Source organism: Methylomonas sp. DH-1, assembly GCF_046097555.1.
Lineage (GTDB): Bacteria > Pseudomonadota > Gammaproteobacteria > Methylococcales > Methylomonadaceae > Methylomonas > Methylomonas koyamae.
The window spans coordinates 854248-1768032 of the sequence record NZ_CP143089.1; the positions used below are offsets into that span (position 1 = coordinate 854248).

847 protein-coding genes, 10 tRNA genes, 3 rRNA genes, 1 other RNA gene, 11 pseudogenes and 1 CRISPR repeat array (2 of these 873 cut by a window edge) are annotated in these 913785 nt (G+C 56.2%); of the genes and pseudogenes, 467 read left to right on the forward strand and 405 right to left on the reverse strand.

Features of this window, described 5'->3' with window-relative positions; all coding sequences use genetic code 11:
* The 8 genes from VXJ35_RS04020 to VXJ35_RS04055 all read right to left on the reverse strand — a co-directional run.
* Positions 1-2242, reverse strand: the 5' portion of a protein-coding gene (locus tag VXJ35_RS04020) for a DUF3570 domain-containing protein (RefSeq protein WP_231914842.1). It extends 416 nt beyond the left edge of the window; only the first 2242 of its 2658 coding nucleotides appear in the window; it begins with the start codon at positions 2240-2242; the stop codon falls past the left edge of the window.
* Positions 2229-2453 carry a DUF4266 domain-containing protein gene (locus tag VXJ35_RS04025; protein ID WP_064020583.1) on the reverse strand — a complete coding sequence of 75 codons (225 nt, stop codon included), beginning with the start codon at positions 2451-2453 and terminating at the stop codon, positions 2229-2231. Before VXJ35_RS04025 ends, VXJ35_RS04020 begins: the two co-directional genes overlap by 14 nt.
* A gap of 396 nt (positions 2454-2849) precedes the next feature.
* Complete coding sequence (locus VXJ35_RS04030; protein WP_157198057.1) at positions 2850-3365, reverse strand: hypothetical protein; 516 nt, start codon at positions 3363-3365, stop codon at positions 2850-2852.
* 27 nt (positions 3366-3392) lie between these two features.
* Positions 3393-4157: a HEAT repeat domain-containing protein gene (locus VXJ35_RS04035; RefSeq protein ID WP_064020585.1), complete on the reverse strand. Its 765-nt coding sequence runs from the start codon at positions 4155-4157 to the stop codon at positions 3393-3395.
* A gap of 37 nt (positions 4158-4194) precedes the next feature.
* Positions 4195-4908: a VPLPA-CTERM sorting domain-containing protein gene (locus VXJ35_RS04040; RefSeq protein WP_231879364.1), complete on the reverse strand. Its 714-nt coding sequence runs from the start codon at positions 4906-4908 to the stop codon at positions 4195-4197.
* A 104-nt stretch (positions 4909-5012) separates the two neighbouring features.
* On the reverse strand, positions 5013-5582 hold the full coding sequence (locus VXJ35_RS04045; protein ID WP_064020587.1) for a DVUA0089 family protein: 570 nt from the start codon (positions 5580-5582) through the stop codon (positions 5013-5015).
* Positions 5583-5686: 104 nt separating this feature from the next.
* Complete coding sequence (locus tag VXJ35_RS04050) at positions 5687-6550, reverse strand: hypothetical protein (RefSeq protein ID WP_064020588.1); 864 nt, start codon at positions 6548-6550, stop codon at positions 5687-5689.
* Positions 6551-7157: 607 nt separating this feature from the next.
* Positions 7158-7652, reverse strand: coding sequence for a TlpA disulfide reductase family protein (locus VXJ35_RS04055; protein ID WP_064020589.1), 495 nt, complete (start codon positions 7650-7652; stop codon positions 7158-7160).
* Positions 7653-8190: 538 nt separating this feature from the next.
* Here VXJ35_RS04055 and VXJ35_RS04060 point away from each other — a divergent pair.
* The 7 genes from VXJ35_RS04060 (at position 8191) to VXJ35_RS04090 (ending at position 12223) form a co-directional block, all read left to right on the forward strand.
* Positions 8191-8466, forward strand: a complete 276-nt coding sequence (locus VXJ35_RS04060; protein ID WP_064023360.1) for a hypothetical protein — start codon at positions 8191-8193, stop codon at positions 8464-8466.
* 128 nt (positions 8467-8594) lie between these two features.
* Positions 8595-9968: an ATP-binding protein gene (locus tag VXJ35_RS04065; protein ID WP_064020590.1), complete on the forward strand. Its 1374-nt coding sequence runs from the start codon at positions 8595-8597 to the stop codon at positions 9966-9968.
* Entirely contained in the window at positions 9946-10494 is a 549-nt protein-coding gene (locus VXJ35_RS04070; protein ID WP_064020591.1) for a response regulator transcription factor, read from the forward strand. The genes VXJ35_RS04065 and VXJ35_RS04070 overlap by 23 nt, the downstream gene beginning before the upstream one ends.
* A 627-nt stretch (positions 10495-11121) precedes the next feature.
* Entirely contained in the window at positions 11122-11373 is a 252-nt protein-coding gene (locus VXJ35_RS04075; protein ID WP_064023361.1) for a UPF0175 family protein, read from the forward strand.
* 80 nt (positions 11374-11453) lie between these two features.
* Positions 11454-11651: a hypothetical protein gene (locus VXJ35_RS04080; RefSeq protein ID WP_197495957.1), complete on the forward strand. Its 198-nt coding sequence runs from the start codon at positions 11454-11456 to the stop codon at positions 11649-11651.
* A 103-nt stretch (positions 11652-11754) separates the two neighbouring features.
* Positions 11755-11847, forward strand: coding sequence for a hypothetical protein (locus VXJ35_RS04085; protein ID WP_197495958.1), 93 nt, complete (start codon positions 11755-11757; stop codon positions 11845-11847).
* Positions 11848-11962: 115 nt separating this feature from the next.
* Positions 11963-12223, forward strand: coding sequence for a hypothetical protein (locus VXJ35_RS04090; RefSeq protein ID WP_082880792.1), 261 nt, complete (start codon positions 11963-11965; stop codon positions 12221-12223).
* 28 nt (positions 12224-12251) lie between these two features.
* On the opposite strand, the gene VXJ35_RS04095 is transcribed toward VXJ35_RS04090, so the two are convergent.
* The 15 genes from VXJ35_RS04095 to VXJ35_RS04165 form a co-directional block, all read right to left on the reverse strand.
* A complete protein-coding gene (locus tag VXJ35_RS04095) occupies positions 12252-12554 on the reverse strand; it encodes a type II toxin-antitoxin system RelE/ParE family toxin (RefSeq protein ID WP_064020592.1) in 303 nt (100 codons plus the stop codon).
* Positions 12541-12822, reverse strand: a complete 282-nt coding sequence (locus VXJ35_RS04100; protein WP_157770229.1) for a type II toxin-antitoxin system ParD family antitoxin — start codon at positions 12820-12822, stop codon at positions 12541-12543. Before VXJ35_RS04100 ends, VXJ35_RS04095 begins: the two co-directional genes overlap by 14 nt.
* A 295-nt stretch (positions 12823-13117) precedes the next feature.
* Positions 13118-14344, reverse strand: coding sequence for an IS256 family transposase (locus VXJ35_RS04105; RefSeq protein WP_064020593.1), 1227 nt, complete (start codon positions 14342-14344; stop codon positions 13118-13120).
* Positions 14345-14376: 32 nt separating this feature from the next.
* Entirely contained in the window at positions 14377-14817 is a 441-nt protein-coding gene (locus VXJ35_RS04110; protein ID WP_064020594.1) for a helix-turn-helix domain-containing protein, read from the reverse strand.
* 34 nt (positions 14818-14851) lie between these two features.
* Complete coding sequence (locus tag VXJ35_RS04115) at positions 14852-15433, reverse strand: helix-turn-helix domain-containing protein (RefSeq protein ID WP_064020595.1); 582 nt, start codon at positions 15431-15433, stop codon at positions 14852-14854.
* A 64-nt stretch (positions 15434-15497) separates the two neighbouring features.
* Positions 15498-15821: a hypothetical protein gene (locus VXJ35_RS04120; protein WP_064020596.1), complete on the reverse strand. Its 324-nt coding sequence runs from the start codon at positions 15819-15821 to the stop codon at positions 15498-15500.
* Between the two features lie 50 nt (positions 15822-15871).
* Complete coding sequence (locus VXJ35_RS04125; protein WP_064020597.1) at positions 15872-16885, reverse strand: hypothetical protein; 1014 nt, start codon at positions 16883-16885, stop codon at positions 15872-15874.
* Complete coding sequence (locus VXJ35_RS04130) at positions 16885-17646, reverse strand: hypothetical protein (protein ID WP_064020598.1); 762 nt, start codon at positions 17644-17646, stop codon at positions 16885-16887. Before VXJ35_RS04130 ends, VXJ35_RS04125 begins: the two co-directional genes overlap by 1 nt.
* Entirely contained in the window at positions 17647-19512 is a 1866-nt protein-coding gene (locus VXJ35_RS04135; protein ID WP_064020599.1) for a hypothetical protein, read from the reverse strand.
* Positions 19512-20060 (reverse strand): hypothetical protein, encoded by a 549-nt coding sequence (locus VXJ35_RS04140; RefSeq protein ID WP_064020600.1) that lies wholly within the window; start codon positions 20058-20060, stop codon positions 19512-19514. The genes VXJ35_RS04135 and VXJ35_RS04140 overlap by 1 nt, the downstream gene beginning before the upstream one ends.
* 9 nt (positions 20061-20069) lie before the next feature.
* Positions 20070-20621, reverse strand: a complete 552-nt coding sequence (locus tag VXJ35_RS04145) for a hypothetical protein (protein ID WP_064020601.1) — start codon at positions 20619-20621, stop codon at positions 20070-20072.
* Positions 20622-20722: 101 nt separating this feature from the next.
* On the reverse strand, positions 20723-21046 hold the full coding sequence (locus VXJ35_RS04150) for a hypothetical protein (protein ID WP_157198058.1): 324 nt from the start codon (positions 21044-21046) through the stop codon (positions 20723-20725).
* Positions 21047-21088: 42 nt separating this feature from the next.
* Positions 21089-22366, reverse strand: a complete 1278-nt coding sequence (locus tag VXJ35_RS04155) for a DnaB-like helicase C-terminal domain-containing protein (RefSeq protein ID WP_064020603.1) — start codon at positions 22364-22366, stop codon at positions 21089-21091.
* Entirely contained in the window at positions 22363-22557 is a 195-nt protein-coding gene (locus tag VXJ35_RS04160) for a hypothetical protein (protein ID WP_197495959.1), read from the reverse strand. Before VXJ35_RS04160 ends, VXJ35_RS04155 begins: the two co-directional genes overlap by 4 nt.
* A 13-nt stretch (positions 22558-22570) precedes the next feature.
* Entirely contained in the window at positions 22571-22972 is a 402-nt protein-coding gene (locus tag VXJ35_RS04165; RefSeq protein ID WP_157198059.1) for a hypothetical protein, read from the reverse strand.
* On the opposite strand from VXJ35_RS04165, the gene VXJ35_RS04170 reads away from it, so the two are divergent.
* Entirely contained in the window at positions 22966-23124 is a 159-nt protein-coding gene (locus tag VXJ35_RS04170; protein WP_157198060.1) for a hypothetical protein, read from the forward strand. The genes VXJ35_RS04165 and VXJ35_RS04170 overlap by 7 nt on opposite strands.
* A 325-nt stretch (positions 23125-23449) precedes the next feature.
* Here VXJ35_RS04170 and VXJ35_RS04175 read toward each other — a convergent pair whose 3' ends face one another.
* The 9 genes from VXJ35_RS04175 to VXJ35_RS04215 all read right to left on the reverse strand — a co-directional run bounded on the left by VXJ35_RS04175 (position 23450) and on the right by VXJ35_RS04215 (position 29526).
* Entirely contained in the window at positions 23450-23908 is a 459-nt protein-coding gene (locus VXJ35_RS04175; protein WP_064020606.1) for a helix-turn-helix domain-containing protein, read from the reverse strand.
* A 133-nt stretch (positions 23909-24041) separates the two neighbouring features.
* Positions 24042-24179: a hypothetical protein gene (locus VXJ35_RS04180; protein WP_157198062.1), complete on the reverse strand. Its 138-nt coding sequence runs from the start codon at positions 24177-24179 to the stop codon at positions 24042-24044.
* Between the two features lie 570 nt (positions 24180-24749).
* On the reverse strand, positions 24750-24974 hold the full coding sequence (locus tag VXJ35_RS04185) for a hypothetical protein (protein ID WP_064020607.1): 225 nt from the start codon (positions 24972-24974) through the stop codon (positions 24750-24752).
* 36 nt (positions 24975-25010) lie between these two features.
* Positions 25011-25535, reverse strand: coding sequence for a hypothetical protein (locus VXJ35_RS04190; protein WP_157198063.1), 525 nt, complete (start codon positions 25533-25535; stop codon positions 25011-25013).
* 90 nt (positions 25536-25625) lie between these two features.
* Entirely contained in the window at positions 25626-25922 is a 297-nt protein-coding gene (locus VXJ35_RS04195) for a HigA family addiction module antitoxin (RefSeq protein WP_064020609.1), read from the reverse strand.
* Positions 25923-25944: 22 nt separating this feature from the next.
* Positions 25945-26952 carry an STAS-like domain-containing protein gene (locus VXJ35_RS04200; RefSeq protein WP_064020610.1) on the reverse strand — a complete coding sequence of 336 codons (1008 nt, stop codon included), beginning with the start codon at positions 26950-26952 and terminating at the stop codon, positions 25945-25947.
* A 142-nt stretch (positions 26953-27094) separates the two neighbouring features.
* Entirely contained in the window at positions 27095-28297 is a 1203-nt protein-coding gene (locus VXJ35_RS04205) for a site-specific integrase (RefSeq protein WP_064020611.1), read from the reverse strand.
* Positions 28298-28482: 185 nt separating this feature from the next.
* Positions 28483-29274 carry a hypothetical protein gene (locus VXJ35_RS04210; protein WP_064020612.1) on the reverse strand — a complete coding sequence of 264 codons (792 nt, stop codon included), beginning with the start codon at positions 29272-29274 and terminating at the stop codon, positions 28483-28485.
* A gap of 121 nt (positions 29275-29395) precedes the next feature.
* A tRNA-Lys gene (locus VXJ35_RS04215) sits at positions 29396-29526 on the reverse strand.
* A 155-nt stretch (positions 29527-29681) separates the two neighbouring features.
* Here VXJ35_RS04215 and VXJ35_RS04220 point away from each other — a divergent pair.
* Both VXJ35_RS04220 and VXJ35_RS04225 read left to right on the forward strand, forming a co-directional pair.
* Positions 29682-29918, forward strand: a complete 237-nt coding sequence (locus VXJ35_RS04220) for a FitA-like ribbon-helix-helix domain-containing protein (RefSeq protein ID WP_082880795.1) — start codon at positions 29682-29684, stop codon at positions 29916-29918.
* Positions 29905-30324 carry a type II toxin-antitoxin system VapC family toxin gene (locus VXJ35_RS04225; RefSeq protein WP_064020613.1) on the forward strand — a complete coding sequence of 140 codons (420 nt, stop codon included), beginning with the start codon at positions 29905-29907 and terminating at the stop codon, positions 30322-30324. The genes VXJ35_RS04220 and VXJ35_RS04225 overlap by 14 nt, the downstream gene beginning before the upstream one ends.
* A gap of 93 nt (positions 30325-30417) precedes the next feature.
* Here VXJ35_RS04225 and VXJ35_RS04230 read toward each other — a convergent pair whose 3' ends face one another.
* Entirely contained in the window at positions 30418-31431 is a 1014-nt protein-coding gene (locus VXJ35_RS04230) for a Wadjet anti-phage system protein JetD domain-containing protein (RefSeq protein WP_064020614.1), read from the reverse strand.
* The gene (locus tag VXJ35_RS04235; protein ID WP_157198064.1) at positions 31428-32003 is read right to left on the reverse strand and encodes a hypothetical protein; all 576 of its coding nucleotides are present in this window, start codon (positions 32001-32003) and stop codon (positions 31428-31430) included. The genes VXJ35_RS04230 and VXJ35_RS04235 overlap by 4 nt, the downstream gene beginning before the upstream one ends.
* Before the next feature lie 94 nt (positions 32004-32097).
* Here VXJ35_RS04235 and VXJ35_RS04240 point away from each other — a divergent pair, with 94 nt between their 5' ends.
* Complete coding sequence (locus VXJ35_RS04240; protein WP_064020593.1) at positions 32098-33324, forward strand: IS256 family transposase; 1227 nt, start codon at positions 32098-32100, stop codon at positions 33322-33324.
* A 149-nt stretch (positions 33325-33473) separates the two neighbouring features.
* On the opposite strand, the gene VXJ35_RS04245 is transcribed toward VXJ35_RS04240, so the two are convergent.
* From VXJ35_RS04245 to VXJ35_RS04265, 5 genes are all read right to left on the reverse strand, one after another.
* Positions 33474-34721, reverse strand: a complete 1248-nt coding sequence (locus tag VXJ35_RS04245) for an IS256 family transposase (protein WP_064023362.1) — start codon at positions 34719-34721, stop codon at positions 33474-33476.
* A gap of 1390 nt (positions 34722-36111) precedes the next feature.
* Positions 36112-36393: a helix-turn-helix domain-containing protein gene (locus VXJ35_RS04250; protein WP_064020617.1), complete on the reverse strand. Its 282-nt coding sequence runs from the start codon at positions 36391-36393 to the stop codon at positions 36112-36114.
* Between the two features lie 50 nt (positions 36394-36443).
* Complete coding sequence (locus VXJ35_RS04255) at positions 36444-36824, reverse strand: hypothetical protein (protein WP_064020618.1); 381 nt, start codon at positions 36822-36824, stop codon at positions 36444-36446.
* Positions 36821-37180 carry a hypothetical protein gene (locus VXJ35_RS04260; protein WP_064020619.1) on the reverse strand — a complete coding sequence of 120 codons (360 nt, stop codon included), beginning with the start codon at positions 37178-37180 and terminating at the stop codon, positions 36821-36823. Before VXJ35_RS04260 ends, VXJ35_RS04255 begins: the two co-directional genes overlap by 4 nt.
* Entirely contained in the window at positions 37177-37593 is a 417-nt protein-coding gene (locus tag VXJ35_RS04265) for a hypothetical protein (protein WP_157198065.1), read from the reverse strand. Before VXJ35_RS04265 ends, VXJ35_RS04260 begins: the two co-directional genes overlap by 4 nt.
* Before the next feature lie 377 nt (positions 37594-37970).
* Here VXJ35_RS04265 and VXJ35_RS04270 point away from each other — a divergent pair, with 377 nt between their 5' ends.
* A complete protein-coding gene (locus VXJ35_RS04270; protein WP_064020621.1) occupies positions 37971-38429 on the forward strand; it encodes a hypothetical protein in 459 nt (152 codons plus the stop codon).
* Positions 38430-38496: 67 nt separating this feature from the next.
* A complete protein-coding gene (locus VXJ35_RS04275) occupies positions 38497-38835 on the forward strand; it encodes a hypothetical protein (RefSeq protein ID WP_064020622.1) in 339 nt (112 codons plus the stop codon).
* 98 nt (positions 38836-38933) lie between these two features.
* On the opposite strand, the gene VXJ35_RS04280 is transcribed toward VXJ35_RS04275, so the two are convergent.
* From VXJ35_RS04280 to VXJ35_RS04290, 3 genes are read right to left on the reverse strand one after another with little or no spacing between them, the layout of a single operon-like run.
* On the reverse strand, positions 38934-39134 hold the full coding sequence (locus VXJ35_RS04280; RefSeq protein ID WP_157198066.1) for a hypothetical protein: 201 nt from the start codon (positions 39132-39134) through the stop codon (positions 38934-38936).
* Between the two features lie 43 nt (positions 39135-39177).
* Positions 39178-39615, reverse strand: coding sequence for a DNA-binding transcriptional regulator (locus tag VXJ35_RS04285; RefSeq protein ID WP_064020624.1), 438 nt, complete (start codon positions 39613-39615; stop codon positions 39178-39180).
* A 17-nt stretch (positions 39616-39632) separates the two neighbouring features.
* Positions 39633-39944, reverse strand: a complete 312-nt coding sequence (locus tag VXJ35_RS04290) for a DUF4258 domain-containing protein (RefSeq protein ID WP_064023363.1) — start codon at positions 39942-39944, stop codon at positions 39633-39635.
* A 289-nt stretch (positions 39945-40233) separates the two neighbouring features.
* Between VXJ35_RS04290 and VXJ35_RS04295 the strand changes: the two genes are divergently transcribed.
* Positions 40234-40578, forward strand: a complete 345-nt coding sequence (locus VXJ35_RS04295; RefSeq protein ID WP_064023364.1) for an HNH endonuclease — start codon at positions 40234-40236, stop codon at positions 40576-40578.
* 14 nt (positions 40579-40592) lie between these two features.
* Here the strand turns inward: VXJ35_RS04295 and VXJ35_RS04300 are convergent, their stop codons facing one another.
* Complete coding sequence (locus VXJ35_RS04300) at positions 40593-41240, reverse strand: TIGR02281 family clan AA aspartic protease (protein ID WP_231914843.1); 648 nt, start codon at positions 41238-41240, stop codon at positions 40593-40595.
* A gap of 284 nt (positions 41241-41524) precedes the next feature.
* On the opposite strand from VXJ35_RS04300, the gene VXJ35_RS04305 reads away from it, so the two are divergent.
* Entirely contained in the window at positions 41525-41788 is a 264-nt protein-coding gene (locus tag VXJ35_RS04305) for a hypothetical protein (protein WP_064020626.1), read from the forward strand.
* Positions 41789-41790: 2 nt separating this feature from the next.
* On the opposite strand, the gene VXJ35_RS04310 is transcribed toward VXJ35_RS04305, so the two are convergent.
* From VXJ35_RS04310 to VXJ35_RS04375, 14 genes and pseudogenes are all read right to left on the reverse strand, one after another.
* Positions 41791-42696 carry a hypothetical protein gene (locus VXJ35_RS04310; protein ID WP_064020627.1) on the reverse strand — a complete coding sequence of 302 codons (906 nt, stop codon included), beginning with the start codon at positions 42694-42696 and terminating at the stop codon, positions 41791-41793.
* Between the two features lie 25 nt (positions 42697-42721).
* On the reverse strand, positions 42722-43474 hold the full coding sequence (locus VXJ35_RS04315; protein WP_064020628.1) for a hypothetical protein: 753 nt from the start codon (positions 43472-43474) through the stop codon (positions 42722-42724).
* Complete coding sequence (locus VXJ35_RS04320) at positions 43475-44089, reverse strand: hypothetical protein (protein WP_064020629.1); 615 nt, start codon at positions 44087-44089, stop codon at positions 43475-43477.
* Positions 44086-44568: a hypothetical protein gene (locus VXJ35_RS04325; protein ID WP_064020630.1), complete on the reverse strand. Its 483-nt coding sequence runs from the start codon at positions 44566-44568 to the stop codon at positions 44086-44088. Before VXJ35_RS04325 ends, VXJ35_RS04320 begins: the two co-directional genes overlap by 4 nt.
* A 22-nt stretch (positions 44569-44590) precedes the next feature.
* Positions 44591-45094 (reverse strand): hypothetical protein, encoded by a 504-nt coding sequence (locus tag VXJ35_RS04330; protein ID WP_157198067.1) that lies wholly within the window; start codon positions 45092-45094, stop codon positions 44591-44593.
* Positions 45095-45200: 106 nt separating this feature from the next.
* Positions 45201-45782, reverse strand: a complete 582-nt coding sequence (locus VXJ35_RS04335; protein ID WP_064020595.1) for a helix-turn-helix domain-containing protein — start codon at positions 45780-45782, stop codon at positions 45201-45203.
* A 64-nt stretch (positions 45783-45846) separates the two neighbouring features.
* A complete protein-coding gene (locus tag VXJ35_RS04340) occupies positions 45847-46170 on the reverse strand; it encodes a hypothetical protein (RefSeq protein WP_064020596.1) in 324 nt (107 codons plus the stop codon).
* Between the two features lie 50 nt (positions 46171-46220).
* Positions 46221-47234, reverse strand: coding sequence for a hypothetical protein (locus VXJ35_RS04345; protein WP_064020597.1), 1014 nt, complete (start codon positions 47232-47234; stop codon positions 46221-46223).
* Positions 47234-47995 carry a hypothetical protein gene (locus VXJ35_RS04350; protein ID WP_064020598.1) on the reverse strand — a complete coding sequence of 254 codons (762 nt, stop codon included), beginning with the start codon at positions 47993-47995 and terminating at the stop codon, positions 47234-47236. The genes VXJ35_RS04345 and VXJ35_RS04350 overlap by 1 nt, the downstream gene beginning before the upstream one ends.
* Positions 47996-48661, reverse strand: coding sequence for a hypothetical protein (locus tag VXJ35_RS04355; RefSeq protein WP_064020632.1), 666 nt, complete (start codon positions 48659-48661; stop codon positions 47996-47998).
* A gap of 87 nt (positions 48662-48748) precedes the next feature.
* A pseudogene (locus VXJ35_RS04360) lies at positions 48749-49728 on the reverse strand (IS5 family transposase).
* A 60-nt stretch (positions 49729-49788) separates the two neighbouring features.
* Positions 49789-51318 (reverse strand): hypothetical protein, encoded by a 1530-nt coding sequence (locus tag VXJ35_RS04365; protein WP_064020633.1) that lies wholly within the window; start codon positions 51316-51318, stop codon positions 49789-49791.
* Positions 51318-51866, reverse strand: a complete 549-nt coding sequence (locus VXJ35_RS04370; RefSeq protein WP_064020634.1) for a hypothetical protein — start codon at positions 51864-51866, stop codon at positions 51318-51320. The genes VXJ35_RS04365 and VXJ35_RS04370 overlap by 1 nt, the downstream gene beginning before the upstream one ends.
* A gap of 9 nt (positions 51867-51875) precedes the next feature.
* On the reverse strand, positions 51876-52043 hold the full coding sequence (locus VXJ35_RS04375) for a hypothetical protein (RefSeq protein ID WP_157198068.1): 168 nt from the start codon (positions 52041-52043) through the stop codon (positions 51876-51878).
* Between the two features lie 234 nt (positions 52044-52277).
* Here VXJ35_RS04375 and VXJ35_RS04380 point away from each other — a divergent pair, with 234 nt between their 5' ends.
* The 5 genes from VXJ35_RS04380 (at position 52278) to VXJ35_RS04400 (ending at position 55295) form a co-directional block, all read left to right on the forward strand.
* The gene (locus tag VXJ35_RS04380) at positions 52278-53375 is read left to right on the forward strand and encodes an IS5 family transposase (RefSeq protein WP_064020022.1); all 1098 of its coding nucleotides are present in this window, start codon (positions 52278-52280) and stop codon (positions 53373-53375) included.
* Between the two features lie 89 nt (positions 53376-53464).
* Positions 53465-54187, forward strand: coding sequence for a hypothetical protein (locus VXJ35_RS04385; RefSeq protein WP_157198069.1), 723 nt, complete (start codon positions 53465-53467; stop codon positions 54185-54187).
* Between the two features lie 105 nt (positions 54188-54292).
* Positions 54293-54511 (forward strand): hypothetical protein, encoded by a 219-nt coding sequence (locus tag VXJ35_RS04390; protein WP_157198070.1) that lies wholly within the window; start codon positions 54293-54295, stop codon positions 54509-54511.
* Between the two features lie 186 nt (positions 54512-54697).
* Complete coding sequence (locus tag VXJ35_RS04395) at positions 54698-54874, forward strand: hypothetical protein (RefSeq protein WP_157198071.1); 177 nt, start codon at positions 54698-54700, stop codon at positions 54872-54874.
* Between the two features lie 49 nt (positions 54875-54923).
* A complete protein-coding gene (locus tag VXJ35_RS04400) occupies positions 54924-55295 on the forward strand; it encodes a helix-turn-helix domain-containing protein (protein WP_269454924.1) in 372 nt (123 codons plus the stop codon).
* Positions 55296-55620: 325 nt separating this feature from the next.
* Here VXJ35_RS04400 and VXJ35_RS04405 read toward each other — a convergent pair whose 3' ends face one another.
* The gene (locus VXJ35_RS04405; protein ID WP_157198072.1) at positions 55621-55803 is read right to left on the reverse strand and encodes a hypothetical protein; all 183 of its coding nucleotides are present in this window, start codon (positions 55801-55803) and stop codon (positions 55621-55623) included.
* A gap of 123 nt (positions 55804-55926) precedes the next feature.
* Here VXJ35_RS04405 and VXJ35_RS04410 point away from each other — a divergent pair, with 123 nt between their 5' ends.
* Together VXJ35_RS04410 and VXJ35_RS04415 are read left to right on the forward strand one after the other, a co-directional pair.
* Positions 55927-56406 (forward strand): hypothetical protein, encoded by a 480-nt coding sequence (locus VXJ35_RS04410; RefSeq protein WP_408953926.1) that lies wholly within the window; start codon positions 55927-55929, stop codon positions 56404-56406.
* Positions 56407-56888: 482 nt separating this feature from the next.
* Positions 56889-57155, forward strand: a pseudogene (locus tag VXJ35_RS04415) (transposase); the annotation flags it as partial.
* 153 nt (positions 57156-57308) lie between these two features.
* Here the strand turns inward: VXJ35_RS04415 and VXJ35_RS04420 are convergent.
* The 6 genes from VXJ35_RS04420 to VXJ35_RS04445 all read right to left on the reverse strand — a co-directional run bounded on the left by VXJ35_RS04420 (position 57309) and on the right by VXJ35_RS04445 (position 62298).
* Entirely contained in the window at positions 57309-57635 is a 327-nt protein-coding gene (locus tag VXJ35_RS04420) for a hypothetical protein (RefSeq protein ID WP_157198073.1), read from the reverse strand.
* Positions 57636-57741: 106 nt separating this feature from the next.
* Complete coding sequence (locus tag VXJ35_RS04425; protein ID WP_064020639.1) at positions 57742-58749, reverse strand: STAS-like domain-containing protein; 1008 nt, start codon at positions 58747-58749, stop codon at positions 57742-57744.
* Positions 58750-58891: 142 nt separating this feature from the next.
* Positions 58892-59281, reverse strand: coding sequence for a tyrosine-type recombinase/integrase (locus tag VXJ35_RS04430; RefSeq protein WP_157198074.1), 390 nt, complete (start codon positions 59279-59281; stop codon positions 58892-58894).
* Between the two features lie 89 nt (positions 59282-59370).
* Positions 59371-60468, reverse strand: a complete 1098-nt coding sequence (locus VXJ35_RS04435) for an IS5 family transposase (RefSeq protein WP_064019980.1) — start codon at positions 60466-60468, stop codon at positions 59371-59373.
* Positions 60469-60550: 82 nt separating this feature from the next.
* Positions 60551-61624 carry an integrase gene (locus tag VXJ35_RS04440; RefSeq protein WP_197495965.1) on the reverse strand — a complete coding sequence of 358 codons (1074 nt, stop codon included), beginning with the start codon at positions 61622-61624 and terminating at the stop codon, positions 60551-60553.
* Positions 61507-62298 (reverse strand): hypothetical protein, encoded by a 792-nt coding sequence (locus VXJ35_RS04445; protein ID WP_064020612.1) that lies wholly within the window; start codon positions 62296-62298, stop codon positions 61507-61509. Before VXJ35_RS04445 ends, VXJ35_RS04440 begins: the two co-directional genes overlap by 118 nt.
* Positions 62299-62609: 311 nt before the next feature.
* Between VXJ35_RS04445 and VXJ35_RS04450 the strand changes: the two are divergent.
* Positions 62610-63589: pseudogene (locus VXJ35_RS04450) on the forward strand (IS5 family transposase).
* Positions 63590-63785: 196 nt separating this feature from the next.
* On the opposite strand, the gene VXJ35_RS04455 reads toward VXJ35_RS04450, so the two are convergent.
* The 3 genes from VXJ35_RS04455 to VXJ35_RS04465 all read right to left on the reverse strand — a co-directional run bounded on the left by VXJ35_RS04455 (position 63786) and on the right by VXJ35_RS04465 (position 64830).
* The gene (locus VXJ35_RS04455; RefSeq protein WP_064490116.1) at positions 63786-63959 is read right to left on the reverse strand and encodes a type II toxin-antitoxin system HicA family toxin; all 174 of its coding nucleotides are present in this window, start codon (positions 63957-63959) and stop codon (positions 63786-63788) included.
* Positions 63959-64150, reverse strand: coding sequence for a hypothetical protein (locus VXJ35_RS04460; RefSeq protein WP_064020642.1), 192 nt, complete (start codon positions 64148-64150; stop codon positions 63959-63961). The genes VXJ35_RS04455 and VXJ35_RS04460 overlap by 1 nt, the downstream gene beginning before the upstream one ends.
* Before the next feature lie 371 nt (positions 64151-64521).
* Positions 64522-64830 carry a helix-turn-helix domain-containing protein gene (locus VXJ35_RS04465; protein WP_064023365.1) on the reverse strand — a complete coding sequence of 103 codons (309 nt, stop codon included), beginning with the start codon at positions 64828-64830 and terminating at the stop codon, positions 64522-64524.
* 116 nt (positions 64831-64946) lie between these two features.
* Between VXJ35_RS04465 and VXJ35_RS04470 the strand changes: the two genes are divergently transcribed.
* From VXJ35_RS04470 to VXJ35_RS04515, 10 genes are all read left to right on the forward strand, one after another.
* Positions 64947-65156, forward strand: coding sequence for a hypothetical protein (locus tag VXJ35_RS04470; protein WP_064020643.1), 210 nt, complete (start codon positions 64947-64949; stop codon positions 65154-65156).
* Positions 65157-65167: 11 nt separating this feature from the next.
* Entirely contained in the window at positions 65168-65719 is a 552-nt protein-coding gene (locus VXJ35_RS04475; protein WP_157198075.1) for a hypothetical protein, read from the forward strand.
* A 74-nt stretch (positions 65720-65793) separates the two neighbouring features.
* A complete protein-coding gene (locus tag VXJ35_RS04480; RefSeq protein WP_157198076.1) occupies positions 65794-65970 on the forward strand; it encodes a hypothetical protein in 177 nt (58 codons plus the stop codon).
* A complete protein-coding gene (locus VXJ35_RS04485) occupies positions 65967-66236 on the forward strand; it encodes a hypothetical protein (protein WP_157198077.1) in 270 nt (89 codons plus the stop codon). The genes VXJ35_RS04480 and VXJ35_RS04485 overlap by 4 nt, the downstream gene beginning before the upstream one ends.
* Positions 66237-66700: 464 nt before the next feature.
* Entirely contained in the window at positions 66701-67045 is a 345-nt protein-coding gene (locus tag VXJ35_RS04490) for a hypothetical protein (RefSeq protein WP_157198078.1), read from the forward strand.
* 146 nt (positions 67046-67191) lie between these two features.
* A complete protein-coding gene (locus tag VXJ35_RS04495; protein ID WP_064020645.1) occupies positions 67192-67428 on the forward strand; it encodes a hypothetical protein in 237 nt (78 codons plus the stop codon).
* Positions 67425-67646 (forward strand): hypothetical protein, encoded by a 222-nt coding sequence (locus VXJ35_RS04500; protein WP_064020646.1) that lies wholly within the window; start codon positions 67425-67427, stop codon positions 67644-67646. Before VXJ35_RS04495 ends, VXJ35_RS04500 begins: the two co-directional genes overlap by 4 nt.
* Before the next feature lie 128 nt (positions 67647-67774).
* Entirely contained in the window at positions 67775-68218 is a 444-nt protein-coding gene (locus VXJ35_RS04505; RefSeq protein WP_064020647.1) for a hypothetical protein, read from the forward strand.
* Between the two features lie 36 nt (positions 68219-68254).
* Entirely contained in the window at positions 68255-69424 is a 1170-nt protein-coding gene (locus VXJ35_RS04510) for a hypothetical protein (protein ID WP_157198079.1), read from the forward strand.
* Positions 69425-69471: 47 nt separating this feature from the next.
* Entirely contained in the window at positions 69472-69834 is a 363-nt protein-coding gene (locus VXJ35_RS04515; RefSeq protein ID WP_157198080.1) for a hypothetical protein, read from the forward strand.
* Here the strand turns inward: VXJ35_RS04515 and VXJ35_RS04520 are convergent, their stop codons facing one another.
* A complete protein-coding gene (locus VXJ35_RS04520; RefSeq protein WP_064023366.1) occupies positions 69835-71082 on the reverse strand; it encodes an IS256 family transposase in 1248 nt (415 codons plus the stop codon). It abuts the gene before it with no gap.
* Positions 71083-71183: 101 nt separating this feature from the next.
* On the opposite strand from VXJ35_RS04520, the pseudogene VXJ35_RS04525 reads away from it, so the two are divergent.
* The 3 genes and pseudogenes from VXJ35_RS04525 to VXJ35_RS04535 form a co-directional block, all read left to right on the forward strand.
* Positions 71184-72065 (forward strand): annotated as a pseudogene (locus tag VXJ35_RS04525) (IS256 family transposase); the annotation flags it as partial.
* A gap of 82 nt (positions 72066-72147) precedes the next feature.
* The gene (locus tag VXJ35_RS04530; protein WP_064020650.1) at positions 72148-72450 is read left to right on the forward strand and encodes a hypothetical protein; all 303 of its coding nucleotides are present in this window, start codon (positions 72148-72150) and stop codon (positions 72448-72450) included.
* Positions 72451-72502: 52 nt separating this feature from the next.
* Positions 72503-73489, forward strand: coding sequence for a tyrosine-type recombinase/integrase (locus VXJ35_RS04535; protein ID WP_064020651.1), 987 nt, complete (start codon positions 72503-72505; stop codon positions 73487-73489).
* 73 nt (positions 73490-73562) lie between these two features.
* Here the strand turns inward: VXJ35_RS04535 and VXJ35_RS04540 are convergent.
* The 5 genes and pseudogenes from VXJ35_RS04540 to VXJ35_RS04560 form a co-directional block, all read right to left on the reverse strand.
* Positions 73563-73638: transfer RNA gene (locus tag VXJ35_RS04540), tRNA-Lys, on the reverse strand.
* 149 nt (positions 73639-73787) lie between these two features.
* Positions 73788-74918 (reverse strand): fatty acid desaturase, encoded by a 1131-nt coding sequence (locus VXJ35_RS04545; protein WP_064020652.1) that lies wholly within the window; start codon positions 74916-74918, stop codon positions 73788-73790.
* Positions 74919-75328: 410 nt separating this feature from the next.
* A pseudogene (locus VXJ35_RS04550) lies at positions 75329-76308 on the reverse strand (IS5 family transposase).
* A 234-nt stretch (positions 76309-76542) separates the two neighbouring features.
* Positions 76543-77907: a UDP-N-acetylglucosamine-peptide N-acetylglucosaminyltransferase gene (locus tag VXJ35_RS04555; protein ID WP_231914844.1), complete on the reverse strand. Its 1365-nt coding sequence runs from the start codon at positions 77905-77907 to the stop codon at positions 76543-76545.
* 607 nt (positions 77908-78514) lie between these two features.
* Positions 78515-79825: a hemolysin family protein gene (locus tag VXJ35_RS04560; RefSeq protein ID WP_064020654.1), complete on the reverse strand. Its 1311-nt coding sequence runs from the start codon at positions 79823-79825 to the stop codon at positions 78515-78517.
* 203 nt (positions 79826-80028) lie between these two features.
* Here VXJ35_RS04560 and VXJ35_RS04565 point away from each other — a divergent pair, with 203 nt between their 5' ends.
* Both VXJ35_RS04565 and VXJ35_RS04570 read left to right on the forward strand, forming a co-directional pair.
* Positions 80029-80682 (forward strand): type VI secretion system amidase effector protein Tae4, encoded by a 654-nt coding sequence (locus tag VXJ35_RS04565; protein ID WP_082881062.1) that lies wholly within the window; start codon positions 80029-80031, stop codon positions 80680-80682.
* Positions 80679-80954, forward strand: a complete 276-nt coding sequence (locus VXJ35_RS04570) for a hypothetical protein (RefSeq protein WP_064020656.1) — start codon at positions 80679-80681, stop codon at positions 80952-80954. Before VXJ35_RS04565 ends, VXJ35_RS04570 begins: the two co-directional genes overlap by 4 nt.
* 20 nt (positions 80955-80974) lie before the next feature.
* Here VXJ35_RS04570 and ubiH read toward each other — a convergent pair whose 3' ends face one another.
* From ubiH to VXJ35_RS04585, 3 genes are read right to left on the reverse strand one after another with little or no spacing between them, the layout of a single operon-like run.
* Complete coding sequence (gene ubiH, locus VXJ35_RS04575) at positions 80975-82189, reverse strand: 2-octaprenyl-6-methoxyphenyl hydroxylase (protein WP_064020657.1); 1215 nt, start codon at positions 82187-82189, stop codon at positions 80975-80977.
* A 3-nt stretch (positions 82190-82192) separates the two neighbouring features.
* On the reverse strand, positions 82193-83500 hold the full coding sequence (gene pepP / locus VXJ35_RS04580) for a Xaa-Pro aminopeptidase (protein WP_064020658.1): 1308 nt from the start codon (positions 83498-83500) through the stop codon (positions 82193-82195).
* A gap of 11 nt (positions 83501-83511) precedes the next feature.
* Positions 83512-84078, reverse strand: coding sequence for a UPF0149 family protein (locus tag VXJ35_RS04585; RefSeq protein WP_231879516.1), 567 nt, complete (start codon positions 84076-84078; stop codon positions 83512-83514).
* 66 nt (positions 84079-84144) lie between these two features.
* On the opposite strand from VXJ35_RS04585, the gene VXJ35_RS04590 reads away from it, so the two are divergent.
* From VXJ35_RS04590 to VXJ35_RS04605, 4 genes are all read left to right on the forward strand, one after another.
* Positions 84145-84372, forward strand: coding sequence for a TIGR02449 family protein (locus VXJ35_RS04590; RefSeq protein ID WP_054762145.1), 228 nt, complete (start codon positions 84145-84147; stop codon positions 84370-84372).
* Positions 84369-84665 (forward strand): cell division protein ZapA, encoded by a 297-nt coding sequence (locus tag VXJ35_RS04595; RefSeq protein WP_054762147.1) that lies wholly within the window; start codon positions 84369-84371, stop codon positions 84663-84665. Before VXJ35_RS04590 ends, VXJ35_RS04595 begins: the two co-directional genes overlap by 4 nt.
* 20 nt (positions 84666-84685) lie before the next feature.
* Positions 84686-84865, forward strand: a non-coding RNA gene (gene ssrS / locus VXJ35_RS04600) — 6S RNA.
* Between the two features lie 575 nt (positions 84866-85440).
* Positions 85441-85602: a hypothetical protein gene (locus tag VXJ35_RS04605; protein ID WP_172680302.1), complete on the forward strand. Its 162-nt coding sequence runs from the start codon at positions 85441-85443 to the stop codon at positions 85600-85602.
* Positions 85603-85764: 162 nt separating this feature from the next.
* On the opposite strand, the gene VXJ35_RS04610 is transcribed toward VXJ35_RS04605, so the two are convergent.
* Complete coding sequence (locus VXJ35_RS04610; RefSeq protein ID WP_064020660.1) at positions 85765-87072, reverse strand: replication-associated recombination protein A; 1308 nt, start codon at positions 87070-87072, stop codon at positions 85765-85767.
* A gap of 81 nt (positions 87073-87153) precedes the next feature.
* Here VXJ35_RS04610 and accA point away from each other — a divergent pair, with 81 nt between their 5' ends.
* The 19 genes from accA (at position 87154) to VXJ35_RS04705 (ending at position 105320) form a co-directional block, all read left to right on the forward strand.
* Positions 87154-88131 carry an acetyl-CoA carboxylase carboxyl transferase subunit alpha gene (gene accA / locus VXJ35_RS04615; RefSeq protein ID WP_064020661.1) on the forward strand — a complete coding sequence of 326 codons (978 nt, stop codon included), beginning with the start codon at positions 87154-87156 and terminating at the stop codon, positions 88129-88131.
* Between the two features lie 64 nt (positions 88132-88195).
* The gene (tilS, locus tag VXJ35_RS04620; protein ID WP_064023368.1) at positions 88196-89542 is read left to right on the forward strand and encodes a tRNA lysidine(34) synthetase TilS; all 1347 of its coding nucleotides are present in this window, start codon (positions 88196-88198) and stop codon (positions 89540-89542) included.
* A gap of 9 nt (positions 89543-89551) precedes the next feature.
* The gene (locus tag VXJ35_RS04625) at positions 89552-89740 is read left to right on the forward strand and encodes a hypothetical protein (RefSeq protein ID WP_054762151.1); all 189 of its coding nucleotides are present in this window, start codon (positions 89552-89554) and stop codon (positions 89738-89740) included.
* Positions 89741-89742: 2 nt separating this feature from the next.
* A complete protein-coding gene (locus VXJ35_RS04630) occupies positions 89743-89937 on the forward strand; it encodes a hypothetical protein (RefSeq protein ID WP_054762152.1) in 195 nt (64 codons plus the stop codon).
* A gap of 155 nt (positions 89938-90092) precedes the next feature.
* Positions 90093-91733 carry a CTP synthase gene (locus VXJ35_RS04635; protein WP_064020662.1) on the forward strand — a complete coding sequence of 547 codons (1641 nt, stop codon included), beginning with the start codon at positions 90093-90095 and terminating at the stop codon, positions 91731-91733.
* Positions 91734-91745: 12 nt separating this feature from the next.
* Positions 91746-92579: a 3-deoxy-8-phosphooctulonate synthase gene (gene kdsA, locus VXJ35_RS04640; RefSeq protein ID WP_064020663.1), complete on the forward strand. Its 834-nt coding sequence runs from the start codon at positions 91746-91748 to the stop codon at positions 92577-92579.
* A gap of 11 nt (positions 92580-92590) precedes the next feature.
* Positions 92591-93196 carry a Uma2 family endonuclease gene (locus VXJ35_RS04645; RefSeq protein ID WP_064020664.1) on the forward strand — a complete coding sequence of 202 codons (606 nt, stop codon included), beginning with the start codon at positions 92591-92593 and terminating at the stop codon, positions 93194-93196.
* Between the two features lie 41 nt (positions 93197-93237).
* Positions 93238-94521 carry a phosphopyruvate hydratase gene (eno, locus tag VXJ35_RS04650; RefSeq protein ID WP_157198281.1) on the forward strand — a complete coding sequence of 428 codons (1284 nt, stop codon included), beginning with the start codon at positions 93238-93240 and terminating at the stop codon, positions 94519-94521.
* A gap of 117 nt (positions 94522-94638) precedes the next feature.
* A complete protein-coding gene (ftsB, locus tag VXJ35_RS04655) occupies positions 94639-94908 on the forward strand; it encodes a cell division protein FtsB (protein WP_054762158.1) in 270 nt (89 codons plus the stop codon).
* A gap of 3 nt (positions 94909-94911) precedes the next feature.
* Positions 94912-95607 carry a 2-C-methyl-D-erythritol 4-phosphate cytidylyltransferase gene (gene ispD, locus VXJ35_RS04660; protein ID WP_064020666.1) on the forward strand — a complete coding sequence of 232 codons (696 nt, stop codon included), beginning with the start codon at positions 94912-94914 and terminating at the stop codon, positions 95605-95607.
* Positions 95604-96077, forward strand: a complete 474-nt coding sequence (gene ispF, locus VXJ35_RS04665) for a 2-C-methyl-D-erythritol 2,4-cyclodiphosphate synthase (protein ID WP_064020667.1) — start codon at positions 95604-95606, stop codon at positions 96075-96077. Before ispD ends, ispF begins: the two co-directional genes overlap by 4 nt.
* Positions 96074-97108 (forward strand): tRNA pseudouridine(13) synthase TruD, encoded by a 1035-nt coding sequence (gene truD, locus VXJ35_RS04670; RefSeq protein ID WP_064020668.1) that lies wholly within the window; start codon positions 96074-96076, stop codon positions 97106-97108. The genes ispF and truD overlap by 4 nt, the downstream gene beginning before the upstream one ends.
* Before the next feature lie 126 nt (positions 97109-97234).
* A complete protein-coding gene (locus tag VXJ35_RS04675) occupies positions 97235-99385 on the forward strand; it encodes a type I secretion system permease/ATPase (RefSeq protein WP_064020669.1) in 2151 nt (716 codons plus the stop codon).
* Positions 99386-99387: 2 nt separating this feature from the next.
* Entirely contained in the window at positions 99388-100746 is a 1359-nt protein-coding gene (locus tag VXJ35_RS04680; RefSeq protein WP_064020670.1) for an HlyD family type I secretion periplasmic adaptor subunit, read from the forward strand.
* 25 nt (positions 100747-100771) lie between these two features.
* Positions 100772-101422 (forward strand): response regulator transcription factor, encoded by a 651-nt coding sequence (locus tag VXJ35_RS04685; protein ID WP_064020671.1) that lies wholly within the window; start codon positions 100772-100774, stop codon positions 101420-101422.
* 8 nt (positions 101423-101430) lie between these two features.
* Positions 101431-102747, forward strand: coding sequence for a TolC family outer membrane protein (locus VXJ35_RS04690; protein ID WP_231914845.1), 1317 nt, complete (start codon positions 101431-101433; stop codon positions 102745-102747).
* 493 nt (positions 102748-103240) lie between these two features.
* On the forward strand, positions 103241-103675 hold the full coding sequence (locus VXJ35_RS04695) for a hypothetical protein (protein WP_082880800.1): 435 nt from the start codon (positions 103241-103243) through the stop codon (positions 103673-103675).
* A gap of 116 nt (positions 103676-103791) precedes the next feature.
* Positions 103792-104403: a class I SAM-dependent methyltransferase gene (locus tag VXJ35_RS04700; RefSeq protein ID WP_064020673.1), complete on the forward strand. Its 612-nt coding sequence runs from the start codon at positions 103792-103794 to the stop codon at positions 104401-104403.
* Between the two features lie 620 nt (positions 104404-105023).
* A complete protein-coding gene (locus VXJ35_RS04705; RefSeq protein WP_064020674.1) occupies positions 105024-105320 on the forward strand; it encodes a hypothetical protein in 297 nt (98 codons plus the stop codon).
* Positions 105321-106079: 759 nt separating this feature from the next.
* Here VXJ35_RS04705 and VXJ35_RS04710 read toward each other — a convergent pair.
* A complete protein-coding gene (locus VXJ35_RS04710; protein ID WP_064020675.1) occupies positions 106080-107231 on the reverse strand; it encodes a GGDEF domain-containing protein in 1152 nt (383 codons plus the stop codon).
* A gap of 338 nt (positions 107232-107569) precedes the next feature.
* Between VXJ35_RS04710 and nifV the strand changes: the two genes are divergently transcribed.
* From nifV to VXJ35_RS04815, 21 genes are all read left to right on the forward strand, one after another.
* Positions 107570-108694: a homocitrate synthase gene (gene nifV, locus VXJ35_RS04715; protein WP_064020676.1), complete on the forward strand. Its 1125-nt coding sequence runs from the start codon at positions 107570-107572 to the stop codon at positions 108692-108694.
* A gap of 11 nt (positions 108695-108705) precedes the next feature.
* Entirely contained in the window at positions 108706-108873 is a 168-nt protein-coding gene (locus tag VXJ35_RS04720) for a hypothetical protein (RefSeq protein WP_197495966.1), read from the forward strand.
* Positions 108870-109646, forward strand: a complete 777-nt coding sequence (gene cysE, locus VXJ35_RS04725; RefSeq protein WP_064020677.1) for a serine O-acetyltransferase — start codon at positions 108870-108872, stop codon at positions 109644-109646. The genes VXJ35_RS04720 and cysE overlap by 4 nt, the downstream gene beginning before the upstream one ends.
* Positions 109646-110170, forward strand: a complete 525-nt coding sequence (locus VXJ35_RS04730; protein ID WP_064020678.1) for a hypothetical protein — start codon at positions 109646-109648, stop codon at positions 110168-110170. Before cysE ends, VXJ35_RS04730 begins: the two co-directional genes overlap by 1 nt.
* Before the next feature lie 73 nt (positions 110171-110243).
* Positions 110244-110366 carry a hypothetical protein gene (locus tag VXJ35_RS04735; RefSeq protein WP_256361197.1) on the forward strand — a complete coding sequence of 41 codons (123 nt, stop codon included), beginning with the start codon at positions 110244-110246 and terminating at the stop codon, positions 110364-110366.
* A gap of 4 nt (positions 110367-110370) precedes the next feature.
* Positions 110371-110685, forward strand: a complete 315-nt coding sequence (gene nifW / locus VXJ35_RS04740) for a nitrogenase-stabilizing/protective protein NifW (RefSeq protein ID WP_054763043.1) — start codon at positions 110371-110373, stop codon at positions 110683-110685.
* Entirely contained in the window at positions 110682-111158 is a 477-nt protein-coding gene (locus tag VXJ35_RS04745) for a nitrogen fixation protein NifZ (protein WP_064020679.1), read from the forward strand. The genes nifW and VXJ35_RS04745 overlap by 4 nt, the downstream gene beginning before the upstream one ends.
* Before the next feature lies 1 nt (position 111159).
* Complete coding sequence (gene nifM, locus VXJ35_RS04750; RefSeq protein WP_064020680.1) at positions 111160-112020, forward strand: nitrogen fixation protein NifM; 861 nt, start codon at positions 111160-111162, stop codon at positions 112018-112020.
* A 1-nt stretch (position 112021) separates the two neighbouring features.
* Positions 112022-113323 (forward strand): ATP-dependent Clp protease ATP-binding subunit ClpX, encoded by a 1302-nt coding sequence (clpX, locus tag VXJ35_RS04755; RefSeq protein WP_064020681.1) that lies wholly within the window; start codon positions 112022-112024, stop codon positions 113321-113323.
* 399 nt (positions 113324-113722) lie between these two features.
* Entirely contained in the window at positions 113723-114058 is a 336-nt protein-coding gene (locus VXJ35_RS04760) for a hypothetical protein (protein ID WP_231914846.1), read from the forward strand.
* A gap of 16 nt (positions 114059-114074) precedes the next feature.
* On the forward strand, positions 114075-114692 hold the full coding sequence (grxD, locus tag VXJ35_RS04765; protein WP_064020682.1) for a Grx4 family monothiol glutaredoxin: 618 nt from the start codon (positions 114075-114077) through the stop codon (positions 114690-114692).
* A 24-nt stretch (positions 114693-114716) separates the two neighbouring features.
* Positions 114717-115247: a flavodoxin gene (locus VXJ35_RS04770; protein WP_064020683.1), complete on the forward strand. Its 531-nt coding sequence runs from the start codon at positions 114717-114719 to the stop codon at positions 115245-115247.
* Positions 115248-115259: 12 nt separating this feature from the next.
* A complete protein-coding gene (locus VXJ35_RS04775; protein WP_064020684.1) occupies positions 115260-115703 on the forward strand; it encodes a SoxR reducing system RseC family protein in 444 nt (147 codons plus the stop codon).
* 254 nt (positions 115704-115957) lie between these two features.
* Entirely contained in the window at positions 115958-116269 is a 312-nt protein-coding gene (locus VXJ35_RS04780) for a hypothetical protein (protein WP_064020685.1), read from the forward strand.
* A gap of 147 nt (positions 116270-116416) precedes the next feature.
* Positions 116417-117103 (forward strand): molybdate ABC transporter permease subunit, encoded by a 687-nt coding sequence (gene modB / locus VXJ35_RS04785; protein ID WP_064020686.1) that lies wholly within the window; start codon positions 116417-116419, stop codon positions 117101-117103.
* Positions 117100-118182 (forward strand): molybdenum ABC transporter ATP-binding protein, encoded by a 1083-nt coding sequence (gene modC, locus VXJ35_RS04790; protein WP_064020687.1) that lies wholly within the window; start codon positions 117100-117102, stop codon positions 118180-118182. Before modB ends, modC begins: the two co-directional genes overlap by 4 nt.
* A gap of 268 nt (positions 118183-118450) precedes the next feature.
* Entirely contained in the window at positions 118451-120193 is a 1743-nt protein-coding gene (locus tag VXJ35_RS04795) for a trypsin-like peptidase domain-containing protein (RefSeq protein WP_064020688.1), read from the forward strand.
* Positions 120190-121053: a Stp1/IreP family PP2C-type Ser/Thr phosphatase gene (locus VXJ35_RS04800; protein ID WP_197495967.1), complete on the forward strand. Its 864-nt coding sequence runs from the start codon at positions 120190-120192 to the stop codon at positions 121051-121053. Before VXJ35_RS04795 ends, VXJ35_RS04800 begins: the two co-directional genes overlap by 4 nt.
* Before the next feature lie 13 nt (positions 121054-121066).
* Entirely contained in the window at positions 121067-122380 is a 1314-nt protein-coding gene (locus tag VXJ35_RS04805; RefSeq protein ID WP_064020689.1) for a serine/threonine-protein kinase, read from the forward strand.
* A gap of 30 nt (positions 122381-122410) precedes the next feature.
* Positions 122411-123007: a hypothetical protein gene (locus VXJ35_RS04810; protein ID WP_064020690.1), complete on the forward strand. Its 597-nt coding sequence runs from the start codon at positions 122411-122413 to the stop codon at positions 123005-123007.
* A 137-nt stretch (positions 123008-123144) separates the two neighbouring features.
* A complete protein-coding gene (locus VXJ35_RS04815) occupies positions 123145-124824 on the forward strand; it encodes an FHA domain-containing protein (RefSeq protein WP_064020691.1) in 1680 nt (559 codons plus the stop codon).
* A gap of 46 nt (positions 124825-124870) precedes the next feature.
* Here VXJ35_RS04815 and VXJ35_RS04820 read toward each other — a convergent pair whose 3' ends face one another.
* On the reverse strand, positions 124871-125725 hold the full coding sequence (locus VXJ35_RS04820) for an SIR2 family protein (RefSeq protein WP_064020692.1): 855 nt from the start codon (positions 125723-125725) through the stop codon (positions 124871-124873).
* Between the two features lie 767 nt (positions 125726-126492).
* On the opposite strand from VXJ35_RS04820, the gene VXJ35_RS04825 reads away from it, so the two are divergent.
* Together VXJ35_RS04825 and VXJ35_RS04830 are read left to right on the forward strand one after the other, a co-directional pair.
* A complete protein-coding gene (locus tag VXJ35_RS04825) occupies positions 126493-127677 on the forward strand; it encodes a sialidase family protein (protein WP_064020694.1) in 1185 nt (394 codons plus the stop codon).
* A gap of 5 nt (positions 127678-127682) precedes the next feature.
* Positions 127683-127961 (forward strand): MoaD/ThiS family protein, encoded by a 279-nt coding sequence (locus VXJ35_RS04830; RefSeq protein WP_064020695.1) that lies wholly within the window; start codon positions 127683-127685, stop codon positions 127959-127961.
* Positions 127962-127963: 2 nt separating this feature from the next.
* Here VXJ35_RS04830 and VXJ35_RS04835 read toward each other — a convergent pair whose 3' ends face one another.
* Positions 127964-128497 carry a hypothetical protein gene (locus VXJ35_RS04835; protein WP_064020696.1) on the reverse strand — a complete coding sequence of 178 codons (534 nt, stop codon included), beginning with the start codon at positions 128495-128497 and terminating at the stop codon, positions 127964-127966.
* A gap of 137 nt (positions 128498-128634) precedes the next feature.
* On the opposite strand from VXJ35_RS04835, the gene VXJ35_RS04840 reads away from it, so the two are divergent.
* From VXJ35_RS04840 to VXJ35_RS04875, 8 genes are all read left to right on the forward strand, one after another.
* Positions 128635-129117 carry a YajQ family cyclic di-GMP-binding protein gene (locus tag VXJ35_RS04840; protein WP_054759361.1) on the forward strand — a complete coding sequence of 161 codons (483 nt, stop codon included), beginning with the start codon at positions 128635-128637 and terminating at the stop codon, positions 129115-129117.
* Positions 129118-129135: 18 nt separating this feature from the next.
* Positions 129136-129789 (forward strand): peroxiredoxin, encoded by a 654-nt coding sequence (locus VXJ35_RS04845; RefSeq protein ID WP_064020697.1) that lies wholly within the window; start codon positions 129136-129138, stop codon positions 129787-129789.
* Between the two features lie 49 nt (positions 129790-129838).
* The gene (locus VXJ35_RS04850; RefSeq protein ID WP_064020698.1) at positions 129839-131320 is read left to right on the forward strand and encodes a helicase HerA-like domain-containing protein; all 1482 of its coding nucleotides are present in this window, start codon (positions 129839-129841) and stop codon (positions 131318-131320) included.
* Positions 131321-131400: 80 nt separating this feature from the next.
* Positions 131401-131775 carry a VOC family protein gene (locus VXJ35_RS04855; protein WP_064020699.1) on the forward strand — a complete coding sequence of 125 codons (375 nt, stop codon included), beginning with the start codon at positions 131401-131403 and terminating at the stop codon, positions 131773-131775.
* A 17-nt stretch (positions 131776-131792) separates the two neighbouring features.
* Positions 131793-132479, forward strand: coding sequence for a YafY family protein (locus VXJ35_RS04860; protein WP_064020700.1), 687 nt, complete (start codon positions 131793-131795; stop codon positions 132477-132479).
* 117 nt (positions 132480-132596) lie between these two features.
* A complete protein-coding gene (locus tag VXJ35_RS04865; protein ID WP_064020701.1) occupies positions 132597-134015 on the forward strand; it encodes a phosphomannomutase in 1419 nt (472 codons plus the stop codon).
* 97 nt (positions 134016-134112) lie between these two features.
* Positions 134113-134559, forward strand: coding sequence for a hypothetical protein (locus VXJ35_RS04870; protein WP_064020702.1), 447 nt, complete (start codon positions 134113-134115; stop codon positions 134557-134559).
* Positions 134560-134799: 240 nt separating this feature from the next.
* Positions 134800-135150: a hypothetical protein gene (locus tag VXJ35_RS04875; RefSeq protein ID WP_231914847.1), complete on the forward strand. Its 351-nt coding sequence runs from the start codon at positions 134800-134802 to the stop codon at positions 135148-135150.
* 101 nt (positions 135151-135251) lie between these two features.
* Here the strand turns inward: VXJ35_RS04875 and kdpC are convergent, their stop codons facing one another.
* The 8 genes from kdpC to VXJ35_RS04915 all read right to left on the reverse strand — a co-directional run bounded on the left by kdpC (position 135252) and on the right by VXJ35_RS04915 (position 145167).
* Positions 135252-135842 (reverse strand): potassium-transporting ATPase subunit KdpC, encoded by a 591-nt coding sequence (gene kdpC, locus VXJ35_RS04880; protein WP_064020703.1) that lies wholly within the window; start codon positions 135840-135842, stop codon positions 135252-135254.
* Between the two features lie 9 nt (positions 135843-135851).
* Complete coding sequence (gene kdpB / locus VXJ35_RS04885) at positions 135852-138005, reverse strand: potassium-transporting ATPase subunit KdpB (protein ID WP_064020704.1); 2154 nt, start codon at positions 138003-138005, stop codon at positions 135852-135854.
* A gap of 146 nt (positions 138006-138151) precedes the next feature.
* A complete protein-coding gene (kdpA, locus tag VXJ35_RS04890; RefSeq protein ID WP_064020705.1) occupies positions 138152-139957 on the reverse strand; it encodes a potassium-transporting ATPase subunit KdpA in 1806 nt (601 codons plus the stop codon).
* On the reverse strand, positions 139957-140046 hold the full coding sequence (locus tag VXJ35_RS04895) for a potassium-transporting ATPase subunit F (RefSeq protein ID WP_064020706.1): 90 nt from the start codon (positions 140044-140046) through the stop codon (positions 139957-139959). The genes kdpA and VXJ35_RS04895 overlap by 1 nt, the downstream gene beginning before the upstream one ends.
* A 437-nt stretch (positions 140047-140483) precedes the next feature.
* Complete coding sequence (locus tag VXJ35_RS04900; protein WP_064020707.1) at positions 140484-140963, reverse strand: peroxiredoxin; 480 nt, start codon at positions 140961-140963, stop codon at positions 140484-140486.
* 232 nt (positions 140964-141195) lie between these two features.
* Positions 141196-141873, reverse strand: a complete 678-nt coding sequence (gene rpiA / locus VXJ35_RS04905; protein WP_064020708.1) for a ribose-5-phosphate isomerase RpiA — start codon at positions 141871-141873, stop codon at positions 141196-141198.
* Between the two features lie 28 nt (positions 141874-141901).
* Positions 141902-142930, reverse strand: coding sequence for a UDP-3-O-(3-hydroxymyristoyl)glucosamine N-acyltransferase (gene lpxD / locus VXJ35_RS04910; RefSeq protein ID WP_064020709.1), 1029 nt, complete (start codon positions 142928-142930; stop codon positions 141902-141904).
* Positions 142931-142938: 8 nt separating this feature from the next.
* Positions 142939-145167: a fused MFS/spermidine synthase gene (locus VXJ35_RS04915; protein WP_064020710.1), complete on the reverse strand. Its 2229-nt coding sequence runs from the start codon at positions 145165-145167 to the stop codon at positions 142939-142941.
* A 268-nt stretch (positions 145168-145435) separates the two neighbouring features.
* On the opposite strand from VXJ35_RS04915, the gene VXJ35_RS04920 reads away from it, so the two are divergent.
* Positions 145436-145594 (forward strand): hypothetical protein, encoded by a 159-nt coding sequence (locus tag VXJ35_RS04920; protein ID WP_157198081.1) that lies wholly within the window; start codon positions 145436-145438, stop codon positions 145592-145594.
* A gap of 100 nt (positions 145595-145694) precedes the next feature.
* Here VXJ35_RS04920 and VXJ35_RS04925 read toward each other — a convergent pair whose 3' ends face one another.
* Positions 145695-150098, reverse strand: a complete 4404-nt coding sequence (locus VXJ35_RS04925; RefSeq protein WP_157198082.1) for an S-layer family protein — start codon at positions 150096-150098, stop codon at positions 145695-145697.
* Positions 150099-150493: 395 nt separating this feature from the next.
* Here VXJ35_RS04925 and VXJ35_RS04930 point away from each other — a divergent pair, with 395 nt between their 5' ends.
* From VXJ35_RS04930 to VXJ35_RS04945, 4 genes are all read left to right on the forward strand, one after another.
* On the forward strand, positions 150494-150853 hold the full coding sequence (locus VXJ35_RS04930; protein ID WP_408953927.1) for a hypothetical protein: 360 nt from the start codon (positions 150494-150496) through the stop codon (positions 150851-150853).
* 370 nt (positions 150854-151223) lie between these two features.
* The gene (locus VXJ35_RS04935; RefSeq protein ID WP_054759389.1) at positions 151224-152066 is read left to right on the forward strand and encodes a flagellin; all 843 of its coding nucleotides are present in this window, start codon (positions 151224-151226) and stop codon (positions 152064-152066) included.
* 24 nt (positions 152067-152090) lie between these two features.
* Positions 152091-154598 (forward strand): 6-hydroxymethylpterin diphosphokinase MptE-like protein, encoded by a 2508-nt coding sequence (locus VXJ35_RS04940; RefSeq protein ID WP_064020713.1) that lies wholly within the window; start codon positions 152091-152093, stop codon positions 154596-154598.
* Positions 154599-154664: 66 nt separating this feature from the next.
* A complete protein-coding gene (locus VXJ35_RS04945; protein ID WP_064020714.1) occupies positions 154665-154859 on the forward strand; it encodes a hypothetical protein in 195 nt (64 codons plus the stop codon).
* Positions 154860-154875: 16 nt separating this feature from the next.
* Here the strand turns inward: VXJ35_RS04945 and VXJ35_RS04950 are convergent, their stop codons facing one another.
* The gene (locus tag VXJ35_RS04950; protein WP_064020715.1) at positions 154876-155676 is read right to left on the reverse strand and encodes an inner membrane protein YpjD; all 801 of its coding nucleotides are present in this window, start codon (positions 155674-155676) and stop codon (positions 154876-154878) included.
* Between the two features lie 125 nt (positions 155677-155801).
* On the opposite strand from VXJ35_RS04950, the gene ffh reads away from it, so the two are divergent.
* The 9 genes from ffh to VXJ35_RS04995 all read left to right on the forward strand — a co-directional run bounded on the left by ffh (position 155802) and on the right by VXJ35_RS04995 (position 161903).
* Complete coding sequence (ffh, locus tag VXJ35_RS04955; RefSeq protein ID WP_054759393.1) at positions 155802-157157, forward strand: signal recognition particle protein; 1356 nt, start codon at positions 155802-155804, stop codon at positions 157155-157157.
* Between the two features lie 88 nt (positions 157158-157245).
* Positions 157246-157497: a 30S ribosomal protein S16 gene (gene rpsP, locus VXJ35_RS04960; protein WP_054759395.1), complete on the forward strand. Its 252-nt coding sequence runs from the start codon at positions 157246-157248 to the stop codon at positions 157495-157497.
* A gap of 9 nt (positions 157498-157506) precedes the next feature.
* Positions 157507-158016 (forward strand): ribosome maturation factor RimM, encoded by a 510-nt coding sequence (gene rimM / locus VXJ35_RS04965; protein WP_064020716.1) that lies wholly within the window; start codon positions 157507-157509, stop codon positions 158014-158016.
* A gap of 6 nt (positions 158017-158022) precedes the next feature.
* On the forward strand, positions 158023-158763 hold the full coding sequence (trmD, locus tag VXJ35_RS04970) for a tRNA (guanosine(37)-N1)-methyltransferase TrmD (RefSeq protein ID WP_064020717.1): 741 nt from the start codon (positions 158023-158025) through the stop codon (positions 158761-158763).
* Between the two features lie 12 nt (positions 158764-158775).
* Positions 158776-159123, forward strand: a complete 348-nt coding sequence (rplS, locus tag VXJ35_RS04975) for a 50S ribosomal protein L19 (protein ID WP_054759399.1) — start codon at positions 158776-158778, stop codon at positions 159121-159123.
* Positions 159124-159212: 89 nt separating this feature from the next.
* On the forward strand, positions 159213-159722 hold the full coding sequence (locus VXJ35_RS04980) for a methylated-DNA--[protein]-cysteine S-methyltransferase (RefSeq protein ID WP_064020718.1): 510 nt from the start codon (positions 159213-159215) through the stop codon (positions 159720-159722).
* The gene (gene xerD / locus VXJ35_RS04985; RefSeq protein WP_064023372.1) at positions 159719-160603 is read left to right on the forward strand and encodes a site-specific tyrosine recombinase XerD; all 885 of its coding nucleotides are present in this window, start codon (positions 159719-159721) and stop codon (positions 160601-160603) included. The genes VXJ35_RS04980 and xerD overlap by 4 nt, the downstream gene beginning before the upstream one ends.
* A 2-nt stretch (positions 160604-160605) precedes the next feature.
* Positions 160606-161391: an acyl-ACP--UDP-N-acetylglucosamine O-acyltransferase gene (gene lpxA, locus VXJ35_RS04990; RefSeq protein ID WP_054759402.1), complete on the forward strand. Its 786-nt coding sequence runs from the start codon at positions 160606-160608 to the stop codon at positions 161389-161391.
* A gap of 89 nt (positions 161392-161480) precedes the next feature.
* Positions 161481-161903 (forward strand): response regulator transcription factor, encoded by a 423-nt coding sequence (locus VXJ35_RS04995; protein ID WP_064020719.1) that lies wholly within the window; start codon positions 161481-161483, stop codon positions 161901-161903.
* Between the two features lies 1 nt (position 161904).
* Here VXJ35_RS04995 and VXJ35_RS05000 read toward each other — a convergent pair whose 3' ends face one another.
* From VXJ35_RS05000 to msrB, 5 genes are all read right to left on the reverse strand, one after another.
* Positions 161905-164031 (reverse strand): TonB-dependent siderophore receptor, encoded by a 2127-nt coding sequence (locus VXJ35_RS05000; RefSeq protein ID WP_064020720.1) that lies wholly within the window; start codon positions 164029-164031, stop codon positions 161905-161907.
* 8 nt (positions 164032-164039) lie between these two features.
* A complete protein-coding gene (locus tag VXJ35_RS05005) occupies positions 164040-166400 on the reverse strand; it encodes an EAL domain-containing protein (protein WP_064020721.1) in 2361 nt (786 codons plus the stop codon).
* Positions 166393-166938, reverse strand: coding sequence for a YfiR family protein (locus VXJ35_RS05010; RefSeq protein WP_231914849.1), 546 nt, complete (start codon positions 166936-166938; stop codon positions 166393-166395). The genes VXJ35_RS05005 and VXJ35_RS05010 overlap by 8 nt, the downstream gene beginning before the upstream one ends.
* Before the next feature lie 82 nt (positions 166939-167020).
* Positions 167021-168322 (reverse strand): M18 family aminopeptidase, encoded by a 1302-nt coding sequence (locus tag VXJ35_RS05015; protein WP_064020723.1) that lies wholly within the window; start codon positions 168320-168322, stop codon positions 167021-167023.
* Positions 168319-168714, reverse strand: a complete 396-nt coding sequence (msrB, locus tag VXJ35_RS05020; protein ID WP_054759412.1) for a peptide-methionine (R)-S-oxide reductase MsrB — start codon at positions 168712-168714, stop codon at positions 168319-168321. Before msrB ends, VXJ35_RS05015 begins: the two co-directional genes overlap by 4 nt.
* Positions 168715-168914: 200 nt before the next feature.
* Between msrB and VXJ35_RS05025 the strand changes: the two genes are divergently transcribed.
* The 4 genes from VXJ35_RS05025 (at position 168915) to VXJ35_RS05040 (ending at position 171601) form a co-directional block, all read left to right on the forward strand.
* Positions 168915-170192 (forward strand): NAD(P)/FAD-dependent oxidoreductase, encoded by a 1278-nt coding sequence (locus VXJ35_RS05025; protein ID WP_064020724.1) that lies wholly within the window; start codon positions 168915-168917, stop codon positions 170190-170192.
* Between the two features lie 9 nt (positions 170193-170201).
* Entirely contained in the window at positions 170202-170402 is a 201-nt protein-coding gene (locus VXJ35_RS05030) for a DUF2892 domain-containing protein (protein ID WP_054759414.1), read from the forward strand.
* 190 nt (positions 170403-170592) lie between these two features.
* Positions 170593-171063 (forward strand): Hsp20 family protein, encoded by a 471-nt coding sequence (locus VXJ35_RS05035; protein WP_054759439.1) that lies wholly within the window; start codon positions 170593-170595, stop codon positions 171061-171063.
* A gap of 10 nt (positions 171064-171073) precedes the next feature.
* Complete coding sequence (locus VXJ35_RS05040) at positions 171074-171601, forward strand: phosphate-starvation-inducible PsiE family protein (RefSeq protein WP_082880802.1); 528 nt, start codon at positions 171074-171076, stop codon at positions 171599-171601.
* A gap of 3 nt (positions 171602-171604) precedes the next feature.
* On the opposite strand, the gene VXJ35_RS05045 is transcribed toward VXJ35_RS05040, so the two are convergent.
* Positions 171605-172459, reverse strand: a complete 855-nt coding sequence (locus VXJ35_RS05045) for an ion transporter (protein ID WP_064020725.1) — start codon at positions 172457-172459, stop codon at positions 171605-171607.
* A 192-nt stretch (positions 172460-172651) separates the two neighbouring features.
* On the opposite strand from VXJ35_RS05045, the gene nifE reads away from it, so the two are divergent.
* The 15 genes from nifE (at position 172652) to VXJ35_RS05120 (ending at position 185418) form a co-directional block, all read left to right on the forward strand.
* Entirely contained in the window at positions 172652-174124 is a 1473-nt protein-coding gene (nifE, locus tag VXJ35_RS05050) for a nitrogenase iron-molybdenum cofactor biosynthesis protein NifE (RefSeq protein WP_064020726.1), read from the forward strand.
* A gap of 14 nt (positions 174125-174138) precedes the next feature.
* A complete protein-coding gene (gene nifN, locus VXJ35_RS05055; protein WP_064020727.1) occupies positions 174139-175536 on the forward strand; it encodes a nitrogenase iron-molybdenum cofactor biosynthesis protein NifN in 1398 nt (465 codons plus the stop codon).
* A gap of 44 nt (positions 175537-175580) precedes the next feature.
* A complete protein-coding gene (gene nifX, locus VXJ35_RS05060) occupies positions 175581-176012 on the forward strand; it encodes a nitrogen fixation protein NifX (protein WP_082880803.1) in 432 nt (143 codons plus the stop codon).
* Positions 176013-176557: 545 nt separating this feature from the next.
* Positions 176558-177031 (forward strand): NifX-associated nitrogen fixation protein, encoded by a 474-nt coding sequence (locus tag VXJ35_RS05065; protein ID WP_064020729.1) that lies wholly within the window; start codon positions 176558-176560, stop codon positions 177029-177031.
* Between the two features lie 8 nt (positions 177032-177039).
* Positions 177040-177255 (forward strand): CCE_0567 family metalloprotein, encoded by a 216-nt coding sequence (locus tag VXJ35_RS05070; RefSeq protein ID WP_054759422.1) that lies wholly within the window; start codon positions 177040-177042, stop codon positions 177253-177255.
* An 8-nt stretch (positions 177256-177263) separates the two neighbouring features.
* Positions 177264-177575, forward strand: coding sequence for a ferredoxin III, nif-specific (gene fdxB / locus VXJ35_RS05075; protein ID WP_064020730.1), 312 nt, complete (start codon positions 177264-177266; stop codon positions 177573-177575).
* An 815-nt stretch (positions 177576-178390) separates the two neighbouring features.
* The gene (locus VXJ35_RS05080) at positions 178391-178714 is read left to right on the forward strand and encodes a ferredoxin (protein WP_064020731.1); all 324 of its coding nucleotides are present in this window, start codon (positions 178391-178393) and stop codon (positions 178712-178714) included.
* A gap of 3 nt (positions 178715-178717) precedes the next feature.
* Positions 178718-179224, forward strand: coding sequence for a hypothetical protein (locus VXJ35_RS05085; protein ID WP_064020732.1), 507 nt, complete (start codon positions 178718-178720; stop codon positions 179222-179224).
* On the forward strand, positions 179221-179598 hold the full coding sequence (locus VXJ35_RS05090; protein WP_064020733.1) for a hypothetical protein: 378 nt from the start codon (positions 179221-179223) through the stop codon (positions 179596-179598). The genes VXJ35_RS05085 and VXJ35_RS05090 overlap by 4 nt, the downstream gene beginning before the upstream one ends.
* A gap of 9 nt (positions 179599-179607) precedes the next feature.
* Positions 179608-180570 (forward strand): DUF364 domain-containing protein, encoded by a 963-nt coding sequence (locus VXJ35_RS05095; RefSeq protein WP_054759428.1) that lies wholly within the window; start codon positions 179608-179610, stop codon positions 180568-180570.
* A gap of 3 nt (positions 180571-180573) precedes the next feature.
* Positions 180574-181023, forward strand: coding sequence for a hypothetical protein (locus tag VXJ35_RS05100; RefSeq protein WP_064020734.1), 450 nt, complete (start codon positions 180574-180576; stop codon positions 181021-181023).
* A gap of 1 nt (position 181024) precedes the next feature.
* Positions 181025-182293, forward strand: coding sequence for a (Fe-S)-binding protein (locus VXJ35_RS05105; protein ID WP_082880805.1), 1269 nt, complete (start codon positions 181025-181027; stop codon positions 182291-182293).
* Positions 182294-182389: 96 nt separating this feature from the next.
* Positions 182390-183403 (forward strand): tryptophan--tRNA ligase, encoded by a 1014-nt coding sequence (locus tag VXJ35_RS05110; protein WP_064020735.1) that lies wholly within the window; start codon positions 182390-182392, stop codon positions 183401-183403.
* A gap of 43 nt (positions 183404-183446) precedes the next feature.
* A complete protein-coding gene (locus VXJ35_RS05115; protein WP_064020736.1) occupies positions 183447-184208 on the forward strand; it encodes a YdcF family protein in 762 nt (253 codons plus the stop codon).
* Positions 184209-185220: 1012 nt separating this feature from the next.
* Entirely contained in the window at positions 185221-185418 is a 198-nt protein-coding gene (locus VXJ35_RS05120; protein WP_064020737.1) for a hypothetical protein, read from the forward strand.
* 321 nt (positions 185419-185739) lie between these two features.
* Here the strand turns inward: VXJ35_RS05120 and VXJ35_RS05125 are convergent.
* The 7 genes and pseudogenes from VXJ35_RS05125 to VXJ35_RS05155 form a co-directional block, all read right to left on the reverse strand.
* A pseudogene (locus VXJ35_RS05125) lies at positions 185740-186719 on the reverse strand (IS5 family transposase).
* A gap of 192 nt (positions 186720-186911) precedes the next feature.
* Complete coding sequence (locus tag VXJ35_RS05130; protein WP_064020738.1) at positions 186912-188912, reverse strand: acyltransferase family protein; 2001 nt, start codon at positions 188910-188912, stop codon at positions 186912-186914.
* A gap of 385 nt (positions 188913-189297) precedes the next feature.
* Positions 189298-190524: an IS256 family transposase gene (locus VXJ35_RS05135; protein WP_064020593.1), complete on the reverse strand. Its 1227-nt coding sequence runs from the start codon at positions 190522-190524 to the stop codon at positions 189298-189300.
* Positions 190525-190743: 219 nt separating this feature from the next.
* A complete protein-coding gene (locus tag VXJ35_RS05140) occupies positions 190744-191013 on the reverse strand; it encodes a transposase (protein WP_197495968.1) in 270 nt (89 codons plus the stop codon).
* 572 nt (positions 191014-191585) lie between these two features.
* The gene (locus VXJ35_RS05145) at positions 191586-192173 is read right to left on the reverse strand and encodes a DUF2799 domain-containing protein (protein ID WP_064020740.1); all 588 of its coding nucleotides are present in this window, start codon (positions 192171-192173) and stop codon (positions 191586-191588) included.
* Complete coding sequence (locus tag VXJ35_RS05150) at positions 192163-193485, reverse strand: MFS transporter (RefSeq protein WP_197495969.1); 1323 nt, start codon at positions 193483-193485, stop codon at positions 192163-192165. The genes VXJ35_RS05145 and VXJ35_RS05150 overlap by 11 nt, the downstream gene beginning before the upstream one ends.
* A gap of 18 nt (positions 193486-193503) precedes the next feature.
* A complete protein-coding gene (locus VXJ35_RS05155; protein WP_064023376.1) occupies positions 193504-193977 on the reverse strand; it encodes a ProQ/FinO family protein in 474 nt (157 codons plus the stop codon).
* Positions 193978-194458: 481 nt separating this feature from the next.
* Here VXJ35_RS05155 and VXJ35_RS05160 point away from each other — a divergent pair, with 481 nt between their 5' ends.
* On the forward strand, positions 194459-195778 hold the full coding sequence (locus VXJ35_RS05160) for a hypothetical protein (protein WP_157198085.1): 1320 nt from the start codon (positions 194459-194461) through the stop codon (positions 195776-195778).
* 7 nt (positions 195779-195785) lie between these two features.
* Here the strand turns inward: VXJ35_RS05160 and VXJ35_RS05165 are convergent, their stop codons facing one another.
* A complete protein-coding gene (locus VXJ35_RS05165; RefSeq protein ID WP_064020742.1) occupies positions 195786-196406 on the reverse strand; it encodes an NUDIX domain-containing protein in 621 nt (206 codons plus the stop codon).
* Positions 196403-197512: a sorbosone dehydrogenase family protein gene (locus VXJ35_RS05170; RefSeq protein WP_064020743.1), complete on the reverse strand. Its 1110-nt coding sequence runs from the start codon at positions 197510-197512 to the stop codon at positions 196403-196405. Before VXJ35_RS05170 ends, VXJ35_RS05165 begins: the two co-directional genes overlap by 4 nt.
* A 114-nt stretch (positions 197513-197626) precedes the next feature.
* Between VXJ35_RS05170 and htpX the strand changes: the two genes are divergently transcribed.
* Together htpX and VXJ35_RS05180 are read left to right on the forward strand one after the other, a co-directional pair.
* Entirely contained in the window at positions 197627-198502 is an 876-nt protein-coding gene (gene htpX, locus VXJ35_RS05175; RefSeq protein WP_064020744.1) for a protease HtpX, read from the forward strand.
* A 43-nt stretch (positions 198503-198545) separates the two neighbouring features.
* On the forward strand, positions 198546-198773 hold the full coding sequence (locus VXJ35_RS05180) for a DUF2835 domain-containing protein (RefSeq protein ID WP_064020745.1): 228 nt from the start codon (positions 198546-198548) through the stop codon (positions 198771-198773).
* A gap of 24 nt (positions 198774-198797) precedes the next feature.
* On the opposite strand, the gene VXJ35_RS05185 is transcribed toward VXJ35_RS05180, so the two are convergent.
* Complete coding sequence (locus VXJ35_RS05185; protein ID WP_064020746.1) at positions 198798-199559, reverse strand: diguanylate cyclase domain-containing protein; 762 nt, start codon at positions 199557-199559, stop codon at positions 198798-198800.
* A 267-nt stretch (positions 199560-199826) separates the two neighbouring features.
* Entirely contained in the window at positions 199827-200939 is a 1113-nt protein-coding gene (locus VXJ35_RS05190) for an NADH:flavin oxidoreductase/NADH oxidase (protein WP_064020748.1), read from the reverse strand.
* On the opposite strand from VXJ35_RS05190, the gene VXJ35_RS05195 reads away from it, so the two are divergent.
* The 4 genes from VXJ35_RS05195 to VXJ35_RS05210 all read left to right on the forward strand — a co-directional run bounded on the left by VXJ35_RS05195 (position 200923) and on the right by VXJ35_RS05210 (position 202947).
* Positions 200923-201198: a hypothetical protein gene (locus VXJ35_RS05195; protein WP_157198086.1), complete on the forward strand. Its 276-nt coding sequence runs from the start codon at positions 200923-200925 to the stop codon at positions 201196-201198. The genes VXJ35_RS05190 and VXJ35_RS05195 overlap by 17 nt on opposite strands.
* The gene (locus tag VXJ35_RS05200; RefSeq protein WP_064020750.1) at positions 201195-201851 is read left to right on the forward strand and encodes a PEP-CTERM sorting domain-containing protein; all 657 of its coding nucleotides are present in this window, start codon (positions 201195-201197) and stop codon (positions 201849-201851) included. The genes VXJ35_RS05195 and VXJ35_RS05200 overlap by 4 nt, the downstream gene beginning before the upstream one ends.
* Before the next feature lie 41 nt (positions 201852-201892).
* Positions 201893-202561: a hypothetical protein gene (locus VXJ35_RS05205; RefSeq protein ID WP_064020751.1), complete on the forward strand. Its 669-nt coding sequence runs from the start codon at positions 201893-201895 to the stop codon at positions 202559-202561.
* A gap of 236 nt (positions 202562-202797) precedes the next feature.
* Entirely contained in the window at positions 202798-202947 is a 150-nt protein-coding gene (locus VXJ35_RS05210) for a hypothetical protein (RefSeq protein WP_172680396.1), read from the forward strand.
* Between the two features lie 69 nt (positions 202948-203016).
* Here the strand turns inward: VXJ35_RS05210 and VXJ35_RS05215 are convergent, their stop codons facing one another.
* On the reverse strand, positions 203017-203967 hold the full coding sequence (locus tag VXJ35_RS05215; RefSeq protein ID WP_231914850.1) for a hypothetical protein: 951 nt from the start codon (positions 203965-203967) through the stop codon (positions 203017-203019).
* 83 nt (positions 203968-204050) lie between these two features.
* Positions 204051-204680 (reverse strand): molybdenum cofactor guanylyltransferase MobA, encoded by a 630-nt coding sequence (mobA, locus tag VXJ35_RS05220; protein ID WP_064020752.1) that lies wholly within the window; start codon positions 204678-204680, stop codon positions 204051-204053.
* A 17-nt stretch (positions 204681-204697) separates the two neighbouring features.
* Between mobA and VXJ35_RS05225 the strand changes: the two genes are divergently transcribed.
* From VXJ35_RS05225 to VXJ35_RS05240, 4 genes are all read left to right on the forward strand, one after another.
* Positions 204698-205156: a DUF302 domain-containing protein gene (locus VXJ35_RS05225; RefSeq protein WP_064020753.1), complete on the forward strand. Its 459-nt coding sequence runs from the start codon at positions 204698-204700 to the stop codon at positions 205154-205156.
* A gap of 30 nt (positions 205157-205186) precedes the next feature.
* Positions 205187-205585, forward strand: a complete 399-nt coding sequence (locus VXJ35_RS05230) for a hypothetical protein (RefSeq protein WP_064020754.1) — start codon at positions 205187-205189, stop codon at positions 205583-205585.
* Between the two features lie 96 nt (positions 205586-205681).
* On the forward strand, positions 205682-206212 hold the full coding sequence (locus VXJ35_RS05235; protein WP_064023377.1) for a hypothetical protein: 531 nt from the start codon (positions 205682-205684) through the stop codon (positions 206210-206212).
* A gap of 6 nt (positions 206213-206218) precedes the next feature.
* On the forward strand, positions 206219-207970 hold the full coding sequence (locus tag VXJ35_RS05240; RefSeq protein ID WP_064020755.1) for an LTA synthase family protein: 1752 nt from the start codon (positions 206219-206221) through the stop codon (positions 207968-207970).
* Here VXJ35_RS05240 and VXJ35_RS05245 read toward each other — a convergent pair.
* Complete coding sequence (locus tag VXJ35_RS05245; protein ID WP_231914851.1) at positions 207909-208553, reverse strand: alpha-ketoglutarate-dependent dioxygenase AlkB; 645 nt, start codon at positions 208551-208553, stop codon at positions 207909-207911. The two genes, VXJ35_RS05240 and VXJ35_RS05245, sit on opposite strands and share 62 nt — an antisense overlap.
* 18 nt (positions 208554-208571) lie before the next feature.
* Positions 208572-210233, reverse strand: a complete 1662-nt coding sequence (locus VXJ35_RS05250) for a putative transporter (RefSeq protein WP_064020756.1) — start codon at positions 210231-210233, stop codon at positions 208572-208574.
* Between the two features lie 134 nt (positions 210234-210367).
* Between VXJ35_RS05250 and VXJ35_RS05255 the strand changes: the two genes are divergently transcribed.
* The gene (locus VXJ35_RS05255; protein ID WP_054763557.1) at positions 210368-210937 is read left to right on the forward strand and encodes a cytochrome c; all 570 of its coding nucleotides are present in this window, start codon (positions 210368-210370) and stop codon (positions 210935-210937) included.
* 30 nt (positions 210938-210967) lie between these two features.
* On the opposite strand, the gene VXJ35_RS05260 is transcribed toward VXJ35_RS05255, so the two are convergent.
* The 4 genes from VXJ35_RS05260 to VXJ35_RS05275 are packed head-to-tail and all read right to left on the reverse strand — an operon-like array spanning position 210968 to position 214075.
* Complete coding sequence (locus VXJ35_RS05260; protein ID WP_064020757.1) at positions 210968-211483, reverse strand: glycine zipper family protein; 516 nt, start codon at positions 211481-211483, stop codon at positions 210968-210970.
* 13 nt (positions 211484-211496) lie between these two features.
* Positions 211497-211892 (reverse strand): hypothetical protein, encoded by a 396-nt coding sequence (locus tag VXJ35_RS05265; protein ID WP_064020758.1) that lies wholly within the window; start codon positions 211890-211892, stop codon positions 211497-211499.
* Positions 211893-211899: 7 nt separating this feature from the next.
* Entirely contained in the window at positions 211900-213351 is a 1452-nt protein-coding gene (locus VXJ35_RS05270) for an ATP-binding protein (RefSeq protein WP_064020759.1), read from the reverse strand.
* A 1-nt stretch (position 213352) separates the two neighbouring features.
* Positions 213353-214075 (reverse strand): response regulator transcription factor, encoded by a 723-nt coding sequence (locus tag VXJ35_RS05275; RefSeq protein ID WP_269454920.1) that lies wholly within the window; start codon positions 214073-214075, stop codon positions 213353-213355.
* Positions 214076-214222: 147 nt separating this feature from the next.
* Between VXJ35_RS05275 and VXJ35_RS05280 the strand changes: the two genes are divergently transcribed.
* From VXJ35_RS05280 to greA, 4 genes are all read left to right on the forward strand, one after another.
* Complete coding sequence (locus VXJ35_RS05280; protein WP_064020760.1) at positions 214223-214666, forward strand: Spy/CpxP family protein refolding chaperone; 444 nt, start codon at positions 214223-214225, stop codon at positions 214664-214666.
* Between the two features lie 215 nt (positions 214667-214881).
* Complete coding sequence (gene carA / locus VXJ35_RS05285) at positions 214882-216009, forward strand: glutamine-hydrolyzing carbamoyl-phosphate synthase small subunit (protein WP_064020761.1); 1128 nt, start codon at positions 214882-214884, stop codon at positions 216007-216009.
* A 21-nt stretch (positions 216010-216030) separates the two neighbouring features.
* Entirely contained in the window at positions 216031-219252 is a 3222-nt protein-coding gene (gene carB / locus VXJ35_RS05290; RefSeq protein WP_064020762.1) for a carbamoyl-phosphate synthase large subunit, read from the forward strand.
* Between the two features lie 20 nt (positions 219253-219272).
* Positions 219273-219749, forward strand: coding sequence for a transcription elongation factor GreA (greA, locus tag VXJ35_RS05295; RefSeq protein ID WP_064020763.1), 477 nt, complete (start codon positions 219273-219275; stop codon positions 219747-219749).
* 36 nt (positions 219750-219785) lie between these two features.
* On the opposite strand, the gene yhbY is transcribed toward greA, so the two are convergent.
* Positions 219786-220052 (reverse strand): ribosome assembly RNA-binding protein YhbY, encoded by a 267-nt coding sequence (yhbY, locus tag VXJ35_RS05300; protein ID WP_054763109.1) that lies wholly within the window; start codon positions 220050-220052, stop codon positions 219786-219788.
* Between the two features lie 50 nt (positions 220053-220102).
* On the opposite strand from yhbY, the gene rlmE reads away from it, so the two are divergent.
* The 9 genes from rlmE to hepT (VXJ35_RS05345) all read left to right on the forward strand — a co-directional run bounded on the left by rlmE (position 220103) and on the right by hepT (VXJ35_RS05345) (position 231859).
* Entirely contained in the window at positions 220103-220720 is a 618-nt protein-coding gene (gene rlmE, locus VXJ35_RS05305) for a 23S rRNA (uridine(2552)-2'-O)-methyltransferase RlmE (protein ID WP_054763108.1), read from the forward strand.
* A gap of 120 nt (positions 220721-220840) precedes the next feature.
* A complete protein-coding gene (ftsH, locus tag VXJ35_RS05310; protein WP_197484960.1) occupies positions 220841-222757 on the forward strand; it encodes an ATP-dependent zinc metalloprotease FtsH in 1917 nt (638 codons plus the stop codon).
* 68 nt (positions 222758-222825) lie between these two features.
* Positions 222826-224166, forward strand: a complete 1341-nt coding sequence (glmM, locus tag VXJ35_RS05315; protein WP_064020765.1) for a phosphoglucosamine mutase — start codon at positions 222826-222828, stop codon at positions 224164-224166.
* A 54-nt stretch (positions 224167-224220) separates the two neighbouring features.
* The gene (gene tpiA, locus VXJ35_RS05320) at positions 224221-224967 is read left to right on the forward strand and encodes a triose-phosphate isomerase (protein WP_064020766.1); all 747 of its coding nucleotides are present in this window, start codon (positions 224221-224223) and stop codon (positions 224965-224967) included.
* A 21-nt stretch (positions 224968-224988) separates the two neighbouring features.
* The gene (secG, locus tag VXJ35_RS05325) at positions 224989-225396 is read left to right on the forward strand and encodes a preprotein translocase subunit SecG (RefSeq protein WP_054763107.1); all 408 of its coding nucleotides are present in this window, start codon (positions 224989-224991) and stop codon (positions 225394-225396) included.
* Between the two features lie 8 nt (positions 225397-225404).
* A tRNA-Leu gene (locus tag VXJ35_RS05330) sits at positions 225405-225489 on the forward strand.
* A gap of 529 nt (positions 225490-226018) precedes the next feature.
* Positions 226019-230980: a type ISP restriction/modification enzyme gene (locus VXJ35_RS05335; protein ID WP_064020767.1), complete on the forward strand. Its 4962-nt coding sequence runs from the start codon at positions 226019-226021 to the stop codon at positions 230978-230980.
* Positions 230981-231051: 71 nt separating this feature from the next.
* Positions 231052-231447, forward strand: a complete 396-nt coding sequence (mntA, locus tag VXJ35_RS05340) for a type VII toxin-antitoxin system MntA family adenylyltransferase antitoxin (RefSeq protein ID WP_064020768.1) — start codon at positions 231052-231054, stop codon at positions 231445-231447.
* The gene (hepT, locus tag VXJ35_RS05345) at positions 231437-231859 is read left to right on the forward strand and encodes a type VII toxin-antitoxin system HepT family RNase toxin (protein ID WP_064020769.1); all 423 of its coding nucleotides are present in this window, start codon (positions 231437-231439) and stop codon (positions 231857-231859) included. The genes mntA (VXJ35_RS05340) and hepT (VXJ35_RS05345) overlap by 11 nt, the downstream gene beginning before the upstream one ends.
* A 190-nt stretch (positions 231860-232049) precedes the next feature.
* On the opposite strand, the gene VXJ35_RS05350 is transcribed toward hepT (VXJ35_RS05345), so the two are convergent.
* Positions 232050-233015, reverse strand: coding sequence for a helix-turn-helix domain-containing protein (locus VXJ35_RS05350; protein ID WP_231914852.1), 966 nt, complete (start codon positions 233013-233015; stop codon positions 232050-232052).
* A 239-nt stretch (positions 233016-233254) separates the two neighbouring features.
* On the opposite strand from VXJ35_RS05350, the gene VXJ35_RS05355 reads away from it, so the two are divergent.
* Positions 233255-234601 carry an IS5 family transposase gene (locus tag VXJ35_RS05355; RefSeq protein ID WP_064020771.1) on the forward strand — a complete coding sequence of 449 codons (1347 nt, stop codon included), beginning with the start codon at positions 233255-233257 and terminating at the stop codon, positions 234599-234601.
* An 83-nt stretch (positions 234602-234684) separates the two neighbouring features.
* Positions 234685-235137 (forward strand): hypothetical protein, encoded by a 453-nt coding sequence (locus VXJ35_RS05360; protein ID WP_231914853.1) that lies wholly within the window; start codon positions 234685-234687, stop codon positions 235135-235137.
* On the opposite strand, the gene VXJ35_RS05365 is transcribed toward VXJ35_RS05360, so the two are convergent.
* From VXJ35_RS05365 to VXJ35_RS05375, 3 genes are all read right to left on the reverse strand, one after another.
* The gene (locus VXJ35_RS05365) at positions 235134-235838 is read right to left on the reverse strand and encodes an amidohydrolase family protein (RefSeq protein WP_269454925.1); all 705 of its coding nucleotides are present in this window, start codon (positions 235836-235838) and stop codon (positions 235134-235136) included. The genes VXJ35_RS05360 and VXJ35_RS05365 overlap by 4 nt on opposite strands.
* Positions 235839-235847: 9 nt before the next feature.
* A complete protein-coding gene (locus VXJ35_RS05370) occupies positions 235848-236381 on the reverse strand; it encodes a hypothetical protein (protein WP_197495971.1) in 534 nt (177 codons plus the stop codon).
* A 292-nt stretch (positions 236382-236673) separates the two neighbouring features.
* Complete coding sequence (locus VXJ35_RS05375; RefSeq protein ID WP_157198087.1) at positions 236674-236946, reverse strand: hypothetical protein; 273 nt, start codon at positions 236944-236946, stop codon at positions 236674-236676.
* A 417-nt stretch (positions 236947-237363) separates the two neighbouring features.
* On the opposite strand from VXJ35_RS05375, the gene VXJ35_RS05380 reads away from it, so the two are divergent.
* Entirely contained in the window at positions 237364-238611 is a 1248-nt protein-coding gene (locus VXJ35_RS05380; RefSeq protein WP_064023300.1) for an IS256 family transposase, read from the forward strand.
* Here VXJ35_RS05380 and VXJ35_RS05385 read toward each other — a convergent pair.
* The 6 genes from VXJ35_RS05385 to VXJ35_RS05410 form a co-directional block, all read right to left on the reverse strand.
* Positions 238596-239006, reverse strand: coding sequence for a restriction endonuclease (locus tag VXJ35_RS05385; protein WP_082880806.1), 411 nt, complete (start codon positions 239004-239006; stop codon positions 238596-238598). The two genes, VXJ35_RS05380 and VXJ35_RS05385, sit on opposite strands and share 16 nt — an antisense overlap.
* A gap of 191 nt (positions 239007-239197) precedes the next feature.
* Positions 239198-240604 (reverse strand): 3'-5' exonuclease family protein, encoded by a 1407-nt coding sequence (locus tag VXJ35_RS05390; RefSeq protein ID WP_064020772.1) that lies wholly within the window; start codon positions 240602-240604, stop codon positions 239198-239200.
* A complete protein-coding gene (gene gcvP / locus VXJ35_RS05395) occupies positions 240588-243506 on the reverse strand; it encodes an aminomethyl-transferring glycine dehydrogenase (RefSeq protein WP_064020773.1) in 2919 nt (972 codons plus the stop codon). Before gcvP ends, VXJ35_RS05390 begins: the two co-directional genes overlap by 17 nt.
* Positions 243507-243508: 2 nt before the next feature.
* Positions 243509-244606: a glycine cleavage system aminomethyltransferase GcvT gene (gene gcvT / locus VXJ35_RS05400; RefSeq protein WP_064020774.1), complete on the reverse strand. Its 1098-nt coding sequence runs from the start codon at positions 244604-244606 to the stop codon at positions 243509-243511.
* Between the two features lie 11 nt (positions 244607-244617).
* Complete coding sequence (locus VXJ35_RS05405; protein WP_064020775.1) at positions 244618-245316, reverse strand: zinc ribbon domain-containing protein; 699 nt, start codon at positions 245314-245316, stop codon at positions 244618-244620.
* Between the two features lie 171 nt (positions 245317-245487).
* Complete coding sequence (locus VXJ35_RS05410; RefSeq protein WP_064020776.1) at positions 245488-246231, reverse strand: YkgJ family cysteine cluster protein; 744 nt, start codon at positions 246229-246231, stop codon at positions 245488-245490.
* Between the two features lie 651 nt (positions 246232-246882).
* On the opposite strand from VXJ35_RS05410, the gene ltrA (VXJ35_RS05415) reads away from it, so the two are divergent.
* The 13 genes from ltrA (VXJ35_RS05415) to VXJ35_RS05475 all read left to right on the forward strand — a co-directional run bounded on the left by ltrA (VXJ35_RS05415) (position 246883) and on the right by VXJ35_RS05475 (position 257455).
* Complete coding sequence (gene ltrA / locus VXJ35_RS05415; protein WP_197495973.1) at positions 246883-248130, forward strand: group II intron reverse transcriptase/maturase; 1248 nt, start codon at positions 246883-246885, stop codon at positions 248128-248130.
* 375 nt (positions 248131-248505) lie between these two features.
* Entirely contained in the window at positions 248506-249228 is a 723-nt protein-coding gene (locus VXJ35_RS05420; RefSeq protein WP_064020780.1) for a class I SAM-dependent methyltransferase, read from the forward strand.
* Positions 249229-249271: 43 nt separating this feature from the next.
* Positions 249272-249799, forward strand: a complete 528-nt coding sequence (locus tag VXJ35_RS05425; RefSeq protein WP_231914854.1) for a DUF3261 domain-containing protein — start codon at positions 249272-249274, stop codon at positions 249797-249799.
* A complete protein-coding gene (locus VXJ35_RS05430) occupies positions 249780-250961 on the forward strand; it encodes a beta-ketoacyl-[acyl-carrier-protein] synthase family protein (protein WP_064020782.1) in 1182 nt (393 codons plus the stop codon). Before VXJ35_RS05425 ends, VXJ35_RS05430 begins: the two co-directional genes overlap by 20 nt.
* Positions 250958-251422 (forward strand): hypothetical protein, encoded by a 465-nt coding sequence (locus VXJ35_RS05435; RefSeq protein WP_064020783.1) that lies wholly within the window; start codon positions 250958-250960, stop codon positions 251420-251422. The genes VXJ35_RS05430 and VXJ35_RS05435 overlap by 4 nt, the downstream gene beginning before the upstream one ends.
* A complete protein-coding gene (fabG, locus tag VXJ35_RS05440; RefSeq protein ID WP_064020784.1) occupies positions 251415-252140 on the forward strand; it encodes a 3-oxoacyl-ACP reductase FabG in 726 nt (241 codons plus the stop codon). Before VXJ35_RS05435 ends, fabG (VXJ35_RS05440) begins: the two co-directional genes overlap by 8 nt.
* A complete protein-coding gene (locus tag VXJ35_RS05445; RefSeq protein ID WP_082409920.1) occupies positions 252137-253357 on the forward strand; it encodes a beta-ketoacyl-ACP synthase in 1221 nt (406 codons plus the stop codon). Before fabG (VXJ35_RS05440) ends, VXJ35_RS05445 begins: the two co-directional genes overlap by 4 nt.
* Before the next feature lie 18 nt (positions 253358-253375).
* Positions 253376-253795, forward strand: coding sequence for a hypothetical protein (locus VXJ35_RS05450; RefSeq protein ID WP_064020786.1), 420 nt, complete (start codon positions 253376-253378; stop codon positions 253793-253795).
* A 34-nt stretch (positions 253796-253829) separates the two neighbouring features.
* On the forward strand, positions 253830-254189 hold the full coding sequence (locus tag VXJ35_RS05455) for a hypothetical protein (RefSeq protein ID WP_064020787.1): 360 nt from the start codon (positions 253830-253832) through the stop codon (positions 254187-254189).
* A 284-nt stretch (positions 254190-254473) separates the two neighbouring features.
* Complete coding sequence (locus tag VXJ35_RS05460) at positions 254474-254848, forward strand: nuclear transport factor 2 family protein (protein ID WP_064020788.1); 375 nt, start codon at positions 254474-254476, stop codon at positions 254846-254848.
* An 87-nt stretch (positions 254849-254935) separates the two neighbouring features.
* On the forward strand, positions 254936-255583 hold the full coding sequence (locus tag VXJ35_RS05465) for a glutathione S-transferase family protein (protein WP_064020789.1): 648 nt from the start codon (positions 254936-254938) through the stop codon (positions 255581-255583).
* A 265-nt stretch (positions 255584-255848) separates the two neighbouring features.
* Positions 255849-256586, forward strand: coding sequence for a hypothetical protein (locus VXJ35_RS05470; RefSeq protein ID WP_157198088.1), 738 nt, complete (start codon positions 255849-255851; stop codon positions 256584-256586).
* Positions 256587-256921: 335 nt separating this feature from the next.
* Positions 256922-257455, forward strand: a complete 534-nt coding sequence (locus VXJ35_RS05475) for a hypothetical protein (RefSeq protein WP_064020791.1) — start codon at positions 256922-256924, stop codon at positions 257453-257455.
* A gap of 251 nt (positions 257456-257706) precedes the next feature.
* On the opposite strand, the gene VXJ35_RS05480 is transcribed toward VXJ35_RS05475, so the two are convergent.
* A complete protein-coding gene (locus tag VXJ35_RS05480) occupies positions 257707-258498 on the reverse strand; it encodes a nuclease-related domain-containing protein (RefSeq protein WP_064020792.1) in 792 nt (263 codons plus the stop codon).
* A gap of 510 nt (positions 258499-259008) precedes the next feature.
* Between VXJ35_RS05480 and VXJ35_RS05485 the strand changes: the two genes are divergently transcribed.
* From VXJ35_RS05485 to VXJ35_RS05530, 10 genes are all read left to right on the forward strand, one after another.
* The gene (locus VXJ35_RS05485; RefSeq protein WP_157198089.1) at positions 259009-259698 is read left to right on the forward strand and encodes a hypothetical protein; all 690 of its coding nucleotides are present in this window, start codon (positions 259009-259011) and stop codon (positions 259696-259698) included.
* A 106-nt stretch (positions 259699-259804) separates the two neighbouring features.
* The gene (locus VXJ35_RS05490) at positions 259805-260704 is read left to right on the forward strand and encodes an alkaline phosphatase PhoX (protein WP_269454926.1); all 900 of its coding nucleotides are present in this window, start codon (positions 259805-259807) and stop codon (positions 260702-260704) included.
* 464 nt (positions 260705-261168) lie between these two features.
* Positions 261169-261342 carry a hypothetical protein gene (locus VXJ35_RS05495; RefSeq protein ID WP_157198090.1) on the forward strand — a complete coding sequence of 58 codons (174 nt, stop codon included), beginning with the start codon at positions 261169-261171 and terminating at the stop codon, positions 261340-261342.
* A gap of 449 nt (positions 261343-261791) precedes the next feature.
* Positions 261792-264074 (forward strand): hypothetical protein, encoded by a 2283-nt coding sequence (locus VXJ35_RS05500; RefSeq protein ID WP_064020794.1) that lies wholly within the window; start codon positions 261792-261794, stop codon positions 264072-264074.
* Positions 264075-264245: 171 nt separating this feature from the next.
* On the forward strand, positions 264246-264857 hold the full coding sequence (locus VXJ35_RS05505) for a VPLPA-CTERM sorting domain-containing protein (protein ID WP_064020795.1): 612 nt from the start codon (positions 264246-264248) through the stop codon (positions 264855-264857).
* Positions 264858-264986: 129 nt separating this feature from the next.
* A complete protein-coding gene (locus VXJ35_RS05510; RefSeq protein WP_064023381.1) occupies positions 264987-265853 on the forward strand; it encodes a peptidyl-prolyl cis-trans isomerase in 867 nt (288 codons plus the stop codon).
* On the forward strand, positions 265850-266800 hold the full coding sequence (locus tag VXJ35_RS05515; protein ID WP_064020796.1) for a HupE/UreJ family protein: 951 nt from the start codon (positions 265850-265852) through the stop codon (positions 266798-266800). The genes VXJ35_RS05510 and VXJ35_RS05515 overlap by 4 nt, the downstream gene beginning before the upstream one ends.
* Positions 266801-266828: 28 nt before the next feature.
* Complete coding sequence (locus VXJ35_RS05520; RefSeq protein WP_064020797.1) at positions 266829-267452, forward strand: putative 2OG-Fe(II) oxygenase; 624 nt, start codon at positions 266829-266831, stop codon at positions 267450-267452.
* 90 nt (positions 267453-267542) lie between these two features.
* Positions 267543-270134: a fused MFS/spermidine synthase gene (locus VXJ35_RS05525; protein ID WP_197495975.1), complete on the forward strand. Its 2592-nt coding sequence runs from the start codon at positions 267543-267545 to the stop codon at positions 270132-270134.
* 311 nt (positions 270135-270445) lie between these two features.
* The gene (locus tag VXJ35_RS05530) at positions 270446-271306 is read left to right on the forward strand and encodes a DedA family protein (protein ID WP_082880809.1); all 861 of its coding nucleotides are present in this window, start codon (positions 270446-270448) and stop codon (positions 271304-271306) included.
* Between the two features lie 274 nt (positions 271307-271580).
* Here VXJ35_RS05530 and VXJ35_RS05535 read toward each other — a convergent pair whose 3' ends face one another.
* Positions 271581-271781, reverse strand: a complete 201-nt coding sequence (locus VXJ35_RS05535) for a KTSC domain-containing protein (RefSeq protein WP_064023383.1) — start codon at positions 271779-271781, stop codon at positions 271581-271583.
* A gap of 167 nt (positions 271782-271948) precedes the next feature.
* Here VXJ35_RS05535 and VXJ35_RS05540 point away from each other — a divergent pair, with 167 nt between their 5' ends.
* The 4 genes from VXJ35_RS05540 (at position 271949) to VXJ35_RS05555 (ending at position 277413) form a co-directional block, all read left to right on the forward strand.
* Positions 271949-272644, forward strand: coding sequence for an SDR family oxidoreductase (locus tag VXJ35_RS05540; RefSeq protein WP_064023384.1), 696 nt, complete (start codon positions 271949-271951; stop codon positions 272642-272644).
* Between the two features lie 178 nt (positions 272645-272822).
* Positions 272823-274865, forward strand: coding sequence for a TonB-dependent siderophore receptor (locus VXJ35_RS05545; RefSeq protein WP_064023385.1), 2043 nt, complete (start codon positions 272823-272825; stop codon positions 274863-274865).
* A 287-nt stretch (positions 274866-275152) separates the two neighbouring features.
* Complete coding sequence (locus tag VXJ35_RS05550; protein ID WP_054763247.1) at positions 275153-275785, forward strand: carbonic anhydrase; 633 nt, start codon at positions 275153-275155, stop codon at positions 275783-275785.
* A 29-nt stretch (positions 275786-275814) separates the two neighbouring features.
* Positions 275815-277413: a SulP family inorganic anion transporter gene (locus VXJ35_RS05555; protein ID WP_064020798.1), complete on the forward strand. Its 1599-nt coding sequence runs from the start codon at positions 275815-275817 to the stop codon at positions 277411-277413.
* Positions 277414-277456: 43 nt separating this feature from the next.
* Here the strand turns inward: VXJ35_RS05555 and VXJ35_RS05560 are convergent, their stop codons facing one another.
* Positions 277457-278356, reverse strand: a complete 900-nt coding sequence (locus VXJ35_RS05560; protein WP_064020799.1) for a LysR family transcriptional regulator — start codon at positions 278354-278356, stop codon at positions 277457-277459.
* A 102-nt stretch (positions 278357-278458) separates the two neighbouring features.
* Between VXJ35_RS05560 and VXJ35_RS05565 the strand changes: the two genes are divergently transcribed.
* The 6 genes from VXJ35_RS05565 to VXJ35_RS05590 all read left to right on the forward strand — a co-directional run bounded on the left by VXJ35_RS05565 (position 278459) and on the right by VXJ35_RS05590 (position 286824).
* On the forward strand, positions 278459-279058 hold the full coding sequence (locus VXJ35_RS05565) for an FMN-dependent NADH-azoreductase (protein WP_064020800.1): 600 nt from the start codon (positions 278459-278461) through the stop codon (positions 279056-279058).
* Positions 279059-279081: 23 nt separating this feature from the next.
* Positions 279082-279966, forward strand: coding sequence for a pirin family protein (locus VXJ35_RS05570; protein ID WP_064020801.1), 885 nt, complete (start codon positions 279082-279084; stop codon positions 279964-279966).
* Positions 279967-280602: 636 nt separating this feature from the next.
* Positions 280603-282594, forward strand: coding sequence for a TonB-dependent siderophore receptor (locus VXJ35_RS05575; RefSeq protein ID WP_064020802.1), 1992 nt, complete (start codon positions 280603-280605; stop codon positions 282592-282594).
* Positions 282584-283609: an ABC transporter substrate-binding protein gene (locus VXJ35_RS05580; RefSeq protein ID WP_064020803.1), complete on the forward strand. Its 1026-nt coding sequence runs from the start codon at positions 282584-282586 to the stop codon at positions 283607-283609. Before VXJ35_RS05575 ends, VXJ35_RS05580 begins: the two co-directional genes overlap by 11 nt.
* A complete protein-coding gene (locus VXJ35_RS05585) occupies positions 283606-285765 on the forward strand; it encodes an EAL domain-containing protein (RefSeq protein ID WP_157198091.1) in 2160 nt (719 codons plus the stop codon). The genes VXJ35_RS05580 and VXJ35_RS05585 overlap by 4 nt, the downstream gene beginning before the upstream one ends.
* A gap of 102 nt (positions 285766-285867) precedes the next feature.
* The gene (locus tag VXJ35_RS05590; RefSeq protein WP_064020805.1) at positions 285868-286824 is read left to right on the forward strand and encodes a glycoside hydrolase family 75 protein; all 957 of its coding nucleotides are present in this window, start codon (positions 285868-285870) and stop codon (positions 286822-286824) included.
* On the opposite strand, the gene VXJ35_RS05595 is transcribed toward VXJ35_RS05590, so the two are convergent.
* The gene (locus VXJ35_RS05595) at positions 286812-287441 is read right to left on the reverse strand and encodes a pyridoxamine 5'-phosphate oxidase family protein (RefSeq protein WP_064020806.1); all 630 of its coding nucleotides are present in this window, start codon (positions 287439-287441) and stop codon (positions 286812-286814) included. The genes VXJ35_RS05590 and VXJ35_RS05595 overlap by 13 nt on opposite strands.
* Positions 287442-288138: 697 nt before the next feature.
* Here VXJ35_RS05595 and VXJ35_RS05600 point away from each other — a divergent pair.
* Together VXJ35_RS05600 and VXJ35_RS05605 are read left to right on the forward strand one after the other, a co-directional pair.
* On the forward strand, positions 288139-288393 hold the full coding sequence (locus VXJ35_RS05600; protein WP_064020807.1) for a FitA-like ribbon-helix-helix domain-containing protein: 255 nt from the start codon (positions 288139-288141) through the stop codon (positions 288391-288393).
* A complete protein-coding gene (locus tag VXJ35_RS05605) occupies positions 288390-288806 on the forward strand; it encodes a type II toxin-antitoxin system VapC family toxin (protein ID WP_064020808.1) in 417 nt (138 codons plus the stop codon). Before VXJ35_RS05600 ends, VXJ35_RS05605 begins: the two co-directional genes overlap by 4 nt.
* 565 nt (positions 288807-289371) lie before the next feature.
* On the opposite strand, the gene VXJ35_RS05610 is transcribed toward VXJ35_RS05605, so the two are convergent.
* Positions 289372-290403: an IS5 family transposase gene (locus VXJ35_RS05610; RefSeq protein WP_064020809.1), complete on the reverse strand. Its 1032-nt coding sequence runs from the start codon at positions 290401-290403 to the stop codon at positions 289372-289374.
* A gap of 135 nt (positions 290404-290538) precedes the next feature.
* Between VXJ35_RS05610 and VXJ35_RS05615 the strand changes: the two genes are divergently transcribed.
* Positions 290539-291240, forward strand: a complete 702-nt coding sequence (locus tag VXJ35_RS05615) for a HeH/LEM domain-containing protein (protein ID WP_064020810.1) — start codon at positions 290539-290541, stop codon at positions 291238-291240.
* Positions 291241-291255: 15 nt separating this feature from the next.
* Positions 291256-292008, forward strand: a complete 753-nt coding sequence (locus VXJ35_RS05620; RefSeq protein ID WP_064020811.1) for a hypothetical protein — start codon at positions 291256-291258, stop codon at positions 292006-292008.
* A gap of 241 nt (positions 292009-292249) precedes the next feature.
* On the opposite strand, the gene VXJ35_RS05625 is transcribed toward VXJ35_RS05620, so the two are convergent.
* Together VXJ35_RS05625 and VXJ35_RS05630 are read right to left on the reverse strand one after the other, a co-directional pair.
* Positions 292250-292738, reverse strand: a complete 489-nt coding sequence (locus tag VXJ35_RS05625) for a DUF2442 domain-containing protein (protein ID WP_064020812.1) — start codon at positions 292736-292738, stop codon at positions 292250-292252.
* Complete coding sequence (locus VXJ35_RS05630; RefSeq protein WP_064020813.1) at positions 292735-292938, reverse strand: hypothetical protein; 204 nt, start codon at positions 292936-292938, stop codon at positions 292735-292737. The genes VXJ35_RS05625 and VXJ35_RS05630 overlap by 4 nt, the downstream gene beginning before the upstream one ends.
* Before the next feature lie 214 nt (positions 292939-293152).
* Between VXJ35_RS05630 and VXJ35_RS05635 the strand changes: the two genes are divergently transcribed.
* A complete protein-coding gene (locus tag VXJ35_RS05635) occupies positions 293153-293404 on the forward strand; it encodes a type II toxin-antitoxin system Phd/YefM family antitoxin (RefSeq protein ID WP_064020814.1) in 252 nt (83 codons plus the stop codon).
* Positions 293404-293832: a type II toxin-antitoxin system VapC family toxin gene (locus VXJ35_RS05640; RefSeq protein WP_197495977.1), complete on the forward strand. Its 429-nt coding sequence runs from the start codon at positions 293404-293406 to the stop codon at positions 293830-293832. Before VXJ35_RS05635 ends, VXJ35_RS05640 begins: the two co-directional genes overlap by 1 nt.
* 129 nt (positions 293833-293961) lie before the next feature.
* Here the strand turns inward: VXJ35_RS05640 and VXJ35_RS05645 are convergent, their stop codons facing one another.
* Together VXJ35_RS05645 and VXJ35_RS05650 are read right to left on the reverse strand one after the other, a co-directional pair.
* Positions 293962-294594, reverse strand: a complete 633-nt coding sequence (locus VXJ35_RS05645) for a DUF2442 domain-containing protein (protein WP_082880810.1) — start codon at positions 294592-294594, stop codon at positions 293962-293964.
* Between the two features lie 122 nt (positions 294595-294716).
* Entirely contained in the window at positions 294717-295145 is a 429-nt protein-coding gene (locus VXJ35_RS05650; protein ID WP_064020816.1) for a GreA/GreB family elongation factor, read from the reverse strand.
* A 501-nt stretch (positions 295146-295646) separates the two neighbouring features.
* Here VXJ35_RS05650 and VXJ35_RS05655 point away from each other — a divergent pair.
* Both VXJ35_RS05655 and VXJ35_RS05660 read left to right on the forward strand, forming a co-directional pair.
* Positions 295647-296474 carry a spondin domain-containing protein gene (locus tag VXJ35_RS05655; protein ID WP_064020817.1) on the forward strand — a complete coding sequence of 276 codons (828 nt, stop codon included), beginning with the start codon at positions 295647-295649 and terminating at the stop codon, positions 296472-296474.
* A gap of 49 nt (positions 296475-296523) precedes the next feature.
* Positions 296524-296802, forward strand: coding sequence for a hypothetical protein (locus tag VXJ35_RS05660; protein ID WP_157198092.1), 279 nt, complete (start codon positions 296524-296526; stop codon positions 296800-296802).
* Positions 296803-296921: 119 nt separating this feature from the next.
* Here the strand turns inward: VXJ35_RS05660 and VXJ35_RS05665 are convergent, their stop codons facing one another.
* The 5 genes from VXJ35_RS05665 to VXJ35_RS05685 form a co-directional block, all read right to left on the reverse strand.
* Complete coding sequence (locus VXJ35_RS05665) at positions 296922-297569, reverse strand: methylamine utilization protein (protein WP_157198093.1); 648 nt, start codon at positions 297567-297569, stop codon at positions 296922-296924.
* On the reverse strand, positions 297539-298762 hold the full coding sequence (locus tag VXJ35_RS05670) for a hypothetical protein (protein WP_157198094.1): 1224 nt from the start codon (positions 298760-298762) through the stop codon (positions 297539-297541). The genes VXJ35_RS05665 and VXJ35_RS05670 overlap by 31 nt, the downstream gene beginning before the upstream one ends.
* A gap of 95 nt (positions 298763-298857) precedes the next feature.
* The gene (locus tag VXJ35_RS05675) at positions 298858-300615 is read right to left on the reverse strand and encodes a cell wall metabolism sensor histidine kinase WalK (RefSeq protein WP_064020820.1); all 1758 of its coding nucleotides are present in this window, start codon (positions 300613-300615) and stop codon (positions 298858-298860) included.
* On the reverse strand, positions 300612-301334 hold the full coding sequence (locus VXJ35_RS05680) for a response regulator transcription factor (RefSeq protein WP_064020821.1): 723 nt from the start codon (positions 301332-301334) through the stop codon (positions 300612-300614). Before VXJ35_RS05680 ends, VXJ35_RS05675 begins: the two co-directional genes overlap by 4 nt.
* Before the next feature lie 122 nt (positions 301335-301456).
* Positions 301457-302368: a DMT family transporter gene (locus tag VXJ35_RS05685; protein WP_064020822.1), complete on the reverse strand. Its 912-nt coding sequence runs from the start codon at positions 302366-302368 to the stop codon at positions 301457-301459.
* A 190-nt stretch (positions 302369-302558) separates the two neighbouring features.
* Here VXJ35_RS05685 and VXJ35_RS05690 point away from each other — a divergent pair, with 190 nt between their 5' ends.
* Both VXJ35_RS05690 and VXJ35_RS05695 read left to right on the forward strand, forming a co-directional pair.
* Positions 302559-303968, forward strand: coding sequence for a PLP-dependent aminotransferase family protein (locus VXJ35_RS05690; protein ID WP_064020823.1), 1410 nt, complete (start codon positions 302559-302561; stop codon positions 303966-303968).
* A gap of 27 nt (positions 303969-303995) precedes the next feature.
* Positions 303996-304181 carry a hypothetical protein gene (locus VXJ35_RS05695; RefSeq protein WP_064020824.1) on the forward strand — a complete coding sequence of 62 codons (186 nt, stop codon included), beginning with the start codon at positions 303996-303998 and terminating at the stop codon, positions 304179-304181.
* 88 nt (positions 304182-304269) lie between these two features.
* On the opposite strand, the gene VXJ35_RS05700 is transcribed toward VXJ35_RS05695, so the two are convergent.
* A complete protein-coding gene (locus VXJ35_RS05700; protein WP_064023387.1) occupies positions 304270-306669 on the reverse strand; it encodes a Lon protease family protein in 2400 nt (799 codons plus the stop codon).
* Positions 306670-307456: 787 nt separating this feature from the next.
* Between VXJ35_RS05700 and VXJ35_RS05705 the strand changes: the two genes are divergently transcribed.
* The 3 genes from VXJ35_RS05705 to lpxB are packed head-to-tail and all read left to right on the forward strand — an operon-like array spanning position 307457 to position 310711.
* Entirely contained in the window at positions 307457-308395 is a 939-nt protein-coding gene (locus VXJ35_RS05705) for a Gfo/Idh/MocA family protein (protein WP_064020825.1), read from the forward strand.
* Between the two features lie 12 nt (positions 308396-308407).
* A complete protein-coding gene (locus tag VXJ35_RS05710) occupies positions 308408-309505 on the forward strand; it encodes a DegT/DnrJ/EryC1/StrS aminotransferase family protein (RefSeq protein WP_064020826.1) in 1098 nt (365 codons plus the stop codon).
* A gap of 51 nt (positions 309506-309556) precedes the next feature.
* Positions 309557-310711 (forward strand): lipid-A-disaccharide synthase, encoded by a 1155-nt coding sequence (gene lpxB, locus VXJ35_RS05715; RefSeq protein ID WP_064020827.1) that lies wholly within the window; start codon positions 309557-309559, stop codon positions 310709-310711.
* 9 nt (positions 310712-310720) lie between these two features.
* Here the strand turns inward: lpxB and tgt are convergent, their stop codons facing one another.
* Positions 310721-311833 (reverse strand): tRNA guanosine(34) transglycosylase Tgt, encoded by a 1113-nt coding sequence (tgt, locus tag VXJ35_RS05720; RefSeq protein WP_064020828.1) that lies wholly within the window; start codon positions 311831-311833, stop codon positions 310721-310723.
* Between the two features lie 282 nt (positions 311834-312115).
* On the opposite strand from tgt, the gene VXJ35_RS05725 reads away from it, so the two are divergent.
* From VXJ35_RS05725 to VXJ35_RS05735, 3 genes are all read left to right on the forward strand, one after another.
* Positions 312116-313216 (forward strand): HD-GYP domain-containing protein, encoded by a 1101-nt coding sequence (locus VXJ35_RS05725; protein ID WP_064020829.1) that lies wholly within the window; start codon positions 312116-312118, stop codon positions 313214-313216.
* A gap of 4 nt (positions 313217-313220) precedes the next feature.
* Positions 313221-314159: a response regulator gene (locus VXJ35_RS05730; protein WP_064020830.1), complete on the forward strand. Its 939-nt coding sequence runs from the start codon at positions 313221-313223 to the stop codon at positions 314157-314159.
* 173 nt (positions 314160-314332) lie between these two features.
* The gene (locus VXJ35_RS05735) at positions 314333-318547 is read left to right on the forward strand and encodes a PAS domain S-box protein (protein ID WP_082880813.1); all 4215 of its coding nucleotides are present in this window, start codon (positions 314333-314335) and stop codon (positions 318545-318547) included.
* Positions 318548-318677: 130 nt separating this feature from the next.
* Here the strand turns inward: VXJ35_RS05735 and bfr are convergent, their stop codons facing one another.
* Positions 318678-319145: a bacterioferritin gene (gene bfr / locus VXJ35_RS05740; RefSeq protein ID WP_054761208.1), complete on the reverse strand. Its 468-nt coding sequence runs from the start codon at positions 319143-319145 to the stop codon at positions 318678-318680.
* Positions 319146-319247: 102 nt separating this feature from the next.
* Positions 319248-320231 (reverse strand): GTP-binding protein, encoded by a 984-nt coding sequence (locus VXJ35_RS05745; protein ID WP_064020832.1) that lies wholly within the window; start codon positions 320229-320231, stop codon positions 319248-319250.
* 137 nt (positions 320232-320368) lie between these two features.
* Between VXJ35_RS05745 and VXJ35_RS05750 the strand changes: the two genes are divergently transcribed.
* A complete protein-coding gene (locus VXJ35_RS05750; protein ID WP_197495981.1) occupies positions 320369-320542 on the forward strand; it encodes a hypothetical protein in 174 nt (57 codons plus the stop codon).
* Here VXJ35_RS05750 and VXJ35_RS05755 read toward each other — a convergent pair.
* Positions 320539-321204: a Crp/Fnr family transcriptional regulator gene (locus VXJ35_RS05755; RefSeq protein ID WP_064020833.1), complete on the reverse strand. Its 666-nt coding sequence runs from the start codon at positions 321202-321204 to the stop codon at positions 320539-320541. The two genes, VXJ35_RS05750 and VXJ35_RS05755, sit on opposite strands and share 4 nt — an antisense overlap.
* 182 nt (positions 321205-321386) lie before the next feature.
* Here VXJ35_RS05755 and VXJ35_RS05760 point away from each other — a divergent pair, with 182 nt between their 5' ends.
* The 4 genes from VXJ35_RS05760 (at position 321387) to VXJ35_RS05775 (ending at position 327208) form a co-directional block, all read left to right on the forward strand.
* Positions 321387-322283 carry a DUF5677 domain-containing protein gene (locus VXJ35_RS05760; protein WP_064020834.1) on the forward strand — a complete coding sequence of 299 codons (897 nt, stop codon included), beginning with the start codon at positions 321387-321389 and terminating at the stop codon, positions 322281-322283.
* Positions 322284-322503: 220 nt separating this feature from the next.
* Positions 322504-323022 carry an REP-associated tyrosine transposase gene (locus VXJ35_RS05765; protein WP_064020835.1) on the forward strand — a complete coding sequence of 173 codons (519 nt, stop codon included), beginning with the start codon at positions 322504-322506 and terminating at the stop codon, positions 323020-323022.
* A 65-nt stretch (positions 323023-323087) separates the two neighbouring features.
* Positions 323088-323870, forward strand: a complete 783-nt coding sequence (gene blaOXA / locus VXJ35_RS05770; protein ID WP_064023388.1) for a class D beta-lactamase — start codon at positions 323088-323090, stop codon at positions 323868-323870.
* 272 nt (positions 323871-324142) lie between these two features.
* Complete coding sequence (locus VXJ35_RS05775; RefSeq protein ID WP_064020837.1) at positions 324143-327208, forward strand: DUF3857 domain-containing protein; 3066 nt, start codon at positions 324143-324145, stop codon at positions 327206-327208.
* A 302-nt stretch (positions 327209-327510) separates the two neighbouring features.
* Here the strand turns inward: VXJ35_RS05775 and VXJ35_RS05780 are convergent, their stop codons facing one another.
* Together VXJ35_RS05780 and VXJ35_RS05785 are read right to left on the reverse strand one after the other, a co-directional pair.
* Positions 327511-328125 carry a GGDEF domain-containing protein gene (locus tag VXJ35_RS05780; protein ID WP_197495982.1) on the reverse strand — a complete coding sequence of 205 codons (615 nt, stop codon included), beginning with the start codon at positions 328123-328125 and terminating at the stop codon, positions 327511-327513.
* On the reverse strand, positions 328122-328970 hold the full coding sequence (locus tag VXJ35_RS05785) for a bacteriohemerythrin (protein ID WP_064020839.1): 849 nt from the start codon (positions 328968-328970) through the stop codon (positions 328122-328124). The genes VXJ35_RS05780 and VXJ35_RS05785 overlap by 4 nt, the downstream gene beginning before the upstream one ends.
* A gap of 118 nt (positions 328971-329088) precedes the next feature.
* Between VXJ35_RS05785 and VXJ35_RS05790 the strand changes: the two genes are divergently transcribed.
* Together VXJ35_RS05790 and VXJ35_RS05795 are read left to right on the forward strand one after the other, a co-directional pair.
* Positions 329089-329763 (forward strand): hypothetical protein, encoded by a 675-nt coding sequence (locus VXJ35_RS05790; RefSeq protein ID WP_157198096.1) that lies wholly within the window; start codon positions 329089-329091, stop codon positions 329761-329763.
* Positions 329764-330056: 293 nt separating this feature from the next.
* Positions 330057-330368, forward strand: a complete 312-nt coding sequence (locus VXJ35_RS05795; protein ID WP_064020841.1) for a hypothetical protein — start codon at positions 330057-330059, stop codon at positions 330366-330368.
* Positions 330369-330408: 40 nt separating this feature from the next.
* On the opposite strand, the gene VXJ35_RS05800 is transcribed toward VXJ35_RS05795, so the two are convergent.
* From VXJ35_RS05800 to pta, 5 genes are all read right to left on the reverse strand, one after another.
* Positions 330409-330531 carry a hypothetical protein gene (locus VXJ35_RS05800; protein WP_269454921.1) on the reverse strand — a complete coding sequence of 41 codons (123 nt, stop codon included), beginning with the start codon at positions 330529-330531 and terminating at the stop codon, positions 330409-330411.
* A gap of 142 nt (positions 330532-330673) precedes the next feature.
* Positions 330674-332704: a TonB-dependent receptor gene (locus VXJ35_RS05805; protein ID WP_064020842.1), complete on the reverse strand. Its 2031-nt coding sequence runs from the start codon at positions 332702-332704 to the stop codon at positions 330674-330676.
* Positions 332705-332796: 92 nt separating this feature from the next.
* Positions 332797-333990: an acetate/propionate family kinase gene (locus tag VXJ35_RS05810; protein WP_064020843.1), complete on the reverse strand. Its 1194-nt coding sequence runs from the start codon at positions 333988-333990 to the stop codon at positions 332797-332799.
* Complete coding sequence (locus VXJ35_RS05815; protein ID WP_408953928.1) at positions 333987-334523, reverse strand: DUF2380 domain-containing protein; 537 nt, start codon at positions 334521-334523, stop codon at positions 333987-333989. Before VXJ35_RS05815 ends, VXJ35_RS05810 begins: the two co-directional genes overlap by 4 nt.
* The gene (pta, locus tag VXJ35_RS05820; RefSeq protein ID WP_064020844.1) at positions 334514-336649 is read right to left on the reverse strand and encodes a phosphate acetyltransferase; all 2136 of its coding nucleotides are present in this window, start codon (positions 336647-336649) and stop codon (positions 334514-334516) included. Before pta ends, VXJ35_RS05815 begins: the two co-directional genes overlap by 10 nt.
* 213 nt (positions 336650-336862) lie before the next feature.
* Here pta and VXJ35_RS05825 point away from each other — a divergent pair, with 213 nt between their 5' ends.
* Both VXJ35_RS05825 and VXJ35_RS05830 read left to right on the forward strand, forming a co-directional pair.
* Positions 336863-337507 (forward strand): FHA domain-containing protein, encoded by a 645-nt coding sequence (locus tag VXJ35_RS05825; RefSeq protein WP_064020845.1) that lies wholly within the window; start codon positions 336863-336865, stop codon positions 337505-337507.
* 4 nt (positions 337508-337511) lie between these two features.
* On the forward strand, positions 337512-337886 hold the full coding sequence (locus tag VXJ35_RS05830) for a PilZ domain-containing protein (RefSeq protein WP_064020846.1): 375 nt from the start codon (positions 337512-337514) through the stop codon (positions 337884-337886).
* 22 nt (positions 337887-337908) lie between these two features.
* Here VXJ35_RS05830 and VXJ35_RS05835 read toward each other — a convergent pair whose 3' ends face one another.
* From VXJ35_RS05835 to VXJ35_RS05855, 5 genes are read right to left on the reverse strand one after another with little or no spacing between them, the layout of a single operon-like run.
* Positions 337909-338391 carry a protein disulfide oxidoreductase gene (locus VXJ35_RS05835; RefSeq protein ID WP_064020847.1) on the reverse strand — a complete coding sequence of 161 codons (483 nt, stop codon included), beginning with the start codon at positions 338389-338391 and terminating at the stop codon, positions 337909-337911.
* Complete coding sequence (locus VXJ35_RS05840) at positions 338391-339110, reverse strand: M48 family metallopeptidase (RefSeq protein ID WP_064020848.1); 720 nt, start codon at positions 339108-339110, stop codon at positions 338391-338393. The genes VXJ35_RS05835 and VXJ35_RS05840 overlap by 1 nt, the downstream gene beginning before the upstream one ends.
* On the reverse strand, positions 339107-339778 hold the full coding sequence (locus VXJ35_RS05845) for a transglutaminase-like cysteine peptidase (protein WP_231879359.1): 672 nt from the start codon (positions 339776-339778) through the stop codon (positions 339107-339109). The genes VXJ35_RS05840 and VXJ35_RS05845 overlap by 4 nt, the downstream gene beginning before the upstream one ends.
* Positions 339765-341669 (reverse strand): LapD/MoxY N-terminal periplasmic domain-containing protein, encoded by a 1905-nt coding sequence (locus VXJ35_RS05850; RefSeq protein WP_064020849.1) that lies wholly within the window; start codon positions 341667-341669, stop codon positions 339765-339767. Before VXJ35_RS05850 ends, VXJ35_RS05845 begins: the two co-directional genes overlap by 14 nt.
* Positions 341670-341674: 5 nt before the next feature.
* Positions 341675-342067: a group II truncated hemoglobin gene (locus VXJ35_RS05855; RefSeq protein WP_064020850.1), complete on the reverse strand. Its 393-nt coding sequence runs from the start codon at positions 342065-342067 to the stop codon at positions 341675-341677.
* Positions 342068-342193: 126 nt separating this feature from the next.
* On the opposite strand from VXJ35_RS05855, the gene VXJ35_RS05860 reads away from it, so the two are divergent.
* Together VXJ35_RS05860 and VXJ35_RS05865 are read left to right on the forward strand one after the other, a co-directional pair.
* The gene (locus VXJ35_RS05860; protein WP_064020851.1) at positions 342194-342862 is read left to right on the forward strand and encodes a Bax inhibitor-1/YccA family protein; all 669 of its coding nucleotides are present in this window, start codon (positions 342194-342196) and stop codon (positions 342860-342862) included.
* Positions 342863-342966: 104 nt separating this feature from the next.
* Positions 342967-343566 carry a TIGR02281 family clan AA aspartic protease gene (locus VXJ35_RS05865; RefSeq protein ID WP_064020852.1) on the forward strand — a complete coding sequence of 200 codons (600 nt, stop codon included), beginning with the start codon at positions 342967-342969 and terminating at the stop codon, positions 343564-343566.
* A 533-nt stretch (positions 343567-344099) separates the two neighbouring features.
* Here the strand turns inward: VXJ35_RS05865 and VXJ35_RS05870 are convergent.
* From VXJ35_RS05870 to VXJ35_RS05895, 6 genes are all read right to left on the reverse strand, one after another.
* Positions 344100-344498 carry a hypothetical protein gene (locus VXJ35_RS05870; RefSeq protein ID WP_064020853.1) on the reverse strand — a complete coding sequence of 133 codons (399 nt, stop codon included), beginning with the start codon at positions 344496-344498 and terminating at the stop codon, positions 344100-344102.
* A gap of 523 nt (positions 344499-345021) precedes the next feature.
* Complete coding sequence (locus VXJ35_RS05875; RefSeq protein WP_064020854.1) at positions 345022-345666, reverse strand: YqiA/YcfP family alpha/beta fold hydrolase; 645 nt, start codon at positions 345664-345666, stop codon at positions 345022-345024.
* 3 nt (positions 345667-345669) lie between these two features.
* A complete protein-coding gene (locus tag VXJ35_RS05880; RefSeq protein ID WP_064020855.1) occupies positions 345670-346530 on the reverse strand; it encodes a sugar phosphate isomerase/epimerase family protein in 861 nt (286 codons plus the stop codon).
* A gap of 47 nt (positions 346531-346577) precedes the next feature.
* Positions 346578-347132: a ribosomal protein S18-alanine N-acetyltransferase gene (gene rimI / locus VXJ35_RS05885; protein ID WP_054762129.1), complete on the reverse strand. Its 555-nt coding sequence runs from the start codon at positions 347130-347132 to the stop codon at positions 346578-346580.
* A gap of 5 nt (positions 347133-347137) precedes the next feature.
* Positions 347138-348007 carry a uracil-DNA glycosylase gene (locus VXJ35_RS05890; RefSeq protein ID WP_064020856.1) on the reverse strand — a complete coding sequence of 290 codons (870 nt, stop codon included), beginning with the start codon at positions 348005-348007 and terminating at the stop codon, positions 347138-347140.
* A gap of 8 nt (positions 348008-348015) precedes the next feature.
* On the reverse strand, positions 348016-349560 hold the full coding sequence (locus VXJ35_RS05895; protein ID WP_064020857.1) for a 2-isopropylmalate synthase: 1545 nt from the start codon (positions 349558-349560) through the stop codon (positions 348016-348018).
* A gap of 626 nt (positions 349561-350186) precedes the next feature.
* Between VXJ35_RS05895 and VXJ35_RS05900 the strand changes: the two genes are divergently transcribed.
* Complete coding sequence (locus tag VXJ35_RS05900) at positions 350187-350396, forward strand: hypothetical protein (RefSeq protein ID WP_064020858.1); 210 nt, start codon at positions 350187-350189, stop codon at positions 350394-350396.
* A 15-nt stretch (positions 350397-350411) separates the two neighbouring features.
* On the opposite strand, the gene yeiP is transcribed toward VXJ35_RS05900, so the two are convergent.
* The 7 genes from yeiP to VXJ35_RS05935 form a co-directional block, all read right to left on the reverse strand.
* Positions 350412-350978, reverse strand: a complete 567-nt coding sequence (yeiP, locus tag VXJ35_RS05905) for an elongation factor P-like protein YeiP (RefSeq protein ID WP_054762133.1) — start codon at positions 350976-350978, stop codon at positions 350412-350414.
* Positions 350979-350981: 3 nt separating this feature from the next.
* Positions 350982-351701, reverse strand: a complete 720-nt coding sequence (locus VXJ35_RS05910) for an arginyltransferase (protein WP_064020859.1) — start codon at positions 351699-351701, stop codon at positions 350982-350984.
* Positions 351701-352390, reverse strand: coding sequence for a leucyl/phenylalanyl-tRNA--protein transferase (gene aat / locus VXJ35_RS05915; RefSeq protein ID WP_064020860.1), 690 nt, complete (start codon positions 352388-352390; stop codon positions 351701-351703). Before aat ends, VXJ35_RS05910 begins: the two co-directional genes overlap by 1 nt.
* An 84-nt stretch (positions 352391-352474) precedes the next feature.
* Positions 352475-353203 (reverse strand): response regulator transcription factor, encoded by a 729-nt coding sequence (locus tag VXJ35_RS05920; protein ID WP_231879360.1) that lies wholly within the window; start codon positions 353201-353203, stop codon positions 352475-352477.
* Positions 353204-353215: 12 nt separating this feature from the next.
* A complete protein-coding gene (locus tag VXJ35_RS05925; protein WP_064020861.1) occupies positions 353216-354796 on the reverse strand; it encodes an ATP-binding protein in 1581 nt (526 codons plus the stop codon).
* A gap of 5 nt (positions 354797-354801) precedes the next feature.
* Positions 354802-355377 carry a hypothetical protein gene (locus VXJ35_RS05930; RefSeq protein WP_064020862.1) on the reverse strand — a complete coding sequence of 192 codons (576 nt, stop codon included), beginning with the start codon at positions 355375-355377 and terminating at the stop codon, positions 354802-354804.
* A gap of 7 nt (positions 355378-355384) precedes the next feature.
* On the reverse strand, positions 355385-356845 hold the full coding sequence (locus tag VXJ35_RS05935) for an ATP-binding protein (RefSeq protein WP_064023391.1): 1461 nt from the start codon (positions 356843-356845) through the stop codon (positions 355385-355387).
* Positions 356846-357131: 286 nt separating this feature from the next.
* Here VXJ35_RS05935 and VXJ35_RS05940 point away from each other — a divergent pair, with 286 nt between their 5' ends.
* Entirely contained in the window at positions 357132-360908 is a 3777-nt protein-coding gene (locus tag VXJ35_RS05940; protein WP_408953929.1) for a hypothetical protein, read from the forward strand.
* Between the two features lie 68 nt (positions 360909-360976).
* On the opposite strand, the gene VXJ35_RS05945 is transcribed toward VXJ35_RS05940, so the two are convergent.
* The 9 genes from VXJ35_RS05945 to VXJ35_RS05985 form a co-directional block, all read right to left on the reverse strand.
* The gene (locus VXJ35_RS05945; RefSeq protein ID WP_064023393.1) at positions 360977-362662 is read right to left on the reverse strand and encodes an NUDIX hydrolase; all 1686 of its coding nucleotides are present in this window, start codon (positions 362660-362662) and stop codon (positions 360977-360979) included.
* 10 nt (positions 362663-362672) lie between these two features.
* Positions 362673-362849, reverse strand: coding sequence for a hypothetical protein (locus VXJ35_RS05950; RefSeq protein WP_157198098.1), 177 nt, complete (start codon positions 362847-362849; stop codon positions 362673-362675).
* Between the two features lie 5 nt (positions 362850-362854).
* Positions 362855-363256 (reverse strand): type II toxin-antitoxin system VapC family toxin, encoded by a 402-nt coding sequence (locus tag VXJ35_RS05955; RefSeq protein WP_064020863.1) that lies wholly within the window; start codon positions 363254-363256, stop codon positions 362855-362857.
* Positions 363253-363489, reverse strand: a complete 237-nt coding sequence (locus tag VXJ35_RS05960) for a hypothetical protein (protein WP_064020864.1) — start codon at positions 363487-363489, stop codon at positions 363253-363255. The genes VXJ35_RS05955 and VXJ35_RS05960 overlap by 4 nt, the downstream gene beginning before the upstream one ends.
* An 11-nt stretch (positions 363490-363500) precedes the next feature.
* Complete coding sequence (locus VXJ35_RS05965; protein WP_064020865.1) at positions 363501-363728, reverse strand: ribbon-helix-helix domain-containing protein; 228 nt, start codon at positions 363726-363728, stop codon at positions 363501-363503.
* On the reverse strand, positions 363725-365128 hold the full coding sequence (locus tag VXJ35_RS05970) for a hypothetical protein (protein ID WP_064020866.1): 1404 nt from the start codon (positions 365126-365128) through the stop codon (positions 363725-363727). Before VXJ35_RS05970 ends, VXJ35_RS05965 begins: the two co-directional genes overlap by 4 nt.
* An 11-nt stretch (positions 365129-365139) precedes the next feature.
* Positions 365140-366768, reverse strand: coding sequence for a tetratricopeptide repeat protein (locus VXJ35_RS05975; RefSeq protein ID WP_157198099.1), 1629 nt, complete (start codon positions 366766-366768; stop codon positions 365140-365142).
* 43 nt (positions 366769-366811) lie between these two features.
* Positions 366812-367375, reverse strand: a complete 564-nt coding sequence (locus VXJ35_RS05980) for a hypothetical protein (protein ID WP_064020868.1) — start codon at positions 367373-367375, stop codon at positions 366812-366814.
* Positions 367376-367648: 273 nt separating this feature from the next.
* Positions 367649-368398 carry a zinc ribbon domain-containing protein gene (locus tag VXJ35_RS05985; RefSeq protein ID WP_064020869.1) on the reverse strand — a complete coding sequence of 250 codons (750 nt, stop codon included), beginning with the start codon at positions 368396-368398 and terminating at the stop codon, positions 367649-367651.
* 374 nt (positions 368399-368772) lie between these two features.
* Between VXJ35_RS05985 and VXJ35_RS05990 the strand changes: the two genes are divergently transcribed.
* The 11 genes from VXJ35_RS05990 to VXJ35_RS06040 all read left to right on the forward strand — a co-directional run bounded on the left by VXJ35_RS05990 (position 368773) and on the right by VXJ35_RS06040 (position 382236).
* Positions 368773-370194 (forward strand): undecaprenyl-phosphate glucose phosphotransferase, encoded by a 1422-nt coding sequence (locus VXJ35_RS05990; RefSeq protein WP_064020870.1) that lies wholly within the window; start codon positions 368773-368775, stop codon positions 370192-370194.
* A gap of 12 nt (positions 370195-370206) precedes the next feature.
* A complete protein-coding gene (locus tag VXJ35_RS05995; RefSeq protein ID WP_064020871.1) occupies positions 370207-371310 on the forward strand; it encodes a polysaccharide biosynthesis/export family protein in 1104 nt (367 codons plus the stop codon).
* Positions 371311-371420: 110 nt separating this feature from the next.
* A complete protein-coding gene (locus VXJ35_RS06000) occupies positions 371421-373772 on the forward strand; it encodes a polysaccharide biosynthesis tyrosine autokinase (protein WP_064020872.1) in 2352 nt (783 codons plus the stop codon).
* Positions 373773-373779: 7 nt separating this feature from the next.
* Complete coding sequence (locus tag VXJ35_RS06005) at positions 373780-375021, forward strand: O-antigen ligase (protein WP_064020873.1); 1242 nt, start codon at positions 373780-373782, stop codon at positions 375019-375021.
* Positions 375014-376351, forward strand: coding sequence for a lipopolysaccharide biosynthesis protein (locus VXJ35_RS06010; protein WP_064020874.1), 1338 nt, complete (start codon positions 375014-375016; stop codon positions 376349-376351). Before VXJ35_RS06005 ends, VXJ35_RS06010 begins: the two co-directional genes overlap by 8 nt.
* A 56-nt stretch (positions 376352-376407) precedes the next feature.
* A complete protein-coding gene (locus VXJ35_RS06015; protein ID WP_064023394.1) occupies positions 376408-377361 on the forward strand; it encodes a class I SAM-dependent methyltransferase in 954 nt (317 codons plus the stop codon).
* A 7-nt stretch (positions 377362-377368) separates the two neighbouring features.
* Entirely contained in the window at positions 377369-378160 is a 792-nt protein-coding gene (locus VXJ35_RS06020) for a glycosyltransferase family 2 protein (RefSeq protein WP_064020875.1), read from the forward strand.
* Positions 378157-379023 (forward strand): glycosyltransferase family 2 protein, encoded by an 867-nt coding sequence (locus VXJ35_RS06025; protein ID WP_064020876.1) that lies wholly within the window; start codon positions 378157-378159, stop codon positions 379021-379023. The genes VXJ35_RS06020 and VXJ35_RS06025 overlap by 4 nt, the downstream gene beginning before the upstream one ends.
* Before the next feature lie 15 nt (positions 379024-379038).
* On the forward strand, positions 379039-380235 hold the full coding sequence (locus VXJ35_RS06030) for a glycosyltransferase family 4 protein (protein ID WP_064020877.1): 1197 nt from the start codon (positions 379039-379041) through the stop codon (positions 380233-380235).
* Positions 380232-381182: a glycosyltransferase family 2 protein gene (locus tag VXJ35_RS06035; protein WP_064020878.1), complete on the forward strand. Its 951-nt coding sequence runs from the start codon at positions 380232-380234 to the stop codon at positions 381180-381182. The genes VXJ35_RS06030 and VXJ35_RS06035 overlap by 4 nt, the downstream gene beginning before the upstream one ends.
* A 322-nt stretch (positions 381183-381504) precedes the next feature.
* Complete coding sequence (locus VXJ35_RS06040; protein WP_064023395.1) at positions 381505-382236, forward strand: PEP-CTERM/exosortase system-associated acyltransferase; 732 nt, start codon at positions 381505-381507, stop codon at positions 382234-382236.
* A gap of 280 nt (positions 382237-382516) precedes the next feature.
* On the opposite strand, the gene VXJ35_RS06045 is transcribed toward VXJ35_RS06040, so the two are convergent.
* Complete coding sequence (locus VXJ35_RS06045; RefSeq protein ID WP_231914856.1) at positions 382517-384658, reverse strand: bifunctional diguanylate cyclase/phosphodiesterase; 2142 nt, start codon at positions 384656-384658, stop codon at positions 382517-382519.
* A 348-nt stretch (positions 384659-385006) separates the two neighbouring features.
* On the opposite strand from VXJ35_RS06045, the gene VXJ35_RS06050 reads away from it, so the two are divergent.
* Positions 385007-387028, forward strand: a complete 2022-nt coding sequence (locus VXJ35_RS06050) for a cache domain-containing protein (protein WP_064020879.1) — start codon at positions 385007-385009, stop codon at positions 387026-387028.
* A 354-nt stretch (positions 387029-387382) separates the two neighbouring features.
* Here the strand turns inward: VXJ35_RS06050 and VXJ35_RS06055 are convergent, their stop codons facing one another.
* On the reverse strand, positions 387383-387601 hold the full coding sequence (locus VXJ35_RS06055) for a hypothetical protein (RefSeq protein WP_064020880.1): 219 nt from the start codon (positions 387599-387601) through the stop codon (positions 387383-387385).
* 49 nt (positions 387602-387650) lie between these two features.
* Positions 387651-387854, reverse strand: coding sequence for a hypothetical protein (locus VXJ35_RS06060; RefSeq protein ID WP_064020881.1), 204 nt, complete (start codon positions 387852-387854; stop codon positions 387651-387653).
* A 466-nt stretch (positions 387855-388320) separates the two neighbouring features.
* On the opposite strand from VXJ35_RS06060, the gene VXJ35_RS06065 reads away from it, so the two are divergent.
* The 5 genes from VXJ35_RS06065 to VXJ35_RS06085 all read left to right on the forward strand — a co-directional run bounded on the left by VXJ35_RS06065 (position 388321) and on the right by VXJ35_RS06085 (position 394938).
* Entirely contained in the window at positions 388321-389397 is a 1077-nt protein-coding gene (locus VXJ35_RS06065; RefSeq protein WP_157198100.1) for a hypothetical protein, read from the forward strand.
* Positions 389394-389852: a hypothetical protein gene (locus VXJ35_RS06070; protein WP_054762998.1), complete on the forward strand. Its 459-nt coding sequence runs from the start codon at positions 389394-389396 to the stop codon at positions 389850-389852. The genes VXJ35_RS06065 and VXJ35_RS06070 overlap by 4 nt, the downstream gene beginning before the upstream one ends.
* Positions 389849-392491 (forward strand): hybrid sensor histidine kinase/response regulator, encoded by a 2643-nt coding sequence (locus VXJ35_RS06075; RefSeq protein WP_064020883.1) that lies wholly within the window; start codon positions 389849-389851, stop codon positions 392489-392491. The genes VXJ35_RS06070 and VXJ35_RS06075 overlap by 4 nt, the downstream gene beginning before the upstream one ends.
* Positions 392488-394278, forward strand: a complete 1791-nt coding sequence (locus VXJ35_RS06080) for a sigma-54-dependent Fis family transcriptional regulator (RefSeq protein ID WP_064020884.1) — start codon at positions 392488-392490, stop codon at positions 394276-394278. The genes VXJ35_RS06075 and VXJ35_RS06080 overlap by 4 nt, the downstream gene beginning before the upstream one ends.
* 132 nt (positions 394279-394410) lie before the next feature.
* Positions 394411-394938 carry an SRPBCC family protein gene (locus VXJ35_RS06085; RefSeq protein ID WP_064020885.1) on the forward strand — a complete coding sequence of 176 codons (528 nt, stop codon included), beginning with the start codon at positions 394411-394413 and terminating at the stop codon, positions 394936-394938.
* A 459-nt stretch (positions 394939-395397) separates the two neighbouring features.
* Here the strand turns inward: VXJ35_RS06085 and VXJ35_RS06090 are convergent, their stop codons facing one another.
* The 7 genes from VXJ35_RS06090 to VXJ35_RS06120 all read right to left on the reverse strand — a co-directional run bounded on the left by VXJ35_RS06090 (position 395398) and on the right by VXJ35_RS06120 (position 400214).
* A complete protein-coding gene (locus VXJ35_RS06090; protein ID WP_096875806.1) occupies positions 395398-396333 on the reverse strand; it encodes a hypothetical protein in 936 nt (311 codons plus the stop codon).
* A gap of 234 nt (positions 396334-396567) precedes the next feature.
* A complete protein-coding gene (locus VXJ35_RS06095; RefSeq protein ID WP_157198101.1) occupies positions 396568-396771 on the reverse strand; it encodes a hypothetical protein in 204 nt (67 codons plus the stop codon).
* A 96-nt stretch (positions 396772-396867) separates the two neighbouring features.
* Complete coding sequence (locus VXJ35_RS06100; protein ID WP_157198102.1) at positions 396868-397230, reverse strand: hypothetical protein; 363 nt, start codon at positions 397228-397230, stop codon at positions 396868-396870.
* A 485-nt stretch (positions 397231-397715) separates the two neighbouring features.
* Positions 397716-398108, reverse strand: a complete 393-nt coding sequence (locus VXJ35_RS06105; protein ID WP_054762992.1) for a lipocalin family protein — start codon at positions 398106-398108, stop codon at positions 397716-397718.
* A gap of 185 nt (positions 398109-398293) precedes the next feature.
* Positions 398294-398755, reverse strand: coding sequence for a chemoreceptor glutamine deamidase CheD (locus tag VXJ35_RS06110; RefSeq protein WP_197495984.1), 462 nt, complete (start codon positions 398753-398755; stop codon positions 398294-398296).
* A gap of 299 nt (positions 398756-399054) precedes the next feature.
* Positions 399055-399339, reverse strand: a complete 285-nt coding sequence (locus VXJ35_RS06115) for a hypothetical protein (protein ID WP_064020887.1) — start codon at positions 399337-399339, stop codon at positions 399055-399057.
* Positions 399340-399434: 95 nt separating this feature from the next.
* Complete coding sequence (locus VXJ35_RS06120; protein ID WP_064020888.1) at positions 399435-400214, reverse strand: VacJ family lipoprotein; 780 nt, start codon at positions 400212-400214, stop codon at positions 399435-399437.
* A gap of 302 nt (positions 400215-400516) precedes the next feature.
* Between VXJ35_RS06120 and VXJ35_RS06125 the strand changes: the two genes are divergently transcribed.
* Entirely contained in the window at positions 400517-401287 is a 771-nt protein-coding gene (locus VXJ35_RS06125) for a DMT family transporter (protein ID WP_197495987.1), read from the forward strand.
* Here VXJ35_RS06125 and VXJ35_RS06130 read toward each other — a convergent pair.
* Positions 401265-401468, reverse strand: a complete 204-nt coding sequence (locus tag VXJ35_RS06130) for a hypothetical protein (RefSeq protein ID WP_064020889.1) — start codon at positions 401466-401468, stop codon at positions 401265-401267. The genes VXJ35_RS06125 and VXJ35_RS06130 overlap by 23 nt on opposite strands.
* A gap of 222 nt (positions 401469-401690) precedes the next feature.
* On the opposite strand from VXJ35_RS06130, the gene VXJ35_RS06135 reads away from it, so the two are divergent.
* Positions 401691-403046, forward strand: coding sequence for a hypothetical protein (locus tag VXJ35_RS06135; RefSeq protein WP_064020890.1), 1356 nt, complete (start codon positions 401691-401693; stop codon positions 403044-403046).
* Between the two features lie 56 nt (positions 403047-403102).
* Here the strand turns inward: VXJ35_RS06135 and VXJ35_RS06140 are convergent, their stop codons facing one another.
* Entirely contained in the window at positions 403103-405343 is a 2241-nt protein-coding gene (locus tag VXJ35_RS06140) for a caspase family protein (protein WP_231914857.1), read from the reverse strand.
* Positions 405344-405427: 84 nt separating this feature from the next.
* A complete protein-coding gene (locus VXJ35_RS06145) occupies positions 405428-406246 on the reverse strand; it encodes an alpha/beta fold hydrolase (protein WP_064020892.1) in 819 nt (272 codons plus the stop codon).
* Between the two features lie 105 nt (positions 406247-406351).
* Here VXJ35_RS06145 and VXJ35_RS06150 point away from each other — a divergent pair, with 105 nt between their 5' ends.
* The 3 genes from VXJ35_RS06150 (at position 406352) to VXJ35_RS06160 (ending at position 413543) form a co-directional block, all read left to right on the forward strand.
* The gene (locus tag VXJ35_RS06150) at positions 406352-408052 is read left to right on the forward strand and encodes a serine/threonine-protein kinase (RefSeq protein WP_064020893.1); all 1701 of its coding nucleotides are present in this window, start codon (positions 406352-406354) and stop codon (positions 408050-408052) included.
* Between the two features lie 145 nt (positions 408053-408197).
* A complete protein-coding gene (locus VXJ35_RS06155) occupies positions 408198-409433 on the forward strand; it encodes an autotransporter outer membrane beta-barrel domain-containing protein (RefSeq protein ID WP_157770251.1) in 1236 nt (411 codons plus the stop codon).
* A gap of 198 nt (positions 409434-409631) precedes the next feature.
* The gene (locus VXJ35_RS06160; protein ID WP_064020894.1) at positions 409632-413543 is read left to right on the forward strand and encodes a DUF3683 domain-containing protein; all 3912 of its coding nucleotides are present in this window, start codon (positions 409632-409634) and stop codon (positions 413541-413543) included.
* Positions 413544-413711: 168 nt separating this feature from the next.
* Here the strand turns inward: VXJ35_RS06160 and VXJ35_RS06165 are convergent.
* Positions 413712-413787, reverse strand: a tRNA-Gly gene (locus VXJ35_RS06165).
* Positions 413788-413938: 151 nt separating this feature from the next.
* Here VXJ35_RS06165 and VXJ35_RS06170 point away from each other — a divergent pair.
* Complete coding sequence (locus VXJ35_RS06170) at positions 413939-414076, forward strand: hypothetical protein (RefSeq protein WP_157198103.1); 138 nt, start codon at positions 413939-413941, stop codon at positions 414074-414076.
* Positions 414077-414408: 332 nt separating this feature from the next.
* Here the strand turns inward: VXJ35_RS06170 and VXJ35_RS06175 are convergent, their stop codons facing one another.
* From VXJ35_RS06175 to VXJ35_RS06250, 16 genes are all read right to left on the reverse strand, one after another.
* On the reverse strand, positions 414409-414879 hold the full coding sequence (locus VXJ35_RS06175) for a hypothetical protein (RefSeq protein ID WP_064020896.1): 471 nt from the start codon (positions 414877-414879) through the stop codon (positions 414409-414411).
* A gap of 69 nt (positions 414880-414948) precedes the next feature.
* Positions 414949-415578, reverse strand: coding sequence for a hypothetical protein (locus VXJ35_RS06180; RefSeq protein WP_064020897.1), 630 nt, complete (start codon positions 415576-415578; stop codon positions 414949-414951).
* 83 nt (positions 415579-415661) lie between these two features.
* Positions 415662-415862, reverse strand: coding sequence for a hypothetical protein (locus VXJ35_RS06185; protein WP_157198104.1), 201 nt, complete (start codon positions 415860-415862; stop codon positions 415662-415664).
* 64 nt (positions 415863-415926) lie between these two features.
* Positions 415927-416196, reverse strand: a complete 270-nt coding sequence (locus VXJ35_RS06190) for a hypothetical protein (RefSeq protein WP_064020898.1) — start codon at positions 416194-416196, stop codon at positions 415927-415929.
* A 78-nt stretch (positions 416197-416274) separates the two neighbouring features.
* The gene (locus VXJ35_RS06195) at positions 416275-416637 is read right to left on the reverse strand and encodes a hypothetical protein (protein WP_064020899.1); all 363 of its coding nucleotides are present in this window, start codon (positions 416635-416637) and stop codon (positions 416275-416277) included.
* An 80-nt stretch (positions 416638-416717) separates the two neighbouring features.
* Complete coding sequence (locus tag VXJ35_RS06200) at positions 416718-417296, reverse strand: tail assembly protein (RefSeq protein WP_064020900.1); 579 nt, start codon at positions 417294-417296, stop codon at positions 416718-416720.
* Positions 417297-417319: 23 nt separating this feature from the next.
* The gene (locus VXJ35_RS06205; protein WP_064020901.1) at positions 417320-417625 is read right to left on the reverse strand and encodes a hypothetical protein; all 306 of its coding nucleotides are present in this window, start codon (positions 417623-417625) and stop codon (positions 417320-417322) included.
* 69 nt (positions 417626-417694) lie between these two features.
* Positions 417695-418051 carry a hypothetical protein gene (locus tag VXJ35_RS06210; protein ID WP_157198105.1) on the reverse strand — a complete coding sequence of 119 codons (357 nt, stop codon included), beginning with the start codon at positions 418049-418051 and terminating at the stop codon, positions 417695-417697.
* Positions 418051-419514, reverse strand: a complete 1464-nt coding sequence (locus VXJ35_RS06215; protein WP_064020902.1) for a DUF5906 domain-containing protein — start codon at positions 419512-419514, stop codon at positions 418051-418053. The genes VXJ35_RS06210 and VXJ35_RS06215 overlap by 1 nt, the downstream gene beginning before the upstream one ends.
* A complete protein-coding gene (locus VXJ35_RS06220; RefSeq protein ID WP_064020903.1) occupies positions 419514-420380 on the reverse strand; it encodes a toprim domain-containing protein in 867 nt (288 codons plus the stop codon). The genes VXJ35_RS06215 and VXJ35_RS06220 overlap by 1 nt, the downstream gene beginning before the upstream one ends.
* A 96-nt stretch (positions 420381-420476) precedes the next feature.
* Complete coding sequence (locus tag VXJ35_RS06225) at positions 420477-420827, reverse strand: hypothetical protein (protein WP_157198106.1); 351 nt, start codon at positions 420825-420827, stop codon at positions 420477-420479.
* Positions 420824-421210, reverse strand: a complete 387-nt coding sequence (locus tag VXJ35_RS06230; protein ID WP_064020905.1) for a hypothetical protein — start codon at positions 421208-421210, stop codon at positions 420824-420826. The genes VXJ35_RS06225 and VXJ35_RS06230 overlap by 4 nt, the downstream gene beginning before the upstream one ends.
* Positions 421207-421512: a hypothetical protein gene (locus VXJ35_RS06235; protein WP_064020906.1), complete on the reverse strand. Its 306-nt coding sequence runs from the start codon at positions 421510-421512 to the stop codon at positions 421207-421209. Before VXJ35_RS06235 ends, VXJ35_RS06230 begins: the two co-directional genes overlap by 4 nt.
* The gene (locus VXJ35_RS06240) at positions 421509-423566 is read right to left on the reverse strand and encodes a tape measure protein (RefSeq protein WP_082880819.1); all 2058 of its coding nucleotides are present in this window, start codon (positions 423564-423566) and stop codon (positions 421509-421511) included. Before VXJ35_RS06240 ends, VXJ35_RS06235 begins: the two co-directional genes overlap by 4 nt.
* 58 nt (positions 423567-423624) lie before the next feature.
* The gene (locus VXJ35_RS06245; protein ID WP_231914858.1) at positions 423625-423831 is read right to left on the reverse strand and encodes an AlpA family transcriptional regulator; all 207 of its coding nucleotides are present in this window, start codon (positions 423829-423831) and stop codon (positions 423625-423627) included.
* A 139-nt stretch (positions 423832-423970) separates the two neighbouring features.
* Positions 423971-424594: a hypothetical protein gene (locus VXJ35_RS06250; protein WP_064020908.1), complete on the reverse strand. Its 624-nt coding sequence runs from the start codon at positions 424592-424594 to the stop codon at positions 423971-423973.
* 251 nt (positions 424595-424845) lie between these two features.
* Here VXJ35_RS06250 and VXJ35_RS06255 point away from each other — a divergent pair, with 251 nt between their 5' ends.
* Positions 424846-425106 carry an ogr/Delta-like zinc finger family protein gene (locus VXJ35_RS06255; RefSeq protein WP_064020909.1) on the forward strand — a complete coding sequence of 87 codons (261 nt, stop codon included), beginning with the start codon at positions 424846-424848 and terminating at the stop codon, positions 425104-425106.
* Positions 425107-425157: 51 nt separating this feature from the next.
* On the opposite strand, the gene VXJ35_RS06260 is transcribed toward VXJ35_RS06255, so the two are convergent.
* The 6 genes from VXJ35_RS06260 to VXJ35_RS06285 all read right to left on the reverse strand — a co-directional run bounded on the left by VXJ35_RS06260 (position 425158) and on the right by VXJ35_RS06285 (position 428311).
* A complete protein-coding gene (locus VXJ35_RS06260; protein WP_064020910.1) occupies positions 425158-425562 on the reverse strand; it encodes a DUF2335 domain-containing protein in 405 nt (134 codons plus the stop codon).
* Positions 425525-425737, reverse strand: a complete 213-nt coding sequence (locus VXJ35_RS06265; RefSeq protein ID WP_064029382.1) for a hypothetical protein — start codon at positions 425735-425737, stop codon at positions 425525-425527. Before VXJ35_RS06265 ends, VXJ35_RS06260 begins: the two co-directional genes overlap by 38 nt.
* A gap of 386 nt (positions 425738-426123) precedes the next feature.
* Positions 426124-427362, reverse strand: a complete 1239-nt coding sequence (locus VXJ35_RS06270; RefSeq protein ID WP_064020911.1) for a phage integrase central domain-containing protein — start codon at positions 427360-427362, stop codon at positions 426124-426126.
* Between the two features lie 171 nt (positions 427363-427533).
* Positions 427534-427607, reverse strand: a tRNA-Cys gene (locus VXJ35_RS06275).
* A 49-nt stretch (positions 427608-427656) separates the two neighbouring features.
* Positions 427657-427732 (reverse strand) — tRNA-Gly (locus tag VXJ35_RS06280).
* 51 nt (positions 427733-427783) lie between these two features.
* Complete coding sequence (locus tag VXJ35_RS06285) at positions 427784-428311, reverse strand: hypothetical protein (RefSeq protein WP_064020912.1); 528 nt, start codon at positions 428309-428311, stop codon at positions 427784-427786.
* 231 nt (positions 428312-428542) lie between these two features.
* Here VXJ35_RS06285 and VXJ35_RS06290 point away from each other — a divergent pair, with 231 nt between their 5' ends.
* Genes VXJ35_RS06290 through VXJ35_RS06300 form a run of 3 tightly spaced genes read left to right on the forward strand, consistent with a single transcriptional unit; the run spans position 428543 to position 434249 of the window.
* Positions 428543-429874: a TolC family protein gene (locus tag VXJ35_RS06290; protein WP_231914859.1), complete on the forward strand. Its 1332-nt coding sequence runs from the start codon at positions 428543-428545 to the stop codon at positions 429872-429874.
* A 20-nt stretch (positions 429875-429894) separates the two neighbouring features.
* Positions 429895-430992 carry an efflux RND transporter periplasmic adaptor subunit gene (locus VXJ35_RS06295; RefSeq protein WP_064020914.1) on the forward strand — a complete coding sequence of 366 codons (1098 nt, stop codon included), beginning with the start codon at positions 429895-429897 and terminating at the stop codon, positions 430990-430992.
* Positions 430989-434249: an efflux RND transporter permease subunit gene (locus VXJ35_RS06300; protein ID WP_064020915.1), complete on the forward strand. Its 3261-nt coding sequence runs from the start codon at positions 430989-430991 to the stop codon at positions 434247-434249. The genes VXJ35_RS06295 and VXJ35_RS06300 overlap by 4 nt, the downstream gene beginning before the upstream one ends.
* 1027 nt (positions 434250-435276) lie before the next feature.
* Here VXJ35_RS06300 and VXJ35_RS06305 read toward each other — a convergent pair.
* Positions 435277-436200 carry a DUF3616 domain-containing protein gene (locus tag VXJ35_RS06305; protein WP_064020916.1) on the reverse strand — a complete coding sequence of 308 codons (924 nt, stop codon included), beginning with the start codon at positions 436198-436200 and terminating at the stop codon, positions 435277-435279.
* Positions 436201-436275: 75 nt separating this feature from the next.
* Positions 436276-436965 (reverse strand): aquaporin Z, encoded by a 690-nt coding sequence (aqpZ, locus tag VXJ35_RS06310; RefSeq protein WP_064020917.1) that lies wholly within the window; start codon positions 436963-436965, stop codon positions 436276-436278.
* 308 nt (positions 436966-437273) lie between these two features.
* On the opposite strand from aqpZ, the gene VXJ35_RS06315 reads away from it, so the two are divergent.
* The 12 genes from VXJ35_RS06315 to VXJ35_RS06370 all read left to right on the forward strand — a co-directional run bounded on the left by VXJ35_RS06315 (position 437274) and on the right by VXJ35_RS06370 (position 447726).
* Positions 437274-438080, forward strand: a complete 807-nt coding sequence (locus VXJ35_RS06315) for an NAD(+)--dinitrogen-reductase ADP-D-ribosyltransferase (RefSeq protein ID WP_064020918.1) — start codon at positions 437274-437276, stop codon at positions 438078-438080.
* Positions 438080-438970 (forward strand): ADP-ribosyl-[dinitrogen reductase] hydrolase, encoded by an 891-nt coding sequence (gene draG, locus VXJ35_RS06320; RefSeq protein ID WP_064020919.1) that lies wholly within the window; start codon positions 438080-438082, stop codon positions 438968-438970. Before VXJ35_RS06315 ends, draG begins: the two co-directional genes overlap by 1 nt.
* Before the next feature lie 105 nt (positions 438971-439075).
* The gene (locus VXJ35_RS06325) at positions 439076-440011 is read left to right on the forward strand and encodes a hypothetical protein (RefSeq protein WP_064020920.1); all 936 of its coding nucleotides are present in this window, start codon (positions 439076-439078) and stop codon (positions 440009-440011) included.
* A 162-nt stretch (positions 440012-440173) separates the two neighbouring features.
* The gene (gene acpP / locus VXJ35_RS06330; protein WP_013820083.1) at positions 440174-440407 is read left to right on the forward strand and encodes an acyl carrier protein; all 234 of its coding nucleotides are present in this window, start codon (positions 440174-440176) and stop codon (positions 440405-440407) included.
* 94 nt (positions 440408-440501) lie between these two features.
* Positions 440502-441746, forward strand: coding sequence for a beta-ketoacyl-ACP synthase II (gene fabF, locus VXJ35_RS06335; protein ID WP_064020921.1), 1245 nt, complete (start codon positions 440502-440504; stop codon positions 441744-441746).
* A gap of 27 nt (positions 441747-441773) precedes the next feature.
* A complete protein-coding gene (pabC, locus tag VXJ35_RS06340) occupies positions 441774-442613 on the forward strand; it encodes an aminodeoxychorismate lyase (protein WP_064020922.1) in 840 nt (279 codons plus the stop codon).
* Positions 442598-443587 (forward strand): endolytic transglycosylase MltG, encoded by a 990-nt coding sequence (gene mltG, locus VXJ35_RS06345; protein WP_231914860.1) that lies wholly within the window; start codon positions 442598-442600, stop codon positions 443585-443587. The genes pabC and mltG overlap by 16 nt, the downstream gene beginning before the upstream one ends.
* A complete protein-coding gene (tmk, locus tag VXJ35_RS06350; RefSeq protein WP_064020923.1) occupies positions 443584-444210 on the forward strand; it encodes a dTMP kinase in 627 nt (208 codons plus the stop codon). The genes mltG and tmk overlap by 4 nt, the downstream gene beginning before the upstream one ends.
* The gene (locus VXJ35_RS06355; protein ID WP_064020924.1) at positions 444198-445193 is read left to right on the forward strand and encodes a DNA polymerase III subunit delta'; all 996 of its coding nucleotides are present in this window, start codon (positions 444198-444200) and stop codon (positions 445191-445193) included. Before tmk ends, VXJ35_RS06355 begins: the two co-directional genes overlap by 13 nt.
* 4 nt (positions 445194-445197) lie before the next feature.
* Positions 445198-445548 carry a PilZ domain-containing protein gene (locus tag VXJ35_RS06360; protein ID WP_054763059.1) on the forward strand — a complete coding sequence of 117 codons (351 nt, stop codon included), beginning with the start codon at positions 445198-445200 and terminating at the stop codon, positions 445546-445548.
* Between the two features lie 46 nt (positions 445549-445594).
* On the forward strand, positions 445595-446392 hold the full coding sequence (locus tag VXJ35_RS06365) for a TatD family hydrolase (RefSeq protein ID WP_064020925.1): 798 nt from the start codon (positions 445595-445597) through the stop codon (positions 446390-446392).
* A 200-nt stretch (positions 446393-446592) separates the two neighbouring features.
* On the forward strand, positions 446593-447726 hold the full coding sequence (locus VXJ35_RS06370; RefSeq protein WP_064020926.1) for a methyltransferase: 1134 nt from the start codon (positions 446593-446595) through the stop codon (positions 447724-447726).
* Positions 447727-447731: 5 nt separating this feature from the next.
* On the opposite strand, the gene VXJ35_RS06375 is transcribed toward VXJ35_RS06370, so the two are convergent.
* The 9 genes from VXJ35_RS06375 to VXJ35_RS06415 all read right to left on the reverse strand — a co-directional run bounded on the left by VXJ35_RS06375 (position 447732) and on the right by VXJ35_RS06415 (position 458637).
* On the reverse strand, positions 447732-448595 hold the full coding sequence (locus VXJ35_RS06375) for a glycosyltransferase family 2 protein (RefSeq protein WP_064020927.1): 864 nt from the start codon (positions 448593-448595) through the stop codon (positions 447732-447734).
* A gap of 71 nt (positions 448596-448666) precedes the next feature.
* The gene (gene gloB / locus VXJ35_RS06380) at positions 448667-449434 is read right to left on the reverse strand and encodes a hydroxyacylglutathione hydrolase (RefSeq protein ID WP_064020928.1); all 768 of its coding nucleotides are present in this window, start codon (positions 449432-449434) and stop codon (positions 448667-448669) included.
* A 98-nt stretch (positions 449435-449532) separates the two neighbouring features.
* Positions 449533-451395 carry a 1-deoxy-D-xylulose-5-phosphate synthase gene (gene dxs / locus VXJ35_RS06385; RefSeq protein WP_064020929.1) on the reverse strand — a complete coding sequence of 621 codons (1863 nt, stop codon included), beginning with the start codon at positions 451393-451395 and terminating at the stop codon, positions 449533-449535.
* A gap of 1 nt (position 451396) precedes the next feature.
* Complete coding sequence (locus tag VXJ35_RS06390; RefSeq protein WP_054763205.1) at positions 451397-453028, reverse strand: copper resistance D family protein; 1632 nt, start codon at positions 453026-453028, stop codon at positions 451397-451399.
* A 6-nt stretch (positions 453029-453034) separates the two neighbouring features.
* On the reverse strand, positions 453035-453394 hold the full coding sequence (locus VXJ35_RS06395; protein ID WP_064023398.1) for a copper resistance CopC family protein: 360 nt from the start codon (positions 453392-453394) through the stop codon (positions 453035-453037).
* 10 nt (positions 453395-453404) lie between these two features.
* On the reverse strand, positions 453405-454790 hold the full coding sequence (locus VXJ35_RS06400; protein WP_064020930.1) for an aspartate aminotransferase family protein: 1386 nt from the start codon (positions 454788-454790) through the stop codon (positions 453405-453407).
* Positions 454791-454871: 81 nt separating this feature from the next.
* The gene (locus tag VXJ35_RS06405; protein WP_064020931.1) at positions 454872-455576 is read right to left on the reverse strand and encodes a phosphorylase; all 705 of its coding nucleotides are present in this window, start codon (positions 455574-455576) and stop codon (positions 454872-454874) included.
* Between the two features lies 1 nt (position 455577).
* Positions 455578-457536 carry a squalene--hopene cyclase gene (shc, locus tag VXJ35_RS06410; RefSeq protein WP_064020932.1) on the reverse strand — a complete coding sequence of 653 codons (1959 nt, stop codon included), beginning with the start codon at positions 457534-457536 and terminating at the stop codon, positions 455578-455580.
* Positions 457537-457545: 9 nt separating this feature from the next.
* The gene (locus tag VXJ35_RS06415) at positions 457546-458637 is read right to left on the reverse strand and encodes a phytoene/squalene synthase family protein (protein ID WP_064020933.1); all 1092 of its coding nucleotides are present in this window, start codon (positions 458635-458637) and stop codon (positions 457546-457548) included.
* Positions 458638-459073: 436 nt separating this feature from the next.
* Here VXJ35_RS06415 and hpnH point away from each other — a divergent pair, with 436 nt between their 5' ends.
* The 3 genes from hpnH to VXJ35_RS06430 are packed head-to-tail and all read left to right on the forward strand — an operon-like array spanning position 459074 to position 461849.
* On the forward strand, positions 459074-460177 hold the full coding sequence (hpnH, locus tag VXJ35_RS06420; RefSeq protein ID WP_064023399.1) for an adenosyl-hopene transferase HpnH: 1104 nt from the start codon (positions 459074-459076) through the stop codon (positions 460175-460177).
* 35 nt (positions 460178-460212) lie between these two features.
* Positions 460213-460818 carry an ABC transporter substrate-binding protein gene (locus tag VXJ35_RS06425; RefSeq protein WP_082880820.1) on the forward strand — a complete coding sequence of 202 codons (606 nt, stop codon included), beginning with the start codon at positions 460213-460215 and terminating at the stop codon, positions 460816-460818.
* Between the two features lie 20 nt (positions 460819-460838).
* On the forward strand, positions 460839-461849 hold the full coding sequence (locus VXJ35_RS06430; protein WP_064020935.1) for a VacJ family lipoprotein: 1011 nt from the start codon (positions 460839-460841) through the stop codon (positions 461847-461849).
* A gap of 42 nt (positions 461850-461891) precedes the next feature.
* Here VXJ35_RS06430 and VXJ35_RS06435 read toward each other — a convergent pair whose 3' ends face one another.
* The 4 genes from VXJ35_RS06435 to VXJ35_RS06450 are packed head-to-tail and all read right to left on the reverse strand — an operon-like array spanning position 461892 to position 465451.
* Positions 461892-462407 carry an adenine phosphoribosyltransferase gene (locus VXJ35_RS06435; protein WP_064020936.1) on the reverse strand — a complete coding sequence of 172 codons (516 nt, stop codon included), beginning with the start codon at positions 462405-462407 and terminating at the stop codon, positions 461892-461894.
* Between the two features lie 14 nt (positions 462408-462421).
* Positions 462422-464284, reverse strand: a complete 1863-nt coding sequence (gene dxs, locus VXJ35_RS06440; protein ID WP_064020937.1) for a 1-deoxy-D-xylulose-5-phosphate synthase — start codon at positions 464282-464284, stop codon at positions 462422-462424.
* A gap of 47 nt (positions 464285-464331) precedes the next feature.
* Positions 464332-465225, reverse strand: coding sequence for a (2E,6E)-farnesyl diphosphate synthase (gene ispA / locus VXJ35_RS06445; protein ID WP_064020938.1), 894 nt, complete (start codon positions 465223-465225; stop codon positions 464332-464334).
* Positions 465218-465451 carry an exodeoxyribonuclease VII small subunit gene (locus VXJ35_RS06450; protein ID WP_054763113.1) on the reverse strand — a complete coding sequence of 78 codons (234 nt, stop codon included), beginning with the start codon at positions 465449-465451 and terminating at the stop codon, positions 465218-465220. The genes ispA and VXJ35_RS06450 overlap by 8 nt, the downstream gene beginning before the upstream one ends.
* Before the next feature lie 292 nt (positions 465452-465743).
* On the opposite strand from VXJ35_RS06450, the gene VXJ35_RS06455 reads away from it, so the two are divergent.
* The 5 genes from VXJ35_RS06455 to parE all read left to right on the forward strand — a co-directional run bounded on the left by VXJ35_RS06455 (position 465744) and on the right by parE (position 473493).
* A complete protein-coding gene (locus VXJ35_RS06455; protein WP_064020939.1) occupies positions 465744-468770 on the forward strand; it encodes a DEAD/DEAH box helicase in 3027 nt (1008 codons plus the stop codon).
* A gap of 217 nt (positions 468771-468987) precedes the next feature.
* The gene (locus VXJ35_RS06460; RefSeq protein ID WP_064019980.1) at positions 468988-470085 is read left to right on the forward strand and encodes an IS5 family transposase; all 1098 of its coding nucleotides are present in this window, start codon (positions 468988-468990) and stop codon (positions 470083-470085) included.
* A gap of 329 nt (positions 470086-470414) precedes the next feature.
* Complete coding sequence (locus VXJ35_RS06465) at positions 470415-470621, forward strand: hypothetical protein (RefSeq protein WP_157198107.1); 207 nt, start codon at positions 470415-470417, stop codon at positions 470619-470621.
* A gap of 76 nt (positions 470622-470697) precedes the next feature.
* Entirely contained in the window at positions 470698-471195 is a 498-nt protein-coding gene (locus VXJ35_RS06470) for a phage tail protein (protein WP_064020940.1), read from the forward strand.
* A 405-nt stretch (positions 471196-471600) separates the two neighbouring features.
* Positions 471601-473493, forward strand: a complete 1893-nt coding sequence (gene parE, locus VXJ35_RS06475) for a DNA topoisomerase IV subunit B (protein ID WP_064020941.1) — start codon at positions 471601-471603, stop codon at positions 473491-473493.
* A gap of 39 nt (positions 473494-473532) precedes the next feature.
* Here parE and VXJ35_RS06480 read toward each other — a convergent pair whose 3' ends face one another.
* Positions 473533-474045, reverse strand: coding sequence for a hypothetical protein (locus tag VXJ35_RS06480; protein ID WP_064020942.1), 513 nt, complete (start codon positions 474043-474045; stop codon positions 473533-473535).
* A 219-nt stretch (positions 474046-474264) separates the two neighbouring features.
* Here VXJ35_RS06480 and VXJ35_RS06485 point away from each other — a divergent pair, with 219 nt between their 5' ends.
* Positions 474265-475113, forward strand: coding sequence for a S1 RNA-binding domain-containing protein (locus VXJ35_RS06485; protein ID WP_064020943.1), 849 nt, complete (start codon positions 474265-474267; stop codon positions 475111-475113).
* 57 nt (positions 475114-475170) lie between these two features.
* Here the strand turns inward: VXJ35_RS06485 and VXJ35_RS06490 are convergent, their stop codons facing one another.
* Positions 475171-475653 (reverse strand): cytochrome P460 family protein, encoded by a 483-nt coding sequence (locus VXJ35_RS06490; protein ID WP_064020944.1) that lies wholly within the window; start codon positions 475651-475653, stop codon positions 475171-475173.
* Positions 475654-475770: 117 nt separating this feature from the next.
* Positions 475771-476319 carry a formaldehyde-activating enzyme gene (gene fae, locus VXJ35_RS06495; protein WP_054763122.1) on the reverse strand — a complete coding sequence of 183 codons (549 nt, stop codon included), beginning with the start codon at positions 476317-476319 and terminating at the stop codon, positions 475771-475773.
* A gap of 199 nt (positions 476320-476518) precedes the next feature.
* On the opposite strand from fae, the gene VXJ35_RS06500 reads away from it, so the two are divergent.
* The 4 genes and pseudogenes from VXJ35_RS06500 to VXJ35_RS06515 all read left to right on the forward strand — a co-directional run.
* Positions 476519-476815 carry an IS3 family transposase gene (locus VXJ35_RS06500; RefSeq protein ID WP_064020945.1) on the forward strand — a complete coding sequence of 99 codons (297 nt, stop codon included), beginning with the start codon at positions 476519-476521 and terminating at the stop codon, positions 476813-476815.
* Positions 476812-477237, forward strand: coding sequence for an IS3 family transposase (locus VXJ35_RS06505; RefSeq protein WP_197495989.1), 426 nt, complete (start codon positions 476812-476814; stop codon positions 477235-477237). The genes VXJ35_RS06500 and VXJ35_RS06505 overlap by 4 nt, the downstream gene beginning before the upstream one ends.
* Before the next feature lie 491 nt (positions 477238-477728).
* On the forward strand, positions 477729-478970 hold the full coding sequence (ltrA, locus tag VXJ35_RS06510; protein WP_064020946.1) for a group II intron reverse transcriptase/maturase: 1242 nt from the start codon (positions 477729-477731) through the stop codon (positions 478968-478970).
* A 79-nt stretch (positions 478971-479049) separates the two neighbouring features.
* A pseudogene (locus tag VXJ35_RS06515) lies at positions 479050-479535 on the forward strand (IS3 family transposase); the annotation flags it as partial.
* A gap of 42 nt (positions 479536-479577) precedes the next feature.
* Here VXJ35_RS06515 and VXJ35_RS06520 read toward each other — a convergent pair.
* Positions 479578-480234, reverse strand: a complete 657-nt coding sequence (locus VXJ35_RS06520) for a pyridoxamine 5'-phosphate oxidase family protein (RefSeq protein WP_064020947.1) — start codon at positions 480232-480234, stop codon at positions 479578-479580.
* 398 nt (positions 480235-480632) lie between these two features.
* Here VXJ35_RS06520 and VXJ35_RS06525 point away from each other — a divergent pair, with 398 nt between their 5' ends.
* From VXJ35_RS06525 to VXJ35_RS06545, 5 genes and pseudogenes are all read left to right on the forward strand, one after another.
* Positions 480633-481160: an RNA polymerase sigma factor gene (locus VXJ35_RS06525; RefSeq protein ID WP_064020948.1), complete on the forward strand. Its 528-nt coding sequence runs from the start codon at positions 480633-480635 to the stop codon at positions 481158-481160.
* A gap of 55 nt (positions 481161-481215) precedes the next feature.
* On the forward strand, positions 481216-482277 hold the full coding sequence (locus VXJ35_RS06530; protein WP_064020949.1) for a FecR domain-containing protein: 1062 nt from the start codon (positions 481216-481218) through the stop codon (positions 482275-482277).
* A gap of 207 nt (positions 482278-482484) precedes the next feature.
* Positions 482485-483464, forward strand: a pseudogene (locus tag VXJ35_RS06535) (IS5 family transposase).
* Positions 483465-483757: 293 nt separating this feature from the next.
* Entirely contained in the window at positions 483758-486151 is a 2394-nt protein-coding gene (locus tag VXJ35_RS06540) for a TonB-dependent receptor (RefSeq protein WP_082880822.1), read from the forward strand.
* 208 nt (positions 486152-486359) lie between these two features.
* Positions 486360-486875 carry an RNA polymerase sigma factor gene (locus VXJ35_RS06545; protein WP_064020951.1) on the forward strand — a complete coding sequence of 172 codons (516 nt, stop codon included), beginning with the start codon at positions 486360-486362 and terminating at the stop codon, positions 486873-486875.
* Positions 486876-486979: 104 nt separating this feature from the next.
* On the opposite strand, the gene VXJ35_RS06550 is transcribed toward VXJ35_RS06545, so the two are convergent.
* From VXJ35_RS06550 to VXJ35_RS06565, 4 genes are all read right to left on the reverse strand, one after another.
* Positions 486980-488989, reverse strand: coding sequence for a TonB-dependent siderophore receptor (locus VXJ35_RS06550; RefSeq protein ID WP_064020952.1), 2010 nt, complete (start codon positions 488987-488989; stop codon positions 486980-486982).
* A gap of 312 nt (positions 488990-489301) precedes the next feature.
* A complete protein-coding gene (locus VXJ35_RS06555) occupies positions 489302-490750 on the reverse strand; it encodes an efflux transporter outer membrane subunit (protein ID WP_064020953.1) in 1449 nt (482 codons plus the stop codon).
* Between the two features lie 5 nt (positions 490751-490755).
* Positions 490756-493929, reverse strand: coding sequence for an efflux RND transporter permease subunit (locus VXJ35_RS06560; protein WP_064020954.1), 3174 nt, complete (start codon positions 493927-493929; stop codon positions 490756-490758).
* 3 nt (positions 493930-493932) lie between these two features.
* Positions 493933-495150 (reverse strand): efflux RND transporter periplasmic adaptor subunit, encoded by a 1218-nt coding sequence (locus tag VXJ35_RS06565; RefSeq protein WP_082880823.1) that lies wholly within the window; start codon positions 495148-495150, stop codon positions 493933-493935.
* Between the two features lie 94 nt (positions 495151-495244).
* Here VXJ35_RS06565 and VXJ35_RS06570 point away from each other — a divergent pair, with 94 nt between their 5' ends.
* Positions 495245-495859 carry a TetR/AcrR family transcriptional regulator gene (locus VXJ35_RS06570; protein WP_064020955.1) on the forward strand — a complete coding sequence of 205 codons (615 nt, stop codon included), beginning with the start codon at positions 495245-495247 and terminating at the stop codon, positions 495857-495859.
* Between the two features lie 17 nt (positions 495860-495876).
* Here VXJ35_RS06570 and VXJ35_RS06575 read toward each other — a convergent pair whose 3' ends face one another.
* Together VXJ35_RS06575 and dctA are read right to left on the reverse strand one after the other, a co-directional pair.
* A complete protein-coding gene (locus VXJ35_RS06575) occupies positions 495877-499683 on the reverse strand; it encodes a response regulator (RefSeq protein ID WP_231914861.1) in 3807 nt (1268 codons plus the stop codon).
* A gap of 258 nt (positions 499684-499941) precedes the next feature.
* The gene (gene dctA, locus VXJ35_RS06580) at positions 499942-501231 is read right to left on the reverse strand and encodes a C4-dicarboxylate transporter DctA (protein ID WP_064020957.1); all 1290 of its coding nucleotides are present in this window, start codon (positions 501229-501231) and stop codon (positions 499942-499944) included.
* Positions 501232-501340: 109 nt separating this feature from the next.
* On the opposite strand from dctA, the gene VXJ35_RS06585 reads away from it, so the two are divergent.
* Positions 501341-501910 carry a hypothetical protein gene (locus tag VXJ35_RS06585; RefSeq protein WP_064020958.1) on the forward strand — a complete coding sequence of 190 codons (570 nt, stop codon included), beginning with the start codon at positions 501341-501343 and terminating at the stop codon, positions 501908-501910.
* A gap of 2 nt (positions 501911-501912) precedes the next feature.
* Here the strand turns inward: VXJ35_RS06585 and VXJ35_RS06590 are convergent, their stop codons facing one another.
* Entirely contained in the window at positions 501913-503253 is a 1341-nt protein-coding gene (locus VXJ35_RS06590; protein WP_064020959.1) for a peptide MFS transporter, read from the reverse strand.
* Positions 503254-503555: 302 nt separating this feature from the next.
* On the opposite strand from VXJ35_RS06590, the gene VXJ35_RS06595 reads away from it, so the two are divergent.
* The 9 genes from VXJ35_RS06595 (at position 503556) to VXJ35_RS06635 (ending at position 512320) form a co-directional block, all read left to right on the forward strand.
* Positions 503556-504038, forward strand: coding sequence for an MSMEG_0572/Sll0783 family nitrogen starvation response protein (locus tag VXJ35_RS06595; protein ID WP_064020960.1), 483 nt, complete (start codon positions 503556-503558; stop codon positions 504036-504038).
* Between the two features lie 115 nt (positions 504039-504153).
* On the forward strand, positions 504154-505161 hold the full coding sequence (locus VXJ35_RS06600) for a Nit6803 family nitrilase (RefSeq protein WP_064020961.1): 1008 nt from the start codon (positions 504154-504156) through the stop codon (positions 505159-505161).
* Entirely contained in the window at positions 505139-506251 is a 1113-nt protein-coding gene (locus VXJ35_RS06605; protein WP_197495991.1) for an MSMEG_0568 family radical SAM protein, read from the forward strand. The genes VXJ35_RS06600 and VXJ35_RS06605 overlap by 23 nt, the downstream gene beginning before the upstream one ends.
* A gap of 1 nt (position 506252) precedes the next feature.
* Positions 506253-506795 (forward strand): MSMEG_0567/Sll0786 family nitrogen starvation N-acetyltransferase, encoded by a 543-nt coding sequence (locus VXJ35_RS06610; protein ID WP_064020962.1) that lies wholly within the window; start codon positions 506253-506255, stop codon positions 506793-506795.
* A complete protein-coding gene (locus tag VXJ35_RS06615; protein ID WP_064020963.1) occupies positions 506792-507889 on the forward strand; it encodes a sll0787 family AIR synthase-like protein in 1098 nt (365 codons plus the stop codon). Before VXJ35_RS06610 ends, VXJ35_RS06615 begins: the two co-directional genes overlap by 4 nt.
* Positions 507886-509061, forward strand: a complete 1176-nt coding sequence (locus VXJ35_RS06620) for an MSMEG_0565 family glycosyltransferase (RefSeq protein WP_064020964.1) — start codon at positions 507886-507888, stop codon at positions 509059-509061. Before VXJ35_RS06615 ends, VXJ35_RS06620 begins: the two co-directional genes overlap by 4 nt.
* On the forward strand, positions 509054-509341 hold the full coding sequence (locus VXJ35_RS06625; protein WP_054763104.1) for an MSMEG_0570 family nitrogen starvation response protein: 288 nt from the start codon (positions 509054-509056) through the stop codon (positions 509339-509341). Before VXJ35_RS06620 ends, VXJ35_RS06625 begins: the two co-directional genes overlap by 8 nt.
* Positions 509342-509501: 160 nt before the next feature.
* Entirely contained in the window at positions 509502-510767 is a 1266-nt protein-coding gene (locus tag VXJ35_RS06630) for an MSMEG_0569 family flavin-dependent oxidoreductase (protein ID WP_064020965.1), read from the forward strand.
* Positions 510768-510889: 122 nt separating this feature from the next.
* On the forward strand, positions 510890-512320 hold the full coding sequence (locus tag VXJ35_RS06635; protein WP_064020966.1) for a PLP-dependent aminotransferase family protein: 1431 nt from the start codon (positions 510890-510892) through the stop codon (positions 512318-512320).
* Positions 512321-512576: 256 nt separating this feature from the next.
* On the opposite strand, the gene VXJ35_RS06640 is transcribed toward VXJ35_RS06635, so the two are convergent.
* On the reverse strand, positions 512577-513932 hold the full coding sequence (locus VXJ35_RS06640; RefSeq protein ID WP_064020967.1) for a hypothetical protein: 1356 nt from the start codon (positions 513930-513932) through the stop codon (positions 512577-512579).
* On the reverse strand, positions 513929-516442 hold the full coding sequence (locus VXJ35_RS06645) for a DUF2339 domain-containing protein (protein WP_064020968.1): 2514 nt from the start codon (positions 516440-516442) through the stop codon (positions 513929-513931). The genes VXJ35_RS06640 and VXJ35_RS06645 overlap by 4 nt, the downstream gene beginning before the upstream one ends.
* A gap of 227 nt (positions 516443-516669) precedes the next feature.
* Between VXJ35_RS06645 and VXJ35_RS06650 the strand changes: the two genes are divergently transcribed.
* On the forward strand, positions 516670-518277 hold the full coding sequence (locus VXJ35_RS06650) for a methyl-accepting chemotaxis protein (RefSeq protein WP_054763340.1): 1608 nt from the start codon (positions 516670-516672) through the stop codon (positions 518275-518277).
* Positions 518278-518513: 236 nt separating this feature from the next.
* Positions 518514-519932 carry an esterase-like activity of phytase family protein gene (locus VXJ35_RS06655; protein WP_064020969.1) on the forward strand — a complete coding sequence of 473 codons (1419 nt, stop codon included), beginning with the start codon at positions 518514-518516 and terminating at the stop codon, positions 519930-519932.
* Positions 519933-520130: 198 nt separating this feature from the next.
* Here VXJ35_RS06655 and VXJ35_RS06660 read toward each other — a convergent pair whose 3' ends face one another.
* Positions 520131-521003 carry a WYL domain-containing protein gene (locus tag VXJ35_RS06660; protein WP_064020970.1) on the reverse strand — a complete coding sequence of 291 codons (873 nt, stop codon included), beginning with the start codon at positions 521001-521003 and terminating at the stop codon, positions 520131-520133.
* A gap of 139 nt (positions 521004-521142) precedes the next feature.
* On the opposite strand from VXJ35_RS06660, the gene cas3 reads away from it, so the two are divergent.
* The 9 genes from cas3 to cas5e are packed head-to-tail and all read left to right on the forward strand — an operon-like array spanning position 521143 to position 528744.
* Positions 521143-523710: a CRISPR-associated helicase/endonuclease Cas3 gene (cas3, locus tag VXJ35_RS06665; protein ID WP_064020971.1), complete on the forward strand. Its 2568-nt coding sequence runs from the start codon at positions 521143-521145 to the stop codon at positions 523708-523710.
* 39 nt (positions 523711-523749) lie between these two features.
* A complete protein-coding gene (locus tag VXJ35_RS06670) occupies positions 523750-523989 on the forward strand; it encodes a type II toxin-antitoxin system Phd/YefM family antitoxin (RefSeq protein ID WP_064020972.1) in 240 nt (79 codons plus the stop codon).
* The gene (locus tag VXJ35_RS06675; protein WP_064020973.1) at positions 523989-524270 is read left to right on the forward strand and encodes a type II toxin-antitoxin system RelE/ParE family toxin; all 282 of its coding nucleotides are present in this window, start codon (positions 523989-523991) and stop codon (positions 524268-524270) included. The genes VXJ35_RS06670 and VXJ35_RS06675 overlap by 1 nt, the downstream gene beginning before the upstream one ends.
* Positions 524271-524280: 10 nt before the next feature.
* A complete protein-coding gene (gene casA / locus VXJ35_RS06680; RefSeq protein ID WP_064020974.1) occupies positions 524281-525831 on the forward strand; it encodes a type I-E CRISPR-associated protein Cse1/CasA in 1551 nt (516 codons plus the stop codon).
* Positions 525828-526370: a type I-E CRISPR-associated protein Cse2/CasB gene (casB, locus tag VXJ35_RS06685; protein WP_064020975.1), complete on the forward strand. Its 543-nt coding sequence runs from the start codon at positions 525828-525830 to the stop codon at positions 526368-526370. The genes casA and casB overlap by 4 nt, the downstream gene beginning before the upstream one ends.
* Positions 526357-526614, forward strand: coding sequence for a DUF4160 domain-containing protein (locus VXJ35_RS06690; RefSeq protein WP_064020976.1), 258 nt, complete (start codon positions 526357-526359; stop codon positions 526612-526614). The genes casB and VXJ35_RS06690 overlap by 14 nt, the downstream gene beginning before the upstream one ends.
* A gap of 3 nt (positions 526615-526617) precedes the next feature.
* Positions 526618-526860, forward strand: coding sequence for a DUF2442 domain-containing protein (locus tag VXJ35_RS06695; protein ID WP_064020977.1), 243 nt, complete (start codon positions 526618-526620; stop codon positions 526858-526860).
* 10 nt (positions 526861-526870) lie between these two features.
* Positions 526871-528031, forward strand: a complete 1161-nt coding sequence (gene cas7e / locus VXJ35_RS06700) for a type I-E CRISPR-associated protein Cas7/Cse4/CasC (RefSeq protein ID WP_064020978.1) — start codon at positions 526871-526873, stop codon at positions 528029-528031.
* Positions 528032-528033: 2 nt separating this feature from the next.
* Positions 528034-528744, forward strand: a complete 711-nt coding sequence (cas5e, locus tag VXJ35_RS06705) for a type I-E CRISPR-associated protein Cas5/CasD (RefSeq protein ID WP_064020979.1) — start codon at positions 528034-528036, stop codon at positions 528742-528744.
* 113 nt (positions 528745-528857) lie between these two features.
* On the opposite strand, the gene VXJ35_RS06710 is transcribed toward cas5e, so the two are convergent.
* On the reverse strand, positions 528858-529955 hold the full coding sequence (locus VXJ35_RS06710) for an IS5 family transposase (RefSeq protein WP_064020022.1): 1098 nt from the start codon (positions 529953-529955) through the stop codon (positions 528858-528860).
* Between the two features lie 112 nt (positions 529956-530067).
* Here VXJ35_RS06710 and cas6e point away from each other — a divergent pair, with 112 nt between their 5' ends.
* The 9 genes from cas6e (at position 530068) to VXJ35_RS06755 (ending at position 543304) form a co-directional block, all read left to right on the forward strand.
* Positions 530068-530787, forward strand: a complete 720-nt coding sequence (cas6e, locus tag VXJ35_RS06715) for a type I-E CRISPR-associated protein Cas6/Cse3/CasE (RefSeq protein WP_064020980.1) — start codon at positions 530068-530070, stop codon at positions 530785-530787.
* Positions 530788-530834: 47 nt separating this feature from the next.
* On the forward strand, positions 530835-531110 hold the full coding sequence (locus VXJ35_RS06720) for a type II toxin-antitoxin system Phd/YefM family antitoxin (RefSeq protein WP_064020981.1): 276 nt from the start codon (positions 530835-530837) through the stop codon (positions 531108-531110).
* Positions 531107-531436: a type II toxin-antitoxin system RelE/ParE family toxin gene (locus VXJ35_RS06725; protein ID WP_064020982.1), complete on the forward strand. Its 330-nt coding sequence runs from the start codon at positions 531107-531109 to the stop codon at positions 531434-531436. Before VXJ35_RS06720 ends, VXJ35_RS06725 begins: the two co-directional genes overlap by 4 nt.
* 34 nt (positions 531437-531470) lie before the next feature.
* Entirely contained in the window at positions 531471-532382 is a 912-nt protein-coding gene (cas1e, locus tag VXJ35_RS06730) for a type I-E CRISPR-associated endonuclease Cas1e (RefSeq protein ID WP_064023402.1), read from the forward strand.
* On the forward strand, positions 532363-532686 hold the full coding sequence (cas2e, locus tag VXJ35_RS06735) for a type I-E CRISPR-associated endoribonuclease Cas2e (RefSeq protein ID WP_064020983.1): 324 nt from the start codon (positions 532363-532365) through the stop codon (positions 532684-532686). The genes cas1e and cas2e overlap by 20 nt, the downstream gene beginning before the upstream one ends.
* A gap of 281 nt (positions 532687-532967) precedes the next feature.
* Positions 532968-537326: a CRISPR direct-repeat array (repeat unit 29 nt; unit sequence GCGTTCCCCGCACCCGCGGGGATGAACCG).
* A gap of 231 nt (positions 537327-537557) precedes the next feature.
* A complete protein-coding gene (locus VXJ35_RS06740) occupies positions 537558-538988 on the forward strand; it encodes a hypothetical protein (RefSeq protein ID WP_064020984.1) in 1431 nt (476 codons plus the stop codon).
* A gap of 89 nt (positions 538989-539077) precedes the next feature.
* Complete coding sequence (locus tag VXJ35_RS06745; RefSeq protein ID WP_064020985.1) at positions 539078-540112, forward strand: M14 family metallopeptidase; 1035 nt, start codon at positions 539078-539080, stop codon at positions 540110-540112.
* A 345-nt stretch (positions 540113-540457) separates the two neighbouring features.
* Entirely contained in the window at positions 540458-541816 is a 1359-nt protein-coding gene (locus tag VXJ35_RS06750) for a hypothetical protein (protein ID WP_064020986.1), read from the forward strand.
* A gap of 9 nt (positions 541817-541825) precedes the next feature.
* Positions 541826-543304: an N-acetylmuramoyl-L-alanine amidase gene (locus tag VXJ35_RS06755; protein WP_064020987.1), complete on the forward strand. Its 1479-nt coding sequence runs from the start codon at positions 541826-541828 to the stop codon at positions 543302-543304.
* A gap of 225 nt (positions 543305-543529) precedes the next feature.
* Here VXJ35_RS06755 and ureG read toward each other — a convergent pair whose 3' ends face one another.
* The 9 genes from ureG to ureA form a co-directional block, all read right to left on the reverse strand.
* The gene (gene ureG, locus VXJ35_RS06760; RefSeq protein WP_064020988.1) at positions 543530-544147 is read right to left on the reverse strand and encodes an urease accessory protein UreG; all 618 of its coding nucleotides are present in this window, start codon (positions 544145-544147) and stop codon (positions 543530-543532) included.
* 260 nt (positions 544148-544407) lie between these two features.
* The gene (locus VXJ35_RS06765) at positions 544408-545082 is read right to left on the reverse strand and encodes an urease accessory protein UreF (RefSeq protein ID WP_064020989.1); all 675 of its coding nucleotides are present in this window, start codon (positions 545080-545082) and stop codon (positions 544408-544410) included.
* A complete protein-coding gene (gene ureE, locus VXJ35_RS06770) occupies positions 545072-545503 on the reverse strand; it encodes an urease accessory protein UreE (protein ID WP_064020990.1) in 432 nt (143 codons plus the stop codon). The genes VXJ35_RS06765 and ureE overlap by 11 nt, the downstream gene beginning before the upstream one ends.
* 821 nt (positions 545504-546324) lie before the next feature.
* Complete coding sequence (locus tag VXJ35_RS06775) at positions 546325-546777, reverse strand: hypothetical protein (RefSeq protein WP_157198108.1); 453 nt, start codon at positions 546775-546777, stop codon at positions 546325-546327.
* A gap of 754 nt (positions 546778-547531) precedes the next feature.
* The gene (locus VXJ35_RS06780; protein ID WP_064020991.1) at positions 547532-548563 is read right to left on the reverse strand and encodes an IS5 family transposase; all 1032 of its coding nucleotides are present in this window, start codon (positions 548561-548563) and stop codon (positions 547532-547534) included.
* A gap of 119 nt (positions 548564-548682) precedes the next feature.
* Positions 548683-550386 carry an urease subunit alpha gene (ureC, locus tag VXJ35_RS06785; RefSeq protein WP_064020992.1) on the reverse strand — a complete coding sequence of 568 codons (1704 nt, stop codon included), beginning with the start codon at positions 550384-550386 and terminating at the stop codon, positions 548683-548685.
* Positions 550383-550700, reverse strand: a complete 318-nt coding sequence (locus tag VXJ35_RS06790) for an urease subunit beta (protein ID WP_064020993.1) — start codon at positions 550698-550700, stop codon at positions 550383-550385. The genes ureC and VXJ35_RS06790 overlap by 4 nt, the downstream gene beginning before the upstream one ends.
* Before the next feature lie 62 nt (positions 550701-550762).
* Positions 550763-551260, reverse strand: coding sequence for a hypothetical protein (locus VXJ35_RS06795; RefSeq protein ID WP_064020994.1), 498 nt, complete (start codon positions 551258-551260; stop codon positions 550763-550765).
* A gap of 59 nt (positions 551261-551319) precedes the next feature.
* On the reverse strand, positions 551320-551622 hold the full coding sequence (ureA, locus tag VXJ35_RS06800; protein WP_064020995.1) for an urease subunit gamma: 303 nt from the start codon (positions 551620-551622) through the stop codon (positions 551320-551322).
* Positions 551623-551755: 133 nt separating this feature from the next.
* On the opposite strand from ureA, the gene VXJ35_RS06805 reads away from it, so the two are divergent.
* The gene (locus VXJ35_RS06805) at positions 551756-552007 is read left to right on the forward strand and encodes a type II toxin-antitoxin system Phd/YefM family antitoxin (protein ID WP_054761862.1); all 252 of its coding nucleotides are present in this window, start codon (positions 551756-551758) and stop codon (positions 552005-552007) included.
* Positions 552004-552264, forward strand: coding sequence for a Txe/YoeB family addiction module toxin (locus VXJ35_RS06810; protein ID WP_064020996.1), 261 nt, complete (start codon positions 552004-552006; stop codon positions 552262-552264). Before VXJ35_RS06805 ends, VXJ35_RS06810 begins: the two co-directional genes overlap by 4 nt.
* Before the next feature lie 284 nt (positions 552265-552548).
* Here VXJ35_RS06810 and VXJ35_RS06815 read toward each other — a convergent pair whose 3' ends face one another.
* The 11 genes from VXJ35_RS06815 to VXJ35_RS06865 form a co-directional block, all read right to left on the reverse strand.
* Positions 552549-553199, reverse strand: a complete 651-nt coding sequence (locus VXJ35_RS06815) for a hypothetical protein (RefSeq protein WP_157198109.1) — start codon at positions 553197-553199, stop codon at positions 552549-552551.
* Positions 553200-553666: 467 nt separating this feature from the next.
* A complete protein-coding gene (locus VXJ35_RS06820) occupies positions 553667-553933 on the reverse strand; it encodes a type II toxin-antitoxin system RelE/ParE family toxin (protein ID WP_082880827.1) in 267 nt (88 codons plus the stop codon).
* Positions 553933-554127 carry a hypothetical protein gene (locus tag VXJ35_RS06825; RefSeq protein WP_197485129.1) on the reverse strand — a complete coding sequence of 65 codons (195 nt, stop codon included), beginning with the start codon at positions 554125-554127 and terminating at the stop codon, positions 553933-553935. The genes VXJ35_RS06820 and VXJ35_RS06825 overlap by 1 nt, the downstream gene beginning before the upstream one ends.
* Positions 554128-554190: 63 nt before the next feature.
* Entirely contained in the window at positions 554191-555042 is an 852-nt protein-coding gene (locus VXJ35_RS06830; protein WP_064020999.1) for an urease accessory protein UreD, read from the reverse strand.
* A gap of 12 nt (positions 555043-555054) precedes the next feature.
* Positions 555055-555360, reverse strand: a complete 306-nt coding sequence (locus VXJ35_RS06835; RefSeq protein ID WP_064021000.1) for a hypothetical protein — start codon at positions 555358-555360, stop codon at positions 555055-555057.
* Positions 555361-555454: 94 nt separating this feature from the next.
* Positions 555455-556228, reverse strand: coding sequence for an ABC transporter ATP-binding protein (locus tag VXJ35_RS06840; RefSeq protein WP_064021001.1), 774 nt, complete (start codon positions 556226-556228; stop codon positions 555455-555457).
* A complete protein-coding gene (urtD, locus tag VXJ35_RS06845; protein ID WP_064021002.1) occupies positions 556228-557037 on the reverse strand; it encodes an urea ABC transporter ATP-binding protein UrtD in 810 nt (269 codons plus the stop codon). Before urtD ends, VXJ35_RS06840 begins: the two co-directional genes overlap by 1 nt.
* Positions 557034-558158, reverse strand: a complete 1125-nt coding sequence (urtC, locus tag VXJ35_RS06850; protein ID WP_064021003.1) for an urea ABC transporter permease subunit UrtC — start codon at positions 558156-558158, stop codon at positions 557034-557036. Before urtC ends, urtD begins: the two co-directional genes overlap by 4 nt.
* Positions 558159-558727: 569 nt before the next feature.
* Complete coding sequence (urtB, locus tag VXJ35_RS06855; protein WP_408953942.1) at positions 558728-560314, reverse strand: urea ABC transporter permease subunit UrtB; 1587 nt, start codon at positions 560312-560314, stop codon at positions 558728-558730.
* A gap of 365 nt (positions 560315-560679) precedes the next feature.
* Positions 560680-561981 carry an urea ABC transporter substrate-binding protein gene (gene urtA, locus VXJ35_RS06860; RefSeq protein ID WP_064021004.1) on the reverse strand — a complete coding sequence of 434 codons (1302 nt, stop codon included), beginning with the start codon at positions 561979-561981 and terminating at the stop codon, positions 560680-560682.
* A gap of 122 nt (positions 561982-562103) precedes the next feature.
* The gene (locus VXJ35_RS06865; RefSeq protein ID WP_082877699.1) at positions 562104-563357 is read right to left on the reverse strand and encodes a hypothetical protein; all 1254 of its coding nucleotides are present in this window, start codon (positions 563355-563357) and stop codon (positions 562104-562106) included.
* Positions 563358-563536: 179 nt separating this feature from the next.
* Here VXJ35_RS06865 and VXJ35_RS06870 point away from each other — a divergent pair, with 179 nt between their 5' ends.
* The 5 genes from VXJ35_RS06870 (at position 563537) to VXJ35_RS06890 (ending at position 572228) form a co-directional block, all read left to right on the forward strand.
* Positions 563537-564259: a hypothetical protein gene (locus tag VXJ35_RS06870; RefSeq protein WP_064021005.1), complete on the forward strand. Its 723-nt coding sequence runs from the start codon at positions 563537-563539 to the stop codon at positions 564257-564259.
* Between the two features lie 661 nt (positions 564260-564920).
* Positions 564921-566879 carry a DUF262 domain-containing protein gene (locus VXJ35_RS06875; protein WP_064023405.1) on the forward strand — a complete coding sequence of 653 codons (1959 nt, stop codon included), beginning with the start codon at positions 564921-564923 and terminating at the stop codon, positions 566877-566879.
* A gap of 195 nt (positions 566880-567074) precedes the next feature.
* On the forward strand, positions 567075-567614 hold the full coding sequence (locus VXJ35_RS06880) for an REP-associated tyrosine transposase (protein WP_082880829.1): 540 nt from the start codon (positions 567075-567077) through the stop codon (positions 567612-567614).
* 316 nt (positions 567615-567930) lie between these two features.
* Positions 567931-571302: a response regulator gene (locus tag VXJ35_RS06885; protein ID WP_064021006.1), complete on the forward strand. Its 3372-nt coding sequence runs from the start codon at positions 567931-567933 to the stop codon at positions 571300-571302.
* Complete coding sequence (locus VXJ35_RS06890; protein WP_054761878.1) at positions 571299-572228, forward strand: response regulator; 930 nt, start codon at positions 571299-571301, stop codon at positions 572226-572228. The genes VXJ35_RS06885 and VXJ35_RS06890 overlap by 4 nt, the downstream gene beginning before the upstream one ends.
* An 80-nt stretch (positions 572229-572308) precedes the next feature.
* Here the strand turns inward: VXJ35_RS06890 and fabG (VXJ35_RS06895) are convergent, their stop codons facing one another.
* From fabG (VXJ35_RS06895) to VXJ35_RS06920, 6 genes are all read right to left on the reverse strand, one after another.
* Positions 572309-573052 (reverse strand): 3-oxoacyl-ACP reductase FabG, encoded by a 744-nt coding sequence (gene fabG / locus VXJ35_RS06895; RefSeq protein WP_408953930.1) that lies wholly within the window; start codon positions 573050-573052, stop codon positions 572309-572311.
* Positions 573030-573980, reverse strand: a complete 951-nt coding sequence (gene fabD / locus VXJ35_RS06900; RefSeq protein WP_408953943.1) for an ACP S-malonyltransferase — start codon at positions 573978-573980, stop codon at positions 573030-573032. The genes fabG (VXJ35_RS06895) and fabD overlap by 23 nt, the downstream gene beginning before the upstream one ends.
* A gap of 7 nt (positions 573981-573987) precedes the next feature.
* Positions 573988-574956, reverse strand: coding sequence for a beta-ketoacyl-ACP synthase III (locus VXJ35_RS06905; protein ID WP_054763471.1), 969 nt, complete (start codon positions 574954-574956; stop codon positions 573988-573990).
* Positions 574953-575981, reverse strand: a complete 1029-nt coding sequence (gene plsX, locus VXJ35_RS06910; protein ID WP_197495993.1) for a phosphate acyltransferase PlsX — start codon at positions 575979-575981, stop codon at positions 574953-574955. Before plsX ends, VXJ35_RS06905 begins: the two co-directional genes overlap by 4 nt.
* Before the next feature lie 199 nt (positions 575982-576180).
* Positions 576181-576363 carry a 50S ribosomal protein L32 gene (gene rpmF / locus VXJ35_RS06915; protein ID WP_054763470.1) on the reverse strand — a complete coding sequence of 61 codons (183 nt, stop codon included), beginning with the start codon at positions 576361-576363 and terminating at the stop codon, positions 576181-576183.
* A gap of 1 nt (position 576364) precedes the next feature.
* The gene (locus VXJ35_RS06920; RefSeq protein ID WP_064021010.1) at positions 576365-576883 is read right to left on the reverse strand and encodes a DUF177 domain-containing protein; all 519 of its coding nucleotides are present in this window, start codon (positions 576881-576883) and stop codon (positions 576365-576367) included.
* Positions 576884-576940: 57 nt separating this feature from the next.
* Here VXJ35_RS06920 and VXJ35_RS06925 point away from each other — a divergent pair, with 57 nt between their 5' ends.
* Entirely contained in the window at positions 576941-577543 is a 603-nt protein-coding gene (locus VXJ35_RS06925; protein WP_064021011.1) for a nucleoside triphosphate pyrophosphatase, read from the forward strand.
* Here the strand turns inward: VXJ35_RS06925 and VXJ35_RS06930 are convergent.
* From VXJ35_RS06930 to dusA, 7 genes are read right to left on the reverse strand one after another with little or no spacing between them, the layout of a single operon-like run.
* Positions 577540-578388, reverse strand: a complete 849-nt coding sequence (locus tag VXJ35_RS06930) for an HDOD domain-containing protein (protein ID WP_064021012.1) — start codon at positions 578386-578388, stop codon at positions 577540-577542. The two genes, VXJ35_RS06925 and VXJ35_RS06930, sit on opposite strands and share 4 nt — an antisense overlap.
* Positions 578389-578964: a lytic transglycosylase domain-containing protein gene (locus VXJ35_RS06935; RefSeq protein ID WP_064021013.1), complete on the reverse strand. Its 576-nt coding sequence runs from the start codon at positions 578962-578964 to the stop codon at positions 578389-578391. It lies immediately after the preceding gene.
* 25 nt (positions 578965-578989) lie between these two features.
* Entirely contained in the window at positions 578990-580186 is a 1197-nt protein-coding gene (purT, locus tag VXJ35_RS06940; protein WP_064021014.1) for a formate-dependent phosphoribosylglycinamide formyltransferase, read from the reverse strand.
* The gene (locus VXJ35_RS06945; protein WP_064021015.1) at positions 580183-581775 is read right to left on the reverse strand and encodes a MutS-related protein; all 1593 of its coding nucleotides are present in this window, start codon (positions 581773-581775) and stop codon (positions 580183-580185) included. The genes purT and VXJ35_RS06945 overlap by 4 nt, the downstream gene beginning before the upstream one ends.
* 31 nt (positions 581776-581806) lie before the next feature.
* Positions 581807-582784, reverse strand: a complete 978-nt coding sequence (gene hemH / locus VXJ35_RS06950; protein WP_064021016.1) for a ferrochelatase — start codon at positions 582782-582784, stop codon at positions 581807-581809.
* 4 nt (positions 582785-582788) lie between these two features.
* Positions 582789-583334, reverse strand: coding sequence for a GTP cyclohydrolase I FolE (folE, locus tag VXJ35_RS06955; RefSeq protein ID WP_054763474.1), 546 nt, complete (start codon positions 583332-583334; stop codon positions 582789-582791).
* A gap of 39 nt (positions 583335-583373) precedes the next feature.
* Positions 583374-584366: a tRNA dihydrouridine(20/20a) synthase DusA gene (gene dusA, locus VXJ35_RS06960; RefSeq protein ID WP_082877547.1), complete on the reverse strand. Its 993-nt coding sequence runs from the start codon at positions 584364-584366 to the stop codon at positions 583374-583376.
* Between the two features lie 467 nt (positions 584367-584833).
* Here dusA and VXJ35_RS06965 point away from each other — a divergent pair, with 467 nt between their 5' ends.
* On the forward strand, positions 584834-588673 hold the full coding sequence (locus VXJ35_RS06965) for a DUF1631 family protein (protein WP_064021017.1): 3840 nt from the start codon (positions 584834-584836) through the stop codon (positions 588671-588673).
* A 61-nt stretch (positions 588674-588734) separates the two neighbouring features.
* Here the strand turns inward: VXJ35_RS06965 and VXJ35_RS06970 are convergent, their stop codons facing one another.
* The 3 genes from VXJ35_RS06970 to ylqF all read right to left on the reverse strand — a co-directional run bounded on the left by VXJ35_RS06970 (position 588735) and on the right by ylqF (position 592665).
* The gene (locus VXJ35_RS06970; RefSeq protein WP_064021018.1) at positions 588735-590726 is read right to left on the reverse strand and encodes a methyl-accepting chemotaxis protein; all 1992 of its coding nucleotides are present in this window, start codon (positions 590724-590726) and stop codon (positions 588735-588737) included.
* Positions 590727-590957: 231 nt separating this feature from the next.
* Entirely contained in the window at positions 590958-591608 is a 651-nt protein-coding gene (locus tag VXJ35_RS06975; RefSeq protein WP_064023408.1) for a DUF2076 domain-containing protein, read from the reverse strand.
* Positions 591609-591756: 148 nt separating this feature from the next.
* On the reverse strand, positions 591757-592665 hold the full coding sequence (ylqF, locus tag VXJ35_RS06980) for a ribosome biogenesis GTPase YlqF (protein WP_064021019.1): 909 nt from the start codon (positions 592663-592665) through the stop codon (positions 591757-591759).
* A gap of 190 nt (positions 592666-592855) precedes the next feature.
* Between ylqF and gap the strand changes: the two genes are divergently transcribed.
* From gap to VXJ35_RS07005, 5 genes are all read left to right on the forward strand, one after another.
* Positions 592856-593869, forward strand: coding sequence for a type I glyceraldehyde-3-phosphate dehydrogenase (gene gap, locus VXJ35_RS06985; protein WP_054763294.1), 1014 nt, complete (start codon positions 592856-592858; stop codon positions 593867-593869).
* A 9-nt stretch (positions 593870-593878) separates the two neighbouring features.
* Positions 593879-595312, forward strand: coding sequence for a pyruvate kinase (gene pyk / locus VXJ35_RS06990; RefSeq protein ID WP_064021020.1), 1434 nt, complete (start codon positions 593879-593881; stop codon positions 595310-595312).
* A 371-nt stretch (positions 595313-595683) separates the two neighbouring features.
* Positions 595684-596595, forward strand: coding sequence for a phosphate/phosphite/phosphonate ABC transporter substrate-binding protein (locus VXJ35_RS06995; protein ID WP_064021021.1), 912 nt, complete (start codon positions 595684-595686; stop codon positions 596593-596595).
* Entirely contained in the window at positions 596595-598988 is a 2394-nt protein-coding gene (locus tag VXJ35_RS07000; RefSeq protein WP_082880831.1) for an EAL domain-containing protein, read from the forward strand. Before VXJ35_RS06995 ends, VXJ35_RS07000 begins: the two co-directional genes overlap by 1 nt.
* A 1076-nt stretch (positions 598989-600064) precedes the next feature.
* Positions 600065-604705: an AAA domain-containing protein gene (locus VXJ35_RS07005; RefSeq protein ID WP_064021023.1), complete on the forward strand. Its 4641-nt coding sequence runs from the start codon at positions 600065-600067 to the stop codon at positions 604703-604705.
* Between the two features lie 389 nt (positions 604706-605094).
* On the opposite strand, the gene uvrD is transcribed toward VXJ35_RS07005, so the two are convergent.
* Positions 605095-607257 carry a DNA helicase II gene (uvrD, locus tag VXJ35_RS07010; protein WP_064021024.1) on the reverse strand — a complete coding sequence of 721 codons (2163 nt, stop codon included), beginning with the start codon at positions 607255-607257 and terminating at the stop codon, positions 605095-605097.
* A gap of 103 nt (positions 607258-607360) precedes the next feature.
* Here uvrD and VXJ35_RS07015 point away from each other — a divergent pair, with 103 nt between their 5' ends.
* A complete protein-coding gene (locus VXJ35_RS07015; protein ID WP_064021025.1) occupies positions 607361-607618 on the forward strand; it encodes a DUF2892 domain-containing protein in 258 nt (85 codons plus the stop codon).
* Between the two features lie 52 nt (positions 607619-607670).
* On the opposite strand, the gene VXJ35_RS07020 is transcribed toward VXJ35_RS07015, so the two are convergent.
* Complete coding sequence (locus tag VXJ35_RS07020; protein WP_064021026.1) at positions 607671-608111, reverse strand: FxsA family protein; 441 nt, start codon at positions 608109-608111, stop codon at positions 607671-607673.
* Positions 608112-608180: 69 nt separating this feature from the next.
* Between VXJ35_RS07020 and cutA the strand changes: the two genes are divergently transcribed.
* The 19 genes and pseudogenes from cutA to VXJ35_RS07115 all read left to right on the forward strand — a co-directional run bounded on the left by cutA (position 608181) and on the right by VXJ35_RS07115 (position 628308).
* A complete protein-coding gene (cutA, locus tag VXJ35_RS07025; RefSeq protein WP_064021027.1) occupies positions 608181-608498 on the forward strand; it encodes a divalent-cation tolerance protein CutA in 318 nt (105 codons plus the stop codon).
* Positions 608480-610705 (forward strand): protein-disulfide reductase DsbD, encoded by a 2226-nt coding sequence (locus VXJ35_RS07030; RefSeq protein ID WP_064023410.1) that lies wholly within the window; start codon positions 608480-608482, stop codon positions 610703-610705. Before cutA ends, VXJ35_RS07030 begins: the two co-directional genes overlap by 19 nt.
* Positions 610702-611229 (forward strand): TlpA disulfide reductase family protein, encoded by a 528-nt coding sequence (locus tag VXJ35_RS07035; RefSeq protein WP_064021028.1) that lies wholly within the window; start codon positions 610702-610704, stop codon positions 611227-611229. The genes VXJ35_RS07030 and VXJ35_RS07035 overlap by 4 nt, the downstream gene beginning before the upstream one ends.
* 103 nt (positions 611230-611332) lie before the next feature.
* On the forward strand, positions 611333-611794 hold the full coding sequence (gene aroQ / locus VXJ35_RS07040) for a type II 3-dehydroquinate dehydratase (protein ID WP_064021029.1): 462 nt from the start codon (positions 611333-611335) through the stop codon (positions 611792-611794).
* Complete coding sequence (gene accB / locus VXJ35_RS07045; protein ID WP_064021030.1) at positions 611784-612227, forward strand: acetyl-CoA carboxylase biotin carboxyl carrier protein; 444 nt, start codon at positions 611784-611786, stop codon at positions 612225-612227. Before aroQ ends, accB begins: the two co-directional genes overlap by 11 nt.
* Positions 612228-612247: 20 nt before the next feature.
* Positions 612248-613591: an acetyl-CoA carboxylase biotin carboxylase subunit gene (gene accC / locus VXJ35_RS07050; RefSeq protein ID WP_064021031.1), complete on the forward strand. Its 1344-nt coding sequence runs from the start codon at positions 612248-612250 to the stop codon at positions 613589-613591.
* Positions 613592-613645: 54 nt separating this feature from the next.
* A complete protein-coding gene (prmA, locus tag VXJ35_RS07055; RefSeq protein WP_064021032.1) occupies positions 613646-614530 on the forward strand; it encodes a 50S ribosomal protein L11 methyltransferase in 885 nt (294 codons plus the stop codon).
* A 3-nt stretch (positions 614531-614533) separates the two neighbouring features.
* Positions 614534-615172, forward strand: coding sequence for a zinc-ribbon and DUF3426 domain-containing protein (locus VXJ35_RS07060; protein WP_064021033.1), 639 nt, complete (start codon positions 614534-614536; stop codon positions 615170-615172).
* 6 nt (positions 615173-615178) lie between these two features.
* Positions 615179-616375, forward strand: coding sequence for a class I SAM-dependent rRNA methyltransferase (locus tag VXJ35_RS07065; protein ID WP_064021034.1), 1197 nt, complete (start codon positions 615179-615181; stop codon positions 616373-616375).
* Between the two features lie 177 nt (positions 616376-616552).
* Entirely contained in the window at positions 616553-617098 is a 546-nt protein-coding gene (locus tag VXJ35_RS07070; RefSeq protein ID WP_054762864.1) for a hypothetical protein, read from the forward strand.
* Positions 617099-617279: 181 nt separating this feature from the next.
* Positions 617280-618887 carry a VPLPA-CTERM-specific exosortase XrtD gene (xrtD, locus tag VXJ35_RS07075; RefSeq protein WP_064021035.1) on the forward strand — a complete coding sequence of 536 codons (1608 nt, stop codon included), beginning with the start codon at positions 617280-617282 and terminating at the stop codon, positions 618885-618887.
* An 85-nt stretch (positions 618888-618972) separates the two neighbouring features.
* Positions 618973-620094 carry a GDP-mannose 4,6-dehydratase gene (gmd, locus tag VXJ35_RS07080; RefSeq protein WP_064021036.1) on the forward strand — a complete coding sequence of 374 codons (1122 nt, stop codon included), beginning with the start codon at positions 618973-618975 and terminating at the stop codon, positions 620092-620094.
* 3 nt (positions 620095-620097) lie between these two features.
* Positions 620098-621072, forward strand: coding sequence for a GDP-L-fucose synthase family protein (locus VXJ35_RS07085; RefSeq protein ID WP_375142676.1), 975 nt, complete (start codon positions 620098-620100; stop codon positions 621070-621072).
* A gap of 465 nt (positions 621073-621537) precedes the next feature.
* Positions 621538-623073: ribosomal RNA gene (locus VXJ35_RS07090) — 16S ribosomal RNA — on the forward strand.
* 60 nt (positions 623074-623133) lie between these two features.
* Positions 623134-623210: transfer RNA gene (locus VXJ35_RS07095), tRNA-Ile, on the forward strand.
* A 110-nt stretch (positions 623211-623320) separates the two neighbouring features.
* Positions 623321-623396 (forward strand) — tRNA-Ala (locus VXJ35_RS07100).
* A gap of 341 nt (positions 623397-623737) precedes the next feature.
* A 23S ribosomal RNA gene (locus VXJ35_RS07105) occupies positions 623738-626631 on the forward strand.
* A 194-nt stretch (positions 626632-626825) separates the two neighbouring features.
* Positions 626826-626941, forward strand: a 5S ribosomal RNA gene (rrf, locus tag VXJ35_RS07110).
* Together the 16S, 23S and 5S rRNA genes with 2 tRNA genes alongside form the textbook arrangement of a ribosomal RNA operon.
* 123 nt (positions 626942-627064) lie before the next feature.
* Positions 627065-628308: pseudogene (locus tag VXJ35_RS07115) on the forward strand (IS256 family transposase).
* Positions 628309-628484: 176 nt separating this feature from the next.
* On the opposite strand, the gene VXJ35_RS07120 reads toward VXJ35_RS07115, so the two are convergent.
* Complete coding sequence (locus tag VXJ35_RS07120) at positions 628485-629051, reverse strand: DUF1415 domain-containing protein (protein ID WP_064021037.1); 567 nt, start codon at positions 629049-629051, stop codon at positions 628485-628487.
* A gap of 23 nt (positions 629052-629074) precedes the next feature.
* Here VXJ35_RS07120 and VXJ35_RS07125 point away from each other — a divergent pair, with 23 nt between their 5' ends.
* Positions 629075-629893, forward strand: coding sequence for a thermonuclease family protein (locus tag VXJ35_RS07125; RefSeq protein ID WP_064021038.1), 819 nt, complete (start codon positions 629075-629077; stop codon positions 629891-629893).
* 4 nt (positions 629894-629897) lie between these two features.
* Here VXJ35_RS07125 and VXJ35_RS07130 read toward each other — a convergent pair whose 3' ends face one another.
* The 14 genes from VXJ35_RS07130 to queF all read right to left on the reverse strand — a co-directional run bounded on the left by VXJ35_RS07130 (position 629898) and on the right by queF (position 642007).
* Complete coding sequence (locus tag VXJ35_RS07130; protein ID WP_157198110.1) at positions 629898-630215, reverse strand: hypothetical protein; 318 nt, start codon at positions 630213-630215, stop codon at positions 629898-629900.
* 304 nt (positions 630216-630519) lie between these two features.
* The gene (tpx, locus tag VXJ35_RS07135; protein WP_054759747.1) at positions 630520-631017 is read right to left on the reverse strand and encodes a thiol peroxidase; all 498 of its coding nucleotides are present in this window, start codon (positions 631015-631017) and stop codon (positions 630520-630522) included.
* Positions 631018-631057: 40 nt separating this feature from the next.
* The gene (der, locus tag VXJ35_RS07140) at positions 631058-632449 is read right to left on the reverse strand and encodes a ribosome biogenesis GTPase Der (protein WP_064021039.1); all 1392 of its coding nucleotides are present in this window, start codon (positions 632447-632449) and stop codon (positions 631058-631060) included.
* Positions 632450-632453: 4 nt separating this feature from the next.
* The gene (gene bamB, locus VXJ35_RS07145; RefSeq protein ID WP_064021040.1) at positions 632454-633665 is read right to left on the reverse strand and encodes an outer membrane protein assembly factor BamB; all 1212 of its coding nucleotides are present in this window, start codon (positions 633663-633665) and stop codon (positions 632454-632456) included.
* Between the two features lie 28 nt (positions 633666-633693).
* Positions 633694-634347: a tetratricopeptide repeat protein gene (locus VXJ35_RS07150; RefSeq protein WP_064021041.1), complete on the reverse strand. Its 654-nt coding sequence runs from the start codon at positions 634345-634347 to the stop codon at positions 633694-633696.
* Positions 634348-634370: 23 nt separating this feature from the next.
* Entirely contained in the window at positions 634371-635666 is a 1296-nt protein-coding gene (hisS, locus tag VXJ35_RS07155; protein WP_064021042.1) for a histidine--tRNA ligase, read from the reverse strand.
* Between the two features lie 15 nt (positions 635667-635681).
* Positions 635682-636440, reverse strand: a complete 759-nt coding sequence (gene pilW / locus VXJ35_RS07160) for a type IV pilus biogenesis/stability protein PilW (protein ID WP_064021043.1) — start codon at positions 636438-636440, stop codon at positions 635682-635684.
* Positions 636430-637542, reverse strand: a complete 1113-nt coding sequence (gene rlmN / locus VXJ35_RS07165; RefSeq protein WP_064021044.1) for a 23S rRNA (adenine(2503)-C(2))-methyltransferase RlmN — start codon at positions 637540-637542, stop codon at positions 636430-636432. Before rlmN ends, pilW begins: the two co-directional genes overlap by 11 nt.
* A complete protein-coding gene (gene ndk, locus VXJ35_RS07170) occupies positions 637517-637948 on the reverse strand; it encodes a nucleoside-diphosphate kinase (protein WP_064021045.1) in 432 nt (143 codons plus the stop codon). Before ndk ends, rlmN begins: the two co-directional genes overlap by 26 nt.
* Positions 637949-638086: 138 nt before the next feature.
* A complete protein-coding gene (secD, locus tag VXJ35_RS07175; protein WP_054759751.1) occupies positions 638087-639934 on the reverse strand; it encodes a protein translocase subunit SecD in 1848 nt (615 codons plus the stop codon).
* A gap of 76 nt (positions 639935-640010) precedes the next feature.
* A complete protein-coding gene (yajC, locus tag VXJ35_RS07180) occupies positions 640011-640355 on the reverse strand; it encodes a preprotein translocase subunit YajC (protein WP_082409689.1) in 345 nt (114 codons plus the stop codon).
* A 115-nt stretch (positions 640356-640470) separates the two neighbouring features.
* Positions 640471-641331: an archaetidylserine decarboxylase gene (gene asd / locus VXJ35_RS07185; RefSeq protein WP_064021046.1), complete on the reverse strand. Its 861-nt coding sequence runs from the start codon at positions 641329-641331 to the stop codon at positions 640471-640473.
* Positions 641328-641612 carry an EscU/YscU/HrcU family type III secretion system export apparatus switch protein gene (locus tag VXJ35_RS07190; protein WP_064021047.1) on the reverse strand — a complete coding sequence of 95 codons (285 nt, stop codon included), beginning with the start codon at positions 641610-641612 and terminating at the stop codon, positions 641328-641330. The genes asd and VXJ35_RS07190 overlap by 4 nt, the downstream gene beginning before the upstream one ends.
* A 5-nt stretch (positions 641613-641617) precedes the next feature.
* Complete coding sequence (gene queF / locus VXJ35_RS07195; RefSeq protein WP_054759762.1) at positions 641618-642007, reverse strand: preQ(1) synthase; 390 nt, start codon at positions 642005-642007, stop codon at positions 641618-641620.
* A gap of 279 nt (positions 642008-642286) precedes the next feature.
* Between queF and VXJ35_RS07200 the strand changes: the two genes are divergently transcribed.
* Positions 642287-642640, forward strand: a complete 354-nt coding sequence (locus tag VXJ35_RS07200) for a hypothetical protein (RefSeq protein WP_157198111.1) — start codon at positions 642287-642289, stop codon at positions 642638-642640.
* Positions 642641-642727: 87 nt separating this feature from the next.
* On the opposite strand, the gene VXJ35_RS07205 is transcribed toward VXJ35_RS07200, so the two are convergent.
* Positions 642728-643912, reverse strand: coding sequence for a GGDEF domain-containing protein (locus tag VXJ35_RS07205; protein WP_064021049.1), 1185 nt, complete (start codon positions 643910-643912; stop codon positions 642728-642730).
* Positions 643913-644134: 222 nt separating this feature from the next.
* Between VXJ35_RS07205 and smc the strand changes: the two genes are divergently transcribed.
* The 10 genes from smc (at position 644135) to VXJ35_RS07255 (ending at position 655276) form a co-directional block, all read left to right on the forward strand.
* A complete protein-coding gene (gene smc / locus VXJ35_RS07210; protein ID WP_064021050.1) occupies positions 644135-647632 on the forward strand; it encodes a chromosome segregation protein SMC in 3498 nt (1165 codons plus the stop codon).
* Positions 647632-648363: a cell division protein ZipA C-terminal FtsZ-binding domain-containing protein gene (locus tag VXJ35_RS07215; RefSeq protein WP_064021051.1), complete on the forward strand. Its 732-nt coding sequence runs from the start codon at positions 647632-647634 to the stop codon at positions 648361-648363. The genes smc and VXJ35_RS07215 overlap by 1 nt, the downstream gene beginning before the upstream one ends.
* Before the next feature lie 68 nt (positions 648364-648431).
* Positions 648432-650231: a translation elongation factor 4 gene (lepA, locus tag VXJ35_RS07220; protein ID WP_064021052.1), complete on the forward strand. Its 1800-nt coding sequence runs from the start codon at positions 648432-648434 to the stop codon at positions 650229-650231.
* Positions 650232-650243: 12 nt separating this feature from the next.
* The gene (gene lepB, locus VXJ35_RS07225; protein ID WP_064021053.1) at positions 650244-651020 is read left to right on the forward strand and encodes a signal peptidase I; all 777 of its coding nucleotides are present in this window, start codon (positions 650244-650246) and stop codon (positions 651018-651020) included.
* Positions 651021-651100: 80 nt separating this feature from the next.
* A complete protein-coding gene (locus VXJ35_RS07230) occupies positions 651101-651478 on the forward strand; it encodes a DUF4845 domain-containing protein (protein ID WP_064021054.1) in 378 nt (125 codons plus the stop codon).
* Entirely contained in the window at positions 651475-652158 is a 684-nt protein-coding gene (gene rnc, locus VXJ35_RS07235) for a ribonuclease III (RefSeq protein ID WP_064021055.1), read from the forward strand. Before VXJ35_RS07230 ends, rnc begins: the two co-directional genes overlap by 4 nt.
* Entirely contained in the window at positions 652155-653045 is an 891-nt protein-coding gene (gene era / locus VXJ35_RS07240; protein WP_054759775.1) for a GTPase Era, read from the forward strand. The genes rnc and era overlap by 4 nt, the downstream gene beginning before the upstream one ends.
* Complete coding sequence (gene recO / locus VXJ35_RS07245; RefSeq protein WP_064021056.1) at positions 653045-653746, forward strand: DNA repair protein RecO; 702 nt, start codon at positions 653045-653047, stop codon at positions 653744-653746. Before era ends, recO begins: the two co-directional genes overlap by 1 nt.
* Positions 653747-653787: 41 nt before the next feature.
* Positions 653788-654531: a pyridoxine 5'-phosphate synthase gene (gene pdxJ, locus VXJ35_RS07250; protein ID WP_064021057.1), complete on the forward strand. Its 744-nt coding sequence runs from the start codon at positions 653788-653790 to the stop codon at positions 654529-654531.
* A gap of 4 nt (positions 654532-654535) precedes the next feature.
* Positions 654536-655276, forward strand: a complete 741-nt coding sequence (locus VXJ35_RS07255) for a PP2C family serine/threonine-protein phosphatase (protein WP_064021058.1) — start codon at positions 654536-654538, stop codon at positions 655274-655276.
* A gap of 81 nt (positions 655277-655357) precedes the next feature.
* On the opposite strand, the gene VXJ35_RS07260 is transcribed toward VXJ35_RS07255, so the two are convergent.
* From VXJ35_RS07260 to epmB, 5 genes are all read right to left on the reverse strand, one after another.
* Complete coding sequence (locus VXJ35_RS07260) at positions 655358-656311, reverse strand: sigma-54-dependent Fis family transcriptional regulator (protein ID WP_064021059.1); 954 nt, start codon at positions 656309-656311, stop codon at positions 655358-655360.
* A 12-nt stretch (positions 656312-656323) separates the two neighbouring features.
* Entirely contained in the window at positions 656324-657049 is a 726-nt protein-coding gene (locus VXJ35_RS07265) for a sulfite exporter TauE/SafE family protein (RefSeq protein WP_064021060.1), read from the reverse strand.
* Between the two features lie 94 nt (positions 657050-657143).
* Positions 657144-658067: a diguanylate cyclase domain-containing protein gene (locus VXJ35_RS07270; protein WP_064021061.1), complete on the reverse strand. Its 924-nt coding sequence runs from the start codon at positions 658065-658067 to the stop codon at positions 657144-657146.
* Positions 658068-658071: 4 nt separating this feature from the next.
* Positions 658072-662061, reverse strand: coding sequence for a PAS domain-containing protein (locus VXJ35_RS07275; RefSeq protein ID WP_064021062.1), 3990 nt, complete (start codon positions 662059-662061; stop codon positions 658072-658074).
* 98 nt (positions 662062-662159) lie between these two features.
* On the reverse strand, positions 662160-663146 hold the full coding sequence (gene epmB, locus VXJ35_RS07280) for an EF-P beta-lysylation protein EpmB (protein WP_064021063.1): 987 nt from the start codon (positions 663144-663146) through the stop codon (positions 662160-662162).
* A gap of 73 nt (positions 663147-663219) precedes the next feature.
* Between epmB and efp the strand changes: the two genes are divergently transcribed.
* Together efp and epmA are read left to right on the forward strand one after the other, a co-directional pair.
* The gene (efp, locus tag VXJ35_RS07285) at positions 663220-663789 is read left to right on the forward strand and encodes an elongation factor P (protein WP_054759815.1); all 570 of its coding nucleotides are present in this window, start codon (positions 663220-663222) and stop codon (positions 663787-663789) included.
* A complete protein-coding gene (gene epmA, locus VXJ35_RS07290) occupies positions 663789-664769 on the forward strand; it encodes an EF-P lysine aminoacylase EpmA (protein ID WP_064021064.1) in 981 nt (326 codons plus the stop codon). The genes efp and epmA overlap by 1 nt, the downstream gene beginning before the upstream one ends.
* Before the next feature lie 100 nt (positions 664770-664869).
* On the opposite strand, the gene VXJ35_RS07295 is transcribed toward epmA, so the two are convergent.
* The 3 genes from VXJ35_RS07295 to VXJ35_RS07305 all read right to left on the reverse strand — a co-directional run bounded on the left by VXJ35_RS07295 (position 664870) and on the right by VXJ35_RS07305 (position 667507).
* The gene (locus tag VXJ35_RS07295) at positions 664870-665136 is read right to left on the reverse strand and encodes a hypothetical protein (protein ID WP_054759789.1); all 267 of its coding nucleotides are present in this window, start codon (positions 665134-665136) and stop codon (positions 664870-664872) included.
* Positions 665137-665380: 244 nt separating this feature from the next.
* Positions 665381-667171, reverse strand: coding sequence for an aspartate--tRNA ligase (gene aspS, locus VXJ35_RS07300; protein ID WP_064021065.1), 1791 nt, complete (start codon positions 667169-667171; stop codon positions 665381-665383).
* A gap of 63 nt (positions 667172-667234) precedes the next feature.
* Positions 667235-667507: an FmdB family zinc ribbon protein gene (locus tag VXJ35_RS07305; protein WP_064021066.1), complete on the reverse strand. Its 273-nt coding sequence runs from the start codon at positions 667505-667507 to the stop codon at positions 667235-667237.
* Positions 667508-667620: 113 nt separating this feature from the next.
* Between VXJ35_RS07305 and pyrC the strand changes: the two genes are divergently transcribed.
* From pyrC to hemJ, 6 genes are all read left to right on the forward strand, one after another.
* Positions 667621-668661, forward strand: coding sequence for a dihydroorotase (gene pyrC, locus VXJ35_RS07310; protein WP_064021067.1), 1041 nt, complete (start codon positions 667621-667623; stop codon positions 668659-668661).
* 191 nt (positions 668662-668852) lie between these two features.
* Positions 668853-670436, forward strand: a complete 1584-nt coding sequence (locus tag VXJ35_RS07315; protein ID WP_064021068.1) for a glycosyltransferase family 39 protein — start codon at positions 668853-668855, stop codon at positions 670434-670436.
* A gap of 72 nt (positions 670437-670508) precedes the next feature.
* The gene (locus tag VXJ35_RS07320; protein ID WP_064021069.1) at positions 670509-671234 is read left to right on the forward strand and encodes a glycosyltransferase family 2 protein; all 726 of its coding nucleotides are present in this window, start codon (positions 670509-670511) and stop codon (positions 671232-671234) included.
* A gap of 42 nt (positions 671235-671276) precedes the next feature.
* Positions 671277-671648, forward strand: coding sequence for a lipid-A-disaccharide synthase N-terminal domain-containing protein (locus VXJ35_RS07325; protein WP_064021070.1), 372 nt, complete (start codon positions 671277-671279; stop codon positions 671646-671648).
* A gap of 110 nt (positions 671649-671758) precedes the next feature.
* The gene (locus tag VXJ35_RS07330; protein ID WP_064021071.1) at positions 671759-672250 is read left to right on the forward strand and encodes a DUF4124 domain-containing protein; all 492 of its coding nucleotides are present in this window, start codon (positions 671759-671761) and stop codon (positions 672248-672250) included.
* Positions 672251-672265: 15 nt separating this feature from the next.
* Positions 672266-672691, forward strand: coding sequence for a protoporphyrinogen oxidase HemJ (gene hemJ, locus VXJ35_RS07335; protein WP_064023412.1), 426 nt, complete (start codon positions 672266-672268; stop codon positions 672689-672691).
* Here hemJ and murU read toward each other — a convergent pair.
* Together murU and VXJ35_RS07345 are read right to left on the reverse strand one after the other, a co-directional pair.
* Positions 672678-673391, reverse strand: a complete 714-nt coding sequence (gene murU, locus VXJ35_RS07340) for an N-acetylmuramate alpha-1-phosphate uridylyltransferase MurU (RefSeq protein ID WP_064021072.1) — start codon at positions 673389-673391, stop codon at positions 672678-672680. The genes hemJ and murU overlap by 14 nt on opposite strands.
* On the reverse strand, positions 673388-674392 hold the full coding sequence (locus tag VXJ35_RS07345) for an aminoglycoside phosphotransferase family protein (protein ID WP_064021073.1): 1005 nt from the start codon (positions 674390-674392) through the stop codon (positions 673388-673390). The genes murU and VXJ35_RS07345 overlap by 4 nt, the downstream gene beginning before the upstream one ends.
* Before the next feature lie 302 nt (positions 674393-674694).
* Between VXJ35_RS07345 and VXJ35_RS07350 the strand changes: the two genes are divergently transcribed.
* Genes VXJ35_RS07350 through VXJ35_RS07360 form a run of 3 tightly spaced genes read left to right on the forward strand, consistent with a single transcriptional unit; the run spans position 674695 to position 679189 of the window.
* Positions 674695-677361, forward strand: a complete 2667-nt coding sequence (locus VXJ35_RS07350; RefSeq protein WP_231914866.1) for an LPS-assembly protein LptD — start codon at positions 674695-674697, stop codon at positions 677359-677361.
* A gap of 7 nt (positions 677362-677368) precedes the next feature.
* On the forward strand, positions 677369-678655 hold the full coding sequence (locus VXJ35_RS07355) for a peptidylprolyl isomerase (RefSeq protein WP_064021075.1): 1287 nt from the start codon (positions 677369-677371) through the stop codon (positions 678653-678655).
* 6 nt (positions 678656-678661) lie between these two features.
* Positions 678662-679189 carry a DbpA RNA binding domain-containing protein gene (locus VXJ35_RS07360; RefSeq protein WP_064021076.1) on the forward strand — a complete coding sequence of 176 codons (528 nt, stop codon included), beginning with the start codon at positions 678662-678664 and terminating at the stop codon, positions 679187-679189.
* A gap of 25 nt (positions 679190-679214) precedes the next feature.
* Here the strand turns inward: VXJ35_RS07360 and VXJ35_RS07365 are convergent, their stop codons facing one another.
* Positions 679215-681512, reverse strand: a complete 2298-nt coding sequence (locus VXJ35_RS07365) for a TonB-dependent receptor (protein WP_064021077.1) — start codon at positions 681510-681512, stop codon at positions 679215-679217.
* Positions 681513-681708: 196 nt separating this feature from the next.
* Here VXJ35_RS07365 and rnd point away from each other — a divergent pair, with 196 nt between their 5' ends.
* Complete coding sequence (gene rnd / locus VXJ35_RS07370; protein ID WP_054759811.1) at positions 681709-682857, forward strand: ribonuclease D; 1149 nt, start codon at positions 681709-681711, stop codon at positions 682855-682857.
* Positions 682858-682887: 30 nt separating this feature from the next.
* On the opposite strand, the gene VXJ35_RS07375 is transcribed toward rnd, so the two are convergent.
* Genes VXJ35_RS07375 through VXJ35_RS07385 form a run of 3 tightly spaced genes read right to left on the reverse strand, consistent with a single transcriptional unit; the run spans position 682888 to position 689063 of the window.
* A complete protein-coding gene (locus VXJ35_RS07375; protein ID WP_082880832.1) occupies positions 682888-687387 on the reverse strand; it encodes a PAS domain S-box protein in 4500 nt (1499 codons plus the stop codon).
* Between the two features lie 35 nt (positions 687388-687422).
* A complete protein-coding gene (locus VXJ35_RS07380; RefSeq protein WP_064021078.1) occupies positions 687423-688082 on the reverse strand; it encodes a TMEM165/GDT1 family protein in 660 nt (219 codons plus the stop codon).
* A gap of 51 nt (positions 688083-688133) precedes the next feature.
* Positions 688134-689063 (reverse strand): ZIP family metal transporter, encoded by a 930-nt coding sequence (locus VXJ35_RS07385; protein WP_064021079.1) that lies wholly within the window; start codon positions 689061-689063, stop codon positions 688134-688136.
* A 260-nt stretch (positions 689064-689323) separates the two neighbouring features.
* On the opposite strand from VXJ35_RS07385, the gene VXJ35_RS07390 reads away from it, so the two are divergent.
* From VXJ35_RS07390 to VXJ35_RS07480, 19 genes are all read left to right on the forward strand, one after another.
* Positions 689324-689896: a DUF2780 domain-containing protein gene (locus tag VXJ35_RS07390; protein ID WP_064021081.1), complete on the forward strand. Its 573-nt coding sequence runs from the start codon at positions 689324-689326 to the stop codon at positions 689894-689896.
* Positions 689897-689939: 43 nt separating this feature from the next.
* A complete protein-coding gene (locus tag VXJ35_RS07395) occupies positions 689940-690338 on the forward strand; it encodes a hypothetical protein (protein ID WP_064021082.1) in 399 nt (132 codons plus the stop codon).
* A gap of 63 nt (positions 690339-690401) precedes the next feature.
* The gene (nadA, locus tag VXJ35_RS07400) at positions 690402-691499 is read left to right on the forward strand and encodes a quinolinate synthase NadA (protein ID WP_064021083.1); all 1098 of its coding nucleotides are present in this window, start codon (positions 690402-690404) and stop codon (positions 691497-691499) included.
* 61 nt (positions 691500-691560) lie between these two features.
* On the forward strand, positions 691561-692874 hold the full coding sequence (locus VXJ35_RS07405; RefSeq protein WP_064021084.1) for a cobyrinate a,c-diamide synthase: 1314 nt from the start codon (positions 691561-691563) through the stop codon (positions 692872-692874).
* Between the two features lie 70 nt (positions 692875-692944).
* Positions 692945-693994, forward strand: coding sequence for a recombinase RecA (gene recA, locus VXJ35_RS07410; RefSeq protein ID WP_064021085.1), 1050 nt, complete (start codon positions 692945-692947; stop codon positions 693992-693994).
* Positions 693957-694454 carry a regulatory protein RecX gene (locus VXJ35_RS07415; protein WP_082880833.1) on the forward strand — a complete coding sequence of 166 codons (498 nt, stop codon included), beginning with the start codon at positions 693957-693959 and terminating at the stop codon, positions 694452-694454. The genes recA and VXJ35_RS07415 overlap by 38 nt, the downstream gene beginning before the upstream one ends.
* 16 nt (positions 694455-694470) lie before the next feature.
* On the forward strand, positions 694471-695160 hold the full coding sequence (locus tag VXJ35_RS07420) for a hypothetical protein (protein ID WP_157198112.1): 690 nt from the start codon (positions 694471-694473) through the stop codon (positions 695158-695160).
* Between the two features lie 458 nt (positions 695161-695618).
* Complete coding sequence (locus tag VXJ35_RS07425) at positions 695619-695867, forward strand: hypothetical protein (RefSeq protein ID WP_197495995.1); 249 nt, start codon at positions 695619-695621, stop codon at positions 695865-695867.
* Between the two features lie 458 nt (positions 695868-696325).
* Positions 696326-698926, forward strand: coding sequence for an alanine--tRNA ligase (gene alaS / locus VXJ35_RS07430; protein WP_064023415.1), 2601 nt, complete (start codon positions 696326-696328; stop codon positions 698924-698926).
* A gap of 67 nt (positions 698927-698993) precedes the next feature.
* Positions 698994-700214 (forward strand): aspartate kinase, encoded by a 1221-nt coding sequence (locus tag VXJ35_RS07435; protein WP_064021088.1) that lies wholly within the window; start codon positions 698994-698996, stop codon positions 700212-700214.
* A gap of 162 nt (positions 700215-700376) precedes the next feature.
* Entirely contained in the window at positions 700377-700658 is a 282-nt protein-coding gene (locus VXJ35_RS07440) for a hypothetical protein (RefSeq protein ID WP_157198113.1), read from the forward strand.
* Positions 700659-700848: 190 nt separating this feature from the next.
* The gene (locus tag VXJ35_RS07445; protein WP_064041388.1) at positions 700849-701034 is read left to right on the forward strand and encodes a heavy metal translocating P-type ATPase metal-binding domain-containing protein; all 186 of its coding nucleotides are present in this window, start codon (positions 700849-700851) and stop codon (positions 701032-701034) included.
* Between the two features lie 17 nt (positions 701035-701051).
* Positions 701052-701348, forward strand: coding sequence for a hypothetical protein (locus VXJ35_RS07450; protein WP_054762250.1), 297 nt, complete (start codon positions 701052-701054; stop codon positions 701346-701348).
* A gap of 96 nt (positions 701349-701444) precedes the next feature.
* Positions 701445-702056, forward strand: a complete 612-nt coding sequence (locus VXJ35_RS07455) for a hypothetical protein (protein ID WP_064021090.1) — start codon at positions 701445-701447, stop codon at positions 702054-702056.
* 71 nt (positions 702057-702127) lie between these two features.
* Positions 702128-704578, forward strand: a complete 2451-nt coding sequence (locus VXJ35_RS07460) for a cation-translocating P-type ATPase (protein WP_064021091.1) — start codon at positions 702128-702130, stop codon at positions 704576-704578.
* Positions 704579-705424 (forward strand): sulfite exporter TauE/SafE family protein, encoded by an 846-nt coding sequence (locus VXJ35_RS07465; RefSeq protein WP_064021092.1) that lies wholly within the window; start codon positions 704579-704581, stop codon positions 705422-705424. It begins immediately after the preceding gene.
* 61 nt (positions 705425-705485) lie between these two features.
* A tRNA-Thr gene (locus tag VXJ35_RS07470) sits at positions 705486-705561 on the forward strand.
* A gap of 303 nt (positions 705562-705864) precedes the next feature.
* Positions 705865-706425, forward strand: a complete 561-nt coding sequence (gene xrtM, locus VXJ35_RS07475) for an exosortase family protein XrtM (protein ID WP_064021093.1) — start codon at positions 705865-705867, stop codon at positions 706423-706425.
* Positions 706403-707020, forward strand: coding sequence for a hypothetical protein (locus VXJ35_RS07480; protein WP_064021094.1), 618 nt, complete (start codon positions 706403-706405; stop codon positions 707018-707020). The genes xrtM and VXJ35_RS07480 overlap by 23 nt, the downstream gene beginning before the upstream one ends.
* A gap of 23 nt (positions 707021-707043) precedes the next feature.
* On the opposite strand, the gene VXJ35_RS07485 is transcribed toward VXJ35_RS07480, so the two are convergent.
* Positions 707044-708000 (reverse strand): matrixin family metalloprotease, encoded by a 957-nt coding sequence (locus VXJ35_RS07485; RefSeq protein ID WP_064021095.1) that lies wholly within the window; start codon positions 707998-708000, stop codon positions 707044-707046.
* Positions 708001-708288: 288 nt separating this feature from the next.
* On the opposite strand from VXJ35_RS07485, the gene VXJ35_RS07490 reads away from it, so the two are divergent.
* Positions 708289-708969: a hypothetical protein gene (locus VXJ35_RS07490; protein ID WP_157198114.1), complete on the forward strand. Its 681-nt coding sequence runs from the start codon at positions 708289-708291 to the stop codon at positions 708967-708969.
* A gap of 65 nt (positions 708970-709034) precedes the next feature.
* Here the strand turns inward: VXJ35_RS07490 and VXJ35_RS07495 are convergent, their stop codons facing one another.
* Entirely contained in the window at positions 709035-709364 is a 330-nt protein-coding gene (locus VXJ35_RS07495) for a hypothetical protein (RefSeq protein WP_064021097.1), read from the reverse strand.
* Between the two features lie 303 nt (positions 709365-709667).
* Here VXJ35_RS07495 and VXJ35_RS07500 point away from each other — a divergent pair, with 303 nt between their 5' ends.
* The gene (locus tag VXJ35_RS07500) at positions 709668-710897 is read left to right on the forward strand and encodes a dicarboxylate/amino acid:cation symporter (protein WP_064023416.1); all 1230 of its coding nucleotides are present in this window, start codon (positions 709668-709670) and stop codon (positions 710895-710897) included.
* Positions 710898-710918: 21 nt separating this feature from the next.
* On the opposite strand, the gene VXJ35_RS07505 is transcribed toward VXJ35_RS07500, so the two are convergent.
* Together VXJ35_RS07505 and VXJ35_RS07510 are read right to left on the reverse strand one after the other, a co-directional pair.
* On the reverse strand, positions 710919-711659 hold the full coding sequence (locus VXJ35_RS07505; RefSeq protein WP_231914908.1) for a GGDEF domain-containing protein: 741 nt from the start codon (positions 711657-711659) through the stop codon (positions 710919-710921).
* Positions 711656-711955: a hypothetical protein gene (locus VXJ35_RS07510; protein WP_231914867.1), complete on the reverse strand. Its 300-nt coding sequence runs from the start codon at positions 711953-711955 to the stop codon at positions 711656-711658. Before VXJ35_RS07510 ends, VXJ35_RS07505 begins: the two co-directional genes overlap by 4 nt.
* Positions 711956-712191: 236 nt before the next feature.
* Here VXJ35_RS07510 and VXJ35_RS07515 point away from each other — a divergent pair.
* Positions 712192-712267: transfer RNA gene (locus VXJ35_RS07515), tRNA-Val, on the forward strand.
* A 161-nt stretch (positions 712268-712428) separates the two neighbouring features.
* On the opposite strand, the gene VXJ35_RS07520 is transcribed toward VXJ35_RS07515, so the two are convergent.
* The 3 genes from VXJ35_RS07520 to VXJ35_RS07530 all read right to left on the reverse strand — a co-directional run bounded on the left by VXJ35_RS07520 (position 712429) and on the right by VXJ35_RS07530 (position 715194).
* The gene (locus VXJ35_RS07520) at positions 712429-713238 is read right to left on the reverse strand and encodes an arylamine N-acetyltransferase (RefSeq protein ID WP_064021098.1); all 810 of its coding nucleotides are present in this window, start codon (positions 713236-713238) and stop codon (positions 712429-712431) included.
* A 110-nt stretch (positions 713239-713348) separates the two neighbouring features.
* A complete protein-coding gene (locus tag VXJ35_RS07525; RefSeq protein WP_064021099.1) occupies positions 713349-713813 on the reverse strand; it encodes a metallophosphoesterase family protein in 465 nt (154 codons plus the stop codon).
* Positions 713814-714021: 208 nt separating this feature from the next.
* A complete protein-coding gene (locus VXJ35_RS07530) occupies positions 714022-715194 on the reverse strand; it encodes a GNAT family N-acetyltransferase (protein WP_064021100.1) in 1173 nt (390 codons plus the stop codon).
* A gap of 15 nt (positions 715195-715209) precedes the next feature.
* On the opposite strand from VXJ35_RS07530, the gene VXJ35_RS07535 reads away from it, so the two are divergent.
* A complete protein-coding gene (locus tag VXJ35_RS07535; RefSeq protein ID WP_064021101.1) occupies positions 715210-715824 on the forward strand; it encodes a DUF938 domain-containing protein in 615 nt (204 codons plus the stop codon).
* Complete coding sequence (locus tag VXJ35_RS07540) at positions 715821-716288, forward strand: M48 family metallopeptidase (protein WP_064021102.1); 468 nt, start codon at positions 715821-715823, stop codon at positions 716286-716288. Before VXJ35_RS07535 ends, VXJ35_RS07540 begins: the two co-directional genes overlap by 4 nt.
* 209 nt (positions 716289-716497) lie before the next feature.
* On the opposite strand, the gene VXJ35_RS07545 is transcribed toward VXJ35_RS07540, so the two are convergent.
* From VXJ35_RS07545 to uvrA, 11 genes are all read right to left on the reverse strand, one after another.
* Positions 716498-718042, reverse strand: a complete 1545-nt coding sequence (locus VXJ35_RS07545; protein WP_064021103.1) for a non-canonical purine NTP pyrophosphatase — start codon at positions 718040-718042, stop codon at positions 716498-716500.
* Complete coding sequence (locus VXJ35_RS07550; RefSeq protein ID WP_231914868.1) at positions 718035-719045, reverse strand: beta-ribofuranosylaminobenzene 5'-phosphate synthase family protein; 1011 nt, start codon at positions 719043-719045, stop codon at positions 718035-718037. Before VXJ35_RS07550 ends, VXJ35_RS07545 begins: the two co-directional genes overlap by 8 nt.
* Positions 719000-719701 (reverse strand): hypothetical protein, encoded by a 702-nt coding sequence (locus VXJ35_RS07555; protein ID WP_064021104.1) that lies wholly within the window; start codon positions 719699-719701, stop codon positions 719000-719002. The genes VXJ35_RS07550 and VXJ35_RS07555 overlap by 46 nt, the downstream gene beginning before the upstream one ends.
* A gap of 147 nt (positions 719702-719848) precedes the next feature.
* Positions 719849-720994 (reverse strand): DNA adenine methylase, encoded by a 1146-nt coding sequence (locus VXJ35_RS07560; RefSeq protein ID WP_064021105.1) that lies wholly within the window; start codon positions 720992-720994, stop codon positions 719849-719851.
* A gap of 86 nt (positions 720995-721080) precedes the next feature.
* Complete coding sequence (locus tag VXJ35_RS07565) at positions 721081-721353, reverse strand: type II toxin-antitoxin system RelE/ParE family toxin (protein ID WP_064021106.1); 273 nt, start codon at positions 721351-721353, stop codon at positions 721081-721083.
* Positions 721337-721561 carry a DUF6290 family protein gene (locus VXJ35_RS07570; protein ID WP_231914869.1) on the reverse strand — a complete coding sequence of 75 codons (225 nt, stop codon included), beginning with the start codon at positions 721559-721561 and terminating at the stop codon, positions 721337-721339. Before VXJ35_RS07570 ends, VXJ35_RS07565 begins: the two co-directional genes overlap by 17 nt.
* A 332-nt stretch (positions 721562-721893) precedes the next feature.
* Positions 721894-722124: an antitoxin gene (locus VXJ35_RS07575; RefSeq protein ID WP_082880835.1), complete on the reverse strand. Its 231-nt coding sequence runs from the start codon at positions 722122-722124 to the stop codon at positions 721894-721896.
* 2 nt (positions 722125-722126) lie between these two features.
* Positions 722127-722717 carry a Uma2 family endonuclease gene (locus VXJ35_RS07580; RefSeq protein WP_064021109.1) on the reverse strand — a complete coding sequence of 197 codons (591 nt, stop codon included), beginning with the start codon at positions 722715-722717 and terminating at the stop codon, positions 722127-722129.
* Between the two features lie 301 nt (positions 722718-723018).
* Positions 723019-723465 (reverse strand): type VII toxin-antitoxin system HepT family RNase toxin, encoded by a 447-nt coding sequence (gene hepT, locus VXJ35_RS07585; protein ID WP_064021110.1) that lies wholly within the window; start codon positions 723463-723465, stop codon positions 723019-723021.
* A complete protein-coding gene (mntA, locus tag VXJ35_RS07590; protein WP_064021111.1) occupies positions 723446-723826 on the reverse strand; it encodes a type VII toxin-antitoxin system MntA family adenylyltransferase antitoxin in 381 nt (126 codons plus the stop codon). Before mntA (VXJ35_RS07590) ends, hepT (VXJ35_RS07585) begins: the two co-directional genes overlap by 20 nt.
* Positions 723827-723841: 15 nt before the next feature.
* Positions 723842-726658, reverse strand: a complete 2817-nt coding sequence (gene uvrA / locus VXJ35_RS07595) for an excinuclease ABC subunit UvrA (protein WP_064021112.1) — start codon at positions 726656-726658, stop codon at positions 723842-723844.
* Positions 726659-726733: 75 nt separating this feature from the next.
* Here uvrA and VXJ35_RS07600 point away from each other — a divergent pair, with 75 nt between their 5' ends.
* The 3 genes from VXJ35_RS07600 to VXJ35_RS07610 are packed head-to-tail and all read left to right on the forward strand — an operon-like array spanning position 726734 to position 731000.
* The gene (locus VXJ35_RS07600) at positions 726734-729370 is read left to right on the forward strand and encodes an AMP-binding protein (protein ID WP_082880836.1); all 2637 of its coding nucleotides are present in this window, start codon (positions 726734-726736) and stop codon (positions 729368-729370) included.
* Complete coding sequence (locus VXJ35_RS07605; RefSeq protein ID WP_064021114.1) at positions 729367-730041, forward strand: CDP-alcohol phosphatidyltransferase family protein; 675 nt, start codon at positions 729367-729369, stop codon at positions 730039-730041. The genes VXJ35_RS07600 and VXJ35_RS07605 overlap by 4 nt, the downstream gene beginning before the upstream one ends.
* 38 nt (positions 730042-730079) lie before the next feature.
* Entirely contained in the window at positions 730080-731000 is a 921-nt protein-coding gene (locus tag VXJ35_RS07610; protein WP_157770262.1) for a phosphatidate cytidylyltransferase, read from the forward strand.
* On the opposite strand, the gene VXJ35_RS07615 is transcribed toward VXJ35_RS07610, so the two are convergent.
* The 5 genes from VXJ35_RS07615 to VXJ35_RS07635 are packed head-to-tail and all read right to left on the reverse strand — an operon-like array spanning position 731001 to position 735122.
* On the reverse strand, positions 731001-731348 hold the full coding sequence (locus VXJ35_RS07615; RefSeq protein WP_054763535.1) for a hypothetical protein: 348 nt from the start codon (positions 731346-731348) through the stop codon (positions 731001-731003).
* 5 nt (positions 731349-731353) lie between these two features.
* Complete coding sequence (locus VXJ35_RS07620; RefSeq protein WP_157198115.1) at positions 731354-732190, reverse strand: amidohydrolase family protein; 837 nt, start codon at positions 732188-732190, stop codon at positions 731354-731356.
* 14 nt (positions 732191-732204) lie between these two features.
* On the reverse strand, positions 732205-732795 hold the full coding sequence (locus VXJ35_RS07625) for a hypothetical protein (RefSeq protein ID WP_064021117.1): 591 nt from the start codon (positions 732793-732795) through the stop codon (positions 732205-732207).
* Complete coding sequence (locus tag VXJ35_RS07630; RefSeq protein ID WP_064021118.1) at positions 732796-734670, reverse strand: hypothetical protein; 1875 nt, start codon at positions 734668-734670, stop codon at positions 732796-732798.
* An 11-nt stretch (positions 734671-734681) separates the two neighbouring features.
* On the reverse strand, positions 734682-735122 hold the full coding sequence (locus tag VXJ35_RS07635; protein ID WP_064021119.1) for a putative lipoprotein: 441 nt from the start codon (positions 735120-735122) through the stop codon (positions 734682-734684).
* 224 nt (positions 735123-735346) lie between these two features.
* On the opposite strand from VXJ35_RS07635, the gene VXJ35_RS07640 reads away from it, so the two are divergent.
* From VXJ35_RS07640 to VXJ35_RS07650, 3 genes are all read left to right on the forward strand, one after another.
* Complete coding sequence (locus VXJ35_RS07640; RefSeq protein WP_408953931.1) at positions 735347-736732, forward strand: MFS transporter; 1386 nt, start codon at positions 735347-735349, stop codon at positions 736730-736732.
* Between the two features lie 30 nt (positions 736733-736762).
* Complete coding sequence (ssb, locus tag VXJ35_RS07645; protein ID WP_064021121.1) at positions 736763-737230, forward strand: single-stranded DNA-binding protein; 468 nt, start codon at positions 736763-736765, stop codon at positions 737228-737230.
* Between the two features lie 272 nt (positions 737231-737502).
* The gene (locus VXJ35_RS07650; RefSeq protein ID WP_064021122.1) at positions 737503-742650 is read left to right on the forward strand and encodes a RecQ family ATP-dependent DNA helicase; all 5148 of its coding nucleotides are present in this window, start codon (positions 737503-737505) and stop codon (positions 742648-742650) included.
* Between the two features lie 253 nt (positions 742651-742903).
* Here VXJ35_RS07650 and VXJ35_RS07655 read toward each other — a convergent pair whose 3' ends face one another.
* Positions 742904-743788, reverse strand: coding sequence for an EamA family transporter (locus tag VXJ35_RS07655; RefSeq protein WP_064021123.1), 885 nt, complete (start codon positions 743786-743788; stop codon positions 742904-742906).
* A 4-nt stretch (positions 743789-743792) separates the two neighbouring features.
* Positions 743793-744221 (reverse strand): VOC family protein, encoded by a 429-nt coding sequence (locus VXJ35_RS07660; protein ID WP_064021124.1) that lies wholly within the window; start codon positions 744219-744221, stop codon positions 743793-743795.
* A gap of 95 nt (positions 744222-744316) precedes the next feature.
* Between VXJ35_RS07660 and VXJ35_RS07665 the strand changes: the two genes are divergently transcribed.
* Positions 744317-745225, forward strand: coding sequence for a LysR family transcriptional regulator (locus tag VXJ35_RS07665; protein ID WP_064021125.1), 909 nt, complete (start codon positions 744317-744319; stop codon positions 745223-745225).
* A 203-nt stretch (positions 745226-745428) separates the two neighbouring features.
* Positions 745429-746082, forward strand: a complete 654-nt coding sequence (locus VXJ35_RS07670; RefSeq protein WP_082880838.1) for a type I restriction enzyme HsdR N-terminal domain-containing protein — start codon at positions 745429-745431, stop codon at positions 746080-746082.
* Here VXJ35_RS07670 and VXJ35_RS07675 read toward each other — a convergent pair.
* Positions 746048-747145: an IS5 family transposase gene (locus tag VXJ35_RS07675; protein ID WP_064021126.1), complete on the reverse strand. Its 1098-nt coding sequence runs from the start codon at positions 747143-747145 to the stop codon at positions 746048-746050. The genes VXJ35_RS07670 and VXJ35_RS07675 overlap by 35 nt on opposite strands.
* 885 nt (positions 747146-748030) lie before the next feature.
* The gene (locus VXJ35_RS07680; protein WP_064021127.1) at positions 748031-749104 is read right to left on the reverse strand and encodes a class I SAM-dependent methyltransferase; all 1074 of its coding nucleotides are present in this window, start codon (positions 749102-749104) and stop codon (positions 748031-748033) included.
* A 343-nt stretch (positions 749105-749447) separates the two neighbouring features.
* Between VXJ35_RS07680 and VXJ35_RS07685 the strand changes: the two genes are divergently transcribed.
* Complete coding sequence (locus VXJ35_RS07685) at positions 749448-749978, forward strand: YgjV family protein (RefSeq protein ID WP_231914870.1); 531 nt, start codon at positions 749448-749450, stop codon at positions 749976-749978.
* On the opposite strand, the gene VXJ35_RS07690 is transcribed toward VXJ35_RS07685, so the two are convergent.
* Positions 749975-750934, reverse strand: a complete 960-nt coding sequence (locus VXJ35_RS07690) for an alcohol dehydrogenase catalytic domain-containing protein (protein ID WP_064021128.1) — start codon at positions 750932-750934, stop codon at positions 749975-749977. The genes VXJ35_RS07685 and VXJ35_RS07690 overlap by 4 nt on opposite strands.
* 177 nt (positions 750935-751111) lie before the next feature.
* Between VXJ35_RS07690 and VXJ35_RS07695 the strand changes: the two genes are divergently transcribed.
* From VXJ35_RS07695 to VXJ35_RS07705, 3 genes are all read left to right on the forward strand, one after another.
* Complete coding sequence (locus tag VXJ35_RS07695; protein ID WP_064021129.1) at positions 751112-752617, forward strand: phenylacetate--CoA ligase family protein; 1506 nt, start codon at positions 751112-751114, stop codon at positions 752615-752617.
* 149 nt (positions 752618-752766) lie between these two features.
* A complete protein-coding gene (locus VXJ35_RS07700) occupies positions 752767-754314 on the forward strand; it encodes an alpha-isopropylmalate synthase regulatory domain-containing protein (protein ID WP_064021130.1) in 1548 nt (515 codons plus the stop codon).
* Between the two features lie 127 nt (positions 754315-754441).
* Entirely contained in the window at positions 754442-755164 is a 723-nt protein-coding gene (locus VXJ35_RS07705; protein WP_064021131.1) for a pseudouridine synthase, read from the forward strand.
* Positions 755165-755173: 9 nt separating this feature from the next.
* On the opposite strand, the gene VXJ35_RS07710 is transcribed toward VXJ35_RS07705, so the two are convergent.
* Positions 755174-755569 (reverse strand): type II toxin-antitoxin system VapC family toxin, encoded by a 396-nt coding sequence (locus VXJ35_RS07710; RefSeq protein WP_064021132.1) that lies wholly within the window; start codon positions 755567-755569, stop codon positions 755174-755176.
* Entirely contained in the window at positions 755566-755832 is a 267-nt protein-coding gene (locus VXJ35_RS07715; RefSeq protein WP_064021133.1) for an AbrB/MazE/SpoVT family DNA-binding domain-containing protein, read from the reverse strand. Before VXJ35_RS07715 ends, VXJ35_RS07710 begins: the two co-directional genes overlap by 4 nt.
* 27 nt (positions 755833-755859) lie before the next feature.
* On the opposite strand from VXJ35_RS07715, the gene VXJ35_RS07720 reads away from it, so the two are divergent.
* Positions 755860-756003, forward strand: a complete 144-nt coding sequence (locus tag VXJ35_RS07720; protein WP_172680328.1) for a hypothetical protein — start codon at positions 755860-755862, stop codon at positions 756001-756003.
* Positions 756004-756028: 25 nt separating this feature from the next.
* Here VXJ35_RS07720 and VXJ35_RS07725 read toward each other — a convergent pair whose 3' ends face one another.
* Entirely contained in the window at positions 756029-756625 is a 597-nt protein-coding gene (locus VXJ35_RS07725; RefSeq protein ID WP_064021134.1) for a Uma2 family endonuclease, read from the reverse strand.
* A gap of 469 nt (positions 756626-757094) precedes the next feature.
* Here VXJ35_RS07725 and VXJ35_RS07730 point away from each other — a divergent pair.
* The 3 genes and pseudogenes from VXJ35_RS07730 to VXJ35_RS07740 all read left to right on the forward strand — a co-directional run bounded on the left by VXJ35_RS07730 (position 757095) and on the right by VXJ35_RS07740 (position 758393).
* Positions 757095-757625 (forward strand): annotated as a pseudogene (locus tag VXJ35_RS07730) (REP-associated tyrosine transposase).
* Between the two features lie 178 nt (positions 757626-757803).
* Positions 757804-758013 carry a type II toxin-antitoxin system VapB family antitoxin gene (locus tag VXJ35_RS07735; RefSeq protein ID WP_064021136.1) on the forward strand — a complete coding sequence of 70 codons (210 nt, stop codon included), beginning with the start codon at positions 757804-757806 and terminating at the stop codon, positions 758011-758013.
* Positions 758010-758393 (forward strand): type II toxin-antitoxin system VapC family toxin, encoded by a 384-nt coding sequence (locus tag VXJ35_RS07740; RefSeq protein WP_064021137.1) that lies wholly within the window; start codon positions 758010-758012, stop codon positions 758391-758393. Before VXJ35_RS07735 ends, VXJ35_RS07740 begins: the two co-directional genes overlap by 4 nt.
* Positions 758394-758417: 24 nt before the next feature.
* Here VXJ35_RS07740 and VXJ35_RS07745 read toward each other — a convergent pair whose 3' ends face one another.
* Positions 758418-758636, reverse strand: a complete 219-nt coding sequence (locus VXJ35_RS07745; RefSeq protein ID WP_231914871.1) for a hypothetical protein — start codon at positions 758634-758636, stop codon at positions 758418-758420.
* 18 nt (positions 758637-758654) lie between these two features.
* Between VXJ35_RS07745 and VXJ35_RS07750 the strand changes: the two genes are divergently transcribed.
* Positions 758655-758810 carry a hypothetical protein gene (locus tag VXJ35_RS07750; protein WP_231914872.1) on the forward strand — a complete coding sequence of 52 codons (156 nt, stop codon included), beginning with the start codon at positions 758655-758657 and terminating at the stop codon, positions 758808-758810.
* Between the two features lie 119 nt (positions 758811-758929).
* On the opposite strand, the gene VXJ35_RS07755 is transcribed toward VXJ35_RS07750, so the two are convergent.
* A complete protein-coding gene (locus VXJ35_RS07755) occupies positions 758930-760084 on the reverse strand; it encodes a TIR domain-containing protein (RefSeq protein ID WP_064021138.1) in 1155 nt (384 codons plus the stop codon).
* 983 nt (positions 760085-761067) lie between these two features.
* Between VXJ35_RS07755 and leuB the strand changes: the two genes are divergently transcribed.
* Entirely contained in the window at positions 761068-762174 is a 1107-nt protein-coding gene (gene leuB, locus VXJ35_RS07760; RefSeq protein ID WP_064021139.1) for a 3-isopropylmalate dehydrogenase, read from the forward strand.
* Positions 762175-762267: 93 nt separating this feature from the next.
* Here the strand turns inward: leuB and VXJ35_RS07765 are convergent, their stop codons facing one another.
* Complete coding sequence (locus tag VXJ35_RS07765) at positions 762268-763521, reverse strand: hypothetical protein (protein ID WP_064021140.1); 1254 nt, start codon at positions 763519-763521, stop codon at positions 762268-762270.
* A gap of 55 nt (positions 763522-763576) precedes the next feature.
* Positions 763577-763861, reverse strand: a complete 285-nt coding sequence (locus VXJ35_RS07770) for a type II toxin-antitoxin system HicA family toxin (RefSeq protein ID WP_064021141.1) — start codon at positions 763859-763861, stop codon at positions 763577-763579.
* 208 nt (positions 763862-764069) lie between these two features.
* Between VXJ35_RS07770 and VXJ35_RS07775 the strand changes: the two genes are divergently transcribed.
* Entirely contained in the window at positions 764070-764225 is a 156-nt protein-coding gene (locus tag VXJ35_RS07775; RefSeq protein ID WP_186289564.1) for a hypothetical protein, read from the forward strand.
* 97 nt (positions 764226-764322) lie between these two features.
* Here the strand turns inward: VXJ35_RS07775 and VXJ35_RS07780 are convergent, their stop codons facing one another.
* Both VXJ35_RS07780 and VXJ35_RS07785 read right to left on the reverse strand, forming a co-directional pair.
* A complete protein-coding gene (locus VXJ35_RS07780) occupies positions 764323-764634 on the reverse strand; it encodes a hypothetical protein (protein WP_064021142.1) in 312 nt (103 codons plus the stop codon).
* Positions 764628-765302 (reverse strand): glutathione S-transferase, encoded by a 675-nt coding sequence (locus VXJ35_RS07785; protein WP_064023420.1) that lies wholly within the window; start codon positions 765300-765302, stop codon positions 764628-764630. The genes VXJ35_RS07780 and VXJ35_RS07785 overlap by 7 nt, the downstream gene beginning before the upstream one ends.
* Positions 765303-765676: 374 nt before the next feature.
* Between VXJ35_RS07785 and VXJ35_RS07790 the strand changes: the two genes are divergently transcribed.
* A complete protein-coding gene (locus VXJ35_RS07790; RefSeq protein WP_064021143.1) occupies positions 765677-767269 on the forward strand; it encodes an ABC-F family ATPase in 1593 nt (530 codons plus the stop codon).
* A 7-nt stretch (positions 767270-767276) separates the two neighbouring features.
* Here the strand turns inward: VXJ35_RS07790 and VXJ35_RS07795 are convergent, their stop codons facing one another.
* Both VXJ35_RS07795 and VXJ35_RS07800 read right to left on the reverse strand, forming a co-directional pair.
* The gene (locus tag VXJ35_RS07795) at positions 767277-768116 is read right to left on the reverse strand and encodes a cupin domain-containing protein (protein ID WP_064023421.1); all 840 of its coding nucleotides are present in this window, start codon (positions 768114-768116) and stop codon (positions 767277-767279) included.
* Positions 768109-768753 carry a sigma-70 family RNA polymerase sigma factor gene (locus tag VXJ35_RS07800; RefSeq protein ID WP_064021144.1) on the reverse strand — a complete coding sequence of 215 codons (645 nt, stop codon included), beginning with the start codon at positions 768751-768753 and terminating at the stop codon, positions 768109-768111. Before VXJ35_RS07800 ends, VXJ35_RS07795 begins: the two co-directional genes overlap by 8 nt.
* 425 nt (positions 768754-769178) lie before the next feature.
* Here VXJ35_RS07800 and VXJ35_RS07805 point away from each other — a divergent pair, with 425 nt between their 5' ends.
* Genes VXJ35_RS07805 through VXJ35_RS07820 form a run of 4 tightly spaced genes read left to right on the forward strand, consistent with a single transcriptional unit; the run spans position 769179 to position 773928 of the window.
* Positions 769179-769913, forward strand: a complete 735-nt coding sequence (locus VXJ35_RS07805) for a DVUA0089 family protein (RefSeq protein ID WP_064021146.1) — start codon at positions 769179-769181, stop codon at positions 769911-769913.
* 43 nt (positions 769914-769956) lie between these two features.
* Positions 769957-771576 carry a DUF4331 domain-containing protein gene (locus VXJ35_RS07810; protein ID WP_064021147.1) on the forward strand — a complete coding sequence of 540 codons (1620 nt, stop codon included), beginning with the start codon at positions 769957-769959 and terminating at the stop codon, positions 771574-771576.
* A 58-nt stretch (positions 771577-771634) separates the two neighbouring features.
* Positions 771635-772813, forward strand: a complete 1179-nt coding sequence (locus VXJ35_RS07815) for a hypothetical protein (RefSeq protein WP_157198116.1) — start codon at positions 771635-771637, stop codon at positions 772811-772813.
* Complete coding sequence (locus tag VXJ35_RS07820) at positions 772810-773928, forward strand: HupE/UreJ family protein (protein ID WP_064021149.1); 1119 nt, start codon at positions 772810-772812, stop codon at positions 773926-773928. The genes VXJ35_RS07815 and VXJ35_RS07820 overlap by 4 nt, the downstream gene beginning before the upstream one ends.
* 145 nt (positions 773929-774073) lie before the next feature.
* Here the strand turns inward: VXJ35_RS07820 and smbP are convergent, their stop codons facing one another.
* From smbP to VXJ35_RS07865, 9 genes and pseudogenes are all read right to left on the reverse strand, one after another.
* The gene (gene smbP, locus VXJ35_RS07825) at positions 774074-774403 is read right to left on the reverse strand and encodes a small metal-binding protein SmbP (protein ID WP_064021150.1); all 330 of its coding nucleotides are present in this window, start codon (positions 774401-774403) and stop codon (positions 774074-774076) included.
* An 800-nt stretch (positions 774404-775203) separates the two neighbouring features.
* On the reverse strand, positions 775204-779730 hold the full coding sequence (locus VXJ35_RS07830; protein ID WP_082880842.1) for a PAS domain S-box protein: 4527 nt from the start codon (positions 779728-779730) through the stop codon (positions 775204-775206).
* A complete protein-coding gene (locus tag VXJ35_RS07835; RefSeq protein ID WP_082880843.1) occupies positions 779717-781831 on the reverse strand; it encodes a PAS domain S-box protein in 2115 nt (704 codons plus the stop codon). The genes VXJ35_RS07830 and VXJ35_RS07835 overlap by 14 nt, the downstream gene beginning before the upstream one ends.
* Before the next feature lie 908 nt (positions 781832-782739).
* Positions 782740-784209: an MBL fold metallo-hydrolase gene (locus VXJ35_RS07840; protein ID WP_064021153.1), complete on the reverse strand. Its 1470-nt coding sequence runs from the start codon at positions 784207-784209 to the stop codon at positions 782740-782742.
* Between the two features lie 372 nt (positions 784210-784581).
* Complete coding sequence (locus tag VXJ35_RS07845) at positions 784582-785010, reverse strand: desulfoferrodoxin family protein (RefSeq protein ID WP_054762750.1); 429 nt, start codon at positions 785008-785010, stop codon at positions 784582-784584.
* Between the two features lie 396 nt (positions 785011-785406).
* A complete protein-coding gene (locus VXJ35_RS07850) occupies positions 785407-786624 on the reverse strand; it encodes an efflux RND transporter periplasmic adaptor subunit (protein WP_064021154.1) in 1218 nt (405 codons plus the stop codon).
* 8 nt (positions 786625-786632) lie between these two features.
* Positions 786633-789806, reverse strand: a complete 3174-nt coding sequence (locus VXJ35_RS07855; protein ID WP_064021155.1) for an efflux RND transporter permease subunit — start codon at positions 789804-789806, stop codon at positions 786633-786635.
* Positions 789807-790406: 600 nt separating this feature from the next.
* Positions 790407-791458: pseudogene (locus tag VXJ35_RS07860) on the reverse strand (IS30 family transposase).
* Positions 791459-791649: 191 nt separating this feature from the next.
* The gene (locus tag VXJ35_RS07865; protein WP_064021156.1) at positions 791650-792996 is read right to left on the reverse strand and encodes an IS5 family transposase; all 1347 of its coding nucleotides are present in this window, start codon (positions 792994-792996) and stop codon (positions 791650-791652) included.
* Positions 792997-793227: 231 nt separating this feature from the next.
* On the opposite strand from VXJ35_RS07865, the gene VXJ35_RS07870 reads away from it, so the two are divergent.
* Positions 793228-795357 (forward strand): DUF4357 domain-containing protein, encoded by a 2130-nt coding sequence (locus VXJ35_RS07870; protein WP_082880844.1) that lies wholly within the window; start codon positions 793228-793230, stop codon positions 795355-795357.
* A 658-nt stretch (positions 795358-796015) separates the two neighbouring features.
* On the opposite strand, the gene VXJ35_RS07875 is transcribed toward VXJ35_RS07870, so the two are convergent.
* Genes VXJ35_RS07875 through VXJ35_RS07890 form a run of 4 tightly spaced genes read right to left on the reverse strand, consistent with a single transcriptional unit; the run spans position 796016 to position 799079 of the window.
* Positions 796016-796771 (reverse strand): superoxide dismutase, encoded by a 756-nt coding sequence (locus VXJ35_RS07875; protein WP_064021158.1) that lies wholly within the window; start codon positions 796769-796771, stop codon positions 796016-796018.
* A 12-nt stretch (positions 796772-796783) separates the two neighbouring features.
* On the reverse strand, positions 796784-798136 hold the full coding sequence (gene chrA, locus VXJ35_RS07880; RefSeq protein WP_064021159.1) for a chromate efflux transporter: 1353 nt from the start codon (positions 798134-798136) through the stop codon (positions 796784-796786).
* On the reverse strand, positions 798129-798659 hold the full coding sequence (locus VXJ35_RS07885; protein WP_231914873.1) for a chromate resistance protein ChrB domain-containing protein: 531 nt from the start codon (positions 798657-798659) through the stop codon (positions 798129-798131). The genes chrA and VXJ35_RS07885 overlap by 8 nt, the downstream gene beginning before the upstream one ends.
* A 15-nt stretch (positions 798660-798674) precedes the next feature.
* Entirely contained in the window at positions 798675-799079 is a 405-nt protein-coding gene (locus tag VXJ35_RS07890) for a Chromate resistance protein ChrB (protein WP_231914874.1), read from the reverse strand.
* 255 nt (positions 799080-799334) lie between these two features.
* Here VXJ35_RS07890 and VXJ35_RS07895 point away from each other — a divergent pair, with 255 nt between their 5' ends.
* The 6 genes from VXJ35_RS07895 (at position 799335) to VXJ35_RS07920 (ending at position 809633) form a co-directional block, all read left to right on the forward strand.
* On the forward strand, positions 799335-799808 hold the full coding sequence (locus tag VXJ35_RS07895; protein ID WP_064021160.1) for a (2Fe-2S)-binding protein: 474 nt from the start codon (positions 799335-799337) through the stop codon (positions 799806-799808).
* Positions 799805-802057 (forward strand): xanthine dehydrogenase family protein molybdopterin-binding subunit, encoded by a 2253-nt coding sequence (locus VXJ35_RS07900; RefSeq protein ID WP_064021161.1) that lies wholly within the window; start codon positions 799805-799807, stop codon positions 802055-802057. The genes VXJ35_RS07895 and VXJ35_RS07900 overlap by 4 nt, the downstream gene beginning before the upstream one ends.
* Position 802058: 1 nt before the next feature.
* Positions 802059-803147: an XdhC family protein gene (locus tag VXJ35_RS07905; RefSeq protein ID WP_064021162.1), complete on the forward strand. Its 1089-nt coding sequence runs from the start codon at positions 802059-802061 to the stop codon at positions 803145-803147.
* Positions 803148-803561: 414 nt separating this feature from the next.
* On the forward strand, positions 803562-805196 hold the full coding sequence (locus VXJ35_RS07910; protein WP_064021163.1) for a SulP family inorganic anion transporter: 1635 nt from the start codon (positions 803562-803564) through the stop codon (positions 805194-805196).
* A gap of 300 nt (positions 805197-805496) precedes the next feature.
* Entirely contained in the window at positions 805497-806177 is a 681-nt protein-coding gene (locus VXJ35_RS07915; protein ID WP_064021164.1) for a hypothetical protein, read from the forward strand.
* Positions 806178-806213: 36 nt separating this feature from the next.
* Positions 806214-809633, forward strand: coding sequence for an NACHT domain-containing NTPase (locus VXJ35_RS07920; protein WP_064021165.1), 3420 nt, complete (start codon positions 806214-806216; stop codon positions 809631-809633).
* Positions 809634-810147: 514 nt separating this feature from the next.
* Here the strand turns inward: VXJ35_RS07920 and VXJ35_RS07925 are convergent.
* Genes VXJ35_RS07925 through VXJ35_RS07955 form a run of 7 tightly spaced genes read right to left on the reverse strand, consistent with a single transcriptional unit; the run spans position 810148 to position 814962 of the window.
* Positions 810148-810696 (reverse strand): cytochrome c, encoded by a 549-nt coding sequence (locus VXJ35_RS07925; RefSeq protein WP_054761897.1) that lies wholly within the window; start codon positions 810694-810696, stop codon positions 810148-810150.
* 21 nt (positions 810697-810717) lie between these two features.
* Positions 810718-811191 (reverse strand): DUF6644 family protein, encoded by a 474-nt coding sequence (locus VXJ35_RS07930; RefSeq protein ID WP_064021166.1) that lies wholly within the window; start codon positions 811189-811191, stop codon positions 810718-810720.
* 16 nt (positions 811192-811207) lie between these two features.
* Positions 811208-811705 carry a DUF6644 family protein gene (locus tag VXJ35_RS07935; protein WP_064021167.1) on the reverse strand — a complete coding sequence of 166 codons (498 nt, stop codon included), beginning with the start codon at positions 811703-811705 and terminating at the stop codon, positions 811208-811210.
* A gap of 46 nt (positions 811706-811751) precedes the next feature.
* Positions 811752-812564 (reverse strand): hypothetical protein, encoded by an 813-nt coding sequence (locus VXJ35_RS07940; RefSeq protein WP_157198117.1) that lies wholly within the window; start codon positions 812562-812564, stop codon positions 811752-811754.
* A gap of 54 nt (positions 812565-812618) precedes the next feature.
* The gene (locus VXJ35_RS07945) at positions 812619-813677 is read right to left on the reverse strand and encodes a hypothetical protein (RefSeq protein ID WP_064021169.1); all 1059 of its coding nucleotides are present in this window, start codon (positions 813675-813677) and stop codon (positions 812619-812621) included.
* Positions 813678-813701: 24 nt separating this feature from the next.
* Positions 813702-814502 (reverse strand): hypothetical protein, encoded by an 801-nt coding sequence (locus VXJ35_RS07950; RefSeq protein WP_231914875.1) that lies wholly within the window; start codon positions 814500-814502, stop codon positions 813702-813704.
* 34 nt (positions 814503-814536) lie between these two features.
* Positions 814537-814962 (reverse strand): DUF6152 family protein, encoded by a 426-nt coding sequence (locus VXJ35_RS07955; RefSeq protein WP_197495999.1) that lies wholly within the window; start codon positions 814960-814962, stop codon positions 814537-814539.
* A gap of 698 nt (positions 814963-815660) precedes the next feature.
* Here VXJ35_RS07955 and VXJ35_RS07960 point away from each other — a divergent pair.
* The 11 genes from VXJ35_RS07960 (at position 815661) to VXJ35_RS08010 (ending at position 830870) form a co-directional block, all read left to right on the forward strand.
* Positions 815661-817796, forward strand: a complete 2136-nt coding sequence (locus VXJ35_RS07960) for a protein-disulfide reductase DsbD (protein WP_064021170.1) — start codon at positions 815661-815663, stop codon at positions 817794-817796.
* A 19-nt stretch (positions 817797-817815) separates the two neighbouring features.
* A complete protein-coding gene (locus VXJ35_RS07965; protein WP_064021171.1) occupies positions 817816-818433 on the forward strand; it encodes a redoxin domain-containing protein in 618 nt (205 codons plus the stop codon).
* A 224-nt stretch (positions 818434-818657) separates the two neighbouring features.
* Positions 818658-819896: a hypothetical protein gene (locus VXJ35_RS07970; protein WP_064021172.1), complete on the forward strand. Its 1239-nt coding sequence runs from the start codon at positions 818658-818660 to the stop codon at positions 819894-819896.
* 425 nt (positions 819897-820321) lie between these two features.
* On the forward strand, positions 820322-823228 hold the full coding sequence (locus tag VXJ35_RS07975) for an SNF2-related protein (RefSeq protein WP_082880845.1): 2907 nt from the start codon (positions 820322-820324) through the stop codon (positions 823226-823228).
* Positions 823228-824979 (forward strand): AIPR family protein, encoded by a 1752-nt coding sequence (locus tag VXJ35_RS07980; protein WP_064021173.1) that lies wholly within the window; start codon positions 823228-823230, stop codon positions 824977-824979. The genes VXJ35_RS07975 and VXJ35_RS07980 overlap by 1 nt, the downstream gene beginning before the upstream one ends.
* Before the next feature lie 11 nt (positions 824980-824990).
* On the forward strand, positions 824991-826766 hold the full coding sequence (locus VXJ35_RS07985) for a site-specific DNA-methyltransferase (RefSeq protein ID WP_064021174.1): 1776 nt from the start codon (positions 824991-824993) through the stop codon (positions 826764-826766).
* Positions 826763-827278, forward strand: a complete 516-nt coding sequence (locus VXJ35_RS07990) for a zeta toxin family protein (RefSeq protein ID WP_064021175.1) — start codon at positions 826763-826765, stop codon at positions 827276-827278. Before VXJ35_RS07985 ends, VXJ35_RS07990 begins: the two co-directional genes overlap by 4 nt.
* A complete protein-coding gene (locus tag VXJ35_RS07995; protein ID WP_064021176.1) occupies positions 827278-827463 on the forward strand; it encodes a hypothetical protein in 186 nt (61 codons plus the stop codon). The genes VXJ35_RS07990 and VXJ35_RS07995 overlap by 1 nt, the downstream gene beginning before the upstream one ends.
* Positions 827460-827750 (forward strand): nucleotidyltransferase family protein, encoded by a 291-nt coding sequence (locus VXJ35_RS08000; RefSeq protein WP_064021177.1) that lies wholly within the window; start codon positions 827460-827462, stop codon positions 827748-827750. The genes VXJ35_RS07995 and VXJ35_RS08000 overlap by 4 nt, the downstream gene beginning before the upstream one ends.
* Positions 827743-828093, forward strand: a complete 351-nt coding sequence (locus VXJ35_RS08005; protein WP_064021178.1) for a DUF86 domain-containing protein — start codon at positions 827743-827745, stop codon at positions 828091-828093. Before VXJ35_RS08000 ends, VXJ35_RS08005 begins: the two co-directional genes overlap by 8 nt.
* Positions 828090-830870 carry a DEAD/DEAH box helicase gene (locus VXJ35_RS08010; protein ID WP_064021179.1) on the forward strand — a complete coding sequence of 927 codons (2781 nt, stop codon included), beginning with the start codon at positions 828090-828092 and terminating at the stop codon, positions 830868-830870. The genes VXJ35_RS08005 and VXJ35_RS08010 overlap by 4 nt, the downstream gene beginning before the upstream one ends.
* A gap of 258 nt (positions 830871-831128) precedes the next feature.
* Here the strand turns inward: VXJ35_RS08010 and VXJ35_RS08015 are convergent, their stop codons facing one another.
* Entirely contained in the window at positions 831129-832673 is a 1545-nt protein-coding gene (locus tag VXJ35_RS08015; RefSeq protein ID WP_231914876.1) for a sulfatase-like hydrolase/transferase, read from the reverse strand.
* Between the two features lie 205 nt (positions 832674-832878).
* Here VXJ35_RS08015 and VXJ35_RS08020 point away from each other — a divergent pair, with 205 nt between their 5' ends.
* The 7 genes from VXJ35_RS08020 to VXJ35_RS08050 all read left to right on the forward strand — a co-directional run bounded on the left by VXJ35_RS08020 (position 832879) and on the right by VXJ35_RS08050 (position 838933).
* The gene (locus tag VXJ35_RS08020) at positions 832879-833997 is read left to right on the forward strand and encodes a CDP-alcohol phosphatidyltransferase family protein (protein ID WP_064021181.1); all 1119 of its coding nucleotides are present in this window, start codon (positions 832879-832881) and stop codon (positions 833995-833997) included.
* Positions 833997-834995 carry a lysylphosphatidylglycerol synthase transmembrane domain-containing protein gene (locus VXJ35_RS08025; protein WP_064021182.1) on the forward strand — a complete coding sequence of 333 codons (999 nt, stop codon included), beginning with the start codon at positions 833997-833999 and terminating at the stop codon, positions 834993-834995. The genes VXJ35_RS08020 and VXJ35_RS08025 overlap by 1 nt, the downstream gene beginning before the upstream one ends.
* Positions 834996-835260: 265 nt before the next feature.
* A complete protein-coding gene (locus tag VXJ35_RS08030) occupies positions 835261-835458 on the forward strand; it encodes a DUF6316 family protein (protein ID WP_408953932.1) in 198 nt (65 codons plus the stop codon).
* Positions 835459-835487: 29 nt separating this feature from the next.
* Complete coding sequence (locus VXJ35_RS08035) at positions 835488-835706, forward strand: hypothetical protein (protein ID WP_064021183.1); 219 nt, start codon at positions 835488-835490, stop codon at positions 835704-835706.
* An 80-nt stretch (positions 835707-835786) separates the two neighbouring features.
* Positions 835787-836464 carry a class II glutamine amidotransferase gene (locus VXJ35_RS08040; protein ID WP_064021184.1) on the forward strand — a complete coding sequence of 226 codons (678 nt, stop codon included), beginning with the start codon at positions 835787-835789 and terminating at the stop codon, positions 836462-836464.
* 133 nt (positions 836465-836597) lie between these two features.
* Positions 836598-837896, forward strand: coding sequence for an OmpP1/FadL family transporter (locus tag VXJ35_RS08045; RefSeq protein WP_064021185.1), 1299 nt, complete (start codon positions 836598-836600; stop codon positions 837894-837896).
* Positions 837897-838240: 344 nt separating this feature from the next.
* Positions 838241-838933 (forward strand): hypothetical protein, encoded by a 693-nt coding sequence (locus VXJ35_RS08050; RefSeq protein WP_064021186.1) that lies wholly within the window; start codon positions 838241-838243, stop codon positions 838931-838933.
* A gap of 31 nt (positions 838934-838964) precedes the next feature.
* Here the strand turns inward: VXJ35_RS08050 and VXJ35_RS08055 are convergent, their stop codons facing one another.
* From VXJ35_RS08055 to VXJ35_RS08090, 8 genes are all read right to left on the reverse strand, one after another.
* Positions 838965-840056 carry a glycosyltransferase family 4 protein gene (locus VXJ35_RS08055; RefSeq protein WP_157198119.1) on the reverse strand — a complete coding sequence of 364 codons (1092 nt, stop codon included), beginning with the start codon at positions 840054-840056 and terminating at the stop codon, positions 838965-838967.
* A 4-nt stretch (positions 840057-840060) separates the two neighbouring features.
* Positions 840061-840438, reverse strand: a complete 378-nt coding sequence (locus VXJ35_RS08060; RefSeq protein WP_064021188.1) for a 6-carboxytetrahydropterin synthase — start codon at positions 840436-840438, stop codon at positions 840061-840063.
* A gap of 43 nt (positions 840439-840481) precedes the next feature.
* Positions 840482-841504, reverse strand: coding sequence for a zinc-binding alcohol dehydrogenase (locus tag VXJ35_RS08065; protein WP_064021189.1), 1023 nt, complete (start codon positions 841502-841504; stop codon positions 840482-840484).
* The gene (locus tag VXJ35_RS08070) at positions 841498-842220 is read right to left on the reverse strand and encodes a RibD family protein (RefSeq protein WP_064021190.1); all 723 of its coding nucleotides are present in this window, start codon (positions 842218-842220) and stop codon (positions 841498-841500) included. The genes VXJ35_RS08065 and VXJ35_RS08070 overlap by 7 nt, the downstream gene beginning before the upstream one ends.
* The gene (ribA, locus tag VXJ35_RS08075; protein ID WP_064021191.1) at positions 842198-842854 is read right to left on the reverse strand and encodes a GTP cyclohydrolase II; all 657 of its coding nucleotides are present in this window, start codon (positions 842852-842854) and stop codon (positions 842198-842200) included. Before ribA ends, VXJ35_RS08070 begins: the two co-directional genes overlap by 23 nt.
* A gap of 366 nt (positions 842855-843220) precedes the next feature.
* Complete coding sequence (locus VXJ35_RS08080; RefSeq protein WP_064021193.1) at positions 843221-844381, reverse strand: pyridoxal phosphate-dependent aminotransferase; 1161 nt, start codon at positions 844379-844381, stop codon at positions 843221-843223.
* Positions 844382-844495: 114 nt separating this feature from the next.
* Complete coding sequence (locus VXJ35_RS08085) at positions 844496-844951, reverse strand: cupin domain-containing protein (protein ID WP_064021194.1); 456 nt, start codon at positions 844949-844951, stop codon at positions 844496-844498.
* Between the two features lie 138 nt (positions 844952-845089).
* Positions 845090-846499, reverse strand: a complete 1410-nt coding sequence (locus VXJ35_RS08090; protein ID WP_082880846.1) for an arylsulfotransferase family protein — start codon at positions 846497-846499, stop codon at positions 845090-845092.
* Positions 846500-846957: 458 nt separating this feature from the next.
* Between VXJ35_RS08090 and VXJ35_RS08095 the strand changes: the two genes are divergently transcribed.
* The 12 genes from VXJ35_RS08095 to VXJ35_RS08150 all read left to right on the forward strand — a co-directional run bounded on the left by VXJ35_RS08095 (position 846958) and on the right by VXJ35_RS08150 (position 861933).
* Positions 846958-849861, forward strand: a complete 2904-nt coding sequence (locus tag VXJ35_RS08095; protein ID WP_064021195.1) for a TonB-dependent receptor — start codon at positions 846958-846960, stop codon at positions 849859-849861.
* A 362-nt stretch (positions 849862-850223) separates the two neighbouring features.
* The gene (locus VXJ35_RS08100) at positions 850224-850670 is read left to right on the forward strand and encodes a hypothetical protein (RefSeq protein WP_064021196.1); all 447 of its coding nucleotides are present in this window, start codon (positions 850224-850226) and stop codon (positions 850668-850670) included.
* 112 nt (positions 850671-850782) lie between these two features.
* Positions 850783-853101, forward strand: coding sequence for a DUF1549 and DUF1553 domain-containing protein (locus tag VXJ35_RS08105; protein ID WP_082880848.1), 2319 nt, complete (start codon positions 850783-850785; stop codon positions 853099-853101).
* 32 nt (positions 853102-853133) lie between these two features.
* Positions 853134-854597 (forward strand): DUF1501 domain-containing protein, encoded by a 1464-nt coding sequence (locus tag VXJ35_RS08110; protein ID WP_064021197.1) that lies wholly within the window; start codon positions 853134-853136, stop codon positions 854595-854597.
* Positions 854598-854702: 105 nt separating this feature from the next.
* Entirely contained in the window at positions 854703-855662 is a 960-nt protein-coding gene (locus VXJ35_RS08115) for an SMP-30/gluconolactonase/LRE family protein (RefSeq protein ID WP_064021198.1), read from the forward strand.
* A gap of 527 nt (positions 855663-856189) precedes the next feature.
* Positions 856190-856576, forward strand: coding sequence for a hypothetical protein (locus tag VXJ35_RS08120; RefSeq protein ID WP_064021199.1), 387 nt, complete (start codon positions 856190-856192; stop codon positions 856574-856576).
* Between the two features lie 14 nt (positions 856577-856590).
* Positions 856591-857172 carry a peroxiredoxin gene (locus VXJ35_RS08125; RefSeq protein WP_064021200.1) on the forward strand — a complete coding sequence of 194 codons (582 nt, stop codon included), beginning with the start codon at positions 856591-856593 and terminating at the stop codon, positions 857170-857172.
* 3 nt (positions 857173-857175) lie between these two features.
* Entirely contained in the window at positions 857176-857916 is a 741-nt protein-coding gene (locus tag VXJ35_RS08130; protein WP_231914877.1) for a c-type cytochrome, read from the forward strand.
* A gap of 48 nt (positions 857917-857964) precedes the next feature.
* On the forward strand, positions 857965-858549 hold the full coding sequence (locus VXJ35_RS08135) for a peroxiredoxin (protein WP_054763189.1): 585 nt from the start codon (positions 857965-857967) through the stop codon (positions 858547-858549).
* A gap of 163 nt (positions 858550-858712) precedes the next feature.
* A complete protein-coding gene (locus VXJ35_RS08140) occupies positions 858713-860371 on the forward strand; it encodes a PepSY domain-containing protein (RefSeq protein WP_064023428.1) in 1659 nt (552 codons plus the stop codon).
* 92 nt (positions 860372-860463) lie between these two features.
* A complete protein-coding gene (gene tatA / locus VXJ35_RS08145) occupies positions 860464-860670 on the forward strand; it encodes a twin-arginine translocase TatA/TatE family subunit (protein ID WP_064021201.1) in 207 nt (68 codons plus the stop codon).
* Between the two features lie 501 nt (positions 860671-861171).
* Positions 861172-861933, forward strand: a complete 762-nt coding sequence (locus VXJ35_RS08150) for a Swt1 family HEPN domain-containing protein (RefSeq protein ID WP_064021202.1) — start codon at positions 861172-861174, stop codon at positions 861931-861933.
* A 101-nt stretch (positions 861934-862034) separates the two neighbouring features.
* Here the strand turns inward: VXJ35_RS08150 and VXJ35_RS08155 are convergent, their stop codons facing one another.
* Complete coding sequence (locus VXJ35_RS08155; RefSeq protein WP_064023311.1) at positions 862035-863282, reverse strand: IS256 family transposase; 1248 nt, start codon at positions 863280-863282, stop codon at positions 862035-862037.
* 150 nt (positions 863283-863432) lie between these two features.
* Here VXJ35_RS08155 and VXJ35_RS08160 point away from each other — a divergent pair, with 150 nt between their 5' ends.
* Positions 863433-866102, forward strand: coding sequence for a TrlF family AAA-like ATPase (locus VXJ35_RS08160; RefSeq protein ID WP_064021203.1), 2670 nt, complete (start codon positions 863433-863435; stop codon positions 866100-866102).
* Between the two features lie 27 nt (positions 866103-866129).
* Positions 866130-867362 carry an RNA-binding domain-containing protein gene (locus VXJ35_RS08165; protein ID WP_064021204.1) on the forward strand — a complete coding sequence of 411 codons (1233 nt, stop codon included), beginning with the start codon at positions 866130-866132 and terminating at the stop codon, positions 867360-867362.
* Between the two features lie 57 nt (positions 867363-867419).
* Here the strand turns inward: VXJ35_RS08165 and VXJ35_RS08170 are convergent, their stop codons facing one another.
* The 8 genes from VXJ35_RS08170 to VXJ35_RS08205 form a co-directional block, all read right to left on the reverse strand.
* Positions 867420-868640: an AMP-binding protein gene (locus VXJ35_RS08170; protein ID WP_064021205.1), complete on the reverse strand. Its 1221-nt coding sequence runs from the start codon at positions 868638-868640 to the stop codon at positions 867420-867422.
* 5 nt (positions 868641-868645) lie between these two features.
* A complete protein-coding gene (gene pyp / locus VXJ35_RS08175) occupies positions 868646-870184 on the reverse strand; it encodes a photoactive yellow protein (RefSeq protein ID WP_064021206.1) in 1539 nt (512 codons plus the stop codon).
* A gap of 415 nt (positions 870185-870599) precedes the next feature.
* On the reverse strand, positions 870600-871061 hold the full coding sequence (locus tag VXJ35_RS08180) for a cytochrome c (RefSeq protein WP_064021207.1): 462 nt from the start codon (positions 871059-871061) through the stop codon (positions 870600-870602).
* A 92-nt stretch (positions 871062-871153) separates the two neighbouring features.
* Complete coding sequence (locus tag VXJ35_RS08185; protein WP_064021208.1) at positions 871154-871864, reverse strand: cytochrome b/b6 domain-containing protein; 711 nt, start codon at positions 871862-871864, stop codon at positions 871154-871156.
* A gap of 16 nt (positions 871865-871880) precedes the next feature.
* Positions 871881-872774, reverse strand: coding sequence for a dienelactone hydrolase family protein (locus tag VXJ35_RS08190; protein ID WP_064021209.1), 894 nt, complete (start codon positions 872772-872774; stop codon positions 871881-871883).
* 202 nt (positions 872775-872976) lie between these two features.
* Positions 872977-873390, reverse strand: a complete 414-nt coding sequence (locus VXJ35_RS08195; RefSeq protein ID WP_054763817.1) for a biopolymer transporter ExbD — start codon at positions 873388-873390, stop codon at positions 872977-872979.
* On the reverse strand, positions 873390-874160 hold the full coding sequence (locus tag VXJ35_RS08200; protein ID WP_064021210.1) for a MotA/TolQ/ExbB proton channel family protein: 771 nt from the start codon (positions 874158-874160) through the stop codon (positions 873390-873392). The genes VXJ35_RS08195 and VXJ35_RS08200 overlap by 1 nt, the downstream gene beginning before the upstream one ends.
* A 9-nt stretch (positions 874161-874169) precedes the next feature.
* Positions 874170-874967: an energy transducer TonB gene (locus tag VXJ35_RS08205; protein WP_064021211.1), complete on the reverse strand. Its 798-nt coding sequence runs from the start codon at positions 874965-874967 to the stop codon at positions 874170-874172.
* A gap of 1016 nt (positions 874968-875983) precedes the next feature.
* On the opposite strand from VXJ35_RS08205, the gene VXJ35_RS08210 reads away from it, so the two are divergent.
* Complete coding sequence (locus VXJ35_RS08210) at positions 875984-877051, forward strand: sigma-54-dependent Fis family transcriptional regulator (protein ID WP_064021212.1); 1068 nt, start codon at positions 875984-875986, stop codon at positions 877049-877051.
* Positions 877052-877340: 289 nt separating this feature from the next.
* Here the strand turns inward: VXJ35_RS08210 and VXJ35_RS08215 are convergent, their stop codons facing one another.
* The 4 genes from VXJ35_RS08215 to VXJ35_RS08230 form a co-directional block, all read right to left on the reverse strand.
* On the reverse strand, positions 877341-878342 hold the full coding sequence (locus tag VXJ35_RS08215; RefSeq protein WP_197496001.1) for an IS110 family transposase: 1002 nt from the start codon (positions 878340-878342) through the stop codon (positions 877341-877343).
* Between the two features lie 365 nt (positions 878343-878707).
* Positions 878708-879955 (reverse strand): IS256 family transposase, encoded by a 1248-nt coding sequence (locus tag VXJ35_RS08220; RefSeq protein ID WP_064023430.1) that lies wholly within the window; start codon positions 879953-879955, stop codon positions 878708-878710.
* A 183-nt stretch (positions 879956-880138) separates the two neighbouring features.
* Positions 880139-880417 carry a hypothetical protein gene (locus VXJ35_RS08225; RefSeq protein WP_157198120.1) on the reverse strand — a complete coding sequence of 93 codons (279 nt, stop codon included), beginning with the start codon at positions 880415-880417 and terminating at the stop codon, positions 880139-880141.
* 102 nt (positions 880418-880519) lie between these two features.
* Positions 880520-881137, reverse strand: a complete 618-nt coding sequence (locus VXJ35_RS08230) for a hypothetical protein (protein WP_064021213.1) — start codon at positions 881135-881137, stop codon at positions 880520-880522.
* A gap of 392 nt (positions 881138-881529) precedes the next feature.
* On the opposite strand from VXJ35_RS08230, the gene VXJ35_RS08235 reads away from it, so the two are divergent.
* From VXJ35_RS08235 to VXJ35_RS08285, 11 genes are all read left to right on the forward strand, one after another.
* A complete protein-coding gene (locus VXJ35_RS08235; protein ID WP_082880850.1) occupies positions 881530-882690 on the forward strand; it encodes an ABC transporter permease in 1161 nt (386 codons plus the stop codon).
* 2 nt (positions 882691-882692) lie between these two features.
* A complete protein-coding gene (locus VXJ35_RS08240; RefSeq protein ID WP_064021214.1) occupies positions 882693-883484 on the forward strand; it encodes an ABC transporter ATP-binding protein in 792 nt (263 codons plus the stop codon).
* Entirely contained in the window at positions 883485-884477 is a 993-nt protein-coding gene (locus VXJ35_RS08245; RefSeq protein ID WP_064021215.1) for an MlaD family protein, read from the forward strand. It begins immediately after the preceding gene.
* Positions 884478-884493: 16 nt separating this feature from the next.
* Complete coding sequence (locus VXJ35_RS08250) at positions 884494-885093, forward strand: membrane integrity-associated transporter subunit PqiC (RefSeq protein WP_064021216.1); 600 nt, start codon at positions 884494-884496, stop codon at positions 885091-885093.
* A 680-nt stretch (positions 885094-885773) separates the two neighbouring features.
* Positions 885774-886586, forward strand: coding sequence for a formate/nitrite transporter family protein (locus VXJ35_RS08255; RefSeq protein WP_054763668.1), 813 nt, complete (start codon positions 885774-885776; stop codon positions 886584-886586).
* Between the two features lie 65 nt (positions 886587-886651).
* Positions 886652-887095 carry a cyanase gene (cynS, locus tag VXJ35_RS08260; RefSeq protein WP_064021217.1) on the forward strand — a complete coding sequence of 148 codons (444 nt, stop codon included), beginning with the start codon at positions 886652-886654 and terminating at the stop codon, positions 887093-887095.
* An 18-nt stretch (positions 887096-887113) separates the two neighbouring features.
* Complete coding sequence (locus tag VXJ35_RS08265) at positions 887114-888907, forward strand: bifunctional protein-serine/threonine kinase/phosphatase (RefSeq protein WP_082880851.1); 1794 nt, start codon at positions 887114-887116, stop codon at positions 888905-888907.
* A 28-nt stretch (positions 888908-888935) separates the two neighbouring features.
* Positions 888936-890411 carry a NarK family nitrate/nitrite MFS transporter gene (locus tag VXJ35_RS08270; RefSeq protein WP_064021218.1) on the forward strand — a complete coding sequence of 492 codons (1476 nt, stop codon included), beginning with the start codon at positions 888936-888938 and terminating at the stop codon, positions 890409-890411.
* Positions 890412-890461: 50 nt separating this feature from the next.
* On the forward strand, positions 890462-890761 hold the full coding sequence (locus tag VXJ35_RS08275) for a hypothetical protein (protein WP_064021219.1): 300 nt from the start codon (positions 890462-890464) through the stop codon (positions 890759-890761).
* A gap of 31 nt (positions 890762-890792) precedes the next feature.
* Positions 890793-892523: a bifunctional protein-serine/threonine kinase/phosphatase gene (locus VXJ35_RS08280; protein WP_064021220.1), complete on the forward strand. Its 1731-nt coding sequence runs from the start codon at positions 890793-890795 to the stop codon at positions 892521-892523.
* An 87-nt stretch (positions 892524-892610) separates the two neighbouring features.
* Positions 892611-894404, forward strand: a complete 1794-nt coding sequence (locus VXJ35_RS08285) for an ABC transporter transmembrane domain-containing protein (protein WP_064021221.1) — start codon at positions 892611-892613, stop codon at positions 894402-894404.
* A 37-nt stretch (positions 894405-894441) separates the two neighbouring features.
* Here VXJ35_RS08285 and VXJ35_RS08290 read toward each other — a convergent pair whose 3' ends face one another.
* A complete protein-coding gene (locus VXJ35_RS08290; protein ID WP_064023432.1) occupies positions 894442-894750 on the reverse strand; it encodes a DUF6156 family protein in 309 nt (102 codons plus the stop codon).
* 310 nt (positions 894751-895060) lie between these two features.
* Here VXJ35_RS08290 and VXJ35_RS08295 point away from each other — a divergent pair, with 310 nt between their 5' ends.
* Together VXJ35_RS08295 and VXJ35_RS08300 are read left to right on the forward strand one after the other, a co-directional pair.
* Positions 895061-896419, forward strand: a complete 1359-nt coding sequence (locus VXJ35_RS08295) for a (Fe-S)-binding protein (protein WP_064021222.1) — start codon at positions 895061-895063, stop codon at positions 896417-896419.
* A 213-nt stretch (positions 896420-896632) separates the two neighbouring features.
* Positions 896633-898339, forward strand: a complete 1707-nt coding sequence (locus VXJ35_RS08300) for an ATP-binding protein (RefSeq protein ID WP_064021223.1) — start codon at positions 896633-896635, stop codon at positions 898337-898339.
* A gap of 163 nt (positions 898340-898502) precedes the next feature.
* On the opposite strand, the gene VXJ35_RS08305 is transcribed toward VXJ35_RS08300, so the two are convergent.
* Together VXJ35_RS08305 and VXJ35_RS08310 are read right to left on the reverse strand one after the other, a co-directional pair.
* Positions 898503-899051, reverse strand: coding sequence for a flavodoxin (locus tag VXJ35_RS08305; RefSeq protein ID WP_064021224.1), 549 nt, complete (start codon positions 899049-899051; stop codon positions 898503-898505).
* 394 nt (positions 899052-899445) lie between these two features.
* A complete protein-coding gene (locus VXJ35_RS08310; RefSeq protein ID WP_064021225.1) occupies positions 899446-899979 on the reverse strand; it encodes an REP-associated tyrosine transposase in 534 nt (177 codons plus the stop codon).
* 226 nt (positions 899980-900205) lie between these two features.
* On the opposite strand from VXJ35_RS08310, the gene VXJ35_RS08315 reads away from it, so the two are divergent.
* Complete coding sequence (locus tag VXJ35_RS08315; protein WP_064021226.1) at positions 900206-900988, forward strand: hypothetical protein; 783 nt, start codon at positions 900206-900208, stop codon at positions 900986-900988.
* A gap of 73 nt (positions 900989-901061) precedes the next feature.
* A complete protein-coding gene (locus tag VXJ35_RS08320; protein ID WP_157198121.1) occupies positions 901062-901517 on the forward strand; it encodes a hypothetical protein in 456 nt (151 codons plus the stop codon).
* Positions 901518-901703: 186 nt separating this feature from the next.
* On the opposite strand, the gene VXJ35_RS08325 is transcribed toward VXJ35_RS08320, so the two are convergent.
* The 4 genes from VXJ35_RS08325 to VXJ35_RS08340 form a co-directional block, all read right to left on the reverse strand.
* Positions 901704-902093, reverse strand: coding sequence for a type II toxin-antitoxin system PemK/MazF family toxin (locus VXJ35_RS08325; RefSeq protein WP_064021228.1), 390 nt, complete (start codon positions 902091-902093; stop codon positions 901704-901706).
* A complete protein-coding gene (locus VXJ35_RS08330) occupies positions 902087-902341 on the reverse strand; it encodes an AbrB/MazE/SpoVT family DNA-binding domain-containing protein (RefSeq protein WP_064021229.1) in 255 nt (84 codons plus the stop codon). The genes VXJ35_RS08325 and VXJ35_RS08330 overlap by 7 nt, the downstream gene beginning before the upstream one ends.
* Positions 902342-902461: 120 nt before the next feature.
* Positions 902462-903745: a DUF2130 domain-containing protein gene (locus VXJ35_RS08335; RefSeq protein WP_064021230.1), complete on the reverse strand. Its 1284-nt coding sequence runs from the start codon at positions 903743-903745 to the stop codon at positions 902462-902464.
* Between the two features lie 363 nt (positions 903746-904108).
* Complete coding sequence (locus tag VXJ35_RS08340; protein WP_064021231.1) at positions 904109-904390, reverse strand: hypothetical protein; 282 nt, start codon at positions 904388-904390, stop codon at positions 904109-904111.
* Positions 904391-904410: 20 nt separating this feature from the next.
* Between VXJ35_RS08340 and VXJ35_RS08345 the strand changes: the two genes are divergently transcribed.
* The 3 genes from VXJ35_RS08345 (at position 904411) to VXJ35_RS08355 (ending at position 906337) form a co-directional block, all read left to right on the forward strand.
* Complete coding sequence (locus VXJ35_RS08345; RefSeq protein ID WP_054762497.1) at positions 904411-905046, forward strand: hypothetical protein; 636 nt, start codon at positions 904411-904413, stop codon at positions 905044-905046.
* 295 nt (positions 905047-905341) lie between these two features.
* Positions 905342-905677: a DUF1508 domain-containing protein gene (locus tag VXJ35_RS08350; protein WP_064021232.1), complete on the forward strand. Its 336-nt coding sequence runs from the start codon at positions 905342-905344 to the stop codon at positions 905675-905677.
* Positions 905678-905737: 60 nt separating this feature from the next.
* Positions 905738-906337 (forward strand): hypothetical protein, encoded by a 600-nt coding sequence (locus tag VXJ35_RS08355; RefSeq protein ID WP_064021233.1) that lies wholly within the window; start codon positions 905738-905740, stop codon positions 906335-906337.
* Positions 906338-906392: 55 nt separating this feature from the next.
* On the opposite strand, the gene VXJ35_RS08360 is transcribed toward VXJ35_RS08355, so the two are convergent.
* The 4 genes from VXJ35_RS08360 to VXJ35_RS08375 form a co-directional block, all read right to left on the reverse strand.
* A complete protein-coding gene (locus tag VXJ35_RS08360) occupies positions 906393-908810 on the reverse strand; it encodes a heparinase II/III family protein (protein ID WP_197496010.1) in 2418 nt (805 codons plus the stop codon).
* 8 nt (positions 908811-908818) lie between these two features.
* Positions 908819-910003, reverse strand: coding sequence for a hypothetical protein (locus tag VXJ35_RS08365; RefSeq protein WP_064021235.1), 1185 nt, complete (start codon positions 910001-910003; stop codon positions 908819-908821).
* Positions 910004-910427: 424 nt separating this feature from the next.
* Entirely contained in the window at positions 910428-912965 is a 2538-nt protein-coding gene (locus VXJ35_RS08370) for a winged helix-turn-helix domain-containing protein (protein ID WP_064021236.1), read from the reverse strand.
* Positions 912966-912974: 9 nt separating this feature from the next.
* Positions 912975-913785 carry the 3' portion of an ATP-binding protein gene (locus tag VXJ35_RS08375; RefSeq protein ID WP_064023433.1) on the reverse strand. 374 nt of this gene lie beyond the right edge of the window, so the window shows 811 of its 1185 coding nt (coding positions 375-1185); the start codon falls outside the window, past its right edge; it ends in the stop codon at positions 912975-912977.

Below are 913785 nucleotides of genomic sequence, written 5' to 3' on the forward strand. Positions count from 1 at the left end.
AACTCAGCGCGGGTTTGAAATCCCAGGTGCCGCTGCCCAATTGCATGCCGTAGTCGTTAAAACCGCCGTCCACCGCGTGGTTGCGGCGCAGCCGGTTGGAAACGTCGCCGGTCGGCGCGGTGACACCCAAGGTCAGATTGACGTGGTGGTCGGGCGTGCCGAACAATTTGAACAAGGCGTACATGCCGGTGTCGCCGACGCCGCCGGTACTATGGCCGGCGCTGATGTGGTGCGTAATATGGTTCAATTTGTTAGGGGGCGGCGGTAATCCGGCATAGGCTGCGGGATCGGCTATTTGCCGCATGTCCATGTCCATGTCGACGAATTGCGGCATCAGCATTAAATTCAACCAATCGGTCGGTGCGTACATCAGATCCAGCATGTGCATGTGCATGCTCATGCGCTCCGGCGCGATGAAGCATTTGTCGATGTTGGCGCTGCCGCAGCCGAAATTGACGATGGCCGGGTCGCTGGCGACCGACGAGCCGCGTAACATGTCTCCGGCCTGGGCGCTGTACATGTACCGGTAACCGACCATCACGGCGTCGGCCTGATCCATCATGTGGGCGAACATGACGCCGGCCGGTATTTCGGCGCCATGGTGGTGGTGCGCGTGATGGTGGTGTTCGCCGCCGGCTTTACCGGCACCGACGGCCGAGAAATTGACTTTCAAGCCGGCATTGGCGACGAAATAGTTAAAGTTGGAATAGTTGCCTTCGCCGTTGCCGCCGATCTTGAGCGAGCCGGAGTGGGTGTAGTATTCGAACCCGGTTTCCAGGGTAATGCCTTTGGCGAATTGTTTGCTGACCGAGATGCCGCCGCTCAGCGTGCCGTAGCCGGATAAGCGCTGGTCGCTGGAGTAATAGTCGGGCAGTTTTCGGTAGTCGTTGCTAGTCGTAAAATTTGAAGAAACTGCCTGGTTGACTAGCAGATAGGGTTTATAGAAATCGGCCGCGTCCTGCGAGTAATAACGGACTCGCGGAGTTACGGTCCAGCCCGAACCCAACGGTTGCACCCAGTCCGCTTCGAAGGTGTGGGAGTTGATGCCCCAGTCGTCGTGCGAGAAGCGGTAGTCGAAATGCAGGGCCGCATCGAAGGTGTGAAAGTATTGGACGTAACGGCCACCCAGGTTCCATTGGTTGCGCAGGGTGGGCCGCTTTTCCAGAAATGCCCTTAGATCGCCTTTCAGAACATCGGCCGGTCGGCCGTCGCTAAAATAATCCTTGCCGTCGCCGAATGGGTCTATTAAGTCAGGAATCTGATTCGGATCGACGAACAATGCTTCCATGACCTTATACGGGTTGGCCATGTAGCCGCTGCTATGGGTAAAACTCAAGTCGGCCTGAATCAGTGCATCTTTGCTCAAAATTTGAGTCAGGCCCAGGCTGGCGGCGATGTCTTCCTTGGTGCCGGTCAGGCGGGTTCCGGTGGTCGTGCTGCGAATTTGTCCTGATTCCCTGTAAGCTCGAACATTGATGTAAGGTGTTGCATCATGGTCGAGCAAGGCGTTGGTGTCGCTGTTGGTATAGCTCAAGCCCAGATTCAGGCTGGTCAGTTTTTGGTTGAAATCGATGCGCCCGCCCAGATTGACGAAGCGCGATTCGTAATCCCGCTCGGACGATACGCCGCCGCCCAGATTGGCTTCGGCTTCGTCCCATTCGTAGCCCAATCTGAAATCGCCCTGTCTGCGGGTTTCCGGCGAGGCCGTCGACAGGGTATGGACTAACTGCCGGTTTTGGCTAAACAAACCTATCCCTGTGTTCGGGTCGTCCCCGTGATATTGCATCGGGTTGAAATTCCGGTCGACATACATCGTGTTTGGCGGGGATATAAACGGCGAGGCACCGGTCGCCGTGCCGCTGGTATAACGGTGATTGCCGCCGAAAACCAACGGGGCGGTGGCAATGGGCGTGGCGCCGGACCAGGTGTCCTGAACATAGTTGAAGCCGAGTTTGATCCGGTCGGTCAGCATGGCGTTGGCGCGGCCGTGTATGCTGTCGACTTCGATCGGGTTACGGCTGTCGGGTCGGCTGCCGTACAAATTGCGCTTGCCTTCCTGATAATGGCTGTACTGAAAATCCGCGCTGTCGTCTTCGGCGGCAACCCCGGTATTCGGTACCTGCACGCCAAGCAGTATCTGCGCCGCTACCGTAAACGCTTGCAGGGTCTGTGTAGCGAACGCCGGCGATTTAGCCGGCGCATGGTTTGTTGGCTGATCGGTGTGCTCGTCAGTAACAGCCACAGCCGCCGCCTCCTTTCGCCGTGTTGCTGCCGGCGCCGGCTTCGCGGCTGCCGTAGATATGGCCGCGCATTTCGTCGGACATCGGATTTGCCGAGATCGCCATTTGCGGTTTGGCGAGAATGCCGCGCTCCCAGGGTTGTACTGGCGCACAGCCGGACGCGCCGCTGCAAACTGCCAGGCCTATCAAGGCGATAAACCCGGCCCGATTCAATGCCGTTATACCTTTAGGACGGAGCCCTTCGACGGGGGCAGGGCAAACGGCATTCGACGGCCGGGCTAATAATTCAAAAGACTTTCTATGCATCGGAGAGACTTGTCGCCGGTATTTTAACGTGCGGAGGTTTGTCCGCAGGCAAGGGTTGGCGCGAGATTTTAGTCGACTTTCACCGGCTCTCATCAGAACCCATTTTTTTTAATAGATGGAAAAACTCTGCCGCATTATCGCCGTGGCTTCGAAGATAGGGCGGATGCCTTGGCATTCGGAAAAAGCGAGAATTCGGGAATATCTCATTTGCGAATCAGGGTACGGCCCAGCCGGGCGCGGGTTCGTTAAACCGGACATTGGCCACCTGCCGCGCGACCAATGTCCGGATGCAATTAAGTTTGCTTACTGGTTTTGTAATTGCAGCGAGTCGGTGCCGGTGTGGTTGTTGCCTGCATCCTCGCAGTGGGCGGTCAGCACATAATTGTCTGTCGCTGCGGCGGTATGGTGTACCACAACCGTAAAGGTCACGTCCTGGGCGGGCACCGGCGTTTTTAATGTCTTAACCGCACTAGCCGAGTTATCTCCACCCACCAAATCGGTCGCTGTCACGGCCGTGCGCAGATTGTTCGTGACTTGGTTGGCGATGATCGCGTTGTTTATTGCCGTCGCACTGATTTGCCCGCCGGCCGAGCTGGCGTCGCGAACTTGAAAATATAGATGGTCGGTCGGATTCGATGACAATGTCGGGTCGTTGTAACAGCTGACTGTGTAAACGTCGGTAGCGCCGGCACCGGTTTGGCTTAGAACACCGTTGCTCAACGAACCGATGATTTCGTGGGCGGAAGCGGTGGTTGCCAGTCCGGCAGACGCTAGCAGCAAGCCGGCGATCGGAAGGTGTTTGGATGATGAATTTCGCATAGTGTTACTTGTGTAATTTTTGTTTAGTTAATTGGATTGGTTCAGTGCGGCCAATTTGGCGGCGGCATATTCGCGGATAGCACGGTCGCTGTCCGTGAGGGCCTGCTGTAATAGCAAGGCGTTGTCGCCTACGCTTTCCGTCGCCAATAGGCGGACATCGGCATTGCTGTCGTGCATGGCTTGGGCGATTTGGTTAACCGCGTCCCCGTCCTGGGTTTGGCGCAATGCCAACACCGCTTGCGCCCGCACTCCCGGATCTTTGTCTTTCAACGCGTCTTTGATTGCCGCCTTGACTTGCATATCGTCGAACCGCCCGGCCATGGTCAAATTGGCGATGGCCTGCATCCGTTGTTGCGGATCTTTGGCTTGCTCCAGAAAGGTTGGCGTATTGTCGGTTACGGTTGGTGCCGGCTCTGTGGCCAAGGCCCGGCCGGTTTCGCTGTCGCTTTCGGCAGGCTGCGGCAGTATCCAGGCTTCCGTTAGTTGCCTGTTCCCGCTCGGAGCCAACGAATAGCGAAATGCCAGGTTCGCTTGCGGGCCGAGCAGGCACGGCAATAAACTCTCCAGTTTGCCGGCACAATCCGCGCTGGCCGATTCCTTCGGTAACGCGGAATAGTGCAGCCTGATTGCCGATTTTTCGGCAACCTGCGCCAGCACTTGCTCCAGGCCGGCTTCGCCTGGAGCCACTCTAAATTCGCCCGGCCCGGTGCGCTCGAGAATTAGCTGCCGTTCCGCTACGGCCGGCAAAGGCAGCAGCAGTAAGCTGTAGGCGAGCAGGCGAATCGAGCGCATCCGGCGGCTAAGGCGGCGACGGGTTCAGGCGTCCTGGTTAAGCGGACTTTCTGCGGCCGAACAGGCCAAATCCACCCAGAACCGAGCCGAACAACCAGACGGCGGCTGGCACCGGCACTGCGGCTGGCGGTGCGGATACTTGGCTGACGTCGCCGGTAATGGTCAAAGTGTAGTTATTCAATTGCACGCCCTCAGTAGGTGCGCCCCAGGCATCGTAGGTTCCCCATAATGCGGCTTGAAATGGAGAACCCACGGCAATGGTTTGGCCTAAGCTGCCGACCAAATTCTGTTCATTCGATAGAGACGTTGGGCCGTTGTTGGTGTCGGATTGCAAAATCAAATAGGTTGAGCCGGCGGTCAAGTTTAAGGTTAGACCGGGGTCGGAGATGCCGCCGAAAGGATCGGCTGCGGCCCACTGATGAACGTTAACGCCATAAATGTTCTTTGAGTTGGAAGCGTCTCTGGGGGCTTCATCGTTGGCGCCAACCAAAACCCAGTTGCTGCCCGACAGTTGCCAGACGCTGAGCAGGCCGTTCATTGCCAGCGCAAGCGGCTCGCCTCCGACGTCGACGTTCGTATCGATGGAGCTCAGAAAAATGTTGGAGCTGCCGGAAGTATTGGCTTGGATGTAATAAGCTTCGATCTTATTCGGGGTGGCGGTATCGTGCACGCTGTTAATGGTTAACGAAGCTTGCGCGGCACCGGTCGACAGTGCGAGGGCTAGGGATGAGGCCAGAATTGTCTTGTTCATCGGGTTACCTATTTCCATTTGGGATTAAAAAACTATTAATGCCAAACGAGGCGTTCACGAGTTTGGTGAATGCGGCGCTTGGCGTTAACGGGGCAAGCTGCTGATTATCGGCTTTTGCGCTTGGAGATACCCAATACGCCCATCAAACCGGATATCAGCATCCAGGCCGTTGCCGGTAGCGGAACTGCTGCGGGCGGATTGGCGCTTTCCAAGGCCGACACGACCGAGCTGTCGATGTTCAGCGAATAAAGGAACGTACTGGAAAAGCTGCCGCCGCCGGAGAATCCGCTAGACAAGGTGTTGCCCAGGGTATTGTTGCCGAATCCGGTGATGGTTGCCAAATAGTTTCCGATCCCCAGGTTCAGAACCAGTTGCGAGTCCTTGCTGTTGGTGGTCTCGAAGAAATTAGCGGTGGCGCGGTCGTCGTTAAAAGCCAGTTTGGTCCAGTCGGCGGCGGTCGGATTGGCCGCGGTTGTGGTCCACAGCGTCAACAATGGGTTGAACGGGGCATTGGAGGCGGTGTAAATATTGACTTCGCCGGCCGCATCGACCTGAAAGCTGAAATAGTCGACTTGGTTGGCGTCGTGTTGGGTGGCGTCGATCCAAGTGAGGTCGGCTTGAGCGGTGGTCGAAAGTAAGGTTAATACAGCCAACAAGGCATGGATTTTTTTCATTTAGATTCTCCGAAAAAAGGGGCTGAGTGGAATCCGGAAAGGCGCAGCGCCGGATTGGCCGGGCAAATTGGACCGCGCTGCGCCTGGTATCGGCTTAACTAACCTTATTGGAAGGTGTTGCCGCTAGCCGGAGTACCCCAGCCTGGGAATGCCAGTTGGTCGATATCGTCAGCCGATGGTTTGACCGTGATTTCGATGGTCGGATCGCTACCGCCGGCCGCCGCGCAGTTGGCTGGGTAAGGGTTGATGGCGGTATCGCGGTTGATGGTCAAGTTGGTGGTGCCGGCACCGTTTTCAATCGCGCTGGCCGGGAATTGCGTGGTGTCCAGATCTGCTATGGTCTTGTCGATCCACAGGTTGACGCCGTTATTGCCGCTACCGATCGCCGGCAAACTGCCCGGTTTTTGGTTGATGTTGCAAATGTCGGCCACGGCGAATTGCACGGTCAGTTTGCTGACGCAGGAATTGGCATTACCTGCGGCAAATCTGAAATGCGGCGCCGCAAAGCGGAATGGTACTTCGCCGTGCAGATTCACAGCCAAGCTGCCTTTGGTGGAAACCCAACCGATGACGCTGTTGCTCGCGTTGCGTTGTTCGATTTGATTGGAAAACACGTCTTTGCTTTGGATCAACTGCCCCAGGTTTTGCAGTGAGTTCAAAGGGGTGGTGCCGGCCAAGTTGGTTGAGAAGTAAGGACTTAAGCCGCCGCCGCTAACATCGGTCGTGGCGCCGGAAACGGTTTCTTTTTTCAGAATGGTCGGGTTAATGGTCGGGATGACTACGCTTTGGGCCACAATCGGAGTCGGCGGGGTGGTGCCGTTGCAAGCATGGTTCAAACCGACGCGAGGAAAGCCGGTCGCGCCGCTGGTAATCGCGCCAACGATAGAGGCGTGAGCAAATGCCGCATCGCCTGCAGCCATCATCGCCATGCCGCCAAAACCCATTGCAATGAATTTCAATTTCTTCATGTGGTTCTCCTTAAAAGATAGTTTCTCTGCTGTTATTAGTGTTGTTCCCAATTTTTGCCCCGCGTTGCTGTCCAGGCGAAACTAAGTAACGTGAACAGGTACGCATAATTGATGCCATAAATGGGTGCTTGCTCGCATTGTATTTATCTGATTGATTTGTAAAGGCCTGGCCGGGTTTTGCCGGACGCGGAGCGGATGAGGATTTGTTTCGGAGAAATTAAACTATGTTATATAACTTGGTTATAGGTGAAATGACACAGTTAAACGCTTGGTTTATCCGTATAGAATTGGCATAGGCCGGCATTGCGCCGTATTCGAGGCATGTTCTGGCGGGCCGGCGCAGCTGCGGCGGGCGGAATTCGCAAAAAAAGGCCGGGCTGCGCTCGCTGTTGCGGTGCGATCTTTGTGCGTATGCGGGCTTTGGGCTTCAGCCCATCCATAGCGGAATGTGGAGAAGGGCTGCGGTCTGGCGAGCGCCGCTTAGCTGTCGCCCTTGGACGTGGGCACTATCTGTCCTGGAAGGCGTTGCATTTTGCCGAGTCTTTGGCGGTGCCGCCGGCTTTACCGGTCCAATACAACCGATGCTCGGCTAATGGCGGGCTCGAGATTATTCGGCGAGCAATTTGGCGACTTGATCGCGGATCTCGGACTGGTCGGTTTCGCGGAATCCCAGGTGGATTTTGCGGACTTTTCCGGTTTTATCGACGAAGAACGACGAGGGCATGGCTTGTACTCCAAACGCGCTGGGGCATTTGCCTTGCGGGTCGAACAGTATCGGATAGTCGACTGAGCGGGTTTGCAGAAAACGGCGGGCTTCGTCGCTATTTTCATCGACATTGATGGCAATGATTTCAAATCCGTCCGCTTGCAGCTCGTTACGCAATTGGTTCAGAAACGGCATTGACTTTTGGCAGGGGCCGCACCAGGTCGCCCAGAAATCGACCAGTAAGACTTTGCCCTTGTAGCGGCTAAAATCCAGAGTAGTTTGAGATTCGGCTAATTGGGCGGGGCATTGCGGTACGGGTTCGCCCAGTTCGGCTGCTTGGCTGGCGATTGTCGCCGCGAATGAGAGTCCTAGAAAAAAAATATGCTTTAGCGTCATGGCAGGTAAGGCTGTTGATTGAGGAAGGAAAACACTCGCCGGATAGGCAAGCCTCCGAGCGTATTGGCTGCTGAAGCCGGCATCGCTAACCGGTTTATGGTAGCAGCACCTTAATAGCAAGCAAAGCTTCGGCCAGCTAAGCCGGCATCCGCTGGAGTTTGCCGCGGATGTGTTGGGACTCGGAGTCGGCATCGGGTTTCGTACATTTCAGGGGTGGATGAGGCCCGGTTTTCCACGTTGCTTTTAGGCTGGTTCTGATGCTGCAGGCGGATGCGATAAATTAAACTGTGTTATACCACGCGCTTATTGCGGTATTTGCCGGTTCTTGGGGCGGGTTTGGAAATATTCCCGGACCGGAAATATGCCGGAACGGATGCTTTTGTCTCTTCCTGCGGTTGTTTTATGTTCTAATCACCCTGTGTTGCTGGGGTTTTTGCATCCCGCAGGCGTTATCGAAAGAAATGGCCTTTATTTTGCAATACTTTGCTGCTATTTTGAGGCGCCTTGATTCCGGGCCGACTGCCAGTTGGAGATATTTATGCAAAAAACACCAAATACCCCGTTGTGGGTATTTCTTGCGCTATCCAGTATAGAGACGCGCCGGGGGGCGCTATGGCTGGTGTGGAGCAGCCTGTTGTTCACACTGTATTGCGTGCCGTGGGGGCATTATTTTCAGGGTAGCGCCTGGGTTGCCACGATGTTTCTGATAGAAGATTGGGAATGGTTTGCCATGATGATGCCCATGACGCTTTGGTATTGGATGAGTATGCGCTGGGTTGACAAAAACGGCGGCTGGAACACGGTGAGCGTTTAAATTCAACCCGGTTTCCAGGTTGTGGTGCGGATGGATTTTGAGCCTATTTTCAAAGCTTCTTTACCAAATTTAAATTAGCTGTTTAGATGGCCTTTTTATCCGGCCCATTCAAGTCTGGCAGGTTTTCCATGCTTTCCCACATCCTACCCAAAGCCGAAATCTCGATCCGGGAAAATCTCAGGTGGTTGTACATTCTGAGAAATCTGATGCTGTTCGCGGTGACCTTTGCCGTGTTCATTGCCGTCAACGGGCTGGGCATCGAGCTGCCGCAAAACCAGTTGTGGTTAGCGATTTTTGCGATCTCGATACTCAATTTATACACCTGGCTGCGGCTGCGCACGCCGGAAGAAGTCACCGAGCACGAGATTTTTTCGCAAATCTGCATGGACGTGCTGGCGTTGGCTTATCTGCTATACCTGACCGGAGGCGCTTCTAATCCGATCATTTGGGTGTTTCTATTGCCGTTGATCGTAACGGCGATCATGTTGCCCCAGGCTTACGCGTGGAACATGGTGATCATAACTTCGTGTGTCTACACCGTGTTGATCGCCTATAACGTGCCGCTTCCGGCCATCGAGCCGCATTTGGCGCATCCGGCCATGGCCGAGTTGACGCCGGAAATGAGTCTGCAGATGCATCTGATGAACGATAGGCGCTATTTCAATCTGCATGTGTTCGGCATGTGGTTCGGTTTTGTGTTCAGTGCCGGCTTGGTCGCGTTTTTTGTCGTGGAATTGTCGAAAACGTTAAAAGAGCGCGAGCGCAATCTGGCCGATGCCCGCGAGAGTGCCTTGCGGGATGAGCGCGTGGTTTCGCTGGGTACGTTGGCGGCCAGCGCGGCTCACGATATGGGCACGCCGCTGGGTACGATCGCGATCCTCACGCACGAAATGGTCGAGGATTTCCCCGAGCACCGGTATCCTGAGCTCTACCACAAGCTGATGATCGTGCAGCAGCAAATCGACCGCTGCAAGCAGGCGTTGTCGGTGATGTCGGCGTCGGCCGGCGAGATGCGGGCCGAATCGGGCAAGGTCATGCTGGTCAGCGAGTATATCGACGAAGTTTTGAATCAATGGCGGGCGCACAAATCTGCTACCCGGCTGAAATTATTCGTATCCCCGAACGTAGACATGGCGGCGAAAATAATCGCCGAGCGCACGGTGACCCATTCCATTATCAATATCCTGAACAACGCGGCCGAGGCTTCTCCGGACGACGCCGGTATCGAGTTTCATGCCGAGTGGAGCGATGACAATTTGTTTTTGCGGATCCGGGATTTCGGTCCGGGGCTGCCGGCCGAGTTTATCGATTTCGCCGGGCATCAGCCGGTGAAAAGCAACAAGCAGGGCATGGGGGTGGGTTTGTTTTTGACCTATACCACGATAAAACGCTTGGGCGGTACAATACAGTTCAGTAATCTCGACAGCGGCGGAGCTTGCGTGGAGATCAGTTTGCCGTTGTTAGCTAAGGAGAGTATCCATGACCAATTTGCCTACGGATAAGCCGAATTTATTGTTGGTTGACGATGACGTGACCTATTGTTCGGTGTTGAAGCCGGCGTTGGAAAAACGCAATTTTCAGGTAACGGTAGCCAACGATGTGGCGACGGCGATGAAATTGGCCGAGCAGACCGAGCCGGAGTACGCGGTAATCGATTTGCGGATCGGTTTCGATTCCGGGCTGGAGATGGTCAAGAAGCTTATTTCGCTGGACGACAATACCCAAATCGTCATGTTGACCGGTTTCGCCAGCATCGCGACCGCGGTGGAGGCGATCAAGTTAGGTGCAATCCACTATCTGACCAAGCCGGCGAATGCCGACGAAATTGTCAGCGCGCTATACAAAAACGAGGGCGACGCCTCGGTGGCTATCAGCGATAGCCCGTTATCGGTAAAGCGTCTGGAATGGGAACATTTGCAAAAAGTACTGATGCAACACGACGGCAACATTTCCGCCGCCGCGCGCGCCCTGAATATGCATCGAAGGACTTTGCAACGGAAGCTGGAGAAAAAACCGGTCAAGGAATGACGGGTAATCAGAGGGGGAGCTTGAAAAACGGGTTTCAGTTCGACTTTATGACTGGCGCAAGCAGTCCGCACGCGCAGGGCCTCAGTATTCGGCATGCGGTTACGCGCTGCCGGTGTAAGTCTTGAAGACCGTCAAGACTTGTTAGGGCGTCATGCAGGGCATATCACTACGCATACCGTAAGGCGGAAATCGCTCGGCTGATTGAGTGTGTGGAATTGCTTTGCGACGATAAGCAACAACCCGAGCTTACATTGATTCGGGCAGCTTAATCGTCAAAAAGTCGGAAATGAAAAATGGCAGACACAAAAAACCAGCTCTGATTTCTCAGTAACTGGTTGATTTGTATATCGAATTGATGGTGGGTCGTGTGCGATTCGAACGCACGACCATCGCATTAAAAGTGCAATTACAATTCTGTAAGCCATTGTTTTTATTTAATTATTAATTTTGTCTGGTCTGTCTACGCGACACGACGCATCACAACTGAGCATAACTAAGTCGCGTAAATCTCGCGTACGATTTTTGCGAATTTGATAACGCTAGATTACGGAAAGGTATTGACTGCATTACAATCTGTTCTTGTTTCAGATCAATTTTAGCGCCGAATCAAAGCGTAAGGAAAACACTATGCAAATAGCTATCGACCTCCCCAACGATTTTGTCAGTTTTCAATCGGCTGCCGACATCGAGAAAGACATGCGGTTGAGCTATTCCTTGTGGCTATTTAAAAATGCCAAGGTCACCATTACCAAGGCTGCTGAACTGGCTCATCTGGATATATACGACTTCATGGCAGCTTGTAAACAAAATCAAGTATCTGTCATCGACATTAGTCCACAGGAATTGTTGGATGAGGTTGCGGGGATGCGATCAGTATGATTCTGGTTGCGGATTGTTCCGCATTGGTAGCGTTGTCGATCTGCGATAGTTTATATTTATTGTAAGCATTGTTTACCCGGGTGGCGGTACCTGAATCGGTCTATTTAGAGGCAACCAAATCCGATAAGCCTCAAGCGCAAGCCCTGAAACACTTTTTGCAAGACAAAGTTCATCAAGTCGATTTGAGCAATTATGTGTTTTTGGATGCCTTTGCTGACGCTGGAGAAACCGCTGCGATGGTGCTTTACAAAAACAGTTATCAGCGGACAAATTATTGATCGATGATCGACGGGGCCGCAAAGTGGCAAAGATCAATCAAATTGACACAATCGATTCGTTGGACATATTGCTTGCGCCAAAGCTAAAGGTTTAGTAAAGGAAGTGAAGCCTTTACTCAGACAAATTGAGCGATCAGATATTTATTTGAGCCCTAACCTAATTGCCACCGTTCTGGAATTGGCGGGTGAAAGCTGACCCGTAGCTTGGCTGTGAAAGCGTTTTTGTTGAGAAACGATGCACGGCTGCTGAGATATGTCATTCAAAGAATAGTTGACAGAATATTTATTATTAAATGCTTTTTTAATTCTTTATGCGCTTTACAGCCTCCCAGTTACAATCAAAACATAAAGCTCTCATTGACGCTTTAAAGCGAGGTAAGACTGTTGAAATCAGTTATCATGCTCAAACGCTTGACATCGTTCATCCTTCTTTATCTACTGTAAATAGTGAAGAACAAGAAGCCGCCATGAACGAGTTTTTTAGTATGCATCGCGATTTAAGCGGCGCCAATGTCGAATCTGAATTTCGAGATATTCGTAAAGGCCGTCGGAGATCATTGAGTGATCTTTGATAACGATCTTAAGATGATCTCAAGGCACTTAGAAGGCGGTTTTAATATCCTTGCGTTCATGCAGTATGCGTGAAACATAAATTGCATGCTGGTCAGCTCGATAAAAAATAACATGCTGTCCGGCTGGAAACGACCGATGGTTTTTTGAAATCTCTGGTCGCCTATGTCCGATTTCAGGATTCTGTTGAATTGTAATCAGGGCCTTATCGATGACAGAGCGATAAACATGCATCTGCTTTTCGCTCCATGTTTGAAACGTGTATTGGAGAATGTCAGCAAAATCATCTACCGCTTGAGGCGATAGGATGATTGAAAGCTCATCCTGTGACATTGGCACCTATTTTCTTGCCATTGCGGGCGTTGTCTAATGCTTTTTCAGTAATTTTATCTAACTGGCTTGCTGAGTAAGCAATACCTTCCCCTCTCTCAATCTGCTCGTCCCCTTGTCTGATTGCATCGCGAAGCTTTTCAAGCTTGTCATCTTCTTCCCACATGCGCCGTATAGCATCACGAACCACTTCGGATGCATTGCTATAAAAGCCTGTACCTACTTTAGTTTGCAAGTAGCGTTCAATTTCTGGTGATAGATTAATGTGCATGCGCCACCTCATAAGATATACATGATGAATACATATCATATACATTTTGCAGAAATCTAGTTTTGATTTCTAACGAACACTGTAGGAATTGTCCTCAATGGAAAATTTCAGCACTGATTGCCAACGGTAAAAACAATGAATGTTGGTGCCGGGCGAAAATTGACCAACCGTACCGGTTGAAATTTGACTAGGGGGCGGAGCCGGTTTTTGGAGTCACCGGCTGTGGATAAGTGTAAATGAAACGGATAGCAATCGGGTAGGAGGGTGTCCTGAATTTTGTGTAAACGGGATTTAATTATCGATTAGGCATCCTGTCTTCAAACTGAATGCTAAACCGATTCAAAGCAGCTTTCCAGTCATGCAACGGCATGGTCCATTTTTTACTGATATTCATCAGGGCTAAATAGAACAATTTCGACAAGGCTTCATCACTGGGAAATGAGCCGCGATTTTTGGTGATTTTCCGCAGACTCATATTCACGGACTCGATGGCATTGGTCGTGTAAATGATGCGACGTATTTCAGTTGGATAGTCGAAAAAAGGGATAATCCTATCCCAATTCCGTCTCCAAATCTGGCCAATCGGTGGGTAGGCCTCGTTCCACTGCGTCTCGAACTCAGCCAGTCGTTGCTCTGCTTCAACGACGCTGGCTGATTGGTATATTCGCTTGAGATCGCCGGCGATCTGTTTGCGCATTTTCCAACTGACATAGTTCAGGCTGTTGCGGACTAGGTGGACGATACACAGTTGGACGGCAGCCTGTGGATAGACGGTTTCAATCGCTTCGGGAAAGCCTTTCAAGCCATCGACACAGGCAATGAAGATGTCTTGCACGCCGCGATTCTTCAGGTCTGTCACGACCTGTAACCAAAACTTGGCCCCTTCGGTTTGGGCGATCCATAAGCCCAGCACTTCCTTCTCTCCTTGCAGGTTAATCCCAATGGCCAGATAAACGGCCTTGACGCGCACGGCACCGGTATCGCGCACTTTGACATGGATACAATCGAGATAAACGATGGGGTAAACCGGATCAAGCGGCCGCAATTGCCAGGCTTTGACTTCTTCTATCACGGCATCCGTCACCGAGGAGATCAAGGTGGGTGAAACTTCAGTGCCATACAGTTCTTCCAGATGGCTCTGGATTTCCCTGACCGTCAGACCTCGGGCATAGAGCGAAATGATCTTGTCGTCAAAGCCCGTCCAACGGGATTGGTGTTTGCCAATGATTTGCGGCTCAAAGTGGCCATGACGATCCCGAGGAATCTCAATCGGCAACTCGCCAAAGTCGCCTTTCAGGGTTTTCCGGCTCTTGCCATTGCGGGTGTTGCCGGTAGGATTGCCGACAGCTTCATGCTTGCCATGACCGAGATGTTCGGTCATTTCAGCTTCTAAAGCCCGCTCCACCAGGGCCTTGGTCAGTTGTTTCAGAAGACCGTTTTCACCCAACAGGTCTTCGGGTTTTTGATAGCCTGACAGCAAGCTGTCGATCAGTTCGGTTGGGATGGATTTTGGTAAGGTCATAGTTACTCCTCAAAGTAAGGGCAGTTTCCTGCCTAATGGCCGTTTACACAAAAATTCTTACACCCTCCAAAGCGTTGGGTCAGTTCGGCGAGCTTATTGACAGCATCAACCAGGCGGCGGATATCGGCGATTTCGTCGGCGATCAGGTCGGACAGCAGGTCCTTAACCTGGTTTTCGCGAGCTTGCTTGATGTCACGTTGGGGGTAGTTAGAGAAGCCAAATAAGAAATCTGAGCTAACGCCGTAGTGCAGAACAGCCGTGGCGAGGACTTTGGGGTTGATGTAGGAAAGGTGGCCGTATTCGGCGGACTCGAGTTTACTGAGCCGCGACGAATTGGTAAAGCCGAACAGCGGTGCGGCTTCAATTTGGCTAAGCCCACACAGTTCGCGGGCTTCGGCCATCCGCGCGCCGAAATTCAACGACATCGCGGATTTGATTTCGTCAGGTTTTAAATTGGTGTAGGAAATAAGCATTTATTCCTCAAATCGGTGGTTTTGAGGCATTTCATCACGAATTTCTTGCGGATTTCGGGGCGATTTCCGTGTTAGTTGGCTTGTTTTTGAGGGTTAAGTAATCAAACCGATAATCCAACTTTTGAACGGCGGAAACGGCTCGCAGAAGCCGAGCCCCGGCGGGCATGTCGTCGAAATCCGGGTTGGACTTTCGGAATAGCTCGAAAGCGGTGACGATTTCGGCAAGCGCCGCTTGCGCGCGGGTTTTGATTTCATCGGCTTCGGCTTGGCGTGCCACAAGTTTGGAGTAATGTTTAAGGTGAATCCGCTGCAATCCGGTCAGAAAGTCGCGCTGCAAGTCGATTTTAAGGGAGCATTCCCAGTCGTCAGCCAAGCCGAGTAGCCAATCGGCCGATACGTCGTAAGTTTCGGCTGCCGCTTTTAAAAGCTTGATAGGCAATGGATTCAATCTGCCGGCTTCGGCGTCGGCGAGCGCTTGTTTGGAAGTATTTAACAGTTCCGCGGCATCTGTCTGAGTAATGTCGAGAAGCTCACGTGCGACATACAGCCTGGATCCGGTTAATTTTAAGGCCGCTATTTCTTGTTTGTTCGTGTAAAGGACCTTTGGTTTACTCATTTTTCCCCGCGTTGATTGGGTTTAAGAGGGGCGTCGGATAGCCGCCCCGGTCTGTTAAGCCTATTTACTCGGTCAAATCGTCTGATTCGCTGGTCGCTGCCGATTCGTTGCTCCCGTTGTCGGGGACGATTTCGAAATTGTCGACGACCCATTCCGCCATGGAATCAAGGTCACAGAGGTGCTGGTCAATTTGCTTTAAAAGATTGAGATTTACTTCGTCGCCTATGACTACATCGCCGCCGGGTTCGAACTGGGTTCGCATGATGTCGGTCAGCGCACGAATGTCCTCGATTTTCCCGGCGACTGTTGAATAAAAGTCGAGGTTATTGAATTCGGCCAGTTCGCCGCCGGCCGGCATTACGCGATGATTGAAATTGGGTTGTTGCATGATTACTCCAGTGGGTTGGTTGAAAAATTGGGTGTCGGGGGCGATTATGCCTACCCCCTCTGAGCGGCAATCATCGCCACGATTTGTTCCATGGTCATTCCGGTTGCCGCCAAGATGGTCGCCGCATCGTTCGCCTGCTTCATGGATGCGCGCTTGGGGCGAGACGGGGGAGGTGCCATTCTGGCTGCTGTCCTTACCGCATTGGCGATGTTGGAGGCCTTTGAAGCTTTGTTGATGGCTTCGATTTTGCGCGGGCTAAGTTTTTGTTTAGCCGCCATCTCCGAGGCCTCGCGCTGGGTCATTCCGACAATCTTTTGTTGCCCTGATCGCAATTTGTTGGCGTTTTTGGATCGATCGGCTTCGATCAGTGCGGCTATCCTTCGCCAGATGAAAATGGAGCTATTCAGTTCGGTCATGACACGGAGAACATGTTTGCACGCGATGCCTTCCAACTGAGGGTTGCGTATCTTAGGGAACCCGGTTTCGGCGCGGCCGGCGTTGGCACCCATTAGCGTGGTGATGTAGCGGAAGACAAACGTGTGGTGGTCGCAATCACAGTCGAATCTCAGATTTCCTTTGGCAATCTCCTTTGCGGCTTGCAGCGGGGTGCCCTTGGCCAGACCAACGTCATAGTCCATGAGTACGATATGGACACTGTGACGAACCTTGTCGGAGTCTGGCCCGGCGTTGGTCAAGAAATGGATGTCGCCATTTTTCACGCGAATCGGGATAGCGGCGTGGATTTGTTCCTTGCTCCGCCGCTTATCCTCAGGAGTTGAAAGATTGATCACCTCGTTCGCGGTCACTCCCTTGATGACGCGTGATTGCAACTTGGTGATGTTGCGGTGGAACGCGATCAAGTCCTGTTTGGTGATCGGCCGCATTTCGCCGTTGGCCAGGCCTAGGGTCGTCATCAGCACCTTGGCTGAGCGCCAGTCCTTTCCCTGGATTTGCTCAGGCCGTAAGATGGTTGTTGCGTTATCGCGGCGGAAGGCGTCGAATTCGCGACGCGCATTGAGTTCCTTTTTCGCGCCAGAAATGTCGAATTTGGGTGGTTTTGCCATTATCGTTTTTGAATGGATTGCCAATATTTGCGGTCAATGGCGGCCAACGTTGCCAGGGTTACCGGTACCGACAACTCGACGAACTTGCCATCTTTGCTGGTCGGTGCCGTCAATGGCTGGCTGATCGACTCAATGACCATGGGCGCGAATGTCCTGCCCTTGTAATGGAAGGCCAATAACGTAGGCGCCTGAGAGGGCAAAACGGCCTCGATCCAATCCTTTGACCCTTTCAAGGCCTCAAATGCATTGGTCAATAGCGTACTGTCCTTAGCCAGTTCGATCGGCAACGCCCATTCCATGAGCTGGTTGAACGGTGTCTCGACTTCCGAAACTGGATCGCGCCAAGCCCTAAACAGCAACGTCATCTGGATTTTTGCCGGCGGCATGCCGTTGAATACCTGAACGGAATTCAACTGGGTAATTCCGGTTCTACCTTCGAACTGTTGCAATAAGCGCGTGGCTTTTGAATTGGAATCGGCTTGCTTGTCAAAGCCGAGTTTGTCAAAAATGTCTGAAGCCAATCCCGACTGCAGCATGGCGAACAGCGTTGGTGCTTTTGTTTCAGGTCCGGCCTGTTCGAAAGGAGATTGCCAGTTCAGCGTGACTTCCAGGCTGGCGTCGTCCGTTACCGCCGCCTGGACGACGGTATTGGAGCCCTGTTTCTTGTTGCCTTCCCGGTCAACCTCCCAGAATGAGGCAATCAGATGGGGCGACAGCGCGCCCCAGTCCGACGTCAGCGTTTGAGTTTCATTGATTTTCATTTACCCCCCAATGCCGCCACTCGCGATGTGAGCTATCCGGCGATCTGATAAGCTTTGCCCGACGTCCTGCGACGGTATGTTGACGGTGAAGGCCTTCGCCTCTGGCGATCCAAGTGGCTCAATGACCTTGGGCGCCTCGGCGATTTGCGGGATTGTTAGCGCTTTGGGCATTAGTCCGACCGGTGGCGCGCTGACGCTGGCAACGGCCAAGGCGCCCTGTTTCGCGTATAGCGAGGCCAAGGTTCCGTTGGCGTCCGCGCGGTCTCGGCCGCGGGTGAAGTAATCATTCGCGCCGCCAGCGCCAACCAAATGCGCGGCTTTGATATAGGCGGCGATTTGTTCCGGTGTCGAGCCGGCCGACAACGCGCCAGACCGCAAGCCGGCTTTTTGGAGTTGTCCCGCGTATTTCGAATAGGTCTGGTCTTGCAACGCCTGGTCGGCCAGGAAGGCGTCTTTGCCGCCGGATAGAAGCCAGTTTGCAGGATTGGCGAGGAATGTTTTTTGATCGAATCGCCCGTCTTTTCTGGCGGCTTTGAGCTTGGCCGGATCGATAAGACCGGCATCGGCAAGCGCAGCGGCGCCGAATTGGTAGGAACCTAGGTAGCCGTACTTATTTTCGGCGGTGGTTTTTCCGCTTGATTCCGTCCGCCGGGTGTCGGCGGCCAAGGCGGCAAACTGCGCCGTGGTCAAACCGCTAGGCGTATCGCCTTGGAAGGCATTTGCGGCCTTGCTAATGGCGTCAGCGCCAAAGCCTTTTACTTTCTCGATGGCCGCCATCGTTTTCGGCGAGCTTTTTACCAGGTAATTACCTACGTCTTTTGCCTGCTCGGTGACAAATGAAGTCGCCTTACCGGCCGCTCCCTTGACACTGTCGATGGCGGCCCCAGCCTTATCGCCGGCTTTTTTAAGGAACTCCATCGTTTTGGGCGAGCTTTCGACTAAGAAGTCGGTGAACTTACTCCAGCCTTCGGCCATCTTTCCGCCCAGGTCTGCAAAGAATTTTCGTCCATCGTCGGTAAAGATTCCCCACGCCGCCACGCCAGCCGCGGCAACGGCAACGCCTATCGGGCTGAATACTGCGGCGATAGTAGCAGTTAATGCCCCGCCTATCATGGACACAAGTCCGCTACCGGCGGCCGCCAATCCTCCAAGCGCCCAAGGAATTGCCCGGCCCAGGATAGAGCCCGTTGCGCCGCCTGAAAAACTGCCATCCTCGCCCTGGATTCCGGTTTTACCTTCGATGTTTTTCAACGTCTTGGTCGATACCTTGTTGTAAACCGATTCCTCTTTCTGGAAGATCGACAGCTTGGAAAATATTTTCTTAAGCCACGACGTTTGCTTATCGCCTTGGAAAAATTCGAAACCGCGGCGCAAAGGTTCGGCCACTTCGCGCGCCGCCTTTACAGCGGGGTCGGCATCGTCGATCCCCGAAGTGACCGCTGTCAATCGCGATAGGCGGTCGCCGATAGACGCGATGACCGATGCCGACTTGTTGCTTGCCGATGATCCTCCTGCCGTAAACCTTCCCGCAGAATCGCGACCAGGAAGTTCGGCGCCTCCGCCCGATGATACCCGCCGAATCCGTTCGGCAACTACCGCATTCCCGGCCGCCGCCGTGGTGCCGCCGCTGGATTTTGAGCTATTGGGGACGGCGACTTTCACGGTAGATGCGCTGGTAAATTTGCCTGAAGCATCCCGCGCCGGGCTGGCCGATGGCGAGGGCCTTGTGTAGCCGTGCCACCGTTCGCTGATTGTGCGGCGAATGGCCGACACGTCTTCGCTAATATGACTAATGTCGCTCGACTTGCGGCCGAGTTCGATCGGGTCGCCGATTAAAAAACCACGGGCGTCGGATTGAATGGCCATCAGGGGTAGCTTACGGCGGTGCCGGCCAACAAGTCTACGTCGTACAGTCCTGGAGATGGGTAAGGACCTGATTTTAAGAAGGAATCTAGCTTGTTGGCTTCGGTTTGAGCAGCGGAAATTGTGGATAGGTCTGTGGCATGCGTTGGCGCAGGGTAGAGCGTCGAAAATTGAGCGGCGGTCATTGTCCGCTCGGGTTTGCTTAGCTCCCTGGCGTAGGTTTCTGTCTTCATATTCTTCATGACATTAAGCATGAAGATGTCTTGCTCGAGCAGTGCTTTTGGGAAGGTATTTGTTCCCGTGATGGCGGCTATTTGCGCTTGCTTCGACGCGATCTCGGCGTTTTCGGCCGCTAATGTTGGTGGACTGGGGAATAACGAAACGAATTCGCTAGGGCGCATTAGCTCGCGTTGCGCCGCTTGTTTGCGGCGGTCGTATTCGTCATTTCTCTGACCGATTGCCAGATTTGCGTCCTTGAAGGTCTGGCCCAGGGCTATGATCCGGTTTTTTGCGGCCAGCAGTGTGGCGGCGGTAATTTGCTGCATGTTCATGCTATCCCCTTACCCTACTTCGGACATGTTTATCTGCGGAGACAAGGAGGTTCCAGCCAAAAGACCGGGATCGAACATCGGAGCGTCGCCTAGAAATTTTTCGATTTTTGATTTTTCGTTGACCAAGGCGTCGATTTTTTTCTGCAGCGCTTCGATTTCTGGGGTTGGATCGTCCAAGATCGCGTTGATCTCATTTTGGCTAAACCGTTGTTTTTTTAGCTCTTCGGTTCTGTCGGCGAATGACTTTCGCACCCAATATTGGTTCGATTTGTGTTCTTCTAGCAAGCGATCGATATAAAAAAATCGACTAGAGGCTAGATTAATCAAGTTTTCGTCGCGGCCATGAAATTGCTTATTCGCCTGGTCGATTACGGCGGTGGCCTCTGCATTGATCTTGCAGAGGATCTTGGCCGCTTGCGCAACCGTTTTGGTATCGGAGGCGCTGAGGCCAATAGACTCGAGGTCGATTTTTTCCAAGGCAAGGGCGGCCGCGACCACTGTTTGTTTTACTGAGACCGCTTGGCACATTTCAGTTTTTGTTATTTTCAAATTTTTATGCATTTTTAACCCCATTTAGTGCGTAAGTTGGATGTTGTCGATAGCTTAAGCGCGGATTTCTTGAGAAATTGCCCCGTTATCCTGTTTTTGATTTGTTAGCGAGTTCAGGCTTCGCCGCTGCTGGTATTTTGAAGTGGCTGTGATGGAAACAAATCTTCCATCTTGCCGGATGCCGCGTAGTCAACGAGCAACTGCAGCATCCACAAGAATTCGCCCCTCTCGTATTCGTCGTGGAATTTAAAGCCGCCCTGATCAAGGGTGGTGATGTAGCGCTCCGCAATCACCGCAAAGGCTCCGCGCAAATAATCCGGATTGGTAGCGGTTTCAAGCTTGTCGCTTTGTTTTTTTCTCTCCAGCAATTCCAGCATGGTAGGTGACTGTTGATCCGCTAGGCTTTGAAGCTTGGGTAAAAATAAGTTGGTAAGCATTTGGTTCTCCAATGGTGGTAAAAAAATTATTGGTCGGTTGGGTTAAGCGGCGTCGGCGTATCGATCCGCGAGGTTTGTCCATTGCATCGTTTGTGGTAGATAAGTGCATCGCACCGTCGCCACTTCCCCGTGTCGGTTTTTGTCTACGATGATCTCTGCCGGTGCGAGGTCGTCGTCGTCGCGGTGCAAAAGCAGGATTTGATCGGCCTCTTGTTCAATGACCCCCGAGTCCCTCAAGTCAGCCATGATCGGTCTCTTGTCGTCTCGCTTGGTGCTAGAGCGGTTTAGTTGCGCGAGGGCCATAACTGGTATGTTGATTTGACGGGCAATATTTTTCAGGCCGATGGCGACCTCTCCAACGTCGATAGTTCTATTGCCGCTAGTTTTGATTGGCTTAACGCGGGTCAGGTAGTCAACAACGACGAAGTCCAGGCCGCCGTCAATCGCCCAAGCCTTGGCTTGGAGAGCTACGTCGGCGATTGTGACATCCGGCTTGTCGAAAATTCTCACATCGAGGTGTGCGATGCGATTAATCGCTGCCGTGATGTGAGGCCAATCATGGTCTTGCAAATTGGCATCCCTAAGCGCCGTGCCAGCGATCTCGCTATTCGCTGATGTTGCCCTAAGCATCAACTGGCACACCGCCATTTCGGTGGAGATAATGCCGACTCGCTTTCCTGTTTTTGCTAATTCCAGCAAGACAGACATTCCGAAAGCGGTTTTTCCGACGGCAGGCCTCGCGCCGACGACGACCAGATCGGTCGGATGCATGCCACCAAGCACGCGATCGAGCGCAGCAATACCCGTTTTGAGCCCTAGGCCGCCCGTCTCGCGCGATTCGAATGCGGCCTCAAGTTCGTCAACGAATTGGCCTAGGGCCTGCTTGATTGTGTGGTTGTAGTTGCGCGATTCCGTCGCGACTGCCGCTAAGGTTGATTGCATCATTTGGCCAAGCACCTCCTCCAGGTCTGCGCCAGCCTGGAGCTCGGCGAGTGAATTGGACAGGACTTGCTGTACGTGGGCTGCTTGGTACATTGACCGCAGCCCAGCCAAGTATTTGGGCAGGTTCTCGGCGGCCGCGTAAGAGTTGCTGCGGACTTGGTTTAGTTCTCCGAGAATCGTCGGATGCTTAATGCGCTCGGCGAGCGTGATCATATCCGACTCGTTGCCGGCGGCAACAATGGCTTTAGCGGCGGCGATTACCGGTCGCCATTTTGAGAACCATTGCTCGTCAATTTCATGGCCGGCCAGCGCCGCGGGATGGTTAAGCAGGATGTGAACAACCGCTTCCTCGTACTTGATTTGTTTTGCTTGGCTCATTGGTAAATTTTCCGGCGTGATTTGGGTAGCGGTTCGGGGGCGGTGGTGGCGTAACGGACGAACTCGGGCAGATTTGGCGGAAACTTGTTTCCGGAGTCGATACAGGCCTGAATTGCCGCCTCGATCTGGATCGGCGAAAGTCGGTTTAGCTGCTTGGCCCATTCGATTTTCACGGCGTTCAGTTCTTCCACGCTTTGAAATCCATCAATCCATAGATTTCGATAAATCGCTCCCAGCCTCGAAAAGAGGATGGTGGCTTGCTCCAACGCCTGGGTTGTGGGAGCTATTGCCGACAACGGGTGTTGGGAATAGCTGGGATCGAACGTCGGCGGATTTTGGTTTTTGGGCATGTTTGTTTCCTCCGGTTTGGGCGGGGTTGGTTGGAATGGTCCAGGGTTCTTGAAAGTGCAAATCGGGGCCGAAGAACGTTGCGGCCTGTTTGACGAATTCGGTGCCTGTTTTGCCGAAAGCGTCGGCCCAGGCGGCATAGCGGATGACGCCGTCGATTAACTCTTGTGCGCTGCGTCCCTCTTTGATCCTTGCGTTCCAGGCTTTGAGGGCTCTTTTTGTCGGGTTACCGCCTGATCGCTTTGGATAGTGTGACAAGGCAAGCTCGAACTGCTTTTCTGTATCAGATTTTGATTTCTTCGCCGGCTGAGGTTTTTCGGATAACCCGTCGGGAAAAAGATTATCTGTATCTGTATCTGTATCTGTATCTGTATCTGTATCTGTATCTGTATCTGGTGGCGTTACTGTAACGTTACAGGCCTGTTTCTTTCTTTCTTTCTTTCTCTATGCCTCGCAACCCGCGCCGCGCTTGAGTCTGACAAATATTGGCGCTTATCCCAGTTCGTAGGTAAGTTATCACTACCAATAAGGTTTTTGGAAAGTAAAGTGGCTTTCGTTTTTTGCCATTCGGCAACAGTTATGCGGAGTTGAAACGATACCTCGTCGTCTTGTAACGTTACATTCCCGTTACAGCAGCGGAGGCACAAAATCATAATGAATCGCCGCTGATCCACCTCCGTAAGCATCTGGGTTTTTGGGTCAGTGGCGAATTCGTGGTACAGCCGGAACCAGGTATTAGACATTTTCCATCCTATTTTTTTTGCTGATCTGAAGGTCGCCAATCTGGCTGCGGTGCACCGAAGGCCAGCATTCACCGGCGTCGTTTGCTCGATCAGCAAGCGCAAGTAACACCAGTTTTGCGGCGGGCTTTAGGGCCTGGCGCCAGGCCCACTGGGTGGCGGCGACGCTCATTTTTTGGCCGCTGGGCGGCCAACCGACCGAAACAATGAACCCGGATTCGCACAAGGCTTTAAGCGATTTGATGGCGGTCTTGCGATTCAACTCGGTTTCTTCGCACAGCGATGCAATGCTTTGGTAGTATTCGGCCGATTCGTTGCCTGTTCGTTTTGCCATAGCAACCAAAATAAATTTCTCGGCAGAGCTCATGCCATGTTGGGCAAACGCCCATTCGCGGCGCTGGTAATAATCCATTTTTTTATTTTGGCCAGCGCAAATACCCGAGGTGATTACCATATTTGTTTTTGGCTAACAGGTTGGTGAAAAACCATATTCTGGCCACTAATTTAGCTATAAGAAGCCTTTATTTAGTGCTGAATCAATCTTGTAGTACTAAATATAGGTCTGATTGGTTGCAAAAAAGAGTTTTTCACCAACCTGCTAAGGCAGTTCCATTGCCTTGCGGTATCACCTTTGCAATAATCCTCGCAGAAACAAACTGACCATCAATCATTTCAATCAATCCATTTTTCTTCAAAATGGATTTAATACTTTTTATATCACTCATTTTTATCACCATAATTCGCCAAAAAGGCTGACTGAATTAATGGCGCACGTTGGGCGCATTTCCCGATTCGGTTGCCGTCGAGTCGAAGTCTTTTTTGTTAAAAACTGGGGAATTTGCGCCTTTTTCTGCGCCTAATTAAATGCAAGCCTTAAAACGCAAGGCTTTGCAACGCATTTATTATGCGGTTAGGTATCTATTTGAGAATCGATGCACTCAGCCAGAACTTTCGTGTTCACGAAAAGATTTTTGCCGATTTTGCGGAATGCTTTGGATAAGCCGTTATTTTTGCGCTGGACAACAGCCCACCGCCAGGATTTCTCGGAATATAGGTGTGGATATTTTTTTGGGACATCGCTGGACGGGGTAATATCGTCGAGCGTTATAGTGATTTGCGCTGTCGATGTATGGTCTGACGTTTTATTTGCTGCGATTACCATGTCTTCATTCTCCGTTTAGCTGGTTTGGATGTGTGAAGCTATGGTATTGATTGAAATGAATTAATTCATCTAACAAATTGCAATTTTACCGGTAAAATTGCAGCTCTACCGGTAAACCTGCAATTTGTTAGGTTTATTCCTCTGGGTACTTTAGGTGATCTCGCAAAGTTTTATCTGTTGGCATTTTTCTAAATCCGCTGTTTTTTATAGTAAGCCTAGCCTTTACTGCGAGGCGGCGTGACTCTTCAATAGGGGCATCAGGGTTTTCTTTCATGTAATTATAAAAAAACTCTTTAACGGGAACATACTTATCTTTTGTTTTCTTTTTTATAGCCTTAGCAGGTTGGTGAAAAACCATATTCCAGCCACTAATTTAGCTAGAAGAAGCCTTTATTTAGTGCTGAATCAATCTTGTAGTACTAAATATAGGTCTGATTGGTTGCAAAAAAGAGTTTTTCACCAACCTGTTAGGGCCATTTCCCATTTTCTCAAGACGTTCTGTTATCTGTTTTATTATTTCATCTCTTTTGCGTAGACCACCAGCATCAATTTCGTCCTTTAATTTATTAACCTCATAAAACTCTTCATTTTTTACAAGTTGAATTAAAGAGAAAATAACATTAGGGTTTATATAAAAATATTGAGCAAGACTCTCATTTTTTATGTAATCTATATATTTAATATGATTGGAAAAATTTATATTGCTGTAATATAAGGCTAAGGCCGTTATATCAGTTTTATAGGCATATCCATTGCGATAGTGCCCTGAATCAAAGCTATCAATAAACTCATCTTTATTATCTTCTGTTAAATCCACGGCTTCTAAAATATCTTTTGGTGCAAAACGAAGCAGCAAATCTGAAATATCTTCGCCTGTTGGTTCTCGGTAAGGTCTCATGGCCTGAATCACTCCATTCAAGTGCATTGTTATTAAGGTGGATAGCCAGCCAAGCGGTTAATGACTCCGCCTGTCCCCCGTCGGGTAAGGCTGGCTAATTCGGATAATCGTTTATGCCGCGTGTGGCCGATCAATCGGCGTGACGTTGGGCTTGGGCTTCTGCCGAGCCTGCCATAAATCGTATTCGGCTTGCATACGCACCCAGGTATCGGCGGTCGGTCCGTTCAGCCAGGCTGCGAGCCGGATTGCCATATCGGCGCTGATCGCCGCCCGGCCATTGACGACGCGGGACAAGGCGACACGGGAAACGCCAAGCTGCACGGCGGCTTCGGTGACGCCGATACCCAGCTCGGGTAACACATCCTCTTTCAAAATGCTGCCGGGGTGTGGGGGATTGAACATAGTCATATTCGTTTCCTGTTAAATGGGCTCATTTCGCCGACAGCGCCCGCTTGACCATGTTTTCCACGGCTGGGGTTAAGTTGATCGGCAGTAATTGGGTATTGGGGTGGGCGTTGCCGAACACCCGGAACACTTCGTCGGCAAACGCCTGACCGATTTCCTCGACGCCGGTAAAATCCAAGACCACAACCTGGAAGCGCTCGAAGCGCATGGTCAAGCGCTTGGCTTGCGAGCGGGAAACCAGCTTTTCGCCTTCATGCTGAGCCAGCCTTACCGGCACAATGGTCTTGGCAAAGGTATATTCCTCCGGCGCGGCAAACTGGTCGAAGACGTCTTGCAAGATGCGCGGGCTATCGTTGGCCAGGCGCATCAATACCAAGGTGCCCGGCGCATTGGCGGGACGTTCGAGCAGAATATCGGCACCCCATTCGTCATGCATAAAGTGCAATAGGCCGGAACGGATGTCGAAGGCGTCCATCACCTTGGACGAAAAGAAAATGCCTTCGCCGGTATGGTTGGCGGGATCGGTGGTCAGCTTGCCCTTAGCCAGTTCCAGGATCGCCTCGCGCGGATCGTATAAATTCATTGCCCGCTGAATTTTCAGAAAGATACCTTCCCCTTCGTCGGCGATGTAAATGGTGGTGTTAAGGGCATCTCGCACCAATTCCATGGCGACGTTTTCGGAGCCGGAATGGTCGATGGCATTGTTCACCATCTCGGTGACGGCGTAATGCCAGATGTCGCGAACGTTGCCGGGCAAGTCGTTTAGCAACGGCGAAATGGATTCGGCCCAGACAATATCTTCGCGTAATCCGGCTCGGGGGTAGACGCGATGAACTTGCGCCACCGTTGCCAATTGGTAGCGCACGCCACGGCCCACACCGGATGAGGTAATGAGGCCTTCTTTTTTCAGTTTTGTCAGCCAAGCACTGGTGGCCTGTCGGGAAACGCCATGTTGATTCGCTAGGCGGGCGGCGACATTGCTGCCATCTTCCGCGATGGCGAGTAGGATCGAGTGACGAAGATCGGTGCTCATAACGGTTAAACAAACGTAAAGTGATTTTAAATTAATTGTAAATTTAAGGCGTGCTAAACGTAAAGAACCAATTTACTCGGCTATTTGATTTATGAAAGGGAAGGCCAGCCAACCCAATCAAGGATTGGCTGGCGAATAGCCGCTACAAGTTAAAGGCCTGCGCTAACTCGTTGACGATTTGCCGCTTCTGATCGCGGCCTTGGTGAATGTAACGCATGGTGGTTTGAATGCTCTTGTGGCCGGCCAACTTGGCTATTTGGTTAATTTCTTTGCCGGCGTCGGACAGGGCAGAGCAGAAGCCGTGCCGTAGGCAATGAAAGGTGAATCGCTCAAGTTTGACTGTGCCATCCGCATTCAAAACATCCTTGTCGGAGATATTGGCCGCCTTCAATGCGTTGCGCCAAGCCTTGCGGAAGTCCATCGGTTGATCCGGTAACTCGGCCGACGGAAAGATTAAGCCGGTACCGATTTCTTGATGCCGTTTTAGTTCGGCTATGACGACAGGTGCAAGATATAACTCTCGGCTGGTGCCGTTTTTGGTATCGCCCAGAAAAGCGGTGCCTTCTTTGAAATTGATGTCGCTCCAACGTAGATTCATCAACTCGCCTTTACGGGCGCCCGTGGTCATCGCCATGACCACCAGCAGATACAATTTGTCCCAATGGGAAGCATGGCAGGCTTTAATCAAACGTTGGCGTTCCTGATCCGATAACACGCGATCCCGGCGTTTGGTGTCGTCATCGACCACGACACTTCGCACCAGGTTTTCATCGACATAACCGCGGCTCAAGGCGAATTTATAGACGCTGGAAAGTACGGCCTTTTTGCGGTTTATCGTGGTCGTCCGATCGCCGGCATCGATCATGTCGTCAACGTGTTCGCGCAAGTCGAAGATGTCGATGTCGGTCATGATGCGGTCGCCGAAAACCCTGCACCAATAATCAATCCGCTGCATCTGGCCTTTGTAGTCCTTTTTATTCCACCGAGACAGGTATTCGTCGCAGACTTCGCGAAAGGTCTTGTATCGAATGCGTTTGCCGGCCTTGATGAATAGTTCGGCGCCGCCCATGCGCTCGATTTCTTGCACGGAAAGCTGTAACAATTCTTTTTTGGATAGTAAATTTATGGCTTCCAGTTTGGCGGCATGGCGAATGGAAAATAGGTCGATACCCAAACGCTTGAAAACATCTTCTCCACCCAAGGCGCAAATTTCAGCCTCTGCGAGTGCAATTAATTGCGCCTGATCCATTTTCAGAATGGTGTTGATACTGAGTTCAATGCTATCGGCCCATGTTTGTGCCTGTTTTTCAGTAGGGAAGGTCTTGTTTTTGGTAACCCCTTTCATGCGGACATCCGCACGGAAGTTGCCGTTGGCTAACAGGTTGGTGAAAAACTCTTTTTTGCAACCAATCAGACCTATATTTAGTACTACAAGATTGATTCAGCACTAAATAAAGGCTTCTTCTAGCTAAATTAGTGGCTGGAATATGGTTTTTCACCAACCTGCTAAAGGTCGGATATACGCCATGGCTAAACCTCCGCCAAACTGTCGGTGTTTTCGGCTTTTAAGTGTCCAAAGAGGCGTTCCAGTAATTCCTGGCGCTGATATACATGCTCGAAATGAAAGTTCTGCGGGGAAATTTGACAAGTCGGGTACTCCGACAAGATTTCAGCCTGATAGCAGCGGGCCTGCGCTTCGGTTGTAAAATACTGGTCGCCAATAGGCAAGCATCGACGCTCCCCATCTCCGCTACACACAACAGCAAATGCTGTAACGTGGCTGACGGCGAGACGATTGCACTCGAGCTGAAAATCGGGGCAAGTGCCATCAAGCAGTGCGGATTTGTAACAAACAATTTGGCACTCAGGGTAGAACGGCAGACTGAGATGGCGCCAAGCCGTCGCCTGCTCTTGGGATTGAAACACCGGGCCGATCAGCCTGTTTTTGACGATGCAATCATCGCCGCCGTGGATTACGAAATAATAGCCGCGCGTTGCTCCAATAACATATGTCAGTAATCCCTGCCTATCCCTCGCAAATTCCGAAGGATAGAAATAAACCATAGGATAAAGAAATAATTCATGGCGGTTATCCGGGTCAAATTCTTTCGCCCATTGTTCGGCATGCTCCCGTACGGAGTAGCTTTCGCTTAGAATTTTATGCTCGGCAGTACAAACAGCGAATGTTTCGACATCATAAGTCCTGCGTACGCTGCTAGGCGCGATCAGGATATGGTTGTCGGTGCGGTTTTGGTTTAGTTGATTTTGCTCAGAAAAACTATCGTTTTTTGAGACTTGAAGGGATTGGTTTGACTGGTTCATTACGCCACCTCGTTGAGCAAATAATGCAGAGTGCGCCTAAATTTGCGCCTTGCTGCTGTTATGTTGCTTCAACTCGACGGCAATCCAGTTGATAAGCTCTTGATAAACAAGATTTATTCATTGGTGGGTCGTGTGCGATTCGAACGCACGACCATCGCATTAAAAGTGCTCAAAACGCTGCTTAAATCATTATAATTCAATGGCTTATGCTGGTGGTTTTGCGTGAGTTTGCATAACAAAGCATAACGAATCACAACTCAAATACGCAAAATTCACGCATATCATCTTGATAGATTTACCGATTGGTATCGGCATTCGTTGCCATTCAATCCTGTAAATTCAGTATTGGGTTGTTGCTATCAGGCATAGATGATAGCATTGATAGCAACTAATCTTCGGAGATTACCATGCCTAGTCTAGTTGTCAGAAACCTTGATGAATCCATCATTAACGCGCTTAAAGCGAGAGCAGTTGCACATCACCGCTCTACCGAAGCGGAGCACCGCGCGATTTTAGCGGAGTTTTTGTTAAGTCCCCAACGTAAAACCTTTGCAGAGGCATTAACCAATATGCCTTCTGTCGGTATAGATACCGATTTTCAACGCGTGAATGACGACACTCCGGCAACCAATGTATTTGATTGATACTAACGTCATCAGTGAGATCAGAAAAGGCGACAAAGCCAATCCAGGGGTTCGCCGTTTTTTTGATGCTGCAATCCAAAATAATCAAAAACTTTATATTTCTGTGGTCACGATTGGGGAGCTACGCAGAGGTGTCGATTTGATTTTTCATCGCGGTGACATCTCGCAAAGCAAGCTTTTAGAAACGTGGCTAAATTCGATTCTTGAACAATATCAAGAGAACATTCTCGGTATTGACTGCGATATAGCTTTAATCTGGGGGAAAATGCGCGTTCCTAATCCACAGCATCCCATCGACAAGCTGATTGCGGCAACTGCATTGATTTATGATTTGACGGTTGTGACTCGTAATACAGAGGATTTCCAAAACACCGGCATCGCTCTACTGAATCCATTTTCTGAATAATTCTGTTGCAACATGGCGTCGCCAGTTCGGTGCCTGCCAATCAGGTCTGTCTGACATCTTAAAAGTATCGATTTTAATCAGATGGGATATTTACTAGACAGGATTGCTAAGGGGTTCACTCTCCCAATTCATAAAAAGCTGCTCGGTCCCAAGACTCTCCTGCGGTATCCAGTAATCCAAAGCCCAGAGCTCCAAAATACGATCGCTCAACTCAGGCAGCCAACGCTGAGCGGCTTGTTTGTCACCAGATATTCTATTGACAGGAGACCTCCGTTTTCCATTTTCAAGCACAAATTGGTATAAGCCAATATCAGGCAAGACAACTGCCCCCTTAGCATCATTGAAGCTAAGAGGTATCACAATGCCTGCCGGATCCAAATCGCCAAAGTAGAGCGCTCCGTTAGCATCACATTCTCTGAGAACCTCTTGAAGTGCTTGGCCGGTGGAACAAAAAGCCTTTCCAGATCCATATACCACCGCAGCATATTGACAAGACTGGACATTCCACTCGGCCAGGCTCCAATAGGTGTGATGATTTTCTACTATAAGAACCGGCTGGCCGGGTGCATTAGCCGCTCGGTAGGGCAAAGGATGCGGAACCTGAAAAGCGCCAATTAATGACAGTGCCAATCGACCTGAAAAAAGCGCATTGTTTTTGGCCCTTGAGTCCAAGTATTTTTCGTCGCCAAATATTTCCAATGATCGCTCTCGAAGAGGAACCTTCATAAATTTTCCTCGTCGACGATGCAACCAGTCGTTAATTTCTTTAGCGGTCAGAAGCTCGCTTTCGGTCAGTTCAGTCCAAAAACCAAGCTCCGGAAGCCAGGAAATATTCGACCAGTTGTTGCGCGGTTTAACTTCATCTTGGTTTACTAAAGTTACAAACTTAGGCATTGGCGGATTGCCAACTTTCTCGAAGCTACCGGAAGCGGGTAATGCAATGTACCCGTGGTCTGCCATTTGTTTCAGCGAAGCCATCATGAGGGCATCGCGTTCAGGGTGCTGTAATTGTTCAGGGTTAACCTGTAACCAGTAACGCCGAAGATCTGATAAATCGATGCGTTTACGACGCACTGTCCGCAAGGCCAAAAGAAATTCGGCATTCACGCTACGACTTCCTTGGTTTCTGTCAGATCTTCAAACGTGGCAGATACCATTTCGATGTGGGATCTATTGGTTTTACTATTAGCGCCGGATTTTCTTAGACGGATAACTCGTCGGAATCCTGACAAAATGTTGTAATCAGCATTCGCCGTGAAGAAAATCAGCTGCACACCAATTTCTTTGGCTAATAATCGCTGCACATCAATGAGGGCACGGGTCTGAACTTTGGCAAATGGGTTGTCAAGAATAAGTGGCCCGCCTCCACCACGTTTGGTTCGGACTTGAGTATCGGCACGCAATTGGCTAATCAGCAAATAGAGAAACATGGCAATCACTGTACCCTGTCCCTTTGATCCTTTGAGCTCACCAGCAAGCTGATACTGATATACCTCGTTCTGCTCCATTTTTAACACTTGCAACCCCAGTTCCTGACGCCCGCAAACGGCAGTGAGGCATTGCGCAACTAAGTCAGCACCCTTGGCGGGAATCACGCTGCTTTTTATTAACCCATTTAGATAATGCCGGATTGCGTCTTTACGATTGTCGACAGAAACCCCTGAAAATGATGCTTTCATTTTGAGTATGTGCTTACCCCCAACATAGAGGGTGTAAGAATTTTTGTGTAAACGGCCATTAGGCAGGAAACTGCCCTTACTTTGAGGAGTAACTATGACCTTACCAAAATCCATCCCAACCGAACTGATCGACAGCTTGCTGTCAGGCTATCAAAAACCCGAAGACCTGTTGGGTGAAAACGGTCTTCTGAAACAACTGACCAAGGCCCTGGTGGAGCGGGCTTTAGAAGCTGAAATGACCGAACATCTCGGTCATGGCAAGCATGAAGCTGTCGGCAATCCTACCGGCAACACCCGCAATGGCAAGAGCCGGAAAACCCTGAAAGGCGACTTTGGCGAGTTGCCGATTGAGATTCCTCGGGATCGTCATGGCCACTTTGAGCCGCAAATCATTGGCAAACACCAATCCCGTTGGACGGGCTTTGACGACAAGATCATTTCGCTCTATGCCCGAGGTCTGACGGTCAGGGAAATCCAGAGCCATCTGGAAGAACTGTATGGCACTGAAGTTTCACCCACCTTGATCTCCTCGGTGACGGATGCCGTGATAGAAGAAGTCAAAGCCTGGCAATTGCGGCCGCTTGATCCGGTTTACCCCATCGTTTATCTCGATTGTATCCATGTCAAAGTGCGCGATACCGGTGCCGTGCGCGTCAAGGCCGTTTATCTGGCCATTGGGATTAACCTGCAAGGAGAGAAGGAAGTGCTGGGCTTATGGATCGCCCAAACCGAAGGGGCCAAGTTTTGGTTACAGGTCGTGACAGACCTGAAGAATCGCGGCGTGCAAGACATCTTCATTGCCTGTGTCGATGGCTTGAAAGGCTTTCCCGAAGCGATTGAAACCGTCTATCCACAGGCTGCCGTCCAACTGTGTATCGTCCACCTAGTCCGCAACAGCCTGAACTATGTCAGTTGGAAAATGCGCAAACAGATCGCCGGCGATCTCAAGCGAATATACCAATCAGCCAGCGTCGTTGAAGCAGAGCAACGACTGGCTGAGTTCGAGACGCAGTGGAACGAGGCCTACCCACCGATTGGCCAGATTTGGAGACGGAATTGGGATAGGATTATCCCTTTTTTCGACTATCCAACTGAAATACGTCGCATCATTTACACGACCAATGCCATCGAGTCCGTGAATATGAGTCTGCGGAAAATCACCAAAAATCGCGGCTCATTTCCCAGTGATGAAGCCTTGTCGAAATTGTTCTATTTAGCCCTGATGAATATCAGTAAAAAATGGACCATGCCGTTGCATGACTGGAAAGCTGCTTTGAATCGGTTTAGCATTCAGTTTGAAGACAGGATGCCTAATCGATAATTAAATCCCGTTTACACAAAATTCAGGACACCCTCAGCTTTGGGATCTTCGAAGAAGGGAAGCGAGTTGCAGTCGAGCATCGAACAATGGCAATAGCAAGCTGGGCTAAGCGATTGGAGCTATTGTCAAATCTGGTGTTCAGGCCTTGATCAAGCGGCGATCTGATTGCCGGTTTCTAGCTCAATGCCGTCCTTGAACGGAACCCCGGTAATCACTTTGGCGAGATAATCAAATCCTCGCTGGCGTCGCCAGGTTTTCTCAGCCGTTTGTCCCAGTTTGAATAGCATGTGCAACATGCCATCGCGGGCGAGACAGCCTTTGGCACGCTTGGTGCGATGGCGAATAGTGGCGAAGGCTGATTCGATGGGGTTGGTTGTTCGAATGCTTTGCCAGTGCTGAGCCGGAAAGTCATAGAAGGCCAGCAGTTCATGCCGGTCGCGATACAGACATTCAACCGCCTTGGGATATTTGGCATCATAGAGTGAGGCGAACTGGTCGAAGGCGCGTTCGGCGTTCTTTTGGGTGTCAGCCTGCCAAATGTCGTACAGCGACTGCTTCATCTTGGGTTGCACCGCTTTTGGAACGCGGTTCAGGACGTTGTTCATTTTATGCACCCAGCAGCGTTGTTGTCGGGTGTCGCTGTAAACCTCGTCCAGCGCGGCCCAGAGACCCGTTGCGCCGTCACCAATGGCCAGTTTGGGACTGTTCATACCGCGTGCTTTCAAGCCCAGCAATACTTCCCGCCAACTCTGCGTCGATTCGCGCACACCGTCTTCAATCGCCAGAAATCGTTTTTCCCCGCGCTCATTGACGCCGATGATGATCAAGGCACACAGCTTGACATCTTCCGCTCGCAGCCCGCTGTAGATGCCATCAGCCCAGATATAGACCCACTGATCTCGGTCCAGGCGACGGGTTCGCCAATCGTTATATTCCGCCGCCCACTCGCGTTTCAAACGGGCCACGGTGCTGGCTGATAACCCCGTGGCATCCGGGCCAACCAGGACTTCCAGTGCGGCTTCCATTTCACCGCTGGAGATACCTTTCAAGTATAACCAGGGCAATGCAGCCGATAAGGAACGTGTCTTGCGCACATACGGTGGCACCAACGCCGAACGAAAGGTAGCCCCTTGGCCGTCTTTTGCCCGAACCTTGGGAACCTTCACCGCTACGGGGCCAATGCCTGTCTGAATCTCACGCTCAGGTTGGAATCCGTTACGCACGACGGCGGCCCGACCATCGCCTAACTTCCGTTCGCTGAAGGCTTCCAGATAGGTCGCCAATTCGGCATCGATGGCTTGAGCTATTAACTTCCGCGCGCCTTGACGAATCAGATCGGTCAAAAGATCGGCGTTCTCTTCTCGACTCGACAGGTCGATTACATTACTCTTCTTCATGGTGGCGTATCCTTGGTTTTGATCGTTTTGTTTGGTCACAAATAATCAACCAGATACGCCGCTTCTCTTCAACTACCAAACACCAGATTCAGTTATAGCTCAAGCGATTGCCGCCTATGATTGTTATCATCGATGACTCAATGTTTGGTTTGATGAAAGCTGCGATTAACTGGTAAATCGATAGCATCGCGACGAAGTCGGCTTGGAGCCAGTGACAATCAAGTCACGCAAAAATCACGCAAGCCAAATTTCAGGCACAAAAAAACCAGCTCTGATTTCTCAGTAACTGGTTGATTTTTATATCGAATTGATGGTGGGTCGTGTGCGATTCGAACGCACGACCATCGCATTAAAAGTGCCTCACCAACGAATTGAAACAACGTGAAACTGTAGTCTATTCGTTATATGCATATAGTTTCAAGTTGTTTTGTGCTGCCATGATTCAGGTTCGGTTTGTTTGACCAGTGCGCCTAAATTTACGCCTAGATATTTCTTGCGATCGAGACCGATGGAATGACAGCGGGCTTATGCAAATTAGCCGAGTGGTTACGAAAAGCTAATTTGCGTTTACAGTCACAATCATCTCACCGACCAAGGCCATGCGTCTGGAATGCAACAGGGGACGCTGGTCTTGCTTCATCGGTTTTTGGGTTCTGTTTGTCGAAGACAACACCGCCTAACCCGGCGCTCAAGTCTTTCGCTTTACTGCGGCCGTCTGCTGCTGTCCACGAATTCTGGCCCGCTGCTCCGCAAAATAGGCCGAGTAGTTCCAACCGGGCCGAGCCGGCGGCGGTGTCTGTCTGGTGGTGGGCATGGGCGCTCCTGTGATTTTGGAGCTTTGAGTTTAGCGCAGGATTTCCGGTAACCGCTCGCGGTGTTCCATCTTTGGTTGATACCGATGCCAATGCCTTATTTTTACGCGCTCAATCGTGACAAATTCGGGAAACTGCGCCAAACGGGGTTTTTGCGAGAATAGCAATATTGCTTTGCCGATTTTTGAGTCGAAGCAATGTCCGAACAAAGAGGTGCTGGGTTACTCTCGGAACGGTTGCGCGAGAATTACGCATGTTCCAGATGAATGGAAGGGGGCGACATCCGTTGTCACCCCTCTGGAATCCAAGAAATGGCCGTGCTTATTGCCATGCAGGTCGCGGAAATCCTCAATTCCAGCGCGGACCAGTGCCTTTCGCCAGGCATGGCCCCCGGCTTTCTTGACTGGCTCTCCTTCGTAGATAAACACGCAATCCCGGGCTTGCCTTGCTGATTTCGCAAGATCGCCATAGCGTCGGAATTGAGTGGTACCGCAATGGCTTACCGGCCTTGGTCTGGTGATAATCGATCCAGGCACACTCTCGCGGTAAATCAACATGCTGCAATCTAAGCTATTGATTCATATTGGCGTCTCTTTTTGTCTCTTGTCGTTCTTAGTTATGATTTGATGCAACGGATGTATCATGGTTGCATCAGCTACCAATCGGCGGCGCCCTCGCTTTTTTTCAAAGTCTCCGTTGGCTAGGCGTTCCACGAATTCTTCGAGGTCGGCCGGCCGATACAGGCAGCGGGTGCCTTGTTTTATTTCGCGTATCTTTTTTTCGCGAACCAGCCGGCCTAGTGTTGATTCGCTGATCGATAGAGCGCTTGCGGCTTCTGATTTGTCTAGTAGCAGTTTCATTTCATGCTCTCTTGGTTTATGCGGCCGTATTCGGTCAAATGGCGGTGATATTAACCTTCCCGTGCTGCTAAGCCCTCTCGGTACCGCCTCAATTCAACGTCGATGCCCGCGGCCTCTTCGGCGATGGACTCGGCAAACTGGAGCAACTTGTCGAACAGACCGGCGCCGCTTGAGCGCACGCAGTCTCCAGCCGGCTCGGCTTTGGCGCCGGCTGCGGGCTTGGACTCGGGCGCTTGATCTTCCGGCCAGTTAAGGGCTTCGACGATCCCGAGAACCTCGTTGACCTCGTGCTGCACCGCGTATAGGGCCGTCTGAACGTTCTCGTTCGGGATGCTCTCGATAAATCCATCAAATATCAGCGCCAGAATGGCATTTGCGCGCTGCGCGGCGTTGTAGGCGTTGTCCAAGGTGTTTGCTGGGGCGGCGCTCATGCTGCACCGCCTTGCGCCCAGCGCTCGAAACGGTCGCCGCCATCGCCCAAATACTGGTGAATCTCCCTCGCGGTGGCTCGGGCGTCCAGTGTCAGCACGGCCATACAGTCGTCGAACAGGGTCGTGTCCAAGCCTCTGAGCCGGACCAGGTTGAACGGGAAGCGGTAGCCGTTATACAAACCAAGCAGAAAACAGCGCACGGTGTTGGCTTGGCCGCTGTCGCGCTCGGCCACGTCGGCCAGGCGCATCAACGCCGGAATACCGGCCTCGGTCACGACTTGGCGCTCGTTGTCTATTTCGAAAAGTTGCTGCAGCAGGGCGTCAACGGCAATAGGGGCGGATGTTGGCATGTTCATGCGGCACCTGCCTTTGCTGCATCGGTGGCTTGCTCGCTCGTTTTATCTGGCTTGACGCTGTAAAGGTCTGGATGTCGCAACCTGCAATCAGCGTCGGAGCTGATGATTGCCAGCTCCCGAATAACGCCTATCTGATTGGACAATGAAAACAACAGACTGGCTACGTTGCCTTTGTCTTCAAACGCGCCAGAAGAGTCGTCGCTGTTAATGGTTAAGCCCAGGGCGCTCATCGCACATTCAAGATTAAGCATCTCCGTAACTACCGCCTCATCCGACAAACGGCTAAACCATTCAAGTTCGCTCGTTGTCAGATTGCCTTCGACCTTGTTCCAAAGCGCCCGGATTGTGTTGGCGGCGCTGGTGGCTCCGAAATCTTGTTTGTCGGATTGCTCCGCGTGTGGTTGGGTTTGCATGTCGGTTCTCCTTAGCTGGATGAAAACCGCCGCCCATTGGTTCGAATCGTTGGGCGACGTGGTTAAGTGGGTTCGAACTACCGCGCTAAGGAGCGGCCGGCACAGGGCCGCCCAAATAACCACGCCATAACAAACAAGCGCAACTTGGCTGCGCGAAATGACGGGCATAAAAAACCGCGTGAAGCGGCTTTTCTCACGCCTTAGCAAAAAACGGGGTTCGAATCCCGCCCCCGGTGCGCCGGGGTCGAAAACATTCTGCTACTGGGGTGGAGGGGTGTCAAGGAAATTTTTGAAACAAGCAAAGGGAATGAAGGTATTGATTAGATATGCAATGTGACCGAAGATATTCGCCAAACACTTATCTTCAGAGGATTCGAATGGATTTAACTCAAGTTCCTGCTCTTTTGGGAAGCATCAAAACTGCTTTCGAAATTACAAAAATGTTGAGGGAAACTGACGCATCCCTCGAAAAAGCTGAATCAAAAATGCGTTTGGCAGAACTTATATCCACCCTTGCCGACGCGAAGATAGAAGTAACAGAAATTCAGCAAGTTTTGCTTAACAAGGATGCGGAAATACGAGAGCTTCAAGAAAAACTCAAAATCAAAGCCCAACTTCAGTGGGAAAGACCATATTACTGGCGAGTAGGCGGTAATGAGAAAGACGGCCCTTACTGCCAACATTGCTACGACAAAAACCAGGAGTTAATACGCCTGCAAGGCAATGGCGAAGGGTATTGGCACTGTACGGCGTGCAAAAACGAGTACAAAACTAGCTCGTATAGCGCCACCATTACCACGGTAGCCTTCAGCGATGATCGTTACCACGGGTATTAATTTGTAAGGGTAATTAGTCGATCCTATGCCAAGACGCCGCTACCGCCGAAATTACCGGAACCGATCAATGGCCGGAGGCCTGTTGTCCGACACCGCTTACATGGCCAACCGCTTTTCTTGGCAAGGCGCCTTGATTCTTGGACTGGTGCAATTCGTGGTGTTTTATTGGTTGTTGCCGGCATGGATCAACCACCAACTCGAATCGCTTCAAAGCAATATGTTTCGGCCAATTGTGGAAGTGATCTTTGCTAAGCGTGTTCATTGGCTCCAATGGCTCGCGATGGCCTTGGGGCTGATCTGCGGGTTCTTTGCTATTCGGAATTACTTTGCGGCCGGCCAACTTGACTGGTATGGCGAAAGACAGGTCGGTTTTATCAGTCGTCTTCTGGCCAGATGGTTCGACTAAACCTGATGGGTTATCCCCAATCTCTGTGGAAAACCCTGTGACAAAGGCGTGACAAAACTTGGAAATGGCCCGTCATATCTGAAGGGCAGTCGGATTGGCTAAAAGTTGGACAAGCGGTTCTCTGGATCGGCCGGAACAACGCCCAACTTCAACAAAGCCTCGGACTTGATTCTATTGGCTTCAGCCTTTTCAACCGTTGATGCAGTGTCGTTGGCGATGACTTGGTTTTGCACAATGACCAAGCGCTGGAGTTCGCGTTTTTCTTGAAATGTTAGAGTTACATTGAGTTGGTTGTTCAACCCTAGCCCCCTCAGAACGACCAAAAAGCCACTTTGGATAACATCAAGCCGCTTTTTTCCAGCCAGCGGCATCGTCTTTGAATAATTGGCGTTCTTGCTTACGCTCGTCAATGTCGCGAATACGGGCAATCAGCTCGCGAACGCCGGTTTTTTCGCCATAGAACTCAATAACGCAAACCCGCAACAATCGGTCGGCCCATTTTGGCACCTTGCCGGATTTTTCCCACCGAGCCACGGCTTGTTCATCGTTGCCAAGCAGGTCGGATAACGCTTTTTGCGACAAGTCCAATTCCTTGCGTAGGAATCTGAATTCCTTTCCGGTCAAAGTGGGCTTGTTGAATACGAGGTCATGCGCAATGGCTTTGTGCAATCCCCTGGTGTCGGTAATTGACACGCATTCGCCGAACTCTTCGTCGTCGATAGTCGAGTAACCATTCACGAGCCAGATATTATCCAGTCCGCAGTCTTTGTAGTGGTACATAAACGTTTGCCTCCGGCTTAAAACACAGTGACTATCACCGTGCGTTCGCCATTATTGTTATGCTTGATCGCAACAGCGACCGTCACGACGCTACCGGCCGTGTAATGTTCCAATGTGCATCGCCAATCGCCTTTGGGATCGCGGCAAGGCGATTCCGTGATTTTTCCCTTTTCCAGGCATGAAAGCACTTGTGGTCGGGTAATTTTTCGCTCCATCATTCGATCGATAGCGTGTCGGGAAAAGAACACGCGCCCATCGTCCGCCGCGCATTCTCGCAAAATCTTGAGCGCGTCAGAATCGGTCATGTTGAGGTATTTTATCACCGCCATACCTATCATTTTAATAGGTGCTGATTGGAATGCAAGGGTATTGATGGGGATTAGCAAGTACGAGAACAGACACCTCATCACGACCAAAAAGTGATGGCTGTATTCTGTTGGACGAATTTTAGGCGGATTCGCGCGTTCCAGTTTGAAAACCGCGACTCTAGGAACGTATAATCAGAACGTGGGCTTTGCTGTCAGCAAGCCTGTTGTGCCAGATCGACAACTCCGACTGGTACCCCGCTCAGCCAGACACGGCAACGGGGGTACTTTCAACCAGTTTGGAGACTTTGTTATGGCGCGCGCCCGAAAATCCCTCGTAAAACCCCGTTTAATCGCTTTCAACCGCCAAGCCGGCCGCTGTTTTTACTGCGAGCAGCCGATGTGGATGAACAACCTTGATGAATTCGCATCGTCGCATCGACTAAAGCCCAGTCAGGCCATGCACTTGAAATGCACCGGTGAGCACTTGCAGGCCCACTCTGAAGGCGGCAAAGCCGATCGAACGAATATCGTTGCGGTGTGTGCGTATTGCAATCGATTAAGGCATCAGCGTAAAGAGCCGCCGACCCCGGAAGACTATAAGGCCCTGGTCAATCGCCGGCTTAGCCAAGGGAAATGGTACGGTTTAAGGCTATGACGGGCCTTTGTGGCCTAATGGTCGCTGTAAATCGTTTTGCAGACCTTATTGGCGTCACAGATTACCGATTTTTTGATGACGCTTGGCTTTTTGATCGGCTGCTCGGTATCTGACGCGGCCAAGGCGACCGCAGCGCCTGGAAGCGTTGCCATCGGCTTTGCGGCCGGCGATTGGCTGGCCGGCATACCGATGGTGGTCAATGTAAGCCGATTACCTTCCTGGACCATTTTGAACAGCTTCAGCGTGTTCATGCCGATCAATACTTCATTCAAATACGGATTGGTGTGGGCGTTGAGATTCTGAATCAGCGCGTTGCCAAGTTGAAGCGTTTCGATTCGGGTTTCACGCTCCGCGACATTGCCACCTGCTGTATTGGCTTGAATCACGCGTCCAAGCGGTAGCTTGGCGGCGGGGGCCCATTTCTCAGGGATTACGGTTGTGGTAGCGCCGGTGTCAATCATAAACGGCATCAGCGTACCATTGATAACGACAGTACCTCGAAAGTGCCCATTCCGATCCGCGGTTAAGATGGCCCCGCCCGTTTGAGACTGTGCGGATCGCTGTTGGGTAGGTGCCGGGGCAATCGTCACCTGTGCAGGTGGGTTGGATTGAATAATTGTTTGAACCGGCGCCGGTTGCACACCGACTTGGCGATCCTTCAAAATCCGGTCCGCCCCATACCAAAGCACGACAAGTGCCAGGGTTGGGTAAATCAGAAACCGGACACCTCTGGGTTTGGACGAATTAGCCGGCCGACGCCGCGAGATTGGGCGGCCAACTAAATCATCAATCGGACCTCGGCTGGCATTCTGCGAGGCTTGGCGGTGCTTTTCCCAGTAATAGTCTCTATCCTGTATTCCCATTTGCCCACCCTTGGAATTTGGTAAGTTTGATGAGGGGGATTATCGCAGTAGACGGGACGTAAGACTGATGTCGGGATCACGCTTTGCGGCCGGATAACCTGACCGGCACTCCAGCCGACGTGGCCGCGAAAATTGACGCGGTTGTGACCAGTTCCGGAAAGGTTACAAAGGACAATTACCCGAAAACAGACCTACCACAAGGCGATCCTGACGCCGATTCCAGCCAGCCCCACATCGACACCCTGCAAGCCATCGCCGAAGGCCAGCACGACGGCGAAGACCTTAACGCCTTGCTGGATAAAATCGCCGACGCGGCGCTAGCGTTTTGCTTTGTCGGCGTGAACTAAATCTATTCGTCTTCGGAAATCAAGCCGCGCTCTATCAGCACCTGCCGTTGCCGAGCCCTGGCCTTCTCTAGCCTAACCACCATGTCCTCTTTCAGTCTTTGCAGCAGTGCCTGATCTACCTTGCCGCTGACTTCAACTTCTTGCTTGTCTCGCCAATCCTTCGGCCTGCGATTCCTGAGCCAGATAAAGGCCGCGCTTGTATCCGGCGGAACCTCTTTCTCGGTGGTCACCACTTCCACGACCAACAAGTCATCATCGCCGGCCGCCACAATGCCGCCTTCGCCGTCGTCGCCCGCCATCGGCCTCACCTGCTTGGTCTTGACCTCCTTGTATCTGAAACCGGTGGCGCGCCGGAAGAGACCGTCGGCGGCCTCGGCATCAGCCCACACCTTGCCGCTCTTGATGGACTCCGAAAAAGTGATGTAATTCAGCTTCCACAGGTTGATGGTTGACTCGGAAACCATGAAGAACTCGGCCAACTCGGCATCCGTTGCACCGAGCCGGCACAATAGCCGCGCTTGCCTATCGAACCCCGGAAGATATTTGGTGTTGCCGTGAAGATTGGTCTCATCGACTTCTTCCCATTCCGGCTCTGGGAGCGCCTCTGGCTTTAGCTTTGCGGTCGGCGTGGGAGTGACATTTTTGAGTGACATTTCGTCACGGAGAGTGACGTTTTGAGTGACATTTTCGCGTGACGTTTTGTCACTCTGAGTGACGTTTTTCGGCGTGACGTTTTCAGGCCCGCGCTTGGCCCATCCCTGCCGACTGGCGGCTTTGGCGATGGTGGCGCGGTTGACCTCGTAGCCTTGAGCAGTCAGCTCATCGGCCAGCCACTGGTGCCCATCGCGCTCGTCGGCTTCCCAGCGGCGGCGGATGTCGGCCCATTGTTCCTTACTCAGTTTTGCCATGGCTTAGGTTCGCATCACGTCCCGGTTATGGCGAGTCCGCGGTAACCGATTGCTGAATATCCAGCGCCTTATCGTCGAAATCCACCTCGATTACGACGGGATAGCCGGCCGGGTCGGCGGTACCGGGGACGCCTTTGCCGTCGTTTGGCTCACCGGCCTTCGGCGCATCGTAGAGTGGAATTTGAGCCTTCAAAGTGATGTCGGCTGCCAGCATGACGACGTTTTTCATGCCGGTACGGATGGCCGCAACGGGAATATCCGGCGACTCTATCGTTGCCACCCAGTCTTCACTGACCCCGGCAAAACTGGTCGAATAGCCAATCCGGCGATTGGGAACGGCGTCAATGTAATTCATGAATTGCGCCGCCAATGACCGCGCCGTCGGCTCGTCGGCGGCCGCGAACACCAGTTGCGTGCGGATGTCGCCGAACACGGTCCGCAAGCCGAATAAGCGCTGCTTGGCGTCGCCGGGCATGATGACCTTCGTGGAGTCGGCGATTTGCCGGGCAAACTCGCGCCCAGTCGGAGTGTAACTTTGATCCATGGCCACCAGGATCGCCGGCAGCTTGGCCGGCCGCGTGGTCGCGCTGTCGGTATCGTTACGCTGCCATGCCGCCAGCATGTCTTCGGCGGCGTCCACCATCCGCGACGGCGCCCAGGCGATGCTCTTGGCGACGCCGCGCGTCAGGTATTCGGTCATCGGCTGCGTCGTGGCGACCAGCGAGGCGTAGAACTGAGTCAGGTATTCGCCGAATCCGACTTTGAGGGGCTCGAACATTTAATACCCCAGGATTGTTGATCGGGTTTGCATATAATCGGCGGCGGTGCGCGCGGCCCTGACTTCGGCGGCGGCCGGCCCGTGGGCATCGGCCAGGTCGGCCGAGATCAACGCATTTCTGAGGTCGCCGTTCTTGAGCCACCAGCGCAGTTGTTGCGGTGAAACTTTGACCATGCTGTGAAGGCCGTTCCAGCCGTGCTCGTAGCTGTCCAAGTAGGAGCGGCGCGCGGTCTCAAGGTCAAGAAAGCAGAGCATGACCTTGTGCTCGTCGAAGCCGCCGCCGACATGCTGATTGATAACCCAGGCGGTTTCTGATTGCGGATAGGGGCCGATGAAGCAATCTACGGGATCGCCGTCGGCGCCCTTGGTACCAGAGAAGTAGCCGTAATGCGCCGCCAGCCTGGAAGTCCAGCGCTGCCCCGTTTTTGGATCGATACCAGTTCGATAGCTGTTGCGCGGCTGCTCGATCGCAACCGGCATGCCGTGAATCGATACTCGGCCGACCTTGTAATTCCCGTCCAGGCATTGGTTATCGGTCGGCGCCGGCCGGCTGTTATGCCCGAAGGCGCCGTCATGGGCGGCGTTTTCGATGACAGTGAAGGCGTCCGATTTCATGCGTCAGCGTCCTGGTTGGGTTCCGCGGTGCCGTCGTCTTGGGCTTCTGGCTTGGGCTGGTAGTAGTGGACAACTTCGGTTCGGTCGCGCCATTTTTCGGGCCGTCGATTAGTTAACCAAAAGATACACGCGTCTGTATCTGGTGGGATTTCGCGGGTAACGGTAACGGATTCGATTGAGAGAACCTCGCCGCTTGCACTTCGGGTTTCGCGCGTAGTTGTTTCGCTGTGCTGGTAACCGGTGGCGCGCCGAAACAGGTTGGCGGCCACTTCCGCATCGGCCAGGATTCGGCCTCGCTTGATGGCATCGGCAAACTCAGGGTGCCGTTTTATCCAAGCATCGACAGTGGAAGCCGAGACATTGAAGAATTCGCCGAGTTGCTCTTGGGGCGCGCCCAGCAGGGTGTAATTATGGGCGAGCTGGACGTATTCTGGCTTATAGCCCCGTGGGCGTCCGCGTTTTTTTGTGTCTTCGGTCATGGCGTAAGGGATGTGAAAAAGGTTATTGGAGGGACTGGCGCAGTTCGGCCAATTCAACCGTGCTGCGTTTGGCGTCTTGGCGCAGTTCGCAAATCAACCGATCCAGCTTGGCAGAGCCTGGCATGTCTTCGAAGCAGGGATTCAGTTCCCGGAACCGGTCAAGGGCTTGCTGAATTTCCTTGGTTTTATCCGCAAAGCGTTGGGTCAGTTCGGCGAGCTTATTGACAGCATCAACCAGGCGGCGGATATCGGCGATTTCGTCGGCGATCAGGTCGGACAGCAGGTCCTTAACCTGGTTTTCGCGAGCTTGCTTGATGTCACGTTGGGGGTAGTTAGAGAAGCCAAATAAGAAATCTGAGCTAACGCCGTAGTGCAGAACAGCCGTGGCGAGGACTTTGGGGTTGATGTAGGAAAGGTGGCCGTATTCGGCGGACTCGAGTTTACTGAGCCGCGACGAATTGGTAAAGCCGAACAGCGGTGCGGCTTCAATTTGGCTAAGCCCACACAGTTCGCGGGCTTCGGCCATCCGCGCGCCGAAATTCAACGACATCGCGGATTTGATTTCGTCAGGTTTTAAATTGGTGTAGGAAATAAGCATTTATTCCTCAAATCGGTGGTTTTGAGGCATTTCATCACGAATTTCTTGCGGATTTCGGGGCGATTTCCGTGTTAGTTGGCTTGTTTTTGAGGGTTAAGTAATCAAACCGATAATCCAACTTTTGAACGGCGGAAACGGCTCGCAGAAGCCGAGCCCCGGCGGGCATGTCGTCGAAATCCGGGTTGGACTTTCGGAATAGCTCGAAAGCGGTGACGATTTCGGCAAGCGCCGCTTGCGCGCGGGTTTTGATTTCATCGGCTTCGGCTTGGCGTGCCACAAGTTTGGAGTAATGTTTAAGGTGAATCCGCTGCAATCCGGTCAGAAAGTCGCGCTGCAAGTCGATTTTAAGGGAGCATTCCCAGTCGTCAGCCAAGCCGAGTAGCCAATCGGCCGATACGTCGTAAGTTTCGGCTGCCGCTTTTAAAAGCTTGATAGGCAATGGATTCAATCTGCCGGCTTCGGCGTCGGCGAGCGCTTGTTTGGAAGTATTTAACAGTTCCGCGGCATCTGTCTGAGTAATGTCGAGAAGCTCACGTGCGACATACAGCCTGGATCCGGTTAATTTTAAGGCCGCTATTTCTTGTTTGTTCGTGTAAAGGACCTTTGGTTTACTCATTTTTCCCCGCGTTGATTGGGTTTAAGAGGGGCGTCGGATAGCCGCCCCGGTCTGTTAAGCCTATTTACTCGGTCAAATCGTCTGATTCGCTGGTCGCTGCCGATTCGTTGCTCCCGTTGTCGGGGACGATTTCGAAATTGTCGACGACCCATTCCGCCATGGAATCAAGGTCACAGAGGTGCTGGTCAATTTGCTTTAAAAGATTGAGATTTACTTCGTCGCCTATGACTACATCGCCGCCGGGTTCGAACTGGGTTCGCATGATGTCGGTCAGCGCACGAATGTCCTCGATTTTCCCGGCGACTGTTGAATAAAAGTCGAGGTTATTGAATTCGGCCAGTTCGCCGCCGGCCGGCATTACGCGATGATTGAAATTGGGTTGTTGCATGATTACTCCAGTGGGTTGGTTGAAAAATTGGGTGTCGGGGGCGATTATGCCTACCCCCTCTGAGCGGCAATCATCGCCACGATTTGTTCCATGGTCATTCCGGTTGCCGCCAAGATGGTCGCCGCATCGTTCGCCTGCTTCATGGATGCGCGCTTGGGGCGAGACGGGGGAGGTGCCATTCTGGCTGCTGTCCTTACCGCATTGGCGATGTTGGAGGCCTTTGAAGCTTTGTTGATGGCTTCGATTTTGCGCGGGCTAAGTTTTTGTTTAGCCGCCATCTCCGAGGCCTCGCGCTGGGTCATTCCGACAATCTTTTGTTGCCCTGATCGCAATTTGTTGGCGTTTTTGGATCGATCGGCTTCGATCAGTGCGGCTATCCTTCGCCAGATGAAAATGGAGCTATTCAGTTCGGTCATGACACGGAGAACATGTTTGCACGCGATGCCTTCCAACTGAGGGTTGCGTATCTTAGGGAACCCGGTTTCGGCGCGGCCGGCGTTGGCACCCATTAGCGTGGTGATGTAGCGGAAGACAAACGTGTGGTGGTCGCAATCACAGTCGAATCTCAGATTTCCTTTGGCAATCTCCTTTGCGGCTTGCAGCGGGGTGCCCTTGGCCAGACCAACGTCATAGTCCATGAGTACGATATGGACACTGTGACGAACCTTGTCGGAGTCTGGCCCGGCGTTGGTCAAGAAATGGATGTCGCCATTTTTCACGCGAATCGGGATAGCGGCGTGGATTTGTTCCTTGCTCCGCCGCTTATCCTCAGGAGTTGAAAGATTGATCACCTCGTTCGCGGTCACTCCCTTGATGACGCGTGATTGCAACTTGGTGATGTTGCGGTGGAACGCGATCAAGTCCTGTTTGGTGATCGGCCGCATTTCGCCGTTGGCCAGGCCTAGGGTCGTCATCAGCACCTTGGCTGAGCGCCAGTCCTTTCCCTGGATTTGCTCAGGCCGTAAGATGGTTGTTGCGTTATCGCGGCGGAAGGCGTCGAATTCGCGACGCGCATTGAGTTCCTTTTTCGCGCCAGAAATGTCGAATTTGGGTGGTTTTGCCATTATCGTTTTTGAATGGATTGCCAATATTTGCGGTCAATGGCGGCCAACGTTGCCAGGGTTACCGGTACCGACAACTCGACGAACTTGCCATCTTTGCTGGTCGGTGCCGTCAATGGCTGGCTGATCGACTCAATGACCATGGGCGCGAATGTCCTGCCCTTGTAATGGAAGGCCAATAACGTAGGCGCCTGAGAGGGCAAAACGGCCTCGATCCAATCCTTTGACCCTTTCAAGGCCTCAAATGCATTGGTCAATAGCGTACTGTCCTTAGCCAGTTCGATCGGCAACGCCCATTCCATGAGCTGGTTGAACGGTGTCTCGACTTCCGAAACTGGATCGCGCCAAGCCCTAAACAGCAACGTCATCTGGATTTTTGCCGGCGGCATGCCGTTGAATACCTGAACGGAATTCAACTGGGTAATTCCGGTTCTACCTTCGAACTGTTGCAATAAGCGCGTGGCTTTTGAATTGGAATCGGCTTGCTTGTCAAAGCCGAGTTTGTCAAAAATGTCTGAAGCCAATCCCGACTGCAGCATGGCGAACAGCGTTGGTGCTTTTGTTTCAGGTCCGGCCTGTTCGAAAGGAGATTGCCAGTTCAGCGTGACTTCCAGGCTGGCGTCGTCCGTTACCGCCGCCTGGACGACGGTATTGGAGCCCTGTTTCTTGTTGCCTTCCCGGTCAACCTCCCAGAATGAGGCAATCAGATGGGGCGACAGCGCGCCCCAGTCCGACGTCAGCGTTTGAGTTTCATTGATTTTCATTTACCCCCCAATGCCGCCACTCGCGATGTGAGCTATCCGGCGATCTGATAAGCTTTGCCCGACGTCCTGCGACGGTATGTTGACGGTGAAGGCCTTCGCCTCTGGCGATCCAAGTGGCTCAATGACCTTGGGCGCCTCGGCGATTTGCGGGATTGTTAGCGCTTTGGGCATTAGTCCGACCGGTGGCGCGCTGACGCTGGCAACGGCCAAGGCGCCCTGTTTCGCGTATAGCGAGGCCAAGGTTCCGTTGGCGTCCGCGCGGTCTCGGCCGCGGGTGAAGTAATCATTCGCGCCGCCAGCGCCAACCAAATGCGCGGCTTTGATATAGGCGGCGATTTGTTCCGGTGTCGAGCCGGCCGACAACGCGCCAGACCGCAAGCCGGCTTTTTGGAGTTGTCCCGCGTATTTCGAATAGGTCTGGTCTTGCAACGCCTGGTCGGCCAGGAAGGCGTCTTTGCCGCCGGATAGAAGCCAGTTTGCAGGATTGGCGAGGAATGTTTTTTGATCGAATCGCCCGTCTTTTCTGGCGGCTTTGAGCTTGGCCGGATCGATAAGACCGGCATCGGCAAGCGCAGCGGCGCCGAATTGGTAGGAACCTAGGGAAGCGCTGAACAAATCAAACCGCAAGCCGCGCCTTGCGACCCAAGCGTAATTTTTTACAAACATGCGCTGACGGATCGTTCAAATAGCCCCAATTCCTGCGTTTTTTATTCCCGTCTACCGTGTTTGGGCGCACGGTAGACGGATTTCGGCCTAGGCCGCCATCAACTGGCGGCGCAGCAGATACAAATTGGCCAAAGCCACCAGCCAGTTCACCTGGGCTGTGTTCTTCTCCAAGCCTCGGTAGCGAGTCTTGCGAAAGCCGAACTGGCACTTGATGATCCTAAAAATGTGCTCGACACGGGCGCGGACCGACGAATATTTTCGGTTGCGCTTACGCTGGCGGCTCGACAGGTTTTTGCCGGGCTTGCGCTTGTCGTTGACGCACCAGCTCAGTCCCAGATGCCGCGAGCCTTTTTTGTAGTCGTCGCTGGTGTAGCCGGCATCGGCAAAGATGACTTGATCGTCTTCGCGGAGCAGCTTGGGTAATTCCACGATGTCAGCCGTGTTGGCCGAGGTCACCGTTACACTGTGTACGGCCCCTGAATTGACGTCGGCGCCGACGTGGATTTTCATCCCGAAATACCACTGATTGCCTTTCTTGGTTTGATGCATGGCCGGATCGCGTGCTTGATCCTGATTCTTGGTCGAGCTCGGCGCGTGAACAATCGTGGCGTCGACCATCGTACCCTTGGAGACCAACAGGCCTTGGTTTTTCAGGTGGTCGTTGACCGTCGATAGCAGCACCTCCGTCAACTTGTGCTTCTCCAGCCAGTGACGGAAGTTGAGAATCGTGGTTTCGTCCGGCAGCGCTTCGGTAACGCTACCAAAACCGGCAAAACGCCGAATGCTCTCGATTTCATACAGTGCATCTTCCACTTGTGCCCTGTGGGTATTTGTCGGTCCGAGTAGCTGAACCATTGTTGCATGCAGTAGATACGGAGCATGCGATTCAATGCCATCGGTTGCCGGCCGCGGCGACCGCTCTGCGGATAATGCGGTTCGAGTTGGGCCAACAGTAATGTCCAGGGCACCACTTGCTCCATTTCCGCCAGAAATTTTTCCCGCCGGGTTTGGCGTTTTTTGCTGGCATATTCAAGTTCGGCAAAACTGGTTTGGGTGGGGGCATTCATCGGCTTGTCTCGGTACGATCAGATGGGGGATATTATCCCATCTCCTGACGAGGGATTTAATCAGCGCCTCCCTAGGTAGCCGTACTTATTTTCGGCGGTGGTTTTTCCGCTTGATTCCGTCCGCCGGGTGTCGGCGGCCAAGGCGGCAAACTGCGCCGTGGTCAAACCGTTGATGCCGGTGCCTTGGAAGGCGTTGACGGCGTTCTTGATGGCATTGCCTGCGGTGGTATTTTTCGAGGCCCAATCAACGCCCTGCATGGTTTTATCAACCAACGACGCCGCCGCCTGCTTGGTGTAATCCACGGCTCCATTGAAGCTCGCTTTGGTGCGTTCCAACCACGCGGCACCTTGCTGTTTGATGTCGATGCCGGTCGCGCCCTTGATGTAGTCGGCCATGCCGCCGAGCTGCTCGCCGATAACGTCCATCACCAAGCCGCCGATGTCCTTGACCTTGGTCCATGATTCGGTGAATGTCGCCGACATGGATAAAACCGCTCCCTCCCAAGCGGATGAAATCTTGCCGGGGATGTCGGCCTCACGCATGTCGGCAACCCAGCCGCCGAACTTATAGCCTATGATCTGGCCGGCTTGGTCGCCCAGGAATCCGCCGACGATGCCTCCAACTATGGTACCGACCGGGCCAAGCATAGAACCCGCCAGCGCACCGGCTCCGACGCCGCCGAGAGTTCCCATCCAGCCGCCGATGGACTTCCCGGCCGCTTGGTCTTTGTCGCGCCTGGATAGGCTGCCGTCGCTTTCGCTTCCATAGATGTCGAACGCGGCGCCGGCCGCGCCGAGCAAGGCTCCAAGGACTGGAACCCGTTTGAGCAGTCCTAATGCACCGATACCGGCCTTTGCAATTCCGCCGCCGGCCATGCCGAGCATAGACGATGCCGCGGCAATACCCGGTATTTTATTTAACCAAGACGATCCACCGCCGACGGAAGAAACCGGCTTGCGCTCGATCTTTTCAAGCGTTTCTTTCGTGGTGCGGTTATAAACCGATTCCTCTTTCTGAAAAAACGACAGCTTGGAAAATATTTTCTTAAGCCACGACGTTTGCTTATCGCCTTGGAAAAATTCGAAACCGCGGCGCAAGGGTTCGGCCACTTCGCGCGCCGCCTTTACAGCGGGGTCGGCATCGTCGATCCCCGAAGTGACCGCCGTCAATCGCGATAGGCGGTCGCCGATAGACGCGATGACCGATGCCGCCTTGTTGCTTGCCGACGATCCGCCTGCCGTAAACCTTCCCGCGGAATCGCGACCAGGAAGTTCAGCGCCTCCGCCCGATGATACCCGCCTAATCCGTTCGGCAACTACCGCATTCCCGGCCGCCGCCGTGGTGCCGTCGCTGGATTTTGAGCTATTGGGGACGGCGACTTTCACGGTAGATGCGCTGGTAAATTTGCCTGAAGCATCCCGCGCCGGGCTGGCCGATGGTGAGGGCCTTGTGTAGCCGTGCCACCGTTCGCTGATTGTGCGGCGAATGGCCGACACGTCTTCGCTAATATGACTAATGTCGCTCGACTTGCGGCCGAGTTCGATCGGGTCGCCGATTAAAAAACCACGGGCGTCGGATTGAATGGCCATCAGGGGTAGCTTACGGCGGTGCCGGACAAAAGATCCACGTCATAGGCGCCTGGGTTGGGATAAGGCCCGGATTTTAGGAAGGCGTCGAGCTTGTTGGCTTCGGTTTGAGCAGCGGAAATTGTGGATAGGTCTGTGGCATGCGTTGGCGCAGGGTATAGCGTCGAAAATTGAGCGGCGGTCATTGTCCGCTCGGGTTTGCTTAGCTCCCTGGCGTAGGTTTCTGTCTTCATATTCTTCATGACATTAAGCATGAAGATGTCTTGCTCGAGCAGTGCTTTTGGGAAGGTATTTGTTCCCGTGATGGCGGCTATTTGCGCTTGCTTCGACGCGATCTCGGCGTTTTCGGCCGCGAATGTTGGTGGACTGGGGAATAACGAAACGAATTCGCTGGCCCGCATTAGCTCGCGTTGCGCCGCTTGTTTGCGGCGGTCGTATTCGTCATTTCTCTGACCGATTGCCAGATTTGCGTCCTTGAAGGTCTGGCACAGGGCTGTGATCCGGTTTTTGGCGGCCGTTAAGGTTGCGCCGGTAACTTGCTGCATGTTCATGCTATCCCCTTACCCTACTTCGGACATGTTTATCTGCGAAGACAAGGAGGTGCCAGCCAAAAGACCGGGATCGAACATCGGAGCGTCGCCGAGGAAGGCTTCTATTTTTGATTTTTCGTCGACCAAGGCGTCGATTTTTTTCTGCAGCGCCTCGATTTCTGGGGTTGGATCGTCCAAGATCGCGTTGATCTCATTTTGGCTAAACCGTTGTTTTTTTTAGCTCTTCGGTTCTATCGGCGAATGACTTTCGCACCCAATATTGGTTCGATTTGTGTTCTTCTAGCAAGCGATCGATATAAAAAAATCGACTAGAGGCTAGCAGGCTGGTGAAAAACTCGAAAAGCCAAGTAGGCTAAGGCATAGATGAGCCGCCAACTGTTAAAATAGGCTACCTAAATTTGGAGCCTTTCAATGCGCGGACACGATGCCATTCAAAATAGCTGGTTCAGCTACGTTAGCCTGGAAGAACGTATTCCCAAACAGCATCCGTTGCGTCGTTTACGTCTACTCGTCGATGGCGTATTGACCTCTATGAATGCCGTCTTTGCCGAGCGTTACTCGCACACTGGCCGCCCGTCGATTGCGCCCGAAAAACTGCTGCGCGCCTTGCTGTTGCAAGTGCTGTACACCGTTCGTAGCGAACGCCAGTTGATGGAACAGCTGGACTACAACCTGCTGTTTCGCTGGTTTGTCGGTCTGGGCATCGACGATGCTGTCTGGGAACGCAGCGTGTTCAGCGCCAACCGCGAACGGCTGCTGTCCGAAGCGCTGAGTCGCGAATTTTTTGAGCGGGTACTGGCCATAGCCGAATGGCAAAACCTGGTGTCCGACGAACACTTCAGTGTCGACGGCAGCCTCATTGAAGCCTGGGCCTCGCACAAAAGCTTCGTTAAGAAAGACGGCAGCGGCCCGGACAAACCCGCCGGCCGCAATCCCGAGGTCGACTTCAGCGGCGAAAAGCGCAGCAACGCCACCCACCAAAGCACGACAGACCCGGAAGCGCGGCTCTACAAGAAAGGCGAATACACCGAGGCCAAACTGCGTTACATCACCCATGCCTTGTCCGAGAATCGCAACGGCCTGATTGTCGATGTCGAAACCACCCAAGCCACCGGCACCGCCGAAATCGAAGCCGCGCAAACAATGATCAAACGCCGTGTGCCCAAAGGCGGTAGCGTCGGTGCCGACAAAGGCTATGACCAACCGGCTTTCGTCAACGGACTCAAGGCGCAAGACATCAAAGCCCATGTGGCCCGGAAAAAGACCGGCAGTGCCGTCGATGGCCGCACCGCGCGCGGCAAAGGTTACGCCCAAAGCCTCAAGCGCCGCAAAATCGTCGAAGAAGCCTTTGGCTGGGTCAAAACGGTCGGCGGCCTGCGCAAAACCCGTCACATCGGCTTAGCCAAAGTCGCTGGCCAAGCCTTGTTTTGCTTCGCCGCCTACAACCTGACGCGCTTGCTCAACCTATTGGTGTTCACGCCGAAACCGGCGTGGAGTGCGCCCACCTAGGGTGAAGTACGCCTGAAAACCGTCCACAGACGGCTTCAGGCGAATAAAAAGCCCTTGAAACAGGGGCAAAACGCTTGAAACTCGATGTCATGACCGATTTCAACACGAAAAAATCACGGCAACCGTGGGTAAGGGGAAATATCAGTGGGTTTTTCACCAGCCTGCTAAATACATTACTCGACAAATCTAAAACTCCGGATTTTAGTGGTGATACATTGCTTAATGAAGATGGAGGTTATTATGAATTCGACGATAAATCTTTAATTCTGCATGGAATATATGATTTACCAATGATCGATGGTGAAAGGATTGATATAAATCGCAGGTATCAAAAACTTGAAAATGGAGTTGACCTAACTCTGTCGCCTTGTGATGGTGTATTTGTCATGGATGATGAAGGTTTCTTATTTAAGCTTGTTGAGGCTGAATCCTTGGATAAAAAATATTCCATGCCTAATTCGTCTGTGTATAAGCTTGCTACAGAGCTACCAAAGGATAGTGTTTTGCTTGTTCGCACCCAATCATTAGTCGAATTTGAAGATCTTCTTGATGAAGGAACAACAAAAAATAAAACGGATATATCGGAAATTGAACGCAACAACCTGCTAAAACAGGTCGCAGGAATAGCCTTAGCATTAGCAGAAAAAAACAATCGTTATAAAAAAGGTGAATCAGTGAGTGCAAACGCCGTTGCCGAATCTGTCATTGAAATAATTGAATCTCTTCCGAATGCTAAAAAATATGGTTTGGGTAAAACAAATATTAGAGAAAGTATTGGCAAAGGAATCAGACTCATAACTGAATCTGAATAGTTTTTGCCGTTTGGCAAGTCAGATTGTCAATTGGCAAAATAAGTTATCAACATCATGTATCGTGGCCTCGAACTACTTCAAACACCTTGAATTTAGGGAGAGGCAATGCAAGAACAACAATCAACAGCGTCACTAGACGACATCCAACCTTATCAGGTTATTCCCGATATATATCCCCATCTATATTCAAAAAAAGGCTGGAGCTGGGCTGTAAAGCAACGCAAGCACAACGGCTTAGCGAAAGCCTTTCGCAAAGTCGGCAAACAGCTATTCGTTAATACTCGCGTATTAGCCGAATGCATCGATTCCAAATCTGATACCTGATCGCATAGTAAATGCGTTACAAAGCCTCGTATTTTGAGGCTTGCGAATAATTAGGCGCAGAAAAAGGCGTAAATTCCAGGTATCAAAGTCTTCAGCTCGACGGCAATCAACAGAAGAAACACCGGAAATAAGCCCAACGTGCGCCATTAATTCAGTCAGCCTTTTTGGCGAATTATGGTGATAAAAATGAGTGATATAAAAAGTATTAAATCCATTTTGAAGAAAAATGGATTGATTGAAATGATTGATGGTCAGTTTGTTTCTGCGAGGATTATTGCAAAGGTGATACCGCAAGGCAATGGAACTGCCTTAGCCAAAAACAAATATGGTAATCACCTCGGGTATTTGCGCTGGCCAAAATAAAAAAATGGATTATTACCAGCGCCGCGAATGGGCGTTTGCCCAACATGGCATGAGCTCTGCCGAGAAATTTATTTTGGTTGCTATGGCAAAACGAACAGGCAACGAATCAGCCGAATACTACCAAAGCATTGCATCGCTGTGCGAAGAAACCGAGTTGAATCGCAAGACCGCCATCAAATCGCTTAAAGCCTTGTGCGAATCCGGGTTCATTGTTTCGGTCGGTTGGCCGCCCAGCGGCCAAAAAATGAGCGTCGCCGCCACCCAGTGGGCCTGGCGCCAGGCCCTAAAGCCCGCCGCAAAACTGGTGTTACTTGCGCTTGCTGATCGAGCAAACGACGCCGGTGAATGCTGGCCTTCGGTGCACCGCAGCCAGATTGGCGACCTTCAGATCAGCAAAAAAAATAGGATGGAAAATGTCTAATACCTGGTTCCGGCTGTACCACGAATTCGCCACTGACCCAAAAACCCAGATGCTTACGGAGGTGGATCAGCGGCGATTCATTATGATTTTGTGCCTCCGCTGCTGTAACGGGAATGTAACGTTACAAGACGACGAGGTATCGTTTCAACTCCGCATAACTGTTGCCGAATGGCAAAAAACGAAAGCCACTTTACTTTCCAAAAACCTTATTGGTAGTGATAACTTACCTACGAACTGGGATAAGCGCCAATATTTGTCAGACTCAAGCGCGGCGCGGGTTGCGAGGCATAGAGAAAGAAAGAAAGAAAGAAACAGGCCTGTAACGTTACAGTAACGCCACCAGATACAGATACAGATACAGATACAGATACAGATACAGATACAGATACAGATACAGATACAGATACAGATACAGATAATCTTTTTCCCGACGGGTTATCCGAAAAACCTCAGCCGGCGAAGAAATCAAAATCTGATACAGAAAAGCAGTTCGAGCTTGCCTTGTCACACTATCCAAAGCGATCAGGCGGTAACCCGACAAAAAGAGCCCTCAAAGCCTGGAACGCAAGGATCAAAGAGGGACGCAGCGCACAAGAGTTAATCGACGGCGTGATCCGCTATGCCGCCTGGTGTGACGCCAACGCAAAAACCGGCACCGAATTCGTCAAGCAAGCCGCTACTTTTTTCGGTCCCGATCTTCATTTCGCAGAACCCTGGACTATCAAAACCAACCCCGCCCAAACCGGAGGAAACAAACATGCCCAAAAACCAAAATCCGCCGACGTTCGATCCCAGCTATTCCCAACACCCGTTGTCGGCAATAGCTCCCACAACCCAGGCGTTGGAGCAAGCCACCATCCTCTTTTCGAGGCTGGGAGCGATTTATCGAAATCTATGGATTGATGGATTTCAAAGCGTGGAAGAACTGAACGCCGTGAAAATCGAATGGGCCAAGCAGCTAGACCGACTTTCGCCGATCCAGATCGAGGCGGCAATTCAGGCCTGTATCGACTCCGGAAACAAGTTTCCGCCAAACCTGCCCGAATTCGTCCGTCACGCCACCACCGCCCCCGAACCGCTACCCAAATCACGCCGGAAAATTTACCAATGAACCAGACTAAACAAGCAAAATACGAAGAAGCAGTTGTCCACATTCTTCTCAGCCGTCCAACAGCGCTGGCCGGCCACGAAATTGACGAAAAGTGGTTTACCAAGTGGCGGCCGGTCATCGCTGCCGCCAAAGCCATCGCCGCCGCCGGCAACGAGCCGGATATGGTCACATTAGCCGACCACATCAAACGGCCGGGCCTGTTGCAAGAACTCAATCAAATCCTCAGAAACTCGCACGCGGCCGCCGAGAACCTGCCCAAATACTTGGCTGGGTTGCGGTCGATCTACCAAGCAGTGCATGTGCAGCAAACCCTGTCCAGTGCCCTCGCCGAACTACAAGGTGGCGCCGACCTGGACGAAGTCCTCGCCCGGATGATGCAGTCCACTCTTAGCGCAGTCGCGACGGAATCGCGCAACTACAACCATACAATCAAGCAGGCCCTAGGCCAATTCGTTGACGAACTCGAGGCGCAAGACATCAAAGCCCATGTGGCCCGGAAAAAGACCGGCAGTGCCGTCGATGGCCGCACCGCGCGCGGCAAAGGTTACGCCCAAAGCCTCAAGCGCCGCAAAATCGTCGAAGAAGCCTTTGGCTGGGTCAAAACGGTCGGCGGCCTGCGCAAAACCCGTCACATCGGCTTAGCCAAAGTCGCTGGCCAAGCCTTGTTTTGCTTCGCCGCCTACAACCTGACGCGCTTGCTCAACCTATTGGTGTTCACGCCGAAACCGGCGTGGAGTGCGCCCACCTAGGGTGAAGTACGCCTGAAAACCGTCCACAGACGGCTTCAGGCGAATAAAAAGCCCTTGAAACAGGGGCAAAACGCTTGAAACTCGATGTCATGACCGATTTCAACACGAAAAAATCACGGCAACCGTGGGTAAGGGGAAATATCAGTGGGTTTTTCACCAGCCTGTTAGGCGTTCTTGCGCTTCAATGGATTCTTTCTCCGAAAGAGTTGGTAATGGAGCTGCCTCCATCCCTAAAGATAGCATACTCCTTAGTAAATATCCCTGAAGCCTATTATGTTCATTCTTTATATGTCGCCCTTGAATTCCATAAGTGGTATTAACAAAGTTAACTGATAAAGTCAGATGACCATCTAACGCAAACTGTAGAATATCGGTTTCTTTAACCTCTTCACCTAATCCAACGCTAAGGCGTTGGGCGGCTTCCGGCAAGGTCAGAAATCTTTTTAGTTTAAAAATTTTTGATGGTTTTAATTTTTCCACTACAAACACTCCATTCAGTGCAATTCATTAAGTGGGGATAGCCAGCCAAGCGGTTAATGACTCCGCCTGTCCCCCGTCGGGTAAGGCTGGCTAATCCGGATAATCGTTATTTAGCCGATAATGCCCGCTTGACCATATTCTCGACGGCAGGGGTTAAGTTGATCGGCAGTAATTGGGTATTGGGATGGGCGTTGCCGAACACCCGGAAGACTTCGTCAGCAAACGCCTGGCCGATTTCCTCGACGCCGGCAAAATCCAATACTACGACCTGGAATCGCTCAAAGCGCATAGTCAAGCGCTTGGCTTGCGACCGGGAAACCAGCTTTTCGCCTTCATGCTGAGCCAGCCTTACCGGCACAATGGTTTTGGCAAAGGTATATTCTTCAGGTGCGGCGAACTGGTCGAAGACGTCTTGCAAGATGCGCGGGCTATCGTTGGCCAGGCGCATCAATACCAAGGTGCCCGGCGCATTGGCGGGACGTTCCAGCAGAATATCGGCGCCCCATTCGTCATGCATAAAGTGCAATAGGCCGGAACGGATGTCGAAGGCGTCCATCACCTTGGACGAAAAGAAAATGCCTTCGCCGGTATGGTTGGCGGGATCGGTGGTCAGCTTGCCCTTAGCCAGTTCCAGGATCGCCTCGCGCGGATCGTATAAATTCATTGCCCGCTGAATTTTCAGAAAGATACCTTCCCCTTCGTCGGCGATGTAAATGGTGGTGTTAAGGGCATCTCGCACCAATTCCACGGCGACGTTTTCGGAGCCGGAATGGTCGATGGCATTGTTCACCATCTCGGTGACGGCGTAATGCCAGATGTCGCGAACGTTGCCGGGCAAGTCGTTTAGCAACGGCGAAATGGATTCGGCCCAGACAATATCTTCGCGTAATCCGGCTCGGGGGTAGACGCGATGAACTTGCGCCACCGTTGCCAATTGGTAGCGCACGCCACGGCCCACACCGGATGAGGTAATGAGGCCTTCTTTTTTCAGTTTTGTCAGCCAAGCACTGGTGGCCTGTCGGGAAACGCCATGTTGATTCGCTAGGCGGGCGGCGACATTGCTGCCATCTTCCGCGATGGCGAGTAGGATCGAGTGACGAAGATCGGTGCTCATAACGGTTAAACAAACGTAAAGTGATTTTAAATTAATTGTAAATTTAAGGCGTGCTAAACGTAAAGAACCAATTTACTCGGCTATTTGATTTATGAAAGGGAAGGCCAGCCAACCCAATCAAGGATTGGCTGGCGAATAGCCGCTACAAGTTAAAGGCCTGCGCTAACTCGTTGACGATTTGCCGCTTCTGATCGCGGCCTTGGTGAATGTAACGCATGGTGGTTTGAATGCTCTTGTGGCCGGCCAACTTGGCTATTTGGTTAATTTCTTTGCCGGCGTCGGACAGGGCAGAGCAGAAGCCGTGCCGTAGGCAATGAAAGGTGAATCGCTCAAGTTTGACTGTGCCATCCGCATTCAAAACATCCTTGTCGGAGATATTGGCCGCCTTCAATGCGTTGCGCCAAGCCTTGCGGAAGTCCATCGGTTGATCCGGTAACTCGGCCGACGGAAAGATTAACAGGCTGGTGAAAAACCCACCGATATTTCCCCTTACCCACGGTTTCCGTGATTTTTTCGTGTTGAAATCGGTCATGACATCGAGTTTCAACCGTTTTGCCCCTGTTTCAAGGGCTTTTTATTCGCCTGAAGCCGTCTGTGGACGGTTTTCAGGCGTACTTCACCCTAGGTGGGCGCACTCCACGCCGGTTTCGGCGTGAACACCAATAGGTTGAGCAAGCGCGTCAGGTTGTAGGCGGCGAAGCAAAACAAGGCTTGGCCAGCGACTTTGGCTAAGCCGATGTGACGGGTTTTGCGCAGGCCGCCGACCGTTTTGACCCAGCCAAAGGCTTCTTCGACGATTTTGCGGCGCTTGAGGCTTTGGGCGTAACCTTTGCCGCGCGCGGTGCGGCCATCGACGGCACTGCCGGTCTTTTTCCGGGCCACATGGGCTTTGATGTCTTGCGCCTTGAGTCCGTTGACGAAAGCCGGTTGGTCATAGCCTTTGTCGGCACCGACGCTACCGCCTTTGGGCACACGGCGTTTGATCATTGTTTGCGCGGCTTCGATTTCAGCGGTGCCGGTGGCTTGGGTGGTTTCGACATCGACAATCAGGCCGTTACGATTCTCGGATAGGGCATGGGTGATGTAACGCAGTTTGGCCTCGGTGTATTCGCCTTTCTTGTAGAGCCGCGCTTCCGGGTCTGTCGTGCTTTGGTGGGTGGCGTTGCTGCGCTTTTCGCCGCTGAAGTCGACCTCGGGATTGCGGCCAGCGGGTTTGTCCGGGCCGCTGCCGTCTTTCTTAACGAAGCTTTTGTGCGAGGCCCAGGCTTCAATGAGGCTGCCGTCGACGCTGAAGTGTTCGTCGGACACCAGATTTTGCCATTCGGCTATGGCCAGTACCCGCTCAAAAAATTCGCGACTCAGCGCTTCGGACAGCAGCCGTTCGCGGTTGGCGCTGAACACGCTGCGTTCCCAGACAGCATCGTCGATGCCCAGACCGACAAACCAGCGAAACAGCAGGTTGTAGTCCAGCTGTTCCATCAACTGGCGTTCGCTACGAACGGTGTACAGCACTTGCAACAGCAAGGCGCGCAGCAGTTTTTCGGGCGCAATCGACGGGCGGCCAGTGTGCGAGTAACGCTCGGCAAAGACGGCATTCATAGAGGTCAATACGCCATCGACGAGTAGACGTAAACGACGCAACGGATGCTGTTTGGGAATACGTTCTTCCAGGCTAACGTAGCTGAACCAGCTACTTTGAATGGCATCGTGTCCGCGCATGGGGGGCTTCTCCAATTTAGATGCGCTATTTTACTTGTTTGCTGAGGCTATGCGCCTTGATGACTGCAGCTTTGGGAGTTTTTCACCAGCCTGTTAAGCCGGTACCGATTTCTTGATGCCGTTTTAGTTCGGCTATGACGACAGGTGCAAGATATAACTCTCGGCTGGTGCCGTTTTTGGTATCGCCCAGAAAAGCGGTGCCTTCTTTGAAATTGATGTCGCTCCAACGTAGATTCATCAACTCGCCTTTACGGGCGCCCGTGGTCATCGCCATGACCACCAGCAGATACAATTTGTCCCAATGGGAAGCATGGCAGGCTTTAATCAAACGTTGGCGTTCCTGATCCGATAACACGCGATCCCGGCGTTTGGTGTCGTCATCGACCACGACACTTCGCACCAGGTTTTCATCGACATAACCGCGGCTCAAGGCGAATTTATAGACGCTGGAAAGTACGGCCTTTTTGCGGTTTATCGTGGTCGTCCGATCGCCGGCATCGATCATGTCGTCAACGTGTTCGCGCAAGTCGAAGATGTCGATGTCGGTCATGATGCGGTCGCCGAAAACCCTGCACCAATAATCAATCCGCTGCATCTGGCCTTTGTAGTCCTTTTTATTCCACCGAGACAGGTATTCGTCGCAGACTTCGCGAAAGGTCTTGTATCGAATGCGTTTGCCGGCCTTGATGAATAGTTCGGCGCCGCCCATGCGCTCGATTTCTTGCACGGAAAGCTGTAACAATTCTTTTTTGGATAGTAAATTTATGGCTTCCAGTTTGGCGGCATGGCGAATGGAAAATAGGTCGATACCCAAACGCTTGAAAACATCTTCTCCACCCAAGGCGCAAATTTCAGCCTCTGCGAGTGCAATTAATTGCGCCTGATCCATTTTCAGAATGGTGTTGATACTGAGTTCAATGCTATCGGCCCATGTTTGTGCCTGTTTTTCAGTAGGGAAGGTCTTGTTTTTGGTAACCCCTTTCATGCGGACATCCGCACGGAAGTTGCCGTTGGCTAAAGGTCGGATATACGCCATGGCTAAACCTCCGCCAAACTGTCGGTGTTTTCGGCTTTTAAGTGTCCAAAGAGGCGTTCCAGTAATTCCTGGCGCTGATATACATGCTCGAAATGAAAGTTCTGCGGGGAAATTTGACAAGTCGGGTACTCCGACAAGATTTCAGCCTGATAGCAGCGGGCCTGCGCTTCGGTTGTAAAATACTGGTCGCCAATAGGCAAGCATCGACGCTCCCCATCTCCGCTACACACAACAGCAAATGCTGTAACGTGGCTGACGGCGAGACGATTGCACTCGAGCTGAAAATCGGGGCAAGTGCCATCAAGCAGTGCGGATTTGTAACAAACAATTTGGCACTCAGGGTAGAACGGCAGACTGAGATGGCGCCAAGCCGTCGCCTGCTCTTGGGATTGAAACACCGGGCCGATCAGCCTGTTTTTGACGATGCAATCATCGCCGCCGTGGATTACGAAATAATAGCCGCGCGTTGCTCCAATAACATATGTCAGTAATCCCTGCCTATCCCTCGCAAATTCCGAAGGATAGAAATAAACCATAGGATAAAGAAATAATTCATGGCGGTTATCCGGGTCAAATTCTTTCGCCCATTGTTCGGCATGCTCCCGTACGGAGTAGCTTTCGCTTAGAATTTTATGCTCGGCAGTACAAACAGCGAATGTTTCGACATCATAAGTCCTGCGTACGCTGCTAGGCGCGATCAGGATATGGTTGTCGGTGCGGTTTTGGTTTAGTTGATTTTGCTCAGAAAAACTATCGTTTTTTGAGACTTGAAGGGATTGGTTTGACTGGTTCATTACGCCACCTCGTTGAGCAAATAATGCAGAGTGCGCCTAAATTTGCGCCTTGCTGCTGTTATGTTGCTTCAACTCGACGGCAATCCAGTTGATAAGCTCTTGATAAACAAGATTTATTCATTGGTGGGTCGTGTGCGATTCGAACGCACGACCATCGCATTAAAAGTTACTTGAAACGGCACCCAACGAAACTAAAAAGTAACTTAAACAGTTGCTTACAATATTAAAGGGCTGCTTTAAGGAGGCGCTGATTAAATCCCTCGTCAGGAGATGGGATAATATCCCCCATCTGATCGTACCGAGACAAGCCGATGAATGCCCCCACCCAAACCAGTTTTGCCGAACTTGAATATGCCAGCAAAAAACGCCAAACCCGGCGGGAAAAATTTCTGGCGGAAATGGAGCAAGTGGTGCCCTGGACATTACTGTTGGCCCAACTCGAACCGCATTATCCGCAGAGCGGTCGCCGCGGCCGGCAACCGATGGCATTGAATCGCATGCTCCGTATCTACTGCATGCAACAATGGTTCAGCTACTCGGACCGACAAATACCCACAGGGCACAAGTGGAAGATGCACTGTATGAAATCGAGAGCATTCGGCGTTTTGCCGGTTTTGGTAGCGTTACCGAAGCGCTGCCGGACGAAACCACGATTCTCAACTTCCGTCACTGGCTGGAGAAGCACAAGTTGACGGAGGTGCTGCTATCGACGGTCAACGACCACCTGAAAAACCAAGGCCTGTTGGTCTCCAAGGGTACGATGGTCGACGCCACGATTGTTCACGCGCCGAGCTCGACCAAGAATCAGGATCAAGCACGCGATCCGGCCATGCATCAAACCAAGAAAGGCAATCAGTGGTATTTCGGGATGAAAATCCACGTCGGCGCCGACGTCAATTCAGGGGCCGTACACAGTGTAACGGTGACCTCGGCCAACACGGCTGACATCGTGGAATTACCCAAGCTGCTCCGCGAAGACGATCAAGTCATCTTTGCCGATGCCGGCTACACCAGCGACGACTACAAAAAAGGCTCGCGGCATCTGGGACTGAGCTGGTGCGTCAACGACAAGCGCAAGCCCGGCAAAAACCTGTCGAGCCGCCAGCGTAAGCGCAACCGAAAATATTCGTCGGTCCGCGCCCGTGTCGAGCACATTTTTAGGATCATCAAGTGCCAGTTCGGCTTTCGCAAGACTCGCTACCGAGGCTTGGAGAAGAACACAGCCCAGGTGAACTGGCTGGTGGCTTTGGCCAATTTGTATCTGCTGCGCCGCCAGTTGATGGCGGCCTAGGCCGAAATCCGTCTACCGTGCGCCCAAACACGGTAGACGGGAATAAAAAACGCAGGAATTGGGGCTATTTGAACGATCCGTCAGCGCATGTTTGTAAAAAATTACGCTTGGGTCGCAAGGCGCGGCTTGCGGTTTGATTTGTTCAGCGCTTCCTTAAGCGACTATAACCGGCAGTGCCGTTGACGATTTGTTGACACTAGCTCAGTTTCTTGATGATGGCTTTCGCAAGATGCTCGTCGATTTCCGTGTGCCTGGGGACGGCTTGAGAATGTTGTGTGGTTGGGTTGGTGTACCAGTCGTGCTTTCCGCCGTGCCTGGTCAATTGGCATCCAAGCTCTTCAAGCTTCCTGATTAAATCCCGTCGTTTCATCACGCGACCAATAGCTTTTCGGTATGACGGATGAACGGCACCGTATCGCTTTCAATATCTGCCAACAGGTCTTTTAGATGCTCGATTAGATCATCCTTGGTTTCGCCCTGGGTCATGTAATCCGGGTAGTCGTTTAGATAGCCAAGATAGAAATGTTCGGTTTTCCACCAGGTGTATTCGATTTCTTTCATCTGTAATTCTCCTGACCCATCTGCATCGCATTAGAATAATATTGCGAGGATCTACGCAATTTTACTAACCTTGTCTTGATCTATTTCTATTAGTGGTTTTCAGCTAACTCGGTAATCACATAAGCCAAAAAAGCGGTTGTTGGTGCCCATATGCAGAACCTCAGTAACCAAAGCCCGTAAGTGGCCTTACGTTTCTCATGTCTGTATAAGTGCTGCTCTGTCCATATCGGGCCAATGCCGCCGGTTTGTCTCTTGGGTGGTTGGCCTCTGTCTGCTGTCTTTTGTCCGCCGTTAGTATGCTGCTTGTCTTTTAGCGCGTCGTGATACCAGTCTCTATCTTGTAGGCCCACTGCATTACTCCTTCTTCCACTTTAATAGTGGTCTCTTTTGTTTTCTTTTAGGCGTCTTTCTACAAAGTCTTCCTCAAGTTCTGCTTTTGGCTCTATGTGTCCTTGGTCTGGAATCTGTAGGCCGGTTGCTAGCCAATAGACGTGTTCCGGCCATTTTCTATGGATTGCTTCCAGGTACCAAGCCGGCATTAGTTGTCTTTCGTTTTCTATTGCTGCTATTTGTCCGCTTTTTATTCCTAATTTTATAGCCAGTTCGTCTCTTGTTAGCTTATAAGCGAGCCTAAGCTTTTTAAGTCTTTGGTTTATAAGCATCTTTTCTTCATCTTCCATATATTCACCAAAATAATTCATTTTATATTGACATGTATTATTTACATGCAATATAATTCTTCAACATTAGAAACGTACCCCAACAACCCCTAATAGTAACCCAAAACGGAAAAACCATGGAACAGACACCGCCCTTCCTGCAATCGCCGCCGATCCCGTTCATGGCTCAAACAAAATTTGCTGATTTAACGGGTTTTTCGTTGGGGGTGATTGAAGGCTGGGTGGTTCGTGGATACGTGCCAAGCATGGTTGTTGGCAAACATCGCGTCATTAACCTGGTGGCATTGTTTCAACAATGCATCGACTTAGACCAATTGCCTAAATAGAGGTTGGAAAGATGAATACTTCGCTTATAGAGATTTCCCGGTTACTTGAAACCTACGTGGAAAATTATCAACGTACCTATTTGAACGTGGGTCAGCAGTATTACGCGTATGCAAGTGCATCGGCCTATGTTCATTCAATCGCTCTGCTTTTTTCTGATTCTAATGCTGTTCGAGCGTTAGTTCATGCAGCAAACAAGAAAATCGATAACATTTGGCTTAACGGCGTTTCTGATGACTATTCACGGCGTCAACAGGCGCCTGATTCGGAATTGCCGGAATCTTCACTGCTATCGCTTGTTCAGGTCGATTGGACTGAAGACCAGCTACCAGAACTAGAGCCAGATTCGTCGCCCGTGTCTTCCGATACGTCATTGCATCAAGCCGATTGCTCTGATGTTGGCCGCCTAGACGTTCCCGCTGTTATCAGCACTCCGCCGGTAAAGCCATCCCCCAAGACTCCAAGTGAAATATTCATTGCTCACCGTTGGAGCATGGCTTGTCGGTCTAAACGCTCTCGAATTTCACGTCTTCCTCAAGCTCCGCTTTCATCTGGCCTGGCTTGATTGGTAAGGATTAATGAATTAAATCCTTTGCCAGGTCGCACGGTTATTAACGCCGAATTTAGGCGGGTGTCCTAATGGACCAAACAGCCATCATGGACTGTGTCGAAGCCATCAACGCCCATGAAGAAATGGTGGGCACTCTCCTAATGATTATTTTTGTCTTCGGTATCTTTCTTGGTTGGCTGATGCCCTGGAACCCTTGGGCGTGGTTCTTCAATGAAAACCGTTACCCGAAAGGACCCATAAAATGACTTCTGAATCAGAAAATCTGTTAGATACATTGCCGCCAATTCAGCCAGGTGCAACCGTCAAATCCCAGTCCCGGCGTTTTAACGTGCAATTGCCCACTGAGACTTACTTAAAGCTGGAAATCGAATCGGCAAGACGTGCAGTAACCAGCTACAAACTGGCCTCTACCATCATCACCATGTTTTTAAACGGCAAACTGGTACTGAAACAACAACCTATCGAAGCGCCTGCTGAAAGTGACCTTTCCGGGGTGAACCATGGAAGTTAGTGTTTGGGTGGGGGCCTCTCGCCGTCGTTTCGGTCGCGGCGCTTTTTCGCAAGCCGGGCAGGCCTGTCAAGGGGTAAAGCTTGCGTACCTTGACAGGCCTGCCCGGCTTGCGAACTTTGCCGCATCTGACCGAAGCATGGCGGGAGGCCTCCGCCCAAACACGGGTGGGGGTCTTGAGCCTGAGCGAAGGGAGCGACTTTAATCGAAGGCCGCGCAAGGGATTGCAGCGGAAATTGACATTAGGTAACAGCTACGGACCGTTAGCAAAAAATCTATGAAGCGAAGCGCAATAGCATTTTTGGCTTACGGACCGTTCTTGTTACCTAAAGTCAATTGGAGCGGAAAGCCCGGACCGAAGGGTGCGCACAAATTGGCAAATATACAGCCCGGAAATATCCCGACCGGATAACTGAGCCAAGGGAACAAACAGCCAAAACTTCAAAAAATCAACAGGAAAACAAATCATGAAATCAACCATAGCCGCAAACGTAAGAATGATTCAGAAATACGACACCGATACTAGCAAAGGCATCAACGTATTTTGTGAAGATGAAAATGATGACCTCAACGAAAACTTAATTGGACCGATACAGCTCGTTATCGGCGGTGCCCTGGATCACTTCCAAACCTTCAAAACATACGAAAAGGAAGGCTTCCTTCCCGGCGTTTTCGAGCTGTCCGTTGATATTACCCGCGGTGCCGGCGGCAAAGCCAAGCTAACCCTGCTCAGCGTCAAAGACCCGCGCTTATCCGGTATCAAAAAAGTAACCGAAACACGGCCGGACAACACAGCCGGCAAGGCAGTATAGCCATGCAAACCAACCAAACTAACCGAAACATAGCCCGCCGCGCGCGGCGCTATGCCACACGAAACAAAATGCCAAAAGCCCGGTTCACCAAATTCGACGTGAACAACAAAGGCCATTGGCTGCGGAATTTAGGCCAGGTGGCTTAAATGGCCAGCGTCGTACCTGTCTGCAACGGTGTCTTAACTGTCGATCTCACTGGCGTCCTTCGCTGCTCTGTAGATTGGCAGACCATAGCCACCCCGGCTTTTTTTGACTTCAGTCAAATAGACCCGGCCATCATGGGTGAAGCGGTCGGCGCTGGTTTTATCATCGGCGGTTCCGCGATCTGGTTCGCGTGGGGCTGTCGCATTATCGTTAATATTCTTATGGGGAAAAAACCATGAAATACAGAAACCAAATCATCAAATATTCCGCCTTAGCCATGCTGTTTGCAGCGGGCAACGCCAGTGCTGAAAGCGTATTTGATGCGCTGACAACGGCGGTGACGTTCACCGACTTGATCGCGGCCATGTCAACCATCTACGCCGGAATCGTCGTAGTCGGCCTGTTCTTCATCGGTGGCGACATCATCACCCGGAAACTGGGCTGGAAAAAAGGCTAATCAAGCCAACCAATCGGCCGGCCTGGTCAGCCAGGCCGGCTGTATAGGGTGCTGAAATGGAACATTACTATTATCTCGCCATGTTTGCGCTGGGCCTATACCTGGCCTGCTTCGTGTTCAGGTGACATATGAACGAAAACAAACCGTTGGTTATTTTCTATGCTGTCGTCCTTTCCTTGGTATGGGTGTTTGATGCTCTATTTGGTGAGGCTCAAGCGGCGCCAAAAGTTACGGTTTATCCACCGTCTGAAACGTGGGTGATTGATGGTATACCGGTGAACGCTAATGCTGCCGCTGAGGTAACGAAATCGCTTATTAATAAGGCGGTCACTCCGAAGGGCTTGCCGGTCGATTTACCTGTCACGCTAAAAGCGACTGTGCCGCGTGCCGCGCTCATTGGTCGTGGCGCTGCTATTCTTTCTGGGGTTGCCGGTGTTGGTTTAACTGCGTACTATCTCTATCAATTATTGGCCGATAATGACACGACTATTACACCTAACAGGTTGGTGAAAAACTCTTTTTTGCAACCAATCAGACCTATATTTAGTACTACAAGATTGATTCAGCACTAAATAAAGGCTTCTTCTAGCTAAATTAGTGGCTGGAATATGGTTTTTCACCAACCTGCTAACGGAACGATTCCGGCAGGTGGTTGCGTGCTGTTGTCTACCCAAGCGCTGACAGATGTCTGCTCTGCCGCTGCAAATTCCTCTAATTGCAATCCTTCTGCTGCTGTCAATTCGATTTGTAATTTTGGGATGACGGGTAGCACGCTAATGAGTATTTACGTGTATCCGCCTAATTCACCTTATTACGGAAAAGAAAACCGCAGCTATAAGCTTTTTAAGGGGGCTGCACAGTATCCCGGATTTTCAGTGCTTGCGCCTGCTGGCACGTTGGGTACTGAAACAGACGCGACCGCCGAAGACTGGGCTAATGAAATAGATGATAGGATTTCGGACACTAGCCAGTTATTCAACGCGGTAAAGGCAGACGACTCTTGGGATAACTTCGCCGCCTATGTGCAGCCCATGTCCTTTGAGACTGTGCATGCAGAAGCGGTGGTGACTGAGCCGGAAGTGGTCGGCACGGTAGACTATACCGCGCCTGACGGCTCCAGCATGACAGACGAAATCTCGCAGGCCTATGCGTATTACCCAACGCTATTAGGTATTGATGCGACAACTGGCGAAGTTGTGTCTACGCCCATTGCTCAAGACCCGGTGACCGGTGAGATTTTTGAGGTCGATCCTGAGGCGATTGAGCTGGAAAACATCGTACCGGGTTCAGAAGAAATCAGTTATGAGGCGTACACCCAAGAAACCAAAAAGACCACAAACAACGACACCGGCGAAGTCACAGAAACTACAACACAAACCAACCACGGCCAAACTGTTGTAGAAAACAACACGACTAATACCCAACAAATTGAGTGGGGAACGTTTACTGGTGCGAGTCCAGACGACGGCTACGCCGACGGCCTAGCGTTCATCAATGACAAGCTGTGCAATGGCGATTGTGATGCAAGCCCAACTTGTTCTACCGGTACCTGTTCGGTATCTGAGCGGATAGACGATCTTCAGGAAACCTACGGTGTCAATCCGACGGCTTCCGGCGATTGTCCCGCCATCAGTTTCGATTTTGGCCAATTTATGGAATTAGGCCTGGTCGAGTCGACCTATCACTGCGATTTACTCGAATCCATGCGTACATCGCTCGCGGCTATCATGTCGCTAGTGATCGCTATTACGTGCATCTCTATCATATTGAGCGCGTAGCATGTGAAAGCTGTACAAAATGAGTCACATTCTAGGGGTGTATTAACGTGGGCGAGATAGTTAGCAGTTTCTTTTCAAAGCTTATCCAGTGGATAGAATACGGGTTGACCTACTGCGCCGGTATGCTCGTCGGCATACTTGATGCGTCTACGTACTATGTGAGCGTTGTGTTTCTCGGTCTCTTCAACCTGATATTTGACGTGCTTGAAACGCTGTTGGATTCGTCCGGCCTGGATGATTTCGTAGAAACCATTAATGATCCGTTGGAAGGCGGTCTGGGTTATTACCTGGATTTAATGTTAGTGCCTGAAGCGATCACGGCCACCGTAGGCGCTTACTTCGTCCGTTTCCTGATTCGGCGTTTGCCGGTGGTGGGAGAGCTATTGTCAAATCTGGTGTTCAGGCCTTGATCAAGCGGCGATCTGATTGCCGGTTTCTAGCTCAATGCCGTCCTTGAACGGAACCCCGGTAATCACTTTGGCGAGATAATCAAATCCTCGCTGGCGTCGCCAGGTTTTCTCAGCCGTTTGTCCCAGTTTGAATAGCATGTGCAACATGCCATCGCGGGCGAGACAGCCTTTGGCACGCTTGGTGCGATGGCGAATAGTGGCGAAGGTTGATTCGATGGGGTTGGTTGTTCGAATGCTTTGCCAGTGCTGAGCCGGAAAGTCATAGAAGGCCAGCAGTTCATGCCGGTCGCGATACAGACATTCAACCGCCTTGGGATATTTGGCGTCATAGAGTGAGGCGAACTGGTCGAAGGCGCGTTCGGCGTTCTTTTGGGTGTCAGCCTGCCAAATGTCGTACAGCGACTGCTTCATCTTGGGTTGCACCGCTTTTGGAACGCGGTTCAGGACGTTGTTCATTTTATGCACCCAGCAGCGTTGTTGTCGGGTGTCGCTGTAAACCTCGTCCAGCGCGGCCCAGAGACCCATTGCGCCGTCACCAATGGCTAGTTTGGGACTGTTCATACCGCGTGCTTTCAAGCCCAGCAATACTTCCCGCCAACTCTGCGTCGATTCGCGCACACCGTCTTCAATCGCCAGAAATCGTTTTTCCCCGCGCTCATTGACCCCGATGATGATCAAGGCACACAGCTTGACATCTTCCGCTCGCAGCCCGCTGTAGATGCCATCAGCCCAGATATAGACCCACTGATCTCGGTCCAGGCGACGGGTTCGCCAATCGTTATATTCCGCCGCCCACTCGCGTTTCAAACGGGCCACGGTGCTGGCTGATAACCCCGTGGCATCCGGGCCAACCAGGACTTCCAGTGCGGCTTCCATTTCACCGCTGGAGATACCTTTCAAGTATAACCAGGGCAATGCAGCCGATAAGGAACGTGTCTTGCGCACATACGGTGGCACCAACGCCGAACGAAAGGTAGCCCCTTGGCCGTCTTTTGCCCGAACCTTGGGAACCTTCACCGCTACGGGGCCAATGCCTGTCTGAATCTCACGCTCAGGTTGGAATCCGTTACGCACGACGGCGGCCCGACCATCGCCTAACTTCCGTTCGCTGAAGGCTTCCAGATAGGAAGCCAATTCGGCATCGATGGCTTGCGCTATTAACTTCCGCGCGCCTTGACGAATCAGATCGGTCAAAAGATCGGCGTTCTCTTCTCGACTCGACAGGTCGATTACATTACTCTTCTTCATGGTGGCGTATCCTTGGTTTTGATCGTTTTGTTTGGTCACAAATAATCAACCAGATACGCCGCTTCTCTTCAACTACCAAACACCAGATTCAGTTATAGCTCGGTGAAATGGAAGCCGCACTGGAAGTCCTGGTTGGCCCGGATGCCACGGGGTTATCAGCCAGCACCGTGGCCCGTTTGAAACGCGAGTGGGCGGCGGAATATAACGATTGGCGAACCCGTCGCCTGGACCGAGATCAGTGGGTCTATATCTGGGCTGATGGCATCTACAGCGGGCTGCGAGCGGAAGATGTCAAGCTGTGTGCCTTGATCATCATCGGGGTCAATGAGCGCGGGGAAAAACGATTTCTGGCGATTGAAGACGGTGTGCGCGAATCGACGCAGAGTTGGCGGGAAGTATTGCTGGGCTTGAAAGCACGCGGTATGAACAGTCCCAAACTAGCCATTGGTGACGGCGCAATGGGTCTCTGGGCCGCGCTGGACGAGGTTTACAGCGACACCCGACAACAACGCTGCTGGGTGCATAAAATGAACAACGTCCTGAACCGCGTTCCAAAAGCGGTGCAACCCAAGATGAAGCAGTCGCTGTACGACATTTGGCAGGCTGACACCCAAAAGAACGCCGAACGCGCCTTCGACCAGTTCGCCTCACTCTATGACGCCAAATATCCCAAGGCGGTTGAATGTCTGTATCGCGACCGGCATGAACTGCTGGCCTTCTATGACTTTCCGGCTCAGCACTGGCAAAGCATTCGAACAACCAACCCCATCGAATCAACCTTCGCCACTATTCGCCATCGCACCAAGCGTGCCAAAGGCTGTCTCGCCCGCGATGGCATGTTGCACATGCTATTCAAACTGGGACAAACGGCTGAGAAAACCTGGCGACGCCAGCGAGGATTTGATTATCTCGCCAAAGTGATTACCGGGGTTCCGTTCAAGGACGGCATTGAGCTAGAAACCGGCAATCAGATCGCCGCTTGATCAAGGCCTGAACACCAGATTTGACAATAGCTCCTTCCGGCTTGATGCAGATAAAAATTACATCGATCCATTTTGGCAATACATGCGCGATGATCTTATTTTCTACCATGATGCCAAGGCCATTGAATATAAACGGGTGTACAAAACAGCCGATATAACGCCTACCGTGTCAGACCGCGCCGTAATGGTCTGTTTCGGCCAACTCTGTTCGCTCTATGCAAAGAATCAATTTAGCCTGGCTAAAGCTAGTAATTGCCTCGTCAATTCCGGTCTATGGGCCAACCTATGTTCGATTTACGTTTCCCGGGGTCTTGAGGTTGACGATATTTATGTCGATCTCGAAAACAAGCTGAATAAATTTCCGTTCTATCGGGCGGCTGCTTAGTAAATCCTGGCTTTTGCCAATAATGCTTTGTTAGTTCACATTACCAGTCAGTATGATTAAGAAAGACGAAAAGTCCGGTAAATGGCTGGTTGATATCCAGCCTGGCGGACGTGGGCATAAGCGGATTCGAAAAACCTTCGATTCCAAAGTTGCTGCAAAGCGGTTTGAAGTCGTTATTCAGTCGCGTCTTGCTGTCGATCCCGGTTACACGATTCCTAAAAAGGATGTTCGTAAACTGTCCGATTTTGTCAGCCTCTGGTTTCAGTCAACTGGCCAATTCCTGAACTCCGGCAAGGATTCCTATCAGCGTATGATTCAAGCATCGGCAAAAATGGGCGACCCAGTCATGTCTGTATTCAAACCGGTGGTGTTTATCGAATATCGTTCATCCCGCGTCAACGATGGCGTCAAGCCCGCGACACTTAACCGGGAGTTGCAAACCTTTAAAGCGGTCTTTAATGATCTAATTCGCTCTGGCCAATACGACGGAAAAAATCATTTTTCCGGCATAAAGCAAATAAGATCGGCTGAGCCTAAAACCGTTTTCCTTTCAACTGAGCAAATTGACAGGCTATTTTCTTACCTTGCCAAGAGTGAATCTGACGCTTACCTGATTGCTTTGGTCTGCCTGGCTACGGGTGCCAGATGGGGCGAGGCTCAAAGCCTGGTATTGTCTGACCTCTCGAACAACATGGTTCACTATCATGAAACCAAAAGTAAGAAGTCTCGTTCTGTTCCTGTTGCCGACCAGCTTTATCAGCGTCTGTCGGATCGCTTGAAAAATGGGTCTTTCACTGATTCTTACAGCACCTTCACTCGCCGGCTATATGAGTCTGGAATAAACCTACCAGAGGGACAAAGAACCCACGTTCTCCGCCATACCTTCGCAAGTCATTACATGATGAACGGTGGCAATATTCTCGCCCTACAGAAGATTCTAGGCCATTCCACTTTGAACATGACCATGAAGTATGCCCACCTCGCGCCGGACTATCTGAGGGAAATTTTGCAAATTAATCCGGCGTTGACACTTTGTTGACAGTGCCGAATAACGGGCATAAAAAAAGCCGTTGGGCTTTTGGCCTAACAGCTTGATTTTACTAATCATTCATTGGTGGGTCGTGTGCGATTCGAACGCACGACCATCGCATTAAAAGTGCGGTGCTCTACCGGCTGAGCTAACGACCCCCTGAATGAATTTCCCATTATACCTACGTTTTATTATTTTGCAACAATAAAAACCAAAATTTTAGGGAAACCTATCTTTAGCTCCCTGTTTAATAGATCGCCTCGGCCATTTGCGCAGAAGGATCACGGTTCCCATTGATGGGCGAAGTTCAAGCTTGTGCCAGGGACGGTTTCAGCATTGAGGTCTTGCCGACCATGATGTCCACTGCCTTTAACAAGCGCTTAAATACCGAGTCTTGGCAATAGGGAATACCGTGGCGTGCACACAAGGCTTTTACCTGAGGTTGCAGCTTTTGGTATTGGCTTAACGGCAAATCCGGCCACAGGTGGTGCTCGATCTGGTAATTCAGCCAGCCGTATAAAAAGTCGTTGGCGTTGGAACCGGTCGGGTAGTTGACCGAACCCAGGATCTGGCGCAGATAGAACTCGCCCTTGCTGTGCGCTTTTTCGTCGAAGCCCATCACGTCGTCGCCGGCGTGGTTGGGGATCATCACTAGAAAGGTATGCATGTTGGTGAAAATTTCCGCCAGGATGGAATTCAGCAACACGTAGCTGGCGGCAAGGCTGCCTAGCGGTAGAAACAGCGCCGGCAGCAGCGCAAAGCGGAACGCTGCATAGGGCAGTATGCTTTGCAGCCAAAGGCCGCGGCCTTGCGGGGTGAAAGGACTCCAGGCACCGAGACGGGTCATTTTCGGTGTCGGTTGATGCAGGTGGCGAGCCTGTTCCAGGCGTAATTCCTTATGCGTGCGCGGCGTGTAGTAACTCAGTTTCCAAACCCCGGAAAACAAGGCGACGATCACATAGCGCAGCCACATCGGTAAACCCGATTGCCGCAACCATGCCATGTTGTGTTGCGCATTGTTGGGGTCGGCGGTCTCGCCCAAGCGGTAATGGTGCAGCACGTCGTGTTCGTGATGCCAGCCGGCCGGCGTCATCCAGTCCGGCCAATCCAGAAATCGGCGCCAACCCTTGGCAAAGCCTTTGCTTTTATAGCGCGGTTCGGCCTGTTTGATTTTGTCGTAACCGCGGTGCTGGATCGGATGCGCCACCTGGGTCCAGCGGGCAAAACTGCCCTGGCTGATCAGAAGCGCCGATAGCGGGTTCGGCGCGATCCAGGCCGTGGCGTAGCCGAGCAGCGAACAGGCCTGGCCCCAGCGTTCCATACGCTTCATGTGACGGAAATCTTCTGCGCCCAGATCTGCCTGGGCTTGCCGGTAAAGTTGTTTAATATCTTGCGCAAGCTGTTCGCGGTTGACGTTGCGGTAACTGGATAAACTCAAAAGAACCTCTTAGGTACGGTGGCAGCGGAAAAGCCCGGTAATCAGAATCGCCGTCGATACTGTCCCTGCGCCGGTGCCAAAACGTAATCGGGTTCGAACGCCCTGAACGCGCTGGAAGCGTTAATGCGGAGTGGTGGATAACTTACGAAACAAAACTGAGCCGAGCGCCTGGCCGGGTTTGGAAACGCATAACAACCGTGGTTCGTTATGTTTGGTTTTAATCGGATCGGCTTGACCCGATTCTCCGCCCTTGCTAGGGAAGCGCTGAACAAATCAAACCGCAAGCCGCGCCTTGCGACCCAAGCGTAATTTTTTACAAACATGCGCTGACGGATCGTTCAAATAGCCCCAATTCCTGCGTTTTTTATTCCCGTCTACCGTGTTTGGGCGCACGGTAGACGGATTTCGGCCTAGGCCGCCATCAACTGGCGGCGCAGCAGATACAAATTGGCCAAAGCCACCAGCCAGTTCACCTGGGCTGTGTTCTTCTCCAAGCCTCGGTAGCGAGTCTTGCGAAAGCCGAACTGGCACTTGATGATCCTAAAAATGTGCTCGACACGGGCGCGGACCGACGAATATTTTCGGTTGCGCTTACGCTGGCGGCTCGACAGGTTTTTGCCGGGCTTGCGCTTGTCGTTGACGCACCAGCTCAGTCCCAGATGCCGCGAGCCTTTTTTGTAGTCGTCGCTGGTGTAGCCGGCATCGGCAAAGATGACTTGATCGTCTTCGCGGAGCAGCTTGGGTAATTCCACGATGTCAGCCGTGTTGGCCGAGGTCACCGTTACACTGTGTACGGCCCCTGAATTGACGTCGGCGCCGACGTGGATTTTCATCCCGAAATACCACTGATTGCCTTTCTTGGTTTGATGCATGGCCGGATCGCGTGCTTGATCCTGATTCTTGGTCGAGCTCGGCGCGTGAACAATCGTGGCGTCGACCATCGTACCCTTGGAGACCAACAGGCCTTGGTTTTTCAGGTGGTCGTTGACCGTCGATAGCAGCACCTCCGTCAACTTGTGCTTCTCCAGCCAGTGACGGAAGTTGAGAATCGTGGTTTCGTCCGGCAGCGCTTCGGTAACGCTACCAAAACCGGCAAAACGCCGAATGCTCTCGATTTCATACAGTGCATCTTCCACTTGTGCCCTGTGGGTATTTGTCGGTCCGAGTAGCTGAACCATTGTTGCATGCAGTAGATACGGAGCATGCGATTCAATGCCATCGGTTGCCGGCCGCGGCGACCGCTCTGCGGATAATGCGGTTCGAGTTGGGCCAACAGTAATGTCCAGGGCACCACTTGCTCCATTTCCGCCAGAAATTTTTCCCGCCGGGTTTGGCGTTTTTTGCTGGCATATTCAAGTTCGGCAAAACTGGTTTGGGTGGGGGCATTCATCGGCTTGTCTCGGTACGATCAGATGGGGGATATTATCCCATCTCCTGACGAGGGATTTAATCAGCGCCTCCCTAGGTAACCGGTAATTTTACTTCAAACGTCCGGAAAATATTCGAATTTGCTATACCCGAGGGCCAATCCGGTTCTAATTCGGCTGGAGAAATAAATCGGCAAAGGGATTGATGGCACTTCAAGGTGGCGTGCCGGCTTGAAATGCGTTTGCGGTGTTTGCGCTCAACAGGTCTGGCCGATCGCCGCCGGTAATTCGCCGGCCAAGTGCCTATCCCACATGGTTTGATACAACCCTTCCAGATGTAGCGTGTAAGCCGCGCTGTCGAACAAGGCTAGCGATAAGCGGTTTTGCTGTAGCCGATGCCTGATTTCGGCCAAGCGTTGCGGGTGGTTGCTGAGTTCCAGGGCCAACGCATAGTAGGCTGCAGTGTCTTCGGCAATCAATTCTTCGAGATCCACCGCACGCAGCAAACTTCCCGCCACGCGCGAGGCGAAGGTGTCGCCGGTGCAGGTAATCAGCGGCACGCCTACCCATAACGCGTCGCTGGCCGTGGTATGTGCATTGTAAGGTGCGGTATCCAATACCAGATCGGCCAGGCTCAAGCGCGCCAAATGCCTGGATTGCGGCACTTCGCCGGCAAAAACCAAGCGCTCCGGCGATATGCCGCGCTGATAGGCTTCGTTGCGCAGCCGGCCTTTGGCCTTGGCGTTATCCAGTAACCAAAGCACGCTACCGGGCGTGTTATGCAGCAAGCGGCACCAGAGATCGAATGTCTCAGGCATGATTTTGTAAGCTTGGTTAAAGCAGCAAAACACGAAGCCCTCGGCGGGTAAGCCCTGTTCGGCCCGGTTACTCGATCGACCGATCGCCACGTCGCTGCCGTGCGGTTGGTAGCTGCCGGGCATGCAGGCGAACGCTTCGCTGTAATCGCCGGCGCTGGCCGGCGGAGTCACATAATTATCCGTAATGATGTAATCGCAGAAGTCGCCGCCGACGGTGCCCGGATACCCCAAATAATTCACCTGAACCGGCGCCGGACGGTAGGTCAGAATCTCGGTTCGGGTGCCGCGGGTGTAACCTTTTAGGTCGATCAAAATATCGATCCGGTCCGCGTAAATCGTTTTGGCGCAATCGGCGATCGACAATTCGCTGAGATCGATAAAGCGGTCGAAACAGCGTTCCAGGCGTTGGCGCATCGTCCCGCCGTCGTCGGCGCCGTAGGAATAGGCGTAAAGTTCGAAACGGTCGCGATCGTGCGCCTCCAGCGTTTCGGCCAACAGATACGCGGTGGCGTGTTCCTGGAAGTCGGCGGATAAATAACCCAGGCGGATTTTGGTTTGCGGCGGCCGGGCGAAATCGAAGTCGAGCTCCAAGCGTTCCGCGGCGCTGGCCGCCAAACGGCCGGCCATCCAGGCATCTGCGCACTGGCGTTGCTCGGCGGCGCTGAATCCGGCCAGCGACAACAAATGGAACGGCGAAATTCGGCTGGTTTCGCCGCCGGCCAGACTGGCGCGGATTTTATCCCGCCATTCGTCCAGCCGCTCCCATTCGCAGATACTCCGGCTGCGGTCGTAATACTTCATCATCGGGATCCACTCCGTTGTTGGCCTGTTAAGCCGGGAAGGGCCCGACATGCAGTGCGGGGCTGTCTGGCATCGTACTCCGATTCTTAGAAAACACCGAGAAATTCCGCGGCCGCGGCGCGTAAATCCGGCAAACCCAAGCGCAGCTATTAGCGGTTGCAGACTTTTGTCGCATCGGTTTTCGGCGCTTGCGGCCGCGGTAAGCCTTAGTAAGCGTTCGCCGGCTAGACCGCGCGGTTGGCGCGGCCAGTTTCGGCGAAAATGCGGGCGTGAAAATGGCGGCCTTGTATTGTCGCGGTTGCGGGCCGCTCGGTTCCAATACTCCGCGCAGCTTTACGCCGCCAACGTTCGAAACCGGCCGTTACGTCCGTGGCGATTGTGCCGGTCCAGCGGCGTTTCAGGTGGAGTTTGGATATGCTTCCAGATTGCAGTCACAGGGGTATCCACAACTCAATCCCGTAATAGCTCGGGCCGAGACAATCGATTCGACGTCGAGAAAACCGTACTGTAGCGGCCTTTATTCTAACGTGTTGTCAACGGGTGCTGGGGCTGGCAAAGGCTGTTCACACCCATTGAGCCGGGGCCGGCAAGCTCTGCCGGCAGTAGGGGATTACGGTTTCGGATACACTTCCACCCACTCGATGCGCGGGCCTTGCATTTCCTTAACGACGATTTCGAAATCGTTGAAAGCGATGCGTTCGCCGACGTCGGGGATGTCGCGCAATTGCGCCAGAATCATGCCTCCGACCGAATCGACGTCGTCCAAGTCCAATTCTTCGTTTTCGATGTCGACGCCGAGAATGCGCTCCAACGAAAAGATCGGCAGGCTGCCTTTACCTAACAGGCTGCCGTCGTCTTGCCGGGTCCAATCGCTTTCCGATTGGCGGAATTCGTCGCGGATTTCACCGACCATGGCCGACAACAGGTTATCCAGCGTAATAAAGCCCAGAGGCTTTTGGCCTCTCTGGCCGATCACGGCGAAATGCGGCGAGCCCTGGGTAAAGCGGCGGAATAATTCCAGCGCCGGCATGTGGGCGGAGATGTGTTGAATCGGCCGCAAGTAGGCTTCCAGGTCGGTTAACGGATCGCCTTTCTGCTGGGCCAGAAACAAATCCTTCAAATGGATGATGCCCAGTGCGTCCATGCCGTTGCTGTCGAAGTACGGAAAGCGGCTGTAGCAACTGTTGGAGACCGTTTCCAACATGTCCTGCGGCGACTGGCCGCGTTGTAGCGCAGTAATTTCGTGAATCGGCCGCATCAGATCGGAGACTTCCAGTTTGCCGAAATCCAGGGTTTTCGCTAACACCTTACATTCTTCGCCGGTGAAATTCTCGGCCGAGCGGGTGGAGCGCAAGATCAGTTTCAATTCGTCGGTAGAATAATGGCTGTCGTGGTGGTGGCCCTCGCATAGCCCGGACAGGCGTAATACCAGGGTGGCGCTGCCGTTCAGTAGCCAGATAGCCGGATACATCAACCAGTACAGCGCATACAGCGGCCCCGCGCTCCACAGGCCGATGCCTTCCGGGTTGCGAATCGCCAGCGATTTAGGCGCCTGCTCGCCGACCACGATATGCAAAAACGAGATGGTGCAGAAGGCGAAGGCGAACGAAATGTTGTGGATTAGTTCTGGCGAGGTGATTTGCAACTGGTCGAACAAAGGTATCAATAAGTCGGCGAAGGCTGGTTCGCCGATCCAGCCCAGGCCCAGAGAGGCCAGGGTGATGCCGAGCTGACAGGCCGATAAATAGGCGTCGAGTTGTTTGTGAACCTTGGCCAGAATCCGGCCGCGCCAACCTTCGTTTTGTTCGATGGCTTTGATTCGGGTCTGCCGCAACTTTACCAGACTGAATTCCACGGCCACGAAAAAGCCGTTCAACAATACCAGCAGCAAGGCGCAGGCGACCAGAATAACGTTACTCATATACAGCTAAAGGATTACCACGGATGCAGCATTATACCGGTAATTGTGGGGTTTGCTCGGCAGGCGTGGCAGTGGCCGCCAAATGCCGGCTGCGTTTAGCGGATGACGCGGCGGAGCAGACGTGCTGTAATCCGGGCGCAGGCCGGTGACCGATTCGCCGCCTAAGCCCAGGAAATACTTTTAGTCGTTTGGAGAAAGCCGCCATGCCGGGACAACGCCCAGGACCGATCTGTAACAGCAGAGGAAACGAAACCGTAGACCAAGGCACCAGTTGTCGGGCGGCATCGCCGCGGCCGGGACCGGTCGGCGCCTTTTCGGGAGCGGTCGGCATGGTACGCAAACCGGTCAGTTTCGCCCGGTTGTGGGCAGGCTATCCGGATGAAGCGCCTTACCGCGACGGCGAAGGCAACGTGCCCGCCGGTTACGAAAACCAATGCGCGATCAAGGTCAGCGCGGCACTCTACGCGGCCGGTGCCAAGCTGGACGGGTTCGGCGGAGCCACGGTCAGCGTCGGCGGCAACCGCTTGGCGATTCGGGCGCAGGAAATGGCGGAATGGCTGCAAACCGCTTCGGTCAAGGTGTTGCAAAGCCGGGTCACCGATGTCACCGGGCAGGATTGGCAGGCCAAGTTGAAGGGTAAGACCGGTATCGTCTATTTTCAGAATTACTGGTTGCGGCCGGGCGAAAAGACGCCTTCCGGCGACCATATCGATCTGTGGAACGGTAGCCGGTTGACGGCGTCCGGGTTTCAAGGGGCGGTGGTGACAGTTCTGCGCTTCGGTTTGGGTGTGGCGTCCGGACCGGGTTTTTCCGATCTGAGCAAGTCGCAAAAGATTCTGTTTTGGGAGGTGCCGTGAAGTCGCGCTTTCTGTTGTGCTTTGCTGGCGCCGGTTTGGCGATCGGTTTGGGCGTTGGTTTGTGGCGCTATTGGACCGGAATCTGCAATGAGGCCTGCGCTGCGGAACGGGCGCTGGCGATGATTTTGTTGAGTTTCCTATTGCCGGCTGCGGCCTATTGGACGCTGCTGGTGTGGACATCCGCCAGCCCACGGCCGCGCGCGCGGATCGTCGCCGCGCTGTTGACCGGAGTATGCTCGGTGGTTTCTATCTGGTTGAGCGTCACCGGCTGATGCCGGTGGTTGGTGGGCGCTTACTCGCGGTCGCCGATTTTCGGCAGCCGGTTGGCTAAACCCATCGCGTGGCGCGCCAGCATTTGCTTGGCGAACGGCAGGTGGTCCAGCAAGGTGAGCCCGGCGTTGCGCACCGCGGCCAGCGGCAGGTTGCCGTTGGAGAAGATTTTGACCAAGTTGTCGGTAAAACCGATGGTCCTGCCGTGGTCTTGCTCGCGCTGCCGGCTGTAGTTTTTCAGCATGCGGGCATCGCCGATATCGCCGTCATGCTGGCGTTGCTCGATCAGCATTTCCGCCAGTAACGCCACGTCGCGGATGCCCAGGTTAAAACCTTGCCCGGCCACCGGATGCAGTTGGTGCACGGCGTTGCCGATGATGACGGTACGGCCCGAAACCATGCTTTCGGCGCGGATCAGGCTGAGCGGAAACGCCCGGCGCGGCGCCGCCAGTTTCAGCTCGCCCAAGCGGTAACCGAAGCAATCCTGCAATTCGGCGAGAAATTCGCGGTCGTTGGCGTTGAGTAGGGTTTCGGCTTGTTCGTGGCTGCGGGTCCAGACCACGGCCGATTGCTTGCCAGCGACCGGCAGCAGCGCCAGCGGGCCGAATTCGGTGAAGCGTTCGAAGGCGGTGTTGCGGTGCGGTAGTGCCGAATGCACCGTGGTGACCAGTGCGGTCTGGCCGTACTCGGTAACTTGCTGCGGAATTTCCAACAATTTGCGTACCGTGGAATTGCCGCCGTCGGCGCCGACCAGCAATTGCGCGCTGACGTTCAACGAGCTGCCGTCGTGCTGTTTCAGACTGGCATTGACGGCGTCGCGGCCCGACATCAATCCCGCGACTCGGGTTTGGTACAGGCAGACGGCGTCGGTTTTCTCGGCCAAGTCGGCCATATGCTGTTCGATGTCGCGGGCGACGATCACATAACCCAGGGCGGCGACGCCCTCGGTTTCGGCCGATAGCCGGGTTTTGCCGAAATGGCCGCGGTCGGAAACGTGAATGTGTTTGATCGGAGTGGCTTTGTCGGCCACGCCGCGCCAGGCGCCCAGTGAGTTCAGCAATTCCACGGTGCCGGCCGCGAGCGCCAGCGCGCGGTCGCCGGCCGGGGAATTGCGCATTTGTTCGCGGCTGGCGGCTTCGACCAAGGCGATCTTCAATCCGCTGCGCTTCAGAGCCAAAGCCAGACAGTTGCCGGCCAGACCGGCGCCGACGATGATCAGGTCGAAGTCGTGTTGCATCGTTTAGCCCGTCATTAACGCTTCGATGGCGTCTATCGACTTTGGTACGCCGCCGGTCAGAATCTCGTGGCCGTCTTTGGTGACCAGTACGTCGTCCTCGATCCGGATGCCGATGCCGCGCCATTGTTTGTCGACGCTGTCGCAATCGGCCGGCACGTAAAGGCCAGGCTCCACTGTCAACACCATGCCCGGTTCCAGCAAGCGCCATTCGTCCTTGATTTTGTAATCGCCGACGTCGTGTACGTCCATGCCCAGCCAGTGGCCGATGCGGTGCATGTAGAACTGTTTATATTTCTCGTCCTTGATCAGTTTTTTCACCCGGCCTTTCAACAGGCCCAGCTCCACCAAGCCCCTGGTCAAGGTTTCCACCGAGGCGTCGTGGGCCTTGTTCCACGGGTTACCGGGTTTGATCTCGGCCAAAGCGGCAGCTTGGGCATCTAGCACCAATTGGTACAACAAACGTTGCGGCTCGCTGAATTTGCCGGATACCGGGAAGGTGCGGGTGATGTCGGCGGCGTAATGGTCGCATTCGACGCCGGCGTCGATCAGCAACAGGTCGCCTTTGTTCAGTTTGTCTTTGTTTTCGGTGTAATGCAGCACGCAGGCGTTTTTGCCGCCGGCGACGATGGACGGGTAGGCCACCGCGCGCAGGCCGTCTTGTACGAACTCGTGTACCAGTTCGGCTTCGACCTGGTATTCGTATAAGCCCGGTCTGCAGGCTTTCATGGCACGGACGTGGGCTTTGGCCGAGACTTCGGCGGCGCGGCGCATCAGTTTCAATTCCTCGGCGCTTTTGAACAGCCGCATCTCGTGCAGGATGTGCTCCAACGATACCAATTCGCCCGGTGCCGTAATGCCGGAACGCGATTGCTTACGGATGTTGTTGATCCACTCCATCAGCTTGTGGTCGAGATCGCTGTCCTTGCCCATCGGATAGAACACCTTGCTCTTGTTTTCCAGCATGCCGGGCAGGATGTCGTCCAGATCGTCGATCGGAAACGAATCGTCGGCCTCGTAATGTTTGGTAGCGCCTTCCAGGCCCGCGTGCGCGCCTTCCCATAAGGCTTTTTTTTCGTCGAATTCGCGGCAAAACAGGATGTATTCGCCTTGTTCGCGGCCGGGAATGAATACGGCCATCGATTCGGCTTCGTTGAAGCCGGTCAGATAGTAAAAGTCGCTGTCTTGGCGAAACGGGTAATGCACGTCGCGGTTGCGGGTACGGTGCGGGGCGCTGGCAATAATGGCGATATTGCCTTTGCCGATTTGCTTCATCAGGCTGGCGCGGCGTTTTTTGAATTCGCTTTGTTTCATCGGCTGGCGGCTTAATGGGGTTGTAGCGGATTTTGTTCGGCAAACTGGTCGCGCACGGTGAATACGGCGGCGCGTACATATTCGCGGATTTCGATCAGTGCGTTCTCGTCGTCCCCTTCGCCCAGTTCGCTGTCGATTTTGGTCAGTTCGATCATGTCTCGCATCACCTCGGCCGTGTCGCCGGGCCAGTCGGCGTCGGTATGAGCGTAGCCGACGCCGAACAGAAAGCCCTGGCACCAACAACGCAAGGCCTCCACTTGCTCGGCCAATGCGTCGTCCTCGTCCGGCAGCAATAAGTCGAATGCGAATTCGTCGTTCTGGTTTTCCAATAAAGTCCGGGTTTGTTCGAAGATGCCACACAGCAGATTTTTGTCGTCGTCGGCCAGGTGCTGGCCGTCGGCAAACAATTCCCGCAGCCAGTTCTCGACGTCGGCCTTGATTTCGACGCAGAGCATACCGGTAGCGACCCCGTGGGCCTCGGCGGCGCCGAAGTCCGCGTCGTGTTGTTCCAGAATTTCGCTGATCGCGCGGTAGGTCATCGGATACGGGTTTCCTATCAAGGAGCTGTTCAAATACATGGCTTATGCTAACATTCCTAGCCGAACGTGAGGATTATAACGTCATATCAGCCCATACTTCTGACTATGTCTCAACCAGAAAAAGATCCGTCAACCGAACTCGAAGCGCTGGAAAAAAAACTGGATTTGCTGATCGCTCAGTTCAATCAAGTCAAAAATGAGAACAAGTCGTTGAAAGTCAAACAGGATGCCTTGGTTAAGGAGAAAGCCAAATTGCTGGAAAAAACCACGCTGGCCAAAGCCCGAGTCGAAGCCATGATCGCCCGCCTGAAAGCGATGGAACACGACTCATGAGCAAAGCCGTTCACCCCGTCTCGTTGAATATTCTGGACAAGGAATACAAAATCGCCTGTGCGCCGGACGAAAGAGAGACTTTAATCAGTTCCGCCCGCGAGCTGGACAAACAAATGCGCAAAATCCGCGATACCGGTAAAGTCAGCGGTGCCGATCGGATTGCCGTGTTGGCGGCGTTGAATCTGGCCCACGATTGGGCCGCGGAAGCTCACAAGTCTGCTGGGGCCGGCGATATCGCTAGCCGCTTGGCAGATTTGCGCGTCAAAATAGAAAACGTTTTGGAAAACCCGTAAATCCGGTAAACTACAAGTCCAATCTCCTGCAGCGTTCGAGCAGTACTGGGTGTTTCCTGAACCTGCATTTGCCCCGGAAGCTTTTTACCCGTCATGGTGTGCATGCCTGTTCGATCAGGAAGCCTGATTGGCGGGAATCGGTTTCCACTTGAACCTCCGGTTCAAGGACGAAAGTATCAGACGGCGCAGGCGGGAGATCTCTTCAATTTTCTTTCCTTTAGTCAGATCGGCGTTCCTCACTAATAGTCCTACCTTATACGGGCAGTTTTAGTGCCGCGGCCAACAGGCCTTGGCCAACCTCAAAATCGTCCCACCTTTGCCGGTTCCGGCATACAGACGCAATTCGTCGAGTTTGCTTCCAAATTGTTTTTTGAATGAAGTTACGGTTGCAAACGGCGTCCGGCACTCCGGTTTTTCGGTCGACCTTTGCAGCGAGCGTTCGATCACAAGATGTGCTTGGTTCGCGAAAGGCAAAAAACTACCGCTTGAACCAGATATTGCGCGCTGCGATGTATATCGCATATACAAACGCCAACAAGAACAGAGGTTTTATGCGGGAGCGTGGAATCCGGAAAATCGCGGTTTTTGTCGGTAAGCCTGTGGTTTTATATCCGAAATATGCGACATGTATTAAATAACGGTAAATCCGGTCTGGCAATAAATGGCGTTTTGGATTTTACTTACTGCGCGCCGTTGCTTGAGGTGGCGGGAATGGATTTTTAAAACGCAGTGGGTTGGATGCGCTTTTGATTTAATTTACCGTAGGGTGGTCGCAATGAATGATTTTAAAAAAGACGTGTTTGTTGGCTTGGTTTCGTTTTCCGGCATACTGAGTTTTATTTTCGGGCAATTCATAATTTCAACGATGCTGTTCGGTATAGCGGCGCTATCCAGCACTATGTTGGCGGATAATCGCGCTAAGCTCGAAAGGTTTTAAAGGTTTCTCCATTTGGCGGAGATTCGCAGGTAGATATTTTCGATATTTGCTTGCTTTCGCTCCCGTATCGGCCCTCCGGTACGGGAGTTTTTTTATGCGCGCTATTACAGTAAATGCCGTCTTCAAACGCCTTAACTAAATAACGAAATCCGCGACCGATTTTTATTGTTTTCGCAAAAACTCCAGTTTCTCTTTTATTTTTATTTCCAGCCCGCGTTCGACCGGAAAATAATAGCGTTTTCCAATTAAAGGCTCCGGAAAATAGTTTTCGCCGGCGGCATAGGCGTTTTTCTCGTCGTGAGCGTAACGGTATTCTGCACCGTGTCCCAGCTCCTTCATCAATTTAGTCGGTGCATTGCGCAAATGCATCGGTACTTCAAGCGAACCGCTGGTTCGAGCATCGGTCATTGCCGCTTTGTAGGCCACGTAAACCGCATTGCTTTTCGGCGCGCAGGCCAGATAAACGATGGCTTGTGCCAGCGACAGTTCGCCTTCCGGGCTGCCCAGGCGTTCGTAGGCGTGGGCGGCGTTCAACGCCAGCTCCAGACCGCGCGGGTCGGCGTTACCGATGTCTTCCGACGCCATCCGTACCACGCGGCGGGCGATGTACAACGGGTCGCAACCGCCGTCTATCATCCGGCAGAACCAATACAGTGCCGCATCGGGGTCGGTACCGCGCACTGATTTGTGCAGCGCGGAAATCTGGTCGTAGAAAATATCGCCGCCCTTGTCGAAACGGGCGGCATGGCCTTGCAACACTTCGTCCAGCACCTCGCGATTGACCACGTCCTTGCCGTCGACGTTTTCCGCCAGATCGGCGGCAATCTGCAAAATGTTCAAACAGCGGCGGGCGTCGCCATCGGCGGCCTTGGCAATCATCAGCAACACCTCGTCGTCAATGACCAGATTACGGCTGCCCAGGCCGCGAACCGGATCGGTCAGCGCGTTATGCAGCAGATTCAGCAAGTCGTCGGCGTCGATACTACGCATCACGTAAACCCGCAGCCGCGACAGTAGCGCGTTGTTCAGCTCGAACGACGGGTTTTCGGTGGTAGCGCCGAATAAAATGATCGCGCCGCTTTCGATCGGCGCCAGCAGGGAATCCTGCTGGCTTTTCGAGAAGCGGTGAATCTCGTCGATAAATACCACGGTGTTGAGATTGCGGCTCAGCTTGACGTCCTCGGCCTCGGCGACGGCGGCGCGAATTTCCTTGACGCCGGCCATCACCGCCGACAATTCGATGAAATGACAATGGGCGCTGGCGGCGATAATTTTCGCCAGCGTGGTCTTGCCGACGCCGGGTGGCCCCCAAAACACCAGGGAGTGCGGCGCGCCCTGATCTATCGCTGCGCGCAACGACTTGCCCTTGGCCAGCAAATGCTGTTGGCCTATGTATTGGTCCAGATTGGTGGGTCGCATCCGGGCGGCCAGCGGGGCGTGCGGGTTGATGTCGAAGGCGTCTTTGTTCATGGTCAGGTAAAACTGATAGGCAATGGCGGCATTTTTCTTTAAAATCGCCGGCCATTTTATTGATTCTCTGGCCGGATTGACATGGATTTAAAATTCTTAGATTTCGAACAGCCCATCGCCGAATTGCAAGCCAAAATTGAAGAGCTGCGCAAGGTGGAGCTGGACAACAATTTCGACATTTCCGAGACGCTGAAGCAGCTCGAGCAAAAATGCGAAATGCTGACCGAGAGTATTTTCAGCAATCTGACCGACTGGCAGATTTCGCAATTGTCGCGCCATCCGGGCCGTCCCTATACGCTGGACTATGTCAATCTGATGTTTACTGATTTCCACGAGTTGCACGGCGACCGGGCTTACGCCGACGATCCGGCCATCGTCTGCGGCTTGGCGCGGCTGGAAGGCCAGCCGGTGGTGGTGATCGGTCATCAAAAAGGTCGCGACACCAGGGAAAAGATTTACCGCAACTTCGGTATGCCGCGTCCGGAGGGCTACCGCAAGGCCTTGCGGGTCATGAAGTTGGCCGAGCGTTTTAAACTACCGATTATTTGTCTGATCGATACTCCGGGCGCCTATCCCGGCATCGGCGCCGAAGAGCGCGGCCAGAGCGAGGCCATCGCCCGCAACCTGTTCGAAATGTCCAAACTCAGAACGCCGGTGATCTGCGTGGTGATCGGCGAAGGCGGTTCCGGCGGTGCGTTGGCCATCGGTGTCGGCGATCGTCTGTTGATGTTGGAATACAGCACCTATGCGGTAATTTCCCCGGAAGGTTGCGCGTCGATCTTGTGGAAAAGCGCGGACAAAGCCCAGTTGGCGGCCGAAGCGATGGGGATCACGTCCGACCGGGTGCGCGAGCAAGGCTTTTTGGACGAGGTAGTGCGCGAACCGGTCGGCGGCGGCCACCGTAATTTTCAAAAAATCGCCGAGAATTTGCAGGAAGCTTTGTTGCGGCATTTGGCGGAATTGAATCAAGAGGCGGCTGCCAACATGGATCAAATGTTGGAAAAACGCTACCAGCGGATCATGCGTTTCGGCTCTTACATCGAAGAGCCCGTCAAATAATTCGGCCCGATTCGTTCGTTAAGCAAAAGGCCGGCTGCGTTCGGCCTTTTTTATGAGCCGGAAAATGTCCAGTCTCGATCCGCGTCTGATCACGAAACTATTGCCGCCGGGGTGCCGAACGGTTTACTTGGCCTATAGCGGCGGCTTGGACTCGCATGCGCTATTACATCTAGCCACAGCCATCGGTGATTTGCGCGGCAGGCTGGTTGCCGTCTACGTTAACCATGGCTTGCAAGCCGCCGCCGCCGATTGGGGCGAGCATTGCCGCCGCCAATGCTTGGAATTGGGGGTGGCGTTCCGAATCGTCGAAGTCGATGCGGCGGCGCGAAGCGGCGAAGGTCCGGAAGCGGCCGCGCGCGAAGCCAGGTACCGGGCTCTGCGCCAATTGTTGCAGGTGGACGATGTGCTGTTGCTGGCCCAACACCGCGACGACCAAATGGAGACGTTGTTGCTGCAATTGTTCAGAGGCGCCGGTTTGGCCGGTTTGGCCGGCATGCCCGCCAGTGCGGCGTTTGGTTGCGGCCTAATGCTGCGGCCTTTTTTGGATATTTCCAGAAAAGATATCCTTGACTACGCGCTGGCGAACAACTTGCGATGGGTGGAAGATCCCAGCAACCAAAGTAACGATTTCGACCGTAACTTTCTGCGCAATCAAATTGTGCCGTTGTTGAAGCAGCGCTGGCCGGGATTGGATAAGACGGTGGCGCGTTCGGCCGCGCATTGCGGCGAAGCCTCGCGCCTGTTAGACGATTGGGCGGATCGAGTTCTGGGAGAGTTAGCCGATGCCGAACAAGCCGGCATTTGCCTGGCCGGCTTAAGCGAACTAACCGAGGAGCAGTGTAGCGTCGTACTGCGAAGGTGGTTGGTCGGTTTCGGCTTGAAGCCGCCTAGTGCGGCCATTATCAAGGCGTTGGCGGCACAGGTGTCGGCTGGTCCGGGTAAAGCTTCGCCGCCGCAAATCCACATTCAGGGATGCCGCATCCTTGGCTATCGGCAAAAGTTGTTTTGCATTCCGGCGGCGGCGTTGAGTAAATTCACGGGCGATTTATTATGGCCGAAACCGGATGCGCGGTTAGACTTGGCGAACGGCTATTGCTTGCGCAGGATTGAGGCGCTCTCCGGAATCGGCAAAGATTATTGGGAGAGGGCCGAGGTGTCGGTTAAGGCCCGCGCTGGCGGCGAAAAACTCAAGTTGCCGGGGCGGGCAGGGCATCATTGCCTGAAGAAGCTGTACCAGGAAGCCGGTATTCCGCCGTGGGAACGCGAGCAACGGCCGTTGGTCTATCTCGACGGACGCTTAGCGGCGATCGCAGGTTTATGGGTGGCCGAATGGGCTTGGGTGGCCGAGGCGGCTTGTTACCGAGTGGTTTGGCAGGCCGAGGCCGGGCTTGGCGATACTCACCACAAATGAGGAGGGGTTATGTTTCCGGATATTTTGCAGAGCGCGATTGTCGGCATGATGGTCGCTATACCGACCATCGTAGTTTATAAAAAAGCCGGCTTACATCCGGCGTGGGCGGCATTGGTGTTCCTGCCGGTGTTCGGCTTGCTGTTGGTATTCCTGCAGTTGGCTTTTCAAGGCTGGCCTAACTTGAGACAGGAGCGTTAACCATGGAATTATTTTTTATCATTCTGCCGGCCTACATCCTGTTTTGCCTCTGGCTGGCTTACCGTATTTTGCAAAAAGCCGGATTCGACGGCCGTTGGGCATTGGTGTTAATGGTGCCGGTGGTGAACATCATCATGATTTGGGTGTTCGCCTTCAGTTCGTGGCCGAATTTGCGGCCGGGGGTGAAGCTGGAATGACGGCATTCGCCGGCCGTTTCAATAAAGCCGGCGTTGCCGCGATGCTGCCTCTGGGTCGGTTGCTCCGTCTAATTTAGCGGCAAGCTACCGCCAAAGCTGCTAAAATCCGCGTTTGTTTTGATCCTGCTATTCGCTAAACAGGGCGCAAATCCTTAATGACAAAATTCATCTTTATCACCGGCGGCGTGGTGTCTTCCTTGGGGAAAGGTATTGCCGCTTCGTCGTTGGCGGCGATTCTTGAAGATCGCGGCCTTAAAGTCACCATCACCAAACTCGATCCTTACATCAACGTCGATCCCGGCACGATGAGCCCATTCCAGCACGGCGAAGTCTTCGTCACCGAGGATGGCGCGGAAACCGATTTGGACCTGGGCCATTACGAGCGGTTTTTGAAGGCCACGATGGCCAAGAAAAACAATTTCACTACCGGCCAGGTGTACGAGCAGGTGTTGCGCAACGAGCGCAAGGGCGAGTATCTGGGTGCCACGGTGCAGGTCATCCCGCACATCACCGACGAAATCAAACGCCGGGTGTTCGCCAGTGCCGAAGGCATGGACATCGGCATCATCGAAGTCGGCGGCACGGTCGGCGACATCGAGTCGCTACCCTTCCTGGAAACCATCCGCCAGATGGGTGTGGAACTGGGGCGCGACCGCGCCGTGTTCATCCACTTGACGCTGGTGCCTTACATCAAATCGGCCGGCGAACTGAAAACCAAGCCCACCCAGCATTCGGTCAAGGAGCTGCGTACCATCGGTATCCAGCCGGACATTCTGATTTGCCGTTCCGAGCAACCGATTCCCGCCAGCGAACGCCGCAAAATCGCGCTATTTACCAACGTCAGCGAAAAGGCCGTTATTTCGGCGATCGATGCCGATACGATTTATCGCATCCCATTATTGTTACGCGAACAAGGCCTGGACGATCTGGTGGTGCACCAGTTGCGTCTCGATGTGCCGCCCGCCGACTTGACTGCCTGGGAAAAAGTCGTCGACGGCTTGACCCATCCGACCGACGAAGTGCAAATCGCCATCGTCGGCAAATACGTCGATCACACCGATGCCTATAAATCGCTGAACGAAGCCTTGCTGCATGCCGGCATCCATACCCGGCACAAGGTCGAGATCAAATACATCGACTCCGAAACCATCGAGCAGGAAGGCACCGCGCAACTGAAAGACGTCGACGCGATTCTGGTGCCGGGCGGTTTCGGCGAGCGCGGCGTGGAAGGCAAAATTTCCACCGTGCGTTTTGCCCGCGAGAACAAGATTCCGTACTTGGGCATTTGTCTGGGTATGCAGTCCGCAGTGATTGAGTTTGCCCGCAACGTGGTAGGTTTGGAAGGCGCACATAGTACCGAATTCCTGCCGAAAAGCCCGCATCCGGTGATCGGCTTGATCACCGAATGGATGGACGAAGCCGGCGAACTGGTGACCCGCGACGAAGATTCCGACATCGGCGGCACCATGCGCCTGGGCGCGCAAAAATGCCGCTTGAAGTCCGATTCGCTGGCGTTCGCGGTGTATCAAAAAGATGTGATTACCGAGCGCCATCGCCACCGCTACGAGTTCAACAATCAATATTTGAAACAACTGGAAGCCGCCGGCATGCGTTTTTCCGGCAAATCGCTGGACGGCCGCCTGGTCGAGATCGTCGAATTTGCCGACCATCCCTGGTTCCTGGCCTGCCAGTTTCATCCGGAATTCACTTCGACGCCGCGCAACGGCCATCCGCTGTTTTCCGGCTTTGTCGAAGCGGCCGCCAAGCACAAAAAGCATTCACCCGAATCCAAGTAACCAAGGTCAAGCATGCAACTTTGCAATTTCGAAGCCGGACTCGACAAACCGTTATTTCTGATCGCCGGCACTTGCGTGATCGAAAGCGAACAAATGACGCTGGATACTGCCGGCAAATTGAAGGAAATCGCTAGCGAGCTGGGCATTCCCTTCATCTATAAATCTTCGTTCGACAAGGCCAACCGTTCGTCGATGAGCAGTTTCCGTGGTCTGGGGCTGGAAACCGGCTTGCAGATTCTGGAAAAGGTCAAACAACAACTCAATGTGCCGGTGTTAACCGACGTCCACGAAGACACGCCGTTGGCCGAGGTCGCCGCCGTAGTCGACGTGATGCAAACTCCGGCTTTCCTGTGCCGACAAACCAACTTCATCCAAAGCGTCGCCGCTCAAGGCAAGCCGGTTAATATCAAGAAAGGCCAGTTCATGGCGCCGTGGGATATGGGTAACGTCGTCGCCAAGGCCAAGGCCACCGGCAACGACAAAATCATGGTCTGCGAGCGCGGCGTGTCCTTCGGTTATAACAATCTAGTTTCCGACATGCGTTCGCTGGCGGTGATGCGCGACACGCAGTGTCCGGTGGTATTCGACGCTACCCATTCGGTGCAACTGCCGGGCGGGCAGGGTAGCTGCTCGGGCGGTCAGCGCGAGCATGTGCCGGTATTGGCGCGGGCGGCGGTGGCGGCTGGCGTTGCCGGTCTGTTCATGGAGACCCACCCAAAGCCGGAAGAAGCCTTGAGCGACGGTCCCAACTCCTGGCCGCTGCATCGGATGAAAGAATTGTTGGAAACCTTGATGACGATAGACCGCGCGGTCAAGTCCGGTCCGTTCATCGAAACCACCCTTTAGTTTCTATTGCCATGGCCAAAATCACCCAGTTATCGCAGCTCGATTTATCGGCCAGCTATAGCTATGCGGATTATTTGACCTGGCAATTGGACGAAACTATCGAGTTGATCAAGGGCAAAATTTCGTTGATGGCACCGGCACCGAACGTTAAGCACCAAAAAATTTCCTGGAGCTTAAACGGTACGCTATTCAGCTATTTCAAAAATAAAAAATGTGTCGCTTTTGCTGCTCCGTTTGACGTTCGCCTCTACGACCGCCGCAAATCCATCCTCGCCAGCCAGGACATCTTTACCGTCGTCCAGCCCGACATCTGCGTCATCTGCGACCCGGACAAACTCGACGAACAGGGTTGCAACGGCGCGCCGGACTGGATTATCGAAATCGTTTCCAAGGGCAGTTCCAAACAAGATGCCCAGATCAAACACGCGTTGTACGCCGAAAGCGGCGTCACCGAATACTGGCTGGTATTCCCGTACGAAACCGTCATCCAGCAATTCGTGTTGAACGATCAGGGCCAATACCATTTGCAGTGCAGTTTTGCCGGCGACGATATAGCGACCCCGAATTTATTCCCGGATTTGAGTATAGCCTTGAGCGAGCTCTTCCCCGACAATTAAAAACCACCATTAACCATATCCCTATTACGGAGCAACTGAAGATCATGAGAATCGTTGATGTAAAAGCTAGAGAAGTTCTGGACTCGCGCGGCAACCCTAGCGTCGAAGCCGAAGTGTATTTGGATTCCGGTGTGGTCGGCAGTGCCATGGTGCCGTCCGGCGCCTCGACCGGCGAGCGTGAAGCTATCGAATTGCGCGACGGCGACAAAAACCGTTACCTGGGCAAAGGCGTATTGAAAGCCGTCAACAACGTCAACACTGCATTGAAAGACGCGGTCGTTGGTATGCAAGCCGACGACCAAACGGCATTGGACCAAAAAATGATAGCCCTGGACGGCACCAACGCGAAAAGCAACCTGGGCGCCAACGCGATCCTGGGCGTATCGATGGCCGCTGCTCGCGCTGCCGCACAAGAAGCTGGCAAACCGCTGTATCAATTCATGAACAAATCCGGCGAATTTATCCTGCCGGTACCGATGATGAACATCATCAACGGCGGTTCGCACGCCGACAATAGCGTCGACTTGCAAGAATTCATGATCCTGCCGGTTGGCGCGCCAACCTTCCGCGAAGCGATCCGTTACGGCGCCGAAGTATTCCACAACCTGGCGAAAGTCTTGAAAGGCAAAGGCCTGGCCACTACCGTCGGCGACGAAGGCGGTTTCGCGCCTAACCTGCGCTCCAACGAAGAAGCTATCGAAGTGATCCTGGAAGCCATCGAAAAAGCCGGTTACAAAGCCGGTCAAGACATCTACCTGGGTATGGACGCGGCCGCTTCCGAGTATTTCGAAAACGACAAATACTTCCTGTCCGCCGAAAACCGTAGCTTTACTTCCACAGAAATGGTCGACTTCCTGGCGGCTTGGGTCGATAAATACCCCATCATCTCCATCGAAGACGGTCTGGACGAAAACGATTGGGACGGCTGGAAATATCAAACCGAAAAATTGGGCAACCGCATCCAATTGGTCGGCGACGACTTGTTCGTGACCAACCCAGCGATCCTGAAAGAAGGCATCGAAAAAGGCATCGCTAACTCCATCCTGATCAAGGTCAACCAAATCGGCACGCTGACCGAAACCCTGGAAGCGATCAGCATGGCGTCTGCCGCCGGTTACAGCGCCGTGGTTTCACACCGTTCCGGCGAAACCGAAGACACCACCATTGCCGACCTGGTCGTCGCTACCGGCACCGGCCAGATCAAAACCGGTTCCTTGAGCCGTTCCGACCGCGTTGCCAAATACAACCGTCTGATGAAAATCGAAGACGAGTTGGGCGCCAAAGCCCGCTATGCCGGCCGCAGCGCGTTCAAAATGTTGAAATAAAATAGCGTAGGTTGGGTTAGCTCGATAGAGCGTAACCCGACACGTCGGCTTTTAAGTTGGGTTACACCCTTCGCTACCGCTTAGGGCTAACCCAACCTACATTTTCGAGATACCGCCATCAAAACCCTGATCTTAGTCATCATCGCGTTGACGCTGCACTTCCAGTATCGGTTGTGGTTCGGCGATGCCAGCTTGTCGCAGATTCGCGAGTACCGCGCGCGGTTGGAAGAATTGACCAAGGAAGCCCAGGAAAAAAAGGAACGCAACGACGCCTTGTACGCCGAGGTAAAGGATTTGCGCAAGGGTCTGGAAACCATCGAAGAACGCGCCCGCTACGAGCTGGGCATGATCAAGGAAAACGAAACTTTCTTTCAAGTGCTTGAGTAAAGCATGAACCAAATTCCCAAATGTTGGGCCGTGGTGCCCGCAGCCGGCGTCGGCAAACGCATGCAGGCCGACCGCCCCAAACAATATCTGCCGCTGGCCGGCAAGACCGTCATTGAACACACCTTGGGCCGCTTGCTGGCATCCGGCGCCTTTCAAAAAGTTGCGGTAGCGATTTCGGTCGAAGACCCGTACTGGCCGGAGCTAGACATTTCCAAGCATCCCGATGTGATCACCGCGCCCGGCGGCAAGGAACGCGCCGATTCGGTACTGTCGGCGCTGAAATCCCTGCAAGGCTTGGCCAGCGAAGACGATTGGGTGCTCGTGCACGACGCCGCCCGCCCCTGTCTGACCGCCGCCGACATTCATTTGCAAATCGACAGTCTGAAGCATGACGCCGTCGGCGGCATTCTAGCCTTGAGTTCGCATGACACTCTGAAGCATGTCGATGGTGACACCATCACCGCGACCATAGACCGCAAACACGTCTGGCGCGCGCTGACTCCGCAAATGTTCAAATACGGCATGCTGCGCGACGCCCTGCAGCAAACCGAAGGCAATCCGGCCGTCACCGACGAAGCCAGCGCGCTGGAAATTCTCGGCTTCAAACCGAAGATCGTCGAAGGCCGCCCCGACAACATCAAAATCACCCGCCCGGAAGATCTGGCGTTGGCGCAATTTTATATGGAGCAACAAGCATGATTCGAGTCGGCATGGGCTACGACGTCCACCGCTTCAACGACGGCGACCACATCATTTTGGGCGGCGTCACCATCCCCTACGAAAAAGGCCTGGAAGCCCATTCCGACGGTGACGTGGTGTTGCACGCGCTGGCCGACGCAATACTCGGCGCGGCAGCGTTGGGCGACATCGGCAAACACTTCCCGGATACCGATCCCAACTTCAAGGGTGCCGACAGCCGGGTGCTGCTGCGCCACGTCTACAATATCGTCAAAGAAAAAGGCTATAAGCTGGTCAACGCCGACGTCACCATCATCGCCCAGGCCCCAAAAATGCTGCCGCACGTGCCGGCCATGCGCGCCAACATCGCCGCCGACCTGGAAGTGGATGTCGACTGCATCAACGTCAAAGCCACCACCACCGAGAAACTCGGCTTCGAAGGCCGCAAGGAAGGCATCGCGGTGCAGGCGGTGGTGTTGATCGAAAAGTGAGCCAATTTACCCTGCCGATCTGGCCTTTTGCTTACGGCGGCCCATCCGGCACTGGCAACATCAAAACCGTCCCCGACGACTTCATCGTCGAAGAAATCCTCGGCTTCGAGCCGGAAGGCAGCGGCGAGCACGTGTTTTTGTTCGTCGAAAAAATCGGCGAAAACACCGAATACGTCGCCCGCTTGCTGGCCCGCCACGCCGGCGTCAGGCAACGCGACATCGGCTACGCCGGCCTGAAAGACCGCCATGGCCGCACCCGGCAATGGTTCAGCGTTTGGCTGCCGGGAAAGGACGATCCCGATTGGTCTGCTGTTGAATCAGAAAGCCTGAAAGTCCTGCAAGTCGTCCGCCATCCGCGCAAACTCAAGCGCGGCGTGCTGGCCGGCAACCGTTTCGAAATTCTGCTTCGCAACTGGCAAGGCGACCGCGCGCAAGCCGAAAGCCAACTCCGGCAAATCCAAACTCGAGGCTTTCCCAATTACTTCGGCCCGCAACGCTTCGGCCACCAAGGCCGAAATATCGACAAAGCCTTGGCACTGTTCGGCGGCGCTAAACTCAAGCGCGAACAGGCATCGATTTACCTGTCCGCCGCCCGCTCCTATTTGTTCAATCTGATTTTGGCCGAGCGCGTCAGCCAAGGCAATTGGGATCAAGCTTTGGCCGGCGATATTTTCAAACTGGCGGCGAGCAACAGCCTGTTTGCCGGCGCAGCGGCCGATGCCGGCCTGGCAGTGCGGGTGGCAGCCGGCGAGATTCATCCGACCGGCGTGCTGTACGGTAAAGCCGGCCTGTTTGCCGAGGCCGACGCCGGACAGATCGAGCAAGCGGTGTTAAACGCGAATCCGTTATTGGTCGAGGGCTTGCGAGTCCATGCCGATGCCGCCGACCGCCGTGCGCTAAGGGCGATGCCGGGCGAACTGGGTTGGGAGTGGGAACACGCAGGCCTGTGCTTAGGTTTTTCGTTGCCGGCCGGCAGTTACGCGACAGCCTTGCTGAGGGAGTTGATCGGCGACGAATCGGCCGCTGCGTAGCGGTTTATTGTGTAAATTGGACTTGGGTACAACTGTTGGTAGGATTGTGATCTTAATCAATTTATAATCTAGGGCTGAAACCGGACCGGTTCCACAATAAAAATAATCACTAGCAACCCCAAACCGATGCCCGACAGCCTGCTGAGCCTAGGACCCGCCAATCCCAAGTTTGACGATCCGCTATTGCTGGCTTTGTTATCGGTCTGCAAAATCCTGCATATTCCGCAAACTGCGACGGCGCTGGTGGCCGGCCTGCCGTTGCCGGAGCATAAACTAACCCCCGATTTGTTTCCTCGCGCCGCCGAGCGCGCCGGTTTGCGCGCCAGCTTGTTGCGCCGGCCGTTGGAACGAATCTCTACGCTGGTGCTGCCGGTCGTGCTGTTACTGAAAGACGGCACCACCTGCGTGTTGGTCGGCCGGGACGGCGAGCGTTGTACCGTCATCCTCCCGGAAACCGAAAGCGGCGAAAAAACCGTCGCAGCCGCCGAGTTGAATGCGCTATACAGCGGCTTGGCGTTCTTCGTTCAGGTAAGCCACCATTTCGATGCCAGAAGCGGCGATGCGGGTCTGCCCAAAGCCAAGCATTGGTTTTGGGACGTCATCGCCAAATCCTGGCCGATTTATGCCGAAGTGCTGGCGGCGTCGCTGTTGATCAACATTTTTGCGCTGGCCGCGCCGCTGTTCTTTATGAACGTTTACGACCGGGTGGTGCCGAACCGCGCCCTGGAAACCCTTTGGGTGTTTGCGCTAGGCATCGTGATCGTATTCGGCTTCGAATTGGCGATGAAACTGTTGCGCAGCTATTTCATCGACGCCGCCGGCAAGCGCGCGGATATCGTGCTGTCGGCGACGATTTTCGAAAAACTGATGAATATCCGGATGGAGGCCAAGCCGGTTTCGGTCGGCGGTTTTGCCAACAACCTCAGCGAATTCGAATCGTTCCGCGAATTTCTGACTTCCGCCAGCTTGGCCACGTTGATCGACCTGCCGTTTCTGATCCTGTTCATCTTGATTATTTACAGTATCGGCGGCCATTTGGCCTGGATTCCGCTGGGTATATTGCCGCTGGCGGTATTGGTCGGCATCGCGTTGCAGGCGCCGCTCAGGGCCACAATCCAGGCCTTGTTCAAAGCCGGTGCCGAGAAAAACGCGACGCTGGTCGAGGCCCTGTCCAACCTGGAAACGCTGAAGGCCGCCGGCGCCGAGGGCCAACTGCAGGCGCGTTGGGAGAAAGGCATCGGCGAGATGGCCCGGCTTGGTTTGAAGTCGCGGTTTTATTCCGGCTTGACCGTCAATTTGACGGCTTTTTTCCAGCAATTGGCCTCGGTGTTTGTCGTCGTCGCCGGCGTTTACCGCATTGCCGACGGCGACTTGACCACCGGCGGCCTGGTGGCTTGCACCATGCTGACCTCGCGGGCGCTGGCGCCGGTCGGCCAGGTGGCGGCGTTGTTGACCCGTTACCACCATGCTCGGGCGGCTTTAGATTCCTTGAATCGGATGATGGCTTTGCCGGTTGAGCGCGAACCGGGCCGGGACTACTTGCACCGGCCGCGCTTCAACGGCGATATCGAATTCAAGCACGTCGCCTTCCACTATCCGCAGCAACCCGTCAAGGCGTTGGAAGGGATCTCGTTCAAAATCAAAGCCGGCGAACGGGTCGGCGTGATCGGCCGGATCGGGTCCGGCAAAAGCACGCTGGAGCGTTTGATCCTGGGTTTGTACCAGGCCCAGCAGGGCTCGATTTTGATCGACGGCGCCGATATCCGCCAAATCGATCCGGCCGACTTGCGCAGCCAGATCGGCTACGTGCCGCAAGACATTTCGCTGATGTACGGCAGCGTCAAGGACAATATCGCGCTCGGCTCCGGTTTCGTCGACGACAGCCAAGTGTTGCGGGCGGCGCGGATCGCCGGCGTCGACCAGTTTGTGAATAGGCATCCGGACGGATTCGAACTGCAGGTCGGCGAGGGCGGCGCCAATTTATCCGGCGGCCAACGCCAGAGCATCGCCCTGGCGCGGGCCTTGTTGCTGGCGCCGCCGATTTTGGTGCTGGATGAGCCGACCAACGCGATGGATAACAGCAGCGAAGAAGGTTTCAAGCAGCGGTTCGCCGCCGAACTGGACGGCCAGACCTTGATTCTGGTCACGCACCGCATGTCGTTGTTGAGTCTGGTCGAGCGTTTGATCGTCATGGACGGCGGCCATATCGTCGCCGACGGCCCGAAACAGCATGTGCTGGAAGCCTTGCGCCAAGGCCAGATCAAGGTTGCGGTGTGACGATGTTTAAAAAATTCGCCGAATGGCGCGCCGCGCAACGGTATCGGACCGAAGACCAGGCTTTTCTGAACGACGTCAACGCCGCCAATTTGTACGAAGTGCCGCTGCAAGGCCATTTGATCTTGTGGTCCAGCTTTGCCTTTGTCGTCGTCGCCCTGGTTTGGGCCGGATTCGCCAGCGTCGACGAAGTCACCCGCGGCCAGGGCAAGACCATTCCGTCCAGCCAGGTTCAGGTGGTGCAGAATCTGGAGGGCGGCATCGTTTCCGATATTCTGGTGCAAGAAGGGCAGTTGGTGGAAAAGGACCAGGTGCTGCTGCAATTGGACGAAGTCAGATTCGCCTCGTCGTTCAAGGAAACCAAGCTGAAATACTACGAATTGCTGGCAGCCACCGCCCGCTTGAATGCCGAAATCAACGGCACCCCGCTGCAAATACCGGAGGAGGTGGCGGCTAACGCGCCGCAAATCGCCGAGAACGCCAGACAATTGCTGTTGTCGCGGCAGAACGAAATCAAATCCAATAGCGATATCCTGACCGAACAAGTCCGGCAAAAAGAACAGGAGATCGTCGAATTGCAGTCGAAGAGCGAGCAATTGGCGCGCAGCTACCGCTTGCTGCAGGACGAGGTGAAAATGTCCGAGCCGCTGGTGGCGGACGGCGCGATGTCGCAGGTGGAGTTGCTCAGGCTGCAGCGCGCCGCCAACGATTTGAAAGGCGATTTGAATTCGGCCAATCTGGCGATTCCGCGGCTGCGTTCGTCGTTGGACGAGGCGCGCAATAAATTGGCGGAAATCAAGATCCGCTACCGCACCGAGGCCTTAAAGGAGTTGAACGAAGTCAAAGCCGAACTGGACCGCACCTCGGCGTCGGCGGTGGCGTTGGCAGACCGCGTCAGCCGCACCCGGGTGCTGTCGCCGGTCAAGGGCACCGTCAAACGCATCAAGGTGGCCACGGTCGGCGGCGTGATCCAGCCGGGCATGGATTTGCTGGAAATCGTGCCGGTGGAAGACCAGTTATTGATCGAGGCTAAAATCCGTCCGGCCGATATTGCTTTTCTTCACCCCGGACAACGAGCTGTGGTAAAACTTAGTGCGTACGATTTCTCGATATACGGCGGGCTGGATGCGACGCTGGAGCACATTAGCGCCGATAGCATTCCCGGCGAGAAAAAGGACGAGGACAGTTATTATTTGATCAGGCTGCGGACCGCGAAAAATTATCTGGAAAAAAACGGCCAACGTCTTGATATCATTGCCGGGATGACCGCCGAGGTCGATATTTTGACCGGAAAGAAAACCGTACTGGACTATCTGTTGAAACCGATATTGAAAGCCAGAGATCGGGCCTTCAGAGAACGTTAACCCAACACGACAAACAAACATCACAGTGGCTAACATACTGATTTATTCCAATAACCCTCAGTTGACCGCGCAATGGACGCATGCGTTGATCGCTGAGTACAGTGTCAGTATGCTGCACAGCATCCGCGGCGACTTTCAAGCCGACGCCGTGATCTTCGACGCCAAAAAGCTGGACGAAGATGCCGGTCTGTTGGCGGTTTTTGCCAACAAACGCACCCGGTTCTTAGTGATCGGCGCCGATTGGCCTGAAGAAAAACAAATTAATATCCTGATTAACGGCGCGGCCGGCTATTGCGAGCAGGCCGAGGCACCGGCTTTATTGGTGCGCGCGGTGGCTTGCATCCTGACCGGCGACATCTGGATTCGGCGGGCGCTGGTACCCAAAGTGATCGGCGCCTTGACCGGAGCCCGGCGCATGCAAGCCGTATCCGCCGCCCCGGTGGATTGCGATCGAAAATTACAAATGCTGGCCACGCTATCGGCCCGCGAAGTGGAAGTGGCGGATATGATACGCCAGGGCGAGAGCAACAAACGCATCGCCTTGGCGTTGAATATCTCGGAACGGACGGTGAAAGCCCATTTATCCTCGATTTTCCGCAAGCTGGAAGTCGACGATAGATTGCGCTTGGCCATATTCTTGAAAGAGATCGATCAATACCAAAGAGGAACGTCATGAGATTTGCTATGGGAATTGGCATCGGCGTAGCCATGCAGATGGGATTTGTGTCTGCCGGGCAGGCGCTGAATTTGCAGGAGTCGATACAAAAAGTTCTGGACGACAATCCGAAAATCCAGGCCGCGAAATCGGAACGGCGCGCGGTCGAGGAAGAAATCGACCAAGCCAGGGCCGGTTACTTTCCCACCGTCGATGTCACTGCCGGCATCGGCTGGGAGGAATCGAACAACCCGACTACCCGCGGCCGCGGCGACGGTTCGGTGTTTTACCACCGCGAAGAAGGCGCGATTCAAGTCCGGCAAATGCTGTTCGACGGCTTGGCCACGCCGAACGAAGTCGAGCGCCAGGAAAAGCGCACCGATTCCCGCGCCTACACCGTATTCGGCCAATCCGAAATCACTGCGTTGGACGGCGTCGAAGCCTACCTGAAAGTATTGCGCCGCCAGGAGCTGTTGAATCTGGCCAAGGACAACCTGCAATTGCATTTGCGCACCAACGAGCAAATCAAATTGCGTAGCGAGCGCGGCGTCGGCAAACGCGCCGATGTCGACCAATCCATGGGCCGGGTGGCGTTGGCCGAAAAGAACGTCTGGTCGGAAACCGGTAACCTGAAAGATGCCGAAACCGGCTTTCAACGGGTGATCGGCATCCTGCCGGATGCGGTCGAACCGGTGGCCGCGCCGACCGCGGCGCTGCCGGCGACGATGGAGCAAGCTATCGACGAAGCGCTGGCCGAACATCCGATTCTGAAATCGGCCAACTCCGACATCGAATCGGCCTTTGCCCAACACAATACCGCGATGGCGCCGTACTTTCCCCGGTTCGATATCGAGACCGGCGTCAGCCATAACTACAATCTGGACGGCATCCGCGGCACCAACTCCGACATGACGGCGATGCTGCGCATGCGCTACAACATCTTCAACGGCGGCAAGGACATCGCCCGCCGCGAACAGACCGCGCAACTGATCAACCAGGCCAAGGACATCCGCGACAACACCCACCGGCAAGTGGTGGAAAGCATGCGCTTATCCTGGGTCGCCTACCAGACCGTGAAAAGCCAGATGGAGTTTTTCAAGCAACACGCCGAGGCGGCGGAAAAGACCATCAACGCTTACCAGCAGCAATTCAACATCGGTCAACGCACCTTGTTGGACTTGCTGGATACCTTCAACGAAATGTACATCGCCAAAAGTTCGCTGATCAACGCCAAGTACGACGAGCTGTTCTCGCAATACCGGATTCTGGCCAGCAAGGGCCAATTGAATAAATATCTGGGTACTCAATTGCCGGCCGAGGTACAGCCGGTGAGTTTGGCGGATTAGTCGTAAGTCGATTGGTCGGAATTGCCTGCCGTTCCGGGGTGAATGGCGGGCTGTCCGATTGCAACGTGGCCGCCTAGTTTGGGCACTTGGGTGTTCGCGCCAATTCGAGTTTTATCGAGGATAGGGCGGGCAATTGGAGATATACGGAAATGAAAATTAGTTGTGGATTAATGATATACAGATGGGCGGGTGTTTATGCGTAGATATGCGGTTAACAGCTTAATAACTTGTTAGGCTCACCCAAGGGAAAATATGTTAAAAAGTTTTACTCGTAGTGTGTTATCAACAAAAACGCAACGTCAGAGATTTTTCTATTTTCGTAATATAACAGCGTTTCTCTGTGGTATAGCTGTATTTAATTTTGTAGGGGGTACAACAGGTGGAGTCCTTGCTGTTGTAGCTTTTATACTAGGCTACATAACAGTAGCTCCAATTGTGGCATTTATAATTTGTTTAGCAGAACAAATGCTGTCTTAAATCATGGAACTTTTGTATGGCAAAAAGAAAATCTGATAGTTCAGGCTTAATAATTTTATTTGTAATCATTGGCGCTATTTTTTCAGCAGCCATAGATTGGGTTAAAGCAAACCAAGAAATAGCAATTGGGGGTGTTGCTTTAGTTATAAGTTTATTAATTTTTAAATTTTTCTTAAACCATAGAAAATATAAAAAATGGGTGGAATATTTAAAATCAAAATATAACAATGATATGGATGTTGTTAATGGCATTCTTAATCAAGAGTTTTGGAAAGGGCAATCTTCAGAACAATTGGAAGACTCTCTTGGTAGTCCACGAGCTATTGATAAACAGGTTTTAAAAACAAAGACAAAAGAGGTATGGAAATACCATAAGGTTGGAAAAGGGCAATATGCATTAAAAATTACTCTGGAACAAGGGTTAGTTGTCGCCTGGGATATGAAACAATAATTTCGTTTCAGTGTTAGTAATGATCTGCTTTATAAGGCCTAACAATCAAATTCACCCGATCCAAAAACCGCTGCGCGTTTTTAGGTCGGGTGATTTCTCGCGTTAAGCGGCTCGAAATGCAGCATTTGACCATCGCTTCCGCTTACGACACTCTGGCGCCGAACTGGCTAGATGGTCAGTTCAACGGCAGTAACGGCGTCGATCAGCACATGCGAGCACTTCGATTCCTTGCCCGAGCGGCCGACGGTGGTTGGGCACTGAACATCGGGTGCGGGTGCAACACGCGCTTCAATTCGCTGTTCCGCGAACACGGCCTGAAGATCGAAGGCGTTGACATCTCGGAACGCATGATCGCGCTGGCGCGAGGGGCTGACCCAGACGTCCAACTGCACCACGCGGACATCTGCACTTGGCAAACTGAGCGGACTTACCGCTTCGTGTCGGCTTGGGACAGCATCTGGCACGTGCAGCTTGAGCAGCAGCGGCCCTTGATGCTCAAACTCCTGGCCATGCTAGATCGCGGCGGTGTACTGTTGTTTTCAGCGGGAGGACTTGACGGCCCAAGCGAACACACAGATTCCACGATGGGCCCCGCGGTTTACTACAGCACTCTTGGCATCCCAGGGCTTCTCGCCGTCATACAGGAGTCCGGTTGTACGCTTCGCCATCTTGAGTTCGATCAATGGCCTCAACAGCATCTGTCGGTCATTGCACAGCGAGCCGCCTAATCCCACGGTCGAGGCGAGGTCCAACGGCAGTGGCGTAGGGTGGGCACGGCATTTTGTGCCCACGCGGTTAATAGGCCTTCGTGTCTTGTGTCGCTAACGCGACGGCTGTTTTGAATGTCGGGTCTCGGCCCGACAGCCGAGATACTTTTCTTTGCTTGTCCAAAGAAAAGTATCCAAAAGAAACGACACCCCATGCCGCTTTGATCCTGCGCTCCGACGGGTTTGAGCGGGGTTTTCGGAAGGGCTGTCCTAGCCCTCCGAAAACGCGCGGCATCCCTGCCGCGCCCCTGCCGTGCCGATCCGCCCAAACCCGCTGGTGCTCGGCGCGGCACAAGGGGAGTGTAAAACCGTCTCGATTTCACGGTAGGCCGGAATAAGCGTAGCGTTTCCGGCAAGTTTTAAGTCCGTTGCATGTTTCGCTGGTAGGCGGTTTGGAATGTCACGGTAGGTTTGATGGCCGATGTCGTGGCTCAAACGGGGTCGTTGTGGAGGGCTGGAGCGAGCAGACTTACGAAATTTCCAATGGAGCAAGGCCATCACTTAGGTCACGCAGTCCTTGCTTGTTGAGCTGGACTGCACTTTGCGGCAACAAATTCAGAAATTGAGGAGGAGTGTCATTAATGCGAGATTATTTGTCGAAGGCGTTGTTTGGATCACGCGAAGGACTTATCTTTGTTATAGCCAGCGCTATTTATGTGGCAATTGGGGTGTCGGCAGAACTCTCACCTGTTATGGCTTCCGAGTTTGGCTTCATCGGCATGATGTCTCTCTTTATGCCAGGATTTCTGCTGATCTTTTTTCTTAAGATTGGCGGTCACCGCAGAAATTATCTATCTACTTGGTTTAACACGTCGATGATGTTGATCTTCGCGCTGGTACCTTTTCTCGTTGTTGCAAAATCGGCGATTATCGGTTGAACAATCCGCCCAATTTAGCCCGGTGGACATGTTGCATGCCCGCTCTGTAACGGCAGTTCAACAAATGATGTAAGCCGGAATAAGCCGAGTAGGCTGGGCACGGCATTTTGTGCCCACGCGGTTAATAGGCCTTCGTGTCTTGTGTCGCTAACGCGACGGCTGCTTTGAATGTCGGGTCTCGGCCCGACAGCCGAGATACTTTTCTTTGCTTGTCCAAAGAAAAGTATCCAAAAGAAAAGGCTATGTTCGCGTTAGTAGTTGGCGTCGCCCCAGCATACCCAAAGGGCACAAGTGGATTGCCGGGGCCCAGAAGCCACGGACGGCAAAGTTTCAACACATCCTTGTGCCATGGATCCCGGCAATCCATGCCGGGATGACGGCTTCGATCTCATTCAACTATTAACGCGAACATAGCCAAAGAAAAGACACCCGGATGCCGCTTTTTCCCTGCGCTCCGTTGCGTTTATCGAGGGTCGGCAGAAGGGGCTTCCTAGCCCTCCGAAAACGCGCGGCATCCCTGCCACGCCCCTGCCGTGCCGATCCGCCCAAACCCGCCGGTGCTCGGCGCGGCACAAGGGGAGTGTAAAACCGTCCCGATTCACGGTAGGCCGGAATAAGCGTAGCGTTTCCGGCAAGCTTTAAGTCCGTTGCATGTTTCGCTGGTAGGCGGTTTGGAATGTCGCGACAGGATTAATCCCGCTAAAACCCCTGAGCACGCGGTTGGCCGTGGCCGGTTTCGATGCCGGCCACCCCATGCCGCTACGCGTCGTCGCCGGCCGCGAATAGGCCGAATTTTCCCAGCGTCTCCTGGGTATCGCACAGCCAGAAACCGGGCTCCAGTTTGGCTTGGGCTTTTGCCAGATACATGCGCGCATCGGCGGCCATGACCAATTCGTCGCCCGACATCGGTTTGTCCGGGCCGGTTTGGCAAATGCCGATGCTGAACGAGAGCTTATGCCGGTCGTTGCGCGCGACGAAAGCGTTGATCAGGCGTTCGCAGACGTCCTTGGCGTGGCCGTTGGTGGCGCCGGGCATGATGATGCAAAACTCGTCGCCACCGTAGCGGCAGGCGATATCGGTTTCGCGGATACTGCTCAGGATGGTCGCGCCGAGCGCTTCCAGCATGTGGTCGCCGACGATGTGGCCGTAGTTGTCGTTCAGCTGCTTGAAGTCGTTCAGATCGAAATATACCAGCGTCAAGGGTTCCTTACGCCGGGCGCAACCAGCCAATTCGATGCGAATGCGTTCGTAAAAAGCGCGATGGTTTAACAAGCGGGTCAAGCCGTCCTGACTGGATAGCTCCTGCAATTCCTTGGTTTGCTTGGCGACGGTTTCCACCAAGTCGCGGGCGTAATCTTCCAATTCCTGCTTAGCTTTCTGGACCTCGGCTACCAGCGCGCCGGTGTAGGTCTCGAACACGAACTGCACATCGAACATCAGCAATTTGGTCAAACTGCGTTGGCGTTCATCGGCCTCGTTTCGGCTGCAAAGGCCTTCCTCGTATTGTTTTTCGAATTGGTCCGAAAGTATGTCCCACAGCAAGCGGACCGCGGACATGTAAAGCGCCGGCGACACGCCGATACGCTTGTGCACGATTCCGACCCGCAGCCGGTTGGTGACGTAATTCTGGTCGTAGGTGCCGGAAAACACTTCCTGAATATAACCGCGCATGCTGTTTTTTAATCGGCTCAACGTTTCTGAGTCGCCGATCACGATTTCCACTTCCGAGTGGGTCAACTGCTTGGCATAAAACTCTTCGACGATGGCATCCAGATTGCGGGTGATAAACGGCTCGGCCGCCAGCAGATTGTTTTCGTCTTCTTTGGTCAGATAGAACAACTTCTTGATTAGCTCGATTTTTCTATCCGTCAGCTTGAGCTGTTCCACCATGGTGTGGTTAGTTAGTAGCATCTAAATGCCTTTATATTTGGATGGATTACACGCACCTTAAACCTATCCCACGCCTTTGGCAAACCCCCGCGAGACCGCGCTTGCCGGGCGCAGCCGGTCCTAGCGGCGGTCGGGGCGGACGCGGCCGGAGTCCGTTTTGCCGGGAACTTAGTTACCGATTGTAGGGTTTCCGACAATGTGCTTTTCCGGTTCCCGGTTTTCTTGTCGGCATCCCGCCAAACTGCGGCGTCCGACCCGGCAAAACGCCGGCTTTCCGCAGTTGGCAAGTGTTTTGCATTATCTCTGACAAAGGCGTTGCCCCAGCAAAACCGCAAACGACATTCCGCCAGAGGTGAAGTATGCAAGCCAATACTCGACACATCATCATCGACGACACTACGCTGCGCGACGGCGAACAGTCGGCCGGCGTGGTGTTTGCGCTGGACGAAAAGCTGGCGATTGCCGAACGGCTGGCGGCATTGGGCGTACCGGAGCTGGAAATCGGCATCCCGGCGATGGGCGCGCAGGAGCGGGCCGAAATCGAAGCCATCGCCGCGCTGAATCTGCCTTGCAATTTGCTGGTGTGGTCGCGGATGCGCGACGACGATTTGCAGCATTGCCTGGGATTGGGCGTCGGCATGGTGGACTTGTCGATTTCCGCATCCGACCAGCATATCCAACACAAATTGAAACAAAGTCGGGCCTGGGTGTTAGCCACCATCGACCGCTGCGTCAAAGCCGCCATCGATGCCGGCCTGCAAGTTTGCGTCGGCGCCGAAGACGCATCGCGCGCCGATAGCGGCTTCCTGGCGCAGATGGCGGAAGCCGCACAACGCGCCGGAGCGGTCAGAATCCGCTTCGCCGACACGGTCGGCATCATGGAGCCGTTTGGCACCTTCGAAGCGATCCGCAAATTGCGCGGCGTGACCGACATGGATATCGAAATGCACGCCCACGACGATTTGGGGCTGGCCACTGCCAACAGTCTGGCCGCCGCCTTTGCCGGCGCCACCCATTTGAATACCACCGTCAACGGCCTGGGCGAACGCGCCGGCAATGCCGCGCTGGAAGAAGTCGTGGTCGGCTTGAAGCAGTTATACGGTTTCGAAACCGGTGTCGATTTACGCAATTTTCCGGAATTGTCGCACCAGGTGGCGACGGCTTCCGGCGATACCATCGGCAGCCGCAAAAGTCTGATCGGCCGCGACGTGTTCAGCCACGAAGCCGGCATCCACGTCGACGGCCTGTTGAAAGACCCCGCCAACTACCAAGGCGTCGATCCGGCTTTGGTCGGCCGCAGCCACCGACTGGTGCTGGGCAAACATTCCGGCAGCCAGGGCGTGATGCACGCCTACCGGCAACTCGGTATCCAGATTAACCGCTGGCAGGCCGGCCGCCTGCTGCCGCTGATTCGCGAATTCGTCAGTCTGCACAAACGCGAACCGCAATCCACCGATTTGAACCAGTTCTTACACAGCCTATAGCGAGGTGTGCGATGAGTAGTAACCGCCAACAATCAGTCGTGAAAACCAGCAGTAAAGTCGAAGCGCCGATCGCCAATCCGGCCCAACGCGAGCTGCCGGACGAGCGTTATCCGGGCACCTTCTTCCGGGTGCCGGGCGTGCCGATGCCGGGCAAAACCACCTGGAGCTTGGCAAAATGATGTTGTTCTCGCCGTCGCGGCTTGCGGCCAAGCCCAGCCTTTGGCAGGACTGGCGCGAAGACGTGGCGTGCGTTTTCGCCCGCGATCCGGCCGCCCGCAACGTATTCGAAGTATTGTTCGCCTATCCTGGCGTACACGCGGTGCTGATCTATCGGGTAACCCACCGGCTCTGGCTGGCGGAGTGGAAATTCGCGGCGCGCTTCCTGGCGGCCTTCGGCCGCTGGTTGACCAACGTCGATATCCATCCCGGCGCGACGATAGGCAAACGTTTCTTCATCGACCACGGCGCCTGCGTCGTGATCGGCGAGACCGCCGAAATCGGTAACGATGTGACCATGTACCACGGCGTCACGCTGGGCGGTACCACCTGGCACAAGACCAAGCGCCATCCGACTTTAGGCAACAACGTGTTGGTCGGCGCCGGCGCCAAGATTCTGGGCGCGATCACGTTGGGCGACAACGTCCGGGTCGGCGCCAACTCGGTAGTGGTCAAGGACGTGCCGCCGTGCTGCACCGTGATCGGCATTCCGGGCCGGATCATTCAGCAAAAAGGCGTCAAGATTCAGGACCCGCGCGGCATCGATCTGGACCACCACTTGGTGCCGGACCCGATCGGCAAGGCCATCAATTGTCTGGTCGAGCGCTTGGACGAGCTGGAACACAACCAGAAGCGTTTCGTCGTTGCGGAAGATACCTGCGGCAGTTGCGAAGCGGAAGGGGTGTGCCACGGCGACGAGGTGGTGCAATTGAAGCAGGCGGCAGGTGGCAATTAATGGATTTGCTGCAGTTCGAAGCCGAGGATTTGTATTACGAGCAGGAAGACAGCCCGGAAGTCCAGGCATTGATTAAGTACGCCTCCGAGCGTTACGCGACCGGCGAAGCCGAGTTGCCGCTGTTGCAAGCGTACTTGCGGGCACCGGAGTCGTTGAACGTGCTGGTGTCGTTGAACCGGTTTTACTACTACCAGCACCGCTTGCAGGAAGCGTTACTGATCTCGGAAAAAGCGTTGGAACTGATCCGGCCCGGCATCGGTTTCCCGGCAGACTGGCGCCAGGTCGATCTGGGCCTGATTAGCGATGCGCCGAAGGAGTCGTTGACCCGGATTCGCTTGTATTTATTTACGTTGAAATCGGTCGGTTTTTTGAACATGCGCCTGGAAAATCTGGAATTGGCCAAAGCCATCTTCGAAAAGCTGGTGGCGCTGGACGACATGGACCGGATCGGCGCCAAAGGCTTGCTGGAACTGGTGGTCCGCCGCCAGGAAGCCGACGAAGGAATTTTCCGTTTGTTCGGGTGAGCGACGCCCGGAACGAACGCCAAACCGCGCTGGGCGCCGCCCATGCCGCACAATTGAGCCGAAGGTGATAGCCATGAAAAAACAGCAGAAATCCGATCCATTCCTGGCCCAGACCGCGGTAATGCTGGTGGTTTTAATCGTGGTATACGCGCTGGGCGAACAACCCGCCAACCTGGATCACCTGATAATGAGGTAATGAGATGACTTTTTTGGAAGAAATGGAAGAAATGGAGTCGGCCGAGGACTTTCTGTTGTATTTCGGTTTGGAATACGACGCGACTGTGGTCCACGTCAACCGGCTACATATATTGCAGCGGTTCCACGACTATTTGAGCCAAGCCGGCGCCAGCATGCCGGAGGACGAGGACGCCCAGCGCGAAATCTACAAAAAGCTGCTGCAACGGGCTTACAGCGATTTCGTCCAGTCCGACGCCCAGACCGAAAAGGTGTTTAAGGTATTCAAGATGATGGAACCGCAAACCGTGTTCGTATCGCTGGGCGACATCAAAACATGATAGAAGAACGATACGACGAAGAACGCTTCGAGTTCGGCGAGGCGGTGCGGGTCACCCGCAACGTGCGCAACGACGGTACCTATCCGGGCCGGGAAATCGGCGATCTGCTGATTCGCCGCGGTAGCGTCGGCCACGTCATCGAAGTCGGCACTTTTTTGCAGGACCAGGTGATTTACACGGTACATTTTCTGGATCACGGCAAAATGATCGGCTGCCGGGCCGAAGAGCTGATTTCGGCCGATGCGCCGTGGAATCCGAGCCGCTTCGAATTCCGCGACAAAGTCAGATGCAACCGCGATCTGCCGACTGCAGACGGCGTGATCGCCAGCGGCACGGAAGGCGAAGTGCTGAAGATTTTGCGCGAGCGCGAGCCCTTGCTGTACCACGTGCGGTTTCCGGGCAAGACCATGCAGGTACCGGAAATCGTATTGGACCCGGCCGACCCGGCCAATTTTCGCGAACCGGAGGAGTAGCATGAATCAAGCCTCTGAAGCCGTAATCGAACCTTACACCTTGTTGCGGGCCTCGTTGAGCCTGTTCAAAAAGTCGCCGGCGGAACTCGAGCAATTGCAGTTGCGTCAGGTCGAGGTGCAGGCCAAGAACGAATTCGAAATCGAGAGCCGGGTGCTCAGTTCCGCAGAAGCGGCCGGCGTCGTGGTGTCCGATATCGAACTGGAGCGGGCTTACCAGGAGATCCGCGGCCGCTTCGACGACGAAGACGCGTTTTTAGCGGCACTGGCCGCCAACCGGCTGGATGTCGATCAGTTAAGGGCCGCGTTGAGCCGGCAATGCAAGGTCAATACCGTGCTGGAGCGGGTCGCGGCGCGGGCGCCTAAGGTCAACGAGGTGGAAATCGGCATCTTTTACCACTCGCATCCGGAAAAGTTTCACAAGCCCGAGCAGCGTTCCGCTCGGCATATTTTGATCAGCATCAACCCGGATTACCCGGAGAACACCCGCGATAACGCCCGGCGCCGGATCGAGGAAGTTCTGGAAACGCTGAAACGCAAGCCGCATAAATTCGCCGATTTGGCGTTGAAACATTCGGAGTGCCCGACCGCGATGCAGGGCGGCGAATTGGGTGTCGTGACCAAAGGCGTGTTATACCCGGAACTGGACCAAGCCTTGTTCGGCTTGAAAGAACAAGCCATCAGCGAGGTGCTGGAATCCGAAATCGGGTTTCATGTGATCCAATGCCTGAAGATTGTCCCCGCCGAGACGATGTCGCTGAAAAAAGCCACGCCGAAAATTCAGCAGATCATGCAAGACCGTTACCGCCGCAATTGCCAGCGTACTTGGCTGGCCAGTCTACCCGCCGCCACTAGGAGTGCCTAACATGACAAAAGAACCGAAACATTGCTCGTTTTGCGGTATTGAAGCGTCGGCCTCCGTGCCGATGATTGCCGGCACCGAAGGCTATATCTGCGAGGCTTGCGTGATGCTGGCCAGCCAGGTCGTCTCCAGTTGGGGCAAGAAAAAGGAGCTGGCCGACATGCAGGGGCCGCTGCCGAAGCCGGCCGAAATGAAGGCGATGCTGGACCAGTACGTGATCGGCCAGGATCTGGCCAAGGAAATCCTGTCGGTCGCGGTCTACAACCACTACAAACGCTTGAAACACGTCGGCAGTAAAACCGGCGGTTTGGGCGAGGCCGACCAAAGCGTCGAAATCGGCAAATCCAACATCCTGATGATAGGCCCGTCCGGCACCGGCAAAACCTTGCTGGCTTCGACCTTGGCCAAGATCGTCGGCGTGCCGTTTGCGGTGGCCGATGCGACCACGTTGACCCAGGCCGGCTACGTCGGCGACGACGTCGAAAACATCCTGGTGCGCTTGCTGGACGTGGCCGACGGTCAGATCAGCAGGGCGGAGTGGGGCATCGTTTATATCGACGAGGTGGATAAAATCGCCCGCAGCCCGGAACAAGCCTTCGGTACTCGCGACGTGTCGGGCGAAGGCGTGCAACAGGCCTTGCTGCGTCTGGTCGAAGGTTCGCAAGTCAAAGTACCGACCAAGGGCCGGCGCAAGGACCACAACGGCAGCGACTCGGTGATGGTCGATACCGGCAACATTTTGTTCATTGCCGGCGGCGCCTTTCCGGGTTTGGAAAAACATGTCGAGAAACGTTTGCAGCCGCCGAAAACGGCGATCGGTTTTCACGCCGAAGTCAACAATCCGAACGACAAGCCCAGCCTGGAACAGATGTTGAACGCGACCCAGCCGGACGATTTGAAACGCTTCGGCCTGATTCCGGAATTTATTGGCCGTTTCCCGGTGCTGGCGCCGCTGGAACCGCTCGATGTCGATGCCTTGATCCAAGTGTTGACCGAACCGAAAAACGCGCTGGTCAAACAATACCAACAGTTGTTCGCCTTCGACGAAGTCGAGCTGGAGTTCACCCAGGACGCCCTGGTCGAAATCGCCGAGAAAGCCATCGCCCGCAATACCGGCGCCCGCGGTCTGCGCGGCATCATGGAGCACGTGCTGCGCAAAACCATGTTCGAACTGCCGTCCCGCACTAACGTCAAGCGCTGTATCGTCAACGCCGAAGTGATCCGCGGCGAAGGCGAGATTCAGGTGGTGGAACGGGACGGCGTTGCTGACGGCGGGGATTTGAAGCGGTTGTCGGGTGGGGAGTGATTTCCTTTCTTTCGATGTTGTTGGGGGTAGTGTCGCTGTCGCGACGGATGGTTTGTAAGTCGGGTCTCGGCCCGACAGCCGAGTAACTTTTCTTTGTTTGGCCTCGGCAATTGCTCCTGCATTGCTCTACCTCCTGCATCCATGCAGTCGAAAGAAAAGTCACCAAAAGAAAGGCCACCCGGATGCCGCTTTTGATCCTGCGCTCCGCAGTGTTTATCGAGGGTCGGCCCGAAGGGGCTTCCCAGCCCCTCCGCCGACGCGCCGCATCCTTGCGACGCCCCTTCGGGCTGTTCTCGATAAACACTGCGGTGCTCGGCGCGGCATATGGAAATGAGTGGTGTTATTGGTGCGATGAGTTTGTTTTTTGCATGTTGGGTTTAGCTTTCGGCGGTAACTTTGGTGAAACCGCATTGGATCAAAATGTTAGGTTTCGATGGACTCGAATCGGTTTTGAAATGCTTGCTGGGGTTACTCCCGTTTGCCGCGCCGAGCACCGGAGCTTTTGGACGGATTAGCCCGTTAGGGGCGCCGCAAGGAAGCGGCGCGTTGCCGAAGGGGCAGGAGCCCCTTTCGGCAACCCCGTTCAAAAGCGAGGAGCGCAGGAAAAAAGCGGCATCCGGGCCGCCTTTTCTTTGGATACTTTCTTTTGGCGGAGCAAAAGAAAGTATCTCGCCTTCGGGTGCGAGAACCCGATTAAAACAGCTTCGCGATAGCGAAACCTTAATTGAAAATTGAAAAGTGAACCCCCCCTATGAGCGTCAAAGAAAAAATCCTGCAACAACTCGCCGATAACCCGGTGATTATTTACATGAAAGGCGTACCCAGCGCGCCGGAGTGCGGCTTTTCCGCCAAAACGGTCGCGATTCTGAACCAGACCAAGATTCCTTACGCCTATGTCAACGTGCTGCAAGCGCCGTTCATTCGGGAGAAATTGCCGTCGATTTCCAAATGGCCGACCTACCCGCAAGTGTTCATCAACGGCGAGTTGATCGGTGGCGCCGATATCGTCGAGGCGATGCATAACGACGGCAGCCTGTTGCCGAAGTTGCAGGCCGCCGTTAAGCCGGCCGCAGACGCCGCGGCCAGCCAAACCATTACTCATTCCGAAGTCGAGGCGCTGATTCTGGCCGAATATCCCGGCGCGAAAATCGCCATCGAGGGCCAAGGTTGCGATTTAAACATCACCGTGGTCAGCGATTTGTTCGCCGAGCAGCCGATGATCAAACAACACCAGGGCGTGATGGCGACGCTGAGCGAGCCGCTGGCTTCCGGCCGGCTGCATGCCGTCACGTTGAAAACCCATACCGCAGCCGCCTGGGCCGCGCTGCAACCGGCGGCGAATCCCGGCCTGCTGCAAATCCAAATTTAATTCGTTTAACAAGGAGCACATACCATGGCTAAAGTAGGCATCTTCTTTGGAACCGACACCGGCAACACCCGCAAATTCGCGAAAACCATTGCCAGCAAACTGGGCGATGTCGCCGACAAACCGGTCAACATCAACAAAGCCAGCGTCGACGATTTGCTGGCCTACGACGTGCTGATCCTGGGCTCGCCGACCTATGGCGAAGGCGAACTTCCGGGCCTGAGCGCCGGCCACGATAATGAGAGCTGGGAAGAGTTTTTGCCGACCGTGGCCGGTGCGGATTTTTCCGGTAAAACCGTGGCGTTGTACGGTTTGGGCGACCAGGAAGGCTATCCCGGCCATTTCGTCGATGCGTTGGGCTTTTTGTACGACGCCTTCGCCGATGCCGGCGCCACCATCGTCGGCATGACCAGCAAGGAAGGCTACGAATTCAAAAAATCCAAAGCCTTGCTGGGCGACCAGTTTGTCGGTTTAGCCTTGGACGAAGACAACCAAAAAGAGCTCAGCGAAGGCCGCTTGAACGCCTGGTTGGAGTCGATTTCCTCGGCCTGGGCCTAAGTCGAGCTTGCCATGATCGAAGAAGCGGCCGTCGTCACCCGCATCGGCGCCGACGGCCGGACCTGGATCAAAAGCCTGCAAACCAGTGCTTGCAGCGGCTGTATGCAACAGCAGTCCTGCGGCACTGCGACGCTGGCGAAAGTCCTGCCCAAACGCGAATTCGCGGTCGATTCCGATATTGCGCTGCAAGCCGGAGACCGCGTCGTCGTCGCTATCGACGACGGCCATTTGCTGCTGACCTCACTGATCCTGTACTTGCTGCCGTTGCTGATTATGCTCGGCGGGGTGGGTTTGGCTCAGGCTTGTCTGCCGCCGCCGCACAATACCGATTATCTGCCCGAAATTGCGTTAACCAGCCTGTTGGCCGGTTTCGCGCTGATCAACCGTTGCCAGAACCTGTTGCTGCTGCATCTTTGTTTCAAACCGCAAATCCTGAAAAAGCTGCCCGCCGCTTGAGGGCTAGGTTGTCGGATCGGCGACAATCCTCGGGCATTGTTGTCGGCTTGTCGTAAATCTCCACTGCCGTAATTCGCCGGCAATCCGCGCCCGGCCCGCAAACCCTGATTAGACCTTGCATTCGGTAAGGTAAATTTCTATGGCATTGATTTTGCAAATAATTGCTCGAAAACCACTGGGCTTTCAAGAGGGCGACAGGCGAGTGCCAGCGCCTGCCGCCATTGTGTTTATGGCGAAATCTTCGAGGTGATGAGATGAGCGAAGTTTTACTGGTTGGTTTGATCATGGTGATCGTCGCGGCATGCGCGTTTGCACCGTTGGGTTGCTTTTTGTCGGCATACGCCAAAGCGAAACAGGCCGAGGACGGCAATCCGTCAGCCCATGGCGGCATCGCCAAACCCGTGGTGCCTGAGGACTCCATCCTGAGACGGCATTTTCTAGCGCAATTGCAAAGCGAGATCGAGGCGGCATTGTTTCCGCGGCCGACCGATTCGATGCTACAACGCCACTACGACAGCCTGGTGGCGGCGAAAGTCGAGAGCCGGCTGCAGGCTTTGGGTAAATAAACTGCCATAATTCGGCGCCGGTACCGAGGCGCAGCGCGCTTCCGGTACCGGCGTCCTTGTCCGGGCCAATCTGCCCGCAGTATTTTCTGGCGTTTTGGCCCGAGCTTTGGCGAGAATAGGCCGCATCCCGATCCAATCTTTCGAAAAATGCCGAACTCTTCCGATTATGCCGCGCTGTGGCTGACGTTTCAGGTCGCCGGTCTGGCGACAGTATTGCTGTTATTGCTGGGTACGCCGTTGGCCTGGTGGCTGGCGCGGACAAGCTCGCGCTGGAAAGGTGCGATCAGCAGCATCGTGGCTTTACCGTTGGTATTGCCGCCCAGCGTGTTGGGATTTTATTTGTTGGTGTTGATGGGGCCGGCCGGCCCTATCGGTAAATTCACCCAATGGCTCGGCGTCGGCACCTTGCCGTTCAGCTTCGGCGGTTTGGTCACGGCGTCGGTGTTGTATTCGTTGCCGTTCGTGGTGCAGCCTTTGCAAAATACCTTCCTGGCCATCGGCAACGGACCGTTGGAAGCCGCCGCAACGGCCGGCGCCGGGCCGCTGGACCGGTTTTTCTCGGTAGCCTTGCCGTTGGCCAAGTCCGGGTTTTTGACGGCCGGCATCCTCGGTTTTACCCATACCGTCGGCGAATTCGGCGTGGTGTTGATGGTCGGCGGCAATATTCCCGACAAGACCCGGGTGGTATCGGTGCAGATTTATAACCACGTCGAGGCGCTGGAATACGGCCAGGCCCATTGGCTGGCCGGCGGCTTATTGATTTTTTCGTTTCTGGTGTTGTTGGCGTTGTACTCGACCCAATCCGTGCAGCCTTTGGGCCGGTCCGCCAAATGAACGCATCCGAGTTGAAAGCCCGCTTCAAGCTCAGTTACGGCGAGTTTGCGCTGGATTTGGATTTAAGTTTGCCGGCCGCCGGCGTTACGGTGTTCTTCGGCCATTCCGGTTCCGGCAAAACCACGTTGCTGCGCTGCATTGCCGGCCTGGAACGCGCGCCGCTCGGTTATTTACGCATCGGCGACACGCTGTGGCAGGACAGCGCACGCGGCGTGTTTCTACCGACCCACCGGCGCAATCTGGGCTACGTGTTCCAGGACGCCAATTTGTTCCCGCATCTGAGCGTGCGCTGCAATCTGGATTATGCGGTGCGGCGCATGCGTTGCCGGGAACGGAAGATTTCGTTGGAACAAGCCATCGAATTGTTAGCGATTGCGCCGTTGCTGGCGCGCATGCCGGATCGGCTGTCCGGCGGCGAGCGCCAGCGGGTGGCGATTGCCCGCGCCTTGGCGGCCAGCCCGGATATTCTGTTGATGGACGAACCTTTGGCGGCCTTGGACGATGAACGCAAACAGGAGTTTTTGCCGTATCTGACCGGCCTGCAGCAAAACCTGCGGATTCCGATTCTGTACGTCACCCATTCCCGGCACGAGGTCAATCGCCTGGCCGACCATTTGCTGGTGATGGCGGCCGGCAAAGCCGTGGCCTGCGGCCCGTTGGCCGAGACGCTGACCAGTCTGGACGGCCCGCTGGCCGCGGACCGGATGGCGGCCAGCGTCTGGCAGGGCCGGTTACTGGGCCACGAAGCCGAGTACCATTTGAGCCATGCCGAGTTTGCCGGCGGCAATTTGAGCCTACCTTACCTGGATGCGGCGCCGGGCAGCCCGGTACGGATCAGGATTTACGCGCGCGACGTCAGCATCGCGTTGCAACCGCCGCAGGCGTCCAGCATTCTCAACGTGCTGCCGGCCCAGGTGCGTGCGGTTGCCGATCTGGGCCAGGGCCAGACTGTGGTGCAATTAGCGCTGGGCGGCGAAATTCTGCTGTCGCACGTCACTCAAAAATCGGCGGCATTATTGAATCTGCAACCGGGGATGGCGGTGTTCGCCCAAATTAAGGGGACTTCTATAGTCGGCTAGGTCGGCGAATCGTTAGCCCATCGCCGGCGGTTTCGTTGCCGTAACCGGACTTGCCGTTCGGTTGCGGCCGCTAAACCGATCCGCTGCGCAGGATGAGCGTTGGATTTGCCGCAAGCTTCCGTCTAAATAATCTGCTATTTTTCGATTAAATAATTCGCGGAATAAATCGCCGCGTAACCGTCTATTTTAGGCTGGATAAAAATTTGAGTTGCTTAAATAAACTGGCTTAGAATCGATACCAAATAATAACAACTGAAGGGTTATTGGCATGCAAAAAATCATCATAAAACACTTGGCGGGATCTAAGGCAAACCAAACCGATGGTTACGAATTGCCGATACAGGAATTGATTTTTGGCAGAGAAACTAACTGCCAGGTCATGTTCGACCCGGAGAAAGACGATTTAGTCAGCCGAACCCATTGCAAAATTACCGTTCAAAACGAAAACCAGTTTTGGCTGACCGATTTGAACAGCCGTAACGGCACCTTGGTCAATAACGCGAAAATAACCGCGCCGCAGCAAATATATGCCGGCGACGTGGTCGAACTTGGTAAAGGCGGCCCTAAATTCGTGTTCGACCTCGATCCGCGGCCGCCCGCTGCCGCCAAGGCCACCCGTTTCGGCGATGCGCCGTCCCCCGTTGCCGCGACCCGGGAAGTCAGGGTCGAACCCAGTTTGGATGCGTTGGCCGGCATCCCCAAAACCAGCGCTACCAACGTCTCTGCGGAAAATGCCGAGCCGCCGCGTACTATCGGCCGTAATACCGTGGAGCGGCTGATTACTCAGGCCGAAACCAATAGCCGTAAAAAGATGATCAATATCGGCGCCGGTATTATCGGCGTGATTGTGGCGATATCCGGTTTTCTGGCCTTCCAAAACTACCAAAGCAAAGCGGAACTGCAGTCGGAATTGGATAGGAGCAAAGTGGAGCAAGGCAAGCAGATCGCCGAATTAAACGCCAATAAGGCGTTGAGTTCGTCGGATATTTTCAAAAGTTTCGGCAATGCCACCGTATTTATCGAGTCGAGCTGGAAATTGATTCATATTCCCACCGGCAAGCAAATCTTTCAAAAAGCCGGTTGCGTAACCAAAGCGGGGAAATGCATCACCGAATCCCGGCCTTGGTATATTTATATCGACGGCACCGTAGAACCGTTTTTGGATATCGACAGCGGTCTGCCTATCGGCGAATCGGGTTCCGGCTCCGGCTTCGTGGTCGAACCCGGCGGCTTTATTTTGACCAATCGCCATGTGGCGGCCAGTTGGCTTACCCAAAACCGCAATTTCAGTTTTCCGGGCTTTTTAGTGGTGTGCGGCGACGAGAATTGCAGCAAGCACGAGATCGCCGAATTGCGATACGAAAAGGACAACAAGTACATCGCGTCGCTGAACAGTTGGGTGCCGTCGAAATCGAAAATGCTCGGAAAAAAACCGTTACACGGCAAAATCGTCGAGGGCCGTAACGATTATCTAGATGTGACCTTTCCGAAGACCGGTTTGCGCATCCCGGCGCATCTGGTCCGGGTTTCCGACAGTGCGGACGTGGCGTTGATTAAAGTCGATGTACCGCAAAGCCTGCCGGTGGTGCAAATGAGTTCCGAGGATGCGGTTACGGCCGGCGATGCGATTACCGTGATGGGCTATCCGGGCGTTTCGCCGGACGTTGCCGTGAAGATGAGCTCGCAAGACCCGTTCAACCGCGAAGGCGAATGGCGGCAAATTCCCGATCCGACCGTAACCGGCGGCAATATCGGTAAAGTGATACAGGGGTCGGCGACGACCATGTCCGATTCGGTGAACGGCTATTTCAGCGAGATGGGCGACGTCTACCAGTTGACAGTAAACGCCACCGGCAGCGGCAATAGCGGCGGCCCGGTATTCAACGACAAAGGCCACGTTATCGGTATCTTTACTTCGAAGCGCACCGACAACTCGGGCACGGTGATTTCGTTCGCGGTCCCGATCCGGCACGGCCAGGAAATCATGGGCGTGCACAAACTGGTGCAATGACGCCGATGAAAAAGTTGTGGTCGGCATGGTTCGACAAGCCGAAAGCGTCCCGTTACCGGAACCTGGCCGAGCCGATAGCGGATTATTTTCCGGAAATCGGCCTGTTGTCGGACGCCGGCGTCGTGCGCTCCAGCAATCAGGACCACATCGGTTGCATTCGCTTCGCCAACGACCGCAACCTGGTGGCCGTGATTGCCGACGGCATGGGCGGCCACCAAAGCGGAGAGATTGCCAGCCGCATCGCCGTCGAAGTGTTTCAGAAAAATTTCTCCGGCTATTTGCGCAACGCCGATTGCAGACAAGCGTTGCTCAAGTGTTTTGCCGACGCCAATGCCGAAGTGTTCCGCTCCGGCCAAGCTTTGGCCGAAAACCACGGCATGGGTACCACGCTGGTGGCGTTGGCGGTGATCGACGGCTTGGCTTATTACGGCAACACCGGCGATAGCCGGCTCTACCTGTGCCGGTCCGGCCAGGTTCGCCAGTTATCTCAAGACCACACCGTGGTCGCCGAACTGCTGAGTGCCGGCTTGATCAGCGCCGAATCGGCCGCCAACCACCCCGACCGCAACGTAATTACCTGCGCGATCGGTACCCGCCAGACCACCAAAGCCGACATCGCGGACATAGCGCTACCGATCGAGATCGGCGATTGTTTCGTCTTGTGTTCGGACGGTTTGTACGATCTGGTCGGCGATGGCGAAATCGCCGAAATCAGCGCCGCCCGTCCGGCACAGGAAGCGTGCAAGGTATTGGTCGATTTGGCCAATCAGCGCGGCGGCTACGATAATATTTCGGTGGCTGTCGTCAAAATAACCGAACAAAAAACCCAAGCCGCCAATTCCCCTATCACCCGCGTATAAGCTCCGGAATACTATGGACCAAATCGACAATTACAAAATCGTCGAAAAGATCGGCGAAGGCGGTATGGGCGAAGTCTATAAAGGCGTCGACGTAATGCTGGAACGGGAAGTCGCGATCAAGTTGTTGCGGCCGGAGTTGAGTTCCCGGGAGGATATCGTCAACCGCTTCAGATCGGAGGCGGTGGCGCTGGGGCGGTTAAACCATTCGAACATCGCCGTGGTTTATAACTTCGGCAAGTTGCCGGCCGGGCAGTTTTATATGGCGCTGGAGTTTGTCCACGGCGACACTCTGGACGCGGTGATAAAACGTTCAGGCTCGTTGCCGTGGCAAAAAGCGGTCAAGTACGCGCTCGGCATTTTGGAAGGCCTGGACCACGCCCACGGCTTCAATATCGTCCACCGCGACATTAAGCCGGCGAATATCGTCGTCACCAACCACGATACGGTCAAAATACTGGATTTCGGCATTGCCAGAATCCTGGAAACCGCCAGGCTTACCCGGGTCGGCCATTTGGTCGGCACCTTGGAATACGTCTCGCCGGAGCAAATTCAAGGCAAGGATACCGACGCCAAATCCGATATCTATTCGGTCGGCGTGGTGCTATACGAAATGCTGACCGGGCATATCCCGTTCGAAAAGGAAACCGAATACGACCTGATCAAATCGCAAATCGAGGAAAAGCCGAAAGCTCCGCATACGCTATGCGGCAATATTCCGCCGAAATTGGAAAAGCTGGTGCTGAAAGCCTTGGAGAAAAACCCGGACAAACGCTTTGCCAGCGCCAGAGAATTTTGCGATGCGCTGATTGCCGTCTCCAACGAATGTGCAGATTCGACGCGGGCGGCGCCCGCTCGCCTGCCGTCAAACAAGTTATGGGGTTTTTGCCGGGAATATCCGGGCCCGGTATTTCTGCTTGCACTGTTGGCTTTCGGCTTGATCTATTTCTTATGGATGCAACTGGGCGCCGCCGATTTTGCGAAACCGCCCGACGTCGCCACAGTGTCGGCGTCGCAACCTCCTGCGGCGCTGGCGCCGCTTGCCGGCAACGATGGCGCGGCTGGCGGCACTCCGGACCAGGACCCGAATAAAAAGCCGGATACCGGCGAACGCTTGCCGCCACCGCCGATCGTGCCGATCCAGCCGGTTGCCGAAAGCCCGTTGGATGGTGCACGTTTACCGGCGCCGGCTAAAATCGGCGCGGTTTCCGCTGCGGAGGACAACAAAGCCAGAGTAAAACCTCCCGCGCCGGCCAAGCCCAAGAAAGAGCGGAGAATTGCCGACGACGATCCCGGTATCGGCCGGGCGGCCGACAATTTTTTCAACTAATCCACGTAAAGTCGTTTTAAGGAACTAGTCATGAAAAATACCTTGATTGTTTCGGCCACCATCGTTTCGTTGCTCAGCGGTTGCGCCGGTATGTCCAAAGGCCAACAAACCGCCCTGGGCGGTGTCGGCGGTTGTGCCGCAGGTGCCGCGTTGGGCATTTTGTTGGGCGGCGGCGCAAAAAACGCGGCGATAGGTTGCGGCGCCGGTGCGGCCTTGGGCGCGGCGACAGCTTACATGTTAGCGAACGATCCCTACACCCAGTCCGTCACGCAGCAGGCGAATGCCTGGCAACAGGAAACCGGCGCCAGTACCGAAGTCGTGAAAGCCTCGCAAGTCGTCGAGAACGGCCAGAACGTGCAACGCATCGACTCGCAAAAAGTCGTGGTTCCGAACGAAAAAATGGTTTCCGGTAAACATTTGGCGCCGAAAGCCAAACAGCAGTTGGTCAATGCGAAAAGCCAGTCGGCGAAAGTGGGAGGTAACGTGCACGTCATCTGCCCGGCCAGTGCGACCAAGACGGTGTTGAACGATATCAGCAATACCGGCGTGACCTACACCCAAGAGCCGACCATGCAGAACGGTTACGTCGTCGTAATGTCCCGCAACAACGAAGGCGTGCCGCTGTAACCGATAGCGCCGCCAGCGCCGCGTAATCGGCAGCGAAATTAGCCGGCCGGCAACCGGTCCGCAACCGAAGCTGCCGCCGGCGTGGAAATCGGCTACTCTTTGCCGGAATTTTCGCCGAAGGCGGTTACGAGGTAGCGATGGAAGACGACAAAACCGTACTGATGCGTTCGAAGCCGGCAGCCGCGCAGGCCGATCCGGATCGGACTTTGCTGGTCGGGGCGAATAGGTTGGCGGCCAGTTTAGTGGACGCTGCCGGCCGTAGCGTCGCCGGTTATACCTTTACCGGGGATTTTCGCGTCGGCCGCTCCGCCGACAACGATATCGTAATCCAGGACCCGGCGGTCAGCCGCCACCATTGCGCAATCAAATTTAATGGTGGCGGTTGGTGGTTGCACGATCTGAACAGCAGCCACGGCGTGTATCTGGAGGGGCTGCGGGTTCCGGGCAAAGTCAAATTGGCGCTACCGGCGACGATAGGTTTCGGCCCGGCACTGTTCGGGCTGAAGCTCAACGACCCCACCGCCCAACAGAAGCCGGTATTGCCGCAACCGGGCGCCGTCGCCGCAGTCATGCCGGCCGAGTCGCAACCGCCGCAGCATGGTCAATCCCGCCCGCAATTGACGCCCGAGCAAATCCGTAACCGGCTGTTGTCGGAGCAGGAGTCGGAAGACATGGGCGACTATACCCGCATGGTGCGCGGCTTTATCCGCGAGGACAGAACCGTCCGCACCAAAAGTTACAAGAAATGGATCTGGTCGCTGGCCGGTTTGCTGGTGTTGGTCGCCGGTTTGGCGGTGTACCAGCGGTTTGCGTTGGACAATGCCCGGACGCTGGCGATCAACATGTTCTACGACATCAAGACGTTGGAGGTCAGCCTGTCGCAAGCCGACATTCGTTTGGAGCAAAGCGCGGAAACCTTGGCCCAAACTCTGGCCGCGGTCAACGACGAAAAATTGCGGGTGTCGCAGGAACGGATCAAGGAAGAGCAATTGCGCATCCAGCAGGAAAAGAAACGTCTGGCCGAAGAGCGCGAGCGGTTGAAGGCGATGAAAGTCAAATACCAAGCCTATCTGCAGCAAGTCGATTTCCTGCGGCTGAGTTTTCCGACCGACGAGGAATACGAGCGGGAATTGGTGACGCGGGTGGCGCGCGGTTTCGGCGAAAGCGAACTGGAAGTGCCGGAAGAGTTCGTGGCCAAGGTCAAGCAATACATCGACAACTGGAAAAACAGTTCCCGCCTGCAACTGGCGGTTCGTAACCTGGAAACCAACCAATATGCGCCTATCGTATTGAGCGAGCTGGAAAAGGAAGGCTTGCCGGCATACTTTCTGTATCTGCCGTTGCAGGAAAGCAATTACGACAGCAAAGCGGTCGGTCCGGAAACCCGTTTCGGCATCGCCAAGGGCGCTTGGCAGTTTTTAGCGACGACCGGCCAGGATTACGGCTTAGTTCCGGGGCCGTTGGCTAATACCCGCGATTACGACGAGCAGGACGCCCGGTTCGACTTCAACCAGGCCACCCGCGCCGGCGCCAAATATTTGAAATACATTTACGGTACTCAGGCCCAAGCTTCGGGCTTATTGGTCATGGCCAGTTACAACTACGGCCACAACAAGGTACGCAGCATGGTGGAAAACATGCCGGACAATCCGCGCGACAAGAATTTCTGGAAATTCATCCAGCAATACGAAATTCCGGCCGAGACCTACGATTACGTGTTTTACATCGTCTCCGCCGCCGTGATCGGCGAAGACCCGAAGCATTTCGGCTTCGATTTCAAACCGCCGTTGCTGGCGGCGCTGCCGTTACCGGGCTAGCGGCGGCGCAATTGACTAATTTTGCACCGCCGCCGGCCTTGGTGGTTTAAGCCGCTACGGCTGCCGCTTGGACCGATTGCAGAAAGTCTTGGACATCGGCGTTGATCAATTCGAATCCCATCCGCTCGCTGAAGCGTTTTTCCTTGTCGGTCGGATTTTTGCGGAGGAACCAGCCTTTCGGTTCGCTGGCACCGTAAACGATGTCGCTCATCACCATCCGCTCCGAGTCGCGGTTCAGCGGCAAACCGAGCAACAGGTATTTTTTGCCGGTGCGGTATTCCTTCAGAAAATCCGGAATCGCAAAGCCGCCCATCAGCTCGGTAATGTAGTCGACGTAATCGGCATCCGAGGCAATATAGTTGGACTCCGGTTTCGGCGTGCCCATCGGCTTGAACAAGATGGGCAGGTTGCGGTCGACTTGCTCCTGGCTGACCTCGAAATAGCCGCTGCCGTCGTAGTGGTAGATTTTAAAGCGGAATGCGGTGCCGACGATGCGGGCGACGCCGACGATCAATGTGTGTTCCTCGTCGGCGTAACTGTCCTGCAATTGGGTGTCGCGGTTGATGTCGACCACGTACTTCGGCCGCCATTCCTGGAGCCAGTCGTGCAGCGCAGCACGGGTGTATTGCGTTTCGCCGTAGGTTTTGTCCAAAAACTGGCTCAGAAAGTTGCGGCCGCGTTTCAGTTCCTGGTTCATCGCCGCGCGCGGAAATTCGTACATCAGCTTGGGAGCCATCGGCTTGCCGCCGTTCATCGCCAGAATCAGGCTGTCGCTGTCGGCCGGCATCGGCTCGCGGGTCAGCTTGTTCTGGGCGTCGAATAACACGCCCGGCCCCAGATACGGAATGACTTGGTTGTCGTACAAGCCGCTTAAAATTTCGGAAAACACATTGCTAGCCATGAAACGCTCCGTCGAAAAGAAATTGATAATTGGCTAAAGCAAGTTTCAATCCAGTTTGCAAGTGGGCTTGAAAGTCGCGGGGCGCCTGGCTTGGGCGGTTTGGCCTCGGTGGAGTGCACGGCAACAACCGTATAAATTTCGGTGAAATTGTCGCAAGTACGACAACCATAATCCGCGCTTGCTGTCGATTGCCGAGCCGGTTCCAGAACGGATGGATGAAACCGAAGGCCGTAAAGCCGCCGTTGACTTCCAACTCGGCGCAGGTCACGAATGAAGCGGCGCCGACGGCCAAGGACAAAGTGGCCTTGGCGACTCGTCCGTCTCGCCGATGCGGCGGAGAAACTCCCCGGCGGGGTTGATCGGAACACCCCATGCCCATCGTCCTGCCTCAATATCGCTGACGATCACCCATTTGCCGGCTGCTGTCAGGACCTGAGCCGTTCCGGTCCCGATGCCTTGGCCGGCCCCGGTAACCAGAGCGATTTTGCCGTCTATACGGGGCGTATGTTTTTTTGAGTAGATGGGCCTGTTATGTCGATTTGATGGTCATCCGATCGACTAGTCGGTAACGAATCGTCTGATTGGCCCGCTAGGTTGCCAAGTGCGCCAGGATGTTCGTTATGAAACACATGTTTTAGTGTTTTTAAAACAGGGGGCACTCAGCGCCCACAACCAGGACGCTTAGAGGCCGAGATTACGTTTCGGTCCCGAGTTATTATTTGCACGGCGACCGTCTTAAGGTCGGCCGACCAGCATGAGGCAAACCCATGACAGACACAATTTTGCTGGGCACCCGCAAGGGCACCGTAATTATTGACCGCTCGTCCGCCGGTTGGCGGCCCCGGCCGATCGCCCATGCCGGGATTCCGGTTTGTTACGCGGCGCGGGATCCGCGCGATGGCACCTTGTGGGCTGCGCTGGATCACGGCCACTGGGGGCCGAAACTGTCGCGTTCGCGCGACGGCGGCGAGACTTGGCAGGACGTGTCGTCGCTGAAGTATCCGGATGGCGCGCGCTATATCGTCAAATATTTGCCGACGCCGGATTTCGATCCCGAAACGCCGGCCGGGCAGCCCGAATATAAAGACGCGACGGTGTTCAAGATCTGGTATCTCGCCTTTGGCAGCGTAGAGCAACCGGGCCGAATTTATGCCGGCACGATTCCCGGCGGCTTGTTCGTCAGCGACGACGGCGGCGACAGTTGGTCGCTGAACCGGCCGTTGTGGAACCACGACAGCCGGGGCGGCGATTTGTTCGCCGGCGAGGCGACCAGCGAAAACCGCTGGGGCGGCACGCCGGCCAGTATCGATTACGGTGTGTTCGAACCGGGTATTCATTCCATCGTCGTCGATCCGCGCGATCCGAACCGGCTTTACGTCGCGGTGTCGTCGGCAGGCGTATTGGAAAGCAGCGACGGCGGCCGAAGTTGGCAAGGCCGGAACCGCGGCTTATTGATGGATTACCTGCCGAATCCGGCAGCGGAATGGGGCCACGATCCGCATTTCATGACTCATTGTCCGGCGCAACCGGATCATCTCTGGCAACAAAACCATTGCGGCGTTTTTTATAGCGAAGACGGCGCGCGAAGTTGGCGCAAAGTTAGTCTGCCGGATGCCGGCGTCCATTTCGGCTTTCCGATAGCCGTTGATGGGCGCGACGGCCGGACCGCCTGGGTGGTGCCGGCGCGGGCGGATTCCGAACGGATGGCGATCGGCGGCGGCCTGTGCGTGGCGAGAACCAGCGACGGCGGCCGGAGCTGGCAAGCGTTTCGGGCCGGCCTGCCGCAGGATCACGCTTACGACATTGTTTACCGGCATGGGCTGGATGTGGCCGGTGATTGCTTGTGTTTCGGCAGCACGACCGGCAACGTCTATTTGTCGGAAGATCGGGGCGAAACCTGGCAATGTCTCGGCAATCACTTTCCGCCGGTTTACTCGGTCCGCTTCGGTTAGCCGCGATGGTCACCGTAAAAATGACCTCGCATCTTTACCGCTTCTTTCCGCTACTGGAGAACCGGGAAATCAGGGTTGCCGCCGGTTCGGTGGCCGATGTTCTGCGAGCGGTGGACCAACTGGCCCCCGGATTTAGCGATTATGTGCTGGACGAACGCGGAGCGCTGCGCCGGCACGTCTATCTCAGTGTCAACAATACCATCCTGGTCGATAGGAAGACTTTAACGGATCGGGTTCCCGAGGATGGCACAGTCTATATTTTTCAGGCGCTGAGCGGCGGTTGATTTTAATGCCAGCCGCCGTACTGCGTGGTCGGGTCGCCGCGGAAACCCGAGGTGGTCTTGTTGGCATCGGGCACGTGCGCGGTTTCTTCGGCCGCTCTGACCATGTTGCCGTGGCTGTAGCCGCCCATGGCCTTGGCCTGTTTGGCGATGGCGGTTGTGGTCGGGTTAATGTCGTATTTGCCGGAGTCGGGATGGATGATCACGCTGACCAGTTCGTCGGCGCCCGAGCCGTAACTCAAAATCAGCGGCAGCGGCGTATTGGCCGGCACCGCTATCTCGAATCGCGGGCTGTTGTTCAATTCGGTGCTGGCGATCAATTTGCCGGCTTCGGAGCGCAATTTAACCTCGCCGGATTTGATCGGGCCGGCGTTGTTGCTGACCGCGCCGGTCAGGCTGGTCGCCCGTAAATGTTGGGCTCCGGCCGGCTTGGCGACGATAGTCTTGGCTTGTTCCTGGCCGCAGCCGGCCAGCAAACCGCCGCTCAACAGCGCCAGCGCCGCGACCGGAAAAATCAGGTGTTTTGGGGGTGTTTTCATGGGGTTCTCCTCCGTTGCCGGCTAAAGATACCCGTTTCGCAGATGGCCGACAAGGCCGCACCGTCGCTCAGATTGCAGTTGAATAATGCCGGTAACGCCGTTATATTGCCTGGCTTTTATACTTGTAAATCAATGCTATGCCATCATTCGACATCGTTTCCGAACTCGATAGCCACGAAGTGACCAACGCCGTGGACCAAGCCAACAAGGAAGTCTCGACCCGTTTCGACTTCAAGGGCTCCAATGCCAATTTCGAACAGACCGACGACGGCATTTTGCTGAAAGCCGAATCCACCTTTCAGTTGCAGCAAATGCTGCCGATTTTGTACGCCAAGATGGGCAAACGCGGCATCGATATTTCGGCGCTGGAGAGCGGAAAAATCACCGATACCGGCAAGACCGCCAGCCAGACCATTGCCTTGAAGCAAGGCATCGGCAGCGATCTGGCGAAGAAAATCGTCAAGCTGATCAAGGACAAAAAAATGAAAGTGCAGGCGGCGATCAACGGCGACAAGGTGCGCGTGACCGGCAAGAAAAGGGACGATTTGCAGGAAGTGATCCAGATGCTGCGCAGCGAGGATCTGGAACAACCGCTGCAATTCAACAATTTCCGCGATTAATCCGGCCGGCACACCGTGGTGGAAGCGCGCATCGGCCATCCGGCACCGCCGTTGGCAATCGGCGAATGGCTGCAAGGCCAGCCAACGCAACTGGCCGACTTGGCCGGCCGCGTGGTGCTGGTGGCGGTATTCCAGGTCAATTGCCCCGGCTGCTTTTTGTATTGCCTGCCGCGGGCGGAGGATTTGCATTGGCGCTACCAGGACCATGGCCTGACGGTGTTGGGCCTGGCCACGGCGTTCGAGGATTTCGACAAAAATACGGTCGGCAATTTACGCTTGTTGCTGGAAAGCGGCCGTGTGATCGGCGAAACCGAAAAACTGCTGAAACAGCATGCGCTACTGCAAGGCGAGCGGCTGCCGTATTCCTTGAGCTTTCCGATGGCGATGGATCGGCTGGCGCCGCAAACGCTTGATAATATCGAGGCCGAGATCGACGCTTTTGTCGGTGAACAACTGCCCGATTTCGAAACTCGCCCGCCGGCGGCACGCCAAGCCATCCGCGCCCGCCTGCGCGCCTATTTCGCGCAGCGGCCGTTCCGTCCGGAAACCTTCGAGCGCTACCGGCTGCAAGGCACGCCGTCGTATCTGTTGATCGATAGGGCCGGCATCCTGCGCGCCAGCCGCTTTGGCGCCTATGACGAGCTGGAAGCCGATCTGACCGGCCTGCTTTAACACCTGCCGGCTGTGGCCGGTTTTTTCCAACCCAAGGATATTTTTTTCGATGACCGAACCGCTGCTGATCGCCAAATCCGCCACCGCCGAATTGCACCTGTTGCCGGCTATGGCCAATCGCCACGGCTTGATTGCCGGCGCCACCGGTACCGGCAAGACCATTACTTTGCAAACGCTGGCCGAGGCCTTTTCCGAGATTGGTGTGCCGGTATTCATGGCCGACGTCAAAGGCGATTTGTCCGGCTTGAGCCGGCCCGGCGGCGGCAACGCCAAGGTCGACGCGCGCCTGGCCGAATTGGGTCTGCCTGCACTGGAACCGGCGGCGGCACCGGTATTGTTTTGGGACGTGTTCGGCGCGAAAGGCCATCCGTTGCGTTCGACCGTGTCGGAGATGGGGCCGCTGTTGCTGGCGCGGATGCTGGATCTGAACGAGGTGCAGAGCGGCGTGTTGACCGCGGCCTTCAAAATCGCCGACGACCACGGCTGGCTGCTGTTGGATTTGAAGGACCTGAAAGCGATGCTGCAATACGCCGCCGAGCATGCATCGGAACTGGCCGACGAATACGGCAGCATTTCCGCCGCCAGCGTCGGCGCGATTCAGCGCGGTTTGCTGCAACTGGAGCACGAAGGCGGCGAAAAGCTGTTCGGCGAGCCGGCGCTGGACTTTAACGACCTGCTGCAAACCGAAGGCGGCCGCGGCGTAATCAATATTCTGGCCGCCGACACGCTATACAACTCGCCGCGGGTTTACGCCACGCTGTTGCTGTGGCTGCTGTCCGAGTTGTTCGAAAATCTGCCCGAAGCCGGCGATTTGGACAAACCGAAACTGGTGTTTTTCTTCGACGAAGCGCATTTGCTGTTCAACGACGCCCCGGCCGCGCTGTTGCAGAAAATCGAACAGGTGGTGCGGCTGATCCGTTCCAAAGGCGTCGGTGTCTATTTCGTCAGCCAGAACCCTTTGGATATTCCGGATGTCATTCTGGGCCAGCTCGGCAACCGGGTGCAGCACGCGTTGCGGGCCTTCACCCCGCGCGACCAAAAGGCGGTCAAGGCCGCCGCCGAGACCTTCCGCAGCAACCCCAAGTTGGATGTCGCTGCGGCCATCGGCGAACTGGGCGTCGGCGAGGCCTTGGTGTCGTTTCTGGAAATTAAAGGCACGCCGGCCGTGGTCGAGCGGGCATTGGTCAAGCCGCCGCGTTCGCGGATCGGTCCCGCCAGCGACGCCGAGCGGCAGCAAACCATCGCTGATTCGGTGATCGCCGGCCATTACGAAAAGCAGGTCGATAGAGAATCGGCTTACGAAATTCTGAAAGGCAAAGCCGTTAGAGAGGTTAAAACCGAGGCTGGCGGCGGTTTCGATTGGGGCGACGTGTTATTGGGCAGCGGCAAGCCTGCTAGCAAACGCAGCCGGCGCTCCGCGGAGACCGTGTTGGAAGCTGCGGCGAAAAGCGCGGCGCGCAGCATCGGCCAGGAAGTCGGCAAGCAAATCATCCGCGGCGTGCTGGGGTCGTTGCTGGGCGGCCGGCGCTAGCGGCAAACATTGCTGACACCACGCTGTCAGCAGGGCTGCTTTAGGATGGCGGCTCTTTTAAACCAATGGAGGAATCTGTCATGAATCAAAATATCGCAACCTGGTTCGAATTGCCCGCCACCGACCTCGGCCGCGCCCAGCAGTTTTACCGTAGCGTGCTGAACGCCAGTTTCAAGCTGGAGGACATGAGCGATATGCAGTTGGCGATTTTCGAGGCCGAAGACGGTGCGGTTAGCGGTATGCTGGTGCAAGGCGAGCACTACCAGCCGTCAACGACCGGAGCAGTGGTCTATTTCAGCGGCGGCGAAGATCTGAGCCAACCTTTGGCTGAAGTCGAGTCCGCCGGCGGCAAAGTGTTGATGCCGAAAACGCCGATACATGACGGCGAATGCGGTTATTTCGCGCTGCTGCTGGATAGCGAAGGCAACCGGGTCGGCTTGTACTCGCCGGCTTAATCCGGCCGGAAACCACTATGCGCAGAGCCGACCGCTTGTTTCAGATCGTTCAGATTCTGCGCAACCGCCGTTTGGTCACGGCCAAAGCGCTGGCCGAGCGCCTGGAAGTGTCGGAGCGCACCATCTACCGCGACATTCAGGTGTTGAGTTTGTCCGGCATTCCGGTCGAAGGCGAGGCCGGCGTCGGATACGCGCTCCGCCACAGCCTGGACGTTCCGCCGCTGATGTTCAGTGCTGCCGAACTGGAGGCGCTGGTGGTCGGCGCCCGTATGGTCAAGACCTGGGCCGGCACCGAGTTGGGCCGTTCGGCGCAATCGGTGTTGGACAAGGTCACGGCGGTGGTGCCGACCGAACTGCGCGACCGGTTGGAGCGTTCCAAATTGTTCGCGCTGCGATTTTCGCCGCGCGAAGATTTGGACGTTACTATGGACATTTGCCGCAACGCGCTGGACGCCAAACGCGTATTGCACCTGGACTACCGCCGCGGCGACGGCGAATTCAGCCAGCGCCGGATCCGGCCGCTGGGGCTGTATTTCTGGGGTAACGTCTGGACCTTGGTCGGCTGGTGCGAATTGCGCGGCGATTTTCGCAATTTTCGTCTGGATCGCATCGAGCGCGCGCTGGTGTTGGACGAAGCCTTCAGCGAAGACGCCGGCCAGACGTTACAAGATTTTATCCGCAGCATGCATTGCCAGCCGCAGTAAACATTCCGTCAATCGCTAAGAATCGGTTTGCCGAATCTCGGCTTTTCTCTATCATGGTGGGTGACGCGGCCGGCGCGGCCGCCATTTTTCGTCACCGTTTCAATCATTATTCCTACCATGACAACAATCAACATCCAACAAATGATGGCCGACAGCGGCGTTGCGTTCGGCACCAGCGGCGCGCGCGGCTTGGTCAGCCAGATGAGCGGCGAAGTCTGTGCCGCTTATACCTTGGCATTTATTCAAGCTTTGAACCTGAGCCGACCCGGCCAGCGCATTGCCCTGGGCATGGATTTGCGGCCGTCCAGTCCGGAGATTGCCCAAGCCTGCGTCGCCGGCATACGCCAGACCGGCTGCGAGGTGGATTTCTGCGGCGTGCTGCCGACGCCGGCGTTGGCGTTGTACGCCCTGGCCGAAGGCATTCCGGCGATCATGGTCACCGGCAGCCACATTCCGTTCGACCGCAATGGCATCAAGTTTTACCGGGCCGACGGCGAGATCAGCAAAGCCGACGAGGCGGCGATGACAAGCGCGACGGTAACAGTCGAAGCCGCCGCCGCCGAATTGCCGGCCGTCAATCCGGCGGCATTGAGCCAATACCGCCAGCGCTACACCAGTTTATTCGCCAAGGATTTGCTGGCCGGCTGGCGGGTGGGGGTTTACGAACATTCCAGCGCCGCTCGCGACGTGTTGAAGGATGTTCTGGCCGAATTGGGCGCCGAAGTGATTGGTTTGGAGCGCACCGAGACCTTCGTGCCGATCGATACCGAAGCGGTCGGCGAAGCGGACAGGCAACGTGGCCGCGACTGGGCGGCGCAATACCGACTCGATGCGCTGATTTCCACCGACGGCGACGGCGACCGGCCGCTGATCGGCGACGAGAGCGGCGAGTGGTTGCGTGGCGACATCGTCGGTTTGCTGTGCGCCAAATTTCTGGGCGCCGACACCGTGGTGACGCCGGTCAGTTGCAATACCGCAATCGAAGCTTCGGGCTGGTTCAAACACGTGATTCGCACTCGGATCGGCTCGCCGTATGTGATTGCCGGCATGGAGCAAGTGACTGAAGGCGGAGTGGCCGGCTTCGAAGCCAACGGCGGTTTTCTGGCCGGCAATGGCCTGTCTGTCAACGGTAAGCGCTTGGCGGCTTTGCCGACCCGCGATTCGCTGTTGCCGGCGCTGGCCTTGTTGGCGATGGCGCGCGGGCAGGGCGTCAAATTGTCCGGTTTACTGCAAGGCTTGCCGCAACGCTTTACCGCCAGCGACCGGATTCAAGAATTTCCGGTTGCCAACAGCCGCGCCTTATTGGAGCGCTTGCAAGCCGACGCCAGCGCCTATCGCGGCTTGTGGGGCGACACTCTGGGGGCGCCGGTCGCTAGCGATACCACCGACGGTTTGCGTTTGACCTTTGCCAGCGGCGACATCGTGCATTTGCGGCCGTCCGGCAATGCCCCGGAATTGCGTTGCTACGCCGAGGCCGATGACATGCCGCGGGCGCAAAAGCTGGTGGCGGATACCTTGCAGCGCATTGCCGGTTGATTCCCGGACAATCGTCGAAATGGCCTCAGTTAATTTGCGGTTAAGTTTGCTTGGAGTATCGTAGACCCGCGATAACACACAATCCCAAGGAGACAACATGCAAAATAAAACTATTTTAATCGGTTCGCTGCTATTGGCATCGTCAGCGGCTTTTGCCGAAACCGGCGTTTTGGAAGGCGTCGCGAAGCAGGCGGCAAAAGATACGGCGGCAGCGGTAGCGCCCGGCGCGGTGCAACGTGCGGAGCAGGCCAACCAAGCCTTGGAGCAGGCTCAGGAGGTCAAACAGGGCGTCGAAAATGCTCCCGGCGCCTTGAAAAACCAGGCTAAGGAAGCCGTGAAAGACGCGGCGCAGCAGAAGCTGGAGCAAGCGGTGCCGGCCGAAGTGAAACAGGGCGCGGAAACCGTTAAAGCCGGCAAGGAAGCCGCTGAAAATCTGAAAGGCAAGGTCGATGCCGCTCCCAAATCCGCCGGCGACGCGGTCAAGGCCGCCAAAGGCAAGGCCAAGCGAAAAGCTGCCGCCAAAGCCCTGGATTTGCTCAACTAAGTCGGCTAAACGGGCGGCGGTTTCGGCCGCCGCCCGCCATTTGCTAACATTACGGCTTGGCTCCATGGGCGGACCATGCGAGTCGGCTCGGTCCGGACAACGGAGTTGGGTACCGCTGCTCTCTGACCCGAATTGATAAGCCAACGGTGAACGCCGATATGGTGCCGTGAAGACGATTCGATACGAATCCCGGCCCATTGGCTATCATTAGCGCTCTTCCCTCAAAACCCGTCCGCCACCATGCTTAATGCCGCCCAATTCAAAGCCTTGTCGGTTTTTGCGATATTCGCGATCATCGGTTTCGGTCCGATTTCCCCCGGTTGCTTGATCGGCATGTATGTCGTGGTCAAGCGTCCCGAGTGGTTTCGCCGTTTGGTACGCGGCATCTACGCCTATCCCGACGACGCCGATTTTGTTACCGCCGCCGAAACCCGCGCGGCCCGCATCAAAAGTTTCGCCAGCCTCTTGCTGCTGTTTTTAGTCGATATCGTACCGCTGCCGGTCACGCCGGTGGTCGCGTTTGCCATCATCCTGAGCCGGCCCGCCTGGTTTTACCGGACGGCCAGACGCATTTACGGGCAAGCGGCGTGAGGCAAAGCTCGATTGGCGGATAGCCGGAGCCGACGAAGTTGAAACCGGAGTTTGCAACGCGCCAGCCGCGTTTTGCCGTTTTCCGTGCCGGATTGGACAGGCTAATTCGGAGCAGCAAAACTAGCGGCGTCCAATGCCAGATTCAGTCGCAACACGTTGACCCTGGGTTCGCCGAATACGCCCCATTGCCGGCCTTCGCTGTTGGCTTGGATCAATTCCCGTAATTGGCGCTCATCGATTTTTCTGAACCTGGCAACGCGTTTCAATTGGTATTCCGCCGCCGCCGGACTGATATGCGGGTCCAGGCCGCTGGCGGAAGCGGTGACCAGATCGACCGGCACCGGCGCTTTATTATCCGGATCGGCCTGTTTCAGGGCCTGGATGCGGGCGGCGACGGCGTCGGCCAACGCCGGATTGGTCGGCCCCAAGTTGGAGCCACCGGAGGCGGCGGCGTTATAAGGATAGGGCGCGGTGGCCGACGGCCGGCTCCAAAAATATTTCGGGTCGCTGAAGCTTTGCCCTATCAGTTTTGAGCCGACCGCATCGCCATTGGCCGTTTTGATCAGGCTGCCGTTGGCTTGCTCGGGGAATAGGGTTTGGGCAATCAACGTAACCAGTGCCGGATAGGCGGCGCCGGTAATCAACGTTAATAGCAACAACATCGTCGCTGCGGGTCTTAAATAACTGGACATAGTCGCTCCTTATACCAAGTTCATGGCTACCAAAATCAAATCGATGGCCTTGATGCCGATAAACGGCACGATCAAGCCGCCGACGCCATAGATCAGCAAATTATTGTGCAGCAGTTGCTCGGCGCCGACCGGGCGGTATTTGATGCCTTTCAAGGCCAGCGGAATCAGCGCGATGATGATCAAGGCATTGAAAATTACCGCCGACAGGATCGCGCTGGCCGGCGTGGCCAGCTGCATCACGTTCAACACGTTTAAGACCGGATAAGTCGTCGCAAACGCGGCCGGAATGATCGCAAAATACTTGGCGACGTCGTTGGCGATGCTGAAGGTAGTTAGAGCGCCGCGGGTCATCAGCATTTGCTTGCCGGTTTCGACGATTTCGATCAGCTTGGTCGGGTTGGAATCCAGATCCACCATGTTGCCGGCCTCCTTGGCGGCCTGAGTGCCGCTGTTCATCGCCACCGCGACGTCGGCCTGCGCCAGGGCCGGGGCGTCGTTGGTACCGTCGCCGGTCATCGCCACCAACCGGCCGTCGGTTTGGTGCTGGCGGATCAGCGCCAGCTTGGCTTCCGGCGTGGCTTCGGCCAGGAAGTCGTCGACGCCGGCTTCGGCGGCAATCGCGGCGGCAGTCAGGCGGTTGTCGCCGGTGATCATAATGGTCTTGATGCCCATCTGCCGCAGCTCGATGAAACGTTCCTTGATGCCACCCTTGACGATGTCTTTCAGTTCGATCACGCCCAAGGCCTTGTCGCCTTCGGCGACTACCAACGGCGTACTGCCGCGGCGGGCCACGTCGTCGACCAGGGTCTTCAGTTCGGCCGGCCATTTACCGCCTTGGGCTTCGATGTGCTGGCGGATGGAGTCGGCGGCGCCCTTGCGGATTTGCCGCAACCTCTCACCCCCGTCCCCTCTCGGCAACTGCTCCTGGCGTTGCTCTACCTCCTGCGTCCATGCAGTCGTCCCAGTGGGAGAGGGGAGATTTACGCCGCTCATTCGGGTTTGCGCGCTGAAATGCACGAAAGTAGCGCCTAGGGAATGAATGTCGCGTTCGCGTAAACCGTACTTTTGCTTGGCCAGTATTACCACGCTGCGGCCTTCCGGGGTTTCGTCGGCCAGCGAGGCCAGTTGCGCGGCATCGGCCAGTTGTTTGTCCGATACGCCCTTGACCGGAAAGAAACCGGAAGCTTGGCGGTTGCCCAAGGTGATGGTGCCGGTTTTGTCCAGCAGCAGCACATCGACGTCACCGGCCGCTTCGACCGCCCGGCCGGAGGTGGCGATGACGTTTTTCTGCATCATCCGGCCGATGCCGGCCACGCCGATGGCCGACAACAGGCCGCCGATCGTGGTGGGGATCAGGCAGACCAGCAAGGCCACCAACACCGTGACGCTAATCGGACTGCCGCTGCCGGCGGTTTCCACGCTGTAAATCGAAAACGGCAGCAAGGTGACGACGGCCATTAAAAACACCAGCGTCAACGCCACCAACAAGATGGTCAGGGCGATTTCGTTCGGGGTTTTCTGGCGCTTGGCCCCTTCCACCATGCCTATCATCCGGTCCAGAAAGCTCTCGCCGGGGTTGGTGGTAATGCGCACCACCAGCCAGTCGGACAACACCCGGGTACCGCCGGTCACCGAACTGAAGTCGCCGCCGGATTCCCTGATCACCGGCGCGCTTTCGCCGGTGATGGCGCTTTCGTCGACCGAGGCCACGCCTTCGATGACGTCGCCGTCGCCCGGTACGAAGTCGCCGGCTTCGATCAATACGACATCGCCCCTGCGCAGGCTGGAGCCGGCGACTTTGCTGTAATTGCTGCCGTATTTCGGTTCGTCCAATTTCTTGGCGGCGATGTCGCGCTTGGCGCTGCGCAGAAAGGCGGCTTGGGCCTTGCTGCGGCCTTCGGCGACCGCTTCGGCGAAATTGGCGAACAGCACGGTAAACCACAGCCATAGCGTAATCGCCAGGATGAAACCGGCCGGTTCCTCGCTGTCGCCGTTCCAGGCTTGCAGCCACAACACGGTAGTCAGCAGGCTGCCGAGGTAGACCACGAACATCACCGGATTTTTCCATTGCTGGCGTGGCGTCAGTTTGGCAAAGGCGTCGAAAAACGCCTGTTGCAGGATTTGCGGGTCCATCAAGGACGTTGTTGCGGGTTTGCTGGTCATAGTGTTTCCTATATCGATTCTATGTCGGCCGGAATAAAGCAGTTACGGCGATAGCGAAAACCGCTATTTTCGGCGGATGGCTTTGCCGGAAACGCCCACCCTTGCTAACGCCGGGTGGGCTTATTCCGGCCTACTACTCTATCGGTCTACGGTTTAAGCATTTGTAACTGCTCGACGACAGGTCCTAATGCCAGTGCCGGCACGAAAGTCAGCGCGCCGACCATCAGCACGGTAACGATCAGCAACACCGCGAATAACGGCGTATGGGTCGGCAGCGTGCCGGGACCGACCGGCACCGTCTTTTTGGCCGCCAAGGAACCGGCAATCGCCAGCACCGGAATCATCAGCCAATAGCGGGAGAACAACATCGCCAGCCCCAGCCAGAAGTTGTAAAACGGCACGTTGGCCGACAAGCCGCCGAAAGCGCTGCCGTTGTTGTTGCCGGCCGAAGACCAGGCGTAAAGCACTTCGCTGAAGCCGTGGGCGCCGGGGTTGAAGATCGAGGCCTTACCGGCGTCCAGCATCAGACTCAATGCGGTGCCGCCCAGCACCATCAACGGCGGGATCAAGATGACGATGGCCGCCATTTTCATCTCGTAGGCTTCGATCTTTTTGCCCAGATACTCCGGGGTGCGGCCTATCATCAGGCCGGCGATGAACACGGCGACGATGGCGAATACGATCATGCCGTACAAACCGGAACCGACGCCGCCGAAAATGACTTCGCCGAGTTGCATCAGCCACATCGGCACCATGCCGCCGATGGGCGTGTAGGAGTCGTGCATCGAATTGACCGAACCGTTGGACGCGGCGGTGGTCGCTACCGCCCATAAAGCGGAATTGACGATGCCGAAGCGGGCTTCCTTGCCTTCCATGTTGCCGCCAGCCTGTTGAGCTGTCGCAGTCTGATCGACCCCCAATGCGACCAAGGCCGGATTGCCGCTTTGTTCGGCCGGCACTGTGACGAAGATCAAGGCGACGAACACCAAGGTCATCGCCGCCAGAATGGCCCATCCCTGGCGGGTGTCGCCCACCATGACGCCGAAGGTGTAGCACAGCGCCGCCGGGATCAGCAGGATCGCCAGCATCTCCAGGAAATTGGACAGCGGTGTCGGGTTTTCGTAAGGATGGGCGGAGTTGACGTTGAAGAAACCGCCGCCGTTGGTGCCTAATTGCTTGATCGCGATTTGCGAGGCGGCCGGGCCTAAGGCCAGGGTTTGAGTTTGCGTGGTCACGGTTTCGCTGACCGGCTTACCTTCTGCATCTACCAGCGCTTTGCCGTCGGCATCCAACTTTGGCGTCGAGTAGCTGACGGTTTCCAACGTATTCACCGTCTGGTAAGGGTTGAAAGTCTGCACCACGCCCTGGCCGACCAGCGCCAGCGCCAGCAGCAAGGACAGCGGCAACAGGATGTACAAGGTGCTGCGGGTCATATCGACCCAGAAATTGCCGATGCCTTGGGCATTGCGGCGGGCGAAGCCGCGAATCAACGCCACCAGCACCGCCATGCCGCTCGCCGCCGATACGAAGTTCTGCACCGATAGTCCCAGCATTTGCGTCAGATAGCTCATCGTCGCCTCGCCGCTGTAGCCTTGCCAGTTGGTATTGGTGGCAAAGCTGACCGCGGTATTGAACGCCGAATCCGGCGCCACCGCCGGCAAGGCTTGCGGATTCAACGGCAGAACGTCTTGAAAGCGTTGTAAGCCATAGACCGCCAACAAGCCGAACAGATTGAAGGCCAAGGTCGCCAAAGCGTATTGCTGCCAGCGCATGTCTTGCTCGGGATCGACCCCGCTCAGGCGGTAACACAACCGTTCGACGCCCGCGAACCAGCGGTTCAAGCCCACCGATTCGCCTTGGTAAACCCGCGCCATATAACTGCCCAGCGGCTTGGCCAGCACAATCAGCGCGATCAGATAAATAGCAATTTGCAAAAAACCCGGTCCGTTCATCAGAATTTCTCCGGGCAAAACAGCGCGACCAGCAGATAGACGAACACGGCCAGCGCCAGCCCGCCGCTCAGCAAATAAATCCAGCTCATGCTTGCCCCCTCAGCGCATCGCAGCCCGCCACTAACATGGCGGTGGCGGCGAAGAAGGCGGCCGCTACCAGTAAATACAGGATGTCCATCGTTACCTCCACTTATTAAGCCGGCTTTGCAGCCGTTATCGATTGCGTGACGATAGGGTAAAGATCAGCCGGTAAAAATGCCGTAAAAATGGCGTTTAGCGGGATAAAGAAAGTATAAGAATTTTGTATTTGGCCGCGGCTGCGGAAAATCAAATGCCGGAGCAGCTCTGGCTCGGCTATCGTGGCGTTACGTATGCGTTTGAACTTTACGTCGGCGCGTTTGGCAGCGATAGGGGCAGCTTAAGGTCGGGAAGAATGTCGGCCTGGCGGCCTTAGCAAGAAGGGGTGGCGATATTAAAAACGGGAACCGGGTTCCGGCGCATGCCGCAACCCGGCCGTACCGCCGGGTTAAGCCGCCGCCAAACCTTTGACGATATCCAATACCGCTTGGGCGTGACCTTCGTGGTTGACGCCGTACATGGCTTCCACCAGCTTGCCGTCTTTATCGATAATGAAGGTGGAGCGAACGATTTTCCATTTTTTGACGCCGTCCTTTTCTACTTCCTGCCACGTGCCGTAACTGTCGCACAGCGTGCCGTCGGTGTCGGCCAGCAGTTGCAGGTTCAGACCGTATTTGTCTATGAATGCCCGGTGGCTTTCGCAATCGTCCTTGCTGACGCCGATCACGACGGTATCCAGTGCGGCGAATTCGTTGGCCAGGCCGGTAAAGTCGTTGGCTTCTATGGTACAGCCGGGCGTGTCGTCTTTCGGATAAAAGTACAGCACGATGTTCTTTTCGCCCTGGTAGTCGGCCAGATAAACCGGCTTGTTGTGTTGGTTGACGGCGCGGAAGAAGGGCGCTTCCTGGTTTTTTTCTAATTGTGACATGCGATTCTCCTCTCGATTTCGGCCAGTAGGAACCGGAGCCAATTCCGGGTGGCGCGGTGTTTGCCGGCGCCGGATTTTCAAGACCAAGGGTCGTTGAAACTGGGAGCGGTTTTCGGCGAAAACCGCAACTGCCCGATTATGAACCATGTCTTCAAGACGCATCTACCCCAAAAGCAGTGGGGCAAAGTGGGCTCTGGCTCCGAGCTATGGTAAGGGGAAATTCGCCGTTCGGTTAAGCCCACTGCTCGTCGATTTTACCGTCGTGGCCGCAAAACACCGCGCGGGTCAGGCCGCTGAAAATACCGTGTTCGACGATGCCGGGAATCGCGTTCAGGCGTTCGTTTAGGGTTTTGCCGTCCAGATTGGGTTCGAAGGCGACATCCAGCACCAGGCTGCCGTGCGACGTGACTACCAGACCGTCCTGGTTCGGCGTTTGCCGCAGGTTGCCGTGGCCGCCGATTGCCGCGACGCTACGCTGAACCAGGCGCCAGGCGAACGGGCTGACTTCGATCGGAATCGGGAAATTTTCGCCGATACGTTTCACCTTTTTGCTGGCGTCGATCAACACCAAGAACGAATCGGCGGCCTTGGCCAGCAATTTTTCCCGCACCAGATCGTAGCCGCGGCCTTTCAACAGCGTCAGGTCCGGCGCCACTTCGTCGGCGCCGTCGACGTATAAATCCAGCCCATCGATATGTTCCATGCCCAGTATCGAGAGGCCTAGCTGTTTAGCCTTATTGGCGCTGACCACCGAGCTCGACACCACTTTGACTTTCAAGCCTTCTTCGTTTTGTCGGCGCGCCAGTTCTTCGATGAAGAAATTGGCGGTGGAACCGGTGCCGAGGCCGACGATCATGCCGTTTCGCACCTGCTGGGCCGCGTAGTGGGCGACGCGTTGTTTATCGTTCATGGCCGTCTTCCTCGCAGTTGGGGTGGTTTTATTCTTCCAGTTTGGCGATCCGGGCTTCCAGCGCTTTGAATTTTTGTAGCAGTTCCGGCAGTTTGGCCAGCGCCGCCAATTCCCGCCAGGCGACTTTGCGGTCCTTGGCCGGGCTGCCGAACACTTGGGCACCGGGATCGACGTCGGCCGAGATGCCGCTGCGTGCCATCACCACGGCACGGGAGCCGATCTTGACATGGTCGGCGACGCCGGTGCTGCCGGCCAGAATCGCGCCGTCTTCAATCGTGCAGGAACCGGAGATGCCGGATTGGCCGCAGATGATGACGTTGCGGCCGACGATGTTGTTATGGCCCAGTTGCACCAGATTGTCGATCTTGCTGCCGGCGCCGATTTTGGTCGCGCCCAGCGCGCCGCGGTCGATGCAGGTGTTGGCGCCGATTTCGACGTTGTCGGCGATTTCGACGTGGCCGACGTGCGGTACTTTGACGTGCTGGTTGTCGCGGAATTTGTAACCGAAGCCGTCGGCGCCGATTACGGCTCCGGCATGGATGATGACGTTATTGCCGATCACGCTGTGGTCGTAAATCACTGCATTCGGATGGATATGGCAGTGTTTGCCGATCGAGACATGGTTGCCGATGCGGGCGCCGGCCTCAATGGTGCTGCTGTCGCCGATGCTGCTGTGCTGGCCGACGGTGGCGAACGGGCCGACGTGGACGTCGTAGCCCAGCGTCGAAGTATCGGCCAACACCGCATGCTCGGACACCTGGCGTTTTAAAACCGGCTCCGGATGCAGCGCCTTGACGGCGTTCAGGAAACTGATTTCCGGGTCCTTGCTTACCAGCAGGGTCAAATTGTCCGGGATGTCGCCGTCGATCAAGGCTTCGTTGATAAAGCAGGCCGAGGCCTGGGTGTCTTTTAAATATTTTTTGTATTTGCCGTCGCTCAGCACCGTAACCTGGTGGGCATGGGCGGACATGATGTCGGCGGCGGAGTTGATGAAGGCCGACGCGTCGCCGCCGTGTACGGTAGAGTCGCAGAGTTGGGCCAGATCCTTAATAAGCATGCGGTTTCCTATTTCCAAATTCCAATGATGTGCGTGAAGTCGTCGGTCCAGGGTTTCAGACCGAAGGTCAACGGTAATTTTTGCCAATGCCCGAGCCGGCTTTGTTGCAAGCGTTGCAGGCGCTCCGGATTCTTGGCGATCACCACCCAGTCGGTGGCAAGCACCAGAGGGACATCGGTTTCCGGTTTAAATTCCTGCAGCAAGGCCGCCAGATGCAATTGGTTGACGTGGTCGGCCAATACTTTTTTCAAAGCCAGGTGGCGGTTGGTGATGTGAAACGCCAATAGGCCGTCGTCTTTCAGCTTGGCGAAGTATAGCTGCAATGCCTCGCGGGTCAGCAGATGAGTCGGCACCGCATCGGAACTGAAGGCGTCCATCACCAACAGATCGAAACTGCGGTCGGCGGCTTTAACCAGCGACAGGCGGGCGTCGCCGACCACCATTTCGGCTTGCGGGTTACAGCGGCTTAGATAGCTGAACCATTTCGGGTTTTGCGCCACGTCCACCACCAGCGGATCGATTTCGTAAAACGTCCATTGTTGGCCGGGCTTGAAATAACAGGCCAGCGCGCCGGCGCCGAGGCCGACCGCACCGATATTCCAATGCTGGTTCTCGTTGTCGAATTCGGCGAATACCTGGCCGATCGGGCCGGGCTTGCTGTAGTAAGTCAACGGTGTCGTCAGGTTGCCGGGCGTCAGCCGTTGCGCGCCGTGTTTGGTGGTGCCGTGGTACAGCTCGTGTACCGTTTCCGGTTTTTGATTTTCATCAGGGATCACCGTATCGCGCACCGACATCACGCCGAAGAAGGTGCGTTCCTGGTACAGCGTGTTGGAGGCCATGCTGTGCAGGCCCAACGTAAATAGCAGTATCACTCCGGTCAGAGAGCCCAACGCGAGCGGGTTGCGGCGCAACGAGTAACTGATGCCGGCCAGCAGGATCAGTGCGCCGCCGATCAGGTCCAGATAATCGAACAAGTCGCGGCTGCTGAAATAAACGATCAGACCGACCGTCAACACCACGGCCGGGAAAATCGGCTGTAGAAACCATTTGCCGTCGAAAAAGCCGGGACGCAACAACAACGCCGCGACGATCATGATCGGGTATTCGTAGACCGAGTTGAAGACGAACGGGGCGACGAAGGTGTTGAACAATCCGCCTAGCATGCCGGCAAATGACATGACCAGATAAAAACGGGTCAGATATTGCGGATGCGGCCGGCTTTTCGCCAGTTCGCCGTGGCAGACCATCACCGCCAGGAAAAACGCGATCAAGTGCAGAATCAGATCCAGCCAGTAGGGCAGTGTGGCCGGGTTGATGAAGGAGTAGGCGATGAACACCGTCAATACCGCCGGTTGTGTGGCCAGCATCCATGGCCGCAGCCGGTCGGCCCAAGTGCTGAACACCAGAATGAAGGTCAGCAGGTACAGGGTCAGCGGCACGATCCACAACAGCGGCACTGCAGCGATATCGGTACTGATGAATTGGGTCAGGCCCAGCAGCAGGCTGGATGGGACGAAAGCCAGGGCCAGCCAGTGCAATTGCTGCAGCGTGGTCGGCGGTTCGACGCCGGCGTCGGCCAAGACCTCGTCGTCGGCCTTGTCGGCCTGGTTGCGCCAAAAACTGATGCCGCACACCAAAATCAGCAAGCACAATCCCACGTAACCGCCGCTCCAGACCAGCCGTTGCGTGGCCAAGCCCAGATTAGGTTCGATTAAAAACGGGTAGCTCAATAAGGCTAGCAGGCTGCCTGCGTTGCTGGCGGCGTAGAGATAGTAAGGATCGCCGCTGCTATGGTGGCCGCTATGCGAAAACCATTTTTGCAACAACGGCGCCGTGGTCGATACGACGAAGAAGGGTAGGCCGATAGCCAAAAACAAGGTCCAAACCAGCCATAAAGTCGGATTGCCGGCGGTGGGCGGCGCGGCATTGTCCGGCAACGCCACCGGTAAGGCGATTGCGCTGAAAATCAGTAATGCGGTGTGGATTTGCAATTGGCGCTGGCTGCCGAAACGCGAGCTGAGCCAGTCGGCATACAAATAGCCGAGGAACAGCAGGGTCTGGTAAAACACCATGCAGGTATTCCAGACCGCCGGCGTGCCGCCCAGCAAGGGCAGCAGAATTTTGCCGAACATCGGCTGCAGCACGAACATCAACGTGGCGCTGGCGAATAGGGTGGCGGCGAACGGAATGACCGGAGAAATCGGGGATTTGGCGGCGGATTGCGGGGTGCTGTTCATTGTTATTGTGATTGTGGCCGAACGAGTCTCCAGCCAATCATAAAGCATTTGGCCGGGCTTGTGGCCGGTAAACCGCGCAGTGGCTTGGATTTGGCGGAGTTTGTCGGAAACCGGCAGTCAATCAATCCGCCGAAATTGAATAACCGGAGCGCTGAGTATGGTATCGATGCGCTGTTAATCCGATTGCAGCGCCTCTCAGTCAGCCATTATCGAACGAAGAACCGATGAAACCGCTTACCGCACGCCGGTTCATGAGTGCCTGTTCAAGGTGGCCCGCGTCTGTATTCTGGCCGACGAATACTATCAATCGAAGACTTGGGCGATTGCCGAAAAAGCCGATATCAACGTGGCGATGATCGAATATCAGTTCCGCAGCAATCAAGAATTGTCAGAAGCGGTCATAGCTCGAACGCTGCAACCGCTTTAAAATTTGCTTTGGCACATCAAAGACATGATCAGACTTTGGAACGGAAAAAACCGGCCGGCAGAAAGAAGAAAAACACTTTCTGCCAGGCCGGTCATTTAGGCTATGCGCTAAACAACATATGATCCATCAGAGTGGTTAGGCCTTGCTGGTTGTTAACGCCAACCAAGCCGATAATTTGCAACTCATCTGGGCCAATACTCAGTGGGTCAACTCCCCCGGCATTAGTAGCGGATAAAAAGCCTTGGGAATTGATATGGACATCGGCAAAGTTGGCGCCGTTGATGTCACCTTTAGTCCCAATCAGGCCGTTAGCCAACGTGACTTTTATTCCGGTGACATTCTCGAATTTCAAGAAGTCTTCTGTGAGCTTGAAATCGAGAATTCGGCTAGTTTCTCCCGGGATCATGGAGTTTTTATCTTGCAACACAAAAATGTCGCTACCAATCCCGCCCATGGCGATATCACCCTCACCGGCATTCACGTAGAGCGTATCGCCCCCGGCATTACCAAGCAGGCGATCTGCACCTTGCCGCCCGATTAGAATGTCATTGCCTAATCCACCTGATAGTAAATCGTCACCGCTACTGCCAATGATGAGGTCATCCCCTTGGCCACCGTACTCAAAGGCGTCAGATGATGTAGCGAGAACAAAATCAGATCCTTTAGTGCCAATTTCGCTCCAGGTCGTGGAGTAGACGTTGCTGACGCCTGTGCCAAAGTCAAAGCCGATTTTTTCGATGCTGCGATCGACCAGCAGACTGGCATTGATCGGATGCGTCAAGAGTTGGGCTGGATCTGAGTTGGGTAGGCCGATGCTGACTGTGTTGCCTTTCACGTAAAACTGCAAGTCGTTCACTTTTGTGACTCCACCCACAATCAAGGTGTCGTTGCCGCCAGCATCTGTGCCGCCGCTAAGATCCAGGTTGCCATAGATGACACCTTCAGGGAGTTGGGAATTGCTGTCCGGACGAGAGCTATAGCTGGCTGTGCCTCCCGTTCTTTCACTCACCAAAGTTGCGGCCGTATTCAAAGCCACGTAATAGGTGTCATTGCCTTCGCCACCTAACAATTGGACGAAATCGTAGTCGCTGCTATCGATACCGACTTCCAGACGATCGTCACCTTTGCCACCGATCAGAATGTCGTCGCCGCCGCCGCCGTTCAGAGTATCGTTGCCTTCCGCGCCATCCAGCTTATTCGCGTTGGCATCGCCGAATATGGTGTCGTTTTGCTTGCTGCCCAATATATTGCCAATGCCGCTGAATTGATCGAAGCCGACGATTTCTTGGCCCGTGGAGTCGTAGGCTAATCCGACACCGGCAGCCATATGCACTTCAGTAATCCCCGTTGCCCAGGCATAAGATAATGTGGCTTTTTGCGGTTCTTGAGGCGTTGGATTGATTGGGGCCTGGTTGATCGCTGTATAGACGTTCAACTTGTTGAAGCCTTCACCCCCCATGACTACCGTATTTGTGCTGTCCTTAAACCAAATAAGGTCGTCGCCTTTGCCGCCATCAAAAACATTTCCGTCATTGGTGTTGGCATTGTTATCGTCCATGGCCAAGATCATATCGGCACCATCACTGCCCTTGGCGCTCCAATTGCCGCTACTCAAGCTCGCGTAAACCAACTTGTAGTCCAAAGATTTGGTCACTCGGGTCAAGTCGAGAGGGTCTTTGTATTCATTGAGTTTTAGACGTTCAATAGTACCGATGTTAGACGTCACCAAGGGTGTTGAATACTCTTCTTGACCTTGTTGGTAGGCGTAAACTACCAATTTGGAGTTTTCTATGACGCTTCTTACGTTCAGGTTGCGAGGGATTACAATACCTCCACCTAAATTTGAATAGCCATAGTTATTGATGATAAGGGTGTCGCTACCACTGTTATCAGTTACGTTAATATTCTGATAAGTATCAAATCCATCCAGTAAATAAACGTCATCCCCCACGCCACCGTTCAATTCGATCAAGTCAGCTAAATTGGGCGCAACTCTAGAATACGGGTTGCTTACGACCAAGGTATCGCTACCATCTCCACCGATCAATACATCTGAACCACTAAAGCCATTTAAGTAATCATTACCCAAGCCGCCAATCAGTGTGTCGGCATATTGGCTACCGAACAGTTTGTCATTACCCGCCAAGCCATCGATAGCTGGCAGCGGCCCGTTTGGAATAAACGCGTTGTTAGGCGTAAAGACTTGGGTAGCGAAGTTGTATGAACCGCTGCCGCGGTTGTACAGCACATCATCGCCGGTGGAGGCCGTCGCGGCCCAAAAATCGGAGAACGCAATCGGGTTGATCCCTTCAAATGCAATGAATTCGACGTTGTTTTTGACGGTGATGATGTTGCCGGCGGTGGTTTTGTCGGTGAAAACCAGGTCGATACCGCTTTTGCTGATAAGGTATTCGCTTTCGGCCTTTTGCAGATTCAGCGTGTCGATACCGTCGCCGCCATCAATGCTGTCTTTACCGGTGCTGTAGGTGAGGCCGGGTGTCAGATTAATGGCATTGTTGATCGACTCGTACTGGGTGAACGTATCGTCGCCTTTGCCGCCTATCAAGGTGTCGTCGCCTTTGCCCAACAGTAACCAGTCGTTGCCGTCGCCGCCATCCAGGATATCGTTGCCGGCTTCGCCGGAAAGGGTATCGACGCCGGCCATGCCTTCCAGCTTGTTGGCGGCGGCATTGCCGATTAACGATTGGCCGTATTCGTTGCCCTTGATATTGGTGGCAGACGTGCTGCTGTAATCCCAAGTCCAAAAGGTATCCGCCGGCGTCAGCTTGGAGGCGGTGCCGGCACTCAGCCAGCCAATGGCTTGGCCGGAAGCCAGTACGTAGCTGATGACTCCTTTGACTTGGATTGTATTTCCTGGAATGAGGTTTGGGTCCTGAAGTACGCCTTCCTGTACCAAATCGGCAATGTTATCCACCACGTAAAAATCGTCGCCGGCGCCGCCGATCAGCGTGTCAGTGCCGCTGCCGCCATCCAGAAAATCGTTACCGCCAAAACCGGTCAACGTGTCGTTGCCATCGCCGCCAATCAAGGTATCGTCAAATTCGGTGCCGAACAGTTTGTCGTTACCAAGGCTACCGTCGAACACAGCGGCAGGGCCGCTATAGTTCAAGTCCTGGGTGAACAAGTTATTTGCATAGGTTCCGCTGCCTACCCGGTAAAGAATGTCATCTCCCGCTGACGAGGCCGAAGCTTGTATCTGCTGCAAGGTTAGGAACTGTGCGCCGGCATTAAAGCTGAACGATTCGACATTGGAAACTGTGGCTGCGCCGTTCGCATCGCTGAGTGTGACGCTAGTGGCCGTTTTGGAAATGGCATAGGTCTCGAACGCATTGGCAAATATTGCGGTGTCATCGCCGGTTCCGCCGTCGACGTTATCTGTTCCTGTTCCGGCGCTGATCCAGTCGTCGCCCGCTCCCCCCTTCAACGTATCATTGCCCTGGCCGCCGTTGATAATGTCGTTAAATCCGGTGCCGGTGATGGTGTCGTTACCGGTTCCCCCGTCAATTAGTGAGGGTATCAGTTGATTGCTAATAAGACTTGTGTCCAGAAAGTCGCCAGTCGAGCTTATGGTGATTGTGTCGTTGCCGCTGACAAAATTACTGTATAAATTGCTATTTAAAATAGAGTTAACATTTAACGAAGTCGGTAAATTGGTTATTGTCTCGGTGACCAGGTTTTTTGTGGATTTGGTTTCCGTGTCGGTGACGGGATTATAAGTCCATATATTCTGATCTAATTTAAGTGAATAGCTGCCGAATGTAGTTGTATTATTGACGCTTACTGCATTAGCATCGTTTGGTGATTGGAAAAGATTGATTGCCGATGTGAAAATGATTTTCTCGCTTTGGGTGGCTTCGATATATTCATTTTGATTCGAGCCGTCGGCAAAGTAATAAGTTGATTTTTCTACCGAAGCCAGCGTTCCGGTCCATGTATCGGTTAAGCTATTGTATGTCAATGCAGTATTTGCATCTAAATACGTGTTTGGATCGACACTGGACGATAGCAAAGAAATGGTCGAGCCGTTCCCTATGTCAACGGATGATAAGGTGCCTGTTTGATCAAAATGGTAGTTAACTTTAACATTCCCATTTAGCTCGTACAGATTGCCATTTATATACAAATCCATGCTTCTTACTGTCATGGATTGAATTGAATTTGGCGATGGTGGGATTCCTCTCATGAATCCAGGTAGATTAGTCTCTGATACGGCAATGCTGCCGAAAATACCTGCATCACTGTTTTCTATGCCATAGAACTTTAAACCGGTAGTGCTATCCAGAAAAGTAATAGGCGTACCGTCGTTTGGGTCAATCGCTTGCGATAACGGAAGTTGTATCGCTAATTCAAAGGCCGCTTGTGTTTGAGATATGCAGGAATTTATATCCTGAGCTACGCTAAATGAATCTTGATTGGGTTGGTCGGAGTAATTTAAATAATGGTATGGATTGAGTAGGTTTCCGTTTCCGGGTTGGTTAAGCAAAATATTTAATTATTGCCGTAAATCCTTAAGGTTTACCGATATGTTAACTAATGACATTGATTATCCTGATTAATCGATTTTTATATAATTATTTTTTAATTGTTATGCTTTTGCGTTCAGGTTTCCGATCTTGTGTCTATGAAAATATCGGAGACACATGAATTTTTTTTGATGAATATCAAAGAAATGTTGAGTGCGGACGTGGGAAATAATAATTGCGTCACAATTTTATCAGTCTCGGAAGCTCGTACGGTTGGGTTATGTTGCTTTTGCGGTTGTATTCACGGATTTTGGTAAATCGATATATTTTGTTCAGGCTGAACGTAGTACAGCCTGAACCACCGGCTCGACATACCGGCAAGTGAGGGCTCTGTATTTTGCCGCGAGGCTATAAATTGCCGGTGTCTTGGCAGATGGATGTATGGCTGGCGGTGATTAGCGGCAAATGCATGTATTCGCTAAGTGCAGTACGTTACGGCATGAGCAATAACGATCCCGTCAAGGATTTGGCGAATGTCGCCGCGGCCGGAAGCTTCAATGGCGCGCGGGTTGCGGTAATGGAATTAGTGTTGGCAGAAGCTTCTGCCTATCAGGTTTGTGTCGATTTCGTTATGTCCATTCCCGGCCTGAAACGCAAGCTCACTGAATCGCTAATGTTGTTATGGCACGACGGTTGGCTACTTGAGGAGGTTCCGATCATGGTGCAAGGCCGTGCGTCGCGCGCGAATCCGTTTTGGCGCGAGTGCGGCCGGTAGCAAGCGCCCGCAGTAGCGGCTTTCGTGCAACGGCGCTTAATAGCTAACGAGGATTAATTCGGATTCTAATCGATGGTGGCGGCTATGCCGGCCTGCCGTTTCGCGACGCCGGGAATTGCCGAGCCTTGTTTAGCTCAAGGCCAAATTACCGGCTTTCCCCGCGTCAAGAATCTGACTGAAAAGCCGCTTGGGGGCGGCAAGAAATTGCGCTTTTGGCCGAGGCGGGCGGAACGAAGTTGTTAAATTTTTTTATAACCTATTGTTATTTTTATATAAAAGTTTTTTGGCATGGAAGGTGAATAATCCTGGTAGGCGGCAATAATGCCGAACTCATTAGAGATTTATCGGGAGAACGATCATGCCATCACCAATGGTCATCAATACGAATATCGCTTCATTGAACAGCCAGAAGTATCTGAGCCGGACCAACGAAAGTCTGCAAACGTCCATGGAGCGCTTGTCATCGGGTATGCGGGTCAACAGTGCGAAAGACGATGCGGCCGGTTTGGCGATCGCCGATCGGATGACTTCGCAGATTCGCGGTATGACGGTTGCCATGCGCAACGCCAACGACGGTATTTCCATGGCGCAAACCGCCGAGGCGGGCATGGGAACGCTAACTTCGACTCTGCAACGGATGCGTGACTTGGCGGTACAGGCTGCGAACCGGGCGGCGGTCAGCAATAGCGACCGGCAAAAGCTGCAAACCGAGTTCAAGCAATTAGGCGATGAGATCGGGCGGATTATTTCCAATACCGAATTTAATGGGAAGAAAATTCTTGCCGGTTCCCTACAGGGAGCTAACTTTCAGATTGGCGCTAACACATCAACGGATAATCAAATTTCCGTGACTGTTTCAGACCTTCGGTCTATAGCCGATATCTATAACTTAACTTTAGGCGGCTATTCGATCGGTAGTGACGCAACCTCGCAAGGGGTTCGAGATGCTATAGACGACATCGATAGAGCAATCGAGAGAATCGATATTTTCCGCTCCAATCTCGGTGCGATTCAAAACCGTTTCACGACGACGATTGCTAATTTACAATCGTCTATCGAAAACCAAAGCGCGGCGCGCTCCAGAATCATGGACGCCGACTTCGCTGCGGAAACTTCGAACCTGACCCGCAGCCAGATCCTGCAACAAGCCGGCACGGCGATGTTGGCGCAGGCGAATCAGGTCTCGCAAGGGGTCTTGAAACTGTTGCAATAAACCCGGTCCACCAGGCAATGAGGCATGACAGAGACGATCGATTTGGCGGATGAACAAGCCCTGGGGCCGTTGGCGGCGAATGCGTTCGGCGACCGCTACTTTTTCAACCTGAATCGCCACGCGTTCGCTAAGCTCGGCGCGGCGGCTTTATTCGAGACCAAGTTCGGCGAGCTGTTATTCAGGGAAGACGAGCTGAACGTCATTGTCGGCACCGATTCCGGCCTGTTGTTGCAGTATTTGCGCAGCAAGCCTTTGCCCAAGGGCACGCGTTACATTTTTATCGAGCCGGATCGGGTGTTGCAAGCCTTACGCAACCACGATCTGCTCGGCGATGCGGACGAACGCATCGTTTGTGTCGGCCCCGAAGACTGGCCGCGGATGTTGCAAAAATTCAAAGCCGCCGAATATTTTTATATCGATGCGGTCAAGTCGGTCAACGCGCTGTGCGCGCAAGACGATTTTATCGACGAGTATGCCGAATTAAGCTGGCACGTCGCCGAAGTGCTGGCGCAATTGAACTGGCGCTATAGTGCCGAATTGGGGTCGGAGGCGTTCATCGCCCGCCAAATCGCCAACGCGGCGGACAATCGTTTGCCGGCAAAATTGCTGGCAAAGGCGTTCGGCGGCAAAACCGTGGCAATTCTTGCCGGCGGGCCGTCGCTCGATCAGGCCTTGCCCTGGGTCATCCAACATCGGCAGCAGTGCGTGGTATTTGCCGTCTCCCGCATTTCCAGGCAACTGCTGGCCGCCGGCATCGAGCCGGACTTCGTCTTTTCCGTCGACCCCACCGATTTAAGTTTCGATATCAGCAAGGAAATGCTGAATTTCAGCGAAAAAACCGTATTCGTCTGTTCCTACCATACCGTACCGACGTTGGTTAGCCAGTGGTCGGGCACTATGTTGTACCTCGGCGCCAGATTTCCGTGGCAAAGCGATTTGAATAGCAAAAATCTGAGCAGTGCGGGGCCAACCGTGACCAATACGGCGTTGAACATGGCTTACGAATTCGGTTTCAGCCAGATCGTTCTATGCGGTGTGGATTTGTGTTTTACCCGCGAGGGCTTTACCCACGCCAAAGGCAGCGACGAACAATTGGCCGGGCCGCGCTTTAATTTGACCTCGTTACAAGTCGAGACCAATGGCGGTTACCTGGCGCCGACCAGTTGCGATTTTGCCCAGGCGATCCAGTCCCTGGGGCGGCAAGCGCAATTGTTGAGCCGTGCCGGTTGCCGTATTGTCAACGTGGCCGAAGGTGCCGCGAAAATTGAGGCTGTGGAATATCAGTCCTTAGCCTCCTTGCAACTCGATGCCGAACCGGTCGATGTTGCCGCCACGCTGGTGGCGAGGCTGGCGCCGGCTGCCGCTTTGTATCAGGATTTGGACAAGGTTGAGGCCGAATTGGCGCGCGCGCGGCATCAAGTCAAGGCGATTGCCAAACTGGCCGCCAATGCCCGCCAAATTAATGACGCAATGTACCAAAGCGAAGGTACCGTCGTCCGGTTTAAAGACAAGAAAAGCCTCGACCAAATCGAGAAAAAATTCAAACGCGAATACCGGCAATTCAGCCGCTTGGTCAAAAAGTTCGGCATTCGCAGCTTTATCAAGCTGACCAAACCGTTCGACGATGAAGAATGGAGTGCCGAGGAAGCAAGGCAATTGGGCAACGTTTATTACGATGCCTACGCCGAAGGCGCCAACAAATTGCTGGTTTTGATCGATGGCGCGATTGACCGGGCTGCGGCGCGGCGCCAGGAGCAAGCGGAGCATCCCGATTTTGCCGTGTTGCTGGCGCAGGCGGAAAAGGACCGCAGTTATGGTCGCGTTAAATTGTGGCGGCGCCGGTTCGACAGCGGATTATGGCCGGCAGAAGTAGGCTCCGAATTCGCCGAGATGGAAAGGCGCTATCAGGACGTGTTGAACGATCGCAATACCAAGCACATGGCGCGAGCCAAAAGCCATAGCAATCTGGCGGCGGTCAAACATCGGGCCGGTTTACTGTTCAAGCATCGCAAACTGGCCGAATTACAGGACTTGCTTGCCGCCTTGAACAAACACGAACAACAACAGGCGGCAAATTGTTACCGCTTTTTGATCGAAGGCTATTCGGCGGAGCTGCAGGATAGCCCTGAAGATGCTTTGGATGCCTACCAGCGGGTGGTCGATTTGGGGGATGCCTTGCTGGAAGAGGCTTTGGCCAGGATCGCCGCGATCGGCATAAGCCACGACGATGCGCAAACGGCGAGTTTGGCGCTGGAATGTCTGTCGCAATTGAATCCGGTTTATTTGCCGCTTTACGCAGAAATGCAGCGTTTGCAGCACGATATGGTTGCGGCCATCGATTCCTATGCAGCCTATATCCGGCAGTTTCCGCAAGACCTACTGGTGCAGATGAAATTGGCGGCGCTGTACGGCGAGTGCCGGATTTACGACGGCGCGGATATGATGCTGGATTACATCTTGCAGCAAAAACCGGATTACGAAGCGGCGCTTGCGTTGAGGCGGCACTTGGCGGCGCAGAAAATCTCCGGGTAACGCTAAAGATTCGGCGCGGCCGGGCGATAACTTGTGCATTCCCGATTTCAGTGGCGGAGGTGTGCGATGGCCGATTCAGTATCCGGCGTTAATTCATCCGGTATGTTGGCTGCGGTGTTGCAGCAGGCAGCGAATAAGCAAGAGCTGGCTGTGGCGGTCGTCAAGAAAGGCCAGGAAGTCCAGGCCGTGCAAGGTGAGGCGGCGCTGAAGTTGATCGATTCCGCGGCGGCGGTTCCGGGCAGAATCGATACCTACGCTTGATGCTGGCCCGCGGCGCTCAGGTTTTTTTCAAGATCAATTCCAACACCAGTTTGCTGCCGAAGTAAGCCAGCAACAGCAGCACGAAGCCGACCAGCGTCCATTGGATCGCGGTACTGCCGCGCCAACCGTAACGCAGCCGCCCCAACAATAGTCCGGAAAAAATCAGCCAGGCGCAAATTGACAGGATGGTCTTGTGGGCCAGATGCTGGGCGAAGATGTCTTCGATAAAAATGAAGCCGCTCAATAACGCGGCCGTCAGGAAAAACAGGCCCGTGCCTATCATCTGAAATAGCAATGTTTCCATCGCCTGCAAGGGCGGCAGCGCCAGCATCAGTTTTTTCGGATGGTGGCTGCGCAATTGCTGGTCCTGAATCGCCAGCAGGATGGCCTGAATCGCCGCGATGTTCAGCAGGCTGAAGGCAACGATGGAGGTCAGAATATGTACGCTCATCTGCCAATTATGCGTCACCAGCGGATGCAGGGTTTCCGGAAAAACCATGTCCAGGCCGATCAATCCGGCCGCCAGCGGGAATACCGCAACGCCGAGCTTTTCGACCGGCTTGTCCAGCGCCGCAAACAATAAAAACCAGGCAATCACCAGCGCTACCAGCGTTGCCGCGTTAAAGAAGCTGAAGTTGAATGGTTGTTCGCCGAGGAAAATCGTTGCCGCATACGCGGTGTGCAGTCCGGCACCGATCCAAGCCAGGCGGATAGGCGCCGGGCGCCGGTCCTGTCTGGCGAAAAGATCCTTCGCGATCAACGTGGCCGCAGCCGAATAGCATAAAACCGAGAGGATGCCGAAAATAGGGATGTTCATTGGAGTGGCGTGGCGAATTATCAAAAGGCGTTGCGTAGGCCTTATGTTAAACTAAGCCCGAGCATTGTTCTAACTCCGCTTGAGCCGGAACGAGTCGTAATTAACCAGCTAAACAAGACGTATCTATGTTCGATAATTTATCCGATCGCCTGAGTGGCGCACTAAAAAAAATAAAAGGCCAAGGCCGTCTGACCGAGAGCAATATTCAAGAGACCATGCGCGAGGTGCGGATGGCTTTGCTGGAAGCGGATGTCGCTTTGCCGGTGGTGACCGATTTTATCGAGCAGGTTACCCAACGCGCGCTCGGACAGGAAGTGCAAACCAGCTTGACGCCGGGCCAGGCTCTGATCAAAGTGGTGCAATCGGAGTTGGTAAAAGTGATGGGTGCTGCCAACGAAGAGTTGAATCTGCGGACCAATCCGCCGGCCATCGTGTTGATGGCGGGCTTGCAAGGTGCCGGTAAGACCACGACGGTCGCCAAGCTGGGCCGCCACCTTAAGGAAAAGAAAAAGAAAAAAGTCGGTGTGGTCAGTGTCGACGTGTACCGGCCCGCGGCGATTAAACAATTGCAAACTTTGGCTGACGACATCGGGCTGAAGTTTTTCGAGAGCGACGCCAGTGAAAACCCGGTCGATATCGTCAATCGGGCCTTAGATGCGGCCAAGCGCCAATTCGTCGACGTATTGATCGTCGATACCGCGGGCCGTTTGCATGTAGACGACGAGATGATGGCCGAAATCAAAGCGTTGCACGCTGCGATTAAACCGATCGAAACCTTGTTCGTCGTCGACAGTATGACCGGCCAGGACGCCGCCAATACCGCAAAGGCCTTTCATGACGCGCTGCCGTTGACCGGTGTGATTTTGACCAAGGCCGACGGCGATGCTCGCGGTGGTGCGGCCTTGTCGATACGTCAAATCACCGGTAAGCCGATCAAGTTTATCGGCGTTGGCGAAAAAACCGATGCGTTGGAGCCGTTTTACCCGGACCGGCTGGCGTCGCGTATCTTGGGCATGGGCGACGTATTGTCGCTGATCGAAGATATCGAGCAAAAAGTCGATAAGAAAAAAGCCGAGCAATTGGCAAAGAAACTGCAGAAAGGCAAAAGTTTCGATTTGGACGATTTGAAGGAACAGTTGCTGCAGATGCAAAACATGGGTGGCCTGGGCGCGATGATGGACAAGTTGCCGGGCATGAACAGTGTGCCGAAAGATATCAGGGAAAAGGTCAACGACAAGGACTTGGCGCATCAGATCGCCGTGATCAATTCGATGACCAAGCAGGAGCGGCGGTTTCCCGATTTGATCAAGGGTAGCCGCAAGCAGCGCATCGCCGACGGTTGCGGTCTCGATTTACAAGCGGTAAACCGCGTGTTGAAACAACATCAGATGATGGAAAAGATGATGAAGAAGTTCAGCAAAGGCAATATTGCCAACATGATGCGCGGTTTAAAAAGCAATATGCGCGGCCTGAGAATGTGATCGGCGTAATTTGTCCTTCACTTATTCGCAAAATCGCGTAGAATAGGTTGATTAAATTTTTTGATTCAATGTTTTTTAAGGTATTCAAATGGTAAGCATTCGTTTGTCCAGAGGCGGCGCAAAGAATCGTCCTTTTTATCATGTTGTCGTAACCGACAGCAGAAGCAGCCGTGACGGCCGTTACATCGAGCGGGTCGGTTTTTTCAACCCGCTGGCGCGTGGTGCGGAGCAACGCTTGGTTTTGGATGCTGAACGCGTTCAATATTGGCAATCTAACGGCGCTCAGCCGACAGATCGCGTGGCCAGGCTGATCAAAGACGCCGCCAAAGCTGCCGCGTAACACGTAGTTTTGCAGTCAGGGGAGTATCTGAACGTCGGACAAGTATCCGGCGTTTTTGGTGTAAAGGGGTGGGTAAAAATTTTTTCTTTTACCGAACCCCGCGAAAATATCCTGAAATATTCGCCTTGGTTGTTACAAAAAAACGGCCAACGCCATGAGTTGAAAGTCGTTGGCGGTCGCCGTCAGGGTAACCTGGTTGTTGCCCAGCTCGAAAATATCGACGACAGAGATGGCGCCGCCGAGTGGATGGCGGCTGAAATCCTGATTCGCAAGCAGCAATTGCCGAAGCCTGAGCCTGGTGAGTTCTATTGGGCCGATTTAATAGGGCTTGCAGTAGAAAACCAAACCGGTTACAGGCTCGGCATAGTCGATCATTTGCTTGAGACTGGGGCCAACGATGTATTAGTCGTCGTCGACGGCGAGACCGAGCGGTTAATACCGTTTGTGCAACCCAGCACGATTGTCAATATCGACTTGGCTGCTGGTTTGATTGTCGTCGATTGGGATCCGGATTTTTAGGCGGATATGCACTTCGATGTGGTCAGCCTTTTCCCGGACATGGTTTCCGGAGCCGCCGGCTATGGTGTAACTGGTAAGGCGATAGAAAAAGGTTTGGTCGGATTATCGGTTTGGAATCCGCGCAACTACGCGCACGACCGGCATAAAACAGTCGATGACAGGCCATACGGCGGCGGGCCCGGCATGGTCATGAAATACCAGCCTTTGTTGGACGCCGTCAACGATGCGAAGCGGAGCCGGCCTACTGATGGCGCCAAAGTCGTCTATTTGAGTCCGCAAGGGCGCCTGGTTACCCAGGCCCTATTGCAGGACGCCAGCGCTGACCGGCGCTTGATTCTGGTTGCCGGGCGCTACGAGGGGGTCGACGAACGGTTTATCGGAAGCGTTTGCGACGATGAGTGGTCGCTGGGCGATTACGTGATCAGCGGCGGAGAACTCGCGGCGTTGATTGTGATAGACGGGATTAGCCGGTTGATACCGGGCGTGTTGGGCGACGAAGAGTCGGCCAAACAAGATTCTCACTCCGACGGATTGTTGGATTGTCCGCATTACACGCGGCCGGAACGTGGCGAGCTTGGCGATGTCCCCGAGGTATTGTTGGGCGGCAACCATGCGGCAATCCGGCGTTGGCGCATGAAGCAAGCCTTGGGCAGAACTTGGTTACGCCGGCCCGATTTGCTGGAAAAACTGGAATTAACCGCAGAGCAGGACGCTTTGCTGAAAGAATTTAGAAACGAAGTTGTTTAATAGGGTGTGGTTATGAGTAAAATTATCGAAGAATTGGAAGCGGAACAGCTGAAAAAAGATGTGCCTGAATTCGGTCCGGGCGATACCGTGGTTGTTCAAGTCAGAGTGACCGAAGGTAGCCGCGAACGGTTGCAGGCTTTCGAAGGCATCGTTATCGCCAAGCGCAATCGCGGTTTGAATTCGGCATTTACCGTTAGAAAAATTTCTCACGGCGTCGGCGTCGAGCGCGTATTTCAGACCCACAGCCCTGCGGTCGGCAGTATCGAAGTTAAACGCCGCGGCGATGTGCGCCGCGCCAAGCTGTATTATCTGCGCGATCTGGCCGGTAAAGCCGCACGGATTAAAGAAAGACTTTCTTAAGCCGTTGCTATCCGATTGGCAGCAATCGGATCGGTTGCAAAAAGGCGGCTTCTGGCCGCCTTTTTTTTGCCGCTAATTTCGAGGAATCCATGACCTTGCATATTGTTTGGCAGCCAACAGCGGACGCGGAACCGCACACCGTAGGCGTGCCGGTGTTCGGTGTCGAATTGGCGTTAACCTTGCGCGGTTCGGTCATCATCGACGCCTCGTGGCAAATCGAGTCCCTTGCCGCAGAAAAGACCCTGCCCGATCTGGCGCTGCAGGTTCGGCAGTATCTACTGGATCCGGATAACAGTCATTTACAGCTCGAACTGTTAACCCAGGGCAGCAAATTCAGCAACAGGGTCTGGAATGCTCTGTCGACAATACCGGTCGGCGTGACGTTAACCTATGCCGAATTGGCAAAACGCTTGGACTCCGCGCCTCGCGCTGTCGCTGCGGGTTGCCGGCGCAACCCCTATGCCGGCATTATTCCTTGCCACCGCGTCGTCGCCAGTAACGGTACCGGCGGCTTCATGGGCCAAGCCGATGGCGAATTCGTAGCGTTAAAAAGCCGGTTGCTCGATTACGAGAGTCGTTTGTGCCGGACGAAATCGTGATTTCGGCCCAAGCCATAGAGGCTTTCTTGAATGCGCTGTGGTTGGAGTTCGGTTTGAGCGATAACACGCTGGCGGCCTACAGAAGCGACTTGAAACAATTTGCCGTGTGGCTGAAGCATAAGGAACTGCCGGCGGCAGACGATACCGATGTCCGCGGCTTTCTGGCCAGCCAGCGCCAAGCCGGCATTTCGAGCCGCTCCGCGGCGCGCAAACTATCCTGCTTAAAGCGGTTTTATGGCTATTTGCTGCGAGAGGCAAAAATCGCCGCCGATCCCACTCAATTAATAGACGCGCCGCAATTAGGCCGATATTTGCCCGGTTCGCTGTCCGAGAGCGATGTCGAAGCGTTGCTTCTAGCTCCGGAAATCACTAGTACGCTGGGGTTTCGGGATCGAGCCATGCTGGAGATCTTATATGCGACTGGACTGCGCGTCTCAGAATTGGTCGGTTTGAGTTTTTCGCAGGTCAATTTCCGCCAAGGGTGTTTGCGGGTCATCGGCAAAGGCGATAAGGAGCGTTTGGTCCCGGTCGGCGAGGAAGCAATCGACTGGGTCGAACGTTACATTAGCGGCGCCAGACAGGCATTGCTGGCCGGCCGGCAATCCGATTATTTATTCGTTACCGCACGCGGCGGCGCCATGACACGCCAGGCTTTTTGGCATATCATCAAACGCTATGCCAAGCAGGCCGGGATTGACAAGCACTTGTCGCCGCATACCTTGCGCCATGCGTTTGCGACGCACTTGTTAAACCACGGTGCCGACCTGCGCGTGGTGCAGTTGTTGCTGGGCCATTCCGATCTGTCGACGACGCAGATTTACACGCATATCGCCCAGCAGCGTTTAAAAGAACTTCATCGCCAACACCACCCCAGAGGTTAAACATGAGCAATTCGATCCATCCAACGGCTTACGTCGAAAGCGGCGCGATTTTAGCGGAGAATGTCTGCGTCGGACCGTTTGCGGTGGTCGAAGCCGGAGCCCGTATCGGTGCCGGCAGCCGAATCGGCGCTCACGCCGTAGTCCACGGCCAGGTGAAAATGGGAGCCGATAATATTCTGCATCCCCACTCGGTGCTGGGCGGATTGCCGCAGGATACCGGTTTCCGTGCCGAAACCGAATCCTGGTTGGAAATCGGCGACGGCAACGTGTTTCGGGAAGGTTTCACCGCCCACAGGGCTACCAAAGCCGGTGCTGCCACTATCATCGGTTCGGGCTGTTACTTCATGAACAACAGCCATGTCGCTCACGATTGCCGGATTGGCGATAAAACTATTTTCGCCAACAATGTCGCGATCGGCGGCCACGTTGAGGTTGGCGCTAACGTCTTCATGGGCGGCGCGGTGGTGGTCCACCAGTTTTGCCGGATCGGAGCGTATGCCATTGTGCAGGGTACGACCGGTATCAATATGGACGTAATTCCGTTTACATTGATCGGCGGCCGGCCGGCCAAGCATTACCGGTTGAATATCGTCGGCCTGAGACGGGCCGGCATCGTCGGCGACCGATACAAAGTGCTTTCCGCTGCATTCAGATTGCTGCGGAATAAAAAAAGCCTCGACGAATTGCAATCTACCGAAGAACTGCAATACTTAAAAGATTGGTTGGCGGCCGAGTCGAAGCGCGGAATGCACGGCTTCATGTCGATAGCGTCGACCGATAACGAGTAAAAAGAAGCCTGGCCCTTTGCGAATCTGGGTTCAACCGGTTCAGTGACAATTTGGGCGCCTAAATCGGCACAACGTTAGTACTAATCGCCATGAAAATACATGTAATCGACAATGCCGGGCAAATCGAGCCGTTGCTGCTGATGGCCGAAGCCGAGGTGGCGTTCTATATCGACGAGATACGGGCGCTGAATGCCGCGGAACAGGATAAGCCCGGGTTGATTTTGTTGAATTATGCGCTGCGCGGCGCCGATACCGCCGAATACACCGGCTTGCTACTGAACGCCAGTCCGGCCAGCAATATCGTTATCATCGGCGACGATCTGGCGACCGAGCAAGTGGTCAATTGCATAATGGCCGGCGCCAAGGGCTACCAAAACAGCGGTTCGCTGGCGGTTTATATCAATCGCATGATTCGGGCTGTGGCGGCTGGGGAAGCGTGGTTGAGCCGTAAACTCGTCGCCAGCCTATTGGATGCCGTCCATAAAAACTACGCCGGCCAGGATGCCTTGTAGATCAGTAGTGTAAACCCACTTCGAAGTAAAACATCTGGCCGCTGATCGGCAGATTGTAAGGATAGCTAGCCGTGGCCGGTTCCGTACCGCGAGCATCCAGCAAATTGCGGGCAGAAGCCGTCAAATCCAGATAACCCATCAATTTTTTCGCGTTCAGCGTCAGATCTACCGTTTCGTAATCTTTTAATTGTCTGCTGTCGCCGGGATTGCTCAGCCGGTGGCCGATCCAGTTGATTTGGGTTTGGATTTGCCATTTGGGCAGGAAATTCCAAGCCAGGGCCGAATACACATGGTGTTCGGGAACATTGCTGACCCGGGTGTGGGTCGCTTCGTTGCGGGCAAATTGCCAGGCATAATTGCCGCGCAAATTCCAATCCGGTAGAAACTTCCAATCCCATTCGAACTCGCTGCCGTAACCGTCCTGACCGGGCGTGTTCTGTTCCGTCAGGGTTGTGGACGAGGCAATCGGACCGCTGATCAGATCGTGAATTTCGTAATGGTATAAATTCAACGCGGTTCTGAGCGTTTTGCTCGGATGGTAGTCGAAGGCCAGCTCGGTGGTGGCGATGGTTTCCGGACTCAAACTCGGATTGCCCAGAAATAGCGTGCTGTTTTGTTGGTATTGCTCCAAAAAGCTCGGAGCGCGGTAAGCTTGGCCGTAAAGCAATTTGCCGGTGAAATGTTCGTTGACGTCCCAAACCAGTGCCGCCCGCGGGTTTAGTGTGCTGCCGAAGTCGGAATAGTGGTCGAAACGCAAGCCGGTCGTCAAATGCCAATCCGGGGCGAATTGCCATTCGTCTTGAAATGCCGCCGACCAGATGTCGCGGTGGTGGTCGTCCAGGAACGTGAAGGGCGTATCGGTCAGATTTTGCAGCGGGCCGCCGAGATTGGCGATGCCGACCCCGTAGTTACGGGCTTCCCGGGTGTTGAGTTCCTCGTAACGGAAGCCGGTGATCATCCTGATGATATGGTTGGAGAACCCTTTGTAAATACTGGTCAGTTCGAAACTGGGTACTGTGTTTTTGAAGCCGGCGACGAAACGTAAACCGTTAGGAAACGGCACGAAGGCATTGATCAATCCCGGTTGGCCGGTGACGTTGCCGCTGGCGTCCAGTGGCAGTATCGATCCCGGCGGAAAGCCGTAAATGTCGGCCGCAACGTCGGTGTGCAAGAAGCTGGCGTGGGCTTGCAATTCCCAATCCTGCAAATCGTCCTCCGTCGAATAACGGATGTCGGCCAGATAATTGCTGCCGTTGCCTTTGCCGCGGTTGTCCAAAGCGCCGAAAGCGCCCGACCTAAAGCTGTAGTCGGATTCGTTAAAAGCCCAGAATCCCAAGTCCCAATGTTTGCGTTGCAGATTCAGATGGCCGTTCCAGCGTTCGTTTTGGGTTTGCATCGGCCCCGGCGCCAGCGACGCGCGCGTCGCCAACAGTTGGTCGATCTGGCTTTGCGCGTCGGCCTTGATGATCCAGTCGGGATCGGCGCCGTTGTGGCTGTATTGCAGACTGCCGGCTACGTCCCAGCCTTGCCATTTGCCGCCGTATTGGCCCCAGGCGCTTTTGGTATCGGCATTGCCGCCGCGCGCGCCGACGTTAAGCCCGTCGATATCGGCCGCTTTCTTGGTGACGATGTTGATCACGCCGGCAAAGGCGTCGGCGCCGTACAGCGCGGACCCCGGCCCGCGAATTACTTCGACGCGCTGGATGTTTTCCACCGGCATAATCATGCCGGCCATGTGCGTGCCCTGGTAAGGTACCGAAAAGCGGGTGCCGTTGATCATCAACAACACTTCGGAATTGGTTTCGTTGCGGATGCCGCGCATCGTATAACTGTAATCGTTGGTTACCGGCTGGATCGTGACATGCATGCCGGGCACGGTTTCCAGCACCTCGTGTAACTCGGTGGCGCCCATTGCCGCGATTTGCTCGGCGGTGATGACGCTGGTGACGGCTGCGGATTGAGCGATGGGTTTGGCGGTGCCGGAGGCGATTGCAACCGAGATATTGGCCAGCTCCGCCGGCGACATATCCAGCAATTCGTTCAGGCTTTGTTCGGCGTGCGCCGCTTGGCCGATCAGCGTCAGCCATAAACCCGGTTGGAACAGTCGTTTCTTCAAAGCTCCCGGCATAAGTAATCTCATAGTTCCCGTAAAGGCACCGGCTTGGCGATGCCGTAACCTTGCGCGTAATTTACGCCCAGGGTTTGCAGTAAATCAAAGATAGACTTGTTTTCGACAAATTCGGCAATTGTTTTCTTGCCCATCACGTGGGCGACTTCGTTGATCGACTTCACCATCGTCAGATCCACCCGGTCTTCCAGGATGTCTTTGACGAACAAACCGTCGATTTTTAGATAATCGACCGGCAGGTTTTTCAAATAAGCGAACGAGGATAAGCCGCTGCCGAAATCGTCCAGCGAAAACGAACACCCCTTGCCGCGCAGCGACTCCATGAACTGGCGGGCGTAAGACAGGTTGCTGATCGCTGCGGTCTCGGTGACCTCGAAGCAGATTTTCTCGGTCGGGATCCGCCATTTCTGGAATTGTTCGCCGATGAAACTCAGCATGGATTGGTCCGACAGAGACAGGCCCGACAGATTGACCGAACACATTTCCAGGCGACGCAGCAAATCGGGCGTGGTAGCCAAATACTCGAATAGCGTGGCGATGACCCAGCGGTCCAGCGGCGGCGCCATGTTGTAGCGTTCCGCAGCCGGTAAAAACGCGCCCGGCGGGATGATTTTGCCCTGGTCGTCGCGGTAGCGGATCAGGGTCTCGAAATGCAAGGCCTCGTGGTTATGGGTCAGCGGCACGATCAACTGGCCGAACAACTGGAAGCGGTTTTGTTCGATGCCCAGCCGAATTTTTTCCACCCACTGCATTTCGCCCTGGCGCAAGGTCAATTCCTCGTCGTCCGGGCTGAATACGTGCACCCGGTTGCGGCCCTTCTCTTTCGCGGCATAGCAGGCGGCGTCGGCCTCTTTCAGCACGTCGACTGCGTTGCCGCTGGAGCGGTTGATCGGCGCCACGCCGATGCTGACGCCGATGCTGAAACTGCGGCTTTCCCAGGCGAACTGGAAGTCGCAAATCGCATTGCGCAATTTTTCGCCGGTGACCACGGCCTGCTCCAGCGAGCAATAGGACATCAGGATGCCGAACTCGTCGCCGCCCAGCCGCGCCAAAATATCCATTTTCCGCACCTGTTGCCGCAACACCTCGCCGAGTTGCCGCAGCAGTTCGTCGCCGGCCAAATGGCCGCAGGTATCGTTGACGATCTTGAATTGGTCCAAGTCCAGGTAACACAGCACATGGCTGCTGTCGTCGGTTTGCGCCTGCAACACCAGGTTCTGGATATGGATATCGAATTGGCGGCGGTTGACCAGCCCGGTCAATTCGTCGTGGCTGGCCTGGTAGGCGATTTTTTCCGACAGCCGCCGGGTTTCGGTGATGTCTTCGCAGACCAGCAGCAAATGCGGCAAATTGTTTTCGTCCTTGACCAAGCGCGCGGTTTCCCTGACCCAAATCGTATTGCCGTTGCGGCAGACGATGCGGCTTTCCAGCTTGTGCACCTGTTCCGGATGGTTGCGGCAAATTTGCAGAAATTGGTTGCAATTGCCGATGTCCTCCGGATGGGCGAAGTTGAAAATCGAACAACCCTGCAATTCTTCGACGCCCAGCCCCAATTGGCGGGCGCCGAAGCGGTTTACCGAGATAATCTGCCCGTCCATGTCCAGGTTGAACACCATGGTCGGGTTGTTGTCGTAGAGCGCCTGGTAGTTGTTCTTGACGCTGACCAGCGCTTTGTTTTGGGTTTCTACCGTGTCGAGCATGTCGTTGAAGGCATCGACCAGGATGCCCATTTCGTCGCTGCTATGCTTCTCGGCTCGCAACGAATAATCGTGGCCGCGGCTGACTTTTTGCGCCGTGTGCGCCAATTGGGCGATCGGTTTGGCGACCCGGTTCAGCAGCGGCGCCGTCAGCAGAAAGGTAATGAACAGCGCGACGAACAGCACCAGCAGCACCACGCCGACGAACTTCAATTCCCGCCAGAACGCGGTGCTCAAATCGGAGCACAAATACACCGCGCCGATGATCTCGTCGTCCACCAGCATCGGTTGGTAAACGTATAACGACAGTTGGTCGAAGTGGGTGCGCAGGCCTTGCAGGCTGACGGGGCAATCGGCCGTCGGTTTGTCCAGCGCGGTAAACAACGCGCCCTGTTTGTCGTAAACGCAGGCACTGCGCAGATCGGGCAGATTGGCCAACGATGCCAGGTTTTCCCTGGCTAGATTGGCGTCGTCGAACATCACTGCCGCGATACTGCGGTTGGCGATCAGGCCGGCGACCGCGAGCAGGTCGTCCTGCGCCTTGCGCTTGACGTCGCTGATGTTGATCGTGACCAGAATCAGCAAAGCCAGCAGCATCGAAAACAGGCTGGACGTGATTGCTATGGTGAACAGCTTGGACTTGATCGACAGCCGGGCGAAGAACTTACTCAACTTCGCCCCCTTCGACCAGCGTGGCGACTTCGATCAGTTTGGCACTGACGCTCAGGCCGTTTTTTTTCAACGCCTTCAGATTGATGTGCAATTTGACTTTAGCGTCGTCCAGCACAAAGCCGATCATGCCGCCGGATTCGGCAAAAAACGGTTGGCTGCTGACGGTCAGTGCGGCTTTCAACGAGCCCACCGTCAATACGCCGGCCATGGCTTGCTCGGGGCGCTGGTCCGGATTGTCGAAGTAGGCGATGTCGCAATCGCGGGCCTGCTTGGCCGAATCGTAGCGGATCAGCTTGATCGGCTTGTCCTGGACGGTTTTAGTCTCCAGCGGATCGAGCAAGTGGCCGAACGGGTCGTTGCCGATAATGCAGATATTGAAGGTTGGGCTGGTTTTGGCCGGCCAGGTAATGAATTTGGTGAAATTGTATAGGTAAGCCGCTTTGACCTTGTATTCCAATTCGTTGTCTTCGGCCTGGGCTTTGGGGAGGCTGCACCAGCATAAGACTGTCCAGCCGAAGGCGACGCAAATGCGCCGCAACGGCCGTGCCTCAGTAAAAGAAAAAACGGAAACCAAGTTATTGCCTGCCGGAAAAAATCATCAGGCAAGAATAGTTGAAAAATCACTGGCTGCAGAAAAAAGCCCGCAGCGCCCGGATCATATAACCGTGGTCCAAAACGCCGGCGCTTTCGCGGAGGCTGTGCATGGCCCACATCGGCGAACCGACATCCACGCTACGTACGCCCAGTTTGGCCGACGCGATCGGGCCTATCGTGCTGCCGCAGGGCAGGTCGCCGCGGTGAGCGTACTTCTGGTAGGGCACGTCGGCGTCGCGGCAGAAGCGGATGAATTCCGCCTCGGATAGGCATTCCGAGGCATAGCGGTGGTTAACGTTAATCTTGATGGCCGGGCCCTGGTTGACGATCACTTTGTGGCCGGGTTCGTACGCGCCGGGAAAGCCGGGCTGGTAGCCATGCGCCATATCGGCACTAACCATAAAGCTGTGGGCCAAGGCTCGGCGATAACCGTCGGCCCGGTCGCAGCAGCAGGCGGCGATGCGTTCCAGCACGTCCGGCAAAAAGCTGCCGGCCGCGCCTTTGCAGCTTTCGCTGCCGATTTCTTCGTGGTCGAAAAAGGCGCAGACCAGCGTGTTGCCGCTGTTCAGTACCGCGTTATCCAGCATCGCGCTTAAGCCGGCGTGGCAGGACGCCAGGTTATCCAATTGGCTGTCGGCGTAGAACAAGCCGTCGTTGCCCCAGAATGCGCCTTTTTGGGTGTCGTAGACGTTCAATTCCCAACTCAACAGACTGTCGGCCTCGATGCCGGCGGTAGCGGCCAGCAACTGGCGAAAATAGTCGGCGGGCAGTTGTTCGGCGGCGCTGGCCATGATCAAGGCCAGTTCGGTTTGCTTTTGCAATTTCAGGCCGTCTTCGTTGACGCCGCGGTTCATGTGAATCGCCAGATTGGGCAAACGCAGCAGGGCTTGGTCGAAGCGCAGTAACCGGCTGCCGACGCTGCCGTCCGCTTGGCTAAACGCGATGCGGCCGGCCAGGCTTAGATCGCGGTCGGTGAAGGTTGCCAGAATCGGCCCGCCGTAGATTTCGACCGCTAAGCGTTGAATTTTGTCCGATTCCAATACCGGCTGCGGTTTGACCCGCAATCCGGGCGAGTCGGTGTGGGCGCCGAGCAATTTGAAACCCTTGGCCGCCAGGTCCGTTCGGCCCAGCACGAAAGCCGCAATCGACGAATCGTCGCGGATCACGTAATAGCGGCCGCCGGCGGCCAGGGTCCAGGCGTCGCCCTCGTGCAGGCGCTGGAACTGAAACGCCTGTAGACGTTGTTCGATGCTGGCCACCGCATGCCACGGGCTGGGGCTGGCATCGATGAAGTCGAGTAAATCCTGTACTTGCCGGTGGGCGCTCATGTCTTCTTGTCCAGGGTTAACGCTACCGAATTGATGCAATAGCGCAATCCGGTCGGTAGCGGGCCGTCCTCGAACACGTGGCCGAGATGGGCGCCGCAGGAATGGCAGGTCACTTCGGTGCGGCGCATGCCGTGGCTGGTATCGAGATGTTCGTCCAGGCTCTCGGCGTGCAACGGGTTCCAAAAGCTGGGCCAGCCGCAGCCGGAATGGAATTTGTGTTCGGAATCGAACAAGGCCTCACCGCAACAGACGCAGCGGTAGATGCCGGCTTCCTCGCAATCGGTGTATTTGCCGGTGAACGGCGGTTCGGTGCCTTTTTCGCGGCAGACGCGGTATTGCTCCGGCGTCAGTTTTTCGCGCCAAAATTTTTCCGGATCGTTCGAGTCGGTCATGGTGGCTATCCTTATCAACGGGGTCGGCGGCCATTGTACCCAGTCTCAACGGCTTGCTGAAGCCGCGAGGAATATTTCGGTTGATTATGTTAGAGAATTCTAATATTCTTTGGCCACATGGTTTTGCGGCGTAGAACTACAATAATTCGATAAATAAACCGCAATTTCGTGTCTATCTGAATATCAGCGAGGAGAATGTCATGGCAAGAATCGTAGTGTTGGGTGCAGGCATCGGTGGTGTACCGATGGCTTACGAAATGAAGGAAACGGTTGGCAAGGAGCACGAAGTGGTGGTGATTTCCGATTCGCCGACTTTCCATTTCGTGCCGTCCAATCCTTGGGTGCCGCCGAAATGGCGCAAACCGGAAGATTTGAAAATCGAACTGGCGCCGGTGATGGCAAAAAAAGGCATCACCTTCATCCAAAAGGCCGCTACCAAGGTCGATCCGCTAAACAATAAAGTCGATCTGGCCGACGGCAGTGCCGTGGAATACGACTATCTGGTCATCGCTACCGGTCCGCGTTTGGCCTTCGACGAAGTACCGGGCCTGGGCCCCCACGGCGGCCACACATCTTCGGTTTGCCACGTCGACCACGCCGCATTGGCAGCCGAAGACTGGGACCGCTTCATGGCCGATCCCGGCCCGATCGTGATCGGTGCGGTGCAAGGCGCTTCCTGCTTCGGTCCGGCCTACGAATACATGATGATCATCGAAACCGAATTGCGGAAACGCAAAATCCGCGACAAGGTACCGATGACTTTCGTCACTTCCGAGCCTTATATCGGCCATCTGGGTCTGGGCGGCGTCGGCGACACCAAAGGCTTGTTGGAAAGCGCGTTGCGCGACAAGACCATCAAATGGATCACCAATGCCAAGGTCGACAAGATCGAAGCCGGCATGATGTATATCACCGAAGTCGACGACGACGGCAACGAAAAGAAGAAGCACGAGCTGCCGTTCAAGCATTCGATGATGCTGCCGGCCTTTACCGGCGTCGATGCGGTGCGCAATAGCGGCGCGGAAGGCCTGACCAATCCGCGCGGCTTCGTCATCGTCGACGAACACCAGCGCAATCCGACCTATAAAAACATTTATTCGGTCGGCGTCTGCGTAGCCTTGCCGCCGGTGGAAAAAACCCCGGTGCCGGTCGGTACCCCGAAAACCGGTTACATGATCGAATCGATGGTGACCGCGACCGCCCACAACATCCGCGACGAACTGGCCGGCAAGCCACCGTCCGACAAGCCGAGCTTGAGCGCGCTGTGTCTGGCAGATCTGGGCGATACCGGCGTGGCATTCTTGGCGGTGCCGCAGATACCGCCGCGCAATACCACCTGGTCGCAACACGGCAAATGGGTGCATCTGGCCAAAATCGCGTTCGAAAAATACTTCATGCGCAAAGTCAGAAAAGGTATCAGCGAGCCGTTCTACGAACGGATGATGCTGAAATTCATGGGCGTCGTGCGCCTGAAATAGGAGCTGCTTATGTCTATCGATCGGATGGTGATGGCGTTTGCCGGCTCGTTTATTCTGGCTAGCCTGGCATTGGCGCATTGGCATTCGCCAAATTGGTTGTGGTTTACCGCCTTCGTCGGCGCCAATTTATTGCAAGCCTCGTTTACCGGCTTTTGCCCGTTGGCGATTATCCTGAAAAAGCTTGGCGTAAAACCCGGCTGCGCGTTTTAGTTTGTTCCCTCTAGCCTAACCGCCGCGGGTTTGGCGGTTAGGTCTTTTTGCCGTTTCCCGCCCGAAAAAAATTCGGCGCCAGCGCTCTTGAAGTTTCTCTCATAGCCCCTAAATTCTCGGTGTCCGGGCCGGACGGCTCGGTAAAAACCAGTGTTTTCAAATGCATATCTTGAATTGGGGGGAAAATGCCATGAGAGTCGAATATACGCCGATTTACCGTCCCAACCTGGGTTTGGCGCCATGGGCCGCAATGCTGGACGGGATTTTGCAAAGCGATCGGCCCAATCACGATTATCCGGCCTTCGATATCGAAGCGGTCGGCGACAACCAATTTACCATCAGTTTGGCGGTGCCTGGGTTCAGTCCGGAGCAGTTGCTGATAGAAACCGAAAACAACGTACTGACCGTCAAAGGCGAGAAACCGCAAGACGCCGGCAAGCGCCGCTTTCTGCACCAAGGCATTGTCAGCCGCAATTTCGAACGCCGTTTCAATCTGGCCGAACATACCGAAGTATGCGGCGCCCACTACCGCGACGGTTTGCTGACCGTAAGTCTGGTAAAACGCGTGCCGGAGGCGATGAAACCGCGCCGCATCGAAATCGACAACGTCGGCCAGGTGCTGAACCCGGCCCCGGCGCAAGCCACCTTGCCGATCGCTTAATCCGCGGCCGATGAATACAGAGGTTGCCGAATCCGCTACCGGCGGGCGTAGCCAACGTCCGCCGGACGGCGCCGATGCCAGGCCGTCCCTGCCGGCGGCCTGGCCGCACGAAGAATGGAAACTGCTGTCGTTTTACGAAAAATTCGAGCAGTGCGTGGCGCTGGTGCTGGTGGCGCTGATTTCGCTGGTGATCGTCAGCGCGTTGTACCGTTTGGCGCTCAAAGTATTGGCGACCTTGCTCGAAGCCGCCGACCCCACCGACCCCGGCGTGTTCCAAGCCTTGTTCGGCATGATCATGACCTTGCTGATCGCTATGGAATTCAAGCACTCGATCTTGCGCGTCGTCGCTCGCCGCGACAGCATCATTCAGGTCAAAACGGTGATTCTGATCGCGATCCTGGCGATCAGCCGCAAATTCATCGTGCTCGATACCAAGCACTTGGTGGCCGCCGACATTGCCGCCTTATCCGGCGCGTTGTTGGCGTTGGGCTGCGTCTACTGGCTGATGCGCGAGCGCGACGACCGGGTTCAGCGTTGACGGTCAAGCGCCGATCCGCTCGCCGCAGTACTTGCAATGCGCCGCGTCGAAATCGTGTCCGACCGCACCGCAGTTGGCGCAGGCCCGATTGTCCAGGCCGCGGTTGTTGTGGCTGTTGATCAATTCGGCGCTGTAAATGCCGGTCGGCACGGCGATGATGCCGTAACCCATGATCATGATGGTGGACGCGATCAACTGCCCCAAAGCCGTTTTCGGGGCAATGTCGCCGTAACCGACGGTGGTGATCGTGACGATGGCCCAATACACCGCTTTCGGAATACTGGTAAAGCCGGCTTGCGGGCCTTCCACCACATACATCAGCGCGCCGAAAACCACGACCAGCGTCAACACCGCATACAGAAATACCGTGATTTTACGAAAGCTATTGGCCAAGGCGACGGTCAGGACATTGGCTTCGTCCAGATATTGGGAGAGCTTCAGAATCCGGAAAATCCGCAACAGCCGCAATATCCGCAGCGTTAGCATGTAGCCGGTGCCCGGCAGCAGCAAGCCCAGATAAGCCGGCAGAATCGAAAGCAAGTCGATGATGCCGAAAAAGCTGCGGATATACAGCCAGGGTCGGCGCACGCAGACCAACCGCAGCAGGTATTCCAGCGTGAACAACGCCGTGAACGCCCACTCCGCCCGAAACAGCACGTCCGCGTAACGCTGTTGGATATGTGCCACGCTGTCCAGCATCACCACGCCGATGCTGAGCAGGATGGCGACGATCAACAGAATGTCGAAAGTCCGGCCGGCAGCGGTTTCCGAGCCGAAAATGATTTGGTTCAACGCCTCCCGCCACGGCGACAGGGTTTGGCCTTGGTTATAGCGGTGCGGTTTGCGGTTCGGTCTCATCGGCAGAGTGCAGGATGGTTAGGCTATGGGCGCAAGTATAAGCCCGGCGAAAGCGGACGCCACTTTGTCTGGTCGCGTTTGCCGATTGTCGGGTTTGCTACAAAAAAAATCCAGACAAGCCTTTGAAAAATATGGATTTGGTAGTTGGCACACCGGTTGCAAAAGGTTTTACAAAAAACTTGGGGTTGTGCCATGAAATCGACCAAAGACATTGCCGAAATGCTGGACGAACCGGCTTGCGAGCATAACAAGAAGGAAAAATCCGGCTGCGCCAAACCCAAACCCGGCTCGGCCGCCGGCGGTTGTGCCTTCGACGGCGCCCAAATCGCATTGTTACCGATTGCCGACGTCGCCCATATCGTGCACGGCCCGATCGCTTGTGCCGGCAGCTCCTGGGACAACCGCGGCACCCGCTCGTCCGGGCCGGGCCTGTACCGGATCGGCATGACCACCGACCTGACCGAGCAGGACATCGTCATGGGCCGCTCGGAAAAACGCCTGTTCCATGCCATAAAGCAAGCGGTAGAAAGCTTTAACCCGCCGGCGGTATTCATCTATAACACCTGCGTGCCGGCCCTGGTCGGCGACGACATCAACGCCACCTGCAAAGAAGCCAGCGAGCGTTGGGGCGTGCCGGTGGTGCCGATCGACGCGGCCGGCTTTTACGGCACCAAAAACCTGGGTAACCGTATCGCCGCCGATGCGATGATCAAATACGTGGTCGGGACTCGCGACCCCGATCCGTTGCCGCCGGCAGCGATAGCAGCGGAAAAAGCCGGCATCAAAATCCACGACGTCAACTTGGTCGGCGAATACAACATTGCCGGCGAGTTCTGGCACGTGTTGCCGCTGCTCGACGAAATGGGCTTGCGCGTCTTGTGTACCCTGTCCGGCGACGCCCGCTTCCGCGAAGTGCAAACCATGCACAAGGCCGAAGTCAATATGATGGTCTGCTCCAAAGCCATGATCAACGTGGCGCGCAAACTGGAGCAGCAATACCAAATTCCCTGGTTCGAGGGCAGTTTCTACGGCATTACCGACACCAGCCAAGCCTTGCGCGATTTCGCCCGCATCATAGCCGATCCGGATTTGACCGCCCGCACCGAATCCATCATCGCCCGCGAGGAAAATCGGATCCGCGCAGCCTTGGCGCCGTGGCGCGAACGCCTGAAAGGCAAGCGGGTATTGCTGTTTACCGGCGGCGTCAAAAGCTGGTCGGTAATTTCGGCGCTGCAAGACTTGGGCATGGTCGTCGTCGCCACCGGCACCAAAAAATCGACCGAAGAAGACAAAGCCCGGATTCGAGAATTGATGGGCGAAGACACGCTGATGATCGAAGACGGCAGCCCGAAGGCGTTGTTAAAAGTCGTGCGCGACTACAAAGCCGACATTCTGATCGCCGGCGGCCGCAATATGTATACCGCGTTGAAGGCGCGCATCCCATTCCTGGACATCAACCAGGAGCGCGAATTCGGTTACGAAGGCTACCAAGGCATGCTGGAACTGGTCCGGCAATTGGCGCTGACCCTGGAAAGCCCGGTCTGGGAAGCGGTTCGGGCGCCGGCGCCGTGGCGGGCCTCGAAATCCGTAGGGTACGCATCGCTTACCGAATTGGCTGAGGTACGCGATGCGTACCCTACAGCGTCCGAATCCGTCGCTGCTTAGCCGGGTACTTCGCCATGGCCGAAATCCTGAAACGCAATAAAGCCCTGTCGGTAAGTCCTTTAAAAGCCAGCCAACCCACCGGCGGCTCGTTGGCTTGCCTGGGTTTCGATAGGGCAATCCCGATGCTGCACGGCTCGCAAGGCTGCACCGCGTTTGCCAAAGTGTTTTTCGTGCGCCACTTCCGCGAACCGATTCCGTTGCAAACCACGGCGATGGACCAGGCCAGTTCGGTACTCGGCGCCGACGAGAACGTGATCGAGGGCATCAAAATCATCGCCGAGAAGTCCAATCCGGCCTTGATTGCAGTATTGACCACCGGCCTGGCCGAAACCCAGGGCTGCGACGTGCAGCGCAACTTGCGCGAGTTCCGCGCTAAATATCCCGAATACGACCATGTTGCGGTCGTGGTGGTCAATACGCCGGATTTTACCGGATGCGTCGAAACCGGCTATGCGGCGACGCTGACCGAAATCGTGCGCAGTCTGGTACCGGATGCCGAGCAGGCCGGCACCAAGCCCGGTAACCGCCAGCGCCAGGTCAACGTGCTGGCCAGCCCGATGTTGACGCCGGGCGATTTGGAGGCCTTGCGCGATCTGATCGAGCAATTCAATTTGCGGCCGGTGCTGGTGCCGGACATCTCCGATTCGCTGGACGGCAGTTTGACCGACGACGATTTTTCGCCGGTGACGATAGGCGGTACCCCGGTGTCGGAACTGAAAACGCTGGGCGAGGCCCGCGCCACGCTGGTGGTCGGCGCGTCGCTGCGCAAAGCCGGCGAGCTGTTGCAGGAAAAAACCGGCGTGCCCAGCCATTTCTTCGACCATCTGTACGGTTTGCAAGCCAACGATGCCTTGATTTGCGCGCTGGCCGACATCAGCGAAATGCCGGTGCCGGGCAAGATCGAACGCCAACGGGCGCAATTGCAGGACGCGATGCTGGATACTCATTTCATGCTCGGCCAATTGCGGGTGGCGATAGCCGGCGATCCCGATCAACTGAACGCGTTGGCGCATCTGGTAACCGGCATGGGCGCCGAGGTGGTTGCCGCCGTGGCCGCCGCTAATGCGCCGGTACTGGCAACGATGCCGGTGGCCAGCGTCAAAATTGGCGACCTCGAAGATTTGGAAAACCTAGCCCGCGAACACAAGGCGCAACTGCTGATCGGCAACTCGCATGCGGTCGCCAGCGCCGAGCGTTTGGGCATTCCGATTCTGCGGGTCGGCTTTCCGTTATACGACATCATCGGCGGCTACCAGAAAACCTGGATCGGCTACCGCGGTTCTCGCCAAACCCTGTTCGATCTGGCCAATCTGGTCATCAATTTCGCGCACGAAGAAATCGAGCCTTACTTTTCGCCGTACGCGCAGAAGCCGGAATCCGAACGCCAAGCTTGTTCGCCGTCATGTCATTAGCACGCCGCATGCAGGTCTTGCATGCCCCAGAACAGAGGATGCCTATGGAAACCGCGATAAAAGTCGCTTTTGCCACCACCGACATGGTGCACGTCAACCAGCATTTCGGTTCCGCCAAATCGTTCGCGGTCTATGCCGTCGACCCGGAACAGTCGGAAATGCTGGAAGCCGCCCAGTTCGGCGAACTGGCGCAAGACGGCAACGAGGACAAATTGTCGGTGAAGATTCAGTTGTTGGAAGGTTGCGCGGCGGTCTACTGCCAAGCCATCGGCGCCTCGGCCATCAAGCAGATCGTCGCCCAGGGCATCCAGCCGATCAAGGTCCAGGAAGGCGCCACGATCAAGGATTTGATCGGCGACTTGCAGCACGAAATGAAAGCCGGTCCCTCGACCTGGCTGGCCAAGGCCATCAACCAGCATAAAGGGCCGAATCCGGACCGGTTCAATGCGATGGAGGATGAGGGCTGGGATGAATAGAGCAATACCCGTTTGCTTATATGTAGTTTGGGTATTGAGCATGTCCAGAGCGTGCTTGTGCTTCGACAAGTTCAGCACTAACGGTCCAAATACCTAAAGGCCGGATCAATAAATAGTGCAGTGGGTGTTGAGAATTCGGGAGGGTTTTAGTCCCGTATGCCGCGCCGAGCACCGGAAGGTTTGAGGCGTAGGGTGGGCACGGTTTTTGTGCCCACACCGAAAACAGGTTTTGTGTCGCTATCGCGACGGATTAGTTAGACGTCGGGTCTCGGCCCGACAGCCGAGATACTTTTCTTTGCTTGTCCAAAGAAAAGTATCCAAAAGAAAAGACACCCGGATGCCGCTTTTTCCCTGCGCTCCGTTGCGTTTATCGAGGGTCGGCAGAAGGGGCTTCCCAGCCCCTCCGCCGCCGCGCCGCATCCTTGCGGCGCCCCTGCGGGCGGTTCTCGATAAACGCAACGGTGCTCGGCGCGGCATACGGGAAAGGGCTTGGCTATAGCAGAAGCCGTTGAATCGATTTGATACTTCAAAATAGGAGAACCACCATGTCCCAACCCGCACTTGTCGTCGAAGCCGGCGATCCCTTGATGACTTCGGACATCGTCGTCGAAATGCTGAAGCAGCTTCGGGCGATGGATACCTACGATACCTACGAAGGCTGGTCCGAGGAAAAAATCATCGACCCTTTGATTATGACCAAGGAACGTAAACGCGAGATTCCTATCGTCGGCGACCCTGACGAAATCACGCTGGCTCGGGTCAAGGCCTACTACAACGCCATTGCGTCGCTGGTGGAAAAACGCACCGGTTTGATGGCGGTGCCGGTGATCAATATCACCCACGAAGGTTTCGGCCGGGCGCTGGTGCTGGTCGGCAAATTGATTGCGGTCGATAAAGTGCTGCGCGACGTGCACCGCTTCGGTTTCGGCAGTTTGGAAGAATTGAACGAGAAGACCGAAAAGATTCTGGACAAAGCCGTGAGCTTGATCGAGCAATATAGAGAAGTGGCCGAAGCTTGAGGTGAATTATGAGCGACGAAGACATTAAAGCCTTGGAAAAAGAAGTGAAGAAAACCAAACGCCTGGCCAACGAGGCGGCGTCGGTGCTGCACGACCTGATCGAAGACCGGTTGCCGGATGCCTACGGCGAACTGATGGGCGTGGCGCAAGCCACTTACGATGCCTGCAAGGCCTGGGACGAAGCCAACAAGAAATTCTTGGCGGCCAGCACCACTTCAGCCTAGGAGGAACGATGAGCGAATTTGTAACCGGCGTAACCTTCGGCGGCAGCGTCTGGACGCCGTCTTACGTGACCGACATTAACCAGCGCGCTTGTATCGGCTGCGGCCGTTGCTTCAAAGTTTGCCCGCGGGACGTGTTCGATCTGGTCGAAAAAGACGAGGCGCTGGCCGACGCGGCCGACGACGATTACGAGGATTTCGAGGACGACGACAACAGTATGGTGATGAGCCTGAAAAACGCGGCCGACTGCATCGGTTGCGAGGCCTGCTCCAAAGTTTGTCCGAAGGATTGTTTTACGCATCAGCATAAGGCTGCGGCTTGATTACTTGATTTGAGCGTAGGGTGGGCACGGTTTTTGTGCCCACGCGGTGATGAGGGTGATGTGTCGCTGGCGCGACGGTTGTTTTGTATGTCGGTTCTCGGACCGACAACCGCGATACTTTTCTTTGCTTGTCCAAAGAAAAGTATCCAAAAGAAACGACACCCCGATGCCGCTTTGATCCTGCGCCCCGCAGCGTTTATCGAGGGTCGGCAGAAGGGGCTTCCCAGCCCCTCCGCCGACGTGCGGCATCCTTGCCACACCCCTTCGGGCTGTTCTCGATAAACGCTCCGGTGCTTGGCGCGGCATAGGGGGATTTGTCTACTATGCAGGATTGAACGAAGCATGGGATGTTGCCGACTATAGGCCGCGCAGCGTTCGCGACCGATGCGCTTCACTGCGTTCAGCACATCCTACATTTTGATTTTTTGGTTGGACAGCTTAGCGGCTGATGGTTTTTGTCCCGTATGCCGCGCCGAGCACCGGAGCTTTTGAACGGACAAATCGGCAGGATGGCCGATTTGCATGCGTAGCACCCGAAGGGCGAGGTACATGGATGTACCCGAGTGAGCAGCCCGTAGGGGCGATGCAGGGATGCATCGCGTTGCCGAAGGGGCAGGAAGCCCCTTTCGGCAACCCCGTTCAAAAGCGAGGAGCGCAGGGAATAAGCGGCATCCGGGGCGCCTTTTCTTTGGATACTTTCTTTTGGCGACGCAAAAGAAAGTATCTCGGCTGTCGGGCCGAGACCCGACACCAAAAAAATCTGTCGCGATAGCGACACCTAATTATTTAAAGCAGACTAGATAAGGAATCTCACTATGCCACGCCCCGAAAAACACGTATTCGTCTGTACTCAAGCCCGTCCGCAAGGCCATCCGCGCGGGTCCTGCTCGGCCAGCGGTTGTGCCGAGGTGATGAATGAGTTCATGAACCAAATCCAGGCTCGGAATTTGTTCGAGAAAATCGGTTTGACCAATACCGGTTGTATGGGGCCGTGCACGCTCGGCCCGAGCGTGCTGGTTTACCCGGAAGGGGTCATGTACGGCAAAGTCACCAAAGACGATGTCAAAACCATCATCGAGCAGCATTTGTTGGGCGGTGCGCCGGTCGAGGCTTTGCAAGTCCCGGCAGAGGTTTGGTAAGCCATGGCCGGAGTGTCGTTTCTGGAAGAGCGGGTGCTGTTCAGCCCGGACGTGCCCGAGGCGGTGAACAAGCTGCTGCAAATGGCGGTGGCGGCCAGCCATGCCGATAAAGCGCTGGCGGAGAAATACTTCCAGCAGGCGCAACAGCTCGATCCGGCCTGCCTGCAGACCTATTTTGCGCTGTACAAGTTTTATTTCTACCAGGGCCGTTTGGCCGAAGCCGAGCGCGAAGCCCTGGCGGCACTGGCGGAATCGGCGCGGCAAGGCGGCTTTCCGGCCGATTACCGGCAATTGGCGGCCGAAGCCGGGCAATGGGATATGTATGCCAGCGACGTCTGCCTGTTTTACCTGTACAGCTTGAAAGCCCTGGGTTTCATCCGCTTGCGCCGGCAGCTGGAAGACGAGGCCCGGTTGGTGTTAGCCGTGCTGCGGCAACTGGACCCGCTGGATCGCTCCGGCGGCTCGGTGATCATGCATTTGGCCGAAGTGTTGGCCGAGGAGGCGGCATGAGCGACGAATTGCAGCAACACCTGGAAGCCAAACGCGGCTTCGGTAAGGCAGTGTGCCAGCGCATGACCGAAAACATCGTCAAGCTGGGTTTTCCGTTGCAGACCGATTTGAGTTTGCCCGATTTCGACGCCGCGGTGTTCAGTCTGGTCACCGATCCGTTTACCCAGAGCCGGGATCTGGTCGGTTACTGGTACAACGCCGGCAAACAACGTATCGGCCAGATCAAATTCCACGGCGACGGCAGTTTTTATGCCGAATACGATGTGGTCAAGCCGCATCCGACCAAGAAGCGCTGGTTCGTCGAGGCGATCAATGCCTGGGGTCGGCAGGACGACATCAAAACCGAAGCAAAATTGTTGGACACGCCGCAATAAGGAGGCGCGATGGCTAATCCCAAACGCTTGTACGAATTGCTGTTGGATTATTGCAGCAGCGATGCCGTGGTGGACAATCTGATGATAGGTCTGGTGTGGACCGTATGCCAGAGCCAGGGCAAGGCCACGGCCGGGCTGGCGATGAGTCCGGGGCATGCCACCCGCACCTTAGCTTGGTCCGGGAGTTTGGTCGGCAAGCCGGTTACCGATTTGGCGGCCTGGATTACCGAATGGGACCCGTTCAAGGCCACCGTGGCGATGGCGGCGATCAACAGTTGCATCAACGCCCGGCCGTTGCCGGAATCGCTGGCGTTGGATTGCCACGACGAACACGCCAATCTGGCGGTGTTCGATTATTTTCTGCCGCAGTTACAGGGCAAGCATGTGGTCGTGATCGGCCGTTATCCCGGTATCGAACGCTACCAGGACAAAATGTTGTTGACGGTGTTGGAACGGCAACCGACGGCCGCCGATCTGCCGGACTCGGCCTGCGAGTTCTTGCTGCCGCAGGCCGATTGGGTATTTCTGACCGGCAGCAGCATCACCAACAAGACCTTTCCGCGCCTGACCGAATTGGCCGCGCATGCGACCACGGTTTTGATGGGGCCGACCGTACCCTGGCTGCCGCAACTGCACGAGTTCGGCATCGATTATCTGGCCGGGGTCGAAGTCGTCGATCCGCAAGCGCTTTACCACACCGCGGCCCAGGGCGGCGGGGTGCGGATTTTCAACAACGGCCTGCGCTACCGGATTGCCGAGTTGGCGCCGCAACGCAGCATCAGTTGGTTGAAGCAGCAGATCGCCGATTGCTTTGCCGAAAAATCGCAACTGACGCTGGCGATGGAGCAATGGTACGGCGCCGGCAACAAAGCCCGCTTCCCGCAATATTCGTTGCTCGACCAATTGAACAGCCGGCTGTCGCGGCTGGACACCAGTTTTAAATCGTTGTGGGACAACTATGCCGCCGGATAACGCATGAGCCCGGCCATACCGGCAGAATTCGACCGGCACCGGCTGCTGCTGTTGTACAAAGGCGATATCAGCGCGTTGACCTTGTTCGCCCAGCAAGCCAACGGCAGCGTCTGCTTTCCGCAGCCGTTGCCGGCCTTATCCGCGGCGCTGGACGACGATAGCGGCGCAGCGGCCACGTTGACCATTCATCCGGCGACGCTGGTCAAGGCGATCACCAAACTTATGGGCTTCGAGGCCGATTTGTTGCAGGCCGAGGCCGGTTACCGGCAGGCGGTCGACACGCCGGGCGGCATCGTCACCGTCTACATCGCCCGGTTTAAGCTGCTCGATCCGCCGCACCGGCTGCTGCAAAGCCTGGATTGCCGGCTGCGCACCTTGCCCGAGCTGCGCGGCCGGCCGCCGGCCGAGATGGATTTGTTGCGCCGCGCCTACGAAACGATGATGGAGGGTTAGCGTGTTCGATTACATGGACTTCGGCCTCGACGCCGGCGATAACGGCGGCGCATCGTATCCGGCCAGCGACGGCCCCTATATTCCGGAAGCCCAGGATTGCATGCGCTGCGGCATGTGCGTGAGCGGCTGCCCGACTTACCGTTTGTTTCAAACCGACGCCGAAACCCCGCGGCAGAGGATTCGCAGCATCGAAAAAGTGCTGCGGGATGAGGCGATTAGCGATGACGAACGCGGACATCTGGATAACTGCCTGCAATGCCGGGCCTGCGAAACGGTGTGTCCGAGTCGGATGAAATATGGCGAACTGTTCGATTTGGCGCGGCACAAACTAATGCAATTGCAGCCGCCGTCCTGGCTTACCGGATTGGCGCTGCGTCTGATCGAACATAAAAACTGGCGGCGCAGCTTGTTGCCGTTGGTTTCCTTGTATTTGCGTTCGGGTCTGCAAAAGCCGTTGCGGGCTAGCGGCCTGTTGCAAAAACTGAATCTGGCGGCCGCCGAGCGCCTCGTCTGCGAGCCGGCGCTTGGCGGTTTAGCCGGTGTTTTTCCGGTGGGCAAGCGCGCCCGCCAGCGCGGGCGCGTGGCGCTGTTCACCGGCTGTCTGGCCGAACATTTCGACCGTGCCACCATGAAGGCGGCAATCAAATTGCTGAATGCCATCGGCTACGAGGTGGTGGTGCCGGAAGGGCAGGGCTGCTGCGGCGCGATCCATCAACATAACGGCCGCTCCGCCGCAGCTCTGCTCGAAAACAATATCGCCGCGTTTTATGCGCTGGAAGTCGAAGCGGTGGTCTATCTGGCCAGCGGGTGCGGGGCGATGTTGAGCGAAGCCGAAGGCGCCGACAGCGAGACTTCCGGCTGGTTCCGCCGCAGTCTATGCGACATCAACGAGTTCTTGCTGGAGCACTGGCCGGAGCAGTTGCAACCGGCGGCATCGAATCTGAATATCGCCGTGCAGGAACCCTGCAGCCAACGGAACGTGCTGAAAAACGCCAAGGCGGTTTACGCCCTGTTGGCGAAAATTCCGGGCGTGAATATCGAAGCGCTGCCAGACAACCAGACCTGCTGCGGCGCCGGCGGCAGCTATATGCTGAGCCATCCCGAGAACGCCCAGCAATTTAAAACGCTGAAACGCCAGGCCATCGCCGGTTGCGGCGCCGACATCGCCGTCAGCGCCAATTTCGGTTGCGCATTTTTTCTGAACGCCGAGCGCGGCGAAACCGACCGCAAACTGATGCATCCGATCCGGCTGCTGGCCGACCGTATCTGACCGAGCCCGCCGCTGCCGGCGGCGCCGAGCCTGACTATCCCCGGCGATTTGTGTAAAATCGCGCCACTTTTCAATTTAGATAGCGCAGGCAGCAGCATGACTAAATCCATCGTTCTTACCGGCATCACCACCACCGGTACGCCACATTTGGGCAATTACGCCGGAGCCATTCGGCCGGCGATCAAGGCCAGCAAGGACGAGCAGGTCCGGCCGTTTTATTTTCTGGCCGATTACCATGCGCTGATCAAATGCAGCGAGCCGGCCCGGGTCAAGCAATCCAGCCTGGAGATTGCCGCGACTTGGCTGGCGCTGGGGCTGGATACCTCGAATGCGGTGTTCTACCGCCAATCCGACGTGCCGGAAATTCTGGAACTGACCTGGATGTTGACCTGCGTCACCGCCAAGGGCTTGATGAATCGGGCGCACGCCTACAAAGCCGCGGTTGCGGAAAACGAGGAAGCCGGCGGTAGCGATCCGGACAAAGGCGTCACGATGGGTTTATTCAGCTACCCGATCCTGATGGCTGCCGATATCTTGATGTTCAACGCCAACAAGGTGCCGGTCGGCAAGGACCAAATCCAGCACATCGAAATGGCCCGCGATATCGCCGCCCGTTTCAACCATATCTACGGCGAGCATTTCGTCCTGCCGGAAGCGGTACTGGAAGAAAATGCCGCGACCTTGCTGGGTCTGGATGGCCGCAAAATGAGCAAAAGCTACAACAACACCATCCCGTTGTTCGAGCCGGAAAAGAAGCTGCGCAAATTGATCAACAAGATCAAAACCAATTCGCTGGAACCGGGCGAACCGAAAGACCCGGAAGGCTGCACGCTGTTCGGTATCTACCAGGCATTCGCCAACCACCACGAAGTCGAGGCGATTCGCCAGCGTTATGCGGAAGGCATCGGTTGGGGCGAGATGAAACAGGTGTTGTTCGAAAAAATCAACGACGAAATCGCCCCGGCGCGCGAGCGTTACGAAGCGCTGCTGGCGTCGCCTGAGCACATCGAACAGCAATTGCAGGAAGGCGCCGAAAAAGCCCGCGCCATCAGCCGGCCGTTCATCGAACAACTGCGGGCAGCGGTCGGCATCGCCAAGTTGGCCGGTTAAGCGCCGCGCCGGGTCGGCGGCCGCTAACCCAACCGAGGTTGTGATGTCCGCAATGCTGGTTTACGCGCTACAGGCGCTGTTGCTGCCGCCGGTTTCGCTGTTGGTTTTGGCGCTGGTAGGGCTGGCGTACGGTAACCGAAAATGGGGGCGAAACATGGTGCTGACCGGTTTGATTTTGCTGTGGTTTCTGAGCCTGCCGGTGGTGGTGAATCGGCTGGGGCTGTGGTGGGAGCGCGTGCCGCCTGTGACGGCGGAGGCTGTCGCGGCATCGAAGCCCCAAGCGCTGGTCGTGATCGGCGGCGGCCTGCAATTCGACACGCCCGAATATCCCGGGCAAATCACCTTACATCCCCGAAACCTGCTGCGCCTGCGCTATGCGGCCAAACTGGCCTGGGACTTGGGCTTGCCGGTATTGGTCTCCGGCGGCGGCGCGCTGGCGCCGGATGATGTGGCCGAAGCCGACCTGATGGCGGCGATATTGGACCACGAATTCAAAACCCCGGTAGCTTGGCAGGAGCGGAACAGCCGCAATACCGCCGAAAACGCCGGCTTCAGCCGCGAGTTGTTGCGCCAATACGGCATCGACAACATCGTGCTGGTGACGCAAGCCTACCACATGCCCCGAGCGCTAATGGCCTTCCGCAACGCCGGCTTCAACGTCTTGCCGGCACCGACCGCCTTCATCGGCCGCAGCGGCGATTCCCGCTTCCTGGACTGGCTGCCGTCGCCGTCGGCCTGGGCCAACGTCTTTCTGCTGGCCCACGAGGCGGTCGGGATGGTTTGGTATGGGATTAGGTATGGGTAGGGATGTGGCCCCTTTTATTTGAACAGCAAACCCGGAATTTCAAAGTGAAATCCCTGTCGTGGTTATACCACTAGAAATAATCCAGTGTTGCGGCGCGAGCTTGGCCGACGGAGTCGTAGGCATGCACGTAAACCCGTTCGTACCTGACCGGCCGCCATAGCCGTTCGACAAAGGCATTACCCGTCAGGCGCCCCGACCGGCCATGCAGAGCAAAGTAAGCGGCATTTGGCCAAATGATGTTAACAAGAAACAACCGCTGTTTGAGGCGACTTTTTATTTTTTACGGATCGTAAATGATTGATTTTTTATGTTAAAAGTTGTTTGTTGAGGGGTTGCAGTCTTGACTCTTCACTGCGTCGACAAATGCCTTGGCGGTAAACTGGCTACCTTGTTCGGTGTTGACGATGTCCTGCTTGCCTTAGTGGTTGAAATCGTGTTCCAGCTCATCCACAGTATGGCAGGCTTCTAAAGTAACCGCGACCTTGGCGGCCAGGAGTCTGCAATTGGCCAATCGACCGCGGCGGTCAGATAGGCAAAGCCTTTCGCCAGCGGAATATATAGGTCGTTTCCAGTGCCAAGACCTGATTGGCATGATTGATGGTCATGCCACGCAGCTAGTAGGGATAGATTTCGTGGCCTGGCGTTTTCTTACTGGTATTGGACTTGCATACACCGCTTCGATACCTATCTGTGTCATTCAAGTTTTCAGATGTTTGCGGTCAACCTGGATGCCTTGCCGATTCAGTTGATCCCGTAACTGGCGAGCGCCCATACCAAAGGGGCACAAGTTAGCGGGTGCTTCAAGTATAGTTCGTCGAGTCGGTGCATGATGTCTAAATCGCGCTCCGAAGCCGGTTTTGGCCTGCAATAGACACTGCCCGCTGATGATGCCCAATAGCTTAGCTTGCTGACCATCGACAGCTTCGATTGACGGTCGATCATCGCTTTGCGCTCAGCCAATTGCGCCCTTTGGCTATCCCGCCCTCCAGCCAAAGGGCACAAGTAAAAAATCATGCTCCAACGTCAACTGGCCCATTTTGGCACGCAAGGTCTACAAATCAACCGGCGGCGTTTCGGGTTCCGCAGATTTCCCAAACACCTCGACGGCGCTTTCTGTCAACCGTTTCTTCCAATCGATGATCTGATTTTGATGAATCTCGAATTCCTGGGGCAACTGAGCAAGGGGTTTATCTCCTACCAAGGCGGCTAACACCACTTTGGCCTTGAAGGCCGTTGAATGTTTTTGGGTTAGCTCTCTTGGGTGGCATCGTGTCCGTGCATTGGGGTTTATCCAAATTTAGGTAGCTTACTTTACCCGTTTGTACCCATTACAAACCTTGGTGGCGCGGGCTTGCTGAGTTTTTCACCAGCCTGTTAGGGAAGCGCTGAACAAATCAAACCGCAAGCCGCGCCTTGCGACCCAAGCGTAATTTTTTACAAACATGCGCTGACGGATCGTTCAAATAGCCCCAATTCCTGCGTTTTTTATTCCCGTCTACCGTGTTTGGGCGCACGGTAGACGGATTTCGGCCTAGGCCGCCATCAACTGGCGGCGCAGCAGATACAAATTGGCCAAAGCCACCAGCCAGTTCACCTGGGCTGTGTTCTTCTCCAAGCCTCGGTAGCGAGTCTTGCGAAAGCCGAACTGGCACTTGATGATCCTAAAAATGTGCTCGACACGGGCGCGGACCGACGAATATTTTCGGTTGCGCTTACGCTGGCGGCTCGACAGGTTTTTGCCGGGCTTGCGCTTGTCGTTGACGCACCAGCTCAGTCCCAGATGCCGCGAGCCTTTTTTGTAGTCGTCGCTGGTGTAGCCGGCATCGGCAAAGATGACTTGATCGTCTTCGCGGAGCAGCTTGGGTAATTCCACGATGTCAGCCGTGTTGGCCGAGGTCACCGTTACACTGTGTACGGCCCCTGAATTGACGTCGGCGCCGACGTGGATTTTCATCCCGAAATACCACTGATTGCCTTTCTTGGTTTGATGCATGGCCGGATCGCGTGCTTGATCCTGATTCTTGGTCGAGCTCGGCGCGTGAACAATCGTGGCGTCGACCATCGTACCCTTGGAGACCAACAGGCCTTGGTTTTTCAGGTGGTCGTTGACCGTCGATAGCAGCACCTCCGTCAACTTGTGCTTCTCCAGCCAGTGACGGAAGTTGAGAATCGTGGTTTCGTCCGGCAGCGCTTCGGTAACGCTACCAAAACCGGCAAAACGCCGAATGCTCTCGATTTCATACAGTGCATCTTCCACTTGTGCCCTGTGGGTATTTGTCGGTCCGAGTAGCTGAACCATTGTTGCATGCAGTAGATACGGAGCATGCGATTCAATGCCATCGGTTGCCGGCCGCGGCGACCGCTCTGCGGATAATGCGGTTCGAGTTGGGCCAACAGTAATGTCCAGGGCACCACTTGCTCCATTTCCGCCAGAAATTTTTCCCGCCGGGTTTGGCGTTTTTTGCTGGCATATTCAAGTTCGGCAAAACTGGTTTGGGTGGGGGCATTCATCGGCTTGTCTCGGTACGATCAGATGGGGGATATTATCCCATCTCCTGACGAGGGATTTAATCAGCGCCTCCTTAGCAGGTTGGTGAAAAACTCTTTTTTGCAACCAATCAGACCTATATTTAGTACTACAAGATTGATTCAGCACTAAATAAAGGCTTCTTATAGCTAAATTAGTGGCCAGAATATGGTTTTTCACCAACCTGTTAGGTAATTAAATTGCGAAAATTGGGAAACTAAATATACGGAGCCGACACTAGTAAAATGTCCAGAATCCCATCCCGTTAAGGATTCTATGGTGTCGCCCAACCTTGTGATACATCCTTCGTCGTTGCACATTATATCTGTCGGCGAAATATAATTAACTTGTTGCTGAGCCGAAAACTCTTTCATTAAGGGGTCTAATTTTAAACATTTACCGTCTACGCCGAATTTCATTCTTCGCGGAATTTGATGCATTGTGTCGTTTTTAAAATATTTGTATAGCAATTTTGGCAAATCATCTGTCCAGCATGGGTCTTGCCCTATTAAGTCAATATTTTTTATTCCACTGTCCTTTAATGCTGAAATTGTTTTCTTAACTTGCGTCCAATCATAATCGTACCAAAGAGCGGACAGTACAACTCGATCCGGGTTTTCGGCTCTTATCAGCTCAATGTTCTTAGAATTTATATCTTTGCAGGATTTTCTCTTTGGAAAGTCTGTGTTAAGTATCGGAGGGCAAATAGCAGCAGTTCGTTGGATTAAATTAAAGCTATTTCCATAAATTTCTTTATATCCTGGGTACAAGTGTGCGGCATGAGAATCCCCCCATATTAATATAGTCTTCTTGTTTTTATCCCGAGTGACGCCGCAATCTTGGAATGCCGTATAATCCTGTTCAGGCTCGAGAAAGCATGTAAATTCTCTATACTCGTCATGAAAATTGTATTGGTATTGATTGAGATCCTGAACTGTTTTTGGAAATCGAAGTTCAAAACCTCCTTGATTATATGTGTAGAAGCCGATAGAGCCAACTGCACACATTGATAGAGCTAGTGCAATTGCTTTTTGTCTGCTGTATCTTCCAAATCGTATGGGTTTTTCAATTAGCGTATAGGTGAGCCAAGCGAGGCAAACAGCGGTTGCAACGGCTAGGCAGATGGTCTCGGTATTTGGATTTTCGCTTTTAATTATTCTTGCAAACGATAATAGGGGCCAATGCCATAAATAAAGTGGGTAGCTAATCAGTCCAAACCAGATTAGCACTCTATTGGAGAGAACGAAGCGATTAACTAGGGCTTCTTGCCCTGCCGCGATCAAAAGAGCTGCTCCCAGCGACGGTAACAAAGCATACCAACCTGGAAAATTGCTTTCTTTATGAATCAGTCCAAAACCAATTCCTATCAAAATAATACCCAACAAAGACGAAATATGATTTCGCGGATTACTGGAGGATGTTATTGAATATAGGGGATTGACGGAGCAGAATGAAGCTGAAGGTTGCTTATTTTTAATATTGGCTATAATGTGGCTATTATGTATTTGAACGTATGCTACGATTGAGCCTATCATCAACTCCCAAAACCTTGTTTGTGGTGAGTAAAAGGCGGCAACTTGGTCGAAATTTATTTTTATTATATTCAGCAAAAAAGATGCTAGAGTAATAATCGTCGCAATAATCCAGTAGTTAATTTTCTTTTGCCATGTAATCCATAATATAATCGGCCAGATAAGATAAAATTGCTCTTCAATCCCCAGAGACCATAAATGCAATAGTGGTTTTGTTTCGGCAGTGCTGTCGAAATAGCCGCTCTCTTGCCAAAAGGCAAAGTTAGATACGAAGCCAGCGCCAGTTGCTATATGCTTACCTAGTTGTTTGTATTCGTTTGGCAATAAAATGAGCCATCCGGCTATAAAACAGGTAGTCATCATTGCTAATAGTGCTGGAAATATGCGTTTAATCCGACGAATGTAAAAATCGAGAAAGCTAAATTTGTTTTGGTTCAATTCGCCAAAAATAATAGAAGAAATAAGATAGCCAGAGATAACAAAAAAGATATCAACTCCTATGAAGCCTCCGGTAATAAAGTTCGGAAATGCATGAAAACTTACAACGGAGATAATTGCAACGGCGCGTAATCCGTCAATATCTGGACGATATTTAGAATGGGCTTCATGTTTGTTTGTGTTGTTTTCAGGTGATTTATCGGTCATGAATGTGAGTTATTGTTATTTTTTGCTTGGTGAATTCAAAAAAAGAAACACCGCAATAATGATTTAGGAGGGGGTTGTTTCATGGTAATTATCGCTTCGCTAGGTCACAAGTAATGATAAATCGAGTTGTTGAACTTCTGATCAATATTGCATTACATGGATTATTCGGGTTATGAATGTACACAGAAAAGTCGATATTCGCAGTCAGGCACCTGACAAAACCATCTAACAGCTTGATGAAAACATGTTTTTAAAGCCAATTGAGCTCGTATTTAGTATCGCGGAAAAAATCTTTGGCACCAAATACAGTCATTTTTTCCGTGAAATTAGTGTCCAGCATATGGTTTTTTGAGGGTGTCCTGAATTTTGTGTAAACGGGATTTAATTATCGATTGGGCATCCTGTCTTCAAACTGAATGCTAAACCGATTCAAAGCAGCTTTCCAGTCATGCAACGGCATGGTCCATTTTTTACTGATATTCATCAGGGCTAAATAGAACAATTTCGACAAGGCTTCATCACTGGGAAATGAGCCGCGATTTTTGGTGATTTTCCGCAGACTCATATTCACGGACTCGATGGCATTGGTCGTGTAAATGATGCGACGTATTTCAGTTGGATAGTCGAAAAAAGGGATAATCCTATCCCAATTCCGTCTCCAAATCTGGCCAATCGGTGGGTAGGCCTCGTTCCACTGCGTCTCGAACTCAGCCAGTCGTTGCTCTGCTTCAACGACGCTGGCTGATTGGTATATTCGCTTGAGATCGCCGGCGATCTGTTTGCGCATCTTCCAACTGACATAGTTCAGACTGTTGCGGACCAAGTGAACGATGCACAGTTGGACGGCAGCCTGTGGATAGACGGTTTCAATCGCTTCGGGAAAGCCTTTCAAGCCATCGACACAGGCAATGAAGATGTCTTGCACGCCGCGATTCTTCAGGTCTGTCACGACCTGTAACCAAAACTTGGCCCCTTCGGTTTGGGCGATCCATAAGCCCAGCACTTCCTTCTCTCCTTGCAGGTTAATCCCAATGGCCAGATAAACGGCCTTGACGCGCACGGCACCGGTATCGCGCACTTTGACATGGATACAATCGAGATAAACGATGGGGTAAACCGGATCAAGCGGCCGCAATTGCCAGGCTTTGACTTCTTCTATCACGGCATCCGTCACCGAGGAGATCAAGGTGGGTGAAACTTCAGTGCCATACAGTTCTTCCAGATGGCTCTGGATTTCCCTGACCGTCAGACCTCGGGCATAGAGCGAAATGATCTTGTCGTCAAAGCCCGTCCAACGGGATTGGTGTTTGCCAATGATTTGCGGCTCAAAGTGGCCATGACGATCCCGAGGAATCTCAATCGGCAACTCGCCAAAGTCGCCTTTCAGGGTTTTCCGGCTCTTGCCATTGCGGGTGTTGCCGGTAGGATTGCCGACAGCTTCATGCTTGCCATGACCGAGATGTTCGGTCATTTCAGCTTCTAAAGCCCGCTCCACCAGGGCCTTGGTCAGTTGTTTCAGAAGACCGTTTTCACCCAACAGGTCTTCGGGTTTTTGATAGCCTGACAGCAAGCTGTCGATCAGTTCGGTTGGGATGGATTTTGGTAAGGTCATAGTTACTCCTCAAAGTAAGGGCAGTTTCCTGCCTAATGGCCGTTTACACAAAAATTCTTACACCCTCGGTTTTTTACCATCCTGTTATCGGGACCGCTATCGTTCTTTTTTGACGAAGCTTTTGTCCGAGGCCCAGGCTTCAATCAGGCTGCCATCGACGCTCAAGTGTTCGTCGGACACCAGGTTTTGCCATTCTCCTTCACGGCTCTTACGAGTCGGCTACGGCCAGTACCCGCTCAAAAATTCGCGACTCAGCGCTTCGGATAGCAGACGTTCGCGGTTGACGCTGAATATGCTGCGCTCCCACGCGGCATCGTCGACGTCCAAACCGATAAACCAGCGAAACGGCAGATTGTAGTTCAGTTGTTCCATCAACTGCCGTTCGCTACGAACGGTGTACAGCACTTGCAACAACAGGGCGCGCAGCAGTTTTTCAGGGGCAATCGATGGCCCGGTGTGCGCGTAAAGCTCGGCAAACACGGCATCCATGGACGCCAAGACGGCCATCGACTAACAATCGCAAACGACGTAACGGATGCTGTTTGGGAATGCGCTCTTCCAGGCTGACGTAGCTGAACCAGCTCTCTTGGATGGCATCGTGTCCGCGCATTGGTGATTCTCCAAATTTTGGTGGTCTATTTTAATCGTTGGCAACCATTACGACTTGGTAGGCTCAGTTGACTTCTTCCTTCTTGTTGTCGTTCCGACCTATGATAAAGGTATCCATGTCCATACACTGACCCGCCAATTTCGGCAGTTCATGCGAGGTAAATTCTTTCAGCTTGAAGCGATTTATTATCATCGCGGGTGAAAGGATAAAACACTAATTATTCATTATTTATCAAAGCGTTAAATCAGATTTGTTGCGCGGAAATACGGTCCAAGGTTTTATTATCTGTATATCTTCGCGGATCAGGAATGATCGTCTGTAATCGGTCCTAGCGAAGATATTGAATCAGTTCGGAGAATAGGCTGCAACGGGACAGCATTTACCGACAATCGAAATATTCAACCCAATTGCCAGTCGTCAACGCCAGGTTGTAAAGGTCCATCGACAGGCGTCAACGATAACCAAAAAACTCCCGGCGCAAGTCGTCGAGTTGTCGTTCGTGGAAATACAGGTCTTGGCGGCGGTGATCGTAGCGGCGGTCCAGTTCCCGCAGTTCGCTGCGCAGCTGGTCGCGTTCCTTATCGGTCAATTTGCTATCGCGCAGACGGCTTTCCTTGCCGGACAAGTCGCTTTGCAGCCGGTCCAGTTCGTTGCGGTCTTCGTAAACGGCATAGGCCGCGGCGTGGTAGCGGGCAAACTGGCCGTCTATCGCCGGCGGGCAGACGTGTCGGTATTGGCGGCCGTTCAAGCCTTCGTTAAATGCGTTGTCCAGCCGGCAGTAATCGGTCAGGCCTTGCTCGCGGCCGGCGAAATAGGCCGATTGATCGACGGCTATGCCGTACTCGCGGCAGGCTTCGGCGTGATCCGCCAAACGCTGGCCGGTTTCGCCGCCGAGCCCGTCGTGCATGCCGACGCCGAACCAGTCGCCGCGCAGGCAATCTTCCCGGCTCAAGGTGGCGCACCCCCCGGCAAGCAGGGCCAGCAACAGGCCCGCGCCGGTATAAGCAGCGCTGCGGAGCCGGAAAGAGTTAAGCGGCATCGTCGTCGCAATCCAATGCCGAGCTGCGTAGCGGTTCTTTCATCGTTACGGCAACGCACAACGCCAGCGCGGCGCAGCCGCTGACGTAATAACCGAACCATTCCGGGTGGCCCTGGCTTTTCAGCCATAAAGCCAGGTATTCGGCGCTGCCGCCGAACAAGGCCACGGTCAGCGCATACGGAAAACCGACGCCGAGGGCGCGGATGTGCACCGGAAACAGTTCGGCTTTGACGATGGCGTTGACCGACGAGTAGCCGGAGGTGATCAGCAGGGCGCAAACGTACCAGCCCAGTGCGGTTTCGACGCTGTGGGCAGCCGCCAACAGCGACAGCAACGGCGCGGTGAATAGGGTGGCGCCTAGGCCGAAGCCGATCAGCAGCGTGCGGCGGCCGATGTAGTCGGAGATCAATCCGAATACGGGTTGTAGTGCCATGAATACCAGCAAGCCCAGGCTGCAGATCAACGTGGCGTCGTCTTTGCTGAAGCCGCTGGTATTGACCAGGAATTTTTGCATGTAGACGGTAAAGGTATAGTAAGACACCGTGCCGCCGGCGGTTAGGGCAACGACGGTGAATACCGCCCTGGGGTGGCGCGCCAGTTCGCGCAGTGGCGTACGTCGGTGCGGATGCCGGCGCGATGCGGCGAAGGCGGCGGTTTCGGCCATATTGCCGCGTAGCCAGATCGCCAGCACGGCCAACGTGCCGCCGACGACGAACGGAATCCGCCAACCCCAGGCGTGCAGTTGGGCGCTGCTTAACAGGTAACGTTGCAACAGCATCAATAACCCGAGCGCCAGCAGTTGGCCGAGCACGATCGTCACGTATTGGAAGCTGGAGTAATAACCGCGGTGCTTGGCGCCGGCCATTTCGCTGAGGTAGGTAGCGGAGCTGCCGTATTCGCCGCCGATGCTGAAGCCTTGCAGCATGCGGGCAAACAGCAATAGCGCCGGGGCCCAATTGCCGATGACGGCGTAGCCCGGTGTGCAGGCGATGATCAACGAGCCCAGGCACATCAGACTCACGGATAACAGCAGCGCGCTCTTGCGGCCTCTGCGGTCGGCCAGGCTGCCGAGCAGCCATCCGCCCAGCGGCCGGAACACGAAGCCGACGGCGAATATTGCGGCGTTATTCAGCAATTGCGCGGTCTGGTCGCCCTCCGGAAAGAACAGTGGGGCAAAGTACAGGGCGAAGGCGGCATAGATGGCCCAGTCGAAATATTCGACCAGATTGCCGGCCGAGCCGCTCAGGATGTAGCGCAGGCGCTGCCGGTGCGACAGCGTGGCGGCGGACGGAGGCGTGGCGAAAGAATCCATCCCAGCGCCTCGCGAGCTTTATTCGGCGGCGGGGGCCTGCCGAACCGGCTTGGTTTCGGTTTTTTTCGGTTTTTTCTTCTGCGACCGGTATTTCAGGCGCTGCGCCTGGACGGCGTTGTCTTTGGTGACGCGGCCGGCTTCGTTACCGTTCAGGTCGACCCGAATCGCGCCTTCGACCATGCAGGCCCAATAGCGGTTGCCGGTACACCAGGTTTTGATCGCTTCCAGCAGCGCTTCCTTGGCGATGCCGAGTTGTTCCGACAATTCGACCAAGTCGTTATGGATGCCGATTTTGAGCGGCACTTTCGGGTTCGGGCTTTTCGGAAAGATAGTCGGAAAACGCTTCTGCAACTGGCCTATGGTTTGTACCACCGGATCGACGTCCGCGCTGGGCGCTTGGTGCTGCTTTTTCTTTTCTTGCTTTTTCGCTTTTTCGGCAGCGGCCTGTTGCGCCAGTTGATCCCGCAGCGATGCTAATTGTTCGAACCCCATACGCAACCCGATAATGTACTGAAAAACGCGCATTGTACAACGATGCGGGCGGCGGTGAAATTTACCGTGCGTTTTATGCGGTTATATTGGTCGGTCGTCCTGCTCCGATCGGTTGATGCTGGCGCGGCTGCTTGATTCTACTTTGCCAGATTAAGCCAATGCCGTTACGCTCACCAAGACATCAGCAAGGCCACAAGAGCGGACATCCTGCACCGTGAAGGGCAAGCATCGACCCGACCGTCGAATCCGGGTTTCGGCAGCCGTAACAGCGCGAAAGCGAATCCCTGCCGAAATGACCAGCACCTTTGATATCTGGCATGGAATTAAGGTGGTGGTTACAAGTTAATCCGCGGCGAAAACGGCCGTTGGCGTCTCGATTAATCAATTTTTACATTGGGCAAACGCCGATTTGCTTTATGTTGGGCATACTTGAGACTATGTTTTTGGCTTTTTCCGTTACCCGTGCCGGAGTTTTGCACCAATGTCTGTTTTCTCCAGATTGTTCCCGAACTATCGTCTGCTTTTGGCAATTACGCTGCTGCCGATGCTAAACGCCTGTTCTTCCCGGCCCACCTTGCCGGGGCAGGAGGAGCAATTCGAGAAGTTGCAGCAGGCGATGCAAAGCGGGGCCTACCGGCCGGCCGGCAATTTCGAGCTGGATTCGGCCCGCGACCGCTGGCTGCACGATAGGGTCGAGCTGGATGTGGAAATGCTGGCGCCGAAAGCCGCCGGCAGTTATCCGCTGGTGATTTATCTGCCCAGTATCGGCGAAGACGCAGGGGCCGGCAGGTTGTGGCGGGAAAGTTGGGCCAAGGCCGGTTATGCCGTATTCAGCGTCCAGCCGGTGGAAATCGCTCAGGCCTTGAAACAACTGGAAGCCGAACGTAAATTCGACTTGCCGGACGCGGACGAGTTGGCGACTCCCGCAGAAGCGGACGAGGACGGCGGCCCCGGACGCGAACCCGGCGGCGAGTCTTGGTTTGGCGAGAAACGTCCGCGCCAATCGCGTTCCGCGCGCAGCAGCGAACTGCACTACGTCGGCCACCAATATTTTGCGCCGGATCGTTTAAAAAGCCGGCTCGGGCATTTGTATTGGGCTTACCGGCAACTGAAACTCAGAGCCGAGATGCGGGCGCCGGTATTTGCCGCGGCCGATTTTTCCAAAGTGGTATTGGCCGGTTACGATTTGGGCGGGCAGACGGTTTCCGCGGCGGCGGGCGAGGCGTTCGCCGGCGATATGCCTGGCGGCGGCGATTGGCAACCGGTCGCCGCCATCGTGCTGAGCCCGTCGGTCGATTTGGCCGAAGGCCAAGTGCGCGGCCGATTTCAAAAGCTCACTTTGCCGATGTTAAGTATCACTGGCAGCGAAGACAACGATCCGTACGCGATCAGTTCCGCGCCGGTCAGAACTGCATTGTGGGAATACGCGCCGGCAGGCGGCAAGTACCTGTTGCTGCTGCAGGGCGGCGGGCATAAGGTGTTGGCGGGATCGGAACTCGGCGGCCGTTTCGCGGCGGCGGAGCGGCGCAACGAGGCGGCGCTGGCGGAGGGAATGCCGATGGCCGCCGGCCGCCGCCGAGGCGGCATGGGCGGACCTCAAGCCGGCGGCGAGTCCTGGTTTGGCGGCTCGCGCACGGAAGAAACCCGGCGGGACCAGGGTTACAAACACGTTGCCGCCGTTATCGGCACCACCACGGCGTTTTTGGACATGGTCGTCAAAAACGACGAGTTCGCCCATGCCTGGTTGCAGGAAAAAGCCAATCCCTGGCTCGGGCGAAGCGGGTCGTTAAAGAATCGCTAGCCGGCGCTTACGCCGGTTGCCCGTCGGCGGCCAACCAACGTTCCCGTAGCTGGTCGCGATGGATATACAGCCACTGGATGGCAATGATCGGAATGCCGGATTCGATTTCGCGGCGTTGCAGCATGGCAAACACCTCCTCGAATTTGATAGCGCTGACCCGGATGTCCTCGTCTTCCTCGTCCAAGCCGTGAATGCCACCGACCTCGCTGCTGTCCACTCGCCCGCAAAACAGCGTGATCCATTCGGAGGCGCCGCCCGGGGTCGTGAAAAATTGCTGGATTTCGATCAAATCCAGAATCTCGCAGCCGGCTTCCTCCCGCGCTTCGCGGTAGGCGACTTCTTCGGCGGTTTCGCCTTCTTCAATCGCTCCGGCCACAATTTCCAGCAGCCAGGCCCGCTGCGGCTGCAAAATCGCGCCGACCCGGAATTGTTCGATGATGACGACTTCGTCGCGGTCGGGATCGTACAGCAGCACCGCCACGCAATTGCCGCGGCGGAACAATTCCCGCGTTAGCGGTTGGCTCCAGCCGCCCTTGAACAGCGTGTGCCGCAGCGTATATTGCTCCAGTCGGAAAAAACCGTGGTAAACGGTGCGGCAGTCCAGTATTTCGAAGCGTTTTTCGCTCATTGGCCGTAGGTCACCCGGTAGATTACGCCCAGACTGTCGTCGCTGATCAGCAAGCTGCCGTCCGGCAATTGCAGAACGTCGTTGGGCCGGCCCAGCACTTCGCCTTTGGCCGTCAGCCAGCCGCTGATGAAGGGTTGTTCGTTGTAAGGCTGGCCCTCGCGGAATTTGACGATGTTGACCTGGTAGCCTTGCGCTTCGCTGCGGTTCCACGAGCCGTGTTGCGCCACGATCAGTTGCCGAAAATAGACATCGGGAAACTGCTTGCCGGTATAAAAACGCATGCCCAACGGGGCAATATGCGCTTTATAGCGCCAGACCGGCGCCGCGTATTTGTAACACTCTTTGCCGGCGCCGAATTCGGGATCGGGGATGTTGCCGGCGTGGCAGTAGGGAAAGCCGAAGTGATGGTTGGCCGGGTTCCACTCGTTCAATTCGTCCGGCGGCACATCGTCGCCCAGATAGTCGCGGCCGTTGTCGTTGAAAAATAAATGGCCGGTCCGGGTTTCCCAGTCGAAACCGACCGTATTGCGGATGCCGCGCGCCAATATTTCCAAATTGCTGCCGTCGCGGTTCATCCGCAACAAAGAACCGTAAATCGGTTGTTCCGGATCGCAGACGTTACACGGCGCGCCGACTGCGGTGTACAGTTTGTTATCGGGGCCGATACGCAAATATTTCCAGCCGTGGTGGCGGTCGGACGGGAATCGGTCGTAGACGGTCACCGGTTTCGGCGGATTGGCCAGCCGCATGCCGATTTCGTCGAAACGAATGATGCGTTGGATTTCGGCGACGTAGAGCGAGCCGTCTTTGTAAGCGACGCCGTTGGGCAAGTTGAGTTGTTCGGCGATGACGAAGCGCTGGTCGGCCGTGCCGTCGCCGTCCCTATCTTGCACGGCGTAGACGTTGCCCTGGCGGGAGCCGACATAGACCACGCCCTTGTCGCCCAACGCCATCTGTCGGGCATTGGGCAGATTGTCGGCGAAAATCCGGATATTGAATCCGGGCGGTAAGTGCAGTTGTTTCAAAACCGCCTCGTGTTCCGGGCTGGCGGCCAGCGTGGGCAAGCTCGCAATCATGAGCAATAGCAGGGACTTTATTCTTTTCATTTTTTATCTGCCTCTGAGTAAACTTTGAATGATGTTATCACTCTATAACCTTGAATTTAATCTTTCGGCGCCCCAAATCGCCACCACACCATAACAACACAGGAAAGTTACGCCATGATGAGAATATTGCTGTTTTTGGCTACCAACGTGGCCATCATGATTGCGATCAGCATCATTTTTAACGTTTTAGGCTTGAAAGGCGCGCTGGACGCTCAAGGCGTACATCTGAACATCGAAGGCTTGCTGGCAATGTCGGCGGTAATCGGTATGACCGGTTCGGTGATTTCGTTGTTCATGTCCAAGTGGTCGGCGAAAAGCGCAATGGGCGTGCATGTGATCGAACAACCGCAAAACCAGACCGAACAATGGCTGGTCAGTGTGGTATCGCGCCAAGCGCAAATGGCCGGTATCGGCATGCCGGAAGTCGGTATCTTCGATGCGCCGGAAGCCAATGCTTTTGCCACCGGGGCTAACCGGGACAATGCTTTGGTAGCGGTCAGCACCGGTTTATTGCGCACCATGAATGCCGACGAAGTCGAAGCGGTGGTCGGCCACGAGATCAGCCACGTCGCCAACGGCGATATGGTGACGATGGCGCTGATGCAGGGCGTGGTCAACACCTTCGTTTATTTCTTCGCCACCATCATCGGTTATGTGGTCGACCGGGCGGTGTTCAAGACCGAACGCGGTTACGGTCCGGCGTATTACATCACGCAAATGGTCGCGCAAATCGCCTTGTCGATTTTGGCTTCGATGCTGGTGATGTGGTTCTCGCGTTACCGCGAATTCCGCGCCGATGCCGGCGGTGCTCAATTAGCCGGCCGGCAGAAAATGATCGACGCCTTGCGGGCGTTGCAACGCTCGCACGAACCGGCGCAATTGCCCGGCGAGTTGGCGGCATTCGGCATCAACGGCGGCGGTGTGCAACGCTTGTTCATGAGCCACCCGCCTTTGGAAGAGCGGATTGCCGCTTTGCAAAACGCCCGTTAACCGACGGAACAGCCGAGCCGGGCCATCCCGGCTCGGCTTTTTTATGGCCAACCAATTTATCCGCTTCCGACTCGATCTCAGTTACGGCCAATTTCTGGCCGTCTACCAAGGCCACGCCAAAACGGTCAGCGCCGTCGCCGACGACGGCCGCCGCATACAGTTTCCGGCCGGCAACATTCAGCGCTATTTGGCCAAGAACGGCATTCAGGGTTACTTCGAAATGGAATTGGGGCCGGGAAACAAATTCGTCGCGCTGCGCCGGCTGGATTAGCTCGCCCTCTCGGCCCGACCGGACTCAAGCCTTGGCAGCCTTGGTGCGGTACATAGCTTGGTCGGCCTGCCTGATTAAATCGTCCCACGATTGTTTGCCGCGGCGGTAAATCGCGGTGCCGATGCTGACGTCCAGCGTCAGGTAGCCGATGGCCGAGGCGTAGGGAGCGATCAGAGTTTCGTAAACTTTATCGATTACCGCGCTTAGCTGATTCGAATTCTCGATGTCGGTCAGCAGTATCAAAAACTCATCTCCGCCGTAACGGCAAGCGGTATCGCAATTGCGAATGCAGGCTTGCAGCCGGTTGGCGACGTCGCTTAACAGACGGTCGCCGGCCGCATGGCCCAGCGTGTCGTTGACGGCTTTGAAGTCGTCGAGATCGATGAACAACAATGCCAGATGCGATTGCTGCCGGTTTGCCAGTGCCATGGCCTGGCGCAGCCTATCCTGCAGCAGCGTGCGGTTTGCCAGTCCGGTCAGCGCATCGTGATGGGCCGCATGCAAGGCCTGGCGATAATTTTCGCCCACTTCGCGCAATTGTTGGTTTAACTCGGCCCGGTCGGCGTGTAGCGATTCGAGTTGTCGCCTGGCGTCGGCCAATTGCTGTTGGCTCAGCGCCAGCGCCTTTTGCAATTCGGCAATCTCCGCAAAATTTTGATGTAACTGTTCGCATTTGCCGGGCGCCGCGCAACAGGAACCAGGCTCGAGCCAATGCGAGGCAACACTGCCGTCCGGGCTGGAAAGGACCGGAATGGGGTTCAAAAAAAGAGTCGGTTCGTTTTTCATGGTCAGCTCTGTCGGTAAAGGGTTGGTATTTGCCGTTTTCCGGCGCCTTTTTTACCGAATCCATCAAGAGCCGTGCCATTGCGGATTTAATCGAATCTGGATGCCGCAATTCATTGAAATAAAATTGTTTTTATTGTACGGCCTGGCGGGAGCGGCGCTGCTGCGGCGACGGCAGCGGGCCGAGCGGGACGAAATATCGCCATGCGCACGATATTTCGTAGTTTTGGCGGGCGGCCGAGTGGCCGCTGCTTGATCTATGCGTTAGCGTTAGCGTTGGCGGAAGCGGATGTCGCCGAACAGTTCCTTCAATTCTCTCGGTTGGCAACGCCAATATTGGCGGGGAGCTTCGACTCGAGCGCCAAGTTTGGCGGCGGCGTGCCAGGGCCAGCGCGGATCGTAAAGAATGCCGCGGGCGATGGCGACCAGGTCGGCCCGACCCTCGGCGACGATGGCTTCGGCCGCCTCCGCTTCGGTAATCAATCCCACTGCAACCGTCGCCAGTCCGCAGCCGTTGCGAATCGCTGCGGCCAGCGGCACTTGGTAGTTGGGGCCCAGCGGAATTTTCTGTTGCGGCGACAGGCCGCCGCTGGATACGTGAATGTAGGCGCAGCCGCGAGCTTTCAATTCGTTGGCAAACACAATGCTTTGCTCGACATCCCAGCCGCCGGCCACCCAATCGGTCGCAGAAATCCTGACTCCGATCGGTATCCGCTCGGAAACCGCGGCACGCATCGCGGCGAACACCGCTAACGGAAAGCGCATCCGGTTTTCCAGCGAACCGCCAAATTCGTCGTTCCGCAGATTGGCCAGCGGCGACAAAAACTGGTGTAACAGATAGCCGTGTGCAGCGTGGATCTCGATTGCGTCGACGCCGATCTGCTGCGCCCGTTGTGCCGCCGATACGAAACACCGTTCTATGTGCGCCATATCGGCAGGGCTCAGTTCGAGCGGCGGCGGATCGTCCGGCATGAACGGCAGCGGCGATGGGGCAACGGTCGGCCAACCGCCGCCGGTCGAGTCCAGCAGGTGTCCGCCGTCCCACGGTGTAGCGGTAGAGGCCTTGCGTCCGGCATGCGCGAGTTGCAGCGCAATCGGCATCGGCGAATAGCGCCGAATCGCATCCAGAATTTTGCCCAAAGCCGCCGCGCCGGCGTCGGACCAGAGACCGAGGTCGGCCGGCGAGATACGGCCGCGCGGCTCGACCGCGGTGGCTTCGATGATCAACAGGCCGGCGCCGGACATTGCCAGATTGCCGAGGTGCATTAAGTGCCAATCGGAGGCAATGCCGTCGACGGCCGAATATTGGCACATCGGCGCGATGACGATTCGGTTCGGCAGGGTCAACGGGCCTAAAGAAAACGGAGTGAATAACTGGCTCATGGCGGAGGTCGGGGCTATGTGCTTGGCTGAGGTGCGAGTCTATTGGCTGATGGCCGGATTGGCAATGCTGCCAGCGCTGCCACGCTTGTCATTTCGGCTGCCAGAACTGTCACTCGCGCAATTGCTGAAAAATCATTGTGAAGAAGATCAAATAATTGATTCGAAACATTTTAATGGTAGTGGCACAAGGCGTGCTTTGTTCCAGGTTAAGGAATTCGTTCCGTTCCACTCAATGTTTTACTACTGCTGCAAAGGATGAATAAAGTGAACAAGTGTTTGCCTGGATTACGCCTGGTTTTATTGGCCCTGACGTTGGCTTTGTCTGTGGGAAACGCCGTTTCCGCAACCTTGATCGACGATTTTTCCGATTTTCAAGCCATCGATAACGGTAGCGACGGCCCGTTGCCGATTTCCGGCTCGGATTTAAGCGGCATTACCCGCACCTTGACCGCTACCCCGTTCGCTAACGGCGATACCTCAGAAGTGGTGGTCGAACAAGGTCTGTTGACGGTCAGTAACGGTTCAAACGGCGGTTTCGCCAGCGTGTTATACAGTTTTGATACGATCGATTTGGCATCGCTGGCCGGCGCATTTGTGCTTGCCACCGAATTTATGGATTTGAGCCACCAAGTGCAGTTGATTGCCAACGGCAGTTCGATATTCGGATTTACCGACTTAGGACTCGGCGAGCACATCATCGCCTTTACCCAGTTTTCCGATGCCAGCGTGTTCGGCCATTTGACTAGCCTGGAACTCAAATTCCAGGGCACTGACGCCTGGGACGCACAGTTCAGATTGTTGGCTACCAATGGCAATAGCGTGCCCGAACCTTCGGTCATAGCACTGTTAGCGATTGGTTTGTTGGCTAGCGGCTTCGGCTCGCCGAAAAAACCGTTGTCGGCCAAGGCGTGAATTAGCAATCCACTCTCAGTGTAATGTCAGGACAATCGACCATGTTTATGAAAACCTTCAAATTCAGTCTGCCAGCCTTAGCGCTGCTTTGCTCGCTGTCTATCTCGCCTTCCGCGGGCGCCAGCGTGTTAACGATCGACAATTTTACCCACGTCCAGACGGCTATCGATCGGGGAAATACCGTGGGTAGCCCGACGACCGTCGATCATTTGACCGGTACTGATTTGACCAATGCCTCGCGTACCTTTTCGGCCGTTGCCAGCGGCACGACTTACGCCAATAAAGAAGAAATCGCTTCCGGCGGCAATGTTTTGAAAATTACCAATGGCGGAACCTCGGCCGGTACCGCGTCTATCGTTTGGAATTTCGATCCGATCAATTTTACCGCTCACGGCAATGCGATTCTGTTGGAGATTTTAAGTATCGACTTGGGCGTTCAAGTCGAAATGATCGCCAACGGCAGTTCGACTAGCGGCGTGCAAAGCTTCAGCGGTCCGGGAAGCTTTTGGTTGGGGTTCGACGAATTCAGTAACCCGGCGGCGTTTTCCAGCGTCAATAGTTTCCGCCTGAATTTCTCTGGTCCGGCGGCTTGGGACGGACAATTCCGGGTGTTGGCAACCAGCTTTCCGGTGCCGCTGCCTCCGGCCTTCTGGCTGATGGGGCCCGTGCTGTTGGGTGGGCTGGGCATTCGGCGCAGATCAACCCGCTGATTCGGTACGACCAAGAACCAGACCCAGCAAGCGCTGGGTCTGGTTTTTTATTGCCCGAGCCATTTCCGCTACGCCATTGGCTTCCAAGTACTGTCGGCCGGTTATCAGGCTCTTTCAGCTAAGGGCTGGACAACGGCCGATTGCAAGGTAACTTCTCCTCCAAGCATGGCGCAGCCTTGCCGCTAATTAAATCGAATCAATCGTTTGGCCGCTTGCCGGCATTGGAGGGAAATAGTATGGGCCCGTATTACCGAGCGACATCGCAAACCACAGGGGCTTTTTTCGACACGTTCTACCAACACCCGATTTTGATGTTGTTACTGGTCGCCGGCGTGGTGGGGCTGGGCGTCTGGTTCTGGAAAAAAACCGATAAACCGTCGGCCTAGCTTGGTATTGAGCATGACGCTTTGGCCGCAAACGCTGGCAATTTTCGGCCAAAGTGCCGCTTTCGTTGTTTATCGGGACAGTTTTGTTTTGCTGTTGCGCCAAAAATAAAACAGCGCCAGTCCGGTGGCGAGTGCCAGTAGTGCCAGCATGAATCTAGGATCCGCCACTTGCAATGAACGGTTTTCGTCCTTGAATTTGAATTTGGTCAGCACGCCTAAAGCCGGGTCGCTGATATCGATAGCGATCGATTTTGCCGGCAAGTTGAGTAGCTGGATCTCGCTGCCGTCGAACGGCTTGTTGTTGCGGGTATCGGTACTGACCATGCCCGGGTAAAGTGGCGTTTGCGCCAATTGGGCGAGACTGATTTTTCCGGCAAGTTCTTGCTCCAGTTCCTGGGTCGTTTTGCCGTCGGTTTTTATCTTAATCGGCGTTTGGCCGTCTATCGCGATCGCAATTTCGCCTTGGGATGCCGATTGCGCTTTTTTCGACGTAAAGTTGTCCAAATACTCCACGTCGGCGGTATAGACCAAATCCAGCGCTAGCTGTACGCCTTCGGCGCTAAAGGTTTTGTCGGCCAGCTCGTACTGTAAAGCCTGGTTGGAGTAATCGCGAATCGTGATGTTGGTGAGCGAGTAGCCGGCTTTGTTGGCGATAACCAATTCCGGCTGGTCCTTGGGTTGGATAACGGTGACGCCGCGCCAATTCGGATCGAGTTGGATCATGCCGTCCTTCATTGCGGTCCAAAGCTTTTTGGCGATGTAAGCCTCCGGTTTGTCGTGGTCCAATTTGGAGGCGTTCAAGAAACTCAAGCCGGTAGAGCGGTATAACTCGCCGTCGTCGATACGCCATTCCACGGTATACGAAAACAGCGAATCGCTGGCGCGGCGCGGAATTCCGGTGTGGATGCGTAATTTATCCTGTTCGGCGGCCGTATTCGCCGCGAAAGCAGGCTGGAATTGAGCTATGCAGGCCGGCAGGGACAAAGCCAGCATCAGCGAATGGATCAGTTTTTGTTTCATTTCAATTCCGGACCGTGGCGTTCAAAACGCCAACGTTAGCACAAGCTGCCGGAAAAGGCATACTGCACCGGCTGTAGGGGTAATCAGGACGGCTCAGAGTCCGGGGATGCGACGCGGCCGAGTCCACCGCGCAATTGCAGCGCCTCCAATTCGGCGGGCGAGTTGATATTGGCAAAAACTTCGGGCGCCGTGCCGAAATCGACTTCGACCATAGCGTGGCGCCGAAACCAAACTTGCAATTTACGTTCTCCGCATAGCAAGTAATCTTGTAAATCGGCTTGCAAATGGGTGCGGATCGCTGCGAATACCGGATGTAAACGCTCGCCGTCGAACGCCACCGCAATGTCGGCAGTACTACCGTGTAAGGCGTCCAACAGCTTTTGAAAATGTTCGGTGCGGACAAAAGGCGAATCGCAAGGCGCAGTCAATAAAATTTGCGCCGGTGCGGTTTGCAATGCGGCCAGGATGCCGGCCAAAGGGCCGTCGAAGGTGGGATTGGCGTCGCTGATCACCCGGTAGCCGAAGCCACGGTATTGCTCTTGGTTACGGTTGGCGCTGATCAATAACGTTTGGGCTAGCGGCGCCAACGCCGCCAACGCATAGCTGACCAGCGGCCGGTCGCCGAAAAGGATCAGGCCTTTGTCTCGGTGCTGCATCCGCCGCGCCAAACCGCCGGCCAGCACGACGCCGCTAACTTTGTTTTGCCCGCTCATGATGTTAAGCTTTGCCAATGTTTAACAGAGCCGTCATTTTCGCAAGCTTGCCGCTGATTGCAAGCTGCGCCAATCCCGCGCTGCACAGCGAGACGGTAATGTATTACCAGGTCGAGACCGGCAAGCCTTACGACGAAGTGTTGGCCGAATTGCAGGTTGCCATTGCCGAGCACAATTTCCGTATCACCGGCCATAGCCGGGTCGGCAAAGTCATACGCGAGCGTGGCGCCGAGAATTTTCCCGAGTACGACACCGTACAGTTTTGCAATCTGACCTTGGCGAAAACGGTGCTGGAAATCACGCCGCATGCGATCGCTTATATGCCCTGCAACGTCGTGACCTACCAATTCCAGGGTAAAACCATCGTGCGTACCCATTTGTTGCCGGATGATACCGACAATCCGGCGCTGAACCAATTTGCAGCCGAAATGAACCCGCAACTGAAACAGATTGTCGATTTCGCCGCCGAACAATAACTCTTTAACTACAACGAAACAGCCAGCACCATGAAAAACTTTTTGATCCCGATGCTCAGCGCTTTGGTTTTACTCGGCGGTTGCGCCGTCACCGAAGACAGCGCCAAACCGGATGCCGAAGCCGCTGCCGCACCCGCGCCAATGGTCAACGACTACCCGACCCGCGACCGCGTCGATTACGTTTTGGAATGCGTCGCCAAACACGGCGGCTTGACCTACATCAGCCAATACGCCTGCGGCTGCAAGATCGACAAGATTGCCGAGAAATTGAGTTTTGCCGAATACGAAGCGGCCAGAACCTTCAGCCAGATGCAAAAAACCGCCGGAGAGAACGGCGCCGCGTTCCGCGATCCCAAACAATCCAAGGAGTTACGCAGCCGCTTGAAAGAAGCCGAAGCAGAAGCCGAGAAAGCCTGCTTCATCAAATAAACGGATAGGCCAATACAGGGCTTTAGCGGCGCTAAAGCCCTTTTTATTTGCCACAATTTTCACGTTGCCTTTGTCGGCATGCCGGACCTGTCGATCATGTTCAATACTTCCGCGATCCAATATCCTAAATCCAAATTGTCGATTCTGGCGTTGCTGGCGCTGAATGCCGTTATTTACGGTTTTACCGACACGCTGACCAGTTTTGCCGATGCCTTGGTATGGGTGGTGTTGCTGGTGATTTACGAATTGGAAGCGAACAAGGTCGGTTTGCCGCTAGGCGAAACGGCGATGCGCCATCTGCGCAGCGGTTTGATCGGCGTGATCGGTTTGGTTTTTGCCAGTTACTGGCGCGACAGCGAATGGTTGGATGTGGCCAACTCGCTGCTTTGGTTTGGATTGATTGCCATTTTGGAAACCGAAGTCCGCTGGCCGGACTACGTACGCCGGCATCCGCGTTTTTTTTGGCTGGCGACCATTGCCACTTTTACCGGCCTACTGGCGATGGCCGGGGTTTGGTTGGCGCGCGGCGCCTGGCTCGACGGCTACGATGCCGTGTTGTGGATTGTCGCGTTCGGTTTCATCGAAGTCGATATTTTTCATCTGCTAAAACGTAAACGCTCGGTATAAGCCGGCATGGCCAAGCGCTTGGGCGTCTTCGTCTTCCTATTGGCGCCGTTGCTGCTGAAAGGCCTGTTCGTCGACCGTTTCATCTACGAGTACACCGGTACGCCGTGGCTGGGATGGGCTAGGGTGTTGGCCAACGATGCTGTGGTTTATGCGGCATTGCTGGTGCTGCTGTACCTGTCGTGCTGGCCCGGTATGCGGCGGCCGATATCGGCGCTATTGCGTTTGTCGGCGCTGGCGTTGTTTACGGTGTACTGGATCGATTACTTGGTCATCGCTAATTTCGACACCCATCTGGCGCTCGGCGATGCGATCAAATACGCCGGTTATTCCCACAAATACCTGCAACAAATCTACGGATTGCCGGATTGGGCGCTGTGGGCGATCGCGCTGCCGGTATTGGCGGCGATTGCCGCGCTGGTCTCGCTTCCGTACCGTCTTCCCGCCGAACGTAGCCGCATACTACCGCTGTTTGCCATCGCCGGGCTGCCGTTGATTTCCGGTTTCACCGACAACGACGTCTACGCCCATGCCTGGATTTATAAAAACGTTTTCGATTACAACCTGACGATACGCTCGGAAGCGTCGGCTTACAGCCCGGCTTTTATTCGCGATTTTCGCCACGAAGAAGCGCAAACCTGCCTCGCCGAACCGGCACAACGCAAAAACATCGTCATTCTGATGGTGGAATCGTTGTCCGCCTACCAAAGCCGCTACTTTTCCGGCATTCGCGATTGGACCCCCGAGCTGGACGCGATCGCGGCAAACCATCTGGCGTTTCGCAATTTTTACGCGAACGGTTTTATCACCGAAGACGGCGAAATCGCTCTGTTGACCGGTTTGCCGTCGATCTATTCGCCGTCGAGCTATTCCGACGGCGGCAGCGCTTCGTTTGCCGGTTTTTATGGCGTCGAGCAAGCGTTGCCGAAACGGTTGAAGGCGCACGGCTACCGTAGCGAGTTTTTAACCAGTGCCGATTTGGAATTCGGCAACACCGGGACTTGGGCGAAAAGCATCGGTTTCGATTACATCGAGGGCCACGACCATCCCGATTATGCGCATTGGGACCGCTATCATTTTCGCGCCGCGCCGGACGAGGCGCTTTACCTGCGGGCGCTGGATCGAATCGCCAAGGCCGCTAACCAGCCGCTGTTACTGTTCATCAAGACCGTCAGTACCCACCATCCTTACGTCGACCCGGAAACCAAGCAAAAATCGGAAGAAGCGGCGTTTCGCTACGCCGATAAGCAATTGGGCCGTTTTGTCCGGCAGTTGCAGGACCGGCACTTTTTTCGGAATGGGTTGCTACTGGTCGTCGGCGACCACCATTCGATGACGCCGTTAAAAAAAGAAGAGGCCGCGCATTTCGGCCATTACAAAGCCTCGGCCAAAGTGCCGTTGCTCGTCGTCTCCGGCAACGGGCACGCGGACGAGGACAGGCAGTTTCAACAGACCGACGTGTTCAATACCTTGCAAGGCATGGTCGACGGCAGGCAATGCCGCAGCGATTGGCAAGGCGTGCTGTGGGGCGAGCATGCCGCGCCGCCGCGTTTTATCGCCCATCGCCGCGGCGACAATCGCGATAAGGTCAGCGTATTCAGCGAGGATAGCGATTATCTGATAAAGCTGGACGGCGACGATACCCGCCTTGGCAGCGATGGCGTCGATCCGGGCTTAAGCCGCTTGCTGGTCGGTAAAATTAATGCCTTGCGTCTGGCTCGGCTGAATTGGTTGGCAAAATCCGCCGAAACGTCAAATTGATCCGCGGCTGTTTGGTTTGCCGGGTTTTCGGCAACTCGTGGCGCCAATGGTGCTGCAGTGTGCCGGCCATGACCAACAGGTCGCCGTGGGCTAATTCGATATCCAGAGTCTGTTTGCTACGGTTGTGGCGCAGGCGGAACAGGCGGCTGTCGCCGAGACTGAGCGATGCGATCGTGGGGTTCTTGCCCAGCTCGGGCTCGTTGTCGGCGTGGCAGCCCATCGAATCGCGGCCGTCGCGGTATAAATTGGCCAGCACGCTATTGAAGGTATGTTGGCAAATCGAGTCCAGGTCGGCTTTTATCTGCAATAAACTTGCGGTCCAGGGCAACGGGCTGTGGTCGACGCCGGAATAGCGGTAATGTGCTGCCCGGTCGCCGTACCAAGCCATCAGCCGCGGCACGGTTATCGAGCGGCCGAAGATTTGGATTTGTTCGGTTTGCCAGGCCAGATTGCAGCGTAAATCTTGAAACAAGGCATCGGCGGCGGCGTTCGGGTAAAAGCCGCGCAACAGGTAGAGTTCGCCGTCGCTCGGCGCCAGATTGTCGGTGTTGGCTAGCATTGCGGCGCCGATGTCGCTAACCATGCACCCGACGAATCGGGCTTAGTTGACCAGTAAAATAATCAACTGCGCCGCGATGATCCGCAAAATCATCACCAGCGGATACACCGTTGCGTAAGCCATCGAAACGGCAGCCGACGGGCTCAGATTGTTGGCGAAGGCCAGTGCCGGCGGATCAGTCATGCTACCGGCCAGCAGGCCGCACAAAGACAGAAAATTCAGCTTGTAGAAAATGCGGCCGACAGCTGCGACGATTAATAACGGCAGCAGCGTGATCAATGCGGCGCAGGCCATCCAGTAAAAGCCGTCGCCTTTGACCAGGGTTTCGACGAACTGGTCGCCGGAATGCAGACCGACGCAGGCCAGGAACAGCACGATGCCGATATCTTTCAGGATGATGTTGGAGCTTTTCGGTAGATGCCAGGTCATCGCGCCCCAGTTGCCGATCCGGCTCAGCATGATCGCAACCAGCAACGGGCCGCCGGCCATGCCCAGTTTGACCGCGGACGGGATGCCGGGCAGGTAAAGTGGGAAGCTACCCAACAGCACGCCGAGCGAGATGCCGATAAAGATCGGCATGATTTGCGGATGGTCCAGTTCTTCCAAGGAATTGCCCAGGGCTTTTTCGATACTGGTCAATGCATCCTGGCTGCCGACCACGTGCAGTTCGTCGCCGAATTGCACATGGACGTGGCTGGTCGGCGAAAATTCGACGTCCGGCCGATGAATCCGCGAAATCGTCACGCCGTACAGCAGACAGAGGTTGCCGATGGTTTGGTTGATCGCCGCTTTATTGGTGACCACCAAGCGTTTGCTGTGCAGATTGGTGGCGATTTGTTTCAGGTCGATATCCGATTCCGGGCCGATCAGGATTTTCAACTGCTCCAGCGGTTCGCGCTCGCCGACCAGCCGGATTGTGTCGCCGACCGCCAGCCGGCTGTCCCGGCCGGCGACGTCGACTTGGCCGTTGTGCAGAATTCGGGTCATGACTACGTTCATACCTTCGAAAAACGGAATCTGGCTCAGCATCAGGCCGTTCAGGTTGGGGTTCTCGACTTTCAAATCCTTCCAGATTGGTACGTGCGCCTGCTGTTGTTGGTTGTCGTCGAACAGTTTGGCTTCGTAGGCGATGTCGATCTTGAACAGGCGTTTATTCAGCAGCATCGCCAAGATGATGCCGGCGATGCCGAACGGATAGGCGACCGCATAACCCAAGCCCGGCATTTTTAGCGTGTCCGGGCCGATATTCGGCAAACTGCCCAAGACTTGCTGGGCCGCGGCCAGCGACGGTGTATTCGTCGTCGCGCCGGAGAACAGGCCCACTGCGACCGGCATCGGAATCTCGCCGACGATGCTGATCAGCACCGCGGCCAAGGCGCCCAGCAAGACGATGGCCGCAGCCAATCCGTTCAGCTTCAGCCCGTAGCGGAAAAACGAACTGACGAAGCTGGGCCCGACCTGCAAGCCGATGGCGTAAACGAACAACACCAGGCCGAATTCGCGTAGGAAGTGCATGACTTCCGGATTGATGCTGAGATGGAAATGGCCGAAGATCAGGCCGGAGAACAACACGCCGGCGATGCCGAGCTGAATGCCGGCCAGCGACAAGCGGCCCAACACCAGGCCGCTGGCGATCACCAGGCTGATGACCAGCAAGGTGTGTGGTACCGAGTCTTGATTGAAAAGCGATAGCAGCCAGGACATGTCCTATTCCTTGGGGATGGGGTTCACGGGATTTAAGGTTTGCTTACTCGAAACGGCCTGACTATGATGGGGCTTCCCCGCCGGTGCGAAAGCGCTGGTCGGATTGTACAACAAGCCAACCAAGGGTGATCGGGATGAACAATAACTACCATAAAATTAAAATTATCGTCATGCTCGGGTTGTTTGCCGCTGGAGCGAATGCGGCGGATATCAATGCCGGCAAAGCCAAAGCTGCGGTTTGCCAGGGCTGCCACGGCTCCGCCGGCGTCAGTAGCAGCCCGCTGTGGCCGAGTTTGGCCGGCCAGGGCGCGATTTACCTGGAAAGCCAGTTGAATAAATTCAAGTCGGGCCAGCGCGAAAACGAGGTCATGAAGCCGATTGCAGCCGGTTTGTCGGAGGCCGACATGCAGAATCTGGCAGCTTACTATGCCAGTTTACCGGGCAAGTCGGCGGGCGGCGGTAGCGACGCCGCTTTGATCGGCCAAGGTAAGGAAAAAGCCGGTATGTGTCTGGGCTGCCACGGTAATAATGGTCAGGGCACCGGCATGGTACCCAAACTCGCCGGCCAGCAGCCGCAATACTTGGCCAAGCAACTGGCCGATTTCAAAAAAGGTGCGCGTAAGGCTCCGCAAATGAATGCAATGGCGCAATCGTTGAGCGACGACGATATCAAGGCTTTGGCCGCGTATTTAGGCTCGTTGTAATTCTGCAATTCGCCGTTGCCGGGTGGCCGGTTAGCGGTTGGGCGGCGGCGGAGGCGAGCCGGGCGGTGGCGGCGGAACCCGCGTCGGAGCAGTGCTAGGCGCCGGCGATTGGTAAGAAAATTCTCCGGATACCGGCACCCGGTGGCCTTTGCCGTACATACACTGCACGTAAGCATTGTCGTAGTTTTGCTGGGTAGCGTAGCCGGCGCGGCGGGCTTCGCCGCTGCCGGCGATGGTTCCCGCCATTAGGCCGGTACCGGCGCCTATCGCCGCACCGCCACCTCCTCCCAACGCTGCGCCGGCGGCGGCACCGACCGCCGTACCGACGGCGGCGCTGCCGATCTGGCTATCCGCGCTGGCTTGGTTTGGCGTCGCGCCAACTTGGCCGGCCGCGTACTGCTGGCACAGGTAATCGTCCTGGCGGAATTGTTCGAACGACATGCCGCTGCCCGGTAAGGCCATTACGCTGGGGCCGTTGGGCATATGTGCGCAGCCGCCGCTTAGCAAGGCGGCGCTAAACAATCCGATAACTCTGTTACGTTGCATAGTGCGCCTCCACTCAATTCGGCGGTGTCGGCGAGACTTGGCGCCAGCCGCCGGGGCATTGGTTGACGTAAGGGTAATAGCCGGCCGGATTGTCGCAGTAATACCAATAGCCTTCCGGCAACGGCGCGCTGGGCGCGGCCGGCCGCTCGCGTTCGATGTAAACCGGCGGTTGCGCCGGCACCGTGATGATTTCCCGCGGGTAGTAGGGATAAGCGGGGTAGTACGGGTAAGCCGGATAATATGGTCGCGGAAACAGCGGAACTCCCAGGTAAAAACCGAAGCCGGGGTGAAAGTGGCGGCCGAAACCGTGGCCGTGGTGGTGCGGGCCGGCGCTGACGCCGAACGCCACTGTCGATAATAGCGCGCCTGCCGCTAGCCAGCGGCGGAAGCTCAATTTGTGTGTGTCCATATCATCCTCAACTGGTTTGCCGACTGGGGAACGGGATATCGATCGTGACGCGCAATCCGCCGGCCTCGCGGTTTTCGGCGCCGATTCGGCCGCCGTGCGCTTCGATCGCGCGTTGGGCGATGGTCAGGCCGAGGCCGGTGCTTTGGGCTTTGGTCGGTTTGCCGCTGCGGAAAAACGGCTGAAAAATCGCCGCCAGGTCCCGATCGGGAACTCCCGGCCCCATATCCTCCACGCGGATTCTTAAGCGCGCATTATTGCGTTCGAAATCGGCGGCCAGTATCACGCTGCCGTCGCGGCGGCAGTGTTGTACGGCATTGCGCAGGACGTTTTCGACCGCTCTGTGCAACAGTTCGGGCAGGCAATAACCGCGGATGTCGCCGATGCCTGAATACTCCAGCGAAATGCCGTTCCGTTGCGCTTCGAAGCCGACGTCTTCGACGATATCCGCCAACAAATCGGCGATATTGACCGCCTCGAATGTTCGTTTATCGACTCCGGCCTCCAGCCGGGACAGCATCAGCAGTTCGCCGACCAGGTCGCTGATGCGCTGCGACTCGCGCTCGATGCGCTCCAAGGTTGCCGGCAATTTTTCCGGTTGCTGCTGGGCCAGGCCGATCGCGGCTTGAATCCGGGCTAGCGGCGAGCGCAATTCGTGCGACACGTCGTGCAGCAAATGCTGCTGGGCGCCGACCAAATTGCCGATTTGCTTGGCCATATGGTCGAAATCCCGGCCCAAGTCGCTCAATTCGTCGCGGCGCCGGCCCATGCCCAGGCCGATCCGGGTATCCAGCCGGCCTTGGGCCACGGCTTGAAACGCATTGCGCAGATTGCGGATCGGTTTGGCGAAGTACCAGGCTAACAAGGCGCTAAATACCAAACTGGCGATGCTGCCGGCTATCAGCGGCGCGATAGGCGAGGGCGGATTGCGCGGCGGTCGGCGATTGTCGCGGCCGGGCGGCGGGCGTTGGCCGGGGCTAGCGAAGCCCAGCAGGTCCGGCGGGTTCGGCGGCATCGCCATTCTGAAATTGTCGGCGAAACCGTTTTCCGGCGACGGTACGAACAGTAAATAGCGGCGGCCGTCGTCGGCCGAGACCATGCGGATCGCGTCCGGATATTGGCCGTCCGCGTACAGGGTTCGCGCCTGATGCAAAATCTCGGGCGATACTTCGCGGCCCAGTAATTCCCGGTTTTGGTCGTCGACGGCGTATATCGGCGGAAACCGCTCTTGGCGTAAGGCGTGGATAAAGTCGCGCAAGCCGGCGACGCCGCTGCGCGGCAACAAATTGGCGGCAACGCTGACCATCGAAGCGATATGCCTGACGTTGATGCCGCTGGGTTGGTTGGCCGATTCCGCTTGCCGTTGCGTTTCGCGCAACCAGAAGATCGTGCCGACGCCGATGCCCGCCGTCAGCCAGGCCAGCCAGAACGCGAAAAAAAACTTCCAGAACAAGCGGCCCATTTCAATCCTTGACCAGTTGGTAACCTTGGCCGCGCACGGTCTGGATATAAGAGCGGCCGTCGGCCTGGTTGCCCAATTTTTGTCGAATGCTGCTCATGTGCACGTCTATGCTGCGGTCGAAGCGGGCCAGCGGCCGGCCTAACGCTTTCTCGGACAGGGCTTGTTTGCTGACAACCTGCCCGGCCTGGCAGGCCAGCGCTTCCAATAGATTGAATTCGGTGCTGGTCAACTCCAGGGTTTTGTCGAACCAGGTCGCCTTGCGTTTTTCGCTCCAGATTTGCAACGGCCCGGCCAAAATCGGCCCTGGTTGGCGTAGCTCGTCCGCCGCCTGGGTGCGGCGCAATATTGCGCGGATTCGGGCGACCAGTTCGCGCGGCGTGCAAGGTTTAGGAACGTAGTCGTCGGCACCGGATTCCAGGCCGATGATGCGGTCGACATCGTCGCCTTTCGCAGTAAACATCAGCACCGGCACGCGGCTTTCCAGCCTGATGCGCGCCAGTATTTCGGTGCCTTTGATGTCGGGCAGCATGATGTCGAGGATCACCAATTGGTGTTTGCCGGATAGCGCCTGCTGCAGCCCGGAATTGCCGGTCATGGCGATGTCGACTTCGAAACCTTCCTGCTGTAGGTAATCGCTGAACAGGCCGGCCAATTCCTCGTCGTCGTCGATAATCAACACTTTGCTCATCTGCTTGGCCTCCACCAAAATTCGATGCGGCATCATAGCGGTTGCCGGCTTAACTGCGCCAACCGCTTTTACTTGATTTTACTTTGCGCTAACCGCAGTTAACTCCCCGTTTGCAATACTGGATTCCGGCAAATAGCTATTCGGCTATGCCGCTTCCCAAGTTTATCGAGTCGAGGAGTTGTTATGAAAAAGTTGTTATTGATCGCAGGCCTGTTACCGCTGGCGGTTGCCGCCGGCCCCCGCCACGGCGAACCTCGTTGCGACGGCGGCCCGCATCCGGCTCACCGCGGCGAATTTGCTCCGGGCGAGCACATGCCGCATTTTCTGCGGGCGTTGAATTTGAGCGATGCGCAACGGGCCGAGATTAAGAGCTTGTGGCAAAGTCAGTTCGGCGAAGGCCGCGATGCGATGCGGAGCCAGGGCCGGGCGATGCGCGACGAGCTGCGCAATCTGAGCTTTTCCGCGGACTATAGCGAAGAGAAAAGCCTGAGTCTGATCGAGAAATCGTTGGAGATGCATAAACAAGCGGCCTTGGAAAAGGCCAAGCTGGATAACCGGATCTTCAAACTGCTGACGCCGGAGCAACAGCAGAAACTTCAGTCCGAACTGAGCAAAGCCAAGCATTGAACGTTGTTATTACTGGCGCACGACCCGCGGCAAGGCCTGCTGGCCGATTAATCGCCTGTGCCGGGTTAGTCGCAGGGTGTCGCCGGTGTGCACCATTTCGGAAAATTGTTAATGACCAAACAAGCATAATTTCGTAAAATCTCGCTGTTTTTATCTCTCCGGAACGGGATCGGCCGCAAGGCTCATCCCGTTTTCTACATCTAAGGTGGCCAATCTTGAATAAACCCGCATTACTGGTATTAGAAGATGGGACTGCGTTTCACGGCGTGTCGATCGGCGCCGATGGCTGTTCCGTCGGGGAAGTGGTATTTAACACGGCGCTGACCGGTTACCAGGAAATCCTCAGCGATCCTTCCTACGCCAGACAAATCGTGACGCTGACTTATCCGCATATCGGCAACGTCGGTACCAATGCCGAAGACGACGAATCGGCGAAAGTATTCGCCAGCGGCTTGGTGATTCGCGATTTGCCCTTGTTGGCCAGTAGCTGGCGCCAGCAACAAACCTTGCCCGAATATCTGCAACGGCACAACGTGGTGGCGATCGCCGATATCGATACGCGCCAACTGACCCGGTTGTTGCGCGATAAAGGCGCGCAACGCGGCTGCATCATGGCCGGCGAGACGGTTGACATTGCCGCGGCAACCCAAGCGATCGAATCTTTTCCGGGGTTGCAAGGGATGGATTTGGCCAAGGAAGTCACTACCGACCAAGCCTACGAATGGAGCGAAAATGTCTGGCAATTGGGCGTGGGCCATCGAGCCGCGCCGAATTTGGCCAAGCATGTCGTCGCTTACGACTTCGGCGTCAAACGCAATATATTGCGGCTGTTGGCCAACCGCGGCTGCCGCGTCACGGTGGTGCCGGCCAAAACCCCGGCGGCCGAGGTATTGGCGCTGAATCCGGACGGCGTGTTCCTGTCCAACGGCCCCGGCGACCCGGAGCCTTGCGATTACGCAATCGAGGCGATCGAGGCCATTCTCGCCCAAAAAGTACCGGTGTTCGGCATTTGCCTGGGCCACCAGTTGCTGGCGCTGGCCAGCGGTGCTAAAACCGAGAAAATGAAATTCGGCCACCACGGCGCCAACCACCCGGTCCAGGACTTGGCGAGCGGCCGGGTCATGATCAGCAGCCAAAACCACGGCTTTGCGGTCAGTCCGGACAGTTTGCCGGCCAATCTGAAAGCTACCCACGTCTCGCTGTTCGACGGCAGCCTGCAGGGTATCGCCCGAACCGACGTGCCGGCCTTCAGTTTTCAAGGCCACCCGGAAGCCAGTCCGGGGCCGCACGATGTGGAATCGTTATTCGACGATTTCATTGCGTTGATGGACCAGTCCCGTTAAGCCCAGTTTTTACAGAGTGATATGCCAAAAAGAACCGACATAAAATCGATTTTATTACTGGGCGCCGGACCGATCGTCATCGGCCAGGCTTGCGAGTTCGACTATTCCGGCACCCAGGCCTGCAAAGCGTTGCGCGAAGAAGGCTACCGGGTGATTCTGGTCAACTCCAATCCAGCCACGATCATGACCGATCCGGACATGGCCGATGCTATCTACATCGAGCCGATCGACTGGCAAACGGTGGAAAAAATCATCGAGAAGGAGCGCCCGGACGCGATCCTGCCGACTATGGGCGGCCAGACCGCGCTGAATTGCGCACTGGCGTTGGACAAGCACGGCGTGCTGGCCAAATACGGCGTCGAAATGATCGGCGCGAGTAAAGAAGCCATCAACAAAGCCGAGGATCGCGACCTGTTCAATCAGGCCATGCGCAAGATCGGCCTGGAAGTCGCCAAGTCCAAAGTTGCCCACAGTATGGAAGAGGCCTTTGCCGCTCAGGAAGAAGTCGGCTATCCGACCATCATCCGGCCCTCGTTTACGATGGGTGGTAGCGGCGGCGGCATTGCCTACAACCGCGAGGAATTCATCGAGATTTGCGAACGCGGCTTGGATTTGTCGCCGACCAACGAGCTGTTGATCGAGGAATCGATTCTGGGTTGGAAGGAATTCGAAATGGAGGTCGTGCGCGACCGCCACGACAATTGCATCATCGTCTGCTCCATCGAAAACTTCGATCCGATGGGCGTGCACACCGGCGACTCGATCACCGTGGCGCCGGCGCAAACCTTGACCGATAAGGAATACCAAATCATGCGCAACGCCTCGCTGGCGGTATTGCGCGAAATCGGCGTCGATACCGGCGGTTCCAACGTGCAGTTCGCCGTCAATCCCGATAACGGTCGCTTGATCGTTATCGAAATGAATCCGCGGGTCAGCCGTTCGTCGGCCTTGGCCTCCAAAGCCACCGGTTTCCCGATTGCCAAAGTTGCGGCGAAACTGGCAGTCGGTTTTACCTTGGACGAACTGCGCAACGAGATCACCGGCGGAGCGACGCCGGCCTCGTTCGAGCCGACTATCGACTATGTCGTCACCAAGGTGCCGCGGTTCGCGTTCGAGAAATTCCCGCAAGCCAACGACCGGCTGACCACGCAAATGAAATCGGTCGGCGAAGTCATGGCGATCGGCCGTACCTTCCAGGAATCGCTGCAAAAAGCCTTGCGCGGACTGGAAGTTGGCGTCGACGGCTTGGACGAAGTGGCGGATTTGAGCGATCCGAACGCGCAGGACATTATTCTGCGCGAGCTGCGCTATCCCGGTCCGCAACGCTTGTGGTATTTGGCCGATGCGTTTCGCAGCGGCTTGAGTTTCGAAGAAATCCACCAGGCCTGCAAAATCGAGCCTTGGTTTTTGGCCCAGGTCGAGGATTTGATCGCTACTGAAAAAGCCTTGTCGACCAAAACCCTGGCGACCTTGGAGCCCGGCGAATTGCTGCGGTTGAAACGCAAAGGTTTCTCCGACAAACGTTTGGCGAAATTGCTGGAAACCAAAGAATCCGAAGTACGCAACGTCCGCCACAAGAAATGCATTCGGCCGGTGTTCAAGCGCATCGATTCCTGTGCCGCGGAGTTTGCTTCCGACACCGCTTATTTGTATTCCACCTACGAGCAGGAATGCGAAGCCAAGCCGTCGGAACGGGAAAAAATCGTCATTTTGGGCGGCGGTCCGAACCGGATCGGCCAGGGCATCGAATTCGACTATTGCTGCGTACATGCCGCCTTGGCGCTGCGCGAGGACGGTTACGAGACCATTATGGTCAACTGTAATCCCGAAACCGTTTCGACCGACTTCGACACTTCCGACCGTTTGTATTTCGAGCCGTTGACCTTGGAAGACGTGCTGGAAATCATCGACCTGGAGAAACCCAAGGGTGTGATTGTGCAGTACGGTGGCCAAACCCCGCTGAAACTGGCACGGGCCTTGGAAGCGGCTGGCGCTCCGATTATCGGCACTTCACCGGATTCGATCGATTTGGCCGAAGACCGCGAGCGGTTCCAGAAATTGCTGGAGCGTCTGAATCTGTTGCAACCGCCCAACGCCACCGCGCGTTCGGTCGAGCAGGCGGTCAGTTCGGCAAAGGAAATCGGCTATCCGCTGGTGGTGCGTCCATCCTACGTGTTGGGTGGGCGGGCGATGGAGATCGTGTTCAACGAAGACGGCCTGCGCCGTTACATGAAAGAAGCCGTCAGCGTGTCGAACGATTCGCCGGTGTTACTGGACCGGTTCCTGGACGACGCGGTGGAAATGGATGTCGATGCGATTTACGACGGCGAAACCGTGTTGATCGGCGGCTTGATGGAGCACATCGAACAGGCCGGCGTGCATTCCGGCGACTCGGCGTGCTCGCTGCCGCCTTACGATTTGCCGGCGCATTTGCAAGACCAGTTACGCGCCCAGGTGGCGAAGATGGCCGAAGCTTTGGGTGTGCGCGGTTTGATGAATACCCAGTTTGCGATTCAAGGCGAGACCGTATACGTGCTGGAAGTGAATCCGCGCGCTTCGCGTACCGCGCCGTTCGTGTCGAAAGCCACCGGTTATCCGTTGGCGAAAATCGCCGCGCGCTGCATGGTCGGTAAGTCGCTGAAAGAGCAGGGCGTGACCGAAGAGCGCATTCCCGAGTATTTCTCGGTCAAGGAAGCGGTGTTCCCGTTCATCAAATTCCCCGGCGTCGATCCGCTGTTGGGGCCGGAGATGAAATCCACCGGCGAGGTTATGGGCGTCGGTAAAACCTTCGGTGAAGCCTTTGCCAAGTCGCAACGGGCTTGCGGCGTGGATTTGAGCCATAGCGGCAAGGTGTTGATCAGTATTCGCGATGCCGATAAACCCAAGTTGCCGGAATTGGCGAATATGCTGATCGCCAAAAATTACGAAATCGTCGCGACTCCGGGTACCGCGCGCGTGTTGCGCGAGGCCGGGATCGCTTGTAAAGACGTGTTCAAGGTCAACCAGGGGCGGCCGCATACCGTGGATATGATCAAGAACGGCGAGATCCAGATGGTCATCAACACGACTGACGGCGCGAAAGCGGTAGCGGATTCGTTCACGATGCGGCGCGAAGCGCTGCAGCGTAAGGTCACCTACTACACGACGATGGCCGGCGCCAGAGCGGCTTGCTACGCGCTGGGCGAGCTCGATGCCGGCGACGTCAATTGCCTGCAAGATTTGCATAACAGTTTTAACGGATAAAGAAAAAAGGGGAGCAGTAGATGCAAAAATTTCCGCTGACGGTGGCTGGCGCCAATAAGCTGCGCGCCGAGCTGGAGGAATTGAAGACCGTGATTCGGCCGCGAATTATCCAGGCCATTGCCGAAGCCCGCGAGCACGGCGATTTGAAAGAAAACGCCGAGTACCATGCGGCTAGGGAACAACAAAGTTTCGCCGAGGGGCGGATTGCCGAAATCGAAGGTAAATTGTCCAACGCCAATATCATCGACGTGACCAAAACCGACGCCAACGGCAAAGTCGTATTCGGCGCGACCGTGGAAATCGAGGATTTGGATTCGGGTAAGGTTGTGACTTACCAGATCGTCGGCGAAGACGAAGCCAACATCAAGGAAGGCAGAATTTCGGTCGGATCGCCGATTGCGCGGGCTTTGATCGGCAAGGAAGTCGAAGATGTCGTGACGGTGAAGGCACCGGGCGGCGATGTCGAGTACGAGATTATTTCGGTCAAATATATTTAGCCGTTTCGAGCGGGGAGGCGCCGCCTCCCCAATAGGCTATTTTTTCGGATTTTGCCGGTAAACCACAGCAATTTGGCCGATAGACTGAATCAGTTCGGCTTTGGTTTCGGCGCAAATTTGCTCGGAAATAACGGCGCGTTCATCCCGCTCGGCGCGGATTTTAATTTTGATCAGTTCGTGCGCATCCAGCGCGACGTTGATTTCTTTCAGTACCGCTTCGGTCAAGCCCGCCTGGCCGATGATCACCACCGGATTCAGGGCATGCGCCTGGGCTTTGAGTTTTTTCTTTTGGATGGGATTCACGCAGTTTCCTTGACTTTATAAAACCGAGCGATTTTACACGAATAGAAAATATGGCACGCAGCAAAAGTAGCCAGCAGTGGATGCAGGAACATTTCCAGGATGAATATGTCAAGAAGGCCCAGGCTTTGGGTTATCGCTCGCGGGCGGTTTTCAAGCTGATCGAAATTCAGGAAAAAGACAAAATCATCAAGCCTGGTATTAATATAGTCGACCTCGGTGCTGCGCCCGGAGGTTGGTCGGAGTACGCCAGCAAAATCGTCGGCAAGAAAAGCAAGGTGATTGCGCTGGACTTATTGCCGATAGAACCGATCGAGGGGGTCGAATTCATTCAAGGCGACTTTCGGGAAGACGAAGTCCTGGAAGAATTGTACAAAGTGCTTGATGGTGAGCCGGTGCACTTGTTATTGTCGGATATGGCCCCCAATATGAGCGGTAGTAGGGAAATGGATCAACCGCGCTCCATCTATCTCGGCGAATTGGCATTGGATGCCGCGCAGCGGATTTTGGTAAAGGGTGGGACGTTTTTGATAAAAATGTTCCAGGGCGCCGGTTTCGACGAGTACTATAATCAAGTGCGGCAGCAATTCAACAGCGTTGCTATCAGAAAGCCCAAGGCTTCGCGGGCACGCAGCAACGAAGTCTACATTTTGGCGAAAGGTTTTAAATAAGCCGGCGAACAGCCTCGATTCCAGGCGGTCCTTGCCGGTAGGGTGCGAGTACTCCTGATACAATTACTCGGTTTTTAAATATGGTGGCCATTCCCGGCCGGAGCGCGTAACTTGAGCGATATGATTAAAAATTTGGTTTTGTGGGTGGTCATCGCGGTGGTATTGATGGCCGTATTCAACAACTTCGGGTCGCGGGCGGTACGCAGCGATGCCAATTTGTCGTATTCGCAACTGATTGACGCGGTCAAGGCCGGCCAAGTGCAGCAGGTCGCGATTTCCGACAACACGGTCAAAGGCCGTATGCACACCGGCGATAAGTTCAAGACTTATATGCCGAACGATCCGCATTTGATCGACGACCTGTTGGCGAACGGTGTCGAAATCACCGTGCAGCCGCCGGAAGAGCCGTCGATGCTGATGCAGATATTCGTGTCTTTCGGCCCGATTCTGCTGCTGATTGCGGTTTGGGTGTTCTTCATGCGGCAGATGCAGGGTGGCGGCGTCGGCGGCCGCGGCGGCGCGATGGGTTTTGGTAAGAGTAAAGCCCGGATGCTGGATCAGGATCAAAACAAAGTCACGTTTGCCGACGTGGCCGGTTGCGACGAAGCCAAGGAAGAAGTACAGGAAATGGTCGATTTTCTGAAAGATCCGGCCAAATACCAGCGCCTTGGCGGTAAAGTTCCGCGCGGCGCGCTGATGGTCGGACCGCCGGGTACCGGTAAAACCTTGCTGGCGCGGGCCATTGCCGGCGAAGCGAAAGTGCCGTTCTTTACCATTTCCGGTTCGGACTTCGTCGAAATGTTCGTCGGCGTCGGTGCTTCCAGGGTGCGCGACATGTTCGAGCAGGCCAAAAAGCATGCGCCGTGCATCATCTTCATCGACGAGATCGACGCAGTAGGCCGGTCCCGCGGTGCCGGATTGGGCGGCGGCAACGACGAGCGCGAACAAACCTTGAACCAGTTGCTGGTTGAAATGGACGGTTTCGAAGGCCACGAAGGCATCATTGTCATCGCGGCGACCAACCGTTCCGACGTGCTAGACAAAGCCTTGTTGCGTCCCGGCCGCTTCGACCGCCAAGTTGTGGTCGGTTTGCCCGATGTTCGCGGCCGCGAGCAAATTCTGAACGTGCATTTGAAGAAAGTGCCGATGGCCGATGACGTCAAAGTCAAGTACATCGCCCAAGGCACGCCGGGTTTTTCCGGTGCCGATCTGGCTAACCTGGTCAACGAAGCGGCATTGTTCGCCGCCCGTTTCAACAAGCGTTTGGTCAGCATGGTCGATTTGGAAAAAGCCAAGGACAAACTGATCATGGGCGCCGAACGGCGCTCCATGGTGATGGACGAGAAAGAAAAGAAAATGACCGCCTACCACGAAGCCGGCCACGCTATCGTCGGCCGCTTGGTGCCGGACCACGATCCGGTGTACAAGGTCAGCATCATGCCGCGCGGCCGGGCTTTGGGCGTGACGATGTTTTTGCCGGAACGCGACCAGTACAGTGCCAGCAAACGCAAGCTGGACAGCATGATTTCCAGCCTTTACGGCGGCCGTATCGCGGAAGAGTTGATATTCGGCTGGGAAGAAGTGTCTACCGGCGCTTCCAACGACATCGAGCGTGCTACCGAGCTGGCGCGTAACATGGTGACCAAATGGGGTTTGTCGCAACGCCTGGGGCCTTTGGCTTACAGCGAAGAAGAGGGCGAAATCTTTTTGGGCCGTTCGGTGACGCAGCACAAATCGGTTGCCGAGGAAACTTCGCATACCATTGACGAAGAAATCCGCTCGATCATCGACCGCAACTACGAGCGTGCCGAAACGATTCTGAAAGAAAATATGGATATTCTGCACGCGATGGCAGAAGCGTTGATGAAGTACGAAACCATCGACAAGTACCAAATCGACGACTTAATGTCCAGAAAACCGGTGCGCGAGCCCAAGGGCTGGGACGATACGCCGTCGCCCAGCGACGAGCGGAAAAGCGACCATTGGGATCAAAAAAGCGATGGCGAATCGATTGGCGGCGCCGCAGAGCAAGGCTGATACCGCCGCATGGAACAAGAGAGGCTTCGGCCTCTCTTTTTTTTGGGTTTGAACAAGGTAGATCGAGAATGGCAAAAAAATATTTCGGTACCGACGGTATTCGCGGCAAGGTTGGCGAATATCCGATAACCGCCGACTTCATGTTGAAACTGGGCTGGGCCACCGGCAGAGTGTTCGCTCGGGAAGGTAGCGGCTTCGTCTTGGTGGGTAAAGACACCCGTATTTCCGGCTATATGTTCGAATCGGCGCTCGAAGCCGGATTGTCGGCCGCCGGCGTCGATACCCGGATGCTGGGGCCGATGCCGACGCCGGGCATAGCCTACTTGACCAGAACCTTGCGGGCCAGAGCCGGCATCGTCATCAGCGCGTCGCACAACCCGTATTACGATAACGGTATCAAATTTTTCTCGGTCGACGGCGCCAAGTTGCCGGACGAAGTCGAGCACCAAATCGAACAATATCTGGATGCGCCGATCACGACCGTGGAGTCGGCAAAACTGGGAAAGGTCAAACGCATCAGCGATGCCGCCGGACGTTATATCGAATTCTGCAAGGCCACTGTACCGCCGCATCTGGACTTCAAAGGCATGCGCATCGTCATCGATTGCGCCAACGGAGCTACCTACCATATCGCGCCGCACGTGTTCAGCGAGGTTGGCGCCGAGGTGGTGACGATAGGCGCCGAGCCGGACGGCCTGAATATTAACGACGAGTGCGGTGCCACCAAACCGGAGTATTTGGCGGGCAAGGTACTGGAATACCGTGCCGACTTGGGCATTGCGCTGGACGGTGACGGCGACCGCGTCATCATGATCGACCACAAAGGCGAAATCGTCGACGGCGACGAACTGATCTATATCATTGCTAAATCGCGGCTCGACGAAGGCAAATTGCTGGGGCCGGTGGTAGGGACCTTGATGTCCAATCTGGGTATGGAACACGCTTTGAACGCGCTGAACCTGCAACTGCTGCGAGCCAAGGTCGGCGACCGTTACGTAATGGAAATGCTGACGGAAAACAAAGGTATGTTGGGCGGCGAAGGTTCCGGCCATATCATTTGCCTGGACAAAACCACGACCGGCGACGGCATCGTTGCCGCGCTGCAAGTGCTGGCGGAAATGCAGCGCACCGGCAAAAGCCTGCGCGATCTGAAATCCGGCATGAAGAAATACCCGCAAGTGTTGGTCAACGTCAGAACCGAAAAGAAAGTCAAAATCGAGGAAATCGACAGTATCAAGAAAGCCGTCGAAACCGTCGAAAAAAAACTCGGCGACAAAGGCCGCGTGTTGCTGCGTTCGTCCGGCACCGAGCCGTTAATCCGGGTGATGGTGGAAGGCGTCGACGAAGACGACGTCACTCGCTACGCCAACCAGTTGGCGGCCGACGTGAAGAAGGCCATTGCGGCTTGAATAAGCCGGCTTATCCCGATATGATATGCGGTCTTATTTAGCTTGGAGGGTGCAATGCGTCGATCTTTGATTATGGGGAATTGGAAAATGAACGGCTCTCGGGAAGAGGGGCAAAAGCTTGCGCAAGCCTTGGCCGACGGCCTGGGTAATGTAGAACAAGAAGTTGCAGTCTGCGTTCCATTCGTCTACCTGTCAGATATCCGCACTGTATTGGCATCCTCGCCAATCGCTTTGGGTGCGCAAAATGTCGCCGACCAAGCGTCCGGTGCCTACACCGGCGAAGTGTCCGCCGCGATGCTGGCCGATATCGGTTGCAAATATGCCCTGGTCGGCCACTCCGAGCGTCGCAGCTACTACGGCGACACCAACGAATCCGTCGCCAAACGTTTCGCTCAAGCCTTGAGCAAAGGCGTGGTGCCGGTACTGTGCGTGGGTGAAACCCTGGAAGAGCGCGAACAAGACAAAACCTTCCAAGTCGTCGACGAGCAATTGGACGCCGTCATCGCCGAAGCCGGCATCGAATCGTTCGAAAAAGCGGTCATCGCTTACGAACCGGTTTGGGCAATCGGTACCGGTAAAGTCGCGACCGACGAGCAAGCGCAAGAAGTGCACCAGTACATTCGCAAACGCATCGCGGACAGAAATCCTGCCATTGCTGAGAAAGTACAAATTTTATACGGCGGTAGCGTCAAACCGGATAATGCCAAAGGTTTGTTCGCAATGCCGGACATTGATGGCGGTTTGGTGGGCGGTGCATCTCTTGATGCCAAAGGCTTCCTGCAAATCTGCCATTCGGTTTAGTTCCATCCGATTAAGGTCTTTATGTTGTACCAAATTATAATAATTATTCATATCTTCCTGGGCATAGGCATCATCGGTTTGGTGCTGATGCAACAAGGAAAGGGCGCAGACGCGGGAGCCACCTTCGGCGGCGGCGCATCCGGTTCGGTATTCGGCGCCCAGGGCTCCGCATCGTTTCTGTCCAGAACCACGGCAATTTTCGCAACGTTGTTTTTCATGACCAGCTTGGGTTTGGCGATGATGAGCGGTTACCAAGGTAAAAAGACCGACATCGTTCTGGAATCGGCTCCGGCGGCAGAACCCGCTAAATCCGAATTGCCGTTACCGCAGAGCTCAGCCGAGATTCCTGCGGCAGTGCCGGGCGTAGTCGACGCCAAAATCCCCGAAGCTCCGGCTATCAAAGAAGTCGAAAAGCCGGCCGCGCAATAAGTGTTAATGCCGACGTGGTGAAATTGGTAGACACGCCATCTTGAGGGGGTGGTGACGCAAGTCGTGCCGGTTCAAGTCCGGCCGTCGGTACCAAATTAGGGTTTTAAGAAACCCGATACAATCCAAAAACCCGCGAATCATCTAGGTTTACGGGTTTTTTTATGTCCGGAGCAATCCGCCAAAACTGCCTTACGGAGAGCCACGCTGGAGAATTGAGGTATTCCAGTATGGCAAATATTGAAAGCGGGCATGGCAAAGTGGCGACGAATCTCAATAAGGACGCGGTATACAGGACAGCCAATTGAAAGGCTTCCATCGGCCCTGGACGATTACGCCGATGTCACCGGGCAAATGGTTGGCGTCATAACATTTCTGAACAGCTCAACGACTCGCAAGACCGATGCTAGCCGTATTGAGCGCATGGCTTTGCCCTTGCAGGGCGATAAGCCGCGGAAATTCTGGAAACGACCCAGCCCGTAACAGGCGGCGGGCAATATGAGTTTCCGTCAAGCCGTGGTGACGGGCGGCCGGCCTATGTCGGATAACACCATCAGAACGAGAACGGCGCTGATAGCTAAAAAACCAAACCGACACCATTGGAACCAATCAAGCTAAGGAACCCATGACAGCGCTAAGCCAATTACTCGACAGCTTCCGCAATGCAGCCGTTACCGAGCGCGAAAAAGGCAGCTATTTTGAAGAATTGATCGTTTGTTATCTAAAGAACGAAGCCACCTACCGGGATTTATACAGCGATGTCTGGCTGTATGCCGATTGGGCAGACCGGCAACGGCTCGACAAACGCGATACCGGTATCGACTTGGTCGCTCAAACCGCCGGCACTAGTGAGTTCCACGCCATTCAATGCAAACTTTACGCCGCCGACTACAAAATCCGTAAAGACGACATCGATAGCTTTTTCACCGCCTCCGGCAAAAAGCCGTTCACGCATCGCCTTATTATTACCAGTTGCCTGAACTGGACGGAACATGCCGACGACGCCTTGCGCGACCAGCAAATTCCAGTCAACAAAATTGACCTGCACGATCTGGAAAACAGCCAGATTGATTGGGCGCAATATCAAGCTAAAGCCGAACCCGTTTTAAAGCCGAAGAAACAGCTACGTGAACATCAACTTCACGCTGTCAGCGGTGCTTATCATGGGCTGCAACAAGCGGATCGGGGCAAACTGATTATGGCCTGCGGCACTGGTAAAACGTTCACCAGCTTGAAGATTGCCGAAAAAATTGCCGGAACCGGTAAGCGCGTGCTGTTTTTGGTACCAAGCCTTTCTTTGCTATCGCAAACCCTCACCGAATGGACCCAAGAAAGCGAAACCCCGCTGCACAGTTTCGCCGTCTGTTCCGACAGCGATGTCGGTAAAAAACGCAAAAAGGATGACGACGTCGTCCAAACCTTTGCCCATGAACTGCGTTACCCCGCCACCACAGAGCCCTCGCGGCTGGCGACCGAAATGCAAAAGCGCCACGATACCGGACACATGAGCGTGGTTTTCAGTACCTATCATTCCATCGACGTGATTCACCGCGCCCAGCACCAGCATGGCCTGGAAGAGTTCGACCTGATTATCTGCGACGAAGCTCACCGCACCACTGGCGCAACCTTTGGCGACGAAGACGAAAGCGCCTTTGTCAAAGTACACGATGCCGCTTACATCCGCGCCGGCAAACGCCTGTACATGACCGCTACGCCGCGCATTTACGGCGACCATGCCAAAGCCAGCGCCGAAAAGGACAATGTCGCCTTATGTTCCATGGACGATCCGGCGTTATTTGGCCGCGAGCTGTACATCATTACCTTTTCGGATGCCGTCAAACGTGGCTTGCTGTGCGATTACAAAGTAATTGTGCTGGCGGTGGAAGAAACCCATGTCAGCCGCCGGCTGCAAGACCTGCTGAAAGACCCGGACAACCAACTTAAAGTCGATGATGCCGCCAAAATTGTCGGTTGCTGGAAAGCCTTATCCAAACAGGGCATTGCCGAACAACTTAGCGACGACGGCTATCCGATGCGGCGTGCCGTCGCTTTTTGCCAAGTCATCGAACGCAACCTAGCCGCCAAAACCCACAAAGTCAGTTCCAAACAAATTGCCGGCATGTTTCAAACCGTGGTTGAAGCCTACCAAGCCAGCGAACAAGCGGATGCCGAAGCGGTTAGCGCCACCCTCAACTGCCAGGCCGCACATATCGACGGCAGCATGAACGCCAGCGAAAAGGAAAGCCATCTGCAATGGCTCAAAGCCGAGCCGCCGGAAAACACCTGTCGCATCCTCAGCAACGTGCGCTGTTTGTCGGAAGGCGTCGACGTACCGGCCTTGGATGCCGTTTTGTTTTTAACGCCGCGCAACTCACAAGTGGATGTGGTGCAATCGGTGGGCCGCGTGATGCGCAACGCGCCCGGTAAGCAACGCGGTTATGTGATCTTGCCGGTGGTGATTCCGGCAGGCGTGGAACCGCACGAAGCCCTCAACGACAACAAAACCTATGCCGTGGTCTGGCAAGTGCTGCAAGCCCTGCGTTCGCACGATGACCGCTTCGATGCCATGGTTAACAAACTGGATTTGATCGGCCAAGACCGCAGCAAAATGGAAGTCATCGCCATTACCGATCAAATCCGGAAAAAAGCCAAAACCGCCAAAAGCAAAGGCCAGACCGGCAATCAAAAAGCCGGCCGCAACCACTTTAGCATCGGGAATAAAGTGGATGAGGCTCCGGCGCCTTACCAAACCGAATTGCAATTCGAAATCGGCGAAATCGAACGTGCCATTTACGCCAAACTGGTGCAAAAAGTCGGCAACCGCCACCATTGGGAAGACTGGGCCAACGACATTGCCAAAATCGCCCGCACCCATATCGACCGCATCGGCGCGATTCTGGAAAATCCGGCCAACAGCCGAGAACGCGAGGCCTTTAATGCCTTTGCTCACGAATTGCGCGACGACCTCAACGACAGCATTACCGATGCTGAAATCATCGAAATGCTGGCTCAACACCTGATCACCAAGCCGGTATTCGACGCCCTATTCGAAGGCTACAGCTTTGCCCAGCACAACCCGATGTCGCAAGCCATGCAAGGCGTGCTGGATGTGCTGCAAGAACACCACTTGAGTAAGGAAGCTGATACCCTGCAAGCCTTCTACGACAGCGTCAAACTGCGTGCCGAAGGCATAGAAAATGCCGCCGGCAAGCAAAAAATCGTGGTCGAGTTGTACGACAAATTCTTCCGCAACGCCTTCCCCAAAATGACTGAGCGGCTTGGCATTGTTTACACGCCGGTAGAAGTGGTCGATTTCATCATCCACAGCGTCAACGACGTACTGCAAAGCGAGTTCGGCCAAACTCTGGGCAGTGAAGGCGTGCATATCATCGATCCCTTTACCGGCACCGGCACCTTTATCACCCGCCTGCTGCAAAGCGGCCTGATTACGCCGGAACAACTGCCCTACAAGTACCAACACGAAATCCACGCCAACGAAATCGTGTTGCTGGCCTATTACATCGCGGCCATCAACATCGAAGCGGTCTATCACAGCCTGATGAACGCACCCTCGCCCCCTGGGGGAGAGGGCCGGGGTGAGGGGGAAATTCCCTACCAACCCTTCCAGGGTATCTGCCTGACCGACACCTTTCAGATGTACGAGAAGGGCGACATGGTCGATGCGCTACTGGAACACAACAGCGCCCGCCGCAAGCGGCAAAAAGAGCTGGATATCAGGGTGATTATTGGCAATCCGCCGTATTCGGTTGGGCAAGGCGATGCCAATGCCAACAATCAGAACGTCGCCTATCCGCATTTGGATGAGCGCATTCGTGGCACCTATGCCGAACGCTCCACGGCCACCAATAAAAATGCTCTGTACGATAGCTATATCCGGGCGATTCGCTGGGCCTCTGACCGGATTGGCGATAGCGGTGTGCTCGGTTTTGTCACCAATGCTAACTTCTTAGAAACTGGAACTTTTGGCGGCTTACGCCAGTGTTTGGCCGAAGAGTTTTCCAGTATTTATGTGTTTCATTTACGTGGTAATCAGCGCACCTCGGGCGAATTATCTCGCAAGGAAGGTGGCAAGATTTTTGGCAGCGGTAGCCGGGCGCCGATTGCGATTTCCGTACTGGTCAAGAACCCTGAAGCGAAACAGCATGGCCAGATTTATTTTCATGACATTGGCGATTACCTAAGTCGAGAAGAGAAGCTGGACAAAATCAGCGAATTTTCCAGCCTTGCCGGTATCAGTGAAATCAACGGATGGCAAGCCATTACACCCGATCAACATGGGGATTGGCTAAAGCAGCGCGACGACAGTTTTGGGGAGTTCATCGTGCTCGGCGAGAAGAGCGACAAAGAAACAAAAGCGCTATTTGCTAATTATTCTGCGGGCGTAAAAACGCAGCGCGATGCCTGGTGTTACAACGCTTCTAAGGATGACCTTACTGATAACATGGAACGCATGATCGAGTCCTACAACGATGAAGTGAAGCGCTTTAACGCCGCCCATGCCGGACTTGACAAGAAATCACGAGAAACCCTGGTGGATGACTTCATTGACACCAACCCCGCTAGGATTAGTTGGACGCGGGCTTTAAAGCAAGAATTAGCCAAAGACAGACAATTCGTTTTTGATTCTATTTGCCTAACCCAGGCTCTTTACCGCCCCTTTACAAAACAGTGGTTATATTTCAACCGGCGATTTAATGAAATGGTGTACCAGATACCGCGCATTTTTCCGGATGCTAAATCGGAAAATCGCATTATCTGTATCAACGCCGTTGGAGCACAGAAAGAATTTTCAGCGTTGATGGCCAACTATCTTCCTGACTTGCATGTAATGCAGACCGGCCAATGCTTCCCCCTTTACCTTTACGACGAACCGGAAACCAGCCAAGAACAGCCAAAGAACGCCGACCTGTTCGCCGAACCCGCGAAACAAGAAAGACAGCGCCGCGATGCCATCACCGATGAAGGCTTGGCTCATTTCCAAGCCGCCTATCCCGGCGAAACGATCACCAAGGAAGACATTTTCTATTACGTCTATGGCCTGTTGCATTCGCCGGATTACCGCGAACGCTATGCCGACAATCTGGCCAAGGAGTTGCCGCGTATCCCTTGCGTCAAAACTGCCGCCGATTTCTGGGCGTTTGCCAAGGCCGGGCGCGACTTGGCGGAACTGCATTTGAATTATGAAACGGTCGAAAAGTATCCGGTGCAAATCGTGGGCAATCCGCAATTAACCGATGCCGATTTCCGCGTCGAGAAGATGAAGTATGGCAAAAGCGGCAAGGACAAGGACCTCACCACGCTGCACTACAACGCCAAAATTACCTTGACTGGTATCCCGCTGGAAGCCTACGACTACGTGGTCAACGGCAAACCGGCGCTGGATTGGGTGGTCGAGCGGCAATGCGTTAAAGTCGACAAAGACAGCGGCATCGTCAACGACGCCAACGACTGGGCTATCGAAACCATGCACAACCCGCGTTATCCGTTGGAACTGTTCCAGCGCGTGATTACGGTCAGTTTGGCAACGATGAAAATTGTTAAGGCCTTGCCGGCTTTGAATATTTAACCGGACGAATCCGCCCGAATCCGCCCTAATCACCAAGGCCGTCATCGGCAAAATCGACGCGAGAGAATGGCATGAATAAACTGGCGCTCGTAAACTGCTTACAAACTCAGCTCGATGGCTTGCTGGCGTTGTATGCCTTTGGCAGCCGTATCCAGGGCAACGCAACGCCGGACAGCGACCTGGATTTAGCGGTTTTGGTTGCCGGTTATGCCGACCCGGTTTTATTGTTCGATCTGGCCGGGCAACTGGCCGATATCGCCGGCTGCCCGGTGGACTTGGTCGATTTACGCGCGGCTTCGACAGTCATGCAATACCAAATCATCATGACAGGCGAACGCTGGTGGCAAAAGGACACCCAAGCGGCATTGTTCGAGGCGGCGGTGTTGAGCGAAAAAACGGCGCTGGATACGGCACGCGCGACGTTGATCGAAGAAATACAACACAGGGGCAGTGTCTATGGCCGATGATGTTTTGCTGAATAAAGCGGCAACGATTGAGCGTTGCGTGCGGCGCGCGCGGGAAGAATATGCCGCCGACCCGGCCGGTTTTATTCAAAATTACACTCGGCAGGACGCCGCCATTCTGAATATTCAACGCGCTTGCGAAGCGGCGCTGGATATGGGGCAGCATTTGATTCGGCGCGAAAAATTAGGTATTCCGCAAAGCGCTCGCGATGTGTTTAACCTACTGGCACAAGGCGGCTGGATCGAGCTGGAATTGGCCGCAGGCCTGAAACGTATGGTGGGCTTTCGTAATATTGCCGTGCATGATTATCAGGCATTACAACTGCCCATCACGGTGGCTATTATCGAAAAACACTTGGACGAATTTTTGCAGTACAGCAATGTCCTGTTGCGGCGGGACGCCAGCGGCGGCTAAAACACCGAGGGATAGTCTGAAGCATAAGGCAATCGGCCTCGAAAACGATATCGAGCTGGCCTTCGGTCAGCCATGGCGGTTATTGCTCGATTCGAAACGCCACACAGCCGCCAAGAAGTTTCGGGCGTTATGGGTTCGTCGCCCAATTGCCCAATGCCCCTCCCCAAAAAAAAACACGTATCGCCAACAACTAACCCCGCATGTGCCGATAGTCGCTGGGCGAACAGCCGTAGCGGCGTTTGAAGGCGCGGCTGAAATGGGACATGTCGTTAAATCCCCAGCGCAGGGCGATTTCGGTCAAACTGCGGCCGGCGTGATGTTTGGACCGCAGTTTTTCGGCGCAACGTTGCAGACGGTGCTGCCAGACGTAACGCATCAACGAAGTGTTTTCGGCGTTGAAAAGCGCGTTGATGTAACGCGGCGACAGGCCGGCGGCGCCGGCAATTGCTGCGCTGTCCAGCTCCGGGTCGGCCAGGCGGGCTTCGATCAGGCGTTTGATGCAGCTCAAGGCCTGGGCGCGGTGATCGGCCAATTCGAACCGGCCCGGCCGTAGCGCGCTTAGCGTCAAAGCCAATAAATCCAGAGCTTGGCCGGCCAGCGGCGAAAACCGGGCCGTGTCGATGCAATCCGCCTGGCGCGCGGCGCTGCGCAAAAAATCCGACGTTACCGCGCCAAGGCCGCCGCTGCCGGGGATCCTCACTGCGGAACAATGCTCGACGCCGGCCAGGCGTTGTTGCAGCAGTTGCCGCGGAACCGATACCAGCAGTTTGGCAAACGGTTCCGGGCATTCGATCCGGTGCGGCCGGGTGGCGTCGTATAGCGCTATATCTCCGGCCTGCAGTTCCGCTGCGCGGCCATCCTGCTGCAACCGGTAGCGGCCGTGTAACAGCACCACGGCGAAATAGGCATCCTGGCTGGCGGTTTCGGGCTCGCACGGCGGGCAGTAAAGGCCGATGCTGCTGGAGCGAATCGCCGACAGCCGTAATTCCTGCCACGGGTAAATCGTCATCTCGTTGAACAGCTCCGCTTGCGCGGGCGGCGTGATATCGACCCTGGCATATTCGCGGCCGATCACGTGGTGTAACCAGTCCCGCCGCTGTGTCGGCGGCAGGTCGGCGGTCGACAGGTGCAAGGCCGGATTGGCGGATGGGCTCACGGCAAATCTCCATAAACTCGATCCGGCCATGATAGCGGCGTTAGCACCGTTGCAGTCAAGCGATTGTGCCGCTCCGGTCAAGCCGGCCGCAGCGCCGCCGGCTAGGATAGTCGCCCCTGAAAAGCCCTAAAATTTCCACTAACACATTGAAATAAAATAAGTAATCTAATTAAGAAGCGGGCAATAATTGCAAGAAAGGGGTAAAATAGCTATTAATTTCTTGCAAATTTTTATTCAAAATGAAGCCAAAATCCCAAGAAACGAGTGGTCAAATCGATCTATTCAACACACCGCTAGCCGACCTGTTAAACCCAAAACACGAGCTTTACCAACTGGCTAATCTGATCGATTGGAAAGTCCTGGATGATGCCTTTGGCGAGTTCTTTACCGAGAATCAAGGTGCGCCTGCCTTGCCCACGCGACTGATAGCGGGACTTCATTACCTCAAACATGCCTTCGCACGTTCCGATGAAGCGGTGGTCGCGCAATGGCTGGAAAATCCGTACTGGCAATACTTTTGCGGCGAAGCGTATTTCCAACACCAGATGCCTTGCCACCCCACATCACTGACCTATTGGCGGAAACGGATTGGCGAAGCCGGTTGTGAATGGATGTTATCGGTGACGATTCAGGCTGGCGTAGACAGCAAGACCGTGAACAAGCAGGATTTTGAATCGGTGACGGTCGATAGCACGGTGCAAGAGAAAGCCATCACGTATCCGACCGATGGGAAGTTGTACGAACGCTGTCGCCAGCACCTGGTCCGCTTGGCTGAGCAGCATGAGATTTCGCTACGGCAGAACTACAACCGTAAAGCTCCGTATTTGCTGCTAATGGCGAACCGGTACAGTCATGCCAAGCAAATGAAGCGCAAACGCAAAATGCTCAAGCAGTTAAAGACTTTGGTCGGCCGAGTGTATCGAGATATTGAACGTCAATTGGACAATCAATCCGACGCCGTCAAAGGTGCGTTCAAAGAGACCCTGGAGAAGACCCAACGGATTCTGAATCAGCAACCCCAGGATAAAAACAAACTGTACAGTTTTCACGCCCCGGAAGTGGAATGCATTGCCAAAGGCAAAGTCCACAAGAAATATGAATTCGGCGTCAAAGTGGGCATCACGGTTACCAATAAAAGCAATTTCGTACTGGGCGCTCGTAGCTTTCCTGGTAATCCCTATGATGGACACACCCTGGAATCCTGTCTGGAACAGGCAGAAATACTGAGCGGTACGCGCGCCAAAGAAGCGTTTGTCGACTTGGGTTATCGTGGCGTCGAGCTGCCCGGGGTCACGATTTACAAAGCCCGGCAAAAACGCGGCGTGGATACACGACGACTCAAACGCGCACTCAAACGTCGCAACGCTATCGAACCGATCATCGGCCACCTGAAGAACGACGGATTATTGGGGCGCAACTACCTGAAAGGCGAACTGGGCGATGCGTTGCATGCCATCCTGTGCGGTGCCGGCCATAACATCCGTTTGATCCTCAGGCGGTTGAGGATTTTTTGGTCTCGTTTTTGGGCGCTACTGTCACGACTTGGGATGACTTCATCAGTCGAGCATTTTTTATCGTTCGCATGAGAGCGGTCGTCTCTGAACAATTTCGGCTTTTTCAGGGACGACTAGGATAGCCGCATCGATTGGCCGAGATGGTGGAGGAGACGATGGCGACGAACAATACTGCAACCCAGATACTGTTATTGAAAGGCGCGGCGTTATGGCTGTTGGCGGCGTTGCTGCTGGCTTGGTGCCTGGTCGGCTTGAACCTGGAACTGGCGCCGCTGCACGCGCTGTTTCCCGGTAAGCCGTCGCGCTTGTTGCAGGCAAATTTGGACTATTTGCTGATGAGCGCGTTGCTGTTCGGCTTCGCGGCGGCCGGCATCGGCTTGCCGCGGCTCGTAGCTTGGGCGATGGTGGTCGGCGCCTGCACCAATTCCAGCCTGTTTCTGCTGATGGCACTGTTTCCGCACCTGGACGGCCCTCAGCCGCAAGCGGACGCCTGGTTGCAGTTGTTCAAACTGTATACCTTCGCCAGCATCGTTACGACCAGTTACGGCTTCGGGCGTGCAGCTTGGTTAATGCTGGCCTGGACCCGGCAGCGGCCGGGCAAGGCTTAGGCGGCGGTCGATTTGCCGGCGGCGAAAAACGGCCGGGTGGCGAAGATGCGGTCGGCGAAGCGTTTGCCTTGCCAAGACAGGCTGCGTTTCAACACGAAATCGAACCGAAACGGATGATAGTCCTGCAGGCTTTGCAGCGGCTCCACCGCCGTTTCCGGTAACAGGCCGGCTTCGGCAAAGGCCGGTACCGAAATCAGCGGCAAAATCCCGGTCAACGGGTAATCCGAACCGTACAACAGCCGGTCGTGCCAGTCGGTTTCCACCAACAGGGTTTTAACGACCTCCGGGTCGCGGTTGCGCAATACGATTGCGGATATGTCGCCGAACAAACGGCCCTGCCATTGTTTGTCCGCCATCAGCTTGGCGAATAAATTGAAACTTCTGACCTCGCGGCCGTCCTCGTCGATGTCATGGCCCAAGGTCGCGCAATGGGCGATCACCACCCGCACCCCGGCTTCCAACGCCCGCCGCAGCCGTAGCGGATTGCCGAACAAGGGTTGGTCGGCGCCGTGCAAGGCATTCTCTTCGCCGCCGTGGGTGATGATCGGTATGTTCAATGCCGCCGCTGCTCGATAAAAACGGTCGCATTGCGGCGAGGCCGGATCGATGCCCATCACCGGCGGCAGCCATTTCACGGCCCTGGCGCCGTTGGCGGCTGCGTGTTGCAAGGCCTCGACGCAATCGGCGCGGTAGGGGTGGATGCTGGCGACTCACTCGAAGCGGTCCGGGTAAGCTTTGGCCAGGCGCTGGGCATATTCGTTCGGTACGAAAAACGCGGTGTTGGCGTGATCCGGGTCGCCGTTGGCGCCGTGGGTCCGGTCGAAAGCGTACAGCATGGCCTTGGCGCCTGGCGGCATTGTGTCCATCAAGGCATGCAGCCGCTCGACGAAGGCTTGGTCCTGGCGGCTGTCCGGAATGCAGGCGGCATTGGCGTAGGCCCAATGCTGCAAGGTTTGAATCGGGTGGCGCAGCGGTTGGTGCATTTCCGGCGTCTGGGTGATGCCGCTGCCGCCGTCGCCGGAACCGACGATATGGGTATGGCAATCCCACCAGTCGGCCGGATCGATACCTTGCCAGGCGGCTTTTTCCAATGCCAGCGCCGGGGTTTCCTGCGGGTTCAGGCAGGCGTTGTTCAGGCGGAACAGGGCTTGCGCCGCCGGGCTTAACGCGGCCAGCCCGGCAGCACCCAGTTGCAAGAAACGGCGTCGGGCCGCCGCCCCGGAGCTGAAACAATTCGTAGTCATGTTGGGATTGGCTTGTTAAAAATGAACGTAAACTGGGCTGCGGTTTCGGGTTGGGCTTGGAGAGGCTGGCCGAGCGTTTTGGCGTGGCTTATCAAGCGTCGCCGACCGCGAATTGAAATTTCAATTGTAGGTACGCAATGCATACCATCAGAATGCTACCGTGATGGCCATGAAGGTACGCGGTGCGTACCGGGCTTATCCGTTCTACGGTCCTAAAACATTGGATTCCGCAGAGATGCAGTGTTTTACATCTCTGCGGAATCACCCAAAAAATACGCCACCAGGTTCGATTTCAATATCCAAGCCCCCCAAGATAAGCTGGTATTGATGTTAATGCTTCTATTCTCTCTTGCTCTTTTAGTGTGGCATCACGCGCAACGAACGGATATACACTCAAGATAAATTCTTTTAATTGCTCGAATGCCTCGGGAGAGTATGTGTGACCAGAGTTCAACTGGTTTAGGGGTGTCATCATCCACCGAGCAAATACAAGAGGTATTGCTACATCAGGAATGTCTTCCCATCCGTCGATATAACCTTTTCCTCGCATTGGGTGGGAAAGCATCTGATCGCAATTCCCTTTGCAACACCAATAAATCTGGTCGTAGTGAGTTTTTCCGGAGGTTTGGTCGCGTTTACACCAGAGAACGATTATTCCACTTGGCTTTGGCTCTAAAAGATTTTTACCGCAGTTTTTGCAGTGTATGGCTGGATGCGTTGCAAAAATTTTGGCCGGCTTTGGGTTTTCACCTAACCAAGTAGCTAATGATTTCGGGAAATATCGTTTGGCTAAGTGAAGACCATCCGGACTTTTTAGCAGATATGACTCGATTTTTTCTCTATCAAAAACCTGAGTTTCAATATTTCCACAAATTCCTTTCGAGCTATAACTGAATCTGGTGTTTGGTAGTTGAAGAGAAGCGGCGTATCTGGTTGATTATTTGTGACCAAACAAAACGATCAAAACCAAGGATACGCCACCATGAAGAAGAGTAATGTAATCGACCTGTCGAGTCGAGAAGAGAACGCCGATCTTTTGACCGATCTGATTCGTCAAGGCGCGCGGAAGTTAATAGCGCAAGCCATCGATGCCGAATTGGCTTCCTATCTGGAAGCCTTCAGCGAACGGAAGTTAGGCGATGGTCGGGCCGCCGTCGTGCGTAACGGATTCCAACCTGAGCGTGAGATTCAGACAGGCATTGGCCCCGTAGCGGTGAAGGTTCCCAAGGTTCGGGCAAAAGACGGCCAAGGGGCTACCTTTCGTTCGGCGTTGGTGCCACCGTATGTGCGCAAGACACGTTCCTTATCGGCTGCATTGCCCTGGTTATACTTGAAAGGTATCTCCAGCGGTGAAATGGAAGCCGCACTGGAAGTCCTGGTTGGCCCGGATGCCACGGGGTTATCAGCCAGCACCGTGGCCCGTTTGAAACGCGAGTGGGCGGCGGAATATAACGATTGGCGAACCCGTCGCCTGGACCGAGATCAGTGGGTCTATATCTGGGCTGATGGCATCTACAGCGGGCTGCGAGCGGAAGATGTCAAGCTGTGTGCCTTGATCATCATCGGGGTCAATGAGCGCGGGGAAAAACGATTTCTGGCGATTGAAGACGGTGTGCGCGAATCGACGCAGAGTTGGCGGGAAGTATTGCTGGGCTTGAAAGCACGCGGTATGAACAGTCCCAAACTAGCCATTGGTGACGGCGCAATGGGTCTCTGGGCCGCGCTGGACGAGGTTTACAGCGACACCCGACAACAACGCTGCTGGGTGCATAAAATGAACAACGTCCTGAACCGCGTTCCAAAAGCGGTGCAACCCAAGATGAAGCAGTCGCTGTACGACATTTGGCAGGCTGACACCCAAAAGAACGCCGAACGCGCCTTCGACCAGTTCGCCACGCTCTATGACGCCAAATATCCCAAGGCGGTTGAATGTCTGTATCGCGACCGGCATGAACTGCTGGCCTTCTATGACTTTCCGGCTCAGCACTGGCAAAGCATTCGAACAACCAACCCCATCGAATCAACCTTCGCCACTATTCGCCATCGCACCAAGCGTGCCAAAGGCTGTCTCGCCCGCGATGGCATGTTGCACATGCTATTCAAACTGGGACAAACGGCTGAGAAAACCTGGCGACGCCAGCGAGGATTTGATTATCTCGCCAAAGTGATTACCGGGGTTCCGTTCAAGGACGGCATTGAGCTAGAAACCGGCAATCAGATCGCCGCTTGATCAAGGCCTGAACACCAGATTTGACAATAGCTCATTCCTTTCAGCAAATCCGATAAGCCTGAGCTAGCAAGGGTTGAGTAAAATCCGATAAATCCGCTACAACCATTGGCTTCAATTCGATCTCTTATATTTGAATCGTCTTGAGGAGAAACCGAAGCACCTGAATGGGCTTTATGCTTGCAACTGACCAGCCATCTTACCGAGGTCTCTCCTCCAACACCGCTACGACGTTCAATAACGAGTATGTCTTTTCCGCCATCCGCGCCTCTACTGGGATCTTCCTTAATTTCATACCCTAGGTGAGCTAGAAAGTCGCGTGCAAAAAGCTCAAATGTATCTTGGAGCCCTCCTCCAAGATGAGCTTCCGGAATTTCCTTAAAGTCGATTGCAGTCATAAAACCTCTTGCGAAATCTAATTATTGGATCTGGTTCCCAAGCTCTGGCTTGGGAACGTAACCGCAGAAGCTCTAGCTTCGCATATGGACTGGAAGCCAGAGCTTCCAAGACTTGGGTTCCCAACCTGGAGGTTGGGAACCAGGGTACCAGGGCCGTAGGGCGGATAAGCAAAGCGTCATCCGCCATTCACTCACCACGACTCGCCAACCATCTCCAAAGCGCCTGGCAGCACCACAACCTCCGCCTTTTTCAACGACTTACTCAGCAACATATAAGTATCCCGATCAAAAGCCGGCCGACCGCTCTGCAACAGCTCCGCGATGTCCGCTTCGTTTTTCGCAGTCCCCAGATAACACCAACGATCGATCACATGCAGTTCCGCGCCTTCGCGCACGCCAATCACGCCCGGATACGGCCAGACGGCGAGTTTGAGTTTTTGCATGGCGATCAACAGCCGCGCCGCGTGGGCCAGCGGCGCTTCCAAACCGACGCAGCCGCCGCGGCATTTTTTGATCTGGTAGCCAAAGCAGGGCCGGCCGGCGGTGGTTTTTTCCAGGCCCAACACGCTCAGGCACAGGCCGTGCTGTTCGGCGACGCCGCGCAAGGCTTTCTGGGCGTCGCGCTGGCTGTGGTACAGGCCGTACAGATTATCCTGGGCACCGAAATCCAGTTCGCCGGCCCAGCTCAACACCGGCTTAAGCTGTTCGCCCTGTTGCTGCAATTGCCAGGCACACAAGGCGTTTTTGCGGCGCAAGCGCTGGTTGTGCACCGGCGTCATTTCCTTGATCAAACGCGCCTCCAACAGTAGCGCGCCCAACTCGCCGGCGGTTTCTATCCAGTCGATGCGCCGCAGTTGCTGGGCCAGACTCATCTCTTTGCTGTTCTTATGATCGGCGCCGAAATGCGCCAGCACCCGGTTGCGGATGTTGGCACTCTTGCCGATGTACAGCGGCAGATCGTTCTCGCCATAAAACAGGTAAACGCCGGGGGTTTCCGGCAAATCGTGGATCAAGTTTGGATCGATGTTGGACGGCAGGCTGGAACGGCCAACCAGGCGCTGGGCAGCTAGATCGACCACCGCCTCGGAAAACTGCTCGCAAGCCTGAGTCCAGAACTGATGAATCAACTGGGCGTCGGCCAGCGCCCGATGCCGGTCCTTGGCCTGCAAGCCGTGGCGTTCGATCAGGCTGTCCAGATTATGCCGATGGAATTGCGGATACAACGCCCGCGACAGTTTGACGGTACACAACACCTGCGGCCGAAAGGTCATGCCGACCCGGCTGAATTCGTTCTTCAAAAAGCCGTAATCGAAGCGGGCGTTGTGGGCAATAAATAGCCGGCCCTCCAGCAATTCCGCCACCTCGCCGGCGATTTGGGCAAAGCTGGGCATCTCGGCGACCATCTGGTTGCTGATGCCGGTCATTTGTTCGATGAACAGTGGGATACGGGTTTGCGGGTATACCAACTGGTTCCATTCGCGCACGCCGTCTTCATCGACCAAGACGATGCCGATTTCGGTGATGCGGTCTTTGGTGGCGGTGGCGCCGGTGGTTTCCAGGTCGACGAAGGCCAGCGGCTGGTTAACGTGCTTCAGCATCGCACTCCGTGGCGGTTTGCGCCCAGTCCAGCGGGCAACTGCAAAACACGTGGCGGTCGCCGTAGACGCTGTCGATGCGGCCGACCGGCGGCCAGTATTTGTCGTCGTGCTGGTGGCTGTCCGGAAAGAAGGCTTTTTGCCGGGAATACGGCAAATGCCAGTCCTCCAGCAACAGGCGATGGGTATGCGGTGCGTTGTGCAACACGTTGTGCTCAGGATCGGCTGTGCCGGTCTCGATCTCGCCGATTTCCTCGCGAATCGCGATCATCGCCGCGCAGAAGCGGTCGATTTCGGCTTTGTTCTCGCTTTCGGTCGGTTCGATCATCAAGGTATCCGGCACCGGAAACGACACGGTCGGCGCATGAAAACCGTAATCGATCAGGCGCTTGGCGATGTCCTCGACCGTGACGTTGGCGGTTTTTTTGAAGGCGTGGCAATCGATGATGCATTCGTGCGCGACCCAGCCGTTGGCGTCGGTGTACAGAATCGGGTAATGCGGCGCCAGGCGGCGGGCGATGTAATTGGCGTTCATGATTGCGGTCAAAGTTGCTCGGCGCAGGCCGGTAGCGCCCATCATTGCGATGTAGGCCCAGGAAATCGTGAGAATGCTGGCCGAGCCCCACGGCGCCGCCGACACGGTGCCGACCGTGCCATGCTCGCCTTTGGCCGGATTGACGCCTTCCACCACCGGGTGCTCCGGCAGATACGGCGCCAAATGCGCGCCGACGCCAATCGGCCCGACGCCGGGCCCGCCACCGCCGTGCGGTATCGCAAAGGTTTTATGTAGATTCAAATGGGCGACGTCGGCACCGATTCTGCCCGGCCGGCATAAGCCTACCAAGGCGTTGAAATTGGCGCCGTCCATATACACTTGGCCGCCGTGTAGATGGACGATGTCGCAAATCTCGCGGAAGGCCGCTTCGTAGACGCCATGGGTGGACGGATAGGTAATCATCAAGGCCGCCAACGTGTCTTGATATTGCTGAGCCTTGGCGCGCAGGTCGGCGACATCGACGTTGCCGTGGTCATCGCAGGCCACGACCACGACGTGTAATCCGGCCAAGGTCGCGCTGGCCGGGTTGGTGCCGTGCGCCGAGGCCGGAATCAGGCAGATGTTGCGCTGGCCCTGGCCGTTGACCTGGTGGTATTTGCGGATCACCAGCAGGCCGGTGTATTCGCCTTGCGAACCGGCATTGGGTTGCAACGAGAAGGCATCGAAGCCGGTCAGGTCGCAGAGCATGTCTTCCAGTTCGGCGAACAACTGCTGGTAGCCCTGGGTTTGGTGCAGCGGCGCGAAAGGATGCATCGCCGCAAATTCGTAAAACGAGATGGCTTGCATTTCGGTGGCGGCGTTCAGCTTCATCGTGCAGGAACCGAGCGGAATCATCGCCCGATCCAAGGCAATGTCGCGCCGCGCCAGCCGGCGCATGTAGCGCATCATCTCGGTTTCCGAGTGGTACAGACTGAATACCGGATGCGTAAGGATCGCATCGTCGCGCAGCAAGTGCGCCGGAATGCATTCTTCCAGGCTGGCATCCAGTGCGGCAACGTCGGGCAATTCGCTGATCGGCGAGGCGAAGATTTGCCAAAGGGCGCGGATATGGTCGCGGGTGGTGGCTTCGTCCAATGCAATGCCCAACGTATCCGGATCGATGACCCGCAGATTGATGCCGGCCGCCTCGGCTTGGGCGGCAAAGCGTCGGGCCCGGTTCGGCACGCGGACTCTGATGGTGTCGAAGTAGCACTGGCTCAACACTGGGTAGCCGCAGCGCGCCAGACCGGCGGCCAGAATCCGGGCATAGCGATGCACCCGGCCGGCGATCAAGCGCAAGCCATCGGCGCCGTGGTAGACCGCGTAAAAGCCGGCGATCACTGCCAGCAACACCTGCGACGTGCAAATATTGCTGGTGGCCTTGTCGCGGCGGATGTGCTGCTCGCGGGTTTGCAGAGCCATCCGCAACGCGACCTGGCCGTGCGTATCCTTGGACACGCCGATCAAGCGGCCCGGCATCGAACGTTTGAAGTCGTCGCGGGTGGCAAAAAACGCCGCATGCGGGCCGCCATAACCCATCGGCACGCCGAAGCGCTGGGCGCTGCCGACCACAATGTCGGCACCGAATTTGGCCGGAGGCGTCAGCAATACCAAGCTCAGCAAGTCGGCGGCGACGGTAACCAGCGCCGATTTGGCGTGGGCCACCGCGGTCGCTTCGGTCAAATCGTGGATTTCGCCGCCGCTGTTGGGATACTGCAAAATCAACGCGAAAAAGTCGTGTTGCTCCAGACCGCTAAACGGATCGGCGACCACCACCTCATAACCCAGCGAGCCGGCGCGGGTTTGCATCACCGCGATGGTTTGCGGATGGCAGTTTTGATCGATCAGCACGGTGTTGGATCGGCTCTTGGCCAGACGGCGGGCCATCGTCATCGCTTCGGCAGCGGCGGTAGCTTCGTCGAGCAACGAGGCGTTGGCGATGTCCATGCCGGTCAGGTCGATGATCATTTGCTGGAAATTCAATAAAGCCTCCAGCCGGCCTTGGCCCACTTCGGCCTGATACGGCGTGTAGGCGGTATACCAGCCGGGATTTTCCAGCACGTTGCGTTTGATCACCGCCGGCATGATGGTATCCGAGTAGCCCATGCCGATCATCGACACCATCACCTTGTTGCGCTCGCGCATCGCCCGCAGGTATTTGATCACGGCCCGCTCGCTGATCGTGCCGGTCAGTTTCAACGGCTCGTGGTTCAGAATGTCGGCCGGCAGCACCCGCTCGACGATCTGTTCCAGGTCGTCCAGACCCAGTTCGGCCAGCATCGCTTGAGTTTGCTCGGCGTTGGGGCCGATGTGGCGCTGGATGAAATTTCCGCGCATTTCCAGTTGGTCGAGGCGGGGACGGTGGCTCATGGTTATCTCGCGAGTTTGTGGTAACGGTGCGGTACGAAAGGTAGCCGGCAGACTGTCAATTCGATGGCCGAGTTCCGCACCACCGCATTGAGGCGGGTGCCGGCTGCGGTTAAGGCCTGGTCGATCAAAGCCATCGCAATCGGTCGGTTCAGCGTCGGCGAGAAGCTGCCGCTGGTAACGATGCCTACCTCGCGGCCGGCGCTATCCAGCAAAATAGCGCCGTCCCGGACCGGGATTTTGCCCTCGACCAGCAAACCGACTCGACGCCGCCCGGCGGCGTTTTGCCGCTGCGCCAGAATGGTTTCGGCACCGGGGAAATCGGTATGGCCTTTCTTAAAAATCCAGTTCAAGCCGGCCTCTATCGGCGTGATGGTTTCGTTCAATTCATGTCCATAGAGACACAGCCCGGCTTCCAACCGCAAGGTATCGCGGGCGCCCAAACCGATGGGTTCGACGCCGTCTTCGGCCAGCAATAATTTGGCGATTCGTTCGGCATCTGCAGCCGGCAATGAAATTTCGAAGCCATCCTCGCCGGTGTAGCCGCTACGGCTGACGGTGCAAGTTACGCCGGCGACGCTGGTCTGGCAGACTTGCAGAAAATTCAGCGTCGCCGCCTCGCCCGAAAATTTTGCCATCACGGCAGCCGCACCGGGGCCTTGCAACGCCAATAAAGCCTGATCTCTTAACGCTTCGAATCGACAATCGGCCGGTAACCGCTCCCGCAAATAAGCAAAATCCTTGTCCTTGCAACCGGCATTAACGATGATGCCGACCCCATCCGTAACGCGGGTGACGATGATGTCGTCGATCACGCCGCCGGCGGCGTTGGTCAGCACCGTGTATTTTTGTTGGCCGACCGCCAATTCGGCGATGCCGCCTGGCGTCAATTTATCCAACGCCGCGGCGGCACGGTCGCCAAAAATGCGGCATTGGCCCATGTGGGAAATATCGAAAAAACCGGCCTGGCTACGGCAATGCAGATGCTCGTGAATGATGCCGTTTTTGTATTGCACCGGCATTTGGTAACCGGCGAAGGCGGTCATTTTGGCGCCCAACTCGCGGTGGAGGGCGGCAAGCGGGGTGTGTTTCAAGTCTGTCATGGCGGCCGGACCTATGCGGCCGATTCGCCGTGCCCGGCAGCGGCCGACGGTGTGGGCGGCGCGCTCTGCTGCAGATCGACGCCGCAATCGGGACAATAGCGTTGATCGGCCGCGACCTGGGAACCGCACGCCTGGCATTGCGCCGTTTGCGGTATTGGGCCGCCGCAATGGCCGCAAAAATGGGCGTTAGCGGATACGGCCGCGTGACATTGCCGGCAGCGTCGCTTGTCGGTGCCGGCCAGCCACGGCCTCAGCTTGGCCAAATCGCTTAGGGCCAGAACCAGTTGGTCGGCTTGGCGGTAAGCCCGCAACACCAGCCACACGCTGACGCCGACGATCAACGCCAGTACGCTGCCGTAATAAATCGTTTGGCCGGTGGTATTGACGAAGGGCTCCAGGATCTCCCAAAACAGGCTTTGCGCCATGACCAAGATCACTAACGCGCATAGCGGCTCGGCCACGCTCATCGCAAAGGACAGCGCGCCGCCGCGGTCCGGAACCGTTTGCAGCGCCAGGCTGGCGCAGAAATAAAACAACACCAAGGCCGCCAGTTTCGCCGCGAACCAAACGATTTGCCCGGCCTTGAAATGCCAGAACAATTCCAACTGGTCCATCATCGGCACCAGCGAGACCGCCTTGCCGATTGCCAATACCGTCAACAGCGTTACCAGCAGTTGGGCGGCGCGTAAAGCGTTACTGTTTGCGGACATGTTGCCTCCTGTGACAGGGTGTTCGAACTGACGGGGAAGTGTTCGGCGGGCTTGGACAGCGCCCGCAATCAAGGTCCGGGCTAGCGTAGCATAGAACCGGTTCGGGCGGGATTGGCGGCAACGCCCGCCTTGCTGGAACGCATCGCCGCCCGGATGCTAGCCAGACGCAAATCAGGGTTTGCCGAGATAAGCGAAAAATTCCTGCATCCACTCCGGTCCGCGCTTTTTCGGGAACTGGTTGGGGTGGGTCTTGACCCACTGTAGGGCGTAGATCATCGGCACCGAATCCGGTTGCGTGACGTGGCCGGTATGCCAGAGTTTACGCACCAATCGCGATACCTGAAATTTCAACTCGATGTGTTCGACCGTGTCCGGCGCCGGCTCCCGGCAATGCTCGGCCGGAGAGGTCACCAGATATTCGCGGCAGGCCAGCGGCCGCTCGGGGTGAATCGAGCAGCTCTCGTCCTCCAAAAACGGGCAGGCGATATTCTGGCGGAAATAATCCAGCGCATGGCTCTGCACGGCGTCGTGGGTCGTGCCTTGCTGCAGTTGTTGTTGCAATTGCGCCAACCAGTCGATCCGATCCAACTGGGCGCAACCGTCGGCAAAACGTTGTTTGACCGCGCTGCGCCGGGGTTCCGGCAAGCGTTCGACCACGGCGGCGATGTGGTAAGCCTCGAATTCCGCCAGCGGCACCACCTGCCGGCAACAGGCGCCGCAGCCGGCACGGCAGGAGATCGGCCGGTCCCGGTCGACAAAGGCTTCTACCGCGGTATCGACGAATTGGTTATCGATCTGCTGCAACGCCGGCAGCACGCCGAGCGGCGTGACCTTGTCCGCGGGGACGGCGAACTTCAATTGCAGCGGTTTGCCGTAAAGCGTCAAATTGACTTGGGCGGGTATTTTCTTGGCCATATTTAAAACTCGTTTGCTGAATTAAACGGCCGGGCAGCCGCCGGCCAATTTTAGCGCCTTCCGCCGGCCTCAATGTCGTTGAGTTAAGGATGGTAGGAGCGGGCCATGCCCGCGATCAAACGCCTTCGGTCGCAGGCATGGCCTGCTCCTAGTGCGCTCGTGAAGGCGCACACATCGCATGGTGAAAGTCCATGTCGGGGTATGCCAAGGCCCTGTAGCTGAAGATAACTGCGTCGCTGCGAAGCGTGGTGGAGAGCAATCGGAGGCGAACTGGCGGTCCGCAGGAGACGAACTTGATTCGGCGGGACACGGCGGCGAGCCTGCTAGGAGAAGGCGAAGCCTGAAACGCATCGAACACGTTGGTTTGGCGAAAGAAACGATGTTCGGGCCGTGCCTGTGGTTGGAGGTGGAACGTTGGGACGTGTGTGCGAGATAAGCGAGGAGACCTGTTCGGTGGCGCGAAGCCGGGCAGGAGTCAGAACCCGCATAGTACCGAAGCGGCATAAGCCGTGAAAGGCCCGGCGAGCAAAACCGGGTTGAGGGAAGGCAGGGTAGGAAGGTGGATGCGAGAAATCGAGAGCGAGGCAAATGACAGCACCGACAGTGTCGAATAGGACTAAACAAGGTACAGAAACGGCGGGAATTCCCGGCGTGGAAGCCGCAATCTGGACGGACCGCATGGTGTCGGCACTGGTGAACGGTGTCGAAGGACACAAATGGTACAGTTTGATGGACAAAGTCTATGCACCGACCACGCTGGCGTTGGCTTGGGCGAAAGTCAAAGTCAATCGAGGAGCGGCGGGCGTGGACAGACAAAGTGTGGAGCAGTTCGAAGCCCAGGCCGATCACTATTTGGCGGAACTGAGCCAGAGCCTGCGGGAGGGGACTTACCGGCCGATGGCGGTTAAACGGGTGGAGATACCCAAAGGTGACGGTCAACGTCGTCCGCTGGGGATACCGACCGTCAAAGACCGCATCGTCCAGGCGGGGGTCAAACTGGTTATCGAACCGATCTTCGAAGTGATGTTCCTGAACAGCAGCTACGGTTTCCGGCCGGGGCGAGGCTGCAAGGACGCGCTGCGGGAAGTCGATCGCTGGCTTAGAGTCGGATACACCTACGTGGTGGACGCCGACCTGAAAGCCTACTTCGACAGCATTCCGCACGGCAAACTGATGGAACGGGTCGAAGCCCGAATCAGCGACGGTCGCGTACTGGAACTGATCGAAAGTTGGCTCCAGCAGGACATTCTGCAAGGGCTGGAAAGCTGGACGCCGACGAGCGGTAGCCCACAAGGCGCGGTCATCAGTCCGTTGTTGGCGAACCTTTACCTGCATCCGTTGGACGAACGGCTGATGGCGCAAGGCTACCGGATGGTGCGCTATGCCGACGACTTCGTCGTGCTGTGCGCCGACCGGGAAGAAGCCGAGGCGGCCTTAGCGTTAATCCGCGACTGGGTCGACGTTAACGAACTGAGCTTACACCCTGACAAGACCCACATGGGCGATTGTCGGCAAGTGGGTCAAGGCTTCGAGTTTCTGGGATACCGCTTTGAAGCCGGCAAGCGCTGGGTGCGGAAGAAGAGCTTGAATCGGCTCAAAGACCGCATTCGCGAGAAGACTCGGCGTACGCGTGGGGATAGTTTGGCTCGGATTGTGGCCGATCTAAACCCGATGTTGCGAGGCTGGTATGCTTACTTCAAGCACGCCCAAAGCGGCACGTTCCGCAATCTGGATGGATTTATTCGCCGAAGGTTGCGTGCCTTGCTGAGGAAACAAGACAAGCGGCCGGGATTCGGCCGTTGCCAAGCCGACCACCAACGCTGGCCAAATGCGTATTTTGCGGCTGTCGGGTTGTTCGCATTACACCCTGCCTGGCAAGCCGAGAGACACCCCCGATGAGGAAACCACCGACTGGAGAGCCGTGTGCGGGAGAACCGCCCGCACGGTTCGGAGGGCGGGGAGGGCGCAAACCCTTTCCGACCCCTATCAGGATCTGAACCAGCCGTTCTGTTTCTTAACTTAACGGCATGACCGTCGGGTTTGGAGAATCCGGAAGAAAGCAAGTCCGCCGGGCGCTTACGGCCTTGCGAAATAACGGCTGCAGCAGCCGTCGGAAAAATCCCTTTCCCATTGCGGAAAATTAATGTTAAAAGTTTCCCCTCAACCATCCACGAGGAAATGCCTGTGATCTCAGCCGCTATTTATATCCTGACCGTCAGTTTCGCCGCCTACGCCATTTACAAAGTCCAGGCCAAATAAGCCTTAAACCGGCCGATGTCCAGCGTCGACAGAATTCCAGCGCGGACCGGAACGCCGCGCAGTTACTGGGTCAAGGAAAGCGCTTTCGGCATCTGGTTTCTGAATACCTACACCTGGCGGCAACGGGTACTGCGCATCGCATTAAACGATCTAGCGCGGTTGTTGCCGTCCCGCCCGGTCCGGCCGGCGATACTGGATATCGGCTGCGGCCGCGGCAATTCGTTTGCGTTACTGGAAACCCAGTTTCAGCCGCAGCGTATCGCCGGCATCGAGATCGATCAGGCCCTGCTGGCGGACGCAGTCCGCGCCGGCTCCCAGTGTTCCTGCCGGGTCGACGTCACGCTGGGCAACGCCGAACAATTGCCCTATCCGGACGCCAGCTTCGACGTGTTGTTCTGCCACCAAAGTTTTCACCACATCGTCAAACACCGCGAGGCCATGCAGGAATTTTATCGGGTCTTGAAACCGGGCGGGCTGCTGCTGTTCGCCGAATCCTGCAAGCGCTTTATCCATTCGTTGCCGATCCGGCTGCTGTTCCGCCACCCGATGCAGGTGCAAAAAACCGCCGACGAATACATCGCATTGATCCGCGACAGCGGCTTCAAACTGGACGATAGCGCCATCTCCAAGCCCTATATATGGTGGAGCCGGCCGGATGCCGGTGCGTTGGAATGGTTCGGTTTTTCCCTGCCAAAGCAGCCGGAACCGACCTTGGTCAATTTAGTCGCCGTCAAATAACGTGGCGGGTTTGCACGTTGTCCGCCGCGGCCTGCCGGCCGCTTTGGCTGCTATCCTTATCGCCGCCTGCACTCCGCCGCCGCCGACCGCCGCGTTGCCGGCGCTGGCAGCGCCGCAGGGTCCTACCCGACACGTCCTGCAACTGGTCGCCGCCAGTTGGCCGGGCGGCAACGCCAGTTTGCTCTGCGTGCTGGAATTGAACGCCGAGCGCATCGCGCTGGCCGGGACCAGCAAAGACGGCCTGAGTTTGTTCAATCTGAGCTACGACGGCGAGTATCTGGTACTTGATAAAAATCCGTTGCTGCCGGATACGGTCGACCCGCGCGCTATCGTCGCCGATATGCAGTTGATTTATTGGCCGGCCGCGGCTTTGCAAGACCGTTTACCGCCCGGCTGGCATCTGCAAACCGGCGCTACCCGTCGCGAACTGTTCCAAGGCGAAGAAAAAATCGCCGAAATCGTCTATTTATCCAGCGAAGCCGATTGGCCGCGGCACGCCGAGTTGGCGAATCTGCGTTACGGCTACCGGCTGAGCATCGATACCCTGAGCTATGAACTGGTATCTGAATGACTTAGGCATCCTCTGCGCGCTGGGGTGCGGCCAAGCGGCGGTGCTGGCCGGCTTGTTGCGCGGCGACCGCAGCGGCCTGCGGCCGAGCGACGAGTTCAGTCCGGGCCGACCGCAATGGCTGGGCGCGGCCACGGCGCCGTTGCCGCCAATCCCTGCCGAGTTATCAATCTACGCCTGCCGCAACAACCGATTGCTGTTGGCGGCCGTCGAGCAAATCCGCCCCACCGTCGAAAGGTTGCGCGAGAGTTTCGGTCCGCACCGCATCGGTATCGCCCTCGGCACCAGCACCTCCGGCGTGCACAACACCGAATTGGCGCTGGCCTACCGCGCCAAACACGGCCGGCTGCCGCCGGAATACCATTACAAACAACAGCAGATGGGCGCCGGCGCCGATTTTCTGGCCGACTATCTGCAAATCCACGGCCCGGCCTACACGCTGTCCAGCGCCTGCGCCTCCAGCGGCAAGGCCTTTGCTTCAGCGCAGCGGCTATTGGCGATGGACTTGTGCGACGCAGTCGTCGTCGGCGGTGCCGACAGCTTGTGCGGCTTGACCGTCAACGGCTTCGCCGCGTTGGAATCGGTCAGCGCCGGCCCGTGCAAACCCTTCGGCCGCCGACGCGACGGCATCAACATCGGCGAAGCCGCTGCCTTGTTCGTCCTCAGCAAACAACCCGGACCGGTGCGTTTGCGCGGCGTTGCCGCCAGCAGCGACGCCTACCATTTCTCGGCCCCCGACCCGGACGGCACGGCGGTCAAGGCTGCGCTGCGGACCGCATTGGCGCAAGCCGGCCTGAAGCCGGAACAAGTCGATTACCTGAATTTGCACGGCACCGCCACGCCGTTGAACGACGCGATGGAAAGCCGCGCGGTGCATGCCGTGTTCGGCAGCCGCACGCCGGCCAGTTCCAGCAAAGGCATGAGCGGCCATACTTTGGGCGCCGCAGCGGCGTTGGAATTGGGCTTTTGCTGGCTGCTGCTGCAAAGCCAGGACCCGGACGGCCGCTTGATCGCCAACGTCAGCGGCGACGACATCGACCCCGAACTGCCGCCGTTGCACTGGGTGACTCCCGGCCAGACTTTGGGCCGGCCGATTCGAGTCTGCCAAAGCAATTCCTTCGCCTTCGGCGGCAGCAACGTATCCATCGTTGCGGAGCGGGCATGAATCCGGCAACCGACTCCGCCGCAGAGGATTACCGCATGGCCGACCTGTTGCCGCACACCGGCGCCATGGTGCTGTTGGAGCGGGTGGTGAGCTTTGACGCCGACCGCCTTAGCGCGGCATTAACCGTGCGCGGCGACGGCCTGCTGTTCGGCGACGAGCGGGAGGTTCCGGCCTGGGTGGCGATAGAATACATGGCGCAAGCCATCGGCGCCTTCGCCGGTCTGCAAGCCAAGCTGGCCGGCCAGCCGATCCGGCTCGGCTTCCTGCTCGGCAGCCGCCTGTTCGAAAGCAATGTTGCCACCTTGCCGGTCGGCTGCTGCCTGACCGTCGCCATCGAAAAAATCGTGCACGACGAACAATTAGGCGTTTTCGATTGCCGGGTCAGCGGCGACAATATCGAAATCGGCGCCAAGCTGAATGTTTACCAACCCCGTTTCGACCAACCGTTAACCGATGAATAAAACCGTTCTCGTCACCGGCTCCAGCCGCGGTATCGGCAAAGCCATCGCAATTTACCTGGCCCGCCGCGGCTACGACCTGGTGTTGCATTGCCGCAGCCGACTTAGCGAAGCCGAAGCCGCCGCCGCCGAAATTGCCGCGCTGGGTCGGCAAGCGCGCATCCTGCAATTCGATATCGGCAACCGCAGCGAATGCGCCGAGATACTAACTGCCGACATCGAAGCCCACGGCGCCTACTACGGCGTGGTCTGCAATGCCGGCATCAGCGCCGACAACGCTTTTCCAGCCCTGACCGGCGAGGACTGGGACAGCGTGATCCGCACCAATCTGGACGGCTTTTACAACGTGTTGCAGCCGCTGGTGATGCCGATGGTCAGGCGGCGAAAACCGGGCCGCATCGTGACCTTGTCGTCGGTCTCCGGCTTGATCGGCAACCGCGGCCAGGTTAATTACAGCGCGGCTAAGGCCGGTATCATCGGCGCCAGCAAAGCTCTGGCGCTGGAACTGGCCAAGCGCGAAATCACGGTGAATTGCGTGGCGCCGGGCTTGATCGACACCGACATGACCGAAGCCTTGCCGCTGGACGACATCAAACAAATGATCCCGGCCCGCCGGGTCGGCCGCCCGGAAGAAGTGGCCGCGGCGGTGGCGTTTTTGCTGTCGGAAGACGCCGGCTACATCACCCGCCAGGTGATTTCGGTGAACGGAGGCCTGTGTTGAAACGGGTGGTCGTTACCGGCATGGCCGGCTTATCGCCGATCGGCAGCGACTGGCCGACCATAGCCGAACATCTGCAAAGCGGCCGCACCGGCATCCGCGCGCTCCAGGAATGGGACCAATACCGCGGTTTGAACACCCGGCTGGCGGCGCCGGTGGCTTTCGAGCGGCCGGCCCACTACAGCCGCAAACAAACCCGCAGCATGGGCCGGGTGGCGCTGCTGGCGACGTACGCCAGCGAACTGGCGCTGATCGACGCCGGCCTGCTGCACGATCCTTGCCTGAGCAGCGGCCGCACCGGCATCGCTTACGGCAGTTGCGCCGGCAGCTTCGAGGCCATCGCCGATTTCGGCAATATGCTGCTGAACCATGCCACCGACGGCCTCAACGCCACCTCTTACATCCGGATGATGGCGCATACCGCACCGGTCAATATCGGCCTGTTTTTCGGCATCAACGGCCGGGTCTATACCACGTCCAGCGCCTGCACCTCCGGCAGCCAGGGCATCGGTTACGCCTACGAAGCGATCAAATACGGCCAACAACAGGTCATGCTCGCGGGCGGTGCCGACGAATTGTCGGCCTCGGAAGCGGCGGTGTTCGACACGCTGTTCGCGACCAGCTTGCGCAACGACGAACCGGACAAATCGCCGCGGCCGTTCGACCGCGACCGCGACGGCCTGGTGATCGGCGAAGGCGCCGGTACGCTGGTATTGGAAGAGCTGGAACACGCGCGGGCCCGCGGCGCCCGCATCTACGCCGAAGTCGCCGGTTTCGGCACCAACTCCGACGGCCTGCACGTGACCCAACCCGACGCCGCCGGCATGCAAACCACTATGCGCCTGGCCTTGCACGACGCCGGCCTACCGGCCTCGGCCATCGGTTATATCAGTGCCCACGGCACCGCCACCGAGCACGGCGATATCGCCGAAAGCCGCGCCACCTTCGACGTGTTCGGCGGCAACACGCCGATCAGCGCGTTAAAAAGCTTTACCGGCCACACGCTGGGCGCTTGCGGCGCTTTGGAAGCCTGGGCCGCGATCATGATGATGAACCAAGGCTGGTTTCACCCGACCGCGAATTTGGACCAAATCGACCCGGCCTGCGCCGACCTGGACTATATTCGTCAGCAAAGCCGACGCTTGGACACCGAATACGTCGTCAGCAATAACTTCGCTTTCGGCGGTATCAATACTTCGCTGATTTTCAAACGTTTTTAACCTGACGAGGAATAGCACATGAAAAAGTTGATCGCGCTGTTATCGGCTTTGATCGTGCAAGGATGCGCGTCGCCGGTGACGAGAATCGAGCCGGTACCGGCCACGGAGACCATCGCCCGTTTGTGTATCGAGGAAAACCCGAAAACCTATATGGAGGATTTTCTGCCGGAAGTGCGCGCGCAATTGGCGGAACACGCCATCGCAACCGAACTGCTGGGCCAGGGCGGCGACTGCCCGTATACGATGAGCTACGAGGCGCAATGGTCCTGGGATTGGTTCTGGACTTTTAGCGTATATTTGTCGATGGCGGAATTTTCGGTCACCAAAGACGGCCGCCAAATCGGCATGGCGTCTTACTCCGCCGCGTTGGGCCCGTCCGCCGTCGGCCGCACCAAAAACAAAATCCGCCCGTTACTGATAGAACTATTCAGAAAATAAAGCGTAACGTTTTACTACAACCCAGGAGACAACCATGCTGCACAAGATCGTACTCGCGCTGTTTTTGAGCCTGTTGGTGGGCTGTACCACCACCGGCCATTTCAAAGTGCCGGAAGGCTCGCAACTTTATCTGTACAAGCGGCCGCAACCGGTGGACATTAAAGCCAACGGCGAAGTCACGACCCGGCCGTTCTTCTGGACCGCAGCCGGCATGCCGCCGGGCGGCGGTATTCCTTACCGGCTGGAGAAAGACGGCAAGATGTTGAAAGAAGGCAAGCTGCGCGCCAAATTCCGGGTGGTTTCCATATTCTGGCCGCCGTTCTCGTTGATTTACTGGCCGATGGGTCTGAATCCGAACATCACCTACGATCTGATCAACGACAAGCAGGAATAATTCTGACCGCTTCGGTTCCGGCCCAAGCCCGGCCGCGAACCGAAGCCCCGGGTTACGCCCCGCCGCTCGACATGCTGCCGAACCGGCCGCCGATCCTCCGTTAGAACTTGGTGCCCTGTGTCGCATCGCCCCACTTTCGTTGCCGTACTCGCCAAAGCCCTCGGCAATCAAGAAAAGCCACAATGGGTTTTCCCGTTAGCCCGAATGCTGTTAAATTAATCGCCAATAGCGGCCGACCTTGCTACGGCCTGACGCCACTGCTTCCGCAAACTATAGAGCTACGCATGATCACCCAAGCACAAGCCGACCAACTGGCCGAAGCCTGGCTCCAGGCCTGGAATAGCCGCGATCTGGCGCGGATCATGGCACACTACGCCGACGCCATCGAGTTTCGCAGCCCGTTTATCGTCAACCTGCTGCAACGCCCCGACGGCCGTTTGCTCGGCAAACCCGCGGTCCAAGCCTATTTCGCCCAAGGGCTGGCCAAATTCCCCGATTTACATTTCACGCTGCTGCAGGCCTTACCCGGCGTCGGCAGCGTAACCTTGCTGTACCGCAGCGTTAACGATCTGCTGGCGGCGGAAACGATGGAAATCGACGCCGCCGGTAAAATTTGCCGGGTCCTGGCGCACTACAGCGCCGCGGCGGAGCGCATTTAGCACCGGCGACCGGCGCGTCGCCTTTAAATTCGGAACGCGCTGCCCCGGCGCATTATTTGGAATCTTGATACACAGGAGCTTATCGCTATGAGTTTGAGTCTGGTCATCGGCAACAAGAACTACTCGTCCTGGTCGTTTCGGCCCTGGTTTTACCTGAAACACCACGGCATCGAATTCGACGAAATCCGAATTCCGCTGTACCAGGAAGAATCCAAAGCCAAAATCCTGCAATACTCGCCGTCCGGCAAAGTGCCGGTGCTGATCGACGGCGAACTGCGGATCTGGGATTCGCTGGCCATCCTGGAATATCTGGCCGAACGCTTCCCGCAAACCCAGGGCTGGCCGGACGATTTCGCCGAACGCGCCTTGGCCCGCTCGCTGGCGGCCGAGATGCATGCCGGCTTCACGGCATTGCGCACCTATTGCGGCATGAACTGCCGCCGGCCGCCGGCCGCCAAGCATTTGCCGGAAGGCGTGCAACCCGATATCGACCGCATCGGCGAGATCTGGCAACAATGCCGGCGCCGGCATGGCAAAGACGGCCCCTGGCTGTTCGGCCGCTTCGGCATTATCGATGCAATGTTTGCGCCGGTCGCGTTCCGTTTCCACAGCTACCAGTTAGTCACCAACCCGGAAGCGCAAGCCTACGTGCAAACCGTACTGAACGATCCCGACGCCCAAGCCTGGATCGAAGCCGGCAAGCACGAAAGCGAGGTTATTAGTGCGTTTGAGTAGGGGTGATTCGGGCTGAGGCGTTTTCTGAAACTAAGCCGTTTTGTAGACATTCCTCAGATTACGCTATCGCTAATCGGAGCGGACTTAGCTCAGTAAACTAGGCAAATTGATTGATGGATTTTGCGTGAACAAGAGGACAGGCTAAGTTTGTCTATATATTTGAAATACAAATGAATTCATCGTTTTTTAATTTTTTAGCCAACTGGATGACGCAATGTTTTGCGTCATCCAGTTGGCTATTTGTAGTTAGCTACTTGGGGAGATCATGGCTGAATCTACACAAGCACCAAGGTTCTTCGTTTACATCGTTGAATCCCCATCGGCACCGGATATTTACCATGGCCGATCAGAAGGCGCTCTTGTTGCCAAGGCTGTTGAGCTAGACGGCATTCCATCTGTTACACGAACGGTTATCAACCCAGTTGCATTCGATGCGGCTCTAAGAATTGGACTGCCTGAAGTAATGAAGCTGTACCCCGATCGTTTACCAATTCTTCACATTAGTGCACACGGCGCGAAACATGGAATTCAACTCTCTAGTGGAGATGTGCTCAGTTGGATTGATTTACGACCAATGCTCACGCCGATAAATGAAAGTCTCGGGGGTTACCTCCTGCTTTGTATGTCTGCATGTGAAGGGTATAGTGCGTGCCAAATGGCCATGCAGGAAGGCAACGGGCCTCATCCTTACTTTTCCATGGTCGGTAATTTCGGCAAACCCACTTGGTCTGATACCGCTGTCGCATATTCTGCGTTCTACCATCTACTTTCCAAAGGCTATAACGTGTTCGATGCCGTTATCCGAATGAAAGCTGCCTCTGGAGATGACAACTGGACCGCAGAAACAGCCGAGCAGTCAAAACAAGGATATTTGGAGTACCTACAGTCTGTTGTTCCATCTGAAGCACAACAAGAATTACAAGCTGCAGCTGAAGAACAGCCTTTACCACCAGAGGCCAAAGCACTTGAAAGCCCAGTAGGTCGGGTTAGCCAAGCTCGGTAGAGTACGCACCGCGTACCTTTTGGTTTCGTCCCTCCACGATAGCTCTTTCGGTACGCTGGATTTTGCGGGCGGAAGGGCGGATAAGCGAAGCGTCATCCGCCAAATTGGCTAATCTTTACCAATCGGTAACGGATTTACCCGCAGGGTATAACGGCCTTATTCGAGTTTCCATCGTTTGGCCGATGCCGGCGTTTATGCTTTGGATTGGGCGGGCGGTGTGTCCGAAGCGGTTACCGCCGGGAAAATGGAAGACGAGTCGTAAACCTCGAACGGCGCTTCGCTTATTCGCCCCTCAACTCCATACCGGATTTATTTAAATCGAATCGGGAGGTTTTATGGCCGTATATCCGCTGCTGGCGTCTATGATGGCCGGTGCCAACATCCATTCATCGCATGTGTTTGAAACGCGCGTCATACCGTATCTGCTGGAGACTTGGCTAGACGACTATAGGCGTTTCATTAAAGCCAGCGAAATTTTGGAGACTAGCGTCGACGGCTTTTCGTATTTGTTCGATGCGACGGTTGAGCGCTTGATCGCCGCATGGGGTGTTAGCAACGGTCGGCATGCCGGTGCCCGCGACCGTTCTCGAATGGCCGGCCACCCCCTCAGCGATGGTCCAGATTATCACCGGGGCCACTCTATCCCGCATACTCTGGGCGGAACGACCGATATTAACCTGGTTCCGCAGCTCGGCGCCGTCAATATCGGTCCATTCCGGGAGCTGGAGAAACGCGCGGTAGCCACACCCGGTTCCTTGTATTTTACCTATTGGATATACGGCGCGTCAGGCAGTAAAAGGCCGTTGTATGTTCAACAGGGACTGTTAATTCCGGGGAGATTTCCTGACATTAGAACTCATCCGAATTAGATGTTTCGGCGGGCTTTATTGGCGCAGGTTGTTTGGGGTTCGGGTTCTCGGTGCGGGCGGCGTGCCACTGGCTGATTCGGCAATGATCAGCGGGTCAATCAATACCGAATCGGACAGGAGTAACCGAACCAAGTCTTCGTTCCATGACTCTGTACGCCTGCGAGCATGACGGCCCTTGTCTATAACGTCGAGCCGAGCCGAGGAGAGCGGGCATGGCAAGCTCAGCGGCGCTGCCATCGGAGCGGAGCGCGTTACAGTGGCCTTACCGTCCGGCATCCGGGAAAGCCGCTACATCCCCAAAACTGGTTGCCGGCATTGTCGCCTTTGCTCGCGGTTCTCAGGATCATCGGTTTGCCGCATTTGGGGCAGGCATTTTGATTGGTTTGTTGTTTTTGCTCGACGATGGTTTTGACATGTCTAACGTGCTCGATATGCGTTTTGATAGATGGTTTTAAACGGCCGGCTTGCAACTTGCGGCAAACCTCCTGCACTTCACTATCGGCCATCAGGCGTTGCTGCTTGCTCTTGATGAAGCGGATGTAACCGCCGGCATAAACCACGTTCTCCGGCATCGGCGTTTTGAATTCGCTGTCGCCGACAAACACGACCAGCGAGAATAATTTGCTTGGGTCGAGTTCCAATCCCGATTGCAGCGTCTGCGTGTGTTTATAGTTTTGATGCAACGGATTCTGGAATTGGTTTTTGTGTTTGTAGATTTGCTGGGTCCATAGCTTTTGCTGTGGGTTGCCGAAAATCCAACCTTTCAAGTTCTTGGTCTCGATGACGAAAACCCCGTACGGCGACACGATGACATGGTCCACCTGGGTGGTGCCGTCTTCGGTGGGTAACGTGACGTTTTTGAACAGGCGGTAGACGTTCTTATCCAAAAATAGCTTGGCGGCTAAATTGACCAATCCTTCGCCGATGATGCCCTTCATCAACGGCGACTTTAACAAGCTGATGACGATCAGCAAAATCAACAGCCACCAATAGGCGGCGAAGGCTTGGCTAAAAGCTTGTACGACCATTTGAGTTAAATTCATGACGGGATTCCTGTCGGGGGGGGGGGGGGGGTAGGCGTTGACCGGGCCGGTAGCATCGGCCAAACAAAAATAGGTCAAGTTTCCAATTTCGCCACGGTTTCCTCGTTCCCATTCATGCCCTGCGGGTACACAACGGCGCTCATCGTCATACACCAGTGCCGTCATGCCCGTAGGACGCTAGCCTCAAGCTCTCCTTGTCGCCTGGATTTCTGCGGAGGACCGTGGGAACCGGAAAGGCTGATTTTTTATGTTAGTCAATTTGGCAAAATTCCCCCACCTTTCTATGCGACTAAACCGCCAGGCGACTCGGATATTTCGTTAAGTCCGGGTTAAGCGCGTTCGCCGACATTGGCAACGCCAACGGCTTCGCATCTGCTTCAAATAACACCCATACCTCGCGAAAAGGTCGCAATTTCGGCAATCCCAGCGTTTGCCTTACGGGCTTAGTTGGCCAAGCCATTGGCGAGCACAACATGACGTTTAACTAGACCGAGAAACGGAGATTTGACCATGCATCGTAGAATTCTTAATTATTCAGCCCTGGTATGCAGCATATTCTTGACGGCTTGCAGCGCCAAAGGCTATCGAGGCCCCGAATTACCGGACAATCAAGTCGCCACGATCGAGCTGAAAGCGCCCGCCTTGTCCAAGGTCCCTTTATTCTGGGTCTTTCCGCTGAACATGCTGCTCTGGTTTGCCGAAGACTGGAACGAAACCTCTTGGGGGCCCAATATTTTTGTTGGCTATATCGAATTGGATGATCCGGATGCAGGTACTTGGGATGTGGATGCATCGAACAAGGTCAAGCTGGACCGATTCAGCAAAGTCTATGTACGCCCCGGCACCCGGAGCGTAAGAACGATGGAAACTGCCTTTGTCAAAAAAACGGTAGCCGGCGATACCACTTACCAAACCGGTTCCTGCGAATGTACGGAACGGGAAGCGAATAACCAAAAACAAAAAGTCTGCGAAAAAAAGACAACCAGTTCAACGCCTTATTTCGTTACCGAGCGCGACACAACCTGCACCCTGGTATTCCATGCCTTCGCCGGGCAGACGTATCGGGCCTTTAACCGAAACGGTCGGCTGATGTTGCAATATTCGGATGGCAAAATCGATAACGATGCAATGTGTCAAAGCAAAGATCGTAGCCGGCAAACTTACGAGTCCGGATATTCTACAAGCCAATGCACACCTTGACCGCTAACCGTTACGGAGTGGCGGTAGGGCGGATTCCTGGCGGCTGCTGCGTACCAACCCCACCGCCGCCGCCGCGAACGGCGGTACCTTTATCCAACGTTCGATCCTGCCCCGCGTTTCTCACGAGGGCTTGGCATTCGACAAAAGCAATAACCTGTATTTCGTCGACGAATTGAACGGCGGTTCTGTCTATAAGTACGTTTCGGCCAATCCATTCGCCACCAATGGCAACGACTTTTTCGCTGCCGGCCAAACTTTTGCGTTGAGAGTGGGAGCGGGTGGCCAGTTCGAAGGTAACAATGCTCCCGCCATTACCGGCGCCTCTACTTGGGAAGCGATCACCGACGTTAACGGTGGCGTTCTGGCCGGTATTTCCGCTCTGCTGGGAGATGGTACGATCGATGGCCGGGTCAGCGCCGATAACGCCGCCGTGAAAGGCACCGGTTTCAACCGTCCGGAAGACATGGAAATTCAAAACTTGGCTAACGGTAAGCAATTTTTGTATTTCACCACCACCGACTCCGATGACGACGGTAACACCGCTAACGGTCGTAGCCGGGTTTATTCGATCGACTTGGGTACCAGTGAAGTCAAACTGTTTGCCGACAGCAACACCATCGATATGGCGACAGGCTTGGCGGCCGGCGGCGAATTTAGAAATGCCGACAACTTGGCCATCGACGCCGAAGGCAACATCTATATCATCGAAGATCAAGATGGCGGTGTGGAAGACGTTTGGTTCGCCAAAGACGAAAACCGTGACGGTGTGGCGGAGTCGATTGGCAAATGGATCAGCTTGACAACCCAAGGCGCGGAAAGTACCGGTTTGTATTTCGATAAATTCAACCCGAACAAAGCCTACATCAACGTTCAACACCCTGCCGACGGCATCGACCGTACCATCATGTTGACTGCGGCGCCTGCTGCGGTACCCGTTCCTGGTGCTGCTTGGCTGTTTGGTACTGCTTTGGCTGGTTTCCTCGGCTTGCGCCGCAACAAAGCCTAAAGCATCAAGGAAACAAGGATGTTTCCTTCAAATCCCTATCCGGGTTCCGGTGGCGCACAAATAAGACCGGTGGCCAAACCCGACCCGCAAAGGGCTTGTTTTGCCTGGCTTTACTGGATTCTCACGCTCCCGCTTGGGAACGCCTGCCCGTTAATCCATAATTTGGACTAACGCACAGTATCCTCGCCAGTGCCCAATAGCATTTTCCATCGTTCCCGCGCTTTGGCGTGGGAACGCATACCGACTAACCCGGTACAGCCCGAATTTTCGGCGAACACCGTCGGCAACTGTGCCGCAACGACTTCGATTAGTGTAATTCCAACCAGCAAGCGAGAACACATTCCGTCGCGATTCAAGCAGGCTAGCTCCCGCTCCATCAAGGGAGCCCGCGAACGCGTCCCCCACTCCTAGGAGCGGATTTGGCTAAGTGTTCGAGGTGAAGAAAATTTGGTTCCGGTAACGTCGTGTTATTCGTCACTCAAGACAGTGACGGCGACGGTATCAACGACGACGAAGACAATTGCAGCCAAGCGGCCAACCCTAACCAGCGCGACAGCAACGGCAGCGTCGATCAAAACGATGCGGCCCTGATGCGCTCGGCCTTCGGCAAAGCGCTTGGGCCGGGCAAATGCTATTGACCGGCGCCGCCTAGCCACCTCAATCCTCCTATTACCCCCGTTGAGCGGTTTGCAACGGGGCTCCTGTTTTAATGCAATCAGCGCCAGCACAGCAGCGAATAGCGCCCCTTCGAACAAAGGGAATGGGGGGGCTTTATCGGCACAATCGCGATAAGTTCCCATTTCTGCCCCGCCTAAGCTCGGCATCGCCGACAGTGGAATCGGTCCAAGCCGCGAGTCTGGCGAATGTATTTTTCATAAAAACGCCCGCTGCCGAATGAATCGAGCCTGGGCCGCCGGAGCCGGCGCTGCATGGCTTCTTTCTATCAGACGATGCCATGTAATCCATGGCTTACGTCACTGATCTGTAACATCGAAATGCTATCAATATCGCAAAAGGATTTTGCACAACCCGCAACGGACGGATGCCCTTATTTTTGAATGCAAATGCCTTATCGAGGATCAGTTAGATGGATATCGGATTTAACAAAAGCCAACTCGCGTTGGCGGTAGTCGCGGCAATAGGCACGGGTGCCGGCCTGCCGACGGTTGCTCACGCCAAAACGCCGGGCCAGTACGTCGCCGGCGATTTTCACAACCACACCACGTGTTCCGACGGTTCGATTTCGATGCAGAAATTGGTCAAGAAGTCGCTGGACAAAACCGACGGCACTTTCGGATTGGATTGGTTCATCCAAGCCGGCCACGGCGGTAGCGGCAACCGTAACTGCACGCTGGTCGAGGACGCCACGCTGGCCAGCCCGGCCTATCCCGAAGTCTTTGCCGCCGACGGCGTGACAAGACTGGGGCCGGCCACAACCTGGCAAAACTCCAACCCGGCGATACAACCGAAAGGCAGGGTTTCCGGTACATCGCCTAACCAAGTCATGTGGCGCTGGCAATCGATTCAGGAATTCCAATACCCGTTGATCGAGTATTTGAATGCCGAGAAAGACGTACCGTTGTTCATCGGTTTGGAGACCGTCGCGCCGGGCCACGAGCACGTGTCGATGGGCGTCATCAGCGGCCAGATTCCGGCTGAACTCGACGCGGTTGCGCTGCCGAACACCGCCGGCTATACCGCACTCGGCAATGCCAATGCCTTGTCGCAATGGGAATACTGCTTCGACCGCAACGATACCGATACCAGCCGCGGCAATACCACGACCACCAGCGGCATCGGCAACAACTGGGATTGTTCGGTACCCGGCAGCGCGAATGAAACCGATCCGAACTGGAACGCCGACGCGAAGAAACTGGTACCAGCCGGTGGCACCGGTACCGGCAACCGCGGCCACGCTAAAGCGGTAGAGTCGTTGAAATGGATGGCTGCGTTTCACCCGAAAGAGAGCTATTACGTGCCGGCCCACTTGGAACGCGCCGGACCGTTCAACCCCAACGGTAACAACGGTTTCAATATCGAACACTTGCGCGACTTCAACAACGCCGCGCCGGATGTCGCTTTCGGCTTCGAAAGCCAGCCAGGACATGGCGCCTCCGACAATCGCGGCGAATACCAAATTAAGCGCCAAACCATCAACGGCGTCGTCACCGACTCGGTCGGCGGCACTACCTACGGCGGTACCGGCGTTTATGCCGCACAAGTCGGCGGGATTTGGGATGCCTTATTGGGTGAGGGCCGCAATTGGTGGTTCTTTGCCAGCTCCGACTGGCACAACCGCGGCAGTTTCGGACCGGACGACCGCCGTTCCACCCAGGATTTCTACCCCGGCGAATACCAGCGCAACTATTCTTTAGTGCGCAACGGCAACGACAAAATCCGGCCGCAAGCCGTCGTGGATGCGTTGCGCAGCGGTAACAACTGGGCGGCGTCCGGCCAAATCGTCGACCGTTTGGGCTTCATCGCCTGCGCGTCCTACAAAGGCCCGGCCGCCCGCTCCAATGCCGCGGTGGAAGCGTTGGCCATTGCCGCCGCCGCCAACAACACCGACATCGACACATCCGGTTGCGCGACGATGGGCGAAAAGCTGGTGGTACGTCCGGGTGCCGAGATCGTGGTTTCGGTCGTAGTGCGCGATCCGGCCGGCACCAACTATTCGCCTTATACCTTCCCGAATCCATCGTTGGCGCAGATCGGCATCAATCAACCGCTCAATGCGCCGGTGCTGGACCATATCGATTTGATCCGCGGTCTGGTCACCGGCTACAAGACACCGGGCTCAGCCGATTACGCCGGCCAGTGGCCGGCCAACACGGATTGGTTGCGCGCCGACGGTTCGGTGGCGGATTTGTCGGTGGTACCTGCCGCGGCGAAAAATACTTCGGCGGCCATCATCAAGACCTTCAACGAAAACGGCGCTTCGGCTTGGTCGCCGCTGGTTTCCAACGTCGACGGTACCCAGTATCTGAAAATGACCTACCGCATCCCGGCGGTCAGCGCGTCGCAATACCTGCGCTTGCGCGGTACCAACTTGCCGGCCGGCGTGCCTTACGAGACCGACGCCAACGGTAACCCGTTGCCGGACGTATTCACCGACGCGGTCGACAAGACCATGTTGCGGATACCTTGCACCACCGCACACAGTGCCGAAAGCCAGTTCGACGGTTGTCCTGACCACATGGCGACCGCTAGCAGCGGCACGCCGAAAAACGGCACCGAGGCCATCGTCAATCCGATCGCTGGCCAAAAAGCGGTGTCCTACGACGTGGCGGCTTGGGCGGACCTGTGGTTCTACAGCAACCCGATTTACGTCCAGGTCAACGGTTCGGCCGTGGTCGCCGGCGTGAAATAAGTCAGGTTTCGACCGGCCGGGCGGCTTGATTCGGCGCCGAGCCAAGCCAAGCCGGGCAAGGCAATCCCGCGAGCGGCAGTGCTGTATCGCTCCAAGGATTGCCGCTCTTAGCCGGTCGGACATTTGAATACGTTACCGAACAGCAAATTTACTTAAGAACAGGATATAGCAATGAAATTTCAATTTTTGGCTTTGGCTATGCTGGCCAGCTCGCCGGCCTTCGCCTCCGGCAACTTTTTGGTGGACTTCGAGAAAAACTGGGATTACCTGAACGGTGACGTTGCCGAGTACTACAACGGCGGCAGCGCAGCCGACGGTACTTCGGGCCCGGATCTGGGCGTGTCGTTCGTTGGCGTGTCCGGTTTGTCCAACGATGCCGACTTTACCTATTACAGCGGCGCACCGTCGGTTACCGGCGTGGCTTACGTCTACGACACGGCATTCATGAACGTGGCCGGCGGCGTCAGCGGCGGTTTGCAGTTCTTTTACTCCTCGCCGGAAGCGGTTGCCGGCGCCATCAAAGCCTATTCCGGCTTGAACGGTAGCGGCGACTTGTTGGGCGTGTTCGATTTTGCCGCCAACAGTTCCGCGGCTTACGACCAATGGAGCCAGGCGCTGTTCAGCTTCGCCGGCACCGCGCAATCTTTCGATTTGAGCGCCGGCGCCAACATCGTTGCGCTGGATAACGTCAGCTCGGTTCCGCTTCCCGCTGGATTCTGGCTGTTGGGTTCCGGCTTGGCGATGGTCGGCGCCATCGGCCGCCGCGGCAAAGCAGCGGCGTAACGCCTTTTTAGCGGCACGGCCGACGGATTTGGCCGGGTGGGCGCCGCGCGAGTAATTCGCGCGGCGCCTGACTCGTTCGCAATGCCGCACAAGCAGTATCTTGTTTCAACTCAATAGTGCATGAAAAATATGTCTACTACGCTCTCTTCTCGGCAACAAGCTGCCGCATCGCGGCCGAAATCCGCAACTAACTGGCCGAAATGGCTGCGCGAGCCATTGCTGCATTTCATCGTGTTGGGCGGACTGTTGTTCGCCGCCGATTACGCGATTGTCGGCAACGCCGACGAGGCGCACACCATTGTGATTACCGAAGAAATCGATAACGAATCCGAGGATCTTTTCGAAGCCGCCCGCGGCCGCGAACCGAACAAAGAAGAAATGACGGCTTTGCAACGGGTCTGGCTGGATAACGAAATCCTCTATCGCGAAGGCCTGGCCATGCAGCTGGACAAAGGCGACGATGCCATCCGCGAACGGGTCATTTTCAAAGCCTTGAGCGTGATCGATACCAACCTGAAACAACCGCAGGCCGACGAAGCCGCGTTGCGGGCCTGGTTCGAACAACACCGGGAAAAATACGACGAACCGCCGCGCTTCGATTTTCAGGAAGCGGTATTGGCCGGCGAGAACTCCGAAGCGGCGGTACGCGAGTTCGTCGACCGCCTGAATAACGGCACGCCGGGCGACGCCGAAGCGGGACTGCGCGTGTTCAAGGGCCGGCCGCGGGCCAATCTGGAGCAAACCTACGGCGCGGAATTCGCCAACGCGCTGGAAAGCGCGCCGGCCGGCGCATGGCGGGCGCTACCGACCAGCCAGGGCTGGCGCGCAATCCGGCTGGATGCGGCGGCAAGCCATAAGCCGGCAGTGTTCGAAGCCTACCGCGGCGTAGTGCTGCAGGATTGGACCGATGCCAAGATGGCCGAATTGCGCACAGCCGCAGTCCGCGAATTGGGTAAGAAATACCAAGTCAAAATCGAACAGGTGATGGTGGAATGATGCGCGCGTTGACGTTATTGCTATTGCTCGGCCAACTTTTGATCGGCCGAGCCGCTCTCGCCCACGAGATGAGCATGGCCGAACTGAATCTCAGGGAAATGGCGCCCGGCGAATTTCTCTGGCAATGGGGCGCCAATGACAAGCGGACGCCCGCCGACGAACTGACGCCCATTTGGCCAGAGAGTTGCCGCGCCGACGGCAACGCCTTGCACTGCGGCGCAGCCGGCCTGAAAGGCAGCTTGGAAATCCAAGGCGTCGGCAAGCGCTTTTCCGCCGCGCTGGTCAAGGTGTTCTGGCTGGACGGCCAGTCCCGCGTTTACACGCTGACCGCCGGCCAGCCGACGGCACAGTTGTTCGGTTCGGCCAGCGACCAGCGCAGCCTGGGCGAAATCGCCTCGGCTTACACGGCTTTGGGCATAGAGCACATCCTGACCGGTATCGACCACCAATTGTTCGTGGTCGGCTTGCTGTTTTTGGTCGGCTTCAACCGCAAATTACTGTGGACCATCACCGCCTTTACCGTCGCCCACAGCGTTACGTTGGCATGCAGCGCGCTGGGTTTGTTGACGCTGCATTCGGCGCCGGTCGAAGCGACGATTGCATTGTCCATCGTCCTGGTGGCTGGCGAAGCCTTGCATCGCGAACCCACTCTGGCTCGTCGGTTTCCGGCCCTGGTCGCGTTTTTGTTCGGTTTGGTGCACGGCTTGGGCTTTGCCGGCGCGTTGCAGGAAATCGGTCTGCCGGAACAGCATTTGCCGAGTGCGTTGTTTACCTTCAACGTCGGCGTCGAAATCGGCCAGTTATTCACCGTTGCCGTGGCCTGGGGGCTCTGGTATGCGGCCCGGTACTGGCCGCGGCTGGCGCTGGCGCGTACCGCCACGGTTTACGGCATCGGCATTATCGCCGCCTACTGGTCTTGGGAACGCGCCGCGGCCATTTTTAGCTAGTAATTCTAATTTTTGCCAGTAAAAACTTATGGACGAAATCACCGGTCTGTTTCCAACCCCCTTCTTGCGTGCGCCGGGGACCTTGCCGCCGGATTTGGTGCAAGGTCTGGTCGAGCACTTCAGTTCGCTGGCCATGCAAGACAATAATACGTCGGTCAACCTGTCCCACACCCAAATGCTGAAACCCGGCGACAGTCCGTTGTTGGTCGAGGCCGCCGCGCGGGTCACGCCGAAACTGGCCGATTTCGGCGCGCTGCTGTTCGGCGAGCGCATCGGTTGGTCGTTGAAGGAAATGTGGGTCAACGTGCTGGACCAGGGCGGCTACCAGGCCATGCACAACCACGCCAACAGCTTTATTTCCGGCGTGGTCTATCTGACGCCGACCCATCCCGCGTCGCGCACCGTGTTCATGAAATCGCCGGGCGGCATCGATTTCAGCTTCAAGAACGACCATGCCGGCGTCACCACCGGACCGTTCAATGCCGAAAAATGGATCAGCCCGCAGCCGGAACCGGGCGATCTGGTGTTGTTCCCCAGTTACCTGTTGCACGCGGTGCCGCCGAATCCCGGCGAGCGGCGGATCACGCTGGCGATGAACGCGATCCCCAGCCGGCTGGATTCGTGGGGCTACGCGATCAATTTCAGCGGCTAGATGCTGACGACGGCATTGCGCGCGCAAAAGCGCTACCGGTTGGTTAACCGGCTACCGTATCCGGCCCGTGCCATTCGGCCGACCGAACCCATGCCTGTACTGTTAGAAATTCCTCCAGCCGCCGCAGACCATGCCGATGCCTGGCGCGGTTTTTGGCCGCTAGCCTTAATGCTGGCCTCGGGATTCGCCGGCCTGGGTTATCAAATCGTCTGGACTCAGCAATTTGGCTTGTGGCTGGGCCACGAGTCGGCGGCGGTGTTGGCGGTCGTGGCGGCTTTTTTCGGCGGTTTGTCGCTGGGGGCGCTGGTGTTGGCGAATGCTATCGAACGCAGCCGCAAGCCGCGCCGCTGGTACGTCGCCTGCGAAACAAGCATCGGGCTGTGGGCGCTGGTATTGGCGGTAGCAATGCCGGATTACGGCGCTTGGCTGCTGGCGCGGATCGGACCGGCGGCGTCGGAATTGCGGCAGTGGAGTGTGGCGTTTTGCGGCGTATTTTTGGGCCTGTTGCCGGCCACGGCGGCGATGGGTGCGACGTTGCCGGCGATGGAGCGCCTGGTGGCCGGGTTGCGGGCGCAACGCCGCTCGATAGCAGGTTTATACGCAATAAATACTGCCGGCGCGGTCTGCGGCGTGTTGGCGGCGGCGTTTTGGTTGGTGCCGGCCTTGGGTCTGAGTTTTACCGCAACGCTCTGCGCCGGCTTGAATCTAGCCTGTGCCGCCGGCGCCCGAGTTTGCTTTCCGGCGACGGTAGGCGAGCTTGCCAAACCGGTGGCGGCGAAGCCGAATTCAAGCTTGCTGCGTCTGGCCGCGACCGGTTTGCTCGGCATCGGCTACGAAGTCGTGGCGGTGCGGGTCCTCAGCCAAGTCAGCGAAAACACGGTGTATACCTTTGCCATGCTATTGGCCGTCTACCTAATCGGCAGCGCGGCCGGCGCGGCGCTTTACCGGCACTGGTGCAATCGTCTTCTTGGCAACGACCGCAAAGTCGAGGGCCTACTGTTTTGCGCTCAAGCCACGGCTTGTCTGATCGGTATTTCCAGTCTGTGGGGAGCGGAAGCCGCTAAAGCCGCGGTGCTCGAATTTTTAGGACCCGGCCTCGCGGCGGCGATGGCCGCTGAGGCCTTAGTGGCATTGGCGGCATTCGGCTTGCCTACCTTGTTAATGGGCGCCTTGTTTTGTCATTTGAGCGAACGCGCCAATGCGGCCGGTGCCGGTTTCGGCTTGGCTCTGGCCACCAACACCTTGGGTGCCGCGTTCGCGCCGCTGCTGTTCGGGGTGGTGTTGGTGCCGGCCGTGGGCAGCCAATACGCGCTGATAACCATCGCCGCAGCATACTTGTTATTGGCCAAGCCGGTCCGCTGGACTGCGTTGCCGGCCGCCGCGGCACTGGCGCTAGCTTTACTGGCGCCGGCGTTGGTATTTGTCGAGATGCCGGACGGCGGCCACGTCGTCGCTTACCGCGAAGGGGCGATGGCGGCGGTCAGCGTGGTCGAGGATGCGGACGGCGTGCGCCGGCTGCGGATCAATAACCGCCAGCAGGAGGGCAGCAGCGCGACCTTATTGGTCGATGGTCGTCAGGCATTGTTGCCAGTGCTGTTGCATCCGTCGCCCAAAACCGCGTTATTCTTGGGTTTGGGTACCGGCACCACCGCCGCGACGGCGGCCGCCGATCCAACGCTACAGGTCGATGCCGTGGAACTGTTGCCGGAAGTGGCAGCCGATGTCGGCTACTTCGCCCAGCCGTTTACTGCTGCCGGCCTGGCCCGGTTGCGCCTGTTGGAAGCGGACGCCCGGCGTTACGTGAAGACGGCGCCGCACGATTACGACGTGATCGTCGCCGACAATTTTCACCCGGCCCGTAGCGGTTCCGGGGCGTTGTACACGGTCGAGCATTTTCGAACAGTGCGGGAACGGCTTAACCGGGGTGGCTTGTTCTGCCAATGGCTGCCCTTGCACCAACTCGACCTGGCTACCTTGCGCAGCATCGTCAAATCCTTCTTGGCGGTCTACCCGGACGCGACCTTGCTGCTGGCTAGCAACAGCTTGGCGACGCCGGTGGTCGGCTTGATCGGCCGCAAAGGTGGCGAAGCGTTTGCGCCCGAGATCGCCCGCCGGCGGCTGCGCGAATCGGCACTGCCGAAAAGTCCGGCCGAATTCGGTATCGAAGACGAGTTTGCCTTGCTGGGCGGCTTTGCGGCCGGACCGGCGGCACTGGCCCGCTTTGCCGAGGCGGCGCCGCTGAATAGCGACGACCGGCCTATCGTCATTTACACAGCGCCTCGGATCACCTATGCGCCGGACTCGCAACCGGGCGACAGGTTGTTGGAATTGCTTCGGCAACTGGAATTGAAGCCGGCCGAATTATTCGCCGACACTGCCGAACCCGGCTGGAACGCCCGAATCGCAGCTTATTGGCAGGCCAGAAATGCGTACTTAACCGCCGGCCGCGCCGTGAAGCCGAGCGCCGACGTGCGGGCCATGCTGGCCCAAGTGCGTGGGCCGCTGTTATCCGCCTTGCGCATCAGTCCGGATTTTCGGCCGGCTTACGATCCTTTGCTCCGCATGGCGGCTGCGCTCAGCGCAGTCGACGCAGCGGCGGCCAGGGCGTTGGCAGAGGAATTGTCCCGCTTGCAGCCGACAAGGCTCGAAGCCCAGCGGCTGTTGGAGCGATTGGCCGAGTAAACTTTCCTCGCAGCGTGCTAACCGCATTGCCGCTAACTAAGGCGCTGAGGTTCGAGTTTCCCGGTTGAATAAATGGAGGGCAGAGATTTTACGAATAAAGTCCCTCCGGGTTCCCTGTATGCGCCGTGGCTAGTTTTGCAAAAAAGGGGGGAGGGAATGGCACCGGCGTTGCTTAGTATCCAGCGGCATTAATCGGAATGCACATCCAGCGTTCCAGGTAGACGAGTTCCCACCCCAGCGCGGGAACCCGCGAACGCATTCCCCGCTCTTAGGCTCGGATTCGGCTCACTGCGCGAAGAGGGGACCATAAGATGGATAGCATTATCTCCCTGGTGGAAAACCATATCGAATATGCGCCTTGGATCATATTCGGCCTGTTGTTGCTTGCCGGTTTTAACGTTCCGGTACCGGAAGACGGCATGTTGTTTGTTGCCGCGACGTTTGCCGCGCGCAATCCGGAGCAATTGCCGCAACTTTTCGCCGCCGTTTATTTGGGAGCATACCTTTCCGATCTGATTTGTTACGGCCTGGGCCGGTATTTGGGGCCCAAACTGAGCCATTGGCGGCTCTTCGCCAAAATCATGAACCAAGACAAGATCGACCGGGTCGCCGGATATTATCGAGACTATGGGATGTTGACGCTGTTGTTCGGCCGATTCGTACCGTTCGGTGTGCGTAATATCTTGTTTTTGACGGCCGGGCTGGGCCATATGAACGCAGTTAAATTTGCCGCGGCCGACCTGGTGGCGTGCACGTTGTCGTCGGTGGTGTTTTTCAGCGTTTATTACCGCTACGGCCAGAAAATCGTCTTGATCGTCCAGGAGGTGAACGTTGCGCTGTTCGTCCTCGCAGTCTCGGTCGGCGCCTACTTTTTATTGCAAACGCAAAAACGCAGCTTAGCGCAATACGCCGCCGGGCTATGGTTGCCCCGCTTCGGCGCGGGAATGCCATTTTTTACGCCTAGGCTTGTCCGTAAAGCCATAAGGGTTCCCTTTGCCAGCTTATCAGGCTACATCCGGGGCGGCCAAGGCTCAAAAGCCCAGCAAGGCCGAACCGAACAACCAGACCGCGCCCGGCACCGGTACCGCCGAGACTTGGTACAACGAGGTGGTTTCGCTGCCTGCGTTGGCGACGGCCAGATAGCTGCCTTGCGCGTTGCTGTGGAAATTTAAGGTCGGCCGGTCGAAACCGGTCGGTATGGATTGCCGGGCAAGGCGCTCCAAAATCTAAGCTGGCGAACGCGGCGGCAGGCGGGGGCTTTGAAAGCCTGCACGGCGACGGCAAGTGGGGGGAATTTGCCGTCGGCTGCAGGCTGACAATCTTGGTATTGCCGGCGCTAACGTGCCCTTGATGACCGAGTGGGGGATAGGTAGCGGTAGCAATGCCGGTCAGTCGTCGAGAACATTCCTCGCCAAGTCGCTAAACGCCCTCGCAAAATAGCGAATTTCAGCAAGGAAACAGGTTTTGCAGATGGCGCTTGTAAAACCGGTTTTTCGAGCGCGCTTTCAGAAAGTCGCTGAACAGTTGTTCCGGAACGTGGCAAAATTCCTGGACCGGACGGTCTTTGAAGGCAACCCGCATTTTGCGGCTGTCTTTGTCGTAACCGACCACCTCTATCGTGCTGGATTTAACGGCTTGCATTTGCATAACGGCCTCCGTTGGATTCAGGGTTTCGATGTGGCGGTCAGGCATGCGAAACCTCGAATAGTTCCGGATAAATCCCGATTTTGCCGCTAGGTATTTCGGCAATTTTGCAGAGCGGCCAAGCGGGCCGCGGTAACGTTCATTTCAATCGATTTTTGGAGGCATTCACGATGAAAACACTATTGGTCACCGGTGCCAACCGCGGCTTGGGCCTGGAGTTTTGCCGGCAATACGCGGCGGCCGGCTGCAACGTCATAGCGGCCTGCCGCCGGCCGGAGCAGGCCGAACAATTGCAGGCTTTGGCCGGCCAATATGCCAGTATCGAGCTGCAAGCGCTGGACGTGGCCGATTTCAGCCAAATCGAAGCCTTGGCGGCCAAGTTGGCCGAGCGCCGAATCGACGTGTTGCTGAACAACGCCGGCGTCTACGGCGACCAGTCCGGCCGCGGCTTCGGCAAGCTGGATTACCAGGCTTGGGCCGATACCTTGGCGATCAACGTCATGGCGCCGGTAAAACTGGTGGAATGCTTTTTGCCGCATCTGCAACGCAGCGATAAACCCTTGATCGCGTCGCTGAGCAGTTTGATGGGCAGCATGGCCGACAACAGCAGCGGCGGCAGCATTTTGTACCGTTCCAGCAAGGCCGGCCTGAATGCGGCGATGAAAAGTCTGGCCATCGACCTGCGGCCGCGCAATATCGGCGTGTTGATTCTGCATCCGGGTTGGGTCAGGACCGACATGGGCGGTCCGAACGGCTTGATCGACGTCGAGGAAAGCGTCAGCGGCATGCGCCGCTTGATCGACCGTTTCGACCTGGCCGATAGCGGCAGCTTCGTCAAATACGACGGTTCGCCGCTGCCGTGGTAAGCGCGAGCGGCCGCCGGTCGGGGAAAAACGTTACCGAAATAATGGCTTTTGCAAAAACGGCTATGCTTGAACTTCGATGGCGCGTCGCGGCCGGACACCCGCTTGCCTTGGCTAGCGGCCGCGGAACCCGAAATAGCCGGCATTGGAATTGTTGACAGAACGACTGCATAAATCTTCGATGAATCGCAAAGCCTGCTTGGCCGTTGTTTTTACCGGTTTCAGCGCGTTGGCCCTGGCCGACGCCGATAAAGCCGTGACCGAGATGGATACGGCCGATCTGCTGAATATGCAGGTCATTTCCACCCGCAAGAAATCGCAAGTGACATCGGCTTCGAAAAAAGCCGAATACGTGTCGAATGCGCCGTCGGCGGTGTTCGTGATCGGCAACGACGACATCAAACGTGCCGGCGTCACCAGCGTGCCGGAAGCTTTGCGCTTGGCGCCCGGTGTCGATGTGGCGCGGGTCAGTTCCAGTAAGTGGGCGGTCAGCATCCGCGGTTTTAACGGCATTTTCGCCAACAAGCTGCTGGTCATGATCGACGGCCGCAGCGTCTACAACCCCGGATTTTCCGGCGTATATTGGGACGCTCAGGACGTGATGCTGGAAGATGTCGAGCGCATCGAAGTGATCCGCGGTCCGGCTGCGACGCTGTGGGGCGCGAATGCCGTCAACGGCGTGATCAACATCATTTCCAAGCGGGCCGAGGATACGTCCGGCGGTTTGCTTGCCGGCGGCGGCGGTACCCTGGAAACCGGTTTCGGCGCCTTGCGTTACGGCAAACAATTGGGCGAGGATAGCTACGGCCGGGTGTACGTCAAGGGCTTTCAACGCGAGGGCCTGGGGCAGGTCGAGGGCTTTGCCGCCAGCGCCGACAATTGGGACAAGCAGCAAGGCGGTTTTCGCATCGATTCGCGCCTGTCCGGCCGCGACGAATGGACGCTGCAAGGCGACCTTTACCGTAGCCAGTTAAGCCAAAATGCGCTGTTGCCGGTATTGAGTTCGCCTTACCAGCAAAGCCTGATCGAGAATTTCTCCGCCGCGGGCGCGAATATTCTGTCGCGCTTGCGGCATACCTTCTCCACCAGCGCCGAGTACAGCCTGCAGTTCTATTACGACCACTCCGAACGCGGCAACCATTCGTTCGCCAAACAGTCGCTGGACACGCTGGACGTCGATTTTCAAAACAGTTTTGCCATCGGCGAGCGGCAGAACGCGATCTGGGGCGTCGGCTATCGAGCCAATCTGGACGAATTTTCGGATAGCCCGCTGATCCAGCCCACGCGCTTGAAACGCGATACCCATTTGTTCACCGCATTCGTGCAGGACGAGATCATGCTGGTGGACGACAAGCTGTGGCTTACGCTGGGGTCGAAGTTCGAACACAATTCCTATTCCGGCTTCGAAGGCCAGCCGACGGCGCGGCTGATGTGGGCGCCGACTTTGGAACAACGGGTTTGGGCGGCATTCTCCCGCGCGGTGCGGACGCCGTCGCGGGCCGATCACGATATTCGTTTTCTTAACGGCGTGATTCCGACGGAGGTTCCGGGGTTGGGTACGTTGCCGGCCGAAGTCGTGCTGAGCGGCAACCGGAATTTTCGGGCCGAAGATGTGCTGTCGTACGAGCTGGGCTACCGCTTCGCCTGGGCCAGCCAGGCTTCGCTGGACCTGACCGCGTTTTACAACGATTACGATAACCTGACCGCTTACCGGGCGGGGACGCCGTCATTGTTGGCTACACCGGTATTTCACCTGCTGCAACCGGTTACCGCCACCAATCTGGGCAAGGCCCATACTTATGGTTTCGAAGCGGCAGCGGTCTGGCAGATGGCGGACTGGTGGCGCTGGGATGCTAATTACAGTCTGTTGAAAACCGAGTTCGGCGCTTTCGTCGGCCTGGCGCAACAGACCAGTCCACAACATAACCTGTCGCTACGCGCCGCCATCAATCCGACGGAACGGGTTTCGCTGGATTTCTGGTTGCGTTATACCGGGCCGCGCAGTGTGGTCGACAATGGTGCCGGCAACCAGTTGCGGCAACTCAACGGCCGCGCCACTTTCGATACCCGTCTGGCCTGGAAAGTCCTGCCCAGTCTGGAGCTGTCCGTGATCGGCCAAAACCTGCTGGACGAGGGGCGGCTGGAATACATCGACGAGTCCGGCATCATTCAACCGGGCGGGGTCTCGCGCGGCGTCTATGGCAAACTAGAACTGCGGTTTTAACTTTAAAACGCTGCCGATGGCAGCGATACCTTCCAGCCGGGTTGGCGGTTTCATCGCCGGTTTCGCTTATCTCCCCCGCACCTAACGCAGGCTTCAAACACTTGTGCTTGCTGCAGCTTGCCTGGTGCCGGCAAAAAAAAATTCCGCCGATGCATTTTATTGCTTGCATATTAATTTCGATTCGATATTATTTCCTCGGCCGCTAACCGACTCCGCCTGACCGGTGCCGCGCCGCGGTACGCGAGGTTCGCGTCGATTACAATTATTACAAGCGAGAGGACGGTTTCATGCAGACACCCGCCAAATTATTACTGGAAAACAAAGCCTGGTCGGAAGCCATAGTCAAGCAACGGCCCGATTATTTCAAGACTTTGGCCAAGGAGCAGCGACCGGAATTCTTATGGATCGGTTGCGCCGATAGCCGGGTGCCGGCCGATACCATCGTCAAGGCCGAACCCGGCGAAATTTTCGTGCACCGTAACATTGCCAACCAGGTCATCACCACCGATTTCAACGGCTTAAGCGTATTGCAATACGCGGTCAACGTGCTGAAAGTCAAACACGTCATCGTCTGCGGCCATTACGGCTGCGGCGGCGTCGAAGCGGCGTTGCATTCGCAACGCGGCGACCTGGCGATCGCCAACAAGTGGCTGTCGCATATCAAGGAAATTTACCGGCTGTATCAGGACGAGCTGGATAACCTGCCGCCGCGCAAGCGGGTCGACCGCCTGGTGGAATGGAACGTGATCGAGCAAGTGCATCGGCTGGCGCATACCTCCATCGTTCAGGCGGCCTGGGATGCCGGGCAATCTTTGAGTTTGCGCGGTTGGGTTTACGGTTTGAGCGACGGCCTGCTCAACGAATTGGTGCATATGGACCAGAAGTCGTCGATCCACGAAATTTACCAATATGCCGGTTGAATATTCCCCGGCCCGAGAGGAGGTCCGTTATGAAAACTAATGTATCGTACTATCTGAAGTATTTGCGCAACGATGTGCCGGCCAGCGTCGTGGTGTTTTTGGTGGCCTTGCCGCTGTGTCTGGGCGTCGCGCTGGCGTCGGGCGCACCGCTATTTTCCGGCGTTATCGCCGGCATGGTCGGCGGCATCGTCGTCGCTTGGTTTAGCGGTTCCCATCTCAGCGTGTCCGGCCCCGCCGCCGGTCTGACCGTAATTGTCTATAACGCCATCGAGACCCTGGGCGATTTCAAGGCCTTTTTATTGAGCCTGGCCATCGCTGGCGTAATCCAAATGAGCTTGGGATTTTTGCGCGCCGGCCTGATCGGCGCGTTCTTTCCGGGGGCAGTGATCAAGGGCATGCTGGCGGCGATCGGCATGATTTTGATCATTAAGCAGACGCCGCACGCGACCGGCTACGACGCCGGTTACGCCGCCGACGAGAGTTACATGCCCGATACTGCCGGAGCGAGTTTTCTGGAATTCACCCAGTCGCTGAACGGCATTTCGCCGGGAGCGACCTTGGTCGCCGCGGTGGCATTACTGATTTTGATCGGGTGGGATAGCGGCTTCATCAAGCGCTTCAGCATCTTGAAAATGGTACCCGGTCCGCTGTTGGCGGTAGTTTGGGGCGTGCTGTTCAATAACTGGGCCTTGGCTTACGCCCCGGAATGGTCGATTGCCGAGAAATACCTGGTTTCGCTGCCGGAATTGGGTTCCACCAGCAATTTTGTCGCCCAGTTGCGTATGCCGGATTTCAGTTATATCGAGAACCCCAAAATTTACAGCGTCGCGCTGACCTTGGCGATTATTGCCAGCCTGGAAACGCTGTTGAGCATTGAGGCGGTCGATAAACTCGATCCGCACAAACGCATCTCGCCGACCAACCGCGAGTTGAAGGCGCAAGGTTTGGGCAACCTGATCAGCGGCTTGATTGGCGGTTTGCCGATCACCGCGGTCATCGTGCGCAGCTCGGCCAATATCAACGCCGGCGGCCAGACCCGGATATCCGGCTTCCTGCACGGCGTGTTGCTGATGGTCAGCGTGCTGTTTTTCGCCCGTTACCTGAACATGATTCCGCTGTCCTGCCTGGCGGCGATTTTGCTGCAGACCGGTTATAAACTGGCCAAACCGGCGATGTTTTTCGAATTTTACAAAAAAGGCCCGAACCAGTTCATCCCGTTCACGATTACTGTGTTCGCCATTTTGTTCACCGACTTGTTGGAAGGCATCGCCATCGGCATGGCCTGCGGCATCTTCTTCGTGCTGCGCGCCAATTTCCATGTCGCGATGTCGTTGACCCAACATGGTCCGCATTACCTGCTGAGGCTGCACAAGGATGTGTCTTTTTTGAACAAGGCCCTGCTGCGCAACCATTTGAGCAATATCCCGGACGATAGCGAACTGATTATCGACGGCGGCAAAACCCTGTTCATCGACCACGACATCCTGGAAACCATTGCCGATTTCCTGCTGGCCGCGCCGGACCGGAATATTTCGGTAGAACTGCAAGGCTTCGATCTGGCATTTCCGGCGCTGGGCTACGAGGCCGGCTTCTCGCCGCGGTTGGCGGCGTCAGCGTCCCACGCCTGACGGTCGCACAGGCATCCGCAAAAAGCGCCGGTTCACGCCGGCGTTACACTACCGGGCCCAGGCCGGCTTGGACAAAGTCGATAAAGGCCCGGGTCTTGCCGGGCATCAGCCGCCGGCCGGGAAATACCAGCCAAGCCGTGGTTTGCGGCAAACACCAGTCCGGCAGGACTCGCTGCAACTCGCCGCTTTGCAGGTAGGCCGCCGCATAGGCATCCGGGGCGGCGACGATGCCCCGGCCGCGGCAGGCCAGCTTGACCAGCAACTCCGGCGAATTTGCCAGAATCCGGGCCGGCGGCAACCCCTGCCAGCGGCGCTCGCCGCATTCGAGTTGCCATTGCGGCGGCTCGCGGTAACGGCCGGGTAGGCTTAACGCGTGATAGCGGCCTAAGTCTTCCGGCCGTTCCGGCTGGCCGTGCCGCGCCAGGTAAGCCGGCGCCGCGTACAAACCCCAGCTTTGCCGGTTCAGGCGGGTGGCGGTCAAGTTGGCGTCGTCCGGCAGATCGCCCATCCGAATCGCCAGATCGAAATGCTCGCCGACCAAATCCACCCGCCGGGCGGACAAATCGATTTCCAGTGCAATCGCCGGATAGCGGGCGCTGAACTCGGCCAACACCGGTACCAGAAACAAGGTAGCAAAGTCGTTCGGCAGCGAAATGCGCAGCGTGCCGCTGGGTTGGGATTGCCGGTGTTCGGCCCAGGCCCGGGCGGCGTCGATTTCCTCGCCGATCTGGCGGCCATGCTGCAGCAGGCGCAAACCGAATTCGGTCAATTGCAATTGCCGGGTGGTGCGCTGCAACAGGCGTTCGCCCAATTGCTTTTCCAGATGGCTGATGCGGCGCGACAGGGTCGACTTGGGCAAGCCCAGCAATTCTGCGGCCTTGGAAAAACTGCCGGCGTCGGCGACTTTGGCGAACAGCCACAAATCGTTGGCTTCGATAGTCATTGATTGTTCCTCCTATGGAACAATGTTATCCGTTTTCCGATCTTCTGCCCATTATCGCCCTGGCGTATAGTCTGCCCGACTTCAACATTTCGGGAGACCGCTATGAACATTCTGCAAATCAATTCCAGCATTCGGGCCGAAACCGCCCACTCCAGCCGCCTGGCCGATAGCTTGGTCGGCAAATTGCGCCGCCGCTTTCCGCAGGCGCGGCTGACCGTGCGCGATTTGGCGAAAATGCCGCATCCGGTGTTGGACGCGGCGGCATTGGCAGCGCTAAGTACGCCGGCCGAGCAACGCACTGCGGAACAGGCGCAACGGGTGGCGTTGGACGATGCCTTGATCGCCGAGATCCAGCAAGCCGACCGGATCGTGATCGGCGCGCCGATGTATAACTTCGGCATTCCGGCACAACTGAAAGCCTGGATCGATGCGATTGCCAGGGCCAGAGTCACGTTCCGCTATACCGAACACGGCGTGGAAGGTTTGCTAAAGGATAAAAAAGTCTATGTGATTCAAACCGCCGGCGGCGTGCACAGCGGTTCGGCGGCCGACAGCCAGACGGTTTACTTGCGCACCGTGTTGGAGTTTTTGGGAATGGAAGACATCGAATTCGTTTATGCGGAAGGCTTGGCGTTGGGGGAGGACGCGGTGCAAAGTGCCTTGCAATCCGCCGAAGCCAAAATCTCGGCCTTGGCCGCTTAATTTTTCCAGCGGGGAGAATCGTCATGAACGCACAAATCGAACAATCCGAAACCGTGCAACAGTCGCGGCAGATCGAACAACTGGTGGAGGGTAGGGCAACCTCGGACGGCGCCGGTGTCAAATTGACCCGGCTATTGGGCCAGGACTTGCAGCGGCGGCTGGATCCGTTTCTGATGCTGGACGCGTTTGCCAGCGAGTCGGCCGACGATTACATCGCCGGCTTTCCGAATCATCCGCACCGCGGCTTCGAGACCTTGACCTATCTGCTGGCGGGCCGGATGCGCCACCGCGACAATGCCGGCCACGAAGGCTTGCTGGAAACCGGCGGCATGCAATGGATGACGGCCGGCCGCGGCATCGTCCACTCGGAAATGCCGGAACAAAAGGACGGCTTGCTGGCCGGATTTCAATTGTGGATCAACTTGCCGGCTGCCGACAAGATGGTGCCGGCCTGGTACCGCGACGTGCAAAGCCCGGACATTCCGCAATTCGACCGCGCCGGCGCCCGGGTAAGGGTGTTGGCCGGTGCCAGCCACGGCGTAACCGGCCCGATTCAACGGCCGAAGACCGAACCGCTGGTGTTGGATCTGGAGTTGCCGGCCGGTACCCGCTTCGAGCAGCCGTTGCCGGCCGGGCATAACGCGTTTTTTTACGTCTACGGCGGCGAGGTCGAGGTGGCCGGGCGTATTGCCGGCCGCGGGCGGATGGCGGTGTTGAGCACGAATCCGCGAGCCGATGGCGTCGCTTTGCACGCGCTGGCAGACAGCCGGATACTGCTGGTTGCCGGCTCGCCGCTCGGCGAAGCGATCGTCCAACACGGGCCGTTTGTCATGAACAGCCGCGAGCAGATCGAACAAGCGGTATACGACTACCAGCACGGCCGTTTCGGATTTAACAATTCGGATTGAAGTCGCGGCAGCCTTTGCATTACCGCACGGAACGAGCCGGTTTCGCGCCGGCTCCGCAGCCCGTGTAGTCGATTAATATCCCGCCGCCGATGATTGCCGGTACGCCGGTTGGGCCGCGCTCGGCGCAGGCTGTCTAAGCTTAATGTGGATTGCCCGAATGCCGCTAAGTCGAGTGATTCGATTGTCACGCCCCTCTTTGAAAAAGAGGGGGGGAGAGATTTTTCAAAACATACCGAACTCAAGTCTCGCCCAAGGTTTTGGGTCCTAAGCCCACCCGAACCGGCCGCGCTCCGCTACCGGCGCTTATCGCTTCCTGTCGCCGATTGATCGCCGTTCATTTCCTCCGCGAAGCCGGTCCGGCCCGCCGCCAGCCGGATTTTTGCTTTGCCCGTTGTGAGCAACTGCCCGCACGATTTAACGAACACGTTGATAAAATCGGTGTAAATTAACCGACCTCATTTGCCGGCGGTTGCTGTTTAGTCGGACCATGAGGCGGCATTCGGGAATGGATTGCCGGAGGCGGGGAGTGTGTGGCAAAACGCAGAAACGATTTATCGGTTTGGCATTCGTTCTCATTTGGCTAAGCTTATGCCGCTCTAGTGCTTTGTAACTAATTTGAACCGAACCCGAATCACTATGCCTTGTTTGACCGGAAACCGCCGCGCCGCGTTGCTGGCCGCCTGCCTGTTGCTGAATGCCGCTGTGGCGCGCACCGACGACGGCCGCGCCGCGCCGCCGGCCGGCGAAGACGAACAGGCCGTCCTGTTCGGCGAATTGCCGTCGGTGTTCAGCGCTTCCCGCCACGAACAGCCGATTACCAAAGCGCCGGCCGCGGTCGACGTCATTACTTCGGAACAAATCAAACATTACGGCTGGCGTACCGTGGCGGCCATGCTGGGTAGCTTGCCCGGCTTTTTGGCAACCTACGACCGGGCTTACCAACGCGTCGGCGTCCGCGGCTTCGCTCCGCCGGGCGATTACAACACCCGTATCCTGGTGCTGATCGACGGCCACCGGATCAACGAAAGTTTGCAGGACTATGCCGGCCTGGGCCGGGATTTTCCGGTCGACGTGGAAAACATCGAGCGGGTCGAAGTCGTGCGTGGCCCGGCGTCGTCCTTGTACGGCAGCAGCGCGGTGTTTGCCGTGGTCAACGTCATCACCCTGCGCGGCCGCGATTTGCAGGGCGTGCGGCTGGGCGGAGAAGTGGCCAGTTACGGCAGCGAACAGGGCCAGGTCAGTTATGGCCAGAAATTCGCCAACGGTTCGGAAGGATTGCTCTCGGCCAGTTACTACCATAGCGACGGCCATAATTCGCTGAACTACGGCAATCTGGGTTCGGCCGATTGGCTGGACCAGGAACAAGTCGAGCGGCTGTTCGGCAAACTGGCTTGGGGCGACTTTACCCTGAGCGGCGGCTACATGCAGCGCAAAAAATACCTGCCGGCCGGCAGCGTCGGCGCCGACTTCGGCGTGCCCGGCAGCAATTACCACGACCGCCGGGCCTACGCGGATTTGAACTACCGACATACCTTCAGCGGCGATTGGGAAGCCACCGGTCGCCTGTTTTGGGACGGCTACGAGTTCGACGACGATCTGAACAGCCGGCCGGCGCCGCAGCAATTGTTGACCAACCAGGATTATTGGCAGGGCAATTGGCTGGGCGGAGAAGTGTTGTTGAGCCACACTTTTTTCGATAGCCACCGCTTGACGCTGGGTAGCGAGTACCGCCGCAACTATTCTCAGCACATGGCCAATTACGACCTGCAGACCGGGTTCCAGTGGGCGGACAACCGCCTGAACAGCAGTATCGCCGGCGTATTCCTGCAAGACGAATGGGCCATTCTCGACAATCTGAGTCTGCACGCCGGCGCCCGCTACGACCACTACGACAACTTCGGCGGCACCGCCAATCCCCGACTGGGCCTGATCTACCAGCCTTTCGCCGATACCACGCTGAAGCTGCTGTACGGCACCGCATTTCGGGCGCCGAATGCCTTTGAAACCTATTACACCTGCTGCGCCGGCACCTGGATCGGCAACCCGGCCTTGAAACCGGAGCGGATCGAATCCTACGAAATCGTGCTGGAACAGAAAATCGGCGAGCATTTCAACGTCCGCCTCAGTCCGTACTACAACAAACTGAGCAATTTGATCAACCAGGTCGATGCCGGCGGTGTCAGGCAATTTCGCAACCAGGGCAACGCCGAAGCGCACGGCCTGGAGACCCAGTTGCAAGGCCATTACCGTAACTTCGAAGGCCGCGTCAGTTACACCTACCAGCAAACCCGGATCGCCGGGCTGGAACAAGCGCCCAATTCGCCGTCGCACATGATCAAATTCAATCTGAGCGCGCCCCTATGGCAGGATAAATTGTTCGCCAGTTGGGAACTGCAGTACGTCAGCCAGCGCGCCAATCCGGGCTATGCCGCGACCGACGCTTACACCGTCAGCAATCTGGTGCTGTTTTCCCGCAAATGGCTGCCGGGCGTCGAACTGACCGGCGGTATTTACAATCTGTTCGACGAGGATTATGCCGATCCGCGGATTCCGCCCAATGCCAATCTGCCCGACCATATTCCGCAAGACGGCCGCAACCTGCGGCTGAGGTTGGGCCTTGAATTTTAAACCCGCGGCCGCGGTCCGGCTGCGGACCGGTAGCGGCTGGTTCGGCTGGCAGTGGTTGCCGGCGGTTTGGCTGTGGCTGCGGGCCAAGTCCGGCCTGGGCAGGGGGTGCGCCCGGATTTGCTTGGGGTTTGCCGCACTTTGCCCCGCCGCCAGAATCTCGGCAGCCGACATCCTGGTGCTGCAAAGCCACGATTCCGCGCCGTACCGGCAAACCGTGCAAGGTTTCAGCGTCGCACTGGCGCAGCGCGGTTTGCACGCATCCATAGAAACCCGCACGGTCGGCGACGAGGCCGTCGCGGCGATCAACGAGCATTTACGCGCGGAGGCGCCGCAATTGCTGTTGGCCTTGGGCACGCCGGCCGCGCGCGCGACGATGGCCGCGGGCCAAACCACCCCGGTCGTGGCCGGCCTGTTGCTGGACGCCGACGAGTTGCGCGGCAAACCGCGTTTGACCGGCGTCGGCCTGGATTTTCCGCCGGCTCTGCAATGGCGTTGGTTGCGCCGGCTGTTGCCGGAAGTCCGCCACATCGCCGTGATCTACGATCCTCACCGCGGGCTGCCGACGTTCGAGGCCTTGCAACAATTGGCCAGGGCCGACGGCATCGAACTGGTGCCGGCGCCGGCCGCCGCGCCGGAAGACCTGCCCAGGTTGCTGAAGGAGTTGCCGGCCCAACTCGACGCCTTGTGGGCGGTCGACGGCGTGGCGGCATTCAATGCCGTCGCGGTGCGGGAGCTGCTGTTGTATTCGTTCCGCAATCGGACGCCGCTGATCGGCTTGTCGGAGCAATGGGTCAAGGCCGGAGCGATTTATGCGCTGGATTGGGATTATGCCGATCTCGGCGCCCAGGCCGCCGAGTTGGCCTGGAACATCCTGGCCAACGGCGCGGCGCCGTCCAGTCTGCCGCCGCAGACGCCGCGCAAAGTCCGGGTGGTTTACAACGGCCGCACGCTGGAGCACATGAAACTGAGCCTGCCGGAGCGCTGGTTGCCGGAGATCAGCGAGGTGGCGCCGTGAGCAGAAGCTCGATGAACATGGCGACGCGCTTCAATCTGTTGAACGCCGCGCTGGTGCTGGTGACTGCGCTCGGCGTCGGCTTTATCGCCACCTATACCCAATTGACTCGGCAGTTCGAGGCGCGCCAGCAGCACAGTCTGGCGCTGGCGACGATGTTGGCCGAGACCAGCGAATACGCGGTGTTCACCGGCCAGGGCAAATTGCTCGAACACCAGTTGGAGCGCTTGCGCAAGGTGCCGGGCCTGGCGTATGCCGTGATCGTCGACGCCCAGGGCCGCGAATTGGCGCGGATGTCGGTCGACGTCCGCTACGACGCCCGGCCGGCGCCCCAGTCCGGCAAAGGGCCGGAGAGTTTCTGGAATTGGTGGCAGGCGTCGAACCGCCACGGTTTGCTGGAGATCGTGCAGCCGATCACCAGCGGCGGCTTTCAGAACGAGGATGCGCTGTTTTTGCAAGCGTCGACCAGCAGCGCCGTGATCGGCGAGGTGCGGCTGGCGATGAATCTGGACGATTTCGTCGCGGTGGTGCGCCACGCCGTGCGCTGGGGCTTGCTGGTGGTCGCGGTGATTTTGCTGATCGGCTTGGCCGTGTCGTTGGCGATGACGGCCCGGATCGCGTCGCCGCTGAAACGTCTGGCCGACGCCGCCCACCAATTGATAGACGGCCGCATGCAACCGGTGGAACTGGACAGCGGCGGCCCGGAAGTGCGCGAATTGGGGCAGGCTTTCAATTTGATGGTGTCGTGGCTGACCGATTACCGGGCCGAAGTGCAAAGTTACCAGAGCATGCTGGAACGCCAGGCGTTCTACGACGAACTGACCGGGCTGGCCAACCGAAATTTGCTGAAAGACCACCTGCAATTGGCACTGAACCAGACCCACCGCCGGCGCAGTTCGATGGCTTTGCTGTTCCTCGATCTGGACCGTTTCAAATACGTCAACGACACCTTGGGCCATTCGTTCGGCGACCAATTGCTGCAGGAAGTCTCGGAACGTCTGCGCAATGCGGTCAGGGCCACCGATACGGTCGGACGGATGGGCGGCGACGAGTTCGTCATCATTCTGGTCGACTTGGACCGCGACGTAGCCGTGGCCCGCCGGGAAGCGGCACGAGCGGCCGAACAAATCGGCCAAGTATTGCACCAGCCGTTTTCGATTCGCGGCCACGACATCAGCACCAGCTTCAGTATCGGCATCGCCTTGTGCCCGCACGACGGCGACGACAGCGAAGCCCTGATCCGCTACGCCGACTGTGCGATGTACGATGCCAAGACCCAAGGCCGCAACACGTACCGCTTTTACGAACCGGCGCTGCAGCAGCGCGGCGCCCGGCGCCTGAATCTGGAAAACGGCCTGAAACGCGCTCTGGAATTGGGCGAATTGATGCTGTACTTCCAACCCAAGTACGACTGCGCCCGCCGCCGCCTGATCGGCGCCGAGGCCTTGCTGCGCTGGCAACACAAGCATGAATGGATCTCGCCGACCGAATTCATCCCGTTGGCCGAGGAAACCGGCCTGATTCTGCCGCTTGGCGAATGGGTACTGGAGGCTGCATTGAATACCCTGGCCGAATGGCGGTGCCAACAGTTGGTCGACGACGAATTCCATATCGGCGTCAACGTGTCGCCGACCCAATTCTGGCATCCGCAATTTGCCCAACGCACCTTGGAGATTTTGCTGCGTTGCCTGCCCGGCGGCCAGGGCCTGCTGGAGTTGGAATTGACCGAAAGCTGCCTGCTCAGGCCGTCCGAGGAAAGCCAACGTACCTTCAATGCCTTGCGCCAGGCCGGCGTGCGTTTCGCCGTCGACGACTTCGGCACCGGCTACTCCAATCTCGGCTATCTGAAACAGTTTCCGCTCGACGTGTTGAAGATCGACCAATCCTTCGTCCGCGACTGTATCGACGACCTCAGCGACGCCACCATCATCCGCGCCATCATCGCGATGGCGCACGGCCTGGGGCTGGCCGTGATTGCCGAGGGCGTCGAAACCCTGGAGCATGCCGAGTTTCTGAAACGCGAAGGCTGCGAATTGTTGCAAGGTTACCTGCTGGCCAAACCGATGCCGGCCGACCAGTTCGCCGAATTTTGCCGGCAACTGGCTTTCCATCCCTACCTGGGCAGCGCCGCGGCAAGCCATGCCGCCGGCGCCGAATAGCCGAGTTAGCCGGCTCGACACTATCGGCTTGAAATTAATTTGAGCGCACTCCGGAACCATGTTAGATAGGCGGTAACACTGACCCTATCGCCGGAGGCCGCCATGTCCGATTGTCACTTTGCCAAAACTGTCCGCCGCGCCGCGATCGGCTGCAGCTTGTTGTTTGCGGCTGCCGCCGGCCATGCCGTCGAATGCGGCATGGCGCAAGCCTTCAAACAGCCGGATGGCAATGCCAAAACCGGCTTTACCCCGGTCTGGTCCGACCGCGATGCCAAGGCACTGTTTTTCATCGAAGCGCTCAACGTCAATACCGACGGTACCCGCCGCTCGTACAGCGTCGACGATTTTTGGGGAGAGAAAAAAGCGCTGAACAACCTGTGCAACGCCATGAGCGACGCCTGCGCCGGACTGGATAAGGAGGGCTTGCGCCAGCGGCGTCTGCTGACCCAAAAAGCTTTTGCTGCGGGATGGCCGGCCGATCTGACGGCACAAACCAAAATCTCGCCGGCGATTATCCCGTTCGTAGTCGGGAAACCCTGTCCGCCGGTGGATGGCTTTCTGGTGTCCGCCACCGCGTTGCACAAACCGAACGTGGCCGACGCCTGCGACATCGGCAATTACGCCGACGCCTTGGTCACACCGGCGCTCGTCCTGCCGAAAAACCCCGGCAAAAACACCCTGTCGGAATTTGCCAAACGCAATGCCAAGGTCGGCGATTTGGCCGTAGCGCTGGTGCCGGGCGGTTCCGCACCGGTATTTGCCGTGGTCGGCGATACCGGACCGGCCAAGGAATTGGGCGAAGGTTCGGTGGCCTTGAACGGCAAATTGCTCGGCAAAAACGCGCCGCCGGCCAACTATCAGGAGGTGCGCGGCAAGGGTAAATACAAAGGCAAGGCCTGGACGGTACCGCAAGCGATGGTGCTGATCTTCCCGGCCAGCCGCGACAGCGCCGATCCGTACATGACCCCGGAACGCATCGACGCCGCAGCGAAACAACGGTTCGACGATTGGGGCGGCCTGGAACGGCTCAGTGCCTGTGCGGCCGATTATGGCAGGTAGCGGCCCTCGACAGATTCCAGAGCGTCGCGCAGCCGACGGTTTTCGGCTTGCAAGCGCTCGATTTCCGCTTGCAGGCCGGCCAGGCGGGGTTGAATCTGCGCTTCGGTAAAGCGCGGCGTGATGTGTTTCGGGCAATTCCAGTCGTAAGTCTTTACGTCGATCACGATAGCCCGCTCGACGCCGGCTTCGGCGGGCAGCGCCGCCGGCCAGTCCGTCGTGCCGAGTTCGACGATGCGGGCCACGCCCCAGATTTTCAGCCGGCGCCGCGCGACGTAGTCCATCAGGATCAAAGCCACCCGGCCGTCTGCGTCCAGATTGCCGACGCTGATGTACTGGCGGTTGCCGCGCTGGTTGGCGTAAGCCAGCGTGCTCGGGTCCAACACTTTCAAGAAGCCGGCGCTGCCGCCGCGAAACTGCACATAGGGCCAGCCGGTTTCGCCGACGCTGGCCTGGTAAAAGCAGTCGCGTTCGGTGACGAAGGCTTGCTCGGTCTCGCCCAGTTCGGCGCGCGGATCGGCGGCGGTTTCGAAACCGAGATTGCCCTCCCGGCTGCCGTAACGGCGCTGCGCGGCGCGCACCGAATCGGTAAAACAAAGGTCGGCAAAGGCTCTGGACATGGCGGTTTACCCCGATTGCGGAATGGTGAAGATTGTTCCGGATTTGTCATTCCCGCGGAAGCGGGAATCCAGTGTGGCGACTGGGTGTAGGCTTACTCACGCCCCATCAGGAGAAGCGATTAGCGCTTCGCGCGGAATAGTGACCTTTCTGTAAGATCGCCAGTCATGGCATCCCCGGCAAAGGTTCGGCGTGATTTGTTCAACCGCGGGTTTCAAGATAATCTTCCGGCCGATTCAAGATAATTTTTTAGCGATGCTTTCGTAACGAATTGATATGGTTTGATAAGTTGGGTGATTTTAAAGATACGAGATACGCCGGCTTAAAGAATGACAATAAACATGAGCCGAAATCGGTGCGGTCTTTAAAACAGTCCGCTCCGGTATAAGCGCGACGGCTGGACCCTCTATGAAAGCCGGCGTAACCAACGTTAGTGGCGTAGTTGTAAAAAGAGCCGGTCCTCCTAAAGTCGTAAGGCGTAATAACCAACGGGCATTGCGCCGAATTGTCGAAGGCCAACATACGGCGTAATACGGCTAACGCCTATTACGTATATGGACTCCTCTCGCCCTACGCGGGCTGGTGAGTTTGCCCCGGACATTAGCAATGACAGTTTGCTGTAAGTAATTGTTGGCGTTGTTGATGTGCCTTCAATTTCTTATAATGAATGCACAACATGCATTATAGCGAGGTGATTTCATGGCAATGCTGACAGTACGTAATCTGCCCGACGACGTGCACCGAGCATTACGGGTGCGCGCCGCTCAACATGGGCGCAGCACGGAAGCTGAGGTTCGCGAGATATTGACGATGAGCGTCAAGCCTGAAGAACGGGTTCGTATGGGTGAAGCGCTGATGGCATTGGGTCGTCAGATCGGTTTAACCGACGAGGATGTCGAGGTATTCGAACAGATGGAAGACAAGGCTCCAGCCGACCCTGTGAGGTTTGATTGATCGTCCTCGATACCAACGTCATTTCGGAAGCGATGAGGCCCGAGCCGCACCCGGCGGTGCTGGCTTGGCTGAATGAACAAGTTGCGGAAACACTGTACCTGTCCACCGTTACACTGGCCGAACTACTGTTTGGCATCGCCGCGCTGCCTGCGGGTAAACGCAAAGACATGCTGACAAAAATCTTGGAGGGTTTATTGCAACTATTCGGGGACCGGGTGCTGCCTTTCGATACCGACGCAGCAAGGCAATATGCCGAGCTTGCCATCACAGCCAGGACGGGCGGACGAGGATTTCCAACGCCTGACGGCTATATCGCCGCAATTGCCGCTTCACGCGGTTTCGCGGTGGCATCACGTGACACAGCGCCCTATAAAGCAGCCGGCGTGTCTGTCATCAATCCATGGGAAACATAGAGCTAACATGCGATACCGGCTGAGGCTTATTAGTGGATCAGGATTTGTCGCCGGCTTTGGTGCTGGTCAGGCGGCGTTTTAATCACATGCGTCCGAATACGCTCGCTATTTGGACCTACGCGGGCTTTTCAATCCCGTTCGGCACATAGATTCTTAGAAATCGGTAGGTTGTTAGTGGAAAAAGCGCGCGGATAGATTCATCAAGGTCCGAAGGTCAATTAAGCACCTTCACTAAGAGACCGAATATATGGTGGCAATCTCGATCTCTGTTGGAATCATTATTTTGGCAATCTTGGCTTGCAATTTGGGAGGAGTCCATATATGTGGTGAGGAACGACCGCATCAATCGCGAACGATGCGGTGCGCGCTGTTTACCGCACCCTACGGGCTAACCCATTTAATTGAGTTCACGAACTAGGAGCAATCATGGGGATTTTTGACTTTTTAAAGGGAGCCTCTAAAAATCCACGATTAATCAGATTCGGGGCGTAAAACGTGCTCGAAAGCTGGCATTTCCAAGCGGACTACCTTCAACTCGAAGCCTTTTCAGCTCCGATGGGCGGCATCAAGACGCAGCTACCCTGCGAATGGCGCAAAAACGTCGCATGTTGTACACCAGATTCATGAAGCCGATACGTACTTCGGCGCGGGCTAGGCCAATGCAACGGATCGCCTTACCGCCCCATTGCGCCATCCAGGCAAACACGTGCTCGACCCGGCAACGGGTTTTGGAGCGGGTACTGTTGCCTTGTTTTTCCCGGTCAGTCAGCGGTTTGCCGCGCACCCCTTTGCGGTGAATCCGGCTGCGGTAGCCTTGGACTTTTAACAGTTCTTCCACCGCTTCGGAACGATAGGCACTGTCGGCCCACACATCCCGGCTGGTGTTGCCGCTATCAAGCAAGCCGTTCAGGGCTTGGGAGTCGTGGACGCTGGCATCGGTGACCGTGTATTTGCGCACCAGCTTGTGGGCATTATCAACGTTGACGTGATTCTTGTACCCGTAATAGCTCTTGTCGCCTTTCTTGGTCCAGCGCGCATCGGTATCCTTCTGACTGCGTTTGGAGGCCGACCAGTCCTCGACGGTTTCGCCGGCTTTAATCCGGGCGTTTTCGTCCGGCGTATTACGCTGCACCGGCGCCTTGACGAAGCTGGCGTCAATCAGTTGGCCCTTGCGGGCGATCAGGCCGGCGCGATCCAATTGCCGGTTGAATTCGTTGAATAACGTCTCGGTGAGTTTCAGTTCTTTGAGTGACTCACGAAACAGCCAGAAACTGTTGCGATCCGGCGCGTGCTTGGCATCCGACAACCCAATAAATCGCTGGAAACTGCGCCGGTCTTCGATTTGGAACTCCAGTTGCTCATCGCTCAGATTGTAGAGACTAGCGATGACCAACGCTTTGAACATCAACACCCCATCCCAAGGCTTACGCCCGGCAGACGATTTGCGGACTTTGTGATGGACTTGATCCAGCAACGGACGGAACGCTTCCCAATCCACTTGCGCGTCCAATTCCAACAACGGATTGCCCAGCCGATCGATCCGACGATCACGATGTTCAAACAGGGAACCGAAAAGGTCGTCTTGTGCCACCGTCATCTCTGCTCTCCAAAGGTCTTTAGCTCCGACTCATTTTACTCGCCGGGCGCAATTTTTAGAGGTTCCCTAAAATCAATAGGCAAAAAAGAAGGAGCTATCAAAACAAACCCTACTCCAACTAAATACGGCAATTCAATGCCAACAGTAAAACCAGAGAAGGAAATCTTTGAATGCTATGACGAGGTTTTCAAAACAATCATTTCTGATATATCTGGCTTGTCAGAAAATGAGGCGAAAGAAATTCACTGCATTATAAAGAAATGTGAGGGTGGATTTCTAAACATGGGAGGGTACCACTCTATCGTATGGGAAAGATATTTCAGAGGTAGAGACTGGAAATGGAATGAATACGAGGAATGGAATAGCAGATTTTTAAAAATTGGAAAATTCCCCACAAATTTCCCTCAGGAAAAAGTACTTACACCAGAAAAAAGTGAAGAGGCTCTTAGTAAATTGAAAGTTAGCGAACTTAAATCACTATGCACTGAGTACCAATTGTCAATTCCAAGCAAAACAAAGAAAACAGATTTGGTTGATATTCTTAAATTAATTCCAAATATAACCAAACAATCATTAGTTTCACAAAAGATTGAAGAGCTAGACGACCGATTTCGTCACGATCTTTTTTCTCTACTAATGAGAACCATAAATTTTAGAGGGAAAAATTTATATGATCTCAGAAGATCTGAGAAAGTTGGGGTGAAAAAATTCAAAATACTCTATGTTTTTGAGGAAGACAAAGAATTTGTAGAAATGGCATTGAAATTAAAACCCAATGCACTTCACCCTGTTTTTCCATCCGACATGAGCATGAAGCAACCTGTAATTGAATTCTAATAAGTGAAAATTTAAATGAAGAAAATCATTTACTGCCTTGTAAAGATATTCAAGGATTGCGATAACGAATATGCCGACAATCTTTTGAATAGTGGAGAGCTTTATTGTCAAGCCCTAAAGAATTTCAAGGTAATTGAGGATGGCGAAGTAAGAGGGGATAAGTATGAAGGGTTAATCCATTGGATTCAGCCAAGAGATTGTGTTATATCTCTAGAACTTCCAGAAAATATAGTCGACATCCCAAGGGAAATAACGATCACAGAAGCTGATCTAACTGCCCCCGCGGCTATACAGACGACTGAATATGAATATCACAAAATCTACTGCATGTATGCAATAGCAATCGATGAGTTCAGTTTTAAATACTCAACCGAAGAGGAAAGAATTTCTTTGCAAAAAGAAATAAATGACCTCATCAGTAAGCAGATTGAATTTGACGAGAAAATATCCTCTGAACTCGGCAACATAGCTATTGTTATCACTAATGTAAAAAAGTTCATAGATAGAGTGAAACAACATTGCGGCAACGACGTGCACCACGGTTTAGTTGGATATTTCAATGATGAAGCGGTTAGTGTGCAATTTCAAGGAATTGAGTCAATTTTCAGAAAAAGAAAATTATACTCATACCAAAATGAATATAGATTTGCATTTTCTTCAAGGGATCAATTGAATAGCAAAATATTCCATATTGGAGATTTAAAAGATATTGCATACAAAACCACTGTCAGTGAACTTAAGGAATTAATCAGTATATCTGTCAAATAAAAGGTTAGCCTTTTGACTGGTTTTTGTTGATCAAAAAAATGTCCTGTGTAATACACATCACGTTTGTTCTGGCTTATACGATTAACAGGTTGGTGAAAAACCATATTCTGGCCACTAATTTAGCTATAAGAAGCCTTTATTTAGTGCTGAATCAATCTTGTAGTACTAAATATAGGTCTGATTGGTTGCAAAAAAGAGTTTTTCACCAACCTGTTAACCCGCCCGTTTCTTTTCTAAACAGTCAAGCATGCAACGCCGCGGCCGAAGGAATTTGTTGCGGCAAAGTTGGACAGGTCGGGCGTAAGGCTTCCCAGCCCAGGCGGGCCAGCCAGATCGTGCGGGGAATCGGTTTTTCGCCGTCGCGGTAATAAATCAGCATGCGGCGCGAAATACCCAAGGCCTTGGCGGATTGCGGCGGCGTGAGTCCGGTGTCGTGTCGCCAATGCCGGGTGCGTTCCCGGCCGATGTCGCCGGCCTGCTCGACCGCCAGATTTCGCAGGTTATCGGCAGCCAAATCGAGTTCGTCTTCGATCCAATCCACCGTCCGTCCCGCGAAACCTATTTTGGCTTGCGCAAATAAGTCCCGATCTTTCAGCGGACTTAGCGCTTCGGTTTCGGTTATCCAGGCGTTCAAATCGACTTCGAAGCGTTGGCCGTCGGCGTAACGCAAGCACAGTTTGTATGCGGTTAACGGCTCGCCCCCGGTCAGTTGAAAATGGTCTTTACTCATAGTTGCAGTTCCTCGAATAGCTTGGCCAGCTTGTCGCGATTGGCTTTTGCCCACACCAACACTTCGGACAATTCGCGCAGCGCAATTTTGCCGTGGATGATTTCCAGAGTGTCGCCTTGGCCCAGGCCTCGCGCCCGTCGTTCATCAGGACGTGAAAATGCGGCGGCGGATGGTCTTTGGCGTTGACCCGAACCCGGCAAAAACTAAAACGTTAAACGACTGGAATGGCTCGGGATTGTGATGCAACCGTTGCATGCTTTCAACCCACGTATGCCCTGCATACCATTTTCCAATTCAATTTGATTCGCCACACCCCGCTAAACCGACCCAATTCTCCAGCGCGCGGCGGCAAAAAGCTGGTGCCCCTGGTTCGCTTGTAGTAATGTTTATACATTGCAAATTGAGGGCGTCGCCATGGCTATTACGACCATCTCCAGCCGAGAGCTGAATCAGGATGTTACCCGCGCGAAGAAGGCGGCCAAGAATGGCCCGGTATTCATCACGGATCGGGGCAAGCCTGCTCACGTGTTATTGAGCATCGAGGAATACCAGCGGCTGACAAAGCAGCGCCGCAACATTGCCGATTCGCTGGCCATGCCGGACGCTGCGGACATCGAGTTCGAGCCGCAACCTTTGACGATAGGGGCTCGGCCGGCTAATTTCTGATGATGTACGTTCTCGACACCAACGTGGTTTCCGAATTGCGGAAAGTCAGGATTGGCAAGGCGGATGCAAATGTGGCGGCATGGGCCGACAGCGTCGATGCCGCCGACTTGTTCTTGTCGGTAATCACCCTGATGGAATTGGAGCTTGGCGTTTTGTCGATCGAGCGCAAGGACGCCAGCCAAGGCGCCGTGTTGCGTGCATGGCTGGAACAGCAGGTTTTGCCGGAGTTCTCCGTGCGGACTCTGCCGGTTGATGCAGCGGTTGCACTGCGTTGCGCCAGGCTCCATGTACCCGACAAGCGCGGCGAGCGGGATGCGCTTATCGCAGCCACGGCACTTGTGCATGGCATGGCGCTGGTTACCCGCAATGTGGCCGACTTCCAGGCTACGGGTGTGGTCATCCTCAATCCGTGGGAGGCCATGCAGTGACTGCCTCGGTGGGCACGGTTTTTGTGCCCACGCGGCATTGAATAACTCCCGCTAACGGTGGGCAGAAAAGCGTTGCCCACCCTACGTTTTTTGAGATTTCTTTTGAATATTGGGATGGTTTTGGTCCCGTTATTTCGCCCCGAACATCGTGGGTTCTGGCGAGACAACTTGAGGCGCAACGGTCGCGAATGACGCGCCTCCTTGCGTCGTCGGCATCCTATATCCGCTTCGAATAGCAAAGCCTATTCGAATTGATACGATCAACCCGCTAATTCTTTGTAGATAATCAAGCATGCAACGCCGCGTATTCCTTGGCCGAAGGAATATGTAGCGGTAAAGTCGGCCCGGTGGGGAGAACGGCTTTCCAGTCCAGGCATACCAGCCAGATCGTGCGGGGATCGGTTTTTCGCCGTCGCGGTAATAAATCAGCATGCGGCAGGAAATGCCCAAGGCTTCGGCGGCTTGCGGCGGCGTGAGTCCGGTGTCGTGTAGCCAATGCCGGATGCGTTCCCGGCCGATGTCGCCGGCCTGCTCGACTGCCGGATTGCGCAGGTTATCGGCGGCCAAATCGAGTTCGTCTTCGATCCAATCCACCGTCCGTCCCGCGAAACCTATTTTGGCTTGCGCAAATAAGTCCCGATCTTTCGGCGGACTTAGCGCTTCGGTTTCGGCTATCCAGGCGTTCAAATCGACTTCGAAGCTTTGGCCGTCGGCATAACGCAAGCGCAGTTTGTATGCGGTTAACGGCTCGACCCCGGTCAGTTACTCACCGTTGCAATTCCTCGAACAGCTTGGCCAGCTATTCAAGATTGGCTTTTGCCTACACCGGCGCTTCGGACATTTCACGCAGGGCGCATGCAGCCGATGATTTCCACAGTGGCGCGCTACATCTCGTATTGTTTTGTGGCCTCTGGTTGAAAGTAGATCATGTCGATCCGGATGGATCTTAGCCCTTCCGGGAAATGCCATTCAACGGTGCTGCCGACAGAAAAACCGATAATTGCAACACCCATATCCGACAGAATGGATAATTTACCCTGCTGGAGATCTTCATCGTTCGGGAACACCAGCGTATATGTCATCGTCTTTCCCGTGCTTATGTCGATTAGGCGAACGCAGGTGTTCATTGTGACTACATAAGGCGGGATTTCTTCCGGCGGCAGAATGGTGGCTCGGTTGAGTTCGCCTTCCAGCGTATCCAACAGAACCGACGGCGTGGAACTGAATTGTCTTGCCGTTATGATCAAGTCCCGTAAACGGGCGCAGTCGAGCGCGGAAAGAATGATGTTTCTGGCTTTCGTGAAGTCTTTCATGGTCGTCGCTTCGCCGAGTGAATGGTGATAGAGAGCTTTTAGTCGGACTGTTCTCTCCAACTAGAATCGTCTGATTGGGCTTCCGACTTAAGCCGGGATAAAAAAGCGTTCCTGCGCAGTCCTCTATTGCGTTAACGATCAAAAACAAAACGACACAAGGAATCCGCAACTAACCGCTCGATTATCAATGAGCCGGTTGGTCGTGGCAGCAAAAGTCTTCGGCAACCAACTCGATGGCATGCCCTTCCTACGCAGGTAGGCCGAACAACGTGGGCTGCAACGGTCGCGAATGATGTGCCGCCTTGGGTCGGCGCCATCCTACACCCACATTCGAATAGCAAAGCCTATTCGAACTGATGCATTCCAAGCCTACCTTCTGGCATTTTGACCCGATTGACAGCCCCACATCTCACGCCCATTTGACCATCCCGTGAGGATTTCGTGACTTTTCCGATTGCACAATGGCCGCGCCATTTGGCATTCATATTAAGGAGAATCACGATGCAGAAAAATCATGCTTTTGCGCTGTCGGCGCTGTTGTTGGCGGCTGGCGCGGCGCCGTTGAGTTCGGCCGAAGCGGCGCAGGTCACGCTGAGTTTCAGCAACCTGTCCGCCGCCAACGGGCCGGCCTTGAGTCCGTTTTTCATCGCCTTGCACGACGGCTCGTTCGACGCGTTCGATGTCGGCACCACGGCTTCGGCGGCGATTGAGGCGATTGCCGAGATGGGCAACGGCGCCGGCTTGTCGTCTGCATTCGCGGCCAGCAGCGCGGCAGCGGCCGGCGGCACCAGCGCGACGGTGACCGCGTCGGTCAACGCCTTCGGCCCCGGTATTTTCCTGCCCGGTGCCAAAGGCAGCGTCACCCTGGATTTGGACCCGGTGAAAAACCGTTACCTGAGCTATTTCGCGATGGTGGTGCCGTCCAACGACCGCTTCGTTGGTAACGAGTCGCCGACCGAAATCGAATTATTCGACGCCCAAGGCCATTTCACCGGCGGTACCTTCGTCGAAAACGGCAGCAGTATCTGGGATGCCGGCACCGAACTGGACGGCACTACCGGCGCGGCGTTCCTGGTCGGGTCTAATGCGGCGGACAGCCCGGCGCAAAACGGTACCATCCAGGCCAATCATGACTTCGCGGTCTATGCCGGATTAGGAACGCCGGCCGGTTACAACTTTACCGATCTACCCGGCGCCAATACGCCGCTGCTGCAAATCAGCGCGGTGTCGCAAGTGCCGGTTCCGGCGGCGGCCTGGTTGTTCGGCAGCGTGTTGCCGTTGTTCGGCTGGTTGCGGAAGCGCGCGGCGGTGTCGGCTGTGCCGGCTTGAGGCGGGCGGCTCGTTGTTCGGTTGCGATGACGGGCTCAGGTTCGGGCTGATGGACTTGGCGCTGGAATACCGATTTTTCGGTACGGTTTCTCGCCGCCAACTGGCCCCGGCTTGGAGTACAAATCTTAATTTGTACTCTATTGAGGATTTCGTTACCCAGAACTTCCCCCTTTGCAAAAGGGGGATCGAGGGGGATTTATTTAAAAATCTCCCCCAGCCCCTCTTTGTTAAAGAGGGGAGTTATCCCGGCGCGATTCGGAGCAATCCGGGTTCAGGGATTTTAGCTATGACCAAGTCCTTCGAACGGGGGCGGTTTATCGCTCGGTAAAGCTAGTTCGACATGATGGAATTGGCAGCGGGGCGCGTTTTCGCTTCGGCTTTTCGTCCCGACTGGACCTGACTCGCAGCACAAATCGCGTTTGCACTCCGGCTTGGCGAAGCACCGCATCAAAAGCCGTCGCCGTAACCTTGATTCTGCAAATTGGCCGGCGGCTTGCCGGTGGGGAAGCGGGCTTTTAATTCCACTGTCACCGCCAGTTCTGCGGCCGGTACGCTGATGATCTGCTCGGGGGCTTGTTCGGCCGCGTCCGGGTGCCAAAAGCTCAGGCGATAGCGGCCGTCCGGCAAATCCAAAGTCCAGCGGCCCTCGGCGTCGGTAACCGTCAGATAATCCGCGTCGCTGACGTAGACGTAACCCAACATCCAGTCGTGAATGTTACAACCCAGCGCGACGATGCCAGGGCGGACGAACAGTACCGGTTCGCGCGGTACGCCGCTGTAGAGTTTGATCTCGAAACGCTTGGCGGTGGAAAACGAATAGACGTGGTGCTTGATCGCGTCGCTGTTCGGAAAATACACCGGCGTGCCGCTGCGTACCGCCAACACGTGCGGGACGAATTCGCGGCTTTTCTGGTCCAAGGCCATCGCCGCCGGCGCGGGCGGCGCTTTGACCCGGCCGGTGGCATCCAAGGCTTGGGCGGCGACCACCAGATTGGCCAACGGCCTGCCGCCGGCTGCGGCTCGGCCTTGCAGTTCCGCGGCCGGCGCGACCGCGGCCCAAGCCGTTAAAAAAACAGCCGGTAACCGACTTGCCACAGCGTGTCCTCCTGATAAGCGGCTTCGCCGCGCTCCTGCCGTGCCGGGCGGGCGCTGAAAATGCGGCTGAATTCGACATTCAATTGATGGTGCTGGGCGAAGGTCAGATTGTAATTGACGGTCCAGGCCTGGCCGCGTTCGCCGTTGCGGTCTTGCGGCAGGTAATCGCGTTCGTCGCTGCCGAAGCGTTCGTAACGCAGGCTGAAACGGCCGTCGCCCAGCGGCCGGCTCAACAGCCAGCTTGCCGACCAAAAGCCGACATCGACCGCCCGCAAGTCGCCGAGCAGCTCGCCCATGCTGGTGCGGCCGGTCAGCGCTTGCGAAATCAGCGTGGTTTCCCAGGGCAATTCGGCCTTGGCGCCCAGGCTCCAGAAACGAGTGTGCCAGCCGTATTGGCCGGCGGACAGCGCGGCCGGATCGGCGTTGTTGTCGTAATACAGCGCGCGTAAGCTGTAAAGCTGGGGCCGTTCGGCGGCGATGCCGGCGTAAAAGCCGGGCCGGCCGTCCACTTCGACGAAGGTCTGGCTGGCGTTGGCCTGCTTGGGAAACAACACCGGAATGCGAATGCCGTCCGGCAGACGCAGGCGGCCAGTCAAGGTCGATTCGAAGTCATGCAAACTCCAGCCGCGCCAGGCCAACGTTAGGCCGGCGGTGTCGTTGTTGGCCAGGCCGGCGCCGAACACGCCGAATTTATCGCCGGCTTCGGTTTGGTAATCCACACGTAACTCGCCGCCGAACGTACGCAATTCCTCGCCGACCCAGGCGTTGATCGTCGACGAACTCAGCGTGTACGGGCTGCTCCAGGCGGTGCCGGTGTTTTCCAACGAAATCGGTGGAAAGAACATGCCCAAGCGCCCGGCCAGACGCCAGCCGGCGGCACCGACCGGCCGGTAAGCGAGATAGGCTTCGGTCAAGTCCAGTGGTGTCGATTGACGGTCCGCGTATTTGACGGTGGCGTTGACCATCCAATCCCAATCCAAACGTACCTGTAAGGTGGCGGCGGCTTCGTTAACCCGCCAGCGGTCGCGTTCACCGCCGGCGCGCAGTTTGCCCAGGCCACGTTCCAGCTCGCCCGGCGCGGCGTTGCTGTCTTGGTAGCGCAGGTCCAGCAGGCCGTGCCAAGTCACTTCCGGAAATTGGCCGTCGTCAGCTCGGCAGATCTGCGTCATCAAACCGAGAAGCGTCAACAACACAAGCGACTGCATTCGGCGGGGTAGCTTCCAGCTTTGCTGCCGGTGCGGGAATGAGCTTGGTAGGACCGGGTGCCGAGAGTGCGATAAACGCATGTTTACGATTGGCCTCTGGCGGTGTGCGCGGAATCCGCCAGCGGTAAATCGAAACGAAATTCGCTGCCGACACCCAGGGTGCTATCCACTTGCAAGCGGCCGCCGTGCAATTGGGCGATCTTGCCGACCACGATCAAGCCGAAACCGCCGCCGTCGGCACGGGCGCGGCGGGCCAGCGGCGAGTCCCAATCGCACAAGGTGGGTAAATATTCCGGCGCGATGCCGATGCCGGTATCGCGGACGGCCACCGCTACCCGGCCGCGCGCCGGCCAAGCGTCCAGCCGCACTCGGCCGCCTGGCGGGGTGTGGCGTAAGGCGTTGTCGATCAGGTTGGTCAGCAGGCGCTCGATCAGGCCGATGTCGGCGCTGACGAGAGGTAATTCCGGGCGCAGTTCGGCTTGCAAGCTGACGCCGCGTTGTTCGGCTTGCAGCCGGTATTTTTGGGCGACGTCTTGCAGCAATTCGGCCAGATTGAATGGCTCGGGATTCAGACTGGCGTCGTCGCATTCCAGCTTGGCCAGTTCGAACAATTCCTGAGCCAAGCGGCTGACTTTTTCGGTCTGGCGCAGCGCGGTATCCAGAAAATGCTGCTGCTCGTCGGACGGCAGGGTATCGGCCTTGCGCTGCATGGTCTCCAGAAAGCCGCGCAACGCGGCCAACGGCGTACGTAAATCGTGCGATACCGAAGCCACCAGCTCGCGGCGTTCCTGGTCTTTCTGGCGCAGTTCGCCCAGTTGGCCGGCCAGTTGCGCGGCGCGGACGAAGGTGTCGGCCAGCCGGCCCAGTTCGTCGCTACGGCCGGTGAGCGAAGAGGCGGCAAAATCGCCGTTGACCGCCCGTTCGCCGGCGCCGGCCAGAGCGCGCAGCGGCCGCGACAGATTGCGGGCGATGACTACGCTGCCGGTCAGAGTCGCCAGCAGGCCGAGCAACAACACCCCGGCCGCCAGTAACAGCATATGGCGGTAGCCGGCGAAGGCGTCGGTGAACTTGATTTGCAGCAATGCAGCGACGCCTTGACTGTCACCGGCTGCCGGCAATGCCAGTATGCGGCCGAGGTAGCGGCCTTGCGCGGTATCGACCGTGGCGGCCAGCGTCCGGTCGGGGCCACTGTTCAGTAAAGCCAGGGCTGCGTCCGGTGCCGAAGCGGCCAGCAGTTGGCCGCCGTCGGCACTGAGTTCGGCCAAACCGATGTGCAGCGGCAATAGCGAGTTTTGCCGAAATCGGGCGATACGCTGCTCGTCGACCGCCTGCGCCACCGCCACCCAACCCACCGGCAACGGCGCCAACACCGGCACCAGCGCCCATTCCTGCAAGCGGCCGTCCAGCACGCCGAACCAGACCCGCAGGTGGGCGGCGTCGGTGTTTGCCAAGGCTTGCGCATACGGAAACGGCCGGTCCTGCCACTGGCCGGCGCTGTCGGCAAGCACTTGAAATTGCGGATCGATAAACAAGCCGCGTTGGCCGTGGATGCGCAGCAGCAGATTTTCCAGCGCCGAAGCGATCGTCGCAGGATCGCCGCCAGTGACAGTGCTGCGAAAGCCGAAATCGGCGACCAGCAAGCCAGCCTCGCCGGCGACCCGCTCGGCGCGCTCGACCAGCAATTGGCGAAAGGCTTGCTCGGCGTAGCGCAAGTCCTGGTCGAGTTGGCGCAACAGGTTGTCGCGCACCGCCACGTAGATGCACACCACCGTCAGCGCCTGCACCGCGACGAACAGCGCCGCGAACAGCAAGGCGATGCGGCTTTGGAAGCTCAGCGTCATGCGTCGGCGGCGTCCAGTTCGGCGAATTTGTAGCCGACGCCCCATACCGTCAGGATGCGCGCCGGTTTGGCCGGATCGGTTTCGATTTTGGCGCGCAAGCGGTTGATGTGGGAGTTGACGGTGTGTTCGTAGCCGTCGTGGTTGTAGCCCCAAACCTGATTCAGCAGTTCCAGCCGGGTGAACATCCGGCCGGGATGGCGGGCGAAGAAGTGCAGCAAGTCGAATTCGCGCGCGGTCAGGGCTACCGGTTGACCGTCCAACGCCACCGCGCGGCTTTGCGCATCGATCCGTAAACCGCCGGCGATCAGAACGGCATCTGCCGGTTCGGCGGCCGCTTGGCTCAACGCCGCTACCCGCCGCAACAGCGCACGGACTCTGGCGACTACTTCGGCTAGCGCGAACGGCTTGGCGATGTAATCGTCGGCGCCCATTTCTAAACCCACCACCCGTTGCACGTCGCTGGATTTGGAACTGACGATGATGATGGGGGTATACACCGGCCCGGCTCGCACCCGCCGGCAAATTTCCAAGCCGTCCACGCCGGGCAGCATTACGTCCAGCAACAGCAAGTCGTAGCGATTGCCGGCAATCGCCGCCAGCGCGGCATCGCCGTCGCCGACGGCATCCACCCGATAACCTTCGTCGCGCAGATTGTCGGCCAGCAGCCCGGCGACGTCGGGATCGTCTTCGACCAATAACAGGTGTTTGGTGGGCGGCATCGGCGGCGGAATTTTTAAAATAAAACCGATTATCGGCCAATCCCGCCAACGGCGCCATTCACGAAAGGCTCACCGAGTCGTGATAACTCCGTGAGATTTGGCCGATTAAACTAGAACGGCGGTTAGCCGTTGCCTGGCCGGCGTTGTGCGGGCGCGGCAACGGAGCGGCGTCCGGAGGCTACGCAGAGCAGCACGATGGCGGCGGCGACGATTTGGCTGGGGTTTATCGTCTCGTCCAGTACCAGCGCCGCGCCGGCCAGGCTAAAAAACGGCTGTACCAGTTGCAACTGGCCGATCCGGGCGATGCCGCCCATTGCCAAACCTTTGTACCAGGCGCAGAAGGCCAGGTACATGCTGACGACGCTGACGTAGCCGAATCCGGCCAGGCTGCGCCAGCCGACCGCCGACCATGCCGGCGGCGCGGCCTGCCAGACGACGGGCGCCAATAGCGGCGCCGACAACAACAAGGCCCAACTGATCGTCTGCCAAGCGCCCAATTCCCGCGCCAGCCTGGCGCCTTCGGCGTAACCGAGGCCGACTGCGGCGACCGCCGCCAGCAATAACAGGTCGGCGCCGTTCGGTTTGCCGCCGGCGCTGAAGCCGCAAAAGCCGACGATGGTCGCGCTACCGATCAAGGTCGCCAGCCAATAACGCGGCCCCGGCCGTTCGCCAGCCAGCCAGGCGGCGAACAACGCCGTCGCCAGCGGCGCCAACCCGACCACCACCGAGGCATGGCCGGCGGCCGAGGTTCGCATCGCCAGCGTCGACAACAACGGATAGCCGATCACGACGCCGGCGGCAGTCAGAGCCAAACGACCCCATTGCCGCCGCGACGGCCGCGGCGCCTTGGTCCACCATAACATCGCCGCGGCCAACGCGGCGGCAACCAGCGCCCGGCCCAGGCCGACGAACACCGGGTCCAGATCGGCGACCGCCAATCGGGTAGCCGGTAAAGTCAAACTAAAGCCCAGGATACCCAGCATCCCGAGCGCGGCGCCTCGCCGCTCGCGCGGCATTCCTTGTTTCGTAGTCATCGCTATTCTCGCTATCGGATGAAAAAACGCCGCGTTGATGATGCTTCGATCCGGCGGCGATTGACGGCGATATGCTAGCCGGCTAAGCTGGTACCTACACAGATGTACTCTTGTGAAATTCTAGCGATACAGATGGCTTGAAACCCGTTCTGTATCGGTCCGCGCCACCCCGATCTGTACCACTTGTCCGATGACCTTGCTCTACCAGGAAATTGCCGAACATCTCGATCAAGCGATCGCCCAGGGCGTTTACCGGCCCGGCGAGCGCTTGCCCAGCGTGCGCCAGCTCGGCGAGCAGCATCGGGTCAGTCCGGCGACGGCGGTACAGGCCTTGCGCTTGTTGGAAGACAGCGGCCGGATCGCCGCCCGGCCGCGTTCCGGCTATTACGTCACCGAACGGCGCGAATCGGTGTTGCCGGAGCCGGCAAGCTCCGCGCCGCTGCTACAACCGACGCCGGTCAGCGGCCAGGCCTTGGTGTTGCAACTGGCCAAGGCGGCGGCCGAGCGGCGCAGCGTCCCGCTCGGCGCGGCGGTGCCGGCGCCGTCGTTTCTGCCGACCTTGAAAATCGAACGCGCGTTGGCCGGTTGTGCCCGTCGCCATCGGCAACGCATCGCCGGCTACGAATTCGCGCTGGGCAATCCGGAATTGCGCCGGCAGATTGCCAGGCGGATGTCGGAAGCCGGCTGCGCATTGAGCGCCGACGACATCGTCATCACCAACGGGTGCCAGGAAGCGATTGCGTTGGCGCTACGGGCGGTGACCGAGCCGGGCGACATCGTCGCGATCGAATCGCCGACCTTCTACGGCCAGTTGCAAGTGATCGAATCGCTGGGGCTGAAGGCCATCGAAATCCCGACCCACCCGCGCGACGGCATCTCGCTGGCCGCGTTGCAACTGGCCTGCGAGCAATGGCCGGTCAAGGCCTGTCTGGTGGTGCCCAATTTCAGCAATCCGCTGGGTTATTTGATGAGCGAAACCCGCAAACGCGAATTGCTGGCGCTGGCTAAGCGCCACGATTTCGCGTTAATTGAGGACGACGTCTACGGCGATCTCGGCTTCGCGGCGAGCCGGCCGCCGGTGGTGAAAGCCTGGGACGAGGAGGGTAGGGTGCTGCATTGTTCGTCGTTTTCCAAGTCGCTGTCGCCGGGTTTGCGCATCGGCTGGATCGCGCCGGGGCGTTACTTGCAGCGCGTCGAATATTTGAAATACGTGGCGAATCTGGCTTCGCCGTCGTTGTCGCAGATCGCGACCGCCGAAATCCTGGCCGACGGCGGTTTCGAGCGCCATCTGCGCCAAATTCGCCGGCGCTATGCCGAGGCGGTCGAGCGGATGACCGACGCCGTGGCCTGCTATTTTCCGGACGGCACTAAATCCACCCAACCGGTCGGCGGCTTCGTGTTATGGCTGGAATTGCCGGCAGGTAGCGACGCCTTGGCACTGGCGCAACGAGCCTTGCTGGAAGGCATCAGCATCGCGCCGGGGCCGATTTTTTCGGCGACCGGCAAATACCGCAATTTCATCCGCCTCAACTGCGCCTGCGACTGGGACCGCAACGTCGAACGGGCGCTGGAGAAACTCGGCCGCTTGGCGGCGGGTTGAAGCCTTCCCGGCGAGCGGCGCGACCGATTGCTGCAAGGTTTTCTGAGGTCGGACGCTTGGCCCGACGCCAAGGCGGCCTTGCTGCAAATGAAAGCCGCCGGGCTGCGGCTGGCGTTTCTGTCGAACTTCACCGCGGCGATGCTGGATGCCTGCGTCAAACGCGCCGGGCTGGAGGGTATTTTCGAAGAGCATTTGACCACCGACTCGAGTTGAGCGGCCCGCCGGAGTTGTTTATGCATGGTTAAGGTAACCCGGCGGCGGATTGAGACGGCCAATCACCGATGCCGGTCAGGATCGGCATCTATTTGCCGTCGCCGCCTTTGCTGCCGAATTCCTTGACCGTATTGGTGAACTGCTTCAATTGGGCGTCGATGCGGCCGTTGAACGAGTCGGGCGGGTAGGCGCCGGTTTCATCGGCGGCGCCGACTTCGATGCCGCTCAATAATGCCATCGCTTCGTCGACGGTCGTGACCGGATAGATATGGAATTGCCCGGCCTGGGCGGCGTGGACCACGTCCCAGCGCAGCATCAGGTGCGGCACGTTGCTGGCCGGAATGATCACGCCCTGGCTGCCGCTCAGGCCGCGGGCGGCGCAGATGTCGAAAAAACCTTCGATTTTTTCGTTGACGCCGCCGATCGGCTGCACTTGGCCGAGCTGGTTGACCGAGCCGGTCATCGCCAGATCCTGGCGCAGCGGCACTTGCGCCAGCGAGGACAGGATCGCACACAACTCCGCCAACGACGCGCTGTCGCCTTCGACATGGCCGTAGGATTGCTCGAACACCAGGCTGGCCGCCAGCGAGAACGGGCTGTTGCGGGCGTAACGGGCGGCGATGAAGCTGGACAATATCAGCACGCCCTTGGAATGGATTGCTCCGCCCAATTCGGTTTCGCGTTCGATGTCCACCACCTTGCCGCTGCCTATCCGGGTAGTGGCGGTGATCCGCGACGGCTGGCCGAAGCTGAATTCGCCCAGTTGCAGTACCGACAGGCCGTTGATCTGGCCGGCGACGCGGCCTTCGGTGGCGATCATGATGGTGCCGCGGCGGATGGTTTCGTACAGCCGCTCGCGCAATTGGTCCAGGCGGTGGTCTTTTTGGTCGATGGCTTGTTGCACGTCGCTGTTGGCGATAGCGGCATGGCCGTTCTCGGCAGCCCAGTAGTCGGCCTCGGCCAGCAGATCGCGGATGCTACGCAGATGGGTCAGCAGCTTTTCCGAATCGTCCGCCATCCGCGCGCTGTGTTCGATGATGCGCGCCACGGCTTGCCGGCTCAATGGCCGCAGTTTTTCGCGGCGGGCGATGGTCGCCAGTAAGCGGGCGTAATCCAGCGTGTTGTGCTCGCGGTCGATGTGGCTGGCGAAGTCGGCGGCGACCTTGAAATAATCGGCGAATTCCGGATCGTAGAAATTGAGCAGGTAGTACAGCATCGGCTCGCCCAGCAGCAACACTTTGACTTGCAGCGGAATCGGTTCCGGTTCCAAAGAGGTGGTGCTGATCAGGCTCAGCGCCCGCTCCAGCGATTCGATGCGGATTTCGCCGGCTTGCAGCGTGCGTTTCAAGGTTTCCCAGGCATAGGGCTGCTGCAATAATTTGCGGGCGTCCAGAATCAGATAGCCGCCGTTGGCCTTATGGAACGCGCCGGGTTTGATCATCGTGAAGTCGGTGACCAACGAGCCCATCTGCGCCTGGTGGTCGATGCGGCCGAGCAGGTTGGCGTAATTCGGCAAATCCTCGCACACCACCGGCGCGCAGCGTTTGTGGTTCAGGCTGACCATCAGATTGACCCGGTAGCGCTTGAACGGCGCCGGTTCCTGGGGTTGTTCCATAAAGGACAGCACTTTCTCGCTATGCGGCATGAAGTCGCGGACGTGGTCGATGATGTCTTGCTGCACCGCGCTCAGATATTCCTGCACCGCCTGGTTCTTGGCATATTTTTTCTGCAATTCGTCAATCGAATGGTGCACGGCCAGCTCGGCCACTTCCCGGTTCAAGGCCTGGATCTTGCGTTTGGTTTGCTTGCGCCACTGCGGGAATTTCTTCAACGCATCCTGCACCTTTTCCTGTAAATCCAAGACCGTTTCGTGAAATTGGCGCTGCCGCTCCTTGTCCAGCTTGTTGAATTGGTCCGGGGTATAGGGTTCGTTGTTGTCGTCGGCCGGCAGGAAAGCGTAGCCGTTCGGGGTTTCGGTGAAAATGATGTGGGCCTGTTCGGCTTCTTCGCGCAGCGAGTTGATCGCTTCCAACTCGCGTTGGCGCGATTCGTTCTCCAGCTCGCCGGCGCGCGAGCGGTACTCGTCGCCGTCGAATGCGGCCGGGATGCCGACGCTGAGTTCGTCGATCAGCTCGGCCATGTCGTTCTGAAAGCCCTTGCCTTCGCCAGGTTCCAGCCGGATCGCCTTAGGTTTGGAGGGTTGGTCGAAATTGTGCACATAACACCAATCCGACGGCGGCGGTCGCCGGCAGGCCTCGTGCTCGGCCAGTTGTTTGATCGTGGTCATTTTGCCGGTGCCGTCCGGCGCCAGCGCGAAGATGTTGTAACCGCTCTTATCGATGCGCAAGCCGAATTTGATCGCGGCGATGGCCCGATCCTGCCCCAGCAGCGTATCGACGTCGTCCAGCTCGTCGGTGGTGGTAAAAGTCAGTTGTTCCAGTTTGCAAGGCTTATACAGTTGCGAAGGCTCGAGCGGTTTGATGGTCATGGCCTGTGTTCCCTGTCCGGTCTTGGCGCGGCGTTGGTGTCGGTCTATGGAATGAGTTTTGCCCGGCCGAATACGGCGGCGGCGGCGGGCCGGAGCATGTTGCAGGATAAGCGGATTCAGGTCAAACGGAATGCCGGTAGGTTGTGGGTTTGCCGGTTTGGTGGATGGGTTAAATTTGGTGTCGCTGTCGCGACGGTTTTTTGATGCCGGTTCGCGGACCGGCAGCCGAGATACTTTCGCTACGAAAACCATCCATGGTTTTCGCCCTGCGGGCCAGCCTATCGGCTGTTCAAATTCGCTCCAGGCGAATTTGTGCTCCGCCAAAAGAAAGTATCCAAAGAAAAGGCGGCCCGGATGCCGCTTTGATCCTGCGCTCCTCGGGTTCGAACGGGGTTTTCCGAAGGGGCTTCCCAGCCCCCGCGTACTCACCCCCGACCCCTCTTTTTCAAAGAGGGGAGTAAAAGCGTTGGGCTATGTTCGCATTAGTGTTTGAAATCACATCCAGTCGGCTTTACCGCGGGCTGCATCTTCCAGAGCCGCTTGTTAATACCGCTAAAAAAGGTATACGTTTCGACGGCAACATCCGTTTTAGGCATGTAAGAAATAGGCTGCACCGTCGGTGTCGAAAGCCAAGGTTCGATGTGTTTGCCGGCAATACAAGAGAAAGCGGCCGCAGTTTGGCAACCCGCTTATTCGCGCCCCATTCTGGTGATACAATGGCCGGCTTTTTATGCCCGGCAGCGTGTGGTCAAAGGCCGGGAAACCGCGAATCGTGCTTAGGTCGTCTATGAGTAAATTGAAATGTGCCGTAATCGGCGCCGGATATTTGGGGAAGTTTCATGCGGAAAAATATGCATCGCTAAAAAACTGCGAACTGGTGGCCGTCGTCGACATCAACGAAGAGGCGGCGCGCCAGGTCGCCGAAAAGCACGGCACCCAGGCTTTGACCGATTACCATGCCTTGCTCGGCCAGGTCGATGCGGTCAGCATCGTGGTACCCACCAGCTACCACCACAGCGTATCCAAGGATTTTCTGCAGGCCGGCTGCCACGTGCTGGTGGAAAAGCCGATTACCGTGACGGTCGAAGAAGCCGACGAATTGATCGACATCGCCAAACAGAAAAACGTGATCCTGCAAGTCGGCCATTTGGAGCGTTTCAATCCGGCGGTACGTGGCCTGGAAACGCTGGAAGAAAAACCGCTGTTCATCGAATCGCACCGCTTGTCGCCGTTCAACCCGCGCGCTAACGACGTCAGCGTGGTGCTGGATCTGATGATTCACGACATCGACATCATTCTGGCCTTGGTCAATTCCGAGATCGAAAAAATCGACGCCAGCGGCACTGCGGTATTGACCCAGGGCACCGATATCGCCAACGCCCGCATCACCTTTAAAAACGGCTGCGTCGCCAACGTCACCGCCAGCCGGATCAGCATGAAAATGGAGCGCAAGATGCGCATGTTCCGCCCCAGCTCCTACGTCTCGGTCGATTTTCAGAACCGGGTGCTGGTCAAGCATAAAACCGGCGACAAGGAGATGTTTCCGGGCATTCCGGAAATTGTTACCGAGGAATTGACTTTCGAGAGCGGCGACGCGCTGTTGGAAGAAATCAAACATTTTGTCAATTGCATCCAAACCGGCGAAAATCCGCTGGTTCCCGGCGAAGCCGGCCGCAAGGCGCTGGCGACCGCGATCGAAATCACCAAATTTTTAACCCATCGCTAAAGGGCGGCCACTATGATCCCGATGGTCAATTTGCAAGCGCAGTATGCGGAAATTCAAGATGAAATCGTCAGCGGTTTCGGCGAAACGCTGAACAATTGCGCGTTCATTCTGGGGCCGAACGTGCAAGCGTTCGAGAAAGAGGCGGCCGAATACCTGGGCGTCAAACACGCCATCGGTTGCGCCTCGGGCACCGACGCCTTGCATCTGGCCTTGCTGGCCGAGGGCATCGGCGCCGGCGACGAAGTCATCACCAGTGCGTTTACCTTCATCGCCACCGCCGAAGCGATCAAATACGTCGGCGCGACGCCGGTATTCGTCGATATCGATCCGGGTACCTTCAACATCACGCCGGAAAACATCGAAAAAGCCATCACCGCGAAAACCAAGGCGGTAATGCCGGTGCATCTGTTCGGCCAGCCGGCCGACTTGCCGGCGATCAAAGCGATCTGCGACAAGCACGGTTTGAAGCTGATCGAAGACTGCGCCCAATCCTTTGGCGCCACGGTTTACAACAAGCAGACCGGCAGCTTCGGCGACGCCGCCGGCTTCAGTTTCTTTCCCAGCAAGAATCTGGGCTGCTTCGGCGACGGCGGTCTAGTCACGACCGATTCCGACGCCACCGCGGCCAAGGTCAAGCAATACCGCAACCACGGCTCGGACGTGCGTTATTACCACGATGTGGTCGGTTACAACAGTCGGTTGGACGAGTTGCAGGCCGTGGTGTTGCGCGCCAAGTTGAAGCGCATCGACCAATACAACGCCGCCCGCCGCCATACCGCGCACTTGTATTCCGAATTGCTGGCCGATCTGCCGTTGACCACGCCTTACGAGGACGGTATCGGCGTCCACGTCTACCACCAATACACGTTGTTGTGCGACCGCCGCGAAGAGGTCATGCAAGCTTTGCAGCAGCAACAGATCGCCAGCGCGATTTATTATCCGGTGCCGTTGCATCAACAAAACGTGTTTAAAGCCGAATGCGCCGGCGTGTCGTTGCCGGTGACCGAATCGGTCGCGGCCCGCTGCATGTCGTTGCCGATCTGCGCCAACCTGAGCGACGACAACGTCCGCAAAATCGCCGGCGTGATCCGCGGCGTATTTCAAGCCTAACTTTCAACCGATGCAGGGCGGGCCGCCCAGAGCGGCCCGCTGCCGCCCACCATGACCGATTCCCAAGCCTCCTACACGGTGCTGTTCAGCGCCGGCGAGTCCTCCGGCGACCAACACGCCGCCCACATGTTCGCAGAGATGCAACAGCTTTGCCCCGGCATTAAAGGTTTGGGCATGGGCGGCGTCAAAATGCGCCAGGCCGGCATCGACATTCGGGTCGATTCGTCCGGTATCGGCGTGATCGGTTTGGTGGAAATCCTGAAGCATTACGGCGAAATCCGCCGGGCGCTGGCCGCGTTGAAACGGATTGTCGCCGACGAAAAGCCGGACTTACTGGTCTGCGTCGATTACAAGGAATTCAACTTGAAACTGGCGCGGTTCGCCAAACGCCGGGGCGTCAAAGTGCTGTTTTACGTCAGCCCGCAGGTCTGGGCCTGGCGGCCGGGGCGGGTCAAGACTTACGGCAAGGCCATCGATATGATGGCGGTAATCTTTCCGTTCGAAACCCGCTATTACGAAGCCGAGAACGTGCCGGTGCGCTACGTCGGCCATCCGTCGGTGGACAAGGTGCTGCCGCAGCTCGGCAGGGACGAGGCTTTGGCCTTGTTCAATCTGGACCCGGCGCAGCCGGTGGTCGGCCTGTTGCCGGGCAGCCGCGGCAATGAGATCAAGCGCATGTTGCCGGTGATGCTGGCCGCAGCCGAAAAACTGGCCGCCGCGAGGCCGCAACTGCAATTTGTGTTGCCGCAAGCGGATTCGATTGCGGATGCCGAACTCGCCGCGCATTTGGCGCAGGCGCAAGTTGCGGTGCGGGTCGTCAAAGGCCGGCCGTACGACGCGATCCAATGCTGCGATGCGGTGATGACCACGTCCGGTACCGCTTCGCTGGAAATCGCTTTGTTGCAGGTGCCGATGGTGATCGTCTATCGCTTGGCGGCCTTCAGTTATTGGCTGGGCAAACGCCTGGTCAAAATTCCGTTCATCGGCCTGCCCAACATTATCGCCGGCAAAGGCATCGTCCGGGAGTTGATTCAGGAACAATTGACAGCGGACAATTTGGCCGCGGAAATCCGGCGCTTGCTCGACGATAGCCAATACCGGGAACGCTGCATCGGCGGCTTGGGCGAGGTCAAGCGCCAGCTCGGCCAAGGCGGCGGTTCGCGCAACATGGCCGAATTGGCGCTGGAAATGTTGCGCGGCCGCTAATTTGCCGGCTTATGCCGCCGGCGGCCGCATGCCGCGCAACGCGTAAAACTCTTCGGCGAATTGGGCGAAGCGGCCGGCCTCGATCGCGGCGCGGATACCGGCCATCAATTCCAAGTAGTAATGCAGGTTGTGGATCGTGTTCAGCCGCGAGCCCAGCATTTCCTTGCATTTGTCCAAGTGCTTCAAATACGAGCGCGAGTAATTGCGGCAGGTATAGCAAGCGCAGTTTTCGTCCAGCGGCCGGGTATCGAACTGGTACTGCTGGTTGCGGATTTTGATGGTGCCGTGGCGGGTGAACAAATGGCCGTTGCGGGCGTTGCGGGTCGGCATCACGCAATCGAACATATCGATGCCGCGCCGCACCGACTCGACCAAATCCTCCGGCGTGCCGACGCCCATCAGGTAGCGCGGTTTATCGGCCGGCATCTTCTGGTGGATCGCGTCCAGTGTCGCCAACATTTCATGTTTGGGTTCGCCGACCGACAAACCGCCGATGGCGTAGCCGTCAAAGCCGATGCCGGTCAGGCCGGCGATAGACTCCTCCCGCAGTTGCGGATACATGCCGCCCTGGACGATGCCGAACAGGGAGGAATCGTTGCCTTCGTGGGCGCGCTTGCTGCGTTCGGCCCAGCGTAGCGACAGCCGCATCGAATCGGCGGCTTCCTGAAACGTGGCCGGGTAGGGCGTGCATTCGTCGAAAATCATGACGATGTCGGAGCCCAAATCCCGCTGCACCTGCATCGATTCTTCCGGCCCCATGAAGATCTTGCTGCCGTTGACCGGCGATTTGAAGGTCACGCCTTGCTCGCTGATCTTGCGCAACGCACCCAGACTGAAGACTTGAAAGCCGCCGGAATCGGTCAGAATCGGCTTTTGCCAGCGCATGAAATCGTGCAGGTCGCCGTGGGCTTTCATCACGTCCATGCCGGGCCGCAGCAGCAAATGGAAGGTGTTGCCCAGAATGATTTGCGCGCCCAGCGTTTCCAGGTCTTCCGGCGTCAGCGACTTGACTGTGCCGTAAGTGCCTACCGGCATAAAAATCGGCGTTTCCACCACGCCGCGGGCAAAGCTCAACTGGCCGCGGCGGGCAAAGCCGTCGGCGGATTTCAAAGTAAATTGCATGTCGATTGGGCGAACTCGGAAAAAACCGGCAATTATCCGGCCTTTTCCGTCTTCAGGCCAGACCGGCTTGGCTCGCGGGCAAGCCAAAATAGGCTAAAGTATCTAGGCGCGCGCTGCGGGGTAAGGTGAGTTTTTCGGGAGGGAGTCTAAAAAAATGCGGAATGAACCGAGTATTCGCCGTTTTCTGCCACCGTAGCCGCAACAGCCCTACACGGCCTGATCCCCTAACACGTTTGATTTTTCGGTGGTTTGGCCTATCCGGTATTTCGCGATGAGCAGGATATGAACGACAAAAAAATGCAGACCATGTTGGTCGTCGACGATTCGCCGGAAAACGTAACCGACCTCAGCGAATTGTTACAGCCGGAATACCGGGTACGCGTGGCGACGACGGGGGCGCGGGCACTGCAGTTGGCGGCCAGCCGGCCCCATCCGGATTTGATTCTGCTGGATGCGATGATGCCGGAGATGGACGGTTACGATGTGTTCGAAAACCTGCGCGCCACCCCGGAGACGAGCAAAATTCCGGTCATTTTCCTCACGGCGACGGATAGTGTGGAATCGGAATTGCGCGGCCTCGACGCCGGCGCGGTGGATTACATCACCAAGCCGATTCTGCCGCAGATCGCGATGGCGCGGGTGCGGAACCAGTTGGAACTGAAGCAGGCCCGCGACTGGCTCAGCGACCAAAACGCCTATCTGGAAGCGGAAGTGGCCAGGAGAATGCAGGAAAACGAGCTGATCCAGAAAATCAGCGTCCGGGCACTGGCGCACCTGGCGGAAATCCGCGACCTGGAGACCGGCAACCACATCCTACGCATCCGGGCCTATGTGCAACATTTGGCCGAGTCGCTGCAAAAGTTGCCGCGGTTCGCCGGGGTATTGAGCGACCATTACGTCGAATTGCTGACCCGTTCGGCGCCGTTGCACGACATCGGCAGAGTCGGCATCCCCGATGCCATCCTACGCAAGCCGGGGCCGCTGACGGTCGAAGAATGGCGGATCATGAAGACCCACGCCAAACTGGGCCGCGACGCGATAGAAATGGCCGAGCGCGATGCGACCCGCAACGTCGAGTTTCTGGCCTTGGCCAAGGAAATCGCCCATTGGCACCACGAACAATGGGACGGCAGCGGCTACCCGGACGGACTGGCGGGCGAAGCGATTCCGGTGTCGGCGCGGATTATCGCCGTTGCCGACGTGTTCGATTCCTTGATATCCAGGCGCGTCTACAAACCGGCGTTGCCGCCGGCCGATGTCAAAACTATCATTGCCGAGGGCCGCGGCAGGTATTTCGATCCGGATATGGCCGACGCCTTTCTGGCCGATTTCGATGTTTACTGCGCTATTGCCCACCACCATCCCGATGTTCCGCAGAGGTAGCGGCATGAACACGTCCCCTAATGTACTGTTGGTCGAAGACGAAGAAATCATAACGATGGTGATCGAAAGCATCTTGCAGGACCGAGGTTACCGGATCGACGTCTGCCGCAACGGCATGCACGCCTGGGAAAAACTGCAAGCCGAGCCGGCCGCTTACGATCTGGTGTTGCTGGATTGGGGCTTGCCCAGCCTGGACGGCATCGAGCTGTTGCGTTTGATCAAATCCGACCGTAGTCTGGCCGGTATCCCGGTGATCATCGAAACCGCGCGCAGCGACAAAAACAGCATTCAGCAGGGGTTGAACCAGGGCGCTTATTACTATCTGACCAAACCGTTTCAGCCCGAAGTGCTGTTGGCGGTCGTCGATGCCGCGTTGGAGCAGCACCACGAACAATATAGGATGCAGGAAAACCTGCGCAGTGCGGAACGGCCGCTGGCCTTGATGCAGGAAGGCCGCTTCCGGTTCCAGACGCTGGACGATGCCAGGGTTTTGGCGACCCATTTGGCCCGCACCTGCCCGGAGCCGGAGCGCGCGGTGCAGGGGTTGCAAGAGTTGATGGTCAACGCCGTCGAACACGGCAACCTGGGCATCTGCTATGCCGAGAAAGGCCGTTACGTGCTGGCCGGCACCTGGGCCGAAGAAATCGAGCGCCGGCTGGCAGCGCCGGAATATTCCCAACGCTTCGCCGAAGTTGATTTCCGGCGCAGCCGGGGAGAACTGAGCTTTACCATTTCCGACCAAGGCGACGGTTTCGATTGGACGGAATACATGGACTTCTCCCCCGAGCGGGCTTTCGATATCCATGGCCGCGGCATCGCGATGGCGCGGCATTTGAGTTTCGACAGCTTGGAGTATCTCGGCAACGGCAATACCGTAATCGCCCGTTTCAACTTATGCGGACACAGTGTCGGCTTAAACCCGGTTAATCCCGCGGCAGCTTAGGTTTAGCCGTTGGGCTGCGCCGTTTCTGCGGCTTTTTGGGGATATCCGTAGCGCGGAATTTGACGATGCCGGCAATTTTCTCGCCTGCCGCCGAAACCATGCCGAATCAGGCCAACGGCGGACCGGTCCAAACTTATTCGTCCAATCTTGGCGTGGTTTCAGAATGAACTCGAATGCAGCGCTCTAACTCTGGCTCAACCGTCGCAGTCTATTTGCTGGCCTTATTGGCGGTGGCGGCGTTTTTCGCACTCTCGTTTTATTTGCCGGCCGGCGCACAGCCGGACCGCATACCGCTCTTGCTGCTGTTACCGGTTATCGCCAGCGCCGTGCTGGGCGGGCCGGGACCGGGCTTGGTCGCGACCTTGGCGGCTGTCGCCGCTGCGGCCTATTCGGGCTTGTTCGGCGGCACGGATTTCGATGCGTTGCCGGTTGCGCTGTTGCTCGGCAACGGTTTGCTGGCCAGCCTGTCCGACGCAATCCGGCAGCGGCTGCAGCGTAGGCTAAGAGGCGCAAGCCAAGCCGCCGCGTTCGAACAGGCGGCAATTGGGATGGCGTTACTGGATGGCGACGGCCGTTTCCTGCAATCGAATCGCCGTTTCTGCGAAATGGCGGGCTATCGCTCGGCAGAACTCAACGGCCGGACTTGCGCCGAAATAACCCACCCCGACGATGACCCGCTGGGTCGCCGCGAATTCGACGGTTTGCTGGCGGGAACCATTGCCGCATATACGGCGGAAAAGCGCTTGGTCGATACAGCCGGGTGTGAGCGCTGGACTCAGTGGACGGTATCGGTAGTCCGCCAAACCGGCGATATGCCGGTTTGCTTTCTTGCCGTGGTCGAAGACATTCAGGACCGCAAACGCGCGGAGACCGTATCGCAGGAAAGCGAGCGGACACTGCGCGACACTCAGCAATTGGCCGGTATCGGCAACTGGTGCTGGAATTTCGAGACCGGCGAAATCGTCTGGTCGGAAGCCCTGTACCGGATTTTCGGCCGCGACCCGCAACAAGGAGCCGCCAATTCCGATGAAGTGCGCAATTATTTTACTGCCGAGAGTTGGCAGCGTCTGGCGGAGGCAGTCGATAAATGCCGCAGCGACATGGAATCCTACCAATGCGATGTCGAAATCGTCGGCGGCGACGGGCAACGGCGGTGGTTGATCGCCCGCGGCGAAGCGCTGCGCAGTGCCGGCGGCGAGATTGTCGGCTTGCACGGCATGATGCAGGACATCACCGCGCGCAAACTGGCCGAAATGGCGTTGCAGCAAAGCGAACAACGGTTTCGCCGGCTGTTTCAAGATGCGCCGATCGCGTTGGCTTACGTTGCCGGCAACGGCGATTTGGTCGATGCCAATGCCCGTTTTTTCGAGACATTCGGTTACAACCTGAGCGAAGTGCCGTCCCTGGATGCGTGGTGGCCGCTGGCTTATCCCGATCCGGACTACCGCCGCCGGGTGATGCAGGCTTGGGGTGCCGCGTTGGCCAAGGCCGCCGCCAGCGGCGGCGACATCGAGCCGGCCGAATACCGGATAACCTGTAAGAACGGCGAAGTCCGAATCGTCGAGATTTCCGGCATTATCGTCGGCCGCGATTTCATGGCCGTGCTGTTCGATATTACCGAGCGGAAGCGGGCCGAGCAGGAACGGCACCAGGCCCAGGCCGAGGCGGTGAAAGCGATGGAAGCAGCCGTCCTGGCCCGGCAAACTGCCGAACAGGCCAGCAATGCATTACGCGAAAGCGAGCAGAGGTTGCGGATGGCGCAGGAGGGCGCCCAAGTCGGCATCTGGGACTGGGACATCGTCAACGACTTGTGCTATTGGACGCCGGAATGCGCCCGGCTTTACGGCTTGGAACCGGGCGGCTTGCGCAGTAACGCCGACTGGCTGGCGCTGGTGCATCCGGACGACCAGCCGCTGATAGAGGCGCAATGGCGGGAACGCGTGCTGCAGCGGCTGCCGATCGAGGTCGAATTCCGTTTCCGGCACAGCTCCGGCGAACTGCGCTGGATGGTCAGCCGGGGCCAGGCCCAATACGATGCGGACGGCAATCCGGTGCGCTTGTTCGGTATCAATCTGGACATCACCGCCCGGAAAAAGTCGGAACAGGAATTGATTAAGCTGGTGCAGGTGGTCGAACAAAACCCGTCCAGCATTCTGGTGACCGATGCCGACGGCAACATCGAGTACGTCAATCAAGCTTTCGTCGAGCTAACCGGTTACAGCCGCGAAGAGGTGTTGGGTGCCAATCCGCGGATTCTGCAATCCGGGAAAACGCCGCCGGAGACTTACCGGGCAATGTGGCAAACCCTAAGCGAGGGCCGGGTCTGGAAAGGCGAATTCAGCAACCGCGGCAAACACGGCGGCGAATACACCGAATTCGCCAGCGTAATTCCGATCCGCCAGGCCGGCCGCATTACTCACTTCGTCGCGGTGCAGGAAGACATCACCGAGAAGAAGCGGATCGGCGCCGAGCTGGACCAACACCGCCACCATTTGGAAGAGCTGGTGGCCAGCCGTACCGCCGAGTTGGCGGCCGCCAGGGCGCAAGCCGACGCCGCCAACCAGGCCAAAACCGCGTTTTTGGCCAACATGAGCCATGAAATCCGCACGCCGATGAATGCCATCATCGGCCTGACTTATCTGTTGCGGCAAAGCCAGGTCAGTGCGGAGCAGAGAGACCGGTTGGACAAGATCGATAGCGCGGCCCAGCATTTGCTGGCGGTAATCAACGATATTCTGGATTTGTCGAAAATCGAAGCCGGCCGCCTGGAATTGGAACAGACCGATTTTTCGTTGTCGGCCTTGCTGGACCACGTCCGCTCGCTGGTGGCCGACCAGGCCCGCGGCAAAGGCTTACAGATAACGTTGGTGCAGGGCGACGTGCCGGAATGGTTGCGCGGCGACCCGACCCGCTTGCGCCAGGCCATCTTGAATTACGCCAGCAATGCCGTGAAATTTACCGAACGCGGCGAAATCCGGCTGTCGGCCGAATTGCTGCAGCAGGACGAAGACGGCTTGACGGTGCGTTTTGCGGTCGAAGATTCGGGGATCGGGATTGAACAGGACAAAATGCCGATGCTGTTCGAAGTGTTCGCACAGGCCGATGTCACGACCACTCGCAAATACGGCGGTACCGGCCTGGGGTTGGCCATCACCCGGCGCCTGGCGCGGATGATGGGGGGCGATGCCGGCGCCGACAGCCGCATCGGCCAAGGCAGCCGTTTTTGGTTTACGGTGCGCTTGCAACGCGGGCATGGCGTGGCCGAGTATGCCGCCGCCAAAAACAGCGACGCGGAATTCGAGTTGCGGCGCACGCATTCGGGGGCTCGCATTTTGCTGGTGGAGGACAATCCGATCAACCGCGAAGTGGCAATGGAATTGCTGCACGGCGTCGGGTTGGCCGTGGCGACCGCCGCCAACGGCCGGATTGCGGTCGAAAAAGTCTTGGCCGAGCCATACGATCTGGTGTTGATGGATGTGCAAATGCCGGAAATGGACGGGCTGGAAGCGACCCGGCTGATCCGGAAAAACGCCGAATACGCGCGCTTGCCGATATTGGCGATGACGGCGAATGTATTCGACGACGACCGCCAAACATGCCTGAATGCCGGCATGAACGGGTTCGTCGTCAAGCCTGTGGTACCCGAGGATTTGTACCGGGCTTTGTTGGATTGGCTGCAGCGCGGCGGCCGGCAGAAACCGGCGGGGCAACCGGTTTTGCCGCCGCCGGCGCGGCCGGTTGCCGCTAACATTGCCGCCGCGCCGATTGCAATCGCCGGCTTGAATAGTGCCCAAGGGCTGGCGCTGGTTAAAGGCGATCTCGCCAAATACCGGCGCTTGTTGCGCATGTTCGAGCAGTCTCACCGCGACGACATGAAGCGGGTCGTCAATGCCTTGCTGGAACACCGGCGCAGCGATGCCCGGGCCTTGGCGCATGCTTTGAAAGGCGTCGCCGCAACGTTGGGGGCTTTTGGTCTGGCCGCTGCCGCCGGCAAGTTGGACCGCGCCTTGCACGATGAACGCGAACTAAGTGCCTGCCTGGAATTGGTGCAATTGTGCGAAGACGAACTGGGTCCGCTGCTGGCCGGCATTACGGCCTTGGGCGACGCCGACGTAGCGCCGGCTACGGATGCCGTTAGCGGCGCACGGGCCGAAGCCGCTATTGCCGAATTGCGGGATTTGCTGGCCGAGGACAATGCGCTGGCCTGCCGCTTGGCCAGGGAATATACGGCTACGCTGGCTGCGGCGTTGGGTGCCGATTACGCCGAGTTCAGCCACCGGATCGATGGATTCGATTTCGTCGCGGCGCTGGCGTTGCTGGACCGGATCGGCAACCAGGCCGGGCCGGACGGCGAGTCCGCTCCGCCGCCGGCAAGCGGATGCGACTGAGTCGGCCGATGTTGGTTGGCGCGAGTTTGGAGGTAATCCTGCGGCCGGCGCGGGACGGCGGCTAATCTGAAGCTGCCGTCCGCGGTTGGGCAAGCTCGCCGCGGACGGCATCGATTTTGTCGGAGTATCGCTAAATTTGCGACTGCAAATAGTTTTCCAAGCCGACCATTTCGATCAAGCTCAATTGTTTTTCCAGCCAGTGGGCATGGTCGATTTCGGTATCGTCCAGCATCACCTTCAAAATCTCGCGGGTCTGGTAGTCGCGCACGCTTTCGCAATAAGCCATCACTTTGCGCAAATCCGCCACCACTTTCAGTTCGACGGCCAGATCGTTTTGCAACATCTCCGGCACCGTGGCGCCCACCGCCAGCGGTTCGCGTTTGGACAAATCCGGCGTGCCTTCCAGAAACAGAATCCGCTTGATCAGCGCGTCGGCGTGGTTGGTTTCGTCCTGGACTTCGTGGCTGATGCGTTCGTACAGCTTGTCCAAACCCCAGTTTTGGTACATCCGCGAATGGATGAAATATTGGTCGATGGCCGTCAATTCGCCGGCCAGTAATTCGTTCAAATAAGCGATGACTTGTTTGTCGCCTTGCATGGTCTGCCTCCCGCTGAAAGTCCGTAAATTGGCTGCCTGCTATGGTAATACAAATAACCTAGCCCCGTATCCGGTTTTCGCGGCATTGCCGGGGTTCCGCGGTTATCGGAGAGCACGGATATCGGCCCCGCTGCCGAAGGCGGTTGCCAAATCCGCGGCCAGCGCGTCGGTTGTGCTGCTGACGATAAACACCAAGCGCCCGTAAAGGTCGCCCTCGTGGCGCGGCGGCAATGCGGCGGGCGGATACAAGCGTTGCCCGGCCGCCTGTATCGCAACCGGTTCGGTCCGGCCGGCGAGATAAATCACGCCTTTGATGCGCAGCAATTCGGGGTGGCCGGCCAGCAGCGCCAACAGCGCTGCTTCCAATTGGGTCCAGACCGGGGCTTGCGTTAAGCGCAGCGACAGGCTGCGGAACTCGTGCGTTGGCTTTGCGTTAGCGGGCAGCAGCCGAAAACTTCTGGCGTTGCCGCTGCACAGGTCGGATGGCGTCGCCGCATCGGGACGCAGCAGGTCGCTCGGGGTGGCCGGGGCTAACTGCTGTAAACGCCCGGCCAGCGCGGTTTGTTGCCCGGCGTCGGCCAGATCGGCGTGCGTCAACAGTAAACGGTCTGCCCATGCCACCTGTGCCGCGGCCTCCGGGAAACGATCCAACTGATCGAGCGCCGCCGGAATCGCCAGCGTCGTCAACACCGCCTGCAGCCGGTAACGCCCGGCCAGCCAGCGCTCGCGCAGCAGCGTATCCAGAATCGGCTCCGGGCTGGCGACGCCGCTAGTTTCGATGACGACGCGCTCGAACGGTTTGTCGGGCGCCGCATCCCAGGCCATGCGCAAGTTTTTTAAAGTCGGCGCCAGCGCGCCTTTCACTTGGCAGCACAAGCAACCGCCGGACAGCACCGTCAACGGCGTGTCCTGGCGCTGCAACAAATCCTGGTCGACCGGCTCGGCGCCGAATTCGTTGATGATCACCGCGGTTTTTACGCCGTCCGCCAGCAGGCGGTTCAACAGCGTGGTTTTGCCGCTACCGAGAAAGCCGGTGAGCAATATCACCGGGATTTGGGGAAGGCGAGGGATTTTGTCAGTCTTCATCAAACGGTATCGGTTTCGAGCTTGGTGACTTAGTCACTGAGTCGTAGGGGCGGCCGGCGCTAAATTGTCATTGCCCGATCGCCGCCAGCGGCGGCCGAAACGGGCAATCCTAAATAACAAGACGGTAGGTATCGGCTATGAAAGAACTCATTTTCGGCTTTGCTTCCAATATCCTGCAGATGAATCTGCGCGACCCGCACGACATCCCGTTTGCCTTGCCGCTGATGTTGGCGGCGGGCTTGGGTTTCATCCTCGGCTTTATTTTCATTCAATTGGTCGGTAACGAGCAACGCAGGCAACGCGACGACTAGTCGCCCGACAGCAGCCCACGCAACGCGGCGGCATCGACGATCTCGATGCTGCCGCGGCTCAAATTCAGCCAGCCCAGGCTTTCGAAGCGTTTCAAATGCCGGGACACCACTTCTCTTACCGAGCCTAATTCCAGCGCCAGTTCCTGGTGGGTTTTTTGGATCGTCCGGCTCTGCGACGTCAACAAAGTCTGCGCCAGCCGCTGGTCGATGCTGGCGAAGCTTAACGCCGCCATTCGCTTAATCACATCGGCCAGGCGCGCCGAAAAATTGCGGAACACGAACTCGCGGAAGAACGCCGATTGCTGCAAACAGCGGTGGAACACGTGAGCCGGAATCGCGAAGGCGCTGACGTCGGTCTCGGTGTAACCCTCGGCCGGATAGTCGTTGTCGCCGAGCAGGCAGGACGTGGTCAGCACGCAGGAGTCGCCGGGCAGCACACGGTACAACAACACCTCGCGGCCGTCGGCCGACAAAATCTGCGCCTTGACGCTGCCGGACAACAGCAACAAATAGTGCTCGCAAGCCTTGCCCGGATAAAACACCTGCTGCCCGGCCGGCACCGTCACCAGCGTCGCCGCTTCCATCAACTGCGCCACCACCGAGTCCCGGCAACCGGCGAATTCCGGGAAGTGGTTATTCCAGGCGTTGGCGTGTTTGAGCATGGGGGTCTCCGGCGGGGATTTTTGTGGTTGGATTATAAGGGGATTTTTTGGTGGGTGAGCGTGGAGCTGTCGCGCGCTTGGCCGGTTTGTTAGAATGGATTTGACTTGGTATATCACGCTGTAGTCTTTGATATACCGATCTGTTTAATTACTGGTTAGGCAGCAATACCTTGAGGAATCCAATGCCGGAAGAAGAACTGCCACTGCTAGATGCGTTGCGCGGCCTCGCACTGTTGCAACAAAAATTTCTAAATCTGGCCTTGTTTGTGGCATCTCAAGGGCCAGCGACTTTTGAGGGAGAGCTGCTGACGTGCTCACTACCTGATGACCAAAGACGGATAAGCACGTTACTTGCGATGGCTGCTGGGCAATCGGTTGAAACACTGCTAAGCATGGCAAAACTTCGTGGCATACCAGTTCGAGATGCTTATCCAATTGCACGCTCTGCATTGGAATCGTTTGTTAACGCCAGCTATTTATTATCAGAGTCAGATGAGGTTGCTTCACGAGCCATCCGATATGTGAATTTTGCTGCCTGGCGTCTTCACAATAAGAAAATCGGAAGTGGTGAGTTTTCTTTTGAGCTCCGCTCTGACCCTGACCCATCAATTGCGTTGGCTACAGAATGGCCCGAATTTAGTGGCAAAGGGCAAGGTAATTGGACCGCCCTTGATGTTCCGAGCCGTATAAGGAGGGTGGGAGAGCTCGCTGGACGTAGAGCGGGCTCTCGCTTACTTGGCGGGTATGCTCTTATTTATTCGATTTCGTCAGAAATTATCCACGGCTCACCTTTCGGAGCGAGCTATTTTTACTCGGGGCATTCAAATGGTGAAAAGACTGCTGATGCATTAGTTGTGGGTTCTGTGCTTCACCTTGAGGAGATTTTTGTAGCAGTGCTGCACGCTGGCTGCGGTTATCTTTCAGCATTCTTTGGATTGCAAGATATGGAGGCCCCATTGAAGGCAGAAGAGAAAATATTTGAACGGCTTCTAGATTTAAGTACTAAACCGAGATCAGAATTTCCAACTATGCCGGTAGAAACAGAGCAAGAAAATAGGGAACCGCAAGATGACGCCTAACAAGGCAAGCTTTAAATTGACTGGCAACTCAAGCCTTTAACCGCGACTCTCCGGAGCGAGCCCCCCAATGAAATGACGGTGTCGGTCTGTTGTTCTCCGCCCATTTTCCTGGGTGGGGCAATGCAACGATTCATATCGGTTAAATTGCCGGAAACGCTGCGCTTATTACGGCCTACAGTGTTTGAAATGGTTTGATTTCCCCGGGTATCCGGAAAGGCTGATGAGCGATTACCGACGCGTTTACATTCCCGGCGGTTGCTATTTTTTCACGGTGGTGACTTACTGCCGGCAAGCGATTTTTGCTGATGGACGAGACGTGGCGCGGCTGCGGCAGGCGTTTAAAACTGTGAAGGCCAAGCGGCCGTTCGAATTAACCGCCGCGGTGGTGTTGCCGGACCATTTGCATTGCTTCTGGCAACTGCCGGAAGGCGACGCGAATTATTCGGTGCGCTGGCAAATGATTAAGACCGACTTTTCCCGCAGGATGGCGGCCGAAGTCAAAGCGGACGCCGCCAAAACCGTCTGGAAACCGCGTTTTTTCGAACATTGCATTCGCGACGAAGCCGATTTTCAGCGCCACCTGGATTACATTCATTACAATCCGGTCAAGCACGGTTTAACGGACTCTCCAGCGAACTGGCCGCACAGTTCCTTCCGTCGTTTCGTCGCCGGCGGTGAGTATCCGCTGCATTGGGGCAATGCCGGTGTCCCGGCTAGCGCCGATTTCGACCGCGAATAAGCCGGTGCCGACGACGTACTAACGGTTCCCTCTCACCAAAACTCACTGAAATCATGCCGAACCCAATAATCAAATCCTGCCTTGCCATTCTGCTGCTTGCGGTTTCCGCAACCGGACCGGCTCGCGCCGAAGACCCGGCGTTGGCGAAGCTGTTTGCCGACCGCGGCCTGGAGGGGACGGTGGTGATTTCGTCGCTACGCACCGGCCGGAGTTTCGTCCATAACGATGCCCGCGCCAACCGGCGTTTGCCGGTCGCTTCCACTTTTAAAATCATCAACACGCTGATTGCGTTGCAGGAGCGGGCCATTGCCGGCAAAGACGACACTTTGCACTGGGATGGACAAATCCACGACTTTCCGGATTGGAACCGCGACCAGACGCTGGCTTCGGCGTTCAAGGTTTCCTGCGTCTGGTGTTACCAGGAGTTGGCGCGGCGAATCGGCGCCGATGCCTATCGCCGCTATTTGCAGCAAACCGAGTACGGCGAATTGCGCGAACCGTTTGCGTTGACCGAATTCTGGCTGGACGGTTCGTTGCAGATCAGCGCGGCGGAGCAGGTCGAATTCCTGCGCAAAGTGGTCCGGCGCTCGCTGCCGTTCGATGACTTCGCTTACGACACCCTGCGCGAGATCATGCTGGCCGAGCAAACCCCCGCTTATGCGCTACGGGCCAAGACCGGCTGGGCGGCGCGCGCCAATCCTCAAGTCGGCTGGTACGTCGGTTACGTCGAGACCCAGGCCGAGGTCTGGTTGTTTGCGCTGAACATCGATTTGCGCGGCAAAGACGATTTGGCGCTGCGGCAGAAGCTGGCCCGCGAGGCGTTGGCGGTTAAAGGTATCTTCGGTTAAGCCCCGACTACGCTAGCGAAAACCCGGAGCGATTGGCGAGCGGTTTGTCGTACCGTTGGTTGTTGAAACCGGCCGGCATCGCCCGAAGCCGGGAGGTCATAGCCGTAAACCATCGTACCTGAACAGCGGCGGCGCCGACGATTGACACTAGACCGCTTTCGCCGCATGCTGAGCTCCGCTGCCTGCGGCCGTGTTGCTTGGCGTTATCCGCCAAGAGTTTGCCGGCCCGAGCAAACGTCCCCATTGGAAAAAATAACGAGAAGAGGAATTTCATGTCGATGCGCGTACACGTGCCGATCGAACAAGCCGAATGGTCGGTACAGCCACCGGCCGAGTGGGTGCGGCAACGCTCCGTGGATTGGGCCTGGCGGCCCGCCGAGGGCCAGGGTTTCGGTTTTTTGCTGATCGACGAACAGCACCATGTGGCAAGCCAGGCGCTGTATGTACGTACCGTGAAGATGCTGGCCTCGTTATCGGCGGTGCAAACCCAAAGCCAGGTGGTGGTCGAGTTCGATCCGGCCGCGCAGCGTTTGCAACTCCACGAATTGGCGATTTGGCGCATGAGCGCGGAGGGCGCCTGGCAAAAGCGCGAGCCGGTGGCGAAAGAGGCGTTTTTGCTTCGCCAGCGCGAGCAGCAATTCGAACAGCAAATGCTGAAGGGCTACGTATCGTTGGTGGCTTTGCTGGAAGACGTGCGGGTCGGCGACGTGATCGACTTGTCCTGGACGCTGCTGCCGCGCGAACCGCTGCCGGGCCTGTTGTTCACCGCGCTGCATTTTCTGGCTTGGAGCGTGCCGGTGGCAACTTACTGTTTGGCCTTGACCGGAGCTTCCGGCTGCGACTTGCGCTGGCGCTTGCATACGCCGGATGGCGCGGCCGTACCGGTCGAGACTAGCGAAGCCGATGGCGTGAGCTGGCGCTACGACCGGCCGCCGATGTTTCAGGCGGAGGGCAACGTGCCGGGCGGCCATTGGCCGTTTCCGGTACTGGAAGCGACTTGCTGGCAAACCTGGGGCCAGGTCGCACGCTTTTTCGCCGAGCTTTGGGCCGATGCGGCAAACGACGCGGCCGAAAGCGTCGCCGCCGAAGCGCAACGCCTGGCCGACGGCAAAACCCGCGCCGCGGCCATAGTGGCCGCACTGCGCTTCGTCCAAAACGACATTCGCTACTTAAGCGTCGATTTCGGCCACGGCGCCGGCATGTTGCCGAACGGGGCCGGTACGGTATTGCGGCGGCGCTTCGGCGACTGCAAGGATAAATCGATTTTGCTGGCGGCCTTGCTGCGCGAGTTGGGCATCGCGGCGTGGCCGGTATTGGTCGCCAGCGGCTGGCACGACGGCATTCAACGGCTGATGCCGTCCACGGCCTGTTTCAACCACGTCATTGTCGGATTCGAGCTGGACGGCCAACGTTATTTCGCCGATCCGACCGTGGTCGGCCAGGGCGGCGATCTGGAGCGTTTGGCCGCGCCGCCGTTCGGTGCCGGTTTGCAGATCGACCCGGCAACCGATGCCTTGCTGGAGTTGCCGCCACCGGCGCTGGCCGAACTGACGCTGACCGAAACCTTCACACTGGATCGGAAATGCCGTGATGGCGCGGTCGATCAGGTGCTGGAGGCCAGCGGCTGGTTGGCAGACGACATCCGCGCGGCCATCCTGAACCAAGGCCAGCGCCAGTTCGCCAAACAGCGGGCCGACGCGTTGCAGCAGAATTTTCCGGCATTGCTGCCGAATCCCGAAAGCATGCAGATCGGCGACGACAGCGACGGTAACCGGATCGAATTGCGCAGCCGCCATTCGTTGCCGACCTGGGGGCAGGCCGGACGCAAGCCGCCGGACTTTTTCAGCTATGGCGCTCACGGCCTGTTCCTGGCCGTGGAAACCATCGACCCCCATCAACAACGTGCGCAGCCTTTTCTATTGCGCCATCCTTTGCGGGTTTGCCACAGCGTTGTGGTCCGCGGTAAAGCGGTGAAAAAGCAGAAAGCGGGTGCCTTCACTCACGAGGGACCGGGGTTTCGGTACCGGGTCGATGTCCGGTCGCGGCGGCGCGAAGTCCGCTTCGACTACCGTTGGGAAAGCACCGCGGCGGAGATTGCGGCGGAACAGTGGCCGGACTATTGCCAACAACGGGCGGCGGCACTGGAACGGGCCGGGGCTTTGGTGCATACCCCGCCCTTCAAACCGGTGGCTGCCGCGCTGCGCCTGTTTCCGGTGCTGGCCGTGGTTGGCGGCTTGGCGGCCGGCTGGCTCGGCAACGCCGGCAATAACCGTATCGTCCGCGAGGCCGGCGGCATAGAAGCGGCGGGTTCCAAAGCTTTCGAGCACGTTAAGCGCAGCGAATTTTCCCAGGCCTACAGCCTGGCCGCCGCCGTGCAGCCCAATTACCGCAACAATTTCGATTTTCAGATCATGTTTAGCGAAGCCGCTATCCGCACCGGCCATTTCGCCGAAGCGGAACAGGCGTTGGCACAGGCGCGTAGCCTGCGCACGGGCGAAATACTGCCGGAGCAGTTGCAGGCGGCGTTATTCGAAGCGCGCGGCCAACTGCCCCAGGCGCTGGAATTGTTGAAACGCTTGGCCGGCCAAGCCGGCGCGCCGGAGCGGGTCTATGCCGATCTGGCCCGGGTTTCGGAGCGCACAGGCGAATTCGGCAACGCGCGGGCGGCCTGGGAAACGGTGTTGTCGCGCCATCCGGCGGAACCGGAAGCCTTGTATAGCCTGGCGCGTTTGTTGTGGTTGGCGGGCGAGCGGGAACGCGGCGACAGCCTGATCACCGGCGTGATCGCTTCGCAGCCGGTTTCCAGCGCGGCGTTGGAGGGCGCCTTGGCGCGCTATTTCTCGGTGACCGGGCGGCCGGAACGTGCAATCGAACCGGCGCGGCGCGCCAGCGAGCGCGAACCGGGCGACCCGTACTTGGCCTATAAGCACGTCAGGGCCTTGATCGAAAGCGGCCGCCATGCCGAGGCTTTGGCGGTTGCCATCGGCGTCAGCGAAAAATTTCCGCGACAACCGATGGCCGCCGCCGCGCTGGCCACGGCCGCGGCGATGGCCAACGACAATCTGCGCGCCGAACCGGCGTTTAAAGAGTGGGTGGAACTGGCGCCGGACAATCCGGATGCGGTGTCGAGCTACGGCTTTTTCCTGCATCGAACCGGCCGCGACCGGGAGGCGCAAAGCCTGCTGGAAGCCGCCACCCATAAATTTCCGGCCCACGGCAACCTATGGTTGAATTACTCGGTAGTGCTGGACGCACTGGGCGATACCAACGCCGCCGAAGCCCGCCAGCAAGCCGCGCGCTTGATGACCGACGAACAGCGGGCGACGTTGGTGAGGTGAGGGAACAGTGTTATCGATTTTACAAACGCACGTCGCCCCGGCAGAGAACGCCGGGGACCTGCCGCCGTTTTTGGCAAGAGTGTTCCATATCCCAGCCGGAATCGCGGCATAACCTGTGGCGGTGGCTACCGGCGCGATGCTTGGTACTTTTGGTGAGTTAGACCCTGCCGGAAACGCTGGCGCTTATTCCGGCCTACAGGAAGGTTCGAGCGGATTTGCCCGATTATGGGGGAAAGCAATTCCGGTTAACGTAACGCTGAGTAGGCCGGAATAAGCCGTCAGGCGTTTCCGGCTTACCGGGCTTATTGCCTCGGCAACGCGGAACAGTAGCTGAAGCAGGATTTGCCGGAGTTTTTGGCTTGGTACAGCCCTTGGTCGGCGTGCAATAAAAGAGTCATGGCCGGCACGTTATCCAGCGGAAAAACCGTGACGCCGATACTGGCCGATACATAGGCGAAGCCTTGCGCGATGGGGGTTGGCCGTTCGATTTCGGTTAACACTCGCGTCAGAAACGAGTCGCAGTCGGTCAAGTTGGTCATATTACCCAATAGCAACACGAACTCGTCGCCGCCCAAGCGGGCAACCGTATCGCATTTGCGCATCAAGCTTTTCAATCTGACCGCTACCTGTTTCAACACTTCGTCGCCGGCTTCGTGGCCCCAATGGTCATTGACCGGTTTGAATCCGTCCAGGTCGAGATAGCAAACGGCCAACAGGGTTTGCGTGCGTAGCGCCAATTCCATGGCCACGCTTATCCGGTCGGCCAGCAACAGGCGGTTGGGTAAACCGGTCAATGCATCGTGGTTGGCGGCGTGTTCCAGATAACGCTGGCGCTTGATCAACTCGCCAACGCTGGAAAAAACGTTGACGTAGTGGCTGATTTCGCCTTCGCTGTTTTTGATGGCGGACAGCGTCAACCATTCGGGCTCCAATTCGCCGTTTGGATTGCGGTTCCAGATTTCTCCGGCCCAATGTCCGCTAGCCTGCATGGCTTAGCGATTGTGGCGGCCAACTGGGTATCGGTGAAGCCGGATTTAATCCGGTCGAGCGGTTTGCCGAGCAGTTCCGCCGAGCTATTTTTTGTCGCCTGGCAAAACGCGACGTTGACATCGATGATGCGCCGCTCGGGATCGGTGATGCAAATCGCTTCCAGCGTGTTTTCGAACACTTTCGCAAACAAGCGCAATTTGGTTTCCGCGCGTTGGCGTTCGGCCACTTCTTTCATCAACTGTAAAGTGCGGGACGACAGGTTTTCGTACATCCGCAATATGGTTTTGATTAAAACCTGCTGCGCGTCGGTGAGATCTTCGGCGCTGCGTTTGGCGGTTTCCAAGGGGACGCCTTGGCCGACTGCCAGGGCGATTTGCGCCATGCGTTTGTCGCTGTCGAGAATGTGAAACGCCAGCCAGCGGGTTAGGAAGCTGACGATCCGCTCCAAAATTTTCTCGAAATTGGCATCGGTCCGATCGTGTTTTAGCGCCAGCAGTTCGGTAACGAAGTGTTGATGGGACAATTTGTGCAGCGCCACCGAATCGTCGCTATCGAGGTATTGGGCCCAGATACTTTCTTCGGTTTGAAAATGGAAAGCCGCATATTGCGTCAATTGATCGAAAATGGCCTCTAATTCCGGGATAGCGCTGCGATAGGCCAAATGCGCCGCTAAGCGGTTAAGCAGCTCGACCAATTGCCGGTGTTGGGCATCGATTACGGGCAGGCCGGTTTCGAAACCGGGGTTCCAGGGAAAGATTTCTGTCTGAGTCATCGAAACATCAGCTTGTTATTATTGTAAGAGTGTCGATGTATCTAGCACCGCGTTCAGACGGATTCTACTCAGTATCGCCGGATAACGATAGTTCGGAACACGCGGCACCGAAAACGGGGTGTTTGGCGGTTTAGTAAATTCTGCGTTTGAAGCTAATAGTCAGGCAGCAAATTTTCTATTAGATGCCGAAATATTGCTTTTACGAGCATTAAGCCCTGAGAATTGGCAAGTTCCAGAGCCGCTGAGTTATATCCGCAACAGTAGCGAAGCCTTCTTAGCCGGCCGCTTGGACGCCGAGTTCTTCAATCCCGGCATCGACCAATTGCTCAAGCGGCTGAGTTGCGACAGTTTAAAAATCCGCGATGTAGCGCTCGCCAGAAAAGAACGCTTTACCCCCAACGAAACCTATGAGTTTCATTACATCGAAATTGGCACACTCAATAACGATGGTACAGCTCAAGCGCAATGTTTACCGCAACGCGAAGCGCCAAGCCGGGCAACGCAGTATGTCCGTTCGCATGATGTCATTACCTCCATGGTACGGCCTAACCGGCGTTTGTCGGCATCGATTAGCGAGCAGCAAGACGGCTTCGTTTGTTCTTCCGGTTTTGTCGTATTGCAGCCCAAGCATATCAGCGGAGACGTATTGCTGACCTACCTTCGGTTGCCCCTGATTTGCAGATTGATGGATTTGTACACCAGCGCCGGCATGTATCCGGCGATTTCCGAATCCGATTTGCTGAATCTGCCGATTCCAAAATTTTCAATAGCCACTGAAAAGGCAGTTGAGTAGTCTTTACAATCCGCACGTCAAGCCAAACAACGCGCCACCCAACTTCTCGAAGCCGCTAAACGCGCGGTCGAAATCGCCATCGAGCAATCGGAAGCCGAGGCCCTGGCCTATTTACGATGCCGTTAAATTAAGCCGCTTCCCCCTTCGAAAAAGGGGGATTGAGGGGAATTTATTCGAAAAAATCTCCCCCTGACCCCTCTTTTTCAAAGAGGGGAGTAGCAGCTAAATGCTTAACTTAACGGTAGTCGGTATTTTTGCTCCACATTACAAGTAACTTGACAGGAGAAAACAGGATGAGCGACGACGAACTGGACGGCCCTAACCGGGTTTACGACGACCCGGAATTGCTGGAGGACTTTTTGCAACACATCCTCTGGCCGTTTCTGGATTTCGGCCCGAATACGCTAGCGTTTTTCACCAATCGCTCCGAACTGAGCGATTTTCTGCCGGGCATCGCCGAAGAGGACTATCAAATCTTGGTCGATGCGATTAACCAACGCTACGGCATCGCGATGCAAACCCGAGACTGCGGCCGCATTTACCAAATCCTGGAGCGCATCCGCGACGACGAGCGGGTAAACCGGGTTTGGGTTGGCGCTAGTTAGTTGCCAAGCTCCTCGTTCCCACGCAGCGCGTGGGAACGAGTTAATAGCTTAAGCGAAATCCCGCTTCCGCCCCGCGCCCCGCTTCCGGCGCGAAATTGCGCAGATAGGACGTGGCGTTGCGGATGTTTTGGTCTATTCGGTTGTTGCCTTTGGCGAACACCATCAGCTTGGCATTTTCAAGGCCTTGACTTGCTAGTTTCCTCGTTCCCACGCGCCGCGTGGGAACGTAGAGCTTGGCCGCGTTGCGGCCCGATACTTACCGCAGCGCGGTAGCTAGGCATTTCCACGCGGCGCGTGGGAACGAGTTAATAGCTTAAGCGAAATCCTACTTCCGCCCCACGCCCCGCTTCCGGCGCGAAATTGCGCAGATAGGACGTGGCGTTGCGGATGTTCTGGTCCAGCAGGTTGTTGCCTTTGGCGAACACCATCAGTTTGGCGTCTTGCAAGGCCTTGACTTGGTAGTTGACGCCGACGTTGAGCAGGTAATAACCGGCGGTCGAGGTTTCGAATTCGCCGACGTGGGTTTGGTCGTCGGCGCGGGTCAGGCGCAGGTAGCTGGACAGTTTGTCTTTGTTGTAATCCAGTTGCAGGCCGTAGCGTAGCGGCGGCATGCGTGGCACGTCGCCGCCGTTGACGAATTCGCCGCGGGTGTAGTCGCTGAACAGGGTCAATTCCAGCAGACCCAGATGGTTTTCCAGCATCGGGAAGATCAGCTTGGCTTCGTAGCCTTTGAAAATCGCATCCTGCTGACTGCTTTGCAACACCGGTTTGCAATCGACCGCGCAAGGGTTGCCATCTTCGTCGACGAATTCGCCGGTGCGACGCTGGTAAATGTAATCGCCGGCCCAGTTGTGGAATAGGTCGAACTCGGCGCGCAGCCGGTCGCCTTTAAAGCGGTAGCCCAAGTCCAGGTTGTAGGAGGTCTCTTCCTTTAGACTCAGGCTGCCCACTTCGAAACTGCGGGTGGCATCGTGGTAACCATTGGCCAGCAGTTCTTGGACCGTCGGGGCGCGCGACGAGCGGGTCACGGCCAGATTCAGGCTGTTGCGGGTATCGAGTTTCCACAAGGCTGAGGCCGACGCGCTGACCGGCGTGTAGCTCAACGCATCAAAACCGTCCGGATGGATGTCGGTTTGTTCGACGCGGGTGCCGAATTGATAGGTGACCGGGCCGAGGTCGAAGGCTTCCACGCCGAATACGCCGTAGCTGTAGCTATCGGAGCGCGGTACGATGCTATTCCCGGTCAATTTTTCGATGGCGTTGAAATCGCTGACTTGGGCTTGAAAGCCGACCGCGCCGCGTAACGGGCCGATGTCGTGATGATTCAGTTCTATCCGGCCTTCGTAGCTTTTGTTGGTGAAGAAGGCGCCGGGCTCGCCGTTGGCGATTTCGGTGTGTTGGTAATCGGTATAGCCCAAGCGGGTACGCAGGTTTTTGGCGAACGGCAACGGGTTGTCCAGTTCGCTTTTGAAATCGTATTTAGTTTGGCGCATGGCGATTTGCACGATTTCTTCGCCGGTACCGTCCGGGGCAATGCCGTAGTTATTATTCAGGTTGTTGATCGAAACCCCGGCGAAGCCGAAATCGTCGACCCAGGACAGGCCGGCCGAGCCGCTGATCGCTTCCGCCCCGGTGTTGTTCAGATAGCCTCTGGGGTTGTCGACAATTTCCAGACTGGGGTCAGTGATGGCAACCTTGGCGGTATCGATACCTTGGCCGCCAATGTCCATGTTGTCGCGGTGCCGGTAAAAGCCGTCCAGGTGGTAGGCGATATGGTCCTTACTGCCTTCGACCTTCATCGTGGTGCTGGTCTCGTCGCTGGTCGAATCGAAGCGTTGTTCCAGCGCGGCGTTCAAGGCTTGGTCGAAGGCTTTGCCCGGAATCCGGTTGTCGATGACATTGACCACGCCGCCGATTGCGCCGCTGCCGTATAGCAAGGTGGCCGGGCCGCGCAATACTTCGATGCGTTCGGCCAATAGCGGTTCGACGCTGGTGGCGTGGTCCGGGCTGATTGCCGACACGTCGTTGGCGCCGATGCCGTTGCTCAATACCCGCACCCTGGGGCCGGCTTGGCCGCGTATGACTGGTGTGCCGACGCCGGGGCCGAAAGATTGGCTGCTGATGCCCAATTCGTTTTTTAAGGTATCGCCGATGCTGTGGCCGGTTTTCATCCGCAATTCGTCGTCGCTGAGCACGGTGACCGGAGAGCCCGCGTCGGATTTGCTGACCGGCAGCGGCGCGGTGACGACGATCTCATCCAACCTGGCATCGGTTTGGGTTTCCGCGTGCAGCAGGCTGGCGGGCAACAGCAACAGAAAGGGCGGCAATTTATTCATAATCAAAACGCGACGGCTAAGCTAAACGGAATGTCAATGTTATATTGTCGCAGCCATGTTTGCAACAATATAACAAAGCCGATAGCTTGGCTTCAATTCGAGCGTTTGACCAAACACTCCGCCGTTTGCAAGGCGATTTCCAGTTCTTCGTCGGTATTGACGACCAGCACCGCGACCGGCGACGCGGCCGGGCTGATGGCGGCGGGTTTGGCCGGCGCCGCGTTCGCGGCCGGGTCGACGGCGATGCCGAAAGCCGTCAAGCCCTCGCAGCAGGTTTGGCGCAGCCAGGCGTCGTTTTCGCCGATACCACCGGTGAATACCAGCGCATCGACCCGGCCCAGCACGGCGTAGTAGGCGCCGATGTATTTTTTGATGCGGTAGGCGTACATCGCCAGCGCCAACTTGGCCGAGTCGTCGCCGTTTTCGGCTTTGGCGTGGATGGCGCGCATGTCGTTTTCGCCGCAGACGCCGAGGCAGCCGCTGGCCTTGTTGTACAACTTGTCGATTGCATCCAGGTCCATGCCCAGCGTACGCGCCAGGTAAAAGGCGATGGCCGGGTCGATGTCGCCGCAACGGCTACCCATCATCAATCCTTCCAGCGGCGTCATGCCCATCGAAGTGTCGATGCTGATGCCGCCGGCAATCGCGGCGACGCTGGCGCCGTTGCCCAAATGCAGCGTGATCAGATTGGTTGCGGCCAGCGGTTTTCCCAGGTAGTCGGCGGCTCGCTTGGCGACGTAGGCGTGCGATGTGCCGTGGAATCCGTAGCGGCGCACGCCGTGTTCGCTGTACAACTGGCTTGGCAGCGGGTAACGGAAGGCGTAGTCGGGTAGAGTCTGGTGGAAAGCGGTGTCGAACACGGCGACGTGCGGCACCTCGGCCAATAGGTGCAGGGCTTGTTCGATCCCGGACAGGTTGGCCGGGTTGTGCAGCGGGGCCAGCGGAATCGCCGCTTCGATGTGAGCGATAACCCGGCGGTCGATCAAGGCCGGTTCGTGGAAGAATTCGCCGCCGTGGACGACGCGGTGGCCGACCGCCGCCAATTCGCTCAAGCCGCTTGGCAGGGTTGCGCGGAGCAGGCTAAATAGGGTTTGCAGCGCTTGCCCGTGGTCGCGGCAAGTTAGCGCTTGTTGTTGCGGAGCGGAAGTGCCGAGCCGATAGCGGTGGCTGGATTCGGCTTCGCCGATGCGTTCGATCAGGCCGGACAGCAATGCCGTCCGCGCGGCCATGTCGAACAGGCTGTATTTCAGCGACGAACTGCCGGCGTTGAGTACCAGAATTTTCATTTAGAGTCGATTACGCGTTTTTGCGGTGGCGGTAGCGAATAACGCCGCTCCAGGTCCCGGTCGATTTTGACCGTCAGGCTTTCCACGGCCTTGCCGGTCAGTCCGGCATTGGGGCCTTTGGATTCGGTGATGTAATTGCCGACCAGGCTGCCGTCGCTTACCCGAACCAGATGCGCCATCAGGTAGGCGAACAGAAAGCTGGGCTTGTGCAGCCGGCCGACCAACACATAGTCGGCGCCGTAGCGCTTCGCCAATGCCGCCGCCGCGTCGGCGTGGTCGAACAAATAGCCGACGCCGCTATTGGCCGCTTGCCTGGCATCGGCCGGAATCTCGACTATCCGGTAACCGGCACTTTCCAGCTCTTTAGTCAGCAATGGCTTGATCGATGCGGTGCGGGCGATTTCGGCCGGGATGCCGGGCGCCAGCGTCAGGTCCTTCAATTCGAAATCGAGTACGGCGATGCGGGTATCCGCGGCGGCCGGCGCGGCGGCCAATGCCAGCAACACGGCAAAAAAGGCGCGAACTATGCACACGGTTTGCCGCCTTCCTGCGCCTGAATCGCCGTGATCACCACCGTGTTGACGATATCGGTGACGGTGCAGCCGCGGCTCAGGTCGTTGACCGGTTTATTCAGGCCTTGCAGGATGGGGCCGACCGCAATCGCGCCGGACGAACGCTGCACGGCCTTGTAGGTGTTGTTGCCGGTGTTCAAGTCGGGGAAAATAAATACCGTGGCGCGGCCGGCGACCTGGCTGTTCGGCAATTTGGTTTTGGCGACGCTGGCATCGACCGCGGCGTCGTACTGCATCGGGCCTTCCAGCAGCAGCTCCGGCCGCAGCGACTTGGCGATTTTTACCGCTTCGCGGACTTTATCGACCGCTTCGCCCTTGCCGGATTCGCCGGTGGAATAGGACAGCATCGCGATGCGCGGTTCGATATTGAACATGCGCGCGGTCTCGGCGGCGTTGATGGCGATGTCGGCCAGTTGCGCGGCATTGGGGTTAGGAATCACCGCGCAGTCGCCGTAGACCAGCACCCGGTCTTCCAGGCACATGAAAAATACGCTGGAAACGATAGATGCGCCCGGCTTGGTTTTGATGATCTCAAAGGCGGGCCGGATGGTATGTTGCGTCGAATGCACGGCGCCGGAGACCATGCCGTCGGCGTAACCCAGATGGATCATCAGCGTGCCGAAATAGCTGGGGTCGGCCATCAGGTCGTAGGCGGTGTCGTAAACGATGCATTTGTGTTTACGCGCTTGGTAGTAGGTTTCGGCGAACAGCGGCCGCAGTTCGGAATTGGCCGGGTCGACGATGTTGACGGCATCGAGCTTCAACGCCATGTTTTGTATTTTTTGCCGAATCTCGGCTTCGTTGCCCAGCAGCGTGATTTTCACCACGTCGCGCAATAGCAGGATTTCGGCGGCCAGCAATATGCGTTCTTCGTTGCCTTCCGGCAGCACGATATGCTGTTTCTGGGCCTTGGCCCGCTGCAACATGTCGTATTCGAACATCAGCGGCGTGGTTTTGTGGCCGACTTTGCTGCACAGGCGCAGCCGTAGTTCGACCATATTGATGTTGCGTTCGATCAGGCCCAAGGCCGCGGCGATCTTGCGGTCGTCTTGCGAGTGCAGGCTGGCCGGCACCTGGCTGACCTGCATCGCCGTGGTAAAAGTATCGGAATCGACCGCCAGCACTGCGAACGGAGTGCCGCCCAAGCCGTCGATCAATTTTTGTACCTGCGGCGGCGGCTGTTGGTGGCCGGTCAGAATCAGGCCGGCGATCTGCGGATAGTTGGCCGAACTGTAGGCCATGATGCTGGCCAACAGGATGTCGGAACGGTCGCCCGGCGTAATGATCAGATCGCCGGTTTCGACGTAATCCAGAAAATCCGGAATCAGCATCGCCGCGACCTTGTAATGGTAGACCTCGCGGCTCATCGCTGCGGCTTCGCCGCACAACACCTTGGCGCGGAGGGCTTTGGCGATGTTGCCGACGCTGGGTTTTTCCAGCGACGATTCGGCCGGGATTAGGTAAACCGGAAAGCCTTTGGCATGATTCAGGTCGTGGCGCAGGCCGGCCAATTGGTTGCCGGCAACGCCGATCACGACGCTGGCCAGCAGTTCGCAGCCGTTCTCGTGCACGGAGTGTTTCAGGCTGGCGATACTGCTCAGCAGTTGTTCGTTGCTGCGGTTTTCGCCCTGGATCACCGGCATGATCAAGCAGTCCAGGTTATTGGCGACGTCGGCGTTGAAGTCGAATTCGAATACCGCGTTGCCGTGGCTGTAGTCGGAGCCGACGCACAGCACGTGCAGGCATTGCCGTTTCAACGCCCGGAATTTGCTGAGGATGGTTTTGACCAGTTCGTCGTATTGTTCGGCGGCCAGCAACTCGCGGGCCTCGGCGCTGGTACAGCCGTACATCGCGGCTTGCGGCACGGCGACCGGGTAGCGGTGGCTGATGAACTGGATCAGATCGTCCTTATCCGGCGTGCTGTGGATGATCGGCCGGAAAAAGCCGATGTTGTCGGCCAGGCCGGACAGCATCTCCATCATCGCCAGCATTACCAATGATTTGCCGTTGCCTTCGTCGAGGCTGGCGATGTAAATGTCTTGGGCAAAACAGGCGGCGTCGGTTGCGGCGGGGCTGGTCGAGTTCATGGTCGTTGCGGATGGCTGTTTGCTAAATTCTAAACCAGGACGGCGATAGCGCGAGCAACTTTACCCGGCGATTTTGCGGCCGGATTAATATCTGGGCGGCGGCACCCGGTTTCGCCGTCGTGCCAAGCTTGCAATTTAATATCGATTATCTGCAAGCTTGGCTTTAGTGGCTATACTACTAGCCGGGCGCAGGGAATTACCAACACAACAGCGATGGCGAAATTTACCGTTTACTTCAAAGATAAAGCAATCCATACAGGTGTTTTTGATTCCGGGATCGTGCGTATCGGCCGCGACGACACCAACGATTTGGTGGTGGACAGCTTGGCCGTGGCGCCGGCGCATGCCGTGGTCGTGATCAAAGACGGCAGTTGCGTGATGAAGCAAATGAACGAAAAATTTCCGCTGCTGGTAAACAACCAGCCGACCAAGGAATGGCATTTGCAAAACAACGACATCATCAACATTGGCAAACACTACATCGTTTACAACACCACCGACGAGTTTTCCGAAAAGGTGTTGGTCAATACGTTGAGTAATTCGGTCGACGCCGACGTTCAGGCCTTGAACGAAAAACTCGAAGAAACGCTAAAATCCCGCGATGCCAGTTTGCAAGTGCTAAACGGCGTCCACATCGGCCGCATCCTGCCGTTGAAAAAAGCCATGACCCGGCTCGGCCACGAAGGCGCCGGCATCATCGTCATCGCCCGGCGCAAGGACGGCTACTATTTGTCGGCCTTGCAGGGCCACGACGGGCTTTCGGTGAACAACGAACCCCTGGGCGACCGCACCGTGCAATTGCAGAACAACGACGTGGTCGTCGTCGACCGCACTTCCATGCAATTTTTCCTGGATTGAGCGCATGAGCGAAAAAAACGAAGAAAAACGCCGGTTTCACCGGATTTTCTACCATGCCGATGCGCAATTGGTGTCGGCCGAAGGCGTGGCGCAGAGCTGCCGGATCATCGACCTGTCGTTGCGCGGCTGTTTGCTGGAATTGGCGGAACCGCTGGCCGGAATCGGCGACCAACCTTACCAACTGAAGTTCGAGTTGTCGGCCGAAGCGGCGATCCGGATGGAAATCGTCGCTACCCATGTCCAGGGCAATCAAGCCGGATTCCGTTGCGCGCATATCGATATCGACAGCATTTCCTTGCTGCGGCGCCTGGTGGAATTGAATCTGGGCGATAGCGAGCTGCTGGAACGCGAACTGTCGGCGCTGGGCAATTTCTCCTGAGCTTCTCTGCTTTTAATACAAGCTAAATCCAACTCGCCAGCCACAACCGGGCTCTGATGCCCCATTCCGAGGTGTAACCGGCCGTGGCGAAGACGATGTCGCCGCTGCGGTCGGTAAAAAACAAGGCCGGCACGGCTTTGACGCCGTAACGCTGGCCGATGTCGCCGCCGTTATCGTTGACGACCGGCCAAGACAGATTTTTTTCCCGCAGATAGCTTTCCAGTTTGGCGTCGTCGCCGGACCGTATCGCGACGGTCGCCAGCGGATGGTCTTTGCCGACCTGCGTCACCGAGTTCTGCATGCTGCGGCAAACCCCGCACCATTCCGCCCAGAAATAAATCAAGCCCGGACGCATACCCAGGTTTTTTAGCGCCGCCTCGCCGTTCAACGTAGTTTGCGTTATTGGCGGCGGCGTGCCGGTCACCAAATCCCGATGCGCCAGAAATTGGCCGGCGAAAATGAACAGAGCGGCAAACAGATAAAACGCCCAATCCTTTTTGCGCATCACAAACCTTGCATCAAACTGGCGCCGTGCTGCTTCAACCACAAGCGGCGCTGGCGGAAGTCCGGCACGTGTTCCGCGACCAAGTCCCAAAACGCGGCGGAATGGTTCTTGTGGCGGATATGGCATAACTCGTGTACCACTACGTACTCCAAAGCCGCCGGCGGCGCCAGCAGCAACAGCCAATTCAGATTGATATCGTTGTCCGGACCGCAACTGCCCCAGCGGCTTTTCTGGGTTTTGATGCGGATGCTGCGCGGGTAGAGGCCGTGGCGCGGCGCATGGCGGTCGATGAATAGTTGCGCATGCTGGCGGGCCTGGCTTTTCATCCAGCGGATCAAGGTTTGGCGGACCAGTTCGGAGTGCTGGCCGGCGTCGATGCCGGCCGGCAATTTGGCGCAAAACCAGGCGTCGTCGTGCAAATCCAGGCGCGGGGTTTTGTTGCGGGTGGTTTCGATGCGCAGCGGCAACTGGCGGCCGAGATAGGGGATAGCGACGCCGTCATGGTAACTGGCCGGGGCCAGCGCCGGCACCTCGCGGGTTTTCGCGGCGACCCGGCGCAAGGCCGATTCGATCCAATCCCGTTGCGCCAGCACGAAGCTGTGAATGTTGCGTTCCGAAACTTTCGGCGGGGCGACGACTTCGATTTGGCCGGCTTTGACGACGATGCGGGTATGTTTGGCGCGGCTGCTGCGGCGTAGGGTATAACTTGGGGCGTTCAAAAAGGCGATTCCAACATTCTCGATTTTAGCTCGGTCCACAGGCTTAACCGGTCCGAACCGCCGACATGTTGCCCGGAACCCCGGCTTTTGGCAAGCCACAAACCGGTACCGTTGAAGCTGTAGACCGGTTGCAGGTCGCTGCGTTGGGTAGCCGGCAGTATCGCCGGCTTCAGGTTGTCCAGTACCAACGGCGGCGCGCGCATCGATTCGAAGTAGGTCAATACCATGTGGGCCTGGTTCAGTTCCAAGGCCTTGACGTAGGTGATGCGCAGCTTGCTTTCGTCGACGCCCATTTCCACCAGCGTGAAATATTTGGCGATTGAGTAGTCCTCGCAATCGCCGGCGCCCTTGGCCAGAAATTCGGTCGGCGTCGCCCAATAATCGACTTTGTTCCACAGCACGATATCGTCGACGAAGTCGACGTTACGGTTGAAGAAATCGTTGACCCGGCGCAGTTTCTCAGCGTCCGGCCAGTCTTTGCCGGTTTCGATCAGATTCTGCCAATCGGCGAAGCGCTGCCGGGCCGCCGCGCCGTATTTGGTGCCGACCTTGTCCAGCAATTCCCGGTCGAATAACAGGCTGCCGGCCAGGGCTATGCCGCAGCACAGGCTAGCGGCAAAAACGGCGAGTGCGGCGAGGTGGGAGCGGCCGGTATTAACGGCTGGCACCGGCGATACCTATGCCGCGCAAGGCGGCAAAGTCGGAATCGGCTTGCACGTTTTCCGCCAGTATCGAAATGTCCAGCAAGGCCGCCATTTCGGCGATGGTCTGCACGAAGGCGAGGGTTTGCGCCGATTCGGCGATGCCGTTGCCGATGTCGCGCGCCAGGCGGATGTAGTCCGGTTTCAGTTGTTTGACCAGCTCGGCCGACATCGATTGGGTTTCGAAGCGTTTGATCATGACTCTGGCGCCGCACTGGTGCACCACCTCGATGAAGGCTTGGTAGGCCTCGATGTCCTTGACCACGGCGTAGGCCGACAAACTGAACACCAGGTATTTCGCCGCGGCGGAGTTGCGTTGAATCAGTTTTTCCAGCCAGACCCGGAAGTCGCTGTTTTTGATGGTGCGGGTCGAGACGTTGACGGCAATCGCATGCTCGACGTGGCTATGCAGAATATGGTCGATCACCATGCCGATTACGCCTTTGTCCAGATCGACGATTTTGGCGAATTTTTCGGCAATCGAAATAAACGGGCCGATCGCCACCAGATCGCCTTGTTTGTCGTGGACTTGAATGAAGGCTTCCTCCATCATCAGTTCCCCGTTTTTCATGCCGTGGATCGGGCCGATGTACCACAGCGAATACGCGTTATTGTCCACGCAATCGAACACCAGTTCCTTCCAGGTGGCGATGTCGCGGGCGAAATTGTCGCTGCTGCGGATGAAATAACTGTTGGCGCCGATCAAATGGGCTTGTTCGTAGGCCTCGTGCGCGGCTTCCAGCATGCTGTCGCTGGTGGTCAGCGGGTTGAACGGCACCACGCCGATGTGGGCCAAGTCGGCCTTTTGGTATTGCTCGCCCAGTTCGCTGAAGCGGTTGCTCAGGGTTTTGGCCAACAACTCGATCTGGTTTCGGTCCCCGGTTTTCACCAGCAGCGCGAATTCGGCGCCGTAGAAGCGGTAGGCCTTGCCGGTATCGTTGCCGGCTGCGGCGGCGACTTGCTCCAGCGTCGTGGCGAAGGCTTTGATGAAGCCGTCGATGGCATCGCTGTCCAACTCTTTGACCAGCTCCAGCAAGCCGTCGATTTTGATCAACAGGATAAACGCCTCGGTTTCTTCCAAGGCCAATTGCTTGATGTCGGTCTCGAACACAGATTTTTTGTAGAGTCCGGTCAGATCGTCGCGCAACAGACTGGCGCCCATGCTGTCCAGCTTGCCGTGCAGGCCGGCGATGGTGGTTTTGATCTTCTGCGACATGGTGTTCATCGACAGCGCCACGTTACGCACTTCGCGGGTCCAGGGCAGTTCGGCGATGCTGTCGAATTGGCCGTCGCTGATCTGCCGGGCCAGTTGGTCGATCCGCGACAGCGAGGCCAACGTAAAGCGCAAGGTCAACGCCAGCAGGCCTATCGAAATCAGGAATGCTGCCAGCGAATAATAAAAGCCGGATTTGGCCTGTTCGTAGAGCTTTAGATAGCCGTAGCCGGAATTGACGGTAACGTAGATCACGCCGCTCAGATTCCAGCCGGAGCTGATTTCGCTTTCGGCGGTGGCCGAGGTCATCGGCAGCAGATCCATAAACCAGTCCGGCACGCCTGCCACCGCCTTGTCGCTGACCAGCGCCACCAATTCCTTGTTATCGGCGTCGACCAACCGAATTTCCTTGTAATAGCCCATGTCGAAAATCGCCTTCATCATGGTTTCTATGACCGGGTCCTTGTCGTTGGTCATGTACGGGCTCAGCGACAGGCCCAGCGAGGTCGCGGTATCCTGGGCGTGGTTCTTGGCTTCGCCTTCCAAATAATCCTTGATGTTGTTGACGCTGAGGGCGAAGTTGACGCTGAAAATCATCAGAAACAGCGCCGAGATCAGAATTAGCAATTGTTTGGATAACGACATGTCGTTTAGCTTTCCGTGGTTTCTTGGTTGATCATATGCGTAGCCAATTGCTGCAAGGCGTTGCGGATGTTCTCGCGTAGCCGCGCATCCATCGTGACTTCGTCCAGTGCCTTGTTCATGCACAACATCCACTGGTCGCGTTCCGCTTCGCCGATGGCGAACGGGAAATGGCGGGCGCGCAGCATCGGATGGCCGAATTCTTCGATAAACAGATTGGGGCCGCCCAGCCAGCCCGACAGAAATTTGAACAGTTTGTCTTTCGCCGACGCCAGATTGGGCGCGTGCATGGCGCGGATGCCCTTGGCCTGCGGCAGGATATCCATATAAAAGTAGAATTTGTCCACCAGCCGTCTGATGCCGGTTTCGCCGCCGATCAAGTCGTAGGGCGTCGTGCTCATGCTTGAATTAACCTCGTCGCTGTATTTTGTTTAGGTATACTAGCAGACGGCACCGACAATGGCGGGAAACTCCCGCGCATTTGCGCGGTCACAGCTTCGTTCGTAACTTTCAAAGGACATTTGACCATGAGATTATCAACTGCAACCACCCGATCGGAAGCCGGGGTACTGGCGACCAATAAGGTTTTGAGAAACACTTACTTGTTGTTGGCGATGACGCTGTTGTTCAGCGCGGCGACTGCCGGCTTGTCCATGGCATTGAATCTGCCGCATCCAGGCATGATCGTCAGCATGGTGGGTTATTTCGGTTTGCTGTTTTTAACCACCCGTTTCAGCAACAGCGCCTGGGGCCTGTTGTGGGTATTTGCCTTGACCGGTTTCATGGGCATGACCCTGGGCCCGATCTTGAACATGTATCTGCATGCCTTCAGCAACGGCCACCAATTGATCATGACCGCGCTGGGCGGTACCGGCGTGATTTTCCTCGGTTTGTCCGGCTATGCCTTGACCACCCGTAAGGATTTCAGCTTCATGGCCGGCTTCCTGATGGTCGGCGTGCTGGTCGCGTTCTTCGCCGGTTTGGCTGCGGTCCTGTTCTCGGTGCCGGCCTTGTCGTTGGCGGTATCGGCCATGTTCATCCTGTTGATGTCCGGCATGATCCTGTTCCAAACCAGTGAGATCATTCACGGCGGCGAAACCAACTACATTTTGGCGACGGTATCGTTGTACGTATCGATTTACAACTTGTTCGTCAGCTTGCTGCAAATCCTGGGTGTGTTCGGCGGCGACGATTGATCCGGCCGCTAGCGTTAACGCCGGAGCGGCATAATCCGGCATAACCGACACAAGCCCCCGCCGAACGGCGGGGGCTTTTTTGTTTGTAAGGAGAGGGTAGGGCGATGGGAATCGAAGATCGGGATTATTACCGGGAGAAGCTGCGCAACCAGGCCCGGCAACAATCTGCGCCGCCGGCCAGAGCCGGTTCGGCAGGGACATTGCGTTATCTGCTGATGCCTTTGGCGGCTTTGGCCGGGCTGTGGTACGGCGCGGACGCTTTGCTGGCAAAGCAAGCCGCCGCCAAACATCCGCTACCTGAAGTCTTATTGTCTGCGGCGGACGGCAGCGGCAGACCGGCCGGTACCGTCAGAATCAAGGCCGACAGCCAAGGCCATTTTCGCGGTACTTTATCGATCAATAATGTGCCGATGCCGTTCATGATCGATACCGGCGCCACCAAAACCTCGATTCCGGAAAAATACGCAGTCGCGGCCGGCTTACCTCGCGGCGGCGCAGTGCAAGCCGAGACCGCAGGCGGCCTCGTCACCGACTACCAAACCCGTATCGCCAGCCTGAAGCTCGGCAACCTGGAACTGCGCAATCTGGACGCCCATATCAACCGCCATTTGGATGAAGTGCTGGTCGGCATGAATACCTTGAAATATTTTCGGATCGAGCAGAACGGGGATTCTTTGGTGTTGATGGCGGCAACGGCGTCGTAAGGCGCGGTTGAGCTATTGGCGTAGGATGGGCAAATTTGCCCACCGTTGGAGTTTGATAATCTGTCGCTGTCGCGACGAGTTTTTAAGTCGGGTCTCGGCCCGACGGCCGAGATAATTTTTCTTGGCTTGTACTCGGCAATTGCTCCGGCATCCATGCAGGCGAAAGAAAAGTATCCAAAACAAACGACACCACATGTCGCTTGATGTCTGCGCGCCGACGATTTTGGCGAGGGTTTTCGGAAGGGCTGTCCTAGCCCTCTGAAAACGAGCGGCATGCCTGAAACAGCGGGGTAGGCTCTCCATGCCGTTCCCCTGTCGGGCAATTCTCGCCAAAAACCCTTGGTGCTCGGCGAGGCATCAGAGGAAGAAAACTATCCCGATTTCACGGTAGGCCGGAATAAGCGTAGCGTTTCCGGCATTTATCTATTCTTTGTCATAGAGGTGTGGGCAATTTGTCCACCGATAGAGCTTGCTGCATTGCAAGAGCTGCCCCCTCTTTTTGTTAGCGCTTTGATAGGGTAGTTGTATTCCCGTCACGAACGGCCATACCAATTACCTAGGAAGAAGAAGACCATGGCGCCGATACCGACGAGGAATGAGGCCCAAGTTATTAGAATTCCTCCTCCAAATGCGATTTTCTCTACACTTGAAAGGCTGCTCTGACTGAACTCTCGATCATTTCGCGGAAAATTCATGACCATAACGGTGTAAGAGGCCATCGAAGCCACTAAACTTAAGAACAATGCTGCAACCGCTAACCCAACACACCAAGAATGGAGCGGCTCCTTGAATAACTTTTCAAGCAGCGTTGCGATTAATAGGATCGAGCCTGTTGCCAGAGTGGAGACATGCTTCAAATAATCAAACATCGACTTGAAGTGGTCAGCCTGGCTCACATGCCAGTTTGGATTCTTGGGTATTTGCTCAGCCATGACGATAACTACTGTTGGTTAGTGTTGCACGTAACCGGCGCCGGAGCGCGCAGGGGGGAAACGCATTTTTTGAGTGTCCGATTGACTAACTTGTTTGGCGGCTTCCGATGATCAAGCATTGATTCCCCCAGCAGTAAGTATTGTAAATACTTGGGCAATGAGCGCCCTCGCAAAAACAGTTTCTTGAAACGCAGGTAACGAAATATATAGTGCTTTTGATGTCTTACAGTCCTGCTTATTTGTCCTATAACTACTCCGGCAGTTGCAATTTAAGTGGTTGAATTTTTTATTGCCATAGGAACCAACAGCCCATCGCAGGCGCAAAATCACAACATCGTCTTGATCACAATTTACCCGCTGATAAAAGCCATGAGAAAGTTCCTTGTGGGGCATAAGAAAAAGTCACAGTTCGCACGCGATCAACGCTGTCGACAGCGCAGTGCACCATAAAGTTAATGGCTTGATTTAAATCGTCGTCGACAACCGAATTGAATACCGCCGCGCGGAGGCAAAAACCGCCGGCTCAATTCAATCGGGAAACAAAATCCCCCGTTTCACCAAACAACACCCGCTCAACCAACGGCAAGGCCTCGCGCATGTGTTCGAAGCCGTGCGAGCCGCCCTCGAAGCAAACCACGCGGGCTTTGGCTTGGTAAAGGTCGCGGGTGGCGGCTGAGTCCAGCAGCTCGTCGCCCAAGTCCAGCAGCAGCGTCAAATCCAGTTTTTGCCGGTTCGCGGCCAGTTCTTGCTCGTATTTCGCATATTGGTCACAGTGGCTTTGCTGCCAGTCGTAGGGTTCGCCGGTTTCGAAGTTGGCGGTGACGCCGATGAATTGCGGCAGTAACGTGCTGGGTTTGACGGCGGGGTTAATCATGATGGCCCTGGCCCCGGTTTTATAGGCCAGGTATTCGCTGCTGAAGCCGCCCATCGACGAGCCCATGAACACCACGTCGTAGCCTTGGTCCAGCAGTTGGTTCCATTCGAATAACAGGTCTTCGATCAGGCCTTGGAAATCGCGGTAATCCAGATTCGGCGCGTACAGCAGTACGCCGCGTTCGGTGCAGAAGGCTTGCAGCACGGCCAGTTTTTCTTTGGCGGTCAATAGCTTGCCGTGCAAATCCAGCGACGCCGAGTTGAAGCCGTGCAGGTAGACGATGGCCTGTTTCATGGCTTAATAGCGTTGTTTGATGAATTCCAATGCTTTGCCGGCCAGATCGTCGGAGTCGTGCCACAGGTTGCGCCAGACGCAGAGGGTGTTGGACAGTTTCGGATCGACGATTTCCGACGAAAACGATTCGAAGGTGATCGGGCCGCGGTAATCGATTTGTTTCAGGGCGGCGAAGAAGCTGGCGAAATCGACATTGCCGGTACCCAGGTAGCCGCGGTGGCTTTCGCCGATATGGACGTATCCGAGCCGGTCGCCGGCGGCCAGTACCGATTTGGCCATGCCGTTTTCCTCGATGTTCATGTGGTAGGTATCCAGATGCAGGAAGGCGTTGGGCCGATTGACCTCGTCCAGGAAGGCCAGACCTTCCAAGCCGGTGTTCATGATGTTGGTTTCGTAGCGGTTGACCACTTCCAGATCGATGTTGATGCCTTTGTCGGCGGCATAGTCGGCCAAGCGCTGCATCGCCGCCACCGAATTGGCGCGGTTTTCTCGGGAAGCCGGGCCGGGGTATTTGCCCAGCGCGCAATAAATCACGCCGCACAGCTCGCTGCCGCCGAGGGCGTAAAGTACGTCGGTGGCCTTGCGCAGCAGTTCGTCGCCTTTGGCAACGATGGCCGGGTCGGTGCTGGTGACGTCGGTGGCGGCCGACAAACCCAGCGAGGCGTGGGCGCGCAGATTGTATTCCTGCAACAAATCCTTGGTCAGGGCGACGTCGATTTGCCACGGGTCGAGCAGGGCGATTTCGATGTAGTCGTAACCGGCGCGGGCGGCGCCGGCGATGGCTTTGCGGGCGCCTGCGGCGGACCAGTCGCCGGACCAGACCAGGGCGTGGCCGCCGTATTCCAAACGTTTGGGGAATGCCATAGCGGGTCTCCTGTGGTTATAGTTTTAGGATAGGGCCGGGGCGAGGCTCAAAGCATCGGCACCAAGTCCAACGCGAACATGAGCGCGTCTTCCTTGCCGTTCTTGGCCGGATAGTAATTCTTGCGGATGCCGATTTCGCGGAAGCCGCTGCTGCGGTAAAGATGAATCGCGCCGGGGTTGCTGGGCCGAACTTCCAGGTAAAGGGTTTCGGCGCGGGGGCGGGCGTATTCGATCAAATGTTCCAGCATTTTACGGCCGACGCCCTGGCGTTGAAAGGCCGGGTTGACGCTGATGTTCATGATGTGGGCTTCGCCGGCCACGACCGAAATAATGGCGTAACCGGCGATGGTCTCGTCGGGCGCTTCGCAAATCCAGTTGGTGTAATTCATGGCCCGGAAGCAATCCTTGAACACGCCTTCCGTCCAGGGAAATTCGTAGTTGACGGTTTCGATCGCCATCACGCCGGGCAGGTCGGAGTGGTCCATTTTGCGCAAGCGCAGCAGGTCGCGCGGTTCCACCGAATCCGGGAATACTTTGGAGTAAAACTCGCGGTCGGCGTCGTAAACCATGGCTGATTTCAGTTTATGTAGCAGTTTCCACATCGTTGTTATAGTTGTAATGATTGGTAAACGGACAGAGCAAATTGCAGGTCTTCCCAGGCCTTGGCTTTTTCCGGCAGCGAGCGTAACAGATAAGCGGGGTGGTGCACCACTGTCAGCGGAACGCCTTCCAGTTCGTGGCGGATGCCGCGCAGCCGCGACAAGGGTTGTTGGGTTTTTAGCAGGTTTTGAGCGGCGATGCGGCCGACAGCCACAATCAGCTTGGGCTGGATCAGTTCGATCTGGCGTTTCAAAAAGCCGTGGCAGGCATCGACTTCGCCGGCTTGCGGGTCGCGGTTGTTGGGCGGCCGGCATTTCAGCATGTTGGCGATGTAGACCTGCTCGCGGCGCAGGCCGATGGCGCGGATCATTTCGTTCAACAACTGGCCGGCGCGGCCGACGAAAGGTTCGCCTTGCAAATCTTCGTCGCGACCTGGCGCTTCGCCGATCAGCATCCAAGTCGCATGCTTGTTGCCGACGCCGAACACGGTCTGGGTGCGGGTTTCGCATAGCGAGCAGGCGCGGCAGATTGCGACTTGGTGTTGCAGGTCTTTCCAGGCCTGGTCGTCGGTGTGGGACTTGGGGTGGTGCGGCAATGGCGCGAAGGCATCGCTTTCGGATATGCAAGACGAGCCGGGTGCGGCGGTCTGCGCTGCCGGTTCGGCGTGCTGGCGATTGACGGCAGTTTCGTCTGTGGCCGGATGTTCCGGTGTTGGCGCGGCTTCGTTATCGGGGGCCTCTGAGTGGTGGGCTTCGCTTTGCGATGCCCACCCTACGGGGGCTGCAACCGCTTGCTCGGTGACGACGGGCGGATGCCGGGGAACCCAGACATCGATGCCCATCGCCTCCAGATATTGCAAGCGAACCGATTCTTCCATCGGTAGCTTTAGACGTCGCCCTTTTGCGGATGCTGGCGCTGATCCGGGCTTTGCAGCTTGTTGACCGCGTTGATGTAAGCCTTGGCCGAGGCGATGACGATGTCGGTGTCGGCGCCGGAACCGTTGACGATGCGGCCGGCCATTTCCAGCCTGATCGTCACTTCGCCTTGCGAATCGGTGCCGGTGGTGATGTTATTGACCGAATATAAGGCCAGGGTCGCGCCGGTTTGCACCAAGCTTTCGATGGCCTTCAGGCTGGCATCGACCGCGCCGCCGCCGCTGGCGCTGCCGGTCATTTCCTTACCGTCCACCAGGATGGTCACGGTGGCGTTCGGTACTTCGCCGGTTTCGGAGCACACTTTCAGCGCCACCAGTTTGATGTGCTCGTCCTCGGCTTCGAAACTTTGCTCGGAAATCAGGGCCTGCAAGTCTTCGTCGAAAATCTCGTGCTTTTTGTCGGCCAGTTGTTTAAAGCGGTAGAAGGCATCGTTCAAGTCGGCTTCGCCGGCGAACTCCACGCCCAATTCCGCCATCCGCGTCTTGAAAGCGTTACGGCCGGAATGCTTGCCCAACACCATGCGGTTGGTGGTCCAGCCCACGTCCTCGGCGCGCATAATTTCGTAAGTCTCGCGGTTCTTAAGGACGCCGTCCTGATGGATGCCGGACTCGTGAGCGAAGGCGTTGGCGCCGACTATGGCCTTGTTCGGTTGCACCGGAAAGCCGGTGATCGACGACACCAGTTTCGAGCAGGTGACGATCTCACGGGTATCCAACCGGGTGTCGCACTGGAAAAAGTCCTGGCGGGTACGGATCGCCATCACCACTTCTTCCAACGAGGCGTTGCCGGCCCGTTCGCCCAAGCCGTTGATCGTGCATTCGACCTGGCGAGCGCCGTTCATCACCGCCGCCAACGAGTTGGCGACCGCCAAGCCCAAGTCGTTATGGCAATGCACCGAGAAAATGGCCTTGTCCGAGTTGGGGATACGCTGGATCAAATTGGCGATGGTGGCGCCAAACTGTTGCGGCATGCTGTAACCGACGGTGTCGGGGATGTTCAGCGTAGTCGCTCCGGCGTCGATGACGGCTTCCAAAATCCGGCACAAGAAATCCTCTTCCGAGCGGCCGGCGTCTTCCGGCGAAAACTCGACATTGTCGGTGTACTGGCGGGCGTGTTTGACGGCACGCACGGCGTACTCGATGACTTGGTCCGGCTGCATGTTCAGCTTCTTCGCCATATGAATAGGCGAAGTGGCGATGAAGGTGTGGATGCGCGAGCTGTTGGCGCCTTTTAGGGCTTCGCCGGCGCGGTCGATATCCTTATCCAAGGCACGGGCCAAGCCGCAAACCGTGCTGTCCTTGATCGCGTCGGCGACGGCTTGCACCGCCTCGAAATCGCCCTGGCTGGCGGCCGGGAAGCCGGCTTCGATCACGTCGACTTTCATCCGCTCCAAAGCGCGGGCGATGCGGACTTTTTCGTCGCGGGTCATCGACGCGCCGGGGCTTTGTTCGCCGTCGCGCAACGTGGTATCGAAAATAATCAATTGGTCTTTCATGAGAACTCCGTTCATGAAACGTTCGGCCTTGGGCCGAGGATACGGAAAAGGGTGATTTTACTTGATAAAGAAGATTGCACGCCCCTCAGGGCAGCAGTCTTAGGGGCAGCCCGGACGGCAAGCGGCTGGCAGCCGGTGTGCGGCTTGCTGTGGGTGCGGGAAACATCGGCCGAATATTCATGCCGCGGCACTATACTGCATTGCCCGGTGGTGCTCAACTGCGGCGGTAAGGAAATATTTGCAGCCACCGCTATCGCTTGGCGACCGCCGCAGGCGCAGCCGAATTCTGCCGGACCACTGTGAAACAAATCACCGAATGGTAGTGGTGTGCGCCACCGACAATCGCGAACTCGGCCGTTACTCTTAATCCACGCTTCAATTGCAGGCTAACGTCGCCGAGTTTAAGCCGAATCTTTCGGTGCCGAAAAATGGCGACGGCTGTTCCTGGTCGAAGCGGGAAACGCGCCGGTACGAAATGCCGTAAGCCGTGACGCCAGGTCGTCACGGAATGGGCTGTGGAAAATGCCGCTCAGGAATTATGGTTTTGATTTTTATAGGTGTTTTTTTGCTGGCGCAACTAATGCATTTACTTGGTCGAGTTCGATCAACAGCCTCGGGAGAGTGTCATGGAAACTATGCATCAAGTTAACGAAATCAACAATCTGCGGATTGTGTTCATCGAAACCCTGAGCCGGCAATTCATTGCCATAACCGGCTGTGGCATTTATGCCTATTTGAATCCGGTTACGATCAACGAATTGTTTAACCAGTATATGGCCAGCAACGTGCCGATCAACGCCTACGCCCGGCAATGCGTCAGAAACGTTGTGGCCTGATCTGGATCGGCGCGCTCAAGCCCTGGAGGAGAATTCGCCGGTTTCGGTGTTGATCTTGATCAGTTCGCCGGACTCGATGTATTCGGGAATTTGCACTTCCAGGCCGGTGGTGAGTTTGGCGGTCTTGGTACGCTTGGTGGCGCTGGAGCCTTTCATCGCCGGCGGGGTTTCGACGATCTGCAATGTCACCGTGGTCGGTAACTGGATGCCGAGCGGCGAGTCCTCCATCAACAGCATGATGATGCCGTCCAGGCCGTCGGTCAGGTATAGGGTTTGGCCTTCCAAATCCTCGGCGGACAGCGCGTATTGGTCGTAAGTCTCGCTGTTCATGAAGTAGTAAGTGTCGCCGTCCTGGTAGGAGAACTGCACGTTGCAACGCGAGCAATCGGCTGCTTTCAGCATGTCGTCGCTTTTGAAGGTTTCGTCCAGCTTCTGCTTGGTTTTCATGTGGTTGAAGCGGATTTTGTACAGCGTCGTTGCGCCGCGCGAGGTGGGATTACGCACATCGATATGTTTGACCACGTACGGCTCGCCGTTGATTTCGATCGCGGTTCCCAGTTTCAGTTCGTTGGCTTTCGGCACTGCTTATTCCTCGTTGAATGTATGGTTTGAAAGGGGTTGCCACCGGTCGCCGACCAAGCCGAGCAGCGGCTGATATTCGATTTTGTAGCGCATTTTACGACAGTCTTCGATCCAAAACCCCAGATAAAGGTAAGGCAAGCCCCATTGCGCGGCGGTTTCGATTTGCCACAAAACCGCATAAACGCCGGGGCTGAACTCGGCGAACTCGGGATCGAAGAAGGTATAGACCGCCGACAGGCCGTCGTCGACGATATCCACCACCGCAACCGCAGCTAAGCGGCCGCCGATCAAAAACTCGACGAAGCGGGTATCGCACCAGCGGCTACCGAGAAAATTCAGATAGTCTTCCGCCGAGACCGGCTCCTTGTCCGGATTGTCGTGGCGAGCCGCCAGGTAACGCCGGTATAAGTCGAAATGGCGCGGATCGAATTCGGCCGGTCTGATGACGCTGCGGGTGTCGGCGTTCCGCTTGCGGCAACGCTTTTGCTTGCGGTCCGGCTTGAACGACGCGACCGGCAGCCGGGTCGGTATGCAGGCTTGGCAGGATGGGCAATAGGGTTTGTAAACGTAATCGCCGCTGCGGCGGAAGCCCAGTGCGATCAGTTGCGAGTAGAGTTGCGGCGTCATCGCCACCGACGGATGCACGAAGCCTGAGCGGGCCTGACGGTCGGGCAGGTAACCGCAGGCGCGTGCGCCGTCCAGCCAGATCGGCAAGCTGCTCATTAGCGCCAGGCCTCGGCCGCAGGCGCTTGGGTACAAAGCCGTTCCAGCAATTCGGCGAAGCGTTGGCGCGGGATTTCTTCGGCGCCGAGGCTGAGCAAATGTTCGCTGCGCACCTGGCAATCGATCAAGCGGTAACCCCAAGCGTTTAAGCGTTCGACCAGATTGACGAACGCGACTTTCGAGGCGTCGGTTTCGCGGTGGAACATCGACTCGCCGAAGAAGACCTGGCCGATGGCCAGGCCGTACAGGCCGCCGGCCAGTTTGCCGTCGCGCCAGGCCTCGCAACTATGGGCGATGCCGAGATGGTGCAGGGTCTGGTAAGCCCGGCGCATGTCGTCGGTGATCCAAGTACCGCCGCTGTCGCTGCGCGGTGCGGCGCAGGCGGCAATCACTTCTTTGAAAGCAGTATCGTAGCGGATCTCGAACCGGCCTTTGCGCAGGGTTTTGGCCAGGCTGCGCGAGACTTGCAAATGTTCCGGAAACAGCACCAGACGCGGGTCCGGCGACCACCACAGGATGGGCTCGCCCGGATTGAACCAAGGAAACGCGCCGTGGCGGTAAGCATTGACGATGCGTTTCGGCGACAGGCAGCCGCCGAAGGCGAGCAGGCCGTTCGGTTCTTTCAGCGCCTTGTGCAGCGGCGGAAATGCCTGCTCGGGATGGTCGGAGTCGAGTAAGGTGAGTTGCATGCGATAAGCCGCGAATTTCAGGTACCGCGGATTATAGACAATTCGGCCCGGCCGGTCTGCGTCCCGGCCGGTGGCAGGCCGGGCTTAGGGGGCTTCCAGTTTGTAGCCGAAACCGCGCACCGTTTTCAGCAGCTTTTGTTCGTAATCGTCGTCGATTTTACGGCGCAACTGGCGGATGTATACGTCGACCACGTTGGTCAGCGGGTCGGCGCTGTAGCCCCAGACCTGCTCCAATATCCGGGTGCGGCTCAGCACTTTGCCGGGCATGCGCATGAAGCACTCCAGCAGTGCGAATTCCTTCGGCGTCAGCTCGATCGGGTTATCGCCGCGCCGCACTTCGTGGGTTTCGCCGTTCAACACCAGGTCGGCGATGCGCAGCTCCTTGGCTTCAGGCTTGATTTCGCCGCCGCGGCGGCGGAGCAGCACTTCGATCCGTGCCAGCAACTCCTCGAAGGCAAACGGTTTGGTCATGTAGTCGTCGGCGCCGGCGCGCAGGCCGGAAACCTTGTCCTGCACCGTGTCGCGGGCGGTCAGCATCAATACCGGCGTGTCGACGCCGCTGCCGCGCAGGCGTTCGCAAATCTGGCGGCCGTTCATATCGGGCAGGCCTAAGTCCAGCACGATCACCTGGAACGAACCTTCGCCGCCCAACGTGATGGCTTCCTGGCCGCTGCGGGCCACTTCCACGGAATAACCTTCCGCCTTCAAACCGCGCTGGACGAAATCGACGATGCGTTCGTCGTCTTCCACCAACAGCACGCGCATGTAGCCGATGCCGCTCAGATTGCCGGATGCTGTGTATTTGTCGCTCATGTCTGGTTAGTCCTATGTGCTCGGCAGCAGCGGTAAGGTCACGGTAAAGGTCGAGCCCGAGTTTTCCCGGCTCTCCACCGCGACGCGACCGCCGTGCGCCTTGGTAATCGATTTTGCCATCGGCAGGCCCAGGCCGGAGCCTTCGTCGCGCGAACTTTGCGCGTTATCGCTGCGGAAGTGGCGTTCGAAAATGCGTTCCAAATCCCCGCTGGGAATGCCGATCCCCCGGTCGGTAAGGCTGAAACTCGCTTCCTTACCCTGCACCCATAAGGCTACCGAAATATGTCCGCCGGGATTTGAGTAGCGGCACGCATTTTCCCCCAAAATAAAAAGCACCTGCCTTAACCGCTGCTTATCGCCGCGTACCCAGACCGGATGCTCCGGCCCCACGAACGATACGCTCAGCGCACGCTCCTCGGCCATGACCTGAAAATCCTCGACCGCATTGCCGACCAACTCTGTCAGATCGACCTTACCCCACTCGAATTGCAGATGGGCGGTTTCGGCGCGAGCTAGAAACAACAAATCGTTGACGTATTTGCCGAGTTGCATCGCCAGTTCGACGATGCGTTGCAGCGCGTCTTTGTATTCTTCGGTGGAGCGGTCTTCGCCGCGCAAGGTGACTTCGGCCTCGCCGCGGATTACCGTAATCGGCGTGCGCAGTTCGTGGCTGATGTCGGCCAAAAATTCGCGGCGGGCTTTGTCCATCCGCTTCAGTTCGTCGTTCAGCAGGTTCAATTCCAAGGTGCGTTCCGCCACCCGTTGTTCCAGTACTGCCCGGCTCTCGCGCAATTTGTTCTGCTGCACCTCGAGTTCTTGCGCCATTTGGTTGAAGTGGCTGGCCAGATAAGCGAATTCGTCGCGGGTGTCGAGTTTGATCCGGTATTCCAGATTGCCGCTGGCGATTTCGTCGGTGCCTTTCATCAAGGCCTGGATCGGCCGGCGGAAGCGGCGCATCAACAGAATGCCGGACATCAGGCTGAATAGCGCGGCGGTCACCGAAGCCAGAATCGCCGTCAGCCGCGACTGGCGGACCAGGCTTTCCAGCTCGCGTTTGGCTTGCTTGGCTTTTTCGCGTTCGGCATCGATTGCGGCATCGATCAGCGGCTGAAATTTGCCGTCGATTTCTTCTTCGGTAAACTTGGTCAACGCTTGCACGGCGTTGGCCAGCTTGCCTTGCAGACGCAAACGCTCCACCTCTTCGAAGCGGTATTCGCTGGCTTCCAGAAAGGCGGTCAAATGCGCGACGCGTTCCAGTTCGGCCGGTTTGTCGACCCAAGCCTCGCCGCCGATCACCGGTTCCTTGACTGCGGTTTCCCTGAGCGCCTGGATCGCCGCCTGCAGCCGCTGCTTCGACGATTCGACGCCGGTCTCCGAATTCGGATTCGCGGTGATCAGCCGGTCCATGCGCTGTTTGAAATGGCGGTAGGCTTCCTGCGATAGCTGTTCGTAATCGTCGAAGGTTTCGTAAGCGGTCTGGCTGTGCTGGAAGTGTAGCGCCATTTCGTCGGCGCCCAGATAGAGGGCCACGCCCAAGCTAAGGACGAAGCCGAACGAAACGAACATGACGATGGCCAGCCGAAACCGAAACATGGCTATTACTTGGCGTCGCCGGTTTCGTCCAATTGTTTTTCCATCGAGCGGATCGCTTCCAGTTTTTCCCGCAGCAGGTGCGATGGGGTTTTTTTCGAGCCGGCCGTTTCCTTCGCATCCAGCACGTTCTGCACCGATTTTTGCTTACGCTCCAACGACGCGATTTTCTTGTTCGCGCTATTGATCCGCTTCAAGGCTTCGGTGTGGATTGCCACCAGCCGGCGGGTACGGTCGTCGGCGTAGCTTTCCGGCGGGATGCCGGCCAGTTCGTCCAGGATTTTCGGAATGTCGCCGCAGGCATCCGACAACAGGCGGCCGGTCATCAATTGCAGGGTTATGGTTTTGTCCGGGGTTTCCTTATGGTGTTTCGCCAGGCCGCGGCAGGTTTCGCTCCGGCCTTGGGCGTTCATTGCCGCCAGATTGGCGCCGAAATCCAGCAAATCCTCGAAGTCGGAATGGACGGTCGGCTCGGCGGCGGCCACCGGCGGCCCCTGGCGCACGTTGGAATCGACTTCGGCGCAGCCGGCGAATAACAGGATCAGCGGCGCCGGCAGCAGCAGGCGCGGGTTGAAAAGCGTCATGGTTGGTTTAAATCTCCCCGTTCAACGGCAATTGCACCCGGATGCGGGCGCCGTGTTGGTCTTGTCGGGCGTCGATGATTTCGACATTGCCCTGGTGGTTGGCGACATATTCCTTGACGATGGCCAGTCCCAGGCCCGGCCCTTCCGGAATGCCTTCGGCCTGAGCGGCCTTGCCGCGGTAGAACGGCTCGAAGGCATGGGCGCGTTCGTCCAGCGGGATGCCGGGGCCTTCGTCCTCAACTTCCAGCTCCATCTGGGTACCGGAGTCGCGCAGCATGATGCGGATTTCGCCTTTCGGCGGCGAAAATTTCACGGCGTTGTCCAGCAACTGCTCGACGATGGCGCGCAGTTGCTGGGCGTTGCCGGAAATATGTACCGGCCGCAGCAACATGCGCATTTCGATGGCTTTGGCCGTGAGCGCCGCTTGAAAATCGGCGACCACCGTCTCCAGCAGTTCCTTCATGTTCAGCGCCTGCTTGGGTTTGGTTTCGCTTTGGCTGCTCAGTTTGCTGTAGCGCAGCAATTCGTCGGAAACGGCTTGCAGTTTGTCGATGTTGGCGTCCAGCTTGCGGACGATGTCTTGCTGGCGCAAATTGCCGTCCAATTCGGCCTCGTCGGCCATTTGCTCGGCGCCGTAACGGATGCCGGCCAGCGGCGCTTCGATTTCGTGGGCGACGTTGTGCATGAATTGCTGTTTCGACGACTCCAGTTCCATCAGCCGGGTACGCAACCATTCCAGGCGGTTGCCGAGAAAGGCCAAATCGGACGGGCCGTGGACGGTAACCGGCTCGTCCAGTTCGCCGGCGCCCAGGCGCCGAATCGACGAGTCCAATTGCCGCATCGAGCGCGAGATCACCAGCAACAACAGCGCAATCGCCGCCGACGATATCGCCAACAGTGCCGCGCCTTTGATCAACAGGCCTTGCTCCAGCGATTCGGACATTTGCCGCAGCTCGTTGAATTCGTGGTCGACGTGGCTTTCGAACTCGCGCGACAGCGTATAAGACGACTCGCGCAAACCTTGAAACGCCTCGTCCAGCGGCAGTTTCAGGTTGTTGTCGCCTTCGGAACCGATGATTTGCTGGTAAATCAGGTTTTCCTTTTCCGACAATTCGTTGACCAGCAACGCGATGCGGTTATCGACCTGCAGTTTCAACAAATCGCTCAGCGCCTGTTTGAACGATGCCCTTACCGTTTCGTAGGACTGCCGTTCGTAAGGCTGGCGCAATTCGGGGTCGGATAGCAGCACGAACAGCTTGGCTTTGCGCTCGATGTCGGACGCCCGCTGCAGCACCAGACGGATGGTTTTGGTCTGTTCGAACACTTGCGAATTCACCGTGCGGCCCAGGGCCGAGGTCTCGCGCATACCAAATGCAGCATACATCACGGCCAGGAACAGCGGGATCACGGCAACGACAAATCCCAGCACGATCAGGGACTTCAAGGACAGCAGATTTTTGAACTTCATCCGTGGCAACAGCGACTGTAAATCCGCAATAGTATAGCTTGGCTGGCAAAATTCGTGACGGACGCGGCAAAATTCCGGGTAGCGGTTAAACCGGCGCAGCCGTTTCCGTTGGTCGGAAAATGTCACGGATTGTCATATCATGGCGTTGACAGGGACGTTTAAGGTGCCGGGGCATGCCCCGGAGGTTGCCATTCGACAAGGATTTGCGATGCCTCAGTCCGTTCTGCCCGCTCTACGCTTACTCGCCGCCGTATCGGCTTTTCCGCTTTTTTTTAGAAAGGTTTTATTGTTCCGACCGGGCGCCGATTTGCCCGGCGCATCGACTCGCCGCACCTGCCCCAACACCGCTTCGACCGCACGCTACGGCGTGGCCGGCGGCCGTTACCTACCCGGTCGGCTATTCCGCTCGAATCGAGGCCGCTGGCGGCTGCCGTCGGCCGCGCTGTTTGCTGCCGGCTTGGCCGCTGCCGCCGAAAGCCTTGCGCTTGGCCAGGAGCCGGACGCGTTACCCTTGGTAAACGCCGGCGGCCAGCCTATGTTGTTGCTCGAACTCGGTAGCGCGGCGACTGTACCGAGCCGCGCTGCCGCCAACCTGCTGAGCGTTGCCGGCCGAGCCCTGCCGGATTCTGAGCCCGGCGTCGCTTGGCAAGTCGAGCCGGACGCCGTCGGTGTGCTGCATCCGGGCTTTGGCGATTGGCGGGCGGCGTTTCGTTTCGATTTGAATCGACCGGTCAACGGAAGCTTTCGCTTCTGGGCGCGTTGGCGCCAGGGCGGCGATCCGGCGGTATGCCGGCAGACTTTCGAAATTTGGGCCGGTCCGGATGCTACGCATCTGGAACGGCGCGGCAGCGTGCAACTGGTTCCCAAAGGTTGGGAGTATGCCTGGTTAAGCAGTGCCGAGCTGATTCGGCTCCAGGCCGGCGACCGCATGATCGAAGTTCGCAACAGCGGCTCCGGCCACGACGCCAAGGTGTTCGATGCGTTTTTGTTGGCTTCGCCCTGGGCGGAATTGCCGACAACCGCCAGTGCCGAGCGGCCGGCTTTATTGCTGGAATTGGGCAAGGCGCCGGCTCTGCTGGAGTTGCCTAAGCCAGCCCATATCGACGCTGTCGCCGGCACCGCGCAGGCCGGCGCCAACACCGGCGCATTGGCCGTCGAGCAAGACGAAGTATTGTTGTTCCATTCCGGTTTCGGCGACTGGAGCGGCAGCTTCCAGTTTCCGCTGCCCGCCACCAGCCAACCCGGCCAATACCGGCTGTGGGCTCGCTACAAAAGCGGCGGTGAGGTGGCGCAAGTCAAACAAAGTTTCACCGTCAAAGCCGGCGCCAAACCCGAAGAACTGGCGGCCCGTGGCGAATTCAGCACAAGCAACGCCACGCCTTGGCAATACCAATGGCTGCCGGCCGCCGACAGCGTGACGCTGCTACCCGGCGACCGCTGGCTGACCATCGAAAACAGCGGCAAAGCCGACGGCGCCAAGGTGTTCGATGCCTTTTTGTTGCAGTTGGATACGCCGCTGGCGGGAGACATGACGCCGGAACAGGCCGGACTCCGCAACCGGTTTTTGGCCTTAACCCGCACCGACGGCAAAGGCCGGCAACGCTTATTGGTGTTGGACGGTCGCGGCGAGCAGGGAGAGCAGTTGTTTCGCGGTCTGGCTGCCGCCGCCGCTCGGTCCGATTGGCAAGACCCGCCGGTGCGTTACCTGATCGGGCCGGCCGCAGAAAGCTTGGCGCGGCAACTGAATCTGCCGTCGTTGCCGGCCGCGGTCGCGACCGATGACCGCGATACCGTGCTGGGCGTGTTGACCCAACCGGCCGACGCGGCCGGCGTGGCAAAATTTCTAGCCGAACCCGACCGAATCGGCTGGATGCCGCCACCGCTAGCCGTGCCGTCACCGGCCCCAACACCGTTGCAAAACGGCGTCCCGGCCGTCTGGCTGGTCGGCGGCCTACAGGACGGGCCGGCCGGCATGTCAGTGTTTGGCTTGGATGCCGAAACTGCATTGCGGCCCAATCCCGAACAAACCTATCCGAGTTTGGAAATGATGGGCGGCAAACTGCGCCAATGGCAGGTGGCACTTACCGCGGCCAACGCCGAAATTACGATTGCGGCCGGCACCGATCACGCGTACGGCTGGTCGCGCGGTACCGGCTATGCCCAGTTGTATCTGCATGCCGAGCGTGCGCTGCAAGCGCAATTGCATTTGCGCCAATCCGGCATTCAAGCCGCAGCGTGGCTGGACGGGCAAGCTTTGAGCTTGGCGGACGCTGCCGAGCCGCCGGCCGGATTGGCGCCAGCAGCCGGTAGCCAAGCCCAGGCCACGTTGCACGGTTTGACGGCCGAAGGCTTGCCGGCAACCGCCAGTCCCGAGCGGCCGCAACCGCCGCAAGTCGCTGCGTTAAACCTGGCGCCCGGCTGGCATAGCCTGTTGCTGAAACTGGTGATGCAGCACGATCAGGGCCAGCGCTTTTACTTCGCCGGGCGGTTCACCGATTTCGGCGGTCAGCCGCTCGAAGGCCTACGCACTCAAACCGCTGACCCCAGCGCCGATTTGGCCTTGAACCAAATCGCCGCCAAACTTAGGCCGCTGATTTTCAACTCTGCGCCGGCCAATCTGCCGCATCCGGGCGAGCCGATCAAGCTGAGTGTCGATCTGCGCTGGCAGCCGATTTTGCAGGAAACCCAACTGGCCGCGCCGCTGCTGCGCTTCCCGGCAAAATTGCGCCTGCGGCTGGTCGACTACGCCGGCAAACCGATCGCCGAACGGGAAATTCGCGGGCTGTTCCCCGGCCGGTTCGCTGCCGATTTCGGCCGACTAAAACAGCCGGGCTACTATGCAGTTTATCCGTCTCTGTATACCGCAGACGGCCGCTTGATCATGCATTACCCGGCCGACGGCTTTAGCGTCGTCGCCGGCAACGCCGCCCAGCAGCAACGCCTGGCGCGGAAGAAAATCTGGAACAACGATTACTACGCCTTCGCCGACGGCGACAAAAGCTTGCGCCAAGCCGGCGATTACTTCGCTTGGCTGGAGCGGATGGGAATTTTTCGCAGCCTCGGCAGCTACCCCGGTTTCGCCGAACAGTATCGGCCGTTATGGGAACAAGCCAAACAGCGCGGCCTGGAAGTATTTGCCGACTCGTCCGGCGATAGCCACTGGCTGAACGACCGGCCGGAAGACGGCCGAAACTTCGTTAACGCCGCGGCCGCTTATACCCGTTTCTTCAAAGCGACAAACGAGATCGACATCCGCCGCGAGCCGGAATGGCAAAAATTGCGCGACCCGGCGCATTGGCTGGAGCGGGCCAAATGGGAATACGAGACGGTTCATAAAGCCCGTAACGACGCCCTTTACCTGGGCGGCAGTCTGGTGCGGCCGGGGGAGGGCGACTGGTTCACGCAAGTGTTGCAACTTGGCTTGGATAATTATCAGGATGCCTGGGACGTGCACGCCTATCCGCAACGGCCGCCGCGTTTCGGCGGGCCGATCGGCAACGGCGAGTTGGAAGACGAGCGCGGCGTGCTGGCGGCTTATGCCCGCCTCGGAAAAACCAACAAACTGCTGTTCTGGTTGGGCGAGACCGGCGCCAAAGCCATGCACGGCTTCAGCGGCCGGCGCTGGCAAGCCGAGCAGGTGGCAAAGATCGTCGCCTGGGCGAATAGCCGCAACGATTACCTGGGCCTGGCCTTCTGCATCGCCCACGAATACGATCTGGCATACGGCCGCTTATGGGATTATTCGCTCGGCCACAAACCCGGCGAAGCGGCGCTTTACACCGCCGGCGCATTGATCGACGGCCTGCCGTACCGGCCGGTGGATACGTATGATGCCAATATTCAGGCCGGTTATTTCGGCGAAACCCTGATGGTTTGGCGCGAGCAAGGCGAGGGAGAATGGCCGTTGCCATTGGACACCAAACAAGCCTGGGTGCTGGTGGACGTGGTCGGCCGGGTCCAGGCCTTGGCTACCGATAGCTCCGGCAACGCGCGCGTGCCGCTTTCCGCCAGCCCGGTCTACATCTTGCCGGCGGCCCAGTACCGCAAGCTGACGGCGGGTTAACGCAGCGCTAAACGGGTTATGTTGGCTTGAGTCGTTGCGAGCGCATCGAAGACGCCGGCCCGCTAGAGTTAGTCGGCGGATTCGGTTCGAAACGGCAATGCGAATTTGAAGACTCCGGCTTCGCGGCGAACCAGATTGCGCAGCCCCAAAGCTTTGAACCGCGGGTCCAGATGCAGGCCTTTTTTATAACGGTCTTCTATTTTTACCGCCGTTTCGTTATCGGCGGGGTAGCGGTTTTTGGACAGGTCCAGTAGGTCGTGCACCAGTTGCAGCGGCAAACTGAATGCCTCCGATTTCGGCGCCACCTGGCCGAATGCGGTATCCAGCCCTGCGCGGCGGATCGATACCGGAATTTTGCTGGTTGTGGCCCGTAAATCGTCCGGATTGGCCACGAACGAAAACAACGCGTCGGCAAAATACAGGCTTGCCGGCTGAATCGGTAAACGAAACAACCGATCCTGCCGGCATTCCAGCTGCAACGGGCTGCCGGCCAGTGCTGCGGCCAACTCCGGCAAGGCAGCCTGCAGCGGGCCGGGCGCGGTTAGTTCGATCCAGCCATAAGCGTGCAAGGCAATACCGGGCTGCAAACTTTTGAAATCGAACCCGCGCGCATGGGCGGCTAAACCCAGCAGAGTCTGCAATTGTTGCCGGCTGAGCGTAACCGGCAGCGGTTTGTCCTTACCCGGTTCTCCGGCGCGAATCGGCTGCCCCGGCTGGATCGGAAAAATGAATACCGGGTTGCCTTGGAGTAAACGGTAGCCGGCGTTGAAACTGTCCGGCAGTTGCTGCAATGCCGCCGCCAAGGCTGCGCGGTCGCCGCCGAAGTCGCGGTACAAAGCCTGGATATACGGGATTTTGCCGTCGTCGCTGGTGCCGCGCTCGATGTCGTCCGGCGTCAGCCACACCAAACGTTCGTCTTCGGCAACGCGTTGCTGCAAATACAGAAAACCTTCCAGCGTCAATTCGATCTGATAAACGTCCAGATAATATTCGGTCAAGGCATGGTTGGGCGCGGCGCCTTGTACTTGCCGATACGGCTGTAGCCGCCGCCACAAGCTAAATTGATAGTGCTCGTCAAACCGTAAGCCGGCTTCTTCGCGCAACTCGCGTTGCAAGGTGGTTGGCAGAGCGTTCAGCACCAGCTCCGAATTCGGCGCTTGCAATACGGCCAGCATTTGGGCCGGATCGGCGGCACCGCCGATGTCGTTTTGATTGGCGCGCCCGCCCGGCAAGCCGTAATCGCCGGCGGTTTTGTCGTGGCGCTTTTGCGTGTCCTCGCGCTGGTAAAACAAAATCCGGCCGTCCAGTTTGATAAGGCTCCAGGCCACATAGATAAACCGAATCGGCTGGGCATTTTGCTCGGCGTGATGTTCGGTTCGCGCGGTTTCCAGCCAACGCAAAACTTCGCGCTGACTGTCCTTACGCTCGTTACCGATGCTGTGGGTATTCCAGAAATTCGCGGCAAACAGGCGGGAATCGGCGTCGCTCATCGCCGTTAAAATCGAGCTTGCCAGCAATTGCGCCGGATAGGATACGAAGCGCCATTCGCCGTTTTGCAGGCTGGTTCTGTCCAATACCGCCAAGGTGTCCAATAGATTTTCCAGCAAACTGAGCGCGGTTTCGGCGGCGTCAGGCTCCACGTATTGGCATAACTCGTTCAGCAGGGCTGAACGTGGCGCCGGGTAAAAAACGCCTTCTTCTTCGGCGAAGCGGGGGAGTTGGAGAAGCAGGGCTTGGATTAACTGGGCTGACATAGCATTGCCCTCAGTCAGAACAGTGCCGCTGTTTTGATTGGCCTGAGTTTTGCCCATCATCTATGCAATCGTTAAAAACCTCATCAACGATAAAAGCGATTATCTCAGCCGTATCTTTGTTATACCTTTTTTCCAAAATTTTTAGTTTTTCAGCATGTTCTTCGTCAAGTTCAAAGGTAATTTTCACAGTTATTACAATTCCCAATCTTGTAATAACAAATTACTCACCCGGCTAAACTCGCGGGTATTATGCGAAATTAATGTCACGTCGTTAGCCAGAGCGATAGCCGCAATCATGAAGTCATTGGCACCAATGGGCGTACCAAGCAAACTCAACTCGCTACGGATTTTGCCGTAAAACTCAGCAGCAATATCGTCAAACGGCAAGGACTGGAAATGCGAACAGAAGTTTTCGACTTTAGCCATACTAGCCACTGGATTTTGGCTTTTCATCGCGCCATACAATAATTCAGCTTTTACCACTGAACACAATACGATTTGTTGAGGCTGACATTGCTCCAGCCGCAGTTTTAATTTTTCTGATCGCTTGTTCAGAAAAACAATACAAGCGTTGCTGTCTAATAAATACTTCATGACAGCGGTTCGATTTCCTTCAACACCGGTTGTTCTGGGCGTTGCAAAGGATCGTCGGCCAAACATCCGTAGTTTTCATTAACAAACGCCAGCCAGTTTTGTTGCTCAATGTTCTGCTTCCGCGGCTGAATAATCACCACTAATTCCACATCTTGATCGGCATATTCAGCAGGTAGCGTCAAGCTGAGTTGGGCGTTGTGTTCAATGTGGGTTGAGAATTGTAGGGTTTTCATGATGTTTTGCCTTATGAAAAACTATGCTGATAAATATGTCTTGCCAGGGTTGGCAAAAAGTCATTCCAATTGGCATCCTCGCGAATGAACTGTTCGGCTACGGCTTCGCGATGCGATTCCAGATAGCGGCGCATGGCTTCGGTGATTAATTCGTCCATATTGGTTACCCAACCTTGATTTACCAAATATTGGGCTTGTTTTAGGAGTTGGTCCGGAATTTGGGCTTGTAGAGTGGTCATTGGTTAGGCCTGAGGAAGCTGCGGCGGTAGATGTGGCTAGAAAACTTTAATAAAAAATCAGACTGGGAATAATCGAAACACTTAAATGTGTAAAATCTTGAGATGTAAACCTGATTTGGATCATTCCTGTTTTCAGCCGCCTTATCTTTTTTATCGTCGTGCTCCGATGTTAAATACCAAAAACAATGGTATAAACCCGTTATGAAAAAATCATCGCCCTTGGTTTTTAATCGTTCCTTGTTGTTCTGAAGATCATGTAATATGTTGTGGACCTTAGTGCGCTTCGTTTTTTCATTGAAATATGAAACATAATGTTTGACTAATGGAATATTTTTCTCCATTATTTTTCGCTTGGAATCTTCAATATTGCCGGTCTCTGTTTCTTTGACGAACAACTCTAACAGATATTCTTCATACCTCTCTGCATTCGATCCTAAATCAAAAATAGCCCGCATATTACAGATAAATAGATAGGCAACGTCTTTTTCAATCAAGTTGGTAAAAATAGAAGTGGAATTATGAGCAATCCAATTTCGTGTCATTTTCATAATCCATGAAAATGCAAACGTTACTTGATCCTCATCTAGCCTTTTAGGCTCAACCGATTCTTCCCATTCGTGAGCCAAAGTCCTGATAAATAGCTTATAGAGAGCAGTCTTATTTTCCGGCTCACGAAGCGGAAGAAAGTTTTCTAAAATATCAATATAATCATCGGCGTCTAAAAAAGCTGATTTTCCTTCGACGCTGAAACTTGAAAAACGCAAATTATTTTTCAACTTCTTTAATTGTTTGCAACCTTCGATAATGCCACGGCGAAGCCGGGAATAAGGACTATTAAAGCAATCACCAACCCATTGCCGAATACTATCATCGGATTTTAAATAGATTTCTGGGGGAGTGATTTTTGCCGCTCTGAACGAAGCCTCAATAGTTTTAGCTTCATTGCCATGATTGGAGAAAAACTGAATGTGTTGTTTGGGGAAGCCAAGCTCGAAAACTAACTTTGCGTAAAGATAAAACCCGGCATTTTTCTTGAGTCTATCGCAGGCTGCAACCTGGTTCCTTTCGTCGTCCGGATCATTACTCGGTGTGTAACCTTCAAATTCTTTAAGTACGCCCAAAACCGATTCATCAATTTCATCGTCTCCATAGGCGGGCAAATCAATGTCCAGAATGATGTAGTCGACATCATTCAATCGAGTATTGATAAAGTTAAGGGCATCCTGAAAAGTCAGCTCCAAAAAGGTGTTGTGCTTTTTTAATGAATCTTTGAGAACGCGTTCCTCGTCGAAGAAGGTATCTGGCGGATAAATACCTCCAAACAATTTATCAGCCGTTCCTTTTATATTTCTTGAATTATCAACCGATGCAAAATCTTCTACCCACAAAAAGTAACTCATTGCTTACCATCCTAGTTTGAAATCAACAGTTCATCCGCCAGGGAAAACTCCACCACAAAGTTGTCGGCAGGGTTCGGTTTAATAAATTCGCTGCCAATTTTACCCGCCAGCGCCGACAAAAACACATGCCCCTTGCCGCTGCCCTTAATGCGTGTACGGTCGTGCCGTGTGCTGGGATTCCGGCATGCCAATACTTGATGACCATCCCGGCTTATCCACTCAAGCACGACGGACTCTTTTTCGCCCGAAGCATAATACTTGAATACGTTGACCAGGAATTCGTTGAGCACGATGGTCAATAGCGACTCGGTAACTTCGTATTCATCGAATCGAATGTCATCACGCTCAAAGCCTAACAGTTCCAACTTGAAAAAGTGCGATTCCAACCAAGCCAGTCTTTGTGCCAGTGTGGCGGACTGGCCCAGTAGTTGTGCATAACTCAGTTCCCAATCTTGTTGCAGCTTTTGCTCCAGTTCTCGACAATTCTCATACCACTGTTTGCTACTTGTCTCCATGTCACATAAACCCTGCGCTTTGGCATAGCGCAGATAATGTTGACGGATAAGGCCCTTTGCGGAAACCGACAACAGATGAAGCAAAACCATATCCAGTACTTTGCTGAATGCCGTTATGAGATTGCCATTGCCTCGACAGTCCTGTTTCAGTCTGTCCTGTAGTTTATCCGCATCGGTGGCGACCAGGCTGAAAATATCCAGCAAGCCGCGCATGGTTTGAGCCGCTTGTCTGTACAATTTTTCCTGATGCTCGTGCTCGGTGTTGTAAATAATCGCATCCAGCGGACTGCGAAATTTGTGGGCGAACATGGCCATGGTTTCTTCGAGTTCACGCTCTTTAGCAAGTAGGTTATTCTTCGCGACCATAGCACTTTGTGAAACGCCATTAAGCGTATCAACCAGCCAGTTAATATTAAATTTTATGCTTTTATAAACTCGATTCTTTTCATATTCTTGTTCATCTATGAAATCCTCATTCCATTCGTTACTTTCAAGTAATTCTAGGTATTTTCCCGCGTAACAGTCTAATTTAATTAATAGTTCTTGAGAGTTGTCTCGAATTTCATCAAGTTTATTTGGATACCAACTAATATCGGACTCAAAGCCATTTATAAAAATTAAGCTCAGATAAGGGGCGTGTGATCTTTTGTATCCTTTACGGAATGCAGTCTTGTAATATTCATAAGCAAGTCTGTGATCTTGTTTGACACCAGAGCCTGTTTGATAAATGTTTCCAAGCAAACAAAATCCCTCCGCAAAATCTGACTCTTTCGATTTAACAGAATATTCCAGTGCTTGAGAAAAAATTGATGCATCAAAACACAACTGAGCGAAAGGATAATAGGCTGCCTCAAAATCAGATTCAGCTGCCTTTTTAAGCCAATTAAATGCCTTATCCAAGTCATGCTTTTCATGAGCGATTGGGAATACGATGTTTTTGTCCCTAATTGAGAAATCATCAAATATGCCAGCCAACCAATATTCTTTGTAACGCTCATCAATAAAATCCATTTTTTGTTTCACATCTTCCGGCAAATAAAACCACGCCAAGGTAAATTGCGCTTTGGGTTCGGTTTCGGCCAGTTGTTTCAATTGATCCAGATCGGCGGGCAGTTTCAGTGTCATGGTGTTTTCCTGTGAGTTTGGCATCGGTTTATTGCGGCTGCGCTTAGCGATCCAGAAAATCAATTTTGACCGGAACATTGAGTTCGTTGCCGATTTCCTGCAACAAACTGGCGGCGTTGGCTCTGTTGACGTGGGTGGTGATGTACCAACCGTTACACGGTGTTTGCGCTTGGTAGCCATTGGCAGGTTGTCGGGCCAATAGTGGAATCGAGGTGATTTTTTTGTTCAAGCGGGCCACTCGTTCCAGACCGAATACTTTTAACGCTTCGACAAAGGTACGGTTGATATTGGGTTCCAACACGGTTTTACCGCCGATGCGGACCCGAATCAAACCGCTGGGTTTGCGAGTACGGTGTTTGTGGCGACGGGAGTTGGTTCGGACAACCGAGGTTGGCGCGCTGGCCGTGTCGAATTGATCCAGGCAGTTATGCAATGCGTTTTCCAACGCCTGCAAGCGCTGACAATTTTCAACGTTGGCGGTCACCAGCGCAAAATTGCCGGCCATGCTGGCCTCGGCAATCGCCAGTTTCAAATCGTCGCCGGCTTGACCGATGGCGGCAAATAGTTGGTTGAATTGGTGGTTGACGGTTTCGGGCAGTCTGTTCATGGCGCTGTTCTCCTGAGCAAGGTGGGCGGCACGGGCTCTGCCGCCGCCGCGTTCAATGTCTGTTATTTAGTCGGTTTGGCCTTGCGCTGTGTAGCGCTGTGTCCGGCCGTCTGTAGTTGCGGCGTAGTATCCGGGAAAGTTTTGGCCTTGTAATGGGAGAACTGTGGGAGTTTTTTCGGCGGCGAATATCGGCACAGGCCGGAAACGGTTGGAAAAACGGTTGCGGATTTTCCGGCCGCGGCGGGCAGGGCAAAGATCGGTGGTCGGCGTTACTCAGCCTTGGTTCGACGCCGCCAGCCCGCGCCGCTGCTCCCACAACACCCGGCCGCAGTAAAGCAAGGCCGTAATCATCAATACGGCGCCGGTCAGTTGCGCCGCGTTGGCCAAGCGATGGTCCTGCGCCAACAGGCCGAATTCGGTCAGCAAGTATTCCCAGTCGTGAAAACCGTAGGGCGCGGAATGGCCAAAGTTGCCGCCCAATAGCGGCAGTTGGCCGGCGCGGGCGTCGTTGATATAGGGCGCGATGTCCAGAAAATTTTCGCCTATCCACCATAAACACAAGCCGGCGCCGAATGGGTCGCGGGTTTTTAACAACAGCGTCAGCAGGCAGACGGTCGGCATCAGCAGTTGGCCGAGCGTGCCGCCCAGCGAGGCGACGAATTGGCCGAACGGGCGGAAGATTACGTGGCCGGCTTCGTGAAACGGCAGGTTGACCAAATGCAAAAACGATTCGCCGGCGGCATTGGCGGCGATGCCGGGAGCGATCAGCAGCCAGCTCCACAGTACAAAGCCCGGTAACAGCAGGCAGCGGCCCAGAAACACGGCCGAGTTATCGCGGTAGGCGTCGCCGCCGAGCAGCGAGTCCGGCGCCGGGGCTATTACGACGGTCGCTTGCGGGCGTGGCGTTGCCGGCGCCTGCGGGTCGGCGTGGTATTTATAGTATTTGGCAAAGACGATGCCGCAGTGCGGGCAGATTGCAGCCGCAGGCGCTACCTCGCGATTGCATTTTGGGCAGTGTTTCATCAACGGGCTCCGTTTCAGTGAAGTGCGGCAGCTATCGGCCTGCTGCCGATAACCTTAGCAGCCGGGCCGGGATTTTTAAGCCGAACCGGCGCTAATTCGCCGACGACAACGGATCGCCAGCCGGCTTTAGCAGCGGCAGCAGGGTATGCGGGGCGCTTTGGGAGCCGGGTTAACGCCGGTCGGCGCGCTTATCCAACTCTAATTTCCCTCTCATCTCTTCTTAATTGAACCCCCAGGTTTCCTCTCATTTTGCGCCGGTAATCTTTGTACCCAAGCCGGCCGCTGCAGAATCGCACGGTCGGCAAGCAGGTTGAGGATGCCAAGGATGGCGTCCTTAAGTCTTCGGAACTAGACGCAACAGGGGGAACGCCGCTATGCCGCTCGGCTTCGGAAATATTTTCAACGGACTCTTTCGCCAATACGGCCACACTGTGATTCTGCTTTTGCGGATCGTCGACGTGGCGATGCTGTTAGCCGCGGCTTGGGCGGCGCATTTTTTCTGGCTGCGCGAATACGCGGTCGATCAACACTATCGGATCGTCACCGCGCTGGGCGTGCTCGGCGCCATCATTTTCTTCGAAATCGGCCAAGTTTACCGGCCCTGGCGCAACGACGCGATGCGCGGCGAAGTGGCGCGCATCGTTCGGGCCTGGCTGTTGGCGTTGTTGGCGGTGGTTTCCATCGTATTCCTGGTTCGGTTACATGTCTGGTTCGGTTCCAGTTACCGTTGGATTGCCTCCTGGGGTGTGCTGGGCTTGGTCTGCGTATTGGCTGCGCGCTCGGTAATGTCGCAGATTTTGCGTTGGTTGCGGTCCCGGGGTTGGTCGCAGGGCAAAATCATCATGGTCGGCTTGAATCAAATGGCCGTGGCCGCAGCGCGGCAGTTGAACCAGTCGCCTTGGGCCGGCTTACAGGCGGTGGGTTACGTCGACGACCGCACCGGCAACCGCCAGGCGTTGAACGCCGACGGCTTGCCGCACTTGGGTGCGCTGGCCGATTTGCCGGCGCTGATCGACCGCTACGGTGTCGACGAAGTCTGGGTGGCCTATCAAGGCGAGTCGCTGACCGAACGCGCCCAATACCAGTTGCGGCATTTGCCGGTCAGCATCCGGCTGCTGATCGATTGCTTTGCCTTCAAACAAAGCAAATTCCTGAGCCTGAACACGGTGGCCGGCATCCCGACCCTGGATTTTTCGGTGTCGCCGCTGCACGGCGTCAACCGCTACATCAAGGAAGCCGAAGACCGTTTGCTGGCCTTGGTTTTACTGCTGCTGATCAGTCCGCTGATGTTGCTGATCGGCGTCGGCGTCAAGTTGAGTTCGCCCGGTCCGGTGTTTTATCGTCAGGTCAGGGTGGGCTGGAACAACCGCAAATTTACCATGCTGAAATTCCGCTCGATGCCGGTCGGCGTCGAGTCCAAAACCGGTGCGGTTTGGGCTAAACCCGGCGAGAATCGGGCCACGCCGTTCGGTAGCTTCCTGCGCAAAACCAGCCTGGACGAACTGCCGCAATTGCTCAACGTGTTGCGCGGCGACATGTCCTTGGTCGGGCCGCGCCCGGAACGGCCGGATTTCGTCGAAGTGTTCAAGGAACAAGTCCCCAATTACATGAAAAAACACATGGTCAAGGCCGGCATCACCGGCTGGGCTCAAGTCAACGGCTGGCGCGGCGATACCGATTTGCATCGGCGCATCGAGCACGACTTGTATTACATCCAGAACTGGTCGTTGTGGTTCGATATCGAGATCGCTTTCCGCACCGTGCTGACCGGTTTTATCCACAAAAACGCTTATTAAGGAATCCTTTGCATGTTCAGATTGCTTCCTATTGTGTTGGCCTTAATCCTGCCGGGTTGTTTTCTGGCGCCGGGCATGGACATGGAGACGGACAGTAACGGCTTGACCGAAATCGAATTGCCGGCGCGCAAGGATGGTCGGCTGGTGAAGGAGAAAGTCCGCGTCGTGCCGATCACCGCCGACTTGATCATCGAGAAAGACACGGCGCGGCAACAAGCGGTCGGCCAATTGCTGCCGGTGGACAACAGCAAAACCAGCTACCGGATCGGCCCGCAGGATCGCCTGCAAATCACCGTCTGGGAGCACCCGGAACTGAACGATCCCGGCGGCGAGAAAATTCTGCCGGAGATGGCCGGCAAGGTAGTCGACGACAACGGCGATCTGTATTACCCCTATGTCGGCACGCTTCACGTCGGCGGCAAAACCATTCCGGAAGTGCGCGCGGAATTGACCCGGGAATTGTCGCGTTATTTCAAGAAGGTCAAACTCGACATTCGGGTGTTGTCGTTCCAGGCACACCGGGTGGCGGTGGTCGGCGAAGTAAAACAGCCCGGCATCTTGGCGATGAACGAAACCCCGCTGACGGTGGCCGAGGCGATCAGCCGCGCCGGCGGCGCCACCAAGGATTCCGATATGAACAACGTTGCGCTGGCCCGAGACGGCAAACTCTACAAACTGGATGTGCAAGCGCTGTACGAGAAAGGCCTGACCACGCAGAACGTACTATTGAAAGACGGCGACGTGCTGAACGTCGGCGACCAGAAAGACAGCAAAGTCTACGTGATGGGCGAGGTCGGCCGGCAGCAGGCGGTACAGATTAACAAAGGCCGGATGAGTCTGGCGCAAGCGTTGGCCGAAGCCTACGGCGTCGATTTCAATACCTCGCGCCCCGGCGACGTCTACGTGGTGCGCGCCGGCGATATGCAGCCGGAGATTTTCCAACTGAATGCCGAATCGCCCGATGCGATGATTCTGGCCGAGCAATTTCCGCTGCAGGCGCACGACACCCTGTTCGTCGGTACCGCCGGCGTTACCCAATGGTCGCGGGTGTTGAACCAGATCCTGCCCGGCTCGTTCACCGCGATCATGTCGCAAGCGGCGTTGATGGGGATGTAGTGATTAGCTTCCTCTAGGGGATCGCGGGGGATTATTTGCATAAATCTGCCCTAGCCCCTCTTTTCCAAAGAGGGGAATTCAGTGTTAACAGCGAATGGATTATCAAAACTATGGTTCCACACAATGAAGCCACTCCGGTCTTGGCCTTGCCGAATCCAAGCCGCCTGCAAGAGCAGAGCGTCAGCATTCGCGACTACGTGGATTTGCTGGTCGAAGGCCGAAAAACCATTCTTGTCGCCGTGGCCACGGTCTTGACTCTGGCGCTGGCGTACTTGGTGTTGGCGCCGCGCACCTACAAGGCCGACGCATTGCTGCGCATCGATAAGAATAAAGCGTTATTGGTGGCCAATTTGCGCGGCGACAATAACCAGACCCCGGCCGAAGCGGAAAGTCCGCGGGCGCAGCGCGAGGTGGAGATTCTGCGTTCGCGGTCGGTGCTGGGTAAGGTGGTGGATAACTTGAATTTGGCAATCGAAATCCAACCGTATTACTTCCCGTTGATCGGCGAAACTCTGGCGCGCCGCCACGACAGGCACGACGGCGTTGCCGGCGCCTGGTGGGGCTTCGGCCGCTGGGCCTGGGGCGGCGAGCGGGTCAAAGTGGCCGCGTTCGAAGTGCCGGACCGTTATCTGGAAAAAGAATTCACGCTGATTGCGCTGGAGCACGGCCGTTATCGGCTATTGGCGCCCAACGGCGACGAATTGCTGGCCGGCGAAGTCGGCCAGGTGGTGACGGCCGAAGTCGGCGAGAAAACCCCGGTCGCCATTAAGATCGAGGCGCTGGACGCCCATCCCGGCACCCATTTCGAGTTGGTGCGGCGCACCGCGTTGTCGGCCATCGAAACGTTGCAGAAAGCCTTTGCCGTCAAGGAAGTGTCGAAAGATACCGACATCTTGAGCGTGGAGTTGAAAGGCCGCGACCCGGAGCAGTTGGCTAAATCGGTCAACGACATCGCGGCGATTTACGTCAATGCCACCGTCAATTGGGAGTCGGCGGAGGCCTCGCAAAAGCTGGCCTTCCTGGAAAGCCAGTTGCCGGTGGTCAAAGAGCGGCTGGAGAAGGCCGAGCAGGGCTTGAGCGCCTACCGCCAACAGCACGGTGCGGTGGATATTTCCGCCGAGGCCGAAATTCTGTTGAAGCAGGCGTCGGATATGGAAACCCTGAGCATCCAGCTCAAGCAAAAATACGACGAGCAAAGCCAACGGCTGGAATCCGAACATCCGGACATGATCGCCACCAACGCCCAGATCAAGCGGGTCAATAACAAATTGGCGGCCCTGGAAAAGCGGATCAAGGACTTGCCGAAAACCCAGCAAAACATGGTCAGCCTGTCGCGCGACGTGCAGGTCAATACCGAACTGTATACCTCGTTGCTGAACAGCGCCCAGGAGCAGCGCATCGCCGCCGCCGGCTCGTTGGGCAACTCGCGCATCGTCGATTTCGCGGTGGTTCCGGAAAAGCCTTACTGGCCGAAACCCGGTTTGCTGTTGGCCATCGCCACGCTGCTGGGCCTGAGCCTGGGGTCGGCACTGATCTTTCTGCGCCACTCGCTGCAACGCCACGACAATTATCCGGCCTTGCTGGAATACCAGGTCGGGCTGCCGATGTTTGCCGCCATCCCGCACAGTAAAAAGCAGCGCAAATTGGGGCGCCTACTCGGCCGCGACAAGGACGGCGGCATCCTGGCCAGCCAGGACCCGCTGGATATCTCGGTCGAATCGTTGCGCGGCCTGCGCACGACCCTGGAAGCCACGTTGGCCAGCCGGGAAAGCAAGGTAATCATGGTCAGCAGTCCGGCGCCGGGCATGGGTAAATCCTTCGTCAGCTCCAATTTGGCCGCTTTGCTGGCCAGCATCAAAAAACGGGTGTTGGTGATCGACGCCGACATGCGCAACGGCCGCCTGCACGATACCTTCGGCATCGGCAAGCAGCCCGGCTTGTCCGATTTGTTGGCCGGCCGCGCCACGCTGGGCGAGGTCATCGTCAGTCTGCCCGAGATCGGTATCGATCTGATCCCGCGCGGCAATATGGTGTTGAATCCGGCCGAGTTGCTGGTTTTGGGCGAGTTGAGCGAGACCTTGCGCCAGTTGCAGAGTTTTTACAACCATATCGTGATCGACTCGCCGCCGATTTTGGGCGCCACCGACGCGGCAATCCTGGGCAAGCATGCCGACGCCACGTTTCTGGTAGTTAAGGAAGGGCGTTATACCGCGCAGGAATTGGAAGTCAGCGCCCGCCGCTTCCAGCAGGTCGGCATCAACCCGAACGGCTTCATCATCAACGACATGAAACAAGGTTCCTCGTATTACCCGTATTACGGTTACGCCTACCAGCGCGCCGACCAGGAGCCGGCTGCGGCCGGCGGCTGGAGCGACAAATACCATGCCGTGGGCGATTGGCTGAGCAAACAGTTGGAGCGGGAATGGCAGCCGGCCGCCGCCGAGTCGGACGAACGGGGTTAATCCGGTTATGGTTTTGAGGCTGGAGAAAGATCTGCCGCTGCTGTTGTTCGGCTTGGTTTGTACCTCGACTGTCGCCTCGTTGCCGCAGGTGCAGTCGGCCTGGGCCGGCATCAAGGAAGTCTACGGCGAACAGGAGATGGGCTTGCGTTTGCTGCGCGAAGCGATGCTGGCGCTGTTGGTTTGCTACGCCTGGGCCGAACCGCGTTTGCGCAACGGCATCTTCAGCGGTCCGATTCCGGCCTTTCTCAGTTTAATAGCCGCCTACGTCCTGTGCGAAATCGGCTACGCCGTCTATCTGGATTTGCCGTTGATCGTGCCGATGACCGGGCTCAGAATTTTCGAATATTTGCCGCTGGCTTTGATCGGCTTCGTCTGCGGTCGCCGCGGCGTGGCCGATTGGGTCATCGGCCGCTTCGCCCATTGCTTGCGTTACTACTTGCTGCTGCAGGCCGGCTTGGCCTTGGCCCAGGCCTTGTGGGCGCCGCCGTTGTTCGGCGTGTCGATGTTGGGCGGCGGCCGGCCGTTCGGTACTTTCGTCAGCCCGAACCTGTTCGGCGCGGCGATGGCGACTTGCGCGCTGGTATTCGCCGTGGTGCCGGGCATGCGCCGTTGGCTGGGGCTCAGCGTGTTGCTGGCTTTGTTGAGCGGCTCGCGTACCGCGTTTCTGAGCGGGTTGCTGGTGGTGTTTTTCCGGGTCTACGCCGCGCTGCGGCCGCGCGACCGCTGGGCCTTGTGGATGCCGGCGCCGATGTTGGCGGTTGGCGCGTTGATCCTGGCTTCCAGTCCTTTGTTGAGCGGCCGCGACGACGCCGATCCGACCGAGGACGGCCGCATCGCCTTGTGGCAACGGGTGTTCGCCAACCATGTGCAGGATGCCGCCGATTTGCTGTTCGGTTGGGGCTTGGGCTTGAGTTCGAATACCGTCAACCTGTTGTTCGGCGCCGAGCATTTTCCCGGCCAGTTCGATTCCGACAGCCTGTATTTGTTTTTACTGAACGGTTACGGCCTGATCGGTTTGTTGGCCTATCTGGGTTTGCTATGGGCAACGACAAGGACGTCGGCCCACCCCGGCAAAGGCTTGGTCGCGGCCTTTATTTTCGTCGCCGGCTTGACCTTCAATTTGTGGGAGTACTTTCCGCAGAATGCGGTACTGATGTTTTTGTGGGGCGCGATGTTGGGGCATAGCCGCCATCCCTTCGCTCTGGCGCAACCGAACGGCCAACCGCAACCGGCGAGGTTTTATGGTTAAGCGTACGCTGGTCCGGCTGCGGCAATCGCGTCTGTGCGGCGACGCGTTCTGGGCGTTGCTCGGGCAACTGGCCTCGGCGCTGGCGCTGTTGCTAGGTACCAGATTGTTGACCGAGCGGGTGGCGCCGGACGTCTACGGCGAAGTCGCGCTATTGAGCGGTTGGGTCGCACTCGGCGTCGCGGCCTTTTCCTACCCGTTCATTTGCGCCGGCATGCGTTTGTTGCCGGAATGCGCCGGTCCGGCCCAACGCAGCCAACTGCAGCGGGCCGTCGCCGGCCTGACCGGACAAGCGACCTTGCTGGCGCTGGGCTTGTTGTTGGCCGGCGGCGGCTGTTACGCCTACCTGTACCGGGCGCCGGCGGCGCCGTTCCTGCTGGCCGGGGCATTGTTGGCGGTTACGGTCTGGCGCGAATTCGGCGTGCAACTGGCAATCGGCGGCCGCCACCAGCGCCGCGCCGCGTTGTGGCAAACCGGCGACAGCCTGCTGCGGCCGGCGCTGGCCGTGGCCGCGGTTGGCTATCTGGGCGCGCAGGTCGAGTCGATTTTGGCGGCTTATGCCGCGGCGACCTTGCTGTCCAATCTGCTTTGGTGCCGGTTAGGCGCCGAATCCGCGGCCGGCGAATTATCGTCAACCGATGTGCGCCGCTTTGTTGGCAAGGTTTGGCGTTACGCCTGGCCTTTGCTGCCGATGGAACTGGTGTTCTGGCTGAACGGCGTTGGCGACCGTTATGCAATCGCTTACTTGCTGAGTGCCGCCGATGTCGGCCTATACGCGGCTGGCTATACCCTGGTCAACGAAGCCTTCAACCGCAGCGCCATGGTGTTGCTACGCACCTTTCAACCGGCTTATTTCCAAGCTTTCTCGGCCGGCGAGCGCCGCCGCGCCCATGCGGTGTTGCGTTTATGGCTGTATTGCTTGCTGGCCGGCGGCGGTTTGGGGCTGCTGGCGTTGCCGTGGTTGGGCGATTGGCTGGTGGCGCTGTTATTGGCGGAGCCCTATCGCCCGGTCGCGGCGCTGTTGCCGGCCATCGGCAGTGGCTGTTTGCTGCACGCTCTGGGTACGCTGTGGGCGCAACCGCTGTTGGCGGAAAAGCGCACGCGGGTCTTGTTGAAGGGACGCTTGTGCGGGGCTCTGGCCGCGATCACCGCTTTACCGTTACTGATCCTGCAATACGGTTTGCCCGGTGCGGCTTGGGCCAACCCGGTCTATTTCGGTATCGAGGCCCTGGTACTGGCTTTGCTGGCCAAACCGTGGCGGCTGCGCGACGGCGAATCGCTGCCGGCCGAGGCGGAACCGACCGCCGCAGTGCCGCTACGAGCGCCGGCCTGATACGAATTTTTTTGATATTCAACCCTTACGATTTACGGCGGATGCCTGTGAAAACGATGACTTATGCCAGCATGGCTCACCAGACTTACGGCGAACTGTTGCACCATTGCGTCGCCTGCGGCGGAGAACGCATCCGCTTTTGGCGGCACAAACACTACCAGTACACGGCCGGCGCCGATGCCGAAGAATTTCGGATTTACCGCTGCCAAGTTTGTGGCACCGGCTTTCTGAATCAGCCGCCGCATCGGGAGTGGTTACAGCAGATTTATCGACATTCCGGTCAGGCCTTGACCGCCGAGATCGGTTTGGACGAAGTGCTGCGGCGCGAGCGGCTGTATCCGAATTGCAAGGTGGATGCCAAACGCATCGCCCACTATGCCGACCGCTACAACGCCACGTTGAATTACCGGGCGCTGGATATCGGTTCCGGATTCGGGTTTTACACCCGGGCTTTGCGCCTGCTGGGTTACCGCACCGTCAGCATCAATCCCGGCGCCTACGAAAATAAAGTGTTCGAGCAAATGAACGGCGACCAGCCGTTGCCGATCATGTTCGAAGAGTTTCGCAGCGAAGAGCGCTTTGGCGTCGTCGTCATGTCGCAGGTGTTGGAACACTTGCTGGAGCCGGAGCTGGCGCTGCGCAAGGTGGCGGGCCTGTTGGACACCGGCGGCGTGCTGGCTTGTGCCGTGCCGAATTACGCGTCGTTTTTGGTCAAGCTGCTGGGCGCCAACGAAAACGCCTGTTTGTGGGTGCCGGAGCACGTCAATTTCTTTACCGAACAAGGCTTGCGCAGCTTATTCGAGCGTAACGGTTTGCAAGTGGTGAAAACCGAACAGATCACCCGGGTGCCGTTCGATGCCTTGTCCCGACGCTTGGGCGCCAAGGGCAAGTGGGGCGAGCTGTTGAACGGTTTGGTCAAATACGCGCAAATTCCGTTCAACGGCCTGATGAATTTGTTTGGCATGGGAATTTACCTGAACGTTTACGCGGTCAAGGCCGCGGCCGAGTGAGGTGCCTATGTTGACCGTCGTGATCTTGGCTTGTAACGAAGCGGCGAATTTGCCGCGTTGTCTGGCGGCGATTCCGGAGCGTTATCCGATTGTCGTGGTCGATTCCGGCAGCAGCGACGACACCGTCGCCATCGCCGAGCGCCGCGGCTGCCGGGTGTTTCACAATCCCTGGCCGGGCTTTGCCGAGCAACGCAATTTTGCGCTGCAGCAGTGCGCTATCGAGACGCCGTGGGTGTTGTTCGTCGATGCCGACGAAATTTATCCGCCGTTGTTTTACCAGCAATTCGATGCCGAATGGGCCACCTCGCGCGATATGGACGTGTTGATGGTGCCGTCGGTGTTGTATCTGCGCGGCAAACGCTTGAAATACGCGCCGGGTTATCCGATCTACCATCCGCGGCTGGTGCGGCGGGAAACGGTCGGTTTCGTCCGTAACCATACCGGCCACGGCGAGGCGGTGTTGGCAAGCAGCCGGGTGGCGACGGCCGATATCGCCTATCAACATTATTTTTATCACGGCGAGATCGTGGCCTGGATGCACAAGCACGTCGGCAAGGCGGCGCAGGAAATCGAGCTGCAACCGACCGCCGGCGCCTTGATGACCGCGCGCGGCCGGATCAGCGTCTGGCTGGGCCGCTGCTGGCTGCGGATTCCGGCACGGTTTGCTTACCACTACCTGTTGCGCGGCGGTTTTCTGGACGGTGCGGCCGGTCTGGAGTTTGCGCTGATGTTTACCTGGTACGAGGCGACGATTTACTTGCAAGCCAAGGCCGGACACTGGGCGGAGCCTTCGGCATGACGGTGTCGTTGATTCTGGCGACCCTGGGGCGGGACTGGCAGGTCGCCGAGTTTTTGCGCTCGCTGCAGGCGCAGAGTTACCGGGATTTCGAACTGATCGTCATCGACCAGAACCGGGACGGCAAAATCGACGCAATCATGGATCGGTTTGGGCCGGAGTTGGCGATCAGGCACGTCAAAGTCGATTTCACCGGCAACGCCCGTGCCCGCGATTACGGTATTGCGCTGGCGCAAGGCGAAATCGTCGCCTTTCCGGACGACGATTGCTGCTACGCAGCCGACGTGTTGCAGAAGGTCGTCGCCGAATTCGCGCGGCGGCCGGAGCTGGCGATATTGGTCGGGGCGTCTTACGACGCCGACACCCGCCGCTTCAGCATCGGCGTCAACAGCCGCAAGGCGCGTTATTTCTCGCGCTTGGCCATGCTGGGGGTCGAGTTTACCCAGTTTTTTGCCGTCGCTCGGCTGGAACTCAGCCAGTTTTATCTGGACCACGATTTCGGCATCGGCGCCAAATACGCCGGCGGCGAAGGTTTCGAAATGCTGTACCGATTGTTACGCGCCGGCGCCAAAGCCTTTTATACGCCGGAAATCCGCATCTACCATCCGGACAAGGACCATTACCGCCTGGGCAACGCGCGGATGTTGATGTACTCGACCGGTATCGGCGCTTATATCCGCAAATTCGCCAATCAGCGCGATTGGTTCATCGCTTATTACATCGCCAGAAAAATGCTGCTGGCGCCGGTTTTGAAAATGCTGCTGGCGGTTTTGTGCGGCAACCGCGCCAAGCTGGCGTACTGGTATTACAGCCTGGTCGGCGTCTGGCGCGGATTTTTTGCTTACCGCAACAGCGGTTGCCTTTAGTTCGAGGAGAATAGGATGGATGTGGGAATAGTTGCGACGCACGTGCCGCCGGCCAAAGGCTACGGCGGCGTATCGGTGACTTGCGGCGTGTTGACCCAGGCCTGGGCCGAGCGCGGCCACCGTATGGCTTTGGTGGCGTCCGACGAGTCGATTTCCGGCCGCTTGCACGCCGAAGACGTGCAATTGGGCGACACGGTCGACGTGCGGCTTTACCGCTGCTACGGCTGGCGACGCTGGGGCTTCGGTTTGGGGGCGATACCGGCGATTTGGCGGTTGTGCCGGCAAGCGCCGCGGCTTTACATTCACGGCATCGCCACCTGGCCCTCGACCTTGGCGGCCTGGTTTTGTCTGCTATTGCGGCGGCCGTTCATCGTTGCCGTGCACGGCGGCCTGATGCCGGAACACGTGGCGCTAATCAAACGCCGCAAGCCGCACAAATGGCTGTTTTACCGCTGGCTGACATTCCCGACCTTACGCCGGGCCGTTGCCGTGCATTGCACCAGCGATACCGAAGCCGAGGGCGTCCGCACCGCGTTGGCCGGCGGCGGGCGAATTTTGTTAGTGCCGAACGGCATCGACAGCCGGGCCTTCCGGGTCGCGGATTATCCGGCGCAGGCCGGCTTGCAATTATGTTTTCTGGGCCACGTGCAACAGGAGAAAGGCATCAATGGCTTTATTCGCGCCTGGTTGCAAACCCGGCGCAGCGGCGATCGTTTGGTTGTGGCCGGCCGCAGCGTCGACGGCGCTTATTTCGACGAGTTTTTGCAATTGGTAGCGGAAGCCGACGGCGCAATCGAGTACCGGGGTTATCTGGCGGCCGACGAAGTCAAGCAATTGCTGGCGCAAAGCCATTTTCTAGTCTTGCCGTCGGGTCTGGAACAGGCCGGCGGCATGCGCGAGAATTTCGGTAACGTCGTCGCCGAAGCCTTGGCCTGCGGCCGGCCGGCCCTGGTCGCCAAAGGTTTGGCCTGGGATCACCTGTCTCAGATCGGCGCCGGTTGGGTGTTCGAACGCGACCACGCTGCCGTTTGCCAGGTGTTGCGCGCGGCGCAGGCGATCGACGCCGAAGGCTGGCGGCAGATGTCGCAATCCGCGCGGCGCCATGCCGAACAAGCGCTGGATGCCGTGTCGCTGGGCGACCGGGTCTGGCAGGCGTTGACGGAACCGGCCGAATTCGGCCCGGTTGCTAGTTTGGCGGAGCAGCGCACATGAGCAAAGTGGGACTGATCGTACCGACGCTGAATGCCGGCGCGATGTGGCCGGATTGGCTGCAAGCGCTTGCCGGCCAAACTCGCAAGCCCGACTATCTATTGTTGATCGATTCGTCGTCCGATGACGCGACCGCCGAACTGGCGCGGGCGGCCGGTTTCGAAGTGAAAACCATCGCCCGCCAAGACTTCAATCACGGCGGTACCCGCCAATTCGGCGTCGACTATCTGGCCGATGCCGAGATTCTGCTGTTTCTGACCCAGGACGCCTTGCTGGCCGATGCCGAGGCCTTGGCCAATTTACTGGCGGCCTTCGCCGATCCCGAAGTCGGTGCCGCCTATGGCCGGCAGTTGCCGCATGTCGGCGCCGGTGCCATAGGCGCCCACGCCCGCCTGTTCAATTACCCGGCGCACAGCCAAGTGCGCAGCCTGGCCGACCGCGACCGCTTCGGCATTAAGACCGTGTTCATCTCCAATTCCTTTGCCGGCTACCGGCGCAGCGCGTTGTTGCAAGCCGGCGGTTTTCCGCGGCATACCGTAATGAACGAAGATACCTTCGCCGCCGGAAAGATGCTGTTGCACGGTTGGAAATTGCAATATTGCGCCGATGCCAGGGTATTCCATTCCCACGATTACGGTTTTGCCGACGAATTTAGACGCTATTTCGATATCGGCGTGTTTCATAACCGGGCGGCGTGGCTGCAGCAGACTTTCGGCGGTGCGGCCGGCGAGGGCAAACGCTTCGTCGGGTCCGAAATGCGTTATTTGTTTCGGCATGCGCCGGCATTGCTGCCTTCCGCGATGCTGCGGACCTTACTGAAGTGGCTGGGTTATCACATCGGGCGTTCCTGCCACCGGCGTTTGCCGGCCGGCGTCAACCGCTATTTCAGCTTGCACCGGGCCTACTGGTCCGCTTCATTTTCCTCATCCGCGCCGCCCGGCGCGGACTGATTTCGCAATATCCGCTTCAAGCCCAGGCCCGGCAAGGCCTGCGGCTCTAGTAAATTTTCCGCTTCCGACGGGCTTTTTTGCTTGAAAAATACCGTTTCTTAATGATTCCTTAATGAAAATTGCAGGTTTTCTTTAATCTTGGCCCTGTAGCTTACGAGGCGCTATCGCGATTTATCGGCAGAACTACAGGCAACTAGCTGAATGGAAAACATAATTCCCCGGCACGGCGCTTCGGCAAAACCGTTTCGTAGCGTTACAATGACGCCAGAAAGTTAGCGTCTGGATCTAAGGGATTTAATTAATTTTGTTATGGAGTTTCAACTTGATTTCTGAAAAGCATTCTTTCGACAACTGTTTTGAGGTTTTTTTAGCTGATACGCCGGAAAGCAAGCGAATCCACTACAACCTCCGCTATCAAGTCTACTGCGACGAGCTCGGCTACGAAGACAAGGAGCTGTTCCCGCAACAATTGGAATTCGACGAGTGGGACCAACACGCCGAGCATTTCATGGTCCGCCACCGTTACACCGGCCAATGGCTGGGCGCATTGCGGGTGGTCAGTCCGCATCGGCAGCGCTTCCCGTTTGAGGAAAAATGCGAAGCGGACCAGCCGCTGGACGACGCCGATTACCGCGGCGCCATCGAAATTTCCCGACTGTGCGTGTTGCGCGAGGCTCGGCGCTTCGCTCCCCGCATCCTCAGCCAAACCGAGCCCGATCCGGCAAGCAACGTCAAATACCTGAACACCTTACGCCAGCAAAGCCGTAGCATCATGTGGGGCCTGTACCGCGCCGCCGTCGATTATTCGGTGGAGCAAGGCATCAAGCATTGGTTCATTCTGGTCGCGCCGGCCTTGGCCTATGCGGTGAAAAAACAGGGCTTCGAAATGCATCAGGTGGCGGAACCGTGCGAACATCGAGGTCTGCGCACGCCTTACCGGCTGGATGTCGACCACATTTTGCAAAATCCGCTGTGGCAAGAGGATTACCAGCTCAACTACCGTCGTTATTCCGAGCTCGAACAAGGTAATTACGCCGTCCGCCAGCGGGCATAAGCGGCGGCCGTTCGCTCGGCCGAGAGAGGCCAACTGCCTATCTGGCTATGCCGGCGCCGATCCAATCAGCGCCGGCATAAGCATGTCCAGCACTGAAAATCTTGGAAACTGAGCGAACGCGAAGCGAAGATTTTTAGTCCCCGATAGCCTTAGAGCCGGGTGGGTTTTCGCAACGAAAAGGACGAATCGGGGTCGCCGAAGGCAGAAGCGGCCGCGTAATTTTGTCGACTTTTTCTGGCAGGAGGCCCGAAAAAATCTTTCGGCAAAAATAGCGACTCTCCTAGCGGCTGGTCAGCAGCGCGCAAAATTCCGCTTCCGCTAGCGGTTGGCCGAACCAATAGCCCTGGGCTTCGTCGCAGCCGTTTTGCAGCAGGTAGGCGGATTGCTGTTCGGTCTCGACGCCTTCGGCAACCACCTTCAAGCCCAGGCTGTGCCCCAGCGCGATGATGGCTTTCAAAATCGCGGCGTCGGTGGATTCGTGTTCCAGGTTGCCGACGAACGCCTTATCGATCTTCAAGCGGTCCACCGGAAAGTCCTTCAGGTAGGCCATGCTGGAATAGCCGGTGCCGAAATCGTCGATGGCCAGGGTCAAGCCCAACGCTTTCAGGCCGTGCAGAGTTTTGATGAATTGCGGCGTGTCGTGCGCCAGGCAGGATTCGGTGATTTCCAGTTCCACCGTGTGCGCGGCGACTTGGGTGGCGGCCAGCGTGGCGGCGATGGTGCCGATCAAATCGCGCTGGCGAAATTGGCGCGGCGACACGTTGACCGCAACCGGCAGCGGCCGGCCCAGGATTTGTTGGAAGCGGTTGGCGGCCAGACAGGCTTGTTGCAGTACCCAGCGGCCGATTTGCTCGATTTGGCCGGTTTCTTCGGCGATCGGAATAAAACTCAGCGGCGAAACTAAATTGCCGTCGGGCGGCTGCCAACGAATCAGGGCTTCGGCGCCGCAAATCCGGCCGCTGGCCAATTCGATTTTGGGTTGGTAATACAGCAGAAATTCTTCGTTCTCGATGGCGTGGCGCAGCCGGTACTCTATCGCCATGCGTTCGGTCAAAACCTGGTTCAACTCGCGGGTATAAAACTGGAAATTGTTGCGGCCGAGTTGTTTGGCTTTGTACATCGCCGAATCGGCATGCTTCAGTAGCGTGCCGGCCTCCTGGCCGTCGCCGGGATAGACACTGATGCCGATGCTGCAGGATACGACGAATTCCAGGCCGTCGATGGTGCAGGGCGTCGCCACCGCCGCCAGAATCCGCTGCATGCTGTGGCTGATGTCTTCGATCTTATGCAGGCTGCACAGCAGTAGCACGAACTCGTCGCCGCCCAGCCTGACCACCGTATCCGAGTCGCGCACGCACTGCGCCAGGCGTTCCGCCATCACCACCAACAGCGAATCGCCGACATGGTGGCCCATGCTGTCGTTGATGAATTTGAACTGGTCCAGATCGACGAAGGCCACCGCCAGAATATTGCCGTAGCGGGCGGCGAAATTGATGGACTGTTTTAGCCGGTCGGACAACACGGTGCGGTTGGGCAGCCCGGTCAGCATGTCGTGGGTGGCCTGGTATTCGATTTGTTGCTCGTAATATTTGCGTTCCGAGATATCTTCGACCGTGCCTTCGTAAAACAACAGCCGGCCGTCGCGGTCGCGCACTTCGCGGGCGTTCTCGGTGATCCAGATGATGTCGCCGTTTTTGCGGTAGACCTGGGCTTCGAAATTACGCACTTCGCCGTTGGCTTGCATGATGGCGATGTACTCGCCGCGTTTTTCCGGGTCGACGTAGAGCTGGCGTTGAATATCGGAAATGCTGTTGCGCAAATCCTGAGTCGATGCGTAACCGTAGATGCGGGCCAGAGCCGGGTTGAAATCCAGGTATTGGCCGCTCGGCGTGGTCTGGTAAATCCCTTCGATGGCGTTTTCGAAAATCGAGCGGTAACGGGCTTCGGCGTCGCGGGCCGCTTGCTCGCTTTGTTTGCGCGCCGTCACGTCCTGAATGAAACCTTCCAGCGCCACCAGTTCGCCGTGGTCGTTGAACAGCGGAAATCCGCTTTCCTGGACCCAGTGGACGCTGCCGTCGGCATGGACGATACGGTATTCCAGATCGAACTTTTTCCGGGCGTGGGCGGCTTTTTCGATCAATCTTCGCACCCAAAGGCGGTCTTCGGCCAGCGTCAATTCCTCGTAGGAAATGCGTTTGTTGAACAGCAATTCCTCCGACGAGTAGCCGGTCAGCGCCCGGCAACCTTCGCTGACGAAGACCATGGTCCAGTCGGCATCCAGCAAGCAGCAATACACCATGCCTTGTAGATTGCTCATCAGCATGCTGAGCATACGTTCGCGGTCTTGCAGCAGCGCGCGCAGTTTCGGGTTCAGGCATGGCGAGAAGTCGGACGCGGCGGAAAGTTTGGAGTTGGCTGGCATGAAGGGGATCGTTGAATAAACTAACCAGGAGTTAAGCACATTTCGTACCCGCTGCCGATTGGCGGGAACCGCCGCCGGTGCCGGACGCGGAGGCGGCGGCAATTTGCACGCCAGCGGCGCGGTCGTGCCTGGTTCTAGTGCCTGGGACCTAATTTTGGGCAAACCGGGTTGGTCCGGCTTGGTGCGGTATGCGCCGGCTTGGTGCGCTACGAGTTGGGGGTGAGACGGGTTTCGCAAAAAATGGCTGGCATTGGCGCTGGTACGAATCCTGCTATTAGACCTGCGCCGGGGCGTTGCAAATTAGCGGCCGCGGTTTCGCATCCGCTAACTTCGCAGGGATTAAGCCACATGAATGCACTGATCGAGAAACATACGCCCAAGCTACTGAACGCAATGGTCGACGTCAGAAATTTCGAAACGCGTCTGGCGCAACTGAACGACTGGTGGGGAAAAATCACGTTGATCGGCAAGATCAACAGCCACAATGTGGCGCCGACCATTCTGGACGATATGGCGCGTACGCAAAGCAAATTCGGCGAATTGCAGCGCAAACTGACCCATAACCTGCTGGTGGAGAACGTGCAGAAACTGGTGCTGGACAATGCCTCGAAAGCGCAGGTGGCGATCGATCTGCTGGTGCGAAATTTGTTCGAGCGCACCGCCGACGTCGGCTTTCTGGCCACCGACGACGATATCCGGGTGTTTTTGGCTCAGGCCGAGCCGGAGCCGGAACAAGTCCGCTGCATCGAAAACCGTTTGCGCGAATACGTGAAAAAGTACAGCGTTTACGACGAAATCGCCATTTTCGATGCGCAGGGCCGGTTGCGGGCGCATTTGGACCCGGATAACCGGATCGAAGGCAGCGACCCGCTGGTGGCGGAGACCTTGCACAGCGACCGCGATTATCTGGAAACCTTCCGTTACAGTGTGTTGCAAGCCGAACGTTGCCGCTCGCTGATTTATTCCTGCAAGATCACCGAAACCGACCAAAAGAACTCCCGGGTGTTGGGCGTGCTGTGCCTGTGTTTTCGCTTCGAAGACGAAATGCGCGGCATATTCGCCGATTTGTTGGCGGCGGGCGACCGCGGCATCATTGCCATCCTGGATGCGGAGCGGCGGGTCATCGCTAGCAGCAACGAGCAATTGCTGCCGGTGGATACCCGCTTCCCGCGTAGCGAGGCGGTCGGCTTGGTCAATTTTCAGGGCCAGGATTACATCGTCAATACCCGGCCCGGTAACGGCTATCAGGGATACTACGGCCTGGGTTGGCGCGGGCAGATGATGACGCGGCTGGATTTTGCTTTCGGCCGCGCTGGCGGCGAGCAGGGTGGTGCCGACTACAGCGAGATCATCGGCCAGTCGGACAGTTTTCCGCCGGAATTAAAGAAAATCCACAAAGCGTCTGTCGATATCAACGCCGATTTGGGGCTGCTGGTGTTGAACGGCAAAATCGCCTCCGCCCGCCAGAATGCGGCCGAATTCATGCCGGTGCTGGAAGCGATCAAACAGATCGGCACCGATATTGCCGGCATTTTTGCGGCTTCAGTGAACAGCCTGCAGGAAGTCACGGTGATGTCGTCGCACCTGAACAACGCCGGTTTTTTAGCGTCGCTCGCCGTCAACATCATGGACCGTAACCTTTACGAACGGGCCAACGATTGCCGCTGGTGGGCCTTGACTTCGGCTTTCCGCCGCAATCTGGCCAAAACCGAAACCACTGCTGCCGAGAAGCGGCAAATGTGCGAAATCCTGGCTTATATCAACGCGCTGTACACGGTCTATACCAACCTGTACCTGTACGATGCCCACGGCGAGATTGTCGCGGTGTCGGATGCAACGCAAACGGCGTTGATCGGCAGCAAGGCCGACGAAGCCAGCGGCTGCAGAACCGTATTGAACAATGCCGACAGTCAGCATTACGGGGTTTCCGATTTCGTGCCGAGCCGCTTCTATCAAGGCCGCCACACCTATATTTATAACGCCGCCGTGACCGATCCGGCAGGCAACGGCCGGGTGGTGGGCGGTATCGGCATTGTGTTCGACAGCGAACCGCAATTCAGCGCCATGCTGCGGGAGATCCTACCCAAAGAAACCGGCGGCGCGCCGCTGAAAAACAGTTTTGCCGCGTTTACCGATCGCCAGGGCCGAATTTTGGGGCTTGCCAACCATGGCCATTATCGGGTCGGCGAACGTTTGCCGCTGGACGATAGCCACTTTGCTTTGAAAAACGGCCAAACCAGCTCGTCGCTGCTGCGCCACGAGGGAGCGAATTATGTGTTAGGGATTGCGGCCGGGAAGGGCTACCGCGAATACAAAACCGCGGATGGTTACTGCAACGATGTGCTGGCCTTCGTGTTCATACCGCTATAACCCGGAGCTAGCCGCGCAGGTGGAAGCGGTAGTGGCATTGTTCGAGGGAGGGGGCTGCGTAAATGAGTCAGTGGCGCTAATGTGTCCGTTTTAGCTATCTCCAACCTAAACCGAAGCAGCAAGAGCACCACCGGAGCCAAGTTACCTTGCAACTCGGCATAGTCAAGCCGAGACGGTTTTTCGGGTGGGGATGGCGGCGATCGCCTTCGGATGCGCTTCGAGGGATACAGTCTTGACCGGACGCCAACCCCGTGCTAACCAGCTTACCGCGGGCTCGGACACAGTCAATGCCGGGCGAAACGCAAAAAAAACCGGACGGACGCCGTATGGCGTTCGCCCGACTGGAGGTTGCTGTTACCGCTGACTAAAAAAATTCGCTATCCGGGGGCAGGACGGGTTCGGCTCAGCCGGCGTCGTCACGGCTGCCGGCTCGGTCGATCCGGTTAATGCCGTGGCCTCTGCCGCCGGCGCATTGGCCGTAGCCAAAAACAAGCCTATGACGATGAACAGCAGGCTGATCGCGCAGCGTTTCAACTCGTGCCAGCAGGCCGTTAGCAGTTTGGAAGGGTTCATTTGCGTGCTCCTGGTGGTTTTTGTCGTTGGCCGCCGGCGTGGGCGGCTCTCACAGGCAAGCGTTTTTGACCGGCCGCAGGCGAGGCATTTCGACTTTGCGCGCCAGGTTTTGCCGGTAAATTTCCAGCGCTTCACTACGCATTTGTTCGCAGAATGCGCATAAAGCCTCGCCGTCGCTGTACAGGCGTTGTTCGTGTTGGGACAAGCTGTCGCCGCATCTGTCGCAATAATGGGGAAGGCGTAATCTGTTCATGGCAATCGGCTCCCGTTCGGTCTGGTTGGATTAAACGACGTTTGTCGTCGTTAGGTAAGAGAACTATTTCACTTATGGCAAATCCCGGGCCAAATAACCTAGTTGCCGGCTTTGTTTTTATAAATTATTGAATATGTTTGTATTTTTTGGTTTTTGCGGGGCGTTTGCCCGGCTGGCGGCGGACGGAACCGGCCAAACTCGTTACTATTATTCGTAGCGGTTACGACATTTCGTAAATATTGGCGGCAGATGGCGCATTGCCGCGGCCCGGCGTTGCGGCTGAGGCCGGCAGTTACGAAATAGCGTCAACCTCAGCTTGAAATGTGATACATTTCGCTAAATTTCGACCCGGACTTGTACTTTCAACCAATAGCAATCTAGCCAGGCTTCTTTCGGCAGAGAACCCAACATGCGGCGACGACACCGTTCAGCGAAATTTTTCCGTAAGCTGCGTACGCTTGCCGCGGTGATTAATGGCCTTGCATTGACCTGTACCGCGGCGCAAGCGGCCGGGCTCGGCCACGCCGGCCACGCCGCGAGTGGCGATGCCAGCATGCTGCCGGGCGATTTGCTGTTGTTTCCGGATTTGACCGGTATCGTCCGCTACGACCAGGAACCGCAAAAGAAGCTCAGTACCGGCGACGTGATCCCGGCGATCAACGTGTTTTACACCACCGATTACCAGCGCTTCCGTTTTCTCGGCGAATGGCTGGTCAGCAGCAAAACCCATAATCTGGAACGGTTTCAACTCGGCCTGCATATCGGCGACGAATCCACTCTGTGGCTAGGGCGGTTTCATAACCCGATCGGCTATTGGAATATGCAATTCCACCACGGCGCGTTTTTGCAGTCCACGATCAGCCGGCCCGGCATCATGGCCTTCGAAACTGCCGGCGGCGTGATTCCGAACCATCTGACCGGTTTTCTGTGGGAAGGCGTGCACCAGCTCGACGAGGGCGGGGTTTATTACACGATAGGTGCCGGCGCCGGCCCGCAAATCAACCGCGGCCTGGAAGCCTTCAATCTGGTGGAGCCGGCTGGCTCGCACCGGCCGGCCGCCTCGTTCCGCCTCGGTTACCAGCCGGTCAGCTTCGGCGTCGACGAGTACGGCATCTCCGGCGCTTACAACCAGATCCATTCCGACGAATTGGCGGTCAACAACGTCACCCAATACGTTGCGACCGCCTACGCCAACCACCAGATCGATGCGGTAACGCTGCTCAGCGAACTGGTTTACGTCAATAACCGGCTGGAAAACCCGCACGGCGGCACCAAGAACGACGATTTCCTCAGCGCCTACGGCCAGGTGGAATGGGAGGTGATGCCGCGCTGGACCCTGGTCGGCCGGGTGGAAGGTACGTTCGGCGCCAACCACGATCCCTATCTGGCGATGTTCCCCAAATTCGTCGACGACCGTTTCATGGGCGCCGTGCGCTATAAAGTCAATAACAACATGGCGTTGAAGGTCGAAGCTTCGCGCGACCATTTGCGCGACGACCATTTCGGCGTCGTCATGTTTCAATGGAGCGCGGTATTTCCATGAGACGGTTGCGCGGCCTGTGCCTGTTCGGTTTGCTGTTTGTGCTCGGCGTACAAAGCCTGAAGGCGGTTACCAGACAATCGCTGGTGCTGGTCACCGGCACCGCGTCGTCGGTACCGGCGTTGACGGTGCAGGAAGCCAGAAAACTGTTTCTGGGCGTACCGTTGGAGAAGGGCGGCGAACGGCCGGTGCCGTTGCTGAACGTCAGCGACCCGTTGATTTACGAAGTATTTCTGCAAAAAGTGGCGTTCATGTCGGCGAATGCCTACGAAAACCAGACCATTTCCGTCGTGTTCCGCCTGGGCGGCAAACGGCCGGAAAGCTACAGCGATTTGAAGGATTTGCTGGCGGCATTGCAACAACATCCCGGCACCGTGACCTACTTATGGGAAGACCAGGTGCGGGCCAATCAAGGTATCAAAGCGGTTAACGTGTTATGGCAGGGAGCGGCGGAATGAGGCGGTTTTTTCATAGTTTCAACGGACGCATGATTTTGGCGGTGGTCGGTATCCACCTGTTGTTGGTGCCGGTGTTGTTGTTCGGCATTTACCGGGTGATCAAGCCCAGCGTGGAAGAACAATTCGTCAATTTCGTCCGCTCCGACGCGCTGTTGTTCGGCAATTTGATCGCGCCGCGGTTGGGCGGCGGCAAGAGCCGGGAATTGCAGGAATTGTTGGGCGAGTTTTTATTGAACGGCCGCCTGGCTTACGCCGACATCGTCAGCGAAAGCGGCGAATTGCACGCCGATGTCGAACTCAACGCCAAGCAGCAATTCCAGGAAGACTTTTTCTTCGGCGAGCACGGCGACGACATTTACTTCCTGGCCGTGCCGGTCGCCAAGCCCAGCGACGGTTCGCTGGCGATATTGCGGTTGGGCTACGACGAGCGCCAGGTGCGCCACGACATCGTCGTCATTTACCAGCGTAGCGCCTACTTCGTCGCGATTTATCTGGGCTTGTCGCTATTGGTGGTCGGTTTGTTCGGCCGCCGCTTGGTCAGTCCGTTGGAGCGTTTGCGCGACGAAGCCGAGCAAATCGCCGCCGGCAACCACACCCGCCAATTCAGTTCCGGCACCAAGATCAGCGAAGTGCTGGCCTTGACCGAACATCTGGAAAAAATGCGCCAGGCCTTGGTGTCGGCCCGCGACGCGGCGCTGCAGGCTGCCGGCGCCAAGACCGAATTTCTGGCCAACATGAGCCACGAGATTCGCACGCCGATGAACGGCATCATGGGCATGATCGGTTTAGCGCTGCGCACCGATTTGACGCCACAGCAGCGCGAGTTCTTGTCGATGGCCAACAGTTCGGCCGATGCCTTGCTGCGCATCGTCAACGACATTCTGGATTTTTCCAAGATCGACGCCCGCAAGCTGGAACTGGACAACGCGCCGTTCAAATTGCGGGAAAGCCTGGGCGACACGCTGAAGCTGCTGGCCGGCCATTCCCACGAAAAAGGCCTGGAATTGATGCTGCGCATCGACCCGGAAACCCCGGACGACCTGATGGGCGATATCGGCCGCTTGAACCAGGTCATCATCAACCTGGTCGGCAATGCGATCAAATTTACCCAGCACGGCGAGATCGTGTTGCAGGTCAAACCCGAGGCGGTCAACGACGACCGGGTGCGGCTGCATTTCTCCGTGCAGGATACCGGCATCGGCATCCCGCGCGACAAACAGCAATTGATTTTCGAAGCCTTCGCCCAGATCGACGCCTCGTCCACCCGCAAATTCGGCGGTACCGGCCTGGGCTTGTCGATCTCGTCGCGGCTGGTCGAACTGATGGGCGGCCAGTTGTGGCTGGAAAGCGAAGAACACAAAGGCAGCACCTTCTATTTCAGCGCCTGGTTCGACCGCCATAGCCGGAGCGACGCCGAAGCCGCCGCGCCGGCCTTGATCGACGTTAAAGGGCTGCCGGTGTTGATCGTCGACGACAACAACATCAATCTGCGCGTGTTCGAGGAAATTCTGCACCATTGGGGCATGGCCCCGACCACGGTCGACAGCGGCGAGGCGGCGATCGAGGCCTTGCAGCGCATGGCCGAAACCGGCGGCACTTATTCTTTGATTTTGCTCGATGCGATGATGCCGATCATGGACGGCTTTATGGTGGCGAAAATGATCCGAGAAGACCCGCGGCTGGAGCCGGTGACCATCATGATGCTGTCGTCGGCCGACCGCCCCGACGACTCGGAACGCTGCCGCGATCTGGGTATTAATCTGTACGTGCGCAAGCCGGTCAAGCACTCCGAGTTGTGGCATGCGATCCAGTCGGCGCTGGGCAAGGCCGAAAGCCGTTCGGCCGAGCGCGGGCCGCTGGTATTGGCGAAACCGCCGAAATTACTGAATATTCTGTTGGCCGAAGATAACCCGGTGAACCAGTTCATGGCCGTGGCCTTGCTGGAAGAGCGCGGCCATACGGTGCAAGTCGCCAACAACGGCCAGGAAGTGCTGGATATTTTGCAGCGCGACCAATTCGATTTGATCCTGATGGACGTGCAAATGCCGGTGATGGACGGCTTCCAGGCCACCGAAGCGATCCGCGCCGCGGAAGCGCAAACTCAAAAACACCAGCGTATCGTGGCGATGACGGCCCACGCCTTGAAGGGCGACCGCGAACGTTGTCTGGCCGCCGGCATGGACGATTACATAGCCAAACCGGTGCAGGAACAGGAATTACTAGCGACTGTGGAGTGTTGGAATATGGCGGCGGCAGAACTGGAACACCAAAGCGGCGCTGCGGCGCCGGCAGCGCCGGTACTGGAATGGCAGGAGGCTCTCAACCGGGTGCGCGGCCGCAGCCAGTTGCTAGCCAAGATGATGTCGCTGTTTCTGGAGCAGGCGTCCGGTTTGCTGGACGATGCGGCTGAGGCGATCAGACGCCGCGACGGCGAAGCCCTGCGCCTGTCGGCGCATACCTTGAAGGGCTCGGCCAACAGCATCGGCGCCTTCGAATTCGGCAAGATCGCCCAGCGCATCGAATCCTCGGGCCTGGAAGCCGCTTACGAGGATGCCGGCGCCGATTTGGTCTTGCTGCGCGCGGCGATGCTGCGCCTGGAACCCGAAATCCAAACTTTCCTGGCCGAGAATAGCGTATGACAATGTCCGCCCGGTCCGACGCCAAACCCACCATCCTGATGGTGGACGACAATCCGGTCAATCTGGAAGAGCTGGCGTTTTTATTGAACGACGCCGGTTTCGACGTGCTACGCGCAGAGACCGGCGAAACCGCGCTGGAACTGGCGAAAAGCCGGCAGCCGGACTTGGTGCTGCTGGACGTGCTGATGCCGGGTGTGGACGGCTTCACCACCTGCGCCACGTTGAAAAGCCACCCGGCCACGCGCGAGATTCCGGTGCTGTTCATGACGGCGCTGGCCGATACCGCCAACAAGGTACAGGGTTTCCACGTCGGCGCGGTCGATTACATCACCAAGCCGTTCCAGTACGAGGAAGTTATCGCCCGGGTGCAAACCCATTTGACCTTGCAAAAGCTCAAATCGGAGCTGCAGGAAAAGGAGCAGCGCCTGTCGCGCATCTTCGAGAACGCGATGGACGCGATCCTGGCATTGGACCAGGACGGCCGAATTACCATGTTCAATGCCGCCGCCGAGCAAATGTTCCTCCGCAAAGCCGCAGACACCATCGGCCGCGCTGTAGACCGCTTCCTGTCGCCGGAGTTGTACAAGACCGTGACCAATTTCCGTGCCGGCGTGCCGGCCAAGCAGGCGATCTGGATTTCCGAGGGCATGACCGCCCGCCGCGGCGACGACAGCGAATTCCCGATCGAAGCCACCATATCGCGGGTGGAATCGTCCGGCCAACAGCTTTACATCCTGATTCTGCGCGACATCAACGAACGCAAGGCGCGGGAACAGGCCGAAGCCGAATGCCATACCCTACGCGGCATCAATTCCTATCTGCAGGAAGAGGTTTTGGCCAGCCGCGACGGCGAGGAATTGATCGGCAATTCGGCCGGCCTGCGCCAGGCGATGGCGTTGGTCAAGCAGGTGGCGGCGACCGATGCGACGGTATTGATCACCGGCGAAACCGGTACCGGTAAGGAGTTGATTGCGCGGGCGATCCATAATCTGAGCGGGCGCAAGGACAAGACGCTGGTGAAATTGAACTGCGCGACGATTCCGGAAAATCTGGCCGAGAGCGAATTGTTCGGCCACGAAAAAGGCGCCTTCACCGGCGCGATCAACCGCAAACTGGGCCGGTTCGAATTGGCCAACGGCGGAACCCTGTTTTTGGACGAGATCGGCGAACTGCCGCTGGAAATGCAGGCCAAACTGCTGCGCGTGTTGCAGGAGGGCGAATATGAACGGGTCGGCGGCACTCAAACCCTGAAATGCGACGTGCGCGTCATCGCCGCTACCCACCGCGATCTGGCCCAGTTTTCCCAAGAGGGCCGGTTCCGCGCCGACTTGTATTACCGGATGAACGTATTTCCGATCCATTTGCCGCCGCTGCGCGAGCGCAAGGAAGATATTCCGCATCTGGTGCGGCATTTCATCAACAAATACGCGGCCAAGTTCGGCAAGAAAATTACGACGATTCCGGAACGGTTGATGTCGGACATGCAAAGCTACATCTGGCCCGGCAATATCCGCGAGTTGCAGCACATCATCGAGCGGGCCGTAATTCTGACCAATGGCTCGCAACTCGCCAACGTCGAATGCGTGCACGCCACCGCGAGCGCGGGGGCGCAAGCCGCAGGGCCGATCCTGACGTTGGACGAAGCCGAAAGGCAGCATATTTTGAAAGCGCTGGAAGCCACCTCTTGGCGCATCGCCGGCAACCAGGGCGCCGCCAAAATCCTCGGTGTGCCATCGACCACGTTACGTTCGCGGATGGAGCGCTTGGGCATCAGCAAGCCGGTCTGAGCGGGCTTGCGCTCGGCGGTCCGGCAGCAGCCAAATTAATGAAAACTGCCCGACGCATAACGGGCATTCTTCCCAAGGCAGAATGGCCGCCGTTGCCGATAATGCCGGTTTTAACTATTACCGGTATTTAGCATGCGCCAGATCATATACGCCCTCGGACTCACCCTGCTGTGCAGCCAAGCTCAGGCCCACGGCCCCACCCCGCAAAAAGCCAAGGAAAGCGTGACGATTCAAGCCCCGGTCGCCAAGGTCTGGGAGGCAGTGAAAAACTTCGACGATATCGGCAATTGGCATCCGGATTTGAAGGCGGCCGAGGGCGACGGTAAAAACCAGTCCGGCGGCACCCGCAAACTGACCTTCCAAAACGGTGAAAGCATCGTCGAAGAACTCGACTACTACAACGAGGCCGAACACGAATACAGCTACCGGCTGAAAACCGAAAACGTCAAAGCTTTTCCGACCAGCTCCCATACCGTCGACTTGAAAGTCGGCCACGGCGACAGCGCCGACTCCAGCGTCGTCACGCTGAAAAGCCGCTTCTACCGCGGCGACACCGGCAACACGCCGCCCGACAACCTGAACGACGCCGCCGCCGTCGAGGCCATGACCCGGTTTTTCAAAGACGGCTTGAACGGGTTGAAGGGGAAGTTGGAGAAGTAGGGGGATTTTTTCGCCTGTCGGCTCGGTTGTGTCGCTGACGCGACTGTTTTATTTTAAAGTCGGGTCTCGGCCCGACAGCCGAGATACTTTCTTTTGCGTGGCCAAAAGAAAGTATCCAAAGAAAAGGCCACCCCGATGCCGCTTAGCTCACTCGGCACATCCATGTGCCTCGCCCTTCGGGTGCGATGCATGCAAATCGGCTATCCTGCCGATTTGTCCTGCGCGCCGAAGGGCTTGAGCGGGGTTTTCGGAAGGGCTTTCCTAGCCCTCCGAAAACGCGCGGCATCCCTGCCGCGCCCCTGTCGGGCCGATCCGCCCAAACCCTCCGGTGCTCGGCGCGGCATAAGGGGATTAATGCCTTCGCGGTAGATTAGCAGGTTGGTGAAAAACTCTTTTTTGAGACTATATTAATGATTAAATAAAAAATGGCACTAAATCATGCCCAGCTTGTTAGATAGGCTATTTTGATATCGCATTAATAAAGCTCTTTCTAGCGTCGGTCACTGACTTAAAGCCAGGAAAAACATTCAATATTGTATTGTCGATATCTATATAACGGAACGAACCTGACCGAGAGTGGTAAAAGCCAATTGAATCAATTTCAAAAAAATCCAGTTCCGGATCGTATAATAACGCGTATGTGAGCAGTTGCCTCAGGTTCTTAATCGTTGTGTTATTTTTGCTGGTCTTTATCTCAGTCAAAACTTTTTTGTCTTTATGGTGAATAATGCAATCAAAATCTGCTCCGCCAACGAATATGCTGTTATTGAATTCATTGTCACCATTCACAAGTTTAGCTCCGTAAAGCTGTCCGCAAGCATTCAGTAAGTTTTCTCTGAATCGCCGGATGATATTCGCTATGTCGTTGTAATAATAGTCGCCGCCATATTTTTCTATAAACCCTTCCAGATTTTCTTTTAATTGCTCGTTAATATCCGCTATGTCGCAATTTCTAATCATTTTATCGCTTATTTTACGATAAGCGAAATCAAATGGTAGGCTCCCTGAACGATAATAACCGTCCAAGATAGTAAGTGCAGTTGCAGAGTATATTGCTGCTTGGCTTGCGGGATGTTCACCACAAAGATGCCATTTGCCAATTAAAAAATATCCTTTAATAGTGTTATTACTTGATGGACTGCGTACTGCATTCATTGCAATAGTGTTTTGAAAATCTAATTTATTTCCGTTCGCGGCATATCGTATTAAGTAATCAACAACAGTTCCTATAAACTTGAAGCCTGCGGGTGGGATTTCCGGGCCTATAGGCAGAATAATGGGCAGATTGCTTTGTAGGTATTTGTTATACCTTGAAAGCTGTTCTGTGTTTTGATTTTCATAAAACCACTTACGAAGAGCGCTATTTTTGTCGTTTAGCTCGGAGGTGCAGGACATATATTTACTTTGGCTTCCACCTTCTTAAGTTGGAATCCGTAATGAGTTTTGTAAGCTGGTATGTATTTCAACGCGGGAGCGTGGGAACGAGAATATTGGTTTGTTATATATTTTTACCGCTGATTTTTGCTAGCTTCGCTAAATGCTCAAGTTCTTCATTTTGAGAATTTTTCTCCAATTGTTTTTTAACTTGGGCAGAGTTAATTTCTGATATGAAATCAATATATGTTTGCTTCACCCCTCTGTTATTTGAAGCCAAAATGTTGAATTACCAGAAGCTATTTGCATTGCTTGTATAGCTTCAGTTACGAAATAACCTTTAGCAATCAATTGATAGAAAGTTGAATATGCTACAGCGGTGTCAGACCAAAGAGGCTTTTCTGCATTAGCCACTATTGCATAGTACGGATGCTGCTGGTTTTCAGTGGTCATTGTCATTATTATTCTCTGATAGTCTTCGCAACAAGACAAGCATAAAATTAGACTTTTACTTAGCGCATAGTTTATTGGTCTTAATAATTCGGCTAATTCTTTCTAAGTAAGAATTTGATCGCTAGAAAGCTGTATACCGTAGGAAAAGCCGTGCGCACTTATATACAATATTGGTATTAAATCATGATTTGCCTCCATTTCTTCTTTAAGACAAATTTTAAGCGCAGCCTCAAAATATTCGTAATTTATTGTGGTTTTAGCTGAGCATGAAATTCTATTCAGATTCGCGGCTTGTTTGATAATTTTGCCTTCACTTCTACGATGGTATAAATCAACTGGTGAAGGAGGGTCTATGACAAATACAAAATACTTAACTCTCTTCTGGGGGGTATCCCCTTTTACAGCGCCGAGCACCGGAAAGTTTGGGCGGACCAGCCCGTCAGTCAGAGCGATGCGGGGATGCATCGCGTTTTCGGGGGGGGGGGGGGCTAGGATAACCCTTCCGAAAACCCCGCTCACCCCCTTCGGCGCGCAGGATCAAAGCGGCATCGGGGGGCTTTGGATACTTTCTTTTGGCCAAGCAAAAGAAAGTATCGCGGTTGCCGGTCCGCGAACCGGCATTCAAAATCTGTCGCGATAGCGACACATTTATATCAAGCCTACATCAAACCGAACGTATTTCGAGCCGATCATTGGTGCCGTTCGTCTCCAGCATATCCAAACCCGCCTAGGTACGATTAGCGGCAACTTAATCGTAAGCATGGTTTTGATTGCCAAGACATCATTTTATGTCGGTTCGTAGACCGAAAGCTGTGAAACTTTTGCTTCGAAAGCTATCCTTGGTTTTCGTCTTGACTAGCTCAAGCCTTAGCGTGCGGTGAGGTAACGAACCGCACGGAAAGAACCCAGGAGCAGAGTTTACGATGCCGTGCTTACAGCAGACACGCTTCTTATTTTTTTGTCATAAAGAAATAAATCGACTGGCACTTCAAGACCATTTTGTTGCCGTCTCTGGCAGTGGCGGCGCAGGTTTCCATTTTCGAGCGGCCCGGCGCCGCTTGTTTTTTCAACTTGCCGTCTTCGACGCTGTAATTCAATACCGCTTTAAGTTGTTCGATACGGGCATGGGAGTCGTTTTCTTGGGAAATGCCTTCCATGGTGCCGTCGTTTCTGAAGGTCCATGTCGTGTTCAGGCCGCGGGCGCCGCTGCCGTCGGCGTTGACCGATTCTTTTTCGATTTGCCAGGTGCCCAGCAGGTCGGCTTGGGTCAGCGGAATTTCCGCGGCGCCGGCAGCGAATGAAGCGGAGAACAACAGCAAGCCAAGGTGTTTGAGAAAAGGCATAAAATTCCTTTGATTTGATTGTGGGTGAGTCGCGGATTGTATCACGTACGGATAGCAGGGTTATTCGGGCTGCGATAAAGACTATGCCGTTGATAATGAGCCGGTTTACTCGCTATTGCGGCGAGCGCGCGGCGAATCGGCTAGCGGGGCGGTTCGGATGAGCTTGCGATTATCGCCATACCCGGCTAGGCCAGGCTGCCGGCAAATAGCCGCTGCGAATATTGCTGTTCCCGGATCAGGATGGTTTCGTTCTTGATGTCTTTCAGCTTTTTGACCAGCACTTTGCCGGATTCGGGAAAGAAGTAGACCTTGCGCGGATAAATGTCCAGCATGTCGGCGGCGACAACGGGTATGCCGCGTTCGGCCAAGTAATTACGCAGGAACTGTGCGCTGCGGGCGTCGACGTTGTCGCGCTGCAATCCGTTCAGAATATTGCCGCCGCCGAATAGTTTGGCTTCCAACTGGTGCGGTTCCGCACCGATGTCGAGCAAGTGGCCGATGAATTTGTCCATCGCCGCCTTGGCTTGGTGTTCCAGACGCGCGTTGACCGGCCGGCCTTCGTTGGTGTTAGCGACCATGAAATGGTTCATGCCGCCGATGCCCTTGTTGCGGTCGCGGATGCAGGCGGTGACGCAAGAGCCGAGCACGGTAACGATGACCGAGTCGGCCGCGGCGACGCAGTATTCGCCTGGGGCGATTTTCTGGGCGCGGGTGCGCCAGTAAGGGTCGAAATAGGTTCAGGTACATGGCTGGATTCGGTTGGGCAAACTGTAACGATAACAAACAAAAATCGAGCCAATCTCCAGTAACGGCAGCGGTACAAATGGTTGGCCTTGCCGGTCGGCATTCGGCGTGTAAAGCGGATCGACAGGCGCAGAGGTTCGACGAGTCTCCGGTGCTCGACCGTTTGCAAGCGGGATACGCTATGTTGGCCGAGAACGGGCTTTCATTTGCCCGGTAACGTGTCGTCGGCTGCGATCCTACATTGCTCAGGCTTGCCGTTTGCGAACGCCGCCGTAATACTCACCGGTTCGGTCAAGCCTTTCATCAACATCAGGTAGGCCTGGCCGTCGATGCAGACTTTATTCAAGGTCCAGGTTTTGATCTGGCCCTGAATATCGATGCGCTCGATGCCGATCCGCTCCAGCGGCAACGAGCGGATGTCCGGCGGCATTGCGGCGGCGTGGGTCCCGGTGAGGGTCAATAACGCGGCGAATATCGGTTTTTTCATGGCAGGTCGCTCTAGTTGTGTCGCTCGATGATGAACCGGACAAGCTTTACCGCGTGGCGCGTTTGACGGGGTTAATCCTGCGGCCGGTTCGCCGGTTAATACGGATTGACCGGCGACAGTTTTTCCTCGGTTTCGTCGAGATGCAAAATGTCGTCGTCGGTGACGTTGCCGTCGTTGACCAAATAATTGCGCTGCGAAAAATAGGCGCCGCGGAAAAATCCGTAGCGGTCGACGGCGGCTTCGCTGGCGATTTTTTCGGTTTCCAGATTGTCGGCACGCAAATCGGCGGCGTTGATGCCGCCCAAGCCGCCGGAGATCGCCTGCGATAGTACCGACGAGTTGGTGAACAGTCCGGTATAGCTGATCGGGTTGGCGGCGGTGTCGCCGATCAAGCCGACGACGCCGCGCGGCGAACTCGGCCCCAGCAGCGGCAATACCAAATACGGCCCGGTCGGGACGCCCCAATAGCCCAGGGTCTGGTCGAAATCTTCGTGGTGTTTGGGCAAGTCGATGCTGCTGGCCGGATCGAACCAACCGGCGATGCCGGCGGTGGTATTGACCAAAAAGCGGGCGGCGTCCATGCCGGCTTGCTGGAATTTGCCTTGCAGCGCATCGTTGATGAACACGCGGATGTCGGCCACGTTACTGAAAAAATTGCTGATGCCGGCATCGACGAAATCCGGCGTAATCCAACGGTAGCCGCGCGCCACCGGTTTCATCACGTAGTCGTCGACGCGGTCGTTGAAGGTTTGCACCGGCCGGTTCCAGTTTTCCCAAGGGTCGCGCGGGTCGGATGCCGGAATGCCGGCGCAGCCGGCCAAAACGGCCACGGCGGCAGCGACAGTAGCCAGGGTAGGGATTGTTCCGTTTCGCATAGAGCGTGCTCCAGAAGCCAACGACTGAAACGGCAAGGTTAACGTATTCGCGGGGTATTTGTCTTGCCGCATGCGCTCATCGCCGTGGGCGACGTGTACTGCGGTAGTTCGATTGCGGCACGTTTTCGGTTGCGTAGCGGTGCGGCACAATAATGCCTTTTCCAACAACCGATCATCCTTATGGCTATTGTCGATGCTTTGCGCTTGCTGCTTCTGTCCGGAATCTGGGGCGGGTCCTTTCTGTTGATGCGGATTGCAGCGCCGATTTTGGGGCTGGCCTATGTCGCGGAGGGGAGGGCCGGGTGTTGTCGGCGTCGTTATTTCTGTCCGTGCTGGCCTTGTTCAGGAAACGGCCGGGCGGTTTGTTGCGGAACTGGCGTTATTTGCTGACGATGGGATTTTTCAACGTCGCGTTGCCTTTCAGTTTGTTCGCCTATGCGGCGGCAACGCTGTCGACCTCGCAACTGTCGGTGTTGAACGCGACTGCGCCGATTTGGGCTTATGCGATCGGTTTGGCGCTCGGATTTGAGCGGCTCGATTTTAAAAGGCTGTGCGGCATGGTAACTGCGTTCTGCGGCGTCGTGCTGTTGTTTTGGGGGGTGCTGGCCGCGAGTCCGGACCAATTTTTGCTGCCGGTAATCGGTTCGCTGTCCGCCGCATTTTCGTACGGCATTGCGACGAATTATGCCAAGGCCAACGCCAGATTGGCACCGTTCGAGACCGCTCACGGCAGCCTGTGGGCGGCGTCGCTGCTTTTGTTGCCGATGTTGTTTCTGTGGCCGGTAAAGCAGGTGCCGACGGCAGAGTCGTTAATCGCCGTGGTTGGCTTGGGTATCGTCTGCACCGGCGTCGCCTTTCCGCTCTATTACCGGTTGATCCGCGATATCGGCGCTTCTTCGGCGTTGACCGTCACGTTTTTAAATCCGGTATTCGCGACCTTGTGGGGTGCGCTGTATCTAGCCGAAGCGGTCACGCCGCAGCAACTGCTTGGCATGGCCGTGATATTGGCCGGAACGGCGCTGGCGACCGGTTTTCGGGTTGGCGATCTTGTCAGGCGGCGTAAACCGGCTTAGCGGCAGCCGCGGCGGACTCCAGCCGGCATGGCCGCTCCGGCCTTTGCCGTGGGCGGTACCACTCTTTGAAATCCGCCGGCGGTTCGAGCAACGGCGCGCTGACGCAGAAGCGTAATGCGCCGTCGGTAGCCAGATAAGGTACGGTGCGGTTGCGGGAAATTGCGTTGGGTACGTGTTTCATGTCGGTTCCTGTTGGCGATCCTGCCGCTAGTCTGGCCGCCCAGCGCTTAACAGCGGCTTAATCCGGCGCTGCGGTTGCCCGATACCGCCGGCCGGCGGACGCCGATAATCCGTAATACAATCAAGCTGGTATACTGCACCGTTCCGATCCGGAGCGGTTCCAGGCCGCTCGGTGCCGGGCGCGGGTCTTCATTATAAAAACTACATTTAGCCGGGATTTTCTATGGACGCATATTTACCGATGATTCAAAGCATATTATTGGATTGGTACCAATTAACCGTTGCCAATCCGGAATATGCCGGAGCCGTGGCCATTGCGGTATGGTTGCTGACTTCGATTTTTTACAGTATCCGTATTTACTTTTTGAAAAAAGCCAACGCCGCTCTGGTGAAAATGCGTCTCGGCTTGCAGGCCGACCTGGAAGCTGCGCAGCAGCAAGTGCAAAGCAGCCAAGCCGAATTGGCCGCCAGCGTCCAGCAATTGGCCGAAGTGCAAACCGCCGCCGAAGCATCCGCGCAACGCGCCGCCGGTTTGGAAGAACAAGTCGTGGCCGGCAACCGGCAATTGATCGACAGCATCAAGGCTTTGGCCAACAAGTTCGAATTGACCGAGCCGAGCTTGCCTGCGGCTAGCTCGGCCGACAACGGCGAACTGTGGAACCGGTATGCGGCGATTAGCGAGCAGGCGGTCGAACGTTTCCAGGCCGAGCAAAAAGGCAAGACCGATCTGCAATTGTCGTTGTGGGCGGAAAGCGCGAAGCTGGCCGAAAAGGACGCCTTGTTGGAGCCGCTGCAACGTAAGGTGGAAGAACAAACCGCGCAGGTCGCTAAATTGGAACTGGCGCTGGAAGAGCAAAAAATTCTATTCGAACGCCAGCAAGCCAATGCCGAGAAAGCGCTGGCCGCAACCGTCAACCGCTACCAAACCGAATTCGCGGAGCAGGTCAAACCGGCGGACAACACGGCGGTCTCAATTGCTCCCGCGCCAGTACCCAGACCTGAACCGGTGGCCGAGCCAAAACCCAGCGTGATCGAAGCGGCCAGCGCTCCCGCGCCGGCAGTAGTAAAACCGGCAGCGGTCGAGCCTGCGGTTGCGCCGGCTCCGGTTTCCCCTGCCGCAGCCCCGGTCGAAACCGTCGCCACTAACGATATTGCCGCTACGGCCAAGCATTCGTCGGTGGATAAGGCCGTCGAGAAGAGCGGCGGCTTCGGTAAGTTCAAACAGCTACTGAACAACACGATGCAGCAAATGGCCAAACTGGACCAGAAGCTGGGTACCCAAACTACGGTGGAGGTGGCCGAAGCCGTCGAAGAAGCGGCCGCGCCGGTCGCGGAACCGGTTATCGAAGCCGCGCCGCCAGCGCCGGTTGCGGTTGCCGAACCGGTGGCAGAGCCTGCAGCGCCGGCAAAAGCCAGTAAATTGAAAAGCCTGTTCGGCAAAAGCAAACCGGCCGCGGAAGCGCAACCCGCTCCGGTCGCGGTTCCCGAGCCGGAGCCTGTGCCAACGCCGGAGCCGGCACCAATCCCGGCCGCGGCCAAGCAAGACAAGCTGAAAGATTTATTTTCGAAATGGAAATAAGCGTTTAAAACATCCGTTCCGGCCGGGCTTTAGTGGCCCGGCCCGCTTCGGCGGGATCAAACCTCCGGTACGAAAAAGAACGGGCTGCCTTCATGTCCGGCATGTTGTAACGGCGCATATTGCGGTTTTTGTTCGAAGCCGCCGCGCGCCGCCGACGCCTGCACCTGATTCGCCACGTCTCTGAAAATATCGTAATCCTCGATAATGCGTTTGTTGCTGCGCAACACCTTCAAAAACGCATTGGCAAACACCGAATGCTCGCCGCCGCCCTGGTCCATAACCGGTTTGACCCCGCCTGAGGTCAACACGGTGCGGGCCTTGCGGCTGTTCATCGCTTTCAGCCAACGCTCGCGTTTGGCGTCGTCCATGCCCTCGGGCAATTTGGCCACGGCGGACCCGGTCAAGGCGCCGGAATAACAGGAATCGGCCACCACCATGATGTGCTTGGCCGGCATGATGCTCAAAAATTCGGTGATGCTTTGGCTGGAAATCCAGTTGGCGCTGTTGCCGGTTTCGGAATCGACCGGCAGCCAATAGGCGGTTTGGCTGCGCTTGTCGATTTCGCCGTGGCCGGCGTAATAAATCAGTACATTGTCCTGCTCGGTCAATTTTTGGTTCAGCTCGTTCAGCGCCGACATGATCGCGTGGCGGTTGGCGTTCAGCAGCAGTTTGGTTTTAAAGCCGTAACGCTCGCGTAACAGTAGTTCCAGACTCTTGGCGTCGGCCATCGGCGTTTTCAGCGCCGGATAGGCGCCGTAGTCGTTGTTGCCGATGATGATGGCGTAAAACTTGCCGAACTGGATATCGCCGCTGCGTTTCAGATCGCCGCCGCTGCCGTTGCCGCTCGGAAACGGTTCGGCCGCAATCCCGCTGCTGGCCGCCAGCAGGCGCAGACTGAGGTCGCTGCGTTGGTTGCGCTTATCGGTCGCGCTGATACGGACCACCGTCTCGTCGCCCTGCAGGCTGACGTCGGTTTCGAAGCGGCCGTTGGCGTCGACTTTGACCGGTTTGTCGTTCAGCAACAAGCGGCTGAGGCCGGTGCTGGCGTCGATTTTGCCGATGATGCGTTTGCTGCTTTCGCCGACGGCGAATTGGATGCTGGGGATGCCGCGGGTGACGGTCACGGCCGGTTCGATCAACTCGATGTTCGGCCCGGCGCCGGACGCCAACAGCGTACTGCGCGATTGTTCCAGTTTTTCTTTCAGCGCGGCGATTTCCTTGGCTTGCTGTTGCAATGCTTGTTTACGGCTGTCGATCTGGCTACGGTCGAGTTTGTCGGGCGAAGTCAGCCAAGCGGTCAATTCGGCCGATTGTTTTTGGAAAGTCTCGATTTTTTCGTTCAGCCGGCTTTCCAGTTCGTTGGCCTTGCTGTCCACGGCTTTGGCGGCGGGCGCCTCTTGGCGGGCGCTTTCCAGCTCGCGCTTCATGCGTTGCCGCTCCTGACTCAAGGTTTGGGTCAACGTGCCGAGTTTGGCCTGTTGTTCTTTGAGTTGCGACTCTTTTTCGCGCAATTGTTTTTCCAGCATTTCGATGTCGCTGGAATTGCCCGGGGCGGTGGATTTTTGTTGCTGCAGCTTGTTGCGCAAGGCTTCCAATTCGCTTTGAGCCTTACGCAGGCTTTCCTGTTGGTCCAGAGTTTGTTGGCGGGTGTTTTGCAATTGCTCGCGCAGTTGCTCGGCTTCGCGGCGCGATTCGGCGACTTCGCCGCGCAGCGTCTCCAGTTCCTGGGCATTGACCGCCGGGGCGAATTGGATGCCGGCGTCTTCCAGGCCGGCCGATTTGCGGTACCAACGCAATGCGGCTTCCTTGTCTTGAGCGACGCCGAGGCCTTTTTCGTAGAGATGGCCCAGGTTCAATTGCGCCTGCGCATTGCCTTGCTGGGCGGCTTTTTCGTACCACTGCGCGGCGGCCTTGTAGTCGGCCTGCGTGCCCAGGCCTTTCTCGAAAATTTCGCCGACGGTCAATTGCGCCGAGGCGTCGCCTTCCTGGGCTTTCGGCAGCCAGATGTTCAAGGCGCTGGCGTAATTGGCGCGGTCGTAGGCGACATATTCGCCGCCGCGGACTTCGCAATCCGCCGCGGTGGTGCGAATCGGCCGGCGGGCGCTGAGATAGGTCATTTGCGAGCCGAGTTTGCGTACCTGGCCGGGCAGCAGGCAATCGACCACAAACAGTTTATTGGTATCGGCCACGATGTAGCCTTCGGTGGCCTTGGCCATTTCTTCCTGGCTGACGTCGCGGGCGCAAGCCGCCATGAGTATGCTGCCGATCGCCAGAGCGAGCGTACGATTTTGATACATCTTCTGAGCCATAACGAGCCGCCTTTTTGCTGTGAAGGGTTAGGCCGGCAACGATAGCAGAAAACCGCCGGGCCGCAATAGCGCTTATCTCACGCTGTGCAAGCGCTGCAATATTTCCGGCCAGATCGCCTGCCAGCCGCGGCTGTGGTCGGCATCGACCCGAATTACGCCGGCATGCGGGCGGGCGCTTAAAGCCGGTTCGAACAATGCCGGCGGCACGATCGGGTCGCGCTCGCCGAGCAAGTGCCACTCCGGCACCCGGCCCGGCGGCCGTAACGCCGGATTGAGCGAGCCTTGCAGCGGCTGGTAGCCGTGGTAAGCGGTCCAGCGGTCGATATCGTAGTTGCCGGCCAAGGTCACGACGGCAGCGGTTTGCGGCAACCTTTCCGCCAGCAGCAGGGCCAGCGTGCCGCCGCCGCTGTGGCCGATCAATACCAGTTCGCGGTAACCGTTCCGCTCGATAAAGCGTTGTAACGCCTGTGCCATGCTGGCGACGACGTTTTCGCCGTAGCGGCTGCCGGTCCACAGTTCCGGGGTGCAGCCGGGGTCTTCGGCGTGGCCGTTATAGCAAGGCCGGCCCAAATACAGGCTGGGTGCTGGATCGGCGGCCATCAACGGCAGAATCACCGAGTCCCGCGTGGTCGGCTCGGCGGCGGGAATCACGCCGCGCTCCCACGGCCGGCCGTCGCCTTCCAGGTAAACGTGTAGCCGTGCTCCGGCTTGGGCCGGCTGATTGAGGAATCCGCGCAGTGTAAAACCGCCGCCGCTGAGGTCCAGCCCGACGAAACCGAAGCCACTAGCTTGTCGATGCAATTTGGCGACCGGGGAAACGCAGCCCGGCAGCATTGACGCCAGCGTCAGCCATACCAGCAACGAATACCGATGGGCACGTGGTTTCAGCATATTTGCGCGCTGCCTTGGCTGGAATCGGTCGGTTGTCCGTAGCGGCGGCGACACAAAACCAGGTCTTCGGCTAAAATCCTTGGACAATTTGGTTTTGGATTGATCATGGCAGCATTTGATAGCGCATTAAACGCGTTCCGGCAATCGCAAATTTCATTCGAAGAGTTATTGGCGGCGGCCCGCGCCGCGGGCGGGCAATCGGCCGCGGAGGTGGCGGCAGCGTTGCAACATTTGGAGGCGGCATACCGCGGCGGCGGCTTGGCGGCCGAGCGTTATTTCGCGTTGCAGGCGGCCTTGCAGGACGAAACCCGTTTGGCGGTTGCGCCGGTTTCACCGCTGCCGGCGGCCGGCGACGACGAAACGTTACTGGCGCCGCGGCCCGCATCGACCGACGAGGCGACAGAGGTCGTGCCAGGGCCTTCGGCGGCCCCGATTGCAGCCGAGCCGACCTCGCTGCAAACCCAGGCGCCGACCATGACCACCGAATCCTTGTTACAAGGTCTGGACCCGAGCCAACCGCAAGCGGAGCTGACGGTGGGCTGTACCTTGAAAAACCGCTTCGTGCTGGAAGAGCTGCTTGGCGTCGGCGGTATGGGCATGGTGTTCAAGGCCACCGACTTGCGCAAAGTCGAGGCAGCGGATAAAGACCCGTTCGTGGCTTTGAAAGTGTTGAACCAGGATTTTCAGTTCAATCCGATGGCGCTGGTCGGGCTGCAACGCGAAACCAAGCGGGCGCAAACCCTTTCCCACCCCAATATCATCAAAGTTTACGACTTCGACCGGGACGGCGGCTACGTCTTCATGTCGATGGAATATCTGCAAGGCCGGCCGTTGAGCCATTTGATCCGCGACCACGCCGAAACCGGCCTGCCGTTCAAAAAAGCCTGGCCTATCATCCATGCCATGGCCGAAGCCCTGGGGCATGCGCATAGCAAAAATATCGTCCATTCCGATTTCAAACCCGGCAATGTTTTCGTCAGCGAGGACGGCGAAATCCGGGTGCTGGATTTCGGTATTGCCTGCGCCATTGGCCGCGGCGAGAAAGACGGCCACGACGCGACTGTGTTCAATGCCCGCGATTTGGGGGCGATGACGCCGGCCTACGCCAGTCTGGAGCAATTGCAGCACAGCGCGCCGGATCCGCGCGACGATATCTATGCATTGGCTTGTATCGCCTACGAGTTGTTATCCGGTAAGCATCCGTTCGGCCGCTTGTCCGCCGAAAAAGCCAGGGAACTGAATTTGCAGCCGAAGCCGATTCCGAAATTATCGCGCCGGCAGTGGAAGGGTCTGCAAAAAGGTCTGGCGTTCAAGCAGGAAAACCGCAGCGCCAGTATCGACGAATTTGTCGCGTCTATCGGCCCGCGTTCGTCGGTGTATTACGGCCTGTGGGCCAGCGCCTTGATTATCGTTTGTTCGATCGGCGTCAACGTCTATTGGACGTTGACCGAGAAGACGGCAGTGGCCGAACCGCCCAAGGTGGTGCCGAGCCTGACCGCGGAGCAACTGCAAAAGATCAAGGACCTGTTGGAACTGGCCGAGATTCATTTCGACGTGGGCTATTTGACTGCGCCGACCGGTAGCAACGCCTTTTGGGCTTACCAGGAGGTGTTGAAGATTGATCCGTACAATAAGGCGGCGATTGCCGGTTTGAACAAGATCGCCGATACCCTGGAACAACAAGCCTGGGAGTTTTATGAAAAGAGCGACCGTTCCGAAGCCCTGAAGAGAGTTCAGGAGGGCTTGGAGGTCAACCCGGCGCATAAAGGCCTGTTGAGTTTGCAGGAAAAACTTCGGTTCAATTGAATGGCGGCGGCCGGATTATGTTGATAGATTGAGTTGTGAATTTTGGTTATTTGTCTGATTTTGCTGGGTAATTGCTTGGTAGCAATTTTGCGGTAGCGCCGGCTACAGTGTTAAGATGTGTGTTATGAATTCATTGGAGAATATTATGCGTTATTCGATTTCGAAAGCGGAAGCTGCAGTTCCGCTTGGGCCGGCGGTAAAGCGGCATTTGCCGATTGCGGCCGGAATGGCTGTGTTGGCTTTGTCTTCGGTTCAAGCCAACGGGGCGCCCGCGCCGCTGAATAATCTGAATCCTAATCAACGATCGGTGGATGCGGCAATCGGTTCGTGTTCGTCGTATTACTCGGATTTGGAAAGCGATTCACCGGCGGTTTGCCAAGCCAGTTTTTCCGACATCCAGAGCCTGACGCCGGATCAAGTCCTGGGTCTGGGCAACTCGATTACGCGGTTGGACGGCGGCCGTAATCCGGTGCCTTACGACTATTACAGCAACAATCAAACCTCGAGATTAGGCGCTGGCAGCGGCGACGCCGATTTTCCGCCGTTGAATTTTTGGACCAAGGTCGATAGCGGCTTCGGTGCGTACGACAATACCGGGCTTAACGTGGCCGGTTTTAAGTATGACAACCATAATTTCATGGCCGGCGTCGATTACCGGATCAGTGACAGTTGGGTCAGCGGCGCAGTCTTCAACTACCGCCATAGTAACGCCGCGTTCAACGCCGGCCGCGGCGAAACGTTGGGCGATAGTTATACCGGTATGCTGTATACCTCTTACTTCGTGACCGAGGCTTTTCATTTAGACGCAACGGCTTCGTATGGCGGCCATGAATTCGAAACCACCCGTAATATCACGTTGGGCGGCGTATCGTCGGTGGCCAAAGCCAAGCCGAATGCCGACCAATATTCGTTCAGTTGGGGTGGCGGCTACGACTGGCACCATAAGGCGTTGAGCATTGCGCCTTATGCGCGGGGCGAATATACCGCTTTGAACATCGACGGCTATGCCGAATCCGGGAGTGTCGCCGCGGTTCGATTCGGTAAGCAGAATATCGAATCGCTGATTTCCACGGTGGGCGTGCAAACCGCTTACACCTTCAGTTTTCCGTGGGGCGTTTTAATTCCGCAATTACGCGGCGAGTGGCACCACCAATTTCTTGACGGTCGGCGCAGCGTGACCGGCAGTTTTATTGCGGACGGTAGCGGCTCCACCTTTAGTTTGGTCAACGACGCCCCGACTCGGGATTACTACACCTTCGGCGCCGAAGTATCCACGGTGTTGCCGGGCGGCGTCTCGGCCTTCCTGGCTTACGAGACATTGCAAAGTTATCGGCATGTGGAAAGTAACCGTTTGATGCTGGGCGGCCGTTTGGAATTTTAAAGTCGCCGCTACCGGGACGATCGGGCGCCATTGAACGGCGCACCGGTTGTCCGGTGGCACCGGTTAGGCCGCGTTATCCAGTGGCGGCGGCCGATAAACCCCAGATATTCCGCGGTTTGCGCGGCGATTTTTCGGTCGGCCCGGTTGGGTGCCGTGTTAAAATTCGGCCGATTCTGACTTTCCGTTCGCCGAAATCCTGTGGCTTCTCCATTATTTCCCGCTTCGCTTGATTCAACCCCCGCCCGCGTGCGGGAAATTCCCTACAACTACACCTCGTTCTCCGACCGCGAAATTGTGATTCGCCTGTTGGGCGAAGACATGTGGGCGATCCTGGATGTGTTGCGCGAGGAGCGGGTCACCGGGCGCTCAGCGCGGATGCTTTACGAAGTGTTGGGCGATATCTGGGCGGTGCGGCGCAATCCCTATCTGGAAGACGACCTGCTGGATAACGCTAAGCGTCGCCGAGCCCTGTTGCAAGCCTTGCGCCACCGTTTGCGGCAAATGGAAGCCAGGCACGCCGAAGCCGAAAACCAAAATGCCGACCGCGCCGAACGCGTCGCCAAATTAATCCTCGCCGCGCATCGGGCCGTGGACGAATTCGAAGCCCATTTCGAACGTACCGCCCAATTGCGGCGTAGCGTGATGACGCTGTTGTCGCAGTACACCCGCAAAGACAATATCAGCTTCGATGGCTTCGCCCGGGTCAGCCATGTCACCGACGCCACCGACTGGCGGGTGGAATATCCCTTCGTCGTGCTGTATCCCTGTTCGGAAGACGAAGTCGGCCATCTGGTACGCGGCTGTATCGAGCTGGGTTTGGCCATCATTCCGCGTGGCGGCGGTACCGGTTACACCGGCGGTGCGGTACCGCTGCATGCCTACTCGGCGGTGATCAACACTGAGAAACTGTTGGCGATGGGCCAGGTGGATCGTCAGACTTTGTTGCCCGGCGTCGATAAATCCTACGCCACGATCCACACCGGTGCCGGTGTCGTCACCCGGCGGGTGATGGATGCGGCCGAGCAGGCCGGTTTGGTATTCGCCTGCGATCCGACCTCGGCCGATGCCTCCTGCATCGGCGGCAATATCGCGATGAACGCCGGCGGCAAGAAAGCGGTGCTGTGGGGCACCGCGCTGGACAATCTAGCCTCCTGGCGCATGGTGACGCCGGACGGCAACTGGCTGGAAATCGAACGGTTGCAGCATAACCTGGGCAAGATCCACGAGCAGGAAACCGCTAAATTTGTGTTGAAGCGTTTCGACGCCAGCGGCAAGCAGTTGCTGGGCGAAGAAGATTTGGAAATTTCCGGCAGTTTTTTCCGCAAAACCGGGTTGGGCAAGGACGTCACCGACAAGTTTTTGGGCGGTTTGCCCGGCGTGCAGAAAGAAGGTTGCGACGGCATCATCACCTCGGCACGCTGGATTTTGCACGAAATGCCGCCGGTGACCCGCACCTTTTGTCTGGAATTTTTCGGCCAGGTGCGCGAAGCGGTGCCGGCGATCGTCGAGATTCGAGATTATTTGGAGAGCTTGCCGAAAGACGGTGCGCAACGGGTGATGTTGGCTGGCTTGGAGCATCTGGACGAACGCTACGTCAAGGCGGTCGGCTACGCCACCAAGGCCAAGCGCCACGGCCGGCCGAAGATGGTATTGATCGGCGACATTGTTGGCGACGACGAGAACCAGGTGGCGCTGGCCGCTTCGGAAGTGGTGCGTTTGTGCAATGTGCGCGGGGCTGAAGGTTTTATCGCCGTGTCGGCCGAGACCCGCAAAAAGTTCTGGCTGGACCGGGCCCGGACCGCGGCAATCGCCAAACACACCAACGCCTTCAAGATCAACGAAGACGTGGTGATTCCGTTACCGCGCATGGGCGATTATTGCGACGGCATCGAGCGCATCAATATCGAATTGTCGATTCGTAACAAGTTGCGCCTGTGCTCGGCTTTGGCGGAATTCTTCAGCGGCGAATTGCCGTTGCGCGCTTACGAGGACGGCGTCAATCGCCAAGAACTGCTCGGCGAGCGACAGAGTCAGGCGTTGGAGACCGTCGCGGCGGTGCAGGCGCGCTGGGCCTGGCTTTACGATAATCTGGATTTGCCGTTGGCGCAGGCCGAGCCGCAGTTCGCCAACTACGGCGTTCTGGCAGGCGAACTGACCAATCGCGCTACGCAACCAACCTTGTTTCATCGTTTGCAGGATTACTCGATACGAGTGTCCTGGAAGCTGGAGCTATTGCCGCGTTTGCAGGAAATCTTCGAAGGGGACAATTTCCGGCCCATTATCGAGCGTATCGAAGCGGTACATAAGGAAATCCTGCGCGGCCGGGTGTTCGTGGCCTTGCACATGCATGCCGGCGACGGCAATGTGCATACCAATCTGCCGGTCAATTCCGACCATTATGAAATGCTGCAGGAAGCCAATGCGGCGGTGGCGCGGATTATGGAATTGGCGCGGGCCTTGGGCGGGGCGATTTCCGGCGAGCACGGTATCGGCATCACCAAATACGAGTTCCTCAGCGAGGCCGAACTGGCCGATTTTCACGCCTATAAAAACCGGATCGATCCGGAAGGCCGTTTCAATCGCGGTAAATTGATGCCCGGCGCCGATTTGCGCTCGGCCTATACCACTTCGTTCAGCCTGATGGGCTACGAGTCGCTGATCATGCAACAAAGCGATATCGGCGCTATTTCGGAATCGGTGAAAGACTGCCTGCGCTGCGGCAAATGCAAACCCGTCTGCGCGACCCATGTGCCGCCGGCGAATTTGCTGTATTCGCCGCGCAACAAGATTCTGGCGACGTCGTTATTGATCGAGGCCTTCTTGTACGAGGAGCAAACCCGGCGCGGTATTTCGATTACCCACTGGAAAGAGTTCGAGGACGTCGCCGACCATTGCACGGTGTGCCATAAGTGTTTCAATCCGTGTCCGGTCGATATCGACTTCGGCGACGTATCGATGAATATGCGCAATTTACTGCGCAAAATGGGCAAACAGAGCTTCAACCCGGCCAAAACCATGGCGCTGGCCTTTTTGACCGCGTCCAAGCCGGGTAACGTCAAAGCCATGCGCAAGGCGATGATCGACTGGACCTACAAGGCGCAACGCATCGGCAATCGCTTTTTAAAGCATTGGGGCAGGGCGCAGATTGCGCAGCCGCCGGCGACGGTCGGTAAGCCGCCTGTGCGGGAGCAGGTGATTCATTTCATGAACCGGAAAATGCCTGGAGAATTGCCGAACAAGACTGCACGGGCGCTGTTGGATATCGAGGATAACCAAATCGTGCCGATTATCCGCAACCACCAGAAGACCAAAGCGGATTCGGAAGCGGTGTTTTATTTTCCGGGGTGCGGTTCCGAGCGCTTGTTTTCCCAAGTCGGTCTGGCGACGCAGGCGATGCTGTACGAGATCGGGGTGCAAACGGTATTGCCGCCGGGCTATTTGTGCTGCGGTTATCCGCAGCGGGCAGGCGGCCAATTCGACAAGGCGCAGAAAATAACCACCGATAACCGGGTATTGTTCCACCGGGTGGCGAACACCTTGAATTATCTGGATATCAAGACTGTTGTGGTCAGTTGCGGTACCTGCCAGGACCAATTACAGGATTACGAGTTCGACAAGATTTTCCCAGGCTGCCGCTTGATCGACATTCACGAATATTTGTTGGAAAAAGGTGTGAAATTGGATGGCGTGAATGGCGCGCGTTATCTGTACCACGATCCTTGCCACAGTCCATTCAAACAGCAGGACGGCGTTAAAGTGGTAAACCAATTGCTTGGCGCACCGGTTAGCAAGTCGGAGCGTTGCTGCGGCGAATCGGGGACTCTGGCGGTGGCGCGGCCGGATATTTCGACGCAGATCCGGTTTCGAAAAGCCGAGGAGCTACAAAAGGATGCCGCCAAATTGCGCGGTAACGGTTACGCCGGCCCGGTAAAAATGCTGACCTCGTGCCCGTCTTGCATGCAGGGTTTGCAACGTTTTCAGGACGAAGTGGAAACGCTGGAAGTCGATTACATCGTCGTCGAAATCGCCAAACACGTGCTGGGCGAAAACTGGATGCCGGAATATGTCGAGCAGGTGACCCAGGGCGGCGTCGAGCGGGTTTTGGTGTGACGGTGCTGTGTTGCGCTCGCTGCCGCGAGCGCAACCTAACATTGGATTCGGATCGGAGGCAGCTGTTTTATTGGCGCCGCTTTCTCCCGGTAGACCACCTGGTTTGAGCGGGAGAGGATTTCTATCGGGCATAAAAAAGCCGCGAATATCGCGGCTTTTTTATTAATTTGGAGCGGGAAACGAGACTCGAACTCGCGACCCCGACCTTGGCAAGGTCGTGCTCTACCAACTGAGCTATTCCCGCTGCGACCACTACCGCAAAAACCTCTGCAAGTAGCGTCTTTTCTGGCTTTTGCAGGTTTCGATTTTTTGGGTTACCCCAAAAGTTACCCCTGCTACCTCCGAAAGAGCGGCTATTTTCACATAAAACAGCCGCAAAAGGCAAGGGGCTCTGAATGCAAAAAAAACGCCAATTTCCGCCAATGACTTTGCAATTAAATCCAACATTTTCTGGGCTTTCAGCCCGTCTTGCTGCACGCATCGAAATTTCGCCAAAAAATGGAATCGAGAATTCACGTCTTATCTATCAATGAGTTACCGCAAGTCGGCCGGTTTTTAGGTCTGCCGTTTCGGCGTGTTCAATTGCAGAAAGTGACAATGATCGGCACTTTGTGAAGTTTGCAAATCGGGTAAAGATGGTCCGCTTTGGTATCTGAAAGCCGCGGTTTTCGTGGCGTTCCGGCAATTTATCCTGGTTCAAGCCCTGCAAAACGAAATTCATATGCAAATTTTTGTGCAAAAACCGCGCAGGTGAGGAGGAGTGAATTTGAGGCCGGGCGGCGGCGATTTCGACCGCTATACCGGTACCGGGACGCGATCGGCACGACCGACCACCTCCCCGTAGCTAGGAGGAGGTTTCCGGCCGCTACAGTTCGATTAGATCCAGGTCGCAGACCGGCGAGGTGTAATCGATCTCGCGCAGATTGCGCAAGCGGTTGAACATGGCGATCAAGCCATGGTGCGCCTGGTTGAATAAGCGCAATCCGGCGGTATCCGCCTGCCGGGTCTTCCCGTAACGGTAGGCCAAGAACTGATCGCGCGACAGCCGGCTGGCCACCGGGTTTTTCAACTCGGCGGCGATGGACAGCAGCTCGCGGCGCTGGCGCTTGCCGTCGACCAAGTGCGCACCGTGGCGGACGAACCATAGCTCGATCAGTTCCGACAGCAGGCGGCCGTCGCCCGACGATCCCGCGGCGGCGCGGTGCTTCTCCAAATAATTGCGCTCGAACACGATGGCGGCATCCTTCGACAGAAAGCCGCGCCGGCGAATACGGGGTATCCCTTTACGTTGGACTTGTACATGCCAAATCCCATTTTCGTCTTGATGAATGGCCATCCTTAATCCCTCCGGTGATAGGCTGACGACGAAAAGGCAAGCCGGCACAATCCCGGCTTGCCAATGCGATTAAGCCGCTTGCTCGATAGTCTCCTCGATCGCGATACGGGCACGCGACGGCTCGACCATAACCAGCCAGGCTTCGTTCTCGTCGGCGAACACGGCTTTGCATAATTCTTCGCCGATGATCCGATAGGCCAATTGGGCTTGTTCGGATTTCTCTTGGCCCGTATACGGATGCCTTTCCAAGTGTTGCGCGGCGACCGCCAAGGCGAATAGTTTCAAATGTGCCTCGCCGGTGGCGACACTCGCGGCCAGCGCCCGTTGTTTTACGCCTGCGGCGGCGTCGGTTAAATGCCGCCCCAACCTTCCGGCCAAAATCCGCGCATGGTCGACCAGCATTTGCAGCGCGTTGTTCTGCGCTTCAAACACTGCGCTTGCCGCTTCGCATTCCAGCTCCTTGTCGGCAATCGAGCGCTTCAGCGCGATATAGTCGGCGCTGGTCATATCGCCGTTGGCCAAGGCATTACTGGCCTGCGCCAGGCGTTGATTTAAGGCGGCCAGTTCCGTTTGCAAGTCGTGTTGGCGTTGTCTGAGCGTTGCCACTTCGCGGCGCTTGTTGGCTTCGTCGGCCTGGGCCGCTTGCAGCTCGGTTTTCTTGGCTAGAAAGTCTTGTTCGGCAGTCGATAAAGAGTTCATGTCGGGTTCTCCAATTCGGTAAATAAATCGCTGCACCGCATCAGCCGCACAGCAGGAATGAGGGTTAAGGATATTGGTCGCGGTTATCGGTTAAGGCGTTTGGTATGTCTTCCGACAAATCCTTCGCCTGCTTGAGTAGATAGGTTGGTTGAACCTTCGGATGGATGTCGGCGATTGTTCTGCGTTTCCTGCTCCAGGCGCTGACTGGCTTCGTTCTCGCCGTCTGTCTTCAGCTCGGTTTTCTTGGCCAGAAAGGCCTGTTCGGCAATCGATGAAGAATTCATGTCATGTACTCCAAATAAATGAATCAAGAGCTGCGCGGTAAGGGCCGCACAGCGGGATAAAGGGTTAAAGATATTGGGCGCGGTTGCCGGACAACGCATTTACAGCGTATTCCGTCAAATCCGCCGCCTGTTTGAACAGCTCGATCTGTTCGATCTCCGGATGGAGGTCGCCGAACATAAACAGCTCGCCTTTCACGTCGTCCAGTTCCTTAAGAATCGCGTCGGCCTCGTCGGGCGACATTTCCCGAGTGAAATTGATCTTTTTCATGGCGGCGGATAGCTTTTGGACTGTCTCGTTGAGGTATTGCTTTTGTGTGGTGCTTAAGTGGTTCATAGTGATTTCCTGGTATTGGTTTAAAAATGCCGGCGCTGTCGCGGCCGGCGTGGCCTCCTCAAGCCCCTGTTTCTGACGTTAAAACGACAGATATCCGTTCAACGCATCCGGAACGGCGTCTATGGTCTCGTCGACCGGCCTTGCGCCCAGTTCGGTACGCAGATCGGCATTCAGCGACCAGATCAGATAACCCTGATTGCGGCGACCGTCGCTGGTGCTCTTGGCGGCATAGCCCAGCGGGTCCGGATTCTTGGTGTAATAGCCCTCGAGGTTCAGCTCGTTGACGATCGACACCAGGTTGTCGGACACGAATTGCCGCAACGTGTTGGTGATCTTCGGCTGCGGGTAGACGATGACCCGAGCGCGGTTGAATTCCGCTTCCAAGCCCTGCGCGCGTAGCTGGGTCAGCGGTGAATTAACGGGTAATGCGGTTAAAGCCATGTTCGTTCTCCAAAATAATCGTTAAAAAACCGGTTACAGCCGGAACTGCTCCTCAAACCCAATTGGTAGTGCGGCCAAACTTAAACAGGCACATCCTCGACCCAGTAATCGGACGACAGGATGATGCAACCCACGTCCGGCACGTCGCCGACCAAGATCGGGTGCGGATGGCCGGCCGCGGTCAGATTGACGACGCCGTCGGCGATGAATGACGGCTTGTTGTCCGGCCGTTCCTGTTGTGGTGCTGTGGTATTGCGTTTCTTGCTGGTCAACATATTGGCCACCGCGGTAAACGCCATGGATATCGCGATATTAAGCAGGCCGGCGATCATCATTGCCGCCACTTCACCAACGGCAATACCGACACTCGCAAACGCCGCGACAACCATAGGCGCCATGATTTCTCCGCTGGCAACCGGCATGATCCAAAGCTCTTCATCAGCCCAAGGATCGTTGGCGTTTTGCGGATCAAGGCGGCGACAAAGTTCGGTGTTGTTTTTATCGATCAGGATCGCCGCGTAGTTTCCGGCATCGCATTCGGACAGAAAGCCGTCGCGTTGCACGTCGATCGCGCGTAGGGCTTCGGCCGGGGTTTTCACGTCAAGTCGCCACTCCGCTTTGTATTTCTGCAGCTCGCCGAACAATCGAATTGTTTTCATGAGATTCTCCGTAAATCGGTTTATCAAGCGCCTGGCGCCGGAATGCCGGCAAACCGTTGGCCGTTTAAGTGTTCCGGAATTGCGCCGGCTGGCGGTTCGCTGTTGCCAGCGTTGACTGGTACCGGTAGATCCCACAACAACACGTTGTTCACGCTCTTCATGTTGTCTTCGGCCGCCAGCGCTTGGGTAATCGCCGGCAAGTTGGCAGTAACGAACATAGCCAGCGCTTTTCTGACCTTGTGCCGCGGCCAAACCCGCACCTGGCCTTGGTGTAAATCGGCGTCGAAGCCTTGCCGGCGAAGTTCCGCCAAAGGGTTAAATGCAGTCATGTTTAAATCCTCGTCAGTGGTTGGTGTCCTCCTCAAGCCCTGGCCACTCCAACTGGATTACTTAGTCGATCAGTGCGTCACCTCCCCAGCGCCAGGTGCAGTCGCCAAACACGGGAAGGAACGGCGGAAAACGCCGACGTAATAAATAAAAAGAAAAAATGCGATTTTTGCCGTCCCAACTGTACCACCCCCCCTCAAGCCCACGGCTGGCGCGGCTTTCAGGTGGGGTACAGTTGCCAAAATAGGTGGTACAGCGATTAAATAACTGTTGCCGCTTTCCTTTTTTCCCGCTGATTTCGGGTTAGTTGGTATCGATATGGTATAGATAGATAAATAATTGCTATACCACTTAACATATTGAAATAATGCGTGTTTTTCTTGGTGGTACAGTTGGGACAGTAAAAGCGCCGGTTTGCAGAATTTCATTACTCCAGCTCCTCGACCGGGATATCCAGCAAAAAGGCAAACCGCTGTACCAATTCAGACCGTTCCGGCAGATCGTAATACTTGCCGCCGCCGCGATCGGAGCGGCCGTGTACCTGAATACCCAGCTTGGCCATCATCCGTCCGGTTAAATTGGCGGCTGCCGCCTTGGAGACTTTCTCGCCTTCCTCGGTGCTCCAGCTAACAAAGTCGTCGACCAGGTCGGTCGCCCGAATTCTGGGCCGGCCGCCGAACGGTTCCGCCTTGGCGATCTGGTGATAGAAAAACTGGTTCACGCCGCTCAGGTTGCACAGCTTTTCGGCGATCAGCGCCGCGGTTTGCGGGCAGCGGTACGGGTCGAAGTCGGCAATGTCGACGATCAACAGATAGTTCAGCAGCTTGGCCGGGCCGTCGTGGTTGATCCAATGCCACAGCCGGCGGAAGTAACCGGGATCTTGGGCAAAGCCGTCCGACGGCTCCAACACCAGATAGCGGCGTTCGCGGATGCCGGCGCTCAATACTCTGGCGTGGTTGCTGGCGAAGATCAGCCGGCAATAGTTCGGCAATGGCTCGATCTCCAAGCCTTTGCGTTCCAGGTTGACGGTGGTTTCGGAAATGATGCCTTTCAGGCGGTCGGCGACGTGCTTATCGGTCAAGTCCACCTCGTCGGCGAAGATCAACAGCCGATTGGCCACCAAGCCGTTGAAGCGGCCGGCAATGGCATAGGCGCCGTTGGTCTTGTTGCCATGAGAACCCAAGATCCGCAGCAAGGGTTCGGCCATGGTACCTTTGCCGGTGCCTTCCACCGACTTCAACACGATGGCCACGCTAGGCTTGACGTCCGGCTTTTGAAACAAGTGCGCCATCCAACCCACCAGATAGCGAAACGACGGCTCGTGGCCGGCGCAAATCACGTAGCGCAAATGGTCCAGATAGGGTTTAACGTCGCCGGCCATCGGCTTTACCTGCAAGCCGCGGTAAAAGTTAAGCGCGTCGGCCGGACATTTTTTCGGATCTGGGAAAAAGCCGGTCCCGCCGAGCTTGATGTTCTTACCCGGCCATTCCAGCCACGCCTGGCCCTGATTCTTGCGTTTGCCGCGGCCGTGGCCGTCGCTCATACCGATTAACGGCGCATGCATGAACTTTTTCTTGAATTCCGCCGGCGCCTCGAAAGTCAGCACGTTGCCTTGCACCTGGCAATAGCGTTGGCCGATCACCAGGTTTTTGCCGCCGACCAAGGTATGGCAATAGTCGAGGTTCATCCGTTTCAGAATGGCGATGTCGTCCGGGCTCAACTGGGTGCCGTCCGGCAGCGCGGTGAGTAGGTCCGCATCCTTATCGAACGGATCGACCGCCGCTGCCAAATTGGGCGCCGTTTTAGCGCTTTTCGTTGGCGGTTTCGGCAGTTCGCCCTGTTCGGCCAGGTTATCGAACAGGTCTTGCCTCAAATCGTCGGCGGCGTCCATCAGACCGAGCCTCCCGCCGCGATCACGTCGTTCCAGTCGGTGTCCGGTTGCGCGGGTATCAGGTATTTACCCTTAACCGCCAGCGCGGCCTTTTTCGCCGCTATCTGGCCGACGCCGCTGGCGTCGTTATCGCCGGCAATGACGATCTCGGCCGCCGGATACAAACGCCTGGCCACCAATGCCACAGGTTCCAGATTGCCGGCATCGGCCGCGACCAACACGGCCACGCCCAAGGCTTCGTGCAGACTGGCGCCGGTGGCCCAGCCTTCGCAGATCAACAAACGCTCGGCGTCGGCCGGTTCGCCGATCGGGGAAAAACAGCCTTTCTTGCGGCCGCCGGCCATAAAACGCTTTTGGCCGTTGCCCTCGATGAATTGCAGATTCACCAACTGGCGGGTGTCGTCGTAAAACGGCACGATCAGCGCGCCGCGGCCGGTACGGATGCCGTAAGGCTTGACCGATTTGCGCTTCAAGTAAGGGTGTTGTCGGGTCTCGAACACCGGTTTGGCGTTCTGCCAGATCAAACGCGCTTTGTCGGCGGTTTCCTGTTGGCGTTGCCAGCGCTCGCGTTGGCGGCGTTTACGCTCGGCTTCGATTTGCCGGCGCATTGCCAACGACAACGGCTTGGCGCCGGCGCTGCCGAAGCGCCAAGTCACTTTCAAGCCTTGCGGAAAATGCTCGTAATAGCCGGCCGAATGGCCGTCCACATGCAGGATATAGGCGCCGTTCTGGGTGCCGCTCCGGTCGCCTTCCACGTAGACGCGGTGCAATACGCCGTCGGCTATGATCGGTTCGTTGACGACCATGCCGGCCTTGGCCATGTCGGCCCGGAATTGGTCGATGATTGTTTGGACATCGTTTGTCATTGTTTGCTTCCTTGCCGGTGCGCGGCCGCGGGCGGTCTCCGGGCGGAGAACGGCCACGGCCGGCGCAAAACCGGCAGCAAAAAGTTGCCGGTCGGCTTATGCCGCGTCAGTTGGGTTGCCGCGCTCGTCGGCCGCTTGCACGAATGCCACCTGCTTTTGATAAAACAGGTCGCTCAGTTCGTCGCAAATGTCCTTCAAGCGCTCCACACTGGGGTCAATCAGATAGCACAGCTCCGACAGCGTAATGTTGTTGTGCTCGTTTTGGCCGTTCAGCAGGCCGGAAAGGCAACGCAATTTGCTCAACTCGGTCAGGAAATCTTCAACCTGGTCTTGCCAGTAACTGATTCGCTCGGTGGAGTCGGGTACCATGGCAACGGTGCCGGCCGGTTTGATGCTGGTCAATGGCGATGACGTAACAGCGGTTTTTTTGACGGATGACGCGCTCATGCTGCACCCTCTTGCGCCCAGCGCTCGAAACGGTCGTCGCCGCCGTCCAAATACTGGTGAACCTCCTTGGCGGTTGCTCGGGCGTCCAGGGTCAGTACGGCCATGCAGTCGTCGAACAGGGTTTTGTCCAAGCCTCGGAGGCGGACCAGGTTGAACGGGAAGCGGTAACCGTTGTACAAACCGAGCAGGAAACTGCGCACGGTGTTGGCTTGGCCGCTGTCGCGCTCGGCCACGTCGGCAAGGCGCAGCAATGCCGGAATGCCGGCCGCGGTGGCGGCTTGGCGCTCGGTGTCCAGTTCGGCCATCTGCCGGAAGAAGTCGTTAAGGGCTTCGGGTTGTTGGGTGGATTCTGGGCGGATTTTGCCCGTAGCTGGGGTGTTCATAGCGGTTGTTCCTTTACTGAAGGTTGATAACCGCCGCTCAAAGGTTCCAAGCTTTGGGCGGCGACGCGTAACAGGTTGGAACTACCGGGTAAAGGAGCCGGCCAGCCTTGCGGCTGCCCGCTACGCGCCACCAAAATACTTGGGCGCACTGCGGGCGCGACCATTTTCTTGAGGCAATAAAAAACGCCTTGATTCGGCGTCTTGACGCCTTTACTCAACGGGGTTCCAATCCCGACTTTCGTTTTTTGCGAAAGCGAGATCAGGATAGTCTTGTGCTGGGGATGTGTCAAATTGATGTTCATGGCAGCAGGCCTCCTTGGCGTTTGTTATTGGCTGCCCACCGGTTAATCCGCTTGTCGATGATAACTTCCAGTATCTTGCCGTCAGCGGTATCCGTTTCCTTGGTTTGCAATTCTGCGCCGCCATAATTGTGGATTATCACGGTCATAGCTTTGCCACCGCCGGCCATCGTCACCGGAATCGAGCGACCATCCGGCAGCGGCAGCGGGCCGGCGGATGTCATGATGCCGCCGTCGGCAAAGCCGAATAAACTGGTCAACGCGGAAAAGCCGGCCTGGAGCAAACCGTTGCCGGCGGCTTTGTCGGTGCCGAAGCCCTTGCCCAATAGCGTGTCCATCAATTGTGCCGATGCGGCATCGGCGGCCATGCGGGCCAGGGTTTTTGCGAAATTGGCGCCCAACTCGTCAAAACCTTCGCCGGCGCTCATGATGAAATCGGCAAACGAGGTCTGGATGTTGCGCGAGGCCTGGATCGCGAATTGCGACATCTCGTCGCTGCCGGCGTTGACGTTATTGACCAGGTCGTTGTAATCCTGGCCCAACTTGTCGAATTCGGCCTTGGCCCGGTCGGCGTCGATCAGGCCCAGGGCTTTAGCCTGGTCCACATCGGCAATACCTTGGGTCAGGCTGGAATAGCCGGGGTTGAAGCGATCGAACAGGCGGTTGTAGGTTTCCGATTGCGCCGCGCGCTGCTTGCCGGCCAGTGCCAGGCCTTGTTCGACCACATCGTCGTATTCCTTGTAGGCCTGGACGTTGGCCAGCACCGCGTCTTTCTCGGCGGCTAGGTTCAGCAAAATCAGCGCGCGCGCTTCGTCCAGCTTGGCCAGCGAGCCGAATTGCACTTCGAATTCCATTTGCGCCGCAGCGCTGTTCTCGCCGCGCAGGGCGATTTCCTTGCGCAGGCTGCGTTCTGTGGACTCATAGGCAGATTGCAGGGATTTGGCGGCGGATTCTTTATCTTTCGCGCTCTTGTCGGATGATTTCTTATTTGCAGCGAGATCCAATGCCTCCAATTCGTCAAGCCATGACTGTGTTTCTTTCACCGCATCCCTTGACCTATTTTTTATATCTGTTAGCCGATCGAGTTCATCTTGCGCCGATTTTTTTCGGCGCAAAGCGTCAAGCTTGTTCTGTTCACGGCCTATGTCATATCCGCTATAGTCGGCAATCATTCGGCCGACGGCACCCATTTGGTTGAATTGGTTTATTCTGGCCTCGGCGTGGGCAATCTGATCGTCCAAACTGCTGCTCAAATTCCGTTTTAGGATATTTAAACTATTGGTCTCCGATTGAATGATACTTTTGATAAGTCCCTCGGACTTATCGTTTAACAGCGTGTCTTCAAATTGGTGCCACGCATCCGACAAGTTGCTTATCTTGCCGTTTAGGGTATCCATGGCCCGAGCATTACTGCCAGTGGCCGCATTGCCCATTTCCGCAATCAATCCCCTGATGGTGTCGCGAGTCAAATCGCCACTCTTGGCCATGTCTTGGATCGCATCGGTAGATACCCCCAGAGACCTAGAGAGCAGGTCGTAGACCGGTACGCCGCGCTCGGCGAGCTGCATCATTTCTTCAGCCTGCAGTTTACCCTTGGCCCAGGCTTGCCCAAACGCAGTTACGATGCCGCTCAAGGTTTCCTGGCTTGCGCCCAGCTTTGAAGATTGGTCGGTAATGGCTTGCATTACCTCGGCGGTGGGCTGTATGCCGTAATTTTTCAGGCTGACAAAAGCCTTCGTCAGCCCATCGATTTCAAACGGCGTGTCTGTGGCAAACTTGGTCAGGAAATCAAACGCGCTAGCTCCGTCTTTGGCGCTGCCGGTGACGCTGTCCAGCTGCACGCGTAGCGATTCCATACTGCGATTCGTATCCAGAATGTCTTTCGATATTGCAGCAAACCCTGCCGCTGATACGCCAACGCCTAAGCCTGCCAGCATATCTTGGATTCTGGGCCCGGCAGATTCCAATCCGCGCAGAGCCTTTTCTACCCTGCCAACACTTTGTTCGGCTTGGCTACCGTCGCCAGATATCCTGATTTTTAAGTTTAGTTCGTTCATGCGGCACGCTCCTTGCCTTCGGTCGGCGCGGCTTCCGTTTTACCGCCGATCTTGTCGATCAGGCCGCGAATATCTTCAACCCGCCAAGAGCGGTAGTGCGTTCCGAGATTTTGACCGGCTGCGGATAAATGCCTTCTTTCACCCGGTTTAAAAACGTGGTCCGGCCGACCGGAATCAAGGCCGGGGTTTTCTTCTTCTTGTCGCCGACAATATCCCAGATCCGCAGGAATCCGGTTTCGGGTAGTTTATGGATTGCGGTTGCCATGTCGTTGCATTCCAATGAGGCTCGTTGAACATGGCTGCATGATGGCTGGGGGAAATCGAAAAAAATAGCGAAAGGGTTTCGCTATTAAGGGTGCTGTAGTGGCTGAAACCCGCGCCCGGCCTGCGCTGGATAGGTGTCGCTATTTACCCGATCTACGGCCTGGCGGAGCCCATGCCGGGCGAATAATAGTGGCGCCCATATCGGCCAAGCGCTTCGAAAATCCCCTTGCTTTCAACCAGTCCGCGACTTGATCGTTATATGGCCAGGTGGTGTCGTCATCCCGATCGGCTTTCGCCCAGAAATTTTCGCTGGCCATAATCAACGTTCTCAAGTCTTCCGATCGGTTTGCATGCATAGCGGCCGACTCCCTTAGCACTTCCACTTGTTCGATGGGTTTTTCCGGTTCGATCGGTGATAACGAGTTTTTAACCTCAACGAAAACATTTCTCTTGTGTATCTGGGAAAAAATCGTGCGGTATTGTTTGATTTCGAAAAAGACATGCTCTAGGTCAATCTTGTCTATTTTCCCTTCATCGATCAGTTTCGAAATGGTGCTACCTTCAGTTAACAACGGTTGCATGATATGAACATGGCCAAAATTATTTGAAAGTCTGTATTCCTTTTCGTCTTCATCGCTTATCAGAAATTTGCCGGTAACTTCGCCTTCGCTGACGATATAGTTGTAGTAGTTCCTCGAATAATGGACTTCCGGAAAAATAACGTACCAAGAATTACCCCAACCGGTAAACTCTACCTCGAGCATAGAAACACTCCGTCAAAGTGAAGCCGTCAGAATGGAAAACCGGAAACGAGCTGACGAAACCCGCTTTTCGCCCCGTCGGGCTATCCGGTTGATTCGATTATAACCAGGGTGGGTTTATGGCCGCCAGCACCCAACGCGGCGAAACGAAGGTAACGACTTCATGGCCACAGCGACGGTTGGTTTAAGCTCATATCGCTTGCCGCGCGCCGGCGCCGCATAATGCCGGCATCGTTCCAGGAATCCAGGCCGCCATGACTGTTTATTGCCCACATTGCCAATCAAAAGCCCGCATCACGTCCCGCAATAATCTGAACGACGAAAAAACCGTCGCCGATTTGTATTGCCAGTGTCTCAATAGCAAGGAATGCGGCGCGACGTTCGTCACCACTTTGGGCTTTAAGCACTACATCAACCCGCCGGCCACTTCTACGGTCCAGCTAGCCGCCAACCTCTTGAATACACTCAGCAAGGCCGAACGCACGGCGCTGTTGCAAGGCATGCCGCCCGGCTGATTGCCAAACGGGCTTCCATTTCATTGTATTGATTTTCTGCGCGTCGTTGTCTTATCGATCGCTTCGGCTGTTGATGATGGCTTTGACAATGCCCAGGATCGGAACGCCGACCAAGGCGATGGATACCGAAGGATGTGCGCCAAAATAGGCGGTGATCGAGGCTGCAGCCACTGCGGAAAGGGCAATGATAAATCCCAGCCATTGGCCGCGCCGGTTGTCCTGGCGTATGGCTTCGAATTTAGCGAGTTCGTACTTGATGGCTTCGGCTTCCCTGGCCAGGCGCGCGGCTTGCTCGGTTTCGGCCATTTTAAGGATGCGTTCGGCGCCGTTTTCTATGGTGGCGTCGAATTGTTGGAGCGCGGCGGGCGGCGGTAGTGGGCCGCTCCAGCCAACTGATACTTGGGTATCGGTACGTGGGCTATGAGTGGCGGGCTTTTTCTTGCGCGGATTTTTCACGTTGGATTGCCGTTTTGAAGTCACCGCCAATTTTCAACCAATCGCCACGCATATTATCGAGGTCGGGTTTTTTTGCGGCTCTGCCCGGGGAAAGCTCCGGATAACGAGAATCGGAATAGAGCAAACTGGTAGCGCTCAGGCCGCTAAGCAATCCCTTAAAGGTGTGTTTGTTCATAATTTGCCGTTTATCCGGTAACGTTCATTAGAGTTCAACGCAATTCATTCTATAACAGAACGACCGACATTCCCAATCAGGCTGCGCCGCCTATGCGACCAATCAAGAAGCGCGATGGTGGCCACAATCTTAAAGCAACCGCCAATTCTTCAGTTTATCCGCGGTATCGGTCGATGCCCTGTCTATCGATCCTGTTAGTGCTGGGTTTAGTGCTGGCTTTGTGCTGGGTTAGAAGCTCTGCAAGCCTTGGTAGTGCTGACTGTGCTGGGTATGCTGGTTTATTTCGCTATTCCGGGAAAATTCATAAAAAAACTTTATTGCCGGGATCGGGTGGGCTGGGCGCGTTAAGCAAAAGCAAGGATTCAGGTGAGCATAAGTTCATCCGGTTACGCCTGGCGCGGAAACTGGATGACTTGCGCGCCTTGTTTCAAGGCATCCAAATAGTCGGCCCATTGCTGCATCATCTTATGCCGTTCCGGCAAATGCGCGGTTCTGTTGTAGGCGCGGCCGTTGGGATCGCGGACCGCGTGGGCGAGCTGGTGTTCGATAAAGTCCGGCCGCACGCCCAACACTTCGTCGAGTATGGTTCTGGCCATGGCCCGGAAGCCGTGCACCGTCATTTTGTCTTTGCCGTAGCTCAAGCGTTTTAGTGCGGCGTTCAGGGTGTTTTCGCTCATACAGCGGATGCCGGACGGCGTCCGTTCCGACGGAAAGACGTAGCGGCCGTGTCCGGTGAGCGGTTGCAGTTCTTCCAAGATGGCGATTGCCTGGCGCGACAGCGGTACGATGTGTTGCACGTTGGTTTTGGTTACCAGGTAACGCCATTCGGCTGTTTGCAGATTAACGTCTTGCCATTGCATGGCTCGCAGTTCGCCCGGCCGGACGAACACCAGCGGCGCCAGTTTCAGTGCGCACAGCGCCGGCAGCGAGCCTTGGTAGCCGTCGATCGCGCGTAATAGTTCGGCGGCTTCTTTTGGTTCGGTGATCGCGGCGAAGTGTTCGCCCTTGGCCGGGGGCAGGGCGCCTTTCAGGTCTTGGGTGATGTCGCGATCGACGCGGCCGGTGGCGACGGCGTAGCGAAACACTTGGCCGCAGATTTGCAGAGTGCGGTGGGCGGTTTCTATGGTGCCGCGCTCTTCGATGCGGCGTAGGCTGGCCAGGATGTCTTTCGGCAGAATGTCGGCAATCGGCTTGGCGCCGAGCCAGGGGAAAATGTTGCGTTCCAGCATGCGCTTGGAGCGGTTGTTTTTTTCGTCCCAGGTTTGGACTTTTTTGGAGCCCCATTCGCGGGCGATGACTTCGAAGCTGTTGGCGAAGCTGTCGGCTCTGGCTTCTTTGACGGCTTTGCGGTTTTCGCCGGGGTCTATCGTCGCCGCGACCAGTTTTCTGGCTTCGTCGCGTTTTTCTCGGGCTTGGCCGAGACTGACTTCCGGATAGGTGCCGAGCGAGAGTTGTTTTTCTTTGCCGTCGAAGCGGTATTTAAACCGCCACCACTTACCCCAGCCGCTTTCCGTGGGCTTGACCAGCAGGAATAAACCTTTGTCGTCGAATAGCTTGAAAGCCTTGCCGTCTTTGGCTTTGTCGCTTTTGTGGGCGTTCCTGCAGGCGATGTCGGATAGGGCCATGGGGGTAACTCCAATCGGGGTAACTCGGTTACCCCCGAATGTTACCCCCGGTTACCCCTGGATTTCAATGAATCCCATTGAACGCTATTGAACAATAAAAAACCCGCTAAGCCTTGTGGCTTGCGGGTTGCGGGTTTGATGTACTTCGTTGAACTGTGCCGAATCGACTAATGGAGGCTGCGACCGGAATCGAACCGGTGTATACGGCTTTGCAGGCCGCTGCATAACCACTTTGCTACGCAGCCTTGATCGGTTAAACAAAAAAGCCGCGTTTTGCCGCGGCTTAATCGAATTTGGAGCGGGAAACGAGACTCGAACTCGCGACCCCGACCTTGGCAAGGTCGTGCTCTACCAACTGAGCTATTCCCGCTTGGCTAACTATCCTGCGTATTATACAAGCTTATTTTTCTTGTGTCAACTCTTATTGCAAGTTTATTGAAGAAGTCCACGCGCGTCGGCCTTGGCATTCCCCGCTGGCTGCGATTTCGACTTCGGCCCACACCAGATTCTTGTCGGTCGGGTCGTTTTGGACTTGAGTTAATTTGACCGGTGTATTCATCGGCATGTGTTTGCAAGAGCCATCGCGGTCGTTTTCCTCGGTATCGTCGTAGGCCGCCAACGAGCCCGGCACGGAAACCAATCTAACCGTCGCATTCGGATCGTAAGTGTTAGGGCTTTTCAGTACGTAACTTTGGCCGGGTACCAGCGGTTTTTGTTGGTGGACCGGCAATTTTGGGTCGGAGCCGCCGCTGAACATCAAAGCGAGCAGAACGACGGCAGCACCGCCGATCGCGCCGTAAAAAACTTTGGGGTTGGATTCTTTTAAAGCCAGAAAACCGGCCAGAGCATTGCCGGCGGCGGCGGTTGGGGCTGCAGCAGGGCTAGCGGCGGCCTGATTCGGCTCCTCGGCTTGATTCGCGGTTTCGTTGGTGTTTTCGTCAAGGCTCATGCGCTGTATCCTCTCAAGCTAATTATTATTATGGGAAGGTTATTGGGTGAGTGCCTAAAGTTACCATGATGACCAAACATTTCAAGCATTCATTTCTACGCCTAAACGACTATCTTAAATTGGCATACTGGCAATATCGAATTTAGGCAAATAAAAAAGGCGAGAAAAGGACGGATTTGGCCTATAATATTAGGAAATACTTAATTACTAACGTTTGGCATGTCTATGCGAATGATTGTGAAATATGGCGTTGTGACGCTTGCGGCTTTGTTGGGTTTTGCGCAACCGGCGGCGTGGGCGTCGAATACCTACACGCTGGAACAAGCCGTCGAGCAGGCGTTGGCGAACAACCCGGAGCTGCGAATCATGCAGGAGCGGATCGAGCAAGCCGACGCCCAGTTGGGGCAGGCGCTGGCCAATTTTTACCCGCAAATCAAAACCAGCCTGTCATACCAGCATAGCGACAATCCGGCCATGGCGTTCTCGATGATCATCGCTCAACGCCGCTTGAATCTTAACGGCGGCGATTTTAACCATCCGGGCGGCGTCGACAATTACCGTCCGCAAGTCACGGCGACTTACTCGCTGTTTCGGGGCGGCCAGGACTACTATTTGAGCCAAGCCGCACAACTGGGCGTCGAAAGTTCCGAACTGGAAAGGGCCGCTACCCGCAACCGTTTGGTGAATAACGTCACCGCCGCCTTCTACGGCGGTTTGGCGGCGATCGAAGCGCACCAGGTCAATAACCGCGCAATTGAGGCGGTGCAAAGCGAATTGAACCAGTCAACAATTCAATACGACGCCGGCGTAGTCCTGAAATCCGACGTATTGTCGTTGGAGGCGCAATTGGCCGAAGCCAAAGATGCCGAAATCCAGTCGGCGCATGCCATCGAGTTGGCGCAGAGCCTGTTGAGGACGCTATTGGGCTTGAATGCTAACGACGCATTCGAATTTGCCGGCAATTTTCAACCCGGTCTGCCGGACAATCCCGCCGGTTTCGACGATTTGCTGAACCAAGCCTTGGCGCAACACCCCGAGTTGAAAAATGCCGAGAAGCGCGCGGCTATCGCCGAACAGCAATTGGCGGCGGCCAAAGCCGCGCATCTGCCGCGGGCCGATGCCTATGTCAGTTACGGTTCGGACAGCAAAGATCTGGCGTTCAGCAGCAACCGCGACAACGTCAGCGCCGGCGTCATGGTCGAAGTTGACGTGTTTTCCGGATTTGCCACCCAGGAAAAAATCCGCAAGGCCGAGCATGAACTGACCGCAGCCCAAGAAACCGTCAGGCAGACCCGGTTGCGCATCGAAAACCAGCTTAAATCGGCGCAGCTCGGCTTGCAGCAGGCTTTGCACCGGGCCGAGGTCAGCGACGCCGCGGTGCGAGCCGCCGAAGAAGCGTTGCGCTTGGTCAACGAGCAACGCCGGGCCGGCGTCGTCACCGTCACCCGCTACCTCGAGGCCGAAGTCGCCCGTGATCGGGCGCGCAATCGGCAAATCGGCGCCCGTTACGATGCATTGCGCGCCGAAGCGGACTTGAAACAAGCCATCGGCTTTTGGCAATAACCCCTTGCAGGCAAACCCACATGTCCCACCATCGTTTTCTTTCCGATAAACCGAAATGGCTGGTGCCGCTGGCGGCTATCGGCGGCCTGTTATTGGTCATTCTACTGGCGCTCGGCGTGCTCGGCGGCGACAGCAAGACCAAGCCCGGCACTACCTCGATAGCCGCCAGAACAGTTCCGGCCAACGCGGCGACTGTGCGCATTGCCAGACAGGCGGAGGCCGGATCGTCGGTGTGGCAGGGTACGCTGCGTTCGCGGCTGGCGGTAAAAATTGCGCCGAAACTGAACGCCAGGATCGTCGAAATGCCGGTTCATCCCGGCGACCGTTTGAAAAAAGGCCAATTGATCGCCAAATTGGACGACCGCGATTTGCAAGCGGCCTATAACGCTGCGAATGCCGCCTACGTCGCGGCCCAAGCCCAGGCCGCTCAGGCCGGCGCCGACGAGAAACGCATCGTCGATCTGTACCAGAAGCAAGCCGCCACCCGGCAAAACTACGACGCGGTAATAGCCCAGGCCAAAGCCGCGCGGGCCATGGCGAATCAAGCCGCCAGCGCGGCGCAGCAGAGCAAGGTCATGCTCGGCGAGAACGTGCTGTACGCACCGTTCGACGGCGTGGTCGGCGAACGCTTCCAGGAGCCGGGCGACATGGCCGTGCCGAACCGGCCTGTCATCAGTTTTCATCAACCCGACGATTTGCGCTTGGAAGCGGCGATAGCCAGCCAATGCGCCGTCCAGCTTGAGCTGGGGGCAACGGTATCGGTCAGAATCGACGCCTTGCGGCAGACGCTGGCGGGCACCATAGACGAAATCAGCCCGGAGATCGATCCGCAAACCCTGACTCAACAAGTCAAGGTCAATTTGCCGAAAACGCCCGGCCTGCAACACGGCCAATTCGCCTGGCTGGAAGCGCGCTGCCAGGCGCCGCAAGCGGTGCTGCTGGTGCCGGCTAGCGCCATCGTCCAATTCGGCCAATTGCAGGCCGTGCGCGTGGTCGAGGGCGGACAATGGCAGATGCGGCATATCCGTAGCGGCAAACGTTACGGCGACCAACTGGAAGTGCTGTCCGGTTTAAAGGACGGCGAAACCATCCTCCTGCAAGGCGAGCTTGGGCAATGAATTCCAACGAAATTAAAAAAGACAGTCTGACGGTTGCCATCGTCCGGTTGTTTACCACTTCGCACCTGTCTTTGTTGTTTTTGCTGATCTCGTTGTTGGCCGGCGCCGCGGCGCTGATGTTGACGCCGCGCGAGGAAGACCCACAAATCGTGGTACCGGTCATGGATGTGTTCGTGCAGGCGCCGGGCGCTTCAGCCGACGAAGTGGAAAAGCAGATCACGACGCCGCTGGAAGTGTTGCTGCGCCAGATTCAAGGCGTGGAATACGTCTATTCCATCTCCCGGCCGGGCCAAGCCGTGGTGACGGTGCGCTATTACGTCGGCGAAAACCTGGAAAACAGCCTGATCAAGACCCGCGATAAATTGCTGGCGAACCAGGACATCATTCCGCCGGGCGTCAGCGATTGGCTGGTCAAACCGGTGGAAATCGACGATGTGCCGATTTTATTGCTGAGCCTGTCGCCGCAAAACGCCAACGTCGATGCGATGGCTTTGCGCCGGATTGCCGACGAACTGATCGAGCGGTTGCGGGCGGTGGATAACGTCGGCAAAAGCTGGGTGGTCGGCGCCGCACCGCGGCGGGTTTCGGTCTATCCGGACCCGGCCAAATTGCAGGCCGGCGGTATCGGACTGGCCGATGTCCAACGCGCCTTGCAACAGAACAACCTGAATTTGCAGGTTGGCCAAACTACCGCCAACGACCGCGAAATCGTGTTGGAAGCCGGACCGTACTACCAAAGCGCGGAGCAGGTCGGCAATACCGTGGTGGCCGGCGGCAACGGCCGTTTGCTGCATTTGCGCGACGTGGCCGAGGTGGTCGACGGACCGGCCGATACCGATTACTACACCCGTATCGGCTTCGGTCCGGCTGTGGCGCAAATGCACGCGGTCGGCGAGCCCGGCCGCTTGCCGCAAGCCGGCGAGGAACGGCCGCTGGCGACCGTCGCCATCGCCAAACGCCGCGGCGCCAATGCGGTCAGCGTGGCCGAACAGGTGCTGGCGCTGACCGAGGAATTGCAAGGCAGCTTGATTCCGGACGACGTGCTGCTGACCGTGACCCGCAACTACGGCGAAACCGCCGACCATAAAGTCAACGAACTGGTCATGCACTTGGGCATTGCCATTCTGACCATCATTGTGCTGTTGGCCTTGTCGCTGGGTTTTAAGGAATCGCTGATCGTATCGCTGGCGGTGCCGATGACGTTCGCCATCACGCTGCTGTGCGATTTGATCTTCGGTTACACGATCAACCGGGTGACCTTGTTTGCCTTGATCTTGTCGCTGGGTTTACTGGTCGACGACCCTATCGTCGACGTCGAAAACATCCACCGCCATTACAAGATGCGTAAAGAGCCGCCATTGCAAGCTTTGCTCAGCGCCGTCGATGAAATTCGGCCGCCGACCATACTGGCGACGTTTGCGGTGATCATGTCCTTCGTGCCGATGTTTTTCATTACCGGCATGATGGGTCCGTATATGGCGCCGATGGCATTTAACGTGCCGATCGCGATGCTGCTGTCGCTGGTCATCGCTTTCAGCGTCACGCCGTGGGCCAGTTATCGTTTATTGAAAGGCGATTACGGCAAAGACCACGGCCCGGCGTTCGATTTGAAACAAAGCCGGGGCTTCAAGATTTACCAGGCCATTCTGGCGCCGCTGTTGGCCGATAAGACCAAGGCCTGGTGGTTTCTGGCGGCGGTGATCGTGGCCTTCGTGTTGTCGGCGTTGATGGCGGTGACCCGGGTGGTGCCGCTCAAGCTGTTGCCGTTCGACAATAAAAACGAGCTGCAACTGGTCATCGACATGCCGAAAGGGGCGTCATTGGAGGCTACCGACCGCGTTGCCGCCGAGTTGGGCCGCTACTTGGCGACCGTCAACGAAATCAGCAGCTACCAGAGCTACGTCGGATTGTCGTCGCCGATGGACTTCAACGGTATGGTCCGCCATTACTATTTACGGCAGGGCGCCAACCTGGGCGATATTCGCATCGTGTTGGCCGATAAAACCCGCCGCGAGCAAGGCTCGCACGAAGTCGCGTTGCGGATGCGGCCCGAGATCGACCGCATCGAAAAACAATTCGGCGCCAACATCAAGATCGTGGAAATGCCGCCGGGGCCGCCGGTATTGTCCACCGTCGTCGCCGAAGTCTACGGCCCGCCGCAAGCCGATTATGCCGATATCATCAATGTCGCCAACCGGGTGCGGGCGGACATGCAGCAAACCGAGGGTGTGGTCGATGTCGACGATTTCGTCGAAGCCGACTACGAAAAATGGCAGTTTCTGGTGGAACACGACAAGGCCGCCGCGTTGGGCGTCACGGCTGCGCAAATCGCCCAAACCCTGCAGTTGGCGCTGGCCGGCGCCGATGTCGGCTTATTGCATGCCGAAAACGAGCGGCAGCCGCTGGCGATCCGGCTGCAATTGCCCAGAGTCGCGCGTTCGTCCGAAGCCGATTTGCTGGCCTTGTCGGTCAAAACCGCCAACGGCGTCTTGGTGCATCTGAGCGAATTGGGCCGATTCGACCGCCAGAGCGGGCAAAAAGCCATTTACCACAAGAACTTGCAGCGTGTGGCTTACGTCACCGCGGAAATGGCCGGCCGCAGTCCGGTCGAGGCGATTCTGGATTTGTTCGACGTGTTCGAAACCAAACCGCTGCCGGCCGGTTATAAAGCCGAAATGGCCGGCGAGGGCGAATGGAAGATCACCGTCGACGTGTTCCGCGACCTCGGTCTGGCTTTTGCCGCGGCGATGGTGATGATCTACATCCTGCTGGTCGGCCAAACCGGCTCGTTGGGCGTACCGCTGATCATGATGATCGCGATTCCGTTGACCGTGATCGGCATCATGCCAGGCTTCTGGCTGATCAATCTGTTTGCCGGCGATGTCGGCGAGTACGCCAGCCCGATTTATTTCACGGCCACGGCGATGATCGGCATGATCGCGCTGGCCGGTATCGTGGTGCGTAACTCGATCATCCTGATCGACTTCATCGAAAACATTTACCGCGGCAATCCGGACATCAGTCTGGCCGACGCCATCGTCGAAGCCGGCGCCACTCGTTTGAACCCGATCTTTTTGACCGCCGCCTCGGCGGTATTGGGTTCGATGATGATCGTGTTGGACCCGATCTTCTCCGGCCTAGCCTGGAGCTTTATCTTCGGCATCATCGCTTCCACCTTGTTTTCGTTGGTGGTGATTCCGGTGGTGTATTTCTTGATTAATCGGGATATGCCCAAGGTAGTCGCGGAGGATGAGTGAGCTTGAATGGCGCCGGTCAAATGAAGATTTTATAGGTTGAGTATGCGAAACCTGGCTTCAACCCAGGTTTTATTGCATTCAATCCAGTAGCGCTAAAGTTCATCGGAACGCTCGAATCGCCAGCGCCATACTTTTGGTGAACCATCCAGAGTATCTGTGGCTTCACCTGCCGTGACTACTACAAGATGGTTGCCGTATACGTCGTCGAACGCAAATGTACAATAGGCAAGACCGGTGGGGCATATGCTTTGAATTTCATGGAATCCTTTGTTCCAAAAGTACCGCCCGTTGCCGAAAGACATGTCCCAGTCTGAACTTCTCGACCAATGGCTAAGGCATGGCTGCCACCCCGCTTGGATCAGCATTTCTCGGGCGTCGGCGTAGATGTGTCCGCCAATTCGAGGGAGTGGGGCGTGTATAGCCGACGCGGGTTGAGGAAAATAGTCATTCGAATGGGGGCTGCCAATTGCGCGTAGCGCCTCACTTTCGGCCAATACTTTCCATTGACAGAGTAAAGATGATGGAAAGTTTGCTGAGTCGGTATCTACAAGTTTAGCGCAGTTCTGACATAGCCAAATCGCGTTATCGATAGAGGCGCGCTCCTTCGGAGTCATTTCTATGTTGTAGCGAGGTCCGCCAGGGGAGGCAGCGGCAATGTGGGCGGCTACCCCAAGGCTTATCGATTTGTGTGTTTCAATGTGTGGGCCGCTTGTGGACGCTTTGCAGGCTGGGTTTGAACAACGTAAACCAACACGTTTTGCTAGCGCGTCCTTGGTCGCTCTTGAGAAGTCGTCTCGAGGCATTTAGATATCGAAGGTCTAACAAATAACTAAATAGCTTACTAAATATGCCGCAGACCTGGGATTGTATCCGAGTAAATTTTACGTTGGCTGGATGAAAGAAGCGTGAAAAACCGCCGGGACGGAATTCTTTCCTTACTACTGCATAAGCGACTTGGCGGCGGAGACCTTAAAAGCCGGGCGTTGGACGTCTCAACTACATCAAAAAGTCCAGTTGTATTATTCCGTCAAAGTCTTACCGAAACGCATTGAAACCCCTTCGTATCGCCATCGTCGCTCAACAATTCGACCCAATCCGTTTGGCCGGGAAAAAAGAACGCCGCCTCGATATTCAGTTCGCCAAGGTCGGCGTCCAAGCGCTTGGGCTTATGGGTTGGTTTGTTGCTGTGCCACAGATACAACCGGTGTTTCTCGCTACGGTCTTCGTTGGCATGGTAGGGCCCGGCGACGATCAGGTATTCGTCGCCTTGGCGCCAGGCGATGTCGCGGATACCGTAGCCGCCGAGGTCAAGTTCGATTGGGTCGCCGAATGTTGCGGTTTGGCCTTGCAGAAGGTTTAGCGGATTCAGTAGCGGCACGATCAGGGCCTTAGCATCTTGTAACCGGCCGTTTTTCTCGGTGCCGCCGGCGAGCGGATTGCGAAAACCGATCAGCAAACTTTGCTCCGGCGTCGCTGCCAAGCCTTCGATACTGAGGCCGCCCGAGGCTTTGGGCGCTATGCCGACCGCCTTATCCAGCCGATAGGGTTTAAACCGGCGGTCCAGGATCAGGTCGTCGATCAAGGTCCGATAAATCCGCCCGTAACGTTGCCCGCTGAATTCGCCGGTGGCGTTACGCTGGATTTGCAGCGCGAACAGACGGTGGCGGCTGGGGCGGCGTTCGCCGTCTTTGTTGGTACTGTGGGATCCGATCCAGAAATAAACGTTGCCGATCGCCGCCGCGCCTTCCAAATCGATTTCGCAGCCTTTGCCGTCTTCGATTTCGCCATCGAAAACCCTTGATAAGGCAATCGCCGGATTTAACGTTTGTTCCGGGCCTTTTTCGAAAACACTGAGTCGGTTTTCTTCGTCGTCCGCAACGACAAAATAATTGCCGTCAAGCGCAACCGCGCCGGACACATTGGAACTGCCTTCGTAGTTTTTCCGGTCCATGTCTGGCTCCTGGCGTCAGGACGGTTTTAAGGATGGTGGGACGCGCCGGTTGGCCATCCCACCGGAGCCGCGGGATTAGGTTTCGCTGCTGCCGATAAAACGATAGACCAAAGCGCCCAGCACCGCACCGATAATCGGCGCCACCCAGAACAGCCAAAGTTGCGCCAAGGCCCAATCGCCGACATATACCGCCACGCCCAGGCTGCGGGCCGGATTGACTGAAGTATTGGTGACCGGAATGCTGATCAAGTGAATCAGCGTTAAGCCGAGACCGATGGCGACAGGTGCCAGGCCGGCCGGGGCGCGGGCGTCGGTGGCGCCGAGGATGATCAGTAAAAACATCATCGTCATCACCACTTCGGTAATCAGCGCGGACAGCAGGGAGTAGCCGCCCGGCGAATGTTCGCCGTAACCGTTGGAGGCAAAGCCGGCGGACACATCGAAGCCGGCCTTGCCGCTGGCGATTAAATACAACACGCCGCCGGCGACGATGGCGCCGATGACTTGGGCGACAATGTAAGGCAACAATTGATTGGCCGGAAACCGGCCGCCCATCCACAAGCCAACCGACACCGCCGGATTGAGATGGCAGCCGGAAATATGGCCGATGGCATAGGCCATGGTCAGTACCGTCAAACCGAACGCCAGCGAAACCCCGAGCAAGCCGATGCCCACATTCGGAAACGCCGCGGCCAACACCGCGCTACCGCAGCCACCAAGAACCAACCAAAATGTCCCGAAGGACTCGGCTACATACTTTTTCATATGAATCTCCTGTGTGTTGTTATAGTTTTGCCCGTCATCGATCACTTGTTTTTTGTTTAATAATCAATCGGCTAGCGCACTGTATTCCGGGTCTTTGTGTGATGTCAATCACAAAAAACGGCTGGATTCTTGCTTGCTGCTTGCTATTTCTAACTAGCCGCCCGGTTGCGTGGTTTGGGATTTAGCTTTACGGCGCGAAGAATACCGGGCGAATTCGTCCCTACAGGCCTGTTCGGGATGGCTAATTGCCCTATTCGATGTGAGAATTAGGGCTTATCCAATTGCCGGACTTGCTTTCCGATTAATCCATGCCCGATAGTTCTTTGTATAGCTACAGCACCAACTTGATCGGCATGGCGACGGCTTGCATGGCCAGCCATCTGTTTAACGACTATCCCAAACCGCTGCATATCGCCGGTACCCGCGAGTCTGCGCCGGGTTTGTTCGAACAATTGGCGCAGCAGCCGAGTTTGGCCGAATGCGGCCGGGTGTTTCAGGATTATATGTGCGTGGTGTTCGGTTTCGAGACCGAACAGCGCCTACGCGACGATGCCCTGGGCCGGCGCCGCTACCGTAACAGTTACTTACGGCTGATTCAGGATTGGGGCATGGATTCCAACAACGCCCAGGGTGCGGTAATGAAGGGCTGGGTGGAAAGCCGGTTCGGCTTGTTTCCGAGCTTTCATAAAACCCGGATTCGCAATTTCATCAGCAACGACTGGTTGACTTACATCGAAGAAAAGATGAACAGCCGCTACCACAACAATTGCATTTATATGCAGTTGGATCTGGTTTACGAGTTTTGCCAGTGGGTGGTCGAGCGGTTCCAGGTTCCGGCCGCGACCCACAAAACGCTGTACCGCGGCGTCGATACTTTGGACGATTACGTCGTCAAAGACGAAGGTCGGCACGACAAAATTGTGCGGTTTAACAGTATTACATCCTTTACCGACCGGCCCGGTATCGCCAGCGAATTCGGCGCCAACATTCTGGAAGTGCGGGTGCCGATGGTCAAGCTGGTGTTTTTTAACGAATTGCTGCCGCACCACGCTTTGCGCGGCGAAGCGGAATATCTGGCGATTGGCGGCGATTACCGGGTTAGGGTGTTGAGCTGATGGATGCGCAAATTTCGAATCGGGCCTTGGGCGCTTATCTGGGCTTTGCTTGCGGCGATGCGCTGGGGGCGACGGTGGAGTTCATGTCGCCGCAGCGGATTCAAAAACGTTACGGCGTGCACCGCGACATTGTCGGTGGCGGCTGGTTGGGCCTGGAGCCGGGCCAGGTTACCGACGATACCCAGATGTGTTTGGCCTTGGGCCAGGCGATCATCGACAACCAAGGCTGGAATTTGTCGGCGGTAGCCGAAAATTTTCTGGCCTGGCTGGAAAGCGGGCCGGTCGATGTCGGCAATACCTGCCGCCGCGGCATCCTCCGGTTTCGCGATCGCGGCGAACTGTCCGGCGAACCGCGCGACGACGAAGCCGGTAACGGCGCCTGCATGCGCAATCTGCCGGTGGTGTTGGCGACCTTGCGGCGGCCGGAATTGTTTGAACTGTGGAGTTTGCAGCAGAGCCGGATCACTCATCACCATCCGTTATCCGACGCCGGGACATTGGCGCTGGGCCGGATCGCCGGGCTGTTGATCGACGGCCAAGATGCAGCGGCTTGCCGCGAGGTAGCCGATGGTTTGGTGGGGCGGTTCGTGGAATTCGCTTACGACCCTTATCCGGGCCGGGCTTCGGGATATATCGTCGATACCGTGCAGACCGTGCTGCACCATTTTTTCAACAGCGACAGCGTCGAATCCTGCTTGGTTGCCACGGTCAACCAGGGCGGCGATGCCGATACCACCGGCGCGCTGGCAGGCATGCTGGCCGGTGCCAAATATGGCGTAGACGGCATTCCGCGGCGCTGGCTGCAGCGGCTGGACCCCGCGGTTGCCGCTCAAATCTGCAGTCAGGCCAACGCTCTGTTGCGGCTCGGTAGTGCCGGTTCTCCGGGATAAACGGCATAACGCACGCGGAAGCTGTCGTTTGTCGCCGGGAGATTTTTGTTCGGTCAGCCCGATTCGGCCTACAATGCCGGGCTTGGCCATTAGGATGATCAACCGATGACGCAACAGTCGTTTACCTTCGAACAAATCCATATAGAAGTCGCCCGCAACGCCTCCGACGATTTCAACCTGTTTCACGACAAGCACAAATGGTTGCAGATTACCCATAACCCGTTCAAAGGCCCGATCGTGTTGGGCTTTCAGCTGAATACGTTGATCGAGTACCAGATGCGCCTGTACCGCGAGGCGCAGCACGAAGACCAAATTATTGCCGAGAAGCAACTGCGGTTCAGCAATTACCAGATTACCTTCGTCAACGCGCTACGCCCGCGTCAGGAAATGGCGTTGAACATCAAGAAGACTTTGATCAATACCATACCGGAGTTGACCTTGACCAACCGGGTGGCGATGAAATCGCAAGGCAAGACCATTCTGTTGGGTTACAAGAAGGAGACCAAGTCGCCGCTGTTTTTGGCCGATGTCGATTTGGGCGGCTTGCCGGATTTGAACGGCATCGCCGATAAAACCGTGGTGCCGGGCACCGATTTCTTTCTGAAGCGGAAATGGATGAACAACGGCAACGTCAAAAATTTTCTGTCCGGGTCGTTCGCCGAGCAATCGGATTATTTCGACGAATTGACCCATGTCGCGCATTATCCGGAGGTGTATCCGTGCAGCCTGACCTCCGGAGCCTTGCTGGAGAAAGCGCAGTTGGAGAACCACGATTTCAAGCGCAATCCGATGGTATACACCTCGCACGATATTTCGGTGGACCGAGAGCATTTGGCCAGGGTCAAAAATAACGACAAACTGCATATCCTGGTCAAGCAATTGCCGGAATCGAAAGACAATACGCTGAACCAAACCAGTATCATGCTGCGCACTTACGAGTGCTTCGGTTTGTTGGAAGACGGCACGATTTTGTACCGGATCAAGCTGAATTTGGTGCCTTTGGAAGAGATTCTGAGAAATTTGCGCGGTAAGGCCGCTTAGCGGCGCGGGCCGGCCTAATGTTGTGAAATTTTTGGAACATCAAGTATAATCCGCGAAGTCGTTAGGCTAGGCCAGTGACGAGATAGCAAATTCAATTAATACAACACTAAAGATAAGGTAAGTGCTTGCAATCGGGCATTTGCATTGTTCGAGGAAAAACATATGAGTAATATCGAAGAACGAGTAAAAAAGATTGTCGCGGAACAATTAGGCGTAAAGGAAGAAATCGCAAACGATGCGTCTTTTGTCGACGATCTTGGTGCTGATTCTTTAGACACAGTTGAACTCGTCATGGCTTTGGAAGAAGAATTCGAATGCGAAATTCCGGACGAAGAAGCCGAAAAAATCACCACCGTCCAATTGGCTATCGATTACATCAACGCCAATCTGCAATAACAGCACGTTGTTTCCAAACGCTAGTGGATGATGCCATCCACTAGCCGATATATCCCCTTCTCTGGTCGTCTTCTTTATTTACCGGTAGTTTACTGTGAGCACACGTCGAGTTGTAATTACGGGCTTAGGCGCTGTTACGCCGTTAGCCAACAATGTTGCGGATACCTGGGACGGTATTGTCAATGGCAGAAGCGGCATCGGCCCAATCGATTCCTTTGATATTTCGCCTTTCGCAACGACTTTTGGTGGCGTGATCAGAAACTTCAATATCGGCGACTACATCCCGGAGAAGGATGCCAAGCGGATGGACGGTTTCGTCCACTACGGCATCGCCGCCGGCTGCCAGGCGATCGAGGACTCCGGCATCGTCGTTACCGAAGAAAACGCCGAGCGCATCGGCATCGCGATCGGTGCCGGCATCGGCGGCATCACCGGTATCGAAGAGTGCTACGCGACATACGTGGCGGGCGGCCCGCGCCGGATTTCGCCGTTCTTCGTACCCGGCAACATCATCAACATGATCTCCGGCAACCTGTCGATCAAATACGGTATGAAAGGGCCGAATTTCGCAATCGTCACTGCCTGTTCGACCGGTACCCACAACATCGGCGACGCCGCCAGGCTGATCAAATACGGCGATGCCGACGTGATGGTCGCCGGCGGCGCCGAGCGCTGCACGACTTCGCCGACCGCGATGGGCGGATTTGCCTCGGCAAAAGCCTTGTCGCGGCGTAACGACGATCCGCAACGCGCCAGCCGGCCCTGGGACCGCGACCGCGACGGTTTTGTCCTCAGCGACGGCGCCGGCGTTATCGTGCTGGAAGAGCTGGAACATGCCAAGGCCCGCGGCGCCAGGATTTACGCCGAGTTGGTCGGTTACGGCATGAGCGGCGACGCCTACCACATCACCTCGCCGTCGGAAGGCGGCGAAGGCGCGGCGCGTTGTATGCGCAATGCGATGCGCGACGCTAAAATCACCCCGGAGCAGGTCGATTACATCAATGCCCACGGCACGTCGACCCCGGCCGGCGATGTCGGCGAAACCCATGCCATGAAGAAGGCGCTGGGCGATCACGCCTATAAAGTGGCGGTCAGTTCCACTAAATCGATGATCGGCCACCTGTTGGGTGCCGCCGGCGGTATCGAAGCGGTGTTGACGGCCTTGGCGATCAAGCACCAGATCGCGCCGCCGACCATCAATCTGGAAAATCAGGATCCCGATTGCGATCTGGACTACGTGCCCAACACCGCCAGAAACATGAAAATCGACGTGGCGATTTCCAACTCCTTCGGATTCGGCGGCACCAACGGCTCGCTGGTTTTCAAGCGCTTCGAATAAAGCGGTCCGATCCGACAGTGTCCGGCTATGTTTTTATTGAATGGCGCACCCGGACACTACGTCGACGTTGCCGATCGCGGATTTCAATACGGCGACGGCCTATTCGAAACTATCGAAGTTCTGAATGGGCGGCCGCTATTTCTTGATCGCCACCTGAAACGCTTGGCCCACGGCTGCCGGCGTTTACTGATTCCGATGCCGCAGTCCGAGCTGTTGGCGGCAGAGGCTAGGCAACTGGCGCTTGAGTTCGACCGCGGCGTGCTGAAAATAATCGTTACCCGCGGCAGCGGCGGCCGGGGCTATCGCCAGCCCGAGCCAATTCAACCGACCAGGCTGCTCGGCCTGCATCCTTACCCGGACTATCCCGAGAATTTCCAAACCCAAGGTATTCGCGCCCGTTTCTGTTGGCAGCGGTTGTCGGTCAATTCCGCTCTGGCCGGGATCAAGCATTTGAATCGGCTGGAACAAATTTTGGCCAGAGCCGAATGGCGCGACGACGATATTCAGGAGGGCTTGATGCTGGATACCGAGGAACGCGTGGTCGAGGGCGTGATGAGCAACCTGTTTGCCGTCAAAGCCGGCCAGTTGTATACGCCGAGCCTGGCCGGCTGCGGCGTAGCCGGGATTATCCGCGAATTGGTGATCGGTTTTGCCTGCGATATCGGCCTGCCGGTCCATGAAATTCCGCTCGATCAAGTCGAGGTACTGGCCGCCGACGAGTTGTTCGTAACCAATTCGGTGATCGGCATTTGGCCGGTCAGACGCCTGGAACAGCGCGTACTGGAAGTGGGGCCGTTAACCCGGCGCCTGCAGAACTTGTTGAATCAGGCCCGAATGGCCGAGGCACAGCCGTGTTTCGCAGCATAGTCGCCTTCACCTTGCTGATGGTCTTCGGTCTGCTGTCGATTTGGGCCGGCATGCATTACCACATCATCGAGAAAAAACCGATTGTGATCGGCGAAACCGTCATCGAAATCAAAAAGGGCGATACGCTGGAAACGGTAATCAAAACCCTGCGTAACCAGCGGGTTATGGTAAACCGGTTTTGGTTCAAGCTGTTCGCCTACCGCAAGCATCTGGACCGCACCTTGAAGGTCGGCGAATACGTGCTGGCGAAGGGCGCCACCGCCGCCGACGTGCTGCAACAGCTTACCGAAGGCCGTACCCGCCAATATTCGATTACCTTTCCGGAAGGCTGGACGTTCAAGCAGATGTTCCAGGCCATCAAGGAAAACCCGAATTTGCAACACACCCTGAGCGACAACGAGCTGAAAGACTTGATGGCGAAGATCGGTTCCGACAAGAACCACCCGGAAGGCCTGTTCTTTCCCGATACCTATTTTTTCGAAAAAAATACCTCGGACGTGGATTTGCTGAAACGCGCGCATGACCGGATGCAGGCCGTGCTGCGCGAGGAATGGCGCAAGCGCGACCAGAACGTGCCGTTGGACGACCCTTACCAGGCGCTGATTCTGGCGTCGATTGTCGAGAAAGAAACCGGTGCCGGCGAAGAACGCCGGCAAATAGCCGGCGTGTTCGCCCGCCGCTTGAAGAAGGGCATGCTGTTGCAAACCGATCCAACCGTGATTTACGGCATGGGCGACGATTACCACGGCGACATTCGCCACAAAGACTTGCGCGAGCCGACGCCATACAACACTTACGTGATCGAAGGCCTGCCGCCGACGCCGATCGCGATGCCCGGCAAACAGTCTATCGCCGCCGCTTTGCATCCAGACGACGGCGATGCGCTGTTTTTCGTCGCCCGCGGCAACGGCCGCCACGCCTTCTCGGCAACCCTGGCCGAGCACGAGAAGTACGTGGACCGTTACCAGCGATGAAGCCGGGCCGGTTCATTACATTGGAAGGCGGCGAAGGCGTCGGCAAATCCACTAATTTGCAATTCATCCGCCAATGTTTGGCCGAACGCGATATTCCGCTGCTGGTTACCCGCGAACCGGGCGGTACGCCGATTGCCGAGAAAATCCGCGCCATTCTGTTGGAACGGAGCGACGAAGCGTTGAGCGAACAGGCCGAACTGTTGCTGGTATTCGCAGCGCGGGCCCAACATATCCGCCAGGTGATCGAGCCGGCGTTGCTGCGCGGAGAATGGGTGGTTTGCGATCGATTCACCGATGCGACCTACGCCTACCAAGGTGCCGGGCGTAATATGGACCTGGCTACGATAGCCTGGCTGGAGCGGACGGTGCAAGGCGGGCTGCGCCCGGATTTGACCTTCGTCCTTGATGCACCGGTCGCGACCGGTTTGCAGCGGGCTAAACGCCGCGGCGAATTGGACCGTTTCGAAACCGAACAACTGGATTTTTTCGAACGCATTCGGCAAAGCTATTTACACCGCGCCGCCGGCGACCCCGCGCGTTACAAAGTCATCGACGCCGCACTGCCGTTGCCGCAAGTTCAGGCGCGTCTGCTGGCCGAATTGGAAACGCTATGGGCGAACTGACGCTTTACCCTTGGCAACAGCAACATTGGCAGAGACTGCGGAGCTACATTCAACAAAACAGAGTTCCGCAAGCCCTGTTATTTTCCGGGCCGGCCGGCCAGGGTCGCCGCCATCTGGCCGAATATTACGCCCGCGCCTTGCTCTGCCATGCCCCGCAAGACGGCGGTAATCCCTGCGGGGTTTGCTCCGCTTGCAAATTATGCGACGCCGCTACCCATCCCGACTTTATCGCGGTCGAGCCGGACGAACCCGGTAAGGCCATCGGCATCGATAAAGTCAGGCAGTTGATCGTCAAGCTGGCGTTGAAGCCGCAATACCATGCTTACCGGGTTGCAATTTTCCAACCGGCCGATGCAATGAACACCGCATCCGCGAATGCGTTTCTGAAATGCCTGGAAGAGCCGGGCGAGCGGACTTGTCTGCTGTTGATCAGCGAACAACCGGCCCGCCTGCCGGCGACGATACGCAGCCGCTGCCAGAAGATTGTCTGCGAAGTACCGGAACGTAACGCAGCCTTGCAGTGGTTGAGCGGCGCAGGTGTGCGGGATCAAGCCGAGTTGCTGTTGGATTTGGCCGGGGGCGCGCCGCTATTGGCCAAACGATACGCCGAAACCGGGATAGTCCCGCTGCGGCAAGAATATTTTCGGGCCTGGCTGCAAATTGCCGAGGGCAAGGCCGACTGGTTGGCCGTCGCCGAGCGCTGGCAGAAACAGGAACATCTCGATTTAGGGGTGGTGTTGGCCTGGATGGCCGGTTGGCTGGCCGATATCGTCAAATGCCGGCATCGGGCCGATTCGGCGCATTTGGCCAATCCCGATCTGAAAAACAGCTTGCAAGGCTTTGCCGAGCGGCTAGAATTGCCGGGAGTTTACCGATTCTACGACCGCGTGCTGACGGCCAAAGCGCAGTTGGCTACGCAACTGAATCAGCAACTGATGCTAGAACAACTGTTAATCGACTGGTCTCAACTCAACGCACACTGACATTATGGCGGAAGCAGCTCCCCGGCAGGGCATCCTGTCTCTTTCGATCAAGGACAAAAATGCGCTTTACGCGGCCTACATGCCGTTCGTCAAAAACGGCGGCCTGTTCATTCCGACCAAACGCGAGTACGAAATGGGCGAGGAAGTGTTCATGTTGTTGAATTTGATGGAAGAGACCGAACGCTTACCGATTGCCGGAAAAATTATCTGGAAAACGCCGAACGGCGCCGAAGGTTACCGCTCTGCGGGTATCGGTGTGCAGTTCAGCGATCAGGACGGCGGGGCGGCGCGCAATAAAATCGAAACCTATCTGGCCGGCGCGCTGGAGTCGGATCGCTCCACCCATACCATGTAACCCGTACTGGGCAAATTCCGCTCGGCGCTACCGTTTCCCAAGCTTCATGTTCATAGATTCCCATTGCCATCTCGATCGCATCGATTTGGCACCTTATGCCAACGATTTCAACGTTTTCGTCGGTGCGGCCCGGACCGCCGGCGTCGAGCACATGCTGTGCATTGCCATCGACATGGAATCCTACCCGGCGATGCTGGCGCAAACGGCGCCCTATCCAGACATCTCGTTGTCGGTGGGCGTGCATCCGAATGTCCGCGACGGCCGCGAGCCGACTCTCGACGAACTGCTGGAATTGGCGGCGAACGCCAAGGTCATTGCGATCGGCGAAACCGGTTTGGATTATTTTCATAGCCAAGGCGATCTGGAATGGCAGTTTCAGCGTTTCCGCAACCATATCGCCGTGGCCAAGCAGTTGCACAAGCCCTTGATCATTCATACTCGGGATGCCGGGCAGGATGCTTTGGATGTGTTGCAGGCGGAAGGGGCCGATGCGGTAGGCGGCGTGATTCACTGCTTCACCGAGGATTGGGCCTACGCGCAACGGGCGATCGATTTGAATTTTTACGTGTCGTTCTCCGGCATCGTTACCTTCAAAAACGCCGAAGCGATTAAGGAAGTGGCGCGGAGAATCCCCGCCGACCGCTTTCTGATCGAAACCGATTCGCCTTATTTGGCTCCGGTGCCTTACCGCGGCAAACCCAACTATCCGATTTACGTGCGCCATGTCGCCGAGCATATTGCCGAATTGCGCGGCAGCTCGATCGAAGCGGTGGCGGCGCAGTCCAGCGAAAATTTTTACCGGCTGTTCGGACTCGATGCCGGCCGCCGCAATTTGGCCGCCTAAAAAAATGCGGTAGTGCCGGAACCGGCGCTACCGCACAAAGAGGTGGGGTATAACTCTCATTTCCCGAAGGACGCATACAAGAGTTGCTGTCAGTGTACTGAAGCATTCTAACGTTGAAAATGTGGCAATTTGCCGCGTGACAATTTGTCGCTGACTTCGGCCGTAGCTCTACATCTCCCATTTTCCGGACTTAACCAGCGATGGAACAAGAATTCAGCGTCCCGCAGGGCCGTTTTCGGCTAACGCGCCAACCCTACCGAAAAAACGAGTTGTTGCAGGCCTGGGATGCGGCCGACGACTATTTGCTGCACCATCTGGCCGAGCACGAAGCGCTTGCCGGTAAGAATATCGCCATCCTCAACGATAGCTTCGGGGCGCTGGTAGTGGCGTTGAGCGAGTTTCGGCCGACGGCCATTTCCGACTCCTGGCTGTCCCAACAGGCGACGCGCGAAAATTTGGCCGCGAACGCGGTAGCAGCCGACCGGGTGCTGCTGTTGGACAGTTTGTCCTTGCCGTCGGCGCCGATCGATCGGTTGTTTATCAAGGTTCCGAAGACGTTGGCTTTGCTGGAATACCAGTTACACCGGCTTCGGCCCTTGTTGCAGCCGGATTGCCGCATCGTTGCGGCGGGCATGGTCAAAACCTTGCCGGCCAGTGCCTGGAAACTGTTGGAGCGGCTGGTCGGCCCGACCGTGCCGTCGCTGGCCAGAAAAAAGGCCCGGCTGATTTTCGCCGGTTTCGATCCCAACATCCGGCTGCCGCCGAATCCATACCCTACGTATTACCGCTTGACGGCGGAACAGCCGCCGATTTGCAATCATGCCAATGTGTTTTCTCGGGAAAGCCTGGATATCGGCGCCCGCTTTCTATTGCAACATTTGCCGGAATCGGCTTTATATCGGGATTTTATCGATTTGGGGTGCGGCAACGGCGTGATCGGCTTACGCCTCGCCGAACTGAATCCGGACGCGAATATCGTGTTTGTCGACGAATCGTTCATGGCAATCGCATCGGCAACGGAAAATTTTCGCAACCGGTTCGGGGATTCGGCGCAGGCTAAGTTCGTGGTCGGCGATTGTCTAAGCGGCTTTGCGCCGGCCAGTGCCGACTGCATTGTCTGCAATCCGCCGTTTCATCAACAACACGCGATCGGCGACCATATTGCCTGGCGCATGTTCCAACAGGCGCATGCGGTGTTACGGCCCGGCGGCGAGTTGCGGGTGATCGGTAACCGCCATCTGAATTACCATATCACGCTAAAAAAACTGTTCGGCTGCTGCCGGCAACTGGCGGCTAATGCCAAGTTTGCCATTTTCAGTTGCGAAAAGGCTTGATCCGGCTATTCGATGTTTTTGTAATGCAGAGACGAGATTTGTTCCGAAACGATGCCGATCAGGAAAGTCACGATGGCGGAAAGGAATAGCACGGCGCTCATATTGGTGAAACGAGCTTCAGTAATATAGGTGTAGGCGTAATATCCCATGCCGACACCGAAAATCGACATACTGATCGGCAGAAACAGCCGCATTGGCGAAAATAGTACGCCGATGCGCAGAATAATGATAAAGAAGCGCAAGCCGTCGTGCAGCAGGCGGATATGGCTCTTGCCGCTACGTTTGCCCGCGTGGATCGGGACGTAGGCCACCGGAAATCCGGAACGGAAAAAGGCCATGGTACTGGTGGTCGGGTAGGAAAATCCGTTGGGCAGCAGGTAAAGAAATTTGCGGAATTTGTCGGCGCGCGCAGCACGGAAGCCGGAGGTCAAGTCTTCGATCCGGTGGCCGGTCATCAACGACGCCAGTTTGTTGTAAAACTTGTTGGCAACGCGCCTGAACCACGAAGCGTGGCTACGCGCATTTCTGGCGCCGACCGCCATATCGTAGCCTTCGTGTATTTTTGCCAATAGCGGGGCGATGTCTTGCGGGTCGTGCTGGCCGTCGGCGTCCATGAACACCAGAATTTCGCCTTTGGCTTGTCTGGCCCCGGTCTTGATCGAGGCGCCGTTACCCATGCAATACGGGTGGCGAACGACCCTGACGCCGGCGTTGCCGGCAATGGCGGCGGTATCGTCGCTGGAGCCGTCGTCGACCAGTAAAATTTCGGCTTGCGGATACAACTCCAGTAATTTCGGCAGAAAAACCGGCAGGTTTGCCGCTTCATTTTTGGCGGGCAGGACAATACTCAGCGACTCAGGCATCTTCATCGAGCGGTCAATTAACGGTGGAAAGCGCCGTTCAGTTTAGCAGACTTAGCCGGTATCGCCTGGTATCGGTTTTAGCGAAACCCATCCTTAAGTTTGCGTATCGCGGTAAACACTGCCAACGGCGACGCCTCGGCCAAGGCCAGGTTTTGCCGGATTTCCGGGCTGTGCTCGCGGAAAAAAGGATTGGTCGCCAATTCCTGGCCGATAGTGGAGGGCAGGGTGGGAGCGTTGCTGCGCCGGAGTTGGCAGATGTCGGCGTAACGCTGCTGCAATAGCGGATTGCCGGGTTCCAGCGTCAGCGCGAAGCGGGCGTTGGCCTCGGTATATTCGTGCGCGCAGTAGACTTTGGTTTCGGCCGGGAGTGTCTTCAGTTTTTGCAGCGAATGCCACATCTGTTCGGCGCTGCCTTCGAATAGGCGGCCGCAGCCCAACGAAAACAAAGTATCGCCGCAAAACAAGGCGCTACTGCCGGCATTGTAGTAGACGATATGGCCGACCGTGTGTCCCGGCGTATCCATGGCCACCAGTTCTTCTGCGCCGAGTGCTATCCGGTCGCCGTCGCCAAGCGCGATGTCAATGCCCGGAATTCTGCTGCGGTCGGCCTTGGCGCCGACGATTTTACAGCCGGTCGCGGCTTTGAGTTCGAGATTGGCGCCGATATGATCGCTGTGGTGGTGGGTGTTGAAAATGTAGTTCAATCCAAAACCGCACCGTTGCAAGGCGGCTATAACCGGCGCTGCCGCAGCCGGGTCGACCACCGCGGTCAGCCCGCTATCGGGTTCGTGCAGCAGGTGGATATAGTTGTCGGTTAACGCCGGAATGATGCTGATTTCTAACATAACTCAGTGGCCTTAACTATCGTCAGTTACGATCTCTGCTGCCTCCGTCGTGGAGGGCTGATACAAGAATTAAAAATAACCTGCCAGAAAGATCTGGCCTATGCGCAGAACGCTTCAATCTGTTGCATTATGCCCTTGGCATCGAGTGCGACCAAGCTGAGCAGTTCGTCGCGCGAACCTTGCTCGACGAAGCGGTCCGGCAGGCCGATATTCAATACCGGCATCAGAATCTTTTGTTGTTGCAAGAATTGCAATACCGCACTGCCGACGCCGCCGGCCAACACGTTTTCCTCGACCGTGACGAACACGTCGTGGGTCTTGGCCAATTGCAGGATCAAGTCTTCGTCGATCGGTTTGACGAAACGCATGTTGGCGACGGTGGCGCCCAGTTGCTTGCCGGCTTCGCTGGCCGGCGCGACCATGCTGCCCCAGGCCAGAATCGCAATTCGGCCGCCGTGATGGCGAATCTCGCCCTTGCTGATTTCCAGTTCGGTTAACGCCGGATCGATTGCCGCACCTGGCCCCTTGCCGCGCGGATAGCGCACCGAGGCCGGGCCGTTATGCTGGAAACCGGTGGTCAACATCTGCCGGCACTCGTTCTCGTCGGCCGGCGCCATCACCAGCATATTGGGAATGCAGCGCATATAACTGTAATCGAACGCCCCGGCATGGGTTGGGCCGTCCGGGCCGACCAGACCGGCTCTATCCAACGCAAACAGCACATCCAGATTCTGCAAGGCTACGTCGTGAATCAACTGGTCGTAACCGCGTTGCAAAAAAGTCGAATAAATCGCCACCACCGGCTTGGCGCCTTGGCAAGCCTGGCCGGCGGCCAGCGTGACCGCATGTTGTTCGGCAATCGCCACGTCGAAATAACGTTTCGGAAACTTTTGCGAAAACTCGACCAGCCCCGAACCTTCGCGCATCGCCGGCGTAATGCCCAACAGCCGCTCGTCTTGTGCCGCCATGTCGCACAGCCAACGGCCAAACACCTCGGTATAAGTCGGATGCGGCGACGGCGCCGCCTTCGGCAGAAAATCCTTGGTCGGATCGAAGGCCGGTACGCCGTGGTAAGCCAAAGGATCTTTCTCGGCCGGGGCATAACCCTTACCCTTCTTGGTCACCACATGCAGGAACACCGGCCCGGTCAAATCCTTCAAATTCTCCAGCGTCGATACCAACATCTCCAGATCGTGACCGTCGATCGGTCCGAAATAATTGAAGCCCAACTCCTCGAACAAGGTACCCGGCACGATCATGCCTTTGACATGTTCTTCCGCCTTGCGCGCCAGTTCCCAGACGCTGGGCATGCTGGACAAGGCCTTCTTGCTTTCCTTCTTGACCGACGAATAAAACTTACTCGATAAAATCTTGGTCAGATAATTATTCATCGCCCCGACCGGCGGCGAAATCGACATCTCGTTGTCGTTCAAAATCACCAACAGATTGGCATTGACATCGCCGGCATGGTTCATCGCCTCGAAGGCCATACCGCCCGTGATCGACCCGTCGCCGATGATCGCCACCATCTTCTTGTCCTCGCCGCGCAACTGCGAAGCGATGGCCATGCCCAGTGCCGCACTGATCGACGTCGACGAATGGCCGACGCCAAACGCGTCGTACTCGCTCTCCTCGCGCGACGGAAACGCCGACACCCCACCGAGGGTGCGGATCGTCGTCATCCTATCCTTGCGCCCGGTCAGAATCTTATGCGGATAGGCCTGATGGCCGACATCCCACACCAACTGGTCCACCGGCGTATCGAACACATAATGCAGCGCCACGGTCAATTCCACCGTGCCCAAGCCGGCGGCGAAATGGCCGCCGGAGATACTGACCGTGTGGGTCAAATACGAACGCACCTCATCGGCCAACTGCGGCAGTTGCTCTTTCTTCAGGGCACGGATGTCGGTCGGGCCGGCAATGGTGTTCAGCAGAGGAAATTCTTGAGTCTGTTTCATATCAGTACAGGGGTTCGCGGTAGAACATCAGAATCACGCCGATTTGGAACAAGGCGAAAACCGAGATAAATCCGGCAACATTCTTGCCGGGAGCGTCCAGCTTCAGCTCCAGCCAACGGCCGCAGGCCAGAATCAACGCAAACACGCCCATCAGGGTGTGGCCGACTTGAATCAGGAACGCGGTTTTAGCTTCGAAGCCTACGTGCGAGTGCGCCAGCAGCATCATGCCGCCGAAGGCCGACATCAGCGGGAACAAATAGGGCAGGATGCCGGGATCGGCTTTGACGCGGGCGCGGGTTTCGTATAAGCCCAGCATGAAAACCAAAAACGTGGCGATGCGGTGTTGCAGAATTTCGCCGTTGTTGAAGGTGCTGTCCCAAAAGCCGATCGGACCCAACGGCCAGCTCTCGGCGTCGGAGCGGAAAAACAGGAAGATGCCGAGTCCCATGAAACCGACCGGCCAGTAACGCGCCCAACGGTGGAAGCGTTCCGAGTAGGACAGCATCGCGAAGAAGCTCATCACGGTCAGGAAGATGCCCGAGATGTTATGGTTGTAATCCGACCAGGCGGTGGCGGCTTCCGAAGGCACTTGGCCGACGATGGCAACGCGGCCGGCTTCCCCGGCAATCAAGGCTTCATGGGTCGGCGATTCCCAACGCGGAATGCGCGGATGAAACATGTTCAACACTTCTTCCCAAGTTGCGGTCAGGTGCGGAATATCGACCGAGGGCGGTTGCGAGGCCAAACTGGCGGCAGTGAATAGTATGGTCAGCAGAATCAGCGTTTCCGCTTCGATGTAGTAAGGGACTCGTGCCGTCAACGCATACAGGCTGCGGCTGGCAAAATATTCTTCTACCGCTTGCCGGTTTATCCAGGCAAAACCCAAGGCCAGGCCCATCATCATGATTTTGACCATCAACAGGTTGCCGTAGCCGGCGCCGATGAAGCCTTGGAAGGTGCGGATGTAGTACCAGGCCAACGGCGTACCCGTCACCAGCAACAACGCGACCGCGACAATACCCAGGGCCGAGAATCGCTTAAGCAGCAACGGCCAGAGTTCTTCGGCAATCGCATTTTGTTTTTTCAAGCCCCACAGCGCCAGAATTTGGAAAATGCCGCCGACCCAGGCCGCCGCGGCGATTTGGTGGCTGACGGTCAATGCCATCAGCAGCCCGCGGTCTTCCAGACGGCTGGCGCCGTGCACCAACCAGGCTGCGGCCATGACGAGCGGGACCACAATGGCCGTAGCGACCAGCCAATGCGTTTTCGAGCGCAGATTGGCTTTCAGCGCTTGTTTGATGAATAAAAACAAGGCAAAAGCGAATGTGGCCCGAGCCAATCCGGCATTGAACTGCACCGTATTGAAAAACGCCGGAAACGGCGATTTGCCCAATGTCACGGCCATTAACCAGATTTTCAGGCCGATTTTCGACAGTTGGGTAATGACCAGCGCCTTGCTGCCGAAATGGATCAGGTTGACGGTTTTTTCCAGCAAGGCGCTGTTGTAGTTGGCATTTTCATCCCACGGCCGTAGGACGAACAAGCCCCACAGCAAACCGCCGATGGCGATCGAGTAAAACGTCAGATCGACGCCGCCGATCAGCGAGTCGAGATAATTGGCTATACCTTCCATATCCGGTTATTTGGGTTCTTTGACGAAAAAGCGCAACAGGTCTTCGCTGAGATGGCCGTCTGCGGCGAAAATTTTTAATTTGATGGCGTATTCGCCCGGCGCCAAAGCCGGTAAATCCAACAATACCTGGCCGGGTTTAGCGCCCGGCGAAGCGGCGACCGGCGTCATCACGTCGCCGGCGCTGACCAGAAACACTTCGGACAAGTCCAACTCGACTTTGGAGTTGAACGATAACTCGACCTGGCTGGCCTGGTTGACCGGCACCGGTTTCAGTTTCAGCGAGTTGTGGGTGACGACGGCGTGGCCGAAGGCGGTCTGGCTGGCAGCCAGGGTCAACACCAATAAAATCCGGGGTACAAAACGCATGTTCATCTCCTTATTTTTTGTTTTTCAAAGCGTGTCCGGCCAAGTTTTTGCCCAGCGTCCAAATCGAACCGGTGACGTTATGGGTGTCGGCGATGGTTTTCTCGACCGAGCCGACGATCCAGTCGCGGTCTTTTTCGGTCAGGATCAGCGGCGGTAGGAATTTGACGACGTTCATGCCGTGGCCGGCGACTTGCGCCAACACCCGGTGCTCCTTGAACAGCGGAATCAGAATCATCTGGCAGAACAGGCCTTTGTTGGCCGCTTCCAGCATGGCCCAGGCGGCTTTTAGCCCTAAGCTTTTCGGGGCGTGGAATTCGATTGCGATCATCGAACCTTTGCCGCGCGCTTCTTTCAGGAATTCGTATTTCGGAGCCATCGCGTTGATCGTGGCGATGATGTCGTTACCGATTTTGGCGCTGTTTTCGACCAGCTTTTCCGAGTGTACGACGTGTAAGCTGGCCAGGCCGGCGGCCATCGCCATGTTGTTCTTGGAGAAGGTCGAGCCGTGCACGACGGCGCGGTCCATCCGGTTGAACACGGTATCCATGATTTTGCTGGTCATCGCCACGCCGCCGACCGGCACGAAGCCGCCTGACAGGGCTTTAGCCATCAAAATCATATCGGGCTTGACGCCCCAGTGTTCGATGGCCCAGAACTTGCCCGTACGGCCGATACCGGTCTGGATCTCGTCGGCGACGAACAGCGTGCCGTATTTTTTACATAGGCGTTCGACTTCCGGCAGGTAGTTGTCGTCGGGGACGTTGACGCCCTTGCCTTGAATCGGTTCGACGATGAAGGCGGCGACGTCATTGCCGCTCAGCGCTTTTTCCAAGGCTTCGAGATCGTTGAACGGCACCGAGCCGGTGTCCGGCAACAAGGGGCCGAAGCCTTCGCGGAAAATATGCTCGCCGGTCAACGACAGCGCTCCCATCGTCAAGCCGTGGTAGCTGTGTTCGCAATGCAGAATCCGCGGCCGTTTGGTGGTGTAGCGGGCGAATTTAATCGCCGCTTCCACCGCTTCGGTGCCGGAATTGCAGAAAAACATCTTTTCCAGATTGTCAGGGCAGGTGGCCAGAATTTCCTTGGCCAGCAAGCCGCTCAACAGCGACACATCCATTTGCACCAGATTCGGCAATTCCATGGTCAGCGTTTCCTGTAGGGCGCTGACGATGGTCGGATGGTTGCGGCCCATCGCGAATACGCCGAAACCGCTTAATAGATCCAGGTATTCGTTGCCGTCTTCGTCGTATAGGTATTGGCCGATAGCTTTTTTATAATTGCGGTCGTAACCGATAGTCCGCAAAACCCGCACCATCTGGTTGTTCAGATAGTGTTCGTGCAGTTCGAATTTTTCCGCGAAATGTTGGTTAAAAAGTTCGGCAATGCTAAAGGACATGTAATACCTCGTAGTTGGTTAACGCCAGGCCGGTGTCGAACAGGTTCGCCGCTTTCCACCGCGTGGCGTTGGAGTCTGATGCTAAATCCGAGTAATTTCGTTGATGAACCGGGCGGCGGTCTTCAGGCTGGTTTGCGCCGCGCGAAAATGTATGCCTAAGCGGATCAAACCGCCGAGTTGCCAAGGGTGGGCCAATAGAAATGCAAGCAGGCGGCCCAATTGCACTTGGCCGTCGGCGTCCAGCGCATGAACCACTGCTTCCGGCAGGCTCATCTCGGCCGGGTCGGCAATAGCGCGGACCACTAAAAACGGCAACTGGGCATTCGCGGCGGTTCGGCCGACCGCCGCGCTTTCCATGTCGAGGGCGACGGCGCCGGTCTGTTCGAACAATTGCCGCTTTTCCTCGCGTTGCCCGACGATCCGGCCACTTTCCAGTAAAGTGCCGGAGCCGACGGCTTGGTGGTCCGCCAGCAGGTTTGCCAAACGTTGCCGCCAAGACGGATCGGTAGCCAAACTATGCCGATCCTGGGTGAGGACGCGTTCCGGCAAGACCAAATCCCCCGGTCGCCGATCTTGAGCCAATGCCGCGGCGCAGCCCCAGCTGATTAGCCGATTCGCACCCCGGTCGATTAACCCGGCGGCGGCTTTTTCGGCGTTGGCCGGGCCGGCGCCGGAGTAACTGAGCAGTACGCCGCCACCGATGGCATGGCACTCGCCCAGCGCAAATTTGCGCTTGGTCAGCGTGCTAAGCTCTTCGGGTAGGGCGACGACGATTCCGCAACTCACGTTAGTGCTTGCTCAGCTCGTTACGGTATCTGGCCAGCGCCCACAACGGAAAGAATTTGTCGTAGCCGTGGTATTTCAAATAGAACACGCGCGGGAAACCCGGTGCGGTGAAGCAAGGGTCGTTCCAGACGCCGTCGGCTTGCTGGCTGCGCAACAAAAACTCGATGCCGGCCTTGACTTCCTTGCTGTGCACTTCGCCGGCCGCAATCAAGCCCAATATTGCCCACGCGGTTTGAAAGGCGGTGCTGAAGTGGTAACGGCCACGGTATTTGACGTCGTCGTGGTAGCTCAGATTGTCCTCGCCCCAGCCGCCGTCTTCGCGTTGCACGCTTTTCAGCCACGCGGCCGCTTTAACGTACATCGGATCGGTTTTTGGCAGGTCGGTTTGCTCCAGGCCCAGCAATGCGGACCAGGTGCCGTAGATGAAGTTGGTGCCCCAACGACCGAACCAGGAGCCGTCGGCTTCCTGTTCGCTGCGAATGTAATCGATGGTGCGTTGCAGGGCCGGGCGGTATTCGTCGTGGCCTTTGGCGACGCGGGCCATCAGCATCGCGCAACGGGCGCTGACGTCGACGGTCGGCGGGTCGAGCAGCGCGCCGTGGTCGGCGAACGGAATTTCGTTCAGGTAGTAATAAGTGTTGTCGACATCGAACGCACCGTAGCCGCCGTTCTTGGATTGCATGCCGACGATCCAGCGGGTGGCGCGATGAATGGACTCATCCAGGCCGTCTTGCTCGGATTCTGCCATCGCGAAACCGACGATCGCGGTATCGTCGACATCCGGATAATGCGGATTGGCAAATTGGAAGGCCCAGCCGCCGCCGGCCAGATCGGGTTTGCTGACGCGCCAGTCGCCGGGTTCGTCGGATAGTTGCACGCTTTTCAGCCAATCGTTGGCTTTCGCCAGTTGCGGTGTATTGCCGCGTTTGTCGGCTTCGATCAGCGCCATGCTGGCCAGTGCGGTATCCCAAACCGGAGACAGACAAGGTTGGCAATAGGCATAGTCGTCCTTGACGACCAGCAATTTGTCGATGGCCTTGCGGGAGATTACGACGTTGGGGTGATCTTCCGGGAAACCCAGCAGTAACATGGCTTGGTAGGCGTTGACCATCGCCGGAAAAATACCGCCCAAGCCGTCTTCGCCGTTCAGGCGCTCGGTAAACCACGACACGGCTTTGTCGATGGCGCGTTTGCGCATGCTCTTGGGGATCAGCGGTTCGGCCACGCGGCCCAGCTTATCCAACGCCAGAAAGCATTTGTTTAAGAAGGTGCGTTCCGGGAAATAGTGTTTTTCTTCGTCCGGATGTACGACGAACAACTCCAGAATGTCGACATTATGCGGATTCTTGGCTTTGGCTTTCAGCGTGCACAGGATGAACAACGGCACCATTACGGTACGCGACCAATAAGACACTTTGTCCAGGTGGAAAGGAAACCACTTGGGCAACAGCATGATTTCCACCGGAATGTAAGGCACGCCGCGCCAGGGTAGTTGGTCGAAGATCGCCAGCGCGATTCGGGTAAAGACGTTGGCGCGCGCCGCGCCGCCCTGACTCAAAATCCAGTCGCGCAGTTTTTTCATATGCGGTGCGTCGACGGCATCGCCGGCCATTTTTAATGCGTAATAGGCTTTGACGCTACCGCTGATGTCGCCGGGGCCTCCGGTGAACAGCGGATAACTGCCGTCCTCGGATTGGCGGCTGCGCAGATAAACGGCTATCTTGGCCTGGAGCTCTTCGTTAATGTCGTCCAGGTAATGCATCATCATGATGTATTCGGACGGGATAGTGCAGTCAGCTTCCAGTTCGAATACCCAATAGCCGGCCGGATGCTGCAGGCTGAGCAGTTTCGCCTGCGCCCGGTCGATGGCGGCTTGGATTTTGCCCGGGCTGATGGCAGCCGCCGAGCTGTGGTGGGAAAAGTCGTGATTGCTGGTCTCTACAGGGGCTTCAGTAAACATGGCGATTCCTTATGGTCCAGTGTGAGATACGGGTGAATACTGCCAGTCAGGGGTTTTTAGGCCGCTGCTGGTGAGATTGAAAAGCAGTGACAACAGCCAGTTGCTGCGCGCCGATAATTTGCTGGCGATAATCGTGGCCTTGACGCTGTTGCGGCTGATCTTGACCTGGTTGGATTCGTTGAAATCCAGATGCTGTTTGATTTTTTTCAAGGTCAACACCGCCATGCCCAGTGCCCACAGGCAGAAATTGCGGATGCCGGTTTCATGGCTGGGCAGCAACTGGGTGTAGGTCAGCGCGTTTTGCAAGTGGCCGTGAGCGATGCCGATCAAGCGTTCCAGGCCTTTGCGGAAGCGTTCGTCGTTGGTGGTCGGCGTCAGATCGGCCAAATCGAAGCCGGTTTCGTCGAAAATATCTTGCGGCAGCCAGCATACGCCGCGTTTGGCGTCGTCCCAGATGTCTTTCAGAATGTTGGTCATCTGCAAACCCTGGCCGAACGATACCGATAACTTCAACAGTTCTTCGCGGTGCGCGGCTATTTCCGGCGAGTAATGGCAGAACAGTTTGGCCAGCATTTCGCCGACGCATCCGGCCACGTAATAGCAGTAGTCGTCCATGTCCTTCATCGTTTTCAGGCCGGCGTGCAGGTCCAGGGCCTGGTATACCGGCATGCCGCGGGCCATGGTTTCCACGCAGCAAGCCAGGGCTTCGATTTGCGGGGCCGACAGGCTATGAGTGATGGCAATGACGCGGGGAATTAGGCGTATCAGGCTGTGCTCGGCCGGAATGGTTTGCGCGGACAGTAACGGCGCCAATTCGTCGGCAAACGCTTCAGCGCCGCGGCCGGTTTTGACGATTTCGATAAAGCTGTCGCAAAAACGCTTTTTCTGCGGCGGGCTGAGGGAAACCTCGTCTTCGATAGTGTCGACAATTCGGCACAGCAGGTAGGCATTGGCCACGGCCGGGTACAGCGCTTCCGGCAGTTGCGGAATAGTCAACGCAAACGTACGCGAAACGCCTTCGAGCAGCACGGCTTGAAGTTCGTGGTCGGATAGCTGTTTCAGCGATTCCGGGTTGTCGATGGGTGATTGAAATCCGTTCATTTACTTTTTGGTCTAACTATCAGTAGCGGCAATGATAGACTGTTTGTTGGGGTTTTGCAAAGCGATGTTGCGTTAAGGCAAATTTGCCGGAAGCGGTGTTGGTTTTTCCGATTTTAATTCTGGAGTTTTGTGCTTTTGTTATGATTTAAAAAGGAAATTTTTTGATATTCGGTGCTGAGTCGGTTGGCGTTTAGACGGTCGAAATTGTGGTTTTGCGACGGGCTGCCGCAGCATGTTGTTGTTTTTTGCGTATTTCGACTGGAGTGCCGGGTAAAAAAGTAGTATTCTTACCACATCTAGTTGTGCGCCCGCTGGTTTGCTTGGGCCGAAGGTTGTTGGCCGGGGCGCGCTCGCGATAGTCATGGCTCGAGTGCTGTTGTTTTTATGTAACAGCCGGCGGAGCTGAAGGTCTTGATAGTTTTTGGAGAATAATGCCGTGAGTGTTCCTTTACGTCAGCAATTGGCTGTGGGTAGTTATCTGATCAAGCAAAAAATCAAAGGGGTAAAAAAGTATCCCTTGGTTCTGATGCTGGAGCCTTTGTTCAGATGTAATCTGGCTTGCGCCGGTTGCGGTAAGATCGATTATCCCGACGACATTTTGGATAAGCGCCTGTCCGTTCAGGAGTGCCTGGATGCCGTCGACGAGTGCGGCGCGCCTATGGTCTCGATTCCGGGCGGAGAGCCTTTGATCCATAAAGAGATGCCGCAAATCGTCGAGGGCATCGTTGCCAGAAAGAAATTCGTCTATTTGTGTACCAACGCATTATTGTTGAGAAAGCGCATCAACGATTACAAACCGTCGCCTTATCTGACGTTCTCGGTGCATTTGGACGGCTTGAAAAACCGCCATGACGCATCGGTCTGCCAGGACGGTGTGTTCGATATTGCGGTGGAAGCGATCAAATTGGCTTTGAGCAAAGGTTTTCGCGTGACGATCAACTGCACGCTGTTTCAGGGCGAAACGCCGGAAGAGGTTGCGGAGTTTCTGGATTATGCGATGGAACTTGGCGTGGAAGGCGTAACCATCGCTCCGGGCTTTAGCTACGAGAGGGCGCCGCGCCAAGATGTATTCATTAAAGGCTTGGAAGTCAAAAACTTATTCCGCGACATATTCAAGATCGGTAAAACCCGCAAGTGGAAGCTGAACCACTCCTCGCTTTACCTGGATTTTCTGGCCGGTAACCAAAACTACGACTGCACGCCGTGGGGTAATCCGACCCGTAACGTATTCGGTTGGCAGAAACCTTGCTATTTGTTGGCCGACGAAGGTAACGCCTCATCCTTCCAAGAGTTGTTGGACTCTACGCCGTGGGATAAATACGGCACCGTCAAGAATCCCAAATGCGCGAACTGCATGGCCCATTGCGGTTATGAAGCTACTGCGGTGGAGGATACTTTGGCCAATCCGCTGAAGGCCTTGCTGGCTAAAATTCGCGGGCCGAAAACGTCCGGAGACATGCTGCCGGAAAAACAGCCCGAGTTCGTGATGACCTACAAAAAAAGCTCGATTTCGGAAATCCCGGTCAAAGTCGAGTCTTAAAATGGCCGCTCTTAATATGAGGTTTCGATAACGTTATGTTCCACAGAATGTATTGCGTACTGAGCTTGTTGGTGTTGCTGGTATTTTCTCCGCTGGTGGCGGCGGAAGAACAGACCGCCAGGCAGGTGGTCGATGAGTTTCAAAACGAATTGCTGGCGATCATGAAGCAGGGCAAGACGCTCGGTTTCGGCGGCCGTTACGACAAGCTGGATGTATTGGTCAAAAAGAGCCACGATTTGCCGAAGATCGCGCGTATCGTGGTCGGCAAGCAATGGGAAGAATTGACTCCGGAACAGCAGGAAAAATTGGAGACCGTTTTCAGTCGCCTCAGCGTTTCCGCGTATGCGCATAACTTCAAAGACTTTTCCGGGGAATCGTTCAATTTCGTCTCGGAAGAGGAGACCGGGCGCGGCGGCGTGGTGATCCATACCAATTTGGTAATTCCCGGCGAGAAGGACGTCAAATTCGACTACATGATGAAGAAAAAGGACGATGGCTGGCGAATTATCAATATAATAGCGGATGGTGTCAGCGATTTGGCATTGAAAAGATCGGAATATACCAGCGTTTTAAGCCGGGAAGGTTTCGACGCATTGATCGCCAAAATCAACGAAAAAATAGAAAGCTACGCGAAACAATAGTTTGCCAGGAATTGTGAGTAATGTTTAACCCCTGTAATCAAGGTAAAAGCCAAGCCTGTCTGATGTGGGCCATGCTGTTTTCCGGCGCGTTATCGGTCGGCGGTTGCGCCAGCACCGAGCCGAAAGATCTAGGTACCACCAATATTGCCGAGCCCAAATCCAATTCGGTCGATCCGTACGAAGGATTCAACCGCTCCATGTACAGTTTCAACATGGGGTTGGATAAATATCTACTGAAGCCGGTAGCCGACGGGTACAAATTCATTACTCCGGATTTCATGGAAACCGGCGTGACAAATTTTTTCACCAATTTGAAAGGTATCAACGTCGTTTTGAACGATTTTCTGCAAGGTAAAGTTAGCCAAGGGGCGTCCGATACCGGTCGTTTTTTGACCAACTCGACCATTGGTTTGTTGGGCCTGTTCGACGTTGCCAGCGGTTTGGGCATGCAGGGCAACGTCGAGGATTTCGGCCAGACGTTGGCGGTTTGGGGGGTCGATCAGGGCGCTTATTTGGTGCTGCCGATTTTAGGTCCCACCACAATTCGCGACGGTTCGGCCAGTATTCTCGACAGGGCGGCAAACCCTGGTACTTATGTGCCTGGTACCGGCATTGTTGAGGGTATCAACGACCGGGCCAATGCCGAAGGCGCGTTGAATTTTATCGACGAAGCGGCGTTGGACCCTTACGTCTTTACTCGCGAATCGTTTTTGCAATACCGGCAAAATTTGGTCAACGACGGCAAGCACTCCGCCGAAATTTATGATATCGACGTCGAAGATGCTATCGGTGGCGAAGCCAAGCCGGCAAAATCCGAAAAAGCGGCGGACAAAGCTAAATCTTCAAACGGAAGCGACTTGCTGGGGCCTCAATCCAGTCTGAAACCGGTTGTGGATAGCGCCGCGGCCGAACCCGACGCATTCGACAATATGTCCCGCTCGTTCGCAAGAGCGGAGTCTCAGTTCGAGCAAGCCTCGGCAAAGATGGATGAGTTCAGCAGTAAAAAAAAAGTTCGGCGTAAACGCCGTTGACTTTGTTTAGAGACGCACGGAAGCGTCTTTCGATTCCTTGAATTAGTAGTGCAACAGGGAGTGTACTTCGTAGCCTGCCAGTTTTTCTCTTCCCGCCAAAAAATCCAGTTCCACCACAAAGGCGCAGGCAATGACCTGGGCGCCTAATTTCTCAATCAGGTCGCAACTGGCTTTAGCCGTGCCGCCGGTTGCCAGCAAGTCGTCGATCAGTAACACTTTATCGTCGCTGTCGACGGCATCGATATGGACTTCCAGTTCCGCCGAGCCGTATTCCAGATCGTAAGAAACGCTCTGAACGTCGTAAGGCAGTTTGCCGGGTTTGCGTAGCGGTATGAACGGAATGCCCAGTTCCCAGGCTACCAAGGAGCCGAAAATGAAGCCTCTGGCTTCCATGCCGGCTACTGCGGTAATGTCCCGGCCCAAGAATGGGTGCAACAGTTGGTGTACCGACAAGCGCAGCGTGGCCGGATCTTTAACCAGCGGCGTAATGTCTTTAAAGATAATTCCGGGTTTTGGGAAGTCGGGAATATCGCGGATTTTATTGCGTAAGCGGTCCATTTATCACCTCGTTATCAAGCGCAAAAGGCTTCAATCTGTTGCATTATGCCCTTGGCATCGAGTGTGACCAAGCTGATCAGTTCGTCGCGCGAACCTTGCTCGACGAAGCGGTCCGGCAGGCCGATATTCAATACCGGCATCAGAATCTTTTGTTGTTGCAAGAATTGCAATACCGCACTGCCGACGCCGCCGGCCAACACGTTTTCCTCGACCGTGACGAACACGTCGTGGGTCTTGGCCAATTGCAGGATCAAGTCTTCGTCGATCGGTTTGACGAAACGCATGTTGGCGACGGTGGCGCCCAGTTGCTTGCCGGCTTCGCTGGCCGGCGCGACCATGCTGCCCCAGGCCAGAATCGCAATTCGGCCGCCGTGATGGCGAATCTCGCCCTTGCCGATTTCCAGTTCGGTTAACGCCGGATCGATTGCCGCACCTGGCCCCTTGCCGCGCGGATAGCGCACCGAGGCCGGGCCGTTATGCTGGAAACCGGTGGTCAACATCTGCCGGCACTCGTTCTCGTCGGCCGGCGCCATCACCAGCATATTGGGAATGCAGCGCATATAACTGTAATCGAACGCCCCGGCATGGGTTGGGCCGTCCGGGCCGACCAGACCGGCTCTATCCAACGCAAACAGCACATCCAGATTCTGCAAGGCTACGTCGTGAATCAACTGGTCGTAACCGCGTTGCAAAAAAGTCGAATAAATCGCCACCACCGGCTTGGCGCCTTGGCAAGCCTGGCCGGCGGCCAGCGTGACCGCATGTTGTTCGGCAATCGCCACGTCGAAATAACGTTTCGGAAACTTTTGCGAAAACTCGACCAGCCCCGAACCTTCGCGCATCGCCGGCGTAATGCCCAACAGCCGCTCGTCTTGTGCCGCCATGTCGCACAGCCAACGGCCAAACACCTCGGTATAAGTCGGATGCGGCGACGGCGCCGCCTTCGGCAGAAAATCCTTGGTCGGATCGAAGGCCGGTACGCCGTGGTAAGCCAAAGGATCTTTCTCGGCCGGGGCATAACCCTTACCCTTCTTGGTCACCACATGCAGGAACACCGGCCCGGTCAAATCCTTCAAATTCTCCAGCGTCGATACCAACATCTCCAGATCGTGGCCGTCGATCGGTCCGAAATAATTGAAGCCCAACTCCTCGAACAAGGTACCCGGCACGATCATGCCTTTGACATGTTCTTCCGCCTTGCGCGCCAGTTCCCAGACGCTGGGCATGCTGGACAAGGCCTTCTTGCTTTCCTTCTTGACCGACGAATAAAACTTACTCGATAAAATCTTGGTCAGATAATTATTCATCGCCCCGACCGGCGGCGAAATCGACATCTCGTTGTCGTTCAAAATCACCAACAGATTGGCATTGACATCGCCGGCATGGTTCATCGCCTCGAAGGCCATACCGCCCGTGATCGACCCGTCGCCGATGATCGCCACCATCTTCTTGTCCTCGCCGCGCAACTGCGAAGCGATGGCCATGCCCAGTGCCGCACTGATCGACGTCGACGAATGGCCGACGCCAAACGCGTCGTACTCGCTCTCCTCGCGCGACGGAAACGCCGACACCCCACCGAGGGTGCGGATCGTCGTCATCCTATCCTTGCGCCCGGTCAGAATCTTATGCGGATAGGCCTGATGGCCGACATCCCACACCAACTGGTCCACCGGCGTATCGAACACATAATGCAGCGCCACGGTCAATTCCACCGTGCCCAAGCCGGCGGCGAAATGGCCGCCGGAGATACTGACCGTGTGGGTCAAATACGAACGCACCTCATCGGCCAACTGCGGCAGTTGCTCTTTCTTCAGGGCACGGATGTCGGTCGGGCCGGCAATGGTGTCGAGTAGCGGGAAGTTTCCGGAAGATGTCATGTTGTTATTATTTCCTTGGGGACGCAGGGCGGCGGGAAAACGCGTGTCTAATGGGTGCGCTCGATGATGTACAGGGATAAATCCCGTAACAGGTCGGCTTCCGGGCCGAAATCGGCCAAGCTTGCCACCGCTTGTTCGTGCAATTGCTGGGCTTTTTCCTTGGCGCCGGCCAGACCCAGTAAGGCGGGGTAGGTCGGTTTGTCGTTATCGACGTCCTTACCCTGGGTTTTGCCCAGGGTAGCGGTGTCGGCTTCGATGTCGAGAATGTCGTCTTTGACTTGGAACGACAAGCCGATGCATTTGGCGTAATGGTCCAGTTTTTTGGCGGCGTCGGCATCCAGGTCCGGCTTCGATAGCGCCGCCAGATTCACGCTGGCTCGGATCAATGCGCCGGTTTTGTGGATGTGCATATTTTCCAATTCGGGCAGCGTCAATTTGCGTCCGACCGAGCCCAAATCGATGGCTTGGCCGCCGACCATGCCTTGCGAGCCGCTGGCGCGGGCCAATGCGGCAATCATTCTCAGCCGCGCTTCCGCGCCGGCTTTGATGGCGGCGTCGTTTGCCAAGGTATCGAAAGCCAGGGCTTGCAATGCGTCGCCGGCCAAGATCGCCGTCGCTTCGTCGAAAGCCTTGTGGCAGGTCGGTTTGCCACGGCGCAGATCGTCGTTATCCATCGCCGGCAAGTCGTCGTGGATCAGCGAATACACGTGGATGAACTCCACCGCGCAGGCCTGGGCGTCGAGCTCGTCTTCGCTCAGGCCCACTGCCACGCCGGTTGCATAGGTCAGCAAAGGCCGCGTGCGCTTGCCGCCGTCCAAAACGCTGTAACGCATCGCCGCATGCAGAGTCTGCGGCAAAATGTTTTCGCCCGGCAGCCTGGCATCCAGCGCGCGTTCGACGCGGTTTTGGCAGGCGACTAAATATTCTTTCAACTTACTCATCGGTGAATGGCTCCAAAGTTTGCTGGCCGTTTTTTTCTAATAAAATCTGCACCTTCTGTTCGGCGTCCTGCAAGGCTTGCTGGCAGGTGCGGGTCAAGCCGACGCCGCGTTCGAAGAATTTCAACGATTCTTCCAGCGTAATATCGCCGCGCTCCATCTGCTCGACCAACTTTTCCAGTTCGGCCATGGCTTCTTCAAATTGGGCAGCGTTTTTGCGTCTCGTCATTGCTATGCGCGGTTATGCTCGAAAAAATGACCGAGCATTATAGTATGTTTTGCCGGCCGATTGAGTCCGGATTGGCGATCCGGCATTCGGCCAACGCTAGTTGCGATTGCGGATGAACTGGCGGAGGCGTTTGCTATTCGGTGCTTAGCGGCGGACTGGTGAGCCCGATGTAACGGTTTCAGCCGGCCCGCTGCTAGTAGCGAGGTGGCGTCGCTGGCAGCGGATTTAAGTTTTGCCTGCAGTTCCGTCCGGTTAGAATCTGGGACATTCCAGAAACTGTAATCGACCTGCGATGGACAACGACATTTACCTCTACGACACCGAACGCCTGCATGACATCGCTTCGGAAGACTTGGTCAAGCAAGGCTTGCGTTATTTCAACGATAACCGGGTGATTGGCGTCGCGCGGGAAGAGGGGCGACTGACGGCTCAGGTCGAGGACGAAAATGGCGAGCAATATTGGCTGGAACTTGCGACCGACGGCGACGGCAATTTGCTGGTGGGTTGCGATTGCCATCCAGAATCTGGCGTCTGCGTGCATGCCGTCGCCGCGCTGTACGCCTATGCCGACCAGTTCGCGACTATCGACACCACCGGCTTGGATAGCGCGGTGGACGAGGCGATCCAGGAGCGGGTCAAGAAGGGCCGCAACGAAGTCAGGGTCAAATTGCTGAGCGGCAATCTGGGCTTCGGCACCTGGCAAGCCACGTCGCTGGTGTCGGCGACGCATTGGCAGCGTTCCTACCAGGTGCAGATCCGTTCGCTGGACCAGCGCGTCAATTACTGCACCTGCCCGGACTTGGCCAGCAACCGGCTTGGCACCTGTAAGCATATCGAGGCGGTGCTGCATCATGCTCGCAAGCAGCCGCATTACCAACGCTTGAAGGAGGCCGGTTGCCCGCTGTCCTTCGTCTATCTGGCCTGGGAGTCGGCGACCCGGCCGCTGCTGAAACTGCAACGCCGCCCCGAGCTGGCCGAGGATTTGGCGGCGCTGCTGGCCGAGTTCTTCGACGAACAAGACCGCTTCTCGGGCCGCCTGCCGGAGGACTTTTTCCGCTTCTCGCAACGGGTTTACGGCCGAGAAGATTTTCTGCTCGGCGACGACGCCGCACAATACGCCCGGCAAGTCGCGGAAGACGCGGCTCAGGCGGTGCGCGGCCAGGAAATCGCCCGGCAAATCAAGCAAGGCAACGGCGTGCTGCCGGGGTTGAAAGTCAGACTGTTTCCCTATCAGGTCGACGGCGTGGCGTTTCTGGCGGCGCGGGGCCGGGCCCTGCTGGCCGACGACATGGGTCTGGGCAAGACGCTGCAAGCCATCGCCGCCGGCAGTTGGCTGGCCGAGCACGAAGGCGTCAAGCGCATCCTGGTGGTTTGCCCTGCGTCCTTGAAACATCAATGGGCGCGGGAAATCGCCAAATTCACCGGTCTTTCCACCCAAATCGTCAGCGGTGGCGCGGAGCAGCGTGGCGTGCAATACCGCGCCCACGTGACCTTTTTCATCCTCAATTACGAATTGGTGCTGCGCGACCTGAGTCTGATCGGCGAAGAGCTCAAGCCGGATTTGCTGATCCTCGACGAAGCCCAGCGCATCAAGAATTGGCGCACCAAACTGGCCTCGACGGTCAAACTGATTCCGGCCCGCTACGTGTTCGTCCTGAGTGGCACGCCGCTGGAAAACCGCCTGGAGGATTTGTACAGCCTGTTGCAACTGGTAGACGCGCGGGTGCTGGGGCCGCTGTGGCGCTGTCTGCTGGATTTTCATGTCACCGACGAACGCGGTAAGGTCATCGGTTACCGTAATCTATCGGAACTGCGCCGCCGCATCGCGCCGGTCTTGCTGCGCCGCGACCGGAGTCTGGTTGCCGACCAATTGCCGGACCGCACCGAGGTGACGCTGGACATTGCGATGTCTGATGCTCAATGGGGTTTGCACGAGGCCGCCATGCACGCCGCCGGCCAGATCGCGCAAATCGCCAAGCGCCGGCCGCTGACGCCGGGCGAGAGCAATCGCATGTTGGCGGCATTGCAACAAGCGCGGATGGCCTGCAACGCGGCCGGCTTGGTGGACAAGGAAACCGTCGGTTCGCCGAAACTCGACGAACTGGCGCGCTTGCTGGAAGAGCTGTGTTTGCAAAGCAACCGCAAGGCCGTGGTGTTCTCGCAATGGGCGCTGATGACCGAAATGGTCGAGTCGCTGGCGCGCGGCATGGGCCTGGGATGCGTGCGTTTGCACGGCGGCGTGCCCAGCAGCCAGCGCGGCGAGCTGATGGAGCGTTTCCGTAACGACGACTCGATACAGGTGTTCATTTCCACCGACGCCGGCGCCACCGGCTTGAATCTGCAGGAAGCCACGGTGCTGGTCAATCTGGACATGCCGTGGAACCCGGCGATTCTGGATCAGCGCATCGCCCGGATTCACCGGTTGGGCCAGAAACACAAGGTGCAGATTTTCATCCTGCTGGCCGAGGATTCCTACGAACAGCGCGTCGCCCAGTTGGTGAAGGGCAAGCGCGATTTGTTCGACAACGTCATCGAACCGGACGCGACCGAGGACGTGGTCGGCCTGTCGAAGAAAATGCTGGAAACCCTGATCGACGATTTGGCGGGTGGGCCGCCGGCCGACGAGGCAGCCACGGTGGAAACGGCCGAGCCGCTTGCGGTTCCAGAAGCGGAACAGCGTCGTCCGGCTACTGTCCATGCGCCGATTGAAACAGGCGCCGACGACGAAGACAGCTTAAGGCTGGCCGTCGCCGGCATCCAGGCCGCCTTCGGCGCGCGCATCGAACGCGTGCTGGCCAAGCCCGGCGGCTTGCTGGTGGTGGTCGAAAGCTGGCGCGACGGCGACGAAGATGCCGCAGAAAACCTGTCCGCCGGCGGCCTGCCGATCGCGGTGATCGACCGCCGCACTTGGCGCGGTTTGCAGCGCTTAGGTGTCGCATCGCCGTTGGCCGAGACGCGCACCGTGTTTGAAGCCGCCGCCGAGCCGGCGCCGGCCAATCCCTTGCACGAGACGGCCGCGCAAAAACTGCGCTCGGCGCAAGTATTGCTGGAACAACAATGCACGGCCGGCGTGATGGATTTGCTGGCGTCGGCCCTGCTCGACAAGGTCGCCGCGCTGGCCGGGGCGGACCGCGCGCCGCCGGCCCACGCAGCGGCGGTGTGGCTCTACGCCGACATCGTGCCGCGCGGCCTGTTGGAGGCCGAGCAGGTCACGCTGGTTTTGCAAGCCGTATCGCTCAGCCAAAGTCCCAGCCTTCCCGAACCACTGCTGCGCCAGGTGGCCGCCGATGCCGAGCGGTATTTCAGTACGCTGGTTTGACCGCCGCAAACAGTAGAGGCGAGACCGCCTAGCTTTGTTCGGGCGAGTCGTAAGAAATCCGGCTTGAGTGAAGCCCCGGCAAAAGCCTGACTCAAGCCGAGTACATCCGAAATTTGGGCGTTTAACAGGCTGGTGAAAAACTCGAAAAGCCAAGTAGGCTAAGGCATAGATGAGCCGCCAACTGTTAAAATAGGCTACCTAAATTTGGAGCCTTTCAATGCGCGGACACGATGCCATTCAAAGTAGCTGGTTCAGCTACGTTAGCCTGGAAGAACGTATTCCCAAACAGCATCCGTTGCGTCGTTTACGTCTACTCGTCGATGGCGTATTGACCTCTATGAATGCCGTCTTTGCCGAGCGTTACTCGCACACTGGCCGCCCGTCGATTGCGCCCGAAAAACTGCTGCGCGCCTTGCTGTTGCAAGTGCTGTACACCGTTCGTAGCGAACGCCAGTTGATGGAACAGCTGGACTACAACCTGCTGTTTCGCTGGTTTGTCGGTCTGGGCATCGACGATGCTGTCTGGGAACGCAGCGTGTTCAGCGCCAACCGCGAACGGCTGCTGTCCGAAGCGCTGAGTCGCGAATTTTTTGAGCGGGTACTGGCCATAGCCGAATGGCAAAACCTGGTGTCCGACGAACACTTCAGTGTCGACGGCAGCCTCATTGAAGCCTGGGCCTCGCACAAAAGCTTCGTTAAGAAAGACGGCAGCGGCCCGGACAAACCCGCCGGCCGCAATCCCGAGGTCGACTTCAGCGGCGAAAAGCGCAGCAACGCCACCCACCAAAGCACGACAGACCCGGAAGCGCGGCTCTACAAGAAAGGCGAATACACCGAGGCCAAACTGCGTTACATCACCCATGCCTTGTCCGAGAATCGCAACGGCCTGATTGTCGATGTCGAAACCACCCAAGCCACCGGCACCGCCGAAATCGAAGCCGCGCAAACAATGATCAAACGCCGTGTGCCCAAAGGCGGTAGCGTCGGTGCCGACAAAGGCTATGACCAACCGGCTTTCGTCAACGGACTCAAGGCGCAAGACATCAAAGCCCATGTGGCCCGGAAAAAGACCGGCAGTGCCGTCGATGGCCGCACCGCGCGCGGCAAAGGTTACGCCCAAAGCCTCAAGCGCCGCAAAATCGTCGAAGAAGCCTTTGGCTGGGTCAAAACGGTCGGCGGCCTGCGCAAAACCCGTCACATCGGCTTAGCCAAAGTCGCTGGCCAAGCCTTGTTTTGCTTCGCCGCCTACAACCTGACGCGCTTGCTCAACCTATTGGTGTTCACGCCGAAACCGGCGTGGAGTGCGCCCACCTAGGGTGAAGTACGCCTGAAAACCGTCCACAGACGGCTTCAGGCGAATAAAAAGCCCTTGAAACAGGGGCAAAACGCTTGAAACTCGATGTCATGACCGATTTCAACACGAAAAAATCACGGCAACCGTGGGTAAGGGGAAATATCAGTGGGTTTTTCACCAGCCTGTTAAGGGGGCAATGCCTCTATATGAACTTGGATTTGCCTGTATCTCTATCCCGTTTCCACCAGAACCGCTCTCCACTTACGTCGTTATTCGATAGCTTTTATGCCGCTCGGTACGAACGGTCAGCAAGCCAGACCAACTAACCTCTCGAAGTTTTACGATATTTCGTGCAAAAAACGATATGCCGTGGGCTAAAGGCTGTTTTGGCGGCGCTGTTTGTCGATGGTGGTTTAAAAATAATTGTTGTTATTCAATGGTTTATTATGTTGGTAATTGGGTTTTCGGAAATTGGCATTCCATTTGCCAATACAAGTCGAAGTTCATCGATTTCTACGACAGATTGTTTAAACATCGGATCGGTGGCTTTCTTCTAAACCAAATTATCGAACCGTTCGGCCGCCGTTTAGGCTTAGCCGGATAGTTATTTACCAAACTTTTTGAGGATATATCATGAAAACAACTAGCCGTTTTATAAGCGTTTTATTGGGTGCGCTCATGGTTTCGACAGCCAGCGGCGGCGCCGTTGAGAATGTCATAGATAATGCCGCCCCGTTGGTCTATTACGAATTCAGCGCAGGCGGTATCACCACTTATTTCACGGATTGCAAAGGCATGGGTTCGCAGAACGAAGTGGAGCAAACCAGGGTTAGTGCGCGCGGAGAGAACCTTACAGTTAAGATACCCGGACGCTTGTCGGTTAAAAATATTACTTGCAGCAAAGGTTTGACCAAGTCGATGGATCTTTGGACTTGGCGACAACAGTTTGTCAGCGGACGGTCAGCCCGGTCGCGGGTCGATGCTACACTGATCGCCTATGACCAGGCGATGACACCCATTGCGGAGTGGAGCTTCAATGGCTTGTGGCCGGCATCGATCGATTTCAACGACACGACGCCCGGCAAAGAAACCATCGTCTTCGCTGCCGACCAAGTTCAACGGCTGCGCTGATCGAAATCGGGTCTGCCGCCAAGACCGATATAGTTGGCTCGCCATCATAATAAGCAATAGGGCTCTGGAAAACGCCGTTAGTCCGGCTTTTCGCAGAGCCTTTCCTTATCCCCTGCCAAGGGCAGGCCGATAACCGCGTGTGATAGATTCATGCGCGTCGAATGCAATGGTGGCCGTTTCAATCCGAAAAACATACCTTTAACCTCGATCACACCCATTCGATAACGGCTAGCAATTTGAGTTGGAATTCGCGCAACTGGCTGCTGCACCGGCCAGGGTGCTTATGAATTCAGTGATTCCGGCTCGCGCTCACCGCTGCGAACATTTGCCCGTAGCCTCCGTTGCGCGGTTGGCTTGGCATATAATGGCCGGCCGATACTCGTTCATTAACTTTGACAAGACACCATGACCCAAGAATACAACGCCGCCGCGATTGAGGTGCTGAGCGGCCTGGACCCGGTGCGCAAGCGTCCCGGCATGTACACCGATACCACCCGGCCCAACCATTTGGTACAGGAAGTGGTCGATAACAGCGTCGACGAAGCGCTGGCCGGTTACGCAAAGTACATCGAAGTGACGTTGTATAAAGACGGCTCGGTCAAGGTCGTCGACGACGGCCGCGGCATGCCGGTCGATATGCATCCGGAACAAGGCATTCCCGGTGTCGAGGTGATCCTGACCCAACTCCACGCCGGCGGTAAATTTTCCAATAAGAATTACCAGTTCTCCGGCGGCCTGCACGGCGTCGGCGTGTCGGTGGTCAATGCGCTGTCCGAGAAATTGCTGGTCGAGATCAAACGCGGCGGCGGCGTTTACCAAATGGAGTTTGCCGGCGGCGATAAAGTCGGCGAATTGGTGCAAACCGGCAACGTCGGCAAAAACAACACCGGTACCAGCGTGCATTTCTGGCCGGACCCCAAGTATTTCGATTCCAACCGGGTCTCGGTCAGCAAACTGAAGCACGTGTTGCGGGCCAAGGCCGTACTGTGTCCGGGTCTGAAAATCGTGCTGGTGTCCGAGCTCAGCGACGAACGCTTGGAATGGTGCTACCAGAACGGCTTGCAGGAGTACTTGCTGGACCGGGTCGGCGATGCCGAAATCTTTCCGCAGCCGCCGTTCATGGCCAACATGGTCGCCAGCAACGAGGCGGTGGAGTGGGGTATCGTCTGGACGCCGGACAGTCTGCCGGAGGCGGTCGCGGAAAGTTACGTCAACCTGGTACCCACCGCGCAAGGCGGTACCCACGTCAACGGCCTGCGCGCTGGTTTGACCGAAGCGATCCGCGAGTTTCTGGATTTTCGCAATCTGCTGCCGCGCGGCGTCAAGATCGCGCCGGAAGACGTCTGGGAAAATTGCCATTTCGTGCTGTCGGTGAAACTGGAAGATCCGCAATTCTCCGGGCAAACCAAGGAACGCTTGAGTTCGCGCGAATGTGTGACTTTCGTCTCCGGCGTAGCCAAGGATACCTTCAGCCTGTGGCTGAACCAGCATCCGCAGGAAGGCGAGAAAATCGCCGAGATCATCCTGGCCAGCGCCCAAAAACGCTTGCGCTCGGCCAAGAAAATCGTCCGCAAGAAAATCACGGCCGGGCCGGCTTTACCCGGCAAGTTGGCCGATTGTTCGGCGCAGGATATCAGCCGCACCGAACTGTTTCTGGTCGAGGGCGATTCTGCCGGCGGTTCGGCCAAACAGGCTCGCGACCGCGAGTTCCAGGCCATCATGCCGTTACGCGGCAAAATCTTGAACACCTGGGAAGTCGATTCCAACGAGGTGATGGCGTCGCAGGAAGTGCACGACATCGCCGTGGCGCTGGGCATCGAGCCGGACAGCGACGATCTGAGCAATCTGCGCTACGGCAAAATCTGCATTCTGGCCGATGCCGATTCCGACGGTAACCATATCGCGACCTTGATTTGCGCACTGTTTTACAAGCATTTCAAAGCCTTGGTCGAAGCCGGCCATGTGTTCGTGGCAATGCCGCCGTTGTACCGTATCGACGTCGGCAAAAAGGTGTTTTATGCGTTGGACGAATCGGAACGTTTGGGTGTGCTGGCGCGGATCGAAGCAGAAAAACTCAGCGGCAAGATCAATATCCAGCGTTTCAAGGGCTTGGGCGAAATGAATCCGTCGCAACTGCGCGAAACGACGATGAATCCGGACACGCGCCGGCTGGTGCAATTGACGGTGCCGGACCACGCCGAGGCGTTTCAGCAGATGGATCTATTGCTGGCAAAGAAACGAGCCGGCGACCGTAAGACCTGGTTGGAAGACAAAGGCAATTTGGCGGAGATTTTGTAACGTCAAGCCGACGCCGAATCGAGCCCGCCCGGAGCCCGATTAAATGTCCATCAACAGCATCGGAATGCCGTAGGTCATCACGAAGTAACTGACGGCATAGATTACGCTGGTGCTGGTCGGATATTTGAAAAAACCGCGGAAGATGTAGCTGACGATACTGATGTACCAGACCACCAGGAACACGGCGATGCCGATGCCGATTTCCTCGCGGTAGGGGTGGTGTTTCAACACCAGCCAGTAATCCAGGCCTTCCGCGGCGATGGCCAGCGACATAATGAAGTTTTCGCAGACGAAAATCGACGTGTATAACTGGCTGAACATGCTCCATTTTTTCTCTAACAGCAGCAATACCGCAACCGAACTGAAAGCCATGATGGTACGGCCCAATACTTCCAGCGTGCCGTCGGCCGGATCGGCGATCAAGCTCTCGACGATGATGCCGGAAGTTAAATAAAACGCCACGTTTTTCCACATAAAGGATTTGGGCGGGACCAAATCTGCCGGATTATTCAGAAACCAGCAAGAGGACAGGTATTTGAGTAATAGATTCATCGGGGGCTCTTGCACTCTATTTCGAGCGCCGTATCGTGCTGAAAAACCGGCCATTATAGTCGCTCGCGCCGGTAATGGGATTGAGTCGAGTCAATTGCTGCCGATTTCGCGCTCCGCAAGTCGCGGTCAGCCGTTGCGTGATTGCTTGTATAATGCGGTTTCGCTACTCTCCCGCTGCCGGCGCAATGCGGCCGGCCTGTCTCAATTTCTCGGATTCCCATGATCGAATTAGGTAAAGTCAATGCGTTAACCGTCCTTAGCCGGCGCGACAACCAATATTATTTGGACGGCGACGAATGGGGAGAAATTGCGTTGGCCGATACCCAGCCCGTAATCGATTTGCCGGCCGGGACTAAAGTCGAGGCCTTTGTCTATATCGACGGCAAAGGCCAAACCGTGGCTACTCTGCAAATGCCGTTGGCGCAAGCCGGCGAGGTGGCTTGGTTGAAGTGCGTGTCGTTGAGCCACGCCGGGGCGTTTCTGGATTGGGGCTTACCGAAAGACTTGTTGCTGCCGTTCAGCGAGCAAAAAGGCAAGGTCAGCGAAGGCCGTTCCTATCTGGTTCGCTTGTTTCTGGACGAGGACAACCGCATCGCCGCATCGATGGTGTTGGACGATTTCATCCAAGACCAAGCCTTTTACTACAAGGAAGGCCAGGCCGTGCAATTGGTAATTGCCGAGCATACCGAGCTGGGATTCAAGGCCGTGGTCGATAACCAATACTGGGGCGTGCTGTACAAAAACGAAGTGTTCCAGCCGCTGAAGAAAGGCCAGAAATTGACCGGCTACATCAAGAAGATCCGGCCCGACCATAAATTGGATTTAATCCTGAGCCAAGAAAAATACGGCCAAAAAGTGGATGCCACGTCGGCGAAAATTCTGGATATCTTGGCCCGGCGCGGCGGCTATATCGCCCTGACCGATAAAAGCGATCCGGGGTTGATCTACGATACCTTTGCCGTCAGCAAAAAGGTGTTCAAACAGGCCATCGGCGGCTTGTACAAACAACGGCGGATTGCGATAGAGCAGGACGGTATCCGTTTGCTGGAGCATGCCTTGGCAAAATAACTCGACCAACGGTAGGCGCCGGCAACCGGCGCCTGCCTGTCGGCCGGGAAAACCGGATCAGGGCCGGTATTGGGAAAACACATAATCGGTTTTTTGCTCGGAGGCGTGGCAAGCAAAACAACTCGCTCCGCCGTCTTTGACCAAGCGTTCGGTTTTGCTGTTGCCGGCAAAGCCCTCGAAGCCCCAGCCGCCGGTCGCGGCATATTTTTTCGAATCTTTCTGCATCACGCCCACTAGTTTGCGTTCGCCTTCCTGGATGGTTTTATCCTTTTCCTGGTATTGCAACAGGTCGAATACCAGCACCGAACCGTCTTCATATTTGCCGGATTTCAGGCCGCTCTCGGCTTTTTTATTGGCATAGACGTGGTGCAGGCCTTGAAACGGATTTTCCAAGGCATGGCCGGGCTGGATCAGCATACTTTTGGCGTGTAGCCAGGTGCGGTAGCCTTCCGGGTAAGCCACGCTGTGTTCGGCAGCTTGGGCTGAAGCGAAAAGAGTCAGGAACAGTCCGGCGGCGGACAGTGAAAGGCGCATATTCATAGCAAAATCTCCCGTGTAAACAAGACAAACTGATTTCGAATCGAAATCAGTTTGTCTTTTTAGGCGGATTTTGCTGGTCTGTCAAATTAATATTGATCCGATATTAAACTGGGGAGATCAAATCTTACCGTCCAGGCCCATTTGAAAGTATTTGTGGACGATTTTTTCCTGGTTTTCCAGCAGCCAATCGATGTCCGGGGTGTTGGTCATGGCTTTATGGATGGCTTTGGCCATGGCTTGGCGGTGGATATCGAACAAAATCCGGTGGTCGAGTTTATCGTCCTTGATCACGCTCGGATTCAGCCATACCGAACAAATGATGCCCAGGTCGTTGGCTTTTTCTTTCGGAATGTCGCCGGCGCGCACCGCGTCCAACACGCCGTTGGCGATTGCCGCTTGCACCGTACCCATCAAAATATTGGTGTAGCGGCTGTTTTTGACCGTGACTTTACTGACCATCAACGTCACCGGCCGCACTTGAATGTCGGTGTTCAAAATTGCGAACACCCGGCTATGGCCCTGGACCTGGTCGCCGGTCAGCGTGGCGATTGCGGTACCGACCGGCCCGTCCAGCTCGCCGATCACAATTTCCGGCTCTGCCGCGGTGCCGGCCGGGCCGCCGGCGACCAGTGCTTCGCCGGTACGCATTACGATTCTTCCGCTCATGTTGTTCTCCAATTTAACGTGCTTATTGTTGGGTTATGTGTGGCGGCTGTCTTCGTTGAAAGAGTACCGCTAGGACAGCAAGGGGGTAGGGGAGTGTGTTTGGAATAAATACCTCCCGGTCTCCCTGTAGTGGTCTAATAAAAATGGACACCTGACTAGGTTGATAGACTATTGATTATCAACCTCCAAGGTGAATGGAATGAAACGAGAAAGGCGAAGTTTTGATGCGGCGTTCAAGCTGCAAGTGGTGAAGATGATCCAGGACCAGGGGCTGACGGTGTCTCAGGTTTGTCAGGAGCTCAAACTCGGCGAGACGGCGGTGCGCCGCTGGGTGAAACAGGTGCAAGCCGAGCAATCCGGTCAAGCAGGTATCGGTAAGCCGTTAACACCCGATCAGCAGCGGATACGGCAGTTGGAGCAGGAAAATCGACAACTGCGTTCAGACAATGAATTGCTAAAAAAGGCTTCGGCCCTCTTTGCAAGGGAACTGCGATGACACATCAAGTGATTCAACAGTTGACAGCAGAGAGGGCCATGACGGTGCAGCAGGCTTGTAAATTATTGGGTGTCAGCCGTTCGGGATTCTATGCCGCCAGGCAGCGAACCCGGCAACCGCCAACGGTCTGCGGCACACGCATCCGGCTACGCAGTGTATTCGAAGCGACGGGGCGTAGCTATGGCAGTCGCCGCCTGCATCAGGAACTGGCGGAACAAGGCATCGAGATCGGACGGCATCGGGTTCGCAGCCTGATGCGAGAGCTCCAGCTCAAGCCGATCTGGAAGCCCAAATTCGTCCATACGACTGACAGTAACCATGCGTTGCCGGTGTACGAGAATGTGCTGAATCGTCAGTTTGAACAACGCGAGGCTAATCGAGCTTGGGTGTCGGACATCAGTGTGCCGCAGCAAGCGGCGTAAGAGATGAGGGTAGGTCCCTCGCCATCGGCTTGCAGGAGTAGGTGGCAAACCACCGTAAGCGGCGTGCGTCAAAAGCGCGGGTCGTGAGCGTTACGGAAAAGGCGTCTTGAGGCGTCAGGTATGGATTAACGAAGGCGAACAACCGTGAACTGCCGTTCAAGTGTCGAAACCACTCAGATGACATCAAAACCGGGGAGTGATGTTGCTCCGGGATCAGTAAAGGCGAAACCTGCTTACGGCCTTTGCGGTGTCCGGCATAGAGGCAGCGCGAGCGTGATCCGGGCTCTTACGTTGAACTGCGGGAACCTTCGATGGCAATGCAAAGGGAAAGGCACAAGCTCGAAAGGCAAGGCCGATATTACCAATGTGCCGTCAAGGGACGGAGCGACTTGTAGTAGTGTTGAAGCCGCTGTAATGGCGGTGGAGCGAAGGAGTCGCGTCATCCGGTCATGGGGCTGGGCCAACTGCGTTAGCAGGAGGAGCTTAGTGTCATGAACAAGCCATATGACATTCCCAAATCATGGGTTTGGGAAGCTTATCAATGTGTGAAAGCTAATGGAGGATCAGCCGGCATCGACCGGGAAACTATCGAAATCTTCGAACAACGATTGGGAGACAACCTCTACAAACTTTGGAATCGGCTTTGCTCCGGCAGTTATTTTCCGCCGCCGGTCAAAGGCGTGCCGATCCCGAAGAAATCAGGAGGAACACGCTTGCTGGGGATTCCAACCGTTGCGGATCGCGTGGCGCAAACCGTGGTAAAACGAGTGCTGGAGCCGAAACTCGAGTCGGTGTTTCATCGTAATTCTTATGGGTATCGGCCAGGTCGTTCCGCTCACGACGCCATTGCTTTAGTCCGGCGACGTTGTTGGGACTATGACTGGGTGGTTGAGTTTGACATCAAGGGCTTGTTTGACAACATCGATCATGAACTATTGATGCGCGCAGTGCGTAAACATTGTCAGATTTCCTGGGTGTTGCTGTACATCGAGCGGTGGCTTAAAGCGCCGCTGATAACGGCGGAAGGTCAACGAATCGAACGTACCAAAGGCACGCCGCAAGGCGGTGTCGTCAGTCCGTTGTTGGCTAATCTGTTCTTACACTATGCCTTCGACCGGTGGATTAGCGAACATTTGTGTAGCGTGCGATTCTGCCGCTATGCCGATGATGGCGTGATTCATTGCAAGAGCTTAGTGCAAGCTCAGTTGGCGTTGCGGAAAGTCGCCGAGCGCTTTCGGGAATGTGGCTTAGAACTGCATCCCGATAAGACACGGATCGTGTACTGCAAGGACATTAACCGACAGGAAAACTATCCGATTACGGCGTTTACGTTTCTCGGCTATACCTTCAGGCCGCGTAAAGCGGTAGACAAGTATGGCCGCGTGTATGTGAACTTCGCGCCTGCGGTCAGTCGTGAGGCACTCAAAGCCATGCGGCAAACCATACGGGGATGGCATCTGCAGCTGAAATGCGACAAGACATTGCGGGATCTGTCTCTGATGTTCAATCCGGTTCTTCGAGGATGGCAGGGTTATTACGGTCGATTTTATGGTTCGGCCATGGCCTCTATTTGGCGGCACCTGAATGCTTACCTGGTGCGCTGGTTGATGCGTAAAAGCAAGCGACTGGCTCGGCATAAAACCCGAGCCTGGCGAACGCTGGGGCAGCTCGCAGCAAGTTTGCCACACGCATTCGTACATTGGGAGGCGGGCTATGCCCCGATGGCTGGATGATGGGAGCCGGATGAGCTGAGAGGTTCACGTCCGGTTCTGCGAGGGGCTGAGGGTGAAATTCCCTCGGTCTACTCACCCGTATATTCGCACGCTGAGCGGCTGGCTGTATTTGGCCGTGGTGCTAGATCTTTATTCGCGCAAAGTCGTCGGTTGGGCCATGGCCCCCAACATGCCGGCAGAACTGGTCTGCACTGCCTTACAGACCGCTCTGGCCCAGCGCCGACCGCTGCCGGGTTTGATCGTGCATTCCGATCGGGGCAGTCAATACGCCAGTCATGAATACCAGGAGTTACTGGCGCGCCATGGCTTAAAAGGCAGCATGAGCCGTAAAGGAAACTGTTGGGACAATGCGGTGATGGAGCGGTTCTTTCTGAATCTAAAAATGGAACGTGTCTGGTGTCGCCAGTATGCCAACCACGCCGAGGCCATCCGTGACGTGACAGACTACATCGTCAACTTCTACAACAGTCGACGATTGCATTCGTCATTGGGCTACCTGCCACCCAATGGCTATGAAATGAAAATGGCAGCTCAGCAACCTATCTTGGTGTCCGAAAAAAGTTGACCACTACACCCTTTTTTAAATTTAAAGGCCGAGGCTCAACGTTCAGGCATCGCCGCTAATCACCATCGCCCCGTATTGCTCCGGGGTGATAATACCGCCCAGGCTCTCGGCGATGTGCCGATCGCCAGCCGGCAACACATCCTGTACCGCGTCGATGCGCTTCCATTGCGGCAAGGGTGTCGTTTGATGCGCTTGCGGGACGTATTTTGACGACGCAACGCGGTGCATCCGGTGAATATAGCGCGGGCAGTTGACAAAAATCTCGCTGATCGCCACCCGCACGATCGATTCCGCGCCGGGATAGTCGGCCAGCAGCGGATCGTTGGTTTGGATCGAGGCGTCGCCATGTACTCGAATCCGGTGCGGCGTCTCGAAGTCGATGAACAACAGGCCGATTTTCGGGTTGCCGCTGATATTGCCCAGCGACAAAAACATGCCGTTGCCGTCGTAGTTCGGAAACGCCAATTCCTGCGGACCGGCCACTCTTACCAAACCGGGATTGCCGCCTTTATAGGAGCAGGTGGGGTAGCCGCGGTGGTCTACCGTGGTTAGAAAGAAAAAGTCCCGGCTCTCGATGAAAGCCTGGTGTTGCTCGTTAATTTGCGGTTCGACGATGATTTGCTGCAAACGGTCCGCCAACTTGACGGTGTCGTGCCGCGCTTGCAGTTCCCGCTGGTGCGGTCCATAGAATTCGTTCATCGCGGTGTCTCCTGGGTTGAAAACAGCGGCCATTCTAACCGAGATCGCAGGTTAGACGCCGCCGCCCGCCGATTTTGGCTTCAGTCGCCAGCCTTGTTGCCACCAGCCAAAAGTTTGCCTATATCGCCATTCGACCGCAAATAAGCCAATTCCCACACTACTCCCGGAATTTGCGCGATATCACCTAATTTTCGGCCGGCAGCCTTTGCTACCCGGTTTTTCCGAGCCGGCAATGCATGCCGCCGAATTCACGTTAAAAAACAAGGGACTGCCAAGCTGGAGCATGGACTGATCGGGGCGCAACGCGAATGGCGGCGCGAATCTTGCTGTAAAAGCCGGTTGCGCTGCCGCCTTTCACTTTATTCCCGGCCCCGCCCATCGGGTTCAACACTGCGCCTATGACCTGGCACCACTTACTGGACAAATTATTTCGCAAGCACAACGGAGAGCTGTTGGCTTTCGCTGCACGCCGAGCCTCACCGCATTCGGCGGAAGACATCGCTCAGGAAGCGTTTTTGCGGCTGATGAACCATCCGGACCTGGACGCCATCGACAATCCGCGGGCATATTTGTTTAAAACCGCCGCCAATCTGAGCAGCAACCTTTACGACTACGACCAGGTGCGGCGGCGTTACCATAGCGACGAGCCCGTAGATACCGAATCTCTTCCAAGTACGGCGCCGAGCCCGGATGCCGCCGTTGCCGCGCAACAGCAGCTCGAACGCTTTCTGGCGGTGTTGGGCCTGTTGCCGGAGGTTTGCCAGCATGCTTTCGTGTTGAACAAATTCGATGGCCTCAGTTATCCTGAAGTCGCCGCAGCGCTGGGCATCTCCGCCAAGTCGGCGCAGCGCTATGTTCTGAAAGCCTGGCAACATGTGCTGCAAAATCTGGGCGAGGAATTTTTCGGCGACGGCATGGCCGGCTAAACGTTGCTGAGCTGTCTTAACCAATAGGATCATAGACCCTAGAACTGACTGCGCAATGAAATCGACACTTCACCTTCCCGCCGGAAACCTGCAACAACAAGCCGGATATTGGGTATTCGCCCAACATAACGGTGAATGGACTTCTGCTGCGGAAAGCCAACTTCAGGCTTGGCTGGCGCAAAGCGATGCCCACCGGCACGAATACCAGCGTGCGTTGCAGTTATGGCAGCGCTTGGACCAATTCAAGGCTGCCGATTTCCCGTTGCGACACAGCATGCAGCGTTTGCGCGCCAAAAACCTGAAGCGCCGGCAATGTCTGCGCGCAGTTCGGCGTCACAGCGGAACGGCATTATTGGTGATGGTTTCCGCGTTGAGCCTTAACGGCTATCTGTCCACCGACCATTACCGCACCGCGATCGGCCAACGCCAGAGCCTGACGCTGGCCGACGGTTCGCAATTGGTACTGAATACCGATAGCCAAGTCAGCGTCAAAATCGGCAATGAGCGGCGCGAGGTTTGGTTGGAACGCGGCGAAGCGTTTTTCCACGTCGCGCATCAAGCGGATCGGCCGTTCGAGGTGGTCGCCGGCAACGTCCGCGTGCGCGACATCGGCACCGGTTTTAACGTCAGCCTGGCCGGCGGCGAAACCAAGGTGACCGTGACCGAAGGCGAAGTTGCGGTCCATCCCGACGCCGCACTCACCGGCAATCGCCGGCTGGACCGCTGGCTGCACGCCGGCCGCCACTGGTTGCAAACCGCTTTGGCACTGCCGGACGGCGGCGGCGTGGCGGTAACCGCCGGCCGGCAATGGGTAGCTCGCGGCGGCGAGTTCACCGGGCCGGTGGCGGCCGATACCGGCAAGGAAATCGCCTGGCGCGACGGCCGCGCCGTGTTCGAGTTGGCCACTCTCGAGGAGGTATTGGTGCAAGTCGCGCGTTACCATCCGGTGGAATTCGAGTTCGCCGACCCCGACTTGCAGCCTATCCGGGTATCGGCCAGTTTCGACACCGGCAATCTGGCGGTGATTTTAAACACGCTGCAAGCCACATTTCCGATCAGCATCAAGCAAATCGACGGGCGGCGTTTTGTCGTGAGCGGGGCAAAGAAGCCGGCGTAGCCGCTAGACTCTGACGTCGGGGCGCTGTCAGCCCGTAATGCGTTTTGCGGATGCCTGAAATTTCGATATTCGTTCCCGTGCCGCGCGAGAATGCCGGGCTTGGCATTCATTGCGACTTGGCGAGCCCTGTCTCTAGGGAGGCGCTGATTAAATCCCTCGTCAGGAGATGGGATAATATCCCCCATCTGATCGTACCGAGACAAGCCGATGAATGCCCCCACCCAAACCAGTTTTGCCGAACTTGAATATGCCAGCAAAAAACGCCAAACCCGGCGGGAAAAATTTCTGGCGGAAATGGAGCAAGTGGTGCCCTGGACATTACTGTTGGCCCAACTCGAACCGCATTATCCGCAGAGCGGTCGCCGCGGCCGGCAACCGATGGCATTGAATCGCATGCTCCGTATCTACTGCATGCAACAATGGTTCAGCTACTCGGACCGACAAATACCCACAGGGCACAAGTGGAAGATGCACTGTATGAAATCGAGAGCATTCGGCGTTTTGCCGGTTTTGGTAGCGTTACCGAAGCGCTGCCGGACGAAACCACGATTCTCAACTTCCGTCACTGGCTGGAGAAGCACAAGTTGACGGAGGTGCTGCTATCGACGGTCAACGACCACCTGAAAAACCAAGGCCTGTTGGTCTCCAAGGGTACGATGGTCGACGCCACGATTGTTCACGCGCCGAGCTCGACCAAGAATCAGGATCAAGCACGCGATCCGGCCATGCATCAAACCAAGAAAGGCAATCAGTGGTATTTCGGGATGAAAATCCACGTCGGCGCCGACGTCAATTCAGGGGCCGTACACAGTGTAACGGTGACCTCGGCCAACACGGCTGACATCGTGGAATTACCCAAGCTGCTCCGCGAAGACGATCAAGTCATCTTTGCCGATGCCGGCTACACCAGCGACGACTACAAAAAAGGCTCGCGGCATCTGGGACTGAGCTGGTGCGTCAACGACAAGCGCAAGCCCGGCAAAAACCTGTCGAGCCGCCAGCGTAAGCGCAACCGAAAATATTCGTCGGTCCGCGCCCGTGTCGAGCACATTTTTAGGATCATCAAGTGCCAGTTCGGCTTTCGCAAGACTCGCTACCGAGGCTTGGAGAAGAACACAGCCCAGGTGAACTGGCTGGTGGCTTTGGCCAATTTGTATCTGCTGCGCCGCCAGTTGATGGCGGCCTAGGCCGAAATCCGTCTACCGTGCGCCCAAACACGGTAGACGGGAATAAAAAACGCAGGAATTGGGGCTATTTGAACGATCCGTCAGCGCATGTTTGTAAAAAATTACGCTTGGGTCGCAAGGCGCGGCTTGCGGTTTGATTTGTTCAGCGCTTCCCTAGGCGACGCGTGGAAACCGGGCAATGCCTTTTTCAAGATATTTCCCGTACAACCTGACCAGATTCCCGGCGCTGACCTGTCTTAGCTAACGAGCCGCAAAAATCGCGGCGCCATTCGTTTAGCCACCCGAGGAATACCATGAGACCGAATACAAGGATTTTGCGCCGCACGCTACTCGCAGTTGCCGTAATGGCCGCCGTCGCACCGGCGGTTGCCGACGACGCGCCGCACACCCTGAATATCGCGCCGCAAAGCGTCAACGACGCCCTGAAAGTATTGGCGGCGGAAACGCATTTGCAAATTTTCAGCGACGGCGAGGCGTTGAAGGGTAAAACCACCGCCGGCCTGAATGGCGTTTACACCGCCCGCGAAGCCTTGCAAAAGCTGCTGGTGGGCACCGGCCTAAGTTACCGTTTTACAGCCGAGAACGCGGTCGCGGTGAAAGCCGCCGAAAACGGCAGCGATGCAACTACGACGATGCCGGCAGTTAAAGTAGTCGGCCGTTACCGATTCGATCCCAATAGTCCCGACAATCCCGGCTACGCGCGCACCAATTCTACTACCGCGAGCAAAACGGATACGCCAATTATGCAGACGCCGATGTCGATTAAGGTGGTGCCGAAAACGGTGCTGGACGATCAGCAAGCGGTGCTATTCGACGACGCGGTGACTCGCAATGTCAGTGGCGTGCAGCGGAATTTCGAATTTGGCGATTTGTACCAGGGCTTTATTGTGCGCGGATTCAGTTTGGGTGCGAACATCTACCGCGACGGCTTGCGGCAACACGCCGGCTATTTCGAGCCGGCCGGGATGGAGCGCATCGAGGTGCTGAAAGGTGCGGCGGCCATGCTTTACGGCCGCACCCAACCCGGCGGCTTGGTTAACTACGTCACCAAGAAGCCACGCGACGAAGCCCACTATTCGCTGCAACAACAATTCGGTTCGTTCGATATGTACCGTACGACAGTCGATGCGACCGGGCCGGTCAACGACGATAAGTCCTTGTTGTATCGGCTGAATGTGGCCTATCTAAGCCAGAATTCGTTTCGAGACTACAACGAAAACGAACGCATTTATGTCGCACCGTCGTTAACTTGGCGAATTTCGGACCGGACCGAAGCGACGATTCAACTAGAGCATCAGCACGACGACTACGTCATGGATTTCGGCATTCCGGCGTTAGGCAATCGTCCGGCGCCGTTGCCGAAAGGATTTTACGTCGGCGACGAGCAACTGCGCCTCAGCAGCATGGACAGCAATCAGATTGCCACCAATCTTTCCCATCGCTTTAACGACCATTGGAAAATCGAGCATAAATTCAATTGGCACCAATGGGACCATCAATTTAACTCGATTTTTCCTGCGGGAAGTTTGAACGGCGATAACCGTACGATAAATAGGGCGTTGACGACCGGACCTACGGACCGGGAAACACTCGCGACCAGTCTGGATCTTGCCGGTGAGTTCGAAACTTATGGTTTACGCCACAAGCTGCTGATCGGTGGCGATTATTTTCATCTGAAAACCAACACTTACGACAACCACTGGACTTACGGCGCGATTCCGGCACTGGATGTTTTCGAACCGAACAATCACTTGATCGACATGAATGCGGTCAATGCCATACCTTACGATTTTTGGTGGAAAGAGAAAGACGAATGGTATGGCGTCTACGCCCAAGACCAAATCACACTGTGGGATAAAGTACATTTCTTGATCGGTGGGCGTTACGACATCCTCAGTTACGGCACCGGCTGTTGCGCGGCGACCAGTCAGATCAGCGATCATGAAGACAATCGGCTGAATCCGCGTTTCGGCATCGTCTATCAACCCTGGCAATGGCTTTCCGTCTACGGTAACTATGTCGAATCCATCGGTTCCAATAACGGCTTGACGCCGACCAACGCCAACAACAAACCCGAATTGGGCGAACAATACGAAGCCGGCCTGAAAACCGAGTTTTTTGACGGCCGCTTTACCTCCAATCTCGCTTATTACCATTTGACCAAAGAGAATATGTTGACCGGCGTGCCGGGCTTGCCTTACCGGATTCCAATTGGCGCCGCGCGCAGTCAGGGGGTGGAATTGGATCTGACCGGGGAAATTACGGATTACCTGAGTATGGTGGGAACCTACGCATATGCCGATGCCCGCGTAACCAAGGACAACGGCTTCGCACCGTGGGGCTTAGCGTCCAAACAGGGCAAGCGCCTGCCAAACGTACCCGAACACTCGGGCAGCCTATGGTTGACTTACCATCCGGACGAACATCTCAAGGTCGGCGCTGGCATGTTTGCCCAAGGCAAGCGGGCGGGGGATAACGACAATACCTACGATTTGCCCGGTTTCGTACGCTTGGATGCGATGGTCTCGTATAGCTGGAATTTGAGCCGAAGCAAGCTAACCACGCAATTCAATGTCAATAACCTGTTGGATAAGGAGTATTACCGCGGTTCGCGAGCTTCCGATCGAACAGGCGCGTTGCCGGGAGAGCCAATCTCCTTCATCGGTTCGGTGCGTGTGGACTACTGACGGCCGTAGCTTACGGGAGGCACGTCCCCAACATGTTGACTTTGAAGAGCGGCAGGTGGTTGAACGGCAGTCGTTTTGGGGGCAATGGTCTCGGCAATCGCTTCCGGCATTACCTGCCTCATGTATGCCCACGCTAAGCCAGCAAATAAAACCAAAATACCTCGCCGCCGTATTTTATTGATCGGCGGCTATTGTTTTTCTCTGGATTATGAACACCAACCATCCCCCGCTCACCGCCGCCTTTTTGCGCCATCAAGCCGAACTGCGCCAATATCTGCTGCGCCAAGTCAATTGCCCCGATACCGCCGCCGACTTGCTGCAAGACACTTTTATCCGTATCGCCCGGCTCGAAACCGGTGACGGAATTTCCAACCCGCGGGCGTTTTTGTACCGGGTGGCCGGCAATCTGGCCTTGGATCATGCCCGTATGGCGGCGCGGCGCGGGCAATGGGACGGAGGCGACATCGACGAAGACTGGGCATGCCCGCGGCCGCAGCCGGACGCAATCCTGGCCGGTCGGCAAGCCTGGCGGAGTTTTCTGAACGGCTTGGCGCAACTCCCTTTGCCGCAGCGGCAATTATTGCTGGCATGCCGCGTCGACGGCAAAACCTGCCGCGAGGCCGCCGCGGAAGAACGCATTACCGCAAAGCAGGTCGAGCGTATCGTCCGGAAACAGCTCGGTTTTCTGCGGGCTCAAGGCGAGCATGTTGGCGGCAACCGCTAACCGCCGATTGATATCGCTTAGCGGACAAAGTCTGCCGGCCACGCCGGCGTTTAGACGGACGGCTGCGGCCGCGCATTACGGCCTAGCGGGCGGTGCGGCGGGGCCTAAAACTCCCAGGTGATTTTGCCGTAAACGCCGCGCTGAACTTCTGTCGGCAGGGTGAACGATTCTTGGATGTACTCCAAATGGCGGTTATCCAGCAGATTCTGGCCGACCAGCGCCAGTTCCACCGCGCGGTTCAACTTCCATCCCAGCCGTAAATCCAGCGTGGTATAGGAGCGGATGTAGGCCGGCCCGGCCAGCGTGAAGGCGCTGGCGTTGTCGACGTAGCGCAGCCAGGCGTCCAGGGTAACGTCCGATACCGGATTCAATGCCGCCCGCAACGAAAGTTTATGCTGCGGCGAGATCGCTTCCCGGTAATAGGCGTTGCTGCTGAGTTCGCTTTTCAGCGCACTGTAGCTGACGTCCCAACGCCACCAGCCCAGCATTTTCATGACGACCGAGGTTTCGATACCGTAAGTACGGCCGGCGCCGCCGTTGTCGATGTAAAACGGCTGGCGCAGATAGGCCGGCAGTTGCGAGGTGTCAATGGCGCCGGGTTGGTATGAACGAGGCGTGCTGTAGTTGTTGTAGAAGCCGGCGATATCCAACGAAAAGGCCGGATTCGGACTGAAGCGGTAACCGACTTCGTATGCCAGCAATTGTTCGGCCTGGTAAGTTTGCGAACCCATCACGGCGAGCGCCAACGGAAACGGCGTTGCATTTTGGCCGGTAAATGGCGGCAGAGTTTGGCCCACCAAGCTCATATCGGCGTCGACCCGCGACGGAATCCGTACCCCGCGAGATACCGCGCCCCATACGCGGTGGTTCGGATGCGGCCCCCACATCAAGCGCGCCGTGGGCTGCACTTCGAAGCCGGTGAAATCGTTGTGTTCCAGTTTCGAGCCCAGCGTCAGCCAAAGCGTATCGTCTACCAGCGTCAGTTGGTCTTGCACAAAGCCGCTGTAGTAGCTGTTGTCGCGGTCGGTCGGATTGAAGGAAATCAGATCCGGATAGATATCCGTGACGTCGGAAGAGGAGTAGCGGAAACCCAAGCCCCAGATAATGTCGTTCCAATCGTTCAGCGCGAAGCGGTGTTGAAAATCCAGGTCGCCGGTATGGCGTTCCTCTTCGATATAGGCTTCGCGCCGGTTGTAGCTATCGAAATACAGTTGCAGCGTGCTGCTCGACGTGTCCGAGAAAGTGTGCTGCCAGCGGCTGATAATATTGCCGCCGCTGGTCATCGCCCGGTCGCCGACCGTTTGCCGGTAAGGCGCGGCCAATGCGGCGAGCAGCAGTTGTTGGTTCAGGTCGGCAGCGTACATGTCGCCTTGTAGCGTCAGCGAATCGGCGTCGGACAGGTCGGAATCGAGGCGGAAGCCGCCCTGCATTTTGTTCCAGGCATCGCCGGCGCTCTGGCCGGCGGAGCGGGCCAATGCATCCCGCTCGAAACCTTTCAGATAGACCCTGGCACTGGTCGAGGCGTTGATTTGCTTGCCGTAGCGGAAGGCGCCGAAGCCGAGTTCCTCGCTGCCGCCGCCGGCGCTGAGCAAGCCGCCCTGGGTGTCGGCGCTATGTTTGGTGATGATGTTGACCACGCCGTTGACGGCATTGGCGCCCCACAAGGCCGCGCCGGAACCGCGGATGACTTCGATGCGTTCGACGTCTTCCAGCATCACGTCCTGCAATTCCCAATACACGCCGGCGAATGCCGGCGTGTACAAGCTTCTACCGTCGATCAGCACCAGCAATTTATTGGCGAAACGGCCGTTGAAACCGCGCGCACTGACCGCCCACTTGTTGGAGTCGATCCGGCCGACGTCGATGCCCGGCGCCAACCGCAGTGCGTCGGGGATGCTGGTGGCGCCGGAGCGCTTGATATCTTCGTCGCTGATGACGAATACCGCCGCCGCCGAATCCTGTAAGGACTGCACTTTTTTTGCCACCGAAGTGATTTTTACGGCCAGCAGTTCTTCCAGATTCAGATCGGTCAGGTCGGTTTCGGCGTGCAGGCTATCCGGTAGCCAGGCCAGAAATGCCGTTGCGATCCGAAATAAAGAAAGAGATTTATTCATGGCGGGCAGGGCGGGCAAAACCTAACGATGCGGCAATTGTGAACGGATTATGATAACTGTAGCGAAAGATCGTATATGCGCAAGATTCTAGTTTTTGCGGAGAAATATTTGAAATTTTTAGATATTTCAAACAAGGGGCGGCAGGTTAGCATGCCGGAAGACGGCTGGGCAATATGTCGGCACGCCAGTTGACGGTGTCTGGAAAATGTGGGCGGGCGGGCGAACGGTTACGCCCGGAAACGGTTGCCGCCGGCAGCCGCCGGCGGCGTTATCGGCCGGCCCGGCTCGGGATCGCGGCCGCCAATCCGGGCTTTATTCGCCGGCGCTACTTGCTTCGGCGACCGTTTCCCAACCGCCGCCCAGCGCCTTGTAAACTGCGGCCAATGCTGTCGCCGCGGCGGTTTCGCTTTGCGCCAATTGGCTTTGGTCCTGCAACAGTCGCTGTTCGGCGTCGAGTACGGTCAGAAAATCGCTGATGCCTTCCTGATAACGCAGTTGCGCCAGTTCGCGCGCCTTGGCGCTGGCGGTAGCGGCTTTGGCCAGGTCGGCGCGGCGGCCCAATTCCTGCCGGTAGGCCACCAGACTGTTTTCGGTTTCCTCCAACGCGTTCAGCACGGTTTGCTCGTACTGGGCCAGACCGGCCTCGGCCCGAGCGTCGGCGGCCTTGATCCGGGCATAAACCCGGCCCAAGTCGAACGCCGCCCAAGTAATGCGCGGACCGATCGAATAGGCATCGCCGCCCGGCGCGACCAAGTTGGTCAAGGTGTTGCCTTCCAGCGAGATGCTGCCGACGAAGGTTACCCGCGGAAACAGATCGGCGGTGGCGACGCCGATTTGCGCGGTCGCGGCGGCCAGATTGCGCTCCGCCATGCGAATGTCCGGCCGCCGCCGCAGCAGTTGCGCCGGATCGCCGATGCGGATGGTTTCCGGGGCTTTGGGTAACGATTGCTGGGCGCTTAACGTCGTAGTCAATGCATCCGGCATTTGTCCGCTCAATACGCTCAAGCGGTGGATGGCTTGGCGAATGGCGGTCTCCAACGGCGGAATGCCGGCACGGGTGCTTTGCAATTGCGCTTCGGCGCGCGAAGTATCCAGCTCGGTGCCGCGGCCGTTTTCGAACTTAACCCGAGTGATTTCCAGGGTTTGCGCCTGGTTTTCGGCATTACGTTGCGCTACGGCCAACTGGTGTTGCAGGCCGCGCAGCGCAAAATAATTGCGGGCAACTTCGCCGACCAGGCTGACTTCGACATCGCGCAGACTGGCCTCCTCGGCGGCGACCTGGTCGTCGGCGGCTTCGACGCTACGCCGGACCCGGCCGAAGAAATCCAATTCCCACGACGCGTCGAAGCCCATGCTGTACAGCTTCAATTCGCGCGGTACGAACGCCCGGTTGTTCAACGAGCCGGCGCTGCGTTTCTGTTCGTTATAGCTGGCGCGCGAGGTAACGGTCGGCAGCAGGCTCAGGCCGGATTCCAGATACAAGGCCCTGGCCTCGGCCAGATTGGCTTTGGCGGCTTGCAAGTCGCGGTTGTGGTGCAGGCTTTGTTCGACCAAATTTTCCAGCAGGCCGTCGTTGAACAATTTCCACCAAGCCACCTCGCTGCTGTCCGCCGAAAATAACGGCGCGGGCGCATTGGCGAATTGGCCTGGCAAATCGGCCGTGGCCGGGGTTTGGTAATCCGGGCCGACCGCGCAACCGGCCAGCAGGGCGCCAGCGAGCATGGCTTGAGCCAACGCGCTAAGTTTCAAACTAGGATTCATGGCAACTACTCCGCGTTGGCGTGTTGAACGTTGGTATTGCGGCGCAATTTGCCGGCCAGCCCTTGTACCGCGACGAAAAACACCGGCGTCAGCAGCAAACCGAAAACCGTCACGCCGATCATGCCGCTGAATACCGCGGTACCCAGCAAATGCCGCGATTCGGCGCCGGCGCCTTTGGCGACCACCAGCGGAAATACGCCCATCACGAAAGCGAACGAGGTCATCAAAATCGGCCGCAACCGAATCCGTGCCGCCTCGACGGCCGCTTCGAAACGCGTCAGGCCCGATTCCTGGCGGTGCTTGGCAAACTCGACGATCAAAATCGCGTTTTTGCTGGCCAGACCGACCAAGACGATGAAGCCGATCTGGGTAAAGATGTTGTTATCCATGCCGCCGATCCAGACCCCGGTCATCGACGACAGAATACACATCGGCACGATCAGAATGACCGCGAACGGCAGCGCCCAGCTTTCGTATTGCGCGGCCAGGGCCAGGAACACGAAAATCACGCTGAGCGGGAACACCAGCAATGCGACGTTACCGGCCAACACTTGCTGCAAGCTGAGTTCGGTCCATTCGAAATCAAAGCCGGGCGGCAGGTTGTCGCGCAACACCCGGCTCATTTTTTCGATGGCATCGCCGGAGCTGACGCCGGGCAGGGTACTGCCGTTGATTTCGGCGGCGGTGTACATGTTGTAGCGGGTGATTTTGTCCGGACCGCTGATTTCCTTGACATCGGCGACCGCGCCCAACGGCACCATGCCGCCGCTCAGATTTTTGGTCTTGAGTTCGGTGATGTCGCTAGGTAGCATCCGGAAATCGGCGTCGGCCTGGGCCGTAACCTGGTAAGTACGGCCGAAGATATTGAAATCGTTGACGTACAACGAACCCAAATAAATCTGCAAGGTATCGAACACGTCCTTCAACGGCACGTTCATCGATTTGACCTGGGTACGGTCGACGTCGACGAATAATTGCGGCACGCCGGCGCGGAAGGTGGTGAACAAACCGACCAAGCCCGGTTGCTGGTTGCCTTTTTCGATCATTTCCCCGGCGACTTTTTGCAGTTCGTCGATGCCGGCGTTATTGCGGTCCTGTACCTGCAATTTAAAACCGCCGACCGAGCTCATACCGCGAATCGGCGGCGGCGTGAACACGGCGATACGGGCGTTGGGGATGGCCGCCAGCCGCTGGTTCAGGGTTTTGACGACTTGCGAGGCATGCAAATCCGGACGGTGGGCGCGGCTGTCGAACGAATCCAGCCGGGCGAACATGGTTGCGACGTTGGATTGGTTGGCGCCGCTCAGAATCGACCAGCCGGCGTAGGCGTTGATATGGCTGACGCCTTCGGTATCCAGCACGATTTTGCTGGCTTGTTGCACCACGTCTTTGGTACGCGCCAACGACGCTGCGTCCGGCAACTGCGCGTACAAAATCAGATAGCCCTGGTCCTGGTCCGGTATGAAACCGGTCGGCACTTTTTCGAAGGCCAAGAAGTTCAGGCCGTTCAGGCCGACATAAAGCACCAAGACTACCGCCACCATCCGGATCAGGCGGCCGACCAGTCTGGAATATCCCAGGCTGAAACGCTCGAAAAAGCGGTTGAAGCCAACAAAGAACCAGCCGAATAATTTATCGAACAATTTGGTAAAGGCATCCTTGTTTTCGTGGGCCCGGTCCAGCAACAGGGCGCAAAGCGCAGGACTCAAGGTCAGCGAGTTGAAGGCCGAGATCACCGTCGACACGGCAATGGTCAAGGCAAACTGTTTGTAAAACGCGCCGGACACGCCGGTGATGAACGCGGTCGGGACGAATACCGCGACCAGTACCAAGGCCGTGGCAACGACCGGCCCTATCACTTCGCTCATCGCCAGGCGGGTGGCTTCTCGGGCGTGCATGCCCTCGGAAATATGGCGTTCGACGTTTTCGACCACGACGATGGCGTCGTCGACCACGATCCCGATCGCCAGTACCAAACCGAACAACGACAGGGTATTCAACGACAAACCCAAGCCGGCCATCACCGCAAAAGCGCCGATCAACGACACCGGCACCGCCAGCAACGGAATCACTGCCGCCCGCCAGTTTTGCAGGAAGACGATGACCACCAACACCACCAAGCCCAGCGCTTCGAACAAAGTCTTGACCACGGCGTCGATCGATTGCTGGACGAATACGACGGTGTCGTAGACCAGCACGTAATCCAGGCCTTCCGGGAAGCGGGTTTTCAGTTTTTCCATCGCTTCGACCACGGCTTTTTTGGTATCGATGGCGTTGGAGCCGGGCAATTGGAAAATCGCCAGACCGACGGTTTCTTCGCCGTCCAGGAACAGGCCGGAGTTGTAATCTTTGGCGCCGAGTTCGATGCGGGCCACGTCTTTAAGCTTGGTGACCTGGCCGTTATCGCCGGGCCTGATCACGATTTCGCCGAACTGTTCCGGATCGCTCAGGCGGCCTAGCGTGCTGACCGTGTATTGGTATTCGGCGGCGGTCGGCGACGGTTGCTGGCCGACTACGCCGGCCGCGACCTGCACGTTTTGCTCGCGCACGGCATTGACCACTTCGGCCGCGGTCAGATTGCGGGCGGCGATTTTTTCCGGGTTCAGCCATAAGCGCATGCTGTAGTCGCGGGCGCCGAACAACAGAATATCGCCGACGCCGGGCAGCCGGGCCAGCGTATCGCGGACTTGCAGCAGTGCGTAGTTGCTCATGTAAACGCTGTCGTAGCGTTTGTCCGGCGATACCAGATTGACCACCAGGCTCAGGTCCGGGCTGCGCTTTTTCACGCTCAGACCTTGTCGGCGCACTTCTTCCGGCAGTTTGGGTTCGGCCAGCGCCACCCGGTTTTGCACCAATACCTGGGCTTTGTCCAGGTTGGTGCCTGGCTTGAAGGTGATGGTCAACGCCATCACGCCGCTGTTGGTCGATTGCGACGACATGTACAGCATGTCCTCGACGCCGTTGACTTCCTGCTCGACCGGCGTCGCCACCGTTTCGGCGACGACTTTGGCGTTGGCGCCGGGGTAGGTGGCGGTGACGACGACAGTGGGCGGGGCGATTTCCGGATATTGGGCAATCGGCAGGCCGATCAGCGCCAGGCCGCCGACCAGTACGATCACAATCGACAACACTGAAGCGAAGATCGGCCGGTCGATGAAAAAATGGCTGAATTTATCCATGGCTTATTGGCCTCCCTGGCCGTCGAGTGCGATTTTTTCAGGGTTGACCGTCGCGCCGGGCCGCAGTTTTTGCAAGCCTTCGACGACGACCCAATCCTCGGCTTTCAAGCCGTCGCGCACCACGCGCAGTTGGCCGATGCGGGCGCCGGGCTTGATCGGCCGGTACTCGGCCTGGTTGTTGGCGTTGACTACCCAGACGAAGCGCTGGGCTTGGTCGGCGCCGATAGCGCGGTCCGGCACCAACAGCGCCGGGTAAGCCGCCGAACCTTTCAGGCGCAAGCGGGCGAAGAAACCGGGGCTGAGCAGTTCGTCCGGGTTCGGGAACACGCCGCGCAGGGTCAAAGTACCGGTGGCGGCATCGGCGCGCGGAGCGATGTAGTCCAGTTTGCCCTGGTGCGGAAATCCGTCCTCGTCGGCCACTGCCGCTTCCACCGCCGCGCCATGCAGATCGGCGCTAACGCTGCCGTCCCGCTTAGCCTGGCGCCGGTATTTCAGCACCGATTGCTCGTCGGCATCGACGTAAACGTAGATCGGATCGGTGGATACCATTTGGGTTAACAAGGTGTCGTCGGCTTTGACCAGATTGCCGACCGTCAACAATTCGCGGCCGACCCGGCCGCTGATCGGGGCGCGGATTTCGGTGTATTCCAGATTCAGTTTGGCGGCGTAGGCGCTGGCTTCGGCGGATACCACGGCGGCAGCGGCTTCGCGCAGGCCTTTGCTGCGGGCGTCGTATTCTTCGGCGGAAATGGCCTTGGCTTTGAATAGATTCTCGGCGCGGGCCAGATCGTTTATCGCCAGTTCGCGCTTGGTTTTGGCCCGCTCCAGTTCGGCGTTGGCGAAATTCAATTGCGCTTGTAACGGTTTCTGGTCGATCAGAAACAGCAGATCGCCTTTTTTGACCTTATCGCCGGCGTGGAAATTGACCTTTTCCAAATAGCCGCCGATGCGGGCGCGCACATCCACTGCGTTGACGGCTTCGATCCGGCCGGTGTATTCGTCCCAGTCGCTGGTTTCCCGGCTTAGAGGCTGCGCGATTTTGACGTTGGCCGGCGGCATCGCCGGTGCCGCGTTGCCGGGGGGAGCGGAATCGCCGCAACCCGACAGGACCAGTTGCAGCGTTGCGGCCAGGAGGCAGAGGCCGGCAAATCGGGCGCGTCCTGTTAACGCCGCGGAGTTTCCCGGCCGAATTGCCGTTGCTGATTCCATCATAAATGCCATGCCCGTTCCCCTGAAATAAAATGGTAATATCTATTACCGTTTAGTCTAGGGTATCATCGTTTGGCAAGTCAATTTCTTTTGCGAGTACGACAGCATGGTTAAATGTGGCCGCCCGTGTAAGGGCGACGAGCAACAAAGTCGGGACAGATTGCTCGACGCGGCGCTGCGGCTTTTTTTGGAACACGGTTACGGCAATTTGAGTATGGAAACCATCGCCCGCGACGCGCGGGTCTCGTTGCGCACCGTCTACAGCCAGTTCGGCGGCAAAGCCGGCTTGTTCGGCGCATTGATCCGGCGCTGTAGCGACCAGTTCATCGGTAGCTTATGTACTGAGTTGCCGCCGGAGGAAGCCTTGCTCAGCTTCGCCGGCCAGTTTTTGTTTCGCATCACCCGCCCCGACGTACTGCGGATGCGGGCGATCCTGATCGGCGAATCGCCGCGATTTCCGGAACTGGCGACCCAGTTTTACGAACAGGGCCCCCAGCGCACCTTGGGGCAACTGGCCGAGTTCTTCCGCTTACAGCAGCGGGCCGGTTTGATTGCCGATATCGACCCCGATTTCCTCGCCGACCAGTTTGTCAGCGCCGTGCGCGGCGAACGTTTGCAGCGCTTGCAATTGGGATTGGAGCCGACGCCGGACGCCGCCGAAATCGAGCGATGGGTCGGCCCGGTGGTGCGTTTGTTTCTGGCCGGCTGTCTGGCCAAGTAAGGTCCGCCGGTTTCGGATCAATCGCTGTCGTCCGCGGCGCCGGCGCCATGCAGTCGAGCCAGCAACCGGCGGATATAGATCTCGGCGCCGCGAAAATCGAAGTTATCCACCCGCTCCCGGATCGCGGCCAGTTCCTCGGCGGGCAATTCCCGCGCCAATGCCTGTAGCCAAGGTTCGGCCAGTTGCGGATCGTCTCGGTCCAGCGCTTGCAACACATTGCGTAGCAGCCGGGCGCTGCCGGCGCTGTCGGCAACGGCAATGCAGGAGGCGCCGGGCGTAGCGGCCTCGTCCGAGACCAGCCTGGCGATTGCCGCAGCGCCGCGCTGCAAAGCCATCCGCAAGCGTTGCAGCCAGTCCTCGGTTGCGCGGCGTTCGTACAATGCCAGTTCCAGATTTTCGGCCGCTTCCCAAATTGCGATCAGAGCCAGATTGGCGGCAGACCCTCTCAGCTTATGGGTCATCGCGCGCGCGGTTTCGGCGTCGCCGGCCGCAAGGGCTGCGGCTATACCATCGCCGTCGCCGGCATGGTTGGCGACGAATTTTTCCAGGTATTTTTTGTACACGCCGAGATCCTTCCATATCCGCAAGCCTTTTTGCAGGTCGATTACCGGTACCGAATAAGCGGGCGGGGTTTCCGCATCGGCGGCAGCCGCAGACGGCGGTTGCGGCGACGCGGCGTACTGGCGCAGGTAGGCGATCAATTTATCGACGTCGAACGGTTTGGCGATGAAGCCGTTCATGCCGGCCGCCAGCGAGGCGTCCTGCTGGGTTTTGAAGGCACCGGCCGTCAGCGCGATGACCGGTAGATCGGTCAAACCCAGCTCTTGGCGAATGCGGCGGGTGGCTTCGTGGCCGTCCATTTCCGGCATCTGCACGTCCATCAATACCACGTCGGCTCGGCCCGGATTGGCCTTCAGCCAAGCCAATGCGGCCGCGCCGTCGTCGGCCAGAAACACTTCGGCGGCTTCCGATTCCAAGATCCGCTTCGCCATGTCGCGGTTGATTTCGCTGTCGTCGACCACCAATATCCGCAACTGCTCGAGCTGGCCCTTGCCGGCCGCGGCGGCGGGCCGCGAGCCGAGTGAGCCCTGCAGGTGGCGCCTGGCTTCGCTGATCGCGTTGTACAAGGCCGATGCGGTGACCGGTTTGTTCAGAATCGCATCCGCTAGTTCCGCGCCCGCTTCGTGGCTCAAAACTTCGCGGTCGTGCGCGGTGGCCATCACAATCAGCGGCGCTTCCGGCACGGTGCCGAGTAACTGCTTGATTTCTTTGCCGGCCTGCAAACCGTCCAGGCCGGGCATGCGCCAGTCCAGCAGCAGAATGTCCGGCAGTTTGCCGTGGCTGGCGACGCGGCTGCGGATGCGTTGTATTGCCTCTTCGCCGGATGCGACCACTTCCGGGTTCCAGCCCAGGCTGCGCACCGTTGCCGCCAGCATGTCCCGCGCCAGCGGGTGGTCGTCGGCAATCAGCACGTTTTGAAAGGTCAGCGCCGGATGCACGTAATCCTGCGGCTCGACCGGCGTCACCGGAATCTCGAACCAAAATTCGCTGCCTTTGTCCGGCTCGCTGACCACACCGATTTCGCCGCCCATCATTTGCACCAGGCAGCGGCAGATCGACAAGCCCAGCCCGGTGCCGCCGAAACGGCGCGTGGTCGAGCTGTCTTCCTGGGAGAAAGCGGAGAAGATTTCGGCTTGCTTATCCGCGGCAATACCCTTGCCGGTGTCGGCGACGCTGAAACGCAGGCCCGGTTTGCCGTCGACGCTGCAGCGGGCGACAGCCAGCGCGACACTGCCGTGCGCGGTGAATTTCAGCGCGTTGCCGGTCAGGTTGACCAGTACCTGTTCCAGCCGCAACGCGTCGCCGAGTAGGAACTCGACGCCTTCCGGTGCCGGGCCCATGATGAATTCCACGTCTTCGTTGGCGCCAACCGACGACATCAAGGTCGCAACATTATCCAGCACGTCGTTGAGCCGGAACGGGGCGCGTTCGATTTCCAGGCGGCCGGATTCGATTTTGGAAAAATCGAGAATGTCGTTAATTATCCCCATCAGCGACCGGCCGGCTACGCGGATTTTTTTGACCAAGCCCAGTTCGTCGGCACCCAGCGGCGCTTTTTCCAGCAAATAGGCGATGCCGAGAATCGCGTTCATCGGCGTGCGGATCTCATGGCTCATGTTGGCCAGAAAGTTGCCTTTGACGTGGGCCAGACGTTCCGCTTCGCGCTGGGCGGCCTGCAATTCGGCGGTACGTTCGGCGACGCGTTGCTCCAACGTCTCGTTCATGCGCAGGATTTCGTCCTGGCTACGTTTGCGCTCCGAGATGTCGACGATGGTGGCCAGTACGAAAAATTGTTTGTTGTCCCAGAACGGACTCAGGCCGATCTCCAGGGCAAACCGGTTGCCGTCCTTGCGGGTGCCGTACAAATCGCGGCCGGCCCCCATCGACCGGCTGGAGGGCTGTTGCAGGTATTGGGCGCGTTTCAGGGCGTGGCCGGCGCGGTCGGCGTCGGGCAGCAGCACTTCGACCGGCTGGCCGCGCAGTTCGGCCAAACGGTAGCCGAACATCGCCTCGAAAGCCGGGTTGCCCATCGTGATCCGGCCCTCGCCGTCGACCACCAGCAAGCCGTTGGTGTTGGCTTCGAACAGCATGCGGAAGCCGGCCTGTGCCTCGTGCAACCGCAGCGCCGCATCGGCTTCGCTACGCGCCAAAGCCGCTTCCTTTTCGGCGAGCGTCTGGGCGGATTTGGCCCGGACCAGCCGGCCGACGCCGAGGCCGAACAGCAGTAGCAGTACCAGCGCGCCGGCGATTTTGGCCGGCCATACCTGTTGTTCCAGTTCGGCCAAACGGCTTTCCGGTATTTGGGTGACGACCTTCCAGCGGATGTTGTGGGCCAGCGGCGTGTCGCCGTCCGGGACCGGCGATACCGAGGTCCAGGTCCACAAGCCGTCGCCGAGCCGGGCCTGGCCGCGGCTCTGTCGGGACACGGCGGCCCAGGCTGCGGGGTTACGGCTGGCCAACGTCGAATCGCGCTGGAACATGAAGCCCCATTCGTCGGCCGGGTCGGGGCTTTTCAACCAGTAACCTTCGGCGTTGAGCAGCATCAGCCGCTCGGCGACCGGGCCGGAACTGGCGACGAAGGCCTGCAACATCGAGCGGGCGGCGAGGTTGATCATCAAAATGCCCGCCGGGCTGCCGTCGGCGCGAAACACATGGGTGGCGACCCGCAGCGTCGGCTTGTAGGGAAACTCGATCCGGTCGCGGTCCATGTTCAGGTCCAGCGGCGAAATATAGACCGCGCCCCGGTTGAGCCGCAGCGTTTCCTGGAAGAAGTAGCGCTGCTGCTTGTTTTGCAGTTCGTGCTGCGGAACCAAGTTGGGATGGCCGTCGATATTGTTGACCCGAACTTGCTCGCGGCCCGATTCGTCCAGCCAGCGGACTTTGTCGTAACTGGGATTGCGCGCCATCAGCGACAGGAAGGCCTCCACCATGGGCTGGAAATCGCCGTTTTCGCCGGCCTCGTAGACTTGGCGCACCGGCCGTTCGCTGGCCAGGCTCAGCAAATGCCGAATCGGCACGGCCAACTCCTGGTCCAGCCGGCCCTGGCTTAGGTCGACGTAGGTGCGTTCCTCGGCCATTAACGTCGCCAATTCGCTGTGCAGGCGCGCCTCGCCCAGCGTCCAGGCACCCGCCACGATCAGCACGGTAACCGGCAGAAACAACAGTAGAAAATCTTTCAAGCTGCCGCGTTGCCTATTGCTTTTGGGGAAAGCGAACGCTTTGTTTGCAGCCAGCGACGCATGCTCCATATTCTGCTCACTCACTAGTCGGTTCGGAGGGCGGCGGCCGCGGCGCCGAAAAGGCGCCAGCCGGCCGCTGCGGTCGGGATTGCCTGAACCCGGCCGGTCGATGTTCCGGATCGGTGCCGGGCCGCTTGGGTCGCTGTACTTTATACACTAGAGTCGGTGCCGATGAAAACACCAGGAAATTTGGCTGAATTAAGCTAATGGGCTTAGTTGCGCTTGGCCGAATTTAAGCCAATGCGGTACGGTCAGCACTTTTCGGAATCCGACAAAGTAGAATCAGTGGCGGCCGCCGCCGACTGCGGCGTTCAATTCCGTCCGCAACTTATCCCGGTCCAACTCGCGTTCCGAATGGGAGATGACGATGGTCGCCACTGCATTGCCGACCAAATTGGTCAGGGCGCGGGCTTCGGACATGAAGCGGTCGATGCCGAGTATTAACGACAACGCTGCGACCGGCACCGCCGGCACCACGCTCAAGGTCGCCGCTAGCGTGATAAAGCCGGCGCCGCTGACGCCGGACGCGCCTTTGCTGGTCAGCATCGCCACCAGCAACAGGCTCAGTTGCTGGCCGAGTGGCAGCTCGATATTGAGAGCTTGGGCCATGAACAATGCCGCCATCGTCAGATAAATATTGGTGCCGTCCAGGTTGAACGAATAACCCGACGGCACCACCAGGCCGACCACCGAACGCGAACAGCCCAGCCTTTCCAGTTTCTGCATCAGCGGCAGCAACGCCGATTCGGACGACGAGGTGCCGAGCACTATCAGCAGTTCCGCCCGCAGATAGTTCAGCAATTTAACCAGGTTGAATCCGGTCAGCGCGGCAATGCCGCCCAATACCAGGCCGACGAACAGGATGCAGCTCAGATAGAAGCAGCCCATCAGCGCCGCCAGCGGTTTCAGCGCGGCGAGGCCGTATTTGCCGACCGTGAACGCCATCGCCGCGCCGGCACCCAGCGGTGCCAGTTTCATCACCAGATTCAGCATCGCGAAAAACAACTGCGCGCTTTCCTCTACGAAGCGGTGTACCGAGCGGCCGGCGTCGCCCAGCCGCTGCAAGGCGAAACCGAACAGCACCGACACCAGCAAGACCTGCAGCAAATCGCCGGAACCGGTGAAGGCGTCGGTGAAGGTTTTCGGGATGACGTGCAACACAAAATCGGCCACGCGTTGCTCGGAAGCTTGTCTGACGAAACCGGCCACCGCTTGCGGGTCCAGCGTCGCCGGATCGGCATTGAAACCGGCGCCGGGTTTCAGCAGATTGGCGACCAGCAGCCCCAGGCCGAGGGCAAAGGTCGAGACCGTTTCGAAATACAACAAGGCCTTGATCCCGACCCGGCCGGTTTTTTTCATGTCTTCGGCACCGGCGATGCCGAGCACGATGGTGCAGAAAATCACCGGCGCGATCAGCATTTTCACTAACGCGATAAAAGCGTCGCCCATCGGTTTGAGCAGCACGGCGTGTCCGGCGTCCAACGCGCCGAACAGGGCGCCGCAAACGATGGCGGCCAATACGGCAAGATACAGGCGCGGCGCAGGCAGGGCAGGATGCGGTAATTGAGTCATCGGCAGAATGATTGGCGGCGTTTCCGGTTGATCCGGTTATTATGCTACGGCATTGCGGACGGGGCGTCTGCACGGAATTGGCCGCCACCGGCCAGGGGAGACTGAGCATATGAGCGGATTCGGCCCGAAACGGCTTGTCGGCATTTTGTTACTGGGTTTGGCCGGTTGCGCCGATATGGCCGTGATCGACGGGACCCTGGTGTTCAAGGGCGGCGATTGGGCCTGCGTCGGCAGCGTCGAGGCGCCGGCAGCCGGACTGGAGCCGATTGACGATGTCAAATTGGTCGAGATTGCCCGCGGTGCGCCTGGAGAAGGCAAACTGTGCACCGGCAAGGCCTATCTGGTGCAGCAAGCGTTGACGGTATACCGGGTTTGGGACAGCAGCCGGCGGGGCAGCGAGTTCGGTAGCTGGTGGTCGTTTTCGCCGCCGGCCGCCGGCCTCGACGCCTACCGCGAGGCCGAAGCGATTTGTCCGGAATGGAGCGCGCCGGACCGGCTCAGCGTCTGCAAGATCAAGCCCGGAGCCCGCATCGCGGTCGGGCCGGGGCAAAGCGCACAATGCGCCGACGGTTCCAGTTACCCGCCTGCCGCCGCAAACCAGGTCTATATTCCTAACGATGCCGGCAAAGGCAATATTTTTGTCGAAAACTGCGCGCCGGCCGTGCCCTGGCCGCAGTGAGTTCAAACCGGCCCCAAGGCCTTGCGCAGTAGCGGTTTCACCGCCAGTATCGCCAGACCGGTGCCGATGCCCAAGCCGGACAACAGTAGAAAAAACGCCGGTCTGGGCATGGTCTGGTAAAAACTGCCGATGTAACCCGACAGCAAGTTGCCGAAGAACGACGACAGAAACCAAATTCCCATCAAAAGCCCGATCAGGCGGGGTGGCGCGATTTTGCTGACCAGCGACAAACCGACCGGCGATAGGTACAGCTCGCCCAGCGTGTAGACCAGCGTGCACAAGGCCAGCCAGAGGAAACTGATTTTGCCGGGTTGGCCGGTAGCACCGACCGCGAAAATCAGTACGAAAAACGAAGCGCCCAACAACATCGCACCCAAGGCCATTTTGCCGATGCTGGACGCCTGGCGGCCGCGCGCGTTTTGCCGGCGGGCGTGGGCGTCGATCAGCGGCGCCAGCATAAAAATAAACGCCGGATTCAAGGACTGGAACCAGGTGGACGGCATTTCCCAGCCGAACAGGTGCCAATCGGTCTCGTGTTCGGCAAATAGTTGCAGCGTGTTACCCTGCTGCTCGTAAACGGCCCAGAACATCACGTTCAGCAGCGCGATAGTGCCGAGTGCGGCGATGGCTCGGTAATCCTTGGCGGACAACGCTCCGGCCTGGCCAACCCGCGGCAGCGTCTGCTCGGCCGCCGGTAAATAACCCCGGCCCCAGTTGTAAACCAGCAAGCCCAACAGCATGCCGACGCCGGCGGCGGCGAAGCCGTAATGCCAGCCGTAGCGCTGGCCCAGCGTGCCGCATACCAGCGGCGAAAAAAATGCGCCGAGATTGACGCCCATGTAAAAAATGGTGAAAGCGCCGTCGCGGCGCGGATCGCCGGGCGGATACAAGTCGCCGACCTGGCCGGAAATATTGGGTTTGAAGCAGCCGTTACCGACGATCAAAAACAACAGCGCCGGCAGAAACCAGGCTTCGCCGGCCATCAAAAAATGGCCGATTGCCATCAGGCTGCCGCCCAACAGCACGGCGCGGCGCCGGCCCAGCACCCGGTCGGCCAACAGGCCGCCGAACAGCGGCGTCAGGTAGACCAAGCCGGTATACAGGCCGTAAATCTGCGACGCTAACGCTTGCTGGCTAAGCGGGCCGAAAACCGCTTGCAAAACTCGCTTCAGCAGCGGCAGGCCGAACACCGGCCGGCCGTTATCCGCCGCCTTTAGCAGGTGCTCGGTCATGTACAGCACCAACAGCGCGCGCATGCCGTAATAGGAAAAGCGTTCCCACATCTCGGTGAAAAACAGCACGAACAGGCCGGCCGGATGGCCGAAAAAGCGTTTTTGCGTCATGGTCGACAAAGTGAATCCGGTCCGGCCATCATCGCACAAACCGTGCAGCCAGGGCCGGCCGGGTTGTTTCGAACGCGATCGGCCCGGGCAAAATTCAAACGTAACAGTTAGACGCGTTTTGGCACCATACAGATCCGTTTCAGGCGCATCTGTACCGAAAAATTATACGACTGACTGAATCTGTTCCGCTTTTATACGCGTCAGTAAAGTATCTCCCGTCGATCGAACACTGGATTGACAGCCATTGTTGCTCCCGGCGCCGCTCTCCGGCGCCGGTTTTTTTAGATCATCAGGAGATTTACATGCCAGCAGTTACCGCGCCAGCCCATCAAAAAGGCGATTTTTTTGTCGATTTCGAAGAAAAAGTCTTCGAAGACGTCAAAGCCGAGCCCGGCCAAAAAGCCTTGGTCAAATTCCACACCGTCGCCTTCGAGGGCTCGATAGGCTTCGTCAACTTGTTGCAAGCCACCCGCCTGCAACGCAAGGGCTTCGAAACCTCGATCATATTGTACGGCCCAGGCGTGACGCTAGGTCTGCAACGCGGCTTTCCGCGCCTGGGCGACGAGTCATTTCCGGGCCACCAAAACTACGCCAACCAGATCGCCAAATTCATCGAGGAAGGCGGCAAGGTCTACGCCTGCCGCTTTGCGTTGCAAGCCTTGTACGGCCACGGCGAACCTAGCCTGTTGCCGGGCATCCGTCCGATCAGCCCACTAGACGTGTTAGACATCGCGTTGCTGCATCAGCGCGACAACGCCTTCATCCTGGATACCTGGACTTTATAAACCGTCAATTTTCCAGCCGTAGGGTACGCATTGCGTACCTTTTTGCGCCTTCCAACGGTAACGCTGCGGAAGGTACGCGGTGCGTACCCTACGCACTGCCACAGGAGAACTCATTGTGACCCATCCCAACATCGTCAGAGCGGCGGCGGTACAGATCGCGCCGGTGTTCGAATCCGCCACCGCCACCGGCGACAAGGTTTGCCAGGCCATCAGCGACGCCGCCGCCAAAGGTGCGCAAATCGTGGTGTTCCCGGAAACCTTCGTGCCCTATTACCCCTACTTTTCCTTCGTGCTGCCGCCGGTAGCCCAGGGACGCGAACACTTGAAGCTATACGATTTAGCGCCGACGGTTCCGGGCCCGGTCACCGACACGGTCGCGGCGCAAGCTAAGGCTCATGGCGTGGTCGTGGTGTTGGGTATCAACGAACGCGACCATGGCAGTATCTACAACACCCAATTGATTTTCGACGAAACCGGCCGTCTGGCGTTGAAACGCCGCAAGATCACCCCGACCTACCACGAACGCATGATTTGGGGTCAGGGCGACGCCGCCGGCTTGAAGGTCGTCGAAACCGGCATCGGCCGCATCGGCGCACTGGCCTGCTGGGAGCATTACAACCCGCTGGCCCGCTATGCGTTGATGGCCCAGCACGAACAAATCCATTGCAGCCAGTTTCCGGGATCGCTGGTAGGTCCGATTTTCGCCGAGCAAATCGAAGTGACGATACGCCACCACGCCTTGGAATCCGGCTGCTTTGTGGTCAACGCCACCGGCTGGTTGACCGACGAGCAAATCGATTCGGTCACCAGCGACCCCTGTTTGCAGAAAGCCCTGCGCGGCGGTTGCTGCACGGCGATTATCTCGCCGGAAGGCCGGCACGTCGTCGAACCCTTGCGCGAAGGCGAAGGCATGCTGATTGCCGATTTGGATATGAATTTGATCACCAAACGTAAACGGATGATGGATTCGGTCGGCCATTACGCCCGCCCGGAACTTCTGAGTTTACGCATAGACGACCGGCCGGCCGTGCCGATGTTCAACGATGCGGCGGCCAGTCCGTCCTGCCTTGTCTGCCCCACCATCCCAACAGGAGAACGCGATGAGTCGATTAGCCTTGGCTGAGGCCGGAACAGCGGCTTTGCTGCTCGATCTGCAATCCTTAGGATTACGCCTGGAAGACAGCGAAGTTGGCGTCACAGGCCGGCGCGGCGGGGCCGGACCTTCCGACCACAAGGCCGTCAATTTCGCTGGGCGAACGGTGATGATCCCGATCGCCACCGCCTCGGCCTGCGACTCGCCCTTCGTCGCCAGCCGCCCCGACCAATACGGCATCAGCGTGATCCGCCGTGACGGCATTGAGGTCAGCCACATCGAATTTCCGCGTCAGCCGCGCTTTTACGAACTGAAAACCGAGGACGGTATAGCTTATTCGCAAATCGCCACGCTGCATTCGTCCGACGTGTTGGCCACCACGCTGCTGCAATCCTGCATCCGTTACGGCAACCGCAAAACTTCCTGCCAGTTCTGCGCCATAGGCCAATCGCTGGTAGCCGGCAACACCATTTTGCGCAAGACGCCGGAACAACTGGCCGAGGTCGCCAAGGCCGCCGTCGAGCTGGACGGCGTCAAGCACATGGTGATGACCACCGGCACGCCGAATCTGACCGACCGCGGCGCTGCATTGTTGTGCGAAAGCGCCCAGGCCGTCAAAGCCGCCGTCGACCTGCCGATTCAAGGCCAATGCGAGCCGCCGGATGACGACCTCTGGTTCCAGCGCATGAAAGCCTGCGGCATCGATAGTTTGGGCATGCATTTGGAAGCGGTGACCCCCGCCGTGCGCGAACGCATCATGCCCGGCAAGGCCGGCGTACCGCTAGCGCGTTACATGGACGCCTTCGACGCCGCGGTGAAAGTATTCGGCCGCGGCCAGGTCAGCACCTACATCCTGGCGGGCCTAGGTGATACGGCGGAGGCGATCCTGGACGTTTCGCAACACTTGATAGCCAAAGGCGTTTACCCCTTCGTCGTACCCTTCGTGCCGATTACCGGTACGCCGCTGGAAAACCATCCGGCGCCGACACCGGCCTTCATGGCGCAAATCCTGCCGCCCTTGGGCGCCATGCTCAAACAAGCCCGGCTGTTATCCCAAGACATCAAGGCCGGCTGCGCTAAATGCGGCGCCTGCTCGGCGCTGGCTAGCTACGAGGTGTGAGATGTGGAGTGACGACTTTAAACCCTATTTCGCCAACGAATACCTGATCAAGTTCGTCACCCAGGACTGGGAGCGCCAGCAGATGCTGGCCTTGCGCCAAGCCGTGTTCTGCGAGGAGCAAGGTATCTTCGCCGGCGACGACCTGGACGACATCGACGCCGTCGCCACGCCCATCGTTGCCATCGCCTGCCTGGCCGGCATGCCGGATCGGGTGGTCGGCACCGTGCGCATCCACCAGGAAAAGCCCGGCGTCTGGTGGGGCTCGCGCTTGGCGGTCGATCAAGACTACCGCAAGCAAGGCAGCCTCGGCGCGGCCTTGATCAAGCTGGCGGTGACCAGCGCCCACGCCCAGGGCTGCAACACCTTTTTAGCGCAGGTGCAAGCCCGCAACCAATTGCTGTTCCGGCGCCTGCATTGGCGAACCTTGAAGGAAATCGAAAGGCATGGCCGGCCGCATTATCTGATGCAGGCCGATCTGGGTTGGTATCCGCCCTATGCCGACGGCGCCATCGGTTTCGTCGCCACATCTAGGATCGCGGCATGAGTTCATTGGCTGAATTGACGCTCGGCATCCGCCAAGGCTTGGGGCTGGCGCATAAGCGCGACATCGCCGAGGTGATGGGAAGACTCTATGGTTCCCACGCTCCGCGTGGGAACCCAGCCCCGGACGCTCCAGCGTCCCGAACCGCAGAGCGGTTCAGTCTGCATTCCCACGCGCAGCGTGGGAACGATGTACCCGTCGGCGACGACTGCGCGGCGATAGCCGACGGCGACGGCTTCCTGCTGCTGGCAACCGAAGGCTATTTGAACGACTTCGTCGCCACCCAGCCCTGGTTTGCCGGCTACTGCGGGGTGATGGTCAACGTCAGCGACATTTACGCGATGGGCGGCCGGCCAATCGCCGTGGTCGATGCAATTTGGAGCGACGGTCAAGCCCAAGCCAAACCTATCTTGGAAGGCATGGCAACCGCCTCACAGGTTTACGGCGTGCCTGTGGTCGGCGGCCATAGCAATCTAAGAAACGACCGCCCGCAATTATCGGTGGCGATTCTGGGCCGCGCCAAGAAATTGCTTAGCAGTTTCGCCGCCAAACCTGGCCAACAACTGCTGGCGGCCATCGATTTGCGCGGCCAGTTCCGCGAACCCTATTTGTGGTGGGACGCCAGCACCGGCGCGCCGCCGGAACGTCTGCGCCAAGACTTGGAAATCCTGCCGACCCTGGCCGAAACCGGCTTGTGCGCTGCCGCCAAGGACATCAGCAATGCCGGCATCGTCGGCACCATATTAATGCTGTTGGAATGCTCAGGCTTAGGCGGCAGCATCGACATTGAGGCGATACCTCGCCCGGCAGGCATAGACCTGGAACGCTGGCTGCGTTGTTTTCCAAGCTACGGCTTCGTGCTCAGCGTCGACAGCGAGAACAGCATGGCGGTGATTGAACGCTTCAGCCAACGTGGCATCGCTTGTGCAGCGATAGGCACCACAGACACCAGCCGTCAAATGCGACTCGCCAGTGGCGATGAACAACAACCTCTGTGGGATTTAAATCAACAGCCCTTGACCGGCTGCGGCCCAATCATAACTGAAAGCCCCTCTCCGTCAGGGAGAGGGGCTGGAGTGAGGGAGATAACCCTATGACAACACTCAAAATCGCCATGCTGACCCATTCCGTCAATCCGCGCGGCGGCGTGGTCCATGCCCTGCAACTGGCCGAAGCCCTACATGACCTGGGCCACGAAGTGACCTTGATTGCCCCCGCCGAAGCCGGCAAAGACTTCTTCCGTCCGGTGCGCTGCAAAACCGTGCTGATACCGCTAATGGGCTTGGTTGGCGATTGGGTTGCCACCGTCGGCCAACGCATCCAGGCCTATGTCGATTATTTCGCCCACAGCAGCCAGGAAGACTACGACATTTACCATGCCCAGGACGCGATCAGCGGTTGTGCGCTGGTGGAGTTGAAGCAAGCCGGCATGATCCGGACGTTCATTCGCACCGTGCATCACTTGGACCGCTTCGACGACGACCGGCTCAACCGATGGCAAACCGCGTCGTTTCTCGCCGCCGATTATGTGCTGTGCGTCAGCCGGCTCTGGCAAGTCAGTTTACTCCAGGACTACGGCGTCGCCGCGCAATTGATCAACAACGGCGTCGATATCGACCGTTTCAACCCCAAAATGGGCCGCAACGACGAAGCCTTGCGCCATTTGCTGGGCCTGAACCGCGTCGGTCCGGTGTTTCTGGCGGTCGGCGGCGTGGAGCGGCGTAAGAACACGCTGAGGATTTTTCAGGCTTTTAGGCAAGTGCTCAGGCACCGCCCGGACGCGCAATTGGTGATTGCCGGCGGCGCCAGCCTGCTCGACCACAACGACTATCGTCACCGGTTCGCTGCCGAACGGGCCGCCAGTAGCATCGCAGACGGCCCCGGCCAGGCACTGCTGGTCACCGGCCCGTTGCCCGACCCGGATCTGCCGGCTTTGTACCGATTGGCCGACGCGCTGGTATTTCCGTCGCTGACCGAGGGCTTCGGCTTGGTGGTTTTGGAAGCCATCGCCTCCGGCACGCCGGTCGTGGTTTCGGATCGGCCGCCGTTTACCGGCTATCTACGGCGGGACGACGGTGTCTGGTGCGACCCGGAACGGATCGACTCGATCGCCGGTGCGATGCTGGCCGCCGCCGAAAACTTTCCCCGGTCGCGCCTGTCCGCCATCGCCAAGCGATTGGCCGCCGAGTATTCCTGGCAGCGTTCGGCACACACCCATTCAAACCATTACCGTTCGTTACTCGCAACCCAAGGAAACGCCCATGCCTGAAATGCATTTCAAAATCCGCTGGCCCGATAGCAGCGAAAGCCTGTGCTATTCGCCGTCGCTGGTGATCAAGGACTATTTTCAACCCGGCCGGAGTTATGCGTTGGACGACTTTGTCGGCCGTAGCCGAGAGGCCCTGAACATCGCTAGCGAGCGGGTGCGGCACAAGTACGGCTACGCCTGTTCCGGTGCGTTGGATCAGTTAGCGCAAATCGAAGCCGACGCGATGCGGTTTTGGGAACAGCAAACGCCGACCGTCACCGTAATCGAATTTATCGAATAAATCCTGGGCCTAACGCGATGCGCTTGAGGCTTATCAACCCGTCCCGTTTTATCAGCGGCATTCCGTTCGGGCTGAGCCGGTCGAAGATCGGGTAAAAACGCCATTCAACGAGCCCGGTTTCGATTGGGCATAAAAACAACCACCAGAAACAGAGGAAGCCATGAAAGAAAAACGCGAAAACACCCGCCTGCATTACGCAACGATTGTCGTCGGTGGCGGCCAAGCCGGTTTGTCGGTCAGTTATTACCTGCAAAAACATGGCATCAACCACGTCGTCTTCGAGAAAAACCGCATCGGCCATTCTTGGAGCCACGACCGTTGGGACAGCTTTTGCCTGGTTACGCCCAACTGGCAATGCCGTTTGCCGGACTTTCCGTACCAGGGCGACGATCCGCAAGGTTTCATGCTGAAACACGAAATCGTCGAATACGTCGAAGCCTTCGCCAAAAAAGTGAATCCGCCGATCATGGAAGGTGTGTCGGTGAATCGGGTGTGGCGGGGCAAAAATGGCGTGCTGCATGTCGTTACCAGCAACGGCGAGTTTACGGCGGACCACGTGGTAGTCGCGACCGGCGGTTACGACATACCCATCGTGCCCGATTACGCCCATAGCTTGCCCAAACACATTACCCAACTGCACTCGGTCGATTATCGCAACCCGGATCAATTGCCCGATGGCGAAGTGCTGGTGGTCGGCTCCGGCCAATCCGGCGTCCAATTGATGGAAGACCTGCATCTGGCCGGCCGCAAGGTGCATCTGGCCGTCGGCAGTGCGCCGCGCTCGCCGCGCATGTATCGCGGCCGCGAAACCACCGAATGGCTGTACGACTTAGGCTTCTACGATCTGACGATAGCCAAGCATCCGTTGGGCGATGCCGCCAAGCACAAGACCAACCATTATCTGACCGGCCGCGGCGGCGGCCACGAAATCGATCTGCGCAAATTCGCACTGGAAGGCGTCAAACTCTACGGCAGCATGGCCAATATCAGCGGCAGCAAATTGGAGTTTTTACCGGATCTGACCAAAAACCTGGACGATGCCGACGAGGTCTATGTCAGCATCCGCAACGACATCGACCGCTACATTGCCGCCCACAATATCGACGCCCCAGTCGAGCCGCCGTTCCGTAAAGTCTGGCAGCCTGAATTCGATCCGACAGCCATCGACGCCGACCAGCAAAACATCACCAGCATCGTCTGGGCGATCGGCTTCAGACCGAATTACCGCTGGATAGAATTGCCGGCCTTCGATGGCCGCGGTTTTCCGCAATTCGATCGCGGCATCTCCAACGTCGACGGCCTGTATTTTATCGGCTTGCCTTGGCTGCATACCTGGGGTTCGGGACGATTTTTGGGCATAGCCGATGACGCGCAGTATCTGGCGGGGATAATCGAAGGCCGGTTGGCGGTCAAGGATATGGCATAAGGCGCCAAGCATTTGGCCGCTGTTTGGCTGACGATTCAATTCGGAGCTGGCCTGGGTCAAAATGACGTTACCCGACCTAACCACGGCCAGGTAACAATTGGCGGATTAATTTGGACCGGCGCATGAAACATTTATACGAAACCGTCGCGGAAACGGTGATTGCCCATATCGAACAAGGCGTCTACAACCCCGGTGAAAAGCTGCCCGGCGTCAGAAAGCTGAGCCGGCAATTGCATGTCAGTATCGCTACCGCGCTGGAAGCCTATCGTTTGCTGGAAGACGCCGGCCGCATCCAGGCCCGGCCCAGATCGGGCTACTATGTCAGCGGTTTTCGCCCGCAAGCGATGGTGGAACCGGAAATGTCCGATGCGCCGGTCGTGCCGGCCAAGGTCACCGGGCAATCGCTGACTCGGCAAATCCTGCGCGCGGCCAAGGACCCGTATCAGATCAATCTGGGCTCGTCGGTGCCGCATGCCGATTTCTTGCCGGCGCACGCCTTGCTGCAAGCGACCGGTAAGGTGTCGCGCAGTTATGGTAAGCGTTGTTTCGATGCCGACGAATTGCTCGGCAATCAGGAATTGCGTCGGCAAATCGCCAAGCGCATGGTGGAACTGCAGTGTGCAGATAGCCCGGAAGATATCGTCGTCACCCATGGCGCTCGCGAGGCAGTGCGATTGGCCCTAATGGCCGTCTGCGAGCCCGGCGACCTGATAGCGATCGAATCTCCGACTTTTTACGGGCTGTTGCAGGTCATCGAGTCTTGCGGCATGGAAGCGCTGGAGATTCCCACGCATCCCCGCGACGGTTTGTCGTTGGATGCGCTACAAATGGCTATCGAACAATGGCCGATCAAAGCCTGTTTGATCGTCTCCAATTACAATAACCCGCTGGGTTCGTGCATGAGCGACGAGCGCAAGCAGGCCTTGGTGGAATTGCTGGAGCGGCATGAAATTCCGCTGATCGAAGACGATGTCTACGGCGACCTGGGATTTGGCCTGCGCCGGCCGGCGGTGTGTAAGGCCTGGAGCCGGCAAGGTCAGGTGCTATATTGCAATTCCTTCGCTAAGACCTTATCGCCCGGCTTGCGCGTTGGCTGGTTGGTGCCTGGTCGCTATATGGCGCGGGTGGAAAATCTGAAATATATGAAACACCAGGCCGTGCCGACGCTGAACCAGTTGATCGTCGCGCATATGTTGGAGCAGGGCGGTTACGACCGTTACCTGCGCCATGTGCGCCAGGAATACGCCCGCAATATCGCCCTGACGGTCAAGGCCGTCAGCCAGTATTTTCCGGAAGGCACCCGCGTCACCCAGCCCGAAGGCGGCTTTGCCCTATGGGTGGAGTTGCCGAACGGCGTCGATGCCATGGAGTTGCACCGTCGTGCCAGTCGGGAAAACGTCATTATCGCGCCCGGCCCGTTGTTCTCCGCTACGCAACGGAAGTACGGCAATTTCATTCGCTTGAGTTGCGCGGTGCCCTGGAACGACCGATTGGAGAACGCGTTGAGCAGGCTCGGTTCCATGGTAGCGGATGTGGTTGCGGGCAGACTCTAGAACTATTAGCCCAGCCATCAAATACCGTTCGCCCTGAGCATCGTTATACACAAGTGCCGTCATGCCCGCAGGACGCGGGCATCCAGTGCCACGGATGGTCGCCTCAAGCTATCCGTGCAGCTTGGATTCCGGCAATCCCTGCCGGAATGACGGGTATTAAACAGAGATGTGTATAACGCTGAGAGCGCGCCTTGGGGCGAACGGCTTAACCAAGCGCCATCGGCAGGCGAGCGGTCGGCATTGCCAGGGTTGATGGTCAATCGAAATCGCCGATGCGTTTGCCGATTTTGAACAAACTCCAGGCCAGTACCAGCGCGACCGCCGCGATTGCCAGGCCCAGAAACCAGCGGCTGTTGACCAGTTCCGCCCAGTCGAATTCCGGCTCGGGCTGAGCCAGCGCCACTTCTTCGCCCAATTCGGCATCGCTGCTCCGGTAGCCGCGGCGCAGCAGTTCCTGGATCGGAGCGACGTCGTAGCGCGGAGCTTCGGCTTTATCGGCGCCGTACAGCAGTTGGTAGCTGCGGCCGGCTTGGGCCAGAAACAACAGGCGGTAACCGGGGCCGATGCCGGCCACGGTGTTGATGTGCAACGGCGGGTTGTCTTCGTTATAGATCACGAGTCGGTAGTGCTCCCGGCGTTGCTCGGCAAATTCGATTTCGGTTTGGTCGCGGTCGAAGCCTTGAAAATGCAGGGCCTGCAAATCAGCCTGGCCTAGGGTGCGGGTACGGTTTTCCAGGCCCTGGCTGTCGCTGACCTGCACCTCGGCGCGGCGGCTGAAATTGGGCGTGTAGCTTTGCACGCTGAAACCGGTCAACGGTTGGCGTTTGCTGTCGATCTCGATCAGACTGGCCTTCAACTCGGCGTCCTGGACGATCTTGAACGCAACCGGATAGTCGAAGCGCTGCGCTTCGTCGGCCACGGTATCCGTGACGTTTTGCCAGAACTCGATGCGGTCGATATGCATGGGTTCGCTGCGTAATGCCACGCTTTCGCTGCGTTGCTGTTCGGTGCCGTTTTGCAGGGTACGGGTCAGTTCGGTCAGGCCGCTGCTTTGGGTCTGGCTGGCCTGGGCCACGACGATTTTGAATTGGCGGTAAGCGTTGGCCGGCAGTTCGATAGCGTTGTTGCCGATCCGGGCGTAGCGCGAATAGTCGAAAATCCGGGCGTTATCCGCCAACGCTTGCCAGGTTTTGCCGTCCGCCGAACCGAAAATCTGCAGTAGGTATTCGTAGTCGCGCTGTGCCGTGACGATGGTCAGGCCGTCGGCATTGGCGGCGGTTTTATCCAGCGTGGCGACCAGTTCGATGCCGTTTTCGCCGGACCGGTTCAGGCTGGCAATTTTGCCGGTGCTGGGAACGCGCCGAACCACAGTCTTTTGCTCGGCAATTTTTTGCAATAAATACGGGGTTTCGATGCCGTCTTGGTCGATCAGACGCAGGTCGCGGAAGTCGGCGGCGCTGGCGGCATAGACCGCGCTATCCAACTTGACGGCGAGCAGAGCTTGGTCTGGCCCGGCGCCGGCCACGCTGCGGCTGAAACGCTGCGGTGGCGTTGAGTCGGCCGCGGCGGCGGTCAGCGCCAGACAGAACAGCAAAACGAATTTGGCGATCATGGCGATTTCTCTGCGGTATCGTTGCCGATAAAGTTTTGTTGGTAACGCATGTAAAAAAACGCGCCGCCCAGCGCCAGCATGCCCAGCACGATAAAGGCGACGATCCGGTAGATTTGCTCGAGCCGGGCCAGATCGACGAAAAACACCTTCCAGGCCACCAGCGCGAACAGGCCCAAGCCGACCAAACGCAAGGCCGGTATCCGGCGCTTGATGCCGTTGAACACCAGCGCCAGCGCGAATATCGACCATAAAATCGTCACGCCGCCGGAGCGCAAACCGGGCACATATTGATACAAAATCGAGTTAATCTCCAGACTCGAAAAGGTAAACAGCAAGGCCAGCGCCGACCCGCCCAGCCATTGCCGCAGCCGGCCGGTATCGGCTGCGCCGGCCGCCAGCCGGTTCAGCGCAAACAGCAGGAAGGCGATAATCGCGGCAAAATCGAATAGGCGCATCAATGCCGATTCGAAGCGGTAGGCGCCGGCGTATCGCAGCGTGAATAAATCGTCGCCGCCGCCGATGGCGCCCAGCGCCAGATCCCAGGACGGCAAATCGAAAAACACCAATTTGACGGCAACGCCCACTAAAAACCATTGCAAAGCCGTCAGCAGCCACGCGCCGGAGCCGGCCAGGAAGCGTTGCAGCAGCAACCAGCACAGCGCCAGCCAGACCAGGCTCAGCATCGGCAATTGCAACGGCGGGTACAGGTAGGCGAAGCTGCGGTACAGCTCCAGTTGCAGCGCGACGAACAGCAAGCCGGCGCCGGCGACGGCAATGGCCTGCAGCAGCCAGCGATCCTTGATCCACAACGGCGTATCGGTTTCCGGGGTGCAGGCCAGCGCCGAGGCCGCGGCCGGCTGTTCGATCAAGCGGTAAGCCAGTGCCAGCGATGCGATCGGGATGCCGAAACCGGCCAGGCGCTGCAGCAGGCCGAACAGGAAACCGCCCAGGCTGGCGCCGTAGTCGCTGGCGGCGGCGTATTGGCCGGGCAGATCGACAAAACAGAAGCGGACGATCACCAGCAAATACAGCAAATAGGCGGCTTGGCGCAGAAACGCGCTGTTGACCTTGCCGGCCATCCATGCCATCGCCAGCGCTTGCAGCGACCAACTGGCGGTCAGCCACGGGGCCGACAGCAACAGCGGCAGCGTCACGCTCAGGAAAAACGCCGCCAGACCGATGAAGCTGACCAGCAACTCGCGGTCGGCAATTTTTCGCGCTAGGCAGTAATAAGCGTGGCCGACGTAAAACGCCGCCAGTGCGACGGCCAACAGCGCGGTCCAGATTTGGCCGTAAGCCTCGTCGATCAATTGGTAAGCCGTGGCGAAGAATATCGCGGCGTTGGCCAGCAGTGCGATCAAATCCAGCAGGGTCGATTTGCTGCGGTTAACCAGGCAAAACAGGAATACCATCGTCGAATACAGCACGAAAAACCCAACCAGGAACGGCAACACCTGCCAGAAATACTCGGTCTGATATTTCTGCATCGCCCCGAAAAACAGCAGGTAGTTGCAGACAAAACTCAAAAAATTCAAAAGATGCCAGTGTTTGTAGCCGTTGATCGCCAGCAGACCGCCGCCGAGCAGCAGCATATAGCTGAACAGGCCGACGAAATTGACCTGGCCGGTGGATAGCAGCAACGGCGTGCAATAGCCGCCGACGATGGCGAAGAGCGCCACCAGCATCGAGTTCAAACGTACCGCCAGGAAGGCCGCGCTGGCGGTGACCAGCACCATCAAGGCGAAGGTCGGATACACGCCGAGCAAATGGTAGAAGGCAAAGGCGGCAAACACGCCGAAATACAACACGGCGATGCCGCCGCCCAGCAAGCCCTGGCCGAACAAATGGTATTGGCCGCCGACCAGCCTGACGCCTCCGGCCACCATGCCGACCCCGGCCAGCAAGGTCAACGCCACCCGGGCCTGCTCGCCGATCAGACCGTTGTCGATAGAATATTTCAAAAAGAAGCCGATGCCGGTGACCAGGATCAACACGCCGATCCGCAGCAGCCAATTGCTGGCTACCGCGTATTCCATCGCCGCACCTTCCGGCCGGTGGCCTTCGCCGACGATGATCCAGTTCCAGATTTCTTTCAGGATTTTCTGCGCGGCCAGTTCGAACCGGCTCGGTTCGGCTGGCTGCCAGTCTGCGGTTTGCCAGGGATCGGCAGCGGGCTGCTCGACCCGGATTGCCGGTGCGGCGGGGGCCGAAACCGGTTCCGCCATTTCGCTTACCGCAACGGGCGCTGGTTCCGGGGGCGGTGGCGGTTCCGCGGCCGTTTCCGCCGCGGCCGGGGCTTGTTCGGCAGCGACGGCCGCTTGTGGCGGCTGCGCGTTCAGCCGTTCCAGCAAACCTTGTTGTGCCCGCAAACGGCGCTCGATGTTTGCCAGCGCGGCGGCAACTTCCTCGCGCGCCTGCCTTTGCCGCGACAGCAACATGCTCAGCATCACGATCAGGGCGATCGGCAAGGCCAGCAGTAAAACGGCGATAAATCCCCAAAAATCGTCCACGGCAACGCTCCCGGAATTCCAAAATCTCGACAGCCGGCAGCATAGCGGCTCGCCGAGCGGAATGCGAATAAAGATGTGTGGCGGGCACGCTTTTGGCGCCGGCTTGGGCTATGCTTGTCAGTGTAAGATTACAGGCCTTCGGCGCGGGGTGCGCATTCAGTTTTCCCGGCCGAGGCCGATAACGAAATCGGATGTCCCTTTAAATTCAGCACAGCCGCCGATATTCCATGACTAACCATTCCACGATCCAATCCAAAATTCTGCTCAGCATCGCCAGCGTATTTTTGCTGCTGATGTTCGTCAGCACGCTGTTTATGGCCGACCGGCAGAAAGACATGGTCGCCAGCCTGGCGACCGGCAAGGCGCAAGATACTGCCAACAGTTATTTCGACGGCCTGAACACCTTGATGCTGACCGGAGCCATGGGCCAAAGCGATGTGCTGCGCGACAAAGCCCGCGCCCATGCCGATATCACCGAGGTGCGTCTGGTGCGCGGCAAAGCGATTGGCGACGCCTACGGTCCGGGTAAGGCGGATCAGCGGCCGCTCGACGATCTGGACCAGCGCGCGCTGGCCGGCGAACGCATCACCCACTACGGCGAAAACAACGCCGGCCGCTTGATCACGGTAGTGGAACCGATCAAGGCCAGCGCCGATTTTCGCGGTACCAACTGCCTGACCTGCCATGCGGTGCCGGAAGGTACCGTGGTCGGTGCGGTGCGGGTGTCGTATTCGTTGGCCAATCTGGATGCGCAAATCAATAGCCATCTGGTCACGGCGTCATTGATATCGCTGGCGATGTTCGCCGCCGGCCTGCTGCTGGTCAACGTGTTGATGCGCAAAGTCGTCGTCAATCCGTTGGTGGCGATGCGCGACGCGGTCAACGCCATCGCCGGCCAGTCCGATTTGCGCAAGCGCCTGGTTGTCGCATCCGGCGACGAAATCGGTCAAGTCAGCGAATCGTTCAATTCGATGCTGGCCAACTTCGCCGACAGTTTGGAGCAAGTCTCGGCCGTCAGCCAACAGCTAGCCGCGGCCAGCGGCCGCATTTCCGACGTCGCCCGCCAAACCGCGCAGGCCGCCAGCCAGCAACGTAACGAGACCGAATCGGTGATTCGGGCGATTCACGAGCTGGAATCCTCGGTGCGCGACGTGCGCAGCGGCGCTAACGGCGCCGCGGACGCTTCGGTGGAAGCCGACCAGCACGCGGCCCAAGGTGCGGCAACCACTAAAAACGCAATCGACGGCATTTACGAATTGGTCAACGAAATCGAACGGGCCAGCGAGGTGATCAAACGATTGGACCAACGCAGCAAAGGCGTCGGCGCGGTGCTGGACGTGATCAAAGGCTTGGCCGAGCAGACCAATCTGCTGGCCTTGAACGCGGCAATCGAAGCCGCCCGCGCCGGCGAGCAGGGCAGGGGCTTTGCCGTGGTCGCCGATGAGGTGCGCACCTTGGCCACCCGTTCCCACCAAGCCACCGAAGAAATCCATAGCATCATCGAGCAACTGCAGCACGAGGCCAAGGATGCGGTGGAGGTGATGAGCAAGGCCAAAATCAGCGCCGAGCAACGCCGCGAACAGGTGCAAAGCGCCGACCAGGGCCTGAGTACCATCGCCGAACGGGTTACCCAAATCCGCCGTTTGAACTCGAAAATGTCGGAAGCGGCCGACACCCAGAGCCGGATGGCGCAGCACGTCGGCCAAAGCGTCGGCAATATCGGCCAACTGACCGAACGCACCTCGCGCGATGCCGAACAAACCAACGCCGCGATCGGCGAATTGGTGAAGCTGGCCGGGCAGTTGAACCAGTTAGTCGGCCAATTCAAAAGGTAGGCAAGCGCCGATTCGATCCTGCGGGATGAACGGTAACTGTCTGCTTCCGTTCATCCGTAGCCGGCCTCAATAGCGGCGGCTGCTTGTTTTGCAACGCGGCGTCGCGCGCCTGCCCGCCGAAAGCTTTTCCAGAACAGGCGTGTGCCGTTTCGCCGCGCCGTGTCACGCCAATGTCACAAACGCCGGATAAAGTTGAGAATCCGATCACAAGATTTTCAATCAATCAGGATGTTGTTATGCGTTTTACACTCACTTTGCTGATGGCCGGTTTGCTGCTGGCCGACACCGTTTCCGCCGCACCGACCTTCGTCAACGGCTTGGCAATTCCCGGCGCCACTCCCGACCAGTTCGGCAGCAGCGTCAACGACGGCCGCGTCGGTTTCTTTTCCGATATTTATTACGACACCAACCGCAACGAGTGGTGGGGCCTGTCCGACCGCGGTCCGGGCGGCGGCAGCTTGAACTATGAAACCCGGGTGCAGCGTTTTACCTTGGACATCAATCCGGTATCCGGCGCGATCTCGAATTTCCAGATTGCACAGACGTTGAAATTCACCAAAAACGGTTCCGCGTTGAATGGCCTGGCGCCCAATCCGACCAGCGCGTTGGGCAACGCTTTCGATCCGGAAGGCATCGTCGTCAATCCCAAAAACGGCAATTTGCTGGTGTCGGACGAATACGGCCCGTCTTTGTACGAAATCGACCGTAACAGCGGCGCCGTGGTCAAAACCTACACCACGCCGGCCAATCTGATTCCGCGCAATGCCGCCAGCGGCGTCGCCAATTACGCCGCCGATAGCGGAAACGACGCCGGCAAGCGCACCAACCGCGGTTTCGAAGGCTTAGCCATCAGCCCGGACGGCAAGTATGCGTTTGCGATTTTACAAAGCGCGATGTTGGACGAAGGCGCCGGCAATGGCTCGGTCAACCGCATCGTCAAATTCGATACCGCCACCGGCGAGGCCGTGGCGCAATACGCCTACCAGATGAAACGCTCCGGCCAGGGCCAGGGCGTGTCGGCGCTGGTGGCGTTGAACGACCACGAGTTTTTGGTGTTGGAACGCAACAACCGCGGCGTCGGCGTCGGCGCCGAGCTGGCGACCGCCGACAAGGAAGTCTATAAAATCGATCTGACCGGCGCCACCGACGTGTCGGGCATCGATCTGGATGCGGCCGGCGCCGCCTATACCAAGGTGGCCAAATCCGCCCAATTCCTGGACCTGGATGCCAATACGCTGGCCGAACTGGGCAACAAGTCGCCGGAAAAATGGGAAGGTCTGGCCATCGGCCCGAAACTGGCCGACGGCAGTTATTTGCTGTTAGCCGGCACCGATAACGATTACAGCGTCACCCAGAATGCCGGCGGTACCCAATTCGACGTCTATTTCCGTTTCAGCGACGCCGACCCTTACGCCAGCTCGATCCAATGTCCGCTGGGCCAAACCGACGCCTGCGTCTGGACCGCAAACGGCACCGGCGCGACGCTGAGCGGCGATTACAAACTGCTGCCCGGCGTGCTGCATGCCTATAAAGTATCCGCCGCCGACTTGGGCAATTACGCGGCCCCGGTACCGGTCCCGGCTGCGGTCTGGTTGTTCGGCACTGGCGCGTTGGGCATGTTGCGCCTGACCGCCAAACGCAAGCTCGCCGCATAAAGGCTGCAAACCGGGCCTTGCGCGCCGCCGGCAAAACGCGCGGCCGCAAGGCTTAACCGGTCGGTTAGGCTAGAGGCAAGGCAGATTTGCCAACAAACTATTCCACAGCCTACCCGTCTGTAGAAAGGTCACCGCCACTGCCAATCTCGTTAAGTTAAGGATGGTAGGAGCAGGCCTTACCCCAGCCGCATTACCGTATCAACCGAATTCGATGTAAGGCTCCAGTTCGGCTCGGTTTAACAGGACGATTTGCTGTGCCATGGCGTCGCGCCGCAAATCGTCGGCGCCGATTCTCGACGCCAGCAAAAAATACGGCAGCAACGCCGCTCTGACCTGAACCGCATGGCAGCCGTCGACCATGCCGTAATCGCGCTCTACCGCCGGTTTCTGCGCATCGTTCAAGCCGGGATGCGGGCCTATCTTGACGGTCAACAGCCGTTCCCACCGGCTGTCCGGCGGAATCGGCGTATCCGGTTTGCCGGCTGCCGCCGCGGAGTGAATCCGCGCCAACACAAAATCGCGGTATTCGCCGTGCGTCAAACTGTAGGCCCGCATGTGCCAGCGCATGCCGTCGAATACCAGCGTTTTCGGCTGCACCAGACGCCGGGCCGGTTCCGGCGTGGACATCGATTGGTAACCGATCTCCAGCAACGAACCGAAACGCGCGGCCTGCAATACCGGCTTCAAGACGGCGATATCGACCAGCCGTGCCGGTGGATTGACCGTCTCGACCGCCGGCAGGTTGCCGACCAGCGCCAGCAGCGGCGGCGGCGAATTCCGGCTAGCCTGCAATACCTGCAAACATTCCTGCGGTTGGCCGCTAATCAACAACGGCAGGAATTGCTCGGTAATCAGGTAGCGCTTCAACGACAGGTCGTAGCGCAAATTGCCGGGGCGTAACGACAGATACAAGCCGATGTCCTTGGTGGCCTGAACCCGGCTGATGGCAAAAGTTTGGGTCAAAAAACCGGTCACCAGCTCCCCGGTCCAAAACACGGTTGCTTCCAGAAAGGTTAAACGCTGGCGGACATCCCACTTCAGAGAGGTTATAACGGCTTCGGCGTCGCTCATGAAAAATATGCTAAAAATAATTGCATGTAAAGTTTGTTTCAGGTTAAAGTCTACTCCGAACCGTCCGCCGCTGCAGGGTTTAATTGCCGGTTTTGGCGGCGGAACTTAACTGAAAGACTAACGTTGAGGTAAAGCGAAAATGGCGGAATCCGCGTCCTACTACCGTTATTGGGGCAAAGCCAAACCGGAAGCCGATGGCGGCCCGGCTTACCATTTATTGCCTTACCATTGTTTGGATGTGGCTGCGGTGGCAAGTTGCTGGTGGGAGCATAGTAAAAGTTTACGTCAACAATTTACCCAATCCATGCAGATGGAAAGGGAAGAGCAAGCAAAAACCTTGATTCTGTTTTTTGTCGCCCTACACGATTTGGGCAAGCTCGACATTCGCTTTCAAGCCAAAGCACCACATGCGCTAATAAATTTACAATCCGATGCCAGTCTTAAAAATACAGGTGAGAACTATTACCACGGCCCAGCCGGCTACGGCTGTTTTGTCCATGAATATCAATCCTATGGTATAGAATTTGGCAATGAAGATGCAGCGCTAGATTGGTTGCGACAAGTGGCAGGACATCATGGCGTAATCCCTGACTACGCTGAATTTAGCAATCCTGCGTTTGTTGATGAATCCATCATCCAACGCGATCAACAAGCGCGAATCGACTGGATAAGCGACTTGGCTGAATTGTTTCAAATCGATTTAAACGCGACCCTCGAATCTGTGCCGCCCATGCTGGCCGGTTTTTGCAGTGTGTGTGATTGGATAGGCTCCAGCGAGTACTTCCCTTACGAAAGCACACCTAATATCCCATTAAATAGTTATCTGGAGTCGCGCCGTGCACAGGCAGAGGAAGCCTTAACGGCATTTGGTATTTTTGCTCAGCTTAAAATCAATAAAACTCTGGAAACACTGTTCCCAGGCTATAGTCCACAGGGTTTGCAGACCCTCGTCGAACAGTTGCCGCTTCAACAAAATTTGACACTCATTGAGGCGCCTACCGGCTCCGGCAAAACCGAAACGGCCTTGGTTTATGCCGCCAAAATGCTACATGCCGGTTTGGCGGAAAGCATTATTTTTGCCTTGCCTACTCAGGCGACAGCCAATGCCATGTTGGATAGGCTGGAAAAGATGGCCGACTATTTATTCAAAGATGGCGCAAACGTGGTTTTGGCGCATGGCAAAAGCAGCTTGCAACAATCGTTGCAAACTATTGGTCGTGTAACCGCTCAAGGTCAGGAAGAAGCCAACCAGCAAGCGATCCATTGGCTAACCGCCAGTAAAAAGCGCGCATTTCTTGGGCAAATCGGGGTCTGTACCATCGATCAGGTATTGCTCTCGGTACTGCCGGTTAAACACAAGTTTGTCCGTGGCTTTGGTATTCAAAAAAGCCTGCTGATTGTCGATGAAGTGCATGCTTACGACAGTTACATGTATGGATTATTAGGCACAGTACTAAAGCAACAATATCAAGCCGGTGGCAGTGTTCTACTGTTATCCGCCACCTTGCCTCAAAAGCAACGGGAGGATTTGGCCGCCAATTGGAATAAAAGCTTCGTCCCTGAAACGGATGTTTATCCGTTAATCACTCAGATTTACCGGCAAAAATCGTTAGAAACGTTTGCGATTACTGATAGGCAACAGCTGCCGAAGTCGCGCGAAGTGTTACTGGAAACATGGCGATTGCCCGAATTGAAATTTGATGAACCCAGCTTGCAGCGGATCATTGATGCGGCAATGCAAGGCGCCAAGGTTGCGGTGATCTGTAATCTGGTGGCAGATGCGCAGTTGCTTGTAAATCGCTTGGTCGAAACCGCAATCGACACACAGATTCCCGTCGATTTATTTCATTCCCGCTACCGTTTTGTTGACCGGCAACATTTGGAAGACGCCGTCAAAAAGCTTTACGGCAAAGACAATAGCAAACGCGCCCAAGGCGGGCGCATTTTGGTCGCCACCCAAGTCATTGAACAAAGTTTGGATTTGGATTTCGATTGGCTCATCACGCAATTATGTCCGGTCGATTTGTTGTTTCAGCGCATGGGACGCTTGCACCGCCATGCTCGGCCCCGGCACGAAAGGCCGCAAAACTTTAGATCGTCGCCCAGTTGTGTCGTCATCGTGCCGGAACAGCCGTTGGAATATGGATATACAGGTAAATATGTTTATCAAAATACCCGCATCTTGTGGCGTACCGAACAGCTTATTAGCAGCCCAAGTGTCGCATTTCCGCAAGCCTATCGCGAGTGGATAGGCAAGGTTTATCAAGAGCAGCCGTGGGAATCTGAACCCGCTTCCATCACCGAAGCTGCGGACAAATACCAGCGTGAGGTTGATGATAACAAGCGGCGCATTGCCCGGTTGGTAACTGAATACAAAGTGAATCCCTTGCCGGATGACAGTGATAAAGCCACCACGCTGACGCGAGACGGCGAAATGGGCCTAACCGTTTTGCCGGTAATTGTGGAAGGCGGCCAGCGCGTAACCCTTGAAGGCGAACTGCTGGATAAGAACAGCAAAAACTACTGGGAATTACTGAGTCTGCATGGCGTTCCTGTGCCCAGTTCATGGAGCGGTTTATTGGCCGGTTGCTTGGAAGAGGGCGTGTACTTTTTAGCTATGCGGCAAGAGGGTGAAGTTTGGCAAACCACCATCAACGAGCAAACCGTTTATTACTCTATGGCATTAGGTTTATGGGTGGAAAAATGATTAAAATGGACAAAACATCCATTATTTGACGAGGCCATTATGAAAATCATCAACGCTACCCAAGCCAAACAAGCCTTTGGTGAATTGCTGAATAACGCCCAACAGGAACCGGTGGCGATTCAAAAACATCAAAAAGACTTTGCCATTTTGTTGTCGTCGGCACGTTACCAAGAGCTGTTGGCGTTTGAAGACCAATGTTTACACGGCTTGGCTGTGTTGGCAGAGCAAGAAGGCTTTATTGGTGTAGAGGCCAGCAAGAATTTATTGGATAGCATTTGATGCGCCAACTTGATTTCACCAAATCCGCCGAACGCAGTCTGCGCAAATTGGCAGAATCCGATCAGCGCCTTGCCAAGCAGATCAAGATCAAGTTACTGGGGTTGCTGCAAGAACCGCAACCTAATGAGTCGCTGAAAATGGTGGGTAACCCAGAGTATTTGCGGGTTAGGGTAGGCAAGTACCGCATTATTTACCGTTTTGACGACACCATGCTCTACATCGTGCTGATCGCCAAGCGCGAAATTGTTTACGAAGAATTTGCCCGACTCATGAACCGATAAGTCTATACCCATGAACCTACTGACCGACGACTGGATACCCGTTGAAATTGCCGGAACACAGCGACGCATCTCGCTGCAAACCCTGCTTTGCGAAGACCCGGATTGCACCATCAAAACCTTCCGCGACGATATGGAGTTGGCCACCCTGCAATTGCTGGTTTGTCTGGTACAAGTCGTTTTTATGCCGGACGATAAAAAATCGCTAAAACATCGCTGGCAGACACCGTTGACCGTTAGCGAATATCAAGACGGCATTGCAGGCTATCTGGATTGGTTCGATCTGTTGCATCCTGAAACGCCGTTTATGCAAACGGCCGGCGTTACGCCGGAAAAGGGCGATAAAAACTGGGCTTCGTTACAAAAACTGTTTATGGGGTTGCCGGAAAAAAGTAGCACCAGTCCAACGTCTAGCGCCTTTTTCGATACACCTGATGAGATAACCGCCATCCCAATCGGTGATGCAGCTATCGCCCTATTTCAACAGGCCACTAATGGTTTTAGTTTGGGTGGCGTTGGTTATTCTGTAGGATTGAAAGGTTCTATGCCGCTAACCACATTAGTCGTTAGCGAATCGCTGAGAAAATCGATTTGGTGTAACGTGCTCAGTCAGGAATTTATTGAACCATTTGGGATTTTGGATGCACCGATACCAGAACCCACTTGGATAACGCCGCCTCATAGTCGGTTCGCCGAAGAACAAGCCCATCACATCGGATTAGCAAGAGGCCTATTTTGGCAACCCGCCAAGGTCAAACTGGCACTCTGTAATGGTTTGGTAACCGGTTTTTATAAAGAAGCTGGCACCTGCACCGTAAAAGGCTATTGGCTTCACCCACATACCCCCATCGACATTTTGCGTCTGCACGCCAACGCCCCGAAAGAAAAGCCCTATTTGTCGGGACAAGGCAATCAGCCCTTATGGGGGCAAATGCTCAGTTATTTTTACAGTGCCGAAAACATCAGAACTCTGGACATCAATCGTGGTGGCTATAGCAGCGCTTTAGTCGTGCAACAGTATCAGGCACTTTGGCGTGGTTGCAGCATTAAATTGGCCGTTGGCGGTTATATCAAAGGTGGCTCAGCAGAAAGTCTAGCGGGGCGCAAACACGAGCTATACAGCCTGTCTTCCGGCTGGGACACCAAGATTCCCGAAGTGGATCGGCTCATCAAGATTGGCCTGAATACCCAGCAAAAACTCGATACTGCCATTCGTAAGTTTGCCGACTTAGCCGAAACCAATTTCAAAGATCGCCGAGACGGAAAACTCAAGCAGCAAACAGGCAAAGAAGGCCATTTCCGCAAAAATCTGCGCAACAAAGCCAAACAGCAATATTTCGACAACTCGGAAACCATCATGCACAGCATTTTGCGCAACTTGGCGTTTGATGACATTGCAGATTACCAAACACGTTTTTCAAAATTGGCAGAACAGGTTTTCGAGCAAGTAATTAGCCCATACGAACACGAAGACAAAATGCTGGAACCGGTTTTAGCGTCTCGTCAATATCTCGCCAATATGCTGAATAAACTCAACAAATCACGTGAAGGAGTCACCGCATGAGCCAAGCATCAACTCAAGAGGATAAAAACCGCTACTTGCAAGCCCTGTATGACGAGTATCAGGTTTTAAGCAACGGTGACAAAGCTAACATCCGCCGTTGTGTGGAACCGGATGACTTGTTGATAACGCCGGCCTTTTTGCGCTTGATCGGTGAAACGCTAGGGCGATTTAATGGTACGGAACGCGCCAACGCGGCTGCATTTTTTAACCATTTACCTCAAATAGCCCGAATTGTGTATGTGTTGCCTTTTGCCAAACCAAACGGTAAATCATTGGGAGCCGTATTTTACAAACAGGAAATCAGCGAACGTCGTTTGTTTTTAATCATGCGTTCCGAATATCCGCAGGACTTAATCCAGCTTCGGCGCTTTTGCCAACAATGCAAAGATGCCGATATTGATGGTCTTAAATTAGCCAATTTATTGCTGTATTGGGGTAAAGATAAAGCCACCAGCGAAGGCAGCAAACGCCAGTTGATGAAGGATTTTTATTTATTCAACCATCAACCTGCCGAGGAGGTTGTCGATGCCGATTATTAGCCGCTTTCTCGGCATTATTATCACCATGTACTGGTCGGATCACGCACCGCCGCACTTTCATGCCAAATATGGCGAGTACGAAATCATCGTCACCATCGAAGGCGGTGTTATCGAAGGCAAATTTCCCAAACGCGCTTTACAACATGTCTTGGAATGGCTGGAATTACATCAGCATGAGCTATTGGAAAACTGGCAACGCTGCCAAAACCGCCAACCCTTATTACCCGTGCAACCTTTGGAGTAAGCCATGATTTTGCATGTTACCGATGTCCAATACCTACAAAACTACCAGCTTAAACTCACCTTTAACGATGGCGTTGCCGGTGTCGTCGATTTAAGCAACGAGCTATGGGGGGAAATGTTCGAACCATTAAAAGACACCCAATTATTCAGCCAAGTAAAATTGGATAAAGAGCTGGACACCATCGTTTGGGCTAACGGCGCCGATTTAGCGCCGGAATTTTTACGTAATTTGATTCAACCTGCATAGGATCGCAACCATGTCTAAAAACTTCGTCAACTTTCATATTTTGATGTCTCACAGCCCTTCCTGCTTGAACCGCGATGACATGGGTATGCAAAAAACGGCGGTATTTGGGGGGACGCGGCGAGTGCGGATTTCCAGCCAAAGTTTGAAGCGGGCGATTCGCACCTCGCCTTACTATGAAGCACAATTCGGCAGGCCCTCCGAACGCACCAAACAACTGACGCTGCTACGCGATAAATACCGTGAATTGTTGAAAGACAAATTTTCAGCATCTGTGACTGATACTGTTTTGATGGCAGTTGCAGGCGTCAAAGAAATTAAAGAGTTGGAAGAAAAAGTTAAAAAAGGCCAAGGTAATGATGTAGATCGAGTCAAATTGGAGGGCACAGAGTCTGGCGCGGTCGCCGCGTGGTCCATTTATGAAATCGAAAAATACTGCGAACTCTATAGCCAACTTCAGGCTGAGCATAGCGACGACAAAGCCTTTCAAAAAGCTTGGGACAAAGAAACCAAGAAGGACAGCTTCAAGAAGTTTAACGATGCTTTTCAAAATAGCGTGGACATCGCGCTGTCAGGTCGGATGGCTACATCCGGCATTATGACCTCGGTGGATGCCGCTCTCGCAGTCGCTCATGTCATCACCACCCACACCGTAGACGGTGATTTGGATTGGTTTACCGCCGTGGACGATTTAACCCAGGAAGCAGGAGAAACCGGTTCGGCGCATTTGGATACCCAGGAATTCAGCGCCGGGGTGTTTTACCGCTATGCCTCGTTAAATTTGACCCAGCTGCAAGAAAACCTTGGCGAAACCAGCCGGGAAAAAGCCCTGGAAATTGCCGCCCATACTTTGCACATGCTGGCAACCGTGATTCCCGACGCTAAACGCAACAGTACCGCCGCCGACAATCCGGCGGATTTTGTCTGTGTGGCATTAAGCGATCAACCCATTTCATTAGCCAATGCGTTTGAAGAGCCGGTTAAAAGCAAGTCGGGTTTTCTTAAACCCTCGATTGAGCAATTCATAAACTACAAGGAGCGCGTTTATCAAGGTTACGAGCTTGACGATAAAGTGGCTTTTTTTAGCTTGCACGATACCAGTGCATTGAATGGAAAAGCTTACCCGTCGTTAAGCAAGCTTGAGAACTGGCTAAAACAAGACGGCGAGGCTTAAGCATGCCGGAATTTTTAATTCTCAAATGCCAGGGTGCAATGCAGGCCTGGGGTGGACATACCTACGAGGACTATCGGCCCAGCCTGATTTTTCCAACCCGTAGCGCAGTGGTTGGCTTGTTAGGTGCGTGTTTGGGCATCAATCGCCAACAGCCGGAGCAGCTTAAAAAGCTGAACGACAGTTTTGAATTGACGGTATTGGCCAATCACCGGCTTGTTGAACAACGCCAATTTAAAGACGAACGCAAACCTAGGACGGTAAATTTGCACAAAATCACCGACTACCACACGGTGCTTAACGCCCGTCGAGCCGACGGTGGCAAACGTGACGACGCGATTGTTTCTCGTCGCGAATATCTATGTGACGCGGAATTTACCTTAGCCTTGGCATTTAAAGATTCGGCGGAATACGATTTGGCAAAAGTTTTAACGGCAATAAAAGCACCCAAGTACACACCCTATTTAGGTCGCCGATCTTGCCCGTTGCAACGGCCTTTATTCGAGGCGATTGTCGGTGCCGAAGATGCGCAGCAAGCCCTAAAGCAGATCGAAACCAGTGGCACGTTATACAGCGAAACGCCACTGAACAACGCTCATACCCTGCAAGTGCGCGACTTACCACTATTCGGTGAAACGAGGCGCTTCGTCACACGCCCCGTTTATCAGGCTGGTGAAAAACCCACTGATATTTCCCCTTACCCACGGTTGCCGTGATTTTTTCGTGTTGAAATCGGTCATGACATCGAGTTTCAAGCGTTTTGCCCCTGTTTCAAGGGCTTTTTATTCGCCTGAAGCCGTCTGTGGACGGTTTTCAGGCGTACTTCACCCTAGGTGGGCGCACTCCACGCCGGTTTCGGCGTGAACACCAATAGGTTGAGCAAGCGCGTCAGGTTGTAGGCGGCGAAGCAAAACAAGGCTTGGCCAGCGACTTTGGCTAAGCCGATGTGACGGGTTTTGCGCAGGCCGCCGACCGTTTTGACCCAGCCAAAGGCTTCTTCGACGATTTTGCGGCGCTTGAGGCTTTGGGCGTAACCTTTGCCGCGCGCGGTGCGGCCATCGACGGCACTGCCGGTCTTTTTCCGGGCCACATGGGCTTTGATGTCTTGCGCCTTGAGTCCGTTGACGAAAGCCGGTTGGTCATAGCCTTTGTCGGCACCGACGCTACCGCCTTTGGGCACACGGCGTTTGATCATTGTTTGCGCGGCTTCGATTTCGGCGGTGCCGGTGGCTTGGGTGGTTTCGACATCGACAATCAGGCCGTTGCGATTCTCGGACAAGGCATGGGTGATGTAACGCAGTTTGGCCTCGGTGTATTCGCCTTTCTTGTAGAGCCGCGCTTCCGGGTCTGTCGTGCTTTGGTGGGTGGCGTTGCTGCGCTTTTCGCCGCTGAAGTCGACCTCGGGATTGCGGCCGGCGGGTTTGTCCGGGCCGCTGCCGTCTTTCTTAACGAAGCTTTTGTGCGAGGCCCAGGCTTCAATGAGGCTGCCGTCGACACTGAAGTGTTCGTCGGACACCAGGTTTTGCCATTCGGCTATGGCCAGTACCCGCTCAAAAAATTCGCGACTCAGCGCTTCGGACAGCAGCCGTTCGCGGTTGGCGCTGAACACGCTGCGTTCCCAGACAGCATCGTCGATGCCCAGACCGACAAACCAGCGAAACAGCAGGTTGTAGTCCAGCTGTTCCATCAACTGGCGTTCGCTACGAACGGTGTACAGCACTTGCAACAGCAAGGCGCGCAGCAGTTTTTCGGGCGCAATCGACGGGCGGCCAGTGTGCGAGTAACGCTCGGCAAAGACGGCATTCATAGAGGTCAATACGCCATCGACGAGTAGACGTAAACGACGCAACGGATGCTGTTTGGGAATACGTTCTTCCAGGCTAACGTAGCTGAACCAGCTATTTTGAATGGCATCGTGTCCGCGCATTGAAAGGCTCCAAATTTAGGTAGCCTATTTTAACAGTTGGCGGCTCATCTATGCCTTAGCCTACTTGGCTTTTCGAGTTTTTCACCAGCCTGTTATGTGCTGGGAGGCTAAGATGTATTTCAGTCGTCTGCGTGTCGCTCCCAACCAATTACCGCAATTTGCCAAGCTTTCCCAATATAACCATTACCAGTTACACCAAATATTGTGGCAGCTGTTTCGTGACAAACCCGAGGAAGAGCGGGATTTTTTGTTTCGGCAAGATACTGACAGCTATGGATTACCGATTTTTTATTTGTTGTCCAAATATCAGCCGCAACATGAAGGAAACACTTGGCTTATCGAAACCAAGCCATTCCAACCAACGTTAAAAGCGGGGGATCTGCTGTCTTTTAGTCTCCGCGCCAATCCGGTAGAGCAGGTCAAGTTGGAGCGTAGCGAATCCGAACAGTTGGAACATGCCGAACAACGTAAGGCAAACGGATTGCCGGAAAAACAAACCAAAAAGCGGATTCATCACGATGTAGTGATGCAACTGAAAAAGTCGCTGAGCGATGAAGAACGGCAGTCTTACTCGCAAGCGGAGCTGGAACAGCAAGCAGGGGAGAAGTGGCTGAACGAACGGGCTGAGAAGAATGGTTTTCGGGTGTTGTCGGTCACTGCGCAAGGCTATCAGCAACATCATTTCAAAAAGCGCCAAATCAAAATCAGTACTTTGGATTTCACCGGCGAATTGCAAATCACCGACCCGGAAAAATTCCGCCAAACCCTGTTCACCGGCCTGGGCCGGGCGAAGGCATTTGGCTGTGGTTTGCTGATGGTCCGGCGGTTATAATCAGGACTTAATTCAGTCTGAATTTATTTCGGTGCGAGTAAAACAAAATGAAACTATCCGAAAACATAAAACCCATCAGTTACTTAAAAGCCAACGCGGCCGAGGTGATCGAGAAATTGAAAACCGATCACCAGCCTATGGTCATCACCCAAAACGGCGAGGCGGCGATGGTGGTTCAGTCGGTGGCCGATTACGAGCAAACTCAGGAAACCCTGGCCTTGCTGAAAATGTTGGCGCAGAGTCAGCAAGCTTTCGCGGAAGGCAAGACGGTGTCCAGCGCAGAGGCTTTTGCCCGTTTACGTGAGCGGCGCGGCTTGGCATGAGTGTCCCGGTACGGCTGACCGAACCGGCCTTGGCCGACTTGCTTGCCATCAATGATTATTTCCTGCTGGAAGTCAGCGACAAGGTGGCGGCAAAAATCATTGATGCTCTCGAACTGGCCGTCAATAGTCTTGCCGATTTGAACGAGCGTGGGACTGTCCCCAAAGAATTACTGGTATTGGGCATTCGCCAATACCGCCAGTTGATCGTAAAACCGTATCGCATTATCTACGAGAGGCTGCCTGACCAAGTCGTGGTTCATGCCATTCTGGATGGGCGCCGCGATATTCAAACCCTATTAACGCAACGATTGCTTGGCGTTCTTTAGCCGACACGACCAAGAAATCAAGGATGATTTGCCCATGCTCCCACCCCTCAAACCCATCGCCATGAAAGAACGCGTGTCCATGGTCTTTATCGAAAAAGGCCAGATCGACGTCAAGGACGGCGCCTTCGTCGTCATCGACGAAACCGGCATCCGCACCCACATCCCGGTCGGCTCCATCGCCTGCATCATGTTGGAACCCGGCACCCGCGTCTCCCATCACGCCGCCGCGCTGGCGGCCAGGGTAGGGACGTTGCTGGTCTGGGTCGGCGAAGCCGGTGTTAGATTATATGCCGCCGGCCAACCCGGCGGCGCGCGCTCCGACCGCTTGCTGTACCAAGCGAAGTTGGCGCTGGACGACGACGCCCGCTTGAAGGTAGTGCGCAAAATGTACGAAATTCGTTTTGGCGAAAAACCGCCCGAGCGCCGCAGCGTCGAACAACTGCGCGGTATCGAAGGCGCCAGAGTCAAGAAGTTGTACCAATTGCTGGCCAAACAGGCCGGCGTGGACTGGAACGGCCGCAATTACGATTACACGCAATGGGACAACAGCGACACCGCCAACCGCTGTCTCAGTGCCGCCACCGCCTGCCTTTACGGCATCTGCGAAGCGGCGGTGCTGGCCGCCGGATACGCGCCGACCATCGGCTTTATTCACACCGGCAAGCCGCTATCGTTTGTTTACGACATCGCCGACCTGTTCAAATTCGACGACATCGTCCCGCACGCCTTCAAAATCGCCGCCAAAAATTATTCCAATCCTGAGCGCGAAGTGCGGCTGATGTGCCGCGACGTGTTCCGCCAATCCAAAATCCTGCGCAAAATCATCCCCACCATTGAGGAGGTGTTGGCGGCCGGTGAACTGGAAATCCCCAAACCGGCCGAGGAAAACATCGCTCCGGCCATCCCGAATGCGGAGGGCATCGGCGATGTTGGTCATCGTAGTTGAAAACGTCCCGCCCCGGTTGCGCGGGCGCTTGGCGGTGTGGCTGATCGAAATCCGCGCCGGGGTCTACGTCGGCGATTTGTCGGCCAAGGTGCGGGACATGATCTGGTCGCAAGTCGAGCAGGGCTTGGAGGAGGGCAACGCCGTGATGGTCTGGAGTACCAACACCGAATCCGGCTTTGATTTTATGACTTTAGGAAAGAACAGACGGCTGCCGGTGGAATTGGACGGCTTGAAACTGGTGTCATTTTTTCCGCCGGAAGATGCCGATTCGACGTCCTCGCCCTCAGGGCACGGGCCGGGGTGAGGGGAGAAATGCGCACTATTAACCCCGACCCTTAACTATACCGTTCGCCTTTATGCCCCTCGGGTACTGAGCCCGTCGAAGGGCACAGCAGCTTGGGCTTCGACCCGCTCAGCCCGAACGGAATACCCGTGATAAACGGGGTTGGGTTAATAGACACCTGGTGGCATATAGAGCGCTGTAAGATGTTGCGCCCGCTTTTTAACAACTTGGAAAACACCGAAAAATTCGGTAGAAAATTCGACCGGTTGTTTCCGTTTATCTAACAATAAGTTAGCATTAGTGCGTTCCCCGCACCCGCGGGGATGAACCGTTAATACTGGAAGAAGGCGACAAAGTTAATACGCGTTCCCCGCACCCGCGGGGATGAACCGGCCGATTATCCAAGGTATTGGACAGATGGAGGGCGTTCCCCGCACCCGCGGGGATGAACCGGTTGGGGTTTAGATGGAATACCGTATGAACCAGCGTTCCCCGCACCCGCGGGGATGAACCGCCATTCAATATCCGCTGCTGCTCGTCTTCAGTGCGTTCCCCGCACCCGCGGGGATGAACCGTATGGGAATTTGGCAGTCTGCGTGACGCAGTGGCGTTCCCCGCACCCGCGGGGATGAACCGACGATTAGCGGCATCTTCCAAAAACTGCGTAAGCGTTCCCCGCACCCGCGGGGATGAACCGACGGTTGCACATGTGGTTTAGCCAATTTTTCGGCGTTCCCCGCACCCGCGGGGATGAACCGGAAAACCCTGATTTTGATGGCAGTTGGAATGAGCGTTCCCCGCACCCGCGGGGATGAACCGTACAACCAAATCATAACCCCTCCAGTGCCAGATGCGTTCCCCGCACCCGCGGGGATGAACCCTCCTTGGGCGAGACGCGGCCGGCGGCGATAGGGCGTTCCCCGCACCCGCGGGGATGAACCGGCCGACATTGACACGGCTGAAGTCATTCAAGGGCGTTCCCCGCACCCGCGGGGATGAACCGCCGGTACAAAGCAAGCGCGGGGCGTTGTTGGGGCGTTCCCCGCACCCGCGGGGATGAACCGTGATGGATCAAACCGAGCTGCCAACCAGCTTTGCGTTCCCCGCACCCGCGGGGATGAACCGAATTTCGCGATTTGGTGCAGGATTCGGATAACGCGTTCCCCGCACCCGCGGGGATGAACCGCAGAGCAGCAAGAAGAAATCGCGCAGGAAAAGGCGTTCCCCGCACCCGCGGGGATGAACCGAGAGAGAGGGTACGATGGTTGATGGCAAGAAAGCGTTCCCCGCACCCGCGGGGATGAACCGCGATCCGTTACATCGGGCGCCTGGAAGCGTCAAGCGTTCCCCGCACCCGCGGGGATGAACCGCCTTCCATCGGCCCGCATAACAGCAAAATCAGGCGTTCCCCGCACCCGCGGGGATGAACCGACCATCTTAGGAGTCGCAACAGTGACAGCAACGCGTTCCCCGCACCCGCGGGGATGAACCGATTTTCTTCGCACTATCCACCTTAGCTTTCTTGCGTTCCCCGCACCCGCGGGGATGAACCGACTTATACCGTTATGAAAAAAATTAAGTCACAGCGTTCCCCGCACCCGCGGGGATGAACCTGGCTTACCGACAACGGGACGCCCGCCGATTTTGCGTTCCCCGCACCCGCGGGGATGAACCGGTTCGGTAAAAGATGACGCCACAAGAAGAGCTGCGTTCCCCGCACCCGCGGGGATGAACCGTATTTGGATATATGGAGCAATGCAGCAACGGCGCGTTCCCCGCACCCGCGGGGATGAACCGAAGACCCAATGACGCCTTTACGTTACATGAATGCGTTCCCCGCACCCGCGGGGATGAACCGTCGGGCCAGTTAATCATGCCAATAATGGCGATGCGTTCCCCGCACCCGCGGGGATGAACCGGCTTTAGATTCTTTGTTTCAGCCTGAATTCCAGCGTTCCCCGCACCCGCGGGGATGAACCGCCTATCTTCATCTGGTCTATAGGCTTACTGGCGCGTTCCCCGCACCCGCGGGGATGAACCGGCGTCTATGCCGGCGGCGAAAGCGCATTGAAGGCGTTCCCCGCACCCGCGGGGATGAACCGGTAGGCGCAAATGAGCGATCAAAACAGAGTGCGCGTTCCCCGCACCCGCGGGGATGAACCGCACTGTGTCTGCCTTACTTTGAATAGACTGATGCGTTCCCCGCACCCGCGGGGATGAACCGTCTTGATTCCGGCGACCGTTTCATTGCCAGTAGCGTTCCCCGCACCCGCGGGGATGAACCGAATGTATCCATAGGGGCGCACCATGCCAAGAAGCGTTCCCCGCACCCGCGGGGATGAACCAGTTTCGAGATTGACCGGGGCGAGCAGGGGCACGCGTTCCCCGCACCCGCGGGGATGAACCGACAAATGCCCACAGTGCAGCCGTGGCATGGCGGCGTTCCCCGCACCCGCGGGGATGAACCGAATTCCGGCCTTACAAGTCCATGATTGACGGGGCGTTCCCCGCACCCGCGGGGATGAACCGACGTGAATCTTGGCGGGCAAATCGATAACCCAGCGTTCCCCGCACCCGCGGGGATGAACCGCAATGCGGCGATTGGCAAATGCAGGTCTGATAGCGTTCCCCGCACCCGCGGGGATGAACCGACCAATACTCGCCGAAAATAACGGATGGCAGCGCGTTCCCCGCACCCGCGGGGATGAACCGGATGATATTTGCCTGAATCGCGCCGCTGTTGCCGCGTTCCCCGCACCCGCGGGGATGAACCATGGGCTAGGCGACTTTGTTAACGGGGGCCGCTGCGTTCCCCGCACCCGCGGGGATGAACCGCTAGTCCAGAAATAGGCCAAGATTGTGTATTAGCGTTCCCCGCACCCGCGGGGATGAACCGCGCAAATACGGCCGTGACAACTGGCAGCAGGTGCGTTCCCCGCACCCGCGGGGATGAACCGCCAGTCAGCTTATTAACCGTTTGATTTCGCACGCGTTCCCCGCACCCGCGGGGATGAACCGGCGCAGCAAGATGCCCAGATGAAACAAGCCGAGGCGTTCCCCGCACCCGCGGGGATGAACCGAAAGAGATAGCCGGCAGCGGCTACGTGCGTTCCCCGCACCCGCGGGGATGAACCGTCTCCCGTCGCTGGAAAGACAAAAATCCCGTCGCGTTCCCCGCACCCGCGGGGATGAACCGAGCACGTCAATCCGGCGACCGCATCCGGACACGCGTTCCCCGCACCCGCGGGGATGAACCGGGAGTCGTGGCTCTGGCGAAGGCTCTTACAATGCGTTCCCCGCACCCGCGGGGATGAACCGCTTTCGGTCAGCCCCTGACGCACGTCGTTTTGGCGTTCCCCGCACCCGCGGGGATGAACCGGGACGTTCAGGTAAGTAATTTTTTTTGCCTTGGCGTTCCCCGCACCCGCGGGGATGAACCCTCAGCGCTTTCGCTGACTTCGTGATTGATTATGCGTTCCCCGCACCCGCGGGGATGAACCGCCTGATTTAATCGCGTTGCCACTGCGCGGCCTGCGTTCCCCGCACCCGCGGGGATGAACCGAGTTCAATCAATCAATTAAGGAGACCTCGTAAGCGTTCCCCGCACCCGCGGGGATGAACCGATTTACCGCTATAGTGGTGCGGCATGGGAGCTGCGTTCCCCGCACCCGCGGGGATGAACCGCCCGGTACCGGCAGAGTTTCGTAACGGTAGCCGCGTTCCCCGCACCCGCGGGGATGAACCGCCGCCGACTACAGTCGTCATTGCCTGGAGAGCGCGTTCCCCGCACCCGCGGGGATGAACCGTCGAGGTAGAACATGGCAGAACAATTTGCAAGGCGTTCCCCGCACCCGCGGGGATGAACCGGCAAAGTCAAATGAGCAGCGAAGCCGACGTGTGCGTTCCCCGCACCCGCGGGGATGAACCGTCTTCGACCAATTGCCGGCGCAGTTCGCGCAGGCGTTCCCCGCACCCGCGGGGATGAACCGCCTGATCAAACTCATGGCCCGCACCGTGGCCGGCGTTCCCCGCACCCGCGGGGATGAACCGATCGAGCAACAGCGCAACCGCAGCAACGTCGGGCGTTCCCCGCACCCGCGGGGATGAACCGGCCGTACGGCCGCTGGATTTAAGGGATGCCATGCGTTCCCCGCACCCGCGGGGATGAACCGCTAACTAGGATCGATCTCGCGCACGACGACTACGCGTTTCCCGCACCCGCGGGGATGAACCGGCGAGGTCGACACGCTGCACCGCGAGTACGAAGCGTTCCCCGCACCCGCGGGGATGAACCGCGGCAGCGTTTGACGTGTCGTCAATTGATCCCGCGTTCCCCGCACCCGCGGGGATGAACCGAACACAAATCAACCGCAATCTCCCAATTACGAGCGTTCCCCGCACCCGCGGGGATGAACCGCATAGCATCAACCGCTAGCTGAACCTGCCCAGGCGTTCCCCGCACCCGCGGGGATGAACCGCCTGGATGGCTAGATAAAAATGGACTTCCCCGGCGTTCCCCGCACCCGCGAGGATGAATCGTGATGGAAGAAGCGGCATTGGCCGCATTCAGAGCGTTCCCCGCACCCGCGGGGATGAACCGTCGGATTTCATCGCCTTGGTGATTTCGACGATGCGTTCCCCGCACCCGCGGGGATGCTTATAAAATCTCCCCCAGCCCCTCTTTTTCAAAGAGGGGAGCTTGGCAATGTTGGCTTACCGGAATTGACCCGCGTTGCAGGGACGAGCGGTCGTTGCCGATGCCGGTCGGCGCTTGCCGGCGCGTTTTCGGCGGCACAGTCCGGTGGCGGGCAGCCGTTGGCTAGTTTCGAGATTGACCGGGGCGAGCAGGGGCACTTACTATCTGCACTCCCGCCACACCGCCGGACGTAGCTATGGGTCAAGAAATCCGCGCCGCCACGTATCAAGAAGCCGATTTTCAGCGGTTTTGCCAGCGTTTACAGGCGGAAACCGAGTTGCTGGGCAGATTGGTCGCCGCTAAAGCTTGTTCCGAAGCCGAGCCGGTGGCCGGCTTCGAAATCGAAGCCTGGCTGCTGGACGCGCAAATGCGGCCGGCGCCGGCTAACCAGGAATTTTTGCAATCTTTCGGCCAGCCGCTGGCCGGCCCGGAGCTGGCGAAATTCAATATCGAACTGAACACGCCGCCGCAACCCTTGACCGGCGCGGCGTTCGCCACGTTGCACAAACAATTGCAACAGACCTGGCACGATGCGGTTCGGCATGCCCGGCAAATGGATTTGCATCTGTTGGCGATCGGTACCCTGCCGACGCTGGAGCAGGGCGATTTGCACCTGGGCAACATGTCGGACATGAACCGCTACCGGGCCTTGAACCAGCAGATTCTGCAAAACCGCAGCCGGCCGATTTGTCTGGATATTTGCGGCCATGAGCATCTGAAGCTGGAACACCGCGACGTGATGCTGGAAGCGGCCACCACATCGTTTCAATTGCATATCCAATGTCCGCTGAGCCAGGCCCACCATATTTACAACGCCTCTATCATCGCTTCGGCGGCGATGGTGGCGGTGGCCGCCAATGCGCCGTATTTGTTCGGCAAGGATTTATGGGCCGAGAGCCGGATTCCGATGTTCGAGCAGGCCATCGCCGCCGGCGGCTATAGCGGCGCGGCGGACGGGCCGCTGCATCGGGTCAGCTTCGGTTCGGATTACGCCAGGCAGTCGATTCAGGAGTGCTTTATCGAGAATCTGCAACATTTTCCGGTGCTGTTGCCGGAACCGTTCGACGACGCGGCCGAAGCCTTCCGTTATCTGCGGCTGCACAACGGCACGATTTGGCGCTGGAACCGGCCGCTGGTCGGGTTCGACGCCGACGGTACGCCGCATATCCGCATCGAACACCGCACGCCGGCGGCCGGGCCGACGCTGATCGATATGCTCGCCAACGCCGCGTTTTTCTACGGGCTGGTGAAAAATCTGGCCGACGAGCGGGCGGAGGGCGGGGCGTTATTGCCTTTTGCCCAAGCCAAGGACAATTTCTACCAGGCGGCCCGGCACGGGCTGGATTGCCACGTGGTCTGGTTCGGCAACCGCAAGCAGCGGCTGGCCAATCTGATCGAACAGGAACTGCTGCCGCGCGCCGGCCTGGGTCTGGACGCCCTCGGTATCCGCAACCGCGACGCGCTGGACTACCTCGGCATCGTCCGCCGCCGCGTTGCCAGCCGCCAGACCGGCAGCCAGTGGCAGCGCCGCTTCATCGAAGCCCATCCCGGCCAATTCGGCGAAATGACGCGGCAGTATTTGCAGCGTCAGCTCGGCGGCGAGCCGGTGTCGAGCTGGGGCATCTGAACGTCCGCCGCCGGAAAACGCGTTTTGGTTGCTCTCGGCCGAATATTCGGGCATGTTGAGCCACTGAACGGACCACCGAAAATACTGCAATGCCATCGACCTCGTCTTCCCTGAAACAATTCGACAACCTGCCGCCGGGTTTGCTGGACATCCCGGTCGAAGCCCTACATACCCTGGTGCCGGAACCGGCCTTGTTTCATTTGCCCGGCAAGCGGCCGGAGACGCTGTTCGTGTCGGTGCTGCTGCATGGCAACGAGTCGACCGGTTTTCTGGCCGTGCAACAGCTATTGCAAAAATACCGCGATCAAAGCTTGCCGCGCGGGCTGACGCTGTTTTTCGGCAATACCCAAGCCGCGCGCCATAATTTGCGCCGGCTGGACGGCCAGCCCGATTTCAACCGGATCTGGCCCGGCACCGGGTTGCCGCCGTCGGCGGAGACCGCATGGGCTGCGCAGATTTGCCAGGTTATGCGCCGGCGCGGCGTGTTCGCCAGCGTCGACGTGCATAACAATACCGGCCGCAATCCGCATTACGCCTGCATCAACAAGCTGGAGTCCGAGTTTCTACATCTGGGCGCGTTGTTCGGCCGCTTGCTGGTGTACTTTACCCAGCCCAAGGGGATTCAATCCGGCGCCTTTGCCGAGTTTTGCCCGGCCGTGACCTTGGAATGCGGCCGGCCCGGCCAACCTTACGGCACCGAGCACGCGTTCGAGTTTCTGGACAGTTGCCTGCATCTGCGCGAGTTTCCGGCGCATCCGCTTGCCCGGCAGGATGTTGATATCTTTCATACGGTGGCCCAGGTTTGTATCGCCGAGGACGCCAGTTTCAGTTTCACGGAAGCCGGTGCCGATTTGCTGCTGGACAGCGGGCTGGAGCGGTTGAACTTCACCGAAATCGCCGCCGGTACCGTATTCGGCAGCACGGCGGCGGCGCGCTTGCCGGTGGTTGTTAAGGATAATGCCGGCCTGCCGGTCACCGAGCGCTTTTTCGCGATTCGGGACGGGCAGTTAACGCTGCAGCGGCCGACGATGCCGTCAATGCTGACTTTGGACGAGCGGGTGATTCGGCAGGATTGCCTGTGCTATTTGATGGAGCGGCTAGCGCCGGACGCCGAGCGGCTTTGATCGGGTGCTATTACCTGAGCTGTAGGGTATGCCCCAATGCCATTAAGTTAAGCATTTCAACTTCCGCTCCCCTCTTTGAAAAAGCACCCAAGGGTATAAAAGGGGTTGGGGGAGATTGTTCAAATAAATCCCCCTCAATCCCCCTTTTTTCCAAAGGGGAGGCAGGCTGAACTTAACGGCATTGGGGTATAGCCGATCCGTAGCGGCCGGTTCGGAACTCCCCTCAAGTTTGGCGATTGGGCCTAATGGTCTAAGCTTAGCTGTTTATGCGTCGCGCCGGCGCCGGGAAAATGCTCCGGTGCCAGCCGCGGCGAACCGTTTTAGCTTGGTAGGGGAGACGAACTGATGTTGAAGTCCTTGGATATATTGCTGGGATTGTCGGTGGTGATGTTGATCGCCAGCATGGCCGTGACGCTGATCAGTCAGGCCATCCTCAATCTGTTGGCCAGCCGCGGCCGCAATTTGCACCACGGTTTGGCCGATCTGCTGGAATTGCTGGACCCGCGTTTGGCGCGGGCCGATGCCGAAGCCATCGCCGATAAAGTGCTGAGCCAGCAAACCATCGGCGGCCGCTTCCGCAGTTGGCTACCGCCGCGGCTGCGTTTCCTGTCTTACGGCGAAGTGATCCACCGCGAAGAGTTCGTTAAAAGCCTGCTGGAATTGGCTGCGGCTTACGATGCCGGCATTAAAGCCGAATTCGACCGGGTCAACGCCGAATTGGCGAACGGGGCGATTACCGTCAACGTCGGTTTGGCGGCGCTGGAGAGTACATTGCGCGAACATCCGGCGTTTTTGAAGAGCCTGGAAGCGGGCCGGCTGATCCATAAGGTCAAGACCGAAACCGGCGTCAACAAACAGAAACGGCTTTACCAAAAACTGAAAGCCATCGTCGGCCAACAGATCGATCTGGCGGAAAAACTGGGTCAGACCTTGCGCGACAGCGGGATCGAAACGCCGGCCGCGACGTTGAAGAACGTGCGGATGCTGGCGTTGCAATTCGAAAAATCCAATCCGGAACTGGCCCAGGACGTGCGCGAAGCCAACGCCTTGCTGCAGGAGGCCGCCAGCGATTTCCTGGCCGTTATTTATCTGAATTTCGACAATCTGCTGGACCGGGTCAAGCTACGATTCACCGCGACGGCGCGCACGGCCAGCGTGCTCAGCGCGGCATTGATCGCCATCGGCCTGCAATTGGATGCATTGGCCATCATCAACCGCTTAGCGATGGACGAGCAGATGCGCAGCGCTTTCGTGCAATTGGCGCCGACCTTTGCCCAGGACGAAGCGGTCAAAGCCAAGGTCGGCGGCGACGGCAAAAGTTCGGCCAAACCCGGCCAGAGCGGCGATGCAGCTAGCGAATCCGGCAAGTCCGCGGTAGGGCTGGAAACCGAAAAATATTACCTGAACGTGTTGGCCGACCGCGGCTTGATTACCTGGCCCAAGGATTGGCAAGCTTGGCAGGACAATTGGCAACAAAACGCCAGCCTGCCCGGCGTGGTGCTGTCGATATTTCTGCTGAGCCTGGGCGGGCCGTTCTGGTACAACGCATTGAGCAAGCTGCTGCAATTGCGTTCCGGACTGGCGCGCAAAGACGACGAACAGAAAGCCATCCGCCAGGGTTCCCAGGCCGCCGCCGCGACGGAAGTGCCGGTAGCCGCCAATCCGCTGCAAGGCGAACGCGGCGATTTGAAAGCGCTGGGCTGAGGAGGGCAGATGCAGATCGATTGGATAGGCTGCGCCGCGGACAACTTTCGCCCGGGCCGTCCGGGCGGTTTCCGGCCGGACGCGATCGTGTTGCACAGCGTCGCCGATTTGGTCCAAGCCGAACTCGGCTACCGGAACGGCGGCAGCTTCGTCTCCACCCATTATGCAATCGCCGGCGACGGCCGGGTGCGGCAGTACGTCGACGAAAAAGACACGGCATTTCACGCCGGATTCGTGGTCAATCCCAGCGCGGCCTTGGTCAAACAGCGGCCGAACGGCAACCCGAATTACTACACGATAGGCATCGTTTTGGAAGCGGCGGCCGGCCGAGGGTTTAGCAGCGAACAACGCGCGGTCTGCGCCCGATTGTTGCGCGAGATTGCCGACCGCTGGCGCATCGCGCTCGATGCCGAACACGTGTTGCCGCACAGCGCGATCCGGGCATCGGCCGATTGTCCGGGGGCGGCATTGAATGTGGCCGAGTTGCTGGCGGCGGCGGTGCCGGAACCGGAGCCCGCCAGCCTGGCCGGCAAGCAGATCGGCTTGCTGGCGAACGTCAAACTGCGGCAAGCGCCGGCCTTGAACGGCGCCCTGGTCAAAGTGCTGCCGGCCGGGAGCCGGGTCGAAATCGGCGGTTTTGTGGTCGGCGAAACGGTCTCCGGCAACCGCTATTGGTACCGCGATCTGGACGGATATTTTTTCTGGGCCGGCGCCAGCGAACGGCCCGATCCCAACGCCCTGCTGGACACCGATCCCGCCAGCCGCAGCACCACCGATACCATGGCGGTCTCGGCGCCGGCCGCGGCCATAGCATCGGCCCCGGCGATCAATCGCAGCCGGTTCCGGCTGCCGGCCGGGCAGTATTACAGCGAGCGGCCGCACAAGGATTTGATCGTGCTGCACTTTACAGCCGGCTCCAGCGCCAAATCGGCGTTCGATACCTGGAACGGCGACGCCGGCCGCATCGGTGCGGCCTATCTGGTGGATGTGGACGGCATCGTGTACGAAGTGTTCGACCCGGCGCAATGGGCATACCATCTTGGCGTCCAGGGCAGCGGCGGCCGCCACGACAAACGCTCGATTGCCATCGAAATTGCCAACGTCGGCCCGTTGCGGCCGGCGGCGGACAATCCGGATATTTTGAATTGGTGGCCGTCGAAACGCGGCGAAACTGCGCCTTTCGGCACCAAGTATTGCGAACTGAGCCAGACCGAAAAATACCGGAAACACAGCTACCGCGGCGAGCATTATTTCGCCAGCTTTCCGGCCGCACAAACCGAATCGATCCGGCGGTTGTTAGAGGACTTATGCGCCCGCTTCGATATTCCGCGAACGCTGCCGCCGGCGACGAAACAATTCGAACGCGATCCGGATTTTTTCCAGAACTACAGCGGCATCGCCAGCCACGTCAATTTTCGGCAGGATAAATGGGACATCGGCCCGGCTTTCGATTGGCCGGCCTTGCAGATTCCGAACGCCCGAGTTTGAGCAAGGTTCGGCGCGCGCTTGCCGGGGCCGGTGACCGAAATGCCGGCGGGCATTTGGGGCGGGTCGGGTGTGAGTCGGACAAAGCCCAGCTTTAGCCAACTCGATAAAGCATCGCCAGGGCAGAGGGTGTTGAAGTTCGTTCGAACAATCACCCCCAGCCCCTAGGTCCCAAAGAGGGGGATAGAGCCTGACCGGAATTTGGCGGCCTTACCGGTGGCCAAACAATTAGGCCGCTTCCAGCATACCCTGGCGGACGATGAAGTCGACAATCTGCTCCAAACCGTGGCCGGTTTTGATGTTGCTGAACACAAACGGCCGCTCGCCGCGCATCTTTTTCGCGTCGCGGTCCATCACCTCCAAAGACGCGCCGACGTAAGGCGCCAGATCGATTTTATTGATGACCAGCAAATCCGATTTGGTAATGCCGGGGCCGCCCTTGCGCGGAATCTTGTCGCCGGCCGAGACGTCGATCACGTAAATGGTCAGGTCGGCCAGTTCCGGGCTGAAAGTGGCGCTGAGGTTGTCGCCGCCGCTTTCCACCAACACAAAATCCAGCTCCGGCCAGCGCTCGCAGAGTTCGTCCACCGCCGCCAGATTCATCGACGCATCCTCGCGGATCGCGGTATGCGGGCAGCCGCCGGTTTCCACGCCGAGGATGCGCTCTTCCGGCAGCGCCTGGCTGCGGATCAAAAACTGCTGGTCCTCGCGGGTGTAGATGTCGTTGGTGACCACGCCGATTTCATAATCCTCGCGCATGCGTTTGCATAAGGCATCCACCAACGCGGTTTTGCCGGAACCGACCGGCCCGCCGACGCCGATTCTTAATACTTGTTTGTCGTTCATGTTGTCTCCTGTAGCCCGGAGGCAATCCGGGAGTTAAGTTTGCCAAACCCCGATTTCGCCGCGCAGCATCGAGGTTTGGTTTCTATCTCAAAACGCTGAACAAATCCTCTCCCTTTGGAGACTGCCGCAAAAGGTAGGTTGGGCTGAATGCAATGAAGCCCAACGGTTTAATTTTGTTGGGCTTCGCTTTGCTCAACCCAACCTACATTTGCGTTTGCGACAGAGCGTAGGGCGGGCACAATACGTGCCCACGCGTAAGCTCAAGACCGAAACAGCCGGGAATACTGCATCTCGTGCCGGCTGCTGGCCAAGGCCAAGCCGAAGCAACTGCCGCCGATGTCGTCGTCTTTCAGCCGTAAAGCCTGCTCGACCAAGCTGGGTAACTCGCCGGCCAGATTTTGCAACAACTGCTGTCCGGACACCTGGCCCAGCGGTACCAGTTTGATTGCGCCCAATACCTGGTTTTCCAGCCAGCCCCACAAATAGCCCGCAATCGCGTCGGCTTTGTCGATTTGCCAGCGGGTCGCCGCCAGCGCAAACAAGGTCGCCAAGGTCGCATCCGGCCGCTTTTGCCAGACTTGCGCTTCCGGCATCTCCAGATTGACCAGCAAACGCGCCAGCGCCTGGCCGGTTTGTTTGTCTTCGGCACGCAATTCGGCGGTTTCCCGGCAGGCGGTCAGGGTTTGGCTCCAATGTTTGATGGCATCCGTGTCGTCAGCCTGCCAGGCGTCGTACAGCCTGGCCAACAGCGGCGCATCGACCTTGCCCAAACCGTTATGCAACAAACCGCGTAGCCAATCGCCGGTTTGTTTGGCATTGGTTACCCAGCCGTCGTGCACCGCCGTTTCCAGCCCCTGCGAATAGCTGTACATGCCGATCGGCAAACTGGGGCTGACCAGCTGCAGCAGCCGAAGCAGACTTAAGTTAGTGACCATGACTGTGGTAGGCACCTGCTTCCGGTTCGAACGGCAAGATTTCGTGTTCGACGGTCAAACCCAAACCAACCAGCATCTGATCCAGCACGTGGTCGGTCAAAAACCGCAGCTCGCCGGGCAAAATCTGCAAGGCCACATGACGGTTGCCCAAGTGGTAACAGGCGCGGGCGAACAATAAAGGATCGGCGCATTTCACCACCGACAACGGTTCCGGCGCGGCGTTGACCCGCACTTTAAAGCCTTGGCCATTGGTCAACACCGCGCCGTGCTTCAGGGTTTGTCCTCGCGGCAGAAATACCCCGACTTGAATGCCGCCTTGCGTGGTGGCCGGTTGCCGGGACTTTTGCCTAGCCTCGAAGGGGAGGGTCAGGGTGTCGTCGGGGGATTCTGAGGTTTGGGTGGTTTCGGTGAGTTTTAGCATATTTGCTTGTTTGGTTGTGTAGGTTGGGTTGGGCGGTAGCCGTAACCCGTAACCCGGCACGTCGGTTCAGGCTGGTTCCCAAGCTCCAGCTTGGGAACGATGTCTCGAAAGCTCTAGCTTTCGTTGAATAATGTGTGTCGCTGCCGCGACGGTTGTTCTAAAGTCGGGTCTCGGCCCGACAGCCGAGTGACTTTCGCTACGAAAACCATCCATGGTTTTCGCCCTTCGGGCCAGCCTATCGGCTGTTCAAATTTGCTCCAGGCAAATTTGTGCTTGGCCAAAGAAAAGTCACCAAAAGAAAGGCCACCCGGCATTCCGCCTTAATCCTGCGCTTCTCGCTTTTGCCGAGGGTTTTCGGAAGGGGCTTCCTGCCCCTCCGAAAACGAGCGGCATCCCTGCCGCTCCCCTGCGAGCTAATCTCGCCAAAAGCTGCGATGCTCGGGGCGGAATAACGGGAGGAAAACCATCCTCAATTTCAAAAGAGAATACAAAAATCTCTTTCGTAGGTCCGATTACGCTTCGCTAATCGGACCTACGCGGGCTAATCGGAGTGGGCTTTATGGTCTTTTCATCAGTAACCCAGGCAAATCCTCATCGGGCTGGCAATAAAGTACTTCACTCATTCCTGGGGCTCTAAGCAACATAGTTCCTATTTTTCTTTTATCGCATGTAGGATAAACGGTGCCGTATAAATAGAGCTCTAACAGGTTGGTGAAAAACTCTTTTTTGCAACCAATCAGACCTATATTTAGTACTACAAGATTGATTCAGCACTAAATAAAGGCTTCTTCTAGCTAAATTAGTGGCTGGAATATGGTTTTTCACCAACCTGCTAATATTAGTAATGCTGAAAGTGCTGAGAGAGTATTCTTAACATTGGCTTCTTCAAAATTTTGGTGTCTGTGATGTTTAACATGTTGATATGCATCCCACCACTCTAGCCTTTCGCCGTTTGCTCCCCATGCTGAAAAAGGAAATATTATTCTTTTATATCGATCAATATACACAGGTACCCTGGGCAAATCAGGATACTTAGATAATATAATTTCTTTATATTGACTGATATTGCCAGCGGGCTTGGTTGGTGCTATGAGGTCGCATAGCTTTTTCGCGACAGTTTCAAATTCAGTGCAGCTGCAAATAATTTGTCGGGATAATTCAATGGAGAATGTTGAATCATTCTTTTCGGCTAGATCCACAAAGCGTATTGTTGCGTTAAAGTCAGACTCAAGCATCAAAAAGTAGTGCCAGTATGATTCATCTAATTCGTTCATTATATTTTTCCTTTACCGTGCAGTTTATTCAACTGCATGAAGCCTTTATTGTTTCAAGCCTATTACCGCACCGTTGCTCTTAGCTTCAACTTTCAGCCCAGCCCAGAATTAAAGCCAAATGGTGGGCAAAATTGCCCACCCTACGCCTCAAATTAACTTTCCAATCCATACGATACCTTATCTACCGCGAAGGGGTTAATCCCCCTGATGCCGCACCGAGCACTGGAGGGTTTGAACGGATTAGCCCGCAGGGGCGATGCAGGGATGCATCGCGTTTTCGGAGGGCTATGGATAGCCCTTCCGAAAACCCCGTTCAAACCCTTCGGAGCGCAGGATCAAAGCGGCATGGGGTGGCCTTTTCTTTGGATACTTTCTTTTGGCCAAGCAAAAGAAAGTATCTCGGCTGTCGGGCCGAGACCCGACGTAAAACAAAACTCGTCGCGACAGCGACACAATAATTCAACGCTAAAACGACCGCCACTTACCCAAAGGTAAACCTTCACTCTCCAAGACTCGGTTATAAATCAAAACAAATTCAGTATATTCCTGCCGCCAAGCTTGTTCCGATAACTCACTGTTATTAGTCGGCAAGCCTTTAATTTGGTCTGACTGTGCTGGACGAGAAATTTTGTTACTTAAGGGAGCCTCTAAAAATCCACGATTAATCAGATTCGGGGCGTAAAACGCGCTCGAAAGCTGACATTTCCAAGCGGACTACCTTCAACTCGAAGCTTTTCAGCTCCGATGGGCGTCATCAAGACGCAGCTACCCTGCGAATGGCGCAAAAACGTCGCATGTTGTACACCAGATTCATGAAGCCGATACGTACTTCGGCGCGGGCTAGGCCAATGCAACGGATCGCCTTACCGCCCCATTGCGCCATCCAGGCAAACACGTGCTCGACCCGGCAACGGGTTTTGGAGCGGGTACTGTTGCCTTGTTTTTCCCGGTCAGTCAGCGGTTTGCCGCGCACCCCTTTGCGGTGAATCCGGCTGCGGTAGCCTTGGACTTTTAACAGTTCTTCCACCGCTTCGGAACGATAGGCACTGTCGGCCCACACATCCCGGCTGGTGTTGCCGCTATCAAGCAAGCCGTTCAGGGCTTGGGAGTCGTGGATGCTGGCATCGGTGACCGTGTATTTGCGCACTAACTTGTGGGCATTATCAACGTTGACGTGGTTCTTATAGCCGTAATAGCTCTTGTCGCCTTTCTTAGTCCAGCGTGCATCGGTATCCTTCTGGCGACGTTTGGCGGCTGACCAGTCCTCGACGGTTTCGCCAGCTTTAATCCGGGCGTTCTCGTCCGGGGTATTACGCTGCACCGGCGCCTTGACGAAGCTGGCGTCAATCAGCTGGCCCTTGCGGGCAATCAGGCCGGCGCGATCCAATTGCCGGTTGAATTCGTTGAACAAGGTTTCGGTCAATTTCAACTCCTTGAGCGACTCGCGAAACAGCCAGAAACTGTTGCGATCCGGCGCGTGCTTGGCATCCGACAAACCAATAAATCGCTGGAAACTACGCCGGTCTTCGATTTGAAACTCCAGTTGCTCGTCGCTCAGATTGTAGAGGCTGGCGATGACCAACGCTTTGAACATCAACACCCCATCCCAAGGCTTACGCCCGGCAGACGATTTGCGGACTTTGTGACGCACTTGATCCAGCAACGGACGGAACGCTTCCCAATCCACTTGCGCCTCTAATTCCAACAACGGATTACCCAAACGATCGATTCGACGATCTCGATGTTCAAACAGGGAACCGAAAAGGTCGTCTTGTGCCACCGTCATCTCTGCTCTCCAAAGGTCTTTAGCTCCGACTCATTTTACTCGCCGGGCGCAATTTTTAGAGGTTCCCTTAACCTAGTCTGAGTCATCGCACCATTCCACACAAATCTCAAAGTAAATAATCAAAACAAAAAATACCGCTGTGCCATCGGCAACACCACCGCCGGCTCGCAAGTCAACAACACCCCATCCGCCTTGACCTGATAAGTCTGCGGACAAACCTCCATCACCGGCTGGTAGTCGTTCAATTTCATATCCGCCTTACCAATGTTGCGGGTATTGCGAACAACCCCGACCCGCTTCTGCAAGCCCAATTGCCCGGCCACGCCGGCCGCTACCGCTGCTTGCGGCAGGAAGATCATCGAGTTGTTGGCGGCGGTGCGGCCGAAGCTGCCAAACATCGGCCGGTAGTGAACCGGTTGCGGGGTGGGGATGGAGGCGTTGGCATCGCCCATCGGCGCGGCGGCGATCAGACCGCCTTTGATGACCAAACTGGGTTTGACGCCGAAGAAGGCCGGTTGCCATAACACCAGGTCGGCCAATTTGCCGGCTTCGATGGAGCCTACTTCGTGGCTGATGCCGTGGCTGATAGCCGGATTGATGGTGTATTTGGCGATGTAGCGTTTGATGCGCTGGTTGTCGCTGCTCGCCGGGTCACCGGCCAGCGCGCCGCGTTGCACCTTCATCTTGTGCGCGGTCTGCCAGGTACGGATCACCACTTCGCCGACCCGGCCCATGGCTTGCGAGTCTGAGGAAATCATCGAAAACGCGCCCAGATCGTGCAGGATGTCCTCGGCAGCAATGGTTTCGCGGCGGATGCGTGATTCGGCGAAGGCCACGTCTTCCGGGATGCTGGGATCAAGATGGTGGCAGACCATCAACATGTCCAGATGCTCGTCGACGGTGTTGACCGTGTAAGGTCGGGTAGGGTTGGTGGACGACGGTAACACGTTGCTCAAACCGCAGGCCTTAATGATGTCCGGGGCGTGGCCGCCGCCGGCGCCTTCGGTGTGGTAAGTGTGGATGGTGCGGCCCTTGAAGGCTGCGAAGGTGTCTTCGACAAAGCCCGACTCGTTCAAGGTGTCGGTGTGGATCGCTACCTGCACGTCGTAATCCTCGGCTACGCCCAGGCAGCAATCAATCGATGCCGGTGTCGTACCCCAGTCTTCGTGCAGTTTCAGGCCCATCGCGCCGGCTTTGACCTGTTCTTGCAAAGCGCCGGGCAGGCTGGTGTTGCCCTTGCCGAGCAAGCCAAAGTTCATCGGCAGGCCGTCCAGCGCTTTCAACATTTGCTGAATATGCCACGGCCCCGGCGTGCAGGTGGTGGCGTTGGTGCCGGTGGCTGGGCCGGTGCCGCCGCCGATCATGGTGGTCACGCCGGAGCACAGCGCTTCCTCGATCTGCTGCGGGCAGATGAAATGGATGTGGGCGTCGATGCCGCCGGCAGTCAGAATCTGGCCTTCGCCGGCGATGACTTCGGTGCCGGGGCCGACGATGATGTCCACGCCGGGCTGCACGTCCGGGTTGCCGGCCTTGCCGATCTTGAAGATGCGGCCGTCCTTGATGCCAACGTCGGCCTTGACGATGCCCCAGTAGTCGATGATCAGCGCATTGGTAATCACCAAATCCACGGCGCGGTCGTTGCCGAGTTGGCTTTGGCCCATGCCGTCGCGGATTACCTTGCCGCCGCCGAATTTCACCTCGTCGCCGTAGACGGTGTAATCGGCTTCCACTTGCAGGATCAAATCGGTGTCGGCCAGCCGTAAGCGGTCGCCGGTGGTGGGGCCGAACATGTCGGCGTAAGCGGTTCTGCTGATTTTGCTCATGCGGTTGTCTCCAATGCGCCCATCACCTCGCCGCGAAAGCCGTAGACTTTGCGTTCGCCGGCGAAAGCCACCAACTGCACTTCGCGCTGCTGGCCCGGCTCGAAGCGCACCGCCGTGCCGGCCGGAATGTCCAATCTAAAACCGCGCGCCGCCTCGCGGTCAAAATGCAGTGCCGGGTTGGTTTCGTAAAAATGGTAATGCGAGCCGACCTGAATCGGCCGGTCGCCGCTATTGGCGACCAGGACTTTGACGATCGCACGGCCGGCGTTGAGTTCGATGTCGCCGTCGGCGGGGAAGATTTCTCCGGGGATCATGTGGTGCTCCTGTTAATCGTTTTTCCGCGTGGACACAAACACCGTGCCTACACTACATTTTGCTAGTTATTAACAAATTGATCAGCGTTCACAACCTTTCCTCTCAGTTTTCTCCTCAAAATAGCTTTGTGTTCTTCCGAGATATTCTGCCAATCTGCCAATGTAATATTTGCTAACGCATAATTTCCATTAATGGCTTTTTTTCGTAATTTGTCATTTTCTTGTCGGGTTACAATATTTACCGATTCCAATTCTTTGACTATACGAATAAATTCATCAAGATTTTCCCCGGTGTCCATGTGCTTTTGGATTAATTCTGTCATTTTAGTTTGCATGCGTCCGTGATGTTCTAAAACTAATCCGATATGCGATTTACTATCAGAAACTAACTGGATAGCGGCATGACTAACTCGGCCAGTAAATTTCGTGATTTCACTGCTTATTTCGGAGCCTATCCAGTGGGTATATCCTGCTCGAACACCTCTCGCAGTAAGAAATTTGTATTTCATTGCAATCTTTAAAATCTCGTAGCAAACAGCGAGTTTTTCATCGATATTCATAATTATCAGAAATCTAAATAAAATTGGTGACTCTTGTTTATACGCAACTTCAAACGGCTCTAAACAATGGGCTCATGCACCGTCACCAGCTTGGTACCATCCGGAAACGTTGCCTCCACCTGCACGTCGGGGATCATTTCCGCCACGCCGTCCATCACGTCATCGCGGGTCAACAATGTTCGGCCAAAGCTCATCAATTCGGCCACGCTCTGGCCGTCGCGCGCGCCTTCCATGATCGCGGCGGAGATATAAGCCACCGCTTCCGGGTAGTTGAGTTTCAAACCTCTGGCCTTGCGGCGCTCGGCGAGCAGGGCGGCAGTGAAGAGGAGGAGTTTGTCTTTTTCTCTTGGGGTTAATTGCATGGTGGTTTGTCTAGTTAAAGTCGTGTTTTCGTAGAGTGGGTGGATTTATCGAGCCCACGCGTTTTTCCTAATTTGCAGTAACCAACTGTCGGCGTTAAGCTATCGTACACTTTTTTGTACAAAAGGAACGCCCATGGACGCCATCAGTTACAGCGCCGCTCGCGCCAATTTAGCCAAAACCATGGACAAGGTTTGCGCCGACCATGCCCCCATCATCATCACCCGCAAAAGCGAGTCGCCGGTGGTGATGCTGTCGCTGGAAGACTACCAAGCCATGGAAGAAACCGCCTACCTGCTGCGCTCGCCAGCCAACGCCCGCCGCTTGCTGGAATCCATTGCCGAATTGGAATCCGGCCAAGGCAGCGAGCGCGAGTTGATCGAGTGAAAATCACCTTTTCGTCCGACGCCTGGGACAGTTACCTGTACTGGCAAGCCACCGACAAAGCCATACTTAAACGCATCAACCAACTGATCAAGGAAATTCAGCGCCAACCCTTCGAAGGCATCGGCAAGCCGGAGCCCCTGAAACACGGTTTGTCCGGCTATTGGTCGCGGCGGATTAACGACGAGCATAGGATCGTTTATAAGGTTGCCGGCGATACTTTGTTGATTGCGCAGTTGCGGTATCACTATGAGTATTGAGCTTATTTGTGTCGCTAACGCGACGGTTATTTTTAATGTCGGGTCTCGGCCCGACAGCCGAGATACTTTTCTTTGCTTGTCCAAAGAAAAGTACCCAAAAGAAACGACACCCCATGCCGCTTTGATCCTGCGCTCCGAAGGGTTTGAACGGGGTTTTCGGAAGGGCTATCCCTAGCCCTCCGAAAACGAGCGGCATCCCTGCCGCTCCCCTGCGGGCTGATCCGTCCAAACCCTCCGGTGCTCGGCGCGGCATTAGGGGGAGAAAACCGTCCGTGAAATACAAATCACGGGCTATAAAATGAGTCATCAGGCCAGTAATATGCGGTTTTTCCACAAGGACTTACAATTCGACCATTAATTACTGGTAATTGATGTAAATCTCTTGTCCATTTACCTAAAATTCCATTTAGCAATGTGTATGCGGAAATAACAGCATCCCATTCATGATCGTTATTTGTTTTAATAGGTATGCCAATTTCTTTTGACAAGAATAAATCCATGTTTAAATAATTGGATTTATAATCATATTTTATTTTGTTTAAAGCGTAATAAAGAACTTTTGGATGGGTTTCCGATAAGATTAAGTTCCTTTTGTTTTTCAAAACTTCAATAAGGACCGACATACCATTTATACCCATTGATCCAGATAGAGTGTTTGGCGACATTACACTATTTCTTACCTCGGGATATTTTTTACGAAGCCATATATCTGCTGGCCTCCACCCTCTATCGCCGGTACACCAGCAGGACAATGTATCTACTCCAAGGCCAATAACGTCCTCATTGGAAATTTGGGACAAAATAGATTCGGCCGTATCTAATGTTTTTATTTCGATCTCTGTTGCGACATTGTCTTTTATTCTTAATAAAGCAAAACCATTCGAATTATTTCCGCCTGGGTCATAACCAATAATCGTTCCATTAATTTTTGACATAACTATTGTTTCATCTAGGTCCTTAGGATGTAATCAACGAAGCAAAACGTATCGTTTGCGACAGATGCGCCTCCTATCGTCGGCAGCATCCTACAATAGAACTCGAAGCCCAAAATATAAATTTATCCAATAACTTTTCTTCATGCTACGGGGTTAATTCCCTGATGCCGCGCCGAGCACCGAAGGGTTTGGACGGATTAGCCCGTAGGGGCGATGCAAGGATGCATCGCGTTTTTCGCAAGGGCTGGGATGCCCTTTCGAAAAAACCCGTTCAAACCCTTCGGAGCGGAGGAAACAAGCGGCATGGGGTGGCTTTTTCTTTGGATACTTTCTTTTGGTCACGCAAAAGAAAGTATCTCGGCTGTCGGGCCGAGACCCGACATTAAAAACAACCGTCGCGCTAGCGACACTAAATTCAAATCCCCTCACCCCAACCCTCTCCCAAAAGGGAGAGGGAGCTAAAAGGCTTACGGAAAGAATTTATAAATCTCCTTCCTATGCATCACCGTCGCCACAACCACCAAATCATCCTTAATAATCAACCCCACCCGGTAATCGCCAAACCGTACTTTATAAAAACCATCATACCCCTGCATTTTCTCGACTTTTCCCAATTCAAAAACGCTATTGGCTTTTATTAAACCCTCAAATACAAATTGCTCAATTTTCGGTCGCACCGTAATCGGCAACTCGGCCAATTGTTTTAAAAACTTCTTGCGATATTCAATCTGCATCAGGCCTTATCCAGGCCAGCGTAATATTTTTTGGCCTCTTCGATACTCAAAGTCTCGGTATCATCGGTGTTTATCAACTGCACCAAGGCATAATTTTCCAAAACATTTTCAATCTTTTCGAAAGTATGGATGTCCAGTTGTACGGCGACTCTTTGGCTGTCTTCATTAACGATATATTGCCTTTTAATTTCCATAACCGTCTCCGGTGAAAAGTGAGTGGTCACGATACCCATCCACCTGCGAAAAATCAAACCGGCTTACGTAGCCCAAATCCTCGGCAAACAAACCGCCTTGCCAATAACATCCTGTCGTACCAACCCCCAAACCCGCTCAAAAAAACCCTTCAACACATCCGCCCGTCTGTCCAACCCCCTACAAATCAACAAGCCCTCAATCAAGGTCACCCCACGATTCGGTTCATCACCAATCAATGCCTGCACCGCCGTCAAATGCAAAGATGTAGCAGGATAAGCAAACAACGTCCCGCACGCAGAATGCCCGGATAAGCCCCAGCGGGCTTGAAACGCTGCCGCATCCAGGCGCAAGCGTTCCAGGTATACCAAACGCCCGGCACGACTGATGCGCCAGTTTAGATTGGTAGAGCCATTCTCAAAGCCTTCGCCGGCGGCGGGGCGGCCCAGGGCTAGTATTTCCCAGCCGATAAAACGGCCGTGCTCGGCCAAATCGATATTCATGCTGGAATGTAAGCGGGCGCCTTCGTAGACGATGGTTTCCTGCGGTAGCCATTCCAGGCTGGCGTGTTCAGCAACTTTGAGATTAACAGCCTGCTTGGCTTCACCGCCGCCGCTGCGGTAAAACTTGCCGGCGGCCGGCGTGGTGATCAGAGCATGTGCGCCAGGTTCGGCGCTGGCGTTGATGGTCAAACGGTCGCCGGCCACCACGCCGCCGGGTGGATGCAGCAGGTAGACGTGGCAGACTTCGTCTTCCGGATAAAATGGGCGCTGCACGGTCAGCGGGCCGCGATGCTGGCGTTTGACCAAGGCGGTTTTGTCGCCGCGTTGGCTAAAACCCAGCGTTAATTCGGCTTCCCACGCCGTGGTATCGGTGGAGGCAGCGGGATGGGCTGAAACGGCACAATTGGCTGGCATGGTGCGGTTGGGTTACAAGTTTTTGGTCTTAGACGCGATGGCCGATTTTTCCGACAAAGGCGAATGCTGCGCTTTGTGAGTGTCCCGCCGCCGGATGAGATGCAATATAACCGGGCCGAACACGAATCCCAAAATGATTACGCTGATCAGTAGGGTCGGTAAATCCGGGATTTCGAATAAAGGATGCAGGGCGGCGCGGGTCAATTGCGACAGGTTGCCGCCGTCCAGCATGGCTTCGTAGCTGCTATGGGCTTCGCTACGCATTGACCAAACCAACAGAAAAGCGCCCGCCGTCAGTAAAAGTTGTTCGGATTTCATCTTCGTTTCTCTCTGATCCTGCGTTGAATTAACTTGATGGGCTGCGCCCGTTTTGGAAATCCCCTTGACCCTCTTTTTCAAAGGGGGAATTGGGTTACACCGTCAAATACCGCTTCACCATATCGTCCGCCAACTCATCCATCGCTCCCACCGCCACGTGCCGGCCCCGGTCCATGATGCAGAATTGATTGGCCACTTTGCGGGCGAACGGCAGTTTTTGTTCCACCAACAACACGGTTACGCCCAGTTCTTTATGAATGCGGTCGATGGCTTGATGGATTTCGCCAGTTTCCGGTTTGGGCGTCGGTGTCGCCACGCCGCGCGACTTGTTCAACCGAATAATCACGTCGCCAATTTCGCTGACGATGTTGGGCTGGATGCCTTCAGTGGGTTCGTCGAGGATCAATAGGCGCGGATTCAATACAAGCGCCCGGCCAATCGCCAATTGCTGCTGCTGGCCGCCGGACAAGTCGCCGCCGCGGCGTTTCAGCATTTGTTTTAGGACCGGGAAGATTTCGAAAATGCTGTCCGGGACTTTTTTGATGCCGTGTTTATGGGCGGCGCGCAGGCCGGTTTTCAGGTTTTCTTCCACGGTCAGCAGCGGAAAGATTTCCCGGCCTTGCGGCACGTAGCCGATGCCCAGTTCGGCGCGGGATTCGGCCTTGGCTTTGGCCAGTTCCACACCGTCGAATTGGATGCTGCCGTCGGCTACCGGCAGCAGGCCCATGATGGCTTTGAGTAACGTGGTTTTGCCGACGCCGTTGCGGCCCATCAGGCAGACGCAGGCGCCTTGCGGCACGCGCAAATCCAGGTCCCACAGGGTGTGGCTGGCGCCGTAGTATTGTTGCAGTGCGCTAATGTTTAACATCATCCCCCCAGGTAAACTTGTATGACGCGCGGATCGTTTTGCACCTCGTCCATCGTGCCCTCGGTCAGCACCGAGCCTTCGTGCAGCACGGTAACTTTGCGGGCAATACTGCGGACAAACTCCATGTCATGCTCAACGACGACGATGGAATGCTGGCCCTGCAAGGACAGCAGCAACTCGGCGGTGCGTTCGACTTCCTGATGGGTCATGCCGGCGATGGGTTCGTCGACCAGCATCACTTTCGGGTCTTGCATCAGCAGCATGCCGATCTCCAGCCACTGCTTCTGGCCGTGCGACAGCGCGCCGGCCAATTGGCGTTGCTGGGCGGACAAGGCGATGGTTTGCAGTACATCCTGGATGCGGTCGCGTTGCTCGCCGTTTAATTTATGGAACAAGGTCGGCCAGGTGCGCTTGTCGGTTTTCAGGGCCAGTTCCAGGTTTTCGAACACGGTCAGGGCGTCGAACACGCTAGGCTTTTGAAACTTGCGGCAGATGCCGGCCTGGGCGATGGCTGGTTCGTCCAGTTCCAGCAAATCGATGGTCTGGCCGAAGAACACCGAACCGCTGTCGGGTTTGGTTTTGCCGGTGATGACGTCCATCAGCGTGGTTTTGCCGGCGCCGTTGGGGCCGATCAGGCAGCGCAGTTCGCCGTCGTCGATGTACAGCGACAGATGGTTCAGCGCCCGGAAGCCGTCGAAGCTGACGCTGACATCTTCCATGTACAAAATCGGGCCGTGGCGGGCGTCGACTTCGCCGGTCAAGGGCAGGCTGGCGCCGCCTTCGGGTGTGGATGCAGCCGAGATCATCATGCCGGTTGTCCTCCGGTAGCGTTAAGGGTGGATTCGGGTTTAGGTTTGGCGCGGCGGCGCAGCAGGCCGACGATGCCGTCGGGCATTAACAAGGTCACTAAAATGAACGCGCCGCCCAGGCAGAACAGCCAGGCGTCCGGCATCAGGCCGGTCAACACGGTTTTGGCATAGTTGACCAGCACCGCGCCGATGATGGCGCCATATAGCGTGCCGCGGCCGCCGACCGCGACCCAGATGACGATTTCTAATGAGTTAAGCGGCGAGAATTCGCTGGGGTTGATGATGCCGACCTGCGGCACGTACAACGCTCCGGCCAGCCCGGCCAGCATCGCTGCGAACACGAATACCCACAGCTTGAACAATTCCACCCGGTAACCTAAAAAGCGTACTCGCGATTCCTGATCGCGAATCGCTGTGACCACCCTGCCCAACTTGCTGTTTACGATCCAGCGGCACAGCAACAGGGCGCCGATCAGACTCAGGCCGGTCACCAATAATAAGACGGAGCGGACGGCTTCGGATTGAATATTGAAACCGAGGATATCCTTGAAGTCGGTGAGGCCGTTGTTGCCGCCGAAACCCATTTCGTTGCGGAAGAAGGCCAGCAACAAGGCGTAGGTTAGTGCCTGGGTGATGATGGACAAATACACGCCGGTGACCCGTGAGCGAAACGCCAGCCAGCCGAATACGAAAGCCAGTAGGCCCGGCGCCAGCAACACCATCAGCATCGCGAAACCGAAGTTTTCGAAGCCGTACCAGTACCAGGGCAGCTCGGTCCAGTTCAGGAACACCATGAAGTCTGGCAGCTCGGCGTTGCCGTACACCCCGCGCGTACCGATTTGCCGCATTAGATACATGCCCATTGCATAGCCGCCCAACGCAAAGAATGCGCCTTGGCCGAGTACCAGAATCCCGGCGTAGCCCCAGACCATGTCCAGCGATAAGCCGAGCAGGGCGAAGGTCAGGTATTTGCCGATTAGCGAGACTGAATAGGCGGAGAAATGCAGGGCCGAGTCTTCGGGGAAGATCAGGTTACAGAGGGGGATTAGCAGGGTTACCGAGGCTAATGCGGTTAGCACGGTGGTGTAGGTTTTGTCTTTAGTCAGATTTTGTAGGTTCATTTGACTGCCTGGTTTGGTGTCGCTGGCGCGACGGCTTATTTATAAGTCGGGTCTCGGCCCGACAGCCGAGGTACTTTCTTTTGCTTGCCCAAAAGAAAGTACCCAAAGAAAAGGGCACCCGGATGCCGCTTTTATCCTGCGCGCCGAAGTTTTTGAATGGGGTTGACGGAAGGGGCTTCCTGCCCCTCCGTCAACGCGATGCATCCCTGCATCGCCCCTGCGGGCTAATCCATTCAAAAACTCCGGTGCTCGGCGCGGCATAAGGGGCAAAACACCATCAGCCGCCCAAATTTGCGTAGGGTGGGCAACTTTGCCCACCGTTGGCGGTTGGTTCCGCGTGGGCACTAAATCGTGCCCACCCTACGGCTATCCAGCCACTCTAAATCGCGCGACGGATTTCGTCCCCTCTGCCGCGCCGAGCATCGGTGGGTTTTCTCTCGTTCCCACGCGCTGCGTGGGAATGCGGTAGTTCCGCGCCTGCGGTGAATTTCGTGCCGCAGCGCGGCTAACCCTGGTTCCCACGCAGCCCGTGGGAACCAGCAAACCCAGTCGCCGCAGCGACACAAAAATTAAGACTCAGCTGCTCTCCCTTTCTGCGGAAACAATCCCCGTGGCTTCTTCTGAATAAACAAAATAATGAACACCAGCACCAAAATCTTCGCCAACACCGCCCCGGCATAAGGTTCCAAAACCTTATTGGCAATCCCCAATGAAAACCCGGCCACCAACGTTCCAAACAAATTACCGACCCCGCCGAACACCACCACCATGAACGAATCGACGATGTAGGCTTGACCCAAATTCGGCCCGACGTTGGTGATCTGGCTCAAGGCCACGCCGGCCACGCCGGCAATCCCGGAGCCCAAGCCAAAGGTCATAGCATCCACTCTGGCGGTGGGGATGCCCATCGCTCGGGCCATGCCGCGATTCTGGGCGACGGCTCTTACTTCCAAACCCAGCTTGGTGCGCTTCAGGATTTGCAGCAGCGCGGTAAACACCAGCAGGCAGAAGATCAGGATGTAGAAGCGGTTCCAGGTCAGCGACAGGAAGTCGTTGATCTGCCAAGAGCCGCTCATCCATTCCGGCGTCGACACGCTGCGGTTCAGCGGCGAGAAGATCGAGCGCACCGCTTGTTGCAGGAACAGGCTGACGCCGAAGGTCGCCAACAAGGTTTCCAGCGGCCGGCCGTACAAAAAGCGGATGATGCCGCGCTCGATGGCGATACCGACCAAGGCGGCGACTAAAAACGCCATCGGTATCGACAGAATCAACGCCGTGCCCAGGTTGTTGGGCATGATTTGTTGCATGACATAGGTGGTATACGCACCCAGCATCATCAGTTCGCCGTGGGCCATGTTGATGATGCCCATCACGCCAAAGGTAATCGCCAGGCCAATCGCGGCCAACACCAGCACCGCGCCCAAACTTAAACCAAAAAACACGGTTTCGATGGCGGCATAAGCCTGCATGCGGCCGCGGATTTTGATCAAGGCCGCTTCGGCCAGATTGCGGATATCGCTGTCGGCTTCGACGAAATTGCCGTCGGCATCTTTTTCGGTCAAGGCTTGTAGTTTGTTGACGGCATCCTGGCTGTCGAATTCCTTCAAGGTCGTGATGGCATTGATGCGCTGGCTTTTATCCGGGCTGTTGATGTCCTGTAACAGCAGTACGGTGTGGATTGCGGCTTGGATGTCGGCATCGGCCTCGTGGTCCAGATGGTCCTTCAACAATGCCAGGGCTTTGTCGTCGACGTTTTTGGCCATGGCCTGCACCGCGCCGAGGCGTACCTCCGGGTCGGCGTGGTTGAGTTGCAATTGGCCGATGGCTTTGCGCAGCAGGCTACGCAGCTTGTTGTTCAAATTGATTTTGCCGACCGCGCCGCGCTCCACGTCGCCGAGGCTGGCGCCGCTGGTCGGGTCGGTCAGGCTGTAGCCGCTGTCGTGTTCCTGGCCGATGACCAGTTTGGCTTCGGTTTTTAATTCGAATAGCTTGCCGTCCTGCAAAGCTTGCAATAGTTTTAAATTGGCGCTGTCGGCTGCTAGTTGTTCAACCGCTTGCTCCCGCTCCGGCATGCTGCCTTGGCGCAGCAACTCCAGTGGGTTGCCGGTTGCGTCGGCCAGTGCCGGCCGGACGGTTAAAGCCGCGGCAGCAATCAGCAGCACGAGTCCGGTTCTGATTAGCCAGCCGGACCGGTCTATTGCTCCGGTTCCGCTCGGGCCGAGACTGTTTAAGCGCTTGGCGTAAAGTGCTTCGACCGGCTCAGGGCGAACCGTATTCCAGTGGGAGTTGCCAGAAACGCGTTCGAAAAGCCGTTTAAAAACGCCGCGGGTTTCGATTCCGGTCTGAGTAGAAGTAGTAGTCATCATGCTCAAGAGGCTGTTTTTGGGGGAACGGTCGGCCGGGCGTAAATCGGGCGGCGTTTTTAAACGGGTTCTAAAACGGTTGGTTTGCATCGCGATTCCTGTCAGGGGCGAAGCCCGCGACTTCCGTGTCGCGCGCCTCGCGGGGATAACTTCCGTTGTTAGTAGTTCTGCCCTGAACACTTCTTGGTTTTGGTGTTGTAGTTGCCGCAATTGATCGGCGTGGTCCAGTCGGCGATGATCGGCTTGCTGTCCGGCAGGAAATCGGACCAGGCGTCGCCGTCGACCACCTTGTTGGTTTGCCAGACCGTAGCGAATTGGCCGTCTTCCTGAATTTCGCCGATCAACACCGGTTTGCTGATGTGATGGTTGGGCAGCATTTTGGCGGTGCCGCCGGTCAGGTTGGGGAATTCGACGCCGATCAGGGCTTTTTGCACCGCTTCGGGATCGGTGGTGCCGGCTTTCTCGACCGCTTTCACCCACATGTTGAAGCCGATGTAGTGCGCTTCCATCGGGTCGTTGGTGACGCGTTTCGGGTTTTTGATGTAGTCCTTCCATTGCTGGATGAAGGCGGCGTTTTTGGTGGTATCGACGCTCATGAAGTAGTTCCATGCCGCCAAGTGGCCGACCAGCGGTTTGGTGTCCATGCCGGACAATTCTTCCTCGCCGACCGAGAAAGCCACGACCGGAATGTCTTCGGCTTTGATGCCTTGGTTGCCCAATTCTTTATAGAACGGCACGTTGGCGTCGCCGTTGATCGTCGAAACCACCGCGGTTTTCTTGCCGGCCGAGCCGAATTTCTTGATGTCGGCGACGATGCTTTGCCAATCGGAATGGCCGAACGGCGTGTAGTTGATCATGATGTCCGCCGGTTTAACGCCTTTGGCTTTCAGATACGCTTCCAAAATTTTATTGGTAGTGCGCGGATAGACGTAGTCGGTACCGGCCAAGACCCAGCGTTGCACTTTCAGGTCGTTCATCAGGTAATCGACGGCCGGAATCGCTTGTTGATTCGGCGCGGCGCCGGTGTAGAACACGTTTTTGGACGATTCTTCGCCTTCGTATTGCACCGGGTAGAACAGGATGCCGTTCAGTTCTTCGATCACCGGCAATACCGATTTACGCGATACGGAGGTCCAGCAGCCGAAGATGGCGGACACTTTGTCCTTGGTCAGCAGCTCGCGGGCTTTTTCGGCGAATAAGGGCCAGTTGGAAGCCGGGTCGACCACGACCGGCTCCAGCTTTTTACCCAACAAGCCGCCTTTTTTGTTCTGCTCGTCGATCAGCATCAGCATGGTGTCTTTCAAAGTGGTCTCGGAAATTGCCATGGTGCCGGACAGCGAATGCAGCACGCCGACCTTGATCGTATCTTCGGCTTGGGCCGCGGTGGCCGTGGCGAATAGCGCGGCGGACAGGGCTGTCGCGCTAGCCAGTTTGCGGAAGGAATTGCTCAGTAGTTTCATCGTTATAGTCCTATGTCGGGAAGAAATCGTGGGTGCTTGGTCACCCGTTCGTAGGGTGGGCATGCAATGCCCACGCGTGACGTCCGCGTGGGCAGCTCATCGCTGCCCACCCTACGCAGTTGTTAAATCTGCCACTGGAAGCCGACCATCATTTGGCTGACGTCGTCGCCGGTGGCGGTGGATTTGTAGTTGATGCCCTTGGTTAACAAATCGCCGTATTGGTAGCTGGCGAAAATCTTGGCGTTGTGGCCGTCGATGATGTAGTTGATGCCGGCCTCGTAGACTTCGCGGGTGGAACTGGTGCTGGGCGCGACGTTGACGTAGCGCAAGAACGGTTGGAACTGGCCGATGCCGACTTTTTGCGGGAATAAATACATGCCGCTGACGTCGAAGGCGTTGCCTTCGAACATGTCGAACGTACCGGCAGCAAACGATGTCGCCGCATCGCGCTGCGCCTGGCCGAAGCCATTGGATAGGCCGTAGTTTTTGTACTCGCCGTTGAAGGTCACGACGCCGCCGCCGGGCAAGACTTTTTCGAACAAGATGTCGGCGGTGGTGCCGCGAAAGTTGGCCGGGTTGGCCGTGGTGCCGGCGCCGTCTTCCTGGTATTGGTTGGAGATGCCGACGGTCAGGATGTCGCCGCCTTTGCCGTAGTAAGTGCCGGAAGTGTAATAGCCGGGATTTTTCTCGACTTCCCAAAAGTTATAAGCCACGCGTTGGGCATAGAGAATGTTGTGGTCGGCGTTGGCGCCGCCGCGCAGGCCGCGGAAGAAACCGGCGGCGTACTGGAGTCGGCCGTCTAGTGCCGCACCCCAGAACGTGACACCGTCGTCGCGGCCGAAGGAGCCGGCGGAATTGCCGTCCGGCCCGATCGTCAAGTTGTAATCGGATGGCTCGAACGGGGTACCGGCCGAGAAGATGTTATAGACGGCGCTGTAGAACGGACCGTTCATCTCGCGGCGTTCGGCCGGGACCAGCATCCGGCCCACCCACAAGTTGGCGTAAGGGTTAACCTCGAATTTGCCGATCGCGTCCAGCACCCGCACCTCGCCGCCGTTGCCGCAGGTTTGGCAGTCGGTGTTGAACTCCACTTTCAGGTATTTATGGATTTGGCCGTTGATGTATAAACGGATGTTGTCCAGGTTGAAATCGTTGCTCCATTTTTCCGCACCGGAGCCGGCAGCGCTTTCCTGGGCGCGGAAACTGGTGCGTAAACCGGCGCCGACGCTGACCCATTTGGTATCGTCGATTTTGAACGTGGCCCCGGCCGTCGCTTCCGGCGCCTGGCTCAGGCCGATGGCGCCCAAGGCCATGCCGCTCAGCAGCCCGATCGCCCGGCTGCCGGTTTTTTGTCGATTAAAACCCGTCATTTGCATTCCCCTATTTAGTTAAAACTTGCCAGAGCCGGCGGCCGTGGCGCTCGTAAACTTCGGGGAAATTTTTGAATTTTGTGCAGGCCTGCCACAATCGGGCGAATGACTCATCAGTCATTTAACGTATGGCCGGCAACTCGCGGCGTCCGTAGAGTGGCAAGCAACTTGGGAGAGAAACGATTATGAAAAACTGTTTTTATGTTTTGGCTTTTGCCGTAGCGGGTTTTGCCGGTTCGGCATTGGCGGCCGATCAGGAAGCGGTCAAACCGCTGCAAGCGATTGCGTTCGAACTGGCCGACGACAATCTGCGCCAATTCGGCATTGCGTTGGACGCGGCGAATCTGGCCGAGCGGGTCAGGAATAATCTGGCGGAATGGCAGTTTCCGCTTAGCGCCAACGGGCCGTTTAGCCATCGCTTGCAAGCCAGGCTGGGTAAGGTGGCGCGGCGGGAAACGCCGGTCGGCTTTTCCTTTTCCAGCGGCAACTCCGACCCGCGCGCCGCCGATTTCCAAAAAGCCGACGTGCTGCCGGTGACTTGCAGTTTGCGCGACGCCGAAAATCAAGCCGTGCTGATCGAGCGCGAATCGACTTTCAGTGCCCATGCTTTGGATAAGGACGTATTGCCGGCGCGGATTGTAGATAAGCTGGTGGATCAGATCGGCACGGCTTGTCTGGATGTGTTGGAACATGCACCGCTACCCAAGCAGCCGGGCCGCGTCAGAACCGAGTTATTCAAACCGAAATGGATGCCGGACGTGCGGGTCGAAGTGCGGGAGATTCCGGCTGCTGGAGGGGCAGGCAGTTCAGCGCAACCGGCGGCGATAGGCGACGAGCCGAAGAAGGAGGTGATTATTCATAACCAGGGCAATCCGGTGATTTTTCAGTTTGGGCATGAGAGGAAGTGATTGATTGTCATGTTCGCAGGGATGCGGGCATCCAGTGCCAGGGAGGGTGGCTTTGATTTTTTGTGTTACATAGCTTGATGTTCATAAACTGATATTTTGTGCGGTCTGTTCCTTCTCCCTCAGTACCCACAAAGGGCATAAAGGAGAAGGTTAGGATGAGGGGGGGTAGGAAGGTGTCGCTGCCGCGACGGATGATTTTAAAGTCGGGTCTCGGCCCGACAGCCGAAATACTTTCTTTTGCGTGGCCAAAAGAAAGTATTCAAAGAAAAGGCCACCCGACATTCCGCCTTAATCCTACGCTTTACGAAAACCATCCATGGTTTTCGCCCTGCGGGCCAGCCTATCGGCTGTTCAAATTTGCTCCAGGCAAATTTGTCGCTTTTGGCGAGGGTTTTCGGAAGGGGCTTCCTGCCCCTCCGAAAACGAGTGGCATCCCTGCCGCTCCCCTGCGGGCAATTCTCGCCAAAAGCTGCGATGCTCGGGGCGGAATAACGGGAACAACCCTGTCGCGAGATGAGAGGTATTAGATGATTTTGAAAGCTAGGATTTTGATTGTGTTGTAGGATGCTGCCGACGGTAGGAGGCGCATCGTTCGCGACCGATGCGCTTCACCCCGTTCAGCACAACCTATGGGACTAATTCATCTTTCAGAAAAATAAACATGGACAATCAACTACTCACTCTTTCAAAAATATTTACGGAACGACTTTTCAGAATTCCTGATTACCAGCGTGGTTATGCTTGGGGTGAAAAACAATTAAAAGATTTTTGGAACGATATTCAACAGCTTGAGCAAGGGCATAACCATTACACAGGTGTTCTAACTCTCGAGAGTGTTCCGCATGAAGTGTTTAGAAAATGGGATGATGATTTATGGATTATAGATGCAAAAAGTTACCAGCCTTATTTTGTTGTAGATGGACAACAGCGATTGACTACAGCTATCATTCTAATTCAAACAATTCTTGAAAAAATAGATTCTGGTGAGAAGCTGAACTTTACAGAGCGTTCAGATATCCAGCGTCGATTCATATTTGACTCTAAAGATGATGGAATATCACGGTCTTATCTTTTTGGATACGAAAAAGATAATCCAAGTTACGAGTATTTAAAGACAAAAATATTCGGTGAGATATCATCAAGCGATTCCTCTGAGGAAACCGCGTATACTCAAAATCTAGCTAGAGCTAAAGAATTCTTTGCAGAACGCCTCTCTGAACTACCACATCAAGGCCTTGAGTCTTTATATAAAAAAATTACACAGCATTTACTTTTTAATATATTTACAATTTCAGAAGATGTTGATGTTTGTGTTGCTTTTGAAACGATGAACAATAGAGGAAAGCCTCTTTCGTATTTGGAATTGCTTAAAAATAGGTTGATATATTTGTCTTTAAAGTTTGATGCCGACGAATATGAACGTCGTAAGCTTCGTGCAACTATAAACGACTGTTGGAAGGCTATCTATCATAATTTAGGTCGAAATAAGTCTCAACCTCTGGATGATGATTTGTTTTTACAGACGCATTTTGTTACATATTTTGGAAAAAATATTTTTGATCATATTCCTGATGGAAAAGAAGAGAGATATGAGAGACTTTATCGTATAAATTATTCAAATTACTTATTAGGCGACCGATTTGTTTCTAGGAATGTTGTTGCAGACGCTCCTGCAGAAAAAAGAATTACAGTTTCTGATGTCTATAGTTACGTTAGTTCTCTGCAAGAAGCAGTTAAAACTTGGTACAAAATGTGGAATCCTCTCGACTCTGACTTTTCTCCAGAGATTCAATTATGGTTGGATAAAATTAATCGGATTAATATTCCAACTTTCAGGCCGTTGATTTTAGCCTTTCTTCAATCAGAGCAGTCTGAATTTAGTCGTTTAGCTTTTCTAAAAGCTATCGAGCGCCACTTGTTTATCTTGTCTCTTATGAATAGTCGTTATAATTTTCAGTTTGATTTTGAAATTAGTCCGCAGAGCGCCGAATTAGCAATAGAATTAACTAGTGGAAAATTAACCCCAGAAAACGTCATAAAAAGTATCTCTGAAAATACATCTGATCTTACTAAGAATCATGAGTTTATACAGCAAATAGTCAATCGATTTCGTTCTTCTGGTTTCTATTATTGGAATGGAATTCGTTATTTTTTATTTGAGTATAATCTTAGCTTGCAAGAAAAATCAAAAACCGAACGACCAAAAATATTTTGGCCGGAATTTAGTGAGACGAAAAGTGATTACATTTCGGTGGAGCATATTTACCCTCGACAAGCAAGAAATGAATACTGGACTTCAAGGTTTAAAGGCTTAAGCCAGAAGCAAAAGGAGGCGTTAAGAGATTCTTTGGGAAATTTGTTGCCTTTGTCGAAACCTAAAAACTCGAGCTTATCTAATAATCCATTCCCTGATAAAGTTGATGGGCCAAAAGGATCTAGTATAGGTTACCGTTATGGATGCTATGCGGAAAATGAAGTCACTAAAGAAAAGGAGTGGACTCCAAACTCAATATTACTCAGGGGTTTAAAGTTAATTCATTTTCTTGAGCGGAGATGGAATATTGAAATTGGTGATGAAAAGCAAAAGAAAGTTATGCTTGGACTTGATTTTATGAAATAGACGTATTCTTTTGAATGTTTTCTATGATTCCAACGCTAGAGCGTCGAAGCGTTAGTTAATAAGACAGCTTTAACTTAATGGATGGTTTTTAGTCCCTCTATTCCGCTCAGCAACGTAGGGTGGGCACATGCTTTTAGTGCCCACGCGGGGAAAACCACAAACCCTGATTTCACCATCAAAAATTAACAATCAAAAATGTCCCGTTACCGCCGCTCGCAAAATCCCGGTGCAACGTATTTCTTCACGGTGGTGGCGTATCGGCGGCAAGCGATTTTATGCGATGAACCGATCAGGGAGGCTTTGCGCAAGGCGATTGCAACCACCCGCGCCAAACGGCCGTTTACCATCGACGCCTGGGTGTTGTTGCCGGATCATTTGCATACTATTTGGACCTTGCCGGCGGACGACGGAGATTTTGCCACGCGTTGGAGTGTGATCAAACGGCAGGTGAGCGTGGTTTGTGGCGAAGTGTATCGGCGGGCAGAATGGATCAATGCATCGAAACAAAAGCATCGAGAATCGACATTGTGGCAACGCCGGTTTTGGGAACATCAAATTCGAGATGAAACCGATTTTGCCCGGCATATGGATTACATCCATTACAACCCGTTGAAACATGGGTGTTGCCAGCGGGTAAGCGAATGGCCGTATTCGACGTTTCATAGATATGTTAAGGACGGCGTTTATTCGATGGATTGGGGTGGTGGTGTTGATGTTACGGTTGCAGGGGAATGAAAGGTTTGTCCGCGTGGGCACAAAAAGCCGTGCCCACCCTACGAAATCGGGATGTTTTTTCCCGTTATTCCGCCCCGAGCATCGCAGCTTTTGGCGGGATCAGCCTGAAGGGGAGCGGCAGGGATGCCGCTCGTTTTCGGAGGGGCTGGGAAGCCCCTTCCGAAAACCCTCGCCAAAAGCGAGAAGCGCAGGATTAAGGCGGAATGCCGGGTCGCCTTTTCTTTGGATACTTTCTTTTGGCGATGCAAAAGAAAGTATCTCGGCCGTCGGGCCGAGACCCGACTTCAAAAACACCCGTCGCGGCAGCGACTCAACTATGAAGCCAATTCATCAAAACATCACCAAAATCCGCCGCGACTACAACGCCCTGGTCGCCAACGAAACCCTGGAAGACTACGCGCTGCGTTACGCGCCGCGTAGTTTCCGGAAGTGGAGCGAGTTCCAGGTTGCGAATACCGCGTTCGGCTCGACGTCCTTCCTGGTGCTGGAAGCCATCGGCGGGTTTTTGTCGATCAACTACGGCTTTACCAACGCTTTCTGGGCCATCATCGCGGTAGGCATCGTCATTTTTATCACCTCGCTGCCGATCAGCTATTACGCCGCCAGGTTTCATATCGATATCGATTTACTTACCCGCGCCGCCGGTTTCGGCTACATCGGTTCGACCGTGACCTCGCTGATTTACGCCTCGTTCACCTTCACGCTGTTTGCGTTGGAGGCGTCGATCATGTCGCTGGCGCTGGAACTGTATTTTCAAATTCCGCTGGCTTACGCCCACGTGGTCAGCGCGGTGATCGTGGTGCCGCTGGTGACGTTCGGCATCACCACGATCAGCCGGATGCAGCTTTGGACCCAGCCGGTCTGGCTGCTATTGTTGATCGCGCCGTATATCGCCGTGGCGCGGGCCGAGCCGGAAGCGTTGCTGACACTGGAAACTTATTTCTGGATCGCCGGCAGCGGCCAGGGCTTCGATTGGCTACTGTTCGGCAGCGCGGCGACGGTGGCCTGTTCGATGGTGGCGCAGATCGGCGAGCAGGTCGACTTCTTGCGTTTTCTGCCGGACCAGACCGAGCAAAATAAATGGCGCTGGTGGGGGGCAATGTTGGCGGCCGGGCCGGGCTGGGTGGTGTTTGGCGTGGTGCGGCAATTGCTTGGCGCACTGTTGGCGCATCTGGCGATCCGCCACGGCATCCCGGCCGAGCACGCCCACGAGCCGACCCAGATGTATCTGGTGGCCTACAACGAATTGTTCGAAGACCCGAAATGGGCCCTGGCCGCTACTACGTTATTTGTGGTGTTGAGCCAGCTCAAAATCAACGTCACCAATGCCTACGCCGGCTCGCTGGCCTGGTCCAACTTCTTTTCGCGGCTGACCCACAGCCATCCGGGGCGGGTGGTGTGGTTGCTGTTCAACGTGCTGATCGCCTTGCTATTGATGGAATTCGGCGTGTTCGGCGCGTTGGAGAAGGTGCTGGGTTTATTTTCGAATATGTCGATTGCCTGGATCAGCACCGTCGCCGCGGAGTTGATGATCAACAAGCCCTTGGGCTTGAGTCCGAAGGAAATCGAATTCAAGCGCGCCTATTTGTCCGATCTGAATCCGGTCGGCATGGTCTCGACTTTCGCGGCGTCGCTGGTGTCTATTTTGGCTTACGTCGGTTTGTTCGGCGAATGGCCTAAGGCTTTTTCGGCGTTGATCGCGTTGGGCCTGGCCTTTGCGTTGGTGCCGGCGCTGGCCTGGTTCAGCCAGGGCAAACATTATTTGGCCCGCGACCGCGACGAACAAAACCGCTACGCCCGCAATACCTGTTCGATTTGCGAGAACGAGTTCGAGCACGACGACGTGGCATATTGCCCGGCTTACGGCGGCAGCATTTGTTCGTTGTGCTGCACGCTGGATGCGCGCTGCCTGGATAGCTGCAAGGTCGGGTTTCGTTTCGACGACTATCTGGAGCGGATGGCCAAAACTGCCATGCCCGAGTTTCTGAGCCTGCATGCGCGGATGCGCTTATTGCGCTTCGGCTTGCTGTTCGGCTTTTTGGCGATACTGACCGGTATTTTTATCAGCATCATTTATTACCAGGATTTGCTCAGCATTCGCCGCGATGCGGCGGCATTTCAGTTGTTGCTGCATAATTTTCTGAAAATCTATGCTTCATTGCTGGTCTTCATCGGCCTTTGTACCTGGTGGCTGATCCTGAACGCCGAAAGCCGGCGCGTCGCCCATGAAGAAACCGCCAAACAAACCCAGTTATTGCTGCAGGAAATCGACGAGCACAAAAAAACCGACAGCAAGTTGCAGCAGGCGATGAAGCTGGCCGACAGCGCGAATCAGGCCAAAAGCCGCTTCCTCAGCAGTATGAGCCACGAGATCCGCTCGCCGTTGAACAGCATCATCGGCTACGCCCATATCCTGCACCAGGACCCTGAGATACCGCCGCACCGCAAGCAGGCCGTGGAAACCCTGAAACGCAGCGGCGAGCATTTGTGTGCGCTGGTTGAGGACATACTGGACATTGCCCGGATCGAGGCGCGCAAGTTCGAATTGAAGTACCAGCCGTTCAATTTCCCCGATTTCGTCGAGCATCTGGTGCATACCTACCAAGTCCAAGCTGAGGACAAGGGCTTGAGTTTCAAATGCCAGATCGGCAACCATTTGCCGCAGCGGGTGCGCGGCGACGAGAAGCGGGTCGGGCAGATTCTGATCAATCTGTTGGGCAATGCCGTCAAATTCACCGAGCGCGGCGAGATTGTGTTTCGCATCGGCTATAGCGGCGGCGTCGCCAGTTTTCAGGTCATCGATAGCGGTGCCGGTATCGACGAAGAGCATTTGCAGTATATTTTCCAGCCGTTTACCCGGGTCAACCAGGCGACCGGCAATGCGGTGGCCGGCGCCGGGCTGGGTTTGACCATCAGCAAAATCCTGACCGAGGTGATGGGCGGCGAATTGACCGTGAAAAGCCGGCCGGGGGAGGGCTCGACCTTTACCGTGCGCTTGTTGTTGCCCAGTCTCGGCGCCGATACCGACCCGGAACCGGCGGCGGCCATCGTCGGTTACGCCGGCGCCAGACGCCGAATCATGGTGGTCGACGACCAGCGCGAGCACCGCGAACTACTGCTGGAGATGCTGGAACCCTTGGGGTTTTATCTGAGCGAAGCCGATTCCGGCGAACAATGTCTGGAAAAATCGGCCGAGGACCGGCCGGATTTGATTTTGCTGGATATTTCGATGAGCGGTATGAACGGCATCGAAACCGCGATGCTGTTGCGCGAACGCGGCTGCAGTGTGCCGATTGTGATTCTGAGCGCGAATGCCTATGCCAGCGATCGGATGGCGGCGTTGAATGCCGGTTGCAATGACTTCCTGGCTAAACCGATTCAGGTGCGGGAACTGATGCACAAGCTGAAACTCTATTTGGCGCTGGAATGGCTGTACCGCGACGAAGCGGCGCCGGTCGCTGCGAGCGAGCGGAGCGTGCCGGTTCCGCCGGCGGAATTGCTGGCCGACTGCGTCGATTGCGTGCGCATAGGCGATTTGATGGGCTTGAAGAAGGTATTGCAGCGCCTGTCGGTGCAGCACCCGCAATACGCCGGGTTTTTTGCCAAATTGGAAGGTTTGTCCAACGAATTTAAACTGGGCCGTATCAGGCAGCTATTGAATATGAGCAAACAGGAGGCAGGGCGATGATGGAAGCGGCTCCCGGTAACGGTACGGTGTTGATCGTCGACGATACGCCGGGTAATTTGGCTTTGTTGTCGGACACGCTGTCGGAAGCCAATTATCGGGTCTTGGTCGCCACCGACGGCGTTTCGGCGCTGGAGCAGATTCAATACGTCAAACCCGACATCATCCTGCTGGACGTGATGATGCCCGGTATCGACGGGTTCGAGACGTGTGCTCGGTTGAAAGCGGACCCGGCGACCGCGGCGATTCCGGTGTTGTTCATGACCGGCCTCAGCGAATTGGAGAATTTGCTGCGCGGCTTCGGCGAAGGGGCGTTGGATTACATCGTCAAACCGATTCGGCCGCCGGAAGTATTGGCGCGGATCGAGGTGCATCTGACCCAGACCCGCAATCTGCTCAGAGCGGAACAATTGTTGAACCACGGCGAATTTGCCGCGCTGGCGGTCGATGCCGGCGGCCAAATCCATTGGCGGACGCCGGCTGGCGCGCAATGGCTGGCGGACTTCAACGCATTTCAGGGATTGGATGCAGCGCCCGCCGGCGACAGCACGTTACCGGAGGGCATGCTGGGTTGGTTTCAGCGTTGGTTGCGCCAATCCGGCCGCAGCGAGGCCGACTCGGAACCGCACCGTCTGGTGCCGGGATTTGCCGTCACGGTCAACGCCTGCGAACAACCCGGCGAATATCTGCTGCTGTTGCAGCGCGACGATGCGCAGTGGAGTCCGGAGACGCTTCGCGAAAAGTTGAAGCTGACTTTTCGCGAAGCCGAAATTCTGATGTGGATCGCCCGCGGCAAAACCAACAAAGAGATCGGCATCATCCTGGCGACCAGTCCGCGTACCGTCAACAAGCATTTGGAACATATCTTCGAGAAGCTCGGCGTTTCGACGCGGGCGGCAGCAGTGGCGGCGGCGATGCGGGGCGGTTGAGCTTTTAGCCGGGTGCAAATAAAAAGGCCCGTAGCATGTTCTGCTACGAGCCTTTTTTGTCGAAGCGGGCCGGCCGCCGCTTACGGCATGTACATGCCGCCGTTGATGTGCAGGGTCTCGCCGGTGATGTAGGAGGCTTGTTCGGAGGCCAGAAACGAGACCGCGTGGGCGATTTCTTCCGGTTGTCCCAAGCGGCCCAGCGCAATCGAGCCGAGCAGAGCGGTTTTAATCTCTTCCGACAATTCCTTGGTCATGTCGGTGTCGATAAAGCCCGGGGCGACGGTGTTGACGGTGATGCCGCGCGAGCCGACTTCTTTCGCCATCGATTTGGCGAAGCCGACCATGCCGGCCTTAGCTGCCGCATAGTTGGTCTGGCCGGCGTTGCCGGTCGAGCCGACTACCGACGAGATGTTGATGATGCGGCCGTAACGGGCTTTCATCATGCCGCGCAGCACGGCCTTGCTCATCCGGAAGATCGAAGTCAGGTTGGTGTTGATGATGTCGTCCCATTCTTCGTCTTTCATCCGCATCAACAGGTTGTCGCGGGTGATGCCGGCGTTGTTGACCAGGACAGCCGGGGTGCCGTACTCGTCGCCGGTGGTTTTGATAAAGCTTTCGATGTCGGCGGCGTCGGCCACGTTCAGTTTGTAACCTTTACCGTTGTCGGCCAAATAAGCGGAAATGGCGTCGGCGCCGCTGTCGGAGGTGGCGGTACCCAATACGTAAAAGCCGTCTGCGGCCAATCTTTCGGCAATGGCCCGGCCGATGCCACGGCTGGCGCCGGTAACGATGGCGGTTTTCTTATCCACGGAGTTGCTCCACAACGTTGTTGATGGTTTCGGTGTCGTACAAGGTGAAATGGGCGGCGTCGGGCGCGATGCGCTTGTTCAAGCCCATTAGTACTTTGCCGGGGCCGCATTCGACGAAGGCGGTGACGCCTTGTTCGTGCATGAATTTGACGCTTTCCACCCAGCGCACTGGCTTGAATAATTGTTCTTTTAACGCATAGCGGATCACTTCCGGCGAACCGTGCGATTTGACGTCGGCATTATGAATCAGCGTGGTGTTCGGCATGTCGACGTTTAGGCTTTGCAGAATCTCGTTGAGCCGGTCGGAGGCGGCTTCCATCAACGCGCAATGCGACGGTACGCTGACCGGCAATTTCAATGCGCGTTTGGCGCCCAGGGCTTTCAAGGCGTCGATGGCGCGGTCGACCGCGGCGGTCTGGCCGGCGATGACGACTTGGCCCGGCGCGTTGAAATTGGCGGCGGCGACGATTTCGCCGTTGGCGACTTCGGCGCAGGTGTTGACGACCTGGTGGTCCTCCAGACCCAGGATGGCCGCCATCGCGCCTGCTCCGGCCGGTACCGCTTCCTGCATCAGCCGGCCGCGGGCGGCGACCAGCTTGATCGCGTCTTCGAAACCCATCGCTCCGGAACAAACCAGTGCGGTATATTCGCCCAAGCTGTGGCCTGCCATCCAGGCCGGACGGATCGCGGTGATTTCGCACCAGGCCCGCCATACCGCGACGCCGGCGGCCAGCATGGCCGGTTGCGTATTGTGGGTTTGGTTCAGATCGGCTTCCGGACCGTTGGCGACCAGATTCCATAGATCGAAGCCCAGCGCGTCGGAGGCTTGGGCGAAGGTTTGAGCGACGACAGGGGTGGCTGCCGCCAGCGAGCCGAGCATGCCGACCGCTTGCGAGCCTTGGCCGGGAAAGACGAAGGCCAGATTGTAACTTTGTTCGTTTATTGTCATTTTAGTACCTCAGTAATACGGAACCCCAGGTGAAGCCGGCGCCGAACGCCTCCATCAACACGGTTTGCCCGCGTTGGATACGGCCGTCGCGCACGCCTTCGTTGAAGGCGAGCAACACCGATGCCGAAGAAGTGTTGCCTTGGTTTTCCAAGGTCAGAATCACTTGATCCATCGACATGCCGAGCTTTTTCGCGGTGGCGGCAATGATGCGGGTGTTGGCCTGGTGAGGTACCAGCCAGTCGATATCGCTTTGTTGCAGGCCGTTGGCTGCCAGGGTTTCGTCGACGATGCGGCCTAGCGTGTTGACCGCAACTTTGAACACTTCGTTGCCGCGCATGCTGATGTAGGCCGGCTCGTGTTGTTTGGCCGCAGCCGCGACTTGCGGGTTGGGGCAATACAGTAAATCTTCGTAGCCGCCGTCGGAATGGATGTGGGTCGACAAGATGCCGGGTTCGTCGCTGCCGGTCAGCAGTACCGCACCGGCGCCGTCGCCGAACAGGATGCAGGTGCTGCGGTCGCTCCAGTCGACAATCCGCGAACAGATTTCGCTGCCGACCACCAACACGTTTTTGGCGAAACCGGTCTTGATGTATTGGTCGGCGATGCTGAGACCGTAAACCGAGCCGGAGCAGGCGGCCTGGATGTCGAAGCCGACGCATTGCTTGATGCCCAGCCGTTCCTGCAGCAGGCAGGCGGTGCTGGGATAGACCCGCTCCGGCGTGCCGGTGGCGACGACGATCATGTCGATATCTGCGGCGGCGATGCCGGCCGCGTCTATGGCCTGGCGGGCGGCGACTTCGGCCATGCTCGATGCCGTTTCGTCCGGGCCGGCGATGCGGCGGCTTTTGATGCCGGTACGTTCGTAGATCCAGCTATCGGACGTATCGACCATGTTGGAGATATCGTCGTTGGTGCGGATCGTGGCCGGCAGATAGCCGCCGGTACCGATTACCTTTGTCCAGCGGCTCATGGTGCGGCCTTCTGCGCCAGTGCGACTTCCAATTTTTCGCTGATTTTACGGATTACGCCTTGCTCGACTTCCAGCTCGGCCAGATGAATGGCGGTTTCGAAGGCCAGGGCATCGGCGCCGCCATGGCTTTTAATGACCAGGCCGCGCAAGCCGATGAAACTGGCTCCGTTATACAAACGCGGATCGATGCTGTCTTTGAACTGTTTCAGCACCGGGTAGGCTACCAAGCCGGCCAGTTTGGTCAGCCAGTTTTTCGAGAAGCTGTCTTTCAATTTGGAACCGATCATTTTTGCGGCGCCTTCGATCGATTTCAGCGCGACGTTGCCGACGAAACCGTCGGTGACGATCAAATCGACTTTAACGTTGCCGGCGTTGATCGAGTTGCCTTCCACATAACCGATGTAATTCAGCGCGGAATTTTCCAGTAGCTTGGCGGCGGCCTTGACTTGTTCGTTGCCCTTCATGTCCTCTTCGCCGATGTTCAGCAGGCCGATGCGCGGCCGTTCGATGTTTTCCACCGCTTTGACCACCTCTTCGCCCATCACGGCAAATTGGTACAAATGTTCGGCGCTGGAATCGACGTTGCCGCCCAAATCCAGCATGTGGGTATGGCCGAAGGTCGACGGCAGCGTGGAAATGATGGCGGGGCGGTCGATGCCGGGGATCATTTTCAGCACGAAGCGGGCCGTTGCCATCAGCGCTCCGGTGTTACCGGCACTGACGCAAGCGTCGGCCTTGCCTTCCTTTACCAGGTTGATCGCCACCCGCATCGAAGAATCTTTTTTGTTCTTCAAGGCTTTTTGCGGCGTTTCGTCCATTTCCACGACTTGCGAGGCGTGTTGAATACTGATCCGGCCGCTGAACTCGGCCAGCGCCGGTTCCAGCAGTTTGTGCAGAACCGCTTCGTCGCCAACCATGATGAGTTTCAGATCCGGATTTTTTCTTAGACAGGCCAGAGAGGCGGGAACCGTTACTTGCGGACCGAAATCCCCGCCCATGGCGTCGATTGAGAGAGTTGAGCTCACGCTTATGACTAACCCCAGAAGTTAAAATAAGCCAACTGCTGTCGAACAACAAGTTGGCTTTACCCAGAAACTACCCTTTTACCGCAACCGCAGTTCGCCATCCGGCTGCCGTTACCGAAGCGCAGGTCCCGAAGATCGGGCCGAAGCGGTTTGCTCGGCTAAATCCGGCGTCCGCGGCAGCGCGGCGGGTTTAAGGCGATTAATCTTCTTCGTGCGCGCCGACGATTTGGCGGCCTTTGAAGTAACCGTCCGGCGTCATGTGGTGGCGCAGATGGGTTTCGCCGGTCAACGGATCCTGGGCCAGGGTTTTGCCGACCAATGCATCGTGTGAACGACGTTGACCGCGTCTGGAACGCGATACTTTGCTCTTTTGTACTGCCATTTCAATCTCCAGTTTTTTTAAGTTTTGCTAAAACAGAAAAAGGGTTGTTTGCCTTGATCTGACTATCGGTCGCGCCGTAATCGGCGTCTTCGGAACGGTTGCGTTCGATACATTCGAACGGGTGTCGCGGATAATCCGGCAACGCCAGCAGAATTTCGTCCTCAATCAAGGCGGTTAACGAAATCGTCTCGCCGTCCAGCATTAACGGCTCGGAATCGTCCAGTTGCTTGGCTTCTTGTAGCGAAGACACAACAGACAATTTAAAGCTGATATCCACAGGCCATGCCAGCGCCTGCAGGCAGGATTGGCATTCCAATTGGATGTCGCCCCCGATATGGCCGGACACGGTAACCCGCTTACCCTCTTTGCCGAATTCGATTCGGACTTTCAAGGCGCCGCTACGGTCAATCACGCTGTCGGCTAAGCGTTCAAGGGCAGCGATGTTCAATTCTCCGGCCAATACGCTACGTCTTTCAGCGAACAGCAGAGGATCGATATGGTCGGGAAACTTGTCTGACATAACTGTACAATGATACAGATATCAGACTGTTGCGTCAAACTGACAACTACGCTACCCATGACCGATAAGCGCCCCATCGTGCTGGCATCCGGCTCAGCCTACCGCCGCGAGCTATTGAAAAAACTGGCGATCGACTTTAGCTGCTGCCCGGCCGACGTCGACGAAACACCGCTTCCGAACGAGGCGCCGGCCGAGTTGGCGTTGCGCTTGTCCGTCGAAAAAGCGTTGGCGGTCGGCCGTAGCCATCCCGCGCATTGGGTCATAGGCTCCGACCAAGTGGCGGCATTCGACGGCGAAATTCTGGGAAAACCGGGGAACCGGGAGCGGGCGTTGGCCCAGTTGCAAAGCCAATCGGGTAAGGCCGTATCTTTCTACACCGGCCTTTGCCTGTTGGATAGCGCCAGCGGACAGTATTACACCGCGCTGGACCGGTGCGAGGTGCATTTCAAGCCTTTGAGCCGGCAACAGATCGAATATTACCTGGACATGGACCGCCCCTACGATTGCGCCGGCAGTTTCAAAGCCGAAGCGCTGGGCATTGCCTTGTTCGATAAAATTTGCGGCGAAGACCCAAATGCTCTGGTCGGCCTGCCGTTGATCAAACTGGCCGGCTTGCTGCAACAATTCGGCCTCGACGTGCTGCAGCCGGCAGCGGATTAGGGCGGGCCTAGCAAATCCAGCATTTGCGGCAGTTCCCGGTCGGCTTGGTCGGCAATCTCCAGAATCTGTTCGCGGCCGATGCGTGCCAGCGTCAAGCTCTGCTTGGAAAAGCCTGCCGCAGTGCGGCTTCGCTCGTCGGGAGTTTTGCTGTCGACCAGCCGGCAAGCCATGTACAGCAGATGCGCATCCAGCTTGTGCAACAGTGCCTGTTCCGGTTCCAAATAGCAGCCTACCGTCTCGTACAAGCTTTCGGGCAAGCCCCAGTTCTTCAGCAATTCGCGGCCGACCTCGGCATGGTTGAAGCCCATCAGGTTTTGTTCCAAACCCGGAATCAGCCGCCGGTCGCCATTGGCGGCCAGCAGAGCCTGGCGGCTGGGCTCCGGCAGGCGATGGTACAGCAGCAACGAGCCGATATCGTGCAGCAGGCCGGCGATAAACAGCCTTTCGGCGTGCAGCACCGCGCAGCGCTTTGCCAGGGCGCGGACCAGAATCGCACAGTGGATGCTGCGTCGCCAGAATCCGGCCATATCCACCAGCTCGCACGGGATTTGCCGGAAACGGTCGGCGATGCAGGTCGCCAGCACCAGGCTGTGCAGGTCATCGATACCGATCACGGTAATGGCCCGCGATAACGTGTCTATTCTGGCTTGGAAGCCGTAAAACGGGCTGTTGACGATCCGCAGTAGCCGCGCCGACAACACCGGATCCCGCGCGATGACCGTGCCGATTTCGGCCGGCGAGTGACGCGAGTCGCGGATCATTTGGTTGAGTTGGAAATAGATGTCGGGCAGAGAGAACAGTTCGGTCGAGCCGGCGATCAAGTGTTTTATCGCGGCGATCTTCACTCAACTTTTCCGGTATAGCGACAGCACGTGTTGTACGTAATTGCGGGTTTCGGGGTAGGGCGGCACGCTGTTGCCGTATTTCATCACCGCGCCTTCGCCGGCGTTGTAACCCGCCACGGCCAAAGTCAGATTCGAATTGAACATGGCCAGCAGGTCTTTCAAATAACGGGTGCCGCCGTCGACGTTCTGCTCGGCGTCGCGCCGGTCTGTGACGCCGTAGCGGCGGGCGGTGTCCGGCATTAACTGCATCAGGCCGACCGCACCGGCGGACGACACGGCATTCGGGTTGTAGGCCGATTCGGCTTGGATCACCGCATGCAGCAGTTTCGGGTCCATCTGGTGCTTGGCCGCGGCTTTGGCAATCAAGTCGTTGAATTTGAGCCGGTTGCCGGACATGAATTTCAAATCGCGCTGGTAAGTGCGGGGCCGGGTGCGGATGATCAGGCGGTAGTCGAGACCTTTTTTGGGTTCGTCGGTGTAATAAACCCGGCCGTCGGGAGCGACGTATTTGTAAATATCCGCTCCGGAGTCGGCGATTGGCGCTAAGGATAAGATGGCGATCAGCATACGTTTCATCGCTTTACCCCGAGGTTGTTTCAGATCATTGCCGAACGCTGACTGCCGCGGCGGCCTGCAAGGCCTTGGCCCGCGCCGCCTCGACCGTGTCGCCGCTCGCCAGCGCGACGCCCATGCGCCGGGCGGCGAAGGCTTCCGGCTTGCCGAACAGGCGCACGTCGGTGTCGGGTATGGCCAAGGCCCGCTCCAGGCCGTCGTAGCTGACGGCTTTGGCGTCGATGCCGCCCAGAATCACCGCACTGGCGGCGGTCCTGTCCAGCGCGGTATTGACCGGCAAACCCAAGATCGCCCGGGCGTGCAGGTCGAATTCGCTCTGGCGTTGGCTGGCCATCGTTACCATGCCGGTGTCGTGCGGCCGCGGGCTGACTTCGCTAAACCAGACCTGGTCGCCGGCGACAAACAGTTCCACGCCGAACAGGCCGAGGCCGCCCAAGGCATCGGTGACTTTGCCGGCAATTTGTTGTGCCAGCGCGATGGCGTTTTCGCTCATGGCCTGCGGTTGCCAGCTTTCCCGGTAGTCGCCGTGTTCCTGGCGGTGGCCTATCGGTTCGCAGAAATAAGTCCGCACTTGTCCTTCCGCATCCAGGGCGCGTACCGTCAGCAAGGTGATTTCGAAGTCGAAGTCGATTTTGGCTTCGACGATGACTTTACCGGTATCGGTACGGCCGCCGGCTTTGGCGTAATCCCACGCAGCCTGCAATTGGTCGGCGCTTTTCACCATCGACTGGCCTTTACCGGACGAAGACATGGTGGGCTTGACGAAGCAGGGGTAACCGATGCCGGCATTCACGGCGGCCTGTAATTGGTCGAAACTTTCGGCGAAGGCGTAGCGCGAGGTGGGCAAGCCCAGCTCCTCGGCCGCCAACTGGCGAATGCCTTCCCGATTCATCGTTAACTGAATGGCGCGGGCATTCGGTACCACTGCGGTTTGCCCGGCTCGTTCGATCTCGGCCAGCGCGTCGGTGGCGATCGCTTCCAGTTCGGGGACGATGAAGTGGGGGCGTTCCAACGCAATCAACGCCTTGACCGCCGCGGCATCGGTCATATCGATCACGTGGCGGCGGTGGGCCACCTGCATCGCCGGCGCGCCGGCATAGCGGTCGACCGCGATCACTTCCACGCCGTAACGTTGCAGCGATATTGCGATTTCCTTGCCGAGCTCGCCGCTACCCAGCAGCAGGGCTTTGGTGGCGGAGGCGGTGTCGGGTGTACCTATTTTCATGAATTGGCTAGATAGTTATCGATATCTTGTTTGGAAAAGCCGATTTTCTTGGCGACCCGGTCGGCGTGGCTGACGCGGGATATGCCGTCGATTAATTTGAAGGTCGGCATGTCATCGGCGAACTCCACTTGCTTCGGCGTCGCCACTCGGCGATTGACGAACACGTCGACCAATTGGTGGTTGTGGGTGATCAGGATGGTACTGTTACCTTTGCGGTAAAAGCCGTCCAACACGTCGATAGACGACTGCATTTTCTCTTCAAAAGTAGTGCCTTCCGCCATTTCGTCAAGCACGACCAGGCTGTTGCTACTGGCCGCCAGGAAGATGTCGCGGGTACGTTTCAGTTCGGTGCCGAAGCGGCCTTCGCCGTCATCCAGGTGGCTGATTTCCGGCGCTTGGTAAAAAATCCGGTCCGCGACGGTCAGTTTGGCGGTCCGGGCCGGAACGTAGCAGCCGATTTGCGCCAACAGTTGAATCTGAGTAACGGTTTTGCAGAAAGCGGTTTTGCCGCCGCTGTTCGGGCCGGTGACGCAGACCAGACGTTCCTCGCCCATGCTGAAATCGTTGCCGACGTAACCGGGGTTTTTATGGCCCAGCACCGGATTTTTCGCGTCGCGCAACTCGATGGAATGGTGGTCGGCCTCAAGCAATTCCGGCAGCACCGTCTCGCTGCCGTAGTTTTCGGCATACTTGACAAAGGCCAACAATTCGTCGAGCTGGCCCAGACCGTCCAGCAATTCTCCGAGGGCGGTGGAATTCTTGTAAATGTCGCGCAGTGGGATGATGCAATTGTCGCGGTCGTAACCGCCGATCACCGGAATGTAAGCCAACGCCAACGGCAGGAAAAACACCGAAGCCACCGACAGGCCGTCGCGGGTGACCTGGAACATGTCGCTGGGGAAAATCCGGGTCAATCCCCAGACTGCGGCGACCAATAACGCAATCAGTAGCGGTTTGAATAAGGTTGGCCGGAAAATGGTGGCCGGTGCGAACGAGTTTTTGCGTTGCTCCTTGCTTTGCAGGCCTTTTTCGCTGTTATAGACCGGGCCAACCATCAGCGAATATTCGTTGCTTTGGGCGAAATTGCCGATTTTGTCGAACACGCCTTGCAGATAAGGGCTTTGCGGCCGGCCGGAGTTGTAAATGGCACCGACCAGATTCAATACCACCCGAATCCCGCGCACGTATTGTTTGTAGCCGTAGCCTTCGATCTGATGCTCTACGCGCGCGGTGCCGAAACCGCCAAGGAATTCGCCGAACAGTAGCAGATACAAGCGATTCTCGTCGGCCGCGGCATTGGCGACGATGTTTTCGACGTTTTCCCGTACGGCCGGATTGTCGCGAATTTCGCGCACCGATTCATGTTTGGCGGCAATCGCTGCGCGGTCGTCCAGCGGCCGGGCCAGCGAACGGTACAACACGGCTTGGCCGGCCAGGGTGCTGGCGTAATTGACGTTGTCGAACAGTTCGTCGACCTCAATGGTATTGAACGCACCTGGGTCGACGACGCCGGCGCCGGTTGCCAGCGGTTCGGTGGATCGAGCCTGGGGCCATTCGCCGTTCCAGCTTTGAAGAATATTCTGTTGCATGCTGCCTCCCCCGGTTTTATCGGCCGCACTGTCAGTGTGCGGTTCTTATTAACTCTAGCATCAGCTCGACGTGGGCGTCGCTGTCGTTCAGGCACGGAATATAGCGGTAGCTTTCGCCGCCGGCTTCCAAAAAGACTTCGCGGTTGGCGAGCGCGATTTCTTCCAGCGTTTCCAGACAGTCTACCGAAAATCCCGGGCAAATCACGTCTATGTTTTTAATGGCTTGCCGAGGCAATTCCTGCAGCACTTCCACGCAATAGGGCTTCAGCCATTCGGCGCGGCCGAAACGCGATTGGAACACCAATTTCCATTGGGCGTCGGCCAGTTCCAACTGTTCGGCAAGCAAGCGGGCGCTGGCTTGGCACTGGTAGTAATACGGATCGCCCCATTCGGTCAGTTTGGCCGGCAAACCGTGAAAAGACATTACCAGCATTTCGGCTTGGCCGTGTTGTTGCCAATGCCGGCGTACCGAATCGGCGACGGCGGCGATGTACGCCGGATGCCGGTGGAAATCGCTGATAAAGCGCAGGCCGGGCATATGTCGCCAGTGGATGAATTCGTCGGCGACGATGTCGAAAATCGAGGCTGTGGTGGTCGAAGAATACTGCGGGTAGAGCGGCAGCACGACAATTTCGTCGACGCCTTGTTTTTTCAGTTCGCGCAATTTGTCGCGCAAGGTCGGAGCGCCGTAGCGCATCGCGCAGTCGATGGCCAGCGACGGTCCGCCGTAACGCGCTTTCAACTTTTCGGTCAGCCGTTGGCTGAATACGATCAGCGGCGAGCCTTGCTCGGTCCAGATCGATTGGTAGGCATGGGCCGATTTGCGCGGCCGAAACGGCAGCACGAACAGGTTCAGAATCAGCCACCACAACGGCCGCGGCAAATTGACGACGCGCGGATCGCCCAGAAATTCTCGCAGGAAACGGCGCACGTCTCCGGTTTTCGGCGACGCCGGCGAACCGAGATTAACCAGCAATACGCCGGTTTTGCCGGCTGGGGTTTCGCTCATCGGGCTATTTGCGGTTGATCAAATTGAGGAATTCGGAGCGGGTGCTGATTTCCTGGCGGAAAATACCGCTCATCACCGAGGTGGTCATCACCGAGTTTTGTTTTTCGACGCCGCGCATCATCATGCACAAATGCTTGGCTTCGATCACGACCGCAACGCCGCGGGCGTCGATTGCGGTAGCTACCGCGTCGGCGATTTGCCGGGTCAATTGCTCCTGGATCTGCAAGCGCCGGGCATACATGTCGACAATACGCGCCAGTTTCGACAGGCCCAGTACTTTGCCTTGCGGCAGGTAACCGATGTGGCATTTACCGATGAAGGGCAGCAGATGGTGTTCGCACAGCGAATAGAGCTCGATGTCCTTGACGATGACCATGTCTTCGGTGTCGGCTTGGAAGATGGCGCCGTTCAGGACGTCGTCCAGGTTTTTTTCGTAACCGTTGTTCAGAAACTTAAAGGCTTTCGCGGCCCGTTTCGGCGTGTCGCGCAAACCTTCCCGATTCACGTCTTCGCCTATCGCCTCAATGATTTTGGAGAAATATTCTTCCATCGCCGCCTCTGGGTAAAAAAATGCCGTGAGTATACAGGATCAAAAAGTAAATGCCAGAGCGTCCAAAACCACCTGAAAACCGGCACCCGGTTTGCCGGCATGCTCGCTCAGATGCCGGCGCCAAGCCCTGGCACCGTCCGCACCGTGGAACAGACCGAGCATGTGGCGGGTGATGTTGTGCAGGCGTTGGCCGGACTCTAATTGCCGCTCGATATAGTCTTGCATTCCAATCACCACCTGCCTGCGGCTTGGCAGCGGCTGCGGGTCGTGGAAGATGCGTGCGTCGACCTCCGCCAGCAGGTAAGGGTTGTGGTAAACCTCTCGTCCCAACATGACGCCGTCGACCCGGTCCAGCAACGCTTCCGCCGTATCCAGACTATTAATGCCACCGTTTATGACAATCTCAAGTTGCGGGAAATCTTGTTTCAGTTGCAATACCACGTCGTAACGCAACGGCGGAATTTCCCGGTTCTCCTTCGGCGACAATCCGGACAGCCAGGCTTTGCGGGCGTGGACAATGAAGGTTTTGCAGCCGGCATTCGCTACCGTGGCGATGAATTCGGTCAGTTCTGCGTAGGAATCGCGGTCGTCGATGCCGATGCGCGACTTGACCGTGACCGGAATCGACACCGCATCGCGCATGGCCGCGAGGCAATCGGCGACTAATTGCGGTTCCGCCATCAGGCAGGCGCCGAAGCGGCCGTTTTGCACCCGGTCGCTGGGGCAGCCGACGTTCAGATTGATTTGGTCGTAGCCGTAACCCGCGCCGATAACGGCGCATTGCGCCAATGCCGCCGGATCGCTGCCGCCCAATTGCAAGGCAAGCGGGCGTTCGGCCGCGTCGAATTGCAAATGCCGTTCGGCGTTGCCTTGCAATATGGCGCCGGTGGTCACCATTTCGCTATATAACAAAGCGTGCCTGCTTAAAAGCCGGTGAAAGTAACGGCAATGGCGGTCGGTCCAGTCCAACATCGGGGCGACGCTGAAACGGGAAGCCGCAAAAGGCGGCGGCGCGAATGATGGGTCTGTCATGCTGTATCTGCGGAATTTCGGGCAAAGCGGCGCTTGCGCTAATTGGCGGTCGGATCGTGGCCGGCCGGGAATACGGGTGTTGCCGACCGAATCCCGTTTGCCGGGTACCGCTTTCAGCCGCAACGGCTATCATTGTACACGGCGGCGGTGCGGGAGGGTCCGACGAATTCCTGGCGGCCGGCGCCACCGGCTCCTCTGCCATAGTCGGATAATTAGGTCTTTGGCTCTAGGCCGCAATCGACGTGGTTTAGCGCTGACCGGCCGCTAATTGTGCGTTCCGCGGAGCTGGTGTAGTATTGGATTCGAGAGTTAGCGCCGTTGTTAGACGCTTCGCCGCGGACGCCGAATTTCGCCCAAGTCGGCACCTGTGAGTGTTTTTCAGCCCGGTACGGGCTGCTCCAATCGATCGTGTTTCGGCTCCTGATTTCGGATTTCGCCGCTCGATACAATTTAAATTTTCGCTTTGCATGCCTACCAACATCAACAAACCGAAACAGCGCAGGTATATCCGCTATCCGATCGAGCTGGCAGCCGTGTTGGTGGTTGACAATCGGCTGAAATTCGACGGCGTGATTTTGGACTTCTGTCTGGGAGGCTTTTTTCTGGCGCTGAAATCGCCCGAGCAAATACCGCTGGACAAAGCGATTAAAGTCCAGTTTTCGATTGCCGCCGCCACGGGCGGCGAGCAATACGAAATCGACGCCCGAGCCTTGCATATTGCCGGCGGCGGCATCGGCATCGCGGTCGACGACATGCCGCGGAACGCATTCGACGCGTTGAAAAACTTGGCCAAAGCGCCGCTGGCTGCGCTGTTGTCCGCGAGCGATGCCAAGCCGAGTAAATTGGACCAGGAAAAGTTGAGAAACCTGTTCAAGGTGTTTTTAATCGAGAACTTGCCGCCGCTATTGAACCGTTACTACGAAATGGTAGGCAGTTACATCGCCGACTCCAGCCAATTCAGCGAATGCTTTACCAACCAATCGATGTGCGACGATTTGGTCACGGTACTGAAAACCGGGCGGGAAACGTTTATCAGCGAATTTTGCACTTCGGTGCTGTCGCAGGTCGACGATATCGCGCGTAACACGCCGGAAAGGGAGCGGCTGATTCCGGATTACAACGCGCTCTCTCTGGTCGAGAAAGAGGACTTCGAAGACTGGCTGAATATGTCGCTGATTGTCAGGAAACTGGCCAACCATTACGACGAACAAATCAATCTGGTCGCCAGCGAAATCGGCCGGATTTTCGGTTTCAACGAAAGCGGCGTCGCCAATCCGCTTAACCCTGCGGTGTTATGCGATAGCTTTCGGGAGTTGGTGATCCAACTCGATTTGAGCCGGAAAATCAATAGTTTGGTGTATAGCGCCTTCGGCAAGGTACTGTTCAGCGACTTGAACGGTTTGTACCAGAAAACCTATTTGTTCCTATCGCGCAACCAATCGGCCGATAAGAAACCGGCGCGGCAGGAGCAGTGGACCGATATCGGCAAATCCCGGGTTGGCGGCGGCGCGATTGCGGCCGATCCGCGGCGGCCGGGGCCGGGGGGGCAAGCGCCTGGCGACGGCCTGATGCCGGCTGGCGCCGAAGTCCGCGAACGGCGGCCGATAGGCCAAGTCGCGGCCACGCTGCTGGATTTATTGACCGAAACCGGTATCGATTATCCGGAACTTGCCGTTTCCGCCGCCGCGGCGCGGCCACAAGCTGCAGCATTATTCGATCGCGACGAAATTGCCGCGGCCATTACTAAACTGCAGGAAAATCTGGCCGGCGAGCGCAAGTTGCATTGGGATGCCGCGGCGTTGAAGCAGCGTTTGCAGGAGACCTTGAGTGGCTTGGGTTTGGGCGCCAAATCGTTTGCCCCGGCCGATTTGCAACATTTGGAACTCTACGGCCGGTTTTTCGAAACGTTGTTCAACGATGTCGCCCAAGCGTCGGAGATCAAGCCGGTGTTGGAGCGGATCCATTTGCCACTGCTGTCTTTGGCGTTGCGCGGCGACGATTTTTTGAATGCCGATTTGCATCCGGTGAAAAATATTCTGAACCAATTGTCGGTATTGGAGCCGGCGGTCAAAACCAATCGAATCGTTAAAAACATCAACATCAAAAACGCGGTAGACAATATCGTCGCCCGGATACACAACGAATCCAATCCGGAAGTGTTCAAGCAGGCCGAGCGGGAGTTGGAAGAACTCACCCGCCAGGTGACCCGGTCGGTCGATACCAATGTCAAACGCATCGTAGAAACCTACGAAGGCCAGCAAAAGCTGGAAAGAGCGCGGCGTTCGGTACAGGACGAAATCGACAAACGCATCGCCGGCCGGGTGGTGCCGAAAGTGATTCCGGAGTTATTGCAATACGGCTGGCAGCACTTGTTGCTGATCGCCGAGTTGAACATCGAACGCAAACCCGAGGAGAAACGCGCTTATTTGAAAGTGTTCGACGATCTATTGTTCTGGTTGTTCGAGCAGGATTCGATGCTGAAGATCCAGGCGGCGACTATCCAGACCACGCTGGACTACGTAAAGGAGCAGTTGACTTCAGTTTGCACTAACGTATTTTTCCTCGATAGCGTAGTCGACGAACTGACCGCATTGTTGCTGGGTAGCGGTGAGCCTAGAGTGCGCAAGCCGATGGCGACGGTCAGAATTCCGCCGGCCGACAGCGCTAGCCAGAAAGAGCTGCCGGTCAAGGAAGACGCGTGGCTGGCCCAGGTCGAGCAACTCAGCATCGGCGATTGGTTTTCCATGCTCCGCGACGGTCAGGGCTTCGAGGCGATGAAGCTGGTCTGGATCGGCGATTTGTTGCAGTTGTATGTGTTCGTCAATCGCGACGGGCTCAACAAACTGGAGTTGAGCAAAGAAGAGCTGGCGGATTTGATGCGTAGCGGCGACGCGGTCAAAATGGAAAGCCTGGACTCGCCGTTGGTGGACAGAACCACCAACCTGATGTTGCAGAAAATGCATGAAAAATTGCTGTTCAATGCCACGCACGATCCGGTGACCGAGCTGTTTAACCGCGAGGAGTTTTGCAAACAGCTCAAAAACGAGACCGCCAAAATCGGCGAGGCCCACCACATGTTGTGCCATATCGAGGTGTTGGATCTGCGGGTCATTGCCAATATCTGCGGCAGCGCCGGGGTCGAACAACTGCTGAAAAGCTTGGCGGCAACCCTGGCGCAACATGTCGACAGCCACGATTTGCTGGCCCGGCTCGGCGACGAGTCGTTCGCGATTTTGTTCAAGAACCGTCCCTCCGCGGAAGGCTTGGCGTTGGCGCGAAAGTTGGTGAAAGTGGTTAAAGACGCCCATTTCCAATGGCAGGAAAACAGCTTCTCGATCAGCGTCAGCCTGGGTTTGGTGCCGTTCGCGGCCGAATCCTACGACGTGCAGGAGTTGCTGCGCCGGGCCGATTCCGCCAGCATGTCGGCCGAACGCTCCGGGCCGAATAACGTAGTGGTGTTTTCCAGCGAAGACGAGAACTTGCGTTACCAGGAAAAGCTGCACGAATGGATCGGCCGGATCGACAAGGTTTTCGCCGAAAACCGCCTGTTCGGCCGCTGCCAGATGATCGCGGCCACCGATCCGCTTGCCGCCAACCACCTGCATTACGAAATCTTGCTCGGAGTCACCGGCGAAGACGGTAACGTGATCCCGCCCGACCATTTCATTCCGGCGGTGGAACGTTGCCAGCGCATGCCGGAAATCGACAAGTGGGTGGTCAATAACGTGTTCGACTGGATCGCCGGCAATCGGGAACTGTTCGATAAGATGGACGGCTTTTCGATCAATCTGTCCGGGCAGTCGATCAACAGCGAGGATTTTCTGGAATTTCTGAAATCGGCGTTGGCGGCAGGCAACGTACCTTGCGAAAAAATTACGTTCGAAATCACCGAAACCGTCGCGGCCGAGAACTTGGGTTTCACTAAAAAATTTATCGCTGCAATCAAACAGTTCGGCTGCACATTCTCGCTGGACGATTTCGGTTCCGGATATTCGTCCTATTCATACCTGAAAAATCTCAATGTCGATTATTTGAAAATAGACGGCGCCTTCGTCAAAGAGATACACAACAACAAAGCCGACGTTGCCATCGTCAAATCGATGAACGAAATTGCCCATTCGATGGGGCTGCGAACCATCGCGGAATATGTCGAGAACAACGAAATCCGCAGCGTGCTGAAGGAGATCGGCGTCGACTTTTGCCAAGGCTACGGCATCGAAAAGCCGATCCGTCTGGCGGAACTGAGCGAGAAGCTGCCGCCCAGCGAGTTGTTTTCGTTCGAAAACGTCGAATTCTGGGGATTCTGACCGCTGCCAACCCGGCAGGCTCCGGCTGCACCTCCACGTTCAGCCGGGGCCGGTGCTAACCTCATACCTTGAATTGCGATACGGCCTGTTCCAGTTCCTTGGCCAGATCGGTCAGCTCTATTCCGGCCTTCAACGACGCCCGCGCGGTATTGACGCCGGTCTCGGCAATTTCGGTGATTTTGACCACCGTACGGCCGACGTCGTCGGTCACCGCATTTTGTTGTTCGGCGGAGGTGGCGATTTGGGTATTCATCGTGTTGATCGTTGCGACGGACTGGGTGATCGCGCCCAGCACCTGCCCCGAAGCCTGCGCTTTCTCCACGCTCTGTTCGGCCAGCGTCCGGCTGGCATTCATCGCGACGACGGCTTGTTTGGAGCCGGATTGCAGTTTTTCGATCATGTTCTGGATTTCGCTGGTCGAAGACTGGGTACGGCTGGCCAGCGTGCGCACTTCGTCGGCCACCACGGCAAAGCCGCGGCCGTGCTCGCCGGCGCGGGCCGCTTCGATCGCCGCATTCAACGCCAGCAGGTTGGTTTGTTCCGAAACGCTGCGGATCACGTCCAAAATGCTGCTGATGTCGTTGACGTGGCCTTCCAGATTGCTGACCGTGCCGGCGGCATCGCCGATTTCGCGCGCCAGCGAATTGATCGAGCCGACTGCCTGTTGCACCACGGTTTGGCCGGCGCGGGCCTGGCGGTCGGTTTCGGCGGCGGTTGCGGCCGCTTGCGAGGCGTTGCGCGCTACCGCCTGTACCGCCGCCGCCATTTGCGTCATCGCCGACGCGACCTGTTCGATGTATTCCTTTTGCGACTGGGCGCCGGCCGAGTTGTTTTCCACCGCCCGCAACAGCACTTCGGCGTTGCGTTGCAAGGTTTGCGAGTAGCCGCTGACCTTGCCGACAATTTTGTGGATGCTTTCCGCGGCATGGTCGAAGTCCTGGGCCATGACGCCGATTTCGTCGCTGGGCGCGAAGCGGGTGCGGGCGGTCAGATTGCCGGTACCGAAGGCCTTGGCGAATTTGCTCAGCGCGTTGATCGAATTGACGATGCTGGGCGGCACGGTAATCGCCATGCCGACGCCGATGGCGATGCCCAGGATCAGGCAAACCACGATAATGGTATTGGCTTGGCCGACCAACGCTACGGTTTTGCCGGCAATTTCCTGGGCTTTGCTCCAGCCGTCCTGTTCCGCGGCGGCGGCCGATTGGCGGGCGCTGGCGGCGATTTGGTCCATTTTGGCGACGATTTGCTTCAGGCGGCTGTCGTTATCGATCCATTGCACCGCGGCGTTTTGGTATTTTGCCGTTTCCGCCCGGGCCTTCTCGATCCGTTCTTGTTCGGTCGGTTCTTGCGTCATTGCGGCCAGCTTGTCGTATAGGGCCATCAACGTCGGCAGTTCCTGCTGCATTTGTGGGTAGTACTGGCGGTTTTTGTAGAGCCGCTCTTCCTTCTCGTGTTGGATGATGGTTTGCGCCAGGGATTTGATCCGGTTGACCAAAATGTACTTCTGCACTTTGCCGTTCAATTCATTCTGGCCGGCGCCGTTGTCCAATAATTTGGCGTATTCGGTTTCTTGTTTTTCGGCAAAGGCGTCGGCTTCGGCCAGTACCGCTTTGCCGCTGTTGGCCATGGTGTCGACCGCCTGCCGGTTGTTTTTCAAGGCGGCGACGCCGCTGTCGTACAACTCGCGGAACTCCTTGACGTTGTTGCGTACCGATGCCGATTGTTGCAACAGGGCGCTGTCGGCGAAGCTGTTGCCGATGCGGTCGACCTGGTTCAGATTCTCGTCCATCGCGTTCAACACCTGCTTGGCGCGGCTGTAGGTTTCCTCGCGTTCGTAGAGTAGGTAGTTGAGCTGTTCTATCGTGGCGTCGTAGGCGCCGGCGTGCACGTCCACGGCCAGTTTGACCGCCGGTACCTTCCATTCGGCGATTTCGTCGATGCTGGAGCCCAACCTGCCGATGTAGATCCAGGCCAGCAAGCCGAATACGACCAAAATCAGGACCAGCGCCGAGAAGCTGGCGATCAATTTATTGCGAATGGTAAGTTGCATTTCAGGTTTCCTAAGATCGAACGCGCGGGCGTGCGGCGAGCCGAAACATTACGGCGGAGTCGGGCGATGGTCGGAGTTTAGACCAAAGTATTTAGTTTTGGCGTGTCTGCTGCGTTTGGCGGAGAAATGGATGCCGAAGCGGCCGGCGATGTCGGGCCGAATTTGCGGAATAGCGGAAAGGCTGGGCGGGAGGCCGATACGTCCATGTATCGGCCGGGTGTTGGCGGCGGCTTAAATCCAGCCGGAGTCGTCGCCGGTATCGTCAGCGTCGAGTTGGCCTAAATCGTCCAAGCCATAGTCGTTATGCTCGTCCGCCGTTGCCGCGGCGACGGCATCGTCGCCGTAATAGTTGTTGACTACGGTAGCTTCCGCCGGAGTTTCGTGGGTGGCTTGGGTCCACAGCGATTGTTCGTTGCCGCCGTGGTGGCCGCCCAGTAAGCTTTCGATGCCGTGGTACAGAAACGAGCCGGCCACGACGCCGGCTGCGGTGGTGGCAATGTTGCCCAGAAAGCTGGAGCCGGCGCCGAACGCGCTGGCTTGCGGCGGCATCGGTGCGTTGCGCGGAATTTGGTAATTGCCGGCGCCGGGTACGCCGCCGGCCGTTGGCGCTTGCGCCCACGGATCGTTGCTCAAAAATCCGCCGCGCGGGGCTGCGGCGGCGCTGGTTTGTAGCTGCTGTTGCAGGTCGGCGATCTGGCTTTTGGCGCTGTTTAACGCTTGTTCCAGCAGCATGGCCCGTTGCACCAACAGATAAGCGGCATCGGGTTGTTTGGCGACGCTGTCGGCAATCAACTGTGCCGCTTCTGCGTCTTTGGCGCCGACTCTGGCCTCAGCCAATTGCTTCAGGAACAGGTTGAGTTGGTCGCGTTCTTGAGGATTCATTCGAATGGCTCCGTTTTTGAGAATATTGGCCGCTTGGCGGTTGCGCAGCAGACCGTCGGCTCGGTTTAAAGGTTCCGCAACGATGTGAGGCAAGCTAGGCTGGTTTTCAACGGCAAAGGCTAGCGGCGCGGCGCGGAGCTGACGTCAGTTACGAACGCTGCCGGCGCGCTTCGCGCTCGGCGGCTTTTTCGGCGCGGATTTCGGCCAGCTCGGCCATTTCTGCGGCTATCATGTCCGGGGTTTCCAGGGTGATGCGGCCGATGGTGCCGGCGCGCAATTCGGTCAACAGCAGTTTGGCGGCTTTGTCCAGCTCGACGATGCCGCCGGCGCGCAGGCAACCGCGCTTGGCGCCTATCGCTTCCAGCAAGGCTTGCGCTTCCGCCGGCAAGGTTTCCAGTCGATAGCGTTGGCGCAGTGGCTCCGGATAAGCACGGCGCAGGTAATCCAGCGCATACAACGCAATGTCGGCGTGTTCGAATGCGGTGTCCTTGACGGCGCCGGTGGCGGCCAGCCGGTAGCCGCTGTGCCGGTTCTCGACGTTGGGCCACAGCACGCCCGGCGTATCGGACAGCACGATGTTTTTGCCCAGGTTGATGCGTTGCTGCTGTTTGGTCACGGCCGGCTCGTTGCCGGTTTTGGCAATGACTCTGCCGGCCAGCACGTTGATGATGGTCGATTTGCCGACGTTCGGAATGCCCATAATCATGGTTCGAATTACTTTGCCGGCGGCGGTTCTGTCCGGCAGCATTTTGCCGCACAAATCTATGATCTGTTTGATCTTGTCGGGCTGTTGCGTGGTTACCGCCAGGGTTTTCACCGCTTGCTCGCGCTCCAGATATTCCTGCCACTGTTTGGTTAGCTCGGGATCGGCCAGGTCGGTTTTGTTCAGTACCCGAATGCAGGGCTTGCCGCCGCGCAGCCTGGCCAGCATCGGGTTTTGGCTGCTGTAAGGGATACGGGCGTCGAGGATCTCGATCAACAGATCGATATCGGGCAATGCGTATTTGATCTCTTTGCTGGCCTTGTGCATATGGCCCGGGTACCACTGGATTTGCATGAGCGCTGGTCTGCTGTCGAAAACGGAATGCAATTGTAACGTACTCGCTACGCTGCGGCAGCGGCGCGGGGCGCTAATCCGGTCGCGGCGGTAGACGTTGTTTGTCCGGGTTTGCTACAATCTGCCGAATTTTTGGTGCTTTCGGCACATCTCAACCCCAGTCCTTCACAATCCTCCCGGAGAAAATTCTATGGCAATTAAAGTTGCAATTAACGGTTATGGCCGTATCGGTCGCAATGTTCTGCGCGCACTGTACGAAGCCGGTCGCACCAACGAAATCCAAGTGGTTGCGATCAACGATTTGGGCGATTCCAAAACCAATGCGCATTTGACCAAATACGATACCGTGCACGGTAAGTTCCCGTTCGATGTGACTGTGGATGGCGATTACATTGTGGTCAACGGCGACCGCATCCGGGTTTTCGCCGAGCGCGATCCTGCCAAATTGCCGTGGGGTGAGCTGGGTATCGACGTCGTGCACGAGTGCACCGGTTTCTTTACCAGCAAAGCCAAGGCTTCCGCGCACATCTCGGCCGGCGCCAAGAAAGTCATCATTTCCGCCCCGGGCGGTAACGATGTCGACGCCACCGTGGTTTACGGCGTTAACCACCAAACCCTGAAAGCGTCCGACACCGTCATTTCCAACGCGTCTTGCACCACTAACTGTCTGGCGCCGCTGGTCAAGCCGTTGATGGACACCATCGGCGTCGATCACGGTTTGATGACCACGATCCACTCGTACACCAACGACCAAGTGTTGACCGACGTTTATCACAGCGACTTGCACCGCGCCCGTTCCGCGACCCAATCCATGATCCCTACCAAAACCGGTGCCGCTGCCGCGGTAGGTTTGGTATTGCCGGAAATGAAAGGCAAACTGGACGGTTTTGCAATGCGCGTGCCGACCATCAACGTGTCTGTCGTGGATTTGTGCTTCCAAGCCTCGCGCAACACTACCAAAGAAGAAATCGACAGCATTCTGCGCGAAGCGGCCAACGGCTCGCTGAAAGGCATTCTGGCGATCAACGACGAGCCGTTGGTGTCTTCCGATTTCAACCACAACCCGCACTCTTCGATTTACGAAGCGGGCTTGACCAAAGTTACCGGCGGTAACTTCGTTAAAGTCTTGTCGTGGTACGACAACGAGTGGGGCTTCTCCAACCGTATGTTGGACACCACCGTTGCGCTGCATAACGCCAAATAAAGGGATTACATGCTGTTAAGAAGAACCAAAATCCTGGCGACGCTGGGACCCTCCACGGACAAGCCGGGCGTACTCGAGGAATTGTTCGACGCGGGTATTGACGTCGTCCGTTTGAATTTCTCGCACGGTTCGGCGCAGGACCATATCGACCGCGCCAACCGCGTGCGGGAACTGAGCAAGAAAACCGGCCGCAGGGTCGGTATTCTGGCCGACCTGCAAGGTCCTAAAATCCGGATCGAGCGTTTCAAGGAAAACAAAGTCTGGCTGGATGAAGGCCAGGATTTTGCCTTGGACATCAATCTCGGCAAGTACGACGGCGACCACACCCAGGTCGGCATCAGCTATGAGCCGTTGGCGCGCGAAGTCAAGCCCGGTACCCGTTTGTTGCTGGATGATGGTCGTGTCGTGTTGGACGTGGTCAACGTCGAAAACAATACCCGCGTCAATACCAAAGTGGTGGTCGGCGGCGACTTGTCCAACAATAAAGGTATCAACCTGCTGGGCGGCGGTTTGTCGGCAGCGGCGTTGACCGCGAAGGACAAGGAAGACATCAAAACCATCGCAGTGATTCAGGCCGATTACGTGGCGATTTCGTTCCCGCGTACTGCCGACGACATGCACGAAGCCCGTGCCTTGTTGGAAGCGGCCGGATCGTATGCCGGTTTGGTAGCGAAAATCGAGCGGGCCGAAGCGATGGACGTGATCGACGAGATCATCATGGCCTCCGACGCCATCATGGTGGCGCGCGGCGACTTGGGCGTGGAAATCGGCGACGCCAACTTGCCGGCCGCGCAAAAGCACTTGATCAAGCGTTCGCGCGAATTGAACCGGGCCGTGATTACTGCCACGCAAATGATGGAGTCGATGATCGAAAATCCGATCCCGACCCGTGCCGAGGTGTTCGACGTGGCCAACGCGATCGTCGACGGTACCGATGCCATCATGCTGTCGGCGGAAACCGCATCCGGCAAACATCCGGTGAAAACGGTGCAGGCCATGGTGCGCATCTGCTGGGAAACCGAAAAGCAGCCGAGCGTGACCCATTCTCACCACCGCATGACCGACAGCTTCTCGGCTATCGACGAAGCCATCGCGATGTCGGCGATGTACATGGCCAACCACACTAAGATCAGCGGTGTAGCGTCGTTGACCGAGTCCGGCTCGACCCCGTTGTGGATGTCCAGGATTAACTCCAACATCCCCATCTACGCGTTCAGCAGCCACGAAAAAACGCTGGGCCGGGTGACTTTGTACCGCGGCGTATTCCCGATTCCGTTCAGCCGCGAATCGATGGAAAAAGCCGAAGTCAACAAAGCCATCATCGACAAACTGCGTACCCGCGGTGTAGTCAATAAAGGCGATACCTACATCATCACCAAAGGCGACGCGACCGGCCACCAAGGCGGCACCAACTCGCTGAAAGTGGTCACCGTAGAAGACTAAGCGGTTTTGTCCAAACTAAGACGCGGCGCTCCGGCTTCGGCCGGGCGCCGCGTTTTTTGTTTGTGGGATGTGTAATTAGTAGGTTTGGATTTGGGTTTGCATGGATTGCGTGGCCGGCTGCAGCCGGCCAATAGCTGCCGTTGCGGTGCTACTTTAGTTAAGTCAGCTTTGTGGCATACAGCAGACCATGAGAGATTACGTAACTAACAGACAGACGGTAGAGCCAAGATATTTTTCGATAGATAAAAGAATTATTCCATCGAATAGCTAAGATTAGCCGTATCTTTAGTAGTCCAAAGTATAGGTAACCACAACAAAACCAGTCATTGACCAGCACCGTTAGTGCTTCTTGGGACATGAAATCGAAGCGCATGAGCCTATTCAAAGTCTTTAAATGCCTCTTGTCTGGCCTGCTTTTAATGGCATGTGATCAGCAACTTCCCGAAGATACTGCCCTGCAATATAGCCTAACGCCGCCAAAGTCTGCTCTTCCCATTTATCGTTTTGCCGTTCACCCGCTGCACAATCCGCAAAAACTCAGCGAGGCTTATCAGCCACTGATCGATTATCTAAATCAGCAATTGACCGACGGCCAATTGGAACTGGAAGCATCGCGCGATTATCAGGCGTACGAGCAGAAATTTCGTGCACGTGGCCCCGAGTTTTTACTACCCAATCCCTGGCAGACCCTGCAGGCAGAAAAAGTCGGCTACCACGTTATTGCGATGGCGGGCGACGCCGAGGATTTCAAAGGCATCTTTATCGTTCGACAGGACGGTGATATCAAGAAACCAACCGATCTGAAGGGTAAAGTGGTGAGCTACCCTTCATCCACAGCGCTGGCTGCCGCCATCATGCCGCAATATTTTCTACACCTGCAGGGTATCGATATCAACCATGACATTCAGAATATCTACGTCGGTTCGCAGGAGTCGGCCATCATGAATGTCTATCTGGGTAAATCAGCAGCGTGCGCCACTTGGCCGCCACCGTGGCGACTGTTTCAACAGAGTCATCCGAACGAAGCCGCTCAGTTAAAGATGATCTGGCAAACGCCTTCTCTGATCAATAACTCGGTCATGGTGCGTGACGATGTTCCGGAGGTCATCCGGGACAAAATAACAGCCTTACTGCTTGGATTGCGCCAGACAGATGAGGGCAAAGCCATACTTTCGAGTATGGAAATCGCCAACTTTTATGCGGCGGACGATGCCAGTTATGCCGTGGTGCAGAAGTACATCGAACGATTCGAAAAAGAAGTACGCCCCGTGGAAATACGCTAATGCTGAAAAAATTATGGCACCTTTTCTTCGGCAATCTGCGCAAACAGTTGATTTTCGGCATGACCTTGATTGTCGCTCTAATGATGGCAACGTTCATATGGGATATGACGCGCCGTCAGGAGATTGCTGAAATCGAGCAAAATGCTCTACAAGCAACGGCGCTTTCCCATAGTTTGGCCACATCGTCTGCGGTATGGGTTCTTTCGCGAGACTACAGCGGTTTGCAGGAAATCGTGCAGAGTACTTCAGCTTATCCCGCGGTGCTTTACGCCATCGTGCTTGACCTTGGTGGCCAAATATTGGCGCACAATGATAAAAGTAAAATTGGGATGTACTTGAGTGACTTGCCATCAAGTTCCGCTGCCCCAGAATTGCGACAAACAGTGGGCACGATAGACGTTTTAAGTCCCATCATTCTCGGTAAAAAACAGGTAGGCTGGGTGCGGATTGGGCTGGATCGCAAGCCATTCAAAGCCAGATTGATCGAGATAAAACGCAACGGCTTGCTGTACATCCTGGTATCGATCGGCATCAGCGCGGTTTTGGTTACGCTTGCCAGTCGTTTTTTGACGCGGCGGCTCTATGCTATCCAGAAAGTTGCCGATGCCGTGCAATCTGGCAGGCCTGACGTGCGTGTCGAGCTGTCGGGTAATGATGAAGCGGCCAAGCTTGCCAGACAGTTCAATCAGATGCTGGACAGTTTAAATCAACGGGAACAGCAACTCCGCTCCTTTTACGAATTAAATCTGGTGGGCTTGACCATTGTCTCGCCGGAAAAAGGCTGGATCCGCATCAATGATTGCCTATGCCGCATGCTGGAATATTCGGAGTCGGAATTGCGCGACATGACGTGGGCGCAATTGACGCATCCCGATGATTTTGCTGCCGATGAAGCCCAGTTCAATCGCATGCTGGCTAACGAAATTGATGGCTACAGCTTGGAAAAACGCTTTATCAGTCGTAGCGGGAAAAGCGTCCCCGTGCAATTAGTGGTGGGTTGTGTACGTAAACCTGATCGCAGTGTGGATTATGTTACGGCGATGGTGCAGGACATTACTGAGCGTAAACACTTCGAAAGTGAGATTCGTAATCTGGCATTTTACGATCCGCTGACAAACCTGCCGAATCGCCGCATGCTCAGCGATCGCCTCAAACAAGCCATCTCGTCGTGTGCACGTAACGGCAAAGTGGCTGCGTTGTTGTTTCTGGATCTCGATAATTTCAAGGCACTGAACGATACCCTGGGTCATGCTACGGGTGACCTGTTGCTGCAACAGGTTGCCCAGCGTCTTAGTGCGGCTGTACGCGAATGCGACACGGTTGCCCGCTTGGGTGGAGACGAGTTCGTGGTGATGCTGGAAAACTTGAGCGCTTATCCTATGGAGGCGATCAAACATGCGCAGTTGATCGCGAATAAGATCATAACGGCTCTTAATCAGTCGTATCAGTTGGATCAACATACATACAACAACACCCCTAGCATTGGGCTAGTCCTGTTCGACGGCAGTGAGCAATTGAGTCATGACGATCTGTTGAAACAAGCCGACATTGCCATGTACCAGGCTAAAAAAGCGGGGCGCAACAGTATTCGCTGCTTCGATCCGCGAATGCAGGAAAGCATCAATAATCGGGTTGCCTTAGAAGCTGACCTGCAACACGCTATTGACACCGGTCAATTCATTCTTCATTACCAAAGTCAGCTTGATCATTGCGGCAATATCATAGGTGCGGAAGCCTTGATTCGCTGGCAATGCGAGCAGCGGCATTTACTACTTCCCTCTGAATTCATCGAACTGGCTGAAGAAACCGGACTGATTCTGCCCATCGGTCAATGGGTTATCGATACCGCATGCAGAGTGATTATGAACTGGCAACAGTGTGAAAAGAAGCAACACCTGGTTTTGTCGGTCAACGTCAGCGCCAAACAATTTCAGCAAACCGAATTTGTCAGCGCGGTAAAGGCCGCTGTACAGAAACATGGTATTGATCCCGAACGGCTGAAACTGGAACTGACCGAAAGCATGTTACTGAGCGATATTGACGAGACCATCGCCAAGATGAAGGCATTGAGGGAAATTGGCGTCCGGTTCTCTTTGGACGACTTCGGTACTGGTTTCTCTTCCTTGCAATATCTGAAACGTCTGCCACTGGATCAACTTAAGATCGATAAATCATTTGTCCGCGACATTGCAGAAGATGCCAACGACCGGACCATTATTCGTACCATCATCGCCATGGCTCATACACTGAAGCTGGATGTGATTGCCGAAGGCGTCGAGACCGAAATGCAAAGACAGTTGTTAATCGATTATGGCTGTAATCATTTCCAGGGATACCTATTCAGCAAACCGCAGCCCATCGAACAGTTCGATGCTCAATTGCAGAAAAATTAACAGCCATTGAAGAAAGTACTTGGGATAGGCAATAGTTGAAATATGACCGTCGTTCGTTGTAGAAGGAATGGCTGCTAAAAGGAGCGCTGCAGACGATAGCCCTTAATAGGCGGAGACTGCTAAGGGTCGGTTGAACTCAGTGACGAACGGCAGCTTTCAGGTATCGGAATTCAATGACGGCTTTCGGGCTATGAATCTGAAGACCGGATAGTCGCTAGACGACCCCCAGCGGACCTTCAGTTTTTGGTCGAAGCAACGTCAGCATTCTGATTGGAGTTGCCGCTCAGGGCGGTGGCTAAATGCGAACTGCTCGGCCATTGCTGACGCGCCTTGATGAGATGAGCAATGGCTGATTTACACAAAATTCCAGACAAGCTCCGCCACAACAGTAAGAGAATCTTGGCGTTTGTTCGTGCCGGGCCGGGAGTTTTCGCCGACACTGCATTACGTTTGTTTGTAGTATATTAATTTCCGCAAGTTAATCCACGAATGCAAGGCTAATGTGAGGGTTTTGCAGTATCTACCGCATGCAACAGAGCAATTTCATGGCGTATCGTCCCTACTTCAAGCACGGAATCGAACAGATTCAAGCCTTGGTCGCCTCTTCACACGGTGACCTGAAGGCGCTGAAGGTAATTCAGTATGAGTTGGGCTTTCGAGACAGGCCGATAGCTCGGGTCCTAAAAGCTGAGGTTGATGACCTTGTCCACCGGCTATCGAATGGAACAGCTGTGCCTTCGGCTCGTCCTATTCCGCAGGCTCATCAGCCACCAAGAGTTACGCTACCCGAGCCGCCAGCCGCACCGCCTCCGCAGGCCGTACCTGACCGAGTAGTAGTTGAGTGCGCTAATTGCAAAACGCCAAATTTCGTCTCAACTCTTGAAGGTGTTGTGCAGCACCTTTCGTGCTCCGCCTGTAAGTCCGCGTACGAAGCCCAATTCAAATACGGTGTGATGCGCACTACATTCCAGGCCAAATCTACGACTGAGTCTGGCAGTGCCGGCATGAAATGGATTCTCATTGGCCTAGTTGTGCTGGTAATTATTGTGCTAATGGTCAAATAAGAAAGCTATCTGATGGACATTCAAAACGAACGCCTCGCCGCACTAATCGAGTTTGCGAAACAAACTGCGCTGCTGAAAAAGACGCCGCTGCATAATTTCTCGCAGCACAAGGATTTCACTCGCACGGAAGAGCGTATCAAGGGCTTGCCTGGTGTGACATTCAACTGCCAGGAAACGGAGTTTGATGAGGTTTGGCTTCGCTTGGACCGGCTGCACGAGACTCGTCCCCCCGTCCCAGATAGCAAGCTTCTCAACCTCTGGATTGACCTTCCTAGGGCACCGAATAAAGAGCCCAGCCTTAAGACTCACGCGGTAAGCCAATCCCTTATCGACATCGGAGCCTTGGTTGCTAGTCCAGCAGAGACTGTCGCAGAACGCGAAGTGACCAATGATAAGGTTGAGTCCATCGTTATTTCCTTGGATGACTTCCCGGACAGAGAGTTGCTAAAGGAGCAACTCAAGTCTTACGTTGAGGTTGTATGGCGCCCGTGGGCTGAACGCGAAAAAGAGGTTCGGAAAAGCATAGCGCTGTACTCCGAGCTGTTCATGCTCTCCCAGAAAATGCAGGGCAACCTCGTCGACTCCCAGCTCGAGTTGGTTTGGGGCGTCGGTGTGGCGCTCTGGACCTTGCCCTCGGGTGCTCTCGCTTATCCACTGCTGACCCAGCTCGTCGAGATTTCGCTCAACGAAACGACGATGGCGCTGGAAATCCGGCCTCGCTCGTCAGAGCCGCGGTTAGAAGTCGACATCTATGCGTCGATGGATAATCCAGGGGTGGCCAAGCTAGTCGAGACAAGTAAGAAGTTCTTTGAGTCGACGGGCGGTGTGCTTAATCCCTTCGAACCCAGCACCTTCGAGCCGCTTCTGCAGTCTGCTGCCACTTTCCTAGACGCATCCGGAACCTACTGGCCACCTCAAACCACCGCAGACGACCGAAGCCTTCCCAAGTCCACTGAGAGCCTGGTGGTCACGGATACCTGGGTGCTGCTGGCACGTCCGCGTACTAGCAACCTGCTGGTTCAAGACTTGGAACGCTTTGAGGCCAAGCTTGCCGCTGAAAACCTCGGCCCCTTGCCAGATGCCGTCTTGGCCCTTGTAACGGAGCCTTCGTCTGAGAACGAAGAAGTGACCCTCCCGCCATTTCGTGGGCTATCAGTGGTTAGTGGCAGTGGCACTGGGTCCGGGACTAGCCACGTTTCGGAACTTTACTTCCCAATGGCCTACAACGATGAGCAAGTCCAGATTATTCAGATGCTGGAAGCGCATGATGGCGTGGTAGTTCAGGGGCCACCAGGAACAGGTAAGACGCACACCATCGCGAACGTAATCTGCCACTACCTTGCTTTGGGAAAGCGAGTGCTGGTTACCTCGATGAAGGACCCGGCACTCACTGTCTTGCAGGAGAAGCTACCTGAGTCCATTCGGCCGCTAGCTATTAGTCTGCTGACCAGTGAAGCTGAGGGCATGAAGCAATTCGAATTCGCCTTCAACAAGATTGCTGCGGAGGTCACCCGAATCGACCGCTCAGTCTATCGTCGTGAAATCGAGCAAATCGACGGGCAAATTGACGCGCTACATGGACGCATTGCCAAGACGGATAAGGAAATTGCAAACTGGGCGAGTTTGAACCTGAACAAAGTACAGATTGACGATGAGTCCCTGACGCCTGTCGAGGTTGCTGAAGATGTTGCAGTCAACCGCAATGAGGTTTCGTGGTTCCCGGATGTCCTGACCATCGATTCCAGCCACAAGGCGCAGTTTGGGAATGCTGATATTTCTGCGTTGCGTGAAGCACGACTCGCCGTCGGACCCGACTTGGCGTACTTCGGCAAACGGGTTCCCCAGATTAGCGACTTTCCTGAAACGGGAAAGCTGTTGCAGGTTCATCAAGACCTGTCTCGGCTAAGTGAGTTGAAGGCTCAAGAGTCTGACGGCGTGGTTCCAAGCCTTGTCAGTACTACCCCGGAGACTGTTCAGGCTGCGATGACGGCCACCTCTAAGGTGTCGAACCTCAGGCTGTTGCTCCAGGAAATCGATAATGCACAGCAGGCCTGGACTGCTGGGTTGCAGCAATACCTGCGTCGCAGTTCAAAGAACGAAATCCTGGATTTGTTCCTGACTCTTAAGGATGAAATCCTTGCCGCGCTGGATACTCGGAAGCAGTTTTTGGCTAAACCGGTGACATTGTCTGACGGCTTCGAAGCCAACAACGAGTTGGTCGAGGCAGTCACCAATTTGTCGCAAGGTAAAAAGCCATTCGGGTTGGCTGGAATGTTCGGGAAAAGCGAGCAGAAGCGGGGCTTGGACGCGGTCGTAGTAGTGAGTGCCAAGCCTGCCTCCTCGGCGGAGTGGGAGCACGTACTTCAGTTCATCAAGTTCCAGCAGTTGAGCAAGGCACTACTTGTTCGTTGGAACACATTGGCGGATGAACTCTCACTTCCACGATTCGAACCGAAGCCAGAGCGCCTGGTTGCCGCCGGCATGGCAATAGACCTCTACAACAAGGTTGCAGCCAGCATTTCCGAAGAGTTGATGGTCGTTACGGCCGTGCAGCCGTTGCTGCCAACCTGGCCGAAAGCCGTTCAAACACCATACACCAAGGAGTTGCTTGCTGAGATTGAGGGTATTTTCCAACATCACCTGACACGTCATCGCCTTGCCGAGACCTGGGTGGTCAAGGAGTCCTTCCTGAAAGCGCTTTTTGGTTGCGAGGGTGCGATTACTGAGCAGCTGAGAGCGTTTCTGAACAAGCGCTTGGGAAGTCCGGAATGCACTGACAGTGATATTCAGGCTGAGTGGTCGAAGTTGATGGAAGAACTCCGTCGGGTCCACTTTTTGGCCGGAAGCCTTAAGACGATTTCTGACGTTACCCAGTTGATTGAGTCCTCGGGCGCCAAGCAATGGGCACTGAAGCTTCGCAGTGAGGCCCACCCGGGGGCTCATGATGCTTTGCTGCCGGACAATTGGAGTGAGGTATGGCGCCTGTGCAGGTTGGTCAGCTTTGTCGACAAGATTGATAGCCGTCACGAATTGAAGCGACTGTCGAAGCTGCGGATGGACCTAGAGCATGACCTAGCCAAGCTCTACCAGGATGCAGTCAACAAGCGGACTTGGCTCAAGCTCGCTGAAAACACTACGCATGACGTTAGGGCTGCGCTGGAGGCCTACCGTTCGGCCATCAAAAAGATTGGGAAAGGCACCGGCATCCGCGCCGGCCGTTACCGCCAAGACGCGCGATTTGCTGCTGAGCGGGCTAATGGTGCGATTCCTTGCTGGATTATGCCGCACTACCGCATCTGCGAGTCGTTGCCTGCCAGTTTCGGGTGCTTCGACCTAGTTATTATCGATGAGGCCTCTCAGTCGGACCTGACTGCATTGCCGGCCATTCTGCGTGCCAAAAAGGTACTGATTGTTGGTGACGACAAGCAGGTCTCGCCGGAGGGCGTTGGTCTTGAGGAAGAGAAAATCAGGAATCTGATGGTGCGCTTCCTTGCCAACCAAGTGGACATCTACCGGCCCCAGATGACCCCAGAACGGTCCATCTACGACTTGTTCAAGGTGGTGTTCGCCAAGAGCGCTGTGATGCTGCGGGAGCATTTCCGCTGCGTGGCGCCCATCATCGAGTATTCCAAGCGCGAGTTCTATAACCACGAACTCAAGCCATTACGGATGCCAAAGGCTTCAGAGCGCTTGGACCCGCCGCTTGTGGATGTTTACGTCACCGACGGATACCGCAACAAAGACATTAACCTGCCCGAAGCTCGCTTCATTGTTGATGAAATTCGGGCCATCGTTGAGAACCGCGCATTTGATGGGCGGACTATTGGTGTCGTATCCCTATTGGGTAACGAGCAGGCGCTCAAAGTCATGCAGATGCTTAATGATGAGCTTGGCGAGCAGGTCGTCACGCAATACAAAATCACCTGCGGGGATGCCCGTACCTTCCAAGGTAAGGAGCGGGACATCATGTTCTTGTCCATGGTTGCTTCACCTGGTCATGCGCACGCACAGACGCAAGATATGGTTGCACAACGCTTTAACGTCGCAGCTTCCAGAGCTCGAGACCGCATGTACCTTGTTCGCAGTATTCAAGCCGAGGAGTTGCGTCAGGCGGACCAATTGCGCTCAAAGCTCATTCAGCATTTCCAGGCGCCGTTCTTTCAGGACGAGGAACAGCTGGAGAATCTTCGTGAGCTCTGCGAGTCGCCCTTTGAACGGGAAGTCTTCGACATCCTGGTTGCTCGTGGTTACCGTGTGACTCCACAAGTTCCTGTCGGCTCGTACCGTATCGACATGGTTGTAGAAGGGGACGCTGACAGCCGCCTAGCAATCGAGTGCGATGGTGACCGGTATCACGGCCCTGACCAGTGGGACAGCGATATGCGCCGGCAGCGCATCCTGGAAAGAGCTGGTTGGAGATTTTGGCGCTGCTTTGCCTCAACCTTTGTGCTTCACAAGGATGACGTCGTTCGAGACCTCCTAGACACGCTTGCCGCACATGGTATTCAGCCTAGCAGTGTGGACGCTCCTGTCACCAGTATTCACGTTGAGTCGAGGAAGGTAGTGGCTTTCCCCCCGGAGCCGGGGGGGACAACTGATGACGTCGCTGACCAGGGGGTAAGTGAGGAGTCATTGGCCCCTTTGCTTGCATAGCAGGACCCGGAAATTCGGACGGGTGGATAAGTGATAGCCTTGCTCAACCGCAGGTCGCACGTACCGAGCGTGTCCGAAATTCCGAGCAAAGTAGCCGTTTATCACTGTGCTGTCGACAGTCATCTTCGGACGACGAGAGCGAATTGGCTATGCGGCAGTTTTCAGAGTCATTCAGACCTTCGAATGACAGCTTTGAAGAGTTGGTGACAGGCAGGTCTTGGCCGCTTGGTTGAGGTCGCCGAAGACTGCTTTGCAGTCCGCCCGTTCGTAGGAGATGATTTTCCTGACTGGCCGCTTTGGAGAAGCGCGATCGTCAAGTTTGGGTCGGTGGCCGCCGAATTACGCCAACTACCAGGTAGTTTGACCAGTATTCAAGCCGGCACAACCCGCTAAACCCTATCCAATTTGGCGTAGGCCAACATCAGCCACTTCAAACCGGCGTTGCGGAAGTTGATTTGCACTCGCTCCTGATCGCCTTCGCCTTCGGTTTGCAATACGACGCCTTCGCCGAATTTTTCGTGGCGGACGGTTTGGCCGAGTTTGAAGGTGCTGCCGCCCAAAGTTGCGGATACCGACGGCGCAGCGGCGGTAGGGCGGGTGACGTTGGCGCGCAAGCGGATTTCCTGTATCGATTCCTGCGGCAGTTCGCGCAGAAAACGCGAGGCCCGCGGGTAACTGTCCTTGCCGTACAGACGGCGCGATTCGGCGTGGGTCAAATACAATTGTTGCATGGCGCGGGTGATGCCGACGTAGCATAGCCGGCGTTCCTCCTGTAGCCGGCCGGGATCGTCCAGCGCCTGCTGGGACGGGAACAGGCCTTCTTCCAGGCCGACCAGAAACACCAGCTTGAATTCCAAACCCTTGGCGGAGTGCAGCGTCATCAGTTGCACGCAATCCTCATCGGCTTCGCCTTGCATTTCGCCGGCTTCCAACGCGGCGTGGGCCAGAAACATGTCCAGCTCCGACAGGTTTTCCGCATTCTCGCGGTCGTAGTCGAACAAGCGGGCAGCATTGACCAGCTCTTCCAGGTTTTCCACCCGGGCTTCGCCCTTGTCCTGTTTTTCCTTTTTATACAGTTCGATCAGGCCGCTGGCTTCGACGACGTGCTTGACGGTCTCGTGCAAATTGAAACCTTGGGTGGCCGTTCCTAGTTCCAGAACCAGATTCATGAAGCCGCGTAGCGCGTTGGCGGCGCGGGCCGGCAACTGGCTTTGCTCCAGCATGGCCTGCGCCGCCTGCCACAGCGAAAGTTGCTGTTGGCGGGCCAGAATGCGCATGTCGTCCAGGGTTTTGGCGCCGATGCCGCGGGTCGGTGTGTTGACCACGCGCTCGAACGAGGCGTCGTCGTGCGGGTTGCTGGACAGGCGCAGATAGGCGAGGGCGTTTTTGATCTCCATCCGTTCGAAAAAACGCAAACCGCCGTAAACCCGGTATGGCGTCGCGGTGGTCATCAGCCGTTCTTCGAACTGGCGGGATTGGGCGTTGGAGCGGTACAAAATCGCGGTCTCGCTGCGCAAACCGCCGTCGCGCACCCATTGCCGGATTTTTTCGACGACGAAATAGGCTTCGTCCTGTTCGTTGAAGGCCGAATACAAGGCGATGGCGTGGCCGTCGCCGGCGTCGGTCCACAGCTCTTTGCCCATCCGGTTGTCGTTGTTGGCGATCAGGGTGTTGGCCGCCTTCAGGATGTGGCCGCTGGAACGGTAATTCTGTTCCAGGCGAATCACGCCGTGTTGCGGATAGTGTTTTTGGAAGGCGTAGATATTCTCGATTTTGGCGCCGCGCCAGCCGTAAATCGATTGGTCGTCGTCGCCGACGACGAACAGGTTGTTGTTGCCTTCGGTCAATAGCCGCAACCAAGCGTATTGGATAGTGTTGGTGTCCTGGAATTCGTCGACGTGAACCTGCTGGAAGCGCTCGCGGTAAAAACTCAGCAGGTCGGCGTTGTCGCGCAGCAATTCGTGGGCGCGCAGCAGCAGTTCGGCAAAATCGACCAGGCCGGAGCGGTCGCACAGTTCTTCATATGCCAGATAGATCTGGCGCATCTGTCGCAGGTAAAAATCGCCGCTGTCCTGCATGTGGCGGGCGCGGATGCCTTCGTCCTTTTGCGCATTGATGAACCATTGCGCTTGTTTCGGCGGCCATTTGCTGTCATCCAGGTTCAGACTCTTGACCAGGCGTTTGACGATGCGCAATTGGTCGTCGCTGTCCATCACCTGAAACGTTTCCGGCAGTTTGGCTTGCTTGGCGTGTTGCCTAAGCAAACGGTGGGCCAGGCCGTGAAAGGTGCCGATCCACATCGAGCGGGCGGAGGTGTTCAACAAGTCCTCGATCCGGCCGCGCATCTCGTTGGCAGCCTTGTTGGTAAAGGTTACGGCCAGGATGTGGTAAGGCGAGACGTGGTTGACTTTGATATGCCAGGCGATGCGGTGCACCAGCACCCGGGTTTTGCCGCTACCGGCGCCGGCCAGTACCAGCATGGCTTGGGAAGGGGCCGAAACGGCCAGGCGTTGCTGGTCGTTTAACGGGGCAATCAGAGAAGAGGCATCCATTTTTTATAGCTTGCAGAATTCGGGGAGCTGTGTATATTTGCTTGCCTTTTAAGGGAAAGCCTTGCGTCAGGACTAAATAAATACAACACAGAGAGGATTGGAAATGAGCTTCGATTATAAACGTTTGGTCAAGTTTGAGCACAATATCGGCGATAAAGACAAAAAAGTGCGCATGGTTTCGGGAGTGGTTTTGCTGAGCGTGTCGTTGTTTACCGCCAGCGTTCTAATGCTGCTGGTCGGTTTGGCGTTGGTCGCGACCAGTTATTCCGGCTGGTGCCCGGCCTATTCGGGTTTCGGCAAAAACACGCTGAGCGGCGGTTTTGCTGCTAGCGATGCCAATGCCGGCGGCGACAGCCACTAAATATTCGGTTAGCGTCTGAATCCGCGATAGCGCGGATTCAGTTGTTGCAATATTACCGGTGTTTCTCGTACTCGCCCTCGATGACCGACCGATCGCGTTGGGATTGCCGGAATATCGAACCGGTCTGGCTGCCGGACAAATGCCGTTCGATCAGATAATCGGCTATTTTTCGGCGAAGCGCCGGAATCAAGCAGGCGAAACCGAACAAATCGGTGAAAAATCCCGGCGTCAGCAGTAAGGCGCCGCCTACCAACAATATCGGACCTTCAACCATTTCGTAAGCCGGAATTTCCCCTTGCCGCAAACCGTTCTGTAACCGGTTCCAGGTTGCAAAGCCCTGGCGGCGCAATAGCCAGGCACCCAGTGTCGCAGTGAATACCACCAAAAACACGGTCGGAAACGCGCCGATGACGCTGCCGACCTGCAACAGCAGGTAAATCTCCACAAACGGTACGATCAGAAAGGTCAGAAACAGGGCTTGCATGGTTTTCATGATGGGCTTGCCGGGAAAAAGCGGCTAATACTAAGAGCATCCCAGTAGAAATTCCAGGATAATATCGCGATGTACCAATTGATACTCTGTACCTGTCCCGATGCGGATTGCGCCGAAAGTTTGGCCAACGCACTGATTGCCGAAAAGCTGGCGGCTTGCGTCAATATCCTGCCCGGCGTCCGTTCCGTATACGAGTGGCAGGGTCAAATAGAAACCGCTCAGGAACATTTGCTGTTGATCAAGAGTCGGCAGGACCGTTATCCGGCCATCGAAGCGGCCGTGAAGCAACTCCACCCCTACGACGTTCCGGAAATTATCGCGCTCGGCATCGAACGCGGTTCCCAGGATTATTTGCAATGGATAAATTCATGTTTTACTGGCGCCTGATTTTTTTCTGCGTTTTCGTTTCGTTTGCGCCGCTGGCGGCGGCTGTGGACGAACAGGATTTTTTGCCGGCGGAGCAGGCGTTTAAGCTGTCCGCCAACGCACTATCGGCAACCAGCGTCGAACTGAACTGGGACATCGCCGACGGTTACCACCTTTATCGGGACAAGACCAAGTTTCAAGCGCAGACCGAATCTATCGGCCTGGGCCAGGCCCAGTTGCCCGACGGCGCCAGCGAGCACGATCCGAGTCTGGGCGACGTTGTGGTTTACCGCAAGTCGTTGCGGGTCGTGCTGCCGCTGGTGAACGACAAGGCTTTGCCGCAGCTCAAGCTGCTGGTGAAATACCAGGGCTGTGCCGACGCCGGCGTTTGTTATCCGCCGCAAAAGGTGGTGCTGGATATCGATTTACCGGCGCCGGCGGCCGCGCCGGCACCCAGCGGCGACGCCTTGCAGCAATTCGTCAAAGGTCTGAAGGGCTTGACGCCCGGCCTGTTCTCCGCGGATTTATTGCCGCCCGAGCAGGCGTTTCAATTTTTTGCCAGCGTCAAAGATGCCCATACTGTCCAGGCCACTTGGCAGATCGCCGACGGTTATTATCTTTACAAGGATAAATTGTCGTTGGCTTTGCAGCCGCCGGCTGCGGCTCAGTTGGGTAAATTGCCGCTGCCTGCAGGCGAGGCCTACCACGATGCCGAATTCGGTCAGGTACAAATCTACCGGAACCAGGTGAACGTCGAGGTGCCTCTGGTGCGCGGCCAGTCCGCGGCCGAAACCGTCACGCTGTTGGCGAAATTTCAGGGTTGCGCAGACCGCGGCGTCTGTTATCCGCCGATGCAGCAGACGGTCGGCTTGGAATTGCCGGAGGCAGGGGCGTTACCCGCTAAGCCTGCGGCGGCCAATCCGTCGGAATCGGAGCAGGACCGGATTGTGGACGCATTGCGCCACGACAGCCTGGCTTTGACCTTGCTGAGCTTTTTCGGCTTCGGCTTGCTGCTGGCCTTTACCCCGTGCGTGTTTCCGATGATTCCGATTTTGTCGGGTATCATCGTCGGCCACGGCCATCAGGTCGGCGTCCGCAAAGGCTTTTTGTTGTCGCTGAGTTACGTGCTGGCTTCGGCATTGATGTATACCGCATTCGGCGTTCTGGCGGCGTTGTTCGGCAGCAATTTGCAGGCGACGTTTCAGGAGCCTTGGGTCATCGCGGCCTTCTCCGGTTTGTTCGTGCTGCTGGCCTTGTCGATGTTCGGTTTTTACGATTTGGAAATGCCCAAGTCGATTCAGGCGGTGGTACACCGCTCCAGCGATCGCCACCGCGACGGTTCCTACTGGGGGGCTGCGATCATGGGGGCTTTGTCGTCGCTGATCGTCGGTCCATGCGTGGCGGCGCCATTGGCGGCGGCATTGATTTACATCGGCCAGACCGGCGATGCGGTGCTGGGCGGGGCGGCCCTGTTTGCGATGGGTTTAGGCATGGGGGCGCCGTTGTTGTTGCTCGGTGCGTCGGCCGGCAAATTGTTACCTAAATCCGGCAACTGGTTGAATTCGACCAAGGCGGTGTTCGGCGTCGTGATGCTGGCGGTGGCGGTGTGGATGTTGTCGCGCATCCTGCCGGGCCACGTTGTCATGCTGCTGTGGGCGCTGTTGCTGGTGGTTCCGGCCGTTTACCTGGGCGCGCTCGAGCCGTTGCCGGCAGCCGCAGGCGGTTGGCGCAAGCTGTGGAAGGGTTTGGGCTTGGTCATGCTGGTGTTCGGCGTGTTGCAATTGATCGGCCTTAGTGCCGGCAATTCCAATCCGTTGCAGCCGCTGCAAGGCCTGGCCGGCGGTGGCGGCGCGAAACCCGAGCAAGAGGGTCTTCGTTTCGAACGGGTGGCGAACCTGCAGGAACTGGAGCAACGGATTCGGCAGGCTGCAGCTAGCGGCCGCAGTGTGATGTTGGATTTTTATGCGGATTGGTGCATTTCCTGTAAGGAGATGGAGGCTTATACCTTTACCGATCCGGGCGTCAAACAAAGGCTGGCCAACACCGTGTTACTGCAGGCCGATGTGACTGGAAATAACGAAGCCGACCAAGCCTTGCTGAAACGCTTCGATTTGATCGGGCCGCCGGGCATTATTTTCTTTGGTCCGGATGGCGTCGAGCGTAGGGGCATGCGCGTGATCGGCTATCAGGATGCCGCTACTTTTTTGAACACTTTGCAGCAACTATGAATCGGAAAATATTGGTTTTTTGTTTGGTCGCGTTAATTGCCGCCGCCGCGGGTATCGCGTTTTACGGGTACCGGGAGCAGGCGCCGGCCACAATCGAGTCGGGGCCGGAGTTGAATTTCACCCTACCGGATTTACAGAATGTGCCGCAGCCGATTGCGCAATGGCGCGGCAAGATTTTGCTGGTCAACTTTTGGGCTACCTGGTGTCCGCCCTGTTTGAAAGAGATCCCCGAATTCGTCAAGTTGCAGGCCGAATATCAAGACCGCGGCGTGCAATTTGTCGGTATTGCTCTGGAAGACAAACAGCCGGTTCAGGATTACCAGAGTCGGATGAAGGTCAATTACCCGCTGCTGATCGGCGGCGAGGATGCGGCGATACTGGCGCAACGATTGGGTAACGTGATCAATACCGTCCCGTTTACCGTGATTGTCGATCAGCAAGGCAAAATCGTGCATCGCCAATTGGGCGAATTGTCCAGGGAAAAAATCCTGGAAGTCGTTGAGCCGCTGCTTAAGGCCAACTGACGCGAAATGCAGGCAAAACGTCGCGAAATCGGTTTATCTGGACAAAAACCTTCGAATTAGGCAGAATTTCGCTTTATTTGATACTTTCTCGTTCGATATTTTCATGGCGACCCTTACCGTTCTGAACGGACCCAATTTGAATATGTTAGGCGTTCGGGAGCCGGGGTTATACGGCAGCAAGACTTTGCAGGACATCCAGCACAGCGTCGAACGTTTGGCGCAGTCTTTGGGCCACACCCTTGATTTTTGGCAGAGCAATGCCGAACACGAAATCGTCGAACGGATTCATCAAGCTTACCGGCAAGGCGTCGACTTCATCATCATCAATCCTGCCGCGTTTACCCATACCAGCGTGGCGATTCGCGATGCCCTGCTGGCTACCAAGATTGCATTCATAGAAGTTCATTTATCGAACGTGCATGCCCGCGAGCCTTTCAGAAGACATTCTTATTTTTCGGATATCGCTGTCGGCGTTATCTGCGGATTAGGGGCTAACGGTTACGAATTGGCTGTGCAAGCCGCTCATCAGTTATTACAAGAGAGAACTCAGAACGATGGATATTAGAAAAATAAAAAAATTAATCGATCTTATCGAAGAATCCGATATTGCTGAGATAGAAATTAGCGAGGGTGAGGAGTCGGTTCGTATCAGCCGCTATTCGGCTGCTGCGCCGATGCAATATGCGGCTCCTGCACCGGTAGCTGCCGCAGCGGCTCCGACCGCAGCGGGTCCAGCCGCGGCGCCGGCCGAAGAGAGAATCAGCGGCCATGCGGTGAAGTCGCCGATGGTCGGCACGTTCTACCGTTCCGCTTCGCCGGGATCGGCGGCGTTCGTCGAAGTCGGCCAAAGCGTCAGCGTCGGCCAAACCCTGTGCATCATCGAAGCGATGAAAATTCTGAACCAGATCGAAGCCGACAAAAGCGGCAAAATCAAGCAGATTCTGGTTGAGAACGGCCATCCGGTCGAATACGGCCAGCCTTTGTTCATTATCGAATAACCTATCCCGGGGCTTGGCTTATGTTTGAAAAAATTGTTATCGCCAACCGCGGCGAGATTGCGCTGCGTATTTTGCGCGCCTGCCGCGAGCTGGGTATCAAAACCGTGGCCGTCTATTCTGAAGCCGACCGCGACTTGAAACATGTGCGATTGGCCGACGAAGCGGTTTGTATCGGTCCGGCGGCCTCATCCGGCAGCTACTTGAATATCCCGGCCATCATCAGTGCCGCCGAAGTCACCGATGCCGAAGCGATTCATCCCGGTTACGGTTTTTTGTCGGAGAACGCCGATTTCTCGGAAAAAGTCAGTCAAAGCGGATTCGTCTTCATCGGCCCGAAACCGGATACGATTCGAATGATGGGCGACAAAATTGCGGCGAAAAAAGCCATGTTGGCAGCTGGAATTCCTTGCGTGCCCGGTAACGGCGATCCGTTGAGCGACGACGATGAAGCCAATTTGAAATTGGCCAAGGAAATCGGTTATCCGGTCATTATCAAAGCCGCCGGCGGCGGCGGCGGCCGGGGCATGCGGACCGTGCATACCGAAAGCGTGTTGCTGAATGCGATAGCGATGACCAAGGCCGAAGCCGGCACCGCGTTCGGCAATAGCACTGTTTACATGGAAAAGTTTTTGGAAGACCCGCGGCATATCGAGTTTCAGGTACTGGCGGATTCTCACGGTAATGCAATCCACCTTGGAGAGCGCGATTGTTCGATGCAGCGCCGCCACCAGAAGGTGGTCGAAGAAGCACCGGCGCCGGGAATCACCGAAGAGCAGCGTAAGCAAATGGGCGAGCGTTGTGCCCAGGCATGCCGCGAAATCGGCTATTTGGGTGCCGGGACTTTCGAGTTTCTGTACGAGAAAGGCCAGTTTTATTTCATCGAGATGAATACTCGGGTGCAAGTCGAGCATCCGGTCACCGAGATGATTACCGGCTTCGATATCGTCAAGGAGCAGTTGCGCATAGCTGCCGGCGCAGCGTTATCGATTACTCAGGAGCAGGTCACCTTTACCGGACATGCTATCGAGTGCCGCTTGAACGCCGAAGATCCGAAAACCTTCATGCCCAGTCCCGGCCTGATCGAGCAGTTCCATATGCCGGGCGGGCCCGGCATTCGTTGCGAAACCCACATTTACAACGGCTATCGGGTGCCGCCGTATTACGACTCGATGATCGGTAAACTGATCGCGCACGGCGACGACAGGGCCAGTGCAATCGCCCGGATGAAAACGGCGCTGAGCGAAATGGTGATAGACGGCATCAAAACCAATATTCCGCTGCAGCAAAGCATCATGGCCGACGCGGCGTTCGCCCAGGGCGGGCAAAATATTCATTACTTGGAAAAAAAGCTGGGCATGCATTAGGCGCAAATCGGCCGAGGCGAGCTCACGCTCTTTTTTCTCCAGTCAGGGCTTGTTATGGCATGGCATCAGCTTTCCGTAGTCACCGACGAAACTACCGCTCCGGAAATTTCGGACTTCTTTTCCGAGTTGGGAGCGGTCTCGGTAACGTATAGCGATGCGGAGGACGAGCCGGTCTACGAGCCGGCTATCGACCAAACCAAGGTTTGGAACCGTACCCGCGTCACGGCGTTGTTCGAATTGGACACGGATCCGGATATCGTGCAGGCCTTGTTGTTCAATCAATTCATCGGCCAGCCTTTGCAGGAGTGGTCCGCCGAAGTGTTGCAGGACCAAGCCTGGGAAAGGGCTTGGATGGAACATTTTCAGCCGATGAAGTTCGGCGGCAAGCTATGGATTTGTCCCAGCGGACAGGAACGGGCGGAACCGGATACGGTATGCATGACATTGGATCCGGGCTTGGCTTTCGGAACCGGTACCCATCCGACCACTGCGCTATGTCTGGAATGGTTGGCCAGCCACGACGCCACCGGCAAAGTTTTGATCGATTTCGGCTGCGGTTCCGGCATATTGGCAGTTGCCGGCTTGTTGCTCGGCGCCGGATACGCCCACGCCATCGATATCGATCCGCAGGCACTGACTGCCAGCCGATACAATGCCGAAAAAAATGGGGTGCAAGAACGCATCAGTTATTACCTGCCAGAACAGTTCTCGGCCTTGGCCGCCGATGTGGTGCTCGCCAATATTCTGGCTAAACCCTTGATCGAATTGGCGCCGGCCATCGCCGAACTGGTCAAACCCGGCGGCAAGCTGGTTTTGTCTGGAATTTTGAACGAACAGGCCGCGGCTGTGGCCGACGCCTACCGTGCGCTCGGTCTGTCGGTGGCGGCTCCGGTGAGCCGGGAAGACTGGTGCCGGTTGGATGCGCTTAAGCCGGCCTGACGCATGTTCAGCCGTTGTCCGCATTGCGACGCCCGGCAGACAGTAACTGTCGGCCAGTTGCGTCGGCAACGCGGATTGCTGGCCTGCCGGGCCTGTGGCCAGCGTTTCGACGGTCTGGCAAGTTTAAGCGAAGATGGCAGCTTGGTTTCGGACTGCCCTTCCGAATCTGATGTGGGGATTGCCAAGCAAGATTGGCCAAGTTCCAGGTTTTGGGGTTGGGCTAGCGCAATGGCGTTCGCTGTACTGGTCGGGCAAGTTTTTTATTTCGAAGGCGAGGAGCTATACCGCTCGCCTAGTGTTGCCAAAAATTGGCAGCGACTGTGCCTAATGGTCGGCTGCCAGCCGCCCAGTTATCAAAACGCGCATGAGCTCTCGGTATCGCATGCCGATTTAACGCGGCAAGCCGATAGTAGTTACGTTTTTAGCGCGGCAATCACCAATCATGCCGCTTTCCCGCAGGCTGAAGCGGTGTTAAGGCTGACTCTGTTGGGATTTAACGGCCAAGCCATAGCGGAGCGGTTTTTTTCATTACCGCAACTGGCGGGGAGCGCTGTGCTGCAGCCGGACCAGACATTGCCGATTCGATTGCATATCGCCGCACCTGCGGCTCAGGTAGGCGGGTATGTTTTCCAGTTATCGTAAATAAGCATGAATTATCCCGAACTGTTTCTGAAAAAGAACGAAGACAAACGTTTGCGCCAAGGCCATTTATGGGTGTTCAGTAATGAGGTCGATTGCCGGCGTTCGCCGCTGGAGCGGTTTGCCCCGGGCGATTTGGCCACGCTGTGCGATGCCGACGCCAAGGTGATCGGCGTAGCCTACGTTAACCCCAACGCTTTGATCTGCTCGCGGTTGTTGACCCGTAAAAGCAATCTGAAAATCGGCGAGAGTTTTTTCAGAAGCCGGCTGAATCAGGCGCTGGGTTTACGCCAGCGCTTATTCGACAAGCCGTTTTACCGCTGGGTGTTTGGCGAAAGCGACGGCCTGCCGGGTTTGGTGGTAGACCGTTTCGGTGCGGTGTTGTCGGTACAGATCACGACGGCCGGCATGGAGCGGCATAAGGATTTATTGGTCAAGGTGCTATGCGAATTGGTGGAGCCGACTGCGGTATTGTTAAAAAACGATACCGGCCAACGCCAGCTCGAAAATTTGTCGTTGGTGCCGGAGTTGGTATTTGGCGAATTGCCGGAGCGTCTGGAGGTGGTAGAAAACGGTACCCGATTTTTGGTGAATATCGCCGAGGGCCAAAAGACGGGCTGGTTCTACGACCACCGGGAAAACCGGGCCAGGTTGGCAAAATTGGTACGTGGCATGCGGGTACTGGATTTATTTAGTTATGCCGGGGCTTGGGGTATCCCGGCTGCACTAGGCGGAGCGGCGGAAGTTTGCTGCGTCGATAGTTCCGAAAGTGCGTTGAGCCTGGCTCAAGCCAGCGCCGAGTTAAACGGCGTTGCCGGCACAATGCGGTTCGAACGTAGCGATGTATTCGAGTTTTTGAAACAGGCTCGGGAGCGGCGCGAGCAGTTCGACGTGGTCATATTGGACCCACCGGCGCTGATAAAGCGAAAAAAAGATTTCAAGTCCGGTTATGAAGCGTATCGGCGCTTGAACCATTTGGCGTTGCAGGTCTTGTCGAGCAGCGGTATTTTGGTTTCGGCATCCTGCTCGCACCATTTGAGCCGGGAAAATCTGCAGGAAATTTTACGCTCGTCGGCACGCCATATCGATCGCCATTTGCTGTTATTTGCCGGCGGCGGCCAGGGGCCGGACCATCCGATACATCCGGCAATGGCCGAAACCGAATACTTGAAAGCGTTCTTCTGCGCAGTTAGCCCAACTATCTGACCTCATGCCGATGCGAAATTACGGCTGCGATTTGTGCGGCCAGCCGGTATTGATTGCAGGATTTAAGTTGAGCACCGTGCAAGGCCCGAAAAAATTCTGTTGCGAAGGCTGTCGCAGCATTTTTCAATTGCTCAATGCCGAGCAAATAATAATAACGACATCAGAGGAGAAACAAACATGAACACCCAAGGGGGCGTAAAAGCCTGCGAATCGTGCACAGACCGCGTCAATATCGGATGCAATCATAAACGGATGCCGGTGCTGTCCAGGGCCGTCGGTTTATTGTTTATCTACTTGCCGATTCTGACTTTACCGTTTGTCATTACCAGCGCTTACCTGACTTACTTCAGTCTGAAATTGGTCGGCGCACAAAACGTCAAAACCTGGGGCGATTTTTTGCCGGCCAGATCCAGCCATCGTTACGACCTGAAAAGCCAAATTACGATGGACGGTTCGTTCAAGTTGAGTATGTCGCAATCCAAATTGTTTTGGATTTTAAATTGCACTTGGTATTGCCCTTACAGCGTCGGTTTGTTTGAATGGCATGCCTACATGGTAAAAGTGGTGGAGAATTGGTGGTGTCCGTTTACCCACGATCGTAAAAACAGTTACACCCAAGGCGCCATCGATCAGTCTTTTTGGCATATTTATCCGGAAGAGAAAGCCAAGTTGCACGAAGAAGATAAAAACAATCCGATTTTTACGGCAGATCCCGAAGCCTAATCGTCGCGCGATTGTCACAGAGCTTTAATCCGGTCCAGGGATAATGGCGGGTCGGGCGGGTGACTCAGTTCAGCAGTTTTCGGTAGTTGATCGGTATAGGGTGAGCAGCCCGGTTAAAGCATTAACCGCAAGTTCTTATTTATCACGGAATCTAAAATCCAATTCTTATTTTCGGCACGGAATGAATACAGAGAATACGAGAGCGGCCGTCATTTGGTCATTTTGGGGAGCAGCTTTCCTGCTGCTGTGTTTAGTTTTCCGGGATAGCTTGGCCGAAATGGTTGGGACCTGGATTGGTTTAGAGGAATACAGCCACGGCTTTTTTATCCCCTGCATCACGGTTTATCTGATCTGGATGCGGCGCAGCGAACTGAGTGTGGCGCCAAGTTTCAAGGAGTCGGTTCCCGGCTTGGTTATCATTGTTACCGGTCTGCTGATTTTTATCCTGGGCGGTCTGGCGACAATCAGGACGATGGAGCAATACGCGTTTTTGGTTGTATTGACCGGAATGTTTGCATGTGCATTCGGGCTGAAAGGTTTAAAGACCGCCTCTGTACCGTTATTGTTTTTGGTTTTCATGGTGCCTTTTCCGGCATTCATTCTGAATAACCTGTCATCGAAATTGCAGTTGATTTCGTCCTGGCTCGGTGTCGAATTTATCCGGGCTTGCGACATCATGGTCTACCTGGAAGGCAATGTCATCGATTTGGGCAACTATAAGTTGCAGGTGGTCGATGCCTGCAGCGGCCTGCGTTATTTGTTCCCTCTAGCGAGCTTGGCGTTCTTATGCGCTTATTTATTTAAAGGGCCGTTCTGGCAGAAGTTGTTGATCTTTTTGTCGGCCATGCCCTTGACCATCTTCATGAATAGCTTTCGCATCGGTGTGATCGGCGTGTTGGTCGACAATTGGGGGACCGAGATGGCGGAAGGTTTTCTCCACGATTTTGAGGGTTGGGCCGTATTTTTGCTATGTATGGCGCTATTGTTCATAGAAATGTGGATTTTCAGCCGGATCAGCGGTAGAAAGTTGGCATTTAGTGAATTGGTGCAAATTCCCGATGATTGGGGGCGCGCCCCGGTTACCGGGTTTTCCGCGGGGAGATTAAACCGCTCGGTATATGCCGTCTTAGTGTTGTTAATTGCAGGAGCCGGTGTTTCCGAAATGTCCAAGGGGCGTGAAGATGTAATACCGCAGCGCAAAGCCTTTTTAAATTTCCCGACCAAGCTGGGCAATTGGCAGGGACGTAACGACTATTTGAGCCAGTTCTATTTGAACGAATTGAAGTTGACCGATTACGTAATCGTCAATTTCAATCAGCCGGGTACCCAGAACGGCGTCAATTTTTACAGCGCCTATTATCAATCTCAGCGCAAAGGTGCTGCAGTACATTCGCCGCGCAGTTGTATTCCGGGCGACGGATGGCAGATTATCAGCTACGGCCAACAGGAGTTTCCTGAGTTTACGTTAGACGGCCATTCGCTTGAGCTGAACCGCGCCGTCATTCAAAAAGGCGAGAGCCGGCAATTGGTGTATTTCTGGTTTCAACAGCGCGGTAGAACGATAACCAATGAATACATGGTCAAATGGTACTTATTTTACGATGCTATTATGATGAATCGGACGGATGGCGCGTTGGTGCGTCTAGTCACGCCGGTCGATAAGTCTGAAGACATCGCGCTGGCTGATAAGCGCTTACAGAGTTTTTTGCGCGACTTATTGCCTGAATTAGGAAATTATTTGCCCGGGAAAACGATAGTTCCCGCGGGCAATGTTTTATCGGCAGGTTAACTGCGGGGATATTGACGGATCTGTTCAAGGCAACCGATCTTGAATCCAACTTTTCAAATTTTGTCCTACACAAAAGGAGCTTAAGGTGAGCACTAAAAAGGCATTGATCACAGGGATAACCGGCCAAGATGGATCGTATCTTGCTGAGTTTTTATTGGAAAAAGGTTACGAGGTGCACGGCATCAAGCGGCGCTCCTCGCTTTTTAATACCGAGCGTGTCGACCATATCTACCAAGATCCGCATATCAAAGATCCGCGGTTTTTTTTGCATTATGGGGATTTGACCGACAGCTCGAATTTGACTCGGATTCTCAGCGAGATCCGCCCGGACGAGGTTTATAACTTGGGCGCGATGAGCCATGTGGCGGTATCGTTCGAATCGCCCGAGTACACTGCCGATGTAGATGCGATAGGTACGCTACGGTTGTTGGAGGCTATCCGCTTTTTAGGGATGGAGAAGAGCACCCGGTTTTACCAAGCATCGACTTCCGAGCTGTATGGCTTGGTCCAAGAAATCCCGCAAAAAGAAACGACACCGTTTTATCCGCGCTCGCCTTATGCCGTAGCCAAACTATATGCGTACTGGATTACGGTCAATTACCGCGAAGCTTACGGCATGTATGCTTGCAACGGAATTTTGTTCAACCACGAATCGCCGCGCCGTGGCGAAACGTTTGTGACGCGTAAAATTACCCGCGGCCTGAGTAATATAGCGATCGGTCTGGACCAATGCCTTTACATGGGAAATATGGATTCATTGCGTGATTGGGGACATGCTAAAGATTATGTACGGATGCAATGGATGATGTTGCAACAGGAGCAACCTGAAGATTTCGTAATCGCTACCGGCGTGCAATATTCGGTGAGGCAGTTTATCGAAATGTCCGCCAAAGAATTGGGTGTGGCGATTCGCTGGGAAGGGCAGGGCGTGGACGAAAAAGGTTTTGTCGAGTCGATTACCGGTGACAAAGCTCCAGCGATGTCGGTGGGCCAGAATATTGTCGCGATTGATCCGCGATATTTTCGGCCAGCGGAAGTCGAGACCTTGCTTGGCGATCCGACCAATGCCAAAAACAAGTTAGGTTGGGTGCCGCAGATTACGTTGCAGGAAATGGTGGCGGAAATGGTGGCCTATGATTTGGAACAGGCGCAAAAGCATGCCTTATTGAAAAAGCAAGGGTACAGCGTAGCCGTCAGCAGGGAGTAGTTCATGATGGATAAAAATTCGAAAATTTACTTGGCAGGGCATCGTGGGATGGTCGGTTCGGCCATCCTCCGCCAGTTGTCGGATGCAGGTTACCAAAACGTTGTAGTGCGGACTCATGCTGAGTTGGATTTGACGGATCAAGCCGCCGTACGCCGGTTTTTGGATTCCGAAAAACCGGATTGGGTGATTTTGGCTGCCGCCAAGGTTGGCGGTATTCATGCTAACAACGAGTATCCGGCGGAGTTTATTTACCAAAATCTTATGATTGAGGCGAATGTTGTCCATGCTGCCTGGCTAGCGAATTGCCGTAAGCTGCTGTTTTTAGGTAGTTCGTGCATTTACCCGAAATTTGCGGAACAGCCCATGCGGGAGGAGGCGTTGTTGACCGGAATACTGGAGTCGACCAATGAGCCTTATGCGATTGCCAAAATTGCCGGTATCAAATTGTGCGAATCTTACAATCGCCAATACGGCGTCGATTACCGTTCGGTGATGCCGACGAACCTATATGGGGAGAACGATAATTTTCATTTAGAAAACAGTCATGTTATCCCGGCGCTGATCAGAAAATTTCACGATGCAAAGCTGAATAATTCCCCAGCAGTCGAGGTTTGGGGAACCGGCAACGCGATGCGAGAATTTTTGCATGTCGACGATATGGCGGCGGCTTGTATTCACGTCATGAGCCTATCCGATGCGGAATACAAGTCATGCACCGAACCCATGTTGTCACATTTGAATGTTGGTACTGGAATGGATGTAACTATTCGAGAGCTGGCAGAGACTATCGGTAGGGTTGTCGGTTATCAGGGCGAAATCAGTTGGAACACAAATAAGCCCGATGGCACGCCACGTAAGTTGATGGATGTGTCTAAGCTCAAATCCTTGGGATGGCAGCCCAAGATCGGTTTGGAAGAAGGTTTAAGTACTACCTATCAATGGTTTTTGGCACATCAGGGGCAGTTTAAGAGTCATTAGCAGTTATCGGCGCTCCTTAAATTTGTAAGCGGTTGCAAGAAAATGGTTGACACAGCAGTGAAGAGTGAATAGAATGAGCGGCTCTTCACTGCTGAGTTGTTTAGGGATTTGAAGTTTAAATTCTTTGAGTAGTGAGGGCGAGTGGTTTGCTGGTTGCTTTTGGTAGCGGCAAGTTACTTGCTGGTTTTGATTGGCTTCGGTTCTTGGGTTGGATTTTGAGAGTTGAAAGTCGGTTAAAAAAAGTGGTTGACATGATTTCTGATTGCTGTAGAATATGTCGGCTCAACAGGGCGAAATGTTCTGGCTCTTTAACAAACTGAATCGAAATAATTTGTGTGGGTATGTGTAGCGATACGTTTCTGTTAGAAACTATCGATACAGACCACGTCAATTTAAGCTTATAAATTACGTTCTGTAATCGAGTCAAGATTGGTCGCTAATCTTTCTTAGCGGCAAACCAAAATTAAACTGAAGAGTTTGATCATGGCTCAGATTGAACGCTGGCGGTATGCTTAACACATGCAAGTCGAACGCTGATAAGGTGCTTGCACCTTTGATGAGTGGCGGACGGGTGAGTAATGCATAGGAATCTGCCTATTAGTGGGGGACAACGTGGGGAAACTCACGCTAATACCGCATACGATCTACGGATGAAAGCAGGGGACCTTCGGGCCTTGCGCTAATAGATGAGCCTATGTCGGATTAGCTAGTTGGTGGGGTAAAGGCCTACCAAGGCGACGATCCGTAGCTGGTCTGAGAGGATGATCAGCCACACTGGGACTGAGACACGGCCCAGACTCCTACGGGAGGCAGCAGTGGGGAATATTGGACAATGGGCGAAAGCCTGATCCAGCAATACCGCGTGTGTGAAGAAGGCCTGAGGGTTGTAAAGCACTTTCAATGGGAAGGAACACCTATCGGTTAATACCCGGTAGACTGACATTACCCATACAAGAAGCACCGGCTAACTCCGTGCCAGCAGCCGCGGTAATACGGAGGGTGCAAGCGTTAATCGGAATTACTGGGCGTAAAGCGTGCGTAGGCGGTTGTTTAAGTCAGATGTGAAAGCCCTGGGCTTAACCTGGGAACTGCATTTGATACTGGGCAACTAGAGTTGAGTAGAGGGGAGTGGAATTTCAGGTGTAGCGGTGAAATGCGTAGAGATCTGAAGGAACACCAGTGGCGAAGGCGGCTCCCTGGACTCAAACTGACGCTGAGGTACGAAAGCGTGGGTAGCAAACAGGATTAGATACCCTGGTAGTCCACGCCGTAAACGATGTCAACTAACTGTTGGGTTCTTTAAGAACTTAGTAGTGGAGCTAACGTATTAAGTTGACCGCCTGGGGAGTACGGCCGCAAGGCTAAAACTCAAATGAATTGACGGGGGCCCGCACAAGCGGTGGAGCATGTGGTTTAATTCGATGCAACGCGAAGAACCTTACCTACCCTTGACATCCTCGGAACTTGTCAGAGATGACTTGGTGCCTTCGGGAACCGAGAGACAGGTGCTGCATGGCTGTCGTCAGCTCGTGTTGTGAAATGTTGGGTTAAGTCCCGTAACGAGCGCAACCCTTATCCTTAGTTGCCAGCGAGTAATGTCGGGAACTCTAGGGAGACTGCCGGTGATAAACCGGAGGAAGGTGGGGACGACGTCAAGTCATCATGGCCCTTATGGGTAGGGCTACACACGTGCTACAATGGCCGGTACAGAGGGCAGCGAAACCGTGAGGTCAAGCAAATCCCACAAAGCCGGTCCCAGTCCGGATTGCAGTCTGCAACTCGACTGCATGAAGTCGGAATCGCTAGTAATCGCGGATCAGAATGCCGCGGTGAATACGTTCCCGGGCCTTGTACACACCGCCCGTCACACCATGGGAGTGGGTTGCAAAAGAAGTAGGTAGTTTAACCTTCGGGAGGGCGCTTACCACTTTGTGATTCATGACTGGGGTGAAGTCGTAACAAGGTAGCCCTAGGGGAACCTGGGGCTGGATCACCTCCTTACAAAGACAGAACGCCGTTACACGTATCCACAACAAATTATTTCGATTGAAAGACGCACCTGGGTCTGTAGCTCAGTTGGTTAGAGCGCACCCCTGATAAGGGTGAGGTCGGAGGTTCAAATCCTCCCAGACCCACCAACGCGAAAAGCAAGACGAAAGCAGCAAGGCAACTGAACAAGCAAAAGACAGCCGTCGGATTGCTCCTGTGTTGATCTTGACGGTTTCGGCTTTAGTCTTTTGACTGTTTCGGGGCCATAGCTCAGCTGGGAGAGCGCCTGCCTTGCACGCAGGAGGTCGGGAGTTCGATCCTCCCTGGCTCCACCACTAGCCATAAGCAAACCAAGCGCCCGCGTCTGCCGTAGCCGTGAAGGCGATCAGCTCTATAACGTTTGACAACAGACTTTATAGAATTGGTCCTCGGATCAATACGCTCTTTAACAATATGGAAATCTGTAACCAAGTCTTGATCGGAAACGATCAAAACTGAAACGAGTTGCAGTTTATGAAAGGCAATTATCGAAAGATAAGCGCCGAAAGTAAACCGCGAATCGTTCTCAAGCAACATCAGCGAACATGTCAGCTGACAAATAACTTAAATAGTAAGCCTAACAAAGCCTAAGATGAAAATCGAAAGCTGAGTAAAAGCAGACGTATTCGGGTTATATGGTCAAGTGAATAAGCGCATACGGTGGATGCCTAGGCAGTAAGAGGCGATGAAAGACGTGGTAGCCTGCGAAAAGCTTCGGGGAGGCGGCAAACAGCCTGTGATCCGGAGATGTCTGAATGGGGAAACCCGGCGAGGATAACCTCGTCATCTTTGAGTGAATACATAGCTCACTGAAGCGAACCCGGAGAACTGAAACATCTAAGTACCCGGAGGAAAAGAAATCAACCGAGATTCCCTTAGTAGTGGCGAGCGAACGGGGACTAGCCCTTAAGTGTTGATGACGTTAGTGGAACGGTCTGGAAAGTCCGGCGATACAGGGTGATAGCCCCGTACACGAAAACGTCTTCAGCATGAAATCGAGTAGGTCGGCGCACGTGAAACGTTGACTGAATATGGGGGGACCATCCTCCAAGGCTAAATACTCCTTACTGACCGATAGTGAACCAGTACCGTGAGGGAAAGGCGAAAAGAACCGCGGAGAGCGGAGTGAAATAGAACCTGAAACCGTATGCGTACAAGCAGTAGGAGCCCCTTCGTGGGGTGACTGCGTACCTTTTGTATAATGGGTCAGCGACTTACATTTTGTGGCAAGCTTAACCGAATAGGGGAGGCGTAGGGAAACCGAGTCTTAATAGGGCGTTTAGTCGCAAGGTGTAGACCCGAAACCGGGCGATCTATCCATGACCAGGTTGAAGGTCAGGTAATACTGACTGGAGGACCGAACCCACTCCCGTTGAAAAGGTAGGGGATGAGTTGTGGATCGGAGTGAAAGGCTAATCAAGCTCGGAGATAGCTGGTTCTCCTCGAAAGCTATTTAGGTAGCGCCTCGTGTATCACTGCTGGGGGTAGAGCACTGTTTCGGCTAGGGGGTCATCCCGACTTACCAACCCGATGCAAACTCCGAATACCAGCAAGTGTCAGCACGGGAGACACACGGCGGGTGATAAGGTCCGTCGTGAAAAGGGAAACAGCCCAGACCGTCAGCTAAGGTCCCCAAATCTATGCTCAGTGGGAAACGATGTGGAAAGGCACAGACAGCCAGGAGGTTGGCTTAGAAGCAGCCACCCTTTAAAGAAAGCGTAATAGCTCACTGGTCGAGTCGGTCTGCGCGGAAGATTCACCGGGGCTAAGCATAGTACCGAAGCTACGGATTCACGCTTTGCGTGAGTGGTAGAGGAGCGTTCCGTACGCCTGCGAAGGTCGATTGAGAAGTCGGCTGGAGGTATCGGAAGTGCGAATGCTGACATAAGTAACGATAAAGGGGGTGAAAAACCCCCTCGCCGTAAACCCAAGGTTTCCTGCGCAACGTTAATCGACGCAGGGTTAGTCGGCACCTAAGGCGAGGCTGAAAAGCGTAGTCGATGGAAAACAGGTTAATATTCCTGTACCAGTATTAACTGCGATGGGGTGACGGAGAAGGCTATATCAGCGGTCGGTTGGAAGTGGCCGTTTAAGCAAGTAGGCAGGCATCTTAGGCAAATCCGGGGTGCTTTATGCTGAGATGTGATGACGAGTGTCTCGAAAGAAACGCGAAGTGATAGATGCCCTGCTTCCAAGAAAAACCTCTAAGCTTCAGGTTAATAGTGGCCGTACCCTAAACCGACACAGGTGGGTGGGATGAAAATTCTAAGGCGCTTGAGAGAACCCAGGTGAAGGAACTAGGCAAAATGATACCGTAACTTCGGGAGAAGGTATGCCCTTGGTACGTGTAAGCCCTCGCGGCTGAAGCGGAAGGGGGTTGCAAAAAATCGGTGGCTGCGACTGTTTAGCAAAAACATAGCACTCTGCAAACACGAAAGTGGACGTATAGGGTGTGACGCCTGCCCGGTGCTGGAAGGTTAATTGATGGGGTTATCTTCGGAGAAGCTCTTGATCGAAGCCCCAGTAAACGGCGGCCGTAACTATAACGGTCCTAAGGTAGCGAAATTCCTTGTCGGGTAAGTTCCGACCTGCACGAATGGCGTAACGATGGCCACACTGTCTCCACCTGGGACTCAGTGAAATTGAAATCGCTGTGAAGATGCAGTGTACCCGCGGCTAGACGGAAAGACCCCGTGCACCTTTACTATAGCTTGACACTGGACTTTGAACCTACTTGTGTAGGATAGGTGGGAGGCTGTGAAGCAGGAACGCCAGTTCTTGTGGAGCCATCCTTGAAATACCACCCTGGTATGTTTGGAGTTCTAACCTCGATCCATTATCTGGATTAGGGACAGTGTCTGGTGGGTAGTTTGACTGGGGCGGTCTCCTCCCAAAGAGTAACGGAGGAGCACGAAGGTACCCTCAGCCTGGTCGGAAATCAGGCAATGAGTGCAAAGGCATAAGGGTGCTTGACTGCGAGACGGACAAGTCGAGCAGGTACGAAAGTAGGTCTTAGTGATCCGGTGGTTCTGTATGGAAGGGCCATCGCTCAACGGATAAAAGGTACGCCGGGGATAACAGGCTGATACCGCCCAAGAGTTCATATCGACGGCGGTGTTTGGCACCTCGATGTCGGCTCATCACATCCTGGGGCTGAAGCAGGTCCCAAGGGTATGGCTGTTCGCCATTTAAAGTGGTACGCGAGCTGGGTTCAGAACGTCGTGAGACAGTTCGGTCCCTATCTGCCGTGGGCGTTTGAGATTTGAGGGAAGCTGCTTCTAGTACGAGAGGACCGAAGTGGACGAACCTCTGGTGTTCCGGTTGTCATGCCAATGGCATTGCCGGGTAGCCACGTTCGGACAGGATAACCGCTGAAAGCATCTAAGCGGGAAGCCCCTCCCAAGATGAGATCTCACTGGGACTATAAGTCCCCTGAAGGGCCGTTGGAGACGACGACGTTGATAGGCACGGTGTGGAAGTCCAGTAATGGGCGTAGCTAACGTGTACTAATTGCCCGTGAGGCTTGACCATATAACACCCAATGCGTTTGGGTTGTCACATGACAATCGCTGAGCCAAACCTGAGAACGATACAAATTCATACAGATTTCCATGAAAGCAGGTGAAAAGTACAAGGCACAACGTGTCAAACTACTTGAAATGTCTAGCAGAGACTAGATTAATCCCTGTGCATGACGGTTGGCTTAAACCAACCAAACCAGTTTGCTTGGTGAACATAGCAAGCGTGAACCACCCGATCCCATCCCGAACTCGGAAGTGAAACCGCTTAGCGCCGATGATAGTGTGGCAGGTTGCCATGTGAAAGTAGGTCATCGCCAAGCTCTTAAATATCAAGCCCGTCTAACCACGGGCTTTTTTTTGCCCCTCGCTTTGCCTCGAGGGTGTAAGAATTTTTGTGTAAACGGCCATTAGGCAGGAAACTGCCCTTACTTTGAGGAGTAACTATGACCTTACCAAAATCCATCCCAACCGAACTGATCGACAGCTTGCTGTCAGGCTATCAAAAACCCGAAGACCTGTTGGGTGAAAACGGTCTTCTGAAACAACTGACCAAGGCCCTGGTGGAGCGGGCTTTAGAAGCTGAAATGACCGAACATCTCGGTCATGGCAAGCATGAAGCTGTCGGCAATCCTACCGGCAACACCCGCAATGGCAAGAGCCGGAAAACCCTGAAAGGCGACTTTGGCGAGTTGCCGATTGAGATTCCTCGGGATCGTCATGGCCACTTTGAGCCGCAAATCATTGGCAAACACCAATCCCGTTGGACGGGCTTTGACGACAAGATCATTTCGCTCTATGCCCGAGGTCTGACGGTCAGGGAAATCCAGAGCCATCTGGAAGAACTGTATGGCACTGAAGTTTCACCCACCTTGATCTCCTCGGTGACAGATGGGGTGATAGAAGAAGTCAAAGCCTGGCAATTGCGGCCGCTTGATCCGGTTTACCCCATCGTTTATCTCGATTGTATCCACGTCAAAGTGCGCGATACCGGTGCCGTGCGCGTCAAGGCCGTTTATCTGGCCATTGGGATTAACCTGCAAGGAGAGAAGGAAGTGCTGGGCTTATGGATCGCCCAAACCGAAGGGGCCAAGTTTTACCCAAAGGGCATAAATGGTTACAAGTGGTCACTGACTTGAAGAATCGCGGTGTGCAAGACATCTTTATCGCCTGTGTCGATGGCTTGAAAGGCTTTCCCGAAGCGATTGAAACCGTCTATCCACAGGCTGCCGTCCAACTGTGCATCGTTCACTTGGTCCGCAACAGCCTGAACTATGTCAGTTGGAAAATGCGTAAACAGATCGCCGGCGATCTCAAGCGAATATACCAATCCGCCAGCGTCGTTGAAGCAGAGCAACGACTGGCTGAGTTCGAGACGCAGTGGAACGAGGCCTACCCACCGATTGGCCAGATTTGGAGACGGAATTGGGATAGGATTATCCCTTTTTTCGACTATCCAACTGAAATACGTCGCATCATTTACACGACCAATGCCATCGAGTCCGTGAATATGAGTCTGCGGAAAATCACCAAAAATCGCGGCTCATTTCCCAGTGATGAAGCCTTGTCGAAATTGTTCTATTTAGCCCTGATGAATATCAGTAAAAAATGGACAATGCCGTTGCATGACTGGAAAGCCGCTTTGAATCGGTTTAGCATTCAGTTTGAAGACAGGATGCCCAATCGATAATTAAATCCCGTTTACACAAAATTCAGGACACCCTCTTTGCCTCCTTCATAACGCCCCAACAACGCGCCTCCCGCCGGCAAACCACGCCAACATAGCCACACTCTTCACTTTCCAGCACGGAGGAGCGAATCATCGCAATAGCGGCCTTTAGCAGCGGCTGCTATCTCGTGCCGGCCTTAAGCGTCTCCTGCCGAGCTTGCAGATTCAAAGCAGGCGCGAAGAATCTCCTCCAACTTCTTCATACCCAACCGCCTGGTCAGCTCTATGTTTCGTTGCGGTATGCCGGCCGGATCAGGATAGGTTGCCAAGGCATTTTCGATACTGCTTTCCCGAAGCAGATGTAACATCGGATACGGTGAACGATTCGTATAGTTTGCGGGGTCGGTTTCGTCGCTATCGGCAAATCGGTAATGGGGATGAAAACTGGCTAATTGGTAGACGCCTTCGTATCCTTGATCGATTAGCAGTTGCTCTGCAATAGCTAATAGATCGAGATAGTCGTCGAAATCATCGAAAAATTCGGCGAGAATCAGCAACGTGGTTTCGGTTTCCGGATGCGTGTCCAGATGAATGCATTCGTCTATCAGTGTATTCAGGCAGGATTCGATGCTATTGCCATGCTCCACTCGGTAACGAATGCGGTTTCGTTGCTGCTCTCGTTTGGCAAACGGGCAAATGTTGTATGCGATGACAAACGAGTTTAACCAAGCTTGCGTCGCGGCAATGATCTGTTGATTTGACATACCCAATTACTCAAGGTGAAAGAATGCACATTCGGCGCTGGTGTTTGCTTGCGGTAACGCTGCCTATTTTGGCAAACGCCGAAGTCTATCGTTGGACTGATGGTCAGGGGCGTAGCCATTATTCGGATCGTAACCACGCAGACGCGCAGGTGTTGCATATCGATTCTGGCATCAGCTACTACCGCGTGGAAAAAGTGTTCGATGGCGATACTATTTTACTGAACGACGGCCGCAAAGTCCGGCTTTTGGGGGTAAATACGCCGGAAGTCTCCGGCCGGAATAAATCGGCGGAATCTGGAGGCGAACGGGCGAAGCAATGGTTGAAATCTAAATTGGAGCAACGGAAGGTATTTCTACAGGGCGACGTCGAAAAACAGGATAAATACCAGCGCACGCTGGCTTATGTATATGATGAAAATAAGCAACTGGTCAATCTGGAGCTGGTTAAAAACGGTTTGGCGACAGTCAATATTTATCCGCCCAATCTGCGATACGTCCCGGCCTTGTTGGCGGCACAAGATGACGCCGAACGTAATCATATCGGCATATGGTCGGACCCGGCTTACGCCCCAATCGCAGCCGAACAGTTGGATCAGACTAATTACCAGGGATGGAAGCGTTTGACCGGCAAGGTTAGTTTGCTAAAACGAACCGCGAAACATAGTTATTTGTTGCTGAGCGATGCGGTGTCAATCGCGATCGAGCCTGCTTCGATGGCATTATTTGCGGATTTGGAGGGGTATGTCGGCAGGCAGGTTGAGGCACGCGGTTGGGTCAGGCGTTCCAAAGGCCGCTTCTATCTGACGGTAAGGCATCCTGCCGATATTCGAAGCCCACCGTAGCGTTTCATTCTTCCTCGGCAAATAATTCCTGGATCATCTGCTTTTCTTCGTCGTTCAGGATGGATTCCGCGGAAAACCAACGGGTGCGTTGAAAAATTGCGTCTTCGGATTCTTTTCGCAGCGCCGCCCGGCGGTCGGTCTCTCGCCGCTCGGCTACCCGGCGTTCGCCGATACGGCGCTCGTGCTTGGGCCACAATAAATATTGTTGCTGAATGAAGGAAATCCATTCCTCCGAATTGAACGGAAATGGATTTATCCGTCTTTGTTGTTGGCGGCGCGCAGAGCGGCGCCGTGCCGAGAAGTCGCTATTCATCGCTGGCACTACCATTGGTTCCTCAAGCCGCAATTGTTTTCGGCAATGCAACTCGATAAGGCATTAAATAGTAATCGATATGCTCGTTGAGTAATTTCTTCGGTCGGGTGACTTACAACCATGGGTACAGCGTATTTTTAAATATTTGAACTGAGACGATATCGATATCCCAGTTTCAGATAAATTAAAATCCGATAAAGTTCCGTTCCAATCAGGGGCAACCTGAATAGACATTTAGGTTACCGGGTTTTGCCAGATTGCGACAGTTTTTTGGGAAACAGCTTATTTCATGCAGCGTGCGTTCTTGGCGCACTCAATCGAGCGCGGCTAACGCTGCTGTGTAATCGGGTTCGTCGGCGATCTCGCTGACCAATTGGGTGTAAACCACCTTATCGTGTTCGTCGATAACGACGATGGCCCGCGCGGTCAGCCCGGCCAATATGCTATCGAGCAGCTCGACGCCGTAATCGTGGGCGAAACTGGAGCGGAAGGTGGATAAGGGGACTACATGTTTGATGCCTTCGATTTCGCAAAAACGGACTTGAGCGAACGGCAGGTCTGCTGATACGGCCAGCACCACGGTATTCGGCAAGTGCGCCGCTTTTTCGTTGAATTTGCGGGTTGAAGCGGCGCAAGTGGGTGTGTCCAGGCTGGGGACGATGTTCAATACCTTACGTTTACCGGCGAATTCCGCCAAGCCGACGTCCTGCATTTTCCGGTTAGTCAGCAGGAAATCCGGAGCCGGAGTGCCGACTGCCGGCAAATCGCCGACGGTGTTGATGGGTTTGCCTTGAAAGGTGATGGTTGCCATGCTGGGTTCCTGAAGTGGTGATTATCTATATCCGCGGCAATTATTTTTTGCGCTTGCTGAAGTCGATCAACCGTTTACGCTTTTTAATTTGGCGTTCGCTGAGCTGGTTTTTTTGGCCGTGAAATGGATTTTCCGGCGATTTGAATACCAAGCGTACCGGCGTGCCTTTCAAGCGGAGTTGATCGCGGAAGTAGTTCATCAAATAGCGCTTGTAGGCGCCGGGCAGGGCGTCGGTTTGCACGCCGTGAATCACTACCACCGGCGGGTTGCGGCCGCCCTGGTGGGCATATTTCAATTTGATCCGGCGGCCGCCGACCAGCGGCGGTTGGTGTGCGGCTAGCGCGTCGGTCAGTATCCGGGTCAATAACGGTGTGGACATGTCGACCATCGCCGAATCGTAAAGGCTGTGCACCACGTCGAACAATTTGCCGACGCCGCTGCCGTGCAAGGCCGAAATCGGATGTTTTTCGGCAAAGTCCAGAAACGACAGCTTCATTTCGATTTGTTTTTTGACGAAATCGCGGTGTTCGGCGTTGAGGCCGTCCCATTTGTTCAGACCGATAATCAAGGCGCGGCCGGCCTCCAATACCAACCCCAAAATATGCGCATCCTGATCGGTGACACCCTCGCGGGCGTCGATCAAGTAGATCACGACATGGGCTTTTTCGATCGCTTGCAGCGATTTTATAATGCTGAATTTTTCCACGGTCAACGACACTCGGGAGCGGCGGCGCATACCGGCGGTGTCGATTAACGTGAATTTCTTGCCGTCGCGTTCGAACGGGATGTAAATGCTGTCGCGGGTTGTGCCGGCTTCGTCGAATACCACGACGCGTTCTTCGCCGAGCAAACGGTTGACCAGCGTCGACTTACCGACATTGGGCCGACCGACGATGGCGATGGCAATGCCGGGGTCTTCTTCCTGAATTTCGTCAGGTTGCTCCGGTAACAACTCGTCGATCCGCCCCAACAATTCGTGTACGTTACGGCCGTGGCTGGCGGCAATCGGCACCGGTTCGCCGAGCGCCAGGCTATAGAAATCGTGGGTAACCGTATTGCTGTCGATACCGTCGATTTTATTGACGACTAATACCACCGGTTTACCCAATTTGCGCAGCATGTCGGCGATGGCGTCGTCGGAGGCGTTGATGCCGTCGCGGGCGTCGACCATAAAAAACACCACGTCCGCTTCCTGCAACGCAATTTCGACCTGTTTCTTAGCGAACGCGTCGATGCCTTCCTGGTCGTCGGTGATGCCGCCGGTATCGACTACCAGGCAATCGCGCTCGCTGCGTTTGACCCGGCCGTACTGGCGGTCCCGGGTCAGCCCCGGATAATCGGCCACCAAGGCCTCGCGGCTACGGGTCAGGTAATTGAAAAGGGTGGATTTGCCGACGTTGGGCCGGCCTACAAGAGCAATAACGGGTAGCATGAAATTATCTGGCCTTCAGGGCAGCGAGGGTGCCGTCTTTGGCATAAATGTAAACAGTATCGTCCACGACTACCGGTTTGGCCTCAATCGCCGCTTTGCTGACTTGGATTCGTGCCAATTGGCGGCCGTCGGTCACCGACAGCCAGTGCACGTAACCTTCGAAATCGCCAACCACGACATAGCTTTGGTAAGCCACCGGTGCGGTAAGGCGGCGGTTGTGCAGATCCTTTTGCTTCCACAGCGAAGCGCCGCTACGTTGGTCGAGTTGCCAAACGTCGCCTTGGGTATCGCTGATATAGATGTAACGGTAATCCAGACTGAGTCCGGTGTAGGACGACACGGCTTCGTTACGCCACAGCACATCGCCGTCGATTTCGGAAACCGACGAAGCGCCTCCGGTAAAACTGGCAACGTAAATCGCGCCCCTGCTGGCAGCCGGATCGGCGTCGAGATCGACCAAACGTTCGACTTCGGAACGGCCGCTGGGTATCGCAATTGTAGCTTCCCACACCGCTTTGCCGTCGTTCAACTGCAAAGCTTGCAGTTTCCCGTTGGCCGCGCCGGCAATGACGTTGCCTTCGATGATAATCGGCGTACCGGCGCCGCGGATGCTTAACGCCGGCACACTGTGTTCCGAGGTCCAAACCAAACCGCCGTCGCTTTCGCGCAAGGCCAGAATCTTGCCGTCGGTGGTACGGATAATCACCGTGCCGCGGCTAACCACCGGCGTGGCCTGCACTTCGCTGGGAACGTCGGTTTTCCAGCGCTGCTCGCCGCTGGCCCGGTCGAAGCCGATCACCTCGCCGGTGTTGGTACCCATCACCACGGTGTTGACACCGAGGCCGGGGCCGGCGGAGAAGCTGTATTCGGTATCGGTTTCCCAGGCCAGATTGCCGCTAGCGGCATTGCGTGCCTGCAGATGGCCTTTGTAGTCGGCGGCGTAAACCGTACCGTCGGCTACGGCCGGGATCAATTTCAGATACTTTTCGTCGGCACCGGTGCCGACCGACTCTTTCCAAACCGTTTCCAGTTGCAGTTCCGGTGTGTATTCCTGCAGTGCGGCAGGTGGGTCGGCATTATCGTCGTCGCCCATCACGTAGTCGGTTATGCCGGAGATAAAATCCCGGCCGGCATTCAGGCCGGCGCATCCGCCCAACAGCAATGGCCCGGCGACCAGTGTCGCGAGAGTCAGGTATCTGGCTTTCCTTATTTGCATGGCCTAAAAGAAACGGTTTTCGAAAACGTTAATTGGCGGCAGTCGGTGCCACGGCGGGCGCGGCAACGTCGTCCAATTTGAACTGAGTCAGCGGCGTGGCTTGGCCGGTTCTGATCGCGCTTTGGTAGGCGCTACGCGCTTCGTCGATTCGGTCGAGCGCGACGTACAAATCGCCTTGCAATTCGTCGTAACTGGCCGAGAAGCCCTCGGCTTTGGCCGGATCGACTTCGGCGATCAATTGCAAACCTTGCTCGTATTGGCCGGAAGCCAGCATCAGCTGGATTAAGCGCAGCCGGGCCACGTGTTTCAGCGGTTCGCTGTCCGCGGTTTGAATCGCTTGTTTCAGAACGGCTTTCGCACCTTCCAGATCGCCTTTTTGCACTTTGGCCTTGGCTAGCTGCAAATTGGCATAATGGGCATATGCAGTCCCCGGAAATTCGCTCGGCAAGCGTTCGGCCAACTTTTCGGTAGACTCGCCATTATCTTTAGCGGCGCTTTCCAGCATCTGCTGGTACATTTGCGAAGCCTGGCTGCGTTGGTTGGTCTGATGGTTTTGCCACATGTTCCAGCCGGCGACCAATACCAGTGCCGTGGCCACGCCGGCGATTAGCGATGTCTGGTTGGCCTCCCACCATTTTTTCAACTGTTCCAGTTGTTCTTCTTCGGTATCGTAAATTGCCACGGTGTTTCTCTTATCTTTCCAGGTTACAGGGATTTGGGTTGATGCCGGTCCCGCAGGAATTGCAGGAGTTGGCTGTGGTCGAGAGTGAGTTGTTCCTGATCGGCGCGCAAGGGTTTCAACGCCACCTCGCCGCGGGCCGCTTCGTCGTCGCCGATGACAATGGCATATTCGGCTCCGGATTTGTCGGCTTTTTTGAACTGGCTTTTAAAGCTGCCGCCGCCACAATTGACTTGCAACTTCAGTTGCGGCAGTTGATCGCGGAGAGCTTCCGCCAGGCGCATGCCGACGGCTTCGGCCGCGCTGCCGACCCGGATCATGAATACGTCGACGCCGACGGCTACCGGAACCGTTTCCAGCAGCTCCAATAACGCGAGTATGCGTTCCATACCCATTGCAAAACCGATCGCATGGTTGGCTTTACCGCCCAATTGCTCGATCAAGCCGTCGTAGCGGCCGCCGGCGCAGATGGTGCCTTGTGAGCCAAGCCGTTCGGTGACCCATTCGAATACGGTCTTGCCGTAGTAATCCAGGCCGCGCACCAGGCGGGTGTTGATGCGGTAGCCGATGCCCAAATCGTCCAAAGTCGCTTTCAGACTGTCGAAATGGGCCAAACTTTCCTCACCCAAATGGTCGAGCAACACCGGGGCTTGTTGCAGCATTGCCTGCATCTCCGGATTCTTGCTGTCCAGGATGCGCAGTGGGTTGGTCTCTAGCCGGCGCAGACTGTCTTCGTCCAGCAGATGCAAGTGTTGTTTGAAATATTCGACCAGTGTGCCGCGGTAGGCCAGGCGTTCGTCGCTGGTGCCCAACGAGTTGATTTGCAGTTCCACCATGTCGCGGATGCCCAAGCGTTTCCACAAACGGTCGCTGAGCAGAATCATTTCGGCGTCGATATCGGGCCCCGGCATGCCGTATGTCTCAACGCCCAATTGGTAGAATTGGCGGTAGCGGCCTTTTTGCGGGCGCTCGTGGCGGAACATCGGGCCGTAATACCACAAGCGGTGGCTTTGGTTGTGCAGCAGACCGTGCTCGAGGCAGGCGCGCAGGCAGCCGGCGGTCCCCTCCGGGCGTAAGGTCAAAGAATCGCCGTTACGGTCTTCGAAGGTATACATTTCTTTTTCGACGATGTCGGTGACTTCGCCGATCGAGCGCTTGAACAGTTCGGTTTTTTCGACGATAGGCAGACGGATTTCCTGGTAGCCGTATCCGGCCAATACTTGGCGGGCTTGGCTCTCGAGCCATTGCCAGTAAGGCGATTGCTCGGGAAGAATGTCGTGCATGCCGCGGATGGCCTGAATAGCCTGTTGTTGTTTTGCCATGGGTTTACTGCAGGATTATTTACTGATCGCGGTTCTAACTTGTTGCGCTTCCTTGGAAGCGGGGAACGAGCCTAGTAATTGCTCGCGGTATTCTTCGGCCAGTTTGCCATTGCCCAGTGCGCGCTCGGTTTGGAACGCTATCCACAGGCTTTCCGGGGTATGTTTGGCGACGCCCAAATAGCGCTCCATAAACGCCCGCGCCGACATGAATTGCTGGTTTTGGTAGCTGATGCGCTGCATTTCCAGCAACGCAGGCGCGTAGTCCGGTTGCGCTTGTAACGCCCGGCGAAAATAGGTTTCGGCCTGGCTGAAATCGTTTTGTTTGATGTGGCACAAGCCGATATTGGTCAATGCAAACCAGGGCCGGTTATTCATCGCCGATTCCAGCGAGGCGTTCAATAACTCAAATGCCTTGTCGTATTTGCCGCGGTCGCATAAAAAGCGGCCGTAATTGCTTTTGATGCTGAAGCTATCCGGGTTGTTTTGCAGTGCGCTACGGTAGCTGTCGTCGGCCGCATCGTAGTCTCTGATGCGCTCGTAAAATACCGCCAGCGTATTATGGATTTCGGCATTGCCCGAATCGAGGCGGACGGCCGTTTCCAACTTCTCTCGCGCCACGTCGAGCATGCCCATGTCCAGGTAGCGGGCGCCCATCTGCAAATTCAATTTGGCTTTTTCGGCCGAACTGAGGGTTTCCCGGCTGGCCGGCAGCAGGCCGCAACCGCCTGCTAGTAATAGCCAGAACAGCGTTGCCGGCAACTTTTTAGCCGACATGCGCCGCTTCCTGGGCTTGCAGTTTCAAATGCCGGCGGCTTTTATCTTGTACTTGGCCGACCAGTTGGCCGCAGGCCGCGTCGATATCTTCGCCGCGGGTTTTGCGGATCGTGGTGACGATGCCGGCGTTGTGGAGGATGTCGCGAAATTTCAAAATTGCGTTTTGGCCCGAGCAGCGGTAGTGGGACTGCGGGAACGGATTGAACGGAATCAGGTTCAATTTCGACGGCACGTCTTTCAGTAATTTCACCAAAGTATGGGCATCGCGTTCGCTATCGTTGACGCCGTCCAGCATTACGTATTCGAAAGTGATGTGTTTGCGCGGCCCGGTTTTGGCGTAGGCGCGGCAAGCCTCCATCAATTCTTTCAATGGGTATTTGATGTTGATCGGCACCAATTGGTCGCGCAATTCGTCGTTCGGTGCGTGCAGCGAAACCGCCATACTGACGTCGCAAACCGCATTCAAACGTTGCATCGCCGGCACGATGCCGGAGGTGCTGATCGTAACCCGGCGTTTGGACAACCCGTAACAGAAGTCGTCCATCATCAGATTCATCGCTGCTACGACGTTGTCGAAATTCAGCAGCGGTTCGCCCATACCCATCATCACTACGTTGGTGATGCGCCGTTCCGGACCGAGCCGTTGTTGCGCCAGATAAAGCTGGCCGATGATTTCGGCGGTCGACAGGTTGCGGTTAAAGCCTTGTTTGGCGGTGGAGCAGAAGGTGCAAGCCAATGCGCAGCCGACTTGCGACGAGATGCACAGCGTAGCCCGGCGTTCTTCCGGAATGTAAACGGTTTCGACCCGGTTGCCGCACTGCATCTGCATCGCCCATTTACAGGTGCCGTCGCTGGCCAACTGTTCGGCGACGATCTGCGGCGCTTTGATTTGGCAATTCTCGCTGAGGTAAGCGCGCAGGGGTTTGCTCAGGTTGGTCATCCGCTCGAAGTCGGTGACGCCTTCCTGATAAATCCATTTCAACACCTGAGTGGCACGAAACGGTTTTTCGCCGAGTCCGACAAAAAAGGCCTGCAGGCCCTTTCTGTCGAAATCGAGCAAATTGATCGGATCCGGTTTAGCGGATGCGGTCGCAGAGTTCATCGGCGGAGAAGAAGTAAGCGATTTCTCTTGCGGCTGATTCCGGCGCATCGGAACCGTGCACCGCATTTTCGTCGATGCTGACGGCAAAGTCGGCGCGAATCGTGCCCGGCGCCGCTTCTTTCGGGTTGGTGGCACCCATCAGCTCGCGGTTTTTCAACACGGCATTTTCGCCTTCCAACACCTGGACAACGACCGGACCGGAAGTCATGAAGCTAACCAAATCGTTAAAGAAACCGCGTTCTTTATGTTCGGCGTAAAAGCCTTCGGCTTGTTCCTTGGTCAATTGCAGCATTTTGGATGCAACGATGCGCAGACCGTTTTTTTCGAAGCGGCTGACAATTTCCCCAATCACGTTTTTAGCGACTGCATCAGGCTTGATGATTGAGAAAGTACGTTCGATTGCCATTGTTTAACTCCCGTAGGCTTATGTTAAGAAAAGATTTTCGTATTATATCGCGTCCGGCGGGGGGATGATAACGCTTAGCCGGATAATGCGCTTGGCACCGCCGACGGCGGTGCCAAAGCGAGGTGTTTTTGGGGCGGCTCAGATAGAAACTCTGCCGTCGCGGCGGTCGCCGCCGTAAAACCAGTTGACCAACATCCGGGTGCCGGTGACGGCGGTGAATACCGAAGTGGCGATGCCTATCATCAGTACCAGCGCAAAACCTTTCACCGGGCCGGTACCGAAACCGAACAGTAAAACTGCGACGATGAAATGGGTCACGTTGGAGTCGAGAATCGTGGCGAAGGCTTTTTCGTAACCGGTAAAGATGCTGGCTTGCAGGCTCAAACCGTTACGCAATTCCTCGCGTATCCGTTCGTTGATCAAGACGTTGGCGTCGACGGCCATACCGACCGTCAACACGATGCCGGCCATGCCAGGCAAGGTCAGCGTCGCTTGTAGCACCGACATGATTGCGATCAGCAGCACCACGTTGAATAACAGCGCGAAGTTGGCGATCAGACCGAAGGCGCGGTAGTAACCGATCATGAAAAACACCACTAGTAAGAAGCCGGCGGTGATCGACATCATGCCTTGATCGATGTTTTCCTGACCCAGGCTCGGACCCACGGTACGTTCTTCGACGATTTCGACCGGAGCCGCCAGTGCGCCGGCTCTAAGCAGCAAGGCCAGGGTGCGGGCTTCTTCCGGGCTGTCCAGGCCGGTGGTCTGGAACCGTTTGCTGAAGCTGTCGCGGATCGTGGCGACGCTGATGACTTTTTCGACTTTTTCCTTGTGCTGCACCTTTTCGCCGTTAACCACGCGGGTTTCGGATTTATATTCGATGAAGACCACGGCCATCGGCTTGCCGATATTTTCCTGGGTCATTTTGCCCATTTTCTTGGCGCCGGCGCCGTCCAGGGTGATGAACACGGCTGCCTGACCGTCCTGGTCCAGACCGGAGGAGGCGTCGGTGATTTGGTCGCCGGTGACGATGACGGCACGTTTCAACAACACCGGATTGCCGTTTTTATCTTTATATAAGCGGCTGCCGGCCGGTTCGTGGCCGCTCAAGGCCGATTGTACGTCATGTTCCACGTCGACCAGACGATATTCCAGCGTCGCCGTGGTGCCCAGTAACTCTTTGGCTCGGGTAGTGTCCTGCACGCCGGGCAACTGTACGACGATGCGGCTGTCGCCCTGTTGCTGAATGATCGGTTCGGCTACGCCCAGTTCGTTGACCCGGTTACGCAGTGTGGTGATGTTTTGGCCCAGTGCCGATTTCTTGATTTCGCGCAGATCGCGTTCCGGGATCGACAGTGTAAATTCGTTAGATCCGCTTTCCACCAATGCCAGATTGCGGAAATCCTTGTTCAAAATCGCGGCAGCGGCAACCCTGGACTCTTCGTTCGGCAGTACAACTTTGATGCCTTGGTCTTCTTTGGTCACCGACTGGTAGCGGACCTTGGCGTCGCGAAAGGCGGTACGGATGTCGTTGGTGTAACGTTCTTCCGCTTGCTTCAGTGCGCTGTCCATGTCCACTTCCAGCAGGAAATGTACGCCGCCGCGCAGGTCCAAGCCCAAATGCATCGGATTTGCACCCAGCGCGCGCAGCCAATCCGGCGTGGCCGGGGCCAAATTCAACGCTACCGTGGCTTTGTCGGCCAATTGCTCGCGCAACAGGTCGGCGGCTTTCATTTGTTCGTCGGTGTTGTTAAACCGGGCCAGGATTTTGCCGCTCTCGAACTCGAAGGCTTTCAGCGTGAAGCCCGCGTTTTTGATGGTGGCGGCAACTTCGTCGGCTTGGTTCTGCTGCAACGGTGCCGACGTGGACGACGCCAGTTGCACTGCCGGGTCGTTACCGTAGATATTGGGTAACGCGTAGATCGTACCGATCAGCAAGATAATCAGCACCAGAGTGTTTTTCCAGACAGGGAAATGATTTTGCATGGTTATTCCGTTAAAGCAGTAACAGCCGGACTGTTGCGGGTAAAAGCGGGAAGTAAACGGGTTACGACGGTTCGGTTTAGGATTTTTTGTTGTTCAAGGTTTTGTAAGTGCCTTTGGGCATCATGCTGGCAATAGCGTGGCGTTGCACTTGGATGAAACTATTGTCGGAGACTTCCAGTTTGACGAAGTTATCGTCCAGTTCCGCGACTTTGCCCAGAATGCCGCCGCTGGTTACGACTTCCGCGCCTTTGCTGAGTGCGGCCAACATCTGTTTCTGCTCTTTGTTGCGTTTGGCTTGCGGGCGAATGAACAAAAAATAGAAAAATATCAAAATGCCCAGTGGAAACAGCATGCCCTCGAAACCCGGTTGTTGAATAGCAGGCGCAGTCTGGGCCATTGCGTCGGAAATCAAAAAACTCATATTAATCCTCGTGTTGTTGTCGTTGTTTTAATGGTCCGGCTCGGCGGACAAGCGGCCATTATGCCACACTAGGCTGGCTAAACGCATGTCGGCGGGGAATCGGCGAAGGTTGGCCTCATTTCAAGCGGCGGCCGATCTGTTCGCCGAGCTTGACCGGCTTGCCGGCGGTTAGATCCTGGTTCCAGGCGGTCCGGTCTTGGCCAAAGAGCACGATAATCGTCGAGCCCATGTTGAAGCGGCCCATTTCGGCGCCTTTTCCCAGTAGCGGCGGGTTGTCTTGATACCGCCAAGTCCTCGGCGCGCTAATGGATGGCGGCGTAACCACGCCATGCCACACCGTTTCGACGCTGGAAACGAAGATTGCCCCGACCAGCACCAATGCCATCGGCCCGGCCTCGGTATCGAACAGGCAAACAACGCGTTCGTTACGGGCAAACAGATTCGGCACGGCTCCGACCGTGGTGTTATTGACGCTGAACAGGCGGCCCGGAACGTGCACCATTTCCGTTAGCGTTCCGCTCAGCGGCATGTGCAGGCGATGGTAATCTTTGGGCGACAGGTAGATGGTGGCGAAACTGCCGTTTTCGAAGGCGGCCGCCCGCTCGGCATCGCCGCCGAGCAATTCCAGCGCCGAATAATCGTGGCCTTTGGCTTGAAAAATTCGTCCGCCGCTAATCGCCCCGGCTTGGCTGATAACGCCGTCGGCCGGGCAGGCAATCGCCTCCGCCGTGGCCGCGATCGGTCGGACGCCGTCTTTCAATTCGCGAGTGAAAAATTCGTTGAAGCTGGCATAGCGCTCGAGGTCTTGATACTTGGCTTCTTCCAGGTTGACGCCGTAAACCTGGCTGATGGTTCGAATGAACAGGTTTTTCCAGGTTTTGTTGCGGCAATGGGTTAGCGTGGCCATCCAGCCCGACAGCAAATGGTGGGGCAGGGCGTATTGGGGCAGAACGGTGCAGATCTGTTTTAAGCTCATGGTTCGGGATCGGGTGATTTGCCGCTGAGGAAGTAAGCGAAGGCGATGACTTCGGCAACGGCGACGTAAAGTTGTTGGGGGATTTCCTCGCCCAGCGGAATTTGCGCCAATATCCGCGCCAGTTCCGGCTGGTTTTGCAACGGGACGCCGTGCTTTTCGGCGATAGCCAAAATTTGCTGAGCGGTAAAACCTTCGCCCTTGACGGTGACTTTGGGTGCGTTTTTGCCGTCGTACTTGAGCGCGACGGCAATGTCGGCGTTATAAAAGGTTCTGCCGCTCACGAGGTTTAGGGCAGCGTCACCGGCGCCGGCGCTTGCCAATTCGGGTTGCGGTGCTCGGCTACCACTGTTGTGTAAATGCCGCCGCGCACGTTGAATTCGGCCCGCAGGCGCATGAAATTGGGCGAAATCGCCGCAACGATATGGTCGAGAATTTCGTTAGTGACCGCCTCGTGAAACGCACCGCGTTCGCGGAAGGTCCACATGTAAAGTTTCAAGGATTTCAACTCGACGCATAGCCGGTCCGGCACGTACTCTATCGTGAGTTTGGCGAAATCCGGCTGGCCGGTCATCGGGCACAGGCAGGTGAATTCCGGGATGTCGATACGGATCGTGAAATCGCGCGCCGGGCGCGGGTTTTCGAAAGTGGTTAAATCTGAGCTGGGTTGGGTGGTCATCGTGATAATTACTCGGGTGTTAAAAGTTTGCCGCGCTCAATCTGCCGCAAAGACGAAATTTTACCAGCTTAAAGGCCGGGGCTATTAAACTTTTGATTCAGCCGGCCGCCGCAGAGCGGTCTGCCGCCACCTGCGTTTGCCGGGGTTGCTGCGATGCGAATTTTCCCGGAAAATCAGAAACAAATAGTCAGCAAAGTCTTTGGCTTGAGTTAGAATTCCGACTGTAAAGCCATAGGCTCTTTTTTGATCGAATAATTTAACCACCCAGTGGAGGCGATCATGGAAATCAATACCAGTCATCCCCAACAAAACGTTGCCTTGAACCAAGTGACGGGATCGCGTAAAACCGCCACCGAAGAACTTACCGAGCGGCGCAAACCGGTCGAGCAGGACGCGACTAACCAGGAAAGCCGGGCGGTGTCCACCGATACGCTGGTGCTATCGGAAGAATCGTTGAAACGCTCGCAAGCCGCGGCTACGCAGCCCAATGACAGAGCTCCGCAAATCGCCAATCGGGAGCAAGCCCAGCAGGCGCTAGGAGCCTTGATCTCCGGCGTTAACCGGAATCCGGCCGAAGCTTTGGCAGCCTATGGCAACACTTCCGCCGACCGCGTGCGCACGCTGTTGAACTGATTTATCCCCGTTAACGCAACCCGCTAGCGGCAAGCGGGTTGCGTGGTCCGTGCGGGCGATAGCCGGTCGCGTAAGCTGCGGCAGTGGCTACTCGCCCAATTCCTGTAACGAAATGTCCGAGAAATTGGCTACTCGATTGCGTCCGGCCTGCTTGGCCCGGTACAAGGCGGTATCGGCGGCTTGCAGCAGTGCGGCGAAATTCAAACCGATACTGTCCGAACCGGCGATGCCGATACTGATTGTGCTGGTGATGGATTGGCCTTGCCAATGAGTCGGTCGGGTGGCTTGCATCTGGCGCAGCCTTTCCGCCAAATGGTTGGCTTCCTTCTCGTTGGTGCAGGGCAGGATCAGGCAAAATTCCTCGCCGCCGTAGCGTGCCAGATAATCCTCGCCGCGAATCTGGCTTTTGGCGTTTTGTATCAGTTGTTTCAAGACTTGGTCGCCGGCTTGGTGGCCGTGAACGTCGTTAATGCGTTTGAAATAGTCGACATCGAGCATCAGTACGGCCAGAGCCTCTTTGCGCCGCGCGCTTCTCGCCAGCAGACGTTGGCATTCCAGGTCCAAACTGCGCCGGTTCCAGGCGCCGGTCAGCGCGTCGATGGCAGCCAGATTTTCCAATTCGGCCGCCATCCGGTAGGACACCATCAAGACGAAACCGAAGCTCAAGAATAGCTGGATGACGCTGCCGGCAAAAAACATCAACGGATTGAGTGGTATCGGATTGAACAGGCCGTAATCCGCCGCCGGCGCGGAAAATATCGACACGGCTCTGGCGACGTAAACTAGTCCCAACACGGCGAAAGAGGCGCCGGTCAGCCAGTGCGCGGTTCTCTGGTAGGACGCCAGCGGAATCAGCAGCGAGCGGGCGCAGGCGAAATTGATGCCGGCAAATATCAAGGAATTGGCAACGGCGCGCAATTGGGTATTGGGTTCGAACAGCGTGAACCAAGCGCTGACGCCAATCACCAAGCCTACTGCCAGCAGTAGCCAGCGGCATTGGCAGGGCCGGTTCTTGAACGCTTGAATTCCTAGGAATTGCAGGGCGGAACCCGCCGCCAGAAAGGCTGCTCCGGCAACGATATTCCAACCCGGCTGCGGTAGCAGCGCCGGATACGCCAGACCGGCGCCGAAGCTGATGAACAGGCTGGCCATCGACCAGTGACGCAGTCCCTTGATGCCGCGGGCGTGCAGGCTGGCGACCAGTAGCAGGATGGACAGTAAAAAGCTGAGCACGGCAATCATTACCATCATCGTGCGCAGGTCAAGGTTCATCGAATCAATCCGTTTGTGGCCGGTTAGAAATGCTTGGGCCGCGACGTGTTAGGGGCGGCCGAAGGACAGCCAAAATTTTCGCACGCTAAGCGGCAAATTCCATAGCCCGATTTGCAAGCAACGTGCAAGCTGCGGGCAGTATCCTAAAATCCGTTCCAATCGCCATGCCATTTCGAGGATAATGCACGGTTTTGTAGTTGGTCCGGAACACCTTAACCAGTCATGAAGCTGGAGAAAATCAAACTTGCTGGATTCAAATCCTTCGTCGATCCCACCACGATACCGATCAACGGCAATCTGACCGCGATCGTCGGGCCTAACGGTTGCGGCAAGTCCAATATCATCGATGCGGTGCGCTGGGTCATGGGCGAGAGTTCGGCCAAGCACTTGCGCGGCGGCAATATGGCCGATGTGATTTTCAACGGCTCGTCCGGCCGCAAGCCGGTCAGCATCGCCTCGGTGGAGCTGGTATTCGACAACAGCGAAGGCAAGGCCGGCGGCGAATACGCCAAATACGCAACGATTTCGATCAAGCGCCAAGTCAGCCGCGACGGCCAGTCGCTATTCATGCTCAACGGCTCCAAATGCCGGCGTAAAGATATTACCGATTTGTTTCTGGGCACCGGTTTGGGCTCGCGCAGCTACGCGATTATCGAGCAGGGTACGATTTCGCGCATGGTCGAAGCCAAGCCGGAAGATTTGCGGGTCCATATCGAGGAGGCGGCCGGCGTCTCCAAATATAAGGAGCGCCGCTCGGAAACCGAAACCCGCATGCGTCACACCCGGGAAAATCTGGAACGCTTGAACGATCTGCGCGACGAGGTGGAAAAGCAGATCAAAAATCTGGCTCGCCAAGCCGAAAAGGCCGAAAAATACACCGAGTTGAAAAAACTGGAGCGGCAATTCAAACAGGAATTGCTGGCGATGCGCTGGCGCAATTTTCAACGTTCGGCGCAACAACTCGAAGCCAAGTTGCAGAGTATTGCCGAAGAACATAATCGCTTGTTCGTGTTGCTGCGCGATACCGAGAAGGCTATGGAGCTGAAACGCGGCGAACAAAAAGCCCAGCAGCAGCATCTGGATTCGACCCAGGCGGAATACACCGCGCTGGTAGCCGAGGTCAGCCGGCTGGAACAAACCATCAAGCACAACCAGAAGAGCCACGAAGAAACCCTGGTCGAGATCGAGCGCTTGAAGCAGCAAGCCGAGCACGCGCAGGCCGAGTGCGAGTTGGATAGGCAGCAACTCGAAGAAATCCGGCAGACGCTGCTGGAGGCCGAAGAAACCATGGTGGTGGCCAAGGAGCGCGAGGAAGATTTGCTGGGTATCCAGCAGGACGCGCATCTGCAAAAGCAGCAATGGCAACAGCAATGGGAAGCTTTCCTGGCCGAAAATGCCGGTTATCGGGAGCAAGTCGAAGTGCAACGCACCAAGCTGGTTCAATTGGAAAACCAAAGCAGGCAGTTGCAAGCCCGGCTCGATAAATTGCACAGCGAACGCCACGGTTTGGCCGATACCCAGTTGCAACTGGAATTGGAAGCGTTGGATAGCAGCATCGAACTAATCGAAGCCGAGCGCCGGCAGTTGCAGCACGACTTGGATGCGGTATTGCAACGTATCGGCGAGTTGCGGCCCGAAATCAAACAGATTCAGGAACGCTTGCACGCCGATCGCGCCGAATTGCAAAAAGTCAACGGCAAGATCAGTTCGCTGGAATTGTTGCAGCAACATGCGATGGGTAAGGACAAGAAAGAGCTCGGCGCCTGGTTGGAGCAAATGGGGCTGGAACAGCAGCCGCGCCTGGCTGAATTCGTGGAAGCCGACGAAGGTTGGGAAACTGCGGCCGAAACCGTGTTGGGCAGCTATTTGGAAGCGATCTGCATCGACAGCGCCGACGCGATTTTGGCCGAGTTGCAAGAGTTGAACAAGCAATCGCTGATTGTGTTCGAAACCCATCCGGCCGCCGCCGGCTCGGCTGCCGCGGAAACCCTGGCCGGCAAAGTCCGCAGCCGTTGGCGGCTGGACAGTTTGTTGAGCGGAATTTATTGCGCCGAGTCGATGCGGCAGGCGCGGCAACTGCCGTTGCAGGCGCACGAATCGGTGGTGCTGGCGGACGGCACTTGGTTGGGTCGGGACTGGATCAAGGTCAGCCGGGGCAGCGATAGCAAGGCCGGCGTGTTGCATCGCGAGAAAGAGTTGCGCGAGTTGAAGTTGCGGCAAAGCGAATTGCAGATGGCGATTGCCGAGCACGAGCAGCAACTGGAACATTGCGAGCACGAGTTGAAAGCCGCGGAAAGCCATCGCGAGCAATACCAGCAGAAAGAAAAATTATTGAGTGCCGAGTTCTCGGCAAAAAGTGCCGAATACAGTGCCCAGGCCGCGCGCTTCGAACAGCAAAAGCGCCGCCTGGAGCAGTTAGACCATGAGATCGACGAGATCGGCCAGCATCTGGCCGAGCTTGTCGAGAGCATCTCCGAAGCCGAACTGATCAAACAGGACGCCGAGCTGGCTTTAGGCGATCTGGGCGAACGCAAAGCCGAATTGGAGCGGCTCAGTCAGGAACTGCAGGCCCGCCAGCAGAATACCGATGCCTCGGTCGACGAAGCCCGCCGGCATTTGCACCGTTTGCACGCCCAGATCGAATCGTTGAAATCGTCGGAAATCTTGACCGCCAAGCAGATCGAGCGCTTGCAAGTGCAGCACCAGCAAGCGGCCGACCGCATGGCCGAATTGGAACACAAGCTGCAATATGCCTTGGCGCCGTTGGACGACGAGCGCATGCAACTGGAAGAGTTGTTGGAAAAAAAACAACAATTCGAGGACGGCCTGCGCGCCGAGCGGCAAGCGCAACAGGCCAGCGAGCAATCGGTCAGCCAGTTGGCCGAACAATATTCGCAAACCCAGCGGGCGCTGGAAAAACAAAAGGAAGCCCTGGATCAAATTCGTTTCGAACAGCAGGACAGTAAGGTCAGACAACAAACCGTAGCCGAACAACTGGCCGAAGTGGATGCCGATCCGGAGGCCATACTGGCCAACCTGCGGGAAGGCGCCAGCGAAAGCCAATGGAAGCGCGAAGTCGACGAACTGGTCGAGCAGATCGAACGCTTGGGTTCGATCAACTTGACGGCGATCGAGGAATACAAAACCCAGTCGGAACGGATGAAGTTCCTGAACGAACAGCACGATGACTTGGTCGATGCGTTGAATACGCTGGACCAGGCGATCAGCAAGATCGACCGCGAAAGCCGGCAACGCTTCAAGGAAACGTTCGACAAGATCAACAACGGTCTGAAAGAGAAGTTTCCGCGCTTGTTCGGCGGCGGCCAAGCCTATCTGGAATTGACCGAAGACGATTTGCTGGAAGCCGGCGTCAACATTATTGCCCGGCCGCCCGGGAAGCGGAATAGCTCTATCCATCTGTTGTCCGGCGGCGAAAAGGCCTTGACCGCGGTGGCTTTGGTTTTCTCCATTTTCGAACTGAATCCGGCGCCGTTTTGTTTGCTGGACGAAGTCGACGCGCCGCTCGACGACGCCAATGTCGTGCGGTTTTCGAAGATGGTGGAAGACATGTCGGCAACCGTCCAATTTTTGTACATTTCACACAACAAAGTCACAATGGAAATTGCAAAACATCTAGCAGGTGTTACCATGAAGGAGCCTGGGGTATCCCGAATGGTGGCGGTGGATATTGATGAAGCGGTAAGCATGGCGGAAAACTGATGGATAAAGAATTATTAAGAGTCGTGATTATTTTGATCGGCGTGCTGGTGATGATCGGCATGGTGTTGTGGCATTTCGTCAAATCGCTACGTTACAAACGCGCCGCCGACGATTACTACGACGACGATTCTTATGACGACAGAACCGTGGACGAATTTGCCGTTGAGGACGATGAAGACGGTATCGGCGTGTTCGAAATCGGTGACGATTTGGTTGATGGAGATGCGCTGTTAGACGACAAAGCCATCAAGCCGTCGCCGAAGGCTGCTGTTGCCGCCCGGCGCGAGCCGGAAAAAGCTGCGGCTGCTCCCGCTCCAGCCGCCAGCCGTAACCATTTGCCGGTTCTGATCGAATTCAGCATCGTCGCCCGTGCCGACCAAGGTTTCAACGGCGAAGATTTGTTCGATGCCTTCGAGCGGGTCGGTTTGCGCTACGGCAGCGTCAGAGTGTTCGAGCGGGTCGACGCGAACCGGATGGTGGATTTTGCCGTGGCCAGCATGGTCGATCCCGGTACCTTTCCCGACACCGGTTTGGACGAGTTCTACTGCCCCGGTATCGTATTTTTTATGCAGCCGCGCGAAGTCGATAATCCGTTGGCGGTATTCGACGATTTCATGGAAACCATCGATACCCTGGCCGACGCACTGGACGGCGTGGTCTGGGACAATCAACGGCAACCCTTGACCGCCGAGACGGTTGCCCAATTCCGGGAAATATTGGCTACTGCCTGAACCCGCCATCCGGCGGCAGGGCCGCCGCCGTAAAGTCATTACAAACCAACGTATTATCAAGAAGCTAAGTGGATCAAAAACATATCAGAAATTTCTCCATCATCGCCCATATCGACCACGGGAAATCGACATTGGCGGACCGGTTCATTCAAATTTGCGGAGGGCTCAGCGACCGGGAAATGGAGGCGCAAGTGCTGGATTCGATGGATCTGGAACGGGAACGCGGCATCACCATCAAGGCGCAAAGCGTTACGCTGGATTACAATGCCGGCGACGGCGAAACCTACCAGTTGAATTTCATTGACACTCCGGGCCATGTCGATTTTTCCTACGAAGTCTCGCGTTCGTTAGCCGCTTGCGAAGGTGCATTGCTGGTAGTCGATGCCGCCCAGGGTGTGGAAGCGCAGAGCGTGGCCAACTGTTACACCGCGATCGAGCAGGGCCTGGAAGTGGTTCCGGTATTGAACAAGATCGATCTGCCGTCGGCCGAACCGGAGCGGGTCATGGCCGAGATCGAGGACGTGATCGGTATTCCGGCCGACGATGCCTGCCAGATCAGCGCCAAGACCGGTCTGAACGTCGAATCGGTACTGGAACAACTGATTCGGAAAATTCCGCCGCCGAGCGGCAATGCAGACGGCCCGTTGCAGGCCTTGATTATCGATTCCTGGTTCGACAACTACCTAGGCGTGGTGTCGCTGGTGCGGATCGTCAACGGCTCGTTGAAGCGTAGACAAAAGATCACCGTGATGTCGACCGGCAAGTCGTATCCGGTCGACAAACTGGGCGTGTTCACGCCTAAGCAATTGGAAAAGCAAGAGCTGGCAACCGGCGAAGTCGGGTTTATCGTGGCCGGCATCAAGGATATTTTCGGTGCCCCGGTGGGCGATACCATTACCGCGACCGACAATCCGGCCAGCGAGGTGTTGCCGGGTTTCGAGAAAGTGCAGCCGCGGGTATTCGCCGGCCTGTATCCGGTCAGCTCAGACGATTTCGGTGCAATGCGCGAGGCCTTGGACAAATTGCGGCTGAACGATTCGGCATTGAATTACGAAGCCGAAACGTCGCAGGCGCTGGGTTTCGGTTTCCGTTGCGGCTTTCTCGGCATGTTACATATGGAGATCGTCCAGGAAAGGCTGGAGCGCGAATACAACATCGATCTGATTACTACCGCGCCGACCGTAGTCTACGAAGTGGAGACGCATAACGGCGAAGTGGTCATGGTCGATAATCCGGCGAAATTGCCGGATCCCGGTACCATCGAAGAAATTCGCGAGCCTATCATCCTGGCCAACATCCTGGTGCCGCAGGCCTATTTGGGTAACGTGATCAATCTGTGCGTCGAAAAGCGCGGCAACCAAAAGAACATGCAATACGTCGGCGGCCAGGTTTCGTTGAATTACGAATTGCCGATGAGCGAGGTGGTGTTGGACTTCTTCGATCGGTTGAAGTCGGTCAGCCGCGGCTACGCTTCGTTCGATTACGAATTTCTCCGTTTCGAGCCGGCGCCGTTGGTGAAATTGGATGTGTTGATCAACAGCGACAAGGTCGACGCGTTGTCTATCATCGTTCACCGCGACCAGGCGCAAAACCGGGGGCGCGATCTGGTCGAAAAAATGAAGGATTTGATTCCTCGGCAAATGTACGAAGTGGCGATCCAGGCCGCGATCGGTTCCAAAATCATTGCCCGTTCCACAGTCAAAGCGATGCGTAAAAACGTGACGGCCAAGTGTTACGGCGGCGATATCACGCGTAAGAAAAAACTGCTGGAAAAACAAAAAGCCGGTAAAAAACGGATGAAGCAGGTCGGTAGTATCGAGATTCCGCAGGAGGCGTTTCTGGCGGTGTTGCAAGTCAATAAAGAGTAACGGCAATAGTTTATGGATTACGATTTTTCATTTTTTTTGGTCGCCGCCACGTTTGTCACCGGTATCGTTTGGGGAGGGTATAGCCTGTATTTGAAGCGCGCCGGTTTGCCATACCCGACCGAGAAGGAACCGGTGTTGGTCGAATACGCCCGCTCGTTTTTCCCGGTCGTCTTGATCGTGTTGTTGCTGCGTTCGTTTTTGTTCGAGCCGTTCCGGATTCCGTCCGGGTCGATGATGCCGACGCTGTTGGTCGGCGATTTCATCCTGGTCAACAAATTCAACTACGGCATCCGCCTGCCGGTGTTGAATACCAAAATCGTCGAAATCGGCGAGCCGAAACGCGGCGACATCGTGGTATTTCGTTATCCTAAGCAACCGGAAGTCGATTACATCAAACGCGTGATCGGTTTGCCGGGCGATAGAATCGCCTATTTCGACAAAAAGCTTTACGTCAACGGCACACCGATTAAACAGGTTTCGTTGGGGCGTTACCAAGGCGTCGGCCAGGGTGCCAACATGACCGGTGCCGAGCGTTTGGAAGAGGATTTGGCCGGGGTGCAACATTCCATATTGGTTGCGCCGGGCGCTTCGTCGGTCGAAGACGTGTTTGTCGTGCCGCCCGGCCACTATTTCATGATGGGCGACAACCGCGACAATAGCAACGACAGCCGCTATTGGGGCTATGTGCCGGAGGCAAACCTGGTCGGCAGAGCGTTCTTTATCTGGATGAACTGGGATTGGCAAAACAGCGGCATCGATTTCGGCCGTCTGGGTACGGTGTTACAGTAATCCGGTTTTCCGGGTGTTATGCGGAGTGCGTTCATGTCGCGACGGCATGCACCCGTTGATTAAGCTTTAGGAGAGACGGTATGCGTGCTTTACCTCGCAAACAGCAAGGGCTGACCTTTTTGTCGATCGCATTCATTTTGGCATTGATCGGTTTCTTCACGCTGTTGATACTGAAGATCGCACCGATCTATATCAACCACAGCCGCGTGGTCAATGCGGTCAAAGCGGTCGAAAACACCACCGATATCGTGACCAAGTCCAAATCGGAGATCAAGACCAGCCTGGAAAAGCGGTTCGATATGAACTACGTCGAACATGTCAAACCCGAAGACGTCACTATCGTGGCGCAACCGGGATACGTCAGGGTCGAAGTCGACTACGAACGGGTCGAGCGTATCTTCGGAAATCTGAGCGTGCTGGTTGAGTTTCACGAAGGATTCGAAGCCGGCAACAAGTGATTAAAAAACCCGAAATCCTCTCTGTAAAACTGGGATTGGCGTTTAACGATCCGCAGTTGTTCAGCATGGCGTTGACTCACCGCAGTGTCGGTGCCCGCAATAACGAGCGTTTGGAATATCTGGGCGATTCGGTACTCGGCTTCGTCATTGCCGAGCAATTGTACGAGTTGTTTCCCGATGCCGGCGAAGGCGTACTGAGCCGGTTGCGGGCCAGTCTGGTCAACCAAAGTTCGCTGGCCGAATTGGCCAGACAGCACAATCTCGGCGATTATCTGATTCTCGGTTCCGGCGAGTTGAAGAGCGGCGGATTCCGCCGCGATTCGATTTTGTCGGATGCGCTGGAAGCCATCATGGGTGCGTTGCTCAGAGACCAGGGTATCGACGTTTGCCGACAATGGATACTGCGCCTGTTTGCCGATAAATTCGCCGATTTGAAAGTCGACGATTGGAACAAGGATCCGAAAACCCGGCTGCAGGAATTGATGCAGGCCAACCGCAAGCCTTTGCCGGTTTACGAATTGGTCGGCATGTCCGGCGCCGACCATGCCCAAACTTTCGAGGTCAAATGTAGCGTCGTGGTCACTAGCGAAACCTGTAACGGCGTCGGCATCTCAAGGAAAAAGGCCGAACAGGCCGCTGCGGAAAATATGTTGAACCTTTTGCAAACCAAGGCTAAATGAACTGCGGATATGTCGCTTTGATCGGTAGGCCCAACGTCGGCAAATCGACGTTGATGAACCACTTGCTGGGCCAAAAGCTCAGTATCACGTCCCGTAAGCCGCAAACCACCCGGCACCGGATTCTCGGCATCAAAACCACCGCAGCCGGCCAGGCGATTTTCATGGATACGCCGGGCATGCACCAGGACGAGAAAAAAGTCTTGAACCGTTACCTGAACAAAACGGCCGACAGTACATTGTTGGGCGTCGATGTCGTGGTTTGGTTATTGGACGGTTTGTATTGGCACGAATACGACGAGAAAATTTTCAAAAAACTGGAGCGGGCCGGTTTGCCGGTGATTCTGGTGATCAACAAAGTCGATAAAATCAAGGATAAGGACGCCGTGCTGAGGTTTTTCGCCGACGCCCAGACCAAGTATCCGTTCCGGCATATTCTGCCGGTGTCGGCCTTGCGGAATACCAATCTGGATCTGCTCGAGCAGCAGATCATGGCCTTGTTGCCAGAAGCCGAGCCGATTTATCCGGAGGACCAGATTACCGACCGGCCCGAGCGTTTTTTCGCCGCGGAAATCATTCGCGAAAAATTGACCCGGCGCTTGGGCGACGAATTGCCTTACGCGCTGACGGTCGAAATCGAGCGTTACGAAGAATATCCGGAATTATGCAAAATTTACGCGGCCATTTTGGTCGAGCGCGATAGCCAGAAAAGCATCGTCATCGGCAAACAGGGCGAGATGCTGAAAAAGGTCGGTAGCGAAGCCCGTGCCGATATCGAGAAACTTATCGGCCAGAAAGTTTATTTGCAGTTGTGGGTTAAAGTGAAAAAAGGCTGGTCGGACAACGAGCGGGCCTTGCAGAGTTTGGGTTTTACCGATTTCGGCGAGTGATGGACGGCGACGCCGTTTATTTGCAGCCTGCGTTCGTCTTGCAACATCGGCCGTACCGGGAAACCAGCGTGTTGTTAGATGTGCTTACCCGGGACTTCGGCCTGGTTTCGATCTTGGCCAAAGGAGTCAGAAAACCGAAATCCAAGACGGCCGGTTTGTTGATGCCGTTTTCTGCGTTAAAGCTGTCCTATGTCGGCAAGCACGAACTGAAAGTCCTGGCCGATGCCGAATACGTCGACAGCTATTCGCTACAGCGCTTGGCTTTGTATTGCGGTTTTTATGTCAACGAATTGGTTGGTATCTTCGTGCATAAGGCCGATCCCCAGCCGGGCATCTTCGCGCTGTACATTCATTGTTTGCACGAATTGTCCGCGGCGCAGAATATCGAACAAACCCTACGCTATTTCGAGCTGGATTTGTTGCGAGAAGCCGGCTATGCCGTCGATTTGGCGTACGATGCCAACGGCGAGCCGATCGCCGCCGGCCGGCGTTACAATTTTGTCGCAGATTACGGCATGGCGCAGGCCGACGGCGGCGCAGTCGGCGGCGATACGTTGGCTCTGCTGGCCGGCCGGTCTGAGTTGCCGGCTGCAGCATTGGCCGAAGCAAAAGCCTTGCTCAGGAAAATGCTGGATGTTCACTTGCAAGGTCGGCATCTGCGCAGCCGTGCGGTTTTAGCCAAAATAATCAAACGTTTATAACGCTATAGTTTTCCCGGATTTTTATTCGGTTCTGAGAGTACATGACAAAACAACCTATATTGCTGGGCGTCAATATCGATCACGTCGCAACGCTGCGGCAAGCCAGAGGCACTCGTTACCCGGAGCCGGTGCAGGCCGCTTTACTGGCCGAACAGGCCGGTGCCGACGGCATCACGGCTCATTTGCGCGAGGATAGGCGACATATTCAGGATCGGGATATCCGCTTGTTGAAGGAGTTGTTGCACACCCGTTTGAATCTGGAAATGGCGGTCACCGAGCCGATGTTGGCCATCGCCTGCGCAGTGCAGCCACATGCGTGCTGTCTGGTGCCGGAGCGGCGCGAGGAATTGACGACCGAAGGCGGACTGGATGTTGCCGGTGCTGCCGGCAGGATGTTTGAAGCTTGTCGGCAGTTAGCCGAGGCCGGTATCGAAGTCTCGTTGTTTATCGATCCCGATATGCGCCAAATTGACGCGGCGCTGGCCGCCGGAGCGCCGGTGGTCGAGTTGCATACCGGCCGCTATGCCGATGCCGAAACTCCGGGCGAGCGCGAACGGGAGCTGCAGCGGATTCGCGATGCGGCGGCATATGCCCACGCCGCCGGCTTACAGGTCAATGCCGGACACGGTTTAAATCTGCACAACGTCGAAGCCATTTGCCGGATCGACGCGATCGTCGAATTGAATATCGGCCACGCCTTAATCGCTCAGGCTTTGTTTTCCGGTCTGGAGCAGGCGGTCAGGGATATGAAACGGGTGATGCGAGAGGCGCGTTTGCACGGTTAGGGCGATGCTGGCGGAACTTGAGTTTTACCAATTGACCTCGATCGGAAATCGCGAGGTCAATCAGGATTGTATGGCGCATCGGGTGTGTAACGAATATGCCTTGTTCGTGGTTGCCGACGGTTTGGGCGGGCATCATGGCGGGGAAAAAGCGTCGCAATATTTTTGCCGCTGCTTGATTGCGTTAGCGGACCAGTATCGCTCGCCTATTCGAAGCCGCGGCGCACCGGCCGTGCAGGACTGGATTGCCGAGGCCGTGGCCGGGATGCGCGAGCTGTTTGCCGGCGATCCGGTCGCGCTGAATGCGCATACGACTTGTGCGGTACTGTATCTGGACGCGGACCAGGCCATCACCGCCCATTGCGGCGATTCGCGAATTTACCGGCTGAACGCCGAACGGGTATTGTGGCGGACCAAAGACCATTCGCTGCCGCAGCAATTGTTCGACGAAGGCAAGATCAGCGAATGGGAAATGGGCGTCCATCCAGACCAGCATAAATTGACGCGGAGTATTAACGCCTTGTATCCGCCGGTTGTCGATATAGTCAGTTGCCCGCCGATAAAAAGCGGCGAGACCTTCATTTTATGCAGCGACGGTTTTTGGGAGTTTGTCAAAGAGCCCGAACTGTTGCAATTGTCGCAGCCGGCCAGCGCCAAACCGGAGTTGCAGAAGATGGCGAAAATGGCCGTGCTGCGGGCTCAGGGCAAAAGCGATAACGTCACGGTGCAATGGGTGCGCAAACGTTAAAACGGCCGATTGGAGATTATTAGCCGCGGTCGGTTTTTGCCTCGCATAAAAAAGGCCGCGGAATTTGCGGCCTTTGGTTTGTCAGTGGGTGGCTAAGCCGTGTTTCTGAATCCGATACAGTAGCGTATCGCGCGATATGCCCAGCAGTCTGGCGGATTTGCTGCGGTTGCCTTTAGTTCTGGTTAACGCCTGTAAAATCATATCGGCTTCCAGCGCATCCAGTTGCAGTCCCAGTTCCGGCAGCGTGAATTCGGGGCCAGGCGCCACCGTGCCGCGGCTAAACTCGTGCGGCAGGTTTTCCGGCTCGATGACTTTGCCGGACAGCAGGATGCTGAGCCTTTCGCACAGGTTGCGTAGTTCGCGCACGTTGCCCGGCCATTTGTAGTTGCGCAACGCTTTTAAGGCTTGTCTGCTAAAGGTTGGCGGCTCCAACGAATGCATTGCCGAGAAATGGGCGAAGAAATGCTTGGCCAGTTCTTCAATGTCCTCGCTACGCTGATGTAAGGACGGGATTTCCAACGGCACCACGTTCAGGCGGAAATATAAGTCTTGGCGAAATTCGCCGTTTTCGATCAATTTGGTCAAATCGGCGTTGGATGCGGCGATGACGCGCACATTGACGGTGTATGGTTTGGTGCCGCCGACCGGCAGGCATTCGCCGGATTCCAGAAAACGTAACAGCTTGGACTGGATACTGATCGGTAACGAGTTAATTTCGTCCAGAAACAGCGTGCCGCCGTCCGCGGCTTGGAACAAACCCTGCTTGTCGGAAATCGCCCCGGTAAATGCGCCTTTTTTATGGCCGAAAATCTCCGACTCGACCAAACCCTCGGGCAGAGCGGCGCAATTCAAAGTGATAAAAGGCTTATTGGCGCGCGGGCTGTCCTTTTGGATTGCCGTGGCGAGCACCTCTTTTCCGGTGCCGGTTTCGCCTTTAATCAACACGGTAACGTCGGTTGCCGCGACGATACGGGCGCTGCGGATTAAAGCTTCTATGGCCGGAGACTGTCCAATAATAGAATTGAAGTTATCCACCTGTAAAACCTCTCAATACGTCATAATGTGTTCAACGCGCATCGGGTTTAGCCAAGGAAAGGCTGCCAATAATGCGAAAATGATAAACAGGGCCCCGACCGCATGCTTGAATTGGCGCAGTCTGGAAAGCCGAGTCAGAAACGAAGTCATTATACCGGTTCCCATCACGGCTGGTAAAGTCCCCAACCCGAAAGCCAGCATGGTCATTGCGCTGTGGACTATTCCTTGGGCGGTCGCTGCCAACGCCAAGGCCGTGTAGATCAAGCCGCACGGCAGCCAGCCCCAAACCATGCCGAACAGTAAGGCCTGGGTGCGGTTCTGTACCGGAATCAGGCGCCGGCCCAGGGGTTCGATGCATTTCCAAAAACGCGAGCCCATTTTTTCGATATAGGCAAAACGCGGGAACCAGCCTCCCAGGTACAGGCCGGCGCCGGCCATCACTGCGGCGGATAAAATCTGCAACAACCGGTGCGCTTGGCCTTGGCTGAACGGCATGCTCAAGAATATTTGCACGGCGCCGACCAAGGCACCGGCCAGCGCGTAGCTGAAAATTCGCCCCAGGTTGTAATTCAGTACGATTTCGAACAAACGCCGCTTGTCGTTGCGCAGCTCGGGTTTCAGGCTATACGTCAGTGTGCCGATGATGGAGCCGCACATGCCGATGCAATGCAGGCTGCTGAGCAGGCCCATCACGAATGCGGCAAGATACGATGCGTTGAAATCGAGATAAACGTGCATATGCGGAACGAAGCGGCGCCGATCGGTGGTGGATGTGGAGTTGGATTATAGCCGGTTTCCCGGATACTCTCGATGCCGGCGTGCGCTGCGGCCGTCACGGAATCTCTGTCAGGTTGTTGGCGCAGACCCGGTTACGGCCCTGATTTTTGGCTTGATATAACGCATCGTCTGCCGCTTTTAACAAGATCGCGTATTGGTCGTGGGCATGGGCCCGTAAACTGGCGACCCCGGCGGAGATGGTGACGAATGCGGTGGGGTTGTTGCTGACGTGGCGGATTTTCAAAGCCTCGACGGCCTCGCGGTATTGTTCGGCCCGCAGCATGGCGCCGATGCTGTCGGTATTGGGCAGCAAAATCGCGAACTCCTCGCCGCCGAGCCGCGCCACCAAATCTTCAGGGCGATGGGTTATGCTTTGCAATGCCCCCGCGACCCGTTTCAAACACTCGTCGCCCATCGGGTGGCCGTAAAAGTCGTTGTATTGTTTGAACGAATCGATATCGGCGATCATCAACGACAGCGGCATGCCGGTACGTTTGGATTGGTTCCATTGCCGTTCCAGGGCCGCATCGAAGGCGCGGCGGTTGGGGATCTCGGTCAAACCGTCCAGCGACGCCAATTTTTCCAGCAAATCGGATTTGGTTTTCAGTTGGATTTGGGTTCTGACCCGGGCCAAGACGATGGATGGAGAGAAGGGCTTGGTAATGTAATCGTTGCCGCCGATGCGAAAGCCGTGCACTTCGTCCTCTTCGGAATGTTTGGCCGTCAGAAAAATGATCGGTATGTTGCGGGTCTTGTCCTGCGCTTTGAGTTGCAGACAAGTCTGGTAGCCATCGGTCCCGTCCATCACGATATCCAGCAAGATCAGATCCGGCAACTGGCTGGCGGCAATTTGCAACGCCAATTCGCTGTTGACGGCGACTTTGACGTGGTAGTAAGGCTCCAATATGTTTTTGATTAAATCCAAATTTTCCGGACTGTCATCCACTGCCAGCACGGTATGGGCCTTCGGGTTTTCCATGTCTTTACATTCCTGAGTCCAGTAAACGGTTCAGTGCCTGGGCGGCTTCCACGAATTGGTAGTTGGCGATTTGCTTTTTGACCGGTGCCAAGGCGTCCGCCAGTTTTGCGTCTTCGATGGCGGCCACGATTTGTTCCATCTGCCGGTCCGCATCCGAGTCGAAGACTTGTAATTTGTTGACCAGTAATGCCAGTTGTTGCCTCACTTCTAACGGCGACAAGCGGATTTTCGCTTCGGGTTCGGCGTCGGCCGGCAGTGCGCTGTTGATGCCGCGAATCACTTTGGCCATTTCCGACGCGGTCGCGGCAATATTGTGCTCGATTGCCGCCTGGTTCGTGCGCTCTGATGAGTTAGCCGCCAAGCATTCCTCCAGCCTGAACAACTGGCTTTGCAACTGTAGCGCGCCGAGTGAGCCGACCAATCCCTTTAAAGTATGGACCAATTGGTAAACTTTATCGTAATTGTTGTCGGTGAGGGCCTGATTGATCTCGTTCATGGTATCGGCATGGTTTTCGGCAAATTTTTGCAGGATCTTGCGATAAACCGTGCGGTTCCCGGCCGTGTGTTGTAAGCCGACCATGCTGTCGATACCGTAAAGGTAAGGGATATGGTTGTTGGCAGAGTCCGGCGGCGGTAGGCTCGGCTGGGTCAGGTTGCGCGGCGTAATCCACTTTACCAGCGCCGCGTAGAGGGTTTCCGGCAAAATCGGCTTGCTGACGAAATCGTCCATATCCGCTTGCAGGCATTTGTTGCGGTCGTTGCTCATCGCATTGGCCGTCATCGCGATCACCGGCAGGGTTTGGCAGCCTGGAATCGATCGCAATTGCTGAGTGGTTTGGTAGCCGTCCATCACCGGCATTTGTACGTCCATCAAGACGCAGTCGAATGCGGTTTGTTGCAGTTTTTTCAGCGCGATTTCGCCGTTTTCGGCCACTTCGACCTCGATGCCGGCTTGGTTGAGTAATTCGATTGCGACAATCCGGTTCACCTCGTTATCCTCGACCAATAACACCCGGGCTCCGGCTATCGTATGCAGCTTGTCGACGTCCAGCGTATTTTTGCGCTGGTATTGCGCTTGCCGGATCGAGGCCATGTTGCTGATGCCCAATTTGACGCTGAACGTGAACGTCGAGCCGACGTTTTCCCGGCTCGAGACGCTGATGCTGCCTCCCATTTGTTCGACGAGTTGTTTGGAAATGATCAGACCGAGTCCGGTGCCGCCGTAATTGCGGGTAACGCTGCTGTCGCCCTGGCTGAAGGCTTGAAACAGTCTGGCTTGCATCTCCGCGTTCATGCCGATGCCGGTATCGCTGATGCTGAATTGCATGCAGGTCTGCTGCGCCGAACGGCTTAATTCGTTGAGCGTGACTTTGATCTCGCCCTGCTCGGTGAACTTGATGGCGTTACCGATCAAGTTGATGAATATTTGTCGCAAGCGCTGCGGGTCGCCGACTACCGCCAGACGGGTCTGGTCGGCCGGCGGCCGGACCAGTGCCAGACCTTTGCGGGCACTGAGTTCCGACATCGTGGAAAACACGTTATCCAGCATTTCCTCGAGCACGAACGGGGTGGATTCCAACTGCATTTTCCCGGCTTCCATCTTCGAGAAATCCAGAATATCGTCGATGATGGTCATCAGCGAGCGCGATGCAGTTTCGACCCGTTCCAAGTAGTCGCGTTGTTTGGCGGTGATGCCGGTGTTCAGGCACAGTTCTACCAGGCCGATAATCGCATTCATCGGCGTGCGGATTTCGTGGCTCATATTGGCCAGAAATTCGGATTTGACTCGGGTGGCCTGTTCCGCTTGTTGCTTGGCCTCCAATAACCGTTGCTCGGCTTGCAGGCGGTCGGTGATGTCTTGCATGGTGCCCTGTACGCCCACGGTTTTGTTGTCGGCATCCCGCAGGGCCTTGCCGCGCTGGTGCACGTGGCGGATTTCCTTGTTGCTCAACACGATCCGGTGGCGGAAGTCGATAATGCCGCCGTGGACGCCGTTCTGCATCGCCGATTTGAAAAAAGCCTGGTCTTCCGGGTGGACCAGCCTGGTCACAATCGCGGAAAAATCCGGGGAAAAATCCTGTTTGTTGGTCGCGGTAATGCGGTACATTTCGTCCGACCAACTGAAATGGCCGTCCGCCAAACGCCAGCGCCAGTCGCCGATATGGGAAATGCTCTGGGCATCCAGCAAGCGCTGCTGCTGGTCCTGCAACGCGTCTATGGCCCGGCTGCGCGCCAATTCCGCACTGATTTGCAGCGCGAGCAGCTTTAGGATGTCGGTAGCGAACGTCGCGTCCGGAATCGGTTTGCAATACGACACGGCAATGTAACCGAAGCTTTTTTGCTGCTTGTCCTGCAGCGGGATGCCGAGATAGCCTTCTATATTAAGAGCTTGCAGCCACTCCGCCGCCGGGAAAAGTTGGCTGACGCCGCTTTCGAAGCAGCAAATCCGGCCGTCCGCGACCGTGCGGCAAGGCGAGTCGAGCAAGTTGAATTCCTGGTTAGGCACGATTTTGCCGTGCGCGCATAAACACAGGCTGCGTGCCCGGCCGTTCTCCAATACTTCTGCGACCAGGGCGTAATCGGCCCCCAACGTTTCCAGAGTCAGCAAGGTCAAGTTATCCAGCAAAGATTCCGCGTTCTGCGGCACGGTGCTGGAAATGATGTTGCGGATCGCCCGGTTTTGTTGGCGTTGCTGGGTGATGTCGCTGACCAGGCCCTGGTAATCGGTAATCCGGCCTTGCTCGTTGCGAACGATCATTTTACGGTCTTGCACCCACTTGATGCCGCCGCCGTGGGTGACGATACGGTAAGGTTGATGCACGATTTCCTGGCATTCCAGTGTTTCGCCGCCGGCTTCGATTTCCCGTTGAAACGCGGCCAAATCGTCGGGATGGATCAAGTTCGCATAAAACATGCCGCCGTTGACCAGTTGTTCCGCGCCGTAGCCGAATAGCTGGCGGGCGTTCTCAGTGGCGAATTCGACCGGCAAGCCCTCGGAATTATTCCATTTCAGCACTACCGCACCGCTGCGGCTGATGATTTGGTAGGCGGCCTGCAAATTGGTCTCGGATTGCTTCCGCTGGCTAATATCTTGATGCGTACCGCATAAACGGGTGGGGCGGCCGCTGACCGGGTCGTGGGCGACCACTGCGCCGGAGCCTTGAATCCACACCCAGTGGCCGAGTTTGTGCCGCATGCGGAATTCCACGACGTAGGGGCGGCGGCAGGCAATGTGCTTATCGACTGTCGTTCGCACCCGTTCCCGGTCGTCCGGGTGCAAGCGCTGCGACCAATCGCTGACGTAATTGTCCAGTTCGTCCGGATTCAGGCCCAGCATATCGAGCCAGCGTTGGTTGACTATATGCTTGCCGGTTGGGTATTCCCAATCCCAATAGCCGAGTTGGGCGCCGTCGATCGCCAGCGTCAACTGTTCTTCGACTCGCTTGCGTGGCGTAACGTCGATGTGGAATTCGATCAATTCGCTATTGTTGCGCGAGCTCAAACGCTGCAGCGAGATTTCCTGCCAGCGATCGCCCGGAAAGGCGAAGTCGGCGCCAGCCATGGCTTTTCCGGCTTTGATGTGTTGGCACAAGCGGCATTCGCTTTCGTCGAATTGGCGCGGGTGAAACCAGGCGTGTACCGGTAAATTGAGCAGTTCTTCGCCGCTTTTGCCGGCAACCAACTCGGCGGCGCGGTTAAGCCCGCGTATTCGGCAGGCGTTGTCGGCAACGACCACCGGATAGTCCAGCACATCGTAATTGCGGCGTATTCGAGAAGCCAGCGAGGTATCGCGCGGCGGCCGCAGCAATAAGCCACCGAATACCAACAGCGCGGTAATTCCGGGTAATACCAAACTGAGCAAATCGGACAATGCGCTACGGTTGCTGACATGCTGAAACAAGGTTACCGCAACATCGCAGAGCAATAGCAGGCAAGCGCCGATCAACGCCAGGCGCGGAAGCTGCTCGGAGGGTTCGGAAGCGTTGTCGGTCATGGCGGGTGGGGTCGGGGGTAAGCCGTTCTCGGAACGGAAATCTTAGACTGCAGCCATGCAAATGTGAATTTTGCCGCAGCCGATTTTTGCCGGCCTGTCTAGCAAATCGGGATTTTAAAGGCCGCTCCGGCTTGCTCCTTGACCAGCTTCGGTACTAAATAGCCGGGCAAATGACGTTGCAGGTATTGGTGCAAAATGCGCGCTTCCGCTTCTCTGACTTCGAAATGGCCGACGCCGCTGGCGCGGTCCAGCAGATGCAGGTAGTAGGGCAGTATATTAAAGCTGAATAATTTCTCGCTAAGCTCGCGTAGCCGTTCGCCGTCATCGTTGATTCCCTTTAACAACACGCTTTGGTTTAACAGCGTGACGTCGCAACGTCTGAGTTCTGTGCAGATTCGTTTAACCGAATCGCTGAGTTCTTGGGCGTGGTTAACGTGTAAAACCATGACGATCTGGGCCGGCAGCGCCGAAAATGCCGCCAACAGCTCGTCGGTTATGCGTTGCGGCAGCACGACCGGGGTGCGGGTATGGATTCGGATGCGCTTTATATGGCCAATTTCGGCGAAGCGGCGCATTAGCCGTTCGAGTTTGGCGTCGCTCAGCAGCAACGGATCGCCGCCACTCAGAATTACTTCGCCGATTTCCGGGCGTTGCTCGACGTAAGCCAGCGCGCTGTCGATTTTCTGGCCGGACAATTGCAGTTCGCCGTAAGGAAAGTTTCTGCGAAAACAGTAGCGGCAGTGCACCGCGCAAGCGCCGGTGGCGATCAGCAGAATCCGGCCGTGGTATTTGTGGATGACGCCGGTTTGGGCCACGGCTTGCAAATCGCCGACCGGGTCGTCGGTGTAGCCGGGGTAATCGTTAAATTCGGCCAGATCCGGCAACACTTGGCGCAGCAGCGGGTCGTTAGGGTTACCGGCTTGCATGCGCGCTGCAAAATCGCGCGGAACCCGCAGCGGAAATGCAGTGGCTTGGCGAGGTAAACTCAAATCGGCGGGTGAAAGTTGCAGATAGGCGCACAAGTCGGCAACGCTGTCGAAGGCATCGGCCAACGCCTGTTGCCATGTGGCGGACGGGGTGTTCAAAATCGCTCCGGTTTCCGAATAAAAATCTTATCCATTATAATCGTCGGCTTATTGTTTGTTTCACGAGGAAAAAATGGCGACTTTTAGCACCAACGAGTTCAAGGGCGGTTTGAAGATCATGCTGGATAACGACCCTTGCGCGATTATCGAGAACGAGTTCGTTAAGCCCGGTAAAGGCCAAGCCTTCAACCGGGTCAAGATCCGCAATCTGAAAACCGGCCGGGTAATCGAGCGCACTTTCAAATCCGGCGATACCGTGGAGGGTGCCGACGTCGTCGATAAGGAAATGCAATATCTTTACAGCGACGGCGAATTCTGGCACTTCATGGTGCCTGACACGTTCGAACAGTACCAAGCCGACAAAAACGCCGTGTCCGAAGCCATCAAATGGTTGAAGGAGCAGGATATCTGCACGATGACCTTGTGGAACGATTCGCCGCTATCCGTGACTCCGCCTAATTTCGTCGAATTGGCGATTACCGAAACCGATCCGGGCTTAAAGGGCGATACTTCCGGTGGCGGTGGCAAGCCGGCGACGCTGGAAACCGGCGCCGTGGTGCGGGTGCCGCTGTTCGTGCAAACCGGCGAAGTGATCAAAGTCGATACCCGTACCGGCGAGTACGTCTCCCGCGTCAAAGAATAGTGGCTGCTGCCTGGCAGCCTGCTTGCTCTATCGAGCATTTGCGCCGGCGCGCGCAAATGCTCGCCGCTATCAGGCGTTTTTTCGACCAGCGCCAAGTTTTGGAAGTCGAAACCCCACTGTTATGCCGGACTACCGGCACCGATCCGCAGTTGAATTTTTTCAGCAGCGTTTACCTGGCGCCGCCGACACGGCAACCCCTGTTTCTGCAAACCTCGCCCGAGTTCGCGATGAAGCGGCTGCTGGCGGCCGGCAGCGGCAGTATCTACCAGATTTGCAAGGCCTTCCGCAACGGTGAAGCCGGCCGCTTCCATAATCCGGAATTCACGATTCTGGAATGGTACAGAGTCGGCTTCGATCTGCAGCAATTAATGGCCGAGGTGGCCGAGCTGGTGCGGTCTTTATTGGCCGCGGACGGCCTGCCATTGCCGGCGATACAAATTTCCTACCGGCAACTATTCCTGGACAGCGTGGGTCTGGATCCGTTGGTATTTCAGCACGAAACTTACGCCGCCTATGCGGTCGGCCACGGCATAGCGGAAGCCATTGCGTTGTGCGGGAACGACCATGCCTTGTGGTTGGATTTTATCTTCAGCCACCGGGTACAGCCGGCGATGGCCGCAGGCACGCTGTATCTGGTTTACGGCTATCCGGCGATACAGTCTTCTTTAGCCAGGAACCGTAGCGACGATCCGCGCGTCAGCGAGCGTTTCGAGGTTTTTGTAAACGGCGTGGAACTGGGCAACGGGTTTTTCGAATTGGCCGATCCCTACGAGCAGGAACGGCGGTTCGAGCGCGAAATCGCGTACCGCGATCGAAACGGCCTGCCTGCGGTTGCCAAGGACCGGTATCTGCTGGAAGCCTTGGCTTCCGGTCTGCCGGACTGTAGCGGTGTGGCGCTTGGTTTGGACAGGTTATTGATGTTGGCAACCGGCAGTGAATCGATTGCCGAGGTATTGGCTTTTCCGTTGACTAATGCCTGAGGCTGGTGTTGCCGAGAAAAAACGCCCCCTTCTAGCTAGTGAAGGGGGTATTCGGCATGGGTTCCGGATCAATATAAAGCAAGCATTGCCAAATGCCAGGTCAGAACGGCCAGCTCAGGCGATTTTTTTGGTTGTCCATGCTGTCGAGCGCAGCTTGTACGTCCCGGACGAAAAAGCGTTTCAAGCCGCGGCCCAAACGGGTCGCAAGCATCGGTACCGCTTGTTCCTTATTCAGGTAAGCCGCCGGTTCGCGCCCTTTACGGTATTTGCTGAGCGCTTGTCTAACCGCCGAGCACAGATAGCATTCGGTGCCTTCCGGAAGTGTGGCGTTTAAATCGCGAATTAGATGGGGGGTTATTTTGTTCATACCAACCTCCTCCGCAATCGGGAGCCGGGGACGCTAATCCCTGTGTCAGTTTAAAGATCCGCGACTCGGATCTGTTATTTAACAAAAATAACGTGATTAACTTATCAATACCGTAGAAAAAGTCAATGTTTGTTTGGCAATATTTATTGATTTGTGTCAAGGCAATTTGTCGCGGGTTTTGGCCGGACAAAAAGTAGAGAGCAGGCGGACCGTTCTAACGGTTCGCCTGCTGCCGAGCGGCGGATTAGTCTTGCTTTTCTTCTTTGCCAGCGGGTTTGCGCAGACGGATGCCCAATTCTTTGAGCTGTTCTTCGCTGACCACGGCAGGCGCGTTGAATAGCGGGCAGGCCGCAGTTTGGGTTTTGGGGAAGGCGATAACGTCGCGGATCGAACCGGCGCCGGTCATCAACATCACCAAGCGGTCCAGACCGAAGGCGATACCGCCGTGCGGTGGCGCGCCGTATTTCAGGGCATCCAACAGGAAGCCGAATTTTTCGCGGGCTTCTTCGTGGCCGATACCTAGAATGTCGAATACGGTTTGTTGCATCGCAGTGCGGTTGATCCGGATCGAACCGCCGCCGACTTCGGTGCCGTTCAAGACCAAATCGTAAGCCCGCGACAGCGCGCTGCCCGGGTTGGCGACCAGTTCTTCGACCGAGCAGCTTGGCGCGGTGAACGGGTGGTGTATCGCGGTGTAGCGTTGGGCCTTCTCGTCCCAGGCAAACATCGGGAAATCGACGACCCAAAGCGGTTTCCAGGGACCAGTCAACAGATTGCGATCGAGGCCGAGCTTGACGCGCAACGCGCCCATCGCTTCGTTGACGATGCCGGCTTTGTCGGCACCGAAGAAAATCAGGTCGCCGTTTTGCGCGCCGACTTTCGCCATCACTTTGGCCCAGACATCGGCCGGGGCAAATTTGACGATAGGCGATTGCAGGCCGTCGATGCCGGAAGCCAGATCGTTGACCTTGATATAAGCCAAGCCTTTAGCGCCGTAAATGCCGACGAATTTGGTCAGTTCGTCGATGACGCTGCGGCTCAAGTCGCCGCCTTCCGGCAATTTCATCGCCACCACGCGGCCGTTCGGATCGTTGGCCGGACCCGAGAATACTTTGAATTCGACGTGTTTCATTTCGTCGGCAATGTCTACCAATTCCAGCGGAATCCGCAGGTCCGGGCGGTCGGAACCGTAACGGCGCATCGCTTCGGCGTAACTCATCACCGGGAATTGGTCGCCCAAGTCCACGTCGATGATGTCCTTGAACAGGCGGCGGATCATTTCTTCCATCACCGCCATGATTTCCTGCTCGTTCATGAACGAGGTCTCGATATCGAGCTGGGTGAATTCCGGCTGGCGGTCGGCGCGCAAATCTTCGTCGCGGAAGCAACGCACGACTTGGTAATAGCGGTCCATGCCGGCGATCATCAGCAGCTGTTTGTAAAGCTGCGGCGACTGCGGCAAGGCGAAGAACGAATTCTGGTGGGTACGGCTAGGGACGATATAGTCGCGAGCGCCTTCCGGAGTGGCCTTGGTCAGGTACGGGGTTTCGATTTCGAAGAACTCGTGATCGTCCAGAAATTGGCGCAAATGACGAGTCACGTCGCGGCGCACTTTCATCTTTTGCTGCATCGCGGTGCGGCGCAGATCGATGTAGCGGAAGCGCAAACGGGTTTCCTCGTTGACTTCGATGTCGCTTTCCAGCGGGAACGGTGGGGTTTCGGCTTCGTTCAACACTTCGATATGTTTGCCCAGCACTTCGATTTGGCCGGTCGACATATTCGGATTATGCGTGCCTTCCGGGCGGTCGCGGACAATGCCTTCGATACGCAGTACGTATTCGCTACGCACCTGCTCGGCAATCGCGAAACTCTCGGCCGCATCGGGATCGAACACCACTTGCACCAGTCCGGCGCGGTCGCGCAAGTCGATAAAAATCACGCCGCCGTGGTCGCGGCGGCGGTGCACCCAGCCGCACAGGGCCACGGTTTGTCCCAGATGCTGGGTGTTCAATTCTCCACACTTGTGGCTACGCATAATGTCTCTCGGAATATTTCAAAAAGCTGGCGATGGTACGAATTTATGGGGTTTCAGGCAAGTTTAATGGCAGGCGCAACTACCGCCGCAGCCACCGCTGTTGCCGCCCGATTTTTCCGGAGTCTTGCTCTCGCCGGCGACGTTTTTCTTGTTGCCGCTTTTGAAATCGGTTTCGTACCAGCCGCTGCCTTTCAACCTGAATCCGGCCGCGGAAATTTTCTTTTTCAATTCGGCTTCGTTACAGGCCGGGCAAACCACCAAAGGCTCGGCACCCAGTTTTTGCAGGGCCTCGTGTTCGTGCCCGCAAGCGTTGCATTGGTATTCGTAAATAGGCATCTGCTTCTCCAATTGAAAGTCTCTAAAAACCGCTTACTAAGGGCTGGTTTTAAATTTTCAAGGCCCTTAATGCTAGAATGTCGCGCCATTTTAAATGAAAACGCCCGGAGAATATGGACAAATTGACCATCCGCCAGCCCGACGACTGGCATTTGCACGTCAGAAACGGAAGTATGTTGCGGTCGGTCATCGGCCATAGCGCCAGGCAATTCGCAAGGGCGATCGTCATGCCCAATCTGAAGCCGCCGGTCACGACCGTGGCTCAAGCGTTAAATTATCGGCAGGAAATACTGGTCGCGCTTCCGGAGGGCTCCGCTTTTCAGCCCTTGATGACGCTATATCTGACCGGAAACACGACAGCGGAAGAAATAAAATACGCTGCCGACTGCGCACACGTCTATGCCTTCAAGCTATATCCGGCCGGTGCTACGACCAATTCCGATGCCGGCGTCGCCAATATCGACGCGGCTTATCCGCTGTTGGAAGCGATGGAAAAATACGGCGTGCCGTTACTGGTTCACGGTGAAGTCACCGATGCCGAATACGATATTTTCGATCGCGAAAAAATCTTCATCGACCGCACGCTTAGCCGGATTGTGCGCCAATTTCCGGGATTGCGGATTGTCGTCGAACACCTGACTACCGCAGAAGCCGTGCAATTTGTCGAATCGGCTGCGGCCAATGTCGGCGCGACGATCACGCCGCAACATCTGCTTTATAACCGGAATGCTATGCTGGCGGGCGGGATTCGGCCGCATTATTACTGTCTGCCGATTCTAAAGCGCGAGCATCATCGCCAGGCCTTACTAAGCGCGGCGACCGGCGGCAACCCGAAATTTTTCCTCGGCACCGACAGCGCGCCGCATTTGACTTCGCTTAAGGAAAACCCATGCGGTTGTGCCGGTTGTTTCACTGCTCCGATCGCACTGGAGCTATATGCGGAAGCCTTCGCTTCGGTCGGTGCTTTGGATAAGTTGGAGGGCTTCGCCAGCGATTTCGGCGCCGATTTCTATGGGTTGCCGCGCAACAGCGGCACGATGACCTTGACCAAACAGGTGTGGCAGGTGCCCGAGGTATACGCCGATGCCGATTCGGGGGTTGCCATCACGCCGCTGCGCGCCGGGGAATCGCTTGCCTGGCGTTTGCAGGTTTAGCGGCGGGGCAATTCAACCGTTGCATCGGTTCATATCAACCTGAAGCGGCCGCCGCGGGCGTTTTCAATTGCGGAGCGTGACTTCTGAACCGCTCTATCTACACAATGGCATGAATCTGGCTTTGGCTATCGGTTTTAGTCCGGTCTTGCGCTGCAACGGCAGCCAGCCGCTACAGTTACAAAATTTTCTACATGAACGTATCTAGCGATCCGATTTACCGTTGGGGTGTATTTTTGCTCTGGTTCTTGCTGAGCCTCAGCGTTTTTTTTCGTGCGCCGATTCCGATCGACGAAACCCGTTATCTGAGCGTGGCCTGGGAGATGTGGCTGCGCGGCGATTTTTTAGTGCCGTATTTGAACGGGCACACCTACAGCCATAAACCGCCGCTGTTGTTTTGGTTGATCCAGGCCGGTTGGGGCGTGTTCGGCGTCAACGATTGGTGGCCGCGTTTGGTGGGGCCGTTGGCGGCGCTGGTTAATTTGCTGCTGGTTCGGCGCTTGGCGGCAATGCTTTGGCCCGGGCAGGCCGATGTTGCCGGATTGGCGCCGTGGGTATTGGCCGGTACCTTGCTTTGGACTTTGTTTGCTACATCGACCATGTTCGACATCTTGCTGACGGATTGCGTGATGCTGGGCATGGTCGGTCTGTTGGCGGCAGCGGGGGGGCAAGTCCGGAAGGGCTGGCTTTACTTCGGCTTGGCGATCGGTTTGGGCTTGTTGGCCAAGGGGCCGGTGGTTTTTCTGCACTTGCTGCCTACCGCTGTGCTCGCCAAATTCTGGCGGGCGGATCGTCACGCGCCGGACAAGGCGTGGTGGCTGGGGCTGCTGGCAGCGATTGCGGTTGGAGCGGCGTTGGCTTTGGCCTGGGCGCTGCCTGCGGCTCAAGCCGGCGGCCAAGAATACGGCGATGCGATTTTGTGGCACCAAACCGCGGACCGCACGGTGGGTACCAAAATCCATACCCGGCCGTTTTTCTGGTATTTGCAGTTCTTGCCGCTGTTATTGTTTCCGTGGCTATTCTGGCCGCGTTTATGGGCGGGATTGCGCCAGGGTTTTGCCGGAGATAAAGGTTTGGCGTTCAGCTCGATCTGGCTGGTTTCGGTATTCGTAGTGTTTTCGGCCCTGCCGAGCAAGCAATTGCATTATCTGGTACCGATGCTGCCGGCTTTTGCGCTGGTCGTCGCCAGAGTGTTGTCGCGCAGCCGCCCAGCCTGTTCCGTCGCCGCGGAATCCTTGGTTCCGGCTTTGTTTGCGCTGGTCGGGATTTTTTTACTGCTGCTGCCGCAGATACCGGGTTTGGCCAAGTTGCAATGGGTGCAGAGCGTCAGGATGGACTGGGGGAGCTGCGTATTGGCGGTGGCATTGGGCTTGGCCGTTGCAGTTTGGCGATGGCGGGCAGTGCCGGCGGCGGCCCTGTCGGCAGCCGTGGTCGCGGCGGTTTTCGCCGGTTTTATCTTCTTCTTTCGATATGTCGGCTTGGCCTACGATTTACGTCCGGCGGCGCTGCAGGTCAAGTCGTTCAACGAGCAGGGCGTGCCTTACGTTTACGTCGGCAATTACCAAGGCCAGTTGAATTTTCTGGGGCGATTGACCGAACCGTTGCCGGTATTGGCGACGGCTGCCGAGGCCGAGCGCTGGGCGCTGAGCCATCCCGCCGGATACTTGGTTTCGCTGGAAAAAGACAAGCCGGAGGATGTTTTTTATATGCAGGGTCACCGCGAATACTGGCTGGTATTTCGCCGTGCCGACCAGTTTGGCCGGCTCAAGCCGCTATGACGGGGCGATAATAATCCGGTTTTGCTTTAAGCGTTTGATATAATTACCAACTTTTTTACTTTTACCGAGTTTATGCAAATTTCTGTCGTAGTTCCCGTTCATAACGAAACCGATAATGTCGACGCGTTGATCGCGGAAATTGACCAGGCCTTGAACGGCCGTGACGCTTACGAAATGATATTCGTCGACGACGGCAGTACCGACGATACCGCGGCCAAGTTGCAGCGGGCCATGCAGCAATACCCGGCGCTACGGGTGTTGCAACATCAGCGCAGTTGCGGCCAAAGCCGGGCCGTGCACAGTGGCGTGCTGGCCGCGCGTTATCCCTGGATCGCGACGCTGGACGGCGACGGCCAGAACGACCCGGCCGACATTCCGCATCTGGTCGCAGCTTGGCAAGCGGAAAACGATCCGCAATTGTGGATGCTGGCCGGCCATCGCCACCAGCGCAACGACACCGGCTGGCGCAAATTCTCGTCGAAATTCGCCAATGCCGTGCGCCAGGCGATCTTGCACGATGCCACGCCGGATACCGGTTGCGGCTTGAAGTTGTTTCTGCGCGATAAATTCCTGGCGTTACCTTACTTCGACCATATTCACCGTTTCTTGCCGGCCTTGGTGCAAATGGCCGGCGGCCGGGTGATTTCGGTAAAAGTCGGCCACCGGCCGCGCAACTTCGGCCAATCCAAATACGGCACGCTGGATCGGGCGTTGGTCGGCATCGTCGATATTTTGGGCGTGGTGTGGCTGAAGCGGCGCCACAGCCTGGCGCAAGTCAGCGAGGTGGCGCGTGGTTAACCGTGTTACCGCCTTTTTCGTACTGAATTGCGCAGGTGTTTGATGGAGCAGGGCATCTTTAATTTTCTTGGCCGTGTGCTGGACAAATGGCAGCATCATTTGTCCAGCATGGATTCCAACGACATCATCTGGCTCACGATCGGGTTGGTTGGCCAGTCGCTTTTCATGATGCGCTTCATCGTGCAATGGATTCATAGCGAACGCCACCAAAAAAGCATCATCCCGGTCAGTTTTTGGTATTTCAGTTTATCCGGCGGCGTCATCGTGTTGTTATACGGCATTCACCGGGTCGATCCGGTGATCATCCTGGGGCAATTGCCGGGTACTTTTGTCTATGCCAGAAATCTGATGTTGATCCGGCGCGAGCACAGGGATACGTTGGCCGAATTGGCCGACGAAGATTTGGGTGGTTAATGCTGTGCCGGCAGCGATTAGGAACGCGATTTTTGCCGGTTTGCGGAAAATCGGGCCGCTTTGCCCTAGACTAGGGCCTTTAGCATAACGACGTATCGGAGAGGTGTCTGATGAGGTTTCTAGTTCTGTTCACGCTGGTTTTCGCTTGGCAGCATGCGCATGCCGAGGTATACAAATGTACGGGCAAGGACGGCAAGACCGTTTACCAATCGAAGCCGTGCCAAACCGCGGCTAAAGCCGAGCAATTGGATATCCAGGCCGATCCGGAAGTGGAGGCTGCGGCCAAAGCCAGACGCGAGGCCTTGGAAAGCGAATACGATGCCAAAAAAGCCGCGAAACTGGAAACCGAGCGGCGCGAGGCGATACTCAGGAACCAAACCGAATCCGCCGCCGCATTGAAACAGAGCGCGATTGCCCATCAGCAGCAGGTTGAAGCACAACAAAGACAGGCCGCGGCTCTGGAGCGCCAGGCTCAGCAAGGCGCCAATCCGGTCATGATAGTTGCGCCGCCGGTGGTCTTGCCGGCGCCGACGGTTCCGCAAGCGCCGGTAGCCCCGGTCACGCCGAGCGGGCCGGCCGCTAAAGACCAGACTTTGCGCTGAACGGCGGGCTTGGTCATGTTGTGGTTGAAAGCGTTACATTTAATTTTTATGGTGACTTGGTTCGCCGGCTTGTTTTATCTGCCGCGTTTGTTTGTTTACCACGCGATGAGCGACGACAGTATCAGCAACGAGCGTTTCAAAACCATGGAACGTAAGTTGTATTACGGCATCATGACGCCGGGGATGGTGTGTACTTTTGCCTTCGGCGTCTGGATGCTGGCCGATTATGCCTGGATGTTGTATTCGGCCAGCGGTTGGTTACACCTGAAATTGGCGTTACTGCTGTTGTTGGCGGTGTACCACGGCTTTTGCGGCAAATGGCTGTTGGATTTCAAACATGACCGTAACCGCCATTCCCACGTTTTTTTCCGCTGGGTCAACGAGATCCCGGTGTTGTTTCTGTTTGCGATCGTGATCTTGGCCGTGGTCAAGCCGTTCTGACGGCGCGGCCCGCCCAAACGCTGGCCGCGCCGTTGCCGCAGGCGACGAGGTTGCCGAATTCGGCCAACCGGTCGGGGGTGCCGATATCGAGCCACAAGCCGGAATGTTTTTGTCCGCCTATGCGCTGGTTGCGTATCGCCCGATCCAGCACCGGGCGCAATTTGAGCGGGGCGACCGGAATGCCCTCGAATAATTCTGGGCGGTAAACGCCGATACCGCTGAATGTCAATTTGGTTTCCCCATGCGCGGCCAGCAAGCCGGAACCGGCCAGTGCGAAATCGCCCTCGGGGTGGTGCGGCGGGTTGTCGATCATGACCAAATGCGCCAGATCCGGGTTTATCTCGCGCAATTCCCGCAGCGGGAAATCGCAAACGATATCGGCGTTGACGGCCAAGAACGGCGCATCGCCTAACAGCGGCAAGGCCTTGGCGATACCGCCGGCCGTTTCCAATGCCATTTCGCCTTCGTCGGAATAGGCGATCGACAGGCCCCAGCGGGCGCCGCTGCCGCAATAGTCTTTAATCTGCGCGCCCAGGTGGGCGATATTGATCACGATCTGGCAAAAACCGGCGGCCGCCAGATTTTCCAGGGTGTACTCGATTAGCGGTTTGCCGGCGGCTCTCAGCAGCGGTTTTGGAGTATGGTCGGTCAAGGGACGCATTCGTTCGCCGCGTCCGGCGGCGAGAATCATGGCTTTCATCGGATTGGCGGGTAGGCGGGTTTAAGCGAATCTTGTAAAAATTGGCGGAATTGGCCGAGTTCCGGGTAGCGGGCGCAGACAGATTCCACGTAGGCAAATGTGCGCGGAATGTCGGCCAAATAATTGGGTTTGCCGTCGCGCAAGTGCAATCTGGCGAAGATGCCGATCGCTTTCAAATGGCGTTGCAGGCCCATCAGATCGAACCAACGCCGAAATTGCGGATAGTTCGCGTCCAGCAAGCGGCTTTCGCACAGGCGGGCGTGGTAGGCCTGTGCCCATTCGTCGACGCGATGTTCCGGCCAGGCTATGTAACAATCGCGCAATAACGAGACCGGATCGTAGCTGATCGGACCGATCACGGCGTCTTGAAAATCGATCACGCCGAGGCCGCCGTTGGCCGGCAGCATCAGGTTGCGGGAGTGGTAGTCGCGGTGTACGCAGACCCGCGGTTGTGCCAATGCCGACTCGACCAGAGTCCGGTTCAATTGCGCCGCCAGCGGCTGCGGCAGTTCCAAACCGACCAATTTTTGCAGGAACCATTCGTAAAAAATGCCCAATTCGCGTTCGATGAACGCCGCATCGTATTCCGGTAATCGGCAAGTAGCGGTGTCCACGTTGCGTTGCAACTCGAACAAGCTGTCCAAGGCCTTGGCATAGAGCGCATCGGCCGTTGCCGGAGTTAGGCGGTCCAGCAAATTTTCGCTGCCAAGGTCTTCCAGCAGCAAAAAACCTTGCCGGGTATCGCTGTGGTAAACGGCGGGCACGTGGATGCCGGCGTCCCGCATTAAATCGGCTATGCGGATAAAGGCTGCGCAGTTTTCTTTCTCGGGCGGGGCGTCCATCGCTATCTGCACGCCGCCGGCATGAACGACACGAAAGTAACGGCGGAAGCTGGCATCGCTGGAGGCAGGGGAGAGCTGGCTGATATCGAGCGACAAATCGCGTTGCAGCCAATCGACTAGCGCCGCCAGGCGACGGTCTTCCATGCTGGAGTCGTACATTTTTGTTATTTGCTGAGAAACCTAAGGTAAAATGATCCGATGCATTTTATTCGATTTCCAATCCGCTAAGCCAATTTAGCCGCATTCGCCAAAACATGAATTATCGGTTTTATACAATTTCTTCAGCCTTGATGTTCATCACCGGGCTCGCCTCCGCCGCCAATAACTCGGCATGGAATTGTGAACAAACCAAAAACGGCGAATGGACCTGTCTTAACCAAGGTCCCGCTAACGCTCCGGAACCCCCTCAGCCAGCGCAAACGGTAAAAACCGCTCCGGCCGCTCCTGCCAAACCGGAAATTGTGGCCCAGCCGCCTGCCGCGGTGGCGCCGGCTCCGCTGCAACAGTCGCAGAAACCTGAGCTGAGCAAAGAACCGGTTAAAGAAGCGGTGAAAGTGGTGGAGAAATCCGCTGCCGAGCCGCAGAAACTGCGGGTCAAAGTCGGAGAGAATCAAAAGCCGGAAGTAGAGAAAGTCGAGCCCAAAACTCAGGTCGCAGCCGGTGGCGGCAGAACCCAAGGTTGGACCTGTAAAGCCGGGGATGCCAAAAGCGGTTGGGACTGTAATTTGGTCGGTGCCGATCCCAGAGGCGAAGCGCATATCGTCGACGAAAACGGCGTTGCCGATGTGGCCGGCTCGCTGTGGTTCGCTCCGGCATTCAGCCATCGTCAGGAACGCGATTTCCAGACCTTGCGGGCCGAATTCGATCGCGACCCGTGGCAAAGCTGCGAGGTGTGGGGTAAAAGGAAGCCGAAAATCAAGGCGACCTCCAAAGAGGCCAGAGACGCGGCGACCACCGAGATCAATGCCGACTTCTCCGAGGTCTTCGACGGCGAAGTGCTGAATTTTGCCGGCAATGTCGACATGAACCGGGCCGACCAGCATTTGGTGGCGGACAAAGCCAGTTACGACACGGTCGCCGAGACTTTAGACGCCCAGGGCGGCGTACTTTACAGCGAAGACCAGTTGGCGATGTCCAGCGAAACCTTGTCGTTGAATATGGGTAAAGACGAGGCCCGCCTGCGCAAGGCCCAATTCATCGTGCCGCAAGCACCGTTTCGCGGCAGCGCCGATGTGGTCTATCGGGACAGCAAAAGTTTGTCGCGTTATAACGAAGCGGCGTTTACCAGCTGTGCGCCGGGCAACCAGGATTGGGTGGTGCATGCTGCGCGCTTGAAGATCAACCGCGAAAGCGGGCAGGGTTCGGCGAAGAATGCCTGGCTGGAATTCAAAGGTGTCCCGGTGTTGTATACGCCGTATATCTCGTTTCCGACTGATAACCGGCGTTTGTCGGGTTTCCTGGCGCCGACCTGGGGCAGCACGCAACGGAACGGTTTCGACGCCAGCTTGCCTTTCTATTGGAATATCGCGCCCAACTTCGACGACATCGTCACGCCGCGCTACATGAGCAAGCGGGGCGAGCAGATACGCAACAAATTCCGCTACCTGACCGATATGTCGCGCGGCACCTTTGCCGCCGAATATATGCCGCACGACCAGTTGGCGAACAAGGCGCGCTATTCGGCGAGCTTGAAGGACCAGACCTTATGGCTGCCGGGCCTGAGTTCGTTATTGGATTTGAACTACGTCTCCGACAAGACTTATTTCAACGACTTGAACAACGCGCTCGGTTTTCAAAATACCAGTTACCTGCCCAGTACGGGAATGCTGACCTACGCCCGCACCGGCATGTACTTATCGGCTGCCGGTTACCACTACCAGTCGGTGGACAAGACCATCACCGACGATTTGTTGCCTTACGACGTACTGCCGCGCATCGGCATGAATTTTTCCCACGCCTTCGACGATTTTCCGCTGACCCTGGCGTTGGACAACCAATACAGCTACTTCAGCCACAAGACCCTGGTCAACGGCCAGCGTTTTAATGTGGCACCGTCGGTCAGCTTTCCGTTGGAAAGCAGCGAGGGCTTTTTCATACCGAAAATTTCGGCGTTGTATTCCCAATACCAACTCAGTAATCAGACTGTCGCCGGGCTGCCGAGCAGCATTTCCCGGACATTGCCGGTATTTTCGGTGGACAGCGGTATCGTGTTCGAAAAGGATATGCAGATCTCCGGTACGCCCTATGTCAACACCTTGGAGCCGCGCCTGTTCTATCTGTATATCCCGCGTAAAGACCAGAGCAATATCCCGATTTTCGATACAGCTTTGTTCGATACCAACTTTTACAGTTTATTCCGGGAAAACCGCTTTTCCGGTTACGACCGGATCCAGGATGCCAACCAAATTACGTTGGCCGCCTCGTCGCGCTTTATCGATTCGACTACCGGACTCGAACCGCTCAAATTGACGTTGGGCCAGATTTTGTATTTCGAAGACCGTACCGTCGATTTGTTCGACCGCAACAACCCGACCTTACGGCCTTTTGCCCAACCGCAGACCAGCAGCACTTCCAACTTTATCGGCGAGCTCAGCGGCCAGGTCAGCCGGCATCTACGCTACACTACCGGCGCCCAATGGGATCCCGAGTTAAATAGCCTGTCGCGCGGCCAGTTTGCGTTGAAGTACCGGATGCAGCCGAACCAGATCCTAAATATCGGTTACCGCTACCGCCGCGCCAATCCGCAGGACGTGGTGCAGACCGTCAACCAAAACAATACGACGCAAGTTTTCTCGCAAACCATCTCGCAGACCGACGTATCGTTCCGCTGGCCGCTATTCGGCGAATGGTTCGGTTTGGGCCGTTGGCAATATTCGTTAAATTTCGACAAAACCACGGAAAGTTTCATCGGGATCGAGAAGGAAAACTGCTGCTGGCGGTTCCGCGTCCTCGGCCGGCGATTCATCAACGGTGCCAACACCATCGCCTTCGTCGATCCGAGCACCAAGCCGGAAACCGCCTTTTTCGTCCAATTGGAACTGAAAGGCTTGAGCAGTTTCGGCGACCACGTCGATACCTTCCTGCAAACCAACCTGGACGGTTACCGCAAGGATAACTTTTTTGAATAAGCGCCGCATGTTGAAACAATCGATCGCCACTCTGCTGTATGCATTGAGTTTTTATGTTGGCTTGGCCCAGGCCCAAGTGTTGGACCGGATCGTCGCGGTAGTGGAAGAGGACGTGATCCTGGAGCGCGAGCTGAACGCCGAAGTCGCAGCGATCAGTAACAAACTGAACAGCAGTAACGTGATGGTGCCGCCGGAGTTCGTGCTGCGCAAACAGGTGCTGGAACGGATGGTGGTCGATAAACTGCAGCGGCAAATGGCGGCGAAATCGGGTATCCAGATCAGCGACGAGATGCTGAACGCCTCGGTGGCGGACATCGCGGCCCGCAACGGCTTGTCGGTCGATGCGTTTCGCAGCGAATTGGCCCGGCAAGGCATGGATTACAAGAGTTTCGAAGACAATCTGCGCAACGAAATCATCATTAACCAATTGCGCGGCCGCGAAATCGGTGCCCGGGTGAAGGTTACCGATGCCGAAGTCCAGCATTATCTGGAAACTCAAAGCAAGGCCGGCCAGAGCGGCGCCCAGTACCATTTAGGACACATTTTGATCGCCGTGCCGGAAGGCGCTTCGGCTTCTGCAATTCAAAAGGCCAAGGACAAAGCCGATCAGGTCATCGCCGATTTGCGCGGCGGCAAAGATTTCAAGCAAGTCGCGGTCGGCATTTCCGACGGCGACAATGCGCTGAAGGGCGGCGATCTGGGCTGGCGCAGCATCGGCCAGATTCCGTCGCTGTTCACCGACATCGTCGGTACGATGAACCAGGGCGACGTCTCGGAAGCGATCCGCAGCCCCAGCGGCTTTCACATCATCAAGATGCTGGAAACCGAAGGCGGCAGCCAACATATCGTCACCAAGACCAAAGTCAGGCACATTCTGATCAAAACCAACGAATTGGTCGACGACGCCGAAGCGCAGAAACGCCTGTTGGCGCTACGCGAACGGATCAGCGACGGCGACGATTTCGCCGCGTTGGCCCGCGCCCATTCCGACGACAAAGGTTCGGCGATCAACGGCGGCTCGCTGGATTGGGTCGGTCCGGGCGCGTTGGTGCCGCCGTTCGAGGAGGCGATGAACAAATTGGCGATCAACGAAATCAGCGCCCCAGTACAGACCCAGTTCGGCTGGCACATGATTCAAGTGTTGGGCCGGGAAAGCCAGGACAACAGCGAACAATTCAGAAAGGACAAAATCCGCGAGGAGATTCGGAAACGCAAAATCGAGGAAGAAACCGAATTGTGGTTGCGTCGGTTACGCGACGAAGCTTACGTCGAAATCGATTTGGATCGGCTATAACCGGTTATGAGCGTGATTCCGGTAGAACCGAGAAAAGAAGATAAATTCAAGCGGCGCCTGCAGCGCGTCGCCAGGGAACAGGATTTAAGCCGGCAGCGCGACTTGGTGCAACGGGTCTGCGCCGATTTGAATATCGACTTACTGACCTGCGCCGCGGCCTTGGTGTTCATGAACCAACCGAATCTTTATCCGCCGCTAAAACGCCAGCCGGCCGCCGCCGAGGCGGACCGCGCACTACCGCCGCAATATAAGATGGTGCGTTACCGTTTGGCGGTCGGCAGCCAGCATCAGGTCAGCCGCGACCAGATTCAGGCGGTGTTGGTGTCCGAGTCGGGCGTCGACAAAAAGCGCATCGGCCGGATCGACATCCGCGATACCTATACCTTGGTGGAATTGCCCGACGGCATGCCGGCCGATATTTTCCAGCTATTAGCCGAAACCGAAATCGGTTCGCAAAAGTTGAATATCAAACGGATCAAGCCGAATAAGTTCAGGCAACAGCGCAATGTTGGCGGAGAAGAAAACGGCGGTTGAACCGCCGTTTTCGTTTGTGGCGGGTTTACAGCGTCAGGCGAATGCCGATCCAGGCCGCTCGGGGGGCGCCGACGCCGACGAAGCGGCTTTGCTGGTCGCCCGGTAAACCGAGGCCATCCAATACGTCTCCGGTATTGCCCCAGGTGCCGAAGTTGGCGTAATCGCGGTCGAACAAGTTGGTTACCCGGCCGAACAACGTGACGTTCGGATTGAAGCGGTACTCGCTGCGCAGATTGAACACAACGAAAGCGGGGAGTTTGGCCGTCAGATTGGCTTCGTCGCCGCGCAGATACTGCGAGCTGTTGTAGTTCATGTCCATGCCCAAGGTCCAGGCCGAGACGATATCGAAATCGGTACTGAATTTGAATTGGTGGGCCGGGATGCCGGGCAGTTTATCGCCCGGTTGCACGACGATGTCGCCGTTACCGTCCGCCATCGGGTTGTTCGGGCTGCTGGACAGGAAGCCGGTCTCGAAGCTGGCGTCGATATAGGTGTAATGGGTCGACCAGCGCCAACGTTCGTAAAAGTTTCCGTTCAGGCCGAGCTCGACGCCTTGGCGCAGGGTTGAGCCGACATTGTCGAAATAACCCAGGTTGCTGCCGACGCCGCCGGTACTTTTGAAAATGATGTCATCGTTGTTGATGGTGCGGAACAGCGCCAGATTCCAGTCCAGATAGCCCGGCAACAGATTTTTCAAGCGGCCGCGCAGACCGGTTTCGAAGGTGTTTGCCACCACCTGTTTCAACGGCGGATCCGAAACGAAAGCGTTCGGCAGCCGGCACGGGTCGTTCGGATTGGCGCAGCTCAATTCCATCGGTGTCGGCACCCGCGATGACTCGCTGTAGTTGCCGAACAAGGTCAATTCCGGCATGACGGCGTAGGTAAAGCCGGCGGCCGGATTGAAGCGGTCGAAGGAATGCGAGCCGTTCAAATCTTCGCCGACGTGGTCGCGCAGTTTGATGTGCGATTGGTTGTAGCGGCCGGAAACCGTAACGTCCAATTTATCGGTCAACGAATAGGTATCGGTCAGAAACACGCCGTAGTGGTCGGTTTCGGTGGTCAGACGCACGTGGGCGTCTTCGATCAACACGCCGCCGCCGGCGACGCCGCGGTCGGCGGTCAACGAGCCTAATTGGGTGTCGGCGTGGTAACGGGCGTTGCCGTAGTCGAAGCTGGCGCCGCCGACCAAATGGTTGTTGCGGCCGAAAATCTTGTGGTCGAAGGCGTCTTGCAGCGCAAAACCGAAGGATTGTTGCAAAGTGCTGGAGGTATTAATGGTGCCGCCTTCCAATGCATCGCTGGCCGGGATCGGGTTTTCGTTCAAATCTTCCAGCTGCGTCACGCCGTCCTCTTCGCACATAAAGCCGCCGCAGTCGTCGAACTCGCTGCCGTCGCCGTTATAGGTGCCGATTTTATTGCGCCGGTAGTACATCGTGCCGGACAACTGGTTGTGGTCGTTCAGCCAAGTGTCGCCGTCCAGCGATACCAACAACATGCGGTTACGGGTAATGTCGGGGTGGGTGAATACTTGGTCGCGGCCGTAAGCCAGCATTTGTTGAGGTAGCGCGCCGTTGCCGCGCAGCGTGTTTTCGGTGCCGGCAATGCTTAAGTCCAGACTGGATTTGACGCCGCGCCAGCTCAAAGTACCGAAGCCTTGTTTGGCCTCGCTGGGCGAATGGGCGCGCCAGCCTTTCTCGTTGAAATATTTAAAGTCCAGGAAATAACCCCAGGTGCCGTTGTTCCAGCCGCTGCTGATTTCTTCGGAATGCCGGTCCCAAGAGCCGCCTTGCGCCTCGAAGCTGTGGCCGGGCGCGGAAAAGCCGGTTTTGGTATTAACGCTGATCGAGCCGCCCAATGCATTCAAGCCGAATGCCGGATTCGACGCCGGCTGCAGCGCCATATTCTCGATCGCTCCGTTCGGTATCAAATCCCAGTTCACCATGTCGCCGAACGGTTCGTTGAAGCGGATGCCGTTGACGTAAACCGCGAGGCCTTGCGGCAGGCCCATCAGCGGCGAGGCGCTGAATCCGCGGTATTGCACGTCCGGTTGCAATGGGTTGTTCTGGGCGTCGTTGATGTTGACGCTGCCCAAGTAGCGGTTCATGTATTCCGCTAGCGATAGCGCTTGCGCTTCTTGCAACTGGTCGGCGGAAACGGTTTGCACATGCGCCGGAATTTTATTGACGTCGATGCCGCCGAACTGCAACGGCGTCACCGCAACCACTTCCACCGCATCCAGTTTACCGGACGTTTCGGCCGCGATCGCTGCGGCCAACGGCAGTAGGCTGAACCAGGGTAGTACACCCACGGCAATTTTATTCATGACTTTTACCTAAAACTGGCTACCAAAAAGGGCCGCATGGTAACGCCGGGCGCCGTGATGCTCTACGTAGCGGCTGTAAAAAAGGAGTTTTTCCCGAAGCCGTTCCGGGGCGAATAGTTACGCCGCGCCGCCGCCGGCGGAGTAAAATAGACGGCCGCGCCGGTTAGCGGCGACCCTCGTCAAACAGAAAACGCACATGTCCATCCAATATATCGATAGCCCCGACCAAATTGAAAACCTCTGCCGGCAGATTGCCAACGAGCCTTGGATCGCTCTGGATACCGAGTTTCTCCGCGAAAAAACCTACTACCCCAAATTCTGCCTGCTGCAAATCGCCGCGCCGGGTTGGGTGGCTTGTGTCGATCCGTTGGCCATAACCGATTTGAGCGCGCTGTTCGAGGCGATTTACCAACCGAATATCGTCAAGGTGCTGCATTCCTGCCGCCAGGATCTGGAGATTTTTTACCAGATCACCGGCAAGATTCCGGGGCCGATCTTCGATACCCAGATTGCCGCACCGCTGCTGGGCTTTCAGGAAAACCCCGGTTACGCCATGCTGGTTTCCAGCTTTTTGAACGTCAACTTAAGCAAGGCGCATACCCGCACCGATTGGTCGGAGCGGCCGTTGAGCGCCGACCAAATCCAATACGCCGCCGACGACGTGATTTATCTGTGCCAGATTTATACGGCAATGTGCGAGCAATTGGCGGCGCTGGGCCGCTTGCATTGGCTGGAGAGCGACTTCGCCTTGTTGAACAATCCGGAGCTGTACCAATTGTCGCCGGAGAATGCCTGGTTGAAAATCCGCGGCAAAAACAAGCTGACCGGCAAGCAATTGTCGATCATGCAAAGCTTGAGCGAATGGCGCGAGCGCACCGCGCAGCAGGAAAACAAGCCGCGCAACTGGTTGATGCAGGACGATATGCTGTTGGAATTGGCCAAGCTGCAACCGGTGACGTTGGCGGAATTGGCCAAGATCCGCAATATCAACGAACGCACCGTCAACCGTTACGGCAAGGCCCTGTGCGCTCTGGTCGAAGAGGCCAGGCAGCGGCCGCCGAAGCCGATGGCCGGGAAGGAAAACGCGGTCAAAAAGAACCAACAACACGAAGCCATCTTGGATGTGTTGAGTGCCGTGGTCAGGATTCGTGCCGAGGAAAATTCGTTGAACCCGGTGATCCTGGCCTCGCGTAAGGACTTGGAGCAGTTGTTGTTCGGCGACGAAGATTGCCTGTTGCTGCACGGTTGGCGCTACAACATGGCCGGCCGCGAATTGCAAGGCCTGCTGCAGGGCGATTATTCGCTGAGCCTGAAGCCGGAAGGCGTGGTCATCAGCGCCGCGTAACCGCCAGCCCGGCCGGACAGCCGGGCCCGCCTAACTGCCGCTTTCGGCGCCGGCACCGGTGCCGAAGCGTTGCTCGAACAGACCGGCCGGCAGCGGTTCGGAAAACAGGTAGCCCTGGCCGTAATCGCAGCCTATCGCCGCCAGCAGTGCGCGTTGTTGCTCGGTTTCGACGCCTTCGGCCACCACTTTCAGCCCCAACTTGTGGGCCATCACGATAATCGCCTCGCACAGTATGAAATCGCTGGAATCCGCGGCCAAATTCCGCACGAAGGATTGGTCAATTTTCAGATAGTCGATGTCGAATTTTTTCAGATAAGACAGGGCCGAATAGCCGGTGCCGAAGTCGTCTATCGCCACTTGCATCCCGGCATCGCGGAACGCCATCAGATGGTTGTGGACGCTGGTGCCGGCATCCAGCAACAGGCCTTCGGTGATCTCGACGACGATGCTCTGGCCGGGCAGACCGAGCCGGTCCAAGTAGGCAAACCAATCCTCCGGCGTATGGTGCGGATTTTGAAATTGCACCGGCGATTTGTTGACGCTGATTTGGAACTCGTCGCTAATCTGCCGCCGCCAAATCGCGACTTGCCGGGCTGCGGCCTGGAACACCCAGTCGCCGATCTCGTTAATCAAGCCGGTTTCTTCGGCCAGGGCGATGAAATGGCCCGGACCGGTCAGGCCGCGGCTCGGATGTTGCCAGCGTAACAACGCCTCGGCTTTATGCGCCAGCCCGGTTTGCAAGTCGATAATCGGTTGGTAATACAGCAGAAATTGGCTCTCGGCCAAGGCGCGGCGCAAATCGGCCAACAGTGCGGCGCGCGCCACCAGCGCCTCCTGTAACGCCCGGGTAAAGAAACAGAAGTTGTTGCGACCCTGGTTTTTCGCCGCATACATGGCCTGGTCGGCGTTTTTCAGCAATTGGGAAACGTCGCTGCTGTCGTTCGGATAAATCGTGATGCCGATACTGGCGGAAACGTAGGCCGATTCGCCGTCCAGATCGAACGGCGCGCTGAGTTGTTCCAGCAAGTGGCGGGCGACCGGCTCGCAGCTTTCCGGGGTTTCCAGTTCGCTCAGGATGATGGTGAACTCGTCGCCGCCCAGCCGCGCCACGGTGTCCGATTCGCGGACGCAAGCCTGCAAGCGCAACGCGGTTTGTTTCAACAACGCATCGCCCAGGTCGTGGCCCAACGTGTCGTTGACTTCCTTGAACCGGTCCAGGTCGATGAACAGCAAGGCAAACGATTGTTGCAGGCGGTGGGCTTTCTTGATTTCCAATTCCAGCCGGTCGCGGAACATGCGCCGGTTGGGCAGGGCGGTCAACGGGTCGAAATTGGCCTGGCGCCAGATTTGTTCCTCGGACTGTTTGCGTTGGGTGATGTCGGAAAACAAGGCCACCCGCCGCTGCGGCTTGCCGTCGGCGTTGTAGATGGTGTTGATTGCCAGTTCCTCGACGAACATGCGGCCGTCCTTGCGCCGGTTTTTGATTTCGCCGCGCCAGGCGCCGGTGGTCTCCAGAGCCCGCCACATGTCCCGGTAAAAGGCGCGGTCGTGTTCGCCGGAGTGCAGCAGGCTCGGATTTTGGCCGATGACTTCCTCGGCGCGGTAGCCGGTCATTGCCGTGAAGGCCGGGTTGACGCTGAGAATATTATTGTCGGCGTCGACCACGATCATTGCCTCGCTGCTGTTGTCGTAAACCAACGCCGCCAGACGCAGATTTTCTTCGTTTTTCCGCGCCTCGCTGATATCGCGGGCGAAACCGACTGTGCCGAGCAATTGGCCTTGTTCGTCGATGACCGGCGCCTTGTAGGTTTCGAACAGCGTACGCCGGCCGCCGTCGACAATATATTCCTCGACGATCAGTTTCTGCCGGGTTTCCAGCACCCGCTGATCGTCTGCCCGGTAGGCTTTCGCCAATTCCGGCGGCGCGATGTCGAAATCGTTTTTGCCGATCAGTGCCGCCGGATTGTCGGCGCCGAATAACTCGGCGAACTCCTGATTGACCGCCAACAGCCGGCTGTTGGGGTCTTTCAGCCAGATCGCATGCGGAATATTGTCGAGCAGGGCGCGCTGGTAATATTCTTTGCGGCGTAAGGCACGCTCTGCTTGGCGGGTTGCGGTAACGTCGCGGAACTGCCAGATCCGGCCCAAATAACTGGCGTTATCGTCTGAAACCGGGGCGGTGTGCAGTTCCAAAATACTGCCGTCGAGCAACTCGATTTCGTATTGGCCGGATAAGTCCGGGTGAGCCTCGATTTCCGCAATACAGTCGTCCATGAATTTGGGGTCGGCGACTTGGTTGCGGGCGAAATTCCGTTGCGGCAGCGTGGCCGTTTGTTCGGCGATTTCGGGCGGCATGCGCCAGATTTCGGATATGCGCCGGTTTTGCAAAATTTTCCGGCCGTCGCGGTCGACTGCGACGATGCCGTCCGGCGTCGATTCCAACAGCGCCTCCAGAAACGCGGTGCGCCACAATAACTGCTGTTCCAGGCGGCGGCGTTCGGTGACGTCGCTGTAACACCAGACCCGGCCGATCACCTTGTCGCCGATTTTTTGCGGCCGCGAATAGCGTTCCAGCAAGCGGCCGTCTTTGAATTCGAGCAAGGCCGAGCTTTCCCGTTCCGGATGGCTAACCATTTCGTGGAATTGGTTAAGGTAATACTCGGGGTCTTTCAGTTGGGCGATTAGGAATCGGAGCAATTCCGCGCCGTCGTCGCCGATGCGAATCAAACCGTCCGGAATTTGCCACAACTCCAGCAAACGTTGGTTGAAGCTTCTGATGCGGCCTTCCAGGCTGACGACCAAGATACCGTCGGCTGTCGCTTCCAACGTGGCCTGCAAGGTCGAAACGGTTTCGGCCAAAGCATCCTGGCTGGCTTTGAATGCGGTAATGTCTTCGTATATTCCCAGTAAGCCGATAACCTGCTGTTCGGAATCGCGCAACGGCAATTTCGAGGTGCGCAGCCAGATGGTCTCGCCGCTGGGGGTGGTTTGCGGTTCTTCGTAATTCAGGCGGGCAACCCCGGATTGCATCACCTGGCGATCGTCTTGCCGGTAAAGTTCAGCCTGGTTTTTCCAGGCCATGTCGGCGTCTTCCCGGCCGATCAGTTCCGCAGGTTGCGTTCGGCCGGCATCGCGGGCAAATAAGCGATTACAGCCCAGGTAACGGCAACTTGTGTCTTTCCAAAACACCCGTAGCGGCAGCGTTTCCAGGATGGTTTGCAGCAGCAGGTTGGCTGCCGTCAGCGCTTTTTCGAAATGCAATTGCTCGGAAACGTCGAAATAGGTTACTAAATAACCGTCCTCGAACGATTCCCCAAGCCCGACGCTGCTGGCGATCACTTGGCGCTGCGCGCCGTCCTTGCGCCGGACCGTAACTGCGGCTTTCTGCCAGGTCTGGTGTTGCCGGTGCTGTTCGACTTGGTTTTGCCAGATGGCTTTGACGGTTTGCCGATAATCAGGGTCCGGGTAAGCCAATTGCCACCAGGCATCCCGGTCCGGAATGTCGTCGATGGTATAGGCAAAGGTCTCGATGAAGGCCTGGTTGACGAAAGAGACTTTTTCGTCGCGGTCGTAAACGATATGCGGTACCGGCGACGCTTCGATGATCGTGTGCAGGCGACGTTCGTTGGCCGACAAGTCGCGCGTAATCTGCCGGTTTCGGTATAAGGTCAGGACCAACATCACGCCGCTGGAAGACAGCGTGGCCATGAATATCCAGAAGTTGAACAGGTCGCTGTCTTCGAAATCGGCGGCGAACTGTCCGCTATGATTGGCCACCCCTAACAGGGCTTGCGCGGCGGTGACGGCCAATACCAGCGTCACGCCATGCCGGCTAAAGCGCATCGCGCCCCAAAACACGAATATAAACGGCCAGTAAGTATGCGGTGCGAATTTCAGTTGGCCGGCGAACCAGTCGAAAAACAGGATTTGTCCGCTTAACCAGGTCAGGCCCAGAAAAGCCAGCGTCTCCGGCAGCCGAGTCCCGCTGAACCAATCGCGCGGCCAGCGGCGCCAAATCAGCAAGGTTGGGGTGGTGAATACGATGCCGAACACGTCGGCCATCCACCAATGCAGTATGGACTCGGCCAATTCGCTACGCGGCAAAACTCCGGCCAGATAAGTGGCGGAGGGCCCCAGCCCCGCGCTGATGCCGGCACAAAGCATTGCCGCCAAAGCCAACCACAGGAAATGGCGGGGGTGGGAAAGCTCTATCGAAAAATGGCGCTTATGTTGCAATAACCAGGCGGCGGTGACCGACTCCAGGGTATTGCCGGCGGCAATGACGACGGAAAGCCAGAACACGTCGTCCACCATCAAGCCGGCGGCGGTGGCGCCGATCAATATTCCGGGCCAATAGCGAATACCTTTCAGCAATAGTACGGCCAAGCCGATGCCGCCGGAAAACCAGATCAGCGTCACGTTGCCGGTCGTGGAAAAATAGGTCAGAACCAGCTTGGCGCACAAGGCGTAAATCAGGCTCAGACCGAGAATGCCGGCCAACTCTGTGCGGCGGTAAAGGTTTGGGGACATCGAATTAAGTCAAGGCGAGGCGTTGCCGGCAGCGCTTACAGCGGCTGGATCAGCCCGGCCTCGGCCAGGCTGAGATAGGTCTTGTAGCCCGCGGTGGCGGACAGGGCCAGAAAAATCAAGCCGCTGGCTTTGTGCAGCAGGCTGAGCGGAATCCGTTGCAGCACGGTGCGCCCGGCCAGCACGCCGAGCGCGGAGGTGAAACTCAGCGCCAGCGTCGAGCCCAGCCAAACCGCCAGCGGTTGCGCCGTGCTGCTAAAGGCGACGACAGCCAGTTGGGTTTTGTCGCCGAATTCGGCGACCGTGATCAGCAGGAAGGTCGTGATGAAAATACCGTGGCCGCTTTTTTCGGCCACATCCTGGTTATCGTCGTCATCGTCGCCGCCGTTCAGCAGCGCGTGTAGGCCGAATGCCGCGAACAGCAGTGCGACGCTGGCCGCGACCGCATAGTCCGGCAGCCAGTTGGCGATTGCGGCGCCGAACACCACGGCCAGCGTATTCAACAGCATAAATGCGGCTATCGCTCCCCACAGCACCGGCGCTGGCCGATGGCGCGACGCCAACGTCATACAGACTAGCTGGCTTTTATCGCCGATTTCGGCGGCGGCTATCAGCGCGAAGCTGGTGCCGCCGGCGGCGAACAGCTCTGCGGGGTTTACAGCGTGGAGTTGGTCGAATAGTGAGACGAGAGTGTCCATGGATAACTTTTAGTTGCGGCAGAAGCGGGTAACGGCAAATTGCCCGCCGGGCTAGACCAACAGCCGGTCCAGTACCATCATGATGATGAAGCCGAACATCAGCGAAAAAGTGGCGATACGGGAACGGCCTTTGGAATGGGTTTCCGGGATGATTTCTTCGCTGATGACAAACAGCATGGCGCCGGCGGCGAAGCCCATGGCGATCGGCAGAATCGACGAAAACAGCGTGACCATCGTGATTCCCAGCAAGCCGCCGACCGGTTCGACCAAGCCGGTCAGAGTGGCAATGCCGACCGCTTTCCATTTGTCGTAGCCTAAGCCCACCAGCGGTAAGGCCACCGCCAAACCTTCGGGCAGGTTTTGCAAGGCGATTGCGATGGACAGCACCAAGCCGTTATTCAAATCGCCGGAACCGAAGCTAACCCCGACCGACATACCTTCCGGGAAGTTGTGGATGGTGATGGCGATGATGAACAGCGAGATTTTTTGCAGCGAATCCAGAGAATGGTCGCTGACCGAATCGAAATGCAGGTGCGGCAGGCGGCTGTCGGCGAAATGCAGAAACAGGGCGCCGATCAACATGCCGGCCGAGACTATCCATAAACCTTTGCCGGGCCAGACTTGTTCGCCGTATTCCATGCCCGGCACCAGCAGCGAAAATGCCGTCGCGGCCAGCATCACGCCGGCTGCAGCGCCGAGCAGGCTGTTGAACAGACGCTCGGAAATGTCTTTAAAAAACAGAGCCGGTAGGGCGCCGACGCCGGTGGCGCAGCCGGCCAACACGCTGGCGAAGAAGCCGATCACGACGATTTTGCCGAAAATGAGGTAGAGGCTGCCGAATACTAGAATTTGCGAGGCGAGGAACAGGCCGGCCAATACGCCCCAGCGTTGCAAGGTCGGCAAGGTCATGACCTGCAGGTATTTGGGGTGGGCTTGCAAGCGGAGGTAGTAATCTTCCAGTGTTTTTTGAATATTCTGCATATCGTTACCCGATCGATGGTTAGGCCAAGCGCAGGATTATACTGAATTCGCCAATCCGGCCCGCGGCCAAGTTGGAGATTTATGCGCGGGGCCCGGCAAATTGGCGGCAGACCCGGTGGTCTCGGCCAGCCGGGTTTTACGCTGCCGATTTTGCCTGCTGTTGTCAGCCGGCAGCCTTTCGATTTAAAGTCAGCGGGCCGAGCGAACGCGGACGTATGGCCGGCAGGTTTGTCCGGCATCTTTTTTTTCAGGCGGAAATTATGAAACATATGAATATCTATCGCGCTGCGTGGGCAGCGCTGGTTTTGGGCGCGTGCGCTCCGGTACAACAGCCGACAGGCCAAACCTTTGCCTTGGGCGGCGCGCAGAATGGGGTCTTCCAACCAGCGCCGGCGGCGATCGGCAGCACCGGCGCCGCGGTGGCGGGCATTGGCAACGAATTGAGTTTGATCAACATTTTGGTCGGGCAATTGGGCATCAGCCCGCAGCAAGCATTGGGCGGTGTCGGCTCGATCTTTTCGGTGGCGCAACAACGCATGAATCCGGGCGATTTCTCGCAATTGAGCGGCAGCGTTCCGGGTATGGACCACTATCTGTCGTCGGCGCCGCAACTGCCTGCCAACGGCGCCAATGCCGGTCTGTTGGGCGCCGCCGGCAGCTTGTTGGGTGGCCAGAACAATGCCCTGGGCAGTTTGGCGGCGTTGGCCGGTTCGTTCCAAAACCTGGGCATGAACCCGTCCATGGTCGGCCAATTCGTGCCGGTGGTATTGCAATATGTACAGAACCAGGGCGGAGCCGGCGCGATGAATCTGCTGCAAAGCGCTTTACGTTGATATCTTGCCGGTCGCTGCTTAATTTAGAAAATAAAACAACCACATGGAAATATTACTGGTAGGTGCGGTGCTGATGATCGCCGCGATTTTAATGTCGGCTTGGTTGATGACTTTCGCCAAATGGTTTCCGATACCCGGCATCGACGGCGGGTTTTTGAAGGACTACAAAACCATGATTCGCGCTCATATCGATTTTGCGTTGATGGCGCTGTTCTGTCTGGGGTTTTACGCGACCAAGGTGGAATTGCCGGTGGCAGCGTGTTGGCTGGTGGTGATCGGCGGCATGACCAATCCTGGCGTATTCGTGGTCGCGGCTTTCGATCCCGATTTTTGGGCCAAACCGGTCTGGCGGGTGTATTCGCTGCTCAGCTTTATCGCGACGACGTTGGGATTCGGTTGGATCGCCTGGACTTTATTGCGCTTTGCGCTGCAGGCCGGCTAAGCGGTATCGAAAACAGCGGCTTAGCGCTACAATGTCGCGTTTTTCATTGCCAGGTAACGATACATGACAGCCGCCGCTTTACCGATCCACGATTATGCCTTACTGGACGACGCCGAGTGCGAGGCGCGGATTGCCGCCGCCAAAGCCAAACTCGGCAAACGCTGCATTATTCTGGGCCACCATTACCAGCGCGACGAGGTGTTCAAGCACGCCGATATTTTCGGCGATTCTTTGAAGCTGTCGCGCGAGGCCGCTCAGTCCGAAGCGGAATTCATCGTATTTTGCGGCGTGCATTTCATGGCCGAGGTGGCCGATATCTTGTCGCGGCCGGAACAAATCGCGATTCTGCCGGACATGGCGGCCGGATGTTCGATGGCGGACATGGCCAACAAAATCAAAGTGCAACAATGCTGGGACGAATTGGCCAAGATCATCGACGTCGAAAACAGCGTGACGCCGGTGACTTATATCAATTCCGCGGCCGATTTGAAGGCTTTTTGCGGCCAGCACGGCGGCATTGTTTGTACCTCGTCCAACGCCCAGAAAATCCTGAACTGGAGTTTTGCCCGCCGCGAAAAAGTGTTGTTTTTCCCGGACCAGCACTTGGGTCGCAACACCGGCTACCGGATGGGGATTCCGTTGGAGCAGATGGTGACTTGGGATTTCAACAAGCCGCAAGGCGGTTTGACCGAGCAGCAAATCCGCGAGGCCAAAATCATTCTGTGGAAAGGCCATTGCTCGGTGCATCAAGCGTTTCAGCCGGAGCAAATCGACAACTTCAAGGCCAAACATCCGGAAACCATCGTTATTTCCCATCCGGAAGCCTGCTTCGAAGTCTGCGAAAAATCCGATTTCATCGGCTCGACCGAGATGATTCTGAAAATCGTGCGCGAAGCCGAGGCCAATACCCGCTGGCTGGTGGCCACCGAGCTGAACCTGGTCAACCGTCTGGCCCAGGAATGTAAGGCCCAAGGCAAAAGCGTGCATTTCATGGCGCCGACCTTGAGCATGTGCTCGACCATGTTCCGCACCGATCCGCAGCATTTGTGTTGGGTATTGGAAAATCTGGCCGCCGGCCATGTGGTCAACCAAGTCGCGGTTCCGGCCGAACAAGCCGCATCGGCCAAGCAGGCGCTGGACAATATGCTGTTGGCCTCCTGATCCCGCACGTTTAATCTCCCGGCCGGCGCTAATCCGCCGGTCAGCTACTCTCGTTTTCATCATGGCATCTGCGCAAAATACCGTGGCCTGCCCGGCAATGCTGATCGCTGCGCCGGCTTCCGGCCAAGGTAAAACCACCATCACCGCCGCACTGGCTTACCATTTTCGCAGTCAAGGTTTAACGGTGCGGGTGTTCAAAACCGGCCCCGACTTCATCGATCCGCAGATATTGGCATTCGCCTCCGGGCATCCGGTGTACCAGCTGGATTTGTGGATGATGGGCGAGAGCCATTGCCGGGAGTTGCTCTACCGGGCCGCCGCCACAGCCGACTTGATCTTAATCGAAGGCGTGATGGGCTTGTTCGACGGCGATAGCAGCAGCGCCGATTTGGCGCAGGCTCTGGGCGTGCCGGTGGCGGCGGTGATCGACGCCCAAGGCATGGCGCAAACCTTTGCCGCCGTCGCCCACGGTCTGGCGACTTACCGGCCGGAATTGGCGTTTGCCGGCGTCATTGCCAACAAGGTCGGCAGCGCCGGCCATGCCAAATTGTTGCAGGAGGCTTTGCCCGCCGACATGGCGATGTTGGCGGCGGTTGCCCGCGACGATGCCATCGGGCTGCCGTCGCGCCATTTGGGTTTGCTGCAAGCCGACGAAATCGGCGACCTTTCCGCCCGCTTGGCCCGCGCCGCCGAGTTGCTGAACGGCTTCGGCCCCTGCCGGTTGCCGCAAGCAGTGCAGTTCGAGCCGGTCCGCTGCGAGCCGCCGCCGGCATTACTGGCCGGGTTGCGGATAGCCGTGGCGCGCGATGCAGCGTTTTCGTTCATCTATCAGGCCAATCTGGATTGTCTGCTGGCGATGGGCGCCGAGTTGGCGTTTTTTTCGCCGTTGGCCGATTCGGCGCTGCCGGAGGCGGATAGTGTTTATTTGCCGGGCGGTTATCCGGAGCTGCATTTAGCGGCATTGGCTGGGAATCAGGCGATGAAGCAGGCCTTGCGCCAGCACCATCGTCTAGGCAAAGCGATTTATGCCGAATGCGGCGGTTTTCTGTATTTGCTGGAGAGCTTGGCCGACAAGCAAGGCCAAGCCGCCGAAATGGTGGGCTTGTTGCCCGGGCGGGCACAGATGCAGAGCCGGCTGGCGAATCTGGGCATGCACAGTCTGACGCTACCCCAAGGCGAGATTCGCGGCCACAGTTTTCATTTTTCGACCCTGGAAACCGAGCTGCAACCGCAGCAGTATTCGCAACCGTTGCGCCGCTTCGGCCACGGCGAAGGATTTTTTCGCGACGGCGCTTTGCAAGCGTCCTATCTGCATCTGTATTTCCCGTTCAACCCCAGCGTGGCCGCCGGTTTTTTCCGGCAATCCGGCCGATAAAAACTGTTTCACGGCCGGCCTCTATGGGATAATGCCGCGTTTTCACCGGGCAGACAACAGTAGGTAGGATATGGACGAAAACAAGAAAAAGGCTCTCGGCGCCGCGTTGATGCAAATCGAAAAACAATTCGGCAAGGGCTCGGTCATGCGTATGGGCGACGTCGCCGCGACCCGCGACATCGAAGTGGTGTCCACCGGCTCTTTGTCCGTCGACATCGCTCTAGGCTGCGGCGGCTTGCCGCGCGGCCGGATCATCGAAATTTACGGCCCCGAGTCGTCCGGTAAAACCACGTTGACGCTGCAAACCATCGCCCAGATGCAGAAACTGGGCGGTACCGCCGCCTTCGTCGATGCCGAGCATGCGTTGGACCCGGTCTATGCGCAAAAGATCGGCGTCAATATCGACGACCTGCTGGTGTCGCAACCGGACACCGGCGAACAAGCGCTGGAAATCACCGACATGCTGGTGCGCTCCGGCGCGGTCGATATCGTCGTCATCGACTCGGTGGCCGCATTGACGCCGAAAGCCGAAATCGAAGGCGACATGGGCGACTCGCACATGGGTTTGCAGGCGCGCTTGATGTCGCAAGCCTTACGCAAACTGACCGCCAACATCAAACGCTCCAACACGCTGGTGATTTTCATCAACCAATTGCGGATGAAAATCGGCGTGATGTTCGGCAACCCGGAAACCACTACCGGCGGTAACGCCCTGAAATTCTACGCCTCGGTCAGGATGGACATTCGCCGCATCGGCGCGATCAAAAAAGGCGACGAGGTGATCGGCAACGAAACCCGGGTCAAGATCGTCAAGAACAAAGTCGCACCGCCGTTCAAACAAGCCGACTTCGAAATCCTGTACGGCGAGGGCGTGTCCTTCCTCGGCGAGCTGGTAGACTTGGGCGTCGAGTTCGGTTTCGTGCAAAAGTCCGGTTCCTGGTACAGCTACAACAACGACAAAATCGGCCAGGGCAAGGACAACGCCAAGCAATATCTGCGCGAACACCCGGAAATCGCCGCCGAACTTGAAAAAGCCATTCGCGAGAAAGCCTTTGCCAGCAGAGTGACGACGGCTCCGGCCCATGAAGACGAAGACGCCGAGTTCAACGACGGCGAATGAGCGTAGCCGGCAAATCGAAGATATTTGCCTGAGATTGTTGGCGCGGCGCGAGCACAGCCGCCGCGAGTTGCTGGATAAGTTAGCCTTGCGCGGCTTCGAACGCGATGAAGTTAATCCGGTTATCGACGCGCTGACCGAGCAAAACTGGCAAAACGACGAACGCTACGCCGAGTGCTACGTCCGCGACCGTATCGGCAAAGGTTATGGCCCGATCCGTATCGCCTACGAATTGCAGCAGCGCGGTATTAGCGGTGTCGATTTGGACGTGCAAGCCGAGGAGCAGGGCGGTTGGTTGAATTTGGCCTTGGACGTTTATGCCGGCAAATACGGCGAAGAAAAATCGATGACGCCGGACGAATGGGCTAAGCGCAGCCGGTTTTTGCAGCAGCGCGGCTTTAGCGGAGAGACGGTTAAGCGTCTGTATAATGAGCTGAAGATTAAATTGTCTAGGTTAGGTTAAAAAAGGAAGTTGCCGCATGAATTTTGTAAAGAATTACCTGAAATTCTCGTTCGCTATAAATTTGATTGCATTATTGTTATTTTTTTCAAACATATCAAATGCGGCTGTGGTTGAAGTTGTTGCTGACTTTGATAGCCTTTCAACAGGCGGTTCGCAATATGTTGAAAATGGATTATTATTTGAAATGAGAAGCTATTTTTCAGGACGAGATGGCGAATTGCGTATTTACGGGAATCAAGAGCTTACTGTTAGTAGAATTAACAGGTTGGTGAAAAACCATATTCTGGCCACTAATTTAGCTATAAGAAGCCTTTATTTAGTGCTGAATCAATCTTGTAGTACTAAATATAGGTCTGATTGGTTGCAAAAAAGAGTTTTTCACCAACCTGTTAATGGTCAACAATTTGATCTTCTCGGTTTTTATGTTGACTATTCTCAAAGCTCAAATATGGCTTGGCGCATCGAAGATCAAGATTCTCGTGGATTTAATTTTGGTAGAGAAGGCTCTGTTGTTGCGAGCTTTGAAAATGTTCAATCAATTTCAATTCATCACAATAATTTTGGTGCTTTTGAGTATTTGATTTTAGATGATTTTAAATTTTCTTATGTTTCAGAGGTTCCTATTCCGTCTTCGATTTTTATGTTCATAGTTGGTTTTATTTCAATTTTAGGAGTGTTGAAAAATCGCCGAAATCTGATTTCTTAAGATTTTTAGTTATTGTTCAAGAATAATTTATGCGGGAGCAGTCAAGTTTTGCCGAAGGATTTAACAAGGTCGCTTATAGTATACCGAGAGATGAAATACTTCGGTCTATGTCTTTTAACGAACTAGCTATTGAAATTGGGTCTTGCAAAAAAGATTCACCGAAGTTTTTTGTCGTTGAGAGGGAGCTTAAAAGGCGGATAGCGGAGGATCAGGCGAAAATAAATAGATCGAATATGATTTTGTCCGCGTGCATTGGAGGCCTTGGTGGTGCTTTGCTCAGTGAACTGTTTCGTTTCATTCGATAGCTCGTGGCTCCGAATAGCGAAGCGTATTCGGTTTATAAAAAAGGTTAGCAGGTTGTTGATTTTCTATATTTTGCGCGTTAGGCGACCTATGTTTAATGGCGAATTCTGTTAATTGTAACAATATATAGTCAATCTGCTACCCGGCTAACGTCTATGCAATTGTTTTTGAATAGCCTGTTAGAGGATGAGTTTATGGAGTTATCAATCAGCGACGAAAAAACCAAAGAGTTACTCACCGAGGTGATGATCGACTTACTCAAAACTAAACGGGATATATTGTACGACGTGGTTTTGGAAGCCTTGGAGGAAGTTGGACTAGCTAATGCCATTGCAGAAGGTAGAAAAGATGAATTTGTATCCGAAGCTGAGGTTTTTTCTATTCTCGATAATGGCGCGAAATGAAAGTCCGGTTCGAAGCCAAATTTGCTAAAGACTTACGGGATATCAAAGACGGTAAATTGTTGGCAAAGGTTAAGGAGCTCATTATTGATTGTCAAAATGCCGAATCGTTGATCGAGCTAACAGGTTGGTGAAAAACCATATTCCAGCCACTAATTTAGCTAGAAGAAGCCTTTATTTAGTGCTGAATCAATCTTGTAGTACTAAATATAGGTCTGATTGGTTGCAAAAAAGAGTTTTTCACCAACCTGCTAAGTCACGTCAAAAAACTTCAAAGCTACGAAAGCTTTTATCGGATACGAATTGGCGATTTCAGAATCGGACTGGAATTTGTGAGTGGCGAGCTAATTTTTACCCGGTGTTTGCACAGAAAAGATATTTATAAATACTTCCCATAGTTACCGACCTTGGGAAGGAAGCGAATTTAAATTGAAACATACGAAATAACCACCATGAAAAAAATGACCAGCGCCGAAATCCGAGCCGCCTTTCTGGAATTTTTCCGCCAGCGCGGCCATGCCGTGCGTCCGTCCAGCAGCTTGGTGCCGGGCAACGATCCGACCCTGTTGTTCACCAATGCCGGCATGGTGCAGTTCAAGGACGTGTTTCTGGGCCGGGAAAAAGTCGACTTTAACCGCGCCGCGACCAGCCAGCGTTGCGTGCGGGCCGGCGGCAAGCACAACGATTTGGAGAACGTCGGCTACACAGCCCGCCACCACACCTTCTTCGAAATGCTGGGCAATTTCAGCTTCGGCGATTATTTCAAGCGCGATGCGATCAATTTTGCCTGGGACTTTCTGACCAAGGAAATGGGCATCCCGCCGGCCAAACTCTGGGTGACGGTATTCGACGAAGACTCGGAAGCCGAAGCGATCTGGCTGGAAGAAGTCAAAATCGATCCGACCCGTTTCTCGCGCATCGGCGCCAAGGACAATTTCTGGGCGATGGGCGACGTCGGCCCGTGCGGCCCCTGCACCGAGATTTTCTACGACCACGGCGAACATGTCGCCGGCGGCCCGCCGGGCAGCCCGGACGAAGACGGCGACCGTTACATCGAGATCTGGAACCTGGTGTTCATGCAATACGAGCGCGACAAGGACGGCAACCTGACGCCGCTGCCGGCGCCGTCGGTCGATACCGGCATGGGCCTAGAGCGCATCGCCGCGGTGATGCAGGGCGTGCACAGCAACTACGAAATCGATATCTTTCAGAATCTGGTCAAGACCGCCGCCGCATTGGCCGGTACGACCGATTTATCCAACAGTTCTCTTCGTGTCATTGCCGACCACATTCGCTCCTGTGCGTTTTTGGTGGCCGACGGCGTGTTGCCGTCCAACGAAGGTCGCGGCTATGTATTGCGCCGCATCGTGCGTCGGGCGATCCGTCACGGTTACCGTTTGGGAATCCAGGATACGTTCTTCTACAAACTGGTCGCGCCGCTGGCCGCCGAGATGGGCGCAGCCTATCCGGAATTGGTCAAGGCTCAGGAACAAGTCGAGCGGGTGCTGAAAAAAGAAGAAGAACGCTTCGCCGAAACCTTGGGCCAGGGTATGAAAATTCTGGAAAACTGCGTCGCCAAGCTGGACGGCCACGTTATCCCCGGCGACGTCGTGTTCTTGTTGTACGACACCTACGGTTTCCCGGTCGATTTAACCGCCGATTTCGCCCGCGAGCATAATTTGAGCGTCGATCACGCCGGTTTCGAAGTGGAAATGAGCGCCCAGCGCGACCGGGCTCGGGCCGGCGGCCAGTTCGCCGCCGATTACGACCAGGACATCAAGCATGACAGCGTCACCGAATTTACCGGTTACTCGCATCTGGACGGCTCGGTGCAAGTCATTGGCCTGTTCAAAAAAGGTCAGCCGGTGGAATCGCTGGAAGCCGGCGACGAAGGCGTGGTGATTCTGGACCAAACCCCATTCTATGCCGAATCCGGCGGTCAGGTTGGCGATAGCGGTTTGATCGAATGCACCGGCGGCAGCTTCGAAGTGACGGACACGCAAAAGCAGGGCGGCCAGTTGTTCCTGCACAAAGGCAGGGTCGTCAAAGGCACGATCGCCGAAGGCATGGCTTGCGAAGTCAGCGTCAACGCCGAAATCCGCAAGGCGACCGAACGCAACCACTCGGCAACCCATCTATTGCACGCGGCCTTGCGCAGCGTGCTGGGCGAGCACGTGCAGCAGAAAGGTTCGCAGGTCAACGCCGAGCGCCTGCGTTTCGACTTCTCGCATTTCGAACCGATGACCATCGAGCAAATCGCCGCGGTCGAGCGCTTGGTCAACGAGCAAATCCGCTCCAATAATGCCGTTTGCGCGCAAATCATGACCAAGGACGATGCGGTCAAGGCCGGCGCGATGGCTTTGTTCGGCGAAAAATACGGCGACGAAGTGCGGGTGTTGACGATGGGCGATTTCTCGACCGAATTGTGCGGCGGCACCCACGTCCAGCGCACCGGCGACATCGGCTTGCTGAAAATCGTCAGCGAAACCGGTGTTGCGGCCGGCGTGCGCCGGGTCGAAGCGATGACCGGCGAGGGGGCGTTGGAATGGATCGCTCAGCGCGAGCAAGCTCTGCTGAGCATCGCCGGCTTGCTGAAAGCCGCGCCGGACAAAACCGCCGACAAGGTCCAGCAGTTGCTGGAAAAAAACCGCCATCTGGAAAAGGAACTGGAAAAACTCAAAGGCAAACTGGCCAGCTCGGCCGGCGACGAGTTAACCAGTCAGGCGGTCGATGTCAATGGCGTGAAGGTGTTGGCCGTCAAACTCGACGACGTCGACCCGAAAGCTCTGCGCGACCTGGCCGATCAGCTAAAAAACAAACTGGGTAGCTGCGCTCTGGTGTTGGCAACGGTCAGCGGCGACAAGGTCAGCCTGATCGCCAGTGTTTCGAAAGATGCGATGGACAAGGTCAAGGCCGGTGAGTTGGTCAATTTCGTTGCCACGCAAGTTGGCGGCAAAGGCGGCGGTCGGCCGGACATGGCGCAGGCCGGCGGTAATGATCCTTCTAATTTAGCGGCGGCGTTGGCTGCGGTACCTGTATGGGTTAAAGCCAAGTTGGGTTAATCGTGGCGGCGGACCAGAACGTCTGCCAACAATTTCAGTATAAGAAAGCCAATAAGGTCAATAAAAAATGGCATTGTACGTCTATAAATTTGGCGGCACCTCGGTCGGCTCGGTCGAGCGGATCAAGGCGGTAGCCGAGAAAGTCAAGACAGCCCACGATAAGGGCGATCAAATCGTTGTCGTCGTGTCGGCGATGAGCGGTGAAACCAACCGTTTGGTGGCGCTGGCTAAAGAATTGCAGCCGCAACCGACCGACCGAGAGTTGGACGTATTGTTGTCCACCGGTGAACAGGTGACCATCGCGCTGCTGTCGATGGCGCTGCATCACATCGGCGTGGAAGCCAAGTCCTATACCGGCCCGCAAGTACGGATTCTGACCGACAGCGCCTTTACCAAGGCCCGCATCCGCGAAATCGACGAGGCCAATATCCGCGCCGACCTTGAAGCAGGCCGAGTCGTGGTCGTGGCCGGTTTTCAGGGCGTCGACGAGCGCGGCAATATCACGACGTTAGGACGCGGCGGATCGGATACCACCGGTGTGGCGTTGGCGGCGGCGCTTAGAGCCGACGAATGCCACATCTATACCGACGTCGATGGCGTTTATACCACCGATCCGCGCGTGGTACCCAAGGCGCGACGCTTGGAGCAGATTACCTTCGAGGAAATGCTGGAAATGGCCAGCCTCGGCTCCAAAGTGTTGCAAATCCGTTCGGTCGAGTTCGCCGGCAAATACAATGTCAAATTGCGCGTCTTGTCTTCGTTCATGGAAGGCAACGGCACCCTAATCACCTACGAGGAATCAGAAATGGAAAAAGCGTTAATTTCAGGCATCGCATTTAACCGGGACGAGGCCAAGCTGACCTTGACCGGTGTGCCTGATCTGCCAGGCGTGGCGTCGAAAATCCTGGGGCCGATCGCCGCCGAAAATATCGAGGTGGACATGATCGTGCAGAACATTTCCGCGCACGGCACTACCGACTTTACCTTCACTGTCAACCGTAACGACTTTGTTCGCGCCAAGAATGTGTTGGAAGGCTTAAAAGCCGATTTGGGCGGTAGCACCACGGTGATCGGCGACAACACCATCGTTAAGGTGTCTATCGTCGGCGTCGGCATGCGCTCGCACGCCGGCATTGCCAGCACCATGTTCAAAGTGTTGGCGAACGAAGGCATCAACATTCAAATGATTTCCACCTCTGAAATTAAGATTTCCGTTGTCGTCGACGAGAAATATCTGGAGTTGGCGGTGCGGGCATTGCACACCGCATTCGGTCTGGATCAGCAGTAGTCCGCGGTCGTTGAGCGCGACGCGTAGGCGAGCGATTCTCGATGAGCTGCGGAAGCAGAGTTGTTTTAAAAAACTATGTTATATAACTCGTAAAAAATAGGGCATATGCCCTATTTTTTACGAAAAACGTTGCTTTGAATTGTTTTTTATAAGCAATATCAAATGGTTGTAATTGTGGCATTTTTTATGCTGTTTATCGGCGTTGCATTAATATTTTCTGCGCGAGGTAAACAGATGGCTCAAGAATTAGTAGTTGCGAATCAAGAAGTGGTTGCCCAGCAACTGAATACCGCCGGCTTGGTTTTGGGCGCCGGTTTAGCGGTGGCTTCGATGATTTTGGTGCCGGCGTTGGCTATGCGTCTGGGCTTGAGTGCCAGCCTGACCGGTGCCCTCAGAATTGCCTTGATGAAGGCCTCCAGCCAAGCGGCAAGGGGACTCCGATAATCGCCCTCCCGGCGCCTGCCGTTAACGGGCGGCCGGCGCCGTACGATTCAGTATTTGCCTGTCGGGAAACCATGTTCGATCTGTCGCTAGTAGCTGGCCGCTGTTTGTTTTCATCAAGCCGCTTATTCGGCTTCGGGTATAATTCCATTACGCGTTATTGGAAATTGCCGAACGAAAACGAGTTTGTGTCATGACGGATGAAATTAAAAAAGATTGCGATCTTTGTGGCTTGACGGTGGAAGTAGCGGGTTTTGAACTTAAAACCGTCGACGGCGACAAAAAATTCTGCTGCGAAGGCTGTAAAGGTATTTACCAAATGTTGCATGAAGCACAGGTATTGCCCGACCAGGATGACGCCCGGCAGCCGCATTCTTAATTAGCGTAGAGGATATAATGGCGCACAAACACGATCCCAAATCCGACGTAAACGGCCCGTCAATGGCTAAACAAGTGATGGCGGGTACTTTGGCGACCGCAACGGTTAATACTGGAGGAAAATTAATGAGCAAGTTAGCGAAACACCCACTGCTGGTTTTCGGTGCCGGTATGGTTGCCGGTTATTTCGTCTACAAATACAGGAAAGAGATCATTTCCAACGCCAGCAAAACCATTGAGGCCGGCAAGGACTTCGTGTTGCATCAAAAAGAAAACCTGGAAGATATCGTCGCCGAGGCTAAAGAAAGCGAGTGACGATGCCGGGTTTAAACGTCCAGCTTAAACCATCGCCGAGTTGACAACGGGCGGTTTCGGCAACGCCGAATCGCCCGTTTTTGTTTTTTAACGATCATGGCTATCCAGAAACAATTTTTATTGCGTTATCGAGGCGACGGCCACGTGCGGTTTCAATTGCCGGAACCGGCTTGCCAGGCGGAGGTCGCCAAACTATTGGCGGCAAAACTGGTGGAAATCGATGGCGTCCGCTCGGCCCGCCTGTACCGAAGCCAGCGCAAATTATCGATCCGCTATGACGACGCGGTTTGCGGTTTTAACCAATTGGCGGTCCGTTTATCCCGGATCGTCACCGAGTTGGAGCAACAGGGGCTGTTCGAGACGCCTCTGGCCGACAAGGCTAAAAAATCGATACTCAACATCGGTCAGCGTTTGCAGAAGACCCATGTCGGCGGTTGGTTTCGAGAAAAGTACCAGGCCGGTAAAGAAACGCTGCAAGCGGCGAAAATCGTCGGCAAACTAGGTGTTAAAGGTCCGAAAGCGTTGATCAAAGACCCGGAAAAAGCCACGATCGATTTTTTAAATGACGTGTTGGTGCTGTATTTGATCAAGACTCATTGGACGCGGATCACGCAGGAATGGCTGGTTAGGCCGTTTGTGTACCGTTACGAATGGATGGCCTTGTTCTATATGTTTTTCCTACTGGTCCGCTCCCGCAGGCCCAAATAACGTTCAGTCCGGGGCCGCCGTTTGGCCGGCGGCGCACCGGTTCGCCTTTCCGGTACAGGATTATCCCGCCCATGGAAACCGAGACCCCAATCCCCAAAAACTTCGAATTGCGCCACCAGTTGCGCAATCGGGTGCGCATCGTTTCGAACGTTCTGGCCGGCGATCCGGAGCGCGGATACATCCTGGAAATTCTACTGAAGAAGCGCCCGGAAATTAAGCGGGTGCGTTCGGTCATTGCGATCGGTTCGGTGGTGATCGAATTCGATTCCGGCCGGCTGCCGACAAAGAACCTGCTGATCATGTTGGACGCCGTGTTGGGTAATATCGCCCAGAAGCGGACCGATATTAAACAAGACAAGCGCAAAATCCTCGACGGCCCGCTGCACGATATCGATTTGGCGGTGCAGGGGATGAGTTGCGCATCCTGCGCGCTATTGATCGAAATGGTGCTGAACCGCGACCAGCGGGTCAACAAGGCCGGCGTCAATTTCGCTACCGAAACCGTCAACGTGCAAGGCTGTTTGAGCGCGGCCGACGTGGTCGAAATCGTCGAACGACTGGGCTATAGCGCAATGCCGGTCGATACCTTGTCGCAAAGGAAGAAACTGATCGAAAAGGAGTTGCAACGCATTGACCTGGCCCGGCGCCGATTCGTCACCGCAGGGCTGTTGACGGTGCCGGTCGTGGTATCGGCGATGGCGATGGGCAGCCGCAGTTGGCTGCATTGGTTGCAATTCGCGCTGACCACGCAAGTAGTGTTCGGCTCCGGCCGCCAGTTCTTCACCAAGGCTTACCGCTTGGCCAAACAACGGGCGGCTAACATGGACAGCCTGATCGCCTTGGGCGTCGGCTCCGCTTATGGTTACAGCGTGCCGGCCTTGTTCCGCCGCCGCGGCCACATCTATTTCGAAGCCGCCGCGGCGATTGTCACTTTCGTACTGCTCGGCCGTTACCTGGAAGAACGCGCCCGCGGCAAGGCCGGCGAGGCGATTCGCAAACTGGTCGATTTGCAACCGCAAACCGCTACCTTGCTGCTCGAGGGCGGTAACGAGCGGCGCGTCGATATCGACGATATTCGGATCGGCGATTTGTTGCTGGTGCGGCCCGGCGAGAAGATTCCGACCGACGGCTTGGTGGTCTACGGCATTTCCACGGTCGACGAAGCCATGATCACCGGCGAAAGTATGCCGGTGGTGAAAAATCCGGGCCACGCCGTGATCGGCGGTTGCGTCAACGGCAATGGCGTGTTGCACGTCAAAGCGACTGCGATCGGCATGGACACGGTGTTGGCCGGTATCGTCCATATGGTCGACCAGGCGCAAGCGACCAAATTACCGATCCAGAAGCAAGTGGACAAAATTTCGGCGGTATTCGTGCCGGTAGTGATGGGGCTTTCCGCGGCGACGTTGGCCGGTTGGCTGCTGGTCGGCGCACCTTTCGGCTTCGCTTTCGGCAATGCGATTACCGTGCTGCTGATTGCCTGCCCGTGTGCGCTTGGATTGGCGACGCCGGCGGCGATCATGGTCGGCGCCGGTCAGGCCGCCAAACAGGGCGTCTATATCCGCAACGGCGAAAGCCTGGAAATCGCCAGCAAACTGAACGCGATCGTGTTCGACAAAACCGGCACGATTACCGAGGGCCGGCCCAGGGTCAGCAAACTGGTCAAGCTCTCGCGAATGGCGGACGCCAAGCTGCTATTGCTGGCGGCATCGGCCGAGAATAATTCCGAACACTACCTGGGTAAAGCCGTGGTCGCCCACGCCCGCGAACAAGGTGTCGAACCGGGCGAGTGCGCTTATTTTTACAGCGAAACCGGCCGCGGCATCCGGGCCGAGGTGGCCGGATACAAAATTTTGTTGGGCAATCAGGCCTGGCTGGAAAGCCAGCAAGTGGCGGTCGAGCGTCTCGCCGAACATGCCGATTTGTTTGCCCGCCAGGGCCAGACCCCGGTGTATATGGCGGTAGACGGTAAAGAGGCTGCGGTGTTTGCAATAGCCGACAGCCCGCGCGCGGAGGCCGCGGAGGCGATCGAGCGTTTGCACCGCCTTGGCATCAAAACCATGATGGTGACCGGCGACACCGAAAAGACCGCGCATTTCATTGCCGACAAAGTCGGCATAGCCGACGTCGTGGCCAACGCCAGGCCGGAGCAAAAATTGCAAATCATCCACCAGCTGCAGCAGGAAGGGCATAACGTCGGCATGATCGGCGACGGCATCAACGATGCGCCGGCGCTGGCGGCGGCGAACGTCGGTTTCGCGGTCGGCGGCGGCGCCGACATTGCCATCGAATCGGCCGACCTGACCTTGGTACAAGGCGATATCGGCAAGGTGACCGATACCATCGAGCTCAGCGCTTTTACCATTCGCGTCATCAAACAAAACCTGTTCTGGGCCTTCGGCTACAACACCGTGGCGATTCCGGTCGCGGCGCTCGGCAAGCTGAATCCGATGTTCGCATCCGCGGCAATGGCATTGTCCTCGGTATCCGTCATTGTCAATTCTCTGAGATTGAACAAGTAAATGAACCACCACAGTATGGAAGGGATGGGTCATGCCATGCATGGCATGACCGAAATGGCTGCGGCCAGCGGATTCGATTACACCTTGGCGTTTGCCGCCGGCTTTTTGGGCAGCGGCCATTGCCTGGGGATGTGCGGGGCGCTGGTATCCGGTTATTTCATGAAAGCCGGAAAAAGCAAAAGCTATTTGCCTTATCTGGCTTACCAAATGGCGCGGATTTCGGTTTACGCCACGATCGGCATGTTGGCGGCGGCGTTGGGCGTGGTGTTGGTATCGAGCGGCTTGTTCGGCAAAATCCAAAGCGTCTTGCAGATCACGATGGGCTTGGTGGTTATCGCCCTGGCAATGGGCGTGTTAGGCTGGATACCCTGGCAGGGCTCCTTGCGGCTGATTCCGTTGGCGGTATTGCGTAAGGGCTATGCCACCGCCAATCAAAGAGGGCCGTTGATCGGTTCGGTGATTGCCGGCTTCCTGAACGGCCTGATGCCCTGCATGCTGACGTTTGCGATGGCAGTGAAAGCAACGACGGCAACCAGCGTGCTGGAGGGCGGGGCTTTGATGCTGGCTTTCGGCGCCGGAACCTTGCCGATGATGCTGTTCATCAGCGTCGCCTTCGGCAAAATGAGTGCGAAGTTGCGCGGCTACATGTTCAAGGCGGCCGCTCTGATCATGCTGGCGATGGGCTTGAATACCATCAACAACGGCCTGAGTTTTTATCTGGATCAGGATTTCGACCACAGTCATTTCCTGTTCTTCTTGCAGGCTCAGCTCGACCGGCTGATCCTATTCCTGGCGCAAATCATGGATTACTTGTCCGGCATGATCGACAGCATCCGTAACAAATAAGCCGGTAGTGAAAAAAGAAATGGCTTAATCCGGTTTTTTTTGTATAATGGCCAGCCAATTTGCTGGCGTAGCTCAGTTGGTAGAGCAGCTGATTTGTAATCAGCCGGTCGCGGGTTCGAGTCCCATCGCCAGCTCCATATATCAAAGGCTTAGGTGTTTTTCACCTAGGCCTTTTTTATTGGTGCTACGGTCTCATAAGGATTGTGTCGTACTTTCGTGTAGTTTATTTCGGTAATGGCGCATGATGCGCGGCACCGGAACCGGTTTGCCGGGTGCGCTCGAAGCGGATGCTCCACTGCGGTGAAAGGCGAAGCCCGAAGAAATAGACGACCGGGTTCCCACTGCCGCAGCAACTGCGCCGTGCGTAGGGCGTTGTTGTGCGGGCAAGCATCGAATTAACCGCAATGTGTCATGCGGTTGCCTGACTAACTATCGAGACCATGGCTGATCCTGTCGAAGTAACTACTCCATCCGCCTTCATCGCTGCCAAGCTTCGGCCCTGGTGGTTTCCGCTGTGGTTTGCCGGCATTTACGGTTTGATGCATCAAGCGTATTTCCAAATTCCGGACGATTTATTGCGGGATACGCTGTACCACTGGGGGCTGGTGCGGCCTGATGTGGCGGTGATCGATCTATTGGCGCCGGACGAACAGGTTGTAGCGGTGGGCAACCATTTGGTTTCGGCGCGAGCCAACTTGGAGATTGTGCGCGGATGCGACGGGTCCGGTGCGATGTTTCTGGTGGTGTCGGCCATGCTGGCGTATCCGGCTAACCTGGGCCGTAAATTGGCCGGGGTATTGGCCGCGGCGGGTTTCATGTATTTGCTGAACCTGCTGCGCATTGCCGCGATTTATTTTGTCGTAGCGTATTACCCGGCCTGGTTTTTGCCGGCCCACACTTATTTTGCGCCGACTTTGATTGTCGTATTGGGCTGTTTGTTTTTTGCCTGGTGGGCGGCGTGGGCGCGCTCGGATGCCGATGGACAGCGCAGAGTTAGTTAGATTCAGCGTCAGGTTGTTGCTGGTTTGGTTGCTACTGTCGGTGCTGGCTTTTGTATTTCGCCAGCCGGTCGGAGCGTTTTTGCTGCCCTTCGTCGACTTCGGTATCCGCGAGTGGAGCCAGGATTTTGCGCCGGGACTGGCCTTGGTGGCACAAGACAACGATTATTTGATTTCGGTATCGGCTTGGGTGTTGCGGCCGATTCCGGTTGCGGTGGGCTATACCGTCAATCCCGGCGCCCAGATGACGGCCGGCACCCATCTGACGCATACCCTGGTGCCGCCGGTGATTACTTTGTCCCTGATACTGGCCTGGCCCGGAGCGGCGTTGGCGCAGCGGATTATCGCGGCCATTGGCGGTATCCTGCTGTCGTTATTGCTGGTAACTGCAACGGTACCATTGGTGCTGCTGGGTAACTTGGAAATCATGTTTCAGAACATGGCCGAGCAGGCCGGACGGTCCAGGCCGGTTCCGTTCAGCTTGGATGCCATGATCTTTCTGGAGAGCGGCGGGCGTTGGCTGTTGGCCGTGTTGGCCGGGTTGCTGTGCATTCGTGCCGGCAAATTGCTGGCCGGCCGCGTGCAAGCCAACGGCTGACGGACATGGCAATGGGCTTGCGCTTAACCCGGTAGCTCGGCGCGACCGCGGCCTAGCACGCGCTGGCCGATGGCGGCCAATCCGGCGGCAAGTAACCAATAAGCCGGTTCGGGTAACGGCACTTGGCGCGCGGGCTCGGCGGCCGCCACTTCCCAACCGATGTCCGATAGCGCCGCCAAGTCCAGGTCGGTGAAGTTCTTGCGGGTGCCGGCTGCGATATTGGGCGTCATTGCCGCTTGGTAACTGCCTTGGCCGTTGACGGTACTGGTTTGCCCGGATTGCCAATGCGCCGCGTCGGCAGACAGCAGTACGTCTTGGCCGGCGTTGGCCAATTTGGCTTCCAGGCCGGTGAATTTGCCGCCTTGCAGCCAGCGGCTCCAGGAGTTTGCCGTACCGAAGCCGAGTACGTGCCCCAATTCGTGCAAGGCCACCGAGTAAAAATCGAAGCCGCTGAACGATTCGGTAGTGGCGGGATCGCTATCGAAATACCAGGCCGCATCGGCGTCGAAACTGATAGAACCGCCCCAGGTGGCAAAATCCGACGGCGGATTGGTTTGGGCGCCGGTTTCGCCGCGATAGGCGGCCTGGTTCAAAAAGCTCTGGGTACCGGTGACGCTGTAGCCGCCCGGCCCGCCCAGCCCTAGCGCGTTGCCGCCCAAGTCGCGGCCGCCGACGAATACCGTCAGCGTGTCGGCGGCGACGTCGAATGCCGCCAAATTTCCGGTCGCGCCGGTGTCCGGCCTGCTGAAGATCGCCGTAAACTGGTTGCCGCCGTTCGAATCGATAGCCGCCAAACTGTCTTGCAGCACCGCCGAGAAATATTGGCCGGCCGCATCCAGCGTGGTGCGCCGGGACAGATTGCTTCCGGAAAAGAAGCCGCCGTCGTAGCTGTAGTCGAAGTGAATGGTGACAGCCGCCGCCGGACCGGCCAGTAAACCGGCCAGGCTTGCCGCCAGCAAAATCGATTTCCTTTTTTCCATTAAATAATCTCCTCTAACAGTGCGTTCAAGCTAGGCGGCAAGCAGCATCGTGCGCATCGGCTCGCGCGCGGCTTTTCCCGGCAACCCTAACACGCACGGCAAAAGCCCGAACGGTTCGACTAGTCCGGGCCGCTTGCCGAAGCCTGGCGCATCGGTTTTACAGGGCGATGAACATCGGCTTCCTGTCCGGCATTACAGCATGACTTTGTGACGCGGTTCAAATAAAATAGGCGGCAATACTCGGGTAAATTTTGGGGTATTGTTGGCCAAATTGACGGGAGAGCCGATATGAAAACACAGATACTTGCAGCATTGCTATTGGTTGCCGAAGCGGGGGTTGCCGAAGCGGGGGTTGCCGATGCGTCTTACACCACGCTGGCCTTACCCAGCCTCAACGCGGATATCAGAACCTGGACCGACGGGGCCAGTTACGACAGCCTGTTTCCCGGTGCGCATACCTTTAACGGCGTGCCGTTTGAATTGGCGGTCGATGGCGACGGCAACACCGCATTCCATAACGGCGAGATCGATATCCCGGTCAATATTTTCGGCGTGACCCAGGCCTTTACCTTGATCAATACCGCCTACGGCGCCGACGGCGCCAACGTCGGCTACGTCAGTTTCAGCGGTAGCCTGGGCGACATCTATAGCGTGGATTTGATCGAAGGCCAAAACGTCCGCGACCATTACGACGGCGGCTTCAATAACGCCATCAACGGTGTCGATGCGATCGAGGCTTTTTCCGCCGGCAGCGGCCGCGCCCGCTTGGACCAGCAGATTTTCAACTTGCCGGCCGCGTTTGCTAACCAAACCTTGCTCAGTATCCGGTTCCATTCCAACCAACAAGGTTTGGCGGGCGAACCGTTCATTGCCGCCGCTACGGTAGCGGCAGTACCGCTGCCTTCGGCGCTTTGGTTGTTCGGCACGGTTTTGGCCGCCGGCGCCGGTTTGGCTAAACGTCGCCGTTAGACGCCAAACCGCGCGCAATCCTATCCCGCGCCGGGTGGCGCTTTGCGCTGCCCGTTCGCTGCGGTTTACCAGATATTCCCCGCGCCCGGAGTATAGGTCGATGCCACTACGTTGTTCGCGATCAGCGTATCGCATTGAATGACGTTGGCGGCCTTGACGCTGGCGGCATTGATAACCGCCTGATTCGCGTTGATTTCCAGATTCGCCGCCGCGGTAATGCTGACCGATCCGTCGGCCGCGATCCGAATAACTTGCTCCAGTGTAGCCAAGCGTTGTTCCAGCTCGGCAATTCGGTCCAGCGCCTGCCACAAACGCCGTTCGCTTGCGGTCAAGCCGGTTTTGGCTGCCGGGCGTTTGCCGGCTTTGCTTGCCGTGGATTTGGGTTCGATCTTCATGCTTGCTCCTTTGCCGGTGCGGCTGAGTTATAAAAAGACATTATTCGGGCGGCGCCGTTAGCGGTTGGCGCCGCTGCTGCAGCGGGTTTTGCCCGGTTGCGCTAAGCCGCATTCATCTAACGCAACCGTTTTGCCGATCATGGCTAAACATGCCGCTTTGGAAAACGCGGTGGCGACGCATCGTAGCCGTGGGCCGCTGGTAAGGTCGAAGTCTATATGCAAAGCCCGAGACAGTGAAAAGGCGGATTCACCGCCGTCGGCCGGGTTAAAATCGGCGCGACCAGTGTGCAAACGGAGAGCGCGGTGAAAATCGGATTGAACGGGCAAATTTTTCTCGGGGCTGCCCTGGGTGTCGGGTTGGGCGTCGGTTTAGCCCGCTTGGGCCCGGAGGCGCAGCTAACCCGGCACGGCATGTATCTGCTGGGGCTGGTCGGCAATCTGTTTGTCGATCTGTTGAAAATGGTGTTGGTGCCGCTGGTGTTTACTTCGATTGCGGTCGGCGTCGCCAATTTGCGCTTGCACAGCCAGTTACACCGGGTATGGATCGCGACGCTGAGTTTCTTCGTGTTGTCGATGGCTTTGGCTATCTTGCTCGGGCTGGGGGCGGCCATTTGGTTCGAGCCGGGCAAAGGCCTGAATTTGGAGCTGTTCCGTGACGCCAGCCAGGGTTTTACCGCCAAACAGATGAGTTTCGCCGAATTCATCGCCAGTTTTTTGCACGGCTTATTCGTCAACCCGTTTGCCGCGCTGGCGCAAGCCAACGTGCTGGCAATCGTCGTGTTCGCGCTGCTGTTGGGGATTGCGCTGGTGGTCGGCGGCGAACGCTACCGCAACATACTGTTATTGCTACAGGAAGGGCTGGAATTGATGTTGCGCCTGGTGGGCTGGATCATGCGGTTGGCACCGTTCGGGATTTGCGCTTTGCTCGCGCAATTGTTGGCGACGCAGAATATGGCCTTGCTGCACAGTCTGGCCCAATTCGTCGCGGTGGTGGTCGGGACTACCTTGCTGCACGGCTGCGTCGTGTTGCCGGGCTTGCTATTTCTGGCGACCGGCATGTCGCCGTTGAAGTTTTTTCGCGGGTCGCGTGCCGCGCTGGTCACGGCCTTTGCTACCAGTTCCAGTTCGGCGACGCTGCCGGTGACCCTGCGCTGCGTGGAGCAGCATCTGCACGTCAAGCCCGGCATCGCCGGTTTCGTGGTGCCGCTCGGCGCCACGGTGAATATGGACGGTACCGCACTGTACGAGGCGGCCGCGGCATTATTCGTCGCCAATCTGGCCGGAATCGAATTGGATTTGGCGCAGCAGTTGATCGTCTGCTTCACGACCATGGTGGCCGCCATCGGTGCGCCGGGTATTCCCAGTGCCGGCATGGTGACGATGGTGATGGTGTTGCAAGCGGTCGGCTTGCCGGCCGAGGCGGTCGCGATTTTGTTGCCGATAGACCGGGTGCTGGACACGGTGCGGACCATGGTCAACGTCGAAGGCGACATGGTCGGCTGCCTGGTCGTGCAGCGCTTCGCCGCAGGCTGAGGTTTCCGGGCCGAACCCGGTTTACGACGGCACGACTTTGTTGCGGCCGCTTTGTTTGGCCTGGTAAAGGGCGTTATCGGCCCGGACCAGAAAGCTTTCCGAATCGTCGCCGGCTTGCAAGCGGGCGACGCCGATCGATAAGGTGATTTTCCCCAGCGGCTGGTTGTCGTTCTTGCGCTGCAAGCGGCTGGCTTCCATTGCGCTGCGAATGTTCTCGGAAATCTGAAACGCCCGCTCGGCGCGGGTGTTGGGCATGATGATGGCCAGTTCCTCGCCGCCGTAGCGGGCGACGTGGTGATGGTCTTCGGTGTGTTTTTTCATCAGCGTGGCCACGTATTTGATCACGTTATCGCCGATGGTGTGGCCGTAGGTATCGTTGATGCGTTTGAAATGGTCGATATCCAGCATCGACAGACAGGTGGTTTCCGGTGCCGAGCTTTCGACGATTTCCGCCAACGTCATATCGAATGCGCGCCGGTTCAATAGACCGGTCAAACCGTCGGTGGTGGCGATCTGTTTGACCTGGGCCAGTTCTTCCCGCAGTTGTTCCATTTCCCGGTTGGCGTCGGTCAGCTTGGCCTGCATGGCCTGGCTGGTCAGCGCCAGCGACTTCGTTTCCTGGATGATTTCCTGCAACACGGTTTTCAAACCGCCGGACGCGGAAAAGTTTTCCAGAATCACCGACTTTTTCTGGAAGCTGTCGTTGGTTTCCTCGGCCTTGTGATAGGTGTCGTTGATCGCGCTGGTGGCTTGCTCGATCACTTTATGCAACTGGCGGCTGATCTGCTCGAACGATTCCAGCGAGGCATTGCAGATGTGGGTTTTATCAGATCGACGCTGGTTTCGTAATCGAACTTTTTTTGCTCGGCGATCAAGCTATTGACGGCGCGGGTCAGGCTGGAATTGCTTTCGGCGACGTAGTCGTACCAAATCGCGTAATTGATCGGGTTGGCCGCGACGTTATGCCGCACCAGCAGTGGCAGAATTTGTTTCAGATAATTGGCGTTTACGCTGGGAGAAAAATCGTAAATAGGTATGAACGAAGAACTTTTACTCATGCGATTTTCGGCGGTAAACGGAGCGGCGATTAAAGGGAGCGTCGGTACGGCGACTTTCTGTAGTCTTATGCCTACACTAAGGTAAGCCAAAACCGGAATTTTTCAACTGCAGGTTTGCCGGAGGCGTCGGGCCCGGCGAGTCGAACCCTTGAGCTTTGCCCGACGGCGTTGCGGTAAAATCGGCAAAAACAGTTTGCGCTGAGCGGGGTTTTCGATAAAATGCGCGGCCTCGAGTCGGGTGCTTAGCTCAGCTGGGAGAGCATCGCCCTTACAAGGCGAGGGTCGGGGGTTCGAACCCCTCAGCACCCACCAGACTCGATATTGCAACTTTGCGGCCTACTGCTCGCTGACCGGCGGTGCAGCACCGGCCGGTCCCGAATATCCCGCCCCGATACCTCAAACCCGCTTTCGGCTTCGGGCAGATACGCTTTGTAGCGCTTCACAGCGGCCGCTGGAACTTGTGCCACGGCGATTTAGCCGGCAGCCAACGCCAAGCGTTCGGCGAGCCGGGCCAATTCCTCGTCTGTCAGCTCGATATCGAAATGTTCCCCCAGCACATCGCACAATTGCGCCCGGCTGTTAACCGGCGTACTGACTTGCTCCCCCGCACGAAATTGGGAAAAGTTGGTATTGAACAACTGCACCCAGCCCGCGGCGGTATTCCGGCAAACCAATAGATTTTGCGACAGTAGCGATTGGTCCCAGGTGGTGCAGACCAGATTAGCCGCTTCCAGGTCGCAACGTTGGACTCTGGAGCGGTCGAAACTGTACAGCGCAAACCAGTCGCCGTCTTGCTGCCGTTCCAGCACGGTTTCCCCCGATTCCGCTTCCTGGCGCAGCCGGAAACGGTTGTGGTCCAACATTTGTCCCTGCTCTGTACCTAAACGCAACGGCCGGTAGTGGCTGGGGCCGCCGAATCCGACATCGACCAGCCAGGACTCGCCGTCGGCCTCGACGATAAAGCCCAAATGCAGTCGCGGCCCGCCTTCGCTGCGTCCCATCCGCACCCGTGCCATGATCGGCTGGTAGGCAAATCCCAGTTCGTTCAGCGCGTGCTCGAATAATCCGTTCAGCTCGAAACAGTAACCGCCGCGCCTGCTGGCGACGATCTTGTCCATCAATGCCGCCGGTTCCAAATCGGGCAGCAAACCCAGCAGCGGATTGATGTTCTCGAACGGAATCGCGCTGAGTTGCGCCTGTTGCAATGCGCTCAGGCCGGCGAGGGTGGGCTCGGGTCGGGCTATGCCGATGCGGTTAAGGTAAGCGTTGAAGTCGAAACTCATGGTCGGTGGTTTGTTTACGGTTGATTAGAATGAACAAGGCCAATTGCCGGTTGTGTGGCGCCGCAAGCGGCTTGCCGGATTTTACACGGCAATCTATAAAACCAAACGATTCAAACCGCCAGCGGGATAATTCGCGCCTGCACCGCAGCGGCGCCAATGGTTAATTCGGCTACGGCAACCGGCAACTTAAAACGCCGCGGACCGGCGCTGCCGGGGTTTAGATACAACACCCCATCCCGTTCCGAAAATGACGGTTTGTGCGAATGGCCGCAAATCACGATGCGAATCCCGGTTCTGGTCGGATCGATGTCAAGTTCGGCCAGATCGTGGAGCAGATAGATTCCGACTTGCCCTGCCTCGACGCGCGCGCAGGCCGGTAACTCGTCGGCCCAAACGCCGTTATCGTTATTGCGGCGTACCGCCGTCACCGGTGCCAACTCGTTCAGCGCATGCAACACCTCCGGCTTGCCGACGTCGCCGGCGTGCAAAATCCGCTCGCAGCCGCGAAGCGCGGCCAGCGCCTGCGGTCGCAGCAGGCCGTGGGTGTCGGAGATGATGCCGAGGCGGTAGAGCATTTAGAATTGGCGCGGATATTGGGTTAGATTGGGGTTTAACGGATCGCCATCGGCCGGCGCGGATGAAGCTGGAGCAGGCCGCAACGGCCGGTCGATCCCGTTTTACGGCTAGTTTACTGCTGTTAAATACTCAAATTATGTAGCCGACATTGGGGACGGCTAGCAAACAACGTAACTGTCGGCGCATACGATTTACCCGACACAGTCCTTATCTGAAATGGCTGTCATCGTTGCCGGCCGTCGCGTCTGCGTTGAGCTTGAACGGTAAATATTGCGCCGCGTCGGCCCGGTAACTCGCGACGTGGAGCCGCTCGCGGGCGACGAAATCGGCGATGGCCGCGGCGAAACCGGGTTCGGCGATCCAGTGCCACGACGAGGTCGTCACCGGCTCGAAACCGCGTGCGATTTTATGTTCGCCTTGGGCGCCGGAGTCGAAACGGCTCAAACCGTTGGCGATGCAATACGCGATTCCCTGGTAATAGCAGGCTTCGAAGTGCAGTGCGTCGTAATCGTCGTCGCAGCCCCAGTAACGGCCGTACAAGGTATCGCCGCCGACGAAAAACAGCGCGGCGGCAACCGCTTGCCCCCGTTTCATTGCCAAAATCAAACGCAACTGCTCCGGCATGTCGGCCGCGAGCCGCAGAAAAAAGTCCAAATTCAGATAGGGCTGCGAACGGCGCTTGAGGTAGGTCAGTGCGTAAAACCGGTAAAATGCCTGCCATTGTTTGGCGTCCACTTCGCGGCCGTCCAGGCTGACCAGTTCGATGCCTTGTGCGCCGACTTTGCGCCGTTCGCGTTTGACCATTTTGCGTTTGCCGGCGCTGAGCGCGGCCAGGTAATCGTCGAAATCGCGGTAAGCGCGATTGAACCATTGAAACTGCACGTCTTCGCGGCGGATTAAACCGTACTGCGCCAAGCGCTCGCCCAAGTCGGCATCCGTAAACAAACAGTGCCAGGACGATAGGCCGTCGCTTCGCGCCCGCTCCAATACCGCGTCCAGCAGCGGAACCACGGCTTCGTCGGCCGGCCGATCCGGCGCGACGACGATGCGCGGCCCCGTGCACGGCGTAAACGGAACCGCCGCGAGATATTTGGGATAATAGGCCAAACCGCGTTGCGCGTAAGCTCGCGCCCAAGCCTGGTCGAACACGTATTCGCCCCAGGAATGAGTCTTGCGGTACAACGGCATCGCGGCGACCAACCGGCCGGCTTGGTACAACAACGCATGCTCGGGCTGCCAGCCGGTGGCCGGCGCGACTGCGCCGCTGTGTTCCAGCGCGGCCAGAAACTCGTGGCGCAAAAACGGATAGTCGTGCCCGGCCAGGGTGTTCCAATCCCGGCGCTCGATGTCGCCGATGCGGTTTACAAAACGAATCTCCATAACCCTATTTTAACCATGACCGGACCAAAGCCGTTTTCCCAAGCTTGCGAAAATAACAAGGGACCGATCCTGGCGCGACTGCGCGAGGTATTTACCCATCCGCTTACCGTCTGGGAAATCGGTAGCGGTAGCGGCCAGCACGCCTGTTTTTTTGCCGAGCAATTGCCGCATTTGACCTGGCAACCGACCGACCGTGCCGAAAACCTGCCCGGCATTCGCTTGTGGGTGGAGGAGGCCAAGCTGCCCAATCTGCAGCGGCCAGTGGTTTTGGACGTCAACGACCCGGTGTGGCCGTGCTCCGCGATCGATGCCTTGTTCAGCGCCAACACCTTGCACATCATGAGCGAGGCCGAAGTCGAAATCTTATTCCGCCGCTTGGGCGGACTGCTCAATCCCAACGCCTGGGTTTGCATCTACGGGCCGTTTAATTATCGCGGCCAGTTCACCAGCGATAGTAACGCCCGTTTCGAACAATGGTTGAAATCGCAAAATCCGCTGAGCGGCATCCGCGATTGCGAATGGATTTGCCGGCTGGCGCAAGGCGCCGGCTTGGTTCTGCAGGCCGACCACGCGATGCCGGCCAACAATCGCTTGCTGGTGTTCCGTAACAGTGCGGAGATGCCGGCATGAGCCGCTTGAAATATCTCAACCGCTACCCGGCGGCGGTAACGGCAAAAGTCGAAAACCTGCTCGACCGCGGCGAGCTGGCCGGCGTCATTCAACGCAAGTATCCGACCCTGCACGATATTCGCAGCGACAAAGCCTTGTATGCCTACGTCATGGACCTGAAAAACCAGTACCTGCGCCAGTCCGCGCCGCTGAGCAAAATCGTTTACGATGACAAGCTCGACCTGCTGCACCAAGCCTTGGGCTTGCACAGTTTCGTGTCGCGGGTGCAGGGCGGGCAGTTGAAAGCCAAAAACGAAATCCGCATCGGCGCCGTATTCAAAATCGCGCCGCTGCCGTTCCTGCGCGCAATCGCTGTACATGAACTGGCGCACTTGCGCGAAAAAGAACACAACAAAGCCTTTTACAAACTGTGCGAATACATGGAACCGGACTACCACCAACTGGAATTCGACCTGCGCTTGTAACTGACTTGTTTGGAGGTTAGCGGGCCGGTTTATGCGTGAATTTAAGGGGCGCTAACGACTCTTAGCGCTTGTAGAAGATTAGTTTTACAGCCGCATGAACAATTTGGAAACGGGTGCTCTGAATCCAGGCCTGATTTTCTCTCGCAATCGCCCGGTTCGAAGTCATTTTTCCTCCGATACGCTTTGCGTGTCAGGGAATTAACGACCATTCAAACCAGTTTTGCTTTGCCATATCCGGTATTCGATAGCCGATATTTGCGTTTACCATCGATCAATTTGATTTCATAGTACGGATAAAAACGCTGATTGAAATACCGGCTAATGTTGTTTTTGCTGCGTTGTTGATCGGCGGGTTGATTGTTGTTGATTAAACGGGCGATTTCGGTGGTGGTGAAATATGCGCGGCTATGCCACTGATCAAATAACGCTTTCAAAATCAATTTTTCAAGTTCGCCGGCCTTAAGGCGGGGCATGCCGATATTCTCTGGAAACGGCCAATCCGATAAATGGCGATCCGCGTATTCCCTAAAAAATGCCTCTTTGCCGCCTTCGTTTTTGACGGCATTCGAATGCAATAATTCGGCTAATTCCCCAAGCCCCATCTTTGCTTGTTGTAAATCCCGCCGTTCGAATCGCTCCCAATTGTCTTGAGTCGTTTCCCGTCCTCGTAGCAAAGAGCGTTCAAAGCGAATCGAAGTTTCAGCGTCGATATAAACCGGCACAATCGGCTGGTGGCCGTCGTAATGATCTTGAAACCAAGTCAATTCTTCCGGCGACCGAAAGCCGGTGATTATGGCCGCCAGCGGCTGACTGGCTTTGATGTCTTCCAATACTTGTTCGGCGACGATTTCGGGTTGGTCTTTCAAGGCTTGTTCGGCAAAATCGCCGATGGGTACCGATGAACTGACGCCGTGGCGCTGGTAATAACTGCGATACATAAAGTCGCTGGCCTCAACGTGGTAATAACCGTAGTTGTCGGCTAAATACTCCGCTAATGTGGTTTTTCCGGCGCAAGAGGGGCCGCAAATAACGAACAACGGTGCGCTGGCCTCGAGTTGGTATTGCTTGGGCAAGGAGCGGCGTTTCTGAATAACGCCACAGCTTTCCAGAAACTCGAGCATTTTTCCAAATGCGCCCGCGCGAAAATCGTGCTTGTCGGCTTCCTCAATAGTCAACAAACTGATCGGGGCTTGGCAACCTTCCGGCACAAACCATTTGTTGAAAGTTTTGTTATCCAGCCACGGGTAAAGCAAATTGGTTTCGAAATCGAATTCCCGCTCGACGATGCTGCCGAAACTGAAACTGGTAAATGTTCGGTAGCTATCGTTCGCTTCATGCGCACGCAATTCCGGCGGCAGATGCAAAACTACGTCGGAACGCACTCGGCAGCGCCGGTCGTTGCCCATCTTCAGTAAGTGTTCGTCTAACGTGGCAAACTCGGTTTCCTTCATCCAGTACTTTACATCCAGTCCCGGCACTTCACTTTTCTTGCTCAACGCCTCGACGACGACCGAAGTGTCCTCGATAAAGAAAAGTTTGTGTCCTTCTTTCGATACGAAGTTTTTCCAGCGTTGCAAGGCGTCTTGATAACTACGCTCGATCAATTCCTCGCGGTCGTATATACGTGGCTCTTCGTAATTTGCCCCGAAAGTTTTTTCGCGAAATCTGACGATGCGCACGGCGTACTCGCGGCATAGATAACGGGCGTGAGCCAGTTTGATCGGGCTGGAAGTGAAAAAAACGATTTCAAGCATAAACGATTTCTCGGCCGCGATTGTCCGGACGCGTGACCAGCCATTCGCAATCCGGCCGCGACAGGCGCATTGCGGTAACTACGCTGTTCACGTCGTCAGCCAGAAAAAATAAACTTGGCCCCAGACTGGACATGCCGACCGCATCGGCACCCGCTGCATAAATAGCCTGTTCGAGTCCGAATAACGCCTCGCCGTATTCCCGGCGTTCCGCCAGTTTCCAGGCGCAATTTTGCACTGCTTTCAAAGCTGCGCAGAATGCCGCGCGGTCGGCTTCGCGCAATGCGGCGTACAAGCCAAACAGCGTGTGGTAAACGGTTTCGTAAACCTTGTCGGCCGGTAACGGGCAAGTGCGCCGGAAAAAATCGCGTTCCTCGGCTTGGGTTTTATGCGCAATCGCCGCAGGCATGCAGATGCCGAATTCCCAATCCGGCATAGGGCCTTGGTCGACTAGTAACGGCGTGGGTTTATTGCCGTTCAGATGCGACGGCGAGAATGAATCACCATCAGCCTTGCGGCCCAGATCGAACACATAACCACCGGAAAAGTAACTATGGATGCCGACGCCAGATGTGCCGCCGCGACCGGAGGCGGCCACCAATTCAGACGGCGTAATTTCGGAGCCATTCAGAATATGCAAGGCTTCCAGGCAGGCGAGGGTCACCGCGGTGCCGGAACCGAAGCCGGCATGGGGGCGCATGTTGCCGGAAATGGAAATTTTCAACGATTCCTCAAAACCATAACTCATTTGTTTAGATCGAAGAAAAGCGCGCAACTGGTCAGTTTCTTTGGCGCTGGATGGGAATTTTCTATTATCGTAAATAAAGAAATTCTTCGATTTTGAAAAACTTATTTTGCACTTGGGGCTATCCATGGAATAACCCATGCCACCATTAATGCGAAAAAAGTTTTCATGCATCGAAAGGAGCGTTAAATGGATTCTGGGTTTGCTTATGATTTTTAATTCTGTGCAAGGTCGTTTTCCTGTTTCCACCATGATTTCCATTCATTATTAAAATAAGTTATATAATTTTCGGCAATTTCGCTGTTGTTTAACAGGTGTATTGCAGGTGTGTGCTCGCTACTTAACCCTGGAAACATCGGGCCGACAATGCTTTCTCTATCAACGATAACAATACTATGCATTGGTTCATGGTCATAATATGCATACTTGAATTTTCCCTTAAATTTTTCTGATAATTCTTTAAGTTGGGATTCCGCTATCTCAGCTTTGCGCTTATCATTTCCAGCCAAACGTTTCGGATCGGTTACCAGTATTTTGACTTCGACCCCCTTGCACAACGCTAATAGCAATACATTTGCGCCTTCTTCAGAGTCCTCTTCGTTGGCAAAATGATGCAGAAATCTTTGGGCAGTCACTCCAAGTACGCATATTTTTTTTCTTGAGTTCGAAAGTAATGATTTGTAATAACTTCGGTTATTTCGTCTGGGTAAAATTTCTATTATCTTGTAATTGTCATATTTATCTAGCTTTTGCAGCGCTTTCAATGATAATAAGGTTTGAAATAAGGCAACAATGAAACCGGCTAATAAGCCAGATATAACTGCAAGTAGCTTTTCATTTGCAACATATAAATATATTGCAAAAAGAATTACAATAATTGCGCCTAACAGGTTGGTGAAAAACCATGTTCTGGTCACTAATTCAGATGGATCGGGCCTTTATTTAGTATAAAGATCAGCCTGTCGACACTAAATATAGACTCTATTGGTTGTAAAAAAGAGTTTTTCACCAACCTGCTAAAGCAGAAAATACAATAAGCGAGTTTTTGATCTTGGTTTGCCCTTTCAAAAATTCATCCATTTGTTGCTCCCAATAAATATTAACTCTGTTTTGTTTTCTTTTGCCAATGCGTGGCAAAAATCTTTTTTAATTACTTTTGTGTGTGAAAAATTGCATTTAAAATATTCTGTAATTTCATCTGCTGATGGATACGAGTTTTCCAAATAAGACATAACAACGATCTTGTTTTTATGTGCGTCTATTAAATAAGATAGTCGCTCTTTAAAACGGGTTTTTTCGTTCCATTCTTTAATGCATTTAATGGAAGTATGGCTTTTAATAATAGATTCGTGGTCTAATTTTTTTTTCCAGTTATCGTAATCAGATAATCCTTCTAAAAAATGATATTTCTTTAAATAGTCATCGGTGGTTCTTGATGGTGGAACATAAGGAGGATCTATATAGATTAAATCGAACTTTGAAGTCAATTCTGACACGTCGCTAGGTGGTAAAACTGTGGTAATATTATTTCGATTTATAATGATTTTTGATAGTTCAAATAAGTGCTGCTTCATTAGGTCAACAAAACTACGTTCCCAAGTTGAAAAATTCCCAAATGAACGCTTAACGTCCTTGTTTAATCTCAAGTTTAAATTGGCTCGATGAAAAAGGTTAAATGGCCGCTTCTTTAGGCAAGCTTGAAATAGACAATAGAAGTAAGCGCTACGCTGGAGGGGATTGTCTACCGCATGGATTGCTTTTGCAGCACCGTCCAACCATTGATTTTCTTCATCCGTGTAATACATGTTGGCGAATGTTTTTGCTATAAAACCATTTTCTGGCTTGATACTTTCTATAAATTGATAAGCGTCGTTAATGTCGGAAAAAGGGAATTCGTCGGCCAATAACGCTTGTGCCGAAATGGTGTTGCTGAGTAGGGCGTCATGGTAATAGACCTGCTTACCCATTGCCTTAAACAACAGCGAAACGCTTGCCGTTCCACCAAAACCATCCAATACCGTATTGAAAGGTAAATCCTTGACCGCATGATATATCCAGCCGAGCAAGCGGCGCTTACTACCGTAATATCTTGTCTTGGGAAATTTGGAGATAGCTAATTCAATTTCGGCATCGCTGAACGCCCTGGATTTCTGGGTGCTCCAGTCGATTGCGTCGGTGATTGTTTCAGAAGGCTGATAATCGAAAGTCATGCCTAAATTTTAACAAGCACGATGTGTAAACTGAACATTATTGGCAATGGATTTTAAGTAAAGTGTTGGGGTCAGATTTTTGGCGATTAATGCTTGTCTCGATAAATTTCTTTTCGATGCCCTAATTCGACGACCAAAACGATGAGTTCGTCGTCTTGAATCTGGCAAATCAAGCGATAGTCGCCGACCCGATAGCGCCAGTATGCGGACAATTTGCCTTGCAAGGCTTTGCCGTTAATACGCGGATTGTCTTGCTCGGCTAATTGATCGAGAAAGGTTTTGATTCGGTCGCGGACCGGTTTGTCCAGTTTGTTGATAGCTTTGGCGGCGCCGGTCTTCAGCCTAACGCTCCAATGCATTCAGTTGTTGCTCCCATTCCGCCAAGCTGATGCTATCGTCCTTGCCGTTGGCCAATTCGGTTAACGCGGCATCCGCAGCGGCGGCGTCGGCGATGTCTTCTAGGTAATGACCAAGCAAATTTTTGATCAGTTGCGAGGGGCTGAGGTGTTCCTGCTCAGACAACCGGCGGAGCAGGTTAGCTGTGTCGTCGTCGATATCCAATGTCATGATGTCGCCACCTTAAATTAATTTCGGGGAGTTTAGCCGCATTGTATTACAACAGGCGCGCGTTATTTAACCGAGGGGTGTTTCCTTCGATGCCATTCTTCACCTCAGGTTGCATGCCAAATCTCGAGCCCGCGTAGCTCCGATTAGCAATAGCGTAATCGGAGGATGTTGACTTCGAAATGTGCGATTACGCAAGCTAATCGCACCTACAATTGAATGGCAGCTTATCTGACTTTTCTTGCCTCTTCAGATTCCCCGTCATTGGCTGTTTGGGGGCGAAAGGGTCTTCGGGTGCACTAGACGGTAGTGCTCAGTAGCGGGCAGCTAACGTCTCATAATCCAAACGCTTCGTGCTGTTGCGGCAAACTGTCTTCGCGACCTTCGGCCATGAAATCATCCGGTAAGATGCTGAGGGCGTCGAAGATTGCCGAGGCGTTTATCGGTGTTTCGCGCATCACGAATTCGTCGCCGATGCGCAAAACTTCCATGCGGTCGGGATTAGCACGAACGTACTCGGGTAACCGGACGGCTTGGCTTTGCAAGCCCAGATAACGTCGTTTCATACTCAATAATCCTTAGGCAGCCGCGCCACCAACTCGTCCCAACCAATAACGATCTCCGGCAAAATGCCGACCTGGGTTTCGCCTTCCAGCGGGTATAGTTCGGGTTTGCCGTATTCGCCGTTGTGCAATCGGTAGACAGTCAGAATCCGGTCGATGGGATGCACCAACCAGTATTCGCGGACGCCGGCGCGTTGGTAAAGGTCGCGCTTTTTGATCTGGTCATGGCTGGCGGTGGACGGCGACAACACTTCTACGATCCAATCCGGTGCACCGCGCACGCCGCGTTTGTCCAGTTTATCGGCGTTGCAGACCACAAGCACATCGGGTTGCACAACGCTGTCGATAAGTTCGTCGGCTTCATTGCGTTTGGGCAAGCGCACGTCGACTGGGGCGATGAAAGCGCGGCAAGGTTTGCCTTGCAATGCCTGGCGCGCTTGGAAATAAATTTCGCCGGCAACGTCCTGATGCGGCAAGTCCGGGGCCGGTGACATTAAAAACGCGTCGCCGTCGATCAGTTCGTAACGCATATCCTCAGGCCACTGTAAATAGTCGCCGTAATTGTGTTGTTGTCGGTCTTTTAGCGCTAGAGCCATAGCTCGTCTCCTTCGTCCAGTCTATTAGGACTGATCCTAATCAGTCCATCGCGCGGCGGCAAGTTACTCGTTCCAACGCGCTGCGTTGGAAGAACTGGCTTTACCGCGCTGCGGTTATTCTGGCACCGCAGCGCAGTGCTTTTTGGTTACCACGCAGCGCGTGGGAACCAGGGAATGGCAGCATTACGTTCATTTGCCGCCATCAAGAAATTAAAACTCATAGTCCTATATGGGTCGGACGCCGCCGAAGAACAAGACTAATTGTTAACGGTGGCTTTGGAAATTTCGATGCCTTATCGGCTTACTTATTCCCATTCGGGCATTCTGGCTCACATTCATCCAACTCTCCGCGCCAAACCACCATCCACTCCTCCAAAATCAGATACTGCTTTTTGGTGACGATGGCTTGCACGATGCCGTCGTTGACGTCCAAATAGTCGTGGACCAGTACGTTTCGAAAACCTATGATTTTCATCAGCTTGGCATGTTGCTCGGGTGTCAAATCGCCGCGGCTTTTCAATTCGTCCAGCGCTTCGCGTGATTGGCTGACCGATAACTGGTATTTTTGCTCGACAAAATAGCGCGCCATGCCGATGAAGGATTCGATGAAAACCTGCAATGCGCGCTGTATCGCCAGAAAATCGCGCTCAGTCCAGCTGTCCGCATTTTCCTGGCTGTAGTCGTCCAGAATACGCAGCATTTTGCGGCGGTGGCGCATCAGCGCCTGCTCATAGGCAATATCTCTCATAATCCTTTTCCCATTTCGACCAGATGCTTTGCTCGATGCGTCTGACGTGCGGTATGTTGCGGTCGTACCATTTTATCGCCGATTGCAAAATGCCGACTTGCAACAGCGTGGGCGCGGTTTCCAGATCGACGATGCTGATTTGGTTGTAGCGTTTTAATTCGCGCTCGACTTCGGCTTCCAGCAGTTGCGGGCGAACGGCGCGTTGCAGCGGGTCGGTTTCGTAATTGCTGAAAATCACCGCGATGTCCCAATCGCTGTCGGGCCGGGCGGTATTTTTGGCGCGGGAACCGTACAGGTAAATCGCATCGACCGCGGCATGGCTCAGAATTGCTTGGGTGATTTCCGCTTGCGAGTCGTTCATGTTTTCAGCGTTAACTTACTCGAAAAACCGCTTCAGATACTTGCCGGTATGCGAGCTCTTGTGCTTGGCGATCTGCTTGGGCGTGCCTTCCGCGACCAACGTGCCGCCGCCGCTGCCGCCTTCCGGGCCCATGTCGATTATCCAGTCGGCGGTCTTGATCACGTCCAGGTTGTGTTCGATGACGATCAGGGTGTTGCCGTGGTCGCGCAGGGTGTGCAGCACGCTGAGCAATTGCTTGATGTCGTGAAAATGCAGGCCGGTGGTCGGTTCGTCGAGGATATACAGCGTGGTGCCGGTGTCGCGCTTGGACAACTCTTTCGCCAGCTTGACCCGTTGCGCTTCGCCGCCGGACAGGGTCACGGCGTTCTGGCCGAGGGTGATGTAACTCAAGCCGACGTCGATCAGGGTGTGCAGCTTGCGAGCCAGGCTGGGAATGGCCGAGAAAAACGCCGCCGCGTCTTCGACGGTCATTTCCAGCACTTCGTGGATGGTCTTGCCCTTGTAGCGGATTTCCAGGGTTTCCCGGTTGTAACGCTTGCCGTGGCAGATGTCGCAAGGCACGAAGATGTCGGGCAGAAAGTGCATTTCCACCTTGATTACGCCGTCGCCGGCGCAGGCTTCGCAGCGGCCGCCCTTGACGTTGAAGCTGAAGCGGCCGGGGTTATAGCCGCGCGAGCGTGCTTCCGGCACCGCTGAAAACAGCTCTCTGATCGGCGTGAAAATCCCGGTATAGGTGGCCGGATTCGATCTCGGCGTGCGGCCGATCGGGCTTTGATCGATGTCGACCACCTTATCGAATTGCTCCAGGCCTTCGATGGCCTCGCACGGCGCCGGGATGCAGCTGGCGCCGTTGATGACGCGGGCGGCGTGGCTGTAAAGCGTGTCGTTGATTAAGGTAGATTTGCCGGAACCGGAGACACCGGTGACGCAGGTCAACAGCCCGACCGGGAAACTGGCGGTGACGTTTTTCAGGTTGTTGCCGGAGGCGCCTTTGATCGTCAATTGCCGGGCAGTATCGTTCGGCGTGGTCTTCTTCGGCACGGCAATGGTTTCCGCGCCGGACAGGTATTGGCCGGTCAGCGAGTTGGCGTCGGCCAGGATTTGCGCCGGCGTGCCTTGCGAGACGATCTGGCCGCCGTGGACGCCGGCGCCGGGGCCGATGTCGACGATGTGGTCGGCGGCGCGGATCGCGTCTTCGTCGTGTTCGACCACGATGACCGTGTTGCCCAAGTCGCGCAATCTGAATAGCGTGTTCAATAAGCGTTCGTTGTCGCGCTGATGCAAGCCTATCGACGGTTCGTCCAGCACGTACATCACGCCGACCAGACCGGCACCGATCTGGCTGGCGAGGCGGATGCGTTGGGCTTCGCCGCCGGACAGCGTATCTGCGCTGCGGTCCAGCGTCAGATAATCCAGACCGACGTTGACCAAAAACTCCAGCCGCTCCTGAATCTCTTTATTAATCTTGGCGGCGATCTCGCCGCGGTGGCCGGCGATGGTCAAGGTCTGGAAAAAGCTCAGCGCGTCGCGGATCGGGAAACGGGTGATGTGATGCAAAGGCTGGTCTTCGACAAACACGTTACGGGCGCCGATGTTCAAACGGGCGCCGTCGCAGACCGAGCAAGTCTGTTGCGCCAGGTATTTGGCCAGTTCGTCGCGCACCATTTGCGAATCGCTCTCGCGGTAGCGGCGTTCCATGTTGGGAATGATGCCCTCGAACGGATGGCGCGACACTTTGGGTTTGGCGTTGCCCATCTGGAACTGGAATTCGATATTTTCGTTGCCGCTGCCATACAAAATGATGGCCTGCACGTCGCGCGGAATCTTGGCAAACGGCGCTTCCGGATCGAAATTGTAATGCGCTGCCAGCGCGCAAATGATTTGGTAATAATAGGCATTGCGCCGGTCCCAGCCGCGCACCGCGCCGCCGGCCAGACTGATGTCCGGGTTATGCACCACCAATTGCGGATCGAAATGCTGGCGCACGCCGAGGCCGTCGCAACTGGGGCAGGCTCCTTTCGGGTTGTTGAACGAAAAGATGCGCGGTTCCAGTTCGCTGAGGCTGTAGCCGCAGTGCGGGCAGGCGTAGCGTTCGGAGAACAGCAGTTGTTGGTCGTTTTCCATCGACGCGGCAATCGCCAAGCCTTCCGACAGCCTTAGCGCGGTTTCGAAGGATTCGGCCAAGCGCAGTTGAATGTCGTCGCGAATTTTAAAACGGTCGACGATAACCTCGATGGTGTGCTTTTTCTTCAGATCCAGGGTAGGAGGCTCGTCCAGCTCGTAGACTTCGCCGTCGATGCGGGCACGCAAAAAGCCCTGGGCTTTCAAATCCTCCAGCAACAGCACATGTTCGCCCTTGCGGTCATTGATGACCGGCGCCAGCAGCATCCAGCGCTCGCCTTCAGGTTGCGCCAGCACTTGATCGACCATCTGGCTGACGGTCTGCGCCTGCAACGACACGCCGTGTTCCGGGCAGCGCGGAATGCCGACCCGAGCGTACAGCAGCCGCAGGTAGTCGTAAATTTCGGTGATGGTGCCGACCGTCGAGCGCGGGTTGTGCGAGGTGGATTTTTGCTCGATGGAAATCGCCGGCGACAAGCCTTCGATATGGTCGACGTCCGGCTTTTCCATCATCGACAAGAATTGGCGGGCGTAGGCCGACAACGATTCGACGTAGCGGCGTTGGCCTTCGGCGTAAATGGTATCGAAGGCCAGCGACGACTTGCCGGAGCCGGATAGACCGGTGATGACGATGAGCTTGTCGCGCGGCAGATCGATGTCGATGTTCTTTAAATTATGGGTGCGGGCGCCGCGTATGCTGATGGTGTCCACTGCGGTAAATTCCTGGAATTTTTAACAGCCGGATACTATACGAGGCTTTAGCGGTATAGGGAAAGTAGCGCTTTCATGGCGACCAGCCGATACCGGCAGAATCGTGTGGACATTTCCCGGCGACGCTGGCTAAGATGCAGCCAATCCTGCAACCGGCCGTTTGCCATGACCCATGTCACGAATCTGTTCGATCTCCTGCAACACGCGGCGGCGGCATATCCGGAGCGGATTGCCTTGGTCGGCCGGGTAGGGTTGCGCGACGACTGCTGGAGCTACCGCCGCTTGCTCGCCGTAGCGGAGCGGATCGCCGGCCGGTTGGTTCGAGAATACGGTTTCGCTCCCGGTACTTGCTTGCTGCTGCGCGGCCAGCCCAATCCGCAATTGGTCGCGGCATACTTCGCCTGTTTCAAGGCCGGTTTGATTGCGGTACCGCTGGATCCGCATCTGCCGCTCGAATTCATTACCCGCGTCGCCGAATCGACCCAAGCCCGGGCCGTGCTCGGCAACGGCGAAATTCCCAACTATTCGGCATTGCCGCAATTGGCTGTCGCCGACTTGGCCGCCGTTACGGCGGAACAGGCCGGTTTCGAATACCGGCCGCAGCCGGACGACATCGCCGAAATCGTCTTCACCTCCGGCACCACCAGCAACCCCAAGGGCGTGGTGTTGAGCCACCGCAATATTTTAAGCAGCGTCAACGCCATCCGCGACATTTACCCGACGCAGCGGCCGCTGCGGTTTCTGTCGTTGTTGCCGCTGTCGCATCTGTTCGAACAGACGGCCGGATTGTTCGCGCCGCTGCTGTTGGGCGCGACGGTTTATTACGCCGGCAACTTTCAGTCCGAAGTGGTGATGCGCAAACTGGAAGCCAAGCGCATCGACGGCGTCATCGCCGTGCCGCAGATGTTGGAATTGGTCTGGCATGCGCTGGAAAAGCAGATTGCCGCCAGTGGCGGGCAACAGCGCTGGCGGCTATGGTGGCGAATCGCCGAGCGGGTGCCGTTTGCCTGGCGCCGGACCTTGGCGCAGCGCCTGTTCCCGGCGCTGGCCGGCACGCCGGTTTTTTTCGTCAGCGGCGGCGCGCCGTTGCCGGCCAGTCTGGAACGGCAGTGGGAATTGCTCGGCGTGCGCGTGATTCAAGGCTACGGCACCACCGAATGTGCGCCGGTGATTTCGGTCAACCGCTACGACCAGCGGATGCCGGGTTCAGTCGGCTGGCCGGTGGCCGGCGTCACCGTGACCTTGTCGGAGCAGGACGAAATCCTGGTGCGCGGCGCCAACGTCAGCCGCGGCTACTGGCAAAATCCGGAAGCCACCCGGCAAGTATTCAGCGATACCGAGGGTTACCGCACCGGCGATTTGGGCGCGTTCGGCGCCCGCGGCGAACTGTATATCAAAGGCCGCAGCAAGGACATGATCGTGCTGGCCAACGGCCTGAACGTGTTTCCGGAAGACATCGAATTGGAGCTGGCCAAACAGCCCGGCATCGGCGCGTGCATGGTTACCGATTTGCTCGACCGCCACGGCCGCCAAGGCATCGCCGCGATCTTGAGTTTTCCGGAAAACATGGCCGATGAGGAGCGGCAACGCCGCGGCCAGGATGCGGTGCGCAACGCCAACGCCGCGCTGGCGCCGCATCAACGGATTTCCGACATTCGTTACTGGAGCGGCGATTTTCCCAGAACCCCGCTGCTGAAAATCCAACGCTGGAAGGTCAAAGCCCGCTTTATCGATACCGAACCCAGCCAGGACGTCGCCGCCGAGACCCTCGCTGCCGGCAATGGGTCGACTACGCTGGAACAATTGCTGGCTAACGTCTGCCGGGTCGAGGTGCAGAGCATCGACGACCGAACCGACTTGGTGCTGGATTTGGGGTGCGACTCGTTGACTCGGGTCGAACTGGCCGGATTGATCGAGGCCCAACTCGGCATCATTTGCGACGACGCCGAATTGATCGCGATTCGCGAAGTCGGCGAATTGAAGGCACTGCTGGGCCGTAGCGAGCGCGCCGCCAAGAAGGTGCGTTTCCCGAGCTGGCCGCTCGCTGCGCCGGCCGTCGCGATCCGCGGCGGGATACAGCGGATTTTATTGCCGCTGTTGCAAGGCTTGGTCGGCAGTTCGTTCCAGGTCAAAGGTCTGGAACATTTGCAGCAGGTGCAGTTTCCGGTGATGTTCATCGCCAACCATGCCAGCCATGTCGATACGCTGTCGCTGCTGCGGGCGCTGCCGTGGCCGGTGCGGCGGCGCTTGTGCATCGCGGCGGCGGCCGACTATTTTTTCCGTAACCGCCCGGTCGCCTGTTTGCTGCAGTTGGCGATCAATGCCTTTGCCTTCAGCCGCGAAGGGTCGATTCGCGGCAGCCTGGACTACTGCGGCGAACTGGCCGACAACGGCTGGTCGCTGCTGATTTACCCGGAAGGCACCCGCTCGCCGGACGGGAAATTGTTGCCGTTCAAACCCGGCATCGGCTATCTGGCCACGGAATTGGGCGTGCCGGTGTTGCCGGTCGCGGTGTCCGGCGGCCACCGGATTCTGCCGAAAGGCGCGCACTGGCCGCGGCGCAGCCCGGTCAGCGTTTGTTTCGGTGCGGCGATTCCAATCGAGCCGAATATGGATAAACAGCAAGCGACCGATCTGCTACACCAACGCTTGGCGGCCTTGATCGCCGCACAGCAACCCGATTCCGCCCAACCTTTGGAGACTCCGGCATGAACCAAGAACCCGCAAACGCCGACCGCCGCCACGTTCCCGCCCGGGAATTGGGTTGGTCCAAATCCTTGGCGCGCCGGCTGGCGCAGGCCAACATTTCCGCCAATGCGATTTCGCTGGCCGGGGTCGGCGCCGCGGCGCTGGCGGCCGCCGCACTGGCTGCCACCCGCGCAACCGAAGGCATCGGCCAACACGCGCTGTGGATTGCGGCGGGTTTGCTGGTCGGCTCGCGCCTGTTATGCAATATGCTGGACGGCATGGTGGCGGTGGAGTGGGGCAAGGCTTCGCCGGTCGGCGCCTTGTACAACGAAATTCCGGACCGGGTTGCCGATCTGTTGATTCTGGCCGGAGCCGGTTTCAGCGCCGGCGGCCACGAGCTGTTGGGTTACGCCGCGGCTTTGGCTGCCGTATTCACCGCCTATGTGCGGGTCGCGGCGCGCAGCGTCGGTGCGCCGAGCGATTTCGGCGGGCCGATGGCCAAGCCGATGCGGATGGCCATCGTCATCGTCTGCTGCGCCTACCTCGGTTTTACCCCGGATGGCTGGCATCCGCACTTCGGCGCTGCCGGGTACGGTTTGATGGCGTTGGCCCTGGCCATCATTGCCCTGGGTAGCGTTGTAACCTGCGTGCTGCGGGTACGCCGCGCCGCGCAGTATCTGAACGCTAATGCTTGAATCCACTAATCTGAATACCGCCCACAGGAGAATCGACCGTGTCCACGTTGATCGCTAATCCGCTGCTTCACCCTTTGTTCGTGCCGGCCGCCGAGCGGATCGGTTGGCTGTTGGGCCTGTCGCTGTTGTTGATCGTCTGGGTGTTGCGCAAGCACGGCCGCGATCTGTTGCGCCAGGGTTTGTTCGTCAAATGGCGGACCTGGGCCATCATTGCGCCGCTGTATCTGGGCGCGGTGTTCGGCGGTCCGCTGGCGGTCGGCGTTTTGGTGCTGGGCATGACGTTGCAAGGCTTGCGCGAGTATGGCGAACTGGTCGGTTTGGTCAGCCATTACCGGCGGGTGCTGAAGCTGATGGGCATCACCGCGGTGCCGGTCGGTTTGGCTTCGCTGGACGGGTTTTATCTGCTGGCGCCGCTGCTGTTGCTGGTCGCGGTGGCGCAGCCGTTGGCGTTTCAAGCGGTCAGTACCGGCATCAAGCAACTGGCCTTGTCGTCGTTCGGCTGGGCTTACATCGCCTGGTTGCTGGCGCATCTGGTATTGATCGGCCGCTACATTCCCGGCGGCGACGGCGTGCTGTTGGTGATCGGCGCGGCGGTGGCGCTTAGCGATAATGCCGCGTTTGCGGTCGGCTCGTTATTCGGCAAGCACAAACTGACGGCCTTGAGTCCGAACAAGACCTGGGAAGGGGTATTCGGCAATTTGCTCGGCGCTTACCTGGGTACCGGTTTGATGAGCTTCGCCTTGCCGGAAAGCTCGTATTGGTTGCTGCTGATCGGCTTGCCGCCGCTGATCGCGCTCGGTTCGGTGTGGGGCGACTTGTTCGAGTCGGCGATCAAACGCGAGGCCGGCGTCAAGGATGCCGGCAGTTGGCTGCCCGGCTTCGGCGGTTTGCTGGATCGGATCGACAGCCTGATTCTGGTGGCGCCGTTGACTTATTATTTTCTGCGGCTGGTGGCCTGATCACAGCCCCATCAGCAACATGCCCAACACCAGGCAGGCCATGCCGGCGACGTTGACGGCCTTGATCGGAATGCCGTACCACAGCCAACCGAACACGGCCGCCCAGATGAAAGTCGAGGCGTAGATCGGATACAACACCGCCGGCGAGCCGCCTCGTTTAAACGCAGCAATGAACAGCACCATCACCGCGATATAACAGGTCACGCCGGCCCACAGTTTCAGATTCAATAAATAAGACCAGATGCCGGCGTTGGCCGCTTCGGCGCCGGATTTGTATAGATATTGGCCGGCGGCGCCGGCGACCGAGGCGATCAGAAAAAACAGAATGGAGATCAATGGCGTGCGCATCGGTTTTACCGAGTTGGGGTGGAGACGGACGGCAAAATGTTGAGCAGATTGCCGCCGAGGATTTTGGCTTTTTCGGAAGCGGGGAGGGTCAACGCGTCGATTTTGTTCAAGGCCTCGGCCAAGCCGCCGCACATCACCGGAATATCCGATCCAAAAATCAATTTGCCGGCGCCCAGCTTGGCGCACAACTGGCGAATCTTGCCGGCGGTGGCGATGTAGCTGGAGGTGTCGACAAACACGTTGTCGCAGCTACGGGCCAACGCCAGAGTCTCGGCGAAACATTGTACCCCGGCATGGGCGATGATGAATCGGAGCTTTGGAAAGGCCTTAACCAAGGCCTCGGCGCGGGAGCTGGCTGCGGTCAAACCCAGATGCATAAACACCGGGATGCCGTGTCCGGCCGCGATTTCGCACAGCGCGGCCATTTTGCCGCCGCTCAGATCGGTCGGATATTGCACCAAGGCCAGTTTAAGTCCGCACATGCCCAGCGCCAGGCAGCGCTGCAATTCGTCCGCGGCTGGGGCCGATTCCGGGTTGATGAAGGCAAAACCCAGGAAGCGGTCCGGCCGTTGCGCGATAGCCGCCAACACCGCATCGTTGCGCGGATGGGGTAACAGATTGTGTTGGAAAGTCGGCGACGCCACCAGTTGTCGCGCCTTCAACATGCCCAGGGTCCGAAACAGAAAATGCCAGCGAAACACCCAGGAGTCGGCAATCGTCACCGGGCCCAGATCGCGGACGCCGATGCCGACCAGTACGGTCTTGTCTATGCCGAAGGCGTCCATTTCCGCCAGAATCGGCTCGAAACTGTCCACGATATGGCGATGGCCGTCGATGATCATGTCGGTACCCAAGATTATGCCGGCGGGAAACGGCCGGACTCGATGAATTGCAGCATGTGTCCGAGTAAGGTGTCGTCACTATATACCTGGTCGTGGCTCAGCGGCGTCGTCAGCGTCGGGCGGCCTGCGGCGAGCGCAAACCGGGGGTCGCTGCGGCGGCGCTCGAAGTCGGCGGCCGGCTCCGGCCAGCGGTCTTTGCGGTCGCCGGCCAGATCCAGCAACACTTTGCCGAACTTGAATAGCGGCAACGGGCCGTAGCGGCGTAACGACAGTTCCGGCACCCGTTCCTGGGCCGGCGAGCGGACGTAGACCGCCCGGCCCAGGTTGGGCAAGGCCCGTTGCGCCAGGGCGCGGCGCAAAATGAAACCGCCGGAGATGTAACAGATGAAGTGGCAGCGTTGGTAGCGGCTCAGTTGGTGGCTGTCGAAATAGAGGTTCAGTTGCCGGGCGGCAAAGCCGATGCCGAAATATTGGCACAAATCAGGCAGAAACACGCGGTATGGGCTGCGGCTGCGGTAGTAATCCAGCAGATGGCGCCGGGCCGCCCGGTCCGCGGTGATGCCGGGCAAGACCACCAGCGCTTGCGAAAATGTCTCGCCGGCCATTCAACCCGCTCCGGGCTTGAAATCCGGCAACAACTGCGGAAACGAGCCCTTGCGGATGTTGAAGAACAACAGCTCCGGCATACTGACCGCCCCGCCTTTCAGGCCTTTAAGAATATGAAAGCCTTGGTCCCAGGGCCAGCTCAGCAGGCCGTACCCGGTTTCCAGCGCCGCCGCCGCCAAATTGAAACCGCCTTGCAGCGGCCGCGGCCAGACCGCATCCTGGGTAAAAAACACGAAGGCGGCGTCTTGGTCATGCCAGCGGTACAAGGACGAGCTCAGGCTGTTCGATTCCTGCAGATCGACCCACCAGTCCGGCTGCGTCCGGTAACGCGCCCGAATCTGCCGCTCGCGGTAGGCCGGCAGTTGGTAACTGGCAACGGTTCGGTAGTGCGCGCCGACCCGGTCGAATGCGGCGAACGGGATCGGATTCGGAAAAGCGCCGTCCAGATACGCGCCCAGCGCATGCTCGGCGGATTGGATCGGATCGGCTGAGGCCGCGGCTTCGGGGAGGGCGGCGACGGTCGCGTTCAGCAGTTGAAAAATCTCTGTGACGCAGTTGCGTTGCCACAAATGGTAGGCGTAGCGTTCGAACAGTTGTTGCCGGTAATCGGCCAAGCGCCTGGCGGCGCCGGCACGGTATGCGGCCGAGACGGCGGCCGGCAGCGGAACGCGCGGCCCATCGCCGACCGCCGCTTTGTCCGGTGTATTGCTGAAGCGGGGCAGGGCGGCGGCACCGGGTTCGGTTTCGGCACGCAGCAAAGCGAACAAGGCATTGGCGCTGTGTTCGATAGCCGCGTAGCTGCGTTCGTCCAGCGGTTCAAGGGCTGCCAATTGGGCATTGGCGGCGTTCAATAATTGCCGGGAATACTGCAGCGCGGCCGGCAAGTCGACGGCCGGCGCATACGGGTCGGCGTCGGCGCTGCGCCGGTCCAACACGGTCAGATGGCCGCTGGCCAGGGATTGTTGCAGGGTGTGCAGCCGGGCCATGCCGACCAATAACGGATAGCCCCAGTCCGGCCGCTCGCTGTTCAGTAGCCGGACCAGGTCGGCGCGGGTCGCGTCGCGGTATTGGCGGAGCGCGTTACGTTGCGCAGCGCTGAGTCGGAACAGCGCGTCGGTCGCTGTCAACCAGGCATCGCTGCGCGGCGGTAAGGCGGCCAGCAACACGTCGAGTGCGGCCAGATTCAGCAGCCGGTTTTTATAATGTTGGGCGAAAGTCAACTGGCCCGGGCGCAGGGCGGGCTCGTTAAGGTCGCTGGGGGAGAGGGTCTGCAACTCTTGCCACAGGGCCTGGCGCTTTTGTGCCAGAAACTCCGGGCCATAATGTTGCGCGGCCATGTCGCGTAATTCGGCCAGTTCCGGGCTGTCGCCGCGGTCGTTGGCTAGGGCGGGAAGCGGCGTGAGCCGGTAGTTATCCAGAAAGTAGCCCAGGGCGCGCAATTGCAGAGGCGGCGCCGGCTCGGCAGCGTTCAGGCTTAAGCTTAGCTCGAAGTCTTCCTGCAAGTCGCGCAGTTGGCCCAATTCCCGGTTTTGTTGCGCCAGCCGGCGCTGACACGCTTCCTGTAAGGCTTGGTAAACCTCGGCGGCGACTTCGATGCGCTGGCCGCGCAAGCTGCGGTTCTGTTGGTCGGCGTAGGCAAAGCGGAACGCGGCGAAGTCGTCGCGGTACAGCCTTAGCAGCCCCGGTTCGACGTGTTGGAAATGGTAAACCCGGTCGCCGAAACGGAGCGCGGCGTGGCCGCCGCTAGCATTGCCCTCGTTGGCTTCGATGTACAAAAAATCGAAGGTCTGCGCCGCGGCCGGCCCCGCAGCGACGGCGCCCGGCACGCACAATGCCAGGCGCCAGCACAACGCAAAGCGGCGGAGACCGAACATGCCGGCGGCGGTTATTTTTTCAGGCCGTCTTCGATGGCTTGTTTTTTCATCGGATCGTTCCGGCTCAAACTCTCGCTGAACGCCGAGATTTGCGGTTTGCCGAGTTTGGCCTGGCGCAGGCCGCGGCCGATGCCGAGGTAGGTATAGCGGTCGTTCTCCCAATCGGTGATACCGTGTTTCTCCGCCAATTCGCCGAGCCGGACCCGGAAGCTGTCCAGTGTGCCGCTGGAGCTGGTCACGAAATCGGCCGTGTAATCGGCGACGTCCGATTCGTATTTTTCCTTGGCGTCGCCGGACGAATCGGAGCTGGATGCGAACGGGCTGGAAGCGCTGTCGAACAAGCCTTTCGAGCTGTCGAACGCGCTTTCCGAACTGGTGGAAAACGAGCAGGCGCCGAGCAGGCTGCCGCTGAGCAGCAAGGCCGCGAATTGGGCAAGGGTAAAACGGGTCATGGCTTCCCTCCGGGAAATGAGTGCGTTAAGCGAGTTTGCCGAGCCGGCTTGGTCCGACAGGTGGACAGAGTATATCGCCTGCTGCGGCCGCCGATAAAGCACAGCCTGCCGGAAATCCGCGCCCGGCAGGCGGCCGATTTCACCGGTTGGCGCTGGAGGAAGCCGGCGAGAAGCTGGTACTATAAGCGGCTTAAACCATACCAAGGCAAAGAGGAGTTAAGGGTTTGACACAGGTTCAGGATATTACCAGTCCGATGACGGCCACGGAGAAACGGGCGACCGTGTCGCTGGCCAGTATCTATGCGCTTAGAATGCTGGGTTTGTTCATGCTGCTGCCGGTATTGTCGTTGTTTACCGAACAAATGCCCGGTTCCACGCCAAAACTGGTCGGTTTGACCATGGGTATTTACGGTTTGACCCAAGCCATTTTGCAGATTCCGTTCGGCCTGCTGTCCGACCGTTTCAGCCGCAAGACCGTGATCGTGATCGGTTTGGTGTTGTTCGTGGCCGGCAGCGTCTGGGCCGCCTTGGCCACCGATATTTACGGCGTGCTGATTGGCCGGGCCTTGCAGGGCTGCGGGGCGATTTCGGCGGCGGTAATGGCGTTGCTGGCCGACTTGACTCAGGAAGTACACCGCACCAAAGCCATGGCGACGATAGGCGCCAGCATCGGCGTTTCGTTCGGCGTCGCCATCACGCTGGGCCCGATCATCGCCCACCAATTCGGCATCGCCGGCATTTTCTGGATGATCGCCTTGCTGGCGGCGCTGGCGATACTGGTGATTCTGTTCGTCGTGCCCAACCCGGAAAAGATCAGCACCCACCGCGACGCCGAATACATCCCGTCGGAGTTGAGCACGGTCATTACCAATCCCGAACTGCTGCGCTTGAATTACGGCATCTTTGCCTTGCACTTGATCCTGATGGCCAGCTTCGTCGTCGTGCCGTTGCTGATGCGCGACGCCGGCCTGCATGGCGGCAGCCATTGGATGGTGTATTTGCCGGTGTTGGTGACGTCGATGGCCGGCATCATTCCGTTCGTCATCATCGCCGAGAAGAAACGCAAAATGAAGCCGGTGTTTCTCGGCGCCATTGCGACCCTGGTCGTCGCCAACCTCGGTTTCGTGGCGTTGCACGGCCAACTGGTCGGCCTGATCGCCTGTTTGTGGATTTTCTTCTGCGGCTTCAATTTGCTGGAAGCGACCTTGCCGTCGTTGATCTCGAAAACCGCGCCGGGCGATTTGAAGGGTACCGCGATGGGGATTTACTCCAGCGGCCAATTCCTCGGCGCCTTCCTGGGCGGCGCGGCCGGCGGTTGGTTGTACGGCGAACACGGCGCCGCCGCCGTGTTCCTGTTCTCGGCCGGGGTGGCCGCCAGTTGGGCTTTGATCGCTGCCTTCATGTCGCCGCCGCGTTATTGGGCCAATCTGCTGCTGCCGTTGCAAGGCGTGTCCGCCGAACGCGGTAGCGAGTTTTCCAAACAATTGCTGGCGATTGCCGGCGTCGAGGAAGTGCGCTTGCATTTCGAAGAACAGGCGGCTTATCTCAAGGTCGACAGCCAGCGGCTGGATAAAGACCAACTCAACCAATTTTTACAGCAATGGCGTTAGGCTGCTGCTGAACAACACACGGAGACAACCATGCTGAACAAAGTTATGCTGATCGGCCGCCTCGGCGCCGATCCGGAAGTACGTTATATGCCGAATGGTGATGCGATTACCAATATTACTCTGGCAACCAGTCGTAGGTGGAGAGACAAACAGACTGGTGAGCGCAAGGAAGAAACCGAATGGCACCGTGTTGTTTTTTATCGCGGACTAGCGAAAATCGCCGGCGAATATCTGAAAAAAGGTAGCCAGGCTTACATCGAAGGTCGGATTCGTACTCGGAAATGGCAAGGACAAGATGGACAGGATCGCTATACCACTGAAATTCTGGCTGATGAAATGCATATGCTGGATAGCCGTAGCGGCGGTACCGCCAGCTACGCCGACAGCAACACGCCGGCGCCGAGCGCCTACGACAACCGTCCGGCCGGCGGTGCCGCCAGCCCGGCTCCATCCGGCCCGGCCGCTTACGACGATTTCGACGACGATATTCCGTTTTAGCGTTTTTTGAACCGAAACAGCCCCTTGACCGGGGCTTTTTTGCGGCACCGATTTAAAGCCGCAGGCAAATCTGAGTAATGCCGGCCGGCCGCAGGCACAAACCAAACCGTTAGCGGGCATCGATTCGGCCGCAACCGGCAGTTGCCGTTGCGGCAATAGGGTTTATTCCTTTTTGCCGTTGGGAACTTTTCATTCGCCGGCCGCTTTGCCAAACTGGCCGGCTGGAGCGCTCTCGCGAGCCGCATGGTTTATTACCCATCTGACGTCGCTTAATGGATCAACAGCCGGAAAAATTACGGGCCCGCTGCCTTTGCATCGATATCGAAACCGCCCGCCACGACCGACTGCAACTGAGAGAAATCGGCGCATTCCGGCCCGATACCGGACTCAGGCTCAGAGTGGCCGGCAAAGCCGCCGATCTGGCGGACAAGCTGGACCAAGCCTGCGCCGGCGCGGCCTTCGTGTTGGGCCACAACGTGATAGCCTTCGACCAACCGGCGCTATCGCTTTTGCATTCGGAATTGGCGCTGCACCGGTTGCCGCTGGTCGATACCTTGGAGTTGTCGCCGGTCGCGTTTCCGCAAAATCCCTACCATCGCCTGGTCAAAGACTACAAGCTTTGCACCACGACCCGCAACGATCCGGTCCGCGACGCCGAGTTGGCCTACGAACTGTTTCTGGACCAGGCCGCCGCTTTGCGTCAACGCGTGGCGGAGCATCCCGACGAGGCTTTGTGCCTGCATTTTCTGCTGGCGCCGGAAAACGGCAAAGGCGTTGCCAACTTCTTCGCCACGCTGCGCGCGGCGTTGCGGCCGGCGTTGGCGGAAGCGCAAACCGCTTGGCGGCGGGCGACGGACGGCAAGGTGTGCCGGCGGGCACAGACGCACGTCGTTAACGTCCGCTTACCCGACCCGGACTGGCACAAGCCGCTGGCCTACGTACTGGCTTGGCTGCGCGTGGCCGGCGCCAACTCGGTGTTGCCGCCGTGGGTGGCCGCGAATTTTCCGCAAACCCGCGAGCTGATAGCGCTGCTGCGCGATTCCGCCTGCGGCGATCCGGATTGCGCCTGGTGCAGCGAACAGCATGATTTATCGAAACTATTGCCGCGTTATTTTCCCGGCATCGACCAATTCCGGCCGCTTCCGGCCACCGCTGACGGCCGCTCGCTGCAACAGGCTATCGTCGAAAACGGTTTCGCCGGCAGGCCGACCCTGGCGATTCTACCCACCGGCGGCGGCAAATCCTTGTGTTACCAGTTGCCGGCGTTGGCGCGGTATTACCGCAACGGCAGTCTGACTGTGATCGTTTCGCCGCTGCAATCCTTGATGAAGGACCAGATCGACAATCTGGAGTCGCGCGGGATTACCTGCGCCGGTTATCTGAACAGCCTGTTGAACCCGCTGGAGCGGCGCATCATGCTCGACAAATTGCGGCTCGGCGATTTGGGCTTGATTTTCGTGGCGCCGGAGCAGTTTCGCAGTACCGCGTTCACCAAGGCTCTGGCCCAGCGCGACATCGGCGCCTGGGTGTTCGACGAGGCGCACTGCCTGTCGAAATGGGGCCACGATTTTCGCCCCGACTACTTGTACGTCTCGCGCTATATCAAACAGCGCCAGCCGGGCAAGCCGGCGCCGCTGCATTGCTTTACCGCAACCGCCAAACCGGATGTGGTGCAGGACATCGTCGGCCATTTCGCCGGTCGCCTCGGCGTTTCGCTGCAAGTGCTGACCGGCGGCGTCAAACGGGAAAACCTGTGGTACGAGGTCCACGCGGTACCGGCCCCGGCCAAATACCCGGAAGTCTTGCGTTTGCTGGAACAAACCTTGCGCGACGACGGCGGCGCAATCGTGTTCTGCGCCCGGCAGAAAACGGTCGAGGAGGTCGCCGGGTTTTTGCAACAGGCCGGTTTGGATTGCGGCTATTTTCACGGCGGCATGCTGCCGGAGGAAAAACGCCGGGTGCAGGAAGCCTTCATCGCCGGCGAACTGCGCGTCATCGCCGCCACCAACGCCTTCGGTATGGGGGTGGATAAGGCCGACGTGCGGCTGGTGTTGCATCTGGACACGCCGGGATCGTTGGAAAACTACTTGCAGGAAGCCGGCCGCGCCGGCCGCGACCAGCAACCGGCCCGTTGCGTGTTGTTGTTCGACGAGGCCGACCTGGATGTGCAATTCCGCTTATTGCGCAATTCCCGCTTGAGCCAGCACGATATCCACGCCATTCTGAAAGCGTTGCGCAGCATCGAGCGCAAAGACCGTAGCGAAGGCGAGGTCGTCGTCACCAGCGGCGAAATCTTGTTGGAGATTCCGGACAAGCACGGCATCGACCCGGACGCCGCCGATGCCGATACCAAAGTCAGGATCGCCGTGGCCTGGCTGGAAGAGGCGCGCTTGCTCGAGCGGCAGGAAAACCATAACCGCGTGTTTCCCGGTAGCCTGTTGGTGTCGAGTCTCGACCAGGCCAGGGATGTGCTCAGCAAGAAGCTCGGGCCGCAGGCGGACATCGAACCTTACCTTACCCTACTGGCGCAGTTGTTCGCTTGCGAGGACGACGCCGGCATCAGCACCGACGACCTGATGCTGGCCACCGGCAGCGATTCGCATCGGGTGATGCAAATGTTGCGCGATCTGGACCGGTTCCAATTGCTGTCCAACGATACCGAAATCGGCATCGCCTTTTACCGCGATCCGGACAGCGCCGAGCGGTTGGAAGCGTTGCGCAAATTGGAGGATGCGTTGGTGGCCTGCCTGCGCGAAGCGGCACCGGACGCCGACCGCGAGCAATGGCAGATTTTGAACGTGCGCCGTTTGTGCGACACGCTGCGGCGCGAGTCCGGCGTCGAGTTGGAGCCGGAACGTTTGTCCAGGCTGATGAAATCCTTTGCCGAAGCCTTCGGCGGCAGTGCCGGCCAGCGCGGTTTTTTCGCGTTGCGGCCCGGCGGCCAGGACAACCGTTACCTCAAATTGCTGCGCGACTGGCGGGAAATCGATGCGATTCGGCATAAGCGCATGCGCCTGGCTCAAGCCTTGTTGCATTATTTTGCCGGCCGGCGCCAGGGCAACAACTTGCTGGTGGTGTGTAAACAGGGCGATTTGGAAGCCGCGCTGCAGGCCGACCTGACCTTGCAGGATCTGGAGGTGCGCGACTGGAACGTGGCGTTGGCGGCGACTTTGGTCTACCTCGACACCAACGAAGTATTGCATTTGGCCCGCGGCAAAGCGGTGTTTCGCGCGGCGATGAGCATCCAGCTCAACGCCGAGGCCAGGCGACGCCAATTCAAGAAATCCGATTACGCCGAATTGGCCTTGCATTACCAGGACAAAATCGTCCAAGTGCACGTGATGGCCGAATACGCCAAGCTGGCGCTGGGCAAAATCCAGGCCGCGATGGCGTTTATCGTCGATTATTTCGGCATGGACCGTGCAGCCTTCGTCCGCCGCTATTTTGCCGGCCGCCAGGACGTGTTGGAAATGGCGACCACCGAGGCCGCGCATCGCCGGATTCTGACCGATCTGAAGAATCCTGAGCAACAGGCGATCGTCGCCGCGCCGCTGGAAGGCAATTATCTGGTCCTGGCCGGCCCCGGCGCCGGCAAGACCCGCGTCATCGTTCACCGCGTGGCCTGGCTGTTGCGCGAATGCATGGCATTGCCGGAAGAAATCATGGTGCTGAGCTATAACCGCTCCGCGGCGGTCGAGATTCGCAAGCGGCTGTGGGCCTTGGTGGGCGCCGATGCCGGCGGCGTCAGCGTCAACACCTTGCACGGCCTGGCGTTGCGGTTGACCGGTACCAGTTACGCGGTAGCCGCCGAACACGGCGAAAGCGTGGATTTTGCCGCGGCGATCAAACGGGCGGCGGCCTACTTGCGCCAGGCGGAGGCCGGCGACGAGGTCGGGCCTTCGGTGCGCCGCGACCGCGTGCTGTCCGGGCTGCGCTACCTGTTGGTCGACGAGTACCAGGATATCAATGCCGACCATTACGAATTGATCAGCGCTTTGGCCGGCCGCGGCATCCGTAGCGAGGAAGACCGGTTGTTTCTGATGGCGGTCGGCGACGACGACCAGAACATCTACGCCTTCGGCGGCGCCGACGTTAGCTTTATCAAGCGATTCAGCGCCGACTACCAGGCCAGGACCTTCTATCTGCTGGAAAACTACCGGTCGACGGCGCAAATCATCCACTGCGCCAGCCGGGTGATCGCTCCGGCCCGCGGCCGCATGAAAGCCGGGCAGACGTTACGCGTCGACCATGCCCGGCACGAGGCGGCGCCGGGCGGCGAATGGCAGGATTTGGACAGCCTGGCCCAAGGCCGGGTGCATATCCTGGCGGTCGCGGCCGACAACGCCGCCGAAGCCGAAGCGGCCTTGGCAGAACTGCAACGCCTAAACCGGCTGCAGCCCGGCAACCCGTCCGGTTATTGGGGCCGGTTCGCCGTGATTGCCCGCAATTGGCAAAATCTGGAGCTGCTCGAGGCGTTATGCCGGCGGAGCGGAATTCCGGTACGTTCGCTGCGCGACGAGTATTTGCTCGATCTGCACAGCACGCGCGAAGGCCGGGTCTTGATCCGCTTGTTGAGCAGCCGGCAACGGCAGGGCCGCAAACCGCGGTTGTTGTTGCGTTGGGGAGCGCTGTCGCGTTGGTTTCGCCGCCGTTACCGGCAAGCGGTCACGGCGGAGATAGCGCAGCCGTACCGCGCGCTGTTGGCGCAATTCATCGCCGAAGCCGAATCCGCCGCGCCCGGCTGCCAACTGGTCGCCGCCAATTTGCTGGACGCGCTGTACGAGTTCAGTTCCGGCAGCCAGACCGCCGGCCAGCAAATCAACTCGCCGTTGACATTGCTGACCGCTCACCGCGCCAAAGGGCTGGAGTTCGACCACGTATTGGTATTGGACGGCGGCGCTTGGCAATCCTCCGCCGACGACGAGCGGCGCTTGTTTTACGTGGCGATGACGCGCGCCCGCAAAACGCTGGCCATATGCTGCCGCCAAGGCGGGCGGCATGCTTTTATTGCCGATTGCGAACCGCTATGTCTGAAAAGCCGGGGCCAACGGGTCGAGGGCCTTAGCCGCGCATTGGAGCGGGTCTGGGTTGCCGACCCGTCGCAGGTAGTATTGTCCTGGCCCGGTTGTTTTGCCGCCGACCAGCCGATACACCGGGCGCTGGCCGGCTTGGATTGGGGCAGCGAACTGGTGTTGCGCGAACGCGGCAACGGCAGCGAGGGTTGGGAACTGGCCGATGCCAACGGCATCGCGGTCGGCCGCATGGCCCAGGCTTTCCGGCTGCCGCCCGGCCGCATCGTCGCGGTCAGAGTGGCGGCGGTGCTGGGGCGGGATAAAAAACCGGGCGATAAAGCCAAACTCAGAACCGAATCCTGGGAACTGGTTTTGCCGGAAATCGTGTACGTCGCCGACGGTGCTTAATCCAACGCCGACAAGGCAGGCGGCATGCGCATCCTGGAGGGCGATGCCGTTAGTTTAAGCACCCGGCAGGGATTGCCCAATGCGGTTAAATCAAGGGAAGTAGGTCGTTCCGGCAGGGAATGCCGGAACCCAGGAGCCAAGGATGGCGAAGGCGTTCCACGTCCGTGTCGAAGCCACGCAGTTTTGAACGGGAAGTTCAATTCTGGGCGTTATTCCAAACGGCATTTGGGCTAAGCCGAACGCCGTACCAGGATCATATCCGCGCCCGCCGGGTTTGCCGTGCCCAGCCAAGATTGCTGAACAAAGCCAGCAACAAGGACAGGCAGCCGCCGATTGCCGCCGCGGACAGCTTTTCGTCGAACAGCGCCACGCCCAGCAGCAAGCCGAGCACCGGCACCAGCAACGAGAACGGCGCGACCCGTGTCGCCGGGTAATGTCTGAGCAGCCGGTTCCAGCACAGCGTGCCGATCAGCAACGCGCCCAGCGCCTGGTACAACACCGCCGCCAGCGCCCGGCCGGCGGCCGCTGCGGACAAGTCCAGCAGGTGTTGCGGCGATTCGAGTACGGCGCTGAGCCCCGCCAAGATCACGGCCGGCGGCAGCGAGGCCCAGGCGACGAAGGCCAGCGTGTCGGCGCGCAGGCCGACGACCGCCAAACGCCGGGCTACCAGGTTGCCGCTGGCCCAGCCGGCTGCGCCGAGCAGGCTGAAACCGAGTGCCGTGGCCGGCAACGCGGCGGAGCGGTCGGACACGATCAAGCCGACGCCGATAACGGCCAAGGCCAGCGATAGTAGCTTGCGCCGGCTCAGCGTTTCCCAGCCCAGCGCGACGCTGAACAGCAAAGTAAAAAACACCTGCAATTGCGCCAATACCGAGCTGAGGCTGGTCGGCAAGCCGAAGTGCAAGGCCAGGAACAGCCCGGCGAATTGCACCACGCCCCAACCGGCACCATAAAGCAACAGCATTCGCCAGCCGATGGCCGGTCGGCCGACGAACAGGATCAACAGCGCCACCGCGGCAAAGCGCAGGCTGGCGAAAGCCAACGGCGGCAGATCGTGCAAGCCCCAGCGGATCACGGCAAAACTGCCGCCCCAGACCAGCACGCAGAGCAAGGCCAGTAGCAAGTGTCTAAAGGCCATCGCTTTAGACTCCGGTTTGGTCGCAGATGACGACCCGCCAGCCGTCCGGGTCCTCGAATGTACGGCTCTTGTCCAGCCAGTACGGATTTTCCGGTGCCACTTCGCGGGCGCCGACGGCCTCCAGCCGTTGATAAAGGCTTTGCCGCTGCTTGGCATCCAGCACATAAAACACCAGCAAATTATCCGGCGCCGGAACCCCGCACCGGCTGTCGCCGTGGTGTTGGGTAAATTCCAGATGGTGGCTGCTGCCCGGTAAACCGAACATGACGCCGTCGTAACCGGCGTGGCCGGCGAACGAGCCGATCACTGCCAGTCCCAAGCCGTCGCGGTAAAACCGGGTCACCGCGTCCAGTTGCCGGGTAGGGCGGGCGATCCGGACTTGGGCGACGCGTAGGCCGGCGTTGAATTCGAGTTCTGTAGCGGTATCTGCCATAGCGGTCTCCTGCGCTTTATCGTGCGGAAAATTGGACGCGACTGAGTTTCGGATATTATTCAAACTAATTGAAATGAAGAAATGGCAATAGCGCTATGAATCCGGTGCATGACTTGAGGCATATCGATCTGAACCTGCTGGTGGTGCTGGATGCCTTGCTGGCCGAGCGCCATATTTCCCGCGCCGCGCAACGGCTGGCGATGACGCAGCCGGCGGTCAGCCATGCTCTGAACCGGTTGCGCGACCTGTTTGCCGATCCGTTGCTGGTGCGGGTCGGCAACGAAATGCGGTTGACGGCCAGAGCCGCCGCCTTGGCGCAACCGCTGGCCGATGCGCTGGCGCAGGTACGTAACGTCGTCGCGGCCGAGGTTTTCGAGCCGCAACGCTGTCGGCGTTGTTTTCGTTTGGGCGTCAGCGACTATGGTTCGGCGGTGGTATTGCCGGACCTGGTGCGGCGGCTGCGCCAAATCGCACCCGGCGTCGATTTGCAGTTGTCGCAACATTCCCGGTTGGAAACCTTGCGCCAAGTGGCGGAAGGCGAGCTCGACTCGGCGCTCGGCGTGTTTCCGATGCTGGCCGAGGGCCTGCAAGCCGACGTGCTGTTTCAAGAGCATTTCGTGGTGCTGACCGACCGCCACAATCTGCCGGATACGGCCGAGCTGACGTTGGAACATTATCTGCAGGCGGCGCACGTGCACGTCTCGGTGCAGGGCATGCAGCACAGCCACGTCGATACCGCATTGGCCGCGCGCGGTTTGCGCCGCCGCATCGCCGTGATCATGCCGCATTTCACCGTCGCTGCCGCCTTGCTCGCCGGCACCGATCTGGTTTTGACGGTCGCTTCCCGCGCCGTGGCCGGTCAGGCACTACCGGCCAATCTGGCCCTGCTGGAACCGCCGCTGCCGATTCCGCCGTTCGTTTTCGTATCGATCTGGCGGGCGGGTGTAGAAGCCAATCCGGAGTTGGCGTGGTTGCGTGGGGAGATTCGGGCGGTTGGGGGGTGAGTTAAGGTTGTTGATCTAAAGCGGAATCGGAGGTCAGCATACCCAAGGGTTACAAGTATGCCGAAAGGTTTTTCCGGCGATATCACGTTTGCCGGAAACGTTGGTGCTTATTCCGCCTAACTAGGTGATGTGAATTTATGGGTTTGTCATATGTAAACTTATAATTGGTGAACAATATTTTCCGAACAACCAGAATTCGCAATATGGATTTTACAAAGCTTAATGAAACCGATGTACGCGAGGAAATTATTGCGCCATTGATTCGTGAATTGGGTTATCGATCAGCGTCCGAACATAATGTCTTACGAGAGCAGTCTCTTCGCTATCCGAGAGTATATTTGGGTCGAAAGGATTCAAAAAAGGATCCGGTCTTGCGAGGGAAGGCAGATTATATACTTGAAGCGGGCGGAGAGGTTCGTTGGGTCATTGAGGCTAAAGCGCCATCTTGTGCGATTGACGCGGATGAAATAGAACAAGCATGGACATACGCTAATCATCCAGAAGTACGAGCGGTTTATTTTTCGTTGTGCAATGGCAAACGTCTGTTGGTCTATCAAACCAATCGTGGGGCTGAATCGCAACCCATTCTATCATTTGACTACGAACAACTAAGTGATCAAGACGTCATGGGTATTTTACTTAATGTATTATCCCCTAACAGGCTGGTGAAAAACCCACTGATATTTCCCCTTACCCACGGTTGCCGTGATTTTTTCGTGTTGAAATCGGTCATGACATCGAGTTTCAAGCGTTTTGCCCCTGTTTCAAGGGCTTTTTATTCGCCTGAAGCCGTCTGTGGACGGTTTTCAGGCGTACTTCACCCTAGGTGGGCGCACTCCACGCCGGTTTCGGCGTGAACACCAATAGGTTGAGCAAGCGCGTCAGGTTGTAGGCGGCGAAGCAAAACAAGGCTTGGCCAGCGACTTTGGCTAAGCCGATGTGACGGGTTTTGCGCAGGCCGCCGACCGTTTTGACCCAGCCAAAGGCTTCTTCGACGATTTTGCGGCGCTTGAGGCTTTGGGCGTAACCTTTGCCGCGCGCGGTGCGGCCATCGACGGCACTGCCGGTCTTTTTCCGGGCCACATGGGCTTTGATGTCTTGCGCCTTGAGTCCGTTGACGAAAGCCGGTTGGTCATAGCCTTTGTCGGCACCGACGCTACCGCCTTTGGGCACACGGCGTTTGATCATTGTTTGCGCGGCTTCGATTTCGGCGGTGCCGGTGGCTTGGGTGGTTTCGACATCGACAATCAGGCCGTTACGATTCTCGGATAGGGCATGGGTGATGTAACGCAGTTTGGCCTCGGTGTATTCGCCTTTTTTGTAAAGCCGGGCTTCGGGATCGGTCGTACTTTGGTGGGTGGCGTTACGACGCTTTTCGCCGCTGAAGTCGACCTCGGGATTGCGGCCGGCGGGTTTATAAGGACCGCTGCCGTCTTTCTTCACGAAGCTTTTGTGCGAGGCCCAGGCTTCGATCAGGCTGCCATCGACACTGAAGTGCTCGTCGGACACCAGATTCTGCCATTCGGCAATGGCCAAGACCCGTTCAAAAAACTCGCGACTCAGTGCTTCGGACAGCAGGCGCTCGCGGTTGGCGCTGAACACGCTGCGTTCCCAGACAGCATCGTCGATGCCCAGACCGACAAACCAGCGAAACAGCAGGTTGTAGTCCAGCTGTTCCATCAACTGGCGTTCGCTACGAACGGTGTACAGCACTTGCAACAGCAAGGCGCGCAGCAGTTTTTCGGGCGCAATCGACGGGCGGCCAGTGTGCGAGTAACGCTCGGCAAAGACGGCATTCATAGAGGTCAATACGCCATCGACGAGTAGACGTAAACGACGCAACGGATGCTGTTTGGGAATACGTTCTTCCAGGCTAACGTAGCTGAACCAGCTACTTTGAATGGCATCGTGTCCGCGCATTGAAAGGCTCCAAATTGAGGTAGCCTATTTTAACAGTTGGCGGCTCATCTATGCCTTAGCCTACTTGGCTTTTCGAGTTTTTCACCAGCCTGTTAGGTCAATTGCGCGGATAACGGGTGGACATATTTATTACGAAAAATGTAGTTTCCCTATGCCAGCGCTGGAGGCTTTACAAATATCGATAACTTCTGGAGCAGTAGAAAGGGATTCAGAAAATAGAATGGTCGCTTTTTTAGAATCGCGTGCCCCAACTCGTTCATTTCAAGAACTCAATGAGCGTTTGGGTTTAGCAGGTTGGTGAAAAACTCTTTTTTACAACCAATAGAGTCTATATTTAGTGTCGACAGGCTGATCTTTATACTAAATAAAGGCCCGATCCATCTGAATTAGTGACCAGAACATGGTTTTTCACCAACCTGTTAGCTACAGTTGAGATGGCTTCCTGCGACGCAAATATATCAACTGACCCTACAAGGCCAACGAGCTTTACTTGTTCAAAATCTGTCATTTTTCCCGCTGGTGAAAACTTACTTGATATGAATACTTGGGAAGTGATGCGCTTACAGGTCAACATGCATGTCAGTGTAATAGCTTCGGCAAGTGGTGTTCTCGAAGCAAATAAATTTCACGGAACAATTTTTAATAATATGAGGATAAATAATACTTATCAAATTCTCCTGGAAGGTAAGTTTTGCTTATATGTTACTTGATTGGTTAAATATCGTTTAACAGGTCCCGTAGGCTGGATAGAGCAACGCGAAACCCAGCAGATGCATAAAGTAGCTCAGTTTGGTTATATCCAAATATGTTTTGTATTTCAAAAACTCGTCGGTTTCGAAGCTGGGTTTCATTATCATTGAACCCAGCCTATCTCCAATTCTCAAGTCAAAGCTTCGCTTCCAGCACCAGATTGGTCGGCGTTGCTGCGGCACGGCGGATTTGGTTAAAGCCGGCGGCGTTCAGTATTTCGGTCAGGCGTTTTTGCCCGGCTTGCGCCCCGAGGCTCAGGCCGACTTCCTGCGATTTGGAGGCCGGTACGCAAACCATGGTCGAAAACGAGTAGTAGATTTGCCCGAGAGGGTGCAGATTGTCCTCCAGGGCGTCGCCGGCAAACGGTTCGACCAGCATGAAACTGCCGTCGGCGGCCAGTGTGCTGGCGACGTGGGCGGCGGCACCGACCGGGTCGCCCATGTCGTGCAGCGCGTCGAAGATCGTTACCAGATCGTAGTGCTTGCCCGGATATTCTTTGGCGGTGACCACTTCGAAAATAGTGTTGCTGGCCACACCGGCGGCCCGCGCTCGCTCCCGCGCATGCTCGATCGACGGCGCGTGGAAATCGAAACCGTGGAAGGTGGAATTGGGAAAAGCCTTAGCCATCAGGATGGTCGACGATCCGTGGCCGCAACCGACATCGGCCACCCGAGCGCCGGCTTCCAGTTTTTCCCGAACGCCGTCCAACGCCGGCAGCCAGTGGTCGATCAGGTTCATCGCGTACATCGGCCGGAAGAAGCGCTCGGTGCCGCAGAACAGGCACGGACTATGCTCGCGCCACGGCAGGCCGGCCCCGGAACGAAACACCTCGCTGAACTTGGGCTCGTCGATATACACCGACATCACGGCCTGGAAAAAGCCCTGCATGCAGGCGGGATGGCCTTCGGCGGCGAAAATCACCGCCTGCTCCGGCGTCATCGAAAATCGGCTGGATGCCGCGTCGTAATTGATGTAACCGGCGGCGGCGTTGGCGGACAGCCATTCGCGCAGATAGCGTTCGTCCATGCCAGTGTTGTCGGCCAGTTGCTGGCTGGTCGCCGGGCTGATTTCCAACAACGCGCTGTACAAATCCAGCTTGTCGCCGATGTAGGCCATCAGCAGGCCCAGCGAGCCGGCGACGTCATTGATCACTTTGCCCTGGAGCTGCTCCAGCTTGGCGTTGTCGATTTCGTTTAAATGCAAGGTCATAACGCTCTCCCGATGTGCTTGCCGCTTATGGTTATGCCAGGCAATCTACCGAAATCGGCTAGCGGGAACAATATTATTTTTTTCTAATGAAGTCGGGTTCGACGCTGGCCGACCGATTCTTGGCCGGATCGGCGGCAAAGTCCGACAAAATGATCCGGACTACGCCGGTTAGTTTGCAAACATGGGCTTGATTCGCTTGTATGCCCGTTCCGGATTAACGTATATCATCGCAGTGGGGCTGGGGCCGTATTGGACATTAACGAACCGGTCCGGAAAACGGCTGAGCCGGCAGATAGTGCTGCCAGCAACCGCATTTAATTCTACGACAAGGAACCCGCCGCATTTGGCCGCATTGATCGACACCCTGGATTTGCACAGCTTGGCCTATGCCGTGGGTAGTATCGGCATCGTGCTGGAATGGCGGGCTTATTGGTTGCCGGGCGGCAGGGCGTTTCGGCGCTGGTCGGCGACGGGGGCTTTGTTTTGGGCCGGCCAGTATTTTTTACTGGATGCCTGGACTGCCGGCTTGAACATGGCCGGCACAGCATTGCGCACGTTGTTGTCGGCTTATGTGACCCACGGTGCCGGCAAACATTGGACGGCGGCGGGCTTTACCTTGGCGTTTACCGCATTCACCGTCTTTTCCTGGCAGGGGCCGATTTCGCTGGCGCCGGGCTTCGCGACGATCAATACCACCTTCGCGTTGTTTTATCTGGACAACCGGCGCATGCGCATTGCCTTGTTGGCATCCAGTCTGGCCTGGATCGGTAACGATTGGTATTGGCAGGCCTGGCCGGCCTTATTAGCCGAGAGTGTGGCGATGCTGGTCAACGCCAGGACCATCATCGGCTTGTATCGGCAAAACTCGGCTTAGCGGCTGAGCAGGATTTTACGGACGCCGGGTTGCGCGGCATGGGCGAAGGCGGCGACGCCGTCGCGTAACGGATATTCGCCGTCTATCAAAGTTTCCACCGGCACGTCGCCTTTGGCCAATAAATCCAATGCTTTGGCGAAGGGGCCGCAGCGCGAGCCGAGCAGCGTAATTTCGGCGACGACGATTTTGCTTAAATCCAGCGCCGCACCGGCGGCGAAGGTGCTTTTCAATACCAGCGTGCCCCGCGGCCGGGTCAGGCGCAGCGCTTGAGCAAAGCCGGCGGCGTTGCCGCTGGCGTCGACCACGCAAGCGAAACGGTTGTCCGGGCAATCTAAGGCCAGGCCAGTCCGTAATCCCCAAGCTGCCGGCAAGGCCAACGAAGCCGGGGTCCGGCCCAGCATCACGACATCGTGGCCGGCCAGGGCCAGCACTTTGCCGATCAACAGGCCGAGCCGGCCCGGACCGAGCACGGCGATTTCGCCGGCCGGCCGCTGTGCCAGTTGCTCGGCCACTTTCAATGCCGCCGCCAGCGGTTCGGCAAATACCGCCGCCCGGTCCGGCACCGAGTCGGGGACGCGGTGCAGATTGCGCACCGGCAAGGTCAGATAATCGGCGAAGGCACCGTGTTGGCCGCGGATGCCCAACACGCGCCGGTGCGGGCAATGTTCGGGGCCGTGCTGAAGGCATTCCGGGCAAGTTTGGCAACCGATGTTGATGCTGCCGACTACCCGCTGTTGCCGCCAAGTGTTGTGCTGCGGGTCGCCGACCGCAACCACGCGGCCGACGAATTCGTGGCCGGGAATGCCGTGGAAGCCGGCATAACCTTGCGCGAGTTCCAGATCGGTGGCGCAGATGCCGGCCAGACTCAGCTCGATCAAGGCTGCGTCCGCTGCCGGCACTGGTTCGGCGAAGTCGGTGCGGTACGCCAATGTGTTGGATAAAACCAGTGCTTGCATGATCGGTACGCCGGACGGGGAAAAGCCGATTATCGCGCAAATGCCGGTTGGGGTGAGCCCAATGTCGTTAAGTCAAGGAACAGACCGGCCCGCTCCTACCATCCTTAACTTAACGACATTGGGGGTGAGCCGGGATGGCGCTACAATCCGGCATCGACTTTTTCCGAGGGGATTGCCATGTCCGATTTTCCGTTGTCGCCCGCCGCCGAAGCTTTCGACCGCTTCGTCAATACGCCGCTGGACCGGCTGCTGGCCGAACGTGCCGTAGCGGACGCCGAGTCCAAGTTTTTGCAGTTGTTCCAGCGTTGCGCCGCCGAGGTGCCGGCCTACCGCGATTTTCTGGCCGCGCGCCAGGTCGATCCGGCTCAGGTCAACGACTATGCGACATTCCAAAACTTGCCGTTGATGGGTAAGGCCGACTACATGCAGGCTTACCCGTTGCCGGAACGCTGCTTCGGCGGCAGCTTGCGCGGTGCGGACCGGGTGGCGGTGTCGTCCGGCTCGACCGGCACACCGACTTTCTGGCCGCGCTCGGCCGGCGACGAATTGGAGGTAGCGCTGCGTTTCGAGCAAGTGTTTGCCGACAGCTTTCAAGCCCACCGCCGTAGCACGTTGGCGGTGGTGTGTTTTGCGTTGGGCAATTGGGTCGGCGGCATCTTTACCACCTCCTGCTGCTGGCATCTGGCGCGCAAGGGCTATCCGTTGATGGTGGCGACGCCGGGCAACAACAAGGCCGAGATTCTAAGGGTGGTGCGCGAGTTGGCGCCGCATTTCGAGCAAACCGTGTTGCTGGGTTATCCGCCCTTCGTTAAGGACGTGATCGACGCCGGCAGTGCCGAGGGCATCGATTGGGCTGCTTACCGGCCCAAACTGGTATTCGCCGGCGAAGTGTTCAGCGAGGAATGGCGCAGCTTGCTGGGCCGGCGCACCGGCTCCGACGATATTTGTTTCGACAGTGCGTCGTTGTACGGCACCGCCGACGGCGGCGTGCTGGGCAACGAAACGCCTTACAGCGTCGCGATCCGGCGCTGGTTAGCCGAGCGGCCGGACGCGGCGCGGGCTTTGTTCGGCGAGTCGCGCCTACCGACCTTGGTGCAATACGATCCGGCCAGCCGCTTTTTCGAAGTACACAAAGGTACCTTGGTGGTGTCCGGCGCATCCAGCGTGCCGTTGCTGCGTTACCACATCGCCGACAAGGGCGGTTTGCTCACGTTAGCCGAGATGCAGGCGTTTTTACGCGGCTACGGCGTCCAATCGCATACCGAACTGGGCTTGCCGGCCGATTATCGGCCGCGGGAGTTGCCGTTCGTGTTCGTGTTCGGCCGCGCCGATTTCACCGTGTCGTATTACGGCGCCAATATCTATCCTGAGAATGTCACGGTCGGCTTGGAACAGCCGCAGATCGCGGCCTGGGCCACCGGCAAGTTCGTGTTGCAAACCCGGGAAACCGCCGACGGCGACAAGGAGCTTCACATTGCCGTGGAGCTGTTGCCCGGCGTCGAGCCGGCAGCGGAGATGGTGCCGGCCATTGCCGAATCGGTTAAAACCCAATTGCTGCGGCTGAACAGCGAATTTGCCAACTACACGCCGGCGGAACGCCAGTTGCCGCAGGTCACGTTGCACGGCTTCGGCGATGCCGAATATTTTCCGGTCGGCGTCAAACATCGTTATACCCGGCGCTGAGCGGCGCACGGAATTTGCGAATCCGCCGGCAAATTGCAAAGCGGGTATCGGTTGAGGGACAATAACCGGTCAGGCTTGGCAGTGCGGCAGCGTCAAACGGCGCAGCGCACCGCTCGGCGGAGAACCTCAGACCAACACCGACCAAAACCATGTCTACACCAGCCAGACACATTCAATTGATGGACACGACGCTGCGCGACGGCGAGCAAACCCAGGGCGTGGCCTTCACGCCAATGGAGAAAGTCAGCATCGCCAAAGCCTTGCTGCAAAACCTGCGCGTCGACCGGATCGAGGTGGCGTCGGCCAGAGTGTCGGAAGGCGAGAAGGAAGCGGTGACGTTGATCAACCAATGGGCGCAACAGGAAGGCTTTGCCGAGCGCGTCGAGGTGCTGGGCTTCGTCGACCATACCCGCAGCGTGGACTGGATTAAATCCACCGGCGGCCGGGTCATCAATCTGCTGGCCAAGGGCAGCGAGAAACACTGCCGCGAGCAACTCGGCAAGACCCTGGACCAGCACAGCGCCGATGTGTTGCAAACCATAGGTTACGCCCACGAGCAGGGTTTGCGCGTCAACGTCTATCTGGAAGATTGGTCCAACGGCTACAAAGACAGCCGCGATTACGTCTACGGTTTGATGGAGAGGCTGCAGCACAGCCCGGTCAGCCATTTCATGTTGCCGGACACGCTGGGCGTGATGGCGCCGGACGAGGTATTTGCCAGTTTCAGCGACATGTGTCAGCGTTATCCGGCAGTGCAATTCGATTTCCATCCGCACAACGATTACGGCTTAGCCACCGCCAACGTGATGGCGGCGGTGCGGGCCGGCGTCAGCGCGGTGCATTGCACCGTCAATTGCCTGGGCGAGCGCGCCGGCAACGCCTCGTTAGCGGAAGTGGCGGTGGTATTGCGCGATAAGATGGGTCTGGACTTGGCCATCGACGAAAGCCATCTGGTGCGGATCAGCGACATGGTGGAAAACTTTTCCGGCAAGCGGGTCGCAGCCAACGCGCCCATCGTCGGCGCCGACGTCTTCACCCAGACCGCCGGCATTCACGCCGACGGCGACCATAAAGGCGGCTTGTACAAAACCAAACTCGGCCCGGAACGCTTCTCGCGCACCCGCAGTTACGCACTGGGCAAGATGAGCGGCAAGGCCTCGTTGAAGAAAAACCTGGAGCAGCTCGAGCTGGATTTGTCGGAAGAAGACCAGAAAAAAGTGCTGGCCCGCATCGTCAGCATCGGCGATTCCAAACAAACCATCACCACCGACGATCTGCCGTTCATCATCGCCGACGTGCTGGAAAGCAAGAGCTACCAGCACATCAAATTACTGGCCTGTTCGATCAACAGCGGACTGGATTTGCCGTCCACGGTGAGTATCCGGGTCGAAGTCAAAGGCGACAAGCACCAAGCCACCGGCGCCGGCAGCGGCGGTTTTGATGCCTTTATCGATGCCATCGGCAAGGTGCTGGAAAACTACGAATACCGGCTGCCGACGCTGGCCGATTTCGAAATCCGCATCCCCAAAGGCGGCCATACCAGCGCGCTGACCGAGTGCGTGATTACCTGGGACTGCGGCAGCGAGTTGCGCAAGACCCGCGGTGTCCACGTCAACCAAGTGTTTGCCGGCATTTTGGCGACGATCAAGTTGATCAACATTCAACTGCACGAGATGGCTGCTAGCCCAAAGGCCTAGGGTTACGCATTGCGTACCTGACAGTCTAAATCTGTGGTAACTATTCAGCGCGAAGCGCCAATCGCCTCTCCATCAGGAGAGGGAGTAAGCCTACAACTTCCTGAAAGCCACTGAATAGTTACAATCCGTGTACTTAAACAACCCTCTCACCGAAATCTACCGCGACCCGTGGTTGCTGGCGGTCCACAAGCCGGCCGGTTTGCTGGTGCACCGCAGCCCCATCGACAAACACGAAACCGAATTTGCCCTGCAATACGCCCGGGCCCTGAACGGCGGCGAACACGTCTACCCTCTGCACCGGCTGGACCGTCCCACTTCCGGCTTGCTGGTGTTCGCTCGCGACCCGCAAACCGCCAGTACCTTGGGCAAGGCCTTGATGGCCGGCGAAGTACGCAAAACCTACCAGGCGATGGTGCGCGGCTGGACGTCGGAGCAGGGCCTGATCGACCATCCGCTGCGCGACGAGCCGGAAGACCGCCGCCTGAAAGGCGAACCGCAACCCGAACGCGAAGCCCGTACCCGCTATCGGCGGCTGGCAACCACCGAAATTCCGGTCGCCATCGAAGGCCACCCCACCAGCCGCTACAGCCTTATCGAACTCTACCCGGAAACCGGCCGCAAACACCAACTGCGCCGGCATATGAAACACATCAGCCACCCGATCATCGGCGACGCCAACCACGGCCGCGGCCGCCATAACCGTTATTTTGCCGAACGTTTCGGCCAGGGGCGTTTGATGCTGGCCGCGACGGAAATGGTTTTTTCGCATCCGGCGACCGGTGCGGAACTGCATCTGCGGGCGGAATTGGAAGACAGCTTTTTGCGGGTGTTGTCGGTGTTTGCAGGGTAGGGCAGTCGTTTAATTTCCTAACACCCGTACTTCCGGTGCCGATCCGGCATCCCTGGCCGCTTTGCAAAAATTGCGGTCAAAGGTGTGCATGACGGCTGTGCCGCATGCCGCCAGATGCAAGGCATCGGCGAAATCGGCGCCTTGCGCGTACCATTCCAGTGCATTGGCGACGGCTTCCGCATCCTCGATCACGGTGTTGTCCACGGCCAATAATGCCGAGAAAAAAACAATCAGTTGGTCGCGGGATTTTTTATATCGGGCGCGTAACACCCATTCGGTTTCCAGCAGCACGGTGCGCGAAACAAAGATCCGGTCGCTGGCAATCAATTGCCGAACCAAGGCGACTTGTTCCGGATGGTCGTCCACTACTGCCCGCACCAATAGGTTGGTGTCAAAAGCAATCATGAAGCATCCGAACCGTCTTCTGCGTTGAGTTCCACTGGCTTACATAAGGCATCTGTGGATAGCGGCGGTCCGTCATGTTTGAGCATGCCGATCAAATCCGCCAAATTGCGGCCGGATTTTTTCTCCACCGCTTTTAGCGTAACGCCGGATGCATTGGCAATCAGAGTGAGCTCCGTGCCGGCTTCCCAATGCAATTCGTCGCGAATTTCCTTGGGTATAACAACCTGCCCTTTGCTGGACAGGGTAATTGTGGCGGTAGACACTGGCAAACTCCTTCGGGTGAGACAGAAATGAAGACGAATTATCGGCTGGCGGCGGTCTATAGACAAGGCTTCGTCGCTCCCGCGCGCGGCGAAGCGCATGATTTTTCTCTGCATTTACGAGCGGAGTTGGAAGACAGTTTTTTGCGGGTGTTGTCGGTGTTTGCAGGGTAGGGCAAGGCCGGCTTGCCGCATCGGCTTAGCCGACGGTTTCGGCTAGCGGCGGTTCGGCATCCAACGTAACATCGGCGTAAATCTCGGCAAAATCCAATGCCAAATCCAGTTCCGGCAATGCCAGCTTATCGCTCGGACTGGTATAGCTATGCAGCAGCCAGGCGTTGTCGGCGGTGCGCCGGAAGCAATCGATGGCCTGGGTTCGGCTGTCGATCAACCAATAGCTCTGCAGGCTGTCGAGTTGGCGGTAGGCGGCGAATTTGGCGCCGCGGTCGAAGGCTTCGGTGGAAGGCGACAATACCTCGGCGATGAACACCGGATATTGTTTGAATAAACGATTCTCCCGGTCCTTTGGGTGGCAAGTGACCAGCACGTCCGGGTAAAAGAAGGCGTTGGCCGCGGCCACGTTGACTTTCATGTCGGAAATATAGGGCCGGCAAGGCGACTGTTTCAGCGCTTGCTTCAACAAGAAAAAAACATTTCCGGCAATCGAAACGTGCGCATCGCTGGCGCCGGCCATGGCCCAGACCTCGCCGTCCAGATATTCGTGTTTCACCGTTGCGGCCTCTTCGCCTTGCAGATAGTCGGTGCTGCTCAACTTCAATTTTTCGGCAAGTGCCATGGTCTATTCCTCGGTTGCTGGTCGGCCTAATTCTACTCTTCCGGGGCGCGATGTGAATCATGCGATCCTTTTCCGCCCACGTGCGATTCGGTCGGCTAACTCGGGAGCATTTTACTCTGGAGGCTAACCATGCAAACCTCGTCGCCTAAACAAACCCATAAAATGCGCTGATAGCATGCTGCCGACGTTAGGAGGCGCATCGTTCGCGTTACTCGATACCTTTAATTTCATATTGCTCCCCCAATCATTTGGATAAATTCCGCGTTTCGTAAATTGATGAAAACTGGAATACGGCCTTTATGCCCTGTGGGTAAATCCATCGCCGGTTTTACTTGACCATGTTTGACCGGATTCCAATGGATATAATCGACATGCCGATTTAAGTCATCTTGGTCCTATCATCGTTCCCACGCTTCGCGTGGGAATGCAGCCCCGGACGCTCTGGCGTCTTTATGAATCAAGGTAAAGCATGGGCAGAAGCCGTTATCTCATCACCGAAGCCGACAAACCCCATTTCATGACCTGCACCGTCGTGGAATGGCTGGCCGTGTTTACCCGCCCGGAAACCGTGCAAATCGTCCTAGACAGTTGGCAATACCAACGCCAACACACAGGTTTAAAACTCTACGGCTACGTGATTTTGGAAAACCATCTGCACTTTATCGCCCAAGCCCCGGAACTCGACAAAAGCGTTGCCGGCTTCAAAGCGTATACCGCCCGCCGGATCATCGACCACCTCCAGCGGCAACAAGCCGAGCGCCTGCTGCAATGCCTGCATTTTGCCAAAGCCGCACATAAACGGGATCGCGAATACCAGTTCTGGCAAGAGGGCGTACATGCCCAAATGATTTTGAACGAAGCGATGATGCGGTAGAAGCTGGACTACATCCACGCTAACCCGGTCAAACGCGGTTATGTCAACTTACCGCAGCACTGGCGTTATTCCAGTGCCGCCAACTATGAAGGCTTGGCGGGGTTGATGGAGATAGATGTTTGGTGATGGACGCTGGAGCGTCCGACGCTGCGTTCCCACGCGGAGCGTGGGAACGATGAAAAAGTGCTAGTGATCTTGGGGGCTGCACAAATCGCGGCAGCAAGTACGGTACGTGTTGTTTACCGCATCCTATGAACTAATATTTGATACAGTGCGTCATCAGAATTGATGTCGAGAAAACACCATGAGAACCACCGTAACCATTGACGACACTTTGTATCAAAAAGCCCTGGAAATGGCCGATCCGGACATGGACAAGGCCGAAATCTTCCGGGAAGCGATGAAAACCTTCGTGCGGATTCAGGCCGCTAAACGCTTGGCTGCGTTAGGTGGAACCATGCCGGAGATGGCGGATATTCCCCGAGATCGCCGACAAACCGAACCGTCTGCATGATATTGGTCGATACCTCGGTTTGGGTTGACCATTTCAAAAATCGCAACGAAGACCTGGTGCGTTTGCTTGTTTCCGATTCGGCGTTGATTCACCCGCTGATCGTTGCCGAATTGGCTTGCGGTACGCCGCCCGCGCCGAGAACTCAAACCCTGAACAACCTGCGTCAGCTAAGGTATTGTAATCAAGCCGGTTTGCAGGAAGTGGAAGACTTTATCGAACGTGAAGCACTATATGGCTTGGGTTGCGGGCTAATCGATTTGCAGTTGCTAGCCTCGGTTTTGATCACGCCCGGCGCCAAGCTGTGGACGTTGGACAAGCGGTTGGCGAAACTTGCCGAGCGGTTTGGTGTGGCTTATCAAGCTTCGCCGACTACGAATTGATTTACATGTTCCGGGTTCGTTACCTCACCGCACGCCACGAGCTACGGCTACGTGATTTTGGAAAACCATCTGCACTTTATCGCCCAAGCCCCGGAACTCGACAAATGCGTTGCCGGCTTCAAAGCGTATACCGCCCGCCGGATCATCGACCACCTCCAGCGGTAACAAGCCGAGCGCCTGCTGCAACGCCTGCATTTTGCCAAAGTCGCACATAAACGGGATCGCGAATACCAGTTCTGGCAAGAGGGCGTACCTGCCGAAATGATTTTGAACGAAGCGATGATGCGGCAGAAGCTGGACTACATCCACGCTAACCCGGTCAAACGCGGTTATGTCAACTTACCGCAGCATTGGCGTTATTCCAGTGCCGCCAACTATGAAGGCTTGGCAGGGTTGATGGAGATAGATGTTTGGTGATGGACGCTGGAGCGTCCGAGGCTGCGTTCCCACGCGGAGCGTGGGAACGATAAAAAAATCAGTAACAGGTTGAATAAATGCGGCGCAATGCCCGCTGGTTATTGCGCCCTACACGGGCTTCACTTTTGAATTCGCCCCCTTATTTCTCCAATTTTTTTTCTACATAAATCTGCAAAAACTTGAATTTGTATATCAACTTTTTCTTTAGTATTAAAAACATAGCCACCGGCTCGAGAGCTTTCGTCAAATGTTCCCTCTGGCACAGAATCAAACCAGATTGGAATTACGGCGCCTTCTTTGAATCTATCTCTAAATTGCTTAGATTCAAATCTTGTCCAAATTCGTTTTGGATAATCTTGTCCCAACAACACTATAACAAACTGGGCATCTGTCATATATATAGGGCGCAAATAATCTTCGACATCTTCGGCAAGTATTCTATGTTGTTCATTGTGATCATAAAAAACTTCGAATTCCATTTCTGTCAAAGTATCAAATAAGGATTTTGCTATATGTCGATCATTTCCAGAAAATGAAAGTGCGAAATCATATGGACATGGAAAGTCCATAGTCATGAACCCAGCCTGTTTTGCAAAGGATGACCATGAGATATTTCTCAAATAATAGATATATTGAGGATCTTCAATCGTGAGTAATTTTGTCATTGAATCAAAATGAAGCACGGCTTTTATATCGTCATTGTCATTAATTAGGTTTTCCAGATAGCCTTTGTCTACAATTTGAATCACACTTCCTCTTAACTCTGGATATTGCATTAGCGCTTCATCTATAGATAAACTCCATTCAACGGATTTACCTAACCAGAAAAGTAAATGTAAATATGGAGCTCTCCCCTCACGGCGTACTCTCGTACCCTGCGCAAAGCTAATAGTGCGATCTCTAAAGTTTCGCGACAGACGATCAAAGACTTTTCCTCTAACCAATTCAAAACTGACACTTGTCGTCGTGTGCTCCAAGGATGTCTCTAAAATTCCTGAATCTAAACATGCCTGGTGGGCCAGCATCTGAGCAATATAGAAACTTCCGTGAGCTGACTCGGTAATTTCCTTCTTAATGTTTAGCTCTATATTAAGCGCATTCTCTCCTTTTTCTAGTAATTCTATTACCTTATGCTCTGGATTAGCTTCGAATTTTATTATTTCTATTCTGTTATTCAAGTCGTGCGCAAAATTAACCAATCCTTGTCCAGCTTGATTAATACCCAATACAATTATCTTGCTGTCTTTCCTTTCTTCATCAGCAAGAACTTTCATATAGTCAGCGATTTTATTTTTAATGCCGGTCTCTAAGCGATGAAAATCATCGATAATTACTACTCCTGTATCACCAATTTCAGGAAGTTCACAAATAAGATCTACGTCTTTTGCTTTCCTTGCCGATAAAACTAGAACGCTTTTAGTTTGAGCTAGCTGCTCGAGGGCTCTATTTACGGCGGTTGTTTTCCCTATTCCAGATGGCCCTTCTATTACAATACCTCGTCCTGGAGTCCTAACAGGTTGGTGAAAAACTCTTTTTTACAACCAATAGAGTCTATATTTAGTGTCGACAGGCTGATCTTTATACTAAATAAAGGCCCGATCCATCTGAATTAGTGACCAGAACATGGTTTTTCACCAACCTGCTAAGCGCAATAAGTAATGTAGGGTATTCCACTGGTTGTACAAAAGTTAAGGTAGGTACCCCGCCAACTTTAAAAACCTCTTCCAGATTACTCACGTTTTCTCCTTTTTTATCAGTGTTTCATGTGACAACAACGTAAATTTGACAGTGCCGTGTGCTGATGAAAATGAAACCCAGCGCCAAAGCCATCAATGCTGGGTTTCATACTATTCAAGTCAGCAAGTAGCCTCGATGTAATCGAGGTCTCATAGACCAATATAATTCAGTAATTTGATGTTCGTTTGATGGTTGGAATCTTGTCGTCTTCGATTCCGCTGGCACTGCATCGAGGCTACGCGCTACCTGCCACGCCACGTAGTGGCCGTATTTGCCGCTCAGTTGGCCGAACATTTGTTCCTGGGATACGCCGCGTAATTTGGCGAGTTGGGTGGTGGATAGGCGTTTTTCGTCACTCATCAGGTCAGCTCTCACGTTAAGACGTGCACAGTGTAGCCTACTGATAAAGGAAAGCCGTTTTTCAAGGAAAGCGTGGCGGCCAATCTGCTAAAATTCGGCGTTTGTTTTCTAACCGAACGTTTTCGATTCAACGCTTTAACCACTCAGCACTCACCATCTCATGAAAAATTACAAAATCGCAGTCCTGGCCGGCGACGGCATCGGCCCTGAAATCACCGCGGAAGCCCTCAAGGTTTTGAAAGTCATCGAAGAACGTAACGACGTTAGCTTCGAATTGCTGCCGGCTTTATTCGGCGCCTGCGCTTACTTCGCAACCGGCGACGCCTTTCCGCAAGCGACCATCGACATTTGCGACCAAGCCGACGCGATCTTGAAAGGCCCCATCGGCTTGAGCCACGAAGAATCCAAGAAAATCCCGGTCGAAAAACAACCCGAGCGCGGTGCCTTGCTGCCGATGCGCCGCCGTTACAACACTTACGCTAACTTCCGCCCAGTGTCGCTGCCGAAGTCGTTGGCGCATTTTTCCCCGTTGAAACCGGAAGTGATCGGCGACGGTATCGATTTGATCATGGTCCGCGAGTTGGTCGGCGGCTTGTATTTCGGTAACAAAGAGCGCGGCGTTAACGAAGAAGGTAAGCGCTACGTCCGCGAAACCCTGGAATACGACGAAGACCAAATCCGCCGCATCATGCACGAGGCGTTCAAGCTGGCGCAAAAACGCCGCAAGCTGCTGCACAACATCCATAAGAGCAACGTGCTGATGTCCAGCGTGTTGTGGAACGAGGTGATGGAAGAAGTGGCGAAGGACTATCCGGACGTACAAGTCGTCAACTATTTGGTCGACGCCGCCGCTACCGCGCTGTGCCTGAGACCGACCCAGTTCGACGTGATGGTGATGGAAAACATGTTCGGCGACATTTTGAGCGACCAGGGCGGCGGCATCTTGGGCTCGCTGGGCTTGATGCCGTCGGCCTGTATCGGCCCGGATAAAGCCTATTACGAACCGTCGCACGGTTCGGCGCCGGACATCGCCGGCAAGAACATCGCCAACCCATATTCGATGATCGGTTCGGTAGCGATGATGCTGGAAAACAGTTTTGGCATGGAAGCGGAAGCGAAAAACGTCTGGGCGGCGATGCAGGGCGTGTTTGCCGACGGTTATTCCACCGCCGATCTGTCCAAACCGGGCACTGGCGTAACGATGATCAGCACCCAGGAATTCGGCGATAAAGTTGTCGAAAAACTGCGGGCGATGCCGAAAGTTTAAGTCTGCGCGGTAAAGCCGAATTGGCTTAAAACCTCCAGTAAAAAGGCGGGCGCCGTAAGGGCCCGCCTTTTTTATTGCCTGGATTTTTCCGAATCAATCGCGAAACAGCGCCAGTTCGGCGATGCGGCGTTCGATGGTTTGCAGGGTTTGCCGGTAAGCGGCGCCTTCGACGCCGCCGAAGCGCTGGACGAATTCGGCTTCGTTCATCGATTCTACCAAGTCGGCAGTGGCCGGCATCATGTCCGCTTCGCCGGCTTGCTCCAGCCGCTGTTGCAGCCGCGCAGCCTGATCCCGGCCGGCAATTGCGGTTTCGCCCATGCGGGTGCCGGCGCGGTCGGCGGCCAGGTCGGGAAACGAAAAGCCGCTGCCGCCGCGCGAGTCCTGGATCTCCTTATACAACCCCACCGCATCGGCCAGCGGCGTGCCGGAGTAGGCCGCCAACATTGCCGATACCAGATAGTGTTTGGTCAGGTCTTCGCGGCCGTTCAGCAGCAGCGTGCGCCGGTAGGGCCGCGGCCAAAGCCCGGCTTGGGGTACCGCTTTGCTCAGCGGAATGCCGTTGGCATACAGCGTCAGCACTAAAATCGCCGCCCGGTTTTCGGCAATCGGATCGCCGGCTCGGCTGCGCTGTTGCGCCAGTTGGAACAAGGCTTGAGTCGAGACTGCCAGGCTGGCACGGTCCGGCAATTTAACACTCAGTTCGGCCAGCCGGCGCTGGTACGGCTCCAGGATTTGGGCTTCGGCGTCGGCCAGCAGGGCGCGGCGCAATTTATGCGGTAAATCGGCTTGCCAGCGGTAATAGACGGTGGCGCGTTGCGGCAGGAATTGCACATGTTGGACGAACCCGGCGACCAGCTTTAGATCGACCGGCAGCGGCAGCCAGTCTAGCGCGGCTTTGAGCGCCAGTTCGGCAAGCGGTCCGGGAATTGGAAGGGCGCCGAGGCGAACCGAATCGATGCGCGGCAAGCCGATTTTCTGCCGCAATTGCAGCCTTAGATTCAAGTAGCCGCCGAACGGGTTGGCCGGCAATGGCCAGGTGGCGTCGATCCGGGCCCGATTTTGCTCCAGGCGCAAGGCGGCACTGGCACCGGCGAATTGGTTGGCCCAGTAGTTCAGCGCCAAATCGAGATCGGCTTGCTCCAGGCTGAGGCGGGCGACAGTGCCGGAGCGCAGCCGGCGCGGGTCGTTTTGGTGGAACAATTGCCGGGCGCGGCCGATTTGCTCCGGCGTCAATTCGGCGCGGGTTTGCAATGCCGGTTTGGCGTCGAGCGCAGCGTAAATCGCCAGCGCGATTAAGAACGGCGCCAGCAGTAAAGTCAGCCGGCACAGCTTTCCGAACAACTTCATCGCTGGTGCGGCGCGGTTAGGCGGCATCCGGGGCCGGATCGCGGCAAGCCGACAATCAGGGCGATTTGTGCCGCTCCGCTTCGTACTGCGCTACGCTGATGCCGGCCTGGGCCAGGTATTCGCGGACGTGTTTGATTTCTTGTTTGCTGCAGACGCCGCTGTGGTGCGGGTGGTGCAGAAAGCCTTCGACCTGGTTCAGCACCACGTGAAAACGCGAGCCATGGCTGGGTTGCACGCTGGCGCCCAAATGGCGCAACAACGATTCGATGTCGCGCCAATGCAGATTGGCGCTGACCGGGTCCTGAAATATCGCGCGGAGCAGGTTTAAATGGTGGCTCATGACGGCTTACTCCTGGCAGGTGTGTTGAAAGCGTTGCCTGAAAAATGCCAACTTTTCCGCCAAAGCTTGCAGCGGGCGGTTAAATGGTGGCTGTTTGTTTCTGTAAAAGAAACAAATCATCTATAAATAGGCTTATTGTAAATAAAAATTAAAAGTTTATAGTTAACCCAACTTCAACGATTCGACTCAAGCCAGTCAAGGCGGAAAAATGAACCAGTCAAAATTTAAAGACATCGTTACCGGTCTGTTTTTCACCACCGGTATTTTCAGCTTCATGTCGGGCGAGTTTGTCTTGTCCACGTTGCTATTCGGCGCAGCCTCGCTGGCCAGCAACCTGAGCGTTGCCAAACCGGTCCGGATTTAAGCGTTTCCCGATTTTCGTAGTACCTCCTCGTTGTAAATGCTCTGCATCTTACCTGGCCTCTTACCGCAAGGTTCGAGGCCTTTTTTTGGCGGCTAGCTTAGCGGCCGGGACGGTTTTCGTCGCGTTCCGTCGATACCACGGTGTACTCGGCGTCCAGGGTTTGCTCGGCCTGTTGGCGTTGGGCAGTGCGCCAGGCGCGCCAGACCTTGAAGCCCAAGATCGATAGTGGAATCAGCAGGATGGCAAACAGCGCGGAAAACACCAAGGTGCCGACGATGGCGCCGGCGACCATCGCTGGGATAGCCAACAGCTCGGTTAGACGTTGCGACAGCGGTTTTGTTGCCGGCGGCAATTGAGGTTGCTCCGAGTTCGGGTTGATGACGACGACTTTTCTGTAGATTTTCAACATATGCTGCTCCCGCCGGATTCGGCGCCGAAAATAAGGGCCGGATCCGTGGCTTGCCAGACCGGATACTGTGCCATGATTTTGCCGAATAGCTCGGATTCGACGAAGTGTTGTAAAGCCGCCCGCAGCGCCGGATAAGGCGCTAGCGCGAACCAGGCGGCATCGACCGCGGCGAATTGGCGGACGAAGGGCAAAATCGCCGCATCGGCCAAGCCGAAACGGCGGCCGCAGAAACAGCCGTTGCGCTGCAGGCGTTGCTCCAAGTCGGCCAAAAACAATTCGCCTTGTTTTCGGTAATGTTCCGCGGCGTGTTCCGGATAGCGGTCGGCGTATTTGTATCGGTCCAGCCAGTATTTGAATTGGCTGTCGTTAACGGCAATTAACCGGTCGGCGTCGGCCCGGCTCGAAGCGTTAAGCCAGTCTTGCGGATCGTGCCGGGTCAAAGCCCAAACCATGATGTCCAGACTCTCGTCGATGACTTGGCCGTTCGCCAGCACTAATACTGGCACTGTGCCTTTGGGCGAGACTGCCAGCATAGCCGCCGGCTTGGCGCGCAGTTCGATTTCGCGCAGCGCAACGCAAATGCCGGCGGCGGCGATTGCCAAACGGGCCCGCATCGCATACGGGCAGCGGCGAAAACTGTACAGAATAGGGTTGCTGGAGTCGGTCATGGTTTTGCCGGGTTCGGCCGATCGATGGTCGCTGAGCAGGTTTTTCTGCGCCGATTGTAACAGGCGAAGCTCCTTCGTTTCGCTTCGGGTACGATTAAAACAGAGGCGGAAAAGGACACTAACCGGGAAGCGGACAAAAGCCGAAGGCTGGTTTTTCAATCCCCTTTGGCGCGCAGGTTTCGGGCGGCATTGGGGGGGCTTTTCTTTTGGATACTTTACGACAAAACCTCAGCCTAAACCCCGTACCGCGGCTACGGCAAATCTGCCCCAGCGTAAACTCTGGTAAAATCGCACGTTTTTCTTAGCGCTCGCCTTCGCGCTATGGCAGCGTCGGCGCTCAGTCGGCCTGCTCTTGACCACTTAAGGACATTCCTTTGATTTCTACAGCTAACATCACGATGCAATTCGGGGCCAAGCCCCTGTTCGAAAACGTTTCCGTCAAGTTCGGCAACGGCAACCGTTACGGCTTGATCGGCGCCAACGGCTGCGGCAAGTCTACCTTCATGAAAATCCTCAGCGGCGACCTGGAGCCGACCTCGGGCAATGTCAGCATCGACGCCAACGAGCGCCTGGGTATTTTGCGCCAGAACCAATTTGCCTACGAAGACCAGCGCGTGCTGGACGTGGTGATGATGGGCCATGCCGAGATGTGGGCGGCGATGTCGGAGCGCGACGCGATCTACGCCAATATGGAAGCCAGCGAAGACGATTACATGCGTGCCGCCGATCTGGAAACGGTATTCGCCGAATTCGGCGGCTACACTGCCGAGGCTCGGGCCGGCGAGCTGTTATTGGGCCTGGACATTCCATTGGAACAACATAACGGGCCGATGAGTGCGGTAGCGCCGGGCTGGAAATTGCGGGTGTTGCTGGCGCAAGCCTTGTTTTCCAATCCCGACATCATGCTGCTCGACGAGCCGACCAACAACCTGGACATCAACACCATCCGCTGGCTGGAAAATGTCCTTAACGAGCGCAACTCGACGATGGTCATCATCTCGCATGACCGGCACTTTTTGAATAGCGTCTGCACCCACATGGCCGATATGGATTACGGCGAACTGCGGGTGTATCCGGGCAATTACGACGATTACATGACTGCGGTGACTCAGGTGCGCGAGCAATTGTTGGCCAGCAACGCCAAGAAAAAAGCCCAGATTGCCGAGTTGCAAACCTTCGTCGCGCGTTTTTCCGCGAACGCTTCCAAAGCCAAGCAGGCTACGTCGCGGGCGCGGCAGTTGGAAAAAATCAAGCTCGACGAAGTCAAACCGTCCAGCCGAGTCAATCCGTTTATTCGTTTCGATCAAGCTAAAAAGTTGTACCGTTTGGCCGTGGAAGCTAAAGATTTGGCCAAAGGCTACGGCGCGGAACCTTTATTTAAAAATCTGAACATGATGATCGCGGTCGGCGAACGGGTCGCGGTGATCGGTCCCAACGGCATCGGGAAATCCACCTTGTTAAAAACCTTGGTCGGCGCTTTAACGCCGGACAGCGGCGAAGTGAAATGGGCCGAGAACGCCGACGTCGGCTATTTTGCCCAGGATCACGCCGAGGATTTTGCCGAAGACATGTCGCTGATCGAATGGATGGGCCAATGGCGCAAGGAATCCGACGACGACCAAACCATACGCGGTACGCTGGGGCGTTTGCTGTTTTCCAATGATGAAATTAACAAATCCGTCAAAGTCATTTCCGGCGGCGAGCAAGGCCGGATGCTGTTCGGCAAATTGATTCTGCAAAAAAACAATGTGATGGTGTTGGACGAACCCACCAACCACTTGGATATGGAATCGATCGAATCGTTGAACGCCGCGTTGGAAAATTATCCCGGTACGCTGATTTTCGTCAGCCATGATCGCGAATTCGTGTCGTCGCTAGCCACCCGGATTATCGAGTTGACGCCGAACGGCATTGTCGATTTCAGCGGCAGTTACGAGGATTATCTGAACAGCCAGAATATCGGCTGAGCCCGGATCAATCGCTGCGACCACCGCGCACGAACAGCGTCGCGCCAACATCGGTATACACCTCGTGATGCACGCTGCCGGCCGGCGCCAGTTGGTAGTCGCCGGCGCGCAACAGCAGGTCGTCGATGAACAAATCGCCGTCCAGCATCATGCATTCCTCTTCGGTGTCGTGGCTGTGCGCCGGACAGCGGGCGCCGGCTGCCAGCCGGTAGAAACACGACTCGCGCTCGCCTTCGACCCACAAGCTTTTCTTGCGCACGCCGGGCGCGATCTCCGGCCAATCGTTTATGTCCGAGCCATGGGCGGTCAGCGACGGACCGGCGCCGAACGGCAACAAACCGCTCAACACTTCTTTCAACACCTCGCGGCTATCGCCCAGCGCAGTGCCGCGCAGATAGGCCAGTGCGCCCCGCTCGGAGCGGATTGCGCCGTGGCGGCTGCCGGCAGCGGCGGCGTGGTAATCCAGCGGCCCCAAACGCAAATCGCCCATCGCCAAATCGCCGCGCAGCACGATGCCTTCCTCCAGGCTGTTATGCCGGTGCGGAATCAGGCTGGCGCCGGCGGCGAATTCGATCAACACCGAGCGACCCAGAGCGCCGCCGTCCCACAACGGTTTGATCCGAATCCCGGTTTTCAAGGTTTGCCAGACACCGTCCTTGGCCCGCACCGTGGTCAGACCGGCTTGCTTGGCGACGGCGGTCGCCACTTGCGCCATCAGGCCTTGGCGCATCGCGCTGCGGCGGTTGCCGGCCAGCGGCAGCGGCGCAATATTCTCCGCCAAAAGATTGCGAATTGGTGCCAGCTCGTCGTCTTCCGCGCCCAGTAAAGGCGGCTGTTGTTCAATCATCGGTTCGATCAACCTCGCCGAAATCGGCTGTCAATAAATGCTGCATACTCTGTAACGCGCGGCGGATGTGCGACTTGACGGTACCCAGCGGCAGGCCGCAGCTCTCGGCGATCTCGTCGTGGCTTAAGCCTCTGAAGAATGCCAAGGCCAGCAAGTGCCGCGGTAGCGGTTCCAGTTGCGCCAATGCCGCGTGCAAGATGTGCCCTTGCTGCACGGCGCCGAGCAGATCGGCCGGCCGCTGCGCCGCCGGCGCGGCGAGGGCGGCCAAAGTTTCCTCTTCCAGTTCGGTCTGCTTGCTATCTAATTGCCTCAACGCGTCCAACGCCCGGCTGCGCGCCATCGTCATAACCCAAGCCCTAACCGAACCGCGCGCCGGGTCGAAACGCGGCGCCTGCCGCCAGACCTGCCAGAAGGTATCCTGCGCTACTTCCTCCGCAATTTGCGCCCGGCCGGTAATCCGCAACGCCAATCCGTACACTTGCTCGACCAGACAATCGTAGAGTCGTTCCAGCGCCGACTGGTCTTGATCGACGATGGCGGCAATCCAGCTCTGCAATTGGGCTTCGTCGGCCGGAACCGTGCGCGGTGCCACCGCCGGCTGGTCTTGGTCTGTTTGGTCCCAATCGTTGTCCGCCATCGCTACTTACTCGGTTACGGTAAATACGCGGCGAACGCCGCCATGGATGCAGGACAGGGGAGGATAGGCGCTGAAATTTGCGAACTGGCGGGCATATTCAACCGATGCGGTCGGCAAGTTGGGGTGATCGTTTTCGCCGCTAAGCGAGGCTAAGCCGATTTCTAGGTCACTATAAAGCAGCTTTCGCCGGCCTGGCAAACGCGCCTGATCAACCCGTAAATTCAAACCATTGAAACACGTCGGTTTTTCAAAGAAATCGGCCGTCCGCAACCCACCTCTTTAAGAATTTCCGCCGAAATTTTTTTGCCGCTCTGCATCCGCCGCCTAATTCGCTGCGTATTGAAGATTGCAAGCCAGTCGTTTGGCCGCGTCGCGATCCGCCGACTGAGTTTGCCTATCCCAACCACTCTTTTGCGGAGCAAATCATGAAAAAGACTCTTTGCGCGGCAGCCTTGGCCGCGAGCTTAAGCGCGGCCGGAACGGCCGCCGGCGCCGACTTCGACTTTAGCGGCAGTTTTGCCAACGACAACGACGTATTGCGTTTCAATTTCACGCTCGGCGCCCCCGGCGTCGTCACCTTGTTTACCTCGTCCTGGCTCGGCGGCGGCTTCGATCCGATTGTCAGCGTGTGGGACAGCAGCGGCAACCAATTGGCGGAACAGGACGATGGCTTTCCCGGTGGCAGCCAAGTCTCCAACGGCACGGTTTTCGATTACGGCGAGTTCGACAGCTATCTGGCTGTGAATCTGGCCGCTGGCGACTATCTGGCGACGTTAGCCCAATACGACAATTTCTCGGTCAGCACGACGTTGGCGGACGGCTTCTTGCGCGACGCCGACCCGAATTTCACCGCCGCATTCGGTTGCAGCAACGGCCGTTTCTGCGAAGGCAGCCTATTGGACAGCAACAACAATCCGGTCGAGCCGAACCGCACCGCGGCCTGGGAATTCCACATTGTCAACGTCGATGCCGCGCAGGCGGCCACGGTGCCGGAACCGCCCACCCTGATGCTGCTGGGCTTGTCCGGCCTGTTTTTGCTGGGCGGCCGCTACGCCAAACCCAAAAACGGCCGCCGCTATTTGTGCGGCGAGCCGAGTGCCGGTTCCGAAAAAATTTCCGTTGCCTTGCATCCGCAAAGCGCGCCGGCGCGTATTGCCTGATGCGGAGCTTGTATCCGCATATTGAATCCACAGGAGACCGATTATGAAACCAACCGACTCATTCAGCCGCTGGCCGCTGGCACTGCTGGCCGGCGCCATCATCAATCTGGCCGACATGGCCGTAGCGGACGCGGCCAACCACCGCGAGGCGCCGTTGACGGCGCTGGACAGCAAGGCCGACATCACCGACTGGTACGCCTTCGTCAGCTACGACGATCCGAGCAAAGTGACGATGATACTCAACGTCGATCCGTTGCTGGAGCCCGGCAACGGCCCCAACTACTTTCCGTTCGACCCGGAAATACTCTACGAGATGAAAGTCGATAACGACTTCGACGCCGAAGAAGACCTCACGCTGCAATTTCGCTTTAAAACCGAAAACCGCTTGCCCGGCGTGTTCACCGGTTTCGTCGGTGCCGGTAACGGCATTTTCGCGCCGGCCAATTCGCCGGCGCCGGTGGCGCCGGGCAGTCCGATCGTGCCGCTGGCCATCACGGCGCTGGACGGTCCCGGTTCCGAGGGCCTGGGTCTGCGCCAAAGCTACAGCGTGAGTTTAATCAAAGGCAAGGGCGCCAATCGCCAAGTCATCGACTTGAGCCAACAACAGAAGCTGTATGCGGTGCCGTCCAACGTCGGGCCGCGCACAATGCCGAATTACACCGATCTGGCCCGGCAGGGGATTTACGACTTGGGCGGCGGCGTACGGGTGTTTGCCGGCACGGTGGACGATCCGTTTTACATCGATTTGGGAGCGGCGTTCGATACCTTTAATTTTCGCGGCGGCGCCTTCGGTACTGGGATTCCCGGTGTGTTTTCCGACGGTCAGGCCGCCGACAACGGCAACAATTACGCGCCGGACGACGTGGCCGGCTTTAATGTCAATTCCATTGCCATCGAGCTGCCGATCGCACTCCTGACCCAGGACGGCAAACAACATGCCGCCAGCGATGCGTTGGCCGTGATCGGCACCTATGCCACCACCTCGCGGCCGCGTACCAAGGCCTATGCCGACAAACCGGGCGGCAAACCCAAGTTGGCGAACGCTTACGCTCAGATCCAGCGCATGGGTAACCCGTTGATCAACGAGTTGTTGATCGGCACCGGCGACAAAGACAAATTCAGCATGAGCGATCCCAAAAACGACGCCGCTTTCGCCAATTACCTGCTCGATCCGTTGTTGGCGCGGGTGTTGAATGCCGCCTACGGCGGTGCGTTGCCGATTCCGGCGCCGCCGCGGCTGGACTTGGCGCCGCTGGTATTTTACGCCGCACCGATTTGCCCAGGCTGCTCGGCCGGACAGAGCGGACCCTTGGCCGACCTGTTGCGGCTGAATACCGGCATCGGCCCGACCGTGGCGGCAGCGCGGCAACGCATGGGCTTTCTGGCCGGCGACAATGCCGGTTTCCCGAACGGACGGCGCGTATCTGACGATGTCACCGATATCGCCGCCCAAGCCGTGGCCGGGGTGCTGAACCCGGCGTTCAATACCTTTCCCAACAACCGTGTCGCCGACGGCGTCAACGGCAACGACCGCATCTACCAGGAAACCTTTCCTTACGTCGCCTTTGCCAACAGCGGCCGGCACAGCCGGCACGTCGATCCGGGCGAAGCCGGTTGCGTCAACCCAGTCAGCGGCTTACCCGGCAATTGCCCGAGCAATTGACCCGCGTTATCAACCGCGGAGGCGGCGCGGCCGCCTCCCTTCGCTGTGGAGAATGACGATGTTTAATCGCTGGAGAATGGGATGGATGGTGTTGACTGTGGCGCTGCAGCCTTGTTGGGCCGACGCGTTCGTGCCGGCCGACGCCGGCCAGGTGATCGAGACCTTGCCGGCCCGCGATAGCCATTGGCTGGAACTGCGCGGCTTGCGCCAGCAAGTCGCCGCCCAGCCTCAGGCTTTGGCGCCGGTGCTGCAATTGGCGCGGCGCTATATCGAACTGGGCCGGGCCGAGGCCGATCCGCGTTATTTCGGCTACGCCGAGGCCGCCTTGCAACCATGGTTGACTCGGCAAGCCGCCGACCCGGAAGTCCTTATGTTGCAGGCCACCTTGCTGCAAAACCGGCACGAATTCGCGCCGGCGCTGGCCTTGCTGGAGCGGGCCTTGGCACTGCGGCCGCGCCTGGCCCAGGCCTGGTTGACCCGGGCGGCGATTCTGGAAGTGCAAGGCGACTATGCCGCAGCCGGCCGTAGTTGCCTGCCGCTGGCGAAAACCGCGGCGCCGTTGGTTGGTGCGGTCTGCATCGATTCGGTAATCAGCTTGACCGGCCAAGGTGATGCGGCTTACCGCCAATTGCAACAGGCGTTGGCGAATGCGAACGAAGCGTCGGCAACCGACCGGCAATGGGCATTTACCACCTTAGCCGAAATCGCCGAGCGCAACGGCGACCTGGCCGCGGCCGAGCGCCATTACCGGCAGGCGTTGGCCAGCGCGGAGGCCAACGGCTATCTGCTGGCCGCTTACGCCGACTTTCTGTTGGACCGGCAGCGTTATGCCGAAGTGGTCGAGCTGTTGGCCGACCATACCCGCGCCGATCCGTTGTTGTTGCGGCTAACGCTTGCGGAACGGCATTTGCCGCAGCGGGACGCCGCCGCCCATACCGATGCGTTACAGGCGCGGTTTGCCGCGTTGCGCATGCGCGGCGACAGCCGCCACCAAGCCGACGAGGCCCGGTTTCTGTTGCATCTGCGCAATCAGGCCGGTGCCGCATTCGCGCTGGCCCACGCCAATTGGCAAATCCAACGCGAGCCACGCGACGCCCGGATCTTGATGGAAGCGGCGCTAGCCGCCGGCAAAAGCCGGACCGAGTTGCAGCCGGTGCTGGATTTTCTGGCGCGTACCGGTTTGCAGGATAGCCGCTTACAGCCGTTGATCGCCCAGTTCGGCGGGGAGGGAGTATGAAGAACTGGGCCTTACTCTGCTTATGGTTGTGCTGCTCCGCCCCGGCCATGGCGCATAAAGCCAGCGACAGCTATTTGAGTCTGGACCCGGCCCGCCTGCAAGGCCGCTGGGATATCGCCTTGCGCGACCTGGATTACGCACTGGGCCTGGACGCAAACGGCGACGGCGCGCTTACCTGGGGCGAATTGCGCAACATGAGCGATGCCGTATTCGCTTATGCCATGCAACGGCTGAGCGTTGCCAGTGCCGGCCGGGATTGCGCGTTACAGCCGGGCCAATTGCAGGTCGCTAGCCATAGCGATGGCAACTACGCGGTGCTGAATTTTGCGCTGGCCTGTCCAAACCAGTCCGGGCCGTGGTCGCTGGATTACCGTTTGTTTTTCGATCTGGATGCCCAGCACCGCGGCCTGTTCAGTTGGGCCGGAACCGCCGGCCGGCCGGCTATATTCGGCCCGGACTCGCAGCGGCAGACGTTCGACGTTGCGACCGAACACAGCCTTTGGCAGGTATTGGCGAGTTTTGCCGGGGAGGGTATGCACCACATCCTGATCGGTTACGACCATCTGCTGTTTTTAATCAGTCTGTTGCTGCCGGCCGGACTGGCCTGGGACCGGACCGGCTGGCGCGCGGTCGGCAGTTGGCGCGCGGCTGCGCCGGAGGTCGCCGCCGTCGTCACCGCGTTTACGTTGGCGCATTCTTTAACCTTGAGCCTGACCGCATTGCATGTCATCGCCTTGCCGGCGCGCTGGGTCGAAGCGGCCATCGCCGCATCGGTGGCGTTGGCGGCGCTGAACAATATCTACCCGCTGTTGGCGCGGCGCCGGGCCTGGCTGGCGTTCGGCTTCGGTTTGATCCATGGCATGGGTATCGCCAGCGTGTTATTGGATATCGGCAACGGGAGCAGTTCGCCAATTGCGGCTTTGCTGGGCTTCAACCTCGGCGTCGAGGCCGGACAACTGGTCGTTGTGGCAGTAGCGTTTCCGCTGGTGGTATACGCCGGCCGTTTCGCCGCGTATCCGCGTTCGGCCATGCGCTGGAGTTCGGCGGCGATTGCGGCGTTGGCCTGCATTTGGCTGGCCGAGCGCAGTCTGGAGATCAGTTTGCAGATTTTCTGAGCGGATTCCGCTGTGGTATGAGAATGCTGTTTGGCGCAATCCGCGCCGATGTCTAGGTGAAGTTTTGCGTCCCGGCAAATCCTGAACCGGGCGGCCGAAGGCCGGAGCCGCTAAAGCGCCCCGGCTATCGGCTTGGGAAATAGATTTAACCGTTGCTGGCTTTGAAATGGCCTACCGCTTCCTCGGCGTGTTTGGTGGCCACGTCGGCGTGGTTTTGTTTGCCGTGGGCAATCGATTCTTCCAACGATTTGATGCCGGCCGAGACGTGGCTTTTAGCCGCACCGCTGGCTACGCCTTCGGCTTGTTTGGCGTGATCCAGCGCCTTGCCGGCATGTTCGACCAACTGCTCGGCGTGACCGGACTGGCCGTGAGTCACGGCGTGCTCGGAATGTTTCAACGCTTCCGCCGCATGCTCTTCGGCAAATACGCCGGTGCTGGTTAACAGTAAGGCGCTGATAATCGCGATTTTTTTCATAGGAAATTCCCCCGTTATTGGATTGGTTTGTTTAGAAAGTGAATTCGACACCGGTTACGCAAAGGTTGGCCAAGGCTAATCGAGACATGCGCGGCGCCGTAATGGAATACACAAATTGCGTGCCAGAGCTAATAGTATGATTTTATTGGCGATTTAAATAACAATGCCCGGAATATGTTTTTGCCGGCACAAGTGTTGTTGCAGGGTTGTTGCCGTGGCAGCAGTCGTCGCCGCTTGTACCCACTAGCGCTGCCGCTTATTTGGCCGGCGCCGGCACCGATGTTGCCGGGCCGATGCCGACGATTTGCAGGATGGTGTCTTCGTCCTTGGCGCCGTCGTGGTGGATTTCGTTGCCGTAATGGGTGACAAAGCTGCCGGCCGGTACCGGTTTTAATTCGTCAGGTTTGTATTCGCTGCCGGTGCCGAAGGCGCCGTAATTTGGGGGTCTGCTGTTGCGCAGTCGGGTGGTTAGAAGATATCCGGCACAACTAGTACCTGATGTTGTGAATATTGAATAATCTCTTGATTTATCGATGGCATTTGCCAGTTATGGGCTATCAAGAAATTTCGGACGATTGTTGGGAGCTTGTTGAGCTTTTAGCTGGAACGGTTCATGCGCCTAAAGCCCGGTGGTTCAAAACTGCGAGAGTTCCGAGTCCTATTGAACGGTAGCTTCTATCTCCTCAAAACAGGTTGCCAGCGGGCGTTTTTTCAAAACTAAGCGTTTATAGGCTCAAACTTCAATACGATAAGTCAAGCTTCAATGTTTGGCTTAAGATTTCCCTGTCTGCTCAGATAATTTAACAGCGCTCAATGTAATTCTTCGATCCATTGATAACTTTGTCCCGTAAGAACTGCTCCATTGCTACTGCCGGCATCGGCCTAGCGAAGAAGTAACCTTGAACTTCGTCGCAACCGAGTGTGCGCAGGACATCCAATTGCGCTTTGGTTTCGACGCCTTCGGCAATGACAACCAGCCCGAGGCTATGCCCAAGATTAATGGTAGCGGAAGCGATGGCTTGATCGTCCCGGTTTTCGACCACGTCACGCACAAACGACTGGTCAATTTTTAATCTGTCCAATGGAAAGCGCTTCAGATAAGACAGGCTCGAATACCCGGTTCCGAAGTCATCGACTGCAATCTTCACCCCCATGGCCTTCAACTCATGCAAGACGCCCAGCGTCTTTTCCACATCCTGCACCAGGATACTTTCGGTAATCTCGACTTCCAAACTCGTCGCCGGCATCTCAGTCTCTCGCAGGGTTTTGCTGATCAAACGCAACACATTGTCATGCGAAAACTGGCGTACGGATAGATTGACGGAAATCGGCACGTCGACCAGACCTGTTAACTGCCAAGCTCGATTCTGCCGGCAAGCTTCCTTCAAGACCCATTCGCCTATCGGCACAATAAGGCCGGTTTCTTCGGCAATCGGAATAAATTTGGCCGGCGGGATGAAGCCCGTGTCCGGATGTTGCCAACGGATCAATGCCTCCATGCCGATGACACGGCCATCGGACAGATCGATTTGCGGCTGGTAGTACAACGAAAACTGATTGTTAACGCGTGCCTGCCGCAAGGCGTTTTCCAGCAACAGACGCTCCATCGCGCCGGCGTTCATTTCCGCAGAGAAAAAATGGAATGCATTGCGTCCCGATTCCTTTGCCTTATACATGGCAATGTCGGCATTTTTTAGCAACTCATCGAAACCGCCCCCATCCTTGGGAAAAATGCCGATGCCAATGCTGCAAGTAATCCGTAACGAATGCCCGGCAATGTCATAAGGCTCGGCCAACTCCGCCAACAACTTTCGAGCGACGCGGGCCGCGGTAGAGGCGCCGGCGGACAGAAGCAATAAGAACTCGTCACCGCCGAGGCGGCACACGGTATCCGTATCGCGCACGAGTTGACATAGGCGCTCCGCCATGATCTGTAGCAATTGGTCGCCTACGATATGGCCCAGCGAATCGTTGATGTTCTTGAAACGATCGAGATCGATAAAAAATAAGGCAAGCTCGGTCTGATTCCGTTGCGCCAGGGCTAATGCCTTTTGCGCCTGCTCGCGCATGAGTATTCTGTTCGGAATTCCCGTCAGGGCATCGTAATAGGCCAATTGTTTGATGCGTTGTTCGGCTTCTTTGTGTTGCGTAATGTCGGCCGATATTTTGACATAGTGGGTAACACCGCCGTTATCTGCGCGGACTGACGAGATTGCGGTCAGGGAGGGATAGCTGTCACCACTCTTATGCCGCACCCAAAGCTCGCCTTGCCAATAGCCCAGGCTATTAATGTGTTGCCACATGGTTTCGTAGTGCGCATGGTCATGATGCCCGGATTTGAAAATCCTGACATGTTGCCCTATGGACTCTTCGGCGCTGTAGCCGGTCATTTCCGCAAAAGCCTTATTGACGGCAACAATGTTGAGATTGACGTCGGTGACGACGATGGATTCGTGACTCGAGTCGAAAACGGATGCCAAGAGACGCAAATGTTCCTCGCTGGACTTACGTTCTGATATATCGGAATGCGTGCCGATAAAACGTAAGGGATTTCCGTCTGCATCATGCGCTACCACGGCGCCAATCGCCGAGATCCATTTCCAATCGCCGTCCGCGGTGCGCTTGCGAAATTCGGCGCGGAAATGCTCCCGGTTGCCGGAAATGCAGTCGTTGTAAGCGTTCAACCACGCCTTGCGGTCATCGGGATGAATGTGTTCGAAATAGCTCTCGGCGTCTTCTTCAAAACCTGTCGGTTCATAGCCCAGCATGGCGGCGTATTCAGAATTGTAAGTCCTCTCGCCGGTCTTGATGTTGACATCGTAAATGCCCAATTTGGATGAAGCAATGGCCAAATTGAGGCGCATCTCGCTTTCGCGAACGGCGTTTTCAGCCAATTGACGCTTTTCTTCATGGACGAAACGATCCAGCGCGACAGAAATGTCGATCGTCATATCCGCCAATAAACGAACGATGTCCTCGGTAAAAAAATTCACTTCATTAGCATAAAGCGTCAAAACGCCGATAACCTGTCCCTGCTGTCGTAACGGAAATGAGCCGGCCGAGTGTATGCCGAAAGACTTGGCGGCAGCCCGCCAAGGGGCGGTTCTCGGATCGTGCTGATAGTCGTTGCTGAGCTGGTGGCTGTCTTCGTTTAGCGCCAATCCGCAAGGCCCAGATCCTTCCGGCAGAAGCGGATCGCACGATATCAAAAGGTTATCGACATAGGATGAACTGGGGCCGTATACCGCTACAGGTCGCAAACGCTGCCTCTTTGCGTCGACCAAGCCAATCCAGGCGCACGCCAGCTCGCTGAATTCGACAGCAATGCGGACGATATTGGCAAATAATTCCGTTCTGGATTGAACGCGGACGATGACTTCGTTAGTCTCGGCCAGCGTGGCATATAGCTTGTTGAGCCGTTCAATGCGTTGTTCCGCCTGTTTCCGCTTGCTGATGTCCTGAACGGTACCGAGCGAACGCAGCGGCGTGCCGGCGGCGTCATACTCGGTCAGCCCGCGGGCATGAAGATATTTAATGCGCCCATCGGCCATCAGCAATCGATATTCCAAGTCCAAAATCGTCTTATCCTGCAGTGACTCGGTATAGGCTTGGTTGACAGCCTCCCTGTCATGCGGATGCACGCGCTCCAGAAAATACTGATAGCTCGCGCCGAACGTTTCGGGCGATGTTTCGAAGATGCGGTGTACATCGTCGGACCACATCAGTTGATTGCTGCCGAAACACAGTTCCCAATGCCCGAGTTCGGCCAGTTTCTGAGCTTCGGCCAAACGCGCCTGACTGATGCGCAATGCATCCTCGGTCTGCTTTCTTTCGGTAATGTCTCGCAGAAAGGCCAATAATCGACCGTCCGGTAATTGCCGGGCATTAATCTCGCCCACAAAAATCGAACCATCCTTACGGCGGAAACGCCATTCGCTTTTAACCGCGGCGCCTTCGCCCAAGCGGGCCAGTTCCGGTGTTATACGCAATACTTCCTCGGGAGAGAGCAAGTCTGCGATCGACATTTGCAATATCTCCTCCCGCGAATAACCCAACATTTCACAGCCGGCCGCATTCACATCGAGATAGCCCCCATTGGCATCGGCAGTAAGAATGCCGTCCGATGCCTGTTCTACCAGCGTGCGAAAACGTTGTTCGCTGGCGAGCAATTCCGCATCGCGTTGCTTGCGATCAGTTGTGTCGCGGATATTACTGAAAACCAGTAGGCCATCATCGATCTGCAGCGGACTTAAACTCATCTCGATCGGAAATTCGGTACCGTCCTTCCGTAGACCATACAACTCCATGCTCGCGCCCATGGACCGCACCCGCGGGCTGGCAACATAACCTTGACGATGCCCGGGATGTTGCTCGCGCAAGCGGGCCGGCATGAGTTTTTCGACCGGCTGGTTGAGCAGCTCCTGGCGCGGATAACCGAATATTTTCTCTGTCTGCGAATTGACCAATACGATTTGACCGCCTTCATTGACGACCACCATGGCATCCGGCGCCGATTCCAGCAGGCCTCTGAATTTTCTTTCTGCGGCACGCTGGGCATTGATATCTCTGACCACGACGACGGCTCCGACCAGACCGCCGGAGGTCCCTATCACGGGAGCGGCGCTGTAGTCGATGGGTATGGCTCGTCCATTGCGATCGATTAACAAACAGGCTTCGCTAAAGGTGGCAACGGACTTTGTTTGCAGCACATGAATAAGGGGATTTTCGAATGTGCGCTGAGTGACTTCGTCAACCAGCGTTAAAACGCTTTCGACAGCAGCACCGTGCGCTTCCGAAAGACGCCATCCGGTTAGCTTTTCGGCGACGGGATTCAGGAAACGCAGCCGGGCGTGCTCATCGGTGACGATAACGCCGTCGCTAATGCTGGCCAATATGGTCGCATAGGTAATCTGGCTGTCCTGGAGTAGCTTCTCCACACTGTGGCGATGCAGCGCCATGGGGATGGAGGCCATTAGCTCTCGTTCTTGGAACGGTTTAAGTATGTAGCCGAATTGCGCGATGTTTTTAGCACGATGCAGAGTGGCATGATCGGCGTGCGCCGTCACATAGACCACAGGAATATGTAGCTGCCGATAAATGCGTTCCGCGGTTTCAATGCCATCCATCTCGCCTTTGAGCTGGATGTCCATTAACACCAGATCAGGCCGGGTTTGTTCGGCGATACTGATGGCCGTAGGCCCGGTGTCCGCAATACCGGCGACCTGATAACCCAAGCGTTGTAATCGATCTTGCATTTCCTCGGCGATAAGGGCTTCGTCCTCGACGATTAAAATGCGTTTACCCAAAGTCTGATTATTGTCTGTCATTATGATGATGATCCAATCGCACGGTAAGTCGTGCTTCCGTTCCTGGGTGCGTGGCTGCAAATTCGAAGTGCCCGCCCACTTGGCGAGTCAAAGACCGAATCAGGCGTAGTCCCAGCGACGGACAGGTCTCGATATTGAGCCCGGTAGGTAACCCGATACCATTATCGCTCACAAGCAACCTGAATACCCGATCGTTATCGGTAAAGCGTAAGCCTAATCTGATCATACCCTGTTGCCCGTTCGGGAAGGCATGCTTGATGGCGTTGGTCAGCAATTCGTTCAAGATCAAGCCGCATGGCACCGCCAAATCTATGCCGATTAGAAGGGTATCCATGTCTGTCGTTAATTGAATCTGGTTGGTGGTTAGTCCATAGGTATGAATCAATTGTTCACTAAGATTACGTGCATACTCGGCAAAATTGACCGCCGCGAAATTTTCCGAACCGTAGAGGCTTTCATGCACCAAAGCCATCGAACGCACCCTGTCCTGACATTCCTGCAAAATTTTCAGCATCAGTTCGTCAGTCGTGTAGGTCGACTGCAGGTAAAACAGACTGGAAATCACGGCCAAGTTGTTCTTGACGCGATGATGCACCTCCTTAAGCAGCACTTCTTTTTCCCGAAGAGACTCCAGAATCTTTTTCTCCGCTTGCGTGCGCTCGCTAATATCCCGAATGGCGCTGGATATCAAAACGCCTTCTTCGGTTTCTAACGGGCTCAGACTGATCTCGATCGGAAATTCCGAGCCATCCTTCCGCAAGCCGTACAGTTCCAAGCCAACGCCCATCGGACGGACCCTGGGATTTGCAAAATAACCCTTGCGATGGCCTGGATGATGCTCGCGCATTCGTTGGGGCATGAGTGTTTCAACCGGTTTCCCCAGCAGCTCATCGCGCGGGTAGCCGAACATTTTTTCTGTCTGCGAATTCACCAATACGATTTGGCCATTGCCATTGACGATCACCATGGCATCCGGGGCCGACTCGAGCAAACCCCGGAATTTTTTCTCGGCGCGCCGGCGTCCGGTGATGTCGGCAACGATCTTAGACGCGCCGATGACATTACCGTCGGCGTCTTTTACCGGCGACATGGTCAGCCATACTTCGATCAACGTACCGTCCTTACGTTGTCTGACGCTTTCGTAAGGCTCGACACGCGCGTCATTGCGGATCAAATTTAAGATGCGAGATTCTTCCTCTAAGCGATCCGGCGGGATCAGCATCTTGATGTTCTGTCCAATCACCTCGTCAGATCGGTAGCCAAATAGGCGTTCTGCGGCGGGATTCCAACTCAAAATCGTACCATCCAGCTTTTTGCCGATGATGGCATCGGTTGCCGATTCCACAATGGCGGCAAGACGCGAACGCTCGTTTTCAGCGCTCCTGCGCCTGCTAATATCGCGAATGGCGCTGGATATCAAAACACCTTCTTCGGTCTCTAACGGGCTCAGACTGATCTCGATCGGAAATTCCGAGCCATCCTTCCGCAAACCGTACAATTCCAAGCCAGCGCCCATCGGACGGACCCTAGGGCCTGCAAAATAACCATTGCGATGGTCTGAATGATGCGAACGAAAGCGTTTCGGCATCAGTGTTTCAACCGGTTTCCCCAGCAGCTCGTCGCGCCGGTAGCCGAACATTATTTCTGTCTGTGAATTCACCAATACAATTTGGCCATTGGCATCGACGATCACCATGGCATCCGGGGCCGACTCGAGCAAACCACGAAACTTCTTTTCCGCACGATGCCGCTCAGTAATGTCACGGACCACACATAAAACGGCGCTTTCTGCTTCGGCTCCGATAGGACTGAGCATGATGTCGACCGGAAATTCGCTGTTATCCTTGCGACGACCGAATAACTCCAGTCCAGCCCCCATGGGACGCGATCTGGGATTTTTAAAGTAGTCTGAACGGTGTTTTACATGGTGGGAGGAGAACTGACTGGGGATCAGGATTTCGATTTCCTTACCAACCAGTTCATCGCGGTCGTAGCCAAACATCCGTTCCGCTTGCTCGTTTACCACCGAAATACTCCCAAATTTATTAATAACCAATAAACCATCGGGAGTAGACTCAAAAATGCGTTTATAGGGGTCCATAGTACGAATAGGCGTGTTAAATGACTGATGATAGGCAAGCCAAAAGCCCGAAATTGGGCATCGGCTTAGTCCTGACGGACGCTCAAAAATAGCAGGTCTTTCACTTAATCGGTTGTTCAATTTTTCGGCAACGCTTCATCTATGATTTAAAACCTGCTGTTCGAACCACTGGTTGCCCTCTTTCTTGAATGTCGCAAAATGGCCTGGGCGAACCAAAAAGGACGCAAGATCGCGTGCCGAAAAGCCGCCATTCTCTGAACTTTAGGATGGAAAATTTCGCCAGCATCCTCAGCGGCAGCTATTGGCCGATCGCGTCGATAACGCCGGGTCGTCGACTTTAACCCGCAGGAACGCAACGCCTACCTGGTTTAGCTTTTGCCACTATGACGGAACGCTACATACAAGCCATCGCTTCAGCCGGCTTGACGAGTACCCGATTCGAAACGCCTGGTTGCCGACCCAGGGCGAAATCCGTTCCCGCCCCCTGGGAAATCAGGGGCAAATCGGCGGACCTGGATAAAATTGAAGTGTTTTTCTTCGCGTTGGAATATCAAAAACAGACTTGTTCAGGGTTTTCTTAACTTGACGGCATTGCGGCTAGGAAGGGCTTTAACCGGCATGGATGACGGATGGGGGTGTGTCGGAGGTGAATGTTTTTAAAGGCTATGTTCGCGTTACTAGTTGAATGAGATCGAAGCCGTCATCCCGGCATGGATTGCCGGGATCCATGGCACAAGGATGTGTTGAAACTTTGCCGTCCGTGGCTTCTGGGCCCCGGCAATCCACTTGTGCCCTTTGGGTATGCCGGGGCGACGTCAACTACTAACGCGAACATAGCCTTTTTAAAACTGAGGTGCGTGGGTAACGTTTTCGTTCCCACGCAATGTCTTGGCAGCAGTCTTTCTTGTTTAGCGGGCGGCTTTGGTGATGCCGATGGCGTTGCGCAAATCGGCCAGCGTTACTACCCGTGGCCCGTGCAATGCGGCAATCTGCTTCACATCCAATTTCAGTTTTTGAATGTTCTGGTATAGATTCACCGAATACGGATTAGGCGAACTTGGTGCCGGTGCGTTGGCGGCTAGCGGTGTGTACGCGTCAGCCTCGACCAGAATTTTTTCCTTGGGCAAATACACCGCAATAAAGGCATCGTTATGGCTGTTATCGGCTAGCGAATGGATCTCGATGCTGCGTTTGCCGTCGCTCAATACTTTTTTACCGGTAAAACTCTCGAACTTCGCGGCTTTTTTCGACGCTTCCAGCCGATCCGGGTTGATCGAATGCGGATTGCTCCAAATTTGTTGGTAATAGCTTTGGTTGGGGTCGTGGGTGACTATGGTCGCGCCGGCATCGACGAAGGTCCGTAAGCCGCCGGAATGATCGAAGTGGGCGTGAGTATTGACCAAATACTTGATCGGTTTGTTGGGGACGGTCTCTTTCAGTTTTTCGATCAGCGCCAACGAGCGTTCTTCATTCAGCGGCGCTTCCACCAAAACGATGTGGTCTTTCTGCTCGATCGCCACGCTATGGTGCGTGCCGCCGGTCAGGTAGTAAACGCCGTCGGCCAATTTGTTGGCCGCTACGACGACAGAGGGCTTTTTGGAAGCTTCGGCGGGAATAGGTAGCTCAACCGGCAGGTTGGCTTTGACGCTGTTGACATTGATGTCCAGCACCGGAAAACCGCCGGCCAGGCGGACGATGTGGCGGGGGAACTCGGCGCCGTCGAAGGCTTTGTAATCGCTGAAGCGAGTTTCGACCAAGGTGTCGCCCAACACCGGATTATCGATCCAGGTTTTGACGTTGGTCAGTTGGTGTTCGGCATTCAGCGTGCCGACATAGCGATATTTTCTGTCAACCGTAAAGCTGACTTCGGTAATGTCCCCTTTGGTTTCCGTTTTGGCTTGATACTTCTGCGCTGCACGTAAAAAGCCCTGCGGTGTGGCCCAAATTTCCGCCGCGCGTTCTGCGCTTGCCGCCGGTTGCGGCGTGACCGTTGGCGTAGTGGCATTGGCCGCCGGCGGCGCCAGATTCCAGGCCACGTTACCGCTAATGTATTGATCGACTTTTTGCTCGGTCGGCACCGGCCGATTGCGGCCGGCTTCTATCTCCTGCAAACGGCTGATTTGTACCCGCGCGCTGGCCGTTTCGTAATTGATGTCAGCGGTATAGCTTTTTACCGCAAACGGCGGCCAGGGCAGATCGGGACTAGGTGCTTGGCCAAACTGGTACCAGCGGCCGGTGCCGCTGAATTCGATGGATTTGATGCTATCGACGCCGACGGCATCCGCTGCCTGCTTGACGGCGTTCTGATGCAGAGAACTGCAACTGACGGTGGTTAGCGCCAGGGTAAAACCGGCGGCGGTGAATAGAGGGTTGCGCATGTTGGCTCCTGAATAGTCAAAACGGCTGCCGCTGGATGTTTCCTGCCAACGAGCAGCCAAATTTAAAATTGAGAAAGCTAAGTAGTGCAAACCTCGTGCCCGGGCAGGATTTATCCGGGTATTTGCCGCTGGTGCCAGTGAGGCTGGCGAATCAGGCTATGCAAACCCGGTCAGGGTTAAACCCCTGTTTGTTGGCCAATCGGCAGAAATTGCTGTTGCGCTGTTGCTGGGAACGCAGGTTTGCGCCGACAAGCTGGGGAAGGTGCTGCCGGGATGCCGGGCCGCTTGGGCGAGTTATTTTTCAGGTCGCCAGGGGGATGGACTATCTTCTCGATTCAAACAAAAAACCCGCCGGCGGCGGGTTTGAGGTGGTTACACTTCGGCGCTGCTTAGCCACAAATCGTGCTTGTTACACAGGCTCAACGCGTATAGGGTGCCGCTGTAATTATCCAGGCTAAACGTTGAAACCGGCACCGTATCCTTGGTGGGATCGAAAAAGTGTTCGGCCAGGAATTTGTAATCCTTGTCCAGCAACACATGCTTGACGATGTAATGTTCGTAGCCTTTCAATTCGTGCGGCGTCGTGACTTTGACGTTGGTTTTGCCGCCGTCTTTGCTGGCTTCGATGACCGGCAAATGCGTGGCGGCTTTACCGTTCCAGCGGCCTTGCGAGTCTTTGGTATAAAACACCTCGCCGGGCGGGGTCGGTAGCTTGCCGGCTTCGGCGTTAACGACGGCCGGAATGGCCAGGCCGGCTACCGCGCCGGCGGCGCTGAGTTTGATAAAATCGCGACGTTCCATAGTGATCTCCTGATAGCGTGTGGGTGGTTTTGGGTGAGCAGTTTCCTGCGCAGCGATAAATGATAAATCTGTCGGGTTACAGTATTAATCGGCTGTCACTATTCAGCTTCGGCCAAAAATAGCTGGTTTACGGCCTCTCCCGCAATGAGGTTGTCGTTAAGTTAAGCCAGTCTCCCCCTTTGGAAAAGGGGGATCGAGGGGGATTTATTTGAAAAATCTCCCCCGCCCCCTCTTTTTCAAAGAGGGGAGTGAAAATCGAACCGCTTAACTTAACGGCATTGGGGGCAGGGTGAGGGGAATCGACATTGGGTATTGTCCTTGTTTTTAGTTCTCCTCACCCCAGCCCTCTCCATCATACCCATAGGGCATAAAGGAGAGGGAGACATCGGCTGAGCGTCAACCGGTTTTCTTCGCTTGGTTGGGTTTTTCCGCGGTTTTTGGCGTCGCTTCGACTATGCCGACGGTTTCGCCTTCGACCAACAAATCGGACGGACTGGCGACCAACACATCGCTGGCTGTTATACCTTCGACAATTTCCACTTCCTTGCCAAAATCCCGCCCCAGTTTTACCGGTTTGAAGCTGACTTTTTTATCCTCGCCAACCACCACCACGTGAACGCCGGCTTGGTCGATCACCAGCGTATTAGCCGGGGCCAGCAAGGCCGGGGTTTTGGTGGGCACGTTGATACTGATTTCGACGTAACTGCCCGGTAACAGTTTGGCATCGTTATTGGCCAGCACGATTTCCGCCTGGCGGCTGCGGGTTTCCGTATCCAGCGCGCCTGCCACCCGTTCGACGCGGGCGGTCAGCGGTTTGCCGTCTTTCTTGTCGGGCAGTCTGACGCTGACGTCCTGGCCGGTTTTGATTTCGTCGGCGTAAGCCTGCGGCACCCAGACATTCAGGCGCAACGGGTCGGTTTGGGTCAGCGCGAATAATTCCTGGGTGCCGGCATTGATCAACGCGCCAACGTCCACGGCACGACGGGTAATGACGCCGTTGAAAGGCGCGTGCACCCGCCGATAGCCTTCGATGTTTTCCAGACGTTTGACGTTGGCTACGGCGGATGCAACATCGGCTTCGGCTTGCAGGAAGGCGGCGCGTTTTTCCTCAAACTCTTGCAACGGGGCGCCATCGGTTTCGTTGAGCTGGCTCCAGCGTTGCAACGTGGTGCGCGCCAGCTCTGCCTTGGCTCTGACTTGAGCCAGCGTGGCCCGGCCTTGCGCCAGCTCGTGTTCCAGTTCCGGCACGTCGATTTCCGCCAGCAAGTCGCCTTGCTTGACGGAGTCGCCGATGGTCTTGTGCCACTTTTTTAAATAGCCGTTGCTGCGGGCGAAGATTTGGGTTTCGGTGTAGCCGCGCAACGTGGCGGGTAACACCAGTTTGCGCGCATTCTCGCCAAGGCGCGGGTGGGCGGTGATGACGTTGCGTTGCAAGGCGGCGGCGGTGGTTTCCTGCAATTGCTGGTCGTGGCGTTGATTGGCGGCCAGCCGTAATGCGGCGCCGGACAACAACAGGCCCAGTATCACCAGGCTGGTACGCTTGGTCAGGCGCAAGGTGGCTCCGGGGTTATCGTTTTTGGGTAATTCAAAAGCATGGCTGGTCTGGGTTTTCATAAATAATTTTAGGCAACTGAAAAAACGGGATGAGGGCGGCGTTGTTCCAGCCAGCGATGAACGCCGGCAAAGACCAACGGCACGAATAACAAGGTGGAAACGGTGGCAAAAGCCAGGCCGCCGATCACGGCCCGGCCCAGCGGCGCGTTTTGTTCGGCGCCTTCGCCCCAGCCGATCGCCATCGGCAGCATGCCGACGATCATCGCAAAGGCGGTCATCAATACCGGCCGTAACCGGGTGGCGGCGGCCTCAAGCGCGGCGGTGGCCGCTGGCACGCCGTCGGTGATGCGGGCTCTGGCAAACGACACCAACAAAATACTGTTGGCGGTAACCACGCCCATCGCCATGATGCTGCCGGTCAATGCCGGAATACTGAGCGTGGTGCCGGTCAGGAACAGGGTCCAGGCGATGCCGGCCAGCGCGGCGGGCAGGGCGCTGACGATGATTGCCGGATCCAGCCAGGACTGAAAATTGACTACCAACAGTAGGTACAACAGCACGATGGCCACCGCCAGGCCGGACGCCAGGCCGGTGAAGGAGCTATCCAGGGTTTGCAACTGGCCGCGCACGTTCAAATCCACACCACGCGGCAACTTGCCGCGCAGGTCTTGGACGATGGCCTCGATCTCGCGGCCGACCGAGCCAAGGTCGCGGTCTTCGACGTTGGCGTAAATGTCCAGCACGTTATAGGCGTTGTAGTGGGTCACGGCAGCCGGTAGCACCGTACGCTTCAACGACACCAGATTGCCGAGTAATTGCGGTTTGTCGCCGCTGCCGCTGACCGGGATGCGCATTAACGCGTCGAGATTGTCCAGATCCAGCGAATTGCCCATTACCCCGATATTGACTGAGTTGCCGTTGGCCGGATTCAGCCAGAACTGCGGGGCTGTTTGCATGCTGCCGCTCAAGGTCAACAACAAATTCTGCGCCACGTCGCGGGCCGACAAGCCCATTTGCTGGAGCTGCTGGCGATTCATCTCCAACTCCAGTGCCGGTTTATTCATGCGCTGATAGATATGGGCATCGACGATGCCGTGAATTTGTTGTAGCCGATGCTCGAAAGCCAATACTTGCGGCAGTACTTCCTCCGGCTTGCCGCCGATGAACTGAATGTCTATCGGCGCCGGCACGCCGAAATTCAGGGTTTGACTGACCTGGTCGGCCGGCTGAAAGAAAAACTCCAGGGTCGGAAACTGTTTGGGCAAGGTCGCGCGCAGAGCCTTGATGTATTCGACGCTGGGCCTATGCTCGCCGGGGCGCAATGAAATCATGATCTCGCTATCGGCGGTATCCATCGTCCCGGAATTACCGAACAGCGTGTTGCGGGTGCTGTAAGGGCCGCCGATGATATCGAGCAAGTCGGCGATTTCGTCCTTGGGAATAATTTGACGGATAACGGCTTCGACCGCGTCGATCTGCTGCGGCATCTCTTCGATACGCGTGCCGGACGGCGCGCGCACGTGCAGGCGAATCTGGCCGGCATCCACCGCCGGAAACAAGTCTTGGCCCAGCAAAGGCACCAGGCCCAGCGACGCCAAGCAAAAACCGAGTATCGCCGAGCCGTAGCGCAATTTGTGTTTTAACAGGTGGCTGACCAGCACCACATAATGGCCGCGAAACCGCTCGAAACCGGCCTCGAAAGCCCGGTGCAGACGTTGAAAACCGCGGGCCAAAGCATTGCCCGGCGCTTCATTAAGATGGCCGTGGTGGCCGGACATGACATATAACACCAACGTCGGCACCAAGGTGCGTGACAAAATGTACGAAGCCAGCATCGCAAACACCACCGCTTCGGCCATCGGCACGAACAGGCTGCGAGCCACGCCGGTCAGGAAGAACATCGGCACAAACACTATGCAGATGCACAGCGTCGAAACCAGCGCCGGCATCGCAATTTCCGCCGCGCCGTCCAGAATCGCCTGATGCGGATTCTTGCCCAGCAGCATTTGCCGCTCGATGTTCTCGATTTCGACGGTGGCATCATCCACCAAAATCCCCACCGCCAAAGCCAGGCCGCCCATCGTCATTAAATTGATAGTTTCGCCGAGCAGATACAGCGCAATCACCGACACCATGATCGACAACGGAATCGACACCGCGATGATGCTGGTGGTACGCCAATTGCCCAAGAACAGCAGCAGCATCGCCGCGGTTAAGCCGGCGGCGATTAGCGCTTCGTGCAACACGTTGCCGATGGCGGCTTTGACGAATAGCGATTGGTCGAACATCAAACGCATGTTGATGCCTTCCGGCATCAGGCTCAGCATGCGCGGTATCGTGTTCTTCACGTGCTCGACCACTTCCAGCGTCGAGGTGCGGCCGATCTTGAAGATTGAGGTCAAAATGCCACGTTCGCCGTTCTGGCGGGCGATGGTGGTGGTTGGTGCCGGGCCATCGCGCACCGTGGCCACATCGCGGACCAGCGTGGTGGCGCCGTCGACGGTGCGCACCGGCAAGTCGGCCAGACGCGGAATCGCCGCTACCGCACCGTTCAAGGTCACGTCGAACTCGTTGCTGCCGACTTTGACGCTGCCGGTGGGCAGGATCAGGTTTTGTTCGGCCAGAGCATTGCTCAAGTCAGACGGCGACAGGCCGCGCGCGATCAAGGCCGGAGCGTTGACGTCCAGGGTGATTTGCCGGCTTTTGGCGCCGAACGGATTGGTCATCGCCAAGCCGCGCTTGGATTGCAGTTCGGTGCGGACGATGTTGTTAACGTAATCGTTGACCTCGGTTTCCGCTACCGAGGCGCTGGAAATACCCAACTGCACCAGCGGCAGGTCGGCGGCCGAATATTGAATCACCTGCGGCGGCATGGTCCCGGCCGGCAATGAACGGTACACCGAATTGCTGCTGGACATGACTTGGGCAATCGCCGTGCGGATATCGGTGCCGGGATGAAAAAACACCTTAATCACCGCCGCGCCGGGAAAGGTGAACGATTCGCTGTGCTCGATGCCGTCGATCAAGCTCATGCTGCGTTCGACGTTGGCGGTCAGCCGGTCGGCAATTTCCTTGGGCGTCATGCCTTTGTAATCCCACAGCATCGCCACCACCGGCACGTCGATAGTCGGGAAGATATCGGTCGGCATTTTGCGCAGCACGTAAGGCGTGGACAAAATGATAAGCAAGGCCGCGACCACAAAGGTATACGGCCGGCGCAGGGCGATTTGGACAATCCACATGGCGTTTTGGGGAATTCGATAGCGTGACGTGCCTTGCCTGGCAGGCCTCGCCGTATTTCAACCCGCCGATGCGCCATTCAAGACCACAAATGCGCTTAAATCAGCAAGTAGTAAGCCAGTTTTATGCGGGCGCTTTTTGGCGTGCGTCCGGCGGGCGGTTTCCGGTGGTGGCCGCTAGTAGCGGCGATTATGTCCGGGGTTAAATTGATTTTAGTGTTGGGTGGTGTGCTGGAAATGGGGCAGGTGCGAAGCAGTTGTTGATGCTGTATCAGCAGTTGTTTTCGTTGGTGGAGGGGTGAATCGATTGGATTCGGGAGGAGCTTAGCAGGTTGGTGAAAAACCATATTCTGTCCACTAATTCAGCTGGAGAAGGTCTTATTTAGTATTAAATTCAGCCTGGAGGCACTAAATATAGGCGCGATTGGTTGTAAAAAAGAGTTTTTCACCAACCTGTTAGCACTGTGATGGACAAAGATCACGACGGCGGGAAGTTTTGGACTGTCGCAAGCGACCCCAAGCCGTCAAAGAAAATTGAATTTGCATGGACAATAAATGGCAATAAGCTGGGCGGATTCAAAACCGAAGTGCAACACCTCGATATTAATGAATGAGATTTGACTGTTGGGAGCTGTTGAGCAGCAATTCCCTGTAAACAGCGAGCGGACAGCGTACCCCAAGACCTTTTCGGGGGCGAGCGTTAATTTGATCGGCAATCGCATCGAGTTGCTGCTGGGTGTAGCCTGACAGATCGGTACCCTTGGGCAAATACTGACGAACCAGGCCATTGATGTTTTCATTAGAGCCGCGCTGCCAAGGACTGTGAGGATCGCAGAAGTACACGGCAATACCGGTATTGACCGAAAGCTGCTTGTGCAAAGCCATCTCGCGGCCTTGATCATAGGTCATGCTGAGCCGCATGGGTTGAGCAATGCTATTGAGCTTATCGGTAAAGGCTTGCAGCACGTTGGCGGCACTGGCAGGTTGCGGATGGGGGAGCTTGATCAGCATCAGTAACCGACTGGTCCGCTCGACCAAGGTGCCGACGGCACTGGCATTGCCCGCGCCTTTGATGAGATCGCCTTCCCAGTGACCTGGAAACTGGCGGTCTTCGATTTCAGGGGGGCGCAGGTGAATGCTGAGCATGTCCGGTATCTGGCCTCGACGGTCTTGCCCCTTGCTGCGCGGCACCCGTTTGTTTTTAGCCTGGCGCAGGCAGGCAATCAGCTCGCGCTTTAATTCGCCGACCGGTTGGGCGTAGATGCAGGTGTAAATGGTTTCGTGTGACACGCGATACTCATACCCAAAGGGCACAAGTGGCCTTTGGGATAAAGCGCGGCCTGCGCCAGAGCAATTTGCTTGGGTGACCAGCCTTGCCGAAGGAAGTGCAGAACAACGCCAAACAACACGCTATCGGCATGCAGTTTCGGTCGTGGTCGTGATTGACGCCGTCGATGCTGGCTGGCTTGTTGCGCCTGGATACTGCCGTATTGATCGTTCGTGCTATTACGCCGCAGTTCTCGACTTATGGTACTGGCGGGGCGTTGCAGAATCCGCGCAATGGCGCGAATGCTCAGGTTTTGTTGTTTCAGACTGCTGATCGTGACTCGATCTTCAGGCTGAAGCTGTTGATAGCGTTTTGAGGGGGTTTCCATGTGCATAACCTTACCGGCATTTTGGGTGTTGCACTTCGGTTTTGAATCCGCCCTGTTATTCAAGATTTGGGTGTGCGATTAGCTTGCATAAGCGCTGTTACAAAGTCAACATATCCTTCGATTAGAGTATAGCTAATTTGATCTACATAGTCGTCCCTGAAAAAGCCGAAATTGTTCAGAGACGACCGCTCTCATGCGAACGATAAAAAATGCTCGACTGATGAAGTCATCCCAAGTCGTGACAGTAGCGCCCAAAAACGAGACCAAAAAATCCTCAACCGCCTGAGGATCAAACGGATGTTATGGCCGGCACCGCACAGGATGGCATGCAACGCATCGCCCAGTTCGCCTTTCAGGTAGTTGCGCCCCAATAATCCGTCGTTCTTCAGGTGGCCGATGATCGGTTCGATAGCGTTGCGACGTTTGAGTGCGCGTTTGAGTCGTCGTGTATCCACGCCGCGTTTTTGCCGGGCTTTGTAAATCGTGACCCCGGGCAGCTCGACGCCACGATAACCCAAGTCGACAAACGCTTCTTTGGCGCGCGTACCGCTCAGTATTTCTGCCTGTTCCAGACAGGATTCCAGGGTGTGTCCATCATAGGGATTACCAGGAAAGCTACGAGCGCCCAGTACGAAATTGCTTTTATTGGTAACCGTGATACCCACTTTGACGCCGAATTCATATTTCTTGTGGACTTTGCCTTTGGCAATGCATTCCACTTCCGGGGCGTGAAAACTGTACAGTTTGTTTTTATCCTGGGGTTGCTGATTCAGAATCCGTTGGGTCTTCTCCAGGGTCTCTTTGAACGCACCTTTGACGGCGTCGGATTGATTGTCCAATTGACGTTCAATATCTCGATACACTCGGCCGACCAAAGTCTTTAACTGCTTGAGCATTTTGCGTTTGCGCTTCATTTGCTTGGCATGACTGTACCGGTTCGCCATTAGCAGCAAATACGGAGCTTTACGGTTGTAGTTCTGCCGTAGCGAAATCTCATGCTGCTCAGCCAAGCGGACCAGGTGCTGGCGACAGCGTTCGTACAACTTCCCATCGGTCGGATACGTGATGGCTTTCTCTTGCACCGTGCTATCGACCGTCACCGATTCAAAATCCTGCTTGTTCACGGTCTTGCTGTCTACGCCAGCCTGAATCGTCACCGATAACATCCATTCACAACCGGCTTCGCCAATCCGTTTCCGCCAATAGGTCAGTGATGTGGGGTGGCAAGGCATCTGGTGTTGGAAATACGCTTCGCCGCAAAAGTATTGCCAGTACGGATTTTCCAGCCATTGCGCGACCACCGCTTCATCGGAACGTGCGAAGGCATGTTTGAGGTAATGAAGTCCCGCTATCAGTCGCGTGGGCAAGGCAGGCGCACCTTGATTCTCGGTAAAGAACTCGCCAAAGGCACCATCCAGGACTTTCCAATCGATCAGATTAGCCAGTTGGTAAAGCTCGTGTTTTGGGTTTAACAGGTCGGCTAGCGGTGTGTTGAATAGATCGATTTGACCACTCGTTTCTTGGGATTTTGGCTTCATTTTGAATAAAAATTTGCAAGAAATTAATAGCTATTTTACCCCTTTCTTGCAATTATTGCCCGCCTCTTAATTAGATTACTTATTTTATTTCAATGTGTTAGTGGAAATTTTAGGGCTTTTCAGGGGCGACTACATAGGCTGTTGAAGAAATATTGTACTGATCATAATATGATATAGGTTAATTCAGCAGTATCATTGGTACTTTAATAATCACAAGGGATTATAAAAACTATGGCAATACAGGCAGTACATAAAGATATTCGAAGCATGATAATGGGGGATTTGACGCAGTTTCATATACCTATCTATCAGCGTAGATATACTTGGGAGTCAAACAAACAAGTAGAAAAACTAATAAGTGATTTACTTGAATTCGATGTTGAACATAAAGACAACTTACGCACGGATTATTACATTGGCAATGTGATCGTAAAAAATCAAACGCGTGCAATGATGACTGAGCGCGTGGTCATTGATGGCCAACAGAGGATAACAACGACTATTTTGCTCCTATGTGCAATACGTGATATTTACTTAAATAAAATAAAATCTGATGTTGCAAAACAAGCTGCGCGAAATATCACAAAATCGCTCTATTCAGAAGAGGATGGCGACATAAAACTTAAGCTTAATAACATGGAGCATCAATGTACATTAACAACTTTATTAAAAGGGGCCTTAGAAACAATCACTCCGGTGGACAAAAAAACCAACTACTGGAAAAACTACTTGTATATATATAAAAAGTTGGAGTCAATGGATGCGGAGCAATTTGACAGATTTGTTAATATCCTAGAAAGGGTTAAGGTTGTAATAATCTTCTTTGATGATGATCAAGATGAAAACTCTGTATTTGAATCTATAAACTCACTTGGAAAGCCACTTTCAGGATCTGATCTAATCAAAAACTTCATCTTTACATTTAAAAACTTCCCGTGCAGCCACTCCGATGAAAACTATCTAACTGAACTATACACGAAAAACTTTGAGTCACTTTTTTCACATGAAAAGGATATAGAAAAAGAATTAGAGTCATTTTACAGAGAATATATAGCAATAAAAACACAAACGCTGGTAAACAAAGACCCTAAAATCATTTATTATTCATTCAAGAAAATGACCGGTGAGATTGATAGCTTTAATGAATGCAAAGATTTAGTAATTGATTTAATAAAGTGGGCTCTTATATATCAGACTCTTAGAACAGGTGCTCACAAAGATATCGATAAAAATCATTCAGAATATTTACGAGCATCATTCTTTACATATGCAACTCTTCTCATGGATATTGTAGATAAGAGTTCTCATGTGGAAAATAATGAGTTGATCATTGATAATAAGCAAAGAATCAATGATGCGCTTAGAAAAGTTGTTATCTACGACGTATGTAGAATGTTGGCGGGTTATCCGGAGAAACAAATCACAAGGCTAATTCCAACAATAACCAAGAAACTTGAGAAGCAAAATGAAAATTATTTTGTTGATTATGCGGAATCATTTGAGAGACTAGTAACTTCGACAGCAGAAGGTTATAAACAGCCTAGCATATCTGCGCTAAAGAGGAGTGTGGTCAATGTTGATTTATACAATAGAGTAAAGAAAAAAGTATTACGATTTTTCATATTGTTGGAAAACTCTGGAAAAAATGAGTATATCTCATTTGAAAATGATTTAAAAAACTGTCAAATTGAGCACATTATGCCTCAGTCATTAACTGGAGATTGGGGTTATATTTCAGAAGATGTCCATGAGAAACTACTTCACACCCTTGGAAATCTTTCAATAACATTTGACAATCAAGAACTAAGTAATAAGCCATTTTTTGAAAAGAAGAAAATTCTTGAGTCAAAATCACGTATAACCATTAACAAGCTATTACTTGATTATGAAACTTTCGACGAATCAGCAATCTGTGCCCGATCACTGAAAATACTAGAAATGTTTCTTAAAATTTATGGGATATATAATAAGTCAGAATTCAATAAGGAAGAAAATAGTGTTGATTGGCATGAAAACGATATATTCGGAGATGACTTTTCGAGTATCAGAGTCAGCTTGAGCACAAATAGAGGAATTTTAGCATACGCAAAATTTGTTCAAAGAAACAAATTTATTGTTGAAGAGGGATCGACTGCTTCAGCTAATATACAACCAAGTCTTCAAGAAGCTTTAATATTAAAAAGAGAAGAGCTGATAGCGAAAGGAGTTATGATTCCAGATGGAGACTTTCTAGTATTCACAAAAGATTATGAGTTTACCAGTCCGTCGCAAGCAGCTGGAATTATAAAAGGTATTTCATCAAATGGTAAAAATGATTGGAAAGATCATTTAGGCGCTTCATTAAACGAACTTGGTTATTGAATGACACATGCCGTTACTCAGCTAGAAGGCAGCTGTTGAATCAACAGCTGCCTTTGGTAACTGAAGTGCAGTCGTCAGCTTCTGGCCGTAGTTTCGCAATCATAAGGTTAATTCCCTTGCCAACTACCTGACTTTTTACTGGAGCAGGATATTTTCAGAAATCGGCTTCATGGGGGGTAAGCTATTGAAATTAAATAGCTCGCACAGCCTGGTGGAAAAACTTGGACGCCCATTTTGAGCAAAAATTGGAAATTTACGCGTCGGTTAACGTTGCGATACTGCTTAGTAGATCGCACATTGACTGCGAATGCTGTCAGCATGTGCCATCAGATCATTAAATGCCTGAACGCTATCTCGATGGTAGGGATGTCTATGATTATGTAGCTTAGTAGGGTACGCAATGCGTACCTTCTGGCTTTCGCCACCATGACGGCCTTTTAATGGTACGCGATGCGTACCCTACGTCTGGATTATTAGACAAATCAGATAATTGACTGGACACAGATGGTTTGCCGCCATTGGTTGGCGTGTATTCTATGACTGTAAATGGCCGATCCCGTCGATAATCCCTGGTCGTCGACGTTAACCCGCAGGAACGCAACGCCTACCTGGTTCGGCTTCTGCCGCCATGACGGAACCCTACATCCAAGCCATTGCCTCAGCCAGCTTGACGGGCAATTGCCAATAACCTCAGCGCCTTGTCCAACCGCGCGGCCACCGTTTCCCACTGAATGTTTTTGAAGAACGCGTCCAGATAGGCCGGCGCGGCGGCGCCGTAGTCCATTTGGTAGGAGTGTTCGTACATATCCAATACCAGAATCGGCAGGCTGGCGGTGGGGGCGTATTGGTGGTCCCAATGCCAGTAGTTTTCCAGGGTGCCGGTGTGCAGATTCAAACCCAAGGTCACCCAGCCGGAACCGCCGCCCAAGCCGGCGCCGATGCGGCGGAATTCTTTTTCCCAGGTTGCGAACGAACCGAACGCGGAAGCGATTAGATTTTTCAACGCAGGGTCGGGGGCTGCGGCACCGCCCAGGTTGTCGAAATACAGTTCGTGCAACACCACCGAGCCGGTGCGCAGCAGGTGCTCACGTTTCAAATCGTTGTAGATATAAGCCGGCAGGTTGCCGTCTTCCAAGAATACTGACAGTTTTTGTTTGACCGCATTCAGCGCCTTGACCGAGCCGCCGTAATTGTTTTCCCAGTGCGAACGGATCAGTTTCTCCGACAAACCGTTCAGTTTGGCCGGATCGAAACCCAAAGGCTTTGGTGCGTGGTCTGCGGCAAAGGCGTTGGGCAAGGCAATAGTCGGCGCTTCGGTTTCAGCGGCGCCGGCGATGCCGAGCGTGACTATCGATAGTGCGGCACCGGCGGCGGCTAAGCTTAAAAAATCGCGGCGGGTAGTAACGGATTCCATGGCAACACTCCTTTAGTTGAACCAGGGTTGTAAAAACAGCCACAGCCAGCCGCTCAACGCGGAGCCGGCGATGACCGGAATAATGCCGGTCTTGCAGCGAAACAGCGCCAGTAGCACCGCCAGGCTCAGCACGGCGGAAAATAAATCGAACTGCCCGTCCCAACCTTGCGGCCAGAACACGTGATAAGCAAAAAACACGGCCAGATTGACGATGACGCCGACCACGGCGGCGGTGACGCCGGTTAGCGGCGCGGTGAACTTCAGATTGCCGTGGGTGGTTTCCACCAACGGCCCGCCGGCCAGGATGAATAGAAAGCTGGGCAGGTAGGTAAAGTAAGTCACGACGATGGCTGCCACAGTACCGGCCAAAAACGGCGAATCCGCGCCAAACCAGGCCTGGCCCCAGCCGGCGACGAAGCCGACGAAGGTGTTGACCATGATTAGTGGGCCGGGCGTGGTCTCGCCCAAAGCCAATGAGTCGATCATCTGCTGAGGCGTCAGCCAGTGGTAATGCTCGACCGCTCCTTGGTAAACGTAAGGCAACACCGCATAAGCGCCGCCGAAAGTCAGCCAGGCGGCCTTGGTAAAAAACCAACCCATCTGCGTCAATCCGCCTTGCCAGCCGTATTCGGCGCACAGCCAGCCGAGTGCGCCGGCCCATAACGCGAAGCCGACCGCCAGCAAACGATAGAATTTTCCCCAACTGAAGCGCGCGTGTTCCGGCGTTGGCGTATCGTCGTCGATCACGGCTGGGCCGAAATGGGCCTTGGCCTTGCCGTGGCCGCCGCCGACCGTGAAATACTGTGGTGCCCATTGGCCGCCGGCGGCGCCGATCAGGCCAGCGGCGATGACGATCAATGGAAACGGCACCTGTAACGCAAAAATTGCCAGAAACGCCGCCGCGGCCATCGCCCATAGCCAGCGATTTCTCAATGCCCGCGAACCGATCCGGTAAGCGGCAAACAACACAATGGCGGTGACGGCCGGTTTGATGCCGTACAACAGGCCGGCCACACTCGGCAGATCGCCGAAACGCATATACACCCAACCCAAACCGATTAGTATCAACAGCGCCGGTAGAAAAAACAGGCTGCCGGCGATCAGCGCCCCCGGCGTTTTGTGCAGCAGCCAGCCAATGTAAGTCGCCAGTTGCTGGGCTTCCGGGCCGGGCAACACCATGCAGTAGTTCAGGGCATGCAAATAGCGTTTTTCGCTGATCCAGCGCCGGCGCTCGACCAGCTCCTGATGCATGATCGCAATCTGTCCGGCCGGGCCGCCGAAACTGATAAAGCCCAGTTTCAACCAGAATTTGCTGGCTTCGGCCAGGCTGGGTGCGGTAGGTGAGGGGAGTTTGTTGTCAGTCATCGGCGGATACCGTTGCTTGGGGAGCTTGAAATACCTTGTACAGGCCGTCGAATACCGCCGTCGCCAGATGCAACAAGCGGTCGTCATCGGTCACGCTGTCCCGCAGACCTTTCAACACGCTTTCGACGCCACTAGCTTCCGCCGTCTGCACGCCGCCGACGTCCAGGAAATGCACCAACGTCGCCAGCCGCTGCAAGGCCGCTTGTTCCAGGCCAAAGCTGGCCAGCAATACCTCGAACGTTACCCAATCGCCGACATGGCTGAAGCGGGCGCCGTCGAAATCAAAACCCAAGGCATCGTCCGGGCAGGCGGCCGGGCTTTCCAGCCAGAGAAAGGTCGCTTGCGGATCGATAAAACGCTGAATCAGCCAAGCGCATGCCAGCCGATCCACCCACGGCCGGCGCCGGGTGGCCCAAGTCTTGGCTTGGTAATCGGCCGCCGGCAAGCGGGCGATTTCGCTGTCGGCGGGGAGCGGTTCGTCCGGTGCCAACGCCACGGCAATCGCGCGTTCCAGTTGTTTCAAGGTACCGTCGGTTTGTTATTGGGCCAATCCGGGGAAAAAATCGATGGCCGCCAATTGCGCGTAGTCCTTGCGCAGCTTGCGAGTTTGCTTGAGGCAGTCGCCGACGCTGTCGGTGTTTAGTTGCTGGCGAACCGCAATGGCCGCTTCGATCAGCTTGGCATAATCGCTGCTGCGGTCGAAGTAGCTTTTCAGATCGATGTGTTCGGCGTCGGCGATTGCCAATACCAAGGCTTTACCGCCGGCGGCATTGACATCGGCGGCGATGGCGTCCAAGGTTTGCCGGCAATCGGCAAGCTCCGGCAGTAGGTAAACGCCGTCGCGCAATACCGCCGCGCCGGCGCTTTTCAGGCCGCGCCAGGCGCGCATACGCAACGTGGCGTTTTCGGTTGGCAGGCTGAGGATCAGTAAATTCCAGGTCATGTAATTTACTCTACATATTTGTTTTGATATTTACAAATATTAATTTCAACCAACGCTGCCGGATAGTTTCGAGTGCTGACAGGGCGCCAGTAAATCAACAGTATTTGTTGCTTTATCAGCAATTGCCGGAGAGAAAGACCCGGAAATCCAGCCTGATTCGCCGGCTCTAAGCGGTATGGATTCTGCTTTACTCAGCGGAGCGGTCGAGGCAAGGGCACAGGCTATAACACACAAACCAAGGAGTACACCGGCAACATGAGCCAATACACACTTTCTATCAATGGCGCAGCGCGAACGCTGGATGCCGCCCCGGAAACCCCGTTGTTGTGGGTGTTGCGCGACCAACTGCAACTGCTCGGCAGCAAATTCGGTTGCGGTATCGGCCAATGCGGCGCCTGCACCGTGCACTTGGACGGCGTGCCAACCCGCGCCTGCATTACGCCGGTCAGCGAAGTGGGACAGCGGCAGGTGACGACCATCGAAGGTTTGAGCAAAAACGGCGACCATCCTTTGCAAAAAGCCTGGCAGGAATTGGATGTGCCTCAATGCGGTTATTGCCAGGCCGGGCAGATCATGACTGCCGCCGCGCTGCTGAAAAAGTCGCCCAAGCCGAGCGACGCCGAAATCGATGCGGCGCTGGACGGCAATCTATGCCGTTGCGGTACTTATTTGCGCATCCGCGCCGGTATCCATCGCGCGGCCGAACTGGCAGCACAGGGGGCGGTATGACAGTCGATACTCCGATCAATCCGGCTCGCCGCGATTTCTTGAAAACCTCCGCGTTGGCCGGCGGCGGCTTGGTATTGGGCTTTTATTTCGATGCCGCCAGCGGCGCCGGCAAAGTGCTGGCCAAATCCAGTAATCAGGACCAAGCGGGCGAATTTAGGCCCAACGCCTTCATCCGCATCGCGCCGGACGGCAAAGTCACGCTGATTAGCAAGCAGCCGGAAATCGGTCAGGGCATCAAAACGTCCTTGCCGATGGTCATCGCCGAAGAACTGGAAGTGGATTGGCAGGATGTGGTCATCGTCCAGGGCGATCTCGACCCGATTTACGGCAGCCAAAGTGCGGGCGGCTCGCGCTCGACGCCGACCAATTACGAGGAGTTTCACAAACTCGGCGCCACGGCCAGAACCATGCTGATTCAGGCCGCGGCGTTGACCTGGAAACTGCCGGCTGACGAATTAGTCGCCCGTGGCAGCGCCGTGCACCATCTAGCCAGCGGTAAACAGTTGTCTTACGGCAAATTGGCGCCGATTGCGGCCAAATTGCCGGTGCCGCCGGCCGAACAAGTCAAACTCAAGGATCCGCAACAATTTCGTTTGCTGGGTAAACGCATCGGCGGCGTCGACAATCCGGCCGTCGTCACCGGCAAGCCTTTGTTCGGTATCGACGTGCAACTGCCCGGTCTGCTGTACGCCACTTACGTCAAGTCGCTGGCTTTCGCCGGTAAGGTGGTTAGCGCCAATCTGAACGACATTAAAAAACTGCCGGGCGTGCGCGACGCTTTTGTGATCGACGGCACCGCCAATCTGAAAGGCCTGTTGCCGGGCGTGGCGATTGTTGCCGACTCGACCTGGGCGGCATTCAGTGCCCGCAAGCAGTTAAAAGTGGAGTGGGACGCAGGCAAAGTCGCCGAGCAAAGTTGGCACGGTTTTGCCAAACAGGCCAAGGCGCTGTTTAAACAGCCGGCTGGCGAAGTCTTGCGCAACGATGGCGATGTCGAAACTGCGCTGGCCAAGGCGGCACAAACGGTGGAGACGAGTTACCGTTACCCGTTTATTTCCCACGCCAGCATCGAACCGCAAAATGCCACGGCCTGGATCAAAGACGGCGGCATCGAAATTTGGGCGCCGACCCAAAACCCGGAAGCCGGCCAGAAAATCGTTACCGAGGTGTTAGGTATTCCCAAGGACAAAATCACTTTGCACATTACCCGCAGCGGCGGCGGCTTCGGCCGGCGTTTGATTCCGGATTACATCATCGAAGCAGCGGCCATCGCGCAGCGCGTCAACGGCCCGGTCAAACTGACCTGGACCCGCGAGGATGACCTGCAGCACGACCAATACCGGGCCGGCGGCTTTCATTACTTGCGCGGCGGCCTAGACGAGGCTGGCAAGCTCATTGCCTGGCACAACCATTTCGTCACCTTTTCCCATCCGGTGTTCAAGGACGGCAAGCCGGTGGTCGAACTGGGCGCCGGCGCCAATTTGTCCGGCGACGAGTTTCCCGGCCGCTGGGTGCCCAACTGCCGCATCGAACATACCGCGTTGGAATGCGGTATCCCGATGGGGCCGTGGCGGGCGCCGCGCAGCAATGTACTGGCCTGGGTGTTTCATAGCTTTATCGACGAATTGGCGCATGCCGCCGGTAAGGACCCGTTGGCGTTCCGGCTGGAATTGCTCGGCGACAAGGGCTTTCTGCCGGGCACCGGCGAGCAGGGCATCCCATACGACGTCAACCGCATGAAGCATGTGCTGCACCACGTCGCCGAAAAAGCCGAGTGGGGGAAGAAGCAATTTCCGCGCGGCCAAGGGCAGGGCATTGCCTTTCATTTCAGCCATCGCGGTTACATTGCTCAGGTGGCCGAAGTCACGGTGTCGAAAGACGGTAAATTGAAAGTCGACCGCGTGGTGGTGTCGACCGACATCGGTGCGCAGATTGTCAATTTGAGCGGCGCGGAAAATCAGGTGCAAGGCTCGGTGGTCGATGGCTTGGGCGCATTGATGTTCCAGGAATTGGACATCGATAAGGGCCGCATCGTGCAAAGCAATTTCGGCGATTACCCGATGATCCGCATCGGCGACGCGCCGACCAAAATCGAGGTGCATTTCCTGAAAACCGACTTTCCGGTCACCGGCCTCGGCGAACCGGCCTTGCCGCCGTTGGCACCGGCGGTGTGTAACGCCATCTTCGCCGCAACCGGCATTCGGGTGCGCGAATTGCCGTTGCGCAAAACCGATTTGAGTTGGAGTTGAGATGTCCCGCCACCATCGCCTGTTAGCCGCCTATCCCAGCCTGATGCAAAGCCGGCGGCCGCTGGTGATGGCGACCATTATCGAAACCATCGGTTCTACCTACCAAAAGGCCGGGGCGCGGCTGCTGATCGGGCAGAACGGCGAGTTGATAGGCTTGCTGGGCGGCGGTTGTTTCGAGCGCGACTTAATCGAACACGCCAAAATCCTGTTCGAAACCGGCGGCACGAAAACTTTGTTTTACGACATGAGGGCCCCCGAAGACGCCTTGTGGGGGCTGGGCCTGGGTTGCAACGGCGCGGCGCGGATATTTTTGCAGACGCTGGTTGCCGACGATGGCTTTGGCGCTTTGGGTCTGCTGGTGCAGGCCGCCGAGGCCGAGCAAACCGCCACTTTGGCAACCGTCGTCGAATCCGACCATCCCGACTTTCCGGCCGGCCTCAGCCAGCTTCTGCCGTTTGCCGGAGGACTATCGGCTTGGCCATTGACCCACCCGCTATTACCGCAGCGCGCCGGTCTGGAACATCAGCAAATAGCCGGCCACAGCGTCGCGGTATTCTACGAGCCCGTGCGGACGCCGACCCATTTATTGGTGTTGGGCGCCGGCGACGATGCGATCCCGCTGTTGGCTGGCGCCAAGGCCCTGGGCTGGCGAGTAACCGTTGCCGACCAGCGTCCGGCATATCTGGAAAACGGACGTTTTGCCGGCGCGGATTGCGTGTGTACGTTGCAGGCGGCTAATTTGGCCGAACGGTTGCAACTGCATCGCTTCAGCGCCTGCGTGGTGATGAGCCATAACATCGAACACGATCAACGCTATCTGGCGGCCTTGGCCGAGTCGGAGATACCGTATGTCGGCCTGCTAGGCCCGGCACGGCGCCGGCAACGCTTGCTGGATAGTCTGCCGGAGCGGTTGGCGGCCAAGCTGCAGACGCGCTTGTTCGGGCCGGTGGGCTTGGATATTGGCGCGGAAACGCCGGAGGAAATAGCCTTGGCCATCGTCGCCGCGATTCAGGCCGTACTCAAAGGTCGCCGCGGCGGGCTGCTGGCCCAGCCTGACGATGTGGGGTGCGTTCGGCCGTGTAACGCCTAAACCGGTTTGGCATGGCCGGTGCCGAAGCTGTAGCGAATTGTCGAAATCGACCCTCACCCGTCTTCGCCTTTCTCCAAAGCGGCCACAAGTCCAGACATCGTTTGTCGGGTTTCGCTGCTACGAAACGGGCTTTCGTGGTTTCCGGCAGTCGGTCTATTTGAGCCATTGAGTATGCTCCGACCAATGGCATCAAACCGGCTGTATTCCGACCATGATTTGGCTTGTGTCAAAGTCCAGATGTAGATGCAGGGTACGCTCGCGAATCCATAGAGGGTCATCATGGTAGCGACTGGCACAAGTTACGCGATGTGTACCCAACCGGACTGCTCGGCGGTCACGACTTGCTTCCTGCGGCAATCGCTACCACCCGGGTGCTATCATGGGTCCCATCGATAAACATTTAAAACCATTCCAATGATTGCAATTCTTGAAGCCAGTCGCGCGGGTTTATTATCCAGGGCGCATTGGCTGAATAACCTGTTGGCCGGTGTGATAGTCGGCGTAGTGGCGCTGCCTCTGGCCATGGCCTTTGCGATAGCCTCCGGTGCCAAACCCGAGCAGGGGCTATACACGGCTATCGTGGCCGGTGGGCTGACTTCCTTGTTTGGCGGCAGCCGCGTGCAAATCGCAGGGCCAACCGGCGCCTTTATCGTGATTCTGGCCGGCATTACCGGCAAATACGGCATCGGCGGCTTGCAAATAGCCTCCTTGATGGCCGGCGTCATATTATTACTGATGGGGCTCTCCAAGTTAGGCGGTGTCATCAAATATATACCCGATCCTGTCATCGTCGGCTTTACCAGCGGTATCGGGGTCATCATTTTTGTGGGGCAATGGAAAGACTTTTTTGGCTTGAGCCCCGCAGCCGGCGCCGAGCAATTTCATGAAAAATTTTGGTCGTTGGCGCAGGCGTTTCCTGGGCTGCACGTCGAAACCGCCTTGCTAGGCGGCTTGACCTTGGCGGTGTTGCTGATTTCCGGCAGGATTTTGAAACGCATTCCCGCCCCGCTGGTCGCCATGCTGATTGCCACCTGCGCGCAGTGGCAATTGCAATGGGATGGCGTGGCGACAATAGGCAGCGCCTTTGGCGGCATTCCGCAGCAGTTGCCGCAATTCCAGTTGCCGGCAATCTCGGTATCGGAGGTGCTGCAATTAATCGGCCCGGCTTTTACGATTGCCTTGCTGGGCGCGATTGAGTCGCTGCTGTCCGCCGTGGTCGCCGACAGCATGGCCGGCACCAAACATGACGCCAATCAGGAATTGATCGGTCAAGGGATTGCGAACATATGCTCGCCATTGTTCGGCGGCTTTGCCTCTACTGGGGCGATTGCCCGCACGGCGACCAATGTGCGCAATGGTGCCAACAGTCCACTGGCGGGGATTGTGCATACCTTGACCTTGATCGGCATCGTCATGTTGTTGGCCCCTTATGCGTCTTTGATTCCGCTGAGCGCGTTGGCCGCCATTTTGTTTGTCGTGGCCTACAACATGAGTGAGTTGCACCGTTTCAGCCACATGCTCAGAACGGCACCGAAGTCGGATGTGGCGGTGCTGCTGATTACCTTTTTGCTCACCGTGTTCAGCGATTTGGTCATCGCCGTCAATATCGGCGTGATGCTGGCGGCGTTGCTATTCATGAAACGTATGTCGGAAGCCGTGGGCATAGAGCAGCAAGCGCACGACGCCGTCATGGAAGAACTCGATGATGCGGAGTTTACGCTGCCAGCCAATACCGTGGTTTTTGCCATGGAAGGGCCTTTCTTTTTTGGCGCGGCGGCAAGATTGGAATCCGCGCTGGAAGTCATTCACGGCCATACCGAAATTCTGGTCTTGCGCCTGGAAAAAGTGCCTTTCATCGACGCAACCGGCCTGCAATCGCTGTGGGATTTGCTGGATAACTGCAAACGGCACAAAACCCGACTAATCCTGTGCGGCGCAAGACCGAATGTCTTAGAAAAACTCCGCCGCGCAGGGCTGGTTGGTCAAGTCGGCAAGCCAAATGTGGTGGACCGAATACAACAGATCGCTGTGGATATAATTAAAAAATAACTTCTCTGCTTATCCCTCAAACCAGAGGAGGCCTTCGTAAAAGCTAAATCCGCGCCTTCTCTGAATGGAAAAAATTTGGGATGACGGCATAAACCGTCACCGCTTCAGATTCATCGCCGGAAAGCTGTGAATTCCGAAACCTGAAAGCGGCTATTCGTTACTGAGTCCAACCGACCCAAATGCGTCAGTCAACTTAACTTTCCAATAACCGCTAATGGATAATAAGCTGAAGCTGCATTTGTGGAAATAGGCTGGGTTGAATGATAATGAAACCGAGCTAAAAGCTATTAAAGCTGAGTAATGCCGCCGCTCCACCCAGCCCTAGCCGCTAACCAAAAATCATTAAGTGACTTTAAAGAAATGAACTTCCAAGGCTTTTCACCCGATTCATTCGAGCAATTCATTCGCGCCCTTGCCTTAAAAGTCATTGGCCCTGGTGTTACTATTTTCGGAAATGGACCTGATGGCGGGCGAGAAGCTATTTTTGAAGGCAAAGTTAATTTTCCTTCTCCACCAGAAAATATTTGGGACGGCTATGGAGTCCTACAAGCAAAATTTAAAGAAAAACTCGAAACAACGCAAAAAGACCAACAATGGGCAAAATCACAATTAGAAACCGAACTCGAAAAATGGGTTGTAAACGATAAGCGTGAGCCAAAACCGGATTACTTCATTTTCTGCACCAATGTTGAACTCAGTTCCGCCACTAACGGCGGTAAAGACATCATCAATCAAGTATTTAAAGATTATGAAGACAAAATTGGCTTAAAAGATTTTGCCATCTGGGATGCCAATCAACTGACAGGCTATGTTGATGGTTACGCGGAAATTCGGCAACGGTTTGAATGCTTTTTCACCCCGGGTGATTTATTGGCAGCCATCGCCAAAAAATTATCCAAAGCCGTTAACAGGTTGGTGAAAAACTCTTTTTTGCAACCAATCAGACCTATATTTAGTACTACAAGATTGATTCAGCACTAAATAAAGGCTTCTTCTAGCTAAATTAGTGGCTGGAATATGGTTTTTCACCAACCTGTTAATCCTGATTCTGTTTTAACTGCCTATTTGTGTAAAGAAATATTGGCGGATGAAGACGCTAAGCTAAGCCAAGCCGGTGACCGCTCCGAAGACAGAATTAGATTAGCCAATGTATTCGTCGATTTACCAGTTGCCGATAAGCTAAATTTTGAACTGGAAGAACAACATCATTTTAACCGAAGTCGCCACAGTTCGTTACAAGAGCTTCTTCAAGCCTCAGGTTTTAAACTCGATCCATTGGCGTTAGAAGAGTATCGAAAAGCATTAAACAACCAGAGACTCAGAGTAAAGCGGGTTTATGGGCGCTTTGTATTCTTAGGCGGCCCAGGCTCCGGTAAATCCACCATAGGGCAATTTCTCGCTCAAATCCATCGTGCTGCGTTGTTGGATAGGCGCGAACCTCGTCGTGTAGAGAATATAGTCAAAAATATCATCAAAGAAATCAAAGCCCGTTGCGAACAAGAACAAGTGTCTTGGCCTACTACACCACGTTATCCGTTCCGTATCGAGCTAAATGCTTTTGCCAAAGCCCTCGCAAAAAAGGAAGTCAACACATTATCCGCCTATTTACGTCGTCACTTAAGCCAAGATGAAGAACTTTCTCATCAAGACTTACGCGAATGGTTAGGTTTGTTCCCTTGGCTGCTTATCTTAGATGGTTTAGACGAAGTGCCTTCCTCAAGCAACCGCAGTGAAGTAATCGCAGCTATCCACAATTTTCTAAGTGAAGCGAGGGATGTGGAAGCCGATTTAATGATCGTGGCAAGTTCCCGCCCTGATGGTTATGCGGGCGAATTTGATGACGATGAAGTGGCTTATAAATACTTACAGCCCTTATCCAAAGAACAAGCATTGGTTTGTGCCCAGCGCTATGTCGATGCCAAAACTGCTACCAAAGGCCACCAACGGGCTAAAGAAGCGATGGCAACATTGACCAGTGCTGTTGACAATCCATTGATTGCCAAACTGATGTGTTCGCCATTGCAAGTCACTTTTATGGTAACCGTCGTAGCCGCCAGCGGCAAACCCAGCGATAGCCGCTGGCAGCTTTTCAGTGATTATTATCGGATTATTTATGAACGCGAATTACATAAGGCTGTGCCGCCATTTGATGTTGCCTTAAGCGAACGTCGTTCTGATATCGGCACATTACATCATCGGGTGGGTTTTATTTTGCAATGCCGTGCCGAATCCTCAGGGGAAACCCAAGCAGATATTTCAATTGCAGAATTTGAAAGGCTGGTCATCGACTGTTTAGAAGAAAATGGCTTATCCCAATCGGAACTGGAAAACCAAAAAGAACTGATTATAGGAGCAGCAAATCAGCGTTTAGTTTTTCTGACCAGCCGGACACCAGACCGATTGAGTTTTGATGTGCGCTCACTACAAGAATACATGGCGGCGGCGTGTTTAACCAATAATGCCGATTCAGATGTCATTATTCAGCGTTTGAATACGATTGCCCATTCAGCTTACTGGCGAAACACTCTGCTTTTTGCAATCGGTCGCTTTTTCGTTGATGAACATCTGCGTAGTCAACGCGATAAAATCAGGCTATTTTGCGAAGATTTGAGTTATGGCGATGATGAACGGGCACTAACAAAATTAGGCTCCTATCTGGCATTGGAAATTTTAGAAAGCGGTATCATCGGCAATATGCCGCTAATCATTCGCAGCTTAACAGCGTGTACGTTAGAGCTGCTTGCCCAACCAATCGCCGAATCAATCAATTTACAAAGCCGAATTAGAAATATTTATTCCACATCCGTGCAAAATGTATTTCAATCTCAAATTGATATTTGGCTGGGCCAACAAAATATGAATCGTGCTTTGCCGGCATGGATGCTGGTTCTATATCTTGAGAAATCTGATATTGAGTGGACAACGTCAGTTATACGCAAGTATTGGCCGCAAAAAGCAAGTGAGGCCGCAATATTATTGTCGACTTGGTTCGGTTTGGATAACCCTTTGGATAAGTTTACCTCAAATCGATTAGAGAAATTGCTTCCAAATCTATCCTTCAAAGAATGCCATAATAGTCTTTTCAATAGCCCAAATGATTGTAGCTTGATTTGGTTGCCGACATTAATACATTGGTGGAATAAGCTTAATCGAATAGAAGCTAAATTATTTGTAAATTCAATTGAATCAGAAGTTACAATTAAATTTATTTCAATTTCACAGCAACATGGATATATTGACCTTCAAAAAATCAAAACTTTAGGCTTGGAAAACTCATTACATCCCGACTGGAAGTTACTAATAAATATAATCGATTTTTATATAGAGCCAACAGTCAAAAATCTCGCCAATGCCCTTGAATATATTGCCGATGCTAGCGAGCCGGAAATTTGGTCTTTCTTAGCAATAAAATCGCCTTGGCCACTAGCAGTACATTTGTTGAGAGCAACAACAAAAGCAGAATTAATAACCTTTTCCAGGCAAATACGATCAGGTCTGTTCGGAGACGAAAACCAATGGCTCATATTAGAAACGAAATGGAAAAACAATGGCATTAGTTTTGAAGAATTAGTAAATCCATTATTTAGTAGCGAAGCGGCTTTAGTTGAGGGGGTAATAGGATATCAAGTTGACGGCGGAGAAAACGAAATCATTTCTCTACCTGCTTTAAATCATATGGCTAAATATTTAGTAGATACAACTTACAGTCATATAAAAAATAAAACTCTTAGGATAATCGGTTTTTATGGAGCTTGTAAAGGAAAACTAAATAGTGTTGACCCTAATGTATTAAAATCAAATATTATCTCCTCCGAAAAGCAATGGTATGATCGAGACTTTGTAATCAAGTTAGAAAATCTTAACCCTGATCTATTAAGTGAGTTTATCGCATTTTACGATTGTTTCGGGAAATTACCGAAATTATGTTTTACAAAACAGAATTGGAAAATTGAAAGCGTCCCTCTCGAACAAATCTTAAATGCTTTTGACGAAGATTCAAAAAAACTGGGCTTGTTACGGTTAGCAGGATTTTGGTGTGCGGCTGGTAGGAAAGCCGCAATTAACCCAGCTGTTTTGATCCCACTAGAAAAATTCCAAGAACCCAAATATCGGCTTGCGGCAATGTTAGTGCGAATGTCGCAACAAGATTTATCGTTTTGCGAAGCAGAGCAAATGGTTGGGCAATTGGTATTTGTCACAGGCGAAAATGGCGAGCCACAAGCTTTTGAAATTTTAGTGTCCGCACTCGAACACCACGCAAAAGAAACGATTGCCTTAGAAATTTTATTAAAGAAATTGCTTGAGATTATCCCAGAAGATAAATGGCAACTCCGCGCCAGAGCCGAAACGTTGAGGCAAACTCTTTTGGAAGCAAAACCCAGTGGTTTTGATGAGGCGAAACTTAAAATGATGAACTTACCGTTAATCAGTTTTTAACATTTTCATCGTTCTCACGCTCCGCTGCGGAAATGCATCCAAGGCCATAAAATGCCCAGGTTCTAGGGTGCGGCGCACCGTTCGCGGTTGTTGCGCCTCGCATGGCTCGGCACAACCTATAAGTGGTCCAACCTTTTTGGGATTACGGCTGGCGGCTGTAGATATATCAGCAGACCTTCGTCAGAAAAACCATCTGTCTGCTATTGGCCGGGTTGAGCCGAAGAAGGCACGAGATTGCTTTCCAAAAAGCTGCTATTCGCTGCAAATAGGGATAAAAAATTTCACCGACATCATCTACGACCGGTATTGGCCGGTCGGCATCACTTGCGGGTTTCGATCAATTGCGGGCTGTTTTGCGATTGGAATCTGTGGCCGGTTTCATCGGAATATGCAAACCCAGCCGTTGCGCACAAAATGAGAGCCATCGAACGGCTGCCGCTGTCTGCAGAATGAGTTCCTGAAAACTCCGGTAACTATCGTATTTCCTAAAACCGGTGATCTCCCACCCGATTGGCTATTTCGGCCGCTTATCGCCCGGATACCAGAACTGGCTGTGGCATTGTTCGCAGGCCTGTTCCACTACGCCGCCGGCGCGCTCCAGTTCATCGGCGTTTTGCTGATCGATTGCCGCCAACAATTGCTGGCTGGCATCTTGCAGGGCGACCGCGCGTTGTTGAAATTGCTCGCGGTTGGCCTGAATCAGGTTATGAATTGCCAACGCTGATAACTCAGCACCGCCGCTGGCCGTGTTGATGCTGCCCTTGGCTACCGGGCGATCGATCAGCAGCAGATTGGCCGCCTCGGCGACAACCAGCGCATGCTGGCGTACCGCTTCCCAGTCTTCCGGTTTGGTGGGCCGGCGTTCCTGCTCGCCCTCGGTGCTGGTGATCGACGCCACCGAGTTCCAGACAAAATCGATGTTGGGATCGATCACCGCCAGCATCAGTTCTTGCAGGCTGGCGACCGGCTTAAACGCGAGTTCCGCGGGCTTGGCGGCTGGTGGTTGTTCGCAGGCAGCCAGTGCCGATAAAGCCATCGCGGCCAGGGGACGGTGCAATTTCACGCATCAGCTCCGTGCTAAAAATTAAAAAAAACCGATGAAGCGGCCGGCGAAAGCCACCGACAACCACAGGCTCAGGCTTATTGCGCCGGTCGTGCGGGCAATCAGCGGCGACGGCGTTTCGTTACGCGTGACCCAGCGGAATGCGGTTAAATGGATGACAAGGGCCAATGCCAGCAATACGGCCTTATACCAAAAGAAATCGTTGGGGTAGTAGCTGGTGGCGGCCGGGATGAAAATCAGCAAACCCGAGCCAACCAACAAGGCCAAACCGGTCCGGACAAAGCCGGCGGTGGCCTTGCTCAAGGCGGCTACCGATTGTTGTTTCAAACCGATGCCGAACAGGCGCAGGCTGACCAAGGCAATCGAGGCCAGCAGCAGAATCATGCCGACAATGTGTGCCAACTCCAGGCCGGCGCAGAACAAATGGTTTTGGCCGCCGATAAAGCGGCCGAATTCGCTGGATTGCAAAGCTTTAAAAGTTTCCAAAGCGGACATAACAGTTCCTCGCCGGTTATTGGTAGCTCAGATAGGGAATCAGCCGGCCGGTGACGACGGCCAGGCTCCATAGCGCCAGCGATGCCCAGCCGGCCTGGCGGACGCCGCTTGGCAATATCGTATGCTCGCTCCAATCCCCGATCCGGCGCCCCCAGCGGTACTCGAACCAGGCGGCGTTAACACCGGCCAGGGCGATGAAGCCCAGTTTGTAAAAAAACACCGGCAGGACGATGACCTTGACCGCAGTGGCAATGAACAACGCGACGCCAGTCACTAACGTCAGAGCAAAACCGCCGAATAGCCAAGGCCTTAAAGGTTGCAGAATGCTGTGGACCGGCACTTTCGGCAGAAACCAGCCCAAAAGGCGCAAGTCGACAAAGAAAATCAGGCCGACCGAGAAGGCCAGGCCAATCAAATGCAGGCCTTCGATAATCGGAAACACCAGCACCGATTCGCGTAAGCCGGTGCCGAATTCGGAGTCGTAAAGGGTTTGAGCAAAGTCGAGTAAAGCCATGATGGTCAAAAGGCAGGTTATTTGAGGGTTAGGATTAATAACTTTATCAAGGGTGCAGCAGCGCTGGCTTGCGCGCCAGTCGGCGCAGGCAAATCCCCGCTCCAGACAGAAACGCCAGCCAGGCTCCCGGCAAGGGTACGGCGCTGATGGTCACAGTGTTGTTCGCCTGTATCGCCAACCGCGCCTGATTCCGGTAAATCAAACCCTGATTGGGATCGCTCAAGTCGCCGGTAATGGCAATGTTCCAGTTGCCCGCCGCAATGGCCCGAAAATGTAAAACTGCCAGCGAGAGTAACGAACCCGCTTCATTAAACCCCAAACCCGGAGAGGCTATGCCGGCAGCGGTCAAATTAACCCCGTCCTGGGCGGAGATGTCGGTGAATAAGGAACTGGTACTGCTTCCGAGGAACTGTGCCGAACCCGTACCGCCGGTCAAGGCATTAAAGCCAAAACCTACTATCAATTCGTCGGTATTGGCGTTAGCCAGCGGCGCAAATGCTGCCACTTCAATATCGAAGTAGTCCCCTATTCGGGTGATGCCTGATGTCCAATGTATTGCCCAAAATTTGGTTTCGCCAGGCAAAGGTAATGCCGCTGTCTGGATTGTGCCGGAATTCAGAGGAGTTTGACCCGCTTGAATTTCTATCCTGCCACTAGGCGAAAGTTGAATGTTGCCTGCTGCAATCAACGGCGGTTTTGTAATTGCCAGATTTACTGAAGTTTGACCGGCCTGGATATCTAAATTACCCCCAGGGTGAATTTGAAACTTGTCAGGAGTGCTCAGCGTACTAGCCAAGTTAGCGTCTGACCAAAATACAACCGCTAGTAACAGGCCGTGACGCCATGTCGTGTTTTTCACAAGTAAGCCTTAGTCAGAAAATTTAAGCATCCGTTTTATTGGTTTTGTGGCTTGTTACTTCTTGGCGCTTTCTTCGGCAACCAGACCGAAACCGCCGTTGTTCTCGGCGCAGACCCGTTCGTAATGATCCAGAATCGGCTCCTTCAGCGTGTCCTTGCCGAGATAATTGGCCGGCTCCACTTCAAAGTGCCAGCCATTCGGCTGGTCCTTGGCCGACCAACGCCGGGCCGGAACCGTCACGGTAAACGGTCGGGTGTACACCGTCGGGTCGGTCAGCGTGGCTTGGTAAATGTAGCGATCGCGCTCCTCGTTACTGAAAATGTAACGTTCCTCGATATGGCCGTTTTCGCTGATGAACTCCCCGGAGCGGCCGAACAAGGCCTTGCCGTTCTGGTTGGTCACATCCACCACCAGGGTGTTGCCTTCCCAATGGCCGCGCGAGTCGCCGTTCCAGAGTTTGATGTTGGCCGGCAGATGCGGCTTACCGTCCAGTTGGATGATGCGGGTGCCGGAGTTGAACTGGAACAGTACGTAGCCCGGATATTGGCTGATCTGGTAGCCGTGCCAATACAGCGATTTGGGAATACCGGCCGGCGCGCACCTCGCCAGCGGTTCTATATATTGAGGCTGCACCGGGTCGTGAAAATGGGCTTGAAAGTCCTTAACCTTGGCCAGCGCCCACGGCTGAAACGGCACCTGGCCGTCGGCCGGATCGCTGACCCGGCTCGGCGCGCGTTCCTCGCGCGGGCCCTTGGCGACCCGATTCGGGTTGGGGTCGTTAATGATGCCGCCTTGCGGGTCAGTAAAATTGTTGTGATTGGCGATGGTGTTGGACCAGTGGCCTTGCACATCCGGTTGGCCGTCGGCCAGGCGTGGGCCGGTCCATTTGCCGGAGCTAATCGGTTTAAAGCTGCGTTCCTGGTCGATGCCTGGGCCACCCAGTTTCAATGGCCGGGGTTGGCGCGGGGCGGCGGCGGGCGACGCGCCAGTCGGCTGGGCCGTGGTTTTCTCGGCCGGCTTGGCGTCTTGAGCCGTGGCAGCGTGCGCGGTAAGCAAAGATATAACCACCAAGCCGGTGCGGCCAAGTGGGCGGTTGGGTAAGCTGTATTTCATATCATCCTCATGGCGGGGCTGCTATCACTTGCCGTCGGGTTTGGGCGGGTAGTGCTCGTCGTAATCCAGCGTGAACCGGTAGTCTTCGATCAATTGAAAATTCTTTTCCCGGTGCCGGTACAACATCACCGATAAATCCCAGGGTTTGCTGAAGACGTTGGGGTCTTCGATATGGGCTTTATATTCGATGGTATTGGGGTCCAGAAACGTCCAGGTCTCGACGACATGCAAGGCATCGCTATGGAAATTGCCGGCGCGGTCGAACCAGGTCTTATCGTTGAAATGTTTGACATCGACGACCAGGCTGTCGCCTTCCCAATGCGCGCGGGAGTCGCCCAACCACCAGTCGTACGGGTCTTTCGGGTGGCCGGTACCGTCGGTGTGGATGGTGCGCACCGAATGGCCGAATTGGTGGACCAGCGTCAAATCCTGTTTACGCTGAAAGATCTGGAACGGTTCCGGGTAATAAATGCCGCGCGGCACACCCAACGTATAGCCTTTCAATGCCGGGTCCAGCTTATCGCGCTCGGCGAAATTCTTTTGTTTTTGCTCCAGCGCCTTCGGTAGATAAGGCAGATAAAAGCCTTCTACCACGCCGGCGCTGGGTGGGGCGTCCTTGCGGTTGCTGTGCGGCTCCAGATCGTAATCGGCGGCGCTAGTGGTTTGCCAGATACCGGAAAAATCCGGTTTGCCATTGGCGAGGCGCGGAATTTTCTGCGTCGCCGCGTTGACATTATGGGCGGCCAGCGCCAGCAATAAAACGCTGCTGGCCAGTAACAGAACGGTTTGCGGCAGCGTCGGCCGTTGCGTGGGTTTGGTCTTCAAGAAAGAACTCCTTTGCTTTCGAGTTAGGTTTTGGTTACTGCGCCGGGTTTTCTTGCGCGCCCGGTGCATCCTGCGCGCCGCCGGTTTTGACCGCGCGGCCGTCCGACAATATCGTCGTCACCGCATAGCCGAAGTTTTTGCCGTTTTTGGCGCGGAAGCCTTGTACCGTGACTTCGCTGCCAATCGGCAGGCTGGCTTTGGTGATGCCTTTTTGCTTCAAACTAAACGGCGCGCCGAACTCGAAGCCCCAATTGGCCGGATTGCCGTCGGGTTGTTTGACGTCCAGATACAGCCAGCTATGCGGATTGACCAGTTCCAATTTAGTGACGACGCCTTTCAGCTCGATTGGCTGTTCGGCATCGAATTCGGCGGAAAATGCATGGTGGGCATCCACGGGTTTGGTAACCAGAAAGGTCAGGCCGGCGGCAAACAGAATGGGTAACAGATCTTTTTTGTTCATCTCGGATTCTCGTTGTTGCGCATCTCAGTCGCTCTGAAATTGAAAAATAGGTTTAGGCCTGCAACGCAAAAAACGGGCCCGATTGCTTGTTTGGCTTTCAGAAACGGCTTCGATCAACGGAAAACGCGGCTTGCGGAAAATTGACGCGATGACATTGCGCCACTGCCGCTTGGCCAATGATTGCTGCTTCAGCAACAGTAAGGCTGCATTAGCTGTTGCTGGGCAAACTATTGGGCGGGTATTCGATGCCTTTGCGGTTTTACCGCATCCGATCAAGGCAAGCGGCAGCCGGCACCCCATGTGGTTAACGGGGCCGGCTTAGGTCTGGCAGACAGCAGCCGAACATCTGGCCGCTAATTTGCATGATACTCGCGGTTCAATACGCAACCGGCGCTTTCCGTGTCGGTTAGTCAAGGCCTGGCAGCCAGAATTTGCCGCAATTTTTCAGCGCCTTCGTTGTCAGACCAATGCTTGTAGCTAAGGCGCTGACGGCTGGCTGCGCGCAGGGCCGCAGGAATCGTTGGCTGGCAACATCTGAATTTTTAAGTCCTTACCGAACGCGATTCCGATTTGGCGCGTTCGGGCGAGTATTAAGAAGCGGATGTCGCCAATCTGCCGCTGCGCAGTTCGGTTTGCGCGCTGCGAAAAAGCAATCCGTTTATGGAGATATTTCAGTGAGTTTGTTGCGAGGAAATCGCATGTCTGTTACCCGCTATTTACCGATTTTGGCGGCGATACTGTGCGGGCCAACGCCGGCCAGTGCTGAGCCCAGTACCGAGGCGGCGACCGAGCAGGTCAAAGTGCAATTGCTTGCATCGGCTGCGGCGGTGCACCCCGGAGATCAAATCTGGATCGGCGTTCATCAGCAAATCATCCCGCACTGGCACACCTACTGGCTAAACCCCGGCGATTCCGGGTTGGCGACCAAAATTCAATACCAACTGCCGGCCGGCTCGAGCGTGGGCGAAATCAAGTGGCCGACGCCGAGCAAGATTGTATTGGGGCCGGTGGTGAATTACGGCTACGAAGAGGCGGTGACATTATTGTCGCCGTTGCAGGTAGCCGCCGATGCGCCGGTAGGCGGCGAATTGCCGATTAGCGCCAAGGTAAAGTGGCTGGTTTGCGCCGAAATTTGTATTCCGCAACAGGCTGAGTTGGCGCTGCGTTTGCCGGTTGTCGCAGCCGGGGTGGCGGTTGGCCCCGGTAGCACGTTGGTCGAACTTGCCAAGGCCAGTTGGCCGACACCGTCTCCCTGGCACGCGGAATTGCTGGCAGCGGCGGATGATACGGTTAAGTTACGTTTGACCGGCGCCGATCTGGCCGCTTTGCGCGAGCAGCCGCTGTGGTTTTACCCGGAGCAATGGGGGCCCATCGCCCATGGTTTCCAGCAACAGGCTACCGTGCAAGACGATGCGGTGGAGATTTTGCTGAAAGCTGGCGATCAGCCCTTGGCGGCCGGGGAAACGTTACGCGGCGTCGTCGCGGTCGGTGCCAACGGTAAGGCTAGCGGCTATCAAATCAGTGCGGTTTGGCCGGCTATAACCACGGCCAAACCGCTCGCCGAGGCCGATGCCCTGCCGGGACCTATTCAGACCAGCAGCGAGCTGACTTTAGCCTGGGCCCTGCTATTGGCACTGGCCGGCGGCCTGATTCTGAACTTGATGCCCTGCGTATTTCCGGTGTTGTCGTTGAAAGCGTTGGCCTTATTCGAACAGGCCAAACACCAGCCAGGCCAGACCCGCCGCCACGGCTGGGCTTATGCGGCCGGCGTGTTGGCCAGCTTTGCCGGCCTGGCCGGTTTGATGATCGCGCTGAAAGCCGGCGGCGCCGGTATTGGTTGGGGCTTTCAATTCCAATCGCCGCTGTTCGTATTGATCGTGGCCTACCTGTTGTTCGCCGTCGGCTTGAGCCTGTCCGGCGTGTTTACGTTCGGTTCGCGGATTGCCGGTATCGGTTCCGGTCTGGCCGGGCGCGGCGGCTATCAAGGCAGTTTTTTTACCGGGGTGTTGGCGGCCGTGGTGGCGACTCCGTGCACCGCGCCGTTCATGGGCGCCGCCATCGGCTTTGCCGTGACTCAGCCGGCCGTCGGGATGTTGGCAGTATTTTTGAGTCTCGGTGCCGGTCTGGCCTTGCCGTATTGGCTGCTATGCCACTGGCCGGCCTTGCAACGCCGCTTGCCCAAGCCTGGAGCATGGATGGAAACCTTGAAACAGGGGTTGGCGTTTCCGATGTACGCGACGGCTGCCTGGCTGATCTGGGTATTGGCCCGCCAGTCCGGACCGGATGCCGTGGCCGTCGCCTTGCTGGGTTTGGTGCTGATCGGTTTGGCAGCCTGGCTTTATCAAATTAGCCGACCTGCCGGCGATTTCGCGCGGCATCTGGCGTTTAGTGTTGCGATCTTGTCGCTAACGGTGGCCTTGGCCGGCGGCACCATTGTCGTTGGCGTTTCGGGAAGTACCGCAACTCAGCAGGCCGGTTCGGAATCCAAAGCATTCGAAGTCTACAGCGCTGAACGGCTGAGCCGGTTACGCGCTGCGGGCACGCCGGTGTTCGTCAATTTCACCGCCGATTGGTGCATCACCTGCCTGGTCAACGAAAAAGTGGCGCTCGCTAACCGGCAAGTGCTTGACAGCTTTCGCGAGCGCGGCGTCGTCTATCTGAAAGGCGATTGGACCAACCGCGACCCGGCCATTGCCGAAGTTTTGGCCCAACACGGCCGGAGCGGCGTGCCGCTGTACCTGTATTTTGCGCCCGGTGCCCAGCAGGCGGCGGTATTGCCGCAGTTGCTGACGCCGGATCTTGTCATCGGTGCTGTCAAAGGTGCCAGTTTGTAACTGATCCAGAGGAGTGTTTATGTTATCGCAACGTTTGTTTGGCGTTTTTGCCCTGAGTTTTGCCTTGTTGGCGCCATTGGCGGTCCGTGCCGAACCGGTGGTCGGTCAGCCGGCCCCCGATTTTTCCGGTACTGCCGCCGAAGGTGGTGCCTTAAGCCTGGCCGATTTGCGCGGCAAAACCGTGATTCTGGAATGGACCAACCACGAATGTCCGTTTGTGCAAAAGCACTACGAATCGGGCAACATTCCCAAATTGCAAAAGCAGGCGGCCAGCCAGGGCATCGTCTGGCTGCAAGTGATTTCTTCAGGTACGGGCAAGCAAGGTTTTGTCGACGCCGCGACCGCGAAAAAATTGAATCAGGAACGGGGGGCAACGCCGGCCAATACGATTCTCGACGCGAACGGCTCCATCGGTAAGCTCTACGGCGCCACCAACACGCCGCATTTGTTCATCATCGATCCGAAAGGGCTTTTGTTGTACAAGGGCGGTATCGACAGCATCGCGTCGGCGGACAAGGATGACATCGCCGGTGCCGAAAACTACATCGATTCAGCCTTGAAAGAGCTGGCGGCCGGCAAGCCAATCAGCAAGACGGTAACCAAACCTTACGGATGCACCGTCAAGTACTCAAGCTAATGCGATGGCGAATATCGTCAAGGAAAAATTCCCTCTCCCCGCGGGAGAGGGTCAGGGTGAGGGGATCGAGATAAGGCATTTTCCTTATTCCGATTCTCCTCTCCCCAGCCCTCTCCATCAGGAGAGGGGGCTTAACTTAACGGCATTTCCGCGCGGGCGAGGGCCAACGTGAAGGGATTGACACGGGGCATATACATTATTTCTAGTCCTCCCGCCCCTGGTAAATGAATAAAGCCAGCCTGATTCTGTTCCTGCTGCTCGCCGGTTGCGGTCCGCGCGACTACTTTCGCACCCAGGTCGAGCTGACACCCTGTGCCCGCTCGGCGAACCATGATTGCCGGGAGGCGAGTTTACTGGTCGATGAAGACCGCGGATATGCGCTGGGCTTCGTTGAATTCGACGACGAAGGGCGTTTTTACGACGCCCGCCAGGCCGAAAGCGTGCTGCACTGGCTGCAAAACAGCAGCGAGCCGCAATACGTCGTGGTCTATACCCACGGCTGGCACCATAATGCCAGCGACACCGACTTCAACGTCCGCCGCTTCAAAGACAGTTTGCAGAGCATCAAACAACGCCACCCTGGCTACCGGGTGACCGGGTTGTATCTGGGCTGGCGCGGCGAAATTCTGGATACGCCTTATCTGCGGATGCTGACCTTTTGGAACCGCCGCGCCGTCAGCGAACAGTTGGGCAGTGGCCCGTTCAAGGACTTCCTGCTTCAGGTCGAACGCACCGTCAAGACCCATTCGGAAAATCGGCTATTGACGATAGGCCATAGTCTGGGTGCGCTGGCAATGTACAACGCGCTACAGGACGAGTGGCTGGAACGGCTACACCGGCAAGGTTCCGGCTTCGGCGATTTGCTGTTGCTGGTCAATCCGGCCATCGAAGCCCGCCGTTTCATCGAGCTACGCCAAGCGTTACCCGATTCGGGACCGGTGTCGGGCGAACCGGCGTATCCATCGTTGATGGTGATCGGCTCTGAAGCCGACAATATGACCCGATCGGCCTTTACCTGGACCAGAGCGGTGCCGGCGCTGTTCGAGTCAGGTCCCTATCCTGGCCTTACCCTAGAACTGGGGGATGCCTCGCCCTGGGAACTGAGCACCACCGCGATTGGCCATTACCAACCCTTTCTGACGCATCGCCTGGAATCCGCGCCCGGGCTGACAGGCAACGCGGCGTGTCCGGCTGTGGTCGATGGCAGCGCGGCGCTGGCAGGTAATCCGCAGTTGTTGGCCACAGCCGGCGACGAGCTGCCTCAACTTAACCATCCCAGCCTGCGGTTGCAACGGCTGCCCGTCAAATCGCAGGCCGCGCCGTTGTGGTTTGTGCAGACCGATAAAAACGTCCTGCCCAATCACGGCTTTCTCAATCAAAAACCGTTTTGGTGTTTTGCTGAACACAGTTTGGAGCGGACTTCTGGAAGGGCGCTGGCGAGACAAGATTGGAGCATCAAATAACCTTATCCAAGCTGCGCAGGTTTAACTAACGCGCTTTGGCTTGACCTTACGAGGGCTCTGGTCGCTTGAAAGCGTTGTCTATACGGAAAAACATTCCATTGGTATGAAAATAACTGTCCGATCAGGCTTGGATTTCTACACCGCAACTTAGAACCAACAGGGTTAAGCATTGGCAAGAGCCTTTCGTTTCAAAATCCCAAACGCGGTACAATCGACTGGCTTGGCGGGCATTTTTGACCCTTTCCGCAAACTCGTTGGTACTATCATCGAGACCGGTCGATTTTCGTTCCACGTGCCCGAACCTTTATAGGATTTTTTCAAGAAGCGCTTACACCCACAATATCAAAGGAATTGCGCGGCGCGGTTGACTGATTCTACGACCACAATTATCCGCGTTAACAAAAACAATAAGGAACCAACCGCAAGTGGCCCACTGTTCCACCGCCTATCAATCTCAATACTACGCATGGCTACTGACTCGCCGTTGCGCTGGCGACAGCGTTGAAGCGTTAGCGTCCACATTAGTCGATGCGCAAGTGGACCTCAATCCGCATCAGGTCGAGGCGGCATTGTTTGCTTGTAAAAATCCGCTGTCCCGTGGCGTGATTCTGGCCGATGAAGTTGGTTTGGGAAAAACGATAGAAGCCGGCCTGGTGATATCCCAGCATTGGGCGGAGCGGCGTAGACGCATTTTGATTACTGTCCCTGCCAACCTGCGCAAACAATGGCATCAAGAGCTACAAGACAAATTCGGCCTGCAAGGTCTGATTTTAGAAGCCAAGAGCTACAACACACTACGCAAGCAAGGTATCCGCAATCCATTCGAATACGACCAAGGCCCGGTCATTTGTTCGTACCAGTTCGCTAAGGCAAAGGCAGACGAAGTCCGTCGGGTCCAGTGGGATTTGGTTGTCCTCGACGAAGCACACCGCTTACGCAATGTTTACAAACCGAGTAACGTTATCGGCAAAACACTGAAAGAGGCATTCGGGCGCGTACATTCCAAAGTTCTGTTGACAGCAACCCCGCTGCAAAACTCCTTGCTCGAACTGTACGGTTTGGTCAGCATTATTGACGACCGAGTGTTCGGTGATCTGGACAGCTTCAGAGCACAATTCAGCAGCCAAACTCGGGATACGGCATTCGCCGGTCTTCGTACCCGACTAGCGCCGATCTGCAAACGCACCTTGCGCCGGCAAGTGCAGCCTTATGTTTCCTACACGGCGCGACGGGCGATTGTTCAGGAATTTACCCCAACCAGCGAAGAGCGGCAATTGTCGGCGCTGGTAGCGGATTATTTGCGCCGCCCCAACTTAAAAGCCCTGCCGGATGGTCAACGCCAATTGATCTCGCTCGTTTTGTGGAAGCTGCTCGCATCATCCACCCATGCGATTGCCGGCGCGCTGGAAACTATGGCCAATCGCTTGCAAGGCTTGCTAGAACCCACACAGGATGCACTTGACTTAGCCGAAGCACTGGATGCCGACTACGAGTCACTGGTGGAAACCGCAGACGAATGGGATGAGCCCGGTTTGCCCGATGAAAATCTTCGTGCTGACCAGCAAGCCGCACTTGCCGAAGAGATTAAAGAGCTTCGCCACTTTAAACAGTTGGCAAGCAATATTCGCGACAACGCCAAAGGCAAGGCCCTGCTGACGGCATTAGAGCGAGCTTTTGCCGAACTGGACCGCTTAGACGCTCCAAAAAAAGCCATCATCTTTACCGAATCCAAACGTACCCAGGACTATCTGCTCTCGCTATTGGCTGACACCGATTACGGTAACGGCATCGTACTATTCAACGGCACTAACAGCGATGCGCGTGCTCAGTCGATTTACAAAGAATGGCTGCAGCGCCACCAAGGCACCGACCGCATCACTGGCTCGAAAACTGCCGACATCCGGGCTGCCTTAGTCGAACAGTTCAAAGAGCGCGGTACCATCATGATTGCCACCGAGGCCGGCGCCGAAGGGATTAACCTGCAATTTTGCTCCTTGGTGATTAACTACGACTTGCCTTGGAACCCGCAACGCATCGAGCAACGCATTGGTCGCTGCCATCGTTACGGTCAAAAATTCGATGTCGTCGTGGTCAACTTCGTAGATCGCAGTAACGAAGCCGATGCCCGCGTATACGAACTGTTGGCGCAAAAATTCCAACTCTTCGAAGGCGTCTTTGGTGCCAGCGACGAAGTGCTCGGCGCCATTGGTTCCGGCGTAGACTTTGAGCGTCGCATCGCCGAGATTTACCAAAACTGCCGCGAATCGGAAGCCATTCAAGCCAGTTTTCAGCAGCTACAAAACGATCTTTCCGATGAGATCAACGAAGCCATGGTTAAGACCCGGCAACTGCTGCTGGAAAACTTCGACGAAGAAGTTCAAGAAAAGCTACGCGTTCGTGCCGAAGACAGCCTTGCTACCCGCAGCCGCTACGAAAAAATGTTGCTCGATATTAGCCGGGCGGAACTCAGCGACTGCGCCGAATTCGATGACGGCGGTTTTGATTTGCTGCGGCTTCCGGCCGATTTGTCCCCCTCCCTCTCTGGGAGAGGGGATGGGGTAGAGGGCAACATCCCGCTAGGCCGCTATGAATTGCCCCGGCGCAGCGGCGAAGCCCATCTTTATCGAGTCGGCCACCCGTTAGCCGAATGGGTGACCAGCCAAGCTAAAAACCGGGTATTGCCCATGGCCCGCCTGAATTTCGATTACAACGCATACGGCACCCAGGTCAGTACACTCAAAACCTATCGCGGGCAAAGCGGCTGGTTGGCGGTAAAACTTATCTCTGTCGAAGCCTTGGGTAGCCTGGAACAACACTTGATCGTGGCGGCCAGCACAGCCGATAACAGCGTATTGATCGAAGACGATCCCGAAAAGCTGTTGCGTTTTCCGGCAACAATTTCCCCCTCTCCCTCTCAGGGCGAGGGTCAAACACCTGCTGCTTTAACCGAAGACCTCGAAAACCGCAAACAAACCCTACTCCGCGAAATCAACCAACGCAACCTTGGCTATTTTCAACAAGAAGTCGAAAAACTGGATGCCTGGGCAGACGATTTAAAATTGGGGCTGGAACAGGAAATCAAGGAAATCGACCGCGAGGTCAAAGAGATACGCCGTACTGCCGCCACTGCGCTGACATTGGATGAAAAACTGCATTGGCAAAAACGCCAGCGAGAATTGGAAACCAAACGAAATAAACTTCGTCGGGAATTATTTGATCGGCAAGATGAAATTGAATCCCAACGTAACGATTTGATTGGGCAGTTGGAGCAACGGCTTCAACAACAAGTTACTGAACAGACCTTGTTTACTATCGAATGGGAGTTACTCTGATGGCAACAGCAGCCACTCGACCAATCGAACTTGACTTGCTTTGCCAGAAGCTCGACGCCGACTATTCGACACGAATAACAGGAACAGGAAACGACGCTGCGGCTCGACGCAGTAATTTCTTTTCTAAAGCAATTGCTGCATTCGTACTACACGAGAGTGCGGGTGCCACTTTAGATGATGCAGTGGCTGCTAGTATCGACGGTGGACAGGATCATGGTATTGATTCGGTGTTTGTCGCGCCCGATCAAACGATTTGGCTTGTTCAATCCAAATATAAAGACTCCGGCACTGGCGAACCAGAGCTCGGAGATGTATCCAAATTTCGTGATGGTGTAACCGATCTCTTGCAAGGTCACTGGGTCCGCTTCAACAACGCTCTACAAAACCGTCAGACAGCGATCACTAACGCACTCAATACTGGGGTGTGTAGAGTTCAAGTGATTCTCGCCTACTCTGGAACTGCAGTCTCAGATGATCGACGTCACATTTTTTCTGACTTGGAACGCGCTTTCAATGGTACAACCCCAGGTTTCCTCCGATGCTACACCTATGGACTTTCGACGCTTCATGATCTTAATTTGGACGGCGTTTCGGCCCAGCCAATTGAAGCTGAAGTTGAATTGAAAGATTTCGGACATGCCCTTGAACCCTACCGTGCATTCTACGGGCGTATGGAAGCCAAGCGGATTGCCGAGCTTTGGGATTTGCATAAGGATAATTTGGTAAGTCGGAACATACGAAGATTCAAAGGAACCACTAGTGTCAACATGGGTTTGAGCGAGACACTGCAACAAGAAGCTGACCATTTCTTCTATTTCAATAACGGGGTAACGTTTCTCTGTGAATCGATACAGGAGCTATATCCTCGTGATCCAAATCGACAAACTGGTAAATTTCGTGTCCGTGGCCTTTCGATCATCAACGGTGCTCAAACAGTTGGAGCGATAGCCCGCGAGCCATTTGCTCACTACGAAGTTCACCCTGCTGTAGTTATGGCAACATTCATTTGCCTGGAAAACGCGCCCGATGACTTTGGTGATCGTGTTACCCAATCACGTAACCGCCAGAATGCCGTAGAACTGGAAGACTTTGCCGCATTGGATGAGCGGCAAGTGGTCTGGCAGCAAACCTTGAAAATGACAGGTATTTCCTATCTGGTCAAGCAGGGAGAGGATGACCCTCAGTTATCGCCAACTTGCTTTAGTACGCGTGAACTAGCCCCCTTCTTGGCTTGTACCGTGACCACTAACGACTGGCAAGACTACGTAGTCGCGGCCAAAGGCGATAAGAAAAGGCTGTTTGGAAGAGAAGGATTTGTTTCAGCTTCAGACCCGTTATGTAAATCGTATAAACTGCTTTTTACGGACTCGCTCACTGCGAGACAAATGTGGCGGATAGTGCAAATTGGTCGAATGGTTAAGGAAAGTGTGCGTGCTCGCGCCAATGCTGAACTCGATCCAATGGGCTTGCCAACTGGAACACTCCCGGCACGAGAAATTCTTACTCACGGTGTCTGGCTCATTTTGCACGTTATTTTTATCCGGCTGCAGTTGCAGAATGGACCGACACTGACGTTGACTCAAGATGAAATGACGGCCATTTCGCGCGAAGTCGACCTTGTTAGCGAACGTCTAGTCACTGCTGTTCAGGGCATACTGTGGAACAAGCAGGCACGCGCAGTGTTCGAGAACAAGACTGATTGCCGAACTGTAAAAGGACGCCTGATGGCTGCCTTGGCCCAGCAGAATTAGGAATAAATTTAATGCATAAACAAAAACTCGAACTCACCTGGATTGGTAAAGACAAGCGGCCTCGGCTTGAGCCGCGGATTTTGTTGGAGGATGCGGAGAAGTCGTATCACGCCAAACAGCGGGTGACGGAGAATGATATTTTCGATAATCGGCTGATTTTCGGCGACAACTTGTTGGCGTTGAAGGCGCTGGAGCAGGAGTTTAGTGGTCAGGTCAAGTGCGTGTTTATCGATCCGCCGTACAACACCGGTAGTGCTTTTGAACATTACGACGATGGTCTGGAGCATTCGATCTGGCTGGGTTTGATGCGCGACCGGCTGGAAATTATCCGTCGCTTGCTATCGGATGACGGTTCACTGTGGATTGCCATTGATGACAACGAAGGTCATTATTTGAAAGTATTGTGTGATGAAATTTTTGGCCGCCAAGCTTTTGTTTCATCTATGGTTTGGGAAAATTTTTACGGGCGCAGCAATGCTGCAGCAATTTCACCTGCACACAACTACATCTTGCTTTACTCACCGTTGGGGCAAGACTGGAAAAAAGTTCGGAATCTCCTTCCACGCGGCGATGAGAGTGCAAGCAAATACAAAAATCTTGACAACGATGAAAGAGGCCCGTGGCGTCTAGGCCCCATTTTTGCTGCAGGTGAGCGTCATGATGGACTCATGTATACGATAACTACACCATCAGGTCGGCAAGTTAGCCCTCCTAAAGGAAGTCACTGGCGAATGCTCGAAGACCAGTTTTGGAGAATGGTTAATGAAGGTAGGATTGTATTTGGGGATAAGGGAGATAACAATCCAGCGGTTAAACTCTTTTTGAGTGAAGTACAGCAAGGTTTGGTTCCCCGTACTTGGTGGTCACATGGAGAAGTTGGTCATTCTCAAGAGGCAAAGCGAGAGATACAGGCCCTGTTTCCAAACGACATTCCATTTGATACTCCCAAACCTGAGCGTTTGCTGAACCAAATAATTACGATAGCCACCAACCCCGGAGACCTCGTCCTAGACTCTTTCGCCGGTTCCGGCACTACCGGCGCAGTCGCCCACAAAATGGGCCGCCGTTGGATCATGATCGAACTGGGCGAGCACTGCCACACCCACGTCATCCCACGCCTGCAAAAAGTCATATCCGGCGAAGACCTGGGCGGCATCAGCAAGACAGTCAACTGGCAAGGCGGCGGCGGTTTTCGTTATTACAAACTGGCGCCCAGCTTGATCGTCAACGACCGCTGGGGCAATCTGGTGGTCAATCCCGAATACAACGCGGCGATGCTGGCGGAAGCCTTGTGCAAGCTGGAAGGCTTTGTCTATGCGCCGTCGGAAAGCCGCTGGTGGCAGCACGGCCATTCCAGCGAACGCGATTTTATCTACGTCACCACGCAAAACCTGTCCGCCGAACAGTTGCAGGCGCTGGCGGATGAAGTAGGCGGCGCCCTCTCGCTCGCCCCCTCTCCCGTAAACGGGAGAGGGGAGTTTGAGCCCCTCTCCCAGCGGGGAGAGGGGTTGGGGAGAGGGTATTCCTTACTGGTTTGCTGCTCGGCGTTTCACGGCATCACGGCGGCGCAAGCCAACGAACGCTGGCCCAATCTGACGCTGAAAAAAATACCCAAAATGGTATTGGCACGTTGCGAATGGGGCCACGACGATTACAGCTTGAACGTGGCGAATTTGCCGATGGCAGAGGTGGAACCGGTGCCAGACACTAGCAAACCTGCCCGAGGCAAAAGGCATGCTGTCGATCCTGCCCAGCAAAGCTTGTTTGCTGAGGATGAAGAGGCGTGAGCCGCAAAATAATCATCATCGCGGGGCCTAATGGCGCGGGAAAAACCACCTTTGCTCGTGTGTTCTTGCCAGAAGAGGCGCAATGTCCTCGCTTTATTAACGCCGATTTAATCGCCGCTGGCCTGTCGCCGTTTGCTCCTGAAGCAGAAGCCTTTAAAGCAGGTCGATTGATGTTGAGCGAAATCGCGTCCTGCACGGAAAAAGGCGAAAGTTTTGGTTTTGAAACCACGTTATCCGGGCTGGGTTATTTGCGTCAAATTCAGGCTTGGCGCGAACGCGGTTATCACGTTGCTTTATTCTTTTTAAGTTTGCCGACGCCTGAATTGGCTATTGTTCGCGTCGCTGCTCGTGTCAGACAAGGTGGGCACAACATTGCTGAGGATGTGATTCGACGGCGATTTGCAGCGGGCATACGTCATTTTCCGCAACACTATCGCTACGCGGTGGATGCCTGGGCGCTTTACGATAATTCCGGCCCTAGTCCGGTATTGCTTGAATGGGGAGAAAATTGATGACTGCAGAAGAATTGACTTTAGCCAAAGATAAAGATTTGGTCGCATCTTTGCAGGCGATCAAGCGTGCGGCCGAGCTAGCACGCAAGCAAGCGATTCAAACGGGCACCGAGATTGTGATTATGCGCGATGAGCAAATCGTGCATGTATCGGCGGAACAGCTAAAGCAAGAAGGACGGTTATGAAGCGTGATCATACGTTGTCGGTATTGAAGCAAAATAAGCCGGTGTTGGTCGAACGTTTCGGCGTTACCCGTTTGGCGTTGTTCGGCTCTACAGTGCGTGACGCGGCAAGAGACGATAGCGATGTCGATATTTTGGTTGAATTTGATGGCCCGGCCACCTCGGCACGATATTTTGGTGTGCAGTTTTATTTGGAGGATTTGCTAGGCTGTCCAGTGGATTTGGTAACCAACAAGGCGCTTCGAGCAGAACTACGACCCTTCATTGAACGGGAGGCACATTATGTCTGAAGCCATACAACGCGAATGGCGGTTCTATCTGGAGGATATGATTGGGTTTGCCGAAAAAGTGATGATCTATACCGATGGTATGGATCAACAAGCGTTTGTCGAGAGCGGGCTGAATTACGATGCCACGGTACGTAATCTGGAACTGATTGGTGAAGCCGCAACCCATATCCCCGACAGTGTACGAGAAGCTCATGACCACATTCCCTGGCGACAAGTGATTGCCACCCGCAACCCCCTGATTCATGGTTATTTAGGCATCGATAACGATACGTTGTGGAGCATTATCCGAGACGACGTGCCGGGGTTAATTCAGCAGCTTAATGATTTGAAGGATCATTCATGACTCAACGGATATTGAATGCCGTCAGCGGACGGTTGTCGCTACGTCCGCCGCAAGCCGAATCGCTGACTCGCTTGGTGCGGGCCTTGGAAATGGCGCCGGAAATGCTGCAACACGATAAAGAGGTTGCGGCGGTATTGTCGAGCTTGAAGGCCTTGTTTCCGACCTTAGAGGATTTCGAGCGCGACTTCCCTTCGCTGTGCTTTGCGTTGGCGACCGGCGTGGGTAAAACCCGTTTGATGGGGGCGTTTATTGCCTATTTGCATCTGGCGCACGGCATCAACAACTTCTTTGTACTGGCGCCGAATCTGACCATTTATAACAAACTAATTGCCGACTTTACCCCGAATACGCCGAAGTATGTGTTCAAGGGTATCGGCGATTTTGCGATTAATGCGCCGCGCATCATTACCGGCGATAACTACGATCAGACCGGATTCGATGTGACCACCGACGTGTTCACGGAAATTCGCATCAACATTTTCAACATCTCCAAAATCAACTCTGAAGTGCGCGGCGGCAAGGAACCGCGCATCAAGCGCATGCGCGAGGTATTGGGCGACAGCTATTTCAACTACTTGGCTGAGTTGCCCGACTTGGTGTTGTTGATGGACGAGTCGCACCGCTACCGGGCCAGCGCCGGAGTACGCTCTATCAATGAGTTGAAACCCTTGTTTGGCCTGGAACTGACCGCAACGCCATTCGTTGAATCGACACGCGGGCCGGTGGCATTCAAGAATGTCGTAATGGATTATCCGTTGGCACGGGCAATGGAAGATGGCTTTGTAAAGGAGCCCGCCGTCGTCACGCAGCGCAATTTCGACGCCAGAGCGCATACGCCGGAAGAGCTGGAAAAGATCAAGCTGGAAGACGGCGTGCGCTTGCATGAATCGACCAAAGTCGAGCTGTTGACCTATGCCCGCGAGAACGGAGTCAAGCCAGTCAAACCGTTTATGTTGGTGATTGCGCGGGATACGACGCATGCGGCACAACTGTTGTCTTTGCTGGAATCGGATGCGTTTTACGAAGGCCGTTACCGCGGCAAGGTGATTCAGGTAGATTCCAGTCGCTCCGGTGCCGAAGAAGAAGCGATGATTACCCGTTTGCTCGCGGTGGAGCATGTCGAGGAACCCACCGAGATTGTGATTCACGTGAATATGCTCAAGGAAGGCTGGGATGTGACCAATCTTTACACTATCGTGCCGTTACGCGCGGCCAATGCGCGTACCTTGATCGAGCAATCCATCGGGCGTGGTCTGCGTCTTCCGTATGGCAAGCGTACCGGGGTAGCGGCGGTGGATCGCTTGAATATCGTGGCTCACGATAAATTTCAAGAAATTGTCGATGAGGCTAATCGCGGCGATTCGCCGATCCGCCTGAAACAGTTGATGCTGGAAGCGCCAAGCGCTGACGATAAGAAAGTCAGCGTACAAGTTGTATCAACGGCAATGTCTCGATTGGGTTTAAGTCCTGCACCAACCGTTTCTACGCAATTTAGTTCCGACTCAGGGAGCTTGAACAGCGATAACGCTAAACCAGTCCCGGTCTTTTCTCGTGAATCCGAATTCCAAGCGGCGCGTGTTGTGATGGAGGTCATCGGCAGCTATGAAGTCAAACGCTATTTAGTGCCTAATAGTGCCGCCTTGCTCAAGCCCGAGGTGCAAGAAGAAATTCTGAAGGAAGTGGCGGAAAGGCTAAAGCCACTGCAGTCGGAATTGTTTGCCGATGAGGGCATTGATCTAGCCGATGTCGTAAAAACGACTACTGAGGTGGTGGTTCAACAAACGATTGATATTCCGCGTATCACCGTGGTGCCCAACGGCGAAGTCACAACGGGATTTCATCCATTTGAACTTGATGTTGCCCAACTCCATCTGCAGCCGGGCGAACGCGTGATTGTTGGGCAGTTGTTGCGAACCAATGAACAATTCACCTTGGCGGCTGAAATCGGTTTGGTTGAACAACGCTTGGAAGACTACATCGTTCATGCCTTGGTCGATTACGACGACATCGATTATTTCACGCATGCCGACTTGCTCTACGACCTAGCCGGTCAGATGGTTAAGCATCTTGCCAGCTATCTCTCCGAGGCGGAGGTGCAAAACGTGTTGGATCGCGATCGGCAATTGATTGCCCGAGAAATTCACGCTCAGATGATGGCGCATTTTTGGGAAGAAGCCACTGAATACGAGGTTAAAGTCAGCCGTGGTTTTACCGAATTAAAGTCCTGCAACTACACCGCCACGGCCGGTCACGCCGCAATTGCTCCCGGCAATTTTGCGGCATACACCCCACCCCTGGGGATAGCCACGCATCATTATCGAGAAACAGTTGCCGAAACCAGTCGTATCAAACAAATGCTGTTTGGCGGATTCGAGCGTTGTTTATACCCATTGCAAAAATTCGACTCGGACACCGAGCGCCGTTTTGCTGTCATCTTGGAAAGAGACGCGCAAAAGTGGTTTAAACCCGCCAAAGGGCAGTTTCAGATTTATTACAAACTGGGAACTGAGCAACCTGAGTATGTGCCCGACTTTGTTGCAGAAACCGAATCGCAAATTTTTATGGTGGAAACCAAGGCGCGCGGGGATATGGATTCGCAGGAAGTCCAGGCCAAAGCCGCTGCCGCCGCACGTTGGTGTCAATACGCATCTGAGCACGCATCGGAAATTGGCACCAAAGTTTGGAGCTACTTGCTTTTGCCTCACGATGAAATTGTGGAGTCTAAAAGGCTCGTAGATTTTCAGCGATTCAGAATTTCAAACAGTCACTGTGCTTAAAGAAACCATTCCCATGGCGCGCACCTGAATAGAGCCGGCGTCCCAAGCCTCTCGTTCAGAACCATGACCGATGAGTCAGTGTTGCCGGCAAGAGTGAAGGCAGCCGACTCCCTCTACCTTGGGCAAATTGCGACACTGGAACGTGGGAATGCCGCTGCCTGGTGCTTTGGATGATGATTGTTGGCAAGTCCGGATTCGTGTCGCTCGGGTGTTGGGCCGGTTAAGTGCGACCAAATAGGTTAGCGTTGGGGGCGGTGGTCAAAAAGCCAATGACGCGGAGTACGCACGAATCAAGCGGTCCCGCAACTCATCCATCCCCCAAACCGGCGCTTGCGCGCCGGGAATCAAGCCGGGCGTCCACTGCCAGCTGTCTATCGCCTTGATGACCTCCGGGTCGCGTGCGATCAAATGCACCGGTACGTCGTGGCTGGCGGAGTCGTGGCTGACAAAGGAGGCGGGTTGGTGGTCGCCGACCACCAGTAGTACCAGCTTGTCGTCGCCATAGGTTTTGACGAAAGATACCAACGTTTCCAGGACGTATTCAATCGATTTGCGGTACTGCCCGCGAATCCGCTCGGTACTTTGCCAGACGGCTTCAGGCGCATCGCCGTCTCTGGCTTGGCCGAATATCGAGCCGTCGCCGACGTCTTGCCAATCCACCAAGCGAGGCAACGGCGTCCAAGGTGCGTGCGACGAGATCAGAGCCATTTCCGCCATGAGCGGCTGGCGCGGGCCGGAAGGCCGTTCCAAGCGCTGAATGGCGGATAAGGTGTATTGGTCCGGCATCGTGATCCAGTTGAACGGCTGGCCGCGATAGTTTAAGTCCTGTGCCGCATAGATCCGATCGTAGCCGAAATAGTCGCCCTGCGGCCACGGCAGGGTATGGGCGGGTTGCACGGCCAGCGTACGCCAGCCGGCGCGCTGGAATAAGCGGTTTAAAGTGGGCCGCCGGCTCATCACCAGGCGGTCGTAGCGGCTTTGGCTGTTGATCCATAGGCCGGACAACAAGGTGCCGTGCGCCAGCCAACTGATGCCGCCGTAGGTGGGTGAGGTTAAGTAACTGCTGCGCATCGAAAAACCGGCGGCGCCCAGTTCCGCGGCGTATTGTTGCAAGTGCGGCCGGACATGCTGGGCGTAATCCGGTTGATCGAACGCCGTGCGGCCGTAGGATTCGACAAACACCAGCATCAGGTCCTTGCCTTGCAGTTTTTGGAACAATGCCTGGTTCGGCGTGCTGGCGTAAGGGTCGTGGTCAATGCCGGCAGCGAACTGCTTCAAATCGGCCAGACTGTCGCGCGCGTTTTGCCAATGGCTGGTTAGCCAGTCGATATAGGGCCGGGCTGCGATTGATGGCGCACTGAAATGTAGAACCAGCCAGACCGTAGCTGTTACCGCCAAGCCGACTCTGGCACCACGCTTGCCGGCAAGCGCGGTTTGCAAGCTATTCAGTGCGGCATTGACCAGTCGCAGCAGGCCGATCAGACACAAGGCCAGGGCCGCTACCGCCAGATAGCTACCGAGCTGGCCGATCGTGCCGGTCAGCCACTGCATGCCGTCGCCGGGAAAACGGCTGTCCAATACCGGGTTGAGCGGTCGGCCGAAAAATTGATCCACGCCGAGATCGGCCAATTTCAAAATCAGACTCAAACCCAGTAAGCCGGCGGCCAGGATGCGTAGCGCCGAACCGGCAATGCCCGGTAACGTTAGTAAAAATCCCAGCAACAAGGCTTCCAGTGGCAGGCGGGCAAACGCCGAAGGCGTGATTTCACTGAGCCGGTTGGGTAGCAGCAAAATCAGCAACACCAAAGTCAGCGCGCTCAGAGGTCCAACCAGACGTGAACGCGCGGCAGCAGGTTTGCCAAGGATTGGGAAATCAGTCATCGCAAGAAGTATTGATAGAAATTAGCGGACCCTAAACGCAGCAAATTCAGTGCCGTTTTATATGCGTATGGGTTGGCGTGGGATTTGCTGCTCATTTGCGCTACCGCAATCACGCACGCACACAAACATGTCAGACGTCTTCGCAGCATTACCAACTCAAGATTTATTACGCCGAGAATTAAAAGTCATTTCCGCGATCGGTGCCGTTGCGCTGCTATCGGTGGCAGTGTGGCTTGGCGTTGCCGAGCGCTGGTACATGGCCGTATTCTGGCTATTGCCCGCCAGCGCGATCTGGTGCTGGATTGGTTGGCGTACTTGGACTTTGCTGGATTTGAATCGCGCCGCGTTGCAGGCTCCGCTGTATCCCGCCTTGGGCTGGGGCAACCGGGTAACCTTGCTGCGCGGCTGGCTGATCGCCTTGGCCGGCGGTTGTTTATCGATAGACCTCTCGGCAGTGCCGGTAAGTTGGCTGCCGGCGGTGGCTTATTCGTTGGCCGCCTTGCTTGATCGCTGCGATGGCTTTTTGGCCCGGCGCGGCCGGCAGGTCAGTTTGTTGGGCGGGGAGCTTGATGTGCAACTGGATGCGCTGGGATTGGTGGTTGCGCCCATATTGGCCATAGCCCAAGGGCGTTTGCATTTTTCATATCTGCTATTGAGCGCGGCGTTTTACCTCTACCGCTGGGCGATGCAGCGCCGGCAAGTGCTGGGCTTGCCAATCTATCTTTTGCCCGATAATCCGTTGCGCCGTACCCTGGCCGGTTTTCAAATGGGTCTGGTCACCGTGGCGCTTTGGCCCTGGCTGGACGCCGAGTTAACCCGCGCTGCCGGCGTCGCCTTCATGTTGCCGGTGCTGTTCGGGTTTGTCGCCGACTGGGCCGTGGTTTGCGGCCAGCTAAGCTCAGCCAATTACCAAAGATTGGCTATTTGCAGCCAGCGCTCATTCCAGCCGGGCTTAAGGCTGCTGACGGCTATTGTGGCTGGCCTAGTCCTACCCGGTTTGGCTGTGACCGACATCTCTGCCCTGTCATTGGCAGTGGTGGTGGTTATGTTGTCGGTGGGTTTCGCCGGCCGCCTCGCGGCATTGGCTTTGCTGCTGTGGCTGGGCGGGCCCGGAGTCGCTGTGTTGCAACCGTTGGCCCAGCTAACTTTGGTATTCGCCGGCAGTTGGTTGCTGATGCTGGGCAGCGGCCGAGCCAGCCTCTGGGGTTGGGGCGATGCCTGGGTGGCGCGTTACGACGGTGCCTGATGGTGCGTTTCAATCGATTGCCTGTGTTGTGGCTGGTTGCCTTGGGTTTGGCCGGCTGGATGTTGAGCCAAACCCCATTTGCAGCGGCTGAGCAGGCCTTACGCGGTTTGGGGCCGGACCAGTGGTTGGTGTGGTTGGCTGTCAATGCGGGTATCGCACTGGCCGGCGCAAGCCGTTGGCATCTGTTTACCCGCTGTCTGGGCGTTCCGGTCACCTTGAATCAATTGCTGAAAATTCGCCAGGCCGGCCAGGCAGTCAGTTTTCTAACGCCGGGGCCGCAATTCGGCGGCGAACCGTTGCAAGTTTACTGGTTGCATCGGCGGTACCGGGCGCCGCTACCCACGGCGCTGTTGGCGCTGGGCTTGGACCGGCTTTACGAATTTGCCGTCAATCTTTTGCTGTTAGCGGCAGGCGTTTTTTTGCTGACGCGTTCGCCGCTAGCGGCCATCGCCGACTGGCAAGCGGTCGGTGTCGGCTTGATTGGCGCGTTATTGAGCATTGCCGTTGCCGGGCGATTTTTATTGGGCAAACCTGGACGTTTTACTCAGGCTTTGCAGTCATTATTCAGGCGTTGGCGCCAGCATAGCTTGCTGCGGGCGGTAATCGGCGACAGCCACGATCCTGCTTGGGATTGGCGGACACTGCTCGGTCAGCGCCGGCTAATGGTGCAGGCGCTGTTATGGTCGCTGCTGGGTTGGGCCGCATTGCTGGCCGAATTATGGTTGCTGCTGGATTGGGTCGTTGCTCCGCAAGGGTTTTGGAATTTTCTGTTGGTGTTGGTGGCGATGCGGCTGGCGTTTCTGTTACCGCTGCCGGGCGGTGTCGGCTCGCTGGAAATGGCCATGTTTTGGGTGTTTCAGTATCTGCACGCCGCGCCAGGCGCGGCCCTGGCCTTGATCGCGCTGATGCGCGTTCGCGATGCGGTATTTGTGGCGGCAGGCCTCGGGTGTATGGCGTGGCTTGGCGGTTGGCGAGTCGCCAACTCGGGCCAAGCCTGACTCGGGCGCAGTTGCCTGGACCGCAGTCGGTGTTGCCGGACTGCTGCGGATCGAGCAGTCAATTGTGGCCGCCTGCACTGGTTTCGGGGGGCCGTTTGCAAGCCGATGTGTCGGCTATTTGCCTGCTAATACAGCATTTTAGGCGAGCAATAGCCTACCCAATCGACATCTCTTGGGTAGTAATAAATTATCGGCATACAAAATGCTGTCTCAGCTTATATAGCCAATATCCATTATCCGGACAGCACGGAATTGCAATACTCTTATGTTTAAAACCAATCGAATATTTACAGTGATAAGTAACGATAGCGGATTGCCGGTTTGGTATTTTCTAACCCGAGAAGGTCGGCAAGGCCCATTTGTTTCCGAGGCGGATGCCCGCCGGCATCTGGACGAATTTATTTTGAAAAGTATCAGTTTGCCGAATCGTGTCCCGAGAACCCGTTTTGTTCCGGCTTATTAGCGCTAAAAAAGGTCCGTGGTTTTGCTGTTATGAATAGTATCGATTTGTTGAATCATCGTCTTCAGTTTTTCGAGCAACTGCATCAAGAGTTCCTGTTTTTAACCGGATACGGGACGTATGCGCATATTAATAGCCGGGATGTCGACCGTTTGTACCTGGATTATTTGGCAGAGGCTCAGGCGACAGGCGCCGAATTACGCCAAGATAATCAAATATCGTTTATCCGGTCTTATATCAAAAGCCGTTGATAAGAAGTCGTGCTTTTTAAAGACGGTGGCAATTGGCTTTTTTGAGTGTTGGATTAATTTGTATATTTGGTAGGTAGCGCATGTGTTTGATTATTCATAAACCCAAAGATGCCAAGCTTGATCTGGAATTATTGCATTCCGCCAGCCAATACAATCCGCACGGTTACGGATTGATGGCATTTACCGGCCCGCAAAAAATCAGCGTGATTAGAGATCAATACACCCATTTCGAGGCATTGCGCCGCGCCTACGTTCATTTCGCCAAGCACGAATGCGTGATTCATTTGCGTTTACGCACACGCGGCCATATCAACTATGCCAATACACATCCTTTTCGAGTAAGCAATGCCATTTACATGGCCCATAACGGTACGCTGGATATTAATTGCCGGATTCCGGGGCGCTCGGATAGCTGGCATATGGCAAACGATTTGTTGCAGCCGTTATTGCGGCGTAACCCGAATATAATCCATGCCAAATCTTTTCAAAGCTATATTGCCAAAAATATTGGCGCGAATAACAGAATGGTATTTATGGATGCCGATAGGCAAAAAACGGTAATTATCAATAAATCTCTGGGTACGGAATATCAAGGGGTTTGGTTGAGTAACACCAAGTGGTTTGATTCGGCCAGATTTGGTTTGGCGGAACCTAATTTTAATAACGGCCAGTTGGCCAGCGATGCTTGTTCAAAATTAAAGTTATTGGGAGAGCGTTTTGGACAAGGCCTGAATAAACTCAATTATTGTTCCGGCTAACTATTTCTGGTTAATCCGGACAACAAAAATTCCTTATTAAACTTTTTGATATGTAAATCCAATTTAAGCGTTTTGGCAACCTTTGCGCGGGTGATACTGTTATCCATAACTCAGTTTCAAAGGAAAAAATAACATGTCAAAAAATGCTTTACCTATCGGATTGCTGGCGGTGTTTGCGCTAATTACCCAAACAGCGGAGGCAACCAACGGCTATTTCGCGCATGGCTATGGTGCCAGAAGCAAAGCCATGGCCGGGACCGGGGCCGGGCAGGTTCAGGACGCGATTGCCGCCGCTGCGCTCAATCCGGCGGGGCTGGTCAATGTCGGCAACCACCTTGACGGCGAACTGGAACTGTTCGCCCCCTTTCGGGAATACTCGGTTAGCGGGCAAGGTACCTTCGACGGTCGGCATTTCCCGCTCGGCCCCGGCACTCAGGAAAGCGAGAGCAATTTTTTTCCGGTGGGCGCCCTGGGCTGGAGTTACCAACTTGACGGCCAGCAAGCCATAGGTTTGGCGCTTTATGGAAACGGCGGCATGAATACCGACTGGCGCCAGGTCGGTAACAGTAGTCCTTATTGCTTCGGCCAGTCCGGCGTATTTTGCGGCGGACGCGCTGGCGTCGATATGGCGCAGGCATTCATTGTCGGCACCTATGCGCATTCGTTCGCCAATGGCCGCTACTCGGTTGGCCTGTCACCGATTTTTGCGGCGCAAACCTTTAAGGCGCGCGGCTTGGGTATTTTTGGCGCGCAAGGTTATTCCAGCGACCCGGCCAGCTTATCCGACCAAGGCCGCGATTATTCGTTTGGGGCCGGATTTCGGGTAGGCGGACAAGCCGAGCTGTTACCTGGTTTGCGGTTGGGGGCGTCCTATAAAAGCCGGATCTACATGTCGCCGTTCGAACGCTACCGGGGCTTGTTTGCCCAGCAAGGCGAGTTCGATATCCCGGACAGTTTCAACGTCGGCATTTCCTGGGATGCCACGGCCGCATTCACCGCCAACTTCGACGTCGAGCATATTCGCTACAGCGAAATCAAATCCGTCGGCACACCGTTGAATCCGCTGTTCAGCGGCGCCAAATTGGGTGCCGGCAACGGTCCCGGCTTTGGCTGGAACGATATGACGATATACAAATTTGGCGGCCAGTGGCGGCAAAACGACCGCTGGGTCTGGCGCGGCGGCTTTAGCTATGGCCAGCAGCCCATCGAAGGTTCGGAAGTGCTGTTTAACATTCTGGCGCCCGGTGTCCAGGAATGGCATTTGACCGGGGGCTTTACCCATGCGTTGAGCAAGGCAGACGAGCTGTCGTTCGCTTTCATGTACTCCCCACAGAAGACCATCACCGGCGCCAATCCGTTGGATGGCAATCAACAGATCGAATTAGCGATGACCCAGTTTTCCTTGCAATTGGGATGGTCGCGGAAATTCTAAAGACTTGCGTAGGGCCAGCGGCAATGTCGTTAAGTTAATGATGGTAGGAGCGGGCCACGCCCGCGACTAATCGCCTTAACGGCATTGGGGCCAACGGTCGTTTAGTGCTCGGTTTTTACTGCGCTGGCGCCCGGAATGGCAGGGCATGTTGCAATGCAAAGAAAATTGCCTCCTCAGCAGCACCGAATCAGCATTGGCTGCTTAGCTGGCAGCAGAAGCGATTGAAATCCACAGCCGAGCGCCGGTTATTCGGTAACTCGCCGGCTGGCACGATAAATGCCGTTTCAAGCTGCGCAAACCCAAAATGCTTGCGCACAAACGTCAATTTTATCGAGAGAGGAAGCATGAAACGTACAACTGTTGCCGCCGGCTTGTTGCTGATGACCGCCAATGCCGCGCACGCGCAAACACCACCCGCACCGGAAGCACCGAAACCGCCGTTGGGATTTTTCGTGACCAGTGCCGGGGTGGGCAAGGGCGCCGATTTGGGCGGCTTGGCCGGAGCGGACGCACATTGCCAAAAACTGGCGAGCGGGGTCGGTGCCGGTAACCGGACATGGCGCGCTTATTTAAGCACGCAGCCGGAAGGCGGCAAGCCGGCGGTTAACGCCCGTGACCGCATCGGCAAAGGGCCTTGGGCCAACGCTGCCGGTGTGTTTGTCGCCAACGACGTTGCGCATTTGCACGGCGATACGCTGGAGCTGGCCCAGCTCGGCAACAATCTGCATAAGAAAACCGCATTCACCGAAAAGGGAGAACCCTTAAAAGGCGTGGGCGACAATCCGAACGAGCACGACATCATCACCGGTTCCAAACCGGACGGTACGGCTTATACCGATGCCGCCGACCATACCTGTAAAAACTACACCAGCAGCGCTGACGGCACGGTTCGGGTCGGCCATTTCGACCGCACCAACGGCGGCCGCAATGGCGGCAACGTCTCCTGGAATTCCACCCACGACAGTCGCGGCTGCAGCCAGGAAAATCTGGTCAGCACCGGCGGCGCCGGCTATTTCTACTGTTTTGCCGCCGATTAATCCGGCACGGAGAGGCGGCTGACGCCTCTCCTTATCTGGCAATCGACCGACAGCTCTTGCGCAGGAACTGGTGGATGGTTCCGCAGCTATCGTCCCAGCGCGGCAGCGTGGCAAAATTGGCCAGCGCGTTTTCGCTTAGTTCAGCCAATAACGTCCGGTCACCGTGCCAATGTTTCAAGACGGCCGCCAATTCATTCGCGTCGTCCGGTTCGATCAGATAGCCATGTTGGTTGTGGCCGATGATTTCCTTAGCCGCACCAGCGCGAGTGCCGATGGCGGGCAGGCCGAATTGCTGAGCTTCGGCGTAGACAATGCCGTAACTTTCATAGATTGAAGGCAGTACCATGACTTGGTGCCGCCGATAAAACCCGGCCAGCGTCGTACCTTGCACCGGGCCCTGAAATGCAAAGCTTGCGGTCAGGCCGTTACCGTTTATCAGCTTGCGAATTCGGGCCACGTAGCCGGGCTCCATATCCAGCCGGCCGGCAATCGTGACCCGATAGTCGTTGGCTGGCAATTGCCGTAGCGCTTGAATCAACACATGCAGCCTTTTCCGGCGAATCACGTTGCCAACCACCAAAATCCTTAGCGGACCAGCCGCCAGCGCGCGTCGGCGCACGAAATCGGCATCGATTTCGGTGTCGGCCGCAGTGAAATTGTCGCCTGCCGGCAAAGCCAGGCAATGCGGCGGCAGACTATGGGGCAACAGTTGCTGCAACTGCGCCAGCGTGGTCTGGCTGTTGGCGATCAATCCCGACAGCGTTGCCAGATAGCGCCGTTCGATGGCTCGAAACAACCAGCGGCTGTAACGCGGATGGCTTTCAAAACTGTTCAGTAAATGGACCAAGCCGACCACCGGTAGCCTCAAATGCCGATTCAAGGCAAACACCGACGGCTGCACCATCGCATCCTGAATCAGGATGTCGAGCTTGGCGGCGTCGATTTTTCGTAGAACATCGCGCCTTAGATTGTCGGTTAACTGCCAGCAAAACCGGCGCGGCGGCAGGCTGATGATGACGACCTGTTCTCCATTTCGGCGCAGATATTCGACCAATTTGCGGTCATACAGATAACCGCCGCTGACCGAATCGATGTCGCCGTAGAGCAACAGCCCAATCCGCACCGGCTTAGAATTCCCGCTGGTAAGCGGCCCAGCAGTGCGGCGTTTCCCAAAGCTTTATTCGCAAATTGCCCGGTTTAGGCGGCTCAATACCCTTCAAAAGCTTCTCGCACAGGATTCGGCTGAAATGCTCGATGCTGGGATTGAGACCGGCAAATTCCGGTTTATCGTTTAGTAGTTGATCGCGAAACTCGGCAAGCACGCTATCCAAAGCCGCTTCGACCGCAACGATGTCTACCAAATAACCGTGCTGATCCAGCGTATTGGCCTGGATGCGCACTTCGGCGACGTAATGGTGGGCGTGCGGCAAATTTTCGCTGCCCCAATCGCCGCCGATCAGATAGTGGTTGGCGATAAAGTCGCGGGTGACGGCTAGGCTGTACATAATGGTTTTCGGACGTGTTAGAAGAAATGGGTGGGTAAAAAAATCAATACACCAATAGCGCTTGCAAAACCGATTCGGGCGTTTGATCCAGCCGCTGATAAAGCTCCCCGGCTTGCGCCAACGGATAACGATGAGTGATCCATTGTTGCGGACTTAGCTGGCGAATGGCGCGCCAGGCTGCGGTAAAGCGCCGGGTCTTGTCCCAGCGGCCGCTCAAGATAGGGTCAATGCTGCTGACCTGGCTGGTAGTGAATCGAATCCGGTTACGGTGTGCCGCGCCGCCCAGCGCAATTGGCGCCGATTTTTCGCCATACCAGCTGCCGACGACGATGCGGCTAGTAAAACCGCACAAGTCGATCGCCAGATTGAGGGCTTGCGGCTGGCCGCTGACCTCGTACAGCAAATCGGCGCCGTTGGTATCCGTTGCTGTCAGCATGGTTTTCAACTGTGCTATTTGGGCGGCGGCTGTGGCGTCGAACGCGGCAGTGGCCTTCAGGCTTATTGACCATTCCCGGCGGAGCGCGAAGGCGTCGACCGTAAACAGTTGGTCCAGTGGGAAACGCGCCAACAAGCCGGTCAATAGCAGCCCGACGACCCCTTGTCCGAGCACCACGACCCGCTCTCCGAGCAACGGGGCGCCGTCGTGCACCAGGCTGACGGCGGTTTCGGCGTTGGCCAGAAATACCGCCGCTTCCGGTTCGATACCGTCGGGTACGGCCAAAAGCTGATCCGGCGTGGCGATAAAACAACTGGCGTGCGGTTGAAACGAAAATACCAGTTTGTCCAGCCAGGCCGGATCAACGCCTTCACCGAGCTGTTCAACGCGGCCGACGCAGGCGTAGCCGTAGGGCAGGGGATAAGTCGGTGCATGTTGCAGGGATTTCAGTGTGGCATCCAAATCGATGCCGGGCGGCAATTGGCCTCGATACACCAACAATTCGCTGCCGGCGCTGACTGCCGAACACAGGGTTTTCACCAAAACCTGGCCGGGCGCCGGCGCCGGTAACCGCGTTTCGCGGATCTGCACTTCAAAGGGCTGGGTAAACCAAAGCTGTTGCGCTAGCACGCGATCGCTGCCTCGCGATGGTATTGCAGGCTGCCCCACAGGATCAGATCGTCGCCCAGCATGTGCGATTGCATGGCGTGCAGGCGAGGCAGCGGTTGTTTGGCGCCGATTTGCAAATCGCCGACGCCTTTCAAGCCGCCGACCAGGGTGGGGGCGATAGTCAGTACCAGGGCGTCGGCCAAGCCGGCCTTTAAAAATGCGGTAATGACTTCGGCGCCGCCTTCGACCATCAGATGGCGGATGCCTTGTTGTTTAAGCCAGTGCAGCGCGGCAAACAAATCCACCCGGCCTGTGGCGTCGCCGGCCAGGCCGATTACGTCGGCCTGCCCGGCCAATTGGCGGTTATGCCCGGCACGGGTCAACACCCAGCAACGTTTATCGTCGCGGCGGCACAGCCGTGCCGAATTCGGCATGCGCAGGCTACTATCCAATACGATGGGTTGCGGACTGTGGCCCGGCCATTCGCGCACGGTCAATTGCGGATCGTCGGTTAGCACGGTGCCGATTCCCACCAGAATGCCGTCGTGCAAGCTGCGCAGTTGATGGGTCAAGCGCAACGATTCGGCGCCGCTCAGCCCCAGGCTTTCGCCGGCGCGGGTGGTAATGCTGCCATCCCAGCTTTGGGCGTAACTCAGCGTTACGAACGGGCGGTTACGAACAGCGGCGGCGCGGCGCTGTATTAACAACCAGCGCTCAATTTGCCGGTTCAGGTTCATCGTGTTTCGTAAACGGTGCGTTGGCCTGGGTCGGTTTGAATTGCAGCAGGTGGGCCATGCGCTGGGCTTTGGTGCGCAGGTAATCCAGGTTATCGCGGTTGACAGTGGCTTCCAACGGCAAGCGGCTGTCGACATGGATGCCCTCGGCGGTCAGCGCGCTGATTTTTGCCGGGTTGTTGGTTAGCAATTGTACTGACCGTACCTCCAAATCCTCCAGAATGCGCGCCGCCAGCGAGTAGTCGCGCTCGTCGGCGCCGTGGCCCAACAGCAGGTTGGCGTCGACGGTGTCGTAACCCTGGTCTTGCAAGTTATATGCGCGCAGTTTTTGCAGCAAGCCAATGCCGCGGCCCTCCTGGCGCAAATACACCAAAACGCCGGCGCCGCGTCGGGCAATCCATTCCAGCGAGCGGTCCAGTTGCTCACCGCAATCGCAGCGGCGGGAGCCGAGCACGTCGCCGGTAAAACATTCGGAGTGGATGCGCACCAACACGCGTTCCGCGCCGGCGACATTGCCGGCGACGAAGGCCAGGTGCTCCTTATGGTCCAGGGAATTTTGGTAGTAGCACAGCCGAAACTCGCCGTAAGCGGTGGGTATTCGGGCACTGGTGATTTGGCTAACGTCGGCTTTATTCATGGTTATGGTCAAGGGCGCGCTAAATGGATGGCGTTTATAGCGATTGCGTCAATCGGCCGGTATTGGTGGTTGAATGAATCGCGCGCAAAAAGGTAATGAACCATCGCCTAAACAAATTACATGCCAGTCCCGAAAAATAATCGCTATTACCATGGCCGTTTAATAACGTTTGTTCCGAGATAGACAAAGGGCGCGCTGCTTCGTGCTTCGGCAAACCAGAACGGAATACTGCCAGTAAACGGGGTTCGGTTAATAAGCTGTGTTTGGCAGGTGCGGGCAATAATTGCTGACTGATCAGCAATTATTGCTGTCGATCTGTTGATTGGTCAGCAGCGTGATTGTCTATCAGCTTGGGACGGCAGCGCGTCACGCCGGACGAAATTTACCCAGTCGGCGTACCGCTTCATGTAGGGTTTGGTCGTCCTTGGCAAAGCAGAAACGAACCAGGCCTTCGCCTTCCCGGCCCTGGTAAAAGGCGCTGCCCGGTACGCTGGCTACGCCGGTTTGTTCCAGCAAAGCCAATGCGGCGGTTTTGGCATCCGGGTAACCGAAATGGGCGATGTCGGCCAACACGTAATACGCGCCTTGCGGAATAAACGGCGCCATGCCGGCGGCGGCCAGGCCGTCGCAGATGATGTCGCGCTTGCGCTGGTATTCGTTTCTAAGCTTTTCGAAATAGTCGGACGGCGCATTCAATCCGGCGGCAACGCCATGTTGCAAAGGCGACGGCGCACAGACGTATAGCAGGTCGTTGACCAGATTGATGGCTTTGGTCAAGTCCGGCTTAGCTACCGCGTAGCCCAAGCGCCAGCCGGTGATGCTGAAGGTTTTGGAAAAGCCCATGATGCTGACCGTGCGTTCGGCCAAGCCCGGAATGCTGGCCGGCGAAATGTGGCGGCGGCCGTCGTAGGTAATGTATTCGTAAATCTCGTCGGAGATGACCAGCAAATTGTGCTTGCGGGCGATGCGTTCGACGATTGCCAATTCCTCGCTGCTGAATATCTTGCCGCTGGGATTGGATGGCGTGCAGAGCACCAGGGCGCGGGTATTGGGTTTGACAGCGGCCTCCAGTGCGGATTCTTCCAGACTGAAGGCCGGAGGTGCCAGCGTTAAGAATTGCGGCTCCAGGCCTTGCAGCAGCAGTGTGTTGAGATGGTAGCCGTAGTAAGGCTCCAGCAACAGGACGCCATCGCCGGGATTGAACAAGGCCGCCAGCGTCGCGGCAAAAGCGCCGGTAGTGCCGGCGCTGATGACGATTTCGGCGTCGGCATCGACCGCCAAGCCGTTGTCGCGTTTCAGCTTGCGGGCAATCGCCTGCCGCAACGGAGCGATGCCTTCCGAGGCGGTGTAAGTGTTTTGACCGTCTTGAATGGCCTGGATCGCTGCCTCGCGCACCAACGCCGGCACCGGCAAATCGCCCAGGCCCTGGCCCAGATTAATGCCGCCGACCCGCTCACAGGCTTTGGTCATCAGGCGAATATCGGATGGATGCAGGTTTTCGATACGGCGGGAAACGGTAAAGCTCATCGGTGGCTTGGCAAAATTTAGTTGGCTGTAGGGCGGATCAGATTAGCCGCCGCTCAAGGCAACGGCAAACGGCAAAAAACGATATGGATTTCGAAATTTCCGAAAACGCCGAATTTATTTGGCAGGCGTGGCAGTCGCCGGGCCGATGCCGACGATTTGCAGGATGGTGTCTTCGTCCTTGGCACCGTCGTAGTGGATTTCGTTGCCGTAATGGGTGACGAAGCTGCCGGCCGGCACCGGTTTCAACTCGTCCGGTTTGTGGTCGCTGCCGGTGCCGACCCACCAAGTGCCGGAAATGACGGTGATGAAGCGGTCGTTAGGATGCGAATGCGGCTTGCTGTTGTGGTGGGCCTTCCATTTGTTCAATACCACGTACAGACCGGGTTTGGCCGGGTCGCCGACCAGCACGGCCGTCTCCGAACCGCTGGGGTTGGCAACCCAGTTGATTTGCTCGGGCAGTTTGATCGAGATCGCTTTCGGGTCCAGTTCGGCGGCGCCGGTTACGGCCGAACTTAAGCTCAACAGGATAGCCAGTACCTGGGCGTGCGGTTTGCGGATGATGTGCAGCATGTGTTCTCCAAAAAAATAAGACGGTTCGCGGCTGGATTTCGGAGTGTTCGGTCTTGGGCTCTCCGTTCCGTGGATCGATTGGCGGGAACCCAGCCGCCAAAAAACCCGACCGAACACTCCGAAACCCAGCCTGTGTTATCAAGAGGCCGGTTTGGCCTTGGCCGTTTCCGGCGCGGCGACTGGGTTTTCGCTATGCGGCGTGCCGGCCGGCACCCAGGAATACGGTACCGGTTGTGCCCGATAAACCGCCGGGCTGCTGGTCGGTTTGCCGGTCAGGCTGTCCCTGCCTTGCTTCGGGTACGGGTTGACGTATTCCCAGACGATTTCGCCGTCCTTGCTGATTTGGAAAAAGCGGCCGTTCTGGCCTTCGTCGATCAAGGTATTGCCGTTCGGCAGCCGCCGCGCCGAGCTGATATTGGTGCTGCGGAATGACCAAGCCGGACTGCCCGAATCTTCGGCGGTGTATTGCCAGACGATTTGGTTTTGGATCGGATCGATCTCCAGAATCCGAGAACCGCCGGTTCTGGGTACCACGGCCGGCGGATAACCGGCCACGCCCTGGTTGTCGAATACCAGCAGGTTACCGGCGCCCGGCAAACCTTCCGGGATGATGTGGGCGTCGTGCTGGCCGCTGATTTGATCGACCGGCCTCGGCACGTTGCGCGGATGGTTTTCTTCGCTGGTCGCCGGATAGTGCGGACCTAGGCGCCAAACGATTTTGCCGCTGTGACGGTCGATGATGGCGATGAAATTGGCGTTGCGGGCGTCGAATAGCAGGTTTTCCGGCGCGAAGCGTTTGTCGCCGGCGGCGTACCAACGGTTAGGCCCGACCGGTTTCAGATTGTTGGTGTGGAATACGTCGGCTATTGCCGAATTGCGCACCAGTTTCGATTCCGCCGGGCTGAAGCCGAACTCGTTCAGGTGCTCCGATGCCACCCATTTCCAAACCACTTCTCCGGCCGGGTTCACCTCGTAAACCACATCGTCGATCACAGGTTTCGGTTTGAAGCCTTTGACCGGATGCACCCAGTTTGCCAGTACCGCGGTGTTGCCGTTCGGCAGCCGCGCCCAATCGTGGTGTTGCTGCGCCGCGCCGCCCGGCGCCTTGTCGCCGAAACGCCAGACCGCGTTGCCGTCCCAATCCAGCTCGCCTATGGTTTTGCTGACGCGGCGGTTGATCTGGCCGGGAATCAAATCCGTGCCTTTGCCGTCGGTCAATTCCAATGTGACCAGAACATGGCCGAGTTTGCCGCCGGTCAAGGCCGGATCGATCAGCGTGCTGTGGCTGGCGGCGTCTTTCCATTCGTGTACCGAGTTGCCGTTCATGTCGATCAAGTGGGCAATGTTGTCGCCGCCGGTGAACAACACGTAGCTATTGAAGGCTTTGGCCGGGTCGTAGCGGGTGACGCCGGTCGGGTATACGCTGGGTGCGGCCAGGGCACCGGACGCGTAAAGCGTGCCGGCCAGCGCTAATACCGTGTTTCGCTGGCGGTGCCGAAGACGTCGTAATTTGGGTGTCTGATGTTGCGCAGTTGGGTGTTTAGTCATAAGCCTTATGGATTGCCTGGTGGAGTGGTTCGAGTGTTTGCTAGCGCTTCAGCAATTTGCAAGCCAATCGGTCAGTTTCGGGTAATCGCAGGTGCAGGCCTTCTAAGGTATGGCTCTCCGATTCGGCCCGGTTTGGCGCAACAATTTTGCTGCAGCGGCGTTGCTGCCCCATCAGCACGGCGCCAACATAGGCTGTCCCTGGTTCAACAATTTTCCGCAAAAAAAGCGGCGTCAGTATGCGCGTTAGCCTGCCGCAGGTAAAAAAATGTAAATCCGCGTTAAACGCTTATAAACAGCGAGGTTGAAACCCGATTGCGGCGTCGCCGGCCATTACGCATCCGTCGGTTGGCCGAACGATGGCATGTGCATTGCAAAAGGTGATGCAGGGCACATTTCATCGCGGCCGTTGCTGCATGGATGCCTAATTTCTAATTTGGACAATTAAATCGGGTGAAACAGTGAAAGATTATTCGACAAGCGCAGAGCCGCAAACGCTCGGACCGGATGCGGGCGTTCCGAAAACCGTCAGCCGACGCAGAACCCTGTCGGCCTGCGTTGCGGTGGCGATTGCCGGCGCTTCGCTACTAGCGGCGACCGACGCCCAGGCGGCGCCGGCCAAGAAAGCGGCAAAACGTAACGCCGGCAACAGCAAGGCGGCCAGCGATTTGGAACTCGAGAACCAGCGTTTGCGCCAGGAATTGGCGGCGGCAAAGGCCAGGGAATTGGAGTTGATCAGGAAAGGCTCGGCGGCTGCAGGTGCCGCTGGAGCGGTTGCTGCGGGCGGTGCTACGGCAACCGAGCCCGGCGCCGAGGCCGCGGAAGCCGAATTGCAACTGGCCGAGCAGGAAGACGACAAGGCCAAAGATTTGGGCGAGGTGGTGGTTAAGGCCCGGCCTCGTTTGCAGAAGCTGAAAGACATCCCCAACTCGACCTCGATCCGGAGCGGCGAGGAGTTGCATAAGGAATTGGCGATGGATTTGGGCGACATTTTGAAACGTGCCGGTAACGTCAAATGGAACTACGGTAACGCCCGCACCAGCAGCTTGTCGATGCGCGGCGTCGGCCAGCAGGCGCAAACCGACGCAATGGACCCCAGCGTCGGTACCATCGTCGACAACGTGCCTTACGCCTATAACCCGCTGTCCAGCTTCGACCATTACGACATCGATTCGATTCAGGTCGAGCGCGGCCCGCAAGGCACCGACGGCGGCAAGAACGTCAGCTTGGGCCGGGTCAATATCAACACCCGGCGGCCTACTTTCAACCGGGAAGCGACCTATTCCGCTACCTACGGCCAGTTCAACACTTACATCGGCGACGCCGCCTTGGGCGGGGCGGTGATCGACAATTTCCTGGCCTGGCGCGGCGCGTTCCACGTCAACAAAGGCGAGGGCGCCACCAAAAACCTATATAACACCGACCAGACCTGGTACAACCGCGACCGGGTGTCCGGCCGGATCCAGTTTTTGCTGACGCCGAGCGAGACCTTTAGCACGCTGATCCGCTTCGACGCCAATCCGCGCGGCGAGGAATTCAACAACGGCAACAACTTCTATACGCCGACGCCGCGAATCTCGGCCAACGGCTTGCCGACCAACCTAAACAACGATGCCGGAACCCGTTTGGCGCGGCGCTGGTTCAGAGAGGGCAAGCCCGAATACAGCTACCAAAACAACTACCTGTACGGCAACGGCGAAAACGCCTTCAACCAGGATGCGCAATACGCCTTGATCACCGCCAGCAAGGGCGGCTCGGTGGAAGCCAATTGGGACGCCGGTATCGGTAAGTTCACCTCGATTACCGCTTACCGCGATTTCGAATTCCAGGCCCGCAACGACGGCGACTCGACCCCGTTCGACGTCCAGAAAAACGGCGGCGGCGCGGTACCCGAATTCCGGCAATTGAGCCAGGAGATCAAATTTACCTCCAACTGGGGCAATCTGGTCGATTACGTCGCCGGCGCCTATTTCAACGACCGGAAAATGATCAAAGGCAACCGGGTCGGTTTCGGCCGCGACGCCGGCGCCTGGTTGGCCGGAGCCGGCGCTTACGGCCGGCTGGATGCCGACTCGGCCGGCCGCCAGTTGATGATGGATTCGTTAAACGAATTGCATACCGACAACCCGTATTACATCCATAACAAAACCGCATCCGCCTTCGTCAATGCCAAGTGGCACATCACCGAGCCGTTGACGTTGGAAACCGGGGTACGTTTCAACATCGAAAACCGGCGTCAGGAGACCGATAAGTTCATTACCAACCAAGGTTCCGGTGCCGCATTGAATCCGTACTCGGTCAACGGCATCAACCTGGGCGGTTTCGATACCGTGACCGCGACCGGCGCGCTGACCGCCGCCGCCGCCGCCGATCCGGTACAAGTGGCGCGTGCCGATGCGGTGGCCTTGAAATACTTCGGCGTGGCGACGTATGCCGGTCTGAACGCGACGCAGCTGCGCCAGGTCGGCGATGCGAAAGGCTTGCGGGCCGGCCAGATGGGCTTGCTCTGGGGCCGTGAGCCGGGCCGCAGCTTCAAATCCACCCAGCCCAGCTACCAAGTGCGGCCGACCTATAAATTCAACGAGGACTATACCGGTTACCTGTCCTGGGGCTACAACGAAAAGGCCGGTTTGTCACAGACCGTCAACAGCGTGGCGTACCTGGTCGAGCCGGAGAAAACCAACTCGTTCGAAATCGGTTTGAAATCGACCTTGTTCAATCGGGCGTTGACCTTGAACACCGACTTTTTCTGGACCGAGATCAACAATTACCAGCAAGCGGTACAGGTTATCGACCAATACCAAACCGCGGCTTTGGGTCAGGATACTTATACCTCGATTACCGGCAACGCCAAGGGTGTCCGCGCCTACGGGGTCGAGGTGGACGGTTCGTTGGTCGATACCATTCCGTTTACCTCGGTCAATTTCTCGGGTTCGTATAACGAAGCGTTTTACACCGATTTCAAAAACGCCGGTAAAGCGGCCGAATGGAATAACCTGGCGTCGCCGACTCGCGATCTGACCGGGCAGACCCTGCCGGGGGCTGCCAAATTTACGTTCAGTATCAGCCCCGAGTTCAGGTATCCGGTGGAAGTGTTGGGCAGCAACCAGGAATTCCACACCAGCTTCACCACCGCGTTCACCAGCAGCTATAAATCCGACGTGGCCTTGTCCGAATACAGCGTGATTCCGGCCAACACCACGACCGACTTATCCATCGGTATCGGCCGCAAGGACCGCGCGTTCGACGTGTCGCTGGTGGCGAAGAACATCTTCAACAACCAGACCCCGTTTGCCAAAACCTGGAACAGTTGGCAGCCGGGTATTCCCCAGTGGTTCGGCGTGACGCTGAACGGCAAGTTCTAAACCAATTCTCGTGGTGCCTCCGTACGGGCCAGGGTAACAACCCAGGCCCGTTTTTTTTGCGTTCCGTCCGCGCGCTTTGCCTATCCCGCAATCGAAGTCGAGCCTGCTAGCCCAACAACAGCCGCTGTTGTGCCGCTGTTGAATCTGCATCAGCCGATAAGCCGGCCGGATGGCGACGGCGTCGCTCGACACTGAGTTTGTGCCGGCCGCTTTATAAAAGTCTAATTAAATCAATGGCCAATAAAAATTTTCGCCAGCCGTCGATTTTGCGGATTCGTGGCATGCAAGTTGCAATTTACCGAGGGTACTCAACGTTCAATCGCGTTTGTACGCGAATAACTCATAACAGGAAGAAACAGAATATGAATAAAACCATCCAGCTTGCGATTTTGGCCTTAATGCTCAGCGCCCCGGCCGCATTTGCCGCCGACGAGCATCAGCACGCACAAAAGCCGGCCGCCGAATACAAATATAAAACGCCGAAATTGAACCGCGCCCAATTCGACGCGCTGCTGGCCAAGCCGGAGCAGTTAACCATTATCGACGTGCGCCGGCCGGACGAATTGACGGCCAAAGGCGGCTTTCCGGTGTATTTGAGCATTCAAGCCGCCGAGATCGAAAACGGCCTGGGTTTCATTCCGAAGGACAGAAGCATTGTCACCGTTTCCAATCATGCCGGCAGAGCCGGTGCTGCGGGCGATCTGTTAGCAAGTAAAGGCTTCAAGGTAGTCGGTGCGGTCGGCGCCCAAAACTACGAAGAAGAAGGCGGCAAGCTGGCCAAAATCGCGCCGCCGGAACCGAAAAAATAATTTAAGGATTGAAGAAACCCAAACGGCAGCCGCCGCGGCAGGAAGCGGAAAACGCCCAGTTTTCCGGCCGTTGCGGAGCCGACGCGACATTGTTAATTTTTGGAGGAATCTTATGAGATTGAAATTGGTTTCCGTGCTGCTGTGGGGGGTGACGTTAGCGCTACCCAGCCAGGCGTTCGCGGCAGAAGAAAAAGCGGCCGAGCCGGCCAAGGCCGAAGCCGGCGGTTCGAAGTCGAAACATTGGGCCTACCAGCCGTTGAAATCGCCGGAAGCGCCGGCCGTCAAAAACCAGGACTGGGTCAGAACCCCAATCGACGCTTTTGTGTTGGCGCCGTTAGAGGCTAAAGAATTGGCGCCGTCGCCGGAAATCGAACGCGCAGCCTTCATTCGCCGCGCAACGCTGGATGCCTGGGGCGTGATTCCGACCCCGGAAGAAGTGGAAGCCTTCGTCAACGACACGTCGGACAACGCTTACGAGAAACTGGCCGACCGCTTGCTGGCGTCGCCGAAATATGGCGAGCGCCAGGCCCGGCGCTGGCTGGACTTGGCCCGTTATGCCGACAGTTCCGGCTTCACCAACGACGAGAACCGCGACAACATGTGGCGTTACCGCGATTACGTCGTCAAGTCGTTCAACGAAGATAAACCTTACGCGCAATTCGTACAGGAACAATTGGCCGGCGACGAAATTTATCCGGGCAATACCGACGCCTTGATCGCCACCGGTTTCATCCGAAGCTATCCCGACGACAGCAACTCGCGCGACCTGGTCCAGAAAAAATTCCAGAACCAGACCGATATCACCGATACCGTGGGCGAGGTGTTTCTGGCGCAAACCGTAGGTTGCGCCCGTTGCCACAACCACAAGTTCGACAAGATTTCGATGAAGGAGTACTACCAACTGCAATCGTTCTTCGCCAACGTCAATGCGGTGGACAAGATTCCGGTGCCGGTCAAAGGCGAAACCGAACAGGAATGGGAAAAAGCCAACGCCAAATGGGAAGAGGCGGTCAAGGAAATCAAAGCCAAACGCCAGGCTTTGATCGATCCGGTCAAGGATAAAGCCCGGAAATACAACTACGAGCGGTTCTCGCTGGAGACTCAGGCGGCATTGAACAAACCGGAAAGCCAATGGACGCCGGAAGACCGCTGGATCAACCACCGTTACGATTCCAACGAGAACGAAGCGGCCGCGGCGTTAGCCTTCTATCAGGACAACTCGGCCAAAGGCGCCTACAGCTACGATCCGAGCTATGAGAAAAAAGCCGAAGAGTTTAAGGAGATCAATAAAGAACTGAAAAAATGGGAAAAATTGAAGCCCGTGAAAGGTTCTGTCTACATCTCCGCAGTGTCCGAGCTGGGCCATCCGCAGCAACCGCCGACGCACGTGCGTTTTGCCGGCCAGTTCGACAAGCCGTTGGAAGAAGTGCAACCCGGCTTCCCGGCCGCAATTTCCAGCGAGCAACCGGATATTAAACCGACCGCGGTATCGTCCGGCCGCCGCGCCGCTCTAGCGAAATGGATCGCCAGCCCGACCAATCCGTTGACTGCGAGAGTGTTCGTCAACCGGGTCTGGGGCCAGTATTTCGGCAAAGGCATCGTCGAAACCGTCAGCGACTTCGGTAAAGCCGGTACTAAACCGACCAACCCGGAATTGCTGGATTATCTGGCATCCAATTTCATCAAACAGAATTGGAGCGTGAAAAAGCTGCACAAGGAAATCCTGCTGTCCAGCGTCTACCGCCAGGACTCCAAACCGCGCGAAGACGTGGCTAAAGCCGATCCGGACAACAAATTGCTGGCCGTATTCCCGCGCCAACGCCTGGAAGCCGAACAAATCCGCGATTCGTTATTGGTCGCCTCAGCGAAGTTGGAAGACAGCGTCGGCGGGCCGCCGGTATTCCCGGAAGTACCTAAAGGTTTGAATGCCGGCGATAAATGGCCGGTGGATAAAACCGCCAAGGAAACCAATCGCAGAAGCCTGTACGTGTTTACTAAACGCAGCGTGCCGTATCCGATGTTGGATACCTTCGACATGGCCTCCGCCCAGCAAGTGCACAGCAAGCGCGACGTGACGACGACGCCGTTGCAATCGTTGGCCCTGTTCAACAGCGATACCGTATTCGGTTGGTCGCAGGCTCTGGCCGGGCGAGTAATCAACGAAGCCGGCGCCGACGAATCCGACCAATTGGAACGCTTGTACCAGATTCTGTTTGCCCGCAGCCCGACCGACGCGGAAAAAGAAACCCTGGAAGGCTTCCTGGCAGAGCAGGAAAAAGTGATTAAGCAAAAAGTTGCGGAAGGCAAATTCACCGCCAGCGTGCCGGTCGGCGTGAAGGATGCGGAGAAGCTTGACCCGGTGCGTTCGTCGGCCTTCGTCGACCTGGTGCACGCGGTGGCCAACTCCAACGAATTCGTCTACCGCTTCTAAGCGAACACTTACTGAATATTAGGAAACAGACAATGAACAATAAATCTCGTAGAGACTTTTTAATCAAGAGCGGTTACGGCCTGGGCGGTCTGGCGTTGGGCGGCATGCTGCCCGGATTGAACGGCTTTTCCGGCGCGATGGCTTCCGAACTGGCCGCCGGCGCCGGTATCGTCGATCCGTTGGCGCCGAAAGCGCCGCATTTCGCGCCGAAAGTGAAATCGGTGATCTGGTTGCATATGGACGGCGCGCCGTCCACCATCGACTTGTACGATTACAAGCCGCAATTGGTGAAAATGCACGGCCAGGATATCCCGAAATCGTTCATGGAAGGCATCAAGGAAGGGGTGCGCGGCGGTACCGGTAAATTGTTCGCCACCAACCGTACCTGGAAGCAACACGGCCAAAGCGGCGCCTGGTTCTCCGACCTGTTGCCGAATCTGGCGCAACACGCCGACGAGCTGGCCTTCATCAAGTCCAGCGTGACGATAGGCGCGACCCATAACATTTCGATTCTGAAATTGAACACCGGCGACTTGAATCCGGGCCGGCCGTCGCTGGGCGCCTGGATCAAATACGCATTGGGCACCGCCAATCCGGATTTGCCGGCCTATGTCGTGTTGTACAACGACAAGAAAGAGCCGACCGGCGGCTCAATCAACTGGAGTTCCGGCTTCCTGCCGGCCGTGTACCAGGGCACCGCGTTCCGTCCCGGCGAATCGCCGATCCTGTATCTGGAACGTCCGGAGCTGACTTCGGCCTCCGAGCAGCGCAAAACCCTGGATTTGTTGAAACGCTTGAACGAGCTGGAAGACGCCAGATACCCCGGCGATTCCGAATTGGAAGCCCGCTTGCAGGCTTACGAATTGGCCGACCGGATGCAACGCACGGCGCCGGAAGCCGTCGATCTGAAAAAAGAATCCGATGCGACCAAAGCCCTGTACGGCATTAACGACGACGGCAGCAAAAGCTACGGCGAAGTGTTGCTGCGGGCACGGCGTTTGGTCGAACGCGGCGTGCGTTTCGTACAGGTCATTTCCGGCCCGCAGGAAGTGGCCGGCGACAGCCGCAACTGGGACGGCCATACCCACTTGGAGGAAAACCACAAGAAACACGCCTACGCGGTGGACAAACCGATTGCCGGTCTGTTGACCGACTTGAAACAAAGAGGCCTGCTCGATACCACGTTGGTGGTATGGACCTCCGAGTTCGGCCGCACCTCCTACGGCCAAAGCGGCAACGGCCGCGACCACAACCCTTGGGGTTACACCCAATGGCTGGCCGGCGGCGGCGTCAATGCCGGTTACACCCACGGCGCGACCGACGAAATCGGTTTGCAGGTCGCCGATAAGAGCAAAGCGGTCGATACCTACGACCTGCATGCGACGGTGTTGCAACTGATGGGTCTGGACCATCTGAAAACCACTTACTTCCACAACGGCCGCTCCGAGCGTCCGACCGTGGTGTACGGCAAGGTGATCAAAGAGTTGATTGCGTAACAGCTCTGCGGCGCGTGCCTCATCTTCCCGGTTGGGCCGGGGAGGTGAGGGCCGTTGCGATAGCGAATTTACCGACACGTTTTAAGCAGGAAAGAGGAGACGAATATGTTAGCCAAGCGTTTGCTGGCGTTCAGTATCGGTGCGCTGCTGAGTTCTGCGGCTGCGGGAGCCGACTATGTTTATACGCCGCCTATTCTTGGGGTGGCGGCCGGCGGGGTGCTGGTCGACGAAATCAAGGACGGATTCAACGGCACGGAAGGGCCGCTCGGATACAGCGACGGCAGTTTGCTGTTTACCGAAACCAACGCCAATAAAATTATCCGGATTGCGCCGGACGATACGGTCTCGACCTTTTTGGATAAATCCAACGGTGCCAACGGCCTGGCTTTGGCGCCGGACGGCAGCATCGTTGCGGTGCAGACCTTGAAAACCCAAGTCGGCGTGGTTTATCCGGCCGATAAAAAGCAGACGCTGGCCGCCGATTACCAAGGTACGCCGTTCCAGCGTCCCAACGATCTGGTGCGGGCCAATAACGGCGCAATTTATTTCACCGATAGCGGCACCCGACCCAGTAAGGACAATCCGAACCCGCCGCCCAGTCATCCCGGCGTGTATTACATCGGTCCGGGCGGCGAATTGAAGCAACTGGCCAACGATATCGAGCGGCCGAACGGGATTCAGTTGAGCAAGGACGAGAAGGTGCTTTATGTCGCCAATACGGCCGGCGAACACGTGTTGGCCTACGATATCGCCGCCGACGGCACGATTCAGAACCGGCGGAATTTCGCCAAACTGGCCGGCTGGCGACAAGGCGAGGACGGCAAGTGGTCCGGCGGGGCCGACGGTCTGGCGCTGGACGACGAAGGCCGTTTGTACGTGGCCTCGAATGCCGGCGTCGAAGTTTTCAGCGACAAAGGCGATGCGCTGGGCGTGATTCCGATCCCGAAGAAACCGCAAAATCTGGCGTTCTCCGGTCAGAACAAGAACGTACTGTATGTGGTCGGCCGCGGATCGGCCTATAAAATTCCGCTATTGGCCCGCGGTATATCGACGCGCGCCAAATAGCATTGGCTTTGGTTTTAAGTTTTCATCGCTGGGCTGGGAAGCAAGCGGCGGCCGCGGGATTATCTCCTTGAACCTCGGTCTCGCCGCCGGCAATCGACGGAACGGTTGCCCAAGGACGCAGTTGAAAAGTAAGACGCCTGCCGGCGCGGGGAGCCGGCAAATCGATCAATAGGTATCTCAGTACTCGTGGTGTTAGACACTGGGCGGGCAAGGCGAAAGTCTTGCCCGCTTTTTTTTGCCGTATTGCCGGCCGCTTAGACATTTGCACCTACGGTTCGCATTTGCTAGCGCAGCAACAGGGGGTGTTGCCGGGATGTTGACCAGTCACCAGTTACCGTCTCGCAGCCAGTCCGGGTTTGGCAATGTGTCGGCTAAAGCCGGTAAAAATACCGTTAAAACAATGGTTAATAGTGCTTGGCGCTAATTCGAGTTTTTTGCACAAGATGGCACATGCATTGCATTTACCTAAATAAACCGAATCCGGTTGCGGATTTTTTCGAGGATTAACGAGGAGACTGATTTTTAGCATGGGAACCCAAAAGTGGGCTTTTGCTTTGGCCCTTAGCTTGATTTGCGGCGGGGCGTTTGCCGAAGCCGAATTCGATTTCGAAGAATTGATGAACGATGTCGAAACCAAAATTCAAAGCGTGCAAAACAATATCGCCGCCAAGGATGCGGCGACCGCCGCGACCCAGGCCAAGGAATTGCAGGAGCAGTTCAAACTGGTCGAGGGTTTTTTTCAGAAACGGGGCGATGCGCCGGATGCGGTGCATAACTCGCAGGAATACCAAGGCAAGGCGCAATCGATCCAAAGCGCTTTGGCCGCCGGCGACCTGGATGCCGCGGCAGTGGCTGCGAACGACTTTTCCAAACAATGTCGCGGCGCCTGCCACGATAAATATAAACCGTTGTAAACAAGGTTAAACCAATGAAAAAAACTGTATTCAAGGCGCTGTTGCCGTTCGCCGTTTCCTTGCCGGTGCTGGCGGCGTTGCCGGAGGGCCATCCGGCGCCGGAGTTTTCGGCGCAGGCTTCTCTGGCCGGCAAGGCGTTTGCGTATTCGTTAAAAGACACGCTGCGCAACGGTCCGGTCGTGGTCTATTTCTACCCGTCGGCCTATACCGGCGGCTGCAATTTGCAGGCGCATACCTTTGCCGTAAACCACGATAAATTCGCCGCCGCCGGCGCCTCCATCGTCGGCGTCTCGCTGGACAGCATAGAAAGGTTGAACGATTTCTCGGCCGATCCGAATTATTGCGCGAGCAAGTTTCCGGTCGCGTCCGATGCCGACGGCAGCATTGCGCGGTCCTACGACGTGTCGGTGCGCGAAGCGGCACCGGGTAAACAGGATGCCCGCGGCGTCGAAATCGGGCATGGTTTTGCCGAACGCACCACCTTCGTGGTGGGGCCGGACGGCAAGATCGCGGCCAGTTTCGGCGGTCTGAAACCCGAGGAAAACGTGGCCAAGGCCTTAGAGGTGGTGAAGATCCTGGCCGAACACAAGCCGTAACCGGTGGCGGCTTATTTACAAACGGCGCCGGTGGTTCGCCGCGCTAAATCGGCGTCTGCCGTTGGCGGTTGGCGCCGCAGCGGAAGGTGTTGGCGGAAGCGGGCCTGGCTGGCGCTGGGCACTGCGGCAATCATCGCATCCGCTCCCGGTCTGGCGGCGGATGCTGCCTCTGATATCGGAGCGCAGCATGCCGGTGCCGGCGATCCGGTGGCGGGCAAGCTCAAATCCGACAGCGAACGTTGCCAGGAATGCCATGGCCACGACGGTAACGCCGAAGATTCGCGGATTCCGAAACATGCCGGGCAATTTGCCGCTTACTTGGTCAAGCAGTTGCAGGATTTTCAAAGCGGGGCGCGCCGGCACGAAATCATGGTGAAAATGGCGGCCGATTTGACGCCGGCGGATATGGCGGATATCGCCGCCTATTTCGCCGGGCAGCCCGTCATGCAAGGCCGGTTGGAGCACGAAAACCCGCGCGCGAAGAGTTTGTTCGAAAGCGGCGATCCGGCCCGGGAATTGGCGTCCTGCGAATCCTGCCACGGTAAGAACGGCAAGGGCAGGGTGGAGAACGGGGTGGTTTATCCGGTGATCGGCGGCCAGAACAAATTGTATCTGCGCCGGCAATTGCTGAATTGGAAACTGGGCGAACGCAAAAACAGTGTGGAGGCAGTGATGAACCAAGTAGCCAAAGCCCTGGCCGACGACGAGATCGAGGCCTTGGTCGATTATGTATCGGGGTTGTAAACCATGTCTCGGCCGACGCATCCCGCCCATCCTTTTTACGGAGTAGATATGAAACGTTTTATCGGCGCTAGCCTGTTGTGGTTGACGGCAGCGTTTTCGGTGTTTGCCGATCTGGAGCAACAGGACTACGCACCCGATATCGACGCCCAGGCGTCGCACGCAGGCAAGCCGCTGCATTACTCGCTGCGCCAGGCACGGGCGAAAGGCCCGGTCGTGGTTTATTTCTATCCGACTGCGTTCGGCCGCGGCTGCAGCGTGCAGGCGCGGGCTTTTGCCGAGCATTACGCCGAATTTACCGCGGCCGGCGCTTCCATCGTCGGCGTGTCGCTGGACGGTATCGAGCGGCTGAACCAATTCTCCGCCGACCCGAACACCTGTGCCGGCAAATTCCCGGTGGCTTCCGACCCGGACGGCAAAATCGCCAACGCTTACGGTTTGGCGGTGGACCAATCCACCGTGGGCCGCCTGGATAGCCGCGGCAGCGTCGTCGACCACGGTTCTATCGCCCGCACCACGTTTGTGGTCGGGGCGGACGGTAAGGTGCTGGGCAAGGTCGGCGATTTGAAACCGGCCGAGAACGTGGCTAAGGCGCTGGAGATCGTCAAGGCCGCCGTGGCAAACACCCGGTCTTGAAACCGAACGCCGGCGTCGGGCGGTCCGGTCAGAGGCCGGAGACGAATATAGGCACCAACCCCCTTGGACATGGATGTGGTTTGGCCGGCCTCTGACCCGACCGCCTCAGCGCTGCGCCGCAGCCGGCGGCAAGATTTTCGATAAAGCAAATAAGCGAGGCAGTATGAAGAAGTCGTTGAATTGGTTGCTATACGAAACCCACCGTTGGCTGGGCGTGGTATTGGCGTTGTTTATGTTCGTCTGGTTCGCGTCCGGTCTGTCCATTATGTATACGACGCCGATGACGCAGACCAAGGCGCAACAACTGGCGCATGCGGAAACGCTGGAACCGCAGGCCGGCTGGCTGAGTTTGGGCGAAGTCTGGGCCAACAGCGTCGGGCCGCGCCAGGCGGCGGTTGCCAAGTTGAAAGCCTTGCCAGCAACGGGCGGCGAGACGATGGCCGCCGCGGCCAAAGCCAAACCCGCCGAGGAATTGCCGGTTAACATTGCCGACGCGCGGCTGGTACGCACCGCCGGCGAACCGCTGTGGTTGATCGAGGATACTCAGGGCAACCGGTTTGCGTTCTCGGCGGTAGACGGAAGCTTGCGCGAAATTTCCGCCGAACAGGCGCTGCAAATCGCCCGACATTGGATTGCTGCCGAACAGCCGGAACGGGACGTTAAGTTGAGCTATCTGGAAAGCGTCGACAACCCGATCATCCTGCGTAACCAGGGCGCGTTGCGGCCGTTCCATAAAATAGCCGGCGACGGTGGCGAGGAATTGCTGATTTCGGCGCGGACCGGCGAGGTGTTGCACGCGTCGACCCGCTTCAATCGCGGCTTGTATTGGGTCGGTAACTGGATCCACTTATTCAAGCCGCTGGAGGCCATCGGCCTCGGCCACATCCGCCACGACGTGCAATTGTGGTCCGGTTTGGCGGCGACGATTGCCTGCATCACCGGCCTGATCATCGGCTGGCTACGCTGGCGGCCGGGTTTCGGCGGCAAGCCGACTTATTCCCAAGGCCGTACTCAACCCTACCGGGAATTCTGGTTCAAATGGCATTTCTGGACCGGCTTGATCGGCGGTACCGTTGCGTTGGGTTGGTCCTTGAGCGGCTTTATCGATACCAATCCCGGCAAACTGTTTTCGGAAGGCAATATCGCCAAGGCCGAAGCCAGCCGCTATCTGGGCGGCGAATTGCCGACCGCGATGTTCGACTGGCGGCCCGGTCCGTTACCGGAGATCGCGCGGCGGGCGGACATCGTCGAAATCAACTGGCGCCGCCTCGGTAGCGACACGGTATTGCTGGCCAACGCTCGCGACGGCCAACGTCTGCCGCAAACCCCGGACGGCGTCGGTCCGCGCTTCAGCGAAGCCGCCTTGGCCGCCGCACTGCAACGCCTGGCTGGCGCCGGCGACTCGGTCGAGCTGGCGGTGTTGGACGATTACGACAGCTATTACTACCCGCGTCACCATCAAACCCAGGTCGACAAGCCGCTGCCGGTCGTATTGGCGCAATTCCACGACCAGGCCGGCACCCGGGTTTACCTCGATCCGCAAGACGGCCGCATCCTGGCCAAATTGGACAGCCGCCGCCGGCTTTACCGCTGGCTGTATTCCGGCTTGCACCATTGGGATTTCGGCTGGCTGTATTACCGGCCGATCTGGGATGTATGGATGCTGACTTGGGTCGGCTTCGGCGTGGTATTGGGCGCCAGCTCGCTGGTAATCGGCTGGAAACGGCTGAAAAAAACCTTTGCCCCGAAGAAGCGCCGCAGAGCTGCGGTTCAGGCTGGTGCGCCGTTGCCGGCAACGCTGGCCACCGAAGCGGCGGATTAAATTCAACCAGCCAGGCTGCCGGCGGCGGCTTGGCCTAATTAACCGGCGGCGACGCGCCGCCTCAATCGATATAACCGGATGGGAGATTCAACATGGGTTTTAGCGTTCCGCACTTATTGGTAGTGCTGGCAATAGTGGTACTGGTATTCGGCACCAAGCGTCTGAAAGACGTCGGCGCCGACTTGGGCGATGCGATCAAGGGCTTTCGCAAAGCGGTACAAGAGGGCGAAGCGGATGCGGCCGGCGCCGGCAACGACCGCTTGCTGAACGACGCCAATCTGTCGAAAACCGAGCAGTAACCTTTCTCAAAGGCCGCTCGCAGGCCATATTTCAACCGCCGTCGCCCGCTGGGCGATGGCGGTTTATCCTTTTCCGGCGGGGCCGGATACCCCGCATCTTGTTTATACCGTCGTGGCTGATGTTCCTTCGCAATGCACCTGGCTGAATCGGCATTTATTGGGCTGGTTCGCGGGACGGCTGCCGATTGATCGGCTAGCGTTTTGCCTGATTCTATCCACGCGATGTTTCGATTAGTGGTGCTGGTATCGGCCATAGGCTACCAATGCTTTGATCCCAACTGGCTGAAAGTGAAAGAATTTAGGTGCCAGCCACACAATACCCCCTCTGCATGGAAAAACCGATACGACCAATATCGTAGTGGTAAGGTCGCGTAGTTCGGAAAATTAAGGCTTTGCCTACCATTCACCGATTGCAACGTGACTTTGCCGGGAAAATTAGCTAAAACACCCAGCTCCGTAACTAAGCAGGCGCCCGCCCGTGCCGGGATTGGAAAATCGAATATGGAAATCTTCAGCCTACTCAATCGGCAATTGGTCAAAGTCTTGGGCAACACGCTACCGGCATTGGACGCCGACTGGTGGCATTCACTGGTACTGGACAAATTAACCTACCAGCAAAAAAGCTTTGCCGTATCTCTGCCGCCGCAAGCATTGGAACGCCTGGACTTGGCGGCCCTATTGCGCCTAGCCGACCAAAATTGGTACGACATAGCCAACCAAGGCGGTTTCAACCGGGAAGCGCGAAATTGGCTGAAAGAAGCCCAAACCATCCGCAACCGCTGGGCGCATGCGCCGGCCGAGGGCTTGCCGGACGACGTGCGCTACCGGGATATCGATACCATTGAACGCTTGCTGCAAGCGTTTGCTGCTGACAACGAAACCTTGGGCCAGATAAAACAGGAAAAGCAGGAGCTGCTGAACCGTTTGGCTTGCCAACAAAAAACGCTGGACGAGGCAGCGCCGGAATCGATTTCTACAAATACTGGCTACAAACCCGGCGACATGGTTCGTCTCAAAGCCGATCCACGCAAAACCGGCGCGATCACGGCGGTTTTAAATGCAGAAGCTGAAAACCGCTACCAAGTATTTATTGATGGTTCAATTTCGAGTTTGTACGAATCTCAGCTTGAACCGATAACCGTCGCCACGACCAGAACCACCGTGACCCCGGACGAATTGCATGCGGCGATGACCGCGTTGCAATTGCGCCATCCCAGCACCCGCCATCTCTATTCGTTATTCGCTTCACGCATAGCCGCCTAATTGCGCCTGGTGAAAGGCCTCGTTTTGCCCATTCAAATTAACGCAACAGAACCTCGCCAAATGCTAAAGAGCTATTGTCAAATCTGGTGTTCAGGCCTTGATCAAGCGGCGATCTGATTGCCGGTTTCTAGCTCAATGCCGTCCTTGAACGGAACCCCGGTAATCACTTTGGCGAGATAATCAAATCCTCGCTGGCGTCGCCAGGTTTTCTCAGCCGTTTGTCCCAGTTTGAATAGCATGTGCAACATGCCATCGCGGGCGAGACAGCCTTTGGCACGCTTGGTGCGATGGCGAATAGTGGCGAAGGTTGATTCGATGGGGTTGGTTGTTCGAATGCTTTGCCAGTGCTGAGCCGGAAAGTCATAGAAGGCCAGCAGTTCATGCCGGTCGCGATACAGACATTCAACCGCCTTGGGATATTTGGCGTCATAGAGCGTGGCGAACTGGTCGAAGGCGCGCTCGGCGTTCTTCTGGGTATCAGCCTGCCATATGTCATACAGCGACTGTTTCATCTTGGGTTGCACCGCTTTTGGAACGCGATTGAGCACGTTGTTCATTTTATGCACCCAACAGCGTTGTTGCCGAGCGTTGCTGTAAACCTCATCCAGCGCCGCCCAGAAACCCATCGCGCCGTCGCCAATGGCGAGTTTGGGGCTGTTCATACCGCGCGCTTTCAGGCCCAGCAGCACTTCCCGCCAACTCTGCGTCGATTCACGCACGCCGTCCTCAATCGCCAGAAAGCGTTTTTCACCGCGCTCATTGACGCCGATGATAACCAAGGCACACAGCTTGACATCTTCCGTCCGCAGGCCACTGTAAATGCCGTCGGCCCAGATATAGACCCACTGATCACGATCCAGGCGACTGGTCCGCCAATCGTTATATTCCGCCGCCCATGCGCGTTTCAAGCGGGCCACGGTGCTGGCCGACAATCCCTTGGCATCCGGCCCAACCAGGACTTCCAGTGCGGCTTCCATCTCACCACTGGAAATACCTTTCAAGTACAACCAGGGCAATGCGGCTGACAAGGAACGCGTCTTCCGAACATAGGGTGGCACCAATGCAGAACGAAAGGTGGCGCCTTGGCCGTCTTTCGCCCGAACCTTGGGAACCTTCACCGCCACGGGCCCGATACCTGTCTGAATCTCGCGCTCCGGTTGATAACCGTTACGAACGACGGCAGCCCGACCATCGCTCAGCTTCCGTTCGCTGAAGGCTTCCATATAGGCTGCCAATTCAGCTTCGATGGCTTGCTCAATTAGCTTGCGAGCCCCTTGCCGGATCAGGTTGGTCAATGGATCGGCATTCTCTTCTCGACTGGACAGGTCGATTACATTACTCTTCTTCATCGTGGCGTATCCTTGGAGTTGATCGTTTTGTTTGGTCACAAATAATCAACCAGATACGCCGCTTCTCTTCAACTACCAAACACCAGATTCAGTTATAGCTCAATGCTAAATTCTGATTTATTCAACAATGTCTCTCAAAGGAGAACGCGAATGTCTGAAGTAAACGGACAAACCACCTACACCAAAGCGCAATTCTTTAAATGCGCTTTGCAGGTCAATCCGGCGGGTTACATCAAATATCGCGGGGCACAACAAACGTTATCCGAGGATGAATATAACCAACAGCTATTAACGGCTGCGCTAGAGGCTGGCGTTAAGTTGGTTGGTTTGGCCGATCATGGGTCAGTGGATGGCGTCGATAAGCTGAGAAGTCTATTTGCTCAAAATGACATTGTGGTGCTACCCGGTTTTGAAATCGCTTCTAGTGAAAAAATCCATTTTGTTTGTCTGTTCGATGAAAACTCGCTAACAGATCAACTTAAGATGCATCTTGGCGCATTAGGCATCGACATAATGAATCCGGCATCACCAGTACAGAAATCCGCGATAGAAATCGTTAATTATGTAAATGATAAAAATGGTTTCATTTTTGCCGCTCATAGCACTAATGATGACGGTGTTTTGAAACGCCGAATGAATCACGTATGGGGACACAAAGGGTTATTAGCGGCCCAGATTCCGGGCTCTGTAGATGATCTTAAAGGTGTGGAGGATGATTTCTACCGAAAAGCCTTTCTGAATAAAGATGTTAATTACCAACGTGAAAGGGAAATGGCAGCAATCAATGCTGCGGATGTAGTCAAGCCGGAAGACATCAAAGACCCAAGTGCCTCTTGTTTGATCAAGATGACAAAGCCGTGTTTTGCCTCGTTTAAGCAAGCGTTTTTGGATGCCGGTTCGCGGGTTCGGTTGAACTCCGACAAGCCGGAAAACTTTGCATCAGCCCTCGAGCGGGTTCGGTTTGTCGGTGGCTATTTAGATGGCGTCGACATTGAGCTGTCGGAACACTTAAATGCGGTAATCGGTGGCCGCGGCACCGGTAAGTCGACGTTACTGGAATGTATTCGCTTTGCGCTTGACCTAGAGCCTTTCGGCAAAGAGGCGAAATCCAAGCACGATGCCATTTTGAAAAATAACTTGGGCAAAGAAAGCGGTAGTGTCGAATTGACGATACGTTCTGCCGCGATGCATGGCCGTAAATTTGTGGTCAGCCGCAAGTGGGGGAATCAGCCGTTTGTCGTTGATGATCAAGACAAGGTTACGCCTTACAAACCCATTGATATCTTGCCGGGTATCGAGCTTTACGGGCAAAACGAAATCTATGAGATGACCCGCGATTCGTTGAGTCGGAACCGATTAATTGAACGTTTTCTGGAGGGCGACCACGCTAATTTCGATACCACTATCGACCAGGTTTTGACTAAGCTGCAAGAGAATCGGCAAGCCATTAGTCGCGCGACGCAACAAAAAATTGAACTGGAAGCCGATGTCGAGCGCTTGCCCAAGTTGCAGGACCAGGCCAGTCAATTCAAAAGCCTGGGCTTAGATGAAAAACTAAAGATCATTCCAACGCTGGAAAAGGAAAAGCAACTTAGCGAACGCGTAACTGAGGAAATTGCACGCGTTGATCAAGCGATTATTACGCTAAAAGATAGTTTGCCGGATACCGCTTTTCTGAGCGATACCGCTGTGGATGGCTTGCCTCATGCTGATCTACTTAAACAACAGCGAGATTTACTTGAGCAACTGACGAATCATCTAACTGCTGCACTCGCGCAGTTTGATGAATTTGCCTCGACAACAACAGCGGGACTTTTACCGTTGCAGCAACAGTTACAGGCCGCAATTACAGGCGAGGAACAACTGCTGGAGAGTGCCTTTAAAGAAATCCCGGCTAGCCAAGGCAAAACAGGCAGACAGATTGGTGCCGAGTATCAAACTCTGCTTAAACAGATTGAGCAGATCAGGCCAAAGCAGACGGCCTTGCAGAATAGGCAAGCTCAGATTGATGAGCTTTATGCCCAGCGTAGAAGCTATTTGCTGGAGCTGAACCAAAAAACCAGTGAACGATCGAGCGCGATGCAAAAATCGGTTAAGCGCTTAAACAAGAAATTGGAGCAAAAAGTACATTTGGCGCTACGAAGCGAGGGTAATCGTCAAGTGCTGGTTAGTTTTATTGAGTCCTGCAAGTTGGACGGTGTGGGCGCCAAAAGATTAGCTTGGATATTGGAGGGTAACTTTTCTCCGGCGCATTTGGCCGCTACTATCCGCAATGGTGATCTGACATCTCTTCAATTCGATTTTGGGGCAACGCCCGCCGTTGCTCAAGCTTTATGCCGAATGACTGAGAGTCAGTTACTCAATATGGAAGAGTTATTAATACCCGATACCATGGCAATTGAACTCAATGTCACCCATGGCGGGCGAGAAGCGAATTTCCGGCCTATCGATGAACTGTCTACCGGACAACAATGTACGGCGGTGTTGCATCTGTTGTTATTGGATAACCAAGACCCGCTTATTCTCGATCAACCTGAAGACAACTTGGATAACGCTTTTATCGCCGAGCGTATTGTGTCCGAACTGCGTCGGGCCAAACTCTCACGGCAATTTTTGTTTGCCACTCACAATGCCAATATTCCGGTATTCGGTGACGCAGAGTGGATTGGAGTGTTAAGCGTAGATGACAATAAAGGCAGGATTATGCCCGAGCAGCAAGGCGCTATCGATGTGCCTGCGATCCAACAATTAGCGGCCGAAATACTGGAAGGCGGCAAAAGCGCATTTAATCAGCGTCGTGAAAAGTATGGCTTTGAATAGACTCAGGCGCTGATTTAGGAGAACAAGATGCTGAAAACAGAACTATTGGAAATTATTGCGAATGGCGAAAACTCAGGTGTTGAGTTTAAACGGGATGACATTCGCCCGGAGCAATTAGCTAAGGAAGTGGTTGCGATGGCCAATTTTCAAGGCGGGAAAGTCATATTGGGCGTGGAAGATGACGGTACGGTCAGTGGTATACAGCCGAGTCCGCAACGCCAAAATATCGAAGAATGGGTAATGAATGTTATCCAGGACAAAATCCATCCGCTGATTTTGCCGTTTTATGAAGAAATAAAACTGGATGAGCAGAAAACAGTCGCTGTCATTAGCTTTCCGCAGGGGATTTCAAAGCCCTATGTGGTTCGCGATAAAGGTAAAGAGGAAATCTATATTCGTGTCGGTTCGACTTCTAGGCTAGCAACCAGAGAGCAGCAAATGCGTTTGTTTGAACTGGGTGGCATGCTGCATACGGAAGTGATGCCAGTGCCGCGCACCGATATGAGTTGCTTGGATGATGCGCGATTAACCAATTACTTGAAGGACATTCTAAGAGACCCGGACATACCGAATTCACCGGAAGCCTGGCAGGCTCGGTTATTGGGGCTCAGTTTTCTAACCGAAACAGCGGGCAATGTTTATTGCACCATTGCGGGATTAGTGTTGTTTGGCAAGAATCCGCGCCGATATTTGAGGCAGGCAGGATTACGCGTTTTGGCTTTTAAGGCTCAAGACAAACAGTACCAAGCGGAACTGGATGATATTTTAGATGGGCCGATGGTTGGCCGTTGGGATATTGATGAATCAGGAAAGCGGCTAGTTGATGGCGGCATCATAGAGCGCTTTATGGATGCAATTGGGCCGTTTATATCCCAAGAAGCGAGCGAGATTGATGAAGGATTAAGGCGCGAAACTCAGTGGCTCTATCCATTGGAAGCCGTGAGAGAGGCCTTGATTAATGCCTTGGCGCACCGGGATTGGACTCGCTTTGTCGAAATCGAAGTAGGTTCGTATGCCGATCGCTTTGAAGTGATTAGTCCCGGTGCCCTGCCGAATTCGATGACCATTGAAAAAATGAAAGCCGGTCAACGTTCTCCGCGCAATACTCTTATCATGGAAGTGTTGCGGGATTACGGTTATGTCGATTACCGCGGCATGGGGGTGAGAACCAAAATTGTGCCATTGACGCGGGCTTTAACCGGCAAAGAGCCTGAATTCGAGGCAACGGAAGATTATTTAAAAACCACTTTGTACCGATAGCTAAACAGGAGTGCTTGTTAACAGGCTGTCGGTTTTATCTGAAAAGTCGAAGCAAGCTCACTGCTGGCCGTTCCCGAAATCATAATCGACTACCGGTGTAACCGGCCAGTCGCTGAGTTTGCCCATCGAGTTACGTGGCAGGGCAACGCCAACGCTGAAATGTTTGGGGATAAGCAAGGAGGGGAGGCGGGCTGCTAGCCAAGCCGACACATCGGCTATCAATTCGGCGTCGGCTTGGATGGGGGTATTGGCTACCAGAAAGGCTTTAAGTTGATGCCCGTGCAATCTCACCGCCGCCGCTTCGATTCGGTCATGCTGGCAAATCAATTGGGCAATTTCATCGGGATAGACATTGGTACCGCCGAGTTGAATCGCTCCGTCTCGGCGATTGCAGACTATGAAGCTTTGTTCGTCTAACCAACTAAGATGGTCTGGGATCGCGGCGCTATGGAAGGTGCTGGCCAAATTGTTTTGCTCCACACGCCAATGGGGCATCAAGCTGAAGGCCGAGTCGGTTTGTTTGCGAAAACCAATGCCTCCGGTTTCCGAAGCGCCGTAAATTTCGACGATTTCAGACCCTTGTTCTTGCAATGCCTGTAACACATCGGATTCGCACGGCGCCGATGCGCTGATTGCAATAGCGCCGGGCGGTAAAATCTGACCGGCTTTGACCCATTGCCGCCAAAAGTCCGGGACGGCGACAATGATGTCGCCCGGTCTAAATTCCCGCTGCAAGGCTGACAGCATGCGTCGGCGGCCGTCCAGTACTTCGGGGCGGTCGGTTAATGCCGCAGGCAACAGGATTGTGAAAATGAAGCCGTAGATATGCTGGGCAGGTACCAAGGTCCATACCCGCCTTTGAACCGGCGCCGCTCCGGGTAACAGATGTTCGGCAATGAACTGAATTTCCGTCATCAAATGCGCGGCCGGCAAGCAATAGCGCTGGGCTGGACCGGTCGAACCGGAACTGAAGAAACTGATATTGCGATGGGCTTTTTCCAGACTCTGCTCGGCGACCGCTTTCCAGTTTTTCAAACACGGCTGGATCAGTAACAAATCTTCCAATCCTGTGTCGTGAATGTGGAGCCGTTGCGCAAACTGCGTGGCGCAGTCGAGTAGTTCGATGGAATCCATCGTTACCGGCGGCTGCAACCAGTCATCGGCCAGGGTGATGTTTTGTATGGAAGGTACGAAGCCGCCAAGGCGCTGCGTAGCAAAGTAGCCGGAAACGATATCGACGATTAACCGGCGAAGATTGGCGCTATTCGCCCACCACATCGCGCTTAGATCCGTTTTACGAAAATCCAGTAAGTGTTACCGCTCAGCGATTTCTTCATGTGCACTTTCACTTTGGTAGGGCGCATGTTGTAGTCGAAGGTATATTCGAATTTCTTGTCTAACATCCCTCTACGCACGCCTTGATCGAATTCGCCTTTGAATTTGGGCGTGTTGGTACAGGGGGCTACGTCGGTAAAAAAGTTTTTGCCCAATACCTCTTGCGGTTTACGTCCGGTAATCGCCCCTTCCGCGGCATTGTAACGAATGATAATGCCGTTGCTGTCCAGTTCCACGGCGCCAAACGCCATCCGGTCGATTTCAGCCGCACTCATGTTTCTAATGGCATTGACGATGTCGTCCCGGCCGAATTCCACTGCATTCGAACCCGATGGGTGCTTGAAGCGGGAAACCAATTGTTCCAGTTTTTTGGCCCGTTGCGACAAAATTTCGCTGACTTCCTGGTTCTGGTTCATCGCTTGCGTGTTGGCTTCCGCAAGCTGGTTGATGCGCAGCATGCTCTGACTAATTTCCTCGGCGGATTGGTATTGCTGTTGCGCCGCCACCGAAATCTGCTGGCCCATGGCGTTGACCGAATCGACGCGATGGTTGATCTCGTTGAGTGCGGCGCCGGCGGAATTGGCTTGTTCGACACAGTTACGCGCTTGCTCGGTACCCTTGCCGATCGCATTGGTCACATCCCGCGCCGCGCCTTGCAGATCGACGATAATTTGGTGAATTTGCTGAGTCGCGCCTTGAGTATCCGATGCCAGTTTGCGTACTTCATCGGCTACCACGGCAAAACCGCGGCCGTGTTCGCCAGCTCTGGCGGCTTCGATGGCGGCATTTAACGCTAACAGATTGGTTTGATCGGCAATCTTGGCGATGGTGTCTATCACGTCACCGATATTTTGGCTGCCCTTATCCAATCGGGTCACAGTACTCTGCATGCCTTCCATTTGGCCGGCCAACGAACCGATGGCATGGATAGTTTGGTTTACCACCTGTAAGCCCGTTTCGGTTTGTTGTTTGGCATTGGACGCGGAAGACTGGGTGGCTTCGGCATGATGGGCCATGCCGTTGGAAGAAAGCGCCATTTGCGAACTGGCTCGGACCACCTGATCGGTTTCACGTTGTTGCGAGGTTGCCAAATCGATGCTCTGTTGGCTGTTACCGATGAATTGTTCAACCGCAACGTTGAGATCATCGGAAGTTACCGCTACTTCTTCGATGATATGTTGCAAACCGTCGGAATGGTTATTAAAAGCCGAAAATAACCGCGCCAATTCGTCATCGGCCTCGGTGTCCAATCGGGTATGCAAATTTTGCTGCATGCGTTTTAGCTGACCGATGGCCTGCTCAATGGGTCTGCTGACACGTGTCTCTATTGTCATCGACACCGCGAATACTAAACACGCTATCGAAGCGACAAAGCCGCCAGCAAGCAGGCGCATGGTGTTGTTCAGTTCCGCAATCAACTCGTCTGCCGGCATGCTGGCCAATGGTTGGCTTTGCAGCCAGACCCAGTAAAAAATGCCTAAAAGCAAGAAAAAAATGCTTACAAAAAGAATAATTCCGGTGATACGTGTTTTGATTGAAGTTTGATTAAGCATCGCTCTATTGAATATTCGTGTGCATTGTCTAGGTAATAGCATTCCAGTCTAGTACTGTTTTGCCGAACTAAAACTGTGACAAATCCGGCAGGTTTAGACGCGGCGGCATAGCGATTTGCAGGGCACTAAAAGGCTGTGGACGGTGAGGAGATTCGTCGCTTGAAGTTAAGCTTTTGAAATACAGACTCGTTTAATGCTGTGTTGGCTCTGAAGACACCTGTTTGACGCTTTAAGTGTCGCTAGGTATCGCCGCTGTTAAAACCAGCGTTTCCGGCATAAAAAAGCCAACCGGTGGCAAGCCCCCGGTTGGCTTTTGCGTTGGAATGGTCGTGTAATTTGTCGAAACGGCTTACTCGCGGACTCTGACCAAATCGTGGCAGCCTTTGCAACTGGCGGAGAGTTTGCCGAATTGGGCCTTGATTTCGCCGACATCGCCGTCTTCGGCCACTTTCTGCAATTCGTTGGCTTCTTTAATGAACGTGGCTTCCAGTTCTTTTACTTCGGCTTGTTTTTGAAAGTATTCCGGTTTCAAGCGGGTCGGTTTCCAGCCGGTGCCTTGGTCGGTGCCGGGGCCATACAATTCCAGTAGATTGGCATTGGCCACCGCGGCAATCGCGTTCGCGGCGGCGATGACTTGGTCTTTATTGAAGGTTTCCGGGTGGTCGGCGGCTTGGGCTTTGATTTTTGCCGTGTTCCAGCCCAGGAAGGAATAAGCGGACTGGCGGAAACGGATTTGTTCCTCGATCGGCCCGGCCAAAGCCGCCGTCGTAACCGCGCCTAGCGCCAGTGCGATTGCCAATTGGGTTTTCATTGGGTTTGCTCCTTTATTGTTCAAAAATGTCCGGCCTGGTTTGCTTGCCAAACGCGTTCGCCGGCGGCCGGTGGCCGGCAAACCGCGGTTACTCAGAGTTTGTTGCCGGCCTGTACGTTCTGCACGCCGGCCAGTTTGGCCAGGGCCTGCAACGGTTCGCCGCCCCAAACACCCCATACCACCGACAGCGCCAAGGCGATGCTGGCGATCAAGCGTATCGATCCGGCCGGTGTGGCGTCTGCCGGTGCCAACGACCTGGGCAACTGTTTTTTGCCGGTCAGCATCGCGCCGATCAGGCCGGCTTTTTTCACGTGCTGGTAAAACAAAATCGCCGCGACATGCACGCCGACCAGGATCAGTAGCACGTTGACGCTACGCAAATGCCAGCCGCTGAGCTTGTCGCTGAGATCCTTGTCGATCAGGTCGAACAGCGGGCCCTCGAAGGCGATATCGTCGTTGGCGAACAAGCCGGTGCCGGCGAGTACGATCAACACCGCCAGCAAGGCAAACACCGCCAGCGCGCCGAGCGGATTGTGGCCGGCGCCGAGCCATTCGCCGCGGATGTAGGCGGCGATTCGGGCAAAGGTCGGAAAGAAATTGGCGAAGCGGGCGTGAGTGCTGCCGACAAAACCCCACACCAGCCGGAACACGACCAAGCCCAGTACCGTGCTGCCGAAACGGCCGTGCCAGTCGGTCCATTCGCCACCGACTTTGCCGGTCCAGTAAGCGCCGACCACGGCCGCCACCAACAACCAATGGAACAGCCGTAACGGCCAGTCCCAGACATGTACTTCCACTTTCACGGTTAACCTCCTTACCTTAGCTGTCGCGTAAATAAGCGTTGAAGAAAGCGATGGTTCGATCCCAAGCCAGCTTGGCCGTTGCGGCGTCGTAACGCGGCGTGGTGTCGTTATTGAAGCCGTGTTGCACGCCCGGATAGGTATGGGCTTCGTAATTGACGCCGGCTTTTTGCAGCGCCGCTTCGTAGGCCGGCCAGCCGGCGTTGATGCGGTCGTCGGCGCCGGCGTAATGGATCAGCAACGGCGCCTTGATTTTGGCGGCTTCTTCGGCCGGCGGTTGGGCGCCGTAGAACGGTACGCCTGCGGCCAGGTCCGGTAACCGCGTCGCCAGGAAGTTGACGATGCCGCCGCCGTAGCAAAAGCCGACCGCGCCGAGTTTGCCGTTACCTTCCGGCAATTTTTTCAGGGCCTGGGCCGCGGCCAGGAAATCGTTTTGGGTCTTGGTTTTATCCAGCTTCTGGAACAATTCGCGGGCCTTGTCTTCGTCGCCCGGATAGCCGCCCAGCGTGTATAGCGCGTCCGGCGCGAAGGCGATGAAATTGTCGACCGCCAGGCGGCGGGCGATATCTTCGATGTGCGGATTCAGGCCGCGGTTTTCGTGGACTACCAGCACCAGGGGCAGTTTGCCTTTGGCGTTGGCCGGTTCTGCCAGCAAGCCGCGAACTTTGCCGTTGCCGTGCGGCGACGGAATCTCCAGGTAACGGGTTTTGACGCGCGGGTCGTTGTCGGCGATTTGTTTCGCCTCGGCAAAGCGCGGATTCAGCGCCTCCAGCAGCGCTTCGGCGCTCAGGCCGAGCAGGGCGTATTTGGGGACCGAGGATAAAAAATCGCGCCGGGAAATATCGCCGTGCACGTATTGGTCGAATAATTTCAGGGCTTCCGGGTGGAAGTCGTCGGCGGTTTTGCGCGCCATTGGGTTCTCCTTGATTGGGTAACGACTAAACCCGGCCCGTTGCCGGCAATGCCATTCAGTTAAGCGGTACGATTTTCACTCCCCTCTTTGAAAAAGAGGGGGCGGGGGAGATTTTGCAAATCCCCCTCGATCCCCCTTTTCCAAAGGGGGAGGCCGGCTTAACTTAACGGCATTGCCGTTACCGGGCCGGGTTGACTTGGGTTTAGTTGGACGGTGCGGTCAGCACGGCCAGTTTGGTGACACCGGCCCGCTCGATGGCGGCCATCACTTTGGCGACGATGCCGTATTGCACGCCGTCGTCGGCGTTCAGGTTCAGCGCCAGTTCCGGATCGGCCGCTTTGCGGTTTTTCAGCTCGGTTTCGACGGCATCGACGGCGAATTCCTGCTTGTCGATGAACACCTTGCCTTGCGCATCCACGCTCAGATAGGTCGCGGCCTTTTCTTCCGGCGGTGCGGTTTCCGCGGTTTTCGGCAGGTTGACGTGTACCGCGTTGGTCAGCAGCGGGGCGGTGACGATGAACACCACCAACAGCACCAGCATCACGTCTACCAGCGGGGTGACGTTGATTTCGCCCATGACGTCGTCGCCGCCGTCGTCTTTGGTATTGAAAGCCATTAAGCGTGCGCCTCCTTCGCGATCAGTTCGTCATGCAGCGGCTTCGATGCCGGTTTTTTTGCCGCGCTGATTTCGGTCAGCCGCGCCGCCGCATTGGCGGATTTGCTGCCGGCGCGTTCGATGACGAAGCCGTGTTTCAGCGCCAGATGCACGAAATCGATGGCGAAGTCGTCCAGAAAGGCCCAGATCACTTTGTTGCGGCGGATGAAGAAGTTGTAACCGATCACGGCCGGTACCGCGACCGCGATCCCGACCGCGGTGGCGATCAAGGCTTCGCCGATTGGGCCGGCCACGACCTCCAGGCTGGCCGAGCCGCTTTTGCTGATGTTGGTCAACGCCCCCATGATGCCCCAGACCGTGCCGAACAAGCCGACGAAGGGCGAGATGCTGCCGATGGTGGCCAATACCGCCAGGCCGCTTTCCAACGAGCCGCGCTCTTTTTGCATTTGCTGGCGCAGGCGGCGATCCAACAATTCCTGGCGGTCCCAGGTATGTTCCAGATCGTGGGTCGAGGCGCCGCTATCGGTTTCGATCAAGGTCGAGAAGCCGATGCCGGCGACGCGGGCGGCCGGGCCGTGTTGGTCGGGCAATTGCGACGCGGCCTGGATATCGGCGGCGCTCCAAAAGCGTTTGCTGAAGTTGCGGTGGTGGTAGGAGATGCGCAGGTGCTGCACTCCTTTGACCAGAATCAACGCCCAGGTGACGACCGAGGCGCCGATCAGCGTGTTTAATGTGCCATCGACGATGACATTGGTTGCGATATCAGACATGTATACACCTCAAGATAAGTTGAAAGTAATCGGAACGGTCACGTAACCGGCGACCGGGGTATCCCCGCGTTTGGCGGGTACGAACGACCATTTGGAAACGGTCTTGACCGCGGCGTCGTCCAGCACTTTTTGGCCGCTGGTTTTGATCACCGTGATGTTGTCGGGTTTGCCGTCGGCTTGGACGTGCACCTTCATCAGCACCTTGCCTTCCCAGCCGCGTTCCTGGGCAATGTCCGGATATTCCGGCGGCGGGTTATGCAGATAATCGGCGCCGGCCGTGGGCGGCGTGATTTTTTCCTCGACCACCGGTGCGGGTGGCGCAGGCGGAGCCGGCGGTGCGGAATCGCTGACCGGTCCCGGCGTCGGATCGGGAATCGGCGCCGGTTCGGCTTCCTGTTTCACCGGTTTGGGTTTGACCTTGGGCGGCTTCAACGGCACGACCTTGGGTTTGGGCGGTTCGCGCACGACCGGAGGCGGCGGTGCTACCGGCCGCGGCCGGCTCAGCGTGATTTGCACTTTGGGCGGCTTTTTTACCGGTTCGACGAAATCCTGTTCCAACGCCGCGCCGCGGAATTGTTCCAGCAGCGTGGTGTGGATCAGCACCGACAGAACGCCGATTGCCAGAAAATCGACCAGTTTGTGGTCGCGGGTTTTGCTGGTGTACTTAAAGCTCTGTAAGGCATTCGCCAGCGGAGTTTGTGCGAAGCCGTCCAACAGCGAATTTGCCGCCGGTTTCAATGACGGTACTTCGGCGTCGGTCCAGCTCTCGGCATCCAGATGTTTGATTGTTGCGAAAGGCGTACTCATCGTGGTTCCTCGTTCAGAAAAAACGTCCCGGCCGTTCGTGGCGCGGATGCAAGATCCGGTTCGAAATTCGGGGTGACTGTGAGCTATATCGCACAAGCTGTGCCAAACCGGACGGATCGGGCGGTTTTTGCTGCCGGGTCTTAGAAGCTATTTTCTAATTGGCTGATTTTTAAGGGGGAAAATTTTCAATCTGTCCGGAGCGACTCGGTGCGACTTGCCAACCGGTCCGGTTGGAGGAGGGGGCGGAATGTTCGTCTGGCATCAGATTTGGCGGCGGAGTGTTTATCGGCTGCTGGCAGTGCAGCAGCAGGAGACGGGGTGTCTCGACGATCCCGACCGATTCGTGCGGCGGGGGTTGGCGCATGCGGATTGATATGCCTCGGCGTGGGCGATCCGCTGATTGTTATGCGCTAATTCGATTTACATTTCGAATTTTAACGTTTTATTCGCCGGCGGCTGTAACGGTACTATTTATCGTAAGTTGGTTGGGCCAAACCTTATTTTTTGGGGTTACCGATTTTAATTTCGACGCTCGATTCGTCCTTTTTAAAGATGGATATGGTTATTGGCTTTGCCGAGACCTACCAATTAAATATCGGCCGATACGGCTAAAGCGATTTTCGGTTATAGCTTGCTAATTCGATGGGTAAACCGGATTCGTTGCCGGCCTGAATATTCGGATCGTTTAACCCGTTAAAGCCGATAGATTCCGGTTCTGCCGTGGCGTTTAAATCGATCAATTTCCCGGTATAAGCTGAGCCGGAGCCGGGTAATTAAAACGCAATTGCAGCGGAAAACCGGCGGTAGGAATATCGAACCTAACTGCCGGTATAAATTTGAATATAAGACGGCTAAATTGTTATTGACCGTTATTAGCAGGTTGGTGAAAAACTCTTTTTTGCAACCAATCAGACCTATATTTAGTACTACAAGATTGATTCAGCACTAAATAAAGGCTTCTTCTAGCTAAATTAGTGGCTGGAATATGGTTTTTCACCAACCTGTTAGGGGATATTATGACTTTATTAGCTTTTGACGAGCAACAATCGCGTTCGTTGGCACTGTCGGTGCGGGCAAGTGCCTTGGTTTTCGAGGACCCGGTTTCCCGCCGCCTGTTGGAGCAGATCGAGCGGATCGCGCCCAGCGACGCCACGGTATTGATCATCGGCGAGACCGGCACCGGCAAGGAACTGGTGGCCAGGCATATCCACGCCTTGAGCCGGCGCAACCGGGAAGCGTTCGGCGCGTTGAACTGCGCGGCGTTGAGCGAGAATTTGATCGAAAGCGAATTGTTCGGCCATGAAAAAGGCGCCTTTACCGGCGCCCTGGCCACCAAAATGGGGTGGTTCGAAACCGCCAACAAAGGCAGCCTGTTTCTGGACGAAGTCGGCGATTTGCCGTTGGGGCTGCAAGCCAAGTTGCTGCGGGTGTTGCAGGAACGGGAAGTGGTCAAAGTCGGATCGCGCCACCCGGTGCCGGTCGATGTCCGCATCATCGCCGCTACCAACGTCAACCTGGAAGAAGCCGTCGCTGCGCAACATTTTCGCGCCGACTTGTATTACCGCTTCAACGTCGCCGCGATCCATCTGGCGCCGCTGCGCGAGCGGCCGGGCGATATCCTGCCGTTGACCCGGCATTTCCTGAAAATTTATGCCGACCGTCTGGGTTACGGCGACGTGAAAATGTCGCCGGCCACCGAGTTGGCGCTGCTGAATTACGACTGGCCGGGCAATATCCGGGAACTGGAAAATGCCGTGCACCGCGCCTTGCTGGTTTGCCCCGGCAATTGCCTGCGGCCGGAGGACTTTAAACTGTCCGGTGTCAGGGTCGCGGAGCAAAGCCAGGCCGTTTCCACCGTATCGCTGGAAACCTCGTTGCAACGCCTGTTCGATCAGGCGCCGGCCAAGTTATTCGAAATCATCGAAGAGACGGTGATCCGTTCCGCCTTCGAATACTGCGAACAAAACCAGGTGCAGACCGCGCGGATGCTGGACATCAGCCGCAACGTACTGCGCCATAAATTGGGCCTGTACGGCATGCTACCCAACGGCCAACGCCGAGCGGCAGAGCAGGAGGTGGCTTGAGCCGCTATGGATTCAACCGCTGGCTAGGGCGACCATTTCGCCATCAAGCCAATATCGGCAATTGAAAAGACGTTGCTCTCCGAAGCCTCGATTCCATCGAGGCTTGCTCGCCGAACGTAGTTTGGACATTAGCTTGCAGGTTTTTTGCCGGTGTGGTGGTTTGGTTGAGGGGGATTGGCTTTCGGCCAAAACCCGTCAAAAAGCATATGCAAGCCAACGACTGCGAACCGGCCATATTCTGTCAACGACTTGGTTTTTCCCACACCACATGTAGATACCGTCTTAAAAGTCAACTTTGGAAAGCGTAATCGACCCGGTAAGGCTCGCGAGTTTTCAGGACACCAAAGCACAAATGCACGAGTTTGCGCATAGCACCACCGAGAGCGGACATTTTGGTTTTTCCACGTGCCTGCAAACGCAGATAGAGTGCTTTGAGATGAGGGTTGTATTGAACGCCGACTACGGCAGCCATATAGAGGATGGCCCGCATACGGGCCGGCCCGGCTTTAGATAGTCGGGGCCGTCCTTGAATCGAGGAACCGGACTGTCGCTCCACGGGCACCAAACCCAGGTAAGCGGCCAATTGTTCGGCGGATTGAAAGTGATGATTGTGCATTACCGCTAACAAGTGATTGCTAACCTGGGGACCGACGCCGGGAATACTGATTAACAGCGTCCGGTCCGCCTTCAGTTCAGGGTGCTGATCGATATGGTCGTCGATGTCGATCTGGAGTTTAGCGAGTTGAGTTTCCAGGAAAGTAATAGAGTCGAGTAGGGATTGGTGAATCAGTGCCGGAGTATCGGTGGCCCGGGCTTTTTCCAGGCGGTTGCGTTCGCGTTGCAAATCCTGGGCGATCGCTTCACGGCGGGATAACAGGGCTTGCAAGGTGCGAGCTTCTGGAGTTGGAGGTGTCCAAGGCCTGGGGTTCAACAACGCGCCGTAACGGGCCAACACCAGACTATCGACGCCGTCGGTCTTGGTGCGCACACCCAGGCTGCGGCCAAAGTCTTTGACTTGAGCGGGATTTACAATCGAGACCGTGACGCCTGCATCGCTCAAGGCGAGTGCAGCCTGTTCGTGATAAACGCCGGTCCCTTCCAGGATAGCGTGTAGCGTGTCAGGTGTGGCCTGTTGCTTTACACACCAAGCTAGCAGATCGTCGACGCCCGCTTTGGAATTGGTAACGGATTTCGCACGGCGTTTGGCAGTGGCAACATCCAATAACAGACTGCAATCAAGTTTGGCTTTAGAAACATCGATACCGATAAAAAACATAGAGTGATTCAGCATGAAGAAACAAAATAAACCAACCGAGCCCACTTGCCTTGTGCATACAGGGTCATTGCCCTTGGCTACCGTTCAGTGTCTTCGTTGGCATCAGAAGCGAGACAGAAGGCTTAATCTACATGCCAAGGTCGAACCTTAAGGGTACGCACAAGCTCTTTCTGTCTCAGTGCCAAGGTAGCTAACCATGGCGACAAGCAAGATACAAGGGTACGCACAGCGTACCTTTTCGCTGTCGCTACCATGATGGCTTACTGATGGTACGCGGTGCGTACCCTACCAGACTAAAGCCGCCAGCCGTAATCCCAAAAAGGTGCGGCCACCTATAGGTTGTGCCGGAGCTATTGTCAAATCTGGTGTTCAGGCCTTGATCAAGCGGCGATCTGATTGCCGGTTTCTAGCTCAATGCCGTCCTTGAACGGAACCCCGGTAATCACTTTGGCGAGATAATCAAATCCTCGCTGGCGTCGCCAGGTTTTCTCAGCCGTTTGTCCCAGTTTGAATAGCATGTGCAACATGCCATCGCGGGCGAGACAGCCTTTGGCACGCTTGGTGCGATGGCGAATAGTGGCGAAGGCTGATTCGATGGGGTTGGTTGTTCGAATGCTTTGCCAGTGCTGAGCCGGAAAGTCATAGAAGGCCAGCAGTTCATGCCGGTCGCGATACAGACATTCAACCGCCTTGGGATATTTGGCATCATAGAGTGAGGCGAACTGGTCGAAGGCGCGTTCGGCGTTCTTTTGGGTGTCAGCCTGCCAAATGTCGTACAGCGACTGCTTCATCTTGGGTTGCACCGCTTTTGGAACGCGGTTCAGGACGTTGTTCATTTTATGCACCCAGCAGCGTTGTTGTCGGGTGTCGCTGTAAACCTCGTCCAGCGCGGCCCAGAGACCCATTGCGCCGTCACCAATGGCCAGTTTGGGACTGTTCATACCGCGTGCTTTCAAGCCCAGCAATACTTCCCGCCAACTCTGCGTCGATTCGCGCACACCGTCTTCAATCGCCAGAAATCGTTTTTCCCCGCGCTCATTGACCCCGATGATGATCAAGGCACACAGCTTGACATCTTCCGCTCGCAGCCCGCTGTAGATGCCATCAGCCCAGATATAGACCCACTGATCTCGGTCCAGGCGACGGGTTCGCCAATCGTTATATTCCGCCGCCCACTCGCGTTTCAAACGGGCCACGGTGCTGGCTGATAACCCCGTGGCATCCGGGCCAACCAGGACTTCCAGTGCGGCTTCCATTTCACCGCTGGAGATACCTTTCAAGTATAACCAGGGCAATGCAGCCGATAAGGAACGTGTCTTGCGCACATACGGTGGCACCAACGCCGAACGAAAGGTAGCCCCTTGGCCGTCTTTTGCCCGAACCTTGGGAACCTTCACCGCTACGGGGCCAATGCCTGTCTGAATCTCACGCTCAGGTTGGAATCCGTTACGCACGACGGCGGCCCGACCATCGCCTAACTTCCGTTCGCTGAAGGCTTCCAGATAGGTCGCCAATTCGGCATCGATGGCTTGAGCTATTAACTTCCGCGCGCCTTGACGAATCAGATCGGTCAAAAGATCGGCGTTCTCTTCTCGACTCGACAGGTCGATTACATTACTCTTCTTCATGGTGGCGTATCCTTGGTTTTGATCGTTTTGTTTGGTCACAAATAATCAACCAGATACGCCGCTTCTCTTCAACTACCAAACACCAGATTCAGTTATAGCTCGTTGTGCCGAGCCATGCGAGGCGCAACAATCGCGAACGGTGCGCCTGACGGCAGCACCCTATAACCTGCGCACCTTATCGCCTTACTCATTGGGCAAAATGATATTAGATGTACGCAACTGCGAAATTTCTGTTGCACTCAAAAGATGATCGCAATCGGCAACGAAGTTATCAATTAACGGAGGGTTGGCTATTTTGTGACCAAAATTAAATTCACGACCTGCTTTACCTGCGCTTTTACTTAAGTAATGCACTCGCGTTCTTTGCTGATCATCAATTTCTAGTTGAGTAACCTTACGTAGTTGGTTGGTAGAAGTAACGAAGAATGCATCGACTTGCACTTCACTAATTTGGACTGGCATGAGAGCTCCTTTGATGTAAGTTGGCTAACGTGGAGCTGAGGGGGCGCGCCGTAGACGCGTCCCAGCCCCCGAAGGGGGCGAACTCGAGCGTAGGGTTAGAAATCACTTGCCTTTGCCGCTTTGGTTTTGCGAAGTGCTAGATGGAGTGCTGGCAACAGGTGCAGCGGAACTTGCACTAGCTTGAGGTTGGAGATTTGTTGCACCATTAAAACTATCTTTAGCCATAGTAGGCTGAAGATTGGTAGCACCGTTGAAACTTTCGCGTAATGGGACGGGCTGGTTTGTTTTTGTTGGTTCGTTCGCCATGGCTTTCTCCTTTGAGGTGTATGAATGAATTGCAGTAGCAATGCCGATAACTGCGGTGAAAACTACGCCAACCCCAAAAGCCCACAAAGCAATTGAGTCTGCCTTAGCGAGTACAGGGTCGTTTCCAGCAACCTTTCCCGCCAATACTTGCTCGATGTATGTTCGGTTATGGCGAAAAACAACCAATACTGAAACCAGCGCTACGAGAAAGCTTGTGATTGCGCCGACGTAAAGAACGAGAGCCTCAGCAGACGATAAGCCAACGGTTGTTAGGAGGGTAATGAGGAGGCCGATACCACCTGCTGCCAACGTAAGAATACTTTTGTCATGCTCAAGTGATGTATTGAACCAAGCATTCACGCATGATGCGTAATACTCAACTTCCTTCTGATTTGCGATCTCTTCGGGCGTCATGTGATTACTAACTAGTTATTGGAAAGATCTGTATATCTACCAAAAAACGATCTTCGAGACGATAATTTATTGATCTGCATATGATCTTTCTTTCTGTATCACTCGGCGGAGGAATAATGACCGGTAACGGCTATTCTGCTGCCATTGAATCAGATCGAGTGACAGTCCGCAACGGTTCGAAAGCTACCGCGCGACCTTCGCGCCGCATGCTGCAAAAATAAGACAAATCGGCTTTGCCACAACAGGTCCCACACCCGACGCGCGCGGCGCAGCCGTGGCGCTTCCTGATTGAATTCCGCATTCGATGCCAGCCCACTAGTTGGCGCTAAGCTCTTGCCATGTTCCGGGCTTGTGCGCATACTTGTCGCCCGCTCCATTCGGTAATTTCAGGAATGACGCTTAGTAATCAATCGTCCGCCACCGTTAACTCCACTGCCTCGATCAATACCGTCCGCCGCCAGCAAACGCTGGAACTGGCGTTGAGCGGCGACTGGGTGTTGGACGCGCCGGTACCGGCCTTGGAGCCGGTGCTGGCGCAAATCGAACACGATAGCCAATTGAAAAGCCTGCAGTTTGCGACCGCCGGTCTCGGCCGCTGGGATAGCATGCTGGTCACCGAAGTCGTCAAACTGATCGAATGCGCCAATCGCAGCGGCGTCGCGGTCGATAAAACCAGCTTGCCGCTGCCGATCCAGAACCTGTTGGCGCTGGCCGCAGCGGTACCGGAGCGGATCGACGCCCACCGCTCTCAGCAGTCGGTATCCTGGCATGAGGCGATGCACGCCGCCTGGTTGGGAACCTTGCGCGAAAGCCGGGCCATGTTGGTTTTCGTCGGCGAAATGGCGTTGAGTACGCTGGCGACCGTGCGCGGCCAGGCCCACTTCCGCCGCGAAGATTTGTGGTTGTACGTGCAGGAATGCGGGCCGTCGGCTTTGCCTATCGTCACGTTGATCAGTCTGCTGGTCGGCCTGATTCTGGCCTTCGTCGGCGCGGTGCAGTTGTCGTTGTTCGGCGCCCAAATCTATATCGCCAATCTGGTTAGCTTAGGTATGACTCGGGAAATGGGCGGCCTGATGACGGCGATCATCATGTCCGGCCGCACCGGCGCCGCCTACGCCGCCCAGCTCGGCACGATGCACGTCAACAGCGAGATCGACGCCTTGCGCACGATGAATCTGGACCCGATGGCTTTTCTGGTATTGCCGCGGATGCTGGCGCTGATTCTGATCATGCCGCTGTTGTGCTTGTACGCCGATTTGATGGGCATCATCGGCGGCGGCCTGGTCACCGTCAATTTCTTCGACGTGTCGTTGACCGAATATCTGGACCGCACCGCCAGCGCCGTGAAAATGAAGGACTTCACCATCGGCTTTGTTAAATGCGCGGTGTTCGGCATCCTGATCGCGTTGTCCGGCTGCATGCGCGGCATGCAGTGCGGCCGTAGCGCTTCGGCGGTGGGCGAGGCCGGCACGTCGGCCGTGGTCACTGCGATTGTTTTCATCGTCGTCGCCGATTCGGTGATGACCATTATCTGCAACCGGCTCGGGATCTAGCCATGTCCGAGGCTTGTATCACGGTCAAAGACTTGACCATGACCTACGGCGATTTCGTGATTCAGCGCGATCTCAATTTCACGATCAACCGCGGCGACGTCTTCGTCGTGATGGGCGGCAACGGCTGCGGCAAAACCACGCTGTTGCGGCACATGATCGGTTTGAAGGCGCCGGCGCAGGGCGACGTATATTACGGCGAACAGGGCTTGTGGCAAGCCGACCCGAAAACCCGCGAGCGAATTCTGGCCCGAACCGGCGTATTGTTTCAAAGCGGTGCCTTGCTCAGTTCGATGACGTTGGCCGAAAACGTGGCGCTGCCGATCACCGAAGCCACCACGCTGCCGGCGCAGAAGGTCCGGGAAATCGTATCGTACAAACTGGCCTTGGTCGGTCTGGCCGGCTTCGAGGATTATTACCCGTCGGAATTGAGCGGCGGCATGCAAAAGCGGGCCGGTCTGGCGCGGGCGATGGCGATGGACCCGGAAATTCTGTTTTTCGACGAGCCGTCGGCCGGCCTGGACCCGATCACGGCCAAACTGCTGGACGATTTGATTTTGAGCTTGAGCAACGCGTTGTCGGCGACCATCGTCGTCGTTACCCACGATCTGGATAGCATCTTCGCTATCGGCAACAACTCGGTGTTTCTGGATGCAGAGACCCACACCATGATCGCCGGCGGTCCGCCGCGCCAACTCCTGGAACAATCCGCCGACCCGAGCATCGTCCGCTTCTTGACCCGCGGCGAGCAGGACGGCCGCCACGCCGGCAAGCACATAAAAGGGAGCGATAAGTAAGTGAGTAAACAAGCCAATCCATTGGCAATCGGGACTTTTCTGGTCGGCGCTTTGACGCTACTGGTCGTAGCCTTGATGGTGTTCGGCGGCGGCCAATTTTTCAAGGAAAAGAACCGTTTCGTGATTTTTTTCGATTCGGCCTTGAACGGTTTGAACGTCGGCGCGCCGGTCAAATTGCAGGGGGTGCAGATCGGCAATGTCAACGAAATTTCGCTAGTGATGGACGAAGCCACCGGGCGGGTGTTCAAACCGGTCGTGATCGAAATCGATCCGGCCTTGCTGCGCGACGTCTCCGGCCAGCAGGGCGGCGCCCATACCGAGAAACAGCACCGCCAGGCCGCGCAGAAATTGATCGACCTGGGCTTGAAAGGCCGTTTGGAAACCCAAAGCCTGTTGACCGGGTTGCTCTACGTCGATCTGAATTTCCATGCCGACAAGCCAATGAATCTGGTCAAGCTGGATTACAAGAATCTGCCGGAACTGCCCAGCGTGCCGACCACGGTCGACGAAATCCGCAATACCGCCGACGAAATCATCAACCGCGCCAAACAGTTGCCGTTGGAAGACACCTTGAAAAACCTGTCGGAAACCCTGGCCGAAATTCGCGGCTTGTTGCAATCGGACGATACCCGCAAATCGATGGCGGCCCTGGCCAAGTCGCTACAGGAAACCCAAAAACTGATGGCGACATTGAATAACCAAAGCGGGCCGTTGCTGACCAACGCCAACGGCGCGCTAAGCGACACCCGCACCACGTTGCAGGAGTTGAACAAGCAATTGCTGCCGGTACTGAAAGCCGTGGAAACCAGCTTGAACACCGCCACCCAGGTCATGCAATCGTCGCAGGGTACACTGGCTGCGGTCGAGGCAATGGCGGCGCCGGACGCACCGTTGAGCCAGGCGATGCAGGAAATGCGCAACGCCGCCCGCGCCCTGAAAGACCTGGGCGAATCGCTGGAGCGGCAGCCGAGCGCGATCATTTACGGTAAATAGAGGTAAGTTACAGGCGATGAACTGGATGCGATGGAGTTTTCCGGCCCTGGCGGCCGCGGCCTTGGCCGGATTGGCCGCGTGCGGCAGCGCGCCGCTGCAGTTTTACATGCTGGCGGCCGACAACGCGCCGCTCGCCGAATCCGGCCCGGCTCTGCCGGCGGGAACGGTCATCGGTTTGGGGCCGATCCGCTTGCCGGCTTATCTGGACCGGCCGCAATTGGTCACGGCCTTGAGCGAGCACCAGTTCCGGCTGGACGAACGCAACCGCTGGGCGGAACGGCTGGACGAGAATATTGCCCGCACCCTGAGCCAGGCCTTGGCCGGCCGGCTCGGCGTCGAGCAGGTGGTGCGCTACCCGTGGCCGGCCCGGCAGCGGCTGGATTACCAGCTCAGTTTCGACATTCTGCAATTGCACCAGACTGCGGCCGGGCGCAGCGTGCTGTCGGCGCAATGGCAATTGAAGCAAGGCGAACAAAGCCTGGCCGGCAAGCGCTTCGAATGCAGCGAAGCGGCGGCCGACAGTGCCGACGCCATCGTTGCCGCACAGAGCGCCTGTTTGAGCCGCTTCGCCGCCGAATTGGCCGGCGCCGTGCGCGCCGCAGCTGCGGCGCGTTAGCCGCTAGCCGTTTACACATCTTTGTTTGTAACCGTGATTCCGGCAGGGATTCACATTGGGCTATCCTGCCCAATGCCCTTCGGGTTAATGCAAATCCGTTCCTGACGGATTTGTGCCGGAGCCGTAGACCGTTAAGCGAATCCAGGCTGCAAGGATAGCTTGACGTTGCCGTCCATGGCATTGGATGCCCGAGTCCTGCGGGCATGACGGCACTTGTGTATAACGATGAGCGTTAGCCGCTGCGAAATCGTTGCCGGCATCCGCGTAAACCGGGTCGGCTGGCCAAACCCTGGCCGACCACCGGTTTGCTCCGGTTTTGGTGCGCTCCTGATCCAAGTTGGTGCGGGTTCGCGCCGCCGATGCCGGGTTCGGCGAGCTACGCCGCCTGGCAATTGGCGGTATTGCGGAGGTTGGCATTAATTCTGCCTCACATCTGGCCGGTGCACGGTAGCACCAATCCCTTTCAACAATGGCGTTGAACAGCGGCTCGCGATTTGCGGGCGGCGCTTGGCATTTGCCCATTGTTTCCCACCTTGAAGTCTCAGGTCCAACAATCGGCGAATAACGGCGCCAGTTGTCGGGGACGGAGGCTTGCGCGATCGGGCTCCATAAAATCCATCCGGGCGTTTGTACTGTTGCGTCTGGGTTTTTGCGTACCTAATCCAACTCAAAGGTGAATTATGTCTTATCTGATTCCAGCGGAATTTGTCACGAAAATGGTCGATGCCGGCGAATCCAAGGTCTTCATGTCGACCCGGGATACCTTGATCCGGGCTTACATGGCCGGAGCGATCCTGGCTTTGGCGGCGGTGTTTGCAGTGTCGATTACCGTGCAGACCGGTTCGCCGATCTTCGGTGCGATTCTGTTTCCGGTCGGTTTCTGCATGCTGTATTTGTTGGGTTTCGACCTGTTGACCGGCGTATTCGTGCTGTCGCCGCTGGCCTGGTTGGACAAGCGGCCCGGCGTCACGCTAGGCGGTATCCTGCGCAATTGGGGCTTGGTCTTCGTCGGCAACTTTCTGGGCGCGCTGACCGTCGCGGTAATGATGTCGGTCGTGTTTACCTACGGCTTTTCGGTGTCGCCCGATGCGGTCGGCCAGAAACTGGCCGGCATCGGCGAAGCCCGTACCCTGGGTTACGCCAAATACGGCCTGGCCGGTTGGATGACCATTTTCATCCGCGGCATGCTTTGCAACTGGATGGTGTCCACCGGCGTGGTCGGGGCGATGATTTCGACTTCGGTCAGCGGCAAGGTCATCGCGATGTGGATGCCGATCATGCTGTTCTTCGGCATGACCTTCGAGCATTCGGTGGTGAACATGTTTCTGTTTCCGTCCGGCTTGATCATGGGCGGTAATTTCTCTATCGCCGATTATTTCATCTGGAACGAAATTCCGACCGTACTCGGCAATCTGGTCGGCGGTCTGGCCTTTACCGGCCTGACCTTGTATTCGACCCACGTCAGAACTGCGCCGAAGCGTGCCGTCCACTAAGCCCGATCCGGCCCGCAGCATGGCGGGCCGGCCATTGCCTATTCGCTAGCCCAGGAGCACACAATATGAACCGTAACGAAGTCACCGAACTGGTTATCGCGCAAAAACTGCGCAAGCAACTGACCTGGCCGCAACTGGCCGAGGCTATCGGCATGAGCAAGGAATGGACCACGGCCGCGCTGTTGGGGCAGATGACCTTGACCGCCGAGCAGGCCGCGACGGTAGGCGCGTTACTGGAATTGCCGGCAGAAGCCGTCGAGCAATTGCAAGTGGTGCCGTACAAAGGCTCGCTGCCGAGCGCGGTACCGACCGACCCGCTGATCTATCGGTTTTACGAGCTGGTCAACGTCTACGGCACGACATTCAAAGCCTTGATCCACGAAGAGTTCGGCGACGGCATCATGAGTGCGATCGATTTCAGCATGGATTTGCAGCGCGAGCCGGACCCGAAAGGCGACCGGGTCAGGATCGTGATGAGCGGCAAATTCCTGCCGTACAAGAGCTACTGAGCCGGGGCCGGAGCTAACATGTCCGGGCGACTTACCGTCGGCGTCGGCCAATATTCCGACCGCGGCCGCAAGCCGCTGAATCAGGATTACTACGGCGTTTACATTGCCAAAGAACCGCAATTGAGCGCCAAAGGCATCGCGGTCGCCGTGGCCGACGGCATCAGCAGCAGCGGCGTCAGCCACGTCGCCAGCCAGGCCGCGGTAACCGGTTTTTTATTGGACTATTACTGTACCTCCGAAGCCTGGTCGGTAAAAAAATCGGTGCAGAAAGTATTGTTTGCCACCAATTCCTGGCTGTACGCGCAAACCCGCTACAGCCGCTACTGTTACGACAAAGACCGCGGCTACGTCTGCACCTTCAGCGCGCTGGTGGTCAAATCCGCCACCGCCTATCTGTTCCACGTCGGCGATAGCCGGATTTACCGCTTGCGCGGCGGCGAATGGGAGCAATTGACCAACGACCACCGGCTGTGGGTGTCGCCGGACACCAGTTATCTGAGCCGGGCCTTGGGCATGGACAGCCATCTGGAACTGGATTACCGGGCCGAGCCGGTCGAATGCGGCGACGTGTTCGTGCTGGCCACCGACGGCGTTTACGAATTCGTCGAACCGAGCGCGATGGCCCAGGCCGTCGCCGCGGCCGGCCACGATCTGGACGCCGCAGCCAAAGCCATGGCCGATACCGCACTGGCCGCCGGCAGCGGCGACAACCTGACGGTACAGATCGTCCGCATCGAGCAACTGCCGCAAGCGGATGCCGGGGAATTGCTGACGGCGTTGGCCGACCTGCCGTTTCCGCCGTTGTTGCGGGAGCGGATGGAATTCGACGGTTACACCGTGCTGCGCGAGTTGCACGTCAGCAGCCGCAGCCATGTCCATCTGGCCATCGATACCGAGAGCCGATTGCCGGTCGTGATCAAATCGCCGTCGCTCGACCTGCGCGACGATCCGGCCTATCTGGAACGGTTTCTGATGGAAGACTGGATCGCGCGCCGGATCGACAGCCCCTTCGTGCTGAAGCCGTGCCCGCAGACCCGCAAACGCCATTTCCTCTACGTCGCCAGCGAATTCGTCGACGGCCGCACCTTGGCGCAGTGGATGTTGGACCACCCGCAACCGGCGCTGGAAGCGGTGCGGGCCATCGTCGAACAGATCGCCAAGGGCTTGCGTGCGTTTCACCGCCTGGAAATGCTGCACCAGGACCTGCGGCCGCAAAACGTCATGATCGACCATGCCGGCGCGGTAAAAATCATCGATTTCGGTTCGGTGCGGGTGGCCGGCGTCGCCGAAATCCTGCCGGAACCGGAGCGGCAAGCCATCCTCGGCACGGCCCAATATACGGCGCCGGAATATTTTCTCGGCGAGGCCGGCACGCCGCGCTCGGATTTGTATTCGTTGGCGGTTATCGCCTACCAGATGCTGAGCGGCCGCTTGCCGTACGGCGCCGAAGTCAGCCAGTGCCGCAGCCGGCAGGCGCAATACAAACTGCGCTACCAAGAGCTGCATTACGCGCAACCGCAGATTCCGCTGTGGGTCGACCATGCGTTGCGCAAGGCCTTGCATCCCGATCCGAACCAGCGCTACGCCGACATCGCCGAATTCGTCCACGACCTGCGCTACCCCAACCAAACCTATCTGCGCCAGGCCCGGCCGGCGCTGATCGAACGCAACCCGCTGGCGTTTTGGAAGGGTTTGTCGTTGCTGCTGGCACTTTTGGTTTTCGCTTTATCTCTGGCGTTGCACAACGCCACCCACCCGCGCATTGCGGCGGCCGGCGCGGCATCGCCGTCCGCCGCGGCCGCCGGCCAATAGTTTCATTCACTCCGTTCTTGGGTTTTTTATGTCTGCAAGCACACTCGATCTTTTCAGTTTTACCGGCAAAATGAAAATTTTGCACATGAGCTGGCTGGCGTTCTTCATCAGCTTCGTGGTCTGGTTCAACCACGCGCCGTTGATGTTGGCGATTGCCGAAACGCTGAAACTCAGCCCGGCCGAGACCAAGACCATTTTGATTCTGAACGTGGCGCTGACGATACCGGCGCGGATCGCGATCGGCATTTTGGTGGACAAGTTCGGGCCGAAGCGCACCTATTCGGCCTTGCTGGCCGTCGGCAGCGTGCCGTGTTTCATGTTCGCCGCGGCCGACAATTTCGAACAACTGGCGCTGGCCCGGTTTCTGATGGGCTTCGTCGGCGCCGGTTTCGTAATCGGCATCCGCATGGTCGGCGAATGGTTTCCGGCCCGGCAGCTCGGCATCGCCGAAGGCATTTACGGCGGCTGGGGCAACTTCGGTTCGGCGGCGGCCGCGATTGTACTGCCGTCGCTGGCGCTGGCCTTCGGCGGCGAGAATGGCTGGCGTTACGCGATTGCGGCCACCGGCGTATTGGCCTTGCTGTATTCGGTCGTGTATTTTTTCAGCGTCAGCGATACGCCGAAGGGCTCGACCTATTTCAAACCGAAAAAGGCCGGGGCGATGGAAGTCACCAGCTACGCCGACTTGGCGCTTTACATCCTGATGAGCGTGCCGCTGTATGCGGCATTGACCCTGCTGGCCTGGAAACTGTCGCCGACCGGCATGAAATTGTTGTCGGAGCCGGCCACCATCGCCGCTTACGTCGCGATTTGGACGCTGTTTGCTTACAACGTTTACAAAATCGTGCACATTAACGCCGAACACCTGGCTCAACCCATCGAAGCGATACACCGCTACCCGTTCAAACAGGTGGCGATTTTGGATTTGGCCTATCTGGTGACTTTCGGCTCGGAACTGGCCGTGGTGTCGATGCTGCCGATGTTCTTCCACGATACCTTCAAGCATACCGGAATCAGCACGGTACAAGCCGGCTTGCTGGCGTCCAGTTTCGCTTTCATGAATCTGGTGGCGCGTCCCGGCGGCGGCTGGCTCAGCGATAAATACGGCCGCAAATTGTCGTTAACTATCTGCGTACTCGGTTGCGCGGTCGGTTATGCGGCGATGTCGCAAATCGAGTCGAGCTGGCCGATTGCGTTGGCCTTCGCCGTGACCTTCTTGTGCTCGTTTTTCGTCCAGGCCGGCTGCGGCGCGGTGTATGCGATGGTGCCGCTGATCAAACGCCGCATGACCGGCCAAATCGCCGGCATGGTCGGCGCTTACGGCAACGTCGGCGGCGTGACCTTTTTGACCGTGCTGTCGTTCGTGACGCCGGAAACCTTCTTCCTGACCATTGCCGCCACGGCGGCGGTAGTGGCAGTAAGCGTTCAATTCATCGCCGAACCGGCCGGGCACATGGCGGAAGTCATGGAAGACGGCAGCGTGGCGATGATAGAACTGAACTGAACGGCCGGCGGTGTCCGGCCATTTTGCGATGATCGATAGGAGTACCCGACATGATTGAAGCTGTATTGGCTACCGTGGCACTGGGCATGGTATTTTGCTGGCGTACCGCCTGCCGCCAGACGGCCGAAGCGGCGCCGGCCGGCGAAATGTCCGCTGCGGCCGGCGTTTGCCGCCTGCCGGAAGACGCGGTATTGCGCCGGCATTTTCTGGCTCAAATCAATAACGAGATCGAAGCCGGTCTGGCGCCGCGCCCGTCCGATTCGGTATTGCGCCGCCACCACCAAGCCCTGGTCAGCGCCAAACTGCAACAGGTTCTGGCCGAGTTCGGCAGCAGGCCGGCTTGCCGATGAGGGTTAATCCGAACCAAGTTAAACACGCAGCATGGCCAAAACCTTAGCGGTGCGCATCGGCGCCGCCAGCGACAAGGGCGTCAAAGCCGACAACGAGGATTTCTGGGGCGCCTTGGTGCCGGCCGAACCGCAGTTGACGTTAAAAGGCATAGCCGTCGCGATTGCCGACGGCATGAGCGGCAGCGAGGCCGGCAAGGAAGCCAGCCATTGTTGTATCACTGCCTTCCTGGAAGATTATTACAGCACGCCGGATTCCTGGTCGGTGACCAAGGCCGGCCAAAAAATCCTGTCGGCGACCAATTCCTGGCTGCACAGCCAGGGCCGGATGCGCTACGCGTCAGTAAAAGGCATGGTCAGCACCTTGAGCGTGTTGGTGTTGAAATCCAATACCGCCCATATTTTCCACGTCGGCGATTCGCGCATTTATTTGTGGCGGCAGGGGCAGTTGGAACAGCTCACGCGCGACCACCGGTTGTGGGTTAGCGACGACAAGAGCTATCTGAACCGGGCGATGGGCATCGAGCCGCATCTGGAGATCGATTACAAATCGTTGACGTTGGAGAAGGGCGACCGTTTTCTGCTCAGCACCGACGGCCTGCACGACTTCGTCGGCGAAGCTTACATCCGCGCCCAATTGGCCGAGGCCGGCGATCCGGAGCTGATCGCCAAAAACCTGGTGGCGCTGGCGCTGGCCAACGCCAGCGACGACAACGTCACCTGCCAGATCGTCGAGATCGACGGCCTGCCGTTGCTGCAGGAAGACGAGGTGCTGCGCCACAACGGCCATTTGCCGTTTCCGCCGCCGTTGCAGCCGGGCATGGTGCTGGACGGCTACCGGGTCGAAGCCGAATTGCACGCCAGCACGCGCACCCAGATTTACCGGGCCTACGATACCGTGCAGCAGCGGCGGGTGATTTTGAAGACGCCGTCGGTGCTGTACGACGACGACACCCATTACATCGAACATTTTCTGCACGAGGAATGGGCCGGCAAACGGATTCAGCACGCCAACGTGTTGCAGGTGCTGGAAACCGACCGGGCCAAGTCCTGCTTGTATTACGTCACTGAATTTATCGACGGCCGCACGCTACGGGAGTGGATGGTCGCCAACCCGAAGCCGGAGGTACGCCAGGTCAGGGCGCTGGTCGAACAAATCGCCAAGGGCCTGCGTGCGTTCCACCGCATGGAAATGCTGCACCAGGATTTGAAGCCGGAAAACGTCATGATCGCCGGCGACGGCCGCGTCAAAATCATCGATTTCGGTTCGGTGAAAATCGCCGGCATTGCCGAAATCACGCCGCTGGAACAGGCCGGCGAAGAGAATGTGCTGGGTACGCGCAATTACACGGCGCCGGAGTACCATCTCGGCCAGCGCGGCACGGTCAAGTCCGATTTGTTTTCTTTGGGCGTGATTTGCTACGAAATGTTGAACGGCGAGCTGCCGTTCGGCCCGCTGCCGGAAAAGCCGAACCGGACCAATCTGGAGCGGTTGGCTTACATCCCCAGCATCAGGCGCAATGCCATGGTACCGGTCTGGATCGACGGCGCGTTGCGCAAGGCCACCAGCATTTCGCCGCGCAGCCGTTACGACGAGCTGTCCGAATTCCTGCACGACCTGGCCACGCCGAATCCGCAATTTCTGAAAACCGAAGACAAAATCCCGTTGGTCGAGCGCAATCCGTTGTTGTTCTGGAAAAGCGCGGCCTTGTTTTTCTTTGCCTGCAGCTTTGTGCTGGCCTTGCTGTTGTTGAGCCGGCATTAGCCTGCGCCGGGCGCGGCGGGTTTCGGATCGTGCGCCGGCGGCCTGTGCTATAACAAGCGGCCCTATCGCTGCCGTTCGTTTCGCCAAATGAATCCATCCGCAAAACCCGTCCCCGCCCGTTTCTCCACCTTCTCCGGGCTTTGGCCCTTCATCCGGCCCTATCGCGCCAAGGTGGCGTTGGCCTTCGTCTTGCTGTGCCTCGGTTCGGCGACGTTGTTGTTGGTGCCGCTGGCGTTCCGCGACCTGATCGATTTCGGTTTCGGCGGCAAGCAGACGCCGGCAAACGGCGGCTTGGCCGATGGCCTGAGCCTAAACGGCCGCTTCTTGGCCTTGTTCGCGTTGGCCAGCCTGTGGGCCGTGACGATAGCCGCCCGCTATTACACGGTGTCCTGGGTCGGCGAGCGGGTCGCGGCCGATTTGCGCAGCGCGGTCTACCGCAAGGTGCTGGCGCAGTCGCCGCAATTTTTCGAAACCTTGCAAACCGGCGAAGTGCTGTCGCGGTTGACCGGCGATACCACGCTGATTCAAACCGTGGTCGGCAGTTCGGTATCGATGGGCCTGCGCAGCCTGTTCCAGTTTATCGGCGGCATGGCGATGCTGGCGGTGACCAGCTTCCACCTGTTCTCGTTGATTCTGGGCCTGATCGCGTTGCTGATGCTGCCGCTTATTGCGATGGGCCGTTATGTGAAGAAATTGTCGCGCGAGTCGCAGGATAAAATCGCCGACGCTTCGGCGCTGGCCGGCGAAATTCTGAATGCGGTGCCGACGGTGCAGGCGTATTCCCAGGAAGTCCGCGAAGCGCAACGTTACGCCGGGCGGGCCGAGGCGAGTTTCGCGACGGCGATCCGCCGCAGCCGGTTCCGGGCCTTGCTGACCGCATTTGTGATTATGGCTGTGATGGGCGCCATCATTTTCGTGTTGTGGGTCGGCGCCAACCAAGTCAAGGCCGGCGAGATGAGCGGCGGCCAATTGGCCTCGTTCGTGCTTTACGCCACGCTGGTATCCGGCGGCGTCAGCACCATCGCCGAAGTGTGGGGGGATTTGATGCGCGCCAGCGGCGCCGCCGGCCGTCTGCTGGAGCTGTTGCGCAGCGAAGCGGCCATCGTCGGCGGCGAGGAAATATTCGCGAGGGCCGATCAACACCGAATCGGCGTCCAATTCCGCCACGTGGAGTTCCGCTATCCGTCGCGTCCCGAGCATGCGGCGCTGGCCGGCATCGATTTGGAGATTAGCGCCGGCGAGAGCGTGGCCTTGATCGGTCCGTCCGGCGCCGGCAAAACCACGTTGTTTCAATTATTGCTGCGCTTTTACGATGCCACGCAGGGGACGATTTTGCTGAACGGCGCCGATATTCGGCGCTTGGCGCTGGACGAGTTGCGCCGGCAAATCGCCGTGGTGCCGCAGGAAGCGGTGATTTTTTCCGCCAGCGCGCTGGAAAACATCCGCTACGGCCGGCCCTATGCCACCGACGCCGAGGTCATCGCTGCGGCCCGTTCCGCCCACGCCGACGAATTTATCCGGCGCTTGCCGGAGGCTTACCAAACCTTCCTCGGCGAACGCGGCACCCGCTTGTCCGGCGGCCAACGCCAACGCATCGCCATCGCCCGCGCCATCTTGAAAAATGCGCCGCTGCTACTTCTCGACGAAGCCACCAGTGCGCTGGACGCCGAGTCGGAAATTCTGGTTCAGCAAGGCCTGGCTGCCGCGATGCAAGGCCGCACCACGTTGATCATCGCCCACCGCTTGGCGACGGTAAAAAATGTCGACCGCATTGTGGTGCTGGATCAGGGCCGCATCGTCGAAACCGGCGCAGCGGAGGACCTGCGCCAACAGAGCGGGCTGTACGCCAGGCTGGCGAGTTTGCAGTTCGAGATGCACTGAAGGCGGGGAGGGCAGCCATTTGCGGCGCCGTGTCCGCTCAGCCGGCCGCGATGGCCGCGCCGTTCTCGTCGAACCTGAGTACGTCGATCTCGCCGTCGGCATCGGTGATTTCGGCGTCGGCCAACGTGCCGTTCGCGTGGTAACGGTAGCGGTGGCGCAGTTCGACGTCGCCGTAGACCAGTTTTTCCAGCAGCAACAGGCGTTGGTTGCCGTCGAAAAAGCCGCGGAAGTAGGTGTTGCGGTTTTCCAGGTGGCTTTCATCGGGCAGTTCGTTGACCAGTTTCAGCGGTAATTTGACGCCGCTGTAGCTGATGAAATAGCGGCAGGCACAGTTATCCAATTCCACGTAATGCTCCTCGCAAAATAAAAGCCAAATTTCCGCAAATATTGTGCCGGAATTTGCCGCGGCCAGTGGCGCGGTTTGCCGTCGATTAAGCTTGTTTCGCTGTGGTAAAGCGTCCGCCGCCGCACCGCTTTGTCGGATTTGCGACATTAGCGCTTCGCCGATCGGAAACCGCAAATGACTTGCGCAGCCGGTTCCACCGTTCCCAATAGCGTAGTTTTGCTTGCCGATGCCGCGGTTAGCACAGCGCATTAGCCTTGACCATTGCTGGCGCCGATTTTGCTTGGCATAGGTTTTCGATTGCATAACGCCTATGAAGCTGTTTCTCGATTGGTCGTCCTACCGCAATGCCGGTATGGGCGACGCCTACGCCGATATTCCCAAGCACGGCGCCGATTTTGCCAAGGCAGTCGCGGTGTGCATCGGCAGCAAGCAATGCCAGCAACACGTCGACAAAGGCGTGATGTGCCCGAGTTATCGCGTCAGCGGCAATCCGGATTTGTCGCCGGGCGGCCGGGTCAAGTTATTGAAAGCGGCGCTGAACGCCGACGATCCGGCAGCGTTATTCGACCCGGCCTTGGTTGCGGCGATGGATTTGTGCGTGGCTTGCAAGGGCTGCAAACGCGAATGCGAAAACGAAGTGGACATGGCGGCGATCAAAGCCGAATTTCTGGCCCAGCAAGCCGCCCGGCGCGGTCTGCCGCTGCGGCGCAAACTGTGGGGCCATCTGCCCAAACTGTTGGCCTGGCCGGGATTGCGCCGCTGGATCGGTTGGCGCAACCGTTCGCCGCTGCTGGCCAAGCTGGCCCAAACCGCTTTGGGCATCAGCGCCAAGGCCGAATTGCCGCTACCGGCGCCATCGCCGTTTCGGATACCGGCCCAGTCGCGCTTGGCCTTGCATCCGGAATTGGCCGAACGGCAAGTAGTGCTGCTGGTCGATACGTTTAACTATTACTTCAATCCGGCGTCGGCCGACGCCGCGAGACAACTGTTGACCGCGGCCGGCTACCATGTCCACGTCGCGGCGCCGGCCGCCGCCGATAAAGACCGGCGGCCGCTATGCTGCGGCCGCACCTATTTTTCCAACGGCATGCTGGACCAGGCCCGGGCCGAAGCCCGGCGCATGCTGGCCGCGCTGGCGGAACACATCGAGGCCGGCCGCAGCATCGTCGGCCTGGAGCCGTCCTGCATTCTGAGTTTGCGCGGCGAATACCTGAAACTGGGTTTGGGCGACACGGCGCGGCAATTGGCCGAGAAAGTCGTGTTGCTGGAAGAGTTCATCGTTCGCGAACAAAGCGCCAAGCGCTGGACTTTGGCGTTCCAGGCCATCCCTAAGCTATCCCGCGTGCTGCTGCACGGCCATTGCCACCAAAAAACGGTCGGCTCGATTAAAGCGGTGCGTAAACTCTTGAAGCAAATTCCCGAACTGTCGTTCGAACTGATCGAATCGTCCTGCTGCGGCATGGCCGGCAACTTCGGCGTCGAAGCCGAGCATTACGCCGATGCCCAGGCAATGGCCGAACTGGCCTTGTTTCCGTCCCTGCGCGCCGAGCCGGATGCCTTGCTGGTGGGTAGCGGTTTTTCCTGCCGCGAACAAATCGTCGGCGGCGGCTTTGCCAAACCGCTGCATTTATCCGAATTACTTTGTCTCGCCTTACCTTCTCAGACGTAGGGTAGGCAATGCGGACCTCAAGGGGCTCCGATTGGCAAGACTGCAAAAGGTACGCGGTGCGTACCCTACCTTTGCCCGACCGGGCCAAGAGGGAGAGGATATTTACTGCGAGGGAACGCCCAGAGCAGCCGCGCCGCAACCGATTCGTATTCCCACGCGGCGCGTGGGAACCAGAAGTTTTTGAATTTTGCCGCTTTGATAAGGAATAAATCGATGAAACTGTCCATAGAAAAACCGCATCTCCAGCAATTGTTGGCCGCTCATCCGCGTTTGAACGGACTGAGCGAACAACTGCGCTTCGGCAGCAAGGCTCAAGTGTTTTACGACCAGCTCAGCAGCGCCGAGATGGCGACCTTGGCCGGCATTTACGCTCAGCAAGGCGAGAGTTTGCAGCAACAGGCCGCGTTACTGACCGCGTTGCAGCACGCCTTCAGCGACGATCATCGCCGCTACGGCCCGGACGACCTGGAAAAATTGCTACCGGATATCGCTCATTATTTGCTGGACGGTGCGATTCGCGGTTGGTTGTTTCACGTCGAGCACGGCGGCCGCACCTTGGCTTATTTGATTACCCGGGTCGATTACACCCCGCCCGGCGAGGAAGAGGCCGGCCGCATCCTGATCGAATTAAAAGCCAACAGCAAGGGCAAGATCGCCATCGAAACCTTGATCATCCGCGGCAAGGATCTGGACCACAAAACCATCCCGGAAATCTTCGCCGGCAAGGGCTATTTAAAAGAAACCGAAGCTTTGATCGCCAGCTACGACGAAGCCGCCGCCCGCTATTTCGAATGGCGCGGCCGTTACGGCGAGCAATTCTCCGGCTGGGGTACCGGCGTCTACGCCGAAGACCCGACCGCCAGCCACCGCAGCAGCGACTGGACCCGCAAAAACACCGTGGTACTGTCGTCCGGCGGCGGCGCCTGCCGGCTGGTCAACGACGAAAACATCCTGGCCGACCGGGCGTTGACGCTGGAAGCCTCCGGCGACATCTTCGGCACCTATTTGCGCAAGGCCGGCAAAAGCATGCGCTACGACAGCAAAACCGAAAGCCAAATGGAACAAGCCAAGGCCGAGGTCGGCAAAGGCTTGTTCACCGAATTGCCGGTGCACGGCTACATCCTGCTGTTTCATCTGGAATTGCATCACCACGTCTGGGTCCATGTCGACGATATGCAGCCCTACGTCTATCAACCGGAGTTGAAACAAAAACTGATCCTGCCGCCGGAGCAAACCGATTTGATCGACATCTTGACCGCCGAAATGGACATGCTGATGGACGACATCGTCGAAGGCAAATCCGGCGGTACCACGGTGCTGTGCGCCGGGCCAGCCGGGGTCGGCAAGACGCTGACCGCCGAGGTCTATTCGGAAATCATCAAGCGGCCGTTGTACCGGGTGCATTCCGGCCAGCTCGGTTTGAATGTCGCCGAAATGGAAAAAACCCTGAAGGAAACTCTGATCCGCGCTCAACGCTGGGGCGCAGTGATGCTGATCGACGAGGCCGACGTCTATATCAAAAAGCGCGCCGATAATCTGGCTTCCAACGCCGTCGTCGGCGTGTTCCTGCGGGTGTTGGAATACTTCAATGGTCTGCTGTTCCTGACCACCAACCGGGTCGACGACATCGACGAAGCCATCATTTCCCGCTGCATCGCAATGATCCGCTACCACTCGCCCAACAGCGCCGACCGCCGCAAAATCTGGAAAGTGATGACCGAACAGTTCTCGTTGCCGGTCGCGGACGAACTGATCGAGCAACTGGTGGACTTGTTCCCCGGCGCCTCCGGCCGCGATATCAAAGGCTTGACCAAGCTGGTTGCCAAGTTCTGCATGCAAAAGCAACTGGCGCCGACCTTGGACGTGTTTATTCGTTGTTCGGTGTTCCGGGGCTTGGAGTTGGTGGATCAGGCGGCTTGATAGTGGTTTACTGTCCGCGCCATCGCCGAACGATCCTTCTTTCGTTTCGGAACGGCGCGGGGCAGCGATATGAGTGTTCCGCTTGGGCGGAGCCTGTCAAAGCCTTATGCTGTGCTCCCCGCTCAATACCTACAGGACGTAATGGCGAACAGGTTTGTAGGCTTTAACAGTCCAGCTTCTCCAGCAATGCCGGTTTTATTTGATCCAGCCAATCCAGAATCCGCGATTTGGTCAGCTCGGGTTGATTGTGGTGGTCCAGAACCAAGCCGACAAATTTGCCGTCCACCACCGAGTTGGAATAGGTAAAGTGGTAGCCGTCCGTGCTCCAGGCGCCCACCACCTCGGCGCCGTAGCCGGCCACGTAGTGGTACAAATGAATTAAGGAACCGGCGAAGCGATCGTAATATTTTTGCTGATTGCCCAAGCCAAACAAGGCAATGCGTTTGCCGGACAGATCGGCTTCGTCCAGCCGGAACAAGAATTCCTCCCAGTTGCCTTCCTCGCTGCCGGTGGTCCGGCCGGGAATTTCGCCGACCCCGTAGCTGGGCATGCCCAGGATCAAGGCCTGGTAACTTAAAAGTTGGGCGACCGAGGCCCGATTGACGTTGACCGGTTCGCTGGCGATATCGTCGCCCAACACTCGGTACATGACTTGAGCCATCATCTCGGTCATACCTTGTTCGGTTCCGTAGAAAATGCCGATTTTGTTCATCGTTTAGCCTCGGATTGTCGTCCCAATCAGCAAAGCAAAATTTACTCCACTCTTGCGTTGGGAGGGCTGCGCTACGGTCCGCCTAGGTGAAAGCGCTCGATATGCCGCTAACCGTTGATTTATAAGATTTTTTTTGGTATGTCGCTAAGGTGCCGGCCAAAGAAGCCACCGAGTTGCTGAGGCCATACGGAGCGCGCTTGGTGGTTTTGGCAACAATTCAGCTAACAGAGGGACGAGTTTGCGACAAATGGCTTGGCGGAACCATTGGCGTCGGGCCAGATTGAAGTCAGCTTGCGAATAAACTCACTCAGTATTTTCTGGTTTTCTGGTTTTCTGGTTCCCAAGCTCCAGCTTGGGAACCCACTCCTTCGGAAGCTCCGGCTTCCCGACTCAATCACCATTCCCGAACCACCTCGATCAGCCCCTCCAACCCCGCATAATTCCGCGCGCTTGAGTAGCGCCAATGCTCCGGCAGATCGACGTAACCGCGCTCTACCGGATTCCGGTGGATGTAATCCAGCTTCTGCCGCATCACCGCCTCGGTTTCGATCAGTTGCGGATGATTGCCTTCCTCCCACACCTGAAACTCGCTCTCGGTCTTATGCGGCCGCTTCAACAACGCCAATAATTCCAACACCCGCGCCGAGCCGCTTTGTTGTAGATAAGCGATGATTTTCTTGGCGGTATAAGCCTTAAAGCGCTGCATGTCCCGGCTCAAATCCGCCGACGCGGCGATCAGGTGCAGATGGTTTTCCAGGATCACATAGCCGTGTAGCTGAAACCCGCTGTCGCGCTGCAAAAACCGCCAGGAATCCAGCACGATATTCACCGTCGCCGGACGGGTAAACAGCGGCAGCCAATGGTTGATCGTCGCGGTCATAAAGTGCGGGCTGGGATTTTGCAGGACTCGGTAGCGGCTGCGGGTCATGGCTTAGGGTTGGGCGTTTTCAGTTGACACAAAAATTCTACCTGATAGAGTCAGCGGCATTTTTTACGCAGGCAAACTTGCCTGAATTGGCCGCCAATATCAAGTTATCGAGGCAAAGATGCCCACTTTTCCGAATACGCAGGCAAAAGTACCTGAAATCACAGGAAATATCAGGTTATATAGGCATATTGGCCTGATAATCAGTAGTTAGAGCTCAGGGGCGGCAATGGCAACAAGTCGAACTATCACCGAAGAAATCTATCGACGGCATCTGCGCCTTTACGGCGAGCTGAACGACATTCACATCTTCGCGTACAAGACAGTTCCACTGCTCGAGGATGCAGCCTCCGAGTTCAAGGGGCAGGTAGTCGACGAGAGCGAAGACATCATCTTCCGCGTGCCGGGGAAAAAAGGGCAAGCTGGTACGGCTAAGCGAAATCCGACAGAGCTTAGCGGCTTGTTCAATCGCTTTGCCAATCAGGAGCTCTTCGAAAACCTGTTGGTTTCGTCCGTCTCCCGCTTTGAGTTCTATCTCTCCGATGTAATTGGAGAGTTTCTCCGCCACTTCCCGAAGAAGCTCACGATAGGGCCGAAGGGCGGTGACTCCGGGAAGCAGGTGCCCATTCAGCTGCTGGTGGACGCAGACGACCTGGACGCCCTCCGTGATGAGGTCATTGATCTTCGACTCCAGGCAATCTTCCACGCAGAGCCGAAGGAGTACTGCACCTATTTTAATGCGGTGTCCGAGCTTGGTATACCTCTTGACGACTTCGGACAGTTCTTCGAGATCAAAGCGACTCGTGACCTAATAGTCCACAACTCTCTGGTGGTGAACGATCTCTACGTTAAAAAGGCAGGTGACCACAGCCGAGGAAAGATCGGGGATAAGCTGAAGGTTCGGCGGGACTACTTTGAGAGAGCACTCTCCGCAATGAAGACGCTTTCCAGCTCAATTGAGCGTACGACTCGGGAGAAGCATGGGAAGAAGTGGGAGCAGGAAGAGGCGTGATATCGTGGGGCTAAGCTCTAACAGGTCGATCGACACGGACGTCCTATCGGTGGGCATCTTTACGTTGGGCGGCATGAAACTAGCCTACGCCAGCATAGTCTTGCTTGTGTTGTCTATTGCCGGATGCGATGCTTGGTTTTGGCGACGCATTGATGTAACCCCACGAGAAAATACCTCTTTCACCGTCGATTCTTCTTCAAACGCCGTGCTGATAGACGCCATTCGTAAATTCGCTGCTGAATTGGGGCTATCATGTCCAGAGTCAAATCAGTTCCCGTTTGAGTGCTCCAAGCAGCCAACGCATGTTTGGGCAATGCTCACCGAAGAAGGTGTTGCGGTCTGTTTCTATGCAACAGGAGCACCCTTTGAAAGTACAAAGTTCGAAAAACAAATGGCTCGTCTTGAAAATATTCTGGCTTCCGCCTTTGGCGCTGAGTCAATCACTTCTCAATCCGCGCAGTGTCCAGTCACCGTGCCCGCTGCCCAACCAAGCGCTCCAGGGGACGCGCAAAAAGCGGCGCGCCCCTGAGCTTTTTCTAGTTCCCAAACTCCAGTTTCTCTTGTTTCCAAGCTCCAGCTTGGAAACACTCTACCTCGGAAGCTCTAGCTTCCTACCCACAGCCAGACTGGAAGCTGGAGCTTCCAAGGCCGGGGTTCCCAAGCCGGAGCTTGGGAACCAGAGTCCTAGCCCGGATCGACCAGGCTCATCGCTAGATCATCCCGAACCAATCTGAATAATCTGATTCAACCGCTCGCAAACCTGAGCGAACAGATCGCCCGACAAGGATTTGAGCGGATGCGGCTTGGCTTTGCGCAAGCGCCAGTCGAACGATTTGGGTTGGTGGCAAAGCACGTAGCTGGTTTGTTCTGCTTTGCGGCCGCCGGCTTTGCCGACCGCTACCGCAAACGGATTGTCGGCGTTGTAGGCGGCAGTTGTCATTGGCAGGCCGATCACCAGCGAGGTTTTTTCGTTGAAGATGCGTGGGGAAAGCACCAAAAACGGATGGATGTCGCGCATTTCTTGGCCGACTTGCGGATTGCAATCTATCCAGATGATGTCTTGCCGTTCCGGCACCCAGGCCGTTGTTTGCTTACGGCTTACCAACGTTCGGCACCGATTTCTTCCGCGACCGCCATCGCTTCGCCGCCGTGCCGCCCGGGATCGAAGCGAGCCAAGCGCTGCTCCAACGTCAAGGTTTCATCGGCTATCGGCGTGATAATCACCTTGTCGTCTTCAACGGAAATTCGCACCCGTTGATGGTTATGCAAATGGGCGGCTTTGGCAATCGCTGCGGGCAGGCGCACGCCGAGGTTGTTACCCCATTGTTTGATGTCGAGTATGGCTTCGGTCATATTGTGTTCTCGGGATGTTTAAACGTGAGTATAAACACTGTGATTGGTTTGCGCCACTTTGTTGAAACTCGAAGCCGGAGCTTGGGAACCGGAAGCCGGATCGACCGGCGGGGCTATGGCTTAATCCGAATCGTCATCCACCCCCAACGCCCGCATTTCCAAGCCCTCGATCTCCTGCAACGACTTGCCGGCGATGCCTTGCAAGTCGCCGTACATACCGACCGTGGCGTTCATGACCCGTTCGATTTGCGCTTCGCGTTTGGCCCATTGCTTCAGGATGGCTTTGCGTTCCTTGTCCAGGTCTTCCTGCATCGTCGAGAAGGCTTCGACGATGGCTTCGACTCGTTGTCGAAAGCGGGGGCCGGTCAGGTATTGGTAGACCATCTCGGTCTTGCCGTGCTGGCCTTCGGCGGCCAGGCGGGCCAGGCCGATTTCCAGCAGGGTATGGCGAAGGATGGTTGCGACCGGCAACGCGGCGCGCGGGCCGGTGACCCAAACGCCGTCGATGACGTCGAAGGTTTCCACGTCCTTGGGCAAAGCCTGGCTGACGATGACGGCCAGTTCGGCCTTGGCGGCGCGCTGGTCTTCGCGCAGCTTGACCAGCCAGCCGTCGCTCCAGTTTTTGGTGCGCTTGGATTCCCACAAAATGGCGCCGGCCGGCGCGCCGTTCGGGCCGCTAACCCTTTGCAACACGTCGCCGCCGAATTCGCCCTTGGCGACCGGCTCGATGCTGTCGAACGGAAATTTGGTGCGCAGCAGATTTTCCAGTTCCAGTTCCTGCACTTCGCCTTGCAATTGCTGCGAACCTTGCTCTGCTTTTTGTTTGAGTTCTTCGATTTTTTGCTGCATCGCGGCGATGGTCTGGTCTTTTTCCAGCACCCGCAGTTTCAGGCCTTCCTCGGCTTCGCGCTTGGCTTGGTCGCGCACCTGAGTTAGGTTGTCTTGCACCCGTTTTTCCACGGTCAATTCCAGTTCGCGCTTGGCATCGTCGAGTTCGCGCTGCTTTTTGATCAGCTCGGCCTGGGCTTGCTGGGCCTCGGCCAGTTTGGCGTCGCGGACTTTTAACACTTCAGTCAAGTCAGCCAGTTCGCGGTTTTTGTGTTCCAATTCGGCCGCCGCCGCTTGCTTGGCCTTGCGGCTTTCTTCTTCGATCATCCGTTGGCGTTCGGCTTGCAGTTGTTTGTCGACCTGCTGTTTGACCTGGTTTTCCAGCTGGCGCTGGGCGTCCTGCAATTGTTGCTGTTGCTGTTTCAAGCCTTGTTCGCGCTGGGCGATGTCGGCGTCTTTTTGTTTGAGTTGTTGTTCGAATTGCTTGCGGGTGGCGGCCAGTAGCGGCGCGGCCAGCGATTCGGTCAGCGGCACGGCTGTGCTGCAATTGGGGCAGGTGATGGTGGCTTCGGTCATGGGCGATTCTGCGGTTGGGAGGAGGGGGCATGATAAAGCCGAATCGGCGCTTCGTCTAAGGCCGAAGCTTGCGATGCGTAGCGCTGCGCTGTTTCGCATACTGTCCTCCGCCGGGCCGAGGCGCAGGCAGCCACCGTTACGGCCGCTGTCCGGCAAACCGCAGCAAGCAAAAATGATTGGTTTTACAGGTCTTCCGGCATTTGCCGAACGGGTTTCGTTCACGAATCCGGCAGCGCAGCCTACCGACGCGCTTGTCGGTGTCGGTAAACATCGTTGTTTGCAGGATGTTTATTTTGTCGAAAGCGTGGAGCCGGGCGACGAGGCTGGAGCAAGAGGCGGTCGCCGTTTCTCCAGCCGAGACGCTTATTTGCGCGACTTTTTCTTCGTAACCGGCGCAATGACGCTGTCCGGCGCCGGCTGGCTGGTGCCGACGTTGCCGGCCGGCAGACGGGCGCCGACTTCGGTCAGAAAGTCGTTTTCCAGTTTGTTGGAGGATTGGCAGGTAACTTGGGTGGGTTTGTAACTGACATCGGCGGTTTGCGTGTCCGGCTCGCGCGACGAGAAATGCCATTCGCCCAGTTTATGGGTTTTGTCGCCGATGCGTTTGGTAACGGTCAGGAAATATTCGCTGTTCACTTGCACCATGGTTTTGCTGTCCGATTACCATGGGCGTAAATGACGATTTATCAATCTACGATTTCACAGTCGGCAAGTCGGAGTGGTACGGTTGGACGATACCGCAGAGCCATTACGATGCGTTTGTTGAGAATTCGGTACGGGTAGAGGAATTGCCGGCCGGATTCAGGTTGTTCAAGTTAACCAAGGGCGAAGCTCCCGCCGATCCCAAATACGGCATTACGCCGTGGTGGTCGTCGGTGATGCCGTTCAAAGAAGATCGCGAAGGAGCGCTGGGCCGCTTCGAGCAAGCCAAGCTCAATAAAATCGACATGAGTGCGATGGTGCGGTATATGTCGGCGGTGCCGATCGACTGGAATGCGCTGGATAACTACATCGAAATTACTTTGAAAGTGCAGGCAGCCGGCTTTTGGGGCAAATATTCGCCGCAGAAGAAATGGAGCGACCCGCGTAAGCGAGACCTTGGGGTCGAAATGAACCGTGGCAGGCCGGCACCGAGCGCGCGTAGCATGGGTATTAAAGATGCGGTACTACCCAACGAACTCGGCGCATTGGAAGCTTGGCAGTTTTACATTCCGGGGTTGCAGGAAGAACATATCAGCCGGCAGCAGCGGATTATCTCTGCGCACGACATGGTGGCGTTGCGGGAGTATTTTTTCGGTTAGCGGCCAGATGGCACGGCGACCGGGTAGGCCAGGGTAATTTGAGGTCGAGTACGCTTCGAATCAGGAATGCGTCAATGTGGTGTGGTAAAGCCGACAATTTATGGCCAATGTTGTGCATCGCACTGATATTAAAGCAATTTTTATTGGCATAAGGCTTGCTTTTCGGTTGGGAGAGCCAGCCGGTAATTGTTTGGGTTTGCGCGCATTAGGCTTTTGGGCACGGAGGCGAGCAAGTCATGGGCGGAAACTCGGCTGGCGACCTTTTTATTTCCCGAGTTAACTTCCGGAGCAGACCATGCCAGCCACTTTCGAACTGAAAACCAACGACGAAAACCAGTACTTCTTTCATTTTTTGAACGGTAAAGGCGAGCTGATTTTGATGAGCGCCGATTACGGTAACAAGGACGAAGCGCTGCAGGCCATCAAGGAAGTCAGGACCGGCTCGTTGATGAGCCACCAGATCGCCGCCGGCAAGGTGGCCGAGGGCGATACCTTCTTCGTCATCAAGGATACCAAGGGCGACATCATCGTCAAAAGCGTCTTATACAGTTCGGCCATGGTGTTCGATAACGCGTTGCATGCGGTTAAGGACAACGCCTGCGTCGCCGAAGTCGTGGATCTGACCGCGTAATGCGCGGCAACATGGCAACGCGTCGACTTTTTTCGGATAGCGGAATCGGGTAACGCCACTATGGCAATCGAACTGAAATTGACCAAGGAATTGGCCACCGTTTGCGTCACGGCAAGCGAGTTGGCCGCAATCGAAACGCTGATCAAAGCCGAATTGGCCAAACCGGCGTTCGTCGCACAATTCGACAAAATGGGCAATGCGATAGCCGAGTGCTACGCCGTGACGACGGCCGTGTTGGCACCTTGGCTGGCAATCGGTAACGAAACCGAATTTTGCAATCGGTTCGATGCCGCCTATACCGAGTACAAAACCACCTATCTCGGTATCACCAACCGGCCGCGCTTATCGTCGGAGCAGGCTTACGTCGAATATATGCTGCTGCGGGAATTCAAGGAAACCCAAACTGCCTATCCGCTGCTGAAAACCACTTTCGCCCGGTTGGACGAATTTATCGACAAATGGATCACCAACGATGCTTGGCTGGCGATGACGATAGAGAACTTCGTCAAAATGCTATACCGGTTTCTGACCGAAATCGCCGAGCTGAAACCCAAAGACCCGACCGATGCCTTTACCCTGTATCAGGCTTTGATGGCGGCCTTGCGCCCTTATTATGCGTTGCTGGAAAGTTGCCGGAGAGTCGCGGCGGTAGCGGCTTGAAGCGGGGCTGTATGCCTGGCATAGCGACAACCGGTTTGGCCCGGCGAATTACAAACTAATTCATGCCGATTTCGACCTGGCCGGATGCCGAACTCGGGTTGTCGTAGAACACCACTCCGTCCTTGGCTGCTCCTTGGAACAGGGTCTTATTGTCGATGCGAATAGCGACATTTCTATATTCGGGGAGGCCGACGACGATAATTTTGGATTTGCCGACATAATCGAACACGATGTCGTCCATGCCTGCCGGTTCGCGGATAAATACGATTAACGTATCGTTTGTCAGTACCCCATAAGCGTTGCCGTTTTTAGAATTGATTTTCCGCACGTCTTCGGCCACCGGCTTATCGACCGATGGCGCCAGAGAGACTAAAAACTCGGTATCGTTACTGCCGTTATTCGACATCAATTCGACTCGCCATCGGCTCAAGTCGTGCCAAGAATCGGCGGAAGCTCCGTTAATAAAATTCTCGCCGTCGAATACGGTATCGTCGCCGTCGGTTTCGACATAGTATTGATAATCTCTGCCGCCGATTAAGCGGGTCGTCGCATCGCTTGGCAATAAAATATTGACTTTCAAAAATCCGTTATTATTTTTTATTTGGATATCTTTCGAGCTGCTGGCCAATATGCCGTTGTCCGTCGAACCTTTTAAGACTTCAATATCGGCCATCTCCGGTTTGTTGACCGAATGAATGATCCACTTGCCGACGTATTCCGGCTTGGTTTTACTTATTGCATCGTAAACAACCAGTTTGTCTTCCGTCGGCAGATAAACCAATTTGCGAATAACTTGGCGGACCTTGCCGCCATCGCCGTTTTCGTCGTAGACGGAATTGTTATAGGCGGCGGTTAAGTCGGCCGAAACGAAAACGTATTCGTTATTGCGGCGCGCAAATTTCAATAATTGGGCGCCTTCCAAATGCAGACCTTTCTGGTAGTTTTCGAACCATTGTTCGATGCTGACAATGGAACTGCCGGTTGGCTGCGTCAAGCGCTGGCCGCCGTCGGCTACATTCTTGGCGAAAAATCGATTCGGCCGGACTTTCTCACTCGGTTTTTCGATGACCAGACTATTCTTGGCAATCGTCCGAATTGCGTAATTAAGCCGGTGCGGGCGAAAAAATCCGTTATAGGTACTGCTGTTGGTAATCAGCGGCGAAGATTTGAATATGGTGAAATGTCCGGCGTCGTAATGGGCGTGGTGTCCGTAGGAATTGCCGGCCTTGAACGAAATAAAGGTATCGTTCGGCTCCCAGCCGTTTCTAATATAAATTTGATTTACCGTGTCTCGGCCGAAAATTTCGGCTTCTTTTAAATATTTAGCTAACGACGGCAAGCTGCCGTCGCCAACTGCCGGAATCGATGGATCGTTGAATAACAATATCCCCCAGTCATAGCCCGAATAATAACTGTCCCGGTGCAATTTACCCAGATATTTGGAATAACCGTTTAGTACCGGATCGTGCGTCATTTGTACCATCAGGTCTATTACCCGCTTGGTCTCATCCTTTAAATCGATCCGGGAGCCCTCGTCGCCGTAACCTTCGATGCGATTATCCGGCCGAGTCGCGTATATATGCCAATAGCCGACTCTTTTGACGATGTCCTTGATCCGTTCCTGGTTGTTGGCGTGATCCAACCCGTTCAGGTATGCCGATGCCGCCAGGGCAAAATAAAACGCGCGGGTTTGGATCCAGTAGTTATAGCCATCCGGCCAGGCCTCGGTGTGGGCCAATCCTTCTGCGGCATTCAGGAAATGAGCCTGCGCCCGGCGCCGGTAAGAATCCAAATCGTCGACATAGTGTTCCGACAACACGATGGCGCAGAGCCAGGCAATTGCGGCGTGAGTCGATCTGCCGTGCCATAACGAGGCGAAATCCTCATCCAGATTCGCCAACGTCCCTTGCAAGGCGGCCAATATTTTCCGTTCGACCTGGTTTTTCTCGGCGTCGGTCAGCAGCGGATGGGCCAAGTCGTAAGCCAGCGCCAATTCCCAACCGTTGCTATAGGTGGTGTCGGCGGTAGGTTTATTTAATTCGAAGTTCAGCAACTGGTATTTGATGATTGCGATCGCCTCGGTATTGTTGGTCGACAGCCAACAAACCACGGCAGGCATCAATGCATTATCGCCGCAACCGTTCGGATAATTAATATTTTCGCGTTGAAAGGCGGCGATCCGGTCTGCGATAACGGAGTGCACATCCCGCTTATTCCAAGTACTCGATTCCGGCAACAAAATGCGGGGATGGCTTTTTCTTACCTCGCCGTCGAAAGGAAAATTCAGGTATTTCGTTTCCGGTTCTAATATTTTGGATAGTATCGGATTATTAATATCGAGTTGTTCTGCCGCCTTGACCAAAACCTGCCTGGCGGACAGATGCTCGGCGCGTTGCAAGCCCCAAAATCCGTATGCTACAAACAGATGGACCAACAGGCCGGTAAACGTCAGGTAAAAAAGCCCGTTACGCATGAATTTATTCATAACTTTAAGGCCCAAACGGCGGTTTGTTCCATCGGCGGGCTGGATACGAAGAGCATGATATTGTTTCTGGAGTCGTACTCTAAACAATAATTCATACCGACGTTATACGGAAATTTGCTGTCGCTTAAATGTTGCCATTCGTCTTGTCGGTAGTCGTAGGTCCAGGTTTCGGCATAATTATCCCGGTCGATAATCGCCACCATTTTGCCGATACCTTTATGGAACACTAACGGAACCGCAGCCCGGCCGGGCGGCTTAATGCCGGGCGTCGGCATTTTGACCGATTTTTGGCCGCCCGCCTGGTAAACATGGACCTCGTTACTCAAATTACTGCCGCCAAATAACAGGAATACGCGATTAACCGAATCGTAAACGGCATTGGTATTCCACGCCGGGTAGGTGGTACTGCCCACTTTCTGCCAGGATCGGGTTTGCCCGTTCCATTCGCCGATATGGTAAGGCTGAAATCCGACTACCACATTACGGTCTTCATCGTATGCGACGCTATAAGTGCGAAAATCGGTTGCGTTGGCTGCGGCATACCAGCGATTTAACGCAAAATCGAAGACCCAGGTGGGGCTTATGCTTTCGTGGATCCGAATGTTGGGCAGCCGCGTTTCATAGAATTCCCTTTTTACGCTACTGGCGATGACCAATTGATCGTTTTTCTCGTCGAATGCGCCGGCACCGAATACCTGCATCGCCGGCGGATGGTTCAAATTAAATCCGGCCACCAAAAATTCGGATTTATCCAAAAAATAGCTGGATAACGGGTCCGGTTCGTACTCGTTTTCCCAGCGCAACTTGGTCAAATCGAAGTAATGGATCGTATTGTCGGGCGGGTTTTCGTTAACCTCGGCTCCGAATACCAGCAGACGATTGCGCTTTCTATCGAACGCGCAAGTAGCGGTTGGCTGGCGCGGGAAACTGCCTTCGGCATCGGGCTGCTGTTGATCGATTTTGGTCCATACTCGCGACGGCAAAGCCGCGAGTTGCTCGCGACTGCTGATCGGGTAAACCGCACTATCGTCAACCCTGCCTTTCATTGCGTGTACCAAAGCCTGCCAACGCCAATGGTGGGTTATTTTGTTAGTCAGGTAAACGCCCAAGGCCAGCGCGATGCCCAAGTGGCATAAGGCACTGAAAAAAGAAAAATAATATTTAACTGCCTTACGCCACATAGAGAGTTGCCTGCATTCTGCGCTTATAAGCTTTATTCGTCGTCCGGTGGACCGTTGGGGTTGCCGGCGCCGATCCGTCAGGCCGTTGCCGTTCCGGGACGGTTGCCGACGAGTCTGCCTTCGCGTCCGTCGGCGGAATCTTATCAATCGTTCCCGGCAGCCGTCGACGGTTGAATCCGCTTATCTGCAGCCAGGGGGCATCCATGCAACCGCCGATTTTCGCCTGTCGGGATGACCGCCGTTAACCTGCGGTATCGAGGATGCGACTAAGCCGTTCCCGAATATGGTAAAAAACGCTGCCGACGGCGAAAGCGGCCATTCGCAGCGGTACACCGTTGAGGTAACGCTCCGCGCCAATTTCCGGAGAAGAAAGAAATTAAAGGTACTAAAAAGCCGCGAGTTTCTCTGGGTATAACCGGCTCGGTCAAACTTCCTCAATCGCGAAAGTCTGAGCCAAAATTTGCCGTTCTTCCTGGTTCAGGTCCAGCAAAACGCTGCGGTCCTGTGCTCCGGTTTTCAGGAAATCGATGCCGGTGCGTAATAGGCGTAACGGTAATTTCAAGGTTTCGTAGCCAGCTCCGGCGGCTTCCCAAGCCGAATACCATTGCTCCAGATTGTCGGGACTGGGCGTTTCGTCGGGATCGCGGTGGATAGTACCCAAAAGACGCACTAAGGCTTCTCCCAAGAAATTCGAAGCATAGTGCTGTTCGAAAACGTACACTAATTCGGCGATGCATTGTTTGCGGATAATTGTCGATAAACTGCCGGTATAAACAAAACCGACCATAGCTGTAAACAGCGCTTCTTCCGGTTGGCTGTCCGCAGTTAGTTTGCTCAGACCGCCCGCAAGCCTCGTCATTCCTTCCGTCCAGCGCCCTTGCATGAAGTTTACCAACGCTAGCGCGAAATGAGAGTTGGTAGACAAGTCATCTGGCAGGTTCTCAATATACAAAATTGAACTGTAACCGCGTTCGGCATCTTCCAGCCTGTCGGCTAGAAAATATAGAAAACTCCGGTTATATAAAGCATTGGCCAGGGTCTCTGGCGCTTTTTCAGATAACTCGATTACCATCGTGAAGGCTGCAATCGCGCCGGCTAAGTCTCCTAACCGTCTTAATGCGATCCCCCGGTTGTAATGCGCTCTTGCAATCGATTCCGACGAAACACCATACAATTCGGTAACGCTAACGAAATCTCTCAAGGCTTCTTCGATTTCGCCCAGTTCGCCCCTTATCCTTCCACGTTGCAAAAGCGCTTTTGCGGTTTGTTCCGGTGCAACATTGTCCGACTCGATGATCCGGCTATAGTCTTTTAGCGCGTTTTCGGTCATGCCCAAACGTTCGTAAACAGAAGCTCTAAGATTGAGAGTTTCTAATAGTAATTCAGATGGCGCTTTTGATGATGCCAACAGCCCATCCACCATTCGAATGCCCGCTTCGATTTTGCCGAATTCAAAATACCCACGGGCGGCAAAGGCGTACGCAATTTCAATGATCGATTGTGGATATATATCGGTTTCCCGGCATATCTCTTCCAGGATGTTCATTCCGAGTTCGTGATTTCCCTTGGCCAATTCCCCGCAAGCTAACGCTAATTCCTCTGAAACACTCACAGCAATTTCGATTGCCGGCATCCATTCTTCATGCTGTTCGTCGTTTAATTCGTTGCGAAAATCCTCTACCAACAACTGCGTCCGCAAATTCCCTAAAGCGGAATTCCTATCGATTGCCGCCTGCAAATAACCGCGCGCTAAACTGCCTTCGCCGCAGGCCGATATACGTTCGTCTAGTTGTACGCCGTCATACCAAACCCGCAAAAAATCCACCAATAGCCGTAGCGGGCCGGGTGATTGGTTTTTCTTGATTTCCACGCATATCCGCATCAAGGGTTCGGCGATTTCGTACAGCGACTCGCGGCCGCGCTGGGCCGCTTGCACGTAGCCTTTGGCGCGCAAATCCTTGAGCTGGCTGGAGATGGTTTGTTGGCTGGCGAACAGGTGGCGGGCCATGTCCTTGACCGGCGTCGGCCGTTCCCGGCCGCATAAAAATTCGACGATCTTGCGTTGTTGCGGCGGCAGCCAGCGGATGCGTTCCTGATAATAGGGCGTCATTTCGTCGACCATTTTGGCGAAAGGTTCGACCAGAGCATCGATGTTGTCGCCGGTAATGAATTGCGACAACACCAGATAAACCCGGTGGTTGCCACCGGACAAATGATGCAGAGCCCGCACCCGCGACCGGCCGGTGGGGCTGCGTAAAAAGGCGGCGGCTTTGTCCTGGCGGTTGAGCGCGGCAATTTTGCCGAGTAATTCGGCGGCTTCTTCCACCGACAACATCGCCAGCATTTCGGTCTGAAAAAAGCCGAAGAAGGTGCTGTTACGCTTGGACACATCGTCGACTAAACGTTGGGCGGTGGCGACGATAGTCATTATCGGATGTTCCTGAATGAAGGCCCGCAAGCGTTGTTGGCCGGCTTTGCCCAGGCCTTCGAACAAGGCGTCCTGGTTTTCCAATGCAACCAGCAAGGTTTTACCGGCCAGTTTTTCCAACAACAAGTTTGCCAGCAGCCGTTCGGCAGCATTGGCATCCAAGTCGTAAATGGGTTCCAGATCGTCGGCGCGGTAATCGTTTGGGTAACGCTTGCTCAGCGCCAAATAGATGCGGCGCAACAGTTCGAGCAGCGTGGTGCTGGTTTCGTCCTCGTTCAACCAAGCAATCCGCAGCGACTCTTGCAAGCTGTCGTCCAGGCCGACGCGGTGAACCAGTAACGTCAAAAAATGGCTTTTACCGGTGCCACGCGGGCCGACGAACAACAGATGATGTTTATGGCCGCTACCGGCGCTTTCCCGCACCCGTTCCACCGCGTCGGCCAGCAACGCATGGCGCTGAACGAAGATGGCTTCCAAATCTTCCGGCGCGGTCCGGCTCGGCGTGAATACCGATAAAAAGGCTGACTCGTTCATCTTCGCCTCCTAAAGTCCGCGAGACAAACGCCACCAGCGTTTCAGCAACGGGAAACGAAACCGGTAGTGGCCTTGTTCGTCTTTAGCAAGGTAATGGTCTTGCTCGACCGCTTTCAGCAGTTTCAGCAATCCTTCCCTGTCCACAGCCAAGCCTTGGCTTTTCAGCTCATGGAGTATGGTGGTGACAGCCGTTGTCTCGTCGCGTACCGCGATGCTATCCAACAGCGCCAAAACGGCGGCTTCGGAAACGGCTCCGTAATAGGTCGCGATTCGGTCGCGGTAATGGGCCAGTTCCCAAGGATCGTTGCCGTCCAACAATTGTTTGCTGACTTGCTTGTCGATTACCTCGGCGGTCGCCTCCAGCCCGGATAATTTCACGGCTTTGACGATGTGGTGAATATAAAATGGAAAGCCGTCGGCCAGTTCGGCGACGGTTTGGGCGGACATGGCGGCATCCGACGTGGCGATGTTTTCGCCCGCGATCAGTTTTGTCGCCAATTCTTGGGCGAAATTCGCGTCCAAAACCGGCAGTTCGAAAGCGTATAAGTCGTTCAAAGGCGAATTGGCGTAGCCTTGCTGTTTCAGACTGTCGATGACATGGTGAAAACCGATAGATCCGGTCAAGACCATGCGTAAGCCCCGACCGCCTAACTCCTGGCGTAGCGCTCTCAAAATATCCAAAACTTCCATCGCGGCGGCTTGGCCTTCGCGAGCGGCAATGCTTTGCAGCATCAGCGGCACTTCATCCCAAAGCAACAACGGCCGCTCGTTTTGCTGCTGTTGGGAATCGACCAAATCTTCGATCGATTTGGTCAGCAGC

Bases quoted from the DNA above. Each gene is read 5' to 3' on its own strand.
- VXJ35_RS04030 (WP_157198057.1), bottom strand. From the start codon at position 3,365: ATGCGAAATTCATCATCCAAACACCTTCCGATCGCCGGCTTGCTGCTA.
- VXJ35_RS04035 (WP_064020585.1), bottom strand. From the start codon at position 4,157: ATGCGCTCGATTCGCCTGCTCGCCTACAGCTTACTGCTGCTGCCTTTG.
- VXJ35_RS04040 (WP_231879364.1), bottom strand. From the start codon at position 4,908: ATGAACAAGACAATTCTGGCCTCATCCCTAGCCCTCGCACTGTCGACC.
- VXJ35_RS04045 (WP_064020587.1), bottom strand. From the start codon at position 5,582: ATGAAAAAAATCCATGCCTTGTTGGCTGTATTAACCTTACTTTCGACC.
- VXJ35_RS04050 (WP_064020588.1), bottom strand. From the start codon at position 6,550: ATGAAGAAATTGAAATTCATTGCAATGGGTTTTGGCGGCATGGCGATG.
- VXJ35_RS04055 (WP_064020589.1), bottom strand. From the start codon at position 7,652: ATGACGCTAAAGCATATTTTTTTTCTAGGACTCTCATTCGCGGCGACA.
- VXJ35_RS04060 (WP_064023360.1), top strand. From the start codon at position 8,191: ATGCAAAAAACACCAAATACCCCGTTGTGGGTATTTCTTGCGCTATCC.
- VXJ35_RS04065 (WP_064020590.1), top strand. From the start codon at position 8,595: ATGCTTTCCCACATCCTACCCAAAGCCGAAATCTCGATCCGGGAAAAT.
- VXJ35_RS04070 (WP_064020591.1), top strand. From the start codon at position 9,946: ATGACCAATTTGCCTACGGATAAGCCGAATTTATTGTTGGTTGACGAT.
- VXJ35_RS04075 (WP_064023361.1), top strand. From the start codon at position 11,122: ATGCAAATAGCTATCGACCTCCCCAACGATTTTGTCAGTTTTCAATCG.
- VXJ35_RS04090 (WP_082880792.1), top strand. From the start codon at position 11,963: ATGCGCTTTACAGCCTCCCAGTTACAATCAAAACATAAAGCTCTCATT.
- VXJ35_RS04095 (WP_064020592.1), bottom strand. From the start codon at position 12,554: ATGTCACAGGATGAGCTTTCAATCATCCTATCGCCTCAAGCGGTAGAT.
- VXJ35_RS04100 (WP_157770229.1), bottom strand. From the start codon at position 12,822: ATGCACATTAATCTATCACCAGAAATTGAACGCTACTTGCAAACTAAA.
- VXJ35_RS04105 (WP_064020593.1), bottom strand. From the start codon at position 14,344: ATGACCTTACCAAAATCCATCCCAACCGAACTGATCGACAGCTTGCTG.
- VXJ35_RS04110 (WP_064020594.1), bottom strand. From the start codon at position 14,817: ATGCTTATTTCCTACACCAATTTAAAACCTGACGAAATCAAATCCGCG.
- VXJ35_RS04115 (WP_064020595.1), bottom strand. From the start codon at position 15,433: ATGAGTAAACCAAAGGTCCTTTACACGAACAAACAAGAAATAGCGGCC.
- VXJ35_RS04120 (WP_064020596.1), bottom strand. From the start codon at position 15,821: ATGCAACAACCCAATTTCAATCATCGCGTAATGCCGGCCGGCGGCGAA.
- VXJ35_RS04125 (WP_064020597.1), bottom strand. From the start codon at position 16,885: ATGGCAAAACCACCCAAATTCGACATTTCTGGCGCGAAAAAGGAACTC.
- VXJ35_RS04130 (WP_064020598.1), bottom strand. From the start codon at position 17,646: ATGAAAATCAATGAAACTCAAACGCTGACGTCGGACTGGGGCGCGCTG.
- VXJ35_RS04135 (WP_064020599.1), bottom strand. From the start codon at position 19,512: ATGGCCATTCAATCCGACGCCCGTGGTTTTTTAATCGGCGACCCGATC.
- VXJ35_RS04140 (WP_064020600.1), bottom strand. From the start codon at position 20,060: ATGAACATGCAGCAAATTACCGCCGCCACACTGCTGGCCGCAAAAAAC.
- VXJ35_RS04145 (WP_064020601.1), bottom strand. From the start codon at position 20,621: ATGCATAAAAATTTGAAAATAACAAAAACTGAAATGTGCCAAGCGGTC.
- VXJ35_RS04150 (WP_157198058.1), bottom strand. From the start codon at position 21,046: ATGCTTACCAACTTATTTTTACCCAAGCTTCAAAGCCTAGCGGATCAA.
- VXJ35_RS04155 (WP_064020603.1), bottom strand. From the start codon at position 22,366: ATGAGCCAAGCAAAACAAATCAAGTACGAGGAAGCGGTTGTTCACATC.
- VXJ35_RS04175 (WP_064020606.1), bottom strand. From the start codon at position 23,908: ATGGTAATCACCTCGGGTATTTGCGCTGGCCAAAATAAAAAAATGGAT.
- VXJ35_RS04180 (WP_157198062.1), bottom strand. From the start codon at position 24,179: ATGAGTGATATAAAAAGTATTAAATCCATTTTGAAGAAAAATGGATTG.
- VXJ35_RS04185 (WP_064020607.1), bottom strand. From the start codon at position 24,974: ATGGTTTTTCACCAACCTGCTAAGGCTATAAAAAAGAAAACAAAAGAT.
- VXJ35_RS04195 (WP_064020609.1), bottom strand. From the start codon at position 25,922: ATGACTATGTTCAATCCCCCACACCCCGGCAGCATTTTGAAAGAGGAT.
- VXJ35_RS04200 (WP_064020610.1), bottom strand. From the start codon at position 26,952: ATGAGCACCGATCTTCGTCACTCGATCCTACTCGCCATCGCGGAAGAT.
- VXJ35_RS04205 (WP_064020611.1), bottom strand. From the start codon at position 28,297: ATGAAAGGGGTTACCAAAAACAAGACCTTCCCTACTGAAAAACAGGCA.
- VXJ35_RS04210 (WP_064020612.1), bottom strand. From the start codon at position 29,274: ATGAACCAGTCAAACCAATCCCTTCAAGTCTCAAAAAACGATAGTTTT.
- VXJ35_RS04220 (WP_082880795.1), top strand. From the start codon at position 29,682: ATGCCTAGTCTAGTTGTCAGAAACCTTGATGAATCCATCATTAACGCG.
- VXJ35_RS04225 (WP_064020613.1), top strand. From the start codon at position 29,905: ATGTATTTGATTGATACTAACGTCATCAGTGAGATCAGAAAAGGCGAC.
- VXJ35_RS04235 (WP_157198064.1), bottom strand. From the start codon at position 32,003: ATGAAAGCATCATTTTCAGGGGTTTCTGTCGACAATCGTAAAGACGCA.
- VXJ35_RS04240 (WP_064020593.1), top strand. From the start codon at position 32,098: ATGACCTTACCAAAATCCATCCCAACCGAACTGATCGACAGCTTGCTG.
- VXJ35_RS04245 (WP_064023362.1), bottom strand. From the start codon at position 34,721: ATGAAGAAGAGTAATGTAATCGACCTGTCGAGTCGAGAAGAGAACGCC.
- VXJ35_RS04250 (WP_064020617.1), bottom strand. From the start codon at position 36,393: ATGAAACTGCTACTAGACAAATCAGAAGCCGCAAGCGCTCTATCGATC.
- VXJ35_RS04255 (WP_064020618.1), bottom strand. From the start codon at position 36,824: ATGAGCGCCGCCCCAGCAAACACCTTGGACAACGCCTACAACGCCGCG.
- VXJ35_RS04260 (WP_064020619.1), bottom strand. From the start codon at position 37,180: ATGAACATGCCAACATCCGCCCCTATTGCCGTTGACGCCCTGCTGCAG.
- VXJ35_RS04265 (WP_157198065.1), bottom strand. From the start codon at position 37,593: ATGCAAACCCAACCACACGCGGAGCAATCCGACAAACAAGATTTCGGA.
- VXJ35_RS04270 (WP_064020621.1), top strand. From the start codon at position 37,971: ATGGATTTAACTCAAGTTCCTGCTCTTTTGGGAAGCATCAAAACTGCT.
- VXJ35_RS04275 (WP_064020622.1), top strand. From the start codon at position 38,497: ATGGCCGGAGGCCTGTTGTCCGACACCGCTTACATGGCCAACCGCTTT.
- VXJ35_RS04285 (WP_064020624.1), bottom strand. From the start codon at position 39,615: ATGTACCACTACAAAGACTGCGGACTGGATAATATCTGGCTCGTGAAT.
- VXJ35_RS04290 (WP_064023363.1), bottom strand. From the start codon at position 39,944: ATGGCGGTGATAAAATACCTCAACATGACCGATTCTGACGCGCTCAAG.
- VXJ35_RS04295 (WP_064023364.1), top strand. From the start codon at position 40,234: ATGGCGCGCGCCCGAAAATCCCTCGTAAAACCCCGTTTAATCGCTTTC.
- VXJ35_RS04310 (WP_064020627.1), bottom strand. From the start codon at position 42,696: ATGGCAAAACTGAGTAAGGAACAATGGGCCGACATCCGCCGCCGCTGG.
- VXJ35_RS04315 (WP_064020628.1), bottom strand. From the start codon at position 43,474: ATGTTCGAGCCCCTCAAAGTCGGATTCGGCGAATACCTGACTCAGTTC.
- VXJ35_RS04320 (WP_064020629.1), bottom strand. From the start codon at position 44,089: ATGAAATCGGACGCCTTCACTGTCATCGAAAACGCCGCCCATGACGGC.
- VXJ35_RS04325 (WP_064020630.1), bottom strand. From the start codon at position 44,568: ATGACCGAAGACACAAAAAAACGCGGACGCCCACGGGGCTATAAGCCA.
- VXJ35_RS04330 (WP_157198067.1), bottom strand. From the start codon at position 45,094: ATGGCCGAAGCCCGCGAACTGTGTGGGCTTAGCCAAATTGAAGCCGCA.
- VXJ35_RS04335 (WP_064020595.1), bottom strand. From the start codon at position 45,782: ATGAGTAAACCAAAGGTCCTTTACACGAACAAACAAGAAATAGCGGCC.
- VXJ35_RS04340 (WP_064020596.1), bottom strand. From the start codon at position 46,170: ATGCAACAACCCAATTTCAATCATCGCGTAATGCCGGCCGGCGGCGAA.
- VXJ35_RS04345 (WP_064020597.1), bottom strand. From the start codon at position 47,234: ATGGCAAAACCACCCAAATTCGACATTTCTGGCGCGAAAAAGGAACTC.
- VXJ35_RS04350 (WP_064020598.1), bottom strand. From the start codon at position 47,995: ATGAAAATCAATGAAACTCAAACGCTGACGTCGGACTGGGGCGCGCTG.
- VXJ35_RS04355 (WP_064020632.1), bottom strand. From the start codon at position 48,661: ATGTTTGTAAAAAATTACGCTTGGGTCGCAAGGCGCGGCTTGCGGTTT.
- VXJ35_RS04365 (WP_064020633.1), bottom strand. From the start codon at position 51,318: ATGGCCATTCAATCCGACGCCCGTGGTTTTTTAATCGGCGACCCGATC.
- VXJ35_RS04370 (WP_064020634.1), bottom strand. From the start codon at position 51,866: ATGAACATGCAGCAAGTTACCGGCGCAACCTTAACGGCCGCCAAAAAC.
- VXJ35_RS04380 (WP_064020022.1), top strand. From the start codon at position 52,278: ATGCGCGGACACGATGCCATTCAAAATAGCTGGTTCAGCTACGTTAGC.
- VXJ35_RS04385 (WP_157198069.1), top strand. From the start codon at position 53,465: ATGACCGATTTCAACACGAAAAAATCACGGCAACCGTGGGTAAGGGGA.
- VXJ35_RS04390 (WP_157198070.1), top strand. From the start codon at position 54,293: ATGCAAGAACAACAATCAACAGCGTCACTAGACGACATCCAACCTTAT.
- VXJ35_RS04395 (WP_157198071.1), top strand. From the start codon at position 54,698: ATGAGTGATATAAAAAGTATTAAATCCATTTTGAAGAAAAATGGATTG.
- VXJ35_RS04400 (WP_269454924.1), top strand. From the start codon at position 54,924: ATGAGCTCTGCCGAGAAATTTATTTTGGTTGCTATGGCAAAACGAACA.
- VXJ35_RS04425 (WP_064020639.1), bottom strand. From the start codon at position 58,749: ATGAGCACCGATCTTCGTCACTCGATCCTACTCGCCATCGCGGAAGAT.
- VXJ35_RS04430 (WP_157198074.1), bottom strand. From the start codon at position 59,281: ATGACCGATTTCAACACGAAAAAATCACGGAAACCGTGGGTAAGGGGA.
- VXJ35_RS04435 (WP_064019980.1), bottom strand. From the start codon at position 60,468: ATGCGCGGACACGATGCCATTCAAAGTAGCTGGTTCAGCTACGTTAGC.
- VXJ35_RS04445 (WP_064020612.1), bottom strand. From the start codon at position 62,298: ATGAACCAGTCAAACCAATCCCTTCAAGTCTCAAAAAACGATAGTTTT.
- VXJ35_RS04455 (WP_064490116.1), bottom strand. From the start codon at position 63,959: ATGAAACGACGGGATTTAATCAGGAAGCTTGAAGAGCTTGGATGCCAA.
- VXJ35_RS04460 (WP_064020642.1), bottom strand. From the start codon at position 64,150: ATGAAAGAAATCGAATACACCTGGTGGAAAACCGAACATTTCTATCTT.
- VXJ35_RS04465 (WP_064023365.1), bottom strand. From the start codon at position 64,830: ATGGAAGATGAAGAAAAGATGCTTATAAACCAAAGACTTAAAAAGCTT.
- VXJ35_RS04470 (WP_064020643.1), top strand. From the start codon at position 64,947: ATGGAACAGACACCGCCCTTCCTGCAATCGCCGCCGATCCCGTTCATG.
- VXJ35_RS04475 (WP_157198075.1), top strand. From the start codon at position 65,168: ATGAATACTTCGCTTATAGAGATTTCCCGGTTACTTGAAACCTACGTG.
- VXJ35_RS04480 (WP_157198076.1), top strand. From the start codon at position 65,794: ATGGACCAAACAGCCATCATGGACTGTGTCGAAGCCATCAACGCCCAT.
- VXJ35_RS04485 (WP_157198077.1), top strand. From the start codon at position 65,967: ATGACTTCTGAATCAGAAAATCTGTTAGATACATTGCCGCCAATTCAG.
- VXJ35_RS04490 (WP_157198078.1), top strand. From the start codon at position 66,701: ATGAAATCAACCATAGCCGCAAACGTAAGAATGATTCAGAAATACGAC.
- VXJ35_RS04495 (WP_064020645.1), top strand. From the start codon at position 67,192: ATGGCCAGCGTCGTACCTGTCTGCAACGGTGTCTTAACTGTCGATCTC.
- VXJ35_RS04500 (WP_064020646.1), top strand. From the start codon at position 67,425: ATGAAATACAGAAACCAAATCATCAAATATTCCGCCTTAGCCATGCTG.
- VXJ35_RS04505 (WP_064020647.1), top strand. From the start codon at position 67,775: ATGAACGAAAACAAACCGTTGGTTATTTTCTATGCTGTCGTCCTTTCC.
- VXJ35_RS04510 (WP_157198079.1), top strand. From the start codon at position 68,255: ATGGTTTTTCACCAACCTGCTAACGGAACGATTCCGGCAGGTGGTTGC.
- VXJ35_RS04520 (WP_064023366.1), bottom strand. From the start codon at position 71,082: ATGAAGAAGAGTAATGTAATCGACCTGTCGAGTCGAGAAGAGAACGCC.
- VXJ35_RS04530 (WP_064020650.1), top strand. From the start codon at position 72,148: ATGCGCGATGATCTTATTTTCTACCATGATGCCAAGGCCATTGAATAT.
- VXJ35_RS04535 (WP_064020651.1), top strand. From the start codon at position 72,503: ATGATTAAGAAAGACGAAAAGTCCGGTAAATGGCTGGTTGATATCCAG.
- VXJ35_RS04555 (WP_231914844.1), bottom strand. From the start codon at position 77,907: ATGATGAAGTATTACGACCGCAGCCGGAGTATCTGCGAATGGGAGCGG.
- VXJ35_RS04560 (WP_064020654.1), bottom strand. From the start codon at position 79,825: ATGAGTAACGTTATTCTGGTCGCCTGCGCCTTGCTGCTGGTATTGTTG.
- VXJ35_RS04565 (WP_082881062.1), top strand. From the start codon at position 80,029: ATGCCGGGACAACGCCCAGGACCGATCTGTAACAGCAGAGGAAACGAA.
- ubiH (WP_064020657.1), bottom strand. From the start codon at position 82,189: ATGCAACACGACTTCGACCTGATCATCGTCGGCGCCGGTCTGGCCGGC.
- pepP (WP_064020658.1), bottom strand. From the start codon at position 83,500: ATGAAACAAAGCGAATTCAAAAAACGCCGCGCCAGCCTGATGAAGCAA.
- VXJ35_RS04585 (WP_231879516.1), bottom strand. From the start codon at position 84,078: ATGTATTTGAACAGCTCCTTGATAGGAAACCCGTATCCGATGACCTAC.
- VXJ35_RS04590 (WP_054762145.1), top strand. From the start codon at position 84,145: ATGTCTCAACCAGAAAAAGATCCGTCAACCGAACTCGAAGCGCTGGAA.
- VXJ35_RS04595 (WP_054762147.1), top strand. From the start codon at position 84,369: ATGAGCAAAGCCGTTCACCCCGTCTCGTTGAATATTCTGGACAAGGAA.
- VXJ35_RS04605 (WP_172680302.1), top strand. From the start codon at position 85,441: ATGAATGATTTTAAAAAAGACGTGTTTGTTGGCTTGGTTTCGTTTTCC.
- VXJ35_RS04610 (WP_064020660.1), bottom strand. From the start codon at position 87,072: ATGAACAAAGACGCCTTCGACATCAACCCGCACGCCCCGCTGGCCGCC.
- accA (WP_064020661.1), top strand. From the start codon at position 87,154: ATGGATTTAAAATTCTTAGATTTCGAACAGCCCATCGCCGAATTGCAA.
- tilS (WP_064023368.1), top strand. From the start codon at position 88,196: ATGTCCAGTCTCGATCCGCGTCTGATCACGAAACTATTGCCGCCGGGG.
- VXJ35_RS04625 (WP_054762151.1), top strand. From the start codon at position 89,552: ATGTTTCCGGATATTTTGCAGAGCGCGATTGTCGGCATGATGGTCGCT.
- VXJ35_RS04630 (WP_054762152.1), top strand. From the start codon at position 89,743: ATGGAATTATTTTTTATCATTCTGCCGGCCTACATCCTGTTTTGCCTC.
- VXJ35_RS04635 (WP_064020662.1), top strand. From the start codon at position 90,093: ATGACAAAATTCATCTTTATCACCGGCGGCGTGGTGTCTTCCTTGGGG.
- kdsA (WP_064020663.1), top strand. From the start codon at position 91,746: ATGCAACTTTGCAATTTCGAAGCCGGACTCGACAAACCGTTATTTCTG.
- VXJ35_RS04645 (WP_064020664.1), top strand. From the start codon at position 92,591: ATGGCCAAAATCACCCAGTTATCGCAGCTCGATTTATCGGCCAGCTAT.
- ispD (WP_064020666.1), top strand. From the start codon at position 94,912: ATGAACCAAATTCCCAAATGTTGGGCCGTGGTGCCCGCAGCCGGCGTC.
- ispF (WP_064020667.1), top strand. From the start codon at position 95,604: ATGATTCGAGTCGGCATGGGCTACGACGTCCACCGCTTCAACGACGGC.
- VXJ35_RS04675 (WP_064020669.1), top strand. From the start codon at position 97,235: ATGCCCGACAGCCTGCTGAGCCTAGGACCCGCCAATCCCAAGTTTGAC.
- VXJ35_RS04680 (WP_064020670.1), top strand. From the start codon at position 99,388: ATGTTTAAAAAATTCGCCGAATGGCGCGCCGCGCAACGGTATCGGACC.
- VXJ35_RS04690 (WP_231914845.1), top strand. From the start codon at position 101,431: ATGGGAATTGGCATCGGCGTAGCCATGCAGATGGGATTTGTGTCTGCC.
- VXJ35_RS04695 (WP_082880800.1), top strand. From the start codon at position 103,241: ATGGCAAAAAGAAAATCTGATAGTTCAGGCTTAATAATTTTATTTGTA.
- VXJ35_RS04700 (WP_064020673.1), top strand. From the start codon at position 103,792: ATGCAGCATTTGACCATCGCTTCCGCTTACGACACTCTGGCGCCGAAC.
- VXJ35_RS04705 (WP_064020674.1), top strand. From the start codon at position 105,024: ATGCGAGATTATTTGTCGAAGGCGTTGTTTGGATCACGCGAAGGACTT.
- VXJ35_RS04710 (WP_064020675.1), bottom strand. From the start codon at position 107,231: ATGCTACTAACTAACCACACCATGGTGGAACAGCTCAAGCTGACGGAT.
- nifV (WP_064020676.1), top strand. From the start codon at position 107,570: ATGCAAGCCAATACTCGACACATCATCATCGACGACACTACGCTGCGC.
- VXJ35_RS04720 (WP_197495966.1), top strand. From the start codon at position 108,706: ATGAGTAGTAACCGCCAACAATCAGTCGTGAAAACCAGCAGTAAAGTC.
- cysE (WP_064020677.1), top strand. From the start codon at position 108,870: ATGATGTTGTTCTCGCCGTCGCGGCTTGCGGCCAAGCCCAGCCTTTGG.
- VXJ35_RS04730 (WP_064020678.1), top strand. From the start codon at position 109,646: ATGGATTTGCTGCAGTTCGAAGCCGAGGATTTGTATTACGAGCAGGAA.
- VXJ35_RS04735 (WP_256361197.1), top strand. From the start codon at position 110,244: ATGAAAAAACAGCAGAAATCCGATCCATTCCTGGCCCAGACCGCGGTA.
- nifW (WP_054763043.1), top strand. From the start codon at position 110,371: ATGACTTTTTTGGAAGAAATGGAAGAAATGGAGTCGGCCGAGGACTTT.
- VXJ35_RS04745 (WP_064020679.1), top strand. From the start codon at position 110,682: ATGATAGAAGAACGATACGACGAAGAACGCTTCGAGTTCGGCGAGGCG.
- nifM (WP_064020680.1), top strand. From the start codon at position 111,160: ATGAATCAAGCCTCTGAAGCCGTAATCGAACCTTACACCTTGTTGCGG.
- clpX (WP_064020681.1), top strand. From the start codon at position 112,022: ATGACAAAAGAACCGAAACATTGCTCGTTTTGCGGTATTGAAGCGTCG.
- grxD (WP_064020682.1), top strand. From the start codon at position 114,075: ATGAGCGTCAAAGAAAAAATCCTGCAACAACTCGCCGATAACCCGGTG.
- VXJ35_RS04770 (WP_064020683.1), top strand. From the start codon at position 114,717: ATGGCTAAAGTAGGCATCTTCTTTGGAACCGACACCGGCAACACCCGC.
- VXJ35_RS04775 (WP_064020684.1), top strand. From the start codon at position 115,260: ATGATCGAAGAAGCGGCCGTCGTCACCCGCATCGGCGCCGACGGCCGG.
- VXJ35_RS04780 (WP_064020685.1), top strand. From the start codon at position 115,958: ATGAGCGAAGTTTTACTGGTTGGTTTGATCATGGTGATCGTCGCGGCA.
- modB (WP_064020686.1), top strand. From the start codon at position 116,417: ATGCCGAACTCTTCCGATTATGCCGCGCTGTGGCTGACGTTTCAGGTC.
- modC (WP_064020687.1), top strand. From the start codon at position 117,100: ATGAACGCATCCGAGTTGAAAGCCCGCTTCAAGCTCAGTTACGGCGAG.
- VXJ35_RS04795 (WP_064020688.1), top strand. From the start codon at position 118,451: ATGCAAAAAATCATCATAAAACACTTGGCGGGATCTAAGGCAAACCAA.
- VXJ35_RS04800 (WP_197495967.1), top strand. From the start codon at position 120,190: ATGACGCCGATGAAAAAGTTGTGGTCGGCATGGTTCGACAAGCCGAAA.
- VXJ35_RS04805 (WP_064020689.1), top strand. From the start codon at position 121,067: ATGGACCAAATCGACAATTACAAAATCGTCGAAAAGATCGGCGAAGGC.
- VXJ35_RS04810 (WP_064020690.1), top strand. From the start codon at position 122,411: ATGAAAAATACCTTGATTGTTTCGGCCACCATCGTTTCGTTGCTCAGC.
- VXJ35_RS04815 (WP_064020691.1), top strand. From the start codon at position 123,145: ATGGAAGACGACAAAACCGTACTGATGCGTTCGAAGCCGGCAGCCGCG.
- VXJ35_RS04820 (WP_064020692.1), bottom strand. From the start codon at position 125,725: ATGGCTAGCAATGTGTTTTCCGAAATTTTAAGCGGCTTGTACGACAAC.
- VXJ35_RS04825 (WP_064020694.1), top strand. From the start codon at position 126,493: ATGACAGACACAATTTTGCTGGGCACCCGCAAGGGCACCGTAATTATT.
- VXJ35_RS04830 (WP_064020695.1), top strand. From the start codon at position 127,683: ATGGTCACCGTAAAAATGACCTCGCATCTTTACCGCTTCTTTCCGCTA.
- VXJ35_RS04835 (WP_064020696.1), bottom strand. From the start codon at position 128,497: ATGAAAACACCCCCAAAACACCTGATTTTTCCGGTCGCGGCGCTGGCG.
- VXJ35_RS04840 (WP_054759361.1), top strand. From the start codon at position 128,635: ATGCCATCATTCGACATCGTTTCCGAACTCGATAGCCACGAAGTGACC.
- VXJ35_RS04850 (WP_064020698.1), top strand. From the start codon at position 129,839: ATGACCGAACCGCTGCTGATCGCCAAATCCGCCACCGCCGAATTGCAC.
- VXJ35_RS04855 (WP_064020699.1), top strand. From the start codon at position 131,401: ATGAATCAAAATATCGCAACCTGGTTCGAATTGCCCGCCACCGACCTC.
- VXJ35_RS04860 (WP_064020700.1), top strand. From the start codon at position 131,793: ATGCGCAGAGCCGACCGCTTGTTTCAGATCGTTCAGATTCTGCGCAAC.
- VXJ35_RS04865 (WP_064020701.1), top strand. From the start codon at position 132,597: ATGACAACAATCAACATCCAACAAATGATGGCCGACAGCGGCGTTGCG.
- VXJ35_RS04870 (WP_064020702.1), top strand. From the start codon at position 134,113: ATGCAAAATAAAACTATTTTAATCGGTTCGCTGCTATTGGCATCGTCA.
- VXJ35_RS04875 (WP_231914847.1), top strand. From the start codon at position 134,800: ATGCTTAATGCCGCCCAATTCAAAGCCTTGTCGGTTTTTGCGATATTC.
- kdpC (WP_064020703.1), bottom strand. From the start codon at position 135,842: ATGTCCAGTTATTTAAGACCCGCAGCGACGATGTTGTTGCTATTAACG.
- kdpB (WP_064020704.1), bottom strand. From the start codon at position 138,005: ATGACCAGCAAACCCGCAACAACGTCCTTGATGGACCCGCAAATCCTG.
- kdpA (WP_064020705.1), bottom strand. From the start codon at position 139,957: ATGAACGGACCGGGTTTTTTGCAAATTGCTATTTATCTGATCGCGCTG.
- VXJ35_RS04895 (WP_064020706.1), bottom strand. From the start codon at position 140,046: ATGAGCTGGATTTATTTGCTGAGCGGCGGGCTGGCGCTGGCCGTGTTC.
- VXJ35_RS04900 (WP_064020707.1), bottom strand. From the start codon at position 140,963: ATGTCACAATTAGAAAAAAACCAGGAAGCGCCCTTCTTCCGCGCCGTC.
- rpiA (WP_064020708.1), bottom strand. From the start codon at position 141,873: ATGAACGATAAACAACGCGTCGCCCACTACGCGGCCCAGCAGGTGCGA.
- lpxD (WP_064020709.1), bottom strand. From the start codon at position 142,930: ATGCTTATTAAGGATCTGGCCCAACTCTGCGACTCTACCGTACACGGC.
- VXJ35_RS04915 (WP_064020710.1), bottom strand. From the start codon at position 145,167: ATGAACAGCACCCCGCAATCCGCCGCCAAATCCCCGATTTCTCCGGTC.
- VXJ35_RS04935 (WP_054759389.1), top strand. From the start codon at position 151,224: ATGGTCATCAATACGAATATCGCTTCATTGAACAGCCAGAAGTATCTG.
- VXJ35_RS04940 (WP_064020713.1), top strand. From the start codon at position 152,091: ATGACAGAGACGATCGATTTGGCGGATGAACAAGCCCTGGGGCCGTTG.
- VXJ35_RS04945 (WP_064020714.1), top strand. From the start codon at position 154,665: ATGGCCGATTCAGTATCCGGCGTTAATTCATCCGGTATGTTGGCTGCG.
- VXJ35_RS04950 (WP_064020715.1), bottom strand. From the start codon at position 155,676: ATGAACATCCCTATTTTCGGCATCCTCTCGGTTTTATGCTATTCGGCT.
- ffh (WP_054759393.1), top strand. From the start codon at position 155,802: ATGTTCGATAATTTATCCGATCGCCTGAGTGGCGCACTAAAAAAAATA.
- rpsP (WP_054759395.1), top strand. From the start codon at position 157,246: ATGGTAAGCATTCGTTTGTCCAGAGGCGGCGCAAAGAATCGTCCTTTT.
- trmD (WP_064020717.1), top strand. From the start codon at position 158,023: ATGCACTTCGATGTGGTCAGCCTTTTCCCGGACATGGTTTCCGGAGCC.
- rplS (WP_054759399.1), top strand. From the start codon at position 158,776: ATGAGTAAAATTATCGAAGAATTGGAAGCGGAACAGCTGAAAAAAGAT.
- VXJ35_RS04980 (WP_064020718.1), top strand. From the start codon at position 159,213: ATGACCTTGCATATTGTTTGGCAGCCAACAGCGGACGCGGAACCGCAC.
- lpxA (WP_054759402.1), top strand. From the start codon at position 160,606: ATGAGCAATTCGATCCATCCAACGGCTTACGTCGAAAGCGGCGCGATT.
- VXJ35_RS04995 (WP_064020719.1), top strand. From the start codon at position 161,481: ATGAAAATACATGTAATCGACAATGCCGGGCAAATCGAGCCGTTGCTG.
- VXJ35_RS05000 (WP_064020720.1), bottom strand. From the start codon at position 164,031: ATGCCGGGAGCTTTGAAGAAACGACTGTTCCAACCGGGTTTATGGCTG.
- VXJ35_RS05015 (WP_064020723.1), bottom strand. From the start codon at position 168,322: ATGAGCGCCCACCGGCAAGTACAGGATTTACTCGACTTCATCGATGCC.
- msrB (WP_054759412.1), bottom strand. From the start codon at position 168,714: ATGACCGACTCGAACGATCCGGAAAAATTTTGGCGCGAAAAACTGACG.
- VXJ35_RS05025 (WP_064020724.1), top strand. From the start codon at position 168,915: ATGGCAAGAATCGTAGTGTTGGGTGCAGGCATCGGTGGTGTACCGATG.
- VXJ35_RS05030 (WP_054759414.1), top strand. From the start codon at position 170,202: ATGTCTATCGATCGGATGGTGATGGCGTTTGCCGGCTCGTTTATTCTG.
- VXJ35_RS05035 (WP_054759439.1), top strand. From the start codon at position 170,593: ATGAGAGTCGAATATACGCCGATTTACCGTCCCAACCTGGGTTTGGCG.
- VXJ35_RS05040 (WP_082880802.1), top strand. From the start codon at position 171,074: ATGAATACAGAGGTTGCCGAATCCGCTACCGGCGGGCGTAGCCAACGT.
- VXJ35_RS05045 (WP_064020725.1), bottom strand. From the start codon at position 172,459: ATGAGACCGAACCGCAAACCGCACCGCTATAACCAAGGCCAAACCCTG.
- nifE (WP_064020726.1), top strand. From the start codon at position 172,652: ATGAAATCGACCAAAGACATTGCCGAAATGCTGGACGAACCGGCTTGC.
- nifN (WP_064020727.1), top strand. From the start codon at position 174,139: ATGGCCGAAATCCTGAAACGCAATAAAGCCCTGTCGGTAAGTCCTTTA.
- nifX (WP_082880803.1), top strand. From the start codon at position 175,581: ATGGAAACCGCGATAAAAGTCGCTTTTGCCACCACCGACATGGTGCAC.
- VXJ35_RS05065 (WP_064020729.1), top strand. From the start codon at position 176,558: ATGTCCCAACCCGCACTTGTCGTCGAAGCCGGCGATCCCTTGATGACT.
- VXJ35_RS05070 (WP_054759422.1), top strand. From the start codon at position 177,040: ATGAGCGACGAAGACATTAAAGCCTTGGAAAAAGAAGTGAAGAAAACC.
- fdxB (WP_064020730.1), top strand. From the start codon at position 177,264: ATGAGCGAATTTGTAACCGGCGTAACCTTCGGCGGCAGCGTCTGGACG.
- VXJ35_RS05080 (WP_064020731.1), top strand. From the start codon at position 178,391: ATGCCACGCCCCGAAAAACACGTATTCGTCTGTACTCAAGCCCGTCCG.
- VXJ35_RS05085 (WP_064020732.1), top strand. From the start codon at position 178,718: ATGGCCGGAGTGTCGTTTCTGGAAGAGCGGGTGCTGTTCAGCCCGGAC.
- VXJ35_RS05090 (WP_064020733.1), top strand. From the start codon at position 179,221: ATGAGCGACGAATTGCAGCAACACCTGGAAGCCAAACGCGGCTTCGGT.
- VXJ35_RS05095 (WP_054759428.1), top strand. From the start codon at position 179,608: ATGGCTAATCCCAAACGCTTGTACGAATTGCTGTTGGATTATTGCAGC.
- VXJ35_RS05100 (WP_064020734.1), top strand. From the start codon at position 180,574: ATGAGCCCGGCCATACCGGCAGAATTCGACCGGCACCGGCTGCTGCTG.
- VXJ35_RS05110 (WP_064020735.1), top strand. From the start codon at position 182,390: ATGACTAAATCCATCGTTCTTACCGGCATCACCACCACCGGTACGCCA.
- VXJ35_RS05115 (WP_064020736.1), top strand. From the start codon at position 183,447: ATGTCCGCAATGCTGGTTTACGCGCTACAGGCGCTGTTGCTGCCGCCG.
- VXJ35_RS05120 (WP_064020737.1), top strand. From the start codon at position 185,221: ATGCTCCAACGTCAACTGGCCCATTTTGGCACGCAAGGTCTACAAATC.
- VXJ35_RS05130 (WP_064020738.1), bottom strand. From the start codon at position 188,912: ATGACCGATAAATCACCTGAAAACAACACAAACAAACATGAAGCCCAT.
- VXJ35_RS05135 (WP_064020593.1), bottom strand. From the start codon at position 190,524: ATGACCTTACCAAAATCCATCCCAACCGAACTGATCGACAGCTTGCTG.
- VXJ35_RS05140 (WP_197495968.1), bottom strand. From the start codon at position 191,013: ATGGATGCCGTGTTTGCCGAGCTTTACGCGCACACCGGGCCATCGATT.
- VXJ35_RS05145 (WP_064020740.1), bottom strand. From the start codon at position 192,173: ATGCCGCTTAACTCTTTCCGGCTCCGCAGCGCTGCTTATACCGGCGCG.
- VXJ35_RS05150 (WP_197495969.1), bottom strand. From the start codon at position 193,485: ATGGATTCTTTCGCCACGCCTCCGTCCGCCGCCACGCTGTCGCACCGG.
- VXJ35_RS05155 (WP_064023376.1), bottom strand. From the start codon at position 193,977: ATGGGGTTCGAACAATTAGCATCGCTGCGGGATCAACTGGCGCAACAG.
- VXJ35_RS05160 (WP_157198085.1), top strand. From the start codon at position 194,459: ATGTCTGTTTTCTCCAGATTGTTCCCGAACTATCGTCTGCTTTTGGCA.
- VXJ35_RS05165 (WP_064020742.1), bottom strand. From the start codon at position 196,406: ATGAGCGAAAAACGCTTCGAAATACTGGACTGCCGCACCGTTTACCAC.
- VXJ35_RS05170 (WP_064020743.1), bottom strand. From the start codon at position 197,512: ATGAAAAGAATAAAGTCCCTGCTATTGCTCATGATTGCGAGCTTGCCC.
- htpX (WP_064020744.1), top strand. From the start codon at position 197,627: ATGATGAGAATATTGCTGTTTTTGGCTACCAACGTGGCCATCATGATT.
- VXJ35_RS05180 (WP_064020745.1), top strand. From the start codon at position 198,546: ATGGCCAACCAATTTATCCGCTTCCGACTCGATCTCAGTTACGGCCAA.
- VXJ35_RS05185 (WP_064020746.1), bottom strand. From the start codon at position 199,559: ATGAAAAACGAACCGACTCTTTTTTTGAACCCCATTCCGGTCCTTTCC.
- VXJ35_RS05190 (WP_064020748.1), bottom strand. From the start codon at position 200,939: ATGAGCCAGTTATTCACTCCGTTTTCTTTAGGCCCGTTGACCCTGCCG.
- VXJ35_RS05200 (WP_064020750.1), top strand. From the start codon at position 201,195: ATGAATAAAGTGAACAAGTGTTTGCCTGGATTACGCCTGGTTTTATTG.
- VXJ35_RS05205 (WP_064020751.1), top strand. From the start codon at position 201,893: ATGTTTATGAAAACCTTCAAATTCAGTCTGCCAGCCTTAGCGCTGCTT.
- VXJ35_RS05210 (WP_172680396.1), top strand. From the start codon at position 202,798: ATGGGCCCGTATTACCGAGCGACATCGCAAACCACAGGGGCTTTTTTC.
- VXJ35_RS05215 (WP_231914850.1), bottom strand. From the start codon at position 203,967: ATGAAACAAAAACTGATCCATTCGCTGATGCTGGCTTTGTCCCTGCCG.
- mobA (WP_064020752.1), bottom strand. From the start codon at position 204,680: ATGAGCGGGCAAAACAAAGTTAGCGGCGTCGTGCTGGCCGGCGGTTTG.
- VXJ35_RS05225 (WP_064020753.1), top strand. From the start codon at position 204,698: ATGTTTAACAGAGCCGTCATTTTCGCAAGCTTGCCGCTGATTGCAAGC.
- VXJ35_RS05230 (WP_064020754.1), top strand. From the start codon at position 205,187: ATGAAAAACTTTTTGATCCCGATGCTCAGCGCTTTGGTTTTACTCGGC.
- VXJ35_RS05235 (WP_064023377.1), top strand. From the start codon at position 205,682: ATGTTCAATACTTCCGCGATCCAATATCCTAAATCCAAATTGTCGATT.
- VXJ35_RS05240 (WP_064020755.1), top strand. From the start codon at position 206,219: ATGGCCAAGCGCTTGGGCGTCTTCGTCTTCCTATTGGCGCCGTTGCTG.
- VXJ35_RS05245 (WP_231914851.1), bottom strand. From the start codon at position 208,553: ATGGTTAGCGACATCGGCGCCGCAATGCTAGCCAACACCGACAATCTG.
- VXJ35_RS05250 (WP_064020756.1), bottom strand. From the start codon at position 210,233: ATGTCCTGGCTGCTATCGCTTTTCAATCAAGACTCGGTACCACACACC.
- VXJ35_RS05255 (WP_054763557.1), top strand. From the start codon at position 210,368: ATGAACAATAACTACCATAAAATTAAAATTATCGTCATGCTCGGGTTG.
- VXJ35_RS05260 (WP_064020757.1), bottom strand. From the start codon at position 211,483: ATGCAACGTAACAGAGTTATCGGATTGTTTAGCGCCGCCTTGCTAAGC.
- VXJ35_RS05265 (WP_064020758.1), bottom strand. From the start codon at position 211,892: ATGGACACACACAAATTGAGCTTCCGCCGCTGGCTAGCGGCAGGCGCG.
- VXJ35_RS05270 (WP_064020759.1), bottom strand. From the start codon at position 213,351: ATGGGCCGCTTGTTCTGGAAGTTTTTTTTCGCGTTCTGGCTGGCCTGG.
- VXJ35_RS05275 (WP_269454920.1), bottom strand. From the start codon at position 214,075: ATGATGCCGCATCGAATTTTGGTGGAGGCCAAGCAGATGAGCAAAGTG.
- VXJ35_RS05280 (WP_064020760.1), top strand. From the start codon at position 214,223: ATGAAAAAGTTGTTATTGATCGCAGGCCTGTTACCGCTGGCGGTTGCC.
- carB (WP_064020762.1), top strand. From the start codon at position 216,031: ATGCCAAAAAGAACCGACATAAAATCGATTTTATTACTGGGCGCCGGA.
- greA (WP_064020763.1), top strand. From the start codon at position 219,273: ATGCAAAAATTTCCGCTGACGGTGGCTGGCGCCAATAAGCTGCGCGCC.
- rlmE (WP_054763108.1), top strand. From the start codon at position 220,103: ATGGCACGCAGCAAAAGTAGCCAGCAGTGGATGCAGGAACATTTCCAG.
- ftsH (WP_197484960.1), top strand. From the start codon at position 220,841: ATGATTAAAAATTTGGTTTTGTGGGTGGTCATCGCGGTGGTATTGATG.
- glmM (WP_064020765.1), top strand. From the start codon at position 222,826: ATGGCAAAAAAATATTTCGGTACCGACGGTATTCGCGGCAAGGTTGGC.
- tpiA (WP_064020766.1), top strand. From the start codon at position 224,221: ATGCGTCGATCTTTGATTATGGGGAATTGGAAAATGAACGGCTCTCGG.
- secG (WP_054763107.1), top strand. From the start codon at position 224,989: ATGTTGTACCAAATTATAATAATTATTCATATCTTCCTGGGCATAGGC.
- VXJ35_RS05335 (WP_064020767.1), top strand. From the start codon at position 226,019: ATGACAGCGCTAAGCCAATTACTCGACAGCTTCCGCAATGCAGCCGTT.
- mntA (WP_064020768.1), top strand. From the start codon at position 231,052: ATGAATAAACTGGCGCTCGTAAACTGCTTACAAACTCAGCTCGATGGC.
- hepT (WP_064020769.1), top strand. From the start codon at position 231,437: ATGGCCGATGATGTTTTGCTGAATAAAGCGGCAACGATTGAGCGTTGC.
- VXJ35_RS05355 (WP_064020771.1), top strand. From the start codon at position 233,255: ATGAAGCCAAAATCCCAAGAAACGAGTGGTCAAATCGATCTATTCAAC.
- VXJ35_RS05360 (WP_231914853.1), top strand. From the start codon at position 234,685: ATGGCGACGAACAATACTGCAACCCAGATACTGTTATTGAAAGGCGCG.
- VXJ35_RS05370 (WP_197495971.1), bottom strand. From the start codon at position 236,381: ATGACTACGAATTGTTTCAGCTCCGGGGCGGCGGCCCGACGCCGTTTC.
- VXJ35_RS05375 (WP_157198087.1), bottom strand. From the start codon at position 236,946: ATGCTTTCCCACCCAATGCGAGGAAAAGGTTATATCGACGGATGGGAA.
- VXJ35_RS05380 (WP_064023300.1), top strand. From the start codon at position 237,364: ATGAAGAAGAGTAATGTAATCGACCTGTCGAGTCGAGAAGAGAACGCC.
- VXJ35_RS05385 (WP_082880806.1), bottom strand. From the start codon at position 239,006: ATGACTGCAATCGACTTTAAGGAAATTCCGGAAGCTCATCTTGGAGGA.
- VXJ35_RS05390 (WP_064020772.1), bottom strand. From the start codon at position 240,604: ATGCTGAAGCACGTTAACCAGCCGCTGGCCTTCGTCGACCTGGAAACC.
- gcvP (WP_064020773.1), bottom strand. From the start codon at position 243,506: ATGAGCCACCGTCCCCGCCTCGACCAACTGGAAATGCGCGGAAATTTC.
- gcvT (WP_064020774.1), bottom strand. From the start codon at position 244,606: ATGACAGACTTGAAACACACCCCGCTTGCCGCCCTCCACCGCGAGTTG.
- VXJ35_RS05405 (WP_064020775.1), bottom strand. From the start codon at position 245,316: ATGTCCGCAAACAGTAACGCTTTACGCGCCGCCCAACTGCTGGTAACG.
- VXJ35_RS05410 (WP_064020776.1), bottom strand. From the start codon at position 246,231: ATGGCCAAGAAAATACCCGCCCAAGTCAATTTGACGCTTTACGGCAAA.
- VXJ35_RS05420 (WP_064020780.1), top strand. From the start codon at position 248,506: ATGTCCAGCGTCGACAGAATTCCAGCGCGGACCGGAACGCCGCGCAGT.
- VXJ35_RS05430 (WP_064020782.1), top strand. From the start codon at position 249,780: ATGAACTGGTATCTGAATGACTTAGGCATCCTCTGCGCGCTGGGGTGC.
- VXJ35_RS05435 (WP_064020783.1), top strand. From the start codon at position 250,958: ATGAATCCGGCAACCGACTCCGCCGCAGAGGATTACCGCATGGCCGAC.
- fabG (WP_064020784.1), top strand. From the start codon at position 251,415: ATGAATAAAACCGTTCTCGTCACCGGCTCCAGCCGCGGTATCGGCAAA.
- VXJ35_RS05450 (WP_064020786.1), top strand. From the start codon at position 253,376: ATGAAAAAGTTGATCGCGCTGTTATCGGCTTTGATCGTGCAAGGATGC.
- VXJ35_RS05455 (WP_064020787.1), top strand. From the start codon at position 253,830: ATGCTGCACAAGATCGTACTCGCGCTGTTTTTGAGCCTGTTGGTGGGC.
- VXJ35_RS05460 (WP_064020788.1), top strand. From the start codon at position 254,474: ATGATCACCCAAGCACAAGCCGACCAACTGGCCGAAGCCTGGCTCCAG.
- VXJ35_RS05465 (WP_064020789.1), top strand. From the start codon at position 254,936: ATGAGTTTGAGTCTGGTCATCGGCAACAAGAACTACTCGTCCTGGTCG.
- VXJ35_RS05470 (WP_157198088.1), top strand. From the start codon at position 255,849: ATGGCTGAATCTACACAAGCACCAAGGTTCTTCGTTTACATCGTTGAA.
- VXJ35_RS05475 (WP_064020791.1), top strand. From the start codon at position 256,922: ATGGCCGTATATCCGCTGCTGGCGTCTATGATGGCCGGTGCCAACATC.
- VXJ35_RS05480 (WP_064020792.1), bottom strand. From the start codon at position 258,498: ATGAATTTAACTCAAATGGTCGTACAAGCTTTTAGCCAAGCCTTCGCC.
- VXJ35_RS05485 (WP_157198089.1), top strand. From the start codon at position 259,009: ATGCATCGTAGAATTCTTAATTATTCAGCCCTGGTATGCAGCATATTC.
- VXJ35_RS05500 (WP_064020794.1), top strand. From the start codon at position 261,792: ATGGATATCGGATTTAACAAAAGCCAACTCGCGTTGGCGGTAGTCGCG.
- VXJ35_RS05505 (WP_064020795.1), top strand. From the start codon at position 264,246: ATGAAATTTCAATTTTTGGCTTTGGCTATGCTGGCCAGCTCGCCGGCC.
- VXJ35_RS05510 (WP_064023381.1), top strand. From the start codon at position 264,987: ATGTCTACTACGCTCTCTTCTCGGCAACAAGCTGCCGCATCGCGGCCG.
- VXJ35_RS05515 (WP_064020796.1), top strand. From the start codon at position 265,850: ATGATGCGCGCGTTGACGTTATTGCTATTGCTCGGCCAACTTTTGATC.
- VXJ35_RS05520 (WP_064020797.1), top strand. From the start codon at position 266,829: ATGGACGAAATCACCGGTCTGTTTCCAACCCCCTTCTTGCGTGCGCCG.
- VXJ35_RS05525 (WP_197495975.1), top strand. From the start codon at position 267,543: ATGCCTGTACTGTTAGAAATTCCTCCAGCCGCCGCAGACCATGCCGAT.
- VXJ35_RS05530 (WP_082880809.1), top strand. From the start codon at position 270,446: ATGGATAGCATTATCTCCCTGGTGGAAAACCATATCGAATATGCGCCT.
- VXJ35_RS05535 (WP_064023383.1), bottom strand. From the start codon at position 271,781: ATGCAAATGCAAGCCGTTAAATCCAGCACGATAGAGGTGGTCGGTTAC.
- VXJ35_RS05540 (WP_064023384.1), top strand. From the start codon at position 271,949: ATGAAAACACTATTGGTCACCGGTGCCAACCGCGGCTTGGGCCTGGAG.
- VXJ35_RS05545 (WP_064023385.1), top strand. From the start codon at position 272,823: ATGAATCGCAAAGCCTGCTTGGCCGTTGTTTTTACCGGTTTCAGCGCG.
- VXJ35_RS05550 (WP_054763247.1), top strand. From the start codon at position 275,153: ATGCAGACACCCGCCAAATTATTACTGGAAAACAAAGCCTGGTCGGAA.
- VXJ35_RS05555 (WP_064020798.1), top strand. From the start codon at position 275,815: ATGAAAACTAATGTATCGTACTATCTGAAGTATTTGCGCAACGATGTG.
- VXJ35_RS05560 (WP_064020799.1), bottom strand. From the start codon at position 278,356: ATGACTATCGAAGCCAACGATTTGTGGCTGTTCGCCAAAGTCGCCGAC.
- VXJ35_RS05565 (WP_064020800.1), top strand. From the start codon at position 278,459: ATGAACATTCTGCAAATCAATTCCAGCATTCGGGCCGAAACCGCCCAC.
- VXJ35_RS05570 (WP_064020801.1), top strand. From the start codon at position 279,082: ATGAACGCACAAATCGAACAATCCGAAACCGTGCAACAGTCGCGGCAG.
- VXJ35_RS05575 (WP_064020802.1), top strand. From the start codon at position 280,603: ATGCCTTGTTTGACCGGAAACCGCCGCGCCGCGTTGCTGGCCGCCTGC.
- VXJ35_RS05590 (WP_064020805.1), top strand. From the start codon at position 285,868: ATGTCCGATTGTCACTTTGCCAAAACTGTCCGCCGCGCCGCGATCGGC.
- VXJ35_RS05595 (WP_064020806.1), bottom strand. From the start codon at position 287,441: ATGTCCAGAGCCTTTGCCGACCTTTGTTTTACCGATTCGGTGCGCGCC.
- VXJ35_RS05600 (WP_064020807.1), top strand. From the start codon at position 288,139: ATGGCAATGCTGACAGTACGTAATCTGCCCGACGACGTGCACCGAGCA.
- VXJ35_RS05610 (WP_064020809.1), bottom strand. From the start codon at position 290,403: ATGACGGTGGCACAAGACGACCTTTTCGGTTCCCTGTTTGAACATCGT.
- VXJ35_RS05615 (WP_064020810.1), top strand. From the start codon at position 290,539: ATGCCAACAGTAAAACCAGAGAAGGAAATCTTTGAATGCTATGACGAG.
- VXJ35_RS05620 (WP_064020811.1), top strand. From the start codon at position 291,256: ATGAAGAAAATCATTTACTGCCTTGTAAAGATATTCAAGGATTGCGAT.
- VXJ35_RS05625 (WP_064020812.1), bottom strand. From the start codon at position 292,738: ATGAGTAAAGACCATTTTCAACTGACCGGGGGCGAGCCGTTAACCGCA.
- VXJ35_RS05635 (WP_064020814.1), top strand. From the start codon at position 293,153: ATGGCTATTACGACCATCTCCAGCCGAGAGCTGAATCAGGATGTTACC.
- VXJ35_RS05640 (WP_197495977.1), top strand. From the start codon at position 293,404: ATGATGTACGTTCTCGACACCAACGTGGTTTCCGAATTGCGGAAAGTC.
- VXJ35_RS05650 (WP_064020816.1), bottom strand. From the start codon at position 295,145: ATGAAAGACTTCACGAAAGCCAGAAACATCATTCTTTCCGCGCTCGAC.
- VXJ35_RS05655 (WP_064020817.1), top strand. From the start codon at position 295,647: ATGCAGAAAAATCATGCTTTTGCGCTGTCGGCGCTGTTGTTGGCGGCT.
- VXJ35_RS05660 (WP_157198092.1), top strand. From the start codon at position 296,524: ATGGACTTGGCGCTGGAATACCGATTTTTCGGTACGGTTTCTCGCCGC.
- VXJ35_RS05675 (WP_064020820.1), bottom strand. From the start codon at position 300,615: ATGACGCTGAGCTTCCAAAGCCGCATCGCCTTGCTGTTCGCGGCGCTG.
- VXJ35_RS05680 (WP_064020821.1), bottom strand. From the start codon at position 301,334: ATGCCGCCCACCAAACACCTGTTATTGGTCGAAGACGATCCCGACGTC.
- VXJ35_RS05685 (WP_064020822.1), bottom strand. From the start codon at position 302,368: ATGACTACGAAACAAGGAATGCCGCGCGAGCGGCGAGGCGCCGCGCTC.
- VXJ35_RS05690 (WP_064020823.1), top strand. From the start codon at position 302,559: ATGACCTTGCTCTACCAGGAAATTGCCGAACATCTCGATCAAGCGATC.
- VXJ35_RS05700 (WP_064023387.1), bottom strand. From the start codon at position 306,669: ATGACCATCAAACCGCTCGAGCCTTCGCAACTGTATAAGCCTTGCAAA.
- VXJ35_RS05705 (WP_064020825.1), top strand. From the start codon at position 307,457: ATGAGTAAATTGAAATGTGCCGTAATCGGCGCCGGATATTTGGGGAAG.
- VXJ35_RS05710 (WP_064020826.1), top strand. From the start codon at position 308,408: ATGATCCCGATGGTCAATTTGCAAGCGCAGTATGCGGAAATTCAAGAT.
- lpxB (WP_064020827.1), top strand. From the start codon at position 309,557: ATGACCGATTCCCAAGCCTCCTACACGGTGCTGTTCAGCGCCGGCGAG.
- tgt (WP_064020828.1), bottom strand. From the start codon at position 311,833: ATGCAATTTACTTTGAAATCCGCCGACGGCTTTGCCCGCCGCGGCCAG.
- VXJ35_RS05725 (WP_064020829.1), top strand. From the start codon at position 312,116: ATGAACGACAAAAAAATGCAGACCATGTTGGTCGTCGACGATTCGCCG.
- VXJ35_RS05730 (WP_064020830.1), top strand. From the start codon at position 313,221: ATGAACACGTCCCCTAATGTACTGTTGGTCGAAGACGAAGAAATCATA.
- VXJ35_RS05735 (WP_082880813.1), top strand. From the start codon at position 314,333: ATGCAGCGCTCTAACTCTGGCTCAACCGTCGCAGTCTATTTGCTGGCC.
- bfr (WP_054761208.1), bottom strand. From the start codon at position 319,145: ATGCAAGGCGACAAACAAGTCATCGCTTATTTGAACGAATTACTGGCC.
- VXJ35_RS05745 (WP_064020832.1), bottom strand. From the start codon at position 320,231: ATGAAGACTGACAAAATCCCTCGCCTTCCCCAAATCCCGGTGATATTG.
- VXJ35_RS05750 (WP_197495981.1), top strand. From the start codon at position 320,369: ATGAAAGAACTCATTTTCGGCTTTGCTTCCAATATCCTGCAGATGAAT.
- VXJ35_RS05755 (WP_064020833.1), bottom strand. From the start codon at position 321,204: ATGCTCAAACACGCCAACGCCTGGAATAACCACTTCCCGGAATTCGCC.
- VXJ35_RS05760 (WP_064020834.1), top strand. From the start codon at position 321,387: ATGCCGGAAGAAGAACTGCCACTGCTAGATGCGTTGCGCGGCCTCGCA.
- VXJ35_RS05765 (WP_064020835.1), top strand. From the start codon at position 322,504: ATGAGCGATTACCGACGCGTTTACATTCCCGGCGGTTGCTATTTTTTC.
- VXJ35_RS05775 (WP_064020837.1), top strand. From the start codon at position 324,143: ATGTCGATGCGCGTACACGTGCCGATCGAACAAGCCGAATGGTCGGTA.
- VXJ35_RS05785 (WP_064020839.1), bottom strand. From the start codon at position 328,970: ATGACTCAGACAGAAATCTTTCCCTGGAACCCCGGTTTCGAAACCGGC.
- VXJ35_RS05795 (WP_064020841.1), top strand. From the start codon at position 330,057: ATGAGCGACGACGAACTGGACGGCCCTAACCGGGTTTACGACGACCCG.
- VXJ35_RS05800 (WP_269454921.1), bottom strand. From the start codon at position 330,531: ATGGTGTTCGCCAAAGGCAACAACCGAATAGACCAAAACATCCGCAAC.
- VXJ35_RS05805 (WP_064020842.1), bottom strand. From the start codon at position 332,704: ATGAATAAATTGCCGCCCTTTCTGTTGCTGTTGCCCGCCAGCCTGCTG.
- VXJ35_RS05810 (WP_064020843.1), bottom strand. From the start codon at position 333,990: ATGAAAATTCTGGTACTCAACGCCGGCAGTTCGTCGCTGAAATACAGC.
- pta (WP_064020844.1), bottom strand. From the start codon at position 336,649: ATGAACTCGACCAGCCCCGCCGCAACCGACGCCGCCTGTTTTGCCCAA.
- VXJ35_RS05825 (WP_064020845.1), top strand. From the start codon at position 336,863: ATGGCGAAATTTACCGTTTACTTCAAAGATAAAGCAATCCATACAGGT.
- VXJ35_RS05830 (WP_064020846.1), top strand. From the start codon at position 337,512: ATGAGCGAAAAAAACGAAGAAAAACGCCGGTTTCACCGGATTTTCTAC.
- VXJ35_RS05835 (WP_064020847.1), bottom strand. From the start codon at position 338,391: ATGCGCAAAAAGGATTGGGCGTTTTATCTGTTTGCCGCTCTGTTCATT.
- VXJ35_RS05850 (WP_064020849.1), bottom strand. From the start codon at position 341,669: ATGTCGTTATCCAAACAATTGCTAATTCTGATCTCGGCGCTGTTTCTG.
- VXJ35_RS05855 (WP_064020850.1), bottom strand. From the start codon at position 342,067: ATGAGCACGACGCCCTACGACTTGATCGGCGGCGAAACCGGCATCAGA.
- VXJ35_RS05860 (WP_064020851.1), top strand. From the start codon at position 342,194: ATGAGATTATCAACTGCAACCACCCGATCGGAAGCCGGGGTACTGGCG.
- VXJ35_RS05865 (WP_064020852.1), top strand. From the start codon at position 342,967: ATGGGAATCGAAGATCGGGATTATTACCGGGAGAAGCTGCGCAACCAG.
- VXJ35_RS05870 (WP_064020853.1), bottom strand. From the start codon at position 344,498: ATGGCTGAGCAAATACCCAAGAATCCAAACTGGCATGTGAGCCAGGCT.
- VXJ35_RS05875 (WP_064020854.1), bottom strand. From the start codon at position 345,666: ATGAAACAGGCCATCGTCTACCTGCACGGCTTCAACTCGGCGTCGCTG.
- VXJ35_RS05880 (WP_064020855.1), bottom strand. From the start codon at position 346,530: ATGGCATTCCCCAAACGTTTGGAATACGGCGGCCACGCCCTGGTCTGG.
- rimI (WP_054762129.1), bottom strand. From the start codon at position 347,132: ATGTGGAAACTGCTACATAAACTGAAATCAGCCATGGTTTACGACGCC.
- VXJ35_RS05890 (WP_064020856.1), bottom strand. From the start codon at position 348,007: ATGGAAGAATCGGTTCGCTTGCAATATCTGGAGGCGATGGGCATCGAT.
- VXJ35_RS05895 (WP_064020857.1), bottom strand. From the start codon at position 349,560: ATGAAAGACCAATTGATTATTTTCGATACCACGTTGCGCGACGGCGAA.
- VXJ35_RS05900 (WP_064020858.1), top strand. From the start codon at position 350,187: ATGGAAACTATGCATCAAGTTAACGAAATCAACAATCTGCGGATTGTG.
- VXJ35_RS05910 (WP_064020859.1), bottom strand. From the start codon at position 351,701: ATGAGCAGCTTGCCGATCTGGCTGGACGGCGCACGCGCCTGCGGTTAC.
- aat (WP_064020860.1), bottom strand. From the start codon at position 352,390: ATGCAACTCACCTTACTCGACTCCGACCATCCCGAGCAGGCATTTCCG.
- VXJ35_RS05920 (WP_231879360.1), bottom strand. From the start codon at position 353,203: ATGAGCGACAAATACACAGCATCCGGCAATCTGAGCGGCATCGGCTAC.
- VXJ35_RS05925 (WP_064020861.1), bottom strand. From the start codon at position 354,796: ATGTTTCGGTTTCGGCTGGCCATCGTCATGTTCGTTTCGTTCGGCTTC.
- VXJ35_RS05930 (WP_064020862.1), bottom strand. From the start codon at position 355,377: ATGACGCTTTTCAACCCGCGCCTGCTGCTGCCGGCGCCGCTGATCCTG.
- VXJ35_RS05935 (WP_064023391.1), bottom strand. From the start codon at position 356,845: ATGAAGTTCAAAAATCTGCTGTCCTTGAAGTCCCTGATCGTGCTGGGA.
- VXJ35_RS05945 (WP_064023393.1), bottom strand. From the start codon at position 362,662: ATGTCAGCCCAGTTAATCCAAGCCCTGCTTCTCCAACTCCCCCGCTTC.
- VXJ35_RS05955 (WP_064020863.1), bottom strand. From the start codon at position 363,256: ATGAAGTATTTATTAGACAGCAACGCTTGTATTGTTTTTCTGAACAAG.
- VXJ35_RS05960 (WP_064020864.1), bottom strand. From the start codon at position 363,489: ATGAAAACCCTACAATTCTCAACCCACATTGAACACAACGCCCAACTC.
- VXJ35_RS05965 (WP_064020865.1), bottom strand. From the start codon at position 363,728: ATGACCACTCTACAAGCCCAAATTCCGGACCAACTCCTAAAACAAGCC.
- VXJ35_RS05970 (WP_064020866.1), bottom strand. From the start codon at position 365,128: ATGAGTTACTTTTTGTGGGTAGAAGATTTTGCATCGGTTGATAATTCA.
- VXJ35_RS05975 (WP_157198099.1), bottom strand. From the start codon at position 366,768: ATGACACTGAAACTGCCCGCCGATCTGGATCAATTGAAACAACTGGCC.
- VXJ35_RS05980 (WP_064020868.1), bottom strand. From the start codon at position 367,375: ATGAACAGACTGCCCGAAACCGTCAACCACCAATTCAACCAACTATTT.
- VXJ35_RS05985 (WP_064020869.1), bottom strand. From the start codon at position 368,398: ATGAAACACTGCCCAAAATGCAATCGCGAGGTAGCGCCTGCGGCTGCA.
- VXJ35_RS05990 (WP_064020870.1), top strand. From the start codon at position 368,773: ATGCCGCTCGGCTTCGGAAATATTTTCAACGGACTCTTTCGCCAATAC.
- VXJ35_RS05995 (WP_064020871.1), top strand. From the start codon at position 370,207: ATGTTCAGATTGCTTCCTATTGTGTTGGCCTTAATCCTGCCGGGTTGT.
- VXJ35_RS06000 (WP_064020872.1), top strand. From the start codon at position 371,421: ATGGTTCCACACAATGAAGCCACTCCGGTCTTGGCCTTGCCGAATCCA.
- VXJ35_RS06005 (WP_064020873.1), top strand. From the start codon at position 373,780: ATGGTTTTGAGGCTGGAGAAAGATCTGCCGCTGCTGTTGTTCGGCTTG.
- VXJ35_RS06010 (WP_064020874.1), top strand. From the start codon at position 375,014: ATGGTTAAGCGTACGCTGGTCCGGCTGCGGCAATCGCGTCTGTGCGGC.
- VXJ35_RS06015 (WP_064023394.1), top strand. From the start codon at position 376,408: ATGACTTATGCCAGCATGGCTCACCAGACTTACGGCGAACTGTTGCAC.
- VXJ35_RS06020 (WP_064020875.1), top strand. From the start codon at position 377,369: ATGTTGACCGTCGTGATCTTGGCTTGTAACGAAGCGGCGAATTTGCCG.
- VXJ35_RS06025 (WP_064020876.1), top strand. From the start codon at position 378,157: ATGACGGTGTCGTTGATTCTGGCGACCCTGGGGCGGGACTGGCAGGTC.
- VXJ35_RS06030 (WP_064020877.1), top strand. From the start codon at position 379,039: ATGGATGTGGGAATAGTTGCGACGCACGTGCCGCCGGCCAAAGGCTAC.
- VXJ35_RS06035 (WP_064020878.1), top strand. From the start codon at position 380,232: ATGAGCAAAGTGGGACTGATCGTACCGACGCTGAATGCCGGCGCGATG.
- VXJ35_RS06045 (WP_231914856.1), bottom strand. From the start codon at position 384,658: ATGCCAGCCAACTCCAAACTTTCCGCCGCGTCCGACTTCTCGCCATGC.
- VXJ35_RS06050 (WP_064020879.1), top strand. From the start codon at position 385,007: ATGAATGCACTGATCGAGAAACATACGCCCAAGCTACTGAACGCAATG.
- VXJ35_RS06055 (WP_064020880.1), bottom strand. From the start codon at position 387,601: ATGAACCCTTCCAAACTGCTAACGGCCTGCTGGCACGAGTTGAAACGC.
- VXJ35_RS06060 (WP_064020881.1), bottom strand. From the start codon at position 387,854: ATGAACAGATTACGCCTTCCCCATTATTGCGACAGATGCGGCGACAGC.
- VXJ35_RS06070 (WP_054762998.1), top strand. From the start codon at position 389,394: ATGAGACGGTTGCGCGGCCTGTGCCTGTTCGGTTTGCTGTTTGTGCTC.
- VXJ35_RS06075 (WP_064020883.1), top strand. From the start codon at position 389,849: ATGAGGCGGTTTTTTCATAGTTTCAACGGACGCATGATTTTGGCGGTG.
- VXJ35_RS06080 (WP_064020884.1), top strand. From the start codon at position 392,488: ATGACAATGTCCGCCCGGTCCGACGCCAAACCCACCATCCTGATGGTG.
- VXJ35_RS06085 (WP_064020885.1), top strand. From the start codon at position 394,411: ATGCGCCAGATCATATACGCCCTCGGACTCACCCTGCTGTGCAGCCAA.
- VXJ35_RS06090 (WP_096875806.1), bottom strand. From the start codon at position 396,333: ATGTCCTGCACCTCCGAGCTAAACGACAAAAATAGCGCTCTTCGTAAG.
- VXJ35_RS06095 (WP_157198101.1), bottom strand. From the start codon at position 396,771: ATGACAATGACCACTGAAAACCAGCAGCATCCGTACTATGCAATAGTG.
- VXJ35_RS06100 (WP_157198102.1), bottom strand. From the start codon at position 397,230: ATGCATCCCCGCATCGCTCTGACTGACGGGCTGGTCCGCCCAAACTTT.
- VXJ35_RS06105 (WP_054762992.1), bottom strand. From the start codon at position 398,108: ATGCCTTTTCTCAAACACCTTGGCTTGCTGTTGTTCTCCGCTTCATTC.
- VXJ35_RS06115 (WP_064020887.1), bottom strand. From the start codon at position 399,339: ATGAAAAAACCGATATTCGCCGCGTTATTGACCCTCACCGGGACCCAC.
- VXJ35_RS06120 (WP_064020888.1), bottom strand. From the start codon at position 400,214: ATGCGAAACGGAACAATCCCTACCCTGGCTACTGTCGCTGCCGCCGTG.
- VXJ35_RS06130 (WP_064020889.1), bottom strand. From the start codon at position 401,468: ATGAAACACGTACCCAACGCAATTTCCCGCAACCGCACCGTACCTTAT.
- VXJ35_RS06135 (WP_064020890.1), top strand. From the start codon at position 401,691: ATGGACGCATATTTACCGATGATTCAAAGCATATTATTGGATTGGTAC.
- VXJ35_RS06140 (WP_231914857.1), bottom strand. From the start codon at position 405,343: ATGTATCAAAATCGTACGCTCGCTCTGGCGATCGGCAGCATACTCATG.
- VXJ35_RS06145 (WP_064020892.1), bottom strand. From the start codon at position 406,246: ATGCTGAAACCACGTGCCCATCGGTATTCGTTGCTGGTATGGCTGACG.
- VXJ35_RS06150 (WP_064020893.1), top strand. From the start codon at position 406,352: ATGGCAGCATTTGATAGCGCATTAAACGCGTTCCGGCAATCGCAAATT.
- VXJ35_RS06155 (WP_157770251.1), top strand. From the start codon at position 408,198: ATGCGTTATTCGATTTCGAAAGCGGAAGCTGCAGTTCCGCTTGGGCCG.
- VXJ35_RS06170 (WP_157198103.1), top strand. From the start codon at position 413,939: ATGCAAAAAAAACGCCAATTTCCGCCAATGACTTTGCAATTAAATCCA.
- VXJ35_RS06175 (WP_064020896.1), bottom strand. From the start codon at position 414,879: ATGGCCATTCATCAAGACGAAAATGGGATTTGGCATGTACAAGTCCAA.
- VXJ35_RS06180 (WP_064020897.1), bottom strand. From the start codon at position 415,578: ATGAACTCTTTATCGACTGCCGAACAAGACTTTCTAGCCAAGAAAACC.
- VXJ35_RS06185 (WP_157198104.1), bottom strand. From the start codon at position 415,862: ATGAATTCTTCATCGATTGCCGAACAGGCCTTTCTGGCCAAGAAAACC.
- VXJ35_RS06190 (WP_064020898.1), bottom strand. From the start codon at position 416,196: ATGAACCACTTAAGCACCACACAAAAGCAATACCTCAACGAGACAGTC.
- VXJ35_RS06195 (WP_064020899.1), bottom strand. From the start codon at position 416,637: ATGGCTTTAACCGCATTACCCGTTAATTCACCGCTGACCCAGCTACGC.
- VXJ35_RS06200 (WP_064020900.1), bottom strand. From the start codon at position 417,296: ATGAAAACAATTCGATTGTTCGGCGAGCTGCAGAAATACAAAGCGGAG.
- VXJ35_RS06205 (WP_064020901.1), bottom strand. From the start codon at position 417,625: ATGACTGCATTTAACCCTTTGGCGGAACTTCGCCGGCAAGGCTTCGAC.
- VXJ35_RS06210 (WP_157198105.1), bottom strand. From the start codon at position 418,051: ATGAAATTCTGCAAACCGGCGCTTTTACTGTCCCAACTGTACCACCAA.
- VXJ35_RS06215 (WP_064020902.1), bottom strand. From the start codon at position 419,514: ATGGACGCCGCCGACGATTTGAGGCAAGACCTGTTCGATAACCTGGCC.
- VXJ35_RS06220 (WP_064020903.1), bottom strand. From the start codon at position 420,380: ATGACAAACGATGTCCAAACAATCATCGACCAATTCCGGGCCGACATG.
- VXJ35_RS06225 (WP_157198106.1), bottom strand. From the start codon at position 420,827: ATGAGCGCGTCATCCGTCAAAAAAACCGCTGTTACGTCATCGCCATTG.
- VXJ35_RS06230 (WP_064020905.1), bottom strand. From the start codon at position 421,210: ATGAACACCCCAGCTACGGGCAAAATCCGCCCAGAATCCACCCAACAA.
- VXJ35_RS06235 (WP_064020906.1), bottom strand. From the start codon at position 421,512: ATGAACATCAATTTGACACATCCCCAGCACAAGACTATCCTGATCTCG.
- VXJ35_RS06240 (WP_082880819.1), bottom strand. From the start codon at position 423,566: ATGAACGAACTAAACTTAAAAATCAGGATATCTGGCGACGGTAGCCAA.
- VXJ35_RS06245 (WP_231914858.1), bottom strand. From the start codon at position 423,831: ATGGCAACCGCAATCCATAAACTACCCGAAACCGGATTCCTGCGGATC.
- VXJ35_RS06250 (WP_064020908.1), bottom strand. From the start codon at position 424,594: ATGCTCGAGGTAGAGTTTACCGGTTGGGGTAATTCTTGGTACGTTATT.
- VXJ35_RS06255 (WP_064020909.1), top strand. From the start codon at position 424,846: ATGACTGTTTATTGCCCACATTGCCAATCAAAAGCCCGCATCACGTCC.
- VXJ35_RS06265 (WP_064029382.1), bottom strand. From the start codon at position 425,737: ATGAACAAACACACCTTTAAGGGATTGCTTAGCGGCCTGAGCGCTACC.
- VXJ35_RS06270 (WP_064020911.1), bottom strand. From the start codon at position 427,362: ATGGCCCTATCCGACATCGCCTGCAGGAACGCCCACAAAAGCGACAAA.
- VXJ35_RS06285 (WP_064020912.1), bottom strand. From the start codon at position 428,311: ATGAGCCTTGACGAAAACACCAACGAAACCGCGAATCAAGCCGAGGAG.
- VXJ35_RS06290 (WP_231914859.1), top strand. From the start codon at position 428,543: ATGATTGTGAAATATGGCGTTGTGACGCTTGCGGCTTTGTTGGGTTTT.
- VXJ35_RS06295 (WP_064020914.1), top strand. From the start codon at position 429,895: ATGTCCCACCATCGTTTTCTTTCCGATAAACCGAAATGGCTGGTGCCG.
- VXJ35_RS06300 (WP_064020915.1), top strand. From the start codon at position 430,989: ATGAATTCCAACGAAATTAAAAAAGACAGTCTGACGGTTGCCATCGTC.
- VXJ35_RS06305 (WP_064020916.1), bottom strand. From the start codon at position 436,200: ATGGACCGGAAAAACTACGAAGGCAGTTCCAATGTGTCCGGCGCGGTT.
- aqpZ (WP_064020917.1), bottom strand. From the start codon at position 436,965: ATGAAAAAGTATGTAGCCGAGTCCTTCGGGACATTTTGGTTGGTTCTT.
- VXJ35_RS06315 (WP_064020918.1), top strand. From the start codon at position 437,274: ATGCCCGATAGTTCTTTGTATAGCTACAGCACCAACTTGATCGGCATG.
- draG (WP_064020919.1), top strand. From the start codon at position 438,080: ATGGATGCGCAAATTTCGAATCGGGCCTTGGGCGCTTATCTGGGCTTT.
- VXJ35_RS06325 (WP_064020920.1), top strand. From the start codon at position 439,076: ATGACGCAACAGTCGTTTACCTTCGAACAAATCCATATAGAAGTCGCC.
- acpP (WP_013820083.1), top strand. From the start codon at position 440,174: ATGAGTAATATCGAAGAACGAGTAAAAAAGATTGTCGCGGAACAATTA.
- pabC (WP_064020922.1), top strand. From the start codon at position 441,774: ATGTTTTTATTGAATGGCGCACCCGGACACTACGTCGACGTTGCCGAT.
- tmk (WP_064020923.1), top strand. From the start codon at position 443,584: ATGAAGCCGGGCCGGTTCATTACATTGGAAGGCGGCGAAGGCGTCGGC.
- VXJ35_RS06355 (WP_064020924.1), top strand. From the start codon at position 444,198: ATGGGCGAACTGACGCTTTACCCTTGGCAACAGCAACATTGGCAGAGA.
- VXJ35_RS06360 (WP_054763059.1), top strand. From the start codon at position 445,198: ATGGCGGAAGCAGCTCCCCGGCAGGGCATCCTGTCTCTTTCGATCAAG.
- VXJ35_RS06365 (WP_064020925.1), top strand. From the start codon at position 445,595: ATGTTCATAGATTCCCATTGCCATCTCGATCGCATCGATTTGGCACCT.
- VXJ35_RS06370 (WP_064020926.1), top strand. From the start codon at position 446,593: ATGGAACAAGAATTCAGCGTCCCGCAGGGCCGTTTTCGGCTAACGCGC.
- VXJ35_RS06375 (WP_064020927.1), bottom strand. From the start codon at position 448,595: ATGAAGATGCCTGAGTCGCTGAGTATTGTCCTGCCCGCCAAAAATGAA.
- gloB (WP_064020928.1), bottom strand. From the start codon at position 449,434: ATGTTAGAAATCAGCATCATTCCGGCGTTAACCGACAACTATATCCAC.
- dxs (WP_064020929.1), bottom strand. From the start codon at position 451,395: ATGAAACAGACTCAAGAATTTCCTCTGCTGAACACCATTGCCGGCCCG.
- VXJ35_RS06390 (WP_054763205.1), bottom strand. From the start codon at position 453,028: ATGGAAGGTATAGCCAATTATCTCGACTCGCTGATCGGCGGCGTCGAT.
- VXJ35_RS06395 (WP_064023398.1), bottom strand. From the start codon at position 453,394: ATGCGTTTTGTACCCCGGATTTTATTGGTGTTGACCCTGGCTGCCAGC.
- VXJ35_RS06400 (WP_064020930.1), bottom strand. From the start codon at position 454,790: ATGTCCTTTAGCATTGCCGAACTTTTTAACCAACATTTCGCGGAAAAA.
- shc (WP_064020932.1), bottom strand. From the start codon at position 457,536: ATGTTTACTGAAGCCCCTGTAGAGACCAGCAATCACGACTTTTCCCAC.
- VXJ35_RS06415 (WP_064020933.1), bottom strand. From the start codon at position 458,637: ATGAACGGATTTCAATCACCCATCGACAACCCGGAATCGCTGAAACAG.
- VXJ35_RS06425 (WP_082880820.1), top strand. From the start codon at position 460,213: ATGTTCCACAGAATGTATTGCGTACTGAGCTTGTTGGTGTTGCTGGTA.
- VXJ35_RS06430 (WP_064020935.1), top strand. From the start codon at position 460,839: ATGTTTAACCCCTGTAATCAAGGTAAAAGCCAAGCCTGTCTGATGTGG.
- VXJ35_RS06435 (WP_064020936.1), bottom strand. From the start codon at position 462,407: ATGGACCGCTTACGCAATAAAATCCGCGATATTCCCGACTTCCCAAAA.
- dxs (WP_064020937.1), bottom strand. From the start codon at position 464,284: ATGACATCTTCCGGAAACTTCCCGCTACTCGACACCATTGCCGGCCCG.
- ispA (WP_064020938.1), bottom strand. From the start codon at position 465,225: ATGAGTAAGTTGAAAGAATATTTAGTCGCCTGCCAAAACCGCGTCGAA.
- VXJ35_RS06450 (WP_054763113.1), bottom strand. From the start codon at position 465,451: ATGACGAGACGCAAAAACGCTGCCCAATTTGAAGAAGCCATGGCCGAA.
- VXJ35_RS06455 (WP_064020939.1), top strand. From the start codon at position 465,744: ATGGACAACGACATTTACCTCTACGACACCGAACGCCTGCATGACATC.
- VXJ35_RS06460 (WP_064019980.1), top strand. From the start codon at position 468,988: ATGCGCGGACACGATGCCATTCAAAGTAGCTGGTTCAGCTACGTTAGC.
- VXJ35_RS06470 (WP_064020940.1), top strand. From the start codon at position 470,698: ATGAAAACAACTAGCCGTTTTATAAGCGTTTTATTGGGTGCGCTCATG.
- parE (WP_064020941.1), top strand. From the start codon at position 471,601: ATGACCCAAGAATACAACGCCGCCGCGATTGAGGTGCTGAGCGGCCTG.
- VXJ35_RS06480 (WP_064020942.1), bottom strand. From the start codon at position 474,045: ATGAATCTATTACTCAAATACCTGTCCTCTTGCTGGTTTCTGAATAAT.
- VXJ35_RS06485 (WP_064020943.1), top strand. From the start codon at position 474,265: ATGATCGAATTAGGTAAAGTCAATGCGTTAACCGTCCTTAGCCGGCGC.
- VXJ35_RS06490 (WP_064020944.1), bottom strand. From the start codon at position 475,653: ATGAATATGCGCCTTTCACTGTCCGCCGCCGGACTGTTCCTGACTCTT.
- fae (WP_054763122.1), bottom strand. From the start codon at position 476,319: ATGAGCGGAAGAATCGTAATGCGTACCGGCGAAGCACTGGTCGCCGGC.
- VXJ35_RS06500 (WP_064020945.1), top strand. From the start codon at position 476,519: ATGAAACGAGAAAGGCGAAGTTTTGATGCGGCGTTCAAGCTGCAAGTG.
- VXJ35_RS06505 (WP_197495989.1), top strand. From the start codon at position 476,812: ATGACACATCAAGTGATTCAACAGTTGACAGCAGAGAGGGCCATGACG.
- ltrA (WP_064020946.1), top strand. From the start codon at position 477,729: ATGAACAAGCCATATGACATTCCCAAATCATGGGTTTGGGAAGCTTAT.
- VXJ35_RS06520 (WP_064020947.1), bottom strand. From the start codon at position 480,234: ATGAACGAATTCTATGGACCGCACCAGCGGGAACTGCAAGCGCGGCAC.
- VXJ35_RS06525 (WP_064020948.1), top strand. From the start codon at position 480,633: ATGACCTGGCACCACTTACTGGACAAATTATTTCGCAAGCACAACGGA.
- VXJ35_RS06530 (WP_064020949.1), top strand. From the start codon at position 481,216: ATGAAATCGACACTTCACCTTCCCGCCGGAAACCTGCAACAACAAGCC.
- VXJ35_RS06540 (WP_082880822.1), top strand. From the start codon at position 483,758: ATGAGACCGAATACAAGGATTTTGCGCCGCACGCTACTCGCAGTTGCC.
- VXJ35_RS06545 (WP_064020951.1), top strand. From the start codon at position 486,360: ATGAACACCAACCATCCCCCGCTCACCGCCGCCTTTTTGCGCCATCAA.
- VXJ35_RS06550 (WP_064020952.1), bottom strand. From the start codon at position 488,989: ATGAATAAATCTCTTTCTTTATTTCGGATCGCAACGGCATTTCTGGCC.
- VXJ35_RS06555 (WP_064020953.1), bottom strand. From the start codon at position 490,750: ATGAATCCTAGTTTGAAACTTAGCGCGTTGGCTCAAGCCATGCTCGCT.
- VXJ35_RS06560 (WP_064020954.1), bottom strand. From the start codon at position 493,929: ATGGATAAATTCAGCCATTTTTTCATCGACCGGCCGATCTTCGCTTCA.
- VXJ35_RS06565 (WP_082880823.1), bottom strand. From the start codon at position 495,150: ATGGCATTTATGATGGAATCAGCAACGGCAATTCGGCCGGGAAACTCC.
- VXJ35_RS06570 (WP_064020955.1), top strand. From the start codon at position 495,245: ATGGTTAAATGTGGCCGCCCGTGTAAGGGCGACGAGCAACAAAGTCGG.
- dctA (WP_064020957.1), bottom strand. From the start codon at position 501,231: ATGACTCAATTACCGCATCCTGCCCTGCCTGCGCCGCGCCTGTATCTT.
- VXJ35_RS06585 (WP_064020958.1), top strand. From the start codon at position 501,341: ATGAGCGGATTCGGCCCGAAACGGCTTGTCGGCATTTTGTTACTGGGT.
- VXJ35_RS06590 (WP_064020959.1), bottom strand. From the start codon at position 503,253: ATGACGCAAAAACGCTTTTTCGGCCATCCGGCCGGCCTGTTCGTGCTG.
- VXJ35_RS06595 (WP_064020960.1), top strand. From the start codon at position 503,556: ATGCCAGCAGTTACCGCGCCAGCCCATCAAAAAGGCGATTTTTTTGTC.
- VXJ35_RS06605 (WP_197495991.1), top strand. From the start codon at position 505,139: ATGAGTCGATTAGCCTTGGCTGAGGCCGGAACAGCGGCTTTGCTGCTC.
- VXJ35_RS06610 (WP_064020962.1), top strand. From the start codon at position 506,253: ATGTGGAGTGACGACTTTAAACCCTATTTCGCCAACGAATACCTGATC.
- VXJ35_RS06615 (WP_064020963.1), top strand. From the start codon at position 506,792: ATGAGTTCATTGGCTGAATTGACGCTCGGCATCCGCCAAGGCTTGGGG.
- VXJ35_RS06620 (WP_064020964.1), top strand. From the start codon at position 507,886: ATGACAACACTCAAAATCGCCATGCTGACCCATTCCGTCAATCCGCGC.
- VXJ35_RS06625 (WP_054763104.1), top strand. From the start codon at position 509,054: ATGCCTGAAATGCATTTCAAAATCCGCTGGCCCGATAGCAGCGAAAGC.
- VXJ35_RS06630 (WP_064020965.1), top strand. From the start codon at position 509,502: ATGAAAGAAAAACGCGAAAACACCCGCCTGCATTACGCAACGATTGTC.
- VXJ35_RS06635 (WP_064020966.1), top strand. From the start codon at position 510,890: ATGAAACATTTATACGAAACCGTCGCGGAAACGGTGATTGCCCATATC.
- VXJ35_RS06640 (WP_064020967.1), bottom strand. From the start codon at position 513,932: ATGATCGCCAAATTCGTTTTGCTGTTCTGTCTGGCGCTGACCGCCGCC.
- VXJ35_RS06650 (WP_054763340.1), top strand. From the start codon at position 516,670: ATGACTAACCATTCCACGATCCAATCCAAAATTCTGCTCAGCATCGCC.
- VXJ35_RS06655 (WP_064020969.1), top strand. From the start codon at position 518,514: ATGCGTTTTACACTCACTTTGCTGATGGCCGGTTTGCTGCTGGCCGAC.
- VXJ35_RS06660 (WP_064020970.1), bottom strand. From the start codon at position 521,003: ATGAGCGACGCCGAAGCCGTTATAACCTCTCTGAAGTGGGATGTCCGC.
- cas3 (WP_064020971.1), top strand. From the start codon at position 521,143: ATGGCGGAATCCGCGTCCTACTACCGTTATTGGGGCAAAGCCAAACCG.
- VXJ35_RS06670 (WP_064020972.1), top strand. From the start codon at position 523,750: ATGAAAATCATCAACGCTACCCAAGCCAAACAAGCCTTTGGTGAATTG.
- VXJ35_RS06675 (WP_064020973.1), top strand. From the start codon at position 523,989: ATGCGCCAACTTGATTTCACCAAATCCGCCGAACGCAGTCTGCGCAAA.
- casA (WP_064020974.1), top strand. From the start codon at position 524,281: ATGAACCTACTGACCGACGACTGGATACCCGTTGAAATTGCCGGAACA.
- casB (WP_064020975.1), top strand. From the start codon at position 525,828: ATGAGCCAAGCATCAACTCAAGAGGATAAAAACCGCTACTTGCAAGCC.
- VXJ35_RS06690 (WP_064020976.1), top strand. From the start codon at position 526,357: ATGCCGATTATTAGCCGCTTTCTCGGCATTATTATCACCATGTACTGG.
- VXJ35_RS06695 (WP_064020977.1), top strand. From the start codon at position 526,618: ATGATTTTGCATGTTACCGATGTCCAATACCTACAAAACTACCAGCTT.
- cas7e (WP_064020978.1), top strand. From the start codon at position 526,871: ATGTCTAAAAACTTCGTCAACTTTCATATTTTGATGTCTCACAGCCCT.
- cas5e (WP_064020979.1), top strand. From the start codon at position 528,034: ATGCCGGAATTTTTAATTCTCAAATGCCAGGGTGCAATGCAGGCCTGG.
- VXJ35_RS06710 (WP_064020022.1), bottom strand. From the start codon at position 529,955: ATGCGCGGACACGATGCCATTCAAAATAGCTGGTTCAGCTACGTTAGC.
- cas6e (WP_064020980.1), top strand. From the start codon at position 530,068: ATGTATTTCAGTCGTCTGCGTGTCGCTCCCAACCAATTACCGCAATTT.
- VXJ35_RS06720 (WP_064020981.1), top strand. From the start codon at position 530,835: ATGAAACTATCCGAAAACATAAAACCCATCAGTTACTTAAAAGCCAAC.
- VXJ35_RS06725 (WP_064020982.1), top strand. From the start codon at position 531,107: ATGAGTGTCCCGGTACGGCTGACCGAACCGGCCTTGGCCGACTTGCTT.
- cas1e (WP_064023402.1), top strand. From the start codon at position 531,471: ATGCTCCCACCCCTCAAACCCATCGCCATGAAAGAACGCGTGTCCATG.
- cas2e (WP_064020983.1), top strand. From the start codon at position 532,363: ATGTTGGTCATCGTAGTTGAAAACGTCCCGCCCCGGTTGCGCGGGCGC.
- VXJ35_RS06740 (WP_064020984.1), top strand. From the start codon at position 537,558: ATGGGTCAAGAAATCCGCGCCGCCACGTATCAAGAAGCCGATTTTCAG.
- VXJ35_RS06745 (WP_064020985.1), top strand. From the start codon at position 539,078: ATGCCATCGACCTCGTCTTCCCTGAAACAATTCGACAACCTGCCGCCG.
- VXJ35_RS06750 (WP_064020986.1), top strand. From the start codon at position 540,458: ATGTTGAAGTCCTTGGATATATTGCTGGGATTGTCGGTGGTGATGTTG.
- VXJ35_RS06755 (WP_064020987.1), top strand. From the start codon at position 541,826: ATGCAGATCGATTGGATAGGCTGCGCCGCGGACAACTTTCGCCCGGGC.
- ureG (WP_064020988.1), bottom strand. From the start codon at position 544,147: ATGAACGACAAACAAGTATTAAGAATCGGCGTCGGCGGGCCGGTCGGT.
- VXJ35_RS06765 (WP_064020989.1), bottom strand. From the start codon at position 545,082: ATGGTCACTAACTTAAGTCTGCTTCGGCTGCTGCAGCTGGTCAGCCCC.
- ureE (WP_064020990.1), bottom strand. From the start codon at position 545,503: ATGCTAAAACTCACCGAAACCACCCAAACCTCAGAATCCCCCGACGAC.
- VXJ35_RS06775 (WP_157198108.1), bottom strand. From the start codon at position 546,777: ATGAACGAATTAGATGAATCATACTGGCACTACTTTTTGATGCTTGAG.
- VXJ35_RS06780 (WP_064020991.1), bottom strand. From the start codon at position 548,563: ATGACGGTGGCACAAGACGACCTTTTCGGTTCCCTGTTTGAACATCGA.
- ureC (WP_064020992.1), bottom strand. From the start codon at position 550,386: ATGAGCAAAATCAGCAGAACCGCTTACGCCGACATGTTCGGCCCCACC.
- VXJ35_RS06790 (WP_064020993.1), bottom strand. From the start codon at position 550,700: ATGATCCCCGGAGAAATCTTCCCCGCCGACGGCGACATCGAACTCAAC.
- VXJ35_RS06795 (WP_064020994.1), bottom strand. From the start codon at position 551,260: ATGAATATCGATGAAAAACTCGCTGTTTGCTACGAGATTTTAAAGATT.
- ureA (WP_064020995.1), bottom strand. From the start codon at position 551,622: ATGCAATTAACCCCAAGAGAAAAAGACAAACTCCTCCTCTTCACTGCC.
- VXJ35_RS06805 (WP_054761862.1), top strand. From the start codon at position 551,756: ATGGACGCCATCAGTTACAGCGCCGCTCGCGCCAATTTAGCCAAAACC.
- VXJ35_RS06815 (WP_157198109.1), bottom strand. From the start codon at position 553,199: ATGTCAAAAATTAATGGAACGATTATTGGTTATGACCCAGGCGGAAAT.
- VXJ35_RS06820 (WP_082880827.1), bottom strand. From the start codon at position 553,933: ATGCAGATTGAATATCGCAAGAAGTTTTTAAAACAATTGGCCGAGTTG.
- VXJ35_RS06825 (WP_197485129.1), bottom strand. From the start codon at position 554,127: ATGGAAATTAAAAGGCAATATATCGTTAATGAAGACAGCCAAAGAGTC.
- VXJ35_RS06830 (WP_064020999.1), bottom strand. From the start codon at position 555,042: ATGCCAGCCAATTGTGCCGTTTCAGCCCATCCCGCTGCCTCCACCGAT.
- VXJ35_RS06835 (WP_064021000.1), bottom strand. From the start codon at position 555,360: ATGAAATCCGAACAACTTTTACTGACGGCGGGCGCTTTTCTGTTGGTT.
- VXJ35_RS06840 (WP_064021001.1), bottom strand. From the start codon at position 556,228: ATGTTAAACATTAGCGCACTGCAACAATACTACGGCGCCAGCCACACC.
- urtD (WP_064021002.1), bottom strand. From the start codon at position 557,037: ATGATGATCTCGGCTGCATCCACACCCGAAGGCGGCGCCAGCCTGCCC.
- urtC (WP_064021003.1), bottom strand. From the start codon at position 558,158: ATGAACCTACAAAATCTGACTAAAGACAAAACCTACACCACCGTGCTA.
- urtA (WP_064021004.1), bottom strand. From the start codon at position 561,981: ATGAAACTACTGAGCAATTCCTTCCGCAAACTGGCTAGCGCGACAGCC.
- VXJ35_RS06865 (WP_082877699.1), bottom strand. From the start codon at position 563,357: ATGCAAATGACGGGTTTTAATCGACAAAAAACCGGCAGCCGGGCGATC.
- VXJ35_RS06870 (WP_064021005.1), top strand. From the start codon at position 563,537: ATGAAAAACTGTTTTTATGTTTTGGCTTTTGCCGTAGCGGGTTTTGCC.
- VXJ35_RS06875 (WP_064023405.1), top strand. From the start codon at position 564,921: ATGGACAATCAACTACTCACTCTTTCAAAAATATTTACGGAACGACTT.
- VXJ35_RS06880 (WP_082880829.1), top strand. From the start codon at position 567,075: ATGTCCCGTTACCGCCGCTCGCAAAATCCCGGTGCAACGTATTTCTTC.
- VXJ35_RS06885 (WP_064021006.1), top strand. From the start codon at position 567,931: ATGAAGCCAATTCATCAAAACATCACCAAAATCCGCCGCGACTACAAC.
- VXJ35_RS06890 (WP_054761878.1), top strand. From the start codon at position 571,299: ATGATGGAAGCGGCTCCCGGTAACGGTACGGTGTTGATCGTCGACGAT.
- VXJ35_RS06905 (WP_054763471.1), bottom strand. From the start codon at position 574,956: ATGAGCCGCTGGACAAAGGTAATCGGTACCGGCGGCTATCTGCCGGCC.
- rpmF (WP_054763470.1), bottom strand. From the start codon at position 576,363: ATGGCAGTACAAAAGAGCAAAGTATCGCGTTCCAGACGCGGTCAACGT.
- VXJ35_RS06920 (WP_064021010.1), bottom strand. From the start codon at position 576,883: ATGTCAGACAAGTTTCCCGACCATATCGATCCTCTGCTGTTCGCTGAA.
- VXJ35_RS06925 (WP_064021011.1), top strand. From the start codon at position 576,941: ATGACCGATAAGCGCCCCATCGTGCTGGCATCCGGCTCAGCCTACCGC.
- VXJ35_RS06935 (WP_064021013.1), bottom strand. From the start codon at position 578,964: ATGAAACGTATGCTGATCGCCATCTTATCCTTAGCGCCAATCGCCGAC.
- purT (WP_064021014.1), bottom strand. From the start codon at position 580,186: ATGAAAATAGGTACACCCGACACCGCCTCCGCCACCAAAGCCCTGCTG.
- VXJ35_RS06945 (WP_064021015.1), bottom strand. From the start codon at position 581,775: ATGCAACAGAATATTCTTCAAAGCTGGAACGGCGAATGGCCCCAGGCT.
- hemH (WP_064021016.1), bottom strand. From the start codon at position 582,784: ATGAGCGAAACCCCAGCCGGCAAAACCGGCGTATTGCTGGTTAATCTC.
- folE (WP_054763474.1), bottom strand. From the start codon at position 583,334: ATGGAAGAATATTTCTCCAAAATCATTGAGGCGATAGGCGAAGACGTG.
- dusA (WP_082877547.1), bottom strand. From the start codon at position 584,366: ATGACAGACCCATCATTCGCGCCGCCGCCTTTTGCGGCTTCCCGTTTC.
- VXJ35_RS06965 (WP_064021017.1), top strand. From the start codon at position 584,834: ATGCCTACCAACATCAACAAACCGAAACAGCGCAGGTATATCCGCTAT.
- VXJ35_RS06970 (WP_064021018.1), bottom strand. From the start codon at position 590,726: ATGCAACTTACCATTCGCAATAAATTGATCGCCAGCTTCTCGGCGCTG.
- VXJ35_RS06975 (WP_064023408.1), bottom strand. From the start codon at position 591,608: ATGAATCCTCAAGAACGCGACCAACTCAACCTGTTCCTGAAGCAATTG.
- ylqF (WP_064021019.1), bottom strand. From the start codon at position 592,665: ATGCAAATCCAGTGGTACCCGGGCCATATGCACAAGGCCAGCAAAGAG.
- gap (WP_054763294.1), top strand. From the start codon at position 592,856: ATGGCAATTAAAGTTGCAATTAACGGTTATGGCCGTATCGGTCGCAAT.
- pyk (WP_064021020.1), top strand. From the start codon at position 593,879: ATGCTGTTAAGAAGAACCAAAATCCTGGCGACGCTGGGACCCTCCACG.
- VXJ35_RS06995 (WP_064021021.1), top strand. From the start codon at position 595,684: ATGAGCCTATTCAAAGTCTTTAAATGCCTCTTGTCTGGCCTGCTTTTA.
- VXJ35_RS07000 (WP_082880831.1), top strand. From the start codon at position 596,595: ATGCTGAAAAAATTATGGCACCTTTTCTTCGGCAATCTGCGCAAACAG.
- VXJ35_RS07005 (WP_064021023.1), top strand. From the start codon at position 600,065: ATGGACATTCAAAACGAACGCCTCGCCGCACTAATCGAGTTTGCGAAA.
- uvrD (WP_064021024.1), bottom strand. From the start codon at position 607,257: ATGGATGCCTCTTCTCTGATTGCCCCGTTAAACGACCAGCAACGCCTG.
- VXJ35_RS07015 (WP_064021025.1), top strand. From the start codon at position 607,361: ATGAGCTTCGATTATAAACGTTTGGTCAAGTTTGAGCACAATATCGGC.
- VXJ35_RS07020 (WP_064021026.1), bottom strand. From the start codon at position 608,111: ATGAAAACCATGCAAGCCCTGTTTCTGACCTTTCTGATCGTACCGTTT.
- cutA (WP_064021027.1), top strand. From the start codon at position 608,181: ATGTACCAATTGATACTCTGTACCTGTCCCGATGCGGATTGCGCCGAA.
- VXJ35_RS07030 (WP_064023410.1), top strand. From the start codon at position 608,480: ATGTTTTACTGGCGCCTGATTTTTTTCTGCGTTTTCGTTTCGTTTGCG.
- VXJ35_RS07035 (WP_064021028.1), top strand. From the start codon at position 610,702: ATGAATCGGAAAATATTGGTTTTTTGTTTGGTCGCGTTAATTGCCGCC.
- aroQ (WP_064021029.1), top strand. From the start codon at position 611,333: ATGGCGACCCTTACCGTTCTGAACGGACCCAATTTGAATATGTTAGGC.
- accB (WP_064021030.1), top strand. From the start codon at position 611,784: ATGGATATTAGAAAAATAAAAAAATTAATCGATCTTATCGAAGAATCC.
- accC (WP_064021031.1), top strand. From the start codon at position 612,248: ATGTTTGAAAAAATTGTTATCGCCAACCGCGGCGAGATTGCGCTGCGT.
- prmA (WP_064021032.1), top strand. From the start codon at position 613,646: ATGGCATGGCATCAGCTTTCCGTAGTCACCGACGAAACTACCGCTCCG.
- VXJ35_RS07060 (WP_064021033.1), top strand. From the start codon at position 614,534: ATGTTCAGCCGTTGTCCGCATTGCGACGCCCGGCAGACAGTAACTGTC.
- VXJ35_RS07065 (WP_064021034.1), top strand. From the start codon at position 615,179: ATGAATTATCCCGAACTGTTTCTGAAAAAGAACGAAGACAAACGTTTG.
- VXJ35_RS07070 (WP_054762864.1), top strand. From the start codon at position 616,553: ATGAACACCCAAGGGGGCGTAAAAGCCTGCGAATCGTGCACAGACCGC.
- xrtD (WP_064021035.1), top strand. From the start codon at position 617,280: ATGAATACAGAGAATACGAGAGCGGCCGTCATTTGGTCATTTTGGGGA.
- VXJ35_RS07085 (WP_375142676.1), top strand. From the start codon at position 620,098: ATGATGGATAAAAATTCGAAAATTTACTTGGCAGGGCATCGTGGGATG.
- VXJ35_RS07120 (WP_064021037.1), bottom strand. From the start codon at position 629,051: ATGTCAAATCAACAGATCATTGCCGCGACGCAAGCTTGGTTAAACTCG.
- VXJ35_RS07125 (WP_064021038.1), top strand. From the start codon at position 629,075: ATGCACATTCGGCGCTGGTGTTTGCTTGCGGTAACGCTGCCTATTTTG.
- tpx (WP_054759747.1), bottom strand. From the start codon at position 631,017: ATGGCAACCATCACCTTTCAAGGCAAACCCATCAACACCGTCGGCGAT.
- der (WP_064021039.1), bottom strand. From the start codon at position 632,449: ATGCTACCCGTTATTGCTCTTGTAGGCCGGCCCAACGTCGGCAAATCC.
- bamB (WP_064021040.1), bottom strand. From the start codon at position 633,665: ATGCAAATAAGGAAAGCCAGATACCTGACTCTCGCGACACTGGTCGCC.
- hisS (WP_064021042.1), bottom strand. From the start codon at position 635,666: ATGGCAAAACAACAACAGGCTATTCAGGCCATCCGCGGCATGCACGAC.
- pilW (WP_064021043.1), bottom strand. From the start codon at position 636,440: ATGTCGGCTAAAAAGTTGCCGGCAACGCTGTTCTGGCTATTACTAGCA.
- rlmN (WP_064021044.1), bottom strand. From the start codon at position 637,542: ATGAACTCTGCGACCGCATCCGCTAAACCGGATCCGATCAATTTGCTC.
- ndk (WP_064021045.1), bottom strand. From the start codon at position 637,948: ATGGCAATCGAACGTACTTTCTCAATCATCAAGCCTGATGCAGTCGCT.
- secD (WP_054759751.1), bottom strand. From the start codon at position 639,934: ATGCAAAATCATTTCCCTGTCTGGAAAAACACTCTGGTGCTGATTATC.
- yajC (WP_082409689.1), bottom strand. From the start codon at position 640,355: ATGAGTTTTTTGATTTCCGACGCAATGGCCCAGACTGCGCCTGCTATT.
- asd (WP_064021046.1), bottom strand. From the start codon at position 641,331: ATGAGCTTAAAACAGATCTGCACCGTTCTGCCCCAATACGCCCTGCCC.
- queF (WP_054759762.1), bottom strand. From the start codon at position 642,007: ATGACCACCCAACCCAGCTCAGATTTAACCACTTTCGAAAACCCGCGC.
- VXJ35_RS07200 (WP_157198111.1), top strand. From the start codon at position 642,287: ATGGAAATCAATACCAGTCATCCCCAACAAAACGTTGCCTTGAACCAA.
- VXJ35_RS07205 (WP_064021049.1), bottom strand. From the start codon at position 643,912: ATGAACCTTGACCTGCGCACGATGATGGTAATGATTGCCGTGCTCAGC.
- smc (WP_064021050.1), top strand. From the start codon at position 644,135: ATGAAGCTGGAGAAAATCAAACTTGCTGGATTCAAATCCTTCGTCGAT.
- VXJ35_RS07215 (WP_064021051.1), top strand. From the start codon at position 647,632: ATGGATAAAGAATTATTAAGAGTCGTGATTATTTTGATCGGCGTGCTG.
- lepB (WP_064021053.1), top strand. From the start codon at position 650,244: ATGGATTACGATTTTTCATTTTTTTTGGTCGCCGCCACGTTTGTCACC.
- VXJ35_RS07230 (WP_064021054.1), top strand. From the start codon at position 651,101: ATGCGTGCTTTACCTCGCAAACAGCAAGGGCTGACCTTTTTGTCGATC.
- era (WP_054759775.1), top strand. From the start codon at position 652,155: ATGAACTGCGGATATGTCGCTTTGATCGGTAGGCCCAACGTCGGCAAA.
- recO (WP_064021056.1), top strand. From the start codon at position 653,045: ATGGACGGCGACGCCGTTTATTTGCAGCCTGCGTTCGTCTTGCAACAT.
- pdxJ (WP_064021057.1), top strand. From the start codon at position 653,788: ATGACAAAACAACCTATATTGCTGGGCGTCAATATCGATCACGTCGCA.
- VXJ35_RS07255 (WP_064021058.1), top strand. From the start codon at position 654,536: ATGCTGGCGGAACTTGAGTTTTACCAATTGACCTCGATCGGAAATCGC.
- VXJ35_RS07265 (WP_064021060.1), bottom strand. From the start codon at position 657,049: ATGCACGTTTATCTCGATTTCAACGCATCGTATCTTGCCGCATTCGTG.
- VXJ35_RS07270 (WP_064021061.1), bottom strand. From the start codon at position 658,067: ATGGAAAACCCGAAGGCCCATACCGTGCTGGCAGTGGATGACAGTCCG.
- VXJ35_RS07275 (WP_064021062.1), bottom strand. From the start codon at position 662,061: ATGACCGACAACGCTTCCGAACCCTCCGAGCAGCTTCCGCGCCTGGCG.
- efp (WP_054759815.1), top strand. From the start codon at position 663,220: ATGGCGACTTTTAGCACCAACGAGTTCAAGGGCGGTTTGAAGATCATG.
- VXJ35_RS07295 (WP_054759789.1), bottom strand. From the start codon at position 665,136: ATGAACAAAATAACCCCCCATCTAATTCGCGATTTAAACGCCACACTT.
- aspS (WP_064021065.1), bottom strand. From the start codon at position 667,171: ATGCGTAGCCACAAGTGTGGAGAATTGAACACCCAGCATCTGGGACAA.
- VXJ35_RS07305 (WP_064021066.1), bottom strand. From the start codon at position 667,507: ATGCCTATTTACGAATACCAATGCAACGCTTGCGGGCACGAACACGAG.
- pyrC (WP_064021067.1), top strand. From the start codon at position 667,621: ATGGACAAATTGACCATCCGCCAGCCCGACGACTGGCATTTGCACGTC.
- VXJ35_RS07315 (WP_064021068.1), top strand. From the start codon at position 668,853: ATGAACGTATCTAGCGATCCGATTTACCGTTGGGGTGTATTTTTGCTC.
- VXJ35_RS07320 (WP_064021069.1), top strand. From the start codon at position 670,509: ATGCAAATTTCTGTCGTAGTTCCCGTTCATAACGAAACCGATAATGTC.
- VXJ35_RS07325 (WP_064021070.1), top strand. From the start codon at position 671,277: ATGGAGCAGGGCATCTTTAATTTTCTTGGCCGTGTGCTGGACAAATGG.
- VXJ35_RS07330 (WP_064021071.1), top strand. From the start codon at position 671,759: ATGAGGTTTCTAGTTCTGTTCACGCTGGTTTTCGCTTGGCAGCATGCG.
- hemJ (WP_064023412.1), top strand. From the start codon at position 672,266: ATGTTGTGGTTGAAAGCGTTACATTTAATTTTTATGGTGACTTGGTTC.
- murU (WP_064021072.1), bottom strand. From the start codon at position 673,391: ATGAAAGCCATGATTCTCGCCGCCGGACGCGGCGAACGAATGCGTCCC.
- VXJ35_RS07345 (WP_064021073.1), bottom strand. From the start codon at position 674,392: ATGTACGACTCCAGCATGGAAGACCGTCGCCTGGCGGCGCTAGTCGAT.
- VXJ35_RS07355 (WP_064021075.1), top strand. From the start codon at position 677,369: ATGTTGAAACAATCGATCGCCACTCTGCTGTATGCATTGAGTTTTTAT.
- VXJ35_RS07360 (WP_064021076.1), top strand. From the start codon at position 678,662: ATGAGCGTGATTCCGGTAGAACCGAGAAAAGAAGATAAATTCAAGCGG.
- VXJ35_RS07365 (WP_064021077.1), bottom strand. From the start codon at position 681,512: ATGAATAAAATTGCCGTGGGTGTACTACCCTGGTTCAGCCTACTGCCG.
- rnd (WP_054759811.1), top strand. From the start codon at position 681,709: ATGTCCATCCAATATATCGATAGCCCCGACCAAATTGAAAACCTCTGC.
- VXJ35_RS07375 (WP_082880832.1), bottom strand. From the start codon at position 687,387: ATGTCCCCAAACCTTTACCGCCGCACAGAGTTGGCCGGCATTCTCGGT.
- VXJ35_RS07380 (WP_064021078.1), bottom strand. From the start codon at position 688,082: ATGGACACTCTCGTCTCACTATTCGACCAACTCCACGCTGTAAACCCC.
- VXJ35_RS07385 (WP_064021079.1), bottom strand. From the start codon at position 689,063: ATGCAGAATATTCAAAAAACACTGGAAGATTACTACCTCCGCTTGCAA.
- VXJ35_RS07390 (WP_064021081.1), top strand. From the start codon at position 689,324: ATGAAACATATGAATATCTATCGCGCTGCGTGGGCAGCGCTGGTTTTG.
- VXJ35_RS07395 (WP_064021082.1), top strand. From the start codon at position 689,940: ATGGAAATATTACTGGTAGGTGCGGTGCTGATGATCGCCGCGATTTTA.
- nadA (WP_064021083.1), top strand. From the start codon at position 690,402: ATGACAGCCGCCGCTTTACCGATCCACGATTATGCCTTACTGGACGAC.
- VXJ35_RS07405 (WP_064021084.1), top strand. From the start codon at position 691,561: ATGGCATCTGCGCAAAATACCGTGGCCTGCCCGGCAATGCTGATCGCT.
- recA (WP_064021085.1), top strand. From the start codon at position 692,945: ATGGACGAAAACAAGAAAAAGGCTCTCGGCGCCGCGTTGATGCAAATC.
- VXJ35_RS07415 (WP_082880833.1), top strand. From the start codon at position 693,957: ATGAAGACGAAGACGCCGAGTTCAACGACGGCGAATGAGCGTAGCCGG.
- VXJ35_RS07420 (WP_157198112.1), top strand. From the start codon at position 694,471: ATGAATTTTGTAAAGAATTACCTGAAATTCTCGTTCGCTATAAATTTG.
- VXJ35_RS07425 (WP_197495995.1), top strand. From the start codon at position 695,619: ATGCAATTGTTTTTGAATAGCCTGTTAGAGGATGAGTTTATGGAGTTA.
- alaS (WP_064023415.1), top strand. From the start codon at position 696,326: ATGACCAGCGCCGAAATCCGAGCCGCCTTTCTGGAATTTTTCCGCCAG.
- VXJ35_RS07435 (WP_064021088.1), top strand. From the start codon at position 698,994: ATGGCATTGTACGTCTATAAATTTGGCGGCACCTCGGTCGGCTCGGTC.
- VXJ35_RS07440 (WP_157198113.1), top strand. From the start codon at position 700,377: ATGGTTGTAATTGTGGCATTTTTTATGCTGTTTATCGGCGTTGCATTA.
- VXJ35_RS07445 (WP_064041388.1), top strand. From the start codon at position 700,849: ATGACGGATGAAATTAAAAAAGATTGCGATCTTTGTGGCTTGACGGTG.
- VXJ35_RS07450 (WP_054762250.1), top strand. From the start codon at position 701,052: ATGGCGCACAAACACGATCCCAAATCCGACGTAAACGGCCCGTCAATG.
- VXJ35_RS07455 (WP_064021090.1), top strand. From the start codon at position 701,445: ATGGCTATCCAGAAACAATTTTTATTGCGTTATCGAGGCGACGGCCAC.
- VXJ35_RS07460 (WP_064021091.1), top strand. From the start codon at position 702,128: ATGGAAACCGAGACCCCAATCCCCAAAAACTTCGAATTGCGCCACCAG.
- VXJ35_RS07465 (WP_064021092.1), top strand. From the start codon at position 704,579: ATGAACCACCACAGTATGGAAGGGATGGGTCATGCCATGCATGGCATG.
- xrtM (WP_064021093.1), top strand. From the start codon at position 705,865: ATGGCTGATCCTGTCGAAGTAACTACTCCATCCGCCTTCATCGCTGCC.
- VXJ35_RS07480 (WP_064021094.1), top strand. From the start codon at position 706,403: ATGGACAGCGCAGAGTTAGTTAGATTCAGCGTCAGGTTGTTGCTGGTT.
- VXJ35_RS07485 (WP_064021095.1), bottom strand. From the start codon at position 708,000: ATGGAAAAAAGGAAATCGATTTTGCTGGCGGCAAGCCTGGCCGGTTTA.
- VXJ35_RS07490 (WP_157198114.1), top strand. From the start codon at position 708,289: ATGAAAACACAGATACTTGCAGCATTGCTATTGGTTGCCGAAGCGGGG.
- VXJ35_RS07495 (WP_064021097.1), bottom strand. From the start codon at position 709,364: ATGAAGATCGAACCCAAATCCACGGCAAGCAAAGCCGGCAAACGCCCG.
- VXJ35_RS07510 (WP_231914867.1), bottom strand. From the start codon at position 711,955: ATGAGTAAAAGTTCTTCGTTCATACCTATTTACGATTTTTCTCCCAGC.
- VXJ35_RS07520 (WP_064021098.1), bottom strand. From the start codon at position 713,238: ATGAGTTTCGACTTCAACGCTTACCTTAACCGCATCGGCATAGCCCGA.
- VXJ35_RS07525 (WP_064021099.1), bottom strand. From the start codon at position 713,813: ATGCTCTACCGCCTCGGCATCATCTCCGACACCCACGGCCTGCTGCGA.
- VXJ35_RS07530 (WP_064021100.1), bottom strand. From the start codon at position 715,194: ATGGAGATTCGTTTTGTAAACCGCATCGGCGACATCGAGCGCCGGGAT.
- VXJ35_RS07535 (WP_064021101.1), top strand. From the start codon at position 715,210: ATGACCGGACCAAAGCCGTTTTCCCAAGCTTGCGAAAATAACAAGGGA.
- VXJ35_RS07540 (WP_064021102.1), top strand. From the start codon at position 715,821: ATGAGCCGCTTGAAATATCTCAACCGCTACCCGGCGGCGGTAACGGCA.
- VXJ35_RS07545 (WP_064021103.1), bottom strand. From the start codon at position 718,042: ATGCTTGAAATCGTTTTTTTCACTTCCAGCCCGATCAAACTGGCTCAC.
- VXJ35_RS07550 (WP_231914868.1), bottom strand. From the start codon at position 719,045: ATGGAAATCATGGTGGAAACAGGAAAACGACCTTGCACAGAATTAAAA.
- VXJ35_RS07560 (WP_064021105.1), bottom strand. From the start codon at position 720,994: ATGACTTTCGATTATCAGCCTTCTGAAACAATCACCGACGCAATCGAC.
- VXJ35_RS07565 (WP_064021106.1), bottom strand. From the start codon at position 721,353: ATGCATTGGAGCGTTAGGCTGAAGACCGGCGCCGCCAAAGCTATCAAC.
- VXJ35_RS07570 (WP_231914869.1), bottom strand. From the start codon at position 721,561: ATGACATTGGATATCGACGACGACACAGCTAACCTGCTCCGCCGGTTG.
- VXJ35_RS07575 (WP_082880835.1), bottom strand. From the start codon at position 722,124: ATGAAACGACGTTATCTGGGCTTGCAAAGCCAAGCCGTCCGGTTACCC.
- VXJ35_RS07580 (WP_064021109.1), bottom strand. From the start codon at position 722,717: ATGGCTCTAGCGCTAAAAGACCGACAACAACACAATTACGGCGACTAT.
- hepT (WP_064021110.1), bottom strand. From the start codon at position 723,465: ATGAGAGATATTGCCTATGAGCAGGCGCTGATGCGCCACCGCCGCAAA.
- mntA (WP_064021111.1), bottom strand. From the start codon at position 723,826: ATGAACGACTCGCAAGCGGAAATCACCCAAGCAATTCTGAGCCATGCC.
- VXJ35_RS07600 (WP_082880836.1), top strand. From the start codon at position 726,734: ATGGCGACCAGCCGATACCGGCAGAATCGTGTGGACATTTCCCGGCGA.
- VXJ35_RS07605 (WP_064021114.1), top strand. From the start codon at position 729,367: ATGAACCAAGAACCCGCAAACGCCGACCGCCGCCACGTTCCCGCCCGG.
- VXJ35_RS07615 (WP_054763535.1), bottom strand. From the start codon at position 731,348: ATGCGCACGCCATTGATCTCCATTCTGTTTTTTCTGATCGCCTCGGTC.
- VXJ35_RS07620 (WP_157198115.1), bottom strand. From the start codon at position 732,190: ATGATCATCGACGGCCATCGCCATATCGTGGACAGTTTCGAGCCGATT.
- VXJ35_RS07625 (WP_064021117.1), bottom strand. From the start codon at position 732,795: ATGGCCGGCGAGACATTTTCGCAAGCGCTGGTGGTCTTGCCCGGCATC.
- VXJ35_RS07630 (WP_064021118.1), bottom strand. From the start codon at position 734,670: ATGTTCGGTCTCCGCCGCTTTGCGTTGTGCTGGCGCCTGGCATTGTGC.
- VXJ35_RS07635 (WP_064021119.1), bottom strand. From the start codon at position 735,122: ATGACCCGTTTTACCCTTGCCCAATTCGCGGCCTTGCTGCTCAGCGGC.
- ssb (WP_064021121.1), top strand. From the start codon at position 736,763: ATGCTGAACAAAGTTATGCTGATCGGCCGCCTCGGCGCCGATCCGGAA.
- VXJ35_RS07650 (WP_064021122.1), top strand. From the start codon at position 737,503: ATGGATCAACAGCCGGAAAAATTACGGGCCCGCTGCCTTTGCATCGAT.
- VXJ35_RS07655 (WP_064021123.1), bottom strand. From the start codon at position 743,788: ATGGCCTTTAGACACTTGCTACTGGCCTTGCTCTGCGTGCTGGTCTGG.
- VXJ35_RS07660 (WP_064021124.1), bottom strand. From the start codon at position 744,221: ATGGCAGATACCGCTACAGAACTCGAATTCAACGCCGGCCTACGCGTC.
- VXJ35_RS07665 (WP_064021125.1), top strand. From the start codon at position 744,317: ATGAATCCGGTGCATGACTTGAGGCATATCGATCTGAACCTGCTGGTG.
- VXJ35_RS07670 (WP_082880838.1), top strand. From the start codon at position 745,429: ATGGATTTTACAAAGCTTAATGAAACCGATGTACGCGAGGAAATTATT.
- VXJ35_RS07675 (WP_064021126.1), bottom strand. From the start codon at position 747,145: ATGCGCGGACACGATGCCATTCAAAGTAGCTGGTTCAGCTACGTTAGC.
- VXJ35_RS07680 (WP_064021127.1), bottom strand. From the start codon at position 749,104: ATGACCTTGCATTTAAACGAAATCGACAACGCCAAGCTGGAGCAGCTC.
- VXJ35_RS07690 (WP_064021128.1), bottom strand. From the start codon at position 750,934: ATGCAAGCACTGGTTTTATCCAACACATTGGCGTACCGCACCGACTTC.
- VXJ35_RS07695 (WP_064021129.1), top strand. From the start codon at position 751,112: ATGTCCGATTTTCCGTTGTCGCCCGCCGCCGAAGCTTTCGACCGCTTC.
- VXJ35_RS07700 (WP_064021130.1), top strand. From the start codon at position 752,767: ATGTCTACACCAGCCAGACACATTCAATTGATGGACACGACGCTGCGC.
- VXJ35_RS07710 (WP_064021132.1), bottom strand. From the start codon at position 755,569: ATGATTGCTTTTGACACCAACCTATTGGTGCGGGCAGTAGTGGACGAC.
- VXJ35_RS07720 (WP_172680328.1), top strand. From the start codon at position 755,860: ATGAAGACGAATTATCGGCTGGCGGCGGTCTATAGACAAGGCTTCGTC.
- VXJ35_RS07725 (WP_064021134.1), bottom strand. From the start codon at position 756,625: ATGGCACTTGCCGAAAAATTGAAGTTGAGCAGCACCGACTATCTGCAA.
- VXJ35_RS07735 (WP_064021136.1), top strand. From the start codon at position 757,804: ATGAGAACCACCGTAACCATTGACGACACTTTGTATCAAAAAGCCCTG.
- VXJ35_RS07740 (WP_064021137.1), top strand. From the start codon at position 758,010: ATGATATTGGTCGATACCTCGGTTTGGGTTGACCATTTCAAAAATCGC.
- VXJ35_RS07750 (WP_231914872.1), top strand. From the start codon at position 758,655: ATGATTTTGAACGAAGCGATGATGCGGCAGAAGCTGGACTACATCCAC.
- VXJ35_RS07755 (WP_064021138.1), bottom strand. From the start codon at position 760,084: ATGAAAGTTCTTGCTGATGAAGAAAGGAAAGACAGCAAGATAATTGTA.
- leuB (WP_064021139.1), top strand. From the start codon at position 761,068: ATGAAAAATTACAAAATCGCAGTCCTGGCCGGCGACGGCATCGGCCCT.
- VXJ35_RS07765 (WP_064021140.1), bottom strand. From the start codon at position 763,521: ATGAAGTTGTTCGGAAAGCTGTGCCGGCTGACTTTACTGCTGGCGCCG.
- VXJ35_RS07770 (WP_064021141.1), bottom strand. From the start codon at position 763,861: ATGAGCCACCATTTAAACCTGCTCCGCGCGATATTTCAGGACCCGGTC.
- VXJ35_RS07775 (WP_186289564.1), top strand. From the start codon at position 764,070: ATGAACCAGTCAAAATTTAAAGACATCGTTACCGGTCTGTTTTTCACC.
- VXJ35_RS07780 (WP_064021142.1), bottom strand. From the start codon at position 764,634: ATGTTGAAAATCTACAGAAAAGTCGTCGTCATCAACCCGAACTCGGAG.
- VXJ35_RS07785 (WP_064023420.1), bottom strand. From the start codon at position 765,302: ATGACCGACTCCAGCAACCCTATTCTGTACAGTTTTCGCCGCTGCCCG.
- VXJ35_RS07795 (WP_064023421.1), bottom strand. From the start codon at position 768,116: ATGATTGAACAACAGCCGCCTTTACTGGGCGCGGAAGACGACGAGCTG.
- VXJ35_RS07800 (WP_064021144.1), bottom strand. From the start codon at position 768,753: ATGGCGGACAACGATTGGGACCAAACAGACCAAGACCAGCCGGCGGTG.
- VXJ35_RS07805 (WP_064021146.1), top strand. From the start codon at position 769,179: ATGAAAAAGACTCTTTGCGCGGCAGCCTTGGCCGCGAGCTTAAGCGCG.
- VXJ35_RS07810 (WP_064021147.1), top strand. From the start codon at position 769,957: ATGAAACCAACCGACTCATTCAGCCGCTGGCCGCTGGCACTGCTGGCC.
- VXJ35_RS07815 (WP_157198116.1), top strand. From the start codon at position 771,635: ATGTTTAATCGCTGGAGAATGGGATGGATGGTGTTGACTGTGGCGCTG.
- VXJ35_RS07820 (WP_064021149.1), top strand. From the start codon at position 772,810: ATGAAGAACTGGGCCTTACTCTGCTTATGGTTGTGCTGCTCCGCCCCG.
- smbP (WP_064021150.1), bottom strand. From the start codon at position 774,403: ATGAAAAAAATCGCGATTATCAGCGCCTTACTGTTAACCAGCACCGGC.
- VXJ35_RS07830 (WP_082880842.1), bottom strand. From the start codon at position 779,730: ATGACAGACAATAATCAGACTTTGGGTAAACGCATTTTAATCGTCGAG.
- VXJ35_RS07835 (WP_082880843.1), bottom strand. From the start codon at position 781,831: ATGGACCCCTATAAACGCATTTTTGAGTCTACTCCCGATGGTTTATTG.
- VXJ35_RS07840 (WP_064021153.1), bottom strand. From the start codon at position 784,209: ATGCGCAACCCTCTATTCACCGCCGCCGGTTTTACCCTGGCGCTAACC.
- VXJ35_RS07845 (WP_054762750.1), bottom strand. From the start codon at position 785,010: ATGGAACGTCGCGATTTTATCAAACTCAGCGCCGCCGGCGCGGTAGCC.
- VXJ35_RS07850 (WP_064021154.1), bottom strand. From the start codon at position 786,624: ATGAAAACCCAGACCAGCCATGCTTTTGAATTACCCAAAAACGATAAC.
- VXJ35_RS07855 (WP_064021155.1), bottom strand. From the start codon at position 789,806: ATGTGGATTGTCCAAATCGCCCTGCGCCGGCCGTATACCTTTGTGGTC.
- VXJ35_RS07865 (WP_064021156.1), bottom strand. From the start codon at position 792,996: ATGAAGCCAAAATCCCAAGAAACGAGTGGTCAAATCGATCTATTCAAC.
- VXJ35_RS07870 (WP_082880844.1), top strand. From the start codon at position 793,228: ATGGCAATACAGGCAGTACATAAAGATATTCGAAGCATGATAATGGGG.
- VXJ35_RS07875 (WP_064021158.1), bottom strand. From the start codon at position 796,771: ATGGAATCCGTTACTACCCGCCGCGATTTTTTAAGCTTAGCCGCCGCC.
- chrA (WP_064021159.1), bottom strand. From the start codon at position 798,136: ATGACTGACAACAAACTCCCCTCACCTACCGCACCCAGCCTGGCCGAA.
- VXJ35_RS07890 (WP_231914874.1), bottom strand. From the start codon at position 799,079: ATGACCTGGAATTTACTGATCCTCAGCCTGCCAACCGAAAACGCCACG.
- VXJ35_RS07895 (WP_064021160.1), top strand. From the start codon at position 799,335: ATGAGCCAATACACACTTTCTATCAATGGCGCAGCGCGAACGCTGGAT.
- VXJ35_RS07900 (WP_064021161.1), top strand. From the start codon at position 799,805: ATGACAGTCGATACTCCGATCAATCCGGCTCGCCGCGATTTCTTGAAA.
- VXJ35_RS07905 (WP_064021162.1), top strand. From the start codon at position 802,059: ATGTCCCGCCACCATCGCCTGTTAGCCGCCTATCCCAGCCTGATGCAA.
- VXJ35_RS07910 (WP_064021163.1), top strand. From the start codon at position 803,562: ATGATTGCAATTCTTGAAGCCAGTCGCGCGGGTTTATTATCCAGGGCG.
- VXJ35_RS07915 (WP_064021164.1), top strand. From the start codon at position 805,497: ATGCCGCCGCTCCACCCAGCCCTAGCCGCTAACCAAAAATCATTAAGT.
- VXJ35_RS07920 (WP_064021165.1), top strand. From the start codon at position 806,214: ATGGTTTTTCACCAACCTGTTAATCCTGATTCTGTTTTAACTGCCTAT.
- VXJ35_RS07930 (WP_064021166.1), bottom strand. From the start codon at position 811,191: ATGTCCGCTTTGGAAACTTTTAAAGCTTTGCAATCCAGCGAATTCGGC.
- VXJ35_RS07935 (WP_064021167.1), bottom strand. From the start codon at position 811,705: ATGGCTTTACTCGACTTTGCTCAAACCCTTTACGACTCCGAATTCGGC.
- VXJ35_RS07945 (WP_064021169.1), bottom strand. From the start codon at position 813,677: ATGAAATACAGCTTACCCAACCGCCCACTTGGCCGCACCGGCTTGGTG.
- VXJ35_RS07955 (WP_197495999.1), bottom strand. From the start codon at position 814,962: ATGAACAAAAAAGATCTGTTACCCATTCTGTTTGCCGCCGGCCTGACC.
- VXJ35_RS07960 (WP_064021170.1), top strand. From the start codon at position 815,661: ATGTCTGTTACCCGCTATTTACCGATTTTGGCGGCGATACTGTGCGGG.
- VXJ35_RS07965 (WP_064021171.1), top strand. From the start codon at position 817,816: ATGTTATCGCAACGTTTGTTTGGCGTTTTTGCCCTGAGTTTTGCCTTG.
- VXJ35_RS07970 (WP_064021172.1), top strand. From the start codon at position 818,658: ATGAATAAAGCCAGCCTGATTCTGTTCCTGCTGCTCGCCGGTTGCGGT.
- VXJ35_RS07980 (WP_064021173.1), top strand. From the start codon at position 823,228: ATGGCAACAGCAGCCACTCGACCAATCGAACTTGACTTGCTTTGCCAG.
- VXJ35_RS07985 (WP_064021174.1), top strand. From the start codon at position 824,991: ATGCATAAACAAAAACTCGAACTCACCTGGATTGGTAAAGACAAGCGG.
- VXJ35_RS07995 (WP_064021176.1), top strand. From the start codon at position 827,278: ATGACTGCAGAAGAATTGACTTTAGCCAAAGATAAAGATTTGGTCGCA.
- VXJ35_RS08000 (WP_064021177.1), top strand. From the start codon at position 827,460: ATGAAGCGTGATCATACGTTGTCGGTATTGAAGCAAAATAAGCCGGTG.
- VXJ35_RS08005 (WP_064021178.1), top strand. From the start codon at position 827,743: ATGTCTGAAGCCATACAACGCGAATGGCGGTTCTATCTGGAGGATATG.
- VXJ35_RS08010 (WP_064021179.1), top strand. From the start codon at position 828,090: ATGACTCAACGGATATTGAATGCCGTCAGCGGACGGTTGTCGCTACGT.
- VXJ35_RS08020 (WP_064021181.1), top strand. From the start codon at position 832,879: ATGTCAGACGTCTTCGCAGCATTACCAACTCAAGATTTATTACGCCGA.
- VXJ35_RS08025 (WP_064021182.1), top strand. From the start codon at position 833,997: ATGGTGCGTTTCAATCGATTGCCTGTGTTGTGGCTGGTTGCCTTGGGT.
- VXJ35_RS08030 (WP_408953932.1), top strand. From the start codon at position 835,261: ATGTTTAAAACCAATCGAATATTTACAGTGATAAGTAACGATAGCGGA.
- VXJ35_RS08035 (WP_064021183.1), top strand. From the start codon at position 835,488: ATGAATAGTATCGATTTGTTGAATCATCGTCTTCAGTTTTTCGAGCAA.
- VXJ35_RS08040 (WP_064021184.1), top strand. From the start codon at position 835,787: ATGTGTTTGATTATTCATAAACCCAAAGATGCCAAGCTTGATCTGGAA.
- VXJ35_RS08045 (WP_064021185.1), top strand. From the start codon at position 836,598: ATGTCAAAAAATGCTTTACCTATCGGATTGCTGGCGGTGTTTGCGCTA.
- VXJ35_RS08050 (WP_064021186.1), top strand. From the start codon at position 838,241: ATGAAACGTACAACTGTTGCCGCCGGCTTGTTGCTGATGACCGCCAAT.
- VXJ35_RS08060 (WP_064021188.1), bottom strand. From the start codon at position 840,438: ATGTACAGCCTAGCCGTCACCCGCGACTTTATCGCCAACCACTATCTG.
- VXJ35_RS08070 (WP_064021190.1), bottom strand. From the start codon at position 842,220: ATGAACCTGAACCGGCAAATTGAGCGCTGGTTGTTAATACAGCGCCGC.
- ribA (WP_064021191.1), bottom strand. From the start codon at position 842,854: ATGAATAAAGCCGACGTTAGCCAAATCACCAGTGCCCGAATACCCACC.
- VXJ35_RS08080 (WP_064021193.1), bottom strand. From the start codon at position 844,381: ATGAGCTTTACCGTTTCCCGCCGTATCGAAAACCTGCATCCATCCGAT.
- VXJ35_RS08085 (WP_064021194.1), bottom strand. From the start codon at position 844,951: ATGCTGCACATCATCCGCAAACCGCACGCCCAGGTACTGGCTATCCTG.
- VXJ35_RS08090 (WP_082880846.1), bottom strand. From the start codon at position 846,499: ATGACTAAACACCCAACTGCGCAACATCAGACACCCAAATTACGACGT.
- VXJ35_RS08100 (WP_064021196.1), top strand. From the start codon at position 850,224: ATGAATAAAACCATCCAGCTTGCGATTTTGGCCTTAATGCTCAGCGCC.
- VXJ35_RS08105 (WP_082880848.1), top strand. From the start codon at position 850,783: ATGAGATTGAAATTGGTTTCCGTGCTGCTGTGGGGGGTGACGTTAGCG.
- VXJ35_RS08110 (WP_064021197.1), top strand. From the start codon at position 853,134: ATGAACAATAAATCTCGTAGAGACTTTTTAATCAAGAGCGGTTACGGC.
- VXJ35_RS08115 (WP_064021198.1), top strand. From the start codon at position 854,703: ATGTTAGCCAAGCGTTTGCTGGCGTTCAGTATCGGTGCGCTGCTGAGT.
- VXJ35_RS08120 (WP_064021199.1), top strand. From the start codon at position 856,190: ATGGGAACCCAAAAGTGGGCTTTTGCTTTGGCCCTTAGCTTGATTTGC.
- VXJ35_RS08125 (WP_064021200.1), top strand. From the start codon at position 856,591: ATGAAAAAAACTGTATTCAAGGCGCTGTTGCCGTTCGCCGTTTCCTTG.
- VXJ35_RS08135 (WP_054763189.1), top strand. From the start codon at position 857,965: ATGAAACGTTTTATCGGCGCTAGCCTGTTGTGGTTGACGGCAGCGTTT.
- VXJ35_RS08140 (WP_064023428.1), top strand. From the start codon at position 858,713: ATGAAGAAGTCGTTGAATTGGTTGCTATACGAAACCCACCGTTGGCTG.
- tatA (WP_064021201.1), top strand. From the start codon at position 860,464: ATGGGTTTTAGCGTTCCGCACTTATTGGTAGTGCTGGCAATAGTGGTA.
- VXJ35_RS08150 (WP_064021202.1), top strand. From the start codon at position 861,172: ATGGAAATCTTCAGCCTACTCAATCGGCAATTGGTCAAAGTCTTGGGC.
- VXJ35_RS08155 (WP_064023311.1), bottom strand. From the start codon at position 863,282: ATGAAGAAGAGTAATGTAATCGACCTGTCCAGTCGAGAAGAGAATGCC.
- VXJ35_RS08160 (WP_064021203.1), top strand. From the start codon at position 863,433: ATGTCTGAAGTAAACGGACAAACCACCTACACCAAAGCGCAATTCTTT.
- VXJ35_RS08165 (WP_064021204.1), top strand. From the start codon at position 866,130: ATGCTGAAAACAGAACTATTGGAAATTATTGCGAATGGCGAAAACTCA.
- VXJ35_RS08170 (WP_064021205.1), bottom strand. From the start codon at position 868,640: ATGTGGTGGGCGAATAGCGCCAATCTTCGCCGGTTAATCGTCGATATC.
- VXJ35_RS08180 (WP_064021207.1), bottom strand. From the start codon at position 871,061: ATGAAAACCCAATTGGCAATCGCACTGGCGCTAGGCGCGGTTACGACG.
- VXJ35_RS08190 (WP_064021209.1), bottom strand. From the start codon at position 872,774: ATGGCGCGCAAAACCGCCGACGACTTCCACCCGGAAGCCCTGAAATTA.
- VXJ35_RS08195 (WP_054763817.1), bottom strand. From the start codon at position 873,390: ATGGCTTTCAATACCAAAGACGACGGCGGCGACGACGTCATGGGCGAA.
- VXJ35_RS08200 (WP_064021210.1), bottom strand. From the start codon at position 874,160: ATGTCTGATATCGCAACCAATGTCATCGTCGATGGCACATTAAACACG.
- VXJ35_RS08205 (WP_064021211.1), bottom strand. From the start codon at position 874,967: ATGAGTACGCCTTTCGCAACAATCAAACATCTGGATGCCGAGAGCTGG.
- VXJ35_RS08210 (WP_064021212.1), top strand. From the start codon at position 875,984: ATGACTTTATTAGCTTTTGACGAGCAACAATCGCGTTCGTTGGCACTG.
- VXJ35_RS08215 (WP_197496001.1), bottom strand. From the start codon at position 878,342: ATGCTGAATCACTCTATGTTTTTTATCGGTATCGATGTTTCTAAAGCC.
- VXJ35_RS08220 (WP_064023430.1), bottom strand. From the start codon at position 879,955: ATGAAGAAGAGTAATGTAATCGACCTGTCGAGTCGAGAAGAGAACGCC.
- VXJ35_RS08225 (WP_157198120.1), bottom strand. From the start codon at position 880,417: ATGCCAGTCCAAATTAGTGAAGTGCAAGTCGATGCATTCTTCGTTACT.
- VXJ35_RS08230 (WP_064021213.1), bottom strand. From the start codon at position 881,137: ATGACGCCCGAAGAGATCGCAAATCAGAAGGAAGTTGAGTATTACGCA.
- VXJ35_RS08235 (WP_082880850.1), top strand. From the start codon at position 881,530: ATGACGCTTAGTAATCAATCGTCCGCCACCGTTAACTCCACTGCCTCG.
- VXJ35_RS08240 (WP_064021214.1), top strand. From the start codon at position 882,693: ATGTCCGAGGCTTGTATCACGGTCAAAGACTTGACCATGACCTACGGC.
- VXJ35_RS08250 (WP_064021216.1), top strand. From the start codon at position 884,494: ATGAACTGGATGCGATGGAGTTTTCCGGCCCTGGCGGCCGCGGCCTTG.
- VXJ35_RS08255 (WP_054763668.1), top strand. From the start codon at position 885,774: ATGTCTTATCTGATTCCAGCGGAATTTGTCACGAAAATGGTCGATGCC.
- cynS (WP_064021217.1), top strand. From the start codon at position 886,652: ATGAACCGTAACGAAGTCACCGAACTGGTTATCGCGCAAAAACTGCGC.
- VXJ35_RS08265 (WP_082880851.1), top strand. From the start codon at position 887,114: ATGTCCGGGCGACTTACCGTCGGCGTCGGCCAATATTCCGACCGCGGC.
- VXJ35_RS08270 (WP_064021218.1), top strand. From the start codon at position 888,936: ATGTCTGCAAGCACACTCGATCTTTTCAGTTTTACCGGCAAAATGAAA.
- VXJ35_RS08275 (WP_064021219.1), top strand. From the start codon at position 890,462: ATGATTGAAGCTGTATTGGCTACCGTGGCACTGGGCATGGTATTTTGC.
- VXJ35_RS08280 (WP_064021220.1), top strand. From the start codon at position 890,793: ATGGCCAAAACCTTAGCGGTGCGCATCGGCGCCGCCAGCGACAAGGGC.
- VXJ35_RS08285 (WP_064021221.1), top strand. From the start codon at position 892,611: ATGAATCCATCCGCAAAACCCGTCCCCGCCCGTTTCTCCACCTTCTCC.
- VXJ35_RS08295 (WP_064021222.1), top strand. From the start codon at position 895,061: ATGAAGCTGTTTCTCGATTGGTCGTCCTACCGCAATGCCGGTATGGGC.
- VXJ35_RS08300 (WP_064021223.1), top strand. From the start codon at position 896,633: ATGAAACTGTCCATAGAAAAACCGCATCTCCAGCAATTGTTGGCCGCT.
- VXJ35_RS08305 (WP_064021224.1), bottom strand. From the start codon at position 899,051: ATGAACAAAATCGGCATTTTCTACGGAACCGAACAAGGTATGACCGAG.
- VXJ35_RS08310 (WP_064021225.1), bottom strand. From the start codon at position 899,979: ATGACCCGCAGCCGCTACCGAGTCCTGCAAAATCCCAGCCCGCACTTT.
- VXJ35_RS08315 (WP_064021226.1), top strand. From the start codon at position 900,206: ATGGCAACAAGTCGAACTATCACCGAAGAAATCTATCGACGGCATCTG.
- VXJ35_RS08320 (WP_157198121.1), top strand. From the start codon at position 901,062: ATGAAACTAGCCTACGCCAGCATAGTCTTGCTTGTGTTGTCTATTGCC.
- VXJ35_RS08330 (WP_064021229.1), bottom strand. From the start codon at position 902,341: ATGACCGAAGCCATACTCGACATCAAACAATGGGGTAACAACCTCGGC.
- VXJ35_RS08335 (WP_064021230.1), bottom strand. From the start codon at position 903,745: ATGACCGAAGCCACCATCACCTGCCCCAATTGCAGCACAGCCGTGCCG.
- VXJ35_RS08340 (WP_064021231.1), bottom strand. From the start codon at position 904,390: ATGGTGCAAGTGAACAGCGAATATTTCCTGACCGTTACCAAACGCATC.
- VXJ35_RS08345 (WP_054762497.1), top strand. From the start codon at position 904,411: ATGGGCGTAAATGACGATTTATCAATCTACGATTTCACAGTCGGCAAG.
- VXJ35_RS08350 (WP_064021232.1), top strand. From the start codon at position 905,342: ATGCCAGCCACTTTCGAACTGAAAACCAACGACGAAAACCAGTACTTC.
- VXJ35_RS08355 (WP_064021233.1), top strand. From the start codon at position 905,738: ATGGCAATCGAACTGAAATTGACCAAGGAATTGGCCACCGTTTGCGTC.
- VXJ35_RS08360 (WP_197496010.1), bottom strand. From the start codon at position 908,810: ATGCGTAACGGGCTTTTTTACCTGACGTTTACCGGCCTGTTGGTCCAT.
- VXJ35_RS08365 (WP_064021235.1), bottom strand. From the start codon at position 910,003: ATGTGGCGTAAGGCAGTTAAATATTATTTTTCTTTTTTCAGTGCCTTA.
- VXJ35_RS08370 (WP_064021236.1), bottom strand. From the start codon at position 912,965: ATGAACGAGTCAGCCTTTTTATCGGTATTCACGCCGAGCCGGACCGCG.